General features: G+C 64.2%; 876 protein-coding genes, 11 tRNA genes, 6 pseudogenes and 2 riboswitches (1 of these 895 only partly in view). Of the genes and pseudogenes, 503 read left to right on the top strand and 390 right to left on the bottom strand.

Going from position 1 to position 886,107, the window contains the following annotated elements; translation table 11 throughout:
• From garD to BCCGELA001_RS25060, 8 genes are all read right to left on the bottom strand, one after another.
• Positions 1-6: the 5' portion of a galactarate dehydratase gene (garD, locus tag BCCGELA001_RS25095; protein ID WP_060736569.1), read on the bottom strand. It extends 1,536 nt beyond the left edge of the window; only the first 6 of its 1,542 coding nucleotides appear in the window; its start codon is at positions 4-6; its stop codon lies beyond the left edge, outside the window.
• Between the two features lie 122 nt (positions 7-128).
• On the bottom strand, positions 129-1,577 hold the full coding sequence (locus BCCGELA001_RS25090) for an aldehyde dehydrogenase family protein (protein WP_008554900.1): 1,449 nt from the start codon (positions 1,575-1,577) through the stop codon (positions 129-131).
• Between the two features lie 19 nt (positions 1,578-1,596).
• Entirely contained in the window at positions 1,597-2,940 is a 1,344-nt protein-coding gene (gene gudD / locus BCCGELA001_RS25085; protein WP_008554899.1) for a glucarate dehydratase, read from the bottom strand.
• 25 nt (positions 2,941-2,965) lie between these two features.
• A complete protein-coding gene (kdgD, locus tag BCCGELA001_RS25080) occupies positions 2,966-3,910 on the bottom strand; it encodes a 5-dehydro-4-deoxyglucarate dehydratase (protein ID WP_008554897.1) in 945 nt (314 codons plus the stop codon).
• A gap of 129 nt (positions 3,911-4,039) precedes the next feature.
• Positions 4,040-4,945 (bottom strand): LysR substrate-binding domain-containing protein, encoded by a 906-nt coding sequence (locus tag BCCGELA001_RS25075; protein WP_008554896.1) that lies wholly within the window; start codon positions 4,943-4,945, stop codon positions 4,040-4,042.
• Positions 4,946-5,068: 123 nt separating this feature from the next.
• Positions 5,069-6,421: an MFS transporter gene (locus BCCGELA001_RS25070; protein ID WP_060736568.1), complete on the bottom strand. Its 1,353-nt coding sequence runs from the start codon at positions 6,419-6,421 to the stop codon at positions 5,069-5,071.
• 370 nt (positions 6,422-6,791) lie between these two features.
• Positions 6,792-8,744, bottom strand: a complete 1,953-nt coding sequence (locus tag BCCGELA001_RS25065) for a hypothetical protein (protein ID WP_060737819.1) — start codon at positions 8,742-8,744, stop codon at positions 6,792-6,794.
• A gap of 92 nt (positions 8,745-8,836) precedes the next feature.
• On the bottom strand, positions 8,837-9,919 hold the full coding sequence (locus tag BCCGELA001_RS25060; protein ID WP_060736567.1) for a lysylphosphatidylglycerol synthase transmembrane domain-containing protein: 1,083 nt from the start codon (positions 9,917-9,919) through the stop codon (positions 8,837-8,839).
• 426 nt (positions 9,920-10,345) lie between these two features.
• Here BCCGELA001_RS25060 and BCCGELA001_RS25055 point away from each other — a divergent pair, with 426 nt between their 5' ends.
• Together BCCGELA001_RS25055 and BCCGELA001_RS25050 are read left to right on the top strand one after the other, a co-directional pair.
• Positions 10,346-10,852 (top strand): YciE/YciF ferroxidase family protein, encoded by a 507-nt coding sequence (locus BCCGELA001_RS25055; protein ID WP_008554874.1) that lies wholly within the window; start codon positions 10,346-10,348, stop codon positions 10,850-10,852.
• Between the two features lie 241 nt (positions 10,853-11,093).
• Positions 11,094-13,493 carry a bifunctional diguanylate cyclase/phosphodiesterase gene (locus tag BCCGELA001_RS25050; RefSeq protein ID WP_008554873.1) on the top strand — a complete coding sequence of 800 codons (2,400 nt, stop codon included), beginning with the start codon at positions 11,094-11,096 and terminating at the stop codon, positions 13,491-13,493.
• Between the two features lie 2 nt (positions 13,494-13,495).
• On the opposite strand, the gene BCCGELA001_RS25045 is transcribed toward BCCGELA001_RS25050, so the two are convergent.
• Positions 13,496-13,930, bottom strand: coding sequence for a hypothetical protein (locus tag BCCGELA001_RS25045; RefSeq protein ID WP_008554870.1), 435 nt, complete (start codon positions 13,928-13,930; stop codon positions 13,496-13,498).
• A 67-nt stretch (positions 13,931-13,997) separates the two neighbouring features.
• Between BCCGELA001_RS25045 and BCCGELA001_RS25040 the strand changes: the two genes are divergently transcribed.
• On the top strand, positions 13,998-14,585 hold the full coding sequence (locus BCCGELA001_RS25040; RefSeq protein ID WP_060737818.1) for a hypothetical protein: 588 nt from the start codon (positions 13,998-14,000) through the stop codon (positions 14,583-14,585).
• Between the two features lie 7 nt (positions 14,586-14,592).
• Here BCCGELA001_RS25040 and BCCGELA001_RS25035 read toward each other — a convergent pair whose 3' ends face one another.
• Positions 14,593-15,936, bottom strand: coding sequence for an aminotransferase-like domain-containing protein (locus tag BCCGELA001_RS25035; RefSeq protein ID WP_060736566.1), 1,344 nt, complete (start codon positions 15,934-15,936; stop codon positions 14,593-14,595).
• A 185-nt stretch (positions 15,937-16,121) separates the two neighbouring features.
• Between BCCGELA001_RS25035 and BCCGELA001_RS25030 the strand changes: the two genes are divergently transcribed.
• Positions 16,122-16,358: a DUF1127 domain-containing protein gene (locus tag BCCGELA001_RS25030; protein ID WP_060736565.1), complete on the top strand. Its 237-nt coding sequence runs from the start codon at positions 16,122-16,124 to the stop codon at positions 16,356-16,358.
• A gap of 1,058 nt (positions 16,359-17,416) precedes the next feature.
• On the opposite strand, the gene BCCGELA001_RS25025 is transcribed toward BCCGELA001_RS25030, so the two are convergent.
• Entirely contained in the window at positions 17,417-17,842 is a 426-nt protein-coding gene (locus tag BCCGELA001_RS25025; protein ID WP_008554848.1) for a universal stress protein, read from the bottom strand.
• 56 nt (positions 17,843-17,898) lie between these two features.
• Complete coding sequence (locus tag BCCGELA001_RS25020) at positions 17,899-18,435, bottom strand: SixA phosphatase family protein (RefSeq protein WP_060736564.1); 537 nt, start codon at positions 18,433-18,435, stop codon at positions 17,899-17,901.
• A 189-nt stretch (positions 18,436-18,624) separates the two neighbouring features.
• On the opposite strand from BCCGELA001_RS25020, the gene BCCGELA001_RS25015 reads away from it, so the two are divergent.
• The 9 genes from BCCGELA001_RS25015 to BCCGELA001_RS24975 all read left to right on the top strand — a co-directional run bounded on the left by BCCGELA001_RS25015 (position 18,625) and on the right by BCCGELA001_RS24975 (position 32,288).
• A complete protein-coding gene (locus BCCGELA001_RS25015) occupies positions 18,625-20,115 on the top strand; it encodes an NAD(P)/FAD-dependent oxidoreductase (RefSeq protein ID WP_236840748.1) in 1,491 nt (496 codons plus the stop codon).
• 87 nt (positions 20,116-20,202) lie between these two features.
• Positions 20,203-20,715, top strand: coding sequence for a peptide-methionine (R)-S-oxide reductase MsrB (msrB, locus tag BCCGELA001_RS25010; protein ID WP_008568846.1), 513 nt, complete (start codon positions 20,203-20,205; stop codon positions 20,713-20,715).
• A 268-nt stretch (positions 20,716-20,983) separates the two neighbouring features.
• The gene (locus BCCGELA001_RS25005; protein WP_060736563.1) at positions 20,984-23,236 is read left to right on the top strand and encodes a flagellar hook-basal body complex protein; all 2,253 of its coding nucleotides are present in this window, start codon (positions 20,984-20,986) and stop codon (positions 23,234-23,236) included.
• Positions 23,237-23,270: 34 nt separating this feature from the next.
• Positions 23,271-25,154: a flagellar hook-associated protein FlgK gene (gene flgK, locus BCCGELA001_RS25000; protein WP_060736562.1), complete on the top strand. Its 1,884-nt coding sequence runs from the start codon at positions 23,271-23,273 to the stop codon at positions 25,152-25,154.
• A gap of 21 nt (positions 25,155-25,175) precedes the next feature.
• Entirely contained in the window at positions 25,176-27,059 is a 1,884-nt protein-coding gene (locus BCCGELA001_RS24995; protein ID WP_008554831.1) for a hypothetical protein, read from the top strand.
• Positions 27,060-27,130: 71 nt separating this feature from the next.
• Entirely contained in the window at positions 27,131-27,916 is a 786-nt protein-coding gene (locus tag BCCGELA001_RS24990) for a hypothetical protein (protein ID WP_008554829.1), read from the top strand.
• A complete protein-coding gene (locus BCCGELA001_RS24985) occupies positions 27,906-29,555 on the top strand; it encodes a hypothetical protein (RefSeq protein WP_060736561.1) in 1,650 nt (549 codons plus the stop codon). Before BCCGELA001_RS24990 ends, BCCGELA001_RS24985 begins: the two co-directional genes overlap by 11 nt.
• A gap of 1 nt (position 29,556) precedes the next feature.
• The gene (locus tag BCCGELA001_RS24980) at positions 29,557-30,792 is read left to right on the top strand and encodes an ATP-grasp domain-containing protein (RefSeq protein ID WP_060736560.1); all 1,236 of its coding nucleotides are present in this window, start codon (positions 29,557-29,559) and stop codon (positions 30,790-30,792) included.
• The gene (locus tag BCCGELA001_RS24975) at positions 30,789-32,288 is read left to right on the top strand and encodes a pyridoxal phosphate-dependent decarboxylase family protein (protein WP_008554815.1); all 1,500 of its coding nucleotides are present in this window, start codon (positions 30,789-30,791) and stop codon (positions 32,286-32,288) included. The genes BCCGELA001_RS24980 and BCCGELA001_RS24975 overlap by 4 nt, the downstream gene beginning before the upstream one ends.
• A gap of 93 nt (positions 32,289-32,381) precedes the next feature.
• Here BCCGELA001_RS24975 and flbT read toward each other — a convergent pair whose 3' ends face one another.
• On the bottom strand, positions 32,382-32,804 hold the full coding sequence (gene flbT / locus BCCGELA001_RS24970) for a flagellar biosynthesis repressor FlbT (protein WP_008554813.1): 423 nt from the start codon (positions 32,802-32,804) through the stop codon (positions 32,382-32,384).
• A 320-nt stretch (positions 32,805-33,124) separates the two neighbouring features.
• Between flbT and BCCGELA001_RS24965 the strand changes: the two genes are divergently transcribed.
• The 5 genes from BCCGELA001_RS24965 (at position 33,125) to flaF (ending at position 43,828) form a co-directional block, all read left to right on the top strand.
• On the top strand, positions 33,125-35,404 hold the full coding sequence (locus tag BCCGELA001_RS24965; RefSeq protein WP_060736559.1) for a DUF1522 domain-containing protein: 2,280 nt from the start codon (positions 33,125-33,127) through the stop codon (positions 35,402-35,404).
• A 358-nt stretch (positions 35,405-35,762) separates the two neighbouring features.
• Complete coding sequence (locus tag BCCGELA001_RS24960) at positions 35,763-38,042, top strand: DUF1522 domain-containing protein (protein WP_060736558.1); 2,280 nt, start codon at positions 35,763-35,765, stop codon at positions 38,040-38,042.
• Positions 38,043-38,369: 327 nt separating this feature from the next.
• On the top strand, positions 38,370-40,655 hold the full coding sequence (locus tag BCCGELA001_RS24955; protein WP_060736557.1) for a DUF1522 domain-containing protein: 2,286 nt from the start codon (positions 38,370-38,372) through the stop codon (positions 40,653-40,655).
• A 218-nt stretch (positions 40,656-40,873) separates the two neighbouring features.
• Positions 40,874-43,165, top strand: coding sequence for a DUF1522 domain-containing protein (locus BCCGELA001_RS24950; protein ID WP_060736556.1), 2,292 nt, complete (start codon positions 40,874-40,876; stop codon positions 43,163-43,165).
• A gap of 294 nt (positions 43,166-43,459) precedes the next feature.
• Positions 43,460-43,828 (top strand): flagellar biosynthesis regulator FlaF, encoded by a 369-nt coding sequence (gene flaF / locus BCCGELA001_RS24945; RefSeq protein WP_008554779.1) that lies wholly within the window; start codon positions 43,460-43,462, stop codon positions 43,826-43,828.
• A gap of 168 nt (positions 43,829-43,996) precedes the next feature.
• On the opposite strand, the gene BCCGELA001_RS24940 is transcribed toward flaF, so the two are convergent.
• The 4 genes from BCCGELA001_RS24940 to BCCGELA001_RS24925 all read right to left on the bottom strand — a co-directional run bounded on the left by BCCGELA001_RS24940 (position 43,997) and on the right by BCCGELA001_RS24925 (position 46,517).
• Entirely contained in the window at positions 43,997-44,356 is a 360-nt protein-coding gene (locus tag BCCGELA001_RS24940; protein WP_008554777.1) for a hypothetical protein, read from the bottom strand.
• Positions 44,357-44,515: 159 nt separating this feature from the next.
• Positions 44,516-45,013 carry a hypothetical protein gene (locus BCCGELA001_RS24935; RefSeq protein ID WP_008554775.1) on the bottom strand — a complete coding sequence of 166 codons (498 nt, stop codon included), beginning with the start codon at positions 45,011-45,013 and terminating at the stop codon, positions 44,516-44,518.
• 11 nt (positions 45,014-45,024) lie between these two features.
• The gene (flgJ, locus tag BCCGELA001_RS24930) at positions 45,025-45,393 is read right to left on the bottom strand and encodes a flagellar assembly peptidoglycan hydrolase FlgJ (protein WP_008554771.1); all 369 of its coding nucleotides are present in this window, start codon (positions 45,391-45,393) and stop codon (positions 45,025-45,027) included.
• Positions 45,393-46,517: a flagellar basal body P-ring protein FlgI gene (locus BCCGELA001_RS24925; RefSeq protein ID WP_060736555.1), complete on the bottom strand. Its 1,125-nt coding sequence runs from the start codon at positions 46,515-46,517 to the stop codon at positions 45,393-45,395. Before BCCGELA001_RS24925 ends, flgJ begins: the two co-directional genes overlap by 1 nt.
• A gap of 284 nt (positions 46,518-46,801) precedes the next feature.
• Between BCCGELA001_RS24925 and BCCGELA001_RS24920 the strand changes: the two genes are divergently transcribed.
• Positions 46,802-47,215: a flagellar assembly protein FliX gene (locus BCCGELA001_RS24920; protein WP_060736554.1), complete on the top strand. Its 414-nt coding sequence runs from the start codon at positions 46,802-46,804 to the stop codon at positions 47,213-47,215.
• A 163-nt stretch (positions 47,216-47,378) separates the two neighbouring features.
• Here BCCGELA001_RS24920 and BCCGELA001_RS24915 read toward each other — a convergent pair whose 3' ends face one another.
• Positions 47,379-47,750, bottom strand: a complete 372-nt coding sequence (locus tag BCCGELA001_RS24915) for a winged helix-turn-helix transcriptional regulator (RefSeq protein ID WP_060736553.1) — start codon at positions 47,748-47,750, stop codon at positions 47,379-47,381.
• A gap of 151 nt (positions 47,751-47,901) precedes the next feature.
• Here BCCGELA001_RS24915 and BCCGELA001_RS24910 point away from each other — a divergent pair, with 151 nt between their 5' ends.
• From BCCGELA001_RS24910 to BCCGELA001_RS24900, 3 genes are all read left to right on the top strand, one after another.
• Positions 47,902-48,513: an NAD(P)-dependent oxidoreductase gene (locus tag BCCGELA001_RS24910; protein WP_060736552.1), complete on the top strand. Its 612-nt coding sequence runs from the start codon at positions 47,902-47,904 to the stop codon at positions 48,511-48,513.
• A gap of 216 nt (positions 48,514-48,729) precedes the next feature.
• Entirely contained in the window at positions 48,730-49,095 is a 366-nt protein-coding gene (gene dksA, locus BCCGELA001_RS24905; RefSeq protein WP_008554760.1) for an RNA polymerase-binding protein DksA, read from the top strand.
• A gap of 459 nt (positions 49,096-49,554) precedes the next feature.
• Complete coding sequence (locus BCCGELA001_RS24900) at positions 49,555-50,334, top strand: 2-keto-4-pentenoate hydratase (RefSeq protein WP_060736551.1); 780 nt, start codon at positions 49,555-49,557, stop codon at positions 50,332-50,334.
• Positions 50,335-50,610: 276 nt separating this feature from the next.
• On the opposite strand, the gene flgH is transcribed toward BCCGELA001_RS24900, so the two are convergent.
• The 4 genes from flgH to flgF are packed head-to-tail and all read right to left on the bottom strand — an operon-like array spanning position 50,611 to position 54,085.
• Positions 50,611-51,375, bottom strand: a complete 765-nt coding sequence (gene flgH, locus BCCGELA001_RS24895) for a flagellar basal body L-ring protein FlgH (RefSeq protein WP_008554748.1) — start codon at positions 51,373-51,375, stop codon at positions 50,611-50,613.
• Between the two features lie 3 nt (positions 51,376-51,378).
• Positions 51,379-52,509, bottom strand: a complete 1,131-nt coding sequence (gene flgA / locus BCCGELA001_RS24890) for a flagellar basal body P-ring formation chaperone FlgA (protein ID WP_060737817.1) — start codon at positions 52,507-52,509, stop codon at positions 51,379-51,381.
• A gap of 9 nt (positions 52,510-52,518) precedes the next feature.
• Positions 52,519-53,307, bottom strand: a complete 789-nt coding sequence (gene flgG / locus BCCGELA001_RS24885) for a flagellar basal-body rod protein FlgG (protein ID WP_008554735.1) — start codon at positions 53,305-53,307, stop codon at positions 52,519-52,521.
• Between the two features lie 16 nt (positions 53,308-53,323).
• Positions 53,324-54,085: a flagellar basal-body rod protein FlgF gene (flgF, locus tag BCCGELA001_RS24880; RefSeq protein WP_008554732.1), complete on the bottom strand. Its 762-nt coding sequence runs from the start codon at positions 54,083-54,085 to the stop codon at positions 53,324-53,326.
• Between the two features lie 379 nt (positions 54,086-54,464).
• Here flgF and fliL point away from each other — a divergent pair, with 379 nt between their 5' ends.
• From fliL to BCCGELA001_RS24855, 5 genes are all read left to right on the top strand, one after another.
• Entirely contained in the window at positions 54,465-54,965 is a 501-nt protein-coding gene (fliL, locus tag BCCGELA001_RS24875; RefSeq protein ID WP_008554731.1) for a flagellar basal body-associated protein FliL, read from the top strand.
• 18 nt (positions 54,966-54,983) lie between these two features.
• Positions 54,984-56,186 (top strand): flagellar motor switch protein FliM, encoded by a 1,203-nt coding sequence (gene fliM / locus BCCGELA001_RS24870; RefSeq protein WP_008554728.1) that lies wholly within the window; start codon positions 54,984-54,986, stop codon positions 56,184-56,186.
• Positions 56,183-56,632, top strand: a complete 450-nt coding sequence (locus BCCGELA001_RS24865; RefSeq protein WP_060736550.1) for a DUF6468 domain-containing protein — start codon at positions 56,183-56,185, stop codon at positions 56,630-56,632. The genes fliM and BCCGELA001_RS24865 overlap by 4 nt, the downstream gene beginning before the upstream one ends.
• A 9-nt stretch (positions 56,633-56,641) precedes the next feature.
• Positions 56,642-57,406 (top strand): MotE family protein, encoded by a 765-nt coding sequence (locus BCCGELA001_RS24860; protein ID WP_060736549.1) that lies wholly within the window; start codon positions 56,642-56,644, stop codon positions 57,404-57,406.
• A gap of 104 nt (positions 57,407-57,510) precedes the next feature.
• Positions 57,511-61,233 (top strand): hypothetical protein, encoded by a 3,723-nt coding sequence (locus tag BCCGELA001_RS24855; RefSeq protein ID WP_060736548.1) that lies wholly within the window; start codon positions 57,511-57,513, stop codon positions 61,231-61,233.
• A gap of 213 nt (positions 61,234-61,446) precedes the next feature.
• On the opposite strand, the gene fliP is transcribed toward BCCGELA001_RS24855, so the two are convergent.
• Positions 61,447-62,208 (bottom strand): flagellar type III secretion system pore protein FliP, encoded by a 762-nt coding sequence (gene fliP / locus BCCGELA001_RS24850; RefSeq protein ID WP_060736547.1) that lies wholly within the window; start codon positions 62,206-62,208, stop codon positions 61,447-61,449.
• A complete protein-coding gene (locus tag BCCGELA001_RS24845) occupies positions 62,205-63,176 on the bottom strand; it encodes a flagellar biosynthetic protein FliO (RefSeq protein ID WP_060736546.1) in 972 nt (323 codons plus the stop codon). Before BCCGELA001_RS24845 ends, fliP begins: the two co-directional genes overlap by 4 nt.
• A 353-nt stretch (positions 63,177-63,529) precedes the next feature.
• Here BCCGELA001_RS24845 and flgB point away from each other — a divergent pair, with 353 nt between their 5' ends.
• The 10 genes from flgB to BCCGELA001_RS24795 all read left to right on the top strand — a co-directional run bounded on the left by flgB (position 63,530) and on the right by BCCGELA001_RS24795 (position 72,821).
• On the top strand, positions 63,530-63,934 hold the full coding sequence (flgB, locus tag BCCGELA001_RS24840; RefSeq protein ID WP_060736545.1) for a flagellar basal body rod protein FlgB: 405 nt from the start codon (positions 63,530-63,532) through the stop codon (positions 63,932-63,934).
• Between the two features lie 23 nt (positions 63,935-63,957).
• The gene (gene flgC, locus BCCGELA001_RS24835) at positions 63,958-64,383 is read left to right on the top strand and encodes a flagellar basal body rod protein FlgC (protein WP_060736544.1); all 426 of its coding nucleotides are present in this window, start codon (positions 63,958-63,960) and stop codon (positions 64,381-64,383) included.
• A gap of 16 nt (positions 64,384-64,399) precedes the next feature.
• A complete protein-coding gene (fliE, locus tag BCCGELA001_RS24830) occupies positions 64,400-64,708 on the top strand; it encodes a flagellar hook-basal body complex protein FliE (RefSeq protein WP_060736543.1) in 309 nt (102 codons plus the stop codon).
• A 108-nt stretch (positions 64,709-64,816) separates the two neighbouring features.
• A complete protein-coding gene (fliQ, locus tag BCCGELA001_RS24825; RefSeq protein WP_060736542.1) occupies positions 64,817-65,080 on the top strand; it encodes a flagellar biosynthesis protein FliQ in 264 nt (87 codons plus the stop codon).
• A gap of 17 nt (positions 65,081-65,097) precedes the next feature.
• Positions 65,098-65,868: a flagellar biosynthetic protein FliR gene (fliR, locus tag BCCGELA001_RS24820; protein WP_060736541.1), complete on the top strand. Its 771-nt coding sequence runs from the start codon at positions 65,098-65,100 to the stop codon at positions 65,866-65,868.
• A gap of 13 nt (positions 65,869-65,881) precedes the next feature.
• Positions 65,882-66,961 carry a flagellar biosynthesis protein FlhB gene (gene flhB / locus BCCGELA001_RS24815; RefSeq protein ID WP_008565238.1) on the top strand — a complete coding sequence of 360 codons (1,080 nt, stop codon included), beginning with the start codon at positions 65,882-65,884 and terminating at the stop codon, positions 66,959-66,961.
• 154 nt (positions 66,962-67,115) lie between these two features.
• Positions 67,116-69,695 carry a cell cycle histidine kinase CckA gene (cckA, locus tag BCCGELA001_RS24810; protein WP_060736540.1) on the top strand — a complete coding sequence of 860 codons (2,580 nt, stop codon included), beginning with the start codon at positions 67,116-67,118 and terminating at the stop codon, positions 69,693-69,695.
• Positions 69,696-70,017: 322 nt separating this feature from the next.
• Positions 70,018-71,031: a Tim44 domain-containing protein gene (locus BCCGELA001_RS24805; RefSeq protein WP_060736539.1), complete on the top strand. Its 1,014-nt coding sequence runs from the start codon at positions 70,018-70,020 to the stop codon at positions 71,029-71,031.
• A 256-nt stretch (positions 71,032-71,287) separates the two neighbouring features.
• On the top strand, positions 71,288-71,968 hold the full coding sequence (locus tag BCCGELA001_RS24800; RefSeq protein WP_008565260.1) for a hypothetical protein: 681 nt from the start codon (positions 71,288-71,290) through the stop codon (positions 71,966-71,968).
• Positions 71,969-72,113: 145 nt separating this feature from the next.
• The gene (locus BCCGELA001_RS24795) at positions 72,114-72,821 is read left to right on the top strand and encodes a glutathione S-transferase (protein WP_008565263.1); all 708 of its coding nucleotides are present in this window, start codon (positions 72,114-72,116) and stop codon (positions 72,819-72,821) included.
• A 27-nt stretch (positions 72,822-72,848) separates the two neighbouring features.
• On the opposite strand, the gene BCCGELA001_RS24790 is transcribed toward BCCGELA001_RS24795, so the two are convergent.
• The 3 genes from BCCGELA001_RS24790 to BCCGELA001_RS24780 all read right to left on the bottom strand — a co-directional run bounded on the left by BCCGELA001_RS24790 (position 72,849) and on the right by BCCGELA001_RS24780 (position 74,626).
• A complete protein-coding gene (locus BCCGELA001_RS24790; protein ID WP_008565265.1) occupies positions 72,849-73,523 on the bottom strand; it encodes a methyltransferase family protein in 675 nt (224 codons plus the stop codon).
• Positions 73,524-73,641: 118 nt separating this feature from the next.
• Positions 73,642-73,815: a hypothetical protein gene (locus BCCGELA001_RS38485; RefSeq protein ID WP_193409737.1), complete on the bottom strand. Its 174-nt coding sequence runs from the start codon at positions 73,813-73,815 to the stop codon at positions 73,642-73,644.
• Positions 73,816-74,152: 337 nt separating this feature from the next.
• Positions 74,153-74,626 carry a hypothetical protein gene (locus BCCGELA001_RS24780; RefSeq protein WP_060737816.1) on the bottom strand — a complete coding sequence of 158 codons (474 nt, stop codon included), beginning with the start codon at positions 74,624-74,626 and terminating at the stop codon, positions 74,153-74,155.
• A 122-nt stretch (positions 74,627-74,748) separates the two neighbouring features.
• Between BCCGELA001_RS24780 and BCCGELA001_RS24775 the strand changes: the two genes are divergently transcribed.
• From BCCGELA001_RS24775 to BCCGELA001_RS24765, 3 genes are all read left to right on the top strand, one after another.
• Positions 74,749-74,970, top strand: coding sequence for a hypothetical protein (locus BCCGELA001_RS24775; RefSeq protein ID WP_060736537.1), 222 nt, complete (start codon positions 74,749-74,751; stop codon positions 74,968-74,970).
• 6 nt (positions 74,971-74,976) lie between these two features.
• Complete coding sequence (locus BCCGELA001_RS24770; RefSeq protein ID WP_008565273.1) at positions 74,977-75,261, top strand: type II toxin-antitoxin system RelE/ParE family toxin; 285 nt, start codon at positions 74,977-74,979, stop codon at positions 75,259-75,261.
• 123 nt (positions 75,262-75,384) lie between these two features.
• Positions 75,385-77,040 (top strand): fumarate hydratase, encoded by a 1,656-nt coding sequence (locus BCCGELA001_RS24765; protein WP_008565274.1) that lies wholly within the window; start codon positions 75,385-75,387, stop codon positions 77,038-77,040.
• A 106-nt stretch (positions 77,041-77,146) separates the two neighbouring features.
• Here the strand turns inward: BCCGELA001_RS24765 and BCCGELA001_RS24760 are convergent, their stop codons facing one another.
• The 5 genes from BCCGELA001_RS24760 to BCCGELA001_RS24740 all read right to left on the bottom strand — a co-directional run bounded on the left by BCCGELA001_RS24760 (position 77,147) and on the right by BCCGELA001_RS24740 (position 81,012).
• Positions 77,147-78,067: a hypothetical protein gene (locus tag BCCGELA001_RS24760; RefSeq protein ID WP_060737815.1), complete on the bottom strand. Its 921-nt coding sequence runs from the start codon at positions 78,065-78,067 to the stop codon at positions 77,147-77,149.
• A gap of 19 nt (positions 78,068-78,086) precedes the next feature.
• Positions 78,087-78,383 (bottom strand): hypothetical protein, encoded by a 297-nt coding sequence (locus BCCGELA001_RS24755; RefSeq protein ID WP_008566922.1) that lies wholly within the window; start codon positions 78,381-78,383, stop codon positions 78,087-78,089.
• A gap of 99 nt (positions 78,384-78,482) precedes the next feature.
• Positions 78,483-79,037: an inner membrane-spanning protein YciB gene (locus tag BCCGELA001_RS24750; protein WP_060737814.1), complete on the bottom strand. Its 555-nt coding sequence runs from the start codon at positions 79,035-79,037 to the stop codon at positions 78,483-78,485.
• Between the two features lie 172 nt (positions 79,038-79,209).
• Positions 79,210-79,467 carry a hypothetical protein gene (locus BCCGELA001_RS24745; protein WP_060736536.1) on the bottom strand — a complete coding sequence of 86 codons (258 nt, stop codon included), beginning with the start codon at positions 79,465-79,467 and terminating at the stop codon, positions 79,210-79,212.
• A 147-nt stretch (positions 79,468-79,614) separates the two neighbouring features.
• A complete protein-coding gene (locus BCCGELA001_RS24740; RefSeq protein WP_060736535.1) occupies positions 79,615-81,012 on the bottom strand; it encodes a carotenoid oxygenase family protein in 1,398 nt (465 codons plus the stop codon).
• Positions 81,013-81,118: 106 nt separating this feature from the next.
• Here BCCGELA001_RS24740 and BCCGELA001_RS24735 point away from each other — a divergent pair, with 106 nt between their 5' ends.
• Positions 81,119-81,835, top strand: a complete 717-nt coding sequence (locus BCCGELA001_RS24735; RefSeq protein WP_060736534.1) for a TetR/AcrR family transcriptional regulator — start codon at positions 81,119-81,121, stop codon at positions 81,833-81,835.
• Between the two features lie 43 nt (positions 81,836-81,878).
• Positions 81,879-82,502, top strand: coding sequence for a DUF6321 domain-containing protein (locus tag BCCGELA001_RS37340; RefSeq protein WP_008567026.1), 624 nt, complete (start codon positions 81,879-81,881; stop codon positions 82,500-82,502).
• Here the strand turns inward: BCCGELA001_RS37340 and BCCGELA001_RS24720 are convergent.
• Complete coding sequence (locus tag BCCGELA001_RS24720) at positions 82,499-83,104, bottom strand: hypothetical protein (RefSeq protein WP_060736533.1); 606 nt, start codon at positions 83,102-83,104, stop codon at positions 82,499-82,501. The two genes, BCCGELA001_RS37340 and BCCGELA001_RS24720, sit on opposite strands and share 4 nt — an antisense overlap.
• Positions 83,105-83,269: 165 nt before the next feature.
• Between BCCGELA001_RS24720 and BCCGELA001_RS24715 the strand changes: the two genes are divergently transcribed.
• Complete coding sequence (locus BCCGELA001_RS24715; RefSeq protein WP_008564016.1) at positions 83,270-83,836, top strand: SET domain-containing protein; 567 nt, start codon at positions 83,270-83,272, stop codon at positions 83,834-83,836.
• A gap of 73 nt (positions 83,837-83,909) precedes the next feature.
• Here the strand turns inward: BCCGELA001_RS24715 and BCCGELA001_RS24710 are convergent, their stop codons facing one another.
• Complete coding sequence (locus BCCGELA001_RS24710; RefSeq protein ID WP_008564019.1) at positions 83,910-84,308, bottom strand: hypothetical protein; 399 nt, start codon at positions 84,306-84,308, stop codon at positions 83,910-83,912.
• Positions 84,309-84,341: 33 nt separating this feature from the next.
• Entirely contained in the window at positions 84,342-84,572 is a 231-nt protein-coding gene (locus BCCGELA001_RS24705) for a hypothetical protein (RefSeq protein WP_083543385.1), read from the bottom strand.
• A 101-nt stretch (positions 84,573-84,673) separates the two neighbouring features.
• On the opposite strand from BCCGELA001_RS24705, the gene BCCGELA001_RS24700 reads away from it, so the two are divergent.
• Both BCCGELA001_RS24700 and BCCGELA001_RS24695 read left to right on the top strand, forming a co-directional pair.
• The gene (locus BCCGELA001_RS24700; RefSeq protein WP_008564023.1) at positions 84,674-85,495 is read left to right on the top strand and encodes a helix-turn-helix domain-containing protein; all 822 of its coding nucleotides are present in this window, start codon (positions 84,674-84,676) and stop codon (positions 85,493-85,495) included.
• Positions 85,496-85,548: 53 nt separating this feature from the next.
• On the top strand, positions 85,549-86,373 hold the full coding sequence (locus tag BCCGELA001_RS24695) for a helix-turn-helix domain-containing protein (protein ID WP_060736532.1): 825 nt from the start codon (positions 85,549-85,551) through the stop codon (positions 86,371-86,373).
• Here the strand turns inward: BCCGELA001_RS24695 and BCCGELA001_RS24690 are convergent.
• On the bottom strand, positions 86,361-87,161 hold the full coding sequence (locus BCCGELA001_RS24690; RefSeq protein WP_008564038.1) for a thioesterase family protein: 801 nt from the start codon (positions 87,159-87,161) through the stop codon (positions 86,361-86,363). The genes BCCGELA001_RS24695 and BCCGELA001_RS24690 overlap by 13 nt on opposite strands.
• A gap of 168 nt (positions 87,162-87,329) precedes the next feature.
• Between BCCGELA001_RS24690 and BCCGELA001_RS24685 the strand changes: the two genes are divergently transcribed.
• A complete protein-coding gene (locus tag BCCGELA001_RS24685; protein WP_008564040.1) occupies positions 87,330-87,995 on the top strand; it encodes a DsbA family oxidoreductase in 666 nt (221 codons plus the stop codon).
• Between the two features lie 6 nt (positions 87,996-88,001).
• On the opposite strand, the gene BCCGELA001_RS24680 is transcribed toward BCCGELA001_RS24685, so the two are convergent.
• Positions 88,002-89,171, bottom strand: coding sequence for a GNAT family N-acetyltransferase (locus tag BCCGELA001_RS24680; protein WP_060736531.1), 1,170 nt, complete (start codon positions 89,169-89,171; stop codon positions 88,002-88,004).
• 189 nt (positions 89,172-89,360) lie between these two features.
• On the opposite strand from BCCGELA001_RS24680, the gene BCCGELA001_RS24675 reads away from it, so the two are divergent.
• Together BCCGELA001_RS24675 and BCCGELA001_RS24670 are read left to right on the top strand one after the other, a co-directional pair.
• Positions 89,361-89,789: a YeeE/YedE family protein gene (locus tag BCCGELA001_RS24675; protein WP_060737812.1), complete on the top strand. Its 429-nt coding sequence runs from the start codon at positions 89,361-89,363 to the stop codon at positions 89,787-89,789.
• 5 nt (positions 89,790-89,794) lie between these two features.
• Positions 89,795-90,259, top strand: a complete 465-nt coding sequence (locus tag BCCGELA001_RS24670) for a DUF6691 family protein (RefSeq protein ID WP_008564049.1) — start codon at positions 89,795-89,797, stop codon at positions 90,257-90,259.
• 63 nt (positions 90,260-90,322) lie between these two features.
• On the opposite strand, the gene BCCGELA001_RS24665 is transcribed toward BCCGELA001_RS24670, so the two are convergent.
• Positions 90,323-90,655, bottom strand: a complete 333-nt coding sequence (locus tag BCCGELA001_RS24665) for a hypothetical protein (RefSeq protein WP_008564051.1) — start codon at positions 90,653-90,655, stop codon at positions 90,323-90,325.
• A 108-nt stretch (positions 90,656-90,763) separates the two neighbouring features.
• Positions 90,764-91,168, bottom strand: a complete 405-nt coding sequence (locus tag BCCGELA001_RS24660; protein ID WP_008564053.1) for a hypothetical protein — start codon at positions 91,166-91,168, stop codon at positions 90,764-90,766.
• 152 nt (positions 91,169-91,320) lie between these two features.
• Here BCCGELA001_RS24660 and BCCGELA001_RS24655 point away from each other — a divergent pair, with 152 nt between their 5' ends.
• On the top strand, positions 91,321-91,545 hold the full coding sequence (locus BCCGELA001_RS24655; protein WP_060736530.1) for a hypothetical protein: 225 nt from the start codon (positions 91,321-91,323) through the stop codon (positions 91,543-91,545).
• 479 nt (positions 91,546-92,024) lie between these two features.
• A complete protein-coding gene (locus tag BCCGELA001_RS24650; RefSeq protein ID WP_060736529.1) occupies positions 92,025-92,318 on the top strand; it encodes an HdeA family protein in 294 nt (97 codons plus the stop codon).
• Between the two features lie 138 nt (positions 92,319-92,456).
• Here BCCGELA001_RS24650 and BCCGELA001_RS24645 read toward each other — a convergent pair whose 3' ends face one another.
• Complete coding sequence (locus BCCGELA001_RS24645; protein ID WP_060736528.1) at positions 92,457-92,921, bottom strand: PaaI family thioesterase; 465 nt, start codon at positions 92,919-92,921, stop codon at positions 92,457-92,459.
• A 371-nt stretch (positions 92,922-93,292) separates the two neighbouring features.
• Here BCCGELA001_RS24645 and BCCGELA001_RS24640 point away from each other — a divergent pair, with 371 nt between their 5' ends.
• Positions 93,293-93,586, top strand: coding sequence for a hypothetical protein (locus tag BCCGELA001_RS24640; RefSeq protein WP_060737811.1), 294 nt, complete (start codon positions 93,293-93,295; stop codon positions 93,584-93,586).
• 103 nt (positions 93,587-93,689) lie between these two features.
• Entirely contained in the window at positions 93,690-93,944 is a 255-nt protein-coding gene (locus BCCGELA001_RS24635) for a hypothetical protein (RefSeq protein WP_060736527.1), read from the top strand.
• Between the two features lie 10 nt (positions 93,945-93,954).
• Here the strand turns inward: BCCGELA001_RS24635 and BCCGELA001_RS24630 are convergent, their stop codons facing one another.
• Together BCCGELA001_RS24630 and BCCGELA001_RS24625 are read right to left on the bottom strand one after the other, a co-directional pair.
• Entirely contained in the window at positions 93,955-94,188 is a 234-nt protein-coding gene (locus tag BCCGELA001_RS24630) for a DUF6894 family protein (protein WP_060736526.1), read from the bottom strand.
• Between the two features lie 164 nt (positions 94,189-94,352).
• A complete protein-coding gene (locus BCCGELA001_RS24625; RefSeq protein ID WP_060737810.1) occupies positions 94,353-94,541 on the bottom strand; it encodes a hypothetical protein in 189 nt (62 codons plus the stop codon).
• Positions 94,542-94,758: 217 nt separating this feature from the next.
• Between BCCGELA001_RS24625 and BCCGELA001_RS24620 the strand changes: the two genes are divergently transcribed.
• A complete protein-coding gene (locus BCCGELA001_RS24620; protein WP_060736525.1) occupies positions 94,759-95,016 on the top strand; it encodes a DUF2798 domain-containing protein in 258 nt (85 codons plus the stop codon).
• A 737-nt stretch (positions 95,017-95,753) separates the two neighbouring features.
• Here the strand turns inward: BCCGELA001_RS24620 and BCCGELA001_RS38480 are convergent.
• From BCCGELA001_RS38480 to BCCGELA001_RS37325, 3 genes are all read right to left on the bottom strand, one after another.
• Positions 95,754-95,921, bottom strand: a complete 168-nt coding sequence (locus BCCGELA001_RS38480) for a hypothetical protein (RefSeq protein WP_008564078.1) — start codon at positions 95,919-95,921, stop codon at positions 95,754-95,756.
• A gap of 148 nt (positions 95,922-96,069) precedes the next feature.
• Positions 96,070-96,270, bottom strand: coding sequence for a hypothetical protein (locus BCCGELA001_RS24605; protein ID WP_008564080.1), 201 nt, complete (start codon positions 96,268-96,270; stop codon positions 96,070-96,072).
• A 230-nt stretch (positions 96,271-96,500) separates the two neighbouring features.
• Complete coding sequence (locus tag BCCGELA001_RS37325) at positions 96,501-96,689, bottom strand: hypothetical protein (RefSeq protein ID WP_061847407.1); 189 nt, start codon at positions 96,687-96,689, stop codon at positions 96,501-96,503.
• A gap of 220 nt (positions 96,690-96,909) precedes the next feature.
• Between BCCGELA001_RS37325 and recA the strand changes: the two genes are divergently transcribed.
• The 3 genes from recA (at position 96,910) to BCCGELA001_RS24590 (ending at position 100,136) form a co-directional block, all read left to right on the top strand.
• Positions 96,910-97,998, top strand: a complete 1,089-nt coding sequence (gene recA / locus BCCGELA001_RS24600; protein WP_018316624.1) for a recombinase RecA — start codon at positions 96,910-96,912, stop codon at positions 97,996-97,998.
• A 108-nt stretch (positions 97,999-98,106) separates the two neighbouring features.
• A complete protein-coding gene (locus tag BCCGELA001_RS24595; RefSeq protein ID WP_060737809.1) occupies positions 98,107-99,105 on the top strand; it encodes a hypothetical protein in 999 nt (332 codons plus the stop codon).
• A gap of 56 nt (positions 99,106-99,161) precedes the next feature.
• Positions 99,162-100,136, top strand: coding sequence for a hypothetical protein (locus BCCGELA001_RS24590; RefSeq protein ID WP_236840747.1), 975 nt, complete (start codon positions 99,162-99,164; stop codon positions 100,134-100,136).
• A gap of 111 nt (positions 100,137-100,247) precedes the next feature.
• Here the strand turns inward: BCCGELA001_RS24590 and gcvP are convergent, their stop codons facing one another.
• From gcvP to gcvT, 3 genes are all read right to left on the bottom strand, one after another.
• On the bottom strand, positions 100,248-103,112 hold the full coding sequence (gene gcvP / locus BCCGELA001_RS24585; protein WP_060737807.1) for an aminomethyl-transferring glycine dehydrogenase: 2,865 nt from the start codon (positions 103,110-103,112) through the stop codon (positions 100,248-100,250).
• A gap of 181 nt (positions 103,113-103,293) precedes the next feature.
• Positions 103,294-103,662 (bottom strand): glycine cleavage system protein GcvH, encoded by a 369-nt coding sequence (gcvH, locus tag BCCGELA001_RS24580; RefSeq protein ID WP_060736523.1) that lies wholly within the window; start codon positions 103,660-103,662, stop codon positions 103,294-103,296.
• 10 nt (positions 103,663-103,672) lie between these two features.
• On the bottom strand, positions 103,673-104,818 hold the full coding sequence (gcvT, locus tag BCCGELA001_RS24575) for a glycine cleavage system aminomethyltransferase GcvT (RefSeq protein ID WP_060736522.1): 1,146 nt from the start codon (positions 104,816-104,818) through the stop codon (positions 103,673-103,675).
• 144 nt (positions 104,819-104,962) lie between these two features.
• Positions 104,963-105,053, bottom strand: a riboswitch (glycine riboswitch).
• Between the two features lie 247 nt (positions 105,054-105,300).
• On the opposite strand from gcvT, the gene alaS reads away from it, so the two are divergent.
• A complete protein-coding gene (gene alaS, locus BCCGELA001_RS24570) occupies positions 105,301-107,979 on the top strand; it encodes an alanine--tRNA ligase (RefSeq protein ID WP_060737806.1) in 2,679 nt (892 codons plus the stop codon).
• Between the two features lie 29 nt (positions 107,980-108,008).
• Here the strand turns inward: alaS and BCCGELA001_RS24565 are convergent, their stop codons facing one another.
• Both BCCGELA001_RS24565 and BCCGELA001_RS24560 read right to left on the bottom strand, forming a co-directional pair.
• Positions 108,009-108,509, bottom strand: a complete 501-nt coding sequence (locus BCCGELA001_RS24565; protein ID WP_008564135.1) for a DUF3455 domain-containing protein — start codon at positions 108,507-108,509, stop codon at positions 108,009-108,011.
• A 96-nt stretch (positions 108,510-108,605) separates the two neighbouring features.
• Positions 108,606-109,820 carry an NADP-dependent isocitrate dehydrogenase gene (locus BCCGELA001_RS24560; RefSeq protein ID WP_008564136.1) on the bottom strand — a complete coding sequence of 405 codons (1,215 nt, stop codon included), beginning with the start codon at positions 109,818-109,820 and terminating at the stop codon, positions 108,606-108,608.
• A 340-nt stretch (positions 109,821-110,160) separates the two neighbouring features.
• Here BCCGELA001_RS24560 and BCCGELA001_RS24555 point away from each other — a divergent pair, with 340 nt between their 5' ends.
• Together BCCGELA001_RS24555 and BCCGELA001_RS24550 are read left to right on the top strand one after the other, a co-directional pair.
• Positions 110,161-111,357, top strand: a complete 1,197-nt coding sequence (locus BCCGELA001_RS24555; protein ID WP_060736521.1) for a TrmJ/YjtD family RNA methyltransferase — start codon at positions 110,161-110,163, stop codon at positions 111,355-111,357.
• 98 nt (positions 111,358-111,455) lie between these two features.
• Positions 111,456-111,956: a hypothetical protein gene (locus BCCGELA001_RS24550; protein WP_144441449.1), complete on the top strand. Its 501-nt coding sequence runs from the start codon at positions 111,456-111,458 to the stop codon at positions 111,954-111,956.
• On the opposite strand, the gene BCCGELA001_RS24545 is transcribed toward BCCGELA001_RS24550, so the two are convergent.
• Positions 111,951-112,808 (bottom strand): HD domain-containing protein, encoded by an 858-nt coding sequence (locus tag BCCGELA001_RS24545; RefSeq protein WP_060736520.1) that lies wholly within the window; start codon positions 112,806-112,808, stop codon positions 111,951-111,953. The two genes, BCCGELA001_RS24550 and BCCGELA001_RS24545, sit on opposite strands and share 6 nt — an antisense overlap.
• A 370-nt stretch (positions 112,809-113,178) precedes the next feature.
• On the opposite strand from BCCGELA001_RS24545, the gene cynS reads away from it, so the two are divergent.
• Complete coding sequence (gene cynS / locus BCCGELA001_RS24540; protein ID WP_008564151.1) at positions 113,179-113,667, top strand: cyanase; 489 nt, start codon at positions 113,179-113,181, stop codon at positions 113,665-113,667.
• On the opposite strand, the pseudogene BCCGELA001_RS24535 reads toward cynS, so the two are convergent.
• Positions 113,654-114,480, bottom strand: a pseudogene (locus tag BCCGELA001_RS24535) (isocitrate lyase/PEP mutase family protein). The gene cynS and the pseudogene BCCGELA001_RS24535 overlap by 14 nt on opposite strands.
• 103 nt (positions 114,481-114,583) lie before the next feature.
• Here BCCGELA001_RS24535 and BCCGELA001_RS24530 point away from each other — a divergent pair.
• A complete protein-coding gene (locus BCCGELA001_RS24530; protein ID WP_008564164.1) occupies positions 114,584-115,558 on the top strand; it encodes a LysR family transcriptional regulator in 975 nt (324 codons plus the stop codon).
• Positions 115,559-115,563: 5 nt separating this feature from the next.
• On the opposite strand, the gene BCCGELA001_RS24525 is transcribed toward BCCGELA001_RS24530, so the two are convergent.
• On the bottom strand, positions 115,564-115,887 hold the full coding sequence (locus BCCGELA001_RS24525; protein WP_008564165.1) for a DUF1476 domain-containing protein: 324 nt from the start codon (positions 115,885-115,887) through the stop codon (positions 115,564-115,566).
• 320 nt (positions 115,888-116,207) lie between these two features.
• On the opposite strand from BCCGELA001_RS24525, the gene purC reads away from it, so the two are divergent.
• The 4 genes from purC to BCCGELA001_RS38645 all read left to right on the top strand — a co-directional run bounded on the left by purC (position 116,208) and on the right by BCCGELA001_RS38645 (position 118,471).
• Complete coding sequence (gene purC, locus BCCGELA001_RS24520; protein WP_173015815.1) at positions 116,208-116,975, top strand: phosphoribosylaminoimidazolesuccinocarboxamide synthase; 768 nt, start codon at positions 116,208-116,210, stop codon at positions 116,973-116,975.
• 13 nt (positions 116,976-116,988) lie between these two features.
• A complete protein-coding gene (gene purS / locus BCCGELA001_RS24515) occupies positions 116,989-117,231 on the top strand; it encodes a phosphoribosylformylglycinamidine synthase subunit PurS (protein WP_007602264.1) in 243 nt (80 codons plus the stop codon).
• 8 nt (positions 117,232-117,239) lie between these two features.
• The gene (locus BCCGELA001_RS24510; RefSeq protein ID WP_008564179.1) at positions 117,240-117,794 is read left to right on the top strand and encodes a hypothetical protein; all 555 of its coding nucleotides are present in this window, start codon (positions 117,240-117,242) and stop codon (positions 117,792-117,794) included.
• Positions 117,795-118,138: 344 nt separating this feature from the next.
• Positions 118,139-118,471 carry a hypothetical protein gene (locus BCCGELA001_RS38645; RefSeq protein WP_210183052.1) on the top strand — a complete coding sequence of 111 codons (333 nt, stop codon included), beginning with the start codon at positions 118,139-118,141 and terminating at the stop codon, positions 118,469-118,471.
• A 65-nt stretch (positions 118,472-118,536) separates the two neighbouring features.
• On the opposite strand, the gene BCCGELA001_RS24500 is transcribed toward BCCGELA001_RS38645, so the two are convergent.
• Positions 118,537-119,553, bottom strand: coding sequence for a magnesium and cobalt transport protein CorA (locus BCCGELA001_RS24500; protein WP_008564183.1), 1,017 nt, complete (start codon positions 119,551-119,553; stop codon positions 118,537-118,539).
• 167 nt (positions 119,554-119,720) lie between these two features.
• Here BCCGELA001_RS24500 and purQ point away from each other — a divergent pair, with 167 nt between their 5' ends.
• Both purQ and BCCGELA001_RS24490 read left to right on the top strand, forming a co-directional pair.
• On the top strand, positions 119,721-120,422 hold the full coding sequence (purQ, locus tag BCCGELA001_RS24495; RefSeq protein WP_008564185.1) for a phosphoribosylformylglycinamidine synthase subunit PurQ: 702 nt from the start codon (positions 119,721-119,723) through the stop codon (positions 120,420-120,422).
• Entirely contained in the window at positions 120,419-121,390 is a 972-nt protein-coding gene (locus BCCGELA001_RS24490) for a tripartite tricarboxylate transporter substrate binding protein BugD (RefSeq protein WP_008564186.1), read from the top strand. Before purQ ends, BCCGELA001_RS24490 begins: the two co-directional genes overlap by 4 nt.
• Positions 121,391-121,417: 27 nt before the next feature.
• Here the strand turns inward: BCCGELA001_RS24490 and BCCGELA001_RS24485 are convergent, their stop codons facing one another.
• From BCCGELA001_RS24485 to BCCGELA001_RS24475, 3 genes are all read right to left on the bottom strand, one after another.
• Positions 121,418-121,843, bottom strand: a complete 426-nt coding sequence (locus BCCGELA001_RS24485) for a GFA family protein (protein ID WP_008564187.1) — start codon at positions 121,841-121,843, stop codon at positions 121,418-121,420.
• 46 nt (positions 121,844-121,889) lie between these two features.
• A complete protein-coding gene (locus tag BCCGELA001_RS24480) occupies positions 121,890-122,855 on the bottom strand; it encodes a DMT family transporter (RefSeq protein WP_060736519.1) in 966 nt (321 codons plus the stop codon).
• Between the two features lie 76 nt (positions 122,856-122,931).
• Entirely contained in the window at positions 122,932-123,411 is a 480-nt protein-coding gene (locus BCCGELA001_RS24475; RefSeq protein WP_008564189.1) for a PaaI family thioesterase, read from the bottom strand.
• Between the two features lie 186 nt (positions 123,412-123,597).
• On the opposite strand from BCCGELA001_RS24475, the gene purL reads away from it, so the two are divergent.
• Positions 123,598-125,808 carry a phosphoribosylformylglycinamidine synthase subunit PurL gene (gene purL / locus BCCGELA001_RS24470; protein ID WP_060736518.1) on the top strand — a complete coding sequence of 737 codons (2,211 nt, stop codon included), beginning with the start codon at positions 123,598-123,600 and terminating at the stop codon, positions 125,806-125,808.
• Between the two features lie 148 nt (positions 125,809-125,956).
• Here the strand turns inward: purL and BCCGELA001_RS24465 are convergent, their stop codons facing one another.
• The gene (locus tag BCCGELA001_RS24465) at positions 125,957-127,147 is read right to left on the bottom strand and encodes an acyltransferase family protein (protein ID WP_008564192.1); all 1,191 of its coding nucleotides are present in this window, start codon (positions 127,145-127,147) and stop codon (positions 125,957-125,959) included.
• A 175-nt stretch (positions 127,148-127,322) separates the two neighbouring features.
• Here BCCGELA001_RS24465 and BCCGELA001_RS24460 point away from each other — a divergent pair, with 175 nt between their 5' ends.
• The gene (locus BCCGELA001_RS24460) at positions 127,323-127,496 is read left to right on the top strand and encodes a DUF1328 domain-containing protein (RefSeq protein ID WP_008564193.1); all 174 of its coding nucleotides are present in this window, start codon (positions 127,323-127,325) and stop codon (positions 127,494-127,496) included.
• A gap of 102 nt (positions 127,497-127,598) precedes the next feature.
• Here the strand turns inward: BCCGELA001_RS24460 and BCCGELA001_RS24455 are convergent, their stop codons facing one another.
• On the bottom strand, positions 127,599-127,958 hold the full coding sequence (locus tag BCCGELA001_RS24455; RefSeq protein WP_008564194.1) for a DUF427 domain-containing protein: 360 nt from the start codon (positions 127,956-127,958) through the stop codon (positions 127,599-127,601).
• 198 nt (positions 127,959-128,156) lie between these two features.
• Here BCCGELA001_RS24455 and BCCGELA001_RS24450 point away from each other — a divergent pair, with 198 nt between their 5' ends.
• Together BCCGELA001_RS24450 and BCCGELA001_RS24445 are read left to right on the top strand one after the other, a co-directional pair.
• Positions 128,157-128,411: a BolA/IbaG family iron-sulfur metabolism protein gene (locus BCCGELA001_RS24450; RefSeq protein WP_060736517.1), complete on the top strand. Its 255-nt coding sequence runs from the start codon at positions 128,157-128,159 to the stop codon at positions 128,409-128,411.
• A 25-nt stretch (positions 128,412-128,436) separates the two neighbouring features.
• Positions 128,437-129,630 carry a low temperature requirement protein A gene (locus BCCGELA001_RS24445; protein ID WP_060736516.1) on the top strand — a complete coding sequence of 398 codons (1,194 nt, stop codon included), beginning with the start codon at positions 128,437-128,439 and terminating at the stop codon, positions 129,628-129,630.
• 10 nt (positions 129,631-129,640) lie between these two features.
• Here BCCGELA001_RS24445 and egtD read toward each other — a convergent pair whose 3' ends face one another.
• Positions 129,641-130,612 carry an L-histidine N(alpha)-methyltransferase gene (egtD, locus tag BCCGELA001_RS24440; RefSeq protein ID WP_008564200.1) on the bottom strand — a complete coding sequence of 324 codons (972 nt, stop codon included), beginning with the start codon at positions 130,610-130,612 and terminating at the stop codon, positions 129,641-129,643.
• A 43-nt stretch (positions 130,613-130,655) separates the two neighbouring features.
• Entirely contained in the window at positions 130,656-131,951 is a 1,296-nt protein-coding gene (gene egtB / locus BCCGELA001_RS24435) for an ergothioneine biosynthesis protein EgtB (RefSeq protein ID WP_060736515.1), read from the bottom strand.
• A 234-nt stretch (positions 131,952-132,185) separates the two neighbouring features.
• Here egtB and grxD point away from each other — a divergent pair, with 234 nt between their 5' ends.
• Genes grxD through BCCGELA001_RS24415 form a run of 4 tightly spaced genes read left to right on the top strand, consistent with a single transcriptional unit; the run spans position 132,186 to position 135,662 of the window.
• On the top strand, positions 132,186-132,512 hold the full coding sequence (grxD, locus tag BCCGELA001_RS24430; RefSeq protein ID WP_008564203.1) for a Grx4 family monothiol glutaredoxin: 327 nt from the start codon (positions 132,186-132,188) through the stop codon (positions 132,510-132,512).
• 4 nt (positions 132,513-132,516) lie between these two features.
• Entirely contained in the window at positions 132,517-133,068 is a 552-nt protein-coding gene (locus BCCGELA001_RS24425; protein WP_008564204.1) for an O-acetyl-ADP-ribose deacetylase, read from the top strand.
• Between the two features lie 46 nt (positions 133,069-133,114).
• Complete coding sequence (locus BCCGELA001_RS24420) at positions 133,115-134,401, top strand: serine hydrolase domain-containing protein (RefSeq protein ID WP_060736514.1); 1,287 nt, start codon at positions 133,115-133,117, stop codon at positions 134,399-134,401.
• A gap of 1 nt (position 134,402) precedes the next feature.
• Entirely contained in the window at positions 134,403-135,662 is a 1,260-nt protein-coding gene (locus BCCGELA001_RS24415; protein ID WP_060736513.1) for a serine hydrolase domain-containing protein, read from the top strand.
• 102 nt (positions 135,663-135,764) lie between these two features.
• Here BCCGELA001_RS24415 and BCCGELA001_RS24410 read toward each other — a convergent pair whose 3' ends face one another.
• The 9 genes and pseudogenes from BCCGELA001_RS24410 to murI all read right to left on the bottom strand — a co-directional run bounded on the left by BCCGELA001_RS24410 (position 135,765) and on the right by murI (position 141,968).
• A complete protein-coding gene (locus BCCGELA001_RS24410; RefSeq protein WP_060737805.1) occupies positions 135,765-136,832 on the bottom strand; it encodes a threonine aldolase family protein in 1,068 nt (355 codons plus the stop codon).
• A gap of 15 nt (positions 136,833-136,847) precedes the next feature.
• Complete coding sequence (locus BCCGELA001_RS24405; RefSeq protein ID WP_008564225.1) at positions 136,848-137,144, bottom strand: type II toxin-antitoxin system RelE/ParE family toxin; 297 nt, start codon at positions 137,142-137,144, stop codon at positions 136,848-136,850.
• Entirely contained in the window at positions 137,137-137,352 is a 216-nt protein-coding gene (locus BCCGELA001_RS24400; RefSeq protein ID WP_008564226.1) for a hypothetical protein, read from the bottom strand. Before BCCGELA001_RS24400 ends, BCCGELA001_RS24405 begins: the two co-directional genes overlap by 8 nt.
• A gap of 400 nt (positions 137,353-137,752) precedes the next feature.
• Positions 137,753-137,980, bottom strand: coding sequence for a hypothetical protein (locus BCCGELA001_RS24395; RefSeq protein ID WP_060736512.1), 228 nt, complete (start codon positions 137,978-137,980; stop codon positions 137,753-137,755).
• Positions 137,981-138,094: 114 nt separating this feature from the next.
• Positions 138,095-138,712 carry a 30S ribosomal protein S4 gene (gene rpsD, locus BCCGELA001_RS24390; protein ID WP_008564227.1) on the bottom strand — a complete coding sequence of 206 codons (618 nt, stop codon included), beginning with the start codon at positions 138,710-138,712 and terminating at the stop codon, positions 138,095-138,097.
• Between the two features lie 199 nt (positions 138,713-138,911).
• On the bottom strand, positions 138,912-139,679 hold the full coding sequence (locus BCCGELA001_RS24385; protein WP_008564228.1) for a hypothetical protein: 768 nt from the start codon (positions 139,677-139,679) through the stop codon (positions 138,912-138,914).
• 105 nt (positions 139,680-139,784) lie between these two features.
• On the bottom strand, positions 139,785-140,168 hold the full coding sequence (locus BCCGELA001_RS24380; protein ID WP_060736511.1) for a cupin domain-containing protein: 384 nt from the start codon (positions 140,166-140,168) through the stop codon (positions 139,785-139,787).
• 67 nt (positions 140,169-140,235) lie between these two features.
• On the bottom strand, positions 140,236-141,009 hold the full coding sequence (locus BCCGELA001_RS24375; protein ID WP_008564247.1) for an HpcH/HpaI aldolase family protein: 774 nt from the start codon (positions 141,007-141,009) through the stop codon (positions 140,236-140,238).
• A gap of 162 nt (positions 141,010-141,171) precedes the next feature.
• Positions 141,172-141,968: pseudogene (murI, locus tag BCCGELA001_RS24370) on the bottom strand (glutamate racemase).
• 186 nt (positions 141,969-142,154) lie between these two features.
• On the opposite strand from murI, the gene BCCGELA001_RS24365 reads away from it, so the two are divergent.
• A complete protein-coding gene (locus BCCGELA001_RS24365; protein ID WP_060736510.1) occupies positions 142,155-142,796 on the top strand; it encodes a glutathione S-transferase family protein in 642 nt (213 codons plus the stop codon).
• Positions 142,797-142,803: 7 nt separating this feature from the next.
• Here BCCGELA001_RS24365 and BCCGELA001_RS24360 read toward each other — a convergent pair whose 3' ends face one another.
• The gene (locus BCCGELA001_RS24360) at positions 142,804-143,610 is read right to left on the bottom strand and encodes a Crp/Fnr family transcriptional regulator (protein ID WP_060736509.1); all 807 of its coding nucleotides are present in this window, start codon (positions 143,608-143,610) and stop codon (positions 142,804-142,806) included.
• Between the two features lie 251 nt (positions 143,611-143,861).
• Positions 143,862-144,941, bottom strand: coding sequence for a SecDF P1 head subdomain-containing protein (locus tag BCCGELA001_RS24355; RefSeq protein WP_060737804.1), 1,080 nt, complete (start codon positions 144,939-144,941; stop codon positions 143,862-143,864).
• Between the two features lie 225 nt (positions 144,942-145,166).
• Between BCCGELA001_RS24355 and BCCGELA001_RS24350 the strand changes: the two genes are divergently transcribed.
• The 4 genes from BCCGELA001_RS24350 to BCCGELA001_RS24335 all read left to right on the top strand — a co-directional run bounded on the left by BCCGELA001_RS24350 (position 145,167) and on the right by BCCGELA001_RS24335 (position 152,784).
• Positions 145,167-147,074 (top strand): acyl-CoA synthetase, encoded by a 1,908-nt coding sequence (locus BCCGELA001_RS24350; RefSeq protein WP_060736508.1) that lies wholly within the window; start codon positions 145,167-145,169, stop codon positions 147,072-147,074.
• A 203-nt stretch (positions 147,075-147,277) separates the two neighbouring features.
• Positions 147,278-149,098 carry a caspase family protein gene (locus BCCGELA001_RS24345; protein ID WP_060736507.1) on the top strand — a complete coding sequence of 607 codons (1,821 nt, stop codon included), beginning with the start codon at positions 147,278-147,280 and terminating at the stop codon, positions 149,096-149,098.
• Positions 149,099-149,146: 48 nt separating this feature from the next.
• A complete protein-coding gene (locus BCCGELA001_RS24340; protein WP_060736506.1) occupies positions 149,147-150,994 on the top strand; it encodes a caspase family protein in 1,848 nt (615 codons plus the stop codon).
• 23 nt (positions 150,995-151,017) lie between these two features.
• On the top strand, positions 151,018-152,784 hold the full coding sequence (locus BCCGELA001_RS24335; RefSeq protein WP_008564783.1) for a caspase family protein: 1,767 nt from the start codon (positions 151,018-151,020) through the stop codon (positions 152,782-152,784).
• 241 nt (positions 152,785-153,025) lie between these two features.
• Here the strand turns inward: BCCGELA001_RS24335 and BCCGELA001_RS24330 are convergent, their stop codons facing one another.
• Positions 153,026-154,402, bottom strand: coding sequence for an ABC transporter substrate-binding protein (locus BCCGELA001_RS24330; protein ID WP_060736505.1), 1,377 nt, complete (start codon positions 154,400-154,402; stop codon positions 153,026-153,028).
• Positions 154,403-154,604: 202 nt separating this feature from the next.
• Here BCCGELA001_RS24330 and BCCGELA001_RS38910 point away from each other — a divergent pair, with 202 nt between their 5' ends.
• Positions 154,605-156,458 carry an ATP-binding protein gene (locus BCCGELA001_RS38910; RefSeq protein ID WP_060736504.1) on the top strand — a complete coding sequence of 618 codons (1,854 nt, stop codon included), beginning with the start codon at positions 154,605-154,607 and terminating at the stop codon, positions 156,456-156,458.
• 106 nt (positions 156,459-156,564) lie between these two features.
• On the opposite strand, the gene BCCGELA001_RS24320 is transcribed toward BCCGELA001_RS38910, so the two are convergent.
• On the bottom strand, positions 156,565-157,737 hold the full coding sequence (locus BCCGELA001_RS24320) for a M20 aminoacylase family protein (RefSeq protein WP_060736503.1): 1,173 nt from the start codon (positions 157,735-157,737) through the stop codon (positions 156,565-156,567).
• A gap of 105 nt (positions 157,738-157,842) precedes the next feature.
• Entirely contained in the window at positions 157,843-159,150 is a 1,308-nt protein-coding gene (gene purB / locus BCCGELA001_RS24315) for an adenylosuccinate lyase (protein WP_008564771.1), read from the bottom strand.
• A 569-nt stretch (positions 159,151-159,719) separates the two neighbouring features.
• On the opposite strand from purB, the gene BCCGELA001_RS24310 reads away from it, so the two are divergent.
• Positions 159,720-160,307, top strand: a complete 588-nt coding sequence (locus BCCGELA001_RS24310) for a TetR family transcriptional regulator (protein ID WP_060736502.1) — start codon at positions 159,720-159,722, stop codon at positions 160,305-160,307.
• Positions 160,308-160,325: 18 nt separating this feature from the next.
• Here the strand turns inward: BCCGELA001_RS24310 and BCCGELA001_RS24305 are convergent, their stop codons facing one another.
• The 3 genes from BCCGELA001_RS24305 to BCCGELA001_RS24295 all read right to left on the bottom strand — a co-directional run bounded on the left by BCCGELA001_RS24305 (position 160,326) and on the right by BCCGELA001_RS24295 (position 162,771).
• Positions 160,326-160,631 carry a hypothetical protein gene (locus tag BCCGELA001_RS24305; protein WP_060736501.1) on the bottom strand — a complete coding sequence of 102 codons (306 nt, stop codon included), beginning with the start codon at positions 160,629-160,631 and terminating at the stop codon, positions 160,326-160,328.
• 111 nt (positions 160,632-160,742) lie between these two features.
• Complete coding sequence (locus BCCGELA001_RS24300; RefSeq protein WP_008565695.1) at positions 160,743-161,396, bottom strand: response regulator; 654 nt, start codon at positions 161,394-161,396, stop codon at positions 160,743-160,745.
• A gap of 7 nt (positions 161,397-161,403) precedes the next feature.
• Entirely contained in the window at positions 161,404-162,771 is a 1,368-nt protein-coding gene (locus tag BCCGELA001_RS24295) for a sensor histidine kinase (RefSeq protein ID WP_060736500.1), read from the bottom strand.
• Positions 162,772-162,970: 199 nt separating this feature from the next.
• Between BCCGELA001_RS24295 and BCCGELA001_RS24290 the strand changes: the two genes are divergently transcribed.
• The 5 genes from BCCGELA001_RS24290 (at position 162,971) to BCCGELA001_RS24270 (ending at position 167,274) form a co-directional block, all read left to right on the top strand.
• A complete protein-coding gene (locus BCCGELA001_RS24290; RefSeq protein WP_060736499.1) occupies positions 162,971-163,741 on the top strand; it encodes a MotA/TolQ/ExbB proton channel family protein in 771 nt (256 codons plus the stop codon).
• Positions 163,738-164,424: a hypothetical protein gene (locus BCCGELA001_RS24285; protein WP_008564749.1), complete on the top strand. Its 687-nt coding sequence runs from the start codon at positions 163,738-163,740 to the stop codon at positions 164,422-164,424. Before BCCGELA001_RS24290 ends, BCCGELA001_RS24285 begins: the two co-directional genes overlap by 4 nt.
• Positions 164,417-165,022, top strand: coding sequence for a hypothetical protein (locus BCCGELA001_RS24280; protein WP_060736498.1), 606 nt, complete (start codon positions 164,417-164,419; stop codon positions 165,020-165,022). Before BCCGELA001_RS24285 ends, BCCGELA001_RS24280 begins: the two co-directional genes overlap by 8 nt.
• Before the next feature lie 66 nt (positions 165,023-165,088).
• Entirely contained in the window at positions 165,089-165,829 is a 741-nt protein-coding gene (locus BCCGELA001_RS24275) for a metallophosphoesterase family protein (protein ID WP_060736497.1), read from the top strand.
• A 5-nt stretch (positions 165,830-165,834) separates the two neighbouring features.
• Positions 165,835-167,274: a serine/threonine protein kinase gene (locus BCCGELA001_RS24270; RefSeq protein ID WP_060736496.1), complete on the top strand. Its 1,440-nt coding sequence runs from the start codon at positions 165,835-165,837 to the stop codon at positions 167,272-167,274.
• Positions 167,275-167,280: 6 nt separating this feature from the next.
• On the opposite strand, the gene BCCGELA001_RS24265 is transcribed toward BCCGELA001_RS24270, so the two are convergent.
• The 4 genes from BCCGELA001_RS24265 to rpe all read right to left on the bottom strand — a co-directional run bounded on the left by BCCGELA001_RS24265 (position 167,281) and on the right by rpe (position 169,247).
• On the bottom strand, positions 167,281-167,472 hold the full coding sequence (locus tag BCCGELA001_RS24265) for a hypothetical protein (protein WP_060736495.1): 192 nt from the start codon (positions 167,470-167,472) through the stop codon (positions 167,281-167,283).
• Between the two features lie 208 nt (positions 167,473-167,680).
• The gene (locus tag BCCGELA001_RS39325) at positions 167,681-167,815 is read right to left on the bottom strand and encodes a hypothetical protein (protein WP_257721913.1); all 135 of its coding nucleotides are present in this window, start codon (positions 167,813-167,815) and stop codon (positions 167,681-167,683) included.
• Between the two features lie 51 nt (positions 167,816-167,866).
• Positions 167,867-168,496, bottom strand: a complete 630-nt coding sequence (locus BCCGELA001_RS24260; RefSeq protein WP_060736494.1) for a hypothetical protein — start codon at positions 168,494-168,496, stop codon at positions 167,867-167,869.
• Positions 168,497-168,545: 49 nt separating this feature from the next.
• Positions 168,546-169,247, bottom strand: a complete 702-nt coding sequence (rpe, locus tag BCCGELA001_RS24255; protein ID WP_060736493.1) for a ribulose-phosphate 3-epimerase — start codon at positions 169,245-169,247, stop codon at positions 168,546-168,548.
• A gap of 253 nt (positions 169,248-169,500) precedes the next feature.
• Between rpe and BCCGELA001_RS24250 the strand changes: the two genes are divergently transcribed.
• The gene (locus BCCGELA001_RS24250; RefSeq protein ID WP_008564722.1) at positions 169,501-170,292 is read left to right on the top strand and encodes an EF-hand domain-containing protein; all 792 of its coding nucleotides are present in this window, start codon (positions 169,501-169,503) and stop codon (positions 170,290-170,292) included.
• A 13-nt stretch (positions 170,293-170,305) separates the two neighbouring features.
• Here BCCGELA001_RS24250 and BCCGELA001_RS24245 read toward each other — a convergent pair whose 3' ends face one another.
• From BCCGELA001_RS24245 to BCCGELA001_RS24235, 3 genes are read right to left on the bottom strand one after another with little or no spacing between them, the layout of a single operon-like run.
• Entirely contained in the window at positions 170,306-170,518 is a 213-nt protein-coding gene (locus BCCGELA001_RS24245) for a KTSC domain-containing protein (protein WP_008564720.1), read from the bottom strand.
• Positions 170,519-170,554: 36 nt separating this feature from the next.
• Positions 170,555-171,565, bottom strand: coding sequence for a P1 family peptidase (locus BCCGELA001_RS24240; RefSeq protein WP_008564718.1), 1,011 nt, complete (start codon positions 171,563-171,565; stop codon positions 170,555-170,557).
• A gap of 57 nt (positions 171,566-171,622) precedes the next feature.
• The gene (locus BCCGELA001_RS24235) at positions 171,623-174,469 is read right to left on the bottom strand and encodes a PAS domain S-box protein (RefSeq protein ID WP_008564716.1); all 2,847 of its coding nucleotides are present in this window, start codon (positions 174,467-174,469) and stop codon (positions 171,623-171,625) included.
• 237 nt (positions 174,470-174,706) lie between these two features.
• Here BCCGELA001_RS24235 and BCCGELA001_RS24230 point away from each other — a divergent pair, with 237 nt between their 5' ends.
• Entirely contained in the window at positions 174,707-175,093 is a 387-nt protein-coding gene (locus tag BCCGELA001_RS24230; RefSeq protein WP_008564714.1) for a response regulator, read from the top strand.
• A 76-nt stretch (positions 175,094-175,169) separates the two neighbouring features.
• On the opposite strand, the gene BCCGELA001_RS24225 is transcribed toward BCCGELA001_RS24230, so the two are convergent.
• The 5 genes from BCCGELA001_RS24225 to BCCGELA001_RS24205 form a co-directional block, all read right to left on the bottom strand.
• Positions 175,170-176,288 carry a branched-chain amino acid ABC transporter substrate-binding protein gene (locus BCCGELA001_RS24225; protein ID WP_008564711.1) on the bottom strand — a complete coding sequence of 373 codons (1,119 nt, stop codon included), beginning with the start codon at positions 176,286-176,288 and terminating at the stop codon, positions 175,170-175,172.
• A gap of 171 nt (positions 176,289-176,459) precedes the next feature.
• On the bottom strand, positions 176,460-177,194 hold the full coding sequence (locus BCCGELA001_RS24220; protein ID WP_060736492.1) for an ABC transporter ATP-binding protein: 735 nt from the start codon (positions 177,192-177,194) through the stop codon (positions 176,460-176,462).
• The gene (locus BCCGELA001_RS24215) at positions 177,191-178,036 is read right to left on the bottom strand and encodes an ABC transporter ATP-binding protein (RefSeq protein ID WP_008564699.1); all 846 of its coding nucleotides are present in this window, start codon (positions 178,034-178,036) and stop codon (positions 177,191-177,193) included. Before BCCGELA001_RS24215 ends, BCCGELA001_RS24220 begins: the two co-directional genes overlap by 4 nt.
• The gene (gene livM, locus BCCGELA001_RS24210) at positions 178,033-179,352 is read right to left on the bottom strand and encodes a high-affinity branched-chain amino acid ABC transporter permease LivM (protein WP_060736491.1); all 1,320 of its coding nucleotides are present in this window, start codon (positions 179,350-179,352) and stop codon (positions 178,033-178,035) included. Before livM ends, BCCGELA001_RS24215 begins: the two co-directional genes overlap by 4 nt.
• 11 nt (positions 179,353-179,363) lie before the next feature.
• The gene (locus tag BCCGELA001_RS24205) at positions 179,364-180,281 is read right to left on the bottom strand and encodes an ABC transporter permease subunit (protein ID WP_008564687.1); all 918 of its coding nucleotides are present in this window, start codon (positions 180,279-180,281) and stop codon (positions 179,364-179,366) included.
• A 261-nt stretch (positions 180,282-180,542) separates the two neighbouring features.
• On the opposite strand from BCCGELA001_RS24205, the gene BCCGELA001_RS38475 reads away from it, so the two are divergent.
• Positions 180,543-180,710: a hypothetical protein gene (locus tag BCCGELA001_RS38475; protein WP_193409736.1), complete on the top strand. Its 168-nt coding sequence runs from the start codon at positions 180,543-180,545 to the stop codon at positions 180,708-180,710.
• A 185-nt stretch (positions 180,711-180,895) separates the two neighbouring features.
• Positions 180,896-181,420, top strand: a complete 525-nt coding sequence (locus BCCGELA001_RS24195; RefSeq protein WP_060736490.1) for a hypothetical protein — start codon at positions 180,896-180,898, stop codon at positions 181,418-181,420.
• On the opposite strand, the gene BCCGELA001_RS24190 is transcribed toward BCCGELA001_RS24195, so the two are convergent.
• The 3 genes from BCCGELA001_RS24190 to BCCGELA001_RS24180 all read right to left on the bottom strand — a co-directional run bounded on the left by BCCGELA001_RS24190 (position 181,382) and on the right by BCCGELA001_RS24180 (position 184,054).
• Entirely contained in the window at positions 181,382-181,774 is a 393-nt protein-coding gene (locus BCCGELA001_RS24190; protein WP_008564673.1) for a carboxymuconolactone decarboxylase family protein, read from the bottom strand. The genes BCCGELA001_RS24195 and BCCGELA001_RS24190 overlap by 39 nt on opposite strands.
• Positions 181,775-181,888: 114 nt before the next feature.
• Positions 181,889-182,671, bottom strand: coding sequence for a 3-oxoadipate enol-lactonase (gene pcaD / locus BCCGELA001_RS24185; protein ID WP_008564671.1), 783 nt, complete (start codon positions 182,669-182,671; stop codon positions 181,889-181,891).
• 27 nt (positions 182,672-182,698) lie between these two features.
• Positions 182,699-184,054, bottom strand: a complete 1,356-nt coding sequence (locus tag BCCGELA001_RS24180) for a 3-carboxy-cis,cis-muconate cycloisomerase (RefSeq protein ID WP_060736489.1) — start codon at positions 184,052-184,054, stop codon at positions 182,699-182,701.
• Between the two features lie 169 nt (positions 184,055-184,223).
• Between BCCGELA001_RS24180 and BCCGELA001_RS24175 the strand changes: the two genes are divergently transcribed.
• The 8 genes from BCCGELA001_RS24175 (at position 184,224) to BCCGELA001_RS24140 (ending at position 191,056) form a co-directional block, all read left to right on the top strand.
• Entirely contained in the window at positions 184,224-184,670 is a 447-nt protein-coding gene (locus tag BCCGELA001_RS24175) for a CoxG family protein (RefSeq protein WP_008564659.1), read from the top strand.
• A gap of 135 nt (positions 184,671-184,805) precedes the next feature.
• A complete protein-coding gene (locus tag BCCGELA001_RS24170) occupies positions 184,806-185,291 on the top strand; it encodes a (2Fe-2S)-binding protein (RefSeq protein ID WP_060736488.1) in 486 nt (161 codons plus the stop codon).
• A gap of 32 nt (positions 185,292-185,323) precedes the next feature.
• Positions 185,324-186,130 (top strand): FAD binding domain-containing protein, encoded by an 807-nt coding sequence (locus tag BCCGELA001_RS24165; RefSeq protein ID WP_008566216.1) that lies wholly within the window; start codon positions 185,324-185,326, stop codon positions 186,128-186,130.
• A 62-nt stretch (positions 186,131-186,192) separates the two neighbouring features.
• Positions 186,193-187,116, top strand: coding sequence for an AAA family ATPase (locus tag BCCGELA001_RS24160; protein WP_060736487.1), 924 nt, complete (start codon positions 186,193-186,195; stop codon positions 187,114-187,116).
• A gap of 98 nt (positions 187,117-187,214) precedes the next feature.
• Positions 187,215-188,417: a vWA domain-containing protein gene (locus tag BCCGELA001_RS24155; protein WP_008564653.1), complete on the top strand. Its 1,203-nt coding sequence runs from the start codon at positions 187,215-187,217 to the stop codon at positions 188,415-188,417.
• 10 nt (positions 188,418-188,427) lie between these two features.
• Complete coding sequence (locus BCCGELA001_RS24150) at positions 188,428-188,751, top strand: XdhC family protein (protein ID WP_008564652.1); 324 nt, start codon at positions 188,428-188,430, stop codon at positions 188,749-188,751.
• A gap of 2 nt (positions 188,752-188,753) precedes the next feature.
• Positions 188,754-189,455 carry an XdhC family protein gene (locus BCCGELA001_RS24145; RefSeq protein ID WP_060736486.1) on the top strand — a complete coding sequence of 234 codons (702 nt, stop codon included), beginning with the start codon at positions 188,754-188,756 and terminating at the stop codon, positions 189,453-189,455.
• Entirely contained in the window at positions 189,452-191,056 is a 1,605-nt protein-coding gene (locus tag BCCGELA001_RS24140; protein WP_060736485.1) for an NTP transferase domain-containing protein, read from the top strand. Before BCCGELA001_RS24145 ends, BCCGELA001_RS24140 begins: the two co-directional genes overlap by 4 nt.
• 45 nt (positions 191,057-191,101) lie before the next feature.
• On the opposite strand, the gene BCCGELA001_RS24135 is transcribed toward BCCGELA001_RS24140, so the two are convergent.
• Positions 191,102-191,893 carry a hypothetical protein gene (locus BCCGELA001_RS24135; protein ID WP_144441440.1) on the bottom strand — a complete coding sequence of 264 codons (792 nt, stop codon included), beginning with the start codon at positions 191,891-191,893 and terminating at the stop codon, positions 191,102-191,104.
• Positions 191,894-192,056: 163 nt separating this feature from the next.
• Between BCCGELA001_RS24135 and BCCGELA001_RS24130 the strand changes: the two genes are divergently transcribed.
• Complete coding sequence (locus BCCGELA001_RS24130) at positions 192,057-192,446, top strand: DUF4189 domain-containing protein (protein ID WP_008564648.1); 390 nt, start codon at positions 192,057-192,059, stop codon at positions 192,444-192,446.
• 65 nt (positions 192,447-192,511) lie between these two features.
• On the top strand, positions 192,512-192,922 hold the full coding sequence (locus BCCGELA001_RS24125; protein WP_060736484.1) for a DUF2000 family protein: 411 nt from the start codon (positions 192,512-192,514) through the stop codon (positions 192,920-192,922).
• A gap of 123 nt (positions 192,923-193,045) precedes the next feature.
• Here the strand turns inward: BCCGELA001_RS24125 and BCCGELA001_RS24120 are convergent, their stop codons facing one another.
• From BCCGELA001_RS24120 to BCCGELA001_RS24110, 3 genes are read right to left on the bottom strand one after another with little or no spacing between them, the layout of a single operon-like run.
• Positions 193,046-193,459 carry a GFA family protein gene (locus tag BCCGELA001_RS24120; RefSeq protein ID WP_060736483.1) on the bottom strand — a complete coding sequence of 138 codons (414 nt, stop codon included), beginning with the start codon at positions 193,457-193,459 and terminating at the stop codon, positions 193,046-193,048.
• Between the two features lie 12 nt (positions 193,460-193,471).
• Entirely contained in the window at positions 193,472-193,936 is a 465-nt protein-coding gene (locus tag BCCGELA001_RS24115) for an SRPBCC family protein (RefSeq protein ID WP_008569125.1), read from the bottom strand.
• On the bottom strand, positions 193,933-194,268 hold the full coding sequence (locus BCCGELA001_RS24110) for an ArsR/SmtB family transcription factor (RefSeq protein ID WP_060736482.1): 336 nt from the start codon (positions 194,266-194,268) through the stop codon (positions 193,933-193,935). The genes BCCGELA001_RS24115 and BCCGELA001_RS24110 overlap by 4 nt, the downstream gene beginning before the upstream one ends.
• A 109-nt stretch (positions 194,269-194,377) precedes the next feature.
• On the opposite strand from BCCGELA001_RS24110, the gene BCCGELA001_RS24105 reads away from it, so the two are divergent.
• The 6 genes from BCCGELA001_RS24105 (at position 194,378) to BCCGELA001_RS24080 (ending at position 200,561) form a co-directional block, all read left to right on the top strand.
• Positions 194,378-195,073, top strand: coding sequence for a TetR/AcrR family transcriptional regulator (locus BCCGELA001_RS24105; RefSeq protein ID WP_008564636.1), 696 nt, complete (start codon positions 194,378-194,380; stop codon positions 195,071-195,073).
• Complete coding sequence (locus tag BCCGELA001_RS24100; protein ID WP_236840746.1) at positions 195,070-195,987, top strand: efflux RND transporter periplasmic adaptor subunit; 918 nt, start codon at positions 195,070-195,072, stop codon at positions 195,985-195,987. Before BCCGELA001_RS24105 ends, BCCGELA001_RS24100 begins: the two co-directional genes overlap by 4 nt.
• Entirely contained in the window at positions 195,984-196,916 is a 933-nt protein-coding gene (locus BCCGELA001_RS24095; protein ID WP_060736480.1) for an ABC transporter ATP-binding protein, read from the top strand. The genes BCCGELA001_RS24100 and BCCGELA001_RS24095 overlap by 4 nt, the downstream gene beginning before the upstream one ends.
• Positions 196,913-198,076 carry an ABC transporter permease gene (locus BCCGELA001_RS24090; RefSeq protein ID WP_008564616.1) on the top strand — a complete coding sequence of 388 codons (1,164 nt, stop codon included), beginning with the start codon at positions 196,913-196,915 and terminating at the stop codon, positions 198,074-198,076. The genes BCCGELA001_RS24095 and BCCGELA001_RS24090 overlap by 4 nt, the downstream gene beginning before the upstream one ends.
• A 109-nt stretch (positions 198,077-198,185) precedes the next feature.
• Positions 198,186-199,493: an adenylate/guanylate cyclase domain-containing protein gene (locus BCCGELA001_RS24085; RefSeq protein WP_060736479.1), complete on the top strand. Its 1,308-nt coding sequence runs from the start codon at positions 198,186-198,188 to the stop codon at positions 199,491-199,493.
• Positions 199,494-199,646: 153 nt separating this feature from the next.
• Positions 199,647-200,561, top strand: coding sequence for a PhzF family phenazine biosynthesis protein (locus BCCGELA001_RS24080; protein ID WP_060737802.1), 915 nt, complete (start codon positions 199,647-199,649; stop codon positions 200,559-200,561).
• A 110-nt stretch (positions 200,562-200,671) separates the two neighbouring features.
• Here the strand turns inward: BCCGELA001_RS24080 and BCCGELA001_RS24075 are convergent, their stop codons facing one another.
• Together BCCGELA001_RS24075 and BCCGELA001_RS24070 are read right to left on the bottom strand one after the other, a co-directional pair.
• Positions 200,672-201,130, bottom strand: a complete 459-nt coding sequence (locus BCCGELA001_RS24075; protein WP_060736478.1) for a DUF488 domain-containing protein — start codon at positions 201,128-201,130, stop codon at positions 200,672-200,674.
• A 9-nt stretch (positions 201,131-201,139) separates the two neighbouring features.
• Positions 201,140-201,976, bottom strand: a complete 837-nt coding sequence (locus BCCGELA001_RS24070) for a DUF72 domain-containing protein (RefSeq protein ID WP_144441439.1) — start codon at positions 201,974-201,976, stop codon at positions 201,140-201,142.
• A gap of 100 nt (positions 201,977-202,076) precedes the next feature.
• Between BCCGELA001_RS24070 and BCCGELA001_RS24065 the strand changes: the two genes are divergently transcribed.
• The 4 genes from BCCGELA001_RS24065 (at position 202,077) to BCCGELA001_RS24050 (ending at position 205,722) form a co-directional block, all read left to right on the top strand.
• Complete coding sequence (locus BCCGELA001_RS24065; RefSeq protein WP_060736476.1) at positions 202,077-202,457, top strand: hypothetical protein; 381 nt, start codon at positions 202,077-202,079, stop codon at positions 202,455-202,457.
• Between the two features lie 148 nt (positions 202,458-202,605).
• Entirely contained in the window at positions 202,606-202,809 is a 204-nt protein-coding gene (locus BCCGELA001_RS24060) for a hypothetical protein (protein ID WP_008568381.1), read from the top strand.
• Positions 202,810-203,067: 258 nt separating this feature from the next.
• Positions 203,068-204,213, top strand: a complete 1,146-nt coding sequence (locus tag BCCGELA001_RS24055) for a glycosyltransferase family 2 protein (RefSeq protein ID WP_060736475.1) — start codon at positions 203,068-203,070, stop codon at positions 204,211-204,213.
• Between the two features lie 6 nt (positions 204,214-204,219).
• Complete coding sequence (locus BCCGELA001_RS24050; RefSeq protein WP_060736474.1) at positions 204,220-205,722, top strand: glycosyltransferase family 39 protein; 1,503 nt, start codon at positions 204,220-204,222, stop codon at positions 205,720-205,722.
• A gap of 4 nt (positions 205,723-205,726) precedes the next feature.
• Here the strand turns inward: BCCGELA001_RS24050 and BCCGELA001_RS24045 are convergent, their stop codons facing one another.
• Together BCCGELA001_RS24045 and BCCGELA001_RS24040 are read right to left on the bottom strand one after the other, a co-directional pair.
• Complete coding sequence (locus BCCGELA001_RS24045; protein ID WP_060736473.1) at positions 205,727-207,616, bottom strand: CHASE2 domain-containing protein; 1,890 nt, start codon at positions 207,614-207,616, stop codon at positions 205,727-205,729.
• A 78-nt stretch (positions 207,617-207,694) separates the two neighbouring features.
• Complete coding sequence (locus tag BCCGELA001_RS24040; protein ID WP_060736472.1) at positions 207,695-208,219, bottom strand: FecR domain-containing protein; 525 nt, start codon at positions 208,217-208,219, stop codon at positions 207,695-207,697.
• A gap of 653 nt (positions 208,220-208,872) precedes the next feature.
• On the opposite strand from BCCGELA001_RS24040, the gene BCCGELA001_RS24035 reads away from it, so the two are divergent.
• Entirely contained in the window at positions 208,873-209,976 is a 1,104-nt protein-coding gene (locus BCCGELA001_RS24035; RefSeq protein WP_008563062.1) for a DUF2778 domain-containing protein, read from the top strand.
• A gap of 69 nt (positions 209,977-210,045) precedes the next feature.
• On the opposite strand, the gene BCCGELA001_RS24030 is transcribed toward BCCGELA001_RS24035, so the two are convergent.
• Both BCCGELA001_RS24030 and BCCGELA001_RS24025 read right to left on the bottom strand, forming a co-directional pair.
• Complete coding sequence (locus tag BCCGELA001_RS24030) at positions 210,046-210,870, bottom strand: SDR family NAD(P)-dependent oxidoreductase (RefSeq protein ID WP_060736471.1); 825 nt, start codon at positions 210,868-210,870, stop codon at positions 210,046-210,048.
• A 105-nt stretch (positions 210,871-210,975) separates the two neighbouring features.
• On the bottom strand, positions 210,976-211,569 hold the full coding sequence (locus BCCGELA001_RS24025; RefSeq protein ID WP_008563047.1) for a cysteine hydrolase family protein: 594 nt from the start codon (positions 211,567-211,569) through the stop codon (positions 210,976-210,978).
• 126 nt (positions 211,570-211,695) lie between these two features.
• On the opposite strand from BCCGELA001_RS24025, the gene BCCGELA001_RS24020 reads away from it, so the two are divergent.
• Together BCCGELA001_RS24020 and lepB (BCCGELA001_RS24015) are read left to right on the top strand one after the other, a co-directional pair.
• Positions 211,696-212,529: a LysR family transcriptional regulator gene (locus tag BCCGELA001_RS24020; RefSeq protein WP_060737801.1), complete on the top strand. Its 834-nt coding sequence runs from the start codon at positions 211,696-211,698 to the stop codon at positions 212,527-212,529.
• A gap of 117 nt (positions 212,530-212,646) precedes the next feature.
• On the top strand, positions 212,647-213,399 hold the full coding sequence (lepB, locus tag BCCGELA001_RS24015; protein ID WP_008563043.1) for a signal peptidase I: 753 nt from the start codon (positions 212,647-212,649) through the stop codon (positions 213,397-213,399).
• A 114-nt stretch (positions 213,400-213,513) separates the two neighbouring features.
• Here the strand turns inward: lepB (BCCGELA001_RS24015) and groL are convergent, their stop codons facing one another.
• Positions 213,514-215,154, bottom strand: coding sequence for a chaperonin GroEL (gene groL / locus BCCGELA001_RS24010; RefSeq protein WP_060736470.1), 1,641 nt, complete (start codon positions 215,152-215,154; stop codon positions 213,514-213,516).
• A 46-nt stretch (positions 215,155-215,200) separates the two neighbouring features.
• Positions 215,201-215,515, bottom strand: coding sequence for a co-chaperone GroES (locus tag BCCGELA001_RS24005; RefSeq protein ID WP_008563030.1), 315 nt, complete (start codon positions 215,513-215,515; stop codon positions 215,201-215,203).
• Positions 215,516-215,892: 377 nt separating this feature from the next.
• Here BCCGELA001_RS24005 and BCCGELA001_RS24000 point away from each other — a divergent pair, with 377 nt between their 5' ends.
• Complete coding sequence (locus tag BCCGELA001_RS24000; protein WP_060736469.1) at positions 215,893-216,180, top strand: usg protein; 288 nt, start codon at positions 215,893-215,895, stop codon at positions 216,178-216,180.
• An 8-nt stretch (positions 216,181-216,188) separates the two neighbouring features.
• Here the strand turns inward: BCCGELA001_RS24000 and BCCGELA001_RS23995 are convergent, their stop codons facing one another.
• On the bottom strand, positions 216,189-218,318 hold the full coding sequence (locus tag BCCGELA001_RS23995) for an O-linked N-acetylglucosamine transferase, SPINDLY family protein (RefSeq protein ID WP_008563027.1): 2,130 nt from the start codon (positions 218,316-218,318) through the stop codon (positions 216,189-216,191).
• 219 nt (positions 218,319-218,537) lie between these two features.
• Between BCCGELA001_RS23995 and BCCGELA001_RS23990 the strand changes: the two genes are divergently transcribed.
• Positions 218,538-219,071, top strand: coding sequence for a cupin domain-containing protein (locus BCCGELA001_RS23990; protein ID WP_060736468.1), 534 nt, complete (start codon positions 218,538-218,540; stop codon positions 219,069-219,071).
• 165 nt (positions 219,072-219,236) lie between these two features.
• On the opposite strand, the gene BCCGELA001_RS23985 is transcribed toward BCCGELA001_RS23990, so the two are convergent.
• Positions 219,237-220,487: a NupC/NupG family nucleoside CNT transporter gene (locus BCCGELA001_RS23985; RefSeq protein WP_008563023.1), complete on the bottom strand. Its 1,251-nt coding sequence runs from the start codon at positions 220,485-220,487 to the stop codon at positions 219,237-219,239.
• Positions 220,488-220,659: 172 nt separating this feature from the next.
• Here BCCGELA001_RS23985 and BCCGELA001_RS23980 point away from each other — a divergent pair, with 172 nt between their 5' ends.
• Positions 220,660-221,901: an MFS transporter gene (locus BCCGELA001_RS23980; RefSeq protein WP_060737800.1), complete on the top strand. Its 1,242-nt coding sequence runs from the start codon at positions 220,660-220,662 to the stop codon at positions 221,899-221,901.
• Positions 221,902-222,052: 151 nt separating this feature from the next.
• On the opposite strand, the gene BCCGELA001_RS23975 is transcribed toward BCCGELA001_RS23980, so the two are convergent.
• The 6 genes from BCCGELA001_RS23975 to BCCGELA001_RS23950 form a co-directional block, all read right to left on the bottom strand.
• The gene (locus BCCGELA001_RS23975) at positions 222,053-222,811 is read right to left on the bottom strand and encodes an SDR family oxidoreductase (protein WP_008563019.1); all 759 of its coding nucleotides are present in this window, start codon (positions 222,809-222,811) and stop codon (positions 222,053-222,055) included.
• Positions 222,812-222,835: 24 nt separating this feature from the next.
• Positions 222,836-223,594: a proteasome-type protease gene (locus BCCGELA001_RS23970; protein WP_008563017.1), complete on the bottom strand. Its 759-nt coding sequence runs from the start codon at positions 223,592-223,594 to the stop codon at positions 222,836-222,838.
• 128 nt (positions 223,595-223,722) lie between these two features.
• Positions 223,723-224,130, bottom strand: a complete 408-nt coding sequence (locus BCCGELA001_RS23965) for a carboxymuconolactone decarboxylase family protein (RefSeq protein ID WP_008563015.1) — start codon at positions 224,128-224,130, stop codon at positions 223,723-223,725.
• Between the two features lie 68 nt (positions 224,131-224,198).
• Positions 224,199-225,047, bottom strand: coding sequence for a transglutaminase family protein (locus BCCGELA001_RS23960; RefSeq protein WP_060736467.1), 849 nt, complete (start codon positions 225,045-225,047; stop codon positions 224,199-224,201).
• Positions 225,048-225,157: 110 nt separating this feature from the next.
• The gene (locus tag BCCGELA001_RS23955; RefSeq protein ID WP_008563002.1) at positions 225,158-226,102 is read right to left on the bottom strand and encodes an alpha-E domain-containing protein; all 945 of its coding nucleotides are present in this window, start codon (positions 226,100-226,102) and stop codon (positions 225,158-225,160) included.
• A gap of 5 nt (positions 226,103-226,107) precedes the next feature.
• Positions 226,108-227,526, bottom strand: coding sequence for a circularly permuted type 2 ATP-grasp protein (locus BCCGELA001_RS23950; protein ID WP_008563000.1), 1,419 nt, complete (start codon positions 227,524-227,526; stop codon positions 226,108-226,110).
• A gap of 277 nt (positions 227,527-227,803) precedes the next feature.
• On the opposite strand from BCCGELA001_RS23950, the gene BCCGELA001_RS23945 reads away from it, so the two are divergent.
• From BCCGELA001_RS23945 to BCCGELA001_RS23935, 3 genes are read left to right on the top strand one after another with little or no spacing between them, the layout of a single operon-like run.
• Entirely contained in the window at positions 227,804-228,541 is a 738-nt protein-coding gene (locus tag BCCGELA001_RS23945; protein ID WP_008562989.1) for a competence/damage-inducible protein A, read from the top strand.
• 35 nt (positions 228,542-228,576) lie between these two features.
• Entirely contained in the window at positions 228,577-229,104 is a 528-nt protein-coding gene (gpt, locus tag BCCGELA001_RS23940) for a xanthine phosphoribosyltransferase (RefSeq protein ID WP_008562986.1), read from the top strand.
• Positions 229,105-229,128: 24 nt separating this feature from the next.
• The gene (locus tag BCCGELA001_RS23935; protein ID WP_060736466.1) at positions 229,129-229,791 is read left to right on the top strand and encodes a hypothetical protein; all 663 of its coding nucleotides are present in this window, start codon (positions 229,129-229,131) and stop codon (positions 229,789-229,791) included.
• 13 nt (positions 229,792-229,804) lie between these two features.
• Here BCCGELA001_RS23935 and BCCGELA001_RS23930 read toward each other — a convergent pair whose 3' ends face one another.
• A complete protein-coding gene (locus BCCGELA001_RS23930) occupies positions 229,805-230,827 on the bottom strand; it encodes a methionine synthase (RefSeq protein WP_083543383.1) in 1,023 nt (340 codons plus the stop codon).
• Between the two features lie 133 nt (positions 230,828-230,960).
• Between BCCGELA001_RS23930 and BCCGELA001_RS23925 the strand changes: the two genes are divergently transcribed.
• From BCCGELA001_RS23925 to BCCGELA001_RS23915, 3 genes are all read left to right on the top strand, one after another.
• Positions 230,961-231,662, top strand: coding sequence for a glutathione S-transferase N-terminal domain-containing protein (locus tag BCCGELA001_RS23925; RefSeq protein WP_008562965.1), 702 nt, complete (start codon positions 230,961-230,963; stop codon positions 231,660-231,662).
• A gap of 133 nt (positions 231,663-231,795) precedes the next feature.
• A complete protein-coding gene (locus BCCGELA001_RS23920; protein WP_008562962.1) occupies positions 231,796-232,404 on the top strand; it encodes a 2-hydroxychromene-2-carboxylate isomerase in 609 nt (202 codons plus the stop codon).
• Positions 232,404-233,381 carry an NADPH:quinone oxidoreductase family protein gene (locus tag BCCGELA001_RS23915; protein WP_008562960.1) on the top strand — a complete coding sequence of 326 codons (978 nt, stop codon included), beginning with the start codon at positions 232,404-232,406 and terminating at the stop codon, positions 233,379-233,381. The genes BCCGELA001_RS23920 and BCCGELA001_RS23915 overlap by 1 nt, the downstream gene beginning before the upstream one ends.
• Positions 233,382-233,510: 129 nt before the next feature.
• On the opposite strand, the gene BCCGELA001_RS23910 is transcribed toward BCCGELA001_RS23915, so the two are convergent.
• From BCCGELA001_RS23910 to BCCGELA001_RS23875, 8 genes are all read right to left on the bottom strand, one after another.
• Positions 233,511-234,401 (bottom strand): crotonase/enoyl-CoA hydratase family protein, encoded by an 891-nt coding sequence (locus tag BCCGELA001_RS23910; RefSeq protein WP_060736464.1) that lies wholly within the window; start codon positions 234,399-234,401, stop codon positions 233,511-233,513.
• A gap of 120 nt (positions 234,402-234,521) precedes the next feature.
• Complete coding sequence (locus tag BCCGELA001_RS23905) at positions 234,522-235,943, bottom strand: amidase (RefSeq protein ID WP_060736463.1); 1,422 nt, start codon at positions 235,941-235,943, stop codon at positions 234,522-234,524.
• Positions 235,944-235,945: 2 nt separating this feature from the next.
• The gene (locus tag BCCGELA001_RS23900; protein ID WP_060736462.1) at positions 235,946-237,109 is read right to left on the bottom strand and encodes a M20 aminoacylase family protein; all 1,164 of its coding nucleotides are present in this window, start codon (positions 237,107-237,109) and stop codon (positions 235,946-235,948) included.
• A gap of 13 nt (positions 237,110-237,122) precedes the next feature.
• Positions 237,123-238,628, bottom strand: a complete 1,506-nt coding sequence (locus tag BCCGELA001_RS23895; protein WP_060736461.1) for a M81 family metallopeptidase — start codon at positions 238,626-238,628, stop codon at positions 237,123-237,125.
• Positions 238,629-238,839: 211 nt separating this feature from the next.
• The gene (locus BCCGELA001_RS23890; protein ID WP_060736460.1) at positions 238,840-240,489 is read right to left on the bottom strand and encodes an ABC transporter ATP-binding protein; all 1,650 of its coding nucleotides are present in this window, start codon (positions 240,487-240,489) and stop codon (positions 238,840-238,842) included.
• Positions 240,490-240,625: 136 nt separating this feature from the next.
• On the bottom strand, positions 240,626-241,513 hold the full coding sequence (locus BCCGELA001_RS23885; protein ID WP_008562921.1) for an ABC transporter permease: 888 nt from the start codon (positions 241,511-241,513) through the stop codon (positions 240,626-240,628).
• A 19-nt stretch (positions 241,514-241,532) separates the two neighbouring features.
• Complete coding sequence (locus BCCGELA001_RS23880; RefSeq protein WP_008562920.1) at positions 241,533-242,474, bottom strand: ABC transporter permease; 942 nt, start codon at positions 242,472-242,474, stop codon at positions 241,533-241,535.
• A 198-nt stretch (positions 242,475-242,672) separates the two neighbouring features.
• Positions 242,673-243,803, bottom strand: a complete 1,131-nt coding sequence (locus BCCGELA001_RS23875) for a M20/M25/M40 family metallo-hydrolase (RefSeq protein ID WP_060736459.1) — start codon at positions 243,801-243,803, stop codon at positions 242,673-242,675.
• 270 nt (positions 243,804-244,073) lie between these two features.
• Here BCCGELA001_RS23875 and BCCGELA001_RS23870 point away from each other — a divergent pair, with 270 nt between their 5' ends.
• Together BCCGELA001_RS23870 and BCCGELA001_RS23865 are read left to right on the top strand one after the other, a co-directional pair.
• Positions 244,074-245,681, top strand: a complete 1,608-nt coding sequence (locus tag BCCGELA001_RS23870) for an ABC transporter substrate-binding protein (protein WP_060736458.1) — start codon at positions 244,074-244,076, stop codon at positions 245,679-245,681.
• A gap of 226 nt (positions 245,682-245,907) precedes the next feature.
• Positions 245,908-247,500: a glycosyltransferase family 39 protein gene (locus BCCGELA001_RS23865; protein ID WP_083543522.1), complete on the top strand. Its 1,593-nt coding sequence runs from the start codon at positions 245,908-245,910 to the stop codon at positions 247,498-247,500.
• Between the two features lie 9 nt (positions 247,501-247,509).
• On the opposite strand, the gene BCCGELA001_RS38470 is transcribed toward BCCGELA001_RS23865, so the two are convergent.
• A complete protein-coding gene (locus BCCGELA001_RS38470) occupies positions 247,510-247,647 on the bottom strand; it encodes a hypothetical protein (protein ID WP_193409735.1) in 138 nt (45 codons plus the stop codon).
• 53 nt (positions 247,648-247,700) lie between these two features.
• On the bottom strand, positions 247,701-248,951 hold the full coding sequence (locus tag BCCGELA001_RS23860; RefSeq protein WP_060736456.1) for a multidrug effflux MFS transporter: 1,251 nt from the start codon (positions 248,949-248,951) through the stop codon (positions 247,701-247,703).
• Positions 248,952-249,280: 329 nt separating this feature from the next.
• On the opposite strand from BCCGELA001_RS23860, the gene BCCGELA001_RS23855 reads away from it, so the two are divergent.
• On the top strand, positions 249,281-250,585 hold the full coding sequence (locus tag BCCGELA001_RS23855) for a hypothetical protein (RefSeq protein ID WP_236840745.1): 1,305 nt from the start codon (positions 249,281-249,283) through the stop codon (positions 250,583-250,585).
• A gap of 30 nt (positions 250,586-250,615) precedes the next feature.
• Here BCCGELA001_RS23855 and BCCGELA001_RS23850 read toward each other — a convergent pair whose 3' ends face one another.
• From BCCGELA001_RS23850 to BCCGELA001_RS23795, 12 genes are all read right to left on the bottom strand, one after another.
• The gene (locus BCCGELA001_RS23850; RefSeq protein WP_060736454.1) at positions 250,616-251,563 is read right to left on the bottom strand and encodes a GDP-L-fucose synthase family protein; all 948 of its coding nucleotides are present in this window, start codon (positions 251,561-251,563) and stop codon (positions 250,616-250,618) included.
• 75 nt (positions 251,564-251,638) lie between these two features.
• Complete coding sequence (locus tag BCCGELA001_RS23845; protein WP_008562888.1) at positions 251,639-252,577, bottom strand: NAD-dependent epimerase/dehydratase family protein; 939 nt, start codon at positions 252,575-252,577, stop codon at positions 251,639-251,641.
• Positions 252,578-252,630: 53 nt separating this feature from the next.
• Positions 252,631-253,227, bottom strand: coding sequence for a D-sedoheptulose-7-phosphate isomerase (locus BCCGELA001_RS23840; protein WP_008562884.1), 597 nt, complete (start codon positions 253,225-253,227; stop codon positions 252,631-252,633).
• Positions 253,228-253,363: 136 nt separating this feature from the next.
• The gene (locus BCCGELA001_RS23835) at positions 253,364-254,536 is read right to left on the bottom strand and encodes a DegT/DnrJ/EryC1/StrS family aminotransferase (protein ID WP_008562882.1); all 1,173 of its coding nucleotides are present in this window, start codon (positions 254,534-254,536) and stop codon (positions 253,364-253,366) included.
• Positions 254,533-255,531, bottom strand: coding sequence for a transketolase family protein (locus BCCGELA001_RS23830; RefSeq protein ID WP_060736452.1), 999 nt, complete (start codon positions 255,529-255,531; stop codon positions 254,533-254,535). The genes BCCGELA001_RS23835 and BCCGELA001_RS23830 overlap by 4 nt, the downstream gene beginning before the upstream one ends.
• Positions 255,521-256,345 (bottom strand): transketolase, encoded by an 825-nt coding sequence (locus tag BCCGELA001_RS23825; RefSeq protein WP_008562876.1) that lies wholly within the window; start codon positions 256,343-256,345, stop codon positions 255,521-255,523. Before BCCGELA001_RS23825 ends, BCCGELA001_RS23830 begins: the two co-directional genes overlap by 11 nt.
• A gap of 144 nt (positions 256,346-256,489) precedes the next feature.
• Positions 256,490-257,485 (bottom strand): GHMP family kinase ATP-binding protein, encoded by a 996-nt coding sequence (locus BCCGELA001_RS23820; protein ID WP_008562874.1) that lies wholly within the window; start codon positions 257,483-257,485, stop codon positions 256,490-256,492.
• Positions 257,486-257,553: 68 nt separating this feature from the next.
• The gene (locus BCCGELA001_RS23815; protein WP_008562871.1) at positions 257,554-259,077 is read right to left on the bottom strand and encodes a B12-binding domain-containing radical SAM protein; all 1,524 of its coding nucleotides are present in this window, start codon (positions 259,075-259,077) and stop codon (positions 257,554-257,556) included.
• 225 nt (positions 259,078-259,302) lie between these two features.
• A complete protein-coding gene (locus BCCGELA001_RS23810) occupies positions 259,303-260,175 on the bottom strand; it encodes a glycosyltransferase family 2 protein (RefSeq protein ID WP_008562870.1) in 873 nt (290 codons plus the stop codon).
• Between the two features lie 310 nt (positions 260,176-260,485).
• The gene (locus BCCGELA001_RS23805) at positions 260,486-261,235 is read right to left on the bottom strand and encodes an ABC transporter ATP-binding protein (protein ID WP_008562867.1); all 750 of its coding nucleotides are present in this window, start codon (positions 261,233-261,235) and stop codon (positions 260,486-260,488) included.
• Entirely contained in the window at positions 261,235-262,008 is a 774-nt protein-coding gene (locus BCCGELA001_RS23800) for an ABC transporter permease (RefSeq protein WP_008562864.1), read from the bottom strand. The genes BCCGELA001_RS23805 and BCCGELA001_RS23800 overlap by 1 nt, the downstream gene beginning before the upstream one ends.
• Positions 262,008-263,189: a hypothetical protein gene (locus tag BCCGELA001_RS23795; protein ID WP_008562861.1), complete on the bottom strand. Its 1,182-nt coding sequence runs from the start codon at positions 263,187-263,189 to the stop codon at positions 262,008-262,010. Before BCCGELA001_RS23795 ends, BCCGELA001_RS23800 begins: the two co-directional genes overlap by 1 nt.
• A 369-nt stretch (positions 263,190-263,558) precedes the next feature.
• On the opposite strand from BCCGELA001_RS23795, the gene BCCGELA001_RS23790 reads away from it, so the two are divergent.
• The 3 genes from BCCGELA001_RS23790 to BCCGELA001_RS23780 all read left to right on the top strand — a co-directional run bounded on the left by BCCGELA001_RS23790 (position 263,559) and on the right by BCCGELA001_RS23780 (position 268,439).
• A complete protein-coding gene (locus BCCGELA001_RS23790) occupies positions 263,559-264,863 on the top strand; it encodes an O-antigen ligase family protein (RefSeq protein WP_060736451.1) in 1,305 nt (434 codons plus the stop codon).
• A gap of 253 nt (positions 264,864-265,116) precedes the next feature.
• Positions 265,117-266,691, top strand: coding sequence for a sulfotransferase domain-containing protein (locus BCCGELA001_RS23785; protein ID WP_060736450.1), 1,575 nt, complete (start codon positions 265,117-265,119; stop codon positions 266,689-266,691).
• A gap of 119 nt (positions 266,692-266,810) precedes the next feature.
• The gene (locus tag BCCGELA001_RS23780; RefSeq protein ID WP_144441436.1) at positions 266,811-268,439 is read left to right on the top strand and encodes a hypothetical protein; all 1,629 of its coding nucleotides are present in this window, start codon (positions 266,811-266,813) and stop codon (positions 268,437-268,439) included.
• Between the two features lie 18 nt (positions 268,440-268,457).
• Here the strand turns inward: BCCGELA001_RS23780 and cysN are convergent, their stop codons facing one another.
• Together cysN and cysD are read right to left on the bottom strand one after the other, a co-directional pair.
• Positions 268,458-270,332: a sulfate adenylyltransferase subunit CysN gene (cysN, locus tag BCCGELA001_RS23775; RefSeq protein ID WP_008562830.1), complete on the bottom strand. Its 1,875-nt coding sequence runs from the start codon at positions 270,330-270,332 to the stop codon at positions 268,458-268,460.
• Entirely contained in the window at positions 270,332-271,270 is a 939-nt protein-coding gene (gene cysD / locus BCCGELA001_RS23770) for a sulfate adenylyltransferase subunit CysD (protein WP_008562828.1), read from the bottom strand. Before cysD ends, cysN begins: the two co-directional genes overlap by 1 nt.
• A 572-nt stretch (positions 271,271-271,842) precedes the next feature.
• On the opposite strand from cysD, the gene BCCGELA001_RS23765 reads away from it, so the two are divergent.
• Positions 271,843-272,268 (top strand): hypothetical protein, encoded by a 426-nt coding sequence (locus BCCGELA001_RS23765; RefSeq protein WP_008566322.1) that lies wholly within the window; start codon positions 271,843-271,845, stop codon positions 272,266-272,268.
• Positions 272,269-272,289: 21 nt separating this feature from the next.
• Here the strand turns inward: BCCGELA001_RS23765 and BCCGELA001_RS23760 are convergent, their stop codons facing one another.
• Positions 272,290-273,492, bottom strand: a complete 1,203-nt coding sequence (locus tag BCCGELA001_RS23760) for an FAD-dependent monooxygenase (protein WP_060736448.1) — start codon at positions 273,490-273,492, stop codon at positions 272,290-272,292.
• A 19-nt stretch (positions 273,493-273,511) separates the two neighbouring features.
• Entirely contained in the window at positions 273,512-273,757 is a 246-nt protein-coding gene (locus BCCGELA001_RS23755) for a zinc-finger domain-containing protein (protein WP_008562814.1), read from the bottom strand.
• Between the two features lie 305 nt (positions 273,758-274,062).
• On the opposite strand from BCCGELA001_RS23755, the gene BCCGELA001_RS23750 reads away from it, so the two are divergent.
• Positions 274,063-275,199 (top strand): hypothetical protein, encoded by a 1,137-nt coding sequence (locus BCCGELA001_RS23750; RefSeq protein ID WP_008562813.1) that lies wholly within the window; start codon positions 274,063-274,065, stop codon positions 275,197-275,199.
• Positions 275,200-275,366: 167 nt separating this feature from the next.
• Positions 275,367-276,122: an alpha/beta fold hydrolase gene (locus tag BCCGELA001_RS23745; protein ID WP_060737799.1), complete on the top strand. Its 756-nt coding sequence runs from the start codon at positions 275,367-275,369 to the stop codon at positions 276,120-276,122.
• Between the two features lie 1,083 nt (positions 276,123-277,205).
• Here BCCGELA001_RS23745 and BCCGELA001_RS23730 read toward each other — a convergent pair.
• On the bottom strand, positions 277,206-278,027 hold the full coding sequence (locus BCCGELA001_RS23730) for a DUF4261 domain-containing protein (RefSeq protein ID WP_060736446.1): 822 nt from the start codon (positions 278,025-278,027) through the stop codon (positions 277,206-277,208).
• A gap of 43 nt (positions 278,028-278,070) precedes the next feature.
• On the bottom strand, positions 278,071-278,847 hold the full coding sequence (locus BCCGELA001_RS23725; protein WP_060736445.1) for an outer membrane protein: 777 nt from the start codon (positions 278,845-278,847) through the stop codon (positions 278,071-278,073).
• Between the two features lie 251 nt (positions 278,848-279,098).
• Between BCCGELA001_RS23725 and BCCGELA001_RS37315 the strand changes: the two are divergent.
• Positions 279,099-279,197: pseudogene (locus BCCGELA001_RS37315) on the top strand (alpha/beta fold hydrolase); the annotation flags it as partial.
• A gap of 30 nt (positions 279,198-279,227) precedes the next feature.
• Here the strand turns inward: BCCGELA001_RS37315 and BCCGELA001_RS23720 are convergent.
• Complete coding sequence (locus BCCGELA001_RS23720; RefSeq protein WP_060736444.1) at positions 279,228-280,163, bottom strand: LysR family transcriptional regulator; 936 nt, start codon at positions 280,161-280,163, stop codon at positions 279,228-279,230.
• 107 nt (positions 280,164-280,270) lie between these two features.
• Here BCCGELA001_RS23720 and BCCGELA001_RS23715 point away from each other — a divergent pair, with 107 nt between their 5' ends.
• Together BCCGELA001_RS23715 and BCCGELA001_RS23710 are read left to right on the top strand one after the other, a co-directional pair.
• Positions 280,271-280,684 (top strand): hypothetical protein, encoded by a 414-nt coding sequence (locus BCCGELA001_RS23715; RefSeq protein WP_008562778.1) that lies wholly within the window; start codon positions 280,271-280,273, stop codon positions 280,682-280,684.
• Positions 280,685-280,949: 265 nt separating this feature from the next.
• Positions 280,950-281,131, top strand: a pseudogene (locus tag BCCGELA001_RS23710) (hypothetical protein); the annotation flags it as partial.
• A gap of 146 nt (positions 281,132-281,277) precedes the next feature.
• Here BCCGELA001_RS23710 and BCCGELA001_RS39320 read toward each other — a convergent pair.
• Entirely contained in the window at positions 281,278-281,409 is a 132-nt protein-coding gene (locus tag BCCGELA001_RS39320) for a hypothetical protein (protein ID WP_257721912.1), read from the bottom strand.
• 708 nt (positions 281,410-282,117) lie between these two features.
• On the opposite strand from BCCGELA001_RS39320, the pseudogene BCCGELA001_RS23705 reads away from it, so the two are divergent.
• The 3 genes and pseudogenes from BCCGELA001_RS23705 to BCCGELA001_RS23695 form a co-directional block, all read left to right on the top strand.
• Positions 282,118-282,360 (top strand): annotated as a pseudogene (locus tag BCCGELA001_RS23705) (alpha/beta fold hydrolase); the annotation flags it as partial.
• 240 nt (positions 282,361-282,600) lie between these two features.
• A riboswitch (cobalamin riboswitch) is annotated at positions 282,601-282,798 on the top strand.
• Between the two features lie 378 nt (positions 282,799-283,176).
• Entirely contained in the window at positions 283,177-285,183 is a 2,007-nt protein-coding gene (locus tag BCCGELA001_RS23700; protein WP_335339423.1) for a TonB-dependent receptor, read from the top strand.
• A gap of 14 nt (positions 285,184-285,197) precedes the next feature.
• Positions 285,198-286,631, top strand: a complete 1,434-nt coding sequence (locus BCCGELA001_RS23695; protein WP_236840744.1) for a PepSY domain-containing protein — start codon at positions 285,198-285,200, stop codon at positions 286,629-286,631.
• A 295-nt stretch (positions 286,632-286,926) separates the two neighbouring features.
• Here the strand turns inward: BCCGELA001_RS23695 and BCCGELA001_RS23690 are convergent, their stop codons facing one another.
• From BCCGELA001_RS23690 to BCCGELA001_RS23680, 3 genes are read right to left on the bottom strand one after another with little or no spacing between them, the layout of a single operon-like run.
• Positions 286,927-288,402 carry a DUF3526 domain-containing protein gene (locus BCCGELA001_RS23690; protein WP_008562749.1) on the bottom strand — a complete coding sequence of 492 codons (1,476 nt, stop codon included), beginning with the start codon at positions 288,400-288,402 and terminating at the stop codon, positions 286,927-286,929.
• A gap of 9 nt (positions 288,403-288,411) precedes the next feature.
• Complete coding sequence (locus BCCGELA001_RS23685; protein WP_008562746.1) at positions 288,412-289,809, bottom strand: ABC transporter permease subunit; 1,398 nt, start codon at positions 289,807-289,809, stop codon at positions 288,412-288,414.
• 1 nt (position 289,810) lies between these two features.
• Positions 289,811-290,605, bottom strand: coding sequence for an ABC transporter ATP-binding protein (locus tag BCCGELA001_RS23680; RefSeq protein ID WP_236840743.1), 795 nt, complete (start codon positions 290,603-290,605; stop codon positions 289,811-289,813).
• Positions 290,606-290,725: 120 nt separating this feature from the next.
• Between BCCGELA001_RS23680 and BCCGELA001_RS23675 the strand changes: the two genes are divergently transcribed.
• On the top strand, positions 290,726-293,095 hold the full coding sequence (locus BCCGELA001_RS23675) for a TonB-dependent receptor (RefSeq protein WP_060736441.1): 2,370 nt from the start codon (positions 290,726-290,728) through the stop codon (positions 293,093-293,095).
• Positions 293,096-293,171: 76 nt separating this feature from the next.
• Here BCCGELA001_RS23675 and BCCGELA001_RS23670 read toward each other — a convergent pair whose 3' ends face one another.
• Positions 293,172-294,530, bottom strand: coding sequence for a hypothetical protein (locus BCCGELA001_RS23670; protein ID WP_008562728.1), 1,359 nt, complete (start codon positions 294,528-294,530; stop codon positions 293,172-293,174).
• A 275-nt stretch (positions 294,531-294,805) separates the two neighbouring features.
• Here BCCGELA001_RS23670 and cysE point away from each other — a divergent pair, with 275 nt between their 5' ends.
• Both cysE and BCCGELA001_RS23660 read left to right on the top strand, forming a co-directional pair.
• Positions 294,806-295,630, top strand: a complete 825-nt coding sequence (gene cysE / locus BCCGELA001_RS23665; protein WP_060736440.1) for a serine O-acetyltransferase — start codon at positions 294,806-294,808, stop codon at positions 295,628-295,630.
• 121 nt (positions 295,631-295,751) lie between these two features.
• Complete coding sequence (locus BCCGELA001_RS23660; protein ID WP_007602550.1) at positions 295,752-295,970, top strand: DUF3126 family protein; 219 nt, start codon at positions 295,752-295,754, stop codon at positions 295,968-295,970.
• Positions 295,971-296,442: 472 nt separating this feature from the next.
• On the opposite strand, the gene BCCGELA001_RS23655 is transcribed toward BCCGELA001_RS23660, so the two are convergent.
• On the bottom strand, positions 296,443-297,150 hold the full coding sequence (locus BCCGELA001_RS23655; RefSeq protein WP_008562716.1) for a hypothetical protein: 708 nt from the start codon (positions 297,148-297,150) through the stop codon (positions 296,443-296,445).
• 218 nt (positions 297,151-297,368) lie between these two features.
• On the opposite strand from BCCGELA001_RS23655, the gene BCCGELA001_RS23650 reads away from it, so the two are divergent.
• Both BCCGELA001_RS23650 and BCCGELA001_RS23645 read left to right on the top strand, forming a co-directional pair.
• Positions 297,369-297,698: a DUF6949 family protein gene (locus tag BCCGELA001_RS23650; RefSeq protein WP_008562714.1), complete on the top strand. Its 330-nt coding sequence runs from the start codon at positions 297,369-297,371 to the stop codon at positions 297,696-297,698.
• Positions 297,699-297,770: 72 nt separating this feature from the next.
• On the top strand, positions 297,771-298,301 hold the full coding sequence (locus BCCGELA001_RS23645) for a gamma carbonic anhydrase family protein (RefSeq protein ID WP_060736439.1): 531 nt from the start codon (positions 297,771-297,773) through the stop codon (positions 298,299-298,301).
• On the opposite strand, the gene BCCGELA001_RS38905 is transcribed toward BCCGELA001_RS23645, so the two are convergent.
• Positions 298,250-298,531, bottom strand: coding sequence for a hypothetical protein (locus BCCGELA001_RS38905; protein ID WP_236840742.1), 282 nt, complete (start codon positions 298,529-298,531; stop codon positions 298,250-298,252). The genes BCCGELA001_RS23645 and BCCGELA001_RS38905 overlap by 52 nt on opposite strands.
• Positions 298,532-298,535: 4 nt before the next feature.
• On the opposite strand from BCCGELA001_RS38905, the gene BCCGELA001_RS38900 reads away from it, so the two are divergent.
• Positions 298,536-298,709 carry a hypothetical protein gene (locus BCCGELA001_RS38900; protein WP_008562699.1) on the top strand — a complete coding sequence of 58 codons (174 nt, stop codon included), beginning with the start codon at positions 298,536-298,538 and terminating at the stop codon, positions 298,707-298,709.
• A gap of 27 nt (positions 298,710-298,736) precedes the next feature.
• Here the strand turns inward: BCCGELA001_RS38900 and BCCGELA001_RS38465 are convergent, their stop codons facing one another.
• Entirely contained in the window at positions 298,737-298,901 is a 165-nt protein-coding gene (locus tag BCCGELA001_RS38465) for a hypothetical protein (RefSeq protein ID WP_008562697.1), read from the bottom strand.
• A gap of 94 nt (positions 298,902-298,995) precedes the next feature.
• Between BCCGELA001_RS38465 and BCCGELA001_RS23635 the strand changes: the two genes are divergently transcribed.
• Both BCCGELA001_RS23635 and BCCGELA001_RS23630 read left to right on the top strand, forming a co-directional pair.
• Positions 298,996-299,319, top strand: coding sequence for a hypothetical protein (locus tag BCCGELA001_RS23635; protein WP_008562695.1), 324 nt, complete (start codon positions 298,996-298,998; stop codon positions 299,317-299,319).
• A 104-nt stretch (positions 299,320-299,423) separates the two neighbouring features.
• Complete coding sequence (locus BCCGELA001_RS23630) at positions 299,424-299,795, top strand: hypothetical protein (RefSeq protein ID WP_060736438.1); 372 nt, start codon at positions 299,424-299,426, stop codon at positions 299,793-299,795.
• A 188-nt stretch (positions 299,796-299,983) separates the two neighbouring features.
• Here the strand turns inward: BCCGELA001_RS23630 and BCCGELA001_RS23625 are convergent, their stop codons facing one another.
• The 6 genes from BCCGELA001_RS23625 to BCCGELA001_RS23600 all read right to left on the bottom strand — a co-directional run bounded on the left by BCCGELA001_RS23625 (position 299,984) and on the right by BCCGELA001_RS23600 (position 305,568).
• Positions 299,984-300,478 (bottom strand): hypothetical protein, encoded by a 495-nt coding sequence (locus BCCGELA001_RS23625; protein ID WP_060736437.1) that lies wholly within the window; start codon positions 300,476-300,478, stop codon positions 299,984-299,986.
• Positions 300,479-300,655: 177 nt separating this feature from the next.
• Positions 300,656-301,387: an aspartate/glutamate racemase family protein gene (locus BCCGELA001_RS23620; RefSeq protein WP_008562679.1), complete on the bottom strand. Its 732-nt coding sequence runs from the start codon at positions 301,385-301,387 to the stop codon at positions 300,656-300,658.
• A gap of 19 nt (positions 301,388-301,406) precedes the next feature.
• Entirely contained in the window at positions 301,407-302,285 is an 879-nt protein-coding gene (locus BCCGELA001_RS23615) for an ABC transporter permease (protein WP_060736436.1), read from the bottom strand.
• Positions 302,286-302,288: 3 nt separating this feature from the next.
• The gene (locus BCCGELA001_RS23610) at positions 302,289-303,242 is read right to left on the bottom strand and encodes an ABC transporter permease (RefSeq protein WP_083543381.1); all 954 of its coding nucleotides are present in this window, start codon (positions 303,240-303,242) and stop codon (positions 302,289-302,291) included.
• Between the two features lie 5 nt (positions 303,243-303,247).
• A complete protein-coding gene (locus BCCGELA001_RS23605) occupies positions 303,248-304,537 on the bottom strand; it encodes an ABC transporter substrate-binding protein (protein ID WP_060736435.1) in 1,290 nt (429 codons plus the stop codon).
• A 44-nt stretch (positions 304,538-304,581) separates the two neighbouring features.
• Positions 304,582-305,568 (bottom strand): ABC transporter ATP-binding protein, encoded by a 987-nt coding sequence (locus tag BCCGELA001_RS23600; RefSeq protein ID WP_008562664.1) that lies wholly within the window; start codon positions 305,566-305,568, stop codon positions 304,582-304,584.
• Positions 305,569-305,837: 269 nt separating this feature from the next.
• Between BCCGELA001_RS23600 and BCCGELA001_RS23595 the strand changes: the two genes are divergently transcribed.
• Positions 305,838-306,545: a GntR family transcriptional regulator gene (locus BCCGELA001_RS23595; RefSeq protein WP_060736434.1), complete on the top strand. Its 708-nt coding sequence runs from the start codon at positions 305,838-305,840 to the stop codon at positions 306,543-306,545.
• Positions 306,546-306,937: 392 nt separating this feature from the next.
• The gene (locus tag BCCGELA001_RS23585) at positions 306,938-308,485 is read left to right on the top strand and encodes an FAD-dependent oxidoreductase (protein ID WP_060736432.1); all 1,548 of its coding nucleotides are present in this window, start codon (positions 306,938-306,940) and stop codon (positions 308,483-308,485) included.
• Between the two features lie 253 nt (positions 308,486-308,738).
• On the opposite strand, the gene BCCGELA001_RS23580 is transcribed toward BCCGELA001_RS23585, so the two are convergent.
• The gene (locus tag BCCGELA001_RS23580) at positions 308,739-308,948 is read right to left on the bottom strand and encodes a hypothetical protein (protein ID WP_060737797.1); all 210 of its coding nucleotides are present in this window, start codon (positions 308,946-308,948) and stop codon (positions 308,739-308,741) included.
• 351 nt (positions 308,949-309,299) lie between these two features.
• On the opposite strand from BCCGELA001_RS23580, the gene glsA reads away from it, so the two are divergent.
• The 5 genes from glsA to BCCGELA001_RS23550 all read left to right on the top strand — a co-directional run bounded on the left by glsA (position 309,300) and on the right by BCCGELA001_RS23550 (position 316,310).
• Positions 309,300-310,295: a glutaminase A gene (gene glsA / locus BCCGELA001_RS23575; protein ID WP_060736431.1), complete on the top strand. Its 996-nt coding sequence runs from the start codon at positions 309,300-309,302 to the stop codon at positions 310,293-310,295.
• A 69-nt stretch (positions 310,296-310,364) separates the two neighbouring features.
• Positions 310,365-312,008, top strand: a complete 1,644-nt coding sequence (locus BCCGELA001_RS23570) for an MFS transporter (RefSeq protein ID WP_236840741.1) — start codon at positions 310,365-310,367, stop codon at positions 312,006-312,008.
• A gap of 395 nt (positions 312,009-312,403) precedes the next feature.
• Entirely contained in the window at positions 312,404-312,967 is a 564-nt protein-coding gene (locus tag BCCGELA001_RS23560; protein ID WP_008562632.1) for an HdeD family acid-resistance protein, read from the top strand.
• A 15-nt stretch (positions 312,968-312,982) separates the two neighbouring features.
• A complete protein-coding gene (locus tag BCCGELA001_RS23555) occupies positions 312,983-314,335 on the top strand; it encodes a metal-dependent hydrolase family protein (protein ID WP_008562629.1) in 1,353 nt (450 codons plus the stop codon).
• A gap of 229 nt (positions 314,336-314,564) precedes the next feature.
• The gene (locus tag BCCGELA001_RS23550; protein WP_060736429.1) at positions 314,565-316,310 is read left to right on the top strand and encodes a CYTH and CHAD domain-containing protein; all 1,746 of its coding nucleotides are present in this window, start codon (positions 314,565-314,567) and stop codon (positions 316,308-316,310) included.
• A 118-nt stretch (positions 316,311-316,428) separates the two neighbouring features.
• Here BCCGELA001_RS23550 and BCCGELA001_RS23545 read toward each other — a convergent pair whose 3' ends face one another.
• The 6 genes from BCCGELA001_RS23545 to BCCGELA001_RS23520 form a co-directional block, all read right to left on the bottom strand.
• Positions 316,429-317,052 (bottom strand): transglutaminase-like cysteine peptidase, encoded by a 624-nt coding sequence (locus BCCGELA001_RS23545; RefSeq protein WP_060736428.1) that lies wholly within the window; start codon positions 317,050-317,052, stop codon positions 316,429-316,431.
• A 330-nt stretch (positions 317,053-317,382) separates the two neighbouring features.
• Positions 317,383-317,994, bottom strand: a complete 612-nt coding sequence (locus tag BCCGELA001_RS23540) for a PilZ domain-containing protein (protein ID WP_008565596.1) — start codon at positions 317,992-317,994, stop codon at positions 317,383-317,385.
• Between the two features lie 68 nt (positions 317,995-318,062).
• Positions 318,063-319,226: an MFS transporter gene (locus tag BCCGELA001_RS23535; protein WP_008565542.1), complete on the bottom strand. Its 1,164-nt coding sequence runs from the start codon at positions 319,224-319,226 to the stop codon at positions 318,063-318,065.
• Positions 319,227-319,296: 70 nt separating this feature from the next.
• Complete coding sequence (locus tag BCCGELA001_RS23530) at positions 319,297-320,487, bottom strand: MFS transporter (RefSeq protein WP_060737795.1); 1,191 nt, start codon at positions 320,485-320,487, stop codon at positions 319,297-319,299.
• A 403-nt stretch (positions 320,488-320,890) separates the two neighbouring features.
• Positions 320,891-321,610, bottom strand: a complete 720-nt coding sequence (locus BCCGELA001_RS23525) for a GNAT family N-acetyltransferase (protein WP_236840740.1) — start codon at positions 321,608-321,610, stop codon at positions 320,891-320,893.
• Positions 321,504-322,508 carry an acyl-CoA desaturase gene (locus BCCGELA001_RS23520; protein ID WP_008549880.1) on the bottom strand — a complete coding sequence of 335 codons (1,005 nt, stop codon included), beginning with the start codon at positions 322,506-322,508 and terminating at the stop codon, positions 321,504-321,506. The genes BCCGELA001_RS23525 and BCCGELA001_RS23520 overlap by 107 nt, the downstream gene beginning before the upstream one ends.
• Positions 322,509-322,677: 169 nt before the next feature.
• Here BCCGELA001_RS23520 and BCCGELA001_RS23515 point away from each other — a divergent pair, with 169 nt between their 5' ends.
• Positions 322,678-323,829 carry a zinc-binding dehydrogenase gene (locus BCCGELA001_RS23515; protein WP_060736427.1) on the top strand — a complete coding sequence of 384 codons (1,152 nt, stop codon included), beginning with the start codon at positions 322,678-322,680 and terminating at the stop codon, positions 323,827-323,829.
• Positions 323,830-323,954: 125 nt separating this feature from the next.
• Positions 323,955-324,371, top strand: coding sequence for a VOC family protein (locus BCCGELA001_RS23510; protein WP_060737794.1), 417 nt, complete (start codon positions 323,955-323,957; stop codon positions 324,369-324,371).
• A 6-nt stretch (positions 324,372-324,377) separates the two neighbouring features.
• Here BCCGELA001_RS23510 and BCCGELA001_RS23505 read toward each other — a convergent pair whose 3' ends face one another.
• Complete coding sequence (locus BCCGELA001_RS23505; protein ID WP_060736426.1) at positions 324,378-325,118, bottom strand: metallophosphoesterase family protein; 741 nt, start codon at positions 325,116-325,118, stop codon at positions 324,378-324,380.
• Positions 325,119-325,392: 274 nt separating this feature from the next.
• Here BCCGELA001_RS23505 and BCCGELA001_RS23500 point away from each other — a divergent pair, with 274 nt between their 5' ends.
• Positions 325,393-327,342, top strand: a complete 1,950-nt coding sequence (locus BCCGELA001_RS23500) for a DEAD/DEAH box helicase (RefSeq protein WP_060736425.1) — start codon at positions 325,393-325,395, stop codon at positions 327,340-327,342.
• 78 nt (positions 327,343-327,420) lie between these two features.
• Here BCCGELA001_RS23500 and BCCGELA001_RS23495 read toward each other — a convergent pair whose 3' ends face one another.
• The 4 genes from BCCGELA001_RS23495 to BCCGELA001_RS23480 all read right to left on the bottom strand — a co-directional run bounded on the left by BCCGELA001_RS23495 (position 327,421) and on the right by BCCGELA001_RS23480 (position 330,183).
• Positions 327,421-327,711 carry a hypothetical protein gene (locus tag BCCGELA001_RS23495; RefSeq protein WP_008549862.1) on the bottom strand — a complete coding sequence of 97 codons (291 nt, stop codon included), beginning with the start codon at positions 327,709-327,711 and terminating at the stop codon, positions 327,421-327,423.
• Positions 327,712-327,834: 123 nt separating this feature from the next.
• The gene (locus BCCGELA001_RS23490; RefSeq protein ID WP_008549860.1) at positions 327,835-328,341 is read right to left on the bottom strand and encodes a GNAT family N-acetyltransferase; all 507 of its coding nucleotides are present in this window, start codon (positions 328,339-328,341) and stop codon (positions 327,835-327,837) included.
• 22 nt (positions 328,342-328,363) lie between these two features.
• Positions 328,364-329,497, bottom strand: a complete 1,134-nt coding sequence (locus BCCGELA001_RS23485) for a DJ-1/PfpI family protein (protein WP_008549858.1) — start codon at positions 329,495-329,497, stop codon at positions 328,364-328,366.
• Between the two features lie 131 nt (positions 329,498-329,628).
• Entirely contained in the window at positions 329,629-330,183 is a 555-nt protein-coding gene (locus tag BCCGELA001_RS23480) for a PAS domain-containing protein (protein WP_060736424.1), read from the bottom strand.
• A gap of 451 nt (positions 330,184-330,634) precedes the next feature.
• On the opposite strand from BCCGELA001_RS23480, the gene BCCGELA001_RS23475 reads away from it, so the two are divergent.
• A complete protein-coding gene (locus BCCGELA001_RS23475) occupies positions 330,635-331,453 on the top strand; it encodes a rhomboid family intramembrane serine protease (RefSeq protein WP_060737793.1) in 819 nt (272 codons plus the stop codon).
• A gap of 188 nt (positions 331,454-331,641) precedes the next feature.
• Positions 331,642-332,070: a CBS domain-containing protein gene (locus BCCGELA001_RS23470; RefSeq protein ID WP_008549846.1), complete on the top strand. Its 429-nt coding sequence runs from the start codon at positions 331,642-331,644 to the stop codon at positions 332,068-332,070.
• Positions 332,071-332,077: 7 nt separating this feature from the next.
• On the opposite strand, the gene BCCGELA001_RS23465 is transcribed toward BCCGELA001_RS23470, so the two are convergent.
• Entirely contained in the window at positions 332,078-333,118 is a 1,041-nt protein-coding gene (locus BCCGELA001_RS23465) for a patatin-like phospholipase family protein (protein ID WP_060736423.1), read from the bottom strand.
• Between the two features lie 234 nt (positions 333,119-333,352).
• Here BCCGELA001_RS23465 and BCCGELA001_RS23460 point away from each other — a divergent pair, with 234 nt between their 5' ends.
• From BCCGELA001_RS23460 to BCCGELA001_RS23450, 3 genes are all read left to right on the top strand, one after another.
• The gene (locus BCCGELA001_RS23460; RefSeq protein WP_008549843.1) at positions 333,353-334,426 is read left to right on the top strand and encodes a hypothetical protein; all 1,074 of its coding nucleotides are present in this window, start codon (positions 333,353-333,355) and stop codon (positions 334,424-334,426) included.
• Positions 334,427-334,815: 389 nt separating this feature from the next.
• Positions 334,816-335,010, top strand: coding sequence for a hypothetical protein (locus BCCGELA001_RS38180; RefSeq protein ID WP_008549840.1), 195 nt, complete (start codon positions 334,816-334,818; stop codon positions 335,008-335,010).
• Between the two features lie 1,229 nt (positions 335,011-336,239).
• The gene (locus tag BCCGELA001_RS23450) at positions 336,240-338,702 is read left to right on the top strand and encodes a putative bifunctional diguanylate cyclase/phosphodiesterase (protein WP_060736422.1); all 2,463 of its coding nucleotides are present in this window, start codon (positions 336,240-336,242) and stop codon (positions 338,700-338,702) included.
• Here BCCGELA001_RS23450 and BCCGELA001_RS23445 read toward each other — a convergent pair.
• The 3 genes from BCCGELA001_RS23445 to thrS form a co-directional block, all read right to left on the bottom strand.
• Positions 338,688-339,959, bottom strand: a complete 1,272-nt coding sequence (locus BCCGELA001_RS23445) for a serine hydrolase domain-containing protein (protein ID WP_008549817.1) — start codon at positions 339,957-339,959, stop codon at positions 338,688-338,690. The two genes, BCCGELA001_RS23450 and BCCGELA001_RS23445, sit on opposite strands and share 15 nt — an antisense overlap.
• Positions 339,960-340,022: 63 nt before the next feature.
• A complete protein-coding gene (locus tag BCCGELA001_RS23440) occupies positions 340,023-340,586 on the bottom strand; it encodes a nitroreductase family protein (RefSeq protein WP_060736421.1) in 564 nt (187 codons plus the stop codon).
• Between the two features lie 93 nt (positions 340,587-340,679).
• Positions 340,680-342,722: a threonine--tRNA ligase gene (gene thrS / locus BCCGELA001_RS23435; protein WP_008549803.1), complete on the bottom strand. Its 2,043-nt coding sequence runs from the start codon at positions 342,720-342,722 to the stop codon at positions 340,680-340,682.
• A 184-nt stretch (positions 342,723-342,906) separates the two neighbouring features.
• On the opposite strand from thrS, the gene BCCGELA001_RS23430 reads away from it, so the two are divergent.
• Positions 342,907-344,079, top strand: a complete 1,173-nt coding sequence (locus BCCGELA001_RS23430) for an MFS transporter (RefSeq protein ID WP_060736420.1) — start codon at positions 342,907-342,909, stop codon at positions 344,077-344,079.
• A gap of 91 nt (positions 344,080-344,170) precedes the next feature.
• Positions 344,171-344,536 (top strand): hypothetical protein, encoded by a 366-nt coding sequence (locus tag BCCGELA001_RS23425; protein WP_060736419.1) that lies wholly within the window; start codon positions 344,171-344,173, stop codon positions 344,534-344,536.
• A 146-nt stretch (positions 344,537-344,682) separates the two neighbouring features.
• Here BCCGELA001_RS23425 and BCCGELA001_RS23420 read toward each other — a convergent pair whose 3' ends face one another.
• A complete protein-coding gene (locus tag BCCGELA001_RS23420; RefSeq protein WP_060736418.1) occupies positions 344,683-346,002 on the bottom strand; it encodes an alpha/beta hydrolase in 1,320 nt (439 codons plus the stop codon).
• Positions 346,003-346,320: 318 nt separating this feature from the next.
• Between BCCGELA001_RS23420 and BCCGELA001_RS23415 the strand changes: the two genes are divergently transcribed.
• Positions 346,321-347,688: an APC family permease gene (locus BCCGELA001_RS23415; protein WP_060736417.1), complete on the top strand. Its 1,368-nt coding sequence runs from the start codon at positions 346,321-346,323 to the stop codon at positions 347,686-347,688.
• Positions 347,689-347,690: 2 nt separating this feature from the next.
• Positions 347,691-348,905 carry a hypothetical protein gene (locus BCCGELA001_RS23410; RefSeq protein ID WP_008549785.1) on the top strand — a complete coding sequence of 405 codons (1,215 nt, stop codon included), beginning with the start codon at positions 347,691-347,693 and terminating at the stop codon, positions 348,903-348,905.
• Here the strand turns inward: BCCGELA001_RS23410 and BCCGELA001_RS23405 are convergent, their stop codons facing one another.
• Both BCCGELA001_RS23405 and yidD read right to left on the bottom strand, forming a co-directional pair.
• Positions 348,906-349,115: a hypothetical protein gene (locus BCCGELA001_RS23405; RefSeq protein ID WP_008549783.1), complete on the bottom strand. Its 210-nt coding sequence runs from the start codon at positions 349,113-349,115 to the stop codon at positions 348,906-348,908.
• 92 nt (positions 349,116-349,207) lie between these two features.
• On the bottom strand, positions 349,208-349,546 hold the full coding sequence (gene yidD / locus BCCGELA001_RS23400; RefSeq protein ID WP_060736416.1) for a membrane protein insertion efficiency factor YidD: 339 nt from the start codon (positions 349,544-349,546) through the stop codon (positions 349,208-349,210).
• A 242-nt stretch (positions 349,547-349,788) separates the two neighbouring features.
• Here yidD and BCCGELA001_RS23395 point away from each other — a divergent pair, with 242 nt between their 5' ends.
• Complete coding sequence (locus BCCGELA001_RS23395) at positions 349,789-350,697, top strand: hypothetical protein (RefSeq protein WP_008549781.1); 909 nt, start codon at positions 349,789-349,791, stop codon at positions 350,695-350,697.
• Positions 350,698-350,812: 115 nt separating this feature from the next.
• Here BCCGELA001_RS23395 and BCCGELA001_RS23390 read toward each other — a convergent pair whose 3' ends face one another.
• Positions 350,813-351,268 carry an iron-sulfur cluster assembly scaffold protein gene (locus BCCGELA001_RS23390; protein WP_008549779.1) on the bottom strand — a complete coding sequence of 152 codons (456 nt, stop codon included), beginning with the start codon at positions 351,266-351,268 and terminating at the stop codon, positions 350,813-350,815.
• A gap of 253 nt (positions 351,269-351,521) precedes the next feature.
• Here BCCGELA001_RS23390 and folE point away from each other — a divergent pair, with 253 nt between their 5' ends.
• From folE to BCCGELA001_RS23370, 4 genes are all read left to right on the top strand, one after another.
• Positions 351,522-352,214 carry a GTP cyclohydrolase I FolE gene (gene folE, locus BCCGELA001_RS23385; RefSeq protein ID WP_008549777.1) on the top strand — a complete coding sequence of 231 codons (693 nt, stop codon included), beginning with the start codon at positions 351,522-351,524 and terminating at the stop codon, positions 352,212-352,214.
• A gap of 30 nt (positions 352,215-352,244) precedes the next feature.
• Positions 352,245-352,667: a phosphoribosyl-AMP cyclohydrolase gene (hisI, locus tag BCCGELA001_RS23380; protein ID WP_060736415.1), complete on the top strand. Its 423-nt coding sequence runs from the start codon at positions 352,245-352,247 to the stop codon at positions 352,665-352,667.
• 205 nt (positions 352,668-352,872) lie between these two features.
• The gene (locus BCCGELA001_RS23375; protein WP_060736414.1) at positions 352,873-353,934 is read left to right on the top strand and encodes a transglycosylase SLT domain-containing protein; all 1,062 of its coding nucleotides are present in this window, start codon (positions 352,873-352,875) and stop codon (positions 353,932-353,934) included.
• 197 nt (positions 353,935-354,131) lie between these two features.
• Positions 354,132-355,307, top strand: coding sequence for a DUF2336 domain-containing protein (locus tag BCCGELA001_RS23370; RefSeq protein WP_060736413.1), 1,176 nt, complete (start codon positions 354,132-354,134; stop codon positions 355,305-355,307).
• 157 nt (positions 355,308-355,464) lie between these two features.
• Here the strand turns inward: BCCGELA001_RS23370 and BCCGELA001_RS23365 are convergent, their stop codons facing one another.
• The 3 genes from BCCGELA001_RS23365 to BCCGELA001_RS23355 form a co-directional block, all read right to left on the bottom strand.
• Positions 355,465-356,043, bottom strand: a complete 579-nt coding sequence (locus BCCGELA001_RS23365) for an Hpt domain-containing protein (RefSeq protein ID WP_008549763.1) — start codon at positions 356,041-356,043, stop codon at positions 355,465-355,467.
• Positions 356,044-356,071: 28 nt separating this feature from the next.
• Positions 356,072-356,617: a response regulator gene (locus tag BCCGELA001_RS23360; protein ID WP_008549760.1), complete on the bottom strand. Its 546-nt coding sequence runs from the start codon at positions 356,615-356,617 to the stop codon at positions 356,072-356,074.
• 96 nt (positions 356,618-356,713) lie between these two features.
• On the bottom strand, positions 356,714-357,493 hold the full coding sequence (locus BCCGELA001_RS23355; protein WP_008549758.1) for an NAD kinase: 780 nt from the start codon (positions 357,491-357,493) through the stop codon (positions 356,714-356,716).
• A 229-nt stretch (positions 357,494-357,722) separates the two neighbouring features.
• Here BCCGELA001_RS23355 and BCCGELA001_RS23350 point away from each other — a divergent pair, with 229 nt between their 5' ends.
• Complete coding sequence (locus BCCGELA001_RS23350; RefSeq protein WP_008549757.1) at positions 357,723-359,276, top strand: S10 family peptidase; 1,554 nt, start codon at positions 357,723-357,725, stop codon at positions 359,274-359,276.
• Here BCCGELA001_RS23350 and BCCGELA001_RS23345 read toward each other — a convergent pair.
• Together BCCGELA001_RS23345 and BCCGELA001_RS23340 are read right to left on the bottom strand one after the other, a co-directional pair.
• Complete coding sequence (locus BCCGELA001_RS23345) at positions 359,263-360,651, bottom strand: serine hydrolase domain-containing protein (RefSeq protein ID WP_008549755.1); 1,389 nt, start codon at positions 360,649-360,651, stop codon at positions 359,263-359,265. The two genes, BCCGELA001_RS23350 and BCCGELA001_RS23345, sit on opposite strands and share 14 nt — an antisense overlap.
• A 103-nt stretch (positions 360,652-360,754) precedes the next feature.
• Complete coding sequence (locus BCCGELA001_RS23340) at positions 360,755-361,297, bottom strand: tetratricopeptide repeat protein (protein ID WP_060736412.1); 543 nt, start codon at positions 361,295-361,297, stop codon at positions 360,755-360,757.
• A 253-nt stretch (positions 361,298-361,550) separates the two neighbouring features.
• On the opposite strand from BCCGELA001_RS23340, the gene BCCGELA001_RS23335 reads away from it, so the two are divergent.
• The 4 genes from BCCGELA001_RS23335 (at position 361,551) to BCCGELA001_RS39385 (ending at position 364,028) form a co-directional block, all read left to right on the top strand.
• Entirely contained in the window at positions 361,551-361,934 is a 384-nt protein-coding gene (locus BCCGELA001_RS23335; RefSeq protein WP_008549751.1) for a His-rich protein BRANT, read from the top strand.
• A gap of 210 nt (positions 361,935-362,144) precedes the next feature.
• Positions 362,145-362,540, top strand: a complete 396-nt coding sequence (locus tag BCCGELA001_RS23330; protein ID WP_060737792.1) for a hypothetical protein — start codon at positions 362,145-362,147, stop codon at positions 362,538-362,540.
• Positions 362,541-362,826: 286 nt separating this feature from the next.
• Positions 362,827-363,534: an outer membrane protein gene (locus BCCGELA001_RS23325; protein WP_008549748.1), complete on the top strand. Its 708-nt coding sequence runs from the start codon at positions 362,827-362,829 to the stop codon at positions 363,532-363,534.
• 251 nt (positions 363,535-363,785) lie between these two features.
• Positions 363,786-364,028, top strand: a complete 243-nt coding sequence (locus BCCGELA001_RS39385; protein WP_060736411.1) for a DUF6719 family protein — start codon at positions 363,786-363,788, stop codon at positions 364,026-364,028.
• A 25-nt stretch (positions 364,029-364,053) separates the two neighbouring features.
• On the opposite strand, the gene BCCGELA001_RS23315 is transcribed toward BCCGELA001_RS39385, so the two are convergent.
• Both BCCGELA001_RS23315 and BCCGELA001_RS23310 read right to left on the bottom strand, forming a co-directional pair.
• Positions 364,054-364,308 (bottom strand): hypothetical protein, encoded by a 255-nt coding sequence (locus BCCGELA001_RS23315; RefSeq protein ID WP_008549735.1) that lies wholly within the window; start codon positions 364,306-364,308, stop codon positions 364,054-364,056.
• Positions 364,309-364,616: 308 nt separating this feature from the next.
• The gene (locus BCCGELA001_RS23310; protein WP_060737791.1) at positions 364,617-365,000 is read right to left on the bottom strand and encodes a hypothetical protein; all 384 of its coding nucleotides are present in this window, start codon (positions 364,998-365,000) and stop codon (positions 364,617-364,619) included.
• Between the two features lie 101 nt (positions 365,001-365,101).
• Between BCCGELA001_RS23310 and BCCGELA001_RS38460 the strand changes: the two genes are divergently transcribed.
• Positions 365,102-365,266 (top strand): hypothetical protein, encoded by a 165-nt coding sequence (locus tag BCCGELA001_RS38460; RefSeq protein WP_008549730.1) that lies wholly within the window; start codon positions 365,102-365,104, stop codon positions 365,264-365,266.
• 3 nt (positions 365,267-365,269) lie between these two features.
• Here the strand turns inward: BCCGELA001_RS38460 and BCCGELA001_RS23305 are convergent, their stop codons facing one another.
• A complete protein-coding gene (locus BCCGELA001_RS23305) occupies positions 365,270-365,461 on the bottom strand; it encodes a hypothetical protein (protein ID WP_236840739.1) in 192 nt (63 codons plus the stop codon).
• A gap of 467 nt (positions 365,462-365,928) precedes the next feature.
• On the opposite strand from BCCGELA001_RS23305, the gene BCCGELA001_RS23300 reads away from it, so the two are divergent.
• Positions 365,929-366,624: a class I SAM-dependent methyltransferase gene (locus BCCGELA001_RS23300; protein WP_008549726.1), complete on the top strand. Its 696-nt coding sequence runs from the start codon at positions 365,929-365,931 to the stop codon at positions 366,622-366,624.
• On the opposite strand, the gene BCCGELA001_RS36130 is transcribed toward BCCGELA001_RS23300, so the two are convergent.
• Together BCCGELA001_RS36130 and BCCGELA001_RS37285 are read right to left on the bottom strand one after the other, a co-directional pair.
• Complete coding sequence (locus BCCGELA001_RS36130) at positions 366,603-368,267, bottom strand: recombinase family protein (protein WP_083543380.1); 1,665 nt, start codon at positions 368,265-368,267, stop codon at positions 366,603-366,605. The two genes, BCCGELA001_RS23300 and BCCGELA001_RS36130, sit on opposite strands and share 22 nt — an antisense overlap.
• Entirely contained in the window at positions 368,251-368,436 is a 186-nt protein-coding gene (locus BCCGELA001_RS37285; protein ID WP_144441426.1) for a hypothetical protein, read from the bottom strand. The genes BCCGELA001_RS36130 and BCCGELA001_RS37285 overlap by 17 nt, the downstream gene beginning before the upstream one ends.
• A 54-nt stretch (positions 368,437-368,490) precedes the next feature.
• Here BCCGELA001_RS37285 and BCCGELA001_RS23295 point away from each other — a divergent pair, with 54 nt between their 5' ends.
• From BCCGELA001_RS23295 to BCCGELA001_RS38890, 3 genes are all read left to right on the top strand, one after another.
• The gene (locus BCCGELA001_RS23295; protein WP_008568146.1) at positions 368,491-368,727 is read left to right on the top strand and encodes a helix-turn-helix domain-containing protein; all 237 of its coding nucleotides are present in this window, start codon (positions 368,491-368,493) and stop codon (positions 368,725-368,727) included.
• A gap of 89 nt (positions 368,728-368,816) precedes the next feature.
• Positions 368,817-369,443 carry a hypothetical protein gene (locus tag BCCGELA001_RS37280; protein ID WP_144441425.1) on the top strand — a complete coding sequence of 209 codons (627 nt, stop codon included), beginning with the start codon at positions 368,817-368,819 and terminating at the stop codon, positions 369,441-369,443.
• Positions 369,444-370,060: 617 nt separating this feature from the next.
• Entirely contained in the window at positions 370,061-370,816 is a 756-nt protein-coding gene (locus BCCGELA001_RS38890) for a hypothetical protein (protein WP_236840738.1), read from the top strand.
• Positions 370,817-370,879: 63 nt separating this feature from the next.
• Here BCCGELA001_RS38890 and BCCGELA001_RS23285 read toward each other — a convergent pair whose 3' ends face one another.
• On the bottom strand, positions 370,880-371,074 hold the full coding sequence (locus BCCGELA001_RS23285; protein WP_008549712.1) for a hypothetical protein: 195 nt from the start codon (positions 371,072-371,074) through the stop codon (positions 370,880-370,882).
• On the bottom strand, positions 371,071-371,649 hold the full coding sequence (locus BCCGELA001_RS23280; RefSeq protein ID WP_144441424.1) for a hypothetical protein: 579 nt from the start codon (positions 371,647-371,649) through the stop codon (positions 371,071-371,073). Before BCCGELA001_RS23280 ends, BCCGELA001_RS23285 begins: the two co-directional genes overlap by 4 nt.
• 319 nt (positions 371,650-371,968) lie before the next feature.
• Here BCCGELA001_RS23280 and BCCGELA001_RS23275 point away from each other — a divergent pair, with 319 nt between their 5' ends.
• A complete protein-coding gene (locus BCCGELA001_RS23275; protein ID WP_008549708.1) occupies positions 371,969-372,184 on the top strand; it encodes a hypothetical protein in 216 nt (71 codons plus the stop codon).
• A 240-nt stretch (positions 372,185-372,424) separates the two neighbouring features.
• Here the strand turns inward: BCCGELA001_RS23275 and BCCGELA001_RS23270 are convergent, their stop codons facing one another.
• Positions 372,425-373,273 (bottom strand): bifunctional DNA primase/polymerase, encoded by an 849-nt coding sequence (locus tag BCCGELA001_RS23270; RefSeq protein ID WP_236840737.1) that lies wholly within the window; start codon positions 373,271-373,273, stop codon positions 372,425-372,427.
• Between the two features lie 295 nt (positions 373,274-373,568).
• Entirely contained in the window at positions 373,569-373,895 is a 327-nt protein-coding gene (locus tag BCCGELA001_RS36125) for a P27 family phage terminase small subunit (protein ID WP_008549704.1), read from the bottom strand.
• 68 nt (positions 373,896-373,963) lie between these two features.
• On the opposite strand from BCCGELA001_RS36125, the gene BCCGELA001_RS36120 reads away from it, so the two are divergent.
• A complete protein-coding gene (locus tag BCCGELA001_RS36120; RefSeq protein WP_083543378.1) occupies positions 373,964-374,848 on the top strand; it encodes an esterase/lipase family protein in 885 nt (294 codons plus the stop codon).
• Positions 374,849-374,973: 125 nt separating this feature from the next.
• On the opposite strand, the gene BCCGELA001_RS23265 is transcribed toward BCCGELA001_RS36120, so the two are convergent.
• From BCCGELA001_RS23265 to BCCGELA001_RS23240, 6 genes are all read right to left on the bottom strand, one after another.
• Positions 374,974-376,068: a phage major capsid protein gene (locus BCCGELA001_RS23265; protein WP_236840736.1), complete on the bottom strand. Its 1,095-nt coding sequence runs from the start codon at positions 376,066-376,068 to the stop codon at positions 374,974-374,976.
• Between the two features lie 10 nt (positions 376,069-376,078).
• Positions 376,079-376,591 carry an HK97 family phage prohead protease gene (locus BCCGELA001_RS23260; protein ID WP_008549699.1) on the bottom strand — a complete coding sequence of 171 codons (513 nt, stop codon included), beginning with the start codon at positions 376,589-376,591 and terminating at the stop codon, positions 376,079-376,081.
• A complete protein-coding gene (locus BCCGELA001_RS23255; protein ID WP_008549697.1) occupies positions 376,588-377,769 on the bottom strand; it encodes a phage portal protein in 1,182 nt (393 codons plus the stop codon). Before BCCGELA001_RS23255 ends, BCCGELA001_RS23260 begins: the two co-directional genes overlap by 4 nt.
• Positions 377,762-378,277 carry a hypothetical protein gene (locus tag BCCGELA001_RS23250; protein ID WP_008549695.1) on the bottom strand — a complete coding sequence of 172 codons (516 nt, stop codon included), beginning with the start codon at positions 378,275-378,277 and terminating at the stop codon, positions 377,762-377,764. The genes BCCGELA001_RS23255 and BCCGELA001_RS23250 overlap by 8 nt, the downstream gene beginning before the upstream one ends.
• A 219-nt stretch (positions 378,278-378,496) precedes the next feature.
• On the bottom strand, positions 378,497-379,627 hold the full coding sequence (locus BCCGELA001_RS23245) for a hypothetical protein (RefSeq protein WP_060736407.1): 1,131 nt from the start codon (positions 379,625-379,627) through the stop codon (positions 378,497-378,499).
• Between the two features lie 85 nt (positions 379,628-379,712).
• Positions 379,713-379,970, bottom strand: a complete 258-nt coding sequence (locus BCCGELA001_RS23240) for a hypothetical protein (RefSeq protein ID WP_008549684.1) — start codon at positions 379,968-379,970, stop codon at positions 379,713-379,715.
• 459 nt (positions 379,971-380,429) lie between these two features.
• Here BCCGELA001_RS23240 and BCCGELA001_RS23235 point away from each other — a divergent pair, with 459 nt between their 5' ends.
• Both BCCGELA001_RS23235 and BCCGELA001_RS23230 read left to right on the top strand, forming a co-directional pair.
• On the top strand, positions 380,430-382,082 hold the full coding sequence (locus BCCGELA001_RS23235) for a recombinase family protein (RefSeq protein ID WP_008549682.1): 1,653 nt from the start codon (positions 380,430-380,432) through the stop codon (positions 382,080-382,082).
• 439 nt (positions 382,083-382,521) lie between these two features.
• The gene (locus tag BCCGELA001_RS23230) at positions 382,522-382,887 is read left to right on the top strand and encodes a hypothetical protein (RefSeq protein ID WP_060736405.1); all 366 of its coding nucleotides are present in this window, start codon (positions 382,522-382,524) and stop codon (positions 382,885-382,887) included.
• An 18-nt stretch (positions 382,888-382,905) separates the two neighbouring features.
• Here BCCGELA001_RS23230 and BCCGELA001_RS23225 read toward each other — a convergent pair whose 3' ends face one another.
• The 5 genes from BCCGELA001_RS23225 to BCCGELA001_RS23205 all read right to left on the bottom strand — a co-directional run bounded on the left by BCCGELA001_RS23225 (position 382,906) and on the right by BCCGELA001_RS23205 (position 385,624).
• Positions 382,906-383,199, bottom strand: a complete 294-nt coding sequence (locus tag BCCGELA001_RS23225; RefSeq protein WP_008549678.1) for a hypothetical protein — start codon at positions 383,197-383,199, stop codon at positions 382,906-382,908.
• A 179-nt stretch (positions 383,200-383,378) separates the two neighbouring features.
• Complete coding sequence (locus BCCGELA001_RS23220; RefSeq protein WP_083543377.1) at positions 383,379-384,461, bottom strand: AAA family ATPase; 1,083 nt, start codon at positions 384,459-384,461, stop codon at positions 383,379-383,381.
• The gene (locus BCCGELA001_RS23215) at positions 384,458-384,691 is read right to left on the bottom strand and encodes a hypothetical protein (protein WP_144441422.1); all 234 of its coding nucleotides are present in this window, start codon (positions 384,689-384,691) and stop codon (positions 384,458-384,460) included. Before BCCGELA001_RS23215 ends, BCCGELA001_RS23220 begins: the two co-directional genes overlap by 4 nt.
• A 209-nt stretch (positions 384,692-384,900) precedes the next feature.
• A tRNA-Thr gene (locus BCCGELA001_RS23210) sits at positions 384,901-384,975 on the bottom strand.
• A gap of 169 nt (positions 384,976-385,144) precedes the next feature.
• Positions 385,145-385,624 carry a hypothetical protein gene (locus BCCGELA001_RS23205; RefSeq protein ID WP_060736403.1) on the bottom strand — a complete coding sequence of 160 codons (480 nt, stop codon included), beginning with the start codon at positions 385,622-385,624 and terminating at the stop codon, positions 385,145-385,147.
• Positions 385,625-385,909: 285 nt separating this feature from the next.
• Between BCCGELA001_RS23205 and BCCGELA001_RS23200 the strand changes: the two genes are divergently transcribed.
• Together BCCGELA001_RS23200 and BCCGELA001_RS23195 are read left to right on the top strand one after the other, a co-directional pair.
• Entirely contained in the window at positions 385,910-386,392 is a 483-nt protein-coding gene (locus BCCGELA001_RS23200) for a hypothetical protein (RefSeq protein WP_008549661.1), read from the top strand.
• 43 nt (positions 386,393-386,435) lie between these two features.
• A complete protein-coding gene (locus tag BCCGELA001_RS23195; RefSeq protein ID WP_060736402.1) occupies positions 386,436-386,945 on the top strand; it encodes a hypothetical protein in 510 nt (169 codons plus the stop codon).
• Positions 386,946-387,196: 251 nt separating this feature from the next.
• Here BCCGELA001_RS23195 and BCCGELA001_RS23190 read toward each other — a convergent pair.
• Positions 387,197-387,282: transfer RNA gene (locus BCCGELA001_RS23190), tRNA-Tyr, on the bottom strand.
• Positions 387,283-387,489: 207 nt separating this feature from the next.
• Between BCCGELA001_RS23190 and rlmB the strand changes: the two genes are divergently transcribed.
• A complete protein-coding gene (gene rlmB / locus BCCGELA001_RS23185) occupies positions 387,490-388,332 on the top strand; it encodes a 23S rRNA (guanosine(2251)-2'-O)-methyltransferase RlmB (RefSeq protein ID WP_060736401.1) in 843 nt (280 codons plus the stop codon).
• Between the two features lie 14 nt (positions 388,333-388,346).
• Here the strand turns inward: rlmB and BCCGELA001_RS23180 are convergent, their stop codons facing one another.
• From BCCGELA001_RS23180 to BCCGELA001_RS23170, 3 genes are all read right to left on the bottom strand, one after another.
• Complete coding sequence (locus tag BCCGELA001_RS23180; RefSeq protein WP_060736400.1) at positions 388,347-389,378, bottom strand: LLM class flavin-dependent oxidoreductase; 1,032 nt, start codon at positions 389,376-389,378, stop codon at positions 388,347-388,349.
• Positions 389,379-389,473: 95 nt separating this feature from the next.
• The gene (locus BCCGELA001_RS23175) at positions 389,474-390,454 is read right to left on the bottom strand and encodes an NADPH:quinone oxidoreductase family protein (RefSeq protein WP_008549631.1); all 981 of its coding nucleotides are present in this window, start codon (positions 390,452-390,454) and stop codon (positions 389,474-389,476) included.
• A 56-nt stretch (positions 390,455-390,510) separates the two neighbouring features.
• Complete coding sequence (locus tag BCCGELA001_RS23170) at positions 390,511-392,568, bottom strand: ATP-dependent helicase (RefSeq protein ID WP_008549629.1); 2,058 nt, start codon at positions 392,566-392,568, stop codon at positions 390,511-390,513.
• A 131-nt stretch (positions 392,569-392,699) separates the two neighbouring features.
• On the opposite strand from BCCGELA001_RS23170, the gene BCCGELA001_RS23165 reads away from it, so the two are divergent.
• The gene (locus tag BCCGELA001_RS23165; RefSeq protein ID WP_008549627.1) at positions 392,700-393,293 is read left to right on the top strand and encodes a TMEM175 family protein; all 594 of its coding nucleotides are present in this window, start codon (positions 392,700-392,702) and stop codon (positions 393,291-393,293) included.
• Here the strand turns inward: BCCGELA001_RS23165 and BCCGELA001_RS23160 are convergent.
• Entirely contained in the window at positions 393,260-393,634 is a 375-nt protein-coding gene (locus tag BCCGELA001_RS23160) for a YciI family protein (protein ID WP_060736399.1), read from the bottom strand. The genes BCCGELA001_RS23165 and BCCGELA001_RS23160 overlap by 34 nt on opposite strands.
• A gap of 161 nt (positions 393,635-393,795) precedes the next feature.
• On the opposite strand from BCCGELA001_RS23160, the gene BCCGELA001_RS23155 reads away from it, so the two are divergent.
• The 19 genes from BCCGELA001_RS23155 (at position 393,796) to BCCGELA001_RS23065 (ending at position 412,340) form a co-directional block, all read left to right on the top strand.
• Positions 393,796-394,029, top strand: coding sequence for a hypothetical protein (locus tag BCCGELA001_RS23155; protein ID WP_236840735.1), 234 nt, complete (start codon positions 393,796-393,798; stop codon positions 394,027-394,029).
• Positions 393,989-394,345, top strand: coding sequence for a hypothetical protein (locus BCCGELA001_RS39460; protein WP_442855140.1), 357 nt, complete (start codon positions 393,989-393,991; stop codon positions 394,343-394,345). The genes BCCGELA001_RS23155 and BCCGELA001_RS39460 overlap by 41 nt, the downstream gene beginning before the upstream one ends.
• Before the next feature lie 252 nt (positions 394,346-394,597).
• Positions 394,598-394,671, top strand: a tRNA-Gly gene (locus BCCGELA001_RS23145).
• Between the two features lie 856 nt (positions 394,672-395,527).
• The gene (locus tag BCCGELA001_RS23140) at positions 395,528-396,688 is read left to right on the top strand and encodes a transporter substrate-binding domain-containing protein (RefSeq protein WP_008549607.1); all 1,161 of its coding nucleotides are present in this window, start codon (positions 395,528-395,530) and stop codon (positions 396,686-396,688) included.
• Positions 396,685-397,350, top strand: a complete 666-nt coding sequence (locus BCCGELA001_RS23135) for an ANTAR domain-containing response regulator (RefSeq protein WP_008549605.1) — start codon at positions 396,685-396,687, stop codon at positions 397,348-397,350. Before BCCGELA001_RS23140 ends, BCCGELA001_RS23135 begins: the two co-directional genes overlap by 4 nt.
• Positions 397,351-397,360: 10 nt before the next feature.
• Positions 397,361-398,611, top strand: a complete 1,251-nt coding sequence (locus BCCGELA001_RS23130; protein WP_060736398.1) for an urea ABC transporter substrate-binding protein — start codon at positions 397,361-397,363, stop codon at positions 398,609-398,611.
• 100 nt (positions 398,612-398,711) lie between these two features.
• The gene (locus BCCGELA001_RS23125) at positions 398,712-399,584 is read left to right on the top strand and encodes an ABC transporter permease subunit (protein WP_008549601.1); all 873 of its coding nucleotides are present in this window, start codon (positions 398,712-398,714) and stop codon (positions 399,582-399,584) included.
• A 33-nt stretch (positions 399,585-399,617) separates the two neighbouring features.
• Complete coding sequence (locus BCCGELA001_RS23120) at positions 399,618-400,664, top strand: ABC transporter permease subunit (protein WP_008549598.1); 1,047 nt, start codon at positions 399,618-399,620, stop codon at positions 400,662-400,664.
• The gene (locus BCCGELA001_RS23115) at positions 400,664-401,380 is read left to right on the top strand and encodes an ABC transporter ATP-binding protein (protein ID WP_008549596.1); all 717 of its coding nucleotides are present in this window, start codon (positions 400,664-400,666) and stop codon (positions 401,378-401,380) included. The genes BCCGELA001_RS23120 and BCCGELA001_RS23115 overlap by 1 nt, the downstream gene beginning before the upstream one ends.
• Complete coding sequence (locus BCCGELA001_RS23110; protein ID WP_060736396.1) at positions 401,373-402,101, top strand: ABC transporter ATP-binding protein; 729 nt, start codon at positions 401,373-401,375, stop codon at positions 402,099-402,101. Before BCCGELA001_RS23115 ends, BCCGELA001_RS23110 begins: the two co-directional genes overlap by 8 nt.
• A gap of 34 nt (positions 402,102-402,135) precedes the next feature.
• On the top strand, positions 402,136-403,125 hold the full coding sequence (locus BCCGELA001_RS23105) for an acetamidase/formamidase family protein (RefSeq protein ID WP_008549592.1): 990 nt from the start codon (positions 402,136-402,138) through the stop codon (positions 403,123-403,125).
• A 12-nt stretch (positions 403,126-403,137) separates the two neighbouring features.
• Positions 403,138-404,877: a nitrilase-related carbon-nitrogen hydrolase gene (locus BCCGELA001_RS23100; RefSeq protein ID WP_008549590.1), complete on the top strand. Its 1,740-nt coding sequence runs from the start codon at positions 403,138-403,140 to the stop codon at positions 404,875-404,877.
• 21 nt (positions 404,878-404,898) lie between these two features.
• On the top strand, positions 404,899-405,660 hold the full coding sequence (locus BCCGELA001_RS23095) for an SDR family NAD(P)-dependent oxidoreductase (protein ID WP_008549588.1): 762 nt from the start codon (positions 404,899-404,901) through the stop codon (positions 405,658-405,660).
• A 208-nt stretch (positions 405,661-405,868) separates the two neighbouring features.
• Entirely contained in the window at positions 405,869-407,095 is a 1,227-nt protein-coding gene (locus tag BCCGELA001_RS23090) for a TetR family transcriptional regulator (RefSeq protein ID WP_158511633.1), read from the top strand.
• A 211-nt stretch (positions 407,096-407,306) separates the two neighbouring features.
• A complete protein-coding gene (locus BCCGELA001_RS23085) occupies positions 407,307-408,539 on the top strand; it encodes a branched-chain amino acid ABC transporter substrate-binding protein (RefSeq protein ID WP_060736395.1) in 1,233 nt (410 codons plus the stop codon).
• Between the two features lie 117 nt (positions 408,540-408,656).
• A complete protein-coding gene (locus BCCGELA001_RS23080) occupies positions 408,657-409,604 on the top strand; it encodes a branched-chain amino acid ABC transporter permease (protein ID WP_008549560.1) in 948 nt (315 codons plus the stop codon).
• Positions 409,601-410,899, top strand: a complete 1,299-nt coding sequence (locus BCCGELA001_RS23075; RefSeq protein ID WP_060736394.1) for a branched-chain amino acid ABC transporter permease — start codon at positions 409,601-409,603, stop codon at positions 410,897-410,899. Before BCCGELA001_RS23080 ends, BCCGELA001_RS23075 begins: the two co-directional genes overlap by 4 nt.
• Entirely contained in the window at positions 410,896-411,645 is a 750-nt protein-coding gene (locus BCCGELA001_RS23070; RefSeq protein WP_060736393.1) for an ABC transporter ATP-binding protein, read from the top strand. The genes BCCGELA001_RS23075 and BCCGELA001_RS23070 overlap by 4 nt, the downstream gene beginning before the upstream one ends.
• Positions 411,645-412,340, top strand: a complete 696-nt coding sequence (locus BCCGELA001_RS23065) for an ABC transporter ATP-binding protein (RefSeq protein ID WP_008549546.1) — start codon at positions 411,645-411,647, stop codon at positions 412,338-412,340. The genes BCCGELA001_RS23070 and BCCGELA001_RS23065 overlap by 1 nt, the downstream gene beginning before the upstream one ends.
• A 102-nt stretch (positions 412,341-412,442) precedes the next feature.
• On the opposite strand, the pseudogene BCCGELA001_RS35600 reads toward BCCGELA001_RS23065, so the two are convergent.
• Positions 412,443-413,265: pseudogene (locus BCCGELA001_RS35600) on the bottom strand (LysR substrate-binding domain-containing protein).
• 203 nt (positions 413,266-413,468) lie between these two features.
• Here BCCGELA001_RS35600 and dctA point away from each other — a divergent pair.
• The 10 genes from dctA to BCCGELA001_RS23005 all read left to right on the top strand — a co-directional run bounded on the left by dctA (position 413,469) and on the right by BCCGELA001_RS23005 (position 421,667).
• Positions 413,469-414,803, top strand: coding sequence for a C4-dicarboxylate transporter DctA (gene dctA / locus BCCGELA001_RS23050; protein ID WP_063921158.1), 1,335 nt, complete (start codon positions 413,469-413,471; stop codon positions 414,801-414,803).
• A 14-nt stretch (positions 414,804-414,817) separates the two neighbouring features.
• Positions 414,818-415,318, top strand: coding sequence for an ureidoglycolate lyase (locus tag BCCGELA001_RS23045; protein ID WP_008549531.1), 501 nt, complete (start codon positions 414,818-414,820; stop codon positions 415,316-415,318).
• A gap of 28 nt (positions 415,319-415,346) precedes the next feature.
• Positions 415,347-416,186, top strand: a complete 840-nt coding sequence (locus BCCGELA001_RS23040; RefSeq protein ID WP_008549529.1) for a bifunctional allantoicase/(S)-ureidoglycine aminohydrolase — start codon at positions 415,347-415,349, stop codon at positions 416,184-416,186.
• 99 nt (positions 416,187-416,285) lie between these two features.
• A complete protein-coding gene (locus BCCGELA001_RS23035) occupies positions 416,286-416,738 on the top strand; it encodes a DUF2231 domain-containing protein (protein WP_008549527.1) in 453 nt (150 codons plus the stop codon).
• A complete protein-coding gene (locus tag BCCGELA001_RS23030; RefSeq protein WP_008549525.1) occupies positions 416,735-418,072 on the top strand; it encodes a PQQ-dependent sugar dehydrogenase in 1,338 nt (445 codons plus the stop codon). Before BCCGELA001_RS23035 ends, BCCGELA001_RS23030 begins: the two co-directional genes overlap by 4 nt.
• A gap of 53 nt (positions 418,073-418,125) precedes the next feature.
• Positions 418,126-418,353, top strand: a complete 228-nt coding sequence (locus BCCGELA001_RS23025) for a hypothetical protein (RefSeq protein WP_008549523.1) — start codon at positions 418,126-418,128, stop codon at positions 418,351-418,353.
• A gap of 14 nt (positions 418,354-418,367) precedes the next feature.
• A complete protein-coding gene (locus BCCGELA001_RS38455) occupies positions 418,368-418,538 on the top strand; it encodes a hypothetical protein (protein WP_193409733.1) in 171 nt (56 codons plus the stop codon).
• 123 nt (positions 418,539-418,661) lie between these two features.
• Positions 418,662-419,864, top strand: coding sequence for an MFS transporter (locus BCCGELA001_RS23015; RefSeq protein ID WP_060736390.1), 1,203 nt, complete (start codon positions 418,662-418,664; stop codon positions 419,862-419,864).
• 170 nt (positions 419,865-420,034) lie between these two features.
• A complete protein-coding gene (locus BCCGELA001_RS23010; RefSeq protein WP_060737786.1) occupies positions 420,035-421,264 on the top strand; it encodes a CaiB/BaiF CoA transferase family protein in 1,230 nt (409 codons plus the stop codon).
• Positions 421,265-421,451: 187 nt separating this feature from the next.
• The gene (locus BCCGELA001_RS23005; RefSeq protein WP_060736389.1) at positions 421,452-421,667 is read left to right on the top strand and encodes a hypothetical protein; all 216 of its coding nucleotides are present in this window, start codon (positions 421,452-421,454) and stop codon (positions 421,665-421,667) included.
• A 63-nt stretch (positions 421,668-421,730) separates the two neighbouring features.
• Here BCCGELA001_RS23005 and BCCGELA001_RS23000 read toward each other — a convergent pair whose 3' ends face one another.
• Positions 421,731-422,402 (bottom strand): TetR/AcrR family transcriptional regulator, encoded by a 672-nt coding sequence (locus BCCGELA001_RS23000; RefSeq protein WP_060736388.1) that lies wholly within the window; start codon positions 422,400-422,402, stop codon positions 421,731-421,733.
• Between the two features lie 213 nt (positions 422,403-422,615).
• Here BCCGELA001_RS23000 and BCCGELA001_RS22995 point away from each other — a divergent pair, with 213 nt between their 5' ends.
• The 3 genes from BCCGELA001_RS22995 (at position 422,616) to BCCGELA001_RS22985 (ending at position 427,300) form a co-directional block, all read left to right on the top strand.
• Positions 422,616-423,851, top strand: coding sequence for an acyl-CoA dehydrogenase family protein (locus tag BCCGELA001_RS22995; RefSeq protein ID WP_008549491.1), 1,236 nt, complete (start codon positions 422,616-422,618; stop codon positions 423,849-423,851).
• A gap of 140 nt (positions 423,852-423,991) precedes the next feature.
• Entirely contained in the window at positions 423,992-425,050 is a 1,059-nt protein-coding gene (locus tag BCCGELA001_RS22990; protein ID WP_008549490.1) for a phosphotransferase family protein, read from the top strand.
• A 465-nt stretch (positions 425,051-425,515) separates the two neighbouring features.
• Positions 425,516-427,300 carry a methyl-accepting chemotaxis protein gene (locus BCCGELA001_RS22985; RefSeq protein WP_083543376.1) on the top strand — a complete coding sequence of 595 codons (1,785 nt, stop codon included), beginning with the start codon at positions 425,516-425,518 and terminating at the stop codon, positions 427,298-427,300.
• An 88-nt stretch (positions 427,301-427,388) separates the two neighbouring features.
• On the opposite strand, the gene argE is transcribed toward BCCGELA001_RS22985, so the two are convergent.
• Both argE and BCCGELA001_RS22975 read right to left on the bottom strand, forming a co-directional pair.
• Positions 427,389-428,588, bottom strand: a complete 1,200-nt coding sequence (gene argE, locus BCCGELA001_RS22980; protein ID WP_060736386.1) for an acetylornithine deacetylase — start codon at positions 428,586-428,588, stop codon at positions 427,389-427,391.
• Positions 428,589-429,633: 1,045 nt separating this feature from the next.
• Positions 429,634-430,419 (bottom strand): SDR family NAD(P)-dependent oxidoreductase, encoded by a 786-nt coding sequence (locus tag BCCGELA001_RS22975; protein ID WP_008549480.1) that lies wholly within the window; start codon positions 430,417-430,419, stop codon positions 429,634-429,636.
• Between the two features lie 133 nt (positions 430,420-430,552).
• Between BCCGELA001_RS22975 and BCCGELA001_RS22970 the strand changes: the two genes are divergently transcribed.
• Both BCCGELA001_RS22970 and BCCGELA001_RS22965 read left to right on the top strand, forming a co-directional pair.
• Positions 430,553-431,251, top strand: a complete 699-nt coding sequence (locus BCCGELA001_RS22970; RefSeq protein ID WP_008549478.1) for a histidine phosphatase family protein — start codon at positions 430,553-430,555, stop codon at positions 431,249-431,251.
• Positions 431,252-431,332: 81 nt separating this feature from the next.
• A complete protein-coding gene (locus BCCGELA001_RS22965; protein ID WP_008549476.1) occupies positions 431,333-432,100 on the top strand; it encodes an SDR family NAD(P)-dependent oxidoreductase in 768 nt (255 codons plus the stop codon).
• A gap of 148 nt (positions 432,101-432,248) precedes the next feature.
• On the opposite strand, the gene BCCGELA001_RS22960 is transcribed toward BCCGELA001_RS22965, so the two are convergent.
• Positions 432,249-433,484 (bottom strand): serine hydrolase domain-containing protein, encoded by a 1,236-nt coding sequence (locus tag BCCGELA001_RS22960; protein ID WP_060736385.1) that lies wholly within the window; start codon positions 433,482-433,484, stop codon positions 432,249-432,251.
• 150 nt (positions 433,485-433,634) lie between these two features.
• Here BCCGELA001_RS22960 and BCCGELA001_RS22955 point away from each other — a divergent pair.
• Positions 433,635-433,710, top strand: a tRNA-Trp gene (locus BCCGELA001_RS22955).
• A 95-nt stretch (positions 433,711-433,805) separates the two neighbouring features.
• Here the strand turns inward: BCCGELA001_RS22955 and BCCGELA001_RS22950 are convergent.
• The 3 genes from BCCGELA001_RS22950 to BCCGELA001_RS22940 form a co-directional block, all read right to left on the bottom strand.
• Complete coding sequence (locus BCCGELA001_RS22950; protein WP_060736384.1) at positions 433,806-434,567, bottom strand: glycosyltransferase family 2 protein; 762 nt, start codon at positions 434,565-434,567, stop codon at positions 433,806-433,808.
• Between the two features lie 141 nt (positions 434,568-434,708).
• Positions 434,709-435,197, bottom strand: a complete 489-nt coding sequence (locus BCCGELA001_RS22945; RefSeq protein WP_236840734.1) for a hypothetical protein — start codon at positions 435,195-435,197, stop codon at positions 434,709-434,711.
• A 26-nt stretch (positions 435,198-435,223) separates the two neighbouring features.
• Positions 435,224-435,730 carry a hypothetical protein gene (locus BCCGELA001_RS22940; RefSeq protein WP_008549472.1) on the bottom strand — a complete coding sequence of 169 codons (507 nt, stop codon included), beginning with the start codon at positions 435,728-435,730 and terminating at the stop codon, positions 435,224-435,226.
• A gap of 133 nt (positions 435,731-435,863) precedes the next feature.
• Here BCCGELA001_RS22940 and BCCGELA001_RS22935 point away from each other — a divergent pair, with 133 nt between their 5' ends.
• On the top strand, positions 435,864-437,558 hold the full coding sequence (locus BCCGELA001_RS22935) for a hypothetical protein (protein WP_060736383.1): 1,695 nt from the start codon (positions 435,864-435,866) through the stop codon (positions 437,556-437,558).
• Here BCCGELA001_RS22935 and BCCGELA001_RS22930 read toward each other — a convergent pair.
• The 18 genes from BCCGELA001_RS22930 to BCCGELA001_RS22845 all read right to left on the bottom strand — a co-directional run bounded on the left by BCCGELA001_RS22930 (position 437,548) and on the right by BCCGELA001_RS22845 (position 456,288).
• The gene (locus BCCGELA001_RS22930; RefSeq protein WP_060736382.1) at positions 437,548-438,582 is read right to left on the bottom strand and encodes a Gfo/Idh/MocA family protein; all 1,035 of its coding nucleotides are present in this window, start codon (positions 438,580-438,582) and stop codon (positions 437,548-437,550) included. The genes BCCGELA001_RS22935 and BCCGELA001_RS22930 overlap by 11 nt on opposite strands.
• A 3-nt stretch (positions 438,583-438,585) precedes the next feature.
• Positions 438,586-439,791, bottom strand: a complete 1,206-nt coding sequence (locus BCCGELA001_RS22925; RefSeq protein WP_008549467.1) for a class I SAM-dependent methyltransferase — start codon at positions 439,789-439,791, stop codon at positions 438,586-438,588.
• Positions 439,784-441,001 (bottom strand): class I SAM-dependent methyltransferase, encoded by a 1,218-nt coding sequence (locus tag BCCGELA001_RS22920; RefSeq protein ID WP_008549466.1) that lies wholly within the window; start codon positions 440,999-441,001, stop codon positions 439,784-439,786. Before BCCGELA001_RS22920 ends, BCCGELA001_RS22925 begins: the two co-directional genes overlap by 8 nt.
• Before the next feature lie 179 nt (positions 441,002-441,180).
• The gene (locus BCCGELA001_RS22915; RefSeq protein ID WP_236840733.1) at positions 441,181-443,457 is read right to left on the bottom strand and encodes a hypothetical protein; all 2,277 of its coding nucleotides are present in this window, start codon (positions 443,455-443,457) and stop codon (positions 441,181-441,183) included.
• A 2-nt stretch (positions 443,458-443,459) separates the two neighbouring features.
• The gene (locus BCCGELA001_RS22910; RefSeq protein ID WP_008549455.1) at positions 443,460-444,437 is read right to left on the bottom strand and encodes a lysylphosphatidylglycerol synthase transmembrane domain-containing protein; all 978 of its coding nucleotides are present in this window, start codon (positions 444,435-444,437) and stop codon (positions 443,460-443,462) included.
• Between the two features lie 63 nt (positions 444,438-444,500).
• Entirely contained in the window at positions 444,501-445,076 is a 576-nt protein-coding gene (locus tag BCCGELA001_RS22905) for a WbuC family cupin fold metalloprotein (RefSeq protein WP_060736381.1), read from the bottom strand.
• Positions 445,054-445,719, bottom strand: a complete 666-nt coding sequence (locus tag BCCGELA001_RS22900; RefSeq protein ID WP_060737784.1) for a class I SAM-dependent methyltransferase — start codon at positions 445,717-445,719, stop codon at positions 445,054-445,056. Before BCCGELA001_RS22900 ends, BCCGELA001_RS22905 begins: the two co-directional genes overlap by 23 nt.
• 25 nt (positions 445,720-445,744) lie before the next feature.
• A complete protein-coding gene (locus tag BCCGELA001_RS22895; RefSeq protein ID WP_008549438.1) occupies positions 445,745-446,137 on the bottom strand; it encodes an LIC12192 family sporadic carbohydrate cluster protein in 393 nt (130 codons plus the stop codon).
• Positions 446,130-446,936 (bottom strand): sporadic carbohydrate cluster 2OG-Fe(II) oxygenase, encoded by an 807-nt coding sequence (locus BCCGELA001_RS22890; protein WP_008549436.1) that lies wholly within the window; start codon positions 446,934-446,936, stop codon positions 446,130-446,132. Before BCCGELA001_RS22890 ends, BCCGELA001_RS22895 begins: the two co-directional genes overlap by 8 nt.
• On the bottom strand, positions 446,933-448,051 hold the full coding sequence (locus tag BCCGELA001_RS22885; RefSeq protein ID WP_060736380.1) for a DegT/DnrJ/EryC1/StrS family aminotransferase: 1,119 nt from the start codon (positions 448,049-448,051) through the stop codon (positions 446,933-446,935). Before BCCGELA001_RS22885 ends, BCCGELA001_RS22890 begins: the two co-directional genes overlap by 4 nt.
• Positions 448,041-449,147, bottom strand: a complete 1,107-nt coding sequence (locus BCCGELA001_RS22880) for a DegT/DnrJ/EryC1/StrS family aminotransferase (RefSeq protein ID WP_008549420.1) — start codon at positions 449,145-449,147, stop codon at positions 448,041-448,043. Before BCCGELA001_RS22880 ends, BCCGELA001_RS22885 begins: the two co-directional genes overlap by 11 nt.
• A gap of 8 nt (positions 449,148-449,155) precedes the next feature.
• Positions 449,156-450,109, bottom strand: coding sequence for a transketolase family protein (locus BCCGELA001_RS22875; protein ID WP_060736379.1), 954 nt, complete (start codon positions 450,107-450,109; stop codon positions 449,156-449,158).
• A gap of 10 nt (positions 450,110-450,119) precedes the next feature.
• Positions 450,120-450,968 carry a transketolase gene (locus tag BCCGELA001_RS22870; RefSeq protein ID WP_008549405.1) on the bottom strand — a complete coding sequence of 283 codons (849 nt, stop codon included), beginning with the start codon at positions 450,966-450,968 and terminating at the stop codon, positions 450,120-450,122.
• On the bottom strand, positions 450,943-451,980 hold the full coding sequence (locus BCCGELA001_RS22865; protein WP_008549403.1) for an aminoglycoside phosphotransferase family protein: 1,038 nt from the start codon (positions 451,978-451,980) through the stop codon (positions 450,943-450,945). Before BCCGELA001_RS22865 ends, BCCGELA001_RS22870 begins: the two co-directional genes overlap by 26 nt.
• Positions 451,977-452,588: a hypothetical protein gene (locus BCCGELA001_RS22860; protein WP_236840732.1), complete on the bottom strand. Its 612-nt coding sequence runs from the start codon at positions 452,586-452,588 to the stop codon at positions 451,977-451,979. The genes BCCGELA001_RS22865 and BCCGELA001_RS22860 overlap by 4 nt, the downstream gene beginning before the upstream one ends.
• A gap of 5 nt (positions 452,589-452,593) precedes the next feature.
• Positions 452,594-453,595, bottom strand: coding sequence for an NAD-dependent epimerase/dehydratase family protein (locus tag BCCGELA001_RS22855; protein WP_060736378.1), 1,002 nt, complete (start codon positions 453,593-453,595; stop codon positions 452,594-452,596).
• 28 nt (positions 453,596-453,623) lie between these two features.
• Complete coding sequence (locus BCCGELA001_RS22850; protein WP_008549384.1) at positions 453,624-455,189, bottom strand: PfkB family carbohydrate kinase; 1,566 nt, start codon at positions 455,187-455,189, stop codon at positions 453,624-453,626.
• Between the two features lie 82 nt (positions 455,190-455,271).
• Complete coding sequence (locus tag BCCGELA001_RS22845; RefSeq protein ID WP_008549382.1) at positions 455,272-456,288, bottom strand: SDR family oxidoreductase; 1,017 nt, start codon at positions 456,286-456,288, stop codon at positions 455,272-455,274.
• A 162-nt stretch (positions 456,289-456,450) separates the two neighbouring features.
• Here BCCGELA001_RS22845 and BCCGELA001_RS22840 point away from each other — a divergent pair, with 162 nt between their 5' ends.
• The 45 genes from BCCGELA001_RS22840 to rplQ all read left to right on the top strand — a co-directional run bounded on the left by BCCGELA001_RS22840 (position 456,451) and on the right by rplQ (position 497,878).
• Positions 456,451-457,038, top strand: a complete 588-nt coding sequence (locus tag BCCGELA001_RS22840) for an SIS domain-containing protein (protein ID WP_236840731.1) — start codon at positions 456,451-456,453, stop codon at positions 457,036-457,038.
• An 11-nt stretch (positions 457,039-457,049) separates the two neighbouring features.
• Positions 457,050-458,072 carry a lysylphosphatidylglycerol synthase transmembrane domain-containing protein gene (locus BCCGELA001_RS22835; RefSeq protein ID WP_008549377.1) on the top strand — a complete coding sequence of 341 codons (1,023 nt, stop codon included), beginning with the start codon at positions 457,050-457,052 and terminating at the stop codon, positions 458,070-458,072.
• Between the two features lie 154 nt (positions 458,073-458,226).
• Positions 458,227-459,423 (top strand): class I SAM-dependent methyltransferase, encoded by a 1,197-nt coding sequence (locus BCCGELA001_RS22830; protein ID WP_236840730.1) that lies wholly within the window; start codon positions 458,227-458,229, stop codon positions 459,421-459,423.
• Between the two features lie 344 nt (positions 459,424-459,767).
• Positions 459,768-459,959, top strand: a complete 192-nt coding sequence (secE, locus tag BCCGELA001_RS22825; protein WP_007611620.1) for a preprotein translocase subunit SecE — start codon at positions 459,768-459,770, stop codon at positions 459,957-459,959.
• Positions 459,959-460,513 carry a transcription termination/antitermination protein NusG gene (nusG, locus tag BCCGELA001_RS22820; protein WP_060736376.1) on the top strand — a complete coding sequence of 185 codons (555 nt, stop codon included), beginning with the start codon at positions 459,959-459,961 and terminating at the stop codon, positions 460,511-460,513. Before secE ends, nusG begins: the two co-directional genes overlap by 1 nt.
• A 133-nt stretch (positions 460,514-460,646) precedes the next feature.
• Positions 460,647-461,075 (top strand): 50S ribosomal protein L11, encoded by a 429-nt coding sequence (rplK, locus tag BCCGELA001_RS22815; protein WP_008136439.1) that lies wholly within the window; start codon positions 460,647-460,649, stop codon positions 461,073-461,075.
• Between the two features lie 6 nt (positions 461,076-461,081).
• Positions 461,082-461,774, top strand: a complete 693-nt coding sequence (gene rplA, locus BCCGELA001_RS22810) for a 50S ribosomal protein L1 (RefSeq protein ID WP_008549361.1) — start codon at positions 461,082-461,084, stop codon at positions 461,772-461,774.
• Positions 461,775-461,864: 90 nt separating this feature from the next.
• Positions 461,865-462,818, top strand: coding sequence for a 2-hydroxyacid dehydrogenase (locus tag BCCGELA001_RS22805; protein ID WP_060736375.1), 954 nt, complete (start codon positions 461,865-461,867; stop codon positions 462,816-462,818).
• Positions 462,819-463,398: 580 nt separating this feature from the next.
• Positions 463,399-463,917, top strand: coding sequence for a 50S ribosomal protein L10 (gene rplJ, locus BCCGELA001_RS22800; RefSeq protein WP_008549348.1), 519 nt, complete (start codon positions 463,399-463,401; stop codon positions 463,915-463,917).
• Between the two features lie 54 nt (positions 463,918-463,971).
• Positions 463,972-464,349 (top strand): 50S ribosomal protein L7/L12, encoded by a 378-nt coding sequence (gene rplL / locus BCCGELA001_RS22795; protein WP_060736373.1) that lies wholly within the window; start codon positions 463,972-463,974, stop codon positions 464,347-464,349.
• A 519-nt stretch (positions 464,350-464,868) separates the two neighbouring features.
• Positions 464,869-468,987 carry a DNA-directed RNA polymerase subunit beta gene (gene rpoB, locus BCCGELA001_RS22790; RefSeq protein WP_060736372.1) on the top strand — a complete coding sequence of 1,373 codons (4,119 nt, stop codon included), beginning with the start codon at positions 464,869-464,871 and terminating at the stop codon, positions 468,985-468,987.
• 128 nt (positions 468,988-469,115) lie between these two features.
• Positions 469,116-473,312 carry a DNA-directed RNA polymerase subunit beta' gene (rpoC, locus tag BCCGELA001_RS22785; protein ID WP_060736371.1) on the top strand — a complete coding sequence of 1,399 codons (4,197 nt, stop codon included), beginning with the start codon at positions 469,116-469,118 and terminating at the stop codon, positions 473,310-473,312.
• Between the two features lie 193 nt (positions 473,313-473,505).
• Positions 473,506-475,566 (top strand): FAD-dependent oxidoreductase, encoded by a 2,061-nt coding sequence (locus tag BCCGELA001_RS22780; protein WP_008549307.1) that lies wholly within the window; start codon positions 473,506-473,508, stop codon positions 475,564-475,566.
• 134 nt (positions 475,567-475,700) lie between these two features.
• Positions 475,701-477,701 (top strand): ABC transporter ATP-binding protein, encoded by a 2,001-nt coding sequence (locus tag BCCGELA001_RS22775; RefSeq protein ID WP_060736370.1) that lies wholly within the window; start codon positions 475,701-475,703, stop codon positions 477,699-477,701.
• Between the two features lie 873 nt (positions 477,702-478,574).
• Entirely contained in the window at positions 478,575-478,946 is a 372-nt protein-coding gene (rpsL, locus tag BCCGELA001_RS22770; protein ID WP_007603006.1) for a 30S ribosomal protein S12, read from the top strand.
• Between the two features lie 15 nt (positions 478,947-478,961).
• A complete protein-coding gene (gene rpsG / locus BCCGELA001_RS22765; protein WP_008136420.1) occupies positions 478,962-479,432 on the top strand; it encodes a 30S ribosomal protein S7 in 471 nt (156 codons plus the stop codon).
• Positions 479,433-479,465: 33 nt separating this feature from the next.
• Positions 479,466-481,538, top strand: coding sequence for an elongation factor G (gene fusA, locus BCCGELA001_RS22760; protein WP_008549281.1), 2,073 nt, complete (start codon positions 479,466-479,468; stop codon positions 481,536-481,538).
• A gap of 40 nt (positions 481,539-481,578) precedes the next feature.
• Positions 481,579-482,769, top strand: coding sequence for an elongation factor Tu (gene tuf, locus BCCGELA001_RS22755; protein WP_008549278.1), 1,191 nt, complete (start codon positions 481,579-481,581; stop codon positions 482,767-482,769).
• 85 nt (positions 482,770-482,854) lie between these two features.
• Positions 482,855-483,163: a 30S ribosomal protein S10 gene (rpsJ, locus tag BCCGELA001_RS22750; protein WP_002712302.1), complete on the top strand. Its 309-nt coding sequence runs from the start codon at positions 482,855-482,857 to the stop codon at positions 483,161-483,163.
• 98 nt (positions 483,164-483,261) lie between these two features.
• On the top strand, positions 483,262-483,975 hold the full coding sequence (rplC, locus tag BCCGELA001_RS22745) for a 50S ribosomal protein L3 (RefSeq protein ID WP_008549275.1): 714 nt from the start codon (positions 483,262-483,264) through the stop codon (positions 483,973-483,975).
• Between the two features lies 1 nt (position 483,976).
• A complete protein-coding gene (gene rplD, locus BCCGELA001_RS22740; protein ID WP_018647243.1) occupies positions 483,977-484,597 on the top strand; it encodes a 50S ribosomal protein L4 in 621 nt (206 codons plus the stop codon).
• Positions 484,594-484,896 carry a 50S ribosomal protein L23 gene (locus BCCGELA001_RS22735; protein WP_008566601.1) on the top strand — a complete coding sequence of 101 codons (303 nt, stop codon included), beginning with the start codon at positions 484,594-484,596 and terminating at the stop codon, positions 484,894-484,896. Before rplD ends, BCCGELA001_RS22735 begins: the two co-directional genes overlap by 4 nt.
• A gap of 12 nt (positions 484,897-484,908) precedes the next feature.
• Entirely contained in the window at positions 484,909-485,742 is an 834-nt protein-coding gene (gene rplB, locus BCCGELA001_RS22730; RefSeq protein WP_060736369.1) for a 50S ribosomal protein L2, read from the top strand.
• Positions 485,743-485,754: 12 nt separating this feature from the next.
• Positions 485,755-486,033: a 30S ribosomal protein S19 gene (gene rpsS, locus BCCGELA001_RS22725; protein WP_007603021.1), complete on the top strand. Its 279-nt coding sequence runs from the start codon at positions 485,755-485,757 to the stop codon at positions 486,031-486,033.
• A gap of 10 nt (positions 486,034-486,043) precedes the next feature.
• Complete coding sequence (gene rplV / locus BCCGELA001_RS22720) at positions 486,044-486,430, top strand: 50S ribosomal protein L22 (protein WP_008549264.1); 387 nt, start codon at positions 486,044-486,046, stop codon at positions 486,428-486,430.
• A 17-nt stretch (positions 486,431-486,447) separates the two neighbouring features.
• On the top strand, positions 486,448-487,173 hold the full coding sequence (gene rpsC, locus BCCGELA001_RS22715; protein ID WP_060736368.1) for a 30S ribosomal protein S3: 726 nt from the start codon (positions 486,448-486,450) through the stop codon (positions 487,171-487,173).
• Positions 487,174-487,203: 30 nt separating this feature from the next.
• Positions 487,204-487,617 (top strand): 50S ribosomal protein L16, encoded by a 414-nt coding sequence (rplP, locus tag BCCGELA001_RS22710; protein ID WP_008549252.1) that lies wholly within the window; start codon positions 487,204-487,206, stop codon positions 487,615-487,617.
• A 5-nt stretch (positions 487,618-487,622) separates the two neighbouring features.
• Positions 487,623-487,829, top strand: coding sequence for a 50S ribosomal protein L29 (rpmC, locus tag BCCGELA001_RS22705; protein WP_011088144.1), 207 nt, complete (start codon positions 487,623-487,625; stop codon positions 487,827-487,829).
• Positions 487,830-487,842: 13 nt separating this feature from the next.
• Positions 487,843-488,091 (top strand): 30S ribosomal protein S17, encoded by a 249-nt coding sequence (gene rpsQ / locus BCCGELA001_RS22700; protein WP_008549247.1) that lies wholly within the window; start codon positions 487,843-487,845, stop codon positions 488,089-488,091.
• An 84-nt stretch (positions 488,092-488,175) separates the two neighbouring features.
• Positions 488,176-488,544 (top strand): 50S ribosomal protein L14, encoded by a 369-nt coding sequence (gene rplN / locus BCCGELA001_RS22695; RefSeq protein WP_008549246.1) that lies wholly within the window; start codon positions 488,176-488,178, stop codon positions 488,542-488,544.
• Positions 488,544-488,858, top strand: a complete 315-nt coding sequence (gene rplX, locus BCCGELA001_RS22690; protein WP_008549245.1) for a 50S ribosomal protein L24 — start codon at positions 488,544-488,546, stop codon at positions 488,856-488,858. The genes rplN and rplX overlap by 1 nt, the downstream gene beginning before the upstream one ends.
• A complete protein-coding gene (rplE, locus tag BCCGELA001_RS22685; protein ID WP_008549243.1) occupies positions 488,851-489,408 on the top strand; it encodes a 50S ribosomal protein L5 in 558 nt (185 codons plus the stop codon). The genes rplX and rplE overlap by 8 nt, the downstream gene beginning before the upstream one ends.
• Before the next feature lie 46 nt (positions 489,409-489,454).
• The gene (rpsN, locus tag BCCGELA001_RS22680) at positions 489,455-489,760 is read left to right on the top strand and encodes a 30S ribosomal protein S14 (protein WP_060736367.1); all 306 of its coding nucleotides are present in this window, start codon (positions 489,455-489,457) and stop codon (positions 489,758-489,760) included.
• A 14-nt stretch (positions 489,761-489,774) separates the two neighbouring features.
• Positions 489,775-490,173, top strand: coding sequence for a 30S ribosomal protein S8 (gene rpsH, locus BCCGELA001_RS22675; protein ID WP_008549240.1), 399 nt, complete (start codon positions 489,775-489,777; stop codon positions 490,171-490,173).
• Between the two features lie 16 nt (positions 490,174-490,189).
• The gene (gene rplF, locus BCCGELA001_RS22670) at positions 490,190-490,723 is read left to right on the top strand and encodes a 50S ribosomal protein L6 (protein WP_008549239.1); all 534 of its coding nucleotides are present in this window, start codon (positions 490,190-490,192) and stop codon (positions 490,721-490,723) included.
• Positions 490,724-490,734: 11 nt separating this feature from the next.
• On the top strand, positions 490,735-491,097 hold the full coding sequence (rplR, locus tag BCCGELA001_RS22665; protein WP_008549238.1) for a 50S ribosomal protein L18: 363 nt from the start codon (positions 490,735-490,737) through the stop codon (positions 491,095-491,097).
• A 44-nt stretch (positions 491,098-491,141) separates the two neighbouring features.
• On the top strand, positions 491,142-491,735 hold the full coding sequence (gene rpsE, locus BCCGELA001_RS22660; protein WP_008136332.1) for a 30S ribosomal protein S5: 594 nt from the start codon (positions 491,142-491,144) through the stop codon (positions 491,733-491,735).
• Between the two features lie 24 nt (positions 491,736-491,759).
• Positions 491,760-491,954, top strand: coding sequence for a 50S ribosomal protein L30 (rpmD, locus tag BCCGELA001_RS22655; protein ID WP_008549237.1), 195 nt, complete (start codon positions 491,760-491,762; stop codon positions 491,952-491,954).
• A gap of 62 nt (positions 491,955-492,016) precedes the next feature.
• Complete coding sequence (rplO, locus tag BCCGELA001_RS22650; protein WP_008549236.1) at positions 492,017-492,502, top strand: 50S ribosomal protein L15; 486 nt, start codon at positions 492,017-492,019, stop codon at positions 492,500-492,502.
• 148 nt (positions 492,503-492,650) lie between these two features.
• Positions 492,651-493,982 carry a preprotein translocase subunit SecY gene (gene secY / locus BCCGELA001_RS22645; protein ID WP_008549235.1) on the top strand — a complete coding sequence of 444 codons (1,332 nt, stop codon included), beginning with the start codon at positions 492,651-492,653 and terminating at the stop codon, positions 493,980-493,982.
• Positions 493,983-494,256: 274 nt separating this feature from the next.
• Entirely contained in the window at positions 494,257-495,099 is an 843-nt protein-coding gene (locus BCCGELA001_RS22640; protein WP_060736366.1) for an adenylate kinase, read from the top strand.
• A gap of 184 nt (positions 495,100-495,283) precedes the next feature.
• A complete protein-coding gene (rpsM, locus tag BCCGELA001_RS22635) occupies positions 495,284-495,652 on the top strand; it encodes a 30S ribosomal protein S13 (protein WP_008549231.1) in 369 nt (122 codons plus the stop codon).
• Positions 495,653-495,784: 132 nt separating this feature from the next.
• Positions 495,785-496,174, top strand: a complete 390-nt coding sequence (gene rpsK, locus BCCGELA001_RS22630; RefSeq protein ID WP_007603045.1) for a 30S ribosomal protein S11 — start codon at positions 495,785-495,787, stop codon at positions 496,172-496,174.
• A gap of 113 nt (positions 496,175-496,287) precedes the next feature.
• The gene (locus tag BCCGELA001_RS22625; RefSeq protein ID WP_060736365.1) at positions 496,288-497,319 is read left to right on the top strand and encodes a DNA-directed RNA polymerase subunit alpha; all 1,032 of its coding nucleotides are present in this window, start codon (positions 496,288-496,290) and stop codon (positions 497,317-497,319) included.
• Between the two features lie 142 nt (positions 497,320-497,461).
• Positions 497,462-497,878, top strand: coding sequence for a 50S ribosomal protein L17 (gene rplQ / locus BCCGELA001_RS22620; RefSeq protein ID WP_008549227.1), 417 nt, complete (start codon positions 497,462-497,464; stop codon positions 497,876-497,878).
• Positions 497,879-497,957: 79 nt separating this feature from the next.
• Here the strand turns inward: rplQ and BCCGELA001_RS22615 are convergent, their stop codons facing one another.
• Positions 497,958-498,935, bottom strand: coding sequence for a Bug family tripartite tricarboxylate transporter substrate binding protein (locus BCCGELA001_RS22615; RefSeq protein ID WP_008549226.1), 978 nt, complete (start codon positions 498,933-498,935; stop codon positions 497,958-497,960).
• A gap of 199 nt (positions 498,936-499,134) precedes the next feature.
• On the opposite strand from BCCGELA001_RS22615, the gene BCCGELA001_RS22610 reads away from it, so the two are divergent.
• Both BCCGELA001_RS22610 and BCCGELA001_RS22605 read left to right on the top strand, forming a co-directional pair.
• Positions 499,135-499,923 carry an SDR family NAD(P)-dependent oxidoreductase gene (locus BCCGELA001_RS22610; protein ID WP_060736364.1) on the top strand — a complete coding sequence of 263 codons (789 nt, stop codon included), beginning with the start codon at positions 499,135-499,137 and terminating at the stop codon, positions 499,921-499,923.
• Between the two features lie 8 nt (positions 499,924-499,931).
• Positions 499,932-500,228: a DUF1330 domain-containing protein gene (locus BCCGELA001_RS22605; protein WP_008549213.1), complete on the top strand. Its 297-nt coding sequence runs from the start codon at positions 499,932-499,934 to the stop codon at positions 500,226-500,228.
• Positions 500,229-500,343: 115 nt separating this feature from the next.
• On the opposite strand, the gene BCCGELA001_RS22600 is transcribed toward BCCGELA001_RS22605, so the two are convergent.
• A complete protein-coding gene (locus BCCGELA001_RS22600) occupies positions 500,344-501,357 on the bottom strand; it encodes a zinc-binding alcohol dehydrogenase family protein (protein WP_008549211.1) in 1,014 nt (337 codons plus the stop codon).
• A gap of 122 nt (positions 501,358-501,479) precedes the next feature.
• On the opposite strand from BCCGELA001_RS22600, the gene BCCGELA001_RS22595 reads away from it, so the two are divergent.
• Positions 501,480-501,854, top strand: a complete 375-nt coding sequence (locus BCCGELA001_RS22595) for a winged helix-turn-helix transcriptional regulator (RefSeq protein ID WP_060736363.1) — start codon at positions 501,480-501,482, stop codon at positions 501,852-501,854.
• Positions 501,855-501,895: 41 nt separating this feature from the next.
• Here BCCGELA001_RS22595 and BCCGELA001_RS22590 read toward each other — a convergent pair whose 3' ends face one another.
• Positions 501,896-503,509 carry an OprO/OprP family phosphate-selective porin gene (locus BCCGELA001_RS22590; protein WP_060736362.1) on the bottom strand — a complete coding sequence of 538 codons (1,614 nt, stop codon included), beginning with the start codon at positions 503,507-503,509 and terminating at the stop codon, positions 501,896-501,898.
• 312 nt (positions 503,510-503,821) lie between these two features.
• Here BCCGELA001_RS22590 and BCCGELA001_RS22585 point away from each other — a divergent pair, with 312 nt between their 5' ends.
• From BCCGELA001_RS22585 to BCCGELA001_RS22555, 7 genes are read left to right on the top strand one after another with little or no spacing between them, the layout of a single operon-like run.
• On the top strand, positions 503,822-505,228 hold the full coding sequence (locus BCCGELA001_RS22585) for a DegQ family serine endoprotease (protein ID WP_060736361.1): 1,407 nt from the start codon (positions 503,822-503,824) through the stop codon (positions 505,226-505,228).
• A complete protein-coding gene (locus BCCGELA001_RS22580; protein WP_008549186.1) occupies positions 505,225-506,559 on the top strand; it encodes a replication-associated recombination protein A in 1,335 nt (444 codons plus the stop codon). Before BCCGELA001_RS22585 ends, BCCGELA001_RS22580 begins: the two co-directional genes overlap by 4 nt.
• Before the next feature lie 56 nt (positions 506,560-506,615).
• The gene (locus BCCGELA001_RS22575) at positions 506,616-506,900 is read left to right on the top strand and encodes a type II toxin-antitoxin system RelE/ParE family toxin (protein ID WP_008549185.1); all 285 of its coding nucleotides are present in this window, start codon (positions 506,616-506,618) and stop codon (positions 506,898-506,900) included.
• Positions 506,901-506,908: 8 nt separating this feature from the next.
• Positions 506,909-507,226, top strand: a complete 318-nt coding sequence (locus tag BCCGELA001_RS22570; protein WP_008549183.1) for a HigA family addiction module antitoxin — start codon at positions 506,909-506,911, stop codon at positions 507,224-507,226.
• The gene (locus BCCGELA001_RS22565; RefSeq protein ID WP_060736360.1) at positions 507,223-508,425 is read left to right on the top strand and encodes an RluA family pseudouridine synthase; all 1,203 of its coding nucleotides are present in this window, start codon (positions 507,223-507,225) and stop codon (positions 508,423-508,425) included. The genes BCCGELA001_RS22570 and BCCGELA001_RS22565 overlap by 4 nt, the downstream gene beginning before the upstream one ends.
• A gap of 40 nt (positions 508,426-508,465) precedes the next feature.
• The gene (locus tag BCCGELA001_RS22560; RefSeq protein ID WP_008566478.1) at positions 508,466-508,765 is read left to right on the top strand and encodes a hypothetical protein; all 300 of its coding nucleotides are present in this window, start codon (positions 508,466-508,468) and stop codon (positions 508,763-508,765) included.
• A 52-nt stretch (positions 508,766-508,817) separates the two neighbouring features.
• A complete protein-coding gene (locus tag BCCGELA001_RS22555; protein ID WP_060736359.1) occupies positions 508,818-509,612 on the top strand; it encodes an ATP12 family chaperone protein in 795 nt (264 codons plus the stop codon).
• 144 nt (positions 509,613-509,756) lie between these two features.
• Here BCCGELA001_RS22555 and BCCGELA001_RS22550 read toward each other — a convergent pair whose 3' ends face one another.
• On the bottom strand, positions 509,757-510,806 hold the full coding sequence (locus BCCGELA001_RS22550) for a glycosyltransferase (protein WP_236840729.1): 1,050 nt from the start codon (positions 510,804-510,806) through the stop codon (positions 509,757-509,759).
• A gap of 440 nt (positions 510,807-511,246) precedes the next feature.
• Here BCCGELA001_RS22550 and BCCGELA001_RS36110 point away from each other — a divergent pair, with 440 nt between their 5' ends.
• The 4 genes from BCCGELA001_RS36110 (at position 511,247) to blaOXA (ending at position 514,650) form a co-directional block, all read left to right on the top strand.
• A complete protein-coding gene (locus BCCGELA001_RS36110) occupies positions 511,247-511,669 on the top strand; it encodes a hypothetical protein (RefSeq protein ID WP_083543520.1) in 423 nt (140 codons plus the stop codon).
• A gap of 217 nt (positions 511,670-511,886) precedes the next feature.
• The gene (gene fliK, locus BCCGELA001_RS22545; RefSeq protein ID WP_060736358.1) at positions 511,887-513,497 is read left to right on the top strand and encodes a flagellar hook-length control protein FliK; all 1,611 of its coding nucleotides are present in this window, start codon (positions 511,887-511,889) and stop codon (positions 513,495-513,497) included.
• Positions 513,494-513,757, top strand: a complete 264-nt coding sequence (locus tag BCCGELA001_RS22540; protein WP_008549158.1) for an EscU/YscU/HrcU family type III secretion system export apparatus switch protein — start codon at positions 513,494-513,496, stop codon at positions 513,755-513,757. Before fliK ends, BCCGELA001_RS22540 begins: the two co-directional genes overlap by 4 nt.
• A gap of 74 nt (positions 513,758-513,831) precedes the next feature.
• Complete coding sequence (gene blaOXA / locus BCCGELA001_RS22535) at positions 513,832-514,650, top strand: class D beta-lactamase (protein ID WP_008549156.1); 819 nt, start codon at positions 513,832-513,834, stop codon at positions 514,648-514,650.
• 149 nt (positions 514,651-514,799) lie between these two features.
• Here blaOXA and BCCGELA001_RS22530 read toward each other — a convergent pair whose 3' ends face one another.
• Together BCCGELA001_RS22530 and BCCGELA001_RS22525 are read right to left on the bottom strand one after the other, a co-directional pair.
• The gene (locus BCCGELA001_RS22530) at positions 514,800-515,393 is read right to left on the bottom strand and encodes a hypothetical protein (RefSeq protein ID WP_060736357.1); all 594 of its coding nucleotides are present in this window, start codon (positions 515,391-515,393) and stop codon (positions 514,800-514,802) included.
• Between the two features lie 137 nt (positions 515,394-515,530).
• Entirely contained in the window at positions 515,531-515,932 is a 402-nt protein-coding gene (locus BCCGELA001_RS22525) for a DUF4260 domain-containing protein (RefSeq protein WP_008549143.1), read from the bottom strand.
• 149 nt (positions 515,933-516,081) lie between these two features.
• Here BCCGELA001_RS22525 and BCCGELA001_RS22520 point away from each other — a divergent pair, with 149 nt between their 5' ends.
• Positions 516,082-517,614 (top strand): acyl-CoA carboxylase subunit beta, encoded by a 1,533-nt coding sequence (locus tag BCCGELA001_RS22520; protein WP_060736356.1) that lies wholly within the window; start codon positions 516,082-516,084, stop codon positions 517,612-517,614.
• A 97-nt stretch (positions 517,615-517,711) separates the two neighbouring features.
• Positions 517,712-518,059 (top strand): hypothetical protein, encoded by a 348-nt coding sequence (locus tag BCCGELA001_RS22515; protein ID WP_008567010.1) that lies wholly within the window; start codon positions 517,712-517,714, stop codon positions 518,057-518,059.
• A gap of 210 nt (positions 518,060-518,269) precedes the next feature.
• Here the strand turns inward: BCCGELA001_RS22515 and BCCGELA001_RS22510 are convergent, their stop codons facing one another.
• Positions 518,270-518,923, bottom strand: coding sequence for a glutathione S-transferase family protein (locus tag BCCGELA001_RS22510; protein ID WP_060736355.1), 654 nt, complete (start codon positions 518,921-518,923; stop codon positions 518,270-518,272).
• 128 nt (positions 518,924-519,051) lie between these two features.
• Between BCCGELA001_RS22510 and BCCGELA001_RS22505 the strand changes: the two genes are divergently transcribed.
• Positions 519,052-519,366, top strand: a complete 315-nt coding sequence (locus BCCGELA001_RS22505; RefSeq protein WP_008549130.1) for a hypothetical protein — start codon at positions 519,052-519,054, stop codon at positions 519,364-519,366.
• A 209-nt stretch (positions 519,367-519,575) separates the two neighbouring features.
• Positions 519,576-519,866, top strand: coding sequence for a twin-arginine translocation signal domain-containing protein (locus tag BCCGELA001_RS36105; protein ID WP_008549126.1), 291 nt, complete (start codon positions 519,576-519,578; stop codon positions 519,864-519,866).
• A 127-nt stretch (positions 519,867-519,993) separates the two neighbouring features.
• Here the strand turns inward: BCCGELA001_RS36105 and BCCGELA001_RS22500 are convergent, their stop codons facing one another.
• From BCCGELA001_RS22500 to BCCGELA001_RS22490, 3 genes are all read right to left on the bottom strand, one after another.
• The gene (locus tag BCCGELA001_RS22500; RefSeq protein WP_008549124.1) at positions 519,994-520,242 is read right to left on the bottom strand and encodes a GCG_CRPN prefix-to-repeats domain-containing protein; all 249 of its coding nucleotides are present in this window, start codon (positions 520,240-520,242) and stop codon (positions 519,994-519,996) included.
• Between the two features lie 194 nt (positions 520,243-520,436).
• On the bottom strand, positions 520,437-521,444 hold the full coding sequence (locus BCCGELA001_RS22495; protein ID WP_060737781.1) for an alpha/beta fold hydrolase: 1,008 nt from the start codon (positions 521,442-521,444) through the stop codon (positions 520,437-520,439).
• Between the two features lie 139 nt (positions 521,445-521,583).
• A complete protein-coding gene (locus tag BCCGELA001_RS22490) occupies positions 521,584-522,282 on the bottom strand; it encodes an ArsR family transcriptional regulator (RefSeq protein ID WP_060736354.1) in 699 nt (232 codons plus the stop codon).
• Between the two features lie 148 nt (positions 522,283-522,430).
• On the opposite strand from BCCGELA001_RS22490, the gene BCCGELA001_RS22485 reads away from it, so the two are divergent.
• From BCCGELA001_RS22485 to BCCGELA001_RS22475, 3 genes are all read left to right on the top strand, one after another.
• A complete protein-coding gene (locus tag BCCGELA001_RS22485) occupies positions 522,431-522,739 on the top strand; it encodes an NIPSNAP family protein (protein ID WP_060736353.1) in 309 nt (102 codons plus the stop codon).
• 30 nt (positions 522,740-522,769) lie between these two features.
• Complete coding sequence (locus BCCGELA001_RS22480; protein WP_008549112.1) at positions 522,770-523,120, top strand: antibiotic biosynthesis monooxygenase family protein; 351 nt, start codon at positions 522,770-522,772, stop codon at positions 523,118-523,120.
• Positions 523,121-523,198: 78 nt separating this feature from the next.
• On the top strand, positions 523,199-524,008 hold the full coding sequence (locus tag BCCGELA001_RS22475) for an isocitrate lyase/PEP mutase family protein (protein WP_008549110.1): 810 nt from the start codon (positions 523,199-523,201) through the stop codon (positions 524,006-524,008).
• A 157-nt stretch (positions 524,009-524,165) separates the two neighbouring features.
• On the opposite strand, the gene BCCGELA001_RS22470 is transcribed toward BCCGELA001_RS22475, so the two are convergent.
• The gene (locus BCCGELA001_RS22470) at positions 524,166-524,588 is read right to left on the bottom strand and encodes a hypothetical protein (RefSeq protein ID WP_008549108.1); all 423 of its coding nucleotides are present in this window, start codon (positions 524,586-524,588) and stop codon (positions 524,166-524,168) included.
• 168 nt (positions 524,589-524,756) lie between these two features.
• On the opposite strand from BCCGELA001_RS22470, the gene BCCGELA001_RS22465 reads away from it, so the two are divergent.
• Complete coding sequence (locus BCCGELA001_RS22465; RefSeq protein WP_060737780.1) at positions 524,757-525,401, top strand: trimeric intracellular cation channel family protein; 645 nt, start codon at positions 524,757-524,759, stop codon at positions 525,399-525,401.
• A 56-nt stretch (positions 525,402-525,457) separates the two neighbouring features.
• Here BCCGELA001_RS22465 and BCCGELA001_RS22460 read toward each other — a convergent pair whose 3' ends face one another.
• Positions 525,458-526,696 carry a c-type cytochrome gene (locus tag BCCGELA001_RS22460; RefSeq protein WP_060737779.1) on the bottom strand — a complete coding sequence of 413 codons (1,239 nt, stop codon included), beginning with the start codon at positions 526,694-526,696 and terminating at the stop codon, positions 525,458-525,460.
• Positions 526,697-526,977: 281 nt separating this feature from the next.
• On the opposite strand from BCCGELA001_RS22460, the gene BCCGELA001_RS22455 reads away from it, so the two are divergent.
• The 8 genes from BCCGELA001_RS22455 (at position 526,978) to BCCGELA001_RS22420 (ending at position 539,734) form a co-directional block, all read left to right on the top strand.
• Positions 526,978-530,469, top strand: a complete 3,492-nt coding sequence (locus tag BCCGELA001_RS22455) for an indolepyruvate ferredoxin oxidoreductase family protein (protein ID WP_060736352.1) — start codon at positions 526,978-526,980, stop codon at positions 530,467-530,469.
• Positions 530,470-531,334: 865 nt separating this feature from the next.
• Entirely contained in the window at positions 531,335-532,492 is a 1,158-nt protein-coding gene (locus BCCGELA001_RS22450) for a thiolase domain-containing protein (RefSeq protein ID WP_060736351.1), read from the top strand.
• Complete coding sequence (locus tag BCCGELA001_RS22445) at positions 532,492-532,881, top strand: Zn-ribbon domain-containing OB-fold protein (RefSeq protein WP_008549088.1); 390 nt, start codon at positions 532,492-532,494, stop codon at positions 532,879-532,881. Before BCCGELA001_RS22450 ends, BCCGELA001_RS22445 begins: the two co-directional genes overlap by 1 nt.
• Before the next feature lie 201 nt (positions 532,882-533,082).
• Complete coding sequence (locus tag BCCGELA001_RS22440; protein WP_060736350.1) at positions 533,083-533,943, top strand: MaoC/PaaZ C-terminal domain-containing protein; 861 nt, start codon at positions 533,083-533,085, stop codon at positions 533,941-533,943.
• Positions 533,944-534,108: 165 nt separating this feature from the next.
• A complete protein-coding gene (locus BCCGELA001_RS22435; protein ID WP_008549079.1) occupies positions 534,109-534,987 on the top strand; it encodes an SDR family oxidoreductase in 879 nt (292 codons plus the stop codon).
• A gap of 103 nt (positions 534,988-535,090) precedes the next feature.
• A complete protein-coding gene (locus BCCGELA001_RS22430; RefSeq protein WP_008549076.1) occupies positions 535,091-536,044 on the top strand; it encodes a dihydrodipicolinate synthase family protein in 954 nt (317 codons plus the stop codon).
• A gap of 4 nt (positions 536,045-536,048) precedes the next feature.
• Positions 536,049-536,846 (top strand): NUDIX hydrolase, encoded by a 798-nt coding sequence (locus BCCGELA001_RS22425; RefSeq protein WP_008549073.1) that lies wholly within the window; start codon positions 536,049-536,051, stop codon positions 536,844-536,846.
• A gap of 200 nt (positions 536,847-537,046) precedes the next feature.
• Positions 537,047-539,734, top strand: coding sequence for a PAS domain S-box protein (locus BCCGELA001_RS22420; RefSeq protein WP_060736349.1), 2,688 nt, complete (start codon positions 537,047-537,049; stop codon positions 539,732-539,734).
• Here BCCGELA001_RS22420 and BCCGELA001_RS22415 read toward each other — a convergent pair whose 3' ends face one another.
• Positions 539,735-540,085: a GrlR family regulatory protein gene (locus tag BCCGELA001_RS22415; protein ID WP_008549063.1), complete on the bottom strand. Its 351-nt coding sequence runs from the start codon at positions 540,083-540,085 to the stop codon at positions 539,735-539,737.
• 253 nt (positions 540,086-540,338) lie between these two features.
• Positions 540,339-540,725, bottom strand: coding sequence for a VOC family protein (locus BCCGELA001_RS22410; RefSeq protein ID WP_060736348.1), 387 nt, complete (start codon positions 540,723-540,725; stop codon positions 540,339-540,341).
• A gap of 175 nt (positions 540,726-540,900) precedes the next feature.
• On the opposite strand from BCCGELA001_RS22410, the gene BCCGELA001_RS22405 reads away from it, so the two are divergent.
• The 3 genes from BCCGELA001_RS22405 (at position 540,901) to BCCGELA001_RS22395 (ending at position 542,381) form a co-directional block, all read left to right on the top strand.
• Complete coding sequence (locus BCCGELA001_RS22405; RefSeq protein WP_060736347.1) at positions 540,901-541,470, top strand: hypothetical protein; 570 nt, start codon at positions 540,901-540,903, stop codon at positions 541,468-541,470.
• 159 nt (positions 541,471-541,629) lie between these two features.
• A complete protein-coding gene (locus BCCGELA001_RS22400) occupies positions 541,630-542,154 on the top strand; it encodes a hypothetical protein (protein WP_008549048.1) in 525 nt (174 codons plus the stop codon).
• Positions 542,155-542,304: 150 nt separating this feature from the next.
• A tRNA-Arg gene (locus BCCGELA001_RS22395) sits at positions 542,305-542,381 on the top strand.
• Between the two features lie 69 nt (positions 542,382-542,450).
• Here the strand turns inward: BCCGELA001_RS22395 and BCCGELA001_RS22390 are convergent.
• Together BCCGELA001_RS22390 and BCCGELA001_RS22385 are read right to left on the bottom strand one after the other, a co-directional pair.
• Positions 542,451-543,416, bottom strand: coding sequence for an AraC family transcriptional regulator (locus BCCGELA001_RS22390; RefSeq protein WP_060736346.1), 966 nt, complete (start codon positions 543,414-543,416; stop codon positions 542,451-542,453).
• A gap of 443 nt (positions 543,417-543,859) precedes the next feature.
• Positions 543,860-544,138, bottom strand: a complete 279-nt coding sequence (locus BCCGELA001_RS22385; RefSeq protein ID WP_008549029.1) for a hypothetical protein — start codon at positions 544,136-544,138, stop codon at positions 543,860-543,862.
• 298 nt (positions 544,139-544,436) lie between these two features.
• Between BCCGELA001_RS22385 and BCCGELA001_RS22380 the strand changes: the two genes are divergently transcribed.
• Positions 544,437-544,898 carry a host attachment protein gene (locus BCCGELA001_RS22380; protein WP_008549027.1) on the top strand — a complete coding sequence of 154 codons (462 nt, stop codon included), beginning with the start codon at positions 544,437-544,439 and terminating at the stop codon, positions 544,896-544,898.
• Between the two features lie 30 nt (positions 544,899-544,928).
• Here the strand turns inward: BCCGELA001_RS22380 and BCCGELA001_RS22375 are convergent, their stop codons facing one another.
• Positions 544,929-545,186, bottom strand: a complete 258-nt coding sequence (locus BCCGELA001_RS22375; RefSeq protein ID WP_008549026.1) for a hypothetical protein — start codon at positions 545,184-545,186, stop codon at positions 544,929-544,931.
• Positions 545,187-545,485: 299 nt separating this feature from the next.
• On the opposite strand from BCCGELA001_RS22375, the gene BCCGELA001_RS22370 reads away from it, so the two are divergent.
• The 3 genes from BCCGELA001_RS22370 to BCCGELA001_RS22360 all read left to right on the top strand — a co-directional run bounded on the left by BCCGELA001_RS22370 (position 545,486) and on the right by BCCGELA001_RS22360 (position 547,721).
• Positions 545,486-545,932 (top strand): hypothetical protein, encoded by a 447-nt coding sequence (locus BCCGELA001_RS22370; protein ID WP_008549024.1) that lies wholly within the window; start codon positions 545,486-545,488, stop codon positions 545,930-545,932.
• Between the two features lie 91 nt (positions 545,933-546,023).
• Entirely contained in the window at positions 546,024-546,896 is an 873-nt protein-coding gene (locus BCCGELA001_RS22365) for a DMT family transporter (RefSeq protein ID WP_008549021.1), read from the top strand.
• Between the two features lie 84 nt (positions 546,897-546,980).
• Positions 546,981-547,721 (top strand): hypothetical protein, encoded by a 741-nt coding sequence (locus tag BCCGELA001_RS22360; protein ID WP_060737778.1) that lies wholly within the window; start codon positions 546,981-546,983, stop codon positions 547,719-547,721.
• Between the two features lie 54 nt (positions 547,722-547,775).
• Here BCCGELA001_RS22360 and BCCGELA001_RS22355 read toward each other — a convergent pair whose 3' ends face one another.
• Both BCCGELA001_RS22355 and BCCGELA001_RS22350 read right to left on the bottom strand, forming a co-directional pair.
• On the bottom strand, positions 547,776-548,060 hold the full coding sequence (locus tag BCCGELA001_RS22355) for a hypothetical protein (protein WP_060736345.1): 285 nt from the start codon (positions 548,058-548,060) through the stop codon (positions 547,776-547,778).
• Between the two features lie 66 nt (positions 548,061-548,126).
• Positions 548,127-549,518: a cryptochrome/photolyase family protein gene (locus tag BCCGELA001_RS22350; protein ID WP_236840903.1), complete on the bottom strand. Its 1,392-nt coding sequence runs from the start codon at positions 549,516-549,518 to the stop codon at positions 548,127-548,129.
• A gap of 169 nt (positions 549,519-549,687) precedes the next feature.
• Here BCCGELA001_RS22350 and BCCGELA001_RS22345 point away from each other — a divergent pair, with 169 nt between their 5' ends.
• Positions 549,688-551,418 carry a methyl-accepting chemotaxis protein gene (locus tag BCCGELA001_RS22345; RefSeq protein ID WP_008549013.1) on the top strand — a complete coding sequence of 577 codons (1,731 nt, stop codon included), beginning with the start codon at positions 549,688-549,690 and terminating at the stop codon, positions 551,416-551,418.
• A gap of 139 nt (positions 551,419-551,557) precedes the next feature.
• On the opposite strand, the gene BCCGELA001_RS22340 is transcribed toward BCCGELA001_RS22345, so the two are convergent.
• Positions 551,558-552,217, bottom strand: coding sequence for a peroxiredoxin (locus BCCGELA001_RS22340; RefSeq protein WP_060736343.1), 660 nt, complete (start codon positions 552,215-552,217; stop codon positions 551,558-551,560).
• 392 nt (positions 552,218-552,609) lie between these two features.
• Between BCCGELA001_RS22340 and BCCGELA001_RS22335 the strand changes: the two genes are divergently transcribed.
• Positions 552,610-553,182, top strand: a complete 573-nt coding sequence (locus BCCGELA001_RS22335; protein ID WP_008565837.1) for a hypothetical protein — start codon at positions 552,610-552,612, stop codon at positions 553,180-553,182.
• A 56-nt stretch (positions 553,183-553,238) separates the two neighbouring features.
• On the opposite strand, the gene BCCGELA001_RS22330 is transcribed toward BCCGELA001_RS22335, so the two are convergent.
• Positions 553,239-555,092 (bottom strand): alkaline phosphatase family protein, encoded by a 1,854-nt coding sequence (locus tag BCCGELA001_RS22330; protein WP_060736342.1) that lies wholly within the window; start codon positions 555,090-555,092, stop codon positions 553,239-553,241.
• A 1,008-nt stretch (positions 555,093-556,100) separates the two neighbouring features.
• On the bottom strand, positions 556,101-556,382 hold the full coding sequence (locus tag BCCGELA001_RS22325; protein WP_008570385.1) for a hypothetical protein: 282 nt from the start codon (positions 556,380-556,382) through the stop codon (positions 556,101-556,103).
• A 282-nt stretch (positions 556,383-556,664) separates the two neighbouring features.
• Here BCCGELA001_RS22325 and BCCGELA001_RS22320 point away from each other — a divergent pair, with 282 nt between their 5' ends.
• Positions 556,665-557,111: a hypothetical protein gene (locus BCCGELA001_RS22320; protein ID WP_060736341.1), complete on the top strand. Its 447-nt coding sequence runs from the start codon at positions 556,665-556,667 to the stop codon at positions 557,109-557,111.
• A gap of 98 nt (positions 557,112-557,209) precedes the next feature.
• Here BCCGELA001_RS22320 and BCCGELA001_RS22315 read toward each other — a convergent pair whose 3' ends face one another.
• Entirely contained in the window at positions 557,210-558,052 is an 843-nt protein-coding gene (locus tag BCCGELA001_RS22315; RefSeq protein WP_060736340.1) for a GNAT family N-acetyltransferase, read from the bottom strand.
• Between the two features lie 105 nt (positions 558,053-558,157).
• Here BCCGELA001_RS22315 and BCCGELA001_RS22310 point away from each other — a divergent pair, with 105 nt between their 5' ends.
• The gene (locus BCCGELA001_RS22310) at positions 558,158-558,859 is read left to right on the top strand and encodes an SDR family oxidoreductase (RefSeq protein ID WP_060736339.1); all 702 of its coding nucleotides are present in this window, start codon (positions 558,158-558,160) and stop codon (positions 558,857-558,859) included.
• Positions 558,860-558,870: 11 nt separating this feature from the next.
• On the opposite strand, the gene BCCGELA001_RS22305 is transcribed toward BCCGELA001_RS22310, so the two are convergent.
• The gene (locus BCCGELA001_RS22305; RefSeq protein ID WP_442855139.1) at positions 558,871-560,031 is read right to left on the bottom strand and encodes a serine hydrolase; all 1,161 of its coding nucleotides are present in this window, start codon (positions 560,029-560,031) and stop codon (positions 558,871-558,873) included.
• Positions 560,032-560,205: 174 nt separating this feature from the next.
• On the opposite strand from BCCGELA001_RS22305, the gene BCCGELA001_RS22300 reads away from it, so the two are divergent.
• Positions 560,206-560,589, top strand: coding sequence for an ArsR/SmtB family transcription factor (locus tag BCCGELA001_RS22300; RefSeq protein ID WP_008548970.1), 384 nt, complete (start codon positions 560,206-560,208; stop codon positions 560,587-560,589).
• Positions 560,589-561,080: an SRPBCC family protein gene (locus BCCGELA001_RS22295; protein WP_008548968.1), complete on the top strand. Its 492-nt coding sequence runs from the start codon at positions 560,589-560,591 to the stop codon at positions 561,078-561,080. The genes BCCGELA001_RS22300 and BCCGELA001_RS22295 overlap by 1 nt, the downstream gene beginning before the upstream one ends.
• Positions 561,081-561,143: 63 nt before the next feature.
• Here BCCGELA001_RS22295 and BCCGELA001_RS22290 read toward each other — a convergent pair whose 3' ends face one another.
• From BCCGELA001_RS22290 to BCCGELA001_RS22275, 4 genes are all read right to left on the bottom strand, one after another.
• Positions 561,144-562,031 (bottom strand): manganese catalase family protein, encoded by an 888-nt coding sequence (locus BCCGELA001_RS22290; protein ID WP_008548966.1) that lies wholly within the window; start codon positions 562,029-562,031, stop codon positions 561,144-561,146.
• A 217-nt stretch (positions 562,032-562,248) separates the two neighbouring features.
• A complete protein-coding gene (locus BCCGELA001_RS38600) occupies positions 562,249-562,575 on the bottom strand; it encodes a hypothetical protein (RefSeq protein WP_162492957.1) in 327 nt (108 codons plus the stop codon).
• A 56-nt stretch (positions 562,576-562,631) separates the two neighbouring features.
• Positions 562,632-563,480, bottom strand: coding sequence for an MBL fold metallo-hydrolase (locus BCCGELA001_RS22280; RefSeq protein ID WP_008548959.1), 849 nt, complete (start codon positions 563,478-563,480; stop codon positions 562,632-562,634).
• A gap of 21 nt (positions 563,481-563,501) precedes the next feature.
• Positions 563,502-564,065 (bottom strand): NuoB/complex I 20 kDa subunit family protein, encoded by a 564-nt coding sequence (locus tag BCCGELA001_RS22275; protein WP_060737777.1) that lies wholly within the window; start codon positions 564,063-564,065, stop codon positions 563,502-563,504.
• Positions 564,066-564,313: 248 nt separating this feature from the next.
• Between BCCGELA001_RS22275 and BCCGELA001_RS22270 the strand changes: the two genes are divergently transcribed.
• Together BCCGELA001_RS22270 and BCCGELA001_RS22265 are read left to right on the top strand one after the other, a co-directional pair.
• The gene (locus BCCGELA001_RS22270; protein ID WP_008548951.1) at positions 564,314-564,811 is read left to right on the top strand and encodes a ferritin-like domain-containing protein; all 498 of its coding nucleotides are present in this window, start codon (positions 564,314-564,316) and stop codon (positions 564,809-564,811) included.
• Between the two features lie 126 nt (positions 564,812-564,937).
• Positions 564,938-565,204 (top strand): hypothetical protein, encoded by a 267-nt coding sequence (locus tag BCCGELA001_RS22265; RefSeq protein ID WP_083543374.1) that lies wholly within the window; start codon positions 564,938-564,940, stop codon positions 565,202-565,204.
• A 26-nt stretch (positions 565,205-565,230) separates the two neighbouring features.
• On the opposite strand, the gene BCCGELA001_RS22260 is transcribed toward BCCGELA001_RS22265, so the two are convergent.
• Genes BCCGELA001_RS22260 through BCCGELA001_RS22245 form a run of 4 tightly spaced genes read right to left on the bottom strand, consistent with a single transcriptional unit; the run spans position 565,231 to position 569,583 of the window.
• The gene (locus BCCGELA001_RS22260) at positions 565,231-566,451 is read right to left on the bottom strand and encodes an ABC transporter substrate-binding protein (protein ID WP_008548941.1); all 1,221 of its coding nucleotides are present in this window, start codon (positions 566,449-566,451) and stop codon (positions 565,231-565,233) included.
• A 15-nt stretch (positions 566,452-566,466) separates the two neighbouring features.
• Positions 566,467-567,453, bottom strand: coding sequence for a Bug family tripartite tricarboxylate transporter substrate binding protein (locus tag BCCGELA001_RS22255; protein ID WP_060736336.1), 987 nt, complete (start codon positions 567,451-567,453; stop codon positions 566,467-566,469).
• A 48-nt stretch (positions 567,454-567,501) separates the two neighbouring features.
• Positions 567,502-568,698, bottom strand: a complete 1,197-nt coding sequence (locus BCCGELA001_RS22250; protein ID WP_008548938.1) for a CaiB/BaiF CoA transferase family protein — start codon at positions 568,696-568,698, stop codon at positions 567,502-567,504.
• 15 nt (positions 568,699-568,713) lie between these two features.
• The gene (locus tag BCCGELA001_RS22245; RefSeq protein ID WP_060736335.1) at positions 568,714-569,583 is read right to left on the bottom strand and encodes an IclR family transcriptional regulator; all 870 of its coding nucleotides are present in this window, start codon (positions 569,581-569,583) and stop codon (positions 568,714-568,716) included.
• Positions 569,584-569,794: 211 nt separating this feature from the next.
• On the opposite strand from BCCGELA001_RS22245, the gene BCCGELA001_RS22240 reads away from it, so the two are divergent.
• Positions 569,795-570,637 (top strand): hypothetical protein, encoded by an 843-nt coding sequence (locus BCCGELA001_RS22240; protein ID WP_060736334.1) that lies wholly within the window; start codon positions 569,795-569,797, stop codon positions 570,635-570,637.
• A gap of 4 nt (positions 570,638-570,641) precedes the next feature.
• Here BCCGELA001_RS22240 and BCCGELA001_RS22235 read toward each other — a convergent pair whose 3' ends face one another.
• Complete coding sequence (locus BCCGELA001_RS22235) at positions 570,642-571,304, bottom strand: response regulator (protein WP_008548921.1); 663 nt, start codon at positions 571,302-571,304, stop codon at positions 570,642-570,644.
• Positions 571,301-572,683 (bottom strand): sensor histidine kinase, encoded by a 1,383-nt coding sequence (locus tag BCCGELA001_RS22230; RefSeq protein WP_060737775.1) that lies wholly within the window; start codon positions 572,681-572,683, stop codon positions 571,301-571,303. Before BCCGELA001_RS22230 ends, BCCGELA001_RS22235 begins: the two co-directional genes overlap by 4 nt.
• Before the next feature lie 192 nt (positions 572,684-572,875).
• Between BCCGELA001_RS22230 and BCCGELA001_RS22225 the strand changes: the two genes are divergently transcribed.
• Positions 572,876-573,757: a DUF3280 domain-containing protein gene (locus tag BCCGELA001_RS22225; RefSeq protein ID WP_060736333.1), complete on the top strand. Its 882-nt coding sequence runs from the start codon at positions 572,876-572,878 to the stop codon at positions 573,755-573,757.
• On the opposite strand, the gene BCCGELA001_RS22220 is transcribed toward BCCGELA001_RS22225, so the two are convergent.
• Genes BCCGELA001_RS22220 through BCCGELA001_RS22210 form a run of 3 tightly spaced genes read right to left on the bottom strand, consistent with a single transcriptional unit; the run spans position 573,747 to position 576,784 of the window.
• Positions 573,747-574,778 carry an L-idonate 5-dehydrogenase gene (locus tag BCCGELA001_RS22220; protein WP_060736332.1) on the bottom strand — a complete coding sequence of 344 codons (1,032 nt, stop codon included), beginning with the start codon at positions 574,776-574,778 and terminating at the stop codon, positions 573,747-573,749. The genes BCCGELA001_RS22225 and BCCGELA001_RS22220 overlap by 11 nt on opposite strands.
• Positions 574,779-574,805: 27 nt before the next feature.
• Positions 574,806-575,573: a glucose 1-dehydrogenase gene (locus BCCGELA001_RS22215; RefSeq protein WP_060736331.1), complete on the bottom strand. Its 768-nt coding sequence runs from the start codon at positions 575,571-575,573 to the stop codon at positions 574,806-574,808.
• 11 nt (positions 575,574-575,584) lie between these two features.
• The gene (locus tag BCCGELA001_RS22210) at positions 575,585-576,784 is read right to left on the bottom strand and encodes a mandelate racemase/muconate lactonizing enzyme family protein (protein WP_008548888.1); all 1,200 of its coding nucleotides are present in this window, start codon (positions 576,782-576,784) and stop codon (positions 575,585-575,587) included.
• 178 nt (positions 576,785-576,962) lie between these two features.
• Here BCCGELA001_RS22210 and BCCGELA001_RS22205 point away from each other — a divergent pair, with 178 nt between their 5' ends.
• Both BCCGELA001_RS22205 and BCCGELA001_RS22200 read left to right on the top strand, forming a co-directional pair.
• Complete coding sequence (locus BCCGELA001_RS22205; protein WP_060736330.1) at positions 576,963-577,724, top strand: GntR family transcriptional regulator; 762 nt, start codon at positions 576,963-576,965, stop codon at positions 577,722-577,724.
• A gap of 24 nt (positions 577,725-577,748) precedes the next feature.
• Entirely contained in the window at positions 577,749-579,113 is a 1,365-nt protein-coding gene (locus tag BCCGELA001_RS22200; RefSeq protein ID WP_008548885.1) for an MFS transporter, read from the top strand.
• A 9-nt stretch (positions 579,114-579,122) separates the two neighbouring features.
• Here the strand turns inward: BCCGELA001_RS22200 and BCCGELA001_RS22195 are convergent, their stop codons facing one another.
• From BCCGELA001_RS22195 to BCCGELA001_RS22185, 3 genes are read right to left on the bottom strand one after another with little or no spacing between them, the layout of a single operon-like run.
• A complete protein-coding gene (locus BCCGELA001_RS22195; protein ID WP_060736329.1) occupies positions 579,123-580,373 on the bottom strand; it encodes an arsenic transporter in 1,251 nt (416 codons plus the stop codon).
• A gap of 26 nt (positions 580,374-580,399) precedes the next feature.
• Positions 580,400-581,701, bottom strand: a complete 1,302-nt coding sequence (locus BCCGELA001_RS22190; RefSeq protein WP_060736328.1) for an MFS transporter — start codon at positions 581,699-581,701, stop codon at positions 580,400-580,402.
• Positions 581,698-584,175: a PAS domain-containing hybrid sensor histidine kinase/response regulator gene (locus BCCGELA001_RS22185; protein ID WP_060736327.1), complete on the bottom strand. Its 2,478-nt coding sequence runs from the start codon at positions 584,173-584,175 to the stop codon at positions 581,698-581,700. Before BCCGELA001_RS22185 ends, BCCGELA001_RS22190 begins: the two co-directional genes overlap by 4 nt.
• A 214-nt stretch (positions 584,176-584,389) precedes the next feature.
• Here BCCGELA001_RS22185 and BCCGELA001_RS22180 point away from each other — a divergent pair, with 214 nt between their 5' ends.
• From BCCGELA001_RS22180 to BCCGELA001_RS22165, 4 genes are all read left to right on the top strand, one after another.
• Positions 584,390-585,460, top strand: a complete 1,071-nt coding sequence (locus BCCGELA001_RS22180) for a zinc-binding metallopeptidase family protein (RefSeq protein WP_060736326.1) — start codon at positions 584,390-584,392, stop codon at positions 585,458-585,460.
• Between the two features lie 185 nt (positions 585,461-585,645).
• A complete protein-coding gene (locus BCCGELA001_RS22175; protein WP_008548860.1) occupies positions 585,646-587,661 on the top strand; it encodes an acetyl-CoA carboxylase biotin carboxylase subunit in 2,016 nt (671 codons plus the stop codon).
• 166 nt (positions 587,662-587,827) lie between these two features.
• The gene (locus tag BCCGELA001_RS22170; protein ID WP_060736325.1) at positions 587,828-588,694 is read left to right on the top strand and encodes an isocitrate lyase/PEP mutase family protein; all 867 of its coding nucleotides are present in this window, start codon (positions 587,828-587,830) and stop codon (positions 588,692-588,694) included.
• Positions 588,691-588,990, top strand: a complete 300-nt coding sequence (locus BCCGELA001_RS22165) for an acylphosphatase (protein WP_008548851.1) — start codon at positions 588,691-588,693, stop codon at positions 588,988-588,990. Before BCCGELA001_RS22170 ends, BCCGELA001_RS22165 begins: the two co-directional genes overlap by 4 nt.
• Positions 588,991-589,027: 37 nt before the next feature.
• Here the strand turns inward: BCCGELA001_RS22165 and BCCGELA001_RS22160 are convergent, their stop codons facing one another.
• Positions 589,028-590,548, bottom strand: coding sequence for a PAS domain-containing sensor histidine kinase (locus BCCGELA001_RS22160; protein ID WP_060736324.1), 1,521 nt, complete (start codon positions 590,546-590,548; stop codon positions 589,028-589,030).
• Between the two features lie 140 nt (positions 590,549-590,688).
• Between BCCGELA001_RS22160 and BCCGELA001_RS22155 the strand changes: the two genes are divergently transcribed.
• From BCCGELA001_RS22155 to BCCGELA001_RS22145, 3 genes are read left to right on the top strand one after another with little or no spacing between them, the layout of a single operon-like run.
• Positions 590,689-591,246 carry a GbsR/MarR family transcriptional regulator gene (locus BCCGELA001_RS22155; RefSeq protein WP_008548849.1) on the top strand — a complete coding sequence of 186 codons (558 nt, stop codon included), beginning with the start codon at positions 590,689-590,691 and terminating at the stop codon, positions 591,244-591,246.
• 16 nt (positions 591,247-591,262) lie between these two features.
• Positions 591,263-591,928, top strand: coding sequence for a DUF4166 domain-containing protein (locus tag BCCGELA001_RS22150; RefSeq protein ID WP_060736323.1), 666 nt, complete (start codon positions 591,263-591,265; stop codon positions 591,926-591,928).
• Positions 591,925-593,361, top strand: a complete 1,437-nt coding sequence (locus BCCGELA001_RS22145; RefSeq protein ID WP_060736322.1) for a TIGR01777 family oxidoreductase — start codon at positions 591,925-591,927, stop codon at positions 593,359-593,361. The genes BCCGELA001_RS22150 and BCCGELA001_RS22145 overlap by 4 nt, the downstream gene beginning before the upstream one ends.
• A 12-nt stretch (positions 593,362-593,373) precedes the next feature.
• Here the strand turns inward: BCCGELA001_RS22145 and BCCGELA001_RS22140 are convergent, their stop codons facing one another.
• On the bottom strand, positions 593,374-594,225 hold the full coding sequence (locus tag BCCGELA001_RS22140; RefSeq protein ID WP_060736321.1) for a LysR family transcriptional regulator: 852 nt from the start codon (positions 594,223-594,225) through the stop codon (positions 593,374-593,376).
• A gap of 111 nt (positions 594,226-594,336) precedes the next feature.
• Here BCCGELA001_RS22140 and BCCGELA001_RS22135 point away from each other — a divergent pair, with 111 nt between their 5' ends.
• On the top strand, positions 594,337-594,759 hold the full coding sequence (locus BCCGELA001_RS22135) for a tautomerase family protein (protein WP_060736320.1): 423 nt from the start codon (positions 594,337-594,339) through the stop codon (positions 594,757-594,759).
• A 74-nt stretch (positions 594,760-594,833) separates the two neighbouring features.
• Here BCCGELA001_RS22135 and lipB read toward each other — a convergent pair whose 3' ends face one another.
• Positions 594,834-595,571: a lipoyl(octanoyl) transferase LipB gene (gene lipB, locus BCCGELA001_RS22130; protein ID WP_060736319.1), complete on the bottom strand. Its 738-nt coding sequence runs from the start codon at positions 595,569-595,571 to the stop codon at positions 594,834-594,836.
• A gap of 95 nt (positions 595,572-595,666) precedes the next feature.
• Here lipB and BCCGELA001_RS22125 point away from each other — a divergent pair, with 95 nt between their 5' ends.
• The 3 genes from BCCGELA001_RS22125 (at position 595,667) to BCCGELA001_RS22115 (ending at position 597,021) form a co-directional block, all read left to right on the top strand.
• Positions 595,667-595,909, top strand: a complete 243-nt coding sequence (locus BCCGELA001_RS22125) for a FliM/FliN family flagellar motor switch protein (RefSeq protein WP_018647371.1) — start codon at positions 595,667-595,669, stop codon at positions 595,907-595,909.
• 187 nt (positions 595,910-596,096) lie between these two features.
• Positions 596,097-596,181 (top strand) — tRNA-Leu (locus tag BCCGELA001_RS22120).
• Between the two features lie 231 nt (positions 596,182-596,412).
• The gene (locus BCCGELA001_RS22115; RefSeq protein WP_060736318.1) at positions 596,413-597,021 is read left to right on the top strand and encodes a cysteine hydrolase family protein; all 609 of its coding nucleotides are present in this window, start codon (positions 596,413-596,415) and stop codon (positions 597,019-597,021) included.
• An 8-nt stretch (positions 597,022-597,029) separates the two neighbouring features.
• On the opposite strand, the gene BCCGELA001_RS22110 is transcribed toward BCCGELA001_RS22115, so the two are convergent.
• The 5 genes from BCCGELA001_RS22110 to BCCGELA001_RS22090 all read right to left on the bottom strand — a co-directional run bounded on the left by BCCGELA001_RS22110 (position 597,030) and on the right by BCCGELA001_RS22090 (position 601,830).
• Entirely contained in the window at positions 597,030-598,109 is a 1,080-nt protein-coding gene (locus BCCGELA001_RS22110; RefSeq protein WP_144441752.1) for a DUF305 domain-containing protein, read from the bottom strand.
• Positions 598,110-598,201: 92 nt separating this feature from the next.
• Positions 598,202-598,381, bottom strand: a complete 180-nt coding sequence (locus BCCGELA001_RS22105) for a hypothetical protein (protein ID WP_060736316.1) — start codon at positions 598,379-598,381, stop codon at positions 598,202-598,204.
• A gap of 107 nt (positions 598,382-598,488) precedes the next feature.
• Positions 598,489-600,093, bottom strand: a complete 1,605-nt coding sequence (locus tag BCCGELA001_RS22100; RefSeq protein WP_008548838.1) for an alpha-amylase family glycosyl hydrolase — start codon at positions 600,091-600,093, stop codon at positions 598,489-598,491.
• Entirely contained in the window at positions 600,074-600,643 is a 570-nt protein-coding gene (locus tag BCCGELA001_RS22095) for a hypothetical protein (RefSeq protein ID WP_008548837.1), read from the bottom strand. The genes BCCGELA001_RS22100 and BCCGELA001_RS22095 overlap by 20 nt, the downstream gene beginning before the upstream one ends.
• An 11-nt stretch (positions 600,644-600,654) precedes the next feature.
• On the bottom strand, positions 600,655-601,830 hold the full coding sequence (locus BCCGELA001_RS22090) for a zinc-dependent alcohol dehydrogenase (protein WP_060736315.1): 1,176 nt from the start codon (positions 601,828-601,830) through the stop codon (positions 600,655-600,657).
• Between the two features lie 159 nt (positions 601,831-601,989).
• On the opposite strand from BCCGELA001_RS22090, the gene BCCGELA001_RS22085 reads away from it, so the two are divergent.
• The gene (locus BCCGELA001_RS22085; RefSeq protein WP_060736314.1) at positions 601,990-602,772 is read left to right on the top strand and encodes an SDR family NAD(P)-dependent oxidoreductase; all 783 of its coding nucleotides are present in this window, start codon (positions 601,990-601,992) and stop codon (positions 602,770-602,772) included.
• 362 nt (positions 602,773-603,134) lie between these two features.
• Here BCCGELA001_RS22085 and BCCGELA001_RS22080 read toward each other — a convergent pair whose 3' ends face one another.
• Together BCCGELA001_RS22080 and BCCGELA001_RS22075 are read right to left on the bottom strand one after the other, a co-directional pair.
• On the bottom strand, positions 603,135-603,326 hold the full coding sequence (locus BCCGELA001_RS22080) for a hypothetical protein (RefSeq protein ID WP_008548811.1): 192 nt from the start codon (positions 603,324-603,326) through the stop codon (positions 603,135-603,137).
• A 53-nt stretch (positions 603,327-603,379) separates the two neighbouring features.
• Complete coding sequence (locus BCCGELA001_RS22075; protein WP_008548809.1) at positions 603,380-603,784, bottom strand: response regulator; 405 nt, start codon at positions 603,782-603,784, stop codon at positions 603,380-603,382.
• An 88-nt stretch (positions 603,785-603,872) separates the two neighbouring features.
• Between BCCGELA001_RS22075 and BCCGELA001_RS22070 the strand changes: the two genes are divergently transcribed.
• Both BCCGELA001_RS22070 and BCCGELA001_RS22065 read left to right on the top strand, forming a co-directional pair.
• Positions 603,873-604,880: a chemotaxis protein CheB gene (locus BCCGELA001_RS22070; protein ID WP_008548807.1), complete on the top strand. Its 1,008-nt coding sequence runs from the start codon at positions 603,873-603,875 to the stop codon at positions 604,878-604,880.
• Between the two features lie 10 nt (positions 604,881-604,890).
• Positions 604,891-605,178, top strand: a complete 288-nt coding sequence (locus BCCGELA001_RS22065) for a hypothetical protein (protein WP_008548805.1) — start codon at positions 604,891-604,893, stop codon at positions 605,176-605,178.
• Here BCCGELA001_RS22065 and BCCGELA001_RS37265 read toward each other — a convergent pair.
• Complete coding sequence (locus tag BCCGELA001_RS37265) at positions 605,123-605,323, bottom strand: hypothetical protein (protein WP_144441411.1); 201 nt, start codon at positions 605,321-605,323, stop codon at positions 605,123-605,125. The genes BCCGELA001_RS22065 and BCCGELA001_RS37265 overlap by 56 nt on opposite strands.
• 184 nt (positions 605,324-605,507) lie before the next feature.
• Here BCCGELA001_RS37265 and BCCGELA001_RS22055 point away from each other — a divergent pair, with 184 nt between their 5' ends.
• The 3 genes from BCCGELA001_RS22055 to BCCGELA001_RS22045 all read left to right on the top strand — a co-directional run bounded on the left by BCCGELA001_RS22055 (position 605,508) and on the right by BCCGELA001_RS22045 (position 609,854).
• Positions 605,508-608,678 (top strand): CheR family methyltransferase, encoded by a 3,171-nt coding sequence (locus BCCGELA001_RS22055; RefSeq protein WP_060736312.1) that lies wholly within the window; start codon positions 605,508-605,510, stop codon positions 608,676-608,678.
• Positions 608,678-609,436, top strand: a complete 759-nt coding sequence (locus BCCGELA001_RS22050) for a Crp/Fnr family transcriptional regulator (RefSeq protein ID WP_060736311.1) — start codon at positions 608,678-608,680, stop codon at positions 609,434-609,436. The genes BCCGELA001_RS22055 and BCCGELA001_RS22050 overlap by 1 nt, the downstream gene beginning before the upstream one ends.
• Positions 609,437-609,671: 235 nt before the next feature.
• On the top strand, positions 609,672-609,854 hold the full coding sequence (locus BCCGELA001_RS22045; protein ID WP_008548789.1) for a hypothetical protein: 183 nt from the start codon (positions 609,672-609,674) through the stop codon (positions 609,852-609,854).
• A 165-nt stretch (positions 609,855-610,019) separates the two neighbouring features.
• Here BCCGELA001_RS22045 and BCCGELA001_RS22040 read toward each other — a convergent pair whose 3' ends face one another.
• Entirely contained in the window at positions 610,020-610,304 is a 285-nt protein-coding gene (locus BCCGELA001_RS22040; protein WP_008548786.1) for a hypothetical protein, read from the bottom strand.
• Positions 610,305-610,580: 276 nt separating this feature from the next.
• Here BCCGELA001_RS22040 and BCCGELA001_RS22035 point away from each other — a divergent pair, with 276 nt between their 5' ends.
• From BCCGELA001_RS22035 to BCCGELA001_RS22010, 6 genes are all read left to right on the top strand, one after another.
• Positions 610,581-610,787: a hypothetical protein gene (locus BCCGELA001_RS22035; protein WP_060737774.1), complete on the top strand. Its 207-nt coding sequence runs from the start codon at positions 610,581-610,583 to the stop codon at positions 610,785-610,787.
• A gap of 2 nt (positions 610,788-610,789) precedes the next feature.
• A complete protein-coding gene (locus BCCGELA001_RS22030; RefSeq protein WP_008548782.1) occupies positions 610,790-610,990 on the top strand; it encodes a hypothetical protein in 201 nt (66 codons plus the stop codon).
• 61 nt (positions 610,991-611,051) lie between these two features.
• Positions 611,052-612,128, top strand: coding sequence for a flavodoxin family protein (locus tag BCCGELA001_RS22025; RefSeq protein ID WP_008548780.1), 1,077 nt, complete (start codon positions 611,052-611,054; stop codon positions 612,126-612,128).
• Entirely contained in the window at positions 612,125-613,027 is a 903-nt protein-coding gene (locus BCCGELA001_RS22020; protein ID WP_008548778.1) for an NAD(P)/FAD-dependent oxidoreductase, read from the top strand. Before BCCGELA001_RS22025 ends, BCCGELA001_RS22020 begins: the two co-directional genes overlap by 4 nt.
• 92 nt (positions 613,028-613,119) lie before the next feature.
• Positions 613,120-613,449: a four-helix bundle copper-binding protein gene (locus BCCGELA001_RS22015; RefSeq protein WP_060736310.1), complete on the top strand. Its 330-nt coding sequence runs from the start codon at positions 613,120-613,122 to the stop codon at positions 613,447-613,449.
• Between the two features lie 12 nt (positions 613,450-613,461).
• Positions 613,462-613,650, top strand: a complete 189-nt coding sequence (locus BCCGELA001_RS22010; protein WP_008548775.1) for a hypothetical protein — start codon at positions 613,462-613,464, stop codon at positions 613,648-613,650.
• A 9-nt stretch (positions 613,651-613,659) separates the two neighbouring features.
• On the opposite strand, the gene BCCGELA001_RS38175 is transcribed toward BCCGELA001_RS22010, so the two are convergent.
• Positions 613,660-613,917: a hypothetical protein gene (locus BCCGELA001_RS38175; protein ID WP_193409732.1), complete on the bottom strand. Its 258-nt coding sequence runs from the start codon at positions 613,915-613,917 to the stop codon at positions 613,660-613,662.
• Positions 613,918-614,189: 272 nt separating this feature from the next.
• On the opposite strand from BCCGELA001_RS38175, the gene BCCGELA001_RS22000 reads away from it, so the two are divergent.
• Entirely contained in the window at positions 614,190-614,564 is a 375-nt protein-coding gene (locus BCCGELA001_RS22000) for a hypothetical protein (protein WP_060736309.1), read from the top strand.
• A 3-nt stretch (positions 614,565-614,567) separates the two neighbouring features.
• On the opposite strand, the gene BCCGELA001_RS21995 is transcribed toward BCCGELA001_RS22000, so the two are convergent.
• Together BCCGELA001_RS21995 and BCCGELA001_RS21990 are read right to left on the bottom strand one after the other, a co-directional pair.
• Positions 614,568-615,905, bottom strand: a complete 1,338-nt coding sequence (locus BCCGELA001_RS21995) for a polysaccharide deacetylase family protein (RefSeq protein WP_060736308.1) — start codon at positions 615,903-615,905, stop codon at positions 614,568-614,570.
• 180 nt (positions 615,906-616,085) lie between these two features.
• Positions 616,086-616,856 carry a polysaccharide deacetylase family protein gene (locus BCCGELA001_RS21990; RefSeq protein WP_060736307.1) on the bottom strand — a complete coding sequence of 257 codons (771 nt, stop codon included), beginning with the start codon at positions 616,854-616,856 and terminating at the stop codon, positions 616,086-616,088.
• A gap of 115 nt (positions 616,857-616,971) precedes the next feature.
• On the opposite strand from BCCGELA001_RS21990, the gene mgtE reads away from it, so the two are divergent.
• From mgtE to BCCGELA001_RS21970, 4 genes are all read left to right on the top strand, one after another.
• The gene (gene mgtE, locus BCCGELA001_RS21985; protein ID WP_060736306.1) at positions 616,972-618,393 is read left to right on the top strand and encodes a magnesium transporter; all 1,422 of its coding nucleotides are present in this window, start codon (positions 616,972-616,974) and stop codon (positions 618,391-618,393) included.
• A 182-nt stretch (positions 618,394-618,575) separates the two neighbouring features.
• The gene (locus tag BCCGELA001_RS21980) at positions 618,576-618,878 is read left to right on the top strand and encodes a helix-turn-helix domain-containing protein (protein ID WP_008548733.1); all 303 of its coding nucleotides are present in this window, start codon (positions 618,576-618,578) and stop codon (positions 618,876-618,878) included.
• A gap of 141 nt (positions 618,879-619,019) precedes the next feature.
• Positions 619,020-619,838, top strand: coding sequence for an aldo/keto reductase (locus BCCGELA001_RS21975; RefSeq protein WP_008548730.1), 819 nt, complete (start codon positions 619,020-619,022; stop codon positions 619,836-619,838).
• Between the two features lie 49 nt (positions 619,839-619,887).
• Positions 619,888-620,844, top strand: a complete 957-nt coding sequence (locus BCCGELA001_RS21970; protein ID WP_060736305.1) for a hypothetical protein — start codon at positions 619,888-619,890, stop codon at positions 620,842-620,844.
• Positions 620,845-621,855: 1,011 nt separating this feature from the next.
• On the opposite strand, the gene BCCGELA001_RS21965 is transcribed toward BCCGELA001_RS21970, so the two are convergent.
• Complete coding sequence (locus tag BCCGELA001_RS21965) at positions 621,856-622,569, bottom strand: DUF599 domain-containing protein (RefSeq protein WP_060737773.1); 714 nt, start codon at positions 622,567-622,569, stop codon at positions 621,856-621,858.
• A 122-nt stretch (positions 622,570-622,691) separates the two neighbouring features.
• Here BCCGELA001_RS21965 and BCCGELA001_RS21960 point away from each other — a divergent pair, with 122 nt between their 5' ends.
• From BCCGELA001_RS21960 to BCCGELA001_RS21945, 4 genes are all read left to right on the top strand, one after another.
• On the top strand, positions 622,692-623,354 hold the full coding sequence (locus BCCGELA001_RS21960) for a glutathione S-transferase family protein (RefSeq protein WP_008548715.1): 663 nt from the start codon (positions 622,692-622,694) through the stop codon (positions 623,352-623,354).
• Between the two features lie 304 nt (positions 623,355-623,658).
• A complete protein-coding gene (locus BCCGELA001_RS21955; protein WP_128926196.1) occupies positions 623,659-623,862 on the top strand; it encodes a hypothetical protein in 204 nt (67 codons plus the stop codon).
• Positions 623,863-624,021: 159 nt separating this feature from the next.
• Positions 624,022-625,026: a hypothetical protein gene (locus BCCGELA001_RS21950; RefSeq protein ID WP_060736304.1), complete on the top strand. Its 1,005-nt coding sequence runs from the start codon at positions 624,022-624,024 to the stop codon at positions 625,024-625,026.
• A gap of 42 nt (positions 625,027-625,068) precedes the next feature.
• Positions 625,069-625,509: a DUF1489 family protein gene (locus tag BCCGELA001_RS21945; protein WP_060736303.1), complete on the top strand. Its 441-nt coding sequence runs from the start codon at positions 625,069-625,071 to the stop codon at positions 625,507-625,509.
• Here BCCGELA001_RS21945 and panC read toward each other — a convergent pair.
• Entirely contained in the window at positions 625,506-626,357 is an 852-nt protein-coding gene (gene panC, locus BCCGELA001_RS21940; RefSeq protein WP_060736302.1) for a pantoate--beta-alanine ligase, read from the bottom strand. The two genes, BCCGELA001_RS21945 and panC, sit on opposite strands and share 4 nt — an antisense overlap.
• Before the next feature lie 280 nt (positions 626,358-626,637).
• On the opposite strand from panC, the gene BCCGELA001_RS21935 reads away from it, so the two are divergent.
• From BCCGELA001_RS21935 to BCCGELA001_RS21920, 4 genes are all read left to right on the top strand, one after another.
• Complete coding sequence (locus tag BCCGELA001_RS21935) at positions 626,638-627,561, top strand: division plane positioning ATPase MipZ (RefSeq protein ID WP_060736301.1); 924 nt, start codon at positions 626,638-626,640, stop codon at positions 627,559-627,561.
• A gap of 345 nt (positions 627,562-627,906) precedes the next feature.
• The gene (locus BCCGELA001_RS21930; protein ID WP_008548666.1) at positions 627,907-628,767 is read left to right on the top strand and encodes an alpha/beta fold hydrolase; all 861 of its coding nucleotides are present in this window, start codon (positions 627,907-627,909) and stop codon (positions 628,765-628,767) included.
• 123 nt (positions 628,768-628,890) lie between these two features.
• Positions 628,891-629,634 carry a hypothetical protein gene (locus BCCGELA001_RS21925; RefSeq protein WP_060736300.1) on the top strand — a complete coding sequence of 248 codons (744 nt, stop codon included), beginning with the start codon at positions 628,891-628,893 and terminating at the stop codon, positions 629,632-629,634.
• Positions 629,635-629,700: 66 nt separating this feature from the next.
• Entirely contained in the window at positions 629,701-630,426 is a 726-nt protein-coding gene (locus BCCGELA001_RS21920; protein WP_008548662.1) for a DnaJ domain-containing protein, read from the top strand.
• A 225-nt stretch (positions 630,427-630,651) separates the two neighbouring features.
• Here BCCGELA001_RS21920 and BCCGELA001_RS21915 read toward each other — a convergent pair whose 3' ends face one another.
• A complete protein-coding gene (locus BCCGELA001_RS21915; protein WP_060736299.1) occupies positions 630,652-632,496 on the bottom strand; it encodes a D-alanyl-D-alanine carboxypeptidase in 1,845 nt (614 codons plus the stop codon).
• Between the two features lie 387 nt (positions 632,497-632,883).
• On the opposite strand from BCCGELA001_RS21915, the gene BCCGELA001_RS21910 reads away from it, so the two are divergent.
• From BCCGELA001_RS21910 to clpA, 3 genes are all read left to right on the top strand, one after another.
• A complete protein-coding gene (locus tag BCCGELA001_RS21910) occupies positions 632,884-633,222 on the top strand; it encodes a phasin family protein (RefSeq protein WP_008548648.1) in 339 nt (112 codons plus the stop codon).
• 549 nt (positions 633,223-633,771) lie between these two features.
• Positions 633,772-634,104: an ATP-dependent Clp protease adapter ClpS gene (gene clpS, locus BCCGELA001_RS21905; protein WP_008548646.1), complete on the top strand. Its 333-nt coding sequence runs from the start codon at positions 633,772-633,774 to the stop codon at positions 634,102-634,104.
• A gap of 291 nt (positions 634,105-634,395) precedes the next feature.
• Positions 634,396-636,804, top strand: coding sequence for an ATP-dependent Clp protease ATP-binding subunit ClpA (gene clpA, locus BCCGELA001_RS21900; protein ID WP_060736298.1), 2,409 nt, complete (start codon positions 634,396-634,398; stop codon positions 636,802-636,804).
• Positions 636,805-636,882: 78 nt separating this feature from the next.
• Here the strand turns inward: clpA and BCCGELA001_RS21895 are convergent, their stop codons facing one another.
• From BCCGELA001_RS21895 to BCCGELA001_RS21880, 4 genes are all read right to left on the bottom strand, one after another.
• Positions 636,883-637,332, bottom strand: a complete 450-nt coding sequence (locus BCCGELA001_RS21895; protein WP_060736297.1) for a PEGA domain-containing protein — start codon at positions 637,330-637,332, stop codon at positions 636,883-636,885.
• A 128-nt stretch (positions 637,333-637,460) separates the two neighbouring features.
• Entirely contained in the window at positions 637,461-638,882 is a 1,422-nt protein-coding gene (locus BCCGELA001_RS21890) for an MFS transporter (protein ID WP_060736296.1), read from the bottom strand.
• A gap of 175 nt (positions 638,883-639,057) precedes the next feature.
• Complete coding sequence (locus tag BCCGELA001_RS21885; RefSeq protein WP_008548615.1) at positions 639,058-640,083, bottom strand: aldo/keto reductase; 1,026 nt, start codon at positions 640,081-640,083, stop codon at positions 639,058-639,060.
• Between the two features lie 147 nt (positions 640,084-640,230).
• A complete protein-coding gene (locus BCCGELA001_RS21880; protein ID WP_060736295.1) occupies positions 640,231-641,187 on the bottom strand; it encodes a helix-turn-helix domain-containing protein in 957 nt (318 codons plus the stop codon).
• A gap of 193 nt (positions 641,188-641,380) precedes the next feature.
• On the opposite strand from BCCGELA001_RS21880, the gene BCCGELA001_RS21875 reads away from it, so the two are divergent.
• Both BCCGELA001_RS21875 and BCCGELA001_RS21870 read left to right on the top strand, forming a co-directional pair.
• Positions 641,381-642,397: a carbon-nitrogen hydrolase family protein gene (locus BCCGELA001_RS21875; RefSeq protein WP_008548602.1), complete on the top strand. Its 1,017-nt coding sequence runs from the start codon at positions 641,381-641,383 to the stop codon at positions 642,395-642,397.
• A 16-nt stretch (positions 642,398-642,413) separates the two neighbouring features.
• On the top strand, positions 642,414-643,457 hold the full coding sequence (locus BCCGELA001_RS21870; protein WP_060736294.1) for a phenylacetaldoxime dehydratase family protein: 1,044 nt from the start codon (positions 642,414-642,416) through the stop codon (positions 643,455-643,457).
• Here BCCGELA001_RS21870 and BCCGELA001_RS21865 read toward each other — a convergent pair.
• On the bottom strand, positions 643,454-644,092 hold the full coding sequence (locus BCCGELA001_RS21865) for an HAD family hydrolase (RefSeq protein ID WP_008548587.1): 639 nt from the start codon (positions 644,090-644,092) through the stop codon (positions 643,454-643,456). The genes BCCGELA001_RS21870 and BCCGELA001_RS21865 overlap by 4 nt on opposite strands.
• Positions 644,093-644,180: 88 nt before the next feature.
• Here BCCGELA001_RS21865 and BCCGELA001_RS21860 point away from each other — a divergent pair, with 88 nt between their 5' ends.
• The 4 genes from BCCGELA001_RS21860 (at position 644,181) to tsaA (ending at position 646,904) form a co-directional block, all read left to right on the top strand.
• Entirely contained in the window at positions 644,181-645,137 is a 957-nt protein-coding gene (locus BCCGELA001_RS21860) for a lytic transglycosylase domain-containing protein (RefSeq protein WP_060737772.1), read from the top strand.
• 155 nt (positions 645,138-645,292) lie between these two features.
• A complete protein-coding gene (locus BCCGELA001_RS21855) occupies positions 645,293-646,033 on the top strand; it encodes an AzlC family ABC transporter permease (RefSeq protein ID WP_008548583.1) in 741 nt (246 codons plus the stop codon).
• Complete coding sequence (locus tag BCCGELA001_RS21850) at positions 646,030-646,380, top strand: AzlD domain-containing protein (RefSeq protein ID WP_008548581.1); 351 nt, start codon at positions 646,030-646,032, stop codon at positions 646,378-646,380. The genes BCCGELA001_RS21855 and BCCGELA001_RS21850 overlap by 4 nt, the downstream gene beginning before the upstream one ends.
• Before the next feature lie 32 nt (positions 646,381-646,412).
• Entirely contained in the window at positions 646,413-646,904 is a 492-nt protein-coding gene (gene tsaA, locus BCCGELA001_RS21845; protein ID WP_008548579.1) for a tRNA (N6-threonylcarbamoyladenosine(37)-N6)-methyltransferase TrmO, read from the top strand.
• Between the two features lie 145 nt (positions 646,905-647,049).
• On the opposite strand, the gene BCCGELA001_RS21840 is transcribed toward tsaA, so the two are convergent.
• The 4 genes from BCCGELA001_RS21840 to BCCGELA001_RS21825 form a co-directional block, all read right to left on the bottom strand.
• On the bottom strand, positions 647,050-647,478 hold the full coding sequence (locus tag BCCGELA001_RS21840) for an HIT family protein (RefSeq protein WP_060736293.1): 429 nt from the start codon (positions 647,476-647,478) through the stop codon (positions 647,050-647,052).
• 61 nt (positions 647,479-647,539) lie between these two features.
• Positions 647,540-648,781 carry a GNAT family N-acetyltransferase gene (locus BCCGELA001_RS21835; RefSeq protein WP_060737771.1) on the bottom strand — a complete coding sequence of 414 codons (1,242 nt, stop codon included), beginning with the start codon at positions 648,779-648,781 and terminating at the stop codon, positions 647,540-647,542.
• Positions 648,782-648,999: 218 nt separating this feature from the next.
• Positions 649,000-649,746 (bottom strand): glycerophosphodiester phosphodiesterase, encoded by a 747-nt coding sequence (locus BCCGELA001_RS21830; protein ID WP_060736292.1) that lies wholly within the window; start codon positions 649,744-649,746, stop codon positions 649,000-649,002.
• A 5-nt stretch (positions 649,747-649,751) separates the two neighbouring features.
• On the bottom strand, positions 649,752-650,219 hold the full coding sequence (locus tag BCCGELA001_RS21825; protein WP_060736291.1) for a RidA family protein: 468 nt from the start codon (positions 650,217-650,219) through the stop codon (positions 649,752-649,754).
• Positions 650,220-650,448: 229 nt separating this feature from the next.
• Here BCCGELA001_RS21825 and BCCGELA001_RS21820 point away from each other — a divergent pair, with 229 nt between their 5' ends.
• Positions 650,449-651,294: a cell envelope integrity EipB family protein gene (locus BCCGELA001_RS21820; protein ID WP_008548565.1), complete on the top strand. Its 846-nt coding sequence runs from the start codon at positions 650,449-650,451 to the stop codon at positions 651,292-651,294.
• Between the two features lie 215 nt (positions 651,295-651,509).
• Positions 651,510-651,911 carry a RidA family protein gene (locus tag BCCGELA001_RS21815; RefSeq protein ID WP_008548556.1) on the top strand — a complete coding sequence of 134 codons (402 nt, stop codon included), beginning with the start codon at positions 651,510-651,512 and terminating at the stop codon, positions 651,909-651,911.
• A gap of 7 nt (positions 651,912-651,918) precedes the next feature.
• Here BCCGELA001_RS21815 and BCCGELA001_RS21810 read toward each other — a convergent pair whose 3' ends face one another.
• Complete coding sequence (locus BCCGELA001_RS21810) at positions 651,919-652,326, bottom strand: ACT domain-containing protein (protein ID WP_008548554.1); 408 nt, start codon at positions 652,324-652,326, stop codon at positions 651,919-651,921.
• A 198-nt stretch (positions 652,327-652,524) separates the two neighbouring features.
• On the opposite strand from BCCGELA001_RS21810, the gene BCCGELA001_RS38445 reads away from it, so the two are divergent.
• Positions 652,525-652,680: a hypothetical protein gene (locus tag BCCGELA001_RS38445; RefSeq protein WP_008548553.1), complete on the top strand. Its 156-nt coding sequence runs from the start codon at positions 652,525-652,527 to the stop codon at positions 652,678-652,680.
• A 14-nt stretch (positions 652,681-652,694) separates the two neighbouring features.
• Here the strand turns inward: BCCGELA001_RS38445 and BCCGELA001_RS21805 are convergent, their stop codons facing one another.
• Positions 652,695-653,981, bottom strand: a complete 1,287-nt coding sequence (locus tag BCCGELA001_RS21805; RefSeq protein WP_060736290.1) for a DNA polymerase IV — start codon at positions 653,979-653,981, stop codon at positions 652,695-652,697.
• Entirely contained in the window at positions 653,978-654,289 is a 312-nt protein-coding gene (locus BCCGELA001_RS21800; protein WP_060736289.1) for a DUF3572 domain-containing protein, read from the bottom strand. The genes BCCGELA001_RS21805 and BCCGELA001_RS21800 overlap by 4 nt, the downstream gene beginning before the upstream one ends.
• 242 nt (positions 654,290-654,531) lie before the next feature.
• Between BCCGELA001_RS21800 and BCCGELA001_RS21795 the strand changes: the two genes are divergently transcribed.
• Both BCCGELA001_RS21795 and BCCGELA001_RS21790 read left to right on the top strand, forming a co-directional pair.
• Positions 654,532-654,897: a response regulator gene (locus BCCGELA001_RS21795; protein ID WP_008566616.1), complete on the top strand. Its 366-nt coding sequence runs from the start codon at positions 654,532-654,534 to the stop codon at positions 654,895-654,897.
• 14 nt (positions 654,898-654,911) lie between these two features.
• Complete coding sequence (locus BCCGELA001_RS21790; protein WP_060736288.1) at positions 654,912-656,285, top strand: PleD family two-component system response regulator; 1,374 nt, start codon at positions 654,912-654,914, stop codon at positions 656,283-656,285.
• Positions 656,286-656,457: 172 nt separating this feature from the next.
• On the opposite strand, the gene BCCGELA001_RS21785 is transcribed toward BCCGELA001_RS21790, so the two are convergent.
• Positions 656,458-657,027, bottom strand: coding sequence for a TetR/AcrR family transcriptional regulator (locus BCCGELA001_RS21785; RefSeq protein WP_060736287.1), 570 nt, complete (start codon positions 657,025-657,027; stop codon positions 656,458-656,460).
• 130 nt (positions 657,028-657,157) lie between these two features.
• Here BCCGELA001_RS21785 and BCCGELA001_RS21780 point away from each other — a divergent pair, with 130 nt between their 5' ends.
• Positions 657,158-658,396, top strand: a complete 1,239-nt coding sequence (locus BCCGELA001_RS21780; protein ID WP_060736286.1) for an MFS transporter — start codon at positions 657,158-657,160, stop codon at positions 658,394-658,396.
• Between the two features lie 633 nt (positions 658,397-659,029).
• Here the strand turns inward: BCCGELA001_RS21780 and rpmG are convergent.
• The 6 genes from rpmG to topA all read right to left on the bottom strand — a co-directional run bounded on the left by rpmG (position 659,030) and on the right by topA (position 667,242).
• A complete protein-coding gene (gene rpmG, locus BCCGELA001_RS21770; RefSeq protein WP_007603295.1) occupies positions 659,030-659,197 on the bottom strand; it encodes a 50S ribosomal protein L33 in 168 nt (55 codons plus the stop codon).
• 124 nt (positions 659,198-659,321) lie between these two features.
• On the bottom strand, positions 659,322-660,647 hold the full coding sequence (locus tag BCCGELA001_RS21765; protein ID WP_008548514.1) for an LLM class flavin-dependent oxidoreductase: 1,326 nt from the start codon (positions 660,645-660,647) through the stop codon (positions 659,322-659,324).
• Between the two features lie 246 nt (positions 660,648-660,893).
• Positions 660,894-661,643 (bottom strand): NUDIX hydrolase, encoded by a 750-nt coding sequence (locus BCCGELA001_RS21760; RefSeq protein WP_060736285.1) that lies wholly within the window; start codon positions 661,641-661,643, stop codon positions 660,894-660,896.
• A 32-nt stretch (positions 661,644-661,675) separates the two neighbouring features.
• Positions 661,676-662,116 (bottom strand): DUF983 domain-containing protein, encoded by a 441-nt coding sequence (locus tag BCCGELA001_RS21755; RefSeq protein WP_008548508.1) that lies wholly within the window; start codon positions 662,114-662,116, stop codon positions 661,676-661,678.
• Positions 662,110-664,470, bottom strand: a complete 2,361-nt coding sequence (gene rnr / locus BCCGELA001_RS21750) for a ribonuclease R (RefSeq protein ID WP_008548503.1) — start codon at positions 664,468-664,470, stop codon at positions 662,110-662,112. The genes BCCGELA001_RS21755 and rnr overlap by 7 nt, the downstream gene beginning before the upstream one ends.
• Before the next feature lie 33 nt (positions 664,471-664,503).
• Positions 664,504-667,242: a type I DNA topoisomerase gene (gene topA / locus BCCGELA001_RS21745; RefSeq protein WP_060736283.1), complete on the bottom strand. Its 2,739-nt coding sequence runs from the start codon at positions 667,240-667,242 to the stop codon at positions 664,504-664,506.
• Positions 667,243-667,566: 324 nt separating this feature from the next.
• Here topA and BCCGELA001_RS38885 point away from each other — a divergent pair, with 324 nt between their 5' ends.
• Positions 667,567-667,710 carry a hypothetical protein gene (locus tag BCCGELA001_RS38885; RefSeq protein ID WP_236840727.1) on the top strand — a complete coding sequence of 48 codons (144 nt, stop codon included), beginning with the start codon at positions 667,567-667,569 and terminating at the stop codon, positions 667,708-667,710.
• 287 nt (positions 667,711-667,997) lie between these two features.
• On the opposite strand, the gene BCCGELA001_RS21735 is transcribed toward BCCGELA001_RS38885, so the two are convergent.
• Positions 667,998-668,465 carry a winged helix-turn-helix transcriptional regulator gene (locus BCCGELA001_RS21735; RefSeq protein ID WP_008548489.1) on the bottom strand — a complete coding sequence of 156 codons (468 nt, stop codon included), beginning with the start codon at positions 668,463-668,465 and terminating at the stop codon, positions 667,998-668,000.
• A 122-nt stretch (positions 668,466-668,587) separates the two neighbouring features.
• Here BCCGELA001_RS21735 and BCCGELA001_RS21730 point away from each other — a divergent pair, with 122 nt between their 5' ends.
• Complete coding sequence (locus BCCGELA001_RS21730; protein ID WP_060737769.1) at positions 668,588-669,361, top strand: glucose 1-dehydrogenase; 774 nt, start codon at positions 668,588-668,590, stop codon at positions 669,359-669,361.
• 67 nt (positions 669,362-669,428) lie between these two features.
• Here BCCGELA001_RS21730 and BCCGELA001_RS21725 read toward each other — a convergent pair whose 3' ends face one another.
• Positions 669,429-670,037: an FMN-dependent NADH-azoreductase gene (locus BCCGELA001_RS21725; protein ID WP_060736282.1), complete on the bottom strand. Its 609-nt coding sequence runs from the start codon at positions 670,035-670,037 to the stop codon at positions 669,429-669,431.
• 83 nt (positions 670,038-670,120) lie between these two features.
• On the opposite strand from BCCGELA001_RS21725, the gene BCCGELA001_RS21720 reads away from it, so the two are divergent.
• Positions 670,121-670,543, top strand: a complete 423-nt coding sequence (locus tag BCCGELA001_RS21720; RefSeq protein WP_060736281.1) for a winged helix-turn-helix transcriptional regulator — start codon at positions 670,121-670,123, stop codon at positions 670,541-670,543.
• Here BCCGELA001_RS21720 and dprA read toward each other — a convergent pair.
• A complete protein-coding gene (gene dprA / locus BCCGELA001_RS21715; protein ID WP_060736280.1) occupies positions 670,540-671,682 on the bottom strand; it encodes a DNA-processing protein DprA in 1,143 nt (380 codons plus the stop codon). The two genes, BCCGELA001_RS21720 and dprA, sit on opposite strands and share 4 nt — an antisense overlap.
• 91 nt (positions 671,683-671,773) lie before the next feature.
• On the opposite strand from dprA, the gene BCCGELA001_RS21710 reads away from it, so the two are divergent.
• Complete coding sequence (locus BCCGELA001_RS21710; protein ID WP_060736279.1) at positions 671,774-673,018, top strand: amidase; 1,245 nt, start codon at positions 671,774-671,776, stop codon at positions 673,016-673,018.
• On the opposite strand, the gene BCCGELA001_RS21705 is transcribed toward BCCGELA001_RS21710, so the two are convergent.
• The 4 genes from BCCGELA001_RS21705 to BCCGELA001_RS21690 all read right to left on the bottom strand — a co-directional run bounded on the left by BCCGELA001_RS21705 (position 673,010) and on the right by BCCGELA001_RS21690 (position 677,269).
• Positions 673,010-674,215, bottom strand: coding sequence for a patatin-like phospholipase family protein (locus BCCGELA001_RS21705; protein WP_060736278.1), 1,206 nt, complete (start codon positions 674,213-674,215; stop codon positions 673,010-673,012). The two genes, BCCGELA001_RS21710 and BCCGELA001_RS21705, sit on opposite strands and share 9 nt — an antisense overlap.
• 155 nt (positions 674,216-674,370) lie before the next feature.
• On the bottom strand, positions 674,371-674,967 hold the full coding sequence (plsY, locus tag BCCGELA001_RS21700) for a glycerol-3-phosphate 1-O-acyltransferase PlsY (protein ID WP_060736277.1): 597 nt from the start codon (positions 674,965-674,967) through the stop codon (positions 674,371-674,373).
• Positions 674,968-675,014: 47 nt separating this feature from the next.
• Entirely contained in the window at positions 675,015-676,316 is a 1,302-nt protein-coding gene (locus BCCGELA001_RS21695; protein WP_060737768.1) for a dihydroorotase, read from the bottom strand.
• A gap of 5 nt (positions 676,317-676,321) precedes the next feature.
• Positions 676,322-677,269, bottom strand: a complete 948-nt coding sequence (locus BCCGELA001_RS21690; RefSeq protein WP_008548449.1) for an aspartate carbamoyltransferase catalytic subunit — start codon at positions 677,267-677,269, stop codon at positions 676,322-676,324.
• A gap of 222 nt (positions 677,270-677,491) precedes the next feature.
• On the opposite strand from BCCGELA001_RS21690, the gene BCCGELA001_RS21685 reads away from it, so the two are divergent.
• The 3 genes from BCCGELA001_RS21685 (at position 677,492) to BCCGELA001_RS21675 (ending at position 680,822) form a co-directional block, all read left to right on the top strand.
• Positions 677,492-678,241: a M15 family metallopeptidase gene (locus BCCGELA001_RS21685; protein ID WP_060737767.1), complete on the top strand. Its 750-nt coding sequence runs from the start codon at positions 677,492-677,494 to the stop codon at positions 678,239-678,241.
• A 25-nt stretch (positions 678,242-678,266) separates the two neighbouring features.
• Positions 678,267-679,910, top strand: a complete 1,644-nt coding sequence (locus BCCGELA001_RS21680; RefSeq protein ID WP_060736276.1) for an acyl-CoA dehydrogenase family protein — start codon at positions 678,267-678,269, stop codon at positions 679,908-679,910.
• Positions 679,911-680,057: 147 nt separating this feature from the next.
• On the top strand, positions 680,058-680,822 hold the full coding sequence (locus BCCGELA001_RS21675; RefSeq protein ID WP_008548428.1) for a CPBP family intramembrane glutamic endopeptidase: 765 nt from the start codon (positions 680,058-680,060) through the stop codon (positions 680,820-680,822).
• Here BCCGELA001_RS21675 and BCCGELA001_RS21670 read toward each other — a convergent pair whose 3' ends face one another.
• Together BCCGELA001_RS21670 and ruvX are read right to left on the bottom strand one after the other, a co-directional pair.
• Complete coding sequence (locus BCCGELA001_RS21670; protein ID WP_060736275.1) at positions 680,823-681,746, bottom strand: AEC family transporter; 924 nt, start codon at positions 681,744-681,746, stop codon at positions 680,823-680,825. It abuts the gene before it with no gap.
• A gap of 3 nt (positions 681,747-681,749) precedes the next feature.
• Entirely contained in the window at positions 681,750-682,241 is a 492-nt protein-coding gene (ruvX, locus tag BCCGELA001_RS21665; RefSeq protein ID WP_060736274.1) for a Holliday junction resolvase RuvX, read from the bottom strand.
• A 46-nt stretch (positions 682,242-682,287) separates the two neighbouring features.
• On the opposite strand from ruvX, the gene BCCGELA001_RS21660 reads away from it, so the two are divergent.
• Entirely contained in the window at positions 682,288-682,500 is a 213-nt protein-coding gene (locus BCCGELA001_RS21660) for a hypothetical protein (protein WP_008548416.1), read from the top strand.
• A gap of 316 nt (positions 682,501-682,816) precedes the next feature.
• Positions 682,817-685,030 carry a DNA/RNA non-specific endonuclease gene (locus BCCGELA001_RS21655; protein WP_144441406.1) on the top strand — a complete coding sequence of 738 codons (2,214 nt, stop codon included), beginning with the start codon at positions 682,817-682,819 and terminating at the stop codon, positions 685,028-685,030.
• A 63-nt stretch (positions 685,031-685,093) separates the two neighbouring features.
• Here BCCGELA001_RS21655 and BCCGELA001_RS21650 read toward each other — a convergent pair whose 3' ends face one another.
• Together BCCGELA001_RS21650 and BCCGELA001_RS21645 are read right to left on the bottom strand one after the other, a co-directional pair.
• Positions 685,094-686,029 (bottom strand): cyclase family protein, encoded by a 936-nt coding sequence (locus BCCGELA001_RS21650; protein WP_008548402.1) that lies wholly within the window; start codon positions 686,027-686,029, stop codon positions 685,094-685,096.
• A 200-nt stretch (positions 686,030-686,229) separates the two neighbouring features.
• Positions 686,230-687,120 (bottom strand): LysR family transcriptional regulator, encoded by an 891-nt coding sequence (locus BCCGELA001_RS21645; RefSeq protein WP_008548400.1) that lies wholly within the window; start codon positions 687,118-687,120, stop codon positions 686,230-686,232.
• 97 nt (positions 687,121-687,217) lie between these two features.
• Here BCCGELA001_RS21645 and BCCGELA001_RS21640 point away from each other — a divergent pair, with 97 nt between their 5' ends.
• The 8 genes from BCCGELA001_RS21640 to BCCGELA001_RS21605 all read left to right on the top strand — a co-directional run bounded on the left by BCCGELA001_RS21640 (position 687,218) and on the right by BCCGELA001_RS21605 (position 694,887).
• Positions 687,218-688,198: an NAD(P)H-dependent flavin oxidoreductase gene (locus BCCGELA001_RS21640; protein ID WP_008548398.1), complete on the top strand. Its 981-nt coding sequence runs from the start codon at positions 687,218-687,220 to the stop codon at positions 688,196-688,198.
• A gap of 17 nt (positions 688,199-688,215) precedes the next feature.
• Positions 688,216-689,292 (top strand): NAD(P)H-dependent flavin oxidoreductase, encoded by a 1,077-nt coding sequence (locus tag BCCGELA001_RS21635; RefSeq protein ID WP_008548397.1) that lies wholly within the window; start codon positions 688,216-688,218, stop codon positions 689,290-689,292.
• Positions 689,293-689,369: 77 nt separating this feature from the next.
• Positions 689,370-689,657 (top strand): Asp-tRNA(Asn)/Glu-tRNA(Gln) amidotransferase subunit GatC, encoded by a 288-nt coding sequence (gatC, locus tag BCCGELA001_RS21630; protein WP_008548395.1) that lies wholly within the window; start codon positions 689,370-689,372, stop codon positions 689,655-689,657.
• Between the two features lie 24 nt (positions 689,658-689,681).
• Positions 689,682-689,894: a hypothetical protein gene (locus BCCGELA001_RS21625; protein ID WP_008548392.1), complete on the top strand. Its 213-nt coding sequence runs from the start codon at positions 689,682-689,684 to the stop codon at positions 689,892-689,894.
• A complete protein-coding gene (gatA, locus tag BCCGELA001_RS21620; protein ID WP_060736272.1) occupies positions 689,891-691,366 on the top strand; it encodes an Asp-tRNA(Asn)/Glu-tRNA(Gln) amidotransferase subunit GatA in 1,476 nt (491 codons plus the stop codon). The genes BCCGELA001_RS21625 and gatA overlap by 4 nt, the downstream gene beginning before the upstream one ends.
• Positions 691,357-691,659, top strand: a complete 303-nt coding sequence (locus tag BCCGELA001_RS21615; RefSeq protein WP_144441405.1) for a hypothetical protein — start codon at positions 691,357-691,359, stop codon at positions 691,657-691,659. Before gatA ends, BCCGELA001_RS21615 begins: the two co-directional genes overlap by 10 nt.
• Positions 691,656-693,134 (top strand): Asp-tRNA(Asn)/Glu-tRNA(Gln) amidotransferase subunit GatB, encoded by a 1,479-nt coding sequence (gene gatB / locus BCCGELA001_RS21610; protein ID WP_060736271.1) that lies wholly within the window; start codon positions 691,656-691,658, stop codon positions 693,132-693,134. Before BCCGELA001_RS21615 ends, gatB begins: the two co-directional genes overlap by 4 nt.
• A 1,486-nt stretch (positions 693,135-694,620) precedes the next feature.
• Positions 694,621-694,887, top strand: coding sequence for a hypothetical protein (locus tag BCCGELA001_RS21605; RefSeq protein ID WP_008548364.1), 267 nt, complete (start codon positions 694,621-694,623; stop codon positions 694,885-694,887).
• Positions 694,888-695,333: 446 nt separating this feature from the next.
• Here the strand turns inward: BCCGELA001_RS21605 and BCCGELA001_RS21595 are convergent.
• Positions 695,334-695,426 (bottom strand) — tRNA-Ser (locus BCCGELA001_RS21595).
• Positions 695,427-696,225: 799 nt separating this feature from the next.
• Between BCCGELA001_RS21595 and BCCGELA001_RS21590 the strand changes: the two genes are divergently transcribed.
• Positions 696,226-697,800 (top strand): porin, encoded by a 1,575-nt coding sequence (locus tag BCCGELA001_RS21590; RefSeq protein WP_060736269.1) that lies wholly within the window; start codon positions 696,226-696,228, stop codon positions 697,798-697,800.
• A 476-nt stretch (positions 697,801-698,276) separates the two neighbouring features.
• Here the strand turns inward: BCCGELA001_RS21590 and BCCGELA001_RS21585 are convergent, their stop codons facing one another.
• A complete protein-coding gene (locus BCCGELA001_RS21585; RefSeq protein ID WP_060736268.1) occupies positions 698,277-700,655 on the bottom strand; it encodes a lytic transglycosylase domain-containing protein in 2,379 nt (792 codons plus the stop codon).
• A 281-nt stretch (positions 700,656-700,936) separates the two neighbouring features.
• On the opposite strand from BCCGELA001_RS21585, the gene dapA reads away from it, so the two are divergent.
• From dapA to BCCGELA001_RS21565, 4 genes are read left to right on the top strand one after another with little or no spacing between them, the layout of a single operon-like run.
• Positions 700,937-701,827: a 4-hydroxy-tetrahydrodipicolinate synthase gene (gene dapA / locus BCCGELA001_RS21580; RefSeq protein ID WP_008548334.1), complete on the top strand. Its 891-nt coding sequence runs from the start codon at positions 700,937-700,939 to the stop codon at positions 701,825-701,827.
• Between the two features lie 54 nt (positions 701,828-701,881).
• Complete coding sequence (mscL, locus tag BCCGELA001_RS21575) at positions 701,882-702,295, top strand: large conductance mechanosensitive channel protein MscL (RefSeq protein WP_008548332.1); 414 nt, start codon at positions 701,882-701,884, stop codon at positions 702,293-702,295.
• Positions 702,296-702,354: 59 nt separating this feature from the next.
• A complete protein-coding gene (smpB, locus tag BCCGELA001_RS21570; RefSeq protein ID WP_008548329.1) occupies positions 702,355-702,828 on the top strand; it encodes an SsrA-binding protein SmpB in 474 nt (157 codons plus the stop codon).
• Positions 702,829-702,832: 4 nt separating this feature from the next.
• Positions 702,833-703,411, top strand: coding sequence for a peroxiredoxin (locus BCCGELA001_RS21565; protein ID WP_008548328.1), 579 nt, complete (start codon positions 702,833-702,835; stop codon positions 703,409-703,411).
• A 3-nt stretch (positions 703,412-703,414) separates the two neighbouring features.
• Here the strand turns inward: BCCGELA001_RS21565 and BCCGELA001_RS21560 are convergent, their stop codons facing one another.
• Together BCCGELA001_RS21560 and BCCGELA001_RS21555 are read right to left on the bottom strand one after the other, a co-directional pair.
• Positions 703,415-704,089, bottom strand: coding sequence for a uracil-DNA glycosylase (locus BCCGELA001_RS21560; RefSeq protein ID WP_060737765.1), 675 nt, complete (start codon positions 704,087-704,089; stop codon positions 703,415-703,417).
• Positions 704,070-704,714: a LabA-like NYN domain-containing protein gene (locus BCCGELA001_RS21555; protein WP_060736267.1), complete on the bottom strand. Its 645-nt coding sequence runs from the start codon at positions 704,712-704,714 to the stop codon at positions 704,070-704,072. The genes BCCGELA001_RS21560 and BCCGELA001_RS21555 overlap by 20 nt, the downstream gene beginning before the upstream one ends.
• A gap of 328 nt (positions 704,715-705,042) precedes the next feature.
• Here BCCGELA001_RS21555 and rpoZ point away from each other — a divergent pair, with 328 nt between their 5' ends.
• The 8 genes from rpoZ to BCCGELA001_RS21515 all read left to right on the top strand — a co-directional run bounded on the left by rpoZ (position 705,043) and on the right by BCCGELA001_RS21515 (position 712,351).
• Positions 705,043-705,435, top strand: coding sequence for a DNA-directed RNA polymerase subunit omega (gene rpoZ / locus BCCGELA001_RS21550; RefSeq protein ID WP_007603391.1), 393 nt, complete (start codon positions 705,043-705,045; stop codon positions 705,433-705,435).
• Between the two features lie 204 nt (positions 705,436-705,639).
• Positions 705,640-707,925, top strand: coding sequence for a RelA/SpoT family protein (locus tag BCCGELA001_RS21545; RefSeq protein WP_060736266.1), 2,286 nt, complete (start codon positions 705,640-705,642; stop codon positions 707,923-707,925).
• 108 nt (positions 707,926-708,033) lie between these two features.
• Positions 708,034-708,786, top strand: a complete 753-nt coding sequence (locus BCCGELA001_RS21540) for a pyridoxine 5'-phosphate synthase (protein WP_060736265.1) — start codon at positions 708,034-708,036, stop codon at positions 708,784-708,786.
• Positions 708,783-709,202, top strand: a complete 420-nt coding sequence (gene acpS / locus BCCGELA001_RS21535) for a holo-ACP synthase (RefSeq protein WP_008548285.1) — start codon at positions 708,783-708,785, stop codon at positions 709,200-709,202. The genes BCCGELA001_RS21540 and acpS overlap by 4 nt, the downstream gene beginning before the upstream one ends.
• Before the next feature lie 248 nt (positions 709,203-709,450).
• On the top strand, positions 709,451-710,215 hold the full coding sequence (gene lepB / locus BCCGELA001_RS21530; RefSeq protein ID WP_008548283.1) for a signal peptidase I: 765 nt from the start codon (positions 709,451-709,453) through the stop codon (positions 710,213-710,215).
• Positions 710,212-711,033, top strand: coding sequence for a ribonuclease III (gene rnc, locus BCCGELA001_RS21525; RefSeq protein WP_060736264.1), 822 nt, complete (start codon positions 710,212-710,214; stop codon positions 711,031-711,033). Before lepB (BCCGELA001_RS21530) ends, rnc begins: the two co-directional genes overlap by 4 nt.
• Positions 711,023-711,949, top strand: a complete 927-nt coding sequence (era, locus tag BCCGELA001_RS21520; protein WP_008548268.1) for a GTPase Era — start codon at positions 711,023-711,025, stop codon at positions 711,947-711,949. Before rnc ends, era begins: the two co-directional genes overlap by 11 nt.
• 21 nt (positions 711,950-711,970) lie before the next feature.
• Positions 711,971-712,351, top strand: coding sequence for a hypothetical protein (locus BCCGELA001_RS21515; protein WP_008548266.1), 381 nt, complete (start codon positions 711,971-711,973; stop codon positions 712,349-712,351).
• Positions 712,352-712,442: 91 nt separating this feature from the next.
• Here BCCGELA001_RS21515 and BCCGELA001_RS21510 read toward each other — a convergent pair whose 3' ends face one another.
• On the bottom strand, positions 712,443-712,748 hold the full coding sequence (locus BCCGELA001_RS21510) for a hypothetical protein (RefSeq protein ID WP_008548265.1): 306 nt from the start codon (positions 712,746-712,748) through the stop codon (positions 712,443-712,445).
• A 58-nt stretch (positions 712,749-712,806) separates the two neighbouring features.
• On the opposite strand from BCCGELA001_RS21510, the gene recO reads away from it, so the two are divergent.
• The 4 genes from recO to BCCGELA001_RS21490 all read left to right on the top strand — a co-directional run bounded on the left by recO (position 712,807) and on the right by BCCGELA001_RS21490 (position 718,142).
• On the top strand, positions 712,807-713,559 hold the full coding sequence (recO, locus tag BCCGELA001_RS21505) for a DNA repair protein RecO (protein WP_008548263.1): 753 nt from the start codon (positions 712,807-712,809) through the stop codon (positions 713,557-713,559).
• A 101-nt stretch (positions 713,560-713,660) separates the two neighbouring features.
• Positions 713,661-713,948, top strand: coding sequence for a hypothetical protein (locus BCCGELA001_RS21500; protein WP_008548261.1), 288 nt, complete (start codon positions 713,661-713,663; stop codon positions 713,946-713,948).
• Between the two features lie 60 nt (positions 713,949-714,008).
• Complete coding sequence (gene parC, locus BCCGELA001_RS21495; protein ID WP_060736263.1) at positions 714,009-716,267, top strand: DNA topoisomerase IV subunit A; 2,259 nt, start codon at positions 714,009-714,011, stop codon at positions 716,265-716,267.
• Between the two features lie 330 nt (positions 716,268-716,597).
• The gene (locus BCCGELA001_RS21490) at positions 716,598-718,142 is read left to right on the top strand and encodes a GMC family oxidoreductase (RefSeq protein WP_008548249.1); all 1,545 of its coding nucleotides are present in this window, start codon (positions 716,598-716,600) and stop codon (positions 718,140-718,142) included.
• Positions 718,143-719,706: 1,564 nt separating this feature from the next.
• Here the strand turns inward: BCCGELA001_RS21490 and BCCGELA001_RS21485 are convergent.
• The 4 genes from BCCGELA001_RS21485 to BCCGELA001_RS21470 form a co-directional block, all read right to left on the bottom strand.
• A complete protein-coding gene (locus tag BCCGELA001_RS21485) occupies positions 719,707-719,886 on the bottom strand; it encodes a hypothetical protein (protein ID WP_060736262.1) in 180 nt (59 codons plus the stop codon).
• A 403-nt stretch (positions 719,887-720,289) separates the two neighbouring features.
• Positions 720,290-721,504, bottom strand: a complete 1,215-nt coding sequence (locus BCCGELA001_RS21480; protein WP_060736261.1) for a YeeE/YedE family protein — start codon at positions 721,502-721,504, stop codon at positions 720,290-720,292.
• Between the two features lie 142 nt (positions 721,505-721,646).
• Positions 721,647-723,032 (bottom strand): chromate efflux transporter, encoded by a 1,386-nt coding sequence (gene chrA / locus BCCGELA001_RS21475; RefSeq protein WP_008548233.1) that lies wholly within the window; start codon positions 723,030-723,032, stop codon positions 721,647-721,649.
• Positions 723,032-723,850: a chromate resistance protein ChrB domain-containing protein gene (locus BCCGELA001_RS21470; RefSeq protein ID WP_008548231.1), complete on the bottom strand. Its 819-nt coding sequence runs from the start codon at positions 723,848-723,850 to the stop codon at positions 723,032-723,034. Before BCCGELA001_RS21470 ends, chrA begins: the two co-directional genes overlap by 1 nt.
• A gap of 195 nt (positions 723,851-724,045) precedes the next feature.
• Between BCCGELA001_RS21470 and dmeF the strand changes: the two genes are divergently transcribed.
• Positions 724,046-725,008: a CDF family Co(II)/Ni(II) efflux transporter DmeF gene (gene dmeF / locus BCCGELA001_RS21465; protein WP_008548229.1), complete on the top strand. Its 963-nt coding sequence runs from the start codon at positions 724,046-724,048 to the stop codon at positions 725,006-725,008.
• 9 nt (positions 725,009-725,017) lie between these two features.
• On the opposite strand, the gene BCCGELA001_RS21460 is transcribed toward dmeF, so the two are convergent.
• Positions 725,018-725,209 carry a hypothetical protein gene (locus tag BCCGELA001_RS21460; RefSeq protein WP_060736260.1) on the bottom strand — a complete coding sequence of 64 codons (192 nt, stop codon included), beginning with the start codon at positions 725,207-725,209 and terminating at the stop codon, positions 725,018-725,020.
• A gap of 32 nt (positions 725,210-725,241) precedes the next feature.
• Entirely contained in the window at positions 725,242-726,399 is a 1,158-nt protein-coding gene (locus tag BCCGELA001_RS21455; protein WP_060736259.1) for an MFS transporter, read from the bottom strand.
• 160 nt (positions 726,400-726,559) lie between these two features.
• Here BCCGELA001_RS21455 and BCCGELA001_RS21450 point away from each other — a divergent pair, with 160 nt between their 5' ends.
• A complete protein-coding gene (locus BCCGELA001_RS21450; protein ID WP_008548219.1) occupies positions 726,560-727,819 on the top strand; it encodes an adenylate/guanylate cyclase domain-containing protein in 1,260 nt (419 codons plus the stop codon).
• Between the two features lie 112 nt (positions 727,820-727,931).
• Here the strand turns inward: BCCGELA001_RS21450 and BCCGELA001_RS21445 are convergent, their stop codons facing one another.
• The gene (locus tag BCCGELA001_RS21445; RefSeq protein ID WP_060736258.1) at positions 727,932-729,173 is read right to left on the bottom strand and encodes an MFS transporter; all 1,242 of its coding nucleotides are present in this window, start codon (positions 729,171-729,173) and stop codon (positions 727,932-727,934) included.
• 171 nt (positions 729,174-729,344) lie between these two features.
• Here BCCGELA001_RS21445 and BCCGELA001_RS21440 point away from each other — a divergent pair, with 171 nt between their 5' ends.
• Positions 729,345-730,697, top strand: coding sequence for an Nramp family divalent metal transporter (locus BCCGELA001_RS21440; RefSeq protein WP_060736257.1), 1,353 nt, complete (start codon positions 729,345-729,347; stop codon positions 730,695-730,697).
• 55 nt (positions 730,698-730,752) lie between these two features.
• On the opposite strand, the gene BCCGELA001_RS21435 is transcribed toward BCCGELA001_RS21440, so the two are convergent.
• From BCCGELA001_RS21435 to hemB, 3 genes are all read right to left on the bottom strand, one after another.
• Entirely contained in the window at positions 730,753-731,529 is a 777-nt protein-coding gene (locus BCCGELA001_RS21435) for an arginyltransferase (RefSeq protein WP_060736256.1), read from the bottom strand.
• 130 nt (positions 731,530-731,659) lie between these two features.
• Complete coding sequence (locus BCCGELA001_RS21430; RefSeq protein WP_008548193.1) at positions 731,660-732,199, bottom strand: RDD family protein; 540 nt, start codon at positions 732,197-732,199, stop codon at positions 731,660-731,662.
• Positions 732,200-732,332: 133 nt separating this feature from the next.
• A complete protein-coding gene (hemB, locus tag BCCGELA001_RS21425; RefSeq protein ID WP_008548191.1) occupies positions 732,333-733,394 on the bottom strand; it encodes a porphobilinogen synthase in 1,062 nt (353 codons plus the stop codon).
• A 136-nt stretch (positions 733,395-733,530) separates the two neighbouring features.
• Here hemB and BCCGELA001_RS21420 point away from each other — a divergent pair, with 136 nt between their 5' ends.
• The 12 genes from BCCGELA001_RS21420 (at position 733,531) to BCCGELA001_RS21365 (ending at position 744,263) form a co-directional block, all read left to right on the top strand.
• The gene (locus tag BCCGELA001_RS21420) at positions 733,531-734,028 is read left to right on the top strand and encodes a DUF6163 family protein (RefSeq protein WP_008548189.1); all 498 of its coding nucleotides are present in this window, start codon (positions 733,531-733,533) and stop codon (positions 734,026-734,028) included.
• Positions 734,029-734,553: 525 nt separating this feature from the next.
• Positions 734,554-735,072 (top strand): transcriptional regulator LdtR, encoded by a 519-nt coding sequence (gene ldtR, locus BCCGELA001_RS21415; protein ID WP_008548187.1) that lies wholly within the window; start codon positions 734,554-734,556, stop codon positions 735,070-735,072.
• A 201-nt stretch (positions 735,073-735,273) separates the two neighbouring features.
• Positions 735,274-735,510 (top strand): hypothetical protein, encoded by a 237-nt coding sequence (locus BCCGELA001_RS21410; protein WP_060737764.1) that lies wholly within the window; start codon positions 735,274-735,276, stop codon positions 735,508-735,510.
• 37 nt (positions 735,511-735,547) lie between these two features.
• Positions 735,548-735,769, top strand: coding sequence for a hypothetical protein (locus tag BCCGELA001_RS21405; protein WP_008548182.1), 222 nt, complete (start codon positions 735,548-735,550; stop codon positions 735,767-735,769).
• A 266-nt stretch (positions 735,770-736,035) separates the two neighbouring features.
• Positions 736,036-737,334, top strand: a complete 1,299-nt coding sequence (gene glyA, locus BCCGELA001_RS21400; protein WP_060736255.1) for a serine hydroxymethyltransferase — start codon at positions 736,036-736,038, stop codon at positions 737,332-737,334.
• A gap of 29 nt (positions 737,335-737,363) precedes the next feature.
• Positions 737,364-737,846 carry a transcriptional regulator NrdR gene (gene nrdR / locus BCCGELA001_RS21395; protein ID WP_011087793.1) on the top strand — a complete coding sequence of 161 codons (483 nt, stop codon included), beginning with the start codon at positions 737,364-737,366 and terminating at the stop codon, positions 737,844-737,846.
• On the top strand, positions 737,843-738,991 hold the full coding sequence (gene ribD, locus BCCGELA001_RS21390; protein WP_060736254.1) for a bifunctional diaminohydroxyphosphoribosylaminopyrimidine deaminase/5-amino-6-(5-phosphoribosylamino)uracil reductase RibD: 1,149 nt from the start codon (positions 737,843-737,845) through the stop codon (positions 738,989-738,991). The genes nrdR and ribD overlap by 4 nt, the downstream gene beginning before the upstream one ends.
• Positions 738,991-739,599: a riboflavin synthase gene (locus BCCGELA001_RS21385; protein WP_008548174.1), complete on the top strand. Its 609-nt coding sequence runs from the start codon at positions 738,991-738,993 to the stop codon at positions 739,597-739,599. The genes ribD and BCCGELA001_RS21385 overlap by 1 nt, the downstream gene beginning before the upstream one ends.
• 111 nt (positions 739,600-739,710) lie before the next feature.
• The gene (ribH, locus tag BCCGELA001_RS21380) at positions 739,711-740,202 is read left to right on the top strand and encodes a 6,7-dimethyl-8-ribityllumazine synthase (protein WP_060736253.1); all 492 of its coding nucleotides are present in this window, start codon (positions 739,711-739,713) and stop codon (positions 740,200-740,202) included.
• A 2-nt stretch (positions 740,203-740,204) separates the two neighbouring features.
• A complete protein-coding gene (nusB, locus tag BCCGELA001_RS21375) occupies positions 740,205-740,702 on the top strand; it encodes a transcription antitermination factor NusB (RefSeq protein ID WP_008548172.1) in 498 nt (165 codons plus the stop codon).
• A 207-nt stretch (positions 740,703-740,909) separates the two neighbouring features.
• A complete protein-coding gene (gene thiL, locus BCCGELA001_RS21370) occupies positions 740,910-741,908 on the top strand; it encodes a thiamine-phosphate kinase (protein WP_060736252.1) in 999 nt (332 codons plus the stop codon).
• Positions 741,909-742,142: 234 nt separating this feature from the next.
• On the top strand, positions 742,143-744,263 hold the full coding sequence (locus BCCGELA001_RS21365) for a sodium-translocating pyrophosphatase (protein ID WP_008548158.1): 2,121 nt from the start codon (positions 742,143-742,145) through the stop codon (positions 744,261-744,263).
• A 251-nt stretch (positions 744,264-744,514) separates the two neighbouring features.
• Here BCCGELA001_RS21365 and BCCGELA001_RS21360 read toward each other — a convergent pair whose 3' ends face one another.
• Together BCCGELA001_RS21360 and BCCGELA001_RS21355 are read right to left on the bottom strand one after the other, a co-directional pair.
• Positions 744,515-745,528, bottom strand: a complete 1,014-nt coding sequence (locus tag BCCGELA001_RS21360) for a Bug family tripartite tricarboxylate transporter substrate binding protein (RefSeq protein WP_060736251.1) — start codon at positions 745,526-745,528, stop codon at positions 744,515-744,517.
• A 214-nt stretch (positions 745,529-745,742) separates the two neighbouring features.
• Complete coding sequence (locus tag BCCGELA001_RS21355) at positions 745,743-746,228, bottom strand: outer membrane protein assembly factor BamE (RefSeq protein ID WP_008548155.1); 486 nt, start codon at positions 746,226-746,228, stop codon at positions 745,743-745,745.
• A gap of 98 nt (positions 746,229-746,326) precedes the next feature.
• On the opposite strand from BCCGELA001_RS21355, the gene BCCGELA001_RS21350 reads away from it, so the two are divergent.
• The 9 genes from BCCGELA001_RS21350 to BCCGELA001_RS21305 all read left to right on the top strand — a co-directional run bounded on the left by BCCGELA001_RS21350 (position 746,327) and on the right by BCCGELA001_RS21305 (position 752,813).
• The gene (locus tag BCCGELA001_RS21350; RefSeq protein ID WP_060736250.1) at positions 746,327-746,875 is read left to right on the top strand and encodes a ubiquinol-cytochrome C chaperone family protein; all 549 of its coding nucleotides are present in this window, start codon (positions 746,327-746,329) and stop codon (positions 746,873-746,875) included.
• The gene (locus BCCGELA001_RS21345; protein ID WP_060736249.1) at positions 746,872-747,441 is read left to right on the top strand and encodes a YceD family protein; all 570 of its coding nucleotides are present in this window, start codon (positions 746,872-746,874) and stop codon (positions 747,439-747,441) included. The genes BCCGELA001_RS21350 and BCCGELA001_RS21345 overlap by 4 nt, the downstream gene beginning before the upstream one ends.
• 298 nt (positions 747,442-747,739) lie before the next feature.
• A complete protein-coding gene (plsX, locus tag BCCGELA001_RS21340; protein WP_060736248.1) occupies positions 747,740-748,801 on the top strand; it encodes a phosphate acyltransferase PlsX in 1,062 nt (353 codons plus the stop codon).
• Positions 748,798-749,778: a beta-ketoacyl-ACP synthase III gene (locus tag BCCGELA001_RS21335; protein WP_060736247.1), complete on the top strand. Its 981-nt coding sequence runs from the start codon at positions 748,798-748,800 to the stop codon at positions 749,776-749,778. Before plsX ends, BCCGELA001_RS21335 begins: the two co-directional genes overlap by 4 nt.
• Before the next feature lie 132 nt (positions 749,779-749,910).
• The gene (locus BCCGELA001_RS21330; RefSeq protein WP_193409731.1) at positions 749,911-750,252 is read left to right on the top strand and encodes an integration host factor subunit alpha; all 342 of its coding nucleotides are present in this window, start codon (positions 749,911-749,913) and stop codon (positions 750,250-750,252) included.
• Between the two features lie 24 nt (positions 750,253-750,276).
• Positions 750,277-750,855, top strand: coding sequence for a MerR family transcriptional regulator (locus tag BCCGELA001_RS21325; protein ID WP_060736245.1), 579 nt, complete (start codon positions 750,277-750,279; stop codon positions 750,853-750,855).
• A gap of 113 nt (positions 750,856-750,968) precedes the next feature.
• A tRNA-Pro gene (locus tag BCCGELA001_RS21320) sits at positions 750,969-751,046 on the top strand.
• Between the two features lie 237 nt (positions 751,047-751,283).
• Positions 751,284-751,652 carry a hypothetical protein gene (locus BCCGELA001_RS21315; protein ID WP_008548112.1) on the top strand — a complete coding sequence of 123 codons (369 nt, stop codon included), beginning with the start codon at positions 751,284-751,286 and terminating at the stop codon, positions 751,650-751,652.
• A 717-nt stretch (positions 751,653-752,369) separates the two neighbouring features.
• Complete coding sequence (locus BCCGELA001_RS21305; protein WP_236840726.1) at positions 752,370-752,813, top strand: DUF421 domain-containing protein; 444 nt, start codon at positions 752,370-752,372, stop codon at positions 752,811-752,813.
• A gap of 211 nt (positions 752,814-753,024) precedes the next feature.
• On the opposite strand, the gene BCCGELA001_RS38440 is transcribed toward BCCGELA001_RS21305, so the two are convergent.
• Entirely contained in the window at positions 753,025-753,531 is a 507-nt protein-coding gene (locus BCCGELA001_RS38440; protein WP_236840725.1) for a septal ring lytic transglycosylase RlpA family protein, read from the bottom strand.
• A 208-nt stretch (positions 753,532-753,739) separates the two neighbouring features.
• On the bottom strand, positions 753,740-754,411 hold the full coding sequence (locus BCCGELA001_RS21295) for a TetR/AcrR family transcriptional regulator (RefSeq protein ID WP_236840724.1): 672 nt from the start codon (positions 754,409-754,411) through the stop codon (positions 753,740-753,742).
• 76 nt (positions 754,412-754,487) lie between these two features.
• Between BCCGELA001_RS21295 and BCCGELA001_RS21290 the strand changes: the two genes are divergently transcribed.
• On the top strand, positions 754,488-755,453 hold the full coding sequence (locus tag BCCGELA001_RS21290; RefSeq protein ID WP_060736244.1) for an alpha/beta fold hydrolase: 966 nt from the start codon (positions 754,488-754,490) through the stop codon (positions 755,451-755,453).
• Positions 755,454-755,567: 114 nt separating this feature from the next.
• On the opposite strand, the gene BCCGELA001_RS21285 is transcribed toward BCCGELA001_RS21290, so the two are convergent.
• On the bottom strand, positions 755,568-755,735 hold the full coding sequence (locus BCCGELA001_RS21285; protein ID WP_231088410.1) for a hypothetical protein: 168 nt from the start codon (positions 755,733-755,735) through the stop codon (positions 755,568-755,570).
• 310 nt (positions 755,736-756,045) lie between these two features.
• Between BCCGELA001_RS21285 and BCCGELA001_RS21280 the strand changes: the two genes are divergently transcribed.
• Positions 756,046-757,017: an SDR family NAD(P)-dependent oxidoreductase gene (locus tag BCCGELA001_RS21280; RefSeq protein WP_060736243.1), complete on the top strand. Its 972-nt coding sequence runs from the start codon at positions 756,046-756,048 to the stop codon at positions 757,015-757,017.
• 239 nt (positions 757,018-757,256) lie between these two features.
• Complete coding sequence (locus BCCGELA001_RS21275) at positions 757,257-758,366, top strand: alpha/beta hydrolase family protein (RefSeq protein WP_060736242.1); 1,110 nt, start codon at positions 757,257-757,259, stop codon at positions 758,364-758,366.
• A 21-nt stretch (positions 758,367-758,387) separates the two neighbouring features.
• Here the strand turns inward: BCCGELA001_RS21275 and BCCGELA001_RS21270 are convergent, their stop codons facing one another.
• Positions 758,388-758,894, bottom strand: coding sequence for a MarR family winged helix-turn-helix transcriptional regulator (locus BCCGELA001_RS21270; RefSeq protein ID WP_008548086.1), 507 nt, complete (start codon positions 758,892-758,894; stop codon positions 758,388-758,390).
• Between the two features lie 405 nt (positions 758,895-759,299).
• Between BCCGELA001_RS21270 and BCCGELA001_RS21265 the strand changes: the two genes are divergently transcribed.
• Complete coding sequence (locus BCCGELA001_RS21265) at positions 759,300-760,856, top strand: porin (RefSeq protein ID WP_060736241.1); 1,557 nt, start codon at positions 759,300-759,302, stop codon at positions 760,854-760,856.
• A gap of 272 nt (positions 760,857-761,128) precedes the next feature.
• Here BCCGELA001_RS21265 and BCCGELA001_RS21260 read toward each other — a convergent pair whose 3' ends face one another.
• From BCCGELA001_RS21260 to BCCGELA001_RS21250, 3 genes are all read right to left on the bottom strand, one after another.
• Positions 761,129-761,656, bottom strand: coding sequence for a GcrA family cell cycle regulator (locus BCCGELA001_RS21260; RefSeq protein ID WP_060736240.1), 528 nt, complete (start codon positions 761,654-761,656; stop codon positions 761,129-761,131).
• 75 nt (positions 761,657-761,731) lie between these two features.
• A complete protein-coding gene (locus BCCGELA001_RS21255; RefSeq protein WP_007603456.1) occupies positions 761,732-761,929 on the bottom strand; it encodes a hypothetical protein in 198 nt (65 codons plus the stop codon).
• Between the two features lie 201 nt (positions 761,930-762,130).
• Complete coding sequence (locus tag BCCGELA001_RS21250; protein WP_060736239.1) at positions 762,131-763,072, bottom strand: acetamidase/formamidase family protein; 942 nt, start codon at positions 763,070-763,072, stop codon at positions 762,131-762,133.
• A gap of 168 nt (positions 763,073-763,240) precedes the next feature.
• Between BCCGELA001_RS21250 and BCCGELA001_RS21245 the strand changes: the two genes are divergently transcribed.
• The 3 genes from BCCGELA001_RS21245 to BCCGELA001_RS21235 are packed head-to-tail and all read left to right on the top strand — an operon-like array spanning position 763,241 to position 766,034.
• Positions 763,241-764,008, top strand: coding sequence for a YdcF family protein (locus BCCGELA001_RS21245; protein WP_060737762.1), 768 nt, complete (start codon positions 763,241-763,243; stop codon positions 764,006-764,008).
• A 55-nt stretch (positions 764,009-764,063) separates the two neighbouring features.
• Positions 764,064-764,846: a DUF169 domain-containing protein gene (locus BCCGELA001_RS21240; RefSeq protein ID WP_008548035.1), complete on the top strand. Its 783-nt coding sequence runs from the start codon at positions 764,064-764,066 to the stop codon at positions 764,844-764,846.
• Positions 764,847-764,855: 9 nt separating this feature from the next.
• Positions 764,856-766,034, top strand: a complete 1,179-nt coding sequence (locus BCCGELA001_RS21235; protein WP_060736238.1) for a saccharopine dehydrogenase family protein — start codon at positions 764,856-764,858, stop codon at positions 766,032-766,034.
• 126 nt (positions 766,035-766,160) lie between these two features.
• Here the strand turns inward: BCCGELA001_RS21235 and BCCGELA001_RS21230 are convergent, their stop codons facing one another.
• On the bottom strand, positions 766,161-767,357 hold the full coding sequence (locus tag BCCGELA001_RS21230) for an FAD-dependent monooxygenase (RefSeq protein WP_060736237.1): 1,197 nt from the start codon (positions 767,355-767,357) through the stop codon (positions 766,161-766,163).
• Between the two features lie 147 nt (positions 767,358-767,504).
• Between BCCGELA001_RS21230 and BCCGELA001_RS21225 the strand changes: the two genes are divergently transcribed.
• On the top strand, positions 767,505-767,975 hold the full coding sequence (locus BCCGELA001_RS21225) for a MarR family transcriptional regulator (RefSeq protein WP_060737761.1): 471 nt from the start codon (positions 767,505-767,507) through the stop codon (positions 767,973-767,975).
• Here BCCGELA001_RS21225 and BCCGELA001_RS21220 read toward each other — a convergent pair.
• The 3 genes from BCCGELA001_RS21220 to BCCGELA001_RS21210 all read right to left on the bottom strand — a co-directional run bounded on the left by BCCGELA001_RS21220 (position 767,950) and on the right by BCCGELA001_RS21210 (position 772,155).
• Positions 767,950-769,200 carry an O-antigen ligase family protein gene (locus tag BCCGELA001_RS21220; RefSeq protein ID WP_060736236.1) on the bottom strand — a complete coding sequence of 417 codons (1,251 nt, stop codon included), beginning with the start codon at positions 769,198-769,200 and terminating at the stop codon, positions 767,950-767,952. The genes BCCGELA001_RS21225 and BCCGELA001_RS21220 overlap by 26 nt on opposite strands.
• 153 nt (positions 769,201-769,353) lie before the next feature.
• Positions 769,354-770,904: an undecaprenyl-phosphate glucose phosphotransferase gene (locus tag BCCGELA001_RS21215; RefSeq protein WP_060736235.1), complete on the bottom strand. Its 1,551-nt coding sequence runs from the start codon at positions 770,902-770,904 to the stop codon at positions 769,354-769,356.
• A gap of 117 nt (positions 770,905-771,021) precedes the next feature.
• Positions 771,022-772,155 (bottom strand): glycosyltransferase family 4 protein, encoded by a 1,134-nt coding sequence (locus tag BCCGELA001_RS21210; protein WP_008547955.1) that lies wholly within the window; start codon positions 772,153-772,155, stop codon positions 771,022-771,024.
• Positions 772,156-772,355: 200 nt separating this feature from the next.
• Here BCCGELA001_RS21210 and BCCGELA001_RS21205 point away from each other — a divergent pair, with 200 nt between their 5' ends.
• Positions 772,356-774,626: a GumC family protein gene (locus BCCGELA001_RS21205; protein ID WP_060736234.1), complete on the top strand. Its 2,271-nt coding sequence runs from the start codon at positions 772,356-772,358 to the stop codon at positions 774,624-774,626.
• Between the two features lie 138 nt (positions 774,627-774,764).
• Here the strand turns inward: BCCGELA001_RS21205 and BCCGELA001_RS21200 are convergent, their stop codons facing one another.
• Positions 774,765-775,946, bottom strand: coding sequence for a GNAT family N-acetyltransferase (locus BCCGELA001_RS21200; protein ID WP_008547943.1), 1,182 nt, complete (start codon positions 775,944-775,946; stop codon positions 774,765-774,767).
• A 128-nt stretch (positions 775,947-776,074) separates the two neighbouring features.
• Here BCCGELA001_RS21200 and BCCGELA001_RS21195 point away from each other — a divergent pair, with 128 nt between their 5' ends.
• The gene (locus tag BCCGELA001_RS21195) at positions 776,075-777,124 is read left to right on the top strand and encodes a polysaccharide deacetylase family protein (protein ID WP_008547942.1); all 1,050 of its coding nucleotides are present in this window, start codon (positions 776,075-776,077) and stop codon (positions 777,122-777,124) included.
• Here the strand turns inward: BCCGELA001_RS21195 and BCCGELA001_RS21190 are convergent.
• A complete protein-coding gene (locus BCCGELA001_RS21190) occupies positions 777,108-777,329 on the bottom strand; it encodes a DUF2842 domain-containing protein (RefSeq protein WP_008547941.1) in 222 nt (73 codons plus the stop codon). The genes BCCGELA001_RS21195 and BCCGELA001_RS21190 overlap by 17 nt on opposite strands.
• Before the next feature lie 124 nt (positions 777,330-777,453).
• On the opposite strand from BCCGELA001_RS21190, the gene BCCGELA001_RS21185 reads away from it, so the two are divergent.
• Positions 777,454-778,536 (top strand): COX15/CtaA family protein, encoded by a 1,083-nt coding sequence (locus BCCGELA001_RS21185; RefSeq protein ID WP_060736233.1) that lies wholly within the window; start codon positions 777,454-777,456, stop codon positions 778,534-778,536.
• A 23-nt stretch (positions 778,537-778,559) separates the two neighbouring features.
• On the opposite strand, the gene BCCGELA001_RS21180 is transcribed toward BCCGELA001_RS21185, so the two are convergent.
• The 4 genes from BCCGELA001_RS21180 to BCCGELA001_RS21165 all read right to left on the bottom strand — a co-directional run bounded on the left by BCCGELA001_RS21180 (position 778,560) and on the right by BCCGELA001_RS21165 (position 782,061).
• The gene (locus BCCGELA001_RS21180) at positions 778,560-778,904 is read right to left on the bottom strand and encodes a hypothetical protein (RefSeq protein WP_008565585.1); all 345 of its coding nucleotides are present in this window, start codon (positions 778,902-778,904) and stop codon (positions 778,560-778,562) included.
• 187 nt (positions 778,905-779,091) lie between these two features.
• Entirely contained in the window at positions 779,092-780,372 is a 1,281-nt protein-coding gene (locus tag BCCGELA001_RS21175; RefSeq protein WP_060737760.1) for an O-acetylhomoserine aminocarboxypropyltransferase, read from the bottom strand.
• A gap of 137 nt (positions 780,373-780,509) precedes the next feature.
• On the bottom strand, positions 780,510-781,094 hold the full coding sequence (locus BCCGELA001_RS21170; protein WP_008547939.1) for a CoA-binding protein: 585 nt from the start codon (positions 781,092-781,094) through the stop codon (positions 780,510-780,512).
• 142 nt (positions 781,095-781,236) lie between these two features.
• Positions 781,237-782,061, bottom strand: coding sequence for an enoyl-CoA hydratase (locus BCCGELA001_RS21165; RefSeq protein WP_060736232.1), 825 nt, complete (start codon positions 782,059-782,061; stop codon positions 781,237-781,239).
• An 86-nt stretch (positions 782,062-782,147) separates the two neighbouring features.
• Here BCCGELA001_RS21165 and BCCGELA001_RS21160 point away from each other — a divergent pair, with 86 nt between their 5' ends.
• From BCCGELA001_RS21160 to BCCGELA001_RS21135, 6 genes are all read left to right on the top strand, one after another.
• Positions 782,148-782,576: a PaaI family thioesterase gene (locus BCCGELA001_RS21160; RefSeq protein ID WP_008547928.1), complete on the top strand. Its 429-nt coding sequence runs from the start codon at positions 782,148-782,150 to the stop codon at positions 782,574-782,576.
• Between the two features lie 155 nt (positions 782,577-782,731).
• Positions 782,732-783,196: a 50S ribosomal protein L13 gene (gene rplM, locus BCCGELA001_RS21155; protein ID WP_008137961.1), complete on the top strand. Its 465-nt coding sequence runs from the start codon at positions 782,732-782,734 to the stop codon at positions 783,194-783,196.
• Between the two features lies 1 nt (position 783,197).
• Positions 783,198-783,677, top strand: coding sequence for a 30S ribosomal protein S9 (rpsI, locus tag BCCGELA001_RS21150; protein ID WP_008547917.1), 480 nt, complete (start codon positions 783,198-783,200; stop codon positions 783,675-783,677).
• Positions 783,678-783,906: 229 nt separating this feature from the next.
• On the top strand, positions 783,907-785,127 hold the full coding sequence (locus BCCGELA001_RS21145) for a GGDEF domain-containing protein (protein ID WP_008547906.1): 1,221 nt from the start codon (positions 783,907-783,909) through the stop codon (positions 785,125-785,127).
• 57 nt (positions 785,128-785,184) lie between these two features.
• Positions 785,185-785,421, top strand: a complete 237-nt coding sequence (locus BCCGELA001_RS21140; protein ID WP_008547896.1) for a hypothetical protein — start codon at positions 785,185-785,187, stop codon at positions 785,419-785,421.
• Positions 785,422-785,523: 102 nt separating this feature from the next.
• Complete coding sequence (locus BCCGELA001_RS21135) at positions 785,524-785,820, top strand: antibiotic biosynthesis monooxygenase family protein (RefSeq protein WP_008547895.1); 297 nt, start codon at positions 785,524-785,526, stop codon at positions 785,818-785,820.
• 6 nt (positions 785,821-785,826) lie between these two features.
• Here the strand turns inward: BCCGELA001_RS21135 and BCCGELA001_RS21130 are convergent, their stop codons facing one another.
• Positions 785,827-786,978: an AI-2E family transporter gene (locus tag BCCGELA001_RS21130; protein ID WP_060736231.1), complete on the bottom strand. Its 1,152-nt coding sequence runs from the start codon at positions 786,976-786,978 to the stop codon at positions 785,827-785,829.
• A 101-nt stretch (positions 786,979-787,079) separates the two neighbouring features.
• Between BCCGELA001_RS21130 and BCCGELA001_RS21125 the strand changes: the two genes are divergently transcribed.
• On the top strand, positions 787,080-787,832 hold the full coding sequence (locus tag BCCGELA001_RS21125) for a hypothetical protein (protein WP_236840723.1): 753 nt from the start codon (positions 787,080-787,082) through the stop codon (positions 787,830-787,832).
• A gap of 92 nt (positions 787,833-787,924) precedes the next feature.
• Positions 787,925-788,698: a gamma-glutamyl-gamma-aminobutyrate hydrolase family protein gene (locus BCCGELA001_RS21120; protein WP_008547892.1), complete on the top strand. Its 774-nt coding sequence runs from the start codon at positions 787,925-787,927 to the stop codon at positions 788,696-788,698.
• A gap of 536 nt (positions 788,699-789,234) precedes the next feature.
• On the opposite strand, the gene glnA is transcribed toward BCCGELA001_RS21120, so the two are convergent.
• Positions 789,235-790,644: a type I glutamate--ammonia ligase gene (gene glnA / locus BCCGELA001_RS21115; protein WP_060736229.1), complete on the bottom strand. Its 1,410-nt coding sequence runs from the start codon at positions 790,642-790,644 to the stop codon at positions 789,235-789,237.
• Positions 790,645-790,794: 150 nt separating this feature from the next.
• Positions 790,795-791,133, bottom strand: coding sequence for a P-II family nitrogen regulator (locus BCCGELA001_RS21110; protein ID WP_008547883.1), 339 nt, complete (start codon positions 791,131-791,133; stop codon positions 790,795-790,797).
• 380 nt (positions 791,134-791,513) lie between these two features.
• Here BCCGELA001_RS21110 and BCCGELA001_RS21105 point away from each other — a divergent pair, with 380 nt between their 5' ends.
• Positions 791,514-793,013: a bifunctional ADP-dependent NAD(P)H-hydrate dehydratase/NAD(P)H-hydrate epimerase gene (locus tag BCCGELA001_RS21105; protein ID WP_060736228.1), complete on the top strand. Its 1,500-nt coding sequence runs from the start codon at positions 791,514-791,516 to the stop codon at positions 793,011-793,013.
• 4 nt (positions 793,014-793,017) lie between these two features.
• Here BCCGELA001_RS21105 and BCCGELA001_RS21100 read toward each other — a convergent pair whose 3' ends face one another.
• Complete coding sequence (locus BCCGELA001_RS21100) at positions 793,018-794,334, bottom strand: multicopper oxidase family protein (RefSeq protein ID WP_060736227.1); 1,317 nt, start codon at positions 794,332-794,334, stop codon at positions 793,018-793,020.
• Between the two features lie 154 nt (positions 794,335-794,488).
• On the opposite strand from BCCGELA001_RS21100, the gene BCCGELA001_RS21095 reads away from it, so the two are divergent.
• The 3 genes from BCCGELA001_RS21095 to BCCGELA001_RS21085 all read left to right on the top strand — a co-directional run bounded on the left by BCCGELA001_RS21095 (position 794,489) and on the right by BCCGELA001_RS21085 (position 797,019).
• Positions 794,489-794,573 (top strand) — tRNA-Leu (locus tag BCCGELA001_RS21095).
• Between the two features lie 169 nt (positions 794,574-794,742).
• The gene (gene tig, locus BCCGELA001_RS21090; RefSeq protein ID WP_060736226.1) at positions 794,743-796,104 is read left to right on the top strand and encodes a trigger factor; all 1,362 of its coding nucleotides are present in this window, start codon (positions 794,743-794,745) and stop codon (positions 796,102-796,104) included.
• Positions 796,105-796,383: 279 nt separating this feature from the next.
• A complete protein-coding gene (locus BCCGELA001_RS21085; protein WP_008547852.1) occupies positions 796,384-797,019 on the top strand; it encodes an ATP-dependent Clp protease proteolytic subunit in 636 nt (211 codons plus the stop codon).
• 74 nt (positions 797,020-797,093) lie between these two features.
• Here the strand turns inward: BCCGELA001_RS21085 and BCCGELA001_RS37220 are convergent, their stop codons facing one another.
• Positions 797,094-797,300 carry a hypothetical protein gene (locus BCCGELA001_RS37220; protein ID WP_144441400.1) on the bottom strand — a complete coding sequence of 69 codons (207 nt, stop codon included), beginning with the start codon at positions 797,298-797,300 and terminating at the stop codon, positions 797,094-797,096.
• Between the two features lie 179 nt (positions 797,301-797,479).
• Between BCCGELA001_RS37220 and clpX the strand changes: the two genes are divergently transcribed.
• The 3 genes from clpX (at position 797,480) to BCCGELA001_RS21070 (ending at position 801,967) form a co-directional block, all read left to right on the top strand.
• Positions 797,480-798,751, top strand: a complete 1,272-nt coding sequence (gene clpX, locus BCCGELA001_RS21080; RefSeq protein ID WP_008547851.1) for an ATP-dependent Clp protease ATP-binding subunit ClpX — start codon at positions 797,480-797,482, stop codon at positions 798,749-798,751.
• 319 nt (positions 798,752-799,070) lie between these two features.
• Positions 799,071-801,494 carry an endopeptidase La gene (gene lon, locus BCCGELA001_RS21075; protein ID WP_008547850.1) on the top strand — a complete coding sequence of 808 codons (2,424 nt, stop codon included), beginning with the start codon at positions 799,071-799,073 and terminating at the stop codon, positions 801,492-801,494.
• 68 nt (positions 801,495-801,562) lie between these two features.
• Complete coding sequence (locus tag BCCGELA001_RS21070; protein ID WP_060736225.1) at positions 801,563-801,967, top strand: GFA family protein; 405 nt, start codon at positions 801,563-801,565, stop codon at positions 801,965-801,967.
• Positions 801,968-802,089: 122 nt separating this feature from the next.
• Here the strand turns inward: BCCGELA001_RS21070 and BCCGELA001_RS21065 are convergent.
• From BCCGELA001_RS21065 to BCCGELA001_RS21055, 3 genes are all read right to left on the bottom strand, one after another.
• A tRNA-Val gene (locus BCCGELA001_RS21065) sits at positions 802,090-802,166 on the bottom strand.
• A gap of 191 nt (positions 802,167-802,357) precedes the next feature.
• Positions 802,358-802,720: a hypothetical protein gene (locus BCCGELA001_RS21060; RefSeq protein WP_008547847.1), complete on the bottom strand. Its 363-nt coding sequence runs from the start codon at positions 802,718-802,720 to the stop codon at positions 802,358-802,360.
• Positions 802,721-802,862: 142 nt separating this feature from the next.
• Entirely contained in the window at positions 802,863-804,719 is a 1,857-nt protein-coding gene (locus tag BCCGELA001_RS21055; RefSeq protein ID WP_060736224.1) for a caspase family protein, read from the bottom strand.
• A gap of 311 nt (positions 804,720-805,030) precedes the next feature.
• Here BCCGELA001_RS21055 and BCCGELA001_RS21050 point away from each other — a divergent pair, with 311 nt between their 5' ends.
• Positions 805,031-805,891: a class I SAM-dependent methyltransferase gene (locus BCCGELA001_RS21050; RefSeq protein ID WP_060737759.1), complete on the top strand. Its 861-nt coding sequence runs from the start codon at positions 805,031-805,033 to the stop codon at positions 805,889-805,891.
• 123 nt (positions 805,892-806,014) lie between these two features.
• Here BCCGELA001_RS21050 and BCCGELA001_RS21045 read toward each other — a convergent pair whose 3' ends face one another.
• The 5 genes from BCCGELA001_RS21045 to BCCGELA001_RS21025 are packed head-to-tail and all read right to left on the bottom strand — an operon-like array spanning position 806,015 to position 812,875.
• On the bottom strand, positions 806,015-806,992 hold the full coding sequence (locus tag BCCGELA001_RS21045) for a cation diffusion facilitator family transporter (RefSeq protein WP_060736223.1): 978 nt from the start codon (positions 806,990-806,992) through the stop codon (positions 806,015-806,017).
• A gap of 2 nt (positions 806,993-806,994) precedes the next feature.
• Entirely contained in the window at positions 806,995-810,213 is a 3,219-nt protein-coding gene (locus BCCGELA001_RS21040) for an efflux RND transporter permease subunit (RefSeq protein WP_060736222.1), read from the bottom strand.
• Complete coding sequence (gene ihpB, locus BCCGELA001_RS21035) at positions 810,206-811,183, bottom strand: divalent metal ion exporter adaptor subunit IhpB (protein ID WP_008547842.1); 978 nt, start codon at positions 811,181-811,183, stop codon at positions 810,206-810,208. The genes BCCGELA001_RS21040 and ihpB overlap by 8 nt, the downstream gene beginning before the upstream one ends.
• Entirely contained in the window at positions 811,180-812,454 is a 1,275-nt protein-coding gene (gene ihpA, locus BCCGELA001_RS21030) for a divalent metal ion exporter subunit IhpA (protein WP_060736221.1), read from the bottom strand. Before ihpA ends, ihpB begins: the two co-directional genes overlap by 4 nt.
• A 55-nt stretch (positions 812,455-812,509) precedes the next feature.
• Complete coding sequence (locus tag BCCGELA001_RS21025) at positions 812,510-812,875, bottom strand: hypothetical protein (RefSeq protein ID WP_144441399.1); 366 nt, start codon at positions 812,873-812,875, stop codon at positions 812,510-812,512.
• A 175-nt stretch (positions 812,876-813,050) separates the two neighbouring features.
• On the opposite strand from BCCGELA001_RS21025, the gene BCCGELA001_RS21020 reads away from it, so the two are divergent.
• On the top strand, positions 813,051-813,674 hold the full coding sequence (locus BCCGELA001_RS21020) for a class I SAM-dependent methyltransferase (protein ID WP_060737757.1): 624 nt from the start codon (positions 813,051-813,053) through the stop codon (positions 813,672-813,674).
• A 25-nt stretch (positions 813,675-813,699) separates the two neighbouring features.
• On the opposite strand, the gene BCCGELA001_RS21015 is transcribed toward BCCGELA001_RS21020, so the two are convergent.
• The 5 genes from BCCGELA001_RS21015 to BCCGELA001_RS20995 all read right to left on the bottom strand — a co-directional run bounded on the left by BCCGELA001_RS21015 (position 813,700) and on the right by BCCGELA001_RS20995 (position 819,570).
• Positions 813,700-816,891 (bottom strand): efflux RND transporter permease subunit, encoded by a 3,192-nt coding sequence (locus tag BCCGELA001_RS21015; RefSeq protein ID WP_060736220.1) that lies wholly within the window; start codon positions 816,889-816,891, stop codon positions 813,700-813,702.
• On the bottom strand, positions 816,888-818,330 hold the full coding sequence (locus BCCGELA001_RS21010) for an efflux RND transporter periplasmic adaptor subunit (protein ID WP_060736219.1): 1,443 nt from the start codon (positions 818,328-818,330) through the stop codon (positions 816,888-816,890). The genes BCCGELA001_RS21015 and BCCGELA001_RS21010 overlap by 4 nt, the downstream gene beginning before the upstream one ends.
• A complete protein-coding gene (locus BCCGELA001_RS21005) occupies positions 818,327-818,725 on the bottom strand; it encodes a FixH family protein (RefSeq protein ID WP_060736218.1) in 399 nt (132 codons plus the stop codon). The genes BCCGELA001_RS21010 and BCCGELA001_RS21005 overlap by 4 nt, the downstream gene beginning before the upstream one ends.
• A gap of 131 nt (positions 818,726-818,856) precedes the next feature.
• The gene (locus tag BCCGELA001_RS21000; protein ID WP_008547830.1) at positions 818,857-819,231 is read right to left on the bottom strand and encodes a hypothetical protein; all 375 of its coding nucleotides are present in this window, start codon (positions 819,229-819,231) and stop codon (positions 818,857-818,859) included.
• 129 nt (positions 819,232-819,360) lie between these two features.
• Entirely contained in the window at positions 819,361-819,570 is a 210-nt protein-coding gene (locus BCCGELA001_RS20995) for a hypothetical protein (RefSeq protein WP_008547828.1), read from the bottom strand.
• A 355-nt stretch (positions 819,571-819,925) separates the two neighbouring features.
• Between BCCGELA001_RS20995 and BCCGELA001_RS20990 the strand changes: the two genes are divergently transcribed.
• The gene (locus BCCGELA001_RS20990) at positions 819,926-820,816 is read left to right on the top strand and encodes a hypothetical protein (protein ID WP_060736216.1); all 891 of its coding nucleotides are present in this window, start codon (positions 819,926-819,928) and stop codon (positions 820,814-820,816) included.
• Positions 820,817-820,874: 58 nt separating this feature from the next.
• On the opposite strand, the gene pepT is transcribed toward BCCGELA001_RS20990, so the two are convergent.
• The 4 genes from pepT to BCCGELA001_RS20970 all read right to left on the bottom strand — a co-directional run bounded on the left by pepT (position 820,875) and on the right by BCCGELA001_RS20970 (position 823,199).
• Positions 820,875-822,125, bottom strand: coding sequence for a peptidase T (pepT, locus tag BCCGELA001_RS20985; protein ID WP_060736215.1), 1,251 nt, complete (start codon positions 822,123-822,125; stop codon positions 820,875-820,877).
• A 104-nt stretch (positions 822,126-822,229) separates the two neighbouring features.
• Entirely contained in the window at positions 822,230-822,559 is a 330-nt protein-coding gene (locus tag BCCGELA001_RS20980; RefSeq protein WP_008547812.1) for an HU family DNA-binding protein, read from the bottom strand.
• Positions 822,560-822,759: 200 nt separating this feature from the next.
• Positions 822,760-822,836: transfer RNA gene (locus BCCGELA001_RS20975), tRNA-Asp, on the bottom strand.
• A 159-nt stretch (positions 822,837-822,995) separates the two neighbouring features.
• Positions 822,996-823,199 carry a hypothetical protein gene (locus tag BCCGELA001_RS20970; RefSeq protein ID WP_008547811.1) on the bottom strand — a complete coding sequence of 68 codons (204 nt, stop codon included), beginning with the start codon at positions 823,197-823,199 and terminating at the stop codon, positions 822,996-822,998.
• Between the two features lie 306 nt (positions 823,200-823,505).
• Here BCCGELA001_RS20970 and BCCGELA001_RS20965 point away from each other — a divergent pair, with 306 nt between their 5' ends.
• The 24 genes from BCCGELA001_RS20965 to BCCGELA001_RS20850 all read left to right on the top strand — a co-directional run bounded on the left by BCCGELA001_RS20965 (position 823,506) and on the right by BCCGELA001_RS20850 (position 846,573).
• A complete protein-coding gene (locus BCCGELA001_RS20965; protein ID WP_060736214.1) occupies positions 823,506-825,764 on the top strand; it encodes a TonB-dependent siderophore receptor in 2,259 nt (752 codons plus the stop codon).
• A gap of 22 nt (positions 825,765-825,786) precedes the next feature.
• On the top strand, positions 825,787-826,923 hold the full coding sequence (locus tag BCCGELA001_RS20960; RefSeq protein WP_060736213.1) for a PepSY-associated TM helix domain-containing protein: 1,137 nt from the start codon (positions 825,787-825,789) through the stop codon (positions 826,921-826,923).
• Complete coding sequence (locus tag BCCGELA001_RS20955; protein ID WP_060736212.1) at positions 826,923-827,153, top strand: hypothetical protein; 231 nt, start codon at positions 826,923-826,925, stop codon at positions 827,151-827,153. Before BCCGELA001_RS20960 ends, BCCGELA001_RS20955 begins: the two co-directional genes overlap by 1 nt.
• A gap of 248 nt (positions 827,154-827,401) precedes the next feature.
• A complete protein-coding gene (locus BCCGELA001_RS20950) occupies positions 827,402-827,767 on the top strand; it encodes an NADH-quinone oxidoreductase subunit A (protein ID WP_008547797.1) in 366 nt (121 codons plus the stop codon).
• On the top strand, positions 827,758-828,345 hold the full coding sequence (locus BCCGELA001_RS20945; RefSeq protein ID WP_008547795.1) for a NuoB/complex I 20 kDa subunit family protein: 588 nt from the start codon (positions 827,758-827,760) through the stop codon (positions 828,343-828,345). The genes BCCGELA001_RS20950 and BCCGELA001_RS20945 overlap by 10 nt, the downstream gene beginning before the upstream one ends.
• A gap of 11 nt (positions 828,346-828,356) precedes the next feature.
• Positions 828,357-828,971 carry an NADH-quinone oxidoreductase subunit C gene (locus BCCGELA001_RS20940; RefSeq protein ID WP_008547793.1) on the top strand — a complete coding sequence of 205 codons (615 nt, stop codon included), beginning with the start codon at positions 828,357-828,359 and terminating at the stop codon, positions 828,969-828,971.
• Between the two features lie 2 nt (positions 828,972-828,973).
• Positions 828,974-830,170, top strand: coding sequence for an NADH-quinone oxidoreductase subunit D (locus BCCGELA001_RS20935; RefSeq protein ID WP_008547791.1), 1,197 nt, complete (start codon positions 828,974-828,976; stop codon positions 830,168-830,170).
• Entirely contained in the window at positions 830,170-831,132 is a 963-nt protein-coding gene (locus tag BCCGELA001_RS20930) for an FkbM family methyltransferase (protein WP_060736211.1), read from the top strand. Before BCCGELA001_RS20935 ends, BCCGELA001_RS20930 begins: the two co-directional genes overlap by 1 nt.
• Before the next feature lie 12 nt (positions 831,133-831,144).
• Positions 831,145-831,756, top strand: coding sequence for an NADH-quinone oxidoreductase subunit NuoE (nuoE, locus tag BCCGELA001_RS20925; protein ID WP_060736210.1), 612 nt, complete (start codon positions 831,145-831,147; stop codon positions 831,754-831,756).
• Entirely contained in the window at positions 831,756-831,956 is a 201-nt protein-coding gene (locus BCCGELA001_RS20920) for a hypothetical protein (protein ID WP_008547768.1), read from the top strand. The genes nuoE and BCCGELA001_RS20920 overlap by 1 nt, the downstream gene beginning before the upstream one ends.
• A gap of 15 nt (positions 831,957-831,971) precedes the next feature.
• Positions 831,972-833,297, top strand: a complete 1,326-nt coding sequence (nuoF, locus tag BCCGELA001_RS20915; protein ID WP_060736209.1) for an NADH-quinone oxidoreductase subunit NuoF — start codon at positions 831,972-831,974, stop codon at positions 833,295-833,297.
• A 5-nt stretch (positions 833,298-833,302) separates the two neighbouring features.
• The gene (nuoG, locus tag BCCGELA001_RS20910) at positions 833,303-835,378 is read left to right on the top strand and encodes an NADH-quinone oxidoreductase subunit NuoG (RefSeq protein WP_008547756.1); all 2,076 of its coding nucleotides are present in this window, start codon (positions 833,303-833,305) and stop codon (positions 835,376-835,378) included.
• Between the two features lie 10 nt (positions 835,379-835,388).
• Entirely contained in the window at positions 835,389-836,456 is a 1,068-nt protein-coding gene (nuoH, locus tag BCCGELA001_RS20905; protein WP_008547754.1) for an NADH-quinone oxidoreductase subunit NuoH, read from the top strand.
• Between the two features lie 14 nt (positions 836,457-836,470).
• Entirely contained in the window at positions 836,471-836,959 is a 489-nt protein-coding gene (gene nuoI / locus BCCGELA001_RS20900; protein WP_026232873.1) for an NADH-quinone oxidoreductase subunit NuoI, read from the top strand.
• Between the two features lie 9 nt (positions 836,960-836,968).
• Positions 836,969-837,607 (top strand): NADH-quinone oxidoreductase subunit J, encoded by a 639-nt coding sequence (locus BCCGELA001_RS20895; RefSeq protein WP_060736208.1) that lies wholly within the window; start codon positions 836,969-836,971, stop codon positions 837,605-837,607.
• Complete coding sequence (gene nuoK / locus BCCGELA001_RS20890; RefSeq protein ID WP_008547737.1) at positions 837,604-837,912, top strand: NADH-quinone oxidoreductase subunit NuoK; 309 nt, start codon at positions 837,604-837,606, stop codon at positions 837,910-837,912. The genes BCCGELA001_RS20895 and nuoK overlap by 4 nt, the downstream gene beginning before the upstream one ends.
• Before the next feature lie 8 nt (positions 837,913-837,920).
• Complete coding sequence (gene nuoL / locus BCCGELA001_RS20885; RefSeq protein WP_008547735.1) at positions 837,921-840,041, top strand: NADH-quinone oxidoreductase subunit L; 2,121 nt, start codon at positions 837,921-837,923, stop codon at positions 840,039-840,041.
• Complete coding sequence (locus BCCGELA001_RS20880; RefSeq protein ID WP_060736207.1) at positions 840,042-841,550, top strand: NADH-quinone oxidoreductase subunit M; 1,509 nt, start codon at positions 840,042-840,044, stop codon at positions 841,548-841,550.
• 22 nt (positions 841,551-841,572) lie between these two features.
• On the top strand, positions 841,573-843,009 hold the full coding sequence (gene nuoN, locus BCCGELA001_RS20875) for an NADH-quinone oxidoreductase subunit NuoN (protein ID WP_008547722.1): 1,437 nt from the start codon (positions 841,573-841,575) through the stop codon (positions 843,007-843,009).
• A gap of 1 nt (position 843,010) precedes the next feature.
• A complete protein-coding gene (locus BCCGELA001_RS20870; protein ID WP_060736206.1) occupies positions 843,011-843,817 on the top strand; it encodes a biotin--[acetyl-CoA-carboxylase] ligase in 807 nt (268 codons plus the stop codon).
• On the top strand, positions 843,817-845,487 hold the full coding sequence (locus BCCGELA001_RS20865) for a ribonuclease J (protein ID WP_008547718.1): 1,671 nt from the start codon (positions 843,817-843,819) through the stop codon (positions 845,485-845,487). Before BCCGELA001_RS20870 ends, BCCGELA001_RS20865 begins: the two co-directional genes overlap by 1 nt.
• A 13-nt stretch (positions 845,488-845,500) precedes the next feature.
• The gene (mce, locus tag BCCGELA001_RS20860; protein ID WP_008547717.1) at positions 845,501-845,905 is read left to right on the top strand and encodes a methylmalonyl-CoA epimerase; all 405 of its coding nucleotides are present in this window, start codon (positions 845,501-845,503) and stop codon (positions 845,903-845,905) included.
• Between the two features lie 9 nt (positions 845,906-845,914).
• On the top strand, positions 845,915-846,190 hold the full coding sequence (locus BCCGELA001_RS20855) for a DUF1467 family protein (RefSeq protein WP_008547715.1): 276 nt from the start codon (positions 845,915-845,917) through the stop codon (positions 846,188-846,190).
• 35 nt (positions 846,191-846,225) lie between these two features.
• Positions 846,226-846,573, top strand: a complete 348-nt coding sequence (locus BCCGELA001_RS20850) for a hypothetical protein (protein WP_008547713.1) — start codon at positions 846,226-846,228, stop codon at positions 846,571-846,573.
• Positions 846,574-846,588: 15 nt separating this feature from the next.
• On the opposite strand, the gene BCCGELA001_RS20845 is transcribed toward BCCGELA001_RS20850, so the two are convergent.
• The gene (locus tag BCCGELA001_RS20845) at positions 846,589-846,852 is read right to left on the bottom strand and encodes a GlsB/YeaQ/YmgE family stress response membrane protein (RefSeq protein WP_008547711.1); all 264 of its coding nucleotides are present in this window, start codon (positions 846,850-846,852) and stop codon (positions 846,589-846,591) included.
• A 32-nt stretch (positions 846,853-846,884) separates the two neighbouring features.
• Entirely contained in the window at positions 846,885-847,334 is a 450-nt protein-coding gene (locus BCCGELA001_RS20840; RefSeq protein WP_060737756.1) for a YidB family protein, read from the bottom strand.
• Between the two features lie 270 nt (positions 847,335-847,604).
• Between BCCGELA001_RS20840 and mtnK the strand changes: the two genes are divergently transcribed.
• Positions 847,605-848,894 carry an S-methyl-5-thioribose kinase gene (gene mtnK / locus BCCGELA001_RS20835; protein ID WP_060736205.1) on the top strand — a complete coding sequence of 430 codons (1,290 nt, stop codon included), beginning with the start codon at positions 847,605-847,607 and terminating at the stop codon, positions 848,892-848,894.
• Between the two features lie 10 nt (positions 848,895-848,904).
• Here the strand turns inward: mtnK and BCCGELA001_RS20830 are convergent, their stop codons facing one another.
• Both BCCGELA001_RS20830 and BCCGELA001_RS20825 read right to left on the bottom strand, forming a co-directional pair.
• A complete protein-coding gene (locus BCCGELA001_RS20830; RefSeq protein WP_236840722.1) occupies positions 848,905-849,726 on the bottom strand; it encodes a hypothetical protein in 822 nt (273 codons plus the stop codon).
• A gap of 181 nt (positions 849,727-849,907) precedes the next feature.
• Positions 849,908-850,531 carry a LysR family transcriptional regulator gene (locus BCCGELA001_RS20825; protein ID WP_060737755.1) on the bottom strand — a complete coding sequence of 208 codons (624 nt, stop codon included), beginning with the start codon at positions 850,529-850,531 and terminating at the stop codon, positions 849,908-849,910.
• A gap of 127 nt (positions 850,532-850,658) precedes the next feature.
• Between BCCGELA001_RS20825 and BCCGELA001_RS20820 the strand changes: the two genes are divergently transcribed.
• Genes BCCGELA001_RS20820 through BCCGELA001_RS20810 form a run of 3 tightly spaced genes read left to right on the top strand, consistent with a single transcriptional unit; the run spans position 850,659 to position 852,653 of the window.
• On the top strand, positions 850,659-851,528 hold the full coding sequence (locus BCCGELA001_RS20820) for a VOC family protein (RefSeq protein WP_060736203.1): 870 nt from the start codon (positions 850,659-850,661) through the stop codon (positions 851,526-851,528).
• A gap of 1 nt (position 851,529) precedes the next feature.
• On the top strand, positions 851,530-851,916 hold the full coding sequence (locus BCCGELA001_RS20815; protein WP_008547686.1) for a RidA family protein: 387 nt from the start codon (positions 851,530-851,532) through the stop codon (positions 851,914-851,916).
• 32 nt (positions 851,917-851,948) lie between these two features.
• Entirely contained in the window at positions 851,949-852,653 is a 705-nt protein-coding gene (locus tag BCCGELA001_RS20810; protein ID WP_008547683.1) for an L-2-amino-thiazoline-4-carboxylic acid hydrolase, read from the top strand.
• Between the two features lie 310 nt (positions 852,654-852,963).
• On the opposite strand, the gene BCCGELA001_RS20805 is transcribed toward BCCGELA001_RS20810, so the two are convergent.
• The 4 genes from BCCGELA001_RS20805 to BCCGELA001_RS20790 all read right to left on the bottom strand — a co-directional run bounded on the left by BCCGELA001_RS20805 (position 852,964) and on the right by BCCGELA001_RS20790 (position 857,075).
• Positions 852,964-853,989, bottom strand: a complete 1,026-nt coding sequence (locus tag BCCGELA001_RS20805) for an ABC transporter permease (protein WP_060736202.1) — start codon at positions 853,987-853,989, stop codon at positions 852,964-852,966.
• 11 nt (positions 853,990-854,000) lie between these two features.
• On the bottom strand, positions 854,001-855,503 hold the full coding sequence (locus BCCGELA001_RS20800; RefSeq protein WP_060736201.1) for a sugar ABC transporter ATP-binding protein: 1,503 nt from the start codon (positions 855,501-855,503) through the stop codon (positions 854,001-854,003).
• Positions 855,504-855,509: 6 nt separating this feature from the next.
• Positions 855,510-856,532, bottom strand: coding sequence for a sugar ABC transporter substrate-binding protein (locus BCCGELA001_RS20795; protein WP_060736200.1), 1,023 nt, complete (start codon positions 856,530-856,532; stop codon positions 855,510-855,512).
• A gap of 141 nt (positions 856,533-856,673) precedes the next feature.
• Entirely contained in the window at positions 856,674-857,075 is a 402-nt protein-coding gene (locus BCCGELA001_RS20790) for a globin (protein ID WP_008547667.1), read from the bottom strand.
• 480 nt (positions 857,076-857,555) lie between these two features.
• Here BCCGELA001_RS20790 and BCCGELA001_RS20785 point away from each other — a divergent pair, with 480 nt between their 5' ends.
• From BCCGELA001_RS20785 to BCCGELA001_RS20735, 11 genes are all read left to right on the top strand, one after another.
• Positions 857,556-857,930: a DUF2946 domain-containing protein gene (locus BCCGELA001_RS20785; RefSeq protein ID WP_193409730.1), complete on the top strand. Its 375-nt coding sequence runs from the start codon at positions 857,556-857,558 to the stop codon at positions 857,928-857,930.
• A 96-nt stretch (positions 857,931-858,026) separates the two neighbouring features.
• Positions 858,027-860,426, top strand: a complete 2,400-nt coding sequence (locus BCCGELA001_RS20780) for a TonB-dependent receptor domain-containing protein (RefSeq protein WP_060736198.1) — start codon at positions 858,027-858,029, stop codon at positions 860,424-860,426.
• 26 nt (positions 860,427-860,452) lie between these two features.
• Entirely contained in the window at positions 860,453-861,664 is a 1,212-nt protein-coding gene (locus tag BCCGELA001_RS20775) for a sialidase family protein (protein ID WP_008547651.1), read from the top strand.
• Positions 861,661-862,158 carry a TlpA family protein disulfide reductase gene (locus tag BCCGELA001_RS20770; RefSeq protein WP_008547649.1) on the top strand — a complete coding sequence of 166 codons (498 nt, stop codon included), beginning with the start codon at positions 861,661-861,663 and terminating at the stop codon, positions 862,156-862,158. The genes BCCGELA001_RS20775 and BCCGELA001_RS20770 overlap by 4 nt, the downstream gene beginning before the upstream one ends.
• Before the next feature lie 27 nt (positions 862,159-862,185).
• Positions 862,186-862,722, top strand: a complete 537-nt coding sequence (locus tag BCCGELA001_RS20765; protein WP_060736197.1) for a copper chaperone PCu(A)C — start codon at positions 862,186-862,188, stop codon at positions 862,720-862,722.
• A gap of 23 nt (positions 862,723-862,745) precedes the next feature.
• Positions 862,746-863,264 (top strand): YcnI family copper-binding membrane protein, encoded by a 519-nt coding sequence (locus BCCGELA001_RS20760; RefSeq protein ID WP_008547640.1) that lies wholly within the window; start codon positions 862,746-862,748, stop codon positions 863,262-863,264.
• Positions 863,264-864,826: a copper resistance CopC/CopD family protein gene (locus tag BCCGELA001_RS20755; RefSeq protein WP_060736196.1), complete on the top strand. Its 1,563-nt coding sequence runs from the start codon at positions 863,264-863,266 to the stop codon at positions 864,824-864,826. Before BCCGELA001_RS20760 ends, BCCGELA001_RS20755 begins: the two co-directional genes overlap by 1 nt.
• 165 nt (positions 864,827-864,991) lie before the next feature.
• Positions 864,992-866,311, top strand: a complete 1,320-nt coding sequence (gene proS / locus BCCGELA001_RS20750) for a proline--tRNA ligase (RefSeq protein WP_008547625.1) — start codon at positions 864,992-864,994, stop codon at positions 866,309-866,311.
• Between the two features lie 90 nt (positions 866,312-866,401).
• Positions 866,402-867,682 (top strand): lipoprotein-releasing ABC transporter permease subunit, encoded by a 1,281-nt coding sequence (locus BCCGELA001_RS20745; RefSeq protein WP_008547623.1) that lies wholly within the window; start codon positions 866,402-866,404, stop codon positions 867,680-867,682.
• Between the two features lie 7 nt (positions 867,683-867,689).
• Entirely contained in the window at positions 867,690-868,388 is a 699-nt protein-coding gene (locus tag BCCGELA001_RS20740; RefSeq protein WP_060737754.1) for an ABC transporter ATP-binding protein, read from the top strand.
• Positions 868,389-868,466: 78 nt separating this feature from the next.
• Positions 868,467-869,108: a glutathione S-transferase family protein gene (locus BCCGELA001_RS20735; RefSeq protein ID WP_008547619.1), complete on the top strand. Its 642-nt coding sequence runs from the start codon at positions 868,467-868,469 to the stop codon at positions 869,106-869,108.
• 106 nt (positions 869,109-869,214) lie between these two features.
• Here the strand turns inward: BCCGELA001_RS20735 and BCCGELA001_RS20730 are convergent, their stop codons facing one another.
• Positions 869,215-870,294 (bottom strand): zinc-binding dehydrogenase, encoded by a 1,080-nt coding sequence (locus BCCGELA001_RS20730; protein ID WP_060736195.1) that lies wholly within the window; start codon positions 870,292-870,294, stop codon positions 869,215-869,217.
• Positions 870,295-870,403: 109 nt separating this feature from the next.
• Here BCCGELA001_RS20730 and BCCGELA001_RS20725 point away from each other — a divergent pair, with 109 nt between their 5' ends.
• The 3 genes from BCCGELA001_RS20725 (at position 870,404) to map (ending at position 875,395) form a co-directional block, all read left to right on the top strand.
• Positions 870,404-871,177, top strand: coding sequence for a helix-turn-helix transcriptional regulator (locus BCCGELA001_RS20725; protein WP_008547609.1), 774 nt, complete (start codon positions 870,404-870,406; stop codon positions 871,175-871,177).
• Positions 871,178-871,412: 235 nt separating this feature from the next.
• Positions 871,413-874,562 (top strand): GAF domain-containing protein, encoded by a 3,150-nt coding sequence (locus BCCGELA001_RS20720; protein WP_060736194.1) that lies wholly within the window; start codon positions 871,413-871,415, stop codon positions 874,560-874,562.
• An 83-nt stretch (positions 874,563-874,645) separates the two neighbouring features.
• A complete protein-coding gene (gene map, locus BCCGELA001_RS20715; RefSeq protein WP_008547594.1) occupies positions 874,646-875,395 on the top strand; it encodes a type I methionyl aminopeptidase in 750 nt (249 codons plus the stop codon).
• A 14-nt stretch (positions 875,396-875,409) separates the two neighbouring features.
• Here the strand turns inward: map and pdxR are convergent, their stop codons facing one another.
• Complete coding sequence (gene pdxR, locus BCCGELA001_RS20710; protein ID WP_060736193.1) at positions 875,410-876,816, bottom strand: MocR-like pyridoxine biosynthesis transcription factor PdxR; 1,407 nt, start codon at positions 876,814-876,816, stop codon at positions 875,410-875,412.
• A gap of 114 nt (positions 876,817-876,930) precedes the next feature.
• On the opposite strand from pdxR, the gene BCCGELA001_RS20705 reads away from it, so the two are divergent.
• Both BCCGELA001_RS20705 and BCCGELA001_RS20700 read left to right on the top strand, forming a co-directional pair.
• Positions 876,931-877,392, top strand: coding sequence for a carboxymuconolactone decarboxylase family protein (locus BCCGELA001_RS20705; RefSeq protein WP_008547582.1), 462 nt, complete (start codon positions 876,931-876,933; stop codon positions 877,390-877,392).
• A 40-nt stretch (positions 877,393-877,432) separates the two neighbouring features.
• On the top strand, positions 877,433-878,071 hold the full coding sequence (locus tag BCCGELA001_RS20700) for an HD domain-containing protein (RefSeq protein WP_008547580.1): 639 nt from the start codon (positions 877,433-877,435) through the stop codon (positions 878,069-878,071).
• Between the two features lie 60 nt (positions 878,072-878,131).
• Here BCCGELA001_RS20700 and BCCGELA001_RS20695 read toward each other — a convergent pair whose 3' ends face one another.
• The 3 genes from BCCGELA001_RS20695 to BCCGELA001_RS20685 form a co-directional block, all read right to left on the bottom strand.
• The gene (locus BCCGELA001_RS20695; protein WP_060737753.1) at positions 878,132-879,409 is read right to left on the bottom strand and encodes an MFS transporter; all 1,278 of its coding nucleotides are present in this window, start codon (positions 879,407-879,409) and stop codon (positions 878,132-878,134) included.
• Between the two features lie 157 nt (positions 879,410-879,566).
• A complete protein-coding gene (locus tag BCCGELA001_RS20690) occupies positions 879,567-879,812 on the bottom strand; it encodes a DUF3551 domain-containing protein (RefSeq protein WP_008547567.1) in 246 nt (81 codons plus the stop codon).
• Between the two features lies 1 nt (position 879,813).
• On the bottom strand, positions 879,814-880,122 hold the full coding sequence (locus BCCGELA001_RS20685; RefSeq protein ID WP_008547565.1) for a DUF3551 domain-containing protein: 309 nt from the start codon (positions 880,120-880,122) through the stop codon (positions 879,814-879,816).
• Between the two features lie 255 nt (positions 880,123-880,377).
• Here BCCGELA001_RS20685 and BCCGELA001_RS20680 point away from each other — a divergent pair, with 255 nt between their 5' ends.
• The 3 genes from BCCGELA001_RS20680 to BCCGELA001_RS20670 all read left to right on the top strand — a co-directional run bounded on the left by BCCGELA001_RS20680 (position 880,378) and on the right by BCCGELA001_RS20670 (position 885,987).
• Positions 880,378-881,106 (top strand): outer membrane protein, encoded by a 729-nt coding sequence (locus BCCGELA001_RS20680; protein ID WP_008547562.1) that lies wholly within the window; start codon positions 880,378-880,380, stop codon positions 881,104-881,106.
• Positions 881,107-881,608: 502 nt separating this feature from the next.
• The gene (dnaE, locus tag BCCGELA001_RS20675) at positions 881,609-885,112 is read left to right on the top strand and encodes a DNA polymerase III subunit alpha (protein ID WP_060736192.1); all 3,504 of its coding nucleotides are present in this window, start codon (positions 881,609-881,611) and stop codon (positions 885,110-885,112) included.
• A 131-nt stretch (positions 885,113-885,243) separates the two neighbouring features.
• Positions 885,244-885,987, top strand: coding sequence for a carbonic anhydrase (locus tag BCCGELA001_RS20670; RefSeq protein ID WP_060736191.1), 744 nt, complete (start codon positions 885,244-885,246; stop codon positions 885,985-885,987).
• Positions 885,988-886,107: the final 120 nt, after the last annotated feature.

Genomic DNA, 886,107 nt, shown 5'->3' with positions numbered 1-886,107 from the left:
GTCCATCTGCGCTTGCCTCCGAAGCCGTAGGACGGGCAAAGGCGCAACGCGCCGTGCCCACCATGCTTCACATCGAACGTAGGCGGTGGGCACGCTTCGCTTTGCCCACCCTACGAGACCTCCCGTGGTCAGCCCGGGAACGTGTAAGCCGTCTTCACCGTGGTGTAGAACTCGCGCGCATACGAGCCCTGCTCGCGGGCGCCGTAGCTCGAACCCTTCCGGCCGCCGAACGGCACGTGATAGTCGACGCCGGCGGTCGGCAGGTTGACCATCACCATGCCGGACTCGCTGTTGCGCTTGTAGTGCGAGGCGTATTTCAGGCTGGTGGTGCAGATGCCGGAGGCGAGGCCGAACTCGGTGTCGTTGGAGATCGCCAGCGCTTCTTCGTAATTCTTGGCGCGAATGACCGCGGCGACCGGGCCAAAGATCTCTTCACGCGCGATGCGCATGTTGTTGTTGGCTTCGGTGAACAGCGCCGGCTGCAGGTAGTGGCCGGGGTTCTCGCGCTTGAGCAGCTCGCCGCCGAAGGCGAGCTTGGCGCCCTCGTCCTGGCCGATCTTGATGTAGCGCAGGTCCTGGTCGAGCTGGCTCTGGTCGACCACAGGGCCGATATGCACGCCGGCCTTGAGCGCGTCATCCACCGACAGGCTGTTCAGGCGCTCGGCCATCGCCGCGACGAAACGGTCGTGGATGCCTTCGGTGACGATCAGGCGCGAGGAGGCGGTGCAGCGCTGGCCGGTCGAGAAATAGGCGCCGTTGACGGCGACCTCGACGGCGGTCTTGAGGTCCGCGTCGTCGAGCACGACCAGCGGGTTCTTGCCGCCCATCTCGAGCTGGAACTTCTTCATCGGGTTCGAGAGCACGCAGGCCTGCGCGATCTTGCGGCCGGTCTGCACCGAGCCGGTGAAGGAGATCGCGGCCACATCGGGGTGATCGAGCAGGGTCTGGCCGACGACGGAGCCGGAGCCGACCACGAGGTTGAACACGCCGGCGGGAATGCCGGAGCGGGTGATGATCTCGGACAGTGCATGCGCCGAGCCCGGCACCAGCTCGGCCGGCTTGAACACGACGGTGTTGCCGTAGCAGAGCGCGGGCGCGATCTTCCAGGCGGGGATCGCGATCGGGAAATTCCAGGGCGTGATCATGCCGACGATGCCGACCGGCTCGCGCGTGAGCTCGACGTCGAGGCCGGGACGCACGGAGGCGCCCTTCTCGCCGATCAGGCGTAGCGCTTCGCCGGCGAAGAACGCAAAGATCTGGCCGGCGCGGGCGACCTCGCCGATCCCTTCCGGCAGGGTCTTGCCTTCCTCGCGGGCGAGCAGGCGGCCGAGCTCTTCCTTGCGGGCGAGGATCTCGAGGGAAATCTTGTTCAGCGCATCATAGCGCACCTGCGGCGTCGACTGCGCCCAGGCGGGGAAGGCGGCCTTGGCGGCGGCGATCGCCTTCTCGGTCTGGGCCTTGTCGGCCTTGGCATATTCGCCGACGAGATCGTTGGTGTTGGACGGGTTGATGTTCCTGGTGACGCCGGAGCCGTCGACCCATTCGCCGCCGATGAAGTTCTTCAGGATTGCCGTCATGTTGTCCTCCGAGATTTTCTCAACGCACGAGGCACGGACGCTTGTCGTCGAAGGTCCAGCCGGGGATCAGGTCCTGCATGGCAATAGCGTCATCGCGGGCGCCAAGTCCATGCTGCTTGTAGAGGTCATGCGCGGCGTCGACGGCCGCCCTGTCGATTTCGATGCCCAGGCCCGGCTTGTCGGGGACGGCGATCTTGCCGCCCTTGATCTGGAGCGGCTCCTTGGTCAGCGCCTGGCCGTCCTGCCAGATCCAGTGGGTGTCGATCGCGGTGACCCTGCCGGGGGCGGCGGCGCCGACATGGGTGAACATGGCGAGCGAAATGTCGAAATGGTTGTTGGAGTGCGAACCCCAGGTCAGGCCGTTGTCGCGGCAGGTCTGGGCGACGCGCACCGAGCCCTGCATGGTCCAGAAATGGGGATCGGCGAGCGGAATGTCCACCGCGCCCAGGCGGAGCGCGTGGGAGAGCTGCCGCCAATCGGTGGCGACCATGTTGGTCGCCGTGGGCAGGCCGGTCGCGCGGCGGAACTCGGCCATGATCTCCCGGCCGGAGAAGCCGGCTTCGGCGCCGCAGGGGTCCTCGGCATAGGCGAGGATGCCGTGCATGTCCTTGCAAAGGCTGACAGCCTCGTCGAGCGACCAGGCGCCATTGGGGTCGAGCGTCACGCGCGCGCTCGGAAAGCGTTTTGCGATCGCGGTGACCGCCTCGATCTCCTGCTCGCCGCGCAACACGCCGCCCTTGAGCTTGAAATCGGTGAAGCCGTAATGGTCGTGGGTGGCCTCGGCGAGCCGCACCACGGCCTCCGGCGTCATTGCTTCCTGATGGCGGAGGTTGAACCATTCAGCCTTGCCGGTCTCGTCGCTGACGTAATCGAGCTTCGACTTCCGGCGATCGCCGACGAAGAAGAGATAGCCGAGCGTCTCGACGCTGCTGCGCTGCTGGCCTTCGCCGAGCAGGGCCGCGACCGGGAGATTGAGATGCTGGCCGAGCAGATCGAGCAGCGCGGATTCGATCGCGGTGACCGCGTGGATCATCACGCGGAGATCAAAAGTCTGCTTGCCGCGGCCTCCGGCGTCGCGGTCGGCGAAAGCCGTGCGGATATCGGCGAGGATGTTGTTCATCGCGCCGACGGTCTTGCCGATCACGAGATCGCGCGCGTCCTGCAGCGTCTGCCAGATCTTCTGCCCGCCCGGCACCTCGCCGACGCCGGTGTGGCCGGCATTGTCGGTGAGGATGACGATGTTGCGGGTGAAGAACGGCGCATGCGCGCCGCTGAGGTTGAGGAGCATGCTGTCGCGGCCTGCGACCGGAATCACCTGCATCGCCGTGACGACAGGTGCGCCAGAAATTTCAGCCCGGGCCATTGCACGCTCCTCCCGTTGTCGCCGGCTATTCTGCCGCCTGTTGTGTCGATCGGATGGCGGGCAGATTCTTCACCAGCGCGGTCAGTTCCGCGATCTCTTGCTCGGTGAGATCGGTCAGCGGCGGACGGACCGGGCCGGAGTCGCGGCCGATCACCTTCATGCCGGCCTTGATGATCGAGACCGCATAGCCCTTCTTGCGGTTGCGGATGGCGATCAACGGCAGGATGAAGTTCTTCAGGCCGGCATGGATCGCTTCATGGTCGCGCCTGCGCACCGCGGCGTAGAAATTGGTGGCGAACTCCGGCACGAAGTTGAACACGGCGGAGGAATAGGTCGTCACGCCCATGTCGAGATAGGGCAGCGCGAAGGTCTCCGCCGTCGGCAGTCCGCCGATATAGGTGAGGCGGTCGCCGAGCTTGGTGTAGACGCGGGTCATCAGCTCGATGTCGCCGATGCCGTCCTTGTAGCCGACGAGGTTCGGGCAGCGCTCGGCAAGGCGTGCGAGCGTGTCGGGCTGGAGGATGGCGTTGTCGCGGTTGTAGACGATGACGCCGATCTTCACGGCGGCGCAGACCGCCTCGACGTGGGCGGCAAGGCCGTCCTGCTCGGCATGGGTGAGATAGGGCGGCAGCAGCAACAGGCCGTCGGCGCCGGCCTTTTCCGCGCCAACAGCGATCTCGCGGGCGATCGCCGTGCCATAACCGGTGCCGGCGAGCACGGGCACGCGACCCTTGGTCTCCTCAACGGCGACCTTAACCACTTCAGGAACTTCGGCCGGCGTCAGCGAGAAGAACTCGCCGGTGCCGCCGGCGGCGAACAGGCCTGCGACGTCATAACCGCACAGCCAGTCCATATTGGCGCGGTAGGTCGCCTCGTCGAAGGAATAGTCCGCCCCAAACGGCGTGACGGGGAAGGACAGGAGGCCAGATCCGATCTTCTGGGCCATTTCCTGCGGGGTCATCTTGCTCATGGGCGCGGCTCCCTTCGTGCGTGTTGTGGAGAACGCGGGCCGAGAGCCGCGCGTCCATGCGCCGGTGTTTAGGAGACGGTTCGATACGCGTCCAAGCCAAAGCCTATATCGACCGATGCGGATTGAGCATCAATCCTCCACCAGCTCCGCAGAGGACAATTCGCCGGCGATTTTGACCAGCGCCGACAGCAGAGGATTCTCGTCGTCGCGGCGCCAGACCATGAACAGCTCCACGGGAACGCGCGTGCGCAGCTTCAGCGGCCGCAGCCGGACGTCGGAGATCTTCAGGCTCGCCGCCGCCGCCGGCACGATGGCAAGGCCGAGGCCGGCGCGGACCATCGCGAGGATCGAGTGGATCTGGCTCAGATGCTGGACGTAGCGGGGCAGCACGTCGGCGCGCGTGAACAGAGCCACCAAAAGGTCGTGGAAGTACCGGCTCTCATAGGGCGAATACATCACGAAGGGCTGGTCGTCGAAATCCTTGATGGTGATGCTGTCGGCGCTGGCCAGCGGATGCTTCTTGGGGATCGCCGCGAGCAGGGGCTCGGCCACGACGCGGCGGCTGGCAAGCTCGGGCCGCGCGATCGGCGGCCTCAGAAGACCGGCATCGATCTGGCCGGAGGTGAGCGCCTCGAACTGGTCGCCCGACACCATCTCTTTCAGCGAGAAATCGACCTCCGGCAATTTCGCGCGGCAGGCGGCGACGAGCTCGGGCAGGAAGCCGTAGGCCGCGGCGGCGGTGAAGCCGATCTTCAGCGAGCCGGTCTTGCCGAGCGCGATGCGGCGGGCGACCTGCGAAGCGCTCTCCGCAAGCTTGAGGATGCGCCGCGCCTCCGGCAGGAAGCTGCGCCCCGCCGGCGTCAGGCGCACCGAGCGGCTGGTGCGCTCCAGCAGCGGCGCATCGATGATGTGCTCGAGCACCTGGATCTGCCGGGACAGCGGCGGCTGCGTCATATTCAGTCGCGCGGCGGCGCGGCCGAAATGCAATTCCTCCGCCACCGTGACGAAACAGCGGAGCTGGTTGAGGTCGAACATCGATACATGCCTTAGATGGATAAGGCGTTTCCCCGGCACTTCTAGCATCGATCACCCCCAAAACAAAGACGGCGGCTTTGCGGGCCGCCGTTGAGTTGCCTGGTCAAGCTCCCATGGGAGCCCTCAGGAGGAACGTTTGAGCGTCACCCGCTCGATCTTGCCGACGATCACGAGATAGGCGAACGCCGCCACCAGCGCGTTGAGGCCGACGAACACCAGCGCGCCGTTGAACGAGCCGGTCGCGGCCAGGATGTAGCCGATCACGATCGGCGTGGTGATCGAGGACAGGTTGCCGAAGGTGTTGAACAGGCCGCCGGAAACGCCGCCGGCTTCCTTCGGCGAGGTGTCGGAGACGACGGCCCAGCCGAGCGCGCCGATGCCTTTGCCGAAGAAGGCGAGGGCCATGAAGCCGACCACCAGCGCCTGTCCGTCGACATAGTTGCAGGCGATAATCGACATCGACAGCAGCATGCCGCCGACGATCGGGATCTTGCGCGCCATGGTCAGCGAGCCCGTCTTGCGCAGGATCGCATCGGAGATGATGCCGCCGAGCACGCCGCCGATGAAGCCGCACAACGCGGGCAGCGTTGCCACGAAGCCGGCCTGCAGGATCGACAGCCCGCGCTCCTTGACGAGGTAGACCGGAAACCAGGTCAGGAAGAAATAGGTCAGCGTGTTGATGCAGTACTGGCCGAGATAGACGCCGAGCATCATGCGGTTGGAGAGCAGCTGGCGGATGTGGTCCCAGCCTGAGCCGGCCTCGGGCGCGCGCCGGCGCAACGAATCGTCCATGGGCGCGTCGAGATCGACCAGCGCGCCGCCTTCCTTGATGTACTCGAACTCGGCATCGTTGATCGAAGGATGCTCCTTCGGGCCGTAGATGGTCTTGAGCCAGATGAAGCCCATGACGATGCCGAGCGCGCCCATCACGAAGAACACGAAGCGCCAGCCATAGGCGTGCGCGATCCAGCCCATCAGCGGCGCGAAGATCACGGTGGCGAAATACTGGCCGGAGTTGAAGAACGCCGACGCGGTGCCGCGCTCGCTGCTTGGAAACCAGGCCGCGACGATGCGGGCGTTGGCGGGAAAGGAGGGGGCCTCCGCGACGCCGACGAGCAGGCGAAGCGCGAACAGCACGACGACGGCCGTGCCGGCGCTGAGGAAGCCGACCCAGCCCTGCATCAGTGTGAACAGCGACCAGATGATGATGCTGAAGGCATAGACGAGCCGCGAGCCGAAGCGGTCGAGCAGCCAGCCGCCCGGCACCTGCGCCAAGACATAGGACCAGCCGAAGGCCGAGAAGATCCAGCCCATGGCGACGGGATCGAGATGCAGCTCCTTGGAGAGCGCGGGACCCGCGATCGAGAGCGTCGCGCGGTCGGCATAATTCACGGTGGTGACCAGGAACAACATGGTCACGATGAACAGCCTGACGCGAGACCTCCTCACGTCCGCTGCGGACACCACTGCGCTCATCACGCGCCTCCCTTAAGTCTCGGCCCGTTTCCCCGAGGCGAGTCCTAGAGGCGCGCGCTGTGACGTGTCCAAGTTCAAGGCAGTATCGATCGATGCCGTTTTTGGATTGATGGAAAGGCGGGGAGAGGGAACGATGTAGAGGTTGCGAACTCGCGCCATGCAAACCGCTGTCATTTCCCGCGAAGGCGGGGAATCCAGTACGCCGCGGCGCCCCGATTCAATCACGGCTGCTGCGGCGTACGGATCGCCCGCCTGCGCGGGCGACGACACCGAGTCAGCGGAGGCAGCGCGAAGCCCGCATGAGCGAAGCGATATGCGGGGAGAGCGGTCCCGGATGTCGCTGCGCTCATCCGGGCTACGAAGCCGGCGCCTACTGCCTTGCGCTCGGCAACAGCTGCGGCAGCAATCCGCGCGTCACGTTCGGTGGCACGGCATCGAGGCCGAGCACGGCGCTCGCGGCGGGCAGTGCGGCATCCGCCATCGCGGCATGGCCTTCAGCGCTCGGATGCACGGCGCCGCCATAGACGGCGGAGAGCACGCCCCAGGTCGCGTCGTGAATGTCGGTCGGCTGGCTCGCGGCTGGCAAGCCTTGCGGATAGGTCATCGCGGCGAAATAGCTGTCATTGGCATCGCGAATCCAGCGCGCGCGCGGCAGGTAGGCGCGGTATTCCGAGGCGCCGCGGCCGCACAGCATTGGCTGGCTCGCCGCCGTCACGATATCAGGATTGAAGCTCTGGCCGTTCTCGGCAAAGCAGCTGCGGTCGAATTCTGGATCGTTGCCGGAATGCGCGCAGAAGCCGTGATCGGCGAACGCGGCCTGATGCGCGTCGACGAAGGTCATGCGGTCGGCTTCCGGATCGCGGCACAGCGCGCCGCGGGTGCAGGTGGCGAGCCCTTTCAACTGCGGCAGGAATTCTGTGTCGACGAAGGTCGAGACGCGGGCGAGGCGTTGTGGGTCGGCGTTGAATGACGGATGGATGTCGAAGCCGGCGCGGCCGCCGCGGCACGGCACGCCGCCGTCCGCGAGCGCCGGGTTGGCGTAGGAGACGTAGACCACGCGCGAGAGGTCGCCGCCAACCAGGGGCTTGAGCGCCTCGCGCAGCTTGACGAAGTTCTGCGGCAGCTCTCGCTGGAGCGCATCACGGGAATCGTCGACGCTCGCCATCACGCCGGAGCGGCGGAACAGCGCTCGTTCGGTGGTGGTGTCGACGATGACGTCGGCGACGAGGCCGGAGAAGTAGACGTCGTTGGCGCCAACCGACAACAGCACGAGATCGAGCGTGCGGTCGGGCTGGCGTTTCTTCGCCGCGGTGAGCGCCTCGCGCAGCTCGGCGACCTGGGCGTTCACGCTGGTGTTGCACACGCCGGTCTTGCCGGGCGGGCATTCGCGGGCGCGTTGCGAACCGAGCAGCCCGTCGCCGATGCTGGCGCCGGTGCAGGCGAGCGGCAGGAAGGTCACGGCGATGTGGGTGTAGCGCACCGCGAGCGCCAGCGCCGTGCGGGCCTGGTAGCTGTAGAGCGAGCGATGGCAGGGCGCGTTGAACCAGAGCGCGCTGTAGCGCTGCCAGTTGGCGAGCGTATCCGGCGCCTCGCAGGCACGGCCGCCCTTGAAGCCGTGGCGGCTCGGCCGGTAATATTGCGCGCCGGCCGTGCCGAGATAGGAGCGGAAGCAGAAGCCTTCGTCCGAGAGCGCCAGTGGCCGGTCCGGATTGCCTTCGCCGGAAGCGATGCTGTCGCCCAGGCCGGCGACGAAGATGTCGCGGACCTGGATCTCGGCCTGGACCCGCTGGGTCGGATCGGAGCCGGAGGAGACGTCGACGGTCGCGACCGTCTGCTTGCCGTAGCGGACCCGCAAATTGATCGGCTCGGCGCAGTCGAAGGTCGAAGTCTGCGGCCCGTCGCCGTCGTCGAACGACCAGGCGCAGGTGGCGCCGACCGGCACTGCGCCGTCGAGGCGCACGGTGACGGGATGGTCGATCGGAGTGATGTAGTTCTCCTTGACGTTGTCGCGGGTGCAGGGCTGGTTGACCCGGCCCTGCAGGTCGATGCAGAGGCGGTTGACCATGTTGCGGGCCCAGCCGCGGCCTTCGCTCTGGAGCTCCAGCGACTGCTCGGCGGCCAGGATGCTGCGGTTGCGCGCATTCTCGACATGGAGCAGGAAATCGCGCTCCTCGCGGAACAGGCGGAAGCGGTTGCGCACCTCCCAGCTGATCTGTATGGCGCCGGCGCCCTGCGCGGCGGCGCGCTCGGGCGCCAAGGCGATCAGAATCCCGGCAAGCAGCAGGGCGCCTGCGGAGAGAGTACGGATGGCGAGAGGGATCATGGCCCGCGTGTTCAACGGCAAAGTTGAGGCGGAAATAAGAGAGGATTGCTCTCCCGCCTGCAACCTTTGTCTGACGGGTTTGAGGAGCGGCCCTACCGCTTACCGGCCTGCCGCCGCGCGCGTTCGCGCTCCATCGCGGCCACCTGCGTGGGTAGATTGGCCTGGGCGCAGGCCTCCGCCAGCCGCCGCCGCTCCTGCCAGGGGGCGACCACGTTCATCCAGAGCTCGCGCGTGCCCATGATGGAGATGGCGAGGCCGAACGGGATCACGAAATAAAGGAGGCGGAACACCAGCAGCGTCGCCAGAAGCTCCTCGCGCCCGAACTGGGGCAGCGCCACCAGCATCGCGGCATCGAACACGCCGAGCGAGCCGGGCGCGTGGCTGGCAAAGCCGATCAGCGTCGCCAGGATGAACACCACCGCGAGCGACATGAAGTCGATCGGCGGATTGGCGGGCATCAGCAGATACATCGCCATGGCGCAGAAGCCGAGATCGACCACGCCGATCAGGATTTGCACCAGCGTCAGCGGCGCCGAGGGCAGCACCACTTTCCAGCCCTTCTGGCCGAGCTCCCGCCGCTTCTCGCCCATGCAGAGCCAGACCAGATAGGCGCCGATCGAGGCAAGGCCGCCGAGCGCGATCAGCCGGTTGATCGACGGAGGAAGCTGATCCATCGAGGACGCCGCATCCGGATGGATCGCCAAACCGATCGAAAGCACGAAGATGTTACCGAGCCAGAAGGTCAGGCCCGATAGAAAGCAGATCTTGGCGACGTCGATCGCATTCAGCCCGTAATCCGAATAGATCCGGAAACGGATCGCGCCGCCGGTGAAGACGGTGGCGCCGATGTTGTGGCCGATCGAATAGGACGTGAAGCTGGAGAGCGCCGCGATGCGATACGGCACGTGCTTCTTGCCGATCGTTCGCAGTGCAAAATAGTCGTAGAACGTCAGCGTACAGAAGGCGAAGAAGACGCAGATCGCCGCCAGCCCGATATTGCCGCGAGGAATCTCGGTCAGCGCCGTCAGGATCACCCCGGTATCGATGCCCTTGAGGGTTCGAACCAGCGTGGTGATCGCCAAGGCGATGATGAAGACGCTGGCGGCAATGCCGAGGCGTCGCCAGCCGATCCATCTATTGAAGCCGCGCTTCAGCGCGGGCAGCAGTCCGTGCATTCATCCTCCCGGCGGGGGGCAAGACGATCCAGCCAGGCATTGGCCGATCAGGTACGATCACGGCCGAGGGTCGGCGTCGATCGCTAGACATGATGTAGCTCATTTAAGGCAAAAACGGCGACTTGTGCAGCCCTTGACAAGGATAGGTTCTGCGTCCGACCGGCTACTTTCGTCATACGCCGTTCACATCGGCCGCGCGTTAAGCATATGAGTCGAATGACGGCCCCGGACGGCGCCGGGGTGTCGACATGATGTCAAATTCTGGTGCGGCCGGCATTGTTCCAGCGCAAGCGATGCGCAGCTTTTTTGGAACGTCGATGCTGTCTTTCCCGTTAGCGTCCAATCAACAATCGAACATGGCGAAATATGCGGCCTTTCGTGCGGGCCGATACCGTCGTGTTCCCCGAAACCGAGAGGATCGGAACGATGGGACTGTTCACAAAAGACATCAAGACCATGAACGATCTGTTCGTGCATCAGCTGCAGGATATCTATTACGCCGAGCAGCAGCTCACCAAGGCGCTGCCGAAGATGGCAAGCAAAGCCACCGATCCGCAGCTGAAACAGGGCTTTTTGACGCACCTCGAAGAAACCAAGCAGCACGTCGCGCGGCTCGAGGAAGTGTTCAAGATGCATGGCGTTCCCGTGAAGGCGGTCGATTGCCCGGCCATCGACGGTATCATCGAGGAAGCCGACGAGACCGCCGGCGAGGTCGCCGATAAGGCCGTGCTCGACGCGGCGCTGATCAATGCGGCGCAGGCTGCCGAACATTACGAGATCGTCCGCTACGGCAGCCTGATCGCCTGGGCCAAGCAGCTCGGCCGCAACGACTGCGCCAGCGTGCTCGCCAAGACGCTCGAGGAGGAGAAGGCGACCGACCAGAAGCTGACGACACTTGCCGAGAGCAAGGTGAACCTGCGCGCGGCGAGCTGATGCAACGACAGGTCAGGGGGCGCCGCGCGGTCATCCGCGCGGCGCTTTTGCTTGCCAGGTTCTTGCCTAGTCCCTGCCAAGCCCCGGATCCGCGGCCGTCCTGCTCTTTGCCGCGGGCGTGATCGATCAACAATGTGAGCGAACGCGCACATCTCCCGTTCACCATTCCCGGAATGGGTTTGTAGTCGGTTACCGATCGTCCATCTCTGTCGGCTCAAGTGCCGGTCGAGAGGGGCCGGCAATGTATCAAGTTCTCTACTGTCTCAGCGACGAGCACGACTGGCGACTGGTCGCCCTCGGCGGCGCGGTATGTCTGCTCGCCAGCGCGGCGGCGATCAGCCTGTTTCAGCGCGCGCGCGCGACGCATGGATCCGGGCGTGTGGCCTGGATCGCTCTGGATGCTGCCGTCAGCGGATGCGGTATCTGGGCCACGCATTTCATCGCGATGCTCGCCTACGGGCCAGGCGGCACCGGCGCCTACAACATCCCGGTGACGATCCTCTCCCTGATCCTTGCGATCTCCGTGACCTTCGTGGGGCTGAGCATCGCGGTCTCGTCCTCGCGCCCGCTCTGGATCGTGGTCGGCGGCGCCATCGTCGGCATGGGTGTCGCGGCGATGCATTACACCGGCATGGCGGCGCTGGAGATGCCGGCACGGGTCAACTGGATCGCAAGCACGGTTATTGCTTCGGTGCTGTTCGGAATCGTCTTTGCGGCGTCCGCATTGCTCATCGCCGCGCGGCGCGACGACCTCTCGCATGCGCTGACGGCGACCACCCTGCTGACGGTTGCGATCGTCGCACATCATTTCACCGCGATGGGCGCGGTGCTGCTGACGCCGGACCCGACGCTCGCGATCAGCGGACTCTCGATTCCACCGGCCTCGCTGTCCTTCCTCACCGCCAGCGCCGCGGTCGCGATCATCGCGATAGCGCTCGTGGCCGCGCTGCTCGACCGCCGCGCCAAGGGCGAATTGGGCCGTCAGCAGATCGTGCTGGACAGCGCGCTCGAGAACATGTCGCAGGGGCTCTGCATGTTCGACGCGGACGGCAAGATCATCCTGTTCAACGAGCGCTATGCCGCGATGCTCCGCCGCACCGACATCCTGCTCACCGGCCGCCTGCTGGTCGACGTGCTCAGGGAAGAGCAGGCCAAGGGCCAGTGGCAGGGCGATGCCGACGAATTCTTCGCTCGCCTGGTGGCCGACGCACGCGAGGGTCGCACCACGACCGACGTCGTCAACCGCTTCGGCCGCTCGATCCGGGTCGTCAACCAGCCGATGCAAGGCGGCGGCTGGGTCGCGACCTTCGAGGACATCACCGAATGGCTGGAGGCGCAGGCCAAGATCTCGCACATGGCGCGCCATGACGCGCTGACCAGCCTGCCGAACCGGGTGCTGTTCCACGAACAGCTCGAGCAGGGGCTGCGCCGGACAAAGTCGGGCGACCAGCTCGCGGTGCTTTGCCTCGATCTCGATCACTTCAAGGACATCAACGACTCGCTCGGCCATCCCATCGGCGATGCGCTGCTCAAGGAGGTCGGCCGCAGGCTGAAGGCGACCGTCGGCGAGCACGACACCGTGGCGCGGCTCGGCGGCGACGAATTCGCAGTGGTGCAGATCGGACGTTCCGAGGAAACTGCCGCAAGGTCGCTTGCCGGCCGCCTCGTCGAGGTGGTCTCGGCGCCCTACGAGATCGACGACCATCAGATCGTGATCGGCGTCTCGATCGGCATCTCCCTGTCGCCGCAGGACGGCAACAATCCGGACGAACTGCTCAAGAACGCCGACCTCGCGCTCTACCGCGCCAAGGCGGACGGACGCGGCACCTATCGCTTCTTCGAGACCGGCATGGATGCGCGCGCACAGGCGCGGCGCCTGTTGGAAATGGATCTGCGCGCGGCGCTGCAGCGCGCCGAGTTCGAGGTGTACTATCAGCCGATCCGCGACGTCGCGAGCGGCCGCGTCGTGGCCTTCGAGGCGCTGCTGCGCTGGAACCATCCGCAGCGCGGGCTGATCGCGCCGATCCACTTCATCCCGCTGGCCGAGGAGACCGGCCTGATCGTCCAGCTCGGCGAGTTCGTGCTGCGCTCGGCCTGCACCGACGCGGCGACCTGGCCCGACGACGTCGACGTCGCCGTCAACCTGTCGCCGGTGCAGTTCAAGAGCCCGAACCTGATCGCGTCCGTGACCGAGGCGCTGGCCGCTTCGGGACTGGATGCGCGCCGCCTCGAGCTCGAGATCACCGAATCGGTCCTGCTCCAGAACAGCGAGGCGACCCTGACCACCTTGCACGAGCTGCGCGCCATGGGCGTGCGGATCTCGCTCGACGATTTCGGCACCGGCTATTCATCGTTGAGCTATCTGCGCAGCTTCCCGTTCGACAAGATCAAGATCGACCGCTCCTTCGTCTCGGAGCTGGCGACGCGGGAGGATTCCATGGCGATCATCCGCGCCGTGACCGGTCTCGGCCGCAGCCTCGGCATCGTCACCACCGCGGAAGGCGTCGAGAACGACGCGCAGCTCGAGCTGCTCCGCCGCGAGGGCTGCACCCAGGCGCAGGGTTATCTGTTCAGCAAGCCGCGGCCCGCGTCCGATGTCGCGATGATGCTGGAAGGCCCGCGGCTGCGCGCATCTGCTTGAAGTCAGCCGCGGCGCAGCGCGAAATGCGCACCGCAGAACGCCATCACCGCGCCGAGGCACAGCGCCGCAAGGGCGGCCAGCACGCCGGAAATGGTCGGGACCGCACTAGGTGCCGAGGCCGCCTGTCCCGCGCCCGCAAGCAAGAGGACGCCGACACCGATCAGGAACTGCCGCATGCGGTGCGGGATCTGGCCGTCGACGGCACTCTGCATCAGGGTCGCGGTGAAATAGCCGCCGGAGAAGCCGACCGTCGCGATGAGCCACCAGGCGATGGCCGCGCCGGCCGGCATGAACTCGTGGGTGTTCGAGCGCCAGAGGCCGCCGAGATCGAGTCCGTAGCGCGCGCCCAGCATGTGTACTGCGAGCGCGAGCAGCACGCCTGATATCAGGGCGGCACCGAGAATCAGGCGGCGCGGAAAAAAGGTCGTCTCAGCCATGCCACGCTTGTAGGATGGGCGAGGGCGATCGCGCAAGCGGATCGCGAACGGGGGTTTGATTGTCGAGATGCAGGTTTCGGATGCTGAGGCCGCGCCAGTCACGAGGTACGCCTACAAGGCCTCGCTGATCGGCTCGGCGCACCGCTTTGAACTGACGGAAGAGGGGTTGTCCTGGCACGCCGCCGGGCGCTCGGGCCTGTGGCGCTACGACGAAATCTCCGGGATCCGGCTCTCGTTCCGCCCAACATCGATGCAGCAGCACCGCTTTCGCGCCGACGTCAGCCACGCCGGCGGCGGCCGCATCGCGATCCTGTCGACGAGCTGGCAGACCGCGGCGCTGATGGCGCCGCAGGACAACGGCTTCCGCCAGTTCATCGTCGCGCTGCACCAGCGGATGGCGCAGGCGGGCAGCCGGGCGACGCTGACCGCGGGCCTCGGCCGCACGACCTATGCGGCGGTGCTGGCCTTCCTGGCGGTGCTGACGGTGGCGATGACGGGGCTGTTGATCCGCGCGCTGATGGTCGGCGAGTTCGCGGGCGCCCTGTTCATCCTCGGCTTTGCCGCGCTGTTCGCGTGGCAGGTCGGCGGCCTGGTCCTGCGCAACCAGCCGCGCAGCTACAGCTTCGGTCAATTGCCACGGTCCTTGTTGCCGTAGCAGCGCACTACTCCGTCGAATCGAAATCCTCTTCCTTGGTGCCGAGCAGCGACACGATCGTGCGCAGGCCGGAATCGAGCTGCTCGGGCGAGGGCGGGGCGAGTGCGAGGCGCACAGCATTTGGCGCGTGGCCATGGGCGATGGCGAAGGTCGAGGACGGCGTCAGCGCGATGCCGCGTCTTGCAGCCGCCGCGACGAAGGTCTGCGAGCGCCAATGCGGCGGCAGCGTCAGCCACAAATGATAGGAGCGCGGATCGGCGGCGAGCTGGTAGCCGGCGAGCAGCCTCGCCGCGGTCTGCTGGCGACGTGCGGCGTCGATGCGCTTCAGTCGCACCAGCTCGGCGACGGTGCCGTCCGCCATCAGCCGCTGGCCGGATGCCAGCGCATGACCGGAGGCGATCCAGCCGCCGGTGCGGACCGCGCTCATCACGCTCTCGCGCAGGTGCGGCGGCGCAACGAGGATGCCGAGCGCGAGACCGGGCGCGACCTTCTTGGACAGGCTGTCGATCACGATGCAGCGGTTCGGCCCGAGCGCCGCCAGCGGCGTGTCGTCGGCGAGGAAGCCGTAGACGGCATCCTCGATGATGGTGAGATCGAGCTTCTCGGCGACGCGCATGATGTCGGCGCGCCGCGTCGCGTTCATGGTGACGCCGAGCGGGTTCTGGATGATGGGCTGCAGATACAACGCCGACAGATGCGCCTCGCGATGCGCCTTCTGGATCGCGTCGGGGCGCGCGCCGAATTCGTCCATCGGAATCGGCACCAGCGTCACGCCCAGCCGCGCGGCGATGCTCTTGACGTAAGGATAGGTCAGCGCCTCGACGCCGCAGCGGCCGCCGGTGGGCACGAGCGCGGCGAGGGCTGCGGCGAGCGACTGCTTGCCGTTGGCGGTGAAGACGATCTGCTCGGCCTGCGGCGTAAAATCCTTGCGTGCGAGATAGGCGGCGGCCGCGTTGCGCGCGCTCCTGGTGCCGGTGCTGGTCGAGACGCGCAGCGCAGATTCGAGCGCGTCGACGCGTTCGAGCCCCGCAAGGCTCTTGGCGATCATCGCCCATTGCTGCGGCAACAGCGGATAATTGACCTCGAAATTGATGCGCGACTCGGCGGGTTCGCTCAAGGTCTCGACTTCGCGCCTGACGTCACCGGAGATGAAGGTGCCGCGGCCGACCTCGCCGACCACGAGGCCGCGGCGGAGCAGCTCGGTGTAAACCCGGCTGGCGGTCGAGACCGCGATGCCTCGGTCATAGGCAAAATTGCGCTGCGGCGGCAGCCGGTCGCCGGGCCTTAACGTGCCGTTAGCGATATCGACTGCAATGGCATCGGCGAGCTTCACGTACTCGAACTTGGACATATTGCACCGAGAGCAATGTTTTACTTGCTCCGAGAAGTGTACTGGAGCATTTAAGTTCCATCAAGGTCCGCGATTGAGCCGAGGTGAGCGAGAGCAATCCGACGGCAAATGAGGTGCAGGCGCTGAATGCGTCCGCGCCAACGGCATTGGCTTCGCCGCGCGGACCGACAGGCCGGAGAAGAAAAATGACCACGATCTCGCAAACTGCCGGGCGGAGCTTACGCCCAACCCCGTCGAGCGGATTTTTTGCAACGCTCGCCAACTCCCTGCATGCGCTGTTCGACCGCCTGGAGCGCCGCTCGGCCGTCAAGACCCTGAACGAGCTCGACGACCGCGCCCTGCGCGACATCGGGATCAACCGCAGCCAGATCGAGGACGCGGTGTACGGGCAGTTCAAGACCGAGCTGTCGCGGTATCTGTAAGACACGTGCGACGCTCGTCCTTCCGTGTCCCGGACGCGCTGCGACGCGGAGCGTTGCTGCGCAGAGCCGTGACCCAGAAGGTCAGGCACTCGCTGATACATGGGCCCCGGCTCTGCTGCGCAGCACTTCGTGCTGCGCAGCGTCCGGGGCACGAGCGTGGAGTTTGGCGCACGGAAACCTCCGCCGTCATTGCGAGTGGAGCGAAGCAATCCAGACTGCTTCCGCGGAAACAGTCTGGATTGCTTCGTCGCAAGGGCTCCTCGCAATGACCGAGAATGGGGCGACATGGTCGCTTCATCGTTCGCATCTTGATTGTAGACGCACCTTCGCAGCCTCGCGGCTGATCTCGCCCGAGCTTTGCGTCGATGCCTCACCCTCGATTGAGAAGGGCGCAGGGAAGACCGGGTGCCGGCCGGGCACCCACGGTCCACTGTGCGAAAGCGTGTGCTTTACAAAGGTGCACAGCGGCATACAGGTGAAGCCAAACACACGGCCTTCCCTGCGCAGTGGGTTTACGGCTTATGTCGTGTTCTCCCCGGGGAGCGATGCACTATTGCCCCCGTCGCCTTGCAGATGGCTGATGCGCGCGCCCGGTTGGGCCGCCACATCACCGCAAGACTTGGCGCACAGACCCCGGGCGCCAGGACGACACGATTTTACCGTACGCGAACCGCACCCGTCGTTGACGCGACGCGTTCGCTCACGGTTGCCCGCCCTGCGAAGCTTTTCGCGCCGGTGTGGACCCACGTCCACCGCCGCCCGGCCCGCGTTCGTGACGATCGCGATACGCCCCTCTTCGTTGGGCCGGGTTGCGGCGAGACATACGCCGTTTCCGAATTTCGGTAAAGTGGAATATTTTTGGCGAAGCGGCTTGACCGATTGCTTGGTTGTTTTGCCCGCCAGGCAACGCAAGTGATAGCAGAGTAGGGTGGGTTAGCCGCAGGCATAACGCACCATTTTTGCCGAGGAGACTAAAGCGGTGGGTTACGCCGAGCGGTCAGCGCTTCGCGCAGTCCGCACGGCTAACCCACCCTACGAGACCGGGCTATGACGAGCCCTCAATGCCTGACCACCAGCACCGAACACTTCGCATAGCGCACGACGTGTCCGGCATTGGAGCCGAGGAAATACGTACGCATCGCCGGCCGGTGCGAGGTCATCACGATCAGGTCGGCCTTCATGTGCACCGCTTCCTCCAGGATCTCGTGATAAATGCCGCCCTGGCGCACCACGCTGGAGATGCGGGATGCCTCGATGCCGGATTCGCGCGCGACGATGGCGAGCGCTTCCTCCGAGGTCTGGCGCTGCTGCTCGTCGAAATCGGCCGGCACGTATTCGGCCAGCATCACCGGCGTCATCGGCAGCACGTTGAGCAGGCGCACGGCGCCGCTCCAGGTCTGCGACAACGTCGCCGCGGTCGCGATCGCCGGCTTGGCGAGATCGGTATCGGCGAGGTCGATGGGCACGAGGATGGACTTGAACATCTGCGCCTCCCTATGAACCAGGCTGGATCAACCGGTCGAGACGTCGCCCGCGCGTCTCATCCCGATCGAAGCAGCTTGGGGCTGATGAACAGCACCAGTTTGCCGCGGCGGTAGGCCACGTCACCCCAATCCTTGACGTCAAAGTCGAAGATCGCAAGCCCCGCTGTGGGCAGGTTGTCGCTGAGCGCCTTGGCCCCGGCCGGATCGCCGCCACCCATCAGCATGAGCGCGATCTCGTGCATGCCGGGATTGTGGGCGATCAGCAGCAACTGCTTCGGGTCCGCCGGGGCGGTTGCGGTGCGAATGGAGTCCAGGATTTGCGCGGGATCGGCGCCGTAGAGTTCCGGCAGGATCTCGACCTGCGGCGCGGCGACGCGGTCCTTCATTGCTTCCCAGGCGACGTCCCAGGTCTGCCGGGCTCGCACGGCATGCGACACCAGCACGGTCTCGGGGAAGGGTGGATGGGAGGCGATCCAGTCGCCCATCCGCGCCGCGTCCTTGTGGCCGCGGTCGTCGAGCCGGCGGTCCTGGTCACGGCCGCTTGGCGCGTCAGTCTCGGTCTTGGCGTGACGCAGCAGCATCAAACGGCGCATGGCATTCTCGAATCGTTCCACGTCCAGGATAATCTACAGGCGCCTGTTGAGGACAAGGTGACAGGGGCCCGGTCGGCATGACGCGCTGAGATGAGTGCGAATCATCGCCGCGGTTCAGGTTGTTAGTTCGAGCATGATCCTATCGGAAAACCGCTGCACGCTTATCCGGATCATGCTCTAAGAAACGACATGAGCGAGACTTTCACAAGCGTGTCCCAGGAAGAAGCCGGCTTTCGCGAGCGCGCGCGGCTGTCGTTCGATCTCGATGCCGACATTTGTGTGATCGGGGCAGGGCTCGCCGGCCTCTCCATCGCGCTGGAGGCCGCCCGGCTTGGGGCCAGCGTCGCGGTGCTCGAGGGCCGCCATATCGGCTGGAACGCCTCCGGCAACCAGCTCGGTACCGTGATGCCGGGCTTCGCGCTGCCGCTCACGGACCTGATCGAGCGCATCGGCTTTGAAGACGCGCGCGAATTGTGGAGGCTGTCCAAGGAGGGCGCCGAGCTCGTCCGCGCCAACGCCACGGAAGAGAACATGCCGGGGATCGGCCTTCGCGAGGGCGTGCTCGAAGTCTCCAATGTCGATGCGGGCGACCGGCTGATCAGCCGGTTGCAGATGTTGAACGAGGATTTCGACACCGAAGCCGAGGGCTGGCAGGTCGATCGCGTCCGCGAGACGCTCAAGACCGATCGCTATTTCCACGGCGTCTACTACCCCAAGGCGTTCCAAATCGACGGCCGCAAATATGTGCATGGCCTTGCGGCTTTGGCGCAGCGGGCGGGGGCCCGCATCTTCGAGGATACGCCGGTGGTCAGTATCGATCATTCCGGCATCCGCAAGCGAATCGTCACGCCCTCGGCGCGGCTGCGTGCGACCCATATCGTGCTCGCCGGCAACATCCATCTCGGTGCGCCCTTGAAGCGCTTGTCGGAGACGCTGCTGCCGGTCTGGCGCTATGCCGGCATCACCGCGCCGCTGGGCGAGCGCCTGCACGAGATCATCGCCTTCAAGGGATCGGTGATGGATTCCGACGGCGTCGACCATTTCCGTGTCGTCGACGGCGACCGGCTGATGTGGGAGAGCCCGGAGACGACCTGGGCGGCGCGGCCGCAGCGTTTCGGCGGCGCCGTCAAGCGGCGGATCCGCACGATCTTTCCCGAGCTCGGCAATGTCGAGATCACCGAGACGTTCGGCGGCGCCACCGGCCAGACCGTGCACGGCATGCCGCAGATCGGCCAATTGCGCAAAGGCCTGTGGGTGGCGAGCGGGTTCGGCCGTCAGGGCATGAACACGTCCGCCATGGCCGGACAGATGATCGCCCGCAGCATCCTGCGGGGCGACGAACGCTGGAAGCTGTTCTCGCCGTTCGAGCTGGTCTGGGCGGGCGGTGCCACCGGGCGCGTTGCCGGCCAGTTGGTCGGGATCTGGGGCAGGGCGAGTTCCGCTGCCGCCGGCTCGCTTGCCCGCTACCGCGAGCGTGCCAGGGTCAAGGACAGGGAACGCGAAAAGCGTCTCGCCGAGGCCAACCGCGCGGCCGGCACCGGGCCGCGTCGTCCGATGCCGCCCGTCCGGCCGCGGCCGGCTCCGCCGCCGAGAGCTGCGGCGAGGGGACCAGAACATGGCCCCCGGGGACCAGAACATGGCTCGGAACCGGCCCCGCACGACGAAGGCGTCCCGCAATAACTCTGCGAAAAATTCGCTTGGACGTGTAACTTCGGCCGCCGGAAGCACGTATCTCAAGGCGTGGACCCCCCACGCAGGGAGAATGAGATGTTTGACCGCCGCATCCTGCTATCGACTGCCGCCGGCCTGCTCGGCCTTTCGGCCTTCCGCTGGTTGAGGGCATCCCCGGCCGAGGCGGGCGAGAAGGCCGCGCAAAAATTCGAGATCGTGAAGACGGAGGCCGAATGGCGGGCCCAGCTCACGCCGCAGCAATATGAGATCCTGCGCAACCACGGCACCGAGCGGCCCGGCTCCAGTCCGCTGCTCAAGGAGAAGCGCAAGGGCATCTTCGCCTGCGCCGGCTGCGACCTGCCGCTGTTTGCGTCCGAGACCAAGTTCGAGAGCGGCACCGGCTGGCCGAGCTTCTATGCGCCGATCGAGGGCAATGTCGGCAAGACCGAGGACCGTGCCTACGGCATGGTCCGCACCGAGGTGCATTGCCGGCGCTGCGGCGGCCATCTCGGCCACGTCTTCGACGACGGCCCGAAGCCGACCGGATTGCGCTACTGCATCGACGGTTTCGGGCTGGTGTTCCATCCGGCGGCGGCATCGGCGACGTAGGTTTTGGACCGTCATTCCAGCGCGTCAGCATCGAACTACGGTGCGCGGTCGCGCACCAGAGTTCGGTCCTGCGGACCGCCCCGGAATGACAATTACTCCCGGCAATTGTTGCCGGTCCCGGCAATTGTGCCCCGGTCATCAGGCCGGGGCTTTTTCATTAAGCCATTGATTTCCTGAATATACCCGCATTGGCATGGCCCTTGCGACTGTCTCTGCCGATTGCGGCCACGGTTCGGGTGCCGCCGAGATCGGATTTGGAGACAAAGTTATGGGTATCTTCGATGCAATGAACACCTCGGTGGGTGGTCTGCAGGCGCAGTCCTACGCGCTGCAGAACATTTCCGGCAACATCGCGAACTCATCCACCACCGGTTACAAGGGCATCGGTACCAGCTTCGTCGACCTCATTCCGGACTCCTCGGTTCCGAGCAAGCAGGTCGCCGGCGGCGTGACGGCGAACGCCAAGGCCACCATCACCACCCAGGGCACGATTTCGGGCTCCACGGTCGCCACCAACATGGCGATCACCGGCGACGGCTTCTTCTCGATCCAGAAGGCGAGCGGCGTCGTCGACAACGTTCCGGTGTTCACCGGCGTCACCTACTACACGAGGCGCGGCGACTTCCAGCTCAATGCCAACGGCAATCTGGTCAACGGCGCCGGCTATTACCTGATGGGCGTCACGGTCGATCCGAAGACCGGCAACCCGACCGGCAGCGTGGCGAACGTCCTGCAATTCCAGAATAACTTCATTCCGGCGCAGGCGACCACCTCGATCCAATACGCTGCGAACCTGCCGACGCAGCCGAACACGGTGGCAAAAACCACCGCATCGACCGGCACGCTGCTCGCGGCCGGCGGTCTCAACCCGTCAGATTTCAGCGCCAACCCGCTGCCGGTCGGCACGCCGCCTGCGCCCTATGCGAACGCAACGGTCTCGGGTGCTGCCGCCACCGGCAACATCCGCTCGGCCTATTCCTCGACGACGGCCACGGGTACGGTTGCGCTCCAGAACAATTCCTCGGCTGTGGCCTCGACGACCACGTCCCTCGACAATGCCGCCGGCACGCATCTCGCCTCCAGCATCCTCACCGCCCTGAGCGGCCAGACGCTGACCATCAACGGCAACACCATCACGTTCGACGGCAGCACCACGGTGTCGACGGTCGGTAACAACACCACGATCGGTCTCGGTGCGGGCACGACGGCCACGGTTGCCAGCATTCTGAACGCCATCCAGACCGCTGGCGGCGCCGGCGTCACCGCATCGCTTTCCCCCAGCGGCAATATCCAGATCGCGAGCGGCACCGGCACCGACGTCGCGGTCGGCAGTGGCACGGCCGCCACCGCGCTCGGCATCAGCAGCGTGACGCGCGGCGGCAACGTGCTGTCCTCGCCCGCGATCTCCGGCGCGACGGTGCTGAGCGGCAGCGCGACCGCCGGTGGCGCCCAGGTGCTCACGTCAGGCTTCTCTGCCGGCGACACCATCACCGTCAACGGCCAGACGCTGACCTTCATGGCCTCGGGCGCTTCGGGCGCGAACCAGATCAACGTCACCGACAACGTCACGACCCTGCTCGGCAAGATCGACGCGCTCTCGGGCGCCTCGGGTTCGTCGGTCAGCAGCGGCGGCGTGATCACGCTGAACACCGGCACCGTCTCCAACCTGTCGGTGTCCAGCTCCAACAGCGCTGCTTTTTCGGCGCTCGGCTTCACCTCGACCATCACCAGGAATCGCGACGGCGGCGGCACGGCCGGCACCGGCGGCGTGATCGGCAACGACATCGCCACCTTCACCAAGGAATCGATCAGCGGCGGCGCGGTGACTGCCTACAATGCCGCTGGTACGCCGGTGAACCTGCAGCTGCGCTGGGCCAAGACCGACAGTGCCTCGCTGGGAGCGGGTCATTCGGACAGCTGGAACCTGTTCTACCAGACCGACCCGAATGCGACCGGCACCACCGTCGGCTGGGTCAACACCGGTCAGACCTTCACCTTCGCCGCGGACGGCTCGCTGACCTCGCCCAGTGGCTCGGGCATCACCATCAACAACGTCAGCGTCAGCGGCCAGTCGCTCGGGTCGGTCGCCTTCAACATCTCCTCGGGCGGACTGACGCAATATGCCAGCACCAGCGGCGCGGTGACGATCAACACCATCACCCAGAACGGCTATGCCGCCGGCCAGCTCCGCTCGGTCGCCGTCAACAACAACGGCGTCGTGGTCGGCACCTTCTCCAACGGCCAGAACCTCAACCTCGCCCAGGTGCAGCTGTCGCACTTCAACGGCACCAACTATCTCAAGGCAATGGACGGCGGCGCCTATGCCGCGACCGAGCAGTCGGGTGACGCCATCGACGGCGCCTCGGGCACCATCAGCGGCTCGTCCCTGGAGGGATCCAACACCGACATCGCCGACGAATTCACCAAGCTGATCGTGACCCAGCAGGCCTATTCGGCCAACACCAAGGTGATCACGACCGCGAATTCGATGGTGCAGGACCTCTTGAACGTGTTGCGCTGATCGGCGCGTGACGTAACCAAAGGCGGCAAGTAACATGGGTTTGAGTTCAGCCCTCGCCAGCGCGATGAGCGGCCTGCGTGCCAACCAGGCCGCGCTCTCGATCGTCTCCTCGAACGTCGCGAATTCGCAGACGCCGGGTTACGTCGTCCAGACGCCGAACCAGATCGAGGTCACCACCGGCGAGTTCGGCTCGACGGCGATGACCACCGGCGTCAGCCGGCAGCTCGACACCTATGTGCTGAATCAGCTGCGCACCGAGGTCGGCGGCAGCGGCTACGCCGACCAGATGGCCAACATTCTGAAGCAACTTCAGAATGTCTACGGCACGCCCGGCAATTCCGGCACGCTCGAAGACGCGCTGAACAAATTCACCACCGCGCTCCAGGCGCTGTCGACCAGCTCGGGCGCGTCGTCGGCACAGACCGTCGCGCTCGGCGCGGCGCAGGCGCTGGCACGGCAGCTCAACGTCACCACCACGGGTATCCAGTCGCTGCGCTCCAACGTCGAGCAGGATCTCGGCAATTCGGCGCAAGCCGCCAATGCGGCGATGAAGCAGATCGCCGACATCAACACCAGGCTGCAGGGGCTGGGAGCCAACGATCCCTCGGCGGCCACGCTGATGGACCAGCGCGACCAGGCCATCAACACGCTGTCGAAATATGTCGACGTCCGCGTTACCACCGACAATTCGAACCAAGCCAACATCTACACCACGACCGGCATTCAGCTGGTCGGCGCCGGGCTCGCCTCGGAATTCTCCTTTGCGTCCGCCGGCGCGCTGTCGGCGACCTCGCTCTACAACATCGATCCAGCCAAGTCCGGCGTCGGCGCGTTCAACATCAAGCTGCCGAACGGCTCGCAGGTCGACGTCGTCGCCAACAATGTGGTGTCGTCCGGCCAGATCGCGGCCGACCTGAAGCTGCGCGACGACATCCTGGTACAGGCGCAGAACCAGATCGACCAGCTCGCGGCGACGATGTCGAGCGCGCTGTCCGACAAGACTACGGCCGGCAGCACGGTCTCGGGTCCCCCGGCCGGGTTCGATCTCGAGCTGGCCGGTGCGCTGCCGGGCAACACGGTCAACATCACCTACACGGACACGACCACCAACACGCAGCGCCAGATCACGCTCGTCAACGTGACCGATCCGGCGGCGCTGCCGCTCCAGAACGCGACCAATGCCAACCCGATGCGGATCGGCGTCGACTTCGCCGGCGGCATGGGCGCGATCGCCTCCGCGCTCAATACCGCGCTGTCAGGCAGCCATCTGTCGTTCGCCGCCGCGCCGTCGCCGGCGACGGCTACGACGCTGCGGGTGACCGACGACAACACCGGCCTTGCCAAGGTCAGTTCGGCGACGACCACCAAGACGATGTCGTCGCTGACCTCGGGCAACCCGCAACTGGCGGTGTTCACGGACGGCGGGCAGGCGCTCTATACCGGCGCGATCACCGCGTCGGGCTCGCAGATGACCGGCCTTGCCGGACGCATCGCCGTGAACACGCAGCTGGTCTCCGATCCGACCCGGATGTCGGTCTACAACACCTCGCCGGTGACGCCTTCGGGCGACACCACGCGTTCGGATTATCTCTATTCGCAGCTCACCAATGCGGTGTTCTCCTATTCGCCGCAGAGCGGCCTCGGCTCGGCGAACCAGCCCTTCACAGGCAGCGTCTCGAATTTCCTTCAGCAATTCCTGAGCGTGCAGGCCAATGCCGCGACCCAGGCGACCCAGCTCCAGCAAGGACAGAGCGTCGTGGTCTCGACGCTTCAGGCCAAGTTCGACTCGACCTCCAGCGTCAATCTGGACTCGGAGATGTCGAACCTGATCCAGCTTCAGAATGCCTATGCCGCCAACGCCCACGTGATGTCGGTGGTGCAGAGCATGATGAACACGTTGCTCCAGGCTCAAGGGTAACAAGTAACAGGGCTCTGAAACATGTCGATCAGCAGCATCAACTACTCCTCGTCGGTTCTCGGCTCGCAGATCCGCAACATCAATCAGCAGCTGACCGACCTGTCGACGCAGCTTTCGACCGGCAAGCTGTCGCAGAACTATGCCGGCATGGGCACCAACGAGGGCTTTGCGATCGCTGGGCGCGCGCAGCTCTCCAACATCGCCGCCTATACCGACACGATCACCAACGTCAACGTCAGCATCAACCTCGCCAACACGGCGCTGCAGTCGCTGACGAAGATCCGCAGCACGGTGCAGACCGGTTCGGCCTCCACCGCGCAGGATCTCAACGTCAACGGCCAGACCATCGCGCAGAACACCGCCGCGGCCCAGTTCGGCTCGATGATCGGCGTCCTCAACACGCAGACCGGCAGCCGCTATCTGTTCTCCGGAACGGCCGTCAACACGCAGTCGGTCGCCGATGCCGGCGACATCATCAACGGCACCACGACGCAGGCGGGGTTCAAGACCGTGATGGCCGAGCGTCAGGCCGCCGACTTAGGGGCCAACGGCATGGGCCGCCTGGTGCAGACGCAGCCGACGCCGAGCTCGGTGCAGGTGTCGGAAGACGTCGCGGGATCACCGTTCGGGCTGAAGCTCAAGGCGGTGTCCTCGACGCTGACGGGTGCGACCGTCACCGGCCCGAGCGGCTCGCCGGTGTCGTTCTCGGTCGACCTCAACGGTGTCAACCCGAACAACGGCGACAAGCTGAGCGTTCAGTTCACGCTGCCGGACGGCACGGTCGAGCAGATCGACCTGACCGCCTCGACGGCGACCCCGACGCCGCTCGGCAGCTTCGCGATCGATGCGAGCACGCCGGTCAATCCGAACAATACCGCCGCGAACCTCAACACGGCGCTGAACACCGCGATCCAGAAGCTCGCCAACACCTCGCTGGTGGCGGCATCCGCCGTCACCGCCGGCGACAATTTCTTCAACACGACGAGCTCGGCGATCGGCACGCCGGTCAACAACCAGGCGGCGCCGCCTGCACCGATCAGCGGCGCGACCGCGCTGTCCGGCGCGAGCCCCTCGGATTCGATCTCGCCCGGGTTCGTCGCCGGCGACACCATCACCGTCAACGGCACCACGCTGACCTTCGTCGCCTCGGGGGCGACCGGCAACCAGCTCAACGTCACCGACAGCATCCAGACGCTGATGAGCAAGATCGACGCGATCACGGGGACGTCGAAGCCCTCGACGGTCCATGGTGGCTCGATCACTGTTAACACCGACGATGCGGCGAGCCTCAACATCACGAGCTCGAATACGGGCGCGCTGGGCTCGCTCGGCTTCAGCGCGACGCCGGTGACCGCCACGCAGCCGCCGCTGCGCGTCGGCTCCTCGCCGGCGAGCTCGGCGACCACGCTGGTCAACGGCTCGGCCAATACGGTGGAATGGTATCTGGGCAATGACGGGCCGGGCTCGCCGCGCTCGACCGCGATGGCGCGGGTCGACGATGCCGTCACGGTGCAGTACGGCGCCCAGGCGAATGAGGATGCGATCCGCCGGCAATTGCAGGCGATCGCGGTGTTCGGGACCTTCTCGACGTCGCCGACCGGCCAGTATTCGGGCGGGCAGGTGGCCGCGCTGAGCCTGCGCACGACCCAGGCGCTGACCCAGCAGCCCGGTCAGCAGCGCATCGAGGACATCCAGACCGACATCGCCATGGCCCAGAACACGATGAAGGATGCGACCACGCGCCAGACCCAGGCCAAGGCGCAGCTCCAGTCCATCATCGACCAGGCGGAATCGGCCTCGCCGGACCAGGTCGCGAGCGAGATCCTGGCGCTCCAGAACGCGCTCCAGGCCTCCTACCAGGTGACCTCGAACCTGGCGCAGCTCTCGCTCGTCAAGTTCCTGTAAGGCCGCGTTAAGACGCCGTTAACCATGCTTCTTTACCTCTTGGTGAGGATTGGAGCGGGGCGGAGCTGCCGATGTCGGACAGGATGCAATTGGTGGTGGCAACACCATGCTTCGGCGGGCAGGTGTCGAGCATCTATGCGAGCTCGATCTTCGCGCTCCAGCGCGCCGTGCACGGCATGTCCAATCTCGAGCTCAAGGTGCTGTTGCGCGACGGCGATGCGCTGATCACCCGGGCGCGGGCCAATTTGGCCGCGATGTTCCTGGACGATCCCAAGGCGACGCATTTCCTGTTCATCGACGCCGACATCGGCTTCAAGCCGGAGCAGGTGTTCCGGCTGATCGAATGCGGCGCCGACGTCGTCGCCGGCTGCTATCCGATCAAGCGGGTCAACTGGGACAAGGCCGCGCGCGCGATCCAGTCAGGCCGTACCGACGTGCCGGCGGCCTCGCTCGACTACGTGCTGGAGATCGAGGATCCCGACCGCATCGTGGTCGTCAACGGCTTTACCCGCGTCCGTTATGCGGGCACGGGCTTCCTGATGATCCGGCGCCACGTGCTGGAAGCGATGTGCCGCCACCCGGATTACGCGGCGTTGCAGTTCTTCCGCGAGCATTCGCACGATACGCTGGCGGCGAGCCCGAACCGGTTCGCGCTGTTCGAATGCATGATCGACCCGGCGACCGGCACCTATCTGTCCGAGGACTTCGCCTTCTGCAAGCGCTGGACAGACATCGGCGGCGAGATCTGGGCCGATATCCAGAGCTCGCTTGATCACGTGGGACCGTCGGTATTCCACGGCGACATCGCCTCACAATTCGCAGCCGTGCCCGCAGCGGCGGCGGCCGATGCGGCGTGAGCCTTTCGGGATGAGCGCCGGCCCATCCCGTCTGTCGGACCCGGAACGCGCATCTGATGGCGGTTCGCGTTACCGCCTGCGCGATCTCTTCACGCCGCTCGACACGCTGCTCGTCTCCGGCGGAGATCCGCGGCTCATGCTCGACGCCGGCAATCGCGCCAACGCCTGTGGCTGCGCCGCCTCGCCCGAGCCGGACATCTGGAATTTCGCTTCCTCGACCGCCTCGACGATCTCGCAAGCGGCCTATGACCGCGCCGCGCTGGCGCGCGAAGAGCTGGTGCACAAGTGCCTGTTCGACGAGGTCGAGCTCGCCTTCGATGCGCGCTGCGAGGATATGCGCGAGGAGCTGCGCAGCCAGTTCCAGCTCCCGCCGCGCGTCGATGTCGTGTTCTCTCCGTCCGGCACGGATTCCCAGCTCCATGCTTTGTTCGTGGCGCGCGCGGTGCTCGGCGCGCCGCCGGTGACGATCGTGGTCGGGTCCGATCAGACCGGAAGCGGGACGATCCATACCGCGCGCGGACATCATTTCAGCTGCATGACGGCGAGTGGCCTCGCCGTCCGCAAGGACGGTCCGGTTGCGGGGCTCGCCGGCGTCAGCATCGCGCTGCCGTTGCGCGAGGCGGGAGACGAAATTGCGATGCGCGCCGACGCCGATGCTGCGGTGTTGCGCGCGGTCGAGGCCACGATCGCGCAGGGCGCGCCGGTGCTGCTCCAGATCATGGATGCTTCGAAACTCGGCTGGCGCGCACCGAGCGCGGCCTGCCTCGACGAAATCGCGCGCCGCTGGCCGCGCAAAGTTCAGATCGTCGTCGACGCCTGCCAGGCCCGGCTCGGGCGTCGGCGGCTGCGCTCTTATCTCGACCGCGGTTACCTGGTCCTGATCACCGGCTCGAAATTCTTCGGCGGACCGGCCTTCTGCGGCGCGCTGCTGGTGCCGAAGGGCTTTTCGCGCCTCCTCGACCGGGTCGAGGCGATCGCGCCGGGCTTTTTCGATTATGCCGGCCGTTGCGACTGGCCGTTGGCCTGGACGGCGTTGCGTTCGCGCTTCGAGCGCCGGGCGAATTTCGGCCAATGGTTGCGCTGGGAGGCGGCGCTGTCCGAGATCGCCAGCTACCATGCGGTGCCGGTTGCGTTTCGCACCAAGGTGCTGAACGAGCTCGCCGCCGGCATCGACAGCATGATCGCGCTGTCGCCATCGCTGCGCCTCGTTCCGTCTGGATACGGACAGGTCGATGCGGACGACGAGGAGTTCGCGCAACGTACGATCTTCCCATTTCTGCTGCTGCGCGACGGCAAGCCGGTCTCGATCGCCGAAACAGCTGCCGTTCATCAGGCGCTGGCGCGCGACATGAGTGAGGAGATCGGCGGCAGCACGGCCGACCGGGAGGTCGCTGCGCAGCACTGCCTGATCGGCCAACCGGTCCGGCTGGAACGGCAGGATGAGGCGCCGCTGTCCCTGTTGCGCCTTTGCATCGGCGCACGGCTCGTGACCGAAGCCTGGTCGCCGGACACGGCGCAGGCGCAACGCAATGTGCAGCACATTCTCGATCGCGTCGCGCACGTGCTGGTCAAGATCGAGCTGTTGGTTGGTCGTGGCGCCGCCGCGCCCGTGCAGGTAAAGTCGGCGTTCGAGGTGTGAGATGCAGCAGCCAGTTTCCGCGGCTAACTACGCCGACCGCATCGGCTTTGCGCAGCTGACGCGCCAAGCCTTTGAAGGCGTCGACTTGCAGCCGTTGCGCGATCAACTCCTCGCCCGGATCACGGAGGGGACGGCGCAGGCGGGGGAGGGGCTGGATCTGTCGCTGATCGTCCAGCTCCTCGGCGACAAGGAGGCGGGGCTTGCGATCCAGTCGGAGGTGCTGACCTTCCATCAATTGTTCCGCACGCCCAGCGCCGATCCGAAGCCTGGCTTGCGCCTGCTCGCGCTTGCAGCCGACATCGACATGGGCGGCAACACGCCGATCGATTTCCTGCTCGAAGGCTCCGACATCGAATTGTTGACGCTCTACGTGGTCAAGGGCGTCGGTCTTCCCGAGGACTTGCCCGAGCACGACGTCGCCATCGTGGTGGCGTCCGATTCCGAGGAATGCCGGGACGCGCTCGCGCTGATCGAAGAGGCCGCGCCACGCTGGCCCCGACCGCTGCTCAATCGCCCCGATCTGATCGTCAACCTCGATCGGGACAAGCTGTATCGGCTGCTGGCGGACGTGCCCGGCCTCGACATTCCCGCAACTGTCCACGCCACCCGCGCGCAATTGTCCAACCTCGCATCGGGACGGATCGCCTGCGAGGCCATCGCCAGCGAATTGCACTTTCCCATGATCGCGCGACCGCGCGGCTCGCATGCCGGCGTCGGGCTCGCCAAGCTCGACGACGCGGCTGCGCTCGAAGCCTATCTCGCCGTGCGGAAAGAGCAGGACTTCTTCGTCGCGCGCTTCGTCGACTATGTCAGCCCCGACGGGCTCTATCGCAAATATCGCCTCGCCATGGTCGACGGCAGGCCTTACGCGTGCCACATGGCGATCGCCGATCGCTGGGACATCTGGTATCTCAACGCCTATATGGCGTTCAGCGAGGAGAAGCGGGCCGAGGAAGCCGTCTTCATGCGCGACTTCGACCACGCCTTCGCAGCGCGCCACGAGAGCGCGCTCGACGAGATGAGCAAGCGCGTCGGTCTCGATTATTTCATCGTCGACTGCGCCGAGAACCGGAACGGCGAGCTCCTGGTGTTCGAGGCCGACAACACCGCCGTCGTGCACAACATGGATTCGCCGGCGGTGTTTCCCTACAAGCCGCCGCAGATGCGCAAGATATTTGCGGCGTTCACGGAGATGCTGTCGCGACATGCGCGAGCGGGCGAGGGAAGCGCAGCATGAACGAGATCATCCGCACCCCGCAAAGTGCCGTCTCCCATGACTCGCTCGATCCGCAGGATTGGAGCGAGTTTCGCGCGCTGGCCCATCGCATGCTGGACGAGGCGATCGACGGCATCGCGAATGTTCGGGCGCGCCCAGTATGGCAGCCGATCCCCGACGAGGTTCGCGCAGCACTCAAGGCCGATTTGCCGCGCGAGGCGAGCGATCTCGCCGACGTCTATCGCGAGTTCACCGAACATGTCGCGCCTTACGCGACGGGCAACGTCCATCCCGGCTTCATGGGCTGGGTGCATGGCGGCGGTACGGCCGTAGGCATGCTCGCGGAGATGCTCGCAGCCGGCCTCAACGCCAATCTCGGCGGACGCGACCACATGCCGATCGAGGTCGAACGCCAGATCGTCGCGTGGATGCGCCGCCTGTTCGACTTTCCGGACGGGGCAAGCGGCATTTTCGTCACGGGCACGTCGATGGCCAATCTGATGGCGGTGCTGGTGGCGCGTACGAACGCGCTCGGCACGCTGGCACGGCAGCATGGCCTCGGCAATGACGGCGCATTGCTCACCGCCTATACGTCGCATGCCGCACATGGCTGCATCTCGCGGGCGGTGGACATTGCCGGGCTCGGCACGGACGCGTTGCGCAAGATCGGTGTCGATGCCGATCATCGCATCGACGTTGCCGCGCTGCGCGCGCAGATCGCCGTTGATCGCGAGATAGGCTTCAAGCCGTTCCTGGTGGTCGCGTCTGCCGGCACGGTCGATGTCGGCGCGATCGACGATCTCAAGGCGGTCGCCGAGCTGTGCCGCGAGGAGGAGATCTGGTTTCACGTCGACGGCGCGTTCGGTGCGCTCGCCGTCCTGTCAGCCGAGCTCGCGCCGCTGCTCGGCGGCATCGAGCTTGCGGATTCCATCGCGCTCGATTTCCACAAATGGGGACAGGTACCCTACGATTCGGGCTTCCTGCTGGTGCGCGACGGCGAGCAGCATCGGCAGGCTTTTGCGCAGCCCGCGGCCTATCTGCGTCGCGAGGCGAGGGGACTTGCGGCCGGCGCAGTCTGGCCCTGCGATCTCGGCCCGGATCTGTCGCGCGGCTTCCGTGCGCTGAAGACCTGGTTCACGCTGAAGACGTTCGGCACCGAACGGCTCGGTTCGGTGATCGCACGAAGCTGCGCGCTCGCGAAATATCTGGAGACGCGTGTTCTGGCCGAGCCGCGGCTGGAATTGCTGGCGCCGGTCAATCTCAACATCGTCTGCTTCCGCTACCGCGCCGATGACGCGGTCAATCGCGAGATCGTCGCCGACATCCAGGAGGCCGGCGTCGCGGCTCCGTCGAGCACGACGCTGGGCGGCAAGTTCGCGATCCGCGCTGCGATCGTCAATCACCGCACCGACGAGACCGACATCGATGCGGTGGTTGCGGCCGTGCTGGAGTTCGGCGCACGCCGGAGCGGGGACGGAGTGGTCGAGGTCGAGGCGCCGCCGCTCGCCGCCCAGTAGCATCGGTGCAGGCCTGATACGACAGCGGCCCCGGAGATGATCCGGGGCCGTTGTCGTTTGCGTGGACTGCGTATGCGTTTCGATCGCGTGTGGTCAGGCCGCCGTGCTTTCCGCCTTGGGATGCGTGGCCTCGAACTGATCCCGCAACTTTTCCTCATATACGATCAGCTTGCGGGCATCCTTCAGCGCCCGGTAGAGGTCGCCGTTGAGGATGTTGTTGTTGATGGCTTCGATGATCGGCCAGGCGCTCGGTACAGCGGTGACGATGTCGCGCACCAGGTTGAAATAGGTGCCGTGCTGCGTCTGCGGATCCGGCGAGATATACATGAGCTGGACCGCAAGATAGACCAGCTTGGCGGGCGTGTCTGCGGTCTCTGGCGTGAGGATGTCGCGCTCGCGCAGGATCGGCACGTTGTCGCCGTCGATCAGGAGGCGGGCGCGCTGGTCGGTGTTGGTTATCACGCAGTTACCGACGATGATGCGTTCGTGCGGTCTGAGTTCGACCTTGAGGGCCATGCCTGTTCTCCATCAACGCTTTCGTAACCGAGCGTTCGTTGCGGCCTATCAGGACGTGATTCTCGCTCGCAACTAGTTAACGAGCTGTAAATTCGGGCTATTCGCACGGAAAAGCTCAGCAATTTCAAAGGTTCGTTTGCGTGGCGACGCAGCGATGAGCACCGCCTGCCGGGCCGAATCACGCGTGGAGCGGCGAAAGCCCGGGTTTCATTTCATGTTTCGTTAGAGGTCTCGGCGCCACGGTCCGCCGGTCGCTGGATCAGTCACAATCCAAGCAGACGTGTAACAGTAGCGTCGTTTACCAGAAAGGTAACAGAGTTATGTCCGGTATCGTTCTCTCCGCATCGGTTCGCCAGAACCTGCTCTCTCTCCAGTCCACCGCTGACCTCCTCGCCACCACGCAGAACCGTCTGTCGACCGGCAAGAGCGTCAACTCGGCCCTCGACAATCCCACCAACTTCTTCACGGCCCAGTCGCTCGACAACCGCGCCAGCGACATCAACAACCTGCTCGATGGTATCGCCAACGGCGTGCAGGTGCTGCAGGCTGCCAACACCGGCATCACCTCGCTGCAGAAGCTGATCGACAGCGCCAAGTCGATCGCCAACCAGGCGCTGCAGACCACCGTCGGTTACTCCACCAAGTCCAACGTCTCCGCCACCATCTCCGGTGCGACGGCCGCTGACCTGCGCGGCACGACCTCCTACGCCAGCGCGACGGCGAGCAGCAACGTGCTGTTCAGCGGCGCGGCCGGCGGCACGACGGCGGCGACCGGTACCACCACGCTCGGTGCTACCATCGGCGCCTTCGCGGGCACCGCGGCAACGGCCGGTGACGGCACCACCGCCCTGACCGGCACCATCACCCTGATCGCCACCAACGGCACCACCGCAACCGGTTTGGCGAGCAACGCTCAGCCCGCCGACGGCGATACGCTGACCGTGAACGGCAAGACCATCACCTTCCGCAGCGGTACCGCTCCGGCGGCGACCGCCGTTCCGTCCGGTTCGGGCGTCAGCGGCAACCTCGTCACCGACGGCAACGGCAACACCACGGTCTATCTCGGCACCGCCGGTACCCCGGCTGCGACCGTCAACGACCTGTTGAGCGCGATTGATCTGGCCAGCGGCGTCAAGACGGTCTCGATCACCTCCGGCGCTGCGACGCTTGCCACGAGCAACAACCAGACCGCTTCGAGCGTTGGCGGCGGTGCCGTCACGCTGAGGAGCTCGACGGGTGCGGATCTGAGCGTCACCGGCAAGGCCGACCTGCTCAAGGCTCTCGGCCTGAGCTCATCGGTGGGTGGCGGCAACGCCACAGTGTCCGTCAACCGGACCACGACCTCGGCCTCGCTGGGTGCGACGATCACGGACGGTTCGACGCTGAACGTCAACGGCAAAGTCATCACCTTCAAGAACGCGCCGATCCCGGGCTCGACCGGTGCGCCGAGTGTTCCGACCGGCTTTGGTGCGAGCGGCAACATCCTCACCGACGGTGCCGGCAACTCGACGGTCTATCTGCAGGGCGGCACGGTCAACGACGTCTTGAAGGCGATCGACCTTGCCACCGGCGTGCAGACCGCCACCATCGGTGCCAACGGCGCTGCGACGCTTGCGACGGCCTCCGGCCAGACCAATTCGTCGATCAACGCCTCGGGCCAGCTCAAGCTGTCCACCGGTGTCAACGCCGACCTGTCGGTCACCGGCACCGGCAATGCGCTGAATGCGCTTGGCCTCGCCGGCAACACCGGTACTGCGACCGCCTTCACCGCGGCCCGCACCTCTGGCATCGGCGGTATCAGCGGCAAGACCTTGACCTTCTCCTCCTTCAACGGCGGCACGGCGGTCAACGTCACCTTCGGCGACGGCACCAACGGCACGGTCAAGACGCTTGATCAGCTCAACACCAAGCTGCAGGCCAACAACCTGTCTGCGACGATCGACGCCAACGGCCTGCTGACGATCTCGACCACCAACGACTACGCGTCCTCGACCATCGGATCGAGCGCCGCAGGTGGTGCGATCGGCGGCACGCTGACCTCGTCGCTGACCTTCTCGACGGCTTCCACCCCCGTCCAGGATACGGTTGCCCAGACCTCGCGTGCCAACCTGGTCAATCAGTTCAACAATATCCTGAACCAGATCGACACGACCGCGCAGGACTCCTCGTTCAACGGTGTCAACCTCTTGAACGGCGACCAGCTCAAGCTGGTGTTCGACGAGACCGGCAAGTCGAACCTCAGCATCACGGGCGTGACCTACAACTCCAAGGGTCTGGGCCTCGCCTCGCTGACCAGCGGTGTCGACTTCATCGACAACGCTGCCACCAACAAGGTGCTGACCAACCTGAACGCCGCGTCGAGCACGCTGCGCTCGCAGGCCTCGAGCCTCGGTTCGAACCTCTCGGTGGTGCAGGTCCGTCAGGACTTCAACAAGAGCCTGATCAACGTGCTGCAGACCGGCTCGGCCAACCTGACCCTGGCCGACACCAACGTCGAAGCGGCCAACAGCCAGGCGCTGTCGACCCGCCAGTCGATCGCGGTCTCGGCGCTGTCGCTGGCCAACCAGTCGCAGCAGAGCGTGCTGCAGCTGCTCCGCTAACAAGCGGACGACATCGCAAGACGATCATGGCGGCGGGGCTTCGGTCCCGCCGTTTTCTTTTGCGCCGGCATCAGAGTGCGGCGTGTCCAGCGGAGACCGTGCGTCCGGATGCAGCCGATTGCTCACTCTGAGTTATGGTTGACAAGTCGCAAACGTCTCGCGATGGCGCCAAAAAGCATCATCCGATCATGACGATATCAGCGAACGCGTCGCGTCTCCGAATACGGATATGGTGAATCCCGGCAAGGACTGGTGCGACACGCTTCACGCTTTGTTAGCCCTCAACGTTCACCGTCCCCGACATCGATTAATCCTAATCGAAGTTTGTTTGCGTTGCGTACCAGAAGGGTAACACTCAATGTCCGGTATTGTTCTCTCTGCATCGGTTCGTCAGAACCTGCTCTCTCTCCAGTCCACCGCTGACCTCCTCGCCACCACGCAGAGCCGTCTGTCGACCGGCAAGAGCGTCAACTCGGCCCTCGACAATCCCACCAACTTCTTCACCGCACAGTCGCTCGACAACCGCGCCAGCGACATCAACAACCTGCTCGATGGTATCGCCAACGGCGTGCAGGTGCTGCAGGCTGCCAACACCGGCATCACCTCGCTGCAGAAGCTGATCGACAGCGCCAAGTCGATCGCCAACCAGGCGCTGCAGACCACCGTCGGTTACTCCACCAAGTCGAACGTCTCGACCACGATCGCAGGTGCGACAGCTGCCGATCTGCGAGGCACGACGAGCTTCGCCAGCGCGACGGCGAGCAGCAATGTGCTGTTCAGCGGCGCGGCCGGCGGCACCACCGCGGCGAGCGGCACCACCACGCTCGGCGCCACCATCGGCGCCTTCGCTGGCACCGCGGTGACGGCCGGCGACGGTACCACCGCCCTGACTGGCACCATCACCCTGATCGCCACCAACGGCACGACTGCAACCGGCCTCGGTACCAATGCCCAGCCCGCCGACGGCGACACGCTGACCGTGAACGGCAAGACCATCACCTTCCGCAGCGGTACCGCTCCGGCGGCGACCGCCGTCCCGACCGGCTCGGGCGTCAGCGGCAATCTCGTCACCGACGGCAACGGCAATTCCACGGTCTATCTCGGCACCGCCGGCACTCCGGCTGCAACTGTCAACGACCTGTTGAGCGCGATTGATCTGGCCAGCGGCGTCAAGACGGTCTCGATCACCTCCGGCGCTGCGACGCTCGCCACGAGCAACAACCAGACTGCTTCGAGCGTTGGCGGCGGTGCCGTCACGCTGAGGAGCTCGACGGGTGCGGATCTGAGCGTCACCGGCAAGGCCGACCTGCTCAAGGCTCTCGGTGTGAGCTCATCGGTCGGCGGCGGCAACGCCACGGTCAACGTCAACCGGACCACCAGCTCGGCCTCGCTGGGTGCGACGATCACGGACGGTTCGACGCTGAACGTCAACGGTAAAGTCATCACCTTCAAGAACGCGCCGATCCCGGGCTCGACCGGTGCGCCGAGCGTTCCGAGCGGCTTTGGTGCCAGCGGTAACGTCCTCACCGACGGTGCCGGCAACTCGACGGTCTATCTGCAGGGCGGCACGGTCAACGACGTCTTGAAGGCAATCGATCTTGCTACCGGCGTGCAGACCGCGACGATCGGCGCCAACGGCGCTGCGACGCTTGCGACCGCAACCGGCCAGACCAACTCGTCGATCAACGCCTCCGGCCAGCTCAAGCTGTCCACCGGCGTCAACGCCGACCTGTCGGTCACCGGCACCGGCAATGCGCTGAATGCGCTTGGCCTTGCCGGCAACACCGGAACGGCGACCGCCTTCACCGCGGCCCGCACCTCCGGTGTCGGCGGCCTCACGGGTAAGACCTTGACGTTCACCTCCTTCAACGCAGGTACGGCGGTCAACGTCACCTTCGGCGACGGCACCAACGGCACGGTCAAGACGCTCGATCAGCTCAACACCAAGCTGCAGGCCAACAACCTGTCTGCAACGATCGACGCCAACGGCCTGCTGACGATCTCGACCACCAACGACTACGCGTCCTCGACCATCGGATCGAACGCCGCAGGTGGTGCGATCGGCGGCACGCTGACCTCGTCGCTGACCTTCTCGACGGCTTCCACCCCCGTCCAGGATACGGTTGCCCAGACCTCGCGTGCCAACCTGGTCAATCAGTTCAACAACATCCTCCAGCAGATCGACTCGACTGCCCAAGACTCCTCGTTCAACGGTGTCAACCTCTTGAACGGCGACCAGCTCAAGCTGGTGTTCGACGAGACTGCAAAGTCGAGCCTCAGCATTACGGGCGTGACCTACAACTCCAAGGGTCTGGGCCTCGCCTCGCTGACCAGCGGTGTCGACTTCATCGACAACGCTGCCACCAACAAGGTGCTGACCAACCTGAACGCCGCGTCGAGCACGCTGCGCTCGCAGGCCTCGAGCCTCGGCTCGAACCTGACGATCGTGCAGGTTCGTCAGGACTTCAACAAGAACCTGATCAACGTGCTGCAGACCGGCTCGTCCAACCTGACCTTGGCCGACACCAACGTCGAGGCGGCCAACAGCCAGGCGCTGTCGACCCGCCAGTCGATCGCGGTCTCCGCGCTGTCGCTGGCCAACCAGTCGCAGCAGAGCGTGCTCCAGCTGCTCCGCTAACAACCGGACGGCATCGCAAGAACGATCACGGCGGCGGGGCTTCGGCCCCGCCGCTTTTTTTCGTCTGCCGGCGAGGTTTCGAGAGAGCAGGCGACGGGCGAAAAAGTAACCAGCGGTTATGGTTAATGGAGCGTAAGCGGCAAAAAACGCCAATCATTTCAGGACGATTGTCTCATCCCGCAATCGCTTTCAGACGCTTATGGTGAACCGGCGCTTATGCGGGCGATGTTCGTTTCACGCTTTGTTAGCCATGTCGGCTCACCCTGTGCCCGTCACTCGATCCAGAAGCGATCGAACGAAGACGCGTAAGCCAGAAGGGTAAGAGTCATGTCCGGTATTGTTCTCTCTGCGTCGGTTCGCCAGAACCTGCTCTCTCTCCAGTCCACCGCCGATCTCCTCGCCACCACACAGAACCGTCTGTCGACCGGCAAGAGCGTCAACTCGGCCCTGGACAATCCCACCAATTTCTTCACCGCCCAGTCGCTCGACAACCGCGCCAGCGACATCAACAACCTGCTCGATGGCATCGCCAACGGCGTGCAGGTGCTGCAGGCCGCCAACACCGGCCTGACCTCGCTTCAGAAGCTGATCGACAGCGCCAAGTCGATCGCCAACCAGGCGCTGCAGACCACCGTCGGTTACTCCACCAAGTCGAATGTCTCGACCACCATCTCCGGTGCGACCGCGGCCGACCTGCGCGGCACGACGAGCTTCGCCAGCGCGACGGCGAGCAGCAACGTGCTGTATAGCGGCACGGCCGGCGGTACCACGGCGGCGAACGGCACCACCACGCTCGGCGCCACCATCGGCGCCTTCGCGGGCACCGCGGCCACGGCCGGTGACGGCACCACGGCCCTGACCGGCACCATCACCCTGATCGCCACCAACGGCACCACCGCAACCGGTCTCGCTGCCAATGCTCAGCCCGCCGACGGCGACACGCTGACCGTGAACGGCAAGACCATCACCTTCCGCAGCGGTACCGCTCCAACGTCGGCCGGCGTTCCCGCCGGTTCGGGCGTCAGCGGCAACCTCGTCACCGACGGCAACGGCAATACCACGGTCTATCTCGGCAACACCGCTACGCCGGCTTCGCTCGCGACCGTCAACGACCTGTTGACCGCGGTCGATCTCGCCAGCGGCGTCAAAACCGTCGCTATCAGCTCCGGTGCAGCGACGATCGCCACCAGCTTCAATCAGACCGCTTCGAGCGTGGGTGGCGGCGCCGTCACGCTGAGGAGCTCGACGGGTGCGGATCTGAGCGTCACAGGCAGAGCCGACCTGCTCAAGGCTCTCGGTGTGAGTTCATCGGTCGGCGGCGGCAATGCCACCGTCAACGTCAACCGGACCACGACCGCAGCCTCGCTCGGTGCAACGATCACCGACGGTTCGACGCTGAACGTCAACGGTCACGTCATCACCTTCAAGAACGCGCCGATCCCGGGCTCAACCGGTGCGCCGAGCATTCCGAGCGGCTTTGGTGCGAGCGGCAACGTTCTCACTGACGGCAACGGCAACTCGACGGTCTATCTGCAGGGCGGCACGGTCAACGACGTGCTCAAGGCGATCGACCTTGCTACCGGCGTGCAGACCGCGTCGATTAGCGCCGCCGGCGTTGCCACGCTTGCGACCGCCACCGGCCAGTCGAACTCGACGATCAACACGTCCGGCCAGCTTAAGCTCTCGACCGGCGTCAATGCCGATCTGTCGATCACCGGCAGCGGCAATGCGCTGAACGTATTCGGCCTCGCCGGCAACACCGGCAGCGCCACCGCCTTCACCGCGGCCCGCACCTCTGGCATCGGCGGCATCGCCGGCAAGACCCTGACCTTCACCTCCTTCAACGGCGGAACGGCGGTCAACGTCACCTTCGGCGACGGCACCAACGGCACGGTCAAGACTCTCGATCAGCTCAACACCAAGCTGCAAGCCAACAACCTGGCCGCGACGATCGACGCCAACGGCCTGCTGACGATCACGGCATCCAACGACTATGCGTCCTCGACGCTCGGCTCGACGGTTGCCGGCGGTGCGATTGGCGGCACGCTCACCTCGGCACTGACCTTCTCGACGGCGTCTACGCCCGTCCAGGATGGCGTTGCCCAGACCGCGCGTGCCAATCTGGTGTCTCAGTTCAACAACATCCTGAACCAGATCGACACGACGGCGCAGGACTCCTCGTTCAACGGTGTGAACCTGTTGAACGGCGACCAGCTCAAGCTGGTGTTCGACGAGACCGCGAAGTCGAGCCTGAACATCACCGGTGTGACCTACAACTCGAAGGGTCTGGGCCTCGCCTCGCTGACGGTCGGCGTCGACTTCATCGACAACGCCGCGGCCAACCGGGTGCTGACCAACCTCAACGCCGCCTCGAGCACGCTGCGCTCGCAGGCCTCCAGCCTCGGTTCGAACCTCTCGGTGGTGCAGATCCGCCAGGACTTCAACAAGAACCTGATCAACGTGCTGCAGACCGGCTCGTCCAACCTGACCCTGGCCGACACCAACGTCGAGGCCGCCAACAGCCAGGCGCTGTCGACCCGCCAGTCGATCGCGGTCTCCGCGCTGTCCCTGGCGAACACATCGCAGCAGAGCGTGCTCCAGCTGCTCCGCTAATAAGAGATTGAAATTACTGACGAAAACCGAGCGGCGGGGCATTTGCCCCGCCGCTCTTTTTTGCGTTCGAGGTGGGGAAGGGGCGTTCACCGCGCATTAACCGTATCGCTTAAACCGGCGTTAACCATACTTTAAAGGACACCTCCTAAAACTGGACAAAGCCCGCGTTCGAGACCTGCGCGGCCGATTCGTATCCGGTTCAAGAGGAAGACTCGCCAATGTCCAACATCGTTCTCTCGGCGTCCGTTCGCCAGAACCTGTTGTCGCTGCAGTCGACGGCCGACTTGCTGGCCACGACGCAGGAACGGCTGTCGACCGGCAAGAAGGTCAATACAGCACTCGACAATCCCACCAACTTCTTCACGGCGCAGGGATTGGACAATCGGGCGAGCGACATCAGCAACCTGCTCGACGGCATCAACAACGGTGTGCAGGTGCTGCAGGCCGCCAACACCGGCATCACCTCGCTGCAGAAGCTGATCGACAGCGCGAAATCGATCGCCAACCAGGCGCTCCAGACCACGGTCGGCTACTCCACCAAGTCGAACGTCTCCACCACGATTCCCGGCGCGACCCCCGCCGACCTGCGCGGCACGACCTCCTATGCGAGCGCGACCGCCAAGAGCAACGTGCTCTATACCGGTGCAGCCGGCGGCACCACCCCCGTCACAGGGACGGCCGCGCTCGGCGCATCGCTCGGTTCGAGCGCCGGCACCTTTACCGGCACGGCAGCGCTCGCCGCCGACGGCACCACCGCATTGTCCGGCACCGCCACGCTGCTCGGCACGACGGCGTCCACCACCTTCAGCACGCCACCCGCGGACGGCGACACCATCACGGTGAATGGCAAGACCATCACCTTCCGCACTGGCGTTGCTCCGAGCGCGCAGCCGACCGGCTGGGGCCTCGACGCCAGCGGGCACATTGCCACCGACGGCAACGGCAACTCGATCATCTATCAGGGAACGGCGGCCGCGCCGGCAGCGACCGTCAACGACGTCCTCACCGCGATCGACCTCGCCAGCGGAGTCAAGACCGCAACCATCAGCGCAGGTGCAGCGACCTTCGCGGTCAGCGGTTCGGCGGGTCCCGTCGGCACGCTTCAGGTGGCATCTTCCATCACGGCGGGCGCCGTTACATTGAAGAGCTCGACCGGCGCTGATCTCAGCGTGACGGGCAAGGCCGACTTCCTCAAGGCGCTCGGCCTGACGACCGCGACCGGCGCAGGCAACGCGAACGTGACCGCGAACCGGTCGACCACCGCGGGTTCGCTCGGCACCCTGGTTCAGGACGGATCGACCCTGAACATCGGCGGCAAGACCATCACCTTCAAGAACGCGCAGACGCCGCAATCGACGGCGAGCGTGGCCACTGGCTACGGCGTCAGCGGCAACGTCGTCACCGACGGCAACGGCAACTCGACGGTCTACATCCAGAGCGCGACGCTGACCGACCTGCTCAACGCGGTCGATCTCGCCACCGGCGTCAAGACCGCCAGCCTCTTCAACGGCGCGGCGACGCTGTCGACCACGGCGGGCCAGATCCCGTCCTCGGTCAACAGCAGCGGCCAGCTCGCGCTCTCGACCGGCATCAACGCCGACCTATCGATCACCGGCACCGGCAATGCGCTCAGCGCGTTCGGCCTCAGCGGCAACACGGGAACGGCGACGGCCTTCACCGCGGCGCGCACCTCAGGGGTCGGCGGCATCAGCGGCAAGACGCTGACCTTCAGCTCCTTCAACGGCGGTACGCCGGTGAACGTCACCTTCGGCGACGGCACCAACGGCACCGTCAAGACGCTCGACCAGCTCAACGCGCAGCTTCAGGCCAATCACCTGACGGCGACGATCGATGCCAACGGCGTGCTCACGGTGACCACCGTCAACGAATACGCCTCGTCAACGCTCGGCTCGACCATCGCGGGCGGCGCAGTCGGCGGCACGATCACCGGCGTTCTCGCCTTCACCACCGCGCAGCCGCCGGTCCAGGATCCCGTGGCACAGACCGCGCGCTCCAACCTGGTCAACCAGTTCAACAACATTCTGGCCCAGATCGACACGACCTCGCAGGACTCCTCCTTCAATGGCGTCAACCTGCTCAACGGCGACACGCTGAAGCTGGTCTTCAACGAGACCGGCAGCTCCACGCTGAGCATCAACGGCGTGGTGTTCAATGCGGCGGGCCTCGGTCTCAGCAATCTGGTCAACGGCGTCGACTTCATCGACAACGGTGCCACCAACAAAGTGCTGGCCAGCCTGAACGCGGCGTCGAGCACGTTGCGCTCGCAAGGCTCCACGCTTGGTTCGAATCTCTCGATCGTGCAGGTGCGTCAGGACTTCTCCAAGAACCTGATCAACGTGCTGCAGACCGGCTCGTCCAACCTGACGCTCGCCGACACCAACGAGGAAGCGGCCAACAGCCAGGCGCTGTCGACGCGCCAGTCGATCGCGGTCTCCGCGCTGTCGTTGGCCAACCAGTCGCAGCAGAGCGTGCTGCAGCTGCTCCGCTAAATTCGCGGTGAAAGAACGCTTTTCGAGATTTCGCGGCGGGGCTAATGCTCCGCCGTTCATTTGAGGGAGATCGCTAACTCGAGATTAGCTCAGATCGATACGCCTCACGCGATGTAAGTTTACACCGTGTGTGCATCGATCTAACGTTTGCGCTGACGAAGAGCTCCGCGACCCGTACTTATCCGGAGTGCTTCCAAGCACACATGTAAGCAAATCTTAAGCGGTGCTGCCTAGGGTTGGGAAAGAAATCCTTAAGTCCTTTCAACGGGCTAGGAAACTTCCAGGGTGTGATTGATGTCGAATTCTGCTGCCTCGGCCTACGCGCGCGTTGCAACGACCACTGCATCTCCTCGCGACATCGAGGCGCAAACCCTGCTCAAGGCCGCGAACAAGCTCCAGGATGCGGTGAACAACGCTGACCCTCTCAGCGAGCAGACCATGCAGGCCCTGATGTTCAATCGCAAGCTCTGGACCATCTTCCTGAGCGAGGCGATGCGCGACAACAATCCGCAGCCGATCGACGTCCGGCAGAAGATCGCCAACATCAGCGTGTTCGTGCTGAGCCAGACTGCCGCGCTTCAGATGAGCCCGCAGTTCGATCACTTCCGCCCGCTGATCGAGATCAATCGCAACATCGCTGCCGGTCTGTCCGGGCGTCCGTGACGGCGATTCCTCGCACTATCGGCAGGTGTTGATCAGGGACGGGTGGTCCCGCTTCGGACACACGATGTACGCGCTGACGATGCCGGCAATACGCAGATCGACAGCGCCGTCGCCGCGACCGGCTCGACCTGTCTCGACGCTGCCGTTGCGACGTTCGACGCCTGACGATCAGGCGCTGCGGTCGGTGCTGAGCGGACGCGAGGGTTCGGCTTGCCTATCCAGGGCGTGGAAATAGGCCCGCCGGCGCAGCATCGCTTCGTCGGGGAACTGATTGACCACCGCCTCGGTCCTCTCGTTGACGACCTGGAAAACGAAGGATGCGGCCGCCTGGTCGAAGACGACTTGGCGCGAGATGTTCTCGTGGTTCGGCAAATCATTGCGCACCGGCGCGCTCGTATCGCTCGCGGCGACCGTTTGCCTCACCGGAAGATCAGTCTGCACAGCCTCGTTCGCCGCCGCATTCGACGTCGGTACGATCTGCACGGGGGCCGGGATCCCCACCGGCCTGATGCTGAAATCTGTACTCATGGCAGCCTCCTGGTTGCCTCAATTGAGTCAAATCCCAACCCCTCTAATTGCGCAAGCATGGAACACCAGGACTGAAGACCTGGTAACGAAACGTCCCTAACCGCGCGACGATTTCGCCGCGCGATTTTTCGTAAAATTGTCGCGTGTTTTCGTCTTGGCTCAGAGCGAGCGGCTGACCGCGAGCGGCGTGATGTGGCGCGGGCCGGGCGCTGCTTGACGGCCCGCGGCCGTATAGGTGTTCGGCACGTTGCGCTTCTGGATCTCGGCGTTGACGCCGCGCACGACGCTCTCGGATACGGCGTGTGCGGTGGCGAGCACGGTGAGATTGACCTGGAGCATCGCGCGGAACGCATCATGGTGGCGATGCAAGGTCGAGAGCAGCTCGGGCGCGGATTTCGCGAGCTGGGCCTGGTTTGCCTTCAGCTGACCGACGGCCCCGACATAGTTTCGCGACAGCTCCTGCTTCTTAGCCTCGAGCATCATCGCGTCGCGGACCTTGCCGGCCCGAACCAGCTCGGTCTCGCGCTCGATCAGCCCGAGCAGGGCGCTCATCGCATCCATCAGATCTTCGGCGAGCTTGCGCGCTTCGGCGCTTCCGGGCGCGGTGTTCGGCCGCTGCGCTTGCATCGGCTGACGTGAGGCGTTGGGACGGTTCATTTCGTTTGACCTTATGCCGTGCGGATCGTTTTCGCCTGCTGCATGATCAGGGTGCGGTAGACGTCGGTGGCGACGCCGACGCCGCCGGCCTTGGCGAAGTTCTTGGAATATTGCTCGGTCAGCATCGAGCGCCATACGCCGGTGCCGGGCGTGTCGCCGAACGGGCCTTCGCCCTTCAGGCCGGACGTCATCTGCGCGAACATGCTGTTGAGGAACATCGCCTCGAAATCCGTGGCGGTCTTCTGCGCTCTGGCTTGCTGTTGCGGCGACACCTTTTGCAAGGCGCTCGCGAGCTCGAAGTCCGGCCGGCCGTTGCGGCTCTCGACCGAGAAGGCCGAGGAGGAGGCGACGCGCGGGGTGTTGATCGCGTTGGTCTGCATCACATCACCTCGATGTCGGCTTCGATCGCGCCGGCGGCCTTGATCGCCTGGAGGATGCTGATCATGTCGCGAGGGCCGATGCCGAGGCCGTTGAGGCCGTCGACGAGCTGCTGGAGCGACACGCCGTCCTTGACCACGGCGAGCTTCTTGCCGTCTTCGGTGACGGTGACGCTGCTGCGCGGCGCGACCACGGTCCGGCCCCGCGACAGCGGGTTGGGCTGGCTCACCTGGGGGCTCTCGGAGATCGTCACGGTGAGATTGCCCTGCGCGACCGCGACGGTGGCGACGCGGACGTCGCGGCCCATCACGATGATGCCGCTCCGCTCGTCGATGATGATCTTGGCGGCGAGATCGGGGTCGACCTGGAGCTGCTCGATCTCGGTGAGAAAGGCGACGACGTTCCCCTTGAACTCCGGCGGGATCGACAGCTGCACCGTCGAGGGATCGATCGGCTCGGCGGTCTTGACGCCGAGATAGTCGTTGACGGCCGCGGCGATGCGCTTGGCGGTGGTGAAGTCGGCGTTGCGCAGCGCCAGGCGCACGTTCGGCAGACGGTTGAGCGCGAACTCGATCTCGCGCTCGATGATGGCGCCATTGGCAATGCGACCCACCGTCGGCACGCCGCGCACGATCTTGGCCGCTTCGCCCTCGGCCTGAAAGCCGGAGATCGCGAGCGAGCCTTGGGCGACCGCATAGACGTTGCCGTCGGCGCCTAACAGAGGGGTGACGAGCAGGGTGCCGCCCTGGAGGTTCTTGGCGTCGCCGAGCGCGGAGACGGTGACGTCCATGCGCGTGCCCTGGGTGGCGAAGGCCGGCAGGTTGCCGGTCACCATCACCGCGGCGACGTTGCCGGTGCGGATGGTGGCGCCGCGGATGTTGACGCCCATGCGTTCGAGCATCGCTTGCAGCGACTGCTTGGTGAAGGGGATGTTGTTGAGCGTATCGCCGGTGCCGTTGAGGCCGACCACGAGGCCGTAGCCGATGAGCTGGTTCTGCCGCACGCCCTCGATGTTGGCGAGGTCCTTTATGCGCGATGTCGCGCTTGCAGGCGTGACCGAGAGCGCCAGCGCTGACAGCGCGGCGCAGGCCACCCCAACAATCCTCACCCAACGAACGCCTGGCATCCTCTGCTCCCCAAAGGTCCCCAAAAAGGGCTCCTCAAATCGAAGGACCGTCTGCGACACTCCCATGACGAGCTGGTCCGGCGCTTTCCTTGCGAGCGCTGTGCCAACCCGGGGCAGAGGAGTAGGTGGCTGAATAGGTTGAATAAATCTGTTTCGACCGGCGTCAGCGCTCGTTCGCTCTGAGGAGCGAAACTGCCGCCTGTCGGCAGTTTTTGCCGAGCCGTTTACGGGTCGTTAACCATAAAAGGGCGAAGGTGAGGCATCGATCACCCGGATTCCTTCCGATGCGCATCTACGGACCGAACGGCACCACGCTTGGAACGCCGGCCAGCCAGGCCCGGCGAACGGGCTCCGGCACCTTCGTCCTTCCGGACACCTCATCGGCACAGGAGACGCGGAGCGCCGCCGCGCCGAAGGCCGCCGCGAACATCGACGCGCTGCTTGCCCTGCAAGGCGTTGAGGAGGATCTGGTCGAGCGCCGCAAACGCTCGGTCGCTCGCGGCAAGACCGCGCTCGACGTGCTCGACGATCTCAAGATGGGCCTTCTGTCCGGCAATCTCGACGCCTCGACTGTGATGCGGCTGCGCGATGCTGCGGCAAACCTGAAATCGTCCTCGGGCGATGCCGGTCTCGATGCGGTGCTCGCCGAGATCGAGCTGCGGGTCGAGGTCGAGCTGGCCAAGGCCGGGCAGCAGTAGTCAGGCATCGCGGGCTGTCATCGCCCGCGATGGCGAGCGATCCAGTATTCCAGCGACAGTTGTTTGTTGAATCGAGAAGCTGCGGCGTACTGGATGCCCCGGTCGAGCCCGGGCATGACAGCGGAATCAGAATGGACGTGCGGCACTACCGAGAAAGCGCGCTTTACGCCGCTTCCTCCTTCTGCTGGGCATCGTAGCGGCGCTGCGCGGCGAGCACGTCCTTCAGGTTCTGCTCGGCCCAATCGCGCAGCGGATCGACCGCTGCCGCCAGCGTCAATCCGAGCTGCGTGATCGAATATTCCACCGTGACGGGGACAGTTGCGATGGCGCGTCGCCTGATCAGGCCGTCGCGGTCGAGCGATTTGAGAACCTGGCTCAGCATCTTCTGCGAAATGCCTTCGATCGTGCGACGCAACTGGTTGAAGCGCATCGGCTCCTCGCGCAGCAGCAGAAGGATCAGCACCGCCCATTTGTCGCCGACGCGATCCAGGATCTGGCGCGTCGGACAGTTCGCTGCATAGACGTCGGGTTTCATCGTCAGGTCCTCGGATTCCGTTCTGGCCGCTTGCACTTGGGCGTGCCGGTAACTCCGGCGTTATCAGGTAAGCACAAAGTGCTCTCTTAACACCAGCATTCTTTGCGATATCTAGTCACCATTGGTTACTATAGAAGCAAAGGAGCCTTCCATGAAAATCGCAGTTGCCGGCGCCTCGGGCCGGGCCGGGTCGGAGATCACCAAGGAACTGTCCCGCCGGGGCCATAGCGTCACCGCCATTGCCCGCAACCCCGAGAAGATCGCGGCCCTGCCTAATGTCACGCCGACCAAGGGCGACGTGCTCGATCAGGCCGGCCTTGCCAAGCTGTGGGCCGGGCACGACGTCGCCGTCAGTTCCGTGCACTTTCTCGCCAGCGACCCGCTCAAGCTGATCGGCGCGGCGAAAGACTCCAAGGTGGGCCGTTACCTCGTCGTCGGCGGCGCCGGCAGCCTGGAAGTCGCGCCGGGCGTGAAGCTGGTCACGACTCCCAATTTTCCGGCCCAATACAAGGCCGAAGCAGAGGCGGGCGGTGCCTTCCTGGACCTGCTGCGGCAGGAAAAGGACCTGAACTGGACCTTCATCTCGCCGTCGGCGCTATTCGTCGAGGGTGAGCGCACCGCCAAGTTCCGGCTTGGGGCCGATCAGCTTCTCGCAGATGCGAACGGAAAGAGCTGGATCAGCTTCGCCGATTACGCCATTGCGCTCGCCGACGAGATCGAGCGGCCGGCCCATCAGAGGCAGCGCTTCACGGTCGGTTACTGAGCCGTCAGCCGCACCCGGGCCTTTGCGGATAAACCTTCCTGTGCAAGGGCTTGGGGGCGGTGGCGGAGCGGTGAGGGAAATATTGTCTGTCACGGGAGGCCACTATATAAGGCCCGGCTCAACGGATCCTGTTTCCGTTGCGAGTCGTTGCTTAGACAGATAGGCCGCCCTTTGGAAAAGTTGAAAAACTACCGACCGACCGAAAAAGAGCCTTTCATGAACGACAGGCAGAAGGAGTATTTCCGCTTGAAGCTCCTGGCCTGGAAGGATGAGATCCTCAAAGAGTCCAAGCTCACCCTGCAAGCCCTGCAGGAGGAGAACGTGAACCACCCCGATCTCGCCGATCGGGCATCGTCCGAAACCGACCGCGCCATCGAACTCCGCGCCCGCGACCGCCAGCGCAAGTTGATCGCCAAGATCGACGCAGCGCTCCAGCGCATCGAGGACAACACCTACGGCTATTGCGAGGACACCGGCGAGCCGATCTCTTTGAAGCGGCTCGAGGCCCGGCCCATCGCGACGCTCTCGGTGGAAGCGCAGGAGCGCCACGAGAAACGCGAGAAGGTCTATCGCGACGAATAGAGTCCGAGCCGCAGAGATGCGGCTCTTTGTTTTTGGACGCAAGGCGCCGTTTCGCGCCCTGCTCAGCATTTTGTCCGCTATTTGCACTCGCGCGTCTCGCGAGCGCAATCGCGAAAAATGAATCGTGATCAATGGGCTAGAGTCTATTCCTCCGAGCTCACGTGAGTTCTGATGAGAAACAGCCTTCACGTCAGGTGCGGGAGGTTTTGCGAGTCGCATCAACGGGATCGACTAGACTGTTGAGAGGCTGATCCAGCTGCATCAAGCATCGCTGCAATCGCGTCTCGCATGCGCTTGCGAGGATCGGAAGGGCACGCGGCTCCAATAAAGCCTCCACCAGCTCAATATTTCCTTAAGCGGGGGCGGGGGCCTGTAATCGCCCGGACAGGCGTGCTTGTCAGGCGGGAGCTGGGATGCTGAAGTGCCGCCCCTGAATGCGTAGCGTGGGAGGCGGCGCCGATGGACAGGATTCTTGAAGCCGCAAAGGCGATCGCACTGGCGCGCCGCAACCATGCGCCGCTCGCGGCGCTGGAACGTCCGCCCGGCGATGAAGCCGAGGGCTATCAGGTGCAGCGCGCGCTGCACGATCTCCTGCTGCCCCATGTCGGACCGCTCGTCGGCTACAAGATCGGCTGCACCAGCCAGGTGATGCAGGACTACATCGGCATTCCGCATCCTTGCGGCGGCGGCGTGTTCCAGAAGGGCGTCCACAAGAGCGGCGCCAAGCTCGCCGCGTCCAACTACGTCCGTGTCGGCGTCGAATGCGAGATCGCGGTGCGGCTGAAGCGCGACCTTGCCGCCGGCGAGGCGCCGTTCACGGCCGAATGGGTCGGCGAGGCGGTCGAGGCCTACCATCCCGCGATCGAGATCGTCGACGACCGCTATGTGAAATGGGAGACGATGGGTGCGCCGACGCTGATCGCCGACGATTTCTTCGCCGCCGGCTGCGTGCTGGGACCCCGGATTCCGCGCTCGTCCGTGCCGGATCTGAAGGCGGTGAAGGGCCGCGCCATCGTCAACGGCGAGGAGGCCGGCCACGGCACCGGCGCCGACGTGCTCGGCCACCCCCACAACGCGCTCGCCTGGCTCGCCAACCATCTCGCCGCCGAGGGCAAAGGCCTGCACGCCGGCCAGCTCGTGCTGACGGGCAGCCTGGTGAAGACGCTGTGGCTGAAGGCCGGCGACAAGGTGCGGATGGAGCTGGACGGGCTGGGCGTGGTCGAGGCGGAGTTCACGTAATCTCCGCGCCGTCGGCCCTTCTTGTCGCAACGCTCCCACCACGCGCGTCATGGCCGGGCTTGACCCGGCCATCCACGTGTCACAGCGAGCCCCGGAAGACGTGGATGCCCGGGTCAAGCCCGGGTATGACGGCGCGGAGAATACGGCGCCAGCCTGATCGGCCTTGTCACGTTCGCAAAATACATGCGGCCTCCGGCAGGGGAGCTACCGGAGGCCGCGTAGTACATCGTCGTTCGCGCCTAGGTTCGCGGACACGATGTGGGAGCTCGGGAGAATTTAGAAGGGCAGCAGCACGTCCATGACCTGTTGGCCGTAGCGCGGCTGTTGCACGTCCATGATCTGGCCGCGGCCGCCGTATGCGATGCGGGCCTGTGCGATCTTCGAGGAATCGATGGTGTTGTCGCTCTGGATGTCTTCGGGGCGGACGATGCCGGCGACCACGAGCTCGCGGATCTCGTAATTGACGCGGATCTCCTGCTTGCCTTCGACCACGAGGTTGCCGTTCGGCAGGACCTGCGTGACCACCGCAGCGACGTTGGTCTGCAACGCTTCCTGCCGGTTGACCGAGCCCTTACCGTCGCTGGATGCGGTGGAATCTGCGGTGAGGATGCGGCCGGGCAGGATCTTGTTCGCCTGCGTGATGGTCTTCGCGCCGATGAAGTCGGTGATGCCGGAGTCTTCCGAGTTGGTGCGGCTGCGCTGGGTCTCGTTGGAGAGGTTGGCCTTGTCGGTGATGTTCACGGTCACAGTCAGGAGGTCACCGATCTGGCGGGCGCGCTGGTCCTTGAAGAAGGCGCGGCTGCCGTTGCGCCACAACGAATTCGGATTGTAGGAGGCGACTTCCGGCTTCGGCATCGGCATCTGCACCGGCTTGTAGCCGGGCTGCGTCGTCGGATTGTCGATCGCCGACAGCTTCGGTTGCTCGCCGATCTGTGACAGACGGTCGATCGAGGAGCAGCCGCTCGCTAGTGTGCAAGTTGCAAGCAGCAGCGCAGAGATCGCGATGCGGCGAAGACGGAAAGCCGAACTGAACGTGGACATGACTTACTCTGACTTGGCTGGAGCTTGCGAGACGCGAACTTGCGGGATCTGGGCTTGTGCGACGTGGGCGGCAGGCGCCGGCGCCTGGATCAGGCTCTGCGCCAGCGCGGCGGCCGCCGGCACCTCGTCACGCTTGATCGACGAGGTCTGCTCGACCGCGGGCGCCATCGGCGCGGACTGGCTGGCGCCCTGGATCGTGACCTGGCCGCGGCCGGTGACGATGCCGGTCAGCGTCCGCTTGGATTGCAGATTGATCACGCTGACGCTATCGCCCTCGGCGCCGCTCTCGATCGCCTTGCCGCGCGTGGTGAGGTAGACGCCGGGCACCTGGTAGATGATCGTGACGGCCTGATCGCGCACCACGAAGTCGGGCTTGACGATGTCGGCGACGCGGATCGGCATGCCTGCCCGCATCGGCCGGCGCAGCTGCATGCCGAGGGTGCGATCGCGCGAGGCAGGCTCGCCGGTGACCTCGGCCTTGGGCCGGCGCTCCAGCGAAACGTCGGAGGATTTCAGGAGCTCGGTGCGGTCGATGTCGCGCGTCAGCACGGCCACTTCCACCGTCTCGATCGCGGTTCCGGTGAAGCGGAGCTTGGTCGGCGTCGGGCTGTTGTCGTTGTTGATCTCGAAGGCGATGTCGAAACGGCCGCCGCGGGCGTCATAGCGGGTTGCGACCGGCTGGAGCGCGCCGGTGTTGGAGGCGTCTAGGCGCATCTCGGAAATGCCGCGGTCCAGCGTGACCGTGATGTTGGCAGCGTCACCAAGGCCGAAGCGGCGTTCCAGCGCGGAGGCGACCGCGGTTTCGAGGTCCTTGCTCGCGAGCGTGCGGGCGAGGCGGGTGACCTGGACCTCCCTGATGTCGCCGGTCATTACGCCGATCACTTGTTTCGCACGCAGCACCGACAGCACCTGTCCGACCGTGAGCGTGCCGGTGGTGCCGAGATCGGGCGAGCGATAGACCGGGATCTGCGCGGCCGATCCGGCATTGTCGATGAGGTCGCCGACCCGCACCACGTCCGAGCTCACGGCAACGCTGGCGCGCAGCGTCGGGGCTGCGATGAAATCGTCGGCGGCCGCGGCCGGCAGGGCCAGCGCGACAAGTGCGGAGATCGTGGCAAGGGTGGTCCGGATCATCGTCATCACTCAGCGGAACAGCGCAGTGGTCGATTGCATCATCTGGTCGGCGGCGCTGATCACCTTGGCGTTCATCTCGTAGGCGCGCTGGGCCGCGATCAGGTCGCTCATCTCGGAGACGACGTCGACATTGGCCTGCTCGAGGCTGCCTTGCGTGATCTTGCCGTAACCTTCGGCCGTGGCCGTGCCGTCCTGCGGCGGGCCGGAGGAGGGCGTCTCGGTGAACTGATTGCTGCCGACGGGCTGCAGGCCCGCCTTGTTGATGAAGCGGGTCAGGCCGATCTGGCCGAGAATGGTCGAGGTCGAGGAGCCCGGCAGCGTCACCGAGACCTGGCCCTGCTCGTTGACGGCGAGGCCCGAGGCGTTGTTCGGGACGGTGATCGTCGGCTGCACCGGGTTGCCCTGGGCGGTGACGACGCGGCCCTGATTGTCCATCTGGAAGGTGCCGTCGCGGGTGTACTGGTAGGTGCCGTCGGGCATCAGGATCTTGAAGAAGCCATCGCCGGAGACGGCGAGGTCGAGATCGTTGCCAGTCTGCGACAGCGTGCCTTGCGTCATGCTGCGCGGCGTACCTACGGTCTTGACGCCACCGCCGATGTCGACGCCGACGGGCACGATGGTGCCCTGGTCGGAGGCCTGTGCGCCGACGCGGCGGATGTGCTCGTAGATCAGGTCCTGGAACGCCGCGGTCTGCTTCTTGAAGCCCGTGGTGCGCAGGTTCGCGATGTTGTTGGAGATCACCTGAACGTTGAGTTCCTGTGCCGCCATTCCGGTCGCTGCGGTGTGAAGCGCCTGCATGTCAGTTCTCCTTGAATCAGGCCGGAACGTCGGCGAGCTTCTCGATCGCCGATTTGTGGAGATCGCTCTGCTGCTGCAGCAGGCTGGCGATCGAGGCGTAGCTGCGCATGACTTCGACCATGCGGGTCATCTCGCCGACGGCGTTGACGTTCGACTTCTCGACATAGCCCTGGCGCACGGTCGACCTGGTGTCGGCCTGCTGCACGGCGGAGCCGACGTCGTAGAGGTTGGCGCCGAGCTTGGTGAGCTTGGTCGGATCGTCGAAGGAGACCATGCGGATCTTGCCGCGGATCGAGTCGGTCCTCGCCGTGCCCTCGAGCACCGTGACGGTGCCGTCGGGGGCGATGTTGATGTCGTGATCGGTCGGCTGGAAGGTGATCGGGCCGCCGGTGCCGAGCACGAGGGCGCCGTCGGAGGTGACGAGCTGGCCGGTGCTGTTCAGCGAGAATTTGCCGTCGCGGGTGTAGCGCTCGCCGCCGGCGGCCTGCACCGCGAAATAGGCGTTGCCGTCGATCGCCACGTCGAGCGGGTTGCTGGTCGCCTCCATCGGCCCCTGGCCGATGTCGCGGAAGGTGCCGCGGTCGTGCACATAGGAGACGCGCCGGTCCGGCGCCATGAAATTGTCTTCGCGCGCGTTCGAGTTGAGGTACTCCTCGAACAGCGAATGGTCGGCTTTGAAGCCGTTGGTATTGGCATTGGCGACGTTGTTGGCGATGACATCCATCTGCCGTTCCAACGTCATCTGCCGTGACAGGCCGATCAGAAGCGCGTTCTGCATCGGAAATCTCCCCTGAGTGGGATCTGCCACCTCGCTCTCCCAAGCGCGTTGGCGGACCCCGTGAACGAGACCGTCTGGTTCTCCCAAACCGTGAGGTCTCGGCCCTTTCTCAGCGAAAGCCGTGCCAACTCGAAAAGATGCGTACTTTCAATCTCTTGATGAATTTCGAGGGGTGCGGGAAGGCGGCAGAAAGGTTCTGTTAGCCATGTTTGCCCGGCAGATTTTTCCTAGCGGAAGCCCAATCGAAAGGTTCCGTTAACCATTATTACCGTAGCGTTTGCCATGAAGAGGAGCGCATTTGCGCCGGGGCATTCGTATCGCGTCATTGTCTTAGGGCCTCGCTCTTTCGACCCCTTTGAGAGATCCGGGCGCGGCGACCATGGCAGAGAATGAAGCGGAAGGCGGTACCGCCGCCGAGGGTGCAGAAGCCGCGCCGCCCAAGAACAAGCTCAAGCTGATCATCATCGCCGTCGGCGTGCTGGCCATCCTCGGCGGCGGAGCTGCGACCTGGTTCTTCTTCTTCCGAAAGGGAGACGCCGAGCATCATGCCGAGGTGGCGCCGCCACCGAAGCCGCCGGCCTTCGTCGACGTCCCCGACCTGATGGTCAACCTCGCCGGCTCCCCCGGCGAGCGTGTGCAATATCTGCGGCTGAAGATCGTGCTGGAACTGAAGGAAGAGAAGCAGATCGAGGCGATCAAGCCGACGATGCCGCGCGTCACCGACATCTTCCAGACCTATGTGCGCGAGCTGCGCCCCTCCGACCTCAACGGCTCGGCCGGCATCTTCCGCCTCAAGGAGGAGCTGACCAAGCGCGTCAACGCGGCGGTCGCTCCGATCCATGTCAGCGCGGTGCTGTTCAAGGAAGTTGTGGTGCAGTGAGGGGAATGGGCTAGCGCCATGGCCGGCAACGAGCAGATGGACCAGGATGCGATTGCCGCCCAATGGGAGGCATCGCTCGATTCCGAGGATCCCGCGGAGGCCGCGAAGGCCGCCGCCGAGAACGAACTCTCCGAGACCATGGCCCTGCAATGGGCGGCCATGGTCGAGGACGGCAGCCGCGATCTCGGCAGCGGCAAGAATTCCGGCGAGCGGGTGCTGTCGCAGGAGGAGATCGACAACCTCCTCGGCTTCACGGTCGGCGACGTCAACCTCGACGACCATTCCGGCATTCGCGCGATCATCGATTCGGCGATGGTCTCCTACGAGCGTCTGCCGATGCTCGAAATCGTCTTCGACCGCCTGGTGCGGCTGTTGACGACCTCCTTGCGCAATTTCACCTCCGACAACGTCGAAGTCTCGCTCGACCGCATCACCTCGGTGCGCTTCGGCGACTACATGAACTCGATCCCGCTGCCGGCCGTGCTCTCGGTGTTCAAGGCCGAAGAGTGGGAAAACTTCGGCATGGCGACGGTCGATTCCAACCTGATCTACTCGATGATCGACGTGCTGCTCGGCGGCCGCCGCGGCACCAGCCAGCTCCGCATCGAGGGCCGACCCTACACCACGATCGAGACCGAGCTGGTCAAGCGCCTGGTCGAGGTGGTGCTGGCCGACGCCGAGCAGGCGTTCCGGCCGCTGTCGCCGGTGACGTTCACGATCGACCGGCTCGAGACCAATCCGCGTTTCGCCGCGATCAGTCGTCCTGCCAACGCGGCGATCCTGGTGCGCCTGCGCATCGACATGGAAGACCGCGGCGGCAACATAGAGCTGCTGCTGCCCTATGCGACCATCGAACCGATCCGGGGCGTCCTGCTCCAGATGTTCATGGGCGAAAAGTTCGGCCGTGACCCGATTTGGGAGGGCCATTTCGCCACCGAGATCGTGCAGGCCGAGATCGCGGTCGACGCCGTGCTCTACGAGGCCGACATCCCGCTCAAGCAGCTGATGCGGCTCAAGGTCGGTGACACGCTGCCGCTCGACATGCGCGCCGATGCCAACGTCACCGTGCGCTGCGGCGACGTCCTGCTGACCGAGGGACGGATGGGACGGGTCGGCGACCGCGTCGCGATCCGCGTGACGAAACCCTTGCGCAAGCCAAGTACGACACTTGCGATGTTCGAGAAGGTCGACGAGCAGAACAAGATGATGGAGGCCCCATGAACCACTCACTGGGAATGGCGATCGAGTCGCTGGTGGCTATCCTGCTGATGCTGACGATCGTCTACTGCGTCATGCTCAACAAGCGGCTGAGGCGGCTAAAGGCGGACGAGCATTCGCTGAAGGCGGTCATCGGCGAGCTGATCACCGCGACCGAGATCGCCGAGCGCGCGATCGGCGGGCTGAAGCTCGCCGTGCGCGACGTCAACGAGAACCTCGGCAACCAGCTCGCGGCGGCGACGCAGATGTCCGATCAGCTCTACAAGCAGCTCGGCGAAGCCGACAACGTGGTGCGTCGCCTGTCCAAGATCGCGATCGCCGCGCGCCCCGTCACGAATCCGGAGATGGTTGCCGCCCCTGCCGCGGCCAAGCCCTCGACGGCGAAGGCGGTGGCGGCTGCGGCCGAAGCCTTCTCCGAGCGTCGACGGTCCAATGGTCTTGCCGCTTGAAGTCAGGGTATGAAGTCCTTTCGTAACATCCGCGTCATCCCGGTCGTCCTGGTGGCCGTCGCAGGTCTCGCCACGCTGAAGGTGGCGGGACTCGCGATCAATGGCGGCTATGTGTTCGACTACAAGCCGAGCCAGGCCAAGAAGTCCTGGGCGCAGGAGAACCTGAATTTCCCGGCCGGCCGGGAGGACCCCGACATCACCGGCTCGACCCACGGCGCGCCCAAAGAAGCACCGAAGCCTGCAGCGCCCGAAACGAAGATGGAGGGCGGCACCGTCGTCAAGATCGACGAGACCCAGCCGCAGGTCTCCGCCGCCGAGCGCGCGATCCTGGAACGGTTGCAGGCGCGCCGCCAGGAGATCGAGGCCCGCCAGCGCGAGATCGACATCCGCGAGAGCCTTCTCAAATCGGCCGAGAAGCGCATCGAGAACAAGGTCGAAGAGATGAAGGCGGTGGAAACCCGCATCTCGGCGACCCAGGCCGAGCAGAAGGCCGCCGAGGCCCAGCGCATGAAGGGCCTCGTCACCATGTATGAAGGCATGAAGCCGAAGGATGCCGCGCGGGTGTTCGACCGGCTGGAGATGGGCGTGCTGATCGAGATCGCCTCGGCGATCGCGCCGCGGAAGATGTCGGACATCATGGGGCTGATGTCGCCCGAGGCCGCCGAGAAGCTGACCGTCGAGATGGCCCGCCGCGCCAATGGAGGCGGCGATCAGTCCGCCTCGGCCGGCGAATTGCCGAAGATCGACGGCAGGCCGACGCAAAAGCCGAATTGAGGGCTCATACTTAAGAAGTCCTTAATTGGCAGAACCTTAAAGTTGAAGGCAGGGGCCGGCGGCAGTGCCGGCGCGGACCCGTCGAACCGGAAGAAATGCCGCCAATGGCGCGAGAGGCTGCCGCTGGATTTGTGTCGCGAGCCCGCGCTTTGGCGCTAGGGTTGTCGCGCCATGTCTGCACGGCGCCCGCCCTCGCAGTGTGCCTGCTGATCGGCATGGCTTCGCCTGTCCGGGCGGCCGATCCCGTCAGGGGCGAAGCGACCTTTTCGGCCGGCGGCGGTTTTGCCCGTCTCGTGATCAAGCTCGGCGAGGACGTTCCCTCCGAGGTGACGACGGCCGGCTCCATTGTCGTCATCCGTTTCGACCGGCCGGTCGACGTTCCCGTTGATCGCGTTCCGGAAGGCGCGCCCGACTACGTCAATTCCGCCCGGCGCGATCCCGACGGCGGCGCCATCCGCCTGTCGCTGGCGCGGCGCGTCATCGTCAACACCATGAATGCGGGCGAGCGCACCTTCATCGACCTTCTGCCGGAGGGGTGGAAGGGGCCGCCGCCGAGCCTGCCGATGGACGTCGTCAAGGAACTCGCCGAGCGCGCGCGCGTGGCCGAGCGGGCCTTGCGCGCCCAGCGCGCCGCGGCCGAGGCCAAGAAGCGTCCGCAGATCCGCGTCCGCGCCTCGGTGCAGCCGACCTTCGTGCGTTTCGTGTTCGAGATGCCCGATGGCGTCGGAGTCTCCTCCGTGCTCAACGAGCAGAAGCTCACGCTCGCCTTCAACGCCAACCTCAATTTCGATCTGGCCGACGCGGTCGTCGCAGCGCCGCCGAACGTCGCCTCGATCAAGCAGAAGACCGACATCGACCAGACCAGCGTCGAGATCGCGCTGATCGGCGATTCCGACGTGCACTCGTTCCGCGACGAGAAGAACTACGTCGTCGACATCGCGTTCCAGCCGGACAGGGGCAAGACGGCCGCAACGCCAGAGGCGGCGATCGCGCAGCTCAAGCCCGGAGGTCGCGCGGCTGTGCCTGCGCCGGCGGCTGAAAAGCCGGCAGCCCCGCAGCGTGAGATCGTGCCGCCGTCATCCGAGGCGATCGCGCGCGAGGCCAAGATCGACGTCAAGCCGGGCGTGAAGGTGGAAGCGCCGGCCGCGATGCCGCCGGCGGAAGCACCGAAGCCGGCTCCGGCTCCCGCTGCTGCAGCGGAGGCCGCGCAAGCCGCAGAAGCACCGAAGGAAGCGTCAAAGCCCGCGCCGCCTGTTGCGGAGGTCACGCCAATTAAGCCGGCAATGGCCGAGGTGCCCAAGGAGGCCATGAAGGAGGCCGCCAAGGACCCGGTCAAGGAAACGGCCAAAGCATCCGCCGAAGTCCCCGCCGCGCCGCAGCCTGCGATTGCCAGCGTCGATGCGCGCCGCGACAGCGACGGCCTGCGCGTGACGTTCCCGTTTCAGGTCTCGACGCCTGCGGCGGCGTTCCGCCGCGGCGACACGGTCTGGCTGGTGTTCGACACGCCGAAGCCGGTCGACGTCGAGGCGATCCGCAGCAGGGGCGGCGCGATGATCGGCGAGGTCGGTCGCGTGCCGCTCGACAAGGGGCAGGCGGTCCGCATCCGGCTCACCCGTCCGCTGGTCTATTCGCTGTCGAGCGAGGAGGTCGGCAAGGAGACCAACTGGCTGCTGACGCTCGCCGACAAGATCCAGGCGACACCGCTGCCGCTGATGATGTCGCGCAACATCACCGATCCTGCGCTCGCCAACATCGCGATCCCCTTCGCCAACCCGGGCGTTCTGCACAAGCTCATCGATCCCGATGCCGGCGACACGCTCTATGTCATCACCGGGCAGCGGCCGGTGCGTGGCTTCATCAAGCGTCAGGACCTCGTCGATCTCTCGCTGCTGGAATCCGCGCACGGCATCGCGGTGCGGCCGAACTCCGACGAGATCGGCGTCGAGGTCGGCGCCGACAAGGTCATCCTCGGCAAGAAGGGCGGGCTGACGCTGTCGCCGGTCGACATCTCGGCCGAGCGCGCCCCGACCGCGGTGCGCCCGGTCTTCAGTCCCGAAGGCTGGCGCAAGGGCCAATCGGAGACCTTCTGGACGCGGCAGAACGAGCTGATGACGGCGATCTCGGCCGTCGAGCCCGCGCTGCGTTCGCTGCCGCGGCTCGACCTCGCGCAGTTCTACATGTCGCGCGCCATGTACCATGAGGCCAAGGCCGTCACCGAATTGATGCTGAGCGATCCCCTCAACAAGGAGGAGAGCGGCGCGCTGATCATGCATGCCATCGCGAGCATCCTGGTCGGCCGGCCGGCGCAGGGACTGAAGGACCTCGCCAACCCCGTGATCGGCAACAGCCACGATGCCCAGCTCTGGAAGGCGCTCGCCTATGCGCGTCAGGGCAAGTGGGCCGATGCGCGCGAGAAGTTCAAGAACGTCGAGTTCGCCATCGCCTCGCTGCCGCTCGACATCCAGCGCATCGTGACGATGGATGCGATGCGAGCGTCCCTCGAGGTGAAGGACTATGCCGGCGCCTCCAAGCGCCGCAGCGAGCTCGAGGTGGTCGGCGTCCCGCCCGAGGCTGCGCCCGGCTTTGCGGTGCTGCGCGGCCGGCTCGCCGAGGCGCTCGGCCACGACAAGGATGCGCTCGACGACTACAAGCTCGCGGTCGCCTCGAGCGACCGGGCGGCGGCGGCCGAGGCCAAGCAGCTCGAGGTCGCACTGCGTCAGAAGCGCGACGAGATCGGCAAGGACGAAGCGCTGCGCGAGCTCGAGACGTTGTCGATGACCTGGCGCGGCGACGCGATCGAGGTCAAGACGCTGCAGATGCTGTCGCGGCTGTATGCCGAGAACGGACGCTACCGCGACGCGCTCACGGCCGCGCGCACCGCGACCAGGCTCCAGCCGAATGCGGAAGCCTCGCGCCAGGCGCAGGATCTCGCCTCCGATCTGTTCACGCAGATATTCCTGGGGCCCAAGGGTGACGAGCTGCCGCCGGTCGAGGCACTCGGGATGTTCTATGAATTCCGCGAGCTGACGCCGATCGGCCGCCGCGGCGATGAACTGATCCGCCGTCTCGCCGATCGTCTCGCCTCGATCGATCTGCTCGACCAGTCCGCCGAGCTCTTGCAATACCAGGTCGACCACCGCCTCGAAGGCGCCGCGCGCGCCCAGGTCGCCGCGCGGCTCGCCATGATCTATCTCGCCAACCGCAAGCCCGACATGGCCATCACCGCGCTGCGCGCTAGCCGCATCAGCGACCTCTCCGGCGAGCTCAGGCAGCAGCGCCTGCTGCTGGAGGCGCGGGCGCAGAGCGACGTCGGCCGTCACGACCTCGCGCTCGACATCGTCTCCAACGTCTCCGGGCGCGAAGTGCTCCGCCTGCGCTCCGACATCTTCTGGGCGGCGCGGCGCTGGCGCGAATCCGCCGAACAGATCGAGCTTTACTACGGCGACCGCTTCCGCGACTTCAAGCCGCTCAATGCAGTCGAGAAGAGCGACATCATTCGCGCGGCGGTCGGCTACGCCCTCGCCGACGACTCGATCGGCCTGTCACGCTTCCGCGAGAAATACGCGCCGCTGATGAGCGAGAGCGCGGACCGTCTCGCCTTCGACATCGCGAGCAAGCCGGCCGCAGCCTCCAGTGCCGAGTTCGCCGAGATCGCCAAGCTGGCTGCCAGCGTCGATACGCTCGACGGCTTCCTGCGCGAGATGAAGCAGCGCTTCCCCGACGCCACCGCGCGCGCCCCCGGCACGCCGCAGGCAAAGGACGAGTCGGACCACACCGGCTCGCTGCCGACGATCCCGGTCGTGCGTCAGATCAAGATGACGCGGTAGGGCTTGGTGCCGCTCACGGCGCGGCAGGCGACGGTGCCGTCATTGCGGGCGGAGCGACTTGTCCGCCGAAGCCTTTGGCGAAGGCGGAAGCAATCCAGAATCTTTCCGCGGACGCAGTCTGGATTGCTTCGTCGCAAGTGCTCCTCGCAATGACGGGGAGGGAGCGAAGCGATCATTGAGGGGGAGCGGATGGGCAGCGAACGAAAGCTGCGCTCATCCTCCGCCGTAGCTCTGCACCAGGCTTCCCGCCACCAGCGACCAGCCGTCGACCAGCACGAAGAAGATCAGCTTGAACGGCAGCGAGATCGTTGCCGGAGGCAGCATCATCATGCCCATCGACATCAGCACGGAGGCGACGACGAGGTCGATGATGAGGAAGGGGAGGAATAGCAGGAAGCCGATCTCGAAGGCGCGCTTCAGCTCGGAGATCATGAAGGCGGGCACGAGAATGCGAAGTGCGAGGTCGTCGGGCGTGGCCGGCGGCGGCTCGCCGGAGAGATCCAGGAACAGCTTGAGGTCCTTCTCGCGCACGTTCTTCTGCATGAAGCCGCGCAGCGGCACCGAGGCGCGCTGGAGCGCGTCCTCGACGCCGACCTGGTTGGCGACGAGCGGGCGGATGCCCTCGTCGTAGGATTTCTGCAGGACCGGGCCCATCACGAAGAAGGTGAGGAACATCGCCAGCGCAATGATCACCGAGTTCGGCGGGGCGGTCGCGGTTCCCAGTGCGGTGCGCAGCAGCGACAGCACCACCACGATGCGCGTGAACGACGTCATCATGATCAGGATCGACGGCGCGATCGACAGCACCGTGAGCAGCGCAATGAGCTGGATGGCGCGCTCGGTGACGCCGCCGCCACCCGCACCGCCGCCGAGATTGATGCTGATGTCCTGCGCATGCGCAAGGCTCGCAAGCGAAGCCGCACCGAACAGGACAGAAAGGAAAAGTACTCTACGCGGGAGGGCCGGGGATCTCACGAAGACGGCTTCGGACGGCCGAGCAGGGAGGCCATCTCGTCTTCGAGATTTTCAAAGCTGGTCTTTTCCGCAGCCGGCTTTGCAGGCGGAGCCGGTGGCGCCGGCGGCTCGCTGCGGGCCGCGCGCGGAGGAGCTGCCGGCGGTTCCGGAGCAACCGGGGGTGCGACCGGTTCGCCGGCCGGGCGGCGCAACGCCGCTTCGAGCCGCTGGGCCATTTCTGCGAGATTCTGCTCGGCGCTCGAGGGGACGGTGGCGGCAGCCGGCGGTGCAACGGGCGGCGCCTGCGGAATGGGCGGAGGCGGCGGCGCTGCGCGCTCGGCGCGCACGGGCGGCGCCTTCACGGCATCGCCGTTGCGCGGCGGACGCGGCATCAGCGGTGGCTCGCTGCGGGCGATGCGCGGCGGCATCGGTTCGGGCCGCGGCTCGCGCTCGGGCCGTGGCGCAACCGGCTCGGGGGGGAAACCGGCCAAAGGTGGCTCGCTGCGCCGCTCGGCCAGCGCCGGTGCCGGCCGGCGTACCTCGTCGGCAAAGGACGGGCGCGAGGGGCGCGGCGGCGGCTCGGGCAATTGCGGCTCGGGATGATCGAGCAGTTCCGGCCGTGGCGCCTCGTCGGCCCAAGCGCCGGAATCGGGCATCGGAGCAAGGCGCGGCGGCGGCTCGGCGGTGTTGGCACGCTGCGGCAGCTGATCGCGGCCATGCGCGGCGCGAACGATGTTGGGCTCGACGACGATGTCGGTGGGGCCGCCGATCATCAGGAGATGCTCGACATTGTCGCGCCGGACCAGCACCAGGCGCCGCCGGCCGTCGACCGCGGCAGCATCAATCACGGCGAGCCGGGGCATCCTGCCGCGCTGGGTGTTGGCGCCCAGCCGGCTGCCGCCGAATCGGCGAACCAGCCATGCAGCGACGCCGATCAACGCCAGAACGGCGATGAACGCGACGATGAAGGTGATAGGGCTGCCTTGCATACTTGTCCCCGACGAATGGCGCTTGTCTCGTGCCCATGGTCAGATGCGCCGACCACCGGCCTACGATGCCCCAAAACTGCGATTTCTTAACGTCCCACGGCAAGTTTTGCCGTCCCCAACTCTTAATAACCCATGAATCGCCCGATCCAAAACGACTTCTTGGCCTGTGCACGCGCCGCCAAGCGGTTGGGTTAATACTGCTTTTGGGCGTGTGGAATCACGGGGCACCCACATTCATGTCCCGTCCGGGAACATATGCCTGTGACATCTTAACCAGCCGTTAACCATACACGCGGCAAATTCTGCCTAGCTCCGGACCTCGAGGTCCGGAATGGGCGGAAGGAGCCGCAACGATGTCCATCAACGACCTCCCGCTGCTGTCGGCGCTGCGAACCAAGATGCAGTGGCATCAGGAGCGCCAGCGCGTCCTGTCCGAGAACGTTTCCAACTCCGATACCCCCAAATTCCGGCCGCGCGACCTGGTCGAGCCGAAGCTCGACAAATCCGGCGCGATCACCGGCGCCATGGGACCCCTGGTGCTGACCCGCACCAGCGGTTCCCACATGACGCCGCCGGGGGCGGCCTCCGCATTCGACCAGAACAAGAATGTGGGCTTCGAGACCCGGCCTGCGGGCAACGCGGTCGTCCTCGAAGAGGAGATGATGAAAGCGGCCAACAACCAGATGGACTACGCGGCGGCGACCTCGCTCTATTCGAAGAGCCTGCATCTGCTCAAGACCGCGATCGGCAAGGCCTGAGAGAAGCTTAGAGGAGGCGGATCATGGCGAATGACAGCAGCGACTTTGCCCGCTCGATGGCGATCGCGACCTCCGGCCTGCGGGCGCAGGCCGGACGCATGCGGGTGATCTCGGAGAACATCGCGAACGCGGATTCGACTGCGCAGACCGCGGGCGGCGATCCCTACCGGCGCAAGGTGCCGACTTTTTCGTCCGCGCTCGACCGCACGCTGGAGGCCCAAGTCGTCACCCTCGGCAGGATCAAGCCCGACCAGTCCGCCTTCCGGGTCAGGTACGAGCCGAACAATCCGTCCGCGGATGCGAGCGGCAACGTCAAATATCCCAACGTGAACTCGGTGGTCGAGATGACCGACATGCGCGACGCGCAGCGGTCCTACGAGGCCAATCTCAACATCATCAGTGCGACGCGCCGGATGATCCAGCGCACGCTGGACATCCTCAAGAGCTGAACAGGACATCTGAGCCATGGCATCACCGACAATCGCCGCCAATGCTTACGCCAATCTCGCCCGCGTGCTGGAGAACAGCGGCGCCGCCAAGGGCAGCGAGGCGAGCGGGCAATCCTTCGCTTCGCTATTGAAGGACGCCGTCGGCAGCGTCATCGAGTCCGGTCGCAAGTCCGACGCGCAGGCGGTGGCGATGGCTTCCGGCAAGGCCAACGTGATGGACGTGGTGACGGCGGTCGCCGACACCGACGTTGCGGTGTCGACGCTGGTTTCGGTCCGCGACCGCGTCATCGCGGCCTATGAAGACATCATGAAGATGCCGATCTGATTGGGAAGGGCGACCGGCGAATGGTGAGTGGCGAATAGGCTCTCCCATTCGCCACTCGCCATTCGCTTCCCTCAGTGCCCTCAGACAAAGAACAGCGGAATTCTGCAAATGACCGGACCCGAAACCCTCGACGTCGCACGCGATGCGATCTGGACCATCGTGATCGTATCGTCGCCGCTGATGGTGGTCGGCCTCGTGGTCGGCGTCGTCGTGTCGCTGTTCCAAGCGCTGACGCAGATCCAGGAGCAGACGCTGATCTACGTGCCCAAGATCCTGGCCATCTTTGCCACGATGCTATTGGCGCTGCCGTTCATGGCCGACTCGCTCCACGCCCACATGCTGCGGATCTCGTCGCGAATCATCGGCGGCTAAGGCACAATGCGTAGATCATGCGCATCGACGTCTCGCTGCTGCCGGCGCTCGCCGCTTCCTTCATGCTGGTCTTCGCCCGGGTCGGCGCGATGGTGATGCTGCTGCCAGGGCTCGGCGAAACCAACATCCCGACGCGGATCAAGTTGTCGATCGCGCTGCTGCTCACGCTGATCATCCTGCCGCTGCATCGCAACGCCTATCAGGTCGACATGGGCTCGCTTGCGCCGCTCCTGGTCCTGATGCTGCATGAGATCGCGATCGGCATCGTGCTGGGCGCGACCGCCCGCGTGACGCTCTCGGCGCTCCAGGTCGCCGGCTCCGTGATCGCGCAGCAGATGGGACTCGGCTTCGTCACCTCGGTCGATCCGACGCAGGGCCAGCAAGGCGTGCTGATCGGCAACTTCCTGACCATGCTGGGCGTGACGCTGCTGTTTGCCACCGACAGCCATCATCTGGTGATCGCGGCGCTGAACGACAGCTATAAGATCTTCTCGCCGGGCGAGACCGTCTCGAGCGGCGACATCGCCTCGCTGGCGACGCGGGCCTTCGCCGCCGCGTTCCGCCTCGGCCTGCAGCTCTCCGGACCGTTCCTGGTGTTCGGCCTCGTGTTCAACATCGGGCTGGGCATCCTGGCGCGGCTGATGCCGCAGATGCAGGTCTATTTCGTCGGCGTGCCGCTTTCGATCTTCGCGGGCTTTCTGGTACTCGCCGTGGTGCTCGCCGCGATGATGGGCACGTATCTCGATTACTTCATCGGTGTCATGCACCAGATGATTCCGCTCAAGTGACGGGGGTCGACCGATGGCGGAAGACAACGATCCCGAAAGTCAAACAGAAGACCCGACGCAAAAGCGTCTCGACGACGCACTCGAACGCGGCGACGTCGCCAAGAGCCAGGAGATCAACACCTGGTTCATGATGGCGGGCGGCACGCTCGTGGTCTCGACCTTCGCCGGCTCGGTCGGCAGCGGGCTGCTGACGCCGATGCGCAACCTGCTCGCCAATTCCTGGATGATCAAGACCGATGGCAGGTCTCTGCTGGCGCTGACGCAGCAGATCGAAGTCGCCGTGCTCGCGGCGATCGGCGTGCCGCTCTTGATGCTGACGCTGGCGGCGATTGCCGGCAACATGCTCCAGCATCGCCTGGTCTGGTCCACCGAATCCCTGAAACCCAAATTCAACAAGATCTCGCCCGGGGCGGGCTTCAAGCGCATCTTCGGCAAGCAGGCGGCCGCCAATTTCCTCAAGGGCATCGGCAAGCTGGTCCTGCTCGCCGTGGTCATGACCATGATCCTGTGGCCGGAGCGGCATCGCATGGAGGCAATGGTCAGGCTCGACCCGGCGGCCATGCTCGGCGCCACCACCAGCATGACCATCCACCTGCTCGGCGCGGTGGTGGCCGCGCTCGCGATCGTCGCCATCGCCGACTATTTCTTCCAGTACCGCAGCTGGTTCCAGCGCCAGAAGATGTCGCTCCAGGAGATCAAGGAAGAATACAAGCAGTCCGAAGGCGACCCGCACATCAAGGGCAGGATCAGGCAACTGCGGCAGCAGCGCGCCAAGAAGCGCATGATGGCGGCGGTTCCTAAGGCCTCCGTGATCATCACCAATCCGACCCACTATTCGGTGGCGCTGTCCTACGAGCGCGGCATGTCCGCGCCGATCTGCGTCGCCAAGGGCGTCGACAATCTCGCCTTCAAGATCCGGGAAATCGCGCGCGAGCACGACATTCCGATCGTCGAGAACGTGCCGCTGGCGCGCGCGCTCTACGCCACCGTCGACATCGACCAGGAAATCCCGACCGAGCACTACCATGCGGTCGCCGAGGTCATCGGTTACGTCATGCGCCTGAAGCGCGGATTCGGCGCCGGGCGGGGATAAAATGCCCGAAAAGTACCGGAAATGGCCGTAATCTGGGAATCAGCGTACCTTTCGCGTCTGCTGCCCTTGCACCTCCGGGTCCGATTCAGGCAGGGAGGACCTCGCGCGCCCCGGAGCGCGTTGATTCTCTGCCGACAGGCTACGCCAGCGTAAAATGACTGCTGAGACCGACCACGACCTGTCACGCGAGCCCGTTGCGGCGCATGAGCCGTCGCCGCGCTCGGGCAGTATCGCGCTCGTGCTGCTGGTGGCCGCCGGCCTTGTCGCGGTCGCCGTCGGGCTGATGACGCTCGGCCGCGCGCAGGCGCAGCCCTATATTCTCGGCATCCTCGCCGTGCTGGCGATGGTCGGCCTGTTCAACCTGTTCGCCTTCGCCGCCGGCATCATCCGCTTCGCCGACCGCAATCTCGATGATCCCATCATCGGCCGGATCTCCGATCATGCCTTCGACGGGCTCGCGGTCACCGATAGCCGCGGGCATGTGGTCTATTCCAACGCGGCCTATCTGACGCTGACGGGTGCGACCGGTCCCCAGGACGTGCGTCCCGTCGAGCGCGTCTTCATCGGCAATCCCGATGTCTCCGAAGCCGTGTTCCGCCTGCTCAAGGCCGCCCGCGAAGGCAAGCGGCAGCAGGAAGAGGTGCGCATCTCCGGCCATGACGGCAACCAGGGTCGCTGGCTCCGCATGCGGGTCCGCCCCCTCGGCACGGGCAAGCGCGAGGGGAAATATGCTGTGTGGTCGATCGCCGACATCACCCGCGACCGCGAGCGCCAGGAGGACGTGTTCCAAGAGCTCCAGCACGCGATCGAATATCTCGATCACGCCCCGTGCGGCTTCTTCTCGGTCAATCCGGCCGGCGAGCTCGCTTACGTCAATGCGACGCTGGCGAACTGGCTCGACTACGACCTCGCCGAGATCGGCTCGGGCGGCCTGAAGCTGACCGACATCGTCTCCGGCGACGGCGCCTCGCTGCTGACCTCGATCGTCGCGGTGCCCGGCGAGGTCAAGACCGAAGTCTTCGACATCGACCTGCGCATGCGCACGGGCAAGACCATGCCGGTGCGGCTCTACCACAAGCTCGCCTTCGGCGCCGACGGCGCGCCGGGTCCGTCGCGCACGCTCGTGATCAGCCGTGCGCGCGACGAGCGCAGCGATCCCGACCGCGCCGCCGAAGTGCGCTTCATGCGCTTCTTCGACCACACGCCGATGGCGATCGCCACCGTCGATCGCGGCGGCAACGTGGTGCGCGCCAATGCGCGCTACGCCAAGCTCGGGCAGGCGCTCGGGCTCGACAGCGCCTCCAAATCCATCTTCCGCGCGGTCAATTCGCGCGACCGCCATCTGCTGATCGCGGCCATCAACCAGGCCGCCGAAGGCCAGGCCGACATCGCCCCCGTCGAGGTGGCGCTGGAAGGGACCAAGGAGCGCTGGGGCCAGTTCTTCGTCACGCCGGTCGATGCGGCCGAGAACGAGGCGGAGGCCGCCATCGTGCACATGCTCGAGACCACCGAGCGGCGCGCGCTGGAGAACCAGATCAACCAGTCGCAGAAGATGGAGACGGTCGGCCAGCTCGCCGGCGGCATCGCCCACGATTTCAACAACGTGCTCTCCGCCATCATGATGGCGAACGACTTCCTGCTGAACGCGCACAAGCCGACCGATCCGTCGTTCCAGGACATCATGCAGATCAAGCAGAACGCGACGCGCGCCGCCACCTTGGTGCGGCAGCTGCTGGCGTTCTCGCGGCGGCAGACGCTGCGGCCGCAGGTGCTCGACCTCGGCGATGCGCTTTCGGATCTCACCATGCTGTTGCGCCGGCTGATCGGCGAGAAGGTCAAGCTCGACCTCGTGCACGGCCGCGACCTCTGGCCGGTGAAGGTCGACGTCTCCCAGTTCGAGCAGGTGATCGTCAATCTCGCGGTGAACGCGCGCGACGCGATGCCCGACGGCGGCAAGCTGATCATTCGCACCGCCAACGTCGCCAGCGACGATGCCGGCAAGCTCGCCTACAAGGGCATGCCGGCGGCGGACTATGTACGGATCGAAGTCGCCGACACCGGCACCGGCATCCCCGCCGACATTCGCGACAAGATCTTCGAGCCGTTCTTCTCGACGAAAGAGGTGGGCAAAGGCACCGGACTCGGGCTGTCCACCGTCTACGGCATCGTCAAGCAGACCGGCGGTTTCATCTACGTCGATTCCGAACCGGGGCAGGGAACCTCGTTCCATATCTTCCTGCCGCGCCATCATGCCGAGGCGGAGGCGCAGGTCGAGCAGCCTGCAGCCGTGATCAGCGCGACCAATGGCGCGAAGGAGGCCGGCCCGCCAGCGGAGGCCAAGCCGCGGACTGATCTCACGGGACAGGGCACCATCCTGCTGGTCGAGGACGAGGAGGGCCTGCGTGCATTGAACGCGCGCGGTCTGCGCTCGCGCGGCTACACCGTGGTCGAGGCCGAGAACGGCGTCGAGGCCATGGAGGTGCTGGAGGAGCAGGGTGGCGCGATCGATCTCGTCGTCTCCGACGTGGTGATGCCGGAGATGGACGGTCCGACGCTGCTGAAGGCGATGCGGGAGCAGAACCCCGAGATCAGGTTCATCTTCGTCTCCGGCTACGCTGAGGATGCGTTCGAGAAGAGCCTTCCCGAGGGCCAGCAGTTCGACTTCCTGCCAAAGCCGTTCACGCTCAGCCAGCTCGTGGCGGCGGTGAAGGAGACGATGACGAAGCAGGGGTGACGGCTTCTCTCTCGCCCGCGCTGATCTTTCTCTCCGTCATTGCGAGGAGCGCAGCGACGAAGCAATCCAGAATCTCTCCGCGGAAATTGCTTCGTCGCTGCACTCCTCGCAATGACGGCTGGTGAACAGCTGGGCTCGCGCTGATGTGGGGAAAAGCGGAAATCGGTCGTAAACCCGGCGCTAACCGTTGGCCCCTGGTTCCCCGTAAAACCCCTGCCAAATAGGAGCTTTTGCCACATCCCCGCGACTGAGGGCCGCAGCCACATTTCCCGAAACCGGCTTCACTTTTCGGGAAGTCTGCCCATCTTAAGCGCACGTCCCCATGCCGGGGATTTGGGAAACGCACATGACTTTCTCGCAACGCTCCCGCAGTGTCTTCAAGACGATTGCCGTCGTGCTGGCGCTTGCGCTGCCGACCGCGCTGACGATCTCGTCCGCCGACGCCCGCGCCGGCGGCGGCTTCTCGTCCGGTTCGCGCGGCTCGCGAACCTATTCGGCTCCGCCGTCGACCACGACCGCGCCGGGCTCGACCTCGCAGTTCAACCGCACCTACACCCAGCCGGGTGCAGGCATGAATTCGGCCGCGGCTGCGCCCGCCCGCGGCGGCCTGTTTGGCCGCGCTGGCGGCTTCATGGGCGGCCTTGCGGCCGGCTTCCTCGGCGCCGGCCTGCTCGGCATGCTGTTCGGCGGCGGCTTGTTCGGCGGCCTCGGCAGCCTCTCCTCGATCCTCGGCCTGATCATCCAGATCGCGCTCGTGGTGCTCGTGGTGCGGTTGGCGATGTCCTGGTGGCAGCGCCGTCATGCGCAGCAGCAGCAGCCGGCTTATGCCAATGCCGGTGCCGACTCCGGCGCCGGTCAGGGCCCGCAGCCGAACTATCGTAGCGGTCTCGGTGGCGGCCTTGGTGGCTTCGGCTTCGGCGCCAACAATGCGCCGCTCGAGATCAAGCCGGACGACTATGAGGCGTTCGAGCGGCTGCTCGGCGAAGTCCAGGCCGCCTGGTCGAACGAGGACGTGGCTAAGCTGCATGCGCTCGCGACGCCGGAGATGGTCTCCTATTTGGAGCAGGATCTCGCCCAGAACCGCGCGCGCAACGTCGTCAACAAGGTGACCAACGTCAAGCTGTTGCAGGGCGACCTCGCGGAAGCCTGGCGCGAAGGCGAGACGGACTACGCCACGGTGGCGCTGCGCTTCGCCCTCACCGACAAGACGACCGACCGCAACACCGGCGCAGTCGTCGCCGGCAGCGAGCAGCCGGGTGAGGCGACCGAGATCTGGACCTTCGCCCGCCGGCCGGGCACCGGCTGGGAATTGTCGGCGATCCAGCAAACCAACTGATCGCTTGCGACAGGACAAACCAAGGGCGTCGTGCTTCTGCACGGCGCCTTTTTCTTTGGCCATCTCGCATCGCAGAATCGGAATAAGCTGGCCCACGTCGGGTTGACATCAGGCGGCCAAAGCTTCGGTTCTGATGGATCAGAACCGAAGCTCTGGATTTTTGTTTTACGCGTCTTCTTCACGCGAACCGGTATCCACTTCGCTCGAAAGCGCCACAACGACAAGCACAAGACAACGAACACAATGGGAGGACAACATGATCCGCATCGACAGATCCGTGACGATTTCGGGCCTTGCGCTCGTAATGGCCATGCTGGCAGCGCCATCGGCGCAGGCGCAATCGGCCGACATGACCTTCTTCGTGACCTCCAACGGTCCGGGCAAGGGCGCCGATCTCGGCGGCCTCGAGGGAGCCGACGCGCAATGCCAGAAGCTCGCTCAGGCCGCCGGCGCCGGCAGCAAGACCTGGCGCGCCTATCTCTCGACGCAGGCTGCGGACGGCAAGCCGGCCGTCAACGCCAAGGACCGCATCGGCAAGGGACCGTGGCAGAACGCCAAGGGCACCGCGATCGCCAAGGACGTGGGCGAACTGCACAGCGCTGCCAATAATCTCACCAAGCAGACCGCGCTCACCGAGAAAGGCGAGGGGATCACCGGTGCTGGCGACCAGCCGAACCGGCACGACATCCTCACGGGATCGCAGGCCGACGGCACCGCCTTTGCCGGGCCGGACGATCGCACCTGCAAGAACTGGACGTCGAGCACGCAAGGCGCCGCGATGGTCGGCCATTTTGATCGCCGCGGCCTGCGCGACGACGAGCCCTCGAAGTCCTGGAACAGCTCTCACCCCTCGCGCGGTCCAGACGGTGGCTGCTCGCAGGCCGATCTGAAGTCCACCGGCGGCGACGGCCTGTTGTACTGCTTCGCGGCGAATTGAATTAAGGCGCGAAGCTCTCTCACTCGTCATTGCGAGCGCTGCGCTCGCAATGACGGAGCTTTCGGCGAGATCCGTCGCTCACTCGGCGGAACCTTCGGCTACCTGCTTCATTGGTTCCGTCGCCCCACGCTTACGGACCTTCCTCATGAAATACGAGCTCTACTACTGGCCCGAAATCCAGGGTCGCGGCGAATATGTGCGGCTGGCGCTGGAGGAGGCCGGCGCCGCTTACGTCGACATCGCGCGCGGACCGCGTGGAACGGCTGCGATGATGAAGATGATGGAGGCGCATGCGGGCACGCCGCCTTTCGCGCCGCCGTTCCTGAAGGCAGGCAAGCTCGTCATCGGCCAGACCGCCAACATCCTGCTCTATCTCGGCAGCCGACATGGGCTTGCGCCGAAGACGGAGGCTGGCCGGCTCTGGGTGCACCAGCTGCAGCTCACCATCACCGATCTCGTGGTCGAGATCCACGACACCCATCATCCGCTCGGGCCTTCGATGTACTACGAAGACCAGAAGCCGCCGGCGAAAAAGCGCACCGCCGATTTCTGGAGCGAGCGCGTGCCGAAATTTCTCGGCTATTTCGAGCGGCTCCTCACCGATAGCGGCGGCGCCTATGTCACCGGCCGCAGACTGACCTATGTCGATCTCTCGCTATTCCAGATCGTTGCGGGACTGCGCTATGCCTTCCCCAAGCGCATGAAGGCGTTCGAGAGCGACATCCCGGGCCTTGTCGGTCTGCATGACCGCATCGCCGCACGGCCGAACATCAAGGCCTATCTCGACAGCGACCGCCGCATTGCTTTCAACGAGCAAGGCATCTTCCGCCACTATCGCGAACTGGACGCTTAGCGGTGCGGTCGGGAGAGTGATGTCTCCTCACCAAAGACCTGGCACCAGGCGATAGCGCACCCGCGCCGAGTACTCGGCATAGCCCGGCAGGCCCTCGCGCAGCGTGCGCTCCTCGATCCCGATGCGGACCGCAAACAAGACTGCGAATACCGGCACCATTGCAAGTCCCCACCACGCCCCCAACAGCAGCGGCAGGCCGGCGAAGAACAGGACCATGCCGCTGTACATGGGGTGGCGCACATGGGCGTAAGGCCCGGTCGAGATCACGCGCTGGGCGCGCTCGGCCTGGAGCTTCACCACGGGCGCGGCGAACGAGTTCTCGCGGAAGACCCACATCGTGAACAGTGTCGAGGCCAGGAACAGCACGAGGCCGAAGACCTGCAACGCAATCGGCATCTCGGAGAATCGGATGCGTCGGTCGACGCCCATCGCGACCAGCCAGACCAGCATCGCAATGACGAAGACGATCATGAACATCTTGTCGGCGGCAGGCTGATCCTTTTGCAGGACCGGCCGCAGACGTTCGGCGAGCAGCGCCGGATCGATCCGGTAGAGCCACCAGCCGCAGAGTGGACCAAGTACGGCGGAGGTGACGAGGAACACCCAGGCCGAAGGCCAGTGCAATGTCCCGGCGGAGGCGAACAGCAGCGTGCCCATGCCGACGGTGAAGATCGTGTTCTGCAGCAGGAGGCGTGCGATCATGCGCAGGACCCCGTGGATCGCCGCGCACGAAGTTGGTCCCGCTATCCGGCAAAGATGCGGCGGAACGCGCGAGGCCCGGTCGACCGGACCGGGCGCTTTCCGCCTTCGGCAAGCCCGATCAGGCGAGCTGATCGATCCGCGTGCCCTGACCTGGCGGCAGCGGCGCAGGCGGCTGCGGCTTGAAGGTCGGATCCTCGTCCCTGACCTTGGCCTGATCGTTCTGCTGCTTGCTCGTGTCGTAGTTGGGAACCACGATCGCGATCGGCGGCGGCGCAACGGTGGAAACCTTCATCCGCAAATCCTCACACATGGAAGCAATCCAGCCTGCCCTGCAAGGAGCGAAATTTCCTTCAAGGCAATCGCTAAAATGCGAGGGAATGGGGGCGGTGGATGAGGCGGCTTTCGCGCCTCATCCGCGTTGTCTCTCGGAGATGACGAGACCTCTCCTCGTCGTTGCGAGGAGCTCTTGCGACGAAGCAATCCAGTCTGTTTCCGCGGAGGGACTCTGGATTGCTTCCGCCTTCGCCAAGGCTTCGGCGGACAGGTCGCTGCGCTCGCAATGCGGAATCCGTGGAGAGCTGCGTCGCGCCACGTGAGCGCCTTGTCCGCTGCAATAGCGACGAGCGCCCCTACTCGTCCTTGCCGCGCGTGATCGCGATCGACGCTTCCGTCTTGGTGCGGGTGCACTCCATGTTGAGCCGCCGGTAACGCATGGCGACCTTGTCGCCGCGCAACAGGCCCATCCGCTTCAGGCAGCGTGTGGCGCCCGTCGTGGTGTCGTCCTTCGTCACGGTGAAGACGATCGCCGCCATCGATCCCACCAACGCATAGAATTCCGGCTTGGGCTTGCGGTCGCCCTTGGCATAGAGCTCGATGGAATATTTATCGCCGCGGCAGCCGACGGACAGCTCCTTGGCCGCCGGGTGCGTCAGGTAGACGACGTTGGCCGCCCGGAAGTTCACCTTGAGACGATCGACCTGGCTCGCCAGCTCCTTGGCGCTGTCGTCGCAGCGGTCGGCGCGCGCGGGCGAGGTGAGGGTCACAAGTCCGCTGATGGCGGCGGCGACCAGGATCGCGCCGCGGACGTTCAAGTTCAATGTCATGATGAAAAGCCCCTTAGGACGCGCATTCAAGCGTCGGAGGACGCGAAGCGCAAGGGTGGGAATGGCCCTTTCCACTTGCGGCGTGGCTGTTCTGTCGCCTGCAACATGCTATACTGCGCCGTATGACCAAGCTCCTGGACGAGGCCATCCGTCAGGTCGAACAGCTTCCCGAACGCGAGCAGGATGCTGCCGCGGGGGCTCTGCTCGACTATGTCAAGCACATGCAGGAAATCCGGTTGACCGACGAACAGATTGCCGAAGTGCGTCGTCGTCGGGCGGACCCAAACCGTAAATTCCTCACACTTGACGAAGTGCGTGCGCGCGTTGCGCGCTTTGGTTCTTGAGGGGCGATGGAGTTGATTTTCGATGATCAGGCGGTTGCCGATCTCGAAAGTATCTTCAATTGGATTTCACAAGATAGTCCGGCGGCCGCCCGAAAGGTGACCGACCGGCTGCTCAACAGCATAGGGCTGCTGACTTCATTTCCCTTCATGGGTCACGTCGGGCATGATCCCGAGACATTTGAGTGGGTCGTGCCGCGCCTGCCCTATGTCGTGGTCTACGAAGTTGACGTCGTGTACGGGCGGGTCGTTATAGCGGCGGTGCTTCACGGCGCTCAGGCTCGGGATACTTAATGCGAGGGGTGGCCCGTTGGCCCGACCTATGCGCATCGGTCCCTTCCTTTTCCGGCCAAAATGGGCTTAGAACGCTTCTACGCCGAGGGCCCGCCAGGGCCCCAAAACCCCGAGATCCGCCCCATGAACGCTCCAACCGCCTTTCCCGACCAGTCAAAGCCCGTTCCGCCCTACAAGCACACGCCACTGTTCCCGCTGGGCAAGGACGAGACGCCTTACAAGAAGATTTCGTCCGAAGGTGTCAGGGTCGAGAAGGTCCTCGGCAAGGACATGCTGGTGGTGTCGCGCGAGGCGCTGCGGGCGCTGTCGGAGGCGGCTTTCGGCGACATCAACCACTATCTGCGGCCGGGTCATCTGCAGCAGCTCCGCTCGATCCTGGAGGACGGCGAGGCCAGTCCGAACGACAAGTTCGTCGCGCTGGACTTTTTGAAGAACGCCAACATCGCGGCCGGCGGCGTGCTGCCGATGTGCCAGGACACCGGCACTGCGATCATCATGGGCAAGAAGGGCTGCAACGTCATCACCGACGGTGACGACGAGGCGGCGCTCTCGGAAGGCGCGCGCGATGCCTATCTGCGCCGCAATCTCCGCTATTCGCAGGTCGCGCCGCTCTCGATGTATGAGGAGAAGAACACCGCCAACAACATGCCGGCGCAGTGCGAGATCTACGCCGAGGGCGACGACGCCTACAAGTTCATGTTCATGGCGAAGGGCGGCGGCTCCGCCAACAAGAGTTTTCTGTTCCAGGCCACGCCCTCGGTTCTGACCAAGGACCGGCTGCTCGCGTTTCTCAAGGAGAAGATCCTGACGCTGGGCACAGCAGCGTGTCCGCCCTATCACCTCGCCATCGTGATCGGCGGCACCTCGGCCGAGCTCTGCATGAAGACGGTGAAGCTCGCTTCCGCGCGCTATCTCGACGCGCTGCCGACCCACGGCTCGCCCGACGGCAACGCCTTCCGTGACGTCGAGATGGAGCAGGAAATTCACAAGATGACGCAAAGCCTGGGAGTGGGGGCGCAGTTCGGCGGCAAATATTTCTGTCACGACGTGCGCGTGATCCGCATGCCGCGCCATGGCGCTTCGCTCCCCATTGGCCTCGGCGTATCCTGCTCGGCGGACCGCCAGGTGCTCGGCAAGATCACCAAGGACGGTGTTTATCTCGAGGAGCTCGAGCACAACCCGGCGCAATATCTGCCCGAGGTCGAGCAGTCGCTCGGCGGTGAGGTCGTGAAGATCGATCTCAACCAGCCGATGAAGGACATCCTGGCGACGTTCTCGAAATACCCGATCAAGACGCGCGTCTCGATGACCGGCACCATGATCGTCGCGCGCGACAGCGCGCATGCCAAGCTGCGCGAGCGGCTGGAGAAGGGCGAGCCGCTGCCGGACTATTTCAAGAACCACCCGGTCTATTACGCGGGCCCGGCCAAGACGCCCGACGGCTATGCCTCAGGCGCGTTCGGTCCGACCACCGCCGGCCGCATGGATTCCTTCGTCGACCAATTCCAGGCCGCCGGTGGTTCGATGGTGATGGTGGCCAAGGGCAACCGGGCGCCGGCCGTGCGCGAGGCCTGCAAGAAGTATGGCGGCTTCTATCTCGGCTCGATCGGTGGTGCCGCGGCCAACCTTGCCGAACACTGCATCAAGAAGGTCGAGGTGCTGGAATATCCCGAGCTCGGCATGGAAGCGATCTGGCGCATCGAGGTCGTCGACTTCCCCGCCTTCATCATCGTTGACGACAAAGGCAACGACTTCTTCAAGGAGTTGAACCTGGGCTGAGTTGTCATGGCCGGGCTTGACCCGGCCATCCATCGCACGTCAGAAGATGGATACGCGGGTCAAGCCCGCGTATGACGCAGAGAGATCGGGGACGCTTCCGTCTGATCTAACTGCAATTCGTAACCTGGTTCGAGCACAGCGCGCGCCACCAGCCGCGGACGCCGTCATGGCTCTCGACCAGGCCCCAATATCCGCTGCAGGCGAGAAGTCGCTTCGGTCCGCCGTCGCCGTCGATCGGGCCGCCCAGCTCACGCTGTGCGGGCATCCATTTGGCGTCGATGAAGGGGGCCTGAAACAAGCCGCCCGCACGTGTGGAGCCGTTGGCATAACTCGCGCCGACCTTGTTGGCCGCGACCCAGCCACGCCCGGCATAGGGTTTTGGCGCGTTGCGCGGGTATCTCTTCTCGTCTTCGTAGTCTTTGCCCGGCGGCTTCGCGCCCGCGATCAGAAACCAGCCATCCCGGAAGCCGATGATGCGGAATTCGGTGAGCCAGCCGCCCTCGGGCGTGTTCTCGGCTCCGCCGAGCTTGAGCCGGTAGGGCGGCGGCAGGGTGCCGAGCACGCGCGCTTTCACCGAGGGCTCGGCGCGCACGTTGAGGCCGTTCGGATCCTTGTCGATGGACCAGGCGCCGAGAGCGCAAGGTTCGGTACCTGCGGGCAGGGTGGAGCGCTTTGCCGCGAGATCGGCGTGCATCTCGGCGAAATCGGTGTCGTCGCCGTCCGGAGCTGGCTCGGTGCGCGGCTTCAGTTCGGCCGAGACGGCCCGCGTCGCGTCCGGAGTCAGCGTGACGACGAGGCTCTGACGGGCCGCGAACACGCTGGCCGGAGTCTTCGGATCGTTCGATGTTGCGGCATAGACGGCGAGGTACCCGGTCGCGCCTTCGGTCCGATAGGCTGCGCCGGCGACATAGCCTGCCGGCACCAGGGCGAGCGCGCTTGCGCGCCACGCCGGTTCGGTGTCGTCCGCGCACGCCGCCTGTGTCGCGACAGACAGGATCATTGCCGCGATGAGGCGGAGCGCACGCATGGCCATTCGACGCGCGGCGTTACGCCCGCGCGCCGGTGAACGGGAAGCTGCCCATCGGGCCGATGCCCATCTCGCCGCTGATGTTGTCGCCCGCGACCGTACCGGTGAATTCCAGCGTGAGCGGCATCGGGTTGTCGATCGAAACCTTCCAGGAGACGTTGTCGCCCGAGACGGTGCCGTCGAAAATTTCGGCGGTATTACCTTCCGCACCTTGCGTGCCCGTGAGCGTGCCGCCCTCAGCTTTCAAGCTCAGCGTCGCCTGGCGCTCGCCCATCGGCGTCGTCATGGTCAGATTCCAGTTGCCGTCCACGGCCATTCCCGTCTCCCGAACAAATCACCGGCGGACCGCGACGATCCGCGGCCAGTCCCGTGGCGAGCCTATAACCCAACTCGACGCGCCTGCGTAACCCCGCATTCAGGCGCGGGCAGCGGCGCGTCGGCGGCTGCTGACGATGAGCCGCAGAACGATGTACTGCACGGCAAAGGCCAGGATCTTGCCGCCGCCCGCGACCACCGTGAGATAGAATGCCCACAGCTTCAGATCACCCGTGGAAGCGACCACGATCATGCCGGCGCCAATCACGAACATCAGCGCTGCCCAGGCATAGCCCGCGGCCGTCACATATTCCGGAACGGTCTCGACGACGATCGGCGGCATGTAGCGCAACATCCAGCCACGCTTGAGCATGATCAGGCCGATCGCGAAATGTGCGATCGCGGGCTTCGCCAGCATGAAGCGGGCGTCGTTGGTCAGCAATGTGATCGCGCCCAGTCCCACGACCAGTGCGAGGCTCGCATAGGTCATGTAGTTGAGCTGCTGCCCCTTGACGCGGGCATAGATCACTTGCGCGAACGCACCGGCGATCGCCACCGCCGTCGCTAGGACGATATGGTCGGTAATGAGGTAGACGGCCAGGAAGAGGATGGCGGAGAAAAGATCGGAGCCGAGACGGGCGAATACATCCTTCATCGTGGTCCTGTTCAGCGGGCGTTGGGCATGCGCGGCTGGACGTACCATACTTGGTCTGACGATGCTCGGGATACCATTTTGTGGATGAACCGGTGTTGCGGGAGAAATCCGGGCTCGGTTGGAACCAATTCAATGGGAGTGACTGCTCCGGGCGAGACGGATCATTGAACCGTCACAGCGTCAAAACCGTATAGGCGACCTCCAAAAAGTGAAACAGCGCAACCACCTGGTCTAGCGTGTGATCGACCCATCCCGTCCAAGACAGGTGGGACAGGATCGGCAGCGCCGAGACGATCAGAAGGCCCACCGCGAGCAGGATGCCGCCGTTGAAGATGGTCTGGCTGCTCCGCTGCAGGCAGCTCGTTGGCAATACGAGCACGGCGCAGGTGAGGGCGGTCAAACAGCCTACGACGATCCAGGGCAAGTGCATGTGAAACTCCTCTATCTGTCATTCCAGGGCGACGCGAAGCGTCGCGCTACGGTGCGCAATTGCGCACCTGAGAATCCATTTCGCTTCGTGTCATGCTGCCCAATGGATTCGGGCTCGCGACTTCGTCGCGCCCCGGAATGACGGCTGCTATGCGGCTCCCACCCAATTGCCGTGAAAGCCGTCGGGCACGCGGTGGCCGAGCTGCACCAGCGCGGCAGGGCCTGCCTCGACATCGATGGCATTGAACACGGCGAGATCGCTGCGGTTCTCTCGCGCGCGCCAGACCACCGCGAGCAGCCAGCCGTCGCCCTCGGCCGCGTCCTTCGATCGCTCGACGAAGACAGGCTCGGAGATGGTGTCTCCGGCCGGCAGCAGATAGTGGCCGAGCCGCCTGCCGTTACCATCGACATGGACGATGCCCGAGAGCGCGCCGAACATCGGCAGCCGTGGATTGGCGCAGGCGTACCAGCCGTGACCGCTCTTCAGCCCGGCACGACGATCGTCGATGCGCGGGAATTCGCCGGTGAGATCGTCGAGATAAGTCTGCTGGAAGCGGTCGGTGTTGCCCGAGAGATCGAAGGTCCAGCGGCAGTGCCGGGCGCGCGACTTCTCCGGATCGGTCGGCCGCCCGTCCGGATGCGGAAACAAGGGCGCTTCCTCGAACTGCATGACGTCGGCGACGATTCGGTTCTCCTCCTCCCACGCATTCATGATGTGGAAGACGTAGCAGGCTTCACCGCGAAACCAGACGATGTCCTTGGCCGTGCCGCTGCGCTTCATCACGCCGACATAGGCGCCTTTGTCCGGCTCCCAGGCATATGGCGGCCGCCCGCTCATCGCGCGCTCCATGCTGCCGGTGATCGGGAGGATCGGAAACAGCACATGGTTCGCGGTGACGATGAAGTCGTGCACCATGCTGGCATAGGGCGCCTCGAACCGCTCGAAGCGCGTTGCCTTGCCGGCGGCATCGATCGATCCGTAGGAGAGGGCAGGCGTCAGTGGGCCTGCGGCGTTGTAGCCGAAGAACACGAGCTCGCCGGTGACGGGATCCACCTTCGGATGCGCTGTGAAGCTGCCGGCGACGCGGCCGTGATAATCGTGATAGCCGCGCGTCGCCAGCGTCCCCGGCTCGATCTCGGTCGGCAGATGCGCTTCTTCCAAAGCGAGCAGCTTGCCGCCATGGAAGATGATGTTGGTGTTGGCGACGCCGCCGTCAGTCAGGTTCGCCGGTGCATCCGGCAGCTTGCGGCCGAAGCCGCCGAACAAGGCGCGGCCGGCATCGTGCTCGGCCAGCCATTTCGGTGTGCGGACCCAGCGGTTGCGGTAGCTGGCGCGTCCATTCTCGAGATGAAAGGCGTGCAGCATGCCGTCGCCCACGAACCAGTGCGCCCCGGGCGAGGAGAACTGCGGATTGGGGCCGTTGCGATAGAGCGTGCCGTTCAGCTCGCGCGGCAATTCACCGATGATCGTCAGGAATGGCGCGTCGGCTTCGAAAGGTATCGGCGCGATGTTGTTGTAGCGATCGGTGACGGCGTCCTGCTGCACGGCGTATCCTCCTGATCTTTACATCGTAAAGATGAGATATCGCCGTTCGCCTTTCCGGTCAAGTGGAATCTTTACACTGTCAATATTGCGTCATATAGCTTGTCCCATGGGCAAGAGCGAAACGGCGCGGACCCCGCGCAATCCGAAAAAGATGGCCGCGAACACGCGGGTGCGTCCTGCGCATCGCCCCGCGGCTGCGAAGACCGAGACCCCCTATCATCACGGCGCTTTGCGCGAGGCGCTGCTCCAGGCCGCCGAGCGGGTGCTGGAGCGAGACGGGCTTGCCGGCCTGACATTGCGCGCGGTGGCCCGCGAGGCGGGCGTCTCGCATGCCGCGCCGACGCATCATTTCGGCGATCTCACCGGGCTTCTCAGCGAGCTCGCCGCCGTCGGCTTCCGTCAGTTCAACACCGCGATGGCCTCGGCCTGCGATGCCGCCACGATGCCGCTCGAACGCGCGCTGGCGAGGCCGAAGGCCTATGTCGCCTATGCGCAGGCGCATCCCGGCATGTACGGCATCATGTTCCGCACCGAGCGGCTCGATTATTCGAGACCCTCGCTGCACGAGGCTGCCGAAGCCTCCTTCGCCGGACTGGCGAACGCCATTGGCGCGATGCGACAGGAGCAGATCAGCGAAGATGCGCTGACGCTCAACCAGGGCGCCGCGATCGCGCGCGCCTGGTCGATGGTGCACGGCTTCACCATGCTGCTGCTCGACGGCCGGCTGAAGGACATTCTGGGGCGACTGCCTGAAGGGACCAGCGCCGAACGGCTGCTCGAGGCGATGCTGACGGCGCCCGTGGCGGGGAAGCCTGGTCCCTGACGCCGCGGACGCAACCCTTGCCATGCTGAGGCGTTGACGCCGCATGGCAAAATCGTCCCGCGCTCCCTGGAAACGCCAAAACCCGCGCAAGCGAGCGGGCAAGGCGTCCAAGCATCTCAGTCCCGCGCAGAAGTCGGCCGCGAAGAAGCGTGCCCGCCGTGCCGGCCGCCGCTATCCCAACCTCGTGGACAACATGCGCATGGCAGCGAAGAAAACGTCTAAGTCGAAATCGAAAGCCAAATCTTCAAAGGCTAAAAAATCCACGAAGAAGTCGGCGAAGAAGACCCGAAAGCGGACAGCGAAGACAGCCGCAAAGGCTAAGCGTCGCGCTTCGGCCAAAGAAAAAGACCCGCGTGGCGGCCTGACCGCCGCGGGCCGCAAGGCGTTCGCACGCAAGCAGGGCGCGCATCTGCGGCCCGGCGTCACCAAGAAAGCGTCGGAGATGACGCCGCAGGAGATGCGTCGCAAGGGCAGTTGGGCCGTGCGCTTCTATGGCCGCGCGAAGCTGCCGCCGCTGGTCGATGCCAAGGGGCGTCCGACCCGGCACGCGCTCTCCGCACATGCCTGGGGCGAGCCAGTTCCGAGGACGGTGGCAGCGGCACGGCGCATCGCGGCGAAGGGCGAGCGCCTCCTGGCACGCTATCGGCGCACCAAGGCGAGAGGCTAGCGCATCGTCGCCAGCTCGACGGCGCGGCCGGGCGCGCCGATGACCTTCACCTGATCCTTGCCGCAGGTGAAGCCGCGGGCGAAATCGTCGGCGGCCTTGCGGGCGAGCTCATTGGCGGTCGGGTTGGCGATGGCATCGACATAGGCGACGTGGCAGACCGGGCCTGGGGGCAGCCGGGTCACCACCAGCATGGCCTTGGTGTTTGGCCGTCCCTGCTTGTCGGGATCGCCATTGTCGGCGATGTGCCAGCGCTGGATGATCGCAAACGGCTTGGCGTCCGAGCTGCGCCATTCCACGGTGTTTTCCGATGAATTGAACGGTGCGAACCAGACATTGGCCGCCGGTTCCTTGGCCGCCTGCTTGTGGTTGCGGCCGACCGAGACGATTTCGCGCAGATCGTCCTCGGCGATCAGCACCATCAGGCCGTCCTTGCCCGGGCACACGCGCGTGGTGCTACCGTCGAGCTCGCTGGGCTTGCCGACCGGGCGGCAATCCTTCGGCGCCGACGAGGTGTAGCTGCTGCCCACCGATTGGGCGTGGGCGCAGCCGAGGCCGGCGCAGATCAGCAGCGCCGTGAGGGAGAGAGCGGTAATACGGATCATGATGACGCTTCGGTGCGGCTGGAACTCCGTCCCATCAGACGCCTTGATTGTGGGCAAGGTTCAATCAACGCCGCCGGACACCTGACAGCGGCGCGGAATCGTTCTAGAAGAGCGGCTTCGCTTTAAGCCGTTCCGGCCTCGTTCGCGTCCTCGTTCCCTCTGATCATGCCAGCCACATCCACGAACAAACCCTATCGCGTCGGCCGCTCCAAGACCGGGCTCGGCCTCTTCGCCACCAAGCCGATCAAGAAGGGGACCCGGATCATCCGCTATTTCGGACCGATCCTGGATTCCAGGATTCCGGCGCATGACGAGATCGAGAACAAATATCTGTTCGAGCTCAACGGGCGCTGGACCATCGACGGCTCGGTGCGCAAGAACCTCGCCCGCTACATCAACCATTCCTGCCGTCCCAACGCGGAATCCGACGTCCGCCCGCGTGAGCGCAAGGTCTTCATCCGCGCGATCAGGAACATCGAGCCCGGCGACGAGATCAACTACGATTACGGCACCGACTATTTCAAAGCCTATTTGAAGCCGATCGGCTGCAAGTGCGACTCCTGTGAGAAGAAGCGCAAGAAGCTGCGCGCCGAGGCGCGGGCGGAAGCCGCCAAGGTGAAGGCGCGCAAGGCCAAGAAGGCGGGCGCGACGAGCCCCAAGAACAAGGCCGCCAAAAAGAAGAAGCTCAACGGTCACACCTTCGCCAAGGCGAACGGACGCGCGCGAGCCTGAGCTTAGGCATTTTCTGGAATAGTCGGTCGCCCGGCCGAGCCGGGCGACGACTGCGCGTGGTGAGCGGGTCTAGCTACGCCGCCACGACGCTCCCGCTCTTCCGCAATCCCACATATTGCAGCTCGGCGAATACGCCGGTCGCAATCGCCTGTGCCACGACCATCAGCACGCCGGCAACATTCGGCGACACCGCGCCCGAAAGCAGCAGCGCGATACTGCCGATTGTCCAGGCCGCATTGCCGATCACGACCAGCAGCACGAGCGCCCTGGGAACGGACGCGCGTGCGGCGAGCCAGCCCACCAGCGCGGTGTAGGCGATCAGGAACAGGCCGGCTTCGCGCAGCAGCACCTCGGGCAGGCTGAACAGCGCGCCGAACGCGCTTGCGCCGAAAGTGAAGCCGAGCGCGGCGACGCCGCTGAAGACGGCGTCGGCGAAGAGTGCACGGCGCAGGAAAGTGGAGGCTTCGATCATCGTGGTTCTCCTTGGTTGAGGTGGGAAGGGACGTCAGCGCACGCCGCGCCACCAAGCGCGGACGATGCGGGCGAGGCGGAACGGGCAGAGGCTCTTGCCGACGCCATGCTCGAAGGCGACGACCTGCGCGACGACGTAGTCACCGGTCGAATGCACGAGCGGCTCGGGCATGTTGAGGCTCCGCGCCAGCATGCGGGTTGCGAAAGCCACGGCCCAGGGCAGGACGTGGTCTGCGATGGTCCGGTAGAGCAGCAGCGCGATCATGGTCATCTCCTATCGTGATGGAAGATGAGCCGGCGCGAGGGGGAATTCGATTACCTCGCTGGTAATGGAAGCACCGAAATCCGCATGCTAGGTTTTTGGTCATGAACGCACATGCATCCACCGCACGCACCGAACGCAGCCAGCCGGTCCATATCGGCGACCATTTGCGCGAATGGCGGCAGCGCCGCCGCATGAGCCAGCTCGATCTCGCCGGCGAAGCGGAGATCTCGGCGCGGCATCTGAGCTTCGTCGAGACCGGCCGTGCCGCGCCCTCGCGCGACATGGTGCTGAGGCTCGCCGAACGCCTCGACGTGCCCTTGCGTGAACGCAACGTGCTGCTGGTGGCCGCGGGCTACGCGCCGGCCTTCCAGCAGCGTCCGCTGGAGGATCCTGCCTTGAAATCAGCCCGCCAGGCGATCGACCTCGTCCTGAAGGCGCATGAGCCCAATCCCGCACTCGCGGTGGACCGGCACTGGAATCTGGTCTCCGCCAACCGCATGGTTGCTCCGCTGCTCGACGGCATCCCGCAGCATCTGCTCGGCCAGCCCGTCAACGTGCTGCGGCTCGCCTTCCATCCCGAGGCGCTGGCCCCGCGCACGGTCAACCTCGCGGAATGGTGCGGGCATCTCCTGGAGCGGCTGCATCGGCAATGCGAGGCGACGGCCGATCCTGAATTGATCAAGCTCTACAACGATCTCAAGAGCTATCCCATGCCGGCGCGGTCGGCGCCGCTGTCGAGCGACAATGTCGCGATCCCTTTCAAGCTGCGACACGGAAGCGAGATCCTGAGCTTCTTCTCCACCACCATGGTGTTCGGCACGCCCGTCGACATCACCCTGTCGGAGCTGGCGCTGGAGACCTTCTTCCCGGCGGACGAGCGCACCGCGGAACGGCTGAAGCAGATGGCGGCGAGCCTTTCCTAACTGGCTTTCCTAGCGGCGTTTACAGCGCGCAGCGGCGCTCGCATAATCGGCGGATGGATACACGATCCTCCCGGCCGTTGCGGCCGGCCAATCCGGTCGGCGATCTCTTGCGCGCCTGGCGCATGCGCCGTGCATTGAGTCAGGCGGAGCTGGCGTTCGAGGCCGGCATCTCGGTCAAGCATCTCAGCCACGTCGAGACGGCCAAGGCGGCGGCCAGCCGGGACATCCTGCTCCAGCTCGCCTCAGCGCTCGATCTGTCGCTGCGCGACCGCAACGCGTTGCTCGAGGCCGGCGGCTTCGCGCGGCAATATGGCGAGCGCGATCTCGCCGCGCCGGAGCTCGCCGATGCGCGGCGCGCCATCGATCTCCTGCTGCGACGGCACGATCCGTTCCCTGCCATCGTGACCGACCGGCGCTGGAACGTGAAGCAGGCCAATCGCGCCGCCACACGCCTGATGACCATGCTGCTCGGGCCCGAGCGCATGCAGCGCCCGCTCAACCACATGCGCATGTTCCTTGCGCCGAACGAGCTCAAGCCATTCGTCGAGAACTGGCCGATCGTTGCGGCAGCGCTGCTGTCGCGGGCGCGCCATGAAGCCATGGCCGCGCCGCTCGACGACGCCCTGCAATCGACCTGGCGCGACTTGATGCGCTTGCCGGATTTACCTGCGCCTCAGCTCGAGGACAACGCCGTGCCGGGGCCGCTCTGCGAGGTGCGGCTGCGCAGGGGCGAGATCGGCATCGGCCTGATCGGCGCGGTCCTGACGCTCGGCACGCCGCAGGACGTGACGCTCCAGGAGCTCCGCGTCGAGATGTTCATGCCTGTTGATGCCGCGTCCGAAGCGACGCTGATCGCACTTGCCGCTCAGGACGCCTGAGCCTGCGCGGCCTCGCGCCGCTCGAAGGTCATCGCCTGCATCACCTCCGCGAACGGACCTTTGCGGTCGCTCAGCGTTGCCGTGGTGAGGCCCGCGCCATTGGCGCCGACGCGGGTCGCGGCGCGGATCAGGATCCAATCGCCCTCCGGCGGACGGAAGAAATAGAGGCTGATCTCGGGGTTGATGAAGGTCCAGCTGCGCATGTCGACGATCTGCGCGACGCCGCTGGAAAAGTCCGCGGCCTGCACGGCCTGGAGCATCGGCGTGTTCGGCTCGCCTTCGACCAATGCCGCGTCGAGCCGCATCCAGGCGGCCGCAGGGCCTGGATTTTCCAGCGCGCCCTCGATCAGCCGCACCGAGACGTTCTGGAAATAGCGGCTCCATTTCTGCGCGAAGGCCGGCGGCGGGCTTCCGTCCTCCGGCGCCTTCTCTGGCGCCGCTGGCCCGGCGAACGGATTAGGCGGCGACTCGCCGCCCTGCGCCGTCAGCAGCGCCGTGCAGCGGCCGATCTCGGTTTCGCCGTCCATCAGCCGCACCTGCACGGTCTTGGCCTTGCGGCCGTCGCGCAGCCATTCAGTTGCGGTCTTGAAGGCCCGCAGGCCCGCCGGTCGCCACAGGTCGAAAGTCAGGCGCCGCACCGCAAAGCCTGATTGGGTCGCGAGCCGCTCGACCTCGCGGGCCATCAGGGCCGTGGTGGCGCTTCCCTGCAACATGTCCGGCGACCAGGGACCGCCGGCATGCTCCGTCGCCCGGAAATGATGGCCTTCTGGCCTGAAAATGGCTGTCATGGCAGTCTCCCGCTGGCTCGATCGTGGCCGCGAGTATCGGAGCAGGGCAGGCCCCTCACAATAACCGCAGAGGTGAAGTCGTGAGCCATGCGGGGCGGGCGGCTTGCGCAGCCTCCGGTTCGGCTTATCTTCCGGCGGACCCGCTGAATGCCCGAAGGAGGCACCGCCATGAGCACGCTGAAACCGCTCCAGATCGACGTCGTCTCCGATGTGGTGTGCCCCTGGTGTTATATCGGCAAGCACCGCATCGAAAGCGCGCTGGCGCTTGTGCCAGACGTTCCGGTCAAGCTCAATTTCCGGCCCTTCTTTCTCAATCCGTGGGTGCCGCGCGAAGGCATCAGCCGCGAGGCCTATCTTACCCAGAAGTTCGGCTCGGTCGAAGCCTACAAGGGCATCGCCGGGCGCGTCGTTGCGGCGGCGGGCGAGGAGGGGCTGATCTATAAGCCCGAGCTGGTGGCGCGTCAGCCCAACACCACCGATTGCCATCGCCTGATCCTCTGGGCCGAGGCGATCGGTAAGGCCCCGGAGATGAAGCAGCGTCTGATGGAGCTCTATTTCCGCGACGGCGGCGACCTCACCGACGTGAATGTGCTGGTGCAGGCGGCTGCCGATATCGGTCTCGACCCCGAAGATGTGCGCAAGCGCCTTGCCACCGACGAGGATGTCGCGCGCGTGTCGGCCGATGCGCAGGAGGCCGCCGAGAAGGGCATCTCCGGCGTACCCACCTACGTCTTCGCTCAGAAATACGCCGTCTCCGGCGCGCAGGATCCGAACCTGCTCGCCCGCGCCATCCGCCAGGTCTCGGCAGAGATCAACGCCGAGGCGGCGGAGTAAGCTGGCCTATTTGCGAAGTAAGCGAACGGCGCGGCGCGCGGCCGCGTAGGCGGCGTCGTGCGCCACCAGCGCCCCGTGAATCAGTGCCACTACCGGATCGTGCCGCCGTAGCGGGATCAGCACGTCGCCGATCGCGAAGCGTCCGCGCCAGATCGGGTTGATCATGGGATGATCGGCACTCGCGGTCGAATCCGCGCTTGTAATGGCCGGATCGGCGCAGAGATGGCGCGTGAGGTCGAGCGTGAGCTGCACGCCCGGCGAATATTTTGCAAAGCGCTCGTCGATGCCGAGCTTGAAGAAAAAGGCGCGATCCTGGTGACGCAGCACGATGCCGGCGGCGACCGCTGTCGTGCCGGCTCGAAGCGTGATGATCTCGACTTGCGCGGTTTCCGCCAGCGCCGGCACGGCCCGGCGGATGAAGGTGGCATCGCCCGCATGCTGGATCAGCGCGGTGCCGCGCTTGCCCTTCCAGCCGCTGGCCTCAAGTTGCAGGAACGTTTCGAGCGCCGGCCCGATCTCGTCGCGCCCTCGCGCGATTTCGAACGCGACAGGACCCTTTTCTTCGAGCCGGTGGCGCTGCCGGCGCAGCTCCTTGAGCTTCCGGGCGCCGAGGGCTTCGCGTAGCAGCGCATCGCCGTCCTGCGTCGCATCGAGGCTGGCGCGGATGTAGGAGCTGAGCACGCGCGGCTTCAGGCCGTCGCGATCGAGAACGTGATTGAGCGCGGTCATCGCCGCGCCGTCGAGCGCGACGTCGTTCAGCACAAGCGCATGGGCTCCGGCCGCGCGCGCTTGCCGCAACAGCTGCGCGGCGCCCTCGATGGAGGCGTCCCGGTCGATCAGCGGGCTGCACAGCGTGCCATAGGGATGCGCGCTCACCAGCGCGGGCAGGGGAATCTTCCAGGCGCGCCAGAGCGAAGTCACCGGCATCAGCCCAATCAGCCGCGTCGAAGAAGCGTCGAAGGCGGTGAGCGCCGACGCATCCGTGCGGCCGCGCGCCGTCGCGCTGACGGCGAGCTCCCAGCCGGGCAGGTAATAGCCGTTCGGCTCGATTGCGCGCTGCGCGAGCGCACGCCATTGACCGGCATCGATCGAGGTGAGCGGAATGCGCGCGCGGCCGGCCATGGCATCGCTTGCCGATGCCGGATTGATCGCTGCCTGCTGCGCGATGTCGACCACGTCCCATCATCCCCATTCACGCGGGCCAAGACCGCGTTACTGTCATGCTTAGCGTAAAGATTGGAAAATACCGTTGGGACGCCGCGTCAATTCGAATGGTAGTATTAACGTCTCGTTGAGCATCCGTGCGCCCGATCGCTGGTCGTATCGATGGATGCACAGGGATTGTTCTGGACCTGGAGAATCACGATGATCGCGACGCCTTTCACGCCAATGGCATCGCTCCTGGGCGGCGCGCTGATCGGGGTGTCCGCCGTTCTGCTGATGTGGGCGAACGGACGTATCGCCGGGGTCAGCGGCATCGCGGCGCGGCTGTTTCCGCCTTACGAAGACGGCGAATTTGCCGGCCGCCTCGCCTTCGTCGCCGGTCTCGTCGCCGCCCCCGTGCTGGTCCTGCTCGTCACCGGACGACTTCCTGCGCAGACGATCGCGACCGGGCCGGCCGTTTTGATCGTCGCGGGATTCCTCACCGGCTTCGGTTCGGTGTGGGGCAGTGGCTGTACGTCCGGCCATGGCGTCTGCGGCCTGTCCCGCCTCTCGGCGCGCTCACTGGTCGCGACCATCACCTTCATAACGACGGCCGTTGCGACGGTCTTCGTTATGCGGCACTGGAGCTGACGGCGATGGCCATTCTCGTTCAATTCGCGATCGGCCTGATCTTTGGTCTCGGCCTCATCGTGTCGGGCATGTCGGACCCGGCCAAGGTTCTCAACTTCCTCGACCTCGGTGGTATTCCCGCGGGGACGTGGGATGCGAGCCTTGCGTTCGTGATGGCCGGTGCCGTCGCAGTGACCTTCATCGGCTTCAACCGTGTCCTGAAGCACGCACGTCCGGTCTTCGCCGAGCGGTTTTATCTTCCCTCACGAAGGGACATCGATGTCAGGATCATCGCAGGTCCCGCGATCTTCGGCATCGGCTGGGGATTGGCAGGCTTCTGTCCGGGACCGGCCTTGACCGCGCTCGGACTTGGCTCGACTTCGGCGTTCATCTTCGTCGCGGCGATGTTTGCCGGCATGGTGCTTGCCCGGTTCATCGCGCATTCGCCGGCGGCGCGCATCGTCACGCCGGCCGACTCACTTGAAGCCTGACCGAATGGGACCGGGCGAGTCTTCGCTCGTTCGGTCCCATCCCGCCCATCGTGACGTCATCGATTACCAGCGGTCGTTGACACCGACGCCGACGCTGACTCCGGGCGCGCGGATGCCGACGCCGGCGCGCGGGCCGTCGTCATAATGGCGATGATAGGTCCGTCGCTCGTAATATCGATCGCTCGGCATGGTCGCATAGGAGTCGCGCACGATCACGCGCGAGCGGCTGCGGCTGCGGTAGCAATTTCCGTCCTCGTCGCAGACCATCCGCACTTCCTGGATGAGATCGGGATTCATGTATTCGCCGGTCGCATAGACGTCGGCCGCCTTGGCGCCCGTTGCTGCGGCCAACGCACCGACGCCGGCCAACAGCGCAATCGTGAATGTCCTCATCATGTCCTCCTCGAAACTGCCCTCGGCGGTAACAAGAAGGGCAGGCGGCGATCGTTCCCCGCTTTGATGCTGGTTTTTCCCGGAACCCGGCGCTCCGCAAGGCGGTTGTTCCTAGATCGGCTCGTAAGTCTCGGTCCCGCAGATGTCGTCGCCTTCCGCGCGTCGGCGATCGACGACCTTTCCGCCCATGATCGTCACGATGTAGGTCTGAGCGCCCAGCGGCGTCCCGGTTGCCGAGGTGAGCTGCGCGCGGACGCATGCCGTCCAGCCCGCTCCGCGCACCTCACGATGGGGCGGTGCAACGTGCACCTCGCGCGGATAGGACGTGCTGAGGAAGACGACGTCGATCTGCTCACGCACCACGCGCTTGACGTCGGGGACCGGTTCGGGCGGCGGCTGCTCGGCTTCCTTCATGCGCATGAACTCGGGCACCGGCGCCCGGCTGTCGGCAAAGCCGCATCCACCGAGCGCGAGCGCGCCGGCGAACAGCGCCGCATGAGCAATGATCCGCAACATCCGTGGAGGTCCCCTGCGGGCCAACAGATAGGCACGAATGCGATCCGGCGAAGTCAGGCCCGATCAAGTTTTGCTGAAGCCTTAGAACCCGCGGCATTTGCTAATACGGGAATGCAGGCTAGTTTGTGCCCCAGACGAGGGGGATTGCATCGATGAGGGTTTTGGTCATAGCCGCCGCATTGCTGGCGTTGGCGACCGGAGCGGCCGAGGCGCAGGGTCGGCGCCAGCCCAATGAAGGGACCAAGCAGGGGGACAACAAGCCCAAGGTCGACGAGAAGGCCTACAAGGCCGCACTCGATCGCATTCCCGAGCCCAAGGATAAGTATGATCCGTGGGGCGGGGCGCGCCCGAGCGAGCCCGCCAAGAAGACGAAATAGAACGCGGAGATTCCGATGGCTCCCGCCCCTCGCCACTGCGAGGGATCGCGGCACCTCGATCGGCGACAGCGTCGCCGCGTTTCGGCTGACGCTGCGCCGACATTGTGGTCGCGCACCATCGATCGTCCTGGCGGACGATTTCTCGCGGTCTCATCGATGATCGTACTCGCGATCGTCGTGCTCGCGATCGCAAGCCTGCGTTGACGTCGCCGCCGTCGTACCACGCAATCATAATCGTATTGTGGATGTGATGCGAACGCGTGTTCACATCGCGTACGTCATTGCACGAAGCGAGGCCTACGCGCCGGTCGCTGCGCCAAACAGGGCGGCAATTCCGCACGAAATTGTCACACGCAATACTGGCGTTACTTGCACAGCGCTTCAGACTTCGTTTACGACGTCGAAGCGGCGAGTCACTTCCCGCAGACTTTTCCTGCAAGCCCTTTCCTTTATGGCGTTACGCGCCGATGGAGATTCCGATGAAGACCACGCTTTCGCTTCTGTTCGCCGCGGCGCTTTCGCTGTCGTCGATGCCCGCCCAGGCCGCCAAGTGGGACCTCTCGACCATGAGCTGCAAGCAATTCCTCGATAGTGGGGAAGACAACATCGCGGTCGTGCTGACCTGGATGGACGGCTGGTACAAGGGCGACGAGGACAACGCGATCATCGACACCGAGGTGTTCATTGAGAATGCCAAGAAGTTCGGTGCCTATTGCGGAAAGAATCCGACCGTCAGTGTCGTCACCGCGGCCGACGAAATTCTCGGCAAGTAGTTCCTAGGAGCGTACCGCCTGAAGCGCGGCCGCAATCGCGCTTGTCTCTCGCTTCGATGCAAATGTGTTCGACAAAAACGTGATGCAGAGCCGCGGTGCGCCTTGCGCTGCCGCGGCTCTCTTTTTTTGGGAAGATGCTCAGCCCGGCAGCATCGCGAACGCGCTCGACACCATCGCGACCGGCTTGTTGTCGGAGGCCGACAGCAGGGTGACGCGGCCAAAGCTCATGGTGCGCCCGAGTCGGACCACGCGGGCATCCGCAAGCACGTCCGAGGCGCTGGCCGCGCGCATGAAATGGGTGGTCTGGTCGACCGTGGTCATCGGACGATAGCCGCGATTGGCGGCGAAGATCGCGATCACCATCGCGGTGTCGGCGAGCGCCATCAGCGCCTGGCCGCAGACGATGCCGCCGTTGCGGCACAGCCGCTCCGAAAACGGCATGCGCAAGACCGCGCCCGGCTGCCAGTCCGGCGCGTCCGCAGGCTGTGCGATCTCGATGCGCTCGACCGAAAGGCCGAGATCCTGAACCCAGGGCGCAAAGACCTCGCCGAGGATGCGTCCGGCCTCCGTGATGCCGAACTCGGCGTTGGGCTGCATTGGCATTACTGTCGTTCCCTCCATTGTTGCCGGATGTTTCCGCGGCATTCTGCGCGTATCGGCGTGGCAAAGTCACCCGGTCCGGCGCCGGCCCGGTCGGCTTGAAAATGCCCGACTTCGCCCGATATGATGCCGCGCTTGGGTACGGGTGGATGATGTTGCGTCGATGTGTCCTGGTCTTTTGTCTGGCTGCGCTCGGCCTTGTGCTGAACGGGTGCACCAGATGCGGGCCGATCTGGGACGACTGGCTGCATGCGCCGAAATCGTGCAGATCGGACCGGTTGTAACGGCCATGCAGCCCTGGGGTTGCGCTTCGCCGCGACAAGGACGACAAGGCGCGGGCGATCCGCGCGTCATGGATGATCAAGGAGTGGATGATGAAGTTTTTCCGTTTGGCCGCGGTGCTGGCCGTGCTGGCGGGACCTGCCTATGCGCAAATGCCCCAGCTCAATTTGCTGCAGGATGCGCCGAGCAAGACCCCCGAGGAGAAGGCGGCCGAAGCCGAACGTGACAAGGCTTACAAGGAAACGCTGAAGAAGATTCCGGACACCAAGACGTCCAACGATCCCTGGGGCGGCATGCGCTCCGATCCGCCGAAGCAGTCGGCGGCGCCGAAGGCCTCGGCCGCGACCAGCGCACCGAAGAAGAAATCCGGCACGGCCGCCAATTGACCCTGCGCCGATCGGAGGCGGCTGAGGCCTCCGATCGGGACTCCCCTTTGCCTTGCCGGCCTCCTACATTCCGCGAAAGCGTATTGCGTCAAGGAGGCGTGACATGGCCGATCGCCCGCGGGATCTCGCCGAGCGCATGGCGCGCCGGCGCAAAGCAGGCGGCAAGGCGGGCCATGCGACCGGCGACGGCTATCTGCGCGAGACCTTCACGCTGCCGCGCGCGGCGGCGCGGGCGAGGGCGGAGGCCTTCTTCGCCCGCTATCCCAAGGCGGGTTACATGAGCGCGGTCGAGACCTGGCGCGAACTGCCCGGCGGCGACATCGAATTCACCATGCGCCGGCTGCCCAGCGCCGATTAGGGCCGCACTCCTAGTCTAGCGTTTCCGAGACGATGCGAATCCGGAACACCGGCTCCTTGGTCTCGTCCAGAAGCTCCATGTGCCATTCGGAATTTTCTTGGAGCTTGCGCGCAATGCCGGCGGCCATGTCGGCGCAGACATTGGTCATCTCCTTCCACGCCGACTCGCGATCGGCAAATTCCGACGCCTGATCCGCGCAGCCGGAATAGCGGCCGTTCCGGATTCGAAAAAAATAGAGCGGCATGGCTGGCACCGATCGCGCGTGATGGCCCGCCCTCCAAGGCCACGGGCGCGCAGTGCAATCCCAAATCCCCGTCAGATCAATTCCGGGCGGCTACGGGCGTGGCCATTCGGATCGCGCCGCCACGCGCTGATCGCGCTCAGGCCAGCCGGCTCAGGCCAACTTGCTCAGGCCGTTTTGCGCTCGATGGCCTTCAGCTCCCGATCGATGCGCAGCTGCACCCGCCGGATCGCGAGCAGGTCGATCTTGGTCTCGGTCCTGCCGGTTTTGATCTGCTCGCCGATGCGGAACTGCCACTGCCAGATGCCGGGAATGGCCGTCTTGGCGAGGGTGAATTCGACGCCCCTGTGATTCATGGTCATCTCCCACGATTCACCGTCCGTGACCTACAACATGATGGGCGTCATGATATTCCCCGGACAAGCGAAATATGTCGACAAACCTCCTCGCCGTTCACGGAAAGCGCACGCCGGGACGGGGGCGGGAACTCTGTTCATGGTCGGAGAACCACGGAGTACCACCGTGCGACGGCACATGCCTTGCTTGGCTTGGTGAGGCAACCATGGACGTCTCATGCTCGGCATTCCCCGCCGCTACTCCCATCTCGTCTTCGGCGTCATCCAGTCCGGCCTGACCTCGCTGATCGCCGCGGGCATCGCGAGCTTTCCCGCCGCAAGCGCCATAGTCTTCCTCGGGCACTGGATCGCGTCGTGGCTGATCGCATGGGGCGCCATGCTGCCGATCGTGCTGCTCGCTGCGCCCGCCATCCGCGCCGTCTCGCTGCGGCTGACACGGGATGACGGCGGGCTGCGAACCCGCCGCCAGGCATGAAAAAACCCCGCTTGGGGAGAGCCAAGCGGGGGAGAAAGTTATTGGAGGCTGAGGTGCTGGGCTGCAACACCTAGCAAGCCGACCATAGCCGCCTGCGCTTACGTCAGCCTGACAGTTCGGCAGATCGAATCATCCCGTGCCCCGCCATGCCCGCAAACAGAAAACCCCGCTCGGGGAGAGCGGGGTCCTCGGTTGGGTATGGAGGCCCGGTGTTGGTCCACCGGGCACCGCGATATTAGGCGTTCCGGCTTACATGCGCCTGACGGGGGCGCAGCAGAGGGCAGGGATCGCGAGGCCTCAGACTGGCCCCTGGCCGGTCCCAATTTCGACATCCGGCCGCACGACTGGCGACACATCGGTCGGCAAGATTCCGGATGGTCCGGCGCAGCCATGGGGGAAACGTGGCGCGGCGGCGATGGGGTGCATCATGGATAACGTAGAGCGGTCATTCGCCGCCGCCACGGCGGCTGGCTTCGTCGTGCTGGTCATCGGCCTCGTGCTATTGGCGCTGCTGTAGGGCGGGCCCGGTGGGCGCGCCGCGCCGCCATCGCCAAAAAAGGCGAAAACAACCCCATGCACAGTAGGCCGGTGGGGAATTCTGTCGTGTAATCAATAACTTAATTATGGTATTTAGATACCTTAATCGGGCATGAGTTATACCCGGACCATGCCGGTTCCCGAGAGGTCGGCCTTGGGTTGGCCGCAGCCCAGACGGGTCCGACGACCACCCTTCCGGCTTAATGGACCTTGATGTCGTCCAGGGGCAGACGGAGCTCGGCGGCACGCTCGTCGCGGTCCTTCCTGCGGAATTCGTTTTCTGTGCGCTCGAACTTGAGCATTTCCTCCTGCGCGGCCTCGAGCAGGGGGTTGCGCCTGATGGCGCCGGGCTGCGTGCTTTCAGTCATGACAGAGATCCCCAGAGTTGCGGTCCCATCCCGACAGAAGGCCGCAGGCCGCGAAAAGGTTCAGTGCCGTAGGATTGCGGAATTATGACAGCGCGCAGGCCGCGCGTCTTTGATGCGCATCAGCTTCACGGCGAATGAGAACGCACCGCTATTTCGGCGGCTGCAGCCCGGGAGACTTGACCCAATCATGCAGATGATTGGCGATGTCGGCTCGTCGTGCCTTCTTGAGCAGGGCGTCTCGCTCGGGGCCAGGCGGCAGCCTGGAGGCCTGCTCCTCGACCTGCTTCGCCCATGCGGCCAGCCGATCCTGGAGGGTCAGCTGCTGCTTGAATCGCCGTCGCCTGAACATGACGCGCTCATTTCCATCGGAGGAAGGCGGGAGCGCGATTGGCGTTCTCGTCACCGGTCGTCGCCAGGATTCGTGCGGTGATGGTGCATTAGGGTTCAGAAACGAATTCGGGTCTGTTCAGTTGTACACGCACGGAGATCGACGATTGTTGGCCATTTGAGGGCACGCACCGAAGGTCCTCAACTCGAGGCCGCCAACCGCGGCGGCCTCTGGAGATTGAGCCAGCAATGTCAGTGACAGGGCTTGCCCAGCATCTGGGCGTACCGGCTGTGGCAGCCATCGTGCAGCTGAGACTTCTTGGTGATTTTGGCACCGGCTTTCGGCGCCGCGGATGTCGGCGTGTTCGCCGACTGCGCCTGCACCGATGGCGAGCCGGCGAGCACGGACAGCGCGAGAACGATCGTGGCGATTGACCTCATCTATTCCTCCCGGGACAAGTGAGACGATATGTAGCGTTACATTCTGTAGCACATAAGTCCGGGCTTTTCAAAGTGCTGTGTGGCGAGGGCTGACAGTCCCCAATCTGCAAAAGAACATATTGCGAACAGAGAACAGATAGGGTACATTGATTTTATCGACGACCCGCTGCCCCAATCGTTTGTCCCGCACCCGAATCCTCGCCATAAGGAGCACGACCCAATGTCCGCCACTGCCCTGCGTATCGTCGAAGGATCTTCCATGGACAAGAGTAAAGCCCTGGCCGCCGCGCTCTCTCAGATCGAGCGCCAGTTCGGCAAGGGCTCGGTGATGAAGCTCGGCAAGAACGATCGCTCCATGGACATCGAGGCGGTGTCCTCGGGCTCGCTCGGTCTCGATATCGCGCTCGGCATCGGCGGCCTGCCCAAGGGGCGCATCGTCGAGATCTACGGGCCGGAATCATCGGGCAAGACGACGCTGGCGCTGCATACGGTGGCGGAAGCGCAGAAGAAGGGCGGCATCTGCGCCTTCATCGACGCCGAGCACGCGCTCGACCCGGTCTATGCCCGCAAGCTGGGCGTCAACATCGACGAGCTGTTGATCTCGCAGCCCGACACCGGCGAGCAGGCGCTGGAAATCTGCGACACCCTGGTGCGCTCGGGTGCGGTGGACGTGCTGGTGGTCGATTCGGTCGCAGCGCTGGTGCCGAAGGCCGAGCTAGAAGGCGAGATGGGCGATGCGCTGCCGGGTCTGCAGGCGCGATTGATGAGCCAGGCGTTGCGCAAGCTGACGGCGTCCATCAACAAGTCCAACACCATGGTGATCTTCATCAACCAGATCCGCATGAAGATCGGCGTGATGTACGGCTCGCCCGAGACCACCACCGGCGGCAACGCGTTGAAGTTCTACGCCTCCGTCCGCCTCGACATCCGCCGCATCGGCGCGATCAAGGAGCGCGACGAAGTCGTCGGCAACACCACGCGCGTCAAGGTGGTGAAGAACAAGCTGGCACCGCCCTTCAAGCAGGTCGAGTTCGACATCATGTACGGCGAGGGCGTCTCCAAGATGGGCGAGATCCTCGATCTCGGCGTCAAGGCCGGCATCGTCGAGAAGTCCGGCGCCTGGTTCTCCTATGACAGCCAGCGCCTGGGCCAGGGTCGCGAGAATTCGAAAGCGTTCTTGAAGGCCAACCCGGACATTACCGCCAAGATCGAGACCTCGATCCGCCAGAACTCCGGCCTGATCTCCGAGCAGATCCTGGCCGGCACGCCCGAGAGCGACGCCGACGGCGAGGAGCCTGCGGACGAGTAAGACTTAGCGCGAAAGTTTTTCGCGAGGAGCGGGCGCTGAGGACGTTGAGTTGCCGACGTCGTCAGTGCCCGTTTCGTTTTGGCGGCTTAGCGAACGCAGGTGATTGCGGTGAAGCGCCTGATTCTGACAACAGATTCGTCCGCTGCCGGCGCCTTGCAACGCGCTGGGCTCGCCGATCTCGTCATCGCCATCGAGCACCGGCTTGTCTGGGGGCCGTTGCCGTCCGAGGAGGAGCTGGAGGCATTCTTTACCCCGCGTAGGATGCAGCCTCGAGGCCTTCATTGGCTGGACGACACGCCGTCGTGGCGTCTCGAAGAGTCGAGATTGAAAGACCGTGGACTGATCGAGCTGCTGTCGGAATGTGATCTAGCCGAACTGTGGGTCGGGCCAGAGCCAAACGCACAATTGGTTTTGCTTTGGCTGCTCGACCATTGCGGCAGCAAGGGAGCGGCAGTCTCCAAACTCGCGATATGTTACCTGGACTTGGCCGTTGGTGGCGCCGAGCCGGAGCGGCTTACCGAGCTGAACCCGCCGATCGTTAAGGTCACGCAAGAACACGTCGAACTGGCGGCGCGTGCGTGGCGGGCCTATCGCGCGTCGACGCCGCAGGCTTGGTTCGACCTTCTCAAATCGGATTTGAGTTTGCTTCCGCAGCTTGAACGGTGTGCCCTCGACCTGCTCGATGAGCTTCCGAGCAGGACTACCGGTCTTGCAGCGACTGAGACGCGAATGCTCGAGTTGATCTCACCAGGGAATGTGCAGCCCTTTGACGTCTTCCCCGGTCAAGAGAAGCGCAACGAGCGGCGCGTGTACGCTTATTGGGAAGTCGGAACCCTGCTCGATGGGCTCGCGCGATGTCCAGTACCGGCCGTAGCCGGGTTGGAGGAGGGGCCATTCACGCTCGACATGCATGACGATGCTCGCCGTTTCGCGCAATACAAGCGGTCCCGCTTGTCGCTCACCGATTTCGGGACGGCGGCGCTGGCGGGAGAAGAGGACTTCCGGCGCCATAATACGATTCGCCGCTGTTGGGGTGGCACGCTTCTCACCAGCGAACGGCTTTGGCGATGGGACGCCGAGAGCCGCGCGTTGATCGCGCCTGAGTGAGGCGTACGCATGCTCTCAGCGTTCCTGTATTGCGTATCAATTTTTGAGAGGCGACCGTGTCCCATTTGATCTTAGCCACGAACCATCTTGACGAAGACCTTCTTCGCCAGTCGCGCCAAGCGAATGTCGTGCTTGGGTTCTATCCACGCTTCGTGTGGAGGAAATTGCCTTCCGACGAACAGCTTCTGATGGGGCTGGAGCGCCGATCGACAAAGCATGGCAATTCCGGCGATCATTGGCTCGATGACGCTTGTCGTGGCTCGCTGGAGGGGTTCGGAACGCGTGATATCGGTTTCTTCGAGCTATGTTCGAAGTTCGACTCAATTGAAATATGGGTCGATCCTCGACCAAACGATCAGCTTGTGCTGGTCTGGCTGCTGGACTTGCTTCGCCCCTACAAGGAGATTACGACGAAGCTCAGTCTGGTGCACACGGATGACCATGTTGCGCACTACCCTCCCGAATCTGTCGCAAAATGGAAGCTGCCGGCCTTCAAGGTGACCGAAAATCATTTGGTCTTGGCACGCCGCGCCTGGCAAGCCTATCGGGCTGAAACGCCAAAGCCATGTTTCGATCTTCTGATGACGGATCTGACGATCCTGCCGAGACTTCGGCCGGCGCTCATCGCGTTGCTTGAAGAGCTTCCGGACAACGTGACGGGCCTAGGTGCCAGCGAAATGGATATTCTGGACTTTGTGAACGATGGGCACACCGACCCAAGGCGCGTCACCGAGGCGTGTTGGCTCCGCGACGTGTTCGACGAAGACGACGCGCGCGAAGCCTTGCTCGAACTGGGGGCATATTCGGCGCCGCCGATCTTGTTGGGCGATCCGGCGTTCAACAATGAGGATCGCTACTTCGGCAGGAGCGAGTGGAAGGTCACGCTGACCGAACTCGGTCGTTCCATTTTTGCGCGTGAGGACGATATGTGGCGCCACAACCGGATCTATCGCTGGTGGGGCGGCACTGAACTGACCAACGAGAAGCTCTGGCGATGGGATCGCGAAAGCCGTTCGCTGGTTGCGCCATAGATTTACGCTCAGTGCCGTAGGATGGGTAGAGCGCAGCGAAACCCATAGCTTTTCTTGCGCACAAGCGAGCGCAGTGATGGGTTTCGCTGCGCTCTACCCATCCTACAAAGCTTACTCCGCGGCTTCTGCGTAATCGCTCACCGGCGGGCAGGAGCACACGAGATTACGGTCGCCGTAGACATTGTCCACACGCCCCACCGGGCTCCAATATTTGTCGGTGCGCGAGGTGCCCGCGGGGAAGCAGCCTTCGCTGCGGGTGTAGGCGCGATTCCAATCATCATCCGCGATGTCGTGCACGGTGTGCGGGGCGTGGCGCAGCGGCGACGCCTCGATCTTGAAACGGCCGGCCTCGACCTCGGCGATCTCCTTCCGGATCGCGATCATGGCGTCGCAGAAGCGGTCCAGCTCGGCCTTGGATTCCGACTCGGTCGGCTCGATCATCAGCGTGCCCGGCACCGGGAAGCTCATGGTCGGTGCGTGGAAGCCGTAATCGATCAGGCGCTTGGCGATGTCATCCACCGTGACGCCGCTCGTCGTTTTCAGCGGCCTGGGATCGACGATGCACTCATGCGCGACGCGCCCCCTGGCGTTCTTGTAGAGCACCGGGAAGTGCGGATCGAGGCGCGCTGCGATGTAATTGGCGTTGAGGATCGCGATCTCGGTGGCGCGCTTCAAGCCTTCGCCGCCCATCATCAGGATGTAGATGTAGGAGATGGTCAGGATCGAGGCCGAGCCGAACGGCGCGGCGGAGACTGGACCCACGGGCGCGTCTGCTTGCGTTGCCGGATGGCCCGGCAGGAACGGGGCGAGATGCGCCTTGACGCCGATCGGGCCCATGCCGGGGCCGCCGCCGCCATGCGGAATGCAGAAGGTCTTGTGCAAATTGAGATGGCTGACATCGGCGCCGTAATCGCCGGGCCTCGACAGGCCGACCTGCGCGTTGAGGTTGGCACCGTCGAGATAGACCTGCCCGCCATGGCCGTGCACGATGTCGCAGATCTCGCGGATGTGCTCCTCGAACACGCCATGCGTCGAGGGATAGGTGATCATGACCGCGGCGAGATCGTTCGAATGCTTCTCCGCCTTGGCGCGCAGATCATTGACGTCGACATCGCCGTTCTTCTCGCAGGCGACCACCACCACGTCCATGCCGACCATCGCGGCCGAGGCCGGGTTGGTGCCGTGGGCGGAGGAGGGGATCAGGCAGATCTTGCGGTGGCTCTCTCCGCGCGCGGCATGATAGCCGCGGATCGCGAGCAGCCCGGCATATTCACCCTGTGCGCCGGAATTGGGCTGCAGCGAGATCGCGTCATAGCCGGTGATGTCGCACAGCCATTTTTCCAGCCGCGCGAACAGCGCGTGATAGCCGGCGGCCTGCTCGCGCGGCACGAACGGATGCAGCGAGCCGAATTCCGGCCAGGTCAGCGGCATCATCTCGGTGGTCGCGTTCAGCTTCATCGTGCAGGATCCGAGCGGAATCATCGCGCGATCGAGCGCGAGGTCGCGATCGCTGAGCTTGCGCATGTAGCGCAGCATCTCGGTCTCGGAGCGATGCGCGTGGAACACGGGATGGGCGAGGAAGGCGGTGGTGCGCTTCAACCCGTCCGGCAGCGCCTCGCGCGTCTCGGCGTCGATCTCGGCATAAGCGAGTGTGCCGCCGAAGGCGCGCCAGACCGCCTCCATCGTCGCCGCCGTCGTGGTCTCGTCGAGTGCGATGCGAAGCGCCGTATCACTGACGCCGAGATTGATCTTCTCGGCTGATGCGCGCGCGATGATCTCGGCACGCCCCGCGCCGGCATCGACGCTGAGCGTGTCGAAGAAGCTGTCCGATTGCAGCGCGAAGCCGAGCTTGCGCAAACCGCTCGCGAGCACGGCGGTGCGGCGATGCACGTTGCGTGCGATCTGCGTGAGGCCTTCGGGGCCGTGATAGACCGCATACATCGAGGCGATCACGGCGAGCAGAACTTGCGCGGTGCAGATGTTGGAGGTCGCCTTCTCGCGGCGGATGTGCTGCTCGCGGGTCTGCAGCGCCAGGCGATAGGCAGGCATCCCGCGGGAATCCACGGAGAGGCCGACGATGCGGCCCGGCAGCGAGCGCTTCAGCGCATCGCGCACCGCCATATAGGCCGCGTGCGGACCGCCATAACCCATCGGCACGCCAAAGCGTTGCGCCGAGCCGATCGCAATGTCGGCACCGAGCTCGCCGGGCGAAGCCAGCAGCGTCAAGGCGAGCAGGTCGGCCGCGACGATCGCGAGCGCACCCTTGGCCTTCAGCGTCGCGATCGCAGGCCGCAAGTCGCGCACCGCACCGGAAGAACCCGGATATTGCAGCAGCGCGCCGAGCACGTCACACTTAGCGAGATCGGTGAGGGGATCGCCGACGATCAGCTCCCAGCCCAGCGGCTCGGCGCGGGTGCGCATCACGGCCAGCGTCTGCGGATGCACGTCCTGGTCGACAAAGAAGGCCTTTGCTTCGACCTTGGAATGCCGCTCGGCCAGCGCCATGCCTTCGGCCGCTGCGGTCGCTTCATCGAGCAGCGAGGCGTTGGCGACGTCGAGCCCGGTGAGATCGCAGATCATGGTCTGGAAGTTGAGCAGCGCTTCCAGACGGCCCTGGCTGATCTCGGGCTGGTAGGGCGTGTAAGCCGTGTACCAGGCCGGGTTCTCCAAAATGTTGCGCTGGATCACCGCGGGCAGGATGGTGCCGGAATAGCCTTGGCCGATCAGCGAGGTGAAGACCTGGTTCTGACGCCCCAGCTCGGTCATGTGCGCGATCGCCTCGGTTTCGCTGAGCGGTTTGCCGAGATCGAGCGGGGCGGCCTGCCGGATCGAGGCCGGCAGGGTCTCCGCCATCAGCGCATCGACGCTTTTCGCGCTGACGGTCTCGAGCATTGCGGTGACGTCGCGCGCCGACGGGCCGATGTGGCGGCGGGCGAAATTGGCGGTGTCGCCGTTGGATTTGCGGTGCGCGGTCATCATTGGGTCCTCGCTTAGGTTTCGCTGTCGCCGTCATGCCCCGCCTAGTGCGCAATTGCGCACGGGGGCGGGGCATCCAGTAAACGCAGGCAGCACGGCTTGAACCCAGAGGCTGCGGCGTACTGGATCGCCCGCCTGCGCGGGCGATGACACCGAATATGAGGTCAGAGTTCTCGTCATCTCACGCCGTATGGGCCTTGTAGGCGGCTTCATCCATGAGGCCGCCGAGCTCGCTCTTGTCGATCATCCTGATCTTGAAGAACCAGGCCTTGCCTTGTGCGTCGGAGTTCACAAGGGCCGGCTCGGCGGTAAGCTCGGCGTTGGTCTCGAGCACTTCGCCCGTTACAGGGGCGTAGACGTCGGATGCGGCCTTGACGGATTCGACGACCGCTGCGGCTTCCGCCTTCTTCAGGGTCCGGCCGACCTTGGGCAGTTCGACGAACACGACGTCGCCGAGCTGCTGCTGCGCGTAGTCGGTGATGCCGACGGTCGCGACATCGCCCTCGATGGCGAGCCATTCATGGTCGGAGGTGTACAGCGTCGTGGTCATTTTCTTGTCCTCAGCGTTTGTAGGTGTTCTTGACAAAAGGCATGGCAGCGACGGTGAGCGGAAGGCGCTGGCCGCGCACTTCGGCGAAGAGTTTTGTGCCGAGCGCGCTCAGATTGGTGGGCACATAGCCCATCGCCACCGGCGCGTTCAGGCTTGGGCCGAAACCGCCCGAGGTGACCTTGCCGATCGGCTCGCCCGCGGCCTCGTCCGCGAACAGCAGCGCGCCCTCGCGAACCGGCGCGCGACCCTGGGCGAGCAGGCCGACGCGGCGGCGCGTTGCGCCGTTGTCGAAATGGGCGAGGATCTTTTCCGCACCGGGAAAGCCGCCGGCGCGCGCGCCGCCGCTGCGGCGGCTCTTCTGCACCGACCATTCCAGCGCGGCCTCGACCGGCGTCGTCGCGGTGTCGATGTCGTGGCCGTAGAGGCAGAGCCCGGCTTCCAACCGCAGACTGTCGCGGGCGCCCAGGCCAATCGGCAGCACATCGGGGTTTTCGAGCAGCATTTTGGCAAGACGCTCGGCATCCCCTGCGGGAACGGAGATCTCGAAACCGTCCTCGCCGGTGTAGCCGGAGCGCGAGACGAAGCACTTGATGCCGGCAACCTCGTGCGGGCCGGAATCCATGAATTTCATGGCGGGCGCATCTGCACAGAATTTCGTCAGCGCCGATTCCGCTTTCGGGCCCTGCAGCGCGATCAGCGCGCGATCTGCCAGCTGCTCGATGACGCAATCGCCGGACAGATTTGCGCGCAGATGCGCCTCGTCCTCGGCCTTGCAGGCGGCATTGACGACCAGGAACAGGTGATCGCCGAAATTGGCGACCATGAGATCATCGAGAATGCCGCCATCTTCATTGGTGAACTGGGCGTAGCGCTGCCGCCCCGGCGCAATCGCCACGATATCCTGCGGCACCAACCGCTCCAGCGCGCGGGCGGCGTCCTCGACCTTGCCCGACTTGGCCCGAAGCGCGAGCTGGCCCATGTGGGAGACGTCGAACAGGCCGGCGTTGGTGCGGGTCTGGAGGTGCTCTTTCAGCACGCCCGCGGGGTATTGCACGGGCATGTCATAGCCCGCGAACGGCACCATCTTGCCGCCGAGGGACACATGAAGCCCATGAAGGGGCGTACGTTTCAGGGAGTCTTGGTCGTGTGCAAGCATCAAGGGGCCCTCGGCGGTTCCCCGGGGAGAATTCCCCGAGACAATCCATCGAAGCCCCATCTGTCGCTGTGCCTGAGAGTATTATCCCGTCGGCGGACGCAATCCGGACCTCAAGCCCGTCGGCGCCTCTTTCCAGATGCTGTCAAAGCCACGCGGTCCTTTTGCCTGAGAGTTTCCGGGGCGGTTGCTCCTTCGGCGCCGGCTGCCTAAAGCCGGTCTCTCCCGACGTGGCCGTACGATACAGATGGGTACAGACCACAGGGTAGCCAAGCCTGTCAACGCGACCGCTTGGCCTTTCAACCGGGATTGCAGCCGGGATTGCGCTGCCATTGCGTGCCTTGGGCAACCCTCTGATCTCTCTGCACAGTTTCTGGACAGCGAAGCTGGCCTTGTCTAAAAGCGCTTTGGCCCGCAGATATCAGCCTTAACGTCCGGTTTTTACGGCGACAAAAGCGGGTCCAAGCACACCCGATTGGATGAACATGAGCGGCGTCAACGAGATCAGGTCGACCTTTCTGAACTTCTTTGCCGAGAACGGCCACGAGATCGTGCCGTCCTCGCCCTTGGTGCCGCGCAACGATCCGACGTTGATGTTCACCAATGCCGGCATGGTCCAGTTCAAGAACGTCTTCACCGGCGTCGAGAAGCGGCCCTATCAGCGCGCCACCACGTCGCAGAAATGCGTGCGCGCCGGCGGCAAGCACAACGACCTCGACAATGTCGGCTACACCGCGCGCCATCTCACCTTCTTCGAGATGCTCGGAAACTTCTCGTTCGGCGACTACTTCAAGGAGCGCGCGATCGAGCTCGCCTGGAAGCTGATCACGAGCGAGTTCGGGCTGAAGAAGGACAAGCTGCTCGTCACCGTCTACCACACCGACGACGAGGCGGCGGGCCTGTGGAAGAAGATCGCCGGCTTCTCCGACGACCGCATCATCCGCATTCCGACCTCGGATAATTTCTGGGCGATGGGCGACACCGGCCCGTGCGGCCCGTGCTCGGAGATCTTCATCGATCGCGGCGAGCACATCTGGGGCGGACCTCCCGGCTCGCCGGAAGAGGACGGCGACCGCTTCCTCGAATTCTGGAATCTGGTGTTCATGCAGTTCGAGCAGGTGACGAAGGAGGAGCGCCAGCCGCTGCCGCGTCCCTCGATCGACACCGGCATGGGCCTGGAGCGCATGGCCTGCATCCTCCAGGGCGTCGAGAGCGTGTTCGAGACCGACCTGTTCAAGAACCTGATCGATGCCGCCGCGTCCGCGCTCGGCACCGGGCCGAACGAGCAGACCGTGGCCTCGTTCCGCGTCATCGCCGACCACTTACGCTCCTCGGCCTTCCTCGTCGCCGACGGCGTGCTGCCCTCGAACGAGGGCCGCGGCTATGTGCTGCGCCGTATCATGCGCCGCGCGATGCGCCACGCGCAGCTGCTGGGCGCCAAGGAGCCGCTGATGCATCGCCTGGTCTGGGCGCTGGTGCGCGAGATGGGCCAGGCCTATCCCGATCTGATGCGCGCGGAAAACCTGATCGAGGAAACGCTGCGGCTCGAGGAGACCCGCTTCCGCAAGACGCTGTCGCGCGGCCTTGCCATCCTCGACGAGAAGAGCGCGGGCCTGAAGAAGGGCGACATGTTCGATGGCGACGTCGCCTTCACGCTGTACGACACCTACGGTTTTCCGCTGGACCTGACCCAGGACGCGCTGAAGTCGCGCGGCATCGGCGTCGACCAGGCTGCGTTCACCGACGCGATGGAGCGCCAAAAGGCCAAGGCGCGCGAGTCCTGGAAGGGCTCCGGTGAGGCGGCGTCGGAGGCGATCTGGTTCCCGCTGCGCGAGAAGCTCGGTGCGACCGAATTCCTCGGCTACGAGACCGAGAGCGCCGAAGGCGTGGTCTCGGCGCTGGTGAAGGACGGCGCGGAGGTCATCAGCCTCAAGGCCGGCGATACCGGGGCGCTCGTGCTGAACCAGACGCCGTTCTATGCGGAGTCGGGCGGCCAGGTCGGCGATACCGGCGTGCTCTCGGGTGAGGGCGGCATCAAGATCCGCATCACGGACACGCAGAAGAAGCTCGGCGATCTCTTCGTGCATATCGGCACGGTCGAGAGCGGCGAGGTCAAGCTCGGCACCGCGCTGCAGCTCGAGGTGGATCACGGCAGGCGGTCTTCGATCCGCGCGCATCACTCGGCGACGCATCTCATTCACGAGGCGCTGCGCCAGGTGCTCGGCGACCACATCGCCCAGCGCGGCTCGATGGTTGCGCCGGACCGTCTGCGCTTCGACTTCGTGCATCCGAAGCCGATCAGCGCGGACGAGCTGTCCCGCATCGAGGACATCGCCAACGATGTGGTGCTGGAGAACGACGAGGTCACCACCCGCATCATGGGCGTGGACGAGGCCCGCGAGGCCGGGGCGCGTGCGCTGTTCGGCGAGAAATATGGCGACGAGGTCCGCGTCGTCTCGATGGGCCGGACCGCGCGCGAGCGCGGCGCCAATGCGCTCGGCTGGTCGGTCGAACTCTGCGGCGGTACCCATGTGAAGCGCACCGGCGACATCGGCCTGATCACGCTGACGGGCGAGAGCGCGGTGGCTTCCGGCGTGCGCCGCATCGAGGCGCTGACCGGCAACTACGCGCGAAAACACGCCAACGACACCATGGGCCTGGCGAAGAGCGCGGCGAACGAGCTGCGCACCTCGCTCGACGACGTGCCGGGGCGCATCGCCGCGCTGATGGAGGAGCGCAAGAAGCTGGAGCGCGAGCTCTCCGACGCCCGCAAGAAGCTGGCGATGGGCGGCGGTGCATCCGCGAGTAACGGTGCCGCCGCAGGCGTGCGCGAGGTCGGCGACGTCAAACTGATGGCGCGCGCGGTCGAGGGCATCGAGATGAAGGATCTCAAGAGCCTCGCCGATGACGGCAAGAAGCAGATCGGCTCCGGCGTCGTCGCCATCGTCGGCGTCACCGAGGACGGCAAGGCCGGTGTCGTGGTCGGCGTTACGCCTGATCTCACCGCGCGCTTCAACGCCGTGAATTTGGTGCGCATCGCCTCCGAAGCGCTGGGCGGCAAGGGCGGCGGCGGCCGGCCCGACATGGCCCAGGCCGGCGGCCCCGAGGGCGCCAAGGCGTCCGAGGCGCTGGCAGCGATCGAGAAAGCGATGGCGGGCGCTTAAGGCTCGATGTCACCCGAAGGGCTGAGCGCTCAGCCCTTCTTCAGGAAGACGTAGTCGGCGGAGTAGGGCGCGCTCCTGAAATCGCCGGCCTTGTCGCAGGCGCCATCGAGCTTGCCGCCCTGGGTGTTGATGCGCTGCACCGTGGTGACTGATGTGAGCGCGCCGCTGCCGCGGTGAGCCGTCACGTCCAGCTTCAGCCAGGGGATGTCCGCAGCTGTTGCGCCAGGTGCGTTGCCGATGGCCTTGCCGACCACCGCGCTGCCGTCGGCGAGCTCCCAGTTCGGGCCGGCATAATGCCGGCCGACGGTCTTGCCTTCGGACAGCAGCGTCGCGATCGGCTCGCGGAAGGCCCAGGCGAGCTTGCCGTCGGCAGAGGCCTTGCACTCATAGACTTGCGCGCCCTCGGCGTGGACGGTCAGCACGACGGTTTCGCCCGGTGCGGCAATGGCCTCGGGAAGCGGCTCGGCGGCTCCTGCCGGCCCGATCAGGGCCGAGAGCAGCACAGCAGGGGCAGCAAGCTTGATCGACATGGTCGCATCTCCGCGCGGGCGCCGCAAAAATAAAGGGCCGCGCTTTGGCGCGGCCCGTGATGATGTCTGGCCCAGTCGGGCGAAATTGCGGACGGCTCAGGCCGCCAACTCTTTCGTGAGGTTCTCGGCGACCTTGTCGAGGAAGCCGGTGGTTGAGAGCCAGCGCTGGTCGGCACCGACCAGGAGCGCGAGGTCCTTGGTCATGTAGCCGGCCTCGACGGTGTCGACGCAGACCTTCTCCAGCGTGTTGGCGAACTTGGCCAGCTCGGGGTTGTTGTCGAGCTTGGCGCGATGCGACAGGCCGCGGGTCCAGGCGAAGATCGACGCGATCGAGTTGGTCGAGGTCTCCTTGCCCTTCTGGTGCTCGCGGTAGTGGCGGGTCACCGTGCCGTGGGCGGCTTCCGCTTCCACGGTCTTGCCGTCGGGGGTGAGCAGCACCGAGGTCATCAGGCCGAGCGAGCCGTAGCCCTGCGCGACCGTGTCGGACTGCACGTCGCCGTCGTAGTTCTTACAGGCCCAGACATAGCCGCCGGACCATTTCAGCGCCGAGGCCACCATGTCGTCGATCAGGCGGTGCTCGTAGGTCAGGCCCTTGGCGTCGAACTCCTTCTTGAACTCCTTGTCGAAGATCTCCTGGAAGATGTCCTTGAAGCGGCCGTCATAGACCTTGAGGATGGTGTTCTTGGTCGAGAGATACACCGGGTAGCCGCGCAGCAGGCCGTAGTTGAAGGAGGCGCGGGCGAAGTCGATGATGGAGTCGTCGAGATTGTACATCTCCATGGCGACGCCGGCGCCGGGCGCCTTGAACACTTCCTTTTCGATCACGGTGCCGTCCTCGCCGACGAACTTCAGCGAGAGGGTGCCCTTGCCCGGGAACTTGATGTCAGTGGCGCGGTACTGGTCGCCATAGGCATGGCGGCCGATGATGATCGGCTTGGTCCAGCCGGGAACGAGGCGCGGCACGTTCTTGCAGATGATCGGCTCGCGGAAGATCACGCCGCCGAGGATGTTGCGGATGGTGCCGTTCGGCGACTTCCACATCTGCTTGAGGTTGAACTCCTTCACCCGGGCTTCATCGGGGGTGATGGTGGCGCACTTGACGCCGACGCCGACCTTCTTGATCGCCTCGGCGGCGTCGATCGTGACCTGATCGTTGGTGTGGTCTCGGTATTCCATGCCCAGGTCGAAATAGAGCAGCTCGACATCCAGGAACGGGTTGATCAGCTTGTCCTTGATGTACTGCCAGATGATCCGGGTCATCTCGTCGCCATCGAGCTCGACGACGGGATTGGATACCTTGATTTTTGCCATGATCGGGGAAGCCTCTTTCGAACGGCGCTTTTGACGCGCCACGGGAATATCCGCCGCCTCTTAGCACCGCCGCGCGGCGGGCGAAAGCCAAGGGATTATGCACTTTTAGCTCATCCAGCTTCCGCAGACGGGAAGCGGCAGCCGGCCCTCGGGCGGGCCCCGGGGGCACGTTCCCAGCACGATTCAAAAGTCGAATCCAACCCGTTATTTCCCTTGAGAATTTCGTCAGGACAGGCAAACGACAGGCGAGCGGGACGGAGCCGGCCGGAACTGGCGGCTTGAATCAATTCCTGAGGCGGCTCGGCCAAGGCCTTGAGAGACAGTGTGAAAGCGAAACGAGATGTCGGGGACTGACAAGAGCAAGGCCGGGCTTTCCCTCGACGGTCCCATCGTGATCCTGGTCGAGCCGCAGCTCGGGGAAAACATCGGCATGACCGCGCGCGCCATGGGCAACTTTGCCCTGAGCGCCTTGCGCATCGTCAATCCCCGCGACGGCTGGCCCAACATCGCGGCACAGCGGGCCGCCGCCGGCGCCGACCACATTCTGGAAAAGGTCGAATTGTTCGACACGGTGGAGCAGGCGGTCGCCGACCTTGACCTGCTGTTCGCCACCACCGCGCGCCCCCACGACCAGGCCAAGCCGGTGGTCGGGCCGGAGGCGGCCGCGGCCGAGATCGCCGGGCACGTCGCGACCGGCGGCAAGGCCGGTATCCTGTTCGGCCGCGAGCGCTGGGGCCTGACCAACGAGGAGGTCGGGCTCTCCAACCGCATTATCACCTTCCCGGTCAATCCGGGCTTTGCCTCGCTCAATCTCGCCCAGGCCGTGCTGCTGGTCGGCTATGAATGGTTCAAGCTGATGACATCGGGCGAGCTGCCGCACGCCATGCCGGAGCGCTCCGAGCGCGCCTCGCAGCACCAGATGCAGGCCTTCTTCGACAACCTCGTGCGCGAACTCGACAAGGTCGAATTCCTGCGCCCGGCCGAGAAGCGCGACACCATGCTGGTCAACCTGCGCAACATCTTCACCCGGATGGAGCCGACCAAGCAGGACATGCACACCTTGCACGGGGTGGTGATGGCGATCGCGGAGGGGCGCAAGGGTCCGGCCAAGGGCGGCGTGCTCGACGGCGAGCAGGCCACGCGCCTGCGCGCGCTGCTCGCCGAGCACGGGCAGGGCGGCGCGCCCGACAGCGGCTCGACCGTGCGGGGCCTTGCCCGCCTGCTCCGCCGCAACCCGACGGATGCCGAGCGTCTGCTCTGGCAAGCGCTGACCCGTGATCGCCGCTTTGCCGGCGGCTTCAAGCGCCAGACGCCGGTGGGGCGGCACATCCCGGACTTCGTCTCCTTCCCGCACCGGATCGCGATCGAACTGGTCAATCCGGGTGAGGGCGAAGCGATCGCCGCGGACCGGGCGGGGCGGCGGACTTGGCTGGAAGCGCGGGATTATCGCGTGCTCGACATTCGCGCGGCGGACGTGGAGCGCGATCTCGAGGCAGAGCTGGTGCGGCTGCAGGGGATGATGGGGGAGGGTGCGTAGGGTCGAGCCGGCCGGCGGCGCCTATTGCAACCAAGGGTGTGCAGGAGCGCGATCAGCTGCTGTGGCAGTCTCCGGGAATTGAGTTGGGGACGGCATGCTTGGAAATAACAGGCTGCGCCCTTGTTTGTGCGGCAGCTATCCGGTCTTGTGGCGTTGTTGCAAGGCGCAGTGACCAGCCGAGCCAGCTGAGCGAGGCTGCAAAGCAGCTCGACGCGACGAAATGGCCGGCGCCGATTATCAATCTGTTCATTGGCATGGTGACGCCGGAGCAACTGCTCAGCGTTGCCGAGGGCCTCGACCGGGTGAAGAGCAAGGGGCAGGTCCGCGAGGCGAATTTCTATGTTGCAGAGCGCGCGCTGCAGAGCGGCTTCACGGACGAGGCGTTGAAGCGGTTCGAGCTGGCGGCAGCCGATTGCCCGAAGACCTTTATCGAGAACCAGCCGCTGATTTTGAGCTCGGCGCGCTGCGAGCAAACCGCTGATGGAACGGGCGCGCTAGTCGGCCCGTGCGGGAAGACATGCCGTTCCAGGCACGTGAGCATAACAGAAGAGTGTCGGAGACTTGATCGAGATCAACCGAAAGCTTTGGAATACCTATAGCTGCGGACCAGACAGCCCGACCTCTCTCTCAGCCCGAAGGACATTGCCATAGAGACTGCCGATCCATTGTCTTCCGCTCGAGGTTACATTCAAATAGCGGAGGGCAATCTGGATTTGCGGTGCAACCTTGGTCCAGTAGAATTGGGGATATTTGTACACCACGTCCGCGGGCGTGGCATATCCGAGCGATTTGTTGAGTCCTATCTCCTCGAACTCGTAGAACAGCGCATTTGATTTCTTCATGTAGTTCGGATCGCCGAGCTGACCGATCAGGTCGGCGGCGCGAAGCAACAAACCTTCCTCTTCGTCAAGATCATCTTTGAGTTCGTTCGGAGATGCGTCTGCATAAGGAAAACGAGTGTATTCGATGGCCTGGGCAACGCGAGCGGCATCAATGTCGTCGACTGGGTCAAGCCGCTCCACGGCGAATAATTTTGAGCGGTCGACATGATAGGGCGCAAGCGCTGCATCGGAGGAGCCGATCGGCAACTCAACCGTTCGGCCGGTACCATCAACAACAAAGGTTCCGTCCTGGTCTCCGTGAATTATTCCCCTCACGTAGCCGATATCGTGAAGCAGGCACGCCAGGATAAAGTGAGCATAGTCGCTGGCCGTCGTTGGCCTCAGAAGAGAGCGCCCGATCAGGATGTCGTGCCCGACCAGCGTGACCAACAAGGTGTGCTCGACGTTGTGGTAGAGTGCATCGCTGTTACCGATACACTCCAGAGCCAGTTTTGCTGCGTAGGGGAGCAATTCCGGCAAGCTGGCGTGAGACGAGCCGAAGCGACCGCTGGTCTCCGAGATCAGGAACGCACCGAGCGCCTGGGACGTCAGTTCTGGAATCGTTATCATGAGCAAACTCTCACTTTCGTCGCCCAACCTTCAGGAGGTCCTCCTGCAGGATCGGGAAGGAGAGGACCCCTCTAGAAGGGTGAAGCCAAAGGGTGGGTGATGCTTGACCTAGATCAACGGCAGCGAGGCAGGGCCACGCGCGCCCGGTGGCAATTTCCGCTGAGGGTTCAGAAGCGGCCGTCAACCGGGGGCGACGCGAAGGTCGGCCAAGGCCCCACAAGCCGACATCAGGGTTGCGCAAATGGAGAATGGTTCGCCGGAGTCTTTCGCGCGCGGGGACGCCGGTGAAGCGCTGGCCTGGTTTACTGGCACGTTTCGTGCCTCCCAAAGCGGCAGGCCCGACACAGTGCCTGATCAAGGGAGACCCGACATGAAACGCGAAGACCTCACCGAGAAGCTGCTCGACATCAAGCGCGAGAAGGGCTGGAGCTGGAAGCACATCTGCGAGAAGATCGGCGGCTATTCCGAGGTGCTGATCGTCGGCGCGATCATGGGGCAGATGAAGCTGACCAAGCCGCAGGCCGCCAATGCCGGCGAGCTGTTCGGGCTGTCGAAGACGGAAGTCGCGATGCTGAACGAGGTGCCGATGCGCGGCACCGGCACGGCGATGCCGCCGACCGATCCCCTGATCTACCGCTTCTACGAGATGGTGATGGTGAACGGTCCCGCCTGGAAGGCGTTGATCGAGGAGGAGTTCGGCGACGGCATCATGTCGGCGATCGACTTCGACATGGGCATCGAGCGCGTCGCCAACCCGAAGGGCGACCGCGTCAAGATCACCATGAGCGGCAAGTTCCTGCCGTACAAATATTACGGCGCCAGCGGCAACGTGCCGGAATACGGCTTTAAGGAGGAGTGACCGCGGCGAAGGCGGCGCGCAGCTCGCCGACCGGCGCCATCTCGCTGACGTAGGTGAAGGACCCCTTGTCCTTCATCTCGCGCGCGCAGTTCAGGAACGCTGCGAGCGCGTAGCGCGACATCGCCCCGCCGACGCTGATGCGCTTGACGCCGGCGGCGGACAATTGCGATGCCGTCAGCGTCGGGTCGGCAAAGCCCATCACGTGGTTGAACGGCTACTGATCGAGGACACGACGGTCCGGATCGTCACGAGATCGTACAGGCCCGGCGCATAGAGGACGTCGGCGCCGGCAGCCTCGAAGGCCTGCAAGCGGCTGATCGTGTCGTCGATGTCCTTGCGACCGTGCAGGAAGTTCTCGGCCCGCGCCGTCAGCGTGAACGGAATTGGCAGCGCGCGCGCCGCTTCCACCGCGGCCTGGACGCGCTCGACGGCCTGGGAAAAGTCGTAGATCGGGCGGTCGCGGTCGCCGCTGAAATCCTCGATCGAGCCGCCGACCGCGCCAGTCTCTGCCGCACGCCGGATAGCTTCGGCGGCGCGCTTCGGCTCGTGTGCGCCGCAATTCTCGAGGTCGACGCTGACAGGAAGATCGGTGGCATCCACGATCGTACGCGCATTGGCGAGGATGAGGTCGAGACCGACGTCGCTCTTGCCGAGCATGTTGGCAACCCCGAGGCTCGTGGTCGCCAGGGCCTCGAAGCCCATCGCCGCGAGCAGCTTTGCCGTGCCGGCATCCCACGGGTTGGGAATGATGAAGGCACCGGGGCATTCGTGCAGCGCGCGAAACGCTCTCGCCTTGTCCAACTGGCTCGTCATGGCTCGTCTCCATTGTCTGTCCCAACGAGCTGTAGGCGCACTTCCGTCATCCGCCAAATTTGTTATTCTTTCGCATATCATCAGCTTTTTGCATGAGGTCGCGATGGACAGTGACGCCCTCAACACCTTCCTGGCGGTTCATCGCAGGGGTGGGATTTCGAACGCCGCGAAATTCCTGCATCGTTCGCAGCCGGCGATCTCGCGCCGTATCGCGCTTCTGGAGCAGGAGCTCGGCGTTCCCCTGTTCGAGCGGGTGGCGGGCCGCACCCGGCTCAGCGATGCCGGGCGCGTGCTGATCCCCTATGCCGAGCGTGCGGTGGCGGCGGCGCAGGATGCCGAACAGGCGATCCGCGCGTTGACCAAGCAGAATGCCGGGCCGGTATCGCTGGCCGTGACCGGCACGCTCGCCGATGGCCGCCTCTCGAGCATCATGAAGCGGTTTGCCAAGGAGCATCCGGCCGTCTCGCTGGCCTTGCGGACGGCGACCAGCGCGGAGGTCAGCGATCTCATCCGCCGCGGCGAGGCCACGATTGGCCTCCGCTACAACGCCGACCCCTCCGGCGATCTCGCCTGCGAGCAGGTCCTGCGCGAGCCGTTGCAAGTGGTCTGTGCGCCCGACCATCCTCGCGCCGGACAGCGTGTGAAGCGCCTTGCCGAGCTAGTTCGCGAGCGTTGGATCGCATTCCCGGAGATTCGCGGCCGTCGCGAGATTGCCGCGGCTCACGTGTTCGCTTTGTTTCTGACGCGGGGACTTGGCGAGGTGGAGTGGACCGCGGTGGACAGCCTCACCGCGCAGAAGCGGCTGGTGGAAGCAGGCTTCGGCCTTGCCCTGTTGGCAAAAAGTCATTTGGCGGAGGAGCTGCGTGCCGGCTCGATCGCGACGATCGCCGTGGGCGATCTTGATGCGCACCAGGACATCGTCCTCGTCACGCGCAGTGGCGGCTTTCTGAGCGCTGCCGCCGAGCGCCTGCTCGAAAGCATTCGCCGCAACTATGCCGGGCCGGATGTCTCGACCACGCGGAAAGGCAGAAAGAGAACGCCGACGCGCAAGGGTGTTGCGCGCCGGCGCTTGGTTTGACTCGGTTATTTCCCCGCCTTCACCTCGGCGGCTGCCACCGCGATGAGTTCGCTCATCTTGGCGCGAATCGCCTGCTCGGTGATGGCGACGTTCTTGGCGGCGAAATCGCCCGTGATCTTGCGCAGGACGTCGGCATCCCCGGCCTCCTCGAAATCGGCCGCGACCACCTCCTTGGCATAGGCCGTGGCGGCATCGCCCGTGATTCCGAGCTTCTCCGCCGCCCACAGACCGAGCAGCCGGTTGCGACGGGCCTCTGCCTTGAATTTCTGCTCCTCGTCGAGGGCGTACTTCTTCTCGAAGCCTTCCTGGCGCTTGTCGAACTCGCTCATGCCTGTTCCAAATCCCTTCTAAATGGAGCCGGCGGCTTACGTTGCGGCGACCCGGCTCCGTGCCTACATAGATAGCACAAAAAGGCAAAACAACGGGCCGTTAAGCCGCAGGCAGGACGGTATAAGTTGGCGCCGGACGGCCGGATCGATTGTGCTGGGACAGCCAATCGGATAGGTTGCCTGAAGGTTTGGTTCCTGTTCTGTTTCCAGGGGTTACAGACGGGTTCCCAGCCGTTCACGGCAGCTCCGCTGTGGGTCGTAATCCTAGTCAACCGGAGCACACCAAATTCATGGATTTCAACAAAACACGGTACATCCCCATGAGCCGTCGGCGTCGCATTTATGAAGGCAAGGCAAAGGTTCTTTATGAAGGCCCGGAGCCCGGTACCCTGATCCAGCACTTCAAGGATGACGCCACCGCGTTCAACGCGAAAAAGCATCAGGTGATCGAGGGCAAGGGTGTCCTCAACAACCGGATCTCGGAGTACCTGTTTCAGCACCTCAACGACATCGGGGTGCCGACCCATTTCATCCGCCGCCTCAACATGCGCGAGCAGCTGATTCGCGAGGTCGAGATCGTGCCGCTGGAGGTGGTGGTGCGGAACGTCGCCGCCGGCTCGCTGTCGCAGCGCCTCGGCATCGAGGAGGGCACGCAGCTGCCCCGCTCGATCATCGAGTTCTATTACAAGAACGACCAGCTCAACGACCCCATGGTGTCGGAAGAGCACATCACGGCCTTCGGCTGGGCGACGCCGCAGGAGATCGACGACATCATGGCGCTCGCCATCCGCGTCAACGACTTCCTGACCGGCCTCTTCCTCGGCATCGGCATCCGCCTCGTCGACTTCAAGATGGAGTGCGGCCGCCTGTTCGAGAACGAGATGATGCGCATCATCGTCGCCGACGAGATCTCGCCGGACAGCTGCCGTCTGTGGGACATCAAGTCGAACGAGAAGCTCGACAAGGACCGCTTCCGCAGAGATCTCGGCGGCCTGCTCGAGGCCTATACCGAAGTTGCAAAGCGCCTCGGCATCCTCATGGAGAATGAGCGTCCGCAGGGCTCCGGCCCGGTGCTGGTGAAGAGCTGAGAGAGGATTTGACGTGAAGGCACGTGTCACCGTTACCCTGAAGACGGGCATCCTCGATCCGCAGGGCAAGGCCATCGAAGGCGCGCTGAAGTCGCTCGGCGTCGACGGCGTCGCCAGCGTCCGCCAGGGCAAGGTGTTCGACATCGAGCTTGCCGGCGCCGACAAGGCCAAGGCGGAAGCCGCGCTGAAGGACGCCGCCGACAAGCTGCTGGCGAACACCGTGATCGAGAATTATCGGGTGGAGCTGATCGGGTGACGCGAAGGATGGCTTTGGCCGCCGGTCTGGCGGCTTCCTTGCTACTCCTTGGCTTCCAATCTGCAAACGCCCAAGCCCCCGGGACGACCAGCGTTACGATCCGAAATCCTGATCCGGCCAAATGGGCCGGAAGCAGTAACATTTTCGGCAGAAGCACCGGCGAGTTCGTCTGCCGTCCACTGGCTTGTTCGGACGCAGCCAAGGTCACTGCAACCATTTCGAGCAGTCCGACCCGCAGCCCCGATCCTCAGGCGCTGGCGAAGCTGGCCAGCCAGATTCCTGAATCGGTCGAGCGCGCCAATCAGGCTGCCGCGGCCAAAGGCAGAAAGCTCGATCGGCTCTCCAGCGGAACGACGACGCTGCGCGGCTATCCGGCGATCGTACAGGAGTTGCGCGTGATCGGCGAAAAGGGGCCGGCCTATCTCAGCAAGGCGACCATGTTCGTCAAATCGGCCGTGGTCAGCATATCCTCGTTTTCGCCCTCGCACGAACTAGCGCGACGCAATCGCGATCTCTTCATCAAGGCGATGGAGGTGACCGATACTCCCCTTCCGCGATCGTAGAAGTACGGGCAATACCTGATCCTCCTTTATTGCGAACTACAGGTTGTATACGCTCCGGACGGACGAGCGTTTCGGGGCGGGGGTATGGGGATTATTTCAAGCACTCTTCGGTGCGCAGTCATTGCTGCGGCCGCATTGTCGCTCATGGGGTGTGTGACGACGGCCGTCAGCCCAGAGCATCCAGGGACCAAAGTTACCTTCAAATCGCCCGATCCGGAAAAATGGACCGGTACGCGGGTGTATGGCGAAAGACGCTCGATCTTCCGCTGCAGGCCGCTTGCGTGTCCGGAGAATTCGATCGTCACCATCCGCACCGCAGCCAGTCCGACCCGCAGCCCCGATCCGTGGCTCTTCAGAAATTTGCCGAGGCAGATGCGCAGCGTCAGATGGCCCAGACCGAGCAGGCATCGACCGAAGCGGTCGGACGTCTGAGAGACCTGACGCTGACGTCCTCGCGCGTCGCCAAGATGAAGGAATTCCCAGCGGTTCATTGGGAGTATCGGGCGACCGGTCCCAACGACAAGCCGATCTACATCGTCCGCGACATGGTGTTCGCAGGCAATACCATGATCGATGTCATTTCCACATCGCTTGGCGTCGAGGTCGCTCGCCGCAACGGCAGCGATTTTGTTGCCGTGATGCAAATCGAGGATTTTGCACCTCCGGCGCGGCAATGAAATGAAGGCCGGGATGCGGTTCTACGCCCGCTCTTCTGGCGCCTGCCAGCCGCTGATGGTTGCCTTCACAGCCACCCCACGCTGCGGAAGCGCCAGTACAGCGAGCCGCATGCCGTCAGCATCACGCCGAGCAGCATGAAGTAGCCGTACTCCCATTCCAGCTCCGGCATGTGCTTGAAGTTCATGCCGTAGATGCCGGCGAGCGCGGTCGGGACTGCGATGATGGCGAGCCAGGAGGCGAGCTTCTTGGACACCGCCGTCTCCTGGGCCTGGCCGACCAGCAGGCTCGCCTCGAAGGCGAAGGCCAGCACTTCGCGCATGGAATCGATGCGCTCCTGAATGTTGCGGACGTGGTCGGTGACGTCGCGAAATAGCGGCTGCATGGCCTTCCGCACCATCGACAGCTCGTCATGCTCGAGCCGGCGGCAGACCTCCACCAGCGGGCCGATCGCGGTCCTGAGCCGCAACAGGTCGCGGCGCAGCATGTAGAGCCGCTCGATCTGCGCCTTGCTGATCGGCCTGGACAGAACGTCGTCCTCGATGCCCTCGATCTCCTCGTGGATGCTCTCGAGCACGGGCGAGTAATTGTCGACGATGAAATCGAGAATGGCGTAGAGGATGTAGTCCTCGCCGCGGGCGAGCGCCCGCGGGCAGCTTTCGCAGCGTTCGCGCACGGGCGCGTAGGACGTCGAGGCGCCGTGGCGCACCGAGACCAGATAGCCGTCACCGACGAAAATGTGCGTCTCGCCGAAGGCGATCCGGCCCTCGATCAATTGCGCGGTGCGCGCCACGATGAACAAAGCCTCGCCATATTGCTCGATCTTGGGACGCTGATGGGCGTGGTTGGCGTCTTCGATCGCGAGATCGTGCAGGTCGAACTGCTTCTGCACCGCGCCGAGCAGCGCCATGTCCGGCTCGTGCAGGCCGATCCAGACCACATGGCCGGGCTTGGCCCGCCAACTCGATGCCTCGCTGATGGCGATGTTGGCGACGCGCCGGCCATCGACATAGGCACCGGCGGCGACGACGCCCTCGGCTGAGACCGGTTCGGCAGGGGAGGTGGGCAGCGACGGGACGTTCATGGCTTCAATCCCGGGCAAGATCGTCAGGCAAAAGCGCCGAGGCTATGGCCTGTGTACAAGGCCGCCTGGCAAGGCTAGCACTGGTAAAATTCCCGTCAAATGGCTATGTCTCCTGACGAATTGGCCTTGGGGCCAGCCCGATTCCCGTCACCGCCGGAACTTAAGCCATGAAAGCCGCCATCCTCGTCTTTCCCGGAATCAACCGTGAGCGCGACATGGCGCGTGCCTTGCGGCTGGTCTCGGGCCATGACCCCGCGATGGTGTGGCACGCCGAGACCTCACTGCCGGCGGGGACTGATCTCGTGGTCGTGCCGGGCGGCTTCTCCTACGGCGATTATCTGCGCTGCGGCGCGATCGCGGCGCGCGCACCGGTGATGGATGCGGTGCGCGACTACGCTGCCAAGGGCGGCCTCGTGCTCGGCGTTTGCAACGGCTTTCAGATCCTCTGCGAGTCCGGCCTGTTGCCGGGCATCCTGATGCGCAATGCGCGGCTGAAATTCATCTGCAAGGACGTGCATCTGCGCGTGGAGCGTTCCGACACGCCGTTCACCCGCGGCTACAATGCCGGCCAGGTGATCCGTGTGCCCGTGGCTCATGGCGAGGGTAACTACGCGGCCGACGTGGAGACGATCAAGCGGCTCGAAGGCGAGGGCCGGGTGCTCTATCGCTATTGCGCGGCTGACGGTAGCGTCGACGACCTCAGCAACATCAATGGCGCTGCGCAGTCCATTGCCGGCATCGTCAACGACAAGGGCAACGTGCTCGGCATGATGCCGCATCCGGAAAACCACGTCGAAGACATCATGGGCTGCACCGACGGCCGCGGCCTGTTCGCCGGCCTCGTCCAGCATCTGGAAAAGGCCGCGTGATCGCTTACGTGCTGAAGCGGTCGCTCGCCGCGCTCGCGGCGCTGTCGTTCGCGTCCGCTGCGCTGGCGCAGGATTATCCCAAGCGTCCGATCACCATGATCGTGCCGTTCGCGGCCGGCGGCACCTCGGACGTGATCGCGCGCACGGTCGCCGAGCAGATGGGCATCGCGCTCGGCCAGACCATCGTGATCGAGAACGTCGCCGGCGCCGGCGGTTCGACCGCACTCGCGCGCGCCGCTCGCGCCGAGCCCGACGGTTACACCATCGCCATCGGCAATGCCGGCACCAATGCTGCGACCTACACGATCTATCCAAAGCTGCCGTTCACGCCGGACTCCTTCGTTCCGATTGCGATGGTGGCGAAGACCTTCGGCATCATCGCGCTCCGCAAGGATTTTCCGGCGAAGGACCTGAAGGAGTTCATCGCCTACGCCAAGGCCAATCCCGGCAAGATCAATCTCGGCCATGCCGGCGTCGGCTCGTCGAACTATCTGATCTGCAAGAGCTTCGTCACATCAGCCGGGATCGACGCGACGCTAGTCGGCTATCGCGGCGCCGCGCCCGCGCTGACGGACGCGGTCGGCAGCCAGATCGACGGCGTCTGCGATGCGGCCGCCTCGGTCTCGCAGGCGATCAATGAGAAGCTGGTGAAGGGGCTCGTGGTCGGCTCGACCGTGCGTCTCGCCACACTGCCTGATCTGCCGACCTCCGCCGAAGCGGGCCTGCCCGAATTCGAGGCGCAGGGCTGGAACGGGCTGTTCGCGCCCAAGGGCACGGCGCCGGCCGTCATCGCCAAGCTGAACGCTGCCGCGCGCACGGCGGTGGAAACGGAGGCGGTGAAGAAGCGCTTCGCTGACCTCTCGACCGTAGCGCCCGATCCCGACGAGCACACGCCCGAAGTGCTGCAAAAGCTCGTGACGCGCGACGTCGAGAAGTACCGGAAGATGCTCGCGGACGACAAGCAGTAGCTTCGCCGTCAATCGCCGACAGCGTGACTAATCAGCCGGAATGAAACGGAGCGTGCCTGCCCGACGCGTCGGCTTGCCGGTATCGTTGGTGTGATTGACGCCATCCATGACCGGCACCTCTGCGAAATCGAACGGGCTTATCCCGTTAAGGCAGGCCACGTTGACGGCATAGAGAGTCCTGTCGGATCGTCGTTGATGGTGCGTGTATATTCCGCAGCGAGAACAGAAGAAGTGCTGCGCCGATCCGGTATGGAAGCGATAGGTCGTTAGCGCATCCTCGCCCTGCAGCAACCTGATCCCGCCCATCTCGGCCATGACAACGACGGCGCCTCGCTTGCGGCAGTAAGAGCACGTGCAGCGGCGAATCGAATTGAATCCGTCGCTCAGCGTCGCCTCGAAACACACCGCACCGCAATGACACTGGCCGGCTCGAACGATCTTGTCGCGCACCATGTTGATTGGATCTCCAGTTCAGATTGCTGCACGGTTTGCTGCGGTCCTAGCGCAGCTTGAACTTCTCCGCCGGCACCGTCATCGCGGCAACGCCGGCCATCACCAGCAGCAGGCCGAGCGCGAGGTTCGAGGGCACGCTCTCGCCGAGCAGCAGCACGGACAGGCCGACGCCGATCGGGATGCGCAGATAGCCTTGCGCATTTGTCGTCAGCGTGCCGAGCCGGCCCAGGCAGACGTAGAACAGCATCAGGCCCAGCGCGCTGGAGACGATGCCCATGACGATGGTGGCGACGATCGCCGTCGGCGTCGGCTGCAGGGTCCAGGGCTGATCGATGATCAGCGAGGGCGGCAGGAGCACGAGGCCGCCGAACAGCAGTGAGCCGGCCGCCACCACCATCGCGTCGTATTCGGAGAGGCGGAGGCCGAAGATCGTTGCGCAGGCAAAGGAGATGGTGGCGAGCAGGATCGCGATCTCAGCAATGATCTCGCTACCGAAGCCGCGTAGCGCGTCGAGCCCGACGATAGCGACGGTGCCGGCCAGTCCCAAAATCGCGCCGGCGAGCTTGAGCAGCGTCGCCGGCTCGTGGCGCGTGATCAGCGAGGTGATCAGGAAGGCGAAGATCGGCGTCGTCGAGGCCAGCACGACCGTGTTCGACGCCGGCACATATTGCTGCGACCAGGTGATGATCAGGAACGGGAAGGTCGAGTTGATCAATTGCTGGGTCGCGAACAGCTTCCAGGCCCTGGCGTCGGTCGGGACCTTGATGCCGCGCATCCACAGGATCGCGAACAGGAAGGCGGCCGCGATCAGTGAGCGTGCCGAGATGAAGGTGATGGGTGGGATCGTGGGAAGCGCCAGCTTGGTCAGCGGATAGGTCGAGCTCCAGCAGCAGGCGAGCGCGAGCAGCAGCGCATAATCGCGCCAGCTTCGTGCACCGGTGGTGGCCATGGAAGGCAATGACGTTGAGACGGAGGCGGCTGAGCGCCCCTTCGGCGATGTGCTCTGCGGCACCTTGTTCCTGCTCCCCGGCGCGATAGCGCTCGCCGGGAAGTCTGGGCGAGGGCGCTAGAAAAGGGAAGGTGCCGAGCTATGCGTTTGGCTGAGGTGCCGGCTTCCGCTTCACCCGCTTGATCGTGCCGGAGAAGGTGAACAGCGGCCGCCCTGCTGAGGTCAATTTCCCACGGAGGAAGATCAGCGAGCCACCCGCGCGAGATACCTCGCCCGTACATTCAACCAACTCGCCCTCGCGTGCCGCGTCAAGGAAATCGCAGGCAAAATTGGTGGTCACGGCCGGGCCGTCCAGCTCATGGGTGGCGATCGCGAACAGGCAGTAGTCGGCAAAGGCCATGAAGCAGCCGCCATGGACGTTGCCGGAGCCGTTGAGGTGCTTCTTCTCGACCCGGAAGGCGCTGCGGACGCTGCCGTCCGCCTCGATCCGGTGCCAGAAGGGGCCGACATGGGACTCGAAACTGTCGCGAATCCAGGTGCGCCAGCCCGTAAACTCGCCCTCGGTGGCGACGTGCAGGTCGGGACGGCGGGTGGAGGGGACTTTGGTCAATTCGTGCAAGGAAATAGGCCTTCAATTGCGGGTCTGGAGCCCTTAAATCCGATCCGTCAGCGCTGTGCAATTCCTGTTCCCGCGGGGCCCCCGGCGCAAAACGTGGGACAGCGGGAAAATGCGCCATAAAGGGCTTTTCGTGAGCCTCCGATGTTCCTAAGAACGGCCAAACCGCCGCCGAAAGCCCCTGAAGCCATGAAGAACGAACCCAAGATCACCCCCGAGTTGGTTGCCGCCCACGGGCTCAAGCCCGACGAATATGAGCGCATCCTGAAGCTGATCGGGCGGGAGCCGACCTTCACCGAGCTCGGCATCTTCTCGGCGATGTGGAACGAGCACTGCTCGTACAAATCCTCGCGTATCCATCTGCGCGGCCTGCCGACCAAGGCGCCCTGGGTGATCCAGGGTCCCGGCGAGAATGCCGGCGTCATCGACATCGGCGACGGCCAGGCGGTGGTGTTCAAGATGGAGAGCCACAACCATCCGAGCTACATCGAGCCGTATCAGGGCGCGACCACCGGCGTTGGCGGCATCTTGCGCGACGTGTTCACGATGGGCGCGCGGCCGATCGCCTGCCTCAACGCGCTCAGCTTCGGGGCGCCCGAGCATGCCAAGACGCGGCACCTCGTTTCCGGCGTGGTCGCCGGCGTCGGCGGCTACGGCAATTCCTTCGGTGTGCCGACGGTGGGCGGTCAGGTGCGTTTCCACACGCGCTACGATGGCAACATCCTCGTCAACGCGATGGCCGTCGGCCTCGCCGATGCCGACAAGATCTTCTACGCGGCCGCCTCCGGCGTGAACATGCCGATCGTCTATCTCGGCTCCAAGACGGGACGCGACGGCATCCACGGCGCCTCGATGGCCTCGGCGGAATTCGACGACAAGTCCGAGGAGAAACGCCCGACCGTTCAGGTCGGCGATCCCTTCGCCGAAAAGCTGCTGCTGGAAGCCTGCCTCGAGATCATGGAGAAGGGCTGCGTCATCGCGATCCAGGACATGGGCGCGGCGGGCCTGACCTGCTCGGCGGTCGAGATGGGCGCCAAGGGCGACCTCGGCGTCGACCTGGATCTCGATGCGGTGCCGACCCGCGAGACCGGCATGAGCGCCTACGAGATGATGCTCTCGGAGAGCCAGGAGCGCATGCTGATGGTGCTCAAGCCCGAGAAGGAGAAGGAAGCCGAGGCGATTTTCAAGAAGTGGGGTCTCGACTTCGCGGTCGTCGGCTACACCACGCCGAGCAAGCGTTTCGTTGTCAAGCACGGCGGCGACGTCATGGCCGACCTGCCGATCAAGGAGCTCGGCGACGAGGCGCCGGTCTATGACCGTCCGCATGTACCGTCCGCCGCGCTGCCGATCGTGCATGCGCGCGACGTGCCGGCGCCGATGGCGCTCGGGCCTGCGCTGGAGAAGCTGATCGGCACGCCCGACATGTGCAGCAAGCGCTGGGTCTGGGAGCAGTACGACCACGTCATCCTCGGCAACACCATGCAGCGCCCCGGCGGCGATGCCGCCGTGGTGCGCGTGCAGGACGGGCCGAAGGGGCTGGCGCTTACCGTCGACGTCACGCCGCGCTATTGCGAGGCCGATCCTTATCAAGGCGGTATGCAGGCGGTGGCGGAAGCCTGGCGCAACATCACCGCGGTCGGCGGCAAGCCGCTCGCGATCACCGACAACCTCAATTTCGGCAATCCTGAGAGGCCCGAGATCATGGGCCAGTTCGTCGGCTGCTTGAAGGGCATCTCGGAAGCCTGCCGCACGCTCGACTTCCCGGTCGTCTCCGGCAATGTCTCGCTCTACAACGAGACTAACGGCCGCGCGATCCTGCCGACGCCCTCGATCGGAGGTGTCGGCCTGCTCGACGATTTCACCAAGTCGGCTTCGCTGGCGTTCAAGGCCGAGGGCGAGGCGATCCTCCTGATCGGCGAATCCCATGGCTGGCTCGGCCAGTCCGTCTACCTGCGCGACATCTGCGGTCGCGAGGAGGGCGCGCCGCCGCCGGTCGATCTCGCCGCCGAGAAGCGCAACGGCGATTGCGTGCGCGGCATGATCCATGCGGGCACCGCGACCGCCGTGCACGATCTCTCCGATGGCGGTCTCCTGGTCGCGCTTGCCGAGATGGCGATGGCGAGCGGCATCGGCGCGAAGCTGCTGGCGGCGCCGACCGCGCTCGTGCCGCAGGCCTATTGGTTCGGCGAGGATCAGGCGCGCTATCTCGTGACCGTGCCGGAAACCGAAGCCGGCCGCGTGCTCGCCAAGATGCGCGGCTGCGAGGTGCCCTGTGTGCGCATCGGCACCACCGGCGGCGATGCGATTGCCATCGCGGGCGAAGCGCCGATCGCGATCGGTACGCTGCGGGCTTCGTTCGAGCGCTGGCTGCCGGAATATATGGGCGGGAAGGCGGCCTGAGGCGTTGTCGCGAACTCCGTCATTGGGAGCGCAAAGCAATCCAGACTGTCTCGGAGGACTCTGGATTGCTTGGCGGAGCCTGTCATCGGCCCGCGCTTCGCGCGGACCCGTTGGCTCGCAATGACGATAGGAGGCTGGTGCTGCTTCCTCAAAGCACCTTTGTCGCGCCCGGGATCTGCCGCAACGCGCGCGTCAGCGCCCAGCTTGCCGCGACTGTCAATACAAACCCGACCGTGGCCTTGACGATCGCCGGCAGGTCATAGTCGAACAGCCAGTATTGCAGCCACAGTGCGATCGGATAGTGCACCAGGAACATGCCGAATGCGTCGCCCTGCATCGGATCGAGCAGCCCGGCCGAGCCTGATTGCCTGAACCTCTGAAAAAAGGCCAGGATCAGAAACAGGACGGCAACGCTGAAGACAGTGAAGCAGACGGCATAGAGCGCTTCATACCAATCCGGCAACGGGGACGGGTTGCCCAGTATTTCGCGCTTGATGAAGATTAGCGTCCACAAGAGGCAATACGGAACGATCGCCAGCACCACCCAGTCCCAGCTGACCCTTGCCATCCGGCCGTCGGCAGCGAGCAGCCCGCGATCCATTTGCGCAACGCCGATGCCGGCGCCGAAAAAGAAGTAGGTCGCGTAGAGCATCACGCGTCCCTGCTGGACAGAGAATGGCCCGAACTCGAACCAACTGTTTGGTCCGAAATGAACCCGCCCGGGAATGTAGAACGCAGCGGTGACGGCGAGCATGACCGCGAAGAACACCGCGGGCCGGCGGCGGCCATATAGCGAGAGGCGATTGATCGGATCAAGCAGCTTGGGCGACAGCCGGTGCAACACGCAGGCAACCAGGTCGAAGCCGAGCAGGACCCAGAGAAACCACATCGGCCCGCTCGGCCACGGGCCCTTCGTGATCATGTTCCAATAATATTCCGAAAAGCCGATCTCGGGATGGTGCCGGAGCGAGATGGCGTAATAGGCGAGCGGAATGACCGTGAATGCGCAGATCACGAATGGCAGTGCGAGCCGAAGGAGGCGATCCTGCAGATAGTTCAGGGCTCCCTTCCGGGCGATGCCAGACCAGGCGAACAGTCCCGACAGGAAGAAGAACATCGCCATGAAGAAACTGTCGGTGGCGAGCACGATCATGTCGAAGCCGAAGAAGGACGTCGGATCGGTATGACCGAAATAGGTATAGGGGATCACCGCATGGTGCAGCAGCACTACAAGCGTCAGGAATGTGCGAGCGCGGTCGAGCGACAAATTGCGCGTCTTAGCGACAGGGGCGGCATTTGCCTCCGCGCCGATCGTCGCCGAATGTGACATCGTCATCATGGTTGCCCCCGCGCTCCTCCCGGCCGGACTGTGCCGCCGCGAATCGGATTCAGCAAGGGCAGTTTATGCCGCCGTTCAGTCTCGACCGCCTCTGGAACCAGTTCCGCCCAGCAAAGTTAGCGTTCGCGAATAAGAGTTTGAGGCTGCGCCGAGCGGCAGCAATTCGGAGCTGGCGATGACGATCCTGAAATGGGCGCTGATCTTTCTCCTGATCTCGATCGTGGCCGGCGTGCTCGGCTTCACCGGGGTTTCGGCGGCTTCCGCCGATATCGCTCGCTTCCTGTTCTACGTCTTCGTGGTGATCTTCCTGGTGCTGCTGATATTGGGGCTCACGATCTTCAGGGCGTAGCCGAGCTGCGTCAGCTATCGCCATCATGGCCGGGCTTGTCCCGGCCATCCCCCAAAGAACGTGGATGCCCGGGACAGGCCCCGACATGACGAAGCCCAGCAACTACCCCACTTCCTCGATCTTCACCTTGTCGGGATAGAAGGCGAGATGGCCCGAGATCTCCGTCATCGCGGGGAAGGGCGTCTCATAGGTCCAGATCGCGTTGTCGAGCGTCTTGCCGTTGGCCTTGACGCTGTAATAGTTCGCGTCTCCCTTGTACGGGCAGTGCGTGACACGGTCGGTGCGCTCCAGCAGCGACATGTTGGTGTCCTGGCGCGGCACATATTGCACTGCCGGATATTTGGCCTCCTTCAGGGTCAACGCCTTGTCAGTCTCCGCGATCACGATGTCGCCAGCCGTGACGCGGACACGCCGGGGATTTGGGCTGATGGTGATGGGGTGGTCGGGCCCTGGAAGCTTCATGATGTCACACCTTTTTCGATCAACCTGTCACGCGCGGCACTTTGTCGTGCCTTTATCCTGATGCGATCAGGGATATAGTGCCGGAGGACGTGACGTAGAAGGCCGTTCACGCTAAGTTTGGCCTTGCCGGGCCGGGGACCCCGGCAAGCGATTCGACGACGAGGCTGATTCGCAGCCGAGACAAGGAGCAAGACCCGAATGCCTATGGACGCCCACGATATCGAGGCGATGATCAAGGCAGCAATCCCCGATGCCGAGGTGACCATCCGAGACCTCGCCGGCGATGGCGACCATTACGCCGCGACCGTGATCTCCGAATCCTTCCGCGGCAAGTCCCGCGTTCAGCAGCACCAGATCGTCTACCAGTCCTTGCAGGGACAGATGGGCGGCGTGCTGCATGCGCTGGCGCTGCAAACCGGGGTACCCGGCGGACCCGGGGTGCCCGGCACCTGATCCAAGCGCCTGCGGAGAGACGATGATGGCTGCGGAGAATCCTCGCGGCGCGATGTTTCGTGTCATCACGCCGAACCACCACAGCCGCGTCACCTATGTCGAACTGTTCTTCGACCTCGTCTTCGTCTTCGCCGTCACGCAGGTCTCGCACACGCTGCTGCACCATTTCACGCCGCTCGGCGCGGTGCATGTCGCCGTGCTGTTTCTCGCGGTGTGGTGGGTGTGGGTCTTCACCGCCTGGGTCACCAATTGGTTGAATCCCGAGCTGACGCCGGTCCGCATCCTGCTCTTTGCGATGATGCTGGGCGGCCTCGTGCTGTCGACGACGATTCCGACCGCCTTCGAGGGGCGGGGCCTGTGGTTCGCGATCGCCTACGCGATCCTGCAGGTCGGACGCACCGCGTTCTGGATGTTTGCGACCCCGCATCACCGGACTGCAGTTCGGCACAACGCGATCCGTATCCTAGCCTGGTTCTCCGTCTCGGCGGTGTTGTGGATCGCCGGCGGCTTGTCCCAGGGAGAGACGCGGCTCTGGCTGTGGATCGCGGCTGTGATTTGGGAGTACATCGCCCCGGCGGCACGGTTCTGGGTGCCGAAGCTGGGCTTCTCGTCGGTCGAGGCCTGGGCCGTCGAAGGCGCGCACATGGCCGAGCGTTGCTCTCTCTTCGTCATCATCGCGCTCGGCGAAGCCATCATCGTCAATGGCGCAACATTCGCTGAGCTGGAATGGACAGCGAGCAATATTCTTGCTTTCGTCTCTGCGCTGGTCGGCGCCATCGCGATGTGGTGGATCTATTTTCACAGAGGTGCCGAGGCCGGCTCAGAACGCATCTCGAAATCCGCCGAATCCGGGCGCCTGGCGCGGCTCGCCTACACCTATCTGCATACGCCGATCGTCGCCGGCATCATCCTGACCGCAGTCTCGGACGAACTGGTGCTGAAGCATCCGACCGGTCATTCCGACATGCGCACGATCGTGAGCACGATCGGCGGTCCCTTAATTTTTCTGGTCGGCACCATCCTGTTCAAGCACGCGATCCGCGGCTTCCTCCAGCTCTCGCACGGCGTCGGCATCATCCTGCTGCTGGCGCTGAGCTGGTTCGCCTCGGACCTGTCGCCGGTCTGGCTGTCGGTCGCGACGACTACGATCATGATCATGGTGGCGGTGTGGGAGTCGGTGTCGCTGGGAGCGGCACCGGAGGAAGCGAAGGGGCATTGAGCCCCGCCGGCTACTCCGCCACCTCCAGCGCGTGCACCGAGAACATCCTGGCTGCATCCGTCCAGCTCTCGCGCACGCGCCAGCCTGCGCCCTGCGCCAGCGCCGCAAACCGTTCGATGCTGTATTTGTAGCTGTTCTCGGTGTGGATGCTCTCGCCCGGGCGGAACGAGAAGCTGGTGCCGAGCAGGCGCACGGTCTGGCTCTTCTTGCTGATCAGGTGCATCTCGATACGGTGCCGCTCGCGATTGTAGATCGCGCGATGGGTGAAGGCGGACAGGTCGAAATTGCCGCCGAGCTCGCGATTGATGCGCACCAGCACATTGAGGTTGAAGCGCGCGGTGACGCCGGCGGCATCGTTATAGGCGTCGTGCAGCACCTTCTCGTCCTTCTCGAGATCGGCGCCGATGATCATCTGCGCTCCGGTACCGAGGATCTTGCGGGCGCTCTTCAGGAAGGCTTGCGCTTCCTGCGGCTCGAAATTGCCGATGGTCGAGCCCGGGAAGAAGCCGACCTTGGGCATGGATGCGACTTGCCTCGGCAGCTCGAACGGCGTCGTGAAGTCGGCCGCGACGGGATAAATGCCGAGCGCGGGGAAATCCCGCTTCAGGGCGTTCGCCTGCGCCTTTAGGAAATCGCCTGAGATGTCGACGGGGACATAGGCCGCGAACCTGCAATGACCGAGCAGCAGGCGGACCTTCGTCGTGGCGCCGGCGCCGAACTCGACCAGCGCCGCGTGCTCGGGAATGATCTTCCCGATCTCACCGCCGCGCTCTCTCAGGATCGCAAGCTCGGTGCGCGTCGGATAATATTCCGGCAGCTTCGTGATCGCCTCGAACAGCTCCGACCCGGTCGCATCGTAGAAAAATTTCGGCGACAGCTTCTTCGGCTGCTGCGAGAGGTCCGCGATGGCCTCGCGGGCGAAAGCGGTGGTTTGCTCGTCGGGGAGATGGGCTTCGGCCAAAGCGCTGGCGTGCACATTCATGATACTCTCCTGAACGCGCTGTCCGGCGCGCATTTTCGTCGGATTACTCGTAGTCGGCGAGCCGCAGCCCCGTGAACTGCCAACGGTGGTGCGGATAGAAGAAGTTGCGATAGGTGATACGGCTGTGCCCTTCCGGGGTTGCAAGCGAGGAGCCGCGCAGCACCAGCTGGTTGACCATGAATTTGCCGTTGTATTCGCCGAGCGCGCCTTCGACGGCGCGATAGCCGGGGTAGGGCGAGTACGAAGACCGCGTCCATTGCCACACGATGCCGAAAGCGTCGTTGAGCTGCTTGGTGCGCGCAGCGACCTCCCATTCGATCTCGGTCGGCAGGTGTTTTCCGGCCCAGCGGGCATACGCATCCGCCTCGTAATAGCTGACGTGACAGACTGGCGCGTTCGGGTCGACCGGCTTGAGGCCGGCGAGCGTCATCACCTGCCATGCGCCATCGACCTCGCGCCAATAGCCGGGGGCCTGCCAGTCTTCCTTGCTGGCCGCGGCAAAGCCGTCCATCAGCCACAGCGTTGCGGTCCGGTAGCCGCCATCCTGCATGAAGGCGAGCCATTCGGCGTTGGTGACGAGATTGCGGGCGAGCTTGACCGGGCCGACCAGGGCGCGATGGGCAGGCTTCTCATTGTCGAAATGGAAGCTGTCGTCGACATGGCCGACGGTGTGAATGCCCTCGTTGAGTGTCAACCAGTCATCGCCGCCGCGCGTTGCGACCGGGAAGCGCCAGTCCGGGTTATAGGCCGGGTAGACCGGATTCTGCGCAAAGCCGTGCAGGATGTCTGTGAACATCAGCTCCTGATGCTGCTGCTCGTGGTTGAGCCCGACCTCGACCAGCGGCGCGATCTCGCGCAGCTTAGCCGCGTCGGCCTCGCGGAAGAATTTGACGACGGCGGCATCGACATATTTGCGATAGGCGCCGACTTCGTCCGCGCTGGGCCGGGTGATGTCACCGCGATGGTTGCGAGCATGACGCGGGCCGGCGCTGACGTAATAGGAATTGAACAGGAAGGCGAAATCGGGGTGGAAGGGCCGGTAGTCGGGACAGTGCTCGCCGAGCAGGAATTGCTCCCAGAACCAGGTGGTATGCGCCCGATGCCATTTCGCCGGGCTCGCATCGGGCATCGACTGAATCTGCTGGTCCTCCGGCGACAGCGGCGCCGCGCGGCGCTCAGTCTCATTGCGAACGTTGAGAAACGCGTCTTCCAGCCGCCAGGCGAGGTCGCCCGGGTGGGAGGAAAGTGACGAATGAGGGGCGGCCGTAGCGGAGGCTGGTTTCGTCACGTTTTTCTCCAGACAGGACAAGAGAACGTTGTTGGCGTTGCCCGGTTCCAAAACCAGGGTTCGTCCTAAATGGGGCCTCCGTTACGAGATAAAAGTCCTCCCAGCCGTTAATATTAGTGTCATCAGCCCATCACGCGGCGCCGTCAAAGCGGGCTGTCCCGGGTCCGTTCGCCGCCATTTTACTTTGGATGCACAACGGTTTGGGCTACATATATAGCCAGATATCGGGTTAAATCGGCTGGGCCGGCCCGGAAGCGATCGTTGAGGCCCCAAAAGGACACGGATATGAGCATCCAGGAATTCATCGCCAACGAAGTGAAGTCGAACGACGTGGTTCTGTTCATGAAGGGCACGCCGCAATTTCCGCAGTGCGGGTTCTCCGGCCAGGTCGTCCAGATCCTCGACCACATCGGCGTCGGCTATAAGGGGCTCAATGTCCTCGAATCCGCCGAGCTGCGCAACGGCATCAAGGAATATTCGAACTGGCCGACCATTCCGCAGCTCTACGTGAAGGGCGAGTTCGTCGGCGGCTGCGACATCGTCCGCGAGATGTTCCAGGCCGGCGAATTGCAGCAGCTCTTCACCGAGAAAGGCGTCGTCGTCGCGGCCTGATGTGATGACCGTGCTCAAGCGCCAGGTGAGTGGCGCCGAGCTCGAGGTCATCGTTGCCGACATCACCACACTCGGCGTTGACGCCATCGTCAACGCCGCCAACACGTCGCTCCTGGGCGGGGGCGGCGTGGACGGCGCGATCCATCGGGCCGCCGGGCCTGAACTCGTCGCGGAATGCCGCATGCTCCACGGCTGCAAGACCGGCGATGCCAAGATCACCAGGGGCTACCGGCTCAAGGCCGCGCACGTCATCCATACCGTCGGCCCGGTCTGGAATGGCGGCACCCTCGGCGAGGACGATCTGCTCGCCTCCTGCTATCGCCGCTCCATCGAGCTGTGCGGCAAGCATGAGCTGACCTCGGTGGCATTTCCGGCAATCTCGACCGGCATCTACCGCTTCCCTGCCGACCGCGCCGCCGAGATCGCCGTGCGCACGGTGATCGAAGGGCTCTCTGCGGCTCCCTCCGTTGCCCGCGTGTTGTTCTGCTGCTTCTCGGAGCCGAGCGCCAAGCTTCATGCCGAGGCGCTGGCGCGGCACGGTGGCTCTTGTGCCTGATCTCGCTGCCGGTACACTCCGCCGGACCATGTTCCGGGGAGGGGATATGATTTCACATTCTGGACTGCGTGCGCTGGTCTGCGGCGCGCTGGTATCGCTTGGCGTGGTGTCGTTCGCGCGGGCGGAGGGCACCTACGAGATTCCGGCCGGCGCGCATTTCAATCAGGACAAGCTCGCCAAGATCAGCGAGTTCTTCAAGAACGAGGTCGCGACCGGCAAGATCGCCGGCGCCACGGTGCTGATCAAGCAGCACGGCAAGGCGGTGTATCACGAGGCCTTCGGCGTGCAGGACGTGGTCAGCAAGGCGCCGATCACCGACAAGACCATCTTCCGCCTGTTCTCGATGACCAAGGCGATCACCTCGGTCGTCGCGATGCAATTGGTCGAAGACGGCAAGATCAAGCTCGATGATCCCGTCTCAAAATACATCCCGTCCTTCGCCAATGTAAAGGTTGGCGTCGAGAAGAAGGCCGAGGACGGCAGCAAGTCGCTCGAGCTGGTGCCGCCGAGCCGGCCGATGACCGTCCTCGATCTGATGCGCCATACTTCGGGCATCACCTATGGTTTCTATGGCGATAGCCTGGTGCGCAAGGCCTATCGCGAAGCCAATATCTATGCCGGCGATTATGATCTCGCCGAGTTCGCCGAGCGCATCGCAAAACTGCCGCTGCACAACCAGCCGGGCGCGCTCTGGCAATACGGTCATTCCACCGACGTGCTCGCGCGCGTGATGGAGGTCGCGGCCGGCAAGCCGCTCATCGACATCATGCGGGAGAAGCTGCTCGATCCCTTGGGCATGGTCGATACCGGCTTCTTCGTCACGGCCCCCGAGAAGCAGAAGCTGCTGGCGCAGCCGGTGCCGAACGACAGTGATTTCAGGGTCGGCCGGATCAACGATCCCTCCGTCGCAAAGAAGATCCAGTTCGCCAGCGGCGGCATGGTCACGACCATGGCCGACTATGAGCGCTTCGCGCAGATGCTGCTCAATGGCGGCAGCCTCGACGGCAAGACCATCCTCAAGCCGGCGACCTTCAAGCTGATGACGACCGACCAGGTCGGACCGGGCTCCGGCGTCGATCGTGACTATTTCTACTTCCCCGGCGACGGGTTCGGCTTCGGTCTCGGGCTCGCCGTGCGGACCGATCCCGGCAACGCAAAACCGCCGCCGCCCGGCAATCTCGGCGAATTGAAGTGGGACGGCGCCTCCGGCTGCTATTTCGTCATCGATCCCAAGCAGGACATGTTCTTCGTCCTCCTGGAGCAGACCCCGACCGAGCGCCAGCGCGTGCAGCGGACATTGAAGCAACTCGTCTATGAAGCCATGGAGAAGTGAAATGTTCGGGCGCCGCGCGCTGATCGCGGCGCTCGTTCTTCTGTTCGGCATGGTCGGTGCGCGTGCGAGCTCGGAGAGCGCTACGCGCAAATTCTCAGCCGAAGGCTTGGCAAAGGTTTCCGATTACATCCGAAACGAGGTCGCCACCGGCAAGATTCCCGGCGCCATCTTGCTGCTCCAGCAGCACGGCAAGCCGGTCTATTACGAGAATTTCGGCGTCCGCGACGTCGCGACCCAGCTTTCGATGAGCGCGGACACGATCTTCCGCCTCTATTCGATGTCGAAGCCGATCACATCAGTCATGGCGATGATGCTGGTCGAGGAGCGCAAGCTCTCGCTCGATGATCCCGTCTCGAAATACATTCCGGCCTTCGCCCAGATGAAGATCGGCGTCGAGAGGAAGGGCGAGGACGGCAAGGTGACGCTGGCGCTCGAGCCGCTCGCGCGTCCGGTCACCATCAAGGATCTGCTGCGCCACACCTCGGGGCTGCCTTACGGCTATCGTGGTGGCGGCCTGGTGCGCGAGCTCTATGCCGAGGCCAATCTTTTCCAAAGCCATCTCGGCAATGCCGACTTCGCTGCGAAGATCGCGACGCTGCCGCTGGCCGAGCAGCCGGGTACTGTCTGGGATTACGGCTTTTCGACCGATGTGCTCGGCCGCGTCGTCGAGGTCGCCTCGGGAAAGACGCTGCTCCAGTTCGAGAAGGAGCGGCTGCTGGATCCGCTCGGCATGACCGAGACGGCGTTCTTCGTCGCCGATCCCGCCAAGTTTCCGCGCATCGCCGAGCCGATGCCGGCGGATCGCAACATCAACCCGACCACACCGATGCGCGACATCAGGCGGCCGCTGAAATGGGAGTCGGGCGGCGGTGGCATGGTCGGCACGATCGGTGACTACGCCCGTTTCGCGCAGATGCTGCTGAACGGCGGCAGCTATGAGGGGCGACGCTATCTCAAGCCTGAGACCATCGCGCTGATGGCGTCCGATCACGTCGGACCGGAGACGAGGATCACGCGCGACCAGAGTTATTTTCCCGGCACCAATTCCGGCTTCGGCCTCGGCTTTGCGGTGCGCACCTCCGTGCCGGCAGGCACGTCATGGCCGCTTGGCGAGTATCGCTGGGACGGCGTCGGCGGTACGTTCTTCTTCATCGATCCCGAAGACGATCTGTTCGGGATCTTCATGGTGCAGACGCCCTCGCAGCGCGGCCGGATTCAGCTTGAGCTGAAGACGCTGATCTACCGGGCGATGGGGCGGTGAGCGCGGACGTTTCGCTGCAATCGTAGCCCGGATGAGCGAAGCGATATCCGGGACCTCTCGGCGCGGAAGTCCCGGGTGTCGCTGCTCACCCGGGCTACGGCATCACGCCGCGCGCACGATCTCGCGAACGTATCCGATCGTTTCCTCGATCTGGCCCGCATCGACGTCGAGATGGGTGCAGGCGCGGATGCGGCCGTCCATCATCGCGAGCGTGACGCCGCGCTGGCGCAGCGCTGCGACCATCTTGTCGCCGGGAATGCCGGCGCCGTCGGGCCTGAAGAATACGAGATTGGTCTCGGGCTCCTGCACCTCGATGCCTGATATCTGCGACAGCCCGCGGGCGAGGGCGCGCGCATTGGCGTGGTCGTCGGCAAGGCGCTCGACATGATGGTCGAGCGCGTAGATGCAGGCTGCCGCACAGATGCCGGCCTGCCGCATCGAGCCGCCGAGCCGCTGCTTCCACTGCCACACCGCGTCGATGAAGCTGCGCGAGCCCGCCAGCACGCCGCCGATCGGCGCGCCCAGGCCCTTGGAGAAGTCGATCCAGGCCGAATCCCATCCTGCGGTCATGTCGCGCGGCGAGATGCCGCTTGCCACCGTGGCATTGAGCAGGCGCGCGCCGTCCATATGGGTGATGAGACCGTGTTGCTTGGCGATCGCGACGATCTCGTCGAGTGCCGCCTTCTTCCAGATCGTGCCGCCGCCGATATTGGCGGTCTGCTCGACGCTGACGACGGTCTGCGGCGGCTGGTAGCGCGTGCGCGGATGGAGTGCCTTGCGGAACGTCTCCGGCGTGAACTGGCCGCCCTCGCCCTTGAGCTGGGTCACCTGGAAACCGCCGATCGCGGCATGCGCACCGCCTTCGCGGGCGATGATGTGCGCGGTCTCATGCGCCAAGATCTCGTCGCCGGGGCGGCAATGCACCAGCGTCGCGGTGACGTTGCACATCGTCCCCGAGGGCATGTAGACCGCGGCCTCCTTGCCGAGCAGATCGGCAACGCGCTCGCAAAGCGCATTGACGGTCGGATCGTCGCCGACCTGCTCGTCGCCGACCTCTGCCCGCGCCATCGCCTCGCGCATCGCAGCTGTCGGTCTCGTCTGCGTATCCGACAGCAGATTGATGCGCACTGGCGGCGCCTTTGGATCGATAGGGGGAGGGGTGTAGAGCATGGCCTGTCTCATTCTCTAGTCGAATAGCTGCGGTCTGATGTCTTGCGCGCCATGAAGAATGGCGCGAATTTCAACGTGGTCGGGTTGCACCGTGTAGAAAATCAGATGGGATTGGAAGCGGAAACGTCGATAGCCCGCCGCGAGCTCATCCACTTGCTGGCCGATCAGGGGAAAGTCGGCGAGCAGCCCGAAGGAGCGGACCAAGCCTGCGTAATAGGCTTCTGCCTGGTATTTTCCGAACCGGCTCTCGGTGAAGTCGTAGATGTCGATCAGATCGGCGCGGGTACGCTCCGACAACCGGTATTCAGCCATGGCGGCGTTGAGCGACGCGTTGACGCGCGGCAGCGAGAATGTCGTCCGGCGAGTCCGAGGTGAAATTGTTGCAATCGGGCTGAGCGAACAGAGCTTGGTATCGGCGAACTTGCTCGTCGCGGGGCAGCTTGGCCCATGCCTCAAGCTCCGCCTCGCTGGGCGTGGCCGATGGGGTGATGTTGGCGAGCTGGTCGGTCGTCTGGGACATTAAGAGCAGGCTACCACAGCAGAAGCGCCCGGGAAACCGGGCTTTGAACGATGACTCCCCCACTTGTTGTTGCGAACTGGAGCAGCAGCCCCACCGGGCGGTGTCACTCGTTCGCAGTCAGCAAGTTCCAGGCGGACGCCTGGCGCCGTGACGAAACCGCATGACAACGATTTCTGTCTCGGTCACACGATAATCGATCGGATATGGATAGGGGGTTGACCGGCAAGCGGCGGACGTACGCACGCGTGGTCTGCCGGCCTGCATAGGGATGATCCTTTAGGAGCGCGATGAGCGCGACAATGCGGTCGCGCACGTGGCCTGCTCTCCCTGGGGGAGCGCGCCTCGATATAGGTCAGGACTTCGTCGATCTGGGCGAGCGCCCGTTTCGTGTAACGGGCCTTCACAGCCCGTGCTTGGCCCACATCGCACGGACTTCGTCTGCGCTGGCCAGCTCACCGCGGGCGATTTCAGCTTCGGCCTCTGCGAGATCCGCCTCTTCTGCCGCCGTCAGCTGGATCGGAGGCTGGTCGACCCCGGCAAGTTCAAGCAGGGCTCGCGCCAACTCATCCTGCTCTGAATCTGGCAGGTCGGAAACCTTTCGAAAGGCCTCTTCCAGAAGACGCGTCATGGTCAACTCCGTTACACGCAAGCATAACACGGATGGGCTGAGAGTTGAGAATGGCCGCCCCAAACAAAAAGGCCCCGGAAACCGGGGCCTTTGAATGTCGATCTGTCGAGCCTATCAGCGCGAATAGAATTCGACCACCAGATGCGGCTCCATCTGCACCGGGAACGGCACGTCGGAAAGGCCGGGGATGCGGGTGTACTTCGCGGTCATCTTGCCGTGATCGACTTCGAGATAGTCGGGAACGTCGCGCTCGGGGAGCTGGCTGGCTTCGAGCACGTGAGCGAGCTGCTTGGAGGCTTCCTTGACCTCGATCACGTCGCCGACCTTGAGCTGGTAGCTCGAGATGTTGACCTTGCGGCCGTTCACCTTGACGTGGCCGTGGTTGATGAACTGGCGGGCGGCGAAGATCGTGGAGACGAACTTGGCGCGGTACACCACCGCGTCGAGACGACGCTCCAAGAGGCCGATCAGGTTCTCGCCGGTGTCACCCTTGAGGCGGCTGGCTTCCACATAGATCCCGTGGAACTGGCGCTCGCTGATGTTGGCGTAATAGCCCTTCAACTTCTGCTTGGCGCGCAGCTGAACGCCGAAGTCGGAGAGCTTGCCCTTGCGGCGCTGGCCATGCTGGCCGGGGCCGTACTCGCGGCGATTCACGGGGCTCTTCGGGCGGCCCCAGATATTCTGGCCCATACGGCGATCGATCTTGTACTTCGCCTCACTGCGCTTAGTCATCGCGTCCTCTTCGGTTGCATGGTTTGAGGAAACGCGCCCTCCTGTGTGACGGGATGATCCCGGCACCGACAGGTCCGATCCCCAAAGCTTAAGGGAGTGGACCACGGGTCGCGAAACGCTTCGCGGGCCGAAATCGGCCCGCGAGCAGGCGGCTTTTAGGGGAGTTTAGGGTTCGCTGTCAATGCGAATGGCCCTGGAATCAGGTCCTGACCGCCCGGATCGGCTTTGGTTCGGCCGTCCGCAATTCGGCAGCGATTTCAGTGTTCAGGACCTGTTCCAGGCGGGTCAGGACCCTCGCGATCGGGGCTGCGTCGGTGACGCGATGATCCCAGCGGATCACGACATGGATGGTCTGGTCGGCCTCGACCGTCCCGTAGCTGAGGATGAAGGGGCCGGGGGTGATGGGGTGGAGCTCGCCGCCGCCATAGGCGGCAACCGAGCTGACCGCGAAGCTGCCGAACCAATTGCCGCGCTGGCGGCCGAAATTCAGCCCCACCGCCCAGGACAGGCGCCGCAGCGGTAACGGAAGGCGGGTCGCCCGCATGATCTTGCGGAACATGGGAACGTCCTCGACCGGCGCCGTCTTGGCGCGCCGGATCTCGGCGTCGACCGCCGCCAGCGCCATCGCGTCGGGGGCAGCGATACGCTGTGGGATGACGCATTCCTCGCCATCGTCGACCCGGGCAATCGCCACCAGCGCCACGCTCTTGGGCAGCTCATAAAGGGCCGGCCAAGGCCATTTGGCGTAGACGGTACGCAGGACCGGCTCATCCTTGGCCACGAGGGCAAAGGCCTTGACGAACATCGCCGCCCAGCCGGCGGGTGTGGTTGCGCCGGCGCGGGCCTCCAGGACACGGCGGATGTCGAGTGAGCGGGATAGCGAAACGAAGGGCACGCCCATCGAGGCATGCATGAGGTCGCAAATCAGACGGCGCCGCAGCGAAATGGTCTTGGGCGTCCCGCGCATTGGTCTTTCGGTTCCGGATCAAAGATCAAAATATGTGCAGCGAGCGGGGCCCGCCCGCTCGCTCTAGCACGAACCAACCCGCTTGGGGCCGGTCGGTTCGCCGCATCAGGGCGCCGGCGAGGCCAACGGCTTGGTTTTGTCGACCACGTAAACCCCGAGCACTTTCATAGACTTATCGCCGTGAGCCTTGGCATCGTGCACGACGCCTGCCGGGATCTGATAGGAATCACCTGCTTTCAGGGTTTTCTCTGGCTGCCCATCGATGAGGAGGGTCAGCTCGCCTTCGAGCACGTAGCCGGTCTCGATTCCCGGATGGGTATGGCGTCCCGCGGCCCCGCCTGCCGGCACTTCCGCAATGGCTGTGATGGTGTTGTAGCCATCCGGAAACTCGACTTTCTGGAGCGGGGTACGCTTGATGCCGGGCTGCTGGGCGAAGGCGGCAGCGGCAAGGCCGGCGAAGGCAAGAGCGAGCAAGGTCTTTTTGAGCATTGTTTCCTCCCTGGAGCCGCCGACCCTAGCAGCGTCGCGGTTCCCGGCAAGGCCGTGCTCGACCCGTTCAGCGCTTGATCCCGTCGAACGCCGTCATGATGCCGCGCTGGAACAGCGACCAGTCGAAGCCGAGCGCGATGGCGCGATAACCCCGGTCGATCAGGGCGTTGGCCTGGTCGGCGGTGCGGGCGACGCCGCCGATCGGCACGCCGCTTCTGAGGATGCCGGCCTCCGCGCGGGCGACCAGCTCCAGCAATTCCGGATCGTCCATCCGGCCGCGCTTGTTGATGGAGGTGGCGAGGTCGCCCGGACCGATCACCGCGACGTCGATGCCGGGCGTGGCCATGATCTCGTCGATGCGATTGACGGCGTCGATGTGCTCGATCGTGACCATGCAGATCATCTCGTCATCGGCGCTCGCCATGTAATCCGGCATCGACTGACCCCAGCGGAATGGCGCATGGAAAGGACCCCAGAGACGATCGCCGCGCGGCGGGTAGCGGACGCTGCGCACGGCCTTCTCGGCGTCGGCGCGGCTTGTGATCATCGGGAAGTTGATGCCGAACGCGCCGATGTCCATCGGCGCTTTGGCAAGCCACGGCTCGTTCGCGGCGATCCGCACCAGGGGCGTGCACGGCGTGCCCGTGGTCGCGGCGATCATCGCATGGGCTTCGGTCAATCCGATCGGCCCATGTTCGAGATCGACGATGATCCAGTCCAGCGAGCGCGCCATGATCTGCACCATCTGCACGCTCGGAATGGTCGCGATCGCGCCGAAGGCGGGCCGTCCTTCGATCCACAATTGGCGGAGGCGGTTGAGCGGCTTTGCGGGGACCGACATGTGATGACCTGCGCAGAGATGACGACAGGGAGCTTAGAGCATTATCGGTTCTGATTGAATCAGAACCGAAGCTCTAGATTCTTGTTCGACGCGTTTTCTTCGCGCAACCGGTGTCCACTTCGCTCAAAAACGCTGCAGCAGCGCGCCGCCGGGCCGGCAAGCTCAGGCCACTGCGCGCCCGCCGAAGAACGGCGTCAGCGTGGCGTTGAGGCCATGCACACGGTTCGAGGTGAAGATCATCTCGGCGCGGTCCAGCGCGATGCCGTCGATCCGCGGGCCGAGCAAGTCCGAGACGCGGCGGGCGATCGCCGGTGCGGGGTCGATCCAGTCGACCGGCCAGGGCGCCAGCTTCTTCATCCGGTCGAGCAGCAGCGGATAATGCGTGCAGGCGAGCACCACCGTGTCCGTGCGCGATGTCGCATCCGAGGCCTCGCCGACGAAGCAGGGAGCGAGCTCGGCGAGGATGGCCTTGTCGCTGATCGCCCCCCGCTGAGCTCGGCTTCAGCCAGCGAAGCAAGCTCGGGCGAGCCGACCAGCGTCACCTCGCAGCCCTGCGCGAAGTCGCGGATCAAGGCCTTGGTGTATTCCCGCTTCACCGTGCCCTTGGTGCCGAGCACCGAGACGCGGCGGGTCTTCGACTGCGCGCAGGCCGGCTTGATCGCCGGCACCGTACCGACGAAGGGCAGGGAATAAGCAGCCCGCAGGTGCGACAGCACCAGGGTGGAAGCCGTGTTGCAGGCGATGACGACGATATCAGGGTCATGCGTGCCGATCAGCTCTCCCATCAACGGCACCACACGGGCGATGATCTCGTCCTCGCCGTGGTGGCCGTAGGGGAAGAAAGCATCGTCGGCGACGTAGACGTAATGCGCGTCCGGGCGTGCGGCCACGACCTCACGGAGGACCGTGAGCCCACCAAGACCGGAATCGAACACCAGGATCGTCGGAGAATTGGTCACGTTACTACCCTAGCCCGCCATGGTTACCATTCGGTTTTTAGGGCGATTTTGCGGCGGGGCCGCTTGAGGGCCGGTTTGGAGAGGCTTGAATGCTCTGACACGATGCGCAAAAAGTCCGGGGAGGCCGGCAATCACGAAAGATGATGCGGCGTCACAATCGTCCAGTTTACGCTTGCAGGAGGCCTCATGCTCACCGTCCATCACCTCGGCAAGTCACAGTCCGAGCGTATCGTCTGGCTCTGCGAGGAGCTCGGCATACCCTATGAGCTGAAGCGCTACACGCGCGATGCCAGGACCATGCTGGCACCGGCCGAGTACAAGGCGCTGCATCCGGCCGGCGCGGCACCCGTCATCACCGACGGTGATCTGGTGCTTGCGGAATCCGGCGCCATCGTCGACTACATCGTTGCGAAGTTCGGCGCCGGTCGACTGGTGCCCGGACCCGATGATCCGGCCTTCGCCCAGTTCCTGTATTGGCTTCATTTCGCCAACGGCACGCTGCAACCCGGCATGGGTCGGATGATGATCCTGAACCGGCTCGATCTCGCCCAGGACAATCCGACCCTGGTCGCCATGAAGGGACGCCTCGATCGTGCTCATGACCTTCTCGATGCGAGGCTTCGCGAAGCCGAATATCTGGCGGGCAGCGCCTTTACCACCGCCGACATCATGACCGTCTTTTCGCTCACCACAATGCGCTACTTCCAGCCCTATGATCTCCAGCGCTGTCCGAACGTGATCAGATATCTCGGCCGCATCGGCGACCGTCCGGCCTATCGGCGCGCGATGGAGAAGGGCGATCCGGGCATGGCGCTGTTGCTGAGCTGAGCTGAGGTCACGCGATCCTGTTCGTGGTTGCCGCTCGCTCGCTGGCCAGCTGCTTCTGCAGGCGGTCGATGTTCTGCAGCAGGCGCTGGCTGGTCAGCACCAGGAAGTAGTAGCCGAATTGCGGATCCTGGAAGTAGATCTCGAGCAGCCGGTCATAGGTGATCGTCAGCACCTGGCCGTCTTCGATGCATTCGACCGTTCCCGTGCGCCGGTTGTCCGGCGTGAGGAAGCCGAGTTCGCCCATCAGCGCTCCGGGCCCGATCTCGACGTTGATCTCCTTCACCAGGAACTTGCCGGTGACCGTGAGGAACATCTCCTTCGCGGGGTCGCGCAGCTTGAACAGCGTATCGCCGCGGCGATATTTGCGCTCGGTCATGAAGGGCTTGAGCCATTCGATCGACATGTCGCCTTCAGTTGCATGGCGAGCCTTCTTGACCAGCTTGAGCATCTGCCGCAAACGGAGGGCGTTGATTGGAAGCAGCAGCAGATAGAGCAGGAACGTCGCGACGTTGGCGGTGAGCGCGCCGAAAACGGCGAAGAACGCACAGCCGACCATGTTGGCGACGCGCAGAGGCACCATCGTCCGCATCAAGAGGGTGGCGACGAAGAAGCCGGCGCCGACCGCAGCGAACAGATTGGCGAAGGTGATGTTGTGGATGAAGATCTCCAGCAGCCGGTTGAAGATCGCATCGTAGGTGACGTTGTTGGGATCGAGACCCATCTGGACCAGGATCTTCGCGATCCTGAGGTTGTCCGTCGCCGCATCTAGAATGCGGTCGAGGATCGAGGAAATGTCTGCGCTGCCGGACGGCATGGTACTAACCCCGCGTAAGGTCTTCAGTCCTGGTCGGTATGCTCGACACGTATAGCCGAAATCGAATGACGGCCGTCTGAAATGAAGCCTTCGGCCGCCATGCCGCAAGAGGCAAATTTTAGCCTGATCGGGCGTTTCGGCAATTGCCCTTGCTGGCGCGTCTGGCTGCAGCGCGGCCGTGATTCGGGCGGGCTTCGGCGTTGCGGGGGGAATCCGGATGCCCCAGGCAGGGACGTCGGACGGTCTTCGCCTTACGGCTTGCTGGCGGGTTGCATGACCTGCCGCTCGACGAGACCCAGACGTCCGGGCAGCGAGCCGGCGCGCAGCAACATGGCAACGCTGTTGGCCTCTTCCAGGGTGAAGTTGCCGGAAATCTGGCCGGAGCCGCCGGTGATGGGCTCGCGGATCACGGGGGCGGAGATCACCTTGTCGTCGAGCGCGATGGCAAAGGGCATTCCGACGTTTTCTGCGGTGAGGTGGGCGAAGCGCCGCGCACCGCGGCCATTGAAGCGGAACGAGGCGATCGGCTCCTTCGTTTCGCCAGCAAATCCTGGTCCCGCATAGCTGATGTCGTTGCCGTCGAGCACGCTGGCCTTGACCAGATAGGGAAGCTTGTCCTTGAAGCCGAGCATGATTTCGGTGCCTGCCGGAGGCGTGCCGGATTGCGCCTGCTCCGCCGACATCGTGACATCGATCAGGCGGAAGCTGATATTGACCTTCTTGGCGAAGATCGCGGTGATGCGCTCGGGCTCCATCATGCCCGGTATGAAGATGCGGATGCGGTCCGGTCCTTCGCCCTGGACGCTGGCCGGCGTGACGCCGGCGTCCTTGAGGCGCTGCTCGATCATGGCGATGGAATCCTCGACGAGATCGCGCAGCCGTGCGGCGGATGCGGCATCGGTCGGCGCGAGCCTGATCAGCCCGTCGCCGGCGTCGGTCACGGCGAGCGCGTGCGTGGGCAATCCCTCCGCCGCCGAGGCGAGCTTGCGCGTGAGGAGATCGCGGCCCTTCGCATCCGCGATCTTGACGTCGACGCCGCCGTCGCGGATCGCAAGGCCGGAGAAGGCGATCCGGCCCTCGCGCAGGGTCTTGTAGACATCGTCCCGCAGGTCGGTGACGATCGCCTCCCGCAGGGCGTCGCTGTCCACCTTGTAGACGATGCGCGATCCGCCCAGCTTCTCCATCTTGTCGGTGATCAATGCCGCGACCTTGGCGCGCATCTTGTCGAGCTGGCTGTCCGCGGCGAATGTCGCGGAGGGCAGCGCAATTGCGGATGCGATGGCGAACCCGGCGATCAGCCGTGTGATGCGGTTCCGCGGGGGCGTTGTCATGATGACCTCAGGTCTTGCGGCAGGGCGCTGGCGCGCGAATTCAGTGCCAGTTCTTGGTCCCTCGACCGGCCGCGCAGGTTCAACCGGCGCAGCCGCCAGGCAATGGACGAACGCCAAATCATCCATCATTCTGTCCGCGCTCGGCCGGCGATCGGTCGAGGCCTCGCCGTACCAAAATGTCAAAAGACGGGGTGAGGACCTACATCTGAGGGAGGACGGAACTCCATGGCGGGCATCCACGCGCTCGATCGGCTCATCGGCAACGACTATCCGGATCTCTCGACGGACGCGGAGGTGCGCGCCTTCGAGCAGGTTCCCTATGCCGACCGCATCGCCGCCGAGTGCACCTATGACGCGATCAGGTTGGGCGCCGCGCGCAATCCGGATGGCGCGGCAATCCAGTTCCTGCAAAACGCCGATCCCGCCGACACGCCGGTCGTCGTGACGTACCGCGATTTCATCGCGCGCGTCACGCAGGCCGCCAACATGTTTCACGCGCTCGGCGCGGAGAAGGGCGACGTCATCAGCTTCATGCTGCCGCTGGTGCCCGATGCCTTCGTGACGCTGTTCGGCGCGGAGGCCGCCGGCATCGCCAACCCGGTCAATCCGCTGCTCGAGCCGCACCAGATCGCGGAGATCCTGGAGGCTGCGAACACCAAGATCCTGGTGGCGCTCGGACCGATGCCCGGCACCGACATCTGGCAGAAAGTCGAGCAGATCAGGCCGCAACTGAAGCACCTCAAGGCGATCGTGCAGGTGTTCGGCGGCGGTGATCCGTCGAAAGGCATCTTTGCATTCGGCGACCTGATCAAGCAGCAGCCCTCGGACCGGCTCATCAGTGAACGCAAGATTCTCGGCAGTGACATCGCCGCCTATTTCCACACCGGCGGCACCACGGGCACGCCGAAGCTGGTGCGGCACACCCATACCAACCAAGTCTATCAGGCCTGGGCGCTCAATCTGCTGCTGAAGGCGAAGCCGGGCTCCAATCTGCTGTTCGGCATGCCGCTGTTTCACGTCGGCGGATCGTTGACGCAGGTGCTGCTGACGCTGTCGAGCGGCGGCTCGCTGGTCGTGCTGTCGCCGAGCGGCTGGCGCAATCCGAACGCGGTGAAGAACATCTGGCAGCTCGTCGAACGCTTCAGGCCCGAGGCGCTGTCGAGCGTGCCGACGGTGCTTGCCGCCACGCTCGCGGTGCCGCCGGGCGATGCCGACATCTCCAGCCTCAAATATGCGGCCGGCGGCGGCTCGGCAATTCCCGTCGCCGTCGGATCGGCGATCCAGGACAAGCTGAAGCTGCCGGTGGTCGAGGTCTACGGCATGACGGAGACGTCGAGCGTGCACACGCTGGCCTATCCGTCCCGGCCGATCCGGCTCGGCTCGGTCGGCCTTCCCATGCCGTATGCGCGCGTGCGCGTCGTGCAGCTCGATGCCGATGGCCGCCTCATCCGCGACTGCGCGGCTGACGAGATCGGTGTCGTCATCATGGCCGGGCCCGGCGTGTTCGGCGGCTATCTCAACGACGAGCACAACAAGGGCGCTTTCGTCGACGAGGTCTGGGTCAATTCCGGCGATCTCGGCCGGCTCGATGCCGACGGCTATCTTTGGATCACCGGCCGCGCCAAGGATCTCGTGATCCGCGGCGGCCACAACATCGATCCGGCGCCGATCGAGGAGATCATGTTCGGACATCCCGCGGTCGGCTTCGCGGCGGTGGTTGGCCAGCCCGACGCCTATGCCGGCGAATTGCCGGTGGGGTATGTGCAATTGAAGCCGGGTGCGACCGTCGAGCCGGGCGAGCTCGAAGCCTGGGTGCGCGAGCGCACGCCAGAGCGCGCCGCCGTTCCGGTGCAGGTCATCCCGATCAATCCGATGCCGGTGACGGGTGTCGGCAAGGTGTTCAAGCCACAGCTGCGCTGGGACGCGGCGGAGCGCGTGTTCACCAAGGTGCTGGCGCCGCTGGTCGAACGCGGCATCGATTGCAAGGTCAAGGTCGGCGCCCATGGCAGCCACGGATCGATCGCAACCGTGACGCTCGCCGGGCTGCCGCCGGATCAGCGCGAAGTGGTTGCGGGCGAGGTGCACGCGCTGCTTGCACCCTTCGTGATGCGCCACGAGGTGGTGCAGGCGTAGGGGCCTCGACAGACGGCGGGCGTCAGCTGGGAAAGCGGGTGACGCTTCGCCGCATTATCCTTACCCCCGTTAGATCGGGTTATGTGACAGGTATCACAGAGGAAGAATTAGCAATCGGCGACGCTAGCGAATAGTCTCAGGGAATTGCATCCGGGGGGACGCAAGTGATTCCGTTTCGGCTATTTGCATTGTTGATATTGACGATGGGTCTTGTCGGCGGTCCGGCGCATGCCGACCGGCGGGTGGCGCTCGTGATCGGCAATTCTGCCTACAAGAGCGCGCCGAAGCTCAACAATCCCGTCAACGACGCCACCCTGGTCGGCGGCATGTTCAAGAAGGCCGGCTTCGATTCCGTGGATGTGAGGCTGGATCTCAGCGCCAGCGAGATGCGGCGCATGCTGCGCGAATTCGCCGGCAGGTCGCGTGATGCGGAGATGGCGGTGATCTATTACGCCGGTCACGGCATCGAGCTCGACGGCAACAACTATCTCATCCCGACCGATGCGACGCTGGAGACCGACGGCGACGTTCTCGACGAGACCATTCCGGTTGAGCGGGCATTGTTCGCGGTCGAGCCGGCCAAGCAGCTGCGCCTGATCATCCTGGATGCGTGCCGCGACAATCCGTTCGCGAAGACGATGAAGCGTACGCTGGCTTCGCGCGCGATCGGACGGGGCCTCGCCAAGGTCGAGCCGACCAGCCCCAACACCATGATCGCCTTCGCGGCAAAAGCCGGATCGACCGCGTCCGACGGCGATGCCCGAAACAGCCCGTTCGCTGCCGCCCTGGTCGAGCATCTGCCGAAGCCCGGTCTCGACCTGCGCAAGGCCTTCGGCTTCGTGCGCGATGACGTGTTGAAGACGACCGGTTACAAGCAGGAGCCCTATGTCTATGGCTCGCTCGGCGGCGACGACGTGCCCCTGGTCGCCGTCAAGCCGGCTGCGACCGGTCCGCAGGCGAACCCACAGGACGCCGTTCGCAGGGACTACGAACTCGCGCTCCAGCTCGCCACGCGCGACGGCTGGGAAGCGTTCCTGGCGCAATATCCTGATGGCTTCTACGCCAACCTCGCCAAAGGGCAGTTGAACAAGATCGCTGCCGAAGAGACGCGCGCTGCGGCCGAACAAAAGGCCAAGGCGGCCGAGCACGAAAAGGCGAGGCTGATTGCCGAGCGCGCCCAGAAGGCCGAGCAGGAGAAGGCGTCCGCGGCGGCCAAGGCCGCCGAGGACGCTCGGATCGCCGCGGAGAAGCAGAAACAGATCGAGCAGGCGAGAGCTGAAGCGGCCGAGCAGCAGCGCAAGATCGCCGAGGCGGCCGCAGCGAAGGCACTGGCTGAGAAACAGGCGGCGGAGAAGGCCAAGGCCGAGCTCGCTGCAAAGCAGGCGGCGGAGAAGGCGGAGCAGGCCGCTGCAAAGCCGGCCGCCGATCGGCAGCTGCCCGAAGTCGAGAACCAGAAAGTGGCTGCGCTCTCGCCCGGGTCCACATCCACCTTGTCGGCGGCCGAGCTTTCCAAATCCGTACAGAGTGAATTGCGCCGCGTCGGTTGCTTGAGCTCGTCTGCTGAGAGCGAGTGGAGTTCGACCGCGCAGCGCTCGCTGACGCTGTTCAACAAATATGCCGGCACCAAGTTCGACGTAAAGCTCGCCAGCTTGGATGCACTCGATGCGTTGAAAGCAAAGCCCGGACGCGTCTGCCCGCTAGTGTGCAATTTCGGCTTCAAGGCCGACGGCGATCAATGCGTGAAGATCACCTGCCGTTCAGGCTATCGCGTCGGCGACGACAACGAATGCGAGAAGATTCCGGAGAAGAAGCCGGTTGCGACGCGCGAGGATTCGCGGAGACGCGATGCTGACCGGAGGGCAACCGAAGCGGCGCCGCCCAAGCCCGAGGCGAGTGGGCAGATCATTTGCAGTTCGACCGGCTGCCGCCCGGTGCAAAAAGGATGTCGGCTCGTCAGCGGGGTCATCCCTGGCAGGGTTAGCTCGAACACCGCCACCGGAGGCTCTTACGAGGTGTGCAACTAGCCGTTCCTGACCGATGGTTTCCATGCAGTGCATCAAGGCCCACAGCCAATGTGCGTGAATATTGTTCGATCTTTCTGCGTTTTGATTGTCGCAGCTTTCGTGACTTGCGCGTCGGCGCAGGCCCAGAAGCGCGTCGCGCTCGTCATCGGAAATTCGGCCTACAAGAGCGTGCCGAAGCTAGCAAATCCGGCGAACGATGCGGGCTTGATCGGCGGCACGCTGAAGAAGGCCGGCTTCGATGCGGTCGATGTTCGGCAGGACCTGAGCGCCCCCGAAATGCGCAAGGCGCTGCGCGAATTCGGCACCAGGACGCGGGATGCCGATGTCGCGGTCATCTACTACGCCGGCCACGGCATGGAGGTCGACGGTACCAACTATCTGATCCCGACCGACGCCGCGCTGGAGACCGATACTGACGTCTACGACGAGGCGTTGCCGATCGATCGCGTGCTGGTGAGCATCGAACCTGCCAAGCAGCTTCGGCTGGTCATCCTCGATGCCTGCCGCGACAATCCCTTCGCCAAGACGATGAAGCGCACGGTGGCCTCGCGCGCGATCGGACGCGGGCTTGCCAAGGTCGAGCCGACCACTCCGAACACGATGATCGCGTTCGCGGCCAAGGCCGGCTCGACGGCGTCGGACGGCGGCGACTCCCGGAACAGCCCGTTTGCGGTGGCATTGAGTGACCATCTGCCAAAACCGGGGCTCGATCTGCGCAAGGCGTTCGGCTTCGTGCGCGACGACGTGCTGAAGAGCACGGGCAACAAGCAGGAGCCCTTCGTGTATGGCTCGCTGGGCGGCGATGACGTGCCGCTCGTGCCTGCCAAGCCCGTTGCGACCGGTCCGCAAGCCAATCCGCAGTCCGAACTCAGGCGAGATTATGAACTTGCGCTCCAGCTCGGCACGCGGGACGGATGGGAAGCCTTCCTGGCGCAATATCCCGAAGGCTTTTATGCCAACCTCGCCAAGGGCCAGTTGAACAAGATCGCTGCGGAAGAGACGCGTGCCTCGGCCGAGCAAAAGGCGAAGGCGGCGGAGCAGGAGAAGGCGAGGCTGATCGCCGAGCGCGCCCAGAAGGCCGAGCAGGAGAAGGCCGCCGCGGCGGCCAAGGCGGCCGAGGACGCGCGGATCGCCGCTGAGAAGCAGAAGCAGATCGAGCAGGCGAAGGCGGAAGCGGCGGAGCACCAGCGCAAGCTGGCCGAGGCGGCGGCGGCGAAGGCGCTGGCGGAGAAGCAGGCGGCCGAGAAGGCAAAGGCGGAGCTCGCTGCAAGGCAGGCGGCCGAGAAAGCGGAACAGGCCGCAAAGCCCGCCGCAGATCGGCAGCTGCCCGAAGTCGAGAACCAGAAAGTGGCCGCGCTCTCGCCGGGGCCGACATCCACATTGTCGGCGGCCGAGCTTTCCAAATCGGTACAAAGCGAATTGCGCCGCGTCGGGTGCCTGACGGCGTCTGCGGAGAGCGAATGGAGTTCGGCCGCGCAGCGCTCGCTGACTCTGTTCAACAAATATGCCGGTACGCAGTTCGACGTGAAGCTCGTCAGCGTCGATGCGCTCGATGCGCTGAAGGCGAAGTCGGGGCGGGTGTGTCCGCTCGTGTGCAATTTCGGCTTCAAGGCCGACGGCGATCAATGCGTGAAGATCACCTGCCGTTCCGGCTATCGCGTCGGTGAGGACAACGAGTGCGAGAAGATCCCGGAGAAGAAGCCGGTGGCGACGCGCGAGGAGTCGCGGAGGCGGGATCAGGACCGGAAAAGCGCTGAATCCGCCTCGCCAAAATCGCAGGCGTCCGGACAGATGGTGTGCAACGGCGCGGGATGCCGGCCGGTTGGCAAGGGGTGCCGTCTTGGAGCGGTGAAGGACAACCGCGGAATCATGGTTACCACCGAGGTCTGCAATTGAGTGTGTATCGACTCATTGCCGTGATGACCTTTGCGAGCCTGCTCGCTTGCAGCCCGGCACTTGCCGAGAAGCGCGTCGTGCTCGTGATCGGCAATTCCGCCTACAAGAACACGCTGCGGCTCACCAATCCCGTGAACGACGCCGCCCTGATCGGCGATATGTTCAAGAGGGCCGGCTTCGATGCGGTCGATGTCAAGACAGACCTGAATGCCTCCGAGATGCGGCGGACGCTGCGTGAGTTTGCCGGGAGGGTCCGCGATGCCGACATGGCGGTGATCTATTACGCCGGCCACGGCATCGAGCTCGACGGCAGCAACTACCTCATCCCGACCGATGCGTTGTTGGAGACCGACGGCGACGTTCTCGACGAGACGGTTGCGCTCGATCGTGCGCTGTTCGCGGTCGAGCCGGCCAAGCGGCTGCGCCTCGTCATCCTCGACGCCTGCCGCGACAATCCCTTTGCCAAGTCCATGAAGCGCATGGTGGCCTCGCGCGCGATCGGGCGAGGACTTGCCAAAGTCGAGCCGACCAGCCCGAACACGATGATCGCCTTTGCGGCCAAGGCGGGATCGACGGCGTCCGACGGCGATTCCCGCAACAGTCCCTTCGCCACGGCGCTGGCCGAGCACCTGCCGAAGCCCGGCCTCGATCTGCGCAAGGCGTTCGGTTTCGTGCGCGACGACGTCCTGAAGAGCACCGGCAACAGGCAGGAGCCCTTTGTCTACGGCTCGCTCGGCGGCGACGACGTGTCGCTGGTGCCGGCGAAGCCAACCGCCGTGCCGGGGCCGCAGGCCAATCCGCAGGACAGCGTGCGCAGGGACTATGAGCTTGCGCTTCAGGCGGGCCTGCGCGAGGCCTGGGAAGCTTTCCTGCAGACCTATCCGGACGGCTTCTACGCCAACCTCGCCCGCGTGCAGCTCAAGAAGATCGCGGCCGAGGAAGAGCGCATGGCGGCGACCGAGAAGGCGCGGCTGGCCGAGCAGGAAAAGGTGAAGCTCGCCGCCGAACGTGCCCAGAAGGCGGAGCTGGAAAAGGCAGCGGCCGCGGCCAAAGCCGCCGAGGATGCGCGGATCGCCGCGGAGAAGCAGAAGCAGATCGAACAGGCGAGGGCGGAAGCGGCCGAACGCGAGCGCAAGGCGGCCGAGGCGGCAGCAACCAAGGTGCTTGTGGAGAAGCAGGCGATCGAGAAGGCGGCGGCTGAAGCTGTGGCAAAGCAGGCGGCGGACAGGCTGGCCATTGAAGCCGAGAGCAAGAAGGTCGCAGCGCTGTCGCTGCCGCCGAGTGCCCCGCCGCCCGTTGACATGCCGAGATCGATCCAGGTCGAACTGCGCCGCGTCGGTTGCTTGAAGGGCGAGGCTAACGGGGATTGGAGCGAGACGGCGCAACGGTCGCTGTCGCTGTTCAACAGATACGCCGGCACCAGGTTCGACGCGAAGCTTGCCAGCGTCGATGCGCTCGATGCGCTCAAGGCGAAGCCGGGACGGGTCTGCCCGCTGGTCTGCAATTTCGGCTTCAAGGCAGACGGCGATCAGTGCGTGAAGATCACTTGCCGCGCCGGCTATCGTCTCGGCGACGACAATGAGTGCGAGAAGATCGAGCGGAAACCTGTCGCGCGCCAAAGTCCTCAAACCGGGGATCGGGATCGGAAGAGTGCCGAGACGGGGCCGGCCAAGCCGCAAGCCTCCGGACAGATTATCTGTACATCGAGCGGCGGCTGCCGGCCGGTGGGCAAGGGATGTCGCCTCGAAAGCCATCCCGGAGGTGTGGGGCAAAGAGAGATATGCAATTGACCGCGTTTCCGTAAGGAACGCGTGGCTCATCAAGTGGGCCGGCTGAGCTAATCCACGTCCTTGCCTTCACTAGACGCAGTCCTACGACAACATGCGCGGCTATTGCGAACGCGCTGGTCGACGGAATCAGCAAGAAGAACGCTGTGCTCCTTCCGAGGGCCACGTGTCTCCGTGGAAATCAAAGAGGTGGATCAGGCTAATAGCCTGGCTCCAGCGCTACCGGCCGGACCATGCCTCGCCGCTACCCGCGGATCGCCGCATTGGCCTGCGCGGCCGCGCGCGTCATCGCATCCTTTGCGGATTTCGCCCCACTGACTACCTCGTTGACCCCAATCATGAAGGCGTCGAGGATCAGTTTCGATTGCGGGTGGAAGAGAATTGCCTTGGCGCGGTCGACATCTGCATTTTGCAGGTTGGTCAGTGCCGCCGTGGCGGCCTCCGAGCCGAACGCCGTCTTGAAGCCTTCGCTGGACCATGCCGACACGCGTGTCGTGGCCAGCCCCGCTGCGGCTGTCCGTAGCGAAGTCGGCCTGCTCGTTGCCCAGAGCAGGAACAGGAAAGCAGCCCGCTTGTTTCGTGATTTGGAATTGATGCAGGCCTGCCAGTGCGACATGAAGGGAACGGGGGCGCGCCCCGCCAGACGCGGGAAAGCTGCATAGCCGGCGTGGCTGGCCACGCGGCTCTTCGCCGGATTGGAGATGTCGGTCGCGAAGTTGCTGCTGTCGATTGCTATTGCGGTCCTGCCTTGCAGGAAGTCATCGAGCACGTGGTACCATTCATAGCTGCCGGCGCCGAAAGGTCCGGCCTGGTTTAGCAGCTGTCCATACATCTCGACGGCCGCAATCGCATCCGAGCTGTCAAAAGCGGCCTTGTTGTCCTTGACCATGGCTCCGCCGTACGAGAACACGAAGCCCAAGGCTGGTGGGCAGGAATTGAAGCTTGCCTGGGCCCGCATGGCGATGCCCGACACCTCGCTGGTCTTGACTGCCCTGGCCGTCGCAAGCAACTCGTCGAATGTCTGGGGAACTGGCAGGTTGCCGGCTGCCAGCGCATGCTTGTTGATGAAAAGGGTCATCGCCTCTGAGGTGATCGGGATGGCGTAGCGCTCTCCATCCGACCACAGCGGGAATGCCCGGGCCGTCTTGAGCAGGTCGTCCTCGTCATACCATGCGATATCGGTCAGCGATCTGTTGAGATAGTAGTTGTTCAATGGCTCAAGCCATCCTGCCGAGATGCCTTGACCATAAGTAGTGAACATAAAGACGTCGGGCGTAGTGCTGCCGCGGGCGAGCCTGATCGGCAGGGCACCCATGTACGTCGTCTCCAACTGGAAATCGGCATCGACTGTGATGCCGGTGAGACTGGTGAACCCCGGCAGGAGTGGAGTGATCGCGTTCGACCAGGGATGGATCGCACCTGCGAGCGTGATCGTCTGCCCCGCAAACTGTTTCCAGTCGATCGACGCGTTGGCGAAAGCCGCAGAGGGATCCTGGGCAAAACTCCCGCGCGGCAGCGCAGTCAGAGCGGGCACGACCGCGCCGGCCGCCCCCAGCATCTTGATGAAACTGCGCCGGCTCGCCGGATTGGGATGGCCCGATGAGCTTCCAACCTGTGCCATGTTGATGCTCCTTGAATGAACCAAGGGCATGCATCCATAGCACGCCCGCGAGGCTGCTCCCCTGCGACATCGCGGCTTTGGCTCTGGCGCGGTCCGGTGAATGTCGGGTTCCCGACCTCCCTATCCATGCTATTGTCCTATCGTGCTCTGGCATCGGCGTCAGAACACGCGGTCCACACGAGCATCGAAGACCCCACGGCCAATGTCCGTCCCTGTTCGGGCTCTGCGTTTGCGATGGCTTGCTCGTCCGCTGGTTCTGGCGGTCGTGACGTTGATGACGCTGTTTGCCGCGACCGCAATTCTCGGCCTGCAGTATTGGCAACAGCGGCAGTCGACTCATCAAGTGGTCGGGCACAGCCGCCAGGTTCTCGAAACCCTCGATCGGCTGCGGGCCATCATCGCGGAACTGGAGGCCCAACGGCGCGGGTATCTGATGACCCTCGACCCGACCTATCTCAAGGCCTACGGCGTCTCAGACGAAGGTGTGCGGCGAGAGGCGCAGGCGCTTCAGGCGCTGGTCGTGGACGACCCGTTGCAGACTCTGCGCGCGCAACATCTGGCACTGACCGTTTCGGCGAAGCTGCGTGAGATCGACGAGATGGTGAAGACGGCCGGCACCTCGGGGCTGGCGGCGTTGGCGATGATTCGCAGTATGGATGAGATCCGTTCGCAAATCGACCAGATGGTGGATCACGAGCGCTTTCGGCTTGCTGACCGGGAGGCGCGCGCCGAAGCATTCGAGGAACGCTGGACCTGGCTGATCGCCGGCGCGGTCGTCCTCGTCGTCGCGCTGGCCGGAGCTGCGCTGGCGCTCGCGCGGCTGGAAGCGAAACGGCGCAGACAGGCGACGGAGGAAAACATCCAGCTCCAAAGTGATCTTGCAGCGCGCGATATCAAGATCCGGCGCCTGTTCGATGCCAACATCATCGGCATCATCATCTGGGAAGTCGAGGGGCGCATTCTCGAGGCCAATGATGCGTTCCTGCGTGTCGTGGGGTACGACAGGGAGGATCTCGTCTCAGGCCGCGTGCATCGGACCGACCTCACGCCGCCGGAATGGCGCGAACGCGACCGGCAAACCGTGGCGGAGCTGAAGCGGGGCGGGACGGTCCAGCCATTCGAGAAGGAGTACGTGCGGAAGGACGGAAGTCGTGTGCCCGTGCTGATCGGCGGGACCATGCTCAGGGAAGGCGGGGATCAAGGGGTGGGCTTCGTCCTTGACCTGACGGCCCTCAAGCGGGCGGAGGGCGAAGCTCGCGAGCACGAGCGGCGCTACCGTGAAGCCCTGTTGGAGCTCGCGCACGCCAATCGGGTGACCACGATGGGGCAACTCACGGCCTCGATTGCCCATGAAGTCAACCAGCCGATCGCGGCCATCGTGGCGAGTGCCGAGGCCGGGGTGAACTGGCTGGGGGCGCAACCGCCCAATCTGGCGCGGGTTCGACAGACGCTCGACTTGATCGCCGGCGACGGCATGCGGGCCGGCGACATCATCGGCCGCATCCGGGCACTCATCAGGAAAGCGCCCCCGCAAAAGGAGCATATCGAGATCAACGAGGCGGTGCTCGAGGTCCTCGCGCTGACCCGTAGCGAAGCGTTGAAGAACCGCGTCTCGGTGCGAACGCAACTTGCCGAGGGCTTGCCGCCTATTCAGGCTGATCGGGTTCAACTTCAGCAGGTGATGCTCAACCTGATTGTCAACGCGGTCGAGGCGATGGCCTCGGTCGACGAGGGGGCGCGCGAATTGCTGATCAGCACTGGCAGGGACGCATCGAACCACGTGCATGTCACCTTGCGGGATTCCGGTCCGGGCTTGGATCCGAAGAACGTGGAGTGCATGTTCGAAGCCTTCTACACCACCAAGCCGACGGGCATGGGGATGGGCCTTGCCATCTGCCGCTCGATCATCGAGGCGCATGGCGGGAGGATGTGGGCGGGGGCAAACGAGCCGCGCGGCGCCGTCTTTCATTTCACCCTGCCTCTCGCGTCAGACGAGACGGCCTCCGGTCTGCTGGAGGCGGATACGCCGACGGGCCTGCGCTCTGCTGCACGATGATGGACATGCGGCCGGATAGGCGCAGCGACATCCGGACTTGCTGCAACGCGAGGGCTGTCCCCGGGGGCCTCTGCTGACCCGGGCTACAAGTGCGGCGAATGCAGCTCTACCCCGCCGGCATTCGCGTCTCGACCAGACGGGCCCAGAACGAGGCGCCGTGGCCCAGGATGTTATCGTTGAAGACGTAGGCCGGGTGATGGCACTCGTTGCCGTCGCCCATGCCGACCAGGATCATCGCGCCAGGGCGCGCCTCGAGCATGAACGAGAAGTCCTCGGCACCCATCATCGGGATGAACTTGTCGTTGACGCGATCAGTGCCGACGATGTCGCGGGCGACATCGGCGACAAGACCTGCTTCGCGGGCATGGTTCATCGTCACCGGATACATCCGCGTGTATTTCGTTTCGGCCGAGCCACCATAGGCACGGGCGATGCTGTCGGCGACCTCGCCGATGCGGCGTTCGACGAGATCGCGCACTTCAGGGTCGAGCGTGCGCACGGTGCCGGCGAGCTCGGCGACCTCGGGGATGATGTTGAAAGCCGTGCCTGAATGGAATTGCGTGATCGAGATCACTGCCGACTTCAGCGGGTCGACGTTGCGCGCCACGATCGATTGCAGCGCATTGACGATCTGCGAGCCGATCAGCACGCTGTCGACCGATTTGTGCGGGCCGGCGCCGGCATGGCCGCCCTTGCCGTGGACCGTGATCTGGATGTTGTCGGAGGAGGCGAGCATCGGGCCCGGCGTGGTGGCGAAATGGCCTTCGGGCAGGTTCGGCATATTGTGCATGCCGTAGACCTCCTGGATGTTCCAGCGCGTCATCAGCCCGTCCTCGACCATGGCCTTGCCGCCGCCGCCGCCTTCCTCGGCGGGCTGGAAGATCACGACCGCGTTGCCGTCGAAATTGCGCGTCTCGGTCAGGTACTTTGCGGCCCCGAGCAGCATCGCGGTGTGACCGTCGTGGCCGCAGGCGTGCATCTTGCCGGGGACTTTCGAGGCGTAGGGCACGCCCGAGGTTTCCATGATCGGCAGTGCGTCCATGTCGGCGCGGAGGCCAATGGTCTTGCCGGAGGCCGACTTGCGGCCGCGGATCACGCCGACGACGCCGGTGCGGCCGATGCCCGTCACCACCTCGTCGCAGCCGAACGCGCGCAGCTTCTCAGCGACGATGCCGGCGGTGCGGTGGACGTCGTATTGCAGCTCGGGATTCTCGTGGAAGTCATGGCGCCAGGCGGCCATTTCGTCGGAGAGGGCGGCAACGCGGTTGACGATGGGCATGATGGCTCCGTTTTTCTTCGTAGGGCGGGTTAGCGTAGCGTAACCCGCCGCGACGCTGGGACGGAAGGCGGATTACGCTGCGCTAATCCGCCCTACGCGAAGTTGTCAGCTCTCGCCGAACACGCGCTTGAAGATCGTATCGACGTGCTTGAGGTGATAGCCGAGGTCGAACTGCTCCTCGATCTCGGCGTCCGAGAGATACTTCTTCACCTCAGTGTCGTTCTTCAAGAGCTGAAGGAAATCGCCTTCGCCGCGCCACACCGGCATGGCGTTGCGCTGCACGAGCTTGTAGGAATCCTCGCGGCTGGCGCCCTTCTGGGTGAGCGCGAGTAGCACGCGCTGCGAATGCACGAGACCGCCGAGGCGGTCGAGATTCTTCTGCATGTTGGCGGGGTACACCAGGAGCTTGTCGATCAGGCCAGCCAGGCGCACCAAGGCGAAGTCGAGCGTCACGGTCGCGTCGGGACCCATCATGCGTTCGGCCGAGGAGTGCGAGATGTCGCGCTCGTGCCAGAGCACGACGTTCTCCAGCGCCGGCGTCACATAGGCCCGCACCATGCGGGACAGGCCGGTGAGATTTTCCGACAGCACCGGGTTTCGCTTGTGCGGCATCGCGGACGAGCCCTTCTGGCCCTCCGAGAAGAACTCCTCGGCCTCAAGCACCTCGGTGCGTTGCATGTGGCGGATCTCCACCGCGATGCGCTCGATCGAGGACGCGATCACGCCGAGGGTCGAGAAGTACATGGCGTGGCGGTCGCGCGGGATCACCTGCGTCGAGATCGGCTCCGGCACCAGGCCCATGGCCTTGGCGACATGCTCCTCGACGCGCGGGTCGATCTGCGCGAACGTGCCGACCGCGCCGGAGATGGCGCAGGTCGCGACTTCTTTGCGCGCTGCGATCAGGCGCTCCTTGGCGCGCGTGAACTCGGCATAGGCATAAGCGAGCTTGAGACCGAAGGTCACCGGCTCGGCATGGATGCCATGGCTGCGGCCGATGGTCGGCGTCATCTTGTGCTCGAAGGCGCGCTTCTTCAGCGCCGCCAGCACCTTGTCGAGGTCGGCGAGCAAGAGGTCGGCGGCGCGGGTGAGCTGGACGTTAAGACAGGTGTCGAGCACGTCGGAGGAGGTCATGCCCTGGTGGACGAAGCGCGCCTCGGGACCGACGATCTCGGCGAGGTGCGTGAGGAAGGCGATGACGTCGTGCTTGGTCTCGCGCTCGATCTCGTCGATCCGGGCGACGTCGAAAACGGCGTCCTTGGCCTTGGCCCAGACCGTTTTGGCGGCCTCCTTGGGGATCGTGCCAAGCTCGGCCAGGGCATCCGCCGCATGCGCCTCGATCTCGAACCAGATCTTGAACCGGGTCTGCGGCTCCCAGATCGAGGCCATTTCCGGGCGGGTATAGCGGGGGATCATCTGACGGCTCCAAAGAGGTGGGCGGACGCCCTAAGGGGACGCTTGGGGCTTGGGCTCCGGCCAAAATGCTTTTTACGGCGCGATTTAGCAGAGCGGGGAGAGCGAAACAAACGATCCGGCCCATGGAAAGCTGTCCAGAGTGGCTAATCCACCGGTTGGGCCGGAGACGGGGCCGCCCCGGGAAAAAAATCAGCTATCAATCACGGATCATTGACTGACAGATATTGAAATCTGTCAGCGAGACGTGTATATCCGTTCCCGGACGCTCCGATTGGGCGTCCCGCGACAAGCCCCGGGGAGCCCGCCATCCGAACTAACTTCGGATCGGAGGGCGAATTGAAGAGCGGGGACCGCGGACGAATGGAGACTTAGACAATGACGACCGAAATCCTCAATTTTACCGGCGTGATTGGGCATTGGCTCAATTTGCTGGTGGCGCGCCAGATCGCGGCGCAGGCTGCAAAACTGCCGCATTAGGGCATAGGCTTTCCGAAACGACCGGCCAGGGCGCTTCGGAAGCAGCCTTAGTGCCGGAGTAACTGAGCCCTGAACGGGAACATGGTGCTGGCATGAATGAAGCCGTTGTCTTGACGCCGGAGCGGATCCTCGAAGTCACCGAGGACGTACTCAGGCGTTTCGGGCTCGCCAAGGCCACCGTGGTTGATGTTGCCCGTGCGCTCGATGTGAGCCACGGCAGCGTCTACCGCCATTTCCCGAGCAAGGCCTCGCTGCGTGAGGCCGTTGCCAAGCGCTGGCTCGACCGCATCGACGCGCCGTTGCGCGCGATCGCGGAGGAGCAGGGCCCGGCGCCTGCCAGGCTCGACCGCTGGCTGCGTACGCTGTTCGCCGCCAAGCGCTCACGCGTGCTCGACGACCCCGAGATGTTCGAGACTTATCTGACGCTGGCGCGCGAGGCCTGCGCTGCCGTCAAATGCCACAAGGACACCCTGACCGACCAGATCTCGGCGATCCTGACCGATGGAAGCAAACAAGGTGCGTTCGCCGTGGATGACGTGAAGGCCACCGCGCGCGCCATCTTCGATGCGACTGTCCGCTTCCATCACCCGGCCCATGCCGACGAATGGAAGGATGCCGATCTCCCTGCGCGCGTCGACGCGACGCTGGCGCTGCTGCTGCGCGGGTTGAAGGCGGGATAGTTTTTCACCGCCTGGCAGTCAATTCCGCGCCTTTTGAAGAACGGCGCCATTGTGTGCCGATGGCAAGGACGTCGAGCGTCTGCGCGCATGAAAGTTCGGCTCGGACGACGGCACCACCGGGGGACAATCCGGATAGGCATTGACCGCGATCTCGACGACGTCCTTTGACCTCTTGCGGAGGCGATAGAAGGTCAGCTCCTGTTCGAGCATGGGGCAGCGGAAGTGGACGACGGCGGTATCCGGCAGGCGGCAGAGTTCGTCGATGAGTTCGCCTACTGTGATGATCGGGGGATGGTCGACAGCGTTGTGATGACCCTTACTCATGACCTGTGACTCCTTGACTGCCTTACTAACCGGAACCGGATGCACTCCGTTCCAATGTCCTTCAGCCGATTGAAAAGCTCCAGGGATCGACGCAGTGCGGCAGCTTTGCTGCTAGATTCTCGTGAGTCCGCACGTCGCCGCCAGCCGCACGAGTTGGGCGTCCGTGCGCGCCCCGGTCTTCGACTTGATCAGATAGTGGTAGTTCTGGACCGTTTTCACACTGAGATTGAGGTGCGCCGCGATCTGCTCGGTGGTGGCGCCGCCGGCGAACTGGCGCAGGATTTCGATCTCGCGTTCGCCCAACTGATCAAGTACTGAACCCGTCGGCGACAGGCTATCCTCGGCCAGAATATGCGCGATATCGTCGCTCATGGCGCGCTCGCCGCACGCGACGCTGCGAATGGCCCGCACCACAGCGGACGGCTCGCTGCTTTTTGTGACGAAACCGGAGGCACCGGCGCCGAAGGCGGCTTTCACCAGCACGGCTTCGTTATGCATGGTGAAGACGAGAATCCGCGCCCGCTGGCTGCGTGCGCGGATGTTGCGGATCGCTTCCAGTCCGCTCGCGCCGGGCATCGAGATATCGAGTACCACGACATCGGGATCATGCGCCTTGAAGGCAGTGTAGGCGTCTGCAGCGTTGTCGGCTTCCGCGACGACACGAAGATCGCCCTGGCTTTCCAGCACGCGCCGGTAGCCTTGCCGCACGATCGGGTGGTCGTCGACCAGCAGCACGGAGATGCCTCTTGCCGCGACATCGTTCACGTCGGCCTCATGCAGCGAGTGGGATGGTGGCGGCGACGCTGAGGCCGCGGTTCGCGGGCAGGATCGACAGCGATCCGCCCGCGGCCGCAACACGCTCGCGGATGCCGGTGAGGCCGAAGCCGGCCGATTGCGCGACGCGCTCCGCATCGCCACCGCCGTCGTCCTCGATCCGGATCAGCAGCGCGTCATCATCGCCGGCACGCCGTTCGATCCTGAGCGAGATCTCGCGGGCCGAGCCGTGGCGGAGCGCGTTGGTCAGGCACTCCTGCGCCACGCGATAGGCGGTGGTGGCCGCCGGGCCGCTGATGTGTGTGAGATCGCCCCTGAGGTCGAGCTGGATCGTCGGCCGCGCCGCGCTCTGAGAGCGCCAGCTGTCGACGAGGTTGACGAGGCTCGCCTCGAGCCCGAGCTCCTCGGGCAGAGGATGGCGCAGTCGCTTTAGCGCATCACGCAGCGAGGCCATCAGATGATGTGTCGCCTGCGAGATCATGCGGGCATCCTGTGCGATGCCGCTATCCCTGTCCTTCGCGCTCGCGGTCTCGATGGTGTTGGCGAAGGCAAGGATGGCGGAGAGATTCTGTCCGAACTCGTCGTGCAGCTCGCGGGCGAGCGCGCGGCGCTCGTCGTCGCGGATCTCGAGCAGGCGCCGCGTCAGGGCGGCGCGCTGCTCGGTCGCTTCCTCCAGCCGGCCGCCGAGCGCATCGACGGCGTTGCCGATCATGGCAAGCTCCATCGAGCGGAAGCGCGGCAGCTTGGTGCGGTACTGGCCGCGCGCCATGCGCTGCAGTGCGGTGACGATGGCGCGCGCCGGCGCCAAAGTGTGCGCGATCGCGAGCGACGCCAGCAGGGCTATTGCCGCCGCCATCAGCAGCGCGACGTCGATCACGTTGAGGATATACTCCCAGGCGAGCGCGATTGCCGCTGCGCCGTCCGGTGTCGCAACCACCGTGCCGGCGGCTGCCGCGCGCGGGCTGACCGGCCGCACCGCCTCGGCGTGGCTGCCGAGGAAAGTCGGCACGATCGATGCGAACCAGCGCGGTGGCGTCTTGCCGAGACCCTCGCTCTGACCGCAGAGGGGCTTCTCGAATGCCGCGGTGGGCTGGAACTCGACGCAGACGCCGGGCGAGATCAGCTTCATCGTCTCCAGCGTGCGCCAGTCCGGAACCGGCAAGAGATGCTCGCGGGCTCTGCTGCTCCGCAACAAGAGCTCGCGCCAGTACAATGCCTGTAACGCCTGCGCGACCCGCTGCGCGGAGGCCGCGGTCGCCCGGTCGACACTGCGGTAGGCATCGATCGTGGCCCAAACCGTCGCAGCTCCTAGGCACAGCGCTACGATGAGCAGCAGACGGGCAACGAGCTGAAGCACGAGGCGCATGCGATCACCCCCAACGTTTGATAAGCTCAGCCTAACAACGCCGCCGCGCCTTGCCAATTGCGGGGTTGGGCACGATGGCAGCTCGGGCAAATTTCCCAAGCCGAATTGGGCATGGCTCTTTGGACCGGGCGCGGCAGCTTTGATCTAATCGGCCAATGATCCCTACAGGCCAATCGTCGCAAGCCAGGAGCAATGCAGCATGAGTTCGATGACGATTGGACCGATCTCGAGGCAGGCTGCCGACCCGTCCGAGCGCAGCGCGCTGTTGTTCTGGATGATCTTCACCGGGCTCTCGATCTTTGCCGTCGTCCTGCTGTGGCGCTTCGGTTTGATCCATCTGATGCTGAGCTCGGACCGGACCTACATTTCGGCCGTTATCGCCGTGCTCTATGTCCTTACCTGCGGCCACTGCTTTCTGCGCACGCGGGCGATCGCGCGCGAGGGCGCGGCGGCGCGGCGCTGCCGCGCGGTGCTTTCGGCCGCCGGCGGCAGCAAAGCCCTCGATGCGAGCGGGACCGCGCTGCCGCGCGGCCTCGTGCGCGATCACATCGAGAGCCTGGTGACCAAGGCCGCCGCGCAGGACTACCGGCCAGTCGACCAGACGCTGCTGCTGCGGACGCTGGCCGACCGCCTGCGCGGCTCCAACGGGTTCGGCGCCTTCGTCTCGGACACGCTGATGAAGCTCGGCCTGCTCGGCACCATCATCGGCTTCATCATCATGCTGGCACCGATCGCGGGCCTGGATGCCGCCGACAAGGTGGCGATGCGGTCCTCGATGGGGTTGATGAGCGACGGCATGGCAGTTGCCATGTACACCACGCTGGCGGGCCTCGTCGGCTCGATCCTGGTGCGCATCCAGTATTACATGCTGGACGCCGCGACGCAGCAGGTGTTCTCGGATGCGGTGGTGCTGACCGAGACCTATGTGACGCCGGTGCTTGAGCGCAAAGGCGCCGGGACGCCGTCATGATGGATGATTTCGGTCTCTATCCGCGCGAGGAGCCGTTCGATCCGCTGGGCGTGATGCTGTTCAAGGCGCTCCAGGTGATCGCGTTCCTGTTCTTTCTGGCGCTGCTCGCGGTCTCGCCGGATGCCAAGGAGGGCAAGATCGACTCCAAGGCCGAGTTCATCATCACGTTGGATTGGCCGGACAACCACCCTGACGATCTCGACCTGTTCGTGCAGGACCCCGCAGGCAACATCGCGTGGTATCGGCACCGCGAGGCCGGCTTCCTCACGCTCGATCGCGACGACCGCGGCGGGGCCAACGACTTCATCATCGTCGCCGGCAAGAAGATCGCCTCGCCGATCCGCGAGGAGATCGTCACCGTGCGCGGCATCCTCGCCGGCGAATACACCGTCAATGTCTCGCATTTCGTGGCGACGACAGGCTCACCCGTCACAGCCAGTGTGAAGGTGCAAAAGCTCAATCCGACCGCGCAGGTGGTCTTCGACAACAAGTTCACGCTCGATCACACAGGCGACGAGAAGACCGCGGTGCGATTCCGGATCGATGACGAAGGCAAGGTCGTCAATGTGGACCAGCGGCCGAAATCGCTGCTGGAGACGTTCCGCAGCAGCTGGCGCAACGGCGGCGATCTCGACCCGAGAACCGGCGTGAGCAAGAACACTGCAAGGATCCGCCGTGACTAGCCTTCAAACGGTCATCCTCACCTTGTCGGTCGCCTATGCCGTGATTGGCGCGCTGCTGCTGGTCGTGCTCGTCTATGGGCGGCTGCACTGGTCGCTGAAGGCTGTGGCGGTCGTCATCACCAGCGCCTTCTATGTGGTCAGCTTCACCGAGATGCGCGGGCTGCTCGGCTGGGCCAGCTCCGAGCGGATGCCGACCGCTTTCAAGCTGCTTCAGGCCCGTATCGTCGAGCCGCATTCGCTGCAAGGCGATCCCGGCTCGATCTATCTGTGGGTCGAGGCGCTCGACGAGGACAATCGCCCGAGCGGCATTCCCCGAGCGTTCCGGGTGCCCTACGACGACAGGCTGGCCGACAAGACCCATGCGGCGCAGAACGAGATCGCGGCCGGACATCCGCAAGGCGGCCGTGCCGCCGATTTCGGTGGCGGCGATGGCAGCCTGATCGACCTGGTCCGGGAATATGTGACGCCGAAGACCATTCTGGAAACCACCGGCGGCGATTCCTCGACCGGCGAATTCACCGCTCCACCGGCCGGCGCGGAAGGCGCCGTGTTCACCCCGTTGCCGCCCCCACGGATGCCGCCCAAGGACGAGCAATAGGTCCTCCTTGACGTCTCTCAATTTGGCCTTATCGCGTTCCGATAAGGTTTTGAGGGTGGAGGGTGCGTGCTGCTAGCTGTCTTCTCGGATATCCACGGCAACCGGCAGGCGTTCGAGGCGTGCCTGAAGCTGGCCCGCGCGAAGGGCGCGCAGCGCTTCATCCTGCTTGGTGACTTCGTCGGCTATGGCGCCGATCCGGAATGGGTCGTGGACACCGCGATGGAGCTCGTTGCCGGCGGCGCCGTGGCCGTGCGCGGCAATCACGACCAGGCCGTGAATTCCTCGGCCGAGACCATGAACGCGGAGGCGCAGGTCGCGATCGAATGGACGCGCGGCCGCCTCGACACCGCGCAGCGGCGGTTCCTGGCCGAACTGCCGATGCTGGTTGAAGGGGATGGTCTTCTCTTCGTGCATTCGGAAGCTTCCAACCCGCAGCGCTGGCACTATGTCCGCTCGACCACCGATGCCGCCAAAAGCCTGATCGCGACGCAGGCCCATGTCACCTTCTGCGGCCACATCCACCGGCCGGCGCTCTATTCGATGTCGGTGACGGCGAAGATGACGAGCTTTGTGCCGAAGACCGATGTCTCCGTGCAACTCCTGCGCGGCCGGCAATGGCTGGCGGTGGTCGGTTCGGTCGGCCAGCCCCGCGACGGCGACCCGTCAGCGTCCTTCGTGCTGTACGACACGGTCTCCTGCCTGATCACCTATTGCCGCGCCCCTTACGACGTCGCCACCGCAGCAGGCCGGATCCGTGACAACGGCCTGCCGCACTGGCTGGCTGACCGCCTGTCGCAGGGGCGCTGACGACGATGCCCAAATCTTTGGTCAAATCAGGCGCGGAGATCGACGGCTACACCATCGGCGAATGCGTCCATGCCGGCGGCATGGCCACGCTGTGGACCGTCACCCATCCCGGCATCGACGTCCCGCTGCTGATGAAGATCCCGCGAGTGTCCGAAGGCGAGGACCCCGCCGCGATCGTCTCCTTTGAGATGGAGATGATGATCCTGCCGCGGCTCGCGGGGCCGCACGTGCCGTCCTGTTTCGGCACCGGCGATTTCGCCCGCCAGGCCTATGTGGTGATCGAGCGCATCGTCGGCACCACGCTGTACAAGCGACTGCCGGACCTGCCGCTGCCTTACGACGAGGCGCGGCAGCTCGTGGCGAAGATCGCGACCGCGCTCGCCGACCTGCATCGGCAGAACGTGATCCATCACGATATCAAGCCGAGCAGCATCATGTTCCGCGAGAGTGGCGAGGCGGTGTTGATCGACTATGGCCTGTCGCACCACGATCATCTGCCTGATCTGTTGCAGGAGGAGTTTCGCCTGCCTTACGGCACCGCGCCCTACATGGCGCCCGAGCGACTGCTGGGGGTGCGTGACGATCCGCGCAGCGATCTGTTCTCGCTCGGTGTGCTTCTATATTTTTTCACCACGGGCGAGCGTCCCTTCGGTGAGGGCGAGACGTTGCGGGCGATGCGGCGCCGACTGTGGCGCGATCCCTATCCGCCGCGGGCCTTGCGTGCCGATTATCCGCCCTGGCTTCAAGAGGTGGTGCTGCGCTGCCTGGAGATCGAGCCGGTCTGGCGTTACCCGACCGCTGCACAGCTGGCCTTCGATCTGACCCACCCGGATCAGGTCAAGCTCACCGCGCGCGCCGAGCGGCTGAAGCGCGATTCCCTCGGCGTCGCGTGGCGGCGACGCTTCAACCAGGGCGTGATGGCGCCGCGCGCGAAATCGGACGTCGCGGCGCAGATCGCGTCGGGCCCAATTCTTGCGGTTGCGCTCGACACGATGGAGGGCGCACCGGAGCTGAACGAGGCGCTGCGCGTGACGACCGAGCGCATTCTCGCGACGCTGCCCTCGGCGCGGCTCGCCTGCCTCAACGTGCTCAAGCTCAACCGTATCGCGATCGACCGGACGCTCGACGAGCAGGGCTACAACAAGCATGTCGATCGCCTGGTCGCGCTGCGGCATTGGGCGACGCCGCTCAAGCTGGATGAGAGCCGGCTATCGGTTCATGTGCTGGAGGCCGTCGATCCTGCCACCGCGCTACTGGAATTCGCCGAGATGAACTCGGTCGACCATCTCATCATCGGGGCGCGGCAAAGTTCTTTCAGGCGTACTTGGCTCGGCAGCGTCTCGGCCAAGGTGGCTGCAGAGGCGACCTGCACGGTCACCGTCGTGCGCCCGCCGCGGATGGCGGTGGATGCGGCGAGGGCAGGCTCCGGCGTGGTTTGGGGCTAGGAAAAATCACGCCGCGTGGGCGGCGTGGCCGGTACGCTTGCGGCGGATGGGCCAGGAGAATTGCGGGCCGGGCTCACCGTGATCGGCGCTGCCGCCGAAATACTGGATGATCTCGCGGCAGGGCTCGCAATTGAACAGGTTACGCGATGCGGACGCCTTGGTCATTTCCTTCAGGCAGTTCGGGCAGTGCGGCTTCATCAGTCTCAAATCCAATTCAGAATCTCATTGCCGGCACCGCGACCGGATCGGTTAGTCCAGGTCCGCCGGTTCAGCTCCCGGATCGTCGCGCATCTCCCCTTCGGTACGTTCGAGCCGACCGAAGAAATAGTCGAGATCCGGATGCGGACGCCGCGGGATACGGCACCTGCGCTTCGGTTGACGCTTCACGAGCGCGAATTGCACGGTGTCAGATCCGATTGCGACGGATGCTGCGCACCGAACGTGCCGGGACCTGCACCGGTCCGGCGGAAGGGCCAAACACGACAAACGCACTGAAACCAAGCCACAACGCCACGCCAGTCCAAACCAGGGTCGTCGTCATGATGTGCTCCCGCGAAAACAGGCAAGAATCACTAGCCGTGATTTGCGCGAATCAGGGAAGTCCGGAGGAGTACGGAAAGTGGTTGCAATCTGAGGGATTGCGCGCTGCAGCGCCCGCAGCTTTCTGCGCATTCGACGGGCGCACGTTGCCTGCGCGTGCGCCTTCGAGGATATCGCGGATGCGCGGGGCGTCTCGAACGCAGCGAAACCCATAGCGGCCGGAGTAGTCGGTATCGGGCGAACGCGTCGATCGTCCTGACGCGAAATTGAGGTGGCCACCGCCACCGCCGATGTCGAGGATTTCAAGGACCGCGTCCATCGCCTGGAACGGCGTCTGGCTGACCGTCCGTCTGCCCCAGGCCGTTCTCAGGATCAGCGCGCGGCGATCGGTGATCAAATAGAGTGTCTGCAGGTCTTGCAGCAGCATCACCAGCGGAGCCGCAATCATCGCAACTCCCAGCATCACGAGAGGTTGGGCCGCTTGGTCGACCCAATCGTTCCTCAGGGCGACGACGGTCAGAAGCAGCCAGGGGAATCCGAGCCACCACAGAAATCGCCACATGATCATCCGGGCGATGCCGTCGGGTTGGCCCTCCCAGATCACCTGCTCGCCGTCCTGCAAGGCCTCGGCGCGCAGGCGCCTCAAGCCTGCAGAAAACGGAGTAGCACGAATCTCGTCCATTCCCATTGGTCGCACCGGCTACAAGGCCGGTTCGGACCGCGAACGGCGGTCAGATAGCCTCGCCGCGCGCGCCCGCGGCAGCGTTGCGGATTGCCGCGATGTTGGTCTTGTAGGCCTCCTGCGTGCCGCCCCTGAACACGGACGTGCCGGCGACGAAGGCGTTGGCGCCGGCCGCCGCGAGCGCGCCGGCAACGTCGGGACCGACACCGCCATCGACCTCGATGTCGATCGGGCGTCCGGCAATCATCGCGCGGATGTCACGGATCTTGCCGATCGCAGAGGGGATGAAGGCCTGGCCGCCGAAGCCTGGATTGACCGACATCACCAGCACGAGGTCGAGGAGGTCGAGCACGTATTCGAGCGTGCTGATCGGCGTTGCCGGATTGAGCGAGACGCCGGCCTTCTTGCCGAGCGCGCGGATGGCCTGGAGCGAACGGTGCAGATGGGGACCCGCTTCCGCATGCACGGTGATGTGGTCGCAGCCGGCCTTCGCGAAGGCCTCGAGATAGGGGTCGCAGGGTGAGATCATCAGATGTGCGTCGAAGATCTTCTTCGTATGCGGGCGCATCGCCTTGATGACGTCGGGACCGTAGGAGATGTTCGGAACGAAGTGCCCGTCCATCACGTCGAGATGGATCCAGTCGGCGCCGGCGGCATCCACCGCGCGCACCTCCTCGCCGAGCCTGGAGAAATCCGACGCCAGAATCGAGGGCGCGATGGCGAGGGGACGAGGAGCGAAGGCTTGGGTCATGGCACGTTGTCCGGTGGCGGCCGCAAGAGGAATGGCCTCGCCTAACATGGGCTTCTTCGGCGGGCAATGCAGGGGGCGGCGGCTTCCTGTGGGCGGAAATTTCTGCCGCGACCGGCACGAATTGCCGGTGTTTGCGGGGCGTTCCAAGTGCAGCGAAGGCGGATTTCATTGAGCTTTTTTCGCTGGCACGACGCTTGCTGACGTCAACTTCGGAACATTGGCCGCGGCATGCCGCGTCAGTTGGAGTTGTGCAATGTTGTTCGCCCTTGGCGCGGTATCGAGTGCGCTCGACGCGATCCAGTCGCTGACGAACTCGAAATCGTCCTCCTCGACGCAGAAGACGGGATCGTCCCAAGGCGCGGCCAATCCGTTTGCGATTGACAGCGGCAGCAGCACGACCAGCGGCGCGACCTCGTCGGTCAATTCGAGCCGGTATCCGCAGATCTCGCCGGAGACGATGAACGCGCTGTTCGCGGCGCAGAGCCAGTCGGCCGACGGTGCGAGCAGCTCGACCTCATCGGGCTCGGCGTCCTCGACGTCGAAGGGCCGGGAGGCTGCGCTGAAGGATCTGTTCTCGCAAATCGATGCGGACGGCGACGGCAAGATCACCAAGTCCGAGTTCGAGGAGGCGCTCGGTGCCGGCGGCACCAATCTGGCGCAGGCCGACGACGTGTTCTCGAAGATGGATGCCAACTCCGACGACAGCATCAACCTCGACGAAATGACGAAGGCACTGACGGGCGGCCGTCATGGGCATCATGCGCAGGGCGCTGACGGCTCGGGTGACGCCTCGGGCGGCGGATCAGGCTCGAAGGCGAGCGGCGGATCGACCTCGACGACGACGACCAATGCGGACGGCTCGACCACCACCACCGTCACCTATGCCGACGGCTTCAAGATGTCGACGACGGTGCCGGGCGCCTCCAGCTCTTCAAATGCCAATGGTGGCGGCAATTCACCTTATGACTGGTTCGGACAGATGATGCAGCGCCAGGCGCAGTCCGCGGCGGGATCGGCGGCTTCATCGATGTCGATGAGTGTGTGAGCGGGACTCCAGGCTAGCCCGCGTATTCGCGCGTGATGTCCCGATAGGCATAACGGTCGCGGATTTCGCGGTTGAAGAATGAGCCCTTCGAGAACGCATCCCTGAACGCGGCCGCGACCTCGGCCGGCACGTCCTCGTAGACATACAGGCGCCCGCTGACGAAGGTCACCTTCAGCTCGCGCGTGTCGGGCGCATAGCGAAAGAAGCGGATCACTGACGACGGCATGACGGTGCACCTTGGCCCCGCCGGGATAACGCCTTGTCAGGCGTTTCGTTGCGATCCGAACCGGTCCTGCCACGCCGGCTGCGCACCGGGGAACGGCAGGGCGGTCGCGCCGTAAACGCCGCGGGCGATCGCGCGCGCGACCACATTGGCTGCGACCGTACCGAGTTCGGTCAGGCCGGCCAGCGGCTCGATCGGTTTGTCGCAGGTCGCGGCGGCGAACAGCACGTCGCCGTCAGTCGGCGCATGCACCGGATAGATCGCGCGGGCGAAGCCGGTATGCGCGATCATCGCCAGCCGCTTGGCCTGGGGCTTGGTCAGCACCGCGTCGGTGACGACGGCGCCGATGGTGGTGTTTTCGCGGGCGTTCACCGCGGGACCGCCCTTGATGCGCATGCGGAGCATGTCGTCCGTGAACTTGTCCGGCAGCCCGCGTCCGCCGAATTCGCCGTCCACCTCGAACGGTGCGGCCCAGAACCACGGTCCGTTGCCGACGGTGACGCTGCCCACCGCGTTGACGGCGACGATCGCCGCGACTTTGACGCCGCTTGGTGTCACAGCCGAGGCCGAGCCGAGCCCGCCCTTGAACGTCGCGGTGGTGGCCCCTAAGCCGGCACCGACGCTGCCGAGCGCAAAGTCCGAGCTGGCAGCGGCTGCCGCCGCGTAGCCGAGGTCGCGATAGGGCGAGAAGCGTCCCCAGGCCTTGTCGCCGCCGTTGAGGAGGTCGAACAGAATCGCGCCCGGCACGATCGGAATCAGGGCTTCGCGCACCCGGTGGCCGCGGCCCTGCTCGGCCAGCCAAGCCTGCACGCCGCCGCCGGTATCGAGGCCGAAGGCAGAGCCGCCCGACAGCGCGATCGCGTCGACGCGCTCGACGGTGTTGGCGAGATCGAGCAGTGCGTCTTCGCGCGTGCCCGGGCCTCCGCCGCGCACGTCGATCGCGGCGACCGCAGGGGCGTCGAAGATGATCGCGGTCGTGCCCGATGCGACCTTCGCATCTTCGGCATGGCCGACACGGACGCCGGCGATGTCGGTGAGGAGATTCTTCAAGCCGGCCTCGCGATCTGAAAGAGTTCACCTCTGCGATAGCGCAGAGGTGCCGCAGGCTCAACTGGCGAGCGCCGTCCTGAGCATCTTGGCGAGCTCGGATTTGCGATAGGGCTTGGCCAGCAGCAACACGCCGGAATCAAGCCGGCCGTGATGGACGATGGCATTCTCGGTGTAGCCCGAGGTGAACAACGTCTTGAGGTCGGGGCGGCGCCGGGCCGCTTCGTCGGCAAGCTGCCGGCCGTTCATGTTGCCCGGCATGATGATGTCGGTGAAGAGCAGGTCGATGGTCTTGTCACTGTCGAGGATGGTGAGGGCCTCCGCGCCGTTGGCGGCCTCGAGCGCGGTATAGCCGAGACTCTTGACCTGAGTCACAACATATTGCCGCACCAAAGCGTCATCCTCGACGATCAGAATCTTCTCGTTGCCGCCGGTGATGGGCGCATTTTGGAGCGCCTCGTACTCGGTCTCCAGCACCCCGGTCGAGCGCGGCAGGTAGATCTTCACGCTCGTGCCGTGGCCGACCTCGCTGTAGATCTTGACGTGGCCCCCCGACTGCTTGACGAAGCCGAACACCATGCTCAAGCCGAGGCCAGTGCCCTTACCGACCTCCTTGGTGGTGAAGAACGGATCGAAGACCCGATCGATCAGGTCCGGCGGGATTCCGCTGCCGGTGTCGCTGACCGCGATCATCACGTAGTTGCCCGCGACCATGTCGGGATTCATGCTGGCGTAGCCGTCGTCGAGGAAGATGTTGCGGGTCTCCAGCACCAGGGTGCCGCCGTCGGGCATGGCGTCGCGCGCATTCAGCGCGAGATTGAGGATCGCAGTAGAGAGCTGGCCCGGATCGACCAGCGTCGGCCAAGCGTCCTCGGTGAGCTGAGGCATGATCGTGATCTGCTCGCCCAGCGTCGGATGCAGCAGCTTGGCGGCTTCGAGCGCCAGCGCGTTGACGTCGATCTCGCGCGGCTGGAGCGGCTGCTTGCGCGCAAAGGCGAGCAGGTGCTTGGTCAGCTGCGCGCCGCGCTCGGCGGCATCGTCAATCAGCTTGGTGATGGCGGCAAGCTCTGGCCGGTCGGCGACGGCGTCGCTGAGAATGCCGATCGTGCCCGTGATCACGGTCAGCACGTTGTTGAAGTCGTGGGCGACGCCTCCGGTCAATTGGCCGATCGAATCCATCTTCTGGACCTGCCGGAGCTGCGCCTCGGCAGCCTGCTTGTCGGTGAGGTCGCGTCCGATGAAGAAATGGCGCTTCACCGGCTCCGACCAGGTGCCCATCCAGTTCAGCGTAACCTCGTGACCGTCGTAGTGGTAGTAGCGCGCCTCGAAACTGCGCTTGACCGCGCCGCGGCGGGCAGCCCGCATCTCGCTCCGCGTCTTCTCGAGGTCGTCGGGATGAATGAACTCGGTCGCGCTGTGCCCGACCATGTCCTCGGGACTGTAACCAAGGATGTTCTCCACGCTCGGGCTGACCTGGATAAAATTGCCGTAGCCATCGGTGACCAGGATCAGATCTTGCGACGTCTCGAAGATGCGTTGGCGTTCTTCGGTCTCGCGGCGCAGCTTCTCGCGCGCCTGCTTTTCCTCGGTGATGTCATGGGCGATCTTGGAAGCGCCGATGACCTCGCCCTGATCCGTGCGCAGGGGGGAAATATTCAGCACCACGTCGAGCGGACGTCCGTCTTTTCGAATGCGGATCGTTTCGTGCTGGGCGATCGACTCGTTGCTGGCGATCCGGTTGAGGATGCTCCTGACTTCGCCCTTGCGGTCCGGCGGCACGATAATATCGATCGGCTGGCCGACGGCTTCAGCGGCGGAATAGCCGAACAACTGCTCGGCGGCCTTGTTCCAGCCGGTGATGATACCGTCGAGCGTCTTCGTGATGATGGCATCGTTGGAGGATTCGACTACCGCCCCGTACAGCGCGAGGCGCTTGCCGAAATAGTCGCGTTCCGAAGCCGATTGCTGCCGGAGCCGGCCGACAAGGCCCACCGTGTGCGCCTGCAGGCGGACATTCTCGATGAGAAGCACCGCAAGCACGAAGGTCGCCGCGGCGAGGCCGTAAAGCCGGCCGGCATAGAAACCGAGGTCGAAGCGTGCGACGTTGATGATCGCCGACAGCGCGATGTCGAACAGCCAGGCGCACATGACCACCATGAGCCAGATGTCGATCACCGAATGCGGCTTGCGGAACCAGAGTGAGACGAGCGCAGCAAAGCTCAGCGACCACACGAAGGACACGACGCCGATCATGGTCGGGGTGTAGTGGCCGTCGCGCAGCAGGACCGGAAGCAGATCGTGCCCTGCAGTGACCATCCAGCCGAACACCGCAATCGCGGCGACGACGCCGAGCACGCTGGCATAGATCGCGCTGTTGGCGGTCATCCGAACGCGGGCGCCCCCATCCTTCTCCTTCAGCCAGGCATAACCCACCACGCACAGCGGAAAGCCCGCGTGCCAGATCATGTAGAGCCAGACCGTCGTCTGGCGGCCCGCGCCAAACAGGCCGGTCGGTGTGAACAGCCCGGGGAAGGTGAGGGCGTGGAGCACGGCGGCCGCAGCGGTGAAAAGATAGCCGGTCGCGAGCCACAGCAGCGCGCGGGTCCGCAAGACCGCAAATTGCGACAACAGCAGCACTGCCGTGACGATGTCGCTCACGGCAAGGGCCGATTGATAGCTCGCGACGAAGGCGGGAACTGGCAGTAGTGCGATACCGGCGAAGGGTGCGGCCATCGCGAACAGAATCGACGAGATGCCGACGATCGTCAGGGCCGCGGCACGGTCGGTCGAGGTGGCCGGCAGGGTCGAAAGAAATGTGCTTCGATCGATCGTCGCCGGCACGTCCACCTCTTGCAGGTCGATCTTGGGCGGGATTTTTGGCAAGCTTTTGGACAGGCTCTTGAGCATCTCAGCTCGTCTCGTTCCGCTAGTTGTGGGCTTATGGTAGCGGGTTCTAGGCGCGGTTTGTGAACGGAACCGGTTACGACTCAACCGACGGTTACAGCTTACTTAATCTCGGTAGGAGCACGGAATAGGGATCGGGTAAGGAGGGCTTGACGGGGTGGTGTCATAATGCCCCTCCGCCGTTTCGAGTTCCAGGCTTGAGTCGGAGGATTCTGATCTGGATACCGGGAGTTGTTCCCAATGCCTCGCGTTCTCATCATCGACGACCAGACGGACGTCCGCGCGATGATCGCCATGGTGCTCCGGGTCAATCGGTTCGAAGCCGTGGAGGCCGAGAGTGGTGCAGCCGGGCTGAAAGCCTTTGCGGAAGGTTCCTTTGACGCGGCGATCGTCGACATCTTCCTCGGCGACACCAGCGGCGTCGATGTCATCGCGGGTCTGCGCGAACGGGCGCCGGCGCTTCCCGTCATCGCGGTCTCCGGGATGACGGCGCTCGATTTCATGGAGCAATCGCCACACCTCGCCAATGTGGCCTGTTTGCAAAAGCCGTTTCGGCCGAACGATCTCTTGCAAGCCCTGCGGAAGGCCCAGGCCGCGGCGGGCGGCGAGCTGCCCGAAACCGTCTGATCCTGTCGCAAGACAAAACGCCCCGGGGCAAGCCGGGGCGTGATGATGATTGAGAGATCGAGGTCAAAGCCAACGGCTAGGTGCCGTTGCCGCTGATCTCGGCGTAACCGCCCTTCGCGTCCCACTTGTAGACGACGTAGTCGATCTGCTTGATGTCGCCCTTGGCGTCATACTCGATCGGGCCGATCACGGTGTCCCACTTGCCGGCCTTCACCGCCTCCATGACCTTCTTGGCGTCGGTGGTGCCGGCCTTCTTCGCGGCCTGCGACCAGACCTGCATCGCCGCGTAGGTGTAGAGCGTGTAGCCCTCGGGATCGATGCCCTTGGCCTTAAAGGCCTCGACGATCTTCTTCGCCGTCGGCTTGTTGCGCGGATCGGGACCGAAGGTAAACAGCGTGCCTTCGCCCGCCGGACCGGTGATGGAGGCGTACTCCTTGTCGGCGAGCGCGTCGCCGGCCATCAGCACGGTCTTGAGGCCCTGGTCGCGCATCTGACGCAGGATCAGGCCGCTTTCCTGATGATAGCCGCCGACATAGACGAGGTCGATGTTGTCACGCTTCAGGCGCGAGACGATCGCGTTGAAGTCCTTGTCGCCCTTGTTGTAGGACTCATACATCTTCTCGGTGATGCCGGCCTTGTTGAGCGCCTTCTTGGTCTCGTCGGCAAGACCCTTGCCGTAGGTGGTCTTGTCGTTGAGGATCGCGATGTTCTTGCCCTTGTAGTTCTTGGCAATGTACTGCGCCGCGATCAGGCCCTGCTGGTCGTCACGGCCGCAGACGCGGGCCACGTTCCAGAGCTTGCGCTCGGTGAACAGCGGATTGGTCGAGGCCGGCGTGATCTGGAGCACGTTGCCGTCGGCATAGGCTTCGGAGGCGGGGATCGACGACGACGAGCAATAGTGCCCGGCCACGAACGGGATTTTCGCGCCGGCGATCTTCTCGGCAATCGAGCGCGCCTGCTTCGGATCGCAGGCGTCGTCCTCGACGGAGAGCGCCAGCTTCTTGCCATTGACACCGCCGGCGGCGTTGATGTCGGTCACGGCCATCTCGGCGCCGTTCTTCATCTGGCGGCCGAAGGCGGACTCGCCGCCGGTCATCGGGCCTGCGACTGCGACGGTGACATCCTGCGCGAATGCCGCGCTCGACAGCGCGAGCGATGCGCCGAATGCCAGACCGATGAGCTTCAGTGATTTCATGAGATACCTCGCGGGTGGTCGCCTGTGGAAGTTGCCGGGGCACGCCCGGTCCAAACCGGCGCCATTCTTGAATGAAATCGCCGAGAAGTCACCGGCAAAATACGGGCAGCGGCGGAGATATCTCGCCACATTCGGCCGCACGTCATTCGACTTGGTGGCCCTTGGCGGGCCTCAGCCGTGCCGGCCGCCTTCCAAGTAGGCGGCGCGAATCTCTGGGCGCTGCAACAACTCCGCCCCGGTCCCGGCCAGCGTGATCAGGCCATTGACCATGACATAACCGCGATGGGCGAGCTTGAGTGCGTGGTTGGCGTTCTGCTCCACGATCAGGACGGTGAGGCCGTCTTGCCGATTCAGGGTGCGGATTGCATCGAAAATCTGGCGCGCGATCAGCGGCGCGAGGCCGAGAGAGGGCTCGTCGAGCAGGAGCAGCCGGGGACGGCTCATCAGCGCGCGACCGATCGCCAGCATCTGCTGCTCGCCGCCGGACAGGGTCCCGCCGCGCTGGGCGTAGCGTTCCTTCAGCCGCGGAAACAGCGTGAACACGCGCTGCAGCGTCGCCTCGCGTTCGGCCTCCGTGCATCCGGTGGCGTCCGCCCCCATCTGGAGGTTTTCCGCCACGCTCATGCGCGGGAAGATGCGGCGGCCTTCCGGCGATTGCGCAATGCGCAAATGCGCGATCTCGTGGGTGGGGACGTCGGTGATGTCGCGGCCTTCGTAAACGATGTGGCCGGCGCGGGCGCGCGGCTTGCCGAAAATCGTCATCATCAGGGTCGATTTGCCGGCGCCATTGGCGCCGATCAGCGCGACGATCTCGCCAGCGTTGATCTCGACGTCGACGCCTTTCAGCGCCTCGATCTTGCCGTAGGCGGCGCGAAGACCGCGGATCGCGAGCAGGGGCGACGTCACGACCCGCTCTCCATCACGGCCACGGCCTCGTCCTCGTCGGCGCCGAGATAGGCGGCGATCACCTTGGGATCGTCGCGGACCTCGCGCGGCGTGCCTTCCGCGATCTTGACGCCGTGGTCCATCACCACGATGTGGTCGGAAATCTCCATGACCACGGACATGTCGTGCTCGATCAGCAGGATCGAGGTGCCGAGCTCGTCGCGGATCGACAGCAACAGCTCGCTCAGGGCCGCGCTCTCGCGGGCATTGAGACCGGCGGCAGGCTCGTCCAGGCACAGCAGCGCGGGCTCGGTGCACATGGCGCGTGCGATTTCGAGCCGGCGCTGGTCGCCATAGGCGAAATTGCCGGCGGCATCGTCGGCGCGCTCGAGCAGATTGACCCGCTTGAGCCAGTCGGTGGCGAGATCGATGGCGCGCTTTTCGGCGTCGCGATAGGCTGGGACGCCGAGGAGGCCGAGGAGGGTGAAGCCCGAAGCGCGCATAAGTACGTTGTGCTGCGCCACCATTAGGTTTTCCAGCGCGGTCATTCCGGGAAACAGACGGATGTTCTGGAACGTGCGCGCGACCTTGGCCTGCTTGGCGATGCGAAAGTCGTTGAGCCGATCCAGCGCGATCACCCCGCCGTCGTCGTGGGTCAGGCTGATGCTGCCGCCGCTCGGCTTGTAGAAGCCGGTGATGCAGTTGAAGACCGTGGTCTTGCCGGCGCCGTTCGGCCCGATCAGCGCGGTGATCTTCTTGCGCTCGGCTGCGAAGGACAGGTCCTGCACGGCGACGATGCCGCCGAAGCGCATGGTGAGCCGGTCGACGCCAAGAATCTTGTCGTTCGCCTTGCCGCCGCTCATCCGTGCCCTTCCTTGACGAGCTCGGAGGAGATCGCCTTTGCCTTGGTTAGGTACACAGTCGGGGCGCGATGGCCGATCAGGCCGCGCGGTCGCCAGATCATGATCAGGACCATCGACATGCCGAACACCAGCATGCGGTAGTTCTCGAGACCGCGGAACAGCTCGAAGCCGCCGATCAGGGCGAGAGCCGCGAGGGCGACGCCGAGCTGCGAGCCCATGCCGCCGAGCACGACGATGGCGAGGACCAGGGCCGATTCCTGGAAGGTGAACGATTCCGGGCTGATGAAGCCCTGGCGCGTCGCAAAGAACGCGCCGGCGAAGCCGCCGAACATGGCGCCCGTCGCGAACGCCGTGAGCTTGGTGGTCGTGGTGTTGATGCCGAGCGCCCGGCAGGCCACCTCGTCCTCGCGCAGGGCTTCCCAGGCCCGGCCGATCGGCAGGCGGCGCAGACGGATCGTCACCCAGTTGGTGAGCAGCGCGAGCGCCAGGATCAGGTAGAACAGGAAGATGATGCGGTGGGTCGCCGAATACTCGATGCCGAGCCTGAAGGCGAGCCCCTCATCGCTCCTGTCGAGCGGGATGCCGAAGAAGGACGGGCGCGGAATGCCGCTGACGCCGTTGGGCCCGCCCGTGAGCTCCTGCCAGTTGATGATGACGAGGCGGATGATCTCGCCGAAGGCCAGCGTCACGATGGCAAGGTAATCGCCGCGCAGGCGCAGCACGGGAAAGCCGAGCAGCACGCCCCAGAACGCAGCGAGGATGCCGGCGAGCGGCAGGCAAATCCAGAACGACCAGCCGAAATTGGTGGCGAGCAGCCCGTAGGAATAGGCGCCGACGGCGTAGAACGCGACATAGCCGAGGTCGAGCAGGCCGGCGAGGCCGACCACGACGTTCAATCCCCAGCCCAGCATGACGTAGGTGAGCACGAGGATCGCGAGGTCGAGGATGTAGCGCTGGTTATAGAAGATCACAGGCACCAGCAGGGTGAAGATCAGCAGCGCCGGCGCGAGGTAGCGGCCGATGAATGACACGCCGCTCTGCACCGCCGACGGCACCAGTCTCTCGGTGCCGGTCGGGCCGATCCATTGTCTGAGCAGTTCGATCACGATCGAGCCGCCGAACACGATCGCGACGAGGGACGCAAGCTCCCCGAAGCGCGTCCAATAGGTGAGCTGGCCGGACGAGCCCGCCTCGGTGCGAACGCCGACCATCAGCGAGAACAGCACCAGCGCGATCAGCGCGTTGATGACGGCCGTCTTCAGGAGGGAGGCGATGCCCGTTGTGGATTTGACCGTCTTGGTCGAGGAAGCTGTCACGCGGCGGTCCGTCAGACTTTTTCGACTTCGGGGCGACCGAGAAGGCCGGTCGGCATGAAGATCAGTACGACGATCAGGATCGAGAACGCCGCGACGTCCTTGTACTCGACTGAGAAATAGGCCGACCAGAACGTCTCGATCAGGCCGATCGCCAGCCCGCCGAGCATGGCGCCCGGCAGCGAGCCGATGCCGCCGAGCACCGCTGCGGTGAAGGCCTTGATGCCGGCGACGAAGCCCATGAAGAAATCGACCAGGCCATAGTAGAGCAGGTACATCAGGCCGGCGACCGCGGCGAGCGCGGCCCCGATCACGAAGGTCATAGAGATGGTGCGGTCGACGTCGACGCCGAGCAGCGCCGCCATCGTCTGGTCCTGCTCGCAGGCGCGCATGTCGCGCCCGAGGCGGGTGCTCGACACCAGCCAGGTGAAGAGCGCCAGCAGCACGATTGTGGTGATGACCACCATGATCTGAATATTGGAGAGCTGAATCACGAAGCCGTCCGGGCTCTCGTGCAGGGTGTAACCGCCGGTGATGAAGGGCGGGATCGGCTTGACACGGGCGCCCTGCGCGACCTGGGAGTAATTGGTCAGCACAAAGGACATGCCGATCGCCGACAGCATCGGGGCGAGGCGGAAGGAATGGCGCAGCGGCCGGTAGGCGATGCGCTCGATGGTCCAGCCATAGAGCGCGGTGATCGCCATCGAGACCAGGAGCACGATCAGCAGGATCAGGGGGATTGCTGTCAGGCCGAACGAGATCAGGATCAGGAAGGTGATGAGGGCGATGAAGCCGCCGATCATGAAGACGTCGCCATGAGCGAAGTTGATCATGCCGACGATGCCGTAGACCATCGTGTAGCCGATTGCGATCAGGCCGTAGATGGAGCCGAGCACGAGGCCGTTGATGAGCTGCTGGGCGAAATAATCCATGGCTGCCGTTACCACACCTGACGCGGCTCAAAGGGAGCTCTTGAGAAAGAGTTCTTGGGCCCCGGCAGCCCTTGAGCGCTCTTCCGGTTTTGTAACAGGAGGGAACTGGCGGCCGCAACTGGCCAAGCCTCGGCACAAAGGCTTGTACAGAGATCATTTCGCGCTTGAGTTCCAGCAAGGGAAGGAACCGGGTTCCGGCGCAACCAATCTGGAGGCCGGCCGTTATCTTTCTTCTGACGTCCAACAAGGGAGTTTCCCCGAATGACGAAGCAGCAGAACCAGAATCCGGGCCAGCAGAGTCAGAACCCCGGCCAGCGTAATCCGCAGCAGCAGGGTGGCGGCCAGAAACCCGGACAGCAGCAGCAGGACCCGATGCGCCAGGGCGATCGTCCCGGCCAGCAGCAGGGTGGCCAGCGCGATCAGGAATAGCGAGTTTGGGAACCCAGTGTGACGAAAGGCCCCGCCGAAAGGCGGGGCCTTTTCCTGTTGGGGACGGTCCACTCGGGCAGTTAAGGTAAACAAAGGGTTTAAATTGCCGCCGCAGTCTGATGCGAGTTAGCTCCCCCGAGGCCGCCTTCCGCTGAAGGCGGTCGGCCAATCAGGCGGGAAGCGGCATGTTCAGGAATTGGCGAATCGATTCGGTCAACGGCGCGCTGCTGGCGGCCTACTTCATTCCGGTCTGGACCCTCGTCGCCTTCAACATCATCGTGGCACCGGTGCACGGCCTCTACGAGCGGCCGAGCGTCGCGGTGGCGCTGTTCCTGAGCGACCATCTCCAGATGGCGGGGATGGACACGGTGCGCGCCGCTTGGCTGCTGGCGCTCGGACGGCTGACGGTGGTGGCGTTCTTAGCGATCTATCTCGTGCTGCTCTGCATCCCTCGGACACGGAAGAATGGCGGCAGCGACGAGGCGCTGGGCATTGCGCTGGCGATCGGCAGCCTGCTCTCGTTTGTCAGCATGGTGATGGCCTCGAAGGTCGGTGAGATGGCCGCGCTCCGGCTGCACGCCACCGAGTTCCTGCTGCTGCTCGGTGCTGCCATCGTGCTCGTGATCGAGAAGCCGGAGGCAGCGCCAAAGACTGTCGAGAGCGCCGCTCCCCTAGGTCTTGAGCAGGCCGAGCTCCTGCACAATCGTTGAGGCCTCCTTGACGGCGTGGTTGACCGCCGGCACGCCGCAATAGATCGCCTGCTGCAGCAGGATCTCCTTGATATCCTCGGCCGTGAAGCCGCCCTCGGCGAGCGCTGCGCGTACATGCAGGCGGAATTCGTCCCATTGCCCGAGCGCAACCATGGTGCCGATCACCAGCACCCGCCGCGTGCGCTCGTCGAAATGCGGCCGAGTCCAGATCTCGCCCCAGGCGTAACGGGTGATCATGTCCTGGAAGTCGGTGTTGAAGGCGTTGCGGTTCGCGATCGACTTGTCGACCCAGGCAGTGCCCAGCACCTTTCGGCGCACATTCATACCGGCATCGCGGCGCTTCTGGTCGTCCATTGTCTTTCCTCCTCTCCGTCATTGCGAGCGCAGCGAAGCAATCCAGAGTGTCTCCGCGGAGGGATTTCTGGATTGCTTCGTCGCTACGCTCCTCGCAATGACGGTCTTGTGTGACTAGCGCTGCGTCAAGAATCCGACCACCGCATCCGTGAATGCATGCGGCTGTTCGACGTTGGAAATGTGGGCGGCGTCGATGATGGTCATGCTGGCGCCGGGAATGTTCGCGCGGATCAGTTCGCCCGCCGAGATCGGCGTCGCCATGTCGTGGCGGCCGGCGATCACCAGCGTCGGGCTCTTGATCTTGGCAAGCAGCGCGCGCTGGTCCAGCGTCGACAGCGCCTCGCAGCAGGCGAGATAACCCTCGACAGGGGAGGCCAGCAGCATCGACTTCATCTTCGCGGTGATCTCAGGCTCGCGCTCGCGGAAATCCGCCGTCAGCCAGCCGGCGATCACGGCATCGGCGACCGCCGCGATGCCGCCCTTCTTCACGGCATCGATGCGCTCCAGCCATTTGGTCGGTTCGGCATAATAGCAGGAGGTGTTGGCGAGGATGAGCTTGCCGAAGCGCTCCGGCGCGTTCGCGCCCAGCCATTGCCCGACCATGCCGCCCATCGACAGGCCGCACCAATGCACCTTCTCGATGTTGAGGTCGTCGAGGATCGCGAGCACGTCGCGGCCAAAGCGCTCCATGGTGTAGGGACCGGCCGGGACGCTCGACTTGCCGTGACCTCGTCGGTCGTAGCGGATGACGCGGAACACCTGCGCCAGCGCCTTCATCTGCGGCTCCCACATCTGAAGCGTGCAGCCGAGCGAGTTGGAAAGCATCAAGGTCGGCCCGCCGTCGCGGCCCTCGACGGAGACGTTGAGCAGGCATCCGTCGGCATCGATCATGGGCATGCAGCGTCTCCGTCGTATGTGCAGTTCTTATTCACGGTCGAGACTGTCGAGCAGCCGGTCGATTAGGGCCTGGGAAGCCCCTTGATAGGCCATCGGCTCGAACAATGCCGCAATTTTTTCCCGCGGCAGATGCGCGGTGACGAGCGAATCGGCCGACAGCACCTCGCGCAGATGCTTCTTCTCGGCGACGGCGCGCTTGCTGGCGGCCTCGATCAGATGATGTGCATCGCTCTTGCCGATTGTCTCGGCCAGCGCAAAGGTCACCGCTTCAGCCATGATCAACCCGTGCGTCGCATCGAGATTGCTGCGCATCCGCGCGGCATCGATTTCGAGGCCTTCTGCAATGTCGACGATGGCGGCCAGCGCCCCCGAGGTGACCAGCATCAACTGCGGCAGCGTCGGCCATTCCGCGTGCCACGGACCGGCACTGCGCTCGTGATCCTGTACCTGCGCGGCCAAAATCGTGGCGGCGAGCTGCGGGGCCATGGTGGCAGCGCCCAATGCGCTGGCGGCGGCGACCGGGTTGCGCTTGTGCGGCATGGTCGAGGAGCCGCCGCGGCCTTCACCGGCGGGCTCGAACGCTTCGGCGACGTCGGTCTGCATCAGCAGCAACACGTCGCGCGCGATCTTGCCGCAGCTGCCGGCGAGGATGGCGAAGCTGGAAGCGGCCTCCGCGATGCGATCGCGATGGGTATGCCAGGGCGCTTCGGGCAGTGGCAGGTTCAGCTCATGCGCCAGCCGCTCGGCGACCACGAGCCCCTTGTCACCGAGTGCGGCGAGCGTGCCGGCGGCGCCGCCGAATTGTAGCGCAAGGCCCTCGCGGGCGAGCCGCCTGAGACGGCAACGGGCGCGGGCGAGGCTTGCAGCGTATTCGGCAGCCTTCAGGCCGAACGGCATCGGCAGTGCGTGCTGGAGCCAGGTCCGCGCCACCATCGCGGTGGTACGATGGGTGCGCGCCAGTGCCGCAAAGCCCTTGATGGCGCGGCTGAGGTCGGCATCCAGCACCCCGATGCCGGCGCGCAGCGTGAGCATCGTCGCGGTGTCGATGACGTCCTGGCTGGTCGCGCCCCAGTGCACGAAGCGCGCGGCCTCCGCGTCGGCCTTGCCGACATTGGCAGTCAGCGCCTTGACCAGCGGAATCGCGAGATTGCCTGATCGCGTTGCGGCCTCGGCCAGAGCGGCCATGTCAAAGGCATCAGCCTTGCAGGCGGACGCGATCGCCCCCACCGCGGATGCCGGAATCACGCCCGTGGCGGCCTCGGCCCGGGCCAGAGCTGCCTCGAAATCGAGCATGTTCTGCAGGGTCGAACGATCGTCGCAGGCCGCGCGCATGGCCGCGCTCGACAGCATCGGGGCAAGCAGAGGGGAGAGGGATGTACTCATGTCGTGCGGGACCTAACCACCACGCCCGGCCTGTGCCAATCCCAAACCATTGACGCAAGCTTTTTGCAGTTGCGAATATGCATTGCACGTGACCGGCGGGCGCCCTTTCCTTTATGGCCTCCGTGCGTTACTTGAACAGCATTATAGTTATGCGATCCGGGAGGCACCCATGGCCATGACGATGAACGGCGAAGTCCAACTTGCGGCGCCGCGCGAGGCCGTGTGGGACAAGCTCAACGATCCCGAAGTTTTGAAGGCCTGCATTCCCGGCTGCGAGGAGCTGGAGAAGACCGACGACGGCGGCTTTCGCGCGACGGCCAAAATGAAGGTCGGCCCCGTGTCCGCGCGCTTCAAGGGCAAGGTCACGCTGTCCGATCTCGACCCGCCCAACGGCTACAAGATCTCCGGTGAAGGCGAGGGCGGGGTGGCCGGCTTCGCCAAGGGTGGGGCGGCCGTCAGGCTCGCGGAGAAGGACGGCGGCACGCTGCTCTCCTACGATGTCGAGGCACAGATCGGCGGCAAGTTGGCGCAGCTCGGTCAGCGCCTCATCAACGGTGCGGCCAAAAAGCTGGCCGACGAATTTTTTGCGAACTTCGCCAAGGCGGTACAGGGCTGAAGGCTATCGGCTTTCGGCATGGCGGCTTGCGCCCGGGGTGATGTTGCCCCCGGGCATATTGGCCCATATGATGGGTTGGAATAACTATAAGAACCGCTTCGACGGGACCCGTTGGGGCGCTGATAGAGAGTGCTTATGGCAAAAATCTCCCTCATCGTGAACGGCAATCCAGTCACGGCCAACGTCGATCCCCGCACCCTCCTGGTGCAGTTCCTGCGCGAGAATCTGCGGCTGACCGGCACGCATGTCGGCTGCGACACCTCGCAGTGCGGCGCCTGCGTCGTGCATCTCGACGGCAAGGCCGTGAAGTCCTGCACCACGCTGGCGGTGATGGCCGACGGCCACGAGGTCAAGACGATCGAGGGATTGGCCGCGGACGGTGCGCCGCTGCATCCGATGCAGGAGGCATTCCGCGAGCATCATGGCCTTCAGTGCGGCTTCTGCACGCCCGGCATGATCATGACTGCGATCGATATCGTGCATCGTAAGGGTCATGAGCTTGACGATCACACCATCCGTGAAGAGCTGGAAGGCAATCTCTGCCGCTGCACCGGCTACCAGAACATCGTCTCTTCGATCTCCGCCGGCGCCAAGGCGATGGCGAAATCCGACCTTGCGTAAACCGCGCACGCATTCCGCGATCAGGACACCCCATGTACGAATTCAAATATCATCGTCCCGGCACCGTGCGGCAGGCGGCCAATCTGCTGGTGAAGAACGAGGACGCCAAGGTCATCGCCGGCGGCCACACGCTGATTCCCGTCATGAAGCAGCGCCTCGCCAGCCCGCCGCACCTCGTCGACCTCTCTCACATCGAGGGGCTCAACGCGATCGAGATGAAGGGCCGCTCGCTGGTGATCGGCGCCACCGCCAGGCACGCCGAGGTCGCGAGCTCCGCCGTCGTCGGTGAAGCGATCCCGGCGCTGGCGAATCTCGCGAGCCAGATCGGCGATCCCGCGGTGCGTCACAAGGGCACGATCGGCGGTTCGCTCGCCAACAACGATCCGACCGCGGACTATCCGGCTGCCGTGCTCGCGTTGGGCGCCACCATCGTGACGAACAAGCGCCGCCTCAAGGCGGAAGAATTTTTCCAGGGCCTGTTCTCCACCGCGCTCGAAGCCGACGAGATCATCACCAAGATCATGTTCCCGCTGCCGAAGAAGGCGGCTTACATCAAATTCCGCAACCAGGCCTCGCGCTACGCGCTGGTCGGCGTGTTCGTGGCGCGGCGTCCGTCGGACGTGCGGGTCGCCGTCACCGGTGCGGGCTCCGAAGGCGTGTTCCGCGTGGCCGCGTTCGAGGAGGCCCTGAAGAAGCGCTTCTCGGCCAAGGCGCTCGACGGCATCACGGTGCCGGCGGAAGGCCTCAACAGCGACATCCACGGCAGCGCCGAGTACCGCGCGCATCTCATTGGCGTGCTGACGCGCCGCGCCGTCGACGCCGCCAATGCCAAGGAATGAGCTGACCTCATTCCTCGGCCCAGATCTGTCCCCAGTGAGGGCGTAGCGAGACTGGCTATTTCATGACTTCAGCGGCCAATTCTTCCGGTGCTTTGCCGGCATCGGTCGATGCGATGCTCGAACTGCTGACGTCGCGCGGCTATCTCGCCGAGCGGTCGCTGGCGACGGTGACCTATCTGTCGCTGCGCATGGGCCGGCCGCTGTTCCTGGAAGGCGAAGCCGGCGTCGGCAAGACCGAGATCGCCAAGGTGCTCTCGGCGGCGCTGGGGCGGAAGCTGATCCGCCTCCAGTGCTACGAAGGCCTCGATGTCTCCTCCGCGGTCTATGAGTGGAACAGCGCCGCGCAGATGATCGCGATCCGGATGGCGGAAGCTGCCGGCGACACCGATCGCGACCAGCTCTCGAGCGACATCTTCGCCGATCGCTACATGATCAAGCGGCCGCTGCTGCAGGCGCTGGAGCCCGACGTCGCCGGCCCGCCGGTGCTCTTGATCGACGAACTGGACCGCGCCGACGAAGCATTCGAGGCTTACCTGCTCGAGATCCTCAGCGACTTCCAGGTGACCATCCCCGAATTTGGCACGGTGAAGGCGCCGAGCCCGCCGATCGTCATCATCACCTCCAACCGCACCCGCGAGATCCACGACGCGCTGAAGCGGCGCTGTCTCTATCACTGGGTCGACTATCCCGCCGCAGAGCGCGAGCTCGCGATCGTCAAGACGCGCGTGCCCGGCATTTCCGCGAAGCTGTCGCAGCAGGTCGTGCGCTTCGTCCAAGCGCTGCGCAACCAGGACTTCTACAAGTCGCCAGGTGTCGCCGAGACCATCGATTGGGCCACCGCATTGTCAGAGCTGGACGCCCGCTCGCTGACCCCGCAAGTGGTCGGCGACACCCTGGGCGCGCTGCTCAAATACCAGGACGACATCACGCGGATGCAGGGCGACACCTTGCAGAAGGTGCTGAAGGACGCGACGAGCGAGAATTAGTTTGGTCGTTCCGGGGCGATGCGGAGCATCGAACCCGGAACCTCGAGATTCCGGGTTCACGCTTCGCGGCTCCGGAATGACGGCAAGGGCGACACACCATGGCCATCAACCACCTTGCCCCCGAGCAAACCGAGCAGTTCGCCGACAACATCGTCGGCTTTGCCCGCGCGCTGCGGGCGGCGGGAATGCCGGTGGGCCCGGGGGCCGTCATCGATGCCATGAGCGCGCTGCAGGTGATCGACATCGGCAGCCGCGGCGACGTTTTCACCACGTTGGAGGCGATCTTCGTCAAGCGCCACGAGCATGCGCTGATCTTCAAGCAGGCTTTCAACCTGTTCTTCCGCGCCTCGGAGGAGTGGAAGCACATGCTGGATTCGGTACCGCTGCCGGAGCAGGCGAGGAAGAAGCCGCAGGCAGGCTCCCGCCGTGTTCAGGAGGCGATGTCGCAGCCGCGCATGACGGAGACTCCGCAGCACCAGGAGCAGGATCTGCGCCTGTCGGTCTCCGACAAGGAGATCCTCCAGAAGAAGGATTTTGCACAGATGAGCGCGGCGGAGATCGCGGAAGCCTTGCGCGCCGTCGAGAAGATGCACCTGCCGCAGGCGGAGCTGCTGACGCGGCGGCGCCGGCCCGATCCGCACGGTCTTCGGCTCGACCTGCGCCGGACGCTGCGTGCCTCCTTGCGCACCGGCGGCGACATCATCGACATCCACCGCCTCGGGCGGATCGAGAAGCCGGCGCCGATCGTAGCGCTGCTCGATATCTCGGGCTCGATGAGCGAGTACACCCGCCTGTTCCTGCATTTCCTGCATGCCATCACCGATGCTCGCAAGCGCGTCTCGGTGTTCCTGTTCGGCACCCGCCTCACCAACGTCACGCGCGCTTTGCGCCAGCGCGACCCCGACGAAGCGCTCGCGAGCTGCTCGGCGGCGGTGGAGGATTGGGCCGGCGGCACGCGGATCTCGGCCTCGCTGCACAACTTCAACAAATTGTGGGCGCGGCGCGTGCTGAGCCAGGGCGCCATCGTGCTCCTGATCTCCGACGGGCTGGAGCGCGAGGCCGATTCCAAACTGGCCTTCGAGATGGACCGGCTGCACCGATCCTGCCGGCGGCTGATCTGGCTGAACCCGCTGCTCCGGTTCGGCGGCTTCGAGGCCAAGGCCCAGGGCATCAAAATGATGCTGCCGCACGTTGACGAATTCCGCCCGGTACATAATTTGAGTTCGATCCAGGAGCTGATCACAACGCTCTCCCGGCCGCTGCCGCCGCATCACCGCAGCCTGATCCGCTCCGCAGCTTGAGAGGCACACCATGCTCGATCGCGACGAGGATATCCTGAAGGCGGCGGAAGACTGGCAGAAGGCCGGCCGTGGCGTCGCGCTGGCGACGGTGGTGGAGACCTGGGGCTCGGCCCCGCGCCCGGCGGGCTCGAGCCTCGTCATCAACGACGAGGGCACGTTCCTGGGGTCCGTCTCCGGCGGCTGCGTCGAAGGCGCCGTGGTCACCGAGGCCATGGACGTGATCGAGAGCGGCAAGCCCAAGATGCTGGAGTTCGGCGTCGCCGACGAGACCGCCTGGAATGTCGGCCTGTCCTGCGGCGGCACCATCCGCGTCTTCGTCGAGAAGGTCGGTTAGCCGTGAAGCTCGCGATCCTGCACGAACTCAATTCCGAGCGCGCCGCGCGCCGGCCCGTGATCTTGGTGACGGACACCGATAGCGGCGAGCAGCGCCTAGTGAAGGCCACGGATTTTGCCAAGGATCCGCTGCGCGCCGAGCTGGAAAAGCAGCTGCGCATGGGCAAGAGCGCCAATGTCGAGGCCGGCGGCAAGAAGCTGTTCCTCAACGTCTATGCGCCGACCGCAAAACTCGTCATCATCGGCGCGGTCCATATCAGCCAGGCCCTGGCGCCGCTGGCGCGCTCGCTTGGCTATGACGTTACCGTGGTCGATCCCCGCACGGCCTTTGCCAGCCCCGAGCGCTTTCCCGACATTCCGCTGATCGCGGAGTGGCCCGATACTGCGCTGCCGCCGCTCAATGTCGATGCCTACACCGCCTTCGTCGCGGTGACGCACGATCCGAAGATCGACGATCCCGCGTTGCTGCATGCCTTCGAGCGCAACTGCTTCTACATCGGCGCGCTCGGCTCGCGGAAGACGCATGCCAAGCGCGGCGACCGGCTGCGGGCGCAAGGCGCCAAGGAAAGCGACATCGCGCGCATCCATGCGCCGATCGGACTTGCGATCGGCGCGGTTTCGCCGTCCGAGATCGCGGTGGCAATCATGGCCGAGATCACGGCGGTGCTTCGGCTGCCGCCGAAGGAAAAAGAAGAAGCGGCATGAAGTTCGGACCGGCGAGCCCCAAGGATGCGATTGGCGGGGTGACCGTTCACACCCTGCGTCAGGGACCGCTGGTGCTGAAAAAAGGCACGACGATCGGTCCTGCCGAGGTCGAGGCGCTGGAGCGTGCCGGCATCAAGGACATCGTCGTGGTGCGGATGGAGGAGGGCGACGTCTCCGAGGACGTTGCGGCCGCCAGCATCGCGCTCGCAATCGGCGGCGACGGCATCCATGTCGAGCGCGCCTTCACCGGCCGCGCCAATCTGTTCGCCGCGCGCGCTGGCGTGCTGGTGATCGACCGCGCCGCGGTCGACCGCATCAACAATATCGACGAGGCCATCACCTTTGCCACGCTTTCGGCCTACAAGCCGGTGGTCGAGGGCGAGATGGTCGGCACCGTCAAGATCATCCCGTTCGGCGTCGAAGGAAGCTTGCGAGATGACGCGGTGAAGGCCGCCGGCAAGGACGTGCTGAAGGTCGCCCCTTACGTCATCAAGCGTGTCGGCGTGGTCTCGACATTGCTGCCGGGCCTGTCATCCAAGGTGATCGACAAGACGCTGCGGGTCACCGCCGAGCGGCTCGCGCCCGCCGGCGCCGGCATCATTGCCGAGCGGCGCGTCCCGCATGAGGAGCAGGCGCTATCGGCCGCGATCAAGGAGCTGCTCACACTCGGTGCGGAGCTCGTGATCGTCTTCGGCGCTTCCGCGATCGCCGACCGCCGCGACGTGATTCCGGCGGCCGTCACCTTCATTGGCGGCGAGATCGAGCATTTCGGCATGCCGGTCGATCCCGGCAATCTGCTTCTGATCGCCCGCGCCGGCAATGTGCCGGTGCTGGGCGCGCCGGGCTGTGCGCGCTCGCCGGTCGAGAACGGGTTCGACTGGGTCTTGATGCGGCTGCTCGCCGGCATCGAGGTGACGCGGTCCGAACTGATGGGCATGGGCGTCGGCGGCCTGCTGATGGAGATCGTCACGCGCCCGCAGCCGCGCGCCAAGCCGGAGACCGAGGGCAACAGCCAGGTCGCCGCTATCGTGCTGGCGGCCGGCCGCTCCACCCGCATGGGTGGGCCGAACAAGCTGCTCGCCGAGTTCGACGGCAAGAAGCTGGTGCGGATCGCGACCGAGCAGGCGCTCGCCTCCAAGGCATCGGAGGTGATCGTCGTCACGGGACATCAGGCCGAGCTGGTCGAGCAGGCGCTGCAAGGCCTGAAGGTCAAATTCGTCCGCAATCCGGATTTCGCCGGAGGCATCGCGAGTTCGGTCAAGGCCGGTATCGCCGCTGCGCCCGAGTCTTGCGACGGCGCCGTGGTGTGCCTCGGAGACATGCCGCTGATCGATGCCGGCCTGATCGACCGTCTCATCGACAGTTTTGCGCCCGACCGCGGCAATCTCATTGTCGTGCCCGTCAGCGAAGGCCGTCGCGGCAATCCCGTGCTGTGGTCGCGCCGCTTCTTCAAGGAATTGATGACGCTCGACGGCGACGTCGGCGCACGTCATCTGATCGCCAAGCACACTGAAGCGGTGGCCGAAGTGCCCGTCGATGGCGAGAGCGCCTTCCTCGACATCGACACGCCGCAGGCGCTGGAAGCGGCAAGACGGGGTTAGGCTGCGTCGGGTGGATTACCTTCGCTAATGCACGCGACGATGTCGCTAAAGGCCGCCGATCAATTTGAACGCCAGCTTTGGCGTTGGTCCCGAAAGGTCGTGGACCAGTGTGGCCGACATGGCATCGCTTTCGCAGATGTAGGCGTGGCTAAGCGCATAGGTCCGGCCAGACAGCGTGAAGGCAAGCTTGATCCCGCCGCAGATGCGTTCGGTGTCGTTTCGCTGCGCGGGGCGGACTTCCCTAAAGAGGTCATGCAGGCTTGTTCCGACCATCAGCGGCACGTTCTCGCAGATGTCGCAGCCGTTCGGAAGTTGTTTCGTCAGTTCAGCGACATCGCTGGGGGCGCTGACGAACGTTTCGGACAGCAGGATCGTCGGTGAAAGCCTGAACAGGCGCGTCTGTAGCAGGCGGATGTCCGGGGCGAGCTTGAGCTCCCTGGTCTTCTTGATGTGCCCGCCAATTCTTTGAACGATAGCCGGATCCTGAATTTCATCGAGTCTGACTTCGTTGATCGCGTCCGTCGGAGCCAGGACGGCGAGCATGAATGCGTCCTTCGGCGGCTTGCTTGCGACCTGCAGCCGCGTGCTCGTTGCGACGCCGTTCTGGAATTCCTGGTTCTTGTTCGAGAACGTCCCCTTCGGCTCGGCCGCGCTTTTCCAGCCCTTGGCGATCAACGTCACCTGCGTTCCCTTTGGGATGGTCCCATACACGCAGACGGAAGATGGTCCCCGCGCCGGGCAGAGATAGGCATCTCGAAACAGTCCTTGCTGGTCAGCGGAGCAAGCGGTTGTCGCCGAGAGCATGGCGAGGATGACAAGCGGCAGATGTTTGATCACGATCAGGCCTCCCCCTGGTCGCGGCGGGCGTCGGGTCGAGCGCGCGCAACGACACGAGATAGATATCCCCTCGTTGCCTGCCGATTTCAACCACCCGTTCACCATCTGGAAACGACCGGGCCTTAGAGTCGACCGCACCTGCCTTGGGGGGAGGGGTTTTTCCATGGCTTCGAACGTCGTCGCGCGCCGTTGCGCGATGTTTTGCTTTGCGCTGTCCGTCTGTGTCACCGGCGCCCGCTACATCACCGAAGCCCACGCCGCGGGCGCCATCGCGGTCGGCAAGTGCGGCGCCTATGGCCAGGCCTATGATTATGGCGCCGAGCACGAAGCTCGCGCCGCGGCGCAGAAGCAATGCAAGGGCGATTGCACGACCGTGACGATGAAGCGCGCCTGCGCCGCGATGTCGGTCGATCTCACCAATCCGTGCGGCGCCTACGGCTACGCCGTCAAGCCGAAGATCTCGGCCTCGCTCAATGCCGCCACGCGCGAATGCTACAAATACGGCGGCAAGGAATGCGTGATCCGCGCCTGGGCCTGCGACGCGAAGGGCTGATTGCTCTTGCTGTCGTGATGGGGCAATGCGTAGCATCGCTGCGGGAATGACAGTGGAAGAAACAAATGCAGTTCGATACCAAGATCGCCGTCGTGATCCGGACCGATCTTCAAGCCTGGCAGAAGCTCAACGTCGCCTCCTTCCTCATCAGCGGCATCGCCGCGGCCTTTCCGGAATGCATCGGCGAAGCCTATGAGGACGCCTCTGGCACGACATATCATGCGTTGATCGGCCAGCCGATCCTGATCTACGGCGCCGATGGTCCTGCATTGTCGCGCGCGCTGGATCGCGCGCTCACCCGCAACGTCAAGCCGGCGGTCTACACCGAGGACATGTTCAAGACGACGCATGATGCCGCCAACCGCGAGGCGGTGCGGGCCGTCGCGCGCACCGACCTCAATCTCGTCGGCATCGCAATGCGCGCCGATCGGAAAGTGATCGACAAGATCGTCGATGGCTTGAAGTTCCATGGCTAGTGGTGGCGCTCGACAGCTTCCACATCGTCATTTCGAGCGAAGCAAAGCAATCCAGAATCCTTCCGCGGAGGTGTTCTGGATTGTTTCGTCCGCTTCGCTCCTCGTAGATGACGGAGTGGGTGGCTACCCGGGCGGCATGCCGTCGAACTTCAGCAGGCTGGGATCGAGGCGATCCCAGCCATGGCCGCGCGCAGCGAAGGTGACGGCTTGCGGCTGGTAGCGGGCGGGCTCGTCGAGGCTTGCGGCGCGGATGGTGAAGACGTCGGGCTGCGCCGCGAAGGTCATGTAGACGGCCACGCCGCATTGCGTGCAGAAGCCGCGCGTCTTCACGTTGCCGCTGTCCGCGACCATGTCCCAATGCTTGGCATCGCCGGTCAGCGTGACGCCGGCGCGCGCGAACGTCGCGTAGGAGCCGTGGCCGCTGCCGCTTTCCCGCTGGCAGTCCCGGCACTGGCAGTGATTGCTGAATAGGGGCTCGCCGGCGATCGAATAGCGGATCGCGCCGCAGGCGCAGCCGCCGGTATAGGGCTTGTCCATCACGACGCCTCCTTACGTGTCTTCGCCCGAGACGGCATCGAGCCGCCGCAGCACCTTGACCCAGCCGTCGCTCATGTTGCGATAGGCGGTGTCGTTCTTCGGCGTCACGAAGCCCGAATGCATCACACGCACGCGCGTCCCTGCCTCGACCGGCGTGAGCGTCCAGGTCACGATAGTGTCGAGCGCCGAGCCGTAGCCGGTATTGCTTTCGTCGCCGCCCTTCCAGGCATAGGCAAACTGCCGGTTCGGGACGACCTCAAGCACCCGGCATTGGATGGTGCCGTCCCAGGCGCCGGCCGGATTGGTCTTGAACGTGAAGGTGTTGCCTTCGACGGCTTCGAAACCGGTCGGCGGCATCAGCCACCGCGCGATCAGCTGGGCGCTGGTCAGCGCCTTCCAGATCGTCTCGGCCGCATGAGGGAAGACCTCGTCGATGACGATGTCTTTTGTCTCGGCTTTCAACTCGGCTGCACTCACGGATCGATCTCCTTCAAGAGGTCACGCAGGTTCTGGAAGCGCTCGCGCCAGAACACGCCGTAATGGTCCATCCAGGTGACCAGGGGCTCGAGCCCTTGCGGCGCGGCGCGATAGTAGACGTTGCGGCCCTCGGCACGCTCGGCAACGAGGCCGGCCTGCTTGAGGGATTTCAGGTGCTGTGAGATCGCGCCCTGGGTCACGCCGCTGCCGCGCGTGAGCTCGGCGACGCTGATCTCCTTGCTTTCGAACACGCGCTCGAACACGGCGCGGCGGGTCGGATCGGCAAGGGCGCGCATCACTGTGGTGATGGGATTGGGGGTGGCATCGATCATGAGTATTCAATTAGCTACTACTAATGAATTAGTCAATGCTAATTGATTTCGGCGCTCCTGCTGCGCTCTCAAGATTGACATTGACTGACTAGTCAGTCATAAATGGAGCATGACAAAGAAGCCGATCAAAGCCGCCACGTCATCTGCAGATCGCACCAAGGGGAGGGCCGACGCGCCTCAGGGCAACGACGCTGTGCCCGCCTCGAACCGCGCCACGCGTGCCCAGGAGCGACGCGCAGCGATCGTGGAGGCCGCGATGGAGGAGTTCATCGCACGCGGCTTTGCCGCAACACGGCTTGACGACATCGCCAAGCGCGCCGGCGTCGCCAAGGGCACGATTTACCTGCACTTCAAGGACAAGGAATCGATGTTCGAGGAGCTGGTGCGCATCGTCATCGTCCCGGTCGTGGCGCGGCTGAATGCGCTGCCGCCGCCGACCGGCACGGTGCGCGAGCTGATCGAGACCTTTGCCGGCAACTTCCTGAAAGAGGTCATCGGCACCAGGCGCGGCGATCTCGTGCGCTTGATCGTGGCGGAGGGGCCGCGCTTTCCGTCCGTCGCCGATTTCTACTATCGCGAGGTCGTTTCGCGCGGGATTGCCGGCATGCGCGCACTGATCGAACTCGGCATCGCCCGCGGCGAGATTCGCGAGAAGGACCTCGCGCGCTTTCCGCAGATCCTGGTCGCGCCGGCGATGATCGCGGTGATCTGGCAGAGCCTGTTTGCGCGACACGCGCCGCTCGACGCGCAGGAGATGCTGCGCGTCCATCTCGATTTGATTTTTGGCGAACGGAGGACGACATGACGTCGTCACAAATCGTTTCTCCCCTCATCCTGAGGAGCGCGGAACGCGCGTCTCGAAGGATGCAGGCCCGGCTGTGGCTCCTCGCCCTTCGAGACGCCGCTTCGCGGCTCCTCAGGGTGAGGGATCGACAGCAGCATGTGCCGCGCCTCTGTGCGATCGCAGCACTCGCGCTCGCAACCTCGCTGGCCGGCTGCAAGGAAAAGCGCGATCCCGGCTTCCAGGGCTGGGTCGAGGCCGATATGATCTTCGTCAGTCCCGACGAAGCAGGCCGGGTGACCAAGCTCAACGTCCGCGAGGGCGACGAGGTCAAGGTCGGCGATCACCTCTACTCCGTCGATGACGATCTCCAGCTCGCCGATCTCAACCAGAACAAGGCGACGCTGGCAAATGCCCAGCAGACCTATGATCGCGCGGCCTCGCTGAACAAGACCGGCTCGGGCACACAGGCTAATCTCGATTCCGCCGTGTCCGGCTTGCGCGTCGCCGAGGCGCGGGTTGCGACGTCGGAGACGCGGATGGCGCGCCGCCGGGGCTTCGCGCCGGTCGCCGGCACCATCCAGCAGATCTATTTCCGCGAGGGCGAGATGGTCGCGGCGCAGCGGCCGGTGCTCTCGATCATGCCGCCTGGCAACATGAAACTGCGCTTCTTCGTGCCCGAGACCGAGCTGCCCAAGCTCGCGATCGGCGACACCGTGCGCGTATCCTGCGACAATTGCGCGGCGGATCTCACCGCCAAGATCTATTTCATCGCGACGTCGGCCGAGTACACCCCGCCCGTGATCTACAGCCTCGAAGAGCGCAACAAGCTCGTCTATCTGATCCAGGCGCGGCCGTCGCGCCCTGACGCCTTGCGCGTCGGACAGCCGATCGACATCCATCTCAATCCGAAGACACCGGTGGCGGACAGGCGATGAGCGGCGGCAACGGCATTGCGATCGACGTCAAGGGCCTGACCAAGTCGTTCGGGGGCCGCGAGGTCGTGCACGATCTGTCGATGCAGGTGAAGCGCGGCTCCATTTATGGCTTCCTTGGCCCCAACGGCTCGGGCAAGACCACGACCATCCGCATCCTTTGCGGCCTGCTGACGCCCGACAGCGGCGAGGGCACCTGTCTCGGCTACGACATCCGCCGCGATGCCGAGAAGATCAAGCGCCAGGTCGGCTACATGACCCAGCGCTTCAGCCTGTATCAGGATCTCTCGGTCCGCGAGAACCTCGAATTCGTCGCGCGGCTTTATGGCCTCAGCGATGCGCGCGGCGCCGCGCGCGACATGATCAAGCGGCTCGGGCTCTCCGGCCGTGAGGAGCAGCTCGCCGGCGAGCTCTCCGGCGGCTGGAAGCAACGGCTGGCGTTGGGTGCCTGCACGCTGCCCAGTCCGCAGCTTCTGCTGCTCGACGAGCCGACGGCCGGCGTCGATCCCAAGGCGCGGCGCGACTTCTGGAACGAGATCCACGCGCTCGCGGCGGAGGGCCTCACCGTGCTGGTCTCGACCCACTACATGGACGAGGCCGAGCGCTGTCACGAGATCGCCTACATCGCCTATGGCCATCTCCTGACACACGGCACGGTGGAGCAGGTGATCGCGAATTCCGCGCTGACGACCTACACCGTCACGGGTGAGAGCCTGAATGAGCTCGCGGCTGCACTCACGGGCAAGCCCGGCATCGACATGGTGGCGCCGTTCGGGACCTCGCTGCACGTGTCGGGGCGCGACGTCGAAGCGCTTGAAGCGGGCATCGGGCCATGGCGCGAGAAGGGCGGTCTGCACTGGCAGAAGTCGTCGCCGTCGCTGGAAGACGTGTTCATCGAGTTGATGAGCCGCTCCAAGGACAATTTCCAATGAGCGCCGTCGACCATCCCGCACCCCGCCACGAGGCCCGCGAGCGCTTCGGCTTCCTGCGGCGCTGCTATGCGATGCTGGTCAAGGAGTTCATCCAGCTGAAGCGCGATCGCGTCTCGTTCGCGATGATCGTGATGTTGCCAGTGATGCAGCTCATGCTGTTCGGCTATGCCATCAACACCACGCCGCGCCATCTGCCGAGCGCGGTGTTGCTCCAGGAGGACTCCGATCTCGCCCGCTCGATCCTGAAGGCGCTGGAGAACACCGCCTATTTCCGCTTCCTCTATGAAGTGCACGACGTCGACGATTTCGACAATCTCCTGAAATCCGGCAAGGTGCTGTTTGGCGTCGAGATCCCGCGCGGCTTCGAGCGCGCGGTGCGGCGCGGTGACAAGCCGGCGCTGCTGGTCGCCGCCGATGCCACCGATCCGGTTGCGGCGAGCTCGGCGATCGGCTCGCTCGGCATGGTGGTGCAGACCGCGCTCAAGCACGATCTCTACATCGGCGATCCCCCGGAGATGCCATTCGAGATCCGCGCGCATGCCCGCTACAATCCGGCCGCGGATTCCAGTCTCAACATCGTGCCGGGCCTCGTCGGCACCATCCTCACCATGACCATGCTGATCTTCACCGCGCTGTCGGTCACGCGCGAGGTCGAGCGCGGCACCATGGAGAGCCTGCTGTCGATGCCGATCAAGCCGGTCGAGGTGATGTTCGGCAAGATCGTGCCCTACGTTCTGGTCGGCTTCCTCCAGGCCTTCCTCATCATCGGCATCGGCGTCGGCCTGTTCGGCGTGCCCCTGCTCGGCAACCTGTTCCTGCTGGCGCTGCTTTCGACGCTGTTCATCACCACCAATCTGTCGATCGGCTACACCATCTCGACCCTGGTGCAAAACCAGCTTCAGGCGATGCAGATGTCGATGATGTTCTTCCTGCCGAGCATCCTACTCTCCGGCTTCATGTTTCCGTTCGCGGGCATGCCGGCCTGGGCGCAATATCTCGGCGAAGCCCTGCCGCTGACCCATTATCTCCGCATCGTCCGCGCCATCATGCTGAAGGGCGCGACCATGCAGAACCTTCATTTCGACACACTGGCGCTGGCGGCCCTGATGCTGCTCGCCATGACCATCGCCGTCACGCGCTTCCGCCGCACGCTGGATTGAGGCAAACTGTCCTCGCTGTCATTCCGGGACGATGCGCCAGCATCGAACCCGGGATCTCGAGATTCCGGGTTCGCGACTTTGTCGCGCCCTAGAATGATAAGGGGGCGGAATGGTCAGGTTTGCGAGCAGGAAGACGCGGCATCACGCCGTGCTATCGGGCGATTTCGAGCGCGAGCTGACGCGGGAGGTGCTGCGCACCGAGCTGTTACGGGTGCGCGCGCTGATCATGACGGGCTGCTGCATGATGTTGTTACTCACTGCCATTTACCTGATCGATCCCGCCGTGGTGAACCGGGTTTGGCGCGGAACGGATGGGATCATCGAGGTCTACGGACTTCTGGCCTGCTTCATCCTGTTCGAAGTCTGGGTCCACACCCAGATCAGGAAGAACCTCCGCCTTGATCGTGACCTGCCGGTGATCCGGCGCTATATCGGCACGCTGATCGAGACGTCGCTGCCGACGTTCATTCTCATTCTGCAAATCCGGACCATGGGCGCGCCTCAGGCGCTCGGCTTCGCTGTGCCGCTGATGTACTTCATCTTCGTGATCCTCTCGACCCTTCGGCTCGACTTTTGGCTCTCTGCATTCACCGGTTTCGTTGCCGCGGCCGGGCTATTGGCCGTCGCACTTTATTACAACTCGGCCGGAGAGACCGACGAACCCCTGGTCTATCTCCACGCCGTGCGCAGCATCGTCATCCTGATCTGCGGGGTGCTCGCGGGCGCCGTCGGCGCGCAGCTGCGGCGGCAGTTTGCCGCCAGCATTGCGGCGGCCACCGCGCGCGACCGGGTGACCAATCTGTTTGGTCAGCACGTTTCGCCGCAAGTGGTGGAGCGGCTGATGGCGGAGGGATCCAGCACCGGGGGCGACGTCCGCCGCGTCGCCGTGATGTTCGTTGATTTCCGCGGATTCACCGCCGGTGCGCAATCGCGCACGCCGCAAGAGGTGGTCGATCGGCTCGACGGCGCCTTCGCCGTGCTGGTCGACATTCTCGACCGCCACGGCGGCATCGTGAACAAGTTTCTCGGCGACGGCTTCCTAGCGTTGTTCGGCGCGCCGCTGGAAGCTGCCGACGCCGCGCACCGCGCGGTCGCCGCAGGCCGCGAGATGCTGACCGCGATGGATCGCATCAACGCGCAGACGAGCTGGCCGCTGCGCATCGGCATCGGCATCCATTTCGGCGAGGTTGTTGCCGGTAACATCGGCTCGCCCCGGCGCAAGGAATACACGGTCATCGGCGACACCGTGAACTTCGCCTCGCGGCTGGAGGCGCTGAACAAGGAGTTCGGCTCGCAGCTCCTGATCTCCGCGACCGTGCGCGAAGTGCTGGGCGACGACGGCAGCGACGCCATCGCGCTCGGCGAAGTCGCGGTACGCGGCTATGAGCGGCCGGTCGCGGTGTTTCAGTTGGGCTAGCGCGCCACGCATATCACACTGACGTCTGCTCTCCACTCCTCAAATCGATTGCTCCGATTGCTCCGAATTTTGGGGCATGACGAGCGATGTTGCCGGCTTGTAGACTGCCGGCGATGCGGCCGGTCGCGGCCGCGCTTGCATGAGGAAGAGACGATGCAGCGCCGCTACATCACCGTCGACGTGTTCACCGACCGTGCCTTCGGGGGCAACCCGCTTGCCGTGGTGCTCGATGCCGGCGGGCTCACGACCGCGCAGATGCAGTCGATCGCGACCGAATTCAACTATTCCGAGACGACCTTCGTGCTGTCGCCGCGCAATCCCAGCCACGATGCGGAGGTCCGCATCTTCACCCCGGTCAGGGAACTTCCCTTCGCAGGCCATCCCAATGTCGGAACCGCCTTCGTGCTGGCTCGTCGCAGCAATGAGCCCTGGCCGCGGTTGTTGTTCGAGGAGAAGGCGGGGATCGTGCCGGTCGAGATCTGGCGCGAGCAGGGCAAGGTCGTCGGCGCCGAGCTGACCGCGCCGCAGAAGCTGGCGCGGCTTGCAAAACTGTCCGCGGCCGAGGTCGCCGCATGCCTGTCATTGACGGCGGACGACGTCAGCACCGATCGCCATGCGCCACAAGTCGTCGGCGTCGGAACGCCGTTCGTGGTCGCAGAATTACATTCGCGCGATGCGCTGCGGCGGGCGAAGCCCGATGCTGCGGCGTTCGGCCGGATACTGCCGCGCGACGGTGCGTTCTCGGTCTATTTCTATACACGCGACATTCCGGCGGCCGAGGCTGGCTGCGATCTCCTGGCGCGGATGTTCATGCGCGGCACCGGCGGTTTCACGGAAGATCCCGCCACCGGCAGCGCGACGGTTGCGGCCGCCGCTCTGCTTGCCGAGCTCGATCCGCGTCGCGACGGCGAAGTGAAGCTCACCGTCGGTCAAGGATTTGACATGGGCCGGCCGAGCATCCTGCGGACGACGGTGGAGAAGGAAGGTGGTGCTCTGCTGGACGCCTATGTCGGCGGCCATTGCGTGCAGATGATGGAGGGGACGTTCGAACTGGTGGGGGAGGGGTGAGCTCTATCTCCCTTCGTCATGCCCGGGCTTGTCCCGGGCATCCACGTCTTGGCCGCGGGCGAAGAAGTTCGTGGATGGCCGGGACAAGCCCGGCCATGACGGAGAGACAATCAGATCTGCCGCCCCGCCAAATTCTTCACAGCAACGCCATCGCGCTCCTCGATGATCTCCGCGATCATCTGGCGGTGGCAGTGGGTGTGGTCGCGCTCGTAGCAGAGCAGGCACACCGGCCCGGCCTTCTTCACCAGCGCCGAGAGCTCGTCAATCGCTTCCCGCGCCTCGGGCGTCTTCAGATGCTTGGAGAAAATCTTCTCCAGCGCATCAAATTGGCCGCTGCGTGCCGCAAGCCGGCCTTCCTTGGGCGTGCCGAGCGCGGCCAGATGGACATAGGCGATGCCGCGCTCATCGAGGCCTGCCGACAGCTGCTTCTTGGAAAAGCCGGGCCGGCGCGAGGACGTCACCGCGCGCACATCGACCAAGAGCTTGACGCCGGCCTGTTCGAGCTCGTCCAGCACCGCCTTGGGCGGTGTCTGCTCATAACCGATGGTGAAGAGTTTTTTTTTCGCCATGGGACACCCTCAGCTCACGCGCGCGATCAACTCCATGGCGCCGTGCGGCGCGCGCACTTTGCCTTCATGGATGACATAAGCAAACACGTCGCGCGGCTCCTTCTTCGGCTTGGTCTTGTCAACCTTCGGCAGGTCGTCGGGTTCACTGCCTGAAGCCCAGGCCTGGAACCGCTCAGCCCAAGCGTCCAGCTGCTTCGGCGGGTAGCAGGTCTTGATCTCGTCATTGCCCTTCTGCAGCCTCGCATAGACGAAGTCGCCGGCGACGTCGGCGATCGCCGGGTATTTGCCGTGCTCGGCGAACACGACCGGCGTCTCGAATTCGCGGATCAGGGCCACGAAGTCGGGCGTGCAGAAAGTGTCATGCCGGACCTCCACGACGTGCCGCAGCGTGCGCCCATCGAGCTTGCGCGGCAGCAGCTCCAGGAACTTGCCGAAATCGGCACCATCGAACTTCTTCGTCGGCGCGAATTGCCAGAGCACGGGCCCGAGATGGTCACCGAGCTCCAGCACGCCGGAATCGTAGAACCGCTTGATGGAATCGCCGGCCTCGGCGAGCACCCGGCGGTTGGTGGCAAAGCGCGGTCCCTTCACCGAGAACACGAAACCCTCGGGCACTTCGCTCGCCCATTTGCGGAAGCTCTCCGGCTTCTGCGAGCCGTAATAGGTGCCATTGATCTCGATCGAGGTCAGCTTCGAGGCGGCGTAGGACAGCTCCTTCGCCTGCGTCAGCTTCTCCGGATAGAACACGCCACGCCAGGGCTCGAAGGTCCAGCCGCCGATACCGATGAAGATGTTGCCGGATTTTTTGGACGCAGTTTTTGCTTTGGCCACGGAAGGATCTCGCATCGACGGGGAGGGACCTCATCCTAATCAAACCAGTTGTGATTGGCCAGTTGGCTGGTCCCGTCTAAGCTCGCGCCCAGGACCCGCGACAAAGGAGAACAAGATGCGGATGCTGTTGGTGGGAGCGGCGCTCGTTGTGATGACATCTGCTGCCATGATGCCTTCCGCTTTGGCGGATGATGACGACACGAAGAGCGCGCAGAAGCTCGCCCAGCAGGGCCGCGACGACTACTGGCATTGCCTGGCGCGGGAATATTCGCGTGACTCCAACAAGGGCCTGTCGGAACAGGATTTCGGTCGCTCGGTTGCGGGCGCCTGTCCGTCGGAGCGGCAATATTACCGGGTGGCGCTGCTCGACTATCTCACCTCGCAATATCCAACCATCGATTCCAGCGCCCATCTCGCCACCGCGAACAGGGCGGTGGAGGCGGCGCAGAAGGACATCGTGACCGCCTACGTCAAGCATCGGACGCCGGCGAAATAGGGAATGGTAGTGGCGAGTAGCGAATAGGGCCAGAAAACCTGCCTTCTATTCGCTACTCCACCATTCACCATTCGCTCCCTTCGGCAGCCCTTCCGGTTGCGCGCTCATCCATGGTATCACTGGGTGCATAGGGAATAGGGATGGGTCGATGTCGTCTGAGTCGGTGGGGGGCATTCTGGGCGCGATCGCCGCGGCGATCGTGTTGGCGGTCGCCGTCGTGTTCGGTCCGATCGGACAGTACGGAAAGCCGCCCAAGCCGGCGAAGGTCGAGCCAGCCCCTACGGCGGCGCCCGCCGCCCCGGTCGCGCCAGCGCCGCGAGGGCCGGTGATCCGGGAAGTCCCCAACCAATAAGGCTGGAAAAATCGGGTTCTGGGCCCCCTTGCGGAGCGGATTGGTCGTTCCTATCTAGCTTCTAACGGCGACGTTGAGCGAAAACTCCGGCGCTGGGACGACCTTGGAATAGCTTGGGCTTGCGCCGGATGTACGCGCGGCCCGCCGTTCCGGGGTCGTTGGCATTTTGGGGCCTGCTTTGGCCATTCCCCACAGAAACCCCGGCTTGGCAGCGCAAGAACTTGGCAGCGCAAGACGCGGCGGATATACGCTGCCGTCATGAATGAAGCGATCAGACCGGGCACCGACAACCCGCAGCAGGCCCAAAATCAGGCTCAAGAGGGGCCGGAACTGTCGGTCATCGTCCCGACCTTCAACGAGCGCGACAACGTCATGGTGCTGTACCGGCGGCTGGAGGCGACGCTCGCCAACATCGCTTGGGAAGTTGTGTTCGTTGACGACAATTCACCCGACGGAACCTGGGACGTCGTTCGCGCGCTGTCGCAGCGCGACAGCCGCGTGCGCTGCGTCCGCCGCATCGGCCGGCGCGGCCTTTCGGGGGCCTGCATCGAGGGCATCCTGGCCTCGAGCGCCCCCTATGTTGCCGTGATCGACGCCGACCTCCAGCACGACGAGACGCAACTGCCGAAGATGCTGTTGCTGCTCGCGAGCGATCAGGCCGATCTCGTGGTCGGCAGCCGCTACATCGAGGGCTACAAGAGCGAGGGCTTCAACAAGCAGCGCGCCGGCGCCAGCGCGCTCGCAACCGAGTTCGCAAGGAAGATGCTGCGGGTCGAGATCGCCGATCCCATGAGCGGCTTCTTCATGATTCGCCGCGACCGTTTCGAAGAGCTCGCACCGAAACTGTCCATACACGGCTTCAAGATCCTGCTCGACCTCGTCGCGACCGCGCACGGCAGCTTGCGCGCCGTCGAGATTCCCTACACGTTCGGCGCTCGCCAGCATGGCGAGAGCAAGCTCGACTCTATGGTCGCGCTCGATTTCCTCGGCCTCGTGCTGGCAAAATTCACCAACGACATCGTCTCGCTGCGCTTCATCCTGTTCGCGATGGTCGGCGGCATCGGCCTCGTGGTGCATCTGACGACGCTGTTCATCGGACTTCAGCTGTTCAAGGCGCCGTTCGCTGAGGCGCAGGCCGCCGGCGCCATCGTCGCCATGACCAGCAATTTCATCCTCAACAACTTCCTCACCTATCGCGACCAGCGGCTCAAGGGCTTCGCGCTGCTGCGCGGCCTGATCGCCTTCTACATCGTGTGCAGCGTCGGACTGCTCGCCAATGTCGGCGTCGCTTTCTCGGTCTACGACCAGGAGCCGATCTGGTGGCTGGCCGGCATGGCCGGCGCGCTGATGGGCGTGGTGTGGAACTACGCGATGTCCGGACTGTTCGTCTGGCGCAAGAAATAGCGCGATATGGGCGGAGCTGACGCGCGGATCGTCCGCAACACCGTGCTGGTGATCCTCGCACTGGTGCTGCTGCGGCTGGTCGCGGCCGCGTTCACGCCGATCACCTTCGACGAAGCCTATTACTGGATGTGGTCGAACAACCTGGCGGGTGGTTACTACGACCACCCGCCGATGGTGGCCTATGTGATCCGCGCCGGCACCATGATTGCCGGCGACACAGAGCTCGGCGTTCGCCTCGTCTCGATCCTGCTGGCGCTGCCGATGAGCTATGCGGTCTATCGCGCCGCCGCGATCCTGTTCGGCGGCACGCGCGTGGCCGCCACCAGCGCCATCCTGCTCAATGTGACGATGATGGCCTCCGTCGGCACCCTAATCGTGACGCCCGATGCGCCGCTTCTGGTCGCATCCAGCTTCGTGCTGTTCTTCCTTGCGAAGGTGCTGGAGACCGGACGCGGGCTCTGGTGGCTTGCAGTCGGCGCAGCCGTCGGTGCGGCGCTGCTGTCGAAATACACCGCGATGTTCTTCGGGCTGGCGATCCTGATCTGGCTGGCGGCCGTGCCGAAACTGCGGCACTGGTTCCTCTCGCCCTGGCCCTATCTTGGCGGCCTCGTCGCGCTGGCGCTGTTCTCGCCGGTGATCCTCTGGAATGCGGATCATCAATGGGTCTCGTTCGCAAAGCAGCTCGGTCGTGCCAAGGTCGAGGACTTCCGTCCCGTCTTCATCGCCGAGCTGATTCCGACCCAGATCGCGTTCGCGACCCCGCTGGTGTTCATCCTGGGCGCGATGGGGCTGCATGCGCTGACCTGGCATCGGGCCGGCGCGCTGGCCTCACGGGTGCTGATCGAGGCGATGTTCTGGACCATCGTCGCCTATTTCGTCTGGCATTCGCTGCATGCCCGCGTCGAAGCCAACTGGTTTGCGCCGGTCTATCCGCCTTTCGTCATTGCCGCGGCCGCCGCCGCCAATCTCGTGCAATGGAAGCCGCGCCAGCGGCGCTTGGCCGATTTCTGCCTGCGCTGGGCAGCGCCGGTGGGCATCGTGATGTTTGCAGCCCTGATCCTGCAGGCCAATACCGGCTGGCTCTCCGGCTATCGCCGCGATGCGACCGTGCGCAGCGTCGGCGTCGGCTGGCGCGAGCTCGCCGCCGAGATCGAAGCAGTGCGCGCGCGCAGCGGCGCAACCTGTGTGCTCGCGCAGGATTACGGCACCACAGGCTGGCTGGCTTTTTATCTGCCGCGCGGCACCTGCGTCGTGCAGCAGACCCAGCGCATCCGCTGGGTCAACATGCCCGAGCCCGATCCCAAGCTGCTCGCCGGCAAGCTGCTCTATGTCGACGAGCTGCGCGCAGGGGGGCACACCGCCCTCAACGGTCTCTTCGCGCAGGTGACGCAGGTCGCGCAATTGCAGCGCAAGCGCGGCCCGCTCGTGGTCGAGACCTACGGCATCGATCTGCTTGAAGGCGCCAAGGGCGACGTGCTCGACCGCTCGCCGCCGCCGGAGGCGAGGTAAGGCCTCAGTCGACCGCTTCTGCCTTGGTGTGATCTTGCACTGGCCCATCCCGGTCCCGCCAGAACCAGACGGTCACGACGCCGGAGCGGCCGCGGACCTGGGTGAGGAGGGGGCCCGTCAGGACGCCGTCGGGCGCGCCGTGGAAATCGGCGGCATCGAGCAGCGTATTGCTCAGTGCGAGCCGCGCGTCGTTCCGCGCGGCGACCTCCATCAGCCGGCTCGCGACATTGACGGTATCGCCCGTGGCCGTGATGTGCTGGTGGCTCTCGCCGAGGCGGGAGGCGACGATCTCGCCGCAATGTGCGCCGATCTTGAATCCGAGCTGGTCGCCGATGGCCGGCGGCAGCGAGGCGATCCAGCGCTCGACGCCGCGGTGCAGCTCGATCGCACATGTCAGCGCGCGCGCCGCGTCGTCGGGCATGGCGCGCGGCAGGCCGAACAGGATCATGGCGCCGTCGCCGAGGAAGCCGGTGATCATGCCGCCGCAATCGACGGCGGTCTTGTCGATCTGCGCGTGAAACGCCTTCAGGATCTCCCGGAGCGCATCCGGATCGGTCCGTTCGCTCAGACCCGTGAAGCCGGAGAGATCGATGAAGACGACGGCGGCGTTTTGGCGGACGGGCTTGGACAGAAAATGAGGATCGCGCGCCAGCCATTCCTGCACCGCCGGCGCCTGCAAGCGCGCCAGCGACCTGCTCTTGGCGTCGAGATATTGCGTGCGGCGGCCTCCCGCCCACAGTTGGACGCCGATAAAGAGTGCAACCGGCGGTACTGTCGCTGCGAGCGTCGTCGCAGCGTTCAGCCAGATGCCATGCGTGAATGCGAATACGTTGAGCCCTGCCCAGGCGATCATCACCGCAGTGGCCACGATGATGCCGAGCGCGCTGCGTCGCCAAGCGAGCAGGGCGACCAGCAGCAACGGCAACAGGATCGCGGCGAAGGCATCGGCGATACGGACCCTGCGGTCGCGCAGGATGCCGTCGCCGGCGACGAGATGGGTGATCGCGGTCGAGACCACCTCGACGCCGGGCATCAGCGAATCGAACGGCGTCGGGTAGAAGTCGCCGCCGCCAGCGACCGCGGCGCCGATCACGATGATCCGGTTCTCGATCGCGGCGCGGCTGAGCGTGCCGTCGAAGATGCTCTGCGCGCTGACGGTGCGGATGGTGCGGCGCGGGCCGTAATAGGTGATCGGCAGCGCGAAGTCGCGGTCGGTGGGCACGATGCGATCGCCGAGCATGAGATGATCGGGGGCCACCGTCAGCGGTTGGTCGAGCGCGCGCGCTGCGACGCGCAACGGGAATGACAGCTCGACCTTGTCGCGGGTCCGGAACAGCATCGGTACCGCGAGCGGCGAGCCCGACTGTCCCGTCGCGACGTTGACGACGCCGACCTCGGCATGGTCCGCGAACGCCGGCAGCGGCAGCAGGAAGCGCTCGGCCTGGGGCAGAGCGGCAAGGGGCCCGTCGCTGCTCGGCTCCACGGTCTCGCTAGCAGACGGGAAGATCGCCGCCGCGGCGAGCACCATGGGACCGGTGGCGAGCGTGTTGGCCAGCGTCGCATCTCCGATCGCGGCGCTGCGGTCGACCAGCAGCAGATCGATCGCGACGACCTTCGGCTTGAATTGCACGATGGTGTCGACGACGCGCGCAAGATCGGCGCGCGGCAGCGGATAGCTGCCGCCGCGCTTCACCACGGTATCGTCGATCGCGACGATGGTGACGAGATCAGGCGGACGCTGCACGCCGCGGACCTGGGTCCGCCAATCTGTCAGCGTCGCTTCGAGGCGGTCGAGAAAGCGCAGATGGCCGTTGGCGTGCGCGGCAAAGATGCCAGCGCCCCACAGCGCGGTGAGAACGAGTGCCACCAGGAGCTGAACGCGTCGGCTACGCATGCGGTCGTTTTGCAATCTTCTATCGTCCAAATCTCATTGACCGAGCCTTGTTGGATACGGCCCAAAATTGTCCAAGCCTTATTGTCCGAGCCTCGCCATGAGCGCGTCGATGCGCGGCTGGCCCCATGTCTTGACGATCAACCGCCCGGTTGCCTCGACATCGACGCCTTCGCCCGGTCCGAGCACGACGCCGCGTCCACGGGACCTGCGGGTCACGCCGACACGGCCATCGGCGACGAACACCGAGGTCTTGGCGTCGGCGACATCAACTGCCCATTTCGTGCCGCGCACGGCGGCGATTGCCCGAGGGGTCAGCACCTTGAAGGGATTGCCACCGGGCTTCTTGGGCACTTCGATCAGGAGCGCTTTGCTGCTCAACTCCACGGAATCTATATGTCCGTCGCGGTTGGCGTCCTTAAGTTCAAATCTGGCGCCATTTTCCGTGACGATCGTGATGCCATTGTCGCAGCGCCAGACTTGCGTGCTCACGGCTGACGGCGAAGCCGTGCAGCCCGCATTGGCAGCAGGCTGTGCACACGCGAGTCCGATCAACAAAAATGACCACGCTGCGGTCAAAAGTCCGGTGCGTGAAAAGCCTCTCATGCCAGCCTCCGTTTGCGTGCTCGGCACAGTTCAAGACGAGGCGATACGCTTCCGTATCACGCGCAGAGGCTGCTGAAAAGTGCCGAGGTAGGAGCTACTTTCTCGTGACGGCGATTTCCAGACCGGCGCGATCAACTTCCAATCACGGCGCCGTGCCGCGTGACCGCTCTGTGCGAGATGTGTGACGTGGCAACGGGTAGGCCGCCGGCCTGCTTGGCAGCGTGGGCCAGCCTCACACAATGCTCATCCGTTATCCTGCGGGCATCGAGAACCACGAAAACGACTTGATTGGATGGCCTTGGAGACACGGGCATAAACGCCCGCAGAGCTTGTCAGTCCGTCCGAGAACTATGGTTAACAGATCCAGCTAAGTCCGTAGTTCTGCGGGCTTTTTTCTCAAAATGAGACAGCGCTAACGAGCTGCCCTACATCCGCCCGAACTTAATCCGCATTTAACTAAAAGTCGCCTTAATGACGCTCCGACCCTCTGCGAGATGCTGTTCCCGGATCGTGACCAGCGGCACTTTGAAGGGGGACTGAGTGACACCGTCCTGGACGCAAGGCGAATGAGTACGAGTATCGCTGCGCAGAGTAACGCGGCACGGAAGTCCAAGAAGTTCTCGCAGAGCTATTCGCGGAAATCTTCCCGAACGATGACCACCACCAATTGGCTCGGCGCTGCGGCGATCGGCTGCGTCGTGATGGGCGCCGGCTGGACCATCTACACCAACGTCTTCGGCGCCAGCGTCTATCCGACCGTCGGCAACAGCGGCTACGACGAGCCGGTCATCAAGCGTGCGCCCAGGGTCGCGCTGCGCGAGGCGGGTGAGGCGGTCAAGGAAGCCTTCGCGCTCCTGCCGGACCGGTTGCAGGTCGCCGCGCCGATCTCGCGCGAGATGTTCAACGATCGCTTCGCCGCGGCTGCCACCCAAGGCGTGCCGTCGAATGCCGACAGCGCCGCGCCCGCGACCCAGGTTGCCGCGGCCAAGGAAATCGCAAAGGACGCCCCGAAGCCGAGCGTGATAGCAAAGGTCGCGGAAGCACTGAAGCCGGCCTCGGCCAAGAGCAGTGACAAGACCACTGACAAGACCGCAGACAAGGCCAAGCGCGCACCGGATGCGCAGCTGCAACTGGCCTCGGCCGATCCAGCCCAGATCGTGCCCGCGCCCGACGCGAAGCCGAAGTCGTTTGCCGATCGCGCCAAGGCCGCGGTGATGTCGATCACCGCTCCGCGCCAGTCGATGGTCGAAAAACTCTGGGGCAAGCGTGAGCCGTCCGGCGGGCTCCTGGCCTATGCCTCGGCCGATGCCAGCATCACCGCTGCCATCGCGCCTAAGGAGCAGAACCCGATGTTCGGCGGCGCGCCGCCTTATGAGCGCGACACCGCGGTCTACGACATCAAGGCCAAGATGGTGTATCTGCCCGACGGCACCAGGCTCGAGGCGCATTCCGGCCTCGGCTCCAACCGCGACGATCCGGACTCCCGCCGCCTACGCATGCGCGGCGTGACACCGCCGCACATCTACACGCTGAAGCCGCGTGAGGCGCTGTTCCACGGCGTGCCGGCACTGCGCCTGACCCCGATCGGCGGCGAAAGCGCAATCTATGGCCGCGACGGCCTGCTCGCCCACACCTACATGCTCGGACCGAACGGGGATTCCAACGGCTGCGTGTCGTTCAAGGATTATTACGCGTTCCTCGACGCCTACCGCAACAAGGGCATTCGCAAGCTCGCGGTGCTGGAGCGGGTGGAGTGATCTCGCCTCGCCATCAACGATGAAAAAGGGCCGCTCACAGCGGCCCTTTTCTTTTGCGTGGCCTGCGCTTCAGCCCGGCCAACACTGTCCCCCGCCGTCGATCCTCAGCACCTGGCCGGAGACGAAGGCGCCCATGGGGCCGGCAAAGAACTCGACGACCCGCGCGACCTCGTCCACTGTCGCGATACGGTCGAGCGTACCGCTTTCGACCATCCGTTTCGGGTCCACCTCGCGCGTGCCGAGGAAGCGGCCGGTGCGGGTATCGCCGGGCGCGATGCAGTTGACGGCGATGTCGTAGGGGCGGAGCTGGTCGGCCAGACATCGCGTGTAGTGCGTCACCCCGGCCTTCGACACCGCATAGATCGAGCCCTGGGTGCGTCCCTTGAAGGCAGCGACCGAGCCCAGCGTAACGATGCGGCCGGATCGCCGCTCCATCATGCCTTTCGCGACCGCTTGGCAGGTCAGGATGGTCGAGAGCAGATTGCGCTCCAGCACCGCGCGCACATCGGCCTCCTTGATGTTCACCGCGTCGTTCGGATCGGGCTTGCCGCCGGCGGCTGCGATGTCGCCGCCGGCGTTGTGCACGAGAATGTCGATCGGACCGAGCGCGCCTTCGGTTTCGGCAATCACGCGCGCGATGTCATCGCCTCGGGTGAGATCGCCGAGCACACGCTGGCTGCGGACGTCGAATTCCTGGGCCATCTCCGCGGCCACCGCCGTGAGCGTCGTGCCCTCGCCATATTCGGCGGGCCCGTTCTCGCGCATGCCATGAATGGCGACGTCGGCGCCGAGCGCAGCGAGCTTCTCGGCAAAGGCGCGGCCGAGCCCGCGCCCCGCGCCGGTCACCAGCGCGACCTTACCCGCAAGTATTTTCGATCCGCCACGTGGCGCCATGATCTTTTCCTGTTGTGGCTCGTCGACATGATCATGGCACGATCAGCGCTCGACGAAAACACGCCGCGAATTGCGCGCCACGTCGCCCGAGTCCAGATTACGCGTTCACGCGAGCGCCTCGCCGCGTGCGATGATCGCGAAGCGGTCCGAGAGCTCGGCCAGCGCGACCTCGTGGATGGTCCGGGCGTCCAGCGTGCCGCCGCTTCCGTCGGGCAGGTCGCGGGTGGCGCAGCTGTCCGCATCGATGGTTGTGCGAAAGCCGAGATCGAGCGCGGCACGCGCAGTGGAGCTGACGCACATATGCGTCATGAAGCCGGCCAGCACGATGTTCTTGCGTCCGCTCGCGGCGAGCTGCGCCTGCAGATCGGTGCCGGCGAAGGCGTTCGGCAGCTCCTTCTCGATCACGAGCTCACTCGCGAGGGGGCTGAGCTCGGCGACGATGGCGCCGCGATCGGCGGAGCGATCGAACAGGCCGCCTTGCTTGCCGCGATGGGCGATGTGGATGATCGCAGATCCGCGCTCGCGCGCTCGCGCGAGCAGCGCGGCCGCCCGCGCAATTGCAGGCTTGGCATCGGGCAGGGCGAGGGGACCTGCCAGATATTCGTTCTGGATGTCGATCAGCACCAGCGCGGCGTCGGCAAGAGCCGGCGGGGTGAGGTCGGCACCAGCGAGCTGTAGCAGGGTCTTTGCGGTCGTCATGATTCGATCTCCAGACTGAGTTTTGGGCGAAGCATAGTCCCACGGCGACCTGCCGATATGCAGGGATATTGCAGCCATTGGCTGCGATATTGCAGACTGCTGCCGGCCGATATAGCCTCGCAGCCCATGAACTGGGACGACCTTCGCATCATCGCCGCGGTCAGAGACGAGGGCACCTATGCCGGGGCCAGCGCACGACTGCGCATCGACGAGACCACGGTCGGCCGCCGGCTGTCGCGCATCGAGCGCGCGCTCGGCCTACGCCTGTTCGAGGCGGTCGACGGTGTCCGCAAGCCGACGCGCAGTTGCGAAGCGGTGCTTGCGCATGTCCAGGAAATGGCCGCGCATGCCGCAGAGATCGGCCGCATCAGTGAGAGCCTGCCGGGCCCGGTGGGGCGTCTGCGCATCGCCTCCACCAACGCGTTCGCCGAGGAGGTGCTGGCACCGCATGCGAGCGACTTCCTGCGGGCCAATCCCGGCCTGACGCTGCAATTTCTGACCTCGAGCGAGAATGTCAGGTTCTCGCGCTGGGAAGCCGATCTCGCGATCCGACTGCGCAAGCCCGACAAGGGCGACTTCTCCATCTCGAAGCTGGGAGAGATCCGCATCTATTATTTCGAACCGATCGCGACCGAAGGCGAGCCGGTGCTGTGCGCCTTTCCGGACGAGCTCGGCGCCATTCCGGAGATGCAGTTTCTGCGGACGAAGAAAATCCGGTCGCGCTGCGTGACCGACAATGTCCGCGTCATCCGCACGCTGATCCGGTCGCGTCAAGCCGCTGGCGTGCTGCCTGAGCACAGCTGCATCGACCTGCTCGCCGACCGCCGCCTGCGCGCCACGCTGCTGCCGAAACGGCGCGACGTCTGGCTGCTCGTTCAGAACCATCTCAAGCGCGATGCCGCGACGCGCGTGACGATCGACTGGGTGCGGGCATGCTTCCAGCACATGTCGCGTGCCTGACGTGACCTGTCATGAACGCGTTGCCGCGCTTGTGCGACCAAGATCAGGGAGTGGGGATTGCACGCGCGTAAGAGTTGCGTAATCTCGCACCGACACGGACTTGATCAGGGCAGCTGCATGACCATTCTTCAGGACACGATCCGGCCGGCGCGGTCGTCGGCGCAATCGCGGGAATGGAAGGCGATCCTCATCCTGATCCTGCTGATCCCGGTGCTGTGGTCGCCGCCATTCCTGTTTCGCTTCTTCCTGTACCAGCCGTTCAACATCCCCTCCGGTTCGATGTCGCCGACGCTGATGGTCGGCGACTACGTCTTCGTTTCGAAGAGTGCTTATGGCTATGGCCGTTATTCCTTCCCCTTCGCTTCGTCCTGGATCTCGGGCCGCGTCTTTGCCGCTGAACCGGAGTATGGGGATATCGTCGTATTCCGGACCGCGAAGGACACTTCTGCCGACTACGTCAAGCGTGTCGTCGGGCTGCCCGGCGATCGCATCCAGATGCGGCAGGGACAGCTTTTCCTCAATGAGAGACCGGTGACGCGCGTCGCGCTCGAATACGGGCTCGCCGGCACCGCCTGCAATATCGCTGGTAGCTACAAGGTCAAGCGCTGGCGCGAGACGCTGCCGAGCGGCACGTCCTATGTGACCTACGACTGCATCGACAACGGCTTCCTCGACAACACCAACGTCTTCACGGTGCCGCCGGGCCACTTCTTCGTGCTCGGCGACAACCGCGACAATTCCACCGACAGCCGGATGTCGTCGTTCGGCTTCATCCCGATGGACAATCTCGTCGGCAAGGTGACGCGGATCTTCTGGTCCCTCGACGAAGACGGCGAGCCGAACATCGAGCGGCTGGGGAAGGTGGAGTGAGGGGCGCTCGCGCCCAAGAGGGCGCGCCTCGGAATGACGACAGGAAAGAGTGTGCTCAAAACAAAAACCCCGGCATCGCTGCCGGGGTTTCGTAGTCCTTGAGATGGCTGGACCTTAGAAGTCCATGCCACCCATGCCGCCGCCGGGGGGCATCGCGGGGCCGGCGCCGCCCTTCTTGGGCAGCTCGGCGACCATGGCTTCCGTGGTGATCAGCAGAGCTGCAACCGAGGCTGCGTTCTGGATCGCGGTACGGACCACCTTGGTCGGGTCGATGATGCCCTTCTTGACGAGGTCGGCATATTCGCCGGTCTGGGAGTCGAAGCCGTAATTGTAGGCCTTGTTCTCCAGGATCTTGCCGACGATCACCGAGCCGTCTTCACCGGCGTTGATCGCGATCTGGCGGGCGGGAGCCGACAGCGCCTTGCGCACGATCTCGACGCCGGTCTTCTGGTCGTCGTTCTTGGTGCGCAGGCCCTTGAGCTGCTCGGAGGCACGGAGCAGGGCGACGCCGCCGCCCGGGACGATGCCTTCCTCGACCGCAGCGCGGGTCGCATGCATCGCGTCATCAACGCGATCCTTGCGTTCCTTCACCTCGACCTCGGTCGCGCCGCCGACGCGGATCACCGCGACGCCGCCCGCGAGCTTGGCCAGACGCTCCTGGAGCTTCTCACGGTCGTAGTCCGAGGTGGTCTCCTCGATCTGCGCCTTGATCTGGGCCACGCGCGCCTCGATGTCGGCCTTCTTGCCGGCGCCGTTGACGATCGTGGTGTTCTCCTTGTCGATCATCACCTTCTTGGCGCGACCGAGCATGTTGAGCGTGACGTTCTCGAGCTTGATGCCGAGATCTTCCGAGATCGCCTGGCCGCCGGTCAGGATCGCGATGTCCTGCAGCATGGCCTTGCGGCGATCACCGAAGCCCGGAGCCTTGACGGCCGCGACCTTCAGGCCGCCGCGCAGACGGTTCACGACCAGGGTCGCGAGCGCTTCGCCTTCGACGTCCTCGGCGACGATGACCAGCGGCTTGCCGGTCTGCACCACGGCCTCGAGCAGCGGCAGCAGCTCGTTCAGCGAGGAGAGCTTCTTCTCGTTGATGAGGATGTAGGCGTCGTCCATCTCAACGCGCATCTTGTCGGCGTTGGTGACGAAGTAGGGCGAGATGTAGCCGCGGTCGAACTGCATGCCCTCGACCACGTCGAGCTCGGTCTCGAGCGACTTGGCTTCCTCGACGGTGATGACACCCTCGTTGCCGACCTTCTTCATGGCGTCGGAGAGGAACTTACCGATCTCCTGGTCGCCGTTGGCCGAGATGGTGCCGACCTGGGCGATCTCGTCGTTCGAGGTGACCTTCTTGGAGTTCTTCTGCAGGTCCGCAACGACGGCCTCGACCGCGAGGTCGATACCGCGCTTGAGGTCCATCGGGTTCATGCCGGCGGCGACCGACTTGGCGCCTTCCTTCACGATCGCCTGCGCCAGCACGGTGGCGGTGGTGGTGCCGTCGCCTGCCGCGTCAGCGGACTTGGAGGCGACTTCGCGCACCATCTGGGCGCCCATGTTCTCGAACTTGTCGTCGAGCTCGATCTCCTTGGCGACGGTGACGCCGTCCTTGGTGATGCGGGGAGCGCCGAACGACTTGTCGAGCACGACGTTGCGGCCCTTCGGACCGAGCGTAACCTTCACAGCGTTGGCGAGGACGTCGACGCCGCGGAGCATCTTGTCGCGCGCTTCAACCGAGAATTTGACTTCTTTGGCTGCCATCTGGAATTTTCCTTGAGATGTTTGACTGGAGGGAGGAGAGGGGCTCTTAAGCCGCCTTCTTCTTGGACTCGGTGACCTCGAGAACGCCCATCACGTCGCTCTCCTTCATGATCAGCAGATCCTGGCCGTCGATCTTGACCTCGGTGCCGGACCACTTGCCGAACAGCACGCGGTCGCCGACCTTCAGGTCGATCGGGATCAGCTTGCCAGCTTCGTCGCGGCCACCCGGGCCGACGGCGACGACTTCGCCCTGGGAGGGCTTTTCCTTGGCAGTGTCGGGAATGATGATGCCGCCAGCGGTCTTCTCTTCTGCGTCGATGCGCTTGACCACGACGCGGTCGTGAAGCGGACGGAATTTCATGCAGTCCTCCTAAGCATTTGCTCGGGTTGAGATTTCAAGATTGTTAGCAATCGATGCCCGTGAGTGCTAGCACGGGCGAGCCTGAAATAGGACAGGAATTTTGCGGGGGCAAGGGCTTCTAGCAGAAAAATCAGCACCCGGAAGCACGGACTGCCAGAATCTATTTCCTAGCGTTAACCGAGACCGCGCCCGTATTAGCACGGTGCCTCATCTGCTGCTAACGCATTGAATTTCAACAGCTTGTTAAACTTTTGGGCTTGAGATGGGTTGTCAGTTTGCGTCACATTTCTCTCATGTGAGCGCATCAGGACCGGGTGGCTCGTAAGGCGCACACCGACCAGGCCGCCCTCGATGCGCTCCTGCAAAGGAGGTTTGGCATGGGACTGCGGAGTGGGGGCGTTTCCGAGGACTTCCGGAAACAAATGCTGGGTTACGGGCTGACGACGGCGCAAATCCTCTACCGGATGCCGGATCATCCCTCGCTGCTCCAGACCTACGTCTGGCAGAATTACGACATGTTTCCGAAATTTCCGGCGCTGAAGGATTTCCTGGCGTTCTGGCAGGAGAAGCTCGACGGTCCGCTCCATTCAGTCACTGTGGCGCATTCCAAGCTGATCAAGCCGACCGAGCTGCGCGCAGTGGACGGCGTGTTCAGGCTGCATTGAGCACGCGATCAGGCCCCGCCGTCGCAGTAGCGCTGCCACATCGCGCGGTATGCGGCGTCCGCCGCGCGCGCATATGAGATGGGGTTGCCGGCGGCCGAGGCGTTGATCTGTCCGGGCAATTCGCGGCGCAATTTGTCGAGGTCGCCGATCCCGGCTGCACGGCTCGCCGCGATCTCGACGTAAGCCTCCTCGCTGTCCGCGACCCAGTCCGGCAGGCCGAGTGCGGTGAGGATGGCGCCGGCGGCGCGGCTGGGCAGACTGTTCCCGAGCTTTGCCACCACGGGCACGCCCATCTGCAAGGCTTCCAACGTGCTGACGCCGCCATTCTGCGGGAACGGGTCGAGCGCAATGTCGACGCGATTGAACGATGCCAGATGCTCGCTTCGCAACGTGGCTCCGAGCAGATCGACGCGTTCGGCCGGCAATCGGCAAGCCGCAAACCGCGCCAGCAGATTGTCGCGGACCAGTCGATCGTCCAGCGCAACATCCTTGATCAGGAGTCGAGAGCCCGGCACCCGCTCGAGAATCCTGGACCAGACGACCACGGCCTCGTCCGAGATCTTGCTGATACGGTTGAAGACACCGAACGTGACGAAGCCGTTCGAAATCGCCGGCGCCGGTGCCCGCGCAATCCCGTCGGGCAGCGGCGCCAGCGTCACGAAGCACGGCAGGTCGACGATGGTCTCCGCAAACAGATGCCGGACTGCGGACGGAATGGCGACGGGATCCGAGAACAGATAATCGATCGTCGGCAGCCCGGTGCCGGTGCCATGGCCCCAGCCGTGCACCTGAATCGGTGCCGGCTTGCGCGCAAACACGCCGAGGCGGTTTCCTCTGGTATGGCCGGACAGATCGATCAGGATATCGACGCCATCGGCGCGGATCTCGGCGGCGAGACGATCGTCGGTCCATTGCGAAGCGTCACGCCAGCGATCGGCGATTTTCTTGAACTCGCTGGTCGTCGCATCCACTTTCGACGAGCAGGCGTAGCACACGATCTCGAACTGCGCCCGGTCATGGTGCTGCAGCACCGGCTTGAAGATGAACGCGGCCGAATGCGCGTTGAAATCCGACGAGACATAGCCAAGCACCAGACGGCGGTCCGGATTGCGGCTGTTGTCATGCGGTCCCGACGCTTCTGATGCGATCTTCGCACCGACACGCTCCCACCACACCTGCCGCGCTTGCTGATGCCGTTCGACGGTGGCGTCCTCCGCAAAGTCGAGCGTGAATATGTTGTTGGAAATCGCGCTCTGCAGGTCAGGCTGGATGTCGAGCGCCCTGTCGAAACTGGCGAGGGCCTCGTCGACCCGGCCAAGTCCGGCGAGGCAAAGGCCCTGCATCATGTGAGCTTGAATCGAATTTGGATCGATCGCGAGGGCCTGCTCGCAATCGCGCGACGCCTGGGCAATTTGCTGTATCTGGAGCAGCACGCCGGCCCGCGCGAGCCACCCATTCGCGTCGTCGGGGGCCAGCGCGATCGCCCGATTGCCGTCTGCCAGGGCTTCGTCAAATCGCTGAAGCTCCCGCAAAGCGATGGCGCGGTTTGCGAGCGCCGCCGCATAATCGGGCTTGATCGACAGCGCGCGGTTCAGGCTTGCGATGGCCTCGTCATAGTTGCGCCGACGGCAGAGCGCCCAACCCCGGCCGTTATGGGCTTCGGCAAGATCCGGGTTGAGCGCAAGCGCCTTGTCGTAGCTGTGCAGCGCCTCCTCGTGAAGCTCAAGGGCCACGCTCGCGTTGCCGAGATTGGACAGCGCCAGGGCGTAATTGGGCCGCAAGGCGAGGGCCTTGCGATAGCTCTCGCGGGCCTCGTCGTGACGCCGTAGCCCGTTGAGGGCGACGCCCAGGCTCATATGAGCTTCGGCTGACCGCGGATCCACCGCCACCGCCCGGCTCAGCAGAACTTCCGCGTGCTGGTAGTTCTTGGCATCCGACTCCAAGGTGCCGAGCATATGCAGCGCGATGAATTGGTTGGACGCGAGCTGCAGGAGCTGTCGGTAGGCAGCCTGTGCCTCAGGGAGGAGCCCCATCTTATGCAGCTGGAGCGCATGCCTGAGCATTGGCAGGACTTCGGCTTTCTGCCGTTTCTCGAGCTGGGCCTTGTGAAATGCACGCTGACCGACGCTGTTGCCCATGAATCAATTCCCCCAGAATCTGCCGGCGAGACTAATTCAGCGCGACAGCCAAGACGAGACGACGGCCGTGCGCCACGACAGCTTGGGACAAGCTACGGCCGACCGGATCGTCAGGGGTTACAACCTCGTGCGCCACAATTGCTGCATCGTCCAAGACTGGATAGTCTCTCCTCGGGTTGGACCCATCCGGTGGACGCGGCTCAAACAGGGAGGCAGACAATGGCCAGGCAAAAGGCATCAAGACCCGCAACGAAGACCGCAGTGAAGAAGCGGAGCGGCGTCAAGGCCGCGGCGCGGTCCTCGGCGCGCAAGGCCGTGAAGGCGAAGGCGCGCACGGCGCCCGCCAAGAGCGCGCCGAAAAAGCCCCTTCGACCGAAGCAGCGCATCGCAGTCAGCCATCATCGCGAAGAGGATTTCAAGGCCGACGGCCTGCGCGCCTACGCCAAGTACCGCGACCTCGGCATCGCCGAGGCGAGCCACGGCCTCGCGCAAGCGCACGTCATCCGGCTTCAAGGTCCCTGCGATCCAGCCGAAGTATCGAAGCTGCACTTTCACGACGTCGAATTCCAGATGGTCTATGTGCTCAAGGGCTGGGTGAAGACCTATATGGACGGGCAGGGCGAGACCTTGATGAAGGAAGGCAGCGCCTGGACCCAGCCGCCGAAGATCAAGCACATGATTTTGGACTATTCGGACGACGTCGAGCTGCTGGAGGTGATCCTGCCGGCGGAGTTCAAGACCGTGGAGCTGTAGGCGTAGGCGACGACGCCACGCCGCTCTCTCTGTCGTCATGCCCGGGCTTGTCCCGCCGGCGCGGCCGAAGCCGCTTCGGCGAGGCGAAGGCCCGGGCATCCACGTCTTGACCGCAGCGAAGAACGTGGATGGCCGGGACAAGGCCGGCCATGACTGCGCAAAGACCTACACCAGCACCCCCACCACCGCGCCCATCAGGCACGTCGTCAGCGTCCCCGACACGATCGACTTCAGCCCGAGCGCGTTGATCTCCTCGCGCCGCTCCGGCGCCATCACGCCGAGGCCGCCGATCATGATGCCGAGGCTGGCAAAATTGGCGAAGCCGCACATCGCGTAGAGCATGATCAGCCGCGAACGCGGATCGAGCGCCTCGGGCGGCAGCTTGGAGAAGTCGACATAGGCGATCAGCTCGTTGAGCACGGTCTTGGTGCCCATCAGGCTGCCGGCCGTCACCGCCTGGTCCCACGGCAATCCCATCAGCCAGCACACCGGCGCCATCACGAGCCCAAGCAGGCGCTGCAGCGAGATCGCCGCGCCGCCAATGTTTGGCAAGACGCCGAGCACGGCATTGACGAGATAGACCAGCGCCACCAGCACCAGCAGCATCGCGACGATGTTGATCAAGAGCTCAATCCCGGCGCTGGTGCCCTTCACGATCGCATCCATCGTGCCGGAGAGCTCCATCTCGGGATCCTCCAGCGAACCGCCGGTGCGCTTGTCGGAGGTCTCCGGCACCATGATCAGGCTGACCAGGATCGCAGCCGGCGCGCCCAGCACCGAAGCGATGACGAAATGCGCGGCTGCGTCGGGGATGAGGGGGGCAAGGAACGTCGCATAGAGCACCAGCACGGTGCCCGCGATCCCGGCCATGCCGCCGGTCATCACGAGAAAGAGTTCGCTGCGGGTCATCTGCGCAAGATACGGCCGCACGAACAGCGGCGCCTCGACCATGCCGAGGAAGATATTGGCGGCGGTCGACAACCCCACCGCGCCGCCGACGCCCAACGTGCGCTCGAGCAGCCAGGCCATGCCGCGCACGATCGGCGGCAGCACGCGCCAGTAGAACAGCAGCGTCGTCAGCACGCTCATTACCAGCACGATCGGCAGCGCCTGGAACGCCAGGATGAAATCGGCACCCGGCACTTTCAAATCGAACGGCAGGGTGCCGCCGCCGACATAGCCGAACACGAATGAGGAGCCGGCGCGCGAGGCCGCCGAGATCGCGCCGACCGCCTCGTTGATGGCGCCGAAGGCGCGCGCGACGATCGGCAGCTTCAGGAGCACGACCGCTGTGACGAAGGTGGCGACGAGGCCGATCGCCGCCTGCCGCAGCGAGACGGCACGGCGGTTCTCCGCGAGCGCGAAGGCGACCAGCAGCAATGCGAAAATGCCGAGTGCCGATTGCAGGCGCAGCATGATGTCCCCAAAAGCCCCAATGATTATGGCCGCGCCTGCGATGCAAAGGCAATGCCGGGCAATGCGGGAGACGTCCCGCTGTTGACAAGCCGTTGCGCCTCGGTCACGCGGGGCACGACAAGATCAGGGGGCGGTCGGTCCAAGGGTGACCCAGAAGACGATCCAAGAGGCGATGCCAGAGCAGCAGCCAATATCGGGACATCCGCCAGTCAGCGCCCGCGCGCTGCTCTCCCACCGGGCCTTCCTGTTCTTCCTGCTCTCGCGCAGCCTGTCGCGCTTCTCCAGCCAGATCGCGGCGGTCGCGATCGGCTGGCAGATTTACGATCTCACCGGCTCGGCCTTCGACCTCGGCATGGTCGGTCTCGTCCAGTTCCTCCCCACCGCACTGCTGGTGTTCGTCGCCGGCCATGCCGCCGATCGCTACGAGCGCAAGCGGGTGGTCCAGCTCTGCCAACTCGTGGAAGCCGCGACCGCGCTCTATCTTGCCGTCATCACCTATCTCGGCGCGGCCGGCGAGGTGCAGATCTTCATCGCGACCTTCCTGCTCGGCATCGCCGGCGCCTTCGAGAGCCCGACCACGGCGGCGCTGCTGCCGCTGATCGCGCCGCAAGGCTCGCTCCAGCGCGCCACCGCTGTCTCCAGCGGCGCGGCGCAGGTTGCGACCATCACCGGGCCGGCGCTTGGCGGCCTCGCCTATGCGGTAGCGCCGCATCTCGCTTATGCAATGATGGTCTTGTTCTGGATTCTCGGGATGATCCTGACCGGCTTCATCCATCCGCGCCCACAGGCGATCGCGAAGGAGGGGACGAGCTCAGACAATATCTTCGCGGGCGTCCGCTTCATCCGCAGCAATCCTGCGATCCTCGGCACCATCTCGCTCGATCTGTTCGCGGTGCTGTTCGGCGGCGTCACCGCGCTGTTGCCGATCTATGCCCGCGATATCCTCCAGACCGGGCCGGTTGGCCTGGGCGTGCTGCGTGCGGCGCCTGCGGTCGGTGCGCTCCTGATGACCATGGTGCTGGCGCGCCACGCCATTTCGCGGCACGTGGGCCTGCGCATGTTCCAGGCTGTGATCGTGTTCGGCCTCGCCACGATCGTGTTCGCGTTGTCGTACTGGATGTGGCTGTCGGTCCTCGCGCTCGCCGTGCTCGGTGCAGCCGACACGATCAGCGTCGTGATCCGCTTCTCGCTGGTGCAGCTGTCAACGCCCGACGAGATGCGCGGCCGGGTCGGTGCGGTGAATTTCCTGTTCATCAACGCCTCGAACCAGCTCGGACAGTTCGAGAGCGGGGTGGCAGCCGCGCTGCTCGGCGCCATGCCGGCCGCCGTGCTCGGCGGCGTTGCCACCGTCGCGGTGGCGCTGCTCTGGATGAAGCTGTTTCCAAGCCTCCGGCGGGTGCAGAGCTTGGAGTAGGGGCAAGCTCTCGTGTCCCTGACGTGGTGCAGCGCGCAAGCGGTGCGCCGCCGAGCCGGGACCCATGTAACCGCGAGCGACGTCGGCGAGAGACGGCCCCGGCTCAGCAGCGCGTCATGTCTGCCGCGCTGCGTCCGGGGCACACGATCAGCTAGCCCCGCCCCACGAAGGGCATCTTGGTCGCCATCACCGTCATGGTCAGCACGTTGGCATCGAGCGGCAGGCCGGCCATGTAGGCGACGGCATCGCCGACCGCCTTGGCGTCCATGCGCGGCTCGTGCTTGGTGGTGCCGTCGGGCTGCAGCACGCCGGGGCCGTTGACCATGCGGTCCGTCATCGGCGTTGCGGCATTGCCGATGTCGACTTGGCCAACCGCGATGTCATACATCCGGCCGTCGAGGTTGGAGGCCTTGGTCAGGCCGGTGATGGCGTGCTTGGTCGAGGTGTAGGCCGCCGAGAACGGCCGCGGCGCATGCGCCGAGATCGAGCCGTTGTTGATGATGCGGCCGCCGCGCGGGGTCTGGTCCTTCATGATGCGGAAGGCGTGCTGGGTGCACAGGAACGGGCCGGTGAGGTTGGTGTTCACCACCGCCTGCCACTGTTCCAGGCTGAGATCCTCGAAGTTCACGGCGGGCGCGCCCATGCCGGCATTGTTGAACAGCACGTCGAGCCGGCCGTAGGTCGCCTTCACCTTGTCGAACAGCGCGGCGATGGAATCCGGCTTGGTCATGTCGGCGGTGACGCAGAGGCTCTTGCCCGCGGGGCCGAGCTTCGCGGTCTCCTCCAACATGTCGAGCCGGCGGCCTGTGAGCACCACGGTGAAGCCGGTGTTCATCAGTGCGAGGGACGCGGCACGTCCGACACCGGTGCCGGCGCCCGTCACCAATGCAATCTTCTTTGCTTCACTCATCGTTTCCTGCCTTTTCTGATGCTGTCAGGTTTTGGGTTCTTTGTCGTTCTTGTAGGGCGGCCGCGGAATGTTCTGATGCGCGGCGCGCAGCGCCGCCGACCAGCGCGAGCGCAGATCGTGGAAATAGGGCTCGCCCGCCTCGATGCGGTGGTTGAGATCGGCCTCGCAGGCGTCGCTCCGCACCACCAGCACGTCGATCGGCAGGCCGACGCCGAGATTGGAGCGCATGGTCGAATCCATCGAGATCAGGCCGGTCTTCAGCGCCTCATAGAGCTCGACGTCGTAATGCATGGCGCGGTCGAGCACCGGCTTGCCGTATTTGTGCTCGCCGATCTGCAGGTACGGCGTGTCGGTGGTGCACTCGATGAAATTGCCGGCGGTGTAGACCATGAACAGGCGCATCCGGGAGCCCTTGATCTGGCCGCCGAACAGGAAGGAAACGTCGAAGGAGACGTCCTCGGATTTCAGCGCCGGTCCCTCGGTGGCGTGCACCGCCCGAATCGCACGGCCGATGCGCTGGGCCGCCTGGAACATGGTCGGCGCGTTCATCAGCGTCTCGAGCTCGCCCGTGTTGGGATCCTCGAGGCCCTCGGTCAGCGTGGAGAGCACCGACTGGCTGATGGCGAGGTTGCCAGCGCTGGCGATCGCCATGATGCGCTCGCCGGGTTTGGAGAAGATGTGCAGCTTGCGGAAGGTCGAGACGTTGTCGAGGCCGGCATTGGTGCGGGTATCGGCGATCATCACCAGACCGTCCCGAACCAGGATTCCGCAGCAATAGGTCATTTCCAGTCCCCGAACGCGTTTGCGCGGAATTACTAGCCAATTTCGCCGGCCGGTCCAACCCCCGATTCCCGGCCGTCGTTCCGGGCTCGCGACTTCGTCGCGCCCGGAATGCCGCTTGCTTTTGTCGCTCAGTCCGCCCCGTCCACGAGAAACGCCTCATCGACCGGCACGCCGAGCGCGGTGACCAGCCGGTTCGTCTCCGCGGCCATGCCGACGATGGCGAGCAGCTCGCCATATTCGGCCTCGCTCATGCCCTTGGCCCGCGCAGCGGCGGTGTGAGAATGGATGCAATAGCTGCAGCCATGCGCGATCGAAACCGCGACATAGAGCATCTCCTTGACCTTGGGATCGAGCGCGCCTGGTGCCATCACCTCCTTGATGCTCTCCCAGGTTCGCCGCAGCGTCTTCGGATCGTGCGCCAGCGCGCGCCAGAAATTGTTGACGAAATCCGATTTTCGCACCTTGCGGATGTCGTCGAAAACGGCGCGCGCTTCTGGCGAGAGTTCGTCGTCCGAAAGCAGCTTGACGGTTGCCATGGGGTACCTCGCGGGGCAGATCTGATCCCGACGAGTGTAACACAGCGCATGCGATCGGACGGCTGTGCCTAGCCCTGCGACTGCGATTGTGATTGCGACTGCCCGCCGCGGCCGGCCTGCTCGACCTTGACTGCCACCGTCAGCGTCTCCGTGCCGCCGCCATAGCGGGTGCCGCGCACGGGCGCGGCGCCGAGATAGTCGAGCCCGATCGCGACGCGGACATGAGCGTCGGTGGCGCAGATGCTGTTGGCGGGATCGAACCCGATCCAGCCCAGATCGGGCACGTAGGCTTCGGCCCAGGCATGGCCTGCGTCCTGGTGCACCGTGCCGTCCGACCGCAGGAAGTGCCCGGAGACGAAACGCGCTGGCACGCCGCCGCTGCGGGCGCAAGCAATGAAGATGTGCGCGTAATCCTGGCAGACGCCGCGCTTGAGCGCGAACGCCTCGGCCGCGGAGGTCCCGCTGTTGGTCGGGTCCTCGTCGAAGGTCATGTGATCGCTGATCTCGGTCATCAGCGTGTGCAGGAAGCCGAGCGTGTCGCTCTCGGCCTCGCTGCGCAACTGCCGCGCGACCGCCAGCATCGCCGGATTGACGGAGGTCAGGTCGGTCTGGCGCAGAAACATGCCGGCCGGGAAGCGCTCGTCCGCGCCGCGCAGCACGCCGCCGGTGTCGTGGGTCTCGATCAAGCCCTCGGCGATGATCTGGATGTCGCCGACGGGTCCGCAGGACAGCACATGGGTGACGTTGCCGAACGCATCCTCATGCGTGTCGAGCTTGGTGTCCGTGGAGACGTCGATCTGCCATTCCGCCACATATTGCCCGTCATGGCTGCCGGGCGTCATACGCAAGATCTGGATCACGCTGGTGGCCGGCGGCTCGTAGCGATAGGTCGTGGTGTGCTGGATTCGCAGACGCATGGTGGACCGTTGTTCTTGTGTCGTCATTCCGGGGCGATGCGCCAGCATCGAACCCGGAATCTCGAGGTTCCGGGTCTGGCCTTCGGACCATCCCGGAACGACAGCGTGGGTCAGATCAAATACTGCTTCGTGATGATTTCGCCCAGCCTGGAATTGTCCGCGATGAATTCCTGAATGAATTCATGCACGCCATGCTGGAAAATGTCGTTCATATTGCTGTGTTCCAGCCGGTTGCGGATGCCTCGGGCGTGGCGCTGGGCGGGGCCCTGGCGGCCGTAGGCGACGCCGATCTGGTCGAGGTTGCGCACGAGATTGCCGTAGCAGCTTGCGAGCGAGCGCGGCAGCGTGTCGTTGAGGATCAGCAGATCCGCGATCAGCCACGGCTTCAGCGTCTCGCGATAGACCCAGTGATAGGCCGTCAGTGCCGAGACCGAGCGCAGGATCGAGCTCCACTGATAGAAATCGAGCGGGCCGCCGACGTGCTCTTCCTCGGGCAGGAGCACGTGGTACTTCACATCGAGAATGCGCGCGGTGTTGTCGGCGCGCTCGAGATGCACGCCCATCCGCGAGAACCAGTAGGCGTCGTTGCGCAGCATGGTCCGGTAGGCCGAGCCGTCGAAGCGCAGCGAAGTCTCCTGCACGAAGCGCAGGAATTTCGCGAGATCCTCGCGCGTCGAGGTGCCCTTGCTCCAGACCGCCTGAAGCTCGATCCAGGCCGAGTTGATGGTGTCCCACATTTCGCTGGTGAGCGCGGTGCGCACCGAGCGCGAGTTCAGCCGCGCCGCCTCGATGCAGTTCCTGATCGAGGACGGATTGTTGGCCGAGAACGAGAGATAGTCGACGACGTTGTGCTCGTTGGCTTCCTCATATTGCTGATAGAAGCTGCCGGCGACGCCGGCGGTGAGCAGCGCCGAGTCCCACTCATTGGTCTTGCCGATATAGGCGGCGGGAAGCGCGGTGACGCGCAAGGTCGCATCGATGGTGCGCGCAAGATACTCGGCACGTTCGACGTAGCGGGCGAGCCAGTAGAGGTTTTCGGCAGTACGCGACAGCATTCGCTCTACTCGTCCAGGATCCAGGTGTCTTTGGTGCCGCCGCCCTGGCTGGAATTGACCACCAGGGACCCTTCCTTCAGCGCGACGCGTGTCAGGCCGCCTGGCACGATGGTGGTGCGCTTGCTGCCCGTGAGCACGAAGGGCCTTAAGTCGACATGGCGCGGCGCAAGGCCTGATGCCGTGCAGGTCGGGCAGGTCGAGAGCGCCAGCGTCGGCTGCGCGATGAAGCCTTCCGGCTCGCGCTTGAGCTTCTCGCGGAACGCTTCGATCGTCGCCTTCGTAGCAGCGGGGCCGATCAGCATGCCGTAGCCGCCGGAGCCGTGCACCTCCTTGACGACGAGGTCGCCGAGATTGTCCAGCACGTAAGCGAGATCCTTCGGCTCGCGGCAGCGCCAGGTCGGCACGTTCTTCAGGATCGGCTCCTCGCCGAGATAGAACTTCACGATGTCAGGCATGTAGGAGTAGATCGCCTTGTCGTCGGCGATGCCGGTGCCGACGGCATTGGCGAGCGTGATGTTGCCGGCTGCATAGGCCGACATCAGCCCGGGCACGCCAAGCACGGAATCGGGACGGAAGGTGAGGGGATCGAGGAAGTCGTCGTCGACACGGCGATAGATCACGTCGACCCGTTTCAGCCCTTCCGTCGTCCGCATGAACACTTCGTTGTTCTTGACGATGAGGTCGCGGCCCTCAACTAGCTCGATGCCGAGCTTGTCGGCCAGAAACGAGTGCTCGTAATAGGCCGAGTTGTAGACGCCGGGCGTGAGAAGGGCGACCGTCGGCTCGCCGGATGCGCTTTGCGGCGCCACCGAACGCAAGGCCGCGAGCAGCTCGTCCGGATAGCGCTCGACCGGCGCCACCTTGTGGCGGGCGAACAGATCCGGAAACAGCCGCATCATGATCTCGCGGTTTTCCAGCATGTAGGACACGCCAGACGGCGTGCGGGCGTTGTCCTCCAGCACGATGAAATCTTCGGCGTCGACCCGGACGATGTCGATGCCGGCGATGTGCACATAGACGTCGTGCGGCACCTGCTGGCCGTTCATCTCGGGGCGAAAGACCGGGTTCTGGAAGATCAGATCGTCGGGCACGATCTCGGCGCGCAGGATGTCGCGGCCGTGATAGATGTCGCGCAGGAACATGTTCAGCGCCCGCACGCGCTGCTTCAGGCCCTTTTCCAGCAGCGTCCATTCCTTGCCGGACATGATCCGCGGAATCACGTCGAAGGGGATCAGGCGTTCGGTGGATTCGGAATCGCCGTAGACGGCGAAGGTGATGCCGATGCGGCGGAACAGGAGCTCGGCCTCCTGGCGGCGATATTCGAGCGCCTCGGGAGGCGTCTCCTTGAGCCAGCGTGCCAGCTCCTGATAGGCGGGGCGAAGGTCCCCGCCGGGAATGTTCATTTCATCAAACGCGACTGCCATAGATCCCGACTTGTCTCCGCAAGGCGTTGCGTCATTGGACAGGCCGCCAAGCCCTAGTGAAGGCCGTAACGTCCGGGTCCATGCGGCAAGAGTGCATGACTTTCATGTGGTAGCAAGGGCCGGGCCAGCGCGATAAGCATGGAGGATGGGCATTTGCCGGGGACGGCTGGCGGCGTGCCTGAAAAAATGGCTGAGGACTGCTTATTTCGTCAGCAAAACCGCGTGACTTCAAAGCGTTACCTCGGCAAAGTCGGCGCCACAGGTGAGGGACAGTTTTATGAGCGAGATCGTCACGGCGGGCATTCTGGTCATTGGGGACGAAATCCTGTCGGGCCGGACCAAGGACAAGAATATCGGCTTCATCGCCGAATATCTGACCAATATCGGCATCGACCTGAAGGAGGTCCGCGTCGTCTCCGACGACGAGGCCGACATCATCGCCGCGTTGGATGCGCTGCGGCATCGCTACACCTACGTCTTCACCACTGGCGGCATCGGCCCGACCCATGACGACATCACCGCCGACAGCGTCGCCAAGGCGTTCGGTGTCGGCATAGATCATCATCCGGAGGTGGTCGCCCGCTTCCGCGAGCGCTGGAGCGAGCAGGACCTCAACGAGGCCCGCCTGCGCATGGCCCGCATCCCCGACGGTGCCGAGCTGATCCAGAGTGCGACCATCCTCGCGCCCGGGTTCAAGATCGGCAACGTTATCGTGATGGCCGGCGTGCCCTCGATCATGCAGGCGATGATGGACATCGTCTCGCCCAAGCTGAAATCGGGCGTGCGCATGCTGTCCGAATCGGTCCGCGCCAATGCCAGGGAAGGCGACATCGGCAGCCCGCTGCGCGCGATCGCAGAAGCCCATCCCGACACCATCATCGGCAGCTATCCGTTCATGGACGAGGACTCGAGGCCCAACACCAATCTCGTGGTGCGCTCGCGCGATGCGGAGAAGCTCGCGGCTGCGATGGCGGCGGTGAAGGAAATGCTGGCGGGATTGAACGTCAGCCGCTAGCACCTGAGGGCTGGCGGACGAAGCAGGAGACGACAATGGCGGGCGAAGCACCGGAACTCAGCGCGCAGGAGCGGGCGGGCAAGGCTTTCCCGGTCTCATGGGACCAGTTCCACCGGGATTGCCGGGCGCTGACCTGGCGGCTCAACGAGGTCGGCCCGTTCCATGCGGTGATCGCGATCACGCGCGGCGGCCTGGTGCCGGCCGCGATCGTGGCGCGCGAGCTTGGCGTGCGCGTGATCGATACGGTCTGCATCGCCAGCTACGATCACAACAAGCAGGGCGATCTCCAGGTCCTCAAGGGAATCTCCGAGGCGGCGATGAAGCTCGGCGGCGGCACCGGCAAGGGCCTGTTGATCGTCGACGACCTCGTCGACACCGGCAAGACCGGCAAGCTGGTGCGCGAGATGCTGCCCGATGCGCATTTCGCCACCGTCTACGCCAAGCCGATGGGCCGTCCGCTGGTCGATACCTTCATCACGGAGGTCTCGCAGGACACCTGGATCTTCTTCCCCTGGGACACCGCGCTGTCCTACCACCCGCCGCTGCGCGACGGGGCGGCTTGAGCAACGGCGAATGGCGAGTAGCGAATGGTGAGTAGCAGCCCCGCCACTCGCAATTCGCTAGTCGCTGTTCGCCCATTGCAAAACCGCGTCACGCCCACCGGCGACATCGTCGCAACACCGCATCGCGGCCTGTTCACCGGCAATCGCGGCATCATCCATGATCCCGCCACGAAGACGCTGCTGAAGAAGCGCTGGTCGTCGCCGGCCTGGATTACCTGCCTGTGTGAATTCCGCGGCTGGCGTCGCCCGGTGATGGCGCGCCGGAGCTGGACCGAGCTGTTTTTCCTCGACGAGGCCACCGCCTTTGCCGCGGGCCATCGTCCCTGCTTCTTCTGCCGCCGCGACGACGCCAAACGTTTCCGCACGGCGTGGGAAGCGGGGAATGGTGCAAGCGGCGTCAGCGCGAAGGCGATGGACGCCGTGCTGCATCGGGAGCGTCTCGACCGCGGCCGCAAGCGATTGCACCCGCTGCCAGTGCCGCTCGCAGACCTGCCCGACGGCGCGATGGTGCAGCAGGGCGAGGCGAGCTTTCTGGTGGCACAGGGCAGGGTGCTGTTGTGGTCACCGGCGGGCTATAGCGCGGTCGAGCGTGAGCCTGGCGAGGCGGCGCTGCTGACGCCGCCCTCGACATTGCGCGCACTAAGGGCCGGCTACGCGCCGGTGCTGCATCCGACGGCGATGGCCTAGCGCAGCCCGGCCGTCAGCCAAGCTTCTCGCGCGCCAGCGCCGCCCCGGCGCCGAGCGCCATCAGCTTCGCCTCGGCGATCTCGCGCCGCATCGGCGCCATGCCGCAATTGGTGGTGGCGATGATGTTGCTCTTGGGGACGAATTTCGACACCGCGTCGATCACTTTCACGACGTCCTCGGCCGTCTCGACCGTGTCGCTGGCGACGTCGATCACGCCGGCCTGCACGACTTTGGTCTTGAGCAGAGCCAACAGGTCGAGCGGCACCTTCGAATTGCGGCACTCGATCGCGACTTGCTGGATCGGGCTCGCATCGATCGCCGGGAAAATCTGCTCGTACTGCCGCCACTGGCTGCCGAGCGTTTCCTTCCAGTCGGTGTTGGCCTTGATGCCGTAGCCATAGCAGATGTGAACGGCGGTGGTGCAGGTCAGGCCCTGCGCGGCGCGCTCCAACGCCTTGATGCCCCAGTCGTTGACCTCGTCCATGTAGACGTTGAAGGCTGGCTCGTCGAACTGCACGAGGTCGACCCCATCGGCCTGTAGCGCCTTGGCTTCCTCGTTCAGGAGCTCGGCGAACGCGAACGCCATCTTGACGCGGTCGCCATAGTAGCGATCGGCGATGGTGTCTATGATGGTCATCGGGCCGGGCAGGGTGAACTTCAGCTTCTTCTTGGTGTGCAAACGCGCAACGCGAGCCTCGTCGGCGTGAACGCGTCCCTTGAGGCGGAGCGGGGCGACCACCTGCGGCACCATCGCCTTGTAGCGGTCCTTGCGGATGCCCATCTCGACCTTGTGAGCGAAGTCGATGCCTTCGACCTTCTCCAGGAAGCCGTGCACGAAATGCTGGCGGGCCTGCTCGCCCTCGGTGACGATGTCGATGCCTGCGTCCTCCTGGATCTTCAGCCAGATCAGCGTCGCGTCGCGCTTGGCGTGGAGAAGCTCCTCGCCTTGCGACTTCCAGGGCGCCCACAGCATGTTGGGCTCGGCGAGCCATTCCGGCTTCGGCAAGGAGCCGGCGATCGTGGTTGGAAACAGCATGGCGGCCCTCCCGGCAGGTTGTGTTGCGCCCCTTCCTGCCATGTCCTAACGTCGAGGTACAGAACAACAAAAGTCGTCATTGGCTGGCGGCAGCGACAGGGACGGCCGAGAGGAAAGGTCCAAGGGAAAGGCCATGATCGAGCTCTATTACGCGCCGACGCCGAACGGCTGGAAAGTCTCGATCATGCTGGAGGAACTCGGGCTTCCCTACACGGTGAAGCCCGTCAACATCCGCGCCGGCGAGCAATTCAGCCCCGAGTTTCTGGCGATCTCCCCGAACAACCGCATCCCTGCGATCGTCGACCACGCGCCCGCGGATGGCGGCGCGGCGTTCTCGGCATTCGAGACCGGCGCGATCCTGATCTATCTGGCGGAGAAGACCGGCCGTTTCTTACCCACGGACCTGCGCGGCCGCTCTACCACCATCCAATGGGTAATGTGGCAGATGGCTGGCCTCGGGCCGATGCTCGGGCAACACGGCCATTTCGCGCTCTATGCGGCAGAAAAAATCCCCTATGCAATCGAGCGCTACCGGGACGAGGGGGCGCGGCTCTACGGCGTGCTCGACCGCCAGCTCGGCAAGACCGGCGCCTATGTCGCCGGCGACTACTCGATCGCCGACATCGCCTGCTTTCCCTGGACCATGACCCACAAGGCGCAAGGCTTCACGCTCGACGACTACCCGAACGTGAAGCGCTGGTATGCCGAGGTGCGTGCCCGGCCGCAGGTGCAGGCGGGCCTTGCGATCGGAAAATTCGTCAAGGAGCCGTTCGACGAGGAATCACGCAAGATCATGTTCGGCCAGCGTGCGAAGGAAGTGCTGGGAAAGCGTTAGTGCTTGTTCCTCATGGTGAGGAGCGCCGCAGGCGCGTCTCGAACCATGAAGGCCCGACCGTCACCCTGGCCATCCTTCGAGACGGCCGCTCCGCGGCCTCCTCAGGATGAGGTCCGTCAGCAAAGGAAACGCCATGATCGAATTCTTCTTCGACTGCTCCAGCCCCTGGACCTACCTCGCCTTCCACAACATCCAGTCGCTCGCGAAGGAGCTAGGCGCGGAGATCGTCTGGCGCCCGATCCTGGTCGGCGGCATCTTCAACACGGTCAATCCAAGCGTCTACGCCCAGCGGGAGACGCCGGTGCCGCTGAAGGCGCGCTACATGAAAAAGGACCTCGATGACTGGGCGCGCTCAGCGGGACTTGCGATCAAGATGCCGCCAACCGTCTTTCCCGTGAACAGCGTGAAAGCCATGCGCGGCTGCATCTGGCTCGGTCAAGACATGGTGCCGTTCGCTACCGCCGTGTTTGAGGCCTATTGGGGCGCGGACAAGGACATCTCGCAGGACGCGGTGCTGGCCGAAATCTGCAAGAAGGTCGGTATCGACGAGCAGAAATTCTTCACCGGTATTTCGGAACAGGGCATCAAGGACCAGCTCAAGGCGAACACGGAGGAGGTCGTCGCCCGCGGCGGCTTCGGCTCCCCGACGATCTTCGTCGGCAAGACCGACATGTATTTCGGCAATGACCGCCTGCCGCTGATCCGCGAGGCGCTTCTGCGCCGCAAGGCGAGCGCGGCCTGATGGTGCGGGCTGTCGTCTGTCGTGCACTCGGCGCGCCCGAGACATTGCGGCTGGAAGAGTTTCCTTCGCGCGCGTTGAAGCCGGGCGAGGTGCGCGTCGCGGTTCGCGCCGCCGGGCTGAACTTTCCGGACGTGCTGATGGCTGCCGGCGAATATCAGCTCAAGCCGGAGCTGCCGTTCACGCCGGGCATGGAAGCCGCCGGCGACGTCACCGAAGTGGGTGCGGAGGCAAGCGGCGTTATCGTCGGCGACAAGGTCATCGTCAAGATGCGCCACGGCGCCTTCACCGACGAAGCGGTGGTGATGCCGTCGCAGCTCACCCCGATGCCGTCGACGTTCGATTATGCGGAGGCCGCGACCTATCTCGCCGGCCACGGCACCGCCTATCATGCGCTGATCGACCGCGGGCGGGTCGAGCCCGGCGAGGTGCTGCTGGTGCACGGCGCGGGCGGCGGTGTCGGTCTTGCCGCCGTCGAGATCGGCAAGATGCTGGGCGCGACCGTGATCGCGACTGCCTCCAGCGACGAGAAGCTTGCGATCGCCAAATCGCGCGGCGCCGATCATCTCGTCCGCTACGATCGCGAGTCGTTTCGCGACGCCGTCAAGCGCATCACGGACGGCCGCGGCGCCGACGTCGTGTTCGATCCCGTCGGCGGTCAGGTCTTCGAGGATTCGATGCGCTGCATCGCGTGGGGCGCGCGGCTCCTCGTGATCGGTTTCACCGGCGGCATCGGCTCGGCCAAGACCAATCTGTTGCTGATCAAAGGCGCCAGCGTGCTGGGCGTGCGCGCCGGCGAAGCCGTGCGAAAGAACCCTGGGCTCGGCGAGGTGCGCTTGAAGGCGCTCTTGCAATGGGCGGAGGAGGGCAAGCTGCGTCCCAATGTCTCGCACCGCCTGCCGCTCGAGGATTATGCGAAGGCGATGCGGCTGTTGCTCGAGCGCAAGGCGATCGGGCGAGTGGCGCTGGTGATGGAGTGAGTTGTCATGCCCCGCGAAGGCGGGGCATCCAGTAATCACCAGCGGTCGTGACAATTGACGCTGGTGGAATACTGGATCACCCGCCTTCGCGGGTGATGACAGCGGTGAACGGAGGACGGGCCCCTCGCGTCACTTGTACTCCCGCTCCGTCCACCACGGGAAATAATCCGGCATATCGGTCGACACCTTGTTCTTGAACTGCGCCGGACGCTTCTCCAGGAACGACACGACGCCGTCCTTGACGTCGTCCGAGCGGCCCCGTGCATAGATGCCGCGGCTATCGACCTTGTGGGCCTCCATCGGATCGTCGGCGCCCATCATGCGCCACATCATCTGGCGGATCAGCGCGACCGAGACCGGCGCGGTCTTGGCGGCGAATTCCTTGGCGAGCGCGCGGGCTGTGGGGAGCAGATCGTCGGGCGCGACGACCTTGCTGACGAGGCGTCCGGCAAGCGCTTCCTGCGCCGGGAAGACGCGGCCGGAATAGCACCATTCCAGCGCCTGCGAGATGCCGACGATGCGCGGCAGGAACCAGCTCGATGCCGCCTCGGGCACGATGCCACGCTGGGAGAACACGAAGCCGAACCGGGCGGCATCCGAGGCGATGCGGATGTCCATCGCCAGCTGCATGGTGACGCCGATGCCGACCGCCGGGCCGTTCACCGCCGCGATCACCGGCTTGAGGCATTTGAAGATGCGCAAGGTCACCTGGCCGCCGCCGTCGCGCACCTGCGGATCGCTGTAATCGACCTTGCCGTCGGCGAGGCGATTCACCGGCCCGCGCCGCGCGTCGCGGTCGAACGTGTCGGCACCCGAGGAGAGATCGGCGCCCGCGCAAAAGCCGCGGCCGGCGCCGGTGACGATGATGGCGCGGACATTGTCGTCCTTGTCGGCGGCGTCGAACGCGTCGATCAACTCGCTCTGCATCTGCGCGTTGAAGGCGTTGAGCTTGTCGGGCCGGTTCAGCGTGATGGTGAGGATCTGCTCGGCGACCTCGTATTTGATCGTCTCATACGCCATGGTGGGTTTCCTTCCCTGTCATTCTTTGAAACAATTCTGTCATTGCCGGGCTTGACCCGGCGATCCATCTTTCTCGAAGAGGATGGATGCGCGGGGCGAGCCCGCGCTTGTGCTCAGACGCTACTTCGCCGGCGGGTTCGGCCAGGGCCGCTGCGCGCCGCGCAGGCCCTCGAATGCCTTGGCCATGCCGAGCACGCCGATATCGTCGAAGCGGCGGCCGACGATCTGCACACCGATGGGAAAGCCCTTGGCATCGAAGCCGCCATTGACGGAGACCGCAGGATTCTCCGACATATTCCACGGCACGGTATAGACGATGTGCTCGAACGGCTTCATCGGATCGTTGGTGGGCGAAGCCCATTCCGCCGGATAATTCACGTTCGGTGCAGTCGGCGAGATCACATAGTCGAGCTCGCAGAACAGCTTTCCCGCCGCTGCGCGGATCGCCATGGTCTGGTTGAAGCCGCGGATGACGTCGACGCCCGAAAGCTTCGCACCGGACTCGCCCCATTTGAAAATGTAGGGCAGCACCTTGGCCCGCTCATCCGGCGCCAGCTTGGACAGATCGTCCCACATCCGCGCGCGCCAGAAATTGTCGAGGCCGTCGAGCATCTCGCGGGTGAGGATGCCGTCGACTTCGGTGACGACGCTGCCTGCGGATTCGAACGCCTTGGCAGCCTTCACCGCGACCTCGCGCACCGGCTTCTCCAGCGGCAGGCCGCAGCCGGGATCGAGCATCAGGCCGATGCGCAGCTTGCGCGGCGACTTTTCCAATCCTTTCCAGTTGAGCGGCTCGGCGGGCAGGCTCATGCCGTCGCGCCGGTCGGGCTTTGCGATCACGCTCATCATCAGCGCGCAATCGTCGACCGTGCGGGTCATGGGACCGGCGACGCGGCCGACATAGGTGGGGTCGATCGGTACGCGGCCGAAGCTCGGTTTCAAACCGACGAGGCCACACCAGCCCGCGGGCAGGCGCACCGAGCCGCCGATATCGGTGCCGAGATGCAGCGGTCCATAGCCGGCCGCCGCGGCGGCGCCGGCGCCCGCACTGGAGCCGCCGGGGTTCTTGGCGAGGTCCCAGGGATTGCGCGCGAGCGCGTGGAAGCTGGAGAGCCCCGAGGACAGCATGCCGTAATCGGGCATGGTGGTTTTAGCGAAGATGATCGCGCCGGCTTCGCGCAGCCTCGCCGCGGGCGGCGCGTCCTTCTCGGCCGGCACCAGCTTGACGCTGGCCGCGCCGAGCGGCACCGGCACGCCCTTGGTCGCGATATTGTCCTTCACCGTTACAGGCACGCCGTCGAGCGCGCCGGACGGTTCGCCGCCGTTCCAGCGTGCGGTCGAGGCCTTGGCTGCCTCGCGCGCGCCGTCCGGATCGAATGCATAGAGCGCCTTCAGATGCGGTTCCCACGCAGCGACGTGTGTGAGCACGTCCTCAAGCACCTCGATCGGCGAGAATTGCTTGGCGCGATAGCCCGCGATCAGGTCGACCGCGGACAGATCGTGCAGCGAGGTAACTGCCTCTTCGACGCTCTTCTTATGCATTGCTAACCTACCGGCATCCGGGTCTCGATGATGCGGGCGAACATGCTGGCGCCGATCGGCAGGATCTTGTCGTCGAGCACGAAGCCGGGATTGTGCACGGGCACCGAGCCGTCGTGGCCGACCCAGAAATAGGCGCCGGGGATGGTCTCCAGCATGTCGGCGAAATCCTCGCTGCCCATCTTCGGCTGGGCGCGCGTGATCACGTTGGCGGGATCAACGATGGTGCGCGCGACGTCCTCGACCACCTTGGACTGCTCGACCTGGTTGACCAGCACGTTGAAAGTGTCGCGGATGTCGACGTCGATCACGCATTGGTAGGCGCTGGCGATGCCGGCGCAGATGGTGCGGATGCGTTCGCTGACCAGGGTACGAACTTCCTTCGAGAAGGTGCGGATGGTGCCGCAGAGATGTGCGTCGCCGGGAATGACGTTGTAGGCCGAACCGGCGTGGATCTGCGTGATCGACACCACCGCGGCCTGCAGCGGCTCGACGTTGCGGCTGACGATGGTCTGGATCGCCTGCGCCAGCGTGGTCGCGATGATCACCGCGTCCTTGGAGCGCTCGGGCATCGCGCCGTGCGCGCCGTAGCCGGTGATACGGAGGTCGAAGAAGTCGGCGCTCGCCATCGCCGGGCCGGGCAGGATCGCGATCTCGCCATGGTTGAGGTCGGGCGCGTTGTGCAGGCCGTAAAGCTCGTCGCAGGGAAACTTCTCGAACAGCCCGTCCTTGATCATGGCGCGGGCGCCGCCGAGGCCTTCCTCGGCCGGCTGGAAGATCAGGTGCACGGTGCCGTCGAAATTCCTGGTCTCGGCGAGATAGCGCGCGGTGCCGAGCAGCATCGTGGTGTGGCCGTCATGGCCGCAGCCGTGGAAGCGGCCGGGAATCTTCGAGCTCCATTTCAGGTTGGTGTTCTCTTCCATCGGCAGCGCGTCCATGTCGGCGCGCAAGCCGATGCGCTTGGTGCCCGTGCCCTTGCCCTTGATGACGCCGATCACGCCGGTGCCGCCGAGACCGCGATGCACCTCGATGCCCCAGCTCTTCAGCTTGTCGGCGACGATGCCGGAGGTGCGCACTTCCTCGAAGCCGATCTCGGGATGGGCGTGGAAGTCGCGGCGGATAGCGGTGAGTTCGTCGGCATAGCCGTCGATGCGGTCGATCGTGGGCATCTGTCCTGTCCGGTTAGCGTGAGGGAGGCGTGAAAACGGGGCCGTTCGGCTTGATGCGGATTCCCGGGCGCAGGCGCGTCCAGGGCAGGGTGGCGGTGTCGGCGGGCATGGCGCCGGGCGCGGCGCAGATCATCAGCTTTTCGGCGATCGGCTCGAAATCGGCGCGGAAATGCACCGAGCTCTTGTTGACCAAAATCTTCTCGCGCGTCGGCTCGATGCCGACATAGCGGTACATCGCCTGGTCGGCGAGCTGGGCCTTGTGCGAGGAGACGACAACGCGGACATCGCCGATGCGCAGGCACGCGGAGGGGCCCATCTCCATCTCGCGGCCGCCATAGTAAGGTCCGGGCGCGATGAAGCGGCCGTCGGAGAGCTTCTCGACGACGAAGGTTTCGGTATAGGGCTCGTCGCCGGGGATGCCGGATTTGCCGCCGAGCGACAGCGTCACGGTGGCGCCGACGCCGGCCTCATGCGCCGCCTTGGCCGAGGCCGGATCGTAGATCGCGCCGGTGGCCGCGCTCGCCTTGTTGCGCACCAGCGCGCGCAGCATGCCGGTCGTGTCGGAATCGCCGCCGGCGCCGGGATTGTCCTGGGTGTCGGCGATGATGATCGGCTTGCTTGCGTTCCTGGACAGTTCCATCGCATGACGCACACCGTCGTCGGGCGACCAGATCCTGCCGTCGAAATCGTTCTCGTGGCTTTCGATCAGCGTGACCATCGCATCGGCCGCGCGATCGGCGTCGGCTTGAGTTGCCCCATAGGCGAACACGCTCGGCCCGCAATCGCGGAAGTCGGCGGCGGGGAAGCCCGGTGCGAAAGAGAGAGTCGGAACCGCGTCGCTCTCCAGCGCTGCGAGCTTCTCGTAGATGCCTTTGGTGGGCTGATCGTTGGTGCACTGCCAGCTGATCGGGATCAGGAACGGCAATTGCCGGAATGATTTTGCCAAGCGCTGCTTCGTCTTCAGCAACAGTGCGAGATGCCGCGCGGAGGCTCGGCCGGTCTCGGCCATGTCGACATGCGGATAGGTGCGGTAGGCGATCAGCGCGTCGGCATGTTCCATCATTTCGGGCGTGACGTTGGCGTGCAGGTCAAGGCTGGCCACCAGCGGAACATCCTTGCCGATGACGCGGCGCACGCGCGCCAGGATCTCGCCCTCGCCATCGTCGAGATGCTCGGTCACCATGGCGCCGTGCAGGTCGAGATAGACCGCATCGAGCGGACCGGCGGCCGCGACGCCGTCGACCATCACTTTCACGATGCGCTCGAAGGCGTCCTTGGTGACGTGCGCCGACGGGCTGGCACCGCAGGCGATGGTGGGGATGAGTTCCCAGCCGTTCGCCTCGGCGCTTTCGACGAAGCCGGCCAGACCGACATTGATGCGCCGCATCACCTTCAGCACGTCCGCGCCTTCAGTCATCGCCGGCCAGCCGCCACCATGCTGAAAGTCCGCGAACGTCGCCTTCGTCGGAGCGAAGGTGTTGGTCTCGTGCAGAAAGCCGCCGACGGCGATACGTGTCATCAATTCAAGTCCAGCGTTGGAAAGTGCGCGACGTTAGCCTTGGCCAAGAGGCGAGGGCAAGACAGGAAGCAATCGCGCCGCGCATAGGGTCAAGCTGTTTTGGGAATGTGTGCCGCGCACACCGTCATTGCGAGCGTAGCGAAGCAATCCAGAGTCTTCCCGCCGAGAGATTCTGGATTGCTGCGCTACGCTCGCAGTGACGAGGATGAGCCTACGCGCTGGCCCCCACACCCTCCGACACCGGCCGGAAGTTCGCAAAGTCCCAGTCGCGCCCAGGAGCGGCATCCAGCAGCGCCTTGGTATAGGCCTCCTTCGGATGCGTCAGCACTTCCGCGGCGGGGCCCTGTTCGACGACGCGGCCATGCTGCATCACCACGACCTCGTCGCAGATTTGCGCGGCGACGCGAAGATCGTGGGTGATGAACAGGATCGCGATGCCGAGCCGCTTCTGGATCTCGTCGAGCAATTCCAGCACCTGCGCCTGCACGGAGACATCGAGCGCGGAGACGGCCTCGTCTGCGACCAGCACGTCCGGATCGAGCGCGAGCGCACGCGCGATGGCGATGCGCTGGCGCTGGCCGCCGGAGAACTGGTGCGGATAGCGCGTGACCGCATCGACCGGCAGTCCGACGAGCTCGAGCAGCTCGCGCGCCCGCTTCATCGCGTCGGCATGCGCCGCGCCGTAATTGATCGGGCCTTCCGCGATGCTCTCGCCGACGGTCACGCGCGGGTTGAGCGAACGGTAGGGGTCCTGGAACACGATCTGGATCTTCTGCCGGTGCGGCTGCAGCAGGCGGCGCGAGATGTCGGCGATCTCGCGGCCGGCGAGGCGCACGCCGCCGGAGGTCGGATCGATCAGGCGCACGATGCAGCGCGCGACCGTCGACTTGCCCGAGCCGCTTTCGCCGACGATGCCGAGCGTGCGGCCCTTGCGCAGCGTCAGCGTCACCTTGTCGGCGGCGAGCACCTCGCGGCCTTTGCCGAAGAAGGAGCGCTCCTTGTAGACCTTGCTGAGCTCGTTGGCTTCGAGCACGACGGGCTCGCGGCTCTCCTCGCGCGGCGGCCGCGGCACCAGGCTCGGCACCGAGGAGAGCAGGTTGCGGGTGTATTCCATGGTCGGATTGCGCAGCACGGTGTCGAGCGGGCCGGTCTCGACCAGGCGGCCCTGCCGCATCACCGCGACGCGGTCGGCGATCTCGGCGACCACGCCCATGTCGTGAGTGATGAACAGCACCGCGGTGCCGTGATCGCGCTGGAGGTCGCGGATCAGCGTCAGGATCTGCTTCTGCGTGGTGACGTCGAGCGCGGTGGTCGGCTCGTCCGCAATGAGCAGCTTCGGCCCGAGCACCAGCGCCATCGCGATCATGATGCGCTGGCGCTGGCCGCCGGAGAGGCGGTGCGGATAGGAAGCGAAGATGCGCTCGACTTGCGGCAGGCGGACGTGCTCCATCATGTCGAGGATGCGCTTCTTGCGCGCCTTGCCGTCGAGATCAGTGTGGGCGCGCAGCACCTCGTCGATCTGGCGGCCGACCGGCACCACCGGATTGAGCGCGGTCATCGGCTCCTGGAAGATCATCGCCATCTGCGTGGCGCGCAACTGGCGCAGGCGGCGGTCGGTCGCGGTCAGCAGCTCCTCGCCGACCAGCTTGACGCTGCCGCTCGTCGGCACCAGCGTGCCCTTCGGCAACAGGCCCATCGTGGTGAGCGAGGTCACCGACTTGCCCGAGCCGCTTTCGCCGACGAGGCACAGCGTTTCGCGCTCGCGCACCTGGATCGAGATGCCGTCGATGATCTTTGTTGCGCCCGGCTTCTTGCCGACCGAGACGACGAGGTTGTTGATGTCGAGGATGGTGTTGGTCATGCCGCCAAACTCTCGCTCGTCATTCCGGGGCGCGCGTGAGCGCGAGCCCGGAATCCATTGAGCCGCGATGCAAGTGGTGAGATGGATTCCGAGTTCGCGACTTCGTCGCGCCCCGGAATGACGAAACTGAGGATAATCACTTCCCCTCCCGCTGCTTCATGCGCGGATCGAGGGCGTCGCGGGCGGCATCGCCGATCAGATTGATGCTGAGGATGGCGATCGAGAGCAGCAGGCCCGGGTAGAAGATCAGCGACGGCTTGATCTGGAAATACTGCCGGCCCTCGGCCATGATGTTGCCCCAGGTCGGCGTCTCCGGCGAGATGCCGGCGCCGAGGAAGGAGAGGATCGCCTCGGTCAGGATCGCGGAGGCGCAGATATAGGTGCCCTGGACGATCAGCGGGGCCACCGTATTCGGCATCAGGTGCCGCCACATGATCTTCGGCAAGGACGAGCCGACCGAGATCGCGGCTTCGACATAAGGCTCCTCGCGTGCCGACAACACCACCGAGCGCACCAGGCGCGCCACGCGCGGGATTTCTGGAATGGTGATCGCGATCAGCACGGTCCAGAGGCTGGCGCCGGACAGCGAGACCACGGCGATCGCGAGCAGGATGCTCGGCATGGCCATCAGACCGTCCATGACGCGCATCAGCACGGCATCGACCAGCTTGAAGAAGCCGGAGACGAGACCGATCGCGAGCCCGATGGCGATCGACAGGATCGCCGCGCCGATGCCGATCAGCAGCGAGATGCGGCCGCCATAGATTACGCGCGACAACACGTCGCGGCCGTAGGCGTCCGTTCCGAGCAGGTACTGCGCCGAGCTCGGCTTCAGCCGCTGCGACGGCGCGAGCTGGATCGGATCATACGGCGCGATCAGGGGCGCCAGGATCGAGATCAGCACGATCAGCCCGAGCAGGACGGTGGCCGTCGCGATGATCGGCGTCGAGGTGAGGAATCCGAAGCGCGGCCGCAGCGGCGACGTGATCGGAATGGACGACTGGGGAAGGCTATCGACGGACATACTTGTTGTTACCCTTGCCTCAGTACCGGATCCGGGGATCGAGCAGCGTGTAGGCGACGTCGATCAGGAGATTGACGATGACATAGATCAGCGACGTCAGCAGGATCATGGCCTGGATCACCGGGTAGTCGCGCGCCAGCACCGCATCCACGGTGAGGCGGCCGATGCCGGGAATGTTGAACACGCTCTCGGTGACGACGACGCCGGAGATCAGCAGCGCAAAGCCGGTGCCGATCACGGTGATCACAGGCACGGCGGCGTTGCGCAGCGCATGCCGCATCATCACCGCAACCTCGTTGATGCCCTTGGCCCGCGCGGTGCGGACGTAATCTTCGCCGAGCACGTCGAGCATCGCGGCACGTGTCATGCGTGCGATCAGAGCGACATAGATGAAGGAGAGTGCGCAGGTCGGCAGGATGATGCGCTCGAAGAACGGCCCGAAGCCGTTGAAGATGCTGCGGAAGCCCTGTACCGGCACCCAGCGCAGCTCGATGGCGAATATCTGGATCAGCAGATAGCCGATCACGAACACCGGCACGGAGAAGCCGAGCACGGACAAGCCCATGACAAAGCGATCGATCCAGGTGCCGTGTTTCCAGGCGGCGATCACTCCCAAGGGGACCGCGACGATCACGGCGAGGACGATGGTGCACAGCGCGAGCGAGATCGAGGGCTCGACGCGCTGGCTGATCATCTTCATCACCGGCAGGTTGGAGATCAGCGAGGTCCCAAGGTCGCCGTGCAGCAGCTTGTTCACCCAGGTGACGAACTGCACGATCAAGGGCTCGTTCAGGCCGAGCGAGGTGCGGATGCGCTCCAGCCGTTCCGGCGTCGCGTTGTCGCCTGCGAGAATGGCGGCGGGATCGCCGGGGGTGAGGCGAAGCAGCAGGAAGACGAACAGCGCGACGACGCCCATCACGGGCACAGCGGCGAAGATTCGGCGAACGAGATATCCGAGCAAGTTGGATCCGTCAGATTAGAGTCAAATCGGGCAGGGCCTTCGGCGAGCCTGCCACCAGCCTAACATTTCAGCAATTCCCGTGCCATCCGGGCCACAGCTTTTGCAGGGTGGTCGGCCGTTTGGGGGAGGCGGTGCTCTCTTCGTGTCGTCATTCCGGGTTCGGTCCTCCGGACCGTCCCGGAATGACGGGCTCAGAAATCACTCCAGCGTCGCCAGCAGCCCCGCCATCAGCCGCCCCCTTTCGACCAGGCTTTCGACCTCGATATACTCCTCCAGCGTGTGGCCATTGCCACCACGCACGCCCAGGCCGTCGAGCGTTGGGATCCCCATGGCGCCGGTGAAATTGCCGTCGGAGCCGCCGCCGGCGCTCGCATGCGGCAATTCGGCGCCGAGCGACTTGGCGATGCCGCGGGCCTTTTCGTACAGCGCCATGGTGCCGGCGTCCGGTTCCCACACCGGGCGCGTCACGCCGCGGGTGACTTTGAAGGTCACATCATTGGTCGTGCCCGACAGCGCCAGCATCCTCTCGACGCCGCGGTCGAGATCGGCCTGGCGCTTGGCCATCGACAGCGCTTCTCCTGTGGCTGTCGTGGCAACGCAATTGACCCATTGTCCGCCATGCACGACGCCGACCGAGAAGGTGCAGTCGTCCGTGGTCATCGCGTCGATCGCGAGGATCTGGCGGGCCATCTCGCGGATTGCCGAGCGCCCCGCGGACAACGTTGCGCCGGCGTGGCTCGGCCGCCCCGTCGCCTCGAGATTGAAACGTGCGATCGCGTAACGTCCGGTGGTGACGCCGTTGTCGGCGCGGCCGGGCTCGGGCACCAGCACGTATTTATTGCGTGCGGCCTCGGCCTCAATGATGTCGCGAGTCGAGGGTGTGCCGACCTCCTCATCCGGCGTGAACAGCACGGTGATCGGCAGCGGCGTGGTGAAGGCCGCGCGGGCCAGCTGCCGGATCGCTTCGAGCGAGAGATAATTGCCGCCCTTCATGTCGTAGATGCCGGGGCCGTAGCACTTATTGCCCTCGCGCCGCCATTTCAGCTTCTCGATGGTGCCGACGGGGTGGACGGTATCCATATGTCCGGCGATCAGGATGCCGGGCTCGCCCTGCTTCGGATGGGGAAAGCGCGCGCGGATCACGCCGCCAAAGCCCTGGCGACCGGCGATGCGCTCGATCGTCGCACCCATGATAGCCATATCCCGCGCTGCGATATCGACCATGCGGTTCACGGCATCGGCGTCCCAGGTCGGGCTCTCGCATTCCACCCAGCCGCGCAGGCCCTGGAGCATCGCCTCGGAATCGAAGGGAAGATTGGCTGGATTCATCTCAATGTCTCTCAAGCTTCGCAAGGTGGAACGCGCATTGCATCGGCGCGGGGCAGGACGAACGGAGAGAGTTGTAGAGCTAAACCGATCCTTGTGGAGCCCGTGCGCACGCCGCGAGGGCTTGCAGCGAAACCGGATTGACGCGCTCGGCACTGTCTGCAAGTCTTGAAAAGATAAAGGCATTGCATGGGGTTAGTTTGCCCAAAGAACGAACCGGATGCTCAACCAATAATCTGCCTTTGAACAGTTTCACGTCAGGAGAAACTTTCCATGTTCAACTTCTTGCGCCGGGGGCCTCGCGCGTTCGCCTCCAAACTTGCGCTGTCGGTCGTCGCGCTGTCCACGGCGATGGCCTCGCCGGTGTTTGCCGCCGGCAAGACCCTCACGGCGGTGTTGCATTCGGATTTGCGCATCATCGATCCGATCTTCACCACGGCCTACATCACGCGTGACCATGGCTACATGGTTTACGACACGCTGGTCGCCACCGATTCGAATTTCAAGGTCCAGCCGCAGATGGCGGACTGGAAGATCTCCGACGACAAGCTCACCTACACCTTCACGCTGCGCGACGGCCTGAAGTGGCATGACGGTGCGCCGGTGACGGCGGAAGACTGCGTCGCTTCGCTCAAGCGCTGGGCTGCTGTCGACGGCATGGGCCAGAAGCTCATGGACTTCACCGCCAGCATCGAGGCGACCGACGCCAAGACCATCACGCTGAAGCTGAAGGAGCCCTACGGCCTCGTGCTGGACTCCATCGGCAAACCCTCTTCCCGCGTTGCCTTCATGATGCCGAAGCGTCTCGCGGAGACGCCGGCGGACAAGCAGATTCCGGAGCAGATCGGCTCGGGCCCATTCAAGTTCGTGGCATCAGAATTCCAGCCGGGCGTGAAGGCGGTCTACGTCAAGAACACCGACTACGTGCCGCGCAAGGAGCCCGCGAGCTGGACCTCGGGCGGCAAGGTGGTGAAGGTCGATCGCGTCGAGTGGATCACCATGCCGGACTCGCAGACCGCGGTGAACGCCTTGCAGTCGGGCGACATCGACTTCATGGAGAATCTGCCGTTCGACATGCTGCCGATCCTGGAAGCGAACAAGGAGCTCACGGTCGAGACCCTGAACAAGTTCGGCTTTCAGACGCTCGGCCGCATGAATTTCCTTCACCCTCCATTCGATAACGTGAAGGTGCGCCGTGCCGCCTTGCTGGCGATCAACCAGAAGGACGTGCTCGACGCGCTGGTCGGCAACGCGAAGTACCAGAAGATCTGCGGTGCATTCTTCGTATGCGACACGCCGCTCGCGACCGATGTAGGCTCCGAGACCCTGGTGAAGGGCAACGGCATGGCGGAAGCCAAGAAGGCTCTTGCCGAGTCCGGCTATGACGGCACGCCGATCGTGATCATGGCGCCTGGCGACGTCACGACGCTGAAGGCGCAGCCGATCGTTGCGGCCCAGCTGCTGCGCGAAGCCGGCTTCAAGGTCGACCTGCAGGCGACCGACTGGCAGACGGTGGTGAGCCGCCGCGCCAGCCAGAAGCCGCCGAAGGAAGGCGGCTGGAACATGTTCTTCACCAACTGGGTCGCGGCCGACGTCTCCAACCCGATCGCCAATCTCTCGATCGGCGGCCAGGGCAAGAAGGGCTGGTTCGGCTGGGCGGAAGACGCCAAGATCGAGCAGCTCAAGGATGCCTTCGTCCGCGCGTCCTCGATCGACGAGCAGAAGAAGATCGCCGCCGACATCCAGAAGCAGGCCTATGAGCAGGTGATCTATATTCCGCTGGGGCAGTATCTGCTGCCGAGCGGCTGGCGCAAATCGCTGAAGGGCGTGCTCGACGGTCCCGCCACGCCGGTGTTCTGGAATATCGACAAGACGGAGTAGGCGGGAGGGCCCCTTGCGCCCTTCATCTCCATTGTGAAACGGCGCCGCTGTCCTCAGCGGCGCCGTTTTCTTTTTGTCTGTCCTCGGCCGGTCGGGATGGTGGATGACTTTAACTCTTCCAGTTTCCAAGCATTGCCATTTGCTTCTCTGTTGAAATAGATGTGGCGTCCTTTCGCTTCTCTTTCCTTATTTGATTCCCGTGCCGATCGATTTTGCATTCGAGGCGATGGCCGAAAGGTCGGATCGCGCGCCGGCGCAATGGCGGCGGCCTTTCCTGCGTTGGCTCGATGGTGTCGAGGCGGGCTGGGCGGTGCCGCTTCTCATCGGCTGCTTCGTCGCGATCTGGACACTCTATCTGGTCGTCGCCTATGCCGGCGGCGGCCTCCACCCTGATACGCTCGAGGCCTGGACGCTGGGCCGGCATTTCGAGTGGGGCTATCACAAGCATCCGCCGTTGAGCGGCTGGATCGTCGCCGCCTGGACCGCGATCTTCCCGTCCACCGACTGGTCGCTGCAATTGATGGCAATGGCCAATGCCGGGCTTGCGCTGGTGTTCGTCGATCGTATCGCGCGGCAATTCGTGACGGGGCACAAGCGCGTGCTGGTGCTTTTGCTGCTGATGCTGACGCCGGCCTATCAATTCCATGCCCAGCGCTTCAATGCCAATGCGGTGCTGCTCGCGACCTGGCCGCTGGCAACCTGGTGCTTCCTCCGCGCCTTCGAGACGCGCGCCGCATCTTGGGCCGTCGCGGCGGGATGCACGACGGCGCTGGCAATGCTGGGCAAATATTATTCGATCTTTCTCGTGGCGAGTTTCGCATTTGCAGCGCTGGCCCACCCAGCACGGCGCGCCTATTTCACCTCGGCTTCGCCCTGGATCTCGATCGTCGTCGGGCTCGCGGCGCTGTCACCGCACATCCATTGGCTCGCGACGACGGGAGCATCGACCTTCGTCTACGCACTGGTGCACGCAGGCAGCTATGCAACGATGTCCCTCGGCGAGGCGAAGAATTTCGTGCTCGGGCTCGCGGCGGCGATGAGCGTTCCGGCCATGCTCTGGATGTTCATCGCCGGGACGCGCTTGCAGCAGTTTCCGGCCGACTTCGCCGCCATGAGTCCGGGATTGCGGCTTCTGTTCTACGTGACGATCGGCACGATCATGCTGCCGGTCTCGACGTCGCTGGTGATGGGCACGGATCTGCCCTCGCTATGGGCGTTGCAGGGGCTGTTCCTGTTCGCCGTTCTCGTGGTCTGCGGCGCGAGCTACCCGATCGAACGCTTCTATACCGTCAATCTCACCGTGATCACGGCCGGCGTCGCGCTCGCCGCCGTGCTGGTCGCCGCGCCCGTCCATGCCGCCTACCGCAACGGTCACGGCTACGAGGAAGGGCGCGAATTTTATGCAGAGGCGGCCAGCAAATTGACGCGCGAATGGCGCGAGCTGACGGACAAGCCGCTCAGCATCGTGAGCGGCGATGATCCGCTGGCCTTTGCCATGGCCTTCTATAGTTCCGACCATCCGCACCATGAACGAGCATTCGACTATCAACGCAGCTTGGGTTCGTTGCAGCAGTCGCTGGACCGGGGTTGGGCAGCACTCTGCTTCCGGGGCCAGGATTATTGCAATCGATGGATGGACTGGGTGTCGGCGCGGGCCGGATCCCTCGTCAGGCGTGAGTTCACCGTGCAGGCTTCGCTGGCAGGTAGGCCTGGTGTGACGCGGATCGTGGTCGTGCTGATGGTGCCGCCGCGCCGGAGCGATGCGGTTGCCGAAAGCGCAGCTGATGATTTCAGCGCCAGCAGGCGGGCGCTGGATTAGCAGTCGTGCTCAGCAGTAGCTGTCGCGCAGCCGCTCGAGCCCCTCGCTGACGAAAGGCGGCGTGAACGCCGTCCGTTCGGCCGGCTCGGACTGCTCCAGCTGCTGCGGTTCCGCGTCCCGATCGTCGTTGTGGTGTTCCAGTTCCATACCGCGGCCTTTCGATTTGCTGCAGTACAACATCGAGCTGGCCCGCTGGTTCCTCAGGCGGTCGGGCGATGATGCGGCTTGAACAGCCGCCCTTTCTCCACCACCAGTACGATCGCGAGCGCGGCGAGCGTCGACAGGAAGAAGCCGACCGAGAACGGCAGCAGCGTGCCGTCGAAGCTCTGGCCGATCGCCATGCCGACCACGATTCCGATCAGCGTCGTGATCGAGCCGTAGAGCGAGGAGGCGGTGCCGGCGATGTGGCCCTGCGGCTCCATCGCGAGCGCGGTGAAGTTGGCGACCATCATGCCGAACGAGAACATCATCAGGGCGGAGAGCACCATGAACAGCGACAGCGGCAGCACGCCGAGAATTTCGGTCATCAGCATGACGCCGGCGACCGCGGTGTAGAGCGTCAGCGCGCCGTGCGAGATCACGCGCATGCCGAGCCGCCCGACCAGCTTGGCGTTGAGGAAGCCCGCGATGGCAACGCCTGCGGCGATTGCCGCAAAGGCCAGGGGGAAATAATGGCCAAGATGGTAGATGCCGGTGAAGACCTGCTGCGCCGAGAACACAAAGGCGAACAACGCGCCCATGACACTCCCCGCGGCAATCGCGTAACCGATGGTCTGTCGGTGGGTCACGGTCTGCCGGAAAGCCGCGAGCACGTCGCCAAGCGCCAGCGAGCGGCGCTCGGACTCGGGCAGGGTTTCCGGCAGGCGCAGCACGCTCCATGCGAGCGCGAGCAGACCGTACAGCGTCAGCACGACGAAGATGCCGCGCCATTGCGACACCAGAAGCACTGCTTGTCCGAAGGACGGGGCGACTACCGGCACTGCGATGAACACCATCATCGCGAGCGACATCACGCTGGCCATGCGGCGGCCGACATAGCAGTCGCGAACAATCGAGGTCGCGATCACCCGCGTCGCCGCGGTGCCAAAACCCTGCAGCGCACGAGCCAACAGCAGCGTTTCGAACGTGGGGGCTGCGATCGCGAGCACGCTCGCGACCGCATAGACCGTCATGCCGCCGAGCAAGACGGGACGGCGGCCGAACCGGTCCGACAATGGGCCCATGATGAACTGCCCCGCGCCGAAGCCGATCAGGAAGGTCGACAGCACCAGCTGAAGATGGTTGGCGACGGGAATCTTGAAGGCGGTGCCGATATTGGGCAGCGCCGGCAGCATCATGTCCATCGCAAGCGGGTTCAGCGCCATGATGGACGCGATCACGATGACGAATTCGGGAAAACCCATGGGACGGTGTCCGGAGGACACCCAATCGTCGGCATTGACGTCGGACAAGGAAGCTCACCTTTGAAATCGAGGTTTTTATCTCTTCCGATGCTGCATTGCACAACCCCCGTTTCGAGATGGCTGTCAGGCGAGGCCGGGGCGAACAAGAATTGGTGAGATATCACCGCTCCTTGCCGGCCAGCGCCCCGCAGCTCGGGCAATTGCCCTGGCTGGAAACGAGTGATTCACCATGCTTTTCAAAGATCGGCGGCCGGTGCGGCCTTTCCGACCGGGCAGGATGAAACCGAAACGCATCCTGTTCACAGTATGGCTGAGACGATGAGGCGCCGCACCGGCCCAGAGAAACCAGCCAAACAGGGTATTTGCCAGTGTCCGACATGACAGATGCTGCACGTTGGCTGGCACCTTCGGCGGCTGCACGGCGGAACGTCTGGCTTGCCTGCCTGATCGCGCTGACGGCGCTGCTGGTGCTCGGCAACCTCGCCAACGACGCCACGCTCGATCTGAAATATGGCTGGGACGCCCGGGTCAATTGCGCAGCGGTCGAGGCGCATGTCGAGGGCCGGGATCCCTACTTCGTCAAGAACCTGAAGGGCACCAAGCTCTCTTATCCCTATCTGCCGGTAACGCTGGACGTCTTCCGCCCCCTCTGCGCCGGCGGCGCTCTAGTCAAGCATTACAGAGGCATCTTTGTCGTCCTCGCCGTGCTCTGCGGGCTGCTCTTGCCTGGCCTTGGCCGAGCGCCTTCGAGGGCGCGCGATGTTGCGCTCCGGGTGCTCTGCGCGCTCGGCGCTTTCGTCGGCTTCGAATGGGTGGTGGCATCTGGGAATTTTGCGATCCTGAGCGGTTTGCTGACCGCGATCGCGCTAAAGCTCTTGCTTCGGCCGCTTCCATCGGAAGCCTCGAAAGATCAGGGCTTCTCGTGGCGCCTCGCCGGCGCCGCGCTGCTCGGCCTCGTCACCTCGTTCAAGCTGGTGTTCTTCCCGGTGCTCGCGGCGCTCTATTTCCTGCCGCTGCCGCGCGGCCGCAAGCTGGCTTTGATCGCAGTGGCGGCCTTCAGCTTTGGCGTCCCGATCCTGTTATCGAAGCTGCTGTATCCTGATCTGTTCGCAAGCTGGCAGCTCGCGATGGCGGGGCAGATCCCCGACCAGCATGTTGTCGATCTCCTGGAGGCCAATCCGTCATTGCTGCTGCTGGTGCTGAGCGTCATGGACCATGTTGGGCTCGGTGGCGGGAAGCCCGCGCTGTTCGCGGCCTATGCGCTCGCCGCACTCGCGCTCGTGCTGGTGCCGTTCGCCCTGTCCGTCCTGCGCGCGGTCGGCAGCCGGCCGGAGGGGGAGGGGGGATCGCTTCCGATGCGCCTCGACCGCTGGCTGATGGATCATCCCCGCGTCGCCATGCGCATCACGGTGCTGGCGATGTTCGCGCTCTATCTCAGCTCGCCGCGCCTCAAGGAGTATGCCTTCTTCGAGCTCGCGCTCTATGCCGCGATCCTCGTGGTCGACCTGCCGGCCATGGCACTCGCCGGCATTCTCACCGTCGGCCTCGCCTTTCCGTCCCTGATCTCGCTTCTCGGGGCGCCATTCGAGGGCAGTTTCATCCTCCTCGTCATCGCGCTGGTTTGCTTCTGGATCGTGCTGCTCGATTTTCGCGCGGAGCCCAAGCGCCTCGAGCAGGATTAATTGGTTCAGGCGAGGGCAGGCCTTCGCCTGCTAGGCTGTTTGTTCCGACAAATAAGCCGCGTAAGCCAGCTTGAGACCCTCCTTGAGCGGCGTTCGCGCCTGCCATCCCAGCTCGGCCATCCGACTCGTATCGAGCAGCTTGCGCGGCGAGCCGTCGGGACGCGACGTGTCGAAGACGATCTCGCCGCGATAGCCGACGGTGTCCGCGATCTGGCGGGCAAGTTGACCGATGGTGACCTCCTCACCGGTGCCGATGTTGACGAGTTCGGAGCTCGAATAGGTCTTGATCAGGCGCACGCAAGCATCCGCCATGTCGTCAACGTATAGAAATTCACGCTTCGGTGCACCCGTCCCCCAGACGGCCACGCGTGCTGCGCCGGATAGCTTGGCTTCGTGAAAGCGGCGTATCAAGCCGGCCATCACATGGCTGTGCTCGGGATGGTAGTTGTCACCGGGGCCATAGAGATTGGTCGGCATGACGCTGATGAAATCAGAGCCGTATTGGCTTCGATAAGCCACCACCATCTTGAGGCCGGCGATCTTCGCTATCGCATAGGGCTCATTCGTCGGCTCGAGCGCTCCTGTCAGTACCGAATCTTCGCGCATCGGTTGGGCGGCGAGCCTCGGATAGATGCAGGAGGAGCCCAGGAACATGAGCTTTTCCGTGGCGTTCAGATGCGCGGCATGAACGATGTTCGCGGCAATGGCGATGTTGTCGTAGATGAATTCGGCGCGCAGAGTATTGTTGGCAACGATTCCGCCGACCTTGGCCGCGGCTAGAAATATCACCTGGGGGCGCGCTTTGGAGAACCAGGCGAAGACCGCTGATTGGTCCCGCAGATCGAGCTCCTTTCGCTCGATGGTCACCAGTCGAACATCTTCCTGCTCGAGCCGGCGGACAAGCGCGCCGCCGACCATTCCCCGGTGGCCAGCGACAAAAACGCTCTTTCCCTTCAACTCAAACGGCACGTTCGCCATCGGCGTTCCCTCGCTGACGTCTAGACCACCTCGGGCGGGCAAGCCAGGATCGATGACCAGCCCACCGGTCGATGGTCAAACATTCGCATAGATGCTGTTCTTGATCATGACGAACCCCTTCAGCAGTTCCTGGATGCCATCATCCAGCGAAACATTGGGGCGATATCCGGTCTTCTCGACCTTCGCGTTGGAGACGATGTAGTTGCGCTGGTCGGGGTCGCGACCCACCTCGGCGTCCACAAAACAAAACTCAGGGACGAATTTCTGGATGTGTTCGCAGAGTTCCTTCTTGGACACGTTCGCGTCTGAAAGACCAACATTGAAGATCTGGCCCTTCATGCTCTCGAAGTTTTCAAGCCCGTGCTCGAAGACCCGCGCGACGTCGCGGACATGAATATAGTTGCGCTTGAAATGTCCCTCGAAGAGGACGACGAAACGGTCGTTTGCCGCGCGGTAGACGAAGTCGTTGACCAGCAGGTCGAGACGCATGCGGGGGGACATTCCGAACACCGTAGCCAGCCGGAAGCTGATGACGTTCGGATGCTCCATCAGCTCTTTTTCAACGGCCACCTTGTCGATCGCATATTGCGAGATCGGGCGCAGCGGAGAGTCTTCCGTGCAATAGTTGTTCTCGTCGCCGGAGCCGTAGGCGCTGTTCGTGGTCGGCATGATGATCCGCTGATTGCGCGACACATGCTTCAACATCATCGTTATGGCGTCGTGATTGGTCGTCTTGGCTCCAATGGGATCCCGGCTGCACAGCGGAGCTCCGACCAGAGCCGCGAGAGGAAAAATGACGTCGGCCTTCTTCAGGAGCGGCTGCATGGTCTGTTCGCTGCGGATGTCACCCTGAACCACGCTGAAGCCTTCGTGATGGCAGCACTGGTTGAGACTGGACTGCTTGAACATGAAATTGTCCAGCACGGTCACTTTGTGGCCAGCGTCCAACAGTCGGGGAACCAGGGTTGATCCGATATAACCGGCGCCGCCAGTCACGAGAATGTTGTAGCTCATATTGGGGGGCTTCCCTTGTTATGAATGGCCTGAGTTCGCGTCTACAGCGTGCGTCACGTGGATCGGACCGGAAACATGGCATTCTCTACGCATTCACAGAGTGCGTGCGCAAAGATGATGTGCATTTCTTGGATGGTGCTGGTCACCTCGCTGGGTGCGAGCAAGCAATGGTCGGCTTCCTCGGCAGCGAGGCCGCCATTGCCGCCCGAGAAGATGATCGTACGGATGTTCAGCTTGCGGCAAGTGCGCAGCGCTTCGAGAATGTTCCTTGAATTGCCGGATGTGGTTATTCCGAGAAAGATGTCCTTGGCTGTCATCTTTCCCTCGATCTGGCGGGAGAAGACCGCATCGAACCCATAGTCGTTCCCGATCGCGGTCAGGATCGACGTATCGACGGTCAGTGCCTCCGCTGCCAACGGCGCGCGATCTCGGGCGAGTTTGCTGACGAACTCGGCAGCCAGGTGCTGGGCATCCGCCGCAGATCCGCCATTGCCCGCGATATAGAGACGCCCGCCGGACTTGTACGTAGCGACGACGACATCGGCAATTGCTTCGAATGCGGCAATCCGGTCCAGATCCGATAGGAGCGCTCGCTTCGCCTCGATCGAGGCCGTCAGTCTCGTCAGCAGGGCTGCTCTCGCGGCGGTCATATCGGCACTCCGACGGGGCAAGAACCGGATCCCGATAGGCCGGCTGCGCGACACTGCTCGTGGGGCAAGTCGGAAACCGCGGCGTGGAGACGCCTATTCTTGTCGACCGCCAGGATTGCCTGCATGGCTGTTGATCTCAGTTCACCGCGTTGAGGATGGCGCAAATCTCATCGACCTCATCAATTCTGAGGTCGGGAAAATTGCCGATGTAGAAGCCGAAGAAGTGGATGTGGTCGGTTTGCGGGAATTTCTTGTAATGTTCGGCCGGGACGAATGATTTCAGATACGGCTGACGGAGTTGATTGCCTCCGCCGGCGCTGCCTCTGCGAAACTCGATGCCGGCGGCGCGCATGGCCGACATCAGACGTTCGGCGAGGTCCATATCGGGCTGACGCAGCACCAGATTAAAGGCGTAGTTGCTGGAGCCCTCTGTCTTGAAATCCGTACGGAACTTGTCGGGGTTGATGCGCGACAGGAAACGAAGGAAGTTCGCTGTCCGGAGTTCTACGTTGGCGTCGAGCCGAGGAAGCTGCCGCCGGCCGAGGATGCCCCCGATCTCCGTATTGCGCACGTTATAGGCGGCGTGAGCAAAGATGAAATCGGGATTCAGATCCGGGTGAGCCGCAACGTAGGACTCCTTGATGGCCGGATCGTTGGCTTCTCGCACCATGCCGTGGGACCGCAGCATGCGTGCCGCTTGATAGGCCGCATGATCGTTGGTGCAGATCATGCCGCCTTCGATGGTCGTCATGTGGTGGGCATAATAAAAGGAGAAATTCGATATCCAGCCGAAGCTGCCGAGCTTCTTGCCGCGATGCGTCGCGCCGTGAGATTCGCAAACGTCTTCGATCAGCGGAATTCCGGCTTTCTCGAGATGCTGGATCAACTCGTCGGTCAATCCGTCGAAGCCCTGCACATGGGTCAGAAATACGGCGCGTGTCCGTTTGGTGATGGCATCGATGATCTTCGTTGCATCCATCGCCAGGGTCGTCGGATCAATGTCGACAAACACCGGCGTGAAGCCGTTCTGGATCACCGACGCGACGTCCGAAATCCACGTGAGCGGCGGCACGATCACCTCGCCACCCTCGGGATGGCGGATCTTGAGAATGGCCATCGTCAGGAGATTGGCAGAGGCGCCGGAGTTGACGAGGACGCTGTACTTGGTGCCCAGCCATTCGTTCCATTCCTGCTCGAACGCGCGGACGTTCGGACCGTTGGTGAGGATCGGGTCGTCCTGCTTCAAGTGCTCGATGAGAGCGTCCAGATCTTCGCGCGCGATATTGTTGCGCATCAGGGGGAATTTCATTGCGGGCGACCACCGTTCAGGGGAGGGAGAGTCTTGGAGGATGAAGCCGAAATCTGCAGCAGGCGCTTGGTCACCACGTCGGGGCCTATGCCGACTTGCTCATGCAATTCCGCACGCGATCCGAGCTCGAAGCGATAGCCGCCTTCGACGCCGACGTTGAGCAGCTTGGCGTCGAGCGCGCCATGTCCGAGGAAATTGTAGAGCAGGGCGTCGAGGCCGCCGCGGCCGGCGAATCCCTCTTCCATGCTGACGATGGTCTGGTACGGCGACAGCTCGTCGTGCAGAGCCTTCGCGGAAAAGCGGGCAAGGTCGAACAGGTCGACGAGGCCGATATCAATTCCGGCTTCGCGTAGCCGGTCGGCGACGATGAATGCCGTGTGGACCATGTAACCCGTGGCGACAAGACAGATCTTCCGGCCGCGGCGGTGAACGTGAAATCCCTTGGTGACATCCGGCGGGCCGTCCGGGTACAGGACGGGCAACACCTGAGCATCGAGACGGAGATATTTGGGGCCGATCGTGCCGGCACAAATTCCGAAGAGGTTTTCAGTGGTGATGTGATCGGATGGCGAGAGCACCTGGAAGTTCGGTAGCCCGCGCATCAGCGTGATGTCTTCGTAACACTGGTGCGTCGGGCCGGAGACGACATAGCTGTAACCTGCGCCGACGCCGATCAGATTGACGTTCATCGGGCGGACCTCGGACAAGAGAGCCAGGCTCACCCTGATCTGCTCGAAGCACCGCATCGTGATGAAAGGGGCGATGGCGTAGGCGAAGACCTTGTAGCCTTCGAGCGCAAGTCCCGAGGAGATGTTGATCAGATTTTGCTCGGCTACGCCGACATTCACGAACCTCGCGGGATGGTCGGCGCGAATGCGATCCAGCACCGGAGACCCAAAGTCGGCCGAGACGAAGAAAATCTTCGGATCATGGGCCATGGCCCGATGTATTTGATCCAACAGCGCATCGCGCATCGCTCGCGGTTTAACGCTCATCGGAGGCCTTCAGGAGTTCGTCGAGAAGTTCAGCTTTCGGCGCCAGGATGTGAGAAAGAGCCTCATTCTCCAGGCCGGGAACGCCGCGTCCTTTCAGCGTTCGTGCGACGAGCGCCTTCGGTCGCCGGTTGTTGATCGCCTTCAGGCTCAACAGCTGTTCTTGTACGGCCAGCACGTCGTGACCATCGACCTCGACGCATTGCCAGCCGAATGCCTCGAGCCGCTTCACGAGCCCGGCGTGGGAAACGATGTCGTCGGTGAAGCCGAGCATCGCAATGCTGTTGTTGTCGACGATGAGGTGAAGATTGTCGAGCTCATGCTGGGATGCAAACATGATGGCTTCCCAATTGGCGCCTTCATGCAGTTCGCCGTCTCCGCAGACCACGAAGACGCGCTGCTTCGCGCCGCCGCGCTTCAGCCCCAGCGCCATTCCCGCTCCGACACCGAGGCCATGGCCCAGAGACCCATTGACGGTTTCGTAGCCGGGAATGATGGGATCGGGAATCCCGCCCAGAATGCCGCCGGCCTTGCAGACGCGATCGAGTTCGGCGGCCGGGAAAAAGCCGAGATCCGCCAGGATCGGGTACATGCAGATCGAACCATGTCCCTTGCTGATCACGCAACGATCGCGTCCATCCCATCGGGGATCGGTGGGGTCGATATTCAGAACGCCCCCATAATACAGGGCGACGAAAATCTCGATGGAGGACAGTGAGGACGCGATGCGCGTCTCGGGGGCGCGACGGTGCACCGACAAGGTCTCCCTCCAGACCCAGTTCGCCTTGTCGCGCAGGTTGACGCTATTGCTGATCAAGAGACGGCCTCACTTGAACGATTCTGGTGGGGGAGATCGCTGCGGACTGACCGCCACGGAGCACGCCTTTCGGGTCGGGGCGGTGAGGCCGCGTGCATGCAAGTCCGCGAATTTCGATGGAGGAAGCCGATTCCGTCATCATGTTCATAGACCGTTCGGTTGATAGAGGACCACGCGGCTGCCGGAATCTTCGAAATCGAACGGCACGTGAATCAGACCCTTGAGCTTTTCGCGGATCGCCGCGTGCCGCTCCGGCTTGGCGAAAAGGAGCATGAAGCCGCCACCGCCCGCGCCGAGCAGCTTTCCACCGATCGCTCCGGCCTCGCGCGCGGCTTCATAGATCGCGTCGATCTCGTCCGTCGTCACCTTGTTCGACAAGGTTCGCTTGGCGAGCCAGGCTTCATGCAGGAGCTCGCCGAATGCTTCGATCGGGAGCGAGCGGTTTACGAAGATCTCGAGGCCTTCGTCCACCATGGCACGCATGCGCTTCAGTCGGGCGGCACTGGCTGCCATGTTTTCAAGCTGGGATCTCGCTACATCAGATGAAAAACGCGAAAACCCCGTGAAGCAGAGCATCAGATGGGACTTGAGCGCGGCCTTACGTTCGGGCGAAGCGATCACCGGCGACACGTCGAATGTCCCGTCTTCCCGGAATCTGACATAGTTCATGCCGCCGAAGGCGGAGATGATCTGGTCCTGGCAACCGACGTTCTCGTGAAGCAATTCCTGCTCGATATGGATCGCAGTCTTCGCCAACGCATCCTTGTTCGACATGGCGCCGCGCAGCGCTTGCAAGGCATGAAGCAAGCCTACGGTGAAGGAGGAGCTCGATCCAAGTCCCGATCGGGCGGGAAGGTCGCCGTCATGATGGATTTCGAGCCCTTCAGCCACACCTTCGTGCTGCATCGTCGCGCGTACCGCCGGATGCTTGATCTGGTCGATGTTCGAGACGTTCTCGATGATCGAGTAGACGATGCGATGCTTGTGCTCGAAAAATGGCGGGAGCCTTCGGCAGGTAATGTAGCAGTATTTGTCGATTGCAGTCGCGAGTACGGCCCCGCCGTGTTCCTGGATCCAGGCGGGGTAGTCTGTACCCCCGCCAAAGAAGGAAACGCGGTACGGGGTCCTGGTGATGATCACTGTGGAACTCGCGCGGCTGGTCTGTGGGGCTCGACCGGACTCAAGGGATTAGCATGGATGGGCACTGCTCAATCACCCAGCAATTTCCGCTTGAGCCGGATTTCCGACATCTGCTCGACGTTGCGACGTTCGGCCGTGCCAAACTTTCTTTCGACGAGTGCGAGATAGGACGGATCTCGGAAGTAGGTCTGCCACGCCTCGTCGCGAAACCTCAGGACCTCCGCGGCTGACAGATACTTCGTTCGCATCGGCACGCTCTCGTACGAAAGGAAAGCAAATTCTTCGAACTTCTGCGGCAGCTCCCATCCGTTCGTGCGCGCGGTGTAGTAGAGCGGGCTGCCTGGCAGCGCCTGGCAAGGATACATATTTGCCATTTCGGTGTTCAGCTCGAGGGCGAGAGCCAGCGTCTCTTGCATCGTTTCCTGAGTGTCTTCCGGGAAGCCGAATATGTAGTTGCTGATGATGTTGATATCAGAGTCGCGGATCGTCTTGCAGACGTCTCGAATATTGACTTCCCGGAACGTCCCTTTCGAGACCTCCTGACGGACCATTTGGTTGCCGGCTTCGATGCCCAGCGCGAGCCAGTTGACCCCGGCCTGCTTGAATTTGTCGAGGACGTTCGCCCGAACGGTATCGATGCGGGAGTAGGTCCACATGTTGAATCCGTAGTCTGACTGTATGCAGTCATCGAGGATCGGCGTGTAGTATTTTCGGTTCAGGAAGAACATCTCGTCGCTGATGCGCAAGGTCTTGACGCCCATATCGGCAAGCTTGCGCATTTCGCGTGCGACCCATTCCGGGCTCCAGAAGCGCATCCCGCGTGAATGCGAAGCATCCGTCCCATCGTCATTATTGACGCGGTTTACGATGTTGATCATGCAGAAATTGCAGGCGAACTGACATCCGAGCGACGTGTAGATTGCAGCGAACGGAGTTCGTTTGTCGTGGCTGAACCCGGCATGCCAGAAATGCGCGCGATAGAGATCGAGCGGCCTTTCGCGGTAGGGAAGCAGGTCCCAGGCATAGCCGGGAAGATCGACGTCCATGCGGTCTTGCGGAACGATCTGTTCGGGCGGATTCAAGATGAGCTCTTGCTCGGCCCCATTTGAGATCTTGTATCCTATTCCCCTGATGGTCCGAAGATCGCTCCTCAGATTGGAGCGAAGCAGGTTGTGCAGCGCGTAGACGCCCTCATTGAGCAGGACGATATCGACGCAGGTGTAAGCGAGCACTTCCTTCGGGAGGGCGCTGGTGTGTGAGCCCACAAAGCAGATGGGAGCCCCGACGCCGGCGGCCTTGAGCGCGTTCGACAGCTCCACGGCGCCGATCATGCTCGTGGTGCCGGAGTTCGGATTCTGCCCGTACAACACCATCACGATCAGGCGCGGCTTCGCGTCCTGAATGCGCGTCACCGTGCTTTGCAATGACAGACGTTCCGCGTCGCCGTCGAGAATTCCGACCTCAAAACCCTTCGCTCGGCAGGACTCGGCAAGCAGGAGCGACCAGGTCGGCGGTTCGATAGCGGAAAACGTCTTTGCGAGCTCTTGATAGGCCTTTGCTGACGAGTCCGGCGTTACGAAAAGTGCGTCCATCCGCTGTCCCCAACTTCTGGGCGCCGTATATATGGAAACCAGTTGGGGTGAAAGACAAGGCGATCAACCCGACGCGAATTTCGGTCAGAATGCCGCTTCAGGTCGATTCGGTGAACGGGGTCCATTCATGAAACCCATTGTTCCCACTGGTGCGTGATGGGATTTTCGCCCTGGTCGGTGTCCTTAGCGAAAGTGTGGGCTAACTTTGGCTAAATTGGCGTCGGTTCAGGTGACATTGAAGATTCTGCTGAAATAGTATCTTGTCACTAGCCAAGCAAAAAGATACGCTCTCCACTTGATCGGTAAATCCGAATCAAGCAGGAAGCTGCGCAAGCAGAGCGAGATGATCGAAACGAGCCCCGGAGATGGGCTTTCCGCTCGTCGTGGATACGGGGCGGACGCGAGGGCCGTATTCGCGAGCAAGGCTTCCAATCGGTCGGCCTCGAGCCTGCGTGCTTCCCGAAGAGCTATGAAGGTGAGGTCGTCTCCAAATCGAGAGCGATCGGTATAGGTCGCGTCCAGCGCTTCGGGATGGTTACGATAATGAAGGTGCTCGAAAACGAGGTCCTCCTCGTACATGATCCGTTGATGGCCACGTTTCTGCAGGCGCTTGAAGATGTCCATCAAATGCACATCGATGAAGGCGCCCTTGTACTCGACGGGATAGGCTACGGCCGGTGGTAGCCAAGCCCGGCGCGACAAGATCGGAAAAGTGCAGAGACTGGCCCCTTTGAACAGATCGTTCCCGTAGGCCAGGTAGACCCCATCCGGGTAACGAGCATCGAGCTCACGTACCTTGTCGTCCCATCCCTTGGTTCGGACGATGACGTCATCATTCACGGCAATGGTGATATCGCCGGTAGCATGCTGGAAACAGATCGAATTGTAAGCGCCCATCGTTTGGCGTGGGACGACGACGGTCTTCAGGGAAAGTTGGGTGAACGTAATCCCGTGGCTGCCGATGTCATCGTCGTCGACGCACAGGATGACCTCGATGAGTTCGGGATGGGTGCTCTCTGCCACCACGCTGCGGAGGAAACGCTCGACGAGCGTAGGCCGGCCGCGAGTCGGCAGCAGCAGAGAGATTCGCTTGTTCATCTACGTCCCAAATCCTGGTGCCTCCCGCGAGGGGATGGCGCCCTAAACGTAACTTTGTGAGGGGAGTGTAGCGATAATGCAAGCCGTTTGCGCCCGAGTTCCGCCATGCGCGGGACATCGACCGCGCCGGCCTGCGCCCAAAGTCATCTGGCTGATTGCAAGCCGATATTTTAAGCGGCTCCGCCCGAGCAATTGCGTCGCAGCCTGCTCCCCAGAGAACTGCAGGTCGATTATTCGACGCAGCAAGATGCAGACAACCGGAATGTCGATGCGCCGGGCTGCGGTATGCATTCAGTCCAATCCAAAGCCTCTACTCGAGCTTTGTGGCTGGACTTACTGATTCTTGATACGATCGGGCAACGGCCGCGATCGGTCCCTGTTCGACCAATTTGCCTTCATGCAGCCAAATGCCCTCGACGCAAAGTGTTTGCAGATTCTGCAGGTCGTGTGAAGCGACGATCAATGTACCTCCACGGGCCGTATAGTTAGACAGGTAATCTGCGCATTTGGCCTGGAAAGCTGCGTCGCCGACAGCGAGAATCTCGTCGATCAACAAGACGTCCCGGTCTGCGTGTGCCAAAACCGCGAAAGCCAATCTCGCCGACATGCCGGCCGAGTAGGCCCGCATTGGCAGCTCGATCGCGGGCCCAAGCTCCGAAAACGCGACGATCGAATCGAATTTGCGTTTGATCTCATTGATCCGAAGGCCGAGAATCGAGCCGTTCAAGAAGATGTTTTCCCTGCCCGTGAGATCGGGATGGCAGCCCGATCCCAGTTCCAACATCGCGCCGATGCGTCCACTGCGCTCGATGGTGCCTCTATCCTCTTTGATCGTTCCGAGAAGCAAGCTCAGCAAAGTGCTTTTGCCGGTGCCGTTATGCCCAATGATCCCGAGCGATCGTCCTGCGTCTACCTTGAAGGTGATGTCTTGCAACGCCCAGCTTCGGGCGAAGCGCCCTTCTGGGGCCGCCACGCGCTTACCGACCAGCCGCTCCTTGATGCCGAGCACCGAGTGATTGTGGTAGGTTTTCCAAACCTCATGTACCGCGACGACTGGCATCAGACCAACTCTGGAATCCGCATCGCAAGCCGTTGATAGACCCAGCAAGCAATCAAGGAAAACGCGACAATGGAGGCGGACACGCACGCAACATGGTCCAAGGGGAGGATACCGCCGGCAAAGACGATCCGCCAACTGTCGATGAGCCAGTACATCGGGTTCAGCTTGAAATAGAACTGATATTCGACCGGCACCATGCTCAACGGATAGACCATCGGCGTCGCAAAGAAGAGCGCCGAGAACGCGATGCCGATCAAATACTGAATGTCCCGGACGTAGACGTTGAGCACTGCTCCAATGACGGCTAGCGGAAACACGAAGAGCAGCTGTAAGGTCAGCATCAGAGGCATCTGCCACAGCAATGTTAACGGGTAAATGCGCTCACCATTGATCGCCATGAAGAAGAAGATGACGGGAATGGCGAACATGAAGTGAAACATTTCCTGCATCACGTTGCTCAGAGGCAGAATCAGTTTGGGCAGCTTGACCCGCCGAACCAGCGACAGGTTGTTCGCGAAGCTGCCGGTGCCCTGGATTGTCGATTGGCTCAGCCACCCCCAGGGGAACATGCCGGTCAGGATGAAGACGATGTAGTTCTCCATCTCCACGCGCATGATGAATTTGAATGCGAGCCAATAGACCAATGCAAAGATGAACGGATTGGCGATCGCCCAGAGATAGCCGAGCACGCTGCGCTTGTAGCGTACCTTCAGTTCCTTGAGGGTCAGCAGGTAGAGGAGCTCGGCCCACTGGAGGTAGCGCTGGTCTTGCATCAGCTTGCCCGTCCGGCGGCTGTCAGGAGTTTGCGGACATGCTGGGCGAGCATATCGTTACGCGCGGTTACAATCTCGTTGTATCGCTTTAGCTTGGGCTCGACGAAGTTTCTGAGCCGACTTCGATCATTGAACATCTCATACAACTCGACGAACGAAGCCGTGCCTTTGAACTCGAAACACACATCTTCAATCGGATTCTGGTGGAAATGATGGGTGAGAACCGGCAAATTGTGATCGATTGACAAGGCACGAAAGAGTCTCGTGGGGCTGGAATAGGGCCAGGTGCGAGTTTGTGGCGGATGCAGCGAATAAGCGGCGCGGTTAGCTGGCTCGTCGGAGGCAAGGAAAGAGAACGGAAGCGCCTTGCAATAATAAAACACATTCTGCAGCCCCAGCGTAGTCAGCTGACGATTGATGCGTTCAATCCATTTCTGACGATACCGTGTGACCGTGCCTGTGATTTCCATGAAGAGCTTCTTTTCCCGCATCAGCTTGTCAATCACTGTCTCGGGATCCAGCTCCGCATACAGTACGCCAAAATGCTCGAGAGGGTGCCCACCTTCGCGGTTGATGCCTTCAAAGACCTTTTCGTGGCTGGTGATTACAGCATCTGCGTGGTGCAGGGAGGCCATCAAGCCAAGGTAGCGCATGTGAAAGTAGATCGTGCGGTGGTTGCTGCGCAGAAACTTAACCCGGTGGCGCGAGAAGCGCTTGAAGAATATCCGCAGAATTAGCTGTGCGATGGCTGGCAATAACTGTATGGCCAATAGCGGGGAATAGCACAATAGCCGTAGAACGCTTCCAACTCCAATCTTGCCGAAGTCATCGCGAGCGAACCGCAGGTACACGTCGAACAAAGCGATAGTCGCGGCATCGAGAGGGCCGCCGAAGTTGTTGAAGGACGTCACGCCCCAGTTGCGGACGGTGAACTCCGTCAACACGAAGATCATCTTGCTGTGCGGATGTGCTGTCTTGAAGTTTGCGATGCGCCGATTCTCGACGTAATTCGTGAATTCGTCGATGATGACATTGATCGCCTCGGGATCGAGAGTGGAGGAAACCTTCACATTGATCCCGCGCCTTCCCATGATCGCAGCGATCAGTGTAATATAGTCCTCAATTCCGTCCGTTCTGCCGTGGTTGCCGATATAAAGGCTCAGATGTTTTGTGTCTGTCATACCTAACCATCTGTCCTTGGTTGACCGGCGACCGAAAGACTGGGTGACCGGCTGCTGTGTTGATATTCAGGTGTCGAGATAGTTCGCCGCGCGCGATCCTGACGATAGGGAAAAGGATCACTGCTGGAGGCGGATGCCGGCGCTCCAAGAACTTGGCGGTCGGAAGTCTGCGGGGCTAACTTTCAGTGCCATGGAAAATCGGCTATGGAGGCTTGGTGCGGCGCATGGTCGAGTGGTCCAGTTCGTCTTGTGGCTGCATTTGACGGGCATTTCAAGTAAGTCCACGCCACCGGCAACGGGACAACTCGTGCCGCCAAAGCGGGCGCGGTTCCTCTAGGGCTCGGCCAATGCGGCTGCGACGTGGTATCGATGGGTTCGATCTTGAGCGTTTCGACTGCACGACAGCGCTTTGAGGCCTTTCGGACATCTCGGTACTGGTTCGTTGCTGCGGATGTATTGGCCGCTTTGCTGTCGGCCACACTGCCTTGGTCGACGTCGGCCTTCCTGATTCTTCTGATTCCGCTGCTGGCGATCGTCTTGGGCAGCGTGGACGTCCCGCTTTTCAGGCGCTCGTTCCGTCGGCCTGCCTCGCTCTTTCCTCTCGCGTTCCTGGCGTTGGCGGTCGTCGGCATTTCCTGGTCAGAGGCGGGAATGGCCGACGGGGTCCGCGGCCTCAGCCCGCTGGTCAAGCTGCTGTTGTTTCCATTCTTCTTTTACTATTTCCAGAAATCAGAGCGTGCCCAATGGATCTTGGTCGCGTTCCTGGTGTCCTGCACCGTCCTCCTCCTGTATTCCTGGCTGGTCGTATTCCAGCCGACCCTGGCGCTGAAGACGGGACGATGTTGCGGCGAGGACTATGGCGTCCCGGTTCGAAACTACATCGATCAGAGCCAGGAATTTGCCGCTTGCCTGGTGGCATTGATCCTGACGGCGTTGCACTTGGCCGAGCGCAAGGACTGGAAATACGCGATACTTGCCTCCGTGCTCGCGGTGGGTTTTGCCGCCAATCTGCTGTTCGTTGTGACTTCGAGAACAGCACTGGTTTGCATTCCTTTTATGCTTTTCGTGGTTGCCTGGCGCCATGCCGGAAGCAGGGGTGTCTTCGCAATGACCGCTGTTGGGGTGCTCGTACTCGCGATTTCTTGGTTTTCGTCGCCTCATTTGCGTGCGCGCATTCTCTCCGTCAGCACTCAATTCGAAGAATATCGTAACGCGGATATCCCGTCCTCTGTTGGAAAACGATTGGAGTTCTGGAGAAAGTCTGTCGGCTTCGTCATCGAGAGGCCTTGGATCGGCCACGGCACAGGATCGATACGGGATTTGTTCGAGGCCGCGGCGGTTGGTCATACTGGGACCTCGGCTGAGATCATCGCCAATCCACACAATCAGACGCTGAGCGCGGCAGTCCAATGGGGGCTGTTGGGTGTGCTGGTCCTCTACGGGTTGTGGGCATCTCATCTACGGATGTTCCTTGGTTCGGGATACATCTCGGATCTGGGTCTGATGATCGTCACACAGAACTTCGTCGGGTCGATCTTCAACTCTCACCTGTCAGACTTCACCGAGGGGTGGATGTACGTATTGGGGGTGGCAGCCTTGGCTGGCCTCATCGCGAGGCGTGGCGGACCAGAGCAGCACCGAGCCGAATCCGTGCGCGGCAAATCAGCCGCTTGATTGAACTGCTGTGGCCGTGCTCTGAAAGTGACCTGCCGCCGTCATGCTGCGCGTTGCGCAGAGTTCCTTGCTCCTGCAGCTGAACGGATGTGTGTGTCCTGGCAACATATGAGCGGCTGGTGCGGAACACGATCACGTTGAAGCGTTGATCGAGAGGCTCGCAGAGCACAATCATGATTGTTCTAGAACATCGTTATGTGTACTTTGTTGACCCGAGTTAGGCAAATGCGACGCAAATTAGGGTTTTTGGAATATGCGCCCTCTGGTCGTGGGAGCACCGCGAAGCGGCTTTGCGCTGCTGAGTAGCGTCATTTCGCAACTCCTGCCGATGGACCCGGTGCGCTACGGCATCAGGCAGCGACTGGTCAGCACGGCGGTTCGGCAAGCCCAGTACTATATCTCAACGGCCATTGAAGCCACGTTCGCAGCGGCGGGCGTCGGAGATAGGTTGATCTACAACGGAAATTTCAAAACTGTCGCCGGCGGGCCGAAGTGGTTGAAGGCGGATGATCCGTCCCGCGCGTGCTTCCGCAAATATCTTGGCGTCAAAGGTATGGGCGACTTCATTCTGGTGATTGCCCATCCGGCGGAGGTGTTGGCGACCGATGCGATCGTTCATTCTCACAGTCATCCGCGACTGTGGACTGAACTCGCGCAGTACGACGATTTTCTCAAATTCGCGTCCGTGCGCAATCCTATCGGCATCATCAACTCGTCCCTGTTCTCTCTCAACGCGCTGGCCAGCGAGTATATTCAGCGTTACGTCGATCCGCGCGATGACAACGACGAGATGCGGCAAAACCTTGCGCTCTTCAAATTTTCCAATCTCGATTTCTTCGCCGGTATCGTACGTCACTATAAGGGCTACTTTGACGAATTCCTGCCGGTCGCGGATCGTTTTCATGTGACGAGATGGGAAGATCTGATCGAACGCTCCGCAGAAACCATCCGGCGCGTTGCGCTGCAAGCGGGTCTCGTCATCGAGGCCGATCACGCCGGCCAGATTTGGCAGCGACTGGATCACATCAACCTCACGGGTCACCACGAGCACAACTACCGGCGTGGCAAGGGCTTGGTCGGCGATTGGAAGAATTGGATGACCAACGCCCATCTCGAGATCATCAGGGAGCATGGCCTCGAGGACGCCATGCAAGTGTTCGGCTATGGCCGCATCGAGCCCCTCGATGAGGCGCGGTACACGCCTTTTCAACGGCGCGTTGCTGAGCTGGTCTCTCGCGGCAAGGTGTTTGAGGACCACGCCGATCTCGATCTGTTCGGCTTTGCCTTCAACAAATCGAACATCGATGCCAGCGCGTTCGCCTTTCGACGATACGGATGGCGCCTCCATTCAAGCGTCGAGCGTTCGGGTTTTTCGGACGAGGGGATCGTCATGGCCGTCTGGGAAGCGGCTGAGACCGCGGCTGGAGAACTGAATGCGGTACTGGACCAATTGTTGGCGGGTGATTATTCGTCGGAGGCTCGCGCTACTGCCAGCGTCGAGGCAGCGATAGCTGTCTCGGCGGCTATGGCAAAGCGGATGCCGCGAGCCACGGCCGCCATGGCGGATGAACTGCGGGTTGCGGCTCGGCAGGCCTTCGCGGACGGTTCGGCTGAAGCGCTCGAGGTTGACCGCAGCGTGCCGCCGCTGCTCATCCGCAGTTGGAACGAGTACAATATCGTTTCGCACCGCGGCCAGTTCAGCGCGATTCCGCAGGCCGTTGGCCCGATAGACCTGACGGACCGGGATCCGCACAGCATCCCCGGTTCGATCGTCCGGGATTCCTACGAATCCCTGCGTGTCGCCTTGAGCGATGGCGTTGCAAACTGAATATGGACTAATCCGACACGATGCAGCAAAACGACCGTGCGCCACAGCGGGGGCGCTCTCTCCAATTCGTTCCCGAGCCGAGCCGTGCGAGCTCTTGGATAGGAGCCGTCCGTGGTCTGTTGGACGGGGGCTGTCGAACTGTCACCGCGCACCTTCTTGACGATGCGTCGGCTAAGATTGTCTCGGCTCTTTCTTCAGAATTCGGCGACGCTTTCCAAGTATCGGAACGGAACGGCCAGGCTCCGGCTCCGGCCGAGCCCGACGCGTTCGATCCCTGCGACGCTACTCTTCTCATGGGTGGTGATGCAGAGAATGTAAGCGCCGCGCTGCTCGGCTATGTGGATCGCCGCGCGCCAACTCTGGTCGCTCCGGTCACAGAGCGTTACTATTCAAACCTGCCGCTCTACCTGATATCGATACCCAAGGCAGGCACGCATCTCCTCTTCAGATTGGCAGAAGCGCTTGGCTATGCCGCTGGGGGCGTTGCGCCGGACCGGCCGAAGGGCGGTCATTGGTACTATCTGCTTCACAGCAACGCGCATACCATGACGCGGGAGTTTTTCCGAGACGAGCTGCAGCGCGCGCCGTTTGGCAATCGGGCTCACCCCTTCATGCGGTCGCCCGCACTCTTCAACTACCGCAATCCGTTCGACATATTGGTCTCCGAAGCCAATTATTGGCACATCGACGGCAACAGTCCTTTGTCGGTTTTGCTGGGACATCTCTCCTTCGAGGAACGCATTGGGCGACTGATGGAGGATCGATGGCTGCTGGGCTCGATCCGCGATCGGGTCGGCGAGTTTGCAGCCTGGCTGGACTGCGGAAACGTCGTCCCGATTTCGTTTGAAGAGATCGTTGGTGATGCCGGCGGCGGTTCGGACGAGGCATTCGAGGCACTGGTGTGGTCGCTGCAGCTCAAATTGCACGCGCCTGGGATCACCCGGGATATCTGCGCCGCGGCATCCGGTCGTTCGAGCCCCACGTTCAGGGAGGGCCGCATCAACGGATGGCGACAATCCTTGTCGGCGGACGTCGTCCGTCAGCTCGAGGCACTCCCTCAGGACTTCATGGTGAAGTTCGGTTACGACGGCTCGTCGGTGCTGCCGCGTCACGTCGCGGCGTTTCGCCATCGGCCGCTGCGATTGATGTCGAGCACGCACTTCTCCGTTCCGTTCCTGGTCGAGACAGATTTCCTCGACCACAACATTGTCTCATTCCAACAGCGCTACTATGGGATTCCGTTTTCGGCTGGCAGCACCGATCTTCGTCAGCTCTCCGAGGAGGAGCTCTCGCGATTTGCGAGTTCGGAAAGCTTGTCGTCGGTGCGCGCTCAAATCGTCGCGAGGGAGGTCGAACGACAGGTCGTGCCGATGGTCGGAAAACTCGTCAAATCCGAGCTAGAGAAGCTCCACTCCCGCGAGCCGGATGATACCCGAGGGGGGCGGGCTTTCTCGCATGGTGAGGTTTCGGCCGATGCGACCAAAGATCAAGCCGCGGCCGTTGTAGGACCTTCCGGCGGTGACGACAGAGTAGGCGAGGTCCGGCCGCTTGGACGCTTTTTGAGGCACAACCTTTTCCAGCGTCGCGACGGCATCATCGCCGTGCCGATGAGAATTGGTCCCGTCGATCCCAATCTCTACGATTTGAGATTTGCTCCCGACGTGATCGCCGAAAGCAGCTTGATCTCCGTCTACGTCGGAGTTCTGCGCGACACCATTCATTGGGCCTACAGGCGAGCAAGAGCGTGATGCGTGGGCTCGAGCCTTCTATCGTATCAGTCCAAGTTCGGTCAGCTTTGCAATCAGATGATGGGCCAGTTGTTCTGGCTGCTGGCCGATCGTATGCAAGTGTATCTCGGGACGTTCGGGGGCTTCGTATGGCGCATCGAAGCCGGTGAAATTCTTGATCGTGCCGGCTTTCGCCTTTGCGTAGAGCCCTTTGGGATCGCGCCTGGCGCATTCCTCGATCGGCGTGTCGACGAAGACCTCGATGAATTCCCCATCAGCGACCAGTCGGCGTATCATTTCGCGCTCTGCCCGGTATGGCGAAATGAAGGAGCACAAGACGATCAGGCCGGCATCCACCAGCAGCTTTGCCACTTCGCCGGCGCGCCGGATGTTTTCGACCCGGTCCGCCTCGGTGAAGCCGAGGTCACGGTTGAGCCCGTGCCTCACATTGTCGCCGTCGAGCATCATCGTGTGATGACCGGCGGCATGAAGCCGCCGCTCAACGATGTTGGCGATGGTCGATTTTCCCGCCCCTGACAGGCCGGTGAACCAGATGATGGCCGGCTTCTGTTGCTTGTGTGCGGCACGCTCGGCCTTGCCGATCAGCGTCGCCTGCCAGGGGATGTTGGTGCCGCGTCGCAGGCCGAAGGCGATCATGCCGGCGCCGAGCGTATCATTGGTCAGCCGATCGATCATGATGAACGAGCCGGTCTTGCGGTTCTCTTCGTATGGATCGAACGCAACCGGCGCGCCGGTCGACAAGTTGCAGAAGCCGATGTCGTTCAGACCCAGGGTAGGGGCCGCGAGATGCTCGCGCGTATTGACGTCGATCTTGTATTTGATCCCGGTGACGGAGACCGGCGTGGTCTTGGTCCCGATACGGGCCAGATACGAACGGCCCGGGATGAGCGGTTGATCGCTCATCCAGATGATATGCGCAGCAAATTGATCCGAGACTTCGGGACGCGACGCCGGGCTGACCAGGAGATCGCCGCGCGCGATATCGATCTCATCCGCCAGGACCAGCGTGACGGCGTCGCCTGCGCCGGCCGACGCCTGCGGGCCTTCATAGGTGATGAGCTCTTTCACGCTCGACGTCTGGCCGGAGCCGGCCGCGATGATGGGGTCTCCGGGATGTATCGTGCCGGAGGCGACCGTACCGGCAAAACCCCTGAAATCGGGTCCCGGACGATTGACCCATTGCACCGGAAACCGGAACGGCTTGTCGGCAGTTCCATGCGCGACGTCGACGGTCTCGAGATATTCCAGCAGTGTCGGGCCATCATACCAGGGCGTCTTGCGTGACCGACTCGTGACGTTGTCGCCGTCGCGGGCGGAGATCGGTATCGCTTCGATCGACGAGAAGCCCAGCTTGGATGCGAAGACGCGATAGTCCGAGACGATCCGCTCGAAAACGCTCGCCTGATACGAGACCAGGTCGATCTTGTTCACGGCGAGGACGACGTGGCGAAGACCCAGGAGTGAGCAAATCAGCGAGTGCCGACGTGTCTGGACCAGAACGCCTTTCCGGGCATCGACGAGCAGGACGGCGAGGTCGGAGTTTGATGCTCCGGTCGCCATGTTCCTCGTATACTGCTCGTGCCCGGGCGTATCCGCGACGATGAAGGATCGCTTCGGCGTTCCGAAGAAGCGATAGGCAACGTCGATCGTGATTCCCTGTTCGCGCTCGGCTTCGAGGCCGTCGACGAGAAGGGCCAGATCGATGTCACCGCCCGTCGTGCCATAGCGTGCCGAATCCTTGGCGAGCGCAGACAACTGATCCTGGAAGATCTGCTTGGAATCGTGAAGAAGACGCCCGATCAGCGTGGACTTGCCGTCGTCGACTGATCCGCACGTCAGGAATCTGAGAAGGTCCTTGCTCGCGCGCTCCCCGGCAACGTCGACGCCGTCCATCAAAAGTAACCTTCTCGCTTCTTCTTTTCCATCGAGGCGGTCTCGTCACTGTCGATGAGGCGGCCCTGACGTTCCGACAGACGCGTCGATCGCATCTCCGACAGAACATCTTCGAGGGTGGTGGCGTCGGATTCGATGGCCCCCGTCAACGGATAGCATCCCAGGGTTCGAAATCGCACACGTCGCATCTCCGGCTGCTCGCCGGGCGCGAGCGGCAGACGGTCGTCGTCCACCATGATCCAGGCTCCGTCGCGCCGCACCACGGGACGTTCCTTGGCGAGGTAGAGCGGCACCACGGGAATTCTCTCCAGCATGATGTAGTGCCAGATGTCCAGTTCGGTCCAATTCGACAGCGGAAAGACGCGGATGGTTTCGCCCGGCCGAATCCGCGTGTTGAACAGGTTCCACAGTTCGGGACGCTGATTGCGCGGATCCCAGACATGCCCCTGCGAGCGGAACGAGAAGATGCGCTCCTTGGCTCGGCTCTTCTCCTCGTCTCTCCGCGCTCCGCCGAATGCCGCGTCGAAGCCATGGAGATCCAGCGCCTGCTTGAGCGCCTCCGTCTTCATGATCTGGGTATGCGCGGAAGATCCGGAGGCGATGGGGCTGATGCCACGCGCCAATCCGTCCTGGTTGGCATAGATGATCATATCGAGCCCGAGCCGACGCGCGGTTTCGTCCCGAAACGCAATCATCTCCCGAAATTTCCATGTCGTATCGACATGAAGAAGGGGAAAAGGCGGCCTCGCCGGATGGAATGCCTTGATGGCGAGGTGCAGCATCACGCTGGAGTCTTTGCCGATCGAATACAGCATCACGGGTGATCTGAATTCGGCAATCACCTCCCGCATGATCTCGATGGATTCCGCCTCCAGGCTCCTGAGATGCTTCGGCAGAGCGCGTCGCGGAATCTGATCCTGTGATATTGAAGTATCCATCACGTACTATCGTCTGCTGCGCTTGTCGGGCTCGGAATGTCCCCGTGCCGCCGGCGCCAGCGATTCCGGGACTTGGTGCGGGCGGCCGGACTCGAACCGGCACAGGCCTTGCGGCCCCACGGATTTTCTTACCACTTCGGCTTTCGCCGCCGCCCACCCGGCGTTCGTGGTCTGGACTATCCCTTCACCCTGGCGTTTGTCCGCTGTAGGTGCTGCCCGTCTAGTCTCTACACCTTCCCCCTGACGGAGGCTTGGCTCGGGATTGCCAGCGAAGGTTTCCCCGACTTTGAGCAGTTCTGCTCCCAGGGTTTCCCCCAGGGCACTCAATGGCTTAAGTCCGATGCGTCTACCAGTTCCGCCACGCCCGCATCGGCCCATCTATACGGCGCAAATAGTCTAAGGCAAAGAGAATACAGTTGTTTTCGCACACGCTTTGAGCACTGGATCGGCCTGCTTGATCGGCCGGTCGTTGCGATTCCCGCGTCAGCCGACCGGTCCCGCCACGGAAGCCTCAATCCGGACATCTGTTGTTGCTTTAGGCATTCTCAATTTACGGGGACTATTCATCCGGCATGGCTGCTTCGTTTTCATGTTTCCTGCGCGGCTCCGTCGCGCTGCCGGCGCTGCTTGCGGCTGGCCTTGCGCTGTCCGGCTGCGCCGGCATGAGCGAGACGGTCGCGCCGGCTTTTGCCGATCCCGGCAAATACGAACTGTACGACTGCAAGCAGCTCGAGGCGGAGCGCAAGGCGCTCGCCGCCCGCACGGCCGATCTGCAGCGGCTGATGGATAAGGCGGAGACCGGCGTCGGCGGCGCCGTCGTATCCGAGCTCGCCTATCGCAACGAATACGTTGCGGTGCGGGGCCAGTCGCAACTCGTCGAGGATGCCTGGCGCCGCAATAGGTGTCGGGAAACGCCGCCGAATGCCGCGCCGACGGCGTCAGCTCCGCAGCCGCCGGCGATCAAGCCCGCCCCGAGATCCGGCAGCGCCGTGCGCTGAGCCGCCGCACCTGAGCACGCGTCACGGCCGCCAATTGTAGATCCAGTCCTGCCGCGCCAGCATGCGGTCCGGGCCAAGGGCGCGGATCACAAGGTCGCGCGCGAGCGCGAGCGGCCCTTTGAAATGGTAGATGCGGCCCTGCTGCCGCGCCGTCCGCTGCACCCGCCGCACGCGCGCCTGGCGTGCCCGGCCGTATTGTGTCAACGCGGCCGTGATGTCCGCAGTGCTTTCGGCGGTCCTGACGCTCAAATGCCGGGCGAGCACGGCGGCATCCTCGATCGCCATGCCGGCGCCTTGCGCCGCGAACGGCAGCATCGCATGCACGGCATCGCCGAGCAGCCCGATCGGCCCGTTGCTCCAGCGACAGCCGTCGGGAACGCCGAACAGCGCCCATTTCCGCCAGCTGTCGACCGTGGCGAGCATCATCCGCGCCGAGGCCGGCCAATGGGGCGCGGCAAAGGCCTCCATCACCTCCCGCCGATCGCCGGGCGTGCTCCAGCCCGGCCTGTTCCAGGTGCCCGGCAGCACGGCGACCACGTTGATCTGGCGTCCGCCCGCGATCGGATAGGCCACGAGATGGGCGTTGCGGCCCATCCAGAGCTGCACCCGGCGCGCGGTGTAATCCTTCGGCAATTGCGTGGCATCGAGCGTGCCGCGCCACGCGATCAGGCCCGAGAAGCGCGGCTGCACCTCGGGAAACAGATGCTGGCGGACCGTCGACCAGATCCCGTCGGCGCCGATCAACGCGCTCGCCAGATCGCTGCGGCGGATCGTGCCGCTGCGATGGACCACCGTCAGCCCCTTGGCGTGCGGCGCCACGTCCTCGAAGGTCGCGCCCAGCTTCAGATCGATGTCAGGATGGTCGGAAACGGCGCCGGCGAGCGCGGATTGCAGGTCGGCGCGGTGCACCACCCAATAGGGCGCGCCGGCGCGCGCCGAGGCGGCTTCACCGAGCGGCATGCGCAGCAACTCGCCGCCGGCCCGGGCGCTCATGATCGAGACCGCCTCCGGCGTCACGGCGCGCTCGTTGAGCCGCTCGGCGAGGCCGAGCTCCACCAGCACGCGGCTGGCATTGGGGGAGAGTTGCAGGCCGGCGCCGACTTCCTCGAGCCGCTCGGCCTTTTCCAGCACGACGATGCGGAAGCCGCGGGCCGCGAGCGCAAGCGCGGCCGTCAGTCCACCGATGCCAGCACCGGCGATGACAATCGTTCGGGAGAGCGCCACCCCTGACCGATACGGGCGGTCAGGCCACCTTGTCCTTCAGCACGCATTCCGGCGGGCGGGCTTCGCCCGGCTTCAGGTCGGCCGCGAAGCGGTACAGCGTCGAGCAATAGGGGCAGATGATCTCGTTGTCGTTGCCGAGGTCGAGGAAGACGTGCGGATGATCGAACGGAGGGTTGGCGCCCACGCACATGAACTCTTGCGAGCCGATCTCGATGACGGGAACACCGGCATCGTTGTGGAAGTGCGGGACGACATGGTCGGACATCGTAATCATCCTGGAGTGGCAATGGCGGCAGATACAATCAAAACTGACGCGGCATCATTATGGCGCCGCGGACCATACTGGCGGGTATAGATGATTGCTAGTCCAGCGGAACCGAAAGCTCCGCAACGCCCCATGCTCATTTGCTCATACAAATTCGACACAATCTTGCGGCCTGAGAGAAGCCCTTCTTTCGTCGGGGACGTTGTGTCGCAATTTTGGCGTACTATGTCTGTGGGACGAACGTAGTTGCGGCCAGAGACGAATCGTCAGGCGTCAACGATTTCAGGACCTTCCAGGTTTTCCGCATGAAATGGCTGCGAATCAGCACACCGTTGGCCGGTATCGCGGCATGCAGCTTCATGCTCGCGCAGGTAGCACCCTATGCCCGCGAGGCCGGCGCGATCCTCGCCGCCCAGGACGATCCGGCCGTGCTCTCCGAGCTCAAGCTCGACGTGCTGCTGCGGCAGAACGAGCGCCTGGTTCAGGACAATATCGAGGCGGCGCTTGCGGCTGGTGACGCCGACCTCGCCGACAGTTTCGTCGCGCTCGCGCGTGACCGCAACATCGCGCTGCCGGACGATCTCCTCAGCCGGGTCAACGATGCGGTCAAGGCGGAGAATTCCACCTCGCAATTCGCCAAGCGATTTGCCACCGGCCTCGTCACCGGCAATGCCGAGGACGTCGCGAGCCTGTCGGGAACGGTGGCCGGCGATCTCTTCGTGTTCGGCGACATCAGGGACATCGTCCGCGAGGGCAAGCACCTCGCCATGGGCGAGGACACCGACCGCCTCGTGCTCGGACTTGCGGCGGCGGGCCTTGCGGTGACCGCGGCAACCTATGTTTCCGTCGGCGGCGCCGCGCCGGTGCGCGCCGGGCTGACGCTGGTCAAGGACGCGCGCAAGGTGGGGCGGCTCGGCGAGGGGCTTGCCGCATGGGCCGGCCGGTCCGCGCGCGAGGTCGTCGACACGCCGATGCTCCAGAATGCGGTCGCCAAGGGTTCGGTGCTGCGCCCGGGCGAGACCGTGCGCGCGATCAAGGCTGCGTTCCGTGCCGAGAAGGCGGGCGCGCTGGTTCGGCTCGGCAAGGACGTGACGCGTGTTGCCGGCAAGACCGGCACGCGCGGGGCGATGGACACGTTGCGCATCGCCGAAGGACCGAAGGATGTCGCGCGCGCGGCGCGGCTCGCGGAAGCCCAGGGCGGCAAGACTCGCGCCATCATGAAGCTGCTGGGCCGCGGTGCATTGCTGCTCGTCGGCGGCATGTTCGATCTGGCGCTCTGGCTGTTCGGCGCAGCGCTGACGCTGTTCGGCCTGTTGTCCTCGATCAAGGCCACCACCGAGCGTCTCACCCAGGCGTGGTGCGATCGCAGGCGCGCGAAGCGGCTCCGCCGGGCGCAGATGGCCGCGGAGGCCGCTCTGGCGACGGCAGGCCTTCGGGCCTAAACGCGACCAGATTGCGGTCATTCGTGGTCGCGCTCCAGGCTATTGTTTGAGCACATGATCTCCACGCAAACGCGTTCCGCGTTTGCCGCGCGCAAAAACGGCTGCACAACTTTCCGGATCATGCTCTAAGATCGGCTTGTCCCCCTCGAGACCTCCCGGAACTGATGATGCCGAGCTTCCACAACGGCGCCGTTGAAATTGCCTATCTCGACGAAGGCGAGGGCGAGCCGGTCATCCTCGTGCACGGCTTTGCCTCCAGCAAGAACGTGAACTGGGTCTATCCGACCTGGGTCTCGGAGCTGCGCAAGAACGGCCGCCGCGTCATCGCGCTCGACAATCGCGGCCATGGCGAGAGCGCCAAGCTCTACGAGCCCGCGCAATATTCGATTCCCCTCATGGCTGGCGATGTGCTCGCGCTGATGGATCATCTCGCGATTCCGCAGGCCGACATCATGGGCTATTCGATGGGCGGGCGGATGACCGCGTGGCTCGCGCTCAACGAGCCGCATCGCCTGCGCTCGGCGATCCTCGGCGGCATCGGCATCGGCGGGCTGATCGAAGGCACCGGCCCCGGCGAGAACGTCGCCAAGGCGCTGGAGGCGCCATCGCTCGACGACGTCACCGATCCCATGGGCCGCACCTTTCGCGCCTTCGCGGACCAGACCCGCTCCGACCATCGCGCGCTCGCCGCTTGCCTCCGCGGCACGCGAGATCTCATGACGAGGCAGCAGGCCGCTCGCATCGAGGTCCCGGTGCTGATCGCGGTCGGCACCGCCGACGACGTCGCAGGCTCTGCGAGCGCACTCGGCGCGATCATCCCGGGCGCGCAAGTGCTCGACATCCCGAACCGCGATCACATGCGCGCGGTCGGCGACAAGGTCTACAAGACCGGCGTGCTCGATTTTCTCTCACGCCGCGGCTGAGGCGATATTGTCTGAGCCGAGAGGTTGTTGCCCAGTGGGCGTCCGCAGAGGGCCCATTACGATACATTGCTGCATTTTTCTAATAACCAAAATCAAAGGGCCAGCACCGAGGACAGCTAACCGATGTCATCGATTTCAAATGCGATCTTTCCAGTCTGGGTGATTGGCATATGGAGCCTTGGCCTTGGAGGGGTCCTACTGAAGTGGCAAATGCGTCAAAACTTGGCGCCGGGATTGGCCCAGTTCAAAGGCTATTCAGATTGGCGATTAGAGGGGCGACGACCTGCCTTTTTGCGAGACCCGACGGCTTACAATGAGCGCGGCAAAAAATATCGGCGCTGGACCATTGTCGTCGAGTGTCTCTTTTTACCATGGTTTTCGGTGGGCTGCTGATGCTGGCAGTCTTGCCCAGGCGATAAGTGATGCAGTATCGCGTCGCCAGACGGAGCCAATAAACTCGCACGCTACTCGGCGCTCCACCAGCGTCGTATATTGGAGAACAGCTGTCCGAAAACGAACAATCCTAAAACAGTTAGGAGCACAGCCGTGACGAGGGCCGTCACAAAGGAGATTGGGTCGCTCTCAAAGCTAACGAGTCTCGACCAGCCGACGCGACTAGGACCGTATCCCCGCGAGTACAATTCTCCTGTCGTGAATACGCGACATAATTGGGCGAGCCCCAGCCACATCATGAACGCCATCAAAGGCAGAACTACGATGAATGTGGCTATCCTCTTAACAACTGGCAGCACTCTCCGCATCTAACGGATTGTTCCCCCAAAATTGCCGTGTGTGTCGCGCCGCCGTAAGATCTGCTTTATCGTTATTGCGCCAAGAACCACAACCAATCCTAGCGCCATGAGCCCGATGCCGACAGCCGCTCCAAAGCCGAATTTGGTAGACACATCTCTTAGATGCTGCGCCCCAATGAAGACGTTTCCCACTAAGCAGGTAAGTAGGAATATCGGCCTGAGTATCCTCTTCATCCGCATTACATCACATGGCACCTATTCGTGGAGCTTCAACTGAGGATCAAGGCGCACTGCTGAGAGTCTCAAGTCCGATCGCCAGATCGACTCAGGTTCACCACTTCCACCATTTTTTCTTTTCAGTCAGGATGTTGAGGCGCGCTACGGGGTAAGGAACGAAGATGCCATCCTCGGCATATGTCACTTTGAATCCGGGGGGGTGGCCTTCGACGCCAATCGTCTCGCCGTCCTGGAGCATCTTGCCGGAGCGAAGTAAGTATTCCGCAGTTGAGTAGGCGTGCTGCATTATGAACTTGGGATCCAAGCTCGACGCGGGGTACTCGAGGTCCGTTAGGCCAAAGAAGTGCAAACCGAGCGTTCCTCCAATGATGCTCGTTTGACCGTCCTTCGAGATCTCTGGAAAAAGCATTACCCGTACCCAGAAGGGCACTACATTCGCATCGGGCCGACCGATTTTCTCCGTTGACCTGATGAAGTCTTTTGCATCCATCGAGTTTGTCCCATCCACCCATTGGATGCCGATGAATGGGACAATTCGGGCAATGGCTGCGGCAGCCAAGGTGACTGCACGCGCTTGCGCAAGGACTTGCTGACGGTCTTCGAGTTCTTTCTTCTGAGCGGCGGTTATGACGATATGAGCGGTGTGCTTGGCAGCATCGACTTCGACAGTGGGCCAGATATGATTCGCATAGTGGCCTTGCTCGACGACACTCAATTCTGCCGGGGCCGGAATGGCCATTACGGATATCGGATGATCGTTGATGCTTAGCATCTCAGGGGCAGCGTCAGCGCCCAAAGGTGAGCCCACCCAGTCGCTAAGCCTCGCTTCGGGGGCGAGGCGGCCCACCTCGGATACGATTTGAGAGGCCGATACCGACATAGGTGTTTCAAGCAGCAATCTGGCATGAAACTGCATCCGAATTTTCCTCGGCGTACCTGTGCTCGCGCGCGCCTTTGGATCAGTAGGTCGGGGTAACTGGCCCGCCAAACCGGTAGCTGACGCGCGCGGTGACGATGTCGATGTCCTGGCTGATGCGATCAGTGCGAGAAAACGCGCCGAGAGGGCCGGTGAAATAGAAGCTATTGTTGCGCGACCCCATGAAGCCATGGACATAGTCCACGCCGACGACGACGTTTGGTGCTACGCCGAAATCGAGACCGGCGCCGACCGCGCCACCCCAGCGGGTCTCGCTCGCTTTGTCGAAAACAAAGCCAGTCGCGGTGAGGAAGCCCTCGTACTTGTCGCTCGCGACGATGCCGCCGCCCTTCACGTAGAATAAAACGCTGTTCCAGGCATAACCGACCTGGCCAGTCACCAAGCCGAAAGCATCGATCTTGGTGCGGTCGGAGCCGCCGCCACCTGCGAGCAGGCTGGGACCATTGGAGCCGCTGAGGTTGGCCCAATCGCCTTGCCCTTCAAGGCCGAAAACCCATGCGCCGCTCTGCCAACGATAGCCGAATTGTCCGCCGACCGCGGCTCCGCTCGCAGTATGGCATCCCTCGGACACAGGAGGGACCACCGGCGCACCGAAGATGTTCGTCACGATGTCCCAGCAATTCCGGCTCCAGCCGCCACCGCCGTTGATGCCGATGTAGAAGCCGCTCCAGTCGTATATTGCGGCGATCGGCGGCGGGGCCTTCGTATAAGGCCTTGCAGCGAGGTCGGCAGCAGATGCTGCGCCTATGGTGGTCACAATAGCGAACAGTCCAGCGCCTGCACCTGCGAAACGACGCATTCCAACCTCCCCCGCGCAACACCAGCACGGTTGGGTTGTGACATGAATTCGCCACCTGCGACAGAGTGCCTCAGATCGGGGGGCTGCGATATTTGTGGCGTGTTGCCGAGTCGCAACATTCGGGGGTGGTTGTTGCAGCAGACCCGTCACATCGTCCGCTGCATGTCAAAAGCAGGCGTTCAAGCGAGCCGCCCGACGGTCACCGCTGTCCTGTAGGGCTGTTATCGGACTCCGGGCTCAGAGAACGCTTTGCGCAAGTGCTCGACATCCCGAACCGCGATCACATGCGCGCGGTCGGCGACAAGGTCTACAAGACCGGCGTGCTGGATTTCCTCTCCCGCCGCGGGTGAGTCGGCAAAGCGCCATGAGGGATTCTTCGCCTACGCTGCCTTGTCGCTGAACGCTGCGGGAAGCGTGTTGAGGAATGACATCACGCGCTGCGTGCGCAGGGGCGGGCGGCGGCCCGAGGTGCGCACCATCCATAGGGGTTCCCCGGGGACGCGCCAGGATCCCAGAACCTCGACCAGCCGGCCGGCGCGAAGGTCTTCGTTGACGAGCCACGCTGGCCCCCAGCCGATCCCAAATCCGCTCGCGACCAAGTCGAGCGTCGCATGCGCATCGTCGCAAATGTGCTTGGGTTTGGGCGTGACGCGAATGGGTCCCTTGCCGCGCGGATCGGCAAAGCGCCAGGTCAGGATCTGACCACTTGCGGGATTGCGAAAGCCGACATGGTCGTGCGCGGCAAGCTCGTATGGAGTGGTGGGCGCGCCGCGCGCCTTCAGATAGCCAGGCGAGGCGCAAGCGATCCAGGAGAACGTGCAAAGCCGCCGTGCCTGATGGCCCGGCGCGCGGTCGAGCGGCCCCGAGCGGATCGCGACGTCGACGCCTTCCGCCGCGAGATCGAGGATCTCGTTGCGGAATTTGACCTCGATCTCGATTTCCGGCCGCTCCCGCAGGAACGCCGGCAGTCGCGGCAGGATGCAGGCGCGGGCGAAGGAGGCGGGGGCGGTCACGCGCACCCGTCCGCCATCGTCGCGCGCGACTTCGCCGAGCGCGGATTGGACGCGGGCGAGGCTTTCCACCAGCGCGCGACCCGCCGTCATGAGCCTGTCGCCCTCTTCGGTCAGCGCCAGCGAGTGGGTGGAGCGATGCAGGAGCCGCAACCCGTGAGCCTTTTCGAAGCGGGCGACCGCCTTGGACATCGCCGAGGTGGTCGTTCCCGCGCGCCGCGCGGCTTCTGCGAAGGAACCCGCCTCGACGACGCGGACGAAGGCGAGGAGACGCGAGAGATCGGGATGCAAAGCTGTTGTGGACATGGAGTCCACATAATCATGGCCGCCGGGTCACTACAATGGCCGTTCCGCACCGTCTAGCTGGGAGCGGTCAGCGCGCATTCCGCGGCGCTATAAATCCGGGAAGTCCGATGAACCTCATCGAAATCACTCTGCAAGCCCTTGACGCCGCCGAGCGGGCGATTCCATCCGGCCAGCCGATCTATATGCTCAATCTGATACGCTACCGCGCGCAAGCGCATTACGAGGACGGATTCGATGCTGAGCCCTGCTCGGGCCGCGAAGCCTTTGATGAACGCTACCGGCCGGCATTCCGCCGTCTCGCGGCCGGGAAGCCGCTCGTGCGAGTGCTTTCCGTCCCGCTCCTGGCGAGCCTCGTCGGCTCGCCAAGCGAACGTTGGGACGAAGTGGCGCTCAACGAATACGGCGATTTCGCCACCTTCCGCTCGATCGTCGACACCGAGACCTACCGGCGCGAAGTCGCCCCGCATCGGCACGCGGCGCTCGAAGATTTCCGGTTGTTCGCGCTCGCAAAGACGATGTGAAAAATTTCGGAACTACGGTGACGGTGCTGGGCTGCACCCTTAGGTGAGACGCGGAGATACGCAAACTGCGTGACGGTGCACAATTTGCTTGGGCTGCGGCAATGGTGAGGGCGCAAAGTTCGCACCAAGCTAGTCCAGCCGCGTCACGCAACAACCTTCGCGACTGGTGCGCAATGAAAGCCCGATGCCTGGATATTGAGTGACGGTGCACTATGCCCGGCTAGAGCTGTCAGAGGCGGACAATTGTGCGCTCTCGCCGCAATGCGAGGTACCGGTGCTGATCGCGGTCGGCTCCGTGACGTCGCGGGCTCTGCGAGCGCGCTCGGCGCGATCATTCCGGGTGCGCAAGTGCTCGACATTCCCGGCCGCGATCACATGCGGGCGGTCGGTGACAAGGTCTACAAGACCGGCGTGCTGGATTTTCCGCCGGGGCTGGGGTTTGTCTGAGGCGAGGAGGTTGTCGGCCGATCACCCTGAAGTTCACACCAGGAAAGAGGCTGTTCACTCCCTTCAAGCCAGCGAGAACAGCCGAACGATGTCGGCAAATGGCCCAAGCGGAAGTCAATGTATTTCGGCTGAGTGTAAGAGGCCGCTCAATCCAGCTTGCGTCTTAGCTTGGCGGCTATCTCGCGTTGGTCGTCGATATAATCTGCGACGACCTTCCGGGCCTCGTCCATTCGGGCCTTGTTTTCCGCTTCGCGTTCGTGGTCGGGCTTCTTTGCCATACGATTGGGGTCAAGAGTTCAAGGTGAGCTTCTTTGAGGCTCATCGCACCTCTTAGTGCACTTTGCATGTCGTTCAATCTGATTGGCCAATCGAAGCCAACTGTGCGCCAACTCTCAGCGTCCTGCTTTCCGTTTGCTCCTGCGTCGCCCGCGACAGGCGATAGCATTCCATCGAGTGATCTCTGCAGTTGTTTGAGGTCTGCACATGAGTCTCCCTTCGCTTGAGGGCAAGAGGGCCACGCTGTGCCAATCCATGCATTTAACAAAGTTAACGATGGGGTGCCGGTTCACTGCTCAAGGCGGGGCATGCAACCGACAAGGATTCGAGGCTGACGACGCGCTGCAGCTCGATCGCACGCTCGGCCTCGTAGGCCTTAGCCAGGCGAGAACAGTGGAACTCCAAGAACTCACTCGTTGCGGGGGGGGGGGGGCGGCTTCTGGTTCCGCTGGTCGTCCCAAACCAATTCGCCGCAAGAGCACTTGAGTACTCGGACGCTGCCAGTTTTGGGGCTCCACAATCGCTGCAGAAGATGGGTCGGCTTCTCGCACTTGGGGCAGCAGATCGGAGCTTCGAACGAATCTTGTGACATAGGACGGCTCTGCATTCGAACCATGATCTTACACCAGCCAGGCCGCTCCGAAATTAAACTAGGAGAACTGCGCAGTTCGCAGTCCTCCACCCCTTCAAGATCGCGCGTGCGCCTGTGCGCGCTGGCAGCGTGCCTGCGCGGCACGCGCGACCTCATGACGAGGCAGCAGGCCGCACGCATCGAGGTGCCGGTGCTGATCGCGGTCGGCACCGCCGACGACGTCGTGGGCTCAGGGAGCGCGCTCGGCGCGATCATCCCGGGCGCGCAAGTCCTCGACTTCCCGAACCGCGATCACATGCGCGCGGTCGGCTACAAGGTCTACAAGACCGGCGTGCTGGAGTTTTTGTCACGGCGGGGGTGAGGGAGTGGTGGTGAGGCAGTGTGGTTGTTGCCCCGATTGTTTCGAGGTGTCTCATCACGAGGGTTCTCCCTGGGGCGGAAATCAGGCGTCATTTCGAAGGAGATAGGGACGTCGGCAACAAGCTACGACCGGACTCGCCAGCAACCAGGCAGAAGAACTAACGGCGTTGGGTGCGGTGACTGGATCACGCGCCGACTTCCGCGTCAGCAGCACGGCTAGTTGACAGTTCTTTGCAAAAAAAACTAGTGTGATTGCGACGGTTCTCCTTCGGGAGATCAATAGGGAATACGGTGCGGGGGTCTCCCCCAACGCCGTGGCTGCCCCCGCAACTGTAAGCGGCGAGCCTTCGCCAAACGCCACTGGGCCCTGCGGGCTTGGGAAGGCGGCGACAGGCAACGACCCGCGAGCCAGGAGACCTGCCGTCAGTCGTGGTCACACGCGAGCACATTGGGCGGGGTGTCCTGGTGGGTGTGGAGCTGCCTTCCTCTCGAGGCAGAGGCCAAACTGCGTTCGCGGTGACGTGCCACGTTATCGCGAGTCCTGTTTATGACCTCCCATACGTTTTTCGCGCCACGGCATCGCCGTGTGTCGTTCCTTTCGGTTGCATTCTCCTGCCTCGTTCTGTCGACCGATGGCTGGGCACAGTCCGAAAGGCCGGGCCAAACACTTGACCCTGTGGTGGTACAGTCGCCGGCAAGGCTTCCGAACGCTCGCAGCACCCGCCGCAGCAGCGATGCAACGCGCGCCGCGCGCTCACGCCAACAACCAAGCGCATCGGCCGACGCGCGCGCTCCGGCGGTCAACCCGGCAGGCCCCTTGTTCGCCGCACCGACGCTCAACCTGACCGGCGCAAGCACGGCCGGCAGCCGCCTCGGCTTGACGCGGCTGCAGACGCCGGCCAGCGTGGAGGTGATCTCCGCTGAAACCATCGCCGAACGCGGCCAGCAGAACATCCTGGACGCGGTGACGCAAAACGCGACCGGCTTCACGGCGAGTCCGGCACCGGGCAACGGCGGCGTCTCCTTCAACACCCGCGGCTTCACGGGCCTTGGCTCCGTGATGACGCTGTACGACGGCACCCAGCTCTATATCGGCGCCGGGACGGTGACTTTTCCGTTCGACACGTGGTCGACAGAGCGCATCGAGGTACTGCGCGGCCCTGCCTCGGTGATGTACGGCGCGGGCGCGGTCGGCGGCGCCATCAACATCGTTTCGAAACTACCTTCGTGGGTCCCTCGCAACCAGGCAGAAGTTTCGCTGGACAGCAACATGACCCGGCGGATCGCGGTGGACAGCGGTGGTCCGGTCAGCAAGGACGTCGCCTATCGCATCACCGCTTCCGGCAACATGTCGGACGGATGGGTCGATCGTGACAACACTTCGAATGTCGCGCTTCATGCCGTGGTGCAGATCAGGCAGAACGAGGACGTCACCTGGACGCTGTCGACGGACTACGGCGACCGCCACCCGTCGCGCTACTTCGGCACGCCGCTGATCAACGGCATGCTCAATGAATCCCTCCGCTTCAAGAACTACAACGTCAGCGACAGCCACATCCGCTACCAGGATAGCTGGAACCAGGCCAAGACCGAATGGCAGGTCGCCGATGGCATCTCGCTTCAGAATACACTGTACTATCTGAACTCCAAGCGGCACTGGAAGGACGTCGAAAGCTACGCCTATAATCCTGCCACCGGCCTCATCAACCGAACCAGCTATATCGAGATCTTTCACGATCAGCAGCAGGTCGGCAATCGCATGGACGCGAAATTCCGCGGCCATGTGCTGGGCATGGCCAACGAATTCTTGGCGGGCTTTGACGTCAACAGCATCAATTTCACCCATACCAACAACTCGCCCTATGGCGGCTCGTCATCCGTCGACCCGTACAGCTTCGTTCCCGGGGTGTTCAACAGTCCGAACCCCACGGTTCCCGGCTACGGCAGCGTGACCAACCAATACGCGCTGTTCGCCGAGAACCGGCTGTCGGTCACCGAGCAACTGTCTTTGATTGCCGGTATCCGCCAGGATGAGCCGACGATCACGCGCACCGACTATGTCACGCCCGCCAACAGCTTCGAGAAGTCGTTCTCCTCCACGACCTGGCGCGCCGGCGCGGTCTATACACCCGTCAAGGACCTCGCTTTCTATGGCCAATATGCCACGGCCGTCGATCCCGTCGGAGGACTGATCTCACTGTCATCGGCCAACAAGAGCTTCGAGCTAGCCACCGGCAGACAGATCGAAATCGGCGTCAAGCAATCGTTCTGGGGCGGACGCGGTGAATGGACTCTGGCCGGCTACGAGATCGTGAAGAACAACCTGCTGGCCCGCGATCCCAACATTCCGTCGCTGACCGTCCAGGTCGGCCAGCAATCATCGCGCGGTGTCGAAGCATCGGTCGGATTCCTGCTCGACTACGGCTGGCGTATCGATGCCAACACCGCCTTCCTGCGCGCGAAGTACGACGACTTCGTGCAGTCGGTCGGCGGCGTAGCCGTGAACTATGCTGGCAACGTGCCGGTCAACGTACCACAGATGGTCTCCAACATCTGGGCGACCTGGGCCTTCGCGCCGAACTGGTCGGCCCATGCGGGCGTGCAGGTCGTCGGCAAGACCTATGCGGACAATGCCAACACGATGACCCGTCCGGCCTATAACATCGTCAATGCCGGCGTGCAGTGGAAGCCCGATTTCAACACCACCGTGTCGTTCCGCGTCTACAATCTTTTCGATGAGATCTACACCACGTCGGGCGGCACGACACAGTGGCTGCTCGGCATGCCGCGCACGGCGCAAGTCGCAGTGAACGTCAAGTTCTGAACGTGGCACGCCCCTTGAGACGCGCACTCCGGCGGTGGCTGTATATCGGCCACCGCTGGGTCGGCATCGTCACATGCCTGTTTTTTGCCATGTGGTTCGTGTCCGGCGTGGTGATGATGTATGTCGCGTTTCCAGCTCTTTCCGACAAGGAAAGGCTGGCAGCGCTTCCCGACATTCAATGGGAGAAGGTGACGCTTTCGCCCGACGAAGCGATGAAGATCGCAGGCGCGACGCGCTACCCGCGCGATCTCCGGCTTTCCATGCTGGCGGACGAGCCGGTCTATCGGATCACCGGCTGGGACGGTCAACGGCAGGCGATCTCCGCAGCCGACGGCCGCGTCATCACAGAGGTTTCCGAACGGCAGGCACTCTCGGTCGCGCGACATCATCCCGCGAGCAGTTCGCCGCGACTCGAAGATATCATCGATCGCGACCAATGGAGCGTCACTGCCCGTTACGATCCGATGCGACCACTCTACCTCATTGCGCTCGGCGACGATGCCGGCACCAAGGTCTATGTCTCCTCACGGTCCGGCGAGATCGTGCTCGACACCAACCAGACCGAGCGCGTCTGGAATTGGCTCGGCTCGATTCCGCATTGGATCTATCCGACCGTGTTGCGCAAGGACGGGCCGCTGTGGCGTCTCGTCGTGCTTTGGATCTCCGGCATCTGTCTCATCGTTGGCGTCACCGGCATCTGGATCGGCATCCTGCGCGTGCGGCTGAAGCGGCGCTATGCGAGTGGCAGGATCACGCCCTATCGCGGTTGGATGGCCTGGCACCACGTCACGGGCCTGATTGCCGGCGCCTTCGTGCTGACCTGGACGTTCTCTGGCTGGCTTTCACTCAATCCCGGCGAATATTTCGCAAGCCGCAACACGGCGCGGGAGGTGCTGCAACGCTATGCTGGCCATGATGCGCCGACCATCGCGACGAGGCTGCCAACGCCGCAATATGCGAGGGTCGAGGCACGCTTTGTGTGGCTCGACGGCAAACCGATGATGATCGCCGCATCGCGTGACGGCATGCAAAGACCGCTGGATGCGGGAACCGGCCGGACTACGACCCTTCCGCAGGATCGTCTTTGGACCGCCGCAGCGAAGTTGCTGCCGCAAGCTCACCTCGCCGAGCGGCTGCTGCTCGAGGAATACGACTCCTATTGGTATGCGCATCATCACGACCGCGAGTTGCCTGTCTTGCGCGCGGTGTTCGATGACGACGCGAGAACATGGTTTCACATCAGCCCGATCACGGGCGACGTCCTTGGCCGCGTGGACAGCAGCCGTCGCACATATCGCTGGCTGTTCAACGCGCTGCACAGTTTTGATTTTTGGTTGCTTCTGACGTATCGACCGGCCTGGGACATCGTGGTGTGGTTGCTGTCGATCCTCGGGACCATCGTCTCGGTGAGCGGGGTCGTTGTCGGCTGGCGGTATCTGCGCAATTGAGAGGAATCGGCATCGGAAATGTTGGCTTCGAGTACGAGAAGCTTGCAGCGCGCCTGCAGTCTGCGAAAGCCCTTTGCCGGACTCAGATCTGCCGGCGTGAGAGGCGATAGTTGTGGTGTGTTGCCGAGTCGCAACATACGGAGGGGGTTGTTACCGCAGGCCCGTCGCTCACTTAACAGCTGTCAATGGGCGCAGCTTACGGTCCAATAGCAGGCATGGCGACAGAGCCCGCCACCACCAGGCGCACCGCTCGGTTCACTCCAGCGGCTTCGATCGCGGCTGAACGATTGCTCCGTCAAATGACGGGGCCTCTGGTCGAGCGAACAAGGGCAACAGCGCCAAGAGCTGCAACCAGCGCCAGTATCAGGACGATGCGTGACCAGACCCGCAAATTGACATCGCTCGCCGAGACTTCAGACCAGCGCCATCGCGGGAGGGCATTCAGATCCTCTGACGTGGTCGCGCGATCATTCAGAATGCGGGGGGCGAAATGCTCGCGCCACGAGTTGTGAAACGTCTCCGTTTGCGACTTGAATGCGAGGAATCTGCGAGAATCCGTTCCGGCAATCGCGTTGAGCGCCTCGTTGACAAGGATGGCTGGTGACAAGAAGCCCAGAACATCCACGAGCCTCTGCTGTTCGAGCAGCTGCCGATCGAACTGCTTGAGGAGCGGTTCGATCCGTTCGTCGACGCGCTGCTTGGCCAGAAAGAATGCACGCATGCGCGAAGGTATCTCAACGCGACCATCCTTGACCGCCAGAGCCTCGGGATCGGAGGCGTAGCGATAGTCGGCGCTGTAGAGATCTTCGTATTCGCGCAACGCATCGGCTGTCACCACGCGCGTCCTGCTGGCCAATTCCGTTCGCGACGGCGCCGGGCTGACGAGGTTCACCACGAGATTAAGGGCCACAGGCAGGATCAGGACGAGTACAGTCCAGACCGCGACCATGATCAGGGCATTGGCTGACGACGAAAACCCGGCAACATTGACCAAAGCCGCCAGGGCAAACCAGAACAACGCATAACTGACGACCAGTGCAGACCACGAGAGCATCAGGAGCATTTGCTCTACGCCCCGGGTTTCCGGACGGAGTAGAGCCAGCGCAAAAAGAGGTAGAGGAATTGCGACCGCCAGCAGTGCGAACAGCCGAACCGCCAGCTTTCCGGCGACAACGGTCGAAATCGATACTGGCTGCGAGCACACGATGCGCAATGTGCCCTGTTCGCGCTCGCCGGACAGCAGATTGTAACCGAGAGCAATGGCGAGGAGCGGCAGCACGAACACGATCACGAACGATAGGTCGAAATGCCCACTCAGGAGATTCCAGGGATTCTCGATCTCAGTGTCGTACATGAACTGGACTTTGCTGAGATAAGTGATGCGGTAGTAATTCGGCAGAAGGTCGGACTGGCCGACCGAGAGCGCGGCGAGCGGTGAGTTCGGAAGCGTAGTGTGACGGCCCGAAAGGCTGCCGGCCAGAGCTGCAGGGTTGGCCGGATTGGAGAACGGCACGAGCGCCTCCTTGCCCGCAAGAACCGATTGAAGCGTCTGCTGATTGGATTGCTGCGTCTCCTGCTCGTGCGCAACGACCCTTCCGAGCATGTTGTCGCGAAGGGACGCCTGTGCCAGCCCCACGAAGAATCCCCAGCCAATCATGACGATCAGAACCAGGATGACCAACGGCAGCGTGCCGTCACGGAAAAGGATGCGGGCTTCGTTCCGCGCAATCAGCCGGAAGTTTGGGACAAAATGAGACTGCGAAAAGGACATCCCGGTGGCTCACCGCATCAAGGGCCGCGACAGGCCGTAGCGCGCAAGCGTGACTGCCAGCACGAACGTCATCGCGAGGAGTACGAGAGCCGGCCAATGATGGGCCAATGCGAACGACACGGTTGGCAGGGCATATCTGAATTGCGGCACGGTCGCCCACAGGGCGGTCTCGGCCTTGTAAGTGAAATGCGCATTGCCAAGTGGGTCGGCATGGTCGATCAGATCCTGGCTCACGATATCCTGGATCTTGCGTCGCTGCGCCTCGGCGGCAGCTGAAAAGTCGCGATGTTGCGAAAAATCCGTGCCCGCAATTCCCATCGAGAAATCGCGAAGGGCGATGACGGGAGCAATGATGCCGACCAATTGTTGCAGGCGCTGCTGGCTTTCGAAGGTATCCCAGAGCTTGCCGAACGTCGCATCGAGAACGCCATATCCCGCCTCATCGTCGACTTTCAGCGCCGCTCCCCATTTGCTCAACGGGAGTGAGGAGTCCCATTGTGTTTTGACGCCAAAATGGTTGTGCCATGCCTTGTCGGCGGCCTCGGACATCTCATGGGAGAGGTGGTCGGTGAATTCCAATCGCGACGGAGTTGGATAGAGCAGATTGGACGCCTCGGAGGCGGCTCGCGGCGCAATCAGTGTCGCGGCGACCCAGAAGCCGAGCAAGAGGACCAGTGCCGTTCGCGACGAGCGGGCCAGCGCGGATACCGCAAGGGTCAGAAAGATGTAGAAGCCGAGATAGGCGCCGTACCCAACTGCGAGCCATGCCATGCGATAGACCACGTCGAGTCGTTCTGCGGCCGGCAGGCGCGCCAGGATGAAAATCGAAAATGCGAGGCCCAGCGGCAGGGTCAGGATGGCCGCACAGCCGGCAAGAGCAGCGGCTTTGCCGAGCAGCAGGCTTCGCGTCGAAACGCCGATGCTGAGCAACTGCCGCAACGTACCGCGCTCGCGCTCTGCGCTCACCGCGTTGAAGCCAATGATGATGAGGAGGAGGGGCAGCAGAACCTGGATGATCCAGGCGGGCGACAATTCACCGAAACGCTGCAAGCCTGTCGCATCCTGCGCCGGTCGGAATTTAAGCTCGCTTTGCCGATGCGCCTGCAGCCACACGGTCGAGCCGACAAACGGTTCGATTCCCGGATCGAAGGAGGCCAGGGGCGGTTCGGGCTTGAAGACGTGCATGCCCTGTTCCGCTGCGTCGTGCGGATGCCGAGGCCCCTGCTGAAGCCAGGCCTCGTAATCCAGAGCTTGGCCAGCTGCGCGCTCACTGTTCACCTGCGCCTGCCGATTCCACCCGGCAGCCAATGCCACCAGCATCAGGGCGACGATCAGCGCCCCGCTCCATAGCAATCGGCCCTCCCGGAAGAGCTCCCGCAGATCCTTGACGGCGATGGTCGCGTACACGTCAGGTCTTCATGTGCTTGAGATAGAGGGTTTCGAGGTCGGCGTGACTGACGTCCTCGCTCCTTAGCTCTTCGACAAGCCGGCCCCGTTTCATGATGCCAATGCGTGTGCCGGTCTGCTTTGCGTGGAAGAGGTCGTGCGTTGTGGTCAGCACCGCAACGCCGTTCCTGCTTGCGTTGACCAGCAACTCCGAAAACTCGTTCGCTGCCGACGGGTCGAGCCCTGAGGTGGGCTCGTCGAGCACCAGCGCCTTCGCATTCTTGGCCAACGCTATAGCAATTCCAACCTTCTGGCGCATTCCCTTGGAGTAGGTGGAGACCCTGTTGTCGGCGGCCTGACGCGGAAGGCCCGCCGCCGTGAGCAACTCAAGCAGTCGTTCGCGCGGCAGCCCTTCACCGATGGCGAGCGAGGAAAAGAATGCAAGATTCTCGATACCGGTCAGCGGCGCATACAGGGTGACCTGCTCCGGAATGTAGGCAAGAAGCCGTTTTGTCTCCAGCGGTTGCCGGATCACGTCGATACCGCCGATCCTCAGGTCGCCTTCTGTCGGTTCGAGGAAATTCAAGAACAGATTGATCAAGGTGGTCTTGCCGGCACCGTTTGCGCCGAGCAGGCAATAAATATCGCCGGGCGAGACGGTGAGCGAAACGCCGTCCAGCGCACAATTTGAGCCAAACCGTTTCGTGACCTGTACTGCTTCGAGCATGAAGTTGCCGCGTGACTCGTCACCCGGGCTTGCTTTGGGATATTGGGCATCGGTTGATGCCCAATCCGCAGCCAGTGTCGCTCTGGCCACAGTAGCACTGCAGAGTGGAGAGTATGATGTTTCGTGATTGACATCATACTTGTTAACAGAAGTTAATCAAGCCGACATGGAATGCGGCCCGCGTCTGAGGGCTGACGGAGCGGGCATCGTATGCGTAATCTTTTGTATTCGGTCTCTTGCTCCAGCCTCCTTCTGGCGATCGCCGCGACCTTCCCTGCGAATGCCCAGGACAAGCCCCCCGCCGTTGAGCCTGCCGCGGGAACGACACTTCCGCCCGTCCAAGTCGAGGCCCCGGCGCAGCGGCCGGCACGACAGCAGGTCGCGACGTCATCTCGTTCAAGTCGGGCTGTGCGAGCAGGCACGCGCCCGCGTACATCTGCCGCGCAGCCTTCTACTTCTGCGCAGCAGGTGACGCGGGCAACGCCGCTCAATTCCAACGTGGTCACGCAAGCCGGCAGTCGCTTGGGGTTAACGCCGCGCGAAACGCCTGCGGCCGTGGAAGTCGTTGGCGCAGACACGATCCGCGAGCAGGGCTATCATACGACGATCGATGTGGTGAAGGGGGCGACCGGCGTGACGGCCGGCGACGCTCCGAACGACGTTGCCTTCGCCATGCGCGGTTTTCAAGGCAACCAAATCAATGTCACCTACAACGGTATCAATGTCGGTCCTACCGGTTTCACGTTTTTGACGGCGGAAACGTTCAACCTTGACCGGGTGGAGTTCCTGAAAGGCCCATCCTCACTGATGACAGGACAAGGAGCGGTCGGCGGCTCCATCAACTATGTCACCAAGGCCCCTCATAACGGCCCGATTCAGAGCGAAGCGTTCTTTGGCTTTGACTCGCGGGGCAGCTATCGAACGGGTTTCGGCTCCGGCGGCAACACGAACATCAAGGGCCTGGACTATCGCTTCGACATCAGCCGCTCGGATGTGAACGGATTCATCGACGATACAGATACTAAGAACCTGCACGTTTCAGGCCAGCTCGATTACAGGCTCTCGGAATCTTTCAAGGTATTCGGTGCGGTCGAGTTCAAGGATTATCGCGCTCGCGTCTACGAGGGCACACCGCTTGTGCCGATTGCCTTCAGTGGCCGGTATGCGACCAGTGGAATCGTGTCAGGCACCAAGGTGTCGGACTACAATGGTGCAAATCTCGGCCCGGTCACCATCGACAGTCGAACGTTGAGCACTAATTACAACGTCCTCGACAATCACAAGACGATCAAGGAGACGTGGGGCCGCGCCGGCTTCGAGTGGAATCTCAGCAACGACGTGACGCTGAGGAGCCAGACCTACGAATACAATGCCAGCCGCGATTGGCACAACAACGAGGTGAGCGCCTTCGACACCGGAAACAACCAGATCTATCGCGAGCGCTTCTTCGTGCACCATAACCAGAACACCGTCGGCAACAACACCGACGTGACCTGGGACGCGCGTTTCTTCGGCATGGAAAATCGCCTAGTCCTTGGCGCCGAGGCCTACCATCTGGAGTTCACTCGTCCGGCCGCGGCGAACTTTCCAAACGATTTCGTAAACCTCGTTGATCCTGTCCGCGGATACTATGGTCTCCTGACGACGCAGCGTCAGACCGCCACCATCGACAGCGTCGCGTTCAATCTCGAGAATCGCTTGAAGCTGACGCCGACTTTCGCTTTGATCGGCGGTCTGCGTTACAACCCGTTCTCCCTCGATCGGTCCTCGACGGATGTTTTTGGCGCAAGCAAGGCCGGTTTTCCTTATTCGGCGAATTGGGACCCCGTTACGGGGCGGATCGGCTACACCTGGGAAGCGCTTCCGGGGCTAATATTTTATAGCCAGTATGCGACCGCGAGCGATTTGTCGGCGGGCAGCATGTTCATGCTGAATCCCACGCAGAAGCTGACGCTGACGGATGCGCGCAGTTATGAGACCGGCGTCAAAAACCTACTGTGGGATGGGCGGGCCGAATGGACGTTCTCTGCTTTCGATATTGTGCGGAACAACGTCTATTCGGCACAGGCGGGTCAGACGCTGAACATCGCCGGCAAGCTCAAGACACAGGGCGTGGAGTTCGCTGCGGCCGTGCGTCCACTCCCGGAGCTCAAGATTTGGGGTAACGTCGCCTACGTTCATGCGCGTTATGCGGACTACGATTTCGCGGGCGGCTCTTTTTCCGGCAAGACGCCGCCAAATATTCCGGCGCTCATCGTCAACGGTGGCGCCTCGTATCGCTTCCTTAATCCGGGATGGCTTCCGGTCGAGGCGGGCATTTCAGTCCGTCACGTTGGCGACCGCTACACCACGGATGCCAACACGTTGACAATGCTCGCTTATACGACGGCCGATGCTTTCGCCTTCGTCGACATTCCAAAATCCGCGCGTTACCCGACCTTCGAAAATACGCGAGTTACGTTCCGGGTCAGAAATCTGACCGACAAAAAATATGCGGTTTGGAGCGACCCCTTCTATCCTGATCAGATTTTTCTCGGCGCCCGGCGCACGTACGAGATCGAGACTTCATTCAAGTTCTAGCCAGGGCTGCCTATCGGACTTCAGGCTCAGAGATGGCTTGAATAGAAACCAAGCGCGACGACGCTTCCTCGCACTCTCATCGCACTTTGCTGTCCTCCCCAAACCGCCGCGCCAGCGCCATCAGTACCACGAAGGTCGCGACCCATACCATCCGCGCGCCGTAGCGGTCGTGCGGGCCCGAGATTACGCCGCAGATGAGGGCGTTGCCGAGCAGCGCCAGTGTCACCGTTGCCGCCAGCAGCGTCAGATCGTCGAGCCGCCGGTTGGCCAGCGCATGCGCGAGGAGCAAAACCAGCCCCAGCATCGAAACAAGCGCGACGGGGACATGCAGCCAGTTCACGGTGACGAAATCGACACCCCAATGCTGCTGCCGCGCCGCGCGCATCGGCGCGGCCTGAGAGGGAATGTAGCGCTCGATGATGCCGCGGGTGTGCGGGATCCAGCCGTTGGTGCCTTCGCCGGTCGCGACATGCAGCAATTGCTGGCCCATCGCCCGTAGCGCCGCGCCGGCCTGCCAGGCCGGATAGTCCTTGAGCGAGTGCACGACGATGTAGCTCATCTCCTCGTTCATGCCCTGGAAGCGGCCGAGCGTGTTGAACACGCTCTTGCCCCACAGAAACTCGTCGGCGCTTGCCGGCAGCTCGTTGCGGTAGGGGCAGAGCTTGTAGCGCTCGTGCGGGCAGCGATCGCTGAGATAGCGCGCAACGATGCCGTCCTGCATCATGCGGCCGAAGGCGACGCCATAGCCGCCGGGCGTCCAGGTCCATTTGCCCGACAGCGCATAATTCGCCGACATCAGCATCAGCCCGCCCGCGACGATGGTGAGGCTCGCCTGCGCCAAGCCCGCCAGCGGAAGCCGAGGTCCGAGCAGTGGCCGCGCCATCCAGCCGGCAGCGCACAGGCCGAGCAGCACGCCGAGCGTTGCGCTGTGGGTCGCCGCCGCAAAGGCGGTGAAGACGAACAGCGCGATCTTTTCGAGCGCCGAGGTGCGGTGTGCTCCGATCACCAGCAGGAACAGCGACAGCACCGACAGTCCTGCAAAGATGTCGGTCAGCAGCATGCTCGCGAGCCAGGGCAGGGCGGTCGACAGGATCAGGAGCAGGCTGATCGCGACGAAGCGGAAGGTCTGCATCAGGCCCAGCACGCGCAAGGTGAGCTGCAACAGCCACAGCGTCGCCAGCGACTGGACCGCGAGATTGATCCAGAAGCCGAAGCTCTCTCCATAGTGGAGATAGATGCCGAACGCGGTGGAGCGGCTCGGGACGAGATAGCCTTCGTACCAGCGCGCCAGATAGCCGCCGGTATCCCATTGCAACAGCGGATAGCCATTCCAGAATGCCGGCGCGATCATCAGGAGGGGCAGGGCCATTGCGGCCAGCCGCAGCCAAAAGGAAGCCGCGGCGCGCGTGCGCAATTGGTCGGTGGTGATGCTCAAATCTGCTTTGCCCCCGCTCGGATCATGCCCGCAATAACGGTTGGGGGAGAATTCACCAATAGTTTGACGCCGCCCGGCTTGAATTTGGCAAAACTCTGACCACTTTGAGCCGACGTTCCCATCCGAGGGTGTCAGAAAAAAGTCTTGTTTATCAATGCTTTGGCTTGCCCTCCCGGTGCAAGGCACTGTTCACTCTCAGGCAAGCCCGTCAGGACTTCGTCGCCTAGACTGTGCTATAGAGCCAGCAAAACCAGCCCATTCGAAAGAGCAGATCCATGGCAGTGCATCAGGTCAATCCGGGAGGAAAGCTCGCTTCGCTCGATCCGATCTGGGACCGGATCCGCAGCGAAGCGGAGGACATCGTCCGCCGTGAGCCGGAGCTGGCGACCTTCATATATTCGGCGGTGCTGCATCACGGCCGACTGGAAGATTCGGTGGTCCACCGCGTCGCCGACCGGCTCGATCACTCCGCGCTGTCGGGCGACCTCGTGCGCCAGGCTTATATGGAGGCGCTGCGCGACGATCCTGATCTCGGCAACGCCTTCCGCGCGGATCTCGTCGCCGTCTACGACCGCGATCCCGCGACCTCGCGCTTCATCGATCCCTTGCTCTACTTCAAGGGCTTTCATGCCATCCAAACCCATCGCCTCGCGCATTGGCTCTATCTGAAGGGCCGCAAGGATTTCGCGTATTATCTGCAGAGCCGGTCGTCGGCGGTGTTCCAGACTGACATCAATCCCGCCGCGCGCATCGGCCGCGGCATCTTCCTCGACCACGCCACCGGCTTCGTCTGCGGTGAGACGGCGGTGATCGAGGACGATGTCTCGATCCTGCACGGCGTCACGCTCGGCGGCACCGGCAAGGAGAACGAGGACCGTCACCCCAAGATCCGCCATGGCGTCCTGATCGGCGCCGGCGCAAAGATCCTCGGCAACATTGAGATCGGCCATTGCGCGCGCATCGCGGCGGGCTCGGTCGTGGTCAAGCCGGTGCCGCACAACGTCACGGTTGCGGGCGTGCCCGCCAAGATCGTCGGCGAAGCCGGCTGCGCCGAGCCGTCGCGCACCATGGATCAGATGATCAACGCGATGGGGCTTTGATCTTGCGAAAAGGGCGGATTTTCCGCCCTTTTTTCGTCCCCAAATTGTTTGGCAATTCATGCTGGCGGTTCGTTGCGTCTCGTCCTAAAACCCGCCGACCCATTTCGATCGGAGACTTGCCGTGGACGTCAAAGAAGTCAGAAAGCTGGACGCGTATCTGAAGCGCGTATTCGGCAATCCCAAGATCCGCGTCGTGCCGCGGCCGAAGAAAGACGATTCCGCCGAGGTCTATATCGGCGAGGAGTTCATCGGCGTGCTCTTCGTCGACGACGAGGACGACGACCGCTCGTTCCAGTTCCAAATGGCGATCCTCGAAGACGATCTCGTCGATCAGGAGTAGTTGTTCCTCGGCGCTCATGTCCCGGACGCACTGCAACGCTCTGGGCGTTGCCGTGCAGAGCCGGGACCCAGAATCTCTGCGAGCGCATCTCTGCAACATAGGCCCCGGCTCAGCAGCGCACCGTCGAAGAGACGCTGCGCTGCGTCCGGGGCACGCCGCAGATTGACGTGCGCTTTCTCCACACGTCATTGCGAGCGAAGCGAAGCAATCCAGGAATCTTTCCGCGGAAGGATTCAGAATTGCTTCCACCTCCGCCCAAAGCTTCCTTGGACAAGTCGCTGCGCACGCGCTGACGAGCGCTGCTCCATCCCGCCATCACGCCCCTGTTTTGCCCGACGCATCAACCTGATTTCTAAAAATCAGAAGCGCTGTGGAGCGCTTTTGAAATACCAAGTCGCGCCAAGCACTTGGCTACTGTGCATGGGGTTGTTTTCGCGGTTCATTTTGAGAGGCACCAAGCCAGCCCGACCGCTCAGCCCTTCGGCCCGCGCAGCTGCGCCGTCAGCTTCTCCATCGCCTCCGCCACGTCGCGCCATTGCGACAGCCAGCTGCGCGGGAAGCGGAAGGTGAGGTCGGCGCCGCCGACGCGGCGTTCGGACAGGCACATGCCCGGGGTCGCCGCGTCGCGGGTGCAGCGCGCGGTCAGGGCGGGGCTGGTGGCGGAATAGAGATCCTCGCTGCCGTAGGGCGTGTCGCTGCGGAACATCCGCATCGTCAGGCCGTCCTCGGCTTTCGTTGCGGCCGGGTCGAGATAGCGGGGATAGATCGTGGCCGTGCGCTGCTCGGGCGCGAGCGCATCGTGATGGGCCGCGATCGACAGGAAGATGCGGTCGATCGAGTGCACCGCCGCCTCCACCGTGTCGGCAGTGACGTGCTTGGGTGCGCCGGGCGGTTCCAGCGAGGGATAGAGGAAGTCGAGATCGATGCGCTCCTGCGGCCCGGAATGGCGCTGGATCTTCATCCGGATCGCCGTCACGGGCAGGTTGAACAGCGTGCCGCCGACGCTCACCGGCAGCTTGTCCGGGGCGTTGGCGCCGCGCGTGCCCCAGGTCGGCCACAAGAGATAGGCGACGAGCCCCACCGCGCAGGCCGCAGCGATGCCGCCGAGCACGATCGGGACGACGTGCGCGCGGGTGCGCGTCCGGGGAAAGCGAGGGGAGGCTGCCGAAAACACCGTCATGAGCTAGCGCAAGAGAGCCGGACGTCGGCCGCTGGCCGACGAATCACCGGCGAATATGCCACGCGGCGGCGATTTGGCGGAGCGTCCCCGCTGCGGGGCAAGGGGGAGGGCCCTGCGCAGACCGGCGGGCGGCGTTAACCTTCCCTTAAGGATAATGTAGCGTTAACCCGCACTCTTTGTCACAGGAAGGCGGTGGCGTTGCGTAAGGGCGACTTCCGATGACACCTGAAGCTCTCAATACCTTCTTTTCGATCTTTATCGGTTTCGCGCTCGCGGGCGCGCTCGTGAACGGATATCAGGCGTTCGCCCAGCGTCCCGCCGGCTTCGGCCTGCTGCAGGATGGCGTCGCGCCGAAGACCTTCGCGGCGGTGCCGTTCCTGGTGTTCGCGGCGCCCTTCATCATCATGCGCAACACGCTTCGCGGCATGCGGATGGAAAGCCGCCGCGCCGAGTTCGTGATGATGGCGACCGTGATCGCCGGCTTCTGGAGCATGATGAGCGGCACCTTCTTCCTGATGACGCTGCGCGCGGCCGGCGTGCTGGGCTGACGCCCGCCATTCGGCCCTTTGCGTCCAGGCTGCCGTTTCGCTATGCCAGGATCATCCTGACAGGAGACCCCCATGGCGATCTACGAGCTCGACGGGCAGGCGCCCGACCTTCCCGCCGACGGCAACTACTTCATCGCGGAGACCGCCACCGTGATCGGCCAGGTGCGCCTGAAGCCCGGCGCGAGCGTCTGGTTCGGCGCGGTGCTGCGCGGCGACAATGAGTGGATCGAGGTCGGCGAGGGCGCCAATGTCCAGGACGGCTCGACCTGCCACACCGATCTCGGCTTTCCGCTTCACATCGGCAGGAACTGCACGGTCGGACACAACGTCATCCTGCACGGCTGCACCATCGAGGAGGGCGCGCTCGTCGGCATGGGCTCGATCGTGATGAACGGCGCCAAGATCGGCCGCAACAGCATCGTCGGTGCCGGCTCCGTCATCACCGAGGGCAAGGAGTTCCCCGAGCGCTCGCTGATCATCGGCTCGCCGGCGCGCGTGATCCGCACGCTCGACGACGCGCAAGTCCAGAAGATGGGAGGTGCGGCCAAGTTCTACGTGGCCAACGGTCCGCGGTTCACGAAAGGCCTGAAGCGGATCGGTTGACGGTCACCGAGCAGCGCCACCGCCAGCGCATCCTGGAGCGGATGGAGCGCTTCCTCGCGACCATCATCGAGAATGTCGCCGAAGGCATCATCGCCAAGGATGCGCGCAATCTGCGCTACGTCTTCGTCACCGCCGAGAAGATGATCGGCATGTCGCGCGGCGAGATCATCGGCAAGACCGCGGGAATCATTCTCCGCGGAGGCGGCCGAGCTGATCGAACGACGCGACAAGCAATTGCTGGCACAAGAGCAGCAGCTCGAGCCGATCGTCGACACCATCGACAATCCTGCGCGCGGGCGCCGCGTGATCTCCGCCCGCCGGGTCCAGATCGGTGGCGCGGGCGAAGAGTCCCACATGTTCGTGACCATGGTCGAGGATCGCACCGACAAGATGAAGGCCGCCGCATAGCGGCGCCTCGGGAGACCGACGAACGCGTCAGCTTCCCTCGGATTGGCGCGCCTCGACCGCACCTGCAATTCGCTCGTGGCCGGCGGCCCACAGCGCATGCTCGTCGCTGCCGTTCGAATACGGATTGGCCTCAGCCGGAATGTTGTCGCGCGCGGCGCGCTCGCCTTCGGCAAAGGGATCGCGATCGGTCATGGTGATTGGCCTCCTCGCAGTCAAGCTGATGTGAGGTCATTTGTTCCGGAACCGGTCTTCAGCGCAGCGGTTGACCGCCAAAGGGAGAACTCCGATGGCCCGATCGTCTGCAACCGCTCCAATCAAGTCTCTGATCGTGATCCTCGCACTCGCAGCGATCCCGGCCGCATCGTTCGCGCAAGCGACCGGCGGCGTCGGCGGGTCGGCCGGAGGCCCTGCGGGATCGACCGGAGGTGTCGCCAACGCGCCGGCTCCGCCGCCCGGGACCAACAGCCTGGGCACGGCTCAATCATCCGGCGGAGGCTCCGGAGTCACCACTGGCACAGGCAGCGGCACAGGCGGTGCGGCCGATGCCACCGTCAACGCCGAGAACAAGCAGCTCGACAAGAAGATGAAGAGCATCTGCCGCGGCTGCTGACGCTCGCGCGGAAGTGAGACAGTGTGGCTGTCATGCATCCTCAACTGACGTTAGCTTGGATCCTACTTTGAAGCGTGGAGCGTATCCACGCGGAGGATCGAGTGATGTTACGGAAGATGACGATGGCGGCACTGACCGTCGCGGCTGTTGGACTATCGGTGCCGCAATCGGCTGAGGCACGGGGCTTCGGACATGGCGGCTGGGGCCACGGCGGTGGTTGGCATGGCGGCGGTTGGGGGCATGGCGGCCATTGGCGTGGCGGGGGATTCTGGCCTGGGGTGGCCATCGGCGCGGGCATTGCCGGGGCCGGCCTTTACGGCGGCTATTATGGATATGGCTACGGCTACCCCTATTACGGTGGTCCCACCTATTATGGTACCGGCTATAACGATGGCTACGGTGGTTGCTACGTCGCCCGGAAGCGCGTGATGACGGCTGCGGGTTGGCGATACCGCAGCGTCGATGTCTGCGAGTGAGGCGGGAAGATCGGCCGGACTGACCAAAAAACAAGGTCGTTGACGCAGTATACCGTCAACGACCTTGCCAGCCCCGGACATTGAAATCGGCTCACGCCATCCGGTACCCGCGAGCATCGCGCGGAATCACACGGCGGAATGTGATCCAGTTCACAAGTCGGCAAATTAAAGCGGCGCTGGAGCCGTGCTCAGCCGCGTGAGCGCTTGCGCGCGCTGGCATGGACGCGGTGCCGCGCCGGTTTCCTGCGGGTAACTGAGGGCGTCTCGACCTCGGTGGGGCGTGCGCTGGCAAAGGATTGCCGCAAACCGTCGATGGACTCGTTCAATGCCGCGACCTGCTCGGACAGGCGTTTGGTGTCGGCCTGCTGCGCCGCCATCAGCCGTTTCATGGTCAAGAGCTGGTCTTGCACGACTTGGAGCTGATCGATCGATTCCTGCTGGGTCGCCTCCAGCCCCTTGGTCTTCTCGACGAGCTGCTCGGACGCCTGCGCCGCGCGGGCCTGGAGCTGCCGCGATGCCACCACCCGGTCGGCCTCCGGGGTCGCACCGGTATAGGCGCGCCAGATCGCGATCGATGTCACGCCGGCGATCAGCAGGAGAAGGGCCGCGGCAGTCAGCGCGATCGGCTGCGCGCCAAGGCGAAGGAGCGGGTTGGACGGTGTGTCCTGGGCGAGATCGATCATCGCTGACAAAACCCAAATTGAAACTTGGTGAGTGGCGAAGACCGGCAACCCTTGGGCGGCCGGGGCGTCCCGAAAGCGTCAGGTTTCCGCAAGGAATGGGACCAAAAAGAGGCTAAAGGCAAAAAAACCAACAACTAGCGGGCTTTATCAGCCATCGAATGCCGTCAGAGACGCGGATCAGGGCTGAAACGGCGAAAACGGCCCGGAATAGGTCTTTGGCCGCGGCACCGCGTAGGGGCCCAGCCGGGATGTCGTCAGCCCCAGCCGCACCAGTGATTCCGCCAGCGTGACGGCGGCGGCGACGCCGTCGACCACGGGCAGGCCATGCGCGGCGGCGAGCTCGCCGGCGAGATCGGCCATGCCGGCGCACCCGAGCACGATGACCTCGGCGCGGTCGTCGCGGATTGCGGCGGTGATCTCAGCCGAGATCTTGCCGACCGCGTCAGCGTTGCGCTCCTCGAGCGCGAGCACCGGGACCTCGGCGGCGCGGACGCGGGCGCAGCGCTCGGCGAGGCCGTATTTCCGCAAATTGTGCTCGATCGGAACGATGGAGACACCGAGCGTCGTCACCACGGCAAAGCGTGCGGCGATCAGGCTCGCCATGTGGAAGCCGGCTTCGCCGATGCCGATCACGGGAGCCTTTGCTGCGGCGCGCGCGGCATCGAGACCGGTGTCATCGAAGCAGGCGATGATGTGCGCATCCGCGCCGTCGCGGTCGGCCGCGCGGATGCAGCCGAGCATGCCGGGCACGGCAAAGGCCTCGTCGTAAAATCCCTCGATCGAGACCGGCCCCATCGCCGGCTGGCGCGCGTCGATCACGGTGTCGGGCAGGGCGACGCTGCGCGCGGCAGCGGCGATCTTCGCCGTCATCGACGCGGTGGTGTTGGGATTGACGACGTGCAGGCGCATTTCGATCAGACCAGTCGCTTTAGACGAGCCCCTTGCCGGCGTCCGAACCCTTGGCCGCCTGCCGCTTGTTGAGCACGTGGATGGTGCCGAGCGCAAGCGTGATCACCGTGAATGAGACTGCCGAGATCACGGTGCCGAGGGCATAGATGTCGGGATTCGTGACGGTCGTGGTGAGCCCCTGAAGATCGAGCGGCAACGTATTCACCGCCCCGATCGCCTGGCTGGAGCGGGCGAGCTCGTCCCAGGAGAGCGTGAAGCCGAACAGCCCGATGCCGATCACGGACGGCAGGATGATCGGCAGCACGACGTGGCGGAAGGTTTGCCATGGCGTCGCGCCGAGATCGCGCGCGGCCTCCTCGAGCCTGGGATCGAAGCGGTTGAAGATCGCGAACATGATGAGCAGGCCGAACGGCAGCGTCCAGGTCAGATGCGCGCCGAGACCCGAGGTGAGCAGGCCCATCGAGGTCTCGAAATTCTCATTCCAATGCGCCTTGATCAGATCGTCGATGATACGGAATTCCAGGGAGATGCCTAGCGAGGTGATGATCGAGGGCACGATGAGGCTGGCGATCGCCGAGTAGAACAGGATGCTCTGCGCCCTGAACTTCCTGCGGAACGCCATGCCCGCGGCGACCGACAGCACGACGGTGACGATCATCACGATCACGCCGAGCAGCAGCGAGCGGCGGAAGGCCGCGCCGAGATCGACGATGCCGGTGCCCTGGAACAGCTTTGCGATCCAGAAGGTCGATACGCCGTTCATCGGAAAGGTGAGGCCGCCCTGCGGCCCCTGGAACGACAGCACGTAGATCGCGATCATCGGGCCGTAGAGGAACAGCACATAGGCCGCGAAGAAGATCGCGAGCACGTAGAAAGAGCGCGGGCGTCCTTCCTTCATGCTCTAGAGCTCCTTCTTGATGTCGACGATGCGCGACATCATGGTGATGATCAGGAAGGTGATGACGAGCAGGATCACGGCGTTGGCCGCGGCGGCCGGGAATTGCAGCGCGTTGACCCGCGTCTCGATGATCTTGCCGGCGGCGGCGATCTGCTGGCCGCCCATCACGCCGATGGTGATGAAATCGCCCATCACGATGGTGATGACGAAGATCGAGCCGATCACGATGCCGGGTTTCGACAGCGGAATGATGACGTTGACGAGGGTCTGAAAGCCGCTCGCGCCGGCGTCATAGGCGGCCTCGATCAGCGATTTGTCGATGCGTATCATCGAGTTGAAGATCGGCACCACCATGAAGAAGGTGAAGAGATGGACCAGCGCCAGCACCACTGAGAATTCGGAGAACAGCAGCCATTCCACGGGGTGATTGATCAGCCCCGTCTTCATCAGGCCGGAGTTCACGAGGCCGTTGCGCCCGAGCAGCGGAATCCAGGCGATCATGCGGATCACGTTGGAAGTCCAGAACGGGATCGTGCAGAGCAGCGACAATCCCATTTGCCAGGTCTTGGACTTGACGTGGAAGGCAAGGAAGTAGGCGATCCAGAAGCCGATGAAGAGTGTGATGGCCCAGACCATGAAGCACAGCTTTAGCGTCTTCAGATAGGTCTTGCCGATGGTGCAGAGCTCGGGGAGCTGCGCGAGGCAGCCCTCGAAGGTGTCGGTGTAGCCGCGGCCGGAGAAGTGCGGCAGCAACTGGTATTCGTTGTAATCCCAGAACGAGACGATGACGACGAAGGCCAGCGGAATGAGGAAGAAGGCGAGAAACACCAGCATCATCGGCCCGGCCTGGAGCCAGGAGATGAAGGACGGCGACAGGCGCGTCGGCTTTGCCGCGCGCGCTGTGCCCGACCCCGGGATCAAGCCCGGGGATGCCTGTTGCAGGACTTCTTCCGACATGTCCGTTACGCCGCGATGAACTCATTCCACTTGCGGACCATGTAGTCGTTCTCGTCCATCACCGCGTTCCAGCAGGCGACGCCGCCCATGCGGTCCTCATAGGAGCCGCCGTCGCGCACCGCGCCGGCCTTCTCCAGCAGCGAGCCGTCGGGTGCCTTGATGTCCTTCTCGGCCGGCTTGCCTTCCATCCAATAGGCCCATTCGTAGGGCTCCATATGCGCCTTCGCGGTCGAGAGCACGGCGGAGTAGTAGCCCTGGCGGTTGAGATAGGCGCCGGCATAGCCGGACAGGAACCAGTTGACGAACTCGTAGGCCCATTCGAGCTTCGCACCCGAGACGCCCTTGGAGACGCAGAAGCCCGACGCCCAGGAACGATAGCCTTCCTTGAGCGGCTGGAAGGTGCAGGCGATGCCCATCGAGCGCACCTTCGTCACCGCCGGCGACCACATCGACTGGATCACGGTCTCGCCCGAGGCCATCAGGTTGACGCTCTCGTTGAAATCCTTCCAGAACGCACGGAACTGGCCGGCCTTCTTGGCCTCGGTCATCACCTTCATGGTGAGATCGATCTCCTCCTTGGTCATGTTGCCCTTGTCGGCATATTTGTACTTGCCGGAGGCTTCCACGACCATCGCGGCGTCCATGATGCCGATCGAGGGGATGTTGAGGATCGAGGCCTTGCCCTTGAACTCGGGATTGAGCAGCTCGGACCATGAGCTGATCGGACGCTTGATCAGGTCGGGGCGGATGCCGAGCGTGTCGGCGTTGTAGACGGTCGGGATCAGCGTGACGAACTCGGTCGCCGACGTCGCGAACTTCTTGGAGTCCTTGCCTTCGAGATAGAGCACCTTCCAGGGCGCGGTGCCCTGGCCGCCGATCTTCTTGCCGCCGGGCGTCTCGCCTTTGGTGAAGACGGGCGTAATGTTGTCGAACTGCTTGATCTTCTTGGCGTCGAGTGCAAGGATGTTGCCCGAGGGCACGATCTTCTTCAGCGAGAAATATTCGGTGTCCAGCACGTCGAAAGAGTTCGGCTGGGTCATCACGCGCTTGGTGACGTCATCGGTGGTCGCGGTGATATACTCGATCTTGATGCCGGTGTCCTTCAGGCACTGCTTGGCGATGTCGTCGCCCTCGTTTACGGCGGTGCCGAGATAACGCAGCACCTTCGCATCGGCCGACTTCACGTAGGGAAAGCCGGTGATGGCGCCGGAGCCAGCGGCAAGGCCTGCGAGACCCGCGGTGCCCTTCAATAGCGTGCGGCGGCTGACGCCGGTCGTCCTGGTCGTCTCGGTCATTTCGCTCACTCCTCTGTGTTGCGCATTCTCTGTCGTGAAGGGCGCTATTGCAGACGTTGCGCCTTGGCGGGATCCCAGGTGGCCAGCACGCGATCGCCCGGACGGAACGGATGGATGTCGAAGGCGGCCTCGGGAACGTGGGAGAATAGGGCGGTGCCGTCGTCGAGCGTGAGCGAGACGGCGATGTAGGAGCCCTGGTACTCGGTCTGGGTCAGCAGCGCTGGCGCGCCGAATGCGCCGTCAGCGAACGGCACGATGCCGAGCTGATCGGCGCGCACGGCGATGAGCTTGCCGGCGTCGCTGAGCACGTTGTGACCGCCGATGAAGCGCGCCACGAATTCCGTGCGCGGGTGGTGGAAGATGTCGCGGGCCGAGCCCTGCTGCTCGATGCGGCCGTGGTTCATCACCACGATGTGGTCGGCGAGCGCCATCGCCTCTTCCTGGCCGTGGGTGACCTGGATGAAGCTGATGCCGAGCTCACGCTGCAGGCGCTTCAACTCGCCGCGCATCTTCACCCGCAGGAAGGGGTCGAGCGCGGAGAGCGGCTCGTCGAGCAGGAGGATCTGCGGCTCGGTGATGAGCGCGCGGGCAAGCGCGACGCGCTGCTGCTGGCCGCCGGAGAGCTGCGCCGGGAGACGGCCCGCATATTGGCTCATCGCCACCAGCTCGAGCAGTTCGCCGGCGCGCTTGTGCCGTGTCGGCTTGTCGATGCCGCGCATCTTCAAGGCGAAAGCGACATTGTCGATCACGGAAAGATGCGGAAACAGCGCGTAGGACTGGAACATCATCGCCGTGCCGCGCTCGGCCGGCGGCAGGTCGGTGACGTTCTGCACGCCGAGGATGATGTCGCCCGCGCTCACCGCCTCGTGGCCTGCGATCATGCGCAGGGTCGAAGTCTTGCCGCAGCCGGAGGGGCCGAGCAGGCAGCAATAGGTGCCGGCCGGGATCTTCAGGTTGACGTTATCGACCGCGAGCGTGGCGTCGTAGCGCTTGGTGACGGCGACCAGTTCGAGAGCGGCGGGAATGGCCATGGCGTGTCCGAGAGGAGGGCGGTGCTTCCGGCCTCTCCCGCAAGGTCCGTGCCAACAGCTCTTGTCTGCCCGAATTCCCAAAACTGTACAGCGGAGTCAGGTCGTTAGATCGAATCCGATCGATCCGGGGCGCCTGCCGGCTGCGCGGATACCTGCACACAAAATGTGCGAATATTGTATAAAGTTTCGCCTGTGATTGGATACAGGTCGTCGACTAACATCTGCATTCGAACGTTGCCGATGAGCCCCCGAACTCGACGCCTGCACCCATGGCTGCCAGAACCCGCCCCAAATCCGACGCGCCAGACGCCAGTGATCGCGTCAGCCGCATCAGGGAGGGCGTGACCGCCGCGATCCTGGAGCAACGCCTGCTGCCGGGGACGAAGCTCGGTGAGGACGAGATCGGCGACATCTATGGCGCGAGCCGTACGCTGGTTCGCACCGCGCTGCAGCAGCTCGCGCATGAGGGTATCGTCAACATCGAGAAGAATCGCGGCGCTTTCGTCGCGCGCCCGACACCCGCCGATGCGCGCGAGGTGTTCGAGGCGCGTCGCCTGATCGAGCCGACGATCGTGGATCATGCCATCGATGCCGTGTCGCCGGACTGGATTGATCGCCTGCAACGACATCTTGCCGAAGAGCGCGAGGCCGAGCTGCGCGGCGATGCGCGCGCCTCCGTCCGCCTCTCCGGCGAGTTCCACCGGCTCGTCGCCGAGATGAGCGGCCACAGCATCTATCTCGGCTTCCTGAAGGAGCTGATCGCGCGCTCCTCGCTCATCATCCTGCTCTATCGTCGCCACGACACGCCGGCCTGCGGCACCGATCATCACGCAGTGATCGTCGCCGCCATCCGCAAGGGCGACAGGGAGGCCGCGCGCGCGCAGATGCTCTCGCATCTGACCGAGATCGAGGCCGAGCTGTTCCTGAAGGATCCGGCGGCCGATGAGCTTCGGCTCGCGGATGTACTTGGCGTCTGACCCGAACGGAAATCACTGCCGGAGCTGCGGCCCCGACTCAGTGGCTCAATTTACTTTCTGCGGCGAGCCGTCCCTCTGGGGTGATCTCGTAGTCGCCGTTTCGCTTTGTCATCAACCCTGACCTGACCATCTCACGCGCAAGCTGTACCGAGCAGACCGGATTGCTGCCTCCGGGGTAGTACAGCCTGTCGTTTCGGACCTGCAGGTGGCCGTACAGTTGGGCCTGCCGCAATGCCCTACGCATTCCAGGTGATGGATTTGCCATGCCGGTTTAAGCGCCGGTGCAGTGAAGGTTCCTAATGGACGTGGGGACCTGCAATCGCGTTTCCCCTCGGCAGGGCAGGTAGGAACCGCCGTTCTGCTGCATCGTTCTTTTTCTAGGGAGCAGCGTCATGAACGTACGGGACGAGTACACGCGATCGCTCTGGATGGAAGTTCCGGTCGCAGAGGCTCAGGCGCTGTCGCAGACGGTCGGCGTAGACGTTGCCGTCATCGGATCCGGAATCGCCGGGCTGTCCATTGCTTATGAACTCGCCAGCCGCGGACGTTCGGTCGCGGTACTCGATCGCGGCCGCATTGGCAGCGGGATGACGGCGCGCACCACGGCGCATCTGGCGACGGCGCTCGACGATGGCTATGACGAGTTGGTCAGGGTACGCGGCCCTGATTGTGCGCGGCACTATCATCAAAGCGTCGAAGCGGCAATTGACCGCGCCGAGGCCATTCAGCGAGCCGAGGACTTCCACTGCGATTTTCGTAGGGTCGACGGCTACTGGCTGTTGGCGCGCGAAACGTCCGCTTCTGAGCTGGATCAGGAATTTGATTGCTGTTGCCGGCTCGGGATCCCCGTCGAAAATTGCGTCGAGCGGACCGCATTCCATTCCGGAGGTCTGGTGCGTTCGTTGCGTTTTGCCCGCCAGGCGCGTCTGCACCCAACCAAATATCTCGCCGGGCTGGCCCGCGCACTTCAGCGCCGCGGGGCGCAGCTCTATGCCGACACCTGCGTAGCGAACATCCGTCAGGAACGTGGCGACATGGTCTTGACGACCGCCTCGGGCCGCGAAGTCCACGCCGCAGACGTGGTCGTTGCGACGAACTCGCCCGTCAATGTGCAGGTGGCGATCCATACCAAGCAGGCGCCTTACCGCACCTATGCGCTCGCCGCCAAAATCCCGGCCGGTGCGATAGAGGATGCGCTGTACTGGGATACGCTCGACCCCTATCACTATGTCAGACTTCAGCCCTTCTCCGCGGACGAGGACTTCGTCATCATTGGCGGAGAAGATCACAAGTCCGGTGAAGCGGACGATGGCTCACTGCGCCTTGCCCTGCTCGAACGCTGGGCGCGCGAGCGATTACCGGCGCTGCGCGAGATTACTCATCGATGGTCCGGTCAGGTGCTGGAGCCGGCCGATTTCGTCGGCTTCATCGGCCGCAGCCCCGGCGAGGAGCACCTCTTTATCGTCAGCGGCGACTCCGGACAAGGCATCACGAATGGGCTCGTAGCGGGCATGTTGATTGCAGATCTCATCATGACTGGCGCGAGCCCATGGGAGGAGGTCTACGCCCCGGCACGGAAGATTCAGAAGAACATCGGCACGTTCATCAGCGAGAACATCACGCCGCTGAAGAATCTCGCCGAGTATCTGACGGCAAGTGAGATCGCGAGCGTCGAACGTCTGCGGCCCGGGGAGGGACGCCTTGTCCGCAGCGGCCTGAAAAAGGTTGCGGCGTGCCGGGACCGGAACGGACATTTGCATCTGCGTTCGGCAAGCTGCACCCATCTCGGCTGTGTCGTGCACTGGAACGCGCTGGAGCAGTGCTGGGACTGCCCGTGTCACGGGTCGCAGTTTGCACCCGACGGCACCGCGCTCAACGGCCCGGCTGTTTCGCCGCTCGGCGAGGCCGACAAGCCCGCCAATCTTGAAGCCGCGGAGTGAGCGGCGGTCTCCGCGCCACCCTGACCGAGCCTGCGATCGTCGATCATGCCATCGCTCTATCGTCGCCAGGACACGCCGGCCTACGGCACCGATCATCACGCTGGCATCGTCGCAAAGGCAACAGAGAGGCCCGCGCGCGCAGATGCTGTCGCATCTGACCGAACTCAAGGCCGAGCTGTTCCTGAAGGATCCCGCCGTCGGCGAGCTGCGGGTCGCCGACGTCCTTGACGCGTAAGCGAAGCGCGTCCGCTGCCTACGGCAACGAAGATCCTTCGTTTCGTCTGACGATCTTTAGTACGAGTAGACCTGCGCCAAGCACCAGGAAGATAACGCCAAAGAAGGTCATGCTGCCGGATTCGAAGGTCACTCCGACCGCGGTCAGCAAGCATCCGACGACGATTGCGATGAGTCCGCCGAGCTTCTTGACCAGCAGGACACGTCCGTCACTCGCTTGTGCCACCATGTTGGGCCTCGTCCACTTGATGCGGGCTGCCGTAGCGTCTCTCTTCGCAGCCCGTTGCATGATCGTACTCCGGCGCGACAGCAATGCAATCTGGCGTTGATGCCGACCTCTTTTGTCTTCCTACTTTAAATAGAGTTCGATGTATGCGCGACAGTGGGCCTTACGTATATGCCAGAATTTCCCGGTGGAATTGCTCAGTCGTGCGTCTGTCATGGAAGTCGTATGGCAGAGTTGCAGAATCGCCTTATGGTTGCAAATTGACTTTGTGGGGTTTGCGGAATCAACTGGCTGGGAGCGTCGAGTTCTAGAACGGAGCCGACCTGCGTGGAATCCGTTCTACGGAGTAGTGCCATGGCGCGACCTCTGGCTGACGAACGAGAGACAGCTTACGTCTCGACTGGCCATCTGCCTGGTCCGGAAACGGTGCAGGCACTGGTGGCCGAGGCGCAGCGGCGCTTTCAATCAAACCGTGATGGGACCAATTCGCAGGTGTATCCCGCGCTCGCGCGCGTGCCCAGCGAGTTGTTCGGCGTCTGTGTCGTCGGAACCAGCGGGCGGGTCTATGGCGCCGGCGAAATCGACTACGAATTTTCAATCATGAGCGTGTCAAAGCCGTTCGTGTTCGCGCTGGTTTGCGAGACCATCGGACCGGAGCAGGCGCGCACCAGACTCGGCGCGAATGCGACCGGGCTTCCGTTCAATTCGCTTGCGGCCATCGAGCAGGGCAGCGGCCGCACCAATCCCATGGTGAATGCTGGTGCAATTGCGACCACCAGCCTCACGCCCGGAGCCAATGCCGCGGCGCGGTGGGAGTTCATTCATGACGGCCTGTCGCGCTTTGCCGGTCGTAAGCTGCCGCTCAATGAAGAGGTCTACGCATCGGCATCGGAGACCAATTTCCGCAACCGCAGCATTGCGCGGTTGCTGGAGAGCTATGACCGCATTTATTGCGACGCAAAGGAAGCGACGGACCTCTACACGAGGCAGTGCTCGCTCAACGTGACCGCCCGTGACCTCGCCGTGATGGGCGCGACACTGGCCGATGGTGGCGTCAATCCGGTAACCAGGCAGCGCGTGGTCGACGCTTCGGTCTGCCATTATGCGCTCGCCGTCATGATCACAGCCGGGCTCTACGAGACCTCGGGCGACTGGCTCTACGACATCGGCCTGCCTGGCAAGAGCGGGATCGGCGGCGGCATCGTCGCGGTATCTCCGGGCAAGGGCGGCTTCGGCACTTTCGCACCGCCGCTCGATGCCGCCGGCAACAGCGTGCGGGGACAGCTCGCAGCAAAGTTCCTGTCGCAGCGGCTGGGAATGGATCTGTTCGTGTCGAAACCGGAAGAATGATCGATGCCGGGAGGAGCGGCGGGCTCACAGCTGGGCCGGTCGCAACGCCGATTTGAGCCGGAGGACGTCATGGCGACCACGCAGACAATGTCGATGGGCACCGTCCACCAGGAAGAGCGTGCATCCTGGGTTCCCATGATCGCAATCGCGCTCGGCCAGATGATCATGTCGTTCAACGTGGCTTCGCTGCCGGTGGCCATGGGCGGCATGGTCGCCAGCTTTGGCGTCGCACCCACCACGGTCGCGACGGGTATCGTCGCCTATTCGATGCTGGTAGCCGGTTTCGTCATGCTCGGCGCCAAGCTCGCCCAGCGCTTTGGCGCGTTGCAGGTGTTCCGCGGCGCCGTCGTGCTGTTTTTCGTCTCACAGCTCATGATGACGTTCAGCCCGTCGGCCGCCGTCATGATCTCGGCGCAGGCGCTGTGCGGCGCCGCAGGTTCGGTCATCGTGCCCTCGCTGGTCGCTCTGATCGCAGAGAATTATGCCGGTCGCCAGCAGGCAACGGCGCTCGGCGCGCTTGGCTCGGCCCGCGCGGCAGCCGGCGTGCTCGCCTTCGTGGTCGGCGGCGTGCTTGGAACGTATATCGGCTGGCGACCGGCATTCGGCATTCTGATCGCTGCGTCCGCGATCGTGTTCCTGATGAGCTTCCGCCTGAAGCCCGATCGCGGCCGCCCCGATGTGCAGATCGATCTCGTCGGCGTGGCGCTCGCCGCGAGCGCGATCATCCTGATCAGCTTCGGCTTCAATAATCTGAACGGCTGGGGTCTCGCGGTGGCGACGCCGAACGCGCCGTTCGATCTGCTCGGGTTCTCACCTGCACCGGTCATGATCGTGCTCGGGGTCGTGCTCGGGCAGGCGTTTCTGCTGTGGACGCACCGGCGGCAGGCCGCCGGCAAGACGCCGCTGCTGGCGCTGGAGGTGATCGATTCGCCGGAGGAGCGCTGCGCGGTCTTCGCGCTATTTGCCGTGGTCGCGCTGGAAGCTGCGTTGAACTTCACGGTGCCGCTCTACATCCAGATCGTGCAGGGGCGTTCGCCGCTTGCCACGGCAATCGCAATGATGCCTTTCAACCTCACTGTCTTCTTCTCGGCGATGCTGATCGTCAACGTCTACGAACGGCTGACGCCACGCCAGATCGGCCGCTATGGCTTTGCGCTTTGCACCATCGCGCTGGTCTGGCTCGCCTTCGTCGTGCGCAACGACTGGAGCGAGATTCCGGTTCTGTTCGGGCTCATCCTGTTCGGCATCGGCCAGGGCTCCCTGGTGACGCTGCTGTTCAATGTGCTGGTGACGGCCTCTCCAAAAGCGCTCGCTGGCGATGTCGGCTCCCTGCGTGGCACGACGCAAAACCTTGCCGCCGCAGTCGGGACCGCAGTGGCCGGTGCCCTTCTGGTCGGTCTCCTCAGTACCATCGCGCTCGGCAAGATCACGGCAAGCCCGGTCCTCACCCCCGAGCTTCAGGCCCAGGTCGATCTCGACAACATCACCTTCGTCAGCAACGACCGCCTGCGTAGCGTCCTGGAAGGCACACGCGCATCGCCGGAGCAGGTCGGGGAAGCCGTGCGTGTCAACACCGAGGCGCGCCTGCGTGCGCTCAAGATTGGGCTCCTCATCATGGCGGGTCTCTCGCTGATCGCAATCATCCCGGCGGGGCGGCTTCCAGCCTATCTGCCGGGCGAGATTCCGAGTGATGAGGCCGCCGCGAAGACCTGAGTTGAGAACAAGGAGCAGGGGATTGGTCAGGGAGAACTCCGGCTATGAAATCAATGCGTGAGGTGGATCGACGCGACGCGCTGCGCCGTTTGTTCGGGGGCGTGATCCTGATGGGTGCAGGCGTGAGCCTGTGGCAGCGGGAGGCTTCGGCCCTGTCTGCGATGTCGCCAATCGATCTTCCCGTTCCAGGCAAACGCGAGCCCGCCGTCCGCAGCTTTGCGCAGCAGGATGCCCGTCCATTGCCCGGACCGGACCGTCGTCCACCGCATCGGCCGCCACACCGACCGCCGCCTCGTCCGCCATCATGGCGTCGGCGGCGTCGACGCTGGGAGTGCTGGTGGCATCGTGGGCGCCGTCATTGCGGATGGCGCTGGAGATAAACGAGGAGGAATGTCATGACGACTTACGACCACAGCGCGCCGATCGGCGCGACCGGGCTGCCGCAGCCACCGCGCTGGATCTGTGTGCTGCTGGGTCTCTTCATGGCGTTCGCCGGGCTGATGGTGCTGGGCGATATCGCGTTCTTCACCGTGGTCAGTGCGCTCTTCATCGGCTGGATGGCCATCGCCGCCGGCGCGTTCGAAATCTTTCACGCGTTCTGGACCAAAGGCTGGGGCGGCTTCGTCTGGCAGATCATACTCGGCATCCTCTACATTGCCTTCGGCATCATACTGGTCAGCCAGCCGCTGACGGGAGCGCTCCTGCTCACCTACGTGCTTGGCATTGCACTGCTGGTCTCGGGGCTCGTGCGCATCCTGATCGGGATCGGCAGGTGGAAGCAGGGAGGCGGGATCATGGTCGCCTCCGGGCTGTTCGGCGTTTTGGCCGGTCTCGTCATCCTCACCGGCTTTCCAATGACCGGGCTCTGGGTGCTGGGCTTGCTGCTGGGCATCGACCTTCTGTCCCACGGCATCGGATGGCTGACTTTTGCGTGGCTTCCTGTAGCCAAGCCTGCATAGCTGCGGAGATCGGCGATGTTGATCTGGAGGAAAGCGCGCTCGCGTGTCGCCACGCTGCTTGGCCTTGCCGGCGCGATCTTAGGGCTGCCGTCACCGTCACCGGCGCAGCACGATTCCGCAGTGCTGTTCCGGAACGTCCGGATTTTCGATGGCAAGAGTGGCTTGCTCTCCGGGCCGTCCAGCGTCCTGGTCCGGAACAAGGTTATCGAGAAGATCTCGTCCGGCGACCTGACCGCCTCCAATCAGATCATCGACGGCGCGGGCCGCGTGTTGATGCCCGGGCTGATCGACGCGCATTGGCATACGATGCTGGTGCGTCCGACGCCGATGGCTGCGCTTGCGGGCGATATCGGTTACAACAATCTGCTTGCGGCGGCTGAGGCGACCGCGACGCTGATGCGCGGCTTCACCACCGTGCGCGACATGGGCGGGCCGAGCTTCGGGCTCAAGCAGGCCATCGACGAGGACCTTGTCGTCGGTCCCCGCATCTATCCGTCCGGCGCCATCATCACCGTCACCAGCGGTCACGGCGACTTCCGGCAGCTCTCCGATCTGCCGCGCACCATCGGCGGCATGCTCAGCCGCATGGAGCGGATCGGCGGCAGCATGGTTGCTGACAGCCCCGATGAGGTCCGCGTGCGCGCGCGCGAGCAGCTCATGCAGGGCGCTTCGCAGGTCAAGCTCACCGCGGGCGGCGGCGTCGCGTCGCCCTTCAGTCCGCTCGATGTCTCCACCTTCACCGAGCCGGAGCTGCGCGCGGCGGTCGAGGCCGCCGACAATTGGGGCACCTATGTCGTCACGCACGCTTACACGCCGGTCGCGATTCAGCGCTCGATCGCGGCCGGCGTCAGATGCATCGAGCACGGCCATCTCATGGACGAGGCGAGCGCGAAGCTGATCGCCGAGAAGGGAATCTGGCTCAGCACGCAGCCGTTCCTGGATCTGTCCGCCGCGGCTGGGTTGGGACCAGCGGAGCAGGATAAGCTGCGGCAGGTGGTTGCCGGCACCGACCGTGTCTATGCGCTGGCGAAAAAGTACCGCATCAAGACCGCGTTCGGCACCGACGTGCTGTTCTCGAAGGAGCTGGCGGACGAGCAGGGCTCGATGCTGGCCGCGTTGACGCGCTGGTACACGCCGGCCGAAGCGCTGACCATGGCAACGTCCACGAACGCGGAACTGCTGAGCCTCTCGGGCCCGCGAAATCCATACCCCGGCCGGCTCGGCGTGGTGGAGGAAGGCGCACTCGCGGACCTCTTGCTGGTTGACGGTAACCCGCTCGACGACATCAGGATCATCCAGGATCCCGCGAAGAATTTCGTGGTGATCATGAAGGATGGCAGGATCTACAAGAACACGCTCGCGCACTGACGCGCGGTCATGTCGGTTTCGAGCTCGGCGCGATTCGCTATCGATTCGATTGCCTGACGATGGCGCTGCAGCAACTTAGCTCGTCGTGTCGCGCCGCATTGTGACAACTTGTCCGATCCTGGCCCTTGGCGCGTCATGTGAATGCCGGGAAAGCTCGAGGCTACTGTTCATCGCGGACCAGTCCAGCTATATGCTGTTGCTCTGTCATTGAACTGTCATGTTACCGTAGATGCTGAAATCAGACGCCGCGCCGCTTCGCAAGACACCGAGCGCGCAAGACGCCAATCCTGTTCCCAAGGACAACAAGAGAACGCAAGTCGCTGCGGGCTTCCCGAGGCAAATTGAGGACAGCGCGGAACCCGCGAACGTCGAGAGCGGTGTGATTGAACAGACGCCATCGCAAGACGCGACGCCTCCGTCAACTCGGTCGGCCGCCACCGCAAAGCCCGCCGGCGAAATCGAGCTCAAGCTCATCGTCGATGCCGATCGCATGGCGCATTTCAACGCCGCGCCAGTCATCGCGGCGCATGCGCGCAACAAGGGCTCGCGGAAGCATCTGAAGTCCGTCTATTACGACACGCCCGAGCGGACGCTTCGGCGCAATGGCCTCAGCCTGCGGGTACGCCAGAGCGGGGCGCGCTTCGTGCAGACCGTGAAGACCGATGCCGCGGATGATCCGCTGCGTCGTGGCGAGTGGGAGGCGAGCGTGCCTTCGCTCGCGCCCGATCTTGCTTTGGCGATGCCCTTCGTCCCGGAGAAACTTCGCGGCGTTCTCGAAGCGCAGCCGCTCGAAGCCGTCTTCACCGCCGATATCCATCGCCACGCCCGGATCGTCGATTTGCCGTCGGGAACGGTGGAGGTCGCCTTCGACCGTGGCGAGCTGGCAGCCGGCGATCGGTCGATGCCGGTGAGCGAGATCGAGCTGGAGCTCAAGGATGGTAGCGCGAGCACGATCTACGAGATCGCGTTGCGGCTGGCCGAGCACGGGGTGATGAAGCCGTCCATCCGCAGCAAGTCGGCGCGCGGCTTCGATCTCGCAGCGGGCGTGCCGCCGACGGCCCGCCGTCCGCGAAAACTTCGCCTCGATCCTTCAGTCACGCTCGACGACGCCTTCGCGACGATCCTGCGCTCCTGCTTCCTGCATCTGCTGCAGTCGCTGCCGGGAGCAGAGGACGGCCGCAATCCGGAGGGCGTGCATCAGCTCCGCGTCGCGCTGCGTCGGCTCCGGTCGGCGCTGGACCTGATGCGATCGGTCGGCACGCTCAGCAATCTCGATGCGGTGCGCTCGGAAGCCAAATGGCTGGCGCAGGATCTGTCCGCTGCGCGCGATTGGGACGTGTTCCAGCTCGAAACCCTGCCGACGATCGCGAAGGCCTGTCCTTCCGTCGCCGGCTTCGATGCGCTCGGCCGTGCTGCGGCCCAGCGGCAGTCCGCCGCCTATCGCAAGGCGCATCATGCGCTCGCCGATCGCCGCTGTGCACTGTTCCTGCTCGGCCTCGGCAACTGGGTCGAGGCACGGGGCTGGCGCAGCGATGTCCCTGCCGAAGATCTCGGCCGGCTCGCCGAGCCCGCGGTCAATTTTGCGCAGCGTATCCTGTCGGAGCAATATGCGAAGCTGCTCAAGCGGGGCCGCCGTTTCAAATCGCTTTCCGTAGAACAGCTGCATCGGGTGCGGCTCGCGACCAAGCGGCTGCGCTATCTCAGCGAGTTCCTGCTGCCGCTGTACGAGGATCGCAAATTTACCAAGCGCTTCTCGCGCCGGCTCGCCGCTCTGCAGGAGGAGCTCGGCGCCTTCAACGACATGGCGGTCACGGCATCGCTGCTCGATGGGCTCGATACCGAGCCCGACAGCGCCGTCGCCGCCGCTGCCATCGCCGGCTGGCAGGCGCGTGCCTCGATCGACGTCCAGCCGTCATTGCACGGCACGTGGCGTGATTTCACCGCCGCGCGGGTGCCGTGGGCGGCACAGGGCTGATTGCGCATCCCCGAAAAAGTTGCGGCCAGGCTTTGGGGGAAGCCTGGCCGCGCGCGAACCGGTCTGGGACGGGGAGGGGTGGGGATGTGACCGGGTCGCGTAACCTGTTGTCTCGTTCCTAATCTCTCGCGCTGGCGGTGGAGACCGCCGGCTTGGTATCGCCGAGCGAGACCCAGACGTTGGGATCGCTCTGCGACTGGCGCTTGACGAAGCGGTAGCCGGTCTCCGTCCAGGCCAGGACGTTCTCGTTCTGATTGTCGAGAACGAACTCGCCCTTGTCGGTTTTCACCGTCAGCACCGCGTGGCCTTCGCCCTTCTTGTCGCGCACGACGGTGATGAGCAGGGCCTCGCGCGGCCATCCGGCATCCATCAGCATCTTGCGCTTCAACAGCACGTAGTCTTCACAGTCGCCGTAACCGTCGGTCGGCAGCGACCACTTCTCGATCACGCCCCAGTGCTCCTGGTCGGTCAAAGGCTTCACGGTCTCGTTGACCCAGCGATTGACCTTGACGAGGTCGCGCCATGCCGCCTGCGACATCACGATGTCGCGTGCCTGCGTCGGCGCGCCCTTGCACTGAGCGGCGTTGTCCGCACAGAATTCGACCCAGCCGATCGGCGCGCGGGTGGTGTCGCCGAGGCTCGCATAGAGCAGTCGGCTGTCGCCGGCCTGCGCTGCTGCGCTGATCCCGAAGAGCATGGCGGCCAGCGCCAGTCTCTTCCCCTGTCCCCTGAAATCAAACATTGCGGCCCCCGTTTCTTGTTGGGACCACATTTGACATGGAGCATTTGAGTTGCCGCTAAGTCGGTCAAGTCAAGTCGAGACGAATACAAGTAAAAGGCGCGGCGAATTCGATCTATACTTGAATCGAATTCTCATAAAATTTGAAATGACTGCAATTGATTCAAATTTTATGCATTAACGCGCAGACGCTGGCGGAACCGTCGTTTGCGCGCAATTGCTCGCTTGCGTTAACTCGCATCGGGATGGCCGCAACGCACGAAAAAGGCGGCGTCCGCATCGCGGAGGCCGCCTTCGAGGCTTGAAACACAGGGGTTTTGGTGCTCTCCGGCTTTACCGCGCGGTAACGCTCTCTTCGAGAGTTTCGATCGGCTGCTCGTGCATGAACTCCAGCGCGAAGCCGTCTTCGAGGTTTCGGACCACGCGGCCCTGGACCCGCCCGAGGAAAACCGTCGATTTCAGCGGCGGGCGGTTTTCCGCGGCGATCGCAGCGCCCGACAGCGAGAGGTCGATGATGCGGCAGGTCATCTTGGTGCCGTCCTCGAGCGTCAGCACCGCGATCGGGTTGCGCGGCACGATACGGTCGTGGCGGCGGTCCTCGGGCAGGTTGAGGATGTCGCGGTTGGCGAGCCAGGTCAGCTGGGCCGCGAGCTTGTCGCGCTTGCGCGGCGTTGCGCCGATCGTCATGGCGAAGCCGTTGTCGATGATGCGGGTGATCTTGCCCTCGACCCGGCCGATATGGTCGAGATAGGCGACCACGCGGTCGCCGACATTGCCGATGCCGGGGGCGAGCAACGCGAGCCCGCCCGGCGACATGTTGATGACCTGGCAGGGGAATTCGCGGCGGTCCGGCAGCATGTAACGGCCGAGCAGGTGTACTTTCACCCGCTGGAAACGCCGACGCTCCTCGGCGGCCGGAAGAAATTTTTTGTTCGCCAACGCCATTTTCAACACCCGACCCCCCGCCCGGGCGGAGTCGGCACGACCCTAAGGTGCATAGGGTTAATGCCGCGTTAGGATCGGGCGCGCCGGTCACGGACAGACACAATACGCTCGAAAAGCAACATCAGGGGCAGGCAGGCCAGCACCGTCAGTGCGCCGAGGTCGAACGCAGCTGCGGCCGTGCCAGCCGACTTGGCGAGCCGGCCCGCGAGAGCCGGCCCCAACATCATCGCGGCATAAAAGAGGGTGTAGAACACGCCCATCCCGAGGGCGCGCGTCTCCGGCGCAAGGACGCGGGCGGCGAGGCTCATCATCGGGCCGGCCGGAAGGCCGCCGGCCAGTCCGCCCAGGATCAGGATGGTGATCACGGCGTCGGATCGGCTCAGCCAGGCCAGCAGGGCGGCCACGACGAGGCTGGCCGCGATCGTCAGAACAAAGGGCTTGCCGCGATCGGCGAGGTAGCCACCGGCCGGTACCGATATCACTGACAGCCACATCACGACGCTGATCGCCGAGCCCGCCGCCGCGATGCTCCAGCCGCGCTCCGTCAGCAGCGTCGGGCCGAACGAGAAGATCATGGCAAAGGCAATATTATAAAGGCCCCAGATCATGCCCGCGACGATCACCGCCAGCAGGGCGAGAGCATCCGGCCAGCCCGAGGCAGCAGCGTCAACCGTTACCGCCCGGGGCGGCTGGTAGAACATGATCAGCGCAATACCGATTGCGGTCAGCACACCTGCTGCCAGGAACACCGCGCCTGCGCCATAGGCGGTGCCGATCGAAGGCAGCACCAGAAGCGAGATCCCAACGCCGACCGGCCAGGAATTGACGAAGATCGCCATCGCGGTCGCGATCTCCCTGCCGGCAAACCAGTCGGTGGCCATCTTGGTGAGCTGCACCGTCAGCAGCACGCCGCCGGCGCCCGAGGCCAGGCGGCCGGCTATCTGCCAGCCCCAGATGTCGGTTGTGGCCATGACCAGGCTGCCCGCCGTCATCAGCAAGAGCGCCAGGATCGTCGTCGGCTTGTCGCCGAGAGCCCGGCCAATCGCGCCGCTTGGCAATGCCAGCACGATGCCAGGCGTGAAATAGAGCCCGATCAGGATCCCGATGTCGGCAATCCCGACGCCGAAGCTCCCTTGCAGCAGCGGCGCGACCGCGGCCACGCTCTGAAATTGAAATGCGATGGTGAGGCGCACGACGAACAGGATTGCAAGAATGCCCCAGCGATTGCGCAACGTGTCGTCTCCCCGGCCGCCGCTGCAAGCGTGCGGCGGAGACAGGCGGGTGTCAACCGGGCTTGCTTCGCTACGTCGGCTTCGCAGCGCGCAGTTGCAGCAGAAGAAGCAGCGCGAGCAGCACGGCGGCCGACAGGCCGAGCGACCAGTGGATGCCGATCGCGGCGCCGGACAGCCCGACGGTGATGCCGCTGAAGGCCCGCATCCCGAGCCCGGCCATATTATAGAGACCGACGACGCGGCCGCGGATGTCGTGCGGTGCGTTCAGCTGCACCAGCGCCTGCGCCATGGAGTTGAACGAGAGCTCGAAGAAGCCGGCAAAGAACAACAGCACGATCGCGACAGGATAGATCCGCACCAGGGCGAAGCCGAGCAGCGCCACGCTCCAGAGCATCGCCAGCATGATCGCGGTGCGCGGGCTGCCCTTGAGGCGTCCCCAGGATTCCAGCGCGATGCCGGCCAGCAGCGCGCCGGCCGCGTCCGCCGCGAGCAGCACGCTGTAGGAGACGCCGGGATCGCCATGACCGAGATCGCCGGCATAGCCCGGCATCTGGGCGTGATAGGCGTTGCCGATCATGAAGGAGGTCAGGCCGGCGAGCCACGTCATTGCCGACAGCACCGGCTGGGTGCCGATCGCGCGCATCGTCAGCACGATGTCGGCAAGGCCGCGCACCGCGAAGCGCCGCACCGCCACGCTGCTGTCGCGGACCGGTGCCCAGAACAGCCAGAGCAGCATCGGCAGATAGAACAGCGTGTTGAAGATAATGCCGTGCGACGTGCCGAGGGTGAGCATGATGACGCCGCCCACCGCAGGCCCGACCAGGATGCCGAGATAGCGCGCCATCGCGTTCAGCCGCACCGCGCTCGGCAGGTCCGCAGGCGCCACGAGATCGTAGAGCAGGAGCTGGTTCGGCGTCTGCCAGAGCACGCCGGCGCAGCCATGGATCACCAGCAGCAGCATCGCGTGCCACATCTGGATGGTGTCGGTGATGAAGAAGAAGCCCCATCCGGCGGACGCCACGATGAACAGCAGCATGCCGCATTGGATGATGCGGCGCGGATCGAACCGGTCGGCGAGCCCGCCGACCGCGACCGAGAACAGCAGGAACGGCAGCCAGTGCGACAGCACGGCAAAGCCCGCCAGCGCCGGCGAATGGAATTTCTGGAACACCACCCAATAGCTGATCACATGCTCGATGTTGTCGGCCATCATCGCCAGCACATAGGCCGTGAACTGGAGCCGATACGGCACGGACCTCATGGCCGCGAACGAGCCGGACGCGACGACGGGATTTTGCGGAAGGGGGTTCAAGGGAGCACCAGGAAAGGATGTCATCCGGCCATACACGCTCGTTGATGAGCGCTCAAGACAATTGGATGGATGGGGTTATCTGCCATGCACTTCCCTACACACTCCACGTCATCCTGAGGTGCGAGCGAAGCGAGCCTCGAAGGATGGGCTACAATCCCCTTGGTCCATCCTTTCGAGGCTCCCCTCGCGATGCCGATGCATCGCAAGGCTCGCACCTCAGGATGACGGTGGTGGTTGTGGCGCGCCGTAGTTCAGCTGGAGCCAGCGTATCCGGGACCACCGTTCCGCTTTTCGTCTCCGCCTCCGCTAGTTGGACGGCGACAAGCTCTCGTGCAGGTCACAAGATTATCCACTACGATGCCCTATGGAACAGAGCAGCCTCTACGAGCGCCCGGATCTCTATGACTTGATGGCCCCGCGAGATGCAATCCTCGAACGCTTTTATGTCGAGATCGCGCGCGAAGGCGGCAACCGCGTCCTCGATCTCTGCGGTCTTTAGGCGAGCGACTTGGCATAGACGAGCGTACGGCACCCCCAGAATATCGGGCGCATCCCGCACCCTCACGAATCCCATACGCAGATACATCGGCAGCGCGACCGTCATGATCGTCGTCGTATGCAGCGCAATCACCGGCGACTGGTCGCGCTCGGCGCGGCGAACGCATTCTTCCGTCAGTTGTCTGCCGATGCCCTTGCCGCGCGCGGCTGGATCGACCACCAGCATGCGGATGACCGGCCATGACGGATCGAAGAAGGCCGGCTTCGGCGCTTGCGGACCCATATAGGCCACGGCGCCGATGATCTGGCCGCCATCTTCGGCGATGACGATCTCGCCGGTCTTGGCAAGCTGCGGCATCTTCGCGGCGTTGGCGGTGAACAGCGGCCAGTCGGAATAATGCTGCTCGAACTCCGCGAACGCGGCCAGCGCGATGCGGACAATCGCCTCGGCATCGTCGTCGCGACAATCACGCAGCATCGGCGCTGCCTCCGGGCGTTGCCCGGAAGGAGCGCATGGAAATCCGGGACCACTGATCCCGTATTCCGCGCCGCTCCATGCGGGCTGCGAACTCATCCAGTCGTCGCAGGCCAGGCCGCTCCGGCAGATTGTCGGGAGTTCTGACATTCCAGACCAGCCCGAGAGCCTCAAGCGACCTGATCAGCCACCAGCCCGGATCGAGCTGTCCGGGCATCAATCCCATCTTCGCCGAGCTCGGATAAGCGTGATGATTGTTGTGCCAGTTCTCGCCCATGCTGATCAGCGCCGCGAGACGGACGTTGTAACCCTGCGCGGCGACGCCATCGATGATCCAGACCTGATCGCCTCTGGTGTGCGAGAAGTGGCCAACGAGCCAGTGCCCGGTCACGCAGACGCTGACGCGCACAGAGATGCCCCAGACCAGCCAGTCCGCTCCGCCGATCGCGAAGAAGAGCGCCGCCCAGGGCAATTGCTGCAGCATCCATGTGCGCTCGACCAAGGCGTAGAACCGGTCATTGACGAGCCGCGGCTCGAGCCTGAAGTCCGGAGGATGGCGCAGCACCAGCCGGCAGTGCAATTGCCACCACGCATCGCGCCAGAAGCCGGCGCGATGGCAGGAATAGTCGTGGCATGCGGGCTGGCGCTGCGCCCAATCACGGAAGTCATGCAGGCGGATCATCCCATAGGGGCCGGCCATGCCGACGAGCGTGCCGAGATAGACCAGGAGACGTTCGAGCCAGAGCGGGCAGTCGAAGCTCGCATGGATCAGCTTGCGATGCATGCCGACGCAATGTCCGGAGCACAGTGTGATAGCGCTGGTCGCGATGAAGAGCGCGAACGCCGGCCAGGAGAATGTGACGGGGCCGAGTGCGATGGCGACGGCGGTCATGCCGGCCAGCCAGAGCGATTTCGCCGGCGCCCATTGCACGGCGCCCTGCAGCGGATCGGTGTCGGGCGCGACGACAATTCGTTCCGAGCCCGGTCGCAAATCCATGGTGTGATCCTGGCAGAGTTCCGAAGCAGAGATAGCTGGCGCACGCGCAGCCTGCGGATACAACCGCGGCGTGTCAACTCCCTCGGTATTTGCAATGCCGCTCGGCTGACATAGGCTGATCGCAGGCCCGTGCCACAAATCACAACAAGCGGGCACTGAGGACACATCCATGGAAGTCATTCGCGTCTGCACCCACGCCGGTCCCGGCTCAGAGCCCGTCATCCGCACCGTGCCGTGGCCGAAGGTCGGCAAGAAGGCCGCGCTGATCAAGGTCGGCGCCTGCGGGGTGTGCGGCACCGACCTGCATATCCTCAAGGGACATTGGCCGAAGCCGCTGCCCTGGCCGTTCACGCTCGGCCACGAGATTGGCGGCGTTATCGTCGAATGCGGCGAGGAGTTCACCGAGGATTTCATGAGCAAGCCGCTGCAGGTCGGCTCTAAGGTGATGATCCCGCCGCTGATGCCCTGCGGCCATTGCTATTACTGCATCCATTATCCGCAAACCGCGAACAAATGCCTGACGCCGGTCTATTACGGCCGCTATCTCGGCTTCGAGAAGGCGCCGCACATGTGGGGCGGCTGGGCCGAATATGTCTATGTCGATCTCGACATGCTGCCGGGCACGAAAATCTACAAGCTTCCCGACGACATGTCGCTGCGGCTTGGCGCACTGTCGGAGCCGCTGACCTCCTGCATCCGCGCCTTCAACCGCGCTAGCCGCGCCGGCGGTTTCACCTGGGGCGATACGGTAGTGATCCAGGGCTCGGGCCCGATCGGCATTCTCGCCGTCGCCGCCGCCAGGGAGATGGGAGCAGGGCGTGTCATCTGCGTCGGCGCCCCGGAGGAGCCGCGGCTCAAGCTCGCCCGCGAGTTCGGCGCGGAGGCGACCGTGAACATCGAAGACCTGACCTCGCCGCAAGAGCGTATCGCGCGCGTCCGCGGGATCGTTGGCGGCTTCGGCGCCGATCTGGTGATGGACTGCTCGGGCCATCCGACCGCCGGACCCGAAGGCATCGAGATGCTGCGCGACGGCGGCACCTATGTCGAGATGGGCCAGTTCACCGACGCCGGCTCGATCGACACGTCATGGCACCGCATCTGCACCAAGGACCTCAACGTGCTGGGATCCTGGGGCTTCACCGGCAATGATCTTCCGCTCGGCGTCGACATGCTCTACCGCACGGCCGGCAAATATCCCTGGCTGAAGATGCAGACGATCTACCCCTTCACGGAGGACGGTGTCGCGCAGGCGGTCAAGGACGCGATGGCGATGAAGACGGTGAAGTCGACCATCGTGCCCTGGCCGGAGCTGGTGGAATGATGGCCTGTCGCGGTTGATCGTAGCCCGGATGAGCGAAGCGATATCCGGGGGTGCGTCGGATGAGGTTGTCCCGCATGTCGCTGCGCTCATGCGGCTTCGTGCAGGCATTTGCAACGAGGGCCACCATGAAAGATGAACCGGACGCGCGCGCTTGCTCTCCCTTCCGAGCCATCCGCGCGATCGACTACACGGTCATCTTCGTGCGCGACATGGCGGCGATGCGGCGCTTCTACGAGAACGTGCTTGCCTTGTCGCTGCAGCGCGAGCTGTCGCCGAACTGGATCGAATACGGCCTCGGCCCCAACACGCTGGCGCTGGCGAAGCCGGGCCGGACTGCGGCCGATGCCCCGACGCCTGAAGGCAGCGCCTCGCTGCAACTGGCCTTCAGGGTGTCTGCGTCCGAAGTCGATGCCTGCGCCGACGAGCTCCTGCGCCAGGGCGTGGTGCTGCTGTCGCCGCCGACGGACCAGCCCTTTGGTCATCGGACGCTGTTCTTCCGCGATCCCGACGGCAATCTGCTGGAGATCTACGCGGAGATCTGAAGGACGCTACGTCACGTATCCGGACAACATGGCCTGCGCCCATCTCGGGTGGTCGTTGGCGAGCGCACGTGCCGACGCGGCCTCCCAATCGTATTCGAGGGCGAGTAGTTCGACTTGCCAGCCCCTTCTTCCCTTCGTGATGATCGCGTAGCGGGCGTGAGGCGAGCGATATTCAAGCTTGGCCGCGACGGGAATGTCGGCGAATACCGGGCAGCCGACGCTCCCCGGATTGAGAACCAGGCAGTCGCCGGGGCCATGAACGACCGCCTGGCGGTGGCTATGACCACACAGCACCACGCGGGCCGCCGGCGCGCTTGCGAGACGCGCGGCCAGCACGTCGCGGTGTGCCGGGACATAGCGGCCGTCGTCCAGTATTTCCTCCAGCAAACACGTCGTATCGTCGTCGGGCGTGCCATGGCAGGCCACGACCCCATCGTCCAGCCGTAGTTGGGAAGGCAGGCTGTGGAGCGCGCGGCGCTGCTCTGCCGTCAACGCGTTGCGCGCGAACAGTCCTGCCGGCGAGAGCTTGTCGTCGGTAAACTCCTCGATCCAGCGATCATGGTTTCCGCGCACGGTCGGCAACGACAGCGACTGGAGGGCTTCGAAGGTTTCCTTTGGCCACAACGGGCTGGTGACGCAATCGCCGAGGTTGACCGTACGATCGACGGTGCGCGTCTTGATATCGGCCAGCACGGCCTCCAACGCGGCGAGATTGCCGTGGATATCGGAAATAACTGCCAGTCTCATCGTTGCGCTTTCCTATGTACCCAGGCCTGACGTGGCTCGGCGGCCGGCCGACCCAGCCGCACCGAGGTTAATCGAGGTGACTGCAAAAATCCGCTGCAACCTTGGCGCGGCACTCTCCACCAAGCCATGCATCACGGCACTGGCGATTTCCGGGCGCTTGGCGTAAAGAGCGGCCAGATCAAATCCAGCGTGCGGCCGGGCCGTTGCCGCGCACGCAGCTTTGGGCGCCTCGGCTCGCTGTGCCGCGCCTGAATTAACCAGGGTTTCCCATCTCGTGTCTCTTCCGGCCCTGACCCCGCCGCTCGCCCGCGCTTTGGCCGAGCGGAACTATGACTCACTGACGCCCGTCCAGCTCGCGGTGCTCGCCCACGAAGCCACCAGCCGCGACCTCCTGGTCTCGGCGCAGACCGGCTCCGGCAAGACCGTCGCCTATGGGCTGGCGATCGCCAGGAATTTGCTCGATGACGCCGAGCGCTTCGAGCAGGCAGCCGCGCCGCTTGCCCTGATCGTGGCGCCGACCCGCGAGCTCGCGCTTCAGGTGCAGCGCGAGCTTGCCTGGCTCTATGGGCATGCGGGCGGCCGCGTCGTCTCCTGCGTCGGCGGCATGGATCCGCGCCGCGAGCAGCGCGAGCTTGCGGCCGGTGCGCACATCGTCGTCGGCACGCCGGGCCGGCTCTGCGATCATTTGCGCCGCGGCCGGCTCGACATCTCGGAGCTGAAGGCAGTCGTTCTCGACGAGGCCGACGAGATGCTCAATCTCGGTTTCCGCGAGGACATGGAGTTCATCCTCGAGACCACGCCGGAGACGCGCCGCACCCTGCTGTTCTCGGCGACGTTCCCGCGCGGCATCGTCGCGCTGGCCAGGCAATATCAGCGCGACGCATTCCGCATCGAGGTTGCCGGCGACGAGGGCGGCCACGCCGACATCGAGTACCGCGCGATCCGCATCGCGCCCGGCGATGTCGAGCATGCCGTCGTCAACGTGCTGCGCTTCTACGAGGCGCCGAGTGCGCTGGTGTTCTGCAGCACGCGCGATGCCGTCAGGCATTTGCAGGCGGCGCTGCTCGAGCGCGGCTTTTCCGTGGTCGCGCTGTCGGGCGAACTGACGCAGAACGAACGCACCATGGCGCTGCAGTCGCTGCGGGACGGACGTTCCCGCGTCTGCGTCGCGACCGACGTGGCCGCCCGCGGCATCGACCTGCCGAGCCTCGACCTCGTCATCCATGCCGATCTGCCCAATGACGCCGAGGTGATGCAGCACCGCTCCGGCCGCACGGGACGCGCGGGCCGCAAGGGCACCAGCGTTCTTCTCGTGCCGCCGGCACGGCGGCGGCGCGCCGAGCTGCTCCTCGATCTCGCTGGCGTCGAAGCCGCCTGGGACACCGCGCCGCAAGCCGAGGAGATCCGCAAGCTCGACCACGCCCGCATGAAGGACGTGTTGTTCACGGAGGAGACGACGCCGGACGATCTGGTGCTGGCGCAGGCGCTGTTGGCCGAGCGGTCGCCGGAGGACATCGCCGCTGCGCTGGCGCGGCTCTATCGGGCACGGCTGCCATCGCCCGAAGACATCATCGATCCCGGCGAACGCAGCGGCAAGCCGCGCGAGGATCGCGGTCGCGACAAATTTCGAGGTGCGGAAGACGAGGATCGTCCTGGCAAGTCGCGATCGAAGTCCGGCAAGGCATCGTCGAAGCACAATATGGCAGAGGGCAGCGTCTGGTTCCGCGCAGCGATCGGACGGCGCAAGAATGCGGAAGCGCGCTGGCTGCTGCCGATGATCTGCCGCCGCGGCGGCATCGACAAGCGCGACATCGGCGCCATCAAGATCATGGACACCACCACCGAGTTCGAGATTTCCGAGCGCGTCGCGGAGTCCTTCGCCGCCAAGATCAAGCGTCCGGACAAGGAGGACAGCATCCGCATCGAGCCGATGGCGGAGGCGCCGCAGCGGCAGGCGCCGTCGGAGGAGAGGTCATATACGCCCCGGCGCGAGAGCGCTGATGCCGATCGCCGCCCGCGTCGCGAAGATCGCGCACGCGATACAAAAGCATCCAAGCCGCGCGACAAGGCCCACGGCGAGCGCGGTCCGAGCCTCGACGAGGCTGCTTCCTTCGGAAGGAAGAACAAGCAGCGAAACAAGCAGGGCCACGCGGAGCCTTCAGTCACGCCATGGCCCATCAAGGGTGCGGGAGGCAAGAAGGCGAAGAAGAAGCGGCGCGGGTGAGCCTTGCGATCCAGCCCGGACGGCAATGATGCCGCCGGGTCGCACCGGCGACATCATCCCAGAATTCCGGCAGTGAGTTCAGCGGCCGCCGCCACCACCACCACCACCGCCACCTCCGCCACCACCGGCGTCATGCAGCACCGAATTGTAGCGCGGGTCGGTCTGCTTCATGTAGACGGGCGAGATATCGGGAGCGGTACGAGCGCGCCGTCCGCCCTGGTTCGGCACCTCGACCAGACCGGCACAGCCCTCGAAGAAGGCGAACTCGCAGCCGTAGGCCCGGTACTGCGTGGCGTTGGCACTGGTCGCGCTGAACGCGGCCGTCGCAGTGAATGCAATCAAAGCAGCTTTCGACAATGTGAGCTTCATGGACGTTCTCCAGTCTCGGTTCGGCGAGACCGGAACGGTCCGCACGTTTCTTCGACGGAGGCCGGCCGAAGCCGGTTCGAGCGTGCGGCTTCACGCCCGCGTGAGCCGCGACCGGGGAGGGCGTCACGTCGCAGCGAGATCGCGCAGCATGTACGTCGCGCCATCACCGTAGGATGCGAGCTTGACGCGCAATTCCGCATCCGCCGTCACGGCCCGAAAGCCGAGGCGCTCCCATAGCGGCTGTGTGGCATAGACCGAGACCAGCGCGAGCGCCGCGATGCCGGATGCGCGCGCGAGCTGTTCGATCGTCGCGATGTAGGCGCGTGCGACACCGCCGCGGGCGCCGGGGAGCACGGCGACGTCGTGCACGTAGAGGCAGTCCGCATCGTCAGGCAGCCTAATGAGGAATCCGTCGAGCGGCGGAATTTGATATTGCCTCCAGGGATGGGCGAGCCCGTAGCCGACGATCGCTTCCTCCGCAGCGAGCACGTGGCAGCCATCGGGACAAAGCCGTATCTTCTCTGCGAGCACGTCAGGGCGTTCGAACAGACCAGGATGGATTCGCGCCGCGATGGCGTCGATCGCAGCAATGTCGGATGCGCGCGCGGGACGCCAGTGCGGCTTGCTCATGTCGAATAGATCTTTACTGCCGCTATCTCGGATATTCCAGCTGCATCGCCACGAAATCGGCCGTGCGCGATCCATAGCGCGTCTCGATCGCGCGCAGCGTGTCGTCCAAGGCCTGCGCCGGCGGCGAGATGACGGTATCCGGCAGCGTCTGCTGTGCCGGCCAGTCCGCGGCGATCCGCTCCGGCAGGATGCCGAGACCGCCGCGGCTCTTCTGAACCTGCGCCGTTGCGGCGAAGGTGAGGGCGCGCGAGCGATAGGTTCGCGACCATGCATCGGCAATCAGCGCGAGCGAGACCTCGTCGATGCCGGGCGTCAACGCGATGCCGAGCTGCTCGCGGTTCCAGAACGCGAGCGTGTTGGCGATTGCGGTCAGCGCGAAGGGGCGCGTGAAGCTGAAGGCGTCGCTGCGGTGGCGCGCATCCCACGCGGCAAGCCCGATGTCGCGGGCGACCGCCTCGGCCTTGGCCCGGCCGGCGATCGCCTCGATCAAGGTGAGGGCCATCGGCATGGATGCGGTGATGCCGGTTGTCGTCGCGACGCCCTGGTCGACGACCAGTCTGCGGTCCGGCGCATAGCGGATCGTCGCATGCTTGCGAAGATCGCGCACGGAATACCAATGCGTGGTGGCCCGCTTGCCGTCGAGCAGCCCGGTATTGGCAACGACGGTGGCGCCGACGCAGACGCCGATCACGATCGCGCCCTTGCCAGCCTGGCTCCTGATCCATTGCAGGACCGTTGCGTCGTCGTCACGGCTCATCGCGGGCACGATGACGTAGTCGGCGCCGTCCGGATGCGCCGCATCGAAGTCGGCAATTGTCGCGTGGGGCTGCACCTTGAGCGCAGGATAAAGCGTGACAGGCCCCTGCTGCGTTGCCAAGGTGAGGACGTCGGCGATGTCGGCGCGTGCGAGGATGCCGTAGGGCATCAGATAGTCGGTGGTCTCGGTCATGTCGTTGATGCCGACGATGGCGATCAAGGGGCGCTTTCGTTTCGGCGGTTTCAACGCGGCCAGCGTCGCCGCGGCTTCCTCGCTGGAGATCGCAGGCGCGGTTCCCGATGCCGGCGCGCCGGGCAGCAGAAGCAGCCATGTTCCGCCGATCGCGGCGAGCAGTGCCACGCCGCCGAGTACGGTCCAGCCCAGAATGCGCCAGCTCATGATGATGTCATCCGCTCGTCGTCTCACGCGGCGCGGAAGCTAGCCGCTCGCGACGACTTCAGGAATGACGCAAATCCGGCAAAAGCGGCCATGCCGCGCGGCGATCGACACGGTCGCCTGCGCTTTCGAAATTAGCGCAGCCCCTCATACACCATCAGCCCGCGTGCGATCTGCAGTTTGCGGATTGCGCGCGGCAGCAGCTTCTCCGGCTGATGCAGATAGCGCCATGAGGTGAGGGTGAAGGCACTGAGCGTGCCGCATTCATCGTCGAACGGTGCGAGCACGCCGGTTACGCTAACGGGTGTGTGCGGGCGGGCGTTGAAGGGAAGCAGCAGCAGCTCGAGATGCGCCTTGCTGCCGTCCTCGCGCGCGGCGGTGAGGCCGGCGATCGCGCCCAGCGTCTCGTCGGCGACGATGGTGGTGATCTCCTCGATCTCGCCGCGGGTTTCCGGCGTGAACAGCGCCGCAAAGCTCCGGTCCTTGAGGTCGCCCCCGGCGAGCGCGCAGACCCGCGTGCCGGCCACGCGGAACGGGAAGCCGAGATTGGGCTCGCAGGACAGCACGAAGATGTCGCTGAGCAGATCGCGGACGGCAGCCGGGTCGATGTCGGCCCGATCAGGCGCCCGCGCGGTGCCACGCTTCTTGTCCCAATACGCGAAGAACGCGCGGCTCGACGGATGTTTCATGACTGAACGCTAACCCCGGGGTGCAACCCCACGGGACAAACCTGTCCCGCTTCAGTGCACCCGCGATCCCTTTGGTTGTTGTGCAGGAGGGGATTTGCAGCGTCCATGCCGCGGGCGTGTTTTAGGCCCCCTGGGAGCTTTCTTTGCACCGTTAACGTTAAATTAACTATGCGCTTTGCGCCGCCGCCCCGCCTGCTATGGTGACCGCGGTCGCAAGCCCCGCCGGTTTTCCAGGTTCTCGGCGAGGCCTGTACACAGGGCGTCAAACAGTTTGGTCACGGGCCGCGGGGAGGGGTGGGGATACACCTTATTCCTTGGAGTACCGGAAGACCGACATGGACAGGCAGGGCTCCCCAGGGCCCTGCCTTTTCCTCTTGTGCACTTGCGCAGGGGCGGCAAAGGCGACTATCTCCAAGCACGTCGCTCCGATCGCGCTGAAAGCGAAGCTGCCTTGGATTCCCCGCCAAATTCTCCGCCGCAGGAGTCTCCGGATCTGCCGGCCGTCCAGGAGGAGGCTCCGCGTGAGCCGATCCTGACGCTGCCGGCGGCGCTGACCGCCTATATCGTCCTGCTCGCGGTGATCCATCTGCGGGTGCTGCTGCCGCCGGAGCTCGAGAACTGGACCATCGACGTCTTCGGCTTCATCCCGAAGCGGTACGATTCCTCGTTACTGAATTTGCAGATCCCGGGCGGGGCGGGGGCGAAGGTCTGGACCTTCGTCACTTATTCGCTGCTACACGCCAATCTGACCCATCTCGGCTTCAACGTGCTGTGGCTGTTGCCGTTCGGCAGCGCGCTGGCGCGGCGGTTCGGCGCCGTCAGGTTCTTCGTGTTCATGGCGGTGACGGCGGCGGCCGGCGCGCTCGCCCATCTCGTCACCCATGAGCATGCGGTGGCGCCGATGATCGGCGCCTCAGCTTCGGTGTCCGGCGCAATGGCGGCAGCGATCCGCTTCGCATTCGCCCGCGGCAGCTTCCTGTCGTTCAGCCGCTCGGACGCCGATACCGCCGCGAAGGTTCCGGCGCTGCCGCTCTCGCGCGCGCTGCGCGACGGGCGCGTGGTCGGCTTTCTCGCGGTCTGGTTCGGCGTCAACATCATTTTCGGTCTCGGCGCGATCGGCGTCGATGCCGAGACAACGAGCGTGGCCTGGCAGGCGCATATCGGCGGCTTCTTCGCAGGGCTCCTGCTGTTCGCGCTGTTCGATCCCGTGCCGCGCGTGCGAAGCGATGCTGCGGATGCGTCATCACGCGACGTTTCAGACCATATTTGAAGCGGCGCTTGCGGCGTCGCCCGAATTCATCCATCATTCCCCGGAAGAATGTTCCGAAGCGGCAAGCCCATAGCGGCAGCGCTTCGCAAAGCGCACGAGCGTGAAACCGGCGCTGTAACTGTTAGTTGAAGACTCGCGAACAAGTCCGGACCGCCGCACGCGGACGGCTCCGATTCTGGGAGGCGACAATGACGGTACGTTCCATTCTCAATACCAAGGGCCATCAGATCATGAGCGTCGAGCCCGACGCCAAGTTGTCGGCCGCGGTCAAGCTGCTCGGCGAGAAGAAGATCGGTGCGGTGCTGGTGATGAACCAGAGCCGGCTCGAAGGCATCCTGTCCGAGCGCGACATCGTGCGCGTGCTCGGCGAGCGCGGCGCCAGCGTGCTGGACGAACCGGTTGCCCAGGTCATGACTCGCAAGGTCGTCACCTGCAAGGAGACCGATACGGTCGCCGAGCTCATGGAGACGATGACCACGGGCAAGTTCCGCCACCTGCCCGTGATCGACAACGGCAAGGTGGTGGGCCTGATCTCGATCGGCGACATCGTCAAGCGCCGCGTCCAGGAATACGAGTCCGAGCAGGAAGCCCTGCGCGACTACATCAAGACCGCCTGATCGGACCTCACTCTTGTGCGGTGGGCGCTGCCCCTTCAGGAGGCGGCGCCAGCACGTGGATCGCCTCCTGGATCGAGTCCAGCGCGCGCTCGGCGGCGCGCGTGCCGTGCGCAATCAGGTCCTCGGAGCGATGGAAGTCGAACCAGCCGAACTGGCCGACGCGCGGTGTGATCAACAGGTCGGGCGGATCGCCGGCAAGGCGGGCGCGCGTGATGCGGTCCTGCATGATGTTGAAGGCATCCACCATCACGGAGGAAATGCCGGGCCGTCCCCCGCCGCCGAAGAACTCGCGCTTCATGGTCTTCTCGGGTGAGAAAAATCGCGGAAAGCGCCGCTTGGCAGTCGACACTTCGGGTACGACTGCCACTGGCGCGGGCATCGCGCCGTGCGAATAGATCGTCGTGGAATGGGTGAAGATGTCGCTGGAAAGATTCGCGGCGATGACGATTTCGGCGCCGAGCGCGCGGGCGGCCGAGACCGGCACCGGATTGACCAGCGCGCCGTCGACCAGCCAACGGTCGCCGATCAGGACGGGCGCGAAGATGCCGGGCAGCGCATAGGAGGCGCGCATCGCATCGACCACGCGGCCGCGTGTCAGCCAGATCTCGTGGCCGGTGCGGACCTCGGTCGCCACGGCGGCGAACTTGATCGGGAGGTCCTCGATCAGGGCCTGTCCGACCGCCTCCTCGAGCCGGGTTGCCAATTTCTCGCCGCCGAGCAGCCCGGAGCCATTCAGGCGGATATCGAGATAGCCGAGGATGTTGCGCATGCCCTGCAGGCTGCGCCCCCAATCTTCGAACGTATCCAGCCGGCCGGCCGCATGAAGTCCGCCGACCACGGCGCCGATGGAGGTGCCGACCACGACGTCGGGCACGATCCCATTGGCGATCAGAGTTCTGATGATCCCGATATGGGCAAAGCCGCGCGCCGCGCCACCGCCGAGGGCAAGGCCGATGACCGGCCGGCGGGTGGTGCCGAGCCCCACCTTCTCCCCCGCTTTTTCCCCGTTGGAGCCGTTCGCGCCCCGACCTTTCAAAATTTCCAGCACCGAAAAACTCTCCTGCCCGGGCCAGCCTCACACCAGAGTAGGCGCCGCACCTCCGCTCCGCCATAACGAGGGTGAAGCATGGTTTATACCGTTCGGGAAGCAGGGGGCAGCAGTGTGGCGACGGCTGGTCGTCCTCGGCCAATCACGCAGGCGGCAATCGGGTTCCCCAGAACCGTATTTCCTTGGGGGTTCCGAGGCTTGAATTTGCCGCGTTTTCGGTGAAAAGCAGGAGGCATGACACGCGGGGGTGACGGCATCATCGGATGGCGGCGCAGCGTTCGGCTGCTGCCGGCGCTGAGCCTTGCCGCCTGCCTCATGGTCTTGGGCCAGAGCGCCGCTCAGGCGCAGCTTTTCTCCGATCGTCCGCCGCCGGTGCCCCCTGCTTCGGTGCCCGATCCCGGCGCCGCCATCAATCTGGCCGCACCCTCCGGGCCGGGCGCCGGCCCTCCGAGCCTGCCGCCGACGCTGATGCAGCCGCTCTCGCCCAGCATGCCGCCGCCCGCGGTCACGACCGTACCGCCGGCCGCGCCGCTGAATGCAGCCGTGCCGGGCCAGGGCGTGCTGTCGCTGACCGCGAGATACGGCAAGGATTCGCCCGCTATCACCAGCGGCCTGGTCTGGCGCGTGTTCGCCGACCGTCCCGACGAGAACGGCACCTTCAAGCTGATCCGCGAGGACCGCAATGCCGCGCCCAACATCGTGCTGCCGCCGGGCAATTACGTCGTCCACGTCGCCTTCGGCCTCGTCAGCGCGGTGCGCACCGTCAGCCTGAAGGCGGAGACGGATCGCGAATCCTTCGTCCTGCCCGCCGGCGGCCTGCGCATCGAGGGCCGCGTCGGCACCAGCCGCATTCCGCAAAACCAGATCTCGTTCTCGATCTACAAGGGCAGCCAGTTCGAATCCGGCGAGCGCGCCTCGCTGGTGCCCAACGTCGCCGCCGGCGACGTCGTGCTCATCCCGGAAGGCACCTATTACATCGTCTCCAACTATGGCGACGCCAATTCGGTGGTGCGCTCGGACATCCGCGTCCAGGCCGGCAAGCTCACCGACGTCACCATCACCCACCGCGCCGCCGTGATCACGCTCAAGCTCGTCAGCGACAGGGGCGGCGAGGCGCTCGCCAACACCGCCTGGTCGGTGATCACCCCGGGCGGCGACGTCATCAAGGAATCGATCGGCGCCTTCCCGCGCGTCGTCCTCTCCGAAGGCGAATACCGCGCCATCGCCAAGAACGAAGGTAAAGTCTACGAGCGCGGCTTCAACGTCGTGAACGGCGTCGACGGCGAAGTCGAGGTTGTCGCGCGATAGACCTTCGGCAATGCCGCATGCCATGCGCCGCCTTTGCCTTCAGGCGCGATATCTCTCATCTGGCGCACGAACGATCTACCCCCAGTTACCTTCGTCGTCGCGTGTCGGGTGAGCGGATGCTCACCGTTTGCCGCTTCTTGTGTACCGCCTTGAATACGCTGTGAGCGCTATCAGGCTGCCGCGAAGGACTTGAACGAACACCGTTCGCGCCGTCTTATTCCAGCGCTCCGCGAGTTCACCACGGCGGTGGAAGAGACCAATTTCCGATCATCAATTTTATTCTCTTTCCATCCTGCTGCGTTATATGTCGGGCATCCGTCTAACGGGGGAGGCCGGAGCAGGCGCGTGCCTTGCGAGACCGGCAGGAGCAGGGGACCTAGCCCGTCGGCATGTTCGAAGTGATCCTCACCAGGCGCAAGCGGTTCGGCTGGCGATGGCAAGTGTGCGGCCAGTCCGGCAAGGTCTTTGCCGACGGCTTCGAGCGCACCCGGCCGTCCGCCAAATATCAAGGCGAGCGCGCCTTGTTCTTCCTGTTGTCGCAGGCCTATCTGCACAACCGCTCCGCCGCCTCGAGCGAGGATTAGCGGCGTTCCTGCGCGCACATTCCCGTAGCCCGCGTGAGCGACTTGTCCGCCGTAGCTCAACGAGCGAAGGCGGAAGCGATACCCGGGACGCTGCCGGCAGAATCCCGGATGTCGCTGCGCTCATCCGGGCTACAAGACCTTGCGTTGCCCGCCGGGCAAAACACGCCAGTCGTAGGTCAACGGACACCGTCAAAAACATTCTTCTTTACCGAAATTCGGAAACGGCGTACGTATCGCCGCAACCCGGCCCAACGAAGAGGGGCGTATCGCGATCGTCACGAACGCGGGCCGGGCGGCGGTGGACGTGGGTCACACCGGCGCGAAAAGCTTCGCAGGGCGGGCAACCGTGAGCGAACGCGTCGCGTCAACGACGGGTGCGGTTCGCGTACGGTAAAATCGTGTCGTCCTGGCGCCCGGGGTCTGTGCGCCAAGTCTTGCGGTGATGTGGCGGCCCAACCGGGCGCGCGCATCAGCCATCCGCAAGGCGACGGGGGCAATAGTGCATCGCTCCCCAGGGAGAGCACGACATAAGCCGTAAAACCACTGCGCAGGGAAGGCCGGTTGCTTGGCTTCACCTGTATGCCGCTGTGCAATCTTGTAAAGCACACGCTTTCGCACAGTGGACCGTGGGTGCCCGGCCGGCACCCGGTCTTCCCTGCGCCCTTTTCAATCGAGGGTGAGGCATCGACGCAAAGCTCGGGCGAGATCAGCCGCGAGGCTGCGAAGGTATGTCTACAATCAAAGATGCGAACGATGAAGCGACCATGTCGCCCCATTCTCATTGCGAGGAGCCCTTGCGACGAAGCAATCCAGACTGTTTCCGCGGAAGCAGTCTGGATTGCTTCGCTCCGCTCGCAATGACGGCGGAGGTTTCCGTGCGCCAAACTCCACTCTCGTGCCCCGGACGCAGCGCAGCGTCTCTTCGACGGTGCGCTGCAGAGCCGGGGCCCATGCACCAGCCAGTCCTGCGGCGTCCTGGGTCCCGGCTCTGCGCAGCAACGCTTGCGCGTTGCAGCGCGCCCGGGACACGAGAAGTGATCGTCGCGATACACCGCGTCATCGCGCTCTGCGTGGCAGTTTGCACAACCGTCATAGTCTCTAACCCCCACTAACCAACGCCTGACTTAAAACTGTCATAATCACCGAACGGAACCCGCGTCTGCGTTGCTTTTACACGCCGTTAAGTGCCTCCGCATTGGATGCGCCGGGATAGTGCGTTGGGGACTGCCATGACTGCCGCGAAGAAAGTGTCGGGAAAACCGGCCGCCGAAATGTTCGATGACATCCCGGTGCTTCGGCGCAAATGGCGTGCCGCGTTGAAGCCCGGCGAACGGTTGCCGCGCTACGAGGACGTGATGCTCGGCAGCCTCGGTCGGCTCGCCGACCACATCGCGCTGCTCAGGGGTGAGGGCGCGCTCGAATTGTCGCGCAGCGGACGTTACGTGCAGAAATGGCTCGGCGAGGAGCGCTGGGACATTCCGGTCGCGGAGCTGTCGCCCGATTGCGCCACGGCGCTGACGGAGGCAGCGGCGATCGCGCTTGCGACGGGACAGCCGCATCACGCGAGCGCGCATTGCGTGCGGGACGGCATGGTGAGGATCTACGATCTGCTCGCGCTGCCGACCGCCTCGCGCTGGGGCGCCACGCTGGTTGGCGCCTACGTCAACGAGCGCGGCACGCAATATAATCTGCTCGATGCGATTTTCTCGGCGACCGACGACGCGGTCGTCTCGCTGGCAACGTTGCGCGATGCTGCGGGCAGGCCGTTCGATCTCCAGGTCGTGCACCACAACAGGAGCGCAGGCGCGCTGCTGAAGGCCGCGGCCGGAAGCCTGTTGTGGCGGCGGGTCCGTGAGGGAAGCACGCTATTGGCTGCGCCCGAGGTGATGGAATTTCTGCTCGAGGCCGTCTCGGGCGGCCGCGGCGAACAGCTCGAGATCGAGAACGAGGGCCGCTACCTCAGGCTCAGCGCCATCGCCTTCGCCGACGTGGTCTCGCTGACGATCTCCGACGTGACCGCCTTAAAGCGGCGTGACGCCTCGTTCCGCCTGCTGTTCGACAACAACCCGATGCCGATGTGGGTGTTCGATGCCGAGACCAAGCATTTCCTCAGCGTCAACGACGCCGCGGTCCAGCATTACGGCTACAGCCGTGCCACCTTCCTGCGCATGAGGCTGCACGAGATCTGGCCCGAGGACGAGTGGGAGAGCCACGCCGAGGCGCTCGAGCGCGTTGGCGATTCCTATCATTCCTCGCGCAACTGGCGGCATTTGCGCGCCGACGGCAGCGAGATCGAGGTGCTCACCTTCGGCCGCCGCGTCGCTTTCGGCGATCGCGACGGCTATCTGGTCGCGGTGGTCGACATCACCGAGCGGCGCAAGGCCGAGGCGCGGATCGCCCATATGGCCCATCATGACGGGCTCACCGACCTGCCGAACCGCGAACAATTCCAGGAGCGGTTGAAGCAGGCGCTGGACCAGGCCGGAGGAAAACGGGTCGGCGTGCTCTATATCGATCTCGACCTGTTCAAGAACATCAACGATTCCTTCGGCCATCCGGCGGGCGATCGCCTGCTCAAGCAGGTTGCCGAACGCCTCACCACCGCGGTCCGCGGTGCCAATCTCGCGGCCCGGCTCGGCGGCGACGAGTTTGCCGTCATCCTCGCGGCTGACGTCTCGCCGAACGAAGCCAGCGCTTGCGCGACCCTGCTGATCGACATGCTGAAGGCGCCCTACGACATCGACGGCCAGGAGATGGTGATCGGCGCCAGCATCGGCATCGCGCTGTCGCCGGGCGACGGCACGACGTCCGAGGAGCTGATGCGCAATGCCGACATGGCGCTGTACCGGGCCAAGTCCGACGGCGGCGGCATGCACCATTTCTTCGAGCGCGAGATGGACCTCCAGGCACAGAAGCGCCGCGACATGGAGCTCGATCTGCGCCGCGCCTTTGCCAATGGCGAGTTCGAGCTGCACTACCAGCCGCTGGTGTCGATTGCCTCGGATCGCATCTCCGGCTTCGAGTCGCTGCTGCGCTGGCGTCATCCGGAGAAGGGCATGATCTCGCCCGCCGAGTTCATTCCGGTCGCCGAGGACATCGGTCTGATCACCCAGCTCGGCGAATGGGTGCTGCGCGAGGCCTGCGCTGAGGCCGTCAAATGGCCGGCCGACGTCAAGGTCGCGGTCAATCTGTCGCCGGCGCAGTTCCGCAGCCGCAATCTGGTTCAAATCGTGATTTCGGCCCTGGCGCAGTCCGGCCTGTCGCCGCGGCGGCTCGAACTCGAGATCACCGAATCGATCTTCCTGGCGGAGACCGAGGCCAACCTCGCCATCCTGCATCAGCTGCGCGAGCTCGGCGTCGGCATTTCCATGGACGATTTCGGCACCGGCTATTCGAGTCTGAGCTATCTGCGCAGCTTCCCCTTCGACAAGATCAAGATCGACCGGTCCTTCGTCAAGGATCTGGCGCAGCGGCCCGATTGCAGCGCGATCGTGCGGGCGATCTCCGGTCTCGGCCGCAGCCTCAACATCACCACGACGGCGGAAGGCGTCGAGACCGAGGATCAGCTCGACTGGCTGCGCGCCGAAGGCTGCAACGAGGTGCAGGGCTTCCTGTTCAGCGCGGCGCGGCCCGCCGCCGAGATCGCAAAGCTGCTCGTCGATTTCGGCCAGCGCGCCTCACGGGCGGCGTAACGCTTCCGGGTAGCAGTCGTAGACCAGCGCCTTGAACGCGGGTGTGATGCGGCTGCGCTCGTTCTGGGTCTGCTGCATCATGAGGTAGACCATGTCGAGCTTGGGATCGACGCCGAAATAGGTGCCGCTGCCGCTGTCCCATTTCAGCTCGCCGAGCGAGCCCGGCGGCGGCGGTTTGGCGTTGCCGGGATCGGTTCGCACCGCAAGGCCGTAGCCATAGCCGAAGCCGTCACCCGGGAAATAGAAATAGTCGCGTCCGACGCCGGAGTCGGGGCCGATGTGATCGGTGGTCATGGCCTTGAATGCGGCAGGGCTCAGATAGCGCTTGCCCTCGAACTCGCCGCCGTTGAGCAGCATCTGCGAGAAGCGCTGATAATCGGTGATGGTCGAGAGCAGCCCGCCGCCACCGGACTGCCATTCGGGATGGCTGAGGCGCTCGCGTTCGGCAGCGAGCAGGATGAAATCGCTCGGCAACGGCCGCGCCATCCGCGCCAGCTCGTCCTCTGTCGTCAGCGCGAATTTGGTGCTGCTCATGCCGAGCGGATCGAAGATGCGCTGTTTCAGGAACGCGTAGAGCGTCTGGCCCGAGATGATCTCGATGACGGCGCCGAGCACGTCGGTGGAATGGCCGTAGCGCCAGAGCGTTCCCGGCTGCCGCGCCAGCGGCAGCTTGGCGATGCGGTCGGCGAACTCCCTGTTGTCGAAGGGGCCCTCGAAAATGTTAGCTGCCTTGTAGGCCTGCTCGACCCATTTGCCGCCGATATAGTCGTAGCTGATGCCCGAGGTGTGCCGCAGCAGATCCTCGATGTTGACGGGACGGACCGGCGGGACGAGGTCGAGCTCCAGCTTGCCGTCCGGCTTGGTGATCTCGAGGCCCACCTTGGTATGGGAGAAGAGAGGGACGTATTTCGACACGGGGTCGGTCAGCGCGAGCTTGCCCTCGTCGATCAGCATCATCGCGCCGAGACACGTGATCGGCTTAGTCATCGAGTGGATGGCGAAGATCGTGTCCGGCGTCATGGCAAGGCCGGTTGTGACGTCGCGTACGCCGAAGGTCTTGAGGTAGACCGGCTTGCCGTGCTGCTGGACCATGATCACGGCGCCCGGCAGCCGGCCGCTTCCGACCTCGTTGTTGAAATAGGCGGTGATGCGATCGAGACCGTCGGGCGACGGGGCGGGGATGTTGGCGGCGGCGCGGCTTCGTCCCATCGAGCCGGCCAGCAGCGCGGCCCCGACCAGAAATTCACGGCGTCTCATCCGGGCTTCCTCCCTGGTCGGGAACAAAGCCGCAAGACATCGGAGGCGTCAACAAGACTTCGATTAAAAGCGCGTCACGATTTCCGAAAGGAACGGTCGCGGACGGTCTTCGCTCGGCTTGGTCGGCGTGCCCACATGGATGAAGCCGGCGAGCTTTTCGTCCGGTTTGAGGCCGAGGCCATCGAGGACGTCGCGGTCGAAGGAGAACCAGCCGGTCAGCCAGCACGCGCCGTAGCCGAGGGCGGTTGCTGCCGTGACGATGTTCATGGCGCTGGCGCCCGCCGACAATTCCTGCTCGAAGGCCGGGACCTTCGGATGCGGCTTGGTGAAGCTGACGATGCCGATCACGAGCGGTGCGTCCATGAGTCGCTTGCGTTCGACCTCGACGTCGGCGGCAGGCGCGCCGGGATTCTTCCGAGCGAAGACCTTCGCGATCACCTCGCCGGCACGCTGGCGCGCGTCGCCCTCGAAAATGATGAAGCGCCAGGGCGCCAGCTTGCCATGATCGGGCACGCGCGCGCCGATGGTGAGGATCGTCTCGAGCTCGGCTGCCGAGGGGCCGGGCCCGGTCATCTCGCGCGGCTTGACCGAGCGGCGGGTCTTCAGAAGTTCGATGGCATCTCGCACTGCGTTATCCTCTTCAGCTGGTCGGCGGGCGTGCAGACCCGAGATAGGCATGCACGCCCGCAACCGGAAGCGAGTTTAGACCGATTTCAGGGATCAGACGGCGCCGCGCGCCCGCCGGACGTCCGGCGGGGTCGCCTCGTCGAGCAGGGCGGTGATCGCCTCTACCGTCGTCATCACCTTCTGGCCGTCGCTGCCGAGGCGGCGGACCGAGACCGATTGCGTCTCAGCTTCCTTCTTGCCGACCACCAGCAGCGCCGGGATCTTGGCCAGCGAGTGCTCGCGGACCTTGTAGTTGATCTTCTCGTTGCGCAGGTCGATCTCGACCCGAAGGCCTGCGCGGCGCGCCTGCTCGACGACCTGCTTGGCGTAGTCGTCGGCCTCGGAGGTGATGGTGGTGACCACCACCTGCACCGGCGACAGCCAGAGCGGGAAGTTGCCGGCATAGTGCTCGATGAGGATGCCGATATAACGCTCCATCGAGCCGCAGATCGCGCGATGCACCATCACCGGCGGCTTCTTGCCACCGTCATGGTCGATGTAGAAGGCCCCGAACCGCTCCGGCAGGTTGAAGTCGACCTGCGTGGTGCCGCACTGCCAGTCGCGGCCGATGGCGTCGCGCAGCACATATTCGAACTTCGGCCCGTAGAAGGCGCCTTCGCCCGGATTGATCTCGGTCTTGATGTGGTTGTTTTGCGACTGGATCTCGCGCAGCACTGTCGCCATCACGCGCTCGGCGTGGTCCCACATCGCATCGGTGCCGACGCGCTTTTCCGGCCGGGTCGACAGCTTCACGGTGAGATCGCCGGTGAAGCCGAAGTCCGCATAGGTGGACAGGATCAGATCGTTGATCTTCAGGCATTCATCGGCGAGCTGGTCCTCGGTGCAGAAGACGTGCGCATCGTCCTGGGTGAAGCCGCGCACGCGCATCAACCCGTGCATGGCGCCGGAGGGTTCGTAGCGGTGCACCACGCCAAACTCGGCGAGGCGCAGCGGCAGGTCGCGATAGCTCTTCAGGCCATGTTTGAAGATCTGCACATGACCGGGGCAGTTCATGGGCTTGAGCGCGAACCAGCGCTTGTCCTCGGCCTCGTCGCCGGCCGACTGCGCCGCGAACATGTTCTCGCGATACCAGCCCCAATGGCCCGAGGTCTCCCACAGCACCTTGTCCAGGATCTGGGGCGCGTTGACCTCGCTGTAGTCGCCGGTCAGACGCCGCCGCATATAGGCGATCAGCTGTTGGAAGATGGTCCAGCCCTTCGGGTGCCAGAACACGACGCCCGGACCTTCCTCCTGGAAATGGAAGAGGTCGAGCTCGCGCCCGAGCTTGCGATGGTCGCGCTTTTCGGCTTCCTCGATCTGCTTGAGGTAAGCGTCGAGGTCCTCCTGCTTGGCGAAGGCGGTGCCGTAGATGCGGGTCAGCATCGGGTTGTTGCTGTCGCCGCGCCAATAAGCGCCGGCCACCTTCATCAGCTTGAAGGCGTTGCCGACCTTGCCGGTCGAGGTCATGTGCGGACCGCGGCAGAGGTCGAACCAGTCGCCCTGGTAGTAGATCTTGATTGGCTCGTTGCCGGGAATGGCATCGACCAGCTCGACCTTGAAGGCCTCGCCCTTATCGCGGAACACCTGCTTGGTCTTTTCGCGATCCCAGACTTCCTTGGTGAAGGGTTTGTCGCGCGCGATGATCTCGCGCATCTTCTTCTCGATCGCGGCAAAATCTTCCGGCGTGAACGGCTCGTTGCGGAAGAAGTCGTAATAGAAGCCGTTCTCGATCACCGGGCCGATGGTGACCTGGGTGCCGGGCCACAGCGATTGCACGGCTTCGGCGAGCACGTGGGCGCAGTCGTGGCGGATCAATTCGAGCGCGCGGGGATCGTCGCGATTGATCAGCTCGATCTTGGCATCGGCTTCGATGGGATCGTCGAGGTCGGCGATGACGCCGTCGAGCGCAATCGCGACCGTGCGCTTGGCCAGCGACGGCGAGATGCCCTTGGCGATCTCGAGGCCGGTGATGCTCTTGTCGTATTCGCGCCGGGCGCCGTCCGGGAAGGTGAGGGTGACTTTGGCGGCGGGGGTCACGGGCTTCAGATTGCTGAGGGAGTACTGGAAGCCGGATTCGGATTTGGGCTGATCGGTCATTGCTTTACTCCTGAGGCTCACTCCTGCGAACGAGCGCAGGTAAGCGGGAACGAGCGATATATCAGGCGATTCGGCCTGCGCAATCGGGCATTTCCAAGAAAATCCGCGCGCAATGCCGCCGCGCGCGCCAACTATTTCGCGAGGGGCCTTTCATTGGCTGAGTGCCCGCTCTACATGCATTTGCATGGAAAAGCCCCGCGCTCCTCGGTTCGCGCCAACCGCCCTGATGCTCGGCAACATCGTCACCGGCTGCTCGGTGCTGGCGCCGGCGGGCATGCTGCCGGAATTGGCGAGCGGGCTCGACGTCAGCATCCATGCGGCCGGGCTGCTGATCACCTTCGGTGCGATCACGTTGTGCATCGGCTCGCCGCTGACGGCCTGGCTGACCAGCCGCATCGAACGGCGGACGCTGCTCACGACCACGCTGGCGGTGCTTGCCGTCGGCAATCTCGCCTCGGCCTTTGTCCCCGACTATGCGAGCCTGCTCGCGATCCGTCTGGTGATGCTCGCGATCGGTGCGCTCTATACGCCGCAGGCTGCGGGCACGGCGGCGCTGATCGTGCCGGTGGAGCGGCGCGGCAGCACCATCGCCTACATCTTCCTCGGCTGGTCGCTCGCTGCGGCCGTCGGCCTGCCGCTGATCACTTTCATCGCCAGCCGCTATGGCTGGCGCGCCGCCTATGGCGGGATCGGCGCACTCGGCTGCATCAGCTTCCTGCTCTTGATGCTGCGTCTTCCGGTGGACCTGAAGGGCACGCCGGTCGACATCAAGACCTGGGCCGCGGTCGGCCGCAGCAAGACGATCCTGCTCCTGCTTGCGATCACCATGCTGCAAATGTCCGGACAGTTCGTGGTGTTCACCTATATGGGTCCGCTGCTCAACAAGCTGACCGGCGCCGGTCCCGATGCCATCGGCATGGTGTTCGCGCTCTACGGCGTCTGCGGCTTCCTCGGCGTCGCCGTCGCGACCCGCATCGTCGACACCTCGGGCCCTTACCGCACCTCGCTGCTGTTCACCTCTCTGCTGCTTGCGGGCATCACGGGCTGGGCGCTCGGCGCCGGCACGTTGGTGTTGATGGCGGGCGCGGTCGCGGTCTGGGGCCTCGGCTTTGCCTCGACCAATTCGATGCAGCAGGTGCGGTTGGTCGCGGCCGCGCCGTCGCTGGCGTCGGCGACCGTCGCCCTCAACACGTCCGTCCTCTATATCGGTCAGGCGGTCGGCTCGGCCATCGGCGGGCTGCTGTTCGCCCGCGAGCTCCTGCACATGCTCGGCTTCGTCGCGGTCGGTTTCGTCGTGACGGCGCTGATTCTGGTGGTCCTGACCCGGCCCCGGCCGGCTGCTGCCGCGCTGGCCTGAATCCCGCGCTTTCCCGTGCGCAAGGTGCTTGGCAAACCGCGCGTGAGGGCGCTAGAAGGCCGGTGATGGGGACCAAAGAGAGTGGACTGAAATGAGGATGATTCTGGCGGTTGCCGCGGTGCTCTATTCAGCCTCCGCGTTCGCGCAAGCCGATAAGCCACCGATGGTGGGGGACAAGCCGCTGGTGCAGGTCAAGCCGAAAGGGACCAAAGAGGCTGCCGCCGCCCCGAAGGGCAAGCCGCAGTCGATCGCGGTGCGGCTCCAGGCCTGCCTCGAGATCGATGACGGCACCAAGGACCGTCTCAACTGCTACGACGCCGTGATTCCGCCGGCCCCGAAGCCGAAGCCGGCGAAGGCCAAGGGCTACGCCGATTGCCGTTTCTTCAAGGAAGAGGACGAGCGACTGGCCTGCTTCAACGGCTTTGCCGAGAGCATTCCGAAGCTGCCAAAGACCTGAGGTCGAGCAGGCTCGTGCTCGGCCGATACGGCCGAGCGATCGCGGCCGAAAGCATGACGCGGAAAGCTGCGTAGCGGTTTTCCGAAGAGATCATGCTCAAACGACAGGCCACAGCGCGACGACGATTCATCCAAGACTCATCGCGCTTAGCGGCTCGATGCGGATGGATTGGTGGAGGCGACGCGCGTCAGCGCGAGCGAAGGCGTCGCCGACATCTTCACCAGCACGTCCTTCAGCGGATCCCGCGTCCAGGCCCGCGTGACGTAGTCGCGATGGGTGATGCCTTCGCCGGTCTCCACGAACACGACGCTGCCGGGGCGCAACGGCCCGTCCATGTCCTCGGAGACGCTGATGCCCTTCTGCCGCAGCAGGCTCATCAGCTCGCGGTCGCGCCGCGCCGTGTAGCGCGTGTAGGCGCTGACGAAGAAGCCGGAGCGATGGCTTTCGATCCAGGAGGCGAACTTGTCCATCTCGCCGTAGACCGCGTCGAGCAACACGACGCCGCGGACTCGGTCGCTGATGCCGCCGACCTCTAGGCTCCAGGCGGTCGGCAGAAAGCCACCGCTATAGCCGACGATCACGATCGGCATGGTGGCGAAGGCGCGCGCGCTGTTGGGATCGCCGGTGAGCCGGGCCAGATGGGTGGCCGACTCCTCCATGAAGCGCTTGAAACCGCCCGCCTGCCAGAATTTTCCTGCGCTGGAATCGGCGGCGTCGACCGCCATCTGCGGCGCCAGTAGGATCGCATTGGCACCGGAATCGGTGATCTGTTTCGGCACCATCTGCCGGTCGCGCACGTCACGCTCCAGCGTCGCGCCATTGCCGTGGAAGAACACCACGATCACGCCGGGCTTGCGCACGTCGAAATGCTCGGGGATGTGCACCAGCACGCGGCTGTCATTGTAGGTTTCGTCCTGCCAGTAAACGCGCCCCGAATAGCTGCGGTGACCGCGGCGGTCGCCCTTGGAGATGTTGAGGAAGGGCGCGTCCGAGGCGGGGGTGTTGCCGAAATAGGGGAAGGCCGACGATTTCATGCTGACGAGCGTCGTCAGGTCCTCGCGCGGTGGACGCTTGTAGGGGAGCTGCGGTTCGAGCGAAGCCACCTTGTAGGGCGCCTGCTCCGGCTGCGGCTGCACGGCACGCTTGGGCGAGAAGTCCGACATCTGCCGCTGCAGAAAGCTCTCGCTCGCCGAGGGAAAACGCTCCCTAAACTGCGGGGCAGGGAAGCGATCCTCGAACGTGTCGGCGCTTGCCACCCGCGTGTTCGTTTTGGCGACCGCCTGGACATTGGCCTGCGAGTTCGCCGCGAGCGCCGCCGGATCGGGCGCCTTGCCGCATTGAGCCAGCGTCAGAGACAGCGGCACCAAGGCTGGGATCAGGTTGGCCCGGAGCAAACGACCACGCGCGCCGGACGTGGTCCGGCCGGTACGCGTGTCAGCTCTCGATTTCGGAACGGCCCCGACCATCCACCCATGACCCCGAAGTCACATCAAGTCACGTCCATCGGCATTTCTAGACAATTGAGCCGACTGGCGTTTAGGCGACGTTAAGCGTCCGGAGAAACTTCCCCACATCCGGAACGCTTAGGGGACCATGCAATCGTGTCGTGATTGTGGGGAAGGAGGCGTGATTGTCCGGCGGCGGTGCAGGCTTCTTGCCCATAAAGGTGCCAAGATACCCCGGCTGACTTGCCTCATTTAACCCTTGTTAACCCTGCTGAATTGACTGGACCAATCTGCACGATGGCTCCCACGAGGGGTGAGGCCTGAGGTTTGAGGACCCCGATGACGGCATCAGATGCGGGTACCGCGCCCTGGACTGGCCGGCTGACCGGAAGCGGGTCGGGGGTCTCCGTTCCCGTCGCAACCGCCATCGTCGTTGCCGACATGATCGGGGTCGGCGTCTTCACCAGCCTCGGTTTTCAGGTCAAGGACATCCCGTCAGGCTTCTCGATCCTGCTGCTCTGGACGGTCGGCGGCATTGTCGCCCTGTGCGGGGTGTTCTCCTACAGCGAATTGGGCGCGATGTTTCCGCGCTCGAGCGGCGAATACAATTTCCTCGGCCGCGCTTATCATCCCGCTTTCGGCTTCCTCGCCGGCTGGGTGTCGGCGACGGTGGGGTTTGCGGCGCCGGTCGCGCTCGCGGCGATGGCGTTCGGCGAATACGCCAAATCGGTCGCGCCCGATCTGCCAGCGATCCCGCTCGCCATTGGGGTGGTGTGGCTGGTCTCGCTCGTGCAGCTGACCGGCGTCAGGCACTCCGCGACGTTCCAGCTGATTTCGACGATCCTGAAGGTGGTGCTGATCGTCGCCTTCCTGGTGGCCGGCTTCGTCATCGGCGTGCCGCAGCAGATCGCCTTTACGCCGCAGCCGGGCGATCTCGTCCACATCGTCAGCGCGCCCTTCGCGATCGGGCTCGTGTTCGTGATGTATTCGTTCTCGGGATGGAATGCCGCGACCTACATCATCGGCGAGATGAAGACGCCGCAGCGCAGCCTGCCGCGCGCGTTGCTCCTGGGCACGCTGATCGTGCTCGTTCTCTACGTCGCGCTGAACGCGGTGTTCCTTTATTCGACACCGGTTAGCGCGCTCGCCGGCCAGCTCGACGTCGCCAGCGTCGCCGGCAGCGCCATCTTCGGCGATCTGGGCGGCCGGATCGTCGGCGCCATGATCTGTGTCGGCCTGATCTCCTCGATCAGCGCGATGATGTGGATCGGCCCGCGCGTGATGATGACGATGGGGGAGGACATTCCGGCGCTCCGCGTATTCTCGAAGCGATCGATGAGTGGCGCGCCGGCCTATGCCATCCTGTTTCAGCTCGCCATCGCCAACCTGCTGCTGTTCACGCGCAGCTTCGAGGCGGTCCTCGACTTCATCCAGTTCGCGCTGCTGTTCTGCTCGTTCTTCACCGTCGCCGGGGTCATCAAGCTTCGCATCACGGATCCCGATCTGCCCAGGCCCTATCGCGCCTGGGGATACCCGTTCACGCCACTCGTTTTCCTGCTCGTGACCGCGTTCATGATGTATTACCTCTTGACCGAGCGACCGTTGCAGTCGCTGTCGGGGATGCTCGTCATGCTCTCGGGCCTGTTGATTTATGCTGTTTTCCGCAGGCGGCCGGTCGCCGTTGCCGCTTCACCACATCGCGAATAGAGATGGTCCGAGCCTTCAGAATTGCGACCGTCGCTCTTGCCCTGCTGGCAGCGGTCGTCTCGTCCACGCATGCGGCGGAGGTCACCTTCGACGACACCGCGCGCTTCCTTGCGGGCATGCAGCCTTCGGCGGACTCGCCGCTGCTGCCGCTCACCAGGGACCCCGCCTGGCAGCGGCACGAAAAATTCTTCGACGGCGCGTTCGCCCAGCTCGAGCAGCGGCAACTCTCGAAGATCCGCAGTTGGGCCGACGTCAATCTGGCCGCGCCCCGGCCGACCATGTTCTACTTGTTCAGCGGTCCGGATTTCCTCTACGCCAACACCTTCTATCCCAAGGCCAGCACCTATGTGCTCGGCGCGCTCGAGCCGGTGGGGGCCGTGCCCGACCTGACGCGGCTGCCACGCGGTTCGATCGGCGCCGCGCTCTACAATGTCGAGCGCTCGCTCGGCTCGATCCTGAGATTCTCGTTCTTCATCACCAAGCAGATGAAGGTCGACTTGAGCGCCAACCAGGTCAACGGCACGTTGCCGATTCTCTATGTCTTCCTCGCCCGTTCCGGCAAGACCATCCGCAACGTCGAGATGGTCGCGCTCGACGACAAGGGCGGGATGCATGTCGGCGGCGACAATCCGGGACGGAACGCGACGCGCGGCGTCCGCATCACCTTCGCCGGCAGCGAAGGGGAAGCGCGCACGCTGTATTATTTCTCGACCGACCTTTCCAATTCCGGGGCACGCGCGACCGGTTTCCTGAAATTCTGCGAGACGCTTGGCCCCGGCAACAGCCTGATCAAGAGCGCGTCCTATCTCCTGCATTCCGGCAATTTCACCGTCGCGCGCGACTGGCTGCTCGCCAACAGCGCCACCATCATCCAGGACGATTCCGGCATTCCGCTCGCGAACTACAATGCGCGGCAATGGCGACTCTTCCCATTCGGTCGCTACCTCGGTCCGATCGATGAATTCCCCGGCCGCCACCAGGAGCGCTACGCCGAGCTGTTCAGGCGCGCCCAGCCGGTCGATTTCGGCGTCGGCTATCGCTGGCGCACGCACGAGTCGAACCTGCTGCTGTCGGTGAAGGTGCCGGGCAGCGAGGCTGCGCCGGCGGCGGAAGCCACCTCGTCCGCCGAGCCGCCGCCCAAGCCGCCGCGTCCGAAGCGGCTGCGCCCACCAGAGTCGATCCCGCCGCAGTCCGGACGCTCCTTCTGGTTTCGGTAGCTACCAGTGCACGCTCTGGCTCGGCACGATGAATGACGTCGTGCTCGGGGCTGTCGCAAGGCTCGTCGACAGGTACCAGCCGGAGCCGAGTATGAGGATCAGCAGGGCGATGATCGCGAGCAGATCGATGGTTCTGGGGTCGTGATGGCCCGCCCGACCGCGGTTGGGCCCAAGGCCGAAGGGAAAATGAGGGCTGATTTTCCAGCGCATTGTTGTTTCCTCCCTATGGGAGCAGCACATCAACGCGAGAGCAAATTTCCTGTTCCAGGAGAGGCAGCGATGCGCAAAGCACTGCAGCAGGCTCAGGATGAGTTGACCCCGCGCCAGCGGCCGTAGCGCCAGGGCAGATACCAGCGCGCGCCCTGCGGGGGTGTCAGCGGCACGTTGTCGATGCCGGATGTGCCGAAGGGATTGCACCGCAGCAGACGCGCCAGCGTCATCCATCCCCCGCCCCAGAGTCCGAACCGTTCGATCGCTTCGTCGCCATAGACCGAGCAGGTCGGCAGGTGCCGGCAGTTGTAGCCGACGAGGGGGGACAGCGTGTGCCGATAGAGCCAGATCAGCGCACGACCGAATCTGCGCGGGAGCCGAAGTGCGCCCGCGACGGGAGTGGAACAGTGCTCGCAGACTGAATGCTTCATGTGCGCTTTGCTGCGATCATGGGCGATGCATTGCTCGGTTCCGATGCAGGGAACAGCAAGCTGTTGTTTTCGCGCCATATTTTCCGTGCTTTTTGGGAGCACTGCAGCAAGTCCGTGTAGACGAGCTGTATTCCCCCGGATACCATTTTTATGACACTCGTGAAAACATACGACTGTATGATGGACTCATCGAGCGCGAAGCGGGGATAATTGCGCCAAATGGGCTTGGGGAAGGGATCAGTTTGAAACTTCTGACGTCGCTCAACCTTCGCGGCTGGTTGCTGGTGGGAACCGCCGTTTGTGGAGTCGCGCTGGCTGGTGCCGTCGCGACATTCGGGTCGTCGGCCCGGGCGGGTAGCGCTCTCGAAGAGCGCAAGCTGCCGATGAAGTTCAATTGGGTTGCCTGTGAGCCGAACTGCCGTGGCTGGGTCAGCGCGGTCGGCATCATCACCGCCGATACGCCGAAGGACTTCGAGGAGTTTTCCCGCGGACGCCAGCTCGGCGGTGCCACCGTGGTGCTCGATTCCAGCGGCGGTTCGGTCAATGATGCGATCACCCTCGGTCGGCGCTTCCGCAATCTCGGCCTCCTGACGACGGTCGGCATCAGCCTCCAGAACCGCGGCGGGCAAGGCGCCCGTCCGGCGGTCGCGCCCCAAGCCTATTGCGAATCCATGTGCGTGTTCCTGCTGCTGGCCGGCAAGAAGCGCTACGTGCCGGAAGCCGCTCACGTCCGGGTGCATCAGATCTGGATGGGCGATCGCGCCGACGATGCGAAGGCTGCGAGCTACAGCGCGCAGGACCTGATGATCGTGGAACGCGATATCGGCCGGCTCGCCAAATACACCTTCGACATGGGCGGCACCGGTGATCTCTTGTCGCTCGCGCTCAGCGTGCCGCCGTGGGAGGATCTGCACCGGCTCGACGCCGGCGAGCTCAAGCTCACCAACGTCGTGACGACGGATCTCGTGGCCGACGTCCTGCCGCACGTGGACATCTCAGCGCCGGCAGTGGCGGAGCTTGCACCGAAGACGCAGGCGAGGTTCGGCACGGAACCGGAGCAGGCGCAGCCTGCGAAATCGACCAAGACCGCGGAAGCCTTGGTGCCCACGGGCGGGGTGGCGGCCCCGGCTACACCAGCGCCGCAGAAGTAAGTTCTAAAATCTCGATCGTCGTTCCGGGGGCGCGCAGCGCGAACCCGGAACCTCCCCCTGCGATCTCCGGATTCCGGGTTCGTCGCTTTGCAACACCCCGGAATGACGTGGGTGTTCAGCCCTGCGCTGCCGCCGGCTGCTTCGCCTTGGCTTCGATCTGACCGATGGCATCGACCACGGCGTCGAAGGTGAGCAGCGTCGAGGCATGCCGCGCCTTGTAGTCGCGAACCGGCTCGAGGAACTTGATCTCTTCCCATTTGCCTTCAGGAGGGGCGCCGTTCTCCTTCAGCATCTTGCGAACGGTTTCGCGTAACTCACGGAGTTCGCTCGCAGTCGAGCCGACCACGTGACTTGCCATGATGGATGAGGAGGCCTGTCCGAGTGCGCAGGCCTTCACGTCATGGGCGAAGTCGGTGACGGTGTCCCCGTTCATCTTGAGGTCGACCTTCACGGTCGAGCCGCACAGCTTGGAGTGGGCCGTGGCGGAGGCGTCGGGGGTCGACAGCCGTCCGAGGCGCGGAATATTCCCGGCCAGTTCGATGATCCGCTTGTTGTAGATGTCGTTCAGCATGTGATGGAGTCCAACACGTCCACGCCCGCTTCCGGGCCGGATCGGCCTTGGCGGGCGCCGTTCACGGTCCTATATAGGAACGGAACTGGCGGAAAAATAGTCCAGCGATGCGGCGGCAGTGATCCGGATGCTGCGCTGTCGACGTTGTGACTCAGGACCTTCCGCCGATCCTTGTTCTGTTCAGGCGTCCGGCGGCTTGCCGCCCCGTCTGCCGGTGACACTCCGGCCTTTGAGGCCGTCGAACGGAGTCGATATGGACGCTGCGATCAAATCCATCCGCCCCAACAAGCCCTCCGACCGGCAGCCCGAGAGCCGCCCGGCCGAGCTCGATCCCGCCGAATTCCTCGCGGCCGCCGTCCGCGCCGACCAGCCGCGCCCGGCCCGTGCCGAGGCGGAAGCGGCGGTGAAGACGCTGCTCGCCTATATCGGCGAGAACACCGAGCGCGAGGGCTTGCTCGATACGCCGCGCCGCGTGGTCGAGGCCTTCGACGAGCTTTATCAGGGCTATCACCAATGCCCGGCCGAGGTCCTGGACCGCACTTTCGGCGAGACCGCCGGCTATGATGATTTCGTCCTGGTGCGCGACATCGAGTTCACCTCGCAATGCGAGCATCACATGATGCCGTTCTACGGCAAGGCACATATCGCCTATACGCCGGTGGAGCGCGTCGTCGGCCTGTCCAAGCTCGCGCGGCTGACCGACATCTTCGCCCGCCGGCTTCAGACCCAGGAGCATCTGACGGCGCAGATCGCGGCTGCCATCGACGAGATCCTCAAGCCGCGCGGCGTCGCGGTGCTGATCGAGGCCGAGCATACCTGCATGTCGGTGCGCGGCGTCGCCAAGCATGGTGCCTCCACCTTCACCAGCCGTTTCACCGGCATGTTCCGCGACAATCCGGCAGAGCAGGCCCGTTTCCTGTCCCTGGTGCGAGGCCTCCAGCGCTGACCTCGCGCAGTTAGGCCCGCGAGGTCGCCTGTGTCCGCTCACTCCCATGAGATCGAGGAAGGGTTGTCCTTCCAGCCGCGCTTCGACGCCAGCGGCCTCGTGACCTGCGTCGCGACCGACGTCGCGAGCGGCGACGTGCTCATGGTCGCCCACATGAACGAGGAGGCGCTGCGCAAGACGATTGCCACGGGCGAGGCCTGGTACTTCAGCCGTTCGCGCAATGCGTTGTGGCGAAAAGGTGAGACGTCAGGTCAGACCCAGCGCGTGGTCGAGATGCGCACCGATTGCGACCAGGACGCGGTCTGGATCCGCGTCGAGCAGATCGGCGCGGCCTGCCACACCGGGCGGCGGTCGTGCTTCTACCGCAAGGTCGAGGAAGCGGGCGGGGGAGCGAAGCTGGTCTTCGCCGATGCCGAGCGGCTGTTCGATCCCAGCGACGTCTACAAGAAATAGCTCTCGGTCATTCCGGGGCGCGCGCAGCGCGAGCCACAGTGTGCAATTGCGCACCTGAGAATCAATCGTGCAGCATCAGGCGCGGTGGAATGGATTCCGGGCTCGCACCTACGGTGCGCCCCGAACGACTCGGGGGAGGGGCCGACCCCCCGTATTAACCCCGCATTAACCATACCTGTCCCACGGTAGACGACAGGGTGCCGAATTGCCGGCGCCGCTCAATGCCGCGCGGGGCGGGCACCTCATCATGTCGGTCGACAATTTCAGTGCGACGCGGACGGCGGGCCTCGATCCGACGCGCGCGCGCGTCGCCGGTGCCATCAAGCAGGCCTCGAACGTTTCCGGCGTCAGCTTCCAGTACATGCTGACCACGGCCAAGATGGAATCGGACTTCAATCCGACGGCCTCCGCCACCACCTCGTCCGCGCAGGGACTCTATCAGTTCATCGACCAGACCTGGCTCGGCACAGTGAAGGAGGCAGGTCCCCAACTCGGCTACGGCAACTACGCCGACGCCATCACCAGGACCTCGTCGGGCACCTACACCGTCGATGATCCCGTGAAGAAGCGCTCGATCATGAAGTTGCGCGATGATCCCGAGGCGGCATCGAGCATGGCCGCGGCGCTGACGCAGTCCAACAGCTTCAAGCTCACCGGCCTGCTCGGGCGCAGGCCGAGCGACAGCGAGCTCTACATGGCCCATTTCATGGGCGTTGGCGGCGCCGCGAAACTGATCGCCAATGCCGAGGACAATCCGCAGGCCGTCGGTGCGCGGCTGTTTCCCAACGCGGCCGCCGCCAACCGTTCGATCTTCTACGCCAGGGACGGTAGCGCCCGCAGCGTCTCGGAAGTCTATTCGGTACTGGATGCGCGTTACGCCAGCGCAGCAAACGCGAAATCGACGCGCAGCGCGATGGCGATGTATGGCGATACGCCCTCGACCACGCAGGTCGCGAGCGCCAGTGGCGTGCAGCCGACCGCGCCGGTGATCGACAACGCCGCCTATCTCCAGACCTTCCCGAATACGCGCGCGGCAACGCCCGTCAGCGCGACGGCGCCGACGAGCCTCGCCGACAATGCGCCGAGCGCACCGGTATTTCGCTCGATCTACCAGCCCGGCGACGCCACCCAGCCGGTCTCGACCACCGTGCAGAAATTATGGGGCAACAACGCCTCACTGACATCAGTCGCCTCCGCGACGCCGGATGTCCGCCCGCCGCAACCGCTCGATCTCTTCAGCGATCGCAGCGGCACATTCTCGAGCTGATATTCTCAGCGGAACACCGCTCTCGTGGCCCGGACGCGCTGCAACGCGTACACACGTGGCGGGCTTTGTTCCCTTAACAAAACGTCAATGAAACCAGCCTGTTATGGTGAACGCTTTGTTAAGCGTCGTGGTTTATTTTGTGTTGCAGGTGACGAGCCGTCACCATTTTTCCGTTCGTTGTGTAAGCCGGAAGCAGCATGATTGTTCGGCAGTTCATCAATTGGATCAGGACGGCATCCGCCGGTGAGCGGGCCGAGGCGACGCGGGCATTGGCCCGGGCCTGGCTGATCTCAGACCTTTCTCACGACGATCGCCTTGCCGCCGAAGGCGCGCTTCTGATGCTGCTCGACGATCCCTCGCCCCTAGTGCGGCAGGCGATGGCCGAGGCGTTTGCGCGTAGCATGGATGCGCCGCCGGCGATCGTACGGGCGCTGTCGGCGGACCAGCCGACCGTCGCGCTCCCCGTGCTCGAACATTCTCCGCTCCTGATCGACGCCGATCTCGTCGACATCGTCGCGACCGGCAATGACGAGGTGCAATGCGCGGTCGCTCGTCGCATCGCGCTGCCCGTGTCGGTCTGCGCCGCCATCGCCGAGGTCGGCTGTGCGGCTGCGGCGCTGGAGCTCATCGAAAACCCCCACGCCGAGCTCGCCCCGTTCTCCTGGAATCGCATCGTCGAGCGTCACGGCCATCTCGCCGCGATCCGCGAGGCGATGCTGATGCTGGACGAGCTGCCGGCCGCGACGCGCGCGGCGCTGGTGGCCAAGCTGTCGGAGACGCTGGCCCAGTTCGTCGTCGCCCGCAACTGGCTGAGCGCCGACCGCGCCGAGCGTATCACGGTCGAGGCGCGCGACCGCTCAACCATGAACATCGCGGCGCGCTCGCGCGGCGAGGACATGCAGGGGCTGGTGCATCATCTGCGCGTCACCGGCCAGCTGACCGCTGGTCTCATTCTGCGCGCGTTGCTGTCGAGCAATCTCGACCTGTTCGATGCGGCGCTGGCCGAGCTCGCCGATGTGCCGCTGGCGCGCGTCTCGGCGCTGCTGCATGACCGCGGCGGCAATAGCCTGCACGCGTTGCTTCGCCGCGCCGGGTTGCCCGAGGCGACGTTCGCGGCATTCCAGGTTGCGCTGGATGCCTGCCACGAGCAGGGCTTCGTCGACAGCGACGATGGCGCGGCGCGGCTGCGCCGGCGCATGGTCGAGCGCGTGCTGACCCATTGCGAGACCGATCGCGGCGCCACCGAGCCGCTGATGGTCCTGCTCCGTCGCTTCGCCACCGAATCCGCGCGCGAAGAGGCGCGGCTGTTCTGCGACGAGCTGGTTGCCGATGATGCGATCGATCCGGTTTATGACGATCTGATCGCGGCGTGACGAGACGCCGTAGGGTGGGCAAAGGCGCGAAGCGCCGTGCCCACGATCTTCCGTGCAGTTCATGTTGATTGGTGGGCACGCTTCCGCTTTGCCCACCCTACGAATTCGGTCCGTGGCGATAGAGCGGGAATCGCAATGACGAGAGGAGAGAGCCTTGCTATTCCGCCGGGGCGATGCTCGGCGCCAGGATCACCTCGAGGTGCTCGGGGCGGTCGCGGTTGACGTGGGCGAGATATTCGTCGGCGACCTTGCGCAGGCGCCGGCTGAGCTCGGCGGAGACGCTGATACTGTCGAGCCTGGTGTTCTCGTGCACGATGGCGAGGATCGCGTTGATGTGGTGCGTGAACAGCTCGGCCGGCACTTTCGAAAGGTCAGGCGCATGCTCGATGACGCGGCAAAGGCTCTCGGCGATTCCCGCTGCCGACGGGAAGCCGAACGTCGCCGCATCGCCCTTGATGTCGTGCGCGGCGTGAAACAGCTCGTCGCGCAGCGTCTTGCCGAAGCCGTCCTGCTGCACGGCAGCCCAGGCAGCCGATAGTCTCTGGACCTCGATCGTCATCCAGTCCTTGAACTCGCCGGACAGGCCCGCCAGCGCCTGCTCGGCGCGGGCGACCGGATCGTCCATGTCCTTTCCCTCGACCCGGCGCAGGACCTTGCGCAGCGGATTGGGCTGCGTGATGACGTGATGCGTGGCGAAGGCCTTGACCTCGATGTCCTTTGCGCTGTTCTTCGCCATGATGCCTGCCTCGTCTGAAGACGTTGCGCTAGATGGAGGAGCGGGCCTTGTCGAGCAGCGAGGGCTGCTGCAGCACCTCGTGCTTTTCGCCGACGCGGCGCTCCGGGCCCATATAGGCGGAGTTGGTGTTGCGGCGCCGGTCCGGGCCGAAATACGTCTTGGTCTTGATGAAGGGGCGGGGATTGGCGACCACGTTGAGGATGCGCTGATAGAGCCCCTTGGCCGAGATCGGCTTGGCCAGGAATTCGGTGACGCCGGCATCGCGCGCCACCGTCACGCGGCGCTTCTCGGAATGGCCGGTCAGCATGATGATCGGTGCGTAGGGATTGCCCTTCGATTCCGGCTGCCGGATCATCTGTGCGAGCTCGAGCCCGTCGAAGATCGGCATCGCCCAGTCGGTGATGACGATGTCGGGCACGTAATGGCTGTACATTTCCAGCGCGGTGGCACCGTCCTCGGCCTCGTAAACCTCGCGTGCGCCGAACGAATGCAGCAGCGTCCGCAGGATGCGGCGCATGTGCGGATTGTCGTCGCAGACGAGAAAGCGCAGCTTGTTGAAGTCGATACGAAACATGACGCCCGGGCCAAAGCGGTCAACCTTCGTTAACCATATCGTGCCGGGGGTTAACGAAGGGTTGCGATCGGGCTTTGGGAGGGGTTGGTCGGCGGCTCAGTAGCCGAACTGCTCGCGCAGGATCCGCTCTTCCAGGCTGTGGCCGGGGTCGAACAACATCCGCATCGAAATGCTCTTGTCCGAGAGCACCTCGACCCGCCGGACCCTGCGCACTTCCTCGTGGTCGGCGACCGCCGCCACCGGGCGCTTGTCGTCTTCCAGCACCTCGATCACGACATAGGCGGTATTGGGCAGCAGGGCGCCGCGCCAGCGCCGCGGCCGGAAGGCGCTGATCGGTGTCAGGGCCAACAGGGCGGCGTTGATCGGCAGGATCGGACCTTGGGCGGAGAGGTTGTAGGCAGTCGAGCCGGCCGGCGTCGCCACGATGATGCCGTCGGCGATCAGCTCGGGCATGCGCTCGCGCTCGTCGATCAGGATCCGCAAGCGGGCCGCCTGGGATGTCTGGCGGAACAGGTAGACCTCGTTGATGGCGTGGTGCAGGTGAACGCGGTCATTGACGTCGGTCGCGCGCATCAGGAGCGGATTGATCTCGGATTCATGCGCGGTCTCGAGCCGTTGGCGCAGATCGTGCGTCGAGTACTCGTTCATCAGGAAGCCGACCGTGCCGCGGTGCATGCCGTAGATCGGCTTTCCGGTACGCATGTGGTGGTGCAGCGTCTGGAGCATCAGCCCGTCGCCGCCGAGCGCGACCACGACGTCGGCCTCGTCAGGATCGCAATTGCCATATTGCCCGGTGAGCTGGCCGAAAGCGGCCTGGGCCTCGCTGCTCGGGCTGGCGACGAAGGCAATCTTGTCGTATCGCGAGGACTTGGTCATGGCTTCCCAGGCAGGTGCCGCTGGCTCGAGTAAGTTCCGCCGCGCTCGTCTATACGAGGTGGGCTGCCATTGTCGAGGACGACCACCGTTCAAGGCAAATGGCGACCGCCGGATCCCGGGAGAAATCCAGGGCGTTTCGAGCCTGATCGGGCTCGATCCCCCAAACCGTCGCAATTCCGCGCTATCTTCCCGTCCTCACCGGCTCTCCCAGCCGGCAGGGAGCACGATCATGGCCACCAATCTGCCGATGCTCTGCCGCGCGACCCTGGTGCTGGCGGTGTCGGCCTTGATGTTCTCAGGATTTGCGCACGCGGACGATCCGCAGCCGCGCGCCGAGACGACGGCGCCGACCGGACAGAAAGGCGGACGCGGCAGCGCAGCGCAAAGTTCATCCTCGACCGCCGAGCTGCACCGTCTGCCGCCGGATTCCACCACGAAGCAGACGCTTGATCTGCCCGGCCGCACCCTCAATTTCGCCGCCACTGCGGGCTCGATCCGCGTGTTCGACGGCAAGGGCGAACCGCTCGCCGACATCGCTTACACATCCTACGCGCTCGATGGGGCCGACCGCGCCACGCGCCCGGTGACGTTCCTGTTCAACGGCGGGCCGGGCGCGTCCTCGGCCTGGCTCCAGTTCGGCGCCGCGGGACCCTGGCGGCTGCCGTTCGATGGCGACTCGTTGTCTCCATCGGCCTCGCCCGAGGTGAAGCCGAACGCCGAGACCTGGCTCGACTTCACTGACCTCGTCTTCATCGATCCGGTCAGCACCGGCTATAGCCGGTTCGTCGCCAGCGGCGAGGACGCGCGCAAATCGTTCTATTCGGTCGATGGCGACGCCAATGCGATCGCGCTCGTGATCCGGCGTTGGCTCGAGAAGCACGATCGGCTGGTCTCGCCCAAATACGTCGCGGGCGAGAGCTATGGCGGCATTCGCGGACCGAAGGTCGTACGCCAGTTGCAGCTCCAGCACGGTGTGGGCGTCAGGGGATTGATCCTGGTCTCACCCCTGTTCGACTTCCGCGAGTTCACCGGCACGAGCCTCCTCCAATATGTCGCGACGCTGCCGAGCTATGTCGGGGTGGCGCGCGAGGCCAAGGGTCCGGTCAAGCGCGCCGATCTCGCCGATGTCGAGGCTTACGCGCGCGGTGAATTTCTGGCCGACCTCGTCAAGGGCGAGGCGGACAAGGAGGCGACCAATCGCCTCGCCGACAAGGTCGCCGAGCTCACCGGGATCGACCAGGCCGTGAGCCGCCGGCTCGCCGGCCGTTTCGACGTGGGCGAATTCCGCCGCGAATTCGATCGCAAGAACGGCAAGGTGACGGGACGTTACGATGGTTCCGTGCGCGGCTTCGATCCCTATCCGGATTCCAGCAGCTCACGCTTCGGCGATCCTTCCGGCGATGCGCTCCAGGCGCCGCTGACGAGCGCGGCGGTCGATGTGCTCACGCGTAAGCTCAACTGGCGGCCGGACGGCTCGTATGAAGTGCTGAACGGCTCCGTGGAAAGCCATTGGGATTTCGGCCGCGGCATCAACCCGCCGCAATCGGTGTCCGAGCTGCGCCAGATTCTCGCCACCGATGCGAAGCTGAGCGTGCTGGTCACGCACGGCCTGTTCGATCTCGCCACGCCTTATTTCGGATCGAAGCGGGTGCTGGACCAGCTGCCCGCCTTTGCGACCCAGCGCGTGAAATTCGTGGTCTATCCCGGCGGCCACATGTTCTATTCGCGCGACGGCTCACGGCAGGCGCTCCGGAACGAGGTAGAAACTCTCATTCGGGAATAGGCCGCCGCTTGCGCGGCGGGTACCGGTGCGCGATCTCGCGCGACACGACACGCTCCGGCTTCACATTGGCACCTGCGATCCAGATGCTACCGACCTTGCCGCGCTTGTCGCGCACGCGGCGGACGGGCTCGCCGTGGCTGGAATAGCCGGCAGCCCAGGCGAGCTTGCCGGTGTCGCGGCCAGTGACCTCGATCTCGGCGGCATCCATGAAGGGGTTGTTGAATTGCGGGTTGGCGACGAGCACGCGGTTGCCCGCAGGCACGAGATCGCTGGCCCCCCAGATCGTCCACCAGCGGCCGGTCCAGTCGCGCGTGCGCCGGTCCGGCGCGCCGCGGGTGTTGAAGACGCGCAGGATCTGCATCGCGCCGTCCATCCAGAACGGTGCCGCGCCGTCGATGGAGTTGCTGAGGATGCTGATCGCAAGCTCGCAAGAAGGTATGGCGCAGGTCCGGGAAATATAGCCCTGGAATCCGCCGCTATGGCCGAACCAGTCCCAGCCGTCGGTCTTGCCGGCATTGACGCCGAGGCCGTAATAGACCTCGAAGCTCTGCGGGATGCGCCAATGGTGGCGCGTCATCTCGCGGCGGCTCGCGGCCATGAGCACGCTCTTCTTCGCATTGGGCGCAAGCTGCGCGAAGAAGCGGGCGGTATCTCCGGCGGTCGCAACGAAGCCCGCAGCAGATGCCATGGTCTGCGCGGGATTGTCGCCGGGGATCACGCATCGCTCGCCGAACGGCAGCTTTCGGGTATGGCCGCGCGCGAACGGCGTGCCTTTGGCAAGCGGTGCATTGGGCTCGGTCTCACGCAAGCCGGTCGGCTCGATGATCTCGCGCTTGATCCAGACCGGGTAGGGCTCCTTGGTCACGGCTTCGATCACGAGGCCGATCAGGGCAAAGCCGTGATTGGAATATTTGAAGCGCGTGCCGGGCTCGATCGCGGTCGGCAGCTTCAATTCCGCGAGCAACTCCTCCGCGTTCAGATACGGACGATTGTCGATGAACTGGCCGGAATCGGCGCCGTCGCGCGTCAATCCCGCGCTGTGCGAAAGCACCTGCGCGATCGTCGTCTCGGCGACGCGCGGATTGAGGCCGCCGACATATTGACCGATGGGGTCGTCGAGCCGGAGCTTGCGTTGCTCGCGCAGCTTCATGATGCCGGCGGAGGTGAAGCTCTTCGAGTGCGAGGCGATGCGGAAACGATGACGCGGGGTGAGCTTCTCGCCCGTGTCGAGATCGGCGAGGCCGAACGCATGCTCGGCGACGACCTCGCCGCGATGGGCGAACGCGACAATGACGCCCGGCTGCTGCAACGTCCTCTGTTGGTATTCGATCCAGGAGCCGATGTAGTCGATCGCGGATCGCAGCCACTTGTCCATTGCGCACCAATTTGCGGGGGAAGGTGCGCGAAGCTAGCCGAGAAAGCGGAAGGGGCACAACCCAAAGGTTGTGCCCGTTCCTTCGAACGCAACGAGGCGATCGTCAGTAGACCAGCGTCGCGCCGGTCGGCTTGTCGAGCGCAGCGGCGAGCGAGCGGTACTCGGAGCTGTCGGTGCCGGCGAGCGAGGCGATCTTGTTCAGGTGATATTGCGCCTGTTCGCGGTTGCCCTGCTCAAGCTGCCAGAGGCCGTAATACTGCCAGGTGCGGACGTGGTTTGGATCGTCCTTCAGCGCCAGCTCGTAATAGGCCTTCGACGACTGGTAGTCGCCGAGCTTGCGATAGGAGTAGCCAATCAAATTGGCGACATCGGCGACGTCGTCGCGCTTGAGCGATTTCAGCTGGTCGATCGCGCCCGTGTAGTCGTGGCGGTCATAGATCGCGGTGTAGGCGGTGCGATAGGCCGCCAGGAATTTGGGATGGCTGATGGACGAGCTCTTCTTCTTCCCCTTCTTGGTCGAGCTGTCCGACTTCGGTGGCGGCGAGGGTTCGTCGCTGCCGGCGGCATAGGCGCTGGTCAGCATCGGCCCAGCCGCCAGCGCCATCGAGACCAGTCCCGGCACCAGAAGCATTGAGAGTCTGCGCATTGATGTTCTCCCGTATGGAACGTGGCGATCCTACACGATTGCCCGAAGACCGGAACACCTATGGGGCCAAAACATTCCCGCTTCGCACGATCTATTCGCCCCGTGGCGGATGACAACTTGTCATCGAGATGAACGGAAGCCTGCAATGGCCTTCAGAACGGGTTCAGTGCGCGGCCCCTAGGCTCCCACCCACGATCGAAGGGGTAGGCAAGAGGGCGCCGCTTCGAGATCCTTCCAAGAGAGGAGACCCACCATGTTGAAGACCATTTCCGCAGCCTTGCTCGCAGCCTCCGTGATCGCGGCCCCGGCGTTCGCGGCTGAGACTGGCAAGACCACCACGACCGCACCGGCGATCAAGGCGGACCAGAGCCAGACCAAGGCGGCGACCACTGCGGTCAAGCCCGAGGCCGGCATAAAGGCCGACGCCAAGGGCTCTGACATCAAGGGCTCCGACGTCAAGGCCGATGCCAAGGTCGACAGCAAGTCGAATGCGATGAACGCCAACGCCGCCGCGAAGCCCGACGAGCACAAGGCCGCAGGCAAGCATCGCCATGAGGACAAGCAGGTCTCCGAAAAGCAGTCGCAGAAGGCGCAGCCGGACGTGACCAAGCCGGCAACGACCGAGAAGCGCAACTGAGGCTGATCCCGCGCGGCGGCATCCCTGGCATTGCCCTGCCGCCGCGTGTGGAATTCAGGCCCGGTCCGCTCGCCACGTCTGGCGGCGGGCCGGTGCGCTGTTGCGTCGCTGGAGGCGAATTCCCTTCGCGCAGGCTTGGAGCTAAGAACGTCTTCGAGTCTGATCGAGCGGAGAGCGGGGCCTGTGGGGCGACTGGCGAGATGTGCGGTGATATTGGCGTTGCCGTTGGCGCTCGCGGCCTGTTTCGGCAGCGACACTGACCGGCCGTCGCTGTGGGGTGGGGGCCAAGCCGGAGGGCCGCAGCCGTTTCCCGATAATTTCCGCAGCGACACGCTCGCCCTGATGCGGACCTATCTCAACAACCCGGTCGGCGTGCGCGAGGCCAGCATGGCCGAGCCGGTGCAGCGCGAGGTTGGCGGGCGCCAGTTCTACGTGAGCTGTCTGCACTTCACCCCGCGCGAGACCGACGGCAGCTACAAGGGCATGCGCGAGCGGGCGGTGATCTTCGTCAACGGGCGGGCCGATCGGGTGGTCGATCGCACCAATGAGCTCTGTGCCGGCGCGGTTTACGCAGCCTTTCCGGAACTGGAAAAGATGACGCGGTAGCGCAAAGCCCGGCTTCATTCCCTCGTGCTGCGACAGACCGCGCCGGAGCCGCTGGATCACATTTTGGCGAGCTTTGAACTGGGTGATTTGGCCTTGCGACAAATGGTTACGGCAGGCCTCGCGCTGACGAAAAAAATAGTCGGGGCAGGCGGCAGGACGGAACAAAATCGCGTTGTTGCCGCCCCGTCACAGTAACGAACGATCAACGTTCCGGCATCGCCGCGAAGCAACCCAATTCAGGCCACGTTGTTTCCTGAGTGTCGTTTATGAAAGAACGGGGATGACTATGAGAAAGATTTTGCTCGGCGCAGTCGCTCTGCTGGCGCTGGCCGGACCGGCCGCAGCCGCCGACATGCAGCCGCGCCCTTACACCAAGGCGCCGGCCTATACGCCGCCGCAGGTGATTTACAATTGGACCGGTTTCTACATCGGCGGCCATGTCGGCGGCGCTTTCGCCGGCGACAGCAGCTTCCAGTCGAGCGACGCCCGCTTCCTCGGCGGCGTGCAAGGTGGCTTCGATTATCAGTTCGCACCCAATTGGGTGGTGGGTATCGAGGCTCAGTATTCCTGGCTGCCGACCAACAACAACGGTGTCACCTTCCCGCTGGGCACGCAGGTGACGTCCAACACCGACCAACTGGGCTCCGTGACTGGCCGCATCGGCTACACCTGGGGACCGACGCTGCTCTATGCCAAGGGTGGTTATGCCTGGCGCAATAACGGCCTTGGCGTGAACATCGCAGGCGTGCCTCAGGCCTTCACCACCACCGGCAACAGCAAGGACGGCTACACCGTCGGCGCCGGCCTCGAATACATGTTCGCGCCGAACTGGTCGGCCAAGGCCGAGTACCAGTATTACAATTTTGGCAGCACGACCTTCACCTCGGGTCCGGCGGACATCGTCGGTGTCCGCGGCCGGGAGGACGAGCATACCGCCAAGGTTGGCGTGAACTACCGCTTCGGATGGGGCGGTCCGGCGGCCTCGCGCTACTGACCGACGCCAACCTCCACGATCTGACAAAGGCCGGCTTCCCGCCGGCCTTTCGTTTGCCGGACGCTTGTGACCCGGCGCGTGTTTGCTTTGCGTGAACCATCTGGCGCGTCATTTGCTTGCAAACGATGCTGGCGCGCCTTCTCACGCGCGTCATGGGGGCCGAGGTAAAGTAAAAATAATTTTTGCGATTTACGGAACTCGCGCTCCGGAACGCGTTATATGAGAATTACCGGGCTGGTGGGACGACGGACATGCGTATTTTGGTGTCGGCAGTGATATTTTCGTGCTCCCTCTGCTTGCCGTGCTCTGCACAGACAATCCTCAAATCCGAGCCGCTGATGCTGGCGCCCTATGAGGTGGCCTTCGTCAAGGACGCCTCCTGTCCCTCGGGCAAAGTGATGAAGGTCACCGGGGCGATCCGCGGGCTGCATCGCCGCAAGGCCTGCGTGCCGATGCCGGGGGAGCAGGCCTCGCTCGTGGCCGCCACGCCCTGAGCGCCTTCCGGTTTCGTGCCGGAAATCAGGAATTCAGCTCGAGCTCCATCCGCGATTGCTGGTCGGCCTCAGCCTTGTTCTGGGCGGGGTCCTCGCCCTGCGCCGCTTGGCACGGTGCAATCTCGTAGTCATTGTCGAGCACCCGGCGCGGTCCTGTCCGCTCACCGTCCGCGATCACGTCCACGACGAGACCGCTCCGCTGCGCGAGCTTCCAGACGTCGGATTCGCTCGGATAGGCCTTGCTGATCTGGGCGTCGTTGCAGAACAGGGCGTAGGGCATGTCTTCCCGCTCCAGGAAAGCGGTTTAACGAGTTCGCGGGGGAAGGGGTTCCGGTCTGCGGCCCGATCACGGGGCCGTGATCAATCGCCCCGCCCTTGAGTCCTTAACGAGTCCTGAATCCCGGAAAAAAGAATCCCTGGGACTCGCCGGCCGGAATCAGCGGATGTTTTTGGCCATGACGAGCGACCTGAAAACCTCCTGTGGGCACATGCTCCTGCCCCTGACGCTGGCGCTGTTTGGCGCCTGCGCGGCCAATTTATGGCTGGCCTGGTCCTGGCTGTAAGCCCCTGGCATGGCCGGAGCCTGCCTTAGTCTTCGGCCGGCGGACGGACAGAGGGGTTGTCGATCGCGGCACGCAGTTTGGTCAGGGTGGCCGCGCAATATTCCTCCCGCTCGCGCTCGAATCGCTCCTGATGCTTGCGGAAATTGGCGATCCGGGCCTGCATCTCGCTGCGGAAATCGCCGATGGCTCGCGCTGGCGGGGCTTGAGGCTGCGGAGAGGGCTGCGGCGGCTCGATCTCGACCGTGAGGGTCTTGAGGGTGACGGCCTCGACGGCGACGAGCTCGTCGCTTGCCCTAGGTGAATCCGGCGGCGCGCCCGGCTGAAGGACGTGATCCGTCTTGCCGGTTACCGATTGGACGAAGGCCATGGTTTGCGCGATCAGCGCGTCGCGTTCTCTAATCCACTTCATGATCCACCTCAGGCGCGCCCATTCCAGCAAACCGGCTGCATGGAATCAAGATTTGTCCGCAAGGCATTGCATATTTTTCCCGATCGGCCGACAGTGATCGGATGGATGCCGAAGACGAACGGGTGGACGAAGCGGAGGGCCTGAGGCTCATCCGCGCGTTCCTGTCGCTGCCGCCCGACAAGCGGGCGGAGGTGATCGCGTTCGCTGAGGGATTGGCGCGTGTCCATGGCCGGCCCGAGAAGGGTACGGAGACCTCGCCGACGTAAGCGCTATCGCTGCCGCGGATTGACGTTGGGCTCGAACGGCGCGCCGACGACCCGAACCGGCGTCTGGGCGGTGGCGTCGATCGCCATGCGCTGGGCAACCTGCTGTGCCGGACCGGGTGCTGCCGCCGGTTCGAACAGGGCAACCGTGCCGGCCACGGCGCCACAGCACAGCGTCACCGCCGTCAGCAGAAACATGTTTCGGTTTTCTTCCCGGATCCGCATGGGTCGGAAACGAACGCCGCACGCCTTGGTTCCGATCCGGCCCGATCGGAACAGCCCGCCTCCGAGACCGGCCCGAAGTGAGGAATGATCCGCGACTGGCTGAACGATCATATCGGATGGCTCCGGCGGGACCATATGCGCTGGATGCATTTGCGCGGTCGTATGTCCGCGGTCCTATGCGACCTACAGCGCCAGCAGAAATCCCATTGCGATTGTGAACAGCATGGCCGTCATCACGATGGCCGTAGCCGCACCGGCGACGATCCTGGCTTTCTCTTTGCCCGTGGTGGAGCGCATCTTATGCCCATGCTACCTCAGGGTCCCGTATTTCCACATCATGGAGTGGCAGAAGCCGGCCTGAGGGTCGATGCCGGCGAGCTCGGAGACGCCGGCGTCTGTACAGTGCAAGCGCGACGGAATCCCGATGTGAGCTTTGCCAGATGATCACCCATCGTCCTCCCGTGCTCGCCCACGAGCGTTTCCTCGCCGACCGCGAGAATTTCGCGGGCCTCGATCTCGCCGCCCGTTTTGAGCGGATCGAGCGGACCAATCTTTGGGGTGCTTCGACGTCGGTCTCCGGCCTCGGTTCGGAAGATCCGGCGACCGCCGCGATCCGGGAAGCGCTTCCACCGCTGCTACAACGACTCGGCGCGCGCTCGCTGCTCGATGCGCCCTGCGGTGATGCCGGCTGGATCGGCCGCATGAAGCTCGATGTCGATTACACCGGCATCGACATCGTGCCGTCGCTGATCGAAGCGAACAACCAGCGCGCGTCGCGCGACCAACTGTCCGGCCGGTTTCTCGTGGCCGACATCACGCGCGATGCGCTGCCGCGTGCCGACGTCATTCTCTGCCGGGACTGTCTGGTGCATCTGAGCTTTGCCAATATCGCTCGCGCGCTTGCGCAATTCCGGAGGAGCGGCGCGCGCTTCCTGCTGGTGACCACCTTTCCCGAATGGCAGGACAATCGGGATTGCGAGGACGGCGATTGGCGTGCGCTGAACATGGCGAAGGCGCCATTCGACTGGCCGGCGCCGCTCGCGCTGATCAACGAGCGTTGCGAGGAGGGTGGCGGCGGCTGGCGCGACAAGAGCTTGGGGCTGTGGCAGCTGGATCAGTTGCCGGATGCGAGATGATTGCGCTCGAAATAGCGATGCGCTGAAGACGCGAACTCGCGCGTAAAGCTGGTGCCGGCTGAGGGGATCACACTGTTTAGCCGACAATCCGGTTCTCCGATGAGGCCGCTTATGCGGCCTGCGACTTGGACTCTGTAAGGTTCCCCACGTTGGCGCGGAAGTACCGCAACGGTTTCGATCAAAGCGCGAATGCTACCCCGAACTGTATCGCTTACCTCTCCTGAGCTTATCGTTGATGCTTCTTCGAGGTGCCGTTTGAAGCGGGCGACTGAAGCGGGGTGTAGATCGATTTTCGTTATGGTCTCGTCTGCGGCTGCGATTTCTGTTTCCAATCGTGCTGCTTCTTCACGGTTGGTCGTTAACTTTGCCGCCACTTCATGAGCTTCCAAAATTCCGGTCTTTACGGCGTCAATCAGCCGGTCCATTTCCTTCCTGCAAGCGACCAAACGCGACGACAGCTTGTCCTTGTTCTTTGCGGCAGCAGCGGACAGCGCTCGTCTCTCAGCGATGTAAGCTTCGACGTATTCACCCATTCGCTGTGGATTATCTATGCTGTCATTCAAGCGATCAACAACCAATCGCTCGATTGTCTCCACGTAGTACTTTGTCCCATTAGCGCAGCTACCACTTTCCCTGTGTCGGCTACATCGTATGCGAGGGCCGCTTCTATCGTGTCCATCTAAGGTCATGCCAGAACCGCAGGCACCGCAACGCAGAAGGCCGGAAAGAAGACGGTTTGATCTTGGTGCTCGGCGAGAGTTCGGCGTTCCCGCGCTAGTTCGCCTCTGCTTGACTGCTTCAAACAGTTCTTCGTCTATGATGCGCAGATGCGGCACCTCCTTATAAATCCACTCGGATGGAGGATTGTCGCGGCGCACTAACTTGCCGGTTTTGGGGTTCTTATAGTTTTTTCGCTTGTTCCAAACGACAACACCGGCGTATCGTTCATTTAGAAGGATGCCTTGGCCTCTTGCTATGTTGCCATTTATCGTTGAGGCGTTCCAAACGCCTCCGCGAGGCGAAGGGATGCCATCCCGGTTTAGGCCAGCGGCAATTTTTCTTGGTGAAGCGCCAGCCGCGTACTCTTCGAAAATTCGTTTCACGATCCTAGAAGTGTCAGGGTCGATATCAAGTATACCGGCTTCACCCTTCCTGACCCTATATCCATAAATGTCGCCGCCTGGATTTCGACCGTCGTTCAGTACGTCCTTTTGTCCCCGATGCACCTTGTTGGCAAGGTTCGTGAGATATAGCTTATTCATCACGCCTTTGATGCCGACGTGCATTTCGTTGATGCGGCCGTCGGTGCAGGTGTAAATTTCAAGCCCTTTGAATGTTAGGTCTTCATAAAGTTCAGCGGTATCGCGCTGGCTTCGAGAAAGCCGGTCCAAATCTTCTGCCAAAACGATGTCGAATTTGGCGAGTCCGGCGGCTTCAACCATTTTGATGAAGCTTGAGCGGCCAAAGACCGACGCGCCAGACTTTGCGCGGTCCTCGAATTGCTCAACCACTACCCAACCCATTTTGGCGGCGTAGGTCCGGCAGATATCAAATTGCTGCTCAATGGATCGATCATTTTGGAGGTCAGATGAATATCGGGCGTATATTGCGACTTTGCGCGCGTTCTTAGTGCGTGTTGTCATTGGCCGCTTCCATGGCAAGATGGTCAACCCGTGCGTGGTGGCGCGCGAGGGCAATTACAAAGGTCTTCAAGGCTTCCTCGTCCGGTGTATCGAATTTTAAAGCTGCGTTTCCTGCGACGGCATGAATGCGGTTGTCATTACAAGGATATTGAAGGTTTGACTGGATCATTGACGTACCCTACGTTAAATCCAAAAGGAATCCAATGATCCTTTTGGTGACAGAATGAGTATTTTGCCCCGCCAGTCCCGTGCGGCCCGCGAGCTTTTGGGCTGGACACAAGCCAATTTGGCCGAAGCGGCGACGCTCGGCTTGGCGACGGTCAAGAATTTCGAGAGCGAGCGGCGAGAGACGACGCCCGCGAACCTGAAGGCTATTCAGCGCGCGCTTGAAGAGGCGGGCGTAGAGCTAATTCCCGCGAAGGGCGGGAAGGGAGTTGGGGTGAGGCTTAAAAATGGATAAGCCGCGCGCCACAGCTTCATTGCAAGTGAACTCTGTGCAACTATAAACACCTTCCGGTCGGTCAGCTAGAAGAGGGGGCGGAACGTTCGATGCAGGATGACACTAGCAACGCCGTAGCAATTCTCTCATCCGGGCAGTCGCTTAAAATCTATGGTGTGACCCTCTATCCGACAGAAGCCATCGCGGTCATCAGCGGCCTTAGGTCGGAGGCCGCTTCAAAGATGGGCGGTGTATCAACTGGCATTGGGTTTATTGGCTCACCAACTTGGGCAATCGGTGCGGGTGCCGCGCTAGGCTTTCTTGAAAGCGTGGCTTCCGATGCGGCGCGTAAGAACGGCCTTAAGATGTTCGCAGAAGCGGACCGGCAAACAGATGCGTTGCTTGCACAAGGGTTGCTGTTTCGAATGAAGGACGTGACTAATAGCGACCGGCCATTACCAGCTTCTTGGTCCTCAACCGCGCTGGTCGATGATCTTCAGACCATCGCGCCGTTATCGCTCAAGCAGCAAGCCGATGTACTTTCACAAAATGGGCTGACGCGGGCAGAACTTGTTGATGGGCATCTAATGCCAATCAAGCGTCAACGATTGTACTCTCACAATGGCGATGAATTTTTGGCGGTTGATACAGAGTTCGGCCTAATCAATATCCGTTGGTCTAGCGTGGTCGGATATATTGGTCCAAATCGAAATTCACCGCCACCATTGCCGCGTTGACCGCCTGATGACCTCCGATTGCCAACGAGTGCTGCCGCGTGATTGGAAAGATTGGTATGACTAGCGCGTCATTCGCGCTTGAGGGGGCTGCGTGGAGCTAATTCCCGCGAAGAGCGGGCGGGGAGTTGGAGTGCGTTTGCAAGCGGCTTTATCGGCCGTATTTCTTGATCAGATCGAGAGCATATTCTAGTTTGTTCGTTAGCCCGGGGCGCAATCTCGGGTGGGCGACTAGGAATCGCTGGGGCTGCAACCACAGCGGTTCCGCTTGTCTCGATAGCCGGGATTCGGACCGGACCGACATTTCTCAGCTTGTGGGGGCGGGTGTCCTACTGTTAGACGATCCCTGAAACTTCTAGAGCCGATTAGGGGCCGCTACCTTCCTTGTACGGGAGCCGGGTAGCGGCCCTTTCCTATGTGTCGCAGCCTCAGCGCCGGTCGGAATCACGCTGGGGCTCTGGCCGTGTTGTCATACGCGCCTCCGTTGACGTTGGCGCATCATATCGCGTCGGAGATAAGAGTCAATGTCGATCAGACATGGAGATAAAATATCTGATGGAGATAGCCTATCTTGACCGTCCTGATTTTTTGTCCTATATGGGGCAGATTAGGAGGGTCCTATGACCGACGAACAACCTGTTGTGGACAAGGCTCGCAAAGAGCGAAGCCCGTCCTTCCCGTTCATATCGCTTAAAAAGGCCGTTGAACGCGCACAAGAGATGGCCGACGCGCATAAGCGTAGTCCTGCTAGGTTGCCAGTAGTTGGCGAAACCTGGGGTTATGGCGCCAAGAGCAGCGGCCTTCTCCAGACGGTTGCGGCCCTTAAGGCCTTCGGCCTCATAGAGGACATTGGGGGCGGCGCAGATAGGCGCATTCAGGTAAGCGACTTGGCTTGGCGAATTTTGTCGGATGCTCGCCCGGGCGCGAAAAAGCAAGCAATCAGGGAAGCGGCTTTAAAGCCTCGATTGATTGCGGAATACGCTCCCCATTGGGTTCCAGAGCGTCCATCAGATGCTCATTGCATAAGCGAATTGCACTTAGATCGTGGCTTTACGCAAGAGGCTGCCAAGCTCTTCCTAAGGGTTTTTGACGAGACCGTCAGCTATGCAAACCTTGCGGAAGGGGATAATCTATCTCCTAGTTTTCAACAGGAGAATGGTGCCATGGAAACGATCGCGGAATCAGGTCGGCCCAGCCTTGGCGACACGTTTCGCGCGCTTGCTAAGGCCGCGCCTTCGGAGCCCTTTAGCATGCAGATGGCGCCCGGCAGGCTCACCGGACGATTCGATATCACTAAGCAAAGCGAAGCAAACAAGATGATCGAAATGCTTGGTGTGATGAAGGCGTTTCTTGAAAATGATGAGGCCGCCAACTGAGGCGGCCCGAATTGCAGGTACCTGCAAACGCAAAGGCCGCCAGATTGGCGGCCTTTGGAGATACTAAGCCCTGCGCTTTTGACGTGCCGCTTGCCGGGCGCGTAGCTTCTCAACGGCCGCCAACGCATTCTGGCGGTAGTGCTCGCTCGCTTCAGGCGAGTGCTGGCGCGTGCCCTTATAGGTTTCGCGGCTCAAGAACGTTTCGGCAGTAGTCGTCGTGCCGAGAGTTCCCTTGAATAAAAGCTTCAGCATGGTCATGACCAGTTCCCCGAAGTTTCATCCTCTTCCACAATTTCCGTTACGTCAAACCCATTCCTGACCATAAGCCAGAAAGTCCGTCCTTCCCGATCAAACTCGCTCACGAGCACGTCATAGCCTTCATTTTCGATGACGCGGGTTAAGAAGTGGTACTTTCCAAAAGCTTCCTCGGGAAGATTGCTATCGTTGGTAACGCGATACACTAGGGGTGGTTCAAAGCTGCGAATTATGTAGGAATAACAACGGGCTACTACATCGAGGACCATGCCCCCGCTGTGTGGCGGCAGCCATTGTGCAGCGATATCCCGATCCATCGTTGATTCGGGCAAGAACTCTCCAAAAGTATCTAAGAGGGTGATTTCATAAGTAAATTGCCAGAAATTGCATGGCTTGAGCACGAGAGATGGCCGCTCTGCATAGTGTTCATGCCACCCCGCATCCACCATAGTCTGCCATCGACCATCTGCACTGACGGCGATTGGTACGCTGAAAAATACGCAGCCTCGCTGATGCTGAAGCGCATGGTCCTCAGGGTCAAAATCGTCTGGCGACTCTAACAGGGAAAGAAAGGCCAAGAGGGAGATCCGCAGAATCAAGCGAGGGATCAACCCCACATTGAATCGGCGGTTAACTCAAGCCCCACTAATCACGTTACCCAACGAGGTAACAGGGCGCTTAAGGATGACCTTAACCGCCCCATCTGTGTAACTCACACAGAATACAATGTTACCTTCCACCAATGAATCTTGAATTCTGCATCGCTGTAGAATTCCGAATTCATCACTTCACATCAGGCCAGGCACTCCCAAATCAAACTAGGCCACTGTGCTCGGAAACAGGCCGCGCTGAATAAGAACATATTGCGAACGAGAACAAAGTTGGTAATTTCACCCGATGCCAGCTTCCGCGCCGAACCAGCACCAGAATCAGAACCGCCTCGAAACGGCGACCGACCAAGCCATAGCGGCTTGCGGCGGCGAAGCGCGGGAGGCGGTCAAGGCGCTCATCATCACGAACGAATTTCTTGAGCGGCGCCTGGAAGAGCTTGCATCGCCCGGTTACGCGCGGGGGCGAGTGCTTCCGCGTGATCGGAAGGATTGGTACGACTGAATGAGAGGGAACGATGATCAACTGTCCTATCTGTGGGTCCGAAGCTGAGCCCTTACCCAAAACAGGGGACTCTGATGGGTTCGATTGCCGTCGTCATGGAAAGTTTAAGGTAGCGAGCACTGTCTTCGCCACCAACCAAAGAGGTGGATGGGAAGGCGCACTTGCACAGGCGAAGAGTCGGGCAAAGTTTGGCGAGTTGCCGCTGATAATGACTTACGATTTCTAACGTCTTGAGCGAATTCAACAGGAAGTAGTTCGCTTCGCGAACGCCGCAACGTCGAAGCCATCATCAGCCATCGGTAACGATGGTCCAAAGCCAACCTGTTCAGCAAGCCACTTCGTCGCCGTGTAGAGGTCGCACGCTTGCGCGAGCATCACGACGTTGATTGGCGTGTGCTTCTCGCTGGCGCCAAAGTCTTCGATGCCTTTGGGGTTAAATGACAGGTTCGCGTTCTCAACACCGCGCCAAGCCGCTATCGCCCGCCAGCCGCGTCCAGATCGTCGGGTACCTGGCAAGCCAAGCGCTGGCACCCATCGGTCGAGGTTACGCAAAGCGGTGTCGTTAAGCCCGCGCCAAATTGTGTCGCCTTCACCGGCCTGATATGCCTCAGGTGGCATATATCCAAACGAGGCTAGTGCCTGTTCCAAGCGGTGCGCTACGTCGTCCGGTAACTCTGGCAGTTGGTCGATTGCCGTATTCTCAAGGGTGCCACTGCCATTCCAGACATAGGGCATCAACGTAGTCGGGTGAATTGTGCGTGGCACGACCGTTTGTCTGCCGTGGCACAAAAGATCAACCACCCGATCATTGCCGACGCTGAAAGACTGCGAAACAACTGAAGAACTCCCCCGATAGAAGGCGCTGAACCCCTTCGCACCGCGTTTGATCACGTCACTGAAGGGGATCACCGACAGCACCGCGCCCATCAAGGCGTGATCGTCCGTGTCGATATCGATCACCTTAAGCTTATGATCGATTGCGACGCAAACACCGGCATCAGGCCACTTGTCCCAAATGCCGGTTTCAATGTCGGTCGGAAGGCGATCACAGAAGCGTTGCCATTCAGTCATTCCGCGCCATTCGTTCATTGAGAAGGCGCCAGGGCGTTTGGTTAGGGGCGCTACTGGAATGGCCGAATACCCGCAATCAACTAGACGCCTTCCGGCGCTGGCGTAAGGCGAAGTCATTTCGGCTCCGGTGAGTACATTCCTGGGCGCCAATGCATGTTTTCATGGTCGCCATGAGCGTCCCAAAGCGCAATGAGGGTTTCGTCATCCAGAAAGGGGACGAACCCGCAGCCGCGCGAGCGGTCTCCTGCCAGCCAAGCGATCTCAGTGTCTTCAAGGGCAGGGCGGCATTTTATGTTGCGTCTACGGACAGGCATTAGCGGTTGGCCTTCAATGCAGGGGGGCGAGTGTCGGCGGGGGCGGCAACATCAAGGCCGAGTTCACGAACCAGACGGGCGAAGGCCAAGCGGCTATCGCGTTCGATAGCCACCTCTGGGCGCGCGCGGGGGGCGCCGAAACGATCCTGATATGTCATGCCGTACTTGGCTAGCGCTTCGCGCGCTAGCTCACTTCTATCCCATGCTTCGCATGCTTTCGTAAGCAGGCGGATGTGATGGGAGTCGAGTTCAAAATCATTGATGACTGACTCGAACCAACTGGCGGTATCGGCGCGCAGATGTTTGGGTGGTATAAAATGTCCCATATTTCTCTATGTTGCTATCAGAAGTTGAACTACAGTAAGGCCGTTTCCTCGATTGAACGGGGGCGGTCATGTTTATCCGAATTGTTGCAATTGCAGTGTGGTTTTGTTGGTCTGGTGGAGCGTTTGCTCAAGCTCGGCTGACTCACGAGTACACGGAGCGGTGTGAACTGCCGTGCACGCGCACGGCTGTTATTTTCGTTCATGGCATCACGGGCTCACAACTCACCTGGGGAGACCCTGCCACTCGAACATATTGGCCACAATTGCTTGCGAACGATATTGGGCAATCAAGCTCGTTGGACGTCTATCGAGTGGACTATGACAGTAGAACATTTGTGGGTCCTGCTGCCGTTGCGATTGCTCAATCGGTGGAGCGCCAACTGGACGATTTGATGCTCCGAAAAAGGTATCAGCGAGTGATCTTCGTTGCTCACAGCTTGGGTGGAATTATAACTCGCACGTATCTTGTTCACGTGAAAACACGCTTTGGGCACGGTGCGCTATCCCGATTCAGATTGGTGATAACGCTCGGAACTCCAAATGAAGGATCGAGTCTAGCGTCGCTCGCACAATGGGCGAGCGACAATGAACAAGTTCGCGTTCTTCGTCCGATTGATGTCAACGACTTCCAGCAATTATTGAACGCAATCACGAGTGATATTGCGGAAAAGCACGAAGCTTGTGCTTCGTTGAGAACATTTGCTGCATATGAAGAACTGCCAGCCGGGCCGGCTGGCATACTTGGAATAATTGTTTCTCAACCGAGCGCGACCAGGGGTGCGTTCGCATCGCGCGGCTTCTCGAAAGACCATTTCGGTCTTGCAAAGCCTTCATCGCATACTGATCCAGTATACATCTGGGTAAAGGAGGCCATTCAAGGCTGCGTGCGCGGCAACGAGCCAGCATGTCCCCTCAAACCCACTCTACAGTGTCCGGCGGGCGACTTCCGGTAGAAATCCGTTTTGAACCGGGGAGTCCGGCGTAGAAACCCGCCTGGGTGCCGGTTTTGGGCTGTTTCTGAAAAGCTTGTAAGCAAGCCGATGGCGCAAGGTGCGCCACCGGCCCGATATTATGTCGTTTAGCTAATCGAGACCTTCAGCTTGCGAAGGGCTTCCGCCTTGCCGATGCCGCCACCGACGCGGCGACGGCCATAGAAGCGCGTCATGCCGGTTGCGGCTTGGCTGTACGGATCGCGCAAGATCGAAAGGCTAACACGGTCGAAGATGCGATAGCCGTTGCTGAAATCACCGAAGACGACGGGATTGGTGTTCACGCCGATATCCGGCAAATCCGGCATTTCGACCACCGGGCGGCCCAAGATCGTTGTGACGGGAGCATTGGCGATGCCAGTAACTGCCATAAGATAGTTATTCGTCGTATCCTTGAGCTTGCGGACGGCCGCCATAGTGTTGCTGTTCATGCCCCAAACGGCGTTGCTCCGATAGGGCGACTTCACCGCATGATAGAGGTCAATGAGACTGTCGGCCGTGATCGCAGATGCCGAACCGCTAGGCGTGTACTGCACCGTCGTGTCCTGCATGAAGCCGGAAGGTGCAATGACGCTCGAACCGTTTACGAACGCCGCTGACTCGGCACGGCCGAACTCTTCAGCAAATTCAAAGTTGAGCAAGGCACCGATATCAAGCGCGGCGTCTTCCAGCATCTGATTGCTAACGTCAACATAGGCGCTTAGCTCAAAGACCTGATAACGGCGTTCACCGAAAGTGACATTCGTGCTCGGCCTTGTCGAAGTCTCTCCAACCCATTGCGCTGTCATCCCGGCCTGACGATTAGGCCAAAGAACAGCGGGGCTGCTCGTTTGCACAACTCGCGCGACGGAGCGAATAGGGGAGAACAAGACCACATTGCGGTCAAGTTCAGCGTTGAAATAATCAGGCACAAAATAGCCACCAGCCGTATCGTCAGCGACGCGTAGCGCCTTCGTTTGTTCCCCGTGACGGAGGAAGGACTCGAACGATTTCCTTTCCGGGTCATTGTCATTCGCGGCGACAATACCCGGCCGGTTAAGCTTCAATTCAAGCGCATCGAGCCGATTATCGTTTGCAGCCGCCTTCGCGTTGACGGTATCAGTGAGGCGAACGAGTGCAGTTTCAACGTGCGTGAAATCGTTGTCCGCCTTGGTCTCAAGGCGGAGCGCTGTAGAAGTAGTCAATTTATTTCCTTTAATGGATTGCCGCTCTTGCGGCGTTGATGGCCTCAACGAGGCGAGAGAAATCAGATCGTGCCTTCACGCGTTCAACAGTCGCGCTTGGCAGCATTGGAAAAGTGACGATTGAAATTTCGAAAAGATCAATCTCTTCGAGTCGCCGCACATTTTTCGCGCGGTCGAATGAATCTTTCTTGGAAACGTAGCCGATTGAGAGGCCGTCTAGAGCGCCAGCTTTCAACAGCGCATATGTGTCTCGCCCCAGTGAGGTATCCAATACGAGTTGGCCGGTCACCTTAAGGCCGATGTTATCTTCAACGAGCGACTTCCAGACACCGACCGGCTTTCCAGGTTCGTGTTGTAGAAGCATCTTGAGTTTGGATGATTGTTGAAGAGTCTTGGTGAAAGCGCCGGGCATCACAACGTCCCGGCCTAAATCAGTGACACCGAATCGACTAGCGTAGCCGGAAAACGTCCCGTCTTCGCTCAGCGATTTAGTGTCAAATTCAAATAGTGCGCCTGTATTCATGCGGCGCGTCTCCTTTCTGATAGCTTGTTGTCGTTGGCAGCGACTAGCTTATCGCCGCCGTCAATAGGGGCGCGGTTTTCGAGCGCGCGTGCTTCGTTTGGAGTCATCCAAGGTCCACCGACAGCGGCCGAATAAGATTCGGTTCGTGCCTGCAAGTTGGCCCTGGTCAGCGCCGAAGTATCAAACTCAATCGAGTGAGTTAGCCGCTCTTCAGGCGAGAACATGGTGCGGTTCAGCACGCCCTGCCATTGGAGAATCCAAGGCATCAGGGTCGAGTCCAAGAATGACCGGTTCATTTCGACCGAATTGCCCCATGTCGCGCGCCCTAGCTCTGACAGAAGGTGCGGGGGGACGCGGAACGCGCGAGATATCTCTTCGATCTGAAACTTGCGAAGTTCGATGAATTGCAGATCGACGCTTGAAAACGTCAATGGTTGGAAATCCGCATCGAAGTCGAGAACCGCAGTGCGACCCGAGTTCGCGCTTCCACCAATGTAGTTCTGCCAACCTTGCTTGAACCGTTCCATCGACTTTTCGTCAAGGCGGTTCTTGATCTTCAGAATACCACCTGGGCGGGCGCCTTTGCCCATCAAGGAGGACGCGTGCTGTTCCATGGCAAGAGCCAAGCCGATTGCCTCGCGCGCGTGCTGAATAGGAGCGATCCCGATAAGCCCGTCCACGCTTGTGGCGCGGATATGGATCATGTCGGAATGCTGAACAGTCCGGGCGCGGCCCGTTGCGTCCCTCACGGTGTAGTATGGCTCGCCGGTAGCGGCGTCGTATTCAGCGGTGACGGTGTTAGGCGGCACGCGGATCAATTCGCGGGGCGTTCCGCCAATGCGGTTGACGAATGCGTAGCCGTTGCCAGTAAGTAGCGTATCAAGCTGAAGCTGTGCCCGAAGATCGAAGGATGATTGCCACGCGTTTGGTTGATAGTGAATCAATCGAAACACGGGATGATCACGGGCGATCGACTTACTGTCTCCGTCCAACCGCAAAACGTTAACCGGTAGCGAGGCGACACTCTCATAGATGACGCGCACAGCCGCATTAACGGCAGGAACGCGCATCGCTGAATGTGGATCGACCGACTGGCCGGATGTGGTGTTTTGATAGAATGGAAACGGATCGGCGAGGCTGTATGACTTCTTGAAGTGCCTTGTGATGAACTCAAACACCCTTTGGCCATCCGTGTATGATCATCCCCAAGTCGAAGAGGCATTTGCCGCTAATGGTAAGTGACTTTCGTACCCTTATGTCGGCCCAAAGCTTGTCCTGAATTCCGAAGATGGCTTCATGCTGGCCGTCGGCCGTCTCGATAGACCACAGAGCCCTTGGCAAGCCGCAATCAACCTCGATGCGGCTGTGATAAGTAAGGGCCGCGTAGGCTGTCGGGGTTTTGAAGCTGTCTAACAACTCCGTAAGTTTCTCGCCCAACTTGTTGCCCTGGTCGTCGCACAAGTTTGCGTAGTGAATGGCTGTTGTCACGGCGTCCTTAGCGGGTACATCCGCCAACAAGGCCAACAAAAGCAGGACAACATGCTCCGTTGTGATCGGAGGATTGATCGCACCGGTTCGGCATGGGAACCGTCCGCCTTCGATGAAACGCCGCTTGTACTGATTGATAGTCGCATGGGGCAGGCCGGTGATCCGCGCTAACACGGCCACCAGTTCCTTTGTCGTCATAGGTGTAAACTCATTTCTGAATACTGCGCGCCGCGCGATGCGGCTGTTGCAATGGGGTGGACAAAAAAAGCCCGGCTCGGAGGCCGGATCGTTGTCGGGGCTAAACAGTCCCTAATAGAAGTATAGCCATGGGTGCCTAGCCCCCTCCGGGGGGGGGGGGGCGAACCGATCTATTGGTTCGGCTGATTGAGATTATAGCGTCGCCAAAGCAACCCCCCATTAGAGGGTACCCGCCAGGTCGGTATCATTAAGTTTGATGACCGCTCCGCGTGCCTGATTCCAATAGCGTCCGGGCGGCGCTTTCGTCGGCAGCATCTGGAAATCGGGCAGCACGGCAAGTGTTCCGTCGATTATCTCGTCTACGGAAGGCACTTTGAACCGCTTGGATACTACCGGTACCTGATCGCGGCGGATGCGAGCTAACCAAAGGGAGAAGCCTCTATCGTGGCGGGCGAGGGTGCGCCTGATGGAGTCGATAATCCGCAGTCCCTCGATAACGCGCTGCCGTCCCAAAGCGGCGGCATTTTGATCATTGTTGCTCTGGCTCTTTCCAAGACTCTTCATAGTTGCGTTGTGGAACATAGCCCGCATGACCGGGGGCCATAGTTGCCTAGTACCGAGAATTGACATGCGGACGAGCTTGTCTGCTTCCGCGCGATCAAGTTGATCTGGGGCGTCGAGCGATGGTTGTCGCGACGCACGTTTGCGGGCAACGGTCACAGCGTTGAGTTTTGATGCTTCGTCAAGATATTCTAAGTCATCGACTAACTGCGCCGATTGAAAATCAGACACGTTGATCAGTAGTTTTCCCTTGTCTTTCTTCGAGACCGTCGCCTGCATGATTTCGTTGGTAGGACGCTCGCTCGCGTAGACGGCTTCATCTTCTTCGGGCATGTCGTCATCTTCATTCTCGCCCGTAATCAAGTTTTGCGTCGGCGTGGCATTCGGCGGAAGAGTCGCTATGCTGTAAATTCGGTCAAGCCATTTTACTGTATCCCAAATGCGCCCACTCTCCTCCGCGTTCTTACCCAGTCGCCCGGCAAAATATTCTTCTTGGAGATACCAAGTTCGCGATATTTTGTTGGTAGCGTGATCAACCGGCGGCCCGTGGTACGGCGGCGGCTTTTCAGGTTCAACATCGAACGGCACGCCATCTTCCGCGCGTTCACCGGGGCGGTAAAAGCCTGGTACGTTGCTGCCGGAGCGCCGCTCCGCGATCTGGTTCTTCACAATCGCGGCGGTCAGGACCGGGCAACTGATCTGGTTGCCGGTGATAGGGTTGATCGGCGCCGCTAGGTGCACTTCGGCCGATGTGTTTGCGATTGCGCGTAGGAACTCTTCATCGAGCATGATTCAGACACACGGAATAGTTCACGCCGCTTTGGGCGTGTCGGTTAGGTCGTGGAATTGGGGAAAAATAAAGTGCGGTGTGGATTCAGCGCGTCCGGTTGCGCCAGGCAATCCGACGGCGGGCTTCCGTTGCCCAATTCACCACCTTCTCTAAGGTGATATCTTCGTCAACGACCGGCCCGGCGGCCTCATGTGCATTGTTTGCGACAGCGTGTAGATCGGCGAACGATGAGTCCGGGCGGAGATAGATCACCGCTTCCAGATAGCGCACCATCAATTCGTCCGGCTCGTATTCGATCTTGATCATCGCTTGATAGATTGGATTATCCTTGGTGCCGTTCACGCTGGCCTCCTTTGAGGGTGGTCGCGCTTAGCCAGGCAATAAGCCTGCCGGTTGACGCGATCATCGGTTCTGCGGAGGAAGGACCGTTTTCAATTCAGATGCAAGCGGGTGAAATCGGAAAATCAAAATCGACTCAACCGCGCCTACTTGCAGTTAAGTAGCTGCAATCGCTTCGTGTATGCCAAAATGGCATTAGCTAGTTGAATAGAAACAGATGGATAGGTTTAGTTTTGGTCTGATTCTGGGCTGCAAATCAGATGCGAAAAATCAGAAAAAATATTCTTACTCAACCTGAAAGGGATTGCTGAGTCTTTTCGTTTAAATGTTGCTGGGCCTTATCGTTTGTCAGTCTTCTCACATTGTTGAACGGGTCACCGATTCACTTGATGGTTCTCCAAATCGGGAGTTTCATGTCAGCGGCAGGGGTGCGAGCACCACCGCAAATCAAAGGCGGCATCGATGGCCAACGCTCTTATTGTCCGCAAGACGCAGCTTCCCCGATTTCACGACACGTTCCGCGCCGCTCAATATGTCCGTATGTCCACGGATCATCAGCGATACTCCATCGCGAACCAGGCGGCGACGATTGCCGCTTACGCCGCAAGCCGTAATCTCTCGATAGTGCGTACCTATGCAGATGAAGCGCAAAGCGGTTTGAAGATTGAAAACCGAGCGGCGCTGATTGAACTGATCGAAGACGTGCAGTCAGGCCACGCCGACTTCAGTCACATACTGGTCTATGACGTAAGCCGTTGGGGTCGTTTTCAGGACACGGACGAAAGCGCGCACTATGAATTCATTTGCAAGAAGGCGGGCGTCAAAGTCGCGTACTGTGCTGAGTTGTTCGATAACGACGGAAGCTTAATGTCGAGCATAATGAAGAACCTGAAGCGTGTTATGGCAGCCGAGTATAGCAGAGAACTATCGACGAAGGTGTTTGCTGGCGCTTGCCGCCTGTCCTCCCTCGGATTCCGACAAGGTGGTCAGCCTGGATACGGATTGCGTAGAGAGTTGATTGATGACTCTGGTCACTCGAAAGGAGCTATGGAGCGGGGGCAACGGAAGAACTTGCAAAGTGATCGTGTGTTGCTGCGACCTGGACCACCGCATGAACTGGCAATTGTTCGCCGCATCTTTGATGAGTTCGTGCACGAAAGACGATCAGAGGAAAAGATTGCACGGCAACTAAATAAAGACGGCGTTCTAAACTTGCACGGTCGCCCGTGGACAAATTGGATGGTTCACTACCTCTTGGAAAATGAAAATTACATCGGCAACTTGGTGTACAATCGTCGATCCAACAAGCTGCGCCAAAGCCCGAAGCACAATCCGCCAGATTGCTGGATACGAAGTCAGGCCGTGTTCGAGGCGATCGTCGATCCTGATCTTTTTGCAAAAGCGCAGAAGAGAATGCAGACACGCTATGTCAGCATATCGAACGAAGACATGCTCAAGGGTCTGCGCATTCGACTCAGGAAGAGCGGAAGACTCAGCAAAGACATTATCGACGCGGCGGAAGAACTCCCTTGCGCAACTCTTTACCAACTAAGGTTCGGAAGTCTGCGCAATGCGTACAAATTGATTGGCTATCACTCCACGCGTGATTGTGCCTACGTTGACTCTCGCGAAGAGAGAGTTGAGCTTCTGAGGGACGTGGCGGCCAAGGTTGCCAAAGAGGTTGAGGCGTTGCGCGGGCAAGTCACATTTGACAGAAAGCGGGCATTACTTGTCCTGAACGGGGCGCTATGCGTTTCTCTGCGCGTGGCAAGAGCTTGGAAACGGATCGGCGAGGCGCCGATCTGGACAATCTACCGCCGCGCTCTTCTGCCTGAAGGCTTGATCTTCGCGATCAGGTTAAACGAACAGAACAAATTTCCGCTCGATTACTTTGTGTTTCCGACAGTTGAAATGCGTGAGAGGCGAATCAGGTTTTCAGAGGTCAACCGCGCGAGGCTTCATCGTTATCGTCTCGCCACGGCAGAAGAAGCTTGCTCTGTGATCGTCAAAGCGGCCATGACCAGCCATGCTTTTCAAGCCAAGACAGGCCAAGCGAGAAGCCGCCAAAGAGCAGCCCGCTCCAAAACCAAGAGCGTCCCCGCGCGGCACCGATAGAGCGGAGGTACAAGAAGGCGCCGATAAGCGTTCCGTAATTTCTTTTGAATTCACCGTTCAGCTTGGATATCTGAACGAGTTCCGATGCCTCTTGCGACATTTCACATTCTCCCGACTATGAGCAGTCAGGCGCGATAACAATCACTGTTTTGCCCGACGGGTCAAGTGATAATTCGGGTATTCGGAATGTGTTCTCGGGGTGTCCTTGAACCGGACGCGTAGAAGTTGAATTCATAACCGGATGATTGTACTCAGGATAAGGAAATTTAGGAGGGGGCCATGGGTCGGGTGACGAACAAAGGCGTTGTGGTGCTGGGGCTCTTGTTACTAGCGGGTTGCATGAATAGCGAGGAGCGGCTTGCGGCCAACAATGCCAAAGATGATCAAGCTTGCCTGTCATATGGCGCTAAGCCCGGCACAGACGCCTATGTAAATTGTCGTGCTCAGCTTGAAGGTTCACGGAGGCAAGCCGACGCCGCTGCCGATGAGGCACGAAGCGTCGCCCGTGATGAAGCTCGGGAAGAAGCACGACGGCAAGCGCGGCGAGCCGCACAAAGGTAGGCCGATGAAAAAATTGATTTTGCTCGCTGTTTTGCTGCTATCCGGGTGCCAATTGAAGGAAGAACGATTGGCGGCTGAAAATGCTGCGGACGATCAGAAGTGCCTCTCTTACGGAGCGAAAGCCGGTACTGACGCGTATGTGGTCTGTCGCACCCAACTTGCCACGTCGAGGGATCAGACGCGCGCTGCAAGGCGCTCTATCACCTGCTCCAAGGGCGGCGCTGGGCAAGTGATATGTGATTGATGTGAAACGGCGCTGTGGTCAGCGGCTTGTTGGCGGCCCGCTAAACATCGTTGCCATTGCGTCCAAATGCTGGGTGGCCTGAAACCGAGCCGTCTCGCGCATTAAAGTGTTAGCCTCATCATTCGCATCGCCGTTGCCAGGTCCGCTGCGGTTTAGCGTGTCGTCAACGAAAGCGGTGATTCTTGACAGTACCTCAATTCTGTTTGCGGGCGGCACAAACATAAATGCGGCTTGCAATGCCGCCGATGCCAACAGGCTCGCGGCCATCGCCTCGCCACGCGCTACCGCAATATTTTTCTCAAGTGCGTTCATGGTCTCACCGTTTCTGGCCGAAATTCGATCCAGCTATAATCGCCTAACTATAGCCGGTTCTCTAGTGGTTGAGACCGCCACCGGTCTTCCGACCGGAGGCGGTCGCTTCCGACCGACCGGGGGGTATGGGGGGAGAGGGTGACACCCTCAGTTGGAAGCGGTTGGAAGGCGGTCGGAAGTTAGTTGGAAGGTGCTAATGCCAAGACCGACCTTGGCTTAGACGGCGGTCCAACCGTCATGATCTTGAGCACACCGCCATCAAGAAGACGCTGCATCGCAGCCGCCATAGCCTTGGTGTTGTAGCCCTTCGAGTCAGGGTGCTCGCTGATCTTCTTCGGCGCATAGGTCGCACACGGCTTGTGGCTGAAGTTCTGGCCTTGGGCATTGAGCTTGATGAAGGTCGCAAGGAACACGTCATCGGCGACCCGTTGCGTGAGGCTTGTCGCCGCGCCATCTGGACCTTGATCTAGCACGAACGCACCATTGTTCCAGCGCAAAGCAATCTCTTCACCAACAGCGCCGTAATTTGCCTTCATAACCTTTAGCAAGCGGCGGTCCGCGTCATCAGCATCGGCCTGCAAATACAAACGAGACCGGACGCTATTGCTCCATGCGGTGGACCCGCTGGTCCCCCGACCGCTCATCATCCCTGAAAGGGAAGGGTGGCTTAGCAACAACACCGCGCATTCGTTATCGAGCGCCAGCTTCGCGAGCTTTTGAACGAATTGGCGCACTTGGACGCGGTTGATTTCGTCCCCCGCGTAAACGTCGGCGGCCGGATCGATGGCCACCAAACGTGGCTTGGTATCCGCGACGATCTTCGAAAGCTTTGCAAATTGTGCCGACATTGATATGCCGCCTAAATCGTTTCCGGTGGCCAGAGTAGCGTCCAAACCTGCCATGGCGATGATCTGCACTCCGGCTAGATCAGCTAACCGGTGGCCGCTAGAAGCCGTTACAGCGGCGAAGCGACGGTGTAGTTCTTCAGCATCATCTTCAGCGGTGTACAACAGCGCCGGTCCTTGCTGAACAGGCTTGCCGTACCATGGCAGGCCAAGCGACATCGCTGTCATTAATTGAATAGCGGTTAGGGTTTTGCCGGTGCCCCCGTCCCCGGAAAGGTTCGTGACAACCCCATCGGGAATCAGGTCTTGCACGATCCACTTGCGCGGCGGCACCGGCTTGTCCTGCCATTCGCGCGGATCGATGACGGGCAGGGGATCGCGTGCTAGTTCGGCTTCCAAAAATGGTCCCCAACTCATTGCAACGCCCCGATCAGTTGCCCGGCGTAAGCATCGAAGCTATCGAAGCCGGGCCGCATGCCAACACACCGGCTTGTGTCGGATAGGGCTTCGTTCCAGCGCTCCACGTCGCCCAGATGCCGGGCCAGCGCGGCCATTTGATCGGACGTGAGCGCGACGTTCCGGGATAATTCGTCAAGCCGCTCGGCTGCGGCGGGGTTGCGGGGGTCACTTGGGAAGCGCTTGGCCACGGATTGGCGCCAACGCGCGGTTCTTCGGAGGCTGGCGTAAATCGCCGCCTCGACTTCTGTTCTAGTCATTGTTCCATTGAGATATGGCCGGGGACGCCCAGCCGTGCGGCGCACGAAAAGAAAAACCCGCCGTGCGCGGCGGGTTGGGGTCTATTCGGACCAGATGCCGAATTTAAGAATTCCAGGTCTGTTCTTGTCGGCTAAATCGATGGTGCCGGCTGAGGGGATTGAACCCCCGACCTTCGGTTTACAAAACCGCTGCTCTACCGCTGAGCTAAGCCGGCGACGCCTGGGATGCAGGACAGGGCTCGGCTTGCGCCGGAGCTTTCTGCCCGTGCGCGCCGCAATACCAGACTTGATTGGAAAGTGCCAGAACCGCGAGGTGGCCCTCGCAAGACATGAATCAGGCGGCCTTGCGGGCCGCCTGATGTATCGCGCTCGATAATGGGCCGCTTACTGGCAGATGTGCCGGCGGCCGTCTGCGCCCTTGAACCAGGTGCCGGGCGTGCACACGAAGCCGTTGCGCTCGGCGTAGCTGCGGGTGTCCCAACCACGGTTGTCCCAGCCGCGATCGTCCCACGAACGGTCGTAGGCATAGCTGTTGTCCCAGCCGCGGAACGGCGCGGTTGCGATCGCGCCGGCGGTGCCGATTGCGGCGCCGGCTACACCGGTCGCGACATCGGTCGGCCAGAAGCCCGTGCGGCTCCTGTTCCAGTCGTTATTCCAGTCGCCGCTATTGGTCTGGCGATAGGCCGCACGGCGGTTGCGGTAATTGCTGTCGGTGTAAGGATTCCCCGGTCCGAGGTTCTGGCAGTTGGCGTTGGGGAATTGCGCCGAGCAGCGGCCGGGGTTGGTGACCACCGCCTGCGCCATGGCAGAGCCTGCCAACATGGTTGCCGCAATCGCAGTAGCCCCGAGAAGTTTGATGTTCATGGTTGTTGGCTCCCGTCTTGAATTGACCGGGGCTTAAATGCTGACGACGCCGGACGTTCCGGTGAACCCGGCCATTTTTTCGCCGTTCCAAGGTCAAACGGATGTGAGCATGCGGGGTGGTTCCGACGACAAGTCGGCTGCCGTTAACGCTTCGCTAGCTCGCTTTGCAGCATTTGAGCAGCGCGCAATCCTTGCACATTAGGCTTACCGGAAATTGGCGAGCTGGCCTTAACCCTCTCTGCGCCGCGATCCGATAGGTTGCCGCCGGATAACCGGGGTTTCCTCATGCGCGTTGTGGCGCTCGCCGCCTTCCTGATCGGACTGCCCGCGACGGCGCTTGCCGGCGGCTTCGAGATCGTCGTTCCCGGCCGTCCGGGCGTGCCGATCATCATCAACAACATCGACGCTTCCTATGCCGTGGTCGAAGGCACCTGGGGCCTGGGCAAGAACCAGCAGGTGCAGCCCACGATCTATGGCGGGCGCTATATCGCCGAGCGACAGCCCGACGACGTCGGCCATTATTATCCGACGCTGGGCCTGCGGCCCGGCTACGGCCGGCTCGAGGTCGAGCCGCCCGCGAACCGCAAACTGCCCAAGCCTGCCGAGAGCTATCACCAGAGCTGGGGCGCGTCGTCCGCGCCGTTGCCGGCGCAGATGGACCCGCCGGTCGATCCGCCGCCGGTGATCTACGCGCCCGAGTTCAACGAGCGTCCGCGACCGCCGCGACCTTGGCCGCGCACAGAGATACCCGGCAGGCCGCCGGGTTGAGAAACGTGAAAATCCAAAAAACGGAAATCAACAGGAGAGAGTTATGCGTCAAATGATTTCGGGACTGGTCGCGGCGGCTGCCGTGATGTTCGCCGCCACCGCGCCCGCCGCGGCCTGCGGCTTCACTACGTGCGCGCCGGTCGCGCCGGTCTATTCCGGCTGCAACACCGGCTGCGGCGGCTATGGATATGGATACGGTTATGGCGCCTTTGAGCGTCTCGCTGAGCCGACCACGCAGTACTATTACGTCAACCAGGGGCCGACCTATACCGGCCCGGGCGCCTTCGCCCCTTATCCGACCTACCGTGAAGACGCGGTCGTCGCGCCCGCCAATTACGGCTACGGCTACGGCTATCGCGCTCGCGGCTACGGCTATCGTGCCGCCGTCGCTCCGTATCATCGCCCGTATTTCCGTCCCTATCGCTACGGCTACGGCCCGCGCTACGGCTATCTGCCGCGCGTCCATTACGGCCATGCTGCGCGATACGGCTACGCCCATCGCCACGCGCCGCACTATCACGGCGGCCACCGCGTGCTGCGCCGCTATTACTGATCGCTGATCGGTTCAGCCGACGAGACGCCCGTTCGCGCGATGCGGACGGGCGTCTTGTTTTCTGGATTCGATCATAATGGCGACAGCCCGCCTACGCCTACCGCGTGGCAGCCTTCGCTCACTTCGCGCAATGATGTTGTGAGAGGTTTGCTTGTCTCAGTCCGTCTTCGCCCTACGGGCTTCGCCGGACACCACGCTTCACCTTTCGGCTATCACGTGGCTGCGCCACGCGTAGCCCGAAGGGTGAAGCGTGGTGGGGGAGGCAGGACTCGAACCTGCGAAGCCATGAGGCGGCTGATTTACAGTCAGCTCCCTTTGCCACTCGGGACACTCCCCCGCTCGACGGCAGCACAATCGGGCCGGACCTTGCCGGCGGACCGAAGACGGCCATGGAACGTGAAGGCCGCGGCAACCCGGATCGGGGCGCGACCGGGCGCGTTTATGGGCGAAGCAGTGGGGCAAAGTCAACCGAGGCGAACAGCTAAAATCGCCCCCGAAGGCACCCAAATTGCCATATTCCGGCGCCCATGACACAAGCGAGCGCATGAAGGATCGAAAATTCGGCCCCAAGGGGCCTCGCGGCGGGGCTAAGCCCTTCAACAGGCCCGGGAAATCGGCGGGCCGCGCGGCCTGGCGCGAGCGCGATTCGCAACCCGATGGGCCCGTCATTCTCTATGGCTGGCACACCGTCACGATGGCGCTTGCCAACCCGCAGCGGCGGATCCGCAAGCTGACGCTGACTGAGAACGCGGCGAGGCGGCTTGCGGAAGAAAACATCGCAACCCGCATCGCGCCCGAGATCGTCCGGCCCCAGGAGATCGACCGTCTGCTGTCGCCCGACGCCGTGCACCAGGGCCTGCTGGCGGAGGCCGATGCCCTGCCGTCGCCCGACATCGAGACCTTGAAGCAGGAAGGCATGGTGCTGGTGCTCGACCAGATCACCGATCCGCACAATGTCGGTGCGATCCTGCGCTCGGCCGCGGCGTTCGCGGTGAAGGCGATCGTCACCACCGCGCGCCACAGCCCGGAAGCCACTGGCGTGCTCGCGAAAGCCGCCTCCGGGGCGCTCGAGCTTGTGCCCATGATCACCGTCCAAAACCTCGCCCGCGCGCTCACCGCGCTGAACGAGCGCGGCTTCCAGACCGTGGGGCTCGACAGCGAGGGCAGCGAGGACCTCAGCAACGTCGCGTTGCGTGAGCCGCTGGCGCTGGTGCTCGGCGCCGAAGGCAAGGGCCTCCGGCAATTGACCCGCGAGACCTGCAGCGTCGTGGCGCGGCTCGACATGCCCGGCGAGATCAAGAGCCTCAACGTGTCCAACGCCGCCGTGCTGTCGCTCTATGTCGGCGCGAGCCGGCTCGGGCTGATGAAGCCCGGCGCGGCGTCGTAGACCGAAGGCTGGCTTTACCCCAGCATCTCCCGCACCATCGGCACCACCTTGCGCCCATAAAGCTCGATGCTGCGCATCAGCTTCTCGTGCGGCAAGGGGCCAGCCGAGTACTTCAGCTGGAAGCGCGAGATGCCAAGCGCCTTTGCCGTCTTGACGATCTTGCGCGCAACGGTCTCCGGCGAGCCGACATAGAGCGAGCCGCGCTCGGCCTCGCTCACGAACTCGTCGCGGCCCATCGGCGGCCAGCCGCGCTCCTTGCCGATGCGGTCGCGCATGGCCTTGTAGTCGGGCCACAGCTCTTCGCGCGCCTGTTCGTCGGTCTCGGCGACATAGCCGGGCGAATGCACGCCGATCGGCTGCGCGGTGCGGCCGAATTCCTTGAACGCGCGGTAATAGAGCTCGACAAAGGGTGCGAAGCGCGCGGGATCGCCGCCGATGATGGCGAGCATCAGCGGCAGGTCGTAATGCGCGGCGCGGACAACTGATTGCGGGCTGCCGCCGACGCCGATCCAGGTCTTCAGCCTGCCGTTCTCCACCGGCGGATAGACCAGCTGATCGCGCAGGGGCGGACGCAGCTTGCCTTCCCAGCTCACCGGCTGCTGCGGCAGCAGGGCCGCGAACAGGTCGAGCTTCTCCTCGAACAGCTCCTCGTATTTGCGCAGGTCGAAGCCGAACAGTGGAAAGGACTCGGTGAACGAGCCGCGGCCGAGGATGACCTCGGCGCGCCCGTTCGAGAGCGCATCGAGCGTCGCAAAGCGCTGGAAGACGCGGATCGGATCGTCCGAGCTCAGCACCGTCACGGCCGAGCCGAGCTGGATGCGCTTGGTACGCGCCGCGATGGCTGCGAGCACGGTCTCGGGCGAGGAGATCGCGAAATCGCCGCGGTGATGCTCGCCGAGCCCGATGAAGTCGAGGCCGAGCTCGTCGGCGAGCACGGCTTCGTCGACGACGTTGCGGATCACCTGCGCATGGGGAAGCAGGGCGCCGGAAGCGTCCTTGGTGACGTCGCCAAAGGTATCCAGTCCGAATTCGAGCGGTGCGGTCATCGATCAGGTCTCTGTGGGATGATCGGACAGACTTAAGGGATTGCGGCCACCCAACAAGGCGGCTTTCGGAAATGCTCGGTTTCCGTTTGTGAATGCTACCGCGCGATCCGCACCACCATCTTGCCGAGCGCAGCGCGCGTCCGCATCGCCTTGAACGCTTCGCGAAAATCTTCCAACGCGAAGATTTGGCCGACCACGGGCTTCAGCTGGCCATCGGCGAGCCAGCCCGTCAGCTCCGACATCAGGCGCTTCTGCAACTCGGGCTCGCGCACGCCAATCTGCGCGAGGTCGACGCCGAGCAAGGCGCCGCCCTTCAGCAGCGGCAGATTGAACGGCAGTGCGGGAATGGAGCCTCCAGCAAAGCCGACCACGAGGTGGCGTCCGCGCCAGGCGATCGATCGAAACGCCTGCACCGAGATCTCGCCGCCGACGGGGTCGAAGATCACGTCGGGGCCATGCCCGCCCGTCAGCTCCTTGAGCATGTCGCGCCAGCCGGCCTGCGTATAGTCGATGACTGCGTCGGCGCCATGCGCCTGCGCGAACTCGCGCTTCTCCGGCGTCGATGCCGCCGCGATCACGCGGGCGCCGAGCAGCTTGCCGATCTGGACGGCTGCGATGCCGGTGCCGCCGGCGGCGCCCAGCACCAGAAGCTGCTCGCCTGCGACCAGCGAGGCGCGCCCGCTCAGCGCGTAGAGCGCGGTCAGATAGTTGGCGCGAAACGACGCTGCGACCTCGGGCGCGACGCCGTCCGGCAGCGGATGCAGTGCCTCAGGCTTGACGACAATCTCTTCAGCAAGCGCGCCCGACCGCGTCATCCCCATCACGCGCATGCCGGGCTGGTAGCCGCCCGGTGCGCCGGGCGCGTCCGTCACCACCCCCGCGAACTCCGTCCCGGGAATGAAGGGCAGGGGGTCCTTGGTCTGGTAGCGGCCCTCGATCTTCAAACCGTCGACGAAGCCGATGCCGGCAGCCTCGACCCTGATGCGCAACTGCCCGGGCTCCGGGCGCGGAGACGGAACGTCCTTCAATTCGATCTGATCGATGGGAGCATATTGCTCGACGACGACGGCTTTCATGTCGGACCTCTGCTGTTCCGGTCATCCTGACAGGTCGCGACGACGGCCTCTTGTGTCTACCGCCACATCCCGCGCATCCTCGCGCCAATGTCGATCTTCGGGCCCTGCGCCGCAGCACGTGCCCCGGCCGCCGCGGCCTTCGGCCAGGCGGCGCGCTCGAACAGGTAGACCAGCTGCTCCGGAATGAAGCGGGTGCGCGAGGCGTAGACGTGGCGGTCGCCCTTGGCGGCCTGGCCGTGGACGAAGAAGCGCTGCGGGACGACGAGGTGGAGATCGTCCTTGGCGCGTGTCATCGCGACATAGAGCAGGCGGCGCTCCTCCTCGAGCTCGGCGCTGGTGCCGGCGCCGAGATCTGAGGGCATGCAGCCGTCGACGACGTTGAGCACGAACACCGACTTCCACTCCTGGCCCTTGGCCGAGTGGATGGTGGACAAGATCAGGTAGTCCTCGTCGCGCAAGGGCGGACCGGATTTGTCGCTGGTCGCATCCGGCGGATCGAGCGTGAGCTCGGTCAGGAATTTCTCGCGCGAGGCATAGCCGCTGGCGATCTGCTCGAGCTGCATCAGATCGGCGCGGCGCGTCTCGGAATCCTCGTGGATGCGATCGAGATGCGGCTCGTACCACAGACGCACGCGCTCGAGATCGGCCGGCCATTCCGAGTAGCGCAGATTTTGGGTCGTGCGGACGAAGTCGGTCCAATCCGCGCCGCTACGCGCCGGCACCGGAAGCTGGCCGAGCGCGGCAAGCGGATCGGTGCTCTCGGCCATCTGATCGAGCACGCGCTGCGCGGTCGCGGGGCCGATGCCGGGCAAGAGATGCAGGATGCGGAATCCGGCGACACGGTCGCGCGGGTTTTCGGCGAAACGCAGCAGCGCCAGCACGTCCTTGACGTGCGCGGCGTCGAGGAATTTCAGCCCGCCGAACTTCACGAAGGGGATGTTGCGCCGGGTCAGCTCGATCTCCAGCGGACCGGAATGCGAGGACGTCCGGAACAGCACCGCCTGGTGCTTCAAGAGCGCACCTTGCTCGCGGTTCGCCAGCACCTCCTCGACGATGTAGCGGGCCTGGTCGGCCTCGCCGTGCACAGTGACGAGCTGCGGCTTCCGCCCAGAGGTGCGATCGGTCCAGAGATTTTTCGTGAAGCGCTCGCGGGCGAGGCCGATGACGCCGTTGGCGGCGGCAAGTACGGCTTGCGTCGAGCGGTAATTGCGGTCGAGCGTGATCATCTCGGCGCGCGGCGAGAAACTCTGCGGAAAATCCAGGATGTTGCGCACGGTGGCAGCGCGGAACGAATAGATCGACTGGGCGTCGTCGCCGACCACGGTGAGGCCGCGGCCATCGGGCTTGAGCGCGAGCAGGATCGAGGATTGCAGGCGGTTGGTGTCCTGGTATTCGTCGACCAGCACGTGATCGAAGCGGCCGCCGATCTCTTCGGCGATCAGCGCGTCGCTCATCATCTGCGACCAGTAGAGCAGCAAATCGTCGTAGTCGAGCACGTGCTGAGCCTGCTTGGCCTCGACATAGGCCGCGAACAGGCCCTTCAGCTCGGCGGCCCACCCTGCACACCAGGGATAGTGCACCCCTAACACCTTCTCGATCTCCATCTCGGCGTTGACACAGCGCGAGTAGATCGACAGGCACGTGCCCTTGGCCGGAAAACGGCTCTCGGTCTTCGACAGGCCGCGCTCGTGCCGGACCAGATTCATCAAGTCGGCGGAATCCTCGCGGTCATGAATGGTGAAGGCGGAATCGACGCCGATCCGCTCGGCATATTCCCGCAGGAGCCGCGCGCCGATGCCGTGGAAGGTGCCGGCCCAGGTCAGCGCATCGCGCATGATCGCGGCGTTGTTCTCACCGAGCACCTTTCGCGCGATGCGCTCGACCCGGCCGGCCATCTCGGCCGCAGCGCGGCGGGAAAACGTCATCAGCAGGATGCGGCGCGGATCGGCGCCTGCCACGATCAGATGGGCGACGCGGTGGGCGAGGGTGTTGGTCTTGCCGGAGCCGGCGCCGGCAATGACGAGCAAAGGGGCGCCCACGGTTGCTCCTCCGGCCACGCCATGCTCGACGGCGCGGCGCTGCTCCGCATTGAGCGTGTCTAGATATGTCGCCACGAATCGCCCCGGTGAAAGGCTGAGAGTCGGCGATCCCGTCGCGAATCGCAATGCAGCTGGACGAAACCGAGGTTAGGATTTAGGGGGAAGGACGGCCCGAAAGTTCCAGCTCGAAGAGTGCGCGCCCCGATATGACCGAGCTCAAGCCCGACCTGTTCGAGATGCGGCGGCTGGAGTCGCTCAGCAACACCATTTTTGGTGTCGCCATGACGCTTCTGGCCTACGACCTGCCCAAGGCCGCGGTCTTCAGCGCCGCGCCCGACTGGCACGATCTCGCCCGAGTCTATTCCGGAAAGCTTGCCGGTTTTGCGCTCAGCTTCATCATCGCCGGGGTGTTCTGGATCAGCCATCACCGCCGGCTGGCGCGCCAGCCCGTCGGCAGCCGCGGCATGGTGGTCCTCAACCTGTTCTTCCTGCTCTCGATCGTGCTGCTGCCGGTGACCAACGGCCTCTACACCAATTTCGCCATGAGCAGCGCGGTTTCGGTGCTCTATGGCCTGCACCTGACCGCGATCGCCGGCCTCAATGCCTGGCTGTGGTGGACGATCCTGCGCGGCTGGGGCCGCGAGATCATGGCGTCGATGTTTCCGCTGTTGGTGTTCATCCCGGGCACGATCGTTGCGGCATTTGCCCCGCAGATCGCGCCCTTCGTGTGGTTCATCGCCTTCGGTGGGCTCCTGATCCAACGCTTCTACGTCGCGCCGAACCCATCGGCCGGCACGTAAAGCTTGACCGGGCGGATTTCGTAGACCGCCGTCGGATTGACCGCACGCAGCTTCCGCGCCGCCGCGATCGCCTCCTCCTCGGTGGCGCATTCCATCAGGTGGAAGCCCAGAAGCTGCTCCTTGGTCTCGGCAAACGGACCGTCCAGCACCATGCCGGCGCCGGGGCCACGCAGGGTACGGGCCTTTCTGGTCTCATCCAGGCGGGCGGCAGGTCCGAACTGTCCGCTCGCCCGGAGGGGCGCCTGAACCTCGATGACTTTGGCGACGACCGCGGCATCTTGCTCCGGCGTCCAGGACAAGACCTCGTCTTCCACGTGATAGGCCAGGATGGCGTAGAGCATCGTCACCTCTTCTTTTTCTGGACAGATCCCAAGGACGTAGCACGGCCGCTCGTGCCGACAATCCCGAACCAAAATATTGCGCCGCCCGGCAAGCGACGAAACAGTCTTGAAACCCGATTGCGGCCTTGCCTTTCGAACGCGGCCGGAACTGGCGGCGACTGATGACCACAACAACAAGGTTCGCGCTGGAGGCGGCAATGTCGGGTCACACCATCAAGACCGTTTGCAAGATTATCTGCGACGCGCGGCGGGCGGGGCTATCGGAGCCGGCCGATCTGCACGACCAGACCGGCCATCACCGCTATTACGGCAGCTCGGCCGAACACGGCGGCGAGCGGATCGTGGAGAGCCGGCGTGGCAAGCGCCCGCGCGTGTTCGGCATCTTCGGCTTCTGAAGCCATCCGCAGGACGCGGCTCAACAATGGACGTCCTGCAAATATCGCCGCGGCGATGCCGTTCCTGCTCTCGCTGGCAAGCCGGACCGCCAAGGTGATCGCACCGTGCCTGCTCGCCAGCATCTTCACGGTGGTCCTCGGCGCGGAACCTCGCCGTGCCGTCATGGCCGGGTGCGCCGGCATGCTGATCGCCGCCGTCGCCTGCGCGAGCGGCTGCGCACGAACTGAGTGGGCGAGCGGCTCATCCTCAAAACGAAAAGGCGCGGCGGGGAGACCCCCGTCGCGCCCGATTTCTTGCTCGCTGGTCCAGGGCTGAGAGCGCCCCGATGCCAAGCCCTTGTCTAGAGCTTAGCGGGCGATCCCAGCGAGGTGACAGCGCTTGAGATAAGACACTGGATCACCTCCTTTCGTTGGTTTCGGGAGATTTCAATATAGGTTGCAATGCCCCTGCTGTTAAGGGGAGGCGGGCCGGCCGGAACCGAAGCCTTTCCTCGGGCCAGCGAGGCGCCGAAAACTCGCCGTCGCGGCAGTTGAGACCGCCGTCCGGCCGTGTTAGGGAGCCCCTGATGCGGGTGTAGCTCAATGGTAGAGCAGCAGCCTTCCAAGCTGAATACGAGGGTTCGATTCCCTTCACCCGCTCCAATGTTTTCAACGGCTTAGCCTGTGATCGCTTGTCGCTCCGACAAGCCCGCGCATTCCTGTTTTCACAAGCCCCACTTTGCTGTCGCTGGCTTTGCCAGGCGTTGATGCGCTTCATTTGCGCATCCTGCTTGGCCTCGTCATGGGCTCGCAATCGTGCGCCATCGCCGCAGGCGATGACCACTGACCATGCATCCTTCATTGAGCGCATCTCCGTCGGCCTGAATGCGCTTGCCCTCAGTCGTCCCGCCATGGCGACCGAACGGCAACGCAGGCTTCAAACCTGCAGCTCAGTAATCTTTGTCGTGATGCGCTAGACCTGAGTTCGCATTCAGGCAGGCTGCTGCAACACGCGCAACATCAGACCGTCGGTCGGGCGCGGCTGTTTGATCGTGTCGAGCTCTGCCATCAGCTGCAGGCTAAGCGTCTTGCCTGTGGCATCGAAGTGTTAGGCTTGCTGCGGCGGTGTTAGAGTCGCTCGACGAACCCAGCCTCATTGTGACGCAGCGCGACCTGCTTCAATCGGAGGAGGCTAACTCATTCGCGACGGCATCATCAATCGCAACGTCGAAGCCCGGACGGCGAGAGAGCGATGCGAGCGAAGTCTGGTCTGATCAGCGCAACACGCTGCACAGATTTGCTGCATGGCGACATGAATTGGAGCAGTCTGCGCTGCAATAACGCGCTTGACTTCGCTTTCGATCTCAACGACCGTATCGTCCAAGCGTTGGGCAGCTCAGCCCGTCAACGCGACGAGTTCAAACCATTTCCAACACCACGCGCTGCGCGTGTTCGGTTGGCGGCGAGGGCGCCCTCGGCTTAACGGCCGGCGGGCGCTTTTTTGTTTTTGGATCGAGTGATGGCACGGACGCGATATCGTATCGGTGTGATGTTCTCGACGACGGGCTCGTACAGCGTCGTCGCGCGTTCGATGCTCAACGGAGCGCTGCTGGCGTTCAATGAGATGAACGCCGACTCCGACACGATCGAGCTGGCGCCGGTCGTGGTCAATCCCAGCGGCGATCTCGCCGGCTACCGCTCGCTTAGCCTGGACTTGCTCAACTCCGGAATCCGTCACGTCGTCGGCTGCTACACCTCCTCGAGCCGCAAGGAGGTCATTCCCTGCTTCGAGAAGTTCGACGGCATGCTCTGGTATCCCTCGCACTACGAAGGATTCGAGAGCTCCGACAACGTCGTCTATACCGGCGCCGCGCCAAACCAGCACGTTCTTCCGCTCGTGGACTATCTCGCCACGCGCGTCGGCAAGCGCGCCTTCTGCGTCGGATCCAATTACATCTGGGCGTGGGAGAACAACCGCATCTTCCGCGAGGCGCTCGCCGCGCGCGGCGGCGCCGTGCTCGCCGAACGCTACCTCTCGGTCGGAGATACCGAGGTCGACCAAGTCGTCGCGGCGATCTTCGACCAGCGGCCCGACTTCGTCTTCAACAATCTGATTGGCACCAGCGCCTACGCCTTCTTCCGCGCGTTCCGCGCCGCCTGCCGCGCGCGGGGCATCGACCAGGCTGCGGAGATTCCGGTGGCGAGCTGCACGCTGTCGGAGCCGGAATTGCCGGAGATCGGCCTCGATGCAGTCGATGGGCATTTGTCGTCGAGCGTCTATTTCTCCTCGCTGAACTCCCCTGAAAATGCCGCCTTCATCGCCGCCTATACGCGATCCTTTCCTGATGGACCGGTGACGTCCGCCGATGCCGAAGCCTCCTACATCGCCGTCAAGCTGCTCGCGGCGGCCTTGTCGCAGGCCGGCACCGACGACGCCCGCACGGTGCGGGCCGCGGTTGCGGACCAGCGGCTGCGTGCGCCGCAAGGGGAGGTCCGTATCGACCGGCAGACCCTTCACGCCTGGCTCACGCCGCGGATCGGCCGCTCTTCTGCCGACGGGCAATTCGAGGTGCTGCTGGAATCGCGCGAGCCGATCGCGCCCGATCCTTATCTCGTCCAGTCGTCGCCGCGCTTTGCCAGCGCGATGCGCTCTCCGCTGTTGAAGGTGGTGCAATCATGAGCTCCCGACTGCTACAGAACTTCAAGGGCGGCCGCGCGATCGTCGTCACGAGGCGGGGCGGATGGGAGAGCACGCTTGAAACCACGCTGGCCAAGCTCGGCGTCTCCACCGAATATCCTGAAATCGTCGACGGCCGCGCCCGGATCGACGTCTCCAGCCTGCAGGCCGATCGCGACATCCTGTTCGTCGACGGTGATCTCGAAGGCGCGGTCGCGCTCGAGGTCAACCCGGCCTCGCGGCTGCCGCCGGTGCCGGTGATAGGTCTCGTCGGCGTTGAGGCGCCGAGCCGGCTGAAGGCGCTGGTCAACCTCGGAGCCACCTCGTTCCTGCGCAAGCCGGTGCATGGCGGCGCGGTTTACACGTCCCTGTTCATGGGCATCAACCAGTTCCTGCTGCGCGCCGAAATGTACGAGCGCCTGCAGGGCCTCGAAGAGCGTCGCCGCGGCCGCCGTGCGGTGATCCGGGCGGTCGTCCTGCTGATGCAGCAGGATGGTCTCGACGAGGAAGGTGCCTATTCCCAGCTCCGTCGCGACAGCATGCGCGCGCGGCAGAACATGGAACTCTATTGCGAGGAGTTTCTGAGCAAGCGGGCGAAGCCGCCCGATACGTCCGGCCGCACGACCGGCATCACGCTGCAAGGCGGCAAGAAGCAGGCCATCTAGGAGAAGCATCATGAGCAAGTCTGTATTGCGAGGGCTGCGCGCCGCAGCCCTCACGGGGACGCTTGTCCTCGGATCATCCCTTGGATCACAGGCGGGAGCGGCCGAGAACCCGATCAAGCTCGGCGTGCTGGAGGATCAGTCCGGCGACTTCGCCGCGGCCACCATCGGCAAGGTTCACGCCATCCAGCTCGCTGCGGAAGAGATCAACAAGGCTGGCGGCATCATGGGCCGGCCACTGGAGCTCGTCACCTACGACACCCAGTCCGACAACACCCGCTATCAGGAATTCATGCGGCGCGTGCTCCAGCGCGACAAGGTCGACGTCGTGTTCGCGGGCTTCTCCTCGGCCTCGCGCGAGGCATATCGCCCTATCGTCGACCAGTTCAACGGCTTCGCCTTCTACAACAACCAGTATGAAGGCGGCGTCTGCGATGGCCACATGATCGTCACCGGCGCCGTGCCGGAGCAGCAGTTCTCGACCCTGATCCCCTACATGATGGAGAAGTACGGCAAGAACGTCTACACGCTCGCCGCCGACTACAATTTCGGCCAGATCTCGGCTGAATGGGTGCGCAAGATCGTCAAGGAGAACGGGGGCAAGATGGCCGGTGAGGAGTTCATCCCGCTCGGCGTGTCGCAATTCTCCCAGAGCATCCAGAACATCCAGAAGGCGAAGCCCGACTTCGTGGTCACCCTGCTGGTCGGCACCGCGCAGGCTTCCTATTACGAGCAGGCGGCGTCCGCCAATGTCAACCTGCCGATGGCGTCCTCGGTGAATGTCGGGCAGGGCTACGAGCACAAGCGCTTCAAGCCGCCGAGCCTGAAGGACATGTACGTCACCACCAATTACATCGAGGAGATCGACTCGCCCAAGAGCAAGGAGTTCTACGCCAAGTTCAAGGCGAAATTCCCGAGCGAGCCCTATGTGAACCAGGAGGCGGAGAACTCCTACCTCGCCGTCTACCTCTACAAGCAAATGGTGGAACGCGCGAAATCGACCAAGCGCGAGGAGATCCGCAAGGTGATCGCGCTGGGTGACGTCTGCATGGACGCCCCCGAGGGCAAGGTCTGCATCGACCCGAAGAGCCAGCACATGTCGCATACGATCTATCTCGCCAAGGTCGGCGCCGATCACTCGATCTCCTTCCCGAAGACCTGGGAAGACATCAAGCCGTACTGGCTGGGTGAGGCCGGCTGCGATCTCACCAAGAAGGATCCGATGGCCCAGTACACGCCGTCGAATCCGCCGCCGAAACCCTGACCGGCGGCTGATCGCTCCGGCGCTTCCGGCACCAGCGTTGCCGGCGCGCCGGGGCGATCACGGACATCTTCACGGCGTCTTCCCTCAAATTGGTTAGTTCATGGACATCGCGACCCATCTCTTCTCGGCACTCTATCAATTCGGGGACGCCTTCGCGTTTCTGGTGCTCTCGGCCTGCGGGCTCGCGGTGATCTTCGGCATGATGGGCGTGATCAATCTGGCCCATGGCGAATTCATCATGTGCGGCGCCTACGTCACCGCCGCGACCGTGCATGCGGGCGTGCCGCTGCCGTTGGGAATTCTGGCCGGCACCCTGGTGTCGGCGCTGGTCGGCGTCGTGGTGGAGCTCGCGGTGATCCGCCATCTCTACGACCGGCCGCTCGATACCATCGTCGCCACCTGGGGGCTCAGCCTGATCGCGACCCAGGGCACGCTGATCATGGTCGGCTCGACCATGGCCGGCGTCGGCACGCCGTTCGGCAGCTTCCAGGTCGGCGACTACTCCTATTCGATCTATCGCATCGTGCTGTTCTGTGCCGCGCTCGGCGTGCTCGCCGCGCTCTACGCGCTGTTCAACTGGACCCGCTTCGGCGTGCTGGCACGCGCCACCATCCAGGTGCCCCACATGGCGGCCGCGCTCGGCGTCGATACGCGCCTGATCTACAGCCTGACCTTCGCCTGCGGGGCGGGACTCGCCGGTCTTGCCGGCGGGCTCTACGCGCCGACCATGACGCTGGTGCCGACCATGGGCGCGACCTTCATCATGGAGGCTTTCGTCACCGTGGTGATCGGCGGCGCCGACGTCTTCCTCGGCACGGCGCCGGCCGGCGCCGTGCTCGCGGTGGTGAAGTCCGTGATGACCTCGTGGCAGGGCCAGCTGTTCGGCCAGATCGGCCTGCTGGTCGCCGTCATCATCGTCGTCCGGGTGTTGCCGAAAGGCATTTCCGGCTTCGTGCTGCGTGAGCGCACCTGACGGAGTGATGGCGTCGTGACCGGTCTCCGCGCAATGTTCCGCCGTCTCGAAGGCCCCCAGACCGTCGGTCGCGGTCCGGCCTTCTGGGGCCTGTTCGCACTCGTGCTCGCGGTCGCGTTCGCTTATCCCCTGTTCAGCGACGGCTACACGGTCGGCAACACCGTCTATTTCTTCGTCTGGGTCTTCATTGCGCTCAGCCTGTGCCTGATCTGGGGCTATGGCGGCTCGCTCTCCTTCGGCCAGACCGCCTTCTTCGGGATCGCGGGCTATGGCTACGGCATCCTTACCATCAATTTCGGCTCGGCCTGCGGCTTCACGCTGCTGGCGCTGCTGATCGCGGTGGCGATCGCCGCGCTGTTCGCGGTGCTGCTCGGCTATTTCATGTTCTTCGGCCGCATCGCCGGCGTCTTTCTCGGTATCGTCACGCTCGCCGTCACCTTGATGCTCGAGCGCTTCATGGCGCAGACCGCGGGACCGGAATGGCGCATCGGAGCAGCGCGCCTCAACGGCTTCAACGGCATGAGCGCGATGCCGCCTCTGACCATCCCCTGGCCCGGGGAGCCGATCGTTCTGTTCGCTGATGTCGGGCTCTATTACTTCGTGCTCGGCCTGCTGGTCTTGGTCTATCTGGCCTTGCGCATCCTGATGAACTCGTCGTTCGGCAACGTCATCGTCGCGATCCGCGAGAACCCGGAAAGGGCGGAGATGCTGGGCTACGACGTGCGCAAGTACCAGCTCATCACCTTCGTCATCGGTGCCGCGCTCGCAGGCCTCTCCGGCGTGCTCTACACGGTGTGGGGACAGTACATTACGCCGTCCAGCATGGGCATGACGGCTGCGGCGTTGCCGCTGATCTGGGTCGCCGTCGGCGGCCGCAGCGACCTGACATCGACGGTGATCGGCACGCTGGTGGTGCTCGCCGCGTTTCAGGCGCTCACGATCTACGGCAGCCAATACGCGCTGGTATTCATGGGCGTGCTGCTGGTGCTCACGGTCCTGATCGCGCCGAACGGTCTCGTGCTCGGGCTGATGCATTGGCTCGGCCGCCTCGCGGCCCGCTTGACGCAGAGGGCAGGCTGATGTCGCTGCTCGAGCTGCGCAAGCTGAACAAGCATTTCGGTGGCCTGCACGTCACCAACTCCGTCGATCTCACGCTGCAGGCCGGCGAAATTCATTGCCTGATCGGCCCGAACGGCGCCGGCAAGAGCACGCTGTTCCGCCTGATCCTCGGTGAGCATCATCCCGGCAGCGGCGACATTGTCTTCGCCGGAGAGAACATCACGGCGCTGAAATCCTTTGCGCGGATCCACCGCGGTCTCTCGGTCAAGTTCCAGGTGCCCGGCGTTTTCAAGGGCCTGTCGGTCCGTCAAAATCTGGAGATCGCCTTGCAGATTCGGCATCGCGGAGCGGAGCTTGAGGCAGAGATCGACCGGCTGCTGAGCTTCCTCGGCCTGGAATCGGAGCAAGCGCAGACTGCCGGCAATCTCAGCCACGGCCAGAAGCAATGGCTCGAAATCGGCATGGCAGTCAGCCTGAAGCCACGCCTTCTGCTGCTGGACGAGCCCACTGCCGGCATGTCGCCGGAGGAAACCCACCTGACCGGCGAAATGGTGCAGCGGCTCAATGCCGAGGGCATGACGGTGCTGGCGATCGAGCACGACATGGCCTTCGTGCGGCAGGTTGCGCATCGCGTCACCGTGCTGCATCTCGGCCAGGTCTTCGCGCAAGGCTCGATCGACGAGATCGTGGCCGACGAACGCGTGGCGGCGATCTATCTGGGGCAGGCCCATGCTTGATGTGCCGCGCAAGGAAGTGATCCTCGCAACGCTGGGCCTGCGTGCCGGCTATGGCGGCAAGCCGGTGCTGCAGGGCCTCGAGATCGAGGTGCGGGAAGGGGAGATCGTCGCCGTCATCGGCCGCAACGGCGTCGGCAAGTCCACGCTGATGAAGAGCCTGATCGGCCTCGTGCCGGTGATGAGCGGCTCGATCGTCTATCGCGGAGACGCGGTGGAGTTACTTCCCGCGCACAGGCGGGCGCGTCTCGGCATGGGCTATGTGCCGCAAGGGCGCGACGTGTTTCCGCGGCTGACCGTGGGCGAGAACGTCGCGGTCGGTGCGGCGATCAAGGGCGGCGGCATTCCCGAGGCGGGTCGGCGCAAGATCGTCGAGGCCTTTCCAATCCTGGAAGAGCGCTGGCATCAGCGCGCCGGCACCATGTCCGGCGGCCAGCAGCAGCAACTCGCGATCGGACGCGTGTTGATCGCCGACCCCAACCTCATCCTGCTCGACGAGCCTTCAGAGGGCATCCAGCCGAACATCGTCCAGGACATCGCACGCAACATGGTCGAGCTCAATCGCAGGACCGGCGTGACCATCATCCTGGTCGAGCAGAATCTCGACATGATCCGCGCCATGGCGCAGCGCTGCTACGTCATGGACAAGGGGCGCATCGTCGCCAATCTCGACCGCGCGGCGCTCGACGACGCGGCCGAGATGCGCCGTCATCTTGCGGTTTGAAGACTGAAAGCCAACGACAGAAGGAGAAAAGCAAATGTCCTGGCAGAAAGACTCCATCATGGCCCGCAAGGGTGTCGCCAAAGGCGAGCGTGGCAAGGCGTACACCATCACGGAAAGCGAGCAGGGCAAGTACCATTATGTCTACGGTCCCTATGTGCAGCCGGTGCTGAGCGTCGATCCCGGCGCCGTCGTCTCCGCGGAGACGCACGACGCGTTCGAGGGTGCCATCAAGAAGGAGACTGACAGCCCGTCGAAGATCCTCAACTTCCCGTTCCTCAATCCGCAGAACGGGCCGATCCACGTCAACGGCGCCGAGAAGGGCGATACGCTCGCCGTCTATATCGAGAGTATCGTGCCGCGCGGGCCGCAGCCGCGTGGCACCACGGTGATCATGCCGGAATTCGGTGGCCTCGTCAGTACGGGCAATACCGCGCTGCTCAATCCGGCGCTGCCTGAGCGGGTCAAGAAGCTCGAGATCGACGCCAAGACCGGCACCAAATGGAACGACAAGATCACGCTGCCCTATGAGCCCTTCATCGGCACCATCGGCACCTCTCCGGAGATCGAGGCGATCTCCTCGCTGGTTCCGGACTATTACGGCGGCAACATGGACCTGCCGGATGTCGGCGTCGGCGCCGTCATCTACCTGCCGGTCAACACTAAGGGCGCGCTGCTCTATCTCGGGGATTGCCATGCCGCGCAGGGCGATGGCGAACTCTGCGGCGTCGCCATCGAGCATCCGACCGTGACCACGGTCCAGGTCGACCTCATCAAGAACTGGACCATCGCCTGGCCGCGGCTGGAGACCAAGGATTTCATCATGACGATCGGCTCGGCCCGACCGATGGAAGACGCCGCGCGCATCGCTTATCGCGAGCTGTGCCGCTGGATGGCGGCCGATTACGGCTTCGAAGAAATCGACGCCTACATGCTGCTGACCCAGGCCGGCCGTGTCAGGCTCGGTAACATGGTCGATCCCAAATACACGTTGGGCGCCTCCATCAAGAAGTCCTATCTCGGTTGAGCAGGCCGGATCATGTCCACCGTACACAAGGTCGCCGCCGTCCAGTTCGAGCCGATCATGTTCGAGAAGGAGCGCAACGTCGCGCGCCTGCTCGAGCTCTGCGAGCAGGCGGCGGCGGCCGGTGCAAGGCTCATCGTCACGCCGGAGATGGGAACGACTGGCTATTGCTGGTTCGATCGGGCCGAGGTCGCGCCGTTCGTGGAGACGATTCCGGGGCCGACAACGAACCGTTTCGCCTCGCTGGCGCGCAAGCATGATTGCTACATCGTCGTCGGCATGCCTGAGGTCGATGACGACAACATCTACTTCAACACCGCCGTCCTGATCGGGCCCGATGGTATCGTCGGCCGCCACCGCAAGACGCATCCTTACATCTCCGAGCCGAAATGGGCCGCGGCAGGCGATCTGCACAATCAGGTGTTCGACACCCCGATCGGGCGGATCGCGCTGCTGATCTGCATGGACATTCATTTCGTCGAAACCGCGCGGCTGATGGCGCTGGGCGGCGCCGACGTCATCTGCCACATCTCGAACTGGCTGGCGGAGCGCACGCCGGCACCTTACTGGATCAGCCGCGCCTTCGAGAACGGCTGCTACGTCATCGAGAGCAACCGATGGGGGCTCGAACGCACGGTGCAGTTCAGCGGCGGGAGCTGCGTGATCGCGCCGGACGGGCAGGTCACGGCCGTGCTGGACAAGGGCGACGGCGTCCTGATGTCCGAGATCAATCTCGATGCCGCGCGCGCGCGTCGGGTGCTCGGCGAAAGGGTGTTCGCACAGCGGCGGCCGGAGCTCTATCCGGAGCTGCTCACCGACACGTTCAGCTGGAACCCGCGCGATTTCTTCGGTCTTTATGGCCACGAGCCGTGGCTGGCCGGCAAGGCGTCGAGGGTCAGCGTCGCGCAGTTTGCACCCGCCGATGATGTCAGCCAAAATCTTCAGAAGATCTCGATGCTCGCGCGCGAGGCCAGCGCCGAAGGCGCGGAGCTCGTCGTCTTCCCGGAGCTCGCTCTGACCGGCCTGGCCGATCCCTCAGGAGCTGCGCAAGCAGTCCCGGGATCGGCGACCGACAGTCTTGGCGAACTCGCCGAGGATCTCGACCTCTATCTCGTCTGTGGCCTTGCCGAGCGCGATGGCGATCTCGTCTACAACAGCGCCTGCCTCGTCACGCCGGATGGCGACATCTCGGTCTATCGCAAGACGCATCTTACCACCGACGAGCGGAGCTGGGCGACCCCCGGCGACGGTTGGACCGTCGTCGACACGCCGATCGGCCGCATCGGGCTGTTGATCGGTCACGATGCTTCGTTCCCGGAGGCGGGCCGGGTGCTGGCGCTACGCGGCTGCGACCTCGTCGCCTGTCCCGCCGCCATCAAGGGACGCTTCAGTTCGTCGCATCCCGGCACACAGGTCGAACAGCCGAAGCCGATTCCGACCGGCCCGGATCCGCTCCACTGGCATCATTTCCGTGTTCGCGCCGGCGAAAACAATCTGTTCTTCGCCTTCGCCAATGTCGTCGATCCCGATCGTGGCTATCCCGGGCTGAGCGGTGTATTCGGCCCCGACACGTTCGCGTTCCCGCGACGGGAGGCGATCGCGGCCGGCGGCGCGGGTCTTGCAACAGCGCTGGTCGACACCACCAATCTCGACAGTGTCTATCCTACCAATGTCGTGCGGCGAAAGGATCTGGTGTCGATGCGCATGCCGCACAGCTATCGCGGATTGGTCAAAGTGGTGGCAAACAACTACTGAACCAGAAAGAGGAAACCGACCATGGATCTGGGACTCAAGGGCGCAAAGGTTATCGTCACGGGAAGCACCAAGGGCATCGGCCGCGCGATCGCCGAGACCTTTGCCGCCGAGGGCGCCGACGTCGGTGTGTGCTCGCGCAATCTGGCCGAGGTCGAAAGCACGGTCGCTGCGCTCAAGACCAAGGGCGTTGCGGCCTATGGCGGTGCGGTCGACGTCGCGGACGCGGAGGTTCTGAAGAGCTGGGTCGGCGATATGGCGTCAAAGCTCGGCGGCATCGATGTCGTCGTCGCCAATGTCAGCGCGCTCGCGATCGGACAGGACGACGAAAGCTGGCAGAAGGAATTCTCGACCGACATGATGGGCACGGTCCGGCTCGTCAACGCGGCCATGCCGTATCTGGAAAAGAGCAAGGCCGGCGCGATCGTCACCATCTCCAGCGTCTCAGGGCGCGAGGTCGATTTCGCGGCTGGCCCTTACGGCACTTTCAAGGCGGCGATCATCCATTACACCCAAGGGCTCGCCAATCAGCTCGCGGGGAAGGGCATCCGCGCCAATTCGGTCTCGCCGGGCAACACCTATTTCGAGGGTGGGGTCTGGAACATGATCAAGGACAACAATCCAGAGCTCTACAAGACGGCCCTGGCGCTCAATCCGACGGGACGGATGGGCACACCTCAGGAAATGGCCAACGCCGTGGTGTTTCTCGCCAGCGGCGCGGCGAGCTTCATCACCGGGACGAACCTCGTCGTCGACGGCGCATTGACGCGCGGCGTCCAGTTCTAGCGAGGGCGCGATCGCAGGGACACACGGTCTACCGATCGGCGTCCTGGTCCTGGCGCATCGCGGCAACCCCCGACTGTGCCACCGAGTTGCGATGCCGCTTACGGGGCCGGTTGTCAGATGATACTGGCCGAACTAACAATATACGACATGGGGGTGGTGGACACGTCACGTCGATAAGCCATCCACGATCAAGGGGGGATCTTCGAGCTTGCAAGTCGCTGCGTTCCCGTCCGACCGCGCTGAAGAAATCCTCGTGTCGGCTTCCAGGCTCTTTGCCCGCCATAGCTATGCCAATGTGACGATGGAGCAGGTCGCAGCGTCCGTTCGATCGGTGCCGGGCGCGCTGTACCATTATTTCCGAGACAAGGATGATCTGATCTATCACTGCTATCTCCGCGGCCTTGCAATCTACAGGCACGAAATGGAGACAGCGGCCGAACCCGGTATCGATGGGCTCGAGGTCGTCAGACGCTTTATCCGTGCCCGGCTGCGGTCTGACGGCCAGCGCATGATCCTGTTTTCCGACATCGATGCGCTGGCTGCAGATTACAGCGATGACGTGCACACCAGGCGATGGCAGAATGCCGTTTTGCTGGCGGATATTCTGAGGCGAGGCGTGGCCGACGGCTCGATCGCTTGCGACGAGCCGCTCCTGACGGCTGTGGCGCTCATCTCCATCCTGGACTGGGTCCCGTTCTGGCTCTCCGAGCGCGACTACTACACGCGCGAGCAAGCGATCGATGCGATCGATGATGTCATCACGCATGGTGTTTATCGGCGTGAGATCGCCTTACCGGACATGCCTGAGGCGCCGAGCCTGGAGCCGTTTCTCGAGGCTCGCTCAAAACTGAACAAACGCGCGGCAAAGCTGGACAGGATGCTCTCGATTGCCTCGGACAGTTTCAATCGACGGGGAGCGCTAGGCACGTCTCTTGAGAGCATCGCGGCGGATGCCGGCATGACCCGAGCCGGCATCTACTATCACTTCAGCGAAAAGGAGAGCCTCTTATTAGCCTGCCTGCAAAGAGGGTTGGTCGGCGAGATCGGCATTCGGGAACATTTGCAAGATCAGGGGCTCGGAGCGTTCGATCACATGGTGCAGAGGGTTCGCTTGCTGTTGATGCTGCACGACACCCCGTGCGGCCCAAAAGCGACCTATCACAACATCAACTACCTCAACGAGGTAGACCGGAAACACTTCGTCACACAGGTGCTCGCAACAATCGGACACGACCAGAACAACCATCAGCGCTGGATCGAAGAGGGACTCTTCCGAAAGGTTGACACGCACTTCGCAGAACGTGTTTTGACGGGTATGAGCCATTGGTACCCGATCTGGTTCAGAACTGAGCGCGGCTGGTCAGCGATGCAAATTGCCGATCATTTCTCGTGGCTATTCCTCGCAGGGCTCAAGCCGCGTCGCCGCTCGGCCTAAAGACGTAGCTCGCTGGCAGCCCGCCGCCAAAAGTTGACTTGGATTTCAATATTCAGGAGGGTGCGACAATCTTAATGTTCACGACCTAATTACAGCTTGCGTCAAAACTTTACACGGTATTCAATATTTGGGATAGCAGGTGGCGCGACCGAAGTTGTGAGGCAGCATCGATCGCCAAGGAACAAGAACATCCAAAAGGGAGAAAGCCAGGATGCACAGGCTCGTAATTGCTGCGGCGGCAGCGCTGACGGTGCTCGGAGGCACGGCATTCGCGCAGGAAACCATCAAGATCGGCTACATCGATCCGCTCTCCGGCGGCGGCGCCAGCGTTGGTGAAGGCGGCTTGAAGACGTTCCAGTATCTCGCCGACGAGATCAACGCCAAGGGCGGCATCCTCGGCCGGAAGATCGAGATTCTGCCCCTCGACAACAAGACCAATCCGCAGGAAAGCCTGGTGCAGGCGCAGAAGGCGATCGACGCCGGCGCCCGCTACATCACGCAGGGCAACGGCTCGTCGGTGGCCGCCGCGCTGTCCGATTTCGTCACCAAGAACAACACGCGCAATCCCGGCAAGGAAGTCCTGTACTTCAACTATGCCGCTGTCGATCCGAGCCTAACCAATGAAAAATGCAGCTTCTGGCATTTCCGCTGGGATGCCAGCTCGGACATCAAAATGGAAGCGCTCACCAGCTATATGAAGGATGTCCCCGCGATCAAGAAGGTGTACCTGATCAATCAGGACTATTCCTTCGGCCAGTCGGTGCGCGCCGATGCGCGCAAGATGCTGGGCGCCAAGCGGCCGGACATCCAGATCGTCGGCGACGAACTGCATCCGCTGCTGAAGATCACCGACTTCTCGCCCTACATCGCGAAGATCAAGGCTTCGGGCGCCGACAGCGTCGTGACCGGCAATTGGGGCCAGGACATCGCATTGCTGCTCAAGGCAGCTGCGGACGCGGGCCTCAAGGTCAATTGGTACACCTACTACGCCGGCGGTGCCGGTGGTCCGACCGCGATCAAGCAGACGGGCCTCGACCATCAGGTGTTCCAGATCACGGAAGGCTTTGCCAATTCCGGCCACCAGCCGGCAATGGACTTCGAGAAGACCTTCCGCGCCAAGGTCAACATGTCGCTGTGGTATCCGCGCGCGGTCAACGAGATGCGCATGTTCAAGGCCGCGGCCGAGAAGGCCAACTCGCTTGACCCCGTGAAGGTCGCGGCTGCCCTCGAGGATCTCAAATTCGAGGTGCTGGACGGTGGCGAGGGCTTCATGCGCAAGGACGATCACCAGTTCTTCCAGCCGATCTACATCTCCTCGTTCGGCAAGCTCGCTGCAAACGAGCCGTTCGACGAGGAAGGCACCGGCTGGGGATGGCACCTGGTCTCGAAGGTCGATACTTCCAAGACGACCGTTCCCACCACCTGCAAGATGACCCGGCCGTAAGCTGGAATAGCTTCGCCTTCCCGCGGCCAATGGAGGCCGCGGGAATGGTTGAGGTTCGCGTACGGGACCGACAAATTTGCCGAGGCCTCTTCGGTCTCGGCTAGAGGTTTGAATGCTGTGCTTGAACTGATCGTTATATCGACACTAAACGGTCTGCTGTTCGGCATGCTGCTGTTCCTGCTGTCGAGCGGCCTGACCGTCATCTTCAGCATGATGGGCGTGCTCAACTTCGCCCACGCCAGCTTCTATATGCTCGGCGCGTTCTTCGGCTTCCAGCTCACCAAATGGATCGGCTTCTGGCCGGCGCTGCTGCTGGCACCCCTGCTGGTCGGCGCGATCGGCATGGCGGTCGAGCGCTACGGCCTGCGCAACACGCACAAGCACGGCCACGTCGCGGAGCTGCTCCTGACTTTCGGTCTCGCCTTCGCGATCGAGGAAATCGTCGCGATGATGTGGGGCAGGAGTCCGGTCGATTACCGCGTGCCGGCGTTGCTCGACTTTCCGGCCTTCACGATCTTCTCGACCAATTATCCCGCTTACAAGATCTTCATGCTGGTCGTATCGATCCTGATCTTCATCGTGCTGCTGATGGTGCTCAAGCGCACGCGGGTCGGCCTGATTGTTCAGGCCGCGCTGACGCATCCCCACATGGTCGGGCATCTCGGTCACAATGTCGGACGCATCTTCATGCTGGTGTTCGGCGTCGGCAGCGCGCTGGCGGGAATTGCCGGCGTGATCGCCGGTCCGGCGCTGGTCACCCAGTCCGATATGGCCGCGGCATTGGGGCCGATCCTGTTCGTGGTCATCGTGTTCGGCGGCCTCGGCTCCTTGCCGGGAGCCTTCATCGCTTCGCTCGTCATCGGCCTGGTGCAAACCTTCGCGGTCGCGCTGAACGGTTCGCTCGCGAGTGCCTTCGGTCCGCTCGATCCGTCGATGGGCCCCTCCGTTCTCACCGACATCTGGAACGTCACGATCGCCCAGGTGGCGCCGATCGTGCCGTACCTCCTGCTGGTGATCATTCTGATTGTGCGCCCCATGGGCCTGATGGGGACGCGCGAAACATGAGCGCCACGACGACTTCCGCATCGAAGGTTGCAGACAAGCCCGCCGGTGATGCCTTGCGCTTCTACGGCGTCTGGCTCGTCGGCATCGCTGCGCTGATCGTGCTGCCGATGATCTTCTCCTCCGGCGGCTCGCTCACGTCCTTCAGCCTGATCGGCATCGCGATCGTCTTCGCGCTGTCCTACAACATCCTGCTCGGCCAAACCGGCCTCTTGTCGTTCGGCCATGCGGTGCATTACGGGCTCGGCGGATTCGCGGCCTGCCATGTGATGAATGCGGTGGTGTCGCATGGCTGGCCGATCCCTCTGCCGTTCATCCCGCTGTTCGGCGGGCTCGGCGGTCTCGCTTTCGCGATGATCATCGGCTGGGTGATGACAAAGCGCGCCGGCACCGTGTTCTCGATGATCTCGCTCGGCATTGCCGAACTGGTGGCATCCTCCTCGCTGATTCTACGTTCCGTGTTCGGCGGCGAGTCCGGAGTCTCGACCGACCGCACGGCTCTGCCGAAAATGTTCGGCTGGACCTTCGGCCCGCAGCTTCAGGTTTACTACCTGATCGCGTTCTGGCTGGTGATCTCCGCGATCGCGATGTACGCGCTGACGCGGACGCCGCTGGGCCGCATCAGCAACGCGGTGCGCGACAATCCCGAGCGCGTTCAGTTCATCGGCTATGATCCCCATGTGGTCCGCTACATCGCTTTCTGCTTTGCCGGCTTCTTCGCCGGCGTCGCCGGGGGACTGGCTGCGATCAACTTCGAGATCGCCAATTCGGCCTATCTGGGCGCGATCCAGTCCGGCCTCGTCCTGTTCTCGACCTTCATCGGCGGCGTCGCATTCTTCTTTGGCCCGATCCTCGGCGCGATCCTCGTGACTTATCTGCAGCTTGGGCTGACCAGCGTCACGGGCGTGTGGCAGCTCTATTTCGGCATTATCTTCATCGGCATCGTGATGCTGTCCCCGGGCGGGATTGCCGGGCTGGTCATGATGCACCGGCCGCTGGCTCGTGCCGGAACTCTGCCGACACTGATTCCGTCGTACCTCGTCGCAGCGGTGCCGACCCTCGCGCTGGCCTGCGGCGTGATCCTGACGATCGAGTCGATCGCGCGCACGCATAGCGGCCAGGGCAGTCCGATCAACCTGTTCGGCGTTGCCTTCAGCCCGGCGTCGCCAGTGACGTGGGCGAGTGCGGCGCTTCTCGTCTTCGGCGGCTTCTTCTTGGCGCGCCTGAGCTGGCGGCGGGTCGCCGATGCTTGGGACCGTGCGGCGACGGTCGCGCGCGACCGGGGGTATCTGGCATGACGGCAGCCATCGAGGTCCGCGCTGTCGAGAAGCGCTTCGGCAATGTCGGCATCATCCGCGATCTCAATCTCAGCGTCGCGCAAGGCGAGCGTCATGCCATCATCGGTCCGAACGGCGCCGGCAAATCCACGACGTTCAACCTGATCAGCGGCCATATCAGACCGACCTCGGGTGAGGTGAGGCTCAATGGCGATGTGATCTCAGGTCTGAGGCCGTTCGAGATCAACAGGCGCGGGCTGTCGCGGTCGTTCCAGGTCACCAATGTGTTCGCGCGCATGTCGGTTTGGGAGAACGTCCGTTGTGCCGTGCTGTGGGCGACGGGGCATCGCTACGCGTTCTGGAAGAACGTCGACAGCCTGCCTGAGGTGCGCGAACGCACGGCGCAGATCCTCGACGACATCCATCTCACGCATCGGCGCGATGTTCCGGCGGGCTTATTGACCTACGCCGAGCAGCGCGAACTCGAGATCGGAATCACCATCGCCAGCGGTGCCACCGTGGTGATTCTGGACGAGCCGACCGCCGGCATGAGCCACGCCGAGACCGAACGTGCAGTCGCGCTGATCCGGCGACTTACCGAAGGCAAGACCCTCGTCATCGTCGAACACGACATGAGCGTCGTGTTCGGCCTTGCCGATCGTATTTCCGTGCTGGTCTACGGCCACATCATCGCCTCGGGCACGCCGGAGGAGATCCGGCGCGATCCGAAGGTTAAGGAAGCCTATCTCGGCGAGGAAGCGCACTGATGCTCGAGGTCAGGGACCTGCACGCTTATTACGGTAAGAGCCACATTCTCCAGGGCGTTGACCTCGATGTCGCCGCGGGCGAGGTCGTGAGCCTGCTCGGGCGCAATGGTGTCGGGCGTTCGACAACGGTCAAGGCGATCATGGGCGAGGTCGTGCCGCAAGGCACGATCCGCTTCAAAGGCAAGGACATCGCCGGGCTGCCCAGCTACAGGATCGCGCGTCTCGGGCTCGGCTATGTGCCGGAGCATCGGGACATCTTTCCGGGTCTGACCGTTCGCCAGAACCTGCTCCTCGGCATCAAGGACACGCGACGTCCCGGCAAATGGCAGCTCCAGGATATGCTCGACATGTTTCCCAATCTCGCCGCGCGGGCCGACACGGAGGCGGGGGTGCTGTCCGGCGGCGAAAAGCAGATGCTCACGACTTGCCGCACGCTGATGGGCGATCCGGACCTGATCATGATCGACGAGCCGACCGAGGGCCTGGCGCCGCTCATCGTCCAACAGGTTGGTGATCTGATCGCACGCATTGCGCAAGCCGGCGTCGCCATTCTCCTCGTCGAGCAGAAGCTGTCGATTGCGATGAAGATCTCGAACCGCGTCTACGTCATGGGACACGGCCGTGTGGTCTTCGAAGGGACGCCCGAGCAACTGAAGTCAAACGCCGAAGTTCGCGCGCAATGGTTGGAAGTGTGAGAACGGGCTTATCTGCCGGTCGATGCAGAGTTGGATGGGTTTGGCGGCTCTGGTCGGCCTCTCTATCGTCTCGCACATGGCCGGCCAAAGCTTTCGTTCGGCTCAATCCCTCCGCTGGTTGAGATATCGAAGCGCAAGCTTGATGAAATTGTGCACGACCATCGACGTCTCGTCCTTCCTGAACACCAGAAACACGTCTGCCGTGGGCGGTGAGGGCCTGATCGGGCGGAAGACGATGTCGGTGGTCGTGAACCGCGCGATCGATTGCGGCACCAGTGCCACGCCGAAGCCTGCGGCAATCAGGCTCGGGATCGACTGGGCGTCGACGACCTGCTGGGACACTTTTGGGAGAAAGCCGGCGTCGACACAGCATGTCTGCACGTAGCGGGCGAAATCGGAGCTGTTCGGATCCAGCACGACGTGCGAGAACGACCTCTTCGCGCCATGCCAGCTTGCTGGAGAGGTCGCGCTCGGCAGGGGTGCCGCGAATGAGGCAGATGTTGGTGGTGCGGTTGAGGAGCGCTGCGATCTGCAGCGCCGGCGCCTGCTCATGCACCGTCATTCTCACTTGCGGAGCAACTTTCCGGTAGGCGGCGAGCAGCTCGGCGAGACGACCGCGCAGGATCGAGCCGGTCGCTCCGACGTCCAGCGTCCCGACCAGGCCCGCGCCGATCGACCGGACCTCGTCTTCGGTGACCTTGACCTGTTGCAGGATCGCGCGCCCGCGCACCAGCATGGCGTCACCGGCCTGCGTCAGCTCGACCTTGCGGCTGGTCCGGTAGAGGAGCTGGGTCCCGAGCTCGGCTTCGAGCGCCTGGATGTGCTGGCTGAGCGGCGGCTGCGAGAGGTTCAGCCGCCGGGAGGCGAGGGTGAAGCTGCGCTCCTCGGCGACCGCGACGAAATACCGGAGCTGGCGCAGATCCATAGCGAAACCCTATCAATCGTGTCGTTCTATATATTGGACTTGGCAGCGCGTCTGGTCAACGAATGACGATGGAGGCTGCTTGCGTGCTGCCGCACCGAATGGCTCCGTCCGCGGCGACCTGGTTTCGCCGCCAACGACAAGAATGGCAAAGGCTCAAGGCCGACCAAGCCAAGCAGATGCAAGCTCAGCGCGCGAGGAAAGCCATGCCCAGGATTTTCAAATCACTCTTCTTCCAGGTGGTCGTCGCCCTCGCGGCCGGCATTGCGCTGGGCATGGCCTATCCCGACACCGCCTTGCAGATGAAGCCGCTCGGCGACGGCTTCATCAAGCTCATCAAGATGCTGGTGCCCGTCATCGTGTTCTGCGTCGTGGTGCAGGGCATATGCGCGGCCGGCGATCTTTCGAAGGTCGGAAGGGTCGGCATTCGCGCGCTGCTCTATTTCGAGGTCGTCACCACCATCGCCCTGGTGTTCGGCATCGCGCTCGCCTACTACTTCCAGCCCGGCGCCGGAATGAACATCGACCCGCGGACGCTGGACGCCAAGGCGCTCAGCGGCTTCAGCCAGACCGCGGCGCAGGTCGCCGGCGGCGGCGTCTCCGAATTTCTGATGAAGCTCATCCCCTCGACCATGGTCGGCGCCTTCAGCTCCGGGGACGTGCTCCAGGTGCTGATCGTCTCGATCATGTTCGGCTGCGCCATGTCGCTGTGCGGCGAGCGCGCGAGGCCGGTCGTCGAATTCGTCGAGCGGGTGAACGAGATCATCTTCAAGATGATGAACTTCGTCGTCCGCCTCGCGCCGATCGGCGTCTTCGGTGCGATCGCCTTCACGGTCGGCAAATACGGCATCGGCTCGCTCAAGCAGCTCGGGGGGCTCGTTGCCCTGTTCTATCTGGCGGTGCTCTTCTTCGTGGTCGTCGTGCTCGGCGCGATCATGCGGCTCTCGGGCTTCAGCCTGTTCAAGCTGCTGGTCTATCTGCGCGAAGAGCTGATGATCGTTCTCGGCACCGCTGCAGGCGACAGCGTGCTGCCGCAGACCATGCGCAAGCTCGAACAGCTTGGGATCAAGCGCTCTACGGTCGGTCTGGTCATTCCGACGGGATACTCGTTCAATCTCGATGCCTTCTCGATCTATTTGACCCTGGCCGCGGTCTTCATTGCGCAGGCGACCAACACACCGCTCGCCACGGGCGATCTGCTGGCGATCCTCGGCATCGCGTTGCTCACCTCGAAGGGCGCGCATGGCGTGCCGGGCTCGGCCATCGTCGTCCTCGCGGCGACGCTGGCCGCCATTCCGGCCATCCCGGCGATCGGACTGGTGCTGATCCTGTCGGTGGACTGGTTCATCGGCATCGCCCGTGCGCTCGGCAACTATGTCGGAAACTGCGTTGCCACGGTCGTCGTCGCCTCGTGGGAGGGGGACCTCGATCGCGCCAAGGCGCGTCGCATCCTCGATGGCGAGATCGTTCCTCCGAGCGAGCCTCTTCTGATCGACCCGGCCGGTGCGAACGCGCCCGTGGCGGGTCTGCAAACTTCCTGAACGCCGAGGCATCGATGACGACACTCTCGATCGAGTCCTTGACGAAGCAGGCCTTCGCGCCGTTCGGCGAGGTCGTCGAAACGGCAGGGGCTACGCCGCTGTCGATCAACCAGGGCTATGCCGCGCGCTACAACGAACTCGCCAATATCGATGTCGGCGCGGAAGGCGGACAGGTCAACATCAGCTGGTTCATCGCCTCTGCGCGGCCCGCGCCGATCGCCATTCGCCTGATGGAGCGCCATCCCCTCGGAAGTCAGCTGTTCATGCCGCTGAACGGACAGGACTGGCTGGTCTTGGTTTGCGCGGATCCGCGCGACCTCTCGAGCTACCGGGCGTTCGCGGCCAACGGCAAGCAGGGCGTGAATTATGCCCGAAACTGCTGGCACCACCCGCTGCTGGTCCTGAAGGACGCAAGCTCGTTCCTCGTGGTCGATCGAAAGGGTGGTGGCGACAATCTCGAAGAATATTGGCTGGACGAGATCATCCAGCTCGAACTCGGGATAGCCGCAAGCTGACCCCCGGTAACCTCCACGAGGCTTATTGATGTCATCGCAAACCTATCACATCCCGCAGGGTGGCCTTCCGCCCCAGACCGATCTTCTGAGCGGCCGGGCCGTCTTCACGAATGCCTACGCGGTCATCCCGAGCGGCGTGCAGCGCGACATCGTCGTCAGCCATCTGCCGCACTGGGACGGCACGCGCCTCTGGGTGCTGGCGAGACCGCTCTCCGGATTCGCCGAGACGTTTTCTCATTACCTCATGGACATCGCGCCGGGTGGCGGAAGTGAAATTCCCGAGCCCGACAAGGATGCCGAGGGGGCGTTGTTCGTCGTCGGCGGAAACCTCGTCCTCAAATTGGCGGGCAAAGAGCGTGAGCTCAAGCCCGGTGGCTTCGCCTATCTGCCGCCCGGTTGCGCCTGGAGCCTTCGTAACCGCGGCGAGACGCCGGCGCAGCTGCACTGGATCCGCAAACTGTATCAACGCGTGCCCGGATTGGCCGAGCCCGATGTGATCGTGACCAACGCAGACTCGGTCGAACCAGTATCGATGCCGGGCACCGAGGGGCGATGGGCAACCACGCGCTTCATCGATCCCGCCGACATGCGGCACGACATGCACATCAACATCGTCACGTTCGAGCCGGGTGCGACGATCCCCTTCGCAGAGACGCATGTCATGGAGCACGGATTATACGTCCTCGAGGGCAAGGCCGTGTACCGGCTGAACCGGGACTGGGTCGAGGTCGAGGCCGGCGACTACATGTGGCTGCGCGCCTTCTGCCCGCAGGCCTGCTATGCCGGCGGCCCCGGCCGGTTTCGCTATCTGCTCTACAAGGACGTCAACCGGCACATGAATCTGCGGCAGGGACCTCCGCTGATCTGACCCCCAGCAATCCGCCCGTGCCATCGAGCGGTTGCAGGAACCATCACCCCACGCGTGAGTTGGCCGGTCGGGCAGGGCGAAAGTCACACGAGGCCAACCGTGAAAGACGACGTGCGCGTGCATTCCACGGCGCAAATCGCGGGTCATCCGATTCATCCGATGCTGGTGCCGATCCCGATCGCGTGCTTCATCGGCGCGCTCTTGACCGACATCGCCTATGTCGCCAGCGCCGAGATCATGTGGGCGGATTTTTCCGCCTGGCTTCTGGTCGTCGGCGTCGTCTTCGGCGTGCTCGCCGCGATCGCGGGCCTGACTGATTTCTTCGGCAACCGCATGGTGCGGGCGCAGCCGCCGGCCTGGCCGCATCTGATTGGCAATGCCGTGGCGCTGATCCTGGCGATCTTCAACTTGATGATCCACATGCGCGATGGCTGGACCTCGGTGTGGCCGACCGGGCTCGTGCTTTCGGCGGTCACCGTTTTGATCCTGCCCGTCACCGGCTGGCTCGGCTGGGCCATGGTCTATCGTCACGGCGTGGGAGTTGCGCGATGAACGCTTCGATTGTCCGCGCGCTGTCGTGCACTGCGTTGCTGTGTCTGGCCGGCTGCAACGACGGCAGCGGCGATCCCAACGCGCAAATCGGCCCCAATCCGGTGCTGCCGGAATTCCAGCAATATCTGATGCCGCCGATCCACATCGCCCGCATCGTCGGCTGGAAGAAGGACGAGGCGCCCACCGTCGCACCGGGGCTGCAGGCCAAGGCGTTCGCGACCGGCTTGCAGCATCCGCGCTTTCTCTACGTGCTGCCCAATGGCGACGTGCTGGTGGTGGAGTCCAAGGCGCCGAAGGGGGCTCCGATCAAGCGTCCCAAGGAATTCGTGATGGGCTACATCGAGTCCTGGGCGACGTCGGGCGGCGGCGACAGCGGGCCGGGTAACCGCATCACGCTGCTGCGTGACAACAATGGCGACGGCGTGCCGGATACGCGGAGCGTCTTCCTCGACCATCTCAACTCGCCGTTCGGCGTCGCGCTGGTCGGCAACGATCTCTACGTCGCCAACACCGACGCGATCGTCAGATATCCCTATACCGAGGGCGATACCAGGATCACCGCGCCCGGAACGGTGCTCACGCCCCTGCCGGGCGGGCCGATCAATCATCACTGGACCAAGAGCCTCGTTGCCAGCCCCGACGGCTCGAAGCTCTATGCCGGGGTCGGCTCCAACAGCAACATCGCCGAGAACGGTATGGAGGCCGAGCACAACCGCGCCGCCATCCTCGAGATCGAGCGCTCCAGCGGCCGCTGGCGGGTGTTCGCGAGCGGCCTGCGCAACCCGAACGGCCTCAGCTTCGAGCCGCAGACCGGCGCGCTGTGGACGGTGGTGAACGAGCGCGACGAGATCGGTCCGGATCTCGTGCCCGACTACATGACCTCGGTGAAGGACGGCGGCTTCTACGGCTGGCCTTACAGCTATTGGGGCCAGCACGTCGATCCTCGCGCGAAGCCGGAGCGGCCCGACCTCGTCGCCAAGGCGATCGTGCCGGATTATGCGCTGAGCTCGCATGTCGCTCCGCTCGGCATGGCATTTTACGCCGGCACCAGCCTGCCGAGCGACTATCGGGGCGGTGCCTTCGTCGGCGAGCATGGCAGCTGGAACCGGCAGGCGCTGAACGGCTACAAGGTCGTGTTCGTGCCGTTTGCGGACGGCAAGCCGAGCGGACCGGCGCGGGATGTCGTGACCGGCTTCCTCAACAGCGACAATCAGGCGCGCGGACGCCCCGTCGGCGTCGCCATCGACAAGTCCGGCGCGCTGCTGGTTGCCGACGACAGCGGCAATACGGTGTGGCGGGTCAGCGCGACGCACCCGCAGCTGACGCAACGTTAAGCCCGCCGGCGCGTTATCGGGCAGACGGTTTCTGAACGCCAAGGAGTTGGACAATGGGCCTCGCTCAATACGCCATCGTGCCGGTGCAGGACGAGTGGGGCGTGCTGCATGACGGCGACGTCAAGAGCAGATATGCCACCAAGGAAGCCGCCTTCGAGTCGGCGGTCGCCGCGGCATCCCTGGCCCTACGCGAGGGACACGAGGTCCATGTCAGCGTGCCCGGCCGCGAAGCTGGTGAGAACGCCCTCGGCATCAAGAGCCGGACCGCGGAACAGTTGTGACGAAGGAGGCCGCGATGACCAAGCCCCGTGAGCCGAACGGTGTCGAGCCACCCCATTCCGAAGAGGATATGCAGCGAGAGCAGCTCGGGCCGCGCGGCGTCCCCGGCGCGCCTGACCCGGCCAGGATGACGCCGCAGCGCGACAAGAAGACCCCGAAACATATCGAGCCCGGCCACACATCCTAAAGCGCGCGTGCTCTGCGGCTGACGCCGCGGTGCCATTCGGTACCGTCATTTCCGTGACCTGAATCTGCGGGTAAGACCGACTTGCCGGCGCAATCTGCGCCCGCCGGGCAGGCGATATTTGGAATGCAGTTCTTGAAATCTGACGGCAGGCTCATCGAGGTCCTGCTGGTGCTTGCCATCACTCAACTCATCGGCTGGGGCACGATCGGGCTTCCCGCGATCGTCGGCCGTGAGATGGCGGCGGATCTGGGCATGAGCCTGCCGGCCGTGTTCGCCGGGACTTCGGTGCTTTATGTCACCATGGGGCTGTGCGCACCCTGGCTTGCCAAGGCGTTCGCGCGGCATGGCGCGCGCAAGGTCATGATGATCGGGACGATCGTCGCAGTGCCCGGATTCGTTCTTCTGTTCTTCGCGCGCGAGCCGATGCTTTACTTCGCCGCCTGGATCGTCTTTGGCCTGGCCGGCAGCGCCACGCTCTCGACCGGCGCCTATATCATGCTGAACGAGGTCGCGGGGCAGAGCGCCAGGAGCGCCATCGGCGCGCTCATGCTGGTGACCGGACTGTCCGGCAGCATCTTCTGGCCGACGACATCGTTTCTCAGCGGTCATCTCGGCTGGCGTGGAACGTGCCTTGTCTATGCCGCCATGCTGCTTCTCGTGTCGCTTCCGCTCTATGCGTTCGCAGCACCCCGCCGGACCGTGCCAACGCAGGACGGCGCCACGCCGGCAAAGCACGTGGACGTGCCCCGGACTCCGCGGAGCACGTTCGGCCTCGTCGTTTGTGCGATTACCCTCAATGCGTTCGTTTCATTTGGTCTCAGCGCCGTCTTCGTCGAATTGTTGCGTGCCGAGGGGCTTGCGCCCGCGCAAGCCATTGCCTTCGGCTCGATGCTCGGTGTGATCCAGGTCAGCGCGCGCGGGCTCGACTTCCTCGGCGGCGGGCGGTGGGACGGCATCACGACCGGCCTCGTCGCCGGGACGGCGCTGCCCGTTGCCATGCTGCTCCTGATGCTGAGCGAGGGCACGACCTGGGCGGTCGCGGTCTTCATCCTGCTCTACGGCGCCGGCAGTGGCGCGATGGCGGTCGCGCGGGCGACGATCCCGCTGGTGTTCTACGACCAGGCCGAGTTCGCCAAGGCAATGTCGATGATCGCGCTGCCGCTCAACATCGCCTCCGCCATCTCGCCGCCGCTTCTTGCCGGGTTGCTGACGGAGTTCGGTAGCCGCGCTGCGCTCGGTCTCACCTTCGTCTGCTCCTGCGCGGCCGTGGTGATGCTGGTGCTGCTGGGACGGCGAAGGCCGCGGATGGCCCCGGTCCTGACCTAGCGTTATTCGCGGCGCGGAATTCGACACCCAGGCGATCCTTGCTGCCGTGCGAGGGATAGCCGTATGCCGGGAGTGCAGTGCTCGGGGCCCGAAAATGGTGTATCGGCAGGGTGCGCGACCAGAGCTACGAGCCGCCGCGCCAAGATCCCAGTTCCCCGGAGGAAATCGACATGTCGGCCCTGCCGCTCTCAGGCATCAAGATCCTTGACCTCACCCGCGTGCTGGCCGGGCCCCTGTCGGCCCAGATGCTGGGGGATCTGGGTGCGGAGGTCATCAAGATCGAGCGGCCGGGCACCGGCGACGACGCACGCGCCTTCGGCCCGCCTTACCTCGCCGATCCCGAAGGCAAGGCCAACAACAACAACTCGTTTTATCTCTGCGCCAACCGCAACAAGAAGTCGGTCACCGTCAACATCGCCAAGCCCGAGGGGCAGGCCATCATCCGCGAGCTCGCCAAGGACGTCGACGTCTTCATGGAGAACTACAAGGTCGGCGATCTCAAGCGCTACGGCCTCGACTATGAATCGATCAAGGCGATCAACCCCGGCATCATCTATTGCTCGGTGACCGGCTTCGGTCAGACCGGGCCTTACGCGCCGCGCGCCGGCTATGACGCGATCCTGCAGGCGATGGGCGGGCTGATGAGCGTCACCGGCCATATCGACGGCGAGCCGGGCGAGGGCCCGATGAAGGTCGGCCCGTCCATCGTCGACTACATGACCGGCATGAACTCGTCGATCGGGATCCTCTCGGCGCTCTACCATCGCGACGCCAATGGCGGGCAGGGACAGCACATCGACGTCTGCCTGTTCGACACCGTCATCGCCTCGTTGTCGCACTGGCTGCAGATCTACCTCGTCAACGGCAAGACGCCGCCGCGCCGCGGCACCTGGGGCAATGGCGGCATGCCCGCCGGCGTGTTCCGTTGCACCGACGGCGAGCTGATGCTGGTGGTCGGCAATGACGGCCAGTTCCAGCGCACCTGCGCCGTGCTCGGCGAGCCCGGGCTCGCGACCGATCCGCGCTTCGTCAAGAACAACGACCGCGTCGTGCACGGCAAGGAGATCATGGCGATCTTCGCCGGCCTGTTCCTGAAGAAGCCGGTGGCCTACTGGCTGGAGAAGCTGGAGGAGGCCGGCGTGCCCTCGGGCCCGATCAACAATTTCGAGCAGGTGTTCTCCGATCCGCACGTGCAGTCGCGCGGCATGCGGGTGAAGGTCGATCATCCCTTCGAGCCCGATCTCTCGCTGGTCCGCAACGCACTCACGTTGTCGGAAACGCCGATCAAGGACTACCGCGCGCCGCCGCTGCTCGGCGAGCATACGGGGGAGGTGCTCGGCGGCAAGCTCGGCTATGATGCCGGCAAGATCGAGCAGCTGAAGCAGCAGGGCATCATCTAGCGCTGCTGTATCGGCCGCTCCGACGGATCGTTTCCGATCGCGGGGCGATGGCCGCGTGACGTTGCGCTGCAGCCTTGCCCGAGGCTTGCGCGCAATCCCCAGATAACCCCGGTCCGTAGTCGCACAGGCTTCCGTTCCGTGCCAGACTCTGATCCGATCTCTCCACTTGAGTTCGGGAGGGAAGTGAATGTCCTACACGATCGGGTTCCAGGCAAAGAACCAGAAGGGAATTCTGGCGACCGAGGCGGCGACCGCCAATCAGGCCGTCGCCATCGTTGCCGCGCTGCGGCAAAGCTCCGACGAGATCAAGTTCATCCGTTCGCCTCAGGAAGGCGAGATGGGGATCGAGATGCTGCTGCTGCTGGCCAAGGAAGAGGCCGAGGAGATGCCGCAGCGGGTATAACCCGCGCTCTCTCTCCGATTGGAGACAAAAATCGAGATTGCCCGCTCCACCTGAGAGCTGGGCTTATCGCACGTCTCGCGCCAATGCGCGGGCCGGCGCCTTTGTCTCGACCTTTCCCGCCGTCAGCGCCATTGTCGCGACGGTGACGACGCGCGCGACCACGTCCTCGACGTCGTCGAGGTCGCATTTGCCTTCCGACAGCTTGGTCAGCCGCTCGCTCTCGCGGATGGTGTGGTGCGCCATGGCCAGCGCGAAGTTGAGGCCCCAGTAGATCTCGACGTCGCTGCGGTCGGGCAGGGACCTGCGCATCGCCCCGGCGAATTTCCGCAAATGGTCGATCTCGCGGTTCTTGATGCGGCGGATCGGCGGCACGGATTCGATCGAGGCGCGGATCATGAAGCGTGCCGCGGTGGAGCGCTGGTTCTCGGGGCCGAGGCAGCCTCGCAGCGGCGGGCCGACCAACGCGCGCAGGATCGCCTCGATCGGCGCGCGCCCGCCGCCTTGCTCCTCGGCATCCTTCAGTTGCCGCAGGCGCTCGCGGTTGGTCGCGATCGAGCGGGTGACGAACAATTCCGCGATCAGCTCGTCCTTCGAGCCGAAATGATAGTTCACCGCGGCCAGGTTGACATTGGCCTCCGCGACGATGTCACGCAGCGTCACGTCGCTGAAGCCGCGATCGGCATAGAGCCGCTCGGCGGCGGCGAGAATGGCAGACCTCGTATGATCGCTGGCCATGGGCGCCCTAGATGAGGGAGTTGCAATTCAAACACTTGTATGAAACTATCGTTTGAAGGCCGGAAAAGTCAATCCGCAATCGGGACTCGTTCGCAACTTGCGATCACATTCCGAAGTGGTCGCAAAGGCGCGCGCATTCGCGCTTGCGAGCCGCGCGCGGCGGGAGGACAGTCCGGCGCAAACGAGATCGCAAAGCAAGACGAGGAGCGTCCCATGGATTTCGACCTGTCCCCCAAGCAGAAGGAATGGCTCGACCGCGTGCAGTCCTTCATGGCCAAGCATGTGCGTCCGGCGGTGCCGGTCTATGACCAGCAGGACAAGGCCGGCGATCGCTGGAAGGTCATTCCGGTCCTGGAAGACCTCAAGAAGAAGGCCAAGGCCGAGGGCCTCTGGAACATGTTCATGCCGCCGTCCGAGCACGAGGACGACGAATTCCGCGGCGCGGGACTGAGCAATCTCGAATACGCGCTGCTGTCGGAAGAGATGGGCCGCATCACCTGGGCCTCTGAAGTGTTCAACTGCTCGGCGCCTGATACCGGCAACATGGAAGTGTTCATCCGCTATGGCACCAAGGAGCAGAAGCGCAAATGGCTGCGCCCGCTGATGGACGGCGAGATCCGCTCCGCCTTCCTGATGACGGAACCCGCCGTGGCCTCGTCGGACGCCACCAACATCGAGACGCGGATCGAGAAGGACGGCGATCACTACGTCATCAACGGCCGCAAATGGTGGTCGTCCGGCGTCGGCGATCCCCGCTGCAAGATCGCGATCCTGATGGGCAAGACCGATTTCAAGGCGGCCAAGCACCAGCAGCAGTCGCAGATCCTGGTTCCGCTCGACACGCCCGGCATCAAGGTCGAGAAGATGCTGCCCGTGTTCGGCTTCGACGATGCGCCGCACGGTCATGCCCAGGTGCTGCTCGAGAACGTGCGCGTGCCCAAGGAGAACATCCTGCTTGGCGAGGGCCGCGGCTTCGAGATCGCGCAGGGCCGTCTCGGTCCGGGCCGTATTCATCACTGCATGCGCACCATCGGCAAGGCCGAGGAAGCCCTGGAGAAGATGGTGAAGCGGCTGGCCTCGCGCACCGCCTTCGGCAAGAAGATCGTCGAGCACAGCGTGTGGGAGCAGCGCATCGGCGAGGCCCGCACCAACATCGAGATGACCCGGCTTCTGTGCCTCAAGGCGGCCGACATGATGGACAAGGTCGGCAACAAGACTGCGCAGGCCGAGATCGCCATGATCAAGGTCGCAGCGCCCAACATGGCGCTGAAGATCATCGACGAGGCGATCCAGGCTTTCGGTGGCGGCGGCGTCTCGGATGAAGCGGGCCTTGCCAAGGACTACGCCCACATCCGCACGCTCCGTCTCGCCGACGGCCCGGACGAGGTGCATAATCGCGCCATTGCCAGGCTTGAACTTCGGAAGTATGCAAACTCTCCAAGTCACTGAGCGGGAGGGCCCTGCGGCGCTCCCGATCTGAAGAAACGACAGGGCGTGATCCGGTGACCGCTTGACGCAAGTGCGTCAGCGGTTACCGATTAGGATCATGCTCGACCTGAAATGGTCAGGACTGAAGAGGGAGCGTCACCGTGGCTGACGGCGTCAGGAAAGACGAAGAGTTCTCGGGCACCAAACCGGTCGAAGAGCGGCATCGCTTCGACGAGCTGCGGCTTGAGGCCTGGATGCGCGAGAACGTCGAAGGCTATGAGGGCCCGCTGGTCGTCCTCCAGTTCAAGGGCGGCCAGTCCAACCCGACCTATCGGCTGAACACGCCGAACCGCTCCTACGTGATGCGCCGCAAGCCGTTCGGCAAATTGCTGCCGTCCGCGCACGCGGTCGATCGCGAATACCGCGTCATCGCAGCCCTTGGAAAGCAGGGCTTTCCGGTCGCACGCGCCTACGCGCTGTGCCAGGACGACGGCGTCATTGGCGCCGCCTTCTACATCATGTCGATGGAGGAGGGCCGGGTGTTCTGGGATCCGGCGCTGCCGAGCCAGGATGCCGATGCGCGCCGCAAGATCTTCACCAGCAAGATCGAGACGCTGGCGAAGCTCCATATGTTCGATCCTGTCGCGATCGGCCTCGGCGACTTCGGCAAGCCCGGCAACTATTTTGCGCGGCAGATCGACCGCTGGACCAAGCAATACCGGGCGTCCGAAACCCAGCACATTCCTGAGTTCGAGAAGGTCGCCGAATGGCTGCCCAAGACCGTGCCCGAGCAGGCGCGCGTCTCGATCGTTCATGGTGACTATCGCCTCGACAATATGATTTTCCACGCGACGGAACCGCGCGTGCAGGCCGTGCTGGACTGGGAGCTCTCGACGCTCGGCGATCCCATGGCCGACTTCACCTATCTGCTGATGCAGTGGATCATGCCTGGCCTCGATGGCGTCGACCTCAAGGCGCTCAACATCCCGAGCCTGGAAGAGGCGGCGCAGATCTACTGCAACGTCACCAAGATGACCGTGCCGGATCTCAACTGGTACTTCGCCTACAACCTCTTCCGCCTCGCCGGCATCACGCAAGGTATCGCCGGTCGCGTCCGCGACGGCACCGCCGCCAACGCCAAAGCGCTGGAGTCAGCCAAGCGCACCGTGCCGCTGTCGAAGGCGTCCTGGGAATACGCGCAGAAGGCGGGCGCGGTGTAAGAGAACAAGGCGCGCCGATGGCCGCGCCTTTTTCGATTGTGTCAATCCCCGTCCCACACACTCGGTGTCATTGCCCGCGAAAGCGGGCAATCCAGTATTCCGGAGACAGGAATGCTCGAACCGAGAAGCCGCGGCGTACTGGATGCCCCGGTCAAGCCGGGGCATGACACCGAGGCGAGCTTGTTCCAGCGTCAGCGCGAGCGAAGCCATCGGAATATTCCTATAACGACGGTCGGGAGTACGCGTCGTCTCGCGCCTGGCGATTTGCGCGCCACACGTGCGCAACTCTTTCGAGGCGAACGCGTTCGCCCCCAAGGTTGTTGTGCGCGAGGCACTCGGCTTATGCGGAAGAATTCGGCTTAACATTTGTTACAAGCTCCTACGAAGAAGTACGGAGCTCAAATTTTACCGACCATAAAGCGTGTCTTTCTAGTTTTTCCCGATTGAGGAAAGCTGGAGGCGCCGATGCCGACGATCAGAACGACGTTCATCATTCTAAGTAGCATTTCAGTGCTTGCTGGAATGACGACGGCCGTGTCGATCATGAAATCGCGCGGCGCATCGGCGGACGAAGCGGCCGCCTATGACAATCGCTACCGCTCCTACCTGCTGGCCGACGAACTCCGCCAGAGCTCCGATGATCTCACCCGCCTCGGCCGGACCTACGTCGTGACCGGCGATGCCGCTTACAAGGCGCAATACCTCGATATCCTCAGCATCCGCAACGGCGAAAAGCCGCGACCGCAAGCCTATCACCGCATCTATTGGGACTTCGTCGCGGGCGGGACGGCGAAGCCGCGCCCGGATGCGGAGACCGTTGCACTCTCGGCGTTGATGAAGCGGCAGGGCTTCGCCGACGGCGAATTCAAGCAACTCGAACAGGCACAGAAGAATTCGGACGGCCTCGTGAATCTCGAAGTCGAAGCGATGAACCTGGTTGAGGGCAAGGACAAGAACGGCAACCCGCTTGCGGCGCCGGATCGCGCGCGCGCGATCGAGCTGCTGCATTCAAAGACTTATCATCAGTACAAGTCGCAGATCATGGAGCCGATCGATCGCTTCTTCGTGATGCTGGACGAGCGAACCCAGGCGAGTATCGATGATGCGTCGTCGCGCGCCGCGCTGTGGCGAACAGCTTCGCTGGCCTCGATCGGGCTGTTGGTGATCTCCGTCCTGATGCTCTGCGCCTACATGTACCGCTTCGTGGTCCGCAGCCTGTCGAAAATCGAGAGCACGACCAGGACGTTGGCGGCCGGCAATCTGGATGTTGCGATCGAGGAGACCGAGCGTAGCGATGAGATCGGCATCATCGCGCAATCGATGGTGGAGTTCCGCGATGGGCTGAAGCGCGCCAGGGCCTTGCAGGGCGCGGAAGAGGCCGAGCGCGCCGCTAAGGATCGCCGGGCGAATCTGCTCGACAGTCTCGTCAAGCGTTTCGAACAGACGATGCAACAGATCGTCGGCAGTGTCAGCACCGCTTCGTCCGAGCTGGAGACAACCGCCAGCACGCTGACCAAAACGGCCGAACACACCCAGGAGCTGGCGGCCGTGGTGACCGGCGCGTCGGAGAATGCCTCGACCAACGTCCAGTCGGTGGCCTCGGCGACGGACGAACTCACCGCCTCGATCCACGAGATCAGCCGGCAGATGCAAGAATCGACCAGGATCGCGGCTGCGGCCGTCGAACAGGCTCGTGCAACCGACGACCGCATCAATGCGCTATCCGATGCCGCGAACCGGATCGGCGACGTGATCAAGTTGATCACCACCATCGCTGAGCAGACCAATCTGCTGGCGCTCAACGCGACCATCGAAGCCGCCCGGGCTGGGGACGCCGGTCGAGGCTTCGCGGTGGTCGCGCAGGAGGTCAAGGAACTTGCTGCCCAGACCGCAAAGGCGACGGGTGAGATCGGCGGCCAGATCACGTCGATTCAGAGTGCAACCAACGATTCAGTCGTCGCGATCAAGCAGATCGGCGACACCATCTCGCAGATATCTGGCATCGCCACGACGATCGCAGCTGCGGTCGAGCAGCAGGGCGCAGCTACCACCGAGATCGCCCGCAATGTGCAGAAGGCATCGGATGGCACCCGCGAGGTCTCCGGCAGCATCACCAAGGTCAATGCTGGCGCGCAGAAGACCGGCGCGGCGTCATCGCAGGTCCTGGCCTCGGCCAAATCGCTGGCCACCGAGAGCAGCAGGCTGCAGGACGAAGTCGCGCAATTCCTCAGCGAGGTCCGCGCGGCTTAGCTTTCGCAGTCGAGCAGCTCCTGCAGGGTGGGCAAGAGCGCGTAGCGCTGTGCCCACCATCTGTCTGCCGTTGCGGTGAATGGCGGGCTTACCCCTTACGCCGCGTCGCCAAAGAATCACACTTCGCACAATGCGCGATCAGCCGCTCCACGAATCCCGCGCACTTCTCCAGCTCCGCCATCTCCACGAATTCGTCCGGCGTATGCGCCTGTGCGATCGATCCCGGTCCGATCACGACGGATGGAATGTCGGCGATGTCGGCGAACAGGCTCGCTTCGGTGCCGAAGGCGACCTTGGCGTGGTCATTGCGTCCCGCAAGGCTCTTGGCGAGCGTGACGATCGCAGCGTCGGCGGCAGTGTCCAGCGCGGGATAGTCCAGGATCTCCTCGAAATCGATGCCGCATTCAGCGTGCTTCGCCTTCATTGCCGGCTCGAGCTCGGCCTTGGCCCAGGCGACGATCGCATCGGTGACCTCACGCGATTCCGTGATCCCGATGCCGCGGCATTCGAATTCAACCGTGCAGGTGTCGGGCACGATATTGAGCGCTGCGCCACCGTGCACGATGCTGGTGAGCAGCGTCGAGTGCGGAACGTCGTACAGGCTGTCGCTCGATCGCACGGCGGCGAGCTTCACGGCACGGCGGCGGATCTCGGTGATCAACTCGGCGGCATATTCGATCGCGTTGACGCCGTCCGGCGCGATCGAGGAGTGGCGGGCGAGGCCGTGGAATGTGGCGCGGACGCCGTGCTTGCCCTTGTGGCCAATGATGACCTGCATCTGGGTCGGCTCGCCGATGAAAGCGCCGAGCGGCCTGACCTTCTTCTTCGTGATCTCGCGCAGCATCGGCCGCACGCCGACGCAGCCGATCTCCTCGTCATAGGAGATCGCCAGATGAATCGGTGTTGCGAGCTTTGCCTCCAGCATCTCCGGCACCATCGCAAGGCAGACTGCGACGAAGCCCTTCATGTCGGTGGTGCCGCGGCCGTAGAGCTTGCCGTCGCGTTCGATCAGCTTGAACGGATCGTGGCTCCAGTCCTGCCCGACCACGGGCACGACGTCGGTGTGGCCTGACAGGACAAGACCCGGTCGGTCGGCCGGTCCGATCGTGACCCACAATGAGGCCTTCTCGCCGGTCTCATCGACGATGCGCTCGCCCTTGATGCCGAACGCGGCGAGGTAACTTTCGATATGGGCGATCAGGGGCAGGTTGCTGCGGTCGCTGACGGTGTCGAAGCCGACGAGGTCGGCGAGAAGGCGGCGGATGCGATCGGGTCTTGGGTTCTGCATTTTCAGGATCTAGTCAGGGGAATGGAAGCTGAAGGGCTTGCATGAACCATACCAACGGGATGGCGGGATGGGCAAATCAACACGACACTGGCCGTAGCCCGGGTGAGCGACTTGTCCGCCGTAGCTCAACGAGCGAAGGCGGAAGCGACACCCGGGACGGTGCCGACGGAAATCCCGGATGTCGCTGCGCTCATCCGGGCTACCAGGCCTTGCGTTGCCCGTCGGGCAAAACACGCGAGCCCTAGGTCAACGCACGCCGCCAAAATATTCCACTTTACCGAAATTCGGAAACGGCGTACGTATCGCCGCAACCCGGCCCAACGAAGAGGGGCGTATCGCGATCGTCACGAACGCGGGCCCGGCGGCGGTGGACGTGGGTCACACCGGCGCGAAAAGCTTCGCAGGGCGGGCAACCGTGAGCGAACGCGTCGCGTCAACGACGGGTGCGGTTCGCGTACGGTAAAATCGTGTCGTCCTGGCGCCCGGGGTCTGTGCGCCAAGTCTTGCGGTGATGTGGCGGCCCAACCGGGCGCGCGCATCAGCCATCTGCAAGGCGACGGGGGCAATAGTGCATCGCTCCCCGGGGAGAACACGACATAAGCCGTAAACCCACTGCGCAGGGAAGGCCGGCTGCTTGGCTTCACCTGTATGCCGCTGTGCAATCTTGTAAAGCACACGCTTTCGCACAGTGGACCGTGGGTGCCCGGCCGGCACCCGGTCTTCCCTGCGCCCTTTTCAATCGAGGGTGAGGCACCGACGCAAAGCTCGGGCGAGATCAGCCGCGAGGCTGCAAAGGTGTGTCTGCAATGAAGATGCGAGTTACAGAAGGGGACTACGATGCTCTTTGCGCCGTCATTGCGAGCGCAGCGAAGCAATCCAGACTGTCACCGCGGAAGGATTCTGGATTGCTTCGCTGCGCTCGCAATGACGATTTTGAAACAGTATCGGCCAAACCGATCTCATGCCGCGGTGAGTCCTGCGGTCTCCTGCGTCCCGGCTCTGCGCCGCACCGCTTGCGCGCTGCAGCGCGTCCGGGACACGAGAGCTACACCGGCTTGCCGGTATACGGCATCGACGCGGTGAGGCCACCGTCGACCGGGAACGCCTGGCCGTTCACATACGAGGCCTCGTCGCTCGCCAAAAACAGTCCCATCGCGGCGAGCTCGTGCGGCTGGCCGGGGCGCTTGAGCGGGTTGAGCTGGCCGATCTTGTCCTGGGTGCCGCGCTCCTTGGCGCGATCGAAGATCGGCTTGGTCATGCCGGTCTCGATCAGGCCGGGGCACACCGCGTTGATGCGCACGCCGGTTCCGGTGAGCGAATAGGCCGTGGTCTGCACCAGGCTGATCACGCCGGCCTTGCTTGCTGCGTAGGGATGTCCGCTGGCACCGGCCTTGAGGCCCGCGACGGACGCCGTCAGCACGATCGCTCCGGACTGTTGCTTGACCATGTGCGGCATGGCGTATTTTACCGCGAGGAACGGTCCGATCAGATTAACGCGCAGAATCTCCTGCCAGTGCTCCACGGTCTGCTCGGCAAGCGGAACGAGCCCGCCGGAGACGCCGGCATTGGCCCAGATCACGTCGAGCCGGCCATGCGCCTTCACGGCCTTGTCGATCACGGCGATGACGTCCTGCTCGGAGCCCGCATCCGCCACCATGGCTTCCGCGACGCCGCCGGCGGACTTGATTTCCGCGACGGTCTCCTTCACCGCCTCGGTGCGATCGACCGCGATCAGTTTTGCGCCTTCCCGGGTGAACAACAGTGCGGCGGCGCGACCGATGCCGCTGCCGGCGCCGGTGATGATGACGGATTTGCCTTGCAGGCGGCCCATGCGCTTCTCCCTTTGCTTCGTGCGCGGCCCTTGCCGCGCGACGGAATTTCAAACAAGATTTCAAACGGTAAAGTGTCTTGAGACACGTTCACACCTGACGTACAGCGACATCACACGGGATGGAAGGGTTTCGATGGCAGGCGCAGACAAGCCGAAGGTGGTCACGACGCGGTGGTGGTGGGTGCGGCACGCGCCGGTGCGCAATGACGGCGGCAACATCTACGGACAGTCCGACATCGCGTGCGACACCAGTGATACCTATGTGTTCAATGCCGTTGCCAAGGTGCTGCCACGCAAGGCGGTCTGGTATTCGAGCAACCTGATGCGCACGCACCAGACCGCCGAGGCGATCTGGGCAACCGGCTTCCCGCGGCCCGCGTCAATGAAATGGGAAGCGGATCTCGCCGAACAGAATCTCGGCCGCTGGCAGGGTATGAACCGCGCCGCGTTCATCGCGAGCCGCCCGGTCGGCACGAGTTGGTTCGCCGACATCAACGAGCCCGCGCCCGGCGGCGAGAGCTTCATGGATCTCTACAACCGCACGCGCCGTACCATCGAGCGGATCAACGCCGAGGCGGCTGGCCAGGACATCATCGCCGTCGCTCATGGCGGCACCATCAAGGCCGCCGTCGGGCTTGCGCTCGGTGACCTGCCGGAGCAGGGGCTCGCATTCGACATCGACAACGTGTCGGTGACGCGGCTCGATCATTTCGCAAGTCCCGAGCGTACCGTCTGGCGGCTGCCGATGGTGAACCAGCAGCCGTGGATCGCCGACGACGCGCATGCGGCAATGCATCAGCCGGCGGGACCTGAAGTCAAGAAGCTGGCGTGAGTAAGCCGTCTTCCGGGTTCGATGCTTCGCATCGCTCCGGAATGACATCAAAATACGAAGTTCATACTCTGGGAGAGAAACATGACCTTGTTCGACATGAAGGGGAAAGTCGCCGTCATCACCGGCTCGACGCGCGGCATCGGGTTAGCGATTGCCGAGCGCATGGCCGAGCACGGCGCCAAGGTGGTGATCTCCTCGCGCAAGGCCGACGTCTGCGAGCAGGTGGCCAAGGGCATCAATGACAAATACGGCAAGGGCACGGCGGTCGCGATCGCCGCCAACATCTCCTCGAAGGAGAACCTGCAAAACCTGGTCGACGAGAGCAACCGCGCCTTCGGCAAGATCGACGTTTTGGTCTGCAATGCCGCATCGAACCCGTATTACGGCCCGCTCGCCGGCATCTCCGACGACCAGTTCAGGAAGATCCTGGATAACAACATCGTCGCCAACAACTGGCTGATCTCGATGGTGGTGCCGCAGATGATCGAGCGCAAGGACGGCTCGATCATCATCGTCTCGTCGATCGGCGGCCTCAAGGGCTCGACCATCCTCGGCGCTTACGCGATCTCGAAGGCCGCCGACATGCAGCTCGCGCGCAACCTCGCTTGCGAATACGGCAAGGACAACATCCGCGTGAACTGCATCGCGCCCGGCCTGATCAAGACCGATTTCGCAAAGGCGCTGTGGGACAATCCGGAGAATTTGAAGGCCTCGACCTCCCGCTCGCCGCTCCTGCGCATCGGCATCCCCGACGAGATCGCGGGCGCTGCCGTGTTCCTGGGATCGAAGGCCGGCGACTTCATGACCGGCCAGACCATGGTGATCGACGGCGGCGCGACGATCAGTTGATCTCCCGTGTCCCGGACGCAGTGCGGTGCGCAGTACCGCACTGCAGAGCCGGGACCCAACAGAAAGCCGAGAACGAGATCGTAGATGCATGGGCCCCGGCTCTGCGCAGCAACGCTAAGGGCGTTGCAGCGCGTCCGGGGCACACAGGTCACTCCACCGCCGCGTACACCAGATCCCTAACCAGCGTGCGCGTGTAGTCGCGCTGCCCAGGGCCCTGGCTCATGAACACCGCGAACAAATCCTCCTTCGGGTCGATCCAGAAGAACGTGCCGGCGATGCCGCTCCAGAAATACTGGCCGACGCTGCCGGGGAAGGGCGCGATGCCGGCTTCCCGGCGTACCGCAAAGCCGAGACCAAAGCCGTGGCCGGGCGACAGCAGCGTGCCGTTGGTCACGACGTGCGGCCCGAGATGGTCGGCTGCCATCAGCTCCAGAGTCTTGCGGCCGATGATCCTGTTGCCGTCGAGTGTGCCGCCATTGCGCAGCATCACGCAGAAGCGGGCATAGTCCATCGTGGTCGAGACCAGTCCGCCGCCGCCGGATTCCATCACCGGCTGCTCGAGCATGTTGAAGAGCGCGACCTTGTCGCCGGTCCAGGGATCGGCCGCGAACGGCTCGGCGAGCCTCTTGGCATTGGCCTCGGACGTGGCAAAGCCGGTCTCGGTCATCTGCAGGGGCGCGAGGATGCGATCGGAGAGGAACGCGCCGAGCGATTTGCCGCTGACGACCTCGATGATGCGGCCGAGGATGTCGGTGGAGCGGCTGTAATTGAACTCGTCGCCGGGATGGCAGACCAGCGGGAAGCTCGCCACCAGCGCAGCGTGCTCGGCATTGGTGATCTTGCGGCTGCGGACGCGGGACTCCTGGTAGAGCTTGTGCACGGGGCCGTCGCCCTGATGCTCATAGGTGAGGCCGGAGGTGTGGCGGAGCAGGTCCTGCACCGTCATCGGCCGCTTGGGCGGAACCAGCTCCAGCTTGCCGCTGCTGACCACGCCGACCTTCTGGTCGGCGAACTCCGGAATGAACTTGGCAACCGCGTCGCTGAGGAGCAGGTGGCCGTCCTCGACCAGGGCCATGATGCCGACCGACACGATCGGCTTGGTCATCGAGAACACCCGGAAGATCGAGTCGCGCGCCATCGGCGCAGCGGATGCCGGGCTCTGTCGGCCCAGCGCCTCGAACCAGCCGATCTGGCCCCGGCGGGCGACCAGCACGGTGACGCCGGGAACGGTTCCCTTGTCGATCTCGCGCTTGAAGGCATCCGACATGGCCTGGAGGCGGGACTGCGACAGCCCGAGCGTCTCGGGGCGCGCTTCCGGCAGGGGAGGGGTATGGGGGGCGATTGTGCCCTGCGGGGCGGCTGGAGCGGTCGCTGTGGTGGTCATGGGCACTCCCGGTTGCTCTTGATTATCGGGAACGGACTGTGGCCCAAAAACCCCGGTACAAACAAGCGAAGCCGGCGCGGTTCACCCTTGCAAACCGGCCGTCCCCTGTGCTTGAAAGCGGCCCTGATCCCAAGGCGACGCGGGGTCTGTAGGAGTGTAGCTCAATTGGTAGAGCACCGGTCTCCAAAACCGGGGGTCGCAGGTTCGAGCCCTGCCACTCCTGCCAGCGAAATCAACCACTTAGTTTATACGCTGACGGGATAGGGACACGCGTCCCCGTTTTGCGAATCGCAATGTGCCGGCCGAGCAGGTGTAGACGGTTCAGCGCGCCGGGGTCCGCTGGGTGTCGGCGGGGACTTGGCTGAGATCGACGTCGCGGATGGGAACGCGGCGGAGCAGCGAGAGGATCGTGCCTCCGAGCTCGAAATAGGTCCGCAGCCGCAGCGCACGGGACGATCCCTTGAGCTCCGCGTTCAGGCTGACCGGCACCTGCACGTGGGTGAGGCCGAGCTGGAGCAGCGAGATCAACGCGCAGATCTGATAGCCGTAGCCGTCGGCCTTGACCGCGATCTGGCGCAGCCATTTGACGGGGTAGACGATCATGCTGTGATAGTCGGACAGCCAGAAGCCGAACAGGCAATTCAGGATCAGTCGTAGCGAATGTGATTGGAGCGAGCGGTTGACCGAGCGGTCCGACTGGTTGTCGCGATAGGTGATGACGAGGTCGGCCGCGCCTGCCGCCTTGAACATCCGGGCGATGCCTTCGTCTTGAAAAGCGTGGTCGCCCGGAATGAGCGTGATGGCGTCGAACTTGGCGCGCGACAGCGCATATTCGAAGCCGGCACCGACGCCTCGCCGTTCGGGGTTGTGATGCACGATGATGCGTGGCTCGTGGGCCGCGAACTCGTCCATGATCGCGCCGGTGGCGTCCGTGCTGCCGTCGTCGATCAGGAAGATCTCGAAATCATCGAGCAGCTCGCGCGCAAGCGGAAGCACGCCGCCGATGGTATCGGCGATCTTGTCCTGCTCGTTCAGCGCAGGAATGACGATCGTAAGCCTTTTTGGCGCCCTGGAAGGTGTCATCGCGTGCTGCCGTTGGCCGGCTACTCTTACTGTTGGAACCGTGGTCACAACTCTAAGTGATCTGGGCAGGGAGAACAATGCGGCACGCGCAGGTGATCCCCCGCAATCGACACGGAGTCGGCGAGTGTGTATTCCGGGCAACTAATCGGAAAAATCGTAGAGACTGGTGTCGCCGATACCAAAGGCGCGCCGCAGCCGTCCGACGCGGCCTGCCATGGTCCGGCCTGCTGCGGTCGCCACAAAGTTCGTGTCGACCCGCTCGACGAGGCCACCATCGACCAAGGCCTTGGTTCGTTCCCGGAACAGATCTGGAACCTGTCGTGCGACGATCTCGGCAAGCGGGGCACTCCGTTCCGGCCGGCCAACGAGGCTGAGCAGGATGCTCAGCGAAACCGATCTGTATACGGCGCCAAAGGCAAAAACATAGGCCATGACGCAAAATCCGAAAATCGACGCGGCGTCCCAGTACTGGAACTGCGGCACGACGAGAATGCCGAGCGCCACGCCGAAACCATGCGCAACGACCGCGGCGACCGCGAGCAGGACGACGGATGACAGTGGCCAGGCGAAAGCGCGGGCCATCAGCTGCAGGGCAGGGGACAGCACGGCGAAGGCGACGACGGCGGTCAATCCGACAACGTAGGACATCGTGCCACTCACCCAAGGCCCGTCGATAGACGAACCAGCTTGACCAGATGCGCGACCGCCACCCCCTTGGGGGTCGGCGCCAGCCTGGCATCTTCCGTCACCACCAACCCCGAACCGAACAGGAGCTTCAGACGATTGTGCGCGAACGTGCCGAGATCGCTGCCCTGCATGTAGGCTGCAGCCCATTGCTCCAAGGTGAGGGGACGTCCGGTCTTGACCAGCGCCGTGAGCAACGTCAGCGTAAAGCCCCAAGCCAGCAGGCTGAAGAGGATGTAGCAAAACATCATCGCTGTCGCTAACAGCAAGAGACCGCCGATCACGTCGTCGATATGGCGTTCACCGGGAAGTGCGATGCAGGCAACCGCAAAGAGAACGACGAGGCTGACGCAGCCGAGCCGAAAACGGCGGCCGGATCCGCCGGTGGCCGCGAGGCGCGCATAGCCCAGCAATAAAAGCGGGAAAGCGATGCTGAGGCCGATTGCAGCGGCCTGCGCCGGGCCGGGTAGCATGTTCATTGCGGAAAATCGTCCCTGACGCCTCTCGGGCTCAGCTAGTGAAGGTCTATAGGAGGTCGGATATTTCCGGTCAAGGGAAGCCTGCCATCCCGCTCTTGCAGCAGTCACGCGGCCGTGCGAGTCCTTGCCGGCGATGCCCTTCCTCACCCGTCCGAGCATGCCCCCCTTGTCGCGCGCGATAGCCGTTCTGCTCATGGCGTTGTTGGTCGCGCATGCACCGATGCTGCTGAACCACGGCCTCTTCATGGACGACTGGCTGGTGCTTAAGCCACGTCCGGAATATTTCATCGACATTAATTTCCTGCTGAACGGCGCCGGCCATCCGATCTTCTACAGCTACGACACGTTCGCGAACTGGACGGGCGCGCCGGTTGCCGTGATGGTGTCGATGGCCTTTGCCGGAATTCTCTTAGGCGCGACGTGTCTGATGCTGACGGCGACGCGGCTCGGCTTGCTCGATCGTGCTGAAGCGGCTGGCTTTGCCTTGATCGTCTGGACCTATCCCGGCTATCAACTTTGGGCGGGCAAGGCCAACGCAGTCTATGTCTTCAGCTTTGGGCTTTCGTTCGTCGGTGCATGGCTGCTGACGCTCGCCTTCGGCGCCCGCGGCCTGCGTCGCGCGCTCCTTCGGGTGGCTTGTGCGCTGGTGTTCTTGCTGAGCTTCGCGCTCAACTCGACGATCATGCTCTATGCTTTCGTGATGCTCGGTCTCTTCATCGCGGTGTGGCGGGGCGCAGACATTGCGCATGGGTTCGTTCGCCGCACGTGGCTCGCGGCCTGGCGCTCCGCTTTGAGCTATCCCGAACTGGTTGTGCTTCCTCTGGTCTACTGGGGCACGCTCAACATCTGGTTCAAACGGATCGGCGTGTACGCGCAGCACTACAACGCCCATTTCCCGACGCTCGCCGAATTGGCGAAGGGTTGGGGGGCGTTCGTCGTCGCCGGCTACAGGGACGTGCTGGCCCATGCAGTCCGAGCGGCGATCCAGCTCCCGGCGCTCTTCGTCATGGCTACGGTCCTCGTCGGCATTGTCGTGCTGCTGCTGCGTCCCGGTACAGAACCGAGCGCGTCCAGAAGCGGGAGGGCCTTGCCGCTGATCCTCGCCGCGGCCTTGTTCTTCGCATTGTCGTCACCCTATGTGATCGCCGGCCTGCGGCCCTCTTCCTCGCATTTTTACGAGAGCCGTCACCTGCTGATGTTCGGTGTGCCGTCGGCGCTGGCTCTGCTTGCATTGAAGCGGCACGCTCAACGTTGGGTCGGCTCCGGCACGGCCTTCGCAGTCGTTTTCGGATTGGGCATGATCGTGTCGGTTGGCCTGCTGTGGAACGACTACACCTTCCTGCAGGCGAGAATGCTGAAGCAAGAAGCCCTGACGCGTGACCTTGCCGGCCGGGCTCAGCCCCCGGCGATGGTCTATGCCGTCGATGACGGCTTTCAGAATTACCCGGCACGGTTCGTGCCGTTCGGCTTGGCCGAGGTCACCGGAATGTTGCGCCTCGCTTGGGGCAATCAGCCCTTTTTCGGTTTTACCCTGGTTGCCGAGCGGCCCACCATCCTTCAGGAGATGGAGGGATCGCGGACGTCTCCGGGAAGCGCATTCCATCACTTCGATCCGTCAGGGCCGCAAGCGACGATCTCGTTGCAGCCCGGCCCTGGAGCGGCATCGAACCAGACCTTGGTATGGAAGTACTATGCATGCCGGTTTCTTGCGCGCTGTGATGTCGCTGAGTTGCTCGACCAACTTGCAAAGGTCACGATCAAGGTGGGACCGATCGCCGGTATCATTCCGCTCGACGCTTCAGGAAAGGGCGCCGAGCCTAGCCGCTAGTCCTCCGCTTCCAGACTGCCTCCGCAAGCGCGATGTCTGTCACCGAATCCGCCCCGGAGGCCAGAGGTATCCGGCGTTCGACGACATCGGAGACAAAGGCGTCGGCTTGGCGCCGAAAAGCCCAGCTGGTTTCACGGATCAGCCGCCTGGAGTGACCGTCGTGATCGACAATGACCTCCGCCTCCTGCTCGGCAAACGGCGCGGGCAATTCGACGGTCACTGTGCCCCGCTCGAAATCGATCGTTAGTCCCTCGCGCCAGGTGCCCTCGGACCCGTTCACGAGATCCAGCGTGCATGCGATGCCGTCGAAGTCGAGAATGACGCGCGCGGCTCCCGATATCTCGACGGAGCTTTCGGCGATGATCGGCGAGGGGCCGAGCACGTAGCGGGCCAAATTAATGATATGGCTGAACACGTTCAGAAAGTTGTCGTAGCCGGGCCGCAACGTGCCCGGCATCCAGTCAGGACCATCCTGCCACAGCCTGAGCCCGTCCGGCCGGGTTTCGCCGGTCATGACGAAATTGTCCTGTGCTCGGCCGGTATCGCCTCCAAAGCACCAGCCGCGCGCGCGGACGATCCGACCGAGCGACTGGTCGGCACGAATGCGCGATAGCTCCGCTAGCGCGCGCGCCACGCCGGCGTCGTGACGCTTCATGTAACCGATGCTGTAAATGAGGCCCTGCCGCTGCGCAGCTTCGACCAGCGAAGCGGCCTGAACCGTCGTATAAGCCATCGGTTTCTCCGATAGCACGTGCCGGCCGCTGTTCAATGCGTCCAGCACGATCGGGCCGGTGGCGCGACGCTTCGTCACCACGACGACGGCGGACACCTCGCTATCCGCGAGCAGCTCCCGGTGCGTGCCGTAAACCCGTGGAACGCCGAACTTCCGCGCCGCGGCGGCGGCCAGATCGGGCCGCAGATCGGCGATCGCGACGACGCTGCAGGCGGGATTGGCAGCGAAATTGGCGAGGTGGCACATCTGGCCGACCATGCCGGTTCCGATAATGCCAATGCCTGGCCTCACTGGCTAGGCTCCCTCGAGGCGCTTCCGGATGACGAGGAAATGCGCCGGCTGACCCCAGGTGTTGATGAATGCTGGGTCGGACTGGGTGAGGGCGGTGACTGCGGATGCATCCCGCCGCCCGATTGCAACAAAAATACGATGGAAACTGTCGAGCGTTGCAATGATGGCGTCGATATCGGCAGCATCGTCGGCCAGAACGTCCGTCGTCCGGATCGTTTCTCGCAATAACGCCAGGCTGGAGATCACCCGCGGCAGGCAGTCGCCGAAGGGGTCGTCGATCATTCCGTCGACGTCGTGAACCAGCGCTTCGATCGACGCCGAAATCGCATCGACCGCTTCGATGTTGCCGACCAGATAGAGTTTGCGTCCGCCGAGGAAGCTGAGACGGCTGCGGCCGAGATGGCGTACTGCACGCCGCAGCTTCTCGTCGTCGGACAAGACCTTCTTGTGCCAGTAGACGTCGAGACTGTCGCGATACGCCGGCCACGCCGAGTGGACGTCGAAACCCTGCTCATGCGCTGCCGCGCACAAGGCGCCGGCGTCGAGGAAGTACCGGTGCCGGACGAAAGGATTTTCGAGCACGTCCATCAGCCAGGAATCGAAGCTGCGGGTGTGCGGAATGCTGTTCCATTTCGTCTCGAACAGCATCTTCGCCGTCTCCGGCGCAGGGCGGCCCGTCAATGCCTTGCCGGCCGCATGGATCGCCTTGAGCGCCAGCTCGAAGAAGCCGCCATAACGTTCGTAGTAGGAGACGACGGCGTAGCCGTCCGGATTGAGCAGCCGGTGAAAGATGCCGAGCCATTTTTTGCTCGGCTGAACCGTGTAGATGAATCCTTCGGCGTCGATGATGTCGAAGCGACGATCGCCGCGGAATCCTTCGACATCGGACAACGCGAGTTCGCGAAGACGCGCGGTCAAGCCAAAATGCGCGAAGTAGGCCTGGATTTTTTCGTGCGCGTGCCGGTTCGGTTCGGCGAGCGTCATGTTCGCGCCCCAGCCGGCAAACACCAAGGCATTCTCGCCGGAATCAGGACCGAATTCGAGCACTTCGGCATCGCGGAACAGCAACTGCGGAAGCATCAGCTTGTCCGAAAACAGCTCGCGCCTCTGGCCGGCATAGGCTCCGAGTTCGGCGGACGACTTGAAATTTCCGAACGTCGGCAGAACGTTCTGACGTTCGTAATAATTGAAGAGCTTGTCCTCAGCCATGCCGCGACCCTGCGGCCGCCTCAAGGCGATCGAGCTCGCTCCAGATGTCGGAGGGTGCGAAGATCGAGACAATGTGCAGCGGGCGCTTCACGCTGTCGCGCAGCCGGCTGCTGACCTTGGCTTCGTTCTCCTGGTTCACGGCCAGAAGACAGATCAGCGGATCCGACTTGCTTGCGAGGTCCTCGGGCGCGCGGATCGGAATGCCGGTACCGGGCAGGAACAGTCCCTGGCGCTCCTTCTGGTCGTCGACCGAGAGGTCGACCAGCTCCGCCAGCTCGTGGGCATTGGTGAAGGTGCAGGCGCGGCAGCCGGCGCCATAGATGGCGATCTCGGCGCCATTGGCACGAGCCTTGGCGAGGATCGGACGGAGGCGCGCGCCATACTCCCTGGCGCGCTGACCGAATTTCTCGCCGACGCCCGATGGTGCGGGCGGCGGCGTCACGTCGCGCGTGGCACGGCGGGCTGCGATGGCGAGGCTGCCGCCGCTGAAATTGTACTTCTTCACGGATACCGCTTCGAAGCCGTGGCGCGCCAGCAGCGCAAGCAGGGTCGGTTCGGTGAAATAGCTGACGTGCTCCTCCCAGAGAACGGAGAGGTCTCCAGCCGTCGAGCCGGGCGCGAAGTCGGGTACGTCGATGAACAGCAGCCCGTCGTCGCGCAGCGCGATTTTCACGCAGTCGAAGAAGTTCTCGAAATCGACGATGTGCTCCAGCACCTGGCGCGACACGACGAGGTCGAACTTGCCGGCCGCGGCGACCGCGTCGTGACACAGCGCCGGGCTGATCATGTCGGAATAGACCTTGATGCCGCGCTCGCGGGCGATCTTGCCCGACACGGGGTTGGGCTCCACGCCCACCAGCACCTTCGCGCCGCGCTCGCGCAGCTTGTCCATGAAGAGGCCGTCGTTGCATCCGATCTCGAACACCGACTGATGCTTCGAGAACTTCGCGATGGTGTCGAGCTCGTCGACCTGGTGCGGCTCTGGCTTCCAGCTGCTGAAATTGTAGTTGAATTGCCGATACAGGATATCTGGATCGATCGGCTTGACGATCTGCGGCAAGCCGCACTCGCCGCATGCCAGCACCTCGAACGGATACCGCTCCTCCTGCTCGTTCCGGCTATGCCGAAGCCGATGCGCAATCGGCATCAGTCCGAGGTCGATGACCGGTCGCAGGTCGGTCGAATGGCAGAGGCGGCAATGGTCGGTCACGGCTCTAACTCTTTGCAGGAAAGCGGAACATCGGCGTCCCGGGCAATACCCGGAGTTGTTTGAAGGCTATATAGCGCAACTGGCCCTGCCACAATTCTTATCTTAAGTTGCGCTGCCGGGCGAGAATCGCGACTTTCGAAGATGTCTCCGCTGACGTGGACGAGCTACCCTCAGAAGCCTCAGTAGCACCGGAACAGCTGTTCGAGAACCGTTAGATCTCCGCGCCTGCCATCCGGTGGCAGACGGTGTTTGATCACTTCAAATGGGTCTACGCCGTAGGCCTCTCGATAGATATCCTTCGATCTCGTCCTGAGCGCCGAGATCCCGTTTGCGGTCTCCGGGCTCAACGATTGATCGCCGTGCTTCCATGTCAACATCCAGTGCTCCGGGGTCTCGTGATGAATGGCAAACCGTTGCGCGAGTTCATCCCGTTGAAACAGATCGGAGAAACCGTTGAGCCAGAAGTCACAATTGCCCTTCTGAACGTAGAATAGCTTCACCCCCAGCGATCGAAGCGCGGCTTCTGCCGTGTCAGCATCCCCCAGCGCGATCTTCTTGAAATTGCGCGCCACATCGCTCTGATATGTGTGAATGATCTTGCCTCTCGTGAGCAGCGACGAGAAATAGCAGGGTACCATCGACCGGTAGCCGTTGAGGGCAAGAACCCGATCGGAATCGGTCGCTTGCTGCAGGTCGTCGCACCGCTTCCAGTTCACGGTGACGCGCGGCATTTGGTCGAGCGGACGTCCAGCCACAAAGAGCAAGGTGCCATCCGCCTGGAAGCTCCTCCATGGAATCGCATGAACGACGGAAGCGGACATCATCAAGAGGCTTAGGACGGCAATGTGCGGAGCGACGCGGCCGCTGAACCAGGTCGGTGCCAATCGCCACGCGATCGTCAGTGCCCAGAAGGCCATGGCAATGATGGTAACGGGGATCAGCGCGTTCACATGGATGGACAATCTTTGCAGACTCGGGATCTGGAGAGTTGAATCCAGGAACCTGACACTAGCTAGGTAAGCAAGAAGGATGAACCCCCCAGCGACCAAACCTGTCGGCATGGACCTGGAGAGCGGCGATCGGGCGGGGAACAACTTCGAGTCCGCGAGGGCGACAACCAAAGACGCCACTGTGAGAAGCGCAGCGGCCTTGACGATCGCCTTGACTTGTCCCGTTGACGATATCCATCCATTTCTGATGGAGAAGTCGCTTACTCCCAGCGATTGGGACAACACAAAGTAATCGAGGATGTCGAAGCTGCCGAATTGTGAAAAGCGATCCGTCGAAGCGACATGCCGGAAGATCGAATACGGATTGGTCGCGGGGATACCGAGATAGAAGTAGTTGATGGCGAAAGCCAGCATGCACCCGACGACCGCCCCGCCTCCAAGCGCAACGCTGGTGATGAGCCCGGATCGATCTCCTTGCAGCAGTTTTGTGAACGCTCCCAAGCCCGAAATCAGGACCAAATACGCCGTATAGAGCGGATAGGAGACTGTCAGGGCCAAGCCACAGATCCCGGCGCCCAAGTTGTCGCGGCCCTTGGGAGAGCGGGCGACAGCGAGCAGCGAATAGAAGAAGAATGCCGCGGTCTGCAGGTGATACTTCCCAAACTCCATGATGTGTAGGCCCGGCGCCCACGTGAGCCCAAGAAGGGCGATACCGAGCGCGATCGGTATTGCCATGCGGTCCCATTGGGGACCGAATATCTCCAGCGGTATGAGCATCCGAACGAACTCAAAGATTACCCCGCCGATTGCGACGAAATACAAGAATGAAATGATCTGGGTCACCTGGGGAGGCAGAAACGTTGCCATCAACAGATGAAGTCCGTTTCCGTGGCCGATCTCAAAATCAGAGAAGATTGGATTGTCGGCGGCAAGCCAAATGCTGTGGTTACGTGCTACTTCTGCCAGATAGGGCGCATAGAGCTGTTGAACGTCGGTCGACACGACGTCTGGCATTGCCGCGCGATCGAGAAAAACCATTCCCAAAGCCGCGAAGCCGACCAACGATATCGACAACAGTGCGTAGTTCGGCTTAGTTCGTTTCGGCATTCTGAAGCTGCGCGTATCCCACAACAGGATTGCCAGCAGGGACCCAAGAACAAGTTGCGGATACAGGATGGAAAATGCGCCGAGCGTCAGACCGACAAGTATGAGTGTCGATGCACCAACGAAGAACTCATCGATGCGTCGCGCGGCATCGTGCTTGACGAGGGAGAATGTAAGGCGCCCGGTAGCCATCACGATCCAGCCGAGATATGGCGTCAGGATTATCCAGGCGAGAACATAGAATCGCGTCGTCCATCCGCCCTCGAATATCAGCGCTCTGTACGTGCCGCTTCGGTTCAAGCACCAAATGGACAGAACGGCCGGGGCTAGGATGAGAGCGCGCCAGACCAGTTCTTCGGCGGTGCGGCGCAGCTTTGTTCGGGAGAAATCCATATATGCCATGACTAGACCGGTGCGGCGTCCGTCCGCTTGGCGACGGCCCTGGCCTGGTCTGCGCTGAAGTTGGCGCGCTCCGGAGCAACAAGCCACACCAGGCCGCCAAACAGCCCCACGATCAGGCCGCCGACGCCGAGCAGGACCGATATCGCGAGTGCCTTGTCGGACGCGATCCCGGCGAGGCCAAGTGCAGCAACCATCGCGCCTTCCCGCACCCCCCAACCGCCGATCGAGATCGGAACCGCGGACGACAGAACGACAAGCGGGACAAGAACGAACGCGTCAAGCGCGGAGAGTGGAGCGTCGAGGCCGATCGCAAGGACATAACAAGCTGCGATCGTGATCAGATGGATGATGATGGCGGCCGCGATCAATCGTGCTCGCCCTTCGGCCGCCAGCGGAGCCCTGACCAGCATCGCGAATTGCACGATCCGGGCAGGCAGAGCGGCGATCATGCGAGGCGGCCAGCGATTCAGCGTAACCAGGGCAACGAGGCCGAAACACGCAAATACAAGAACGATGATGATAGCGAAAAGGAGCGACTTGTCGCTGATGCGCGGCAGCAGGAACGGCATTCCCGCCAAGATGACCGCACCGAGCGCTAGCAGCGCCAGGAAGCGGTCGGCCACGACGCTGCCGATCGTTTGCGACCATTGCACGCCATGCCGCCGCAACATCCAGATCCGGACCGCGTCGCCCCCCGCCGGCAGCACTTGATTGAAAAACGTGCCGATGATGAGGATGCGCCAGCCTGCCAGCCAGTCCAAGGGCACGTCCATCGCACGCAGGATCAGGATCCAGCGATGACAGAGCGCAAAGGTCTGAGCAAACAGCAGCAGTACCGCTAGCGCCAGCATGTCCAGTTTGACGGCGAGAAGGTCGGCTTTCAGGGACGACAGGTCCTGACTGTGCAGGAGCAAGGCCAGGATGCCGATCGAGACGGCGAACTTGGCTAAAGTAACCAACGCTTTTGCCGGCGGCTTCATCGACTGGTCCGGTCCTCGATCATTCGCGGCGGAATCGTCAAGTGGAGTGATAACGCTCGAAGTCTATCTTTTCGCCAGATGCTCCGCAGCGAGCGTGCCAGTTTTTGCGACATAGGCTTGGACCGCGGCAGCGTCGCCGCCATCGGGGGCCCAGTCCGGAAATGCGGTGCGGGAGGGATCGAACGGGCCGGCGGTGGTCTCGTGAAACACCAGCCACTCCGAGGTGATCAGGATCGAGTGGAAGACCTTTTCGGGCATGCGGTAATAGCAAAGGCCGCCATGGCCGTAGGGCGCCATCTCGAGCACGTCGCGAATGCGGCCGTCATCCTCGAAGATCACGACCTGGGCGGTGCCCTCGATCAGGTGAAACGATTCAGGTTTGCCGAAATGCTTGTGGGGCCGGACATAGGCCTCGCGATGATGCACGATCAGCATCTCGTGCAGACCGGACGAGGGGTCCGCATGCGTGCACAACCGGCTGCGCAGCCGCGGGTTGCCGGCGGCGATGCGCTTCAGTTCCGCGATCGTGGCGTCGTCCGCCGTGACGATGTCGTCGTCCGAATAGTACACTTCCGGGTTCTGCGCGCGCAGCGAGGTCAGCCGGCGCAGACCGGCTTCATTCGAAGAAGATGAACCCATGGTCGCCCCGATAGCCGCATTTGTCGTAGATCCAGGCCCACGTCTCCGGACCATGGAAGCTCAGGCAGGTGAGCTGCCAGTAGAGGAGGTTGGCTTTCTCGCTTTCGTTGCGGAACGATTCCACCATCAGATATTTCGAGGCACCGCGCCCGACGCGCTCGATCTCCATCACGGCGCGGAAGACATCCTCGAGCGGAAGGTTGTGCAGCATGCCAAGCGAGACCACGAGGTCGAAACTGTGGTCGGCGTAGGGAAGCTCGACGGCGCTGCCGACCTTGAGCTGCGGCCGCACCTCCTCCTTGGCATTGGCGATGCCGTAGTCAGAGATGTCGATGCCGGCGATCCTGAGGTCGGGGACGAGCTGGGTGAATTCGTAAAGCAGGTAACCCTTGCCGCAGCCGACATCGAGCACGCTCATGCCGGGCTTGATGCCGTAGCGATCGATCAGGGTCTGGGCGAGCGGACGCCAGCGTCCGTCGTAGCGATAGCCGCCATAGCCATAGCGGCGGTCGCCGTCCCAATAATCGCGCCCCCATTGCCGTGCCACGGTGGCGGACTCGGCCTTGTCGTGCTCGACCACGCGCTGAACATAGTTGCGCTTGGTCGATGCGTGCATCGGCTGGAGAAGGTTGATCTCGGCCATGATCGTCAACCGTTCCGTGTCATCGTCACAGGATGGTCGCGTATTTGTTGACGAGCAGAATATCCTCGACCGCCTGGATGCCCTCGCGCGAGGACAGCGTGATCTCCTCGACGGCGGCGTGCAGATCGCAGCCCTCGCGCAGCACACGGTCGTAGATCTCCCGTCGGCGCGCCTCGTCGGGCGGCAGCATGAAGATGCTGTAGAGGATCAGGCCGTTCAGGCGCGGCAGCTCGTCCACGATGTCCTCGAGCACCATGTAGCTGCCGGGCATGATGTGCTCGACGGCGCTGAGCAGGTATTGCAGGTTCTTCCGTCGCGCGTAGTCGCGGATCACGATGTTCTGGACGTGCTGCGGGGTGCGGCTGCCGTTCAGCGGCCGGGCGCCGATGTAGCCGCGATGGCCGGCTCGCTCAGCCATGGAAGCCTCCCGGCAGCTTGTATTGCATGCCGACCCGCGTTGCCGGGCGCAGCAGGATCGGCTCGAAGAACTCGCCGAAGCGCTTGTCCGCGTAGGGCGACATGATGCTCTTGAAGCGGCAGTTCATGCTCCAGCGCGTGCCTGGCTCCTCGTTGATGCGATTGCCGTGCATCAGGGTCTGGTTGAACAGCATCACGTGACCGTAGGGAATCTCGATGAAGGTCGCGTGCGGCTTGATTGTCTTGTACAGTTCCTCGGCGCTGCGCAGGGTCGCCATCCGGTCCTGCATGTCGCCGTTCAGGGACGGCGGCAGCAGATACATCGCCTTGGTGCGGTGGACGTCCACCAGCGGCACCCACACCACGACCTCAAACGGCGAGTCGCCCGACCAGACATCGGAGTGCGTCGCGAGCAGCGAGGAATCGTCGCCGGGCATCTGGATGCTGAGATTGACGCGGCGCTGCATGCAGAGCTCGTTGCCGACGATGGTCTCGATCGTCGAACGCGCCAGGCGGAAATAGGTGGGCCGGAACCAGGGTTCGGCATTGAGGCCGTTGAAGACGTGCAGCCGCAGTCCGTTGAGATCGTCGACGCTCACGCGCGTGTGGATGGTGTCCAGCATCGCGTACGGATCGTTGCTGTGCGGCAGCTTCAGATAGTCCGCCGCGAGCTCTGCGGCGCGGCGTTGGATCCGGTCCAGTCCGCCGCGGTCGTCGGCCGGCGTGGTGACGAAGCCGTCGTCGATGAAGCGTTGCGCCAGCGCCTGCTCGTCGGCCTGGAGGAAGTCCGTATCGATCATGCAAAATACTCCCGGGCGGTCGCGCAAATATAGCTGATATCAGCGGCCGAGAGGAACTGGTTGATCGGGAGCGTGAGGATCTGGTCTGCCTGCCGCTCCGTCACCGGAAACGCGCCGCGGCCATGACCCAGATGCGCTGCCGAGGGCTGGAGGTGGATCGGTACCGGATAATGGATCGCGGTCTCGATGCCCTTGTCGGCAAGATATTTCTGGAAGTCGTTGCGACGGTCGGTCTGCACGACGAAGGTGTGGAAGGTGTTGAACTCGATGTTGCGGCAGGGCGGAACGAACAGAGGCAAGCCGTCGAGCTCTGCACGATATTGCGCGGCGTTACGCCGCCGGCGTTCGATCACCGACGGCAGGTGACGCAGGCGGATCCGCAACACCTCGGCCTGAAGCGTGTCGAGCCGTGACACGATACCCCATTCCTGGACGTCGCTGCGGTTGATCAGGCCGTGATTGCGCAGGCGGCGGATGCGTGCGGCCATTTCGGCGTCGGCCGTGACGAGAAAGCCGGCATCGCCCGCGGCATTGAGATTCTTCAGCGGATGCGCGGAGAAGCAGCCGAACGTTCCCATGGTGCCGCTCATCCGTCCGTCATAGGTCGAGCCGACGGCCTGGGCGCTGTCTTCGATCACGGCGAGGGCGTGCTTGCTCGCGATCGCCATCAGCGGGTTCATGTCGGCCATGCGCCCGGTCAGGTGCACCGGCATGATCGCCTTGGTCCGCGGCGTGACGGCGGCCTCGACTGCGGCCGGATCGATGTTCTGGTCCGGCAGCACGTCCGCAAAGATGGGCGTGGCGCCGACCGCGATGATCGCGGCGGTCGATGCCACGAACGAATTCGGCGGGGTGATGACCTCGTCGCCGGGGCCGATGTCGAGCGCCCGCAGGGCGAGGATCAACGCGTCAGTGCCGGAATTCAGCGTCACCACATGCGGCGAGCCGAGATAGGCGGACAATTCCTCCTCGAGCTTTGCGACCGCCGCTCCGCCGATGAAGTCGCCGCGCTGGAATACGCCCTCGACCGCCTGCATGATCTCGGCGCGCTCTTCCTCGAACTGCGCGGGAAGATTGACGTAGCCGATGCGCCGGCGGCCGGGATCAGCGTCCATGGCAGAACTTCCGAACCGTCTCGATGACGCGATCCTGCTGCGCCCGCGTCAGATGCTGGTCCACGGGGAAGCTGATGACTTCCTTGGCATGGCGGTCGGTGACCGGGAAAGTCCCCGGAGCGTAGCCGAGATGCTTGAGGCCTTCCTGCTGATAGAGCGGGATCGGATAATGGATCTTGGCCTCGATGCCGTTGTCCAGGCAGTATTTGTAGAGCTCGTCGCGGCGCTCGGCGAACACCATGTAGAGGTGGTAGACGTGCTTCACGTTAGGCCGGCGCGGCGGGATGCGCAGGCCGGGCAGGCCGGCGAGGCCCGCGTCGTAATAGGCCGCGTTCTCGATCCGGCGCCGCGTGATCTCGCTGGTCTGGCCGATCAGCCAGTTGCCGACCACCGCCTGGAGCGAATCCAGCCGCGAATTGCAGCCGAGGATCGCGATCTCGTCGCGGTTCTTCATGCCGTGATTGCGGATGAGGCGCAGTCGCTCGTTCATGCCATCGTCATTGGTGACGACGACGCCGGCATCGCCCCAGACGTTGAGGTTCTTGAGCGGATGCAGCGAGAAGCCGGCCGCAATGCCGTGGGTGCCGGAGCGCTTGCCGGCAAACTCGGACAGGATGCCCTGGCAGGCGTCCTCGACGACGGGGAGATTATGGCGTTGGGCGATCGCCATCAGCTTGCCCATGTCGGTGACCTCGCCGGTCAGCTGAACCGGCATGATCGCCTTGGTGTTCTTGGTAATGGCGGCTTCGACCTGGTCGACATTCATGCAGAAGGAATCGTCGCAGTCGACCAGCACCGGCGTCGCGCCGGTCTCCGCGATGGCGCCGACGGTGGCGATGAACGTGTTGGCGGCCGTGATGACCTCGTCGCCATGGCCGATGCCGAGCGCCTTGAGCGGGAGCTTGAGCGCGTCGGTGCCCGATCCGACGCCGATGGCGTGACGCACGCCGATCAGTTCGGCAAAGCGACGCTCGAATTCGGCGACCGGTTTGCCCAGGGTGAAGTCACCAGTCGCGACCAGGCGGCCGATCTCGGCCAGGATCGGAGCGGGGTCGGCGAACTGCTCGAGCAGATAGGAATAACGAACGTCGTACATGTGACCCGTCAGGTGGAATGAAGTTGAGGGGAAGTGTGCGAGGCGAGCGCGCGTTCGATCGAGGTCGCGATCGCGTTGGGAGCGAGGCCGTGCTTCTTCAGCAGCGAGTCCTGCGAGCCGTAATTGTGCATGAAGCGGTCCGGCAGCGACAGCCGCAGCATCGCGGGCAGACCCGAGCCGAGCTTGTCGATCAGCGCCTCGGCGACCGCACTGCCGAGGCCGCCAGAGGGCACGTGCTCCTCCAGCGTCGCTACGAGCTTGGTGCCGCGGATCGCTTGCAGCAGCGCCGCGGTGTCGAGCGGCTTCACGGTGTGCATGTGCAGGATGCCGGCGCGAATGCCTTGGCCAGCCAGCAGGTCGGCTGCGGCCAGCGCCCGCTGCAGCATGATCCCCGTGGTCACTATGAGGACGTCGCCCGGCGGCCGCATCAGGATGGCCTTGCCGATCTCGAAGCCGTGCTCGGCCTTCGAGACGATGGCATCGCCGCCCTTGCCGAGCCGGATGTAGATCGGTCCTGCCCAGTCGAGCGTCTGCTCCATCATGCGCGCCGCTTCGTCGGCGTCGCATGGGCAGATCACCGTCATGTTCGGCAGCGCCCGCATGATCGCGATGTCCTCGATCGCCTGGTGGGTCGGGCCGAGCGGCGCGTAGACGAGCCCGCCGCCATTGGCGATCAGCCGCACGGGAAGGTTGTGCAGGCAGAGGTCGACGGCCACTTGCTCGTAGCAGCGGCGGGTGAGGAAGGTCGCGATGGTGTTGACGTAGGGCACGAAGCCCTCCATCGCGAGGCCGGCCGACATGCCGATGATGTGCGCTTCCGAAATGCCCTCGATCAGATGGCGCTTGGGAAATTCCTTGCTCATGGCGCGCAAGGTACCGGCGCCGGGATCGGAGCCGATGTAAAGCACACGCTCGTCGCGGCCGGCGAGCTTGTGGACCATGTTCATCGCTGTGTTGCGCATGGGGAGCCGATCAGAAATCGCCGACGGCGACGCGGATGGCGTCGAGCTCGCTGTCGGTCAGCTTGTTCTTGTGATGCCAGTCGGCATTGGATTCCGCCTGCGGCAGACCCTTGCCTTTGACGGTATGACAGATGATCGCGGTGGGCTTGCCCGGAACGGCCGGAACCTGCTTCAGGACTGCCCGCAGAGCGCCGACGTCGTGGCCATTGAGCTCCTGCACGGCGAAGCCGAAGCTGCGCCATTTGTCCGCGAGCGGCTCCAGCGGCAACACGTAGTCGGTGGGCCCGTAGCTCTGCAGCTTGTTGTAGTCGATCAGCGCGACCAGATTGTCGAGCCCGTGCTTGGCCGCGCCCATGGCAGCTTCCCACACCGATCCCTCGTTGATCTCGCCGTCGCCGAGCAGCACGAAGGTCCGGTAGCTGCGTTCGCGCATGCGCGCGGCGAGCGCGAGGCCGACACCGATCGACAGGCCATGGCCGAGCGCACCGGTCGAAGCCTCGACCCCCGGCACCATGCCGTATTCGGGATGTCCGCCGAGGATGCTGTCGGGACCGCAGAAGCCGTCCAGCTCCGACAGGGGAAAGAAGCCGCGATCGGCCAAGAGCGCATAGAGCGCCAGGCAACCGTGTCCCTTGCTGAGGATCGCACGGTCGCGATTGGGATCGCGCGGGTTCTTCGGGTCGATCCGTAGCACGTCGTCGTAGAGCACGCGAACCATCTCGATCAGCGACAGGGCAGGACCGACATGGCCGCGTCCCGCCGAGCGGACAGAACCGAGTACCAGGCGGCGCAAGTAAAGGCTGCGCTCGTCCAGCGTGCAGGTGAGGGCCGCTTCAGCGTGGGGTGAGATCTGGATCACGTTGGCAAATCGTTTGATGGAGCCGGCGGGCTTTGTCGAGCTGGCCGGCAAGGCGGACCGTCAGATCGCCACCTTGCGCAGCCAGGGCGCGCCGGGAGCGGCTTTCCGGCAAATAAGCATTCAGGACAATCAGGCACCAAATCGCCCCGAACACAGGATACAGTACGTCACGGCGGATCGCAAACGCGTCATCCCCAGCTTCGAAGGCACGCGAGAGCCGTTCGATCAATCGATTTGCGCTGGCCTTGGGCAGATCGCTGCCGGGATGGATTGCGGTGTCGGACACGAGTTTGACCGGATCGTCCCAGCCGAAATATTCGAAGTCGATGAATCGCAACCTGCCGTCGTTGGCGCGCAGCGCGTTGTGCAGTCCGAAATCCGACGGACTCAATGCGCGATGGGTGGGCGCCAGGTCCGCTGCGGGATCCCGCCCCAGTTCCGCATAGCGTCGTCGGAGTTGCCCGATTGCGATCGCCGTGCTGGGAACCAGGCTGCCCTCCACGAACGCGCGCAGCTCCGGCTGATCCTGCGATAGGTGCCGCAACCCGTCCAGGCGCTGCTCGTACTGGGCGATGGCAGCCTCGGGCGAGAAGATGCTGGCCGAGGCGTTTCGCAAAATCTGCGCGCCGTCGGCATCGCGTAATTCCTGAAGCTCGATCAGGAATTCGGCCAACTGGTCGGCATCGTCGTCCTGGGGATGCAGCACCGCCGCATCGCCGTCGAACCATTGATACAGCGCGCAGAACGCATCTGCGTCCTTCGCGATCGGCCGCGGTGTCGACGTGATGCCGTGGCGCGCCAGAAACCAGAGCGCGTCGTATTCCTGTCCCAGCCGATCACGCCCGTCGGATGGATAATGCTTGAGGGCGAGGGGCGGTCCCTGCGCCATCTCCAGCCGAAACACCCGGTTGTTGCCGCCGGATCGCGCCGGTTGCGCGGCCGCGACCCGCGCCCCGGCGAGGCGGCTGCCGATCGAGATCGCGTCCTGCGCGCTGATGTCCGGCTCGCTCATGCCGCGAACACTCCGCGGTGGATGTCGGCCCAACTCGCGATCGGCTCGCAATGGACGGGATGGGGAGGCCGCGACTGCGTAAACAGGATCGATCGCGTTGCCTTCGGAAAATGCGGCTGCTCGAACACATCGACGAGATCGTCGATGAAGATGTCGAGCTCCAGGCTCGCGAGTCGCTCGACCTTGGCCGCCAGCGTGTCCTCGAAATAGATGTTGCCCGCAGCCAGCGCCGCATCAGTGGCGTCGATCAGGCCTGCGCTTCGCAACCAGCCGCGCGCGGCCTCGCGCAAGTCGACGCGGTCGGGATCCTGATGGCCGAACTGCGTCTTGTGGCTGACGATATAGACGCTCGCGCCGGCCTGGCGGCACGCTGCGAGGAATTCGCGGACGCCAGGAAAGATCTCGGCGCCGCCAATTCCCTTGCCGTACACGAAGCCTTGCAGGCCTTGCCAGGCAAGCTCGCCGCCCGCGCGGGATCGCAGATGATCCCGCACGTCCGTCTTCAGCCCCTGCCATCCCTCGGGCACCAGGCCACGCTGGCGCGCGACGGCGGCAAAGACCTTGTCGTAGCAGATGATCGTGTTGTCGAAATCGATCCCGATCCGCACGCCGCTCACTTCAGGCTGATGTTCTGCATCATCTTGATGTTGAAGTACCGGGGATCGTTCAGCGAGTTCGGCAGACGGCCGCCCCTGAAGGCGTCCACGAGCCCGGACACGGCCTGCTCGATCGTGTGCGTCGGCGCAAATCCGAGCTCGCGGCGAATCTTCTCCGAGGAGACGTGGTAGGACCGCAGATCATCGGTCGGCTCGACGGCGACGTCGACATTGTTTCCGACCACCGATTTGACGATGTCGGCGATCTTCATCAGCGAATGGTTTTCGTAGCCGATGTTGTAGGTCTTGCCGTCGATCTTCGCATCGTCCTGCTGAAGCAGGAACAGATAGGCCGCGGACATGTCCTCGATGTGCAGATTGGGCCGCTTCTGCGTTCCGCCGAACACACGGATGCGGCCGGTGTTGACCGCCAGATTGGTCAGGATGTTGACGACGACGTCGAGTCGCTGCCGCGGCGCGTAGCCGCAGACCGTGGCGGGACGAACCGTGCAGGTGACGAAGCCGGACGCAGCCTCGTCGGCAAGATCGGTCTCGCACATCGCCTTGAACTTGGAGTAGTCCGTGAGCGGCTCGCAGGACAGTTCCTCGGTCACCTCGGCCTCGTCCTTGATGCCATAGACGCTCGAGGAGGACGCATAGATGAAGCGCTTGATGCCGGCCTTCTTCGCAGCGCGCACCATCGGTCGGAAACAGTCGTAATTGATGGATTTTCCGAGGCCTGGGTCCAGTTCGAATGAAGGGTCATTGGAGATGCAGGCGAGGTGGATCACCGCATTGTTGCCGCGCAAGGCTTCGTTGATGGCGGCCTCATCGCGGATGTCGCCCTTGATCAGGCGCAGGTTGGGATTGTCGCGAAACGCGTTGAAGACGTCGTCGCCGTACATGAAGAGGTCAAGCACCGTGACCTTGTGTCCGGCCGCCAGCAACTGGGGGACCAGCACGCTGCCGACGTAGCCGGCGCCACCGGTGACCATCACGTTCCATTTCTGACCAATCACTGTCGTTCTCCAAATTTTTCGGTTCGCGTCACTTCAACAACGCGGTGACGAATTTGACCAGCGGCGCCTTTTCGACCGAGTTGCGGTGCCCGACGATGCCGACCTTGATCGCACCTGCCGCATTGCCGATGAAGGCGACGTCTTCGATATGGCCGCCGGCTGCCACCAGCGGCGCCGTGATCGTCAGGAAGGCATCGCCCGCGCCAACCGTGTCGACCACGGTCTTGGTGAAGGCGGGGACGCGCGCAACGCCGGTCTTCGACGAGAAGGGGTAGCAGCCGAAGGAGCCGTGCGTGATGATCATGTTGTCGCAATCGATCTTGGCATGCAGGCCGTTCTGGATCACCGATGCGATGTCATTGAACTTGTCGGTGGCCGCCAGGCGTGCTTCCGGCGCGTCGATGCAGACGTAGTCGGCGCGCGGATACTTCGTGATCAGATTGTAGCCGTGGTTGCCGCTGTTGCTCTGGGCGTTCACAGCCAGGAACTTGGAGTTCGCGATCAGCGTGTCGATCGTGCTCGATGCGATCATGCCGTGACCGAAATCGGTGACAATGACGACGTCGCCGCCGCGCACGCGCTCCGCCGTGACGCGGTCGATCTCCTTGCGCGCGGTCTCGTCGAGCGGCGTGTCGTCCATGGTGTAGACTTCGAACAGCTTGTGCAGATAGCCCAGCTCGACGTAACGCAGTTTGCGCGTCGTGGGACGGCCCTGAATGCGGATCGGCGTGAGCGTGACATTCGGGCGGACATGCGCGCGAATGAACTCTTCAGGGTAATCGTTGCCGCCGAGCGTCGTGACGATCTCGACCGATTTGCAGAAGCTCGCCACGTGATTGGCCGCGGCGATGACGCCGCCGGCAAATTGCTCGCCGTTCTTGAGCAGGGTCGCGACGATGTTCTCCTTGGAGGCCTTTCCGAGCGCCGTGACGTACTGGTACTCGTCGATGATGGTATCGCCGACCAGAACGACGTGCATGTCCTGGATCTTGTCGATCAGCTTCAGCAGGCGTTCGGCGCCGCCGCCTTCGCGCACTTTCTGCAGGTAGTCGCGCAAGGGGGGATCGTAGATGTCGAAGTAGCGGTTCAGCAGCGACGACGAGCTGAAGGTCACGTCGCGCGTGAAGACGATTCGGCCGCCATGACGCTCGACGGCCTCGCGCTCGACGGCGATCTTGCCGGTGACGTCGTCCTCGGGGTTTTCGTAGTCCGAGCCCTTCACGTAGATGTCGGGGCGCACGGTATCGAGGATCGGCTCGGCGCTGGAGGTCTGGTTGATGCCGACCCAGTCGACCGTGCCGAGCGCGGCCAGCATCTCGGCGCGCATGGTCTCCGGAAAGATCGGACGTCCCGGGCCCTTGTTGACGAAACGGTCGGCGGTGATGGTCACGATGACCACGTCGGCCTCGTTGCGTGCCGCCAGGATGTGCCGGACGTGGCCGAGGTGCACCAGATCGAACACACCGTGGCAGAGCGCGACGGTCAGGCCCTTGGCCTGGGCGGCGCGCGCCACCTCGCCGAGTTCCTCGATCGTCTTGATCTTGTCGTGCGGTGCCGGATGGAGAGCCGGCTTGTCTGTCGGAGCATTACCCATGTGAATTACCCAAAGCGCCGGCAGGTCTCAGATGGCCGTCCGGAAATGATCGACTCGCAGCAACGATATCCGGCGAACCTGTTCAAGAGCTTGCCTTCTGCGGCGGGCCCTTGTCGTCCCCGAGATATTTGAACCAGTCCTTGGTGGCGTCCGCGATCTTGTCTACGGTCCACAGCGGCGCGTCCCTGTACTGGTCCATCGACGTCAGCATCGTCGCGACGCCGTCCTCGAATCTCACCTTCGGCGTCCATTTCAGGACCCGCTTGATCTTGGTGATGTCGGCGTAGGTGCAATCGGGCTCGCCGGGGCGCTTGGGAATGTGGACCTTGTCGCCGCCAAGCAGCTCGACCAGCCGGTTGACGCTATAGGTGTTGTCCGAGCCCACGTTGAAGATCTCATGCGAGACGTCGGAGCGCGCGGCGGTCACGAAGGCATCGGCGACGTCGCTGACGAAGGTGAAGTCGCGCGTCTGCTCGCCGTCGCCGACCACCGTGAAGGGCTTGCCCGCGAGCTTCTGCGCCATGAAGACACCGAATACGGCACCATAAGTGCCCGTGGTGCGATGGCGCGGTCCGTACACGTTGAACAGACGTAGCGCGACGGCTGGAAGCTTGTAGACCTGGCACCAGTGCATGACGCACTGCTCGCCGAGGTTCTTCGTGAGCGCGTAGGGATACATCGGCCGGATCTCGGCGCTCTCCGGCGTCGGATAGACGTCGGGAATTCCGTAGCAGGACGACGACGCCGCGTAGACGAAGCGCTTTGCTCCGGCGTGTCGCGCGGCTTCGAGGACGTTGACTGTGCCGTCGACATTGGCGCGGTGATACGGGATCGGAGACTCGATCGAGGGAACGATGTCGGCCAGCGCCGCGAGATGGAAGACCCAGTCGACACCGTGGAAATACGGACTGATCGAGTCGGGCTCGGTGACGTCGGCCCGGACAACCTTGAGCCGGTCCGATTTGGCGCGCGATGCGAGATTTTCGGCGCGCCCGATGACGAAATTGTCGAGCACGATCACCTCGTGGCCGTCGTCGAGGAGGCGATCGACGAGGTGACTGCCGATGAAGCCGGCGCCGCCAGTTACGATGCACTTCATAGGGAACATCCGTAGCGCGAATGCCCTGCGGGCGCCGCCAATGTTGAGTGAAACCCGAAAAGCCGACTACCAGCCGCTCGCTGCTTTTGCAAGCATTATACCTTTGCAATCCCTGGTAATAGCCGGTATCAGGACGCCATGTTGCAGTCGAGCCGCCAGCCCATGCCTGCCGAGTCCGTCGATCCCGATCACAAGGCTTTCCTCGCTGATTACATGGGGCGCCTGCATCGCGCGACGGCGATCGACGACGCCGTCTTCGCAAGGATCTCGGCCACCCGCGCGACCTGGTTGCGCACGCGCGAGCAGGGCGGCCGCGTCATCTTCATCGGCAATGGCGGTTCCGCCGGCATCGCTTCGCATCTCGCAATCGATCTGGCGAAGAACGCGTCCGTACCTGCGCTCTGCTTCAGCGATGCGAGCATGATGTCGTGCCTCGCCAACGACTACGGGTTCGAGGATTGGATCGCGCATGCGGTGCGGCTGAGCGCCCGTGCCGGCGACTGTCTCGTCGCGATCAGTTCGTCGGGGCGCTCGAAGAACATCCTCAATGCAGTTGCGCAGGCGCGGACGATGAAGCTCGACGTGATCACGTTGTCGGGCATGAATGCCGACAATCCCCTGCGCAATCTCGGCGACGTCAATTTCTGGGCCGACAGCCGCAGCTACAACATCGTCGAGACCACGCACCAGTTCTGGATGATGGCCGCGATCGACCTCATCATCGGTCGCGCCGAATATCCGGCATCCTGAGGCGGCGCCCGATGCAGTCGCGGTTCAAGCAAGCGGCCTTATTTTCGCTGAAGCTGCTGCTGTCGGTTGGGGTGCTTGTCTACATTGCGCGAGGCCTCGACCTGCGCCAGTTGCGCGACCATCTCGTCTCCGTCGATCCGTTCCTGTTCGTCCTCGCCTTGGCGTTGATCCTCCTTCAGACCTTCGTTCTCAATGGCCGGTGGGAATTGATCATGCGTGCGCTCGGCGTGTCGCTGGACTGGCTCGCCGGTTGGCGGATCCTCATGATCAGCCTTTGGTTCAATCAGGTGCTGCCCTCGTCGGTCGGTGGCGATGCCGTGCGCATATGGCTGCTGCGGCAGCGTAGCGTGCAATTGTCCAAGGCGGTCAAGGGCGTTGCGGCCGACCGGTTCACGGCATTGATCGGTCTGATCGCGCTGATGGTGGCCGGGTTGCCGTTTCTGCTGTCGCGCGTGTCCAACCAAGCCGCGCTCCTGGCCATCGGCGGACTGACGCTGGCTGGCGTCGCCGGCACCGTGGTGCTGTTGACGCTAGATCGCCTGCCCAAACGCCTGATCGCGCTTCCCGCGATCGCAAGCTTCGTCCGGTTTGGAACGCTGGTCAGGTTTCTTCTTCTGCAATCCGAGCACCGTGGCTTGCTGTTCGGATCGGCGCTGCTCATCCATCTCGTGACGGCGGCGGCCTGCTACGTTCTGGCCCGTGGTGTGGGCGCGCAGCTCTCCGTGGTGGATGCGGGCATCCTGATTCCGCCGGTGGTGCTGTTGACGGCCGTTCCGATCTCGATCAGCGGTTGGGGCGTTCGCGAAGGGGCCATGGTCGCCTGCCTCGGTCTGGCAGGGGTGCCGTCCGAGCAAGCCCTGTCGGTTTCCCTCCTGCTGGGGGCCATCAGCGTGATCATCGGCCTCGTCGGCGGCGTGATCTGGCTGGCGAGCCCGGAGCGGGGTTCGTACTCGGCGGACAAGGCCGCCAAGGCGGCGGAGGAGGCGCCCGGCTTCGCACTGGGGCAGGGCAAGGAAGTCTCGAGCCACCCATGACCCGCCTCAGCCCATTGCCGATCCGGTCTTCCCAGGGTGAGATTGCCTCACCCGCTCGCGTATCTCATTGTTCGGTTCCATGATGAAAAACCTGTTCTACGTCCGCAATACCTGCCGCCTCTGTCACTCGGACAAGCAGGAGCTCGTCGTTCCCATGGCAGGCATGCCCATCGGCACGCCAAACTTCCAGGTGCCGAACGCCAGCGTCGACGATCCCGTCTTCCGGGCTGCGGTGCCGATGGCGCTGCATCTGTGCCGGGACTGCGGCCATCTCCAGATTCTCGAAGTCGGCAATCCGGAGATCCAGTATCGCAATTACGTCTACACCACCTCGCTCTCACTCGGCCTGCGGGAGCATTTCGCAGGCTATGCCAACGATGTCGTGAGCCGATTCGGCATCGCGCCGGGCTCGCTGGTGGTCGAGCTCGGCAGCAACGATGGGTCGCTGCTCGGCTTCTTTAGGGAGCGGGGCATGCGGGTGCTGGGCGTCGATCCCGCCGTCGACATTGCGCGGCGTGCGACGGAAGCCGGAATCGAGACCATCGGTGATTTCTTCACGGATACGATTGGACGCCGCATCCTGCAAAGCCACGGGGCGGCGAGCGTCGTGATCGCCAACAACATGATCGCCAATGTCGACAATCTCGACCCGCTGGTGATCGGGGTTCGCGACGTGCTCGCGCCGGACGGATTGTTCGTCTTCGAGACGCAATACGGCGTCGACGTCACCGAGAAGAACCTGCTCGACACCGTCTATCACGAGCATCTGTCGTATTTTAACATCAAGCCGCTGACGCGCTTCTTCGCCCGGCTCGGCATGGAAGTGATCGACGTCCAGCACATCTGGACCAAGGGCGGCTCGATCCGCGTGACCGTGCAGCGCGCGGGCGGGGCCAAGAAGCCGTCCTCCGAGGTCGCGAAGTTCATCGCCGAGGAAGACCGGCTCGGCGTCGATCAGCCAGCCTATTATGCGCCTTATGTGAAGCGGATCGCCGCCATCCGCGACGAGCTGGTCGCGATGGCCGATGCCGCCCACGCGCGCGGTCAGCTGGTCGCCGGTTATGGCGTTTCGGTCGGTACGACAACGCTGCTGCCGCAGTTCGGCCTGGAGAACAAGATCGACTTCCTGGTGGACGATGACCCCAAGAAGGGGAACGTGATGGCCGGACCGGGTTACGACATCCCGATCCTGCCGCCCGCGACCCTTTATGAGCGCAAGCCGGCCTTCGTCGTCGTTTTCGCCTGGCGCTACGTCGACCCGATCCGGGCCAAGCACGCCCGTTATTTCGCCGACGGCGGAAAGTTCGTGGTGCCGCTCCCTGGTATCTCGGTCGTCGACCGGGCCGATTGACCTGGACAGACCGGTCGGCGGGGTCCCGGGCGGGGGCTGGATCTCGACCCCAAGCGGGACGAGTTGGATAAACCCTTGATCCGCCTTGGGCTGTGCGCGGTCGCCGATGGCGACCAGCCTGCCTGTGCGAGCCCCGGATATCTTGACCTTTGGCCCCATCCGCAGTATCTACCCGGCACTCGCAGCCGGCCCGTTAGACGCGGATTTCCGGCGCGGCTTTGAAATCCCCGAACAATCGAGCCCGGTTTCCGGCTCATCCTTCAGACGAGGGCTGGGCCAACGGCGGCTGTTCGGATCCTTCTGAAATCAGTAGCCGTCGTGCGACGGACGTTGGACATCAAACGATGGCAGTCAGCCCGTTCAAATTCTTGCAGGAAGTGCGTTCGGAGACCGCCAAGGTCACCTGGCCGACCCGTCGTGAGACCACGATCACCACCATCATGGTGTTCGTCATGGTCGCCGTGGCCTCGATCTTCTTCTTCGCCGCCGACCAGATCATCCGCTACCTCATCACCTTCCTTTTGGGCATTCACTGATGGCAACAGCAACCGCTCAAGTGTCCGACAAGCGCTGGTACATCGTCCACGCCTATTCGAACTTCGAGAAGAAGGTCGCCGAATCGATCCGCGAGCAGGCCAAGCAGCGCGGGCTCGAGGAGCTGTTCGAACTGGTGCTGGTTCCGACCGAGAAGGTCACGGAAGTGCGCCGCGGCCGCAAGATCGATGCCGAGCGCAAGTTCTTCCCGGGCTATGTGCTGGTGAAGATGAAGCTGACCGATGAGGCGTTCCATCTGATCAAGAACACGCCGAAGGTGACAGGTTTCCTCGGCGCGGAAAACAAGCCGATGCCGATCTCGGAGAACGAGGCCATGCGCATCCTGCACCAGGTGCAGGAGGGCGTGGAACGGCCGAAGGCGTCGGTGTCGTTCGAGATCGGCGAGAACGTGCGCGTGGCCGACGGCCCGTTCGCCTCGTTCTCGGGTGTGGTCGAGGAGATCGACGAGGCGCGCTCGCGCGTGAAGGTCGCGGTGTCGATCTTCGGCCGCGCCACGCCGGTCGAGCTGGAATTCGGTCAGGTCGAGAAGGTCTGACCGTTCGAGGCGTGAGGCTTCAGGCCTGGCGCGACAAGAGGCCGTGGGAGGACGAGGGCGGTTGCCAGCCGCTCGGGTTCCCGACCACGAACCTGAAACCGCCGGCGGCATGCCGGCACAACAGGAGTGATACATGGCAAAGAAAGTGACCGGATACCTGAAGCTTCAGGTCCCGGCCGGTGCGGCGAATCCTTCGCCCCCGATCGGTCCCGCGCTTGGTCAGCGCGGTCTCAACATCATGGAGTTCTGCAAGGCGTTCAACGCCCAGACCCAGAAGGAAGAGAAGAACACCCCGATTCCCGTCGTGATCACGATCTACGCCGATCGTTCGTTCACGTTCGAGATGAAGACCCCCCCGATGTCCTTCTTCCTCAAGCAGGCTGCCAAGATCCAGTCCGGCTCGAAGGCGCCGGGCCGTGACAAGGCCGGCAAGGTGACCAAGGCGCAGGTGCGCGAGATTGCCGAGAAGAAGATGAAGGATCTCAATTGCGACACCATCGAATCGGCCATGAAGATGGTCGAGGGCTCGGCCCGCTCGATGGGTCTGGAAGTGGCGGGGTAAGCGGTCATGGCAATCGGAAAGCGTTTGAACAAAGCCCGCGAAGGTGTTGATCGCGAAAAGCTTTACCCGCTCGCGGACGCCATCAAGATGGTCAAGGAACGCGCCACGGCGAAGTTCGATGAGACCATCGAGGTCGCGATCAATCTCGGCGTCGATCCGCGTCACGCCGACCAGATGGTCCGTGGCGTCGTGACCCTGCCGAACGGCACCGGCCGTACGCTCCGCGTCGGCGTGTTCGCCCGCGGCGCCAAGGCCGACGAGGCCAAGGCCGCAGGTGCCGACGTCGTCGGCGCCGAAGACCTGGTCGAGAAGGTGCAGAACGGCTCGATCGATTTCGACCGCTGCATCGCCACCCCCGACATGATGCCGCTGGTCGGCCGGTTGGGTAAGGTGCTCGGCCCGCGCGGCCTGATGCCGAACCCGAAGATCGGCACCGTGACCATGGACGTCACCGGTGCGGTGAAGGGGGCCAAGGGCGGCTCGGTCGAGTTCCGCGTCGAGAAGGCCGGCATCCTGCAGGCCGGCGTCGGCAAGGCCTCGTTCACCGAGGAGAAGCTGGTCGAGAACATCAAGGCCCTGGCTGACGCCGTCACCAAGGCGAAGCCGGCCGGCTCCAAGGGCACCTACATCCAGCGCGTTGCCGTGTCCTCGACGATGGGCCCCGGCGTGAAGGTCGAGCCGGGCACCATCCTGGGCTAAGGTTTGGAAATTGCATGAGGCGAGGGGCGGAATTGGGCAACCGATTCCGCCCCTCGTCGTTCGTGACGGCGCTTACCGGAAACAAGAACAATGGCTGACAAGGTCCTGATCTATTCGCGCTTTCCCAAGACGATGATGGCGCGCTTCGCGGAGCGGTTCGAGCTGCTCGACACCGGCGGCAAGCCCGCGCGCGAGGTGTTTTCGGCCGACGACCTCGGCGGCATCCGCGCGGTGCTGACGGCGGGCGGCACGCCGCTCGGAGGGGAGGCGATGGACCTGTTTCCCAAGCTCGGCGCCATCGTCTGCTACGGTACCGGCTATGACGGCGTCGACCTGGAGGCGGCGGCCAGCCGCAACATCGCGGTCGGCCACAGTCCGGGTGCCAATGCGGCCTCGGTCGCCGACATCGCGATGACCTTGATGCTGGCGACGACGCGGCGGATTCTGGTCGCCGACCAATATGTCCGTAGCGGCGATTGGGCCGCCTCGAAGCAGTCCCCGATGATGCGCCCGCAGGCCGGTATGCCCGGCCGCCGCATCGGCGTCTACGGCATGGGCGAGATCGGCCGCAAGATCGCCGCGCGCTGCGCCGCATTCGAGAGCGAGATCGGCTATTTCAGCCGCACCAGATACGATCTGCCCTATCAATATTTCCCGTCGTTGGAGGCGCTGGCCGAGTGGTGCAGCGTGCTGATGATCGCGGTCCGGGCAGGAGCCGACACCCAGCATGTCGTCAACGCCGACATCCTGAGGCGCCTCGGCGCAGACGGCTACGTCGTCAACATCTCGCGGGGCTCGGTGATCGACCAGAAGGCCCTGATCGCGGCCCTCACCGACAAGACCATTGCGGGGGCCGGCCTCGATGTCTTCGAGAAGGAACCGCACGCTCCCGATGCGCTGACCGCGCTCCCGAACGTGGTGTTCGCCCCGCATATCGGCGGCCACACCCTCGAATCGCACGTCGCCATGCAAAACTGCGTCTTGGCGAACCTGACCGCGTTCTTCGAGGGCAAGCCGCTGCCTTATGCGGTTAAATGGGTCTGAACCAGTCCCTATCGGCTCGGGTCAAGCGCCCGCGCCAACGGATTGGAACTGGTGTGAATTTTGCTCTTGGCAAGCAGGCAGAGAGCGGTTAAAGAACCGCTTCCGGACGTACCGGCCTCGGCTGGCGCGTTCGTGCACGCATTCCGAAAACCCGACGACAGGAAATCATTCCTTTCAGGACGTCCGCGAGGATTTGCCCGAAAAAGGAAGGAAAACCCGTCAGTTGGTGGAGTGCGGGCAGAGGTCGGGCGGTTCGCCGGCTGACCTTGTCCTGTCCAAGACTGCAGGCGCCCGCAGGAAATTTCGATTTCTCAACGGCTTAATTGCATGGCCTGCATAGACGGGTGAAGACCGGATTTCACTTCGCATCCAGCTTTAACGGCTGGCTTCGCGGAACGGGTCTGGTTCGGACCTCGACACGCCGTGGGCCTTCGTGGCTCCCGGAGGGCAGGCTTGAATTGTCGTCCTCGCCCGGCGTGTCCGATGGGTTTTGGCCCGGAGGTTCAGGTTTGGGCGGGACGATGGGTGCAACCCGGCGGTCCCGCTTCTCGCGATGACCGCCAACCGGAGAGAGCTTGCTGTGGAACGAGCGGCAAAAAAAGAGGCGGTCGAACAGCTCAATGAGGTCTTCAAGACCACGGGCGTCGCGATCGTTGCTCAATATTCCGGCCTCACCGTTGCCCAGATGCAGAAGCTGCGTATGCAGATGAAGCAGGCTGGCGCCTCGGTGAAGGTCTCGAAGAACCGTCTCGCCAAAATTGCTCTTGATGGCACTGACGTCGTTGCCATCGGCCCCATGCTGAAGGGGCCGACCGTGATCGCGACTTCCAACGATCCGGTGGCGGCGCCAAAGGTCGCCGTCGAATTCGCCAAGGCGAACGAAAAGTTCGTCATCATCGGCGGTTCGATGGGCACGACCGTCCTGAATGTCGACGGCGTGAAGGCACTTGCCTCGCTGCCGTCGCTTGACGAACTGCGCGGCAAGATCGTCGGCCTCATCGTGGCCCCGGCGACCAAGCTGGCCCAGCTCGCCAATGCGCCCGCGGGCAAGCTCGCGCGCGTCATCCAGGCTCATGCCTCAAAGGGCGAAGCGGCCTGACGCCCTTCGCAAAACTCAAACCCGAACCAGACTTACACGTAAGGAAACTGAACAATGGCTGACTTGCAGAAGATCGTTGACGACCTCTCGAGCCTCACCGTGCTCGAGGCTGCCGAACTCGCGAAGCTTCTCGAAGAGAAGTGGGGCGTTTCGGCTGCTGCGGCCGTCGCCGTGGCCGGCCCGGCCGGTGGTGGCGCTGCCGCCGCTCCGGCGGAAGAGAAGACCGAGTTCACGGTCGTTCTCGCCGCTGCCGGCGACAAGAAGATCGAGGTCATCAAGGAAGTCCGCGCCATCACCGGTCTCGGCCTGAAGGAAGCAAAGGACCTCGTCGAGGGTGCTCCGAAGCCGCTCAAGGAAGGCGTGAACAAGGAAGAAGCCGAGAAGATCAAGGCCCAAATCGAGAAGGCTGGCGCCAAGGTCGAGCTCAAGTAACGCAAGTTACTTCAGCAATATCCCGGGCTCGCGGAGCGAGACCCGGGATCTCGTCCCAAGATCGTGGATGGCCGGGTCAAACCCGGCCAGGACGATCGAAGGCTCGGGGGCCGGAATGCAAAAGGCGTGCGACGGAACGTCCCGACGCAGGCCGAACACGAAAAAGTGTGGGGATTTGAGGGTTTACCCCTCGAATCTCCATTATTGTCGCCCCATATCGGGTCGGCAGCACGAAAGCGCGGTGGGCAGGGATGCCGGATTTCCCTGTAAGCCGTTGGGAGAGCAGGCTATTTCGGGCTTTTGCAGTCCGTGAAGACGATCGTTGTGACGGGCGGGCGCGCTTCTGCGCCCCGCGCGTCGTTTTGCGTTTTGAAGGTCTGAAGAACAGATTCAGGACATTCCCAGCCTGAAACTGAGCTTCCGGCCCCCAAGGCGGGTTCGAAAAATTCAACCCGGGGAGCGGTGGCAGCCGCGTTCCGGACGGTTCGCCCAGAGCGGGCGACGAAATGAGAGGCCACGATGGCGCAGCAGACATTCACCGGTCGCAAACGCGTTCGCAAGTTCTTCGGACACATCAAGGAAGTCGCCGAGATGCCGAACCTCATCGAGGTTCAGAAGGCGTCTTATGACCAGTTCCTGATGGTCGACGAACCCCAGGGCGGCCGTCTCGACGAGGGTCTGCAGGCGGTGTTCCGCTCGGTGTTTCCGATCTCCGACTTCTCGGGCACCTCGATGCTGGAATTCGTCCGCTACGAGTTCGAGCAGCCCAAATACGACGTTGACGAGTGCCGCCAGCGCGGCATGACCTTCGCGGCACCCCTCAAGGTGACTCTGCGCCTCATCGTGTTCGATATCGACGAGGAAACCGGCGCGAAGTCGGTGAAGGACATCAAGGAGCAGGACGTCTACATGGGCGACATCCCGCTCATGACGATGAACGGCACCTTCATCGTCAACGGCACCGAGCGCGTCATCGTCTCGCAGATGCACCGGTCGCCGGGCGTGTTCTTCGACCACGACAAGGGCAAGACCCATTCGTCGGGCAAGCTGCTGTTCGCCGCCCGCGTGATCCCGTATCGCGGTTCCTGGCTCGACATCGAGTTCGACGCCAAGGACATCGTCTATGCGCGTATCGACCGTCGTCGCAAGATTCCGGTGACGTCGCTGATGTTCGCGCTCGGCCTCGACGGCGAGGCGATCCTGTCCACGTTCTACAAGAAGATACTCTACAAGCGGACCAAGGAAGGCTGGCGCGTTCCGTTCGACGCCAATCGTTTCCGCGGCTACTCGACCGTCAACGATCTGATCGACGCCGACACCGGCAAGGTCGTGCTCGAGGCCGGCAAGAAGCTCACCGTCCGTGCCGCCCGCCAACTCCAGGAGAAGGGGCTGAAGGCGCTGCGCATGGCCGATGAGGAACTGGTCGGCAATTACGTCGCCGAGGACCTCGTCAACCCGAAGACCGGCGAGATCCACGCCGAGGCCGGTGAGGAGATCACCGACAAGCTGATGAAGGCGCTCAACGAGCAGGGCTACAAGGAACTGCCGCTGCTCGACATCGACCACGTCAATGTCGGCCCCTACATCCGCAACACGCTCTCGGCCGACAAGAACATGACGCGTGAGGACGCGCTGTTTGACATCTACCGCGTGATGCGTCCGGGCGAGCCGCCGACGCTGGAATCGGCACAGGCCATGTTCCAGTCGCTGTTCTTCGACGCCGAACGCTACGACCTCTCCGCGGTCGGCCGCGTCAAGATGAACATGCGCCTCGACCTCGATGCGCCCGACACCCAGCGCACGCTGCGCAAGGAAGACATCCTCTCCGTCATCAAGACGCTGGTGGACCTGCGCGACGGCAAGGGCGAGATCGACGACATCGACCATCTCGGCAATCGCCGTGTGCGCTCGGTCGGCGAGCTCATGGAGAACCAGTATCGCATCGGCCTCCTGCGCATGGAGCGCGCGATCAAGGAGCGCATGTCCTCGGTCGATATCGACACGGTCATGCCGCAGGACCTGATCAACGCCAAGCCGGCGGCCGCCGCCGTGCGCGAGTTCTTCGGCTCCTCGCAGCTCTCGCAGTTCATGGACCAGACCAACCCGCTCAGCGAGATCACCCACAAGCGCCGCCTGTCGGCGCTTGGACCGGGCGGCCTGACCCGCGAGCGCGCCGGCTTCGAGGTGCGCGACGTGCATCCGACGCACTACGGCCGCATCTGCCCGATCGAGACGCCGGAAGGTCCGAACATCGGTCTGATCAACTCGCTCGCGACCTTCGCGCGCGTGAACAAGTACGGCTTCGTCGAGACGCCGTACCGCAAGGTCAAGGACGGCCGCGTCACCGACGAGGTCGTGTACCTCTCGGCGATGGAGGAGGGCCGTTACACGGTCGCGCAGGCCAACGTGCCGCTCGATCCGAAGGGCCGCTTCACCGAAGACCTCGTGGTGTGCCGTCACGCCGGCGAAGTCTTGCCGGTGACGCCCGACAAGGTCGACTACATGGACGTGTCGCCGAAGCAGCTCGTTTCGGTGGCCGCGGCGCTGATCCCGTTCCTCGAGAACGACGACGCCAACCGCGCGCTGATGGGTTCGAACATGCAGCGCCAGGCGGTGCCGCTGGTTCGCGCCGAGGCGCCGTTCGTCGGCACCGGCATGGAAGGCGTGGTTGCGCGCGACTCGGGTGCCGCGATCGCGGCGCGCCGATCGGGCGTGATCGACCAGATCGACGCGACCCGCGTCGTCATCCGCGCCACGGAAGATCTCGATCCGACCAAGTCGGGCGTCGATATCTACCGTCTGATGAAGTACCAGCGCTCCAACCAGTCGACCTGCATCAACCAGCGTCCGCTGGTGAAGGTCGGCGACGTCGTCAAGAAGGGCGACATCATCGCCGACGGTCCCTCGACCGATCTCGGCGAGCTCGCTCTGGGCCGCAACGTGCTGGTCGCGTTCATGCCGTGGAACGGCTACAACTTCGAAGACTCGATCCTGCTCTCGGAGCGGATCGTGAAGGAAGACGTCTTCACCTCGATCCACATCGAGGAGTTCGAAGTGATGGCCCGCGACACCAAGCTCGGACCTGAGGAAATCACCCGCGACATTCCGAACGTCTCGGAAGAAGCGCTGAAGAACCTCGACGAAGCCGGTATCGTCTACATCGGTGCGGAAGTGCGCGCCGGCGACATCCTGGTCGGCAAGATCACGCCGAAGGGCGAAAGCCCGATGACGCCGGAAGAAAAGCTCCTGCGCGCCATCTTCGGCGAGAAGGCTTCCGACGTCCGCGACACCTCGCTGCGCGTTCCTCCGGGCGTGCAGGGCACGATCGTGGAAGTGCGCGTGTTCAACCGTCACGGCGTCGACAAGGACGAGCGTGCGCTGGCGATCGAACGGGAGGAGATCGAGCGTCTGGCCAAGGACCGCGACGACGAGCAGGCGATCCTGGACCGCAACGTCTACAACCGTCTTGCCGAACTGCTCGAAGGGCGGCAGGGCATCGCAGGTCCCAAGGGCTTCAAGAAGGACACCAAGATCACCCGTGCGGTGCTCGAGGAGTACCCGAAGTCGCAGTGGTGGCTGTTCGCTTCGCCCAACGACAAGCTGATGGCCGAGATCGAGGCCATGCGGAAGCAGTACGACGAGTCGAAGAAGGGGCTGGAACAGCGCTTCCTCGACAAGGTCGAGAAGCTTCAGCGCGGCGACGAATTGCCGCCCGGCGTGATGAAGATGGTTAAGGTCTTCGTCGCGGTGAAGCGCAAGATCCAGCCCGGCGACAAGATGGCCGGCCGCCACGGCAACAAGGGCGTGGTGTCGAAGATCGTACCGATCGAGGACATGCCGTTCCTCGAAGACGGCACGCATGCCGACATCGTGCTCAATCCGCTGGGCGTGCCCTCGCGCATGAACGTCGGACAGATCCTCGAGACCCATCTCGGCTGGGCGTGCGCCGGCCTCGGCAAGCGTATCGGCCAGACGGTCGATGCGTACCTGTCGAAGCAGGACATCAAGCCGCTGAAGGAAACCTTGAAGAAGGTGTACGGCGAGGACGAGACGATCAAGTCGCTCAACGACAACGAACTGATCGAGCTCGGCCATAACCTCAGCCGCGGCGTGCCGATCGCAACCCCGGTGTTCGACGGCGCCAAGGAAGCCGACATCGAGGAGATGCTGAAGCTCGCCGGTCTGGACGCTTCGGGTCAGTCGACCGTCTATGACGGCCGCACCGGCGATCCGTTCGATCGCAAGGTGACGGTGGGCTACATCTACATGCTCAAGCTGCACCATCTCGTCGACGACAAGATCCATGCGCGTTCGATCGGTCCGTACTCGCTCGTCACCCAGCAGCCGCTGGGCGGCAAGGCGCAGTTCGGCGGCCAGCGCTTCGGCGAAATGGAGGTGTGGGCGCTCGAGGCTTATGGCGCGGCGTACACGCTCCAGGAGATGCTGACGGTGAAGTCGGACGACGTCGCCGGCCGCACCAAGGTGTACGAGGCGATCGTGCGCGGCGACGACACGTTCGAGGCCGGTATTCCGGAATCGTTCAACGTGCTGGTCAAGGAAATGCGCTCGCTCGGCCTCAACGTCGACCTGCACAATTCCAAGATGGGACCGGCGCCGACGTCGGAAGCGGCCGAGTAATTCGACCTGTCATGCCCGGCCGTCGCGGCCGGGCATTGGCGCCCCTCCCGAGGCCTTGAGGGCAGGGCGCCCCGCTAAGTGATTTTCGAATTTGCGGCCGGAGGCGACCGGCACGCGAGGAGAAGACGATGAACCAAGAAATTATGAATCTCTTCAATCCGACGACGCCGGCTCAGGTCTTCGACCAGATCCGGATCTCGATCGCGTCTCCGGAAAAGATTCTGTCCTGGTCCTACGGCGAGATCAAGAAGCCGGAGACCATCAATTACCGTACCTTCAAGCCCGAGCGCGATGGCCTGTTCTGCGCCCGCATCTTCGGGCCGATCAAGGACTACGAGTGCTTGTGCGGTAAGTACAAGCGCATGAAGTACAAGGGCATCATCTGCGAGAAGTGCTCTGTCGAAGTCACGCTGTCGCGCGTCCGACGCGAGCGCATGGGCCATATCGAGCTCGCAGCCCCCGTCGCCCATATCTGGTTCCTGAAGTCGCTGCCCTCGCGCATCGGCCTTCTGCTGGACATGACGCTGAAGGATCTCGAGCGGATCCTCTATTTCGAATATTACGTCGTGCTGGAGCCGGGCCTCACCGCGCTGAAGGACCGTCAGCTGCTGTCGGAAGACGAGTATCTGAAGGCGCAGGACGAGTACGGCCAGGACAGCTTCACCGCCATGATCGGCGCGGAAGCGATCCGCGAGCTGCTCAAGGGCATGGACCTGGAGAAGCTCGAGCTGTCGCTGCGTGCGGAGATGCAGGAGACCGACTCCGACATCAAGCACAAGAAGCTCGCCAAGCGCCTCAAGATCGTGGAAGCGTTCCGCCACTCCGGCAACAAGCCGGAATGGATGATCATGACGGTCGTCCCGGTGATTCCGCCGGACCTGCGTCCGCTGGTGCCGCTGGACGGCGGCCGCTTCGCGACCTCCGACCTCAACGACCTCTATCGCCGCGTCATCAACCGCAACAACCGCTTGAAGCGGCTGATGGAGCTGCGCGCGCCCGACATCATCATCCGCAACGAGAAGCGCATGCTTCAGGAAGCGGTCGATGCGCTGTTCGACAACGGCCGCCGCGGCCGCGTCATCACCGGCGCCAACAAGCGCCCGCTGAAGTCGCTCGCCGACATGCTCAAGGGCAAGCAGGGCCGCTTCCGTCAGAACCTGCTCGGCAAGCGCGTCGACTATTCCGGCCGATCGGTGATCGTGGTCGGTCCCGAACTGCGCCTGCATCAGTGCGGCCTGCCGAAGAAGATGGCGCTCGAGCTGTTCAAGCCCTTCATCTACTCGCGGCTCGACGCCAAGGGTCTGTCCACCACGGTGAAGCAGGCCAAGAAGCTGGTCGAGAAGGAGCGGCCCGAGGTCTGGGACATCCTGGACGAGGTGATCCGCGAGCATCCGGTGCTGCTGAACCGCGCGCCGACGCTGCATCGTCTCGGCATCCAGGCGTTCGAGCCCGTGCTGATCGAGGGCAAGGCGATCCAGCTGCACCCGCTGGTCTGCTCCGCGTTCAACGCCGACTTCGACGGCGACCAGATGGCCGTGCACGTTCCGCTGTCGCTCGAAGCGCAGCTGGAAGCGCGCGTGCTGATGATGTCGACCAACAACATCCTGCATCCGGCGAACGGCCAACCGATCATCGTGCCCTCGCAGGACATCGTGCTGGGCCTGTACTACGTCTCGATCATGCGCGAAGGCCTGCCCGGTGAGGGCAAGGTGTTCGGCGACATGGCCGAGCTCGAGCACGCGCTGCATGCGAAGGTCATCCACCTCCACACCAAGATCAAGTACCGGTGGGAGGGCATGGACGAGACCGGCAAGGTCTCCAAGCGCTGGATCGAGACCACCGCCGGCCGCGTCATGCTCGGCAATCTGCTGCCGAAGAATCCGCGGATTTCATACGAGATCATCAACAAGCTGATGACCAAGCGCGAGATCTCCGGCGTCATCGACCAAGTCTACCGCCACTGCGGTCAGAAGGAGACCGTGATCTTCTGCGACCGCATCATGGCGATCGGCTTCTACAACGCGTTCAAGGCCGGCATCTCGTTCGGCAAGGACGACATGGTCGTGCCGCACGGCAAGTGGAAGATCGTCGACACCACCCGTACGCTGGCGAAGGATTTCGAGCAGCAGTACAACGACGGTCTGATCACCCATGGCGAGAAGTACAACAAGGTCGTCGACGCCTGGTCGAAGGCCACGGAAGAAATCGCCAAGGCGATGATGAAGGAGATCTCCGCCACCAAGAAGACGGCGAGCGGAGCCGACGCCGACATCAACTCGATCTACATGATGGCCCACTCCGGCGCCCGCGGTTCGCCGGCCCAGATGCGCCAGCTCGCCGGCATGCGCGGCCTGATGGCCAAGCCGTCGGGTGAGATCATCGAGACGCCGATCATCTCGAACTTCAAGGAAGGCCTCTCGGTGCTCGAGTACTTCAACTCGACCCACGGCGCCCGCAAGGGCCTCGCGGACACGGCGTTGAAGACCGCGAACTCCGGCTACCTGACCCGCCGTCTGGTCGACGTGGCGCAGGACTGCATCATCACGCAGAGCGACTGCGGCACCAAGCTCGGCATCAAGATGCGCGCCATCGTCGATGCCGGCACCGTGGTGGCTTCGCTCGGCTCGCGCATCCTCGGACGCACGGCCTGCGAAGACATCCGCGACAGCTCGGGCAAGGTGATCATCAAGCGCGACACGCTGATGGAAGAAAGCCATCTGGATGCCATCCAGCAGGGTGGCGTGCAGGAGGTGAAGATCCGTTCGGCGCTGACCTGCGAACTCGTCAACGGCATCTGCGGCAAGTGCTACGGCCGCGACCTCGCCCGCGGCACGCCGGTCAATCACGGCGAAGCGGTCGGCGTCATCGCGGCGCAGTCGATCGGCGAGCCGGGTACCCAGCTCACCATGCGCACCTTCCACATCGGCGGTGCGGCGCAGCTCAACGAGCAGTCTTTCGTCGAAGCCAATTTCGACGGCAAGATCGTGATCAGGAACAAGGCCATCGCCCGCAACAGCGAAGGTCACCTGATCGCGATGGTGCGCAACATGGTGGTGGCGATCGTCGATGCCGACGGCACCGAGCGTGCGACGCACCGCGTCCAGTACGGCTCGCGCCTGCACGTCGACGAAGGCGACATGGTCAAGCGCGGCCAGCGCATCGTCGAGTGGGATCCCTACACCCGTCCGCTCCTCACCGAAGTCGAAGGTACGATCGGCTTCGAGGATCTGGTCGAGGGGCAGTCGATCTCGGAAACGCTCGACGAGGCCACCGGCATCGCCAAGCGCGTGGTCATCGACTGGCGCTCGACCCGCGGCGGCTCGGACCTGCGTCCGGCCATCGTGGTCAAGGGCAAGGACGGCAAGGTGCTCAAGTTGCCCCGTGGCGGCGATGCCCGCTACATGCTGTCGGTCGACGCCATTCTCTCGGTCGACGTCGGAGCCAAGGTCAACCCGGGTGACATCCTCGCCCGTGTCTCGACCGAAAGCGCCAAGACGCGCGACATCACCGGCGGTCTGCCGCGGGTGGCGGAGCTGTTCGAGGCCCGGCGTCCGAAGGATGCGGCGATCATCGCCGAGATCGCGGGCACCATCCGGTTCGGGCGCGACTACAAGAACAAGCGCCGCATCTCGATCGAGCCGATGGACAAGACCGAGGAGGCGCGCGAGTACCTGATCCCGAAGGGCAAGCACATCCACCTTCAGGACGGCGACGTCGTCGAAAAGGGCGACTTCATCGTCGAAGGCAACCCGGCGCCGCACGACATCCTTGCAGTCAAGGGCATCGAGGAGCTCGCGGCCTATCTGGTCAACGAGATCCAGGAGGTCTACCGGCTCCAGGGCGTGCTCATCAACGACAAGCACATCGAGGTGATTGTCCGTCAGATGCTCCAGAAGGTGGAAGTCACCGACCAGGGCGACACGGACATGATCTCCGGCGAGCAGGTCGACAAGATCGAGTTCGACGCGCTGAACGAGAAGGCCAAGGAAGAGGGCAAGAAGCCCGCCACCGGAACGCCGGTTCTGCTCGGCATCACCAAGGCGAGCCTCCAGACCCGCTCGTTCTTCTCGGCGGCCTCGTTCCAGGAGACCACCCGCGTCCTCACGGAAGCGGCGGTCAACGGCAAGGTCGATCCGCTCGAAGGCCTCAAGGAGAACGTCATCGTCGGCCGGTTGATCCCGGCGGGCACCGGCGCCTCCATGGCCAAGATCCGCGAAGTCGCCATGAAGCGCGACAAGCTGATCCTGGACGAGCGCGAGAAGCAGGCGGCCGTCGTGTCGCCCGCGCCGGAAGCAGAGCTTCCTGCGTTGCCGCCCGCGGAATGATGGTTCATCCGTAGGACTACCGAGGACAATGAAAAGGCCGGCTTTTGCCGGCCTTTTTGCTGCTTTCTTTGCCTGCTGCGATGCAGGATCAGCCTTTGTTCATCTTTCCTTCAGTCGCAAAAGCGCTTCTGCTAGGAGAGCTTAGACCGGTGGTCCCGTGACGGGGGCAGCGCCGAAAGACCACGGAACTCACATGCTTGATCTCGCAATCGTAGGCGGCGGCCCCGGCGGGCTGATGAGCGCTTGGTATCTGAAGCGCAAGCTCGGCGACCTCTGCCGCGTCACCATCTTCGAGGCGTCCGATCGGCTCGGCGGCAAGATTGTCACGCGCAAGTTCGATTCGGCGCCTGCCATGTATGAAGCCGGCGTTGCCGAAATCTACGACTACTCGATGACCGGCCCCGATCCGCTGCGCGAGCTGATCCAGCATTTCGGGCTCCAGACCATTCCGATGGACGCCGAGCAGGTGCAGTTCGGCGGTGAGCTCCTCAACGACGTCGCCGGCATGCGCCGCAGATACGGCGCCAAGACCGCGACCGCGATCGAGGCATTCCGCAATCGCTGTGCCGAAATGATGTCGCCGATCGAGTATTACGAGGGCGTCGGCGCGCACGACAACGAGAACCCCTGGGCCTACAAGACCGCCGAGCAGGTGCTCGACGAGGAGGTCGAGGACGAGACGGCGAAACGCTTCTTCAAGGTCATGGCGCGCTCGGACATCGCAACGGAGAGCCACAACACCAACGGCCTCAACGCGCTCAAGAACTATCTCATGGATGTCGACGGCTATATCGGCCTCTATTCCATCCAGAACGGCAACGAGCAGCTGATCGAATGCCTGCAGTCGGAGGTCAACGCCGACATCCAGCTCAATCATCGCGTGCTCACCGTCGGCAAGGCGCCGACCGGCCGCTACCAGCTCAAGATGATGAACGGCAAGGGGCCCGAGACGCGCGATTTCGATCTCGTGCTGGTCTGCCTGCCGCATTCCTGGCTTGCTACCGTGGGCTGGGAAGGCGAGCAGCTGCGCAAGTCGATGGTCAAGCACGTCTCCTATTTCGACCGTCCGGCGCACTATCTGCGTGTGTCCATCCTGTTCGACAGCCCGTTCTGGGGCGAGAAGATTGCCGGCGCCTGGTTCATGTCGGAGGCCTTCGGCGGCTGCTGCGTCTACAATGAGGGCGCGCGCCACGACGTCGGCAAGCATGGCGTCCTGAACTGGCTCATTCCCGGCTCCGACGCGCTGGCCTTCGCCAATCTGTCGGACCAGGACCTGATCGATGCGGCGCTGAAGTCGCTGCCGGCTTCGCTCGGCGATGCGCGCTCGCATTTCATGGAAGGCAAGATTCACCGCTGGCTGTCGTCGGTGAACGCGATTCCCGGCGGCCTACCCGTGCGCGACGTGATGACCAATCACCGGCCCGAGCCGAAGGAGCATCCCGGCATCGTTGTGGTCGGCGACTATCTGTTCGACTCGACGCTGAACGGACTGCTCGATTCGTCGGATGCGGCGACCGACATCATCCTGACCGAGATGATGCGCCTGCGCCGCGAGCGGGCACAGGACGACAAGCCGCTCTCGGACAAGATCGATCGCCGCTATTTCGAGAACTATCGTGGCCTCGGCCCCTATCACGAGGCGTGGCGCAATTTCACCGATCCCGATTATCTCACCAAACTGATCGGCATTGTCTGGGGCAGCGCGAAGGGCGCCAAGCTGCTGGTCGCGGGCTCCGCCAGCGGCGAGCTGGTCGGTGCGCTGCGCGATCGCGGCATCGACGCCTGGGGAATCGAGAACAACCGCGCCATCCACGCCAGGACGCCGAAGCCGCTGAAGAAGTACAACAAGCTCGGCTCGGTCACCGACATGCCGTTCAAGGACGGTGCGTTCGACTTCGTGTTCGAGACCAGCCTCTGCCACGTGTCCCCGAAGCAGGTGGTCCGCGCGATCCGCGAGCTGAACCGCGTGGTCAAGACCGGCCTCGTGTTCGGCTCGATCACCTCGGACATGGCGCCGGCACTGATCGACCGCTACGACCTGCTGCGTGGCGTCAAGAAGCTCGGCACCTGGTGGGAATGGTCCGAACTGTTCTTCGGTAATGGTTTCGACCTGTCGATGCACCGCAAGGAATGCACCGATGCGCTCTGGGAGGCGACGCTCGCCGCCAACAAGGGCCCGGGTCAGTGGTACGCCGACGCCGACAGCTTGCGCTACTCCTTCTTCGACAAGGTCGAGGACGAGGACGACGACTAGCTGGCTGGGGTACCTGCCGAATTTGCCAATTGTTTTGCCGAATTCATCTTGATCGCATAGAATCGGTGCAATAGCGGTTGCCGCTATTCCTGCATTCTCTGCGGTCATGCCGGCCGTCAGCATCGGTTGGTTTCATGGCGTCCAAGCCCCTCCCGCCCGACAAACAGAAGCTCGCCGCGGAAGAAGCGGCCGAGCTCGACCACAAGCTCGCCGCCGGCGCCAAGCCGGACCTCGAACACGACGAGGACGAAGAGGATGAGGAGGGCGAACTGGAGCTCGATGACGACGATGAGGACGAGGATCTCGTCGTCTTCACCGCGCGCGAGGCCGCCGGCGCGCTCGCCACCATCGTCGGGTTCGTCAGGCCCTATCTGACCAATTACAAGCGGATGCTGTCCTACGTGGCGTTCGGCGTCTTCGTCGAGACGCTGTTCAACGTCATCATGCCGCTCAGCCTGAAATACCTGATCGACGACGCGCTCGGCGAGGAGGACTTCCAGGCGCTCTACAAGATCCTCGGCGTGCTCGCGGTCACCGGCATCTTCACCTCGATCGTCGCGGTCTGGTACGAGCGCTGGGATGCGCGGCTGGCCGCCTGCGTCATCTCGGACATCCGCACGCGCCTGTTCGAGCACGTCCAGGATCTGCCGGCGGCCTATTTCGGCCGCACCAAACGCGGCGAGATCCTGTCGCGCTTCTCGGTCGACCTCTCGGCCGTCGAAGGCTCGGTGAAGACCTTTGCCAACAGTGCCGCGCTGCCGTTCATGGAACTGATTGCCGGCATCATCCTGATGCTGTTCCTGAACTGGCAGCTTGCCGTGGTCGCGCTGCTGGTGTTCCCGATCACGCTGATCGGGCCGCGCATCCTGACGCCAAAGGCCGTGCAGGCCAATTACGAGCAGAAGCAGAACGAGAGCGCGCTGCTCGGCATGGTGCAGGAGAACGTGGCGGCGCAGGCGGTCATCAAGGCATTCAGCCTGCAACGCAAGATGTTCGGCTTCTTCCGCTTCCGCAACGACGAGACCCGCAACAGGATCGCCTCAGCGACCTTCCTGTCGACCATGGTGGAGCGGACGGTCACCATATCGGTCCTTCTCCTGCATCTCGTGGTGCTCGCGATCGGCGCCTATCTGGCGACAACGGGCCGGATCACGATCGGCACCTTCGTCACCTTCGAGAGCGCGTTCTGGGAGGTGTCCTACAACATCGCCCATGTGATGCATTTCATTCCGGTGTCGATCTCTTCGGCCGCGGCGATCCGGCACATCCAGGAGCTGCTCGACGAGCCGACGCGTGCTGCCGACCGCCCCGGCGCGCCCGACCTGCCGCGCATCACCAACGACATCACCTTCGACCGCGTCACCTTCCAGTACGAAGGCAGCCAGACGCCGGTACTGGACAATCTCAGCCTCAAGCTCAACGCCGGCAAGCGCATCGCCATCGTCGGCCCCTCGGGCTCCGGCAAGAGCACGCTGCTCAATCTGATCTTGCGGCTCTACGTGCCCGACGAAGGCCGCGTCACCATCGACGGCGTCGACGTCCGCAAGGTGACGCTGGATTCGCTGCGCCGGAGCATGGCCGTGGTGTTCCAGGAGAACATGCTGTTCAACATGTCGATCCGCGAGAACATCCGCCTCGGCAAGGAGGGCGCGACCGACGAAGAGGTGGAGGAGGCCGCCAAGAAGGCCGAGATCCACCGCTACATCATGAGCCTGCCGCAGCGATACGACACGCCGGTCGGCGAGCGCGGCGATACGCTCTCGGGCGGCCAGCGTCAACGCATCGCGATCGCGCGCGCGATCATCCGCAATCCGTCCGTGCTGCTGTTGGACGAAGCCACCTCGGCACTCGACCAGACCACGGAAGCGGCGATCAACCGCACGCTGCTGAAGGTCGCCAAGGGCCGCACCATGATCTGGTCGACCCACCGCCTGACCTCGGTGGTGGAGATGGACGAGATCATCGTGATCTCGGGAGGCAAGGCGATCGAGCGCGGCACTCATGCCGAACTGCTTGCGAAGAACGGCACCTATCGCAAGCTGTGGAACGACCAGATCCACCAACCGCACGGCGCTGTGGCTCACGCCGACGACCGCGACGATGACGACGAGGATGAAGACGACGAGGAGGAATGACGAGGGGGTTCTGAGCCGGCGGGACGTGCGCCGGGCCGATTCGACGCCCACCAGCGACCCGGTGATTCCCAAGCGTGAGACCCCCGGCCACGCAGTGCGGCGCATTTTTTCGGCCCTTTGAACGACCTGATCGGCCTTTGGCCGATCGTCAGCCTTGCCGCAATGATGCCCGCGCGACGGCGCATCGCCGGCCTGGAAGCTCTAGAACGGCAGCGGATTGGCGCATCGGCGGGACAACGGCCCGGATTCTCGAAATAAAAGTATATTTAATCCGGGTAAAATGTGCTTGAAGCTGGCGAAACCGGCGCTTCCCGCCCATATCGGGAAGGCGTGGCGAGGACGGCAAATATTGATTTCGACAGGCGCCAGAAGCGTTTTCCGACTGTCGTTTCACCTTGACTTGACCGATTCTCACTTATAGAAAGCGCCTCACTTAACGACAGGCGGTGAGCATCGCCAGCGTCGGAACGGGCCACCCGTCTGATCCCCACGGACTACGTCTACCAGGGGTCGCAAAGCCGGGCACCAACCTCGACGAATGCCGCTCAAACGCTGTCGATCATAGCTAGGCAATGCCAGTGCGATTTTAGTTCTCTTGAGCACGTTCTCTTGAGATCGAACTCGGATGCATGACCTCAGTGCGCGGGCCGCGGCATTATGCTGATCGGCCTCAATACTGCGGTCCTCTGTGGCGTCGAAGCGCTTTCCGCTCAGCAATGGAGCGGTTGGCGCAATTTCGCTTTGTGCGGATCGATCCGCGCAGGGCGGCCCCGTCGGGCGGGTGGCTCGAAAAGAATTTGCGGTCCCGGCAACGGGCCGCGGCAAGACAGCGGGCCCGGAAGGGGTCGCGACAGAACAAAGGGTAAGGCCAGGATGCCGACGATCAACCAGCTGATCGCTCAACCGCGGGAAGTGCAGAAGTCGCGCAAGAAGGTGCCGGCGCTGCAGCAGTCGCCTCAGAAGCGTGGTGTTTGCACCCGCGTCTACACCACGACCCCGAAGAAGCCGAACTCGGCGCTTCGTAAGGTCGCCAAGGTGCGCCTGACCAACGGCTTCGAGGTGATCGGCTACATCCCCGGCGAGGGCCATAACCTCCAGGAGCACTCGGTGGTCATGATCCGCGGCGGCCGCGTCAAGGATTTGCCCGGCGTGCGCTACCACATCCTCCGCGGCGTTCTGGATACCCAGGGCGTCAAGAACCGTAAGCAGCGTCGTTCGAAGTACGGCGCGAAGCGTCCGAAGTAAGCGGGAACCAGGCCTATGTCTCGTCGCCACTCAGCGGAAAAGCGCGAAGTTCTCCCGGATCCGAAGTTCGGGAACATCATCGTCACGAAGTTCATGAACTCGGTGATGTACGCCGGCAAGAAGTCGGTTGCCGAAGGCATCGTCTACGGTGCGTTTGGTATCATCGAATCCAAGACCAAGCAGAACCCGCTCGGCGTGTTCGAGCAGGCCCTCGAGAACGTCATGCCGACCATCGAGGTTCGCTCCCGCCGCGTCGGCGGTGCGACCTACCAGGTTCCGGTCGAAGTTCGTTCGACCCGCCGTCAAGCACTTGGTATCCGCTGGCTGATCTCGGCCGCGCGTGAGCGCAACGAGAAGACCATGACCGAGCGGCTTTCGGCCGAGTTGCTGGATGCGTCAAACAATCGTGGGAACGCCGTCAAGAAGCGCGAAGACGTGCACCGCATGGCGGAAGCCAACCGCGCCTTCTCGCACTATCGCTGGTAACGGCGAAACAAACGGACTCGCAAGGAACACCCCATGCCCCGCCAACATGCCATCGAGGACTACCGTAACTTCGGTATCATGGCGCATATCGACGCCGGCAAGACGACGACGACCGAGCGTATCCTCTATTACACCGGCAAGAGCCACAAGATCGGCGAAGTGCACGAAGGTGCCGCGACGATGGACTGGATGGAGCAGGAGCAGGAGCGTGGCATCACGATCACCTCGGCTGCGACCACCGCCTTCTGGGCCGGCAAGCGCCTGAACATCATCGACACCCCCGGCCACGTCGACTTCACCATCGAGGTCGAGCGTTCGCTGCGCGTGCTCGACGGCGCTGTCTGCGTGCTCGACTCCAACCAGGGCGTTGAGCCCCAGACGGAGACCGTCTGGCGCCAGGGCGACAAGTACAAGGTTCCGCGCATCGTCTTCGCCAACAAGATGGACAAGATCGGTGCGGACTTCTTCAAGTGCCTGTCCGACATCGTCGATCGTCTCGGCGCCAAGCCCGTCGCGATCCAGCTTCCGATCGGTTCCGAGAACAACTTCAAGGGTCTCGTCGACCTCGTGAAGATGAAGGGCGTCGTCTGGAACGATGAAGCGCTCGGCGCCAAGTTCGACTATGTCGACATTCCGGAAGATCTCGTCGACCAGGCCAAGGAATACCGCGAGAAGATGGTGGAGGCCGCCGTCGAGCTCGACGACGACGCCATGGCCGCCTATCTCGACGGCAAGGAGCCGGACGAGGCGACGCTGAAGAGGCTGATCCGCAAGGCGGTTCTGACCGGCGCGTTCTATCCCGTGCTGTGCGGCTCGGCCTTCAAGAACAAGGGCGTGCAGCCGCTGCTCGACGCCGTCGTCGACTATCTGCCGTCGCCGCTCGACGTGCCCGCGATCAAGGGCACCGACGACAAGGGTAACGAAGTCGTGCGCAAGGCGGACGACAAGGAGCCGCTGGCGCTGCTCGCGTTCAAGATCATGGACGACCCGTTCGTCGGCACCATCACCTTCTGCCGCATCTACTCCGGCATTCTGCAGAGCGGCACCGGCGTCGTGAACTCGACCCGCGAGAAGAAGGAGCGGATCGGGCGCATGTTGTTGATGCATGCGAACAACCGCGAGGACATCAAGGAAGCCTATGCCGGCGACATCGTCGCGCTGGCCGGCCTGAAGGAAGCGCGCACCGGTGACACGCTGTGCGATCCCGACAAGCAGGTGATCCTGGAGAAGATGGAATTCCCCGAGCCGGTCATCGAGATCGCGATCGAGCCGAAGTCCAAGGCCGACCAGGAGAAGCTGGGCGTGGCGCTGGCCAAGCTCGCCGCGGAGGATCCGTCCTTCCGCGTGTCGACCGACCACGAGTCCGGCCAGACCATCCTCAAGGGCATGGGCGAACTCCATCTCGACATCAAGGTCGACATCCTCAAGCGGACCTACAAGGTCGACGCCAACATCGGCGCGCCGCAGGTGGCGTTCCGTGAGCGCGTTACCAAGCGGGTGGAGCACAGCTACACCCACAAGAAGCAGACCGGCGGTACCGGCCAGTTCGCGGCGGTGTCGTTCATCGTCGAGCCGAACGAAGCCGGCAAGGGCTTCGAGTTCGAATCGAAGATCGTCGGCGGCGCGGTGCCGAAGGAATATATCCCCGGCGTCGAGAAGGGCCTGGAGAGCGTGCTGTCGTCCGGCGTGGTCGCGGGCTTCCCCGTGGTCGACGTCAAGGTCCAGCTCGTCGACGGCAAGTATCACGACGTCGACTCGTCGGCGCTCGCCTTCGAAATCGCCTCGCGCGCCTGCTTCCGCGAAGCGCTCCAGATGGGCAAGTCCGTCCTGCTCGAGCCGATCATGAAGGTCGAAGTGGTGACCCCGGAAGACTACACCGGCTCGGTCATCGGCGACCTGAACTCCCGGCGCGGTCAGATCCAGGGTCAGGACATGCGCGGCAACGCCAACGTCATCAACGCGATGGTGCCGCTCATGAACATGTTCGGGTACGTGAACAATCTGCGCTCGATGAGCCAGGGTCGCGCGACCTTCACGATGCAGTTCGACCACTACGCAGAAGCGCCGGCCAACGTGTCGGCAGAAGTCCAGAAGAAGTTTGCCTGATTATCGTCGGTCTCAAGCTGACGATTGAACGGAGAGTCAAATGGCCAAAGCAAAGTTTGAACGTAACAAGCCGCACTGCAACATCGGCACCATCGGTCACGTCGACCATGGCAAGACGTCGCTGACCGCGGCGATCACCAAGGTTCTCGCCGAAGCAGGCGGCGCGACGTTCACCGCGTACGACCAGATCGACAAGGCGCCGGAAGAGAAGGCGCGCGGCATCACCATCTCGACCGCGCATGTCGAGTACGAGACGCCGAACCGCCACTACGCCCACGTCGACTGCCCCGGCCACGCCGACTACGTCAAGAACATGATCACCGGTGCGGCCCAGATGGACGGCGCGATCCTGGTCGTGTCGGCCGCTGACGGCCCGATGCCGCAGACCCGCGAACACATCCTGCTCGCCCGCCAGGTCGGCGTGCCCGCGCTCGTCGTGTTCCTCAACAAGTGCGACATGGTCGACGATCCGGAGCTGCTCGAGCTCGTCGAACTCGAAGTCCGCGAACTGCTCTCGAAGTACGAATTCCCGGGCGACACGATCCCGATCGTCAAGGGCTCGGCGCTGGCCGCTCTGGAGGATTCCAACAAGGCTCTCGGTCACGACGCCATCCTCGAGCTGATGAAGAATGTCGACTCATACATCCCGCAGCCGGAGCGCCCGATCGATCAGCCGTTCCTGATGCCGGTTGAAGACGTGTTCTCGATCTCGGGCCGCGGCACCGTCGTGACCGGTCGTGTCGAGCGCGGCATCGTCAAGGTCGGCGAGGAAATCGAGATCGTCGGTCTCCGTGCGACCCAGAAGACCACTGTCACCGGCGTCGAAATGTTCCGCAAGCTGCTCGATCAGGGTCAGGCCGGCGACAACATCGGTGCGCTGCTCCGCGGCACCAAGCGCGAGGACGTCGAGCGCGGCCAAGTGCTGTGCAAGCCGGGTTCGGTCAAGCCGCACACCAAGTTCAAGGCTGAGGCCTACATCCTCACCAAGGAAGAGGGCGGTCGCCACACCCCGTTCTTCACCAACTACCGTCCCCAGTTCTACTTCCGCACCACCGACGTGACCGGTGTCGTGCATCTGCCGGAAGGCACCGAGATGGTGATGCCGGGCGACAACATCGCGATGGAAGTGCACCTGATCGTGCCGATCGCGATGGAAGAGAAGCTCCGCTTCGCGATCCGCGAAGGTGGCCGCACCGTCGGCGCCGGCGTCGTCGCCTCGATCATCGAGTAACAAGCGAATAGGGAATGGTGAGTGGCGAATAGGGAACTCTATTCGCTACTCGCTACTCGCCACTCTACCCAAAGAAAGCACGGCAATGAACGGCCAAAACATTCGCATCCGTCTCAAGGCGTTCGACCATCGTATCCTCGATACGTCGACCCGCGAGATCGTGAACACGGCGAAGCGCACCGGCGCGCAGGTCCGCGGACCCATTCCGCTGCCCACCCGCATCGAGAAGTTCACCGTCAACCGTTCGCCCCACGTCGACAAGAAGAGCCGCGAACAGTTCGAGATGCGCACGCACAAGCGCCTGCTCGACATCGTCGATCCGACCCCGCAGACCGTCGATGCTTTGATGAAGCTCGATCTGGCCGCCGGTGTCGACGTCGAGATCAAGCTCTGAGCAAGACCCCGAGAAGTGGGCACCGGTTCTCGGACCGGGTCTTGCTCACACCGAAGATTAGCTAGTCCGCAAGGACAGAAAGAACAGGAAGCAAGCCGATGCGCTCCGGAGTGATCGCACAAAAGGTCGGGATGACGCGGGTCTTCACAGAGGCCGGCGAACATATCCCCGTGACCGTGCTGAAGCTCGGCAATTGCCAGGTCGTAGGCCACCGCACCGAAGAGAAGAACGGTTACGTCGCGCTCCAGCTCGGTTCTGGCAGCCGCAAGACCGTTTACATGCCCAAGGCCGAGCGCGGTCAGTTCGCCGTCGCCAAGGTCGAGCCGAAGCGCCGGGTCGAGGAATTCCGCGTCACCGCGGATGCCATGATCCCGGTCGGCGCCGAGATCCAGGCCGATCACTTCGTCGTCGGCCAGTTCGTCGACGTCACCGGCACCTCGGTCGGTAAGGGTTTTGCGGGCGGCATGAAGCGTTGGAACTTCGGCGGTCTGCGCGCCACGCACGGTGTGTCGATCTCGCACCGCTCGATCGGTTCGACCGGCGGCCGTCAGGACCCCGGCAAGACCTGGAAGAACAAGAAGATGCCCGGCCACATGGGTGTCGATCGCATCACCACGCTCAACCTTCGCGTCGTTCAGACCGATGTCGAGCGCGGCCTGATCCTCGTCGAAGGTGCCGTTCCCGGCTCCAAGGGCGGCTGGATCCGCGTGCGCGATGCCGTCAAGAAGCCGCTGCCGAAGGAAGCTCCGAAGCCCGGCAAGTTCAAGGTTGCTGGCGACGCGGACGCCGCTCCGGCTGCGCAGGAGGCGTGAGATGGAACTGAAGGTCACCACCCTCGAAGGTAAGGAAGCCGGCTCTGTCCAGCTCTCCGACGCCATTTTCGGCCTGGAGCCGCGCGAGGACATCATCGCGCGCTGCGTGCAGTGGCAGCTCAACAAGCGCCAGGCCGGCACGCACAAGGCCAAGGGCCGCGCCGAGATCTGGCGCACCGGCAAGAAGATGTACAAGCAGAAGGGCACCGGCGGTGCTCGTCACGGCTCGGCACGCGTGCCGCAGTTCCGTGGCGGTGGCCGTGCCTTCGGTCCGGTGGTGCGTTCGCACGCCACTGACCTGCCGAAGAAGGTCCGCGCTCTTGCGCTGAAGCATGCGCTCTCGGCCAAGGCCAAGGACGGCGATCTGGTCGTGATCGAGAAGGCCGCGCTGGAAGCCGCCAAGACCAAGGCGCTGCTCGGTCACTTCTCGGGCCTCGGGCTCACCAACGCGCTGATCATCGACGGCGCCGAGCTCAACAACGGCTTTGCCGCCGCGGCCCGCAACATCCCGAACATGGACGTGCTGCCGATCCAGGGTATCAATGTCTATGACATCCTGCGCCGTCAGAAGCTCGTTCTGACCAAGGCCGCCATCGATGCGCTGGAGGCGCGCTTCAAATGACGAAGAACATCGAGCCTCGCCACTACGACGTGATTCTGTCGCCGGTCGTGACCGAAAAGGCGACGATCGCTTCGGAGCACAACAAGGTGCTGTTCAAGGTGGCTGCGAAGGCGACCAAGCCGCAGATCAAGGAAGCGATCGAGAAGCTGTTCGACGTCAAGGTCAAGAGCGTCAACACGCTGGTCCGTAAGGGCAAGGTCAAGGCCTTCCGCGGCAACATCGGTTCGCAGTCGAACACCAAGCGCGCGATCGTGACCCTCGAAGAGGGCCACCGGATCGACGTCACCACCGGTCTGTAAGGTCGTACGACGATGGCACTGAAGACATTCAATCCCACGACGCCGGGCCAGCGCCAGCTGGTCATGGTCGATCGTTCGGCCCTCTACAAGGGCAAGCCGCTGAAGGCGCTCACCGAGGGCAAGAAGTCCTCGGGCGGCCGCAACAACACCGGCCGCATCACCGTGCGCTTCCGCGGCGGCGGTCACAAGCAGACGCTGCGCACCGTCGACTTCAAGCGCGAGAAGGTCGACGTTCCCGCGACCGTCGAGCGGCTCGAATACGATCCGAACCGCACCGGCTTCATCGCCCTGATCAAGTATCAGGACGGCGAGCAGGCCTACATCCTGGCGCCGCAGCGCCTGGCCGTGGGTGACACCATCATCGCCGGCAACTATGTCGACGTGAAGCCGGGCAACGTCATGCCGCTCGGCAACATGCCGGTCGGCACGATCATCCACAACATCGAGGTCAAAATCGGGAAGGGCGGCCAGCTCGCTCGTTCCGCGGGCACCTACGCCCAGCTCGTCGGCCGCGACCAGGACTACGTGATCATCCGCCTGAACTCGGGCGAGCAGCGCCTGGTGCACGGCCGTTGCCGCGGCACGATCGGCGCGGTGTCGAACCCGGATCACATGAACACCTCGATCGGCAAGGCCGGCCGCAAGCGTTGGATGGGCCGCCGCCCGCATAACCGCGGTGTCGCGATGAACCCGATCGACCATCCGCACGGCGGTGGTGAAGGTCGTACCTCGGGCGGTCGCCACCCGGTCACTCCGTGGGGCAAGCCGACCAAGGGCAAGAAGACCCGCACCAACAAGTCGACCAACAAATTCATTCTCCTAAGCCGCCACAAGCGGAAGAAGTAAGGAACGCCGGACATGGTTCGTTCAGTCTGGAAAGGCCCGTTCGTCGAGGGTTCTCTGCTCAAGAAGGCAGATGCCGCCCGCTCGTCCGGCCGTCACGACGTCATCAAGATCTGGAGCCGTCGCTCGACGATCCTGCCGCAGTTCGTCGGCCTGACCTTCGGCGTCTACAACGGTCAGAAGCACGTGCCGGTGGCCGTCAACGAGGAAATGGTCGGTCACAAGTTCGGCGAGTTCTCGCCGACCCGGACCTTCCATGGCCACTCCGGCGACAAGAAAGCCAAGAAGGCTTGAGGATTAAACGATGAGCAAACCTAAGCGCGAACGGAGCCTCGCCGACAACGAGGCCAAGGCGGTCGCCCGGATGCTGCGGGTGAGCCCGCAGAAGCTCAACCTGGTCGCCCAGCTCATTCGCGGCCGGAAGGCGTCTGCCGCGCTCGCCGACCTGCAGTTTTCGCGCAAGCGGATCGCGGTCGACGTGAAGAAGTGCCTGGAATCGGCTATCGCCAATGCCGAGAACAACCACGACCTCGACGTCGACGATCTCGTCGTGGCGCAGGCCTTCGTCGGCAACGGTCTCGTGATGAAGCGCTTCGCCGCGCGCGGCCGTGGCCGTTCGGGCCGTGTCTACAAACCATTTTCGCAGCTGACGATCATCGTTCGTCAGGTCGAAGCCGAAGCAGCGGCTTAAGGGCGCAGGAGAACACGATGGGTCAAAAGATCAATCCGATCGGTCTGCGTCTCGGCATCAACCGGACCTGGGATTCCCGCTGGTTCGCCGGCAAGCAGGAATACGGCAAGCTGTTGCACGAGGACGTCAAGATTCGTGAGATCCTGCACAAGGAGCTCAAGCAGGCGGCCGTCGCCCGCATCGTAATCGAGCGTCCGCACAAGAAGTGCCGCGTCACCATCCACTCGGCCCGTCCGGGCGTGGTGATCGGCAAGAAGGGCGCCGACATCGACAAGCTGCGCAAGAAGGTCGCGGACATCACCTCGTCCGACGTCGTCATCAACATCGTCGAGATCCGCAAGCCGGAGCTCGACGCGACGCTGGTGGCCGAGTCGATCGCGCAGCAGCTCGAGCGCCGCGTGGCGTTCCGCCGCGCCATGAAGCGCGCCGTGCAGTCGGCGATGCGTCTCGGCGCGGAAGGCATCCGCATCAACTGCTCGGGACGTCTGGGCGGTGCGGAAATCGCGCGCATGGAGTGGTACCGCGAAGGCCGCGTGCCGCTGCACACCCTGCGCGCCGACATCGACTACGGCGTTGCGACCGCGTTCACGACCTTCGGCACCTGCGGCGTCAAGGTCTGGATCTTCAAGGGCGAGATCCTCGAGCACGATCCGATGGCCCAGGACAAGCGGATGGCCGAGGGCGACACCGGCGGCAGCAGCGATCGTGGCGGCCGTCAGCGCCGCGAGACGGCCGCAGCCTAAAGCCAGACAGGAATTTGAGGGCTTAAAGCCATGATGCAACCTAAGAAAACGAAGTTCCGGAAGGCGCATAAGGGCCGCATCCACGGCGTTGCGTCTTCGGGCGCGACGTTGGCGTTCGGCCAGTACGGCCTGAAGGCGACCGAGCCTGAGCGCGTCACCGCGCGCCAGATCGAAGCCGCCCGCCGCGCGCTGACCCGTCACATGAAGCGCGCCGGCCGCGTCTGGATCCGCGTGTTCCCCGACCTTCCGGTGTCGAAGAAGCCGGCCGAAGTCCGCATGGGCTCCGGCAAGGGTTCGCCGGAACTGTGGGTTGCGCGCGTCAAGCCGGGCCGGGTGCTGTTCGAGATCGACGGCGTCAACACCCAGACCGCGCGTGAGGCGCTGACCCTGGCGGCGGCCAAGCTGCCGATCAAGACGCGCTTCGTCGAGCGCATTGCGGAGTAATGGCCATGGCCCAGATGAAGATCGAAGACATCCGCGCGATGAGCCCCGACCAGCAGGATGACGCCATCCTGAACCTGAAGAAGGAGCGCTTTAATCTGCGCTTCCAGCGCGCCACCGGGCAGCTCGAGAACACCTCGCGCCTGCGCGAGGCTCGCCGTGACATCGCCCGGATCAAGACCGTCGCCGCGCAGACGCGCGCGAAGAAGAAGTAAGAGGCTTACGAAGATGCCGAAACGTACTTTGCAGGGCGTGGTCGTCAGCGACAAGCAAGCCAAGACCATCGTGGTGCGCGTCGATCGCCGCTTCACGCACCCGATCTACAAGAAGACGATCCGCCGTTCGAAGAACTATCACGCGCACGACGAGAGCAACCAGTTCAAGCCGGGCGACGTGGTGTGGATCGAGGAATCGAAGCCGATTTCGAAGTTGAAGCGCTGGGTCGTGATCCGGGGCGAGCACAAGAAAAGCGCCTGATCTGTTGGCCTTAGCCGACTGACTTCAGGGAAATGTTGAGCGCCGGCTGGGCTGGCGCAAATAGAAAGAGGACGAGGTGCATCAATGATTCAGATGCAGACCAACCTCGACGTGGCCGACAATTCTGGCGCACGCCGTGTCATGTGTATCAAGGTGCTCGGAGGCTCCAAGCGCCGCTACGCCACGATCGGCGACATCATCGTCGTCTCGATCAAGGAAGCCATTCCGCGTGGCAAGGTGAAGAAGGGCGACGTGATGAAAGCCGTCGTGGTGCGCGTCCGCAAGGACATCCGCCGCGCCGACGGTTCGGTCATCCGCTTCGACCGCAACGCCGCGGTCCTGATCAACAATCAGGCCGAGCCGGTCGGTACCCGTATCTTCGGGCCCGTGCCGCGCGAACTGCGCGCCAAGAACCACATGAAGATCATCTCGCTCGCGCCGGAGGTGCTGTGATGGCTGCGAAGATCCGCAAGGGCGACAAGGTCGTCGTGCTGACCGGTCGCGACAAGGGCCGCACCGGCGAAGTGTTCGAGGTTCGCCCCGACGCCGGCACGGCGCTCGTGCGCGGTATCAACGTGGTCAAGCGTCACCAGAAGCAGACGCAGGCCCAGGAGGGCGGCATCATCTCGAAAGAGGCGCCGATCCAACTGTCCAACATCGCGTATGTCGGCAAGGACGGAAAGCCGACCCGCGTCGGATTCAAGATTCTGGCGGACGGCAAGAAGGTCCGCATCGCCAAGAGCTCGGGAGCTGAGATCGATGGCTGAGGCCGCTTACACCCCGCGCCTGCGCGCGGAATACGATGCGAAGATCCGCACGTCGCTGACCGAGAAATTCGGTTACGAGAACGTCATGCAGGTTCCACGTCTGGACAAGGTCGTGCTGAACATGGGCGTTGGCGATTCCGTCAACGACCGCAAGAAGGCCGAGACCGCCGCCGCCGAATTGACCCAGATCGCCGGCCAGAAGGCGATCGTGACCTATTCGCGCATCGCGATCGCGACCTTCAAGCTGCGTGAGAACCAGCCGATCGGCTGCAAGGTCACGCTGCGCAAGGCCCGCATGTACGAGTTCATCGATCGCCTGGTGACGGTCGCGCTGCCGCGCGTCCGCGACTTCCGCGGCCTGAACCCGAAGAGCTTCGACGGCCGTGGCAACTACTCGCTCGGCATCAAGGAGCACATCATTTTCCCCGAGATCGACTTCGACAAGGTCACGGAAGCCCGCGGCATGGACATCACCGTCTGCACCACGGCCAAGACCGACGAAGAGGCGAGGGCCTTGTTGACCGCTTTCAATTTCCCGTTCCGGCAGTGAGATGCTGTCCTAAAGCCTCTCAAACGCGGATACCCAGGAGCCAAGCATGGCAAAGAAGAGTTCAGTCGAGAAGAACAACCGTCGCAAGCGGATGGTGAAGAACGCCGCCCCCAAGCGCGAGCGGTTGAAGGCGATCATCGCCGACAAGAAGCTGCCGATGGAAGAGCGCTTCGCTGCGACGTTGAAGCTGGCGGAAATGCCGCGCAACTCGTCCGCGACCCGTATCCGCCTGCGTTGCGAGTTGTCGGGCCGCCCGCGCTCGAACTACCGCAAGAACAAGCTGTCCCGTATCGCGCTGCGCGACCTTGGCTCCAAGGGCATGGTCCCGGGCCTCGTGAAGTCGAGCTGGTAAGGAGGGTCGTTTAGATGTCTACGCACGATCCAATCAGCGATCTGATCACCCGCATCCGCAACGCGCAGATGCGCTCCAAGACCAAGGTCTCCACGCCTGGCTCGAAGATGCGCGAGAACGTGCTCGAGGTCCTCAAGAGCGAGGGCTACATCCGCGGTTACGCCACGCTCGAGCATCCCTCGGGGCGCAGCGAGATCGAGATCGAGCTGAAATATTTCGACGGCGAGCCCGTCATCCGCGAGATCGAGCGGGTCTCCAAGCCTGGGCGTCGTGTCTACGCTTCGGTGAAGGCCCTGCCGCGGGTCAACAACGGGCTCGGCATTTCGGTGTTGTCGACGCCGAAGGGGATCATGGCCGACCACAGCGCGCGTGACGCGAATGTGGGCGGTGAAGTCCTCTTCACGGTGTTCTGAGAAGGATTTTTCATCCATGTCACGTGTTGGCAAAAGGCCTGTGGCGGTTCCGTCGGGTGTGACCGCGACCGTCGATGGGCAGACCGTCAAGATGAAGGGGCCCAAGGGCCAGCTTCAGTTCGTCGTCCATGACGAGGTCGAGGTGAAGCTCGAGAGCGGCCAGATCAAGGTCAAGCCGCGGGCCGAGACCAACCGCGCGCGGGCGCTGTACGGTACCGCTCGCGCTCAGGTCGCGAATCTGGTCGAAGGCGTCACCAAGGGCTTCGAGAAGAAGCTCGAGATCACCGGCGTCGGCTACCGCGCCGCGATGCAGGGCAAGAACCTCCAGCTCGCGCTCGGTTACAGCCACGACGTGGTCTATCCGATCCCGGAAGGGATCACGATCACTGTTCCGAAGCCGACCGAGATCACAGTGACCGGCAGCGACGTCCAGCGCGTCGGCCAGGTCGCCGCCGAGATCCGGGCCTATCGCCCGCCGGAGCCCTATAAGGGCAAGGGCGTGAAGTATGTTGGCGAATTCATCTTCCGCAAGGAAGGCAAGAAGAAGTAACGGAGCCGGTCATGTCCAAAGCCAAGGTTACGAATGCCCGGCGCAAGCGGAGTGTGCGGCTGAAGCTGCGCCGCTCCGGTGGTGGCCGTCCGCGTCTGTCGGTGTTCCGCTCGTCCAAGCACATCTACGCCCAGGTCATCGACGACCTGAAGGGCGAGACGCTGGCCTCTGCCTCTTCGCTAGAGAAGGCAATGCGGGACGGGGGCAAGACCGGCGCCGACATCGATGCGGCAAAGGCGGTCGGCAAGCTGCTGGCCGAGCGCGCTGCTGAAAAGGGTGTCAAGGAAGTCGTGTTCGATCGCGGCAGCTATCTCTATCACGGACGCGTCAAGGCTCTTGCCGACGCCGCGCGTGAGAGCGGGCTGAGCTTCTAACAGAATTTGAGGATTGAGGCGTAAGCCTCTGAAGGATTAGAAAAATGGCAGAACGCGAACAACGTGGTGGACGCGATCAGCGCGGCGGCGGACGCGAGCGCAAGGAGCGTGAAGAGCGCGACAGCGAGTTCGTGGACAAGCTCGTCCACATCAATCGCGTGGCCAAGGTCGTCAAGGGCGGCAAGCGTTTCGGTTTCGCAGCGCTGGTCGTGATCGGCGATCAGAAGGGCCGCGCCGGCTTCGGTCACGGCAAGGCCCGCGAAGTCCCTGAGGCGATCCGCAAGGCGACGGAGTCGGCCAAGCGCAACCTGACCCGCGTCTCGCTGCGCGAGGGCCGCACGCTCCATCACGACATCGCCGGCCGTCACGGCGCGGGCCGTGTCTACCTGCGTGCTGCCCCGGCCGGTACCGGCATCATCGCCGGCGGCCCGATGCGCGCCGTGTTCGAGACGCTCGGCGTCCAGGACGTGGTGGCGAAGTCGATCGGCTCGTCGAACCCGTACAACATGGTTCGCGCAACCTTCGACGCGCTGAAGCATCAGGATTCGCCGCGCTCGGTCGCTGCCCGCCGCAACATCAAGGTGTCCACTCTGCAGTCCCGTCGTATCGGCGGCGATGCCGAGGCGGCTGCCGACTAACGGAAGCTTTCGGAGTAGACTCCCATGGCCAAGGCCGAAAAGACGATCAAGCTCGAGCAGACCGGCAGCGCGATCCGCCGCCATCACTCGCAGCGCTCGACGCTGATCGGGCTCAAGCTCAACAAGATCGGCCGCACCAGCGAACTGCCGGACACCCCGGCCGTCCGCGGCATGATCGAGAAGGTTCACCATCTCGTCCGCATCGTCGACGAGAAGTAAGAAACGGCGCGCGATCCCGGTTTCCCGGTGACGATCGTGCGCATGACACAAGGAGAAGGGCGATGAAGCTCAGCGATATCGCCGACAACGCCGGCTCGCGCAAGAAGCGCATGCGCGTCGGCCGCGGCATCGGTTCGGGCAAGGGCAAGCAGTCCGGCCGCGGCGGCAAGGGCCAGACCGCGCGTTCGGGCGTGCGCATCAAGGGTTTCGAAGGCGGCCAGATGCCGATGCATCGCCGTCTGCCCAAGCGCGGCTTCAACAACATCTTCCGCGTCGAGTTCGCCGAGATCAATCTCGACCGGCTCCAGGAAGCGGTCGATGCCAAGAAGATCGACGCCGGCAGCGTCGTGAACGTCGAGGCCCTGGTGAAGGGCGGCGTGCTGCGCCGCGCCAAGGCCGGCCTGCGGCTGCTCGGCCGCGGCGAGCTCAAGTCCAAGCTCAACATCGAAGTGCATGGCGCCTCCAAGACCGCGATCGCGGCGGTCGAGAAGGCCGGCGGTTCGGTCAAGATCCTCGCCCCTGCCAAGGAAGAAGGCGAGGCGGCGTAACAACTGCGTCATTGGCCCGCGCCTCGCGGGCCTTTACGCAGGCGGGACGTGGACTTATCGAAGCCGAGCCCCAGATAATGTCCGGCGTCCGCTAAAGTAGCCCGGCCGCGGGCATGACGGCGCAACAGGCGGCGGGAGAAAGTCCAAGATGGTCTCTGCAGCGGAACAACTGGCAGCCAATCTCAATTTCGGCGCGTTTGCCAAGGCCGACGAACTGAAGAAGCGCATCTGGTTCACCCTGGGTGCGCTGCTCGTTTATCGGCTCGGGACCTACATCCCGCTGCCAGGCATCGATCCCAACATCTGGGAGCAGGTGTTCCGCTCCCAGGCGGGCGGCATCCTCGGCATGTTCAACATGTTCGCCGGCGGCGGCATCCACCGCATGGCGATCTTCGCGCTGAACATCATGCCGTACATCTCGGCCTCGATCATCATCCAGCTCCTGACCACCGTCTCGCCGCAGCTCGAGGCGCTGAAGAAGGAGGGCGAGGCTGGCCGCAAGACTCTGAACCAGTACACCCGCTATCTCACGGTGATCCTGGCCGCGTTCCAGTCCTACGGCATCGCGGTGGGCCTCGAAGGCGCCGGCAACGTCGTCAGCGAGCCCGGCATGTTCTTCCGCCTGTCCACGGCGATCACGCTGACCGGCGGCACCATGTTCCTGATGTGGCTGGGCGAGCAGATCACCTCGCGCGGCATCGGCAACGGCATCTCGTTGATCATTCTCGCCGGCATCGTCGCCGAACTGCCCGCAGCGCTCGCCAACATGCTCGAGCTCGGCCGTCAGGGCGCGATGTCGACCGGTCTGATCCTGATCGTCATCATCATGGCCGTCGTCGTGATCGCCTTCATCGTGTTCATGGAGCGCGCCCAGCGCCGTCTGCTGATCCAGTATCCGAAGCGCCAGGTCGGCAACAAGATGTTCGAGGGCCAGTCCTCGCATCTGCCGCTCAAGCTCAACACCTCGGGCGTGATCCCGCCGATCTTCGCATCCTCGCTGCTGCTGCTGCCGACGACGGTTGCGAACTTCAATTCGGGCAGCGGCCCGGAATGGTTCCAGTGGATCAACACCCAGCTCGGCCACGGCCGTCCGCTGTTCCTGATCATGTATCTGGCGCTGATCGTGTTCTTCGCGTTCTTCTACACCGCGATCGTGTTCAACCCGACCGAGACCGCCGACAATCTGAAGAAGCATGGCGGCTTCATTCCGGGAATCCGCCCCGGCGAGCGCACGGCCGAATACATCGACTACGTGCTGTCGCGCATCACGGTGCTAGGCGCGATCTATCTCGCGATCGTCTGCTTGATTCCGGAAATCCTGATCTCCTACGCCTCGGTGCCGTTCTACTTCGGCGGCACCTCGCTGCTGATCGTGGTCAGCGTCACCATGGATACGGTGGCGCAGGTGCAGGGCTATCTGCTGGCGCACCAGTACGAGGGCCTGATCCGGAAGTCGAAGCTGCGCGGCCGCCGCCGCTGAACGCGGCGTCCTCGAGGGACGTCGCAGCTGCGTCACCGATTCGTCGCGCGAGCAAACCGCGGCGTTCGAAGATGCGACCAGTCGGCCGTTCGGCGCACCGACAGAGCTGCTGCGGTGGCGACGCAATCACTGATTTCAAAGGCCTTCTTGGCGTCCGCGCATTCGCTCCCCTATGATAGGGTAGCGGTGCGGCGCTGATTGTGGTTTGCACTGTTCTTGATCTTCAAACGCAGGTGCGCGACGTATCGCTCACCAATCCGGGGGGCGTACGCCGATGAGAATTATACTTCTGGGACCGCCGGGGTCGGGCAAGGGGACCCAGGCGCAGCTCTTGGTGCAGCGCTATGGCATCGTCCAGCTCTCGACCGGCGAGATGCTGCGCGCGGCCGTTGCGGCGGGAACGCCGGTCGGGCTGAAGGCCAAGGAGATCATGGCGAGCGGCGGCCTCGTGCCGGACGACGTCGTGGTCGGAATCATCTCAGACCGCATCGACCAGCCGGACGCCAGGAACGGTTTCATCCTCGACGGTTTTCCGCGCACCGTGCCGCAGGCCGAGGCGCTGGATGAGCTGTTGAGGCGCAAGCACCTCAAGCTCGATGCCGTCATCGAGCTTCGTGTCAACGAGAGTGCGCTCCTGAACCGCGTCGAGACCCGCGTCGCCCAGATGCGCGAGCGCGGAGAGGAGGTCCGGGTCGACGACACTCCGGAGGTCCTGACCAAGCGGCTCGCCAGCTACCGCAGCCAGACGGAACCGCTGATTCATTATTATTCCGAGCGGCGGAAGCTTTCGACCATCGACGGCATGATGGCCATCGACGAGGTCACCCGCGCTATCCACCGCCAGCTGCTGGCGCTGGGCGCGGTGGAACCCAAGACGCATGCTCGCAGCGCGGCCAAGGCGGCGCCGGCCAAGAAGGCCAAGGCGGGCAAGAAGGCCAAAAAGTCGGCCAAAACGGCGAAGAAATCCGCCAAACCGGCAAAAAAGGCCGCCAAGAAGGCCGTGAAGGGTGCCAAGAAGGCACCCAGGAAAGCGGCCAAAAAGACCGCCGGGAGGGCCGTCAAAAAGGGTGCCAGGAAGGCTGCAAAAAAGGTCACGAAAAAGCGAGCCAAACGCTAGCAGCGGTTGACGAAAGCACCTGGAATCCCCTAATAAGCCCCGCATCCAAGTCGGATAGTTTCAGACGATGCCGGGCCCCAGGAAGACCGGGGGTGGGCGTCGTGTTCGCGTTTGTGAACACCTGCCCGAGAACACAAGCACTTAAGCCCGGTCCTGACGAGGATCGGCGACAGGAGAGAAGGCCGTGGCCCGTATTGCCGGCGTGAACATTCCCACCAACAAGCGCGTGCTGATCGCGCTCCAGTACATCCATGGCATCGGTCAGAAGATCGCCGGTGAGATCTTGGAGAAGGTGAAGATCCCCGTGGATCGTCGCGTCAATCAGCTCAGCGACGCCGAAGTGCTCCAGATCCGCGAAGTGATCGACCGCGACTATCTCGTCGAGGGCGACCTGCGTCGCGAGGTCGGCATCAACATCAAGCGTCTGATGGACCTCGGCTGCTATCGCGGCCTGCGTCATCGTCGTGGTCTGCCGGTGCGCGGCCAGCGTACCCACACCAATGCGCGTACGCGCAAGGGGCCGGCCAAGGCCATCGCCGGCAAGAAGAAGTAAACTGGCGGATCGGGAGTGGCGAATGGCGAGTAGGGGAGCTTCCCTATTCGCCATTCGCTACTCGTTATTCGCTTCCACAGGTGTAGCCGCTGGCATTACGGCGGCGTTTGATATCTCCAGGAAAGGTACTCTATGGGCAAGGAAGCCACCCGCGTTCGTCGTCGTGAGCGCAAGAACATCGCCTCCGGCGTCGCGCACGTGAACTCGTCGTTCAACAATACCACGATCACCATCACCGACGCGCAGGGCAACACGATTGCCTGGTCCTCCGCCGGCACGATGGGCTTCAAGGGCTCGCGCAAGTCGACCCCGTATGCCGCGCAGGTCGCCGCGGAAGACGTCTCGAAGAAGGCGCAGGAGCATGGGATGCGCACGCTGGAAGTCGAAGTCGCCGGTCCCGGTTCGGGCCGCGAGTCCGCACTCCGTGCCCTCCAGGCCGCGGGCTTCACCGTCACCTCGATCCGTGACGTGACCACGATCCCGCACAACGGTTGCCGTCCCCGCAAGCGTCGGCGCGTTTGATACGACATTGCGGGCGCATCGGCGCCCGCGATGACTTTTCAAAAGAAGCCGCGGGAATGCTCTGCGGCCTTTCTCCAACGCCAGTATTTGAACTGTCAAATTGACTGGCCTGTATGGGTGAAACAGTGACGATCCAGAAAAATTGGCAAGAACTGATTCGGCCGAACAAGCTCCAGGTGACCCCCGGCAGCGATCCCTCGCGTTTCGCGACCATCGTCGCCGAGCCGCTCGAGCGCGGCTTCGGCCAGACCCTCGGCAATGCGCTGCGCCGCATCCTGCTCTCCTCGCTCCAGGGCGCGGCGGTGCAGTCGGTGCACATCGACGGCGTGCTGCACGAGTTCTCCTCGATCGCGGGCGTCCGTGAGGACGTCACCGACATCGTGCTGAACATCAAGGACATCTCGATCAAGATGCAGGGCGAAGGCCCCAAGCGCATGGTCGTGAAGAAGCAGGGCCCGGGCGTCGTCACCGCCGGCGACATCCAGACCGTCGGCGACGTCACCGTCCTCAATCCGGACCTGCAGATATGCACCCTCGACGAGGGCGCCGAGATCCGCATGGAGTTCACGGTCTCGACCGGCAAGGGCTACGTGCCCGCCGAGCGTAACCGTCCCGAGGACGCGCCGATCGGTCTGATCCCGGTCGACAGCCTGTACTCGCCGGTCCGCAAGGTCTCCTACAAGGTCGAGAACACCCGCGAGGGCCAGATTCTCGACTACGACAAGCTGACCATGACGATCGAAACCAACGGCGCGATCTCGCCGGATGACTCGGTGGCCTATGCCGCCCGCATCCTCCAGGACCAGCTCAATGTGTTCGTCAATTTCGAAGAGCCGCGCAAGGAAGTCGCCCAGGAGATCATCCCGGACCTCGCCTTCAACCCGGCCTTCCTCAAGAAGGTGGACGAGCTCGAGCTGTCGGTGCGTTCGGCCAACTGCCTGAAGAACGACAACATCGTCTATATCGGCGACCTCGTGCAGAAGAGCGAAGCCGAAATGCTCCGCACTCCGAACTTCGGCCGCAAGTCGCTGAACGAGATCAAGGAAGTGCTGGCCCAGATGGGTCTGCATCTCGGTATGGAAGTGCCGGGCTGGCCGCCGGAGAACATCGACGAGCTCGCCAAGCGCTTCGAGGATCACTACTGAGTTGGCGAATGGGGAGTGGCGAATAGCGAGTACATCTCGCTAATCGCCATTCACTACCCGCTGCTAGGGCGAACGCAGGCAGCCCACCTGAGCAACATGTCCGACGAACCGTCGCGGCAGTTTTTACGTAAGGACTACACACATGCGTCACGGCAAGGTTCATCGGAAGCTCAACCGCACGGCCGAGCACCGCAAGGCGATGTTCGCCAACATGGCGGCCGCACTGATCAAGCACGAGCAGATCGTCACCACGCTGCCCAAGGCCAAGGAGCTTCGCCCGATCGTCGAGAAGCTCGTCACCCTCGGCAAGAAGGGCGGCCTGTCGATGCGCCGCCAAGCGATCTCCGAGATGCGCGACAAGGATCAGGTCAAGAAGCTGTTTGACGTCCTGGCCACCCGCTACAAGGATCGCCAGGGCGGTTACACCCGCATCATCAAGGCGGGCTTCCGCTACGGCGACAACGCCGCGATGGCCGTGATCGAGTTCGTCGATCGCGACGTCGATGCCAAGGGCCAGGACTCCGGTCCGGTGCAGGAGAAGGAAGCCGAGGCGGCGTAAGCCACCCGTCAAGTTGTGAATTGAAAACGGCGCCCTTGGGCGCCGTTTTTGTTTCCGGGAACAGGGCGCGTCGGGAGGACTACTCCTCCTTGATCCCCGCCTTTTGCGCGATCTCCTTCATTTCGGCGGTCTCCTTGCCGATCGCGCTCGGCCAGTCGCCGTATCGCTTGAAGCCGGGCTCGAAGCCGACCGCGGCGAAGCGTTCGGCCACGGACGGGTTGTTGATCATCTCCTCCAGGGCCGCCTTCAGCTTGTCACGAACGGCCGGTGGCAGGCCCTTGGGGGCGACCACGGCGCCCCATGAGGCGAAGTCGATGTTGCCGTAGCCGAGCTCGGCGAGCGTCGGCACGTCGGGCAGGAACGGCGTGCGTTTGGCCGAGAACACGGCGAGCACCTTGACGGTGCCGGCCTCGATCTGCGGCTTGACGGCAATGACCGTGTCGACGTGATATTGGATGTGCTTGCCGATCAGGTCGTTCATCGCCGGAGCGCTGCCCTTGTAGGGTAGGTGCACCATCTTGATTCCGGCGCCTGACTTGAACAGCTCGCCTGCAAAATGCGAGACGGTCGCAACGCCGAAGGACGCCAGCGACAGCTTGTCGGGATTGGCCTTCGCCTCAGTGACGAGCGCAGCCACGTCCTTGATCGGATTGTCCTTGTAGGTGACCAGCGCCAGCGTGATCTTGCCGACCTGGCCGAGCGACTCGAAATCCTTGGCCGCATCGTAAGGCACGCTTTCCTTCACGGCCGCCGGCAGCGTGAAGCTCGAATTCGAGCTGAAGAACAGGGTGTATCCGTCGGGTGCCGCGCGTGCGGCCTCCTTTGCCGCGATCGTGGTGCCGCCCCCGGGACGGTTCATGATGATCACGGGCTTGCCGAGCCGGGTCTCCAGTTCGCCGCCGATGATGCGTGCGACCACGTCGGAGGCGCCGCCGGGCGGGAAGGGGACGATCAGTTGCAGCGGTTTTTCGGGATAGGCTGCTTGCGCCTGCGCGAGCGAATGGCTGCTGATCAGACCGAGCAACCCGAGCGCAACAGTGAGGGCCGTCCTTTTCATCGCATGAATCTTTCTTGTTCACGTGAGCATTCGAAGTTCGGTCCGACGTAGCAATAATCGTTCCAGCAGCAATCGAGACAGGGCTGGGCGAGGCCACCGCGCCGGAGCAGTTCTCCTTGTCTCACTGATTGGTGAGTGCCGATTGCGACCCGATCCGCCCCCTCCGATATTTGCGTCATCGATTTGATGGAGACACTACATGAACATCGACCTTTCCGGAAAAACCGCCCTGGTGACCGGTTCCACCGCCGGCATCGGCCACGCGATCGCCAAGGGCCTCGCCGCCTCCGGCGCCAGCGTCGTGATCAATGGCCGCAGCCGGGACAAGGTCGATGCCGCCGTCCGCAAGCTGGAAGGGACGGGCGCCAAGGTCCGCGGCATCGCCGCCGACGTCTCGACGGCGGCAGGCTGCAAGGCGCTGGTCGCGGCGCTTCCCGACGTCGACATCCTCGTCAACAATGCCGGCATCTTCGAGCCAAAGGACTTTTTCGAGATCCCCGACGAGGATTGGAGCCGCTTCTTCGAAGTCAACGTGATGAGCGGCGTCCGGCTGTCGCGCGCGTACATGAAGGGCATGCTCGAGCGCAATTGGGGCCGCATCGTTTTCATCTCCTCGGAGTCCGGGCTCAACATTCCCGTCGAGATGATCCACTACGGCATGACCAAGACGGCCCAGCTCTCGGTCGCGCGCGGCCTTGCGCAGCTCACCAGCGGCACCGGCGTGACCGTCAATTCCGTGCTGCCGGGCCCGACCATGTCCGAGGGCGTCGAGACCTTCGTGAAGGATCTCGCCAAACAGAACGGCCAGTCGGTGGACGAGGCCGCCGCCAATTTCGTCAAGCAGCATCGCCCGAGCTCACTGCTCCAGCGCTTTGCGAGCGTCGACGAGATCGCGAACATGGTGGTCTATGTCGCGTCGAAACAGGCGTCCGCGACCAACGGCGCGGCGCTGCGCGCGGAAGGTGGCATCGTCAACACGATCGCTTGAGTCGGCGTATGACAGCCTATGTGAATTCCGAAGTCGAGATGCGCGATCCCGATGGATTCGAAGCCTATCGCGCATTGGCCGCCAAGACGATCGCGCAGTATGGCGGGCGTTATCTCGTCCGCGGCGGCAAGGCCGAGCTGGCCGAAGGCAACCTGCCGGCGAAGGCCATCGTCGTCGTCGAATTCCCGTCAATGGCGAGGCTGAAGGAATGGTACGCGTCGCCGGAATATGCCGAGGCGCTCAAGCTGCGGCAGACGGCGCTGGAGCGCCGGCTGCTGTTCGTCGAGGGCGCGGCTCAACCATAACTGCGGTAGCCGTAGGGTGGGCAAAGCAAAAGCGTGCCCACCATTTTCGTTGTGCGTGTCCTGAAGATGGTGGGCACGGCGCAGCGCGCCTTTGCCCACCCTACGAAGCCTTTGCTTACCACCCCTCCAGCACGATTTTGCCGCGCGACTTGCCGCTCTCCAGCAGCGCGTGAGCGCGCTTGAGATTGGTTGCGTTGATCGTGCCAAATGTTTGGTCGAGCGTGGTGCGCAACACACCCTTATCGATGAGGTCGGCGACGTCACCCAGCAGATGGTGCTGCGCGATCATGTCCGGCGTCTGGAACGAGGAGCGCGTGAACATCGATTCCCAATGCACCGAGATCGCCTTGCCCTTGAAGGTGCTCATGGTGAACTCCGGAGGATCGTCGATCAGGCCGAACTTGCCCTGCGGTGCCATGAACTCCGCGATCGCCTTGTAATGCTGGTCGGTGAATGTGAGGCTTGCCACCAGCGCGACCGGCGGGAGCTTCAGCTTCTCGATCTGCTCCTTCATGGGCTTGCCGTGGTCGATCACCGCATGCGCACCGAGATCGAGGCACCACTTTTGCGATTCCGGCCGCGTCGCGGTGGCGAGCACCGTCAGCCCGGTGAGACGGCGCGCGAGCTGGATCAGGATCGAGCCGACGCCCCCGGCGCCGCCCGTGATCAGCAGCGTGCGCGGATCGACGCTCTTGCCCGGCACTGCGCCGAGACGGTCGAACAGCAATTCCCAGGCGGTGATGGAGGTGAGGGGAAGGGCGGCGGCTTGCGCGAAGGACAGGGTCTTCGGCTTGTTGCCGACGATGCGCTCGTCGACCAGATGGTATTCCGAATTGGTGCCTTGGCGCAGGATCGAGCCGGCGTAGAACACCTCGTCACCTGGCTTGAACAGCGTGACCTCCGGCCCGACGGCGTCGACCACGCCGGCCGCGTCATAGCCGAGAATCTTCGTCTCGCCCTCGGGCGGGGCGGCGCGCTTGCGCACCTTGTAATCGACGGGATTGGCCGAGATCGCCTTCACCGCGACGCGGATGTCGCGTCCCTTCGGCTCCGGTTTCGCGGTCTCGAAATCGATCAGTGAATCCGCGTCCTCGATCGGAAGCGATTTCTTGTAGCCGATGGCCTTCATGGCTTGTCTCCATCAGATGGCTTGGTTCGCCCGCCGTCCTAACTGTCGCTCTGGCCCCGATTTGGCAAGTACTGTAAATTCGGGGATATAGTCCCTGTTTGGATACTATTGGGAAAACATGCATGAAACGGCGAGAGTTTACCCGGCGCCCGGGCTGCTCGGTCGAGGCGACGCTGGACCTGATCGACGGCAAGTGGAAGGGCGTGATCCTCTATCACCTCCAGAGCGGCACCCAGCGCTTCGGCGAACTGCGCCGCCGGATGCCCGGCATCACCCAGCGCATGCTGACGAAGCAGCTGCGCGCGCTGGAGGAGGACAAGCTCGTCGTCCGCAAGGTCTATGCCGAAGTGCCGCCGCGCGTGGAATACTGCCTCTCCGAAGTCGGTGAGAGCCTGAGGCCGGTGATCGATATCCTCAAGGCCTGGGGCGAGAGCCATCAGCAGCGCCTGTCCGGCGCGCAGCCGTCGGCGCTGGTGAAGAAAAAGCGCGCGGCGTAAAGCTCCCGGGAGCGGCGTGCCGCTCCCGGGAGAGATGGCCCTCAGAACGCAAACTGCGTGCGCATCGCGACGGCGTCGAACTTCGAGCCGACGTCGGCGGTCGAGACCGGCGAGGCCTGCCGCGACACCGTTCCGTGCAGATAGTCGAGCATGAAGCGGACGTTGCCGTTGACGTACCAGTTGAGTGCCAGCGTGTAGACCGTCTGCCGGCCGCCAGCGACGCCGTTGGCGGTTGCGAGCTGATCGTTGAGATCGATGGTCGAGAAGCGGCCCGCGATCTCCCACGCGCCCCAGCCGCTGCCGTCAAGCGAGAACGGATGCGCCGGCTTGACGCCGTGATAGGCTGCGTTCGCCGCGTTATACGATCGGCCTTCGCCCGTCAGCACGTAGCCGGCCTGCGCGTAGCCGCCCTGGAATTTCAGGCTGGGCGCGCCGACCAGCGGCACGGCGGTATTGGCGGTGCGATCGACATTGTACCAGAAGTACTCACCCTGGACGATGAACGGGCCGTAGGTCGCCGCCGCCTCGACGCTGTAGACCTGCGCGCCCGAGGCATTGGCGATGGCGCCAGTCGAGATCAGCGTGGTCGGGTCGAGACGCAATTCCGGACGATCGCTGAGCGTGACCGTCTGGGTGTTGGCGATCAGATTGCGCGGCGGCTGGATCAGCCATTGCGCGTTTGCGCCGATATGCACCGAGTAGTCCTTGGTGCTGATCGGATTGCCGGCCACGCGCGCCACGGCGCCATATTGCTCGCTGGTGCCGGGCGGCGTCACGCTCGAAGCCGAATGGATCGCGCCGGTCGACGGTCCCGTGACATAGCCGCCGATCCAGAGCTGATCGTTGAACCAGCGCGCACCGGCCGCGGAGCGGAAGTCGCCCGCGGCGATGTTGGTCGCGATCACGCCGGGCGAGGCGCGCTCCATGAACATGATGTCGTTCGAACTCGTCGCTTCGTCGAGCGTGTAAGGCAGATCCATGATGCCGGCCTCGATCGCCATCTTGCCGCCGAACGGCTTCAGGCCGGTATAGCTGATATAGGCGTTCTCGACGCCGGAGACGCCGCCGCCCGGCAGCGATCCCGGCGCGGTGCCACCAAATCCGTCGGACGAGCCGCCGAAATCGTAGACCAGTGCGAAGTTCCAGTCGTGGAAGAACTTGCCGGTGACGCCGATGCGCGCGCGGCGGACGTTCTGGCCGCTGTCGAGCTTCTGCGGCACCGTTGCCGCGGTGTTGGGACGATAGTCATATCCGCCGACATCCCAATGCAGGCGGCTGGTGATGGCGACGCAGTTGGCCTGGTCTGCGGTGCAGATGGTCGGCCGGTTGTTCGGCATCGTCACGACGACGCCGGAGGCCGGCGCCGGCCCCTTGACGGGAATCGCCGCGTTGGCATTGGCGACTGCGGCCTTTGCCTCCGAGCGCGCCTCGGCCTTGGCCTCAGCCTTTGCCTCGGCTTTGGCTTTCGCCGTTGCCGCCGTGTTCGCCGCGGTCTGGCTCTGGAGCTTGTCGAGCTTCTGCTCCAGCAGCTTCAGCTGCTGCTTCAACAGCGCGATCTCCTGCTCGCTGCTGCTTGCCGATTGGGCCTGGGCCTGCGAGGCCGCCAGCGCACCGGCGAGACTAATCGCCGTGGCTGCAAGTCTTGTTCTGCTCACGTTACGCCTCCATCCTTTGACGAACTTCCCCAAGTCGCCGGCGGAGCCTAAGTCTCATCGATGACTGCTCCGCGACGCTGCGCCCCGGTTGCGCGGTTCCCACTGATGCCAATTCGCCGCAACCGAATCCGCTCCACACCACAATGCTGGATGACGCGCATCATGCCAATCGATCGTCATGGCAATTTGCCATTTCGCACGCTGGGCTTGCGGGCCGGACACAGCTGAAAGAGGCCGAATAATGCGGCCCGGCGGCCTTCTATTGGCGGGCGAAGGCGCCTATATTCCGGCGTCTTTTTCAAGAGGGTAGGAATGTTTCGATTGATCCGTGCTGCCGTCGTCATGGCATTGTGCATAGTGTCTTCGGGCCACTTCAGCCCGTCAGCCGCGCAGGACCGCCGTGTCCCGGCCTCGCCGACCGAGCTTCGGCTGTCCTATGCGCCGATCGTGCAGCGGGTGCAGCCGGCGGTCGTCAACGTCTATGCGGCCAAGGTCGTGCAGAACCGCAATCCGCTGCTCGACGATCCGATCTTCCGCCGCTTCTTCGGCGTGCCGGGCCAGCAGCCCGAGCAGATGCAGCGCTCGCTCGGGTCCGGCGTCATCGTCGACGCTTCCGGCCTCGTCGTCACCAACGTGCACGTCATCGAAGGTGCGGACCAGGTGAAGGTGTCGCTGTCGGACAAGCGCGAGTTCGAGGCCGAGATCCTGCTGAAGGACTCCCGCACTGATCTCGCCGTGCTCCGCCTGAAGGACGCCAAGGAGAAATTCCCGACTCTCGACTTTACCAATTCCGACGAGCTTCTGGTCGGCGACGTCGTGCTCGCGATTGGAAATCCCTTCGGCGTGGGCCAGACCGTGACTCACGGCATCATCTCGGCGCTGGCGCGCACGCAGGTCGGTATCACCGACTACCAATTCTTCATCCAGACCGACGCTGCGATCAATCCCGGCAATTCCGGCGGGGCCCTGGTCGACATGGCCGGCAGGCTCGCCGGCATCAACACCGCGATCTATTCGCGCTCCGGCGGCTCGCAAGGCATCGGCTTTGCGATCCCGGCCAACATGGTGCGCGTCGTCGTCGCTTCCGCCAAGAGCGGCGGCAAGGCGGTGAAGCGGCCGTGGTTAGGTGCAAAATTGCAGGCTGTAACGCCCGAGATCGCCGAGAGCCTCGGCCTCCGCTCGCCGACCGGTGCGCTGGTTGCGAGCGTGGTGTCGAACGGCCCGGCAGCGAAAGCCGGCCTGAAATCCTCCGATCTCATCACCGGCATCGACGGCCAGACCGTCGATGATCCCAACGCCTTCGATTACCGTTTCGCGACCCGCCCGCTCGGCGGCTCCGCGCAGATCGACGTGCAGCGCGGCGGCAAGCCGTTGAAGCTGGCGGTGGCGCTGGAGACCGCGCCAGACACCGGGCGCAACGAGCTGGTCGTCACCGCACGCTCGCCGTTCCAGGGCGCGAAGGTCTCGACCATCACGCCGGCCGTCGCCGACGAGCTGCGCCTGGATGCCGACACCGAAGGTGTCGTGATCACCGACATCGGCGGCGATACCGCGGCCGCGAGTGTCGGCTTCCAGAAGGGCGACATCATCCTGGCCGTCAACAACCAGAAGATCAGCAAGACCGGCGACCTCGAGAAGGCCGCAGGTGAACGGGCGCGGATCTGGCGCATCACGCTGGTGCGCGGCGGCCAGCAGATCAACGTCACGCTGGGCGGATGAGTCCGAAGCGACCACAGGAGACGCCAACGCTCTTCGCTGCGGCGGGGCTCGACCACGATGCTCCGCATCCGCTGCCGGACCGGCTGCGCCCGCGCGCGCTGTCGGAGGTCGTCGGGCAGGATCACATCCTCGGCCCGGACGGCGCGCTGACGCGCATGCTGGAAACGCGTACGCTCGGCTCGCTGGTATTTTGGGGACCGCCCGGCACGGGCAAGACCACGGTGGCGCGGCTGCTGGCGGATGCGACCGATCTGCATTTCGAGCAGATCTCCGCGGTGTTCTCCGGCGTCGCCGACCTGAAGAAGGCCTTCGATGCCGCGCGCGCCCGCCGCGAGATGGGCAAGGGCACGCTCTTGTTCGTCGACGAGGTGCATCGTTTCAACCGCGCCCAGCAGGATTCGTTTCTGCCCGTGATGGAAGATGGCACGGTGGTCATGGTCGGCGCCACCACTGAGAACCCATCCTTCGAGCTCAACGCGGCGTTGCTCTCTCGCGCGCGCGTGCTGGTGTTTCGCTCGCTCGATGCCGCCGCGATCGAAAAGCTTTTCGCGCATGCCGAGGCGATTGAGGGCAAGAAGCTGCCGCTCGACGCGGAGGCGCGCGCTGTGCTGGTGCGCATGGCCGACGGCGACGGCCGCGCCTCGCTGACGCTCGCCGAGGAGGTCTGGCGTTCGGCGCGGGCAGACGAGATCTTCAATGCCGCGCAGCTGCAGGAGATCCTGCAGCGCCGCGCGCCGATCTACGACAAATCGGCCGACGGCCATTACAATCTGATCTCGGCGCTGCATAAATCGGTGCGCGGCTCCGATCCCGATGCTGCGCTGTATTATCTCGCGCGCATGCTGGACGCCGGCGAGGATCCGCTGTTCCTGGCGCGCCGTGTCGTGCGCATGGCGGTGGAGGACATCGGCCTTGCCGATCCGCAGGCGCTCGTCATCGCCAATGCGGCGAAAGACGCTTTCGACTTCCTCGGCCATCCCGAGGGCGAACTCGCGATCGCGCAGGCGGTCGTCTATCTCGCCACGGCGCCGAAATCGAACGCGGTCTACACCGCCTTCGGCACGGCGATGCAGGTGGCAAAACAAGCCGGCTCTCTGCTGCCGCCAAAACACATCCTGAATTCCCCGACCAAGCTGATGAAGTCGGAAGGCTACGGCTCCGGCTACGCATACGACCACGATGCGCCGGATGCCTTTTCCGGCCAGGACTACTTTCCGGAAGCCTTGGGTCGCCAGACCTTCTACGATCCGCCCGAGCGCGGCTTCGAGCGCGAGATCCGGAAGCGGCTGGATTACTGGGCCAAGCTGCGGAAGGAGCGAGGTGGGGCGTAGGTACTCCGAGTGGATTTACTATTTACGTAACTCGTAAATCTTGGTAGTGCTTAGGCATGATCGTCAGCTATCGCGACAAGCGCACCGAGCGATTTGCCGCTGGTCAGCACGTCAAGGAATTCTCGGGATTTGCCCGCCAGGCAGAGACGCGCCTTGATCGGTTGGATGCGGCAACGAGCTTAGCTGACTTGGCGGCATTGCCCGGCAATCGGCAGGAAGCCTCGAAGGGCAATCGTGCAGGACAATTCTCGATCCGGATCAACGATCAATGGCGGATTTGCTCCAATTGGCCAGAGGGATCCCTTGGACCAACTGACGTAGAGATCGTCGACTATCACTGAAGGAAGTTATGCCCCGCACACCGATTCATCCCGGCGAACAGCTTGCCGAAGAACTGCGCGAACTCGGCATCACGGCCGCGGAACTGGCGCGCCAGATCGATGTGCCGGTCAATCGCGTCACCGGCATCATCAACGGGCAGCGCGGCATCACCGCTGACACGGCGCTGCGTCTAGGTCATTGGTTCGGTACCAGCCCGCAATTCTGGATGAACCTGCAACAGCAATATGAGCTGCGGTTGGCGGAGAAGGAGATTGGCGCGCAGGTTGCGTCGCTGCCCCGCCGCACAAATGCGCAGTCGACACGAAAGCTTGGAAAAACCGCATGAGCCGTCGCATCAAGAGAATGAATCCAAAACCTCGCGATCGCGACGAGCGCAAGGAGGCGCGCCCCTTCAAGGCCCGCAGCGCCAAGAAATCCGGACCGCGTCCGGGCGGCAAGCCGCCGCGCTTCGCGGGCGAGCGCGCCGAGCGGCGCGCGCCCAAGGCCGAGCTGGAAAGGGCCGCACCCGAAAAACCCGTCGCGACGCTGCTGCCGACCAAGGTGCAGACCGTGATCGTCACGGCCGACGAGAACAACATGCGCGTCGATCGTTTCCTCGAAGCGCGCTTTCCCGGCCTGTCGTTCTCCCACATCCAGCGCGTCGTCCGCAAAGGCGAGCTGCGCGTCGACGGCAAGCGCGTCGACAGCAAGGACCGCCTGGAGGAGGGGCAGAGCGTCCGCATTCCGCCGCTCAAGCTCGACGCACCGAAGGTTGTCGGCGAACTCTCGGAGGCCGCGCAAAAGACGCTCAAGGCGCTGAAGGAGATGACGATCTGGGAGGACGACGACGTCCTCGTCCTGAACAAGCCCGCCGGCCTTGCCGTGCAGGGCGGCTCGGGCATGACGCGCCACATCGACCAGATGCTGGAGGTGATGCGCGATTCCAAGGGCCAGAAGCCGCGCCTCGTGCACCGCATCGATCGCGAGACGTCGGGTTGCCTCCTGATCGCCAAGACGCGCTTTGCCGCCTCGCATCTGACCGGCGCGTTCCGCTCGCGGTCCGCGCGCAAGGTCTATTGGGCCTTGGTGCCGGGCCTGCCGAAGCCGAAGCAGGGCCGCATCTCGACCTTCCTTGCGAAGGAGGAGAGCGAGGACGACACCATCATGCGCATCGCCCAGCACGGCGACGAGGGTGCCAGCCACGCGGTGACGTACTACGCGGTGGTCGAGACCGCCGGCAACAAGCTGACCTGGGTGTCGCTGAAGCCGGTGACGGGCCGCACCCACCAGCTGCGCGCCCACATGGAGCACATCGGCCATCCCATCGTCGGCGATCCCAAATATTTCAACATCGAGAACTGGCAGCTGCCGGGCGGCCTGCAGAACCGGCTGCATCTGCTCGCGCGCCGGATCGTCATTCCGCATCCGCGCGGCGGCGTCATCGACGCCACCGCGCCGCTGCCGCCGCATATGCAGCAGTCCTGGAACCTGCTCGGGCTCGATGCAGCCAGGTTTGATCCGATCGAGAACGCGCCCGAGGAGTAGCCGGGTTGAACGGGGGCGGCGGGCGCACGACATACCGCTCATGACGCGGTTCTCGATCGGGCTGGTGCTATTGGCTACTCTGTTCGTGGGGCAGGCCGCCCACGCGCAATATGTGTCGCCGGGCGCGTCGCGGCTCGCTCCGCCGCTGCCTGCGCCGCCACCGCCGCCGAGGATCGAGGTGCCCCAGGTTCCGCAATTCGACGCGCCGCCGCGCTACAATTTCCAGCCGCTCCCGCGCAATTCCTTCAGCGATCGCGTCACGAAGTGCCTCGACGACGCTGCAGCCGCAGGATTGGGTCCGGCCGATCGCGGCACTTATGCGCGCAGCTGCGCGAACTAGCGGCCAGGACGACACAGGTAATTTGACTGACGACAGGGATCGAAGAACCGACATGCGTGAATTGTTCGAAGAAGCTGCGGGTCAGCCCCCGCCGGATTCCCGGGAATCGGCGCGCGCGTCTGCGCGCACGCCGCTGCGCAAGCGCTTCTACAAGGCGGCCGGCGTCGCCGATGCCGAGGGCGGCTTCGCCATCACCCTCGACGGCAAGCCGATCCGCACGCCGTCCGGCCGTCAGGTGGTGATCCCTTCGCGCGAACTTGCCGATGCGGTGGCATCCGAATGGGCAGCGCAAGGCGAATCGATCGATCCCGTGACGATGCCGCTGACGCGGATCGCCAACAGCGTGATCGAGGGCGTGGTCGACCGCGTCGAACTCGTCAGCGACGACCTCGCAAAATACTTCGAGACGGACCTTCTGTTCTATCGCGCCGGCCACCCCGAAGGGCTGGTCGCCCGCGAGGCCGCCCATTGGGACCCCGTGTTGTTCTGGGCCGCACAGACGCTGGGTGCGCATTTCATCCTGTCCGAGGGCGTCATGCATGTGAAGCAGCCGGACGAGGCGGTCAGGGCCGCGCGCGCGGCGCTGCCGGGGGATGCCTGGTCGGTCGCGGCGCTTCATATGGTCACGACCCTGACCGGCTCAGCTCTGCTCGCGCTGGCCCTGGCCCATGGCGCGCGCGACGCCGACCAGGTCTGGGCCGCGGCCCATGTCGACGAGGACTGGAACATCGACCAATGGGGCGTCGACGAGGAGGCCGCTCACCGTCGGGCCACCCGGGCGCGGGATTTCCAGGCCGCCGTGACGGTTTTGGCGGCAGTAAGGCCGCCCGCAGCCAAAGGTCCTTAAGGAGGGATTCGGACATCATCCTCAATTGATATCACTGCAGTGAACGCAGTCGGCGGCTGCCGCTCGAAGCCGTTGGTGGTGCCGGAGCCGCCGCCGCGGCCGCCACGCAGCGGGGCAGTGGATGGAAGCTCTCAGAGGAAGCTCTCAGAGGTCAGCTATGGGGTCAGAAGCGGAAGTATCGCTCCACTCGTCCTGGTAGTTTTCAACGGTGCTCGTCCCGTAAGATAGATCGAAACCATTCAACCGTAGGCCGCACCAGCAGCCATCCTCGCAACCCGAGAGACTTCTTGCAGACAAGAAACCACCAACGACGCGCTCTTCGAACGCTCGGATGATACTCACCGCAAGTTCGGAAAGGCGTGCTGAGCTTTCTATCGCTCCTTCGTTGAAGGCAGCGCTTGCGCAGCCGATCGCGTCAAGGGCTAACATGCGGTTCAACCAAGCACCAAGAGCATCAGCGTTGGTCATTCCAGGGGCGCTCTCATTCAGAAAATGTTCAATCGCGGCCTTGCGTTGGAACAGGTCTTGCTCCCGCGGAGCCTCGCTGGACATGTTCGCCGAGTGCACTCGATAGACGGCTTGGTCAGCGGCAATGACCCCAACGTCGCCGTGTGCGGCGAGCCGTAACCACATTTCCATATCGGAGGCGTAGGGCAAGTCAGGTAAATACCCGCCCAATCTTTTCTGCAGGGTGGTGCGAACCACTACGGTCGGTGACAGTACAATGTTTCTTGCGCCGCCAAGTGTAACGAAATCAAGTCCGGACAAAACGTGGGTTCTGGATCCCACTCCTGTTCTGTGCCGCGAATACTTCCCTCGTTGATCCAGGACAACCGCGCCTCCGAATGTAAAGGCGACAGAAGGATGATCATCCATCAGATCGGACGATCTCTTGAGGGCACCTGGCAGCAGGTAATCGTCCGCGGACAGCAGAAGCATGTAGTCGGCTTTCACCCAGGCAATGCCTTCGTTGGCGGTAGCGATGAGACCTTGATTCGAGGCGTGCCTCCGACAATCGACGCGAGGATCGGAGCAAACTAACGTTTGCGCAACTTCCGCTGTATTGTCCGGCGACGCATCATCGATGATGAGCACGCGCAATTCGGGGCCGGATTGCGTCAGAATGCTCTCGACACATTCTCGCAGGAAGTGCCCATACCGGAAACAGGGAATAACGATATCTACGGAGCTCATTGCTTGTCTCCACACGCCGCAAAAGAGCATTGGAGTTGTTCTGAGGGCAATTGCATTGGTACGGAGCCGAGTCCGCTTAGGTCACAAGCGGCGGTCGTAGTCACCGTGCCCCCCCGCTTCCGCTCTACCCACGCTAGCCGACATCACAACAGGATTGCGGGCTTGGCTCAGGACGAGCAGCTGACATTGCTGCCGGCTGTTTGCGCAGACGGTTTGTCATGCACGTAAAACGGTTAAATTTGCAAACTACAACTTTAGAAGTGCTAAAACAAAAACAGGCCCCAACTCGCGGTGGCACGGCTAAACGGCCGGCGCAACGTACCTGCCACCCTTGATAGCAACGCAGGAACGTAACTTTTTTTGATTGAACCAATTAACAAGTTAAATTTGTTTTGATTGGTTTGCTTTTTTATATATGCACTTCTTCGAAGAAGGTCGCCGTGCCGAAAATAGAAGACAACGAAGATCGCCGGGAGTTCCTGAAGACGTGCGGCAGGTTTGCTGCGGTGACCCCGCCAACGATGACCCTGCTCTTATCAACATCATTGACGTCAACGGCCATCGCACATTCCGGCGGACGAGCCGTTGGAGGGAACGACGGCGGCAGCGGACGTTCTGGCTCGTTCTTCGACAATGATCGTGATGGCCCGGCCAAGGAGCATGCGACTAAAGAGCACTCGATGAAAGAGGATCCGACAGGCGGAGGTGGCTCCGGTGGGGGCAGCGGGGGTCAGGCTGGCGGAAGAGGCGCGAAGGTCGCAAAATCCGGAGATGACGGTTCGCAATCTGGACGTGGCGGCGGCACGAGCTCTTCGGGCGTGAGCAGCGGCGGTGATGAGAAGGAAAAGAAGGGGCGCGACTAACGCCTCCTCATACCGCGTTTGCCTTCAATGCGATCATCCAGCCTTGCTAGGCCGCGTAGATGCGGCCGTCCTGGACCGGCTCGATGCTGGCGCAGAGCTAGACAACGCCGTACCCCTTGTTGGGCGCATCGATTCCAACGAATCCAATGCCGTAGACTTAACGAGAGGTTTACGTGGGCGGCCTTAGGGTGGGGCCAGCATACCCTGGGCCTCCGAGATGCCGACGCCGATCAATTCGATCCTACCGGTCAATGCCGCCAGCCCCGCGGCGGATGCGACGACGCCCGATCTTGCGTTGCAGGCCGGCAGCGTCGTGAACGCCAAAGTGGTCAGCGTGCTCGCCGACAATCTGGTGCGGATCGCGATCGCCAACCTCGCGATGGACGTGATGTCGGAGGTGGCGCTCACGCTGGGGCAAAATCTCCAGCTCGCGGTGTCGAAGAACGACGGCGCCATCCGGCTCGCCGTGATGGGCGGGGCAGGCGAGGCTGTTCCCGACCAGGTCACGTTGACGGCCCGCGCGGCCTCGCTGGTGGAGAGCCCGCCGCTGGCGCCATCGGCGAGCGTGGCGCGCAACGCGCTGACGCCGGCAGAACACGTCGCTGTCAGCGCAGCCTCCGCCGAGGCCGTGACCAGGCAGGGCAGCCAGGCGCCGCTGTTCGCCAATCTCGCCGCGGTCATCACCGGCAGCAATCTGCCGGCAGGGCTGAAGCAGGCCGTGCTCGACGTGCTGGCGCAGCAGACGCCGCTCAATACCGGACTCGATGGCGGCGACATCGAGACGGCCTTCCAGAAATCCGGCCTGTTCCTCGAGGCCTCGCTGGCTGCAGGCACGACGTCGTCGTCCGGCGCGACGCCTGATTTAAAAGCTGCGCTGCTGGTGCTGCGCCAGACCCTGGCCACGCTTCAGACCGCCGCGCCCCAGGCCCAGGGCGCCGCGCTTCCGACCAGTGCCACGGCGACAGCCGCACCGGCTCAGCCAACAGGCGGGGCCGTGCCGGCCGCTGTGCCTTCAACCGAGGCCGAGATCACCCAACCACAGCAAATGCCGCGCAGCGCCATGCCCGCAGCCGCCGTGCTGGCTGATACCGCCGCCGGCACTGCGCAGGCCACGATGCCGAGGATCATGTCCGCAGGCCTTGCCGCCAGCCTCCTGCAGGAGATGACGCAAAGCCTGCCGCGCATGCTTGGCAACGTGCCCGGCTCCAACAAGGCCGTGCCTGATGGCCACGTCTTCGAGACGGAGGCGCACGCGACCGCGCCACCGCCCTTCCGGGGGGCACTGCCGGCCTCGCAGGCGGTCGCCTCGCCATCGCTCGCGCCCGATACGCCGCTGGCCGCGACCGTGCACCGTCTGCTCGACGACACCGATGCCGCAATCGCGCGGCAGACATTGCTTCAGGTCGCCTCGCTCCCCGATCGCACCGATGCTTCCGGCCACCGCATCGACCCGGCCGTGCCGCAATGGAATTTCGAGATTCCCTTCGCGACCCCGCAGGGCACCGCGATGGCGCAGTTCGAGATCTCACGTGACGGCGGCAACGAATCCGCCGATGCCGCCGCGCGTGCCTGGCGCGCGCGCTTCTCGCTCAATGTCGAGCCGGCCGGCCCCGTGCACGCCTTGATCACGCTGAACGGCGACAAGACCTTCGTGCGCATGTGGGCAGAGCGGCCGGCGACGGCGCAGCAGCTTCGCGCCGGTATAGGCGAGCTCAACCAGGCGCTGACGCGGGCCGAGCTCAAGCCGGGCGATATCATCGTGCGCGACGGCACGCCGCCGCAGCCGGCACCGGCCCGCGCCGGCCATTTCCTGGATCGCGCCACATGAGCGACCCCTCCAAGCTCGCGATCGCGCTGCATTACGAAAAGGGATCTGGCGCGCCCGTCGTCGTCGCCAAAGGCAAGGGCACGATCGGCGAAAAGATCGTCGAGATCGCCAAGGCCCACGACATCCCGATCGAGGAGAACGATATCCTGGCCGGTGCGCTCTCCAAGGTGGAGCTCGGCGACGAGATCCCGCCTGACCTCTACAAGGCCGTTGCCGAAGTCCTGGTTTTCGTGCTGCGGCTGTCGGGGCGGGGGCGGTAAACACGCCCTGTCATCGTTTCACCATCTCGCGGCTGCATGGTCGCGGCGCTTTCACCGTTCAACGGACATCACGCTTGCTCACCCGTCGTTCCACTCTCGGCCTGCTCGCCGCAGCCACCATCCTGCCGTCACGTGCGTTCGCCCACGTTGCGCCTCCGCGCAATGAGATCCGCGACAGCCTCGCCAAGCGCTTCACCGACCTCGGCACGTCGGGCACCTTCGTCGGCTACAAGGTCGAGGATTATCTGATCGTCGCCTCCGACAAGGAGCGCTCGGGCGAGGGCAAGCTGCCGGCCTCGACCTTCAAGATTCCGAACTCGCTGATCGCGCTCGAGACCGGCGTGGTCACCGATCCCGACAAGGACGTGTTTGCCTGGGATGGCGTGAAGCGGCCGATCGAAGCCTGGAACAAGGATCACACGCTACGCAGTGCGATCGCGGTCAGCGCGGTGCCAGTCTATCAGGAGATCGCGCGCCGCATCGGCCAGGAGCGCATGCAGAAATATGTCGACGAGTTCGACTATGGCAATCACGACATCGGCGGCGGCATCGACCAGTTCTGGCTCACCGGAAATTTGCGCATCGATCCGGTCGAACAGATCGACTTCGTCGACCGGCTGCGCCGTCGCGCGCTGCCGATCAGCAAGCGCAGCCAGGACCTCGTCTGCGACATCCTGCCAGTGACCAAGGTCGGCGAGAGCATCATTCGCGCCAAGTCCGGGCTGCTGGGCGCCGAGCGCGGCGAGCCGTCGCTCGGCTGGATGGTCGGCTGGGCCGAGAAGGGCGAGGCGCACACCGTGTTCGCGCTCAACATGGATTGCAAGGAGCCGCGCCTCATCAGCGAGCGCATGCCGCTCACGCAGGCTTGCCTGACCGAGATCGGCGCGATCTAGCGTTGGTGCGGCTCTCTCACGTCATTGCGAGGAGCTCTTGCGACGAAGCAATCCAGAGCGTCTCAGCCGTAGGATTCTGGATTGCTTCCGCCTTCGCTAAGGCTTCGGCGGACAAGTCGCTGCGCTCGCAATGACGGAGCGTGTCGGCCTTACGCGCTATCAGTCTTCTTCGCCATCAGTGCCTGGTCGATCGCAAAGCCGCCGATCTCGCTCATCGCCTGCGAGATCACGTCGCCTTTCCGGGCAAAGCCATTGGACAGATAATCGAATTGCGTTCGCGCCAGCCTCAGCACCTCGATCGGCACGGCGACCGATGTCTCGTTGAAGCGGTCGACCGAGGCGCGCAGGCTGTCGAGCTCGCTCGTGAGCTTGCCGATATGGCTCTCCGCATGCTGCATCAGGCTGAGCAGCTTGCCGCGCTCGGCGTCGAAGGCGGCGCGCTCGGCCGCGGCCGCCGCGGTGACTTCGGCGAGTTGTGTCCGCAGCGCCGCGATCTGGCCGATCATGGCGTCGGAGGCGAGCTCGGCGGCCTCGCGCAGCTCGGTGTTGTGCGTGCTCTCGATCTGCTGCTCGTGATAGAGCCGCTCGGCGGACATCGCTCGCTGCGCCAGGGACTCGATCAGGCTCGCCGCGCGCAGCAACATCTCGCCGTTCCGCCCCGACACCATGCTGGCCATGCGCCGCAGGAAGTCGACGGTCTCGGACGATGAGTTCGGCGGCAGGGGAACGACCGTCGCGGACATGAGGGATGCTTGCAGCCAGACGTGATGGACCGCCGCCGTACCGACTTGGCTCACGCAACATTCGGCGCCTGATCGCGAGCCTGAAGCAAGCCTGAATCGCCTGGCCCGGTCAACCGGCCACGCCGTTAAATCCGAGGTCAGACGTCCTTCCGGCCGATCCGTCCCAAATGGGTGAAGCCGAACCCGGCCGAATATTTCAGCCCATAGCCCAGCGCCCGGTCGATGCCGATATGGGCGAGCCAGATCAAGGCGATGGACAGGATCAGCGGTGAGGCGAGGCCGAAGCCCAGGGTCAGCAGCGTCACCGGGGCCATGTAGCTGTGGGCGGCGTTGTAGACCATCGCGCCGAAGCGGGCGTCGGACAGGTATGCCAGGAAGCTCAAATCCGGGACGAAGAAGAGCAGGGCGAACACCAGCCAGGAGCCGTCCCATGCAGCGTAGAGCATCACCATGCCTGCGAACAGGGTCAGGCCTTCCAGCCGAAGCAGGATATTGACGCCGCCTGTCGCAGCTCCTGTTTCGGTCACTCGGTCGTCCATCTTCGCCTCCCAGGCAAAACTTTGTAATTCCTTGCGCTTTCACGCTGCGGCAGGGCAGCCCTGCGGCGCCGAAAGCCGCTTCCCGGGCCGCAAAATGCCGTGTTAGAACCCCCGGCAAACGTGGCTTAGGTAAGAACTGGCGGGAGCAAATGAAACACATCTTGGACGCCCTTGAAGATCGTCGTGCCGGCGCAAAGCTCGGCGGCGGGGAGAAGCGCATCGAGGCGCAGCACGCCCGCGGCAAGCTGACCGCACGCGAGCGCATCGAGCTGTTGCTCGACAAGGGATCGTTCGAGGAATTCGACATGTTCGTCGAGCACCGCTCCACCGAGTTCGGCATGGAGAAGAACAAGATCCCCGGTGACGGCGTCGTCACCGGCTGGGGCACCGTCAACGGCCGCAAGACCTTTGTCTTCGCCAAGGACTTTACGGTGTTCGGCGGTTCGCTCTCCGAGACGCACGCGCTGAAGATCACCAAGCTTCAGGACATGGCGATGAAGGCGCGGGCGCCCATCATCGGCCTCTATGATGCCGGCGGCGCCCGCATCCAGGAAGGCGTCGCCGCGCTCGCCGGCTATTCCTACGTGTTCCGCCGTAACGTGCTCGCCTCCGGCGTGATCCCGCAGATCTCCGTCATCATGGGCCCCTGCGCGGGTGGCGACGTCTATTCGCCTGCCATGACCGACTTCATCTTCATGGTGAAGAACACCAGCTACATGTTCGTCACCGGTCCTGATGTGGTGAAGACCGTCACCAACGAGGTTGTCACCGCCGAGGAGCTCGGCGGTGCCTCGGTGCACGCGACGCGCTCCTCGATTGCGGACGGCGCGTTCGAGAACGACGTCGAGACACTCTTGCAGATGCGGCGCCTGATCGACTTCCTGCCGTCCAACAACACCGACGGCGTGCCGGAATGGCCGAGCTTCGACGACATCGGCCGGGTCGACATGTCCTTGGACACGCTGATCCCGGACAATCCGAACAAGCCCTACGACATGAAGGAGCTGATCCTGAAGGTCGTGGACGAGGGCGACTTCTTCGAGATCGCGGAGAGCTTTGCCAAGAACATCGTCACCGGCTTCGGCCGCATCGCGGGCCGCACGGTGGGCTTCGTCGCCAACCAGCCCATGGTGCTGGCCGGCGTGCTCGACAGCGACGCTTCACGGAAAGCCGCGCGCTTCGTCCGTTTCTGCGACGCCTTCAACATCCCGATCGTCACCTTCGTCGACGTACCGGGCTTCCTGCCGGGCACCGCGCAGGAGTATGGCGGCCTGATCAAGCACGGCGCCAAGCTGCTGTTCGCCTATTCGCAGTGCACCGTGCCGCTGGTCACCATCATCACCCGCAAGGCCTATGGCGGCGCCTTCGACGTCATGGCCTCCAAGGAGATCGGCGCCGACATGAACTACGCCTGGCCGACCGCGCAGATCGCGGTGATGGGCGCCAAGGGCGCGGTCGAGATCATCTTCCGCTCCGACATCGGCGACCCCGACAAGATCGCCGCGCGCACAAAGGAATACGAAGACCGCTTCCTGTCGCCGTTCATCGCAGCCGAGCGCGGCTATATCGACGATGTCATCATGCCGCATTCGACGCGGAAGCGTATCGCGCGGGCGCTGGCGATGCTGAAGGACAAGAAGACGGAAATGCCGGCGAAGAAGCACGACAATTTGCCGTTGTGAGAGGGAGTAGCTCGGATGAGCGAAGCGACATCCGGGTCTTTGCCTAAGTCCCGCATGTCGCTTCTCTCATGCGGGCTACCAATTTCTCCGAATTCGCATGACCGAAGACGATCCGACTGACGAAATCTCCGACATCGAAGATCGGATCGAGGCGCTCGCCGAGATCGCCGAGCGCTGCCGGAAGTACATCCTCGCGTCCAAGATCGCGATCGGTGGCGGTGCTGCTCTGCTGGTGGTCACGATCCTTGGCCTGCTCGGGACAGGTCAGACCGCCGCACTCGGATCAATCGCCTTGGTGCTGGGCGGGATCGTCTCGCTTGGCTCGAACGTCAGCACGCTGCGGCAGACGGAGGAGGCGATCGGTGCCGCGGAGGCGCGGCGCTCGGCGTTGATCGGGAGCATCGACCTTCGCGTCGTCGCCGATGCGCCGCTGAAGCTGGTGTGACGCTCGCCTCACGCGGCTTTGCGCGTCAGCCCTGTAACTCCGTGCGGCATTCAGCGGCGAAGGCTTGGAGCCGCTCGGCTGTCTGCTGGTCGAGGATCGCCTACGCGATGCGCGACATGTGTCACCTCTAGCGGAATAGTCCCGGCGAATTGCTTCATTCCGGCGGCGACGAGTCTTACGCCGAAGGCTGGACTGATTGCGTGAGGTACATCACACCCCACGCGCCTTATCCGCCGCCGCGAAATGCGCCATCTGGTCGGCGTGGGCCTTGGCGAAGGCCGGGCGGGCGATGGCGCGCGCCAGGTAGGCGCGGCAGGCCGGACGGTCCGCGAGCCCATCGAAGCCATCGGCGGGGCGCAGCACGTCGGCCATCAGGATATCGGCCACGGAGAACGAGCCCGCCAGCCATTCGCGGCTGGCCAACACCGGCTCGAGATGCTTGAGCCGAAGCTTGAAGAAGTCGTCCACGAATTTCCACGCTGCCGTGTCGGTTGGATGTCCCATGAACTTCGACATGGCCCAGGGCAGGCTGGCCATCTCCACTGAATTGAGCGCCGCGAACACCCATTTCGTCGCTTCAGTGCGACCGCGCGCATCTGTGGGCATCAGCTTGTCGCTGCGTTCGCCGAGATGCAGCAGGATCGCGCCGGTCTCGAAGATCGAGATGTCGCCGTCGGTCAGCCACGGAACCTGGCCGAACGGCTGGTGCGCGAGGTGCGCAGGCCCGCGCTCTTCGAACGCCACTCCCGCGACGCGATAGGGCAGGGCGGCCTCTTCGAGCGCCCAGCGGACGCGAAAGTCGCGCACGAAGCCCCTGGGAGCCTCGGGAACCCAATCGAAGGTGGTCAGGGTGAGGTCGGCCATTTGCTGTCTCCGTGTCCTGGTTCGAGCAGAGGACGAATGAGTGACGCACGTGCCGACACCGGCGCGAACTATTTTGTCGTCGGCGGCCGAAGCGGTTAGTGTCGGGTCAAACAACAGGAGGAAATCCGATGCCCGCTGCCTTCTTCGTCGTTCGCGCCATCGTCACCGATCCCGGCAAGCGCGCCGCTTTCGACCGATGGTACGAGAGGGAACATCTGCCCGACGCGGTGAAGGCGTTCGGCGTCAGCAAGGCCCTGCGGTTCTGGAGTCTGGACGATCCCTCGCTGCACCAGGCCATGTATCAGTTCGATGACGAGGCCAAGCTCGCGGCGATGCTGAAGGGCGATGCGCTCAAGCAGCTCGTCGCTGATTTCAACCGCGACTGGCCCGACGTGACGCGCACGCGCGAGACGCTGGTGCTGGCGCAGGAGTTCGGAGCGTAGCGCAATCTTGTAGCCCGGATGGAGCGCAAGCGTAATCCGGGATCGCGCGTGACGCACTATGGACCCCGGATTGCGCTACGCTCCATCCGGGCTACGAATTCTTCATCTAGCTCGGCGCGAGTCTGAACGCACGATTCAGCTTCGGTTCATGTCGTGACCGCGACACTTCCTCTGCATCACAAGCACGATGATCTAAGAAGGAAGAAATGATGGAGCGCCGGAACTTTTTGAAACTTGCATTGGGCATCACGGCGGGAGCCGCTGCCTTTGCCGCGACTGCGCAGGCGGCGCCGCTCTCCCCGCAGCCCGTCGGTGATCCCACTCGCGTGCCGCAAGGCAATACCGACGCTCAGCCCGCAGTCAGCACCAGTGAAGAAGCCGCGAAGCTGTCGCCCGAACAGGTTCACTGGCATGGCCATCACCGTCACCGTCACTGGGGCTGGCACCGTCGCCATTGGCGCCGGCACCGCCGGCGTTGGCACCGCCGCCATCACTGGTAAGCTCGCGAAGTCCGCGGATTGGATGGGGATCGCCGCTGGCGGTCCCCGTTTTTTTTCGAAGACGTAAGTCCCAAAGGAAATGGCCGCGCAGGGTAATCCTGCGCGGCCATTTGCAATGTAACAAAGATCAGTACGGACGGCAGCGGCCAGCGTACCAGCGGAAGCCGTAGGGGCACACTTTCGCGCGGGGCACCACGACGACCGGCGGGGCGACCACCACGGGGGCCGGGCGCACGACGACCGCGCCGCGCATCGGACGGCAGCCGCCATAGGCGCCGCGATACCAGCCGGGACCACAACCGCCGGCGGCGCTGGCCATCTCGCTGAACCCGACGACTGTGCTGGCGAGCACGACGGCTGCGAACAGATATTTCATTTGATCTTTCCTTCTCGTCCTTGGGAGCAGGCTTGGGGGATGGCGCTTGGGGCGCACAATGAATCGAGAGATACGATTCGACACGTTAAAATTGGAGAAACGCGCCGACACGTCGCGATCCAAACCTGCCAATCATGACCTGAATGCGGCATGAATGGTCCCCGCATCCTGCCTCCGACGACACGCAAGTGTCTCTAGCGGCCGAGAAAGTTCAGCACCAGCTCCCTGTACTTCGCGGGCGCCTCGAGGAAGACGAGGTGCCCAGTGTCCGGAATCACCTCAGCCTTCGCATTGGGCATCCTGGCAGCGAGCGTCTTCGCGAGCTCTGCGTTCTGCCCCATTTTGGCGCGCAGAGCCTCCGGCGCGAGGGGCCGGCCCGGCGCGTTGTGGTCGTCGGCGCCCATCACGAACAGGGTTGGTACCGTGATGAGCGGGATTTCGTGCGCCACCGGCTCGCGATAGATCATCTGGCCGGAGCTGACGAAGGCGCGCAGCCAGCGCGGATAATCGGGACTGCCCTTGATGTTGAAACGGGCATCGATGAACGGCGTGATCGCCTCGGCCGGCAGCTTGATCGCATAATTGGTCTGGAGCTGCTTGCGATAGCCCTCGGCCGTGAGCTTGTCCTCGGTCTCGATCATCTTGTCCGTCGGCGTCGGCGGCACATAGAGACGGTAGTCCTCCAGCCCGATCGGGGCGGTCAGCACCAGATGGGCGACGCGGTCGGGATAGGCGCGGGCGATGCGCACGCCGAGCATGCCGCCGAGCGAATGGGCGACGATCTCGGCCTTCTCGATCTTGAGGTGATCGAGCAGCGCCATGGTGTTGCGCGACAGATTGTCGAAATGGAGGTCGCCGGCCGGCTTGGACGATTTGCCGAACCCGATCTGGTCCGGCACCACGACGCGATAACCCGCATCGCTCAGCATCCTGATCACGGGTGCCCAATAGCTCGATGGGAAATTACGCCCGTGCAGCAGCACGACGGTGCGGCCGTTCGGCTGCGCGGGCGCCACGTCCATATAGGCCATGCTGAGCTGCTCGCCGTCGTTGACGAGCGGCATCAGGTGCACGGGATAGGGATAGGCAAAACCTTCGAGCGCGATGCCGTAGGGTTCGCGCGGCGCAGCGTCGGTCGCGTGGGATGCGAGGGGGATGCTCAGGAGGGCCGCAGCGAGTGCGGCCGGAAGAATGCGGATCATGCAGGTCTCCGTCATGCCCGGGCTTGTCCCGGGCATCCACGTGCCAGCCGCAATAAAGACGTGGATGGCCGGGTCAAGCCCGGCCATGACGGCAGCGAGAGTTCACACGCGATTGTGTGATCTCATGCGGCTTGCGTGATCAATCCTTGCCCTCGCCAAACAGCGCGGCGAACTGCTTCTCGCCGGTGCGGGTGAAATTCACCACGCGGCTGCCGGGCGTGGCGTCGCGCGCAGCCCATTTGAGCTCGGCAAAGCGCTGCATCATGGCAGCGCCCAGCGTGCCGGCGAGATGATGGCGCCGCTCGCTCCAGTCGAGACAGGCCTTGCACACCGGCCGGCGCGGATGGGCGAGCATGCCGGGCGAGATCTGCAAATGTTTGGCGAGGAAGCGCTCGCCCTCGGCCGTGAGCTCGATCTCCTGCTTCTTCTGCCTGATCAGTTGCCGTGCGCGCATGGTGTCGAGCATCTGCACGCCGAGATCGCCGGCGAGATGGTCGTAGCAGATCCGCGCGCGCCGCAGCGCCGGATCCTTCGGCCCCGTGCGCACGCGCATGTGCCCGGTCCGCGCGGCAAGCCCCGCCAAGCCCTCGAGCACGCCGGCGACGTCGTCGTCTGTGAGGCGGTAATAGCGATGGCGGCCCTGCTTCTCCGGCTCGACGAGGCCGCCGGCTTCGAGCTTCGACAGATGCGAGCTCGCGGTCTGCGGCGTAATGCCGGCCTCCTGCGCAAGTTCGCTCGCAGTCAGCGCGCGACCGTTCATCAGCGCGGTGAGCATGTTGGCGCGGGCGGGATCGCCGACCAGCGAAGCGACCATGGCGATATCAGGACCTGATTTCATGCTTCGATCGTAGCCGAAGCATCGTGGTCGGGCAAGCGCGTAACGTGTCTCTGCAAACACGTCATTGCGAGCGCAGCGAAGCAAGCCGGTGCTTCCGCGGCGACGGCGTCGCTTTGCTCGCGGCAACGGCCAAAATCAGGAGCCCAACTTGTCTGTCACCGTCTTCATCCGCTATCAGCTCGATCCGTTCAAGCGCGCGCAGTTCGAGGAATATTCGAAGCGCTGGCTCACCATCATCCCGAGATGTGGCGGCGAATTGATCGGCTACTTCATGCCGCATGAGGGCACCAACAACATCGCCTTCGGCTTGATTTCGTTCGAGAGCCTGGCGGCGTACGAGTCCTATCGCAAGCGGCTGCGCGCTGATCTCGACGGCACGGCGAACTTCAACTTCGCGGAGGCCGAGAAATTCATCCTCGCGGAAGAGCGCACCTTCCTGCGCAAGGTGGTATTGTAGGCCACGACATCATTAGCAGGAGCCGCCCCCATGATCGCCGTGATCTTCGAAGTCTGGCCGAAGCCGGAGCACCGCCAGGACTATTTTGACCTCGCGGCCGACCTGAAACCGCTCCTGCAGACCATCGACGGCTTCATCTCGGTCGAGCGCTTCGAGAGCCTGACGGAGAAGGGCAAGATCCTGTCGGTGTCGTTCTGGCGGGACGAGGCGGCGGTCGAGGCCTGGCGCAACACGATGGAACATCGACGAACCCAGGCCAAGGGCAGGGCGAAGATCTTTGCCGATTATCATCTGCGGATTGCCAGCGTCATCCGCGACTACGGCATGACTGATCGCGAGCAGGCGCCGCGGGACAGCCGAGCGGTGCACGACGCCGGCTAGCGCCGTCATGTGCTGGCGCGCTCTGGCGCTGCCGGCCCGGCACGCCTATGTCTTCGCGACCAATAAGGGGAGAGAAACATGCACGTCACGACCGCGGACAAGCGCGCGACATTCAGGAAGCTGCATGAGAGCGGCTGCTTCATCCTGCCCAATCCTGTCGATGTCGGCAGCGCGAAGGCGTTGCAGCATCTCGGCTTCAAGGCCATTGCGTCATCGAGCGCGGGCTTTGCCTGGACCATCGGCAAGGCCGACAACCGCGTCGGGGTGGAAGAAGTCTGTCAGCATCTGGCAGCATTGAGCTCGGCGGTCGACATCCCCGTGAACGCGGATTTCGAGGGCGGCTTTGCCGTGGAGCCGGACAAGGTCGCCGACAATGTTGAGCGCTGCGTGCGCACCGGTGTTGCCGGCCTGTCGATCGAGGACTCCACCGGCGACAAGGTCAATCCGCTCTACGATCACGCGCTCGCGGTCGAGCGGATCAAGGCCTCGCGCAAGGCGATCGGCGACAGCGGTACGCTGCTGGTCGGGCGCTGCGAGGCTTATCTGTGGGGCGTCACCGATCTCAAGCTTGTCATTGACCGGCTCAGCGCCTACGCGGACGCCGGCGCCGACTGCCTCTATGCGCCGGGTCTGAAGAGTCGCGAGGACATCGCGGCGGTGGTGAAGGCGGTGCATCCGAAGCCATTCAATCTCCTGATCGGCGGCTCCGGCCTGTCGCTGCAGGAAGCCGAAGATCTCGGCGTGCGCCGGATCAGCGTCGGCGGCTCGCTCGCCCGCGCAGCCTGGGGCGGCTTCATGCGCGCAGCAAAGGAGATGGCGGAGCAGGGGACCTTCACCGAACTCGGCAACGGCTATTCCGGTGGCGAGCTCAACAAGATGTTCAGCTAGAGCGTTTTCGAGCGAAGTGGATACCGGTTCGCGTGAAGAGAACGCGTCAAATGAGAATCTAGAGCTTCGGTTCTGATTCAATGAGAACCGATATTGCTCCAGCCAACGAAAAGCGGCGGGATCTGCATCCCGCCGCTCTCTCGCTTTCCATACTGTATTACTTCGCGCCCTCAGACGGCGTCGGCGTATCCGGCGCCGGCTTTGCAGCAGGCGTATCGGGAGCCGGCGCAGCCGGCCTGCTCGGCGCCGCACCCGTGGTCACGCCCGGCTCGGTGTTGCCGCGCGGCGTCACGTCGCGCATGCCGGGAGGTGTCGCCGGATTGGTCGTCTGCGCGGTCTGCGAGGCCGGCGTGTTGCTGGCCTGGTTGGTCGTGCTGGTATTGTTCAGGCCATAGAACACGGCACCCAGCACCAGCGCGATCGCAACGGCGAATAGCGCAACTCTGCCGCTGGAGGCGGGGCCTTCGCCGAGCTCGGGATCAGCCTGAAGGTTGGCATCGTCCCGGCGCGCCGCGCGAAGATACTCATCGTCGGCGAGGTTCGGGCGGTACGGATCGTTGGGAAAACGGTCGTCAGCCATCGATTGGTCTCCTCGGGTTATGACGTCGGGACAACCCGTGGATGCGAGATTCTGTTCCGGGCTCCCCTATGCTTTCGTCTCATGTTGCCCTCGCCCCGGGAATCGGGAACCTGTCGGAGGAGGGAACCGAGTGTGAGTTCCAATGGCAGCGACGAAGGGAACAAGCCGATGTGGAGCCTGCCGCCGACGGATAGCGTGCTGCATCTTCTGGGGTACGTCGCCATCACGGCGGAAGGCATGACCGCGGCGCTGGCCGCCGGCCGGCGCAGTATGGACTATGTCGGCGTCTGCCTGCTCGCTTGCGTGACGTCGCTTGGCGGCGGCACGCTGCGCGACCTGTTTCTCGGTCATTATCCGCTGGTGTGGGTGGCCAATCCGATCTATCTCGCGCTGCCGGGCGGGGCAGCGCTGCTGACGATCCTGATCGCGCGGCTGGTGCATCGCTTGCACCTCGCCTTCATCGTGCTCGATGCCATCGGCCTCGTCGTCTTCACCATGATCGGCTGTGACGTTGCCTGGCAGATGGATGCTTCGCTGCCGATCGTGATCGTCTCCGGCATGGTGACTGGCTGCGCCGGTGGCGTGTTGCGCGACGTGCTCTGCAACGACGTGCCGCTGCTGTTTCGCTCCGAACTCTATGCCAGCGTCTCCGTGGTGACGGGCCTGTTCTACGCGACCGCCTTCGGCCTCAATCTTAACGCCGAGCTCTGGACGGCCCTGACCTTCGTGCTCGGCCTCAGCTTCCGCCTGCTCGCAGTCCGCTACAAATGGGAGATGCCGAAATTCGTGTTCACGGGGGATGAGCCGAAGTGAGCGCTGTTGCGCGCGAATAGCGAACTGCGAATAGCGAATAGCAAATGGACCATTCGCTACTCGCTACTCCCCAATCCCTCCTTTCTCGCCTTTGCCACCTGCGCCGGCGTCACCAACGGGCTCGCATTGCCCCAGGAATTGCGGATGTAGTTCGTCACCGCCGCGATCTCGTCGTCGGACAATTGCTTGGCATAGGCGGGCATCTCGCCGGTGTTGGGCGCGCGCGGTGTCGTCACCGTGTGGGCGCCGTCGAGGATGATCCGCAAGGTGGAGGACGGATTGATCGATTGCAGCAGCGCGTTGCCGGGCAGCGGCGGATAGATCCGGGGTGCGCCCGTGCCGTCGGCTTCATGGCAGGCGACGCAGAGCTTGGCGTAGACCGCCTGGCCCGCCTTCATCTCGGCATCATCGGGTGGAGTTACGATCGTCTCGCGCCGCGCCGGCGGCAGGCTCTTCAGGTAGACCGCGATCGCGCGCACATCCGCATCGCTCATTTTCGAGGTCGAGTTGACGACCACCTCCGCCATCGGCCCGCCGGCGTGGCTCCTGGCGTTGCGCCCGCTTTGCAGATATTCGACGATGTCTGCAGGGCTCCACGATTTCAGCCCGGTGCGGGCGGCACCATCGAGCCTTGGTGCGTACCAGCCGCCGACCTCGTTGCCCGACAGCGCCTGCGCCAGCCTGTCCGCGCCAAAGTAGTTCTTCGGCGTATGGCAGGCGCCGCAATGACCGAGCCCGGTCACGAGATACCCGCCTCTGTTCCACGCGGCGCTCTGGCTCTGGTCCGGCTCGAACAGGCCGGGCTTGAAATACAGATAGTTCCAGATCCGCATCAGGCCGCGATAGCCGAACGGCCAACGCAGTTCCGGCGGCTTGTTGCGGCTGGTGACAGGCGCCAGCGTCGCCAGATAGGCTCGGATCGCCAGCGTGTCGTCCTTCGTCATCCGCGTGAAATATGGATAGGGAAACGCCGGGTAATAGTTGGAGCCGTCGGGTGCGAGGCCATAGCGCAAGGCGCGCGTGAAATCGGCATCCGCCCAGGCGCCGATCCCGGTGTCGCGGTCCGGGGTCAGGTTCGGCGCATAGATCACGCCGAACGGCGTGTCGATGCGCTTGCCGCCCGCGAACGGCTTTGCCGGATCGGCGGTGTGGCAGCCCGCGCAGTCGCCCGCTTCGACCAGCGCCTTGCCATAGGCGATCAGCTCCGGCGATGGCGCGGCGGCGCTGGCCGCGCTTCCGACCGCACTGCACAACGCCAAACCCACGAGAGCCAACCCAGCCAGAATCGTCCGCATCGAAAGCCTCTCCTGCGACCAATCGACCTGACCCGCGTGATCGGAGCGTCGATTCATTTCGCGACGGCCGGGGTATCGTGACACAAATTGAAAATGCGTAGGCTGTTTCTGGCCACGAAATTGCGATTTTTACCCGGCGCTCCCTTTGGTCCAGAATTGTGATGCGGAGCGCGAAATATCCGACATAGAGTGGCGAAGACGGTCGGCGCGCCCTAGCTAAAAACAACGGGCAGGCAACGGCTTAAGGCAAGACCTGAACAGGGCGTTGGAAAGAGGACAGCATGGGCATCAACCAGGGTCCGATCAGTCTCGATCAGAAATACACCCAGGAAACCGGACACGTCTTCACCACGGGCATCCAGGCTCTGGTCCGTCTGCCCATGGCCCAGATCCGGCGTGACCGCGCCAATGGCCTCAACACCGCGGGCTTCATCTCCGGCTATCGCGGCTCGCCGCTCGGCGGCTACGACCAGCAGCTCTTCGCCGCCCGCAAGCACCTCGAACAGTACAACATCAAGTTCCAGCCCGGCGTGAACGAGGATCTGGCCGCGACCGCGGTCTGGGGCTCGCAGCAGCTCAACCTTTCGCCCGGTGCCAAATATGATGGCGTCGTCGGCATCTGGTACGGCAAGGGCCCCGGCGTCGACCGCTGCGGCGACGTGTTCCGTCACGGCAATGCCGCGGGCTCGGCCAAGAACGGCGGCGTGCTCTGCCTTGCCGGCGACGATCACGGCGCGAAATCCTCCACGGTGCCGCATCAGTCCGACCACGCCTTCATGTCGGCGCTGATGCCTTATCTCTACCCGTCCAGCATCCACGAGATGATCGAGATGGGCCTGCTCGGCATCGCGATGTCGCGCTATTCCGGCTGCTGGGTCGGCATGAAGGTGATCACGGAGACGGTGGAGACCACCGCCGAGATCGATCTCACCGACGAGATGAAGCCCTTCATCATTCCCGCCGATTTCGAGCTGCCGCCCGGCGGCCTCAATCTGCGCTGGCCCGACGACCGCTTCGAGCAGGACCGACGCCTGCAGGACTACAAAGGCTTTGCCGCCATCGCCTTTGCGCGCGCCAACAAGGTCAATCGCGTCACCATGGATTCGCCGAACGCCCGCTTCGGCATTATGGCCTCCGGCAAGAGCTATGAGGATGTCCGTCAGGCGCTGCGCGAACTCGGCATCACCGAGGAGGTCGCCGCCAAGATCGGCCTTCGCCTCTACAAGATCGGCATGCCCTGGCCGCTGGAGCCGGAAGGCGTGCATGAATTCGCTGTCGGCCTGGAGGAGATCTTCATCGTCGAGGAGCGCCGCGAGATCGTCGAGAACCAGGTCAAGCAGGTGCTGTTCAACTGGCGCGACGACGTCCGCCCGCGCATCGTCGGCAAGATGGACGAGCACGACAAGCGCTTCCTCACCTTCGCCGCCGAGCTCAGCGTCGCCTCGCTCGCGACCTCGCTCACCGAGCGCCTGCTTCGACTTAATCTCAACCCTGAAATTGCGGAGATGCTCCGCGTCAAGGCCGACTGGTTCAACGGCCGCCAGGCGACCCAGATGCAGGCGGTCGCGCCTGTCTCCCGCACCCCTTATTTCTGCTCCGGCTGCCCCCACAACACCTCCACGAAGGTCCCCGAAGGCAGCCGCGCGCTCGCCGGCATCGGCTGTCACTTCATGGCGCTGTGGATGGATCGCTCGACCGAGACGTTCACGCATATGGGCGGCGAGGGTGTGCCCTGGGTCGGTATCGCGCCCTTCACCAACGAGAACCACATCTTCGCCAATCTCGGCGACGGTACCTATTTCCACTCCGGCATTCTCGCCATCCGTCAGGCGGTGGCCTCCAAGGCCAACATCACCTACAAGATCCTCTACAACGACGCCGTCGCCATGACCGGCGGCCAGCGTCATGACGGCGATCTCTCGCCGCAGCAGATCACCCATCAGCTCCACGCCGAAGGCATCCGCGAGATCTATCTGGTCTCCGAAGCGCCCGACGCCTATCCGGCCGAGACCATCGCGCCCGGCGTGAAGCTCTATCACCGCGACGAGTTGCAGAACGTCATGAAGATGTGCCGCGAGTTCAAGGGCACCTCGGCGATCGTGTTCGTGCAGACCTGCGCGGCCGAGAAGCGCCGCCGCCGCAAGCGCGGCCTGATGGAGGACCCGGCACGCCGAGTCATGATCAACCCGGCGGTCTGCGAAGGCTGCGGCGACTGCTCGGTGCAGTCGAACTGCATCTCGGTCGAGCCGCTGGAGACCGAGTTCGGCCGCAAGCGCGCCATCAACCAGTCCTCCTGCAACAAGGACTATTCGTGCCTCAAGGGCTTCTGCCCGTCCTTCGTCACCGTGGACGGCGGCAAGCCGCGCCACCGCGCGCCGGCAGAACTCGCAGACATTGGCACGCTGCCGGAGCCGGCGACACGTCCGACGCTCGACAAGCCCTACAACATCGCCGTCGGCGGCGTCGGCGGTACCGGCGTTCTCACCATCGGCGCGCTGCTCGGCATGGCCGCACACATCGAGGGCAAGGCCTCGATGATCCTAGACATGTCGGGCCTGGCGCAAAAGGGCGGGGCGGTGCTCAGCCATGTCCGCCTGTCCGATCATCCGGCGGAAGTGACCTGCTCGCGCATCGTCACCGGCACGGCCGATCTCGTGCTCGCCGCCGATGAGGTCGTCGCAGTCGCCAAGGATACGATCACGCTTTGCGATAGCAGCCGCACCCGCGGCATCATCAACAGCCACGTCATTCCGACCGCCGACTTCGTGCTCAACCGGGACTTCAACTTCCAGACCCGCAAGCTGAACGGGCTCCTGGAAACGGCGCTGCACAAGGACTCCGTGTTCTTCGACTTCACCAAGCCGGCCGAGCAACTGCTGGGCGACTCCATCGCCACCAACATGATGATGATGGGCTATGCCTATCAGAAGGGCTTGTTCCCGCTGTCGGCGGAAGCAATCGAGCAGGCGATCGAGGTCAACGGCGTCTCGATCAAGATGAACAAGGAAGCCTTCCGCCTCGGCCGCCTTGCCGTCGCCGATCCCAAGCGTCTCGCGGACATGCTGAAGGGAACGGATGAGGTGGTTGCGCCGAAGACGCTCGACGCCATGACGCTCGACGAGGTTATCGAGCACCGCGCCAAGCACCTGACAGCCTACCAGAACAACCGCCTCGCCAAGCGTTATCGCAAGCTGGTCGACCAGGTCCGCGATGCCGCAGCGAAGGGCGGCTATGGCGAGGCGCTGCCGCGCGCTGTCGCGGTGAACTATGCCAAGCTGCTGGCCTATAAGGACGAGTACGAAGTCGCGCGCCTCTACAGCGACGGCGCCTTCGAACAGCAGCTGCGCGATCAGTTCGAGGGCGACTTCAAGTTCAACTTCAACCTGGCCCCGCCGATTTTGGCACGCGGCGTTGATGCCTTGGGCCGACCGAAGAAGCGCGCCTTCGGCCCGTGGATGCTGAGCGTCTTCCGCGTGCTGGCGAAGTTCAAATTCCTGCGCGGCACCCCGTTCGACATCTTCGGCCGCAGCGCCGACCGCAAGCTCGAGCGCGACCTGATCGCCGGCTACGAGAAGGACGTCGCCACCGTGCTCGGCCTGCTGTCGCCGGTCACGCTCGACACCGCAGTGGAATTGCTGTCGCTCCCCGACCGCATCCGCGGCTACGGCCCGGTGAAGGAGAAGGCGGTGCACGACGCCAAGGCCCGCTACGCCCAACTCGCCGCCGACCTCGCCAACCCGCCGCCCGCGCCGCGGCAGATCGCAGCGGAGTAGGGGGACTCGTAGGGCGGATTAGCGAAGCGTAATCCGCCACGTCTATTGCCGCGAGATCAAATGCGGCGGATTACGCCTTCGGCTAATCCGCCCTACGACACCATCCCTTGCGTTGCCCGCCCGGCAAAACACCCACGCCGTGGGTCAATCCGGGCTCGCGAAAATATTCCACTTTACCGAAATTCGGAATCGTCGTATTCGTCCGCCACCTCATCCCAGTCGGAGGGGCGTATCGCGATCGTCACGAACGCGGGGTGAGCGGCGGTGGACGCGGGCTGCGTCGCGCGGGCGATTGTCTCGTGCACGACGGGCGCGGTCTCGCGTACGGCAAAATCGTGTGGTCCTGACGCCCGGGGTCTGTGCGTCAAGTCTTGCGGTCACTCGCAAGGCGACGGGGGCAATAGTGCATCGCTCCCCGGGGAGAGCGCGACATAAGCCGTAAAGCCACTGCGCAGGGAAGGCCGGATGTTTGGCCGCACCTGTATGCCGCTGTGCAACTGTTCTTCGCGCAATTCGCGCACAGCGGACCGTGGGTGCCCAGCCGGCACCCGGTCTTCCCTGCGCCCTCTGTTCCTGAGGGAGGCAAGACGGACGCAAAGCTCGGGCAGGAATTGCCGCGAGGATGCGAAGCTGTGTCTGCGCGTTGGAGGCCGTAGGATGGGTAGAGCACTTGCGAAACCCATCCTATTTCAGCATGCGAACGGGAGTTGATGGGTTTCGCTTCGCTCTACCCATCCTACGAGAGCATCTTCACTTGCGCCGACCCGCTGCCCTCTCGCGCGACGGAATATTTCCGCGCTTGCCAATCAGGCCCTCGCGGTTCAGAAAAACGGGGCCATAAGAAACGCGAGCGGAGACCTCTGTTTTGACCATCAAGGGCAAGGCCTACATTGCCGGGATCTACGAACACCCGACCCGGCATGCGCCGGACAAATCCACCGCCCAGCTCCACGCCGAGGTCGCCAAGGGTGCGATCGAGGACGCCGGGATCAGCAAGGACGATGTCGACGGCTATTTCTGCGCGGGCGATGCGCCCGGCGGTGCCTGGCCGATGGTCGATTATCTCGGCCTGAACACCAAAAAGCTCCGCCACGTCGATTCCACCGAGACCGGCGGCTGTTCCTACATCATTCATCTCGGCCATGCGGCTGAAGCGATCGCCGCGGGCAAATGCTCAATCGCTCTGATTACGCTCGCGGGCAAGCCGCGCACCGGCGTGATGCCGCCGCGCGCGGCCGGTGCCGAGGCGGATTTCGAATCCGCCTACGGGGCGACCACACACAATGCTTATGGCATGTGTGCCATGCGCCATATGCACGACTATGGCACCACCAGCGAGCAACTCGCCTGGATCAAGGTCGCGGCCTCGCATCACGCGCAATACAATCCGCATGCGATGCTCAAGGACGTCGTCACCGTCGAGGACGTGCTGAATTCGCCGATGATCTCCGATCCGCTGCATCGCATGGATTGCTGCGTCGTCTCCGACGGCGGCGGCGCGCTGATCGTGACGACGCCCGAGATCGCCAAGAGCCTGAAGAAGCCGCTGGTCAAGTTGATCGGCCATGGCGAGGCGATGAAGGGCCCGCGCGGTGGCAAGGATCTCGATCTCACTTACTCCGCGGGCGTCTGGTCCGGCCCGCGTGCGTTCGAAGAAGCCGGCATCACGCCGAAGGACATCAAATACGCCTCGATCTATGACAGCTTCACCATCACGGTGCTGATGCAGCTGGAAGACCTTGGCTTCTGCAAGAAGGGCGAGGGCGGCAAGTTCGTCGCCGACGGCAATCTGATCTCGGGCGTCGGCAAGCTGCCGTTCAACACCGATGGCGGCGGCCTGTGTAGCAACCATCCCGTCAACCGCGGCGGCATGACCAAGATCATCGAGGCCGTCCGGCAGCTGCGCGGCGAGGCGCATCCGAAGGTGCAGGTCAAGAATTGCGATCTCGCCATCGCCCACGGCACCGGCGGCCTTTTGGGAGTTCGCCACGCTGCCTCGACCGCCATTCTGGAGCGCGTGTGATGAGCGAAGCAAAGAAATACCCGGCACCGGTCACCAATCCGGAAACTGCTCAGTTCTGGGACGCCGCCAAGCAGGACAAGTTCATGATCAAGCGCTGCACCGCCTGCGGCGAAGCGCATTACTTCCCGCGTTCGATCTGCCCGTTCTGCTACTCCGACAAGACGGTGTGGGAGGAAGCGTCGGGCGAGGGCACGATCTATACGTGGAGCCTGATGCGGAAGTCGCCCACCGGCCCTTACGCCATCGGCTACGTCACGCTGAAGGAGGGGCCGTCGGTGCAGACCAATTTCGTCGACTGCGATCTGGAGAAACTGAAGATCGGCCAGAAGGTGAAGGTGGTGTTCAAGCCGACCGACGGCGCCCCGCTGCCGTTCTTCACGCCGGTGTAGTTGCTTCTTCCTTCTCCCCTTGTGGGAGAAGGTGGCGCGAAGCGCCGGATGAGGGGTGTCGCTCCACACTAAGACTGTTGCTGCGGAGCCAACCCCTCACCCCAACGAGTTTGCCGCACGGCTCTCGCAGCCCTCTCCCGCAAGGGGAGAGGGCACTTCGACTGGCAGCGGCGCGAAAGAATCCCGGAGAGGAAACCAGAAATGTCCGCCAGATACGAAGAGCTCAAAGGCCTGAAAAACATCGGCCAGAAATATGCCTACACCGACCGCGAGGTGATGCTCTACGCCTATGGCATCGGCCTCGGCGCCGATCCCATGGACGAGAACGAGCTCGCCTTCGTCAACGAGGGCACGTTCACGCCGCGCCCGCTCAAGGTGGTGCCGACCTTCGCGTCCGTCGCCGCCTGGGGCTCGGGTCCGGGCGAGATGAACCTCAACCGCGTCATGGTGGTCGACGGCGAGCGCGACATCACGTTCCACCAGCCGTTCCCGGTGGCCGCGCACATCACGGCCGACTCCTCCGTGCTTGAGGTCTACGACAAGGGCAAGGACAAGGGCGCCGTCATCGTTCACCAGACCGTGCTGAAGAACGAGAAGGGCGAGAAGCTGGCAACGCTGGTCGCCTCGCGCTTTGCCCGCGGCGACGGCGGCTTCGGCGGACCGAACCTGACGCAGCCCGACCCGCACAAGATCCCCTCGCGCGCGCCCGACAAGACCATCGACATCACGACGCGCCCCGACCAGGCGCTGGTTTATCGCCTCTGCGGCGACCGCAATCCGCTGCACTCCGATCCCGAGTTCGCCAAGAAGGCCGGCTTCCCGCGCCCGATCCTGCACGGCATGTGCACCTACGGCATCACCTGCCGCGGCGTGCTGCAGAGCTATGCCGACTACGACGCCTCTGCCTTCCGCCAGCACGTCGCAAGGTTCTCGTCACCGGTCTATCCCGGCGAGACCGTGACCATGGACCTGTGGAAGGACGGCAACGTGATCTCGTTCGAGGCCAAGGTGAAATCGCGCGGCGTCACCGTGATCAAGAACGGCAAGACGGTGTTGGGTTAGCTGCTCTCGTGCCCCGGACGCAGCGCAGCGCTCCTTCAGCGATGCGCTGCAGAGCCGGGGCCTAGAGTGCCCGACCAGAGCTGGGTCCCGGCTCTGCGACGCAGCGTTTCACGCTGCATCGCGTCCGGGACACGAGAGAACAAAAACAAACAGGGAGACGCCACCATGGGACTACTCGACGGCAAGGTCGCGCTGATCACCGGCGCGGGCGGGGGGCTCGGTGAGGCCTACGCAAAGCTGTTTGCGCGGGAAGGGGCCTCTGTCGTCGTCAACGATCTCGGTGGTCCCCGCGACGGCTCCGGCGCCGACAAGTCCATGGCGCAGCAGGTTGTGGACGCGATCACGGCGGAGGGCGGCAAGGCGGTCGCCAATGGCGCGGACATCTCCACCATGGAAGGCGGCCAGTCGGTGTTCGACGACGCCATCAAGCACTTCGGCCGCGCCGACATCCTCGTCAACAATGCCGGCATTCTCCGCGACCAGACCTTCGCAAAAGCCTCCGAGGCCGACTGGGACAAGGTCATCAAGGTGCACCTGAAAGGCACCTTTTGTTGCACCCTGCCGGTGTTTCGCTGGATGCGGGAAAACGGCGGCGGCGTCATCGTCAACACCTCGTCGACGTCGGGGCTGATTGGCAATTTCGGCCAGACCAATTACGGCGCGGCCAAGGGCGGCATCTGGGGCCTGTCCAACGTGCTGGCGATCGAGGGCCGCAAGTACAACATCCGGATATGGACGCTGGCGCCAGGCGCCCTGACCCGCATGACCGCAGACCTGCCCCGCTATAAGGAGAACCCGGGGGCGGCGCTGGGGCCGGACGGCATCGCGCCGGCCGTGCTATACATGGTCAGCGATTTGTCGGGCGACCAGACCGGCAAGGTGCTGGGCGTGTCCGGGCCCCGCGGCGTGCGCGAGATGCGGATGATGGAAATGGAAGGCTGGAAACCGCCGCATTCGGGCTGGAACGCCCAGGACATCGTCGAGCACGCCAAGGAGATCTTCTTCTCCGAGGAGCAGATCAAGATGGGGGCGCGGCGGTTTTGATTCACTGTCGTTCTGGGGCACGCGAAGCGTGAACCCGGAACCTCGATTCCGGGTTCGGCTCTGCGAGCCGCCCCGGAATGACGAACAAAGGGATAAGGGACTTATGAAACTCACCGCCGACGCCAAGGGCACCTTCGCAATCGCGCCGACGCCGTTCCACGACGATGGCCGGATCGACGAGCGCTCGATCGACCGCCTGACCGATTTCTACGAGGAGGTCGGCTGCGACGGTGTTACGGTGCTGGGCATCCTCGGCGAGGCGCCGAAGCTCGATGCCGCCGAGGCCGAGCAGGTGGCGGTGCGCTACGTCAAGCGCGCCAAGAAGATGCAGGTGATCGTCGGCGTCTCCGCGCCGGGCTTTGCCACCATGCGCTCGCTGGCCAGGGCCTCGATGGACGCAGGCGCCGCCGGCGTGATGATCGCGCCGCCGCCGTCACTTCGCACCGACGACCAGATCGTCGGTTATTTCAAGCAGGCGGCCGAGGCCATCGGGCCCGACATTCCCTGGGTGCTGCAGGACTATCCACTGACCTTGTCGGTGATCTTCACTCCCGCCGTGATCCGCAAGATCGTCATGGACAATCCGAACTGTGTGATGCTCAAGCACGAGGATTGGCCGGGTCTGGAAAAGATCTCGACGCTGCGCGGCTTCCAGAAGGACGGCTCGCTCCGTCCGCTCTCGATCCTGTGCGGCAATGGCGGCACGTTCCTGGATTTCGAGATGGAGCGCGGCGCCGACGGTGCCATGACGGGCTATGCCTTCCCGGAGCTTCTGATCGACGTCGTGAACCTCTCCAAGGCCGGCAAGCGCGACGCCGCGCATGACATCTTCGACGCGCATCTGCCGCTGATCCGCTACGAGCAACAGCCCGGCGTCGGCCTGACCGTGCGCAAATACGTGCTGCAGAAACGCGGCATCATCGCCTCCAGCGCCCAGCGCAAGCCCGGTGCGACGATGACCGCGGCGGCAAAGGCCGAGGTCGATTATCTCCTCTCGCGCGTCGCCCGTTTCGACAAGCGCGCCAATCTCGGCCCGCAATCCAGCGCCGCAGGATAATCTAATGACCGAGACATCAGCATCACGCCCGGCCTCGACGATTCTCCTGCTCCGTGACGGCGCACAGACCGAAATCGAGGTCTTCATGATGGTTCGCCATCATCAGATCGAGTTCAACTCGGGCGCGCTGGTGTTTCCCGGCGGCAGTGTCGATGCCGGCGACAAGGAGATCGTCGCCCGCTCCGATCTCTATTCGGGCGGCGAGGGCTTGAGCGAGGCGGACCGCGGCTTCCGGATCGCCGCGATCCGCGAGACTTTCGAAGAGAGCGGCATCCTGCTGGCGCGTTCGAAGGGGACGGGCCTGCCGGTCGACGCCAAGCGTTCCGGGGAGATCGCGGACGCGCACCGCGTCGCCCTCAACGAGCACAAGATCAGCTTCCTGAAGATTCTCGACGACAACGGCCTCCAGCTCGCGCTAGACACGCTCGTGCCTTACGCGCACTGGATCACGCCCGAGGGCATGCCGAAGCGCTTCGACACCTGGTTCTTCCTCGCCGCCGCGCCACCCGATCAGCTCGGCGCCCATGACGGCCGCGAGTCCACCGATTCGATCTGGGTCTCGCCGCGCGAGGCGGTGGAGGGCGGCGAGAGCGGCCGCTTCAAGCTGCCGTTCCCGACCACGCGCAATCTGATCCGGCTTGCCAAGCAGACCAGCGTGAGCGCGGCGCTCGACCATGCCCGCGGGATGTCGATCGTCACGGTGATGCCGGTGATGACCAGGACCGAAACCGGCCGCCAGCTCCGCATTCCCCGCGAGGCCGGCTATGACGGCGAAGTGTTCGAGGTCGGGGCGCTCGGCTAGGATACTTCGCTATGTGACGAAGTATGGCGGCCGCCGATGCACTGGTTTCCGCCCATCGAATGGGCGGATGCATCGGGTGGACAACCGGATGGCGGCGGCCCACCGACAATTAACGATGTTGGGCGGTCCGACGCATGTTCCCCCGGGGGTGCAATACGTCGTATATTGGGCCTCCTCTAGCCCGGTCCCCCAAAACACCAATGCCCGCCGAATCGACGCCGACCCCTGAGAAAAAGCGAACTTTCTCGCTCTCCATCGGCCAGCTCACCTTCGGCAGCTTCCTGCTCGTGCTGGCGGTGATCATCGTCACCTCGACCGCGAGCGTGATCGCGATCCGCCATATCGACACCACCTTCGCCGAGCTGCAGCGGCTCCAGAGCGTCGGTGACCTCGCCGAAGATATCGACCGCCGCATGAACGAGCTGCGCCTTGCCGCGCGCGACTTCGTCACCGATCCCGGCGCCGGCATCCAGTTTCAGCAGGTCGGCGAGGCGGCCTCGACGCTGAGCGACATCCTGAAGAAGACCCGCATCGAGCTCGCGCCCGAGCAACAGGACATGCTCGACGGAGTCACCGAGCGGCTTGCGACCTACCGCACCGGCCTGGAGCGGATATCGACCCTGATCGATCGCCGTGCCCAGCTGCTCGCCGGCCTGCCGCCGCTGCGGGAGCGGTTCGACGCGGCCGTCGCCGGCACCGCGGACCGCGAGCTGGCCTCCCGCCTGTCCGAGGCGCAGAGCCGAATCGCGCTCGGTCTGCTCGCGCGCAACCCGTCCGCGGCCGAACAGGCGGCGGAGGGATTGCGTGCGATGGACATCGCCGATGGCAAGCTCAGGGCGGACGTCAACGATTATGCCGAGGCCATCATGGCGGTCGCCGTTCGCGAACGGCAGATCGCCGACATCGACCGCGAGGTGCTGGGCACCGAGGGCCGGCTGATCGGCCGTGTCGCCGAATTGCTGCGCGAGGTCAGCTCGCGCCGCGGTCACGTGCTGTCGCGCGATTTCGCCCGCACGCTGACCGAGGCACGGTGGCAGAGCATCGTGCTCGGCACGGTCGGCGTGCTGATCGGCATCGGCGCGGCACTGTTCGTGGTGCGCAGGACGGTTCGTCCGCTCGCCCAGATCGCACGCTCCATTCGCGCGCTGGCCGCCGGCCAGAAGGACGCGTCGATCCCGTCCGCCGACCTCGGCAACGAGATCGGCGACATCGCCCGGGCGGCCGAAGTGTTCCGCCGCGCGCTCGAGGAGGCCGACACGGCGCGCGAGGCGGCGGTGCGGGCGCTCACCGAGCAGCGCCTCGCCGAAGAGAGCTACCGGAAACTGTTCGAGGGATCGGTCGACGGCATCTACGTGACGACGCCGGCCGGCGACCTCCTCAACGCCAATCCGGCGCTGGCGCGGATGATGGGCTATGACAGCCCGCAGCACCTCATCGACAGCATCAACGACATCGCTCATACGATCTACGTCCATCCCGAGGCGCGCACCGAATATCAGCGGCTAATGGCGCGCGACGGCATGGTGCGCGAGTTCGAGTATCAGGTGCGCCAGCGCAGCGGCAACATCCTGTGGCTCTCCGACAGCGCCACCGGCGTGCGGGACGAGGAGGGCAACATCGTCCGCTACGAGGGCACGCTACGCGACATCACCGACCAGAAGCGGGCGGAAGACGCCATCGCCGAAGGCCGGCGCCTGCTCCAGCAGGTCATCGACACCGTGCCCGCGGTGATCAACGTCAAGGACCGCGATCTGCGCTACGTCCTGATGAACCGCTATATGGCCGGCATCTTCGGCATCGAGCCCGGCGATGCGCTCGGCCGTACCACGGCCGATCTGATGTCGCGCTACGGCGCCGCCAAATCCGACGAGAGCGACAAGCGGGTGCTCAAGCTTCGAAAAGGTCTGGGTTTCTACGAGGAGGAGTACAAGGACGCCTCCGGCAACATGCGGCAATGGCTGGTCAACAAGCTGCCGCTGCTCGACGCCGAAGGCGAGATCGAGCGGATCGTCACGGTGGCGCTCGACATCGGCGAGCGCAAGCGCGGCGAGCAGGAGATGCGCAAGGCCAAGGAATCGGCCGAGACCGCGCTGCGCAATCTGCGCGAGACCCAGGCCTCGCTGATCGAGGCGGAGAAGCTCGCCGCGCTCGGACGCCTGGTCGCCGGCGTCGCGCACGAGGTCAACAATCCCGTCGGCATCAGCCTCACCGTCGCCTCCGCGCTGGAGCGCAAGACCGCGATGTTCTCGGCCGAAGTCGAGCGCGGCGAGCTGCGTCGCTCCACCCTGAACGAATTCCTCAACACCAGCCGGGATGCCTCCTCGCAGCTCGTCTCCAATCTCAATCGCGCCGCCGAGCTGATCCAGTCGTTCAAGCAGGTCGCGGCCGACCGCAACTATTCGGACCAGCGCAGCTTCGACCTCGGCGACCTCACCGAGCAGGTGGTGATGAGTCTGCGGCCGGGGTTGCGCAAGCACAATCTGACGCTCAACGTCGAGTGCCAGCCGGATCTGACCATGAACAGCTATCCCGGCCCGTATGGTCAGGTGCTGACCAATCTGTTTCTCAATTCGGTGGCGCACGCCTTTCCGGATGGCCGGCCGGGGACCATCGACATCCAGGTGCGCGAGTCCGGCAAGGACAATGTCGAGATCATCTTTTCCGACAATGGCTGCGGCATGTCGCTCGACGTCCGGCGCCGCGCCTTCGATCCATTCTTCACGACGCGGCGCGACCAGGGCGGCACCGGCCTCGGCCTGCACATCGTCTACAGCATCGTCACCAACCGGCTCGGCGGCCGGCTCGATCTCGATTCCGAGCCGGGGGGCGGCACACGCATCCAGATGATCCTGCCGCGCGTGGCGCCGCTCGAACAGGCGGCGGAATAGTTAGTCGACGTCGGCGAGCTTGCGCAGCGTCGCGCCGAAGATCTGGCTGGCCTTGCCGACCAGCGCCGTGCCGGTCATCTCCCCGCGCGTGTCCGTGAAGGTGCCACTGACGCCGATGCCAACCGGGGCGGGGCCACCGAACAGCGGATTGTCGTTGCCCCGCGGCGAGGTGTGGCGCTGCACCAGCACTTCACCCTTGAAGCTGTTGTCCTTCACCTTGTAGCTGCCGGTGTAATAGAGGTAGGCATCGCCGCCAAGAATTTTGCCGTCGCGGAACAGGATCACGCCGCTGCCTTTGCCGACTCGCCCATCGAGCAGGCTCACGTGAATTGAATAGAGCCCGTTTTTCATAACGTCCCACAGGCCGGCCGCCATCGCCCAAGGGCGTAACCGATCTTGCTTTTATGCCAAAGCGCGTCCGCTGGCGCAACGCGGCAGTTTGGCGGGACGGAAGTCCTGCGGACCGTAATCGTCCCCGGTTGTCTATGACGCGGATATGACGGCCTCACCATGAGCCGAGATCCGAGGTCGTGACCGGAGCCGGCGCGCGCCACACTCCGGACGGCGCGTCCGGAGAGCCGATCCCTGGTGCCGCTCGCGCCGCTTAGGTATATTTTTTGTCGCGCTCGAGCAGCTCGATCGAGATGCCTTCGGGGCCGCGGATGAAGCAGATGCGCACGCCCGGCCTGATCGTGGTCGGCTCGCGCGTGAAGGTGACGCCCTTGGCCTTGATCTCGGCGGCGACGGCGTCGATGTCCTTCACCGTCAGCCCGAAATGATCGAGGCCCTGATGCGGATGCGGAGGCGGTGGGCTGACGGTGCTGTTGCCCTCGAGCGGCGCGATGAAGATCTTGGCGCCGCCAAGGTTCACGTCGATCCGTCCGGGCGCATGCACGATCTCGCCACCGAGGATGTCCCGCAGCCAGGCCGCCGTGGCCTCCGGATCCGGGCTGCGCAGATGGACGTGATCCCAAGTGACGACGATTGGCATTTCATTCTCTCCCAACGCGATCTGCGATGTTGCGGCGGATGTTAACGATCCCGCCCGGTCATCGCCATAGCCCCTGCCGATTCGCAACTGCGCGGGAACCTTAGGTCGAGATTGGGATTAAGGTAAACGGTGGCCTAAGTCCGGACGTGTTCCGGCCGCCGTCGGTGATGAAACCATGAACGCGAGGCTTGGCCGGATCGGGTTGGGACGTTTCGCCGGGAGCGGCGAGCGGCTGGCGCGGACCGTGACGATTGCGAGCGTCTCGCTTGGCCGGGGCCTGCTATGGCTGCTGGCAGTGATCATCCTGGGCTGTGGCGTCTGGATGCTGCTGCCTCTCTCCAAGAGCAATAGCGCTGAGCCGGGCAAGCCGGAGCTGGCAGTCGAGACGGCGCCCTCGGACGATCCGGCAGCAGCGGTCTCGCAGGCGTCCGAGGCTCAAACGCCTGCAATGGCCGAGCTCGGCCGCCTCAGGATTTCATCGCAGACCTGGCGTCGCGGCGGCCTCGGCTCGAAGGCGCTGGTGACGTTCACGCTGCGAAACGACAATGACTATGCCGTAAAGGACGTCGAGATCGTCTGCGCGTTTACGCGACGCGACGGCAGCCATCTCACCGATCGAAGCCGTGTGCTGGCGGATCCCGTCAGCATGAAGAGCCGCAAGACCTACGCGCAAATCCCCATCGGTTTCGTCAATGTGAATGCCGACCAAGCGAAGTGCTCGCTGGTTGCAGCACGCCGCGCATGATCGCTGCATCCTCCGGTAGCGGAAAAGTTACCATCTCTGGGCCTTGGCCAAAAACTTGGCGTTGCCATTTGAACCGAATGGCTGGGCCAGGAACCAACTAGAGGATCGCCTGTTAAGGCGAAAGGCCCACGCGGGGATGCGGGGGGCGGAGCGCGGCCAATGCCTATCTTTCGGTATTTCATCTTCGTCGGTGGAGCTTTGCTCGCACTGTTGTTCGCGGCGGATTTCATGCTGCCCACGGCACCCGTGGCGCAAGCCGTTGCGACCGCCACCAACGACCAGCCGCTGATCCGGATCAGGTCCGATCGCCATTTGCCCGAGCGCGTGGTGCTCGATACCAGCCAGCCGACGATTGCCGCGCCCGCAGTGAAGACTGCTTCTGTGGTGGTGCCCCAGCCGCCGGGGGCGGATGGCGCCTCGGCAGCTCTCGCCGAGGTGTCGGCCAAGGCGCGGGTGCGCGAGACGTTCGCCCAGTTCACGCCGGCTCCGAAGGCCGATACCGCGGCGGCGAAGAAGGCAGACGCCAAGCCGCAGCTTCAAGCGCAGGCCCAGCCTGCTCCGGCGCCGCAGGCACAGCCGCCGAAGCGCAGGGTCGCCAGGGCGCATTCGGTGCCGCAACAGCAGGACCGGCCGATGATGATGGCGCAGCGCCCGCAGTTCGGCTTCTTCGGCAACACCTGGTAAGAACGCTGCGCCCGCTTCGAAACGAGGCGGGGAGGGCTTTTTATTGGTCGGCCTCTCTGCTAATTCGAACTCATCCGAACGCCACCCAGAGTGCTGGCTTGCCAGCAACTCTCCGGTACGTCTCGGTTGTGGCCCAATGCCGGGGTCAGGGCGCTCGTAGCTCAGCTGGATAGAGCATCGGATTTCGATTCCGAGGGTCGGAGGTTCGAATCCTTCCGAGCGCGCCACGCTTTGCGAATGTTCGATATTTGTTCCGTGTCGGAGCTGATGCTTGTCCTCGTCGTGGGCATGAGCGGTCAGCGCGTCGGCTGGCGGATCTGCCGGCCGCGGGCCAGCGTCTCCGAGGGGCTCTCCTGGAAGGTCGCGCGGTAGGCAGCGGCGAACTCACCGAGATGATGGAAGCCCTGGGCGCGGGCGCATATGGCAACGGTGGCGCCGCCGCCCTTGAGCAGACGGGCGCGGGTCGCCCACAGCCTCTTGAGGCGGCTGTACTGGTGCAGGCTCATGCCGCGCACCTTGCTCACGGCACCGCCGAGCGTGCGGATCGAGACGCCAAACTCGCTGGCGAGATCGGCCGTGTAGATCGGAGCGGTCGGATGGGCTGCGACGTAATCGTCGATCCGTTGAATGAGTTTGATCGACCGCTCGCCTCGGACGGAGGTGCTCCGGTCCGGCCGGGGATCAATCCGAAACAAATCATCGAGCGCGAGCAGTAGACCTTCCTGGAGATGGGCGGCCACCTCGGTGGTCTCGAACAGGAGCGGCTGCGCCGATGCGGTCCGCAGGATGTCGAGCAGCAATCGACGCGCGTGAAGCAGGGCCGGCCGGTTTGCGACCCTGGCTCGCAAATCGTCGCCACGATCGAACCAGCCCCGGTCTCTCAGGGCGGGCGAGAGGATGATCATCGCGTGATGATTGGTCTGGGGTTCGACGTAATGACATTCGTCGTTGCCGCGGAGGGCAACGAAGAAGCGGGCGTCGAGATCGACGCACTTGAAATTGGCCCGAAGGTCGTCGGCCATCGGCAGGATCACCATTCCGCCAGGCATCCGATAGGCCGCGTCGAGGATGCGCGCGAACGACCTCATCACGACGATGCGGCATGCAGGTAGGGAGACGACGGCGCGCAAAGCCGCGAAATTCGCGACGTCGAGCGGAATGCTTCTCGCATCTTCCATCGTCTCGATCGGCCGAAATGCGTCCACGTCGGCAAAGCCGATCAGTTGAAGCGCGGAGGACGGGGCGAGGGCGTCGAACAACATTGCGTTTGGCCGGCTGTGCAACAATCAAATGAACGTCGTATATCGCCATCAATGGCGAAACATCATGCTTCAGTAAATCGGAATTCGTGCCGTAGTATTGCGGACATCATGCCATGAGGCGCAGTAGATCAGTGTCACCGTCAACGTTCGCGGCTCATCGGTTGGCCGGAGGCGAGATCGATGAAATGCAGGCGCGTGCACGCAGGACAGGCAAAGGGCGCAAAGCTGCGCCCCATGCGTTCGCTCCTTCTCCAGATGCGTTTGCACGTTCATGCCCGTCCGAGGGCATCGGAAAACGATGAAATCGCCATCTCCGTACAATGGCGGGAGTGGCGGCCTTCCTCTTTGATCTAGATCAGTTTTCGCGTTGCTCGAGGCCCCGGCAGCAATCGCACGATTCATGATCCCGCAAAGCGAAGAGGCCCCAAGGGCCCCTTCAGACGTCACCAGCGGCGATAGCCGTGATAGCCATAATAGCGCGGGCCGTAATAGCGCGGCGGCCCATAATACCGAGGGCCATAATATGGCCGCGGCCCGTAGTACCCATAATAGTTCGGGCGCCACCAGCACTGTCCCCAGGCGTTGCAGACCATGCGGACCTGCTCGACGCCGGAGACTTGCGGTGTCGCAGGTGCTGGTGCGATGGGCATGGCGGACGCCGCCGGCGACGCCGCGACGGCACCGAACAGGGATGCGGCGACGAGGCCAATTCTAAGGTTCATGATGTCTTCCTCCGCTGACGCAACGCAGGATATCGAAGTTGTTCTGATTAAATTGTGGCGGAGCCCAAATGTAATGCTGATGAACGAATCTTCAGCGAGCCCGGCTGCAGGCGTGATTCTAACGAGATGCGGCGCGCGTCTGACCAACGTCGCTTTGCGCCGGCTGCTGCCGGCACGACATCGCCGCATCCTTGATCCCGCGCAATTCGTCGATGTCGCTTTGTCACTACTCTTGCCACACGGGTCAGCCGGTCGAGCAATTCGAAGGGCAGGCTTACAGGATGCTTGGAGCTGCGCAATGGACAAGATGAGAATTGAAAAGGGTGATTGGCTGGTCGTGTGCGACGGGCGCAAGGCGCTGATTCTGGAAAACCTCGGCGACGAGATGTTTCCAAACCTGCACACCAGGGAGGTGCACGAGCAGCCCAATCTCTCGACCGGCGCGCAAGGCAGCGATGCGCCGGGCCGGTTACATGGGGCGTCGGGTGGGGTGCGCAGTTCGGTCGAGCAGACCGATTGGCATGACGAAGCCGAGCGCGCCTTCCTGCGGAGCTTGGCCGGCCGGCTCGATGCCGCCGTCAGCGCCGGCGAGACCTCGGCCCTGACCATGGTGGCCTCTCCGCGCGCGCTCGGCATGATCCGCGCCGACTATTCCGACGTCGTGCGCAAGGCGCTTCAGGGCGAGGTCGGCAAAGACCTCGTCAAGCTGCCGGTCTACGAGATCGAGAAGCAATTGCTGCTGTCGGGCGCCGCGAAATAGGGGCGGCCGCGAGGAAGGACGCGCGGTACCTCAGTAGCAGGGGTGCCGGCGGCGGTCCTGGCCGATATAGGCGGCCGCACTGCGGTAACAGTGGTTCGTCGACGGGCCGTCGTAATAGGCGAAAGTGCCGGGGGTGATGCCCGGTCCGTAATTGTGCAGATAGCTGATGGGGTAGGGCAGCGGGTTGGCGTAGGAGCGGTGGTACCGGTGACGAGCCTCTGCAAGGCCCGGGGCCAGGATTGCAACCGTCAGGGCCGCAGCGGCGGCTACAAGCGTCAACTTGCTCATCTCGATTCTCCGGAACCCGCTCGAATAGGTCAGCGATTATAGCAATTTCGGACGGCCAGGCATCGGTCACAAGGCCCGAAATCAGGGCCGATCCCGCAGATTTCCGGGTGGGTGTGACAGAATTGCCGGGCATGCGGTCGAAACCTGCCCATTTTTGGCCTTTTCCGGATGCTTAACGAATTCCCCACACAAGTATGACCAAACAGTATTCGCTTAAGAATCGTCTCCCCGGCTCCAAGGGATCATTTTAGGGTCCTTCAAGTCTGGTCCATTCCTGAAGGCTTTCGCCGCACGTCGCCATGCGCATCACGCTTCTCAGCCTGCTGTTGCTCTGCTTAGCCGCCGCCACGCCGGCGCGTGCCGAGCTGCACATCACCCGCGATCACGGCGGTTATGTCGAGGAGTACAAGGCCAAGTACAAGCGCGTGCGCGAGAAGGGCGAGCGCGTCATCATCGACGGCATCTGCAATTCGGCCTGCACCCTCGTGCTCGGCATCGTGCCGATGAACAAGATCTGCGTGACGCCGCGGGCCAGCCTCGGCTTCCACCAGGCCTATTACGACAAGGCTTTCACCTTCGGCATCAAGGTCACCAGCGCCGAGGGCACCTCCGACCTCATGTCCTATTATCCCGACAAGGTGAAGGACTGGATCCGCCGCAATGGCGGGCTCACCACCGACATGAAGAAGATCAAGAACGGGGTCGAGCTCTGGAAGATCATCGATCCCTGTCCGGAAGAGTGGTGAGCGGCTGAGCTGAGCCGCCGTCGCAGCGCAGCATCGTCCCAGGCGAAATTCGCATTGCCGCAACCGTGCCCATGGGGCAAGGAGGGCGGCAATGAACCATAATCAAGAAGCCCTGACCGCCCGCGTCGCGCCGATCCTGTTCGTCCTGCTCTGGAGCACCGGATTCATCGGCACCAAATACGTCGTCGACAATGCCGATCCCTTGACCTACCTCGCCATCCGCATGGCGATCGTGGTCGGCCTGATGGCGATCATCGCTGGCATCGCGCGGCCGAAATGGCCTGACGGCATCGGCATCGCGCATAGCGCGGTCGCAGGCATCCTGGTCCATGGCTTCTATCTCGGCGGCACCGCGATCGCGATCGCGCATTCGATACCCGCCGGCCTTTCCGCGCTGATTCCGGGCCTGCAGCCGATCCTGACCTCGACCATCGCCAATCGCTGGCTCGGCGAGAGGGTGACGCCGCTGCAATGGGCCGGCCTCGTGCTCGGCCTCGGCGGCGTCGTGCTGATCCTGCACAACCGCCCGATGACGGGTGAGGCCGGGCTCGGCTGGCTGGCCTCGGTGGTCTCGCTGATCAGCATCACGCTCGGCACGCTCTACCAGCGCCGCTACTGCAACCAGATCGACTGGCGCGCCGGCAATCTCGTGCAATATGTGGCCGTCACCATCTTCTTCGCGATCGGCGCCTTTCTGTTCGAAGACCGCGTGGTGCACTGGACGCGGGAATTCGTGCTCGCGCTCGCCTGGCTCGCTGTGGCGCTCTCGATCGGATCGATCGGGCTGTTGTACTGGCTGATCCGCCACGCCGCGGCAACTTCGGTCGCGAGCCTGTTCTACCTGGTGCCGGCTGTGACGGCCCTGATGGCGTATCTCCTGTTCGGCGAAAAGCTGGACGCAATCGCCATTGCCGGCATGGCGATGTGCGCAGCGGCGGTCTTCGTGGTCAATCGGCGCTCTTAGCAGCGCGCACAGCCCTGACGTGTGTTCACCGTTCCGTGCTAGGGTGGAGCATTCGAGCCCATTTCTTTTCAGCGCGGGATGTCCATGAAAACGGCGAGACGTGCATTGCTCCACCGGTCGATGAAGCCGGTCCGGATTGCCTGCATCAATTATGCAGAGGAGATGATGAGCGAGCGGATGATGGGAAGGCTCACCGCAGCGCTGCAGAAATGCTACGACAAGCACTTCCTCCCGGTCTGGGGCTATCCCGTCGATCTCGACGTCACCCGCAAGCCGAAGCCCACCGATTGGCAGCTGGTCTATTTCGACGACGCCACGCACGAGAACTTCCTCGGACGGCACGAGCTGACGCATCGGGGACAGCCGATCTCGAAGATATTCCTGAAGACGCTGGGCGAGGATGATCCGGTCAGCCTCGCCGCATCGCACGAGCTGTTCGAGATGGTGCTCGATCCCATGGCCAATCTGTGGGCTGAAAAAACCCGGCACACCCAATATGCCTATGAGGTTTGCGACGCCGTGGAGGAGGAGGCGTTCATCATCGATGGCTTTCCGATGTCGAACTTCGTCTACCCGTCCTGGTTCGAGCCGTTCGAACATCCCCCCGGCACCAAGTTCGACCACATGGGGTCGCTGACGGCGCCGTTCACGATGACCGAGGGCGGCTATGTGATCAAGAAGGTCAACGGCAGGCGGGTGATCAAGCAGTTCGGCTCAGCGGAAAAGCGCAAGCGATTCCATGCCGAGGACCGGCGCGGCCATCGCAGCGAATTCCGGGATCCCAAAGGCCAGCATCATCCGGGCCGGCGCGCCGCCAAACGGTGAGATAGGGTGCCGTCTCCGGGCGTCCGCGCGCGGAGACGGCCGCAAGCGTTACGCTCAGCGCTTGGCCTTCTTCTTCGACTTGGTGGCTTTCCTGGCGGCCTTCTTCGCAGTCTTTTTCGCGGCTTTCTTTGACGACTTCTTTGCAGCCTTCTTCGTCGTCTTCTTAGCTGCCTTCTTAGCTGTCTTCTTGGCCGCCTTCTTCGGCGCGACCTTCTTCGCGACCTTCTTGGCTGCCTTCTTCACCTGCTTGACGGCGGTGACTGCGGCGTCCTTGGTCGCTTCCACGGCGTTGGTGATCGTGTCCATCGCCTGCTCGGTGATCGGCTTCTCGTCGTCCATGTCGTCCCCCATTGTTTGAACGGAGCGATGACGATAGCGGGTTTCGAAATTGTGTCAAAGCGACGCTCAACCTTTGCGGATCTTCGCGTAAGCAGCGAGCGCGCGCTCGCGTCCCCTGGCATGATCGACAATGGGTTGCGGATACGTCTTGCCAAGCGTGAGGCCTGCACTCGCAAGCTCGATCGGCGTCGCCTGCCACGGCTGGTGGATGAGCTTCGCCGGAAGGTCCTTCAGCTCCGGCACCCAGCGCCGGACGTAGGTTCCATCGGGATCGAACTTCTCGCCCTGGAGCTGCGGATTGAACACGCGGAAATAGGGGGCGGCGTCGGCGCCGCAGCCGGCGACCCATTGCCAATTGGCGGGATTGCTGCCGGCGTCCGCATCGACCAGCGTGTCCCAGAACCAGGCTTCGCCCTCGCGCCAGTCGATCAGGAGGTGCTTGACGAGGAACGAGGCCACCACCATCCGCACCCGGTTGTGCATCACACCGGTGTGCCATAGCTCGCGCAGGCCGGCATCGACGATGGGATAGCCGGTGCGGCCGCGCCGCCAGGCAGCGAGCGCCTTCTTGTCGGGCTGCCAGGGGAAACGGTCGAAGTTGGCTTGCAGGTTTGCGGTGGCGAGGTCGGGGTGGTCGTAGAGGAGGTGGCGGCAGAATTCGCGCCAGCCGAGCTCGGTCAGGAATTTCTCGACCCCTTGGCCGAGCGCCGGATCTTCAGCCGCAGCGAATCGCGCGGCGTGCCAGACCTGGCGCGGGCTGAGCTCGCCGAAGCGCAGATGCGGCGACAGCCGTGAGTTGCCGTCCCGGTCCGGGCGATCGCGGTCGCCGACATAGAGGCGCGCCGTGTGATCGAGGAAGGCGCCCAGACGCGCGCGGGCGGCGATCTCGCCGGGCGTCCAGGTCTCCCGCAGTCCGCCCGCCCAATCGGGCTTGAGCGGCTCGAGCTTCCAGCTCTCCAGCCGATCGCCGGCGATCTTCCCGGCCGGGCGCAGCTCCTTCGGTGCGGGCAAGGGCTTTGGCGGATCACCGAGTGCCAGCACGCGTCGCCAGAATGGCGTGAACACGCGCAGGCCACGGCCCTCCTTGTTGCGGATTGCCGCGGGCGGGACCAGCAGATCGCCGGGAAAACTTTGCGAGTCCGTTCCAAGCTTTGCCAGCGCCGCTTCGAGCTGTCGTTCAACCGCTTGATGCGGCGCCTGCGCAATCGCGTTCCAGTAGACGGCGCTGGCGCCGCACTCTCGCACGACTTCGGGAATCACCCTGGCTGCCGATCCCCTACGCAGGATTAGCGAACCGCCGCGCGCGGCGATCTCGGTCCCGAGTGCCCGCAGCGACTGCGCCAGCCACCAGCGCGCCGCCCCACCCGGCGCTCGCCCTGTCGTCTCGTCCAGCACATAGAGACAAAGCACCGGCGATCCGGACCTGGCGGCGGCATGGAGGGCGGAATGGTCGGACAGGCGGAGATCATCGCGGAACCAGACAACGATGGGTGGTGCGCTTGGCGTGGTCAGGGAGGGCCTCGTTTACCAATCTAAAACCATGTCGCGTCCGGCGATGCGAACCGTCGTTAATGCGACCGTAAGCGGATTGCACGATTATGCAGGAATTACGGGGGTCATTCCATTCATGTCAAAGCTTCTCACTGGGAAGTTCCTGCCGCAGTTCAAGCTCGGCACCAAGGCGGTCCTGTGTGCTGTGCTGCTGATCGCCGTGAATACGGCGCTCGTGGTCGGCGCCGGCTATTGGTCGCTGACATCAGCCTTCAATGATCGCGCGCTCCGCGACATCGAGGTCAACCTGCGCACATTGGCGCTGGCGTTCGCCGAGACCGTTCCGGACGTCAAGATCACGATGAGGGATGGCGCAGTCCAGCGCGCCGAGATCCCCAAAATGCCCGACCTGAAGGATCACGTCATCGTCGATCGGGCGGTGTCCTATGTCGGCGGCAACGCCACCTTGTTCGTGTTCGACGACGCGAGTGGGCAGTTCGTGCGGCGCTCGACCAATGTGAAAAAGGAAAATGGCGATCGCGCCGTCGGCACCCAGCTGGCCGCCGATCATCCGGGGCAGGCGCCGCTGCGGCGCGGCGAGGCCTATAAGGGCCCGGCCACGCTGTTCGGCAAGTCGTTCATGACCGCCTATTTCCCGATCGTGGACGCGGCCGGCAAGGTCACCGGTATCCTCTATGTCGGTATCCCCATGGCCCAGTTCGAGAGCATGCTGGCCCACGCCATCGAGAGCATGGCGATCGCCGCGGGGCTCGCCGGGCTTCTGGTTCTGGTCCTGACCCTGCTGGTCGTCCGTCGCGTCACCCGGCCGCTCACCTCGGTGACCCGCTCGCTCACGGCGCTTGCCAACGGCCAGAGCGACGTCGAGATCGAATGCGAGGACCGCGCCGACGAGATCGGCGAGATCGCCCGCACCGTCGCCGTGTTCCGGAGCAATTCGCAGGAGCGGGCGCGCATGCGCAGCGAGCAGGCGGCGGCAACGACCGCTGCGGCCGAGCAGCGCAAGGCGGAGCTGCGCAGCTTCGTCGAGGAGTTCCGCGGCAGTGTCGGCGGCATTCTCGACAAGGTCCTCGCATCGTCAGGCGAGTTCGAGCGCACCGCGCGGCAACTCACCGACACCGCGCGCTCCACGGCCGATCTGTCGGCGCAGTCGGCCGGAGCTTCCGAAAACGCCTCCGAGCACGTGCGTTCGGCGGCGTCGGCCTCGGACGAACTGTCCCAATCGATCGCCGAGATCACCCGCCGGGTGCAGGAATCGAACGAGATCTCCGCCGAAGCGGTGCGGCAGGCCGAGGCCACCGATCAGCGCATCGCGCAGCTCTCGGAAGCCGGCGCGCGCATCGGCGACGTCGTCAAGCTGATCACCTCGATCGCCGAGCAGACCAACCTGCTGGCGCTGAACGCCACCATCGAGGCCGCGCGTGCGGGCGATGCCGGCCGCGGCTTTGCGGTCGTGGCCCAAGAGGTCAAGACGCTCGCCGGCCAGACCGCGAAAGCGACCGACGAGATATCGAACCAGATCGAGAGCATGCAGCTCGCGACCGAGGAATCGGTCGCCGCCATCAAGGCGATCGGCCAGACCATCGAGCGCATCAGCGGCATCGCGGGCTCGATCTCGGCGGCGGTCGAGCAGCAGAAAAGCGCGACCCACAACATCGTGGCCAGCGTTCGTGCGGCGGTGTCGGGCACGGCCGATGTTGCCATCAATGTCCGTCACGCCGCCAAGGGTGCCAGCGAGACCGGCGAGACCTCGAGCCGGATGTTCGCTTCCGCCCAGGCGCTGTCGGGCGAAAGCCTGCATTTGAAGGCCGAGGTCGACGGCTTCCTCGACCGCGTACACGCGGCTTGATCGCTGGGGTCATTCCGGTGCGGTCCGAAGGACCGAACTCCGGTGCGCAATCGCGCACCGGAGAATCTCGAGATCCCGGGTTCGCGCTTTGCGCGCCTTGGGATGACTTTTTGCGGCCGCTAGGGGCGGCCGCCAAAAGTCATTTCGGCTGCGGCACGATGCGGATGTAGGGCTTCGGCTCTTTCCAGCCCTGCGGGTAGATCGTCTTGGCTTCGTCGTTGGAGACCGAGCCCGCGATGATGACGTCTTCGCCCTGCGACCAGTCCGCCGGGGTGGCGACGCGATGCTTGGCGGTGAGCTGGAGCGAGTCGATGACGCGCAGGATCTCCTGGAAGTTCCGGCCCGTCGTCATCGGATAGACCAGCACCAGCTTGATCTTCTTGTCCGGCCCGATGATGAAGACATTGCGGACGGTCTGGTTGTCGGCAGCGGTGCGGGTGAGGGGATCGCCCGAGATCGCAGCCGGCAGCATGCCGTAGAGCTTTGAGACGTTGTAATCGGTGTCGCCGATCATCGGATAGTTCGGCGCGGCGCCTTGCGTCTCCTTGATGTCCTCCGACCACTTGGAATGGCGATCGACCGGATCGACCGAGAGGCCCATCAGCTTGACGCCGCGCTTGTCGAATTCCGGTTTCAACTTGGCGAGAGCGCCCAGTTCGGTGGTGCAAACCGGCGTGAAGTCCTTGGGATGCGAGAACAGAAGCGCCCAGCTATTGCCGATCCAATCGTGGAACTTGATCTTCCCTTCGGTGGTCTCGGCTTCGAAGTCGGGTGCGGTGGCGCCGATCGGAAGTGTCATGGTTCTACCTCATCGCATTGAATTTACTGGGGAATTAATCTCTGGCCGTCGGCCTCAGTATAGGCACTTGGTGACGCCAAGTGAACGGCAACTGAACCGGCTGAAGTAAAATGTGAATTCCTTCCTTGAAGGGCCCATTTCCTAGCAACTTTTTGTTACAGCGGCACCTGCGGCGAAACATCTCCACCCGGGGTCACACGGTCTCGCTCGCCCCGATAATGCCTTTTATGACTTCCATCACGCTCGCCCGGCGCGTCCAGAACCAAACTGGTTCTGAGAGCGACCAATTGGCAACCATCTCGAAAAGTCGCGATCGCCGTACCGAATCATTAACCACCCCTTTACGCCGGCATGGAAATGCTGGCCGATCAGAAGAAATCTGGAAGTGAACTATGTCTGCCGCTGCGCCTAAGCCTACCGAGTCGCCGTCCCTCGAACCGTCCTGCCGCGATACCGCGGCTCATGCCCTGGGCATCGTGCGCGACGGCGTGATCACGGGCGAAGGCCCGACCACCAAGGGAAGGGTGCATTTCTCCCGTTCGCTGGATGCCGATGACACCGCCTGGTGCTCGCGCATCCTCACCGCCACGGCCGTCAACGACCAGCCGGTCAGCCGCGCCGAGGCCGAAGTGCTGTTCGAGATCAACGAGGCCGCGACCGAGCGCACCGACGATGGCCGGTTCGACGACCTGCTGGCCAAGGCGGTCGCCCATTATGCCGCGAGCGCCTCGGGTCTGAAGGTGCCGCCGCGGAGCGTCGCGCTGTCGGCCGACACCGAAATCGAGAGCTGGGCGCCGTCCTATGCCTCCAAGGTCAACAGCGAGATGCTGGAGTGGATCGCCGGCCAGATGCGCGGCAAGCGCCAGAACAACCGTCGCCTAATGGCGATGGTGGCAACCTTCCTCGGCGCCACTGCGCTGCCTCTGGCGGGCCAATTGCCGAACGTGTTCGACATCGGGATGTAATAGTCCGGCCATGTGAATTTGCGCGCCTCAATCGAGGACGCGAGGGAACGGCGGGGTCATTTCCCCGCCGTTTTTTGTTTGCCGGCATCAGGCTCGAGCCCGAGCGTGCGGCCCGGAAATCCGGCGGCATCGAAATAGCGCTGGCTGCCGACGCGCTGGAAGTTCAGCACGGTCATCAGGCCGCCTTCGGCGGGCTTGGACTTGAGCGTGCCGACATGGGCCTTCGGCACGGTGCCGTTCGGCATGGCCTCCGACATCACGCGGCCGACCAATTCGCCCTTCTGCGAAGCGCGCAGGCCCATCAGCTGGGCGGCCGTCATGCCAACGTCGGCATTGCTGACCGGCAGCTCGTCGACATAGCCGGCTTTGAAGTCAGGACCGATCGCGGCCATGAAGTTCATGGTGTCGCCGCGGCTGAAGCTGCCATGCATGCCCTGGCCCTGGCGCAGCACGGTGTCGGCGACCTGCACTGAGCAGTTGGTCGGTGCCTCGCCGCAATCGCTGGCATAGGAGCGGAAGTTGACGACGATCGAGGGCGTTGGCGTCGCCGACTTGCCGCGCAGATTGATGCTCGACAGCGGCAGCGTGCCGGGGAAGCGGCCGAGAGAATCCTCGACGAACAGGCCGGACACGTAATCCTGCTCGAGCAGCGCCTTGATGGTCTTCGCCGCCAGGTTCTTGTCCTTTTTCGGCAGATAGATCAGGTCCGAGCCGCCATTGGTGGCGACGACGAGGTCGGGCTTCTCCGGATCCTTGCCGAGCACGCCGTTGCCGAACCTCGGATGCTTGTTGCCTTCGACCTTCGCGTTCTTGTCGTTGGGGTCGAACAGCGGCAAGTCGAGCGCCTTCGCCAGGTCGATCGCCAAAAATCCCATCGGCAGGAAGTCTTTCGGCGTGTCGTCATAGCTGAGCTTGGCCGAGGGGCTGGTCTTGCTCTCCTTGGAGATGGTCGAGAAGCCGTGGTCGGCGGAGACGATGATGTTAGTCGAGGCGGCGAGCCCGAGTTCGTCCAGCGCCCTGCGGAGCTGGGCAAGGTTGGTATCGGCGTTCTTGATGCCGGCCATCGAGGTCGGGCCGTTGATGCCCGGCATGATCTGGTTGAGGCTGTCGCCGGTGTTGTGCTGGCTGCCGTCGGGATCGCGCGACCAGAACACCAGCACGAACGGCTTGTTGCGGGCCTTGAACATCGGCAGCACCACCTTGGTGGCGACGTCGGCGAAATAGGCCTGCTGCGCGACATTGGCAGACGTGGTGCCGGGCGTCTTGGCATCGCCCGCTTTGGAGTTGTCGCCGCGCGGCGGCGTGGCGAGGGGCAGGCCGGCCTTGGTCAGGGCGTCCTTCACCTCGTCCGACAGCGCGACGCCGTTCTTGCCGCCGGTGGAATCGTCGAACACGACCGAGTGCAGGCCGGGCTTTTCGGGCTTGTCGGTATGGTCGAACTGGTAGGTCGGGCCGACCTTGCCGATCGCCGCGGTGCTCAGCCCCTTGTCGCGCGCCATCTTCAGGATGGTCTCTTCGTTGAGATAGTTGCCCTTGAAATGCTCGTCGATGTCGCCGAGCACGGCGTCATTCTCGATGAAGGGGACCACGGTGTCCCCGGCGGGCGCCGAGGTATAGTTGGTCCAGATCGTGTTTGAGAACACGCCGGTGTCGCCGAGATAATGGCCGGTCGACATCGCCGAGCCGTTGGCCATGGTGAAGGTCGGGAAGAGCGAATGCGGGTTCTTGAAGTTGACGCCCTTGTCGCGGATTTCGGCCATCGCCGGCGCCGTCTCCGGCGTGACCTTCAGCGCGCGAAGACCGTCCGGAATGAACAGGATCAAATTGCGGGGCGTGTTGTTCTCCGCCGAGGCAAGTCCGGTGGACAGGACCGTCAGTCCGGCGGACAGCAACACCAGTGAACGGCGCATCGAATCTCTCCCTGCCATGAGGCAAATCGCCGCGATCGCGGCTTCCAGCTTCGTTTAGTTTCGCCGCATGACGCTTTCGTTACAAGGCCTGTGACATTTGCAATGGGCTGGGGAGGAAGCTGCATCGGACGATGCTCCGCATCACGAGATAGCGCTGCGCTGCGTCCGGGGCACGAGGGCGAAGTTTTCGCGCACAGCTGTCTCAACGTCGTCTTTGCGAGCGCAACGACTTGTCCGCCGGGGCTTGGCGAAGGCGGAAGCAACCCGGCATTCTCCGCGGAGATACTACGTTCGCATCTTCATGCAGACACGCGTTTTCAGCCTCGCGGCTCATTCGCCCGAGCTTTGCGTCGATGCCTCACACCCAATGAAGAAGGGCGCAGGGAAGACCGGGTGCCGGCCGGGCACCCACGGTCCACTGTGCGAAAGCGTGTGCTTTACAAGATTGCACAGCGGCATACAGGTGAAGCCAAGCAACCGGCCTTCCCTGCGCAGTGGTTTTACGGCTTATGTCGTGTTCTCCCCGGGGAGCGATGCACTATTGCCCCCGTCGCCTTGCAGATGGCTGATGCGCGCGCCCGGTTGGGCCGCCACATCACCGCAAGACTTGGCGCACAGACCCCGGGCGCCAGGACGACACGATTTTACCGTACGCGAACCGCACCCGTCGTTGACGCGACGCGTTCGCTCACGGTTGCCCGCCCTGCGAAGCTTTTCGCGCCGGTGTGGACCCACGTCCACCGCCGCCCGGCCCGCGTTCGTGACGATCGCGATACGCCCCTCTTCGGTGGGCCGGAGTGTGCAAAGCCTAACAAAAATCCGAATTCGAATAAAGAGAAATATTTCGCCGGCGCTCGCTTGACCCCGGGTTTGGGTGTTTCGCCCGTCCGAACGCAAGGGCTTGTGGCTTGACGCCGTGACATGCTCGGTTGGCTGCGCAAGCGAGCGAGCCGCCGACGCGCGAAGGCCCACCGTCCGTGCGGATGGTGGGCCTAACGTTGCGCGGCTTTACCAGCGATAGTGGCCGGTCAGCGTGCCGTTGTTGTTGCCGTCAGGGCCGACATCGCCCTGTGTCGAACTCGGGGTCGGATGGTTGGTGCCGTTGTACGCGCCATAGGGACCGGCGACATCCGGATAGTACGCGCGCGGTTGAACCGGTTCGTAGGCGGGCGCTGTCCTGTCCCAACCCACGCGCGGGCCGTTCCAGTCGTAGCCCTGGGCCGAAGCGGCCGCCGTGCCCGCGATGAGTGATGCCGTGATCAGGCACAGGAGTTTAGACTTGTTCTGCATTGGAGATGCTCCTTGCTTCTGTCGGGAGCCAACGGTTGCGCTGCGGGAGCGTTCCGGACGTATGCCGCAGGCGCGATCAACTCCGTTCAACTGGTTATGAAGCGCAGGCTCCGGAACGAATGGGTTTGAAGCAGAGGTGAACGGGCGTTCTGCCGCACCAGGTTCCCCGTTAATCGCAAGCCTTAACCAATAATTAATTATACATTTGCGGGCGGGCGACAGCCCGGCCTAGCGTGCAGTGGGGAGCCGCTATTCGCGAAGCCAAACGAGTTGGTGCGTATCATGATGTCCAGATCATATGGGGCGCTGTTCGCCTCGCTCAGCGCCGCCGCGCTGCTCCTTATTCCCACCGATAGTTTTGCCAGGCCTGCCGGCGCCGCGCCGCATGGCGCAGCCGCGGGCCCTGGAGGTGCGATGGCGCGCGCGCCGATCGGGCCGGGTGCCCGGTTTCACCGTCGCAACAATCCCTGGGTCTATTGGCCCGGCGGCGGCGGGTTCTTCAATGACGGTGCGAGCTACGGCCAGCCTAACGGCGATACAACTCATTCGTTCTCGGGCGACGTGCGCTACACCTATACGTACGACATTCCCTGGGATTGGACGCATCGCTTCCCGCCGAACGTCGTGCCGTCCGATCGGCCCTATGTGCCGAGCTGTCCGACGGAGCAGGTGACGGTGCCCGGCCGCGGCGGCACTGAACACACCGTCAACATCACGCGCTGCTACTAGAGCATTATCGGTTCTGATTGAATCAGAACCGAAGCTCTAGATCTTGTTTTGACGCGTTTTCTTCACGCGAACCGGTGTCCACTTCGCTCGAAAACGCTCTAGCCCAGCTCGAAGCTGGTCACGCCGAAGACGCGATCGATGCGCAGTGGCGGGATGGGGCCGGTGTACATCCGCGCCGTCTCGAACACCGGCTTGAGCCCGAGTGACTCTGCGAGCGCAATCGCCTCGCGATTGACGGCGGGGACATCGAGGAAGATCTCGCCACCTTGTGCGCTTCCCAGCAAAGCTTGCGTGACCGCCTCCGCCGCCGCGCGGTCGTCGGCGACGAGAGGGCCGATCTTGTGGCCGGTCCGGCACGGCCGGATCACGCCCCAAGCGGCGAGCCTGCCGTCTCGCAGCAGCGCGCGGCCCATATGTCCTGATGCGTTGATCCAGGCGCGCAGGAAGGCGCTGCGTGCGGCAGGGAATACGGTGGCGTCATCGGCTTCAATGATCGCGAATGGAATCTCGTCGAAGGCGACGATTTCGGCCGGCGGTTTCGCTGGCGCGGCCACGACGCCACCATAGCGGATATTGGCGTAGGCAAGCTGGAAGCCGGATTTTTTGTAATTGTCCTGCTGCGCGACCACGCCGTCGAGCCCGATCACGCGACCGCCCGCATGCGCGATCGCCGCGTTCCAGATGTGCAGGCCGTGGCCGCTCCCGCGAAAACTCTCGCGTACGATGTAGAAGCCGAGGAAGGCGAAGCGGTCGTCATAATTGACGCAGGAGACTGTCGCGACCGGTGCGCCGTCGATCTCGCCGACGAAGAAGCCTTGCGGATCGGGGATCGCGAAGCAGGCGGCATCGGCGAAGCCTGGATTCCAGCCCTCCGCCGCGGCCCAGTCGATGGCGAGGGCGATCTCTTCGGGACGGAAATTGCGGATCTGCATATCGCTCATGACGGATGCTCTCGGCAGTGGACCTGACGGCAGGTCCGGCGGTAGAAGGCCTCATGACGGGTCGGGCCTGCGGTTCGGCTCGACGATATCAGAGGACGACAGGTCATGGCGGAGAAGGTTGCACTGGTCACCGCGGGCGGCAGCGGCATGGGGGCAGGGGCCGCGCGGCGGCTCGCAGCGGACGGGTTTCGCGTGGCGATCCTGTCGTCCTCCGGCAAGGGCGAGGCGCTGGCGGCCGAGCTCGGCGGCTTCGGCGTCACCGGCTCGAACAAGTCCAACGACGATCTGAAGCGCCTCGTCGACGGCGCACTGGCCAAATGGGGACGCATCGACGTGCTCGTCAACAGCGCCGGCCACGGTCCGCGCGCGCCGATCACCGAGATCACCGACGAGCAATGGCATGCCGGCCTCGATACTTATCTCCTCAACGTGATCCGTCCGACCCGGCTGGTGACGCCGGTGATGCAGGCGCAGAAGAACGGGGCCATCGTCAACATCTCGACCGCCTGGGCATTCGAGCCGAGCTCGATGTTTCCGACCTCGGCAGTGTTCCGGGCCGGCCTTGCCGCCTTCACGAAGATATTCACCGACACCTATGCGGCCGACAACGTCCGCATGAACAACGTGCTGCCGGGCTGGATCGACAGCCTGCCGCAGACGGATGTGCGCCGCGACAGCGTGCCGATGCAGCGCTACGGCAAGGTCGAGGAGATCGCTGCGACGGTCTCGTTCCTGGCTTCCGAGGGGGCGGCCTACATCACCGGCCAGAACATCCGCGTCGATGGCGGGCTGACGCGCTCGATCTAAAGACGTTCGCGTCAATGCGATGACACGAGCCGGGCCAGTTCCGGCAGGATCTTGTAGCGCGCGATCTCGTGCGGATATTCGCCGCGATTGGCGAGCAGGACGAGGCCGAGCCGCCGCGCCGGTACGAGCCCGATATAACCGGAAGCGTTGTTGAGGCCGCCGGGCTTGTCGACGATGGTGACGCCGGGAAGGTGCACGCTCTCCCAGGCCATGCCCTGTCCGAATTTCTCGTCGACATGGAAGGCCTCGCGCTGCGTCATCCGCAGTGCCCCGCGCAGATGCGGATCGATCGCGCGGCCGTCGACGCAGGCGGCGACGAAGGTCGCAAGATCGCGCGCGGACGAAAACATCTGGCCGGTGCCGGGAAAATCGAAATAGCTCTGCTGGTTGCCGATGGGGCCGATCGCCATGCCCTGATCCGAGTAGCCCTGAGCCGCGCGCAGCACCCAGGCCTCGTCCATGACGGCGCGATTGTCTTCGCCGCGCGCGGGCACGTAGGTCGCGGTCATGCCCAGCGGCTTGAGGATGCGCTGCTCGAACAGCGGCGCGATCGGCATGCCGTAGCGGCGCTCGAGCACGAGCTGAAGCAGCACGTAGCCGGCATGGGTGTAGATGCGCTGCCGGCCGGGTGCAACGCCGGGGGCGGGCGCGAAGGCGTTCAGCATGGCGATGAACTGGTCGCGCGTGAACTGCTCGTCCGGCCAGGGCGGATGGTCGGTCGGCAGTAGCAGTCCCGACGTGTGCGTGGCCAACTGGCCAACGGTCACCTGGCGGATGTAGTCGCCGTTCAACTCGGGCAGGTATTTCGGCAGGCGATCGTCGAGCCGCAGCTCGCCACGCAGCGTGCCGAGCGCCACGAGCGCGGCCTCGAACGGCTTTCGCAACGAGGCGAGATTGAACAGCGTGTCCGGCGTCACCTTCCGTTTGGCCGCATCGTCGGCAAAACCATAGGTGAAGAATTCGACATGGCGGCCGGCATAGAGCGCGGCGGCAAGGCCGCCCGCATGGTCCGACGTCACCGTCTGCGCCAGATGGTTCGCGACGATGTCGCGCATCTGCGCGATCATGTCGGAATCCGCCAAGGCGCGGCGGGGCCAGGCAAGGGCGAGTGGAACGAGCGCGGCCCGGGCGAGCGCTCGCCTTGTGAGATACGATGGGGTGACAACGGACACGACAAGGCTCTGACGCAAGATGTGATGCGCCCCCGGGCTCTTCTTAACGTGAACCGCCGGGCGCCCCAATTCACGATTGCTTGCAGGAATCCGCCACATGGCCTGCGGCGAAATAACTTAGCCGTGTAGCTAACAATGATTGACAGCGGTTGGTCGCGGGTTATAGTTAGCTTCATGGCTAACCAATCATCCCGGCTCGACCAAGTCTTCTCCGCGCTCGCCGATCCCACGCGGCGGGCGATCGTGATGCGGCTCTGCTCAGGCGAGGCATCGGTCGGCGAGCTCGCCGATCCCTTCGACATGGCGCTGCCGAGCTTCATGAAACACATCCATGTGCTGGAGACGAGCGGGCTTCTGCTGTCGGAGAAGTCCGGCCGCGTGCGCACCTGCCGCCTCAGCCCGGATGCGCTGCTCGGCGCGGAAGACTGGTTCCAGCAGCAGCGTGCGACCTGGGAGGCGCGGCTCGACCGGTTCGAAGCCTATGTGATCAAGCTCAACAAGCAGAGGGCGGCCGCCAAGCGGCCGTCCCGCGCAACAAAACGGAAAGGTTCCGAGTGATGACGAATTCTGCCAATCCAGCCCTGTCGCAATGGTCGCTCGATCGGGAGATCGTGATGTCGCGCGTGATCGACGCGCCGCGTGATCTGGTGTTCGAGGCCTGGTCCGACCCGAAGCACTTGCCGCAATGGTTCGGGCCGAAGGGGTTCAAGATCGAGACCTTCGAGATCGACGTGCGTGTCGGCGGCGTCTGGCGCTTCAACATGATCGGGCCCGACGGCACGGTCTATCCCAACCGCATGCGCTTCCGCCGCATCGAGCGGCCGTCCTTGATGGAGATGGATCACGGGCTCGACCAGGACGACGATCCCGGCATGTTCCGCTTCACCGTCACCTTTGCCGAGCAAAGCAATGGCAAGACCGTGCTGATGATGCGCCAGCTGGCCTCCAGCACCGAGCAGCGCGATGGCATGATCGGCTTCGGCGCGGTCGAATACGGCTACCAGACGCTGGACAAGCTGGCGGCGTATGTGGCGGACATCAAGCGGTAGGAGCTGTGTTCATTCCGGGCCGCCGAATAGAGCGCGCCCGGAATGACGCATTGATCAACGTGCTCAGGTGAGCGCGTTGGTCACCGGCGGCTCCTGCATCTGCTCCACTTGCGCGGCGCTGTCGGGCCGCGCCGGTCCGAGCACGGGCACGTCGCCAAGCGGTTCAAAGCCAGGGCGAGCGCTGAATTCGCCGCGGCCGTCAAGGGAGGGGCCTTCAGAGTAGCGGCCAGGCGGTACAGGAGCCCCGTTGCGTTCGGTGCCCATGAACATGTAAGCGAACTCGGTCGCCTCCTTGCTACGGTCGAAGCTGTTCGGGATCGGCATCGAGGCCTCGCCGCCCATCTCCTCGATCACGGCAAGCCATTGCTGCTGATGCATGGTATCACGCGCGATCAGATAGCTCAGCATGTCCTGCATGCCCGGATCGCTCGTGGAGTTATAGAGACGCACGGCCAGCGTCCGGCCGGTGGATTCGGCGGCGACGTTGCAATACATGTCGGCGGCCAGATTGCCGCTGGCGTAGATATGCGAGCAGTCAAAGGGGATGCCGTCACTATCCGACGGGAAGGCTGCCATGCCCGTCGAGAGTATGTGCTTATGCAGCATGCCCTCGATCACGTGACGCGGCCTTTCGCCGCCCGACATCACGGCGCCGACGATCGGATTGCCTTGAAGGCTGGTCTCCTGCATCGTCGCCGGTGCATTTTCGAGGTTCAGCGCGACTGCGGTCGAGAGCATCTCGATGTGGCTGATCTCCTCGGTCGCGGTGTTGAGAAGCACGTCGCGATATTTGGCGGGACCGCGCGCGCCCCAGGCTTGGAAGAAATATTGCAGGCAGACGCGGATCTCGCCTTCCACACCGCCGATCGCCTGTTGCAGCTGACGGGCGAAGATGGGATCGGGCTTCTCGACCTTGACCGGGTATTGCAGTCGCTTGTCGAAGTAGTACATGCGCAACTCCTTTTGTCTTAGCGCTGGTGCAATGGCGCAATGAGGGCGGTGGAGGTTGCGTTCCTAAACATTTCTAGCGGCTGCTTGGTCGAGTTCTAAATCCATTCGCAGAGGATGCGAAAAAGATGCGGCCCCGGCGGAGGGGAGGAAACGCCGGGGCCGCTCTCACGCGCACAACTTGAAGGGATCAGACTTGAAAGTCTGATCAGCGCTCTGCCTAGCGCCGCGGTGTTGTGCCGCTCGAAGATGGAGTGGTTTCGTTGCGCATGCCGGGAGGGCTGGAGGCGCCTTGTCCGCCACGCTCCACGTGCGTGATGCCGCCGCCTCCGCCGGTCCCGCCTGAACCTCCGCCCGCGCTACTACCACCAGCGCCCGCGCCACCACCGGCCCCTGCGCCTGCACCGGCTCCCGCGCCACCTGCGCCGCCACCGGCTCCGCCAGCACCACCGCCGGCTCCGCCGCCTGCGCCTTGCGCGATGGCCGCGCCGACCGAAGCGACCGCCAGCACTGCGGCGGTGAAGATCGTCAGAATTGTCTTACGCATGTCGTGTCTCCTTGGGGTTTACGATGACGACCAATCACGCCCGACGTCGTCCGTTCCTATGCTCGTTGGTTTTGAGGCACCGCCACTTCGTCGAATCGTTCTGCGAGAGCGTCGAGCGCTGCGCGCATCTCCGGTCCTTGCATCGCTGCGCCGTGTCCGGTCACGACGATCTCAGGAGCAAGCGCGGCAAGTTCGCGCACTGACGCCTTCGCGCTCGCCCAGTCCGGCGTGAAATACATCGGAGGCCCATGCATCTCCGGGCTCTGCGTCATGGCCGCATAGACAGACTCCTGCCGCGTGGTGATGAAGGCGTCGCCGGCGATCAGCACGCGGTCGCGTTCGCGCCAGAGCGAAATGTGGCCCGGCGTATGCCCAGGCGTGTGGATCCAGCGCCAATCGGGCATGAAAGGCACGCTGTGATCGCAGGGGAGGTCGTAGAGTTGCGACGCGACATTCACCGGGCTAGTCGGAAACAGCGGAGAAAGTCGCGCCAGCAGCCCGCCACCGACGCTGGGATCTGCCGGCGGATAGCTTCGTGTGCCGTCGAGATAAGGATGCTCGCCGTGATGCGAATAGACCGGCACCTCCCATTCGTTCGCCAGCGTCTCGAGAGCGCCGACATGATCGAAATGAGCGTGCGTCATGATGATGCAGGCGGGGCGACCATGTCCGCCGAAGCGGGCGCCGGCTGCGGAGCGGATGGCCTTCGCCGAGCCGGCAATGCCGGCATCGACCAGAACCCAATTGCCGTCGCCGGCCCCTTCGAGTCCGACGAACATCACATTGACGATGACCAGTTGCCGATAGGCGACATCCGCGACGATCTGCCGGGTGTTGTCGTTGCGATCGAGATCGGATTGGGCGTGTTCGGCTTCCGCCGATGTGGAGAGGGGAATTTGGCTCATGTCCTGTCTCGATGCATTCAACTATCTCTCGATCGTGCCCATGCGTCTGATCTTCTGCTGAAGCAGCATCACGCCGTAGAGCAGCGCCTCCGCCGTCGGCGGGCAGCCGGGAACATAGATGTCGACCGGCACGACACGGTCGCAACCGCGGACGACGGAATAGGAATAGTGGTAATAGCCGCCGCCGTTGGCGCAGGACCCCATCGAGATCACGTAGCGCGGCTCCGGCATCTGGTCGTAGATCTTGCGGAAGGCGGGAGCCATCTTGTTGGTCAAGGTGCCTGCCACGATGATCACGTCGGATTGCCGCGGCGACGCCCGCGGCGCAAAGCCGAACCGTTCGGCGTCGTAGCGCGGCATCGACATCTGCATCATCTCGACCGCGCAGCAGGCCAGCCCGAACGTCATCCACATCAGCGATCCAGTTCGCGCCCAAGTGATCAACTCCTCGGCAGAGGCCGTGAAAAATCCCTTGTCCGCGAGGTCATCGCGGATCTGCATGAAATACGGGTCCGACGAATTGTCCGGCTGGTGTCCCGGACGGGCGTTTAAAAGATTGCTTGCAGGTGGGGACCCGTCGACCATCACTGTCTCGCTGTGCGGTTGCCACTTCGCGATGCCGCTGGACGTTGCGGAGAACCGCGGGTGGAGTTGGGCGTTCCTGGCGCCGAAGATCCATTCGGCTTTTGCCATCACAGGTTAACGCCGGGTCCTTCGGCGGAACATGCGTCGTGGCGGCCGGGCCCCTCTGGCAATCACCCTGGTCTCGTTAGGAACAATCGCCTGCGCTCCCCGGTTGCGGCAACGAAGCCAGTCAAACGGAGGACAGGAAAATGGCTAACGAAGCCCGCGATACGTTCGTGGTGGGACTACGCAATGCGCATGCGATGGAAGTGCAGGCGCGCGAGTTGATGGAACGCCAATCGGAGCGGCTGGATGAGTATCCCGAGGTCAAGGCGAAGGTCACGATGCACCTTCAGGAGACCAACGAGCAGCTCAAGCGGCTGGAGCAGTGTCTCCAGGCTTGCGGGGAGAGCACGTCCAGCCTGAAGGATACGGCGCAGTCGGTGATGGCCAACATGATGGCGATGGCGCATTCGGTCGCGGGCGACGAAATTCTCAAGAACACCTTCGCCAACAACGCGTTCGAGAATTTCGAGATCGCCGCGTACAAATCGCTCCTGGCGCTCTGCGGCCCCGCCGGTGCGCCGGAAGCCAAGCCGCTGCTCGAAGCCTCCCTGAAGGAAGAGCAGCGCATGGCGTCCTGGATCGACTCCAATGTCGAGAAGGTGACCATGGAGTACCTGACGCATCAGCGCCAAGCGGCCTAAGTCTCAGCGTTCCTCGTCGCTATCTCGCCACCGGCGCGTCCACGCGTCCGGTGGCTTTGCGCGCGCTCAGCGGGGTCATGCATCCGAGCGATAGGAACGATCGCCTTCCTCCGGCTTTGGCTGGTCATGACGCACATTATCTTCAGCGACTATCGCAACCCAGCCGCCGAGCAGGCCTACGAGATCGCCTGGGACTTCCTGGCGCGGACCGGCGCCATCCGCGATGAATTCGAGGCCTGCGTGTTCCTGGCGCAGCGTATCACCATGATGGTCGAGGAAGGCCTAGACAACCGCATTCGCATGGCCAATCGCGCGATCTCCGAATATCAGCACCACATCGATGAGTCAGATGACTTCATCCGCAAGGGCGGTCGGCGTGCCGGAGGGCACTGAGCGCCGCTGGGAGAGGCTGCGCGAGCTCACTCTTTCGCTTCGTCCGTGATGATGTCCCCGAGCTTCTGCCAGCGCTGGCCGTCGAACTGCACCATCTGGAACTGCTTGTTGACGCGGTAGTCCGTCGGACTGGTCGTGACCGAGATCCCCGGCAACGTCAGGTCGAGTTCGACGTTCTTCAGGCTGCCCGCCTGCCGCATGACGTTCTCGCGGGTGAGGTCGTCGCCGCACTGCCTCAGCACCTGCACTAGGAGCTGAGCGGTGATGTAACCGTAAACGTTCAGGTTCGAATCCCTGTCGCCGTCCGGGTAGTACTTCGCCATGAAGGCGAGATAGCGCTTCATGCCTGCATCGTCCTTCCATTCGGGATCAGCGGCGTCCTTGACATAACCGACGCTCACGATGCCCTTGGAATTTTCGAGGCCTGCCGGCTTCAGCACAGCGCTGACCGAGGAGGCATTGATGTCGATGATGTGGAGCGGCTTCCAGCCGATCTCGGCGACCTTCTTGATCGCCTGAGCTGCCTGCTTCGGCGTGGTGGCGCTGAACAGCACGTCGGCCCCGGCATCCTTCAGCCGCAGGATCTGTGAGTCGATGGTCGGCTCGTTGATCTCGTAAGACGTCTCGGCCACGACCATCTTGGCTTTGTCGCCGAGGCCGGCCTTGAGGCCGGCGAGATAATCCTTGCCGAGGTCGTCGTTCTGGAAGAGCACGCCGATCCTGGCGTTCGGATGGTTCTTCAGAATGTACTGCGCATAGATCCGGCCCTCGACGAGGTAGGAGGGATTGAAGCCCATGGTCCAGGGGAAGTTCTTCGGATCGGTGAAGCGCGCGGCGCCGGTTGCGGCGAACAGCTGCGGGATCTTCTTCGCATTGAGATATTTCTGCACGGCGACGTTCGGCGCTGTGCCGATGATCTGGAACGTCAGGAGAACCTCGTCGCTTTCCACGAGCTTGCGGACCTGCTCCACCGTCTTCGGCGGCGAATAGGCGTCGTCATACTGGATCAGCTCGAGCTTGCGGCCGTTGACGCCGCCCTCATCGTTGATCATCTTCACATAGGCGGCCTGGGTCTTGCCGATCACGGCGTAGGCCGAGGCAGGCCCGCTCAGCGGAATGGTCTGGCCGACCTTGATGGCGGTGTCGGACGCGCCGGCATCGTATTTCTTCTGCGCCTGCGCGGCCACGATCGAGAGCGTGAGAACGAGCGCGGAGACCGCGATGCGTTTGACCAGGACGTGTTTCATACCCGATTTCCCCTCTTACTCGCCTTTGAGCCCGGCATCGCGGATCAGCTTGGTCCACTTCTGCGTCTCGTTGTCGATGAATTGGCCGAATTCGGCCGCGGAGCCGGGTCGCACCTCGAGTCCTTGTGCGGTCAGCTTGTCTTTGATGGGTGGCTCGGCGAGCGCGCGCAAAACCTCGGCCTGGAGCTTGTCGACGACGGCACGTGGTGTCGTCGCCGGCGCCATGAAGCCGTACCAGCCGGCCGCAGCGACATTGGGAAAGCCTTGTTCGCGCAAGGTCGGCGCCTGCGGGTACAGTGCGCTGCGCTCCGGCGAGGCGACGCCGAGCACGGTGAACTTGCCGCTCCGGATGTAGGGCAGCGCGGTCGGCAGCGCCGTCAGCGTGGCGTCGACGCGGCCGGCCAGCAGCTCGGTGTAGGAGGCGGCATCGCCCCGGAACGGGATGTTGAGGCCCTTGACGCCGGCGTCCCGGAACAGGAGCTCGCCGGCAAGATGCGGCTGCGAGCCGGCACCAGGGGAGGCGAAGGTGAGGCCGTCCGGCTTCGCTTTGCCGTAGGCGATCAGTTCGGACAACGTCTTGAACGGCGCATCCGCGCTGATGATCAGGAACAGGGGCGCGACGACGACCATTGCGACAGGTTGCAAATCCTTGCGCTCATAGGTCAGCTTGCCGAACAGCGCTTCGGCGGTGGCGTAGGGGGCCGCGACATAGAGAAAGGTGTAGCCGTCGCCCGGCGCATGGGCGACCAGGTCGTTGGCGATGCGCGTCCCGGCGCCCGGCTTGTTCTCGACGATGAACTGCTGACGCAGACTGCGGCCGAACTCTTCGGCGAGCAGGCGCAGCGAAATGTCGTTGGAGCCGCCCGGTCCGTAAGGCGAGATCAGCCGCACCGTGCGCGAGGGCCAGGCGTCTTCGGCGCGTGCCGTGAAGCTCGAGCTGGCCGCAACGCTTGCTGCGATGGTGCCTAGCACGGTTCGGCGTGTGACCTCGAATCTTGCCACTGTGTGGTCCTCCCTTGATTTTCTTGGTTTTTTGTTGGACTTGCGACGTCAGATCACCTTGCGTTGGGTAAGCCGTTCGATCTCGGCCTCCGAAAGACCGAGCCAGTCGCGGTAGACCTCGCGATTGTCCTGGCCGATGTCGCCGGCGGCGTGGCGCAACCGCGTGGGATCGACGGCGAAGCGCGGGACCGCGTTGGTCATGGCGACCGTGCCGAAATCCTTGTCGGGGACACGCGTGATGGCTTCGCGCGCGCGCACTTGCGGGTCGCCGGCGATCTGGTCGATCGAATAGATCGGTGCGAGCGTGCCCTGCGCAGCGTTGAAGTTCGCAAGGACCTCGGCGAGCGGGTGTGCCGCGCACCAAGCGGCGAAGATATCGTTGAGTTCAGTGGCGTGCCTGACGCGCTGGCCGTTGGTGGCGAAGCGCGGGTCGTCGATGAGGTCGGGACGATCGATCGCGCGGCAATTGGCTGCAAAGAGCGCATTGGTCGAACCTGCGAGCGTCACCCAGTGATCATCACTGGTGCGAAACACGGCCGCGGGGGCCGAGTAGCCGTTGGCGTTGCCGATGCGGCCGCGGACGGCGCCGAGCTGGTCGTGCTCGATCGCGAGAACGTCGAGCAGCCGGAAGACCGACTCCGTCAGCGCCAGATCGATCTCCTCGCCTGGCGCATCGGGGTAACGTGCGCGCTTCCACAGCGCCGTGAGCACGCCGACCGCGCCGAACAGGCCGCCGATCGAATCGCCGATCGGATATCCCGGATGGGTCGGCTCGCCATCGCGCTCGCCGGTGATGTAGGTGAGCCCGCCCATGGCTTCGAAGATCCGGGCGAAGCCGGGTCGCTCGCGGTACGGCCCGTCCTGTCCGAAGGCGGTGGCGCGCAGTATGACGAGGCGCGGTTGAATCGACCACAGCACCTCCTTTGACAACCCCCAGCGATCGAGCGTACCCGGACGGAAATTCTCGATCAGCACGTCGAAGCGCGGAAGAAGCTGCTTGAACAGCGCAAGCCCATCCGGCGTCCGCAAATCGAGCGTGGCGAGCTTCTTGTTGCGGTTGGCAGCCTTCCACCACAGCGGCTTGCCGTCCTTGAACGGCGGAAACGACCGCACGCCGTCGCCTTGCCCGGGCATCTCGAGCTTGAGCACATCGGCGCCGTAGTCGGCCAGCAGGGTGGCGGCGAATGGCGCGGCAATGATCGTCGCGATGTCGAGAACCTTCAAACCTTCGAGCGGGCCAGCCATGTCATTCCCTTGCGCTTATGATTTTCTTGTTTTGCGAGGCGGCGCGGCTGGTGCCGTCTGTCCGACAATGGTGCGGATGCTGTCGGCAAGCGCTGCGATGCGCGGCCCGATCTCGCGCTCCAGCTGCCCCGGCTCGAGCCGGAAGGCCGGAATGCCGCAATTGATCGAGAAGGACTGCCCTGTCTCGCTTGCGTGAAACAAGGGGGCTGCGACGGCGTGGATCGAGGCCATGTACTCGCCCCAGCAGGTGCAGAAGCCGCGGCTGGCGCATTGCGCGAGGCCGGCGCGGTACTTGTCTTCGAAGGCCGCCCACAACTCGGAATCTTCCGCGGCAATGCGCCGCTCGAGTCCTGCGGCGTCCGCCGCCGGCAAGGTCGCCGCTGCGGCGCGGCCCATCGCCGTCATCACGACCGGAATCGGCATGCCGATGTCGGGAACGTGGGGGCCGACGTCGCCGGACCGCGCTGTTTCGACGTAGATCATCGAGGTTGCGTCGAGCAGTCCGATCGAGACCGTGCCGCGCACGCTCTGCGCCAGCTCTTGCATCATCGGACGCGCGACCTGGCGGAATTGCATGTCGGCGAGCAGCGGATGCGCCATCCGCAAGGCACGTGCGCCGACGCGGTATTTGGCGCGTTCTGCGTCGTAGCGAAGGTAGCCGAGCTCGGCGAGTGTGTGCGTCAGCCGCGCCACCGTCGGCCGCGGAATGCCGGTGAGCGTCGACAGCTCCATGTTGCCGAGCTGCGTTGCGCCGGCCCTGAAGGCTTCAAGCACGACGAGGCCCTTGGCCAGTGTCGTTGCAAACGCGGCGTCATCCGCGCTCTCGGCAAGCACTGCCGCGGCGGAGGAGGAGGCAAGGGCTGGTTTTGATGCGGTTCGAGCCATACGGGTTTAATGCACCCGGCTGCACTATTTGTCCAACAGATTAACGAAATCTATATTTGTGTCCATTATGCGGACGCGCGCGGTTTTCGCGGGCGGGCTTACACGCGCGGGAAAATGCGCCGTCGCGCACAGATTTTTGTCGCGATTCCGTGGTGTCTCGTGACAGGATTATTACGAACAGATGTCACGTCGATTACAGCGGAGCGAATTCATGTTGCAGTGGCAGGCACGGTCAAATCCCCTCGCGTGGTGGTGGGGGTCTCTGACGCTGGTCAGCGCTGCCAACATCCTCGTCTGGTTCATGCTGTACCGCGAGTTCTATCCGACCGTAGCCGGCAGCGTCAGCGGCGGCTCGGATATCGGCCTGATGTTCCTGCTTTGCGCCGGCTACGTGTTCGGCTGCGCCTTCCGCTCGGTGCTGCCGCGCGCCGACGTCCAGCGCATCTGTCTGTTCGATACCTGGCTGTCGAGCGTGTTCGTCGGCCGCACGGTCGCGACCGTTGCCGAACTCTGCTTTGCCGCGCAATGGGCGATCATCCTGCATCAGCTTGGTCAGATGACCGGCGCGGAGACCGCGGTGAACATCGCGCTTCTGATCGTGCCGATCATCGTCATCGCGGAGTGCTTCTCCTGGTACGCGGTGGTGACGACCAACTTCCTCTACAATGCGATCGAGAATTCGCTGTGGGCCGTGACCTTCTTCCTCGCCGGCATCGCGCTGTGCCGCTTGATGCCGGAATTCCAGGGCGTGGTGCGCTGGGCGCTGATGTCGGGCATCGTCGGCATCGCCTGCTTCCTCGCCTTTCTCATCACGGTCGACGTGCCGATGTATCTCAGCCGCTGGCGGGCAGGGCACGCCGAGGGCAACAAGTTCCTCGGATTTTTCGAAGGTCTGCGTGACGTTGCGACGCGCTGGGTCGTGACCCACGACGTCGCGCATTGGAGGGGCGAGCTGACCTGGATGTTCCTGTATTTCAGCGCGGCCGTGTGGTCGAGCCTCGCGCTCTGCGCGCTCTACGCCATGGAAGGGTATCTGGCGCGCTATCTGGCCTGACCGATCAGGTCTCGCCGAGATCGACCTCGGTCAGGATCCCCTGGCGCAGCGCCAGCCGGACCAGCTCGATGTCGGAGCCGACGCCGAGCTTGTCCTTGATCAGCGAGTGCAGGTTCGCCACCGTCTTCGGGCTGACGTGGAGCGTCTCGGCGATCTCCTCCGTCGTGTTCTCCGCGAGCAGCAGCCGCAGCACCTCGAATTCGCGCGGCGTCAAGACGTCAGCGGCCGAGCTCTCGCCGCTGATGCGGCTCAGCGCAAGCTCATGGTCGATGTCGGGGCTGATGGCGATCTTGCCGGCGAGCACGTCCTTCACCGCGCGCACCAGCGTCTCGGGCGGACTCGTCTTGGTGACATAGCCCCTCGCACCGGCGCGTATCGCCTGCACCGCAAAGCCGGCATTCTCGTGCATGGTGAAGACCAGGATCCGCGCGGCCTTGTCCCATTGCCTGATCCGTCTGACGGCCTCGATGCCGCCGATGCCGGGCATGCTGAGGTCCATGATGACGAGATCGGGCGCCTCGGATTTGTAAAGGCGATAGGCCTCCGCGCCGTCGGCGGCCTCGGCGACGACGCGCAGCCCCGGTTGCTTCTGGAGCACGGAGCGATAGCCCTCGCGGACGACGGAATGATCGTCGACCAGCAGGATGGTCGCCTCGGTCCCGCTCATGCCGCGTGGTCCAGCGCAGGCCGATCGGCGGATGCGAGCGGAATGAACACGCGCAGCGCCGAGCCGTGGGCGCCAGACTCAAAGCTCAGCCGGCCGCGAAGCGCGGCGACGCGCTCGCGCATGCCAAGCAGGCCCATGCCGGATTTCGCCGCGGCATCGTTCGGCCGGCCGTCGTCCTCGATCGCGAGCGCGATCTCGCTGTCGGCCGTGGTCAGATGCAGGCTGACCTTCGTGGCGCCGGCGTGCTTGGCGGCGTTGGTGAGAGCCTCCTGCACGATGCGATAGAGGTTGGCGCTGACGGATGCGGGCACGCTGTCGAAGGCACCCTCGAACCGGATCTCGAAGCGCGGCTGGCCACGGCTGCGGCCGTTCCAGCCCGACACCAGGCCTTCGAGGCTCGCGACGAGGCCGAGCTCGTCGACGTCGGGCGGCCGCAGCCGGAACAGTGCGCCGCGCAGCGTCTCCATCATGCCGGTCGCGGTCCGGGCGATGCCGTCGCACTCTCCCAGCAAGTCCGGGCAGTCCTGCGCCGCGGTCTGGCGGGCGGAGGCGGCGAGCGCGCGGATGGCGGCGAGCGACTGGCCGAACTCGTCGTGCAGCTCGCGCGCGAGATGGCGGCGCTCCTCGTCCTGGAGCGCGATCAGCTTCCGCGTCAGTTCGTTGCGTTCGGCCAGCGCGAGGTCGAGGCTTTCGGCAAGGTGATTGAAGACGTCGCGGATGGCCGAGAGCTCGGCGAGATCGAACGGCGGCAGCCGCGTCGTGAGATCGCCGGCGGCGATGCGCTCGAGTCCGTCGCCGATCATCCGGGTGGGGCGCAGGGCGCGGGCGAGGGCGGCATAGACCAGCGCGCAGAGCAGCGGCAGCGCGATCGCAAGCGCGATCGTGAGGCGGCCGGCCTCGTGCCAGGCCTCCGCCGTCTGCACGGCCGGATCGACAGTGACCACGGTCTCGCCGAGCTTGGCGCCGCGCACGATCACGGGCCGCGCCGCCTCGCGGCCGGGGTCGAACAGGCTGCGATAGAAGGCGGTAAAAAGCTGCGGCGGCGGGCTCGCGGGGGCCGGCGCGCCGCTACAGAATCGCTGGAGCATGTCGCCGCTCGCGCCACGGAAGCCAAGACACAGGCCGGGCGTCATGACGTAGGCCGACACCGGATCGAGGTTGGGGAAATCCGAGCGCGGGTTGGTCCCCCATTGCATCTTGCCCTGTTGCAGCTCCAGCGACTTCGCCACGATGGCTGCGATACCGTCGATGCGCGCATGCGCGGCGCGGTCGGCTGCGATCAGGAAATAGGCGGAGATCGCCGCGAAGCAGGCGGCTGATATCCCGGCCACCAGCAACGTCAGACGGACCTTGAGATCGAACCTCGGGCGGTTCCACATCGGCTTGCACCTGGCGCGAACGGGCTTGTTGCCCCGCATTAAAGGGCAGAACGCTGGCGGCGGGAAGCGTTCCCGCCGTGCCGCAATGCAACGTCGTGAAATTTTCCCGGCATTGGTCGGGACCGCCACTGCTGCATGGCCTTGAGCGCCCCGTCCAGATTTGCGCCGCCGCTCATCCCATGGGGCCCATCCATGCATCGATCCCGGTTGATTCTCTCTGCTTCTCTTCTCTTTGCCCTGTCGCATTCGCCGGTCCACGCCCAGGCCGCCATTGGCGTTGTCCTGGACGATTTCAGCTATACTGACACGTCGGGCGAGCCGACCAATCAGACCGCCGCCCATGAGCGGCGGCTGGCGGCCTTCATGGCCGCGCTCCGGCGGGATATCGGCGAGGCTGGGCGCTACCGGCTGGTGCAGTCCGCTGAGGACGGCGCGGCGTTCAAGGTCATCGGCGGCATCCAGAAGACGAGCACGCTGGTGCAATGGGCCAAGGTCGCCGTGATCGACGTCAGCGCCAAGAAGCTCGCGATGGATAAGCTCTACTCCTTCCGCGGCGACAGTGACGAAGCATGGGAGCGCGCCGAGATATTCCTGTCCCGCGAGATCATTGCTGCGCTCGGCACCCAGGCGCCGGTCGCGCTCGCCGTGTTCGACTTCGAGCTCGAGGACGTGACGGCAGCCTCGGCGGGCGCGTCAGCCGCGTCGGATGCATCATATCTCGCCGAGGTCACCGGCGGCGTGCGCGAGGCGCTCGGCCAGTCCGGCCGTTACCGGATCGTCGACGTCGGCGAAGCGGCGGCGAAAGCGGGGGCTTTGCGGGATTGCGGCGGCTGCGAGGCCGCCATTGCGCAGAAGCTCGGCGCGGACCAGTCGCTGATCGGTGTGGTGCGCCGGGTCAGCCGCACCGAATACACGATCGGCTTCCAGCTTCGCGATGCCAGGACCGGCGCGGTGCTGGCGCGCGGCGACAGCGGCTTGCGCCTCGGCGCGGATTATTCCTGGAAACGCGGCGCCGTGCGGCTGGTCCAGGAGCGGCTGATCGAGAGCCAGCAGGCCACCGACGCTAGAAGGTAAGCTGCACCTTCATCGACTGCGAGCGGTCGCTGGCGAGCTCGAAGGCGGCGACCGCGTTCTCGAACGGCATGGTGGCCGTGATCAGCGGCTTGACGTCGATCAGGCCTTCGCCCATCAGCCGCACCGCCAGCTCGAACTCGGGATCGAAGCGGAAGGTGCCGCGGAGCTGCAATTCCTTGGCGACAATGGTGTTGATCGGCAACGTCATGTCGCCGCCAAGGCCGAGCTGCACCAGCGTGGCGCCGGGCCTGAGCACATCGAGCGCGGTGCGCAAGGCCGCCTGATTGCCCGAGGCTTCGAACAGCGTGTCGAACACGCCCTTGCCGGTGCGCCAGGGATCGAGCGCAGCGGCATTGGCCGCGACGTTGATGGCGTGACTGGCGCCGAGCTTTCTGGCGACCGCGAGCGGCGCTTCGGCGACATCGGTCACCACGATCTCGGCGGCGCCGCCGAAGCGTGAGACCAGGATCATCAGCGCCCCGATCGGGCCGCAGCCCGTGATCAGCACGCGCTTGCCGAGCAGAGGGCCGGCCTGCTTGCCGGCATGCAGGCACACAGCCAGCGGCTCGGCGACCGCGGCCTCCGCCAGCGACAGCTTGTCCGCGATCGGCACGGCCTGCGTCGCATCGACCGTGATGAACTCGCGGAAACCGCCCTGCACATGGGGAAAGCGCATCGCGCTGCCGAGAAAGCGCATGTCGAGGCACTGGTTGCGCATGCCCTGCTGGCAATGCAGGCACTGGCCGCACGGCCTGCTCGGATTGACCGCGACGCGCGTGCCGGGCTTCACGCCGGTGACGCCGTCACCGACGTCAGCGACCACGCCGGCGATCTCATGGCCCAGCGCCATCGGCTGCTGGATGCGCACGACGCCGAAGCCGCCGTGATGGTAATAATGCAAGTCAGAGCCGCAGATGCCGCCATTGGCAATTCTGACGCGGGCCTCGCCCGGGGCGGGCGCCGCATCCGGATAGCTATCGATCCGCAGGTCCTTCGGGGCGTGGATGACGACGGCGCGCATGAGCTTGCTCTCTCCTTGAAGCTGCGATCACATCGCGGCGATCATGCCGCCATCGACATAGATGATCTGGCCGTTGACGTAGGTGGAGGCGTCGGATGCCAGGAAGATCGCCGCGCCGACCAGCTCGTCGGGCTTGCCCCAGCGCTTGGAGGGGATGCGGCCCATGAGCCAGTTGTTGAAATCGGTGTTGTTGACGAGCGCCTCGTTCATGTCGGTCAGCATGTAGCCCGGGCCGATCGCATTGGCCTGGATGCCGTGCTGGGCCCATTCCACCGCCATCGAGCGGGTCAGGTTCTTGATGCCGCCCTTGGCCGCCGTGTAGGGCGCGATGGTGGGACGGGCAAGCTCGCTGCCGAGCGAGCCGATATTGATGATCTTGCCGTGCTTGCGCGGTATCATGCGCTTGGCCGCCTCGCGGCCGATCACGAAGGCGCTGGTGAGATTGGTCTCGATCACCTTGCGCCATTCGTCGGTGGTGAATTCCACCAGCGGCTTGCGGTGCTGGATGCCGGCGTTGTTGACGACGATGTCGACGGCAATGCCCTTTTTGTCGAAATCGTTGAAGGCCGCCACGATCGCGGGCTCGTCGGTGACGTTGAACGCGGCGCCTTCGGCCTGATGCCCGGCTGCGCGAAATTCGGCGACAGCCTGCTCGACTCGCTCGGGATCGACGCCGTTGATGATCAGCTTCGCGCCAGCCTTGGCCATGCCCTCGGCGATGGCGCGGCCGAGGCCGCGGGAGGAGCCGGTCACGAGCGCAGTGCGGCCGGAAAGATCGAAGAGGGCGGTGCTCATCTCAAAATTCCTCAGACGTTGGAGCGGCGCACGATGAGATCGGTGCGGTCGAATACGGCGGGCAGGAGATCGACGCCGAGGCCGGGGCCTTCCATCGGGAAGACATAGCCGTCCTTGATCACGGGCATCGTGGTGACGAGCTCATTGTACCAGCCTTTGTAGAAGGCGCGCACGGATTCCTGGATCAAGGTGTTGGGCTGGCTGAACGACATGTGGATGGCGGCGATGAAGCCGATCGGGCCGATGCAATCGTGTGGGGCGAAGGGACGGTGATAAGTCTCGGCCATGGCCGCGATCTTGCGGCCCTCGGTGAGGCCGCCGGTCCAGCACAGATCCGCCATCACCACATGCATGGCATCGCGGTCGAGCATGTCCTTGTAGGGGAAGCGCGAGCCTAGCGTCTCGCTGGCGCAGACCCAGACGTCGGTCGAGCGGGCATATTCGGCCAGCGCCTGCGGCGAGTTCATCCGGATCGGGTCCTCGTACCAGGTCGGCTTGTAGGGCTCGAGCGCTCGTGCGATTTGCTTGGCGGTCGGCAGATTCCAGAGCGAGTGGAGCTCGACCATGATCTCCATCCTGTCGCCGACGGCCTTGCGGATCTTCTCGAACGGCTCGATCGCCTGCTTCATCTGCGCGGCGGTGATGTAGAGGCCTTTGTTTTCCTGCGCTGCCGGATCGAACGGCCAGATCTTCATCGCCGAGATGCCGCTCTCCAGCAGGCTTTCGGCGAGCGCATCGGCACGGTGCATGAAGCCGTCGAGGTCTTCATACGGCCCTTTGGAGGCGCCGAGATTCCAGTTGGCGACCGGGCTGATATTGGTCGAGCGCACATATTGCGTGCCCGCGCAGGTGTTGTAGATGCGCTGCTTGTCGCGGCAGAGGCCGCCGAGCATCTGATGCACCGGCTGGCCGCAAACCTTGCCGAACAGGTCCCACAGCGCGATGTCGATTGCCGAGGCCGCGCGATATTCGACGCCGGTGGAGGACTGCGCCATCGGCAGGTTCAGCATGTCGCGATGGATGGCTTCGATGTGCAGGGGATTGCGGCCGAGCAGGCGGCCGGCAAAGGTGTCGTGGATCTGCGCTTCGACCGCGCCCGCGCCATAGAAGGTCTCGCCGAGGCCGATCACGCCGGCATCAGTGTGGACGCGCACCCAAATGACGTTGGAGAACTCTTCGGTGCGCAGGGTTTCGATCGACGTGATCTTCACGGCAACAATCCTCCCATCGGGCTCATAGCGCCCGCATTGTTTGTCATTTCTGCGCCGCGATTGCCGGCGGGGCCGGCGGCACTCATACGCCCGCTTGTAATATATCACAACATGTTTTAATCCTATCAGAAGCAAGACGCCGCCGCGCGATGCGAGTGCGGATGGATGGGAGGACGACATGGCACGGCGCAAGCGCGCGCTCGCGGTGGTGAGAGACGATGGCGAAGGCAGGCCATCCCGGAGCAACCGTCTCAACTTTTTCGAGTTGGCCTATCAGAGGATCGAGGAGCTCCTCGTCCATTGCGAGCTCAAGCCCGGCCAATTCATGACCATGCAGGAATTGCAAGAGATCACCGGCTTCGGCCGCACGCCGGTGCACCATGCCGTCAATCGTCTGTCCGCCGACACGCTCATCATCATCCGTCCGCGCCACGGCCTGCACATCGCGCCGATCGATCTGGCGCGCGAGCGCATGCTGCTGGGCCTGCGCCGCGACATGGAGCGCTTCGTGATCCGACTCGCGGCCGATCGTGCCAGCCTCTCGCACCGCAATCAGGCGCTGCACATCGAGCGCCTGTTGCGCGAGCGCCGCGCCAGCCTGACCCTCGACCAATTCAACAGTATCGACCGCCGTATCGACGCGCTGGTGCTGGAGGCGGCCGGCGAGCCGTTTCTGGTGCACACGCTGCGGCCGCTTCACACGCTGTACCGGCGCATCGGCTACATCCATCACCGCTTCATGCCGGGGCAGGCCGATTTGTCAGGCACGATCGACCACCATCTCGCCATCCTCGCGGCAGTCGCCAACCGTCGCGTCGAGGAGGCCGTGAAGGCGAGCGATGCCCTGATCGACTACATGGGCGAGATGTTCACGGGGATGGAGGCGGGGATCGACCCGCGGCTGCTCGATTGCAGTATCGAGCCGCTGCTCGGCGCGTAGAGAGTTTTGAAGAGAGGACCAAGCATGACAACGATGGCGATGCCACAACCGACCGCGAGCGAAGCCGCGGTCCGCTACCTCATCACGAACTACAGTCCCAAGGGCAACAAGGTCGGCTGGCTGATGATGGCCTCGATCCTGGTCGAAGCCTGGGATCTCTATTCCATCGCCTTCGTGCTGATCTTCATCAAGGAGCAATACAATCCCGATCCCCTGATGCTGGGCCTTGCCGCCGCCGGAACGCAGGGCGGCGCCCTGATCGGCGCGTTGCTCGGCGGCTGGCTGTCCGACAAGATCGGCCGCCGCGTCATGTTCCTGGTGACGATGGTGTTGTTCATCGTGCTGGCGCTGGCGCAGGCTTTCGTGCCCAGCGTCGGCTGGCTCGTCGTGATCCGCTTCCTGCTCGGCATTCCCCTCGGCTCGGACATCTCGACCGGCTACACCTACATCATGGAATCCATGGCCAAGGGCGAGCGCGAGGTCATGGGTAATCGCTGGCAGTTCATGTTCGCGGTCGGCGAGGTCCTGACCATCGGCGTCATCGTGATCTTCCTCCTGTTCGACATCAACCACGAGATGCTGTGGCGCGTCACGCTCGGTCTCGGCGCGTTGCCCGCGCTGATCATCCTGATCATGCGCCACGATGTGCCGGAGACGGCGGTGTGGCTGGTGCAGAAGGGACGCTACCGGGAGGCCAAGCAGGTCGCGCGCGAGATGTTCAACGACAATCTCGACATGCTGCCCGACCGCGACGTGGTGGTGCCGAAGACCAGCACGCGCGCGTTCCTGGCCGACCTCAAGAAGGATCCGATCCGCTGGCGCGCCACGCTGTATGGCTGGGTCGCCTGTTTCGCGCAGGCGAGCGAGTTCTCCACCTTCGCATTCTACCTGCCAGTGCTGTTCGCAATGGTCGGCGTGTCGACGATCCTCGGCAACAATCTGGTGACGATGGCGCTGTTCTCGTTCGCGGCCGTGTCGGGCTGGGTCGGGCCGCTGCTGACGCCGAAGATCGGCCATCGCGGCATCGCGATCGCGGGCTTCTCCATCGTGCTGGTGTCGCTGCTGGTCGCCGCGTTCGCGCTCTACACCGGCAACACCATTCTGCTGCCGTTCGCTGCCGCCGGTATGCTGTGGGGCCATTATTGGGACGCGTCGAACTGCATGACGATCCCGACCATGGTCGCCCGGCCGCAATATCGCGGCACCGCCAGCGGCTTCGCCTACATGTTCGTGAAGCTGCCGTCGTTCCTGGCGATCTTCCTGTTTCCGACGCTGTTCGCCGCGATCGGGCAGGCCAATGCCACCCTGTTCGTCGCGATCTTCCCGGTGATCGGATTGCTCGCCGCGATCTTCATCCTGCCGGAAGTCTACGGCTACGAGAACGACTGAACCCGCACACTATCTGATCGCGGCGGCGAGCGCCGCGATCAGGGCGGGCGGCGTCACCAGTAGGCCGAGCTTGAGGAACGGCCAGGCGCCGACCTCGATCTTCTCGCGGCGGAGCGCGACCAGCCAGAGGATGGTGGCGAGCGAGCCGGTCACCGACAGATTGGGCCCGAGATCGACGCCGATCAGGATGGCGCTGACCACGGGTGCGGGCAGATGATCGCTGGCGGCGACCGAGCCGGCGACAAGGCCGACCGGGAGGTTGTTGGCGATGTTGTCGGCAAGCGCGGTCACAATGCCGACGCTCCAGGCGGCCTTGGTCACGGACTGCGCCACCGCCTGTTGCAGCAGCGCGCTGAGCTGCGCGATCACGCCGGTCTTCACCAGCGCTTCCACCATCACGAAGAGGCCGCCGACCAGCGGCAGCACGCTCCAGGAGACGCCCCTCAGCACGGGCAAAGGCGATTGCCGGCTGATCAGCAGCACGAGAGCGGCCGTCACCACGCCGCAAATGAAGGTCGGCAGGCCCAGTTGCCTGTCCAGCGCCGATGCCGTGACCAGCACGACACCGATCGCGACGATGCCTATTGCCGTGAGCTTGCCGCCGCGTCCGAGCTTCGGGTGCGGCACCTTGCGCGCAATCGTTTCCTCCTTCAGCGCCCGGTGCTGGGTCAGGCGCAGCACGACATAGGTCAGCACGATCGAGGCCGCCGAGGGCAGGGCGAACAGGCGCAGCCATTCGCTGAGTGCGGGCATGCGCGCGCCGAACACGACCAGATTGGCCGGGTTGGAGATCGGCAGCACGAAGCTCGCGGCATTTGCAATGAAGGCGCAGACGAACAGGTAGGGCAGAGGCTTGGCGCCGGCTGCGCGCGTCGCGGCATAGACCGCCGGCGTCAGCACGATCGCGGTGGCATCGTTGGAGAGCAGCACCGTCACGAGCGTGCCGACGAGATAGACCAGCAGGAACAGCCGCTGCGGCGAGCCGCGCGCATATTCCACCGCGAGCGCGGCGAGATAATCGAACAAGCCTTCGAGCCGCGCCAGCTCGGCGATCAGCATCATGCCGATCAGGAAGAGATAGACGTCGACGCCTTTTTCGATGCCCGTGAGCGCATCCTGCCACGACAAAAAGCCGAGCAGCACGAGAGAACCAGCGCCGAGGACGGCCCAGATTGCTTCAGGCAGGGACCACGGGCGGATGATGACGCCCGAGGTCGCGGCTGCGACAATGCTCCAGGCCCAGATGGCTTCAGACGGCACGGTTCAGGTCTCGGAATGGGATGGGTTCACTCGGCAGCGATAGCCGATGCGGACGCTGCTGTCTTCCCCTGGCGGCGCGGATCGCCATCTTCGTTTTGACGCGTCTCGGGAAGGGCGATCAGGCCGATGACCGCGCCGATCGCCGCTACGGCACCGAGCGTGATGAAGGCTGTGCTGTAACCGGCGCCGACCACGATGAGTCCTGCCAGTGTCGTCGACAGCGCCGCGCCGATGCTCTGGGCGGTGATGACCGCACCCTGCGCGACGTTGAAGCGGCCGGTGTTGCGCATGATGTCGGCGACGATGACGGGAAAGATGGCCCCGAAAATGCCGGCACCGACGCCATCGAGAAGCTGCACGCCGACCAGCCAGAACGGATTGTCGGAGAGGGTATAGAGCGCGCCGCGGATCGGCAGGATCAGCAATGCGGCCAGGAAGAACCGCTTGTGCCCCCAGCTGTCGGCCCGTGCGCCGACCAGCATTGCGAACGGCACCATCACGACTTGCGCGGCGACGATGCAGGCCGACATCAGGCTGGTGCCGATGTTCTTGTCCTGGAGCGCGAGCTTTTGCCCGACCAGCGGCAGCATGGCGGCATTGGAAAGGTGGAAGAGCAGCACGCAGATCGCGAAGACGAGCAGGGGTCGGCAGGTCAGAAGCACGCCAAGGCCCGAGGGTTGCTCGCGTTGGATGTCGCCATCGGCATCGTGCAGCCCGCGCGCGAGATCGTGATCGATCGCCTGTTGGGGAATCGCCAGGATGCTGACGAGGCTCGCGACCGCCATGGCACTTAGAAGGTAGAACACGACGGTCGGGCCGAACCAATAGGCGGAGAGGCCGGCAATGGCCGCCGCGACGGCGTTGCCGGCGTGGTTGAAAGTCTCGTTGCGGCCGATGCGGCGGGTGAATGCGGCATGGCCGAAGATGCCGAGCGAGACGGCGGCGATCGCCGGCGGAAAGACAACGGCGGCGGCCTGCGCGATTCCTTGCGAGATTGCGACCGGCAGGAAGCTCGGAAACAGCGGCAATGAGAGCGAGGCGAGCGTCACCAGAACCGCAGAAACGACCATCACGAGCCGCTTCGCCCGCGTGGCGTCGACCAGCGCTCCGGCCGGCGTCTGCGCCACGATCCCCGCGATGGTCGCGATGGACATCACGATGCCGATGCGGGCCTCGTTCCAGTGCTGCTCGGTGAGAAGATAGATGGCCAGATAGGGGCCGAGCCCGTCGCGGACGTCGGCGAGGAAGAAGTTGGCTGCATCCAGCGCGCGGCCCGCCTGCCTTGTCTGAGGCGCGCTTGTCCGGGACGACGGCGGAGGAGGATTCACCTTGCGACCGCCAGCTTCTCCGTGATCGCCTTGCGCAGGATGCGGGACAGCGATTCCACCGAATACGGCTTTTGGATCAGCTCGAAGCCGCGATGGGCGTTCTCGGCGAGCACGTTGCTGTAGCCGCTGGTGAGCACGACCGGCAGGCCCGGATAGCGCTCGCGGATGATGCCGGCGAGCTCGACGCCGTTCATACCGGGCATGATGACGTCGGAGAATACCAGGTCGACGGCGAACTCGTTCTCGCCGAGGATGGTCAGCGCTGCATGGGCGTTGGCGACGCGGCGGACGACATAGCCGAGATCCTCCAGGAGCTCGGTGGAGAAGCGGCCGACCTCGTCGTCGTCCTCGACCACGAGGACGCGATAGCCGCGCCCGGTCGTCGCGGCCTCGTGAGTCAGCGCTGCAACTTCCTTGGCGGTCGCGGGACTTTGCGCTTGCGGCAGGTAGATGGTGAATGTGGCACCCTGGCCTCGGGCGCTCGTCACCGCGATGTCGCCCTCGGACTGTTTAGCGAAGCCGAACGCCTGGCTGAGGCCGAGCCCCGTGCCCTTGCCGACTTCCTTGGTGGTGAAGAACGGCTCGAAGATCGACTCGAGATGTTCCGGCGCGATGCCGCTGCCGGTGTCGGTGACCGAGATGGCGACGTAGTCGCCACTACGCGCCGACTGGGCGCGCAGGCTCGGAATACCCTGGATCTTGCGCACCGCGATGACGAGACGGCCTTCGCCATTCATGGCATCGCGGGCGTTGACGGCGAGGTTGATCAGGGCAGTCTCGAACTGGGCGATATCGGCGACGGTGAAGCAGTCGGCATCCTCGATCCCGACGACGATCTCGATGCGGCCGCCGACCAGCGGCTGGACCAATTGCGCGACGCCCTCGACCTGGCTGCCGACATTGAAGATCTGCGGCTTGAGCGGCTGCCGCCGCGCGAATGCCAGAAGCTGCGCGGTCAGCTTGGAGGCGCGCTCGACCGTCTCGGAGATGGCGTCGACATAGCGACGGCGGCGCTCCTCCGGCAGCTCGCGGCGGCGCAGGAAGTCGGTTGCCGAGCGGATGATGGTGAGCAGATTGTTGAAATCGTGCGCGACACCGCCGGTGAGTTGGCCGATCGCCTCCATCTTCTGCGACTGCCGCAGCGCTTCCTCGCCGCGACGGCGTTCGGTGATGTCGACGGCCTCGGGCACGGCTCCGGTGATGTGGCCGTGGCGGTCGAGCACGGGGCGCATGCCGAAGTCGAAATCGCGCTCGCCGATGGGGAGGCGCAGCCGCATCTCCAGCCGCACCGCTTCGCCCTTGAGCACGGTGTCGAAGGCCTCGCGCACCAGCGCGCCCATGCCGTCCGTTGCGCTGAACCAGGGAGTCTCCCACAACGGCTTGCCGATTACGTCCGAAGAGCTCGCGTTGATGCCGGCCAGCGCCGTCTTGTTGGCGTAGACCAGCTCGCCCCTGAGATTGACGAGGCCTTGATACTGGTTGCTGGTCTCCAAGATCGCGCGCAGCCGCGCCTCGTTGGCTTCGAGCTCGGCGGTGCGCTGGGCGATGCGTTCCTCCAGCGTCTCGTTGAGCTGCCGGAGCTCGATCTCGGCCTGCTTGGCGACCGTGATGTCGTGCGCGACGCCGATGAAGCCGATGTGCTTGCCGGTTGGATCCCAGCGCGGCTGCGATTCCGAGCGCAGCCAGCGCCATTCGCCGCTGGCGTTCTTGTAGCGCGCTTCCAGCACGAACGGCTTCAGCGAGGCTTCGCCCTGAACGGATTGCTGGAGCACATGCGGCAGATCGTCCGGGTGCAGGACCTTGCGCCAGTCGAAGTCGATGGCCTCATCATAGGGCAGGCCGACGAAATCGACATAGGCCTGGTTGGCGAAAGAGCGCTTGCGATCGAGCTTGGTCACCCAGATCGGCACCGGCGCGCTGTCGGCGATCAGCCGGAAGCGCTCCTCGCTCTCGCGCAGCGTCTCGCGCGCGAGGGCCTGGTCGGTCATGTCGATATGGGCGCCGACGAGCCGGATGGCGCGGCCGTCCTTGTCCCGCTCGATCTTGGCGACGACGCGGATCCAGCGGGTCTCGCCGTCATTGGGGCGGATGATGCGGTATTCGGCGGTGTAGTCTTCGCTCGTTCCGGCGAGAGCATCGAAGAAATGCCTGACGGTCGCATCGCGATCCTCGGGATGGATGCGATTGACCCAGTCCTCGTGCGACTCGTCGGCAGCCTCGGGCGGCAGGCCATGGATCATCAGATATTCGGGCGAGCGGCGGTTCTTGAAGCCTTCGCGGAAGTCGACCTCGACGCCGCCGACCTTGCCGATGCGTTGGATGCGCGCGAGCTCGGCCTCGCGCTCCTGAAGCGCGCGATAAGCGTTATCACGCTCGCGCGCGACGTCTTCGAGGTGTTGGCGCAGCCTTTCGGCGGCAATGGTTTCGGGCAAGGGATCGTTCAAGGCATCGGCCGTTGTCATGCGGTTGCGCACGCGCCGGACCGATATTCACACAGACGGAGCGTGATGGCCATCGATTAGAAGGAAGCGCTTGTCGGGAAAGGAAGCTTGCCCGGGGAAATTCCGCCCGAGCCAACGTCCGGTCTGGCAATTTGTTCCGGAGACTGGAACGATCGGCGAGCGGACGCGTCTTCGCGAGACGCCACGATTGTCTTTGCTAAGCGCCCCTTTCCGAAGAGGATAAATCTTGAAGTTGTTTGTCTGCCAAGCCTGCGGCAACGTTCTGTATTTCGAGAATCGCGCCTGCGAACGCTGCGGCCATCGGGTCGCCTTCCTCCCCGAGAAGGAGACGATGTCGGCGATCGAGCCCGACGGGGAGGGCTGGACGACGCTGGCCGACAAGGGCAGGCGCCGCATGCTCTGTCGCAACGCCGAGTACGACGCCTGCAACTGGCTGACGGATGCGGCCGACGGCACGGGCTATTGCCGTGCCTGCCGCCACAACGGCATCGTGCCGGACCTGTCCGACCCGGCCCAACTCGCCGGCTGGCGCGAGCTGGAGGTGGCGAAACACCGGCTGTTCTATTCCCTGATCCGCTGGAAGCTGCCGCTCCAGACCCGGCAGGAGAACGCGGAGCATGGGTTGATCTTCAATTTCCTCGCCGACGACCCGCACAGCGGAGAGAAGGTCATGACCGGCCACGACAACGGCCTGATCACGATCGCGCTCACCGAGGCCGACGACATCGAGCGCGAGCGGCGCAGACTCGAGATGGGCGAGCCCTACCGCACGCTGCTCGGTCATTTCCGCCACGAGGTCGGACATTATTTCTGGGACGCGCTGGTGCGCGACGGTGGCAAGCTGGAGGAATGCCGCGCCGTCTTCGGCGACGATTCCGCCGATTACGGCCAAGCCCTGCAGCGCCATTATGCCGAGGGGCCGCCGCCGGATTGGCAGCAGACTTACGTCTCGGCCTACGCCACCACGCACCCCTGGGAAGACTTTGCCGAGACCTGGGCGCACTATCTCCACATCGTCGACACGCTGGAGATGGCTGCCGAGTTCGGCATGGAGGTCCGTCCCAAGGTCGACCGCGACGGGGAGTTGACGGCACGCATCCGTTTCAATCCCTATGAGACCAGGAACGTCCAGGCGCTTATCGACGCATGGCTGCCCTTCACCTTCGCCATGAACAGCGTCAACCGCGCCATGGGCCTGCGTGACCTCTATCCCTTCATCCTGTCGCCGGCCGTGATCGCCAAATTGGGCTTTGTTCATAGCCTCGTTCGGGACGTCGCCAAGCCCGGTAAGCCATAGGCGGCCCCAAGGCCCGCTGCCCCCTTTCTAAGCCGGCTTCGGTCTTGCGCTGGTACGCCAGAACGGGGCGGATTTAGACCGTTGCCTCCGGCCCATTTTGATGTACCACGGGAGCCACACGGCCCGTCCCAAAGGCCCCAACGGCCAGGGAAGGGTCCCGCCCAAGGTCGAGACTCAAGAAAAGCATGTTCAAACGCATTCTGATCGCCAATCGCGGCGAAATCGCCTGCCGGGTCATTAAGACCGCTCGCCGCATGGGAATTCAGACCGTCGCAGTCTATTCCGAAGCCGACCGCGATGCCCTCCATGTGGAGATGGCCGACGAGGCCGTGCTGATCGGCCCTCCCGCCGCGGCCGAGAGCTATCTGGTGATCGAGAAGATCGTCGAGGCCTGCCGCAAGACGGGCGCCGAGGCCGTGCATCCCGGCTACGGCTTCCTGTCAGAGCGCGAGGCGTTTCCGCGCGCGCTGGAGGCGGCCGGCATCGTCTTCATCGGCCCCAATCCGGGCGCGATCGCGGCGATGGGCGACAAGATCGAATCCAAGAAGGCAGCGGCCAAGGCCAAGGTCTCGACCGTGCCGGGCCACCTCGGCGTCATCGAGGATGACAAGCACGCGGTCCGCATCGCCGACGAGATCGGCTATCCCGTCATGATCAAGGCCTCGGCCGGCGGCGGCGGCAAGGGCATGCGCATCGCCCATTCCAAGGCCGAGGTCGCCGAAGGCTTCAACCTCGCCAAGGCCGAGGCCAAGGCCTCGTTCGGCGATGACCGCGTCTTCGTCGAGAAGTTCATCGTCGATCCCCGCCATATCGAGATCCAGGTGCTCGGGGACAAGCACGGCAACGTGATCTATCTCGGCGAGCGCGAATGCTCGATCCAGCGCCGCAACCAGAAGGTCATCGAAGAGGCGCCGTCGCCGCTGCTCGATGAGGAAACGCGCCGCAAGATGGGCGAGCAGGCCGTCGCGCTGGCCAAGGCCGTGAACTACGATTCCGCCGGTACCGTCGAGTTCGTCGCAGGGCAGGACAAGAGCTTTTACTTCCTGGAGATGAACACCCGTCTTCAGGTCGAGCATCCCGTGACCGAGCTCGTCACCGGCATCGATCTCGTCGAGCAGATGATCCGGGTGGCCGCCGGCGAGAAGCTTGCCATCAGCCAGAAGGACGTCACGCTGACGGGCTGGGCGGTGGAGTCGCGCCTCTATGCGGAAGATCCCTTCCGCAACTTCCTGCCCTCGATCGGGCGCCTGGTGAAATATCGCCCGCCGGCGGAAGCCAGCCAGGACGGCATCACCATCCGCAACGACACCGGCGTGCAGGAGGGCGGCGAGATCTCGATCCATTACGATCCGATGATTGCAAAGCTGGTCACGCATGCGCCGTCGCGCGCCGCCGCGATCGAGGCGCAGGCGACTGCGCTCGACTCGTTCTACGTTGACGGTATCAGGCACAACATCCCGTTCCTGTCCGCGCTGATGCATCATCCGCGCTGGCGCGAGGGCCGGCTCTCGACCGGCTTCATCGCCGAGGAATTCCCCAAGGGCTTTGCGGTGCGCGTGCCCGAGGGTGAGATCGCTCGGCGGATCGCCGCGGTCGGCGCTGCAATCGATCACGTGCTCGGCGAACGCAAGCGGCAGATTTCGGGCCAGATGGGCGGCCGAATCGTGCAGCGCGAGCGCCGCCGCGCGGTCTGGCTCGACCGGCAGGAGATCCTGCTCGAGGTCGCACGCGAGGGCGAGGCGATCGCGATCCGCTTCATCGATGCCGACGGCAAGGCCGGCAATGCGCATCTGTTGCAGTCGCCATGGAAGCCGGGCGACCCGGTCTGGCAGGGCACCATCGACGGCCATTTCGTCGCCGTGCAAACCCGCCCCATCGCGAACGGCATCCGTCTCGCCCATCAGGGCGTCGAGGTGCCAGTCTATGTCTGGACCGAGGCGGAAGCGGCCTCGGCCCGCTTGATGCCGGTGACGACGGCCTCCGACACGGGCAAGAAGCTGCTTTGCCCGATGCCCGGCCTCGTGGTCTCGATCGCGGTCAGCGAGGGGCAGGAGGTCAAGGCCGGCGAGACCCTTGCGGTGGTCGAAGCCATGAAGATGCAGAACGTGCTGCGCGCCGAGCAGGACGGCACGGTGAAGAAGATCCACGCCAGCGCCGGCGCGACGCTCGCGGTGGACGCGCTGATTTTGGAGTTTGCGTAAAGGTGTGAGTGGGGCGGGCTTTCTGCCCGCAACCACCGTCATTGCGAGGAGCTCTTCGCGACGAAGCAATCCAAGTCTGTCTCTGCGGATGCATTTCTGGATTGCGTCGCTTCGCTCGCAATGACGGAGTATGCTGAGGCCTCCGTGACCTAACTGAGACAGCACCATGGCCTTTCGTTCCCGCCGCGAGAAACTTCGCTCCATCCTGTCGGGCGAAACTTGCGTCCATCCCGGCTCGGTCTACGACGCCATCTCGATCCGCATTGCCGAGGATCTCGGCTTTCCGCTCGGCATGTTCGGGGGATCGGTGGCCTCGCTGGCCGTGCTCGGCGATCCCGATGTCACGCTGATCACGCTCACCGAGCTTGCCGAGCAGATGCGCCGGATGTCGCGCGCCTCGGCGCTTCCGGTCCTGGTCGATGCCGATCACGGCTATGGCAATGCGCTGAACGTGCGGCGCACGGTGCAGGAGCTGGAGACGGCGGGGGCCGCCGGCCTCACCATCGAGGACACGCTGCTGCCGGCGGCGTTCGGCGAGACGAAGGTGCAGCTGATCACGCTCGAGGAAGGCGTCGGCAAGATGAAGGCGGCGCTCGATGCCCGCAACGATCCCTCGCTGGTCGTCATGGGGCGTACGGGTGCTGCCGCGACCACTTCGGTCGAGGATGCGATCCGCCGTGCGCAGGCCTATGAGGCGACCGGTGTCGATGCGCTGTTCTTCACCGGCATCAAGTCGCGCGCGGAGCTCGAGGCCATCACATCCGCCACCCGCCTTCCAATCGTGCTCGGCGGCGCGCCGGACGAACTGAACGCGCTCGACTATCTCAGGACTCAACGCGTGCGCATCGCGCTCCAGGGCCATGCGCCGATCGCGGCTGCAATCCAGGCCGTCTATGAGACTCAGAAAGCGCTGCGTGAAGGCACGGCGCCGAAAGCGCTGAAGGGATTGGCATCGGCGGAGCTGACGAACCGCGTCATGCGCGAGACCGACGTGAGGGCGCGTAGCGCCGATTTTCTCGGGCTGAAGACATGAGCCGGGCGATCCTCCAGGTCATGATCCGCGGCCGCGTGCAGGGTGTCGGCTACCGCGCCTGGGTCGAATACCAGGCGACCGCGAGCAGCCTCGAAGGCTGGGTCCGCAACCGCCGCGACGGCAGCGTCGAAGCGCTGTTCGCAGGCCCGCCGAACCATGTTGCCGACATGGTCGCACTGTGCCGCCACGGCCCGCCGTCCTCGCGTGTCGACAGCGTGACGAGCGAGACGGCGAGTGTCGATGAGCTGAACTTGCGCCGGACCGGGGAAGCGTTCTCGGTGTTGCCGACGGTCTAGCTACGCCGTAGCGGGTGAGGGGTGAACTGAAGAGCCATCACCTTGGCAGCTTGGCGATGGCTTCGCTGAGCTCGTGGATCTCGTAGGGTTTGCGCAGGATCGGGAAATCGCCGCGCACGCCGGCGGCGACCTCGCTGTAGCCGGTGGCGAGCAGGATGGGCAGGCCGGGGCGGATCTGGCGCAGGTGCTGGGCGAGGCTGAGCCCGTCCATCTTGCCGGGCATGACGATGTCCGAGAACACGAAGTCGACGCCGTTCTTCTCGATCTCGAGCAACGCGGCCTCGGCATCGGCCACGCGGCGCACGCTGTAGCCGAGCTGTTCCAAGAGGCCGACGCTCACGGATGCGACGTCGGGATTGTCTTCGACCAGCAGTACCGTGCCGCTGCCGCGGAACGACGCCTCTCCGGCCGTCTCGCGCGCCGGCGCCTTGTCGGCGCGCGGCAGGAGGATGGTGAAGGTGGTCCCCTTGCCGAGCTCGCTGGCGACCTTGATCGTGCCGCCGGCCTGATGGGCAAAGCCATGCACCTGGGAGAGGCCGAGGCCGGTGCCTTTTCCGATCGGCTTGGTGGTGAAGAACGGCTCGAAGATCTTGTCGAGGACGTCACCGGGAATACCGAGACCGGTATCGGCGACATCGATCGCAACGAAGTCACCGGCGAGGGGAGCCTCATCGAGCATGATGTTGCGCGCGCCGATCGTCACCGTGCCGCCGTCGGGCATCGCGTCGCGGGCATTGATGACGAGGTTGAGTAGCGCGGTCTCGAGTTCGGAGACGTCGGTTCTGACCGGCCAGAGGTCGCCGCTGATGTCGAAGGCGAGGCGCACGGAGCTGCCGACGCCGGCATCGAGCACCTCGCGGATCGCCGTGATGCGCTCGGCGAAGTCGATCGCCTGCGGGTTGACGCTCTGCCGCCGCGCGAAGGTGAGGAGCTGGTTGGTCAACGCCGCGCCGCGCTTGGTGGCGGTGTCGATGGCCGAGATCGCGCGCTGAAGCTTGGCCTCGTCGTTGCCTCCTCGCTTCAGCATGTGGAGGCTGCCGCTGATGATCATCAGCAGATTGTTGAAGTCATGGGCGACCCCGCCGGTGAGCTGGCCGAGCGCATCGAACTTCTGGGATTCGGCGAGCTGCTTCTGCATCGCCTCGAGCTTGAGCTGCGTGTTGCGGCGTTCGGTGATGTCGCGCGTGATCTTGGCGAAGCCGACCAGCTGGCCGTCCTCGTAGATCGGATCGATGACCACGCTCGCCCAGAAGAACGTGCCGTCCTTGCGGACCCGCCAGCCTTCCTCCTCGTAGCGGCCCTTTTCGCGGGCAATGCCGAGGGCCCGTGCGGGCTTTCCGTTGGCGCGGTCGGTCTCGGTGTAGAAGCGGGAGAAGTGCTGGCCGAGGATCTCCCCGGGCGAATAGCCCTTGATGCGCTCGCCGCCGATGTTCCAGCTCGTGATGGTCCCGGTGGGATCGAGCATGTAGAGGGCGTAGTCCGCAACCCCTTCAACCAACAGCCGGAAACTGCGTTCGCTCTCGAACAAGTCTCTCTGCTGACTGGACTTTTTAACCATTCCGGACCCCGCCTCGACGGGAGCAAACGCTGGAGACGACGGATAGTTCCCCGTCTGGGGACATTTTTGGGCAATCGCATGTCGCTCGCAACTCGGCCGCCGCACTTGACATGACGGCGGTATCGTCAGATATTTCTGTTATGACAGAAATAACCGGAAGAAAGAAACTACCCGCCGCGATCGAACGCTTCATTCTGCATTGGGGCGACATGGGGGACGAGTGGGGCGTCAACCGCTCGGTCAGCCAGATCCACGGGCTGCTCTATCTGGCCGAAGCGCCGATGACGGCTGAGGACATCGCCGACACGCTCGGCATGGCGCGCTCCAATGTCTCGAACTCGCTGAAGGAGTTGATTGCCTGGAATCTGATCCGGCGCGTGCCGATCCTCGGTGACCGCCGCGACCACTACGAAGCCGAGACCGACATCTGGGAGGTCGCGGCCAGGATCGCGGCGCGCCGCAAGGAACGGGAGATCGATCCGGCGATCACGGCGCTTCGTGCTTGCGTGGCCGATGCTACCGACGATCCCACCATCAGTCCGGTCGCGAGCAAGCGGCTGAAGGAGATGCTCGCCTTCACCGAGCTCGCCGACCACTGGTTCATGCAGATGCTGAAGGTGCCGCGGCCGCGGTTGGTCGCCTTGATGCGGCTTGGCGAGAAGATCGCCAACCTGTTGCCGCTGGGCAAGGCCAAATAGCGTCAAGGAGGGTGCGATGACGTCGGCTCGAATATCAGGCTTCAGCGCATCGACCTCCACGCACACAAAACTCTTCGACGATCGCCGCTTTCGCGCGCTACTGTCGGACGAGGATTGGGGGCGCCTGCCGCTCGCGACCTGGCGGCGCTTTTCCAAGCGGGTCGCCGACGGCGACAGCGTCGTCTATGTCGGAATCGTCGACGAGGTCGCATTCAGCAATCTCGGCTGGTGGTTTGCGCAAGCAGCAAGGCTGATCGGCGGGCCGCTGCCGACCGGTCGCGACATCGGCGTGCCGATGATCGTGACTGTTACCGAGGACGGCGCGACTGGCGGCCAGACCTGGACGCGGATCTGCGCGCGCAAACGCGGCTTTCCTCAAGTCATCCATTCGGCAAAACGCTTCGCGGGCCCGACCGGACTCGAGGAATATGTTGGCTGCGGCGTCTCGATGGCGCTGCATATCGCGGTCGAAGGCGAGACGCTGACCTTCCGCAGCGCCGGTTATGGCTTGCAGCTCGGACGCCTCTGGATCCCGTTGCCGCCCTGGCTCACGCCGGGCGATCTCACGGTGACCCATCGCGACCTCGGCGAGGGCGCCTTCCGCTTCACCCTCGATGTCATTCATCCGCGTTACGGCGCGCTGATCCATCAGTCCGCCTTGTTCAGGGAGGCCGTGTCATGACGCCGCTGCTATGGACGCTCATCGCCATTCAGATCGGGATGGGCGTGTTCGACACCTTCTATCATCATGAATTCACCGAGCGCCTGGCCTGGCGTCCGTCGCAGCGCTTCGAGCTGAAGCTGCACGGCATCCGCAACATGCTCTATGCGCTGCTGTTCCTCGTCCTCGGCTGGCTAGAGGTTTACGGCGTGCTGGCGCTCCTAATCGTCGCGGTGCTGGTCGCCGAGATCGTCATCACGCTGATGGATTTCGTCGAGGAGGATCTGAGCCGCAAGCTGCCCCCGAGCGAGCGGATCAATCACACGCTGCTCGCGATCAATTACGGCGCCATCCTGGTGCTGCTGCTGCCGGTGCTGATCGGATGGGCGATGAAGCCCTTTGGCGCGACCATCGTCTATCAAGGCCTGCTCAGCATCGCCGCGACCGCCTGTGCGATTGGCGCTGCGCTGTGCGGCCTCAGGGACTTTGCGGCGATGCGCCGGCTCGGCCGCATGCGCAGTATCGCCGCGACCGGGCTCGTCGAGAAGCTCGCCAGTCGAAAGACCGTGCTGATCACTGGGGCCACCGGCTTCATCGGCAGCCGCCTGGCGGCGAGCCTCAGCGGGGCAGGGCACGACGTCATCGCGCTCATCCGCAATCCGGCGAAAGCCGAGATGCTGCCGCCGCCCGTGACGCTGATCACCAGCCTCGATCAGCTCGCCGCGGACACGCAGATCGGTGCCATCGTCAACCTCGCCGGTGAGCCGATCGGCAACGGCTTGTGGACCGAGGAAAAGCGCGCAAGGATCATCGGCTCACGCATCGACATGACCGGCGAGGTCGTGAAACTGATCGCACGGCTGGACCGCAAGCCCGAGGTGCTCGTCAGTGGCTCCGCGATCGGCTGGTATGGATTGTGGGCCGACCAGGTGCTGACGGAATCGGCGAAATCGCATGCCTGCTTCAGCCATGAGCTGTGTGCAGCCTGGGAGAAGGCGGCGCGGCCGGCGGAGGAGCTCGGTGTCCGCGTGGTCTATTTGCGCATCGGTCTCGTGCTCGGCACGGAGGGCGGCTTCATCACGCGCATGCTGACGCCGTTCGAGTTTGGGCTCGGCGGCCCTCTCGGCACCGGGCGGCAGTGGATGTCCTGGATCGAGCGCGACGATCTGATCCGGCTGATCGCCTATGTGATGGCAACGCCCGATCTCAGCGGTCCCGTCAACGCCACCGCGCCGATTCCCGTGACCAACGCAAAATTCACCGAGGAGCTCGGCCGCTGCCTGCATCGGCCCGCGATATTCCGCATTCCCGGCAGCTTGTTGCGCCGGATCGGCGGCGGCTTTGCCGATGAGCTCCTGCTCGGCGGCCAGCGCGTGCTGCCGAACAAGGCGCTGAGCCGCGGCTTCGTGTTCAGGCACGAGACATTGCGTAGCGCGTTCGAGGCGATCTTGTGAGGTAAGGGGCCGTCAAGCCACTCCGCTTCGGAACGTTGCCGCCACTGCACGCAGCGCCGCAAGCTTGGCGGGATCGCTGACCTTCGAATGCAGCATCACTTTGGAGCTGCCGAGTTTCGGCAGCTTGTGGGCAGGGCCGATGTCGACCAAGCCCGGAGGTGCGATCCGCCGCGCCAACGGCGCGATTGCAAGTCCGGCCAGCGCTGCCGCCACCACGGCCGTGACGCCGCCGCCGACGAAGCGCTCGCGCCAGGCGAGGCCGGCCTTGTCGAGCGCGCGCACGGCTACGGCGCGGACGCCGCAGGGCGGGGCGAGCGTCGCGAGCGGCAATGCTTCACCCTTCGGCAGCGTGAAGCGTCGCGCTGCGAACCAACCGAATTCGTCTTCAGTCAGCTTCTCGCCGCCGCGGCGGCTGCCTTCCTGGCGAACGATCACCGCATCGAGGTCACCAGCATCATAGGCGTCCTGCATTTCGCGCGAGAAGCCGATGGTGACGGCGAGGGTCAGGTTCGAGGCCATCGCATGCAGACGTTCGAGCAGGGGCACCAGCTCCGGGCCAGCAGCGTGATCGGAGATGCCGAGCGAGAGCGACTGGGCGGCCGGCGCGTCGCCCGACAGCGCGAGATCGTGTGCCGTCATCAGCGCGCGGGCGCGATCGAGGAACGCGGCCCCATCGGCGGTGAGGCGGACCGCGCGCGGCGAGCGCTCGACGAGGCGCTTCTCCAGCAATGTCTCCAGCCGCTGCAGCTTGAGACTGACGGCAGCCTGCGTCGCCCCGAGCGCTTCGGCGGCTCGGGTGAAACTCTGGAGGTCGGCGACCAGCAGGAATGCCTGGACGGTGGTGATGTCGAGCGTTGCTGTCATTATGAATCATTATCACTGGTATCAAGAGAGATAAGATACCAAAATGACGGCTGGAGGTCTAGTTTCTTCCCAACGCCGCACGCATTGCGCGGCATATCGAGGAGAACGACAATGCCCCTGATCACCGTGTCCTACACCACCTCCCGCCAGTCCGCCTCGCTGAAGGCCGACATCGCGAATGCCGTGTCCGAGCTCACCGCAAAAATCCTGCACAAGGACCCAAAGGTCACCGCCATCATCGTGAAGTCGGTCGAGGCTGGCGACTGGTTCGCCGGCGGCCAGTCGCTCGCCGAGCAGCAACTTGCGAGCTACTGGATCGACATCCACGTCACCGAAGGCACCAATACCAAGGATGAGAAGGCAGCCTATCTCGCCGCCATGTTCAAGCGCATGGCCGAGATCCTCGGTCCCTTGCATCCCGAGACCTATCTGCATGTCGACGAGGTCAAGGGCGACGCCTACGGCTTTGGCGGCCTGACCCAGGAGCGGCGCTACATCGCCGGCAAGCTCGAGGTTGCGCCGAAGGCGGCGTGATGTTGCAGGCCGCGGGTGCAATTCACCCGCGGCCTAAATCGGTGGCAAGGCTCGCTCCGAACGGCGCCGAAATGTCAGACCGCAGCTTCCGGCAACAGCGCGCGGGTCGGCCCGAACAGCTCCTCGAACGCCTGCCGGAGCGCGATATCGACGTCGGCCATGGTGACGAGCTGGCCGAGATCGACCAGCGAGGTGACGCCGTAGCGGGGATCGACGACGCCGCAGGGCACGATGCCGGCGAAATGCGACAGCTCCGGCTCGACATTGATGGCGATGCCGTGGAACGAGACCCAGCGCTTCAGGCGGACGCCGATCGCCGCGATCTTGTCCTCGTGATCGGCGCCCTTGTCGAGCCGCTTCACCCACACGCCGACCCGGTCTTCGCGCCGTTCGCCGCGGACGTTGAAGGCGGCCAGCGTGCGCAGGATCAGCTCCTCCAGGCTCGCGACATAGGCCCGCACGTCCGGCCGGCGGCGCTTGAGGTCCAGCATGACATAGACCACCCGCTGGCCGGGGCCGTGATAGGTCAGCTGCCCGCCGCGCCCGGTCGCAAAGGTCGGGAATCGGGCATCGAGCAGGTCCGATTCCTTGCCCGAGGTGCCTGATGTGTAGAGCGGGGGGTGTTCCAGCAGCCAGACCAGCTCCGGGGCGTCGCCCGCAGCGATCGCCGCGACGCGGGCCTCCATGGCGGCGACGGCCTCCGGATAGGGCACCGGCGCGTCGGAGATTCGCCACTCGACGGGCTCGCCGCCCGCGGCGGAAAACGACGTCAAATCGAGGTCTTGGCGGGGGTTTTGAGGCGAATTAACCATTGGCTAACCATAACGTGGTGATCATCACGGGAGCAAATGCCAAGTCTCTTGGTTCAATCTCTTGGCTAAGTCCCTTAGTTGCGGCGGTCCTGACAGTGCCCACTCTCGATAAAGTCACCGTGGATCTCATGGTCGTCCTCGGGACGACCACCATGCCGATCCATCAAGTATTACGTCTTTCCCGCGGCGCCATCATCGAGCTGGACGCAACGGAGGCCGACGAGGTCAAGGTTTTGGCCAACAATCTGCCGGTCGCCTCAGGCGTCGTGCTGGTCGACCGCAACCGCATCGCGGTCGAGGTCAAGCAGATGCTGCCGCGCTCGCCGGGTACGCGGTAGCGACCCGGGTACGCGGTTGCAGCCCGGGCAAGACCTGAGCTCCCGATAGGGCCGATCCGGGCGGGTGTGATTTCCTGCCAAGCTTGTGGAATTCGGGGTCTTTGCAGGCTTGTATCCCCCTGATGGATTTGTTAGATCGGCGGCCGCTGATCCGGCCAGCCTTCAAGCCTCAGGCCGGCATCTCCTAGCGCTCGTGGCGGAACTGGTAGACGCGCTGCCTTGAGGTGGCAGTGGGTAACACCGTGGGGGTTCGAGTCCCTCCGAGCGCACCAAGCCTTATAGGCATTGAAATCCCTCAGTTTTTTATCTCGCTTGGAACGGGCCAGCCGTGTTCGGTCCTGACCGCGCGCGACGTTCTCTTCCCGGCGCGAAATGGCCTCCGATTCGAGGCGCCCCTGGTCCGACGATGGCTTGATGAGGAACGGCCATCGCCGGGACGCATTGCAGTCGGGGAGGCCGCCTGTGGCTGACCGCGGGCGGTTCAAGCAGTTGGATGGAGGACGATGAGAGACAGCGCGTCGGATGTTGCCGAGATCAGGAATGCGGTTCACCTCTGCATCGACATGCAGAACATTTTTGCTCCCGGCGGACTCTGGGCGACGCCCTGGATGGAGCGGGTGCTGCCGACCATCGCGACGATCGTGTCCTGCCATCCCATCAGAACGATCTTCACGCGCTTCATCACCCCGCAGGATCCGGAAGACCGTCCAGGCCAGTGGCAGCATTATTTCCAGCGCTGGCAACAGGCGACGCGCAGGCAGCTTGCGCCCGCCGCACTCGAATTGGTGCCGGCCCTGAACAAGTTCGTTCCTCCGGCGGCTGTGATCGACAAGCCGGCGTATTCTGCGTTCAGCAATCCCGCACTTGCGAGCCTGCTGATTGAGAAGAAGGTCGGCACGGTTGTGATCTCAGGCGCAGAGACCGATGTCTGCGTACTCTCGACGGTGCTGAGCGCGGTCGACCTCGGCTTCAGGATCGTCATCGTCGAGGACGCACTGTGCAGCTCGTCCGATGTCGGGCACGATGCGCTTATGACGATGTACCGCACCCGCTTTCACGGCCAGGTCGATCTCGTGACCGCCGAGGAGCTGGAGGAGTTCTGGCGCGAATAGCCGATCGATCAGTTGACGTTGTCGCTCAGCATGTTGCGGACCGCGGCGCGGACCGCGGCAACGCCGCTAACACCTTGCATGAGGGCGATCTCGCCCTGCTGCTCATGACGAATGGCGTGAGCCATGACGCGCAAACGCAGATCGCCGCGGCCGCGCCACATGCCGTCGGCCATCTTGACCGCACCCTTGTGATGGCGCGTCATCGCGTCGACGAAGGCGGCGTCGAACCGCTCCGGTGCGATGGTTCTGATCTGCCGCATCTCGGCTGGCGTCAGCATGCCCGGCATGGTCGCGCGCTCCTCGGTGCTGCAATCCGGCATCTCGGTGTCGAACCAGCTCAGCCACCAGTTCTCGAAGATCCGGTTCTCGCCGGTCTGGCTCGCAATCATCAGCATCGCGAGCTTTCGAAGGTGCGGATCCTGCGCGCGCTCCGCACCGATGCGCGCCAGCTCGAGGCCCTGAACGTGATGCGCGGTCATTTGGCGGATATAGGTCTGGTCGGCATCCCGGTCGTGGCCCAGCCACCGCGGTTCATAACCGCGGTTGCCGAACAATGCGACGGTTCCGGCCAGCGCGATGGCGGCGAGCGCGCCGGTGATCCATGCATTGGTGAAACGGATGTCCCGCGCCGGTGCGGCGCCGCGCCTCCAGCGCAGCCTCGTGAACAGTGGATACATCACGGCGGATGAGGCGTGCACGAGCAGTCCGATCCAGTAGGGCTGCTGCAGCGTGAACAGCGGTTGCCAGAACGGAAACAGCGGCACCAGCACGAACCATTCGATGCTCGAGGTGAACACCGCCCAGGGCAGCGCGAGCAGCAGGATCGTCAGCGCCCGCAGATCGGCGGTCCAGCGCCCGAGCACGCCGAAGAAGACCAGCGCCCAGGAAAAATCGGCCCATTGGTGGAAGGCGATGCCGGCAAGCGTCGCGCTCCACGACGGCTCGGCGCTGATGGCCCAATCGCGCGCGGGAATGGCGGCGACCGTCATCCAGTCGACCGCCGCATCGCGGCCGATGCGCGCGGCGAAGAGCTGACTGACGATGGTGGAGAAGGTGCTGCTGATCAGGCCGAGCGCGGCTGCGGCCATCCAGCGCGAGCGTCGCCGGGGCTTGGCTGGTGGGGCGGCGCCGTTGTCGGTGCGCGGGCCAGCATCGGGAAGCGCGGCGCGCGCGCCATCGCTCACGTGAGCTGATTGAGCTTCTTCAGCGGGTTGAGCTCGCTGGGCTTGTCCTGCTCCTCGCGGCCGCGCTCCGCCTCGGCCTTGCCGTCATCGTGAAGCTCCTGGTCGCCGACAATCTCGCCGACGGCCTGCTTCGCCTTGCCGACGATCCGCTGGCGTAATCCCTTCGTCTTGCTCATGGTCAGTCTCCATGCCGACGCTGTGACCCCGACGCCTGGAAGGGGCGAGCGCCGGGGCGCGGTTTGGTGGATGAGACTCCGTCGGGCGCCGATGGTTCCTTCCGCAATTACCGAGGCTCTAGCACAATGATCACGCCTTCGTTGCCGCGCAGCAGGAGGGTCGCGTCGGGCAGCGGCTCTGGCGTTCGGTCGAGATGTGTGGACATCAGCAGGCGGCCGCGCCCTTGCCAGTGCCATTTCCGCGGTTCAGCCGCGATGTTCAGCGCAATCAGCATCTCGCCGCCGCGGCCAATCCGCTTGTAGGCGAGAACGTCATGCTGCGATCGCAGCGGCTCGTACCCGCCCTCGCGCAAACACGCATGCTCGCGCCGCAGCGCCATCAGCGCGCGAAACAGCGCCAGGATCGAGCGCTCATCACGCCGTTGTTCGGCGACGTTGGCCGCTCCATCGGGCGGCTCCAGCGGCAGCCATGGGTCGCCCTTGGTGAAGCCGCCATTATCGCTGTCGTCCCAGCGCATCGGTGCGCGCTCGGGATCGCGGCAGAGGCCATAGCCCGGCACGAGCTTCTCGAAGGGATCGCGGACGCGGTCAGAGGGAATAGGAACGCGCTTGCGACCGATCTCGTCGCCCATGAAGAAGAACGGCGTTCCCCGCAGCGTCATCAGCAGCATCGCCAAGATGCGCATCTGCGCCTCGCCGATCTTGCTCGCGATCCGCTGCTTGTCGTGGCCGCCGATCACCCAGACCGGCCAGGCGCGTTCGGGAATGGCGTTGAAATATGCATCGATCGTCGCCTGCAGCGACAGCGCATCCCATTGCGAGTCGAGCAGGGCGAAATTGAGCGGCAAATGCAGGCGCGGCCGGTCGTTGCCGTAGAAGTGTCCGATGCGATCGGTCTTGCCCTGGACCTCGCCGCACAGCATCCGGCCGGGATAGCTGTCGATCACCTCGCGGATGAACTCGATGCAGTGCATCGTCTCCGGCCGGTCATCGGTGAAGACGGGCGTGTGGCGTTGCGGCGGCGGCTTGCCTTCGGCTTGCGGGTTCGGCGGATTGTCGCGCAGCAGCGCGTCCTTGATCAGGACCGCGCTGGCATCGACGCGGAAGCCGTCGACGCCGCGGTCGAGCCAGAAGCGCATGGTATCGGCGATCGCGGCGCGCACGGCCGGATTGCGCCAGTTGAGATCGGGCTGCTCGACCAGGAAGGAATGATAGTAATATTGCCGCCGCGCCTCGCACCATTCCCAGGCGCTGCCGCCAAAGCGGCTCAACCAATTGTTGGGCGGGCCACCGTTCTCGGCCGCATCGGCCCAGATGTACCAGTCGGCCTTGGCGCTGTTGGGCGAGCTCGCGCTCTCGACGAACCAAGCGTGATCGTCGGCGGTGTGGTTGGGAACGAGGTCGAGGATGAGGCGGATGTCTGATCGATGCAGCGCTTCGAGCAGGCGATCGAACGCATCGAGGCTGCCGAAGGCAGGATCGATGGAGCAATAGTCGGAGATGTCGTAGCCGAGATCGCGGAACGGGCTCTTGTAGATCGGCGTCAGCCACACCGCGTCGATGCCGAGCCATTTCAGGTAATCGATGCGCGACATCAGCCCAGCAAGGTCTCCCTTGCCGTCGCCGTTGGAGTCCTGGAAGGAGATCAGCGCGATTTCGTAGATGACGGCGGATTGCCACCACGCAGCTTCGTCACGGGACTCGACGCTCATCGTTTTGCTTCACCTCGTTGCTCGTTGCGTGCGCTGCGATCTGCCTTGCCGCGGCCCGGGCGCTCTCGATCCCCTTGGGAAAGCCGCTGCGGGTCGGATAGAGCTTGCGTCGGGCATCGCGCGGCGGACGCCGCGGCTTCGTGTCCTGCGCGGCGCGATAGTCGAGCATGGCGATGCCGCCGACCATCAGCAGCGCCAGCGCGATATTGCCTTTCTTGGGGTTGTCGGCCGTCAACCCCGAGAGCAGCGCGGCGGCATCGAGGCCGTCGCCGCCGACGCGGGCCCACAGGCCGGCATTCTTCTCGACCGAGAGCGACATGATCCCGGCCATGATCTCGCGCACGCCGAAGGTGCGGACCAGCGTCTCGCGGCCTTCCATGCCCAGCGTCTCCGTGACGCGTCGCGGCGCGAACAGCTCGACCATGCCGAGACCGATGCTGAACCAGCCCAGCCCACGTGCGAGCTGGTCTTCCGGCCGCTTCAGGCTCGGCCCGCCCTCGACGATTTTCGGATCACCCTTGGTGCGCACGATGTTGGAGAAATGAAACATAGCTTGCTCCTTCAGGGCCTCAGCACGACCTTGACGCAGGAATCGCGCTTGTCGCGAAACACCTGGTACATTTCGGGTCCCTGCTCGAGCGGGACGGTGTGGGTGATGACGAAGGACGGATCGATCTCGCCTTCCTCGATACGGCGGAGCAAATCGTCGGTCCAGCGATTGACGTGGGTCTGGCCCGTGCGCATCGTCAGGCCCTTGTTCATGAAGGCGCCCATCGGCAGCATGTCGGAGAGGCCGCTATAGACGCCGGGCACGGAGATGATGCCGCCGGGCCGGCAGACATAGATCATCTCGCGTAGCACATGCGGCCGGTCGCTTTCCAGCATCACCATCTGCTTGGCGCGGTCGAGCAGCGTGTCGGGCAGCGAGGCCATCACGTGCGCCTCCATGCCGACGCAATCGATGCACTTCTCGGGTCCCTTGCCGTCGGTCAGCTCCTTCAGCCGTTCGAGCACGCTCTCAGTCTCGAAATTGATCGTTGTGGCGCCGCCGGCTTCCGCCATGCTGAGCCGCTCGGGCAGGCAGTCGATCGCGATCACCTGGTTGGCGCCGAGCAGGATGGCGCTGCGGATCGCCATCTGTCCGACGGGCCCGCAGCCCCAGATCGCGACCGTGTCGGTCGGCTCGATGTCGCATTGCACGGCGGCCTGCCAGCCGGTCGGGAAGATGTCGCTGAGGAACAGCAACTGCTCGTCGGGAATCCCGGGAGGCACCTTGATGTGCGTCGCATCGGCATAGGGCACGCGCAGATATTCGGCCTGGCCGCCGGGATAGCCGCCGGTCAGATGCGTGTAGCCGAACAGGCCGGCGGTCGTGTGCCCAAACACCTTGTCTGCGAGATGCCGCTTGCGGTTGGTGGTCTCACACACGGAAAAGTTGCCGCGCTTGCACTGGTCGCATTCGCCGCAAATGATCGTGAAGGGTACGACCACGCGGTCGCCCTTCTTCAGCTTGCCATTGACGCCGGAGCCGACCTCGACCACTTCGCCCATGGTCTCGTGGCCCATGATGTCACCGGGCAGCATGCCCGGGATGAAGTTATGAAAGAGGTGGAGGTCGGATCCGCAGATGGCGCAGCTGGTGACCTTGATGATGGCATCGCGGGGATCCTGGATTTCAGGATCGGTGACGGTGTCGCACCTGATGTCCTCCTTGCCGTGCCAAACCAGCGCCTTCATCTTCGTCCTCCGGGCTCAACCACGTGCCATCTAAGTCCAGGAATGAACGATGGTTGCTATCGGCGCGCGCAAATTCTTCGCACTGCACCGGATGGCGATTAGGAACGAGAGAGCAGGGCAGCGATTGGGCGTCATCATCTCAATCGCGAGGATACAACCATGCCCGCCAATCAGCTCGCCGTCGTCACCGGTGCTTCCACCGGCATCGGCCTGGAACTCGCACGCTGCTGCGCCCAGGCAGGTTTCAACCTCGTCATCGCGGCCGACGAGCCGCAAATCGAGAGGGTGGCGGTCGATCTGCGCCGAATCGGCGTCAGCGTTGAGGCGGTCGAGGCCGATCTTGCCACCACTGAAGGCGTCGACAAGCTCTGCGCCGCGGTCGGCGACCGGCCGATCGAGGCGCTGCTCGCCAATGCCGGCATCGGCCTCGGCAAGGCGTTTCTCGATCAGGATTTCCAGCGCATCCGGCATCTCGTCGACACCAACATCACCGGCACGCTCTATCTGATCCATCGCGCCGGCAACGAGATGCTCCGCCGCAATGCGGGCCGCATCCTGATCACGGGCTCGATCGCCGGCTTCACGCCCGGCAGTTTCCAGGCCGTGTACAATGCCTCGAAGGCTTTCCTCGATTCATTCTCGTTCGCGCTCCGAGAGGAGCTGCGCGACAGCGGCGTCACCGTCACCTGCCTGATGCCGGGCGCGACCGAGACCGAATTCTTCCGCCGCGCCGACATGATGGACACCAAGGTCGGCACCGAACCGAAAGATGGCGCATATGACGTCGCCAAGGCCGGCTTCGATGCGATGATGCGCGGGGAGGCCGACATCGTCACCGGGCTGAAGAACAAGATCCAGACCACGGTCGCAAACGTCACCCCGAACGAGATGCTGGCCAAGCAGCATCGTAAGATGGCCGAGCCGGGCACCGCAAGATCGTGAAGCGATCTCGTTGCAATCTGCATGATCGAATACGTCTCAATGCGGCGAAATGACAGAATGCGGATACCGATTCACATAGCCTAATGCGCAGCGCCCCCGAGACGGCCAAATTGTATCGGCTGGAAACAATACGGGGGCTGAAATGGCGATGGATCGCATCGAACAGGCCTTTATCGCGACCGCGATCACGGGTTTCCTCGTGATGATGGTGGCAATCGTCTGGATGATGGTGAGCTGACGCGGGGAGGCTAGCCTTGCGCGTCGCGCTACCTTACGCCGCAGTTCTCCTGTGCCTGGCGGTGACCGCCTGGCTCGCCTTTGCGCATCTGCTCTGACCGTCGATTACACGCAATTCGCCAAAGTCAGTGGTCGCGGCCGGCCCTCTGGCGGTCACGAGGCGTCGGCTTGCCGCGCTCCTGCTCCAACTCGTCACGTAAGCGCTGCGCGCTCACGAGGTGGTCGCTGCTGCGGAGCAGCGCCATGGCCTCGCGAACCAGCTCGCGAGAATGGCTCAGCAACTGCTTGTCGACGGCGGTATCGGGTGCATAGATCATCGATCGTTCCTTCTATCTCGTGATTGCGGCGAAGGAACACGCCTCGTTGCGTGTCAAATGCTCGGGCCGGCCATGAGCGCAGCAAGCTTCTGTGCCATGACAACCACATCAATCGGCTTCTCGAGAAGCGGGACGTCCTGAAATTCCGGACCGACAGTGATCTTGTCATATCCGGTGGTGAACACGAAAGGCACCCCACGCGCCCTCAATTCGCGCGCGATGGGGAAGATCATATCATTGCGGATGTTCACGTCGAGCACTGCGGCATCCAAGACGCCGCCATCGTGCAGGATCTTGAGTGCGTCTTCGAGATCACCGGCCGGTCCGGCGACCTCCGCGCCAAGCGCGCGGAATGCCTTGCCGATGTCGTCGGCGAGGAAATATTCGTCCTCGACAACGAAAATGCGGCGTCCCGTTAATTGGATGTCTTGACCTGACTGGGTGGGGGATCTCGCCATGGCGTCCAGCTTCGCTTCAGCCCCAGGAACATAAGACGGCGCCCCGCCTTGGTGCAAATTGCAAACGACGCAATCAGAGGCGGGTTCCATGAGCAACCGCGACATCATCGTCATCGGCGGCTCGGCCGGCGCCACCCAACCATTGAAGCAGATCTTGGCCGGGCTTCCGGCAGATCTGCCGGCCGCCATCTTCATCGTCCTGCACATTCCTGCGCAGGGCATTGGCATCCTGTCGACGGTCGCCAGCAGTACCGCCAAGCTTCCGGTGCGGCAGGCCGAGAACGGGATGAAAATCGAGCCGGGCCAAATCTACATTGCCGCGCCCGACCATCATCTGCTGCTCGCTCAAGATCACGTTTTCCTCGGCCGCGGGCCGCGCGAGAACATGGTCCGTCCCGCGATCGACGCCCTGTTCCGCTCGGCGGCCCTTTATCATGGGCCGCGCGTGATCGGCGTGCTCCTCAGCGGCCTGTTGTCGGACGGTGCGGCCGGTCTCAATGCCATCAAGCGCTGTGGCGGAATGGCCGTGGTGCAGGATCCCGCGGATGCCATTTCCGACGAAATGCCGTTGCGGGCGATGGAGGCCACGACGGTCGACCTCTGCGTGCCCGGCGCAACCATGGGCGACGTGCTGTCCGAATTGGCCAGAGAGCCGGCTGGGGCTGTTTTGCCGATCCCCCCTGAGATCAGACTCGAGGTGCAGATCGCCGCCGGGGAGCGCATCGGCAGTGATAACCTCGTGTCGCTCGCCGATCCCGTCGCGCTGACCTGTCCGGCGTGCGGCGGAGTGCTGTCCGAGGTCAAGGACGCGCGACCGATGCGCTTCCGCTGCCAGGTCGGCCATGCCTTTACCGCCGATATTCTCGCCAAGGAGCAGGAAGGGCGCGTGGACGAAGCCTTGCGGGTCGCCCTGCGCATCATCGAGGAGCGCGCCGAGCTGGTGCAGCGCATGGCCGCCGACGGGCGCCGCAGCGGCCGGCCGGCGGTCGCCGAAATGTACGACGCAAGGGCAACTGAATACCGTGAGTATGCCGACATGATCCGGCGTGTCGTGCTAAAATCGCTCGACCCCCCGGTTCGCAAGCGGGAGGGTTGAGGGCTCTGCCATGGCCACGACACTTGCCGAATGGACCGAGCAGCTTGATGCCGAGCAGCGCCTGCTGGTCAAGGCCGACAAGGATATCGACGAGGGCGCGCAGCGCGTCCGCGATCAGGAAGAGCGCATACGTGACCTCATGGCAGACGGCCACGACACGCGCCAAGCGGAGCGGCTGGTCGGCCTGCTCAGGCAGACATTGATCGAGTGGGAGCGCCACCGCATCTTGATCAAAGAGCGCATCATCTATCTTCGGCAGCAGGTTGATTCGGAGCCGCCGGGCGGACCGGCCGCCTGACCTCGGCGCCGAGCTCGAACATGTGCGTGAGCTGCGCCTCCACGCGGCGGCGCCAGCGATCGTTCTCGTCGAGCAGCCGGCGCGCGGTCTCGGTCGCCTCCTCGGCCCGGCGGATCAAAGCCGCGAGCTCTTCGGACATGGGCATGACAAGTTCCTGCGCTAACGGGGAGTATGGACCCTCGGGCCTAAGCTGACAACGCTAAGCCCGTAAATCGGCAGGAGCTGCGGGACATTTTCGCCTTTGATCTGTTGGGATAATATTGAATTCTGCTATTGGCAGGAGCCGGGCGGCGGTCGGTCCCGGTGAGCCAAAGAGAGCTACCCGAGTCATGAATGAAGTCAGCGACCAGACGGTCGATGCAGAGCGCCAGGTCAAGGCCCCGCTGATCATTGGCGTCGGTGCCTCACCAGGCGCCCTGGACAGCATAGAACGCTTCTTTGCCAAGCTGACCGTAGCAGCCGATCAGGCCATCGTGCTGGCGCTTCAGCACCACGAGGCCTTTGACGAGCCGCGGCTGCGCGGGCTCTTACAGGGATCTAACGGCGGTAAGCTCACCGACATCCGGGACGGCCATGCGATCGAAGGCGGCACGATTTATCTGTGTCCGCCGGCGATGATCACCACGATCCAGGGGGATCGCTTCGCCATCCGCAAGGCCGAGCAGGCACCGGGCGAGCGCGCCACCATCGACAGCTTCCTGGTCTCGCTGGCCGAAGAACGCGCCGAGCAATCCATCGGCGTCATCCTCGCCGGTACCGGTGGCGACGGCACGCTCGGCACGGCGACGCTGAAGGACCATGGTGGCCTCGCCATCGCCGAAAAGGTCGCAGGCCCCGAGGAGGCCGATCACCTCGTCGACGGCAACACGCCCGCCGCCATCGCCGACTACGTGCTGCCTCCGGAGGACATTCCTGAGCACATCCAGGTCTATGCCCGTCACCTGCGCCGCCTGGAGGAAAAGCAGGGCTTCGACGAGGTGCTGGCCGCGGCCGCGACCTCGCTGTCGCGCATCGCCGACATCCTGCGCAACAAGACCGGCAACGATTTCCACGGTTACAAGCAGAACACGTTCCTGCGCCGCGTGCAGCGGCGCATGCAGGTCGTGCAGATCGACGAGATCCCGGCCTATGTCGATTTCCTGCGGAACGACAAGGACGAGACGCTGCACCTCTTCAACGATCTGTTGATCGGCGTCACCGAATTCTTTCGCGACAAGCGCGAATTCGAGGTGCTGGAGACCCAGATCATCCCGAAGATCTTCGAGAACAAGGGCGCGGGCCAGCAGGTGCGCGTTTGGGTGCTCGGCTGCGCCACCGGCGAGGAAGCCTATTCGATCGGCATCCTCCTGCGCGAACACATGGCGCGGATGGATTCCACGCCGCAAGTCCAGATCTTCGCCACCGACATCGACGGACGGGCGCTTGCGACCGCGCGCGTCGGCCGCTATCGCACCAATATCGAGGCGGACATGACCGGCGAGCGCCTGGCGCGCTGGTTCGTGCGCGAGGGCGACACCTATTGCGTGGTCAAGGAGCTGCGCGAGATGTGCATCTTCTCGCAGCATAACGTCATCAAGGATGCGCCGTTCTCCAAGCTCGACCTCATCTCCTGCCGCAATCTGCTGATCTATCTCAACGCCGAACTGCAGAACCGGGTGATCCCGCTGTTTCACTTCGCGCTGCTGCCGGAACGCTACCTCTTTCTTGGCAATTCCGAGAATGTGACGCGGCACCCGAAGCTGTTCGCGCCGGTCGACCGCCGTGCCCGCATCTTCAAGAAGCTCGAGACCGGAACGCGGTTGCCGCCGGAGTTTCCGATTACGACCGCGGCTGGCAGGGCACCGGTCGAGGTGCCGCCGGTTCGCTCGTTCGGACCCGATGTCGGGCTCGAACGTCGCGCCCAGCGCATCGCGGAACGTTACGCGCCGGCCTATGTCATCACCGACGACAATTTCCAGATCCTGCACTTCTCGGGCCGCACGGGCCGCTACATCGAACCGACGGCCGGTACCGCGACCCTCGACCTGCTCCAGCTCGTACATCGCGACATCAGGCTGGAATTGCGTGCCGCGCTCGGCCGTGCCGCCGAGACCAACGAGCCCGCTCATGCCGAGCAGGTGCAGCTCGGGGTCAATGGTCATCGCGTGCTGGTCGACATCACCGTCGAGCCGATCCAGGAGGGCGCGGGCGGCCACCGGAATTTCGTGGTGCTGTTCAAGGACGGGCCAGTGCGGCCGGTCGAGAGGGACCAGAGCAATCCGAACGCGCTGGTTCGCACCGAACATGTCGAGCGGCTCGAAAGCGAGCTGCGGGCCACGCGCGAACGCCTGCAGGCCACCATCGAGGAGCTCGAGAGCACGAACGAGGAGCTCAAATCCTCGAACGAGGAATATCAGTCGCTCAATGAGGAGCTTCAGTCTGCCAACGAGGAGCTCGAAACCTCGCGGGAGGAATTGCAATCGGTCAATGAGGAGCTGACCACCGTCAACGGCGAGTTGGCACACCGCGTCCAGGAATTGACGCGCGCCACCAGCGACCTCAAGAATTTCCTCGAAAGCACCCAGATTGCGACGGTGTTCCTCGACAATGATCTTCGAGTGATGAACTTCACGCCAGCGATCACGCAGGTCCTGCATCTCGTGGAAACCGACGCGGGGCGCCCGATCGCGCACATCAAGGCGCGCATCCCGATCGAGGAGCTCTACGACGACGTTCGCCGCGTGCTGCGCACGCTCGCGAGCGCCGAACGCGAGCTGAGCGCGCCGGACAGCGGCACGCGTTATATCGTCCGCATCCTGCCTTATCGCAGCATCGACAATTTCATCGCCGGCGTCGTCATCACCTTCATCGACGTCACCGCGATCACTCGCGCCGAGGAGCGGCAGCGCCTGTTGCTGGCCGAACTCCAGCATCGCGTCCGCAACACGCTGGGCGTGGTCCGCTCGATTGCCCGCCGCTCGGCGGAATCGAGCGCCACCGTCGAGGAATACGCCTCCCATCTCGATGGCCGGCTGAACGCGTTTGCGCGCACGCAGGCGCTGGTGACCCGCGATCCCGAAGGCGGCGTCGATCTCGAATATCTCGTGGTGGAGGAGCTGCTCGCCTACAATGCCCGTGAGGGCGAGCAGATGCGGGTCTCCGGCGCCAGGGTGCGCTTCCAGCCCAAGGCGGCCGAGACCTTCGCGCTTGCGATCCACGAGCTCGCGACCAATGCGCTGAAGTACGGCGCCTTAAGTCAGCCGAGCGGGCGCATCGAGATCTCCTGGCGCATCGACGAGAGCAGGGAGCCGGCAGAGCTGGTGTTCGAATGGCGCGAGCGGGGCGGGCCGCCCGCGAAGGCGCCCCCGCGGAAGGGCTTTGGCACCGAGCTTCTGGAGCGCACGCTGGCCTTTGAGTTCAAGGGGCAGACCACGCTCGCCTATAACGCCGCGGGACTGCAATGCACCATCACGATCCCCCTCAGCAAGCGCACATTCCATACACCGGTAGTGGCTGACTGATGTCGTTGTCGTCGTCCGATCGCAGGGTGGTGGAGCCGGTCATTCGCCGGCTGAGTGCGCTAAGGCCGCTGTCGGCAGAGGCCCGCGCTTCGCTCGAATACGCAATGATCGAGGGCTTGCAACGCGCCGGGTCGGCCGAGGACCTGATCTCCGAAGGAGATGCCGTCGACAGCGTCCGCGTCGTATTGTCGGGCTGGCTCTGTCGGTACAAGACACTGGAGGACGGTCGGCGCCAGATCGTCAACTTCATCTTCCCTGGCGAGAGTTGCGACGCGCACGCATTCCTGCTCTCGACGATGGACCATTCCATCGCGACGCTGACGCCGGTGACTTATGCCGAGGTCAAGCGCGCCCGCTTCGAAAGCCTAGTGGCGAGTGATCGCACCCTTGCGGAAGCGTTCTGGTGCGAAACCCTCGTCAACAACGCCATTCAGCGCGAATGGGCGATCAATCTCGGCCGCCGCGTCGCGCTGGAGCGCGTGGCGCATCTGTTCTGCGAGATCTTCGAGCGGCTTCGCCCGGTCGGGATGGTCGATGGCAATTCCTGCATCATGCCGATCACGCAGATGGATCTTGCCGACGCCACCGGGCTGTCGGTGGTCCATCTCAATCGCACCGTCCAGGAACTAAGGGGTACGGGCCTCATCGTGCTGCGCGAGCGGACGCTCACCATTCCAGATCTCGATGCCCTCAAGGACGCGGCGCTGTATTCGCCGAGCTATCTGCAGCTGTATCGAGGGGCGGAAGCGCCGCGATGAGGCCGATTCCTGAGGCGACTCGGCCGGCATATCCTTCGCTGGACGACTAACATAGGTTAGTCCAATGGACGTGCCGTCTGCTTCAGCAGGCGCTTTCATTCACATGCAGTTGAACAGCGTTGTGTGAACTTGTGAACTTTCAATCCAAGTTAGTCAGTGCATCTTTTTGAGTAATCGGCTCGGAATAACTAACCTATGCGAGGGCGGATGGGCACGCTCCGTCGCAGGATGGCTGATGCCCGACGCCCTGTTAGCCCGCTCCATACGCGCCATCGAAGAGAGCCAAGCCCTTCGGGAGCAGCACCGGCTGTTCATGAATCATTACGGCGAGACCGTGAGTGATTTGCGGGTCGCCATCATGGATAGCGCCATGCTCCGCTCGGAGATCAAGGCTCGCCGGGACAACGAGGAGCCCTGATCGCGATCTGGGATGTCCACCGTCCGCGCTCCAGCTGCACGCGCCGGGAACGGGTTAGATGTCGGCGCGTACCGATGCGCTGATGTCGTGGGCAGAAACCGGAAAAATGAGCGCCACGTCCATCGTTCCCCGTTGTGTCCGGTTGTCACCCGGCGGTGCAAAGTGTCAACGCCGCTTGGCGGACTTGGTTCGCCGATTGTAGGGCGAGCGGTTGACCGGCCGCAGCGAAATTCCTTCGCGCTGGGCCTTGCTGCGAATAGCGGCGACCGGGCGCTGAAGCTTGATGCTCATGACGCCGGTCGGCGTGTTGCCTTTCGCGAGCTGCTTCAGCTTGCTCACATCCGCAGGCGACCAAGGTTGCCGCGCGCGGCGCTTGTACACGGGATTGGCCTTACGTGGTCCCTTGCGGCCGATCGGTGAGCCCGGCCGTTTCCATGCTGCTTTCGCCATGATGATCCTCCTTCAAGTCGTGCTCGCAACTCGTTCTTGAACATACGAATCAGTATTTCGGTTCCGGCGCAGCGGCAGTCGGGTAGCGTCTCTCGCGGACGCGAAATCACGCGGCGTTAACTTATTGAAATGATGGAACCGCAAGTTGCGGCGGAAGCTACGAACGTTGCCGGACCGAGCCGCCCGTTCGGCAAGCGACAAGCGACTCGGGCCCCGGTGCCCAACCTCCCGCCGGGGCCCAGCTCTTTTCCAACCGCAATGAGCGTGAAAGTCCAAATGACCGCCAAACGTAACCGCAGGAAACAGACCCAATCGCTCCAGGAGCGTCTCGCGACATTCGCCGAGAAGGCTCGCGAGCGCGCGCTCGCCCTGCCGCCTGGCAAGGAGCGGGAGATTCTGTTGCAACGCGCCAAGCAGAATGAAGTGACGTCGAACCTGACTGACTGGCTGAGCGCACCGGTTTACCCGAGACGAGGAGACTGACAGTGGGGAGCATCAAGCACTACCGCGCGTTTCAGATCGATCCGGACGGGCATGTGTTCGGATGCATCAATCTCGTCTGCGACAATGACGAGCAGGCCAAGCGTGAAGCCGCCGCGCTCGTCCTTGTCCACCGCATCGAGCTGTGGCGGCTCGACCAGCGCATCGCGCGCTTCGATACGCCGCAGGACGTCGTGCGCCAATAGGTCTTGGGAACCGCGCGCAGCGCCCCGGGTTGGTCGGATACCGACTTCGCCAGGAGCCTGCATGACGGAAGCCGACGTTCGCAAGGGGATGCCGCCCGTCAAGCTGTCGCGCGAGGAGTTCGAGCGGCGTTACAGGAGCGGGTTCGTCGATCCCGCCTTTGCGCCGTTGCAACGCGAGCTCGATGCTATCGTCGGCGCCGCCTGGGACGCCTACAGCCATTCGCGCAAGGCGCCGAAGACGCGAAAGGCGGGGCCAGGCTTCGCTGATCCCGACTACGATATCGCCATCGACTGGCTGGACGCGCGCGCCAGGATCCTGGAAGCGCAGCGGCGGCACGACGATGCCGACGAGACCCCGCGCATTCTCATCATCAACGGCTCGGCCCGCAGCGAGCACACCTGTCCCGGCGAGATGTCGAAAACCTGGCGACTTGTCGAGCTGGCCGAGCCTGTTTTCGTCGAGATGGGATTTGCCGTCGACCTTCTCGATCTGTCGCGGCTCGCCTCGGAGTTCGGCAAGAACATCCACCCTTGCAAATCCTGCGTCGGCACCGCGATGCCGCTGTGCCACTGGCCGTGCAGCTGCTATCCGAACTATTCGCTGGGACAGACCGGCGACTGGATGAACGAGATCTACCCGCTCTGGGTCGCAGCGCACGGCATCCTGATCGTGACACCGGTGAACTGGTATCACGTCCCTGCAGGCCTCAAGGCGATGATGGACCGCATGGTCTGCGCCGACGGCGGCAATCCCGATCCGACCTCGACCCACGGCAAGAAGGCCGCGGAGGCCAAGGCCATGGAGCTGAAGGGCTGGTCCTATCCGCGCCATCTTGCTGGCCGCCATTTCGGCCTCGTCGTCCACGGCGATGCCGTCGGCGCCGAGGGCGTGCGCCGCGCCTTGTCGGACTGGCTCACCGACATGCAGCTGATCTCAGCGGGCCGCTTCGCCGAGCTGGACGGATACCTCGGCTACATGGAGCCCTATGCGACCTCGCATCGCGCGCTCGATGACGACAGAGAATTCCGGCAGGAGGTGCAGAATGCAGCGCGCGCGCTCGGCAACGCGGTTCGCCTGGCGCGGAGCGGGCAACTAGAAGACCCAGGCGCCCGCCTTGCGGATCCAAACCCGAAATGACCAGCGCGCCTCCGCTCGATTGCCTGATCGTCGGGGGCGGCCCCGCCGGGCTGATGGCCGCGATCTACCTCGCGCGTTTCCGCCGCAGCGTCTGCGTCGTGGACGCCGGTGCGAGCAGGGCGGCGCTGATCCCGCGCAGTCACAACGTCCCGGGGTTCGTCCACGGCCTGTCCGGCCCCGAGCTGATCGATCGCATGTCGGCGCAACTGGAGGAGCTCGCCGTTACGCGCGTGACGTCCGAGGTCACAGCCCTGCAGCGGCATGAACGCGGCTTCCGTGCAACATGGGACGGCGGCTTGCACGACACCGCCACCGTCATTCTCGCCTGCGGCATCGTCGACACCCATCCGCCGTTCGCCGAATGGCGCGCGGCGGTCGCGGACGGGTTGCTGCGCTACTGTCCGATCTGCGACGCCTTCGAGGCGCGCGGCCGCCATATTGGCGTCGTCGGCCCACTCGACCGTGCTGCCGGCAAGGCGCTGTTCCTGCGTGGCTACTCGCAAGACGTGACGCTGCTCGCAATCGGGCCGGATGACGCAAAAGCTGCCACCTCGGAGCTGTCCGAGGCGGGTGTCGGAATCGTGTTCGCGCCCGAGCTGCAACTGGCGCGGAGAGGCGAGGGCGTCGAAGCACTCTTCGCGGACGGTCGCACGGCGCAATTCGACATGATTTATCCCGTGATGGGCGCAGAAGTCCGTTCGCAGCTCGCGACGGCTCTCGGTGCCGACCACACCTCGGATGGCCATCTGAAAGTCGACGACCATCAGCGCACCTCGATCGAGGGTCTCTATGGCATTGGCGACGTCGTCACCGATCTGCACCAGATCTCGGTCGCCTTCGGCCACGCCGCGATTGCCGCCTGCACGATCCACAATAGCTTGCCGCGGCGTCTTGCCTAGCCACACGTCACAATCGACCGGAACCAGGAACGAACTGAAGTGCAGAGCCTTGGTTGGGCGGGACAGGGGTGACGCGCAACTGGAGACAACGGATGGCTCAATCCGAAGACATGACCCGCTGCATCGGCCTCTGCATGAGCTGCTACCAGACGTGCCTTGGCACGGCCATGAACCACTGCCTCGAGACCGGTGGCAAGCACGTCGAGCCGAAGCACTTCCGCCTGATGATGGCCTGCGCCGAAATGTGCCGGACGGCCGCGCATTTCATGCTGATCAACACGCCGCATCACAAGCACACCTGCGGTGAATGCGCCGAAATCTGCACCGAATGCGCCGAGGATTGCGAGCGGATCGGCGGCATGGACGAATGCGTCGCGATGTGCCGCTCCTGCGCTCAATCCTGCCGCGCGATGGCGGCCTGAGGGACGAAGCCCATGCTGGAAGAAAAGCTCAAACAGGCCATCATCGACGAATTGAACCGGCAGGCGGCCGACCGGCCCCAAGCGCTGAAGATTCAAGGCGCGGACGCCGCGCAAGACTCGGAGGAGCTGACCGTCAACGGCAAGGTCGATCTTGGCGCGCTGGTCATGGTGGTCGCAGGATCGGTTGCCGGCGGTCCTTAATCCGCCGCGTCAGCCATATTCCTCGCCGATGCCGTACTCCCGGTAGATCTCCAGCGGGTCGAGGTCTGGGAAGAGGCGGCATTTGGCCTGCGCGAGGTGCAGGCTCACGGCCGCCGGCTCCTTACCGTTCGAGAGCAGCTTGCGGATGTCGTCCATATGCGCGTTCGGCCGGTGCTTCGGCGCGAGCTGCTCCAGCGCGACCAGCGCGGTCGCGAGGGCCTCGGTCAGCACCCATTCGTCGTGGCCCGTGATTCCCTTCTTCGGCATCGGCAGACCCCACATGTGGCGACGGTCGATAGTCTATCGCGACTTCAGCCAAATCGCCATTGAACCGTTGCGGGCCGGCCGCGTGCCGTCAGCTTGCATTATGGCCGCGTGTGGCTAAAAGGCGGCGAGTTGCGGCGCGATAGTATCTTTGTTGAAACAAACTCGGCGTAGATGCGCCCGCACGGCACTCCAGGCCGGCCGTTCCGGTCTGGGCCCCTGATCCCGTGCGCGCTACGCTTCCGTTGCGCGACCCCTTCAAGGCTCGAGCCACCATGGTTTTTCTCAGCTTCGTCTACCGCTTCCTCACCAATTTCGCGTTCATGGCGGTGGTCTATTTCAGCTTGAACTTCATGGAGAAGTATCCGAACCGGGCGATCCTCGCGATCCTCGTGCTGGTCTATGCCGCCATGCGCGCGGCCTCGACGCTGCGCGCGTTCTACTTCTTCCAGAAGATCGAGAGGCTGGAGGCCGAGACGCGGCGGCTACAGGCGCCGATCAACGACGGTTCGGGCGGAACCACCGCGCGCAAGCAGGTCGTCGCCGACGTTGCGCGGCTGCGGCGCGACGGCGAGCTCAAGTCCTATATGGACCTGTTCTTCCTGGCGCTAATCGTGCTGCTCTGCGTTGCCGCCATCATGCGGCAGTAGAACTCACGCACGCTTCTTCAGGCTGGCGACGCGGGTCGGACGCGGCGCGGCGCTCTTGGGCAAAATGCTTGTCGGCGCAGCGCCGGCGGCCTGTGCAGCGTGCTTGGGTGTGCCATGCGCAGCATGCGCCGTCCGGTGGCCCTGCGGCTTGACCTGCGACCCGGCTGTCTTGCCCTTTGCCACCTTGTCCTTGCCGAGACGAGGCCTTTCCGCCGCCATCGCAAGCCGCGTCGCGGCGCGCCGCGACAATGTCGTCGACAGCAGCACCTCGACCGAGCCCTCCGGGATCGCGAACAGATCGCGGCCGGGCACGGGCAGGACGGATGCGACGTCCATCCGGCCCTTGGTCCGGCGCGGCAGCAGCGACTGATGCTCAGCCTGCGCATTGAGATCGGCGAGCAGGGGCGCCGGCAGCGTCTTGGGCTGTGCGAACACGAAGTTCGGCACGCGCGGCCAGCGCGCGATCGGCGTCGTCTCCGTCGGCGGATGAAGCAGCCATTCCACCGGCGTCGTCGGCGTCGCCGGCCGGTCGGCGGTCGCCGGCACCACGTGCACGATGCGATAGCCCTTCGCCTTGAGGTCGCGGATGATCTTTGGCAGCGCCGCCACCGTGCGGGCCTGGATGTCGTGCAGCAGCAGGATGCCCTTGCCCTTGGCCTCCAGCCGCTGGATCGCGAGCTGATAGACGCGATCGGACGAGACGGGTCGCCAATCGTCGGCCGGGAAATCGGCGCTCCAGACCTGGATGCCGCGGGAGATCAGCAGGTTCTCGACGCCTTCGGCGCGCATCAAGCCGGGAATGCGGAAGAACGGCGCCAGCTTGGACGGATCGGTCATCGCGGCCTTGGTCCATTCGATGCCGCCATTGATCTCGGCTTCGGCCTTCTCGACCGGCATGCGGTCGAATGTCAGCGGATGGTCCATGCTGTGGGTGCCGACGGTGTGCCCGGCCGCGACCAGCTTGCGCACGCCTTCCGGATTGGCCTTGGCCTGGTTGCCGACGATGAAGAAGGTGGCCTTGATGCACTCGTCCGCGAGGATCTGGAGCACCTGGTTGGAATATTTCGGTATCGGACCGTCATCGAAGGTCAGGACCACTTCATGGTCCTTCAGCGGCAGCGTCTCGCGGTACTGCATGGTGCCGATCAGCGGATGCTCGCGCGGGTCGACCACGAGGGTCCGGGACGTGCCGAGCGCATCCGGGCGACCCGGACAGTCGGCTGCGAGCGCCGCCGAAGAAGCGGTGGTCAGCAATCCCAACGACAGGCCAAGGGATAGGCTAAGGGATAGGCCAAGGGCGGTCCACGATCGCGTCCGCAAAACAACGCCACTTCCGATCATGAACCTTCGTCTGCCCCCATATGCGATTGCCGCCTAAGTAGGTCGGAGACATCAGGAAACGGTTCAGGCGCGAAGCACCCTTTCCGTCACAAAGTCCCCCTCCATTTGGACGGGGTAGCATGAACAGAGTGTTAATTGGCCCGAAATCACCCCATTTTGCGCTGCCGTGACATTCCGGCATCAGCGCGCATCGGCATTCTTTGATGTGCCCGCGGGCACGATGTGAACCACCCGATAGCTGTTTTCCCTGAGATACCGCAGGAAGGCCGGCATGATCGCCGCCGTGCGCGCCTTGGAGTCGTGGAAGAGGATGATGCCCTTGCCCGCGGCGGCCAGGCGTTCGGTGACGAGCTTCAATTCCTGCTCCGGCGTGATCTCGGTCCAGTCGCTGGCCCACAGGTCGGCGCCGAACACCACGATGCCGCGGGTCTGGAGCAGGTCGAGCAGCGCCGGCGTCGATTCGAAATAGGGGAAGCGGAAGAACGGTGTCGAGGGCGTCGTCGTCGAGGCGCCCTTCAGCGCCATCTCGTCGGCCGCGATGCCGCGGTCGATCTCGCTCTTCGCCTTGTCGAACGGGACCCGCGCCATGAACGGATGCGAGAAGGTGTGATGGCCGATGGTGTGGCCTTCGCGCGCGATGCGCTTGACCATGTCCGGATGCTGGGAGGCGTGCAGACCGATCAGGAAGAAGGTCGCGCGCACGCATTCCTGCGCCAGCGCCGCCAGCACCTTCGATGTCGTCGGCGGGTTCGGCCCGTCGTCGAAGGTCAGCACGACCTCGCGATCGGCGAGCGGCAGCGTCTGCGGAAAGCTCTTCAGGCCCACGCGCGGGGTGGTTCTGGCATCGACGCTCAACACCCGCGAGGTGCCGAGCGCGTCCTTGCGCGGGCACTCGGCGGCTTCGAGCGTGCCCGTGCAGACGACGCCGGCCAGCACCGCGCCCAGCGCCATCGAGGTCCATTGCGGCCGAGGCATCTTTGTCATTGCGCTCGCAGTTCGCTTGTGGGTATTGGCTGACCGTCAGCCCAGACCATCTGATCCAACCTGTCGAACGGCGAGGCGCGCCATGGATGAACATATGGACGTTGCCCCATCCGCCGCGGATTCGGTACTCGACCACGTGCCGATGCGCAACGAGGACGGCGATATCAGGCACGAATTCGTCGAGGAAATCGCGCGTGCGATTGAGGCGGCAGACTCGGCGCAGCTGCGCGCGATCGTCGCGGAGCTGCACGAGGCCGACCTCGGCGACCTCATCGGCGCATTGCAGCCCGACGACCGCGTCCGCCTGGTCGAGCTGACCGGGCGCGACTTCGACTTCTCCGCGCTCAACGAGGTCGACGAGGCCGTGCGCGAGGAGATCCTCGAGGAGCTGCCGCCGGAGACGGTCGCGGAAGGTGTCCGCGAGCTCGAATCCGACGACGCGGTCGAGCTCTTGGAAACCCTCGACGCCAAGGACCAGGAGGAAATTCTCGAGAAGCTGCCGCTGAAGGAGCGCGTCGCGCTCGAGCGCAGCCTGCTTTATCCGGAGAATTCCGCCGGCCGCCGGATGCAGACCGAGTTCATCGCCGTGCCCCAGGAGTTCACCGTCGGCCAGGCGATCGACTATATGCGCGAGACGCCGGATCTGCCCGACCGCTTCTACGAGATCTACGTCGTCGACAAGGACCAGCACTGGCAGGGGGCGGTGCCGCTCGACGTGCTCCTGCGCGCCCGCCGCCCGGTGCCGCTCACCGAGCTCACCGACGAGGATCGCCGCCGCGTCTCCGTCCTGGAGGACCAGGAGGAGGTGGCGCGCATGTTCGGCAAGTACAATCTCGTCGCCGCACCCGTGCTCGACACCCAGGACCGCCTGGTCGGCGTCATCACCGTCGACGACGTCGTCGACGTCATTGAGGAGGAGGCCGACGAGGACCTCAAGGCGCTCGGCGGCGTCACCAGCGACGAAGAGCTGTCGGACACGTTTCTCACCATCGCGCGCGGCCGCTTCAACTGGCTGCTGGTCAATCTCGCCACCGCCTTCCTCGCGTCCTCGGTGCTCGGCCTGTTCGAGGGGCAGCTCGAGAAGATGGTCGCGCTCGCCGTCCTGGCGCCGATCGTGGCGAGCCAGGGCGGCAATGCCGCGACCCAGACCATGACGGTCGCGGTGCGCGCGCTCGCGACGCGCGAGCTCGGCTCCTTCAACGCCTGGCGCGTGGTGATGCGCGAGGCGCTGGTCGGCCTCGTCAACGGTCTCGCCTTCGCCGTGATCACCGGCATCGCCGCGGTGGCCTGGTTCAAGATCCCGGGACTCGGCATCGTCATCGGGCTTGCCATCATCTGCAACCTCGTCGCCGGCGCGCTCGGCGGCATCCTGATCCCGATGGCGCTCGACCGCGTCAGGGCGGACCCTGCGGTGGCGTCCGGCACGTTCGTCACCACCGTGACCGACGTCGTAGGCTTCTTCTCCTTCCTCGGCATCGCGACGCTCTGGTTCGGATTGAAGTAGCAGGACGCACGCTCGTGTCCCGGGCGCGCTGCAAAACGCCTCTTCGCGTTGCTGCGCAGAACCGGGACCCAGTCGGCTGCACGGCACCGTGGTGTGCGTCCGGGCCACGAGACCACATGTGCGGTCAGCTATCTTTAATCCGAACTTAAGCGACCTGCCGCATCATCCCCGTGCTTGGGGGAATGGGCATGCGGTTGCGGCTGAAGGCGGACGGACGGATCGTCGAATTGCGGGACGGGCAGGAGTTTCCGGTCCAGCCGGCGGCCGATGCCGCGCCGGCGGTTGCCAGCTCGCTCGCGGTACGCGATCTGCGCCGCCGAGCCTGCCTCACCCAGATGGAATTCGCCGCAAAGCTCGGCGTCCCCGTCGAGACCATCCGCAACTGGGAGCAGGGCAAGCGCGCCCCGCGGGGACCGGCCCGCGCGCTGCTCGCCGTGATCGCACACGCGCCCGATACGGTGTTCCAGGCGCTCGCCAAGGTCTGACGCGAACCTCTCGTTAGGCTTGCCATCAGTCTTGCACCGAAATCCGGCCCCGGCTGCTGCGCAATCGTTGGCAGCGTCATGGGCCGAGTCCATAATGTCGCCTGGATGATCTCGGGGCTGCCGCAACAGTGAGGATTCCTCATGCTGTTCGTCGAGGCCAATGGTGCAAGGATTCCGGCGATCGGGCTGGGGACCTGGGAGCTGAGCGGAAGGCTTGCCGCCCGCGTGGTCGAGCAGGCGCTGCGGCTCGGCTATCGCCACATCGACACCGCGCAGGCCTATGAAAATGAGCGCGAGGTCGGCGACGGCTTGCGGGCCTCGGGCGTGCGCCGCGACGATATCTTCCTGACCACGAAAGTCTGGACCAACCATTTCGCGCCTCATGACCTCGAGCGTTCGGTCAAGGAGAGCCTTGCCCGCATGCGGCTTTCGAACGTCGACCTGTTGCTGCTGCACTGGCCCAATTCGCACGTGCCGCTGGCGGAGACGCTCGGCGCGCTGTCGCATGCGAAGACGATGGGCCTGACCCGGCACATCGGCGTCTCCAATTTCACGGTGGCGCTGATCGAGCAGGCGGTGGCGTCGTCACCCGAGCCGCTCGTCTGCAACCAGGTCGAATATCATCCTTATCTGAACCAGGCGAAGGTGAGGGCGGCCTGCGATCAGCACGGCCTTGCCCTCGTCGCCTACAGTCCCATCGCCAAGGGGCGCATCAAGACCGACCGGACGCTCGCGGAGATCGGCCGCACCCATCGTAAATCGCCGGCACAGGTGTGCCTGCGCTGGCTGGTGCAGCAGAATGTCGCTGCGATCCCGCGCACCTCCCGCGTCGAACGCCTGTCCGAAAACATCGAAATCTTCGATTTCGAGCTGTCGGACGACGAGATGGGCCGGGTCGCCGCGCTCGCCAATCCGCAAGGCCGCCTGACCGATTTCGGCTTCGCGCCGAAATGGGATTGAGGGGAGCCTGGGGTATGCTAGGACCGCGGCGGCAACCCAAGATCGGTCGATGGAACTGCGGAAGATCATACGGGCGGACATTGCGGCGTCCGCAATCGCGCATCTGACGCTGGTGGCGCTGATCATCGTGATCAGCGAGGTCCATCCGTTTCATGCCGCGCCGACCGAGACCGTGGCCGTCGACATCGTCACGCCCGAACAGGTCAAGGAGGAGATCAAGGAGCAGGAAGCGGCAAAGGAGAAGCAGCCGGAGCCGCCGCCCGACCTGAAGCTGCCGAAGCTCGATTCCACCGACAAGTCCGAAGCAGCGTCCAAGCAGCAGGCCGCGCCATCGCCGCAGGCTTCGCCCGAGCCGCAACCTTCTGAGCAGCAACGTTCTGCGGAGCAACGGACGCCGCCGCAGCCTTCGCCGCCGCAGCCGAGCGAGGCCAAGGCGCAGCCGCAACAGCTCCCGCAGGCCCAGCCTCAACCGATGCCGCAACCGCCGCCGCAACCGATGCAGCCGCCACCCATGCAACCGCTGCCGTCACAGGCGATGCAGCAGCCCACGACCGTGCCGCCGCCGGCCTACCAGACGCCGCAGCCAGACGTCACCGTCAAATACGGCGTCATGCTCGGCCTGCCGCCCGAATTGCCGACGGAGCTGCCGAAAGACGCCTCCAAGGACGACGGCGGCGACGCCAAGGATTCGATCGCCGCCAAGCTTCCCCCGGAGGTCATCGCCGCGCTGCGCCGTCATCTGAGAAGCTGCGCCAAGCTACCGGCCGGGGTCGTTCCGACCGACAACGTCAACATCAAGCTGCGCGCGGTCTTCGCCACCGACGGCACGCTGTTGCGCGAGCCGATCCTGATGGCGGCTCCGCCATCCGCGAAGGGCGTGGCCATCGTCAAGTCCGCCATGAGTGCGCTTCAGAACTGCCAGCCCTACAAGATGCTGCCGGCCGACAAATATGGAGAATGGAAGGTGTTGGATCTTCCGTTCAGCCCACGGGATTTCGGCGGGTAGCGTGTGTGTGTCGCCCTCAGTCAATCCAGATTCGGAAAAATATTCCGCTTTACCGAAATTCGGAAACGGCGTATGTGATGTCCATCCCGGCTCACCCTTGAGGGGCGGTCATGTTGTCGTGTGATCGCAGAGCCGGGCTTGCGGTGGACGCAGCAGCGTCGTGCGCGAAAGCCAAGGGCAGGGCGGATTGCTCTCCGTGAGCCCTTCGCATCGCGTGGACGAGCGGCGCTGTCAGGTTCGTCGCGTCATATTCCGAGGGCAAGGTGCACAACGCCGTCGGACCCTGTGGCGCCAACGAACCGTGCGTACGGCAAAACCGTGTGGTCCTGGCCGTCGTTGCTACGGTCAAGCTCTTGCGGATGCGGCACTAGCGTCAACCGGCGCGGGGACGGTGAATTCCGTGAGGGGGAGGGAGGCCAGAAGGAACTCGGCTCCCGGGAGAGCGCGGCATAAGCCGTCCGACCATCGCGCAGGGAAGGCCGTGTGTTGGGCTTCACCTGTATGCTGCTGTGCGGTTTTCTGCGTGTGCCTTTTGCGCAGCGGACCGCGGGTGCCGCCGGCACCCGGCCTTCCCTGCGCCCTCTTGGGTTTTGAGGGTGGAGCGATCAAGCAAAGCTCGGGCCGAATTGAGCCGCGAGGCCGCGAAGCCGTGTCTATAGCCATACACTCAGTGTCATCGTCCGCGAAGGCGGGCGATCCAGTACTCCGAGACAGCAGTGATTGATCGAGACGCCGCCGCGTACTGGATTCCCCGCCTTCGCGGGGAATGACAGCGTTGATTAGGGGCCAACCCTGCCGCCTCATACTCCGTCATTGCGAGGAGCTCGCGACAAAATTGCGTAGCAATTTTGCGCTGATGCGACGAAGCAATCCAGAATCCCTCCGCGGAAAGACTCTGGATTGCTTCGCTGCGCTCGCAATGACGTGGAGAAAGCATGACCCACACTCCGCTCCGTGCCCGGCTCCGCGCTGCAACTTAGGCGCGTTACGCTTGTCCGGAACACGAGTGCTTCAATGACCGCGCCTGGTCTCCCCGCCATCCGCTACCTCCGGCGCCATCGCGGCCCACGCGCTCGACGCGAACTGTCGGCGCCAGGTCACGACCACCACCGCGGCCGTCGTCACGAACAGCACCCAGGGGCTGACGAACCAGCCGAGATAGCCGAGCGCGAAAAAGAAGGCGCGCTGGCCGCGGTTGAAGTGGCGGCCGGCGGATTCGAACAGGCGCGAGGTGCGGATGACGTGGGCTTCGGCCTCCAGCGTGTCGCGCTGGTCGGCCGGCGGCATGCCGCCGAACAGGATCGCGACGTAGTTGAACAGGCGGTAGGCCCAGGCGAATTTGAAGAAGGCATAGACGCAGATCAGCACGAGCCCAACGCATTTCAGCTCCCACATCGCCGGCGACGTGCTGAGATCGACCGGCAGCTTGCTCAGGATCGTGATCGCATCGTTGGTGGCGTGCAGCAGCGCCAGTGCGCCGCCGAGCGCGAACAGGCTGGTGGAGGCGAAGAAGGCGGTGCCGTTCTGGAGCGAGGCCATGATCTGCATGTCGACCATGCGGGTGTCGCGGTCGAGCAGGCGGCGCACCCAGACTTCCCGATAGCGGTTCATGCGCGCGGACAGGCTGTCGCGTCCATAGACCGAATGCTCCAGCGTCAGCGCATAGACCAGCCATTCGACGATGAAGAAGCCGACGGCGGTGATGTCGACCCAGTGCCTGCTCATGTCCGTCTCCTTGCGGGCCGCAACGATTGCCACGCAGGGCAAGACGCAGCAACGATTGATTGGGGGCAGGCGATGGCGCTAAAAGCGGCTCCCTCCAGGACGCCTCGGGAAGGACTGCTGACATGGCTGCACTGAAACTCGCGATCGGCAACAAGAACTACTCGTCATGGTCGATGCGGCCCTGGCTCGCGCTGCGCGCCAATGACATCCCGTTCGTGGAGACCGTCATCCCGCTTTACACGGACAATCCCGCCGACAAGGAGCAGATCCTGTCCTTCAGCCGCGCCGGCAAGGTGCCGGTGCTGGTCGACGGTGACATCACGGTGTGGGATTCGCTCGCCATCATTGAATACATCGCCGAGCGTTATCCGGAGAAGAAGCTCTGGCCCGACGACGTTGCCGCGCGCGCCCACGCCCGGTCGGTGTGCGCGGAAATGCATTCCGGCTTCATGGCCTTGCGCAACGAATGCGGCATGAACCTCCACCGCCCCGTGCGGCCCGTGACGCTGTCGGCGGACGCCAAGGCCAATATCGCGCGCGTGCAGGAGATCTGGCGCCAATGCCGCACGCGCTACGGCGCGGGGGGACCGTTCCTGTTCGGCCGCTTCGGTGCGGCGGATGCGATGTACGCACCTGTCGTGCACCGCTTCCGCACCTACGCGATCGAGGTCACGCCCGAGACCAAGGCGTATATGGAGACGATGCTGGCGCTGCCGGCGTTCCAGGAATGGACCCGGGACGGCCTTGCCGAAACGCTTCGCATCGCGAAGTTCGAGGACGCCTGATCGCTGGCCCGAACGGGGGAGGCCGATCCGCGTGCTGGCTCACCAATTGTGCCGCGGACCGGCGCCGCCATCGATTCCCTCAAGGCTGCGACACCGGGTGCGACATGTCCGCCGGACCGGGCGCTCCGGCGGTATCACCGGCCCGCCCGCTCTGTTGTTATCAGTCTGAAAAGACTGCAAAAATTACGCATTTGCCATGCGGGCATGGCGCTGGCCAAAACGGCCTTCCGCATGCTATACAGCAGCTGGGTTTCCGGCCGGCCATCGCAGTGGGACCATGGGCGAGGCAGGCGTTGTTTGAGTAATGGAGAGGGTGTTGAAGCACAAATTCCCCGTGGGAACGCGCGTATTGTTCACGGCCAGCAACGTCGCGCGTCCGGCTGCCAGCGGCGCGTATGAGATCATCCGTCTCCTGCCGACCGAAGGCGACGATTGCCAATACCGGATCAAGAGCTCGACCGAAGCCTTCGAGCGTGTCGCCAAGGAAAGCCAGCTCGCGCTCTCCTGAAGACTGTCGCCATCAGCGCACTGGCGCCTCCCGGGGAAATTGTATCCTCTCGCCGTTAAAAGGCCCGGTTCACCTTCACAAGGTGGGCCGGGGGCAGTTGCCGACTCGCGGTGCTCGCTTTGACCATCCGCGCTTTGCTCGCGTGAGGGAACGTCGCGCATGAACTGGGCATGGGCCACTTCGCTCGACCAAATCTGGCGCTCGCCGGCGTTCTCGATGGGGATGACGCTGGCAGCCGCCGGATTCTTCGGTTTGATCCTGCTGGTCACGATGCTGCGCGCCGACAGATCGGTCGCCAACGGCGCACTTGCCGTCGTCACGCTGCTCGCCCTCGCCGTGACGGTGCCCACCACCATGCACCTCTATGGATCGGAGGGGCAGGGTGCGCCGGCGGAGTTGCGGACGCATGCTGCGGTGACGGCGAGCCTGCCTGCGCTGTCCTGTCTCGACGATCTCGCCGGCGATACCGTCGCCGCTGGCTGCGAGCGGGCGCTGTTCGGCGCGCCTGATGCGGCGGCTGCGGCCGTCTCCCACACCGCTGCGAGGATCGACCGGCTGACCGCGCTCGGCGACGTCGCCGCGGCCGAGAAGAGTCTGACGACCGACATGAAGGCGCTGCGCAAATCGCTGGAGCGCGACCGCTACGGCCTCGTCGCGCATGTGCTGGTCGCGCGCGACGGCTGCACGCAGTTCGACTGCGCCGCGTTCCGCTCGCTGACCGACCAGCGGCAGGTCGCTGCCAACATGGAATCCCATCTCTACGACACGCTGGTCGCGCGCTATGCGCCGACCTGGAATGCTCCCGCAAACGTGCTGGCGATGCCGGCCACGGCTGCGCTGGCCGGATTGCCGCCGTCGATGCCGACGGGCAAGCCGACCAATGCCGAGTTCCCGAGCGCCTCGTCGACACCGCCCGTCAGCATCATGAATCCGGAGCCCACGGCGTCGACGCGCCCGGCGGCACCCGCTGCAAATGCAGCCGCAGCGCCCGCACCGCGCGCACCGGCAGCGACCTCGGCGCAGGCCGCAGCTCCCGCCGCACCGGCTGCCGCGAAGAAGCCGCCGCCGGCACCGAAGGCCGCACGTGCGCCGACCGCCGCACCGGTTCCGCTGGCGCCACCGCCGGCCTCGACGGTCGCTCCCGCAGCTGCGGATAACGAGTAGATCGGCATTCCAAATGCGTGGCTGCCCGGCTAATGCTGAGGCATGCCGCTACATCTGATCAAGCTCGCCGTCGGCTGCGACTCCGTCAAGGAATTGAAGGAGTGGATCGCCGAACGGATGCAGACCGCCAAGAAGAAAGGTCTGCCGCAACGTCACATCCACATCACCCGCATGGTGCCCAAGCGCGACGCCGAGATCCTGGCGGGCGGTTCGCTCTATTGGGTGATCAAGGGCGAGATCGCCGCGCGGGAGAAGATCATCGGCATCGAGCCGTTCCGCGACAAGGACGGCATCGGGCGCTGCCGGATCGTAATGCAGCCGAAGGTGATCTCGGTATCGCCGCGGCCGATGCGCCCGTTCCAGGGCTGGCGCTATCTCACCGACGATTCCGTGCCGGCCGATCTCGGCAAGTCCGCCGCAGGCTCGATCGCTGCGATGCCGGAGCCGATGCGGCGCGAGCTGCGCGATCTCGGCCTGCTCTAAACCGCGATATTGTCGATCAGCCGTGTGCTGCCGAGCTTGGCCGCGACCAGGAGCCGCAACGGGCCGTCCTTGCGCGAGGTGACCGGTGCCAGCGTTGCCGCATGGCGCACCTCGAAATAATCGAGCACGAAGCCGGCCGCCTTGATCATCTCGGCGCCGCCCGCCATCGCCGGCGCGATGGCATCGCCGGCCTTGATCCGCCGCGCGCTCTCCTTCATGGCGCGGTAAAGAGTGGGGGCGGTCTGCCGCTCCTCGGGTGAGAGATAGACGTTGCGCGAGGACATCGCGAGTCCGTCGCGCTCGCGCACGGTGCGGGAGCCGATCACCCTGACGCCGAGGTCGAGATCGCCTGCCATCTGCGTGACCACCCGCAGCTGCTGGAAATCCTTTTCGCCGAAGATCGCGACATCCGGCCGGCATTGCGTGAACAGCTTGCCGACGACGGTGGCGACGCCGCCGAAGAAATGCGGCCGGAAGCGGTCCTCGAGCCCGGCCAGTGCCGGCCCTTCCGGCACGATGCGGGTGGCAAAGCCCTCCGGATACATGGCGGCGACGCCGGGATGCCAGACCACATCGACGCCCTCGGCCGCGAGCTTGGCGATGTCGGACTTCCAGGTGCGCGGATACGCGCCGAAGTCCTCCGTCGGGGCGAACTGCGTCGGGTTGACGAAGATCGACACCACGACGCGACTCGCGCGCCGCTTGGCGAGGCGGACCAGCGACACATGCCCGTCATGGAGCGCGCCCATGGTCGGGACCAGTGCGATCGTGGCCTTTCGCTTGCGGAGATTGTCGACGGCGCGGCGCAAGGCGGGGACCGTGCGGGCGAACAAGGGGCTTGAAGACATCAGAACTCGACGGGGGTTGGGAATCAGTGCGGGTGAGGCGGGCTCGACCGGCTAACCTTAACAAGCGGCGATCGTAGACGCTATGCATCCGGATGCGGCACAGCATCCGCGCAAGGCCGCGCTGATTGTCGCGACATTGTGGCTGGACCACAGATGAATATTGGCGCCGCGATTCATCATGAGGAACGACGCTCTGCAATTTGCATGACCTGTCACGCATTTCACTTGACCGCAGACGCAGTCAACTCGAAGATATTCGTTAGGGGTGTCGAGGATCACTATGCTTGTGCAGGCTAGCCAAGGCCAATCGGGCTCGGCGCATGTGGTCGTGCTCGGCAACGAGAAGGGCGGCTCCGGCAAATCGACCACCGCCCTGCACATCGCGGTTGCGCTTCTGAAGGCCGGTCAGCGCGTCGCCACCATCGACCTCGATTGCCGCCAGCAGAGCTTCACGCGCTACATCAGCAACCGGTCCGCCTGGGCGCGCCGTACCGACCTCCACCTCGAACTCCCGGTGCATCGCTGCATCAAGCTCGGCGAGACCATGCAGATCGCCGAGAATGAGAATTCCGAGTTCCAGCAATTCATGGAGGCGGTCTCGGCGGTTGAGAGCAGCTTCGACTTCATCGTCATCGATACGCCAGGCACCGACAGCTACCTGATGCGGCTCGCCCATTCGATGGCCGACACCTTGGTGACGCCGATCAACGACAGCTTCCTCGACTTCGACGTGCTCGGCACCGTCGATCCCACCAATTACGCGGTCACCGGGGAGAGCCATTACGCCGAGATGGTGCGCGACGTCAGGCGCAAGCGTCGCCAGCTCGACGGCGCGACCACGGACTGGATCGTCGTGCGCAATCGCCTGTCCATGCTCGGCTCCCGCAACAAGCAACTGGTCGCCGAGGGGCTGAAGGATTTGTCGCTGCGGCTCGGCTTCCGCTACGTCGACGGCTTCGCCGAGCGCGTCGTCTATCGCGAATTCTTCCCGCGCGGCCTGACCGCCCTCGACGAGATCGACGAGGCCACGCTCGGCATGCGGCCCAATCTCGGCCATCTCACCGCGCGGGAGGAGGTGACGGGCCTGCTCCGCCAACTCAAGCTGCCGCTCGACGAGCGCGGCCGCCGCCGCGCCGCCAATCGCGCCGAGTGGTTCAATCAGGTCGATAAGCCGCTCGAAGTCCACGACGTCCTGGGCGCCTGAGGCCGGCGGTATATTGCTACTTCTGCTCGGTCCGCGCGGCCGTTTTGCCGCGGGAACCCGCCCGGCGCCCGACGCGTTTTCATCCGACGGTTACTGCAAATCGAACCCGATCGACACCGGTTGCGTCAGATGGGGACCTGCACCCAGACGTAGCCCTTCTGAGAACGGGGTGCTCACGAAACGCGTGCAACGCACAATGAAAGGGCTGCCAGGTCACAATATTTAGCCTTCCTGTCACGCTGCTGTGACATATATTAGGGAATAGGCGACAAGGGGACACAGAGCCCCGGAGAACACGATTTTCAACAGGGATCAGGCCGCAAGAGCCTGCGGCTGAGGACGAAAATGAAGCGTGGAATTGCCGTTCTGGTTTCCGTCAGTGCCCTCTGCGGCATCGCCTATTTCACGGCGAGCAAGTGGGCGATCAAGCACGAGACCATCACCTTCTACGACGCTTCGCGCGACAATCGTCCCGTGCCCGTCCAGGTCGCGGTGCGCCGCGACAAGGAAATGCAGGCCAATGCCGGCATGATCACGCTGCCGGTCGCCGTGATCAACCATGGCAACACCGTCAAAAACACCGAGTACGGCTTCCTTGCCAACATCTTCGCTGCGCGCGGCTACATGGTCCTGAGCCCGCAACATGATCTGCCGACCGATCCTCCGATGGTGACCAAGCCGGGCGAGCTCTATGTCGGCCGCCTGCCGCAGATCCTGCGCGGCGTTGCCAACATTCATCTCGCGATGCAGGAGATGAAGAAGGTTCAGCCCAACGCCGACTACGACCAGGTGACCATGGTCGGCCATTCCATGGGCGGCGACATCACGATGTACTTCGCCAAGCAGTATCCGGATGAGGTCAAGAAGGTCGTCACGCTCGACAATCTGCGCGTTCCCTTCGTCACCGCGGGCAAGTTCAAGATCCTGTCGTTCCGCTCGACCGATCCGCAGTTCAAGGCCGATGCGGGCGTGATCCCCACGGACGAGGAATGCGAGAAGGCGGGCATTCAGGTCGTGAAGACCGAATTCCAGCATAACGACATGCGCGACACCGGTCCGGATGCGGCCAAGAACTCGATCCAGAGCATGCTCGACAAATTCTTGAGCATGACCGACAGCGAGGTGAGACCGGTCGACACGCAATCGTCGCCGCCCAAGATACTCGAGCCCGGGCCGGTCGCACTGATGGCGCCTGCCAAGAGCTGACGCCTTCCTCGACATCGGCACTGATTCCAAAAGCCTCCGCCGGCATCTGCCCGCGGAGGCTTTGCACATTGACCGGGCTAAACGTGCTCACCACATGAATCGCCCAGGCAGGATTGAGCAGAGATGTCGGGCGAACCTACCAAGCCGCGCGGTGATGCCGTCTCGACGAAGACCGGCGCGGTGCCGCAGGCCGGTACCTCGACCTCGGAGGACATTGCCGCCTTCGTCGCCAAGGCGCGCGCGCTGTCACCGCATGCGCCCGGGGCGAAAGGACGGCTGATCTTCGCGCTGGATGCGACGATGAGCCGGCAGCCGACCTGGGACATGGCCTGTGCACTCCAGGCCGACATGTTTCGCGAGACCGCAGCGCTCGGCAGTCTCGACATCCGGCTGGTCTATTATCGCGGTCTCGACGAGTGCCGCGCCACCGCGTGGATCTCCGATAGCGCGAAGCTCGCGGCGCTGATGAGCAAGATCGATTGCCGCGGCGGCGACACCCAGATCGGCAAGGTGCTGAGCGAGGCGAGGCGCGAGGCGGTCGCATCCGGCGTGCGTGCCGTGGTCTTCGTCGGCGATGCGATGGAGGAGAGGGTCGACGAGCTCTGTGCCAAGGCCGGCGAGCTCGGCATGCTCAAGGTGCCGGTGTTCGTGTTTCAGGAGGGCCATGACGCCGTGGCCGAGCAGGCCTTTCGCGAGATCGCGCGCTTGACTGGTGGGGCCTGGTGCCGGTTCGATCCCGGTGCTGCGGCGCAGCTGCGCGAGCTGTTGCGGGCCGCCGCGGCTTACGCGGCCGGCGGCCGCGACGCGCTGTTGGCATTGGCGAAGACGGCGAGCGGCGCAGCCAAGCTGATCGGCCAGATGAAGTAGCGATGGTGCGGCCGCTGCGGCGGCAGACGCGATGCATTTTGCCGGCAGGGCGACTATATTCGGGGCATGACCCTGATTGCCGGCGCCGTCGCTGTTATCACGCTTTACCTGCTGCTCCAGATGTTCCGCTCCGCCAATCCGGCGGCGTTGGCGCGCGTTCTCAAATTCGGCGGCGGGGTGTTGGCGCTGGCGGTCGCCGCGTTCACGGGCCTGCGGGGCGAGCTGGCGGTCGCGATTCCGCTCGGACTCTTCGGCGCCGGGCTGCTCGGCTGGACACCGCTGGCCAACGCGGGGTTCGGCAATGTCGGCGGGCTGTTCGGCGGCGGCGCAACGCGCCCGTCCGGACAGGCCTCGCGGGTGCGCTCGCAATTCCTCGACATGCGGCTCGACCACGACACCGGCCAATTGAACGGCCGGATCGTTGCCGGACCTCACGCCGGGCGCGATCTCGGCGACTTCGATCTCGCCGGACTGCTGGCGCTGGTGCCGGCGTTCGATGCCGAGAGCGTGGCCTTACTTGAAAGCTATCTGGACCGCCGGTTTCCCGCTTGGCGTCAGAACGCGCAAGCCGATGCGACAGGGCGGCAGCGCCGCACGGCGGCGAGCGGCAAAATGACGACGGAGGAAGCCTATCAGATCCTTGGCTTGCAGCCGGGCGCGGGGCGCGACGACATCAGCAGGGCTCACAAGTCCCTGATGAAGAAACTCCATCCCGACCAAGGGGGTTCGACGTATCTCGCTGCCCGTGTAAACGAGGCCAAGGATACTCTGCTTCGTACGCATAACGGCTAACTCCGGCACCACGCCACAAACGCCCGTACCGTGTGAGCTCCGCTTGCTCCGTTTGCCGTCGCCCCGATGCCCGCCCTTTGTCGGCGTGGTCGATCCCTTGAGCAAAGTTTTAACCGTAAATCCTTGACGAGAGGTTGTCGGGGAGCAGCCTCGGCATTGCCGCATCTCCGGAAATAAAAATGCCCGCGCAAGGCGCGGGCATTTTGTTCCGAACCGGTGAAGAGATCAGTTGCGGACGGTGATGCAGGAGATCTCGGCGCGCTTTAAGGTGCGGCAGACGGCTTCGGCCTGGTCGCGCTCAAGGCCGGCGAAGCGGGCGCGGTAGAGCTTGCGGTTGTCCTTGGCGAGGACCGGCTCGGTGAACGGGTCGGCCTTGCTCAGCAGGCCGCGGGCCGAGCTGCGGGCGGCGTCGATGCGCTGCTTGGCTTCGGTTTCGCTCTCGAGCGCGCCGACCTGGACGATCCAGCCGCTGTGGGTGACGGCCGGCTTGGTCGTGGCGCTCATCTGGATCGGCTGCGGCGTCGGGTCGGCGGAAGCGAGCTTCGGAGCGGCGGGCGCGGAGGCGGTTGCGGCCGGCAGCACCCCGAGGATGCCGTTACCGGTGCCGAAGCCCGCTGGCTGGCGCGGCAGCTCGGTGCGGGCGATCTCGGCCTTCGGCGCTTCCGGCTGGCTCGCGATCTCCGGCTTGTTGATGAGGTCGGCACGGGCGACGACGGCGCCGGAGGTCTCCGCGACATCGGACCGGGACGGAACGGTGTTGGTGACCGGCGGCGACACCGAAGTGGGGGCAGCGGAGGCGACCTTCACGGGCCCGGCCTTGACCTGAACAGTCTTGACCCGGACCGGCTTCATCGGCTCGGACGAGCCAGGGATGATCGACAGCGGCTGGCTGGAGATCACACCGTTGGTGAGCGGTGCCGGCTCGATCCTGGATTCCGTCGGGCGAACTTCAGGCTTGCTCGCTTCAGCTCTGGGCTGAGCCGGCGGCATCGCGGCAGTCGCAGCGGCAAGCGTCGACAGGCGGGCGGCGAGGCGCGACGGGGCGGCTTCCGGGGCGGGGGTCGCCGCGGCTTGAACCTGAGCGGGGGGACGTGCCGGACTATTGGACGCGTCGGCAACGTCGGTGCTGGCGTCGGCCCCGTTGCGCTCGGTGACCGCGACGACGGTGCGAGTGGTCGCGCCCTTCTCGACATTCTCCGCGAGCAGGTTGCGCATGATGGCGTCGCGCGAGCCGCCGCTGCGGCCGCCGAGCACGACGCCGATCAGGTGGCGATTGCCGCGGCGCATCGAGCTGACGAGATTGAAGCCGGAGGCGCGGGTGTAGCCGGTCTTGATGCCGTCCACGCCCTCGACACTGCCGAGCAGGCGATTGTGGTTGCGGATCGACTGACCGCGCCAGTTGAAGGTCGAGGTCGCGAAATAGCGATAGTAGCGCGGGAAGCGCTCCTGGATGGCGCGGCCGAGCGTGGCCTGGTCGCGCGCGGTTGTGACCTGCTCGTCGTTGGGAAGGCCGTTGGCGTTGCGGTACACCGTCTTGGACATGCCGAGCGAGCGCGCCTTGCGCGTCATCATCTGGGCGAAGTCGTCTTCGTCTCCGGCAATCGCTTCTGCGATGACTACGGCGGCGTCATTGGCGGAACGCGTCACGAGACCCTTGATCGCGTCCTCGACGCGGATGGTCTGGCCGGCGCGCAGATTGAGCTTGGTCGGATCCTGGTCGGCCGCGTGCTTGGACACCGGCATCTCGGTGTCGAGCTTCAGCTTGCCGGACTCGAGGCGCTCGAACAGCAAATAGAGCGTCATGATCTTGGTGAGCGAGGCGGGGTGTCGCAGTGCGTCGGGGCTGGTCGACTGGAGCACGGCGCCGGAATTGCCGTCGACGATGATGGACGCGAATTTCGAGCTGGAGCTCTCGGACACATCGCGCTGCACCTTGTGGTGCGCGTAATGGCGCCGGTGACGCCGCGCCTCAGCAGCGTCGGTGGTAAAGATGATTGCGGTGGTGACCGTAAGAAGCCCGAAAACGCCAACCCGCGCCAAGCGCGAGGAAGACAAGTTGTTACGAAGCATGGAACCCCGTCCCCGTTTCTGACTTGATCACCGGCTCGTGAGGCGAAATTGTGCCCACTCGACCCGGGATCATTACCTGCTCAGGCTGTCCCTCCGCTGGTGTTGGCCGCGGAAGAGCTGGGGCCTGAGCCGCTGTTCTGGCTAAGGTGATGTTCTCAAACGGCTTTGGCCGCTTGCGGAAGTGAACACGTCCAGGGAATCAAGGTAGGGGGTCGCGGTTTCCAAAAGCTTAAGGAACCCTTGCGGGAAACCCCGGAAATCTCAGCGATTTGGATCTATTTTTGTGCGTCGCACAAGATTCTTGACTTTATTGTGCGTTGCACTAGTTGTGGGCAGGGTCAGGGAGCCGGGGCTTCCCGACGAGAGCCAGGGAAAAAGGATTCCGACATGTTCAAGGTTGAAGACTTTCAGAACTACGGGAAAGAGCAGTTCGAGCAGTGCGTCGCGTCCGCGACTTCGGTGCAGCACGGCCTCCAGGCGATCGCCAGCGCCTATGGCGACTACACCAAGAAATCGTTCGAAGACACCAAGTCCTTCGTCGAGAAGCTTTCCGGCGTGAAGTCGCTGGACAAGGCCATGGAAGCGCAGACCGATTTCGCTCGTTCCGCCTACGAGACCTTCGTCGCGGAATCGCAGAAGATCGCCGGCCTCTACAGCGACCTCGCCAAGCAGGCCTTCAAGCCGGTCGAGACCATCGTGTCGAAGTTCACCCCGGCCGCTCACTAAATTTCCGGGACGTCCTGGAATCGAAAGCCCGGCTGAACCAGCCGGGCTTTTTGTTTGCGTGTGACGAATGCGTCAGCTCGCCGCGCTTGGACCACATCGATCGTCATGCTTGCCGACGTGTTGGTAAATTGGACCGTAGAAAACCGGAGATGCCTCTGCGCGAAACCTCGCGGGCCGCATCCGGTGCCGGGTTCCTGATCAATCTGTTCTAAACAGGCGCGGCGGAAATTTTTGTCAAACCGGCCGAGATTGATTAACCTCGCCGGAGATCGCCGGGCCGGGAATCGGCACCGCTGCGGCCGCATCGGCCGGAGTTTTGCGTGCTTGCGGCAAGCCGGAGGCGGGCCCATATTGCTAGCGAACGATCCGGCTTGGCCGGATCCGTCGGGAGCGGCGATCCAACAAGGCGGCGCGCCTGCGCAAGGCTCCGAAGAGCGGCGCGCGCGGCAACCGTCATCGCTTCCGTGGGGAATTTTGAACGCCTGTGCCATGCCGCAACTGACTTCCAGCCTCGATCTGTCCGCGTCTGTCGCGGCCCGTGCTCCCCGGATGAGCAATGACGACAATCGTTCCAATGGTCCGACGGGGCCGAACACCTCGGTCATCACCAAGGTCAAGCCCAAGACCAAGCGGCCGAACCTGTACCGTGTGCTGATCCTCAACGACGACTACACTCCGATGGAGTTCGTCGTCCACGTGCTGGAGAAGTTCTTCCAGAAGGACGTCGAGGCCGCGACCAAGATCATGCTCCACGTCCATCATCACGGGATCGGCGAGTGCGGTGTGTTCACCTACGAGATTGCCGAGACCAAGGTGACGCAGGTGATGGATTTCGCCCGCAAGCACCAGCATCCGCTGCAATGCGTGATGGAAAAGAAGTAGGGCGTCTCGCGGCGCGTTCGAAGCCGGCTTTCGTTGCTTATGTCGCGGTGTGATCGTCGCGACCTATGTGCCCGCGATGTCCATTGCAGCCGGCAAGCTCGCGGAATTTTGCACCGGCGCCGATCCCGCCCAAATCGGAACGGGTTTTGCATCGAAAATGGCGCAGGTGGCCAGCTGCGGAGTCGCGGAACCGGTCTTTCGCCGCGATCTTGTATAACTATATGTGACAAAGGTTGTTGTTGCCTGACCGGGCGATCACGACCATGATGGTGGGGGCCATAGAGGACGCGAATGCCGACTTTTTCCCAAAGCCTTGAACAATCCCTGCATCGTGCGCTGGCGATCGCAAACGAGCGTCATCACCAATACGCGACGCTCGAGCATCTCTTGCTTTCTTTGATCGACGACTCCGATGCAGCCGCGGTTATGCGCGCCTGTAGCGTCGATCTCGACAAGCTCCGTACGAGCCTCGTAAATTATCTTGAGACCGAATTCGAGAATCTGGTGACGGACGGCGCCGACGACGCCAAGCCGACCGCCGGCTTCCAGCGCGTGATCCAGCGCGCGGTGATCCACGTGCAGTCGTCCGGCCGCGAAGAGGTGACCGGCGCCAACGTCCTGATCGCGATCTTCGCCGAGCGTGAAAGCCATGCCGCGTATTTCCTGCAGGAGCAGGACATGACGCGTTATGACGCCGTCAATTACATCAGTCACGGCATCGCCAAGCGGCCGGGCGTCTCCGAAGCGCGGCCCGTGCGCGGCGTCGACGAGGAGACCGAGACCAAGGGCAACGAGGACGCCAAGAAGAAGGGCGAGGCGCTCGAGACCTATTGCGTCAACCTCAACAAGAAGGCGCGCGACGGCAAAATCGATCCGGTGATCGGACGCAACTCCGAGATCAACCGCGCGATCCAGGTGCTGTGCCGCCGGCAGAAGAACAATCCGCTGTTCGTCGGCGAAGCCGGTGTCGGCAAGACCGCGATCGCGGAAGGTCTCGCCAAGCGCATCGTCGACAGCGAGGTGCCGGAGGTGCTCGCGGCCGCCACCGTGTTCTCGCTCGACATGGGCACGCTGCTCGCAGGCACGCGCTATCGCGGCGACTTCGAGGAGCGCCTGAAGCAGGTGCTGAAGGAGCTCGAGGCGCATCCCAACGCCATCCTGTTCATCGACGAGATCCACACTGTGATCGGTGCGGGCGCGACGTCGGGCGGGGCGATGGACGCCTCGAACCTGCTGAAGCCGGCGCTGGCCTCGGGCACGATCCGCTGCATGGGCTCGACCACCTACAAGGAGTACCGCCAGCACTTCGAGAAGGACCGCGCGCTGGTGCGGCGCTTCCAGAAGATCGACATCAACGAGCCGACGGTCGAGGACGCGATCGCGATCCTCAAGGGCCTCAAACCATACTTCGAGGACTATCACCGTCTGAAGTACACCAATGAGGCGATCGAGGCCGCGGTGCAGCTGTCTTCGCGCTACATCCACGACCGCAAGCTGCCTGACAAGGCGATCGACGTGATCGACGAGTCCGGCGCGGCGCAGATGCTGGTCGCCGAGAACAAGCGCAAGAAGACCATCGGCATCAAGGAGATCGAGACCACGATCGCTTCGATGGCGCGGATCCCGCCGAAGAGTGTGTCGAAGGACGACGCCGAGGTGCTCAAGCATCTCGAGCAGACCCTGAAGCGCACCGTGTTCGGCCAGGACAAGGCGATCGAGTCGCTCGCCGCTTCGATCAAGCTGGCGCGTGCCGGCCTGCGCGAACCGGAGAAGCCGATCGGCTGCTACCTGTTCTCAGGGCCCACCGGCGTCGGCAAGACCGAAGTCGCAAAGCAGCTCGCGGCGACGCTCGGCGTCGAGCTCCTGCGCTTCGACATGTCCGAATACATGGAGCGGCACACCGTGTCGCGCCTGATCGGCGCGCCTCCCGGCTATGTCGGCTTCGACCAGGGCGGTCTGCTCACCGATGGCGTCGATCAGCATCCGCATTGCGTGGTGCTGCTCGACGAGATCGAGAAGGCGCATCCCGATCTCTACAACGTGCTGCTCCAGATCATGGATCACGGCCGGCTCACCGATCACAACGGCAAGCAGGTCAACTTCCGCAACGTGATCCTGATCATGACGACGAATGCGGGCGCGGCGGATCTCGCCAAGCAGGCGTTCGGCTTCACGCGCTCGAAGCGGGAAGGCGACGACCACGAGGCGATCAACCGGCAGTTCGCGCCGGAATTCCGTAACCGTCTCGATGCCATCGTCTCGTTCGGCCATCTCAGCGTCGAGGTGATCGGCACCGTGGTCGAGAAGTTCGTGCTTCAGCTCGAGGCGCAGCTCGGCGATCGCGATGTTACCATCGAGCTGTCCGAGCCCGCCAAGGCCTGGCTGGTCCAGCATGGTTACGACGAGCAGATGGGCGCGCGTCCCATGGCTCGCGTGATCCAGGAGCACATCAAGAAGCCGCTGGCCGACGAGGTGCTGTTCGGCAAGCTCAAGGGCGGCGGCCATGTTCGCGTCGTTCTCGTCAAGGACGAGGCCGACGAGACCAAGGAGAAGATCGGCTTCGAATTCCTCGACGGCCCGGTCACGCCGAAGCAGGAGAAGCTGCCCGGCACCCGCAAGCGTCCGCCGGGCAAGTCCAAGCCGGGCGGCCCCGGCGGCTCCAAGGGGCCGACCTCGAAGGGGCCGCTGGTCAAGGTCTGATCGGCTTATGATGAAATCGAAAAGGCCGGCTGCAAAGCCGGCCTTTTTGTTTGCGTCGTTGGCGGTCCGGAGGTGGCCTTACGTTCCGGCCTCCGGTGCGCGCGGTGGCCGCGGTCTCTTCGGAGTGCGCGGTGCTGCGTGCGGCACGGACGGCTGCATCGTCACGATGACCGGATTCGGCTTGTGATCGGTCGCCGCGCCGGTCGCAGCATCGACCCCCATGCCGATGACGCCGCCCGCCAGGAGATTGCCGGCGAAGCCGGCGGCGCCCGTGCCAGACACTTCCTTCGTAAGTTGCACCGTCTGCGATTGATAGCCTTCCTTCTCGAAGGTGATCGTGATGTCGGCGCTGCGTTTGGCGACGATGGCGCATGGCGTGGTGCAGGTGGTGGGCACTTCAAGCCCGCTCACGACTGCTTCCACGCCCGACGGTGTCGATGAGATGCTGATATTCTCGGTCGTGCCGCGCGTGACAGACGCGCAGCCGCCCAGCATGACGCTGAGCGCCACAATTCCAAATGAACGCATGAAATGCCCCTTGTCCCGCCGTCACTGAAGCGCAACCGGAGCGGGAGGACAATAGGCCATAGGTCGGAATAGTTAAGCCACGCTGGGGTTGTGCACGAAAACAGCCATAGCCTGGGCGTGGGCCCGCGCTATTCGCCGCGCAAGCGCTGATCGTCCTGCACGCGGACGTGCTCGGCGCCGCGTGCGCCCGCAGGCGACAGCCGCAGCATGCTCAGCACCGCGCCGCATAGCGCGAATCCGACGCCGGCGAGGAGCGCCAGCCTCGTGCCCTCGACCGGATACCGCCCGAGCAGCAGCGCGACCAGCGCAGCGCCCGTGGTCTGGCCGAGCAGCCGCGCCGTGCCCAGCATGCCGCTGGCGCCGCCGGCGCGCTCGCGCGGGGCGGCCGCGATCATGGTGCGGTTGTTGGGGGTCTGGAACAGGCCGAAGCCGGCACCTGCCAGCGCCATGCGCCAGATCACGTCGAACGGCGTCGGGCTCGCGGGCAGGAACGCGAGCGCGGCAAGGCCACAGGCAAACAGCGTGAGCCCGATGCCGCCGAGCAGGCCGGCCGGATAGTGCTCGACCAGACGGCCGGCAAGGGGCGCCGCGAACGCCACCGCGATCGGCCAGGGCGTGATCAATAGGCCCATGTGCACCGCCGAATAGCCGAAGCGGCTCTGGAGGTAGAAGGGAATCGCGACGAAGGCCAGCATCTGTCCGCAGAACGACGCGATCGAGGTTGCAATCGACAGCGCGAAGACCGGGATGCGCAACAGATCGACCGGCAACAGCGGCGAGGTCATGTGCGTTTCGCGATAGATGAGCAGAGCGCCGGCGACGAGCGCGATGGCGAACTGCACGAGGCAGGTGATCGCGGCCTGGCCATGACCGACGCTGTCGACCGCCGCAATGCCGACGCCGAACGTGATCGCCGACAGGCCCGCGCTCTGCCAGTCGAAGGAGCGGCCCGCGGGCTTGGTGTGCGGCAGGCTGCGCAAGCCGATCAGCAAAGTCACCGCACCGAGCGGCACGTTGATGGCGAACAGCCACGGCCAGCTTCCGACCGCGAGAATGCCGGCCGCCAGCGTCGGGCCGACCGCGGCCGAGAGGGCCACGACGAGCGCGTTGAGCCCGATGCCGCGGCCGAGCTGGCTGCGCGGATAGGTGAAGCGCACCAGCGCCGCGTTGACGCTCATGATGCCGGCCGCGCCAAAGCCCTGGAGGATCCGCGCGGTCGTCAGCAGCGGCAGCGTGTCCGCCAGCGCGCACAAGGCGGAGGCAATCGTGAACAGCACCAGCCCGATCAGATAGACGCGGCGATAGCCGACGATCTCGCCGAGCGACGCCAGCGGCAGCAGTGAGATCGTGATCGCGAGCTGGTAGCCGTTGACGATCCAGATCGAGAAGGCCGGGCTCGCATCGAGGTCGGCCGCGATCGTCGGCAGCGCCACATTGGCGATGGCGCTGTCGACCACCGCCATGATGATGCCGAGCGCAATGGTGAGCACGGCTTGGCTGCGCTGCGGTTGCGGCAGGCCGTCGGCATGCTCGATGGGTGCGGACGACATGATGAGGGCGCGCTTGATTCGAGCCGTGGTTCACCTCCGGATTAGGAAATCGCAGGATGGATCGCAACCCGGCAGGACACGGACAGTTCCCGCGTCGAAAGCCTGGTTCCCCGGGTGCGGCAGGGCATCGGCGGCTTTCGCGGGCCTGTCCGTGATTTAGTACTTGGAGAGGCGCCTACACCGCCGGCGGGTTGCGGTCGGTAAAGGTCGTGCGCTGGTGCCAATAGGGATAAGGCAGCGTCACCTTGCTCGCGGCGTCGAGCTTTGCGACCTGGTCCTTGGTCAAGGACCAGCCGACCGCGCCGAGATTTTCGCGCAGCTGCGTCTCGTTGCGCGCACCGATGATCAGTGTCGAGACCGTGGGACGCTGCAGCAGCCAGTTGAGCGCGATCTGCGAGACGCTTTTGCCGGTCTCCTTCGCGATCTCGTCGATGGCATCGACGACGCGATAGACATGCTCGTCCGGCACCGGCGGGCCGAACTCGGCGGTCTTGGGCAGGCGGCTTACTTCCGGCTTGGGCTCGCCGCGGCGGATCTTTCCGGTGAGGCGGCCCCAGCCAAGCGGCGACCAGACCACGGCGCCCAAGCCCTGATCGACGCCGAGCGGCATCAGCTCCCATTCGTAATCGCGCCCAATCAGGGAATAGTACGTCTGATTGGCGACGTAGCGCGGGAAGCCGTGTTTGTCGGCGACCGCGAGCGACTTCATCAGGTGCCAGCCCGAAAAGTTCGAGACGCCGACGTAACGGATCTTGCCGGCGCGCACGAGCACGTCGAGGGTTGAGAGCACCTCTTCGGGCGGGGTGAAGGCATCGAAACCATGGAGCTGGAACAGGTCGATGTAATCGGTGCCGAGCCGGCTGAGCGAACCGTCGATGGCTTTGAGCAAGTGCTGCCGCGACGAGCCGATGTCGTTGGGACCATCGCCGAAGCGGAAGGTCGCCTTGGTCGAGATCAGGACCTTGTCGCGGCGGCCCTTGATGGCTTCGCCGAGCACCCGCTCGGACTCGCCGAGCGAATAGACGTTGGCGGTGTCGAACATCGACACGCCGGCCTCGAGGCAGATGTCCAGAAGGCGCCGGGCTTCGGTCGCATCCGTCGTGCCCCACGCAGCAAGGCGGCCGACGCCGCCAAAGGTGCCGGTGCCGAGACTCAAGGCGGGCACCATGAGGCCTGACCGGCCCAAGCGTCGGTATTCCATTGATATGCTCCTTGCTGGCCGCCGATTGTCCGTACGGCTCGATGTCAAAGGATAGTGCAAGCAGGCGCCGCGTCCTATCACGCGCTCACATACCGGCCTTGCTTGGGAATGGCCTAGTCGTCCAGGCGATGGCTGGCCGGAACGATATCAATGCCGCAGCTGGCTCTGTCTGAAATTGCGTGGCGACATCCCGAAATGCTCGCGGAAGACGCGGCCGAAATGCGAGAGGTCGTTGAAGCCCCAGGCGAACGCGATCTCGCTGATGTGGCGATGGGCGAGCATCGGCGAGGCGAGGTCGCGCCGGCATTGGGCGAGACGCTCGGCAAGGACGTAGCGCTGGAAGGAGGTGTCCTGGTCGGCGAGAAGGTCGTTGACATAGCGCGGCGAGATGCCGAGCGCCGCCGCGGTGTCGGCGAGTGACAGCTCGGGATCGGCCAGATGCGCGCGGATGTGCGCCTTCAGTCGAAACAGTAGGGCGGAGCGATGGGTCGAGGACGGCAGCGACGTCTCGCCGAGCCGTTCGCTCAACGCCATCGCAAGCAGGTCGACGGCCTGCTCCGACAGCGCCGCCGCGTTGTTCGGAGCCAGCCTGTCTGCGTTCTGGCAGAGCCTCACGATGAAATCGTAGGCGAGCCGTTCGAGCGGCGCATCGATGCCGAAGGAGATCGCGGTCAGCGTCTCGGTGCCGCCGAGCCGGCGATGCAGCATCTCGCGCGGCACCTTGAAGATAGTCTGGGTGAAGCTGTCGTTGAACTTCAGCTCGTAGGGCCGCGTGGTGTCGTACAAGGCGAACTCGCCGGGATGGATCACAGTCTCGCGGCCGTCCTGCACCACGCCGCCGTTGCCGCGATTGCCGAGCGCGACCAGGACAAAATCCTGGTCCGAGCGAGCGATGCGCGTGGGCGTGCGGAAGACGTGCTGGCGGTCGGAGCAGACCTCGGAGCACACGGCCTTGCCGAGCGAAGCCTGCGTGACCGAGCCGTGAAAGGCGCTGCCGAGGTCCGACTTGCAGTCGAGCCCGACGAAGACGTCGCAAACGATATCCTGCCAGAGGGCGAGCCGCCGATAGCCGGGGCTGCCGTCCGTCGTGAACTGGATTGGCATAAGGACAGCCTCCCTTTCACATCCTGCAAACCGCGTGTTGGTGCGGATCGAGCCTGACCGGAGGCAAATCCCGTACCGGGCGATCCCTTCCAGTCGAGTTTTTGTTCCGCCGTGGTCGAGCGCCCGGCCGCCCGGCTTGGCCAAATAGACTGCATCGGACCTGGCTTCCGATCAACCGGCAATGGAGGCGGCAATGGGCATCGAACATCCGAAATACAAGGTGGCGGTGGTGCAGGCGGCGCCGGCCTGGCTCGACCTCGACGCCTCGATCGACAAGTCGATCGCGCTGATCAGGGAGGCCGCGCAAAAGGGCGCCAAGCTGATCGCCTTTCCCGAGGCCTTCATGCCCGGTTACCCCTGGCATATCTGGATGGACTCGCCGGCCTGGGCGATCGGCCGTGGCTTCGTGCAGCGCTACTTCGACAATTCGCTGTCCTATGACAGCCCGCAAGCCGAGCGTCTGCGCGATGCCGTACGCAAGGCCAAGCTCACCGCCGTGCTCGGCCTGTCTGAACGCGACGGCGGCAGCCTTTATCTGGCGCAATGGCTGATCGGGCCCGACGGCGAGACTATCGCCAAGCGCCGCAAGCTGCGGCCGACCCATGCCGAGCGCACCGTCTATGGCGAGGGTGACGGCAGCGACCTTGCCGTGCATGCGCGACCTGACATCGGCCGCATCGGCGCGCTGTGCTGCTGGGAGCATCTCCAGCCGCTGTCGAAATACGCGATGTACGCCCAGAACGAGCAGGTGCATGTCGCGGCGTGGCCGAGCTTCTCGCTCTACGATCCCTTCGCGCCGGCGTTAGGGGCCGAGGTCAACAATGCGGCTTCGCGCGTCTACGCCGTGGAAGGCTCCTGCTTCGTGCTGGCGCCTTGTGCGACGGTGTCGCAGGCCATGATCGACGAGCTCTGCGACCGGCCGGACAAGCATGCGCTGCTGCATGCCGGCGGCGGGTTCGCCGCGATCTACGGCCCGGACGGCAGCCAGATCGGCGAGAAGCTGGCGCCGGACCAGGAGGGGCTGCTGATCGCCGAGATCGACCTCGGCGCCATCGGCATCGCCAAGAACGCCGCCGATCCCGCCGGGCACTATTCGCGGCCCGACGTGACGCGGCTCCTGCTCAACAGGAAGCGATACCAGCGCGTCGAGCAGTTCGCGCTGCCGGTCGACACGGTCGAGCCAACGGACATCGCCGCGGCAGCGAGTTGATCGCGGGGAGGGGACCATGGAATCCGCAATTCCTTTGCATCTCGAAACGGCACGCACGCGCCACAAGCGCGTGCCCGACGACTACCAGCCGCCATATCCGTCCTTCGTGGCGCGCTACAAGCCTGCGGTCAGCCGCGTTGCGATGGCCTATTTCGGCGTTCAATATGGTGGCACGGCGCCACTGGTCGCGACGGACGCGTTGAAAGACATTGCAAGGCTGTTCGCTTCGGAAGACGGTCCACCGCACTGGGACCGGGCGCGCTATGTCGATCAGTCCGGTTTCGAGAACGTGGTCACGGTCGCCTATTGGAACGATGTCGCGCGCTTTGACGCCTGGTTTGCGCCGGCGCGGGAGGTGTGGACCGGGCGGCAGCGCGAGGGGATCGGTACCTTCATCGAGGTGCTGCGCCCCACTGTTGAGCGGCACGAGACGCTGTTCTCCTCGCCCGACCGGGCGGAGGGCGTTGCGGTGATTGCCGAGGGCATGAGCGGCGAGGTGCAGGAGCACGCTTATTGGGGCGGCATGCGCGACCGTATTCCGCTGTCGCAGACCGATGCCATGGCGCCCGCCGGTGCTTCGGAGCTGATCCGCGACGGCGCGCGGCTGCGCGTCGTGGCACACGACAATCTTTGCCTGATCCGCTCCGGACAGGACTGGAGCGATACGGAAGCATCCGAGCGAAAACTCTATCTCGACGATGTCGAGCCGGTGCTGCGCGAGGGCATGGACTTCCTGCGCGACGACGGCCGTGCCATCGGCTGCTACGCCAACCGATACATGCAGGTGCTCGCGGCCGATGGAAGCTTGAGCGAAAAGTCCTACGGCCAGAGCTGGTGGAAGAGCCTCGCCGCGCTCGAACGCTGGGCGGAGTCGCATCCAACCCACGTCAGGATATTCGGTGCGGCGATGAAATATCTGTCGACGCTCGGGCCGTCAGCCAAACTGCGGCTCTACCACGAGGTGACGGTGGCGGCCGCCGACGAGCAGTTCTTCGAATATCTCAACTGTCACCCGAAGACGGGCATGCTGGCGGCGGTAGACACGGTTGCGGCTAGCTAAGTCAGGCAGTGCCCCAGCAATTCAGGATGCGCGGCGCAGATGTGATGCGCGCCGGCCTCCCGCAGTTCGGCTTCGCTGCCGTAGCCGTAGAGCACGCCGATGGCGGTCATGCCGTTGGTGCGGGCGCCGACCACGTCGTGGCTGCGGTCGCCGATCATGATCGCTCGCTGCGGATTGACCTCCGTCTCGTCGAGCGCGTAGCGGAGCAGGTCGCGCTTATCGACGCGCGTGCCGTCGAGCTCGGAGCCGAACACGCGCTCGAAATACGGCTTCAGGCCGAAATGATCGACGATGCGCGTGGCATAGACGGCGGGCTTGCTGGTCGCCACGAACATGCGCTGACGTGTCGCTGCAAGGGACGACAATGTGTCCGTAATTCCGCTGTAAGCCTGGTTCTCGAACAGGCCGACGTCGCTGAAGCGTTCGCGATAGAGCAGGAGCGCACGGTCGGCGAGCTCATCGGTTCCGGTGAGCTTTCGAAGGCTTGCAAGCAGCGGAGGACCGATGCACCAGGTCAGCTCGTCCTCGCTCGGCACGGCGACGCCGAGCCGTTCCAGCGCATACTGGATCGAGCGGGTGATCCCGGGCTTGGGGTCGGTCAGCGTGCCGTCGAGATCAAAAAAGATTGTCACCATCAGGCCCGACCTGCGTTGATACTGCCGTCTGTTGCTAGTTGGCTGGGGTTCCAAGTCAAGGTCCGATTTGTCCTGTTACATCGATGCCATGCGAATAGCTCGGTTTATCGCTGTCCTGTGCCAGGCCCTCGTGCTGTCATCGGCGCTAGCCGAGGAGACGCCGCCCGCCGATGCGCCGGCGAAGGCCGCCGAAGAACCCGCAAAGCCGGCGGAGAAGCCGAAAGACGCCCGCGAGAGTGACACGCGGGAATCGATCTGCTTGATCGTGGAGGCGGCCGCGCGCGACAATGATTTGCCGCTGGAGTTCTTCGCGCGCGTGATCTGGCAGGAGAGCCGTTTCCAGGCCGACGCGGTCGGACCTATGACACGCAGCGGCCAGCATGCACAGGGGATCGCACAGTTCATGCCGGGCACCGCCAGCGAGCGCGGGCTGCTCGATCCCTTCAATCCGGTACAGGCGCTGCCGAAATCTGCCGAATTCCTCAACGAGCTGCGCAACCAGTTCGGCAATCTCGGCCTTGCTGCGGCCGCCTACAACGCCGGCCCGCGCCGGGTGCAGGAATGGCTCGCGGGTACCGGCGGGATGCCGGAGCAGACGCGCAACTACGTCTACGCCATCACCGGGACGAGCGTCGATGCGTGGGCCAAGGCCGGCGCGACCGGCAAGGGCCCGCCGAGCTCGCCGCCGACGAGCTGCCGGGATCTGATGGCGCTGCTCAAGCGCGCGCCGAATGCGTTCGTTGCCGAGCTCGAGCAGCATGTGGAGCTTGCGGCCGCGAAGGCCTGGGGCGTCCAGCTCGCCGCCGGCTTCGACCGCAACAGGGCGCTGGCGATGTATTCCCGCGCGGTCACGCGGCTCAGCGCCGTGATTGGTGAACGCGACCCGAGCCTGCTGAGTTCGGTGATGCGCAGCCGCGGCACGCGCGCGTTCTATCAAGTGCGCATCGGCGCCGACACGCGCAATGAGGCGGACGATCTGTGCAACCGCATCCGCAAGGCGGGCGGTGCATGCTTCGTGCTGAAGAACAGGGGTGTGGCGGGGTAGAGTCTTTTCCGTCATTCCAGGTTCGGCTCTCCGAGCGGCCCCGGAATGACGGCGGTGGCTTGGGTCACGCATGCCAGCCCCGCCGCCCGCTTTCTTGACGGGGGCCGCCGCATCGCCCGTTATGCGGGCACGATTCCTCACCGGCCAAATCTCCCGTGGCGCTTCCTCCGCTCGATTCACCGCAATGGAATAGCTCCTGGCGCGCGTTTGCCTGGGGGCTGCGCTCGGTCACGCAGACGATTCTCACGCTCGTCCTGTTCGCGACTTATCTCGGCATCGGCGCGCTGGCCCATGACACCCATTTCAGCCTGCTTTGGGCACTGTGCTCGACGCTGTTCGTCTGGGCGGGGCCCGCGCAGATCATCTTGATCACCACGCTCGGCTCGGGCGCCACCATCATCCAGTCGGCGATCGCGGTGACGGTGAGCGCGATCCGGCTGTTTCCAATGGTGGTGTCGGTGCTGCCGCTGATGCGCACGCCGACGACCAAACGGCGCGAGCTGTTCTTCGCGGCGCATCTCACGGCCGTGACGCTGTGGGTCGAATGCCATCGCTTCCTGCCTCAGGTGCCGCGCGAGCGGCGGATCGCCTTCGTCAACGGCCTTGGCTTCGGCCTGGTCTCGGTGTGCCTCTGTGCCAACGCGGTCGGCTTTTTCCTCGCCGCCAATCTGACGCAGACGCTGGGAGCGGCGATCCTGATGCTGACGCCGCTATCGTTCCTGTTCTCGACCGCGCGCAACAGCCGCGAGGCTGCCGACGTCGTCGCGCTGGCGCTCGGCATTCTGCTCTATCCGCTGGCAGCGAAGATGAACTCCGGCCTCGACATCCTCGTCAGCGGCCTCGTGGCCGGCACGATCGCCTATGGCGTGCATTGGTGGCGGGAGGTGCGCGCATGAGCTACGCGCAGCTCATCGGCGACTGGCAGGCGCTCGTCGTGCTGTTCGTCGCTGGCGTCGTTCCGAACCAGATCTGGCGCATGCTGGGCCTGTGGTTCGGCGGCGGCATCGACGAGGGCTCCGAGCTGCTGGTCTGGGTGAGGGCGGTCGCAACCGCGATCCTGGCCGGCGTCATCGCCCAGATCGTGGTCCAGCCGCCGGGCGCGCTGGCCAGCGTGCCTGACGTGCTGCGCTATGGCGCGGTCGGCGCCGGGCTCGCCGTCTTCCTGCTGACCCGCCGCTCGATCTTCGCGGGCGTGGTCACGGGCGAAGTCTTCATGCTGGCCGGCAAGTGGTGGTTGGGCTAGAACCGCCTGCGAACAGCTAAGGAACAGCACATATGGTTCGCGAACAGGAGCTCCGCGACGGCGAGCTCGCCATCGAGCTGCCGCCGGCGCAAGATGCCGGTCTCGTCTTCATCGGCCGCATCCGCACCCCCTGGACGTCGCGGCTGGAGACGCCGCGGCAAGGACGACAGGATGGCCCGGTGTGCCGGCTCGAGATCTTCGAGCCGTTCGTCCCGGCGATCAAAGGCGTGGATTTCTACAGCAATCTCGAAGTGCTCTACTGGCTCGACCAGTCGCGTCGCGACATCATCCTGCAGAGCCCGAAGAACAACGAGAAGACCCGCGGCACGTTTTCGTTGCGCTCACCGGTGCGGCCCAATCCGATCGGCACGTCGATCGTCAAGCTGGTCGGGATCGAGGGCAATGCGATCCTGGTGCGCGGCCTCGATTGCATCGACAACACGCCGCTGATCGACATCAAGCCCGACCGCTGCGAGTTTACCCCGCTCGCCGCGCCGCAAGCAGGGGATTTCCAGACGGAGTGAGTCTCTCCTCCGTCATTGCGAGCCACCGGGTCCGCGCAAAGCGCGGCCCGATGACAGGCTCCGCGAAGCAATCCAGGCTGCTTCCGCGGAGACAGTCTGGATTGCTTCGTCGCAAGGGCTCCTCGCAATGACGGAGTGTCCGGCGCTACCCCGCCTTCAACGCCGCAATCAGCTTGGCCGCGTGCTCTTGCAGCACCTTGTCGTCTTCCTTGCGGCTCGCCGGCGGCAGCATGGCGACGCCGTCGTGGCGCGGCATCACGTGCATGTGCAGATGAAACACGACCTGTCCGCCGGCGGGCTCGTTGAATTGCTGCACAGTGATGCCATCGGCATCGAACGCCTTCATCGCGGCCGCCGCAATCTTGTGCGCGCCGCGGGCCACATGGGCATAATCGTCCGGCTTGATGTCGAGGATGTTGCGGGCGGGGGCCTTCGGGATCACCAGCGTATGGCCCGGCACGCGCGGCATGATGTCGAGGAAGGCGAAGACGTGCTCGTCCTCGTATACCTTGTGGCAGGGCAGCTCGCCGCGCAGGATTTTTGCGAAGATGTTGTTGGTGTCGTAGGCGGTCATGACGGCTCCCAAGAACTTTGCGCTCGATTTTGCGCTTACTGTCACCAGCCGTGGCGAGGCGTCAAGGCGCCTCGTCGATGCCTTTGCGGAAGGGACCAAGCTCGGCGAGTTCCCGTCCGGCTTCCGCAACATAGGCGCGCTCGCGCTTGAGATAATCGTCGATGGCCCGGCGCAGGCCGGGATCGGCGATGAAGTGGGCGGAGTGGGTGGTGCGCGGCAGGTAGCCGCGGGCGATCTTGTGCTCGCCCTGCGCGCCCGCTTCGACATGCTTCAGGCCGCGTTTGATCGCGAAATCGATCGCCTGATAATAGCAGACCTCGAAATGCAGGAACGGATGATGCTCGAGCGCGCCCCAGTTGCGGCCGAACAGCGTATCCGAGCCGATGAAGTTGATCGCGCCCGCGATCCAGCGGCCGTTGCGGCGGGCCATTACCAGCAGCACGTCATCTCTCATGGTCTCGCCGATCAGCGAGAAGAACTCGCGTGTCAGATAGGGCCGGCCCCATTTGCGCGAGCCGGTCTCCATGTAGAACATGAAGAACGCATCCCAGGCGTCTTCCGTGATGTCCTTGCCGGTTAGCCAGTGGATGGTGATGCCGGCGGCGAGCGCATCGCGCCGTTCGCGCTTGATCGATTTGCGGTGGCGCGAGTTCAGCGTCGCCAGGAAGTCATCGAAGCTCGCAAATCCGTCATTGTGCCAGTGGAACTGCTGGTCGGTGCGCTGCAGGAAGCCGTGCTGGGCGAGCAGCTTCCATTCCGCCTCGCGCGCGAAGGTGACGTGGACCGAGGAGGCCTTGCTGACCCCGCACAGCGCCACCAGCCCGCTCGCCAGCGCCTCGGTGATCCGCTCGCGGTCGACGCCGTCGCGGACCAGCAGCCTGGGCCCCGTCGCCGGCGTGAAAGGAACCGAGACCTGGAGCTTCGGATAGTAGCGCCCACCGGCGCGCTCATAGGCATCCGCCCAGCCGCGGTCGAAGACGTACTCGCCTTGGCTATGCGATTTCAGATAGCAGGGCACGACACCGGCGACGCGGCCATCGAGCTTGGCGACGAGGTGCCGCGGCCCCCAGCCGGTGCGGATCGTCGCCGAACCCGATTTCTCCACGGCGGAGAGAAATGCGTGCGAGACGAACGGGTTATAGGCGGGTTTTGAGAGGCCGAGGGAATCGCCTGGAAGAGCGGATGAGGTTCCTGCGCCATGCCCGTTGCAGGCTTTGCCGGGATTGGCGCAGGCGTCCCAATCCTCTGGCGACACCTCGCCAATGGACGGTACGGCCTCGAGCGTAATGTCGGATGATGCCATTGCGTGCAAGATCGTGCATTGCAGCAGCGACTTCAAGGGGGCGGGAACAGGCATGCTCGCGTGCCCTGGACGCACGCAGCGCTCCTTCAGCGGTGCGCTGCAGAGCCGGGGCCCATGTGGCAGTGTGCTCGCGGAGAGATGGATTCCGGCTCTGTGCCGCAACGCTGAAGCGTTGCACCTTGTCCGGGACACGAGCGCTACTGGTTGCATGCCGCGCCCTACGGCACGAACCCCTCGAAGATCATCTGATCCGCATACTGCCCGACCCGAGTCCGCTGCTCGCCCGTGCGCACGGTCCAGCCGAGCAGGGCGCAGCCGAACAGGTTGCGGGCGATCCAGGGGGCGGGGGCCGGCAGGTGGTCGACCTTGAAGGCGACGAAGTGGGGCTGGGTCTGGAAGCCGTGGCGCAGGTACAGCATGCTGTCGCGCTGCGCCTGGGTCAGGTTGGCCCAATATTCGTCATCGTAGCTCCGCTGCGCGACGATGCCGCGCGGACGGTTGGGCAACAGCTCGCGCAGCGCCAGCACCTGGTCGGGATCGAAGGACATGCCGACCGCGGGGCCTTCATAGGATGCCAGCACCTCGGCCATCCGCTTCACCAGCTTGCGGTCGCCGCCAAAATGGCTCTTCACCTCGATCACCAGCGGCACCCGGCCGGCGACCAGGGCACAGAGGTCGGACAGCGACATCATCCGCTCGTCCGTATCCTTGAATTTGACTGCCCTGAGCTCGGCCGCGGTCTTGTCGATGACCTCGCCGGTGGCCTCGGTGAGGCGGCTGAGGGCATGGTCGTGGTGCACCATGGCCTCGCCGTCGGACGAAAGCTGGATATCGACCTCGATCGAGAAATTGCCTGCGATCGCAGCCTGGACCGCGCCCGGCATGTTCTCGACGATGCCGCGCGAAATGTCATGCAGGCCGCGATGGGCGACCGGCCGGGCTGTCAGCCAATCCGGGACGCGCATCTGCGTCAGGCGACCTCGAACACGCCATCGACCTCGACCGCGGCATCGGCCGGCAGCGAGGCGACCCCGACCGTGGTGCGGGCATGGCGGCCCTTGTCGCCGAAGGCCGCGACCATCAGGTCGGAGGCGCCGTTCAGCACCTTGGGCCCGTCCAGGAAGTCCGGCGCCGAGTTGATGAAGCCGCCGAGACGGACCACGCGCACGACCTTGTCGAGGTCGCCCAGCGCCGCCTTGACCTGCGCCAGCAGGTTCACCGCGCAGCCGCGGGCGGCGGCAGCGCCGTCCTCGATCGAGACGCCGGCACCCAGCTTGCCCTTGGCGATCAGCTTGCCGGCAGGGTCGAAGCAGACCTGGCCGGAGACGAACAGCAAATTGCCGGTGCGCACGAACGGCACGTAATTGGCCACGGGTGTGGGGGCCTCGTGCAGCTTGATGCCCTGTTCCGCCAGTTTCTCTTCGACCGTGCCCGCCATGTTCGACCTCATTGTCCCGGAATTCATTCGCCCGGGGACAATCTCGGGTTTGACCGCCGGGCGCGCCTGTTTCGCCCATTGTGCCGTCACATGCAAGGAAGCCGGCGCGCGGGCAGCGGCAGGCCGGGAGGTTCAATGCGAAGGGGCAAATTTACGTGAAACGGCCTCAGTTGCGACGCAATGGAACGGTCATTAAAATGTCGAATCTACGCTCCCCTAGGGATGAGACATGGTGCACCTTTTCCGGACTTCGCTCGGTGTGATGGCGCTCGCCGCGGCCAGTTTCGGCCTTGGCGGCGGGGCTCAGGCCGCCAACGGTCCGTTCCTCGCGCATCAGGCGCTCTATGACCTCAGCCTCGTGAAATCGCGCTCCAAGTCGGTCAACAGCGCCCGCGGCCGCATCCTCTACAATTTCGCGGGGAGCGCCTGCGAGGGCTATACCTCCGATTTCCGTCAGGTCTCCGAGCTCGACAGCGGCGAGGGCAAAGTCACGCTCAGCGACCTTCGCTCCAACTCCTGGGAGGATGCCGCCGGCAAGAGCTACCGCTTCAAGATCGAGACGCGCATGAACGAGGCCGATGCCGGCCGCGTCGACGGCTCGGCCGAGCGCGACGGCGACCATATCAACGTCAAGCTGAAGCTGCCGGCGCCGAAGACGTTCACGCTCGACGGCAAGATCGTGTTCCCGACCGAGCAGATCCAGCGCATCATCGCCGCCGCCAAGGACGGCAAGTCGCTGCTCGAGCTCTCCGTCTATGACGGCTCCGACGACGGCCAGAAGGTCTACAACACGCTGACCGTGATCGGCCAGCCGATCCCCGCCGACCGCGCCACCTCGTCCGATCCTTCGACGGCGGACGAGCACATGAAGTCCCTTAAGCGCTGGCCGGTCACCGTCAGCTATTTCGACCGCGACGCCCAGCAGAAGGAGGGCGAGCAGACGCCGGTCTATGCGATGGCGTTCGAGCTCTACGAGAACGGCGTCTCGCGCCAGCTCGTGCTCGATTACAACGATTTCGTCATCTCCGGCGCGATGGGCAAGTTCGACATCAAGGACAGCAAGCCCTGTAATTGAGGGCTCTAGCCGAGACTCCGCCCTCTCCTAGTCATTGCGAGCCAACGGGTCCGCGCGTAGCGCGGCCCGATGACAGGCTCCGCGAAGCAATCCAGAGTCGGCCGCGGAAAGATTCTGGATTGCTTCGTCGCTTTGCTCCTCGCAATGACGGGGCTGGCTCTCCGCTCGCTCTCCAGCTACGCTCCTCCCAACTACAAACATCCGGGAGGCAACCCATGCCGAAGCTCGATCATCTCCGCCCCAGCGGCCTGCATCACAATCCCGCCTATTCCCATGTCGTCACCGCTTCCGGCGCGCGGACCATCTACATCTCCGGCCAGGTCTCGACCGACGAGGAGGGACGTATCGTAGGCGAGGGCGATATTGCCGCGCAGACCACACAAGTGATGCACAATCTCGGGCTCGCGCTGAAGGCGGCGGGGGCGAGCTATTCCAACATCGTGAAGATCACGACCTTCGTTGTGAACTACAAGCCGGAGCTGCGCCCCATCATCGGCAAGGCCCGCTCGGCCTTCTTCGAAGGCATGGAGCCGCCGGCTTCCACGCTCGTCGGTGTCTCCGCGCTCGCGGCGCCGGAATGGCTGATCGAGATCGAGGCGATCGCGGTCGCGGATTGAACGCGAGCTAAGCCGACCCGGCTTTGGCCATCTCTAGCAGAATGGCCATCGCCTCGTCGGCCCGTGCCGCCGGCACAAACAGATGATCGTGATAGAAGGCCGAAACGGCATTCACGCTGATGCCGGCTTCGGCTAGCCGCGCCGTGATCGCCGCCAGAAAGCCGATCGCGTCGAGCGCGGAGTGAACTGACAAGGTGATCAAACGCGAGGGATATTCATGGCGGAGGCCGGCACGTTCGGCTTCCTTCCGCAGTATCACCAGCGTTGTTCCTTCGCGTTCGCGGAACGTCAGCATCGGGTTGACGGTGGCTGGAATGCTCGCACTCGGCGCAAGCGTGCAAAACACGAAGATGCCGTCCAGGATCTCCGGCTTCATGTCCCTCAGCAGTGCGTCGAGATCGCGTTCGCCCGTCACGGCGCCAGCCTCCGAACCGGTAAGATCGTTTGCGTCCCTGCGAAGCTATCGGGCCAGCGGCTGTTGAAGCCACAACCAACATACCTTTGTATATCTCCTCCAATCCTTCTCATATCCGGATCTTACGCTGGTACAATTGAGCGACGGCGGGAGATTCTTACAATTTGAGTCCACTCGGGTCACTGCGAGGAAGCTCAAATGAACGTCGTCATTCGAAAGCTCAACGGCTTGTGGCACCTCATCGTCGGGTCTTGTCAGATCCGAACGCCGTTTCTGGAAACCCAGGATCGGCAGTTGGTCGTTCAGTATGCCAGGCGCGCCTATCCGGGTGCCCGGATATTCGAACGTGACTGAGTGAGCAGGACAGATCACTCCTGCGCCTTCGGCCCCTCATACGAAATGCCGCGGATCACCGCGGCGCTGCCGAACTTCTTGCGCAGGCTGTCGACCGCGCGTTCGGCATGGGCGGCGCGGCGCTCGAGCATGTCGGTGTCGTCGCTCGCCGAGCCGTCGCGCAGTGCGCTGACGCCGGCGCCCATCAGGCGGAAGGCGGTGCCGTCGATCTCCTTCGCCAGCATCTCGCGGCAGATCGAGAAGATCTTGGCGGCAAGCTGCGTCGGCGCGGCGATCGACTGCGAGCGCGTGCGCTGGCGGAAATCGGCGGTCTTCAGCTTCAAGGTGACGGTCGAGCCCGCAAGCTCGCTGCTTTTGAGCCGTGATGACGTCTTCTCGCACAGTCGCCACAGGATCTTCTCCAGCGTCGCGAAATCGCGGATGTCCGTCTCGAACGTCGTTTCGCTGGAAATCGTCTTGGCGCCGCGATCCGGCTCGACGCGGCGGTCGTCGATGCCGCGCGCGAGCCGCCATAGCCTGCGGCCGTCGCTCGGAAACTGCCGCATCATCTCGATCTCGTCGGCCTTCTGCAGATCCGCGATGACACGGAAGCCGCGCTGCACGAGGCGCTCCTGCATGGCCGGGCCGACGCCGAAGATGAAGCCGACCGGCTTTTCCGCGAGCATCAAACGGGCCTCCTCCTGGTCGAGCGCGGCAAAGCCCCGCGGCTTGTCGAGTTCGGAGGCGATCTTGGCCAGGAACTTGTTGCAGGACAGGCCGACCGAGACGGTGATGCCGATGTCGCGCTCGACGTTGCGGGCAAAGCGCGCCAGCACCTTTGCCGGGATCATGCCGTGAACCCGCTCGGTGCCGGAGAGGTCGAGGAAGGCCTCGTCGATCGAGAGCGGCTCCACCAGCGGCGTCAGCGCCTGCATGGCCTGACGCACCTCGCGGCCGACCCGGACGTATTTTGCCATGTCGGGCGGTATCACGATCGCATGCGGGCAGGCGTCCAACGCCTTAAACATCGGCATGGCCGAGCGCACGCCATAGGTGCGGGCGATATAGCAGGCGGCCGACACCACGCCGCGCTTGCCGCCGCCGATGATGACCGGCTTGTCGGCGATGTCAGGATTGTCGCGCTTCTCGACCGTCGCATAGAAGGCGTCGCAGTCGATATGGGCGATGGTCAGGCCCGCGAGCGCGCGGTGGCGGACGAGTCGCGGGGATCCGCAGGCGGAACAACGCCGCACGCCCATATCCAGATCGGCCAGACAATCCCGGCAGAAGCAGCGGGGCCCGGCCGCCTCTTGGGTCGTCACGGCACGTCGCGCTCCCAGGTGGGGTCGCCGAGCGCGTCGCCGAGGACCTGCCGCGCTGCGGCAACGTTGGTCGGATGCAGTTCCGCGGCCGTCGCAAAAGTCTTCACGGTGTCGTCATCCCGCAGCACGAAATCGAGCACGCTGAGCAGGAAGTTGGGGTCGGAGGCGGCATTGCGCAGGGTCTCCGGGCCGACCCCTGTCTCGGCCAGGAACAGGCCCAGCCGCTCGGGCTCGCTCGCGACAAAGGACAGAGCCTGAATCGCAACGATTTCAGCGACTTCGCGGGGGTTGTGAACAGGCTTTTTCACGGGGCCGGTTTGCCTTTCCGTTAACTTTCAGTGTCTACTTTGGAATCATCATGCCCGAGTCTTCGCCTTGAGTCTTGTGACCCCCGACAAGCAACTGGAAACCACATCGCCGAAAGTCGGCCCTCGGGTTTAACGAAACTAGAGCGAATCTGAGGCTAGTTTGAATCCAGTTTTCGAAGCGCCGGAGAGCGGCGCCTGAGGCGTTACATGGACCGGTCCTTCGGACCAATCAGGAGGGCGGGATGGCTAAGACCGTCCTGATCGTGGAAGACAACGAGCTCAACATGAAGCTCTTCCGCGACCTGTTGGAGGCGCACGGCTACCAGACCTCCGGCACCAGCAACGGCTACGAGGCGCTCGACCTCGTGCGCAAGATGCGGCCCGACCTCGTGCTGATGGACATCCAGCTGCCGCAGGTCTCGGGGCTCGAGGTGACGCGCTGGATCAAGGACGATCCGGAGCTGCGTGCCATTCCCGTCGTCGCGGTCACGGCGTTCGCGATGAAGGGCGACGAAGAGCGCATCCGCGAGGGCGGCTGCGAGGCTTATTTGTCCAAGCCGATCTCGGTCGGCAAATTCATAGAGACGGTCCGGCGTTTCATCGGATAGGAAGTGAGTTCACAGTGTCCGCGCGTATCCTGGTTGTCGATGACGTTCCCGCCAACGTCAAACTCCTCGAAGCCCGCCTGTCCGCCGAATATTTCGACGTGATGACCGCCGCGAACGGCACCGAGGCGCTGGCGATCAGCCGCCGCGCCGAATGCGACATCATCCTGCTGGACGTGATGATGCCCGACATGGACGGCTTCGAAGTCTGCCGTCGCCTCAAGACCGACCCGGCCACGCATCACATCCCCGTCGTGATGGTCACCGCGCTCGACAGCCCGTCCGACCGCAACCGCGGGCTAGAAGCCGGCGCCGACGATTTCCTGACGAAGCCTGTCTCCGACGTCGTGCTGATCGCGCGCGTGCGCTCGCTGACGCGGCTGAAGATGATGACCGACGAGCTGCGCATGCGCGCCATCACCTCGCTCGAGATCGGCATGCAGGCGCCCGAGCGCAGTGCGGTCGCCGACACCGGCAAGGGCGGCCGCATCCTGCTGGTCGACGATCGCGAGTCCTCCTATGAGCGGCTGGCGACGATCCTCGCCGCCGAGCACACCATCGACGTCGAGCCGAACCCGACCGAGGCGCTGTTCCACGCTGCCGAGGGCAATTACGACCTCCTGATCGTCTCGCTCGACCTCAACAATTTCGACGGCCTCAGGCTCTGCAGCCAGGCGCGCTCGCTGGAGCGCACGCGCCACGTGCCGATCCTGGCGATCGCCGACCCCGAGAACTCGACGCGGCTGTTGCGCGGCCTCGAGATCGGCGTCAACGACTATCTCTTGCGCCCCATCGACAAGACCGAGCTGCTGGCACGGGCCCGCACCCAGATCCGCCGCCGCCGCTACACCGATCATCTGCGCGACAACGTGCAGAACTCGATCGAGATGGCGATCACTGACGCACTCACCGGCCTGCACAATCGCCGCTACATGGAGAGCCATCTGGCGACGCTCGCCGAGCAGGCCGCGACGCGCGGCAAGCCGCTGGCGCTGATGATCCTGGACATCGACTACTTCAAGTCGATCAACGACAATTACGGCCACGACGCCGGCGACGACGTGCTGCGCGAATTCGCGGTGCGCGTGCGCAAGTCGATCCGCGGCATCGATCTGGCCTGCCGCTACGGCGGCGAGGAGTTCGTCATCGTGATGCCGGAGACCGATCTGCATGTCGCCGGCATGGTCGCCGAGCGCCTGCGCCGCTCGATCGCCGGCGAGCCGTTCTCGATCCACAAAGGCGCAAAGCGCATCGAGGTCACGATTTCGATCGGCCTGACCACGCTGGAGCAGAAGGGCGAGGCGGTCGCCGACGTCCTCAAGCGCGCTGACACTGCGCTGTATCGTGCCAAGCACGACGGCCGCAATCGCGTGGTGTCGCACGCGGCGTGAGCCGCCGCGGCGTAAAGCGGCGAAAACAACCCCATGCACAGTAGCCGGTGATAGCGGAATCAATGGCTTATGCGGGTCGCACGACGGCGTGCCCCAGCAGCGGCGTCATTTGACCTGTCGGGCAAAACAGAAGCATATTGGCAGGATCGCGCAGTGGACCTCGCGCTGCTCGTCACCGGCTTCCCACATCCACCCCCGCATTCCTTAGCAGCACCTTTGCCGCTTCCTTGGCGGCGCGCGCCATCGCGGGATCGTCGCGCACGAGGTCCTGTGCGATCGAGCCGTCGACCAGCAGCACGAGCTGCGTCGCTAGCGCGTCCGCATCGGCAACGCCGAGCTCGTTGAGCCGATCGCGAAACCAGAGGCGGCGGCTTTCCTTGAAGGCGATTGCGATCTTCTTCACGGCGCGGTCGGCAGGGCCGAGTTCGGCGACTGCATTCACGAACGGGCATCCGCGGAAGTCTTTTGCGGCAAAACGGCGCTCTAGCGAATCGAATGTCGCAAGGATCTGCTCGGCGGCGGGCTTGTCCGAAGCGGGCGCGTGAACGAAGCGGCGCTCGAGATAGGCCGCGATCAGCGCGTCCTTGGATGGGAAGTGGTTGTAGAGCGTGCGCTTGGAGATGCCGATCTCGGCCGCGATGGTGTCGACGCCGATGGCGCGAATGCCCTGCAGATAGAACAGCTTGTCGGCGGTCTGAAGGATCCGCTCTTTCATCGTCTGTGGTTTGAGCGGGGGAGCCATGCGGTGGCACGCGTCCTGTTTGCTTGACAGCACCCGGCAATCATAGCCTAAGTACACAGGTCTGTGTAACCAAAATCAACGGCAAGAGCAGACGTCGGCACGCGTGCCGCGCCCAAAAGGGAGAAGAAAAATGCCCCTGTTGCAGGTCCTGCGTCCGACCTTGCCCATCCTGATCGGCGCCTCGATCATGCTGACGCTGAGCATGGGTCTGCGGCAGTCGCTCGGCATCTTCATGCAGCCGCTGACGCAGGACATCCACATCTCGATCTCGGATTTCACGCTGGCGCTGGCCGTGCAAAATCTCGCCTGGGGCTTCCTGCAGCCGCCCGCGGGCGCGCTGACCGCGCGCTATGGCTTCCGTCCGATCATGATCGTGGGCGCGCTGATGTACATCGCGGGGCTGGCGCTGATGGCGACCGCGAACGGGCTCGTCAGCATCATGATCGGCGGCGGCGTGCTGATCGGCACCTCGCTCGCCTGCACCGCGGCGGCGATCGCGATGTCGGTTGCGGCGCGCGCGGTGCCCGCAACGGTGCGCTCGACCGTGCTCGGGATCGTCTCCGGCGCGGGCTCGCTGGGCGCGCTGCTGTCGGCGCCGGTCGGGCAGATGCTCAACGAGGGGTTCGGTTGGCGCATTGGCCTTGCCGGCTTCGTCATCATGTCGGTGCTGATGATTCCCGCCGCATGGTATGCCGGTCGCGTCGACCAGATCCCGCTGCCCAAGCCGGCCGCCGACGAGATCGACGATGCCACGGCCGCGGCGGCGGCCAAGACTGCGTTCGGCAATGCCTCCTTCGTGGTGATGACCTGCGCCTATCTCGTCTGCGGCATGCAGCTGGTGTTCCTCACCACGCATCTGCCGTCGTATCTCGCGATCTGCGGCCTCGATCCGATGCTGAGCGCGCAGACCCTCGGCATGATCGGCGGCTTCAACGTGCTGGGCTCGCTGTTCTTCGGCTGGGCCGGCCAGCGCTGGAACAAGCTGGCGCTGCTCGGCGGCATCTACATCCTGCGCTCGCTCGCGCTCGCCTGGTACTTCATGCTTCCTGCGACGCCGTTCTCGACGCTGCTGTTCGGCGCGATCATGGGCTTCCTGTGGATGGGCGTCGGGCCGCTGGTCGCGGGCGCCGTCGCCGAGATGTTCGGCCTGCGCTGGCAGGCAATGATCCAGGGCCTCGCCTTCATGAGCCACCAGATCGGCAGCTTCCTCGGCGCATACGGGGGAGGGCTGCTCTACGACGCGCTGGGTTCGTACACGATGGCCTGGCGCATCGGCGTGGCGCTTGGTCTTGCCGGCGGCATCGTGCAGGTGGCGTTCGCGCTGATCAGGCCGTCGCAGCCGCCGGCCCCGGTGTTGAAGGGGGCGTAGGCGTGAGATTGCGTTTCGCGCTCGGTCCTTGCTTTCCTCTTCAGATGCGCGGGATCGGCATTGAGGTCGCCGGTCCCGGCGCAACTCTGACATCCTTGTAGGTCGATCGAATGGCGTTGAGGACCGCTTCGTCCGACGACGTTACCTCGTAGAATGTGCTGTCGATTGCCCGTACGACGACCCATGCGTCGTTCTGTTCTGGGAAGGTCGCGGTGAATGGTGGAAACGGCGACGCCGAGCGCGGCGGCAAAGCGGAGCGGATCCAGCAGGGGCAAATGGCTTTTCACGGCAATGGACCAGATTCATGGAACGTTCGCGCGGGGGATATTGAATCCGGTCATGACGCTCTGCGAGGTGCGTCACACTTGGTCGGCCGCCGCCCGGATGCTGAGGCCCTTCCGCTCCGTTACGGTGCCCGTGCCCCGGACGCAGCGCAGCGCTTCTTCAGCGGTGCGCTGCTGAGCCGGGCCCACGTCTCCACATCACGCTGTGTTGCTTCTGATGGGTCCCGGCTCTGCGGCGCACCGCTACGCGCTGCACCGCGTCCGGGACACGGAAGCAGAGGGCGGCCAAATAAAAAACGGGGCCCGAACGGGCCCCGCAAAACACTTCAGCCGATCTTGCTTGATCTTCTTACTTGATCTTGGCTTCGCGGAATTCGACGTGCTTGCGCGCGACGGGATCGTACTTCTTCTTGACCAGCTTGTCGGTCATGGTGCGGGAATTCTTCTTGGCGACGTAGTAGAAGCCGGTGTCGGCCGAGGACACGAGCTTGACCTTGATGGTGACCGCTTTGGCCATGTTCTGAACCTCAGGAATGAAGGGAATCTGGAGCCGGCCAAACGGCCCGCGTTGGCCGGCAACCTAGCCAGAAACGGCTGGAAGTCAAGGAATTCGGGCAGAAAAACCGCTCAAATCGGCCCGATCACGCCTCGAAGAACCGGTTTTTCGGCCGCGGCAGGCCCAGATTCTCCCTCAAAGTGGGCCCTTCATACTCTTTGCGGAAGATTCCCCTGCGTTGGAGCTCCGGCACGACCTTGTCGACGAAATCGTCGAGGCCGGCGGGCAGGAACGGGAACATGATGTTGAAGCCGTCGGAGCCGCGCCCGACCAGCCACTCCTCCATCTGGTCGGCGATGGTCTTGGGCGTGCCGACGAAGGACAGCCCGCCATAGCCGCCGACGCGCTGGGCGAGCTGGCGCACGGTGAGTTTTTCGCGCGCGGCGAGATCGACCAGGCGCTGGCGGCCGCTCTTGCTGGCATTGGTCTCGGGGATATCGGGCAGGGGCCCGTCGGGATCGAAGCCGGAGGCATCGGTACCGAGGATGACCGAGAGCGAGGCGATGGCGCTGTCGTAATGTACGCGGCTGTCGAGCAGCGCGCGCTTTTCCTTGGCTTCGTCGACGCTGTCGCCGGCCACGACAAAGGCGCCGGGCAGGATCTTCAGATGCTCGGGGTCGCGGCCGATCTTCTCCATGCGGCCTTTGATGTCGGCGTAGAGCTTCTGTCCGTCCGCGAGGCTGCCGCCGCCGGTGAACACGGCTTCCGCCGTCTCCGCCGCGAGCTGCTTGCCGTCCTCCGACGCGCCGGCCTGCACGATCACCGGCCAGCCCTGCACGGGGCGGGCGATGTTGAGAGGGCCGCGCACCTTCAGATATTTGCCGTTGTGGTCGAGCGTGTGCATCTTGGCGGGATCGAAGAACAGCCCGCTCTCGACATCGCGCACGAAGGCGTCGTCGGCAAAGGAGTCCCAGAGACCGGTGACGACGTCGTAGAACTCTCGCGCGCGCTTGTAGCGCTCGGCATGCTCCATGTGATCGTCGAGGCCGAAGTTAAGTGCGGCGTCCGGATTCGACGTGGTGACGATGTTCCAGCCCGCGCGGCCGCCGCTGAGATGGTCGAGCGAGGCGAAGCGCCGCGCGACGTGATAGGGCTCGTCGAACGTGGTCGATCCCGTGGCGATCAGGCCGATGCGCTCGGTGACGGCCGAGAGCGCCGACAGCAGCGTGAACGGCTCGAACGAGGTCACGGTGTGGCTGCGCTTGAGCGCGTTGATCGGCATGTTCAGCACGGCAAGGTGATCGGCCATGAAGAAGGCGTCGAACTTGCCGGCCTCGAGCTTCCGGATCAGCTGCTTGATGTGCGAGAAGTTGAAATTGGCGTCGGGCCAGGCCCCGGGATAGCGCCAGGCGCCGGTGTGGATGCTGATCGGGCGCATGAACGCGCCAAGCTTGAGTTGCCGTTGTGCCATCGCCCGGTGTCCGTTTTTGGTGACGCTCGGGAAGACATAGGCATGAAGGGGAACTCCGCCATCGGGGGCGGCGGGAAGATTATTTTGTTTTTCGCAGATCTCTCAGCACGTCATTCCGGGGCGCCGCGGAGCGGCGAGCCCGGAATCCATTGGGCCGCAGCGACTGCCGAGAGATGGATTCTCAGGTGCGCAACCGCGCACCACAGTTCGCGCTACGCGCGCCCCGGAATGACGAAGGAGAGCCAATCAGCCCAAAATATCCTTCTGCATCTTACCGCCATAGAAATGGAAGAACGGCACCGGCGCATCGTGACGAAGCGGGCCCGTGGCAAGGCGGCTGTCGAGTTCGTTGAGCACGTTGCGCGTCATCGGATGCAGATCGGCGAGCGGCTTCGAGCCGAGCTCGACCCAGACCAGCTCGACCAGCTCGGCATCGGCGTGGATCACGCCTTCGACACGGTGGGTGATCGCGGAGGCATCCGCGGTGAAAAAGCGCGTGTCGAAGCGCTTGACGCGGCCGGGCGGGGTGATGGCGCGGGCGATCAGGAACAGGCCGGAGGGATCGGGCAAGAGGCCGGCATCGGCGAACGGCTTCCACGGACCGTCGAGCTTCGGCACCTTGCCTTCCGCCCTCCGGCCGAGGCAGAGGCCCGTCTCCTCGCAGGCCTCGCGGATCGCGGCAATCGCGAGCGACTTCGCACGCGAGGCCGGCGTCTTCGGGCTGCCTTTGGCGAGATTGGTTTCCAGCTCCGCGGTGATGGGGGCGGCGCAGGGCACGCGATAATCGGCCTTGTCGACGCGACCGCCCGGAAAGACGAATTTCCCGGGCATGAACACCACCTTGTCGTGGCGCTTGCCGACCAGCACTTTCGGAACGGAGCCGCTGCGATCGACAAGGATCAGCGTCGCAGCATCCCTCGGGCGAAAATAGGGATGGTGGTCGGCTTCCTTCTCCTCGTGAACTTTTGTCTTCTCGGCCTGCGAAATATCCGTCATGTCCTCACCCGAACTGTTCTTGCTTATTTTGCCTACACCGGCGGAATACCATCGGGAGGGTTCTCGTCAAACCCATGCATGCGCAGAGCCCATTGCAAGCCGACCACAGCTCCCTTCACCGGCTGCAACAACGCGAGCGAGGCGACGAAGGTGAAGGGCAGATAGGCCACGAAGCTGAGCCAGACAGGCGTGGTGTAGTTGGTCTCGATCCAGAGAATGGCCGGCACCACGACATGGCCGACGATGACAATGACGAGATAGGCGGGCAGATCGTCGGCGCGATGCGGCGTGAAATCGAGGCCGCATTCGGCACAATTGTCCGCCGTCTTCAGGAAGGCGCGAAACAGCTTGCCCTCGCCGCAGCGCGGGCAGCGGCCGCGGAAGCCGCGTATCATTGCGGTCCAGACGTCGCGCTTCTCGACGAGGCCGGTCTCGCGCGTCCAGATCTTCGGGGCCGTGCTCATCGTCACCACGCCTTGCCCTTCTTGCTTTTTCCCTTGTTTTTCCCTTTGCCCTTGTCTCGGCCCTTCTTTGCCTTGCCGGATTTCGGCTTCTCCGGCTTGCGTTTTCTCTCTGGGCTGCGACCGGGATGCGGCTTGGACGATTTGCGCTGCGGGCGGAACTGCCGGCGTTCGCGCGGTGAGCTGTCGCTCTCGGACGACAGCAGCTCGAAGCGCAGCGCGCCTGCGATGGGAGCTGCTTCGATCAGACGGACGTCCACGACGTCACCGAGCTGATACATCGTGCCGCTGCGTGTGCCGACCAGGGCATGTCGGCCCTCGTCATAGTTGAAATATTCCGTGCCGAGGGATCGGATCGGGATCAATCCGTCGGCGCCGGTCTCACTCAGCTTGACGAACAGGCCGGCGCGGGTGACGCCGGAGACGCGGCCCTGGAAGCTGGCGCCGATGCGATCGGCAAGATGATGCGCGATCAGGCGGTCGACGGTCTCGCGCTCGGCCTTCATGGCGCGCCGCTCGGTCAGGGAGATATGCGCCGCGACTTCGCCGAGCGATTCCGGCGTCTCGCTGTCGGGCAGGGCACCTTCGCCGAGCCCGAGCGCACGGACCAGCGCGCGGTGCACGACGAGGTCGGCATAGCGACGGATCGGCGAGGTGAAATGCGCGTAGCGGCGCAAATTCAGGCCGAAGTGCCCGTAATTCTCGGACGAATACTCCGCCTGCGCCTGGGCGCGCAGCACGACTTCGCTCACCAGCGGAAAATAGTCGTGGCCTTCGAGCTGGGCCAGCACGCGGTTGAACAGCGTCGGGCGTAGCGCGCCCGATTTGGTGAAGGGAATGTCGAGCGTCTCCAGGAACTCGGAGAGCGCGTGGACCTTCTCCAGCGTCGGCTCGTCATGTACGCGATAGATCAGCGGCAGCGATTTCTTCTCCAGCGTCTCGGCAGCCGCGACGTTGGCGAGGATCATGAATTCTTCGATCAGCTTGTGCGCGTCGAGCCTTTCAGGCACCACGACGCGGTCGACCGTGCCGTCGCTTTTGAGCAGGATCTTGCGCTCGGGCAGATCGAGATTCAGCGGGTCGCGCTCGTCGCGGGCGCGCTTGGCGCAGGCATAGGCGGCATAAAGCGGTTTCAGGATCGGATCGAGCAGGGGGCCGGTGGTGTCATCCGGTCGTCCATCGATCGCGGCCTGGGCCTGCGCGTAAGCGAGCTTCGCCGCCGAACGCATCAGGATGCGGTGGAACGTATGCGAGCGCTTGCAGCCGTCGGAGCCGAGCACCATGCGCACCGCGAGCGCGCCGCGCGGCTCGCCAGGCACCAGCGAGCAGAGATTGTTCGAGATGCGCTCGGGCAGCATCGGCACGACACGGTCGGGGAAATAGACCGAGTTGCCGCGATCGAGCGCATCGCGGTCGAGCGCGCTGCCCGGCCGGACGTAGAAGCTGACATCGGCAATGGCGACGTTGACGATGAAGCCGCCCTTGTTGTTGGGATCAGGGTCGGGCTCGGCATGGACCGCATCGTCGTGATCCTTTGCATCCGGCGGATCGATGGTGACGAGCGGCACGTCGCGCCAGTCCTCGCGGCCTTTCAGGTTCGCTGGCTCTGCCGCCTCCGCCTCGCGCTCGGCGGCGGAGGAGAATTGCAAGGGGATCTCGTGCGCGTAGATCGCGATCAGGCTGATCGCTTTCTCGGACTTCACCGAGCCGAGCTTCTCCTTGACGCGGCCGGAGGCGAGGCCGAAGCCGCGCGAGCGGACGATGTCGATGCTGACGAGATCGCCGTCCTGCGCGCCGCCCGTGTCGGTCTTGGCGATGTTCAGTTCGCGGTCGGCGAACTTCTTGTCGACGGGGACGAGCCGCCCGCCGCCTTCGGGAAGGCTGCGGAAGACGCCGAGGATGCGGCTCTTGGCCTTGTCGATGACCTTGATGATGCGACCGCGCCAGGCCGGACCTTCGTCCTCGTCCGAACGCTCGACGCGCAGCAGCGCGCGGTCGCCGACACCGGCGGCGGTGCCGGGCTTCGGCCGGCGCGGCATCTCGATCAGGATCTTCGGCGGCTCGCCGCTCTCGACTTCGTCCCATTCGGCGGGGGACGCGATCAATTCGCCGTCGCTGTCGCGCCCGGTGATGTCGGCGAGCAGCGTCGGCGGGAGCGTGTCCGGCTCCGAGACCTTGTGGCGCTTTTTCTTGATGATGCCGTCGTCGGCGAGCTCGCGCAGCATGCGCCTGAGCTCGGCGCGATCGGCGTTCTTCAGGCCGAACTCGCGTGCGATTTCGCGCGTTCCCGCCTTTCCATGATTTGCCTTGATGAAGGCGACGATGGCTTGCCTGTCGGGAAAGCCACGGTCTTTCTTTGGTTTCACTTAACCTCTAATTCTTAACTCAAGTCTTGTTCTTCAAGTCTTGCCGGCACTCTTCTTGGCCGGAGCCTTGGTGGCGGCGCTCTTGGTCGGCGACGTCTTTGCAGTCGACGGCACGGCGGCGCGCGCCTTACTGGTGGATTCGGTTTTGGATTTGGCCGCGGCTTTCTTCGCGGCCGGCTTCTTCGCCTTCGGAGCGGCGTCCTCGCCGTCCGCAGCCTTCTTGGCCTTGGCGGGCTTGGCCGCCTTCTTCGCCTTGGTCTTGCCGCCGCCTTTCGCCGCGCGCTCGTCGATCAGCGCAATCGCCTGCGGCAGCGTGATGGCGTCCTTCTCGAACTCGGCCGGGATCGTCGCATTGACGCCGCCCGCCGTGACATAGGCGCCATAACGACCGCTCTTCACGGTGACCGTGCCGAGGCTCGGGTGATCGCCGATCGCCTTGCCGGGATCGGCGCCGAAGCGGCGGCTCGGGCCCTTCGCAACCTTCTCTGCGATCAGCGTCACGGCACGGTTGAGGCCGATGTCGAAGACTTCGTCGCCAGCCTCCAGGCTGGCATAGGTCTTCTCGTGCTTCACGAACGGTCCGAAGCGGCCGAGACCTGCGGTGATCGGCTGACCGGTTTCCGGATGCTTGCCGATCTCACGCGGCAGCGACAAGAGCTTCAGCGCGAGTTCGAGATCGACATCGCTGGGCGAGGTGCCCTTCGGAATGCCGGCGCGCTTGGGCTTCTCGCCTTCCTCGTAATCCTTCTGCTCGCCGAGCTGGATATAGGGACCGAAGCGGCCGGCCTTGACCCAGACATCGCGACCCGTCTCAGGGTCCTGGCCGAGCGAACGGTCCGCGGTCGTCTCGCCGTCGGCCGCGAGCTGGCGGGTGTAGCGGCACTCCGGGTAGTTCGAGCAGCCGACGAAGGCGCCGAACTTGCCGGCCTTCAGGTTCAGCCGACCAGTGCCGCAGTTCGGGCATTGCCTGACGTCGCCGCCATCGGCGCGGGGCGGATAGATGTGCGGCCCCAGCATCTCATCGAGCACGTCCAGCACCTGCGCGACGCGCAGATCCTTGATGTCGTCGACGGCGCCGATGAAGTCGCGCCAGAAATCCTTCAGCACCTGCTGCCAGGAAATCTCGTTGTTGGAGATGCGGTCGAGCTGCTCCTCCAGGCCCGCGGTGAAGTCGTATTCGACGTAGCGGCTGAAGAAGCTTTCGAGGAAAGCGACCACGACGCGGCCCTTGTCCTCGCCATGCAGGCGCTTCTTCTCCAGCTTGACGTAGCCGCGGTCCTTCAGCACCTGCAGGATCGAGGCATAGGTCGAGGGCCGGCCGATGCCGAGCTCTTCCATCCGCTTGACGAGGGAAGCCTCGGAGAAGCGCGGCGGCGGCTCGGTGAAATGCTGGGTGACGGCGAGCGACTGCCGCTTCAAGGCTTCGCCGGCGCTCATGCCGGGCAGGCGGCGGGAATCCTCGTCCTCCTCGTCGTCGCGGCCTTCCTGATACAGCGCGAGGAAGCCGTCGAACTTGATGACCTGGCCGGTGGCGCGCAGCTCCAGCGTACGGCCGCCGGCTTTGGCGGTGATGTCGACCGTGGTGCGCTCGAGCTCGGCCGCTTCCATCTGGCTCGCGATGGTGCGCTTCCAGATCAGCTCGTACAGTTTCGCCTGATCGGCATCGAGCTTGCGGCTTATGCTGTCGGGACGGCGCGACATGTCGGTCGGTCGGATCGCTTCGTGCGCTTCCTGGGCGTTCTTGGCCTTGGCCTGGTACTGGCGCGGCGCATCCGGCACATAGGCGTTGCCGTAGTCCTCGCCGATCACCTTGCGCGCCTGGGTGATGGCCTCAGGGGCGATCTGCACGCCGTCGGTACGCATATAAGTAATGAGTCCGGTGGTCTCGCCGCCGATGTCGATGCCTTCATAGAGGCGCTGGGCGATGCGCATCGTGTGCGCGGGCGCAAAGCCGTATTTGCGGCTGGCCTCCTGCTGGAGGGTCGAGGTGGTGAACGGCGCCTGCGGATTGCGCCGCGCCGGCTTGGCATCGACCGCGGTCACGGCATAGGCGGCGGCTTCCAGCGCCTTCTTGAAGTCCTCGGCTTCCGCGCCGGTGCCGATGTCGAGGCGCTGGATCTTCTTGCCGTCGGCGCCGACGAGGCGGGCCTCGAAGGCATCGCCTCGCGGCGTCAGCAGCGTCGCGACCAGCGACCAATATTCGCGCGGCACGAACTTCTCGATCTCCAGCTCGCGGTCGCAGACGAGGCGCAGCGCGACCGACTGCACGCGGCCGGCCGAACGGGCGCCGGGCAGCTTGCGCCACAGCACGGGAGAGAGGGTGAAGCCGACCAGATAGTCCAGCGCCCGTCGCGCCATGTAGGCGTCGACCAGCGCGCCGTCGATCTGGCGCGGATGCTTCATCGCGTCCGTGACCGCTTGCTTGGTGATGGCGTTAAACACCACGCGCTCGATCTTCTGATCCTTGAGCGCGCGCTTCTCCTTCATCACCTCCAGCACGTGCCAGGAGATCGCCTCGCCCTCGCGATCGGGGTCGGTGGCGAGAATCAGGCGGTCGGCACCTTTCAGCGACTTCGCGATATCGTTCAGCCGGCCGGCGGCTTTGGGATCGACCTCCCAGATCATCTTGAAATTGGCGTCGGGATCGACGGAGCCGTTCTTGGCGGGGAGGTCGCGGACATGGCCGAACGACGCCAGGACCTCGTAGGACGAGCCCAGATATTTGTTGATCGTCTTGGCTTTCGCCGGCGACTCCACAATGACGATATTCATGTAGTTCCAGTAACTTACGGGAAAATCTTGGGCCGAAATCGAAAGGACTCGGGACGGCCGTTTCGACCCGAACATGGGTGGTGAGGCCGTTCCTGTCAAATCGAGGGGTGTTGAAAGCCGCCGCAATGGGAAAAGTTTCATATCGAAAAAGTTGCATAACACCACCTTGGAGTTGCGGCCGATGTCGGCGTAATGTCTCCCCGGGGCATGGATTCGGGGTGGGGTCTGGTGACGAAGCCAGCAAAAAAGCGAGCGCGCGCCGCGGCAAGCGCGTCAGGGCGCTCGCGCAACGAGGAACCGGGAGAAGGCGGGGCAGATGAGGCGGTGGCCTTCATCGCCGAGCAGTCGGCCGCCCTGCGTCAGCTCGCCGAGCGCCACAAGCTGTCCGTGTTGCATTATTTATTGGGCATGACCCAGCTCGAGGCCGACGAGCATCTGCGGCTGCGGACCAAGCGCAAGCTGTCATGAGGGGCGCCGGGCCAATATCACCCGTCATCCTGAGGTGCGAGACATGCGACGCGAAGCGGCGCGTGGAGAGCCTCGAAGGATGAACGGACCCGGTGATGCAGCCGGGCCGTCGCCCTTCGAGGCCTCCGCTTCGCTCCGGCGCCTCAGGGTGACGGTGGTTAGATCTGAGCGCTCTGCTTCAACTTCGTCATTGCGAGCGTAGCGAAGCAATCCAGAATCCCTCCGCGGAAAGACTCTGGATTGCTTCGCTGCGCTCGCAATGACGGGGTGGTGGCAGTCGTGCTCCGTCAAGCTGACCGTCTGCGCGATGCCGACCGCGGCTTCAACGTGGTGTCCGCGGGGCTGAGCAGGCGGCCATCCTCCGCGCGCATTTCCAGCTTCTTCACCGGGCGCCCTTTCTCGCGATCGACCAGAATGGTCGCGATCTCCTCGGGGTGGTCGTCGAACTCCTCGCTCCATTGCCGCAGCGCGACCAGGATCGGAAAGGTGCCGCGGCCCTTTGGCGTCAGCACATATTCAGAATAGGCGCTGCCGTCGGAGGCGGGGGCGGTGGCCAGGATGCCGTGATCGACCAGCGCGCGCAGGCGCACTGATAGGATGTTCTTGGCCATGCCGAGCTTGTTCTGAAACTCGCCGAAGCGCCGGACGCCGAACAGCGCCTCGCGGATGATCAGCAGCGACCACCAGTCACCGAGCGCGTCCAGTGAGCGCGCGATCGGGCAAGCGTCACCCTCGAAGCTCGTTCGTTTCACCATCACCTTGGTCCTGTCGCGTTCGCACGGCGCCTGCGCCGATCACGCGCTTGTGTGGTTGCATCATAAAACTATATGCCCTAGATCGCAACCATAGTTTCATCATGCAACTACTGGAGGCGAACGTGAGACTTCAAGGTAAGACGGCCCTGATCACCGGCGGCAACAGCGGCATCGGGCTTGCGACGGCGAAACTGTTCGTGGCCGAGGGCGCCAAGGTGGTGATCACCGGGCGCAACAAGGAAACGCTGGACGCGGCCGCGAAAGAGCTCGGGCCGAACGCGCTCGCGTTTGCTGCCGACGCGACCGACATCGCCGCGACGGAAGCTGCGATCAAGCAGGGCGCGGAAAAGTTCGGCAAGTTCGACATCGTGTTCGCCAATGCCGGCATCGCCGGCGGCACGCCGCTGGGATCAGCGACGCTGGAGGTGTTCGAGAAGGTCATCAGCACCAACCTCACCGGCGTGTTCTTCACCGTTCAGGCCGCGCTGCCTCATCTCAACGACAATGCCTCTATCGTCCTCAATGGCTCCGTGATCTCGGTGCTCGGCATTCCCGGCTACTCCGCCTACGGCGCTGCGAAGGCCGGCGTGCGGGCGATGGCGCGGATCATGGCATCGGAACTGTCGCCGCGCGGCATCCGCGTCAACGTGGTTGCGCCCGGCGCGATCCGCACCCCGATCTGGGGTCCCGCGACCGCGACGCCGGAAGCCGAGAAAGCGTTCGAGAAACGGATCGCGCTGACGACGCCGCTCGGCCGCATCGGCGAAACCGATCACGTCGCCAAGACGGTGCTGTTCCTCGCCTCCGATGATTCCGCCCATGTGCAGGGCCAGGAGATCTTCGTGGACGGCGGCGCGGTCGCTTCTCCGAGCGGCGCGCCGATCTACCGGGGCTGATCGGTTGAGCGAACCTAGTCGGGCGCAACATTCGCGTTGCGCCCGACGGCGTAGCTGTGGCGAACGGCTAGGCCGCGCGCAGGCTCGTTGCCGACTGGAGCGCGCCGGCGATCGCCTTTTCGCGGTGTTCCGGCCCGACCTGGATGCCGTCGGCCGGAATGAATTCGACGTTGGTGATACCCATGAAGCCGAACACCCAGCGTAGATAGGTTTCGAGATGTTCGCCGGCCGCGTATGGCGTCTCCGCGCCGTAATAGCCGCCGCGCGAGATGGCCACGATCACGCGCTTGCCGCCGGCAAGACCCTGCGGCCCATTCGCTCCATAGCTGAACGTCTTGCCCGCAACGAGGATGCGGTCGATCCAGGCCTTGAGCTGGCTGGGAATGGTGAAATTGTACATGGGCGCGCCGATCACGACGATGTCGGCGGCCAAAAACTCGTCCAGCGCAGCCGCGCTCGCGGCGAGGTCGGGTGCAAGTTCCGCGGGCGCGGGTGCGCCTTGCGCGGCGGCCAGATGCGAACCGGAGAGATGGGCGAGGGGGGTCTGGGTCAGATCACGATAGGTGATATCGAGGCCGGACGTCGCCTGCCGGAGCCGGTCGACGATGGCGGCGGAGACCTGCCGGCTGACGGAGTGGGGGCCGAGGACGCTGGAGTCGAGATGGAGGAGTTTCATTTGGGGTCACCCTGGTATAAGTTTGTAACCAGCGCTACATGAGTGACTATAGAAATCCTCGCAAGAACGCACTTTTTTGAGCCATGGGCACATCTTTGAAACCTGCGAACATCAGTTTCCCTGCCACGCCGCGCCCCGATCCCGCGCCGCATCCCGACCATGCGGACTGCCGCGGGGTCGCCTCCGTGCTGTCGCGCGTTGGCGACAAATGGAGCGTGTTCGTCATCATGATGCTGAGCGACGGTCCGAAGCGCTTCAATGAGCTGAAGCGCATGATCAACGGCATCTCGCAGCGCATGCTGACCTTGACGCTGCGCGGCCTCGAGCGCGACGGGCTCGTCACGCGCACGATCTTTCCGACCCTTCCGCCGCGCGTGGACTATGAGCTGACCGATCTCGGCCGTGGGCTTCAGGAGCCAGTGAAAGCGCTCGGCGAGTGGGCGATCAAACACCAGGAGCTGATCGCGACGGCGCGGACGCGGTTCGACGCGCGGAACGAGACTTAGAGGAGAGACACCAGCCCGCCGCCATGACGTTCGAGCCTGCCGGCCAGCTCGAGCTCCAGCAGCACGGTGCGCACGATCGCGGGAGAGGCGCCGGACATCCGCACGAGGTCGTCGATTGTAACAGGGGCGGGGCCGAGCAGGCCGGTGATCTGGTCGCGGTCATGGCCTTGCGGATCGCTCTCGAACGGCTCGCTGTCGGGCTCTTCAGCCGGATGCATCAGCGGGCGCTCCATGATCGGCTGAACCGCATTGACGATGTCGGCGGCTTCTGTGACGAGCGTCGCGCCCTGCTTGATCAGATCGTTGGCGCCGGCGGCGCGCGGATCGAGCGGCGAGCCCGGCACCGCGAAGACTTCGCGCCCTTGTTCGGCGGCCATGCGCGCGGTGATCAGCGAGCCCGAGCGGTGCGCGGCTTCCACCACGACCACGCCGAGCGAGGCGCCGGAGATCAATCGGTTGCGGCGAGGGAAGTCGCGGGCGCGGGGCTCATGGCCGAGCGGCATCTCGGAGATCGCAGCGCCCTCGTGATCGAGGATCGATGTGAGGAGATCACCATGCTCGGGCGGATAGATGCAGTCATGTCCGCCGGCGAGCACGGCAATCGTGCCGCTCTCGACGCTCGCGCGATGCGCGGCCTGGTCGACGCCGCGGGCGAGGCCGGAAATGACGACGAAGCCGGCTTCGCCGAGCTCGCGCGCGAGCACGCCTGCGAATTTCAGCCCGGCGCCGGAGGCATTGCGCGAGCCGACGATCGCGATCATCGGCCGCATCAAGGTTTTCGTGTCGCCTCGCACGGCCAGCAGCGGCGGCGCGTCGTCGATCATTGCCAGCCGCGCCGGATAGCCGTCTTCGCCGGGCGCGCGCCAGGCGATGCCGAATTTGCGGCTTGCTGCTAGCTCGGCCTTGGCTTCATCGGCGCTACAGATGCGGCCCGATCGCTGTGCACCGCCGCGGCGCGCCAGATCTGGCAGCCGCTCCAGCGCAGCCCGCACGCTGCCGAAATGATCGACCAGCGAGCGGAAGGTGCGCGGGCCGACATTGTCGGAGCGGATCAGACGCAGGCGGTCGATCCGCTCAAGCTCGGTCAGCTCCATGCTCGGATTGATGGCGTCCACGGCGTCTCCTTGTGGGGACAGCATGGAACAACCTTGGGGCGTTGCGCAACAGCGGCGTGCGCTTGCGCGGCTTTGCTCCGATGCTAAAAGCGAAACCAATTAAGAAGGATGTGCCATGATCTCACTTGCCGACCTCCAGCGCCGCATCGAAGCGGGCGAACTTTCGCCCGATGCCGCCATCGCGCAGTCGCACGCGGCGATCGAGGCGAAGGAGAAGGACGTCCGCGCCTTCGTCCGTCATGACAAAACCGCCAAGGCGCAAGGCTCCGGCCCGCTGCGCGGCATCGCGGTCGGCATCAAGGACATCATCGACACCGCCAACATGCCGACCGAGATGGGCTCGGAAATCTATCGCGGCTGGCAGCCGCGCTCGGATGCGCCTGTGGTGATGATGTTGAAGCGGGCGGGCGCCACCATCATCGGCAAGACCACGACCACGGCGTTCGCCTCGCGCGATCCGACGCCGACGCTCAATCCACACAATCTGGGCCACACGCCGGGCGGCTCGTCCTCGGGCTCGGCCGCGGCCGTCGGCGCGGGCATGATTCCGCTGGCGCTGGGCACGCAGACCGGCGGCTCCGTGATCCGCCCCGCCGCCTATTGCGGCACGGCTGCGATCAAGCCGTCGTTCCGGATACTGCCGACGGTCGGGGTCAAATGCTATTCGTGGGCGCTCGATACGGTTGGTCTGTTCGGGGCGCGCGCCGAGGATCTCGCGCGCGGGCTGCTGGCGATCACGGGGCGCACCGAGTTCTCCGGCATCACCCCGGCCAAGGCGCCGCGCATCGGCGTAGTCAGGCAGGAATTTGCAGGCAGCGTGGAGCCGGCGGCGGAGCAGGGGTTGGAGGCTGCGATTCAGGCGGCGACGCGAGCGGGCGCCAATGTGCGCACGATCGATCTGCCCGCCTCACTGCAGGACGCCTGGCGCATCCATCCGATCATCCAGGATTTCGAGGCGCATCGCGCGCTCGCCTGGGAGTTTTCGGAACGCCACGACGAGATCGCGCCGATGCTGCGCGCAAGCCTCGATGCGACCGCCGGACTGACCCCGAAGGAATATGACGAGGCGCGCCGGATCAGCCGGCGCGGACGCCGCGAGCTCGGCCAGCTGTTCGAGGGCGTCGACGTGCTCCTGACCTATTCCGCGCCCGGCACCGCGCCGGCCAAGGAGCTCGCGACCACGGGCGATCCCCGCTACAACCGGCTGTGGACGCTGATGGGCAATCCTTGCGTCAACGTGCCGGTGCTGAAGGTGAATGGCCTGCCAATCGGCGTGCAGGTGATCGCGCGCTTCGGCAATGATCCGCTCGCACTTGCGGCGGCCTGGTTCCTGGAGGATGCGCTGGCGAAATCAGGCTAGCGCAGGTTCGCGGCGAACGGCCTGCTGATCACGCGCGGGCGCGTTGCCGTCTGCGCCTTGCCCGAGCCAGCGCTCGGCCGCCTCACGGCCGCTTCGGTGCAGCGCGCGAATGAAGCCGCGGCCGAGATCCGTGGAAGAGCGCTGCGCGAGGCCCTCGACGAAGTCTTCGGCCGCGATCCTGGACAGCCGCAGTGAAGGCGCGGCATGGGCCTGCGCCCATTCAAGCGCGGCGATCTCGGCGTTGAGCGCGGCGTTGGCCGCGATCTGGTCGAGCCGGCGGTCGATCGCTGCGAGCGTGATCGGCACGTAGCTGTCGCGTGCCGGCGTGACCTGGATCAGCAGGACATCGGGCGTCGCCGTTTCCTGCGCCAGGCGCAGCAGCGGCGGGTTGCCACCGAAGCCGCCGTCCCAATAGGCCTCGCCGTCGATCTCCACGGCGCAGTGAACGAGCGGCGGACAGGTCGAGGCCAGCGCGACGTCGGCGGTGATGGCGTCATTGCGGAATATCTGCTGCTGCCCGTCGCGGATTCGCGTCGCCGCGATCATGAGCTTTGGGCACCTTGCGTCGCGCAGGGCGGCAAAATCGATGTCGCGCGAGAGCGCCTGCCGCAGCGGATCGAGATCGAACGGATCGAACTGGCCGGAGCGCAGCGTCGGCCCGAACGCGACCGAGCTTCCGGCCGGCGAGAAGCCGCCGATCAGCATCAGCGAGCGGAATGAGGCCTCGTGCATCAGCCGGACCCAGAACCGGTTCAGCCGGGAGCGCGCGCCTTCCCGGCCGCCTTCGGCAAGGCCGCAAGCGAGCAGCAGCGCATTGATGGCGCCAGCGCTGGCGCCGCTGATGGTGTCGATCGCGATATCAGGCTCTTCCAGCAGCCGCTCCAGCACGCCCCAGCTGAAGGCGGCGAAGGTGCCGCCGCCCTGAAGCGCCAGCGAGAGTCTTCGCGGCGGCCATTGGCGGGCATGCGGCTGTACGGGCGCAATGGGCGCGGCCGTGGTCACGACCTCGACCGTCACGGGCGCTTTCGCGATTGGATCGGGTGGCGACACTGGCGGCAGAGCGGAAAGAGGATTTGGGGCGGGCGGCGAGGGCGCATCGGACCAGATATTGGTCGCCGAGAGCAGCCGGCTTGCTGCGGTGCCAGAAGCACCCAGCGAACCATCCCCGTCATGCGTGTCGACAATCTTCTCGCTCATTCTGAGCAACCGCCGCCATATCCGCTGTCACGATGACAGACCCGGAACTCGCTTGCCAATACAACCGTGATTCGGTCGCAAGTTGCGAACAGGATTTGGCATATAATGCAGAAGGAGCGCTTCGGTATCCGTAGATGCCCGGTTCGCGCAAAACGCTATGCCTTCTCGCCGATCCGGCTTTCCCTGCCACCTTGCAGGCGCTTGATGTTCTCGCGATGCGCGTAGAACAGCAGCAGCGTCAGCACTGCCGTCAGGGCCGACAGGGCGAGGTGCCCGAACCACCACAGGAAGATCGGCGTGATGAACGCCGCCACCAGCGCCGAGAGCGAGGAGTAGCGGGTGGTGAAGGCGGTGGCGAGCCAGAGCAGGCAGAACACGATGGCGCCGGGCCAGAACAGGCCGAGCAGGACGCCGATATAGGTGGCCACGCCCTTGCCGCCTTTGAACTTCAGCCAGACCGGGAAGAGATGGCCGAGGAAAGCGCCGAGCCCCGCCACCATGGCGGCATTGGGTCCTGCGATGTAGCCGGCGATCACCACGGCCGCGGTGCCCTTGAGCGCATCGAACAGCAGGGTGCCCGCGGCGAGGCTCTTGCGGCCGGTACGCAGCACATTGGTGGCGCCGATGCTGCCGGAGCCGATCGAGCGGATATCCTGCGTACCCGCAAGCCTGGTCAGGATCAGCCCGAACGGGATCGATCCGAAGAGATAGCCGATGACGAACGCCACCGGCAAAAATGCTTCAAGCGCCATGGCGGCAGCTCCAAAGGCCCAACTTCCAGGTCGAGCGATCTCGTACGTCAGACATGCTCATAGACCGTCCGGCCGCCGACAATGGTGCGCACCACGCGGCCTGTAAAGCGGGCCTCGTCGAACGGGGTGTTCTTGCAGGGCGATTTGAGGTCGGCGGGATCGACTACCCAGGGTGTGTCGGGGTCGATTACGATGACATCGGCCGGGCTGCCGGCGCGCAGGGTTCCGCCCGGCAATCCCAGCAGCTCGGCCGGCCGGGTCGACATCGCACGGATCAGCGTCTTCAGTTCCATCTCGCCATTATGCACCAGCCGCAGGCCGGCCGGCAGCATGGTCTCGAGCCCGACGGCACCGGGCGCGGCTTCGGCGAAGGGCAGGCGCTTGACCTCGACGTCCTGCGGATTGTGGTCGGACATGATGACGTCGAGCAGGCCGGAGGCGAGCGCGGCCACCAGCGCGCGGCGGTCGTCCTCGGTGCGCAGCGGCGGGGACAGCTTCAGGAACGAACGGTAAGGGCCGATGTCGTTTTCGTTGAGCGCCAGATGATTGATCGAGACCGAGGCACTGACGGCAAGGCCTGCGTCGCGGGCGCGCTGGAGGATATCGAGGGAATCGGTGCAGGTCAGCGAGGCCGCGTGATAGCGGCCGCCGGTCAGCGCAACGAGCCTGAGGTCGCGCTCCAGCATCACGGCTTCGGCGGCATTCGGGATGCCCATCAGGCCGAGCCGGGTCGCGAACTCGCCCTCGTTCATCACGCCTTCGCCGACGAGGTTGGGATCCTCGGTGTGATGTACGATCAGCGCGTCGAAATCTCGGCCGTAGGTCAGCGCGCGGCGCATCACCTGGGCGTTGGTCACGCTCCTGTCGCCGTCGGTGAAGGCGACCGCGCCGGCCGCTTTCAACAGGCCGAACTCGGTCATCTCCTGGCCGTGCAGGCCCTTGGTCAGCGCCGCCATCGGCTGGATGTTGACGATCGCGGTGTCGCGGGCGCGGCGCATCACGAAGTCGACCGTCGCCGAATTGTCGATGACGGGCGAGGTGTCGGGCTGGCAGATGATGGTGGTGATGCCGCCGGTCGCAGCCGCCTGGCTCGCCGAGGCAAAGGTCTCGCGGTGGCTGAGGCCGGGCTCGCCGACAAAGGCGCGCATGTCGATCAGGCCCGGCGCCACGATCTTGCCGGAGCAGTTGATGATGTCGGTGCCTTCGGGCACGCCGGCCGCGCCGATGCCGCGGCGGGTCTCGCGGATGGCGCCGTCGGCGATGAGCACGTCGCCGACGCCGTCGAAGTCCCTGGAGGGATCGACGACGCGGGCGTTAGCGAGCAGGATGGGGCGGCGATCGGTCAGCATCGGCATCACGCGTTCGGCAGGTTACGGGCGAGCGCTTCCAGCACGGCCATGCGCACGGCAACACCCATCTCCACCTGTTCGCGGATCAGGGACTGTGCGCCGTCGGCCACGATCGAGTCGATCTCTACGCCGCGGTTCATCGGGCCGGGATGCATCACGAGAGCGTCCGGCTTGGCGTAGGCGAGCTTCTTCTGGTCGAGCCCGAAATAATGGAAGTATTCCGATGAGGAGGGCACGAAGGAGCCGTTCATGCGCTCGCGCTGCAGGCGCAGCATCATGACGATGTCGGCGCCCTCCAGGCCCTCGCGCATGTCGCGCGCGACCTCGACGCCCATCCGCTCGATGCCGGGCGGCAGAAGCGTGGAGGGCCCGACGACGCGGACGCGGGCGCCCATGGTGTTGAGGAGGATGATGTTGGAGCGGGCGACGCGCGAATGCAGCACGTCGCCGCAGATCGCGACCACGAGACCCTCGATCCGGCCCTTGTTGCGGCGGATGGTGAGCGCATCCAGCAGCGCCTGCGTCGGATGCTCATGCGCGCCGTCGCCGGCATTGATCACGGAACCGTCGACCTTGCGCGCCAGCAGTTCCACCGCGCCGGATGCGTGATGGCGCACCACCAGGATGTCCGGATGCATCGCGTTCAGCGTCACGGCGGTGTCGATCAGGGTCTCGCCCTTGCGGATCGAGGACGAGGACACCGACATGTTCATGACGTCGGCGCCGAGCCGTTTTCCCGCGAGCTCGAACGAGGACTGGGTCCGGGTGGAGGCCTCGAAGAAAAGGTTTACCTGCGTCCGTCCACGCAGGACGGTGCGCTTCTTGTCAACCTGGCGGTTGAGCTCGACATATTCTTCGGACAGGTCGAGGAGGCCGCTGATGTCGGCCGCGGAAAGGCCCTCGATGCCCAGCAAATGCCGGTGGCCGAGGACGAAGGTCGATTTCGATGTCATTAAAAGCAGAGCTATAGGGGCGGATGGCGGGAGGAGCAAGGGGCAAACGGTGCGACGGGAGTTATCCCCTGATCTGTCGGTTTGGTCGCTGCGGCGTGGCCTGTCCCTACCTTTTCCGCCATGCCCGGGCTTGTCCCGGGCATCCACGATCTTCTATCGCATTTGACGCAAAAGAACGTGGATGGCCGGGACAAGCCCGGCCATGACGATGTGGGGCATTCCGTGAAAAGAATTCTGACAGCGTTCCTCGCCGCAGTGACGATCAGTGCAGCCCACGCCCAATCGCTCCCTGGCGGCTTCGTGTACCTGCGCGACATCGATCCCAGCATCATCCAGGACATTCGCTACGCCACGTCGAACAATTTCGTCGGCCGTCCGCTCGCCGGCTACGATGCCGGCGAATGCGTGGTGAAGCGGGAGGTGGGGCTGCGGCTCAAGGCGGTCCAGCAGGAGCTGGCGGTGCAAAATCTCTCGCTCAAGATGTTCGACTGCTACCGGCCGGCGCGGGCCTCGCTCGACATGGTGAAGTGGTCGCAGAACGGCCGCGAGCCGGCGGCCGAGCGGCGCTACAATCCGCGAATTCCAAAGACCGAGTTGTTCCGCCTCGGCTACATCGCGAGCCGTTCGCAGCATTCGACCGGGGCCGCGCTCGATCTCACGCTGGTCGATCTCAAGGCCGACAATTCCGCCAAATACGATCCCTCGAAGACCTATGCCGATTGCACGGCGCCGGTCGATGCGCGCGCGCCGGAAGGCAGTGTCGACATGGGCACCGGCTACGACTGTACCGACACCAAGGGCCACACTGCGGCGCCATCGATCAGTCCGGAACAGCGCGCCTGGCGCAAGCGGCTGGTGGCGGCGATGGCCGGGCAAGGCTTTGTGAACTATTCGAAGGAGTGGTGGCATTTTTCCCTGCCGGGGACAGGCGGGGCGGCCTATGATTTCCCGATCCAGCCGCGGCGGAACTAAAAAGTCCGCTCCGAGGAAGTACTCAATGACCCAGCCGAGCTTTGCGACCCACGAGGTCCTCAACCAGTCGCCGCCGTTCGAGGACGTCGACCTCTTCGCCGTCGATCGGCCGCTCATCGAGGCGGTCAAGGCCAATGGCGGCGCGTCGGCGGAACGCGAGCTGTCCGAATTCGGCAAGCAATGGGGCTCGGCGGCGATGGCCGATCGCGGGCGCGTCGCGAACGAGAACGCGCCGAAGCTGCGCAGCTTCGATGCCAAGGGCAATCGCCGCGATCAGGTCGAGTTTCATCCCGCCTATCACGAGCTGATGGCGCACAGCGCGCATGCCGGCGTCCACAATTCGACCTGGACGGCGGATGGAAAACCTGCGGGCGATGCCGCCGAGGTCATTCGCGCGGCAAAGTTCTACATGGCGGCGCAGGTCGAGACCGGTCATCTCTGCCCGATCACGATGACGCGCGCGTCCGTCGCGGCGTTGGCGATGCAGCCGGATTTGCTCGCGCGCGTGATGCCGGTGCTGTCGACCAGGAGCTACGACCCGAGCTTCGCGCCGTGGTGGGACAAGCGCGGCATGACGCTCGGCATGGGCATGACCGAGAAGCAGGGCGGCACCGATGTGCGCGCCAACATGACCCGGGCCGTGCGCGACGGACATGCCTATCGCATCACCGGCCACAAATGGTTCATGTCGGCGCCGATGTGCGATGCATTCCTGGTGCTGGCGCAGGCGGAGGGCGGCCTGACCTGTTTCTTCATGCCGCGTTTTGCGCCTGACGGCTCGGTGAATGCGATCCAGTTCCAGCGGCTCAAGGACAAGCTCGGCAACCGCTCCAATGCCTCGTCCGAGGTCGAGTTCGTCGGCGCCTATGCCGAAGCGGTCGGCGAGGAGGGCAAGGGCATCCGCACCATCATCCAGATGGTGCAGCTGACGCGGCAGGATTGCGCGATCGCCTCGGTCGGTCTGATGCGTTCGGGGCTCGCCCATGCGCTGCATCACGCCCGTCACCGCAGCGTGTTCCAGAAGCATCTGGCCGATCAGCCGCTGATGCAGGCGGTGCTGTCCGACATGGCGCTGCATGTCGAGGCGAGCACGGCGCTGGTGATGCGGCTCTGCCGTGCCTTCGACCGCACGGCGCAGGATGCGGCGGAGGCCGCCTATATGCGGCTGCTGACGCCCGCGATCAAATACTGGACTTGCAAGAGTGCGCCGCCGTTTCTCTACGAGGCGATGGAGTGCCTCGGCGGCAACGGCTATGTCGAGGACGGCATTCTCGCGCGCCATTACCGTGAGGCGCCCGTCAACGCGATCTGGGAAGGCTCCGGCAACGTGATGTGCCTCGACGTGCTCCGCGCGCTTGCGCGCGAGCCAGACGCAGCCTTGGCGGTGCTGCAAGCGCTGGCGGCCGAGACCAGGGGCTTGCCGGGGGCAGGCGAGACGGTGGCGTTCATCGGCAAGGCCTTCCGCCGCGCCGATGGTGAACGCGTCGCACGGCTCGCGGTCGAGAAGCTGGCGCTGCTTGCCGCGGCTGCGGCGCTGAACGGGGTGTCTGCGCACGGTGCGGAACTGTTTGCGAGCACGCGTCTCGCCGCCAATCACGCCAGCATGTATGGTGCGGTCGAGCTCGACGATGATGACGTGCGCGTGCTGCTGGAGCGGGCGTTGCCGTGAGCATGGCACTTGCTACCCACATCGTCATGGCCGGGCTTGACCCGGCCATCCACGTCTTGAGTCGCAGCGCGAAGAACGTGGATGCCCGGGACAAGCCCGGGCATGACGGTTCTTTCGACAGCTCGCCGGCCTAGTGAAAGCCTTGTGATGGACTCCCTCAATCCCGATTATCCGCCGCCGACTGTGACGCCCGCGACGCCGCGCGTCTGGATGTTCTGGGGCACGGCGCTGTGGGGCCTCCTGATCTTCTTCGCGATGTTCGTCGGGCAGATCGGCGCCATCGTTCTGCTGGTGGCGCAGCGCGGCCTGCCCATGGACCTCGCCTCGCTGCAACTCGTCGGCCGCGAGCCCCAGGCGCTGGCGCTGTCGGTGGCCATGGGTCTACCGGCGACGCTGGCCGCGGTCTGGCTCGCCATTCGCATCAAGAACGCGTCCTTCGTCGATTATCTCGCGCTGCATTGGCCGTCCTGGAAGCAGCTGCTGCTTGGTGTCGTCGGCCTCATCCTGATCGTGCTGGTCTGGGAGACGATGTCGCGCGCACTCGGCCGCGAGGCGACGCCGGGCTTCATGACCGATCTGTTGAAATCGGGCCGCGACAAGGGGGCAGCCCTGCTGTTGCTGTTCGCCTTCAGCGTGGCGGCGCCGATGTCGGAAGAGGTCCTGGCGCGGGGCTTCCTCTATCGCGGCTGGTCGGAAAGCTTCCTGCGGGTATCAGGCGCGATCCTGCTGTCGTCGCTGGTGTGGACCATCGTGCACCTGCAATACGATCTGTACTTCCTGGCCGAGGTCTTCTGCATCGGACTCTGGTTCGGCTACATGCGCTATCGCGCCAATTCGCTCTGGCTCACCACGGTGCTGCACGCGCTCAACAATCTGACCGCGGTGGTGTTGACGATGTGGCTGGGAAGCTGATCACGCCGCCAGCGCGATCGCGACCGGCATGGTGACGGCCGCAAAGATCGTCTGCAGCGTGATGATCTGCGCCAGCAGCGGCGCATCGCCGCCCATCTGGCGCGCCAGGACATAGGCGCTGGACGAGGTCGGCACCGCCGAGCAGATCGCGACGATCGCAAGGCTGTTGCCGGACAGCCCGAACCAGACGCCGAGCCCCATCGCGAGCGCGGGCATCAGCACGAGCTTGAACACGACGCCGAAGGCAGCCCCCAGGCTCGGGCGCAACAGGCCTTGGAGATGAAGGCCGGCGCCGGTGACGAGCAGGCCGATCGCGAGCGAGGAGCGGCTCAGCGCGTCCGCGACGTCGTGCCAGATCTTCGGCAGCGGCAGGTGCATCAGGTTGACCGCAAGCCCGATCGCGCAGGCCCAGATCAGGGGATTGCGGACCACCGTCATGACGATCGTGCCTGCCGACTGCTTCTCGGGCGCCGCGTAACGGGCGAGCACCACGACGCTCAACACGTTGACCAGGGGAATGATCGCGACCATCGCCACGGAGGCGAGCGCCAGCCCGACGTCGCCGAACATGTTGGCGGCGACCGACAGGGCGACGAAGGTCTGCCAGCGCGTCGCACCCTGGAAGATCGAGGTGAAAGCAGGGCCGTCGATGCCGAGCCGCGACAGGGCCGGGCGCAGCGCAAGGCACAGCAGCGACATCGCGAGCGCCGACAGCAGCAGCGCGCCGCCGACGCCGGCGACCGGCACCTTGGAAAGGTCGGCCCTCACCAGCGTCTGGATCAGCAGCATGGGAAACAGCACGAAATAGGTCAGCCGCTCCAGCCCGTGCCATTGCGTGTCGAGCTGCATCAGGCTGTGCTTCAGCACGATGCCGAGCACGATGAGGACGAACACCGGCAGCAGCGCCGCGATGACGACAGCCATGGATCAGTCGATCCCCGGATTGGTGCGAAGATTGGCGAGGCGGTCGAGCGCGCCTTGCAGGATGAAGATCGCGGCGTGTTCGTCGATCACCTCAGCGCGCTTGGCACGGCTGACGTCCATACCGATCAGCTCGCGCTCGACCGCTGCGGTCGAGAGGCGCTCGTCCCACAGGCCGATCGGCAGTGCGGTCAGGCCGGCAAGATTGCGGGCGAAGGCGCGCGTGGATTGCGCGCGCGGGCCCTCGCTGCCGTCCATGTTGATGGGAAGGCCCAGCACGAAACCGGCCGCCTTGCGCTCGGCCGCGATCGCGAGGAGGCGAGCGGCATCCTGCTTGAACGCCTTGCGCTGGATCGTCTCGACGCCGGTAGCGAGCTTGCGATCGGGATCGGATACAGCGACGCCGATGGTCTTTGTGCCGAGGTCGAGCCCGATCAGCGCGCCGCGCGCGGGCCAGTGGGTTGCAGCATCGACGAGAGGCAGGATAAGAGCCGGCATGGTCTTAGCGCATATCACGCGTCGCGCTGTGGAGTGAACCCTGGACATGGATGCACTGACACTATTCGGCCTGTTTGCCGTGACGGCGATGCTGGTCTGCTATGCGCTGGAAGACCGCAGCCACTGGTTCGTCCTGCTGTTCGCGGCGTCCTGCGCGCTCGGCTCCGCCTATGGCTTCCTGCAAGGCGCCTGGCCGTTCGGTCTGGTCGAGGCGATCTGGGCTCTGGTGGCGCTGCGGCGGTGGCAACGGAAAGCGTAGCGGAAGCGCGTCTTCGGACTTGTCTCTCAGAAGTGCTTTCGAAATCGTGATGCGCACATGCGAGAACAACGATCATTTTGTTGCGCAGTTCACACAAGCAAAGCGCGTCCCATGACATGATGTCGCGCGAGCAGCGACCAGCATCGATTGACGCTTTGGTTGTGGCGCGATAGGTTTATCTGGCTAAAGTAGTGGGGCATCGACCCCGGTTCTTGAACAATCATTGGCAGTGGACGGTGGTTCGACCGCACTGCAGCCTTGGCGCAGTTTTCAGCCTCCGCACGTCGATATTCATCCGAATTTTCGTGAGGTCATCATGTTCATCAAGCCAAGCCTGATCGCGGGCTCAGAACGGCGATTCAAGCAAGCCGAGTTTTCACCGGAGGCCCTGAACAAAAAGCTGGGTGACGGCCCGATCGAGATGTCGGTCGAGAAGAAGCGCTTGCGTCAGCGCCAGCTGTTCGCCGAGACGGGGGACGTGCAGAAGGCCGAGACCGGCCTCGAGCGGATCATCCAGGGCAACGATCTCGACAGCATCAACTATCTCGCCAAGGGCACGGCTGCCGCGCGCTCGATCTGCCGCATCCAGCTCAGGGATGGCAGGTCGAATCTGCTCGGCTACGGCTCGGGCTTTCTGATCGGGCCGGGCCTGCTGCTGACGAACCATCATGTGTTCGGCAAGCCGTCCGATGCAGCCAATTCGGTGGCCGATTTCAACTACGAGCTGGACATTTCGGGCCAGGAGCGTGCGCCGGTCAGGTTCGGATTCGAGCCGGGCAGGTTCTTCTACACCAATGACAGGCTGGATTTCTCGATCGTTGCGGTGGCACCGACCTCGCTGTCGGGCGACGAGCACCTGGAGGATTGGGGCTGGTTGCCGCTCTTTGGCGCACCCGGCAAGGCGGACCCGGGCGAGTACCTCACCATCGTCCAGCATCCCAGCGGGCAGATGAAGCAGGTCTGCGTCCGCGAGAACAAGCTGCTCAAATATGTCGGCGACTTCGTCTGGTACAACACCGATACCACGGCAGGTTCGTCAGGCTCGCCGGCCTTCAACCGCTTCTGGCAGGTGGTCGCGCTGCACCACAGCGGCGTGCCGAGGAAGGACGCAAGGGGCCGCACCCTGACCAAGGACGGCAGGGTGTGGGATGCCTCGATGGACGAGACCTTGATCGACTGGATCGCCAATGAGGGCATCCGGATCAGCGCGATCGTCGCCGATCTCAAGATTGCGGTCGGCTCGCATCCCCTGATCAAGCCGGTGCTCGACGAGGAGGAACCGCCGGCCCGGCACGAGATCGAGAAGATGCCGCAGCCAGCCGCCCCGGTCTCCTTCGGAGCCAATCTCTGGTTCGAGCAATCCGTCGATGGGACCTCGCTGGTGGTCCCCGTCCGCGTACCATTGCCGATGCTCCGGAAGGAAATTCCCATGCCGCCGATGCCGCCCATGCCGGGCCGCGGGGGCAACGGCGGCCTGCCGAACGGCGGCTTGCCAAATGGCGGCAAGCCCTTGATCGTTCCGCCGGTCGGCCTGCTGCCTCACATCAGTGCCAAGAACGGCCTGCCCATGGAGGCCGTGCATATCGATCAGAGCACGTTGAAATCGCGGCCGGGCTACAAGGCGAATTTCCTAGGCACCGGCAGATTCTCCGTCCCGCTGCCGAAGATACCGGCCGCCCTCAAATCTCGAGTCGCGATGCTGAAGGGGAGCTCCAGGCAGTCCGAGCTGAAATATTTCAACTATAGCGTCGTCATGAACAAGGAGCGCGGGCTCGCCTTCTTCAGCTGCGTCAATATCGACGGCGGCCAGCAGCAGGACGTCGGCAAGCGCGAAGGCGATTCCTGGCTGCGCGATCCACGCATAGACGAGGACGCCCAGATCGGCGACGAGTTCTACCGCAAGCAGGCTACCTTCGAAGCAGACCGCAGCAAGAACCCGTTCGATCGCGGTCATCTCGTCCGCCGCCTCGATGCGACCTGGGGTGACACCGTCGCCGCGGCCAAGGAGCACGGCGACGATTCCTTCCATTTCACCAACTGCTCGCCGCAATTCTTCTCGTTCAACCAGGGCAAGCAGCTCTGGGCCGGACTGGAGGATTACACGCGCGATATCCTGCTCAAGGGCGAGGAGAAGGGCATCGTCATGAACGGCCCGGTCTTCGATGGGCCGGATGCCGACGGATCCGATTTGCCCAATCCGGCCGGCAGGCCGCGCAAGGATCCGAGCTTCGGCGGCGTTCACATTCCGAAGTATTTCTGGAAGATCCTGGTTCGGCGCGACGACGACGTTCTCAAGGCGATGGCGTTCCTGATGAGTCAGCGCAAGCAGGTCATGGAGATCGACCGTGTCCAGGAGGCGGATCTACTCGAGCGCATGTCCGAAGAGGACGTCAGCGTCTTCCAGGTCTCGGTCGCGGACCTGGCGAAATTGACCAAGCTCGACTTCGGCAATCTCGCAGATGCGGACTCGCTCGAGGCGACCTCGATCGGCCCGCGCCGGATCGAGTCCTACGAGGACATTCGTACCTGAAGTTCGGGCCGGGTGAGGGTAGCGGTGTGCTCACCCGGCCTTCTTCCAGGGCCGCTTCGGGCGTCAGCGGATCGCGATCGGGTTGATCATCGCCTGCACGCCGCCGGTCCAGCGCGGCTGTCCCAGCACGAACAGGAATTCGTAGCCCTTGTCACGAGCGAGCGCGGCCGTGTCCATGTTCTCGAGGATGTAGGTCCCGTTCATCGCGAGCAGGATTTGATGCACCTCGAACAGGTTCTTGGATTCGAACGGCACCACCTCGACCCCCCAGGTGTCGGCGCCGACCGCGACGACGCCCTTGCCGGTCAGGTACTTCGCGCCTTCGACGCCAAGTCCCGGCTCGCCGGCCGAATAGCGCTTGTCGTCCTTGCCGACCAGGCCGAGCCAGCCGGTGTGGAAGATGACGACGTCGCCCTGGCGGATCTCGACGTTCTGCGCCTTGGCGGCTTCCTCGATCTCTTTGACGTTAAAGGCGGTGCCTTCCTTGACTACGTCGGTTTTGAAATAGGCGGCCATATCGAGCAGCACCCCACGGGTGACCATCGGCGGCACCTTCTCGATGCCGAGCTTCTTCAGCCCGGTGGGATCGGCGAAATCGGCCAGCTTGTTGCCGTTGTAATAGACGTGCTCGATGCCGAGATGGCCGAGCCCGTCGAGCTGACTGCCGACGCCCACCCAGGTGTTGAGGATGTCATCGTTATAAGTTGCCTTGTTCGGACCAAGGCCGCTGCTGCCCGCCTGTCCCGGCTGCACAATGGTGATCTTGTAGTCGCGCGGCGGATAGGCCGGAGTCTTGGAATCGACGGCCATGCCGAGCGCGTAGGTCTTGCCGGTCTTTACAAGTGATGCCGCCTTCACCACGAGCTCGGGCGTCATGTAATTGGCGGCGCCGACCTCGTCGGTCGGTCCCCATTTCGATTTGGTCCAGTCCTGGGCATTCGCTGTGGCTGTCATCGCCGACAATGCAGCGACGCAGCACAACACGAGCGTATTGCGCATCGATAGTCCTCCCGATGTTTTGGCTTCGTTATGGTTCGCGCCGGCCAGTGGCTCATCCTAACGTAGAAGGAGCGCGGGCTTCAAAGCTTTTCGATGTGCCGCGCTGCGGCGGCTGGATGCACGTTCGCTGAGCACAGTGTCGAGCGATTCAAAATCGACAGTTTTGTGTCGATGAATTTCGTCGCGCGGAACGCCCGGCCTCAGGCTGCGATGACGTGCTCGTCCTGTTTCAGGCATGCGGCAAAACCGCCGAGGGCGCTGGTTCGATGTCCGGCGCGGCGCTGGATGAAGAGCGTTTCGACGCGCGCATGCGAGGGGCTCAACGTGTGGATCGACACGTTGCCGCTCATCGCGCTGCCTTCGACGACCGCGCGCGGCAGCAGCGTCACGCCCATGTCAGCGGCGACGCAGCCGATCATGCCGTCGAGCGTGCCGAGCTCGAAGCGCGCCGCCGACGGCCAGCCGAATTCGACGAACACCTGCTCGAGGCGCTGGCGATAGGTGCAGCCGGTGCGAAACACCAGCGCGGTCGGACCGGACTCCGGCGTGCCGGCGCGCAGCTCTGCCAGCGAAGCACAGCGCCGCGCGCTGACCAGTACCAGCTCCTCGCGGAAGGCGCTGGTCGCGGTGAGGTCGTCATGCGTGATCGGTCCCGCGACGAAGGCACCGTCGAGCGTGCCGTCGAGCACGGCGGCGACGAGGTCGGCCGTCGGTGCGGTGCGCAGGGACAGTCGCACGGCCGGACAGCGGCGATGGAAATCCGCCAGCAGCGGCGGCAGCCGCACCGCCGCCGTCGTTTCCATCGATCCGATCGCGAGCGGACCTTTCGGCTCGCCATCGTCGCGTGCGGCGAGCAGGGCTTCGCGCGACAGCGCCGCCATCTTTTGCGCGTAGGGGAGGAGGCGCTTGCCGGCACCGGTCAGCGTCATGCCGCGCGCGTGCCGCTCGAACAGCGCCGTGCCGATCTCCGCCTCCAGCGCCTTGACGCGCTGGGTGACGTTCGACTGCACCGTGTTGAGCTCCTCCGCAGCGCGGGTGATGCCGCCGGCGCGGGCAACAGTGGCGAAGGTCTGGAGATCGCTGAGTTCCATCGGCCGTTTCTCTTTTGAGATGGCAGCATTCACAAGAATTCATTTTTCGCGAATGTTAGTCGCGCTTACGCTCGCTGTCCAGATCGGGAGAGGGACCATGTCCATTGTGACGTCGCTGACGGAGTTGCTGGAGATCAGGCATCCGATTTTGCTGGCGCCGATGGATGTCATCGCCGGCAGCCGTCTGGTGATGGCCGTGAGTGGCGCAGGCGGATTCGGCATTCTGGGCGGCGGCTATGGCGAGAGGGCGTGGCTGGAGCAGGAGACCGCGAAACTCGCGGGATTGTCGGCACCGTTCGGGATCGGTTTCATCACCTGGAGCCTCGCCAAGCGGCCCGAGCTTCTCGACATCGCGCTCGCCGTAAGACCATCCGCGATCATGTTGTCGTTCGGCGATCCCGCGCCGTTCGCGCCGAAGATCAAGTCAGCCGGTGCGCGCCTGATCTGCCAGGTGCAGGACGAAGCGATGGCGCGGCAGGCGCTCGACGCCGGCGCCGACATCCTGATCGCGCAGGGAACGGAGGCAGGTGGGCACGGTGCCTCGCGTAGCACCGTCGATCTCGTGCCTGCGATCGTTGATCTCGTCGCAGGACGCGCGCCTGTCGTTGCGGCCGGCGGCATCGCCGACGGTCGCGGGCTTGCCGCCATGATGATGCTGGGTGCGAGCGGCGTGCTGCTGGGCACGCGCTTCTATGCGAGCCGGGAGGCCGATGGCGCGGAGGAAGCCAAGCGGCGCATATGCGCGGCAAGCAGCGGCTCGACCGTGCGCGGGATCATCTTCGATCTCTCCCGCAACAATGTCTGGCCGGCGCCGTTTACCGGGCGATGCCTGATCAATGACCATGCGAGGCGCTGGATCGGGCGCGAGGTCGAGCTGATGCAGAATGTCGCCGCGGTCGCGGCGGAGTATGCCGCGGCAAAGGCCGCCGGCAATTTCGACGTCGCGGCCGTGATCGCGGGCGAGGCGGTCGGACTGATCCATGATATTCCCCCCGCGGCCGAGATCGTCGAGCGGATCGCGGTTGAGGCGGAGCAGCTCCTTGTCGGACGGCGCAACTCGATCGCGTCGGTCGCCTGAACTGAGAGGACAAAACCATGTGGCCTGACCGTCGACTGATCGACCTCTTCAAGACCGAATTCCCGATCGTGCTGGCGCCGATGGCCGGCGTGATGGATGCGGAGCTCGTGGTTGCGGTCGCGCAAGGCGGCGGACTCGGCTCGCTGCCGAGTGCGATGCTCTCGCCGGAGAAGGCGCGCGAGCAGGTCGGTCTGATCCGCCAGCGCGTGAAGGCGCCGGTCAACATGAACTTCTTCTGCCACACACCGGTCGACCTGACGGCCGAGGCTGAGGCGCGCTGGAAGCAGCGGCTGATGGACTATTACACCGAGCATGGTCTCGATCCGGCGGCGCAGATCGCCGCGGCCAACCGCGCCCCGTTCGATGCCGCCTTCTGCGAAGTCGTCGAGGAGTTGAAGCCCGAAGTCGTCAGCTTCCATTTCGGCCTGCCGGAGCAGGCGCTGCTCAAGCGGGTGAAGGCGGCCGGCTGCCGCGTCATCTCCTCAGCGACGACAGTGAAGGAAGCAGTCTGGCTCGAGCAGCACGGCGTCGACGCCGTCATTGCGCAGGGCGCGGAGGCTGGCGGCCATCGCGGCATGTTCCTGACGGACAAGATCGCCGAGCAGCCCGGCACCTTCGCCCTGGTGCCGCAGGTCGTCGATGCCGTGAAGGTGCCGGTGATCGCGGCCGGCGGCATTGCCGACGGGCGCGGCATTGCTGCGGCCTTTGCGCTCGGGGCATGCGGCGTGCAGATCGGCAGCGCTTACTTGCGCTGTCCGGAATCCAAGGTCAGCGCGGGCGGCCGCAAGGCGCTCGCCGAGGCTCGGGACGATTCCACCGTCATCACCAATGTCATGACCGGCCGTCCTGCGCGTGGCGTGCAGAACCGCCTGATGCGCGAGGCGGGCCCGGTGTCGCCGGATGCGCCGCCGTTTCCCCATGCCGCGACCGCGCTTGGGCCGCTGAAGGCGGCGGCCGAAAAGCAGGGCAGGGTGGATTTCACCAATCTCTGGGCAGGCCAGGCCGTGGCGCTGGGCCGCGAGATCCCGGCGGCTGAACTGACCCGAGATCTCGCCAAATCGGCTCTGACCCGCCTGAAAGCGCTGGCGGGATAGGTAGGAAGCGCCGGTTGCGGCGCAAAACCGGCCTCTGCTATACGGCACATAGGTTTTGCCGTGAGAGGCCTTATATAATGTCCGTCGACGCCGCTACCGTCCGCCGCATCGCGCATCTGGCGCGCATTGCGGTTTCCGAGGACGAGGTTCCGCATCTGCAGGGCGAGCTCAACGCCATGCTCGCCTTCGTCGAGCAGCTCTCGGAGGTCAATGTCGAGGGCGTGGAGCCGATGACCTCGGTCACCCCGATGCAGATGAAGAAGCGGCAAGACGTGGTCAATGACGGCGAGATCGCCGACGATATCGTTGCCAACGCGCCCGCGACCGAAGGCCATTTCTTCCTGGTGCCGAAGGTCGTCGAGTAAGTCTTCAATTCAGGACGCTGCCCGATGTGTCTGCTTTGCGACGATGAAAAGGCCTATCAGGCCTACATGAACTATCTCGACAAGATGGAGCGGCAGGGCAAGGCTGCCGATCCCAATGTCGCCGTCAATGCCGTGCTCGACGAGCTCGAGGCCGCCGCGAATGCGGCCGCCAAAAAAGACGACCCGGCCAATGACAAGACCCTGTCTCCGTTCTTCTGCAGCCCGATCAATAAATGACCGATTTGACATCGCTGACGCTCGCCGAGGCCCGCAAGGGTCTCGCCGACAAGACTTTCACGTCACTCGAGCTGACCGACGCGCATCTTTCCGCGATCGAGGCCGCGCGCGTGCTCAATGCCTTCGTGATGGAGACGCCGGACCAGGCGCGCGCCATGGCCAAGGCCGTGGACGAGAAGATCGCCAAGGGTGAGGGCGGGCCGCTCGCCGGCATCCCGCTCGGCATCAAGGATCTGTTCGCGACCAAGGGCGTGCGCACCACGGCCTGCTCGAAGATCCTCGACAATTTCGTGCCGACCTATGAGTCCACCGTCACCTCGCAGCTCTGGCGCGACGGCGCGGTGATGCTCGGCAAGCTCAACAATGACGAGTTCGCGATGGGCTCGGCAAACGAGACCTCGTGCTTCGGCCCTGTCGGCAATCCCTGGCGGCGCGAGGGAAGCAACACGACACTGGTGCCGGGCGGCTCGTCCGGCGGCTCGGCCTCGGCGGTGGCGGCGCTGCTCTGCATGGGCGCGACCGCAACCGATACCGGCGGCTCGATCCGCCAGCCGGCTGCGTTCACCGCAACCGTCGGCATCAAGCCGACCTATGGCCGCTGCTCGCGCTGGGGCATCGTCGCGTTTGCCTCCTCGCTCGATCAGGCCGGTCCGATCGCACGCAGCGTGCGCGATGCCGCAATGCTGCTGCGCTCGATGGCCGGCCACGATCCGAAGGACACGACCTCCGTCGACATCCCCGTGCCTGACTACGAGGCCGCGATCGGCAAGTCCGTAAAGGGTATGAAGATCGGCATCCCCAAGGAGTATCGTCTCGACGGCATGCCGGGCGAGATCGAGAAGCTGTGGAGCGAGGGCGCAGCGTGGCTGAAGGCGGCCGGCGCCGAGCTCGTCGAGGTGTCGCTGCCGCATACCAAATACGCGCTGCCGGCTTATTATATCGTGGCCCCTGCCGAGGCCTCGTCCAACCTCGCGCGCTATGACGGCGTGCGCTACGGCCTGCGCGAGTCCGGTAAGAACATCATCGAGCAGTACGAGAACACCCGCGCCGAAGGTTTTGGCGCGGAGGTGCGCCGCCGTGTCATGATCGGCACCTATGTGCTCTCGGCGGGCTATTATGATGCGTATTACTTGCGGGCCCAGAAGGTGCGCACTCTGATCAAGAAGGATTTTGAGGATTGTTTCGCGAGGGGCGTCGACGCGATCCTCACGCCGGCAACACCGTCGGCGGCCTTCGGCATCGGAGAGAAGGGCGGTGCAGACCCCGTCGAGATGTATCTCAACGACATCTTCACGGTGACGGTGAACATGGCGGGCCTGCCGGGCATTGCCGTGCCCGCGGGTAAGGACGCGCAGGGCCTGCCGCTCGGCTTGCAACTGATCGGCCGTCCCTTCGACGAGGAAACGCTGTTCTCGCTCGGCGACGTCATCGAGCAGGCCGCCGGCCGCTTCACGCCCGCGAGGTGGTGGTGAATGTCGCTGATTTCATCGCGAGCCTCGACGGCGCGGCGCCTGCGCCGGAACTGAACGCGCCGCTCGCCGGCCTCTGGTGGGCGGCGAAGGGCGACTGGGACCGCGCACACAAGATCGTCCAGGACGAGAGCAGCCGTGAGGCGGCCTGGGTGCATGCCTATCTGCACCGCGTCGAAGGCGATCTCGGCAATGCCGGCTACTGGTACCGCCAGGCCGGTCAGCCCGCGGCAAAGGATTCATTGGAAGCAGAGTGGGAGCGGATCGCTGCCACGCTGCTCGGGAGCAAGACATGAGCACGGCCACGCACAAGCTTCTCAAGGGCGCCACCGGTGACTGGGAGATGGTGATCGGCATGGAGATCCATGCCCAGGTGACGTCTAACTCGAAGCTTTTCTCGGGCGCCTCGACCGCGTTCGGAGGCGAGCCGAACAGCCATGTGTCGCTGGTGGACGCCGCGATGCCCGGCATGCTGCCCGTCATCAACGAGGAATGCGTCAGGCAGGCTGTCCGGACCGGGCTCGGGCTCAACGCGAAGATCAATCTGCGTTCGGTGTTCGACCGCAAGAATTATTTCTATCCGGACCTGCCGCAGGGCTACCAGATCAGCCAGTACAAGTCTCCGATCGTCGGCGAGGGCGAGGTGCTGGTCGAGCTCGACGGCGGCCGCAGCGTCAGCATCGGCATCGAGCGGCTCCATCTGGAGCAGGACGCCGGCAAGTTGCTGCACGACCGGTCGCCGACCATGTCGAATGTCGATCTCAATCGCTCCGGCGTGGCGCTGATGGAGATCGTCTCCAAGCCCGACATCCGCGACGCCGAGCAGGCTAAGGCCTATGTGACCAAGCTGCGCTCGATCCTGCGCTATCTCGGCACCTGCGACGGCGACATGGAGAAGGGAAGCCTGCGCGCCGACGTCAACGTCTCGGTGCGGAAGCCCGGCGGGCCGCTCGGCACGCGCTGCGAGATCAAGAACATGAACTCGATCAACTTCATCGGCCAGGCGATCGAGTACGAGGCGCGGCGTCAGATCGAGATCATCGAGGACGGTGGAGCGATCGACCAGGAGACGCGGCTCTACGACCCCAACAAGGGCGAGACACGCTCGATGCGCTCGAAGGAAGAGGCGCACGACTATCGTTACTTCCCCGATCCCGACCTGCTGCCGCTGGAGTTCAGCCAGGGCTTCGTCGACGAGCTGAAGGCTGAGCTGCCGGAGCTGCCGGACCAGAAGAAGACGCGCTTCGTCGCCGATTTCGGCCTGTCGGCCTATGACGCGAGCGTGCTGGTCGCCGAGCGCGAGAGCGCGGTGTTCTACGAGACCGTGCTCGACAGGCTCGGCAACCGCGCGCGTGACGGCAAGATGGCCGCGAACTGGGTGATCAACGAGCTGTTCGGCCGTCTCAACAAGGAAGGCCGGGATATTACGGCCTCTCCGGTGAGCGCGGAGCAGCTCGCTGCGATCATCGACCTGATCGGCGAGGGCACGATCTCGGGCAAGATCGCCAAGGATCTGTTCGAGATCGTCTGGCAGGAGGGCGGCGATCCCCGCGCGCTGGTGGAAAGCCGCGGCATGAAGCAGGTCACGGATCTTTCGGCGATCGAAAAGGTTGTCGACGACATCATCGCGGCCAATCCTGACAAGGCTGCGCAGGTGAAGGACAAGCCGCAGTCGCTCGGCTGGTTCGTCGGCCAGGTGATGAAGGCGTCCGGCGGCAAGGCCAACCCGCAGAGCGTCAACGAGCTGCTCAAGTCCAAGCTCGGCGTCTAGCAGCCTCACACGTTCGAGCGAGGTGATGGACGCGCGCATCGTCACCTCGCGTCCGGCATCCGGTGCGACGCTCGCGCGCATCCTCGAACGGCAAACTTCATCCTGACGACGGCGATGCGGCGAGCGAATCGCCGTCACGCGATTCGCGCAAAACGGCGGCTTGCGCACGCTCCGACCAGCGTTCGCGCCGTTAAGCATGAAAATATTTTCGTTGCCAAAAATCGCGACTCAGAGTCCGCGAAACGCCTTTGCGAGGCGATCGCGCGATCTGCGATGCACGTGTGCACGTCGATCATGCGCGATGCGCGCGTACAGAAAAATACTTGCTGCATAGTGTTTTTCCGCAATCGCATTGCTCGCAAACAGCGACGATGTGCTCACCCTCCGTCGTCGCGAGCACATGTCATGCAGTGCGCTTGCATCGCGCCGGCCAAGCGCACGTGCGTTGCGTCGTCAACACTTCTTTAAGCGAGACGCTGTTTTTTTCTTCGTGTTGGTGTATTCGGGATGAAGTGCATTCGATCCCCGAGTGCACGCAGCGATTAAAGCCATCTCACACATCGGAGGGCAACATGGCCAAGAAAGCGAAGAAGGCGAAGAAGGCGAAGAAGGCGAAGAGCGCAGTGAAGAAGACTGCGAAGAAGACCCGCAAGGTCGCGAAGAAGAAGTAACTTCGCTTCTGAAGTTGCCGGCTCCATGAGCCGGCACGTCATCAGCGCCTTCTAATGGTTCTGGTCGACGATAGAGGGTGTCGGCGAGACATCAGGTCAACGGTCGGATCGCTCTTTCGCGGTCCGGCAGAAGAAACAGGTTTTCTTCGTTCGGTGTGGTTCTCCGCAAGGGGCTCCGCAATTTCACAAGCGGCCTTCGGGCCAACGTGGAATCTGGTCCTGACGTGTTCGCCGACGCCCTCGTTCTCCTGAGGCCGGGGTATTGCCGGCATTCCTTTTCCAGACATTGTTGATCTGACCGCGACGCCGTCGCGCTGACGTCTTGCCGTGTCCTTGTACAGGCGAGGGCTGCGGCTGATTGCACCGTCGCACGCCACGTCTGATTCCCGGCGTCATCGCCCGGCTCCGACCGCCGATCCAGTCCGTCGCGGCCTGTCGGTGGGATGACTGCCGTCAGTCGGGATATCGGGGCGCCCCGTCTGCGCATGTGGCGACGACGAGCGGCATGCGGCACGTCACGGCGCATCCAACCGCGCGCGATGGTTATCGATGTCCTGAAATCCTGCGGTAAACAGAATCTCACGAATCGCAGAAGTGCCTGCAAATCACGGGATTCTGCGCGTCGGCGCCGCGCGCCCGCGTTTACGTCTGCTTCATCCCGATACTTAAACTGCCATTCAAATTTGCCCGCCATCATCGCCTCCAACAAGCCGGCAAACGGCATGGGCAAGAAGACTCGGGGATGAGTTGAACAACGATTTGGACGGGAGCCGCGCTCGGGGGAACGAGGCGGCATAAGAAAAAGGGGATGCGACATGTTTCAGGGTACTTTCGATCTGGAGACGGCGACGCCGATCGACGCAAGCGCGCTCTCGGACGTGCTGTTCGAGCGCGGGATCTACTGGGCGAGCGGCCGCGCCGGCCTCGTCGATCTGATCGCCGCACATAAATGGTTCAACCTCGCCGCGCTGAAGGGCCGCAAGGACGCCGTCGCGCTGCGCCAGGAAGTCGCCGGGCAGATGTCGGAGGCCGAGATCTCGGCCGCGCAGCGCGAGGCGAGGGCGTGGGTATCGGCCCAGTGAGCTCAAGGATCGCATCCGGCTCCGTGTTCTCACGGGGCGATCCGATTGCGGAGAATCAAGTTCCTGCCTCATGCCGGTCTCTACACCGGTGTCGCATGAGCGACTCTCACACGAACGGCCCAGGCATGGGTCAATGGCTGCCGATTCAGATCGCGCCCGACGATTGCGATCTGGAACTCGGACGTCTGCACAAGACGGGTGTTGTGCCCTGGATGTTCCCATGCCGGCGTAAATCCGGCGTCTGGTTCAACGTCTGGGCCGGCGAAGCGGTGTTGATCTCACCCTCGCATTGGCGGATCTGGCGGTCGGGCCGTTAGAAGCTGCGACATATAATAAGGTGAGCGCGAATCGGCCGGGCTCGTGGCGCCGATCCTTGGCAGGGCTTTCCCCGGCACGCGATCGCATTCAGGCGAGCGGCACAGACCTGGATTGATTCGGGGGTTGGGTGGCGGAGAGGGAGGGATTCGAACCCTCGATACAGCTTGAGACCGTATGACGCTTTAGCAAAGCGTTGCCTTCAGCCACTCGGCCACCTCTCCGGTGCGAGCCTTATGCATCTAATTGCTTGGGCCGGTCAATTTGGAAGCGCGTGTTTTTGCTCGAATATTCCCAGTGATTTTCGAGATGAAGCGGTTTGCCTCGAAGGCGGGAACATTCGACAGGCCGGGCAATGACGGTTTCACCGATGAAGGTATCGACCCTCTCATAACAAGCTGGATTTATTGACGAATTTCTTGGCGATCGAGAGCGGCCTGATTCGCGGATCCGAATCCGCCTGTGCCGGCTGAGCTCCCGGTGCCGATCCGGCAATGCCACAATCCATATAATGAGTGTTCGCGCCGTGCCCAAAACTGATCACGCCCGGGGCCAAATAGAGAGTCGCGGAAGGTGCTTCTCCTTCCCCTTGAGTCTCCTTTGATTCCCGCGATTCGAGCTGCTTCTGAGCTCGTCAGGGGCGGGTGACACCGCAGGTGCCACATATGCGGAACTTTGGTGGCGAGCGGAACCGCTCTGAAAAGATGAGGAAAAACAATGTGTTGTGAGGACGGCGAGATCACATCTGCGTGTTGTTTGTGCAACACCCGTCGGAAAACACGCTCCATCGGCCCGTTTCGAAGCGTTCTGTTGTTGTGTGTGCAAGGGCGTTCGGTAATTGTGACTGAGCGACGGAGGGGGGCATCCCAAGGTCGTCCCGTTTAGGTCATTCGCTTAAGTCCCTCGCGTTCATGCGGGTGTGTCCGAAGACGCGAAGGAGCCGAAAGCGGTGATTTAGAGGGGGTTGGGGAATTGGCCGTCCGGGTCAGTGACCTTCCCTGAAGAGCAACTTGGAGGTTTAACATGAAGTTGGTTAAGAGCCTTTTGCTCGGCTCAGCGGCGGGTCTGATCGCCGTGGGCGGAGCGCAGGCAGCCGATCTGCCCGTGAAGGCCAAGGCGGTCGAATACGTGAAGATCTGCTCCCTGTACGGTGCGGGTTTCTACTACATCCCGGGCACCGATACCTGCATCAAGCTGGGTGGTTATCTGCGCGCTGAAGTCGCGCTGAACACCAACTCGGTCTTCAGCGGCCAGCTCACCGGCAACAACGGTGCGCGCAACCGCCTGACGAACTACTACACGATGCGTGCTCGTGAAGATCTCAACATCGACACCCGCACTGCGACCGAGTACGGCGTCGTCCGTACCTTCTTCGACGGCGTGTTCTCCTGGACGACCGGCAACTATTCAGGGTTGGGCAGCGCGACCGGCGCGACGGTCTACAGCGGTGCTCTCGGCCTCAATACCTCGGGTGCGACCCCGGCTCTCGTTGGCTCGTCGGTCAACGGCACCGATGGCAACACCTCGGCCGGTTCGCTCGGCGTGTACTACGCCTTCATCCAGTTCGCCGGCTTCACCATGGGTAAGGCCGTGTCGCAGTTCGACGCGCCCTGGACCAACTATCCCGGCAACAACTTCGACAGCCTCGTCGGCGGCAGCGGCACGGTCACTGGTGTCAACCAGTTCACCTACACCGCTGACTTCGGTCAGGGCATCACGGCGTCGTTCTCGGCGGAAGACGCGACGGCCTACTACCAGGCCGGCAACCTGAACATGACCGGCGCGACTGCGGCTGGCATGATCGGCGGTTCGTATGGCTCCAACGCCATCGGCGGTTCGCGTTCGCCGAACCTCGTTGGTATGGTTCGTGTCGACCAGGCTTGGGGTCTCTTCCAGGCGTCGGTCGCCGCGCATGACAACCATGTCGCTTACTACGGCGCGACCGAGCCGACTGGCCATCCCGACGACAAGTGGGGTTGGGCGGTTCAGCTCGCTCTGTCGATCAAGAACATCCCGACCGGTGCGGGTGACGTGATCAACATTTCGGGCGTCTACACCGACGGTGCGACCCGCTACAACTTCCAGAACCTGTCGGGCGGCAGCTACTCGATGTTCGGCAGCTCGAGCAACGGTTCCTACCAGAGCGTCGGCTTCGCCACCGCTCCGGACACCGTGTTCATCACGGGCAGCCAGCAGGAAACCGTCAAGACCTGGGGCTTCCGTGGCGCTTACACCCACAACTGGGATCCCTACTGGAACACCGCGCTGTACGGTGCCTACGCTCAGGCGCAGTTCGGCACGCTCGCCAAGACCACTCTGTGCGGCGCCGGCGGCGCAGGCGGCGTGTTCGGCGGCCTGGCCGGCGTCACGGGTTGTAACCCTGACTTCGCGATCGGCCAGATCGGTATCATTACCCGCTGGACCCCGGTCAAGAACCTGACGTTCTCGGCCGACCTGAACTGGACCCACCTGGACCAGAAGTATTCCGGCAACGTGGCTTACGCTGGTTCCGGCACGACGGCCAAGCCGGCTGCCGTGTACGAGCTGAAGGATCAGGACACCATCACGCTGCTCCTCCGCGCTCAGCGCAACTGGTAAGTTCGGTCTAACGACCTGACAGAGAGCCCCGGCGGGAAACCGCCGGGGCTTTTCTTTTGGCCGCATTCTTGATCGCCGCCAATGCTCAGCTCTCGCTTCGTGCCGCCGCGCGCAACTCGGCCTGCCGTTCTCTCGATCGGATTTCGTGACGATCCGGTGGCCCGATATCGGAGGGGATCTTGGCGCCTGCAGCCATCCGCGACGCGTGGCCTCTGCGACCTGCGGACGGCCGACGCCCAGCAGAACACCCGGCTGATCCGATTCTGTAGCAGCAGGCGGCTCGCACCTGGGAACGGGCGGACCCTCGCGAGCTTATCGACGTGCGTCGCGAGCTCGGTGGCCCTCGCTCGCGATATGCTGTCGCAAAGAAGGCTTGAGCTTCGTGCGCGACAGCTTCGTACGTCGTTCGAGAGACTCAGGGCCGGACGGCATCGCTCCCGGCCGATGCTCCGACAGCAGATCGGAGGAGAATGGCGCTATTCCACGCTGCCGGCGCCGCGGCGCAGATCGGCCTCGATCTGGAGGCGCGTGCCGCCGCCGAAGCGGGCGCGGTAGACCTGAAGGTTCTCCATGATCCGCTGCACGTAGTTGCGCGTCTCGGAGAACGGGATCAGCTCGACCCAGTCGACCGCATCGACCTTGGGATCGCGCGGATCGCCATAGCGCTCGACCCACTTCTTCACGCTGCCGCGGCCGGCGTTGTACGCGGCAAAGGTCATGATGTAGGAGCCGCGATAGTCCTCGAGCAGTCCGCCGAGCTCGGCCGAGCCGAGCGTGGCGTTGTAGACCGAATCGTTCTTCAGCCGGCTTAGATCGTAGGTCGCCCCATGCCGCTTGCAGACATAGCGCGCGGCATCCGGGGTCACCTGCATCAGCCCATAGGCCTGCGCCGGCGAGACCACCGACGGATTGAACGCGCTCTCCTGCCGCGCGATGGCGTAGATGATGCTGCGCTCGACCTCGGGGCCGATCGGTGTGAACTGCGGAATGCCGTTGACGGGGTAGGCGTAGAAGTCGAACGGCAGGCCACGGTTGAGCGCAGCCTTGCCGAGCAGCAGCATGCCGCGCGCGTCGGTGTAGCGCTGGGTCAGCTCGCCGAGGCCGGCAAGCGCTTCGGGATCGCCGTTCTCGCCCATGTCGGCGAGCAGCGGTATCGCCATCTCGCGCTCGTCCAGTTCGTAGAGCAGTTGCGCGGCGCGCACGATCTCCAGCCGTTCGGCGCCGCGGCCACGCGGCTGGCTGTTGAGTTCGATCTGGGGCAGGCCGAGCTTGGCGCGCGCAAGCTGGCCATAGTAGCTGGTCGACTGCTCGGCAGCTCGCGCATAGGCGTTGCGGGCCTCCTGTTGGCGACCCATCGCTTCCGCGGCGCGGCCCTGCCAGTAGCCGGCACGCGCCAGCGCGGTCGGATTGACGCTGCCGACCCCGATGCGCGCAAAATGCTGCGCGGCGGTCGCGGGATCGTTGAGGAAGCGGAGCGCGATCCAGCCTGCGGTGAACTCCTGCTCGGTCTTGTAGATGTCGCGCGAGGGCAGCGCGGCGTCGCGTGCGATCAGATAGGCGCTGCGAAATTCCTCGGTGTCGATCATCTTGCGTGCCAGCAGGCGGCGCTCGATCCACCATTCGTCGAGATTGTGAAGCCGGCCCGGGTCCTTCGGCGCCGCCAGCATGAGCTGGGCAGCCTCAGTGAACTTCTCCTCGCGGCGCAGCAGCTGGATCTTGCTGAACATGAAGCCGGGATCGTTGTGCAGCTCGCGCGGCACCGCATCGAGCAGCGCCCGTGCATTCGGCGCCTTCTTGACCGCGGCGATGCGGGCCTTGGCCAGCGCGACATAGCCGGCGCCGAGGCGCTTTGCGGCGCGCAGCGCGGCCTCGTTCTCGCTGCCGTAGAGCAGGGCATCCATCCGCGCCTTCTGATCGCCCGGCGTCAGCAGGGCACCGAACTGATCGAGTGCGTTGTTCTCGGTGTCCTCCGACATCGGATCGCTGCGCCAAGCGTCGCGCACCAACCGCTCGGCATTGGCGCGGTCGCCGCGTGCCAGCAACGCCCTGGCGAGCGTGAAGCGGCCCTTGGCGGAGATCGGAGACTCATTCTCGAACCACGACCACGCCACGGACTCGTCGCGCCGATCATCCCACATCGCAGCCTCGAGGCGCCGGCGCAGGAAGGTCTGCGACGGCCAGCTCGGGTTGGCGGAGATGAACGCGCGATAGCGCTCCACCGTCGCGCCGTTATCTTCGCTGCGCAGGATGATCCATTCCGCGAGCTTTCGCGCCACCGGATCGGAAATCGAAGCCGCGTAATTGGTGGCGTCGGCCGCCTTGCGCTTGCGCACGAGCTCGATGACGTTCTCCAGCGTGTCCTTGTCGGCTTGCGACGTCGACGATGTCGCTGCGACCGCGGCCGGGATGGCCGGCTTGCGCGGCGCTGCATGCTGTCGGGTCGCAGGAGCCAGTACCGGCGCTGCGACGGGTCTGGCCGGGGCCGGAGCGGCCGGTCTGATCGTCGCTGTCGAAGCCGGCGCGGGCGCGGTTTTGGGGGCCGAAGCGCTGGCGGCCGGGGGCTTGGGCGCGGGGGCCGCTGCTGCGGGCTTGGAGGCTGCCGCCGGCTTGGATGCCGCCGCTGGCTTCGCTGCCGGCTTGTCCTTGGCGGAGTCATTGGCAGGTTTCTTGGCGGCATCCTTGGCCGGGGCGCTGGTCGCACCCTTGCTGGCGCCCTTGGCGGAATCCTTGGACGTTCCCTTGTCTGTTCCTTTGGACTGATCCTTGGCCGCCGGCTTTGCGGACTTCTTGGCCTCGTCCGCGCTCGTTTCGTTGGGCTTGGCCAAGGCCTCGCAGCCGATCGACAGCCCTGCCATTAGGCTTACAATCAGACCTAGGGATCGCCATGCGGCGCGCGGAAGGGAGGTCACGGCGTTTCGTCGCCCCGAATCAGTCAAGTGGGTCCAAGATCGAGCTGTATTTGATTGAATATGCGGACAAAATACCAACAGCCGCTTACTTCGGGCCGATTTGCACCACCACCGCGGCAAAATCGCGGCCTAAACGGTGCGTCACACGGCAGCGGGTCTTTTACCGGCGGGATAGACCCGATATGAAGGGGGCTTGCTCGAGAGATCGCCGCGTACGGAGGAAGTCCATGGCAGCCAAGACGAAATTCCGGGGATCGTTCACCGCCTTGGTCACGCCGTTCAAAAATGGCGGGCTGGACGAGGCGGCGTTCCGCTCCCTGGTGAACTGGCAGATCTCGGAAGGCACCAACGGCCTGGTCCCGGTCGGCACCACCGGCGAAAGCCCGACGCTGAGCCATGACGAGCACAAGAAGGTCGTCGAATGGTGCATCGCTGAAGCCAAGGGCCGCGTCCCCGTTGTTGCCGGCGCCGGCTCCAATTCCACCAAGGAGGCGATCGAGCTCTCCCAGCACGCCGAGAAGGCGGGCGCGGATGCCGTGCTGGTCGTGACGCCCTACTACAACAAGCCGACGCAAGAAGGCATGTACCAGCACTTCAAGGCGATCAACGATGCGATCGGGATTCCGATCATCATCTACAACATTCCGCCGCGCTCGGTGATCGACATGTCGGTCGACACCATGAAGCGGCTGTGGGAGCTGAAGAACATCGCCGGCGTCAAGGACGCCACCGCCAGCATGGTGCGCGTATCGCAGCAGCGGGCGGCGATGGGCGAAGACTTCAACCAGCTTTCGGGCGAGGACGCGACTATCCTCGGCTACATGGCCCATGGCGGGCACGGCTGCATCTCGGTGAGCTCGAACGTCGCCCCGCGCCTGTGCTCCGAGTTCCACGCCGCCTGGCAGAAGGGCGACACCAAGGCGGCGCTCGCGATCCACGACAAGCTGATGCCGCTGCACAACAACCTCTTCATCGAAAGCAACCCGGCGCCCATCAAGTATGCGATGTCGCTGCTCGGCAAGCTTGACGAGACGCTGCGGCTGCCGATGGTCCCGGTCTCCGAGCCGACGCGGGTTGCCGTGCGCACCGCGATGGTTCACGCTGGCCTGATCAACTGACGCGTTGGCCTTTCGGGGGAGCCTTCCATGAGCGTCGAGGACAAGGGCGCGCGCATGCTCAAGGAGTTCCGCGAGTTCGCCATGAAGGGGAACGTCGTCGATCTCGCGGTCGGCGTCATCATCGGTGCGGCTTTCGGTGCCATCGTCACGTCGCTGGTCGGCGATGTCATCATGCCGATCATCGGCGCCGCGACCGGTGGCCTCGACTTCTCGAACTACTTCATCCCCTTGTCGAAGGCGGTCACCGCCACCAACTTAGCGGATGCCAAAAAGCAAGGCGCCGTGCTTGCTTACGGCAGCTTCCTGACGCTGACGATCAACTTCATCATCGTCGCCTTTGTGCTGTTCCTGGTGATCCGCGCCATGAACACGTTGAAGCGCAAGGAGGAGGCGGCTCCTGCCGTCCCCGCCAAACCGTCGGCCGAGGTCGAGCTGCTGACCGAGATCCGCGACCTCCTCAAGAAGTGACGCGCGCACTTCATCCGAACTCTTAGCTTTGCTGCGCATCTCGATCAGGTTTGCCTGTCATGGCCGATAAAAACGAACGTCCGATCAAGGTCATGGCGGAAAACCGCAAGGCCCGCTTCAACTACGCCATCGAGGACACGATCGAGGCGGGCATCGCGCTGACCGGCACCGAGGTCAAGTCGGTCCGCAACGGCAAAAGCACGATCGCGGAGTCCTATGCCGATTCCAAGAACGGCGAGATCTGGCTGATCAACGCCACCATCCCCGAATATCTCCAGGGCAACCGCTTCAACCACGAGCCCAAGCGGCCGCGTAAGCTGCTGCTGCACCGCCGGCAGATCAACAAGCTGATGGGCGCGGTCGACCGCGAGGGCATGACGCTGATCCCGCTCAAGCTGTACTTCAACGAGCGTGGTCGGGCCAAATTGCAGCTCGCGGTTGCAAAGGGCAAGAAGCTGCACGACAAGCGCGAGACCGAGAAGAAGCGCGACTGGAGCCGCGAGAAGGGCCGCTTGATGCGGGCGAGGGGGTAGCGGGATGACCCAGAGGAACCTGCTCGAGGTCGACTGGAGCAAGATTCCCGCGCCGGCCGATGACGGCGGTGCCGCGCATCTCGGGGGCATGACGTTGCCTCCGATTGGCCTGCGCGCGACCGACGATACGTCAGTCACGCTGTCGGCGCTGCGCGGCCGCACCGTCGTGTTCGCCTATCCCCGCACCGGCGAGCCGGGCAAGATCGCGTTGGTCGATGATTGGGACATGATCCCGGGTGCGCGCGGCTGCACGCCGCAGACCTGCGCGTTCCGCGATCTGTTTGCCGAGTTGAAGGCGGCGGGCGCCGTGCATGTGTTCGGTCTGTCGACCCAGAGCAACGACTACCAGATCGAGATGGCCTCGCGGCTGCATCTGCCGTTTCCGGTGCTCTCGGACGAGAAGCTGGCGCTGACGCATGCGCTTAAGCTGCCGACGATGGAGGTCGCAGGTCTGACGCTGATCAAGCGCCTCGCGCTGGTCATCGACGATGCCCGGATCACGCATGTGTTCTATCCGGTGTTTCCGCCCGACCGGAACGCCGGCGATGTGCTGGAATGGCTGAAGGCCAATCCAGCCAGGTAAGACCTAATCGAGATCCGCCTTCACCTTCGCGAACACGGACCGGAACATGTCCGGCGTCAGCACGCCGGTGTTCGTATTGTAGCGGGAGCAGTGATAGCTGTCGTAGAGCCTGAAGGCGCCGGCCTGATGCACCGCGCCGTGGCCGAAGGGAGCCTGAGAGGCCTTCAGCTTGAGCGGCTTGAGCACGCTGTCATGCGCAATCCGCCCGAGCGCCACGATCGCGCGCAGCTTGGGCATCGTCTCCAGATTAGCGACGAGAAACTGGCGGCATGTGGTGATCTCGACCGGCAGCGGCTTGTTCTGCGGCGGAACGCAATGCACGGCATTGGCGATGCGGCAATCGACCAGCTTCAGGCTGTCATCGGGCCGCGCTTGATAGGTACCCTTGGCAAACCCGTATTCGAGCAGCGTGGCGTAGAGCAGGTCGCCGGCATAGTCGCCGGTGAAGGGGCGGCCGGTGCGGTTGGCTCCCTGCATGCCCGGCGCGAGGCCGACGATCAGCAGGCGCGCACGGATGTCGCCGAACGGCGCAACCGGCGCGTTGTGCCACAACGGCTCACGCGCGCGGTTCGCCCCACGAAAGGCGACCAGGCGCGGACAGAGCGGACAGTCACGGTCGGGGATGAGGGTGGGGGTCTGGCGTCTTGGCCGGGCCGCCTCACTCCTCGAAGTCGTCATCACCCCTCGGCGCCACGGTCGTTGCGCGCTGGAGGAATTGCGGGGCGTGGTGGCGTTCACCACGCTCGCCGCGGTCGCGCGGGGCGGGGCGTTCGGACGGGTCGCGGCCGAGCTTGGATTGCAGCTCGACGAGATCGGTGAAGACGTCGGCTTGGCGGCGCAGCTCGTCGGCGATCATTGGCGGCTGGCTGGCGATGGTGGAGACCACGGTGACCCGCACGCCGCGACGCTGGACGGCCTCGACCAGGGACCGGAAGTCGCCGTCACCCGAGAACAGCACCATCTGATCGATATGCTCGGCGAGCTCCATGGCATCCACGGCGAGCTCGATGTCCATGTTGCCCTTGACCTTGCGGCGTCCGGAGGCGTCGATGAATTCCTTGGTCGCCTTGGTGACGACGGTGTAGCCGTTGTAGTCCAGCCAATCGATCAACGGACGAATCGAGGAATACTCCTGATCCTCGATGATCGCGGTGTAGTAGAACGCCCGCAACAACGTCCCGCGGCTCTGAAATTCCTTCAGCAGGCGCTTGTAATCAATATCGAAGCCAAGCGTTTTCGCCGTCGCGTAGAGATTGGCCCCATCGATGAAGAGCGCGATCTTGTTGGTAGGGGAAAGTGACATTCAGTTTGCTCGCGTAGTGTGTCGTGATTGATCGTTTATTGTTGGCGCGCGGCGGCAAGCCACGCACGTCAGAGTGCTGCCGAAACCCGTCGAAACCGCAAATCCGGAGAAGTCGGGGCAATCAAGGTATAGTTATGGCGAACTTGCATAGACCCTGTGCTACCTTCGATGGCAGCCCGGGAAACCACCCATCCCAGTCCCAATGTGGGGGTAGCAGAGCCGTTTGGCGAGGCCAAATCACAAATTGGCCTTGCGAAATCGGCACCGTCCCTATAACTAGCCCCGATCATCCACATATTTCGTCCCACCCACAACGGAGCGACAGTCCATGGCTCGCGTCACCGTAGAAGATTGTATCGACAAGGTCGACAACCGGTTTGACCTGGTCCTGCTGGCCGCCCACCGTGCCCGCATGATTTCGTCCGGTTCACAACTAACGGTTGACCGAGATAACGACAAGAACCCTGTTGTGTCTCTGCGCGAAATTGCGGAAACGACCATCTCGCCGGAGGACCTCCGCGAGGAGCTGGTGCACTCGCTCCAGAAGTTCGTCGAGGTCGACGAGCCCGAGCCCGATACGGTGCCGCTGATCGGTTCCGCCGGCGCGAGCGTCGATGCAGATGACACCGAGGTCGCCGTCGAGCGCATGACCGAAGAGGAGCTCCTGAAGGGTCTCGAAGGCCTCGCGCCGCCGGAGGAGCAGCCGGAGGAGGACGAGTAATCGTCCCGTCGCAATCATCGACTGCTTGTGATCTTATCGAGGCCCGAACCGTTGTTCGGGCCTTTGCTTTTGTTGGCGTTTTCGTGGTTACCATAGTGTCGTCGGTTCGCGCTGGCCTGTCACTGAATTGATCGGACACGCGCAGGATCGACGCTAAGATGTGTGCAACGGGCCGTCTCCTGGCCCGTTTAGAGGCAGGACGGCATGGTTTATCGGCGCCGCAGATCCACGCAGATGCAGGCCGCAACCGAATCGGTTGCCGTGGCCCCGACTGCGCCGGTTGTACGCCCGGCCAAGCCCCGCGCGCGGATGATGCGTCAATATGACCTCGTCGAGCGCGTCAGGTCCTACAATCCCAACACCAACGAAGACCTGCTGAACCGCGCCTATGTCTACGCCATGAAGGCGCATGGCTCGCAGACCCGCGCCTCGGGCGATCCGTATTTCTCGCATCCGCTCGAAGTGGCGGCGATCCTCACCGACCTCAAGCTCGACGACGCCACCATCGTGGCCGCGCTGCTGCACGACACGATCGAGGACACCGAGGCGACGCGGGCCGAGATCGACCAGATCTTCGGGCCCGAGATCGGCGCGCTGGTCGAGGGGCTGACCAAGCTGAAGCGGCTGGAGCTGGTATCTCGGGAGGCCAAGCAGGCCGAGAACCTGCGCAAATTGTTGCTGGCCATTGCCGACGATGTCCGTGTGCTTCTGGTCAAGCTCGCCGATCGCCTGCACAACATGCGCACGCTGGATTTCGTCCCGACGGAATCGCGCAGGCGCATCGCCGAAGAGACGCTCGACATCTATGCGCCGCTGGCGGGGCGCATGGGCATGCAGGAGATGCGCGAGGAGCTGGAGGATCTGTCCTTCCGCACCCTCGATCCCGAAGCCTATTCGGTGGTGATGCAGCGGCTCGACGCGCTGGCCGAGCGCAACCGCAATCTGATTGGCGAGATCGAGGACCAGCTCTCCAACAATCTGCGGCACCGCGGTCTGGGCGCGCGGGTCTATGGCCGCCGCAAGAAGCCATTCTCGATCTGGACCAAGATGGAGCGCAAGTCGGTCGGCTTCGAGCAATTGTCCGACATCTTCGGCTTCCGCCTCGTCGTCAACGACATTGAGGCCTGCTATCGCGCGCTCGGCATCGTCCACACCACCTGGCCGGTCGTGCCCGGGCGCTTCAAGGACTACATCTCGACGCCGAAGCAGAACGACTATCGCTCGATCCACACCACGGTGATCGGTCCCGGCAACCAGCGCGTCGAGCTCCAGATCCGCACCGAGGCGATGGACCAGATCGCCGAGCGCGGCATCGCCGCGCACGTGTTTTACAAGGAAGGCGTGGGCTCACCGACCGAATTCCTCAAGCGCGAATCCAACGCGTTCGCCTGGCTGCGCCACACCATCGGCATCCTCTCCGAGAGCGCCAATCCCGAGGAATTCCTCGAGCACACCAAGCTCGAGCTGTTCCACGACCAGGTGTTCTGCTTCACCCCGAAGGGCAAGCTGATCGCGTTGCCGCGCCATGCCAACGTGATCGACTTCGCCTATGCCGTGCATACCGACGTCGGCAACAGCGCGGTCGGCTGCAAGATCAACGGCAAGTTCGCGCCGCTGTCCTCGGAGCTCCAGAACGGCGACGAGGTCGAGGTGCTGACCTCGGAAGCGCAATCGGCGCCGCCGTCGGCCTGGGAGACGCTGGCAATCACCGGCAAGGCACGGGCCGCGATCCGCCGCGCCACGCGCACTGCCGTGCGCGATCAATATGCCGGGCTCGGCCGGCGCATCGTCGAGCGTCTGTTCGAGCGCGCCAAGATCGAATACGCCGACGACAAGCTCAAGGGCGCGCTGCCGCGGCTTGCACGCACCTCGATCGACGACGTGATGGCGGCGGTCGGCCGCGGCGAGATCAAGGCCTCCAACGTCGCGCGCGCGATGTATCCCGACTACAAGGAGGAGCGCATCGCACGCTACGGCGCCAAGAAGGGGCTCGCCGCCAAGCTCAAGGAGAAATCCTCGGAGCCGTCACGCAGTCCGGTCGTGATCCCGATCCGCGGCATCAATTCCGACCTTCCGGTGAAGTTCGCGCCGAATGGCGGCGCCGTGCCCGGCGACCGCATCGTCGGCATCGTCACGCCGGGCGAGGGCATCACGATCTATCCGATCCAGGCGCCGGCCCTGAAGGATTTCGAGGAGGAGCCGGAGCGCTGGCTGGATGTGCGCTGGGACATCGAGGATTCCGCACCGCAGCGCTTCCCCGCCCGCATCAAGGTCGAGAACGTCAACGAGCCCGGCGCGCTGGCGCAGATCGCCACCGTGATCGCCGAGCACGACGGCAACATCGACAATATCAGCATGCAGCGCCGCTCGCCTGACTTCACGGAAACGACGATCGATCTCGAAGTCTATGATCTGAAGCATCTGAGCGCGATCCTGGCCCAGCTGCGTGCGAAAGCGGTCGTCGCCAAAGTCGAACGTGTTAATGGATGAAGTTCGTCGTTGCCGGGATTGATCCGGCAGCCCATCTCTCAAAAAAGATGGATGCGCGGGTCGAGCCGCGCATGACGAGTTGGGAAATGTCACTTCGCGAGCCCTGAAATGCCTGCATCTCCGCTCCGCCTCGGCGTCAATGTCGACCATGTCGCGACCCTGCGCAACGCGCGCGGCGGCCGCAATCCGGACCCGGTGCGGGCCGCGCTGCTCGCGATCGACGCCGGTGCCGACGGCATCACCGCGCATCTGCGCGAGGACCGCCGCCACATCCGCGATGAGGACATGGCGCGGCTGAAGGCCGAGATTTCCAAGCCGCTCAATTTCGAGATGGCGGCGACCGACGACATGATGCGCATCTCGCTCGCCACCAAGCCGCACGCGGTGTGTCTGGTGCCGGAGCGCCGTCAGGAGGTGACGACCGAGGGCGGGCTGGACGTGGTCGGCCAGCACAACGCGCTGGCGCCGTATATCGCGCGGCTGAACGACGCCGGCATTCGCGTCTCGCTGTTCATCGCCGCCGACCCCGCGCAGATCGAGATGGCGGCGCGGCTGCGCGCGCCCGTGATCGAGATCCACACCGGCGCCTGGTGCGACGCCGTCGTCGACGGTCACACCGACAAAGCGGAAGCTGAATGGCAGCGGATCGCGGCGGGAGCAAAGCTTGCCAAGGCAGCCGGGCTGGAGGTCCATGCCGGGCACGGGCTCGACTATGCGACGGCGGAGACCATCGCGGCCCTGCCTGAGATCATGGAGCTCAACATCGGCTACTACATGATCGGCGAGGCGCTGTTCGTGGGGCTGGCCGAGACCGTACGCAGGATGCGGGCGGCGATGGATCGCGGGCGGAGCCGGGCATGATCATCGGCATCGGCTCCGACCTGATCGACATCACCCGCGTCGCCAAGGTGATGGAGCGCCACGGCGAGCGCTTCCTCGACCGCATCTTCACCCCGGCCGAGCGGGCCAAGGCCGAGCGGCGCGCCAAGAACGAGAAGATGGTGGTGGCAACCTACGCCAAGCGCTTCGCCGCCAAGGAGGCCTGCTCCAAGGCGCTCGGCACCGGGATCCGGCGCGGCGTCTGGTGGCGCGACATGGGGGTGGTCAACCTGCCGGGAGGGCGCCCGACCATGCAACTGACCGGCGGCGCTTTGGCCCGGCTTCAGGCCCTGACGCCGGAGGGATTCGAGGCCCGGATCGACGTTTCGATCACCGACGACTGGCCGCTCGCGCAGGCCTTCGTCATCATTTCGGCCGTCCCGCTCGCCAAGCCCTGACGGCGTCAGGAAGGATCATAATTCGCATGAAATACCAGTATCTTAGGCGGTTTTGATGCGATCATTGATTGCGTGGTGTCCGACAACCGTCTAAAAGTCCGCGGACGCAAATCAGGCTGGGTAAATTCGGCTTTACGCCGGAATTGGCCCTCATTATCAGAATCAGGACAATCTCCTTGGACCGCGAACCGATGGGCTATTCGCGGGAGGAGGGCGCTCTGTGACCGCCGGCTGGAATTGAGAGAGCAATGAGCGTGACTTCGGGAACGAAAACTGAGAGCGGCGTCGGCGAAACGATCCGGGTCGTGATCCATGCTCTGTTGATCGCGCTGGTGATCCGCACGTTCCTGTTCCAGCCCTTCAACATCCCGTCCGGCTCGATGAAGGCAACGCTGCTGGTCGGAGACTATCTGTTCGTCTCGAAATACTCCTACGGCTATAGCCACTACTCGATCCCGCTTTCGCCGAACCTGTTTTCCGGGCGGATCTGGGGCTCGGACCCGAACCGCGGCGACATCGTGGTCTTTCGCCTGCCCAAGGACGATTCCACCGACTACATCAAGCGCGTGATCGGCCTTCCCGGCGACCGCATCCAGATGCGCGACGGTCTGCTCTACATCAACGATGCCCCGGTCGAGCGGCAGCGCATGAGCGAGTTCGTCGGCGAGGACCCGTGCGGCTCCGAGGGCGGCGGCATCTCCCGGGTGAAGCGCTGGAAGGAGACGCTGCCGAACGGCGTGTCCTACGAGACGCTGGACTGCGCCGACAACGGCTACATGGACAACACCAACGTCTACAACGTGCCGCCCGGCCACTTCTTCATGATGGGCGACAACCGCGACAACTCGACCGATAGCCGCTTTCTCGGCCAGGTCGGCTATGTGCCGCAGGAGAATCTGATCGGCCGCGCCCAGATGATCTTCTTCTCCATCGCCGAAGGCGAGCACGCCTGGATGTTCTGGCGCTGGCCGTGGTCGGTGCGCTGGAATCGTTTCTTCAATATCGTCCGATGAAAGACGAAGCCAAGGACATCGCGATCCAATCGACCGAGGCGCAAGCCGCTCCCGAGAGCGAAGCTGCACCGAAGGCGCCTGCGAAGAAGAAGCGGGCGCGGAGCAGCAAGGCCAAGGGTACCGATGCGAATGCCGCGCTCGAGGCGCGCATCGGCCACAAGTTCGCCGATCCGAACCTCCTGATGCAGGCGATCACCCATGTCTCGGCGCTGAAGTCGGGACGCAAGCGCGGCGACAGCTATCAGCGGCTGGAATTCCTAGGCGACCACGTGCTGGGCCTCGTCGTCTCCGACATGCTCTATCACGCCTATCCAAGCGCCGATGAGGGCGAGCTGTCCAAGCGCCTTGCCGAACTCGTGCGCAAGGAGAGCTGCGCCGACGTCGCCAAGTCGCTCGGACTGCTCGACGACATCAAGCTCGGTTCGGTCGGGTCCAGCGCCGATGCCCGCCTGCGCAAATCCATCCTCGGCGACATCTGCGAGGCCGTGATCGGCGCGATCTTCCTGGACGGCGGCCACGCGGCGGCAGCCGAATTCGTCAAGCGTAACTGGACCGAGCGCATGCACAAGCCGCGTCGGCCCTTGCGCGACCCCAAGACCGTGCTGCAGGAATGGGCACAAGGCAAAGGACTGCCGACGCCGGTTTATCGCGAGGTCGAGCGCACCGGCCCGCACCACGATCCGCAGTTCCGCGTGGCGGTGGACCTGCCGGGACTGGCTCCGGCCGAAGGCATCGGCGGGAGCAAGCGCGCGGCTGAGAAGGTGGCGGCATCAGTGATGATCGAACGCGAAGGCGTTGGCGGCGGCAATGACGGCTGAAGCAAGCGGCGAGGCGCCCACCGCAACGCGCTGCGGTTTCGTTGCGCTGATCGGCGCGCCCAATGTCGGCAAGTCCACACTGGTCAATGCGCTGGTCGGCGCCAAGGTCACGATCGTCTCGCGCAAGGTGCAGACCACGCGCGCGTTGATCCGCGGCATCGTGATCGAGAACAACGCGCAGATCATCCTGGTCGACACGCCCGGCATCTTCCTGCCCAAGCGCCGGCTCGACCGCGCCATGGTCTCGACCGCCTGGAGCGGGGCGCATGATGCCGACCTCGTCTGCGTGCTGCTCGATGCCAAGACCGGCATCGACGAGGAGGCCGAGGCGATCCTCGCCAAGGCGGCCAGCGTCAATCACGACAAGATCCTCGTCATCAACAAGGTCGACCTGGTCCAGCGCGAGAAGCTGCTGGCGCTGGCGCAGGCCGCCAACGAACGAATGAAGTTCGCTCGGACCTTCATGATCGCGGCAATCTCGGGCGACGGCGTCGACGACATCCGCACGACGCTTTCGGAGATGGTGCCGCCGGGCCCCTTCCTCTATCCCGAGGACCAGATGTCCGACGCGCCGATGCGGCAGCTGGCGGCCGAGATCACGCGCGAGAAGATCTATCAGAAGCTGCACCAGGAATTGCCCTACCAGTCCACGGTCGAGACCGACAAGTGGGAGGAGCGCAAGGACAAGTCGGTGCGCATCGAGCAGACGATCTTCGTCGAGCGCGAGAGCCAGCGCAAGATCGTGCTTGGCAAGGGCGGCGCCACCATCAAGTCGATCGGCGCGGATTCGCGCAAGGAGCTGACGCAGATCCTCGATGTGCCGGTGCATCTGTTCCTGTTCGTCAAGGTGCGCGAGAACTGGGGCGACGATCCCGACCGCTATCGCGAGATGGGGCTGGACTTCCCCAAGGAATAACCAAGAAAAGATCGGTATCCGATGAGCGTGCCCAGCAACGTCCGGCGCTTCGAAGCGCTGCTCTATGCATCGTTGATGCTGGATGCCCTGTCGGTCGCGGTGCAGGACCGCACGCCCAATGCCGAGATGACCGAGCAGATGATCATGATGGCGACCCTGCTCGCCGGCGGCATGATCCTGCTGCTGGTCTATTTCGTCCGGTTGGCCGCGCATCACCGCAAGAATTGGCCGCGCTGGGTGCTGGCGGCGGCGCTCGTGCTGTCGGTGATGTCGCTCGGCCAGATCATCGGCGCAAAGGGCTTGGAGCTCGACAGCGCCATCGAGATCGTTTCCTGTGCGCTGACCACGATGGGCCTGTATTACTCCTTCACTGGCGACGCGCAGGGTTGGTTCGACGCGTGAGATCTTGCGCGGTGCCGTAGGGCGGATCAGCGAAGCGTAATCCGCCATCCCAGTGGACAACTTGGCGGATTACGCCTTCGGCTAATCCGCCCTACAATCGGTAAGCGTGGACAATTAACACCGCGCCTATGATGAGCGTCCAGATCACGAAGCCTACGACGACGCCGAGCGCCGGCGACAGGATCATCCGGCCTTCGTTCGTACGCGTGACCTGCAAGAGGCCTGTCCAGCCGACCCGGATCATGCTCTTGGGGAATGCGACGGTGATCCTGCCGAAGGTGGCTGCATAGAGCAGGGCGAGGGCGGTGAAATAGAAAAAGGTCGGCAAGGCCTCCCAGACGATCCAGAACACCAGCTCGAGAATGAGCGCGATCAAGTCGGAAATGATGCTGGCCATCGTGATTCCAGGCGTGTCCGAACTTCTGCGTCAAGGCATATAGCGCTATATATAGCACATGGAATGGACCGACGAAGGCATCGTGCTGGGCGTGAGGCGACATGGCGAATCCAGCGCCATCGTCGAGCTGCTGACGCGCGCGCACGGCCGGCATCTCGGGCTCGTCCGCGGCGGCGCCGGTTCGCGGATGCGGCCGCTCTTGCAGCCCGGCAACAGCGTCGGTGCGGTGTGGCGGGCGCGGCTCGATGAGCATCTCGGCACCTACGCCATTGAAGGGCTGAAACTGCGTGCGGCGACGCTGCTGGCGTCCTCGCACGGCGTCTACGGCGTCACCCATCTCGCGTCGATTGCGCGGCTCCTGCCCGAGCGCGATCCGCACGAGGAGATTTTCGCGCAGCTCGAACATGCGCTCGACGATTTCGACGATATTGGCGGCGCCGCCGTGCATGTCATCCATTTCGAGCTGGCGATGCTCGCCGAGCTCGGCTTCGGCCTGGCGCTGGAGAATTGCGCTGTCACCGGCGAGACCACGGACCTGATCTATGTCTCGCCGAAATCCGGCGGCGCGGTGTCGCGCGGCGCGGGCGAGCCATGGCACGACCGGCTGTTGCGGCTGCCGCCGTTCCTGCGCCAAAGCGAGGTGCACACCGACCTCACGGAGCAGGATCTCCAGGATGGCTTTCGGCTCACCGGCCTGTTCCTGCTGCGCCATGTGCTGGAGCCGCGCGGGCAGGGCCATTCCGACGCACGGGCAGGCTTCATCAACGCCTTGATGCGGCAGCAGGCGAAAGCCGCGATACCGGCGCCATGACTTGAGCGCGTCTCTGCCTTGTCCCTCGACATGGAGTTCCCGGGAACGAAATCCGTCCGAGCGGACTTGGGTCCTGTGGTTCCACAACGGGGACAGCCCAGATGTTGATCAGGGGATTCGCCTTGTCTGCGGCGCTGCTGACGTTTGCGCCTGATGCAATGGCCGGCGAGCCGCAACCCGGCGTGTTTCGCCGGGCATCCTGCACGGTGGTCCGGTACTATGTGGCCAAATATTCCGCTGCAGCCGCCGAGGCATGGGCACGCTCCCATGGCGCGACCGAGGCCGAGATCGAGACCGCGCGCCGCTGCGTGACCAACGCGCCGGCCCCGGCTCAGGCGCCTGGGCAGGCGAAGACCCCGCCTGTGACAGCCGGTTGGGCGGGCCACTAGACCGCCCACAGGGAACATTCGATCCTTGCCCGATTCGCTTCCACGGTTTAACCGGGCGGCATGGGAAAACGAATCGTTCCGCCGGAAGAACCGGCCGAAATTCACGAGGTGCCGCTGCGTGAAGCGCTGGAAGAGCGCTATCTCGCCTATGCGCTCTCCACCATCATGCACCGCGCGCTGCCCGACGCGCGCGATGGCCTGAAGCCGGTCCACCGCCGCATCCTCTACGGCATGCGCCTGCTTCGGCTCGACCCGGGCACGGCCTTCAAGAAGTCGGCCAAGATCGTCGGCGACGTGATGGGCTCGTTCCATCCGCATGGCGACCAGGCGATCTACGACGCCATGGTCCGCCTGGCGCAGGACTTCTCCTCGCGCTATCCGCTGGTCGACGGCCAGGGCAATTTCGGCAATATCGACGGCGATAACCCCGCCGCCTACCGCTACACCGAAGCGCGCATGACCGACGTCGCGCGGCTGCTGCTCGAGGGCATCGACGAGGACGGCGTCGAATTCCGCGCCAATTACGACGGCCAGTCGAAGGAGCCGGTGGTGCTGCCCGGCGGCTTCCCGAACCTGCTCGCCAACGGCGCGCAGGGCATCGCGGTCGGCATGGCGACCTCGATCCCGCCGCACAACGCGGCCGAGCTGTGCGACGCCGCGCTGCATCTGATCGAGAAGCCCGACGCGAAGTCCAAGGCGCTGTTGAAATGGGTCAAGGGCCCGGACTTCCCGACCGGCGGCATCATCGTCGATTCCAAGCAGGCCATCGCTGAAGCCTACACCACCGGCCGCGGCTCGTTCCGCGTTCGTGCGCGGTGGGAGCAGGAGGAGGGCGCACGCGGCACCTGGGTCGTCGTCGTCACCGAGATCCCGTTCCTTGTGCAGAAGTCGCGCCTGATCGAGCGGGTTGCCGAGCTGCTGGACCAGAAGAAGCTGCCGCTGGTCGGCGACATCAGGGACGAGTCGGCCGAAGACGTCCGCATCGTCATCGAGCCGAAGTCGAAGAATGTCGATCCCGCCCTGATGATGGAATCGTTGTTCCGGCTGACCGAGCTCGAAAACAAGATTCCGTTGAACCTGAACGTGCTGGTCAAGGGCCGCATTCCCAAGGTAGTCGGCCTTGCCGAAGCCTTGCGCGAATGGCTCGACCATCTGCGCGACGTTCTGGTTCGCCGCAGCAACTACCGCAAGGCGCAGATCGAGCATCGGCTCGAAATCCTCGGCGGCTTGCTGATCGCGTATCTGAACATCGACAAGGTGATCAAGATCATCCGCACCGAGGATGAGCCGAAGCCGGCTTTGATCAAGGCGTTCAAGCTCACCGAAGTGCAGGCCGAAGCCATCCTCAACATGCGGCTGCGCTCCTTGCGCAAGCTCGAGGAGATGGAGATCCGCACCGAAGATGCCGATCTACGCAAGGAGCTGAAGGGCATCGAAGGGCTGCTCGCCTCCGAATCCCAGCAGTGGAAGAAGGTCGGCGAGCAGGTCGGCAAGGTCCGCGACATGTTCGGGCCGAAGACGCCGCTCGGCAAGCGCCGTACCACCTTTGCCGACGCGCCCGAGCACGATCTCGCCGCGATGGAGGAAGCCCTGGTCGAGCGCGAGCCGGTGACCGTGGTGGTCTCCGACAAGGGCTGGATCCGCACCATGAAGGGCCATGTCGAGGATCTCTCGGGGCTCGCCTTCAAGCAGGACGACAAGCTCGGCTTCGCCTTCTTCGCCGAGACCACCTCGAAGCTGCTGCTGTTTGCCACCAACGGCAAGTTCTACTCGCTCGATGTCGCCAAGCTTCCGGGCGGCCGCGGCCATGGCGAGCCGATCCGCCTGTTCATCGACCTCGAGCAGGAGGCCGCGCCTGTCGCGCTGTTCGTGCACAAGGGCGGACGCAAATTCCTGGTCGCGAGCCATGAGGGTCAGGGCTTCATCGTCAACGAGGACGATTGCGTCGGCACCACCAAGAAGGGCAAGCAGGTCCTCAACGTCGACATGCCGAACGAGGCGCGCGCGATCACCGAAGTGCTCGGCGACACCGTCGCGGTCATCGGCGACAACCGCAAGATGCTGGTCTTCCCGCTCGACCAGGTGCCGGAGATGGCCCGTGGCCGCGGCGTCCGCCTGCAGAAGTACAAGGACGGCGGCCTCTCTGATGTCGCCGTGTTCGACGCCAAGGCGGGCCTGACCTGGAAGGACTCCGCGGGCCGCGAATTCTCGGCGACCATGAAGGAGCTCGCCGAGTGGCAAGGCACCCGCGCCGACGCCGGCCGCCTGCCGCCGAAGGGCTTCCCGAAGTCGAACAAGTTCGGTCGGGGGATCGGATAGCATCCCGTGTCCCGGACGCGCTGCAGCGTGCAACGCTGCTTCGCAGAGCCGGGACCCACGCTGCAATGCAGGTGTCGTGCCCCGGCTTGACCGGGGCATCCAGTACGCGGCGGCTTCTCGGTTCAATCACACCCGTCTCGGAGTACTGGATCGCCCGGTCAAGCCGGGCGATGACACCGAATGTCTGGATTGCTTCCGCTTCGGCGGACAAGTCGCCGCGCTCGCAATGACGAGCTGCGACAGCGCCCCTCTTCAATTCGCTTTCCACCGCTCAGCGCCGTCTGATACCGTCCACAACGCCGGTGTTCTGGAATGTCGAGAAATAACGCCATGTACGATGTCATTGTTGTCGGCGGCGGCTCCGCCGGCGCTGCGGTTGCGGCCCGGCTGTCCGAAGATCCCGCAAGGCGCGTGCTGCTGCTCGAAGCAGGCCTCGACTGGCGTGCCGACGAGGCGCCATGGGAGGTGCGCACGCCAAACCCGATCCCGATCATCCACAAGCGCGAGTACCAGGAGAAATGGCAGTGGCCTGATCTCTTGTCGCGCCGCGTGGCCGGGCAGGAGCCGCGCTTCTACTGGCGCGGCAAGGGGCTCGGCGGCTCGTCGATGATGAACGGCCAGATCGCCATCCGGGGCGTCGCGGATGCCTTCGACGAATGGGCCGCCAACGGCTGCACAGGCTGGTCGGCGGGCGATGTGATGCCGCTGTTCTCCGTGATCGAGGATGATCTCGAGTTCGGCGACGCCGAGGGACATGGTCGCGGCGGACCGTTGCCGGTCTATCGGGCCCCGCCCGAGAAATGGGGGCCGATCGATCGCGGCTTGCGCGATGCGGCGCTGGCGAGCGGCTATCCCTGGTGTGCCGACCTCAATGGCGCCGACGGCGAGGGCGTTGCCTGCTATCCCATCAACAGCCGCGACAGCCGCCGCATCAGCACCAACGAGGCTTACCTCGAGCCCGCGCGCGGCCGCGCCAATCTGGAGATCCGCGGCCACGCGCTGGTGGATCGCGTGCTGATCAGCGACGGAAGGGCGACAGGCCTCCGCGTTCACATCCAAGGGCAGGGCACCCATGAGATCAGCGCGCGGCAAATCGTGCTCTGCGCCGGCGCTATCCACAGCCCGGCGATCCTGCTGCGCTCGGGCATCGGGCCGGCCGAGGAGTTGAGAGCGATGGGCATCGCGGTCGCGCGCGATTTGCCGGTGGGCAAGCACTTCTTCGATCACCCGCTGTTTCGCACCACGATCCAGCTCCACGAGAACCTGCGGCCCACCGATCCCGACACGCGCCACACCAATTGCTGCGTGACCTATTCCTCGGGCCTCGCCGACGGCGGCAAGCGCGACATGATCCTGATCGCGTTCAACCATCGCGGCATCGGCAATCCCGGCGCGATCGGCGCCGGCCTGTTCAACGCCTATTCGCGCGGCACGCTCAAGCTCGCCTCGACCGACCCGTCGGTCGATCCCGTCGTCGAGGAGAACATGCTGGCCGATCCCCGCGACATGCTGCGTATGATGGATGCGGTGAAGCGGCTCGCCGTGATCACGTCCCAGCCGGCGTTGTCTGGCATTGCCGATTGGATCCGGCTCGCAGACACAGATTTGACGCTGCCGCAGGCAGCCCGCCTGCCGGACCACGAGCTCGATGCGGTGCTGCGCCGGGAGACCGGCGACATCCAGCACGCGGCCGGCAGCTGCCGCATGAGCGGCATTGGCGACGCCGACGGCGTAGTCAATCCTGACGGCACAGTGAAGGGCATTTCCGGCCTGCGCGTCGCCGACGCCTCGATCATGCCGTCGGACTGCCGCGCTAACACGCATTTCACGACGGTGGTGATCGGGGAAGCGATCGCGCGGATGATGATGGGATAGCCCTGCTTGCTGCGAGCAGCGTCGTGGCATGGCGTTCGCGGCTTCCACATCGTCATTGCGAGCGGAGCGAAGCAATCCAGGATCTTTCCGGGGAGGGATTCTGGATTGCTTCGTCGCATCAGCGCAAAATTGCTTCGCAGTTTTGTCGCGAGCTCCTCGCAATGACGGAGCAAGGGGCGAGGGCGTCGCTCTCCATTTCGCATTTCAAACAGCAGACGCACCATCGCCTTCCCGCGGCTCGTTTCGCCCGAGTTTTGGTTCTCGCACGCCCTCGAAAAAGACAAGGGCGCAGGGAAGGCCGGGCGACGGCGGCACCCGCAAGTCCGTGCACAGTAAGAATGCACACGGGGTGGACCACAGGTGTTGCCGGTCGCCCGGCCTTCCCTGCGCGAATGGTTTTAACGGTGTCCTTCGTGCTCTCCCCGGGGAGCGATGCACTATTGTCCCCGTCGCCTTGCGGATGATCGATGCGCGTGCCGGTCGGCCGCTACATCACCGCAAGCCTTGACGCACAGACCCCGGGCGTCAGGACCACACGACTTCTCCGTCCGCGCACGTCTTCGCTGGGCCTCCGAGGGGTGGCGTGTGCTCGCCCCCGAAGCCATGCGAAGACGCTGTCAGCTCGTGTCGTCGGCGCAAAGCGATTGCTCACGACCGAAGCCGCCCTACAACGCCTGCTGCGCCCGACGCCGTCGCGTCCATCGCTGCCCGGCCCGCGGTTCGTGACGATCGCGATCCGCCCCTTGTCTCGGGCCAGGGTGCATTGTCTGTACGACAAATCCGAATTTCGGTAAAGACGTAAATTGTGGGCGGTGGGGCTTGACAGGTGCCTGGGTTGAAATGGCTGCGATGTTTTGCCCCACGGGCAATGGCCGACTGGGAGGTAGTGACGAGCACTTGTCCTCATCAACACCAGCTCTCGGTGGCAAAGCAGAAGTCTGGCAGCTGGCCGTCGTGGACGGCTTATGACCCAAAGACGACCTTCGATTGCCATCCGGGATAGGTTGCTCTATCTTTTCCATGCCATCTTTGCTTGTAGCGTTCTTGAATTTAGCTCTCGAAGAGCAAGAGGATAATCTGGCGCCGCGCTCCGAGAAGGTGTTGGCTGGAGCGGCGGTGGGCTGCTCGACCGGTGTCAGCGAGGCCTGCCGCGCCCGCTGATTATGAACTTCAGGGAGAAGAGTGCTGCATGCCTAAGGACGCCTTGTTCTTGATATTGACGGTACTTGTAAGCCTGACAGTCGTTCATGGCTCTCTTTGGATAAGAGGCATTAGACCATCGCCTCGGACGTGTTTGTGGGAACGAATGACCTTGGAAGTTTTTCCCAAGGATGATCAGCAAAGAGAATATTTGACGCAACGACTTTTGACGGCAGTAGTGGTGCTTCCAGTAGTAGCATTTGCGGTCCACATATTTCTTGAGAGCCTTGGCGTATAGCTTTCACGGAACGTACGCTCTTGGCCCTTAGCCGAACCCGCTGATCCAGTTGTCACGTCGTCTATCGTTGGTAGGACGCGCGGCCGCTTGTGACGCACAGTTGACTTCGGCGGGTTGAAGCAATCGTTAGCCGCCCTTGCCGCCCGTCTCGAGCTGCCGGCGCAGCTTCTTGGCGTATTGCTTGAGTTCAACCGTGAGGCGCCGGTTATAAATGCGGACTTCTTCGTCCGCGGACAGATTTCCCAGTAGCTCGCTTTCGGCGGCTTTCACTTCGACATCTTCAATACGTTGCTTGAGGTTGGTCACCCAACTCTCCTTTCAGTCCTACGCGAGTGGGGCACGCCGGAGCCCGTGGTCGTAACCGGCGAGACGCTTATGCGCTATTCGCAAGCATTGGCCCATGTCCGCTGCGAGAAGCGAACTGCGGCGGGTGACGCTTGAAAGTATGCAGAACATACGGTCTGAAAAATCCGAAGCGCCTGCTCGTTTTCATTCGGCCAATGATGGGCTTGGTACGCGACCAGGGCTGGACGTGAGGCAGCGCCGGGGCCGCGAGCGCACCGACTCAACTTGCGCGCTGAGGGAATATTTCCGAAAAGTGACCGACTCGTCGTATCAGATGATACGTGCACGCAGGTGCAGTCGGCCGCAACATCCCCGAGCGGGGCTGAAGCGCCACGCCTGCCGCGCAGCTATCAGCAGCGCAAATCTAACGTTCGACGCCCAGCCCAAACAGCGGCCGCAGTTGCGTTCCCAGGATATTGCCCAGGAAGGCGGCGACCAGCCAGCACCAGCCGTGCAGGCTGCCAGAAGCGATCCCGCTGAAATAGGCGCCGATGTTGCAGCCATAGGCGAGGCGCGCGCCGTATCCCAGCAGCAAGCCGCCGACGATCGCGGCGAGCAGCGAGCGAGGCGCGATGCGCCATGTCGGGCTGAATTTGCCGGCGAGGCCCGCCGCAAGCAACGCACCCAGGATGATGCCGAAATCCATGACGGAGGTGATGTCGGTAAAGATGCTCTGCTGCAGCGAGGCGGCGCGGGCACCCTGCCAATAAGGCCATGATGCGACGTCGACACCCAGTCCCATCAGGATCTTCGATCCCCACAGTGCGAATGCGGACGTGATGCCCCATGGCCGCCGGGCCAGATACAGCGTGGCGAAATTGCCGATCGCGAGCAGGATCGCGCCCCATAAGAGAGGCCATGGTCCTTGTATGAATCGCCGAAAGCCTCGCAGCTCCGTCCGCGCTCCCGGTTCGAGCGCGCCATGCCGTTGCCGCTCGGCCCTGACGGTCAGGAGATAGATGACAGCCATCACGGCCCAGCAGAGCATGAGCGCCGGCAGCCATCCCAGCCTTTCGATCAGAGAAACAGGTCCGATGTTCGGAAGACCGCTCCACCAAGGCAGATGAAGCGCGCCGATCGTCGATCCCGCAATGAAGGCCGCCAGCGTCACCAGCATCCGCGTGTTGCCGCCGCCGGCGGTGTACAGCGTTCCCGACGCGCAGCCGCCGCCAAGCTGCATTCCGAGGCCGAACAGGAACGCCCCGGTCAGCATTCCGATTCCGACCGCGCCGATCTCGCCCCGGACGGCCCCGCCAAACAGAGTGCCTTGAGCCAGGACGGGAAAGAACAGCGCCGTCGCCAACGCAAGCATGACCATCTGCGCACGGAGCCCTGCGCCTCTGCGCGAGACGATGAAGACACGCCAGGCCGAGGTGAACCCGAACAGCGCATGGTAGAGCGTCAGGCCAAGAGCGCCGCCGAGGAGAAACAACAATCCCTGCTGCCACGAAACGACGTTCGACAGAGCTGCCGCGCCAGCGAGGAGAAGAGCCGCCGCGATGGCGACGATTGTGAGATTGGCTTGGTGCCGATTGTTGTCAGGAGCAAGCAGTCGGGCATCGATGGACAGGTCAGTCATACACTCTTCCCCGGAAAGCCGACCCCATGGTTACGGGAGCTAACCATGGCAAATTAGCCCCGTTCCAATCGCCATTGGCGGGAACCCTGCGCTTATGTTCGGGCGCGTTCCGCCGGCTTATCGACGTGTCTGAGTTTTCCGGCTAGATCACCCCCGCCAGCCGCAGCGCCACACCCGCCGCGCAGCTTGCCGCGAGCACCGTCAGCATCCCCAGCTCGAACCGGAAGATCGCCGTCGCCGCTGCGATCGCCAGCAGCAGGGCCGGCACATCGACGCTGCTCAGCACGGGCCTATCGAAGTTCAGCGGGAAGGCGTGCACCGGCACGGTCTCGCGGAACAGCGTGTGCAGGGCGAACCAGATCGAGAGGTTGAGGATGACGCCGACGACGGCGGCGGTGATCGCGCTGAGCGCGCCGGCGAGGCCCGTATTGCCGCGCAGGCGCTCGATATAGGGGGCGCCGACGAAGATCCAGAGGAAGCAGGGTGTGAAGGTGACCCAGGTCGCGAGCAGGCCGCCGAGCGCCGCCGCCAGCATCGGCGACAGCCCGTTCGGATCGCGATAGGCGGCCATGAAGCCGACGAACTGAAGCACCATGATCAACGGTCCCGGCGTGGTCTCGGCCATGCCGAGGCCATCGAGCATCTCGTGCGGCTTCAGCCAGTGATAATGCTCGACCGCCTGTTGCGCGACATAGGCCAGCACCGCGTAGGCGCCGCCGAAGGTGACCAGCGCCATCTTCGAGAAGAACAGCGCGATCTGGCTGAACACGCTGGCCTGCCCGAGCAGTACAAGCAGCGCGGCGATAGGCACCAGCCAGAGCGCAAGCCACAGCGCCCCGACGCGGATCGCGCGCCCTGTATCAGGCTTGACGTGATCGGGCACCGCGTCGCCGAGCATGCTGTCGATCACGGCCGTGCTGCCGCCATGGCCGTGACCGGCCGGTGCGAATTCCCGCCGGCCGCTTCGCGCGCCGATATATCCGATCAAGCCGGCGGCGATGATGATGATCGGGAAGGGGACGGCAAAGAAGAAGATCGCGACGAAGGCGATGGCGGCGAGCGCGATCATGATCCGGTTCTTCAGCGCGCGCTTGCCGACGCGCACCACGGCCTCGACGACGATGGCGAGCACGGCCGCCTTCAGCCCGAAGAACAGCGCCTCGACGAAGCTGACATTGCCGAACGCCGCGTAGACGTAGCTGAGGCCCATGATGGCGATGATGCCGGGCAGGATGAACAGCCCGCCCGCCATCAGCCCGCCGGCAGTGCGATGCATCAGCCAGCCGACATAGGTTGCGAGCTGCTGCGCCTCCGGCCCCGGCAGCAGCATGCAATAGTTCAGCGCATGCAGGAAGCGGCCTTCAGAGATCCACTTCTTCTCCTCGACCAGGATGCGATGCATCACCGCGATTTGGCCCGCGGGCCCGCCGAAGCTGAGGCAGGCGACGCGCAGCCAGACGCGGAAGGCTTCATTGAAGCTGACGCCGTGACCGGCGTCAGCTCCTGCACGAACGGTACGGGTATCCATTACGCCTTCACCTTGTTGGTCGGCCAGTTGTGGGTCTCGGCCGTCGCGTCGCGGCACCAGCGGTAGAAGGCGTCATAGAGCAGCATGCCGGCCTCGAGCTGTTCGAGATCGTCGTCATACATCCGCGACAGTCCGAGCGAGGCCGCAAGCAGGCCCGGCGCCTCCGGTGCGAGCTCCGGCCGCGCGGTGTCGGCGCCGCGCACCAGCGTCGCGAGGCGGAGCAGGGCCGGTGAAGCGATCCCGAACTCCTCGATCATGACGTCGAAAGTGCAGAGCTCGCCGCGGTGGCTCCAGAACACGTTCTCGATGTCGAAGGGCGCGGCATTGAACCGCTCGCCGACGCCGATCACCTCGGAGGGTGCGACGAACAGGAACGCCGCGTTGGGATCGACGAAGCGGCGGATCAGCCAGGGGCAGGCGATGCGGTCGACCTTGGGGCGCGCCCGCGTCACCCAGACGGTGCGTCCCCTGGCATCGCGCGGCGGCAGCTTGCGGGCGTCGAGCAACGGGAGCTTGGCCGCTTTCCAGCCCTCGAAGCCGCCCTCCAGTGCCTCGGCCTCGACGCCGAGTTGGCGCAGCCAGGCGGCCGTGCCCTGCGCGAGCTTTTCGCCGCGAAGGCAGGAGACGATGGTCCGGCGGCCGGCGAAATCGCGGCCCCAGTCCGTCACCTGGTCGTGGCTGAGCTTGATGGAGCCCGGGATCAGCCGCCGGTCGGCGGCAAAATCCTCCTCGGTGCGCACGTCGATGAGGGAAGGGCTGTTCGCCGTGCCGATCAGCCGTGCCAATTTGTCAGATGATATGGTCGTGAAAGCAGACATGATGCGTCCTCGCAAAACCGAACGGGACGCGATGCTTGGGCGTGTCGCCTCGTGGGGAGATCGCTCAAATCCCCATGGCGCAGATTACAGCGAAACTTGCAAGCACTGTCAATGCGCGGGGCGATTGGACCTTAGAAAATCGGTGTCCGGCGACTATACTAACCGTCAACTGACCTGAATCTTCTGGAGAATTCGATGCATTCCCACTCCATCGAGCAATGGACCCATGACCACGCCTTCCTGGGCGAGAAGCACGAGGAGAACGAGCGGCGCACCTGGTTCGTGGTCGTCCTAACGCTGGTCATGATGGCCGGGGAGATCGTCGCGGGGTCGCTGTTCGGGTCGATGGCACTGCTCGCCGACGGCTGGCACATGGGTACGCATGCCGCCGCGCTCGGCATCGCCGCCTTCGCGTATCGCTTCGCGCGACGGCATCTCGGGAATGCACATTTCACCTTCGGCACCGGCAAGTTCGGCGATCTCGCCGCCTTCGCCAGTGCGATCATCCTCGGCCTGATCGCGGTCGAGATCGCCTATGAGAGCGTGCTGCGGCTGATCACGCCGGTGCCGATCGTCTATGGCGAGGCGATCGCGGTCGCAACGCTCGGGCTGTGCGTCAACCTCGCCAGCGCGTGGCTGCTGCGCGGCAACCATGATCATCATCATGGCCATCATCACGGCCATGGCCATGCGCATGATGATCACGACGATCACCATGACCACCACCACCATCATCACGACAACAACCTGCGCGCGGCCTATGTGCACGTGATGGCGGATGCTGCGACCTCGGTGCTGGCGATCGGTGCCCTTGTGGTCGCGATGTATTCGGGCTGGGTCTGGGCCGATCCGGCCGTCGGCCTGATCGGCAGCGCCGTGATCGCGGCCTGGGCGTTCGGCCTGATCAAGTCGTCAGGCGCGGTGCTGCTCGACGTGCGCGCCGACGAGAAGCTGGAGCGGGTGATCCGGGCGCGCATCGAGGTCGGCGACGACCGCGTCACCGATCTGCATCTCTGGCAGGTCGGGCCCGGCCATTGCGCCGTGCTGCTCTCGGTGGTGTCGGACCAGCCGAAGCAACCGGCCGTCTACAAGCGGCGGCTTGCCGGACTGAAGGGGCTGAGCCACGTCACGGTCGAGGTCGAGACCTGCCCGCATTGACGTGAGGAATCAGCCTTTCGGTGCGGTCACATTAGGCGGGCTCGCGTCCGGTGTCTTCTTCGGCTTCAGCGTGCCGGCATAGAACGAGACCAGCCAGACCAGGAGAAGCGCGAGCAGATAGACGCCCCAGGCCTGCGGCGGCGTGGTCGCCCAGCGCAGGAGGCCTTTGAACGTGCGGGGCGGGCTGGCATCTTCGCTCATGGCTCGCTTGTGCCGCGAAAGCGGCGGGGCGGTCAATCCGGCCGGGGCTTGGTGCGGATCAGGAACAAGGCCGCCAGCGCCGACAGGCTGAGTGCGGAGGAGACGATCAGCACCTTGGCGCCCATGACGTCGATCAGCAGGCCGAAGGCGAGCGGCGCCACCGCCTGCGCCATTCGCGCCGGCGCGCCGATGATGCCGAGACGATAGCCAAAATCCTTCGGCCCGAAGATCGCGAGCGGGAGCGTGCCGCGCGCGATCGTCAGGATGCCGTTGCCGGAGCCATGGAACAGCGCGAACGCGCTCGCGGCCGCGCCGCCGAAGATCGCCACGACCACCGCGCCGATCGGATGGGTGAGGCAGGCGAGCCGCGTCGACCACAGCGGATGGAAGCGGCTGAGAAAGCCCGCTTCTAGCATGCGTGCGCCGACCTGCGCCGGGCCGATCAGCGCGCCGGCTGCGATCGCTTCGACCGGCGTTGCGCCGGTCGCCTCCAGGATGCGTGGGAAATGCGCGGCCATGGCGCCGGTGACGGTCCAGACCGCGGCGAAGATGAAAGCGAGCAGGACCATGGTGCGGTCGAGCGGCAGATGCGGCTTCTCGGCGGTCGCAGCAGTCTGCTTCGCGCCCGTGATCGCTGGCAGCATGAAGAAATTGAGCGGCAGGCCGATCAGGAGATTGGCCGCGGCCCAGGCAAAGCAGGTCTCGCGCCAGCCGATATGGGCAAGGCCCCAGGCGGTGAGCGGCCAGCCGATCGTCGAGGCGAAGCCCGCCATCAGCGTGATGCCCGTGATGGGCCTGCGCGCCTCGGTGCCGTAGATTCGCCCAAGCGCGGCGAAGGCGGCGTCATACAGACCCATCGCCATGCCGATGCCGAGCACGAGCCAGGCGATCGCCATCACCGCCACCGACTGCGCGAGGCCGAGCAGCACGAGGCCGGCGGCGATGGAGAGGTTCGAGGCCGACAGCACCTGCCGTCCGCCGAAGAGATCGATCTGCCGTCCGATGCGCGGGCCGAGCATGGCGGAGAGCACGAGCGAAGCCGAGAACGCGCCGAAGATCCAGTTGGAGGAAATGCCGAGGTCGCGCGCCATGGGATCGGCGATCAGCGCCGGCAGATAATAGCTGGACGCCCAGGCCAGCGTCTGCGTGGTGCCCAGCGCCAGGATGATCGGAAGCTGGCGCCGGCTCATGTCCTCGTGCTTCTGATCTTCTGTGTCATTGGATGCATTTGCCGCTTGCGGCGTGAGCCCGTCAACCGCGTCTGCGGCATATTCGACCTGCCGCGGACGCGAGCCTGCCGGTGTCCGCGCGCGGCCTTTCGTTCGTCACGAATGCACGCCATAATGGCGTATGCAATTGACCTCGCGCCTTGCGCTGATGAACTGGCTGACCGGCCAGGGGCTCACGGGCCTGCCTGAAAACGAGCTGCTTCGCGGTTTCTGCGAGCGCTGTTGCGCCGAGGGGCTGGACCTGTCGCGCGGACTGGTCGTCATCGACACGCTGCATCCGATCTATGAGGGCCGCGGCTTCCGCTGGAGCGACCGTCCCAGCAACGAGAGCGACGCGTTCGAATACGGCTCGACCGCGGACGGCGACGCCGCCAAGAGCTGGCGCCGCTCGGTGTTCTTCCACATGCTCGAGAATGGCGACGACGAGATGGTGATCGATCTCGCCGACGCGCCGTCACTGGATTTCTCGCAGATCGGCGAGCTCGCCGAGAAGGGCCACAAGCACTATCTCGCCTTCGTGCACCGCTTCGGCGAGAACGGCGCGCTCGGCCTGATGGATTGCCTGTATTCCTGCTGGACCACCCGGCGCGACAGCGGCTTCACCGGATCCGAGCTGGAAGCGCTGCGCGATCTGGTGCCGGTGCTGGGGCTCGCGATCAAGTCGGCCCAGCAGGTCGACATCGCGCGCACGCTCGGCCGCGTCTATCTCGGTCGCGACGCGTCCGAGCAGGTGCTGCGCGGGCGCATCTCGCGCGGCGTCACCGAGCGCATCAACGCCGTGCTGTGGTATTCGGATTTACGCGGTTCGACCGGGATCAGCGAGAGCATCGGTCCCGACGAGATCATTCCGTTCCTCAACGACTACGCGCAGGCCGTGATCGATCCGATCCATGAGGCCGGCGGCGACGTGCTGAAGCTGATCGGCGACGGCGTGCTCGCGATGTTCTGGGGCGAGGACATGGCGGCGGCGCGGCGCGCCGCGCTCCGGGCCGAGCATCTGTTCCGCAAGAACGTCGCGGCGCTGAACGCGCGCAGGGCGGCCGCCGGCCGTCCCACCACGTCGGCCTATATCGGCCTGCATGTCGGCGAGGTCTTCTACGGCAATATCGGCAGCGAGGACCGGCTCGATTTTACCGTGGTCGGGCCGACCGTCAACGAGGTCAGCCGCATCGCCTCGATGAGCCGCTCGGTCGATCGCGAACTCCTGACCTCGTCGGAATTCTACAAGGGCTTGGATGCCGCCGGGCGCCGCTATCTCGTCTCCACCGGCCGCTACGCGCTGCGCGGCATCGGTCGCGCGCAGGATCTCTACACGCTCGATCCTGATGTCGATGCCAGCGAGCCGGTGACGGGGAGCTACGAGCGGTATCTGGCGGGATAAGCGGGCTGTTCCGGCTTGCTTTGTCATTGCGAGCGTAGCGAAGCAAACCAGAATCCCTCAGCGGAAGATCCTGGATTGCTTCGTCGCTGCGCTCCTCGCAATGACGGCGCGGCTAGCACTTCACCGCCACCTCATCTCCCACCATGTCCGGCTGCCGGTCGAGCGACACGGCCGGTGACAACAGGATCACCAGCGCCTGCACGCCGAACACGGCGGCGGCGAGATACAGGCACGCTTCCGCGCTCCAGAGGCCGCCGACGATCGCGCCCAGCACTGAACCGAGCGGGCGGGCGCCGTAGCTCATGATGTTGATGGCGGAGACGCGGCCGAGCAGGCGCGGCGGTGTCACCGACTGGCGCAGCGTCGTGGTCGAGATCACCCAGAGGATCGGGCCGACGCCGAGCAGGAAAAAGCTCAGGGCCGCAAGCCAGGGCGAGGGCACCAGCACCGTCAGCGCCATCACCAGTGCGGCGACGAAGCCGGTGACCGGGCCGAGGCCGACCACCGTGCCGAACGCGAGGCGCTGCATCACGCGTGTGGCGAGCAGCGCTCCGATCACCATGCCGGCGCCGTACATCGTCAGCACGACGCCGACGCCGGCGGCGGTCAGGCCGAGATGGCGCACCGCATAGGGCACGAACACCGCGATCTGCAGGAACCAGCCGGTGTTGAAGATGAACTGGGTGATGAACACCGGCCGCAGCAGCGGATGGTGAAACACGAAGGCCGCGCCCTCGCGGATGTCCTGCAACGGGTGGCGCCGCGGCGCCGGCGCGCGGGCAGGCTCGTAGATGCCGGCGAGCAGCACCACCGCGATCGCCGAGAGCGCGGCGGCAAAGCCGAAGGCCGGGCTTGCGCCCCACCATCCCACCAATGCGCCGCCGAACGCGGGCCCGCTTGCAAAGGCAATGGTGCGCGCGAGCTCGATGCGGGCGTTTGCGGCCGGCAACAGGTCCGGGCTCACCAGCGAGGGCACCAGCGCCGGGGCGGCCACGCTGTAGACGACGGTGCCGCATACGGCGGCGAAGCCGAGCAGCGCCAGCAGCGGCAGGTTGAGGGCACCCAGCGCCAGCAGCAGGACGATGGCCGCAAGAGCAACCGCCCGCAGCGCTTCGGCGCCCGCCATCAGCCGGCGGCGCGAGATTCGGTCGGCCAGCACGCCGGCGGGAATGGCGAACAGGACGAAGGGCAAGGTGAGGGCGGTCTGGAGCAGGCCGGTGCGCCCTTCGGCGACCCCCAGCGTCAGCACCGCGACGATAGGGGCTGCGGCGAGCGCGATCTGCTCGGCCGATTGCGCTGCGAGGTTCGACCAGGCAAGGCGGTTGAAGGTGTCGGGGAGGTGCGGCGGTGACATGGCTCATATCCTGCGGAGGCGAATTTGCGCCGATGTTCGCCTTCCGGGACCACCGAACCCACCCGCTTCCCGACAAGAGACGGGACTGCCGCGATCCGCCCTCTGAACGAAAGCGGCTAGATGCAGTTGCAAATGAGTTGCAATAAGAATGAACTTGGGTATTCTGCCAGCATGGATGCCCGATCACCCCACATGAGCCCCGACGCCGCCGGCTGGCGCGCTGACGCGCCGACCACCAAGAGCCTCGCCGAGGTCAATTCCACAGTCGCAATCCCGGCCGCCGGCCACTGGTCGCGACGGCTGCTGGCCTTCGTCGGTCCCGGCTATCTGGTCTCGGTCGGCTACATGGATCCCGGCAATTGGGCGACCGACCTCGCCGGTGGATCGAAGTTCGGCTACACGCTGCTTGCGGTCATCCTGCTCTCGAACCTGATGGCGATCCTGCTGCAGTCGCTGGCGGCGCGGCTCGGCATCGTCACCGACCGCGACCTCGCGCAGGCCTGCCGCGCGACCTATTCTCCGCCGGTGAACTTCCTGCTCTGGCTCGCCTGCGAGGCGGCGATCATCGCCTGCGATCTGGCCGAGGTGATCGGCACCGCGATCGCGCTCAAGCTGCTGTTCGGCATTCCGCTGATCGGCGGCGCGTTGCTCGCCGCGCTCGATGCGTTCCTGCTTCTGATCCTGATGAATCGCGGCTTCCGCTTCCTGGAGGCCTTCGTCATCGCGCTGCTCGTGGTGATCGCGGTCTGCTTCGCGGTGCAGATCGTGGCTGCGGCCCCGCCGGTGGCTGAAGTGCTGCACGGCTTCGTGCCGAAGAGCGAGATCTTCACCAATCCTGAAATGCTCTACATCGCGATCGGCATCATCGGCGCGACCGTGATGCCGCATAATCTCTATCTGCACTCCTCGATCGTGCAGACGCGCGCCTACGAGCGCAACGATGCCGGCCGGCGCGAGGCGATCAAGTGGGCGACGACGGACTCGACCATCGCGCTGATGCTGGCGCTGTTCATCAACGCTGCGATCCTCGTCGTGGCGGCAGCCACCTTCCACAAGAGCGGCCATTCCGACGTGGCCGGGATCGAGCAGGCGTTCGAGCTGCTATCGCCGCTGCTCGGCCTCGGCATCGCCTCGACCTTGTTCGCGGTGGCCCTGCTGGCTTCAGGCCTCAACTCGACGGTAACAGCGACGCTCGCCGGCCAGATTGTGATGGAAGGTTTTCTCGACCTGCGCCTGCCGAGCTGGGCGCGCCGCCTCGTCACGCGCGGCATCGCTATCATTCCCGTGATCATCGTCACCGCGATCTATGGCGAGCGGGGCACCGCAGACCTGTTGGTGTTCAGCCAGGTTGTGCTGTCGATGCAGCTGCCCTTTGCGGTCATCCCGCTGGTTCGCTTCGTCTCCGACCGCCGCAAGATGGGCAAGTTCGCAATCCCGGTGTCGGTCGCCGCGGTCGCCTGGATCGTCGCGGGCGTCATCGTGATTTTGAACGTGAAGCTGCTGGCGGATACGTTGATGGGGTGAGTAGCGAATGGCGAATAGCGAATGGTTTGGCTATTCGCTACTCGCCATTCGCCGCTCAATCCTGCGGCTCGGAGGCCATATCCCCTTGCGCATCGATGCGCAGCCAGCCCGAGGGAGCGAGGCGCTGCTGCGGCAGGAAGCGGGCCTTGTAGTCCATCTTCTTGGAGCCTTCGATCCAGTAGCCGAGATAGACGTAGGGCAGGCCTTGCCGGCGCGCCCGGGCAATGTGGTCGAGGATCATGAAGGTGCCCATCGAGCGGCTGACCTCGCTCGGCTCGAAAAAGGAATAGACCATGGATAGCCCGTCGCTGAGCACGTCGGTGAGCGCAACTGCGATCAGCTCCTCGCCGCGGCCGGTGATGCCACTGTCGGGGCCGCGCTTGCGGTACTCGATGATGCGGGTCTCGACGTGGCTGTCCTCCACCATCATGGCGTAGTCGAGCACAGTCATGTCGGCCATGCCGCCGTGGCGGTGGCGGGCGTCGAGATAGGCGCGGAAAACGGAGTATTGCTCGGAGGTCGGCACCGCGCTGCGCTGCTCGCCTATGATGTCGGCGTTGCGCGCCATCACCTTGCGGAAGTTGCGGGATGGCCGGAACTCGTTGGCGACCACGCGGACCGAGACGCAGGCGCGGCATTGGTCGCAGGCGGGCCGATAGGCGATCGATTGGCTGCGGCGGAACCCGCCATGGGTCAGGAGGTCGTTGAGATCACCGGCGCGCTCCCCCACGAGGTGCGTGAACACCTTGCGCTCATGCCGGCCCGGCAGATAGGGGCAGGGGGAGGGCGCCGTAAGGTAAAATTGTGGGGTGTCGCGCGAGTGCTGGGTCAAGGGACGTCGTGGGCCTCCGAAGTGTGGTTTAGCATCGCGCTCCAGAGGCCCACGGTCAATTGTCCTGCTCGGCAGATCAGATCAGTCAGCTTAGTAGGTCCAGGTTGATAGGTTGTTGACCAGCAGGTTCTCAGTACGTCCTTGCGGCCTGGGGCGCGGGGAGACGAACCGAATTGTTGATCACGACCGTTCCCAGGACGAAATCGTGCAGCAGGCGACGACGGCCGTTGAACGGGCCGACCAGCACCACGAAGGGCGTCAGGAACGAGACCGTCACCCAGAACAGCACTGCATGGGTGGCACCGAGCACGAAATAGCCGGGTGCGCCGTACCAGGTGCGCAGTTCCAGGTCCATCACACGCATGCCCACCGTCGCCGATGAAGGGCCGCCGATGCTGGCGCCGTAATAGACGATGGCCCAGATCACCGAGGCCGGCCAGGCGATCCAGAACAGCGCCCAGCCGATGCCGAGCGTGACCACGCCGAACAGGGCGATGAAGATGTAGCCGAGGATGACAGGCACGGAGATCACGATCATATCGATCAGGAAGGCAAAGACCCGCCGCGTCGCGACACCGCGGAACAGCTCCGGGTGCAGATAGGGGTCGTAGGCATGCGGTTGCATCCCACCCTCGTTGCGCCAAGTGCCTGAATTGCCTGCGTCGGACATGTCCGTTCTCTCCCAGCGAACCCCCGAGCAGGACATGGGAACAGGCTGTCCGCATGCCAAGGGCGCTGGGATCAACAAGCGAAAATATTCCGGCGATTCGGCGGCGGGACGACACTGAGCATGCAGTGCGAACCTACCCCTGCGCCCGCAGCTTCTCCGCGGCCTTCGGCGCGAAATAGCTCAGCACGCCGTCGGCGCCGGCGCGCTTGAAGGCGAGCAGGCTTTCCATCATGGCGCGCTCGCCGTCGAGCCAGCCGTTATTGGCGGCGGCTGCGATCATCGCGTATTCGCCGGAGACCTGGTAGGCGAAGGTCGGCATCGCAAAGGTGTCCTTTACGCGGCGGACCACGTCGAGATACGGCATGCCCGGCTTCACCATCACCATGTCGGCGCCCTCGGCGATGTCGAGCTCGACCTCGCGCAGGGCTTCGTCGGTGTTCGCGCTGTCCATCTGATAGGTGCGCTTGTCGCCGGTGAGCGTCTTGGCCGAGCCGATGGCGTCGCGGAACGGGCCGTAGAAGGCGGAGGCGTATTTGGCGGCATAGGCCATGATCTGCACGTCGAGCAGACCAGCGCGATCCAGGCCTTCGCGGATCGCGGCGACGCGGCCGTCCATCATGTCGGAGGGCGCGATGATGTCGCAGCCAGCCTCGGCCTGCACCAGCGCCTGACGCACCAACACGGCGACCGTCTCGTCATTGAGGATCTTGCCGTCGGAGATCAGGCCGTCATGGCCGTGGCTGGTGAAGGGATCGAGCGCGACGTCGCAGAGAATGCCGATCTCCGGGAATTCCTTCTTGATCGCACGCACCGCCTGGCAGACCAGATTGTTCGGATTGGTGGCCTCCGAGCCTTCCTCGTCGCGCAGGGACGGGTCAGTGTAGGGAAACAGCGCAAGACAAGGGATGGTGAGCTTCATGGCGCGCTCGGCTTCGCGCACCGCCTGATCGACGCTGAGACGGTCGACGCCCGGCATCGAGGCGACCTGCTCGCGCTTGTTGGTGCCGTCGATCAGGAACAGCGGCCAGATCAGATCATCGGTGGTGAGCACGTTCTCGCGCACCATGCGCCGCGCCCATTCGGCCTTGCGGTTGCGGCGCGGACGGACAGTCAGATCGAGGGCATGGGGCACTGCCGTGCCCTCCCGGCGCGCGACCTCGCGCAATTCGATCGGACGTCCGTATTTGATCGCCATCACTCTTCCTCCGGCTGGAATTATTCTTATACCAGCTCGCATGGTTCCCGTCACCGCGGCTTGACCTGCCGCAAGGCAGAATTGCCCTGACTTGGCAGCCGATTGATTTTGCGGGGCGAAGCAGCCAGAAGGGGCCATGTCCGAGATTTCCACCCGCGATGCGGCGCGCGACGGCGCCAGGGACAATGCCAGAGACAGCGCCAGGGACGGCGCGATGTCGGTGGCGGCGATCTCGTCGGAGCGCTCCCAGTCCGACGATAATGTCTGGACGCGGCGGCTCGTGCTGTTTCTGCGGGTGATGGCGCTGCTGTCGATCCTGAAGGGTCTCTATCACTGGGCGCAGGTGACGGGTTTCGTCGGCGGCGAGGACGAGGCGTTCGAGAACCAGTCGATGGCCTGGCAGGCCGCGACCGTCTACTTCGCGGTGATCGAGCTCGTTGCGGCCGTGGGCCTGTGGCTCGCAACGCCCTGGGGCGCGGTGGTGTGGCTGACCACCGTGGTGTCGATGGCCGTGATCGAGCTGATGTTCCCCGGCATCTATGGCGGCAGCCTGATCGTGGTCGGTGTCGAAGCCTTCATGCTCGCCGCCTATCTCGCGCTCGCCTGGATGGCCGCGCGGGAACGGCCGCCGTAGAGCGCGTAGATCATTCAACGCATCACGCTCGTGCCCCGGACGCAGCGCAGCGCTACTTCAGCGATGCGCTGCAGAGCCGGGGCCCATCTCTCCATCATATCGCTTGCGGCTTTCTGGGTCCCGGCTCTGCGATGCATCGCTTCGCGCTGCATCTTGTCTGGGACACGAGAGCGGAGTTGTGCGCGCTTGGTTGACCGTTGGTTGCCTAAAATTTGAGGTAAGTTTTCGTTGACCAGCCGGTTCCGCCACAGCCGTTACTCGCCCGTTTCGAAACGGGGCGGCGCTGTTCTGGAATGCGACAGTTGCGGCGGACGGAGGGTGAACAGGACCTTGCGAAGGTCAACAGACAGTTGCGAAAAGCCCTTGTGGCACAGGCTTAATCCGCAATTCACTGTCTTAAATTCATGATCTCTTTATTCTCTTATTTAAGCCGATCTTCAAACGAGCCCCTTAAGTTGCACCTATCAGACGGGACACAAGTTTCGTCGAATAAGTGTCGATAAAAACGACAACAGGGGAAGTGTCATGATGAAAGCCGTCGCAACTGCGGCAGATACCGCAGAGCGCGTCTCCGGCCAGCAGGGTTCGGTGCAGTCGCTCTATCTGGAAGCTTTGACTCTGGTGGAGCGGCTGCATCGCCGGCTCCTCGACGTGATCAAGGATGAATTCGATCGCCGCGGCCGTGCGGACATCAACTCGGTCCAGGCGCTCTTGCTCTACAACATCGGCGACAAGGAGCTGACCGCGGGCGAGCTGCGTACGCGCGGTTACTATCTCGGTTCCAACGTCTCCTACAATCTGAAGAAGCTCGTCGAGCTCGGCTTCCTCGATCATCAGCGCTCGCGCGTTGACCGCCGCTCGGTGCGCATCCGTCTGACCCCGCAGGGCCAGGAAGTCCGCCGCATCGTCGATGCGCTCTATCAGAAGCACGTCAAGACGGTGGAGCAGGTCGGCGGCATCTCCGGCGAGGAGTTCGCTACCCTGAACAAGTCGCTGCACCGCCTCGAGCGGTTCTGGACCGACCAGATCCTGTATCGGCTCTGAGTTTTCTCGAAGGGATCAAGGCCAAGCCGGCCCGAAACAAGACCGGCAGGCGACCCTGACGTGCCTGACTTCCCCAAGCGCACTGGCCCGGATCCGTCCGGACCGGTGCGTTTTACTTTGTGCAACTGCGAAAAATTCCTCTCCTGGCAAGGAACCAGTTCCGGCCCCGTCGCTTATCTCCATCGGATCGGAGGAATGTCGATGCTGGTCGAGCGCGGACTTCGGGCGATGAACGTGGAACTCGTCAGTGAGGCCTACGCCATTGCCGCGAATTACCTTCGCCGCTCCGGTGCGATCCCCGATACGCTCGTTACCGACGAGCGCCTGCTCGGAATCATCATCAAGCTGCTCCAGCAGGGCGAAATCAACAAGATCAGGCTCGCCAACACGGCGATCGCACGGTTCGAGACGCAGTCCGAGGCCCGCGCGGTTGCCTGATCAAGACTCCCAAATTCCAAGAGAATCAGAGGGTGCCATGGAAGCCGCCATCGACCGCATCATGCAGACCTATGACCTGCTCGCCAACCGCACTGCCGCGGCCAGCGAGGAGGCTCGGGCCAAGGTCACGACCTATCTCAATACGCTGATGGAGGCCGGCGAGAAGGACACCCACAGGTTGACCGTCTGCGGCCTGACCTATCTCCGCCAGCTCGACGGCAGCGTGGACCCGGTGAAGGCGGGCTATACGGGGTTGTAGCTGGCCCGGCTGGGGGCCAGCCGATCACTGGGCGGGGGTAAGGGCCAAAACGGCCTTGGTTCAGGTGTTGGCCGCGGAGCGGCTCGATAAGCCGCCACAGGGCCGAAACCTCCAATCCCCACCATATCTTGCATAAATCTCAGGCTCGACCCGCAAACCCTTGGCCTGTTGCGGGCGATGTGGTAGATCGCGCACGCCGCTTCCGATCGCCACACCAGACCGCCCGTAGCCCGCCAAAAGGCTGCGGCGGTGGAGATATTCGCAAGATGACCTCAGCCAAGACCGCCTCCGCGCCCGATTCGTTTTTCACCGCCTCGCTCGAGCAGGCCGATCCGGAAATCGCCGCCGCCATCAAGGGCGAGCTCGGCCGGCAGCGCCATGAGGTCGAGCTGATCGCCTCCGAGAACATCGTCAGCCGGGCCGTGCTGGAAGCGCAGGGCTCGGTCATGACCAACAAATATGCGGAAGGCTATCCGGGCGCGCGCTACTATGGCGGTTGTGAGTGGGTGGACGTCGCCGAGAACCTCGCGATCGATCGGGCCAAGAAGCTGTTCGGCGCCAAATTCGCCAACGTGCAGCCGAACTCCGGCAGCCAGATGAACCAGGCGGTGTTCCTGGCGCTGCTCCAGCCCGGCGACACCTTCATGGGCCTCGACCTCGCGGCGGGCGGCCATCTCACCCACGGCTCGCCCGTCAACATGAGCGGCAAGTGGTTCAAGGCCGCGCACTACACCGTGCGTCGCGAGGACCAGATCATCGATATGGATGCGGTCGCCAAGCAGGCCGAAGAGGTCAAGCCGAAGCTGATCGTTGCCGGCGGCTCAGCCTATTCGCGGGCCTGGGACTTCAAGCGTTTCCGCGAGATCGCCGACAGCGTCGGCGCCTATCTGCTGGTCGACATGGCGCATTTCGCGGGGCTCGTCGCCGGCGGCGTGCATGCCTCGCCCGTGCCCTATGCCCACATCACGACGACCACGACGCACAAATCGCTGCGCGGACCACGCGGCGGCCTGATGCTGTGGAATGACGAGACGCTCACCAAGAAGTTCAACGGCGCGATCTTCCCGGGCCTGCAGGGCGGCCCGTTGATGCACGTGATCGCGGCGAAGGCGGTGGCCTTCGGCGAGGCGCTGCGCCCGGACTTCAAGGTCTACGCGAAGAACGTCGTCGAGAACGCCAAGGCTCTGGCCGAAGCGATGAAGAGCCACGGCTTCGATATTGTCTCCGGCGGCACCGACAACCATCTGATGCTGGTCGACCTCAGGCCGAAGGGCCTGAAGGGCAACGTCTCGGAGAAGGCGCTGGTCCGCGCCGCCATCACCTGCAACAAGAACGGTATTCCGTTCGACCCCGAAAAGCCGTTCGTCACCTCGGGCTTGCGTCTCGGCACCCCGGCCGCGACAACCCGCGGCTTCGGTGTCGCGGAATTCCAACAGGTCGCCGGTATGATCGCCGAGGTCCTCAACGCGATCGCGCAGTCCGACGACGGCAAGGCGCCGCTGGTCGAAGCCGCGATCAAGGAACGGGTCAAGGCGCTCACCGACCGGTTCCCGATCTATCAGTAAGGCCGAAGCAAACTGGTCAAGGCAATCGGATGCGGTGCCCGAACTGCAATAGTCTCGATACGCAGGTGAAGGACTCGCGTCCGACCGAGGACTCGTCTGTCATTCGCAGGCGGCGCGTATGCGTGGCCTGCAATTTCCGCTTCACCACCTTCGAGCGCGTGCAGCTGCGCGAGCTCACGGTGATTAAGCGCAACGGCCGCCGCGTGCCGTTCGACCGCGACAAGCTGATGCGTTCGGTGCAGATTTCTCTGCGCAAACGGCAGGTCGAGCCGGAGCGGGTGGAGAAGATGGTCTCCACCATCGTGCGCGAGCTCGAGACCGGCGGCGAGGCCGAGATCTCGTCCGAGGTGATCGGCGAGACCGTGATGGAGCATCTGCGCACGCTCGACGATGTCGCCTATGTGCGCTTCGCCTCGGTCTATCGCAATTTCCGCGAAGCCAAGGATTTCGCCGACGTGCTCGGCGAGCTCTCCGGCGAGGAGGAAGCGCGGCTCGCCGCGATCCGCAAATGATCTTCCGCATCCTGGAAGATCAGTTCGCGCAGAAGGCCCGCGAGGCCAAGGACGCCGATCTCCGCTTCATGCAGCTGGCGCTGGCGCTCGGCCGGCGCGGGCAGGGGCGTACCTGGCCGAACCCGGCCGTCGGTGCGGTCATCGTCAAGGACGGGGTCATCGTCGGCCGCGGCTGGACCCAGCCGGGCGGGCGGCCGCATGGCGAGCCCGAGGCCTTGCGGCGGGCCGGCGAGGCGGCGCGGGGCGCCACGCTCTATGTCACGCTTGAGCCATGCTCGCATTTCGGCAAGTCGCCGCCTTGTGCCGATGCGGTGATCGCGGCCGGCATCAAGCGCGTGGTTGCCGCGATCGAAGATCCCAATCCTGAAGTCGCAGGCCGGGGCCATGCGCGGCTGCGCGCCGCCGGTATCACGGTGGATGTGGGCCTGTGCGCGGCAGAGGCCGCGTTCGACCATGCCGGGCATTTCCGCCGCATCAGGGATCACCGCCCGCATGTGATCCTCAAGCTTGCGGTCTCGCCCGACGGCAAGATCGGCGCGGCTGGCGGTAAGCCGGTCGCGATCACGGGCGAAGCCGTGCGCGATCGCGTGCATCTCATGCGCGCGCAGAGCGACGCCATCCTGGTCGGCATCGGCACCGTGCTGGCGGACGATCCCCTTCTCACCTGCCGCCTGCCGGGCATGGCGGCGCGCTCGCCGGTGCGGGTGGTGCTCGACCAGAGCCTGCGCATTCCCGGCGCGAGCAAGCTCGTCCGCACCGCGCGCGAAACGCCGCTCTGGGTGGTGGGCTCCGACCTCGCGGAAGCCGCGGCCGCAACGCGGCTCGGGGCGGCCGGTGCGCAAATGTTGCGCGTGCCTCCGGGCGGTGCAGCGGGGCTCGATCTGCCCGCGGTGCTGCATGCGCTGGCCGAGAAAGGCATCACTCGGCTGATGGTCGAGGGCGGTAGCCGTGTTGCCGCATCCTTTGTCGCGGCCGATCTCGTCGACGAGATCTGGCTGTTCCGTGGGGCGGAAGAGGCGGGCCCTGATGGCGTCGATGCGCTCGATGCATTGCCCCTGTCGAAAATCACGCAGTCGCAGGCCTACAAGGTTCATGCTAGCGAGACATTCGGCAACGATACTCTCACTGTCTACGAGCGCGCGTAATGTTCACCGGCATTGTCACCGATATCGGCGAGATCGTCGGCTTCACGCCGACGGCGCAGGGGCAGCTGCACCGCCTGCGCATCGCCTGCAACTATGACCAGATCACCATTGCCGACGGTGCCTCGATCGCCAGCAACGGCGTGTGCCTGACCGTGGTTGCCTCCGGCGTCGCCGGCGGCAGAACCTGGTACGACGTCGATGCGGCAGCAGAGACGCTGGCGCTGACGACGGCCAAGCACTGGAAGCTGGGCACGAAGCTCAATCTCGAGCGGGCGCTGAAGATCGGCGACGAGCTCGGCGGCCATATCGTCGCCGGTCATGCCGACGGCGTCGCGACGCTTGTCAGCCGCGAGGACCTGCCCGACATGGCGCGGTTCGAGCTCTCGACGACGCGCGAGCTGGCGCGCTTCATCGCCACCAAGGGCTCGATCACGCTCGATGGCGTCTCGCTGACGGTCAATACCGTGAAGGACACGACCTTTTCGGTCCTGATCATCCCGCACACGCTGACGGTCACGACGATCGGCGGCTGGAAGGCGGGAGACGAGGTCAATATCGAGGTCGACCTGATGGCCCGCTATGCGGCGCGGCTGACGGAAATGAAGTGACGGTGATTAAAGATCGTCGTGCGCGGGCTTGACCCGCGCATCCATCCTCTTAAGAGGGGCTTGCCCGATGGATTGCCGGGTCAAGCCCGGCAATGACAGAATAGGTTGACCATGGCAGACGCGCGGCGCGCACCCCTGAAGGACCAGACCGACATTTCCGGCGCCCGCGCGCTGATCGTCGAGGCACGGTTCTATGACGACCTCCAGGACGCGCTTCTGGACGGCGCGGTGGCCGAGCTGAAAGCCGCCGGCCTGACCCATGACGTCATCACGGTTCCCGGCGCGCTGGAGATTCCGGCGGCCATCGCCATCGCCATCGACGCGGCCGCGGCAAACGGCAGGCCCTATGACGCCGTGATCGCGCTGGGCTGCGTCATCCGCGGCGACACCATCCATTTCGAGATCGTCTCGCAGGAATCTTCGCGCGCGCTGATGGATCTTGCCGTGGCGCGCAAGCTGCCGCTCGGCAACGGCATCCTCACCGTCAACAATGAGGATCAGGCCTGGGCGCGGGCGCGCGCCAGCGAGCTCAACAAGGGCGGCGATGCCGCGCGCGCCGCGCTTGCGATGCTGCGCATCAAACGCCGTCTGGCGCAGGCCTGACCATGGCCGACAACACTAAGAAGCCGGCAGGCCCTGCCGAGAAGAAAGCGAACCGGCGCGGTGCGGCGCGGCTCGCCGCCGTGCAGGCGCTCTACCAGATGGACATCGCGGGTGCCGGCATCAACGACATTTTTGCGGAGTTCGAGAGCCATTGGCTCGGCAACGAGGTCGAGGGCGACACCTATCTGCCGGCGGAAGCGGCATTCTTCCGCGACGTCGTCTCGGGGGTCGTGCGTGACCAGAAGAAGCTCGATCCCTTGATCGACGAGGCGCTGTCGAAGGGTTGGCCGTTGAAGCGGATTGAGGCGATCCTGCGCGCGGTGCTGCGGGCAGGGGCCTATGAGCTCCAGCATCGCAAGGATGTGCCCGGCCGCGTCGTGGTCTCCGAATATGTCGACGTCGCCAACGCCTTCGTCGACCGCGAGGAGACCGGCATGGTCAATGCGGTGCTCGACCAGATCGGCCGCCAGTTTCGCGGTGACGAGTTCGGGCGGGGGTAGTCACACATTCCGCTGTCATCACCCGCGAAGGCGGGTGATCCAGTACGCCGTGGCAGCGGTAATCGATATCAGGCGTCTCGGCGTACTGGATCGCCCGGTCCCGGCTCCGCCAAGGCTACGCCGAGGCCAACAGGGGTGCTCGGCTCGCCGAAGCTTTAGCGAAGGCGGCAAGCCGGGCGATGACAGCGGAGTGTAGGGCCGACATCGATGACCACACCGCAAAACCCCTCCGCTGAAGACTCCCTCATCGCCCGCTATTTCAAACCGCTGGCGACCGATCCCGGTGCGTTCTGGCTGGTCGACGATGCTGCCATCCTGCGGTCCTCCGGCGAGGACATCGTCGTCACCACCGATGCCGTCGTCGAGGGTGTGCATTATCTCGCGAGCGATCCCCCTGACACCATCGCGCGCAAGGCGCTGCGGGTGAACCTGTCCGATCTCGCCGCCAAGGGCGCGGTGCCGGCCGGCTTCGTGCTGACGCTGGCGCTACGGAACAAGGAGGACGGCTGGCTCCGGCCGTTTGCGGATGCGCTGGGCGAAGATTCAAAGGGTTTCGGATGCGCGCTGCTCGGCGGCGACACGGTGTCGACCCCGGGACCGCAGATGATCTCGATCACCGCCTTCGGCCGCGTGCCGCGGGGGCGGATGGTTGGCCGCACCGGGGCACGGCCGGGCGACCGCATCCTGGTGACGGGGACGATCGGCGATGCCGCGCTCGGCCTCGACGTGCTCAGCGGCGGCGGGGCGGCCACGGCGCTTGCCTCCGATCCCGCTGCACGGGATTTTCTGATCTCACGCTACCGCGTGCCGCAGCCGCGTAGCGTTCTGGCGCAGGCCGTGCGCGATCATGCGACCGCCGGGATGGACGTCTCCGACGGGCTCGCGGGCGATCTCACCAAGCTTTGCGCAGCCTCCGGCGTCTCGGCCACGGTCGCGGTGGCGAGCGTGCCGCTGTCGGCTGCGGCGGCAGGCCTGATCGCACGCAAGGTCGTCGGCGTCGAGACGCTGCTCGCTGGTGGCGACGACTACGAGGTGCTCTGCACCGTTTCGCCTGCGCAAAGCGATGCACTGATCGCCGCCGGGCGGGCGACCGGCCTCGCTGTGACTGCCATCGGCACGATCATCGAAGGCGGGGCGCCGCCGCGCTTCCTGGACGGGCAGGGCCAGGAACTGACTTTGACGCGGCTCTCCTACAGCCACTTCTAGGAATTGCTCCAAACCGGCAGCTTGGTTCGCAGGACTAGCCCAAATACCTGCCGGGATCGGCTGTTTCGGCCTTATCCGGCGTTGCACCCTCAATTTGATTTTGGCAAGCTTGCGACCGACTAGGGCCGCTCCCTTCGGGCTAGGGGGCGGCCTTGTTCAAAATCAAGGCGCCGCACCGCACGACGGACCACAAAAGGCGCCGGGGGTACATCAAGGATCTGAGGCAATAATCAAATGACAGCATTATGGTTGATAGTGCTCTGCGGAGTGCTTTCCGTCGTCTACGCGATCTGGGCGACGTCTTCGGTGTTGGGTGCGGACGCGGGGTCGCCGCGCATGCAGGAGATCGCAGGGGCGGTGCGCGAAGGCGCACAGGCCTATCTGCGGCGCCAGTACACCACGATTGGTCTCGTCGGCATCGTCATCTTCGTGCTGCTTGCCTATTTCCTTGGACTTTATGTCGCGATCGGTTTCGCCATCGGCGCCATCCTGTCGGGGGCGGCTGGCTTCATCGGCATGAACGTTTCGGTCCGCGCCAATGTGCGCACCGCCCAGGCCGCGACGACCTCGCTCGCTGGCGGCCTCGAGCTCGCCTTCAAGGCCGGCGCCATCACCGGTCTTCTGGTGGCGGGACTCGCGCTGCTCGGTGTGACGCTCTATTTCGCCTTCCTCGTCCACTCGCTGAAGCTCGCGCCCGACAGCCGTGTCGTGGTTGACGCCCTCGTGGCGCTCGGCTTCGGCGCCTCGCTGATCTCGATCTTCGCCCGTCTCGGCGGCGGCATCTTCACCAAGGGTGCCGACGTCGGCGGCGACCTTGTCGGCAAGGTCGAGGCCGGCATTCCCGAGGACGACCCGCGCAACCCGGCGACCATCGCCGACAACGTCGGTGACAATGTCGGCGACTGCGCCGGCATGGCCGCCGACCTGTTCGAAACCTATGCGGTGACCGCGGTTGCCACCATGGTGCTGGCGGCGATCTTCTTCGCCAAGACGCCGATCCTCGCCAGCATGATGACGCTGCCGCTCGCTATCGGCGGCATCTGCATCATCACCTCGATCATCGGCACTTTCTTCGTCAAGCTCGGGCCGAGCCAGTCGATCATGGGTGCGCTCTACAAGGGCCTGATCGCGACTGGCGTGCTGTCGTTGGTCGGCATCGCGCTGGTGATCCACTACCTGATCGGCTTTGGCAAGCTCGACGGCGTCAACTACACCGGCATGGCGCTGTTCGAGTGCGGCGTGATCGGTCTCGTCGTCACCGCGCTGATCATCTGGATCACCGAATACTACACCGGCACCGACTACCGTCCGGTGAAGTCGATCGCCCAGTCCTCGGTCACCGGCCACGGCACCAACGTGATCCAGGGCCTCGCCATCTCGATGGAAGCGACCGCGTTGCCTGCGATCGTCATCATCGCCGGCATCCTGGTCACCTACAGCCTCGCCGGACTGTTCGGCATCGCCATCGCGACCGCCACCATGCTGGCGCTGGCCGGCATGATCGTCGCGCTCGACGCCTTCGGCCCCGTCACCGACAATGCCGGCGGCATTGCCGAGATGGCGGGGCTGCCGAAGGAGGTGCGCAAGTCGACCGACGCGCTCGACGCGGTCGGCAACACCACCAAGGCGGTCACCAAGGGCTACGCGATCGGCTCGGCCGGTCTCGGCGCCCTGGTGCTGTTCGCGGCCTACAACGAGGACCTCAAGTTCTTCATTGCGGGTTCCGCGCAGCATCCCTACTTCGCCGGCGTCAATCCGGACTTCTCGCTCAACAACCCCTACGTCGTGGTGGGCCTGTTGTTCGGCGGTCTGCTGCCGTACCTGTTCGGCGCAATGGGCATGACGGCCGTCGGCCGTGCCGCCGGTGCGATCGTCGAGGAGGTGCGGCGCCAATTCCGCGAGAAGCCGGGCATCATGCAGGGCACCGACAAGCCCGATTACGGCAAGGCGGTCGACCTGCTGACGAGGGCGGCGATCAAGGAGATGATCATCCCCTCGCTGCTTCCGGTGCTGTCGCCGATCGTGGTCTATTTCGTGATCTACGCGATCGCGGGCGGTGGCGCGGCCGGTAAGTCGGCGGCGTTCTCGGCCGTCGGCGCAATGCTGCTCGGCGTGATCGTGACGGGCCTGTTCGTCGCGATCTCCATGACCTCGGGCGGCGGCGCCTGGGACAACGCCAAAAAGTACATCGAGGACGGTCACTTCGGCGGCAAGGGCAGTGATGCCCACAAGTCGGCAGTGACCGGCGATACCGTCGGAGATCCCTACAAGGACACGGCCGGCCCCGCCGTGAACCCGATGATCAAGATCACGAACATCGTGGCCCTGCTGCTGCTGGCGATTTTGGCGCACTGAGCGGCGAGAGCTCTACAAGACAAAACCCCGCGGCGCGAGCCGCGGGGTTTTTGTTCGACGAATTGCACACTCTCACCGCGTCATCGCGAGCGCAGCGTCAATCTCACTGTCATCGCCCGCGCAGGCGGGCGATCCAGTATTCCAGAGGCGATGATGGGATACTGATAGGGCGCGGCGTACTGGATTCCCCGCCTTCGCGGGGAATGACAGCAGTGTTGGGCGCTATCCTTGTGCCAGCTCCTCTTGAGCGCCTACTGCACGTCCATCTGCAGCCCTTCCTTCTGGATGATGCCGGCGAACTTCTTCGTCTCGGCGTCCACGAAGGCGGCGAATTGCTGCGGCGTGCCGTAATCGGCGCGGGCGCCCATGGCGGCGATCTGCTTCTTGACGTCCTCGCGCTCCAGCATCGCCTTCACCTGAAGATTGAGCGCGTTCAGCACCTCCGGCGAGACCCCCTTCGGCAGGAACACGGAGAACCAGGACGACACGTCGAAGTTCGCCAGCTCCGGCGCGCTCTCGCGCATGGTCGGCAGGTCTTTCGCGAGATCGCTCCGCTCGGGCGTGGTGACGCAGAGACCGTTGAGCGTGCCGCTCTGCACCTGCGGCAGGCTCGGATAGAGATTGTCGAACAGGATCTGGATGTCGCCGGCAAGCGCAGCCTGGAGCGCAGGGCCGGCGCCGCGGAACGGGATGTGGGTCATCTTCAGCCCGGTGAGCTGAAGGAACCAGGCGCCGGTGAGGTGAGGGCTCTGGCCGACGCCGGACGAGGCGTAGCTGAGCTTGTCCGGATTGGACTTCAGGTATGCGATCAATTCGGGAATCGACTTGATGCCCGTCTTCGGATGGGCCGACACGATGTTCGGAATCCGGATCATGTTGGAGACCGGCTGAAGCTGGTCCGGCTTGTAGGAGAGGTTCTTGAAGATGCTGTAGGCGATCGCGTTCGGCCCGGGATTGCCGACCAGGATGGTCTGACCGTCAGGCTTGGCGCGGACGGCCTCGGCCGTTCCGATCGTGCCGCCGCCGCCCGAGCGGTTCTCCACGACGGCCGACTGACCCCAGGCGGTTTGCAAATGAGCAGCCAGCAGCCGGCCCATGACGTCGGTCGAGCCGCCGGCGGCGGCCGGTACGATGAGACGAACGGTCTCGGTCGGCTTCCAATCGGCGAGGCTCGATCGTGGCAGGATCGCTGCGGCCGAGAGGCCGGCAATTCCAGTGAGCACGCGACGGCGGGACAACGAAATGTTCTGAAGTTTCTTGGGCACGAATCCACTCCCTGCTTCTTGCTTGCAGCGAGCGTAAGGGAACGCGGCACGCGGCCGCAAGTCGCGCATGGCGGCAAGTGTGGCGTGGACAGCGGCAGGACGCCGCAGGCTCGCGCCATTTACCTTCCGATGGAATTACAACGACTCTAGAGCTGGTCTTGACGTGTTTTGTTCAGGCGAAGCGGCATCCGCTTCGCCCGAAAGCGCCCGCGACTCAGTTGAAGCTCAGCAGCTTGAACAGCGGCGCGAGGTAGCTCATCTCCTGACCCGACGTCGCCGTGGTGCGGCTGATGAAGTCGAAGATCTTGCCGTCCTGCAGGCCGTAATTCGCCAGCCGGCGCACGCGCCGGTTCTTGTCGAAATAGATCGCGATGACGCGCTGATCGACCACCTTCTGGTTCATGAAGGCGACCGGGCGCTCGGAGCGCTGCGAGATGTAGTAGAACACCTCACCGTCGAGGGTTGCGACGGTGGAGGGCGTGCCCATCACGATCAGCACCTGGTCCTGGCTCGCGCCGATCGGAATCTGCTCCAGCGCGCCGGGCGGCAGGATGTAGCCCTTCTGGAATTGCTCGCCGGTGCAGCCCGCGAGCGCTGCGCCCACCAGGGTCGCAGCCGCGAGCATGCGCAAGCCGCGCCAGCGTGCATGAAGGCCGCGCCGCTTCTCAGCGCGCTGGCTGCTGTGGTTCGTTATCGTCATTGCGGAACTGATTCCGTCCCCTTGCGTCGCGCGAGGCGCTGAAGTACCGGGCTGGGCGTCTGAATGCAACTCGCGCGCGCCCGCTTGCGGAAACCACAATGCTTTGGCCGTTCAATCACTTCAGGAAACCCCGGCTAGCCCCGGGCACCATCGAGGCCATCTATGGCATGATCGTGACGCAGGCGCGAGAACCCATATTTTACCGGGACTTGGGGGTGCCGGATACGGTTAACGGGCGTTTCGACCTGTTGCTGCTGCACCTCTGGCTGCTGCTGCGCCGCCTGCGCACGGTCCAAGGCGCCACGGAGCTGTCCCAGGCGCTGTTCGATCGCTTCTGCGAAGACATGGACGACAATCTGCGCGAAATGGGGGTGGGCGACCAGACCGTGCCGAAGCGGATGAAGGCTTTTGGTGAGGCCTTTTACGGCCGCGCCCGGGCCTATGATCAGGCCATGGAGGGAGGCGGCGAGGCGCTGGCATTGGCCATCTGCAAGAATATCTTGAACGGGAGCGGCATGGATCAGGCGCAGAGGCTTGCGGCCTATGCCCGGGCCACCGAAGCCGATCTCGGCCGGGCTGACGAGGCGGCGCTACTCCGCGCGTCCTTCAAGTTTCCTCCCGCGCTTCCAGAGGATGTCACACCATGAGTCGACCGACGACCGGATCAGTGCCCGATCCCTGGCGGGCGCCAATCATCGTGGCGCAGGTCCCCGAGACCGGCCTGCATCGCGAGCTCGAGGCATCAGTGGCCGAGCGGCAGGCCATGGCCGAGCTCGCGGGCCTGCGGGAGATCCTGTCCGCCCATGCCAGCTTCGATGTCGTGCCAAAGAGCGGCGGCCGGGTCCAGGTCACGGGATTGGTTCGCGGCCGTGTCGGCCAGACCTGCGTCGTGACGCTCGATCCGATCGAGAGCGAGATCGAGGAGGAGGTGGACCTGATATTCGCCCCCGAAGCCGAGGCGCGCCGGCTCGCCGACCTGATCGAGGAGGGGCAGGACGACGAAGAGCCGCCGGAGGTCGCCGATCCTCCGGAGGCGATCGTCAACGGCATCATCGACCTCGGCCGCCTCGCCACCGATGCGCTGTTCCTGGCGATTGATCCCTATCCACGCAAGGAGGGGGCTGTGTTCGAGGCGGAGGTCACTGCCCCCGATCCGGAGGACCATCCGTTCGCAGCGCTGAAGGCGCTTCAGGACGGGAAGAAGGGCAAATAGGCTGGGCATATCCGGCCGGGTCGCTTGGGGCGGGACATGAGCTGTCTACCGTGATGGTTTGAAGGGCGCCTATATCCGATTGATTTCGATGTATTTCTCGCCAGTTCATCGGTCCGTTCCCGGATCGCTCGGAATGCAAAAGGCTGGGGGCAAGAGGTTGTTTCGGGGGTACAAAACGCTATTGTCGCGCCCCGGTTCGGGTGCGGCGTGGCGCTTGGCCGGTCGCCATGTCCATGGCGAGCCCATTTTGCGGCCCCGCTGATTCAAGACCGCACCAGACCAGGTTTCCAGGACTTTCATGCCAAGCAAGGTTCGCATCGCGCTGGACGCCATGGGGGGCGATGTCGGTCCCGCCGTGGTCATCCCCGGCGCGGCCATCTCGCTTGGCCGGCATCGCGACAGCGAGTTCCTGCTGGTCGGCGACCGCGCCAGGATCGAGCCCGAGCTCGACAAGCACCCGAAGCTGAAAGCAGTCTCCCGGATCATCCATACCGACGTCGCCGTCAGCATGGAGGACAAGCCGAGCCAGGCTCTGCGGCGCGGTCGCAAGACCTCCTCGATGTGGCTTGCGATCGATGCGGTGAAGAAAGGCGAGGCGGATGTCGCGATCTCGGCCGGCAATACCGGTGCGCTGATGGCGATGGCCCGCTTCCATTTGCGCACGCTGCCGGGCATCGATCGCCCGGCCATCTCCGCGATCTGGCCGACCCGGCGCGGCGAATCCGTGGTGCTCGACCTCGGCGCCACGCTCGGGGGCGATGCCCACCATCTGGTCTCGATGGCGGTCATGGGCGCGGCCAAGGCGAGCGTGCTGTTCAACAAGACGCGGCCCACGGTCGGGCTCCTCAACATCGGGGCCGAGGAAATCAAGGGCCATGAGGAGATCCGCGAGGCCAGCGAGATCCTGCGTGCGCGGAACCTGCCGGAGCTCGACTATATCGGCTTCGTCGAGGGCGACGGTATCGGCAAGGGGCTGGCCGACGTTATCGTCACCGAGGGCTTCAGCGGCAACATCGCGCTGAAGGCTGCCGAAGGAACCGCACGGCAGATGGCGGAATTACTTCGGAACGAGATGCAGCGGAGCTGGCTGTCCAAGCTCGGCTATCTCTTCGCCCGCAGCGCCTTCCAGGCCCTGCGCGACAAGATGGACCCCAACAAGTCCAATGGCGGCGTGCTGCTGGGACTGAACGGGGTGGTGGTCAAGAGCCACGGCGGAACCAACGCCGAAGGCTTTGCCTATGCGATCGATGTTGGCTATGAGATGGCTCACTACGATCTCCTGAACAAGATCAATCAGATGCTCAACCGCGAGGGTGGTGCACTCAGTTCGGTGCAGGCCGCGCAGGAGGCTGTTTCGTGACGAAAATTCGTTCGGTCGTACTCGGCTGCGGCTCTTATCTGCCGGAGCAGGTGGTGACCAACGCCCAATTGGCGGCGCGGATCGACACCTCCGACGAGTGGATCGTGCAGCGCACCGGCATCCGCGAGCGGCATGTCGCCGCCGAAGGCGAGTTCACCTCGCATCTCGCGATCAAGGCGGCGCAGGCCGCGCTGACTGACGCCGGCGTGGATGCGCAATCGATCGAGCTGATCGTGCTGGCGACCTCGACCCCGGACAACACGTTCCCAGCGACCGCCGTCGCCGTGCAGCACGGGCTCGGCATCAACCATGGCGCGGCCTTCGACCTCCAGGCAGTGTGCTCGGGCTTCGTGTTCGCGCTCGCCACCGCCGACAATTTCCTGCGCACCGGCGCCTACAAGCGCGCGCTGGTGATCGGTGCCGAGACCTTCTCGCGCATCCTCGACTGGAACGACCGCGGCACCTGCGTGCTGTTCGGCGACGGCGCCGGCGCGGTGGTGCTGGAGGCGCAGGAGCAGCCGGGCAATGCGGCGACCGACCGCGGCATCGTCACAACACATTTGCGCTCCGACGGCCGCCACAAGGCCAAGCTGTTCGTCGACGGCGGGCCGTCCTCGACCCAGACCGTCGGTCATCTGCGCATGGAGGGCCGCGAGGTCTTCAAGCACGCCGTCGGCATGATCACCGACGTGATCGTCGATGCCTTCCAGGCGACGGGGCTGAATGCCGACAGCATCGACTGGTTCGTGCCGCACCAGGCCAACAAGCGAATCATCGACGCCTCCGCCCACAAGCTGCACATCGCGCCCGAGAAGGTGGTGCTGACGGTGGACCGGCACGGCAACACCTCGGCGGCCTCGATCCCCTTGGCGCTCTCGGTGGCGCGCAAGGACGGCCGCATCAAGAAAGGCGACCTGGTGCTGCTGGAAGCCATGGGTGGCGGCTTCACCTGGGGCTCCGCGCTCGTGCGCTGGTAGCAACAGTCCATAAAATTTTGGCCGAATCAGCGCCGATTATCGATACGTCTGTATTGATGAGCGCTGTTGACCGCCGTATCGTAACCTCCTAATTTCAGACAACAATTGTTCGCCGTGATGTGGGGCAGGGCGATGACCGATCAAAGCAAAACCGTAACGCGTGTTGATCTCTGCGAAGCCGTCTACCAGAAGGTGGGCCTGTCGCGCACAGAATCGTCCGCCTTCGTGGAACTCGTGCTGAAGGAGATCACCGACTGCCTTGAGAAGGGCGAGACGGTGAAATTGTCCTCGTTCGGCTCCTTCATGGTGCGCAAGAAGGGCCAGCGCATCGGCCGCAACCCGAAGACCGGCACCGAGGTGCCGATCTCGCCGCGGCGCGTCATGGTGTTCAAGCCGTCGGCGATCCTGAAGCAGCGGATCAACACCCAGCACCGCACCAATGGCGATGCCACCAAGGCTCAACCCGAGGCGTAACCGCCTTTCGGAAAGGACTGGCATTTGGACAAGGCGCCGGATGCGTTCCGAACCATCAGCGAAGTAGCGCAGGAGCTCGACATTCCGCAGCACGTGCTGCGGTTCTGGGAGACCCGCTTCGCCCAGATCAAGCCGATGAAGCGCAGCGGCGGCCGCCGCTACTATCGCCCCGACGACGTCGACCTGCTCAAGGGCATCCGCCGCCTCCTGTACGGCGAGGGCTATACCATCCGCGGCGTGCAGCGGATCCTGAAAGAGCACGGCGTCAAATCGGTGCAGGGCCTCGCCGACAGCGCGGCCGCGGTCTCCTTCGGCGCCATCGAGGACGCCATCGGCGCGAGCCTGATGGAGCCCGAGGACGAGGCGCCCATCAAGGGCGTCACCGACACCGACGATGACGATTATCAGGGCGACGAGGAGGAAGGCATCGACTTCCGCTTCGCCGAGATCGACGACGAGGAGATCCTCACCACCTTCCGCAAGGGCAGCGCCCCCGCTGCACCCGCCGGCCCCAGCGCACTTGACCGGGAGCGGCTGGGACGGGCGCTCGCCGACCTCGTGGCCTGCCGGGAGATGCTGGAGCAGGCGCTGAAGGACGGGTAGGGGCGGCTTTCCGCCGGCTTGGCGGGCAGTTCCGGCCCGCTTTGGGCGGATACACCAAAATGCTGCGGCCTCGCCTTGCGCATCGCGGCGATCCTAGCTAATGGAACGGCATTCGGAGCGTGGCGCAGCCCGGTTAGCGCACTAGTCTGGGAGACTAGGGGTCGGAGGTTCAAATCCTCTCGCTCCGACCATTTTTCCAAAACATCTGTCGGGTGGATCGACCGGGGGCGGGGAAGCCTGCTCCGGCCGGGATACGCGCGCGGCTATCAGCGGTGAAGCGCTGTTTCGGGGGCGACAAACCACACTGCCCGAAAACAACCCCATGCACAGTAGCGATGTCATTGACGGAATGTCGTTTTTCCGAAGCGCTTTGATCCGTCGGGCAAAACAGGCCTATGGTGTCATCGTGCCAGCCTGCGGGATGAGGAATGGATCGGATCGCTCTGCTCTGCACGTTCGTGCTGATCGCGTCGTCTGCGTTGGCTGGTGAGGGGCTAAAAGATCGAGAAGCTGATCGCCTCATGCAGATCATTCGCGACGAGATCGCGCGCGAGGATTGTCTGTGGCGAGAGAGCCTGGCGCAGTTGTCCAGTCAAACTCCAGACGAGCAGCAGAAGACCGCCGGGCTCGTTGCTCATGTCTGCAGCCAGAAGAACAGGGAGCAGATCGTCCAGGGAGCGACGACGGAGGATCTCGTCAGGCACGAGGCCGCGGCGTACGATCAACTCTGGGCGCGGGAGAGGGCGATCGAAATTGGACGGCAGATCTGCGAACTCAAGGAGCGCGGGCACCGCTGAGATTTGGATGGATCGTCATCGCGCTATGCTGTTGTTTTCTCCGGAAAGCCGCTGCGCATGTGACAGATCGTTCTGTTTCGAAGGTTCCGGCCCGGCGGTCGCGCGGGATCGCCGCATGCCGCCGCGGCTGCAATCGGTCGCACCTGACTTAGGAACGAGGTGCGAAGACCTCCGTTGGCAAGCATCCTTAACGGAGGAAACACTATGAGAGTTGCGAAAATTACGCTGGCAGCAGCATTCATTCTCGGTTCGATCGCCGCGGCGACGGCACAAGGCGCTGGCGGAGCTGGCGGCGGAGGCGCCGGAGGAGCGGGTGGTGCAGGGGCAGGAGCAGGAGCAGGCGCTGGAGCCGGTGGAGGCTCCGGCAGCGGCTCCGCAGGCGGCGCTGGAGGAACCGGAGGTGGCGGTGACTCACCCGCGGCCACGACTGGTCAGGGAGCCTCGAGCAGCCCGAGTTCAGCCAATCCTGGTGCAACGATGAACGATCCGAAATCGAAGGGACGCTAACTCCCGGAGGCTCGCCACTCACCCGGAGTGGCGAGCCTTTTCTCGTTTTCAGTTCCAGCTCCGCACTTCGCCTGAGCTTCGATGCGAAGACGTCTTCCTGTCGCGTTCTCAGTGATGCTGATGGCGTGATAGCAGGACGCTTTCATCTTGTGCGAGGGCAACATGTTTCAGATACCGTGGAACGAGATCTTCGTCCCGACGCATTCCGTCATGGAAATGATCGTCCGGGGCACCATCATGTATCTCGGCATCTTCACGCTGATGCGCTTCATTCTGAAGCGGCAGACCGGCGGTCTCAGCATTCCCGATTTGCTTCTCGTCGTCCTTCTGGCGGACGCGGCTCAAAATGGCATGGCGGGTGAATACCGCTCGATCACGGAAGGTATCGTGCTCGTTGCCACGATCATCTTCTGGAATCTTGCCATCGATTGGGTCGGGTATCACGTGCCTTTCGTGGAGCGGCTTGCTCGGCCCGCGCCGCTCCTTCTCATCAAGAACGGGCAGGTCCTTCGACGCCACATGCGGCAGGAGCTGGTGACGATGGATGAGTTGATGAGCAAGCTTCGCGAAGAGGGCATAGCGAGCCCCTCGGACGTGGTGGAGGCGTATATTGAAGGCGACGGCAATATCAGCGTGAAGAAGAAGGAAGCCTGACGTCTGCTTCTGGCCGGCCGAAACGACCGGCACAGCGGAGCATCGACGATGGACTACTCGTCATGCGACAGCCGGTTTCCATAAAGGCACGCTAAGGATTGTTGTGCGCGACCGCCTTCATCGCGTTGACGCAGATGAAGGCGGTGAGCCTTGAGGGCCATATCCACAATAGTGTCGGCTATCAGTGTCTCGGCGCTCCAAAAGTCATCCGCTACAACACTTCGGCATGGACGTGAGCTACGCCGCGATCCGTGATCCCCAAGCTGCGCGCGGCAGCGAGCGAGAGATCGAGGACGCGACCACGAATGAACGGGCCTCGGTCATTGATCGTGACGATGACGCTGTTTCCGCCATGGGTCACGCGGACTTTGGTGCCGAACGGCAGGCTGCGATGCGCTGCTGTCAGGTGATTGCGATTGAACGACGAACCGCTCGCCGTCTTGCCTTTGGAATACGAATAATAGGAGGCCTTCCCCGAAAAGACTCGATTGAAGGATCGCATGCCCGAGCCATCAGCCGATGGTTCTTGTTTGCTTGGAGGTAGAGTCTCCGGTTGATCCTTCTTGGTCTGTTCGAGCCTCTCAGGCGCCGGCGCTGCGTCAGCTTTCGGAATGATGGACCATCGGTCAAGAAAATCTTGTGCTGCAGCAGAGTCCGCGTTCAATCCGATCCAAGCAGGTACTGTCGCAATCGCTACCATTCTGACGAGAAGATGCATTGTCGACCTCATGAACAAAATTGAAGATCACGCCGACAATGCAGGCTCATGAGGCGGTGTTCCCTAGCACGCTCAAAACGGTGATTGCATACCGACCTCGCGAGAAAGAGCGTCCCGCTTTCACTTATCTCAAATGATACGCTATTTAATTATGCCAAAAATTAAATAATTAAATAGTTAAATGCAGGCGCCTTGGCCTGGCGCCGGCCTACCTCAAGTACCTCACCACCATCCGCGTGGTCTCGTCCACCAACGTCCGCACCATCTTCTCCGACAGCATCTCCGCCCCGCTCAGTACGGTGTTGTGCGCGACGGCCTCGATCGCGCTGACGCAGACGAAGGCGGCGAGGTCGGGGTCGATCCTGCGCATCTGCTTGCGGTGACGTTCGAGATAGGCGCGCACGAGGGCGTGGACTTCGCGGTTTGAAGCTTCGACGTCTTTGAGCTGACCGATGCGCGGGATCTGCTCGGCGAGGATGCGGTGCAGATCGGGGTCGATGTGGTGAGCTTCGATCGCGACCGTGACGAGGCGACGCACGGCTTTCTCGATCGGCATGTCCGCGACCTCTGCGAAGGCGGCGCGGACGATCGTCATGATCTCGTCGTTGTGCCGCTCGATCACGGCGGCGACGAGGGCTTCCTTGCTGGGAAAATATTGGTAGAGCGAGCCGACGCTGACGCCGGCGATCTCGGCGATGCGGTTGGTGCTGGCTTTCTCGAAACCTTCGCGGACCAGAATGCGAGCGGTGGCTCGACCAACGCGTCGACGGTGGCGCGCGATCGTGCTTGCGAGGCATTTTTCCGCGGATTTGTCGGCGGTTTGCGCGCCATGGACTTGCGCTCCAGAATGCGAGTAGGAAAAGCGAGCGAATGCTCGCATTATATCCGCGGTTGGCGGCCTTTCGGCAAGCCTCTTGATCGCCATATGACTGCCGAGCCAGGCGGAGAACGGACCCATGAGCGTTGCAAGACTTGTGTCGGCGTTGCAGTTCTGCCCGAGCTTCTGTGTGCAGCGAAGCCGCGATCCCGCGCCGAGCCTGCAAAGCCGCGCCTTCAACCTCTTGCTGCAACAGCTGCCGTACAAGGAGCAGCTCGCATCGGCCGAGGCGGTGCAGGCGGGCGTGCAGAAGCTCGCCTTGGCGCCGGCCTCGTTCGAGCCGACGGGGCTCGGCCGTGACGTCGAGCTAATCCTCACCAAGATGGGCGGATGGCCAGTGTATTATACCGCGCCGTCATCCGGCCATGAGGGCTGCAACTACGTCATGTTCCTGCATGGCGGCGGCTACATCAACGAGATCGCGCCGGCGCATTGGCGCTTCGTCGCGCAGATGACGCGCAAGGCGCGAGTCTATTGCGTCGTGCCGGTCTATCCACTGGCGCCGCGCGCGACCGCGAAGGACGTGGTGCCGGCGACGGCCGAGCTGCTCAGGATGCTGCTTGAAGATGCAGGTGACGCCAAGGTTACGGTGGTCGGAAATTCCGCCGGCGCGGGCCTTGCGCTCGCCGCGTGCCAGTGGCTGCGCGATCACGGCCATCGGCAGCCGAGCCGGATGGTGCTGATCTCGCCGGCGGCCGATGCCTCGGTCAGCCGCCCGGAGCAGGTGGCGATCGCCGCGCGCGATCCGATCCAGGACATTCCGGGGATCGTCGAGGCGGGACGGCTCTATGCCGGCGGGCTCGACATCGGCCATCCCTTTGTCAGTCCGCTGAACGGCGCCTTCCGCGCGCTCGCGCCGATGACGATCTTCTCAGGGACGCGCGATCTTCTGTATCCGGACAGCGTCGATCTGGCCGAGAAAGCCAGGACGGTAGGCGTGCCGGTCGAGCTGCATCTGCTGCGCGATCAGCCGCACAATTACGCGCTGATGCCGACGCCGGAAGGGCGGCGCGCGCGTGCGGTAATCTTGCGGGCGGTGGCTTGAGGGAAAGGCGATCATTGTCAGGGAGCGCAGCGGCAGAATGAGGCCGGCGCTAAGCCCATGCGGAGGGAGACGGGCGCCTCCGGGCGTTTCCTCGACGTCGTAGTTCTGCGGGCCTTAGGCGTGGCCCTTGATCTCGTAATGGCCCGGCACGCATTTGTAGCGCTCGAGGCGCCAATTGGCGTGATAGATCGGATGCTCACCCATCCATTTTGCAAGCGGGGCCTGTGCGCCGATCGCACATTGCATCATCGACATTTCGGGCGTCATGTTGCTGTCGGTCACGATTTCTTCGACGCAACTGCCTGAACTGGCTGCACTAAGCCGGCATAGCACGGCAACGACGGTCACGAACATTCCAGTCACCTCATCGGTTGTTTCTGACCACGACAAGGATGCAAGCGGAGTGCCAGAGCCCGTGACACGCAACCGCCGGGCAAATACGGGGATAGTCCGCGGCCCGAAATAAGCGACGTCGAATGATCGCGCCAAGGCGCTTTTACCTACCAATGCGGCGCTGCTACATTTTGCGATGGTGCCCACAGCGCGGGCAGCTCCGAAGAAACATACCGATAAGGGGAGGGACCGAAGTCCCATGAAGGATTTTGCTGGAAAGATCGCGGTCATCACCGGCGGCGGCACGGGAATGGGGCGCGAGCTCGCGCGGCAGCTGGTCGCCGAAGGCTGCAATGTCGCGATGTGCGACGTTTCGGAAGCCGCGATGGCGGAGACCAGGCGGCTGTGCGAGGCCGAGAAGCTGCCGCAGGGCCTGCGCGTCACGACGCATGTTGCCGATGTCGCGATCGAGGATCACCTGAAGCGTTTTCGCGACGAGCTCGCCGAGCAGCAGAAGACGGACCGCATCCATCTGTTGTTCAACAATGCCGGCATCGGCGGCGGCGGCAGCCTGTTCACCAACACGCGCGAGCAGTGGGAGCGCACCTTCAACATCTGCTGGGGCGGCGTCTATCTCGGCGTGCGCACCTTCCTGCCGATGCTGGTCGCAGCCGACGAGGCTCACATCGTCAACACGGCGAGCGTCAACGGCTTCTGGGCCTCGATCGGGATGAACCAGGCGCACACCGCCTACAGCTCGGCGAAGTTCGCGGTGAAGGGATTTACGGAAGCGCTGATCAACGACCTCCGCCTGCACGCGCCGCACGTCAAATGCTCGGTGGTGATGCCGGGCCACATCGGCACCTCCATCGTCTCCAATTCGCGCAAGGTGCAGAGCGGCGACGGGTCGGAGAAGCTCAATGCCGACGAGGTCGCGCTGACGCGCCGGCGCATGGTCGCGGCCGGCGTGCCGGATGCCGACAAGATGTCGGACGATGATATCCAGGCGGCCTTTGCCGAGCGCGCCCGCAGCTTCCTCGAGGACGCGCCCACGTCGGCGGCACAGGCCGCCAAGATCATCCTCGACGGGGTTAAGACGGAGCGTTGGCGGATTCTCGTCGGGGATGACGCCAGGCTACTCGACGAGCGCGTGCGCGCCGCGCCGGAGCAGGCCTACGACCGCGCCTTCTACGAAAGTTTTACGCAGGAGGTCGGCTGGCGGCTCGGCTGAGCAGTGCGCGGATGTAAGTATGATCACCGTCATGGCAAGAGGTGTGCCGACAATATCGCGTGCCACCTCTTGCCAATGTTCGGCACCTCATGCCGAATTGGAATGTCACGCATGCGAGGCGTCGCTACGTTCAAGCGATGGTGATCTCGAGCGGGTCTCATTTGACGCACGCCAGCTTGGTTGATGAACCCAAATGGTCTAGTCAAGCAGGGGTAACGCGACGATAGAGCGTAGCTTCGATGATACCCGCATGCCTCTCCGACGACTGGACCCTTTGCCCGGAGCGAGAGGACATCTCCGCTGAATTCACGCGGCTCCTCACCGCGGCGCAGGAGGGCGGCGCCACCATCGCCGAATGCCTGATGATCGCGCGGCAGCTGAAACGGGGCGACGACCAATCCTGGCATCGCGAGTGGAAGAAGCTGGCGCAGGCCAATCGCCATCGCGCCGAGGCCGCCTTTGCCGAGGGCCACATGGCAACGGCCCAGCGCAACTGGCTGCGCGCGATGAACTATTATGGTGCCGCGGCGATGCCGCTCGATCCGTCCGACGAGCGCCGCTGGGTCGCTGTGCTCGCGATGCAGGAATGCGCCCGCCGCTATCTCTCCGCACGCAGCCCGGCCGGCGATGTCGTGACCATCCCCTGGCTCGACGGACACGCGCTGCAGGGCTACTTCCTGCCGGCGGCGCGGCGCGGGAGGGCCCCGACCGTGATCTGCATCGGCGAGCCCGGCCATCGCAAGGAGGAATTCCTGTTCAAGCTCGCGCCGCATGCGCGCGAGCGCGGCTTCTCCCTGCTGGCGCTCGACTTGTTCGGCGACCAGCGCGACGACCATCTCGACGTACTGTTGCGGCGGCGGGATCTCGAGAGTGCGATCCCATGCGTTATGGACTATCTGGAGATGCGCAGCGACGTCGATTTCGACCGCGTCGCGATCGTCGCGGACGGCTGGGGCTCGTCCTTCGTGGCACGCGCGGTGCTGCAGGAGCCGCGGCTCGCCGCCGCCGTCTGCGACGGCGGACTGTGGGACCTGCACGAGCGGGCCTTCTTCGCCAGCCGGTTCGCCGTGAGCGACGTAAGTATCGTGCCGGTGCCGCAGGCCCCGCTGATAGCGTCCAGCGCCGACTGCCCGGTGCTGATCACGCTCGGCGAGGACGGCTGGCTCAAGGCCGACCGCGCGCGTCAGCTCGTCAAGAACTCCAGGCTCGGAAGCTCGGACGTGATGCTGAAGGTGTTCACCGCAGCCGAGACCGGCGCGGCACAGGCGCATGCGGACAATCCGAGCCTTGCCAACGAATACATCTTCGACTGGCTGGAGTCGCGGCTCGGCGCCGCCGGGCGGATCTAGGCGCTCTGCCTTCCGCTCGCGTCAGAAGTCGAGCGTAAGCCGGACGCAGGCCTTTTCCAGGCGGGTCTTCAACGTGGCGAGCTTGGTGGTGAATTCCGTCAGCTCGTGCTCGTCGAACTCCTGGAAGACGAACTCCTTGATGGTCTTGTACTGGTCGTTGAGGCTGGCGAGGTGCTTCTGCGTCTTCTCGGTCAGGGACAGCCGGACCACCCTTGCGTCGGTCGGCGAAGGGCGGCGGCGCAACAGGCCCTTCTTCTCGAGCAGCTTGGACTGCGTGGTCACGAAGGACGGATCGACGTGCAGCAGCTTGGAGACGACGTTGACCGGAATGCCGTCGTCCTTGTCGAGGTCGGAGATGGCCATCAGGATCAGCCATTGCGGGCCGCTGATGCCGAGCGTCCTCGCCCAGAACTGACGCAGCTCCTCCAGATACATGTTGATCGACGAGATCTCCCAGGTGAATCGCCTGATGACATCCAGATTGCCGATCGAGCGCAGGCGCGCACCCTCTTTCCTCGTTGCGGACACAGCGTCACTCCCGTGAACTGATTCTTCGGGCCGAACTTCGTAGAAGGCCATAGTCCACGCAAGCCTGCTCTGACGCAAGTGCAGAGCTGCGTTATTTTGTCACTAAAATTACAAAGATGATCAGCTCAGCAGTCGGCTCGCCTTCGGTGTTGCGCGCGAGGCACAGGTTTACCGAAACCACAAAGCTGAGTTGATAAACTATTTTGATTAACGGAATGGCGCAGGCATATTGGTCCGTGACGGTGGGGGGTACTCGATCGTCCCGTTGCAGGTGGTTCGCTCTCGTCCCTCGCGTTCAAGCGGGTGTGTCCGGAAGCGCACAGCGGCCGAGCGGATTTGAAGAGACGGGGATCTGGGGGGCCTCACGGTCCGGTCTCCGAAAAATGAGCAACTTGGAGGTTTTAAATGAAAGTGGTGAAGAGCCTTTTGCTCGGCACTGCGGCGGGTCTGATCGCCGTGGGTGGAGCCCAGGCGGCCGATCTTCCGGTGAAGGCCAAGGCGGTCGAATACGTCAAGATCTGCTCGCTCTACGGTGCGGGCTTCTACTACATCCCGGGCAGCGACACCTGCATCAAGCTGGGCGGCTATCTGCGTGCCGAAGTGGCGCTCAACGCCGGCGGCAATTACAGCGCCCAGTACAACGGAGTCTTTGCCGCGAACAACCGCCTGACCAACTATTACTCGATGCGCGCTCGTGAAGATCTCAACATCGACACGCGCACCGCGACCGAGTACGGCGTGGTCCGCACCTATTTCGACGCGGTCTTCACCTGGACGACCGGCAACTATGTCGGCACCGGCTCGGGCACGGGCGGTACGCAGTACAGCGGTACCCTCGGCCTCAACGCCGCCGGCACCGGTCTCGTCGGCTCCAGCGGCGGCGCGGTCAACGGCACCGACGGCTCCATCTCCGGCGGCTCGCTCGGCGTCTACTACGCCTTCATTCAGTTCGCCGGCTTCACCATCGGTAAGTCGGTCTCGCAGTTCGACGCACCCTGGATCAACTATCCCGGCAACAACTTCGACCAGCTGGTCGGCGGCAGCGGCACCACCAATGGCGTCGCGCAGTTCACCTACACCGCCGATTTCGGGCAGGGCATCACGGCCGCGTTCTCGGCCCAGGATCAGACCCAGGTCTTCCAGACCAACATCTGGAACACTGCGGGCATGACCACCACCGGCGTCCTTGGCGGTGCCTACGGTTCGAACGATCTCGCCGGCAGCCGCTCGCCCGATCTGGTCGCGATGGTCCGCGTCGACCAGGCCTGGGGCCTGTTCCAGGCGTCGGTCGCTGCGCACGAGAACCATGTCGGCTATTACGGCGCAACCGAAACGACCGGTCATCCGGAAGACAAATGGGGCTGGGCCGTCCAGCTCGCGTTGGGCATCAAGAATATCCCGACCGGCGCAGGCGACGTAATCAACATCTCGGGCGTCTACACCGAGGGCGCGAGCCGCTACAACTTCCAGGAGCTGGCCGCGACCAGCTACTCGATGTTCGGCAGCTCGAACGCGGCCTATCAGAGCATCGGCTTCGCCGGCGTGTCCGACGCGGTGTTCGGTCCGGGCGGCCAGCTCGAGCTGACCAAGACCTACGGCTTCCGCGGCGCCTTCACCCACAACTGGAGCCCGTATTGGAACACCGCGCTCTACGGCGCGTGGGCCGCGGTCAACTACAGCGGCACGGCGAAGGGCCTGATCTGCGGCAGCGCCGCGTTCGCGACCCTGACGGGCACCTGCAACCCGGACTTCAACATCGGCCAGGTCGGTGTCATCACCCGCTGGACGCCGGTGAAGAACCTGACCTTCTCGGCCGACTTCACCTACAGCCATCTCGACCAGAAGTATTCGGGCACGATCACGCCCGGCGCGCAGACCGCCGTCGCCAAACCGGCGGCGACTTATGAGCTGAAGGACCAGGACACCTACAGCCTGCTGCTGCGCGCCCAGCGCAACTGGTAAGCTCGGTCTCTCCCGGACATGACGCAGGCCCCGGCGGTAAACCGCCGGGGCCTTTTTCATGATGAGAGCCCTTCGGAAATGCAGCATCTGGCCCGCAAGCAACGAAGACGAGCCATGCGATTCGATCGCTCTCAAACTTATTTACTTACCTGAGTTACTAAGCTATATAGCTCTCAGCCAAATACGAAAGTTGCGGCTCTTAGCTTCACGCTAAGCCTCCAGAAACCTCCGGTGATGCCCCGCCGGAGGTTTTTCGTTTCTGCTGTGGTGCTTCAGCCGCGCATGGCGCGAACGCGCGAGTTTGGCCTATAGGCGAGGCGGCTGTGGCCGACGCAATAGGACTGGCCATCGGGCGCGTTATTGCCGCAGAAGCAGAAATCGTCTTCGCCCGGCGATGAGATCGGCCAACGGCAGCGGTTCTCGGAGAGCTCCAGCAGCGAGCAGCGATTGGTCTCGTCGATCGGGCCCGTCACCACCGGCGCGTCGGTCTCGCCGTAGATCGTCGCGAGCATCTCGTATTGCAGGCGCGGGACGGCCCTCCGCGCGCGCCCCGGCGCCAGGCCGCGGTCGTGAGTCTTGCGGTCGTCGACGGTGCGGCCACGCGTCAGGTTCAAGCGGGACAGCTTGCCGATGACCGCATTGCGGCTGACGCCGATATCAGCGGCGATCTCGCGGCAGGAGAGGCCAGCCTCGAAATGTTGCCTCAGGAGCTCAATGCGTTCGTCAGTCCAAGTTGGTGAAGAAGTCTGTGCAGAAGCTTGTGCAGAAGTCTGTGAATAAGTCGGGGAAAGAGCAGGCATGTGTAGCGGTCCCAGGGTTGCAGATGTCGGCCATCCGCTTTTCCAAGATCCGTCCGCCTTGCCTCCGGCGTGCGCTCACGTTCTGCCGTTGTCGCGGATCGACAAGAGCCCGTCCTTGATGGCGAGACGGATTCCTTCCTCGATCAGGGTACGCGCGACGCCGGGAACGCTGGTGCCGTGGGTGCCCTGTCTCACCAGTTTCTCCAGATAGGTGATGGTCGAGAGCGCCAAGGTTACGGGAATACGGTCAGTCTCGGCTTTTTCGGTGGCCATGGCCCGAACGCTAGCCTCATACTCGGGTACATAAAAGTAACGATTAAGACTCTATTTAGGTTCAGGGCTGGAAGTCAAATACGAACTGATTTGCTCGCTCAGGCCATTGGAATCGCACGAGAAATCGGCACGGCGAAGCGCGCCGCGCGGGATAGCCGGCGGCGGTCTCTCGTCGACAGGTCAGGGAACGGCTTGGCCGGATCAGCCGTGCACGATCGCCTTTTCGATCATGCAATGGATGCCCTTGGCGCCGTTGACGGTCTGGGTCACCCTGAGATCGGCGGCCAGGCTGCACAACGTGTAGGCGTCCTCGCGCGACAGGTTTCGCCGCTCGCCGATAAGCGTGATCATGTCGCGCAGCGCGCGGACCACGCATTGATCGAGGTCGGGATCCATCGCCATGGTCATGTAGTGCGTCGCCGTCTCGGCGCGGGGATAGTCGAACTTGAGGTCCTTGTGCAGCGTCAGGCGGAAGCGGCCCCGAAGCGCAGTCTCGATCGCAGTGACGCAGACTTCGCCGTCGCCCTGCACGCCGTGGCCGTCGCCGCAGGAGAACAGCGCGCCTGGAACGAACACCGGCAGATACAGCGTCGCACCCGCGCCTAGCTCCTTGTTGTCGAGATTGCCGCCCATCGCGCGCGGGATCAGCGAGGAGATGCGGCCCCAGCTCGGGGGCGGCGACACGCCCATCACGCCGAAGAACGGCTTGAGGGGCAGGTCGAGGCCCCAAGGCATGCGGCCGACCATGCGCTTCTGATCAAGCGGGATGTTCAGGATACGCGTCTCGTGGAAATCGTCGGGCAGGGTGCCGGACAGCGGCTTGATCATGTTCCAGCCCCAATCCTGCCGGAGCTGAACGTCGAGGATCTCGACCGCGAGCACGTCGCCCGGCTCGGCGCCGTCGACCGCAATCGGACCGGTCAGGATGTGGCCGGGCAGCATGCGCTCGCTCCTGGCGTGAACCTCGTACATCTCCGGCGGAATGTGAAACTTGTCACGGTCGGGCAGCATGTCCGGACCGCCGCTGATGGTGTCGATGGTCACCTCGTCGCCGCTCGCGACGGTCAGGACGGGCTTGAGCGCGGCTTCGAAGAAGCCCCAATGACAGGTTTCGGGGCTGGAATGCAGGTGATGATGGGTCATTTGCCGCGTCCGGTTGGTTTGATCGGTCCCGGGCTTGACCCGGCGCTCGATCCTCTTCCAAGAAGATTTCCGAACAAGGCCGGGCCGGTCAAGCCCGCGCATGGCCGGCACGATTATTCCAGCGAGGCTCCCCTGTTTTTCGCTCTTTCCAAGACCATCGGAGTCGCGCTGCTGCCGATCAATCTGCTGGTCGAGCTTGGAATCCTGTCCGTCGTGCTGATGGCGACGCGCTTTGCCGCCTTCGGCCGCAAGCTTGCGGTGATCACGCTGGTCGTGCTGGCGCTCGCCGCGTTCTCGCCGCTCGGCAGTCTGTTGCTCTATCCGCTGGAATCGCGCTTTGCGCCTTGGGATCCCTCGCGCGGTGCGCCCGACGGCATCATCGTGCTCGGCGGCTCCGTCGACACCGACCTGTCGGCGGCGCATGGCACGCCTGTCGTCGCGCACGCCGCGGATCGTCTGTTCGCGCCGGCCGAGCTTGCCCGCCGCTATCCAAATGCACGTATCGTCTTCACCGGTGGCAATTCGAACCTGGTCTCCACGGAGGCGAGGGAAGCCGATTATTCCGCGCCGGTGCTGGAGAATATCGGCATCCCCAAGGAGCGCCTGATCCTCGAGCGCAACTCGCGCAACACCTGGGAGAATGCGATCTTCACCAAGCAACTCGTGTCGCCCAAGCCGGGCGAGCGCTGGCTCCTCGTCACCTCGGCCTTTCACATGCCGCGCTCGATGGGAATTTTCCGCAAGGCCGGCTTTGACGTCGAAGCCTATCCCGTGGATTGGCGCATGGGCGGCCGGGACGATCTCTTCTCCTTCACCAATTCGGGGGCAGACGGCCTTCGTCGAACCGACATCGCGGTGCGCGAGTGGATCGGTCTCGTGGCATACCGCCTGATGGGCAGGACCGACGAGTTGCTTCCTGGACCGGGCAAGGACTAAAACGAAGGCTGAAAAGCAAGAATGCGGCGCGCGATCGCCGGCCGGGAGGAACGCCATGCAGGAGACAAGCGCAGACAGGATTGATCTTGCCGGCCTCGTCGCCGATCTCAACAATCTGTTGCGGCTGAAGACCACAGTGATCGGCATGAAGCTGTTCGCGCGTGCCGCGGAGATGGAGGCGATCCCGAAAATCCGGCGGCCGAATGCGATCCACACCACCGACCAGATCGTCAGCATGGCCGCGCGTCTGGGATGGACCGTCGGCATCACGGCCGATGATCTCGTCGGCGCGCAGTGCCGCGCGGTGATCGGGCTTGCGCCGCAGGACGACAAATGGCTCGCCGGCGAAAATTATGTCGGCGTGTGGCACGGCACGGCGGAAGACGCACGCAAGCGGCAGGAGGCGCTGGACGTGGTGCCGTTCGGGCAGTATCAGGCGCTCGCCGTCAGTCCGCTCGCAAGCGGCCGGCTCGATCCGCCCGACATCTGCCTCGTCTACGCGACGCCGGGCCAGATGATCATCCTGATCAACGGGCTGCAATATACCGGCTACAAGAAGTTCGAATGGGGCGTCGTCGGCGAGACCGCTTGCGCGGATTCCTGGGGGCGGGCGCTCAGGAGCGGCGAGCCCAGCCTGTCCTTGCCATGCTATGCCGAACGGCGCTATGGCGGCGTGCCGGACGAGGAAATGCTGATGGCCCTGAAGCCGTCGCATCTCGCCAAGGCGATCGAGGGCATGAAGGCGCTGGCCAAAAACGGCCTGCGTTATCCGATCCCGCCCTATGGTATTCAAAGCGACGTCCGTGCCGGCATGGGCGTGAGCTACGCGAAGAAGTAAAGGCCGATCATGAGCTCTGCGAAATTCGACATCGTCGTCTATGGCGCGACCGGTTTCACCGGTCAGCTCGTCGCCGAATATCTGGCGGCGCATTACCAGGGCGACACGACGCTGAAATGGGCGATGGCGGGCCGCAGCCTCGACAAGCTGAAATCGGTGCGTGACGCCATCGGCGCGCCCGCGGAGACGCCGCTGATCGTGGCCGACGCGTCGGATGCGGCATCGCTGAAGGCGATGGTGGCGCAGACCAGATCGGTGATCACGACGGTCGGTCCGTATCAATTCTACGGCGAGGATCTGCTCGCGGCCTGCGTGGCCGGAGGCACCGACTATTTCGATCTCTGCGGCGAGCCGGTCTGGATGCGGCAGATGATCGACAAATACGCGGCGGCAGCCAAGGCGAGCGGCGCACGTATCGTGTTTTCGTGCGGCTATGATTCCGTGCCGTTCGAGCTCGGCACCTTCTTCGTGCAGGAAGAGGCGAGGCGCGTGTTCGGCGCGCCGGCGCCGCGCGTGAAGGGCCGCGTGCGCGACATGCGCGGTACGCTTTCGGGTGGCACCGCCGCGAGCGCGAAAGCGACCTTCGATGCGGTCGCCAAGGACCTTAGCCTCGTCGCCATTCTCAACGACCATTTCGCGCTGACACCCGGCTTCACCGGCCCGAAGCAGCCGAAGGGCAACAGGGCGGCTTACGAGGAAGACCTGCAATCCTGGGCCGCGCCGTTCATGATGGCGCTGATCAACACCCGTAACGTCCATCGCTCCAACATGCTGATGGGCTTTCCCTACGGCCGCGAATTCGTCTACGACGAGATGGTTCTGACCGGCCCCGGCGAGAAGGGCGAGGCCAACGCCAAGCGCGTGATGGCAGCCAATGCCGAGAAGACCGGCCCGAACGCGCCGAAGCCGGGCGAGGGGCCCTCGAAGGAAGAGCGCGAGAACGGCCTGTTCAATCTGCTCTATGTCGCGATCGCGCCCGACGGTCGGCAAGTCCGCGCCGGCGTCACCGGCGACCGCGATCCCGGCTACGGCTCGACCTCGAAGATGATCTCGGAATGCGCGATCTGCCTGCTGCGCGATGCCGCCGACGTTCCAGCCGGTTTCTGGACTCCGGGTGCGGCGATGCAGCACAAGCTGATCAAGCGGCTGCAGGACAATGCGGGGCTGACGTTCAGGGTGGAGAATTAGGCGCGGTCACTTTCCACAATGACGGTGTCATCGTCCGGCTTGACCGGACGATCCAGTATTCCAGAGCCGGCTGTGATTAAGCCGAGAGGCCGCGGTCAAGCCGGGGCATGACAGTGTTATTCTGGGCTACGCCACTCGCGCGTTATACGCGTACATGAAATCCATGCCCTTGGCGCCGAGCGGCAGCAGCCATTTCATCATCTGATTGCGAACCCATGCGCCGGTGGCGCTGAACTCGCGCTTGCTGTTGCCGTTGCGGCGGGCCATGGCGACGATCTTCTCGGTGCGCGGGCGGCGCTCGGCCTCGAAGGCCTGGAAGGTGGCGCCGAGCTCTTGCCCGTCCTGCATCAGGCGCGCGAGACGCATCGCATCTTCGAGCGCGAGCGAAGCGCCCTGGCCGGCATGAGGGCTGGTCGCGTGCGCGGCATCGCCGATCAGGAGCGAGCGCTTGCGCGACCAGGTCGGCAGGGTCGCGACATCGAGCGTATCGGTGACGACGATGTTCTCGGCCGCTTCGATGATGGCGGGAATCGGATCGTGCCAGCCGCGGTGGAAGTCGCGCAGATGCTGCTTCAGCGTGGCGTGATCGAGCGCGCGGAACGTCGCGGCATCCATGCCGTGCGCGGGCTGCGTGCTCCACCACATTACGCCGTCGTTGGGATCGGGACTGCAATGGCCGTAGCCGAAGAAGCCGCTCTGTCCGAACGTGGTCTCGACGTGCCGGCCAATCGGCCTGCCGTCGAGCACGGCATGCGGCACGAAGCCGCCGAAGCCGATCAGGCCGGTGTCGAACGGTTGCGGGCCATCCGGGATCACCTGGCGGCGCACGACAGAGTGGACGCCGTCAGCGCCGATCAGGAAGTCGCCTTCGGCCGTGGTGCCGTCGGCGAAATAGGCGATGATCAATTGGTCGCCGCGGTCCTCGACCTTGATCAGGCGCTTCTCGAAATAGAGCGAGACGCAGGCGCACCAAGCCTTGTCGATCAGGATCTCGTTCAGCGCGGCGCGGGAGATGTTGACGGCCGGCTGGCCGAAGCGCCGCTCCATGTCGCGGTTGATCGAGCCCAGCTTCTTGCCGCCTTGCGAATAGAAGTCGAAGGCCTCCGCGACCGAGCCGCGGCTGACCAGCTCCTGCGCAAGGCCGATCTCATCCACCACGTGCATGCCGTTCGGCGCGATCTGAAGGCCGCCACCAATGCCCTTGGAATAGGGCCAGGCCTCATAGATTGCGGATTCGATGCCGGCGCGGCGGAGCAGAATCGCGGCGACGGGCCCGGCGATGCCAGCGCCGATGATCAGGGCCTTTCGCGGGCGGATGGACATGGCTTGCTCCGGACGTTCCCGTGGTGCTAGGAGAAATTACGGTCGCTAAATATCTTAGTGACTAAGATATACATCGGATAAGAGAAGAGGTCGGCCTTGTCAAGGACGAAGGCGCGCGCGACGCTGTTGCAGGAGCTCGAGGAGGCGATGCGCAGGTCGTCCGCGCAGGGTGTGCTCTATGGCCAGACCGTTGCGAACGTTGCCGGAATTGCCAATTCCGACCTCGAATGCATGGACATTCTCTATCTCGAGGGACGCGTTACCGCTGGAAGGCTCGCCGAGGTCACGGGGCTCACGACGGGGGCCATCACCGGCGTCGTTGATCGGCTGGAAAAGGCCGGCCTGGTGCGCCGCGAGCGCGACGAGAAGGACCGTCGCAAGGTCTTCATCGCCGTCGTGCCCGATGCGATGGCAAAGCTCACCCAGTTCTACGTGCCGATGCAGCAAGCCATGGAGAAGGTTTGCAGCGGCTATTCGGACGAGGAGTTGCGCCTGCTGTTGCGTTTCGCCAATGAGGGCTACAAGGGCGTGCTGGCGGCGACCGAGGCGCTCAAGCGTCTGCTCGATACGCCGCCGGAGAAACGCCCCGATCTCAAGCTGAAGAAGCGTCCTCGCTAGTCCGGTGAATCTGCGCGGCCGCGATCATGCCCCACATCGCGCCGAGCATCATCCAGAAGTGCCGCCAGTGGTCGGTGTCGATCACGAAGCTCTCGCCGACGGTGCCGAGGAAGGCCGAGAACACGGCGAGGTAAGCTCGTTGCCAGGGCACGGGGATGAAGATGTGCCTGAAGCCCATGATGACGGTGGTGAAGACCAGCGCGGGATAGCACACGCCCGAGAGCCAGCCGCCGGACATGAAGGCGTTGAGGTAGGAGTTGTGGGTGTCCTCGGGGAAGAAGCGGTGGAATTGCAGCGGGCCGATGCCGAACGGCAGGTCGAGCGCCATCTCCGCACCGAGGATGTGCCGGCCGAACCGGCCGAAGCGGCCCTCGTCGTAGCTCTGATCGAAGCTCGCACGCTGCTTGAACATTTCGGCGGTGGCATCGAATGACAGCAGCACCGCGATCAGCGCGACGCCCAGCACCACTGCTACGATCGCCATGATGATGATGCGCGACCGCTGCGTGTTGGTGCGGCTGGTCAGCACCATCAGCGCCAGCATGAAGGCGGAGGTCAGCACCAGCCCGCCCCAGGCGGCGCGGGAGAAGGCGAGAAGGATCGCCAGCGACATGATGCCGAAGGCGACCACACTGCGGAACGCCTTGCCGAACTTGTCCGAGACCACGCTCTGGAGCGCGAACAGCGCCGGCAGGATCAGGAAGGCGCCGAGCACGTTGGGGTCCTTGAACGTGCCGCGCGCGCGGCCGTAGAGGGTCAGGAGGTCGCTTCCGCCGGGGACGAGATGGAAGTAGCCGGCGATCGCCAGGAGAGAAGCGATCATCGCGCCGACCAGGAGGCCTCGCCGCAGCATGTCGAGCCGGGCTGTCGTGTCCTCCGAGATGACCATCGCGAAGAACACCACTGTCACCGCCATGTACCAGGAGGTCGCGATCCAGCTCACGACCTCGGACTTATCGAACAGCGGAATCGCGCTGATCGTGTAGCCGACATTGAGCAGCACCAGCAGCAGCACCAGCGGCATCAGCACGAGCTTCAGCCGCAGGCCGGTGGCGAAGAAGACGACGGTGGCAAGCAGCGTCGCGATCTCGTAGGGGCTCGGCTCGATGAACACGATCGCGCCGGAGGCGCCGACCAGCCATACCAGCGCGCGCTGCAGCGCCAGCACGCCGGGCGCAGCCGGTGCGGCTACGTTCACTCCACCGGCTGTCGCCGCATACGTCATCGCACGCTCACGCTAGTCTTACGCCACAAACACAGCTGTCATCGCCCGGCTTGACCGGGCGATCCAGTACTCTGCGGCGCGCATTGGTGAAACGGCCGGCGCTGCGGCGTACTGGATGCCCCGCCTGCGCGGGGCATGACGGAGAAACTCAACTCAATACGCGTTCTCGTTCTTGGTCAGCAGCGAGACCGGCGTCTTCAGGAGAATGAAGAGGTCGAACAGCACCGACCAGTTCTCGATGTAATAGAGGTCGAACTCGACGCGCTTCTGGATCTTCTCTTCATTGTCGATCTCGCCGCGCCAGCCGTTGATCTGGGCCCAGCCGGTGATGCCGGGCTTGACGCGGTGGCGGGCGAAATAGCCGTCAACGGCCTCGTCGAACAGCCGGCTCTGGAGCTTGCCCTGCACCGCATGCGGACGCGGGCCGACCAGCGAGAGATTGCCTGAGAGGACTACGTTGAAGAGCTGCGGCAGCTCGTCCAGGCTGGTCTTGCGGATGAAGCGGCCGACGCGGGTGACGCGCGGATCGTTCTTGGTCACGACCTTGGCGGCGGTCGGATCGGCCTGATGGTGGTACATCGAGCGGAACTTGTAGACGTCGATGCGTTCGTTGTTGAAGCCGAAGCGCTTCTGGCGGAACAGCACCGGACCCGGGCTGTCGAGCTTCACTGCCAGCGCCACCAGCCCCATCACCGGCAGCGCGGCGAGCAGCGCGAGGCTGCCGACGACGCGGTCGAACAGCCATTTCATCACCAGATCCCAATCGGTAATCGGTGCCTCAAACACGTCCAGCGTCGGCACCTCGCCGAGATAGGAATAGGAGCGGGGGCGGAAGCGCAGCTTGTTGGTGTGCGCGGAGAGGCGAATGTCGACCGGCAGCACCCAGAGCTTCTTCAGCATCTCCAGGATGCGTGTCTCCGCCGAGATCGGCAGCGCGAACAGCACGAGATCGACGCGGGTGCGGCGGGCAAACTCGACGATGTCGTCGACCTTGCCCAGCTTGCGTGCGCCGGCGCAGGTGTCGAGCGCGCGGCTGTCGTTGCGGTCGTCGAACACGCCGAGCACGTGGATGTCGGAATCTTCCTGCGCCTTCAGCGCCTCGACCAGCAGCTCGCCGTTGCTGTCGGAACCGACGATGATGGTGCGGCGGTCGAGCCGGCCTTCGCGCGCCCAGCCGCGCACCAGCGAGCGCAGGACGAGACGCTCGGCCATCAGCGCGGCGAGGCCGAGGAAATAGAACGCGGCAAGCCATAGCCGCGACACTTCGCTGCCGAACTTGGCGAAGAACGAGATGCCGATAAACAGCAGGAAGACGAACGACCAGGACGAGATCATCCGCGTCATCTGCCGCAGCTGCCAGCGGAACATCTGCACCTGGTAGAGGTCGGCGGCCTGAAAGCAGACCACGGCGGCGATCGCGACGGCGACGACCTCGGCGGGATAGACCCAGCTGAAGGCGCCTGCGAGCGGCATGACATAGCCGAGATAAACCGCAATGCCGACGAGGCTGAGCAGCACGAAATCAGCGAGGCGCACCAAGCCGGCGATTACGATCGGCGAATAGGCGCGGGCCACCTTCTGGTTGACGACTTCGAGCGCTGCAGGCGATAGCCGGCGGCGGCGCTCGACAAAGGGTTGGTCGGCGGGCTTTGCCGTGCCGCTGGTCGCGGCATCGAGCATCGAGCGTGCGTTGAGCGGTTCCACGGGCGTCCACGTCCATTCCAAAGCCCGCGGCACGGCCTGACGCGCCCCGGGCAAGCATCCCCTGGCACGTCGATTATCGAACAAATCGGAAGATTCTCTAAAGCGCCTTAAGGATAGTTAATGATTGGCAAATGCGTCGCGGTAGCCGGCGATCACGCCGTCGACCATGGCGGATTGCGAGAAATGCGCGGAGATGCGCTCGCGCAAGGAGACGGCGCGTTGCGCTGTAGCCTCGGGATTGTCGAGTGCAGCCGCGATCGCCTCCGCCATGGCCTCGGGGTTGCTGGGTGCGAACAAAGCGGGGCTGTCGGAGCCGAAGATCTCGGGGATGCCGCCGATGCGGGACGCGATCATGGGAATGCCGGCGGCGCCCGCCTCGATCACGACATAGGGCATGGAATCGCCGCGCGAGGGAACGACCAGCAGCCGCCCCTGGGAGAAGCCGTAGCGCGCCTTGACGTGGCCGATGAAGCGGATCGCGCCGGACAGGCCGAGTCGCTCGACTTGCGCCTTCAGCGCCGCCGTTTCCTCGCCGTCGCCGCCGAGCGTCAACGTGACCTTCTTGCCGCCCTCGTGCAGGCGCGCCACGGCGTCGACCAGGAGATCGGCACCCTTGATGTGCCTGAACTCGCCGACATAAGCGAGATCGGTGGCATCGTCGGCGAGCACGACCGGCTCGAACTCCTCCGGCGTGACGCCGTTGAAGACGCAATGCACGACGCCCTTGGGCGTGCCGACGATGCGTTGATAGGTGTCGCGGGCAAACGCGCTTTCGAACAGGAACAGGTCGGTCGCATCCATCAGCGTGCGCTCGAGCCGCGCGTAGAATTCGCCCTTGAAGGTGTTGAGGGGATAATGCAGCGAGCCGCCATGCGGGGTGTAGATGCGGATGGTGTCGTCGGAGCGCCGCCGCATGCGGATGAAGGCACCCGCCTTGGCACCGTGGCCGTGCATGACGTCGGGCTTGAGTGCGGCGATCAGCCGCCGCATGCGGAGCCACACCATGACGTCGTCGGGCGAGGGTTCGCGGCGGATCGCGAGGCGGTGCACGCCGAGCTTCAGCCGCGGTGCGAGCTCGGCCAGCGCCTTGTCGGCGCGCTCGCCGCCGGTGAGGCTGTCGGCGAGGATGCCGACGTGATGGCCGCGATCGACCTGGCCATTGGCAACGTCGAGGATGTGGCGAAAGATTCCGCCGACGGGTGCGCGCACGGCGTGCAGGATTCGGAGCGGCCGGTCGGGAGAGGGGGGCATGATCAAAACCAGCGCTCGACGGCGAACACGAACAATCTTGCGAATAATCGAGACGGATTAAGGGGCCTCGTGGTTAACAAACGGTGACGAGCGCGTGCGCGCGGATGGCGGAACGGAGCGATTAACCCAGCGGCAACCTTAATGGAGTGTAATCGCCGCGGTTGAGGTAGAGTCGCAGCGTTGCCCTGCGGGAGTGTTCGATGCGTTTAGCGTTCTGGCGTGCCGGCAAGGACAAGGCTGTGATCGAGCGGGCCGTCTCGAAATCCAGGGCCGAAGCTGCGCCCAAGATCGACAGCAAGATCGAAACCAAGATCGAAGCGAAGCCCGTCGTCACGAAGCAGGCGCAAATCGAATCCGGCGACATCGACCTGCACGCGCTCGGCGGAGCATTGGCGCGCAAGCGCGGCTGGATCATCGTGCCGACGGTGCTGGTGCTCGTCACCTCGATTGCCATCGTGAACCTCGTCACGCCGCGCTACAAATCCGAAGCCCGTATCCTGATCGACGGCCGCGAGAACGTGTTCCTGCGCCCGAACAGCGACCGCGCCGAGGAGCGGCAGGCGCTCGACGCCGAGGCCGTCACCAGCCAGGTGCAGCTCGTGTTATCGCGCGATCTCGCGCGCGAGATCATCAAGAAGAACAAGCTTGCTGAGCGGCCCGAATTCGATCCCGTGCTGCAGGGCATCTCGCCGCTGAAATCGCTCGCGGCGATGATCGGCATCGGCCGCGATCCGTTCTCGATGACGCCGGAAGAGCGGGTGCTGGACGCCTATTACGAGCGCCTCCAGGCCTACGCCGTCGACAAGTCGCGCGTGATCGTGGTCGACTTCCAGTCCGCCGATCCCGAGCTTGCCGCGCGTGTCGCCAACTCGATCGCCGAGGGTTACCTCGTGCTCCAGCAGAGCGCGCGCCAGGAGCAAGCCAAGAACGCCAGCCAGTGGCTGGCCGGCGAGATCGAGGACCTGCGCAAGAAGGTCTCCGACGCCGAGGCGCGGGTCGAGGACTTCCGCTCCAAGTCCAGCCTGTTCGTCGGCACCAACAACACCACGCTGTCGAACCAGCAGATGGGCGAGATCAACACCCAGCTCAACAATGCGCGTTCGATCAAGGCCGACGCGGAATCCAAGGCGAAGCTGATCCGCGAAATGCTCCAGAGCGGCAAGCCGATCGAGGCGTCGGAAGTCGTGAACTCCGAGTTGATGCGGCGGCTGTCGGAGCAGCGGGTGACGCTGCGTGCCCAGCTTGCCGAGCAATCCTCCACGCTGCTCGGCAACCACCCGCGCATCAAGGAATTGAAGGCGCAGCTCGGCGATCTCGACAATCAGATCCGCGACGAAGCCGCCAAGATTTCGCGCACGCTCGAAAGCGACGCGCGCATCGCCAGCAGCCGGGTCGACGGTCTGACGACGAGCCTCGATCAGCTCAAGAAGCAGGCGGCCTCGACCAACGGGCAGGACGTGCAGCTCCGCGCGCTCGAGCGCGAGGCCAAGGCGCAGCGCGACCTGCTGGAGACTTATCTTGCCAAGTACCGCGAGGCCAATACCCGCGAGACCATCGACACCGCGCCGACCGACGGTCGCATCATCTCGCGCGCCATCGTCTCCAACACGCCGGCCTATCCGAAGAAGCTGCCGATCGTGCTGATCGCGACCATCGCGACGCTGTTGCTGTCGTCCGGCGTCGTCGTTACCGGTGAGCTGTTGCGCCAGACCGCGCCGCGCGCGATGGGAGCGGTCCTGCCGTCGCGGGCGCCGGTGCGCCGGGACGTGATGGTTGAGCCGGTGGTCGAACCGGTGGCCGCGCCGATAATTGATCCGGTGGTCGACAATCCCGGGCCGCTTCAGCCGGAGATAGCGCCAGAAGCCGACATCTCCGAATTCGCCGAGATCGAGCAGTTGGCCGGCAGCCTGCGCCGGGCAGGCGCGGGGGCAAAGAAGGTCACGGTGCTCGGCACGGCGGCCGGTGAATCCATCACGCTGTCGACGCTGACGCTCGCCAGGCATCTGGCGCGCGACGCGCGTGTCGTGGTGGTCGATCTCGCCGGGTCGTCGCCGACGATTGCCGCTGTCTCCGTCGATGCGTCCGCGCCGGGTCTTGCCGAGTTGATGCAGGGCGAGGCGACGTTCGCGCAGGTCATTACCCGGGACAAGCTGTCGCGGTTGCATCTTGTCATGGCCGGCCGTCCGGGCTTCGACCGCAGCCTGTTGCAATCGCCGCGCGTGACGCTCGCGATCGATGCGCTGCTCCGCGCCTACGACCACGTGCTCCTCGATGCCGGCAGCGCCTCCGATCTGCCGGCCGACCTGCTGACGGCGCATGCCCGCGCCGTCGTGGTGCCGGATGCAACGATGGCCCCGGATGCGCGCACGCAGATGTGCGAGCAGCTGAGAGCGGTCGGCTTCAGCGAGGTGACGATGCTGAACAAGCCGGTGCAGCCGACGGTGGAAGCTCCGCGCGTCGTGGCGGCGTAGGCTCTCTCCGCACACTCGGAATCGTAGGGTGGGCAAAGGCGTGTTTGCGTCGTGCCCACGACCTCTCCAATGCGGGAACGGAAGACGTGGGCACGCTTCGCTTTGCCCACCCTACGACCCGGTCATTGCGAAGAGGTCTTACCCGAACGTCTGCCGCAGCCGGCGGGCGAGATCGAACAGCATCTGGTTCTGCTTCACCATCCGCTTGCCGCGACTGAGCGATGACATCGCCATCGCCGCGAGCTTTCCGCGCGAGGTCAGGGGCACGAAGCTGTCGAAGATGTCCTCGTCGTCCTTGCAGAACATCCGCTTGTAATCGTCCGAGCCGATGCCGAGGTCGAGGGAGTGGTAGCCGCGCTCGGCGCAGCGGTCGATGATGTAGCGCATCAGGATCAGGCCCGGGCTGTAACGGGCATGCTCGGACATCGTGTAGGTGTTGAACATCATCGAGAAGCGCTGGCCGTCGGCGACGCCGGCGAAGATCGCGATCACGTCCTCGTCGCATTCGAGCGCGTGGATGTCGATCGCGCGGCCGTCGCCGCGCCGGGACAGGCAGGCGCTGCGGATGAATTGCTCGACGCCCGGCTCGGCGAACACGTTCGGCAGGTTCTGCTCCGCCATCCGCGCCGGCTTGACGCGGAAGAACCAGTCGAGCAGGCGCTCGATGTCCGCATCTGAGGTCGCGAGATTGTAGCGGTAGCCGGGCAGGGCCTGGAGCTTCTTCTCCTTGCTCTTGAGGCGGCGGCGGAAGGAATTGCTGATGCGCGATTCCAGCGGGCCGCCCGGCTCCATCGCCAGCAGCGGGCAGCCGTTGATCGAGCCCTGCCGCGGCAGCAGCGCAAACGGGTTCTGCTGGCCGCTCCAGCGCCTGGGCTGCTGCGTCAGCGAGAGCACGTCGACATGCGCGCGCAACGGCATCAGCAGTGCGTCGAGATCGTCGAGAACCGCCTCCGCCGCGAATTCGGCGTTCCAAAGGCCCATGTTGAAGGTCGTGTGCTTGCCGCCCATGAAGCTGGCGGTGCGCACGCCATGGCTCTGGCGCAGTGACAGCGGCAGCAGCAGGAGAGGCCCATGCTCGGCGTCGCGGGCGATCACGATGAAAGGGCGCGCCCCTTCGTGGGCACCGACTAGCTGTTGCCAGGGGGCGAGCAGATCGAAGCACTGGTAGGGCGTAAAGAGATGGCCAGTCTGCTCGAAGGCGCGCCAGGCCGCCTCGGCCTCGCCGAGATCCGTGACGATATCGACCTGAGCGATGCGGCTCGCCGTCGACCGCGCTGGCGCTTCTGCCGATCGGCTTTGCATCGCCGCAGCCATGGTCATTCGCGAAACCTGTCGAGAAATCAAAATAGACCGAGTTCGGCCTTGGGCCGACCTTTGCAAAGAAAGGTCAACAAAGGGTAATGACGACAGGAGAGGGAACGGGCGCCGGCGCGCGAAGGGCGGGGACCTTGGTATCCGACGAAAGATGGCTGGAGCGGCTGCGGCTTGAGCTGACCTGGTTCAGCGGCCAGGCGGCGCTGCGCAGCCGCGGTGCCGGTGCCATCCTGCGCTTTCAGCGCGTGCGGCCGCGGCGTCGTGGCGGGTTTCAGCCGCTGCGCGAGCACGAGATCACGCCGCAATTCCTCGACCGTGCCATTCGCGCGCTGCGGCGCTGGAGGTATGATTTCCTCGGCATGGACGAGGTCTGCCGCCGCGCCGTGACGCTGCCGGAGAAGCGGCGCTTCGTGGCGCTGACCTTTGATGGCGCGAGCAAGGATCTGATCGACTTCGCCTATCCGGTGCTGGCGCGCCACGGCGTGCCCTTCACGATCTATGTGCCCACCGCCTTTCCCGATGGCGTCGGCGAGGCCTGGTGGCTCGGGCTCGAACAGGTGATCGCGCTCGAGAGCCGCATCAGCCTGATGATGGGCGAGAAGGAGCAGCGTTCCACGGTTACCGATATTGCGGGGAAGCGGGCGCTGTTCTCCCATCTCGAAGGCTGGTTGCGCTCGCTGCCGCCGGCGGAGCTGTCGGCCGCGATCGCCGATCTCTGCACGCGTTACCGGATCGACCTCGCCGCACTTTCGCGCGAGGCGTCGATGAACTGGGAGGACCTCGCCAGGCTCGCTGCGGATCCGCTAGTGACGATCGGCAGCGCGACCGTGAATTATCCCGTTCTCGCCAATATGAAGGATACAGGCGCGCTGCGCGAGATGACGATGGGCAAGGTGGTTGCGGAATCCGCGTTCCATCGCGAGATCACGCATCTCGCCTTTCCGTTCGGCGACCGTGCCTCGTTCCGGCGCAGCCATGTCGTGATGGCCGAGGAGGCGGGCTTTGCCAGCGCGGTCTCAGCAATCCCCGGCATCGTGGAGGCGGAGGGCCGTACCAATCTGCGCGCGCTGCCGCGGATCTCCTGGGACGGAAGGGTGCGCTCGCTACGCATGCTGCGCGTGCTGGTGTCGGGTGTGGCCTTTGCTCCGGTGAAGCCGACCGGCAGCGCTACGAGCCAGACTTGACGCGGTCCGCTCGCTGCATCCAGCTCACGATCGGCATCGCCGGCAGCACCCAGCCCAGGCCCACCACCACGTAATAGATCGCCTGCCGCCAGCCGGACTCGGCGATCCACGGCATCTGCGCCGCCGCCATGCCGAGCAGGGACCAGACCGTTGCCAGCACCAGGAGCAGGATGGCGCCAAGGAACTTGCGGGTGCGGATCGTCATGGCGGAATATCGTGGCTTTCGCGTAACTTGCGCTGCGGGAGCGGGGGACTATAAGGGGCGCGCAGTCCGGTTCAAGCCTCCCTGGTTCAAGTCTCCCTGGTTTAAGGCCTGGTTTTTGCCCCCGATGACGACGATGTCCGCCTCATCCGAACCGCATCGCGCCGTGCGCGCGTGGCTGATCGCCGTCGCGGCGCTGATCGCGCTGATGGTGCTGGTCGGCGGTGCGACGCGGCTCACGGAATCCGGCCTCTCGATCGTCGAATGGAAGCCGGTCACGGGCAGCGTGCCGCCGCTCACCGAGGCGCAGTGGACCGAGGCGTTCGAGGCCTACAAGAAGATCCCGCAATATCGCGAGCTCAATGCAGGCATGAGCCTGTCCGAGTTCAAGGAGATATTCTGGTGGGAATGGAGCCACCGTCTGCTCGGCCGTTTCATCGGCGTCGCCTATCTCTTGCCGTTCCTGTTCTTCCTGTGGCGCGGCGGTCTGTCCGGTGAATTGAAGCGGCGGCTGTGGCTGCTGTTCGCGCTCGGCGGCCTGCAAGGCGCAGTCGGCTGGTGGATGGTCGCTTCGGGCCTGTCGGGACGCACCGAGGTGTCGCAATATCGGCTGGCGACGCATCTGATGCTCGCGCTTCTGATCTTCGCCGGCATCGTCTGGACGGTGCGGCGGCTCAAGGAGCGGCCGCAGATCGCAGCACAGGCGCGGCTGCGGTTCACGAGTGTGCTGCTTCTCGTCGCGACGTTCGTGCAGATCTATTTCGGCGCGCTGGTCGCGGGCCTGCGCGCCGGGCGCGCCTACAACACCTGGCCGCAGATCGACGGCGCGTTCATCCCGTCGGCCGAGCGGCTGTGGTTCGAGACGCCGTGGTGGCGCAATATGTTCGACAACGTGCTGACGGTGCAGTTCGAGCACCGCATGACCGCCTATCTGCTGTTCGCGCTGGCGGCGCTGCATGCGATCGACGCAGTGCGCGCGCGGGCAGGGACGGCTGCGAGCGGCGCGCTCTGGCTGTTTGGGGCGGTGAGCCTGCAGGCGGTGCTCGGCATCCTGACGCTGCTCAACCAGGTTCCAATTGGCCTCGCGCTCGCGCACCAGGCGGTCGCGATCGTGGTGCTCATGCTTTCCGTGATGCAGGTGGAGCGTCTGGTCTCGCGGCAATCGATGCAGGTGCAGCCGCGTGCGGTTCCGCTCGGTCAGGCCGGCTGATCCATCAGCTCCAGCTGATCAGATCAGCAATAGCCGTAAACGCCGCACGCGTAGGGCAGGCGCCAGAAATAATCGACCTGCTTCCCGCCGTAATACGCGCCCTGGTAATCGTAGCTCCAGGGGCGGCCGTAATAGCCCGGCAGCGTGTGCGAGCCGGGCAATAGCGGCGTGCCCGGCAAGTTGCGGATGTAGCTGCCGATGCCGTAGGCCGGCGAGATCAAGGCATCAGGGTCGGTTTCGACGTAAACCTTCGGTGCGTCCTGCGGCGGAACAGCGGCGCGCCGCTTCGGCGTGACCGGCAGATCGGCGGCCAGCGCGGACGAAACCGTCAGCATCACTGCCAGGGCAGGCATCATCCAGCGCAACATCGTCGGCTCCGAATCAAGGGGTGATCCAGCGACGATGTATGCGGCAGATATGGTTAACGACTGTTAACTGACGGCAGCCAAAAAGCCGCCGTCATTCCGGGGCGGTGCGAAGCACCGAGCCCAGGTGCGCAATTGCGCACCCGAGAATCTCGAGGTTCCGGGTTCGCTGTCGCGCCCCGGAACGACATTAAGCCCCCAGCGCCTGCTCCAGATCTGCGATCAAGTCTTCCTTGTCCTCGATGCCGACCGAGAGCCGCACCACGTCGGGGCCGGCGCCGGATTTGACCTTGGCGGCGTCGTCGAGCTGGCTGTGCGTGGTCGAGGCCGGATGGATCACAAGCGACCGGGTGTCGCCGACATTGGCCAGATGCGAGAACAGCTGCAATTTCGACACCAGGCTCACGCCGGCGTCGTAGCCACCCTTGAGGCTGAAGGTGAACACGGCACCCGCGCCCTTCGGCGCGTATTTGCGCGCGAGCTGGTTGTACTTGTCGCTCGCAAGGCCCGCATAGCTCACCGAGGCCACCGCCGGATGTCCGGCGAGGAATTCGGCGACCGCCTTGGCGTTGTCGCAGTGCTTCTGCATGCGCAGCGGCAGCGTCTCGATGCCGGTCAGGATCATGAAGGCGTTGAACGGCGACAGCGCCGGCCCGAGGTCGCGCAAGCCGAGCACACGGCAGGCGATCGCGAAGGCGAAATTGCCGAAGGTCTCCTGCAGGCGGATGCCGTGATATTCGGGCCGCGGCTCCGAGAGCATCGGATATTTTCCGCCGGTGGACCAATCAAAGGTCCCGGCATCGACGATGATGCCGCCGAGCGAATTGCCGTGACCGCCGAGGAACTTCGTCAGCGAGTGCACGACGATGTCGGCGCCGTGATCGATCGGGCGGATCAGATAGGGCGAGGCCAGCGTGTTGTCGACGATCAGCGGCACGCCTGCCTTGCGCGCCACCGTCGAGATCGCCTCGATGTCGGTGATGCTGCCGGCGGGATTGGCGATGGATTCGATGAAGATCGCCTTGGTGCGCGGCGTCACCGCGCGCTCGAAGCTCGCGATGTCATCGGGATCGGCCCACACCACGTTCCAGCCAAAGCTCTTGAACGCATGCGTGAACTGGTTGATCGAGCCGCCATAGAGCTTTCGCGCGGCAATGAACTCGTCGCCGGGTTGGAGCAGTTGCTGCAGGATCACGACCTGCGCGGCGTGGCCCGAGGCCACCGCAAGCGCCGCCGTGCCGCCTTCGAGCGCGGCGACGCGCTCCTCCAGCACCGCGTTGGTGGGATTGCCGATGCGGGTGTAGATGTTGCCGAACGCCTGCAGGCCGAACAACGAGGCGGCGTGGTCGGCGTCGTTGAAGACGAAAGACGTCGTTTGATAGATCGGAGTTGCGCGCGCGCCGGTGGTGGGGTCGGGCTGTGCACCGGCATGCACGGCAAGCGTTGAAAATCCCGGAAGGCGATCGCTCATTGAGGCGTCCTGTTCTTGTGGTCTGAAATCGCGCGGCATGCTGATCGGCGCAGCGTCCGCCGTCAAGCCGCCGCTTACATCGAAACGATCGTGCTACGCATTGTCGCGTTCGCGATATGAATCCTTCGCGGGCCGCGTCAGCTTTGCTCGGTCTTGTTTTTGGCGGCGCGATCGGAAGCCGCGGTGTTGCCGCCGCCGACACTCATCCGATTGAGGGAGAGACGCATGCCTTGTGTCGGCGCCGGTGCCCGCTTGGAGCTGAGCGTGCGCGAATTCACGCCCATCCAGGAGATCTCGGACGACAAGCGGCCATATTCGATCTTGGGGCAGCGGTTCATCACCACCTTGATACCGACCGATTCCGCCTTCGCGGCCGCCGCGTCGTCACGTGCGCCAAGTTGCATCCAGATCACTTTCGGCAGCGGGTCGAGCGTCAACGCTTCCTCGACCACCGGCATGATGTGGCTGGAGTTGCGGAAGATGTCGATCATGTCGATGGGGCGGCCGATGTCGGACAGCGAGGCGACGAAGGGCTTTCCGAGCAGCTCCTTGCCGACATGGCCGGGATTGATCGGGATCATGTCGTAACCGCGCTGCGCGAGATATTTGAACGCAAAATAGCTCGGCCGCACGTTGACCGGCGAGGCGCCGACCATCGCGATCGACTTCACGCTGTTGAGGATGCCGCGGATGTAATTGTCGGGATAGGAGTCGTGGTTCATTGGCTCATCTTCTTGCTGTCATTGCGAGGAGCGAAGCGACGAAGCAATCCAGTCTGCTTTCGCGGAGGGATTTCTGGATTGCTTCGCGGAGCTTGTCATCGGGCCGCGCTTCGCGCGGACCCGTTGGCTCGCAATCACGATTCTACTCGTCGCGCCATGTCGGCGTGCGCTTCTCGATGAACGCGCCGATGCCTTCCTCGGCGTCGCGCGCCATCATGTTCTCGGTCATCACCTCTGCCGCATAGCGGTAGGCCTCCGCAAGGCTCATCTCGGCCTGGCGGTAGAACGCTTCCTTGCCGAGCTTGACCGTGTAGGCGGATTTCAACGCGACTTTTTCCGCCAGCGCGATCGCCGCGTCGCGCTCGGTCCCGGCAGGGACGACGCGATTGACGAGCCCGATCTCGCGGGCGCGCTCCGCAGGGATCGGCTCGCCCGTCAGCAGCATCTCCATCGCCTGCTTGCGCGGCACGTTGCGCGACAGCGCCACCATCGGAGTCGAGCAGAACAGGCCGATGTCGACGCCGGGCGTGGCAAAGCTCGCCGCCTCCGAGGCGATGGCGAGATCGCAGCTGGCCACGAGCTGACAGCCGGCCGCGGTCGCGATGCCCTGGACGGAGGCGACCACGGGTTTCGGCAGGTGCACGATCGCCTGCATCATCGCGCTGCAGGCGTTCATCATCTGTGCGAAGAACGCGCGGCCGCGATCGGGGTCGGCGCGGCGCGCGGTCAGTTCCTTCATGTCGTGGCCTGCCGAGAAGGCGGGACCGTTGGCGGCGATCACGACGCCGCGGACCGCCTTGTCGTTCCTGATCGCGTCGAGCTCGGCATGCAGGCTCGCGATCATGGCTTCCGAGAGGCTGTTGCGCGCGGCCGGGCGATTGAGGGTCAGCACCGCGATCGAGCCTATTGTCTCGCGCAGCAGGATCGGCGGTTGCGGGGAGGGGGCGCGGGCGGCCTGGGCGGACATCGAAGCGTTTCCGTTTGGATTATTGCATTTGGATTACGCAGATAACTTAATGTAACAGGGACCGTGAAGCGAGGGTGAGGAGTAGCATGGCGTCAGCGAAAATGAGCGTGGCGGAGCTCGAACAGTTTCTGCGCCACGAGTTTCCCCAGGCCTTCAGTGGCGATGACATCACGATCGAAAGCGCCGACGGCCAGACCTGCCTCTTGCGACAGCGTTATAGCGAAAGAATGCTGCGACCGGGCGGAACCGTGTCCGGCCCGACGCTGATGGCACTAGCCGATTTCGCGATGTACGTGGTCCTGTTGTCGGCCATCGGGCCGATCGGGCTCGCGGTCACCACCAATCTGAACATCAATTTCCTGCGCAAAGGCCAGCCCGGGCAGGATGTGCTGGCGGAGGCCCGGCTGCTCAAGCTCGGCAAGCGCCTGGCGGTCGGGGAGGTGAAGCTGTTGTCAGGCTCTTCGCCCGATCCGATCGCGCATGTCACCTCGACCTATTCCATTCCAAATATTTGATGTTTTTGCGGGTATCTTGATACCATAATTTTAAGCCATTGATATTGCTTCTGGAATTTACCCCTTCGGGCATTGACCGTTGCGCCTCTCTTCTCTAGAACCCGCGCAGTCCGGTGCGGTGTTCGCGCCGATGTCTCCCTCACGGAAATTCTGACATGAAAACCTTTTCGGCAAAGCCGGCCGAGGTGACGAAGAAGTGGGTGCTGATCGACGCCAAGGGTCTGGTCGTCGGCCGTCTCGCCACCATCGTCGCCATGCGGCTCCGCGGCAAGCACCTCCCGACCTACACCCCGCACGTCGATTGCGGCGACAACGTCATCATCATCAACGCGCAGCATGCGGTCCTCACCGGTCGCAAGCGCGAGCAGAAGACCTATTACAAGCACACCGGCTATGTCGGCCACGTCAAGGAGCGCACCGCGCGCCAGATCCTCGAGGGCAAGCATCCCGAGCGCGTGCTCGAGAAGGCCGTCGAGCGCATGATCCCGCGCGGTCCGCTCGGTCGCGTGCAGATGGGCAACCTCCGTGTCTATGGCGGCGCCGATCACCCGCACGAGGCTCAGACGCCCGAGAAGATCGACATCGCCAAGTTGAACCGCAAGAACACGAGGGCCGCATAACATGGCCGAATCCATCCAGTCGCTCGACCAGCTCTCGCAGCTCAAGACGGCGGCCGCGCCCGACGCGCCCAAGCACGAGAAGAAGGTCGACAAATTCAACCGCGCCTATGCCACCGGCAAGCGCAAGGACGCGGTCGCCCGCGTGTGGATCAAGCCCGGAGCCGGCAAGGTCACCGTCAACTCGCGCGAGGTCGAGGTCTATTTCGCCCGTCCCGTGCTGCGCATGATGATCGAGCAGCCGTTCTCCGTGGCCGCCCGTTCGGGCCAGTACGACGTGATCTGCACCGTCGCCGGCGGCGGTCTGTCTGGTCAGGCCGGTGCTGTCCGTCACGGCATCTCCAAGGCGCTCACCTATTTCGAGCCGGAGCTGCGCAGCGTGCTCAAGAAGGGCGGCTTCCTCACCCGCGACTCGCGCGTGGTCGAGCGCAAGAAATACGGCAAGGCCAAGGCCCGCCGGTCCTTCCAGTTCTCGAAGCGTTAATCGCTTTCGTCGCATTCGCCGCGAAAGCGGCTTCAATGAGATGCAAAAGGGCGCTGTTTTCAGCGCCCTTTTTGCTGTTCGTTTGTATGCAAATTGATGGCGTGTTTCAGGAAAACTTGGGGCCGCGCGAAAACCTGAATGGAACCCGCGGGACATAGCGTCGCATTCGGAAGGGCGCGCAAGTCGGCTGGGCCGATCGCGTAACTGCTATGTTTTAGAGGGGGCCGACATGATGTCGCTCGATAGCATCACGCTCTATTTGGTCGCCACCATGGTTGCCGCGCTGCTCGGCGCCATGATGGTGTTCTTCGGCCGGCAGGAGAACAGTCCTGCGCTGAAATGGTGGGGCACTGCCTATCTCCTGGGTGCCGCATCCGTCGCGCTATGGACTGCCGCCGGCGACAAGCTCGGACCGCATTTCTACCTGGCATTAAACGCCGTCGGCTTCGTCGCTTGCGGCATGGTGTGGAACGCGGCGCGCGTCTTCCACGGCCGCAAGCCGAACTGGCCCGGCCTCGTGCTCGGTGCGATCGCCTGGGTCGCCGCCGTCACGCTGCTCGACCCCGCAGCATCCATGCTGCGCATGATCGTCGGCGCCGGCATCGTCTCGGTCTATGCGGCACTGACCGCCAGCGAGCTCTGGACCGAGCGGCGCAAAAGCGTGCAGCGACGCTGGCCGGCCTTGGTGATGCCGGTGATGCACGGCTGCGTGCTGATGCTGCCGATCGTGATCGGCAGCTTCCTGCGCCCGCACGATGCCGGCTTCTCGTCGAGCATCTGGGTCACGGTGTTCGCGGTCGAGCTCATCCTCTATGCCGTCGGCACCGTGTTCGTGATCTTCATGCTGGTGTCCGAGCGCACGGTGACCGCGCACCGCACAGCCGCATCGACCGACCCGCTGACCGGCATGCTCAACCGCCGAGGTTTCTCCGAAGCCTGCTCGCGCGTGATCGAGCGCGAGGCGAAGGCCGGGCGGCCCGTCACCGTCATGATCTTCGACATCGACCACTTCAAGTCGATCAACGACCGGTTCGGTCATCCCGCCGGCGACGAGATGCTGAAGCTGTTCTCCACGGTCGTCGTCAACAACCTCCGCATCACTGATCTGTCGGGCCGTATCGGCGGCGAGGAATTCGCCGCGCTGCTACCGTGTTCGCTGGAGGAGGGCGTGCTGGTCGCCGAGCGAGTGCGCGAGGCATTCGAGACGTCAGGCGTCGTGGTCGATGAGGGCCCGGTTGACACCACCGTCAGCATCGGCGTCGCCGGCGGACCGGCCGGCACGGAGCTCGAGGTGCTGTTGGCGTCCGCCGACACCGCGCTCTACCAGGCCAAGCGGGGCGGCCGTAACCGCGTCGAGGCGGCGGAGGAGCTGCCGCTGTCGCTGGAGAACTGGCGCCGCCAAACTGCCGCGCGGCCCGGTGCGCCGCAGGTGCGTCCCGCGACGGCATGAGGCAAGGCGGCATTGCGGTAATCTTCTGTTTACCATTCGATCCCTACCTTCACGGTCATGGAATCGATCCCTCGACACGACCCGCAAGCCGCCCTGATGTCACTCGAAGCCGCAGCTAGCTCGGCACGCGGCGGTTTCGCCTGCTTGTTCTCGACCGCGGACGAATACGAGACGGCGCTGATCACGGAGCGTCGCGCCCAGGGACATTACACGCAGGGCCGCAGCTATTGGCCGTTCGTGATGTTCGTCGGCTGCGTGTTGATCGTGGCGGGCACCGTTCTGCTGCTCGCCTGAGTGATCTGCGTTTTTCGGCCGGGCAGGGTGCCGTTTCGGCGCCTTCTTCTTTTGCGCCGGCTGCGGTAGATACGCCCATCGAACAAGAATGGGTGGAAACCGATGATCACCGAGATCGCGCAAATCGACGTCAAGCCGGGCAGCGAGAAGGACTTTGAGGCCGCCGTTGCCAAGGCCAAGGCCGCCTTCGGCCGAGCCAAGGGTTTTCACGGCTTCGAGCTGCACAAATCGATCGAGAAGCCGCAGCGATACCGGCTGATGGTGAAGTGGGCGACGCTGGAAAACCACACCGTCGATTTCCGCGGTTCCGAGAACTTCACAGAATGGCGCGGCCTCGTCGGCCAGTATTTTGCCGCGCCGCCGGAGGTCGAGCACACCGAGACCGTGCTGACGAGCTGAGCTGATTCATGCCGCTTCTGCCAGAGGCGACGCCTCATACGTCTTGAAGTGGTCGATGATGACCTTGGCGATGGCGACCAGAGGCAGCGCCAGCGCAAGGCCCCAGATGCCGAACACGACGCCGAGCAGGATCTGGAACGCGAACAGCGTGGCCGGCGGTATGTCCAGCGCCTGGCGCTGCAGGATCGGCGTCAGCACGTAGCTCTCCATGGCGTGGACGCCCATGAAGAGGAGAAACGCCGACAGCGCCGCGATCCAGCCCGAAGCAAGGCTCGCAAGCACCACGATGACGCCGGCGATGATGGCGCCGACGGTCGGGATGAAGGCGAGCAGGCCGGCCTGGATCCCCAGGATGAACGCGCCGGGGATGCCGATGATGGCGAGGCCGATCCAGGTCACGGCGCCGACCGCCAGCATGACCGTGATCTGCGCGATCAACCAACGCTCCAGCGTCTCGCTGATACGATCGATGATGAGCCTGACGCGGGTGCGATGTCTGACCGGCGCCAGGAACAACAGGCCGTCATGATAGACGCTGGGCTGGGCGGCGAAGGCGAGCCCCAGGAACAGCACGATGAATATGTTTCCGACACCATGGATGGTGCCGAGCAGCAGCTTGAAAGTCTGGCTCACGATCGCACCGCCGCTGGAGGCGAGGGCGCCTGCGCTAGGCAGCGCGCCGCGCGAGGACGCCGCTGGTGCGGGCGTCGGGGCTGCCGGCGTATCGATGGATGATTCAGGCGCGGCATTGCCGAGATCGAAGAAGCTGGTGTCGATGCCGTGGTTCTCGAGGAAGCCGCGGACATTGGTGATCTGCGATTTGATGGTCTTGCTCAGCAGCGAAGCCTGCTCGGCGATGGTGGCGCCGCCGAGATAGCCAACGCCGGCAAGCATCAGGGCAAGGGCGGTGCAGACGATCGCGAGGCGGACCGGATGCGGCAGGGGCACGCGGCGGCCCAGCGCGCCCGTCAGCGCGTTGAGGCCGACACCGAGCAGCATGCCGGTGAAGATCAGCAGCAGGGTGGGAGCAAAATACCAGCTGAACAGCAGCATGGCCGTGAACAGCACGATACCGATGCCTCCGACCGAGATCGCCCAGGCCTGATCGCGAGCGAGGTCGGCACGGGAACGGGGCCGTTCATCTGCGGGAAAGGTCACATCGTATCCTGTCTTTGGTAGCTGCAATCCGGGCACTCTTTCGACAAACGCGCTTCCGATCAAGAGCGGCAACGCGCCGGTTTGACGCTGCCGCGCGAACGGTGCAGAGCGGTGCGAAAGAAGAAAGTGGGGGGCAATTGAGTTTCATCAGCAAGTGGGCCGGTCTGCTCGGGCTTCTGGCCTTGCTCGTCGGCGGCGACCAGATCCGGATCAACCGGCCGGACCACAAATACCGCCTGACGGTCGAGGTGACGACGCCTGACGGGATCAAGACCGGGTCGGGCATTCTCGCCGTCGTGCCCGATCGCAACTACAACCGCAGCGGCCGCACCACGATGCGCGGGGAGGCTGTGTTCGTCGACCTCAGCCAAGACCGAGACAAAGGCAAGAACCTCGTCGCATTGCTGGCGCACCAGCAGGGCGCCAAGCTCGACCTCGACGACATCAACTATGTCGCGCTGCGCGCCTATGGCGCCGCCCGCGGCAGCCGCGTGTCGTTCAAGGACATGAGCCGGCAGGCGGGCATTGTCCCGGTGCAGGGCGAGCTCATCCCGGTGCTCGTCAGCTTTGGCGATCTCAAGGACCCCAACAGCGCGCGCCTTGTCGCGGCCGACCATGCAGGGGCGATCCTGGGCGACGGCTACGCGATCCGCGGCCTCACCGCCGAGGCGGTGCCCAACGGGTTCTGGCCGATCGATTTCGGCGGCGCGCTCGGTGAGCCGGTCACGCGTGGGATCGAAGCGAGATTGCCCTGGCTGGCCGTGCCGGGCGAGGCAGCGGCAACCGCGCTGAAAGCCGCCGGCCTGCCCCTCGAAGGCGGGGTGGAGGCCCGGGAGGCATTTGCGCGAAAATAGCATTGCCGTCCCGCGCTTGCTTCTGTTGAATTTGTTCCATCCCAGGGGCATGTTTGGAGAATCTTCTCACCGCAGGAGGCGCGGAACGACAGATGAGAAAGCCGGTCGTCGGCGTGATCGGGAATGCCCATCGCGTCGAAAATCGATTTCAGGTCCAGATGGTCGGCGAGCGAAACCTGCGCGCCGTGGCCGAGGTCTCCGGCGGCTTGCCGGTGATGTTTGCGGGCTCCCCTGACATCACCGATATCGGGGCGCTGCTCGATACCGTCGACGGCATTATCCTCACTGGCGCCCGCGCCAACGTGCATCCGACCCGTTTCAACGTCGATCCTTGCGAGAAGCACGAGCCCTACGATATCCACCGCGACGAGGTCGCGCTGGCGCTCTCGATGGCCTGCGTCGCCCGCGGCATCCCGCTGTTCGGCATCTGCCGCGGCCTTCAGGAGATGAACGTTGCCTTCGGCGGCTCGCTGCATCCCGAGATCCGCGAAATCCCCGGCCGCATCAACCATCGCATGCCCCGGCTGGAGAACGGCGAGATCCATCCCGATCCGACTGTGGTGTTCGCCGACCGCCACGATGTCGACCTGACCCCGGGCGGCGCGTTCGCGCAACTGCTCGGCTGCCAGAGGATCCGGGTCAATTCGCTGCATGGCCAGGGCATCCTGGAGCCCGGCAAGCGCGTGCTGATCGAAGGCATCGCCGAGGACGGCACCATCGAAGCGATCCGCATCGCGGAAGCTCCGACCTTCGCGCTCGGCGTGCAATGGCACGCGGAGTACGACCCGCAGCACAATCCCATCAACCGCAAGCTGTTCGAAGCCTTCGGCGAGGCGCTGGTCGCGCGGCAGAAGGCGGCGGCGTAGGGCACGTTCGTGTGCCGGACACGCAGCGGCGTTCTTGCGCTGATGCGCAGAGACGGGACCTGTACACCGCCGCCACATGGGCCCCGGCTCTGCAGCGCACCGTCGAAGAGACGCTGCGCTGCGTCCGGGGCACAAGAGAAGGCTAAGGCGCTCTCTCCCTATCGTCCTTGCGAGCGCAGCGAAGCAATCCTTCCCTCCGCAGAAGGACTCAAGCTTGCTTTCGCCTCGCTAATGGCTTCGGCGGACATGTGACTCCGTGTTGGACCGGCCGCATTCGTCGTTTCGCCCAATGTCCATATTTCGAGCCGAGTAAACCAATCAGTAGGAATTGCTCCGCCTCGAATTTTGCGGCTCTGATTTGTTCTTTGAGAACGAAGTGGAGTCAGATGCAGAACGAAAGCTGACGGCTGCGCGAGCCCATTCTGTCGATTGCGTTTGAATCGTCGACGCGCAGAGCGATCGAATTCATCGCTGGCAAAATGAAAAGGCGCTTCCATCGGAAGCGCCTTTTGCTTGTTGCAGAAAGTTCGAACCGCTTAGTTCGAATAGTACATCTCGAACTCGACCGGGTGCGGGGTCATCTCGAAGCGGGCGACTTCGGTCATCTTCAGCTCGATATAGGCATCGATGAAGTCGTCGTCGAACACGCCGCCGGCCTTGAGGAAGCCGCGGTCCTTGTCGAGGTTTTCGAGCGCCTCGCGCAGTGAACCGCACACCGTCGGGATCTGCTTCAGCTCTTCCTTCGGCAGATCGTAGAGGTCCTTGTCCATCGCCGGACCCGGATCGATCTTGTTCTTGATGCCGTCGAGGCCGGCCATCAGCATCGCGGCAAAGCCGAGATAGGGGTTGGCCATCGGATCGGGGAAGCGCACCTCGACGCGCTTTGCCTTCGGCGAAGCGGTGTAGGGGATGCGGCAGGAGGCCGAGCGGTTGCGCGCGGAATAGGCGAGCAGCACGGGGGCCTCATAGCCCGGGACCAGACGCTTGTAGGAGTTGGTCGACGGGTTGGTGAAGGCGTTGATCGCCTTGGCATGCTTGATGATGCCGCCGATGTAGTGGAGGCAGGTCTCGGAGAGGTCGGCATATTTGTTGCCGGCGAACACCGGCTTGCCGTCCTTCCAGATCGACTGGTGCACATGCATGCCCGAGCCGTTGTCGCCATAGATCGGCTTCGGCATGAAGGTCGCGGTCTTGCCGTAGATGTGCGCGACCTGATGGATGCAGTACTTGTAGATCTGCATGTGGTCGGCCATCAGCGTCAGCGTGTCGAACTTCATGCCGAGCTCGTGCTGGGCGGAAGCGACCTCGTGGTGATGCTTCTCGACCTTGACGCCCATCTTGGCCATGGCGCCGAGCATTTCCGAGCGCATGTCCTGCACCGAGTCCTGCGGCGGGACGGGGAAGTAGCCGCCCTTGGTGCGGATGCGGTGGCCGAGATTGCCGCCTTCATATTCGGTGTCGGAGTTGGTCGGCAGCTCCGATGAGTCGAGGCGGAAGCCGGTCTTGTAGGGGTCGGCCGAATAGCGCACGTCGTCGAACACGAAGAACTCGGCTTCCGGGCCGACGAACACGCTGTCGCCCACGCCCATCGACTTCACCATGGCTTCCGCCTTCTTGGCGATGCCGCGGGGGTCGCGGTTGTAGGGCTCGCCGGTGGTGGGCTCGAGCACGTCGCAGGTGATGACCATCGTGGTCTCGGCGAAGAACGGATCGATCGTCGCGGTCACCGGATCGGGCATCAGGCACATGTCGGACTCGTTGATCGCCTTCCACCCGGCAATCGAGGAACCGTCGAACATCGTCCCTTCGGCGAAAATGTCCTCATCGATCATGCTGACGTCGAACGTGACGTGCTGCCACTTGCCGCGCGGATCGGTGAAGCGCAGGTCGACGTATTTGACGTCGTTGTCCTTGATCGATTTCAGGACGTCTTTGGCGGTCTTCATGCATACCCCTTTTGGCTCTGCGGGTCGGTTTCCAGATGAGCAGATTCGTTCTCGCTTTCGGCGAGTTGGCGCAACCGCACAAACGAAATCAGGCCGCCGAAGCAGCCTTTTTTCTTTCAGAGTGTCGCAAAATGCGGGATAGCACCCGGCTCAGATAGCGTCCAGCCCGGATTCGCCGGTTCGGATGCGGATCGCCTCTTCGACGTTGGAGACGAAGATCTTGCCGTCGCCGATGCGTCCGGTCTGCGCGGCGCGGCGGATCGCGTCGATGGCACGCTCGACCAGATCGTCGCCGATCACGATCTCGATCTTCACCTTGGGCAGGAAGTCGACGATGTATTCTGCGCCGCGGTAGAGCTCGGCGTGACCCTTCTGCCGTCCGAAGCCCTTGGCTTCGGTGACGGTGATGCCCTGAAGGCCGACCTCCTGAAGCGCTTCCTTCACCTCGTCGAGCTTGAATGGCTTGATGATGGCTTCGATTTTTTTCACTGCGCGCCTCCCGGCCTTTCGATCAAATAGCAACGTCTTCGTCAGGATGCGCCTTCTTGAACGCACGATCTTGTCTTCGCTATACCGGGATGCCTGACCAGCCCGGCCGCGGCCGGCCACACCCTGATACACGCCAGTGAGCACGACGAACCGAAGCGGCTTCCTCGAAAGCAGGGTCTATGCCAAGTTGCAAATGCCCTGATTATTGGAGCGTTATCAGCCTTTTAACGAGCATCTCTGATAGGTGGCGCCGACCGATACAAAATACCGAAGACTACGAAATAGGCAAACGGTTCAATATGTGTGCAGAACGGTGTTTCCCGGGGGTGGGACGGCACGGATCGTGCCTGTTGTAAAGGCGTTTGGACCAGGGAAGTGGCATGGAAGTTCTGACCACCGCTGAAATGCAGCGCGCCGATCAGCTCAGTATCGCGGCAGGCACGCCCGGCTTCAAGCTGATGCTCAGCGCCGGCCAGGCCGTCGCCGAGGCCGCCCATGTGCTGGTGGAGGAGGGGCCGATCCTGATCGTGGCGGGCCCCGGCAACAATGGCGGCGATGGTTTCGTCGCGGCCGCCGAGCTCGCCGCCCAGGGGCGCGAGGTTTCGGTGATCCTGATGTGCGAGCGCGACCAGCTCCAGGGCGATGCCGCATCAGCCGCGCGCGGCTGGAAGCAACCGGTGCTGCCGTTCAATCCGCAGGCGATCGGACGGCCCGCGCTGATCATCGACGCGCTGTTCGGCGCGGGCCTCAGCCGTCCCGTCGATGGCGAGGCGCGCGCGATGATCGAGGCGATCAACGCCAACGGCGCGCCGGTTTTGGCCGTCGACCTGCCGAGCGGCATCAACGGCACCAGCGCCGCTGTCATGGGAGTTGCGGTGGACGCCGCCGAGACCGTCACCTTCTTCCGCAAGAAGCCGGCGCATCTGTTGCTGCCCGGCCGCATGCATTGCGGCCGCGTGCGCGTTGCCGACATCGGCATCGACGCCAGCGTGCTGGACGAGATTGCGCCGCAGCTCTTCGAGAACGATCCGGACTTCTGGGGCGCCACCTTTCCGGTGCCGCGCATCGACGGCCACAAATTTTCGCGCGGTCATGTGCTGGCCGTCTCCGGCGATGCAGCCGCGACTGGCGCTGCGCGGCTCGCCGCGCGCGGGGCGCTGCGGGCCGGGGCGGGCCTGGTGACGCTGGCGAGCCCGCGCGATGCACTCGCAATCAATGCGGGCGCGCTGACCGCGGTGATGGTCCGCGCCGTCGACACTGCGGTCGAGTTCGGCGAGCTGCTCGGCGACAAGCGCTACAACACCTGCATCATCGGTCCCGGCGCGGGGGTGGGCGAGCGGACTTGCGACTTCGTCCATACCGCGCTGACCGCGCGGCGGCACGTGGTGCTGGATGCGGATGCGCTGACGAGCTTTGCGGCCAAGCCCGAGCGGCTGTTCGAATCGATCAAGTCCTCGCACGACCATGCGGTGGTGCTGACCCCGCACGAGGGCGAGTTTCCGCGCCTGTTCTCGGACCTCAGCAACAAATATCCGGGCCGCTCGAAGCTCGAGCGCGTGCGCGCCGCCGCCGAGCGCTCTGGTGCCGTCGTGCTGCTGAAGGGGCCGGATACCACCATCGCCGCCCCCGATGGCCGCGCCACCATCGCCGCCAACGCGCCGCCCTGGCTTGCGACCGCCGGCGCCGGCGACGTGCTCTCCGGCATCATCGCTGGGCTGCTGGCTCAGGGCGTACCGGCCTTCGACGCCGCCAGCATCGGCGTGTGGATGCACGGCGAGTCGGCAAGTGAAGCGGGGCCGGGTCTGATTGCCGAAGACCTCACCGAGACGCTGCCGGCCGTGCACCGGCGGATCTATGACGCGCTTGGGGTGGAGTACTGAGAGCTCACTCCACCGCGTACCAGCGCACCAGGCGCGGCGCGGCCCAATCGGTCACGACCGATTCGAGGAGCCATCGTCCGGGGAAGGTTGCCGCGAATGCGATGCGCTGGGTCTGGCCCGGCTCGACGGCGAGCGTGTCGAGCCAGTAGGGCTTCCAGCCGTCGTCGAGTTTGTCGAGCAGGCGGAAATGGTGGCCGTGAAGGTGGAACACGGTCGTGACGGGGGCGGGGTTCTTCAGGGCCAGCACGATGGTGCGGCCCGCCTTAGCGCGGAAGGCAGGGGCGGACGCGGTCGAAAAATTCGCGGGGCCTATCCAACCGGCGTCAGTCGCGCCGAGCGCGACATCGAACCGCAGGGCGCTTCTCAGATCGAGCGTCTCGGGGAGACCGTTCGATGGGAGCGGCTGTGGCGCGGCCAACGGCGCGCGCCGTTCTGCCGGGCCGGTGATCGCGAGGCTTCCGACCTGGCGCGCCTCCTTGCCGTCATGCAGCAGGAAAGAGGCTGACGTGGCCGCATTCACAAATGCGTCGGCGCGTGCGCCCGGCGCCAGCACCACGGCGCCGTTGCGGGCCGGAAACGGCTCGGCCGGCTGCCCGTCCAGGGCCATGACGCGAACCTCGTGGCTCTCCAATTTGATTGCCAGGACAGAGCGTTGCGAGCCGTTGATGAAGCGCAGCCGGAGCCGCTGATGGCCCGTCGCTGAGAGTTCGAATGAAGTCTGTCCGTTGATCGTGTAGAGCGCCGTCGTGTCCTTTGCGTCCCGGCCCGGCGGCACGGCGGTGCCATCCGGCCGCAGGCGCCATTCCTCGATCAGCAGAACCTCGTCACGGTCGACGGCTGGGCGGCTCGTCTCTTCGGCGATGATCGGCAGCGGGCGTGCAGGCTGCTTCAGGCCGTCTTCGAAGAGCCGGAAGTCGGCCAGCAGAGTTCCTGCGTTAGATATTGAAAGAATTGATGTTTCGGTCGTATTTGGAGTCGTCGGCGCGCGCCCCCGCAGCGGATCGGACGTGGCCGGGCCGTTCAGGCCGTACCACACTGGGGCAAGCGGCACAGGCAGCTCGTTCCGAAACACCACTTCGCAGCGGTCGCCCCGCTTGAGGCGGACGCTCCCCAAATGGCTTGCGGCGGCCAGCTCCCAGATTGGTGTAGGCGGCTGACCCGGCCTCAGAGCCAGCGTGGCGGGCCTGGCCTGCAGGGCGAGCTGGGCGGTCACGAGCGGGCCGGCGCCACCGGCAATCAAGCCGGCGGCCGAGGCGCCAAGTCCACTGGCAATGCCCGCCAAGAGCTCACGCCGGTTCGGGTCGAAAATCCGCAACGTCATGGCGCGATCCGGACCACGCCGCGCTGGATAAGTCCAGCCACCGTGCCTATTTGAAGCTTGCCTCCATCGGGCCATTTTTTTGCTGCGAACAGTCAGGCGCATGCTATAAGCCCGGCCGCCCGCGGCATCGCGGCCGGTCTTGATGCAAATTCACGCGGGCGTGGCGGAACTGGTAGACGCGCTGGATTTAGGTTCCAGTGACGAAAGTTGTGGGGGTTCGAGTCCCTCCGCCCGCACCAAGCGCTTATCGCGTTTGCACGGATTACGAGACCTTCCTCGCGGATGTTTGGCCGCTTGGAGCGGTCCGATGAACCACCGGCGTTGAGGCGTCCGCCTCGCGCTGGATCGATTAATGACAGCGTCCCGACGCATGCGCGCCGGGACCGAACGAAAAGAAGATTGGACGCCATGCAGGTCACAGAGACCCTCTCGGAAGGTTTGAAGCACGAGTTCAAGATCAGCGTCCCGGCGTCGGATCTCGACGCCAAGGCCGGCGCCAAGCTCGTCGACCTCAAGGACAAGGTCCGCATCAACGGCTTTCGCCCCGGCAAGGTGCCGGTCGCGCATTTGAAGAAGGTCTATGGCCGTTCGGTGATGGCCGAGACCATCGACCAGACCATCCGCGACACCAACACGCAGCTGTTCTCCGAGCGCGGCTTTCGCCTTGCGACCGAGCCGAAGATCACCATGCCGAGCGAGCAGGCCGAGGTCGAGGAGCTGCTGAGCGGCAAGACCGATCTGACCTACACGGTCGCAATCGAAGTGGTGCCTTCGATTGCGCTCGCCGACTTCAAGACCTTCCAGGTCGAGAAGCCCGTCGCCGAGGTCACCGACGCCGATGTCGACGAAGCGATCAAGCGCATCGCCGATTCCAACCGCAGCTTTGCCGACAAGGGCGAGGGCGCCAAGGCGGGTTCGGGTGATCGCGTCACCATCAATTTCAAGGGCAGCATCAACGGCGAACTGTTCGAGGGCGGCACCGGCGAAGGCATCCAGGTCGTCATCGGCTCCAACACCTTCATCCCCGGCTTCGAGGAGCAGCTCATCGGCATCGGCGCCAATGAGACGCGCACGCTGAAAGTGTCGTTCCCGCAGAACTACATGAACGACAAGCTCGCCGGTCAGCCCGCCGAGTTCGAGACCACCGCGACGCTGATCGAGGCGCCGCAGGATCTCGCGATCGACGACGAGTTCGCCAAGACGCTCGGCCTCGAATCGCTCGACAAGCTGAAGGAAGCCGCACGCGAGCGGCTGACTGCCGAGTTCGCGACCGCAACGCGCCAGCGCGTCAAGCGGGCGCTGCTCGACCGTCTCGACGAGGCGCATCGCTTCGAGGCGCCGCCCTCGCTCGTCGACGAAGAGTTCAATCTGATGTGGAACTCGGTGAAGGCCGAGATGGCCTCCGCCGGCAAGACCTTCGCCGACGAGGACACCACCGAGGACAAGGCCAAGGAAGAGTATCGCAAGATCGCCGACCGCCGCGTGCGGCTCGGCCTCGTGCTCTCCGAGATCGGCGAGAAGAACAAGATCAGCGTGACCGACGACGAGGTCGGCCGCGCCGTGATCGAGCGCGCGCGCCAGATGCCCGGCCGCGAGAAGGAAGTCTGGGACTATTACCGCAACAACGCCCAGGCGCTGGCCCAGCTTCGTGCACCGATCTACGAGGACAAGGTGGTCGACTTCATCCTTGAGCTTGCCAACGTGACCGAGACGAAGGTTTCGCGCGAGGACCTCTACAAGGACGACGAGGCGGAAAAGACCGCTGCCTGAGGGCTTTAAGATAGTCTCCCATTAAGGATGATCAGTGGAGAGGCCCAGCTAGCCAGATGGTCGGCTGGGCCTCTTTGCACGAATCAGCTTCAACTGCCGATCGGATTAAGCCTTAATGCGCTCCGCACTTGTCAGGCGCGAATTGGGCTATATCTGTCGGTACGCCTTCTAGCTCTACCAAGTTCCTGCATCACAGGACGTCCATCCGCCCTCCGGCAAATCCAGCCAAACTGGCGAGCCTGCCCGGCGATGTCCGTCTCCGAAAACCCTAGGTGACTCATGCGCGATCCGGTTGAAACCTACATGAACCTCGTGCCCATGGTGGTCGAGCAGACCAACCGTGGCGAGCGCGCCTACGACATTTTCTCGCGTCTCCTGAAGGAGCGCATCATCTTCCTGACCGGCCCGGTCGAGGACGGCATGTCGACGCTCGTCGTCGCGCAGCTCTTGTTCCTCGAGGCGGAGAATCCGAAGAAGGAAATCTCGATGTACATCAACTCGCCGGGCGGCGTGGTGACGTCGGGCCTTGCGATCTACGACACCATGCAGTTCATCCGCCCGCCGGTGTCGACGCTGTGCACGGGTCAGGCTGCCTCGATGGGCTCGCTGCTGCTCGCGGCCGGCGAGAAGGACATGCGCTTCTCGCTGCCGAATGCACGCATCATGGTTCACCAGCCCTCCGGCGGCTTCCAGGGGCAGGCCACCGACATCATGCTGCACGCCCAGGAAATCCTGAACTTGAAGAAGCGGCTCAACGAAATCTACGTGAAGCACACCGGCCAGACCTACAAGACGATCGAGGACGCGCTGGAGCGCGACAAGTTCCTGACCGCGAACGACGCCAAGGAGTTCGGTCTGGTCGACAAGGTCATCGACAAGCGCGCCGAGGAACCGGCGACGGCGAAGGCCCCGTAACACTACCGGTCGTGACGGCGATCCTCCGGCAACTTTCTGGGGATCGCCGCACACCCGTCAGGGCGCTGTTCACGTTAGGTGCGCGTGCGCGCATCGCAAAACGTGGTTTTGCGCCCTGCGACAGGCAGAAAGTTCCTCTTTCGTGCTTGTTTTTCGTGGCAATCCAGCAACGCCGGGGTGATTTCGATCACTTCGTCCGTGCCAAGGCCGGAAATCACGGTATTGTCACGGGTAGCCGGCGACCCCCGATTAGCGAATTCTTGATAGTCGGGTGACAGCATGGTTGGCTACGACTGATCGGCTATGATCGCGGGAGAATCGAGTGACCGTGATTCGCACGGTGTGTAAAGCGTAGGGTCTTTTTTGGTACGGAATTTGCTCTACTTAAGCTTCATGCCGGCCGTCGTGTCGGAATGGAGCGATCGAGCGGAACGGGATCGAACCGCGGACGGAGACATGAATGAGTAAGGTCGGCACGAGCGACTCCAAGAACACGCTATATTGCTCGTTCTGCGGCAAGAGCCAGCACGAAGTCCGCAAACTGATCGCGGGTCCCACGGTCTTCATTTGCGACGAGTGCGTCGAGCTCTGCATGGACATCATCCGCGAGGAGAACAAATCCTCGCTGGTCAAGTCGCGCGACGGCATTCCGACGCCGAAGGAAATCTGCAAGGTGCTGGACGATTACGTGATCGGTCAGAGCCATGCGAAGAAGGTCCTCTCGGTCGCGGTGCACAACCACTACAAGCGCCTCAACCACCAGACCAAGCACAACGACGTCGAGCTCGCGAAGTCGAACATCCTGCTGATCGGTCCGACCGGCTCGGGCAAGACGCTGCTCGCGCAGACGCTCGCCCGCATCCTCGACGTGCCGTTCACCATGGCGGACGCGACCACGCTGACGGAAGCCGGCTATGTCGGCGAGGACGTCGAGAACATCATCCTGAAGCTGCTCCAGGCCGCCGACTACAATGTCGAGCGCGCCCAGCGCGGCATCGTCTACATCGACGAAATCGACAAGATCAGCCGCAAGTCCGACAATCCCTCGATCACGCGCGACGTGTCGGGTGAGGGCGTGCAGCAGGCGCTGCTCAAGATCATGGAAGGCACGGTGGCTTCGGTCCCGCCGCAGGGCGGCCGCAAGCATCCGCAGCAGGAGTTCCTGCAGGTGGATACCACCAACATCCTGTTCATCTGCGGCGGCGCCTTCGCCGGGCTCGAGAAGATCATCTCGGCACGTGGACGGTCGACCTCGATCGGCTTCGGTGCCCAGGTGCTCGCGCCGGAAGATCGCCGCACCGGCGAGATCTTCCGTCACGTCGAGCCGGAGGACCTCCTGAAGTACGGCCTCATTCCGGAATTCGTCGGCCGTCTGCCCGTCGTGGCGACGCTCGAGGACCTGGACGAGACCTCGCTGAAGAAGATCCTCACCGAGCCGAAGAACGCGCTGGTGAAACAGTACCAGCGGCTGTTCGAGATGGAGAACATCGAGCTGACCTTCGCCGACGAGGCGCTTGGCGCGGTCGCCCGCAAGGCGATCGAGCGCAAGACCGGCGCGCGCGGCCTGCGCTCGATCCTCGAAGCGATCCTGCTCGAGACCATGTTCGACCTGCCGGGCCTGGAAGGTGTGGAAGAGGTCGTGATCTCGCGGGAAGTCGTGGAAGGCACGGCGCGTCCGCTCTACATCTACGCCGATCGGTCCGATCGCGCGGTCGAGAACGCCAGCGCCTGATCGGCGCTGGAAACGCTCCAATCGTCTCATCAAATCGGGCTGCGGACATGTATCTCCGCAGCCGGTGTTGCGTCGCTTATCGCGTTGCGTAAGCGCCTGATGGCGCGCGTTTTTCAATGACTTGACACCCCCCTTGTCGATAGCCACCTAATGTCGGCGGCGAGCGAAAATTCTCTTCAAGATTCGCCTCAGTTCCGATCCGGCAAGCCGGTCCAACGCGCAAACGGGCCGACCGTCTTGCGGATCACCTCGGCACCTTGTGGCGGTTGCGCATGATCAGCGGGCTGCGTGCGAGGGGGCAAAGCAAAAGGAAAAGGCCATGACTAATCCCAAACCCAGGCCAACCATCGTCCATGGCGAAACGCACGCTTATCCCGTGCTGCCGCTGCGCGACATCGTCGTCTTCCCGCACATGATCGTGCCGCTCTTCGTCGGCCGCGAGAAGTCGATCCGCGCGCTCGAAGAGGTGATGAAGAACGACGCGCTGATCATGCTCGCGACGCAGAAGAACGCGTCCGACGATGATCCGGCCCCCGATGCCATTTACGAGACCGGTACGCTTGCCAGCGTGCTCCAGCTCTTGAAGCTCCCTGATGGCACCGTGAAGGTGCTGGTCGAAGGGCTCGAGCGTGCGCGCGTGCAGAAATACACCGATCGCGCCGACTACTATGAAGCCACCGCCGTTGCGCTCGCCGACACCGATGCGAAATCGGTCGAGGCCGAGGCGCTGGCACGCTCGGTCGTGTCCGATTTCGAGAGCTACGTGAAGCTCAACAAGAAGATCTCGGCCGAGGTCGTCGGCGTCGTGCAGGCGATCACCGATTTCGCCAAGCTTGCCGACACCGTGGCCTCGCATCTCGCCGTCAAGATCGCCGATCGCCAGGGCATCCTGGAGACGCTGTCCGTCACCACGCGCCTGGAGAAGGTGCTGGGCCTGATGGAGAGCGAGATCTCGGTGCTGCAGGTCGAGAAGCGGATTCGTTCTCGCGTCAAACGACAAATGGAGAAGACCCAGCGCGAGTATTATCTCAACGAGCAGATGAAGGCGATCCAGAAGGAACTCGGCGACGACGACGGTCGCGACGAGCTCGCCGATCTCGAAGAGAAGATCTCCAAGACCAAGCTCTCCAAGGAAGCGCGCGAGAAGGCGCAGCATGAATTGAAGAAGCTGCGCCAGATGTCACCGATGTCCGCGGAAGCGACCGTCGTGCGCAACTATCTGGACTGGCTGCTGTCAATCCCGTGGAACAAGAAGTCCAAGGTGAAGAAGGACCTGGAGGCCGCGCAGGCCATCCTGGACTCCGATCACTACGGGCTGGAGAAGGTCAAGGAACGCATCGTCGAGTATCTCGCGGTGCAGTCGCGCGCCAACAAGCTGACCGGCCCGATCCTGTGCCTCGTCGGGCCTCCCGGCGTCGGCAAGACCTCGCTCGGCAAGTCGATCGCGAAGGCGACGGGGCGCGAGTTCGTGCGGGTCTCGCTCGGCGGCGTGCGCGACGAGGCCGAGATCCGCGGTCATCGCCGCACCTATATCGGCTCGATGCCCGGCAAGATCATCCAGTCGATGCGCAAGGCGAAGTCGTCCAATCCGCTGTTCCTCCTGGACGAGATCGACAAGATGGGCGCTGATTTCCGCGGCGACCCGTCCTCGGCTCTGCTCGAGGTTCTCGACCCCGAGCAGAACGGGACGTTCAACGACCACTATCTCGAGGTCGACTACGATCTGTCCAACGTGATGTTCATCACCACCGCGAATACGCTCAATATTCCGGGCCCGCTGATGGACCGCATGGAGATCATCCGGATCGCGGGCTACACCGAGAACGAGAAGGTCGAGATCTCGCGCAAGCATCTGATCCCGAACGCGGTGTCCAAGCATGGCCTGGACTCCAAGGAGTTCTCGATCGACGACGACGCGTTGCTGCTTCTGATCCGCCGCTACACCCGCGAAGCGGGCGTGCGTAATCTGGAGCGTGAGCTCTCCACACTCGCCCGCAAGGCGGTGAAGGAGCTGATGATCTCCAAGAAGAAGGCGGTCAAGGTCACCGAGAAGACCCTGGAAGAGCTGCTCGGCGTGCCGAAATACCGCTTCGGCGAGATCGAGAGCGAGCCGCAGGTCGGCATCGTCACCGGCCTTGCCTGGACCGATGTCGGCGGCGAGCTGCTGACGATCGAAGGCGTCATGATGCCCGGCAAGGGCAAGATGACGGTCACGGGCAATCTGCGCGACGTCATGAAGGAGTCGATCTCGGCGGCGGCGTCCTACGTCCGCTCGCGGGCAATCAACTACGGCGTCGAGCCGCCGCTGTTCGACCGGCGCGACATCCACGTGCACGTGCCGGAAGGTGCGACGCCGAAGGATGGTCCGTCTGCGGGCGTCGCCATGGCCACCGCGATCATCTCGGTCATGACCGGCATCCCGGTCCGCCACGATGTCGCGATGACCGGCGAGATCACGCTGCGCGGCCGCGTGCTGCCGATCGGCGGCCTCAAGGAGAAGCTGCTGGCTGCGGCCCGCGGCGGCATCAAGACGGTGCTGATCCCCGAGGACAACGCCAAGGATCTCACGGAGATTTCCGATGCGATCAAGGGCGGCATGGAGATCATCCCGGTCTCCCGCCTCGACGACGTCGTCGCCAAGGCGCTGGTGAAGAAGCCGACGCCGATCGTCTGGGAAGAGGACACCAAGGTGACGGTGAAGCCGGACGGCGATGAAGCCGCCGGCGGTCTGACCGCTCACTGATCTCAAGCGAAAGATGATAAAACGGCGCCTTCGGGCGCCGTTTTTGTTTGGGGGAAGGGGACGCGGCAATGCAGATCGACGGGCAATGCCATTGCGGGAAGATCACCTTTGAGGCCGAGATCGATCCGGAGGAGGTCTCGGTGTGCCACTGCCGGGACTGCCAGACGCTGACCGGCTCGCCGTTCCGGGTGACTGCGATCTGCACCAAGGCTGACGTCCACCTGACCGGCGGCACGCCAAAAATCTACGGCAAGCGCGGCGACAACGGCCGAATGCGCTTCCAGCATTTCTGCGCCGATTGCGGTTCCCCGCTGTTCACGAGCGGTGAGGGCGACCAGGCTGATGATTGGGGCATCCGCTGGGGCGCTATCCGCCAGCGCGACCAATTGCGGCCCGTCAGGCAGATCTGGTGCCAGTCGGCGGCGGTGTGGATCGACGCCGTGCCGCTGCTGCCGGGCAGGCCGGGGGATTGAGGGCCGAGATTGGCGAGCCCGCCTTCGCCCGTTGGGTTTCGGCGCGACAGCCTTCACTTGCTTCGCGCTCATGGCCTGCGCTGCTGGCCTGCCGAGCCGTAGCTCGCGAAGCGAGCGAAGGCTGGTGGGCGGTCACGGATTCGAACCGCGGACCCTCTCGGTGTAAACGAGATGCTCTAACCAGCTGAGCTAACCGCCCAATGGCGCCTCTTTAGCGCCCCGGCAGGTGCCGAAGCAAGAGCCGAGCGCGCCCGAGCGGGCTCCAATGCCGTCTGGTTAGAGCTTTCTGCCGGACACGGGCGGCCCTGCAGCAGCCCGCTGCAGGGCAATCCTTTCTCGCACTGCGGATCTCGACCTCCAGCCGAGGAGGCGGCGGTCATGCTCCGGGTCTCAGGCCGTCTTGGTGAACATCGTCAGCACGCCGTCGGCGATGTTGATCGCGACGACTTGTGCCGAGCTCAAGCCCTTGGCTTTGAGCACCGAGGCGGCCTGCGGTGTGGCGTCGATAGACTGCCGGAGCGACTGGATGTCCTTCTCGGTCGTTTGCGCCACGAGTTCATCGACCTTGGCGCGCACGGCCGGCTGCAATTCCTTGACGTCGACAACCTGTATGCTCCGGATCACCGTGCTGGACTGCGTCGACGGCTGTTCCGTGCCGGATTGCGAGGATGCGCCCTGCGCCTGCACAAGGGTCGGTGTTCCCAGCGAGAGAGCTGCAACGATGACAGATGCCGTGAAGCTGCGCATGGTCATGCCTTTTCCAGTTTGAGGAACCGCGACCCTAGCGGGGAAATCTGGTTGGCATCTGATTCCGATGTGGCGGTTCGGTGAAACCAATGCGGCCGCAATGCGCGGGTATGAGACGCTTGTGTCGGGTCTGGGCCCAACGCGCAACTCAGTTGCAGACTTCAACGTTTGTGTATCCTCCCATATTCCCCTTCGCAAAGACCGCCGGCGAGTTCAACTCGAGACGGCAGCCGGGCCGGACCGGGCGGCAGCCGGCATGTCCGCACACGATTTGCCCACTCGATTGCGGTTTCGACGGAGCAGCTTCGGTTTTCTTACGTTCTGTGTCTCGCGCAGGTGCGTCGTCGCGCTTGGCGATGGGCTTCTTGTCCTGCACCTTCTCGCATTCATTGTCGTCATTGACGCGGTAGCCGGCGCGGCAGGTGATCTTCACGCAGGCGTCGCCATCGGCCTTGAATCCGCGGTCGCAGATCAGCGGGCAGACGCGGCCCGGCTTGACCTTGATCGCGTCCAGCGCTTCGAAGCTGGGGAGCTTGGGGTCGAATTTGGTGCCGGCGTATTTGTTGAACAGCGTCAGCGAACGTTGTGATGCAGCGTTCCAGTCGCCGTCTGCTGAGGCCGTCAGACAGCCGACGCGGCGGAGCTCCGACTGCACCAGTTTTGTCGTTTCCTGCGGAGACGTCGCCGGCGGGGTTGAAGAGGGTGCAACCGCCGCGACCTTCTGCTCTGCATTGCCTGAGGCCTGTTTCTCCGCGGCCTGCTTCGCAGCGAGCTCGGCTGCGGCCTTGTCGCTCGCGAGTTTCTCAGCCAGCGCCTTCTCGGCGGCTTGCTTGTCAGCGAGGACCTTCGCTGCTGCCGCCTCGGCTTCTTTCCGCCGCTGCTCGGCTGCGGCCGCCCTGGCTTCCTCGATCTGCTTGGCCTTCTCGGCCGCAAGGCGCTTTTCCTCGGCAGCTTTGGCCGCGGCTGCCGCCTTCTCCTGCTCGGCCTTGTTGGCCCGCTCGGCAGCGAGCCGGGCCTTTCCCTCTTCCGCCTGCCGGGCCTTATCTGCAGTGGCGGCGCGGATCTCTTCGGCGACGATCTTGTTCATCTGGCCTTTCGCGAGATCGGCATAGAAGCCGCTCGGAAAGCGGTTGAGGAACGCCGTCCATCCGTCACGCGTGCCGAGCTGAAGCGCCAGTTCGTAGTCGCGTCGGATCTCGCTGTCAGGGTTTGCCTGGGGACCGGTGACAACCGGCTTCGCCGCCACCAGCGGCACGTCATCGCCGCCCAGCGAGCCGTAGACATAGGGCTCCTGCTTGTAACCAGTGTTCTTGAGGACGTCGTCACGGACGAAGCCGAACGCCTTGCGCAGGTCGAGCCCGGGCGTGGGCAGGCGTTCGACCAGGGCTGCGGCAAACGGGCTGTTTCTGGAATCGCCGTCGGAGGCGGTCGAGCCGGCCTTGGCCGCGAAGGCGATCATGGTGTTCGGGCTGCTCGGCTCGACCTTGGCGAGGCCGCGGCCGATGGCGCGTGCGGCGACCGTCCGTTTCATCGTCTTGGCGAACGGGTTATCGCGGCAGGCATCGAGAATGACGAGGCGAAGCTGCTTGGCCGGCTCGATGGCGAACAACACCCGGTCGAGCGGGAAAGCCTCGTCGAACACGTCGGCGTCGGTTTCCAGCGCGGCATCGGTTGGGATGAGGTAGTTGTTGCCGTCAAGCTCGATGCCGTGGCCCGCATAATAAATAACGGCGACGTCGGCTTCGCGCGCCTTGCTGCCGAACTCGCGGAGCGCCTTGCGCATGTCGACGACGCTCAGGTCGAGCTTGACGTCCACGGTGTCGAACCCGGCCTTCCTGAACATGCCGCCGACAAGGAAAGCGTCATTCACCGGATTGGCGAGCCGGGGTACGCTTTTGTAGGCGGAATTGCCGATGACGAGAGCAACGCGCTTTTCCGCATGCGCCGATCCGCAGCTGAGACACAGGCCCGTCAATAAAAACAGGAAAATCCGAATCGCGCCCATTGCCGCCCCAAATCGCAATGTGATCAGAGTAGTCGCAGAGTGTCATCGAGGCAAAGGACAGCTATGTGATCAACGTCACAGGCGCCCGGGCCGGCCTGGGGATCTCATTTATCGCCATTGCTGCCGGACGTGCCTGCGCAAAGCACGGCGCTTGAATAAGAGTGGTTCGACCATCGCAATCTGGTAATGACGGCGCGCTCGCTTTGGCTCCTTGAAGGGGTGCGCCTGCCTTCCCGACGTGATATCGCCGCTGTGCGGTCTTAGAACCGCGACGGGACGGGCATTCGGGAATGGGAACGACCGGGGACACCATGCAACAGCCGAGCGGACACGCAGAGAACGCCGACCAGATCGCTTATTGGAACGGGCCGAGCGGGCAGCGTTGGGCCGATCGTCACACGGCGCAGGAGAAGCTGCTCGGCCCCATCGCTGACGTGCTGATCGACCGCGCCGGGCCAAAGCCGGGCGAGCGCGTTCTCGATGTCGGCTGCGGCTCCGGCGCGACGACGTTCGCGTTCGCGAGGGCGGTGGCGCCCGATGGCTTTGCGCTCGGGCTCGACGTCTCCGAGCCCATGCTGTCGCAGGCGCGCGCGTTGGCGCCGAAAGGCCTGCCGCTCGATTTCGTGCTGGCGGATGCGACGGTGCATCGGTTCGAGCCGGCGAGCTTCGATCTGCTCGCCTCGCGCTTTGGCGTGATGTTCTTCGCCGATCCGATCGCCTCCTTCACCAATCTTCGCCGCGCGCTGACGCCGACCGGGCGGCTCGCCTTCGTCTGCTGGCGCGAGCCGAAGGAAAATCCGTGGATGATGACGCCCTTGATGGCGGTCTATAAGCACGTCCCCAAGATGCCGCCGGTCGGGCCCGAGGAGCCCGGTCCGTTCGCCTTCGCCTCTGAGGAGCGCGTGATGCGTATCCTGAAGGGCGCTGGCTTCGTGGACGTCGCGATGCAGCCGCACAATCTTCCGATGGATATCGCGATCGGCGGCGGGCTCGAGGCGGCGGTCGACGGCGCGCTCCAGATCGGCCCCGCCAGCCGTGCGCTCCAGGGCCATCCGCCGGAGACCTACGAGGCCGCGAAAGCCTCGATCCGCGAGATGCTCGCGCCGTTTTTGAAGGGACAGAGTGTGGCGTTGCAGGGTGCGATCTGGATCGTGACGGCAAAGGCGGGATAGGCCGCAGCTCTCTCCGCCGTCATTGCGAGGAGCACTTGCGACGAAACAATCCAGACTATTTCCGCGGAAGCAGTCTGGATTGCTTCGCTGCGCTCGCAATGACGGCGTGGAGGCAGAGTCGCTTCACACCACATCATCCGGCGCCAGTGCGCAGCCATTGTCTGGATGCGTTTCCACCTGAAGCGTGGTGTGGCCGATGCGGAATGAGGTCTTGAGGAGCTGCGCCGTCTCCATCAAGAAGGCGTCGCCGGTGCCCGCGGGCATCACGAGGTGGCAGGTCAGCGCCGTCTCGGTCGTCGAGATCGGCCAGACGTGGAGATCGTGGATCGCCGACACGCCGGGGCGGGCCAGCAGGAACGCCCTGATCGCGGCGAGGTCGGTGCCCTTGGGAGCGGCTGCCATCGACATGTCGATGGAGCCGCGCAGGAGGCTGCTCGTGCTCCAGAGGATGGTGGCGCAGATGACGAGGCTGGTGACGGGGTCGAGCCAGAGCCAGCCGGTCCAGATGATCAGCGCCGCCGAGACCACGACGCCGAGCGAGACCGCGGCGTCGGCGGCCATGTGCAGATAAGCGCCTTCGATGTTGATGTCGTCCTTGCGTCCGCCCGCGAACAGCAGGGCGGTAAAGCCGTTGATGAGGATGCCGATGCCGGCGACCACCATCACGGTAATGCCTGCGACCGGCTCGGGCTGTTGCAGGCGCAGGATCGCCTCCCAGCCGATCGCGCCGGTCGCGACCAGCAGGAAGACCGCATTGGCCAGCGCCGCCAGGATGGTGGAGGCGCGCAAGCCGTAGGTGAAGCGGCCGCTCGGCGCGCGCTTCGCCGCGATCGAGGCGCCCCAGGCCACGACGAGGCCGAGCACGTCGGACAGGTTATGGCCGGCGTCGGCGAGCAGGGCGGTGGAGTTGCCGATATAGCCGTAAGTCGCCTCGGCCACGACCAGCGCGATGTTGAGCGAAATGCCGATCGCGAACGCTTTGCCGAAGCTCGCGGGCGCATGGACGTGCCCGTGCCCGTGAGCATGGCCGTGCTCGTGAACATGATCATGCGAATGGCCATGATCGTGGTGATGGTGTCCGTGATGGTCGTGACCGGCCACCTCTAGCGCTCCCCGGAAGCTGCCAAATCGGGCGCCATTGTAGGCGTTTCGCTCGCCGCGTCACGGCGGAACAGCACATAGAGTGCCGGCAGCACCAGGAGTGTCAGCATGGTCGAGGAAATGATGCCGCCGATCACCACGGTTGCGAGCGGGCGCTGCACCTCGGCGCCGGCGCCCGTGGCGAGTGCCATCGGCACGAAGCCGAGCGAGGCGACGAGGGCCGTCATCAGCACCGGGCGCAGCCGCGTCAGTGCGCCCTCGCGCACGGCATCCACGACGGAGTACCCTTCGCTGCGCAGCCGCTCGATGAAGGCGATGATGACGAGGCCGTTGAGCACGGCGACGCCCGACAGCGCGATGAAGCCGACGCCGGCGCTGATGGACAAGGGAATGTCGCGCAGCAGCAGCGCCGCGACACCGCCGGTCAGTGCCAGCGGCACGCCTGAAAACACGAGCGCCGCATCCGCCGCCGATCCCATCCCCATGAACAGCAGCAGGAACACCAGGAGCAGCGCCACCGGCACCACGATCGTCAGCCGCTTGGTTGCGGAGACCAGTTGCTCGAACTGTCCGCCCCAGCCGATCCAGTAGCCCGGCGGCAGCTTGACCTTCTCGGCCACTGCCGCCTCGGCCTCGGCGACGAAGGAGCCGAGATCGCGGGCGCGGACATTGGCGGTGACGACGATGCGCCGCTTGCCGTTCTCGCGGCTGATCTGGTTGGGCCCGGGCGTCGCGTCGACGGTCGCAACCGACGACAGCGGCACATAGCGCATCTGGGTGAGCGGGGAGGCGGCCAGCGCTGCTCGAACGGCCGTGCCGGAGCCGGAATCCTCACCGGGCGGGAGCGGAATCGGGATGGCCCTGATGGCCTCGAGATTGCCGCGCAGATGCTCGGGCAGGCGGACCACGATCTCGAAGCGGCGGTCGCCCTCGAACAGCTTGCCGGCCGACTTGCCGCCGACCGCGATCTCGACGATGCCCTGCACCTCGGCGACGCTGAGCCCGTAGCGCGCGAGCGCCTGGCGGTCGAGGCGCACGGTGAGAATCGGCAGGCCAGCGACCTGCTCGATCTTGACGTCGCTGGCGCCGCGGATGCCGCGGATCGCGGCCTCCACCTGTTTGGCGGCGCCTTGCAGGATGTCGAGATCGTCGCCGAAGATCTTGACGCCAACGTCGGTGCGCACGCCGGAGATCAGCTCGTTGACGCGGAACTGGATCGGCTGGGAGATCTCATAGGCGCTGCCGGGAATCTCGTCAGCGGCGTGCTCGATGGCCTCGATCACCTCGGATTTGGTCTTGTGCGGATCGGGCCATTCGCTGCGCGGCTTTAGCATGATGTAACCGTCGGTCTGTGCCGGCGACATCGGGTCGGTCGCGATCTCCGCGGTGCCGATGCGGGTGAAGAACTCCTTTACTTCGGGGATCTGCATGATGCGCTTTTCCAGCGCCTTTTGCAGGTCCAGCGATTGAGTGAGGCTGGTGCCGGGAATTCGGATCGAAGCCAGCGCGACGTCGCCTTCGTCGAGGCTTGGAATGAACTCGCCCCCCATCCGCGCGGCAGTGATGCCGCTTGCGACCACGATGACGACGGCCATGATGGCGACCGCGGCGCGGTTGTCGATGGCAAAGCGCAGCAGGGGAAGATAAGCGCGCTTCGCCCCCCGCATGAACAGGTTCTCGTGCTCGGACACCTTGCCGGTGACGAAAATGGCAACCGCTGCCGGCACAAAGGTGATGGAGAACAGCACGGCCGCGCCGAGCGCCATCAGAACGGTCATGGCCATGGGCGTGAACATCTTGCCTTCGACGCCGGTCAACGTCAGCACGGGCAGGTAGACCACGGCGATGATGAGCGTTCCGAACAGGCTCGGCTTGATGACGTCGCTGGAGCCGCGCAGGATCGCGTCCAGCCGTTCGGAGGTCGTGAGCAGCCGGCCTTTCTCGCGCTGGGCGGCGGCCAGCATGCGCAGGCAGTTCTCGACGATGATGACGGCGCCGTCGACGATGATGCCGAAGTCGATCGCGCCGAGACTCATCAGATTGGCGCTGACCTTGGTCTCAACCATGCCGGTGATGGTCATGGCCATGGACAGGGGGATGACGCAGGCCGTGACCAGCGCGGCGCGGATGTTTCCGAGGATCAGGAACAGCACGGCCACGACCAGCGCGGCGCCTTCCAGCAGATTGTTGCGGACCGTGCGGATGGTGGCTTCGACCAGATCGGTGCGGTCGTAGACGGTCCGCGTCACGACGCCCTCGGGCAGCGATTTGGCGATATCTTCGAGACGGTCCGCGACGCGGCGGGCGACGCTCCGGCTGTTCTCGCCGATCAGCAGCATGGCGGTGCCGAGCACCGTCTCCTCGCCGTTCCACGTCGCCGCGCCCGTGCGCAGATCGCGGCCTTCCTTCACGGTGGCGACGTCCCTGATCCTGACGGGATTGCCGCCGCGCGAGCCGATCACGATGTCCTGGATCTCATTGACATTGCCGACCTGGCCCGGCGAGCGAACCAGATATTGCTCGCCGTTGCGCTCGATATAGCCGGCCCCGACATTGGCATTGTTGGCGGCGAGCGCCGTCATGACGTCGCGAAAGCCGAGCCGGTAGGCCATCAGCTTGCCGGGATCCGGCAGCACGTGGAATTGCCGCTCGAAACCGCCGATGGTGTTGACTTCGATCACCCCCGGCACGTTGCGCAGCTGCGGCCGGATGATCCAGTCCTGCACGGTGCGCAGATCGGTCAGCGAATAGTCGTGGCCGCCTTGCGTCTTGGCGCCGGCCTTGGCCTCGACGGTGTACAAGAAGATCTCGCCGAGCCCGGTCGAGACCGGGCCCATCGCGACCTCGACGCCGGCCGGCAGCTGGTCCTTCACCTGCTGGATGCGTTCGCCGACGAGCTGTCGGGCGAAGTAGATGTCGGTGCCATCCTTGAACACGACCGTCACCTGGCTGAGGCCGTAGCGCGACAGCGAGCGCGTGTAGTCGAGCTTCGGCAGGCCGCCCATCGCGGTCTCGACCGGGAAGGTGATGCGCTGCTCGGTCTCCAGCGGCGAATAGCCGGGCGCGCGCGTGTTGATCTGAACCTGGACGTTGGTGATGTCGGGGACGGCGTCGATCGGAAGGCGCTGGAAATTCCAGGCGCCGAAGGCGAGGGCGCCGAGCGCGAGGACGAGAACCAGCCAGCGCTGTTGCAGCGAGACGGCGATGAGACGCTCAATCATGCTCGGCCTCGCCCTTGCCCATCTCCGCCTTTACGACGAAGCTGTTCTCCGCGACATAGTGCTCGCCGGCTGCAAGGCCAGCCTTGATCTCGACGAACCGCGGATCGGAATCCCCGAGCTCGACCGGGCGCGCCTCGATCTTGTCGCCCTCCTCGCGGACGAACACGATGGTCCTGTTCTCCAGCGTCTGGATCGCGCTTCGGCGCACGGCGACCGCGACGTCGCGCGCGGCGAGGATCAGCCGCGCCGTGACGAACAGGCCGGGGCGCAGGCGTCCGTCCGGATTTGGCAGCACCACGCGCGCCAGCGCCGTCTGGGTCTCGCTCGATCCGATCGGCGCCATGTAGGAGATCTTGCCCTTGATCTCGCCGCGGCCGTCGTCGGGATCGATCAGCACCTCGTCGTTGAGGCGCACGCGCCGGAGGTCCTGCCGGTAGATCGACAGGTCGACCCAGATGCTGGAGAGGTCGGCGACGACGAAGGCCGGCTTCTGCTCGGAGGCGTATTCGCCGAGCGAGATCTGGCGCTCGATGATGGTGCCGGCGATCGGCGCCTTCAGTTCGTAGACGGTGAGGCTTTGGTTGCTCTCGATCGCGGCTAGCAGATCGTCCTTGCCGACCTTGTCGCCGATCCGCTTCAGGATCGATTTGGCGATGCCCGGAAAGCGCGGCGTGACCTGCACCACGGCTTCCTGATTGGCGCGCAGGATGCCGTTGAAGGCGAGCGTGTCGGTCAGTGTCGCGCTTGCGGCTTCCGCCAGCGTGACGCCCGCCGCGGCCAGCTTGACGTCGGAGATGCGGATGCGGTCGGCGCCGTGCTCGTCCTGCTCGACGCGATCGTTCGGCTTCTTGTGTTCGGAATGCTCAGCATGCTCGGTGTGCGCGTGCTTGCTGTCAGCGAGCAGGGAATAGCCGTAGGCGCCGAGCGCGGCGGCCACGATCGCCACGACGATGGTGGAAGACGTCTTCATCGGGCGCTCTCCCGGGCCAGCGCAAAGGGATTACCGACGAGGCCTTCGATGATGGCCACGCCTGCATGGAAATTCTGCAGCGCCTCCTGCTCGCGCAGCCGCGCCTGGCTCACGCTCGCCTGTGCGTCCAGCACTTCGAGCAGGGTGAAGCGGCCCTGGCCGTAACCCTGCGCGATCGCATCGGACGCTTCGACAGCCTTGGGGATCGCGGTCTCGCGCAGCACGGCGAGCTCGCGCAGCGAGCCCTGGAGCGAGTCGTAGGCCCGGCCGGCGATCACGATCAGCGCGTTGCGGTTGGCCTCGCGCTCGGCCTTGGTCTTGGCGAGGCTTTCCTGCGCGGAGAGGATGTTCCCCTGGTTCTGGTCGAACACGGGAATGGGCACTGAGACGGTCAGTCGCGCCGCATCGTCGTTGGTTTCGTTGTAATGGCGCCAGCCGGCCGCGATCCGCACGTCGGGATAAGGCCTGAGCCGGGCGAGCAGCAGCTCGGCATTGCGCTGAGCGTATACCGCGGTCCAGCGCACCAATTGCGGATTGGCATCGATGGCGGCGACGACCGACTGGAACGTCGGTGGCCGCCCGGTGGTGTCGAGCCGGCCCGAGACCTCGCCGAATTTGGTCGCGGGATCGCCCATCAGCACCGCAAGCTCGCGCCGCGCGCTCGCCAATGTCGCTTTGAGGCGCTCGCGGTCCGCCTTGACCAGCGCAGAGGCGACCTCGGCGCGGCCGGTCTCCGCCGGCGAGGAGGCTCCTGCCTCGACGCGGCGGCGGAGCAGCGGCGTCAGGCGGTCGATCGCGGCGATCTGCTCGTCGAGGATCTGGATGCGCCGCTGTGCACCGAGCACGCTGAGAAAAGCGATCGCGGTCTCGGACAGCACCTCCAGCCTGACGGCCTTGCGCTGGATCGCGGCGACTTCGATACCGGCCTGCCCGGCCGCGATCCGTGCCTCGCGCTTACCGAACAGCTCGAAGGCCTGGCTGATCTGGAGCGTGGTCTCGGCCGATCGCGTCCCGCGATATCTGCCGGAGCCGAACGAGTCATCCTGCTCATAGGTGAGTTCCGGATTGAGCAGGGCGCCGGCCTGGATGCGCTGGCCCGTGGCGATGCCGACGTCACGCTCCGCCGCCGTCAGCCGCGGGCTCGCGGCCAGCGCCCGCGACAAGGCGCTGCGCATCGTCAAAGTCTGGGCGTGAGCCGGTACAAGTGCCGATCCGACAATCAAGCACGCCGCCGCGCACGCGAGGCGCGCAGCCATTCCCCTGCGAAACATGAAACCAACCTGTGAAGGACGAACCTAATGGGCGCGAGGCGCCCGACCAATCCGTTCAGGCAATATGTTTGGGGGGCGGGGAGTCGGTATCGGGGATGATTCCGGCGAGCCGGGGTGCAGGCTGCGGGCGCGATGCCGACACAAGGAACATCGATGCGGCCGCAGGCGCGGACTGAGCCACCGCGACCGAGAAGCAGCCGTGGCAGTGATGGCCGGCGAGCGCTGCGTTGTCGCCATGGCCTGCGGCGCCGTCGTCGAGAATAGAAGCGATCTCCGAGCCGCCGGCGGGGCTGGTCACGTCGAGGTCGCACAGCCCGTGGGCGGTGCCCGCGAACAGATAGGTCACCGCAACAAGCACAGCCAGCAGTCCGCGCCAGTTGCGCAAGCGGCTAAACAGGGCGGGCTGGCGGGGCAGGAACACGAATTTGCTCTCGGTGTCGGTCAGGTTGGCCTAGCACGGCGACGGGAACAGTGTCGACCCGCAACAATGTTACGTGTGGGGAACTTGATGTCGCGGGCGGGGACGGCAATTGTAACTTGTGCAGCTTGCAATGGTCGGAGCTGACAAACTGCGCCGAGATGATGGAAAGGGCGTCATGACGAGTTCAAGCCGGGCGGCCCATTGGCAGGCCGTTTACGAGAGCAAGAGCGAACGCGAGGTGAGCTGGTTTCAGGAGATTCCGTCGCCCTCGCTCGAGCTGATCGCGCTGACCGGCGCGGCGCCGACCTCTTCGATCGTCGATATCGGCGGCGGGGCGTCCCGGCTGGTCGATGCGCTCCTGTCCAAGGGATATACGGACCTGACCGTGCTGGATTTATCCGATGCGGCGCTCGCGGCATCGCGGGCGCGGCTCGGTGCCGCCAGCGACGGGGTGGCGTGGATCGCGGCCGACGTGACGGCCTGGCAACCAACGCGGACATACGACCTCTGGCACGACCGCGCGGCATTTCATTTCCTCAACGCGCCGGAAGAACAAGCCGCCTACGTGGCCGTTGTCAGACGGGCCGTGAAGATCGGCGGTCACGTCATCATCGGAACATTTGCCGTCGATGGTCCGGAGAAGTGCAGCGGCATGCCGGTGACGCGCCACAGTGCCGACAGCATCGCAGCGCTGCTCGGCCCTGGCTTCACGTTGATCGATCATCGCCGGCATGGGCATGTGACGCCGTGGCAATCGGTGCAGAACTTTCAGTTCAGCAGCTTCGTCAGGTCGTCATAACCTCCCACGATCGTGCGATTTGCGCTCATTGGGCGGGCTCCAGTGCATCGCGGCGTTGCGCGGGGCTTTCGACGTGGAGCGGGGGCCCTGCGTTCGTGCCGGGTGACGACGGCAGCCCAATCCCTTTTACGATCCCGAAGATCGCGGGAATCACGATCAGCGTCAGCAGGGTCGAGGATATCATGCCGCCGATCATGGGCACCGCGATGCGCTGCATGATTTCCGAGCCCGCGCCGCTGCTCCACATGATCGGCAACAGGCCGGCCATGATCGCGACCACCGTCATCATCTTCGGGCGGACGCGCTCGACTGCACCCTCCATGATGGCGGCGTAGAGATCGTCGCGTGTCATCGGGCGGCCTGCGCGCGCGCAGCGCGTCTGGGTCTCGGCGAGCGCGTGGTTGAGATAGATCAGCATCACGACACCGGTCTCGGCTGCCACGCCCGCCAGCGCGATGAAGCCGACGGCGACCGCGACCGACAGGTTGAACCCGAGCCACCACATCAGCCAGAGGCCGCCGACGAGGGCGAATGGCAGCGAAAGCATGACGATCAGCGTCTCGGTGACCGAGCGGAAGTTGAGATAGAGCAGCAGGAAGATGATCAGCAGCGTCACCGGCACCACGATCTTGAGCCGCGCGGTGGCACGCTCGAGATACTCGTATTGACCGCTCCAGATTAGATAATAGCCGGGCGGGAACTGGATGCTGGCCTGCACCGCGCGCTGGGCCTCGGTGACGTAGCCGCCGAGATCGCGGTCGCGGATGTCGACATAGATGTACGTGGCGAGCTGGCCGTTCTCGGTCCGGATCGACGTCGGCCCGCGTGCCGGCGTCACGGTTGCAACCTCGCCGAGGGGAACGGCGCCGCCCGATGGCATGGGCACCAGGATGTCGCTGCTGATCGTCTTTGGATTGTCGCGCAGGTCGCGCGGGTAGCGCATGTTGACCGTGAAACGCTGACGCCCTTCCACCGTCGTGGTCACGGTCTGGCCGCCGAGCGCGGTTGCGATGGTGTCCTGCACGTCCTGAATCGCGATGCCGTAGCGCGCCAGCGCCTCGCGGTTCGGCGTGATCTCGAGGTAGTAGCCGCCGAGGCCGCGCTCGGCATAGGCCGAGGAGGTGCCGGGCACGGCCTTGAGGACCTGCTCGACCTGCTTTGCAAGCTTGTCGATCCCGGCGAGATCCGCGCCGATCACCTTGACGCCGACGGGGGTGCGGATGCCGGTCGAGAGCATGTCGATGCGGGCCTTGATCGGCATGGTCCAGGCGTTGGAGACGCCGGGAAACTGCAGCGCCTTGTCCATCTCGGCGATCAGGCTGTCGACGGTCATGCCTGCGCGCCATTCCGCTTTCGGCTTCAGATTGACGATGGTCTCGAACATCTCCGACGGCGCAGGGTCGGTTGCTGTCGCCGCGCGGCCGGCCTTGCCATAGACCGAGGCGACCTCGGGGAACGACCGGATGATGCGGTCCTGGGTCTGCATCAGCTCGGCAGCCTTGGTCATGGAGATGCCGGGTAGCGTGGTCGGCATGTAGAGCAGGGTGCCTTCGTCGAGGTTAGGCATGAATTCGGTGCCGAGCTGCCGCGCCGGCCAGACCGAAGCCGCGAGCACGCCGAGGGCCAGCAGGATCACCACGATCTTGGCGCGCAGTACGCCCGATATCACCGGGCGGTAAATCCAGATCAGGAATCGGTTGATCGGATTGCTGTGCTCCGGGATGATCCGGCCGCGAACGAAGATCACCATCAGCGCCGGCACCAAGGTCACCGACAGCAGCGCCGCTGCCGCCATCGCAAAGGTCTTGGTGAAGGCAAGCGGGCTGAACAGGCGACCTTCCTGAGACTCCAGCGTGAAGATCGGCATGAACGAGACGGTGATGATCAGGAGGCTGAAGAACAGGGCAGGGCCGACTTCGGCCGCAGCTTCGATCAGAATCGCGAGCCGCGAACGGCCGGGCTCGGCGCGTTCGAGGTGCTTGTGCGCGTTCTCGATCATGACGATCGCGGCGTCGATCATGGCGCCGATCGCGATCGCGATGCCGCCGAGACTCATGATGTTGGAGCCGATCCCGAGCAGCTTCATGGCGCCGAAGGCCATCAGGACGCCGACGGGAAGCATCAGGATCGCGACCAGCGCGCTGCGGACATGCAGCAGGAACACGATGCAGACGAGGGCCACGACGATGCTCTCCTCGACCAGCGTGTGCCTCAGGGTGTCGATCGCGGCGTAAATCAGGTTCGAGCGGTCGTAGACGGGAACGATCTCGACCGATTTCGGCAGGCTGGTCGCGATCGCGGCAAAGCGCTTCTTGACGTTCTCGATCACGTCGAGCGCATTCACGCCGAAGCGCTGGAGCACGATGCCGCTCGCGACCTCGCCCTCGCCATTGAGCTCGGCGATGCCGCGCCGCTCGTCCGGGCCGAGCTCGATGCGGGCGACGTCGCGCAGCTTGACCGGCGTGCCGTTGTCGGTCTTCAGCACGATGTTTCCGAGATCGTCGACGTTTCTCAGATAACCCCTGCCGCGGATGACATATTCGAACTCGGACAGCTCGACGGTGCGGCCGCCGACATCGGCATTGCTGGCCCGGATCGCCTCGCGCATCTTCTGCATCGTGATGCCGAGATCGCGCATGCGCTGCGGATCGAGGATCACGTTGTACTGTTTGACGAAGCCGCCGACGCTTGCGATCTCCGCGACGCCTTCCGCCTTGGCCAGCGCGAATTTCAGGTTCCAGTCCTGGATGGTCCGGGTCTCCGCGAGGTTCAGCTCCTTCGACATCACGGCGTACTGGTAGACCCAGCCCACGCCGGTGGCGTCCGGGCCGATCGTCGGCGTCACGCCGGTCGGCAGCCTCGATGCCGCGCCGTTGAGGAATTCGAGCACGCGCGAACGCGCCCAGTAGATGTCGGTGCCGTCCTCGAAGATGACGTAGACGAAGGAGACGCCGAAGAAGGAGAAGCCGCGCACCACCTTCGATTTCGGCACCGTCAGCATGGCGGTCGTCAGTGGATAGGTGATCTGGTCCTCGATCACCTGCGGCGCCTGTCCCTGGTATTCGGTGTAGACGATGACCTGGGTGTCGGAGAGATCGGGAATGGCGTCCAGCGGCAGATGCAGGAGGGCGTAGAGGCCCGCGGCGGCGGCAAAGCCGGTGCCGAACAGCACCAGCAGCAGGTTGCGTGCCGACCATGCGATGACGCGCGCGATCATGGCTTGGCTCCCATTGCCTTGCCGCCGTCCTGCATCGTGCCGGGCTCGGCGAAACCCTTCAGCGCAGCTTTCAGATTGCTCTCGGCGTCGATCAGGAAGTTGGCGGAGGTCACGACGGAATCGCCCTCGGCAAGGCCGTCGCGGATCTCGACATAGCCGTCGCCGCGCCGCCCGGGCTTGACCTCGCGCGGCTCGAAACGGCCCAGGCCTTTGTCGACCAGCACGGCCTGCCGGCTGCCGGTGTCGAGCAGCGCGCTCTCGGCGACGCTGAGCACCGGCACCGCCGTGCCCGTGTCGATCTCGACATCGACATACATGTCGGGAAGCAATGCGAGGTCGGCATTGGCCAGCTCAATTCGTACCCGCGCCGTGCGTGTCTCCTTGTTCAGCTGCGGATAGATCACTCCGATCAGGCCCGTGAACTCCCGGCCGGGATAGCTACGGGCCCGTAATCTCACCGACTGGCCGACGGCGATGTTGCCGAGGTCGCGCTCAGCCACGTCCACCGTCGCCCAGACATGCGAGATGTCTGCGATGCGGAACAGCACGTCGCCGGGCTGGGCGCGCATGCCCTCGACCGCGTTGCGCTGGAGCACGATGCCGTCGCGCGGTGACGACCACGGGATGGTGATCGGCACCGAACGGTTCTTTTCCATCTCCGTGATGACCGGTTCGGGAACGTCGAGATTGACGAGGCGCTGCCGGGAGCCGCGGCCATAGGGCTCGATGCCGGCCGTCGTCTTCGAGGTGATCGTCGCGAGATATTCGGCCGCCGCGGACGAGACCGCCGCGCTGTAGATCTCCATCAGCGGCTGGCCCTTGGCGACGCGGCTGCCGGTGGTGACGTCGGCGACTTTCTGCACGAAGCTCTCGGCACGCATCGCGACCACCGATATGCGACGTTCATCGAGCTGGATCGTGCCGGGTGCGCGCACCAGCGTTCTGATCCGGCGCAGCTCGGCCGGCTCGGATTTGACGCCGCTGCGCTGGATCTTGCCGGGCGAGAGCTTGATCGAACCGTCGTCGGCGTCCTCGTCGTCGTAGACGGGAATGTAATCCATTCCCATCTGGTCCTTCTTCGGCACCGGCGAGGTGTCCGGCAGGCCCATCGGGTTGCGGTAGAACTTGATCCTGCGATCGCTCTTCGCCTCGGCCGTCATGGTCTCGGGCGCGTCGTCGGGGTCGTCGAAGCTGATGTCCTCGCTCGCCCGCACCGGGCGATAGTCGCGGCCGTCGGCGGTCTTCCTGGGCGTGAGCGAGTAGAACGGCTTGCCGTCCGGATCCTTGAAATAGATCGGTGCGCCCGCGTCCGCAGCGTGCGCGGCAGAGGTCAGCAAGCCCGGATCTGGCTGAGGCTGCATGGCGCGGCTTGTAACCAGGGCGACACCTGCCACCGCGAAGATCGCGGCGGCAGTGCCGATGATGATGAGGCGGGTCATTTCTCGGCCGTGACGACGAGCTTGTTTTCGACCGTGCCGGTTTCACCCTGCACCTTGGCGCCGAGCGAGAGCTGCCAGCGCCCAGCCATGCTGAAATTGGCCTTGAAGCGGTAGGTCCCGGGTTCGGTGCCCGGCATGGCCGTCACCTTGGTGGCCATCTCCTGCATGCCGTCGGGGGCCATGTCGAGCCTGATCGCGAAGATCACGGCGTCGGGTATCGCCTTGCCGCTGCTCTTGTCGACCAGCCGCACGGTCACGACGCGATCGGCGCCGGTCTTGACCGTCGGCTGAGCCAGCTGGAATTCGTAGGTCTTGATGTCGGCATGGGCAGCACCGGTGAGCGCAGCGCCGATCAGCGCGGCCAGGGCGACGCGCGCGAGCTTGATGGTCGTCATGATCTATAGTTCCTCGATGGGTCTGATGGAGCGGGCGGAGCTGCCCGCCGCAAGCGGGATGCAACTCAGCGGCAGGCAATGGCGCGTACGCCGCTATCGGCGTGCACGGTCATTCGGCGCGTCAGCGCCGATCAGGCCCGGGTTCGAGGAGGATGGTCGGGAGGCTTGGCCGCGAGGCCGTCGCGCAGGCGGTCATCGGCCGGCGCAAGCGCGCGCGTCTGCGGCTGCCGCTCGATCGTCGAGCTCACTGCGGACGGAGCGGAGAACGACAGGCTCAGCATGCACAGCGCGACGAACGGACAGGAGTCGCAGGATTTACTCTTGGTCTCGTCCGGGCAGCAGGGCATGTCGTCCGACATGGCCTGGCCGTCGTCGGACATCGCGGGCATGCTGCTTCCGGCGCCCGGTACTGCCATAGCCGATGCCGGCGTCGCCAGCGGTGCGAGCACAAGCCCGACCGCAACGAGCAGCATCACCAAAGCCTTGGCGAACCGAGTCCGGAGCATACGCCATTGTCGCATGGTGCGGCGGAACCTGCAAATCGCAGCACATCACGACTTGGCCATTGGTTTGCTCGTCGTATCCTGAACGGCGCCCAGGCCACCCGGCATTAACCTACGCCGAGGAGCGCTCCGTTACCGCAACGCCTGCCGTTCGGTTGCCGGCCGGGCGAGCGTGCCAGTGTCTTCGGGCTCGATCGTGACGACGGCACGATAGCTCGCTTCCATTGCGCGCTCGAGCCATTTGATGGCTTCGTCGATCCACTCGTCGTGGTGTTCGGGATCGGCGAGGGCCTTTTCCCGGAATGCATCTGCCTGATGCAGGCAGGCTGTCCTGCGATCCACGTGGCGCTCCCGATCCGGAAGGTTCCGCCCCGGTTGCATCTTTGATGATCTCGCCCCCGGCGTCCTTAACATAGGACAAGCAGGAGCCGCGCAAACGAAAGGGCCCCAGCCGGGAACTGACCGGCTGAGGCCCTTTGTGCTCACAATCTTCATTCTTGGGACTTGAGCAGACAATGCGCATCCCGCCGGTTCGTTCCCGGAGATATGTCCAATTTGGAACGTTCCTCATACCTCGCGATTAGCGAGCTGAAGAACTGAGGAGGACGGACAATGGACGGACTTATTTATTTGATCGGCTTGATCGTCGTCATCATGGCGATCCTGTCGTTCTTCGGCCTGCGTTGAGAGAGCGGCGATGACGGTCGAAACGTTGATGCGGGAAGAAATCATGGAGGGCGGCCTTGAGGGCGAAGCCCCTCGCAGCATCCAGTGGAGTTCGGTGTTTGCAGGCGCGCTTGCGGCGAGCGCCATGTCGTTCATCCTGATCGGCTTTGGCGTCGCGGTCGGCCTGGGTGTCAGTTCGGCCTCGCCGACCTGGCGCGATGCATCGGCAGCGCTGGCGCTGCTCTCCGGGCTCTATCTGATCATCCAGGCGATCATCAGTTTCGGCTTCGGGGGCTACGTCGCGGGCCGGACAACCCGGCCGGCACCGGCGCTTGCAACGATCGAGGACGATGGCGAGCGGCGCGACGGGCTGCATGGCCTGATCGCCTGGGCGCTGGCCGTGCTCGCCGGCGCAGCGCTGCTGGCGCTGCTTGGAGCTGCTGCGCTCGATCGCTCACCGATGCGCAGCTCGGCGAGCAATACGTCCGCGGCCGAGCCGCTCTTGAGCTATGAGCTCGACAAGCTGTTCCGCGCACCGCGCCGCGCGCCGAACACTGATCTCAGGGAAGCCCGCGCCGAAGCGGGGCGTATCCTGATGACGTCATCCAGCCACAGCGGCGTTGCCGCCGATGACCGGACCTACCTCGTGCAGCAGGTCGCCGCGGTCACGGGCTTGGCGGCCCCCGACGCTGAAAAGCGCGTCGATGCGCTGATCGCGGACGCGAAGACGGCCATCAATCGCGCGCGGCGTAACTCGATCATCGTGGCCTTCTCGGTCGCAGCCGCGACCCTGATCGGCGCCGCAGTGGCCTGGGCCACCGCCGTCGCCGGCGGACGCCACCGCGATGGCGAGCCGTTGCCGAACTGGATGGCGAGCTCGAACCGCTTCCATCGCAATCCGCGCGCGATGCCGGTGCCGTAGCCTTTCAAGCGATCGGCCGGGCGGGTAAGCCCGGCCAAGTTAGATCTGCGGGCGCGCTTTACGCCTTCTCTTCCCAGATCATGGCGAGGTGCACGATCGTCTGCACCGCCTTTTCCATGTCCTGCCGGCTGACCCATTCGAGCCGGGAATGAAACGCGTGCTCGCCGGCGAAGATGTTGGGGCAGGGCAGGCCCATGAAGGACAGGCGCGAGCCGTCGGTGCCGCCGCGGATCGCGGTGCGCATCGGGCGCAGGCCGGCGCGGCGGATAGCCTCGATGGCATATTCGAGGACATGCGGGTGACGGTCGATCACCTGCTTCATGTTGCGATACTGCTCGCGCACCTCGAATGTGTAGGTCGAGCGCGGATAGTCCTTCATCACGTCCTTGACGATGCTCTCAAGCAGGACCTCCTTCTCCTTCAAGCCTTCCTCGGTGAAGTCGCGCACGATGAAGGAGAGCGTCGCCTGCTCCAGCGCGCCCTCGATGCCGACAGGATGCAGGAAGCCCTGCTTGCCCGAGGTCGTCTCCGGCGAGCAGCCTTCCTTCGGCAGGCGCTCGACGATGGCGGCGGCGATCTTGATCGCGTGCTCCATCTTGCCCTTGGCGTAGCCCGGATGGGCGCTGACGCCGTTGATGGTGATGGTGGCTCCGTCGGCCGAGAAGGTCTCGTCCTCGACGCAGCCCGCGCTTTCGCCGTCCATGGTGTAGCCGAAGTCGGCGCCCAGCTTGCTCAGGTCGACATTGTCGACGCCGCGGCCGATCTCCTCGTCCGGGGTGAACAGGATCTTGATGGTGCCGTGCTTCACATCGGGATTGTTGATGAAGAAATGCGCGGCATCCATGATCTCGGCGACGCCGGCCTTGTTGTCGGCGCCCAGCAGCGTGGTGCCGTCGGTGGTGATGATGTCGTTGCCGATCTGGTTCTTCAGCGCAGGGTGCTCATTGAAGCGGATCACCTGGCTGGTGTCGCCGGGCAGGGTGATGTCGCCGCCGCGATAGTTCTTCAGTAGCTGCGGCTTGACGTCCTTGCCGGTGACGTCGGGCGAGGTGTCCATGTGCGAGCAGAAGCAGATCACCGGCACCTTCTTGTCGGTGTTGGCCGGGATCGTGCCATAGACATAGCCGTAATCGTCGAGATGGGCGTCCGCAACGCCCATGGCCTTCAGCTCGGCGGCGAGCACGCGGCCGAGATCCTTCTGTTTCTCGGTGGACGGCGAGCGAGGGGATTCCGGATCGGACTGGGTGTCGATGGTGACGTAGCGCAGAAAGCGCTCGGTCACGGTGTGCGAGAAGGTGAGGGAGGACATTTCTGGTCAAACCGCCGGGTCTTTGGGGAAGCAGGCGGTATATCAGAAAAGCGGGCCGTGATGCGGCCGCAACGGGGCGGTTCAGGCTTAACGAAACGTGAGTCCTAGATCGCTTCCTTCAATTCCTTGACCGGGCGGAACGCGACCTTCTTGCTGGCCTTGATGTGGATGGCCTCGCCGGTGGAGGGATTGCGGCCGGTCCGGGCGGCGCGCTTGCGGACCTGGAGGATGCCGAGCCCGACGATGCGGACGCGGTCGCCCCTCTTGAGGTGCTTGGTGATCAGCTCGACCATGTCGGTCAGAACGGCCTCGGCGCGCTTCTTCGACAGGTCCTGGCTCTCCGCGATGTCGGCGGCAAGATGCTTGAGCGTGATGGTGGCGGCCGCGGCTGCCTTTTTCGCCGAATCCTTCTTAGCCAAATCCTTCTTAGCCATCTCTGGCCTCCTCGATTCCAATGACAGGGAAGCCCGGAAAGGCCGGAAACGCGTGGGGATCCCTCTAAGTCCTGGAAGGCGTAGACGATTCGGGCGCAGGCTGACTATGCCGCGAGTTCCCGCCGGACGCCGGCAGTCCATGGCCTGGATGCGACAGGGCGTCGGGAAGTTCGGCTAAGGGTATGAAGGGATTGCCAAAATGGCGCGAGAGACGGGGCTCGAACCCGCGACCTCCGGCGTGACAGGCCGGCGCTCTAACCAACTGAGCTACTCCCGCGTGGTTCGCTGAACGCGCGCGGAACGAGGGGGACTTAAAGGTGGGGCTGGGTGAAGTCAAGGACGTTGCGCTTTGCCGCCGCATCTCGGCTAAGCATTGCTCTGGAAAACGAAAAAGGCCGCCCGGGGGCGGCCTCTGGTCAGCCCTGGAAAGGGCGTGTCAGCGAATCTGGGACGTGCCCGCGCTCGTCACCGCCACCGGCTTTCCGGCCTTGATGACCTGGGTGGACTGGGCGGTCTGGCTGTAATCAGCGTTGGTCCGGGCTGCGATCCCGAAGCCGGCCACGGCAATACCGGCAATCAGCGCCACCACCACGATCTTCAGGTGGGTCGCACGATCAGCAGAGTGAATTGAGTGGTTCATCTGAGCCTCCCGACGGGCTTTGCCGTCGTCTATGGGCTCTTCTTCTAGGGACTCTCTGTTTCCGGATGGTTTCGCGGGTTCCGCAAAATGGTTTCATCTCCCCGCTTGGCGGGTTTCGTGCGCGGAGGAGGCGGGGCCGGTCGCGGCAAATCTTGGAGTATTTCTAAGACCCGTTCTAAGAAGCTTTCAATTAGGGAATTCGCGCGCCCTCACATAAGCGTCATCGGAAGCGCATGCCGTCGTGGGACCGAGGGCATGCCGCATCAAAACATGCAGCTTTGGGGTGGCGCGTTGAACAGTCTTGGAATGCTGCGGTCGGCCGTATTGGCGACCGCGTCCGCTTGGGTATTGATGCCGCAGGCGTCGCTCGCACAATCATCGCCGCAGAGTGGCGCGCAGAACATTCCGTCGGTGACGGTCACGGCGCCGGAAGCGCGCCGCCGCGCCGCCGCGACCCCTCAGCGCCGCGCGCCGCGGTCGTCTTCGGTGCAGAGCGCCAACAGGAACAGGCCGCAGCCGCAGCGCGAGGTCGGCTTCGTGGAGACGCCGCTCGGTCCGGTGAACGGCTACGTCGCCGGCCGCAGCTCGTCGGGCACCAAGACCAACACCCCGATCATGCAGACGCCGCAGTCGGTCTCGGTAATCGGCGCCGAGCAGATTCGCGACCAGAAGGCGAACAAGCTCGACGAGGTCCTGCGCTACACCGCCGGTGTGCGGGCCGGAACGTTCGGCACGGACACCCGCAACGATTGGTGGCTGATCCGCGGCTTCAAGTCCGAAGACATCGGGCTGTTCCTCGACGGCATGCAGCTGTTCTACACGTCCTATGCGAGCTGGAAGCTGCAGACGCCCAATATGGAGCGCGTCGAGGTGCTGCGCGGCCCATCGGCGGTGCTCTACGGCGGATCGAGTCCGAGCGGCATCGTCAACGTCATCAGCAAGATGCCGCCGGCCGAGCCGATCCGTTACATCGAGACCGGCGTCAATAATTTCGGCAACGCGTATGTCAGCTTCGACATGGGCGGACCGGTCACGGTCGCGCCCGAAAACGGCAAGCTGTTCTACCGCGTCGTCGGCCAGGTTCAGAACGGCGGCACGCAGGTCAACTTCACGCCCGACAACAACTACTTCATCGCGCCGTCATTCACCTGGCAGCCCGACGCCGACACGAGCTTCACGGTGCTGGCCTCGGCCTCGAAGCAGGACACCCGGGGCATCAACTTCCTGCCTTACCAGGGCACTGTGACCAACGCGCCGTTCGGCAAGATCCCGACCAGCTTCTTCGTCGGCGATCCCGCGGTCGATAAGTTCACCCGCGAGCAGGAGATGCTCGGCTATCAGTTTTCACGCAATCTCACCGACGATCTGACGTTCCGCCAGAACGCCCGCTTCGCGCATGTCGACATCAGCTATCGCGGCTATGTCGGCAACGGCTGGGACAACATCAATACCGCCACGATGGCCCGCTACAATTGGTATGCGAAGAACACCGCAAATCAGGCCAATCTCGACAACCAGCTCGAGTATCGCTTCAATACCGGCCCGGTCAGGCACACGATGCTGTTCGGGGTCGATCTGAGGGGCTACCAGATCGACGACTATCAGGCCTTCAATTTCGGCACCGTTCCCTCGATCAACGTCTTCAATCCCGCTTACGGCATCAACATTCCGCTTGCGGGGGCGCCGTTCCGCAACTTCCTGATCACGCAGAAGCAGGCCGGCACCTACCTCCAGGATCAGATGAAGCTCGGCAACTTCACGCTGGTGCTGAGCGGCCGCAATGACTGGGTCGAGACGACGCAGGAAGCGCGCGACACCGGCGCGTTGGTCGGCAGCCGCGACGACAGCAGGTTCAGCGGCCGCGCCGGGCTGATCTACAATTTCGACAATGGCATCGCGCCCTACGTCTCCTATTCGACGAGCTACAATCCGATCATCGGTCTCAACGCCCAGAACCAGCTGTTCCTGCCGGAAACCGGCAAGCAGGCCGAAATCGGCGTGAAGGTCGCGCCAAGAGGTTTCGACGGTTATTTCACGGTCGCGGCGTTCGATCTGGTCCGTCAGAACGTTCCGACGACAGTGCCGGGCAGCACGCCGCTCCTGCAGAACCAGACCGGCGAGGTGACCTCGCGCGGCATCGAGCTTGAAGCCGTGGCGAATGCCACGAAGGAGCTGAAGTTCATCGGTGCCTTCACGGCCTACCATCTCTTCACCAGCAAGGATCTCGATCCGACATTGGTCGGCAAGACGCCGACCAACACGCCGGAGCTCCTGGTCTCGGGCTGGGCCGACTACACCTTCAGGGACGGACCGCTTGAGGGCTTCGGTTTCGGCGGCGGCGTACGCTACGTCGGCTCGTCCTGGGCCGATGCTGCCAACACCCTCGAGGTTCCCGCAGTGGTGCTCGGCGATCTCGCGGTCCACTACGAGTGGCAGAACTGGCGCACGGCGCTCAACGTCATCAACGTGACCGACAAGATGTATGTCGCGAGCTGCGCATCGGCGTCGTCCTGCTTCTACGGTGACCGCCGGCGCGTGACCGCTAGCGTCTCCTACAAATGGTGAGCGCAGGCGTGGGCAGGCGGTCGTGAAGGCGCGCACGGTCAGGCTCTGGTCCGTGGTCCACACCTGGACCAGCCTGGTCTCGACCGTGTTCCTGTTGCTGCTCTGCCTGACCGGCCTGCCGCTGGTGTTCCATCACGAGATCGATGAGCTCCTGGGCTACGCCCCCCAGCCCGAAGCTCATGCGAGCGCGGCGCGCGCGACGCCGCAAGCCGTCGCCGACGCCGCGCTCGTCGCCGATCCCGGCCGGGTCATGCAATATATCTCCTGGGACAAGGACGAGCCCGGGATCGTGATGGCCTTCACCAACAACGCGCCTGACGGGCTTCCCGACAATGCGACGGTGCGGGCCTTCGACGCCGTCTCGGCCAAGCTGCTCGGGCCGGTCGGCGTCGGGCCGATGCTGATCGTGCTCAAGCTGCACACCGACATGTTCGCCGGCCAAGCGGGGAAATTGTTTCTGGGTGCGATGGGGCTGCTCTTCGCCGTCGCCATCGTCTCGGGCGTGGTGCTGTATTGGCCGTTCACCCGCCGCCTGCGCTTTGCCACCATCCGCGATCATGCCTCCCGCCGCGTGCGCTGGCTCGACTGGCACAATCTGATTGGGGTGGTGACGGTGGCCTGGGCGCTGGTGGTCGGGCTGACCGGCGTCGTCAACACCTGGGCCGAGCTGATGCTGAACCAGTGGAAGGCGACGGAGCTCGCCAGCATGGTCGCACCCTATGCCGGCAAGCCGCCGCCCGTGCATCTGGCCTCGCTCGACGATGTCGTCGCCCGGGCGAAGGGGGCCGCCCCCGGCATGGACGTCGCCTTCATCGCGTTTCCCGGCACGCCGTTCACCTCCTCGCATCATTTTGCTGCCTTCATGCGCGGCGACACGGCACTGACGGCGCGGCTGCTCAAGCCCGTCCTGCTCGACGGCGAGACCGGAGAGGTTGCAGACAGCAGGGCGCTGCCGCTTTATCTTCAAGCCCTGTTGATCTCGCAGCCGCTGCATTTCGGTGATTACGGCGGCATGCCGCTCAAGGTGATCTGGGCCGTGCTCGACCTGCTCACGATCATCGTGATCGGCAGCGGCCTGTATCTCTGGCTGGCGCGGCGGCGGAAACGGACGTCGGCGCGGCTCGACACATTCGCCAGACGAGCCCCGGTCCCGTCGTGATGCATGGCTCGTCCGATCGCGCGCGCCTGTGGATACGTGTCTTTGCTGCACCTATCCTGCTCGCGGCCGCGACCATCGTCGGGCTTCTGGCTGCGCTGCTCTGGGGCGTGGTCGGCCAGTATGTCGCCTGGGTGACCGTCGGGGCGCCGGTGCTGGTTGTCGCCTGGGTTTGGGTGCGCTGCCGCAGCGAAAAAATCGGGCCATTTTCCAGGCCAACGCGGGGCCCGTAGCCCGCGCGGCGCGCGGCCCGCAATCTCAGATCGCTGCCCTGCGAAATTGCGGCCGGCCTTGCTGGGGCAGGCGATCTGCTCCATACCAGCGCGCGGGGTGATTCCGGCGTTTCCACCGTTCTGGAGGCCGCAAAGGGCCTAAAATGAGCGTGTCTTGCGCCCATTGGTGCACTGCGCTAAGGCTCAGAATAATTCCAAACCGGACGAATCCGTGGCTGTCCCGAGGCTGCGGGAAAAAGGGCTCGTCAATGAGCGGTATTCTGCAGAACTATCTCCCACTCGTCGTCTTTATAGGGGTAGCTGCCCTCATCGGCCTCGTGCTGCTGATTGCGCCCTTCATCGTTGCGTTTCAGCAGCCGGACCCGGAAAAGCTGTCGGCGTATGAGTGCGGTTTCAACGCCTTCGACGACGCCCGCATGAAGTTCGACGTCCGCTTCTACCTGGTCGCCATCCTCTTCATCATCTTCGACCTCGAGGTGGCGTTCCTGTTTCCCTGGGCGGTGGCGTTCGGCAAGCTTGGCGCGACCGGCTTCTGGTCCATGGTGGTGTTCCTCGCCGTGCTGACGGTCGGGTTCGCCTATGAATGGAAGAAGGGAGCACTCGAATGGGATTGAACCCTGCATCGTCCACCGGTCCGGTCGTCGCGCCGGCCCCCAAGGGCATTCTGGATCCGTCGACCGGCAGGCCGGTCGGCGCCAATGATCCGTTCTTCCTCGAGGTCAATTCCAAGCTGTCCGACAAGGGCTTCTTCGTGGCCGCCACCGACGACCTCATCACCTGGGCGCGCACCGGCTCGCTGATGTGGATGACCTTCGGTCTTGCCTGCTGCGCGGTCGAGATGATGCAGGTGTCGATGCCGCGCTACGACGTCGAGCGCTTCGGCTTCGCCCCGCGTGCCTCGCCGCGCCAGTCCGACGTGATGATCGTCGCGGGCACGCTGACCAACAAGATGGCCCCGGCTCTGCGCAAGGTCTACGACCAGATGCCCGAGCCGCGCTACGTCATCTCGATGGGCTCCTGCGCCAACGGCGGCGGCTACTATCACTATTCCTACTCGGTCGTGCGTGGCTGCGACCGCATCGTGCCGATCGACATCTACGTGCCGGGCTGCCCGCCAACGGCGGAAGCGCTGCTCTACGGCGTGCTGCTGCTGCAGAAGAAGATCCGCCGCACCGGCACCATCGAACGCTAAGGTTTTACGTCATGGACGACGCCAAGCTCGACGCCCTGGGGCAGACGATCGTTAGCGCGCTGCCGGGCGCCGCCACCGGTCACTCGGTGGCCTTCAACCAGCTCACGGTGGACGTCGAGGCGGCTGGGATCGTCGAGGTGGTCAAGTACCTGCGCGACGATCCGAAATGCCGTTTCGTCAATTTCACCGACATCACGGCGGTGGACTATCCCGATCGCGAGAAGCGTTTCGACGTGATCTATCATTTCCTGTCCCCGACGTTGAACGCGCGGATCCGGCTGAGGGCGCAGGCTGACGAGACCACGCAGGTGCCGTCGCTGATCGACGTCTTCCCGGGCGCGGACTGGTTCGAGCGCGAGGCCTACGACCTTTATGGCGTGTTCTTCGTCGGCCACCCCGACATGCGCCGCATCCTCACCGATTACGGTTTCGAGGGCCATCCGCTGCGCAAGGATTTCCCGCTGACCGGTTTCGTCGAGGTCCGCTACGACGACCAGGAGAAGCGGGTGGTGTACGAGCCCGTCCGGCTCAACCAGGAATTCCGCAAGTTCGATTTTCTCTCGCCATGGGAAGGGGCGGACTATCCGGTCCTTCCGGGAGATGAGAAAGCGGGACCGAAGGCCTGATCATGAACGAGCAACCTGAACAGCTTCGCAATTTCACCATCAATTTCGGTCCGCAGCATCCGGCCGCGCACGGCGTGTTGCGCCTCGTGCTGGAGCTTGACGGCGAAGTCGTCGCGCGCGTCGATCCCCATATCGGCTTGCTTCACCGCGGCACCGAGAAGCTGATCGAGCAGAAGACCTATCTGCAGGCGATCCCTTACTTCGACCGGCTCGACTATGTCGCGCCGATGAACCAGGAGCATGCCTTCTGCCTCGCCGCCGAAAAGCTGCTCGGCATCGAGGTGCCGCGCCGTGGCCAGCTGATCCGCGTGCTTTATTGCGAAATCGGCCGCATCCTGTCGCATTTGCTCAACGTCACCACGCAGGCGATGGACGTCGGCGCGCTGACCCCGCCGCTGTGGGGCTTCGAAGAGCGCGAGAAGCTGATGGTGTTCTACGAGCGTGCCTCGGGCAGCCGCATGCACGCGGCCTACTTCCGCGTCGGCGGCGTGCATCAGGACCTGCCGCAGAAGCTGGTCGACGACATCGAGGCCTGGTGCGATCCGTTCCTCAAAGTCGTGGACGACCTCGATCGGCTGCTCACCGCCAATCGCATCTTCAAGCAGCGCAACGTCGACATCGGCGTGGTGCCGCTCAAGGAAGCCTGGGAGTGGGGCTTCTCGGGCGTGATGGTGCGCGGCTCCGGCGCGGCCTGGGACCTGCGCAAGTCGCAGCCTTATGAATGCTATGCCGAGATGGATTTCGACATCCCGATCGGCAAGAACGGCGACTGCTACGACCGCTACCTGATCCGCATGGAAGAGATGCGCCAGTCCGTGCGCATCATGAAGCAGTGCATCCAGAAGCTGAACGCGCCGGACGGGAAGGGCCCCGTCGTCGTCGAGGACAACAAGGTCGCGCCGCCGCGCCGTGGCGAGATGAAGCGCTCGATGGAGGCGCTGATCCACCACTTCAAGCTCTACACCGAAGGCGTCCACGTGCCGGCCGGCGAGGTCTATGCCGCGGTCGAGGCGCCCAAGGGCGAGTTCGGCGTCTATCTCGTTTCTGACGGCACCAACAAGCCCTACAAGTGCAAGATCCGCGCGCCGGGCTTTGCCCATCTCCAGGCCATGGACCACATCTGCCGCGGCCATCTGCTCGCCGACGTCTCGGCGATCCTCGGCTCGCTCGACATCGTGTTCGGAGAGGTCGATCGGTGATGGCGCAGGCGCCAATCCAGTTTGACCGCGCCTCGGGGGCCCTTGAAGGGGCCAACCTGTGGGAGCGGACGGCTGCCTTGGCGCTGGTGACGGGTTCGAAGATCTCCTCGCACTTCTCGCATATGGGCTACATCGCCTGTGCGAACCTGCTGCGCAAGACGCTGCCCGAGCGCAACATCGCCATCAGGCTCAATCCCGACGCCGTGTTCGAATTCCCTTATGGCGATGGTTATTGGAGCAAGCTGCTCAACCGCTCGTACAATTATGAAGACGAGCTGGAAGTGCTGTTCGCGGACTCCGTCGACGTCGACTACACGCTGCTCGATTGCGGTGCCAATTACGGCTATTGGTCGGTGCTGGTCTCCAGCAGCCCGTTCGGCTCGCACAAGGCCATCGCGATCGAGCCGTCGGGGCAGAACTATCCGAAGCTCGCCAACAATGCCCGCGTTAACGGCAATCGCTTCGAGACCATGAAGTGTGCGATCGGCGCGACCCGCGGCACTGCGCGCCTTTCGGGCACCAAGCACGAGGCCTTCAGCATCGCCGGCGATCCTTCGAGAGGCGGCGAGGAAGTGCCTGTCATCGCGCTCGACAATCTGATCGACGACGGCAAGATCGCCGCGACCGGAAAGTACCTGATCAAGCTCGACGTCGAAGGCGTCGAGATCGAGGCGATCAAGGGCGGGGTCCGGCTGCTCCAGGCCGACAGCGTCATCATGTGCGAGGAGCACGGCAGCGACCGCTCGCATTCAGTGTCGCGTTTCATCCTCGAACAGACCCCGCTGAAGCTGATCGTGTTCGATCCGCGCAGCAACCGCATGGAGACCGTGACCGAGCTGTCGATACTCGACCGCATCAAGGTCTCGACCCATGTCGGCTACAACGTCTTCGGCACCGCAAGCGCATTCTGGCAGGACAGGATCGAAGCCCTGAATGCGAAAACCGCGCGCCGCATGCAGTGAGAGATTGAAGAGATGTCCGTTCGCCGATTAGCCCCGAAGGAAGTCCAGCCCGCGAGCTTTGCGTTCACGGAGGAGAACCTCGCATTCGCGCGGCAGCAGATCGCGAAATATCCGGCCGGACGTCAGGCTTCCGCGGTCATCGCCATCCTCTGGCGCGCGCAGGAACAGCACGACGGCTGGGTCTCGGAAGCCGCGATCCGCGTCATCGCCGACATGCTCGACATGCCCTATATCCGCGTGCTCGAAGTTGCGACCTTCTACACGATGTTCCAGCTCGCTCCCGTCGGCAAGAAGGCCCACGTCCAGGTCTGCGGCACCACGCCCTGCCGCCTGCGCGGCGCCGAGGACCTGATCCACGTCTGCGAGCACCGCATCCATCACGAGCCCTTCCATCTCTCCAAGGACGGCAATTTCAGCTGGGAAGAGGTGGAGTGTCTCGGCGCCTGCGTGAACGCGCCGATGGTGCTGATCGGCAAGGACACCTACGAGGACCTGACGAAGGAAAGCTTCGGCAAGGTGCTCGATGGTTTCGCTTCGGGCAATCCGCCCAAGCCGGGCCCGCAGAACGGCCGCCAGTTCTCGGCGCCGATCACCGGACCGACGACGCTCAAGGAGATCACCTGATGCGTGATCTCATCGCAATCGGAGGGAGCACGGCCGTGAAGAGATGGGGCTTCGTCGCCATGCATGCCGCGATCGCGGCTGCCTTCATGTTCCTGCTGCAGCGCTTCTTCATGAACGCGTCGCAGGAGACCAGTCTGCTCTGGGCGCTGTTCTTCGCCGTCTGCGCCGCCGGACTTGCCTACAAGCAGTCCATTCGTTGATCGGAAAGCACTGATATGCTCGAGGACAAGGACCGCATCTTCAAGAACCTCTACGGCCTCCACGATTGGGGGCTCGAAGGCGCGCGGCGCCGCGGCGCCTGGGACGGCACCAAGAACATCATCGACAAGGGCCGCGACTGGATCATCAACGAGATGAAGGCGTCGGGCCTGCGCGGCCGCGGCGGCGCCGGCTTCCCGACCGGCCTGAAATGGTCGTTCATGCCGAAGGAATCGACCGACGGCCGGCCGAGCTACCTCGTCGTCAACGCCGACGAGTCCGAGCCCGGCACCTGCAAGGATCGCGAGATCATGCGGCACGATCCGCATCTCCTGATCGAGGGCTGCCTGATCGCGAGCTGCGCGATGAACGCGCACACCTGCTACATCTATGTCCGCGGCGAGTTCATCCGCGAGCGCGAGCATCTCCAGGCCGCGATCGACCAGGCCTATGACGCCAAGCTGGTCGGCAAGGACAATGTCAACGGCTGGCCGTTCGACATCTACGTCGCCCACGGCGCCGGTGCCTATATCTGCGGCGAGGAGACCGCGCTGCTCGAAAGCCTCGAAGGCAAGAAGGGCCAGCCGCGCCTGAAGCCGCCGTTCCCGGCCAATGTCGGCCTGTTCGGCTGCCCGACCACCGTCAACAACGTCGAGTCGATCGCGGTCGCGCCGGACATCCTGCGCCGCGGCGCGGCCTGGTTCGCAGGAATCGGCCGTCCGAACAATGTCGGCACGAAGCTGTTCTGCATCTCCGGCCATGTCGAGCGTCCCTGCAACGTCGAAGAGGCCATGGGCATCCCGTTCCGTGAGCTGATCGAGAAGCATTGCGGCGGAATCCGCGGCGGCTGGGACAACCTCAAGGCGGTGATCCCCGGCGGCTCGTCGGTGCGCATGGTGCCGGCCGAGCAGATCATCGACACGCCGATGGATTTCGACAGCTTGAGCAAGCTGCGCTCGGGTCTCGGCACCGCCGCCGTGATCGTGATGGACAAGTCGACCGATCTGATCCGTGCGATTGCCCGCATCTCCTATTTCTACAAGCATGAGAGCTGCGGCCAGTGCACGCCGTGCCGCGAGGGCACGGGCTGGATGTGGCGCGTGCTCACCCGCATGGCCGAGGGCCGCGCCCACAAGCGCGAGATCGACATGCTCCTCGAAGTGACGAAGCAGGTCGAAGGCCACACCATCTGCGCGCTCGGCGATGCAGCGGCATGGCCGATCCAGGGCCTGATCGCGCATTTCCGTCACGAGATCGAAGCGCGCATCGACCAATATTCGCACAAGGCCGACATCGACGATGCCGGCGTCCGCGATCCCGTGAACATGGTCGCGGCGGAGTAGGAAGAATGACCAAGCTCATCATCGACGGCAAAGAGATCGATGTGCCCGCCGAATACACGCTGCTTCAGGCGTGCGAGGCCGCGGGCGCCGAGATTCCGCGCTTCTGCTATCACGAGCGGCTGTCGATCGCCGGCAATTGCCGGATGTGCCTCGTCGAGGTGAAGGGCGGCCCGAAGCCGGTCGCGAGCTGCGCCTGGGGCGTGCGCGACTGCCGTCCGGGTCCCAAGGGCGAGCCGCCGGAGATCTCCACCCGTTCGCCGATGGTGAAGAAGGCGCGCGAAGGCGTGATGGAGTTCCTGCTCATCAACCATCCGCTGGATTGCCCGATCTGCGACCAGGGCGGCGAGTGCGACCTGCAGGACCAGGCGATGGGCTATGGTGTCGACACCAGCCGCTTCGCCGAGAACAAGCGTGCCGTCGAGGACAAATATCTCGGCGCGCTGGTCAAGACCTCGATGAACCGCTGCATCCAGTGCACGCGCTGCGTCCGCTTCTCGGCGGAAGTCGCCGGCGCGCCCGAGATGGGCGCCACCGGCCGCGGTGAGGACATGGAGATCACGACCTATCTCGAGCACGCGCTGACCTCGGAATTGCAGGGCAACCTCGTCGATATCTGCCCTGTCGGCGCGCTGACCTCGAAGCCCTATGCCTTCGCGGCGCGCCCGTGGGAACTCGGCAAGACCCAGTCGATCGACGTCATGGACGGCGTCGGCTCCGCGATCCGCGTCGACACCCGCGGCCGCGAGGTGATGCGCATTCTACCCCGCATCAACGAGGCCGTGAACGAGGAGTGGATCTCCGACAAGACCCGCCACGTCGTCGACGGCCTGCGCACCCAGCGTCTCGACCGACCCTATATCCGCGAAGCCGGCAAGCTGCGTGCGGCGACTTGGCCCGAGGCCTTTGCCGCGATTGCCGCGAAGGCCGCGCGCACTGACGGCAAGCGCATCGGCGCGATCGCCGGTGATCTCGCCGGCGTCGAGGAGATGTTCGCGCTGAGGGACCTGCTGACCAAATACGGCTCGGCCAATCTGGCGGTGCAGGGCGGCGACGCCTTCGATCCTGCGCTCGGCCGCGCCTCCTACATCTTCAACCCGACGCTCGCAGGCGTCGAGCAGGCCGACGCTCTGCTGATCATCGGTGCCAATCCGCGGAAGGAGGCGGCCGTGTTCAACGCCCGCATCCGCAAGCGCTGGCGTGCCGGCGGCTTCAAGGTCGGCGTCATCGGTCCCAAGCCCGATCTGACCTACGATTACGATCATCTCGGCGCAGGCACTGACACGCTCGGCGAACTCGCGGCCGGCAAGCACTCCTTCACGGACGTGCTGAAGAACGCCAAGAACCCGATCATCCTGGTCGGCGCGGGGGCAGCCGCCCGCCACGATGGCGCCGCCATTCTCGCCGCCAGCGCCAAGCTCGCGCTCGATGTCGGCGCGGTCAAGGACGGCTGGAACGGCTTTGGCGTGCTGCATGAGAGCGCCTCGCGCGTCGGCGCGCTCGACATCGGCTTTGCCGCCACGGCGGGCGGCTTGAACGCGGCGCAGATGACGACGTTCGGCACGCTGGACTTGCTGTTCCTGCTTGGGGCTGACGAGATCAAGGCGCCGGATGGTACCTTCATCGTCTATATCGGCACCCATGGCGATCGCGGCGCGCACCGCGCCGACGTGATCCTGCCGGCGGCGGCCTACACCGAGAAGTCCGCGATCTACGTCAACACCGAAGGGCGCGTGCAGATGACCGGGCGCGCCGCATTCCCGCCGGGCGAGGCGCGCGAGGACTGGGCGATCATCCGCGCCCTGTCGGAAGCGCTCGGCAAGAAGCTCGGCTACGACTCGCTGGCTGCCCTTCGGCAGGTGATCTTCAAGGCCGTGCCGCACCTGATCCGTCTCGACCAGATCGAGGCCGGTTCCGCCGACCAGATCAAGAAGCTGGCGGGGAAGGGCGGCTCGCCCGAGAAGGCGCCGTTCAAGCCGCTGGTCGAGGACTTCTATTTGACCAACCCAATCGCGCGTGCCTCTGCCGTAATGGCGGAATGCTCGCGCCTCGCCTCCGGGCATATGCTGACCGCAGCGGAGTGAGCGTGATCTGATGGCATTCTTCGAAAGCGCATTCTGGACCGGGTTCCTCTGGCCGCTGATCATCATGGTCGCGCAGAGCGTCCTGGTGCTCGTCGTCCTCCTGGTGGCGATCGCCTACATCCTGCTCGCGGATCGCAAGATCTGGGCTGCGGTGCAGATCCGCCGCGGCCCGAACGTGGTCGGTCCATGGGGCCTGCTGCAATCCTTCGCGGACCTGCTGAAATTCGTGCTGAAGGAGCCGATCATCCCGGCCGGCGCCAACAAGGGCGTGTTCCTGCTGGCCCCGCTGGTGTCGTGCGTGCTGGCGCTCGCGGCCTGGGCGGTGATCCCGACCAATCTCGGCTGGGTGATCGCCGACATCAATGTCGGCGTCCTCTTCATCTTCGCGATCTCGTCGCTGTCGATCTACGGCATCATCATGGCCGGCTGGTCGTCGAACTCGAAGTACCCGTTCCTGGCCGCGCTGCGCTCGGCGGCGCAGATGGTGTCCTACGAAGTCTCGATCGGCTTCGTCATCATCACCGTGCTGCTCTGCGCCGGCACGCTGAACCTGTCGGCCGTGGTCGAGGCCCAGCATGCGCGCGGCCTTGCCAGCCTGATCGGGCTGCCGCAGCTCACGATCCTGAACTGGTACGTCTGGCCGCTGTTCCCGATGTTCGTGGTATTCTACGTCTCGGCGCTGGCGGAAACCAACCGTCCGCCCTTCGACCTCGTCGAAGCGGAGTCCGAGCTGGTGGCCGGCTTCATGGTCGAATACGGCTCGACGCCGTACCTCTTGTTCATGCTCGGCGAGTACGTCGCGATCGTCACGATGTGCGCGCTGGCGACGATCCTGTTCCTCGGCGGCTGGCTGCCGCCGGTCGACCTGCCGCCCTTCAACTGGGTGCCGGGGATCATCTGGTTCTCGCTGAAGCTGTTCTTCATGTTCTTCCTGTTCGCGATGGCGAAGGCGATCGTGCCGCGCTACCGCTACGATCAACTGATGCGCCTCGGCTGGAAGGTGTTCCTGCCGCTGTCGCTGGCGATGGTGATCGTGGTGGCCGGCGTGCTGCAATTCGCCGGCATCGCGCCGAAGTGAGGGCCGTCATGGGTATCAACATCAACGCCACCGCACGCTCGCTTCTGCTGTCGGAATTCGTCTCGGCGTTCTTCCTCGCCATGCGCTATTTCTTCCAGCCGAAGCCGACGCTGAACTATCCGTTCGAGAAGGGCCCGATCTCGCCGCGCTTCCGCGGCGAGCACGCGCTGCGCCGCTATCCGAACGGCGAGGAACGCTGCATCGCCTGCAAGCTGTGCGAAGCGGTCTGCCCGGCGCAGGCCATCACCATCGAAGCCGGCCCGCGCCGCAACGACGGCACCCGCCGCACCGTGCGCTACGACATCGACATGGTGAAGTGCATCTATTGCGGCCTCTGCCAGGAGGCCTGTCCGGTCGACGCCATCGTCGAAGGTCCGAACTTCGAGTTCGCGACCGAGACCCGCGAGGAACTGTTCTATGACAAGGCCAAGCTGCTCGCCAACGGCGACCGCTGGGAACGCGAGATCGCGAAAGCGATCGAGCTCGATGCGCCGTACCGGTGAGGTGAGGGCATGATCCTTCCCGCGCTGTTCTTCTATCTCTTCGCCGGCGTCTGCGTCGCCTCGGCGGTGATGGTGATTGTCTCGCGCAATCCCGTGCACTCCGTGCTGTACCTGATCCTGGCCTTCGTCAACGCCTCCGGCCTGTTCGTGCTGATGGGCGCCGAATTCCTCGGCATGATGCTGATCGTCGTCTATGTCGGCGCGGTCGCGGTGCTGTTCCTGTTCGTGATCATGATGCTCGACGTCGACTTCATCGAACTCCGCGAAGGCTTCATCCAGTATCTGCCGGTCGGTCTCGTGATCGGCGGCATTTTCCTGTTCGAGCTGCTGCTGACCGTCGGTGCCTGGATCATCAACCCGACTGTGAGCAAGACCATCACGTCGCCGATCCCGGCCAATGTTTCCAACACCGAGGCGCTCGGCCTCGTGCTCTATACGAAGTACATCCACTACTTCCAGCTCTCGGGCATGGTGCTGCTGGTCGCCATGATCGGCGCCATCGTGCTGACGCTGCGCCACAAGGCGAGCGTGAAGCGGCAGGACATCAACGTTCAGAACGCGCGCACGCCCGAGATGGCGATGGCGATGCGCAAGGTGGCGCCGGGGCAGGGGCTCTCGGATGCCGATGCGGCGGAGTGGGTGAAATGACGATCGGGCTCGGACACTATCTGGCGGTCGGCGCGATCCTGTTCACGCTCGGCATCCTCGGCATCTTCCTGAACCGCAAGAACATCATCGTCATCCTGATGTCGATCGAGCTGATCCTGCTCTCGGTCAACATCAACCTCGTGGCGTTCTCGACCTTCCTCGGCGACATCGTCGGCCAGGTCTTCGCGCTGCTGGTGCTCACCGTCGCGGCCGCCGAAGCCGCGATCGGTCTCGCCATCCTGGTGGTCTATTTCCGCAACCGCGGCTCGATCGCGGTTGAGGACGTCAATCTGATGAAGGGCTGAGCTCAGTCATGGTTCAGGCAATTGTTTTTCTGCCTCTGCTGGGCGCCATTCTGGCCGGCCTGATCGCGCTGTTCGGCGCGCATGCCCGCAACCCCTCGGGCGACGAGCTCGATCATCACGGTGACCATGGCCACGGGCATGCCCATGTCCATGCCAATGCCCATGCGTCCGATACGATCAACCAGGATGCGTCGGTCATCCACGAGACCCATCACGAGCCCGGCGACGGGCACGACGACCACGGCCATGGTCCGGCCGAGCCGCCGGCGGCGGGCTCGCGCGGCGCCGAGCTGATCACCACGGCGCTGCTGTTCGTCTCGGCGGCGCTGTCCTGGATGACGCTGGTCGACGTCGGCTTCATGCACCACGACTACAGGATCCAGCTGCTGCCCTGGATCTTCTCCGGCGACCTCCAGGTCTGGTGGACGCTGCGCGTCGACACGCTCACCGCCGTGATGCTGGTGGTGGTGACGACCGTTTCCTCGCTCGTGCACCTCTATTCCATCGGCTACATGGACGAGGATCCGAACCGGCCGCGCTTCTTCGGTTATCTCTCGCTGTTCACCTTCGCCATGCTGATGCTGGTGACGGCGGACAACCTCGTGCAGCTGTTCTTCGGCTGGGAAGGCGTGGGCCTCGCCAGCTACCTGCTGATCGGCTTCTGGTACCAGAAGCCGTCGGCGAACGCGGCCGCCATCAAGGCCTTCGTCGTCAACCGCGTTGGCGACTTTGGTTTTGCGCTCGGCATCTTCGCGATCTTCATGCTGGTCGGCTCGACCGATTTCGAGACCATCTTCCATGCCGCCCCTGGTCTCACCGGCAAGACCATCAACTTCCTCGGCTGGCATGCGGATGCGCTGACCCTGACTTGTCTGCTCCTGTTCATGGGCGCGATGGGCAAGTCGGCGCAGTTCCTGCTGCACACCTGGTTGCCTGACGCGATGGAAGGCCCGACCCCGGTCTCGGCGCTGATCCATGCCGCGACCATGGTCACCGCCGGCGTGTTCATGGTGGCGCGTCTGTCGCCGCTGTTCGAGCTCGCTCCGAATGCGCAGGCCGTCGTGATGTTCTTCGGCGCCACCACCGCGTTCTTCGCGGCGACCATCGGCCTCGTCCAGAACGACATCAAGCGCATCGTCGCCTATTCGACCTGTTCGCAGCTCGGCTACATGTTCGTGGCGATGGGAGCGGGAGCCTATTCGGTCGGCATGTTCCATCTGTTCACGCACGCCTTCTTCAAGGCGCTGCTGTTCTTAGGCTCCGGCTCGGTGATCTACGCGATGCACCACGAGCAGGACATCCGCAACATGGGCGGCCTCTGGAAGAAGATCCCCTACACCTATGCGGTGATGGTGGTCGGCACGCTGGCGCTGACCGGCTTCCCGCTCACGGCCGGCTATTTCTCCAAGGACGCGATCATCGAATCCGCCTACGCCGCGCACAATCCGTTCGCGATGTACGGCTTCCTGATGACGGTCGTCGCCGCCGGCCTGACCTCGTTCTACTCCTGGCGCCTGATCTTCAAGACCTTCCACGGCGAGCCGCATGACGAGCATCACTACGAGGCCGCGCATGAGGCTCCGATCTGGATGCTGATCCCGATCGGCGTGCTCGCGGTCGGCTCGTTCGTCGCTGGCCTGCCGTTCAAGGAGCTGTTCGCCGGTCACGGCATCGAGGAGTTCTTCCGCGAATCCGTGAAGATGAACCCGCACATCATCGAGGAGATGCATCACATCCCGGAGGCCATCGCCTTGCTGCCGACGGTGATGATGGTGCTGGGCTTCCTGGTCTCGTACCTGTTCTACATCCGCCGGCCCTATCTGCCGGTCGAGCTCGCGACCACGCAGCCGATGCTGTACCAGTTCCTGCTCAACAAATGGTACTTCGACGAGCTTTACGACTTCATCTTCGTCCGTCCGGCGAAGTGGCTCGGCTACCAGCTCTGGAAGAAGGGCGACGGTTTCATCATCGACGGCCTGGGCCCCGACGGCGTCTCCGCCCGCGTGCTGGACGTCACCCGCAACGTCGTGAAGATCCAGACCGGCTATCTCTATCACTATGCCTTCGCCATGCTGATCGGCGCCGCCGGCCTGATCACCTGGTTCATGTTCGGCTTTGGAGGCCAGTAAATGACGACCTGGCCCATCCTTTCGGTCACGACGTTCCTGCCTTTGGTCGGTGCGCTGATCGTCTATCTCAGCCGCGGCGATGACGTGGCGGCCAAGCGCAATTCGCGCTGGATCGCGCTTTGGACCACGCTGATCACCTTCGCGGTGTCGGTGATCCTGGTGATGCGCTTCGATCCGGCCAACCCCGACTTTCAGTTCGTAGAAAAGGCGAACTGGCTCGCCACCGGCATCACCTACCACATGGGCGTCGACGGCATCTCGCTGCCGCTGGTGATCCTGACCACCGCGATCATGCCGTTCTGCATCATCGCGAGCTGGAAGGCGGTCACCAACCGCGTCCGCGAATACATGATGGCTTTCCTGATCCTGGAAACGCTCATGATCGGCACCTTCTCGGCGCTCGATCTCGTGCTGTTCTATCTGTTCTTCGAAGGCGGCCTGATCCCGATGTTCCTGATCATCGGCGTCTGGGGCGGTCCGCGCCGGGTCTATGCGTCGTTCAAGTTCTTCCTCTACACGCTGCTCGGCTCGGTCCTGATGCTGCTCGCCATCATGGCGCTGTACTGGAACGGCGGCACCACCGACATCCCGACCCTGATGCACACTGCCGTGCCGCGGTCGCTGCAGACCTGGGCGTGGCTCGCCTTCTTCGCCTCGTTCGCGGTGAAGATGCCGATGTGGCCGGTGCACACCTGGCTTCCGGACGCGCACGTCGAGGCGCCGACCGCAGGCTCCGTGGTCCTGGCCGCCATCCTGCTGAAGATGGGCGGCTACGGCTTCCTGCGCTTCTCGCTGCCGATGTTCCCGCTGGCCTCGCACGACTTCGCGCCGCTGGTCTTCACGCTCTCGGCCATCGCCATCATCTACACCTCGCTGGTGGCCCTGATGCAGGAGGACATGAAGAAGCTGATCGCGTACTCGTCGGTGGCGCATATGGGATTCGTCACCATGGGCATCTTCGCCGGCACCATGCAGGGCGTCGCCGGCGGCATGTTCCAGATGATCTCGCACGGCATCGTCTCCGGCGCGCTGTTCCTCTGCGTCGGCGTCGTCTACGACCGCCTGCACACCCGCGAGATCGCGGCCTATGGCGGCCTCGTCAACCGGATGCCGCTCTACGCGCTGACCTTCATGGTCTTCACCATGGCCAATGTCGGTCTGCCCGGCACGAGCGGCTTCGTCGGCGAGTTCATGACGCTGCTCGGCACCTTCAAGGTCTCGATCCCGACCGCGTTCTTCGCGACCTTCGGTGTCATCCTGTCGGCGGGTTACGCGCTGTGGCTCTACCGCAAGGTCGTGTTCGGGGCGCTGGTCAAGCCATCGCTGGCGAGCATGAAGGATCTCACCTTGCGCGAATGCGTGACGCTGTTCCCGCTGATCGCGCTGACGATCCTGTTCGGCGTCTATCCGAAGCCCGTGCTCGACATGTCGGCCGCCTCGGTCCAGCAACTCGTCAACAATTACAACACCGCCGTGTCGGCCGTGAAGGCCGCCGCACTGCTCCAGTGAGCGGGCAGGTCAGGATATCGCCATGAGCTTTGAGACTGCAGGATATCAATTGGCGCCGGTGCTGCCCGAGCTCGTGCTCGCGGTCGGCGCCATGGCGCTGCTGATGCTGGGCGCCTATCGCGGGCAGGAGACGACCAAGACCGTCACCTCGCTGGCGGTGGTGCTGCTGATCGTGGTCGGCGCGCTCGTCTACATGCAGCCCGCGGGCAAGCAGGTGACCTTCGGCGGCAGCTTCATCGTCGACGACTTCGCCCGCTTCATGAAGATCCTGGCCCTGATCGGCTCGGCGGTGACGCTGGTGCTGTCGACCGAATTCCTGTCCGATCCCTCGCGCCGGATATTCGAATACGCCATCCTGGTGCTGCTCTCGACCCTCGGCATGATGGTGCTGATCTCGGCCGGCGACCTGATCTCGCTCTATCTCGGCCTCGAACTGATGTCGCTCGCGCTTTACGTCGTGGCAGCCTCCAACCGCGACAACGCCAAGTCGACCGAAGCGGGTCTGAAGTATTTCGTGCTCGGCGCGCTGTCCTCGGGCATGCTGCTGTACGGCTCCTCGCTGGTCTACGGCTTCACCGGCACGGTCAGCTTCACCGGCATCGCCTCAGCCGCGACCATCTCCAATGTCGGCCTCGTCTTCGGCCTGGTCTTCCTGCTCGCGGGCCTCTGCTTCAAGGTCTCGGCCGTGCCGTTCCACATGTGGACGCCGGACGTCTATGAGGGCGCGCCGACGCCGGTCACCGCCTTCTTCGCCTCGGCGCCGAAGGTGGCCGCGCTCGCCGTCTTCACTCGCGTCACGCTGACCGCATTCCCCGGCATCGTCTCGCAGTGGCAGCAGATCCTGGTGTTCGTCGCGATCGCCTCGATGGCGCTCGGCTCCTTCGCCGCGATCGGCCAGACCAACATCAAGCGCCTGATGGCGTATTCCTCGATCGGTCACATGGGCTTCGCGCTGGTCGGCCTCGCCTCCGGTACGGTGGAGGGCGCGCAGGGCGTCCTGATGTACATCGTGATCTATGTCGCGATGACGCTCGGCTCGTTCTCGATCATCCTCGCGATGAAGCGGAACGGTCAGGCCGTGGAGCAGATCAGTGATTTCGCGGGCCTGTCGCGGACCAATCCGCTGCTGGCCTTCATGTTTGCGATGCTGCTGTTCTCGCTTGCCGGCATCCCGCCGCTCGCCGGCTTCTTCGCCAAATGGTACGTCTTCGTCGCCGCCATCAAGGCCAACCTGTTCACGCTCGCCGTCATCGGCGTGCTGACCAGCGTCGTTGGCGCCTACTACTATCTCGCCATTGTCAAGACGATGTATTTCGACGAACCGGCCGGCCAGGTCGATCCCGTCCGCATCGAGGTGCGCACGGTGCTGGCGGTCGCGGGTCTTTTCAACCTGTTGTTCGCGCTGTTCGCGGGTCCCGTGGTGAGCATCGCCTCCGCCGCGGCAAAGTCGTTGTTCTAGGATGGGATTCGCGCTCGGTCCTCGTGCACAAGCCGCGGGCTACAAGCTCGCGGCTTTCGAACGGACCGGCTCGACCAATACCGACGCGATCGAGCACGCCCGGGCCGGCGAACGCGGCCCGATGTGGTTCGTCACATCAGAGCAGACCGCCGGCCGCGGCCGTCGCCAGCGCGCCTGGATCGCGCCCAAGGGCAATCTCGCGGCCAGCATCCTCGAAGTCATGGACGTCGCGCCCGCTGTCGCGGCCACGCTCGGCTTTGCCGCCGGGCTGGCGCAAGAGGCGGCGCTGGAGAAGGTGAGCCTCGAGGCCGCGCTGCGCCTCGGCGAGGGCCGTCCCCGCTACGCCCTGAAATGGCCGAACGACGTGCTCGCCGGCGGCAAGAAGCTGGTCGGCATCGCACTGGAGGCCGAGGCCATCGGCGACAGGCTGGCCGTCGTCGCCGGCATGGGTACCAATGTCGTGGCCGCGCCGGAGGGCACGCCGACGCCTGCGGTGTCGCTCGCTGCGCTCGGCGTCCAGATCAGCGCAGAGGAGCTGTTCTCGGCGCTCTCCGATGCCTGGGTCGAGTTCCGCGGCATCTGGGACAATGGCCGCGGCTTTGCCGAGATCCGCAAGCTCTGGCTCGAACGCGCCGCCGGGCTCGGGGAGCGGGTCGCTATCCAGACGGGAACGATGACACTGGAAGGCATTTTCGACAGCATCGACGACACCGGCTGCCTGATCGTACGCACTGCGGAAGGCCGGCTTGTGCCGGTGGCGGCGGGCGAGGTGTTCTTTGGCCCGGTCCGCTCGGTGGGAGCTGCGTGATGGCGAAGCCCGACGAATTGGTGTTTGCGCCGCTCGGCGGCGTCGGCGAGATCGGCATGAATCTGTCGATCTACGGTCTCGGCAACCGCCAGCAGCGCGCCTGGCTCGCGGTCGATCTCGGCGTCTCCTTCGGCGACGAGGAGCATCTGCCCGGCATCGACTTGATCATGCCGGACATCTCCTTCCTGGAGAAGGAACGCAAGAACCTGATGGGCCTGGTGCTCACCCACGCCCATGAGGACCATTTCGGCGCGATCATCGACCTCTGGCCAAGGCTGAAATGCCCGATCTACGCGACCAAGTTCAGCGCCGCGCTGTTCGAGGCCAAATGCGCCGCCGAGCGTAATGCGCCCGACATTCCTGTCAGGGTGATCCCGTCCGGTGGCCGCGTCGATGTCGGCCCGTTCAACGTCGAGTTCATCCCGGTTGCGCACTCCATTCCCGAAGCGCACGCGCTTGCGATCCGCAGCGAGGCCGGCACCGTGCTGCACACCGGCGACTGGAAGATCGACCCGACCCCGACGCTGGGCGCCCCGACCGACGAGAAGCGGCTGCGTGAGCTCGGTGAGGAGGGCGTGCTCGCCTTGATCGGCGATTCCACCAACGCGGTGCGCGACGGCCGCTCGCCGTCCGAGGCCGAGGTCGCCCGGACCATCATCGACCTCGTCAAGGCCGCCAAGGGCCGCGTCGCGGTGACGACCTTCGCCTCCAACGTCGCCCGCGTCAAAGCCGTGGCCGAGGCCGCGAAGGCTGCCGACCGCGAGGTCGTCGTGGTCGGCCGCGCCATGGAGCGCGTGGTGCAGGTCGCGCGCGAGACCGGTTATCTCGACGGCGTGCAGAACTTCCGCTCGCCCGAGGTCTACGGCCATCTGCCCCAGGACAAGGTCCTGGCGCTCTGCACCGGCAGCCAGGGCGAGCCGCGCGCTGCGCTGGCGCGCATCGCCAATGACGACCACCCCGAAATCACGCTCAATCGGGGCGACAGCGTCATCTTCTCCTCGCGCACCATCCCCGGCAACGAGAAGGCCGTCGGCTCGATCATCAACAATCTGGTGCTCCAGGGCGTCGAGGTGATCACCGACCGCGACGCGCTGGTCCACGTCTCCGGCCATCCCCGCCGCGACGAGCTGCGCGATCTGATCTCCTGGGTGAAGCCCCAGCTCCTGATCCCGGTCCACGGCGAGGCGCTGCACTTGAATGAGCACGCCAAGCTGGCGCGCGCCGCTGGCGTGCCGCGCGTGCTGGTCTGCCGCAATGGCGACCTGGTCAGGCTCGGACCCGGCGATCCCGGCATCGTCGGCGAGGTGCCGTCGGGCCGTCTCTACAAGGACGGCACGATCCTGGAGGACTCCAAATCCCGCGCAGTGGTCGAGCGCCGCCGCATGGCCTTTTCCGGCTGCGCCTTTGTGGCCGTCGCCATGACGGAGCAGGGCGAGCTTGCCGACGATCCCGAGGTCGATCTCGTCGGCATCCCCGAGAAGAACAGGGCGGGCGAGGCCTTCGACGACATCGTCTTCGATGCCGTGGTCTCGACCATCGAGGGCCTGCCGCGGCCGCGGCGGCGCGATCCGGACGCGCTGGCGGAGTCGGTGCGACGCGCTGTCCGTGCCGTCATCAACGAACACTGGGGTAAAAAGCCCCCCTGTCTGGTACATGTGCTGACAGTGTAAGGGGAGAAGAGACATGCTCGGCCGGCTCAACCATGTCGCGATCGCGACCAAGGACGCCCTCAAGGCGGCCAAGATCTACGGCGCGGCGTTCGGAGCGCAGATCTCGGAAGCCGTGCCGCTGCCCGAGCACGGCGTCACCACCGTATTCGCGACGCTACCCAACACCAAGATCGAGTTCATCGAGCCGCTCGGCGAGGGTTCGCCGATCGCGAAATTCCTGGAGCGCAACGCCGACGGCGGCATCCACCATATCTGTTACGAGGTCGTCGACATCATCGCCTCGCGCGACACCCTGGTGAAGGAGGGCGCGCGGGTGCTCGGCGACGGCGTGCCGAAGATCGGCGCCCACGGCAAGCCGGTGCTGTTCCTGCACCCCAAGGATTTTTCCGGCGCCCTTGTCGAGATCGAGCAGGCATAAGGCCGCGTCATGGCCATCCAGATTTCAACCTGGCTCGCGATCTACTTCGTGCTGTGGTGGGTCATGCTGTTCGTGACGCTGCCGTTCGGCGTGCGCAGCCAGCACGAGGACGGCGTCGGCGCGCCCGGCACCGACCCCGGCGCACCGATCCTGACCCGAATGGGGCGCAAGCTGATCTGGACTACGATCATCTCGGCGATCGTCTTCGGCATCGGCCTTGCCGCCTACCACGCCGGCTTTCTCTCGATCGAGCGCCTGTCGAAGATGATGGGCATGCCGTTTTAGGTATTATTGCAGGCGATTGTTTTTGGGGGGATCGAATGACTTTTCAGCGGATCGTCATTGCGCTTCTGGTGTTGATCGTCGCCGGCCTAGGCGTCATCGGCTATGTCGAATGGAAGATGGCGGCGCAGCTGCGCACCCTGAAGGCCTTCGTCGAGGGCTATGTCTTCAACGAGGCCGTGATGGCCTGCGAGCAGGCCAAGAGCTCGACGCCGTTTAGATGGAACGGCGGCAAGAGCACCTCGGTAATCGGGCTGAACTCGGTCAAGACGGACAAATACAGCGTCTACGCCAGCTACACGCTGGTGGCGGACAGCGTCTATTGCGATTACGACCCGATCAAGAGAAAGGCCGAGATCGGCTCGAGCTTCCTGGAGCGGGAGTAACGATCCGCGCCAGCTCTAGATCGCGCGGCGTTGCCGGCCGGCGATAAGACCGTAGACGAACAGCACGATGATCGCGCCGACCACCGCACCGATCAGGCCCGCCCCTTCGCCAGGGCGATACCAGCCCAGCGCCTGGCCGAGATAGGAGGCCACGAAGGCTCCGACGATGCCGAGGATGGTCGTCAGGATGAAGCCGGACGGTTCATTATCGCCGGGCATGATGAACTTGGCGATCACGCCGGCGATGAAGCCAATGATGATGGTCCAAAGAAGGCTCATGTGTACTCCTCTTCTGAGTGGAGCCGTTGCAGCTACGCGTCGGGCAAACGTCCATCCGGCGTGTATTTGTCGATGGCGGTCGGAAGCTCGCGGGATAGCCGTGTGACGATCTCGTCTTGAGAAAGCCCGGTCTGCTGTGCGAGCTTCTCCAGGACGTCGCTGCCGATGGCTTGCTTGAGCTCCGGCGAGGAGATCTCCTTGTTCGGGCCGGGCTTCACCCATGAATCGGCGATCTCGCCCTGCCCATTCTGGTTAAACCTCTCCAGGAGCTCGCCAATTCCGCCGTTGAGCAGGCCCCCGATTCCGCCCGCGCCGAGCATGCCGCCGAGATTGCCCAGCATGCCTCCGAGCGGCTGCTGGCCCCCCGGGGACGAGCCGCCGCCGGCGCCTTTCAGCAGCTCTGCCAGTTTGTCGCGGTTCTGATATCCGGCGATGGCCAGCATCGCCAGAAGTGCAGTCATGGATGGCATTCCGCGGCTCATCGGCAGCTCCTTCAAACGGTCAGAATGGCAAAACCGTCTCGGCCCGCTTGTGTTCCTGGCCGGCAGACCGAGCGCTCGCGACCAAGCGTCCCAGCTTGGTCCCGATACTCGTGACCTCGGTCATCTTCCTGTGCGCTGGCACAACCAAAAGCGCTGGCTGGCGGCCTGCGTTGATTGTGACTACGATCCGACCAAAAGAATGGCCGGGCTCGGCTCCTGCTTCCCAGCAGCGGGAGTAACGTTCCGGCCCAGACATGGGATGGGATCGTCATGAGCGGGGACCGGGCAGGGGACTATCGGATCTTGCATGAGGCGGACTTGCGGGACTATCTCGCTGGCCTGCCCGATATCGCGGCACTGCTCGGCGGCGAGCCCAAGTCCTGGGCGATCACCGAGGTCGGCGACGGCAATCTCAACCTCGTCTTCATCGTCAAGGGCAATCGCGGCGGCATCGCCGTGAAGCAGGCGCTGCCTTACGTCCGCCTGGTCGGCGAGAGCTGGCCGTTGCCGTTGTCCCGGGCCCATTACGAATATCTGGCGCTGTCGAAGCAGGCCGAGCTCGCGCCCGGCCTCGTGCCGGCGCTGCTGCATCACAACGCGGCGCTGGCGCTCACGGTGATGGAGTTGCTCGAACCCCACATCATCATGCGCAAGGGGCTGGTTGCGGCAACGCAATATCCTGGCTTTGTGGACGACATCACCACCTTCATGGCGCAGACGCTGTTCTTTACCTCCGACCTCGCGCTGTCCGCGGCCGAGAAGAAGGAGGGCATCGCGGCGTTTGCCGGCAACCATGCGCTCTGCAAGATCACCGAGGATCTGATCTTCACCGATCCCTACCGCGTCGCCGAACAGAACCGCTGGACCGCGCCCTATCTCGACGGCCTGGCCGCGGAGCTGCGCGACGACATGGACCTGCACGTCGCGATCTCCCGGCTGAAGCTGAAATTCATGGCAAGCCCGGAGGCGCTGCTCCATGGCGACCTCCACACCGGCTCGATCATGGTGACGGAGAGCCAGACGCGGGTGATCGACCCCGAATTCGCATTCTACGGCCCGATGGGCTTCGACGTCGGCGCCGTGCTGGCCAATCTCCTGATGGCCTATTTCGCCTCCGCCGGCCACGAGCGCAAAGTGGGCGAGCGGGCGGCCTTCGAGGGTTGGGTTCTGGAGACCGTCGAAAAGGTCTGGAATGAGTTCGCCCGCAAATTCCTCGACCTCTGGCGCGCCGGCGCGGAAGGCGATGCCTATCCCGTCTCGCTCTTCGCCGGCGAGAAGGGGGCTGCGCGCCTGGAAGCCGAGCGGCGGGCCTACATGCAGCGCCTGTTCGCCGATACGGTCGGCTTCACCGCCGCAAAAACCATCCGCCGCATCTTCGGCCTCGCCCACAACATCGACTTCGAGCTGATCGAGGATCCGCGCAGGCGAGCGATTAGCGAAGCTCGCGCCGTGCGGCTCGCACGCGCAATGATGGTGGAGACGGCGGCATTTCCGACCATCGCAGACGTCACCGGCGCTGCGCGAAAGCTGGGGGACTGGATGCCGGAACTATCCGGTTGACAGGCGATAATCAATAAAGCCGCATCGGCAGCAAGGCGCCATCCGGTCCGACCAGAACACCCCAGGTCTCATTGACCGCGACTTCGAACTGCCGATCTTGCGCGCGACCATCCGCCTTGACGCTGAACTTGTACTTGCCCGGCGGCAGGTCGAGCTTCAGGTCGTCCGGCAATTCGTCCGCAACGTTGTCGGAGTAGGCCAGCCTTTCTCCGGCGTGAGCCGCCAGCGGGATGGTGCGCTCGTTGACGGTGATGACCGCCGCTTTATCCGTCTTGTTGCCGAGCAGCAACCTCGCTTGCCCGGGCTTCGGCAGGATGCCGGCCGACGCGACCGCCGGCTTGCGCAGAGAAAGATCCGCGATGGTCTTGCCGCTCTCGCGGCTGAGCCGAAGCGACGCCGGGCCTTCGCTCGTCGTGAAGCCGATCGCGGTGCTGTCGGGCGTGACCACCGCGCCCTCGATTTCCGTCCAGCCTCGCTCCCGGAGTGCGGCGCGATAGAAGGCGAGCACCGCCGCGAGATCGCGTGGCGTCTCGACGTGCGCCGACCGGATGAAGGGCGAGTTCTTCGCGGTCATCAGTCCCCAGCCCGCCGGCAGCGCGAGACCGGCCTCGTCGGACATCTTGGCTTCGAACGTCCGGGTGGCTGCCCGTGCCAGAAATGCGACCGCGTCGCAGAGGAGGCGCTCACCGAGATGCCCTGGGGTGCAACGGTCCCTGACCGCCCACCAGGTTTGATCGATATACTCGTTTGCGCCCGGGGTGCGATGCCAGCCGAATTGGATGGTATCCGCCGAGCTGTCGCGGACAGGGTCCGGCGTGACCGGGATCGCCATCGCGGCCGTCGCAGCGAGCAGGCTGCCGGCAAGCAAGCCCCCTAGCGTTCGACGGTTCATTTTTGCGCAATCCCTGGGGCTCAGATGACGATCCTGAGCTTGGTCGCGCAGACCACGAAAAATGTTCATTGTTCCCGGTTGTAGGTTTGGGACTCGGCGTTGGTAGCGGCCGGGAACAGCCTCAACGTCCGCTGATGCCCACCAGACGCGGACGGCCGCTTGCGCGCGGCTTCTCGGCCGATAAGGCGCGCAGCCACGCGCGGAAACTGACGACCTCCGGGCAATCCGCCGTGCCTTCGGGCGCGACCAGCCAGTCGCCCAGACCCGATCCCTCGTCGATCCGGTTGCAGCGATATCCGGGATGGTGGCCGAGACCGCGGGCGATCAGCAGGTCGACCTTGCCTTCGACCATCTCGTGCAGGCCGGCGGGCTGCAGCACCCGCAGGCCGATGTCCGGGTGCGCGCTGCGAAACTCCGCGAGATCGAGGCGGCGCAGGTCGATGCTGCCGTGGACGCCCAATTGCAGCAGCACGCCAGCCGGCTTCAAATGCGAGGTCGCCTCGGCAATGTGACGAAAGCCTTCGGATATCCCGGGCAGATAGGCCTGTCCTGCCGGGGTGAGGATGAGCTGCTTATGCAGCCGATCGAACAGCCGCACGCCGAGGCGTGCCTCCAGCGCCTTCACCTGCTGCCCCACGGCGGCGGGCGTGACATGCAGCTCGTGCGCGGCCAGCTTGAAGCTGAGATGGCGCGCGGCGGCTTCGAAGGCGCGGAGCGCGTTGAGCGGGGGAAGGGCGTAGGTCATCGCTGCCAAGTTTGTCATGCAACGGCTGTGGGCTTGCAATAGATTTTCTTGCGTTGAACCGCAGGAATGATGGTTTGCGCGGCAGCGCCGTCGCCGGATACGGTGGATCCGCAATCCGGAGAAACCCATGCCCCGCCGCCTCGATCATCTCGTCATTTGCGTCCGCGATCTGCAACAGGCCGCGCTGGATTGGCAAAAGCTCGGCTTCAATCTCACGCCGACCGGGGTGCACCCGTTCGGAACCAGCAACCGCCTCGCGCAGTTCGCCGATAATTTTCTCGAATTGCTGGCCGTCACCGACGAGGCGCTGGTGCCCGCCGCCGCGCCGGGGCGCTTCAGCTTCGCGGCTCACAACCGGGATTTTCTCGCGCGTAGCGAAGGCATGTCGATGCTGGCCTTGCACAGCACCGACGCCCTTGCGGATGCGGCCGATTTCGCGGCGAAAGGCATCGGCGCCTACGCGCCGTTCGATTTTGGCCGCGACGCGGTGCTGCCGGGCGGTGGCACGGCGCGCGTCGAGTTTTCGCTCGCCTTTGCCACCGATCCCGCGATGTCCGAGATCGCGTTCTTCACGTGCCAGCAGCGGCATGCGCCGGAATTGTTCTGGAAGCCCGATTATCAGCGCCACCCTAACGCGGCAACACGTGTGATCGAGGTCGTGATGTCGGCACCGGAGCCGGCGAGGCATCGCGAATTTCTCGAGCATCTCATGGAAGGAACGGCCGAGCTTGCGCCGGGGCGGCTGACGATCGGCAAGACCGGCGATCGGATCACGGTGCTGGGCCCTGCGGAATTGTCGCAGCGGTTGCCGGGCCTTGCCGGCGATACGTCGCCGCGCTTCTGCGCTGCGCGTTTTGCTGTCGCCGAGCTCGACGCTACCCGACGCACATTGAAGTCAAACGGCGTCGATTTCGAGATGCGCGGCGCCGTGCTGCTGGTGTCGCCTGCGGCATCGCATGGGTTGGCACTGGAATTCGTCGAACAGGAGGCAATCTGACATGGCTCAAATCGTCACGCATAATCCTCCATCGGTTCATCCGCCCGCCGGCGGCTACAGCATGGGACTCGAAGTCAGTCAGCATCGCCGACTGCTGTTCATCAGCGGTCAGGTGCCCGAGAGGTCCGACGGCAGCGTGCCCGACGGTTTCGAGGCGCAATGCGAGCAGGCTTGGCGGAACATCATCGAGGTGCTCGCCGCAGCCGGCCTCGGCATCCGAAATCTGGTGAAGGTCACCACGTTCCTGACCGACCTCAGCCAGGTCGTGCCCAATCGCGGCGTGCGCCGCAAAATGCTGGCGGGACACGAACCCGCGCTGACCGTCATGATCGCGCAAACCGTCGACAGCAAATGGCTGCTGGAGATCGAGGCGATCGCCGCGGAATGAAGCGGGCAGGGCGATTTGTTGAGAGACATCCGATGGCCGAGATCATCCATCCCTTCTACGAGGCGCATCGCGGCACCATGGAAGCCGCCATGCGCCATCGCCTCGACCTTGCCGAAGCGATGTTGCGCGACCGTGCACAGCTGCCCGATATCGCTGCCATCAGGCAGGAGGTCATGGACGAATTCGCGGTCGTGCTCGCCCAGCTGCCCTATGTCGGAGGTGCAGCAAACCGCATGAGCGATTTCTTCATGCGTCTGATGGGTTTTATGGCTATCAGCCGCGTGCTCCAGCGGCATGGTGTGCCGCTGCCGGTGATCGGCGACATCGAGCGGGAAACCTACAATGCGCAATTGCTCACGGTGCCCGAGGCGGAACGCCTCGCCGCGGGGCGCGAGTTCATGTCACCCGAGAACCAGACATTGCTGCGCGAGCAGGCGGCGCAAAGTGTCACGAAGAGCCATCAAGACGCATTCCCGGGTGATTTCGTCTACAATTTCGTCGAGCCCGGGCCAGGCGACGAGTTTGAGTTCGGCATCAACTACAAGGCTTGCGGCTTCTGCAAATTCGCCGCGCGCCATGGCGACAAGGACATCCTGCCGAACATTTGCGGGCTCGATTTCGATGCCTACGCAACGCGGGGCATCCGCCTGGAACGGACGCAGACGCTGGCCGGCGGCGCGAGCCATTGTGATTTCAGATTTTCGAAGATTTCGCCGGCCGGGAAGGGCGCGAGCTGAGCAGTGTTCGCCATGTTGATCAGCTGCTCTCACCGCGTCGTCATTGCGAGCGCAGCGAAGCAATCCAGAAATGCATCCGCGGAGAGATACCTGGATTGCTTCGCTGCGCTCGCAATGACGGGGTGGCAGCGGTACTTCGCCAATCGCTTTGAGGGCGCCGCCATGGTGACATCCTGCCCCTGTTTTGCCCGACGAGTCAAACGAAGTTCGCTAAATCCGCAGTTCGGCGACGCCGCGCGCAAGCCATTGATTTCGCTGGCCCCGGCTACTGTGCATGGGGTTGTTTTCGTACCTTTGTTTCGAGAGCCGCCTACTCCGCCGCTTTTTCCCTCAAGCGCTGCGCATAGACGTTGATGACCAGCGCCGCCAGGAGAATCAGGCCGCGGATCAGGATCTTCAGGAAACTGTCGATGTTGACGTGATCGAGGCCATTGTTGAGAACGCCCAGCACGAACAGGCCGACGATGGTGTTGCCGATGCCGCCGCGGCCGCCGAACAGGCTGGTGCCGCCGACCACGACGGCGGCGATGGAGTCGAGCAGGTAGGTGTCGAACTCGTTCTGCTGCGCGCTGCCGAAATGGGCGACGCCGAGCATGCCGCCGATGCCGGAGCACACCGCCGAGATCACCATGACCGCGCCGAGGATCAGCTTGACGTTGAGGCCGGAATATTCGGCGGCCTCGCGATTGCCCCCGACCATGTAGACATAGCGGCCGAAGCGCGTGTAGGTCAGCACCAGATGGCCGCCGAGCAGCATCAGCGCGGCGATGATGACGAGCCAGGGGATGCCGCCGATCGAGCCCGAGCCGAGCGTCGTGATCAGGCTCGGCACCTTGTAGGCGATCTGGCCGCGCACCAGGAGAGCGGAGATGCCGGCGGCGATCTGCATCATCGCCAACGTCATGATGAAGGAGGGGATGCCGATCACGGTCAGCCCCAGCGCATTGACGAGGCCGAGCAGGGCGCAGAGCAGGATCGACAGCAGGATTGCGACGGCGCCAGGCAGCGGCACGTTGGCGATGTTGACGTAGGATTCCTGCAGCGTGAAGTAGGCAACCGCGATGCCGGTGACGTTGGCGATGGCGGCGATCGAGAGGTCGATCTCGGCGCAGAGGATCACGAAGGTGAGGCCGACCGCGATGATGCCGGTGATCGACACTTGCGTGAGGATGTTGCCGAGATTGTCGAGCGTCGCAAAGGAGGGGCTGGCGAAGGAGAAGAAGCCGGCCAGGAAGATCAAGGTCAGGAACGGCGCGATGTTGCGCATCTGCGAGCGCAGGAAGGGCGCGAGCCCGCGTGTCCGCTGCCCCGTCGCCAACGCCGTGTCGCTGCTCATGTGCTTCTCCGTCACGCCGCTTCCAGCAGGCGGTCCTTGCTGACCGGCTCGTTCCTGAATTCCCGCACCAAGGCGCCGCGCTTGAGCACGAGGATGCGGTCGGCCAGCGACAGCACCGTTTCCGGCTCGGTCGACAGCACGATGATGGCAAGGCCCTTAGCGCGGAGGTCGCGGACGATGTTGATGACGTCGTTCTTGGCGCCGACATCCATGCCGCGGGTCGGCTCGCACAGCACCAGAAGCTTGGGCGGATAGGTCAGCCATTTTGCCAGCGCGACCTTCTGCTGGTTGCCGCCGGAGAGCATGCCGAGGTCGAGGCCGACCACCGGCGGCCTGATCTGGAGCTGCTCGACCTGGCGCTTGGCGATATCGCGCTCTTGCGCCGGCTTGAGCAGCAGCGCCGAGATGCGGTCGAGAATACTGATCGAGATGTTCTTGTAGACGGGTTCCTGGTGAAACAGCATGTCGCGCCGGCTCTCGGGCACCAGCGCCACGCCGGCACGCCGCGCCGCCGCCGTGCTGGCGAAGGTCTTCGGCGTGCCCTCGACGGCGAGCGTGCCGCCGTCCGGCTTCAGCTTGCCGAACAGGATGCGCGACAGCTCCTGCTGCCCGCAGCCCATGAAGCCATAGATGCCGAGCACCTCGCCTGCGCGCGCCTCGAACGAGACATCCTTGAGGCTGCGGGCGAGGGAGAGCTGATCGACCTTCAGGATCACCGGGCTGCCGCTCGGCTGCGGCAGCATCAGATCGTCGGTGTAGCTGTGCTCGAGCGTTTCGCCGCCGCGGCCGATCATGGCCTCGATCAGCGCGCCCTTGCTGGTCGCGGCGCTCGCGGTCTCCGCGACCTTGCGCCCGTTGCGGAACACGGTCACCGTGTCGGAGACGCGCAGGATGTCCTCGATGAAATGCGAGATGAAGACGATGGCGGCGCCTTCCTCGCGCAGCCGCCTGAGTGTCGCGAAAAGGCGCTCGACCTCGGGCGGGGAGAGGGCGGAGGTCGGCTCGTCCAGGATGACGATGCGCGCGCCCGAGAACAGCACGCGCGCGATCTCGATCAGCTGCTGCAGCCCGATCGGGAGATCGCCGAGCCTGCTCATCGGATCGACGTCGATGCCGAAGCGGGCGAGTTGCTCGCCGGCCTCGCGCGCCATCCGCCGCCACTGGACGAGGCCAAGGGCGTTGGTCGGCTGGTTGCCCAGGAAGACGTTCTCGGCGACCGTGAGGTCGGGCGCGACCGAGAGCTCCTGATGGACCATGGCGATGCCGGCCGCGTGCGCATCGCGCGCCGAGCGGAAATGCGTTTCCGCCCCGTCGATCAGGAAGCGGCCGGAGAAGTCGGTGTGCACGCCGGCGATGATCTTCATCAGCGTGCTTTTTCCGGCGCCGTTCTCGCCGACGAGACCATGGATCTCGCCGGCGTGAAGCGCGAAGTCGACACCACGAAGTGCTTCGACACCGCCGAAGCTCTTCGTGATGCCCTGGAGCTCCAGGATAGGCGAACCAACCTCAGGCATGGAGAACTAGATCAGATAGTGATCCTGCATCCATTGCATGCCGGGCGCATTCGCCTTGGTCACGACGGGACCGTCGGTGACGACGTTCTTGGGGATGCCCTGTCCGCTCTTCTCGCCCCCGACCACCGCCGACACGCCCGCGATGATCGCGCCGCCATGGATGCGGCAGGACGGATTGCGCACGGTTGCGAACATGCGGCCTTCGCTCACCGCCTGGATCGCCGGCGGCATGGCATCGACGCCGCCAATCAGGATGTTGGTGCGGTTGCGGGCCTTCATGATGTTGTAGGCGGCGAGCGCCATGTCGTCATTGTGGAAGAACGCCGCGTCGATCTGCGGATATTTCGTCAGATAGGTCTCCCAGAGGCGGGCGGTCTTCGAGACGTCCCAGTCGGCCGGCTGGGTGTCGAGCACCTCGATGTTCGGGAACTGCTTGACGACCGAGTTGAAGCCCTTGGCGCGGCCTTGCGCGCCGGTGTGGCCGAGCGCGCCTTGCGTCATGATGATCTTGCCCTTGCCGCCCATCGCGTTGCACAGCGCCTGGGTCACCGAGGCACCCATGAACTCGTTGTCGGGTGCGAGGAAGGAGTGGACGTTGATCTGGTCGAGCGGCGCAATCAGCGTGTCCATGTCGATCACGGGCGTGCCGGCGTCGATCATCTTCTGCACGGGCTGGGTGAGGGTGCCGATGCCGAAGGCCTGGATCGCGACGAAGTCCCATTTCTGCGAGGCCATGTTGTCGATCGCCGCGCGCTGCTTCACCGCATCGAGCTGACCGTCGAACCAGGTCACCTCGACATTGAACAGCTTGCCCCAGAACTCCGCGGCCTTCTTGCCCTGCGCGCACCACGTCGCCTGCAGGCCCGCGTTGGAGAAGGCCGCTTTCAGCGGCTTCTCCGATCGTCCGACTTCGGCTGCAAGTGCTGGGTTTATGCTCATGCTGCCGAAGAGGGCAGCTCCGGCGCCGGCGGCCGCTGCCGCCTGAAGAAGATCGCGCCTCGTCGTCGAGAAATCTTTCGTCCCGGACATCGCTCGCTCCCGTAAGATTTTATCGTCGGCGCGTCATTGATTGCGCGACCGATGTCGGAAAGTCTCTCACAAGAGTTGACGCCACTCAATCTGCAATCAATCGCGTGATCGCCGCAGGCGTCGTTGGTGCAGCGCAAAGCGTCAGGCCGGGACGGCGAACGCGTCGATCTCGATGAGCAATGCATGCCAAGCCCGCGCGATGTCGCCCGACCGTTCATCGTCGAGCAGATCGCGGAGCGTATCCCGGATGATCGCAAAGAAGGCGATGAAGAGGTCGCGCGAGGTACCGTAGGCCTCGTGCGAGGCGGCTTCGCAGGCGATCAGCCGGAAATGTCCACGCCGCGCGTCGGCGAAGTCGAGGATCGCCTCGATGGCCAGCGCGAGCATCGACCCCATCACGAGCTCGCTGCCTTGCGAGCGGAACATCGCTCGGGTTTCCGGATGCCGTTCGCACAGGCGTTGATAGACCCGTGGCGCCAGATCGGCGCAGCGCGAGGCCGCCAGCTCGAAGCTGAGTTCGATCGGATTGGGAGAAGCCGTCATCGGCGCTTCAGCCCTGCAGGCAAAAAAAGAGCGGGGCCCTGGCCCCGCTCAAAAATTGTGTCGACCCTATTATCCCCGATTCTAAGATTTGCTCTTGATTGACGGGGCGACGCTGCGTTTTGCGCGCCAGGGGCTCCTCCCGAGACTTGGACCACCAGGCTTTGACCTCGCGGTCAGCCTGAGCAAGAGGGATGCTAGATCAACTTTTCTCACTTGTCATCATTTTCGGCAACGATTGTTCAAAATTCGAGCAGTTGACGAAATGTTCGGGCTTCATGCCCTGTAAGTATATGACATATATAATAAATCTGTGGGGGATGAGGCGTTTGACTTGCCTCAAATGAGCGGCCTCCGGCCTCGATCGGGTGCTCGCCAGCACAGTTTCCAAGAAATTTGCGCCGGGGCAAGAAGACGGCGGAACTGACCTCGACTTCGGGCAAGCCGGGTGTTTAGTTAGCAGGCGAACGAATGGTTCGGCGAATGCACGCGCGGCTGCAAAAATTCCTACCCATCGTCCTGCTCGCTTTGGTGATGCAGGTGCTGGCGCCGATTGCCGCGTGCCTGTCGGCCGGCCAGGCCGTCGCCGATCCGCTGTTTGCGGGAGTGATCTGCCACAGCGGGGGTGAGCAGGGCGGCCAGAACGATCAGACCGGCAGCTCTACTGCGCACGCCGGTGCCTGCGCGATGTGTTGCCTCGCGCAAGCGGCCGCATCGCTCGATTCGCCGCCGCAGGTCGCGCTCGCAACTCCGGTTCGGCACGCCGAGCGCGTGGTGTGGCGCGCTGCGGATGCATCCAGGGTGTCCGCCTACAGAGGCTCAGGCGCCCAAGCGCGCGCACCTCCACGCTTTTCCTGACGTAGCGACCAACCGAACTATCGGCGCGCGGCTTGGCTGCGCCGGTGGGCGTGCTCAATGGACCGGCCGTCGCGCCGGATGTCAGGAATACTAGTGATGTTACGCATATGTGCGATCGGCAGCGCGAGCTTGCCCGTGCTTTGTGGGCTGTTGTCCGCGACCAGCACAGGCGCGCTTGCCCAGGCTGCCCAGGAGGCGCTACCCCCTGTCACCGTCGAGGCGCCGCAGACGGCCCGCCCCAGAGCAGCAACCCGGCCATCGCGGCCTCGCTCTGCTTCGGCCGGCCGCGCAGCAAGGCCTGTTGCGCCGAACGCGACCGACAGGGCTTCGGCCCAAAACAGGACGTCCAGCGCGGGCGCGGCGCGAGATGGTCTCAATCAGGCACCGGCCGGCCAGACCGCGACGACCATCGATCGCAGCCGCTTCGACAACCGCCCGGCGTTTTCGGTCAGCGACGTTCTGCGGGACAGTCCGGGCATCTCGGTCAAGCAAGGAAATGGCCCCCGCGATTTCGGCATCTCGATTCGCGGATCCAATGCCCGGAACGGTTTCGCCATCCGCAATCTCGTCATCTTCGAGGACGGCTTTCCGGTGACGCAGCCGGACGGCCTGTCGCGGAGCGACCTGATCGATCCCCATGCCTATGCTGCGATCGACGTGATCCGCGGCCCCTCATCGGCGCTCTACGGCAATTACGCGACCGGCGGTGCGCTCAATTTCCGGACACGGCCGGGCAGCACGATCGACGGCGTCGAATATGGCGTCGACGGCGGCAGCTACGGCTATCTCAACAATTACCTCGCGGCCGGCAAGAGGGTCGGCAATTTCGAGGGCTCGCTGTTTGCGAGCGATGTGCGGGGTGACGGCTATATCGGCAACAGCTGGTTCAACACCCAGACCGTCAACTTCCTCGGAACGCTCCAGGCCACGCCGAACGATCGCTTCACGGTCAAGATCATCAACAACGATCTCAGCACACGGTTGCCGATCCGGCAGTCGCTGAATCAATACTATCTCAACCCGTTCCAGCAGGGATGTGCGACCGGCGCCACGGCCGCGCCCGGATGCGGCACGGTCAGGCTGTTCAACAACGGCTTCAACGCCACCGCTGGAACTGATGTGGAGACGGCTGTGCAGGCCGGGCTTGGCCGCAACGACCGCCGAACCATCGTCGGCGCCCGGTGGGAGCACGATTTCGACAACACCATAACCTGGCGCAACCAGTTCGTGTTCGATGACCGGAATATCAGCCAGCCGACCGGCACGACCAGCTCGATCGGAGATTTTCCGTCGTACAACTACATGAGCGACCTGACCAAGCGCGGCGAGATTCTCGGCTTGGAATCGACCACCTTCTTCGGCGCGTTCTACAACACGCTGTCGGCCTCGAGTGACACGCGGAACGTGATGCCGGGAGGCAATGCTGCGCTCGGCAGGCTATCGAGCAATCTCTTCAGCGAAACGACCAATTATGGCGTCCGCGCGCGCGAGGAGTTGAGGCTGACGAGCGCGCTGACTGCTGTCGCCGGCGTTGGTTGGGAGACCACCGTTCTGAAGGGGGTGAACACGGCGTATGCCTACGCAGGTCCCACCGGAATTACCACGACGACCCTGACGACCGCAGACCGGCAGTTTCAAAATGCTGCGCCAGAGTTTGCGCTCCTCTACAATCGCAACAACGAGTGGCTATTCCGGGGTCGCGTTGCGACCGGGTACGGCACACCGCAGGTCTCGAATCTCTTTGTGCTTCCGACCGGTCTGTCGGGCAACAACACCCAGCTCCAGGCGCAGAAAAACCTGGGCTACGATCTCGGCTTCGATTGGACGCCGAACAACACGCTCAAGCTCAGCGCAACCGGCTTCTACGAGTTCTTCCGCAACGAGATCGTCAGTCAGGCGACGCCGGTCGCCGGCATATCCTACACGTTCAACGCTCCACGCTCGGAACACCGTGGCATCGAGCTTGCGGCAGACTGGAAGTTCTATCCGGGCTGGCGATTCCTGGCGGCCTACACCTATCTCGACGAGGTCTACACTGAATATGTCGAGAACATCACCAATGGCACCGTGTTCAGCTTCAACCGCGCCGGCAACAAGATCCCGGGCATCTCGCCCAATGAGCTGACGGCCAGGATCGGCTACGACGAGTTCGCGGGACCGCTGGCGGGCCTCGGCGGCTTCGTCGAGGTGCAGTGGAAGGATTCCTTCTACATGGACAACGCGAATTTGCTGAAGGCGCCCGGCTATGAGCTGGTCAACGTAAATGTTCACTACAAGGCCGATCTGGTGTCCGAGACCTTCAGGTCTCTGAATCTGTTTCTCGAAGTCAGAAACGTGTTCGACCGCACCTACGTCGCTTCGGCCAACAACATCGCGAACACGGTGACGGGGGCGGGCCTTCAAAATCCTGCGAGCGTGCTCGCAAACACGACGGGATCGATCTATGCAGGCTCGCCGCGCACATTCGTTGCTGGTATGAAGGTGGCGTTTAGATGATCCGGGCTCTCGAAGGGAATAGGGCCGTGATCCGAAATGGCTTGCTCGCGATCATCGCTCTCGCATTCGTGGAAGCCCCGGCGCTCGCCCAGATGCGTGCGCCGCATGCGTCCGAAGCGGCGTGTGAAGAGCCGACGCTGCGCTGTGCAACCAAGGCGACGCCCGCGTTCGCTCCGGATGGAACGCTATGGTTGGTTTGGATGGCGGGCGGGCAGGTCTCTGTCGCGCACTCGCAGGATTCCGGCCGTACCTTCTCCACACCAACCCAGGTCACGACGAAGCGGCTGAACCTCGATTGGGGGCCGGATGCCCGGCCGAAGATCGTGGTCGATCGCAAGGGCGGCATCGCGGTGGCGTTCTCGATCTTCAGGGACGAGGCCTTCAACGGCCAGGTGCTCACCACGCGCTCGGCCGATGGCGGAAAGAGTTTTGCGGATTTGAAGCCGATCACGGCAAGCAATGAGAGCCAGCGCTTCGAGGCGCTGGCGCTCGACCAGGACGGAACGGTCTTCGCGGCTTGGCTCGACAAGCGCAATCGCGTTTTTGCGAAGGAAGCGGGACAGAAGTACGAGGGAGCGGGGTTGTTCTTCACATCGTCGAGCAATGGCGGCACCACTTACGCAGAAGCAAAGCTGGCTCGCGAGGGCACTTGCGAATGCTGCCGGTTGGGGCTGGCGTTCGCGGCGCCCGGCCGACCCGCTGTGATCTTACGAAACATCTTCGAAGGCGGTGTGCGCGATCACGCGGTCATGACCTTCGCCGACGTTTCGACGCCGGGTGAGATCCACCGAGTCAGCCATGACGACTGGCAGATCAATGCCTGCCCCCATCACGGTCCCAGTCTTTCGGTGGCGCCGAACGGAACCTATCATGTGGTCTGGTACACGAACGGCAAGGCGCGGAAGGGATTGTTCTACGCGCATTCGCGCGACCAAGGCCGCACGTTCTCTGCGCCGATGGCGCTGGGGCAGCCTGGTCGCAATCCGACGCGTCCCTTCGTGCTCGCGGGGCCGCCGGGAATGGTGATGGTGTGGAAGGAATTCGACGGGGAGAAAACCTCGGTCCAGATGACGATTTCCAGGGACGATGGCGAGACCTGGTCGCCGCCGAAGACGATAGCGAGCACAACCGACACGTCCGACCATCCCTTGCTCGTCGACAATGGCCGGCAAGTGTATCTGTCATGGATGACGAAGGCGGACGGCTATCGTCTCACAGCGATCGAGGATCAACCATGAGACGTCGATTTGCAGGCATTCTGGGGCTGGGCATCCTGATCGCATCGGCGTCCGCACTCGGGTCGCCTTCGGCTCTCAAGCCATTCGAACGCGGCACCTGGCAGAGCGTGCTCAAGGGCCATGCGGGCCGCCCGATGCTCGTGCATTTCTGGGGCGTGACTTGCGGCCCCTGCAAGGTCGAGCTGCCGCTGCTCGGCGAGTTCGCGAAGGACCATCCCGAGATCGATGTCGTCACGGTTAGTGCCGATCTCGTGCCGAACCTGCCGGCGGCGACGCAATCGATGCTGGACAAGGCGGGGCTGTCGTCGACCGAGAATTTCATCTTCAGTGACGGCTTCGTCGAGCGTTTGCGATTCGAGATCGATCCGGCCTGGCAGGGCGACATTCCCAGAACGATGCTCTTTTCGCGCGATGGCACCGTCACGACGATCGAAGGTTCCGCCGAAATTCCCGATCTCGAGACATGGTCGGCCCAACAACGCTCCACCCGCTGAATTCAGTCTGCAAACAGGAATACGCATATGAAGACAATGTTGAAGAATGTGCTGCTCGCGACGTTCGCTGTCACGCTCGGTGCAGCGCCCGCGGCGGCCGACGACGTGAAGGCCGGCGATCTCGTCATTTCGCAGCCCTGGAGCCGTGCGACGCCGGGTGGAGCCAAGGTCGCGGGCGGTTACCTCACCATCGAGAACAAAGGCACGGCGGCGGACAGGTTGGTCAGTGTGTCCGCCGACATTGCCGGGAAGGCTGAGATTCATGAGATGGCGATGGACAATGGCGTGATGAAGATGCGCGCGCTCGACAAGGGAGTGACGATCGATCCCGGCAAGACGGTGAAGCTCGCGCCGGGTGGCAATCATCTGATGCTCCAGGAGCTGAAGGGGCCGTTCAAGCAGGGCGACAAGGTGCCGGTAACGCTTCAGTTCGAGAAGGCCGGCAAGGTCGCGGTCTCTCTCGACGTCCAGGGCGTTGGCGCGCAGGCGCCGGGTGGTGATGGGCATTCAGGTCATATGGACATGAAGAAAACGCCGGATCATTCCGGAATGAAGATGAAGTGACATTGACCTGGGGGAGATTGACCATGTCGAAGCGATCCTGCCTGATCCTGATCGTTGCGTTCGCCGCCTCACCGGCGGCGGCGCATGTGTCGCTCGAGACCAAGCAAGCCACGGTCGGCGCGTCGTACAAGGCTGTGTTCACTGTGCCGCACGGCTGCAAGGGCTCGCCGACGGTGAAGATCCGCGTGCAGATCCCGGAAGGTGTCATCGCGGTCAAGCCGATGCCGAAGGCGGGCTGGACCATCGATGTCGTCGAGGGCAAATATGCCGGGGAATACGACTATCACGGCAGCAAGCTCTCTTCCGGCGTCAAGGAGGTGGCGTGGTCCGGCGGCAAGTTGCCGGACCAGCACTATGACGAATTCGTCGTGCACACGTTCCTGACCGCCACGCTCAAGCCGAACACGACCCTGTACTTCCCCGTCGTCCAGGAGTGCGAAACCGGCCTCAGCCGCTGGATCGACGTCCCGGCAGAGGGAGCAGGGCATTCGCATGATGGCAAGTCCCCGGCACCGGGTGTGAAGCTCATGCCAAAGCCCTGATGCGCCTGTTCGCCGCGCTCGCGACGCTGCTTTTTGCGGTCGGCTTCGCGACTGGTGTATCCGCGCATGCTGCGCTGGTAGCGGTCGAGCCGGCAAACGGCACCGTGCTTGCGAGCGCGCCGCCAGCCGTGGTCCTGCGCTTCAACGAGGCCGTGACGCCGGGTGCGATCCGGCTGATCGACGGCTCGGGCAGGGCGCGGGACGATGTGCGCGTTGACACAGCCGGAGACGCCGTCTCGGTCAACATGCCGCCGGACCTGCCGCAGGGCACGGCGGTGGTCAGTTATCGCGTGATTTCGCAGGACGGCCATCCCGTCGCAGGATCGGTGATTTTCTCGATCGGCGCGCCGACGGGAACGAAGCCCCCGGCGAGTGCGGACGAAGAATTGAGCGTGCTGATCTGGCTCGCGCGGGTCGGGCTCTATCTCGGACTGTTCGTCGGCGTAGGCGGCGTCTTCTTTGCGCGCTGGGTTGCTTGGTCGATGATTGGCATGACCGTGCCGCGCGTGGCGCTCGCGATCGGCATCCCCAGCGCAGTGGTGTCCCTTGGTGCCTTGGGTCTTGATCTCCTCGGCCTGTCGCCGGCGGGTCTCGTGACGGCTGCGCCTTGGAAAGTCGCGTTCGCGACCAGCGCCGGCCCGGCGTTGCTGGTTGCGATTGCGGCGATGTTGTTCGCTCTGCTGGCGCTGCGCAGCGGCTGGTCTTCGCGGGCTCTTGCCGTCATTGCCTTGGTCTGCGTCGGGCTGGCGCTGACCATGACAGGACACGCCGCCACCGCTCCGCCCGAAATCTTGACGCGGCCGGCGATCTTCCTCCATGGCCTCGGCGTCGCCTTCTGGATCGGCGCACTGGCGCCGCTTGCTGCACTGGTCTCGAAGTCGGGGGCGATGGCGTTGCCGGTCGTCTACCGCTTCTCCCGTATCGCCGTGCCGGTCATCGCCGCGTTGGCATTGACCGGTCTTGTGCTCGCCGTCATTCAGCTAGGAAAGCCGTCGGCGCTGGTCGAGACCCGCTACGGCCTCATCCTCTCGATCAAGCTCGCGCTGGTCCTGTTGCTGCTCGCACTGGCGGCGCTCAATCGCTTGCGTTTGACTCCAACGCTCGCTCGTGATCACGAGGCCGGGACCGCCCTCAAGCGCTCGATCCTGCTCGAATGCGGGATCGCGCTCGCTATCTTTGCTGTCGTCGCCGGCTGGCGCTTCACGCCGCCGCCGCGGACCATCGTTCCCGAGACGCCGTTGGGGATCCACATCCACAGCGACAAGGCGATGTTCCAGGTGCTGGTGTCTCCTGGGAAGGCCGGCGTGGACGATTTCGTGCTCCAGCTCATGACCGGAGAGGGGACGCTGCTCAGGGCCAAGGAGGTGACGTTGATACTGAGCCTGCCCGAGCGCGGCATCGAGCCGATGGAACGGAGCGCCTCGCTGGGGCCGGACGGCTACTGGCATGTGCACAAGGTCGAGCTGCCCTTCGCCGGCCGCTGGCAGGTGCGGATCGACGCGCTGGTGAGCGATTTCGAGCGGATCACGCTCGAGGACGAACTCGTCGTGCCGCCGCCCTAGGCTCGCCGGCTTTGCACGGCATGTTGATGCTCGAGGCAAACCTGAAGTCGACGGAAAAATGACAGGAATTCCGCCGCGTTAGCGGCTTTTCCTCATTCCCGGTCTTGTGTTTTCGCTCCCAATCCGCTTTCACTGCAATCCAGCACTGATTCCCAGAGTATTGTCATGCGGTTGTCGCGGTTCTTTCTGCCCATCCTGAAGGAAAACCCGAAAGAGGCTGAGATCGTCTCGCATCGGCTGATGCTGCGCGCCGGCATGATCCGGCAGGAGGCGGCCGGCATCTATGCCTGGCTGCCGCTCGGCTTCCGCGTGCTCAAGAAGATCGAGCAGATCGTGCGCGAGGAGCAGGACCGCTCCGGCGCGATCGAGGTCTTGATGCCGACGCTCCAGCTTGCCGATCTCTGGCGCGAGAGCGGCCGCTACGACGCCTATGGCCCGGAGATGCTGCGCATCGCCGATCGCCACAAGCGCGAGCTGCTGTATGGGCCGACCAACGAGGAAATGATCACCGAGATCTTCCGCGCCTATGTGAAGTCCTACAAGAACCTGCCGCTGAATCTCTATCACATCCAATGGAAATTCCGCGACGAGCAGCGTCCGCGCTTCGGCGTGATGCGCGGCCGCGAGTTCCTGATGAAGGACGCCTATTCGTTCGACCTCAACGAAGCCGCCGCGCGCGTTGCCTACAACAAGATGTTCGTCGCCTATTTGCGCACCTTCGCGCGGATGGGACTGAAGGCGATCCCGATGCGCGCCGAGACGGGGCCGATCGGCGGTGATCTCAGCCACGAGTTCATCGTGCTGGCCGAGACCGGCGAATCCGGCGTGTTCATCAATCGCGACGTGCTCGACCTGCCGGTGCCGGGCGAGGACGTCGATTACGAGAGCGACCTGACACCGATCATCAAGCAGTGGACGTCGGTCTACGCTGCGACGGAAGACGTTCACGACGCCGCGCGCTTCGAGCAGGAGGTGCCGGCGGAGAAGCGGGTGAACACCCGGGGCATCGAGGTCGGTCAGATCTTCTATTTCGGCACGAAATATTCCGAGCCGATGAAGGCGCTGGTGGCGGGCCCTGACGGCGTCGACGTGCCGATCCATGGCGGCTCCTATGGCGTCGGCGTCTCGCGCCTGCTCGGCGCGATCATCGAGGCCTGCCACGACGATGCCGGCATCAAATGGCCGGAAGCGGTGGCGCCGTTCCGCGCCGTGGTGCTCAACCTCAAGCAGGGTGATGCCGCAGTCGATGCGGCCTGCGAGAAGCTCTATGCGGAGCTCACCGCCAAGGGCGTCGACGTGCTCTACGACGACACCGACCAGCGCGCCGGTGCCAAATTCGCCGCAGCCGACCTGATCGGCATCCCCTGGCAGATCATGATCGGGCCGAAGGGACTCGCCGACGGCAAGGTCGAGATCAAGCGGCGCAGCGACGGCGCCCGCGAGACCATGTCGCCTGCCGACGCGGTCGCAAGACTTGTGGGCTGATAAGGCTGGTCGCCTGAATATTGTTCATCGCGCGATATCGCGGCCGCCAATCCGGCCACATTTGACCCCGAATCATGGGATTATCGAGCGATGGATGAGACCATGACCGAAACCAAGAAGTCTGCGCCTTTTGCGCCATTCGAGTGGATGCTGTCGGCGCGCTATTTGCGGGCGCGCCGCAAGGAGGGATTCATCTCGGTCATCGCCGGGTTCTCCTTTCTCGGAATCATGCTGGGCGTGGCGACGCTGATCATCGTGATGGCCGTCATGAACGGCTTCCGCAAGGAGCTGCTCGACAAGATCCTGGGGTTGAACGGCCATATCCTGGTCCAGCCGCTGGAATCGCCTCTAACAGACTGGAAGGATGTCGCCGACCGCCTCAGCCAGGTCCAGGGTATCCGCCTCGCGGCGCCCGTGGTCGACGGCCAGGCATTGGCGTCGTCGCCGTGGAACGCCTCGGGCGTCCTGGTCCGCGGCATCCGCTCCGACGACCTCAACAACCTCACCTCGATCGCCAAGAACATCAAGCAGGGCTCGCTGGAGGGCTTCGACGAGGGACAGGCCGTCGCGATCGGCCGGCGGCTCGCCGATCAGCTGTCGCTGCATGCCGGCGACAGCGTCACGCTGGTGGCGCCGAAAGGTGCGGTGACGCCGATGGGTACGACGCCGCGCATCAAGCCGTACAAGATCGCCGCCGTTTTCGAGATCGGCATGTCCGAATACGATCTCGGTTTCGTGTTCATGCCGCTCGCGGAGGCGCAGGCCTATTTCAACCGCAGCAACGACGTCACCTCGATTGAGGTGTTCACCACCAACCCCGACAAGATCGACGCCTTCCGCAAGGCGGTGACGGAGGCTGCGGGCCGACCGGTGTTCCTGGTCGATTGGCGGCAGCGCAACTCGACCTTCTTCAACGCGCTCCAGGTCGAGCGCAACGTGATGTTCCTGATCCTGACCATGATCGTATTGGTCGCAGCGCTCAACATCGTCTCCGGCCTGATCATGCTGGTGAAGGACAAGGGCAGCGACATCGCGATCCTGCGCACGATGGGCGCTTCGCAAGGCTCGATCATGCGCATCTTCCTGATCACGGGCGCCTCGATCGGCGTGGTCGGCACGCTGGTCGGCTTCTTCGTCGGGCTCGTGATCTGCCTCAACATCGAATCGATCCGGCAATTCCTGTCCTGGCTCACCAGCACCGAGCTGTTCTCGCCGGAGCTCTACTTCCTGTCGAAGCTGCCCGCCGAGATCGACGTCGGCGAGACCACGGCCGTCGTCATCATGGCGCTGACGCTGTCGTTCCTGGCGACGCTCTATCCGTCCTGGCGTGCCGCGCGCCTCGACCCTGTCGAAGCGCTGCGGTACGAGTGAGGGGCTGATGGAGCAGCAGGGGGAAGATGTACCGGTCATTTATCTCCACGAGATAAAGCGGCAGTACTTGCAGGGCGAGGTGCCGCTGACGATTCTTGATGGCGCCAAGCTGGCGCTGTGGCCGGGGCAGTCGGTCGCGCTGGTGGCGCCGTCGGGCTCGGGCAAGTCGACGCTGCTGCACATTGCGGGTCTGCTCGAGGCGCCAGATTCAGGCGAGGTCTATGTCTCGGGCACGCCGACCTCGCAGCTGCCCGACATCGAGCGCACGCAACTGCGCCGGACCGACATTGGCTTCGTCTACCAGTCGCACCGGCTGTTGCCGGAGTTCTCGGCGCTGGAGAACGTCATGCTGCCGCAGATGATCCGCGGCCTGAAGAAGTCCGAGACCGTGAAGCGCGCCAAGGAGATCCTGGGCTATCTCGGCCTCGGCGACCGCATCACCCATCGGCCCGCCGAGTTGTCTGGCGGCGAGCAGCAGCGCGTCGCGATCGCGCGTGCGGTGGCGAATGCGCCGCGCGTGCTGTTTGCGGACGAGCCGACCGGCAATCTCGATCCGCACACCGCGGACCACGTGTTCCAGGCGCTGATGCAGCTCGTCAAGGCGACGCAGGTCTCGATGCTGATCGCGACCCACAACATGGAGCTCGCCGGCCGCATGGACCGCCGCGTCTCGCTGTCGAACGGCCAGGTGGTCGAGCTCGAATAGGCCGCCATCGCGGGTCCGTGGCGCGACTGGCTTACTTTGCGAGCCAGTATATCGGGCTCAATCAGGGAGCGCTCAACCATGCTCACCGTTTATGGCGAAGGTCGTGGCTTCCGGGTCGTTTGGCTGCTTGAGGAAATGGGGTTGGCCTATCGGCTGCACCCGGTCGATCTGCTCGCCGCCGAGATTGACCGCGACTTCCTCGCGATCAACCCCGCCGGCTTCATTCCGGCGCTGCAGGATGGCGAGACGATCATGGTCGAATCGATCGCGATTCTTCAGTACCTGCTCGCCCGCTACGGCGCTGGTTCGCTTGCCGTGGCTCCGGATGATCCCGCCTTCGCTTCGTATCTGCAATTTCTCCATTTGGGCGAGGCCGGGCTCGCCGGGCCGATCAACGCCCTCATTGTCGGTCGCCAACTGGCGCCCGAAGCCGAGCGCGATGTCCGCGTGACCCGCTGGGCAATGCAGACCTTCGAGAGCCGGCTGGGATTGGTGATCCGCCGCCTCTCAGAGTGCCGGTATCTCGCTGGCGACCGATTCACGGCCGCCGATATCTCGGTGAGCTACGCGCTCCTGCTCGGCCTGCGTACCGGCAACTATGTCCCCGGTTTGACCGAGCGGGACTATCTCGCCCGCACGACGGCGCGCCCGGCCTACCTCCGTGCGATGGAAAGCTGCCAGGCCACCAAGGCTTGGGCGGCGAGATCGCCGGGATTATAGGGCTCGCTTTCGGCCGAGCTGCGAAAACAACCCCATGCACAGTAGCCAAGTGCTTGGCTGGACTGACGAAAAATTCGGCGATGGAACTCCACCGGCGCCTGCGGGCTCAAGGCCTGATCACCGTCAATTTGAACGGCCCGCCATGGGCGGCGGCGTGTTCGACCGCCGCGTTGGCGTGATCGAGATCGAACGCGATTGCCTGATATTCGTCCAGTTTGAGCAGCCCGGCGCGCACCAGCGCGATCAGGCGGCTCGCGGCGTCGGGCGGGTACATCCAGACGCCGTGGATGCTGATGCAATTGCGCATGATCCAGGGGTAGGGCAGGTCTAGCCCTGCACCGCCCGCCATGCCGACGCCGCCCATCAGTACGACGCGGCCGTAAGCGCGCACCGTCATGACCGCCGCGCGCACCACAGTCGCGCTCACCGAGGGCGGCATGATGTCGAATACGCAGTCGATCGGGCCTGATGCGGCGCGCTTCATCGCTTCGCGATCGTCATCCTCCGCGCCGGTGAGTTTGACCGGCTTCACGCGGGCGCCGAAGCGGCGGACGAGATCGGCCAGGATATTTTCGTTGCGGCCAGGTGCGACCACGCACGCTGCGCCCATCGCGAGTGCGACCGAGACGGCCGCGCTGCCGAAATTGCCGGTCGCTCCGCTCACCAGCACGGTCTCACCTGCTTGCAGATTGGCGGCGAGGAAGGCGCCATAGGGCACGAGCAGCGTGCCCAACGCGCACCAGTGCGTCGCTTCCTCTGATGTGATCGTGCCGATCCGTTTGACGTTCTCGGTCGGCACCCGCATCTGCTCGGCAAAGGAGCCATGGCGAAAATGCTGTTGCAGGCGCATGCCGCCGGGGCCGGCGGCGGTCAGCCCTTGCAACGCGATGTCGGGCGCTGTGGCGTCGTCGCGCGAACGCACCGTCGGATCGCAGAACACCCAGTCGCCGACGGCAAGCCTAGTGGCATCAGGGCCGATCGCGCGCACGCGGCCGATGCCGCCAGGGCCGGGGATGATCGGCAGATCGAGCGCGTAGTTGCGCGTCCCGTCGAAGACCTCGTTCATGTAGGACAGCACGCGGGTGGCGACGACATCGACGATGACCTCGCCGGTGCCGAGCACTGGTTCGGGGACGTTCTCGATCGCCAGGGGCGAGCCAAAGGATTTGAGCACGGCAGCTTTCATGGTGTTTCACCTCAAAGTGGGGTGAAGCCGATATGCGCCCCTTGGAGGGGGTAGGAAGGCCTGGTATTATCCTAGTATTCCAGGGGCCCTCCATCGCGGGAGCGATATCATGGCCGATCCACGCCGCGTCGAATTCGGCGATTTCCTCAGGTCGCGCCGCGAGAAGCTATCGCCGAAGAGCGTCGGGCTTCCGGCGGGCCGCCGGCGACGCACTGCGGGCCTGCGGCGCGAGGAGGTCGCCCAGCTCGCCGGCATCGGCGTCGATTGGTACATCCGCCTCGAGCAGGGCCGCACCGTAAGCCCTTCCGTCACCACCGTGGACGCGCTGGCGCGGGCGCTGCGCCTCTCCAAGACCGAGCACGCGCATCTGAAGGCGCTGGCGCGCGACGGGGTGAGAGCCGCCTTCGTGCCCGAGATCGTGCCGCCGCCCATCCGACGGATGATCGAGAGCCTGACGCAGCCGGCCTACATCACCGGACGGCGCTGGGACGTGCTGGCCTGGAACGCGGCGGCCGAGGAGATCTTCGGCTTCGGGCAACTGCCGGAGCAGGATCGCAACACGCTGCTGCTGGTGCTCACGAACAAGCAAACGCGAAAATTCTACGGCGCAGGCTGGACCGATGTGGCCAAGAGCATGGTCGCGATGTTCCGTGCCACCCACGACGTCTGGGCGGGCGATCCCGCCTTCACCGAGCTGCTCACGCGGCTGCGCCAGGGCAGCCCGGAATTCGTCAAATGGTGGGAAGCGCACGAGATCCGCAGCACCGCCTCGGGCTTCAAGACCATGAACCACCCGACCAAGGGCGTGCTCCGGTTCGAGCACACGAGCTTTCAGGCCAACGACGATCCCGCGCTGAAGCTCGTGATCTATACGCCGGTGTAGGGCGTGGATGAGCTGAACCGATAACATCACTGAGCTGGGCGAAGTTTTGCCGCAGGCTCGCTGTCGGCGCTCCGCACGGGAACCCAAACGCCATCATGCGGTTAACGACGGACAGCTTGCGCGGGCTGCCTGCATCATGGAGGTCGGGCAGGCGCGCTGGTCGGTGCGAATTGTAGCGCGAAAGATCGATTTCATTGGCTCCTCGGGGAGATTAGGAAGTGGCAGGGGAAGACCAATGACGACAGCGACCGGGCTCTACTCGGCCGATCGCAATTCCGTCCTGGCCACACTCGGCGACTACATCCGAGAGATCAGCAATCCCGACGATCTCGCTTATGCTGCCGCAGAACTGCTCGGTCGTAGCCTCAAGGTCAGCAGGGCAGGGTATGGCACGGTCGACACCACCGACGAAACCATCACCATCGTCCGCGACTGGAACGCGCCGGGCATCTCGAGCCTCGCCGGGGTGCTGCGCTTCCGCGACTACGGCAGCTACATCGAAGACCTGAAGCGTGGTGAGACCGTCATCTGTGCCGATGCCGAGAAAGACCCTCGCGTCGGCGACCGCGCCCGAGCCCTCGAGGCGATCTCCGCGCGCGCGCTCGTCAACATGCCGATCTCCGAGCCGGACGGGGTCGTTGCGCTGCTGTACCTCAACAACGCCACGCCGCGGCAATGGAGCCGCGACGAGCTGGAGCTGATCCGCGATGTTGCCGAGCGCACGCGCACCGCGGTCGAACGCCGCCGCGCGGAGACGGCGGTGCGGGAGAACGAAGCCCGGCTGCTTTTCCTGGACGCGCTCAACAAGGAGACGGCCAAGACCCGCGATGCCGACGGCGTGATGGCGGTGACCACCAGGATGCTGGGTGAGCATCTCGGCGTGTCCAATTGCGCCTATGCCGACATGGATCCCGATCAGGACGGCTTCACCATTCGCGGGGATTGGGCCGCGCCCGGTGCGATGCATATCGTTGGCCATTACAGCCTGGCTGATTTCGGCGTGAAGGCGGTGCGAGAGCTGGGTGCCGGCCGGCCGCTCATCATCAACGACAATCTGAAGGAGATTGCGCCGGAGGAAGCTGCGACCTTCCAAAGTATCGGGATCGGTTCGACGATCTGCATGCCCCTGGTCAAGGAAGGGCAGCTCACCGCCTTGATGGCGATCCATCACCGCGGCCCGCATCGGTGGACGTCGCGCGAGCTCGCCTTGCTCACGGAGGTGACCGAGCGATCATGGGCGCATATCGAGCGCGTCCGATCTGAACAGGCCGCCCGGGATGCCGCCGAACGGCTGGTGCTCGCGAATAAGGCGGCCGGTATCGGCACCTGGGATTACGATCCGGTCAACGACGTTCTGCGATGGGACAATCGCTGCAAGGAGGTGTTCGGTCTCTCGCCGGACGCCGAGGTCAGCTATGAAGAGTCTTTCCTCAAGGGCATTCATCCCGCAGACAGGCAGCGTGTGCACGAGGCTGTGTCCGCCGCCCTCAATTCCGAGGCGCCGACAAGCTACAACATCGAATATCGGACCGTCGGCATCGAGGATGGTGTCGAGCGCTGGATCGCCGCGACAGGTCAAGCCATCTTTTTCGACGGCCAGGCCGTTCGATTCATCGGGACGGTGCTGGACATCTCCGCGCAAAAGAAGACTGAGCGACATCTCAGAATCTTGAACGATACGGGGGCTTCGGTCGCCCGCGAACGCGATCTCGAGAAGATCGTGCAGATCGTGACCGATGCCGGCGTCGAGCTGACGGGCGCCCAGTTCGGGGCCTTCTTCTACAACGTTCTGACGCCGGACGGCGGCAGCTACATGCTCTATTCGCTGTCCGGGGTGGCGCGATCGGCCTTCGAGAACTTCCCGATGCCGCGCAACACGGCCGTGTTCGAGCCGACGTTCAAAGGCACCGGCGTGGTGCGGTCCGAGGACATCCTGCAGGACCCGCGCTACGGCAAGAACGCGCCGCGGAAGGGCATGCCCGACGGCCATCTCCCCGTTCGGTCGTATCTGGCGGTCCCTGTGATCTCGCGGGCGGGAGAGGTGCTCGGGGGATTGTTCTTCGGTCATGCCGAGACGGGCCAATTCCAAGCCGAGCATGAGGCCGCGTTGCTCGGGATTGCGGGCCATGCCGCCACCGCGATCGACAACGCCCGGCTTCTGACCCGGCTTGAGGCGCTCAATGCCGAGCTGGAGCAACGCGTCGCAGACGAGATTGCCGAGCGCATGAAGGCCGAGGAGCAGCTGCGGCAATCCCAGAAGATGGAAGCCGTCGGGCAGTTGACCGGCGGGATCGCCCACGACTTCAACAACATGCTGGCCGTCATCCTCGGCAGCTTGAATCTCGCCAAGCGGCGGCTCGGCAAGGGAGAGGTCAACATCGACCGCTTCATCGAGGGCGCCATCGATGGCGCAAGCCGCGCGGCCACCCTGACGCAAAGGCTGCTCGCGTTCTCACGCCAGCAGCCTCTGGCGCCGGAAGTCGTCGACATCAACAAGATGGTCGGCGGAATGAGCGAGCTGCTCGAGCGCTCGCTCGGCGAGCTTGTCCGCCTCGAGACGGTTCTTGCGGCCGGCCTCTGGCGCGTCAAGGCGGACCCGGCCCAGCTGGAAAGCGCGCTCATCAATCTTGCCGTCAATGCGCGCGATGCGATGCCGAAGGGCGGCAGGCTGACGATCGAGACCAGCAACGCCTCGATCGACCGGAAATTTGCCCTCGAATACGCACTATCGCCCGGACAATATGTTCTCATCGCCGTGACGGACAACGGCACGGGCATTGCGGCCGATGTGTTGGGAAAGGTGTTCGATCCGTTCTTCACGACCAAGGTCGTGGGCAAAGGCACCGGCCTCGGTCTCAGCCAGGTCTACGGCTTCGTGCGGCAGTCCGGCGGCCATGTCAAAATCTATTCGGAGGTCGACGTCGGCACCACCGTGAAGATCTATCTTCCGCGCTTCGCGGGCAAGGAGGCCGTGTCAACTCCGTCGCAGGGCGTGACGCATCCCGGAGCAAGTCTTCAGAGCGAAACCATTCTCGTCGTCGAGGACGATGAACGCGTCCGCAGCATCTCGTCCGAAAGCCTGCGCGAGCTCGGCTATAAGGTGATCGAAGCCGCGAGCGCCAAGGAGGCGATCAGGACGATCGAAAATGGTTTCGTTCCGGATCTGCTGTTCACCGACGTCGTCATGCCCGACATGACCGGCGCCGAGCTTGCTGCCGAGCTGTCGAAGCGCCATCCGGAGCTGAAGGTGCTGTTCACCACGGGCTATACGCGCAACGCGATCGTTCACAACGGCATGCTCGATGCGGGAAAGCATCTGCTGTCCAAGCCCTTTGCGATCGAGGACCTCGCCGCCAAGGTCCGCCATCTGCTCGACGAGGGTTGAAGACGGCGGCTTTGGTAAAAAATGCAGTCGGTTTGCACGCCGCCTGCACAGGCGCTATGCCAGAGCTTTCGGATGGGCATGGCATGACGATCTCAGACGACAACGACCTCACTCGCCTGAAAGAAATCGGGCGCATCGTCGCCAACACCTTGGAGGCGATGGGCAAGGCGCTTGAGCCGGGCATGACCACCTCCGAGCTCGACCTGATCGGCCGGAAGCTGCTGGAGGCTGCTGGAGCGCGCTCTGCTCCGGAACTGGCCTACGACTTTCCCGGCGCGACCTGCATCAGCGTGAATGAAGAGATCGCTCACGGCATCCCGGGTGAGCGTCGGATCGCGCGTAGCGATCTCGTCAACATCGACGTGTCGGCCGAGAAGAACGGCTTCTTTGCCGACACGGGAGCCTCGTTCGCCGTTCCGCCCGTTACCCGGGCGATCGAGCGCCTTTGCAGGGACGGCCGGCGGGCGATGTGGACAGGCCTGCGGCAGGTCGGGACGGGCAAGCCGATGGCCGGCATCGGCGAAGCCATTGGAACGTTCGCTCGCAAGAACGGATACAGCCTGGTCCGCAATCTCGCCAGTCACGGTGTCGGCCTGTCGCTTCATGAGGAGCCGACGGAGATCGCAACATGGCCCGACCGCTCCGAGCGCCGCATCATGGGCGAGGGTCTGGTGTTCACCGTCGAGCCATTCCTGTCCCTGGGTGCCGAATGGGCTGAGGACGGTGAAGGCCCATGGACGCTCTACAGCAGCCCCGAGGCGCCGACCGTTCAGTACGAGCACACCGTGATTGCGACGCGGAACGGACCTTTGATCGTCACCATGGCAGGCTGAGGCAACAACTCCGATCACGTCAAACGGCCAATGATCTGAAGCAACCGCTCGCATGCTGGCTCGATCCGCTTGAGCGGAGATGTCGCAACCCCAAGCAAGAGTCCCTGCCTCGCCGAAGCCTTCGACGCATACCAGAGGGATAATGACGTAGGCGCCATTCCAAGCGCGGCTGCTTCCCTGGCGATGGCGAGGTCAGGAGCTCCGTCCGGCAACCACAAGACTGCAGCCAGTCCGGCGAGCGTCACATCTGCGGTGCGCTGGGAAAGATATTTCAGCAACGCATCGCCTTGGGCCGCGTAGGCGCGCTTCGTGCGTCGAAGATGCCGGAGATAATGGCCCTCGCGCATGAAGTCGGCAGTTGCGAGCTGCACCGCGGGGCCGGGCGCCGGCGCAAGGCACGCCGCAGCTTCCGCAAATCGCGATGCCAGGGCGGCCGGAGCGACGACGAAGCCCAGCCGCAGAGCGGGTGTCAGGGTCTTGCTGAAGGAGCCGATGTGAATGACCCGGCCGGCGCGGTCGAGCGAGGCGAGCGCGGGTGTGGCCCGGCCTTTGAGCTGGAGTTCGCTCAGGTAGTCATCCTCGATCACCCAGGCGTTGCTTTGCGCAGCCCAATCAAGCAGGCGCGAGCGCCGTGCCAGCGATAAAGTCGATCCAAGCGGCGCCTGCTGTCCCGGCGTCACGACCGCAAGCGCCGCGTCGGGCGCGTGTTTCAATCCGTGGTCGACGTCGATGCCCTCAGCGTCGACGGGGATCGACATGATGAATAATCGCGCAAGCTCCATACCGCGCCGGGTGAAGGGAAAGCCCGGGTCCTCCATCCAGGCCTTCTTCTGCTCGAGCCCGAGGACGCGGAGCGCCAATCCGAGGCCGCCGCTGAAACCAGCGGTGATGATGATCTGCGACGGGTCGCATTCGATCCCACGGGCCAACGCCAGGTAAGCCGCGATTTCGCGCCGTAACGCCAACTCGCCGCGTGGATCAGGGTAGATCGCTGGCGTGCTCGCTTCGGCGCGAACCGCCTGCGCGCGCATACGCGCGAGCAGCGTGGCAGGAAAGGTCTCCTGGGCCGGCACACCCATCTGAAAGATCGCAGGCCCCGCAGTGAGCTCCTGGTACATTTCCATGAAGGAGCCTGGCACCGGGGCCTTGTCCTGGCGAACGGGGAAGGACGGCCGATCCACCACATGCGTTCCGCTGGCGCGGCTGGCGACGATCAGTTGGGCGGACGAAAGCTTCTCATACGCGATGCGCACGGTGCCACGCGCGACACCAAGCTGAGCTGCCAGATCCTGCCAGGAGGGCAGGCGCGCGCCCGGCGCGAGCACGCCGCTCTCGATGGCGGCCCTGATCCCCCTGTGGATCTGCTCTGCCAAGGGCGTCTTGGCGGAACGATCGAGCTCCAGATGCAGCGGCTTGGTCACGCCTGAGTGGTACACGATTTTTGTGTATTCTTGGTGCTTTTTTATGGACTACGGAGAGGGCACGTAAAAGGCAAGGTAACGCTTCATTCCCTCGGATTATCAAGGAGAAAGCAGATGAGCGAACGTCTCAACTACAACCACGTCGCTCCGGCGGGCGCGAAGGCGCTGGGCGGCGTTTACGGCTACGTCATGCAGAGCGGGCTCCCCGCGACGCTGGTGAATCTCGCTTATCTGCGGGTCTCGCAGATCAACAACTGCGCCTATTGCCTCGCCATGCACACGCGCGATCTGCTCAACGGCGGGGTCAAGATCGAAAAGCTTGCGCTGGTCCAAGCGTGGACCGAGGCCGGCAATCTCTTCGACGAGCGGGAGCGCGCCGCACTCGCATGGGCGGAGACTGTCACCCGCGTTGCCGAGACCAACGTTCCGGAGGAGGCCTATCAAGCCGCGCGCAAGGTCTTCACGGAGCGCGAGTTGGTTGACCTCACGATCGCCATTAGCCTGATGAATGCGTACAATCGAATGTCAATCAGCTTCCGAAATACGCCGCAGGCCGTTCTTGAGAAGGCCGCCTGATTTCCAACGGTACCTGTGGAGAGAGAGTAGGATCTTGAAAATGACGAGCGTGATTTCCGGCGTCAAGATTCCCGACAGCCAACTGGCGCGAGAGGCCACCGAACTCGTGCGCCAATACGAAGACGAGATGCTGTTCAACCATTCGGTTCGCGTCTACGTGTTCGGTGCGATCAAGGGGCAGCGTCAGAAGCTGAAGTTCGATTCCGAGCTGCTGTACGTGGCGGCGCTGTTTCACGACCTCGGCCTCGTCGATCACTATCACACCGAGACCAAGCGATTTGAGGTCGATGGCGCCGACGCCGCGCGCGACTTTCTGCGGGCGCGCGGCATCGCCGAACCGCAAGCCGACCTAGTGTGGGAGGCGATCGCGCTGCACACCACGCCCGGAATTCCACAATATATGAGACCGGAGATCGCGCTCACCAATGCCGGCGTTCTGGTGGATGTCGTCGGCGTAGGATTTGACGACTACACGCCGGAACAGCGCGAGCAGGTGATCTCCGCGTTTCCGCGGGGTGACTTCAAGAACGAATTTCTGAAGGTGCAGACCTGTTCAGCCCTGAAGAAGCCGCAGACGACGTTCGGGACGGTGAACTTCGACTACATCGAGGATCACGATCCCACCTTCCGCAAGCCAAATGTCTGTGCGCGCATCCGCAACACGCCCTGGCAGAGCTGAACCGTTCACGACATTCGCCGCACGCATTACACCACCGGATTCCTGGCCGAATCGGAACGGCTACGATCCGACGCCAGCGGCGGGGGCCGTCGGAGCCTTCGTCGGCGACCCGGCATCACGTCGCGAGGTGACCCGCGCAGGTCCCGTGTCGCGGGCGGCGATGGCCCAGATCAGCAAACCGAGCAGCGCGAGCGCAGCGCCGACGGGCCCGGTGGAGGTCCAGCCGAGGCCTTCACGAATGGCGAGGCCGCCGAGGAATGGGCCGAGCGCATTGGCGGTGTTGAAGGCCGAATGGTTCAGCGCGGCCGCGAGCGCCTGCGCATCGCCCGCAACGTCCATCAGCCGCGTCTGCAGGATGGCGCCGAGCGACACGCTGGCGCCGATCGCAAACACGTCCGCCGCGAGCAGCCAGGGATTGCCGGCGGCAAGAGGAAACACCATGAGTGCAACCGCGGCGAACAGCAGGATGACGCCCGCCGTCGGCATCAGGGCGCGGTCGGCGAAGCGCGGCACGAACAGATTGCCGAGCGTGGCGCCGATGCCGAACACGGCCAGGAAAAACGGAATGACCGTCGGGCTGACCTTGGTGACCTCGATCAGCGTGGTCGCGAGATAGGTGTAGACGGCGAACATGCCGCCGAAGCCGATGGCGCCGATCGCCAGCGTGATCCAGACGCGGCCGCTTCTGAGCGCGCCGAGCTCGCGGAGCGGATCGGAGCTGCCGGCCCGGTCGCGCGGCGCGAACAGGGCGCACAGCAAAATCGTGAGCAGCGCCAGCACCGACACGAGGCCAAAACTCGCGCGCCAGCCGACCGCCTGTCCGATCAGATTGGCCAGGGGCACGCCGATGATGGTGGCGGAGGTCAGGCCGAGCATCACCTGGCCGACTGCCTGTGAGCGACGATGTTGCGGAACGAGCGAGGCGGCGACCAGCGCGGCGATGCCGAAATAGGCGCCGTGGGGCAATCCGGAGAGAAAGCGGGCCGCGATCATCGAGCCGTAGCCCGGCGCCAACGCCGTGAGCGCATTGCCGAGTGCGAACACGGCCATCAGGGCCAGCAGCTGCGTGCGCCGCGCGAACCGCGCGCCGAGCACAGCGATCAGCGGTGCGCCCAGCACGACACCGAGGGCGTAGGCGCTGATCGCGTGGCCCGCGGTCGGCTCGTCGATGCCGAGGTCGGCGGCGAAGAACGGCAGCAGGCTCATCGATGCGAATTCGGTGGTTCCGATCGCAAAGCCGCCCATCGCGAGCGAGACGAGGACGATGGCGAGGTGAGGGGGCGCTGAAGCTGCGGCTGAACCCGCGCGGGGCGAGGTCGCTTGGTGCGAGATCGTCATGTGTCCTGCATTGGTGGCGTCAAAGGGAACCAGCCCAGCGAACGTCGCCATCCCTGCAAGATTTGTTCGACGGTACTTAAACCCGGATCAGCCAGCGTCAACACGGGAGCCGCGATGTCAGACGGGCTGCATATCAGCATCCCGCATGTGCCAACCCTTATCGGTGCTTCGATCGTCGAGGGGGCTTAGCCTGCGCAAAATACGGGTTCACGACGCAACTCGCCGAACGGCCGACGGCGAGATACCGGCATTGCGCCAGCGAGCCGTAACGACAGTCGAAATAGCCGACGGGGCCGTAGATCTGCATGCAGACGGGGTAGCTCGGATCATAGGTCTGTGCGTGCACGACCCCGCCTGCGAACGGCAGGCCGATCACGACAAGTGCGAGGCAGGTGCGGCGCATCTCAGCGCGGCAGGAAATAGCCCGGCGTCTGCGCACCCGGCCGGTTCGGATAGGCGTAGGGATCATCGCTCACGCCTGCGAAGAAGGGATTGGCGATGCAGGTCAGCGCGCGGCCCGACGCACTCGCCTGACACTGTGCGTAAGTATCGAACCTGCAATTGCTCAACCCCGGCCATTCATCGCCGGTGAGGCAGAAGGGATGACGCGTGCCGAACGCTTGCGCCGGAGAGCTTGCGCTGAGCACGAGTGCAAATGTGGCGAGTGCGAGCGAAAATGTGGCGACAATGGGAAGAGCAATTCGGGCGCGCATTTCGATTCTCCAATCACACGAATGTGCGTTCCAGCGATCGTTACGCTCGCACGCAGTATATGTTGTGTAGCGGGCATTGGAACTGCTGAAAACACTTGTTTCAAAGGGTTTCCAGCACGCTCCGCTAAACGTTCGTTAATGTAGCGCGGCCCTTTGGCGACAACTGTTGCGTCGAGGTTACAGCAATTCCGCCGAGCACTGTTATGACGGCAACACGGCCCGGGGGCCTACTGAAGAAACTGGAACGGGAATCAAATGAAGAAGAATTTGTTGCTTGCCGCTGTCAGCCTCGTCGCGCTCAGCGCGGCTGCGCCAGCGCTGGCTGCTGACCTCGCGGCGCGGCCGTACACGAAGGCTCCGCCTGCGGCGATCGCGGCGGTCTATGACTGGAGCGGGTTCTACATCGGCGTCAACGCTGGCGGCGGTTCGGCGGATACGTCCTGGGATCTCGTCGGCTTCGGTCCTGAAGGTTCGCACAACTCGACCGGGGCCACGGTCGGTGGTCAGGTCGGCTATCGCTGGCAGACGGGCCAGTTCGTTTTCGGTGTTGAAGGCCAGGGCAACTGGGCCGACTTCTCGGGCGACAACATTACCCTGCTCGCTCCCGGCGCCAATCGCAACCGGACCAGGGTGGACGCGTTTGGGCTCATCACCGGTCAGGTCGGCTATGCCTGGAACAATGTCCTGCTCTACGCGAAGGGCGGTGCGGCCGTTGTCAGCAACAAGTACGACGTCTACAGCGTCGCGACGGGTGCGAACCTCGATCGGGCGGACGAGACCCGCTGGGGCGCGACGGTTGGCGCGGGCCTCGAGTTCGGTTTCGCTCCGAACTGGACGGTGGGCGTCGAGTACAACCACATCTTCCTCGGCGACCACAACGTCACCTTCGCCAGTGGCGCGGTCGATCGCATCGGGCAGGACGTGGACATCGGCTTGGTCCGCCTGAACTACAAGTTCGGCGGCCCGATGATCGGCCGTTACTAAGACATACCGCTTCTCGGAAGCGAGCCATAGAAAGCCCCGGCCTTGCGCCGGGGCTTTTTTTGTTCGAATTCAGAGACTTAACCATCTTTTTCCGGGATGGCTGAGATGACCTTGACTCCCGAGAACGAAATGAGAACAATGTTCTTCATACGTTCTAGCAAAGGAGCGAGACCATGTTCAGGATTTTCGTGGAAGAGGCGGCTGCTCTGGCGTCGATCACGCTGTTCGTCGGGATGATCGCGATCTGGGCCCAAGTGATTCCGCAGCTCTGAAGCCGCGGTTTTGTAAGCCGATGGCCAAGAACCCTGCCGGAGCCCTCGTCGAAGTGCCGGATTGGGGAAAAGCGGGACGACGCGGCTGATCGGTCGTTCCGGCGTGGACTCTGGGGCAGTGACGCCTCACCATCGTGAGGCGAGTCGGCCGGGCAGCTGCGGGATGCTCACCATGTCCCCCTGGCGCCGGCGACCGCTCCATTTCATCTGCAAGAGGCCGTCACGCGACCATGCCGAGCGCCGGATTTGTCCACCTTCACGTTCACTCGGCCTATTCGCTGCTCAAGGGCTCGATCAAGATCGCCAAGCTCGCCGAGCTCGCGAAGAAGGATCACCAGCCGGCCCTGGCGCTGACCGATACCGACAACATGTTCGGTGCGCTCGAGTTCTCCGACAAGATGGCGGGTTCCGGCATCCAGCCGATCGTCGGCTGCGAGCTCGCGATCGATTTCGGCGACCAGGATCCGAATGCGCGCAATGCGCTCGGGCCCTCGCGCGTGGTGCTGCTGGCCGCGCAGGAGCGCGGCTACCGCAGCCTGATGCGGCTGAACTCGCGGGCGTTCCTGGAGACGCCCGATACCCACGCCCCCCACATCAAGTTCGACTGGCTCGACGGCGAGACCGAGGGCCTGATCGCGCTCACCGGAGGCCCGGACGGCCCGGTCTCGCTGGCGCTCGCCACCGGGCAGGCCGAGATTGCGGCGTTGCGCTGCGAGCGTCTCGCTGGCCTGTTCGGCGACCGCCTCTACGTCGAATTGCAGCGCCACAACACCGACAAGGAGCGGCGCATCGAAAGCGGCCTGATCGACATCGCCTACGCCAAGGGCCTGCCGCTGGTCGCGACCAACGAGCCTTATTTCGCCGCGACCGACGATTACGAGGCGCATGACGCGCTGCTCTGCATCGCCGGCGGGCGGCTGATCGCCGAGACCGACCGCGAGCAGCTCACCCCCGATCACCGCTTCAAGACCCGCGCCGAGATGGCGGTGCTGTTCGCCGACATTCCGGAGGCGCTGGCCTCGACGGTGGAGATCGCCGAGCGCTGCTCGTTCCGGCCGATGACGCGCAAGCCGATCCTGCCGTTCTTCACGGTCGGTGCTGCCGCAAGCTCGGACGCGGCTTCGGTCGAGGCTGCGGAGCTGAAGCGCCAGGCGGAGGAGGGGCTCGCCAACCGCCTGCGCGTGCACGGCCTGTCGCAGGGCACCACGGAGGAAGACTACAACAAGCGCCTGGCGTTCGAGCTCGACGTCATCATGCGCATGAAGTACGCGGGCTACTTCCTGATCGTGTCCGACTTCATCAAATGGGCCAAGGCGCACGGCATTCCCGTCGGGCCGGGCCGCGGCTCGGGCGCAGGCTCGCTGGTCGCGTGGGCGCTGACCATCACCGATCTCGATCCGATCAAGTTCGGCCTGCTGTTCGAGCGCTTCCTCAATCCCGAGCGCGTCTCGATGCCGGACTTCGACATCGACTTCTGCCAGGACCGCCGCGGCGAGGTGATCAAGTACGTCCAGGAGCGCTATGGCCGCGACCAGGTCGCGCAGATCATCACCTTCGGTACGCTGCAGGCGCGCGGCGTGCTGCGCGACGTCGGTCGCGTGCTGCAGATGCCCTACGGCCAGGTCGACAAGCTGACCAAGCTGGTGCCGCAGAATCCGGCCGCGCCGGTGACGCTGGCCGCGGCGATCGAGAGCGAGCCGAAGCTGCAGGCGTTCCGTGATGAAGATCCCGTGGTGGCGCGCGCCTTCGACATCGCCCAGCGCCTCGAAGGCCTGACCCGCCACGCCTCGACCCACGCGGCCGGCATCGTGATCGGCGATCGCCCCTTGAGCGAACTCGTGCCGATGTACCGCGATCCGAAGTCGGACATGCCGGTGACCCAGTTCAACATGAAATGGGTCGAGCCGGCGGGCCTCGTCAAATTCGACTTCCTCGGCCTGAAGACGCTGACGGTGCTCGACGTCGCCTGCAAGCTGCTCAAGCCGCGCGACATCCATGTCGATCTCGCCACACTGCCGATCGACGATGCCGAGAGCTACCAGATGCTGGCGCGGGGCGAGGTGGTCGGCGTGTTCCAGGTGGAAAGCCAGGGCATGCGGCGCGCGCTGGTCGACATGCGTCCCGACCGTTTCGAGGACATCATCGCGCTGGTGGCGCTGTATCGCCCGGGCCCAATGGCGAACATCCCGACCTATTGCTCGCGCAAGCACGGCGACGAGGAGCCGGAATATCTGCATCCGGTGCTGGAGCCGATCCTCAAGGAGACCTTCGGGGTCATCATCTACCAGGAACAGGTGATGCAGATCGCGCAGGTGATGTCGGGCTATTCGCTCGGCGACGCCGACCTCTTGCGCCGCGCCATGGGCAAGAAGATCCGTGCCGAGATGGACAAGCAGCGCGACATCTTCGTCGCGGGCGCGGTGAAGAACGGCGTGCCGAAGGGCCAGGCCGAGACCATCTTCGAATTGCTGGCCAAGTTCGCCGATTACGGCTTCAACAAGAGCCACGCAGCGGCCTATGCGCTGGTGTCCTACCACACCGCCTACATGAAGGCGCATTATCCGGTGGAGTTCATCGCGGCGTCGATGACGCTCGATCTCAACAATACCGACAAGCTGTCCGAATTCCGCTCCGAGGCGCAGCGCCTCGGCATCAAGGTCGAGCCGCCGAACATCAATCGCTCGGGCGCGACCTTCGAGGTCGGCGACAAGACGATCTATTACGCGCTCGCCGCGCTCAAGGGCGTCGGCATCCAGGCGATCGACCAAATCATCGAGGAGCGCAACAAGAGGGGCTTGTTCACCTCGCTCGCCGACTTCGCCGCGCGGGTCAATCCGCGCGCGATCAACAAGCGCATCATCGAGAGCCTTGCCGCCGCCGGCGCGTTCGACACGTTGGAGCCGAACCGGGCGCGCGTCTTTGCCGGAGCGGACTCGATCCTGGCCGCCTGCCAGCGCGCGCATCAGGCCGAGACCATCGGTCAGAACGACATGTTCGGCTCATCGGCCGACGCGCCGAGCATCATGCTGCCGCAGATCGAGCCATGGCTGCCTTCCGAGCGGCTGCGCCGCGAATACGATGCGATCGGCTTCTTCCTGTCGGGACATCCGCTCGACGATTACGCCACCGTGCTCAAGCGCCTGCGGGTGCAGTCCTGGGCCGAGTTCTCGCGTGCGGTGAAGACCGGCGCCACCGCCGGCAAGGTTGCGGCCACCGTCGTCTCGCGCATGGAGCGGCGTACCAAGACCGGCAACAAGATGGGCATCATGGGGCTGTCTGATCCCACGGGCCACTTCGAGGCCGTGCTGTTCTCCGAGGGTCTTGCGCAATATCGCGACGTGCTGGAGCCGGGGGCTGCCGTGCTGCTTCAACTCGGCGCCGAGCTCCAGGGCGAAGACGTCCGCGCCCGCGTGCTGCATGCCGAGCCGCTCGATGACGCCGCCGCCAAGACGCAGAAGGGCCTGCGCATCTTCCTTCGCGACACCAAGCCGCTGGAATCGATCGCCAAGCGTCTCGCCGGCCCCGAGATGGCCGCCTCGAACGGCGCCGCGCCAAAAATCGGCAGCCCTGCCATCGTGCCGCGCTCCAATGGCGACGGCGAGGTCTCGTTGGTGATGATGCTCGACCTCGACACCGAGGTGGAGATGAAGCTGCCCGGCCGCTTCAAGGTCTCGCCGCAGATCGCCGGCGCGATCAAGGCGGTCGCCGGCGTGGTGGACGTGCAGCAGGTATGACGGTGTGCACGCACCGCTGCAAACCAAAGCTTAACTATCTGGTCCGCCCCCGGTGTCGTAGTCTGTCGAGCGCAGCTATCAGTGTCTTCCCGTGAATCTCGTTGAGCGGGACGCCAGGAAGGACCACAACCATGTGCGACAAATGCTCTGACAATCTGCATCAATCAGTCGCTGCTTCGCGGCGCTCCATGATGCTCCTTGCTGCTTCGGCATTCGGAGTGGCGGCGTTCGGCGGATCTGCGCTGGCCAAGGAGGCGAAGGCGCCGCCGAAGCCACAGAACGTGCTATCGCCCGATGCCGCTCTCAAGCGGCTTATGGAGGGCAATGCGCGCTACGTGTCCGGCGTGTCGCGTCGCCACGACTTCAAGAATGAGCGCGAGGCTCTGGTCGGCGGTCAGAATCCTTTCGCGGCGGTTCTGAGCTGCGCGGATTCGCGTATCGCGCCCGAATACGCCTTCGACAGCGCGCGCGGCGACCTGTTCGTGTGCCGCGTCGCCGGAAACTTTGCCGGCGATGAGACGATCGCGAGCATGGAGTACACCGTCGCCGTGCTCGGCACGCCCTTGATCCTGGTGCTCGGCCACGACAGCTGCGGCGCCGTCGACGCGACCATCAAGTCGCTGAAGGACGACAAGCCGCTGCCGGGGCACATCCCCACGCTGGTGTCCGCGCTCGCGCCGGCGGTGAAGACCGCGGCTCAGCAGAGTGGGAACGCTCTCGACAACGCCATCCGTCAGAACGTCATCGACAACGTTGCCAAGCTGAAATCGGCCGCCCCGATCCTCAACGCGGCAGCCGAGCAGGGCAAGCTCAAGGTGGTCGGCGGGATCTACCGGTTGAACACGGGGACCGTCGAGTTGCTTGCCCAGGGCTGAGAGAGGCCCGCCTTCGGAACATGGAGCCGGTGGTCGCGCCTCTTTCCAGCAGAGGCCGGCTGCCGGGCCATCTTCAGAAGCGCAGCCGCCCTCGGGCCTGTCCGCGCCATTCCGCCGCCT

The sequence above is a fragment of the Bradyrhizobium sp. CCGE-LA001 genome (assembly GCF_000296215.2).
Classification (GTDB): Bacteria; Pseudomonadota; Alphaproteobacteria; order Rhizobiales; family Xanthobacteraceae; genus Bradyrhizobium.
Note: the sequence above shows the minus strand (reverse complement) of the source record. Positions and strands in the feature narration are given on the sequence as shown.

What these genes read in the sequence shown, in the direction of transcription:
- BCCGELA001_RS22310 (WP_060736339.1), top strand. Translation starts at nt 558,158, where the DNA reads ATGGCGGAGAAGGTTGCACTGGTCACCGCGGGCGGCAGCGGCATGGGG.
- BCCGELA001_RS22330 (WP_060736342.1), bottom strand. Translation starts at nt 555,092, where the DNA reads ATGCGCCGTTCACTGGTGTTGCTGTCCGCCGGACTGACGGTCCTGTCC.
- BCCGELA001_RS22605 (WP_008549213.1), top strand. Translation starts at nt 499,932, where the DNA reads ATGACAGCCTATGTGAATTCCGAAGTCGAGATGCGCGATCCCGATGGA.
- BCCGELA001_RS21305 (WP_236840726.1), top strand. Translation starts at nt 752,370, where the DNA reads ATGGAAATGATCGTCCGGGGCACCATCATGTATCTCGGCATCTTCACG.
- BCCGELA001_RS23865 (WP_083543522.1), top strand. Translation starts at nt 245,908, where the DNA reads ATGGCCGAAAGGTCGGATCGCGCGCCGGCGCAATGGCGGCGGCCTTTC.
- BCCGELA001_RS23970 (WP_008563017.1), bottom strand. Translation starts at nt 223,594, where the DNA reads ATGACCTATTGCTGCGGAATCCTGGTTCGGGACGGTCTGGTGATGATC.
- BCCGELA001_RS23245 (WP_060736407.1), bottom strand. Translation starts at nt 379,627, where the DNA reads ATGCTCGATGAAGAGTTCCTACGCGCAATCGCAAACACATCGGCCGAA.
- kdgD (WP_008554897.1), bottom strand. Translation starts at nt 3,910, where the DNA reads ATGAGCAAGATGACCCCGCAGGAAATGGCCCAGAAGATCGGATCTGGC.
- BCCGELA001_RS22325 (WP_008570385.1), bottom strand. Translation starts at nt 556,382, where the DNA reads ATGCAGAACAAGTCTAAACTCCTGTGCCTGATCACGGCATCACTCATC.
- nuoK (WP_008547737.1), top strand. Translation starts at nt 837,604, where the DNA reads ATGACGATCGGGCTCGGACACTATCTGGCGGTCGGCGCGATCCTGTTC.
- rpe (WP_060736493.1), bottom strand. Translation starts at nt 169,247, where the DNA reads ATGACCCAAGCCTTCGCTCCTCGTCCCCTCGCCATCGCGCCCTCGATT.
- BCCGELA001_RS24075 (WP_060736478.1), bottom strand. Translation starts at nt 201,130, where the DNA reads ATGGCGAAAAAAAAACTCTTCACCATCGGTTATGAGCAGACACCGCCC.
- rpsH (WP_008549240.1), top strand. Translation starts at nt 489,775, where the DNA reads ATGTCTACGCACGATCCAATCAGCGATCTGATCACCCGCATCCGCAAC.
- BCCGELA001_RS23690 (WP_008562749.1), bottom strand. Translation starts at nt 288,402, where the DNA reads ATGTCCTTTTCGCAGTCTCATTTTGTCCCAAACTTCCGGCTGATTGCG.
- fliE (WP_060736543.1), top strand. Translation starts at nt 64,400, where the DNA reads ATGGCATCACCGACAATCGCCGCCAATGCTTACGCCAATCTCGCCCGC.
- BCCGELA001_RS23445 (WP_008549817.1), bottom strand. Translation starts at nt 339,959, where the DNA reads ATGAGACGCCGTGAATTTCTGGTCGGGGCCGCGCTGCTGGCCGGCTCG.
- BCCGELA001_RS23045 (WP_008549531.1), top strand. Translation starts at nt 414,818, where the DNA reads ATGACGACACTCTCGATCGAGTCCTTGACGAAGCAGGCCTTCGCGCCG.
- BCCGELA001_RS22215 (WP_060736331.1), bottom strand. Translation starts at nt 575,573, where the DNA reads ATGAGCACCGCCCTCTTCGATCTTTCCGGCCGCACTGCGCTCGTGACC.
- rplM (WP_008137961.1), top strand. Translation starts at nt 782,732, where the DNA reads ATGAAAACCTTTTCGGCAAAGCCGGCCGAGGTGACGAAGAAGTGGGTG.
- BCCGELA001_RS24755 (WP_008566922.1), bottom strand. Translation starts at nt 78,383, where the DNA reads ATGGCCGTGGACGGCAACTGGAATCTGACCATGACGACGCCGATGGGC.
- BCCGELA001_RS22315 (WP_060736340.1), bottom strand. Translation starts at nt 558,052, where the DNA reads ATGAGCGATATGCAGATCCGCAATTTCCGTCCCGAAGAGATCGCCCTC.
- BCCGELA001_RS21920 (WP_008548662.1), top strand. Translation starts at nt 629,701, where the DNA reads ATGACCCTGATTGCCGGCGCCGTCGCTGTTATCACGCTTTACCTGCTG.
- BCCGELA001_RS22115 (WP_060736318.1), top strand. Translation starts at nt 596,413, where the DNA reads ATGAGAGACAGCGCGTCGGATGTTGCCGAGATCAGGAATGCGGTTCAC.
- BCCGELA001_RS23730 (WP_060736446.1), bottom strand. Translation starts at nt 278,027, where the DNA reads ATGCAGTTTCATGCCAGATTGCTGCTTGAAACACCTATGTCGGTATCG.
- BCCGELA001_RS21860 (WP_060737772.1), top strand. Translation starts at nt 644,181, where the DNA reads ATGCGAATAGCTCGGTTTATCGCTGTCCTGTGCCAGGCCCTCGTGCTG.
- BCCGELA001_RS22415 (WP_008549063.1), bottom strand. Translation starts at nt 540,085, where the DNA reads ATGAAAAACGGGCTCTATTCAATTCACGTGAGCCTGCTCGATGGGCGA.
- BCCGELA001_RS22165 (WP_008548851.1), top strand. Translation starts at nt 588,691, where the DNA reads ATGAGCCGGGCGATCCTCCAGGTCATGATCCGCGGCCGCGTGCAGGGT.
- BCCGELA001_RS22320 (WP_060736341.1), top strand. Translation starts at nt 556,665, where the DNA reads ATGATGTCCAGATCATATGGGGCGCTGTTCGCCTCGCTCAGCGCCGCC.
- BCCGELA001_RS23205 (WP_060736403.1), bottom strand. Translation starts at nt 385,624, where the DNA reads ATGAACATCAAACTTCTCGGGGCTACTGCGATTGCGGCAACCATGTTG.
- BCCGELA001_RS23415 (WP_060736417.1), top strand. Translation starts at nt 346,321, where the DNA reads ATGACGGCATCAGATGCGGGTACCGCGCCCTGGACTGGCCGGCTGACC.
- nuoN (WP_008547722.1), top strand. Translation starts at nt 841,573, where the DNA reads ATGAGCTTTGAGACTGCAGGATATCAATTGGCGCCGGTGCTGCCCGAG.
- BCCGELA001_RS22245 (WP_060736335.1), bottom strand. Translation starts at nt 569,583, where the DNA reads ATGGCTCGAACCGCATCAAAACCAGCCCTTGCCTCCTCCTCCGCCGCG.
- BCCGELA001_RS24990 (WP_008554829.1), top strand. Translation starts at nt 27,131, where the DNA reads ATGTCGGACAGGATGCAATTGGTGGTGGCAACACCATGCTTCGGCGGG.
- BCCGELA001_RS24760 (WP_060737815.1), bottom strand. Translation starts at nt 78,067, where the DNA reads ATGCGTGCGCTCCGCCTCATCGCGGCAATGATCCTGTCTGTCGCGACA.
- gatA (WP_060736272.1), top strand. Translation starts at nt 689,891, where the DNA reads ATGACCGATTTGACATCGCTGACGCTCGCCGAGGCCCGCAAGGGTCTC.
- BCCGELA001_RS22260 (WP_008548941.1), bottom strand. Translation starts at nt 566,451, where the DNA reads ATGAAACACGTCCTGGTCAAACGCATCGCGGTCTCCGCGCTCGTTCTC.
- BCCGELA001_RS22445 (WP_008549088.1), top strand. Translation starts at nt 532,492, where the DNA reads ATGAGCGAAGCAAAGAAATACCCGGCACCGGTCACCAATCCGGAAACT.
- BCCGELA001_RS23505 (WP_060736426.1), bottom strand. Translation starts at nt 325,118, where the DNA reads ATGAGACTGGCAGTTATTTCCGATATCCACGGCAATCTCGCCGCGTTG.
- purL (WP_060736518.1), top strand. Translation starts at nt 123,598, where the DNA reads ATGAAGAACGAACCCAAGATCACCCCCGAGTTGGTTGCCGCCCACGGG.
- folE (WP_008549777.1), top strand. Translation starts at nt 351,522, where the DNA reads ATGGACGCTGCGATCAAATCCATCCGCCCCAACAAGCCCTCCGACCGG.
- BCCGELA001_RS36130 (WP_083543380.1), bottom strand. Translation starts at nt 368,267, where the DNA reads ATGACAACACGCACTAAGAACGCGCGCAAAGTCGCAATATACGCCCGA.
- BCCGELA001_RS23915 (WP_008562960.1), top strand. Translation starts at nt 232,404, where the DNA reads ATGGTGCGGGCTGTCGTCTGTCGTGCACTCGGCGCGCCCGAGACATTG.
- BCCGELA001_RS22905 (WP_060736381.1), bottom strand. Translation starts at nt 445,076, where the DNA reads ATGGGTTCATCTTCTTCGAATGAAGCCGGTCTGCGCCGGCTGACCTCG.
- rplO (WP_008549236.1), top strand. Translation starts at nt 492,017, where the DNA reads ATGAAGCTCAGCGATATCGCCGACAACGCCGGCTCGCGCAAGAAGCGC.
- BCCGELA001_RS21460 (WP_060736260.1), bottom strand. Translation starts at nt 725,209, where the DNA reads ATGAGCGAAGATGCCAGCCCGCCCCGCACGTTCAAAGGCCTCCTGCGC.
- BCCGELA001_RS23845 (WP_008562888.1), bottom strand. Translation starts at nt 252,577, where the DNA reads ATGAGCTACAACATTCTCGTGACTGGCGGCGCCGGTTATATCGGATCA.
- BCCGELA001_RS37265 (WP_144441411.1), bottom strand. Translation starts at nt 605,323, where the DNA reads ATGCCCATGTCCGAAGAGCTCGCGGCTTTGATCCGCCGGGCCGAGGAG.
- glnA (WP_060736229.1), bottom strand. Translation starts at nt 790,644, where the DNA reads ATGAAGACCGCCAAAGACGTCCTGAAATCGATCAAGGACAACGACGTC.
- BCCGELA001_RS23785 (WP_060736450.1), top strand. Translation starts at nt 265,117, where the DNA reads ATGCGCCCTCTGGTCGTGGGAGCACCGCGAAGCGGCTTTGCGCTGCTG.
- BCCGELA001_RS22465 (WP_060737780.1), top strand. Translation starts at nt 524,757, where the DNA reads ATGTGGAGCCTGCCGCCGACGGATAGCGTGCTGCATCTTCTGGGGTAC.
- BCCGELA001_RS23180 (WP_060736400.1), bottom strand. Translation starts at nt 389,378, where the DNA reads ATGACCGCACCGCTCGAATTCGGACTGGATACCTTTGGCGACGTCACC.
- BCCGELA001_RS24005 (WP_008563030.1), bottom strand. Translation starts at nt 215,515, where the DNA reads ATGAAATTCCGTCCGCTTCACGACCGCGTCGTGGTCAAGCGCATCGAC.
- BCCGELA001_RS24340 (WP_060736506.1), top strand. Translation starts at nt 149,147, where the DNA reads ATGTGCGTGAATATTGTTCGATCTTTCTGCGTTTTGATTGTCGCAGCT.
- gudD (WP_008554899.1), bottom strand. Translation starts at nt 2,940, where the DNA reads ATGGCCCGGGCTGAAATTTCTGGCGCACCTGTCGTCACGGCGATGCAG.
- BCCGELA001_RS23470 (WP_008549846.1), top strand. Translation starts at nt 331,642, where the DNA reads ATGACGGTACGTTCCATTCTCAATACCAAGGGCCATCAGATCATGAGC.
- nuoE (WP_060736210.1), top strand. Translation starts at nt 831,145, where the DNA reads ATGTCCGTTCGCCGATTAGCCCCGAAGGAAGTCCAGCCCGCGAGCTTT.
- rpmG (WP_007603295.1), bottom strand. Translation starts at nt 659,197, where the DNA reads ATGGCCAAAGCGGTCACCATCAAGGTCAAGCTCGTGTCCTCGGCCGAC.
- BCCGELA001_RS24995 (WP_008554831.1), top strand. Translation starts at nt 25,176, where the DNA reads ATGTCGATCAGCAGCATCAACTACTCCTCGTCGGTTCTCGGCTCGCAG.
- BCCGELA001_RS23175 (WP_008549631.1), bottom strand. Translation starts at nt 390,454, where the DNA reads ATGAAAGCCGTCGTCGTCGAGCAATATGCTCCCATCGATCAGATCGAA.
- BCCGELA001_RS21220 (WP_060736236.1), bottom strand. Translation starts at nt 769,200, where the DNA reads ATGACGTATGCGGCGACAGCCGGTGGAGTGAACGTAGCCGCACCGGCT.
- BCCGELA001_RS39385 (WP_060736411.1), top strand. Translation starts at nt 363,786, where the DNA reads ATGCGTATTTTGGTGTCGGCAGTGATATTTTCGTGCTCCCTCTGCTTG.
- BCCGELA001_RS22805 (WP_060736375.1), top strand. Translation starts at nt 461,865, where the DNA reads ATGGCTGACAAGGTCCTGATCTATTCGCGCTTTCCCAAGACGATGATG.
- BCCGELA001_RS24865 (WP_060736550.1), top strand. Translation starts at nt 56,183, where the DNA reads ATGAACCACTCACTGGGAATGGCGATCGAGTCGCTGGTGGCTATCCTG.
- flhB (WP_008565238.1), top strand. Translation starts at nt 65,882, where the DNA reads ATGGCGGAAGACAACGATCCCGAAAGTCAAACAGAAGACCCGACGCAA.
- BCCGELA001_RS23605 (WP_060736435.1), bottom strand. Translation starts at nt 304,537, where the DNA reads ATGACCGAGACGACCAGGACGACCGGCGTCAGCCGCCGCACGCTATTG.
- BCCGELA001_RS22365 (WP_008549021.1), top strand. Translation starts at nt 546,024, where the DNA reads ATGAACCATAATCAAGAAGCCCTGACCGCCCGCGTCGCGCCGATCCTG.
- BCCGELA001_RS36125 (WP_008549704.1), bottom strand. Translation starts at nt 373,895, where the DNA reads ATGGGACATTTTATACCACCCAAACATCTGCGCGCCGATACCGCCAGT.
- ihpA (WP_060736221.1), bottom strand. Translation starts at nt 812,454, where the DNA reads ATGTTTCGCAGGGGAATGGCTGCGCGCCTCGCGTGCGCGGCGGCGTGC.
- BCCGELA001_RS20700 (WP_008547580.1), top strand. Translation starts at nt 877,433, where the DNA reads ATGACGAGCGTGATTTCCGGCGTCAAGATTCCCGACAGCCAACTGGCG.
- BCCGELA001_RS21240 (WP_008548035.1), top strand. Translation starts at nt 764,064, where the DNA reads ATGCAGGAGACAAGCGCAGACAGGATTGATCTTGCCGGCCTCGTCGCC.
- BCCGELA001_RS24120 (WP_060736483.1), bottom strand. Translation starts at nt 193,459, where the DNA reads ATGGACAAGCCCTATACCGGCGGCTGCGCCTGCGGCGCGATCCGCTAT.
- BCCGELA001_RS21760 (WP_060736285.1), bottom strand. Translation starts at nt 661,643, where the DNA reads ATGACGGATATTTCGCAGGCCGAGAAGACAAAAGTTCACGAGGAGAAG.
- panC (WP_060736302.1), bottom strand. Translation starts at nt 626,357, where the DNA reads ATGTCTTCAAGCCCCTTGTTCGCCCGCACGGTCCCCGCCTTGCGCCGC.
- flgB (WP_060736545.1), top strand. Translation starts at nt 63,530, where the DNA reads ATGTCCATCAACGACCTCCCGCTGCTGTCGGCGCTGCGAACCAAGATG.
- rlmB (WP_060736401.1), top strand. Translation starts at nt 387,490, where the DNA reads ATGAAGGATCGAAAATTCGGCCCCAAGGGGCCTCGCGGCGGGGCTAAG.
- BCCGELA001_RS24510 (WP_008564179.1), top strand. Translation starts at nt 117,240, where the DNA reads ATGGCTTTGGCCGCCGGTCTGGCGGCTTCCTTGCTACTCCTTGGCTTC.
- BCCGELA001_RS23630 (WP_060736438.1), top strand. Translation starts at nt 299,424, where the DNA reads ATGTTACGGAAGATGACGATGGCGGCACTGACCGTCGCGGCTGTTGGA.
- BCCGELA001_RS24100 (WP_236840746.1), top strand. Translation starts at nt 195,070, where the DNA reads ATGACGTCGTCACAAATCGTTTCTCCCCTCATCCTGAGGAGCGCGGAA.
- BCCGELA001_RS24380 (WP_060736511.1), bottom strand. Translation starts at nt 140,168, where the DNA reads ATGCTCAAAAAGACCTTGCTCGCTCTTGCCTTCGCCGGCCTTGCCGCT.
- BCCGELA001_RS21930 (WP_008548666.1), top strand. Translation starts at nt 627,907, where the DNA reads ATGAAGCGTGGAATTGCCGTTCTGGTTTCCGTCAGTGCCCTCTGCGGC.
- BCCGELA001_RS22050 (WP_060736311.1), top strand. Translation starts at nt 608,678, where the DNA reads ATGTCGTTGTCGTCGTCCGATCGCAGGGTGGTGGAGCCGGTCATTCGC.
- BCCGELA001_RS23910 (WP_060736464.1), bottom strand. Translation starts at nt 234,401, where the DNA reads ATGGCGTATGAGACGATCAAATACGAGGTCGCCGAGCAGATCCTCACC.
- BCCGELA001_RS38455 (WP_193409733.1), top strand. Translation starts at nt 418,368, where the DNA reads ATGACCAAGCCCCGTGAGCCGAACGGTGTCGAGCCACCCCATTCCGAA.
- BCCGELA001_RS21970 (WP_060736305.1), top strand. Translation starts at nt 619,888, where the DNA reads ATGGAACTGCGGAAGATCATACGGGCGGACATTGCGGCGTCCGCAATC.
- BCCGELA001_RS23900 (WP_060736462.1), bottom strand. Translation starts at nt 237,109, where the DNA reads ATGCCCACGATCGACCGCATCGACGGCTATGCCGACGAACTCACCGCT.
- egtD (WP_008564200.1), bottom strand. Translation starts at nt 130,612, where the DNA reads ATGAATGTGCACGCCAGCGCTTTGGCCGAAGCCCATCTCCCCGACGAG.
- BCCGELA001_RS21645 (WP_008548400.1), bottom strand. Translation starts at nt 687,120, where the DNA reads ATGGAACTCAGCGATCTCCAGACCTTCGCCACTGTTGCCCGCGCCGGC.
- BCCGELA001_RS21890 (WP_060736296.1), bottom strand. Translation starts at nt 638,882, where the DNA reads ATGTCGTCCGCACCCATCGAGCATGCCGACGGCCTGCCGCAACCGCAG.
- BCCGELA001_RS21625 (WP_008548392.1), top strand. Translation starts at nt 689,682, where the DNA reads ATGTGTCTGCTTTGCGACGATGAAAAGGCCTATCAGGCCTACATGAAC.
- BCCGELA001_RS22355 (WP_060736345.1), bottom strand. Translation starts at nt 548,060, where the DNA reads ATGGACGACGAGAAGCCGATCACCGAGCAGGCGATGGACACGATCACC.
- BCCGELA001_RS20790 (WP_008547667.1), bottom strand. Translation starts at nt 857,075, where the DNA reads ATGACGGCTTCTCCCAATCCGATCGAACTCAGCTTCGAGCTGGCGGCC.
- lepB (WP_008548283.1), top strand. Translation starts at nt 709,451, where the DNA reads ATGAGCGTGACTTCGGGAACGAAAACTGAGAGCGGCGTCGGCGAAACG.
- rplQ (WP_008549227.1), top strand. Translation starts at nt 497,462, where the DNA reads ATGCGTCACGGCAAGGTTCATCGGAAGCTCAACCGCACGGCCGAGCAC.
- BCCGELA001_RS24345 (WP_060736507.1), top strand. Translation starts at nt 147,278, where the DNA reads ATGGGTCTTGTCGGCGGTCCGGCGCATGCCGACCGGCGGGTGGCGCTC.
- BCCGELA001_RS23480 (WP_060736424.1), bottom strand. Translation starts at nt 330,183, where the DNA reads ATGAAACATCCGTCGAGCCGCGCGTTCTTCGCGTATTGGGACAAGAAG.
- BCCGELA001_RS24855 (WP_060736548.1), top strand. Translation starts at nt 57,511, where the DNA reads ATGGCGCGAGAGGCTGCCGCTGGATTTGTGTCGCGAGCCCGCGCTTTG.
- BCCGELA001_RS24165 (WP_008566216.1), top strand. Translation starts at nt 185,324, where the DNA reads ATGTACGAATTCAAATATCATCGTCCCGGCACCGTGCGGCAGGCGGCC.
- BCCGELA001_RS21785 (WP_060736287.1), bottom strand. Translation starts at nt 657,027, where the DNA reads ATGGCTCCCCCGCTCAAACCACAGACGATGAAAGAGCGGATCCTTCAG.
- BCCGELA001_RS23370 (WP_060736413.1), top strand. Translation starts at nt 354,132, where the DNA reads ATGATTGTTCGGCAGTTCATCAATTGGATCAGGACGGCATCCGCCGGT.
- BCCGELA001_RS21235 (WP_060736238.1), top strand. Translation starts at nt 764,856, where the DNA reads ATGAGCTCTGCGAAATTCGACATCGTCGTCTATGGCGCGACCGGTTTC.
- BCCGELA001_RS22580 (WP_008549186.1), top strand. Translation starts at nt 505,225, where the DNA reads ATGAGTCCGAAGCGACCACAGGAGACGCCAACGCTCTTCGCTGCGGCG.
- BCCGELA001_RS20740 (WP_060737754.1), top strand. Translation starts at nt 867,690, where the DNA reads ATGGAGCAGCAGGGGGAAGATGTACCGGTCATTTATCTCCACGAGATA.
- map (WP_008547594.1), top strand. Translation starts at nt 874,646, where the DNA reads ATGACGATCTCAGACGACAACGACCTCACTCGCCTGAAAGAAATCGGG.
- BCCGELA001_RS23960 (WP_060736467.1), bottom strand. Translation starts at nt 225,047, where the DNA reads ATGCGTCTGCGAATCCAGCACACCACGACCTATCGCTACGAGCCGCCG.
- BCCGELA001_RS20865 (WP_008547718.1), top strand. Translation starts at nt 843,817, where the DNA reads ATGGCGAAGCCCGACGAATTGGTGTTTGCGCCGCTCGGCGGCGTCGGC.
- BCCGELA001_RS23715 (WP_008562778.1), top strand. Translation starts at nt 280,271, where the DNA reads ATGAACCTCATCGAAATCACTCTGCAAGCCCTTGACGCCGCCGAGCGG.
- rplN (WP_008549246.1), top strand. Translation starts at nt 488,176, where the DNA reads ATGATTCAGATGCAGACCAACCTCGACGTGGCCGACAATTCTGGCGCA.
- BCCGELA001_RS24000 (WP_060736469.1), top strand. Translation starts at nt 215,893, where the DNA reads ATGGGACTGCGGAGTGGGGGCGTTTCCGAGGACTTCCGGAAACAAATG.
- BCCGELA001_RS22135 (WP_060736320.1), top strand. Translation starts at nt 594,337, where the DNA reads ATGCCCCTGATCACCGTGTCCTACACCACCTCCCGCCAGTCCGCCTCG.
- BCCGELA001_RS23850 (WP_060736454.1), bottom strand. Translation starts at nt 251,563, where the DNA reads ATGGCGAACGTGCCGTTTGAGTTGAAGGGAAAGAGCGTTTTTGTCGCT.
- BCCGELA001_RS24620 (WP_060736525.1), top strand. Translation starts at nt 94,759, where the DNA reads ATGCTCGGCATTCCCCGCCGCTACTCCCATCTCGTCTTCGGCGTCATC.
- BCCGELA001_RS38470 (WP_193409735.1), bottom strand. Translation starts at nt 247,647, where the DNA reads ATGGAACTGGAACACCACAACGACGATCGGGACGCGGAACCGCAGCAG.
- ldtR (WP_008548187.1), top strand. Translation starts at nt 734,554, where the DNA reads ATGATGAAAGCCGTCGCAACTGCGGCAGATACCGCAGAGCGCGTCTCC.
- clpA (WP_060736298.1), top strand. Translation starts at nt 634,396, where the DNA reads ATGCCGACTTTTTCCCAAAGCCTTGAACAATCCCTGCATCGTGCGCTG.
- BCCGELA001_RS21960 (WP_008548715.1), top strand. Translation starts at nt 622,692, where the DNA reads ATGGCTGCACTGAAACTCGCGATCGGCAACAAGAACTACTCGTCATGG.
- BCCGELA001_RS23460 (WP_008549843.1), top strand. Translation starts at nt 333,353, where the DNA reads ATGACACGCGGGGGTGACGGCATCATCGGATGGCGGCGCAGCGTTCGG.
- BCCGELA001_RS22145 (WP_060736322.1), top strand. Translation starts at nt 591,925, where the DNA reads ATGACGCCGCTGCTATGGACGCTCATCGCCATTCAGATCGGGATGGGC.
- BCCGELA001_RS24230 (WP_008564714.1), top strand. Translation starts at nt 174,707, where the DNA reads ATGCCTCGCGTTCTCATCATCGACGACCAGACGGACGTCCGCGCGATG.
- BCCGELA001_RS37340 (WP_008567026.1), top strand. Translation starts at nt 81,879, where the DNA reads ATGGCAAAATCGTCCCGCGCTCCCTGGAAACGCCAAAACCCGCGCAAG.
- BCCGELA001_RS21865 (WP_008548587.1), bottom strand. Translation starts at nt 644,092, where the DNA reads ATGGTGACAATCTTTTTTGATCTCGACGGCACGCTGACCGACCCCAAG.
- BCCGELA001_RS24940 (WP_008554777.1), bottom strand. Translation starts at nt 44,356, where the DNA reads ATGAGTACAGATTTCAGCATCAGGCCGGTGGGGATCCCGGCCCCCGTG.
- plsY (WP_060736277.1), bottom strand. Translation starts at nt 674,967, where the DNA reads ATGGCGCTTGAAGCATTTTTGCCGGTGGCGTTCGTCATCGGCTATCTC.
- BCCGELA001_RS20815 (WP_008547686.1), top strand. Translation starts at nt 851,530, where the DNA reads ATGGCTCAAATCGTCACGCATAATCCTCCATCGGTTCATCCGCCCGCC.
- BCCGELA001_RS24400 (WP_008564226.1), bottom strand. Translation starts at nt 137,352, where the DNA reads ATGTCCCAGACGACCGACCAGCTCGCCAACATCACCCCATCGGCCACG.
- BCCGELA001_RS22205 (WP_060736330.1), top strand. Translation starts at nt 576,963, where the DNA reads ATGGCACGGCGCAAGCGCGCGCTCGCGGTGGTGAGAGACGATGGCGAA.
- BCCGELA001_RS22515 (WP_008567010.1), top strand. Translation starts at nt 517,712, where the DNA reads ATGACCGAAGACGATCCGACTGACGAAATCTCCGACATCGAAGATCGG.
- BCCGELA001_RS23160 (WP_060736399.1), bottom strand. Translation starts at nt 393,634, where the DNA reads ATGCTCTACGCCATCCTGGCCTATCACGTGGAAGACGAGGTCTTGTCC.
- BCCGELA001_RS25050 (WP_008554873.1), top strand. Translation starts at nt 11,094, where the DNA reads ATGTATCAAGTTCTCTACTGTCTCAGCGACGAGCACGACTGGCGACTG.
- BCCGELA001_RS24910 (WP_060736552.1), top strand. Translation starts at nt 47,902, where the DNA reads ATGAAAATCGCAGTTGCCGGCGCCTCGGGCCGGGCCGGGTCGGAGATC.
- BCCGELA001_RS24425 (WP_008564204.1), top strand. Translation starts at nt 132,517, where the DNA reads ATGACCGTGCTCAAGCGCCAGGTGAGTGGCGCCGAGCTCGAGGTCATC.
- BCCGELA001_RS21345 (WP_060736249.1), top strand. Translation starts at nt 746,872, where the DNA reads ATGAGTCGACCGACGACCGGATCAGTGCCCGATCCCTGGCGGGCGCCA.
- BCCGELA001_RS24560 (WP_008564136.1), bottom strand. Translation starts at nt 109,820, where the DNA reads ATGGCAAAAATCAAGGTATCCAATCCCGTCGTCGAGCTCGATGGCGAC.
- BCCGELA001_RS22160 (WP_060736324.1), bottom strand. Translation starts at nt 590,548, where the DNA reads ATGGTTAAAAAGTCCAGTCAGCAGAGAGACTTGTTCGAGAGCGAACGC.
- BCCGELA001_RS21895 (WP_060736297.1), bottom strand. Translation starts at nt 637,332, where the DNA reads ATGCGTTCATTTGGAATTGTGGCGCTCAGCGTCATGCTGGGCGGCTGC.
- BCCGELA001_RS23110 (WP_060736396.1), top strand. Translation starts at nt 401,373, where the DNA reads ATGCTTGATGTGCCGCGCAAGGAAGTGATCCTCGCAACGCTGGGCCTG.
- BCCGELA001_RS23935 (WP_060736466.1), top strand. Translation starts at nt 229,129, where the DNA reads ATGGTGAGTAGCAGCCCCGCCACTCGCAATTCGCTAGTCGCTGTTCGC.
- BCCGELA001_RS21835 (WP_060737771.1), bottom strand. Translation starts at nt 648,781, where the DNA reads ATGGCATCATCCGACATTACGCTCGAGGCCGTACCGTCCATTGGCGAG.
- BCCGELA001_RS24050 (WP_060736474.1), top strand. Translation starts at nt 204,220, where the DNA reads ATGGGCGGAGCTGACGCGCGGATCGTCCGCAACACCGTGCTGGTGATC.
- BCCGELA001_RS23425 (WP_060736419.1), top strand. Translation starts at nt 344,171, where the DNA reads ATGAGGATGATTCTGGCGGTTGCCGCGGTGCTCTATTCAGCCTCCGCG.
- flgC (WP_060736544.1), top strand. Translation starts at nt 63,958, where the DNA reads ATGGCGAATGACAGCAGCGACTTTGCCCGCTCGATGGCGATCGCGACC.
- BCCGELA001_RS23270 (WP_236840737.1), bottom strand. Translation starts at nt 373,273, where the DNA reads ATGAACGAATGGCGCGGAATGACTGAATGGCAACGCTTCTGTGATCGC.
- rpsI (WP_008547917.1), top strand. Translation starts at nt 783,198, where the DNA reads ATGGCCGAATCCATCCAGTCGCTCGACCAGCTCTCGCAGCTCAAGACG.
- BCCGELA001_RS20780 (WP_060736198.1), top strand. Translation starts at nt 858,027, where the DNA reads ATGTTACGCATATGTGCGATCGGCAGCGCGAGCTTGCCCGTGCTTTGT.
- BCCGELA001_RS21225 (WP_060737761.1), top strand. Translation starts at nt 767,505, where the DNA reads ATGCGCAGGTCGTCCGCGCAGGGTGTGCTCTATGGCCAGACCGTTGCG.
- BCCGELA001_RS22735 (WP_008566601.1), top strand. Translation starts at nt 484,594, where the DNA reads ATGACGAAGAACATCGAGCCTCGCCACTACGACGTGATTCTGTCGCCG.
- BCCGELA001_RS21070 (WP_060736225.1), top strand. Translation starts at nt 801,563, where the DNA reads ATGCAGATCGACGGGCAATGCCATTGCGGGAAGATCACCTTTGAGGCC.
- BCCGELA001_RS22615 (WP_008549226.1), bottom strand. Translation starts at nt 498,935, where the DNA reads ATGAAAAGGACGGCCCTCACTGTTGCGCTCGGGTTGCTCGGTCTGATC.
- BCCGELA001_RS23225 (WP_008549678.1), bottom strand. Translation starts at nt 383,199, where the DNA reads ATGAACGCACTTGAGAAAAATATTGCGGTAGCGCGTGGCGAGGCGATG.
- BCCGELA001_RS25005 (WP_060736563.1), top strand. Translation starts at nt 20,984, where the DNA reads ATGGGTATCTTCGATGCAATGAACACCTCGGTGGGTGGTCTGCAGGCG.
- BCCGELA001_RS23580 (WP_060737797.1), bottom strand. Translation starts at nt 308,948, where the DNA reads ATGGTGGCACAAGCGAGTGACGGACGTGTCCTGCTGGTCAAGAAGCTC.
- BCCGELA001_RS21975 (WP_008548730.1), top strand. Translation starts at nt 619,020, where the DNA reads ATGCTGTTCGTCGAGGCCAATGGTGCAAGGATTCCGGCGATCGGGCTG.
- BCCGELA001_RS22430 (WP_008549076.1), top strand. Translation starts at nt 535,091, where the DNA reads ATGAAACTCACCGCCGACGCCAAGGGCACCTTCGCAATCGCGCCGACG.
- BCCGELA001_RS38465 (WP_008562697.1), bottom strand. Translation starts at nt 298,901, where the DNA reads ATGACCGATCGCGATCCCTTTGCCGAAGGCGAGCGCGCCGCGCGCGAC.
- BCCGELA001_RS24985 (WP_060736561.1), top strand. Translation starts at nt 27,906, where the DNA reads ATGCGGCGTGAGCCTTTCGGGATGAGCGCCGGCCCATCCCGTCTGTCG.
- BCCGELA001_RS24565 (WP_008564135.1), bottom strand. Translation starts at nt 108,509, where the DNA reads ATGTCGATCAAGCTTGCTGCCCCTGCTGTGCTGCTCTCGGCCCTGATC.
- BCCGELA001_RS24670 (WP_008564049.1), top strand. Translation starts at nt 89,795, where the DNA reads ATGGCCATTCTCGTTCAATTCGCGATCGGCCTGATCTTTGGTCTCGGC.
- BCCGELA001_RS23450 (WP_060736422.1), top strand. Translation starts at nt 336,240, where the DNA reads ATGACTGCCGCGAAGAAAGTGTCGGGAAAACCGGCCGCCGAAATGTTC.
- BCCGELA001_RS25060 (WP_060736567.1), bottom strand. Translation starts at nt 9,919, where the DNA reads ATGCACGGACTGCTGCCCGCGCTGAAGCGCGGCTTCAATAGATGGATC.
- BCCGELA001_RS23285 (WP_008549712.1), bottom strand. Translation starts at nt 371,074, where the DNA reads ATGACCATGCTGAAGCTTTTATTCAAGGGAACTCTCGGCACGACGACT.
- BCCGELA001_RS22470 (WP_008549108.1), bottom strand. Translation starts at nt 524,588, where the DNA reads ATGGCTGACGACCGTTTTCCCAACGATCCGTACCGCCCGAACCTCGCC.
- BCCGELA001_RS23830 (WP_060736452.1), bottom strand. Translation starts at nt 255,531, where the DNA reads ATGAGCGTTAAACCGCGAGCGATGCGCGATGCGCTGTTGGATCAAATA.
- BCCGELA001_RS24915 (WP_060736553.1), bottom strand. Translation starts at nt 47,750, where the DNA reads ATGAAACCCGACGTCTATGCAGCGAACTGTCCGACGCGCCAGATCCTG.
- rnc (WP_060736264.1), top strand. Translation starts at nt 710,212, where the DNA reads ATGAAAGACGAAGCCAAGGACATCGCGATCCAATCGACCGAGGCGCAA.
- BCCGELA001_RS21915 (WP_060736299.1), bottom strand. Translation starts at nt 632,496, where the DNA reads ATGCTTCGTAACAACTTGTCTTCCTCGCGCTTGGCGCGGGTTGGCGTT.
- BCCGELA001_RS24660 (WP_008564053.1), bottom strand. Translation starts at nt 91,168, where the DNA reads ATGTTGCGGATCATTGCTCATGCGGCGCTGTTCGCCGGCGCGCTCGCG.
- rpsJ (WP_002712302.1), top strand. Translation starts at nt 482,855, where the DNA reads ATGAACGGCCAAAACATTCGCATCCGTCTCAAGGCGTTCGACCATCGT.
- BCCGELA001_RS24205 (WP_008564687.1), bottom strand. Translation starts at nt 180,281, where the DNA reads ATGGATTATTTCGCCCAGCAGCTCATCAACGGCCTCGTGCTCGGCTCC.
- BCCGELA001_RS24735 (WP_060736534.1), top strand. Translation starts at nt 81,119, where the DNA reads ATGGGCAAGAGCGAAACGGCGCGGACCCCGCGCAATCCGAAAAAGATG.
- BCCGELA001_RS24140 (WP_060736485.1), top strand. Translation starts at nt 189,452, where the DNA reads ATGAAGTTCGGACCGGCGAGCCCCAAGGATGCGATTGGCGGGGTGACC.
- BCCGELA001_RS24645 (WP_060736528.1), bottom strand. Translation starts at nt 92,921, where the DNA reads ATGCCAATGCAGCCCAACGCCGAGTTCGGCATCACGGAGGCCGGACGC.
- BCCGELA001_RS21590 (WP_060736269.1), top strand. Translation starts at nt 696,226, where the DNA reads ATGAAGTTGGTTAAGAGCCTTTTGCTCGGCTCAGCGGCGGGTCTGATC.
- BCCGELA001_RS24095 (WP_060736480.1), top strand. Translation starts at nt 195,984, where the DNA reads ATGAGCGGCGGCAACGGCATTGCGATCGACGTCAAGGGCCTGACCAAG.
- BCCGELA001_RS23610 (WP_083543381.1), bottom strand. Translation starts at nt 303,242, where the DNA reads ATGTCGGAAGAAGTCCTGCAACAGGCATCCCCGGGCTTGATCCCGGGG.
- BCCGELA001_RS21020 (WP_060737757.1), top strand. Translation starts at nt 813,051, where the DNA reads ATGACGAGTTCAAGCCGGGCGGCCCATTGGCAGGCCGTTTACGAGAGC.
- grxD (WP_008564203.1), top strand. Translation starts at nt 132,186, where the DNA reads ATGAGCATCCAGGAATTCATCGCCAACGAAGTGAAGTCGAACGACGTG.
- BCCGELA001_RS22225 (WP_060736333.1), top strand. Translation starts at nt 572,876, where the DNA reads ATGCATCGATCCCGGTTGATTCTCTCTGCTTCTCTTCTCTTTGCCCTG.
- rplD (WP_018647243.1), top strand. Translation starts at nt 483,977, where the DNA reads ATGGAACTGAAGGTCACCACCCTCGAAGGTAAGGAAGCCGGCTCTGTC.
- BCCGELA001_RS22015 (WP_060736310.1), top strand. Translation starts at nt 613,120, where the DNA reads ATGGCTCAATCCGAAGACATGACCCGCTGCATCGGCCTCTGCATGAGC.
- BCCGELA001_RS38175 (WP_193409732.1), bottom strand. Translation starts at nt 613,917, where the DNA reads ATGCCGAAGAAGGGAATCACGGGCCACGACGAATGGGTGCTGACCGAG.
- BCCGELA001_RS20770 (WP_008547649.1), top strand. Translation starts at nt 861,661, where the DNA reads ATGAGACGTCGATTTGCAGGCATTCTGGGGCTGGGCATCCTGATCGCA.
- BCCGELA001_RS21555 (WP_060736267.1), bottom strand. Translation starts at nt 704,714, where the DNA reads ATGTCACTTTCCCCTACCAACAAGATCGCGCTCTTCATCGATGGGGCC.
- BCCGELA001_RS22885 (WP_060736380.1), bottom strand. Translation starts at nt 448,051, where the DNA reads ATGGACGCTGATCCCGGCCGCCGGCGCATCGGCTACGTCAATCTTCCC.
- BCCGELA001_RS24260 (WP_060736494.1), bottom strand. Translation starts at nt 168,496, where the DNA reads ATGGACGAGATTCGTGCTACTCCGTTTTCTGCAGGCTTGAGGCGCCTG.
- BCCGELA001_RS23000 (WP_060736388.1), bottom strand. Translation starts at nt 422,402, where the DNA reads ATGGCCAGCGATCATACGAGGTCTGCCATTCTCGCCGCCGCCGAGCGG.
- BCCGELA001_RS21105 (WP_060736228.1), top strand. Translation starts at nt 791,514, where the DNA reads ATGGAAGTTCTGACCACCGCTGAAATGCAGCGCGCCGATCAGCTCAGT.
- BCCGELA001_RS21830 (WP_060736292.1), bottom strand. Translation starts at nt 649,746, where the DNA reads ATGCGCGTCCCGGATTGGCTGACAGCCCGGCCGGTCGCCCATCGCGGC.
- BCCGELA001_RS22940 (WP_008549472.1), bottom strand. Translation starts at nt 435,730, where the DNA reads ATGAACATGCTACCCGGCCCGGCGCAGGCCGCTGCAATCGGCCTCAGC.
- BCCGELA001_RS23360 (WP_008549760.1), bottom strand. Translation starts at nt 356,617, where the DNA reads ATGTTTCGTATCGACTTCAACAAGCTGCGCTTTCTCGTCTGCGACGAC.
- ribD (WP_060736254.1), top strand. Translation starts at nt 737,843, where the DNA reads ATGATCTTCCGCATCCTGGAAGATCAGTTCGCGCAGAAGGCCCGCGAG.
- BCCGELA001_RS22375 (WP_008549026.1), bottom strand. Translation starts at nt 545,186, where the DNA reads ATGAGCAAGTTGACGCTTGTAGCCGCCGCTGCGGCCCTGACGGTTGCA.
- recA (WP_018316624.1), top strand. Translation starts at nt 96,910, where the DNA reads ATGTCCGCCACTGCCCTGCGTATCGTCGAAGGATCTTCCATGGACAAG.
- BCCGELA001_RS24305 (WP_060736501.1), bottom strand. Translation starts at nt 160,631, where the DNA reads ATGAGTAAGGGTCATCACAACGCTGTCGACCATCCCCCGATCATCACA.
- BCCGELA001_RS24085 (WP_060736479.1), top strand. Translation starts at nt 198,186, where the DNA reads ATGGTCAGGTTTGCGAGCAGGAAGACGCGGCATCACGCCGTGCTATCG.
- fliL (WP_008554731.1), top strand. Translation starts at nt 54,465, where the DNA reads ATGGCAGAGAATGAAGCGGAAGGCGGTACCGCCGCCGAGGGTGCAGAA.
- dksA (WP_008554760.1), top strand. Translation starts at nt 48,730, where the DNA reads ATGAACGACAGGCAGAAGGAGTATTTCCGCTTGAAGCTCCTGGCCTGG.
- BCCGELA001_RS21725 (WP_060736282.1), bottom strand. Translation starts at nt 670,037, where the DNA reads ATGAAACTCCTCCATCTCGACTCCAGCGTCCTCGGCCCCCACTCCGTC.
- BCCGELA001_RS21490 (WP_008548249.1), top strand. Translation starts at nt 716,598, where the DNA reads ATGTACGATGTCATTGTTGTCGGCGGCGGCTCCGCCGGCGCTGCGGTT.
- BCCGELA001_RS24780 (WP_060737816.1), bottom strand. Translation starts at nt 74,626, where the DNA reads ATGACATTGAACTTGAACGTCCGCGGCGCGATCCTGGTCGCCGCCGCC.
- BCCGELA001_RS22640 (WP_060736366.1), top strand. Translation starts at nt 494,257, where the DNA reads ATGAGAATTATACTTCTGGGACCGCCGGGGTCGGGCAAGGGGACCCAG.
- rpoC (WP_060736371.1), top strand. Translation starts at nt 469,116, where the DNA reads ATGAACCAAGAAATTATGAATCTCTTCAATCCGACGACGCCGGCTCAG.
- BCCGELA001_RS24175 (WP_008564659.1), top strand. Translation starts at nt 184,224, where the DNA reads ATGGCCATGACGATGAACGGCGAAGTCCAACTTGCGGCGCCGCGCGAG.
- BCCGELA001_RS21945 (WP_060736303.1), top strand. Translation starts at nt 625,069, where the DNA reads ATGCCGCTACATCTGATCAAGCTCGCCGTCGGCTGCGACTCCGTCAAG.
- proS (WP_008547625.1), top strand. Translation starts at nt 864,992, where the DNA reads ATGCGGTTGTCGCGGTTCTTTCTGCCCATCCTGAAGGAAAACCCGAAA.
- BCCGELA001_RS23305 (WP_236840739.1), bottom strand. Translation starts at nt 365,461, where the DNA reads ATGTTTCTGCTGACGGCGGTGACGCTGTGCTGTGGCGCCGTGGCCGGC.
- BCCGELA001_RS23895 (WP_060736461.1), bottom strand. Translation starts at nt 238,628, where the DNA reads ATGACACGTATCGCCGTCGGCGGCTTTCTGCACGAGACCAACACCTTC.
- BCCGELA001_RS24690 (WP_008564038.1), bottom strand. Translation starts at nt 87,161, where the DNA reads ATGACAGCCATTTTCAGGCCAGAAGGCCATCATTTCCGGGCGACGGAG.
- clpX (WP_008547851.1), top strand. Translation starts at nt 797,480, where the DNA reads ATGAGTAAGGTCGGCACGAGCGACTCCAAGAACACGCTATATTGCTCG.
- BCCGELA001_RS23890 (WP_060736460.1), bottom strand. Translation starts at nt 240,489, where the DNA reads ATGACCAACACCATCCTCGACATCAACAACCTCGTCGTCTCGGTCGGC.
- BCCGELA001_RS21010 (WP_060736219.1), bottom strand. Translation starts at nt 818,330, where the DNA reads ATGACCCGCCTCATCATCATCGGCACTGCCGCCGCGATCTTCGCGGTG.
- BCCGELA001_RS24395 (WP_060736512.1), bottom strand. Translation starts at nt 137,980, where the DNA reads ATGACGCGTCTTCTGGAAGAGGCCTTTCGAAAGGTTTCCGACCTGCCA.
- BCCGELA001_RS21720 (WP_060736281.1), top strand. Translation starts at nt 670,121, where the DNA reads ATGGGCACATCTTTGAAACCTGCGAACATCAGTTTCCCTGCCACGCCG.
- BCCGELA001_RS20730 (WP_060736195.1), bottom strand. Translation starts at nt 870,294, where the DNA reads ATGAAAGCTGCCGTGCTCAAATCCTTTGGCTCGCCCCTGGCGATCGAG.
- fliQ (WP_060736542.1), top strand. Translation starts at nt 64,817, where the DNA reads ATGACCGGACCCGAAACCCTCGACGTCGCACGCGATGCGATCTGGACC.
- BCCGELA001_RS21885 (WP_008548615.1), bottom strand. Translation starts at nt 640,083, where the DNA reads ATGGAATACCGACGCTTGGGCCGGTCAGGCCTCATGGTGCCCGCCTTG.
- BCCGELA001_RS23645 (WP_060736439.1), top strand. Translation starts at nt 297,771, where the DNA reads ATGGCGATCTACGAGCTCGACGGGCAGGCGCCCGACCTTCCCGCCGAC.
- BCCGELA001_RS21140 (WP_008547896.1), top strand. Translation starts at nt 785,185, where the DNA reads ATGGAATCGATCCCTCGACACGACCCGCAAGCCGCCCTGATGTCACTC.
- pepT (WP_060736215.1), bottom strand. Translation starts at nt 822,125, where the DNA reads ATGTCCTCCCTCACCTTCTCGCACACCGTGACCGAGCGCTTTCTGCGC.
- BCCGELA001_RS38910 (WP_060736504.1), top strand. Translation starts at nt 154,605, where the DNA reads ATGTCCGTCCCTGTTCGGGCTCTGCGTTTGCGATGGCTTGCTCGTCCG.
- BCCGELA001_RS20685 (WP_008547565.1), bottom strand. Translation starts at nt 880,122, where the DNA reads ATGCGCGCCCGAATTGCTCTTCCCATTGTCGCCACATTTTCGCTCGCA.
- BCCGELA001_RS23920 (WP_008562962.1), top strand. Translation starts at nt 231,796, where the DNA reads ATGATCGAATTCTTCTTCGACTGCTCCAGCCCCTGGACCTACCTCGCC.
- BCCGELA001_RS21710 (WP_060736279.1), top strand. Translation starts at nt 671,774, where the DNA reads ATGATCTCACTTGCCGACCTCCAGCGCCGCATCGAAGCGGGCGAACTT.
- BCCGELA001_RS22585 (WP_060736361.1), top strand. Translation starts at nt 503,822, where the DNA reads ATGTTTCGATTGATCCGTGCTGCCGTCGTCATGGCATTGTGCATAGTG.
- BCCGELA001_RS21135 (WP_008547895.1), top strand. Translation starts at nt 785,524, where the DNA reads ATGATCACCGAGATCGCGCAAATCGACGTCAAGCCGGGCAGCGAGAAG.
- BCCGELA001_RS23750 (WP_008562813.1), top strand. Translation starts at nt 274,063, where the DNA reads ATGAAATGGCTGCGAATCAGCACACCGTTGGCCGGTATCGCGGCATGC.
- BCCGELA001_RS20690 (WP_008547567.1), bottom strand. Translation starts at nt 879,812, where the DNA reads ATGCGCCGCACCTGCCTCGCACTTGTCGTGATCGGCCTGCCGTTCGCA.
- BCCGELA001_RS23905 (WP_060736463.1), bottom strand. Translation starts at nt 235,943, where the DNA reads ATGCATAAGAAGAGCGTCGAAGAGGCAGTTACCTCGCTGCACGATCTG.
- BCCGELA001_RS22525 (WP_008549143.1), bottom strand. Translation starts at nt 515,932, where the DNA reads ATGGACGACCGAGTGACCGAAACAGGAGCTGCGACAGGCGGCGTCAAT.
- BCCGELA001_RS23545 (WP_060736428.1), bottom strand. Translation starts at nt 317,052, where the DNA reads ATGTTTGATTTCAGGGGACAGGGGAAGAGACTGGCGCTGGCCGCCATG.
- BCCGELA001_RS22150 (WP_060736323.1), top strand. Translation starts at nt 591,263, where the DNA reads ATGACGTCGGCTCGAATATCAGGCTTCAGCGCATCGACCTCCACGCAC.
- BCCGELA001_RS38485 (WP_193409737.1), bottom strand. Translation starts at nt 73,815, where the DNA reads ATGAAGGTTTCCACCGTTGCGCCGCCGCCGATCGCGATCGTGGTTCCC.
- BCCGELA001_RS20825 (WP_060737755.1), bottom strand. Translation starts at nt 850,531, where the DNA reads ATGACCTACGCCCTTCCCCCGCTCAACGCGCTCCGCGCCTTCGAAGCC.
- dprA (WP_060736280.1), bottom strand. Translation starts at nt 671,682, where the DNA reads ATGCTGTCCCCACAAGGAGACGCCGTGGACGCCATCAATCCGAGCATG.
- BCCGELA001_RS21145 (WP_008547906.1), top strand. Translation starts at nt 783,907, where the DNA reads ATGATGTCGCTCGATAGCATCACGCTCTATTTGGTCGCCACCATGGTT.
- BCCGELA001_RS23570 (WP_236840741.1), top strand. Translation starts at nt 310,365, where the DNA reads ATGGCGACCACGCAGACAATGTCGATGGGCACCGTCCACCAGGAAGAG.
- BCCGELA001_RS36105 (WP_008549126.1), top strand. Translation starts at nt 519,576, where the DNA reads ATGGAGCGCCGGAACTTTTTGAAACTTGCATTGGGCATCACGGCGGGA.
- rpsN (WP_060736367.1), top strand. Translation starts at nt 489,455, where the DNA reads ATGGCAAAGAAGAGTTCAGTCGAGAAGAACAACCGTCGCAAGCGGATG.
- nusB (WP_008548172.1), top strand. Translation starts at nt 740,205, where the DNA reads ATGGCCGACAACACTAAGAAGCCGGCAGGCCCTGCCGAGAAGAAAGCG.
- BCCGELA001_RS24080 (WP_060737802.1), top strand. Translation starts at nt 199,647, where the DNA reads ATGCAGCGCCGCTACATCACCGTCGACGTGTTCACCGACCGTGCCTTC.
- rpsQ (WP_008549247.1), top strand. Translation starts at nt 487,843, where the DNA reads ATGCCGAAACGTACTTTGCAGGGCGTGGTCGTCAGCGACAAGCAAGCC.
- BCCGELA001_RS23315 (WP_008549735.1), bottom strand. Translation starts at nt 364,308, where the DNA reads ATGCCCTACGCCCTGTTCTGCAACGACGCCCAGATCAGCAAGGCCTAT.
- rpmC (WP_011088144.1), top strand. Translation starts at nt 487,623, where the DNA reads ATGGCCCAGATGAAGATCGAAGACATCCGCGCGATGAGCCCCGACCAG.
- BCCGELA001_RS21170 (WP_008547939.1), bottom strand. Translation starts at nt 781,094, where the DNA reads ATGAACCACGACTCCTATCCCGACAATTACATCCGCGGCATCCTCAAC.
- BCCGELA001_RS21440 (WP_060736257.1), top strand. Translation starts at nt 729,345, where the DNA reads ATGGATGCCCGATCACCCCACATGAGCCCCGACGCCGCCGGCTGGCGC.
- BCCGELA001_RS23615 (WP_060736436.1), bottom strand. Translation starts at nt 302,285, where the DNA reads ATGAAGGAAGGACGCCCGCGCTCTTTCTACGTGCTCGCGATCTTCTTC.
- BCCGELA001_RS24035 (WP_008563062.1), top strand. Translation starts at nt 208,873, where the DNA reads ATGACCACCACCAATTGGCTCGGCGCTGCGGCGATCGGCTGCGTCGTG.
- BCCGELA001_RS24920 (WP_060736554.1), top strand. Translation starts at nt 46,802, where the DNA reads ATGCGCATCTACGGACCGAACGGCACCACGCTTGGAACGCCGGCCAGC.
- flaF (WP_008554779.1), top strand. Translation starts at nt 43,460, where the DNA reads ATGTCGAATTCTGCTGCCTCGGCCTACGCGCGCGTTGCAACGACCACT.
- BCCGELA001_RS22070 (WP_008548807.1), top strand. Translation starts at nt 603,873, where the DNA reads ATGAGCAACCGCGACATCATCGTCATCGGCGGCTCGGCCGGCGCCACC.
- BCCGELA001_RS23795 (WP_008562861.1), bottom strand. Translation starts at nt 263,189, where the DNA reads ATGACAGACACAAAACATCTGAGCCTTTATATCGGCAACCACGGCAGA.
- nuoG (WP_008547756.1), top strand. Translation starts at nt 833,303, where the DNA reads ATGACCAAGCTCATCATCGACGGCAAAGAGATCGATGTGCCCGCCGAA.
- BCCGELA001_RS23260 (WP_008549699.1), bottom strand. Translation starts at nt 376,591, where the DNA reads ATGAATACAGGCGCACTATTTGAATTTGACACTAAATCGCTGAGCGAA.
- BCCGELA001_RS24650 (WP_060736529.1), top strand. Translation starts at nt 92,025, where the DNA reads ATGAAGACCACGCTTTCGCTTCTGTTCGCCGCGGCGCTTTCGCTGTCG.
- BCCGELA001_RS21040 (WP_060736222.1), bottom strand. Translation starts at nt 810,213, where the DNA reads ATGATTGAGCGTCTCATCGCCGTCTCGCTGCAACAGCGCTGGCTGGTT.
- BCCGELA001_RS24330 (WP_060736505.1), bottom strand. Translation starts at nt 154,402, where the DNA reads ATGGCACAGGTTGGAAGCTCATCGGGCCATCCCAATCCGGCGAGCCGG.
- BCCGELA001_RS25045 (WP_008554870.1), bottom strand. Translation starts at nt 13,930, where the DNA reads ATGGCTGAGACGACCTTTTTTCCGCGCCGCCTGATTCTCGGTGCCGCC.
- BCCGELA001_RS24350 (WP_060736508.1), top strand. Translation starts at nt 145,167, where the DNA reads ATGGCGGGCATCCACGCGCTCGATCGGCTCATCGGCAACGACTATCCG.
- BCCGELA001_RS23585 (WP_060736432.1), top strand. Translation starts at nt 306,938, where the DNA reads ATGAACGTACGGGACGAGTACACGCGATCGCTCTGGATGGAAGTTCCG.
- BCCGELA001_RS22405 (WP_060736347.1), top strand. Translation starts at nt 540,901, where the DNA reads ATGAACGCGAGGCTTGGCCGGATCGGGTTGGGACGTTTCGCCGGGAGC.
- BCCGELA001_RS21955 (WP_128926196.1), top strand. Translation starts at nt 623,659, where the DNA reads ATGGAGAGGGTGTTGAAGCACAAATTCCCCGTGGGAACGCGCGTATTG.
- BCCGELA001_RS22045 (WP_008548789.1), top strand. Translation starts at nt 609,672, where the DNA reads ATGCCCGACGCCCTGTTAGCCCGCTCCATACGCGCCATCGAAGAGAGC.
- BCCGELA001_RS38890 (WP_236840738.1), top strand. Translation starts at nt 370,061, where the DNA reads ATGACCGACGAACAACCTGTTGTGGACAAGGCTCGCAAAGAGCGAAGC.
- cckA (WP_060736540.1), top strand. Translation starts at nt 67,116, where the DNA reads ATGACTGCTGAGACCGACCACGACCTGTCACGCGAGCCCGTTGCGGCG.
- flgF (WP_008554732.1), bottom strand. Translation starts at nt 54,085, where the DNA reads ATGCAGAACGCGCTTCTGATCGGCCTGTCACGGCAGATGACGTTGGAA.
- BCCGELA001_RS20805 (WP_060736202.1), bottom strand. Translation starts at nt 853,989, where the DNA reads ATGAGCAGCGACACGGCGTTGGCGACGGGGCAGCGGACACGCGGGCTC.
- BCCGELA001_RS37220 (WP_144441400.1), bottom strand. Translation starts at nt 797,300, where the DNA reads ATGCTGTCACCCGACTATCAAGAATTCGCTAATCGGGGGTCGCCGGCT.
- BCCGELA001_RS23095 (WP_008549588.1), top strand. Translation starts at nt 404,899, where the DNA reads ATGGATCTGGGACTCAAGGGCGCAAAGGTTATCGTCACGGGAAGCACC.
- BCCGELA001_RS20945 (WP_008547795.1), top strand. Translation starts at nt 827,758, where the DNA reads ATGGGATTGAACCCTGCATCGTCCACCGGTCCGGTCGTCGCGCCGGCC.
- rpmD (WP_008549237.1), top strand. Translation starts at nt 491,760, where the DNA reads ATGGCCAAGGCCGAAAAGACGATCAAGCTCGAGCAGACCGGCAGCGCG.
- BCCGELA001_RS21355 (WP_008548155.1), bottom strand. Translation starts at nt 746,228, where the DNA reads ATGACGATAACGAACCACAGCAGCCAGCGCGCTGAGAAGCGGCGCGGC.
- BCCGELA001_RS23870 (WP_060736458.1), top strand. Translation starts at nt 244,074, where the DNA reads ATGTTCAACTTCTTGCGCCGGGGGCCTCGCGCGTTCGCCTCCAAACTT.
- BCCGELA001_RS20755 (WP_060736196.1), top strand. Translation starts at nt 863,264, where the DNA reads ATGCGCCTGTTCGCCGCGCTCGCGACGCTGCTTTTTGCGGTCGGCTTC.
- BCCGELA001_RS23595 (WP_060736434.1), top strand. Translation starts at nt 305,838, where the DNA reads ATGGCTGCCAGAACCCGCCCCAAATCCGACGCGCCAGACGCCAGTGAT.
- argE (WP_060736386.1), bottom strand. Translation starts at nt 428,588, where the DNA reads ATGCAGAACCCAAGACCCGATCGCATCCGCCGCCTTCTCGCCGACCTC.
- BCCGELA001_RS25015 (WP_236840748.1), top strand. Translation starts at nt 18,625, where the DNA reads ATGAGCGAGACTTTCACAAGCGTGTCCCAGGAAGAAGCCGGCTTTCGC.
- BCCGELA001_RS23835 (WP_008562882.1), bottom strand. Translation starts at nt 254,536, where the DNA reads ATGAAATTCCCCCTGATGCGCAACAATATCGCGCGCGAAGATCTGGAC.
- parC (WP_060736263.1), top strand. Translation starts at nt 714,009, where the DNA reads ATGGGAAAACGAATCGTTCCGCCGGAAGAACCGGCCGAAATTCACGAG.
- BCCGELA001_RS21690 (WP_008548449.1), bottom strand. Translation starts at nt 677,269, where the DNA reads ATGACATCGAAATCGACCTTCGTCCTCGGCCACCGGCATTTGCTGGGC.
- BCCGELA001_RS24955 (WP_060736557.1), top strand. Translation starts at nt 38,370, where the DNA reads ATGTCCGGTATTGTTCTCTCTGCGTCGGTTCGCCAGAACCTGCTCTCT.
- BCCGELA001_RS22230 (WP_060737775.1), bottom strand. Translation starts at nt 572,683, where the DNA reads ATGTGGAACCGCCCGAGGTTCGATCTCAAGGTCCGTCTGACGTTGCTG.
- BCCGELA001_RS24805 (WP_060736539.1), top strand. Translation starts at nt 70,018, where the DNA reads ATGCCGGGGATTTGGGAAACGCACATGACTTTCTCGCAACGCTCCCGC.
- BCCGELA001_RS22300 (WP_008548970.1), top strand. Translation starts at nt 560,206, where the DNA reads ATGGCTAACCAATCATCCCGGCTCGACCAAGTCTTCTCCGCGCTCGCC.
- BCCGELA001_RS22915 (WP_236840733.1), bottom strand. Translation starts at nt 443,457, where the DNA reads ATGGCATATATGGATTTCTCCCGAACAAAGCTGCGCCGCACCGCCGAA.
- BCCGELA001_RS23295 (WP_008568146.1), top strand. Translation starts at nt 368,491, where the DNA reads ATGAGTATTTTGCCCCGCCAGTCCCGTGCGGCCCGCGAGCTTTTGGGC.
- BCCGELA001_RS21735 (WP_008548489.1), bottom strand. Translation starts at nt 668,465, where the DNA reads ATGGTGAAACGAACGAGCTTCGAGGGTGACGCTTGCCCGATCGCGCGC.
- BCCGELA001_RS23855 (WP_236840745.1), top strand. Translation starts at nt 249,281, where the DNA reads ATGACAGATGCTGCACGTTGGCTGGCACCTTCGGCGGCTGCACGGCGG.
- BCCGELA001_RS22035 (WP_060737774.1), top strand. Translation starts at nt 610,581, where the DNA reads ATGACCGCCAAACGTAACCGCAGGAAACAGACCCAATCGCTCCAGGAG.
- BCCGELA001_RS22950 (WP_060736384.1), bottom strand. Translation starts at nt 434,567, where the DNA reads ATGACACCTTCCAGGGCGCCAAAAAGGCTTACGATCGTCATTCCTGCG.
- BCCGELA001_RS21780 (WP_060736286.1), top strand. Translation starts at nt 657,158, where the DNA reads ATGCCCCTGTTGCAGGTCCTGCGTCCGACCTTGCCCATCCTGATCGGC.
- BCCGELA001_RS24640 (WP_060737811.1), top strand. Translation starts at nt 93,293, where the DNA reads ATGAAGTTTTTCCGTTTGGCCGCGGTGCTGGCCGTGCTGGCGGGACCT.
- BCCGELA001_RS22775 (WP_060736370.1), top strand. Translation starts at nt 475,701, where the DNA reads ATGGCGTCCAAGCCCCTCCCGCCCGACAAACAGAAGCTCGCCGCGGAA.
- BCCGELA001_RS21165 (WP_060736232.1), bottom strand. Translation starts at nt 782,061, where the DNA reads ATGTCCGCCCAGGCCGCCCGCGCCCCCTCCCCGCAACCGCCGATCCTG.
- BCCGELA001_RS24800 (WP_008565260.1), top strand. Translation starts at nt 71,288, where the DNA reads ATGATCCGCATCGACAGATCCGTGACGATTTCGGGCCTTGCGCTCGTA.
- chrA (WP_008548233.1), bottom strand. Translation starts at nt 723,032, where the DNA reads ATGGATACCCGTACCGTTCGTGCAGGAGCTGACGCCGGTCACGGCGTC.
- BCCGELA001_RS24415 (WP_060736513.1), top strand. Translation starts at nt 134,403, where the DNA reads ATGTTCGGGCGCCGCGCGCTGATCGCGGCGCTCGTTCTTCTGTTCGGC.
- rplA (WP_008549361.1), top strand. Translation starts at nt 461,082, where the DNA reads ATGGCAATCGGAAAGCGTTTGAACAAAGCCCGCGAAGGTGTTGATCGC.
- BCCGELA001_RS38180 (WP_008549840.1), top strand. Translation starts at nt 334,816, where the DNA reads ATGTTCGAAGTGATCCTCACCAGGCGCAAGCGGTTCGGCTGGCGATGG.
- BCCGELA001_RS21925 (WP_060736300.1), top strand. Translation starts at nt 628,891, where the DNA reads ATGTCGGGCGAACCTACCAAGCCGCGCGGTGATGCCGTCTCGACGAAG.
- BCCGELA001_RS20810 (WP_008547683.1), top strand. Translation starts at nt 851,949, where the DNA reads ATGGCCGAGATCATCCATCCCTTCTACGAGGCGCATCGCGGCACCATG.
- BCCGELA001_RS24160 (WP_060736487.1), top strand. Translation starts at nt 186,193, where the DNA reads ATGACTTCAGCGGCCAATTCTTCCGGTGCTTTGCCGGCATCGGTCGAT.
- BCCGELA001_RS24900 (WP_060736551.1), top strand. Translation starts at nt 49,555, where the DNA reads ATGGACAGGATTCTTGAAGCCGCAAAGGCGATCGCACTGGCGCGCCGC.
- BCCGELA001_RS24070 (WP_144441439.1), bottom strand. Translation starts at nt 201,976, where the DNA reads ATGCGAGATCCTTCCGTGGCCAAAGCAAAAACTGCGTCCAAAAAATCC.
- BCCGELA001_RS24545 (WP_060736520.1), bottom strand. Translation starts at nt 112,808, where the DNA reads ATGATAACGATTCCAGAACTGACGTCCCAGGCGCTCGGTGCGTTCCTG.
- BCCGELA001_RS21185 (WP_060736233.1), top strand. Translation starts at nt 777,454, where the DNA reads ATGACGACGATGTCCGCCTCATCCGAACCGCATCGCGCCGTGCGCGCG.
- flgJ (WP_008554771.1), bottom strand. Translation starts at nt 45,393, where the DNA reads ATGCAGACCAACGCGATCAACACCCCGCGCGTCGCCTCCTCCTCGGCC.
- rplR (WP_008549238.1), top strand. Translation starts at nt 490,735, where the DNA reads ATGTCCAAAGCCAAGGTTACGAATGCCCGGCGCAAGCGGAGTGTGCGG.
- BCCGELA001_RS22370 (WP_008549024.1), top strand. Translation starts at nt 545,486, where the DNA reads ATGCGCATCACGCTTCTCAGCCTGCTGTTGCTCTGCTTAGCCGCCGCC.
- BCCGELA001_RS21295 (WP_236840724.1), bottom strand. Translation starts at nt 754,411, where the DNA reads ATGCGAGCATTCGCTCGCTTTTCCTACTCGCATTCTGGAGCGCAAGTC.
- tuf (WP_008549278.1), top strand. Translation starts at nt 481,579, where the DNA reads ATGGCCAAAGCAAAGTTTGAACGTAACAAGCCGCACTGCAACATCGGC.
- BCCGELA001_RS22500 (WP_008549124.1), bottom strand. Translation starts at nt 520,242, where the DNA reads ATGAAATATCTGTTCGCAGCCGTCGTGCTCGCCAGCACAGTCGTCGGG.
- BCCGELA001_RS24765 (WP_008565274.1), top strand. Translation starts at nt 75,385, where the DNA reads ATGAACGCTCCAACCGCCTTTCCCGACCAGTCAAAGCCCGTTCCGCCC.
- BCCGELA001_RS21910 (WP_008548648.1), top strand. Translation starts at nt 632,884, where the DNA reads ATGTTCAAGGTTGAAGACTTTCAGAACTACGGGAAAGAGCAGTTCGAG.
- BCCGELA001_RS23560 (WP_008562632.1), top strand. Translation starts at nt 312,404, where the DNA reads ATGACGACTTACGACCACAGCGCGCCGATCGGCGCGACCGGGCTGCCG.
- glyA (WP_060736255.1), top strand. Translation starts at nt 736,036, where the DNA reads ATGACCTCAGCCAAGACCGCCTCCGCGCCCGATTCGTTTTTCACCGCC.
- BCCGELA001_RS22520 (WP_060736356.1), top strand. Translation starts at nt 516,082, where the DNA reads ATGAAACACATCTTGGACGCCCTTGAAGATCGTCGTGCCGGCGCAAAG.
- BCCGELA001_RS23765 (WP_008566322.1), top strand. Translation starts at nt 271,843, where the DNA reads ATGGCTGCTTCGTTTTCATGTTTCCTGCGCGGCTCCGTCGCGCTGCCG.
- flgG (WP_008554735.1), bottom strand. Translation starts at nt 53,307, where the DNA reads ATGCAGGCGCTTCACACCGCAGCGACCGGAATGGCGGCACAGGAACTC.
- BCCGELA001_RS23430 (WP_060736420.1), top strand. Translation starts at nt 342,907, where the DNA reads ATGGAAAAGCCCCGCGCTCCTCGGTTCGCGCCAACCGCCCTGATGCTC.
- BCCGELA001_RS23105 (WP_008549592.1), top strand. Translation starts at nt 402,136, where the DNA reads ATGTCCTGGCAGAAAGACTCCATCATGGCCCGCAAGGGTGTCGCCAAA.
- BCCGELA001_RS21655 (WP_144441406.1), top strand. Translation starts at nt 682,817, where the DNA reads ATGTTCATCAAGCCAAGCCTGATCGCGGGCTCAGAACGGCGATTCAAG.
- BCCGELA001_RS22105 (WP_060736316.1), bottom strand. Translation starts at nt 598,381, where the DNA reads ATGAGCAAGACGAAGGGATTACGCCAGCGGATCGTCGGCAAGGCGAAG.
- BCCGELA001_RS23515 (WP_060736427.1), top strand. Translation starts at nt 322,678, where the DNA reads ATGGAAGTCATTCGCGTCTGCACCCACGCCGGTCCCGGCTCAGAGCCC.
- BCCGELA001_RS22850 (WP_008549384.1), bottom strand. Translation starts at nt 455,189, where the DNA reads ATGGGTAATGCTCCGACAGACAAGCCGGCTCTCCATCCGGCACCGCAC.
- BCCGELA001_RS23030 (WP_008549525.1), top strand. Translation starts at nt 416,735, where the DNA reads ATGAACGCTTCGATTGTCCGCGCGCTGTCGTGCACTGCGTTGCTGTGT.
- flgA (WP_060737817.1), bottom strand. Translation starts at nt 52,509, where the DNA reads ATGATCCGGACCACCCTTGCCACGATCTCCGCACTTGTCGCGCTGGCC.
- BCCGELA001_RS23805 (WP_008562867.1), bottom strand. Translation starts at nt 261,235, where the DNA reads ATGCCAGTCGTCGCGGTACATGAGGTTTGGAAAACCTACCACAATCAC.
- BCCGELA001_RS24715 (WP_008564016.1), top strand. Translation starts at nt 83,270, where the DNA reads ATGCCAGCCACATCCACGAACAAACCCTATCGCGTCGGCCGCTCCAAG.
- BCCGELA001_RS21265 (WP_060736241.1), top strand. Translation starts at nt 759,300, where the DNA reads ATGAAAGTGGTGAAGAGCCTTTTGCTCGGCACTGCGGCGGGTCTGATC.
- BCCGELA001_RS24675 (WP_060737812.1), top strand. Translation starts at nt 89,361, where the DNA reads ATGATCGCGACGCCTTTCACGCCAATGGCATCGCTCCTGGGCGGCGCG.
- BCCGELA001_RS22095 (WP_008548837.1), bottom strand. Translation starts at nt 600,643, where the DNA reads ATGTTTCATTTCTCCAACATCGTGCGCACCAAGGGTGATCCGAAAATC.
- BCCGELA001_RS24525 (WP_008564165.1), bottom strand. Translation starts at nt 115,887, where the DNA reads ATGAGCGAGTTCGACAAGCGCCAGGAAGGCTTCGAGAAGAAGTACGCC.
- BCCGELA001_RS24250 (WP_008564722.1), top strand. Translation starts at nt 169,501, where the DNA reads ATGTTGTTCGCCCTTGGCGCGGTATCGAGTGCGCTCGACGCGATCCAG.
- BCCGELA001_RS24090 (WP_008564616.1), top strand. Translation starts at nt 196,913, where the DNA reads ATGAGCGCCGTCGACCATCCCGCACCCCGCCACGAGGCCCGCGAGCGC.
- BCCGELA001_RS21565 (WP_008548328.1), top strand. Translation starts at nt 702,833, where the DNA reads ATGACCCAGAGGAACCTGCTCGAGGTCGACTGGAGCAAGATTCCCGCG.
- BCCGELA001_RS23540 (WP_008565596.1), bottom strand. Translation starts at nt 317,994, where the DNA reads ATGGCGTTGGCGAACAAAAAATTTCTTCCGGCCGCCGAGGAGCGTCGG.
- BCCGELA001_RS23600 (WP_008562664.1), bottom strand. Translation starts at nt 305,568, where the DNA reads ATGGCCATTCCCGCCGCTCTCGAACTGGTCGCCGTCACCAAGCGCTAC.
- BCCGELA001_RS21795 (WP_008566616.1), top strand. Translation starts at nt 654,532, where the DNA reads ATGGCTAAGACCGTCCTGATCGTGGAAGACAACGAGCTCAACATGAAG.
- BCCGELA001_RS22560 (WP_008566478.1), top strand. Translation starts at nt 508,466, where the DNA reads ATGACGCGGTTCTCGATCGGGCTGGTGCTATTGGCTACTCTGTTCGTG.
- BCCGELA001_RS23410 (WP_008549785.1), top strand. Translation starts at nt 347,691, where the DNA reads ATGGTCCGAGCCTTCAGAATTGCGACCGTCGCTCTTGCCCTGCTGGCA.
- BCCGELA001_RS24960 (WP_060736558.1), top strand. Translation starts at nt 35,763, where the DNA reads ATGTCCGGTATTGTTCTCTCTGCATCGGTTCGTCAGAACCTGCTCTCT.
- BCCGELA001_RS23720 (WP_060736444.1), bottom strand. Translation starts at nt 280,163, where the DNA reads ATGTCCACAACAGCTTTGCATCCCGATCTCTCGCGTCTCCTCGCCTTC.
- BCCGELA001_RS22410 (WP_060736348.1), bottom strand. Translation starts at nt 540,725, where the DNA reads ATGCCAATCGTCGTCACTTGGGATCACGTCCATCTGCGCAGCCCGGAT.
- BCCGELA001_RS22625 (WP_060736365.1), top strand. Translation starts at nt 496,288, where the DNA reads ATGGGTGAAACAGTGACGATCCAGAAAAATTGGCAAGAACTGATTCGG.
- mtnK (WP_060736205.1), top strand. Translation starts at nt 847,605, where the DNA reads ATGAGCGGGGACCGGGCAGGGGACTATCGGATCTTGCATGAGGCGGAC.
- BCCGELA001_RS22155 (WP_008548849.1), top strand. Translation starts at nt 590,689, where the DNA reads ATGACAGAAATAACCGGAAGAAAGAAACTACCCGCCGCGATCGAACGC.
- BCCGELA001_RS21445 (WP_060736258.1), bottom strand. Translation starts at nt 729,173, where the DNA reads ATGTCACCGCCGCACCTCCCCGACACCTTCAACCGCCTTGCCTGGTCG.
- BCCGELA001_RS21660 (WP_008548416.1), top strand. Translation starts at nt 682,288, where the DNA reads ATGGATGCACTGACACTATTCGGCCTGTTTGCCGTGACGGCGATGCTG.
- BCCGELA001_RS21950 (WP_060736304.1), top strand. Translation starts at nt 624,022, where the DNA reads ATGAACTGGGCATGGGCCACTTCGCTCGACCAAATCTGGCGCTCGCCG.
- rplP (WP_008549252.1), top strand. Translation starts at nt 487,204, where the DNA reads ATGATGCAACCTAAGAAAACGAAGTTCCGGAAGGCGCATAAGGGCCGC.
- BCCGELA001_RS23390 (WP_008549779.1), bottom strand. Translation starts at nt 351,268, where the DNA reads ATGCTGAACGACATCTACAACAAGCGGATCATCGAACTGGCCGGGAAT.
- BCCGELA001_RS24295 (WP_060736500.1), bottom strand. Translation starts at nt 162,771, where the DNA reads ATGCGCCTCGTGCTTCAGCTCGTTGCCCGTCTGCTGCTCATCGTAGCG.
- BCCGELA001_RS21815 (WP_008548556.1), top strand. Translation starts at nt 651,510, where the DNA reads ATGCCGAAGCTCGATCATCTCCGCCCCAGCGGCCTGCATCACAATCCC.
- BCCGELA001_RS23065 (WP_008549546.1), top strand. Translation starts at nt 411,645, where the DNA reads ATGCTCGAGGTCAGGGACCTGCACGCTTATTACGGTAAGAGCCACATT.
- BCCGELA001_RS20870 (WP_060736206.1), top strand. Translation starts at nt 843,011, where the DNA reads ATGGGATTCGCGCTCGGTCCTCGTGCACAAGCCGCGGGCTACAAGCTC.
- BCCGELA001_RS23140 (WP_008549607.1), top strand. Translation starts at nt 395,528, where the DNA reads ATGGCACGGACGCGATATCGTATCGGTGTGATGTTCTCGACGACGGGC.
- thrS (WP_008549803.1), bottom strand. Translation starts at nt 342,722, where the DNA reads ATGACCGATCAGCCCAAATCCGAATCCGGCTTCCAGTACTCCCTCAGC.
- BCCGELA001_RS23015 (WP_060736390.1), top strand. Translation starts at nt 418,662, where the DNA reads ATGCAGTTCTTGAAATCTGACGGCAGGCTCATCGAGGTCCTGCTGGTG.
- BCCGELA001_RS20955 (WP_060736212.1), top strand. Translation starts at nt 826,923, where the DNA reads ATGCATGGCTCGTCCGATCGCGCGCGCCTGTGGATACGTGTCTTTGCT.
- BCCGELA001_RS22530 (WP_060736357.1), bottom strand. Translation starts at nt 515,393, where the DNA reads ATGTCCGCGACGGTCGTTCCCCTGCCGCCGAACTCATCGTCCGAGACC.
- BCCGELA001_RS21410 (WP_060737764.1), top strand. Translation starts at nt 735,274, where the DNA reads ATGCTGGTCGAGCGCGGACTTCGGGCGATGAACGTGGAACTCGTCAGT.
- BCCGELA001_RS39320 (WP_257721912.1), bottom strand. Translation starts at nt 281,409, where the DNA reads ATGGCAAAGAAGCCCGACCACGAACGCGAAGCGGAAAACAAGGCCCGA.
- BCCGELA001_RS20670 (WP_060736191.1), top strand. Translation starts at nt 885,244, where the DNA reads ATGTGCGACAAATGCTCTGACAATCTGCATCAATCAGTCGCTGCTTCG.
- BCCGELA001_RS21120 (WP_008547892.1), top strand. Translation starts at nt 787,925, where the DNA reads ATGAGAAAGCCGGTCGTCGGCGTGATCGGGAATGCCCATCGCGTCGAA.
- BCCGELA001_RS24795 (WP_008565263.1), top strand. Translation starts at nt 72,114, where the DNA reads ATGAAATACGAGCTCTACTACTGGCCCGAAATCCAGGGTCGCGGCGAA.
- pcaD (WP_008564671.1), bottom strand. Translation starts at nt 182,671, where the DNA reads ATGCCCATGATCGATGCCGACGGATGCCTGCTCAACGTCTCCGTCGAG.
- rpsC (WP_060736368.1), top strand. Translation starts at nt 486,448, where the DNA reads ATGGGTCAAAAGATCAATCCGATCGGTCTGCGTCTCGGCATCAACCGG.
- fliK (WP_060736358.1), top strand. Translation starts at nt 511,887, where the DNA reads ATGCCGACGCCGATCAATTCGATCCTACCGGTCAATGCCGCCAGCCCC.
- BCCGELA001_RS20980 (WP_008547812.1), bottom strand. Translation starts at nt 822,559, where the DNA reads ATGGCTAAGAAGGATTTGGCTAAGAAGGATTCGGCGAAAAAGGCAGCC.
- BCCGELA001_RS20735 (WP_008547619.1), top strand. Translation starts at nt 868,467, where the DNA reads ATGCTCACCGTTTATGGCGAAGGTCGTGGCTTCCGGGTCGTTTGGCTG.
- msrB (WP_008568846.1), top strand. Translation starts at nt 20,203, where the DNA reads ATGTTTGACCGCCGCATCCTGCTATCGACTGCCGCCGGCCTGCTCGGC.
- BCCGELA001_RS20705 (WP_008547582.1), top strand. Translation starts at nt 876,931, where the DNA reads ATGAGCGAACGTCTCAACTACAACCACGTCGCTCCGGCGGGCGCGAAG.
- BCCGELA001_RS21330 (WP_193409731.1), top strand. Translation starts at nt 749,911, where the DNA reads ATGACCGATCAAAGCAAAACCGTAACGCGTGTTGATCTCTGCGAAGCC.
- BCCGELA001_RS21175 (WP_060737760.1), bottom strand. Translation starts at nt 780,372, where the DNA reads ATGAGCGATCGCCTTCCGGGATTTTCAACGCTTGCCGTGCATGCCGGT.
- nuoH (WP_008547754.1), top strand. Translation starts at nt 835,389, where the DNA reads ATGGCATTCTTCGAAAGCGCATTCTGGACCGGGTTCCTCTGGCCGCTG.
- BCCGELA001_RS23250 (WP_008549695.1), bottom strand. Translation starts at nt 378,277, where the DNA reads ATGACGACAAAGGAACTGGTGGCCGTGTTAGCGCGGATCACCGGCCTG.
- yidD (WP_060736416.1), bottom strand. Translation starts at nt 349,546, where the DNA reads ATGAAGCATTCAGTCTGCGAGCACTGTTCCACTCCCGTCGCGGGCGCA.
- BCCGELA001_RS21935 (WP_060736301.1), top strand. Translation starts at nt 626,638, where the DNA reads ATGCTTGTGCAGGCTAGCCAAGGCCAATCGGGCTCGGCGCATGTGGTC.
- BCCGELA001_RS24245 (WP_008564720.1), bottom strand. Translation starts at nt 170,518, where the DNA reads ATGCCGTCGTCAGTGATCCGCTTCTTTCGCTATGCGCCCGACACGCGC.
- BCCGELA001_RS23100 (WP_008549590.1), top strand. Translation starts at nt 403,138, where the DNA reads ATGTCCACCGTACACAAGGTCGCCGCCGTCCAGTTCGAGCCGATCATG.
- BCCGELA001_RS20785 (WP_193409730.1), top strand. Translation starts at nt 857,556, where the DNA reads ATGCACGCGCGGCTGCAAAAATTCCTACCCATCGTCCTGCTCGCTTTG.
- BCCGELA001_RS23840 (WP_008562884.1), bottom strand. Translation starts at nt 253,227, where the DNA reads ATGACCGCCGCGAGAGCAGCCCTGCTGACGAGACTGACGGCCTCGATC.
- BCCGELA001_RS24465 (WP_008564192.1), bottom strand. Translation starts at nt 127,147, where the DNA reads ATGATGACGATGTCACATTCGGCGACGATCGGCGCGGAGGCAAATGCC.
- BCCGELA001_RS24750 (WP_060737814.1), bottom strand. Translation starts at nt 79,037, where the DNA reads ATGAAGGATGTATTCGCCCGTCTCGGCTCCGATCTTTTCTCCGCCATC.
- BCCGELA001_RS22265 (WP_083543374.1), top strand. Translation starts at nt 564,938, where the DNA reads ATGACGCACATTATCTTCAGCGACTATCGCAACCCAGCCGCCGAGCAG.
- BCCGELA001_RS20940 (WP_008547793.1), top strand. Translation starts at nt 828,357, where the DNA reads ATGGACGACGCCAAGCTCGACGCCCTGGGGCAGACGATCGTTAGCGCG.
- BCCGELA001_RS22975 (WP_008549480.1), bottom strand. Translation starts at nt 430,419, where the DNA reads ATGGGCCGCCTGCAAGGCAAATCCGTCATCATCACCGGCGCCGGCAGC.
- purC (WP_173015815.1), top strand. Translation starts at nt 116,208, where the DNA reads ATGAGCCGTCGGCGTCGCATTTATGAAGGCAAGGCAAAGGTTCTTTAT.
- BCCGELA001_RS23635 (WP_008562695.1), top strand. Translation starts at nt 298,996, where the DNA reads ATGGCCCGATCGTCTGCAACCGCTCCAATCAAGTCTCTGATCGTGATC.
- rpoB (WP_060736372.1), top strand. Translation starts at nt 464,869, where the DNA reads ATGGCGCAGCAGACATTCACCGGTCGCAAACGCGTTCGCAAGTTCTTC.
- BCCGELA001_RS22845 (WP_008549382.1), bottom strand. Translation starts at nt 456,288, where the DNA reads ATGAAGTGCATCGTAACTGGCGGCGCCGGCTTCATCGGCAGTCACCTC.
- BCCGELA001_RS23990 (WP_060736468.1), top strand. Translation starts at nt 218,538, where the DNA reads ATGGCCAGGCAAAAGGCATCAAGACCCGCAACGAAGACCGCAGTGAAG.
- BCCGELA001_RS21560 (WP_060737765.1), bottom strand. Translation starts at nt 704,089, where the DNA reads ATGACGACTTCGAGGAGTGAGGCGGCCCGGCCAAGACGCCAGACCCCC.
- BCCGELA001_RS25040 (WP_060737818.1), top strand. Translation starts at nt 13,998, where the DNA reads ATGCAGGTTTCGGATGCTGAGGCCGCGCCAGTCACGAGGTACGCCTAC.
- BCCGELA001_RS22340 (WP_060736343.1), bottom strand. Translation starts at nt 552,217, where the DNA reads ATGACACTTCCGATCGGCGCCACCGCACCCGACTTCGAAGCCGAGACC.
- BCCGELA001_RS24710 (WP_008564019.1), bottom strand. Translation starts at nt 84,308, where the DNA reads ATGATCGAAGCCTCCACTTTCCTGCGCCGTGCACTCTTCGCCGACGCC.
- BCCGELA001_RS24150 (WP_008564652.1), top strand. Translation starts at nt 188,428, where the DNA reads ATGCTCGATCGCGACGAGGATATCCTGAAGGCGGCGGAAGACTGGCAG.
- BCCGELA001_RS21210 (WP_008547955.1), bottom strand. Translation starts at nt 772,155, where the DNA reads ATGCCCCCCTCTCCCGACCGGCCGCTCCGAATCCTGCACGCCGTGCGC.
- BCCGELA001_RS22390 (WP_060736346.1), bottom strand. Translation starts at nt 543,416, where the DNA reads ATGTTGTTCGACGCCCTCGCCCCGTCCTCCGCGCTTCAACTGATCGGC.
- BCCGELA001_RS21980 (WP_008548733.1), top strand. Translation starts at nt 618,576, where the DNA reads ATGGGCATGCGGTTGCGGCTGAAGGCGGACGGACGGATCGTCGAATTG.
- BCCGELA001_RS23800 (WP_008562864.1), bottom strand. Translation starts at nt 262,008, where the DNA reads ATGCAAGACCAGCGCTACCTCCAGTGGGCCGAGCTCCTCTACCTGCTG.
- BCCGELA001_RS22890 (WP_008549436.1), bottom strand. Translation starts at nt 446,936, where the DNA reads ATGATCGATACGGACTTCCTCCAGGCCGACGAGCAGGCGCTGGCGCAA.
- BCCGELA001_RS24685 (WP_008564040.1), top strand. Translation starts at nt 87,330, where the DNA reads ATGAGCACGCTGAAACCGCTCCAGATCGACGTCGTCTCCGATGTGGTG.
- BCCGELA001_RS23335 (WP_008549751.1), top strand. Translation starts at nt 361,551, where the DNA reads ATGTTGAAGACCATTTCCGCAGCCTTGCTCGCAGCCTCCGTGATCGCG.
- BCCGELA001_RS22925 (WP_008549467.1), bottom strand. Translation starts at nt 439,791, where the DNA reads ATGGCTGAGGACAAGCTCTTCAATTATTACGAACGTCAGAACGTTCTG.
- BCCGELA001_RS22080 (WP_008548811.1), bottom strand. Translation starts at nt 603,326, where the DNA reads ATGATCTATGCACCCGATACCGCCGTCGACAAGCAGTTGCTGAGCCAT.
- BCCGELA001_RS21990 (WP_060736307.1), bottom strand. Translation starts at nt 616,856, where the DNA reads ATGGCGCTGGGCGCGGTGCTGGCCGGCGTCGTCTGCACGGGCACGCTC.
- BCCGELA001_RS23520 (WP_008549880.1), bottom strand. Translation starts at nt 322,508, where the DNA reads ATGGATTTGCGACCGGGCTCGGAACGAATTGTCGTCGCGCCCGACACC.
- BCCGELA001_RS20950 (WP_008547797.1), top strand. Translation starts at nt 827,402, where the DNA reads ATGAGCGGTATTCTGCAGAACTATCTCCCACTCGTCGTCTTTATAGGG.
- dnaE (WP_060736192.1), top strand. Translation starts at nt 881,609, where the DNA reads ATGCCGAGCGCCGGATTTGTCCACCTTCACGTTCACTCGGCCTATTCG.
- BCCGELA001_RS24030 (WP_060736471.1), bottom strand. Translation starts at nt 210,870, where the DNA reads ATGGCGCCACGTGGCGGATCGAAAATACTTGCGGGTAAGGTCGCGCTG.
- BCCGELA001_RS24130 (WP_008564648.1), top strand. Translation starts at nt 192,057, where the DNA reads ATGGCTTCGAACGTCGTCGCGCGCCGTTGCGCGATGTTTTGCTTTGCG.
- rplX (WP_008549245.1), top strand. Translation starts at nt 488,544, where the DNA reads ATGGCTGCGAAGATCCGCAAGGGCGACAAGGTCGTCGTGCTGACCGGT.
- BCCGELA001_RS20855 (WP_008547715.1), top strand. Translation starts at nt 845,915, where the DNA reads ATGGCCATCCAGATTTCAACCTGGCTCGCGATCTACTTCGTGCTGTGG.
- BCCGELA001_RS21275 (WP_060736242.1), top strand. Translation starts at nt 757,257, where the DNA reads ATGATACCCGCATGCCTCTCCGACGACTGGACCCTTTGCCCGGAGCGA.
- BCCGELA001_RS20850 (WP_008547713.1), top strand. Translation starts at nt 846,226, where the DNA reads ATGACTTTTCAGCGGATCGTCATTGCGCTTCTGGTGTTGATCGTCGCC.
- BCCGELA001_RS21015 (WP_060736220.1), bottom strand. Translation starts at nt 816,891, where the DNA reads ATGATCGCGCGCGTCATCGCATGGTCGGCACGCAACCTGCTGCTGGTG.
- nrdR (WP_011087793.1), top strand. Translation starts at nt 737,364, where the DNA reads ATGCGGTGCCCGAACTGCAATAGTCTCGATACGCAGGTGAAGGACTCG.
- BCCGELA001_RS23130 (WP_060736398.1), top strand. Translation starts at nt 397,361, where the DNA reads ATGAGCAAGTCTGTATTGCGAGGGCTGCGCGCCGCAGCCCTCACGGGG.
- BCCGELA001_RS20680 (WP_008547562.1), top strand. Translation starts at nt 880,378, where the DNA reads ATGAAGAAGAATTTGTTGCTTGCCGCTGTCAGCCTCGTCGCGCTCAGC.
- BCCGELA001_RS24745 (WP_060736536.1), bottom strand. Translation starts at nt 79,467, where the DNA reads ATGCACTTGCCCTGGATCGTCGTAGGCTGTTTGACCGCCCTCACCTGC.
- BCCGELA001_RS22170 (WP_060736325.1), top strand. Translation starts at nt 587,828, where the DNA reads ATGGCCTTTCGTTCCCGCCGCGAGAAACTTCGCTCCATCCTGTCGGGC.
- BCCGELA001_RS22295 (WP_008548968.1), top strand. Translation starts at nt 560,589, where the DNA reads ATGACGAATTCTGCCAATCCAGCCCTGTCGCAATGGTCGCTCGATCGG.
- nusG (WP_060736376.1), top strand. Translation starts at nt 459,959, where the DNA reads ATGGCAACAGCAACCGCTCAAGTGTCCGACAAGCGCTGGTACATCGTC.
- BCCGELA001_RS20795 (WP_060736200.1), bottom strand. Translation starts at nt 856,532, where the DNA reads ATGTCCGGGACGAAAGATTTCTCGACGACGAGGCGCGATCTTCTTCAG.
- BCCGELA001_RS24485 (WP_008564187.1), bottom strand. Translation starts at nt 121,843, where the DNA reads ATGGTGCGCGACAAGATCGTTCGAGCCGGCCAGTGTCATTGCGGTGCG.
- BCCGELA001_RS22335 (WP_008565837.1), top strand. Translation starts at nt 552,610, where the DNA reads ATGTCTGCCGCTGCGCCTAAGCCTACCGAGTCGCCGTCCCTCGAACCG.
- BCCGELA001_RS22275 (WP_060737777.1), bottom strand. Translation starts at nt 564,065, where the DNA reads ATGGTCGACGGGTCCCCACCTGCAAGCAATCTTTTAAACGCCCGTCCG.
- BCCGELA001_RS24065 (WP_060736476.1), top strand. Translation starts at nt 202,077, where the DNA reads ATGCGGATGCTGTTGGTGGGAGCGGCGCTCGTTGTGATGACATCTGCT.
- BCCGELA001_RS21585 (WP_060736268.1), bottom strand. Translation starts at nt 700,655, where the DNA reads ATGGCAGGGCTGTCGATCGGCTGCGAGGCCTTGGCCAAGCCCAACGAA.
- BCCGELA001_RS38600 (WP_162492957.1), bottom strand. Translation starts at nt 562,575, where the DNA reads ATGCGTAAGACAATTCTGACGATCTTCACCGCCGCAGTGCTGGCGGTC.
- BCCGELA001_RS21705 (WP_060736278.1), bottom strand. Translation starts at nt 674,215, where the DNA reads ATGAGCGAGAAGATTGTCGACACGCATGACGGGGATGGTTCGCTGGGT.
- BCCGELA001_RS22220 (WP_060736332.1), bottom strand. Translation starts at nt 574,778, where the DNA reads ATGCGCGCCGTCGTCATCCACGCCCCGAAGGACCTGCGGATCGATAGC.
- BCCGELA001_RS22900 (WP_060737784.1), bottom strand. Translation starts at nt 445,719, where the DNA reads ATGGCCGAGATCAACCTTCTCCAGCCGATGCACGCATCGACCAAGCGC.
- BCCGELA001_RS23530 (WP_060737795.1), bottom strand. Translation starts at nt 320,487, where the DNA reads ATGAGGTCCGTGCCGTATCGGCTCCAGTTCACGGCCTATGTGCTGGCG.
- alaS (WP_060737806.1), top strand. Translation starts at nt 105,301, where the DNA reads ATGAGCGGCGTCAACGAGATCAGGTCGACCTTTCTGAACTTCTTTGCC.
- BCCGELA001_RS24270 (WP_060736496.1), top strand. Translation starts at nt 165,835, where the DNA reads ATGCCCAAATCTTTGGTCAAATCAGGCGCGGAGATCGACGGCTACACC.
- BCCGELA001_RS24180 (WP_060736489.1), bottom strand. Translation starts at nt 184,054, where the DNA reads ATGAGTACATCCCTCTCCCCTCTGCTTGCCCCGATGCTGTCGAGCGCG.
- BCCGELA001_RS22575 (WP_008549185.1), top strand. Translation starts at nt 506,616, where the DNA reads ATGATCGTCAGCTATCGCGACAAGCGCACCGAGCGATTTGCCGCTGGT.
- lon (WP_008547850.1), top strand. Translation starts at nt 799,071, where the DNA reads ATGACTAATCCCAAACCCAGGCCAACCATCGTCCATGGCGAAACGCAC.
- cynS (WP_008564151.1), top strand. Translation starts at nt 113,179, where the DNA reads ATGAAACGCGAAGACCTCACCGAGAAGCTGCTCGACATCAAGCGCGAG.
- nuoL (WP_008547735.1), top strand. Translation starts at nt 837,921, where the DNA reads ATGGTTCAGGCAATTGTTTTTCTGCCTCTGCTGGGCGCCATTCTGGCC.
- BCCGELA001_RS21680 (WP_060736276.1), top strand. Translation starts at nt 678,267, where the DNA reads ATGACCCAGCCGAGCTTTGCGACCCACGAGGTCCTCAACCAGTCGCCG.
- BCCGELA001_RS24285 (WP_008564749.1), top strand. Translation starts at nt 163,738, where the DNA reads ATGATGGATGATTTCGGTCTCTATCCGCGCGAGGAGCCGTTCGATCCG.
- BCCGELA001_RS20880 (WP_060736207.1), top strand. Translation starts at nt 840,042, where the DNA reads ATGACGACCTGGCCCATCCTTTCGGTCACGACGTTCCTGCCTTTGGTC.
- BCCGELA001_RS24385 (WP_008564228.1), bottom strand. Translation starts at nt 139,679, where the DNA reads ATGCGCGGGACGCCCAAGACCATTTCGCTGCGGCGCCGTCTGATTTGC.
- BCCGELA001_RS23010 (WP_060737786.1), top strand. Translation starts at nt 420,035, where the DNA reads ATGTCGGCCCTGCCGCTCTCAGGCATCAAGATCCTTGACCTCACCCGC.
- thiL (WP_060736252.1), top strand. Translation starts at nt 740,910, where the DNA reads ATGACCACACCGCAAAACCCCTCCGCTGAAGACTCCCTCATCGCCCGC.
- BCCGELA001_RS21365 (WP_008548158.1), top strand. Translation starts at nt 742,143, where the DNA reads ATGACAGCATTATGGTTGATAGTGCTCTGCGGAGTGCTTTCCGTCGTC.
- BCCGELA001_RS21820 (WP_008548565.1), top strand. Translation starts at nt 650,449, where the DNA reads ATGGTGCACCTTTTCCGGACTTCGCTCGGTGTGATGGCGCTCGCCGCG.
- BCCGELA001_RS38480 (WP_008564078.1), bottom strand. Translation starts at nt 95,921, where the DNA reads ATGACTGAAAGCACGCAGCCCGGCGCCATCAGGCGCAACCCCCTGCTC.
- rplF (WP_008549239.1), top strand. Translation starts at nt 490,190, where the DNA reads ATGTCACGTGTTGGCAAAAGGCCTGTGGCGGTTCCGTCGGGTGTGACC.
- rplL (WP_060736373.1), top strand. Translation starts at nt 463,972, where the DNA reads ATGGCTGACTTGCAGAAGATCGTTGACGACCTCTCGAGCCTCACCGTG.
- BCCGELA001_RS21420 (WP_008548189.1), top strand. Translation starts at nt 733,531, where the DNA reads ATGTCCGAGATTTCCACCCGCGATGCGGCGCGCGACGGCGCCAGGGAC.
- gatB (WP_060736271.1), top strand. Translation starts at nt 691,656, where the DNA reads ATGAGCACGGCCACGCACAAGCTTCTCAAGGGCGCCACCGGTGACTGG.
- BCCGELA001_RS20830 (WP_236840722.1), bottom strand. Translation starts at nt 849,726, where the DNA reads ATGGCGATCCCGGTCACGCCGGACCCTGTCCGCGACAGCTCGGCGGAT.
- BCCGELA001_RS23025 (WP_008549523.1), top strand. Translation starts at nt 418,126, where the DNA reads ATGGGCCTCGCTCAATACGCCATCGTGCCGGTGCAGGACGAGTGGGGC.
- rpoZ (WP_007603391.1), top strand. Translation starts at nt 705,043, where the DNA reads ATGGCTCGCGTCACCGTAGAAGATTGTATCGACAAGGTCGACAACCGG.
- BCCGELA001_RS24695 (WP_060736532.1), top strand. Translation starts at nt 85,549, where the DNA reads ATGGATACACGATCCTCCCGGCCGTTGCGGCCGGCCAATCCGGTCGGC.
- BCCGELA001_RS24770 (WP_008565273.1), top strand. Translation starts at nt 74,977, where the DNA reads ATGGAGTTGATTTTCGATGATCAGGCGGTTGCCGATCTCGAAAGTATC.
- dmeF (WP_008548229.1), top strand. Translation starts at nt 724,046, where the DNA reads ATGCATTCCCACTCCATCGAGCAATGGACCCATGACCACGCCTTCCTG.
- acpS (WP_008548285.1), top strand. Translation starts at nt 708,783, where the DNA reads ATGATCATCGGCATCGGCTCCGACCTGATCGACATCACCCGCGTCGCC.
- gatC (WP_008548395.1), top strand. Translation starts at nt 689,370, where the DNA reads ATGTCCGTCGACGCCGCTACCGTCCGCCGCATCGCGCATCTGGCGCGC.
- BCCGELA001_RS22880 (WP_008549420.1), bottom strand. Translation starts at nt 449,147, where the DNA reads ATGTACGACGTTCGTTATTCCTATCTGCTCGAGCAGTTCGCCGACCCC.
- BCCGELA001_RS21000 (WP_008547830.1), bottom strand. Translation starts at nt 819,231, where the DNA reads ATGCTCCGGACTCGGTTCGCCAAGGCTTTGGTGATGCTGCTCGTTGCG.
- BCCGELA001_RS24605 (WP_008564080.1), bottom strand. Translation starts at nt 96,270, where the DNA reads ATGTTCAGGCGACGGCGATTCAAGCAGCAGCTGACCCTCCAGGATCGG.
- BCCGELA001_RS24635 (WP_060736527.1), top strand. Translation starts at nt 93,690, where the DNA reads ATGGCCGATCGCCCGCGGGATCTCGCCGAGCGCATGGCGCGCCGGCGC.
- BCCGELA001_RS23420 (WP_060736418.1), bottom strand. Translation starts at nt 346,002, where the DNA reads ATGGTCGGGGCCGTTCCGAAATCGAGAGCTGACACGCGTACCGGCCGG.
- lepB (WP_008563043.1), top strand. Translation starts at nt 212,647, where the DNA reads ATGACCATTCTTCAGGACACGATCCGGCCGGCGCGGTCGTCGGCGCAA.
- rplV (WP_008549264.1), top strand. Translation starts at nt 486,044, where the DNA reads ATGAGCAAACCTAAGCGCGAACGGAGCCTCGCCGACAACGAGGCCAAG.
- lipB (WP_060736319.1), bottom strand. Translation starts at nt 595,571, where the DNA reads ATGGTTAATTCGCCTCAAAACCCCCGCCAAGACCTCGATTTGACGTCG.
- purB (WP_008564771.1), bottom strand. Translation starts at nt 159,150, where the DNA reads ATGATCCCCCGCTATACCCGCCCGGAAATGGCCTCGATCTGGGAGCCG.
- BCCGELA001_RS23340 (WP_060736412.1), bottom strand. Translation starts at nt 361,297, where the DNA reads ATGCGCAGACTCTCAATGCTTCTGGTGCCGGGACTGGTCTCGATGGCG.
- flgH (WP_008554748.1), bottom strand. Translation starts at nt 51,375, where the DNA reads ATGTCCACGTTCAGTTCGGCTTTCCGTCTTCGCCGCATCGCGATCTCT.
- BCCGELA001_RS21875 (WP_008548602.1), top strand. Translation starts at nt 641,381, where the DNA reads ATGGGCATCGAACATCCGAAATACAAGGTGGCGGTGGTGCAGGCGGCG.
- mce (WP_008547717.1), top strand. Translation starts at nt 845,501, where the DNA reads ATGCTCGGCCGGCTCAACCATGTCGCGATCGCGACCAAGGACGCCCTC.
- ihpB (WP_008547842.1), bottom strand. Translation starts at nt 811,183, where the DNA reads ATGAAGACGTCTTCCACCATCGTCGTGGCGATCGTGGCCGCCGCGCTC.
- BCCGELA001_RS22420 (WP_060736349.1), top strand. Translation starts at nt 537,047, where the DNA reads ATGCCCGCCGAATCGACGCCGACCCCTGAGAAAAAGCGAACTTTCTCG.
- BCCGELA001_RS36120 (WP_083543378.1), top strand. Translation starts at nt 373,964, where the DNA reads ATGTTTATCCGAATTGTTGCAATTGCAGTGTGGTTTTGTTGGTCTGGT.
- BCCGELA001_RS22345 (WP_008549013.1), top strand. Translation starts at nt 549,688, where the DNA reads ATGTCAAAGCTTCTCACTGGGAAGTTCCTGCCGCAGTTCAAGCTCGGC.
- rplK (WP_008136439.1), top strand. Translation starts at nt 460,647, where the DNA reads ATGGCAAAGAAAGTGACCGGATACCTGAAGCTTCAGGTCCCGGCCGGT.
- cysN (WP_008562830.1), bottom strand. Translation starts at nt 270,332, where the DNA reads ATGGACGGCGTCGACGTTGCCGGGGAGCGCGCGAGCAAGGACCTTCTC.
- BCCGELA001_RS24935 (WP_008554775.1), bottom strand. Translation starts at nt 45,013, where the DNA reads ATGAACCGTCCCAACGCCTCACGTCAGCCGATGCAAGCGCAGCGGCCG.
- BCCGELA001_RS21050 (WP_060737759.1), top strand. Translation starts at nt 805,031, where the DNA reads ATGCAACAGCCGAGCGGACACGCAGAGAACGCCGACCAGATCGCTTAT.
- BCCGELA001_RS23235 (WP_008549682.1), top strand. Translation starts at nt 380,430, where the DNA reads ATGGCCAACGCTCTTATTGTCCGCAAGACGCAGCTTCCCCGATTTCAC.
- BCCGELA001_RS22385 (WP_008549029.1), bottom strand. Translation starts at nt 544,138, where the DNA reads ATGAACCTTAGAATTGGCCTCGTCGCCGCATCCCTGTTCGGTGCCGTC.
- purQ (WP_008564185.1), top strand. Translation starts at nt 119,721, where the DNA reads ATGAAAGCCGCCATCCTCGTCTTTCCCGGAATCAACCGTGAGCGCGAC.
- BCCGELA001_RS22000 (WP_060736309.1), top strand. Translation starts at nt 614,190, where the DNA reads ATGGTTTTTCTCAGCTTCGTCTACCGCTTCCTCACCAATTTCGCGTTC.
- BCCGELA001_RS21455 (WP_060736259.1), bottom strand. Translation starts at nt 726,399, where the DNA reads ATGAGCCGGCGCCAGCTTCCGATCATCCTGGCGCTGGGCACCACGCAG.
- BCCGELA001_RS20845 (WP_008547711.1), bottom strand. Translation starts at nt 846,852, where the DNA reads ATGAGCCTTCTTTGGACCATCATCATTGGCTTCATCGCCGGCGTGATC.
- BCCGELA001_RS22830 (WP_236840730.1), top strand. Translation starts at nt 458,227, where the DNA reads ATGGCAGGCATGCCCATCGGCACGCCAAACTTCCAGGTGCCGAACGCC.
- BCCGELA001_RS20920 (WP_008547768.1), top strand. Translation starts at nt 831,756, where the DNA reads ATGCGTGATCTCATCGCAATCGGAGGGAGCACGGCCGTGAAGAGATGG.
- BCCGELA001_RS24365 (WP_060736510.1), top strand. Translation starts at nt 142,155, where the DNA reads ATGCTCACCGTCCATCACCTCGGCAAGTCACAGTCCGAGCGTATCGTC.
- fusA (WP_008549281.1), top strand. Translation starts at nt 479,466, where the DNA reads ATGCCCCGCCAACATGCCATCGAGGACTACCGTAACTTCGGTATCATG.
- BCCGELA001_RS23300 (WP_008549726.1), top strand. Translation starts at nt 365,929, where the DNA reads ATGATCACCCATCGTCCTCCCGTGCTCGCCCACGAGCGTTTCCTCGCC.
- BCCGELA001_RS21060 (WP_008547847.1), bottom strand. Translation starts at nt 802,720, where the DNA reads ATGACCATGCGCAGCTTCACGGCATCTGTCATCGTTGCAGCTCTCTCG.
- BCCGELA001_RS21825 (WP_060736291.1), bottom strand. Translation starts at nt 650,219, where the DNA reads ATGGCGGGCACGGTCGAAGAGAAACTGGCGGAACAGGGCATCAAGCTG.
- BCCGELA001_RS23875 (WP_060736459.1), bottom strand. Translation starts at nt 243,803, where the DNA reads ATGAATCCAGCCAATCTTCCCTTCGATTCCGAGGCGATGCTCCAGGGC.
- BCCGELA001_RS21695 (WP_060737768.1), bottom strand. Translation starts at nt 676,316, where the DNA reads ATGCTGACCGATCGCCGCCCCATCCTGCTCGCTAACGCCCGCGTCGTC.
- BCCGELA001_RS23495 (WP_008549862.1), bottom strand. Translation starts at nt 327,711, where the DNA reads ATGAAGCTCACATTGTCGAAAGCTGCTTTGATTGCATTCACTGCGACG.
- BCCGELA001_RS22270 (WP_008548951.1), top strand. Translation starts at nt 564,314, where the DNA reads ATGGCTAACGAAGCCCGCGATACGTTCGTGGTGGGACTACGCAATGCG.
- BCCGELA001_RS24420 (WP_060736514.1), top strand. Translation starts at nt 133,115, where the DNA reads ATGATTTCACATTCTGGACTGCGTGCGCTGGTCTGCGGCGCGCTGGTA.
- BCCGELA001_RS24530 (WP_008564164.1), top strand. Translation starts at nt 114,584, where the DNA reads ATGGACAGTGACGCCCTCAACACCTTCCTGGCGGTTCATCGCAGGGGT.
- rpsG (WP_008136420.1), top strand. Translation starts at nt 478,962, where the DNA reads ATGTCTCGTCGCCACTCAGCGGAAAAGCGCGAAGTTCTCCCGGATCCG.
- BCCGELA001_RS21480 (WP_060736261.1), bottom strand. Translation starts at nt 721,504, where the DNA reads ATGACTGACCTGTCCATCGATGCCCGACTGCTTGCTCCTGACAACAAT.
- BCCGELA001_RS23755 (WP_008562814.1), bottom strand. Translation starts at nt 273,757, where the DNA reads ATGTCCGACCATGTCGTCCCGCACTTCCACAACGATGCCGGTGTTCCC.
- BCCGELA001_RS25035 (WP_060736566.1), bottom strand. Translation starts at nt 15,936, where the DNA reads ATGTCCAAGTTCGAGTACGTGAAGCTCGCCGATGCCATTGCAGTCGAT.
- BCCGELA001_RS24335 (WP_008564783.1), top strand. Translation starts at nt 151,018, where the DNA reads ATGACCTTTGCGAGCCTGCTCGCTTGCAGCCCGGCACTTGCCGAGAAG.
- flgK (WP_060736562.1), top strand. Translation starts at nt 23,271, where the DNA reads ATGGGTTTGAGTTCAGCCCTCGCCAGCGCGATGAGCGGCCTGCGTGCC.
- BCCGELA001_RS24665 (WP_008564051.1), bottom strand. Translation starts at nt 90,655, where the DNA reads ATGATGAGGACATTCACGATTGCGCTGTTGGCCGGCGTCGGTGCGTTG.
- BCCGELA001_RS21160 (WP_008547928.1), top strand. Translation starts at nt 782,148, where the DNA reads ATGGCGTCAGCGAAAATGAGCGTGGCGGAGCTCGAACAGTTTCTGCGC.
- BCCGELA001_RS21450 (WP_008548219.1), top strand. Translation starts at nt 726,560, where the DNA reads ATGCAATTGACCTCGCGCCTTGCGCTGATGAACTGGCTGACCGGCCAG.
- gpt (WP_008562986.1), top strand. Translation starts at nt 228,577, where the DNA reads ATGGCGGGCGAAGCACCGGAACTCAGCGCGCAGGAGCGGGCGGGCAAG.
- BCCGELA001_RS21635 (WP_008548397.1), top strand. Translation starts at nt 688,216, where the DNA reads ATGTGGCCTGACCGTCGACTGATCGACCTCTTCAAGACCGAATTCCCG.
- BCCGELA001_RS22565 (WP_060736360.1), top strand. Translation starts at nt 507,223, where the DNA reads ATGAGCCGTCGCATCAAGAGAATGAATCCAAAACCTCGCGATCGCGAC.
- BCCGELA001_RS23965 (WP_008563015.1), bottom strand. Translation starts at nt 224,130, where the DNA reads ATGGCAACCGTCAAGCTGCTTTCGGACGACGAACTCTCGCCAGAAGCG.
- BCCGELA001_RS23485 (WP_008549858.1), bottom strand. Translation starts at nt 329,497, where the DNA reads ATGAGCTGGCGCATTCTGGGCTGGACCGTACTCGGCGGCGTGGCACTG.
- BCCGELA001_RS21005 (WP_060736218.1), bottom strand. Translation starts at nt 818,725, where the DNA reads ATGACGACCATCAAGCTCGCGCGCGTCGCCCTGGCCGCGCTGATCGGC.
- BCCGELA001_RS23075 (WP_060736394.1), top strand. Translation starts at nt 409,601, where the DNA reads ATGAGCGCCACGACGACTTCCGCATCGAAGGTTGCAGACAAGCCCGCC.
- BCCGELA001_RS21605 (WP_008548364.1), top strand. Translation starts at nt 694,621, where the DNA reads ATGTTTCAGGGTACTTTCGATCTGGAGACGGCGACGCCGATCGACGCA.
- BCCGELA001_RS22425 (WP_008549073.1), top strand. Translation starts at nt 536,049, where the DNA reads ATGACCGAGACATCAGCATCACGCCCGGCCTCGACGATTCTCCTGCTC.
- BCCGELA001_RS38440 (WP_236840725.1), bottom strand. Translation starts at nt 753,531, where the DNA reads ATGCATCTTCTCGTCAGAATGGTAGCGATTGCGACAGTACCTGCTTGG.
- BCCGELA001_RS25075 (WP_008554896.1), bottom strand. Translation starts at nt 4,945, where the DNA reads ATGTTCGACCTCAACCAGCTCCGCTGTTTCGTCACGGTGGCGGAGGAA.
- BCCGELA001_RS25090 (WP_008554900.1), bottom strand. Translation starts at nt 1,577, where the DNA reads ATGACGGCAATCCTGAAGAACTTCATCGGCGGCGAATGGGTCGACGGC.
- BCCGELA001_RS20930 (WP_060736211.1), top strand. Translation starts at nt 830,170, where the DNA reads ATGGCGCAGGCGCCAATCCAGTTTGACCGCGCCTCGGGGGCCCTTGAA.
- BCCGELA001_RS21280 (WP_060736243.1), top strand. Translation starts at nt 756,046, where the DNA reads ATGAAGGATTTTGCTGGAAAGATCGCGGTCATCACCGGCGGCGGCACG.
- BCCGELA001_RS20765 (WP_060736197.1), top strand. Translation starts at nt 862,186, where the DNA reads ATGAAGACAATGTTGAAGAATGTGCTGCTCGCGACGTTCGCTGTCACG.
- BCCGELA001_RS21205 (WP_060736234.1), top strand. Translation starts at nt 772,356, where the DNA reads ATGCGTTTAGCGTTCTGGCGTGCCGGCAAGGACAAGGCTGTGATCGAG.
- BCCGELA001_RS22110 (WP_144441752.1), bottom strand. Translation starts at nt 598,109, where the DNA reads ATGGCCGCAGCCGCGCTCGGCCTGATCAGCAGCACCTTCTCCACCATC.
- BCCGELA001_RS23365 (WP_008549763.1), bottom strand. Translation starts at nt 356,043, where the DNA reads ATGGCGAAGAACAGCGCAAAGGACATCGAGGTCAAGGCCTTCGCCACG.
- BCCGELA001_RS23675 (WP_060736441.1), top strand. Translation starts at nt 290,726, where the DNA reads ATGCGTAATCTTTTGTATTCGGTCTCTTGCTCCAGCCTCCTTCTGGCG.
- BCCGELA001_RS23810 (WP_008562870.1), bottom strand. Translation starts at nt 260,175, where the DNA reads ATGAACAAGCGAATCTCTCTGCTGCTGCCGACTCGCGGCCGGCCTACG.
- BCCGELA001_RS22865 (WP_008549403.1), bottom strand. Translation starts at nt 451,980, where the DNA reads ATGAGCGAGCCGGACATCAGCGCGCAGGACGCGATCTCGATCGGCAGC.
- BCCGELA001_RS22055 (WP_060736312.1), top strand. Translation starts at nt 605,508, where the DNA reads ATGAATGAAGTCAGCGACCAGACGGTCGATGCAGAGCGCCAGGTCAAG.
- BCCGELA001_RS23550 (WP_060736429.1), top strand. Translation starts at nt 314,565, where the DNA reads ATGCTGAAATCAGACGCCGCGCCGCTTCGCAAGACACCGAGCGCGCAA.
- BCCGELA001_RS37280 (WP_144441425.1), top strand. Translation starts at nt 368,817, where the DNA reads ATGCAGGATGACACTAGCAACGCCGTAGCAATTCTCTCATCCGGGCAG.
- BCCGELA001_RS22010 (WP_008548775.1), top strand. Translation starts at nt 613,462, where the DNA reads ATGCTGGAAGAAAAGCTCAAACAGGCCATCATCGACGAATTGAACCGG.
- BCCGELA001_RS22495 (WP_060737781.1), bottom strand. Translation starts at nt 521,444, where the DNA reads ATGATCCGCATTCTTCCGGCCGCACTCGCTGCGGCCCTCCTGAGCATC.
- BCCGELA001_RS22290 (WP_008548966.1), bottom strand. Translation starts at nt 562,031, where the DNA reads ATGTACTACTTCGACAAGCGACTGCAATACCCGGTCAAGGTCGAGAAG.
- BCCGELA001_RS21100 (WP_060736227.1), bottom strand. Translation starts at nt 794,334, where the DNA reads ATGACGTTGCGGATTTTCGACCCGAACCGGCGTGAGCTCTTGGCGGGC.
- BCCGELA001_RS24025 (WP_008563047.1), bottom strand. Translation starts at nt 211,569, where the DNA reads ATGACGACCGCAAAGACCCTGCTACAGCTCGCTGGTGCCGACCTCACC.
- BCCGELA001_RS23070 (WP_060736393.1), top strand. Translation starts at nt 410,896, where the DNA reads ATGACGGCAGCCATCGAGGTCCGCGCTGTCGAGAAGCGCTTCGGCAAT.
- BCCGELA001_RS21430 (WP_008548193.1), bottom strand. Translation starts at nt 732,199, where the DNA reads ATGTCCGACGCAGGCAATTCAGGCACTTGGCGCAACGAGGGTGGGATG.
- BCCGELA001_RS24460 (WP_008564193.1), top strand. Translation starts at nt 127,323, where the DNA reads ATGACGATCCTGAAATGGGCGCTGATCTTTCTCCTGATCTCGATCGTG.
- BCCGELA001_RS25025 (WP_008554848.1), bottom strand. Translation starts at nt 17,842, where the DNA reads ATGTTCAAGTCCATCCTCGTGCCCATCGACCTCGCCGATACCGATCTC.
- ribH (WP_060736253.1), top strand. Translation starts at nt 739,711, where the DNA reads ATGGCAGACGCGCGGCGCGCACCCCTGAAGGACCAGACCGACATTTCC.
- BCCGELA001_RS22840 (WP_236840731.1), top strand. Translation starts at nt 456,451, where the DNA reads ATGCCTGCCGAGTCCGTCGATCCCGATCACAAGGCTTTCCTCGCTGAT.
- topA (WP_060736283.1), bottom strand. Translation starts at nt 667,242, where the DNA reads ATGAATATCGTCATTGTGGAGTCGCCGGCGAAAGCCAAGACGATCAAC.
- BCCGELA001_RS22200 (WP_008548885.1), top strand. Translation starts at nt 577,749, where the DNA reads ATGACAACGATGGCGATGCCACAACCGACCGCGAGCGAAGCCGCGGTC.
- BCCGELA001_RS23405 (WP_008549783.1), bottom strand. Translation starts at nt 349,115, where the DNA reads ATGCGCTGGAAAATCAGCCCTCATTTTCCCTTCGGCCTTGGGCCCAAC.
- BCCGELA001_RS23995 (WP_008563027.1), bottom strand. Translation starts at nt 218,318, where the DNA reads ATGGGCAACAGCGTCGGTCAGCGTGCATTTCACAAGGCCCAGCTCGAG.
- BCCGELA001_RS20820 (WP_060736203.1), top strand. Translation starts at nt 850,659, where the DNA reads ATGCCCCGCCGCCTCGATCATCTCGTCATTTGCGTCCGCGATCTGCAA.
- BCCGELA001_RS38475 (WP_193409736.1), top strand. Translation starts at nt 180,543, where the DNA reads ATGACGAAGCAGCAGAACCAGAATCCGGGCCAGCAGAGTCAGAACCCC.
- BCCGELA001_RS21315 (WP_008548112.1), top strand. Translation starts at nt 751,284, where the DNA reads ATGGATCGGATCGCTCTGCTCTGCACGTTCGTGCTGATCGCGTCGTCT.
- era (WP_008548268.1), top strand. Translation starts at nt 711,023, where the DNA reads ATGACGGCTGAAGCAAGCGGCGAGGCGCCCACCGCAACGCGCTGCGGT.
- BCCGELA001_RS24190 (WP_008564673.1), bottom strand. Translation starts at nt 181,774, where the DNA reads ATGGACGACCAGAAGCGCCGCGATGCCGGTATGAATGTGCGCCGAAAG.
- BCCGELA001_RS24500 (WP_008564183.1), bottom strand. Translation starts at nt 119,553, where the DNA reads ATGAACGTCCCGTCGCTGCCCACCTCCCCTGCCGAACCGGTCTCAGCC.
- BCCGELA001_RS21515 (WP_008548266.1), top strand. Translation starts at nt 711,971, where the DNA reads ATGAGCGTGCCCAGCAACGTCCGGCGCTTCGAAGCGCTGCTCTATGCA.
- BCCGELA001_RS23200 (WP_008549661.1), top strand. Translation starts at nt 385,910, where the DNA reads ATGCGCGTTGTGGCGCTCGCCGCCTTCCTGATCGGACTGCCCGCGACG.
- BCCGELA001_RS22250 (WP_008548938.1), bottom strand. Translation starts at nt 568,698, where the DNA reads ATGGCTGGCCCGCTCGAAGGTTTGAAGGTTCTCGACATCGCGACGATC.
- BCCGELA001_RS22085 (WP_060736314.1), top strand. Translation starts at nt 601,990, where the DNA reads ATGCCCGCCAATCAGCTCGCCGTCGTCACCGGTGCTTCCACCGGCATC.
- BCCGELA001_RS21180 (WP_008565585.1), bottom strand. Translation starts at nt 778,904, where the DNA reads ATGTTGCGCTGGATGATGCCTGCCCTGGCAGTGATGCTGACGGTTTCG.
- BCCGELA001_RS23975 (WP_008563019.1), bottom strand. Translation starts at nt 222,811, where the DNA reads ATGAGTGAAGCAAAGAAGATTGCATTGGTGACGGGCGCCGGCACCGGT.
- rpsS (WP_007603021.1), top strand. Translation starts at nt 485,755, where the DNA reads ATGGTTCGTTCAGTCTGGAAAGGCCCGTTCGTCGAGGGTTCTCTGCTC.
- BCCGELA001_RS23885 (WP_008562921.1), bottom strand. Translation starts at nt 241,513, where the DNA reads ATGTCCGTCGATAGCCTTCCCCAGTCGTCCATTCCGATCACGTCGCCG.
- BCCGELA001_RS21510 (WP_008548265.1), bottom strand. Translation starts at nt 712,748, where the DNA reads ATGGCCAGCATCATTTCCGACTTGATCGCGCTCATTCTCGAGCTGGTG.
- BCCGELA001_RS23005 (WP_060736389.1), top strand. Translation starts at nt 421,452, where the DNA reads ATGTCCTACACGATCGGGTTCCAGGCAAAGAACCAGAAGGGAATTCTG.
- BCCGELA001_RS22020 (WP_008548778.1), top strand. Translation starts at nt 612,125, where the DNA reads ATGACCAGCGCGCCTCCGCTCGATTGCCTGATCGTCGGGGGCGGCCCC.
- BCCGELA001_RS23345 (WP_008549755.1), bottom strand. Translation starts at nt 360,651, where the DNA reads ATGGACAAGTGGCTGCGATCCGCGATCGACTACATCGGCTCCTGGATC.
- BCCGELA001_RS21650 (WP_008548402.1), bottom strand. Translation starts at nt 686,029, where the DNA reads ATGCGCAATACGCTCGTGTTGTGCTGCGTCGCTGCATTGTCGGCGATG.
- BCCGELA001_RS22935 (WP_060736383.1), top strand. Translation starts at nt 435,864, where the DNA reads ATGCCCTTCCTCACCCGTCCGAGCATGCCCCCCTTGTCGCGCGCGATA.
- BCCGELA001_RS23155 (WP_236840735.1), top strand. Translation starts at nt 393,796, where the DNA reads ATGACCACAACAACAAGGTTCGCGCTGGAGGCGGCAATGTCGGGTCAC.
- BCCGELA001_RS24555 (WP_060736521.1), top strand. Translation starts at nt 110,161, where the DNA reads ATGTCGGGGACTGACAAGAGCAAGGCCGGGCTTTCCCTCGACGGTCCC.
- groL (WP_060736470.1), bottom strand. Translation starts at nt 215,154, where the DNA reads ATGGCAGCCAAAGAAGTCAAATTCTCGGTTGAAGCGCGCGACAAGATG.
- BCCGELA001_RS22835 (WP_008549377.1), top strand. Translation starts at nt 457,050, where the DNA reads ATGCAGTCGCGGTTCAAGCAAGCGGCCTTATTTTCGCTGAAGCTGCTG.
- BCCGELA001_RS20745 (WP_008547623.1), top strand. Translation starts at nt 866,402, where the DNA reads ATGGATGAGACCATGACCGAAACCAAGAAGTCTGCGCCTTTTGCGCCA.
- BCCGELA001_RS24410 (WP_060737805.1), bottom strand. Translation starts at nt 136,832, where the DNA reads ATGCTCTACACCCCTCCCCCTATCGATCCAAAGGCGCCGCCAGTGCGC.
- BCCGELA001_RS23930 (WP_083543383.1), bottom strand. Translation starts at nt 230,827, where the DNA reads ATGCTGTTTCCAACCACGATCGCCGGCTCCTTGCCGAAGCCGGAATGG.
- BCCGELA001_RS24790 (WP_008565265.1), bottom strand. Translation starts at nt 73,523, where the DNA reads ATGATCGCACGCCTCCTGCTGCAGAACACGATCTTCACCGTCGGCATG.
- BCCGELA001_RS24360 (WP_060736509.1), bottom strand. Translation starts at nt 143,610, where the DNA reads ATGCCGTCCGGCAGCGCAGACATTTCCTCGATCCTCGACCGCATTCTA.
- BCCGELA001_RS23925 (WP_008562965.1), top strand. Translation starts at nt 230,961, where the DNA reads ATGATCGAGCTCTATTACGCGCCGACGCCGAACGGCTGGAAAGTCTCG.
- gcvT (WP_060736522.1), bottom strand. Translation starts at nt 104,818, where the DNA reads ATGCTTGCACACGACCAAGACTCCCTGAAACGTACGCCCCTTCATGGG.
- BCCGELA001_RS21055 (WP_060736224.1), bottom strand. Translation starts at nt 804,719, where the DNA reads ATGGGCGCGATTCGGATTTTCCTGTTTTTATTGACGGGCCTGTGTCTC.
- BCCGELA001_RS21870 (WP_060736294.1), top strand. Translation starts at nt 642,414, where the DNA reads ATGGAATCCGCAATTCCTTTGCATCTCGAAACGGCACGCACGCGCCAC.
- dapA (WP_008548334.1), top strand. Translation starts at nt 700,937, where the DNA reads ATGGCAGCCAAGACGAAATTCCGGGGATCGTTCACCGCCTTGGTCACG.
- BCCGELA001_RS23650 (WP_008562714.1), top strand. Translation starts at nt 297,369, where the DNA reads ATGACACCTGAAGCTCTCAATACCTTCTTTTCGATCTTTATCGGTTTC.
- secE (WP_007611620.1), top strand. Translation starts at nt 459,768, where the DNA reads ATGGCAGTCAGCCCGTTCAAATTCTTGCAGGAAGTGCGTTCGGAGACC.
- rpsD (WP_008564227.1), bottom strand. Translation starts at nt 138,712, where the DNA reads ATGACTAAGCGCAGTGAGGCGAAGTACAAGATCGATCGCCGTATGGGC.
- BCCGELA001_RS23790 (WP_060736451.1), top strand. Translation starts at nt 263,559, where the DNA reads ATGGGTTCGATCTTGAGCGTTTCGACTGCACGACAGCGCTTTGAGGCC.
- BCCGELA001_RS21085 (WP_008547852.1), top strand. Translation starts at nt 796,384, where the DNA reads ATGCGCGATCCGGTTGAAACCTACATGAACCTCGTGCCCATGGTGGTC.
- BCCGELA001_RS23085 (WP_060736395.1), top strand. Translation starts at nt 407,307, where the DNA reads ATGCACAGGCTCGTAATTGCTGCGGCGGCAGCGCTGACGGTGCTCGGA.
- BCCGELA001_RS37285 (WP_144441426.1), bottom strand. Translation starts at nt 368,436, where the DNA reads ATGATCCAGTCAAACCTTCAATATCCTTGTAATGACAACCGCATTCAT.
- BCCGELA001_RS23195 (WP_060736402.1), top strand. Translation starts at nt 386,436, where the DNA reads ATGCGTCAAATGATTTCGGGACTGGTCGCGGCGGCTGCCGTGATGTTC.
- BCCGELA001_RS24860 (WP_060736549.1), top strand. Translation starts at nt 56,642, where the DNA reads ATGAAGTCCTTTCGTAACATCCGCGTCATCCCGGTCGTCCTGGTGGCC.
- BCCGELA001_RS23355 (WP_008549758.1), bottom strand. Translation starts at nt 357,493, where the DNA reads ATGACCAAGTCCTCGCGATACGACAAGATTGCCTTCGTCGCCAGCCCG.
- tig (WP_060736226.1), top strand. Translation starts at nt 794,743, where the DNA reads ATGCAGGTCACAGAGACCCTCTCGGAAGGTTTGAAGCACGAGTTCAAG.
- BCCGELA001_RS24170 (WP_060736488.1), top strand. Translation starts at nt 184,806, where the DNA reads ATGGCAAAAATCTCCCTCATCGTGAACGGCAATCCAGTCACGGCCAAC.
- BCCGELA001_RS38445 (WP_008548553.1), top strand. Translation starts at nt 652,525, where the DNA reads ATGAACGTCGTCATTCGAAAGCTCAACGGCTTGTGGCACCTCATCGTC.
- BCCGELA001_RS23815 (WP_008562871.1), bottom strand. Translation starts at nt 259,077, where the DNA reads ATGGACGCACTTTTCGTAACGCCGGACTCGTCAGCAAAGGCCTATCAA.
- BCCGELA001_RS24020 (WP_060737801.1), top strand. Translation starts at nt 211,696, where the DNA reads ATGAACTGGGACGACCTTCGCATCATCGCCGCGGTCAGAGACGAGGGC.
- BCCGELA001_RS39325 (WP_257721913.1), bottom strand. Translation starts at nt 167,815, where the DNA reads ATGACGACGACCCTGGTTTGGACTGGCGTGGCGTTGTGGCTTGGTTTC.
- rpsL (WP_007603006.1), top strand. Translation starts at nt 478,575, where the DNA reads ATGCCGACGATCAACCAGCTGATCGCTCAACCGCGGGAAGTGCAGAAG.
- secY (WP_008549235.1), top strand. Translation starts at nt 492,651, where the DNA reads ATGGTCTCTGCAGCGGAACAACTGGCAGCCAATCTCAATTTCGGCGCG.
- BCCGELA001_RS21995 (WP_060736308.1), bottom strand. Translation starts at nt 615,905, where the DNA reads ATGATCGGAAGTGGCGTTGTTTTGCGGACGCGATCGTGGACCGCCCTT.
- BCCGELA001_RS24105 (WP_008564636.1), top strand. Translation starts at nt 194,378, where the DNA reads ATGACAAAGAAGCCGATCAAAGCCGCCACGTCATCTGCAGATCGCACC.
- BCCGELA001_RS24625 (WP_060737810.1), bottom strand. Translation starts at nt 94,541, where the DNA reads ATGAATCACAGGGGCGTCGAATTCACCCTCGCCAAGACGGCCATTCCC.
- BCCGELA001_RS24310 (WP_060736502.1), top strand. Translation starts at nt 159,720, where the DNA reads ATGAATGAAGCCGTTGTCTTGACGCCGGAGCGGATCCTCGAAGTCACC.
- BCCGELA001_RS22965 (WP_008549476.1), top strand. Translation starts at nt 431,333, where the DNA reads ATGACCTTGTTCGACATGAAGGGGAAAGTCGCCGTCATCACCGGCTCG.
- BCCGELA001_RS20965 (WP_060736214.1), top strand. Translation starts at nt 823,506, where the DNA reads ATGCTGCGGTCGGCCGTATTGGCGACCGCGTCCGCTTGGGTATTGATG.
- BCCGELA001_RS21350 (WP_060736250.1), top strand. Translation starts at nt 746,327, where the DNA reads ATGCTTTGGCCGTTCAATCACTTCAGGAAACCCCGGCTAGCCCCGGGC.
- BCCGELA001_RS23120 (WP_008549598.1), top strand. Translation starts at nt 399,618, where the DNA reads ATGTTCCGCCGTCTCGAAGGCCCCCAGACCGTCGGTCGCGGTCCGGCC.
- BCCGELA001_RS24355 (WP_060737804.1), bottom strand. Translation starts at nt 144,941, where the DNA reads ATGACAACGCCCCCGCGGAACCGCATCACACGGCTGATCGCCGGGTTC.
- hemB (WP_008548191.1), bottom strand. Translation starts at nt 733,394, where the DNA reads ATGGCGATCAAATACGGACGTCCGATCGAATTGCGCGAGGTCGCGCGC.
- BCCGELA001_RS21765 (WP_008548514.1), bottom strand. Translation starts at nt 660,647, where the DNA reads ATGGCACAACGGCAACTCAAGCTTGGCGCGTTCATGCGCCCGATCAGC.
- BCCGELA001_RS24455 (WP_008564194.1), bottom strand. Translation starts at nt 127,958, where the DNA reads ATGAAGCTTCCAGGGCCCGACCACCCCATCACCATCAGCCCAAATCCC.
- cysE (WP_060736440.1), top strand. Translation starts at nt 294,806, where the DNA reads ATGGCAGTGCATCAGGTCAATCCGGGAGGAAAGCTCGCTTCGCTCGAT.
- BCCGELA001_RS21250 (WP_060736239.1), bottom strand. Translation starts at nt 763,072, where the DNA reads ATGACCCATCATCACCTGCATTCCAGCCCCGAAACCTGTCATTGGGGC.
- BCCGELA001_RS24375 (WP_008564247.1), bottom strand. Translation starts at nt 141,009, where the DNA reads ATGTCGGTCCCCGCAAAGCCGCTCAACCGCCTCCGCCAATTGTGGATC.
- BCCGELA001_RS23135 (WP_008549605.1), top strand. Translation starts at nt 396,685, where the DNA reads ATGAGCTCCCGACTGCTACAGAACTTCAAGGGCGGCCGCGCGATCGTC.
- BCCGELA001_RS25030 (WP_060736565.1), top strand. Translation starts at nt 16,122, where the DNA reads ATGACCACGATCTCGCAAACTGCCGGGCGGAGCTTACGCCCAACCCCG.
- ruvX (WP_060736274.1), bottom strand. Translation starts at nt 682,241, where the DNA reads ATGCCGGCTCTTATCCTGCCTCTCGTCGATGCTGCAACCCACTGGCCC.
- BCCGELA001_RS22480 (WP_008549112.1), top strand. Translation starts at nt 522,770, where the DNA reads ATGATCGCCGTGATCTTCGAAGTCTGGCCGAAGCCGGAGCACCGCCAG.
- BCCGELA001_RS22400 (WP_008549048.1), top strand. Translation starts at nt 541,630, where the DNA reads ATGCCTATCTTTCGGTATTTCATCTTCGTCGGTGGAGCTTTGCTCGCA.
- BCCGELA001_RS22175 (WP_008548860.1), top strand. Translation starts at nt 585,646, where the DNA reads ATGTTCAAACGCATTCTGATCGCCAATCGCGGCGAAATCGCCTGCCGG.
- BCCGELA001_RS24445 (WP_060736516.1), top strand. Translation starts at nt 128,437, where the DNA reads ATGGCTGCGGAGAATCCTCGCGGCGCGATGTTTCGTGTCATCACGCCG.
- BCCGELA001_RS23745 (WP_060737799.1), top strand. Translation starts at nt 275,367, where the DNA reads ATGCCGAGCTTCCACAACGGCGCCGTTGAAATTGCCTATCTCGACGAA.
- tsaA (WP_008548579.1), top strand. Translation starts at nt 646,413, where the DNA reads ATGGTTCGCGAACAGGAGCTCCGCGACGGCGAGCTCGCCATCGAGCTG.
- BCCGELA001_RS21840 (WP_060736293.1), bottom strand. Translation starts at nt 647,478, where the DNA reads ATGACCGCCTACGACACCAACAACATCTTCGCAAAAATCCTGCGCGGC.
- BCCGELA001_RS22440 (WP_060736350.1), top strand. Translation starts at nt 533,083, where the DNA reads ATGTCCGCCAGATACGAAGAGCTCAAAGGCCTGAAAAACATCGGCCAG.
- BCCGELA001_RS20720 (WP_060736194.1), top strand. Translation starts at nt 871,413, where the DNA reads ATGACGACAGCGACCGGGCTCTACTCGGCCGATCGCAATTCCGTCCTG.
- BCCGELA001_RS22280 (WP_008548959.1), bottom strand. Translation starts at nt 563,480, where the DNA reads ATGAGCCAAATTCCCCTCTCCACATCGGCGGAAGCCGAACACGCCCAA.
- BCCGELA001_RS21190 (WP_008547941.1), bottom strand. Translation starts at nt 777,329, where the DNA reads ATGACGATCCGCACCCGCAAGTTCCTTGGCGCCATCCTGCTCCTGGTG.
- BCCGELA001_RS20725 (WP_008547609.1), top strand. Translation starts at nt 870,404, where the DNA reads ATGGCCGATCCACGCCGCGTCGAATTCGGCGATTTCCTCAGGTCGCGC.
- BCCGELA001_RS20895 (WP_060736208.1), top strand. Translation starts at nt 836,969, where the DNA reads ATGATCCTTCCCGCGCTGTTCTTCTATCTCTTCGCCGGCGTCTGCGTC.
- BCCGELA001_RS23510 (WP_060737794.1), top strand. Translation starts at nt 323,955, where the DNA reads ATGAAAGATGAACCGGACGCGCGCGCTTGCTCTCCCTTCCGAGCCATC.
- mgtE (WP_060736306.1), top strand. Translation starts at nt 616,972, where the DNA reads ATGGATGAACATATGGACGTTGCCCCATCCGCCGCGGATTCGGTACTC.
- rplC (WP_008549275.1), top strand. Translation starts at nt 483,262, where the DNA reads ATGCGCTCCGGAGTGATCGCACAAAAGGTCGGGATGACGCGGGTCTTC.
- fliR (WP_060736541.1), top strand. Translation starts at nt 65,098, where the DNA reads ATGCGCATCGACGTCTCGCTGCTGCCGGCGCTCGCCGCTTCCTTCATG.
- BCCGELA001_RS23625 (WP_060736437.1), bottom strand. Translation starts at nt 300,478, where the DNA reads ATGATCGATCTCGCCCAGGACACACCGTCCAACCCGCTCCTTCGCCTT.
- BCCGELA001_RS22985 (WP_083543376.1), top strand. Translation starts at nt 425,516, where the DNA reads ATGCCGACGATCAGAACGACGTTCATCATTCTAAGTAGCATTTCAGTG.
- BCCGELA001_RS21405 (WP_008548182.1), top strand. Translation starts at nt 735,548, where the DNA reads ATGGAAGCCGCCATCGACCGCATCATGCAGACCTATGACCTGCTCGCC.
- BCCGELA001_RS22895 (WP_008549438.1), bottom strand. Translation starts at nt 446,137, where the DNA reads ATGGCTGAGCGAGCCGGCCATCGCGGCTACATCGGCGCCCGGCCGCTG.
- BCCGELA001_RS22995 (WP_008549491.1), top strand. Translation starts at nt 422,616, where the DNA reads ATGGATTTCGACCTGTCCCCCAAGCAGAAGGAATGGCTCGACCGCGTG.
- BCCGELA001_RS21385 (WP_008548174.1), top strand. Translation starts at nt 738,991, where the DNA reads ATGTTCACCGGCATTGTCACCGATATCGGCGAGATCGTCGGCTTCACG.
- BCCGELA001_RS24290 (WP_060736499.1), top strand. Translation starts at nt 162,971, where the DNA reads ATGAGTTCGATGACGATTGGACCGATCTCGAGGCAGGCTGCCGACCCG.
- BCCGELA001_RS24950 (WP_060736556.1), top strand. Translation starts at nt 40,874, where the DNA reads ATGTCCAACATCGTTCTCTCGGCGTCCGTTCGCCAGAACCTGTTGTCG.
- BCCGELA001_RS22360 (WP_060737778.1), top strand. Translation starts at nt 546,981, where the DNA reads ATGAAAACGGCGAGACGTGCATTGCTCCACCGGTCGATGAAGCCGGTC.
- plsX (WP_060736248.1), top strand. Translation starts at nt 747,740, where the DNA reads ATGCCAAGCAAGGTTCGCATCGCGCTGGACGCCATGGGGGGCGATGTC.
- rplE (WP_008549243.1), top strand. Translation starts at nt 488,851, where the DNA reads ATGGCTGAGGCCGCTTACACCCCGCGCCTGCGCGCGGAATACGATGCG.
- BCCGELA001_RS21670 (WP_060736275.1), bottom strand. Translation starts at nt 681,746, where the DNA reads ATGGCTGTCGTCATCGCGGCGCTGCTGCCGGTGTTCGTCCTCATCGTG.
- nuoF (WP_060736209.1), top strand. Translation starts at nt 831,972, where the DNA reads ATGCTCGAGGACAAGGACCGCATCTTCAAGAACCTCTACGGCCTCCAC.
- BCCGELA001_RS23125 (WP_008549601.1), top strand. Translation starts at nt 398,712, where the DNA reads ATGGACATCGCGACCCATCTCTTCTCGGCACTCTATCAATTCGGGGAC.
- BCCGELA001_RS22460 (WP_060737779.1), bottom strand. Translation starts at nt 526,696, where the DNA reads ATGCGGACGATTCTGGCTGGGTTGGCTCTCGTGGGTTTGGCGTTGTGC.
- BCCGELA001_RS24845 (WP_060736546.1), bottom strand. Translation starts at nt 63,176, where the DNA reads ATGCAAGGCAGCCCTATCACCTTCATCGTCGCGTTCATCGCCGTTCTG.
- BCCGELA001_RS24925 (WP_060736555.1), bottom strand. Translation starts at nt 46,517, where the DNA reads ATGCCAGGCGTTCGTTGGGTGAGGATTGTTGGGGTGGCCTGCGCCGCG.
- BCCGELA001_RS22040 (WP_008548786.1), bottom strand. Translation starts at nt 610,304, where the DNA reads ATGGCGAAAGCAGCATGGAAACGGCCGGGCTCACCGATCGGCCGCAAG.
- BCCGELA001_RS21880 (WP_060736295.1), bottom strand. Translation starts at nt 641,187, where the DNA reads ATGCCAATCCAGTTCACGACGGACGGCAGCCCCGGCTATCGGCGGCTC.
- BCCGELA001_RS22910 (WP_008549455.1), bottom strand. Translation starts at nt 444,437, where the DNA reads ATGAAGCCGCCGGCAAAAGCGTTGGTTACTTTAGCCAAGTTCGCCGTC.
- BCCGELA001_RS22140 (WP_060736321.1), bottom strand. Translation starts at nt 594,225, where the DNA reads ATGACAGCAACGCTCGACATCACCACCGTCCAGGCATTCCTGCTGGTC.
- BCCGELA001_RS21640 (WP_008548398.1), top strand. Translation starts at nt 687,218, where the DNA reads ATGTCCATTGTGACGTCGCTGACGGAGTTGCTGGAGATCAGGCATCCG.
- BCCGELA001_RS24720 (WP_060736533.1), bottom strand. Translation starts at nt 83,104, where the DNA reads ATGATCCGTATTACCGCTCTCTCCCTCACGGCGCTGCTGATCTGCGCC.
- BCCGELA001_RS23165 (WP_008549627.1), top strand. Translation starts at nt 392,700, where the DNA reads ATGACCGAGCTCAAGCCCGACCTGTTCGAGATGCGGCGGCTGGAGTCG.
- BCCGELA001_RS21255 (WP_007603456.1), bottom strand. Translation starts at nt 761,929, where the DNA reads ATGGCCACCGAAAAAGCCGAGACTGACCGTATTCCCGTAACCTTGGCG.
- fliM (WP_008554728.1), top strand. Translation starts at nt 54,984, where the DNA reads ATGGCCGGCAACGAGCAGATGGACCAGGATGCGATTGCCGCCCAATGG.
- BCCGELA001_RS23310 (WP_060737791.1), bottom strand. Translation starts at nt 365,000, where the DNA reads ATGAAGTGGATTAGAGAACGCGACGCGCTGATCGCGCAAACCATGGCC.
- BCCGELA001_RS24450 (WP_060736517.1), top strand. Translation starts at nt 128,157, where the DNA reads ATGCCTATGGACGCCCACGATATCGAGGCGATGATCAAGGCAGCAATC.
- BCCGELA001_RS24265 (WP_060736495.1), bottom strand. Translation starts at nt 167,472, where the DNA reads ATGAAGCCGCACTGCCCGAACTGCCTGAAGGAAATGACCAAGGCGTCC.
- BCCGELA001_RS20990 (WP_060736216.1), top strand. Translation starts at nt 819,926, where the DNA reads ATGACGGTCGAAACGTTGATGCGGGAAGAAATCATGGAGGGCGGCCTT.
- BCCGELA001_RS22235 (WP_008548921.1), bottom strand. Translation starts at nt 571,304, where the DNA reads ATGAGCGGGACCGAGGCGACCATCCTGCTGGTCGACGATCATTCCGTC.
- BCCGELA001_RS23220 (WP_083543377.1), bottom strand. Translation starts at nt 384,461, where the DNA reads ATGAGTTGGGGACCATTTTTGGAAGCCGAACTAGCACGCGATCCCCTG.
- BCCGELA001_RS22025 (WP_008548780.1), top strand. Translation starts at nt 611,052, where the DNA reads ATGACGGAAGCCGACGTTCGCAAGGGGATGCCGCCCGTCAAGCTGTCG.
- BCCGELA001_RS20800 (WP_060736201.1), bottom strand. Translation starts at nt 855,503, where the DNA reads ATGCCTGAGGTTGGTTCGCCTATCCTGGAGCTCCAGGGCATCACGAAG.
- BCCGELA001_RS24655 (WP_060736530.1), top strand. Translation starts at nt 91,321, where the DNA reads ATGAGGGTTTTGGTCATAGCCGCCGCATTGCTGGCGTTGGCGACCGGA.
- BCCGELA001_RS24125 (WP_060736484.1), top strand. Translation starts at nt 192,512, where the DNA reads ATGCAGTTCGATACCAAGATCGCCGTCGTGATCCGGACCGATCTTCAA.
- rpsK (WP_007603045.1), top strand. Translation starts at nt 495,785, where the DNA reads ATGGGCAAGGAAGCCACCCGCGTTCGTCGTCGTGAGCGCAAGAACATC.
- BCCGELA001_RS25055 (WP_008554874.1), top strand. Translation starts at nt 10,346, where the DNA reads ATGGGACTGTTCACAAAAGACATCAAGACCATGAACGATCTGTTCGTG.
- BCCGELA001_RS24195 (WP_060736490.1), top strand. Translation starts at nt 180,896, where the DNA reads ATGTTCAGGAATTGGCGAATCGATTCGGTCAACGGCGCGCTGCTGGCG.
- BCCGELA001_RS21260 (WP_060736240.1), bottom strand. Translation starts at nt 761,656, where the DNA reads ATGCCTGCTCTTTCCCCGACTTATTCACAGACTTCTGCACAAGCTTCT.
- BCCGELA001_RS22780 (WP_008549307.1), top strand. Translation starts at nt 473,506, where the DNA reads ATGCTTGATCTCGCAATCGTAGGCGGCGGCCCCGGCGGGCTGATGAGC.
- BCCGELA001_RS22075 (WP_008548809.1), bottom strand. Translation starts at nt 603,784, where the DNA reads ATGGCGAGATCCCCCACCCAGTCAGGTCAAGACATCCAATTAACGGGA.
- BCCGELA001_RS37325 (WP_061847407.1), bottom strand. Translation starts at nt 96,689, where the DNA reads ATGAGGTCAATCGCCACGATCGTTCTCGCGCTGTCCGTGCTCGCCGGC.
- BCCGELA001_RS20695 (WP_060737753.1), bottom strand. Translation starts at nt 879,409, where the DNA reads ATGACGATCTCGCACCAAGCGACCTCGCCCCGCGCGGGTTCAGCCGCA.
- BCCGELA001_RS23725 (WP_060736445.1), bottom strand. Translation starts at nt 278,847, where the DNA reads ATGCGTCGTTTCGCAGGTGCAGGCGCTGGACTGTTCGCTATTGTGACC.
- flbT (WP_008554813.1), bottom strand. Translation starts at nt 32,804, where the DNA reads ATGGCCCTCAAGGTCGAACTCAGACCGCACGAACGCATCATCGTCGGT.
- recO (WP_008548263.1), top strand. Translation starts at nt 712,807, where the DNA reads ATGGAATGGACCGACGAAGGCATCGTGCTGGGCGTGAGGCGACATGGC.
- glsA (WP_060736431.1), top strand. Translation starts at nt 309,300, where the DNA reads ATGGCGCGACCTCTGGCTGACGAACGAGAGACAGCTTACGTCTCGACT.
- BCCGELA001_RS22875 (WP_060736379.1), bottom strand. Translation starts at nt 450,109, where the DNA reads ATGCGCAACACAGCGATGAACATGGTCCACAAGCTCGCCGGCCGCGAC.
- BCCGELA001_RS22435 (WP_008549079.1), top strand. Translation starts at nt 534,109, where the DNA reads ATGGGACTACTCGACGGCAAGGTCGCGCTGATCACCGGCGCGGGCGGG.
- BCCGELA001_RS24630 (WP_060736526.1), bottom strand. Translation starts at nt 94,188, where the DNA reads ATGCCGCTCTATTTTTTTCGAATCCGGAACGGCCGCTATTCCGGCTGC.
- BCCGELA001_RS23980 (WP_060737800.1), top strand. Translation starts at nt 220,660, where the DNA reads ATGCCAGAGCAGCAGCCAATATCGGGACATCCGCCAGTCAGCGCCCGC.
- dctA (WP_063921158.1), top strand. Translation starts at nt 413,469, where the DNA reads ATGCCCAGGATTTTCAAATCACTCTTCTTCCAGGTGGTCGTCGCCCTC.
- BCCGELA001_RS24055 (WP_060736475.1), top strand. Translation starts at nt 203,068, where the DNA reads ATGAATGAAGCGATCAGACCGGGCACCGACAACCCGCAGCAGGCCCAA.
- BCCGELA001_RS23275 (WP_008549708.1), top strand. Translation starts at nt 371,969, where the DNA reads ATGCCAGCTTCCGCGCCGAACCAGCACCAGAATCAGAACCGCCTCGAA.
- BCCGELA001_RS23040 (WP_008549529.1), top strand. Translation starts at nt 415,347, where the DNA reads ATGTCATCGCAAACCTATCACATCCCGCAGGGTGGCCTTCCGCCCCAG.
- BCCGELA001_RS25020 (WP_060736564.1), bottom strand. Translation starts at nt 18,435, where the DNA reads ATGCGCCGTTTGATGCTGCTGCGTCACGCCAAGACCGAGACTGACGCG.
- BCCGELA001_RS23655 (WP_008562716.1), bottom strand. Translation starts at nt 297,150, where the DNA reads ATGACGGTGTTTTCGGCAGCCTCCCCTCGCTTTCCCCGGACGCGCACC.
- BCCGELA001_RS20935 (WP_008547791.1), top strand. Translation starts at nt 828,974, where the DNA reads ATGAACGAGCAACCTGAACAGCTTCGCAATTTCACCATCAATTTCGGT.
- BCCGELA001_RS21230 (WP_060736237.1), bottom strand. Translation starts at nt 767,357, where the DNA reads ATGTCCATCCGCCCGCGAAAGGCCCTGATCATCGGCGCTGGCATCGCC.
- BCCGELA001_RS24320 (WP_060736503.1), bottom strand. Translation starts at nt 157,737, where the DNA reads ATGCCCATCGTCAACCGCGTTGCCGCCCTCTCCGACGAAATGGCCGCC.
- BCCGELA001_RS24975 (WP_008554815.1), top strand. Translation starts at nt 30,789, where the DNA reads ATGAACGAGATCATCCGCACCCCGCAAAGTGCCGTCTCCCATGACTCG.
- BCCGELA001_RS21540 (WP_060736265.1), top strand. Translation starts at nt 708,034, where the DNA reads ATGCCTGCATCTCCGCTCCGCCTCGGCGTCAATGTCGACCATGTCGCG.
- BCCGELA001_RS23525 (WP_236840740.1), bottom strand. Translation starts at nt 321,610, where the DNA reads ATGAGTTCGCAGCCCGCATGGAGCGGCGCGGAATACGGGATCAGTGGT.
- BCCGELA001_RS22595 (WP_060736363.1), top strand. Translation starts at nt 501,480, where the DNA reads ATGAAACGGCGAGAGTTTACCCGGCGCCCGGGCTGCTCGGTCGAGGCG.
- BCCGELA001_RS21200 (WP_008547943.1), bottom strand. Translation starts at nt 775,946, where the DNA reads ATGACCATGGCTGCGGCGATGCAAAGCCGATCGGCAGAAGCGCCAGCG.
- BCCGELA001_RS22610 (WP_060736364.1), top strand. Translation starts at nt 499,135, where the DNA reads ATGAACATCGACCTTTCCGGAAAAACCGCCCTGGTGACCGGTTCCACC.
- BCCGELA001_RS22505 (WP_008549130.1), top strand. Translation starts at nt 519,052, where the DNA reads ATGCCCGCTGCCTTCTTCGTCGTTCGCGCCATCGTCACCGATCCCGGC.
- BCCGELA001_RS24060 (WP_008568381.1), top strand. Translation starts at nt 202,606, where the DNA reads ATGTCGTCTGAGTCGGTGGGGGGCATTCTGGGCGCGATCGCCGCGGCG.
- BCCGELA001_RS22600 (WP_008549211.1), bottom strand. Translation starts at nt 501,357, where the DNA reads ATGAAGGCCATCGGCTACAAGAAATCGCTTCCGATCGAGGACGCGGAT.
- BCCGELA001_RS38460 (WP_008549730.1), top strand. Translation starts at nt 365,102, where the DNA reads ATGGATGCCGAAGACGAACGGGTGGACGAAGCGGAGGGCCTGAGGCTC.
- BCCGELA001_RS22970 (WP_008549478.1), top strand. Translation starts at nt 430,553, where the DNA reads ATGGCAGGCGCAGACAAGCCGAAGGTGGTCACGACGCGGTGGTGGTGG.
- BCCGELA001_RS21965 (WP_060737773.1), bottom strand. Translation starts at nt 622,569, where the DNA reads ATGAGCAGGCACTGGGTCGACATCACCGCCGTCGGCTTCTTCATCGTC.
- cysD (WP_008562828.1), bottom strand. Translation starts at nt 271,270, where the DNA reads ATGGATACTTCAATATCACAGGATCAGATTCCGCGACGCGCTCTGCCG.
- BCCGELA001_RS24405 (WP_008564225.1), bottom strand. Translation starts at nt 137,144, where the DNA reads ATGGCTGAATACCGGTTGTCGGAGCGTACCCGCGCCGATCTGATCGAC.
- BCCGELA001_RS22570 (WP_008549183.1), top strand. Translation starts at nt 506,909, where the DNA reads ATGCCCCGCACACCGATTCATCCCGGCGAACAGCTTGCCGAAGAACTG.
- gcvH (WP_060736523.1), bottom strand. Translation starts at nt 103,662, where the DNA reads ATGACCACGACGCTGTACACCTCCGACCATGAATGGCTCGCCATCGAG.
- BCCGELA001_RS22475 (WP_008549110.1), top strand. Translation starts at nt 523,199, where the DNA reads ATGCACGTCACGACCGCGGACAAGCGCGCGACATTCAGGAAGCTGCAT.
- rplB (WP_060736369.1), top strand. Translation starts at nt 484,909, where the DNA reads ATGGCACTGAAGACATTCAATCCCACGACGCCGGGCCAGCGCCAGCTG.
- BCCGELA001_RS24965 (WP_060736559.1), top strand. Translation starts at nt 33,125, where the DNA reads ATGTCCGGTATCGTTCTCTCCGCATCGGTTCGCCAGAACCTGCTCTCT.
- BCCGELA001_RS24040 (WP_060736472.1), bottom strand. Translation starts at nt 208,219, where the DNA reads ATGAGAGGCTTTTCACGCACCGGACTTTTGACCGCAGCGTGGTCATTT.
- BCCGELA001_RS22555 (WP_060736359.1), top strand. Translation starts at nt 508,818, where the DNA reads ATGCGTGAATTGTTCGAAGAAGCTGCGGGTCAGCCCCCGCCGGATTCC.
- BCCGELA001_RS25065 (WP_060737819.1), bottom strand. Translation starts at nt 8,744, where the DNA reads ATGATCCCTCTCGCCATCCGTACTCTCTCCGCAGGCGCCCTGCTGCTT.
- BCCGELA001_RS24980 (WP_060736560.1), top strand. Translation starts at nt 29,557, where the DNA reads ATGCAGCAGCCAGTTTCCGCGGCTAACTACGCCGACCGCATCGGCTTT.
- BCCGELA001_RS24700 (WP_008564023.1), top strand. Translation starts at nt 84,674, where the DNA reads ATGAACGCACATGCATCCACCGCACGCACCGAACGCAGCCAGCCGGTC.
- BCCGELA001_RS20760 (WP_008547640.1), top strand. Translation starts at nt 862,746, where the DNA reads ATGTCGAAGCGATCCTGCCTGATCCTGATCGTTGCGTTCGCCGCCTCA.
- BCCGELA001_RS22550 (WP_236840729.1), bottom strand. Translation starts at nt 510,806, where the DNA reads ATGAGCTCCGTAGATATCGTTATTCCCTGTTTCCGGTATGGGCACTTC.
- gcvP (WP_060737807.1), bottom strand. Translation starts at nt 103,112, where the DNA reads ATGACCGCGCACCGCAAATCCAACGGCGACACCGCCAATTTCGCCCGC.
- BCCGELA001_RS22455 (WP_060736352.1), top strand. Translation starts at nt 526,978, where the DNA reads ATGGGCATCAACCAGGGTCCGATCAGTCTCGATCAGAAATACACCCAG.
- BCCGELA001_RS22380 (WP_008549027.1), top strand. Translation starts at nt 544,437, where the DNA reads ATGGACAAGATGAGAATTGAAAAGGGTGATTGGCTGGTCGTGTGCGAC.
- BCCGELA001_RS20840 (WP_060737756.1), bottom strand. Translation starts at nt 847,334, where the DNA reads ATGAGCCGCGGAATGCCATCCATGACTGCACTTCTGGCGATGCTGGCC.
- BCCGELA001_RS24110 (WP_060736482.1), bottom strand. Translation starts at nt 194,268, where the DNA reads ATGATCGATGCCACCCCCAATCCCATCACCACAGTGATGCGCGCCCTT.
- BCCGELA001_RS24705 (WP_083543385.1), bottom strand. Translation starts at nt 84,572, where the DNA reads ATGATCGCGCTGCTGCTCTACCGGACCATCGCAGACCACGTCCTGCCC.
- rpsE (WP_008136332.1), top strand. Translation starts at nt 491,142, where the DNA reads ATGGCAGAACGCGAACAACGTGGTGGACGCGATCAGCGCGGCGGCGGA.
- BCCGELA001_RS22510 (WP_060736355.1), bottom strand. Translation starts at nt 518,923, where the DNA reads ATGGCCGACCTCACCCTGACCACCTTCGATTGGGTTCCCGAGGCTCCC.
- BCCGELA001_RS25070 (WP_060736568.1), bottom strand. Translation starts at nt 6,421, where the DNA reads ATGAGCGCAGTGGTGTCCGCAGCGGACGTGAGGAGGTCTCGCGTCAGG.
- BCCGELA001_RS22540 (WP_008549158.1), top strand. Translation starts at nt 513,494, where the DNA reads ATGAGCGACCCCTCCAAGCTCGCGATCGCGCTGCATTACGAAAAGGGA.
- BCCGELA001_RS20970 (WP_008547811.1), bottom strand. Translation starts at nt 823,199, where the DNA reads ATGAACCACTCAATTCACTCTGCTGATCGTGCGACCCACCTGAAGATC.
- BCCGELA001_RS24235 (WP_008564716.1), bottom strand. Translation starts at nt 174,469, where the DNA reads ATGCTCAAGAGCCTGTCCAAAAGCTTGCCAAAAATCCCGCCCAAGATC.
- BCCGELA001_RS23985 (WP_008563023.1), bottom strand. Translation starts at nt 220,487, where the DNA reads ATGCTGCGCCTGCAATCGGCACTCGGCATTTTCGCATTGCTGCTGGTC.
- BCCGELA001_RS24775 (WP_060736537.1), top strand. Translation starts at nt 74,749, where the DNA reads ATGACCAAGCTCCTGGACGAGGCCATCCGTCAGGTCGAACAGCTTCCC.
- BCCGELA001_RS23555 (WP_008562629.1), top strand. Translation starts at nt 312,983, where the DNA reads ATGTTGATCTGGAGGAAAGCGCGCTCGCGTGTCGCCACGCTGCTTGGC.
- BCCGELA001_RS21470 (WP_008548231.1), bottom strand. Translation starts at nt 723,850, where the DNA reads ATGTCTGCTTTCACGACCATATCATCTGACAAATTGGCACGGCTGATC.
- BCCGELA001_RS22090 (WP_060736315.1), bottom strand. Translation starts at nt 601,830, where the DNA reads ATGAAGGCGCTGGTTTGGCACGGCAAGGAGGACATCAGGTGCGACACC.
- smpB (WP_008548329.1), top strand. Translation starts at nt 702,355, where the DNA reads ATGGCCGATAAAAACGAACGTCCGATCAAGGTCATGGCGGAAAACCGC.
- BCCGELA001_RS23945 (WP_008562989.1), top strand. Translation starts at nt 227,804, where the DNA reads ATGAGCGAGATCGTCACGGCGGGCATTCTGGTCATTGGGGACGAAATC.
- BCCGELA001_RS24215 (WP_008564699.1), bottom strand. Translation starts at nt 178,036, where the DNA reads ATGAGCGGCGGCAAGGCGAACGACAAGATTCTTGGCGTCGACCGGCTC.
- BCCGELA001_RS21500 (WP_008548261.1), top strand. Translation starts at nt 713,661, where the DNA reads ATGTTGATCAGGGGATTCGCCTTGTCTGCGGCGCTGCTGACGTTTGCG.
- mscL (WP_008548332.1), top strand. Translation starts at nt 701,882, where the DNA reads ATGCTCAAGGAGTTCCGCGAGTTCGCCATGAAGGGGAACGTCGTCGAT.
- BCCGELA001_RS22240 (WP_060736334.1), top strand. Translation starts at nt 569,795, where the DNA reads ATGTTGCAGTGGCAGGCACGGTCAAATCCCCTCGCGTGGTGGTGGGGG.
- BCCGELA001_RS22065 (WP_008548805.1), top strand. Translation starts at nt 604,891, where the DNA reads ATGGCCACGACACTTGCCGAATGGACCGAGCAGCTTGATGCCGAGCAG.
- BCCGELA001_RS23350 (WP_008549757.1), top strand. Translation starts at nt 357,723, where the DNA reads ATGGCCACCAATCTGCCGATGCTCTGCCGCGCGACCCTGGTGCTGGCG.
- BCCGELA001_RS24155 (WP_008564653.1), top strand. Translation starts at nt 187,215, where the DNA reads ATGGCCATCAACCACCTTGCCCCCGAGCAAACCGAGCAGTTCGCCGAC.
- BCCGELA001_RS21675 (WP_008548428.1), top strand. Translation starts at nt 680,058, where the DNA reads ATGGACTCCCTCAATCCCGATTATCCGCCGCCGACTGTGACGCCCGCG.
- BCCGELA001_RS22960 (WP_060736385.1), bottom strand. Translation starts at nt 433,484, where the DNA reads ATGACCACCACAGCGACCGCTCCAGCCGCCCCGCAGGGCACAATCGCC.
- BCCGELA001_RS22490 (WP_060736354.1), bottom strand. Translation starts at nt 522,282, where the DNA reads ATGAAATCAGGTCCTGATATCGCCATGGTCGCTTCGCTGGTCGGCGAT.
- BCCGELA001_RS23325 (WP_008549748.1), top strand. Translation starts at nt 362,827, where the DNA reads ATGAGAAAGATTTTGCTCGGCGCAGTCGCTCTGCTGGCGCTGGCCGGA.
- BCCGELA001_RS24045 (WP_060736473.1), bottom strand. Translation starts at nt 207,616, where the DNA reads ATGCGTAGCCGACGCGTTCAGCTCCTGGTGGCACTCGTTCTCACCGCG.
- BCCGELA001_RS23950 (WP_008563000.1), bottom strand. Translation starts at nt 227,526, where the DNA reads ATGGCAGTCGCGTTTGATGAAATGAACATTCCCGGCGGGGACCTTCGC.
- BCCGELA001_RS24225 (WP_008564711.1), bottom strand. Translation starts at nt 176,288, where the DNA reads ATGAAATCACTGAAGCTCATCGGTCTGGCATTCGGCGCATCGCTCGCG.
- BCCGELA001_RS23620 (WP_008562679.1), bottom strand. Translation starts at nt 301,387, where the DNA reads ATGCGCCTGCACGTCGTCAATCCCAACACCACCGCGTCGATGACGGCG.
- BCCGELA001_RS21290 (WP_060736244.1), top strand. Translation starts at nt 754,488, where the DNA reads ATGAGCGTTGCAAGACTTGTGTCGGCGTTGCAGTTCTGCCCGAGCTTC.
- BCCGELA001_RS21850 (WP_008548581.1), top strand. Translation starts at nt 646,030, where the DNA reads ATGAGCTACGCGCAGCTCATCGGCGACTGGCAGGCGCTCGTCGTGCTG.
- BCCGELA001_RS22100 (WP_008548838.1), bottom strand. Translation starts at nt 600,093, where the DNA reads ATGAGCGTCGAGTCCCGTGACGAAGCTGCGTGGTGGCAATCCGCCGTC.
- BCCGELA001_RS23955 (WP_008563002.1), bottom strand. Translation starts at nt 226,102, where the DNA reads ATGCTGTCGCGTACTGCCGAAAACCTCTACTGGCTCGCCCGCTACGTC.
- BCCGELA001_RS21545 (WP_060736266.1), top strand. Translation starts at nt 705,640, where the DNA reads ATGGTTTATCGGCGCCGCAGATCCACGCAGATGCAGGCCGCAACCGAA.
- clpS (WP_008548646.1), top strand. Translation starts at nt 633,772, where the DNA reads ATGAGCAATGACGACAATCGTTCCAATGGTCCGACGGGGCCGAACACC.
- BCCGELA001_RS23490 (WP_008549860.1), bottom strand. Translation starts at nt 328,341, where the DNA reads ATGAGCAAGCCGCACTGGCGTCCCGCGCGCGCATCCGACATTGCTGCG.
- BCCGELA001_RS23115 (WP_008549596.1), top strand. Translation starts at nt 400,664, where the DNA reads ATGTCGCTGCTCGAGCTGCGCAAGCTGAACAAGCATTTCGGTGGCCTG.